A 922746-nucleotide genomic window follows, 5' to 3' on the forward strand; every position below is an offset into this window, starting at 1 on the left:
CTGGCCGCAGGCACAGCCCTGGGCATCCCGGCGCACAATCTGGCCTCCGCCCTCGGCAAGTACACCGGCGTCAAGCGCCGCCTCCAGCTCAAGGGCGAGGCGAACGGCGTCCAGGTCATCGACTCGTACGCCCACCACCCGACCGAGATGACCGCAGACCTGGAAGCCATGCGCGGCGCGACAGCGGCTGCCGACGCCCCCTCCGGTCGCCTCCTGGTCGTCTTCCAGCCCCACCTCTTCTCCCGCACCCAGGAACTGGGCACCGAAATGGGCCAGGCGCTGTCCCTCGCGGACGCCTCGGTGGTCCTCGACATCTACCCGGCCCGCGAGGACCCGATCCCCGGCATCACGAGCACCCTCATCATCGACGCGGCCCGCACGGCAGGCGCCGACGTGACCGCCGTGTCCGACAAGACGACGGTCCCCGACGTGATCGCGGGAATGGCGAAGCCGGGCGATCTCGTTCTCACGATGGGCGCGGGTGACGTGACGGACCTCGGCCCGGCCATCCTGGCCCGCCTGTCGAACTGAGGGAGCGCACCATGTCGTACGACGTCGAAAAGTCCGACGAGCAGTGGCGCGTGGAACTGACCCCCGCCGAGTACGCGGTCCTGCGCCAGGCCGGCACGGAGCCCGCCTTCGTAGGCGAGTACACGGACACCAAGACGACCGGCGTCTACTCCTGCCGGGCGTGCGGCGCGGAACTCTTCCGCTCGGACACGAAGTTCGAGTCCCACTGCGGCTGGCCGTCCTTCTACGACCCGAAGGACACGGACGCGGTCGAACTGATCGCGGACACCTCCCACGGCATGACCCGCACAGAGGTCCGCTGCGCGAAGTGCGGCTCGCACTTGGGCCACGTGTTCGAGGGCGAGGGATATCCGACCCCGACGGACCAGCGGTACTGCATCAACTCGATCTCGCTGCGGCTGACCCCGGACGAGGGCTGACGCGGGAGGGGCCGCTGTTCTCTCCGGGAGAGTTGACGGAGCTCGCCGGCCGCAAGGCCAAGGCGGTTCGCCTGCATGAGGGGATGAAGGCGAGCCCGCACCGTGCGCTGGTGCTCGGACCGGTTCTCGCCCAGGTCTGGCGGCCTCGCCCGGCACTGGTGCACGCACTGGCCGGGGTGCTGAAGGACTGCACGGTGCCGCAGGCCCGGAGCTCGGCGCCCTCGATGCGCGAAACGAGCGCCGGCCGCCCCGAGTGCATCGCCTGCGCGATGGGTCCCGATGTTGTGGACTGGCGGCGCGTCGGCACGGCGCTCGGTGAGGCGAAACTACCGCCGAAGAAGAAGCCCGACGCGGTGGACGCTTGGGTTGCGATGGCTGCCGTCAGGCACAGCAGCGCGGTTATTTTCACCAGTGATCCGGACGACTTGAAGTCGTACCTCTCGCTGTTGGAGCCACCGGATGTGCACGTCGTGGCGGTATGAAAACTGAAGGGGTGCCCCGGCAGGGGCACCCCTTCACGCGTTGTTGCACGCAGCGTCGGCGCGTTATTCGATGACGAGTTCGACCTCGATGTTGCCGCTGGTGGCCTTGGAGTACGGGCAGTAGGCGTGGGTCGCCTCGACCAGTCGGCGGCCCGTCTCGCCCGCCAGGGCGTCCGGCAGCTCCACGCGCATGACGACCGCGAGTCCGAAGCCCGTGTCGTCCTTGCCGATGGAGACCTCGGCGGTCACCGAGACGTCCTTGGTGTCGACCTTCATCTGGCGGGCCACCGCCCCCATCGCGCTGGCGAAGCAAGCGGCGTACCCGGCGGCGAAGAGCTGCTCGGGGTTGGTGCCCTGACCGTTGCCGCCGAGGGCCGGGGGCATGGCGAGGGGGAGGTCGATCTGACCGTCGGAGCTCACGGTGCGGCCTTCGCGGCCGTTGGCGGTGGCGACAGCGGTGTACAGCGCGTTCATGGGGTCTCCCTCGGTTCGTCTGCCGGAGACATAAGAGTTGCACATCATTTAGTTGTGTACAACCTAATGATGTGCGAGGGGTTATTCTGGATCCATGACGCCCCCGCCGACCGCCGACCCGGTCCTCCCCGCGGTGTCCGATGCGGAGCTGCTCCGCCTCGATCACCAGGTCTGCTTCTCTCTGCACGCCGCCTCGCGCGCCTTCGGTGGCGTCTACCGTGACGCGCTCAAGGACCTCGGCCTCACGTATCCCCAGTACCTGGCCATGCTGGTTCTCTGGGAGCACGGCCCGCAGCCCGTCAAGGCGATCGGCGAGCAGCTGCGCCTCGACTCCGGCACGCTCTCCCCGCTGCTCAAGCGGCTGGAGACCGCAGGCCTGGTGCGACGTGAGCGAAGCGCCGCGGACGAACGCTCCGTAACTGTCCAGCTGACGGAGGCGGGCGCCGAGATGCGTGAGCGGGCGCTGCCGGTGCCGCGCAGGATTCTTGCCGCGACCGGCCTTTCGATCGAGGAGATCCTCGGCCTTCAAGGGCTCCTGGGTCGCTTGACGGGCGCTCTCGACGAGGCTCAGTTGTAGTTCGGGCGGCCCAGCTCCTTGCGGAACAGGTCGAGGACATTGCCACCGAGGATCTTGCGGACGACGTCCTCGGGCAGGCCCCGGTTCAGCAGTGCCTCCGTGACCAGGGGCAGACCGCGCGGGCCCTCGATGCCCGGCAGCGACCACGGGAAGCCGTAGTCGGTCTCGCAGCAGGGCGGGGTGGTGTCGCCGATGACTTCCTGGATGAAGTCCGGGCCCAGGCCCACGTGGTCGGCGCCGGCGATCTCGGTGATGTGCTCGATGTGGTCGGTCAGGCGGTCCAGGGTGCATGCGGCCGGGTCGTCGGCCAGGAACTCCGGGAGGAAGTTCACGCACACCGTGCCGCCCGTTGCCGCGATGCTGCGAATCTGGGCGTCGGTGAGGTTGCGGTGGTGGTCGCGCAGGGCGCGGGACGAGGAATGGGTGGCCATGACCGGGCGGGTGGCCAGTTCCAGGACGTGGGCGACGCCGGAGGCGCTCAGGTGCGACACGTCGAAGAGGATGCCGAGGCGTTCCATCTCGGCGAGAGCCTCGACGCCCGCCTCCGTGAGGCGGCTTCCGGTGGCGTCCTCGCCGCTGCCGTCGGCAAGTGGCGTACGGCCCCAGTGGGCTATGGAGGCGATACGTACGCCCAGGCGGTGGAGGGTGGGGAAGAGTTCGACGTTCGCGTCCACGCCCGGGGCGCTCTCCAGGGCCAGGACCAGGGCGATCCGGCCCTCGGCGAGGGCCGCGTCGATGTCGTCGCCGTCCAGGCACAGCCGTACCGCGTCCGCGTTGCCCTCGGCCAGCGTGTGCGCGCACTCGATCATGCGCAGGGTTTCGCGCAGCGCGCCCTCGGGGCGGAACCGGTCGTCGATGAAGACGGGCAGCACCTGGAGGTCCACGCCGCCTTCGCGGAGTTGCGGCAGCCACTGGTCGCGGAAGAAGGCCGCCCAGCGGCGGGGCGGGCGGGCGGTGACCGCCATGAGCAGGTCGTTGTGGGTGTCGGCTACTACGGCACGGTGGTGGAATTCGTAGGGCACGTCGGCGGATGCTACGGGCCGGGGGCGGGCGTGCACAGCGGATTGCGCTGCCGGCCCCGGGCCGTAGCGGCGGACACCCCCCTAGAAGCCCCGCGTCAGGCGCAGGGTCAGGATCTGGAACGGGCGCAGGGTCAGTCGCAGCGTGCCGTCAGAGGCCGGTTCGTACACCGCCGCATCCGGCAACGGGCGCTCCAGCAGGTCCGTTTCCGTGAGGGTCTTGACCGGGAAGGCCGTCGCCAGCTTCGCCGTGGCGCGGCCGCCGCCCGCCTCGTAGAGGCGCACGATCACATCACCGCTGCGGTCCTCGGCAAGCTTCACCGCCTCGACGACGACGCTGTCGTTGTCGACGGTGAGGAGCGGGGCGACCGGTCGTGCGCCTCCCGTCAGCGTGCGCTCCGGCAGGTTGATCCAGTGGCCCTCGCGGACCGCGTCCATGACCGTCGCGCCCGGTGCCAGTGCGAAGCGCAGGCGGTGGGCGCCCTGGTCGGTGGCCGGGTCCGGGTAGCGCGGGGCGCGCAGGAGGGAGAGGCGGACCGTCGTGGTCTGGCCGCCGTCCTCGCGGACGGCGCGGGTCACGTCATGGCCGTACGTCGAGTCGTTGACGACCGCCGCGCCCCAGCCCGGCTCCTCGACGTGGATCCAGCGGTGCGCGCAGATCTCGAACTTGGCGGCGTCCCAGGAGGTGTTGGTGTGGGTGGCGCGGAAGACATGCCCGAACTGCGTCTCCGCGGCCGACCGGTCGGCCTTCACATCGAGCGGGAAGGCGGCCTTCAGGAATTTCTCCGTCTCGTGCCAGTCCACGTCCGTCTCGATGTCCAGGACTTTCGCGCCGGAGCGCAGGGTCAGGCGCTGCACGACCGTCGAGCCGGAGAAGGAGCGTGAGACGGCGATGACCGCACGGTCCTCCGTCGATTCGACGAGTTCCAGCGCGTCGAGCTCCACCAGGTCCGTCACGTTGTGGCGGTGGAACTCGTCTACGTCCCACGCGTCCCACGCGTTCGGGAAGTCCGGGTGGATCTGGAGGAGGTTGGCCGCCCGGCCCGGCGCGACCGCCTCCCTCTGCGCCTCGATGTCGTACGCCGAGACCACCAGGCCGCGTGCGTCGACCATGACGCGGAGCAGGCCGTTGGCGATCTCGTAGCCGCCCGAGTGGGATACCACCGTGACCGGAGGCGTCGTGCGGGGGCCGACCGCCGCCGCGCCGCCCGCCGGGACCGAACGCCGCTCGTGCGGCGATGCGTTGAAGACCAGGTCCCGGGAGCCGTCGCCCGCCAGCGCCGTCTGCGCCGCGACCGTGATCGCCTCCAGCTCCGCCCGTACCCGCGCGTACGTCTCCCGCGCCTCCCGGTGCACCCACGCGATCGACGATCCCGGCAGGATGTCGTGGAACTGGTGCAGCAGGACTGTCTTCCAGATGCGCGCCAGGTCGTCGTACGGGTACGCGTGGCCGGGGACGCGCACGGCCGCCGTCGCCGACCACAGCTCCGCCTCCCGCAGCAGCGACTCGCTGTGCCGGTTGCCCTGCTTGGTCTTCGCCTGCGAGGTGTACGTACCGCGGTGCAGCTCCAGATACAGCTCGCCCGCCCACACCGGCGCGTCGGGATACTCCGCCTGCGCCTTGGCGAAGAAGGCGGAGGGCTTCTCCACCGTCACCTTCGGCGAGCCCTCCAGGTTCCGCAGCCGCCGCGCCCGCGCCAGCATCTCCCGGGTGGGGCCGCCACCGCCGTCGCCCCAGCCGAAGGGGGCCAGGGAGCGCGAAGCACGGCCCTTCTCACGGTAGTTGCGGGCCGCGTGTGCCATCTGGGCGCCGCCCAGGTCGGAGTTGTACGTATCGACCGGCGGGAAGTGGGTGAAGACGCGTGTGCCGTCGATGCCCTCCCACCAGAAGGTGTGGTGGGGGAACGTGTTGACCTGGCTCCATGAGATCTTCTGCGTCAGGAACCACTTCGACCCCGACAGCTTCACCAGTTGCGGCATCGCCGCCGTGTAGCCGAAGGAGTCGGGCAGCCAGACCTCGTTCGTCTCGATCCCGAACTCGTCCATGAAGAATTTCTTGCCGTAAAGGAACTGGCGGGCCATCGCCTCCCCGCCCACCATGTTCGTGTCGGACTCCACCCACATCCCGCCGACCGGCACGAACTGCCCGTCCGCGATCTTCTTCTTGACCTTCGCGAAGACCTCCGGACGGTGTTCCTTGATCCAGGCGAGCTGCTGCGCCTGCGACATCGCGAAGACGAACTCCGGGTGGTCGTCCATCAGCGCGACCACGTTGGAACAGGTGCGGGCCACCTTGCGCACCGTCTCGCGCAGCGGCCACAGCCACGCCGAGTCGATGTGCGCGTGGCCGACCGCGCTGATGCGGTGCGCGGACGCGTTCGCGGGGGAGGCCAGGACCCCGGCCAGTTCGGCCCGGGCGCGCGTGGCCGTCCCCGCGATGTCCGTCAAGTCGACTGCGTCCAGGGCGCGTTCGACGGCGCGCAGGATGTTCCAGCGGCGCGCGTCGCCCTCGGCGAGCTCCGTCATCAGCGAGCCCAGCACCTCCAGGTCCTGGACCAGCTCCCACACCTGCGCCTCGAAGACCACCAGATCCATCCGGCCGGTGCGGTACAGCGGCTCGCTGCCTGAGGTGAGTGTGTCGCCCTCGTACGTCGGCCTGTGCTCGACCAGGACCGGATTCGACGACGCCTCGACGTACAGCAGCACATCCTCGCCACCGTCCGCCGGGTCGCCGATCCGCACCCAGTCGTTGAACGGGTTGAGCGCCTTCACCGCTTCCCCGTCGGGGCGGTAGACCAGCCCCTCGCACTGGAATCCCGGCATCTGCCGGTCGAAGCCGAGGTCGACGACGGCCTCGACGGTGCGGCCCCGCCACTCCTGAGGCACCCGGCCCGTGACCCTGAACCAAGTGGTGCCCCACGCCGGGCCCCACGTCTGTCCCGGTGCGGCCGGCTCGTACACGGCGGACAGACCGTCCGCGACCGGCACCGGCTCGCCCGGGGCGTCCCACCTCTCGATGGTCAGCGGCACGGGGCTGGAGCGGACGGCGGGCTGGATGCGTTCCCTCAGTACGCGCCGCAGGCGGTGTTCCACGATGCTTCGGTCGTCATGCATGAAAGCGACTCCGATGGCTGCTCGGCTACCCGACGTCGTTCGGGTCGATCACCTCGGTGATACCCCGTGCAGCCGGATGTCCGGCATCACCGGTGCGTGTCCGCGGTTTCGAGCAGGTCCCAGCGGTTGCCGTAGAGGTCTTCGAAGACGGCGACCGAGCCGTACGGTTCGTGGCGCGGCTCCTCCATGAACCGGACGCCGGCCGCCGTCATACGGGCGTGATCGCCCGCGAAGTCCTCCGTATGCAGGAAGAAACCGACCCGGCCGCCGGTCTGCGCGCCCACGCTCGCGAGCTGCGTGGCGTCCTTGGCGCGGGCCAGGAGGAGACCCGTACCCGCTGCGGAGCCGCGCGGCCGGACAACCACCCAGCGGGAGCCGTCGCCGCGGTCGGTGTCCTCGACCAGTTCGAAGCCGAGGGCGTCGGTGTAGAAGGCGATGGCTTCGTCGTAGTCGCGGACGACGAGGGTGACCAGGGCGATGTGCGGCATGGGCTTCTTCCGGTGAGGGGAGGCCGACGTTATACCGCGACACCGCGCCTGCCGCGTCGTCCGTGTCGTCCGTGTCGTCCGCGTCTACGACTCCCCGGCTCTACTGCGTCTGCGGGATGTGCTGGGTGACGCAGTGGACGCCGCCGCCACCCCACGCGAGCGTGCGTGCCGGGGCGCCCACGACCTCGCGGGTGGGGAAGAGCGTACGGAACTGGGCGAGGGCGAGGGAGTCCGTCGCCGACTCGCCGGACAGGGGTACGACGATGCTGCCGCTGGTCTCGTAGTAGTTGGTGTAACTGAACGTCTCCACCGTCAGGCCGTTGTGCCGGAAGTGGGGCTGGTGGTGGAGCTCCACGATGTCCAGGCGCCGGCCGCGGGCGTCCGTGGTGTTCTGCAGCACCGCCTTGTTGGCCGCCATCCGCGCGTGGTTGGGGCTCGTGGTGTCGGGCTGGGTGTGGAGGAGGACCTTCGCCGGGCCCAGGTAGGCGGCGACGAGGTCGACGTGGCCGTTGGTGATGTCGTCGTTGTTGAGGCCGTACGGCAGCCAGATGACCTTGCTCGCACCGTACGCCGCCAGCAGTGCGGCCTCGATCTGGGCGCGGGTCATGGTGGGGTTGCGGTTGGGGTTGAGCAGACACTCCTCGGTGGTGATGAGCGTGCCCTGCCCGTCCGTGATGACCGCCCCGCCCTCAAGGACCATGTCGACGGGCTTGCGCTGTACGCCCAGGTGGTCGCACACGCCGACCGGCAGCAAGTCGTCCTTGTCGTACGGGAACTTCTCGCCCCAGCCGTTGAACTTGAAGTCCAGCCCCGTCTTCTGCGTCTTGGCCGCGTCGACGGCGAAGACGGGTCCGGTGTCCCGCGTCCAGCAGTCGTTGATCGCGTATTCGATGACGGTGACCGTGCTGCCGCACTGGGCGCGTGCCTCCGCGGCGCGGCCCGGCTCGGCGACCATCAGGACCGGCTCGAAGCGGGCGATCTCCTTGGCTATGCCGGCGATCTCGGCCTGGGCGTCGTTCAGGAGTCCGCCCCAGCCGACGGCCGGGTCCCAGGGCCAGGCCATGACACAGCCGGAGTGCGCTTCCCACTCGGCGGGGGCGCGGAACACGGTGGTGGCCTCCTTGGCGGTCGTGGCGGTCGTGGCTGTGGCCGGCGCGGCGGCGGCGCGGCCGCCGCCGAGCACGGCGGCCGCTGTGGCTGTCAGTGCGGCGGCGCTGAACCCTCTTCTGCTCATGTGCGGCATGCGGGGCAGAGTCATGTCGTATCTCCTTGCCGGGAAACAGCTGATGTGTGCGCGGAAGGGTGAGGGCGGAAAGCGGAAAGCCGGTCAGGAGGGATCGGCGGCGAGCTCGGCGGTCTCGTCCGCGCCCGGCTTGCCGGACACGGCCGGACGGTCGTGGCGATCGTGGTGGTCGTCGCGGATCTTGTCCTGCGGGCGCTTGACGACCAGGTAGACCAGGCCGACGACGATGATCACGGCTGTGCCGATGAGACCGGCCCACACCTGGTACCAGGGGGCGCCCGGAGGAGCGAGGATGGCGCGCGGCCAGCAGACGTTGACCACCTCGAAGCCGGTCCACAGCACGGCCAGCACATTGAGGCACGTGCCCTTCTTCCCCTGCCGGCCCGCGGCGGCAGCCGCTGATGTCACAGCTCCGGCGGGAACCCACGTGCCGCGCAGGCGGGCGACCAGTGCGGCCAGGGAGGTCAGGAAGAACGGCAGGAAGGTCGCCGCGGTGCCGAATGCGATCAGGCTGCCGATGGCGGTGGCGTCGAGGCCGAGGAGCAGGGCCGAACCGCTGACCAGGGTGGAGGCGACCAGACCACCGATCGGGGCCTGGCGCTTGTTGACCTTCCGTACGTGCCGGGAGAAGGGGAAGACGCCGTCCCGGGCCAGGGAGTAGAGACCACGGGCCGCGCCGCCCTGGGACGCCATGGCGCAGGCGAGGAAGCCGAGCAGAACGACGGCTACGAAGGGCTTGTCGGACCAGGAGCCGAAGGAGTGCACCACCGCCGTGGTCACCGGGTCGATGTCCTCACCCAGGACGACCTTCTCGGGGGCGGGGTGGGCGAGGGCGACAGCCATCGCGTTCAGGATCACGACCGCGCCGACGCTGAGCAGCGCCCACCACATGGCGCGCGGCACCTGGCGGCCCGCGTCCTTGGTCTCCTCGGAGGTGGAGACGCAGGCGTCGAAGCCGATGAAGGCCCACCCCGCCACGGCGACGGCGGCCAGGAAGGCCATGGCGGAGGAACCGCCGGACAGCGCCTCGGCTCCCATGGTGTCCGTGAACAGGGCGAAGCCGTGCTCCCGGAAGAAGAGCAGCAGGGCGAAGCCGACCAGCACGGAGGCGACGGCCTCGGCGGCGATGCCCATGGACACGATCAGGCTCAGGACCCTGATGCCGTACGCATTGATCAGCATGCAGCCGAGCAGGATGGAGACGGCCACCGCCACCATGGCTCCGGGCGTCGGCGTGATCCCGAAGAGGGCGAAGACCCAGGGGGCGGCCAGATAGGCCACGGTGGTGTTGCCGAACATCACGGCGAACTGCCAGACCCAGCCGCCCATCCAGCCGAAGGTCGGGCCGAGGAGGCGCCGCCCCCACTGGTACGGGCCGCCCGCGAGCGGCCACTGGGAAGCCAGCTCGGCGTAGACGTTCACGACCAGACACTGGCCGATCAGCACCAGCGGCAGTGCCCAGATCCACGCCGGGCCCGCGATGGTCGTGCCGACCATGGCCACGGCGTACAGGGCCACCACGGGCGAGACCACGGCGAAGCCCATGGAGATGTTCCCCAGGATGCCGAGGCTGCGGCGCAGCTCCTGCCGGTAGCCCAGGTCGCTCAGGCGGGCTGCGTCGGTGTCGATGGGTGGCGCGGGACTGCCGGCGCGCGGTTCTGTCATGGGTCACCTCGGGGGGAGCAGCTAAATCTAACGCTGTTAGGTATGGGGTGCGGGGACCATAACGCGCCGCCTGGCCGGATGTGAACCCCCTTCCGCCGGGTAATCTGGCGGCTGAAAAGAGGGGGAGCATCGCGATGGGCCGACCGAGCCAGCCACTGCTGAGCCGCGAGAACATCGCGCGTGCGGCGCTCGTACTCCTCGACGAGCTGGGGCCGCAGGCGCTGACGATGCGGGCGCTGGCCCAGCGTCTGGGCGTGAGCGGAGCGTCGCTCTATCACCACGTCGCGTCCAAGGACGATCTGCTGGACGCGGCGTTGGACCTGATCAATGAGGAGATCGACCTCGGGCCGCTGGAGCATCCGCAGTGGCGTGAGGGGATCGCGGCGTACGCCCGTGGCTACCGCGAGGTGTACATGCGCTACCCGAACATGATCGCGATGGTGGCGCGGCGGCGGGTGGAGGCCGACAAGGCTCTGCGCGGGTACGACACGCTGATGGGCGCGCTGCTGCGGGTCGGGTGCGGGCCGGCCAAGGCGGCGGAGGTTGCGGCGGCGATCGACTATCTGGTGCTCGGGTCTGCGCTGGAGACGTTCGCGGCGGGCTTTACGCGGGCGCCGGAGGGGTATCGGCCGGCGTATCCGTCGCTGGCGGAGTCCCTTGAAGGGGCGGAGGGTGTGGGTTCGGGGCTGACCGGACTCGACGACCGGGGCTTCGAGTTGGGGCTCGGCTTGGTGCTGGACGGGCTGGCTGCGGCTGTGCGGGGGCGCGACGCGTAGGCCTTGCCTGCGGCGCAGTTCCCCTACCCGCGCCTCCGGCGATTGAGGAGCGGGATCTGGGGCGGAGCCCCCCACGCGGCGGCAGCCGCAAAATGTCACAGCGGGAAGAATGGGGTCTCCCCTGCTCGAACGAAGTTGAGAGCTTGGGGAAGGGCAGGGGACAGCGCCGCAGGCGCCCCATCGCAACAATGAGCCCATGCAACCGCACCGGCTCGTCGCGCGTGCCCGCCGCCTCATCGCCCCCGGCCGCCGCCGCATCCTCGGCATCACCGGCCCGCCCGGCGCCGGCAAGTCCACCCTCGCCGCGCACCTCGTCGACCACCTCGGTGGGCAGGCCGTCCTCGTCCCCATGGACGGCTTCCACCTCGCGGGAGCAGAGCTCGACCGCCTCGGGCGTACCGACCGCAAAGGCGCACCCGACACCTTCGACGCCGCCGGGTACGTCGCCCTCCTCACCCGGCTGCGCGCCCCCGGGACGACCGAAACCGTCGTCTACGCGCCCGCCTTCGACCGCGCACTCGAAGAGCCCGTCGCAGGCAGCATCGCCGTACCCGGGCCGCTGGACGCGCCGCTCGTCATCACCGAGGGCAACTACCTCCTCCTCGACGAAGGGCCCTGGGCCGGCGTCCGGGACCTGCTCGACGAGGTCTGGTTCGTGGACCTCGACCAGCACGAGCGCGTACGCCGCCTCGTCGACCGGCACGAACGGTTCGGCAAGCCCCGCCCTGTCGCCGAGCGTTTCGTCCACGCTTCGGACGAGGTCAACGCCCGCCTCGTCGAGCAGGGGCGCGACGCCGCCGACCTCGTCGTCACCCTCGCAACCGGCTAGCGAGCACAACCGGCTGGCGAGCGCACCGCCCGCGCGGCAGGATGAAGCCATGCCTCCCGCGCCCGTCACATCCGATGCGCCCACGCCCTTCACCGCCGACGTCTACCGCGAACGTATGGCCCGCGCCGCACAGTCGGCCGCCGACGCCGGGCTCGACGGCGTACTCGTCGCCCCGGGGCCCGATCTCGTCCACCTCACCGGCTACCGGCCCGTCGCCACCGAGCGGCTGACCCTCCTCGTCCTGTCCGCGAAACAGGAACACGAACCGGTCCTGGTCGTGCCGACCCTCGAAGCCCCCGACGCCGAACAGGCCGTCGGAGCCCCCGCGCTCGCCCTGCGCGACTGGACCGACGGCAAGAGTCCGTACGAGGCCACCGCGCCCCTCCTCGCCGCCGACGGCCGCTTCGGGATCAGCGACAACACCTGGGCGATGCATCTGCTCGGGCTCCAGAAGGAGCTGCCGGGCACCTCGTACGTATCGCTGACCGAGGCGCTGCCCATGCTGCGGGCCGTCAAGGACGCGGCCGAACTGGCCCGGCTCGAAGCGGCGGGCGCGGCGGCGGACGCGACGTACGAGGAGATCGTCAAGGTACGTTTCTCCGGGCGGCGCGAGTCCGAGGTCGCCGCCGAACTCGCCCACCTGCTCACCCAGTTCGGGCACGAACAGGTCGACTTCACGGTCGTCGGCAGCGGCCCGAACGGCGCCAACCCGCACCACGAGGCCGGCCTGCGCGTCATCGAGGAGGGCGACATGGTGGTACTCGACTTCGGCGGCCTCAAGCACGGGTACGGCTCCGACACCTCCCGGACGGTCCACGTCGGCCCCCCGACCGCCGAGGAGCAGCGCGTCCATGACGTCGTACGGGAGGCACAGCAGGCGGCGTTCGAGGCGGTGCGGCCGGGGATCGCGTGTCAGGAGGTGGACCGGGTGGCGCGCGCGGTCATCACGGAGGCCGGGTACGGCGAGCGGTTCATCCACCGCACCGGACACGGAATCGGCGTGACCACGCACGAACCGCCGTACATGGTCGAGGGCGAGCGGCAGCCGCTCGTACCCGGCATGTGCTTCTCCATCGAGCCCGGCATCTACCTCCCGGGCCGCTTCGGCGTACGCATCGAGGACATCGTGACCGTCACGGAGGACGGCGGCCGGCGTCTCAACACCACCGCGCGCGAGCTGGCCGTCGTCGGCTGAGGCCGAGGCTGAGGCCGAGTCCGGTTCGGCTCCCAGCCGCGCCGGCGCGCAACGTCCAGGGAGCGCTGGAGCTGTGAAGCGGTCACGTTGCCCGCGCCGATGTAGCGCACCTTGCCCGCCTTCACCAGCGTGTCCAGAGCGTGTCCAGCGTCGAGAGCGTGGAGCGCACTCCAAGGCAAGAGGTCATACGCTCGCGGGGCCCAGTACGACGCAGGACTCGGGCGGCAGGCGCAGCTGCCCGTCGGGGCCGGGCGGCGTGACCGGCTCCCAGGCCGCCAGTACGACGCTGCGGCCATTGCGGCCGAGTGCGATCGTGGCAGGCTCCTTCGACAGGTTCACCGCTACCCGGACGTCGCCGCGCCGGTATGCCACCCAGCGCGCCGCCTCGTCGTACGCGACCTTCACCGCGGCCAGGTCAGGGTCGGCGAGGTCGGGCCGCTCACGGCGCAGGGTGATCAACTCGCGGTACCAGGCGAGGATCCGCGCGTGCGGCGCGACCGCCGGCTCCGACCAGTCGAGGCAGGAGCGCTCCCTGGTGCGCGGATCCTGCGGATCGGGGATGTCTTCCTCGGCCCATCCGTGCGCGGCGAACTCCCGGCGCCTGCCTGCCCGTACGGCCTGGGCGAGCTCCGGATCGGTGTGGTCGGTGAAGAACTGCCAGGGCGTGCGGGCCGCCCACTCCTCACCCATGAACAGCATCGGCGTGAAGGGGCCGGTGAGGACGAGGGTGGCGGCGCAGGCGAGCAGCCCGGGGGAGAGGGTCGCCGAAAGCCGGTCCCCGAGCGCCCTGTTGCCGACCTGGTCGTGGGTCTGGGAGTACGCGAGGAAGCGGTGCGCCGGGGTCTTCGTACGGTCCACGGGGCGGCCGTGGGTGCGGCCCCGGAAGGTCGAGTACGTACCGTCGTGGAAGAAGACGTGGGTCAGGGTCTTGGCGAGCGCGTCGATCGGTGCGCGGGCGAAGTCGGCGTAATAGCCCTGGGACTCGCCGGTCAGGGTGGTGTGCAGAGCGTGGTGGAAGTCGTCGTTCCACTGGGCGTGCAGACCCAGCCCGCCCGCCTCGCGCGGGGTCGTTGTCCGCGGGTCGCACAGATCGGACTCGGCGATCAGGAACAGCGGCCTGCCGGTCTCGGCCGCGAGCGAGTCCACGGCCGTGGACAGCTCTTCGAGGAAGGTCAGAGCGCGCGTGTCGGCGAGGGCGTGGACCGCGTCGAGCCGCAGCCCGTCGATGCGGTAGTCGCGCAGCCACGCGAGCGCGCTGTCGAGAAGATACGTACGGACCTCGTCGGATCCCGGGGCGTCGAGATTGACGGCCGAGCCCCAGGGGGTGTGATGGGTGTCGGTGAAGTACGGACCGAAGAGGGGCAGGTAATTGCCGGAGGGGCCGAGGTGGTTGTGCACCACGTCGAGCACGACACCGATGCCCAGGCCGTGCGCGGTGTCGACAAAGCGCTTCAGTCCTTCCGGCCCGCCGTACGGCTCGTGCACGGCCCACAGCGACACGCCCTCGTACCCCCACCCGTGAGTGCCGGGGAACGGGCATACGGGCATCAGCTCGACATGGGTGATGCCGAGCTCCGCCAGATGGCCGAGCCGGCGGGCGGCGGCGTCGAAGGTGCCCTCCGGGGTGTACGTACCGATGTGCAGCTCGTAGAGGACCGCACCCGGCAGCGGTCGTCCCCTCCAACCGCCGGTCCACGCGAAGGTGTTGTGGTCCACGACCGCGCTGAGCCCGTCGGGTCCTTCGGGCTGGCGACGCGAGCGCGGGTCGGGCAGCACATGCCCGTCGTCGAGTACGAATCCGTAGCGGTCGCCGTCGTCCGCCTCGGCCTCGGCGGTCCACCACCCGTCCCGGCCCGGATCGCGCTCCATCGCATGGGTCTCGCCCCCCAGCCGGAGCGCGACCCGGTCGGCCTGTGGTGCCCACACCTCGAAAAGCACTGGCGGCCCCTCTCGTCGACGATGCCGCCCACCATGGTGCGTCAGGAGAGGGTGATCCGCTCGTACATCACCACTTCCGCGTCACTTCAAGTCGGCCCCCTGAGCGGTGCGAGCGCACGGACCACTGTAATGATCTTGTGGCATCGGTCGGGGTCTTTCTGGACACTTGAGCCTGGTCGGACCGACAATCAGCTTTGTGACGTCCTCCTTCGAGTTCCACACGTATCCCGCGCGGCTGTCCGACGCCGAGCGCGATCGTGCCCTCGGGATGCTCAGAGAAGGGGCGGCCCAGGGCAAGTTGTCGCACGACACCTTCGTGCGCCGCATGGAACTCGCCCTCACCGCCCGCAGGTCCGACGAACTGGCCGTGCTCACCGCCGACCTGGAGACCGACGGCCGCTGGTCGCGGGCGCTGTTCGCCGCGGTGGGACGCGCATCGGCCTTCTCCGTGAGGCTGCGCAGGGCGTGGCAGTCGGAGCGGCTGCCGAAGCTGCTGTTCCCCGTACCCGGACCGTATCCGCTGCGCATCGGGCGTGATCCGGCGAACGGACTGCGGCTCAGCCACGAGACGGTCTCGCGCGTGCACGCCGAACTGTCGGCGCAGGGCGACAGGTGGATCCTGCGCGACCTCGGCTCGACCAACGGGACGTCCGTCAACGGGCGCCGGGTCACGGGAGCCGTGCTGGTACGGGACGGGGACCAGGTGAGTTTCGGGCGGATGAGCTTCCGGCTCTCCTCGCGCTGAGCCGGGGGTCTTCCCGCAGCCGGGGTGGGGTTAACCGCAGAAGAGCCCCGGCTGCTGGCACCAGTGACCGCTATGCACCGAACCAGGACGCTGATCAAGAAGAGACAAGCGTCCTGGGGAGGGAACCGCAATGGCGGTCAGAGGTCAGCCGGTCACCGTCGGAATCGCGCGATGGTGCGCCACACATCCATGGCGGGCCATCGTCGGCTGGCTGCTGTTTCTCGTCGTGTGCGTCGGTGCGGGCAGCGCGGTGGGGACGAACAAGGGGCAGTTCTCCGACTTCTGGATCGGTGAGGCGGGGCGGGCCGAGGCCATCGCCGCCGACGCCGGGCTCACGCCCCCGCCCGTCGAGCGCGTGCTGATCACGGCGGACCGCGGAAAGGGGGGCAAGCCCGGCGCCGCCGCCGAAGACGCCGCGCGTGACGTGCAGCGGCGGATGAAGGACCTGCCCGCCGTCGTCTCGGTCGCCGGGCCGAAGGCCGCGCGGAACGGCTCCGCGCTCATGGTCGCCGTCACCCTGCGCGGCGACAAGGAGACCGCCAAGAAGGACGTCGACGCGCTGCTGAAGCAGACGGAGGCGGTACGGAGCGAGCACCGGGACCTGCGGATCGAGCAGACCGGCAGCGCGTCCCTCTCCAACGGGGTCAACGACAAACAGGGCCAGGACCTTCAGCGGACCGAGGCGATCAGCCTGCCGGTCACCTTCATCATCCTGTTCGTCGTCTTCGGGGCGGTCCTCGCAGCCGGCATCCCGGTGATTCTCGCGGTCTTCGCCTTCGCCGGCGCGGTGGGCCTCTACAGCCTCGCGTCCTGGATCACACCCGACGCGGGCGGCGCGGCGCTCAGCGTCATCTTCATGATGGGCATGGCCGTCGGCGTCGACTACTCGCTCTTCTATCTCAAGCGGGCCCGCGAGGAGCGCGAGCGTACGGGTGGCACGATCAGCCACGCCGCAGCCGTCGAACTGGCCGCCGCCACCTCGGGCCGGGCCATCTTCGACTCGGGTCTTGCCGTCGCTTTCGCACTCGGCGGCCTCTACCTGATGGACGACGTGATCTTCTCGTCGATCGCCTCCGGGGCGATCCTGGTCACCCTCGTCGCGGTGGCAGGATCGCTGACCGTACTGCCCGCGCTGCTCGCCAGGCTCGGGCACCGTACGGACGGCCGCCGGGGCAGGCGCCGCACGGCTCGCCGCGCCCCGGAGCAGAGCCGGATGTGGTCCGCCATGCTGCGGCCGGTCATGCGCAGGCCGCTCGTCACGCTGCTCGTCGGTCTCGCCGCCACGGCGGCCCTCGCCCTGCCCACGCTCGGCATGAAGCTCGGCACCGAGGGCAAGGACACGTTCCCCGACAGCGTGGCCGCCGTGGCGACGTACGAGCGTCTGACGGCCGCCTATCCGGCCGACGGGATCGCCCACCTCGTTCTCGTACGGTCCGACGCGGCCCATGCGGAGCAGGCGAAGGCCGCCCTGCGGAAGCTCGCCGACCGGACCAGGGGCAATGAACTCTTCGCTCAGGACGGGGCGCCGCAGTTGCGCACCTCGCAGGACGGGCGCGCGGCGATGCTGACCCTGCCCGTCCCCTACGCCGAGAACGGCCCCGAGGCGGACCGCTCCCTGGCACTGCTGCGCGACGAGCTCCTGCCGGCGACCGTCGGCAAGGTGGCCGGCACCGAGGCGGCCGTCAGCGGGGAAATCGCCTACGGCGCGGACTACGCGGCACACCAGGAGGAGCGGCTGCCCTGGGTGATCCTCTTCGTGTCGCTGACGACGCTGGCCATCACGTACGCCGCCTTCCGGTCCGTCGTCATGGCCGTGCTGAGCGTGCTGCTCAACCTGGCCGCCGTGATGGTCTCCTGGGGTGCGCTGACCCTGGTCTTCCAGGGCACCTGGGCGGAAGGGCCGCTCGGTTTCGACTCCACCGGATTCGTCGGATCGCGTACGCCGCTGATGGTCTTCGCCATCCTGGTCGGCCTCTCCACCGACTACCAGATCTTCGTGGTCAGCCGGATCAAGGAAGCCGTCCGGCGCGGCATACCGACCCGCGAGGCCGTGGTGGACGGAATCGCCGGCTCCGCGAGCGTCGTCACCAGCGCCGCCGTCATCATGGTGTCGGTCTTCGTCAGCTTCCTCTTCATCGACCGCATCGAGATGAAGCAGATCGCCGTGGGCCTCACGGTGGCAGTGCTGTTCGACGCTGTGGTGCTGCGGGCGCTGATCCTGCCGTCGGCGATGGCGCTGCTCGGAGACAGCTGCTGGTGGTCGCCGTGGAGCGCCGCGCCGGGGCGCAGGACTTAGGGCGCGGCGGGCGAGTATTTCCCCTACCCGCCCCTTCCCGAGACTGGGGGGCAAGCCCCCAGGCCCCCGGACGCGCTTGAGGAGCGGGGTCTGGGGCAGCGCCCCCCGCGGCGGCAGCCGCAAATGTCACAGCCGGGAAGGGGCGGGTAGGGGAAAGAAAAGCTGGTGGGGCGGCACGACGCGCGCCCCCTACGGCTCCTCTCCTCCCACCCGGCTCAGGAGCGCCACCGGGCGTGTCGCGAAGAGTTCCGCCGCCCGCACCACCCCACCGCCGCTGAACTCCCGCCCCGGCGCCAGCACATCACCCCACCGTCCTTCCGGCAGCACCAGCTCCGTATCGCGCCAGCCGCCCGCCTCCGCCAGCCGCAGTGAGAGCCGGGTGACGGCCGTTACGGCCTCCCCGGAGCGGCAGAAGGACACGCAGTGGCCGGCCGCCGGGCCCACCGCCGTCAGCGGTGTGTACGTACCCGTCTCACCGAACGCGTCCGGGCGCCCGCGCCGCAGCCGCAGAGCCGCCTGTGTCACCGCGTATTTCTCACTGGACAGGCCGTGGGGCGACGCCGGGACGGTGAAGCCGACCGGGCGCCGGTTGTCGGGGTCCACCAGCGCGCGGAACTCCCGCTCTGTGCCCTGGTAGAGATCCGGCACGCCCGGCATGGTCAGATGGACCAGCGTGGCCCCCAGCACATTGGCCCGTACGTGCGGATCGAGCTCCCGCGCGAACGCCGCCACCGCTTCGAACGGCGGCCCCGCAGGTCCCGCCGCCACGAAGTCGGCCACCGCCTGCTCGTACGCCTGGTCCTGCTCCGTCCAGCTGGTGTGCAGCCCCGCCTCCCTCACGGCCTTGAGCAGCGCAGGCGTCAGCCTCTGCGCGTCGGGCGTGCCGAAGCCTAGGGCGGTCTGCCAGGCTGTCCAGGCCAGATGCGGATCGGGGGCGGGTACAGCGGTCCCCTCGGCCAGCTGCCGCATCAGCCCAGCCCACTGTCCGGGGCACTCGGACAGCACAGCGATACGGGCCCTGACGTCCGCGCTGCGCTTCGTGTCGTGCGTGGACAGCACGGTGCCGGTGCCCGGCCAGTCGCGCGCCAGCCGGGCGCAGAAGGCGTGGAAGTCCTCCGGGCTCACCCAGGGCGTGCCCGGATCCCCGCCCACCTCGTTCGCCGAGATCAGCGGCACGTACCGGTAGAAGGCCGTGTCCTCCACCGACTTCGCGCGCAGCGCCGAAGCCGTCTGCGCGAAGCGCGCACAGAAGGCCGATTGGTCGGGGCCCGGACCCAGCCTCCCCAGCGCCAGATCCCGCACCAGATCGACGACCGACGCCTCCTCCCGTACGGCGAACCCCTCCTTCACCTGCCGCACGGCCGCCACCGGTACAGCGGCCTCCGCGCTCTCGGGACAGGGCCCGCCCGCCGTCACGTACGGCCGGTACACCGGCACCCGCACCAGCAGCTCCCGCACCGCCGCGCGCAGCGCCCACGGCGCGTGGTCGCCCAGCGCCGGATCCGCCGCGCAGATGCGCTCCGCCGTACGGACCAGGAAGTCGGTCTCGGCGGCCAGCTCATGGGTGAGCACCCGGTACGCGGCCCTGCGCACCGTCGCCTCCCAGTAGCCGCCCCGGTCACCCGTCGGGCCCGCGAAGTCCCGGTAGTGGCGGAGCAGTTCCCCCGCTCCTGCGGGGTCGGTGAAGAGCCCGTCGATCCGGTACAGCGCGTCGTATCCCGTCGTACCGGCGACCGGCCACTCCGCCGGCAGCTGCTCGCGCCCCGTAAGGATCTTCTCGACGACGGTCCAGCGGCCGCCGACCGCCTCCCCGAGCTGCCGCAGATACGCCTCGGGATCGGCGAGCCCGTCCGGGTGATCGATGCGCAGCCCGTCCAGCACACCCTCCCGTACGAGATCGAGGACCTTCGCGTGCGAGGCCGCGAAGACCTCCGGGTCTTCCACCCGGACGCCGATCAGCTCGGAGATCGTGAAGAAGCGCCGGTAGTTGAGCTCGGTCCGCGCCAGCCGCCACCACCCGAGCCGGTACCACTGGGCATTGAGCAGCTCGGGCAGCGGCAGCCGCGCCGTGCCCTCGCGCAGCGGGAACGCGTGGTCGTAGTAGCGCAGGACGTCGCCGTCGACCGTCAGCGCGTCCAGTTCGTCACCGATCCGGTGGGCCAGCACGGGCAGCAGCACCTTGCCGCCGCCCGCCTCCCAGTCGATGTCGAACCATCGGGCGTACGGCGACCCCGGTCCCTCCCTGAGTACCTCCCACAGTGGCCGGTTGAGACTCTCCGGAGCCGGTACGGCCATATGGTTCGGCACGATGTCCAGGACCAGGCCGAGGCCGTGCGAGCGTGCCGTGCGCGACAGCGCGCGCAGGCCCTTCTCGCCGCCGAGCTCAGCCCGCACGCGTGCGTGGTCCACGACGTCGTACCCGTGCTGAGAGCCGGGCACGGCTTCCAGTACCGGCGAAAGATGCAGGTGCGAGACACCGAGTGCGGCCAGATGGGGCACCGCCTCCTCGGCCGCGGAGAAGGGGAAGTCGGAGCTGAGCTGCAGACGATAGGTGGCGGTGGGCGTCATGCGAACGTACGTACCCGAATTGGCGGCTTCTGTGTCATCGGCCCATGCGTCCGTGTCCTGACACCACATTACGTTCGCCCGATGTCAGGAACTCTTCGCACGTATCGCAAGGTGTCGGCGGCCCGCTGGTGGGCCGAACGGCCGACCGCCACGGCCGGCGCACCCTCCTGTCCTTCGAAGGCATCCTCGACGAGGTGTCGTACGAGCCTGCCCGGCGCGGTGTACGCCCTGCGCACTGTGCGCGGTCCTCGCCTGGGCCACCCGCCCCGCCACGGCACAGAAACCGCCTACGCCGGCCGCTGCAGCACCACCAGAGACCGCCCGATCAGCGTGACCCGCTCGCCCGCCGCCACCTTGGGGCCTGTCCCGGGCGGCACCCCGTCCGCCCGGGCCGTGTCCACCACGATCTGCCACTGCCTGCCGTGATTGACCGGAACCGCGAACTCCAGCGTGTTGGAGCTCGCATTGAACATCAGCAGGAACGAGTCGTCCGAGATCCGCTCGCCGCGCGGTCCGGGCTCCGAGATCGCGTGCCCGTTCAGGAACACCGTCAGCGCCTTCGCGTGCGCCGCCTGCCAGTCCCGCTGGGCCATCTCCGTGCCGTCCGGGGTGAACCACGCGATGTCCGTCAGATCGTCGTGCGTGCCCTCCACGGGGCGCCCGTGGAAGAAGCGCCTGCGCCGGAAGACCGGATGGTCCCGCCGCAGCCATACCATCGCGCGCGTGAAGGCGTGGAGGCTGCTCTCCTCCTCGTCCCCTTCCGGCCAGTGGACCCACGAGATCTCGTTGTCCTGGCAGTACGCGTTGTTGTTGCCGCGCTGTGTCCGTGCGAACTCGTCGCCGTGCGAGAGCATCGGCACGCCCTGCGACAGCATCAGCGTCGCGATGAAGTTCCGCATCTGCCGGGCGCGCAGTTCGAGGATCGCGGGATCGTCCGTGTCGCCCTCGGCCCCGCAGTTCCAGGACCGGTTGTGGCTCTCGCCGTCCCGGTTGTTCTCCCCGTTGGCCATGTTGTGCTTCTCGTTGTACGAGACCAGGTCGGCCAGCGTGAACCCGTCGTGGCAGGTCGCGAAATTGATGGACGCGAGCGGCCTGCGCCCGTCGTCCTGGTACAGGTCCGAGGACCCCGTCAGCCGCCCGGCGAACTCCGCGATCGTCCGCGGCTCACCCCGCCACAGGTCCCGCACCGTGTCCCGGTACTTGCCGTTCCACTCGGTCCACAGCGGCGGGAAGTTCCCCACCTGATAGCCGCCCTCACCGACGTCCCACGGCTCGGCGATCAGCTTCACCTGGCTGACCACCGGGTCCTGCTGCACCAGGTCGAAGAACGACGAAAGCCGGTCCACCTCGTGGAACTGCCGCGCCAGTGTCGCGGCCAGATCGAAGCGGAAGCCGTCGACGTGCATGTCCGTCACCCAGTACCGCAGCGAGTCCATGATCAGCTGGAGTACGTGCGGCGAGCGCATCAGCAGGGAGTTCCCGGTCCCCGTGGTGTCGGTGTAGTAGCGGGGATCGGAGGCGAGACGGTAGTACGAGGCGTTGTCCAGGCCACGGAAGGACAGCGTGGGGCCGAGATGGTTGCCCTCCGCCGTGTGGTTGTAAACGACGTCGAGAATGACCTCGATCCCGGCCTGGTGCAGCGCCCGTACCGCCGATTTGAACTCCAGGACCTGCTGTCCCCGGTCGCCCCACGACGCATAGGCGTTGTGCGGTGCGAAAAAGCCGATGGTGTTGTAGCCCCAGTAATTGCTCAGCTTCGCGTCGGCCAGCCGGTGGTCGTTGACGAACTGGTGCACCGGCATCAACTCAAGAGCGGTGACGCCCAGTTCCGTCAGATGCGAGATGACGGCCGGATGCGCCAGCGCGGCGTACGTACCGCGCAGCTCCTCGGGCAGGTCGGGGTGGAGCATGGTAAGGCCCTTCACATGGGCCTCGTAGAGGATCGTGCGGTGGTAGTCGGTGCGCGGCGGGCGGTCGTCACCCCAGTCGAAGTACGGATTGACGACGACCGAACTCATCGTGTGGGGAGCCGAGTCCAGGTCGTTGCGCGAATCCGGCTTGCCGAAGTGGTAGCCGTACACCGCCTCGCCCCAGTCGATCTCGCCACTGATGGCCCTGGCGTACGGATCGAGCAGCAGTTTGGCGGAATTGCACCGCCGTCCCTGCTGCGGGGCGTACGGACCGTGGACCCGGTAGCCGTAGCGCTGGCCCGGCATGATGCCGGGCAGGTAGGCATGGCGTACGAACGCGTCGGTTTCGCGCAGTTCCACCGCCGTCTCCGAACCGTCGTCGTGCAGAAGGCACAGCTCGATACGGTTGGCGGCCTCCGAAAAGACAGCGAAATTGGTGCCGGCGCCGTCGTACGTGGCACCGAGTGGGTAAGCCTCTCCCGGCCAGACCTGCATGCGATCGACTCTTCCACTTCTGATCCGGCTGCTGCGGGGCACTTCGCACAGATCTTCCCCGAAAGTGGGGCAACCTCCTAGGACTTCGGATCGTCCTACCGGGTGACCACGCATACCTGGTATGCCAGTTACAGTCGCGCGCGACGCGCGGGAGGACTGGAGACTCCGGGGGGAGTAGGGGGAAACGTGCACCAGACAGTGCGCCGTCATCTGGGGAAGATGATGGCGGGGGCCGCGATCGCGGTGACCGCTACCGCGGTGATGATCGGAGTGACCCTGCCTGGCCAGGCGGGCGCCGACGAATCGGCGGGCGCGGCCGGAGCGGGCAGCGCGGCGGCCGCCGGCACCGCCCAGGGGGGACAGCAGGGCGCCGGGACCGGCCAGGGCGCCGGGACCGGCGAGGAGCCGGCACCGGGCGTCGTCGAGGGCGCCCCGGCGGACGGCGAGAAGGGCATAGGCAGGGACCCGCTCACCGACGACGAGCTGAAGCGGGTCGAGAAGCTGGCGATGACGCGCGCGCAGTTCGCGGGCGGCAGGGACGTCGAGGGGGACCGCGGTCCGCAGCACCTCTCCACGAACCTGAGCGAGCTGGAGCCGTCCGAGGTCGACGACCCGACGCCGCCGCGCCGCGCGGAGGTCTCGTTCTACGACTACAAGACCGACGAACTGGTGACGAGGACGGTCAATCTCGACACCGGCAAGGTCGAGAGGGCCGACACCCTCAAGGGCGTCCAGCCGTCGCCGACCCCGAAGGAGAACCGCGAGGCCACGGAGCTGATCCTGGCCAGCCCGCTCGGCGACGGCCTGAAGAAGGACTACAAGGACGCCATGGGCAAGCCGCTCACCTCGGCCGACCAGCTGTGGGTGAACGGCGGCATCTACCGGGTGGACCGCGAGGAGCAGGTGCCCGCGGCGCTGGCGAAGTGCGGCGTCCACCGGTGTGTCCGCGTTACGTCCAAGGTCAAGAACGGGCCGTGGATCGACACGCGTGACCTCGTCGTCGACCTGAGTGCGAGGACCGTCGGCCGCATCCGCTGACCCTCCTGCCCGTCTCATCTCTCCAGTCCCTTCCCGCACTTCCGTAAGAGGGAGTCCACCTTTCATGCACGTCAACAGATCAACGCGTTCCCGCAAGCGGGCCGCGGCAACCCTCGCCGTCGCCGCGATGCTGGGCAGCCTGGCCACAGCGACCGGATCCGCCGCCACCGCGGCACCCAAGGACGCGGCCAAGGGTGCGTCCAAGGCCGCGCCCAAGGCGCCTGCCCCGCCCCCGGCCGACTGCAGCGCGGCGTACCGCATCGAGCAGAAGCTCGACGGCGGCACCACCTGGGGCATGTGCTGGAGCTACGACAGCGACGCCGGCCTCGTCCTGGAGAAGGTCTCGTACCAGCCCAAGGGCGAGCCCAAGCCGATCCGCGTCCTGACGTCCGGCAAGCTCGCACAGGTCCATGTGCCGTACGACAACGGCAAGGAGGAGTTCGACGACCTCACCACCTACGGATTCGGGTACGGCCTCCAGAACCTGAAGCCGAACGAGTGCCCCGGCGGAACCATCAGGACCGTCAAGGTCGCCGAGGTGGGCAACGTCAAGGGCCTGTGCACGACCACGCGGTCCCGCGGCCACGCCTACCGCCTCGCCAACGACGAAGGCACCAAGGTCTGGCAGGCCCAGGGCAAGGACCTGCTCGTCTACACCGTCAACAAGGTCTCCTGGTACGAGTACATCACCGAGTGGCGCTTCTCGTCCGACGGCACGATATCCGCCAACGTCGGTGCCACGGGCAGCCTTTCGCCCGGCGACTACGACGCCACGGACGGCCGCGGCTGGCCCATCGGCAAGGGCGCGCGCGACTACGCCACCAGCCACAGCCACAACGTCTTCTGGCGGCTGAACTTCGGCCTCGACGGCAGCTCCAAGAACCGCGTCGAGCAGTACGACTCGAAGGTCACCCCGCCCACCGGCAACGGCAAGCCGAAGACCAAGACCACCCGCACCCCGATCACCAAGGAGCTCGCGGGCGACGCCAAGAGCATGCGGTGGTGGCGGATGGTCAGCGCGACGGGCAAGAACAAGGACGGGCACGCGCGCTCGTACGAGATCGTCCCGGGCCCGACGAACAAGCACCCCGGCCGCAGCTTCACCAAGCACGACCTGTACTTCACGGACTACCGCAAGTGCGAGCAGTTCGCGAGCAACAACATCCGCAACTGCGGCAGGAACGCGCCCGACAGCGTCGACAAGTGGGTGAACGGCGAGCCCCTCAAGAACCCGATCACCTGGGTCAACATCGGGTTCCACCACATAGCCAGGGACGAGGACCAGCAGCCCATGCCCGTCCACTGGCAGGGATTCCAGCTCGCGGCCAGGGACGTAACTGCTATGAATCCGCTCACTCCGGCCGATCTCGCCGGACAGAACGGACGTTACGAATAGGGGAGTTGGGAAAGGAGCCTGTGGATCCGGCTGCACCGCCTCCCGCTCGCGGAGTACCCTTCCTTGATCGTTGAAGAAGGGTCTCCAGGAGCTGAAGGCGGTGCGCGGGTGAGCTCGGGAGGGCTGGAACTGCCCCCCGGTGACGCAGGTCACGAGGGGGGTTCCACAGGTTCCACAGAGGTCCCGCCCGGAGCGGTCTCGCTTGCGCGGCCGATGGAGATCGGAGCGGAGCTGGACTGGGGCGCGGACGCATGGAGTGAAGTGCGTACGCGCGCCCAGCGGGCCGGGCGGGCCTACATCTGGCTGAACCTGGTGGAACAGCGGCTGCGCGCCGTCGTTGCCGGCGTACTCCGGCCCATCTACGAGCCGGTGCACGGCGAGGACGACTGGGTGGTCGCGGCGGCCGGTCCCGCGGGCCAGGAGTGGGTGCAGCGTGCCGTGGCGGTACGGGAGGTCTCCCGCCGCAAGGGCTATCTGCTGGACCCGGCCGACGACAACGTCCTGAGCTTCCTCACGCTGCCCCAGCTGCGCGAGCTGATGGTCCAGCACTGGCCGTGCTTCGAGCCGTACTTCGACGACCGTCGGGACGTCGAGCTGGCCCTGGACGAGCTGGAGGTCACCCGTAACGTCGTCTCGCGCAACCGGGCGCTGTCCGAGGCGGTGCTCGCGCAGGCGGAGCGGGCGTCCGCGCGGCTTCTCGAAATCCTGGGCAGCGGGGGCGGTGTGCCGTCCTCCGGGCGGCTGAAGGTGGACGCGGTCGAGGATCTGGTGGGGGACAGATACGCGGACGTGGTCAGTGTCCACCCGGACCGGGTACGGCTGCAGCGCCAGCTTCCCGCCGAGGACCTCTTCGGGGGCGCGCGGCGCCTCGACGCGATCGGCATAGGCCTGAACCTCCTCGTCCAGAATTTCTCCGGCAGGAGGCTGGTGCGGCTGGCCGAATCGGGGTGCCGGATACGGCTGCTCTTCCTCAATCCGGCGAGCAGTGCGGTCAAGCGACGCGAGCGCGAACTCGGCCTGAAAAAGGGTGAATTGAGCCGGTCGGTGGAGATGAACATCCTCCATATGCGCCGGGTGCGCTCGAAGCTGCGCGATCCCGGGGCGTTCGAGATCCAGGTCTTCGACGAGACGCCGCGCTTCACGGCGTACCTCGTGGACGGAGACGGGTCGGACGGGCTGGCCGTCGTCCAGACGTATCTGCGCAAGGCGCGGGGCATGGAGGCGCCGGTGCTGGTGCTGCGGGGCGGGGGGCGTGGGGTGGTCCGGCACGGCCAGGACACCGAACATGGTCTTTTCGAGACGTACCGGGAGGAATTCGAATCCGTGTGGGCGGACTCCCGTCCGGTCTCCTGAAGGCGTTGTCAGTGGTGCGTGCGAGGGTTGTTTTCCACCGGGGGAGCATCCGGGACAAGGCAGCACGAAGGAGGTCCCAGGATGGGATGGCACGGGGAACCGCTGGTCGGATTCGACCTGGAGACGACCGGCACCGAGCCGTTGGAGTCCCGGATCGTCACGGCCGCGATCGTCGGCGTGAAGGACGGTGCGGTGGTCGGGCAGCGCGACTGGCTGGCCGATCCGGGCATCCGAATTCCGGCGCAGGCATCGGCGATCCACGGCATCAGCAGCGAGCGGGCGGGGGCGGAGGGCAGGCCGGCCCGTGAAGTGGTCGACGAGATCGCCGAAACCCTCACCGTGTACTGGACGCAGGGGGTCCCGGTCGTTGCCTACAACGCGGCGTTCGACCTGACCCTGTTGACGGCCGAGCTGAACAGGCACGGGCTGCCGCCGCTGAGCGAGCGCCTCGGCGGCGCCGGGATCGGGCCGGTCGTCGATCCGTACACCATCGACCGCGCCGTCGACCGGTACCGCAGGGGCAAGCGGACGCTGGAAGCGGTGTGTGTGGAGTACGGCGTGGTGCTCGACGGCGCCCACGAGGCGGGCGCGGACGCGCTGGCGGCGGTGCGGGTGGCGCGCGCGATAGCCGAGCGGCACCCTCAGGTCGCCGCACTGTCCCCGGTCGAGCTGCACGACCGCCAGATCCAGTGGTACGCGGACTGGGCGGCGGACTTCCAGAGCTTCCTGCGGAAGAAGGGCAACCCGGACGCGACGGTGGACCCGGCCTGGCCGCTGCGCGACCTGGTGCCGGCCGGTCGCTGACGGGCCGGCGGCAGCGAGTCCTTCGCGCCGACCATGTGAATGGCGTCAGCCGGAGCGCGATCGTCACAGTCGACCGAAGGCACGTCAGAAGGGGTACCAGCGGACCTCGGGGTCGTTGTCGCGCAGCGAGGCCACCCGTCGGCGGAACTCCGCCAGCGCCGCAGGGTTGGTCGGGGCATGCTGGGCCACCCAGGCGCAGCTGGCCGTCTCGCGGGCGCCGCGCAGCACCGTCCAGCCCGGCCATTCGCGTACGTCCCAGCCGTACGCCGTGGTGAACGCGTCGTACGCCTCGGGCGCCAGGCCGTAGCGGTCGCGCGACAGGGCCATGACGACCAGGTCGTGCTCGCGGAGGTCGGCGGCGAACGTCTCCAGGTCGACCAGGGCCGGGCCGCCCGGGCCTACATGGACGTTGCGGGGAAGCGCGTCGCCGTGGATCGGGCCCGGCGGCAGGTGCGGGATCAGGCCGGCCGATGCCGCCGCGAAGCCGTCCCGCCGCTCGCGCAGGTACGCCGCGTCCGCCGGGTCGATCGCATCGCCCGCGAGCCGCAGCCACCGCTCGACCCCACCGAGGAGGTCACGCGGAGGGAGGGCGAACGAGGGCGCGGGCAGGGCGTGGACGTGGCGCAGCAGTCCCGCCAGGTCCTGCGGCTCTGCCGGGCGTACGGACTCGGGCAGCCGGTGCCAGACGGTCACCGGGTGGCCGTCGACCACACGGGGCTTCGGCTCGGCGGCCCGTGCGGCGGAGACGCCGGACGAGGCGAGCCAGGCGGCGACGGCCAGTTCACGCTCGGCCCGCGCCAGCAGCTCCGGGTCACGGCGCCCGACCTTCACGACCAGGGCACCGTCCACCGCGAACACCGCGTTCTCGCCCAGGGCCAGCAGCTCCGCGTCGGCGGGGAGTCCGGCGGCGGCCAGAACCTCGCGTGCTCGTGTCTCGTCCATGGGCACCGATTCTCGCATCCGTGCAGGTGGGCTTGACGAACCGACGAACCGACGAACCGACGAACCGACGAACCGTCAGCACGATGACGGAGGCCGCCGGGGCGGCCAGTTCGCCACCCTCAACCTCGGGCTCTCGGCAGGCGGGCAGCTCTTCCACCGCGACGGCAACGGCAAGGCCGAGGTGCGCTTCACCGAGGGCGACGCCGTGGTCCCCGGCACCACCCACGATCAGGTCAACACCGACAAGAGCGCTTCCGCTGCGGCGCGCTCGCTCGCTATCAGCGCTAATTCATGTTGCACGAGACGTCTCGTCTCGCTTAGTGTCGTGGCATGACTTCAGCGAAGCGTGCCCACATCGCCATGTTCTCCATCGCCGCCCCCGGGCACGTGAACCCGAGTATCGAAGTGATCCGTGAACTCGTCGCCCGCGGCCACCGCGTCACGTACGCGATCCCCGCCTCCTACGCCGACAAGGTCGCCGTGACCGGCGCCGAGCCCGTGATCTACCACTCCACACTCCCCACCGAGGACGAGCCGGAGGCATGGGGCACGGAGCTGATCGACAACATCGAGCCGTTCCTGAACGATGCGATCCAGGTGCTGCCGCAGCTGATCGAGGCATACGAAGGGGATGAACCCGACCTTGTGCTCCACGACATCACCGCGTATCCGGCGCCGGTCCTCGCCCACCGATGGGGCGTTCCGGCCGTCTCGCTCTCACCGACCCTCGTCGCGTGGGAGGGGTACGAGGAGGAGGTGGCCGAGCCGATGTTCGCCGAACTCAAGGCGTCCGAACGCGGCAAGGCGTACTACGCCCGCTTCCGCGCCTGGCTCGACGAGCACGGGGTGACCCACATCGACCCGGATCGCTTCGCCGGGCGTCCGCGTCGCAGCATCGTGCTGATCCCCAAGGTGCTGCAGCCGCACGCCGACCGGGTCGACGAATCCGTCCACTCCTTCGTCGGCGCCTGCCAGGGCGAGCGTGCGGAACAGGGCGGCTGGGAGCGGCCGGCGGGCGCGGAGAAGGTGCTGCTGGTCTCGCTCGGCTCCACCTTCACGAAGCAGCCCGGCTTCTACCGGGAGTGCGTCAAGGCGTTCGGTGATCTGCCCGGCTGGCATGTCGTCCTACAGATCGGCAAGTACGTCGACGAGTCGGAGCTCGGGGATGTTCCGGCCAATATCGAGGTGCGCAGCTGGGTGCCGCAGCTGGCCGTCCTCAAGCAGGCCGACGCCTTCATCACCCACGCGGGCGCCGGGGGCAGTCAGGAGGGCCTCGCCACCGGCACTCCGATGGTCGCCGTCCCGCAGGCCGTCGACCAGTTCGGCAACGCCGACATGCTCGTCTCGCTCGGCCTCGCCCGCCGGCTCGACACCGAGGACGCCACCGCCGAAGCGCTGCGCGCGGGGGTCCTCGGCCTCATGGACGACCCCGAGGTGGAGCGCAGGGCCGAAGGGATCCGCCTCGGCATGGCGGCCGAGGGCGGCACCAGGCGGGCAGCCGACCTCATCGAGGCCGAACTGCCCATCCGCCAGCGGTAAGTTCACCCACCCGCCCTCATTGGAACCGGGTCGTCACGATCCGCGCCTTGTAGATCTGCGCACCCGCCCGCGTCTTGGTGGCCCCACCGGAGAAATGCACGGTCGGGCCACCGTACGGGGCGTCCGCCGGCGTCGGGTCCAGCGTCCACATCGCCTCGCCCGAAGGATGGCGGACGTACGACTTGACGTAGTCCGCCCCGGAGAACGACGTCGCCGTGCGGGCCCGCTTGTCCACCGCATAGACGTGGTGGCTGTCGGTGACAGTGAGCTTGCCCGGATTCGCATAGTCGGGCTGGATGTCGTGCCCGTTGCCCGAGATGGCGATGTCCGCGCCCGACTTGCGCAGCCGGACGTCGCGCATCGAACCGCTGACCCTGTACGTACGGATCACCTTGCCGCCGGTCACCCACAGCAGCTTGTTCTCGTCGTCCCAGAGCACGGCGTGCGGCTTGGGCATGTCCGTGATCGTCTGGACCAGCTTCAGCGTGCCGACGTTGCTGCTGCTCACGCCGTATACATGCAGCCGGTCGCGGGTGCCCGCGACCACCACGGCGCCCGCGCCCGGAACCCGCTCGACGGAATGCGGATAGCTGGAGACGCTGGTCTCCCACAGCAGGTCGGACCGGGTGAGACGGCTGCCGTTGCCTGTCACCCGGACGATGCCGGCCCGGCCGTTGCCGGGCACGCCCGCCGTCATCAGCGCGATCGTTCCGTACCGCTGAGTCTGGCGGAAACGTATCTCGAACGGGTCGTTCCAGCCGGACGCGCCGCCCGGATCGAAGCTCCACTTGAGATTCGCGTCGGTCCAGCTCTGGTTGCGCTCGAAGACCAGGAAGCGATTGGTCTTCTGGTCGGTGAGTGCCACCCGGTAGTTCGCGGGCGCGGCCTGTGCGGTGGCATGTGCAGCAGCCTGGGCGGTGGCCGGCACAGCCGCCGCGCCCACCGCGCCCGCCACCGCTCCACGTAACAGCGTTCGCCTGTCCATGAGTTGTCTCCCCCGTCGGACGTGACTTCCGTCGTACGTACGCCTAGATGCTCCGGAGAGGCGGAAGGTTCCACTGTTAAGAATGGTGTCCGACTTGGGGTGCACTGTCTGTTTTGTTATTACGAAAGCTTGTTGAGTAAGTAACAGGCGCATGTAGGTCTTGATCTGAGCGTGTCAATCGGTCAGGGTTTCGAGCCAGCCCCCGGAGATTTTCCGGTCCGGGGGCAAATCCCCCCACATTTTGACGAGGAGACCCCTCTTCATGGCAATTCACAAGCGTTCCAGCCGACTGAAGCTCACCGCGGCGATAACGGCCGTAGCGGCCGCAGCGGGTGTGACCGTACTCAACTCGTCCTTCGCAGGCGCCTCTCCGGCCCCCGCCCAGGGCATCGTGTACGGAGCCGACGCCAAGGGCGCCGTCGCAGGCAGCTACATCGTGATGCTGGACGAGAAGGCCGACAAGCAGGACCTGGCCAAGGAGTACGGCGGCAAGCTCCAGCGCAACTACAACTCCGCCATCAACGGCTTCTCGGCCAGCGGCCTTTCGGAGACCGAGGCCAAGCGCCTCGCCGCCGACCCGGCCGTCGCCAAGGTCGTCCAGAACAAGAAGTTCACGATCAACGCCACGCAGGACAACCCGCCCTCCTGGGGCATCGACCGTATCGACCAGGCCGACACTGCGGGCGACAGCAAGTACACGTACCCGGACAGCGCGGGCGAGGGCGTCACGGCGTACGTCATCGACACCGGTGTCCGCATCACGCACAAGGACTTCGAGGGCCGCGCGGCCCACGGCTTCGACGCCGTGGACAACGACGACTCCGCCGACGACGGCAACGGCCACGGCACGCACGTGGCCGGCACCATCGCCGGCGCCGCGCACGGTGTCGCCAAGAAGGCGAAGATCGTCGCGGTCCGCGTCCTGGACGACCAGGGTTCGGGCACCACCGAGGGCGTCGTCGCCGGCATCGACTGGGTCACCAAGAACCACCAGGGCCCGTCTGTCGCCAACATGAGCCTCGGCGGCGGCGCCGACGAGGCCCTCGACGAGGCCGTACGCAAGTCCATCGCCGCCGGTGTCACCTACGGTGTCGCCGCGGGCAACGAGTCCAGCGACGCCGGCCAGGGCTCACCCTCCCGCGTCAAGGAGGCCATCACGGTCGCCTCCAGCACCAAGGACGACCAGCAGTCCGACTTCTCCAACTTCGGTGCGGTCGTGGACATCTACGCGCCGGGCTCGGACATCACCTCCTCGTGGAACGACAGCGACGAGGGCACGAAGACCATCTCCGGTACGTCCATGGCGACCCCGCACGTCGTGGGTGCCGCCGCGGTCTACCTGGCGGGCCACAAGGACGCCACTCCGGATGCCGTTGCCAAGGCGCTGACCGACGGGGCCACCCCGGACAAGATCAGCAACCCGAGCGAGGGCACGGCGAACAAGCTGCTGAAGGTCGTCGAGTAAAGGCTCACCCGCAGCACTGAAACGGGCGGCCGCCGCGCCCTCCCCCACGGGGTGCGGCGGCCGCCTATCGTTCTGCGCATGACCACGACGTACGCCGCACTGCTGCGCGGAATCAATGTGAGCGGGCACAAAAGAGTGCCCATGGCGGAACTCCGGGCGCTGCTGACCGAACTGGGACACCGGGACGTCCGTACGTACCTCCAGAGCGGCAACGCCGTCTTCACCACGGACGCGGACAAGACCGACGACGCGCTCGCCGCAGAGCTGGAGCGGGCCATCGAGAAGCACTTCGGCTTCACCGTCGACTGCCTGGTCCGCAGCGGCGCCTACCTGAGCGCCGTCGCCGACGCCTGCCCCTTCCCGGCCGCCGAGCTGGAAGGCAAGCAGCTGCACGTCACCTTCTTCTCCCGGGCCGTCGACCCGAAGCGGCTGGAACCCGTCGACCCGGCGGCGTATCTCCCCGAGGAATTCCGGCTGGGCGACCGCGCCCTGTACCTGTATGCCCCGAATGGCCTAGGCCGCTCCAAGCTTGCCGAAGCACTGGCGAAACCGTCGCTCTTCAAGGGCGTGACCGCCACGTCCCGGAACTGGAACACGGTCGCCAAGCTCGTGGAGATGACCCGTGACTGATCGGACCTCCGGCACAGGCTCCGCCGTCGACGACGCCATGGAGTGCGAACTGCGGCTGCTGGACCCGGACGTCCGCAACTCCGCGGAGCTCCTCGCGGAACTCCTGCACCCCGAGTTCAGCGAGTTCGGCGTCTCGGGCCGACGCTGGGACCGCGAATCGATCATCGAGGCGGTCGCCGACGCGTCGGCGCCGACGGGCCGCGCGATCACCACCATGCGGATGAAAGGGGTCCAGCTCGCCCCCGACCTCGTGCAGCTGACCTTCGACACGAACACCAACGGCCGCCTCGCGCACCGGAGTTCATTGTGGCGCCTGACCGAAGACCGGGGCTGGCTCCTCTACTTCCACCAGGGAACGCCGTACGAGGACTAACCGGCCCCACTCGCGCGCGAGCGAACAGGGGAACAGCCCCGCAGGGCACGCACCTACGCGCTGACCGCCGCCAGCCGCACCGGCACCCGCGCCTCGTCGTAACGCACGAGCAGCAGCCGGGCCAGCTCCGGCGACGCGCCCAGGACCTCGCCCAGCACCTCGGCGCCACCCTCGCGCGCGCCCCGCGCGATCCGGTCCGGCAGGAAGCCCGGCGCTATGACGTACGGGGCGACGGCGATACGCCGTACCCCCGCCGCCGCCCGCAAGTCCCGTACCGCATCCTCGGTACGGGGATAGCCCCCGGCAGATACAGCGGAGGCGAACGCAGGCCGCACGGCGCACCAACCGGTGTACCGCAGCTCCCGCGCAATTTCAGCGATCACTGCGATCGCCTCCGGGTCTGTGGAGCCCGCCGAGGCCAGGACGACCCCGGTCGAGCTCTTGTCACCGGGGCTGAGCCCGGCTTCGTACAGTCGCCGCTCCAGCGCGGTGAGGAGGAGCGGCGACGGGCCGAGAACCTCCGCCTGGTGGACCCGCAGCCGGGGCAGCCGCGCCGACGCCTCGCGCAGCGCGGCCGGAATGTCGGCCTTCGCATGGAAGGCGCGGGTCAACAGGAGCGGCAGGGCAACCACGTCCTGCACACCTTCCCCCGCCAGACGCTCCAGCACCTGCGGCACCGCGGGTGCGTTGAAGTCCAGGAAGCCGGTCTCCACACGCAGGCCGGGCCGCGCCGCCCGCACCCGCTCCACCAGGGCGTGCACGGTCGCGGCATGCCGCGGGTCGCGGCTGCCGTGGGCTATGACCAGGAGGACGGGGCGACGGGACATGGTGATCAGCCCTTGGTGAGCAGGCCACGGCTGCGCAGCACGCGGCGCTCCAGCGGGGAGAAGAACAGCAGGTCGATGCCGATGCCGACGATCAGGATCAGGATGATCGTGGCCAGCACACCCGACATGTCGTTGAAGGTGCGGAAGTTCTCCATCAACTGGCCCAGGCCGGTGCCGAGATCGGGCGAGCTGGCGATCAGCTCCGCGGCCATCAGCGAGCGCCACGAGAACGCCCACCCCTGCTTCAGCCCGGCCAGGTACCCGGGCAGCGCGGCGGGCAGCAGCACATGCCGGATGCCGTTGATACCGGTGGCCCCGATGGTGCGGCCGGCCCGCAAATACAGCGGCGGGATCTGGTCGACACCGGCGACGAGACCGTTCGCGATCGACGGTACGGCGCCGAGCAGCACCACCGCGTAGATCGTCGCGTCGGTCAGCCCGAACCAGATGATCGCGGCGGGCACCCACGCCACCGACGGCAGCGACTGAAGCCCCGACAGGATCGGCCCGATCGCCGCCCGCACCACCTTCACCCGGGCCACGAGCAGACCCAGCGGTGTACCGATGGCGACCGACACCGCGAAGCCGAGGGCGCCGCGCGAAATGCTCGTCCAGATGTAGCCGAGCAGGGTGCCTTCGAGCCACATCTGCTCGATCGAGTGCCATACGTCGACCGGGCTGGGCAGCACGTAGTCCGGCTTGATGTCCGACGCCGCGGCGAACTGCCACAGCGTGATCACCAGGACGACGGCGACGAGCGGCGGCACCACCTTGGACAGCAGGATCCGCCCGAGGCCCACCCGTTCGGTGGTGTGGGTCTCCAGTGCGTCCAGGCCGGCCTCCAGACCGGCGAGGTCGTTCTTCGGGCTTGTCTCAGTGCTGGCCATGTCGACGGATCTCCCCCCGCAGCTGTTCAGTGATCTCTACGGACAGGTCGGCGACCGCGGAATCCTCGATCCGGCGCGGCTGCGGGATGCCGACCCGCCACTCGCGCGCGATGCGTCCCGGACGGGACGACAGCAGCACCACGCGCTCGGCGAGGCGGACGGCCTCGCGGACGTTGTGGGTGACGAAGAGGACGGAGACGCTGGTCTCCGACCAGATGCGGGTGAGCTCCTCGTGGAGTACGTCCCGGGTGATGGCGTCCAGCGCCGCGAACGGCTCGTCCATCAGCAGGAGCCGGCTGTCCTGGGCCAGTGCCCTGGCCAGCGCGACGCGCTGACGCATACCGCCCGACAGCTCGTGCACCCGCTTCCCGTACGCCCCGCCGAGACGCACCAGCTGCAGGAGCCGCTCGGCCTCGCCGCGCCGCTCCGACTTCGCCATGCCCCGCATCTTGAGCGCGAGTTCGATGTTCTTCCCGGCCGTCAGCCAGGGGAAGAGCGCGTGCTCCTGGAACATCAGGGCGGGTCGCCCGCCGGGTACGTCGATACTGCCCGCCGACGGCCGGTCGAGCCCGGCGACCAGGTTGAGCAGCGTCGACTTGCCGCAGCCGGAAGCCCCCAGCAGGGTCACGAACTCGCCGGGCGCGACATCGATGCTGATGTCGTCCAGTACGAGCTGCTGCGCGCCGGGCCGGCCGAACGACTTCGACACATGGTCGATCCGTGCGGCGTACGGCGCCGTGTCGACGGGCGTGACGGCCTGCTTGACGAGTGTGGTGGCCATGAGCCTCACCTCCTGAGGGCGTTCCGGTTGCGGGAAGACGGGTTACGACGACGGGCTACGAGGACGGGTTACTCGGTGCCGAGTCCGGCGTCCTCGACGGCCGGCTGCTTCTCCGCCCTCAGCACCTTGTTGAGGAGCCTCAGGTCGTAGATGCCGTCGAGCAGCGGGTCTTCGAGAAGACCGGCCTCGACCGCGTGACCGGCCTGGTCCCGCAGCGTCGTCGCGAGCGGGTCGTCGGTCGTCTCGACGTTCTCGAAGGCCGGGTCGAGCACCTTGGCGGGCAGTTCCTTGCCGGCGTCCGCCTTCAGCCGCGCGTTGACAGCGGCCTTCGCTTCGTCCGGGTTGGCCTTGATCCAGGCGTTGGTCTTCACGGAGCCGCGCAGTACCGCCTCGACGACGTCCGGGTGCTCCTTGAGGAACTTCTGGGAGACGATCACGTTCGTGATGACGAACTTCCCGTCCTTCCACAGCTTCTTCTCGTCGAGCAGTACCTTCCCGCCGTCCGCGACCAGCTTGGACGCGGTGGGCTCGGGCACCCAGGCGCCGTCCAGCGCACCGGACGCGAAGGAGGACGGGATCACCTTGTTGTCCTGGCGCAGGACCGTTACGTCGCCCTTGCCGGTGGAGGCGTCGACCTTCAGGCCCTTGCCCGACAGGTAGTTGAGCAGCGCCACGTCCTGCGTGTTGCCGAGCTGCGGCGTCGCGATGCGCTTGCCCCTGAGGTCGTCCAGGGACTTGATCTTCTTCGGATCGACGACGAGCGAGACGCCGCCGGAGGCCGAACCCGAGACGATCCGCAGGTTCTGGCCCGCGGACTTGGTGAAGCCGTTGACGGCGGGGGAGGGGCCGATCCAGCCGATGTCGATGGCGCCGGCGTTGAGGGCCTCGATCTCCGAGGGGCCCGCGTTGAAGACCTGCGGCGTGACCTGCGTGCCGCGGAGCTCCTTCTGGATCAGACCCTTCTGGAGGCCGACCAGAGCGGTGGTGTGCGTGACGTTCGCGAAGTACCCGATCCGCACCTTGTCGACACCGTCGATTTCCTTGCCCTTGGCGACGGGGACGGCCTTGTCGTCCTTCTTGGCCTGGGAACCGTAACCGCAGGCGCCGAGCGCGCCGATCAGCAGCGGCAGGGCGGCGGCGACGGCGAGGCCGCGGCGCAAGGTGGTGCGGGGGACAGACACGGGAGGGGCTCCTCTCGGTGGCCCGGTCTCACACCTCTCGCGTAGGGAGGGGTGTGACCGGAAAGTCGGCAGGTCTTCGTCGGTACGGCTGGTGGCGCATTCGGAGGTGGCTCATCGGCGCACACATCGCCCGACCCCGCCCTGCCCGCTGCCGAGGGTGCCGCTGCCGATGCGGCCGCCCTCTTTCGCGAACGTCGCATAGATGTCGATGGTGTCGATGGTCACGATCAGAAGTCCCAGCCCTCGTCGTCCGCCACGACCTTCACGGTCTCGGCGGCGAACGAGTTGCCCGCCATGCCGGCCGCGAGCGTCGTACCGTCGGCCGGGTCGATCAGCAGGAACGATCCGGTGCGGCGCGAGTCGCGGTACGCGTCGAGCGCTAGCGGCTCGGCGGTACGGACCTTCACCCGGCCGATGTCGTTGGCCACCAGCTGCCCCGGGTCCGGATGCTGAGACAGGTCGTCCAGCGTCAGCCGGGACGGGATCTCCTTGACGATCGCCTTGACCGTGCGCGTGGTGTGCTTGAGCAGCACCCGCTGGCCCACCGAGAGTGGCTGGTCGGCCACGTGGCAGACCGTCGCCTCGACGTCCTGGGTGGTGCGCGGCGCGGAACCGCTCGGCGCGATCAGGTCGCCGCGCGAGATGTCCAGGTCGTCGGCGAGCGTGACGGTCACCGACTGCGGTGCCCATGCGATGTCGACGCTCTCACCGAGTGCGTCGATCCCGGTGATCGTGGACTTACGCCCCGAGGGGAGCACGGTCACGTCCTCGCCCACCCGCAGCGCGCCGGACGCGATCTGGCCGGCGTAACCCCGGTAGTCGGGGTGCTCGGCGGTCTGCGGGCGGATCACGTACTGGACCGGGAAACGCGCGGGGCAGCCCGCCAGGTCGTGGCTGACCGGCACGGTCTCCAGGTGCTCCAGCACGGTCGGGCCGCCGTACCAGTCCATGTTCGCGGAGGGCTCCACCACGTTGTCCCCGGCCAGCGCCGAGATCGGAATGGCGGTGATCTCCGGCACGCCGAGCGAGGCGGCGTACGCCGTGAACTCCTCGGCGATGGCTGCGAAGACCGGCTCGGCGTACTCGACGAGGTCCATCTTGTTGACGGCCAGCACCACGTGCGGGACACGCAGCAGCGCCGCGACCGCCGCGTGGCGGCGGGTCTGCTCGACCACACCGTTGCGGGCGTCGACGAGGACGACGGCCAGCTCGGCGGTGGACGCGCCCGTCACCATGTTCCGGGTGTACTGCACATGCCCGGGGGTGTCGGCCAGGATGAACCGGCGCCGCGCGGTGGCGAAGTAGCGGTACGCGACGTCGATGGTGATGCCCTGCTCGCGCTCGGCACGCAGCCCGTCCGTCAGCAGCGCCAGGTCGGGCGCCTCCTGACCGCGCTTGAGGGACGCCGCCTCGACGGCCTCCAGCTGGTCGGTGAGGACCGACTTGGAGTCGTGCAGGAGCCGCCCCACAAGGGTGGACTTGCCGTCGTCGACAGAACCGGCCGTCGCGAAACGCAGCAGCGTGGTGGCGCTCAACTGCTCAGTGGTGATCGTCATTTTAGAAGTACCCCTCGCGCTTGCGGTCTTCCATCGCGGCCTCGGACATCTTGTCGTCGGCGCGTGTCGCGCCCCGCTCGGTGAGCCGGGAGGCGGCGATCTCGGCGATCACGGCGTCGAGCGTGGTGGCGTCGGAGTCGACGGCGCCGGTGCAGGACATGTCGCCGACGGTGCGGTAGCGGATCAGCCGCGTCTCGACCTGCTCGTGCTCCTTGGGGCCGCCCCACTCACCGGCGGTCAGCCACATGCCGGAGCGCTGGAAGACCTCGCGCTCGTGGGCGTAGTAGATGCCGGGGAGTTCGATCTTCTCGCGGGCGATGTACTGCCACACGTCGAGCTCGGTCCAGTTGGACAGCGGGAAGACACGCACGTGCTCGCCGGGCGCGTGGCGGCCGTTGTAGAGCTGCCACAGCTCGGGGCGCTGACGGCGCGGGTCCCACGCGGAGAACTCGTCGCGCAGCGAGAAGACCCGCTCCTTGGCGCGCGCCTTCTCCTCGTCGCGGCGACCGCCGCCGAACACGGCGTCGAAGCGGTGCTGCTGGATCGCCTCGGTCAGCGGCACGGTCTGCAGCGGGTTACGGGTGCCGTCGGGCCGCTCGCGCAGCTTCCCGGCGTCGATGTACTCCTGTACGGACGCGACATGCAGCCGCAGCCCGTGCTCGGCCACCGTACGGTCGCGGTATTCGAGCACCTCCGGGAAGTTGTGCCCGGTGTCGACGTGCAGCAGCGTGAAGGGCACCGGCGCGGGCGCGAACGCCTTGAGCGCCAGGTGCAGCATGACGATCGAGTCCTTGCCGCCGGAGAAGAGAATCACCGGCCGCTCGAACTCACCCGCCACCTCGCGGAAGATGTGGACGGCCTCGGACTCAAGAGCGTCCAGGTGGCTGAGGGCGTAAGGGCTGTCCATGCCCTCGCCGACGGTTGCGGCGGTGGTCGTCATGCCAGACCCCTTTCGGTGAGCAACGCGTGCAGCGCGGCTGCGGACTCCTGCACGGTCTGCTGGTGCGACTCGATCCGCAGGTCGGGCGACTCGGGTGCCTCGTAGGGGTCGTCGACCCCGGTGAGCCCGGAGATCTCGCCGGCCGCCTGCTTGGCGTAAAGGCCCTTCACATCGCGTACGGAGCACACGTCCACCGGCGTGGCGACGTGCACCTCCAGGTACGCGGTGCCCTCGGCCTGGTGGCGCTTGCGGACGGCCTCGCGGCTGTCGGCGTACGGTGCGATGACCGGAGCCAGTGCCAGCACGCCGTTGCGGGCGAGCAGCTCGGCGACGTAACCGATCCGCTGCACGTTGGTGTGCCGGTCCTCGCGGCTGAAGCCGAGGCCCGCGGAGAGGAACTCGCGGATCTCGTCGCCGTCCAGCACCTGGACGCGGCGGCCTTCGGCGCTCAGGCGCCCGGCCAGCTCGTAGGCGATGGTGGTCTTGCCGGCGCTCGGCAGACCCGTGAGCCAGATGGTGGCGCCGGTGGTGGCCCCAGTCACGTCTTTCTCCTGCTCCTGATCGTTTGTCATCAGCCGTGCAGCCCGCATTCGGTCTTGTTCCGCCCCGCCCAGCGGCCGGCGCGGGCGTCCTCGCCCTCCGCGACCCTGCGGGTGCAGGGGGCGCAGCCCACAGACGCGTAACCGTCCATCAGCAGCGGGTTCGTGAGGACTCCGTGCTCCGCGACGTACGCCTCCACGTCGTCCTGCGTCCAGCGGGCGATCGGCGAAATCTTGACCTTCTGCCGCTTCTCGTCCCAGCCGACGACCGGAGTGTTCGCCCGGGTTGGGGACTCGTCGCGGCGCAGGCCGGTCGCCCAGGCGCTGTAACCCTTCAGCCCGTCTTCGAGCGGCTTGACCTTGCGCAGGGCGCAGCACAGGTCCGGGTCGCGGTCGTGCAGCTTCGGCCCGTACTCGGCGTCCTGCTCCTCGACGGACTGCCACGGCAGCAGCGTGATGACATTGACGTCCATGACGGCCTCGACGGCGTCCCGCGTCCCGATGGTCTCCGGGAAGTGGTAGCCGGTGTCGAGGAAGACGACGTCGACGCCGGGCTTGGCGCGCGAGGCGAGATGGGCGACGACGGCGTCCTCCATGGAGGACGTCACGCAGAAGCGGTCGCCGAACGTGTCGGCGGCCCACTTCAGGATGTCGAGGGCGGAGGCCTCTTCGAGGTCCCGCCCTGCCTGTTCCGCCAGTGACTTGAGATCTTCCTGAACCGTCGTCATATCTCGTCCCCTCCACCGTCGTTGCGCTGAACTCCCCGGGACAGCAACCCGAGGAACTTCAACTGGAATGCGCGGTTGCATGCCGCGCATTCCCAGGCGCCGTGGCCGGTCTCGTTCGGACGCAGGTCCTCGTCGCCGCAGTACGGGCAGTAGAAGGGCGCCGCGCGCTCGCTCACGAGAGGTCCCCCTCGCTCGCCCGCGCCACCCAGGTCGCGAAGCGCTCGCCGTCCTCGCGCTGCTCCTGGAAGCGGAGCAGTACGCGCTCGACGTAGTCGGGCAGCTCGGCCGAAGTGACCTTCAGGCCGCGCACCTTGCGGCCGAAACCGGCCTCAAGACCCAGCGCGCCGCCCAGGTGCACCTGGAAGCCCTCGACCTGGTTGCCGTGGTCGTCGAGGACCAGCTGGCCCTTGAGACCGATGTCCGCGACCTGGATACGGGCGCAAGCGTTCGGGCAGCCGTTGATGTTGATGGTGATGGGCTGGTCGAACTCCGGGATGCGCCGCTCCAGCTCGTCGATGAGCGAGGCGCCGCGCGCCTTCGTCTCGACGATCGCGAGCTTGCAGAACTCAATGCCGGTGCAGGCCATCGTGCCGCGCCGGAACGGCGACGGAGTGACCCGCAGATCCAGCGATTCGAGACCGGCCACCAGCGACTCGACCTGCGCCTCTTCCACGTCGAGCACGATCATCTTCTGCTCGGCGGTGGTACGGAGACGGCCCGAGCCGTGCGCGTCGGCCAGCTCGGCGATCTTCGTCAGCGTGGCGCCGTCCACGCGGCCGACGCGCGGGGCGAAGCCGACGTAGAAGCGGCCGTCCTTCTGCCTGTGCACACCGAGGTGGTCGCGCCACGTGCCGGTCGGCTGCTCGGGCGCCGGGCCGTCGACCAGCTTGTACTTGAGGTACTCGTCCTCCAGGATCTGGCGGAACTTCTCCGGACCCCAGTCGGCGACGAGGAACTTCAGGCGGGCGCGGGTGCGCAGACGGCGGTAGCCGTAGTCGCGGAAGATGCCGATGACGCCGCCGTACACGTCCGGGACCTCGTCGAGAGGCACCCAGGCGCCGAGCCGCACACCGAGCTTGGGGTTGGTGGAGAGCCCGCCGCCGACCCACAGGTCGAAGCCGGGCCCGTGCTCGGGGTGGTTGACGCCCACGAAGGCGATGTCGTTGATCTCGTGCGCGACGTCGAGCTGCGGGGAGCCGGAGACCGCGGACTTGAACTTGCGGGGCAGGTTGGAGAAGTCCGGGTTGCCGATGAAGCGGCGCTGGATCTCGTCGATGGCGGGGGAGCCGTCGATGATCTCGTTCTCGGCGATGCCCGCGACGGGGGAGCCGAGGATCACGCGGGGCGTGTCACCACAGGCCTCGGTCGTCGAGAGGCCGACCTCTTCGAGCCGCCGCCAGATCTCCGGTACGTCCTCGATCCGGATCCAGTGGTACTGAACGTTCTGCCGGTCCGTGAGGTCGGCGGTCCCGCGCGCGAACTCCTGCGAGATCTCACCGATGACCCGCAGCTGCTCGGTCGTCAGCCGGCCGCCGTCGATGCGCACCCGGAGCATGAAGAACTCGTCGTCCAGCTCCTCCGGCTCCAGGATCGCCGTCTTGCCGCCGTCGATCCCGGGCTTGCGCTGGGTGTACAGACCCCACCAGCGCATGCGTCCGCGCAGGTCGTTGGGGTCGATGGAGTCGAATCCCCGCTTGGAGTAGATCGTCTCAATGCGTGTCCGCACATTGAGACCGTCGTCGTCCTTCTTGAACTGCTCATTGCCGTTGAGGGGGGTGAAATGACCTACGGCCCACTGACCCTCGCCACGGTGGCGTCCGGCCTTGCGGCGGGGCGTGACTGCAGCGGGCTTTTCCGGCGTGGCGGCCATGGTGGTTTGTCCTTCTCTGGCGGCTCAAGGTGTGGCGGGTCGCGCCGACGGTACCCCTGTGACCTGCGGGAAGGCGGTCGGACACGGCAGAGCGGAATGCTCCGCCGGGCGGGCGGAGATCACATGCGTATCGGGGTGGCCGGCTCGTCCGCGACGGCGGGGACGGCTGAAACTATTCGGTGTTGCTGTGCTGTCAGCCCACCGGACAGATGGCGCTGGACATGCGGCCGAGGTCGACGTGCCGCCGACTCACCAAGGCAACTCCAGCTGAAGACATGACGGAAGCGTGTCACGGGGATCTCGGGGCAGTCCACCAGTGCCCACAATGTGGACAAGACTGTCCCGGATCGCGAGACAGTGTGTCGCCGGTCACTTTCCGGCCGCTTTCCCGGCCACTGGCTCAGGCGTGTGCTCCCGGCCACGGACCCGGGGTGACCGTGTCCGCCTCATGCGCCGTTTTCGTGGCGAAAAGCCGGAATCCACGGCGCAGATAGTTGTCCATCGCGTGCGGCCCGTCCTTGCTGCACGTGTGCAGCCATACGCGCTTCGTGTCCGGCCGCTCGGGCCACCGCTCCGCGAGGTCCCAGGCCCGTGCGACACCGTAAGAGAGAAGATGGCCGCCGATGCGGCGCCCCCTGAAGGCCGGTATCAGCCCGAAGTACATGATCTCGACGACACCGTCGTCCTGCGGGTCCAGCTCGACGTACCCGGCCGGAGTGCCGTTCTCGTACGCGACCCAGGTCTCGACGCCGGGCCGGGCCAGCGCCACCTGCCACTGCTCGTACGTCATCGCGAGCCGGTCGGTCCAGCCGATGTCGCCGCCCACCGCTGTGTAGAGGAAGCGGCTGAACTCGGGGGAGGGGATCTCGGCCCGGACGATCCGGACATCTCCCGTCGGCTCGGCGGCCGGGCTCAGGTCTGCCGGCGAGGTCTGTTCCAGGGACCACGTGGTCACAGCGACGGTGCTCATGCGGCCCAGGGAACCATGTGCCCGGCCTATGGCCAAAGCCGGGGCGGCACGGGATGATCACGCGACGCGAGCGGCGGGCTGTCCGGCAAGTGGGCATACGTGAGATCGGACACCGGTGCCTCCGCGAAGATCGCGGAAGCGGGCTCGTACGACCGCAACGACGACCAGTTCGAGCAGGTCATGGCGTACTTCTGGGTCAACGAGTCGCAGGAGTACCTCCAGGGCCTCGGCTTCGGCAGCGAGCTGCCCGGAGCGAATGACCGCGCCCAGCCGGTCCGTATCAACCAGTGGGGCGCCGACAACTCCTTCTTCACCGACAAGAAGGCCGAGATCCTTCCCCAAGCTCTCAACTTCCTTCGAGCAGGGGAGACCCCACTGGCAACGGCGGCGTAGACGACGCCGAGGACGCCGAAGTGGTCATGCACGAGTACGGGCACGCCGTGCACCACGCCCAGGTGCCGGGCTTCGGAACCTCGGTGGAGGCCGGGTCGATCGGCGAGGCATGGTCGGTGATCGTCATTCGCGGCGAAGACCGCCGTCGGGGGAGTGGGGAGGGCGAGCAGGCGGCGTACGGCCAGCCCCGCCGCGTACGGATCGTGCGTCGCGACGACGAGGGCGGGGTCGTACGGCAGGGCCGCCTCCGCGAGTGCCGCCCGGTGGCCCCGCAGCCGCATCTTGCGGGTGTAGGTGTAGAGGATGGCGCCGCAGGCAGCCCGCTCGAAGCGGTCGGCGTTGGCGCTAGCCCGGGCCCGCGTCCCCGCTTCGTCGCGCACGCGTGATCGCCGGTGCCGTCGAGTGCGGCAGCAGGTACGCCGGGTGCGCCGGGCGGATCACCTCCACCTCCACCTCGTCCACGAAGCGGTACGGGCGATGCGCCAGCACCTCCGCCAAGTGGCGCCGCAGCCGCGACATTTCCGCCCGTACCGTCACGGTCCGGGTCGGATCGCCGAACAGGTCGGACGCCAGCTGGGCCGCGCTGCGCCCCTCCCGGTGCACGCTCAGCAGGTACAGCAACTCGGCGTGCCGTGGGCTCAGTTCATGCGTCCACGGCCCCGCCGCACCACCCGCACCCGAGACCGTCACCGACGACCGGCTCCGGTTGCTCAGGTCCAGTACGACCCGACTCGCCGCACCCGCCTCCGAGCCCCGCTCCTCCACCCGCACCAGCCAGCCGCCCGGCAGCGGCTCCACCGCGCACATCCCCAGCGACGGCAGCCATCTCCGCCCCGCCCGGAACGACTTCGGCAGCGGCAGCCGCCCGACCGGCGGCATCCCGGTCACCGCGGCGAGCCAGCCGTGCGAGTCCACCACCAGCGCCCGGCCGCCCACCCGGCACAGGACCGGCGCCGCCACGGAGCGCAGCTGCTCGACCGTGGCGAGGTGGCGCCGGCGCAGCTCGGCCTCGGCCAGCTTGGCCACGGAGTCGACCAGGGCCAGCGTGGCCGGGTGGAAAGTGGAGTCGACGCCGCTGACATCTATGACGCCGAGCAGCCGCCCGTCCCGCGGATCGTGCACGGGCGCGGCGGCGCAGGTCCAGTTGTGGAGCGTACGTACGAAATGCTCGGCCGAGTGCACCCGGACGGGCCGGCGCACCTCCAGCGCCGTACCGATCGCGTTCGTGCCCGTCGTGTCCTCGCTCCACGCGGCGCCCTCTTCGAGACAGATTGACCCGGCCTTGCGCATCACTGCCCGGTCGCCGTCGCGCCACAGCACGCGTCCCTCGTCGTCGGTCACCACCATCATCTGCTGGGACGCCTGCACGACCGCGACCAGCCCCTGGCTGAGCGAGGGCAGCACCTCGCCCAGCGCGGTGGATCTGCGCCGGTGTTCCAGCTCGCCGGCCGGCAGCAGGTCGCTGCTGGTGCTCCGGTCGGGGTCGACTCCGATGCGCAGCATGCGCTGCCAGGACGCGTCGATCACGGGGCGCGGCGCGACGGGCGCCGGATCGCCGGAGAGGGCGGCGGCCCGCATTCCGTGGAGCCTGCGGGCGGTCTCCGCGGTGTGCCGGGAGTTGAGCCGGGCCAGGCCGTGCGGGTCGAGTGGGTCGGTCTTCACTGGGATTACCCCGTCACTGCTGTGAGGTCACGAGGGCACAAGGTCCCTGGGTCACCCGTATGCGAGGTGGTTGTTCCCTATCGTGCCCCTCCGTCGGCGTGCCCGCCCGCCAGTCCGCACAAACAGTGCAACCGTTTGCAACTCTCGTGCCGGGGCCCCGACTTGTACGAGGGTGGATGTGTCAGTCGGGGTGGTGCCGTGTCGGCGCAGCACCACCCCGGCGACACCCGGCTCCATGGGCCGGGACCCGTCAGACGACCGCCCGCGCCCGCTCCACGACCGATGCGAGATCGAGGCTGTGCGGCAGCGTGCCGAAGGCCGCGCCCCAGTCCCCGCCGAGCCGCGACGCGCAGAACGCGTCCGCGACCTCCGGCGGCGCCCACCGCACCAGCAGCGAGCCCTGCAGCACGAGCGCCATCCGCTCGACGAGCCTGCGCGCACGCCCCTCCATGCCCTCAAGATCGGCGAGCTCGGTCAGCAGGCCCTTGATCGCCCCGTCGAGCCGGTGATCGGCGCCGCGCGCCTGCCCGATCTCGGTGAGGAAGGCATTGAGCGCCTGCGGTTCGCGCTGCAGCGCCCGCAGGACATCCAGCGCCTGTACGTTCCCCGAGCCCTCCCAGATCGAGTTCAGCGGCGACTCGCGCAGCAGCCGCGGCATCCCCGACTCCTCGACGTACCCATTGCCGCCCAGGCACTCCAGCGCCTCGGCGGTGACCGGCGTACACCGCTTCGTCACCCAGTACTTCGCGGCAGGCACCGCGAGCCGCAGGAACGCCCGGTCCTGTTCGGTGTCGCTGTCGTACGCCGCCGCGAGCCGCATCGCCAGCGTCGTCGCAGCCTCCGACTCCAGCGCCAGATCGGCCAGTACGTTGCGCATCAGCGGCTTGTCGATCAGCTTGCCGCCGAACGCGCTGCGGTACGCCGCATGGTGCGTGGCCTGCGCCACCGCCTGGCGCATCAGCGCAGCCGAGCCGACCACGCAGTCCAGCCGGGTCGCGGCCACCATCTCGATGATGGTGCGCACGCCGCGCCCCTCCTCACCGACCAGCCGTGCCCACGTCCCGTCGAACTCGACCTCGCTCGACGCGTTGGACCTGTTGCCCAGCTTGTCCTTGAGGCGCTGGATCCGGAATACATTGCGCGTCCCGTCGGCCATTACCCGCGGCACCAGGAAGCAGCTCAGGCCGCCCGGGGCCTGCGCCAGGACCAGGAATCCGTCGCACATCGGTGCCGAACAGAACCACTTGTGCCCGGTGAGCAGATACTCACCCTCGCCCGCCAGCGGCTCCGCGCTCGTCGTATTGGCCCTGACGTCGCTGCCGCCCTGCTTCTCCGTCATGCCCATCCCGAAGAGCGCCCCCGCCTTGAGCGACGGGATTTTCAGCTCCTCCTCGTACACGTGAGAGGTGAGCCGGGGCTCCCACTCGGCGGCCAGTTCGGGGTTCGCACGCAGGGCGGGCACCGCTGCGTGCGTCATGGACAGCGGGCAGCCGTGCCCCGCCTCGGCCTGCGTCCACACGAGGAACCCGGCCGCGCGGCGGACGTGCCCGTCGGGGCGGCCCCAGGCGTCCGTCAGGCCTGCCGAGACGGCGTGTCCGAGGAGCCGGTGCCAGGCCGGATGGAACTCGACCTCGTCGATTCGGTTGCCGTAGCGGTCGTGCGTCCGCAGTTTTGGCGGGTTCTCATTGGCTTGGACTCCCCATTCCTGTGCCTGGACGGACCCGGCGGTGCGGCCGAGCGCCGCCAGTTCCTCCCGTACGTCTGCGAGGAGTCCGGGGGCGACGTGCCGCTCCACGCCCTCGCTCAGGGCCCGGTCGGCGGTGAAGACGTCGTACCCCACCAGGGGCGGAGCCTGATTGGTCACTGTGTGTGTCGTGGCTGCCATGCCGCTACGGTAAGGAGGTGCAGGCAGCAAAAGAAACACCCGAACGGCCTCATGGCCGGCTTCACCGGGCCAGAGTCCTCTATCGCAATGTCTCCAAGCGCAAGTTGGTTTGGCTGCTGCTGAAGGACACCGTCAACTCGTGCATCGAGTACCGCATCCTCGGTCTCGCAGCCGAGGCGGCGTTCTTCACCCTGCTGTCCCTCCCGCCCCTGCTGCTCGGCATGATCGGCCTGCTCGGTTACGTCGATGCCTGGACCAGCACCGAGACCGTCGCCTCCATCGAGCGGAACATCCTGACCGCCTCTGAAGCCGTCCTCTCCGACCGAGGCGTGAACGACTTCGCCAAACCGCTCCTGGACGACGTCACCAAGGGCGCGCGGCCCGATGTAATCTCTCTCGGCTTCGCCATCGCACTCTGGTCGGGCTCGCGCGCGGTCAATGTCTTCATCGACACGATCACCGTGATGTACGGCCTCGACGGCCACCGCGGCATCGTGAAGACCCGGCTGCTGGCCTTCCTGCTGTACATCGTGGCGCTGATCATCGGTGCGGTGGTGCTGCCGCTGATGGTGGTCGGACCGGACCGGGTGGTGGATCTGGTGCCGTTCGGCACGGAGGTCGTCAGTGTCCTGTACTGGCCGGTCGTCACCCTGCTGTCCATCGCCTTCCTCACCACGCTCTATCACGTCTCGGTGCCGGTCCGTTCGCCCTGGATCGAGGACATCCCCGGGGCCCTGATGGCCCTCGGCATGTGGGTGTTCGGCAGCTTCCTGCTCCGCATCTACCTGACCAGGACCGTCGAGGGCGTCTCCATCTACGGCTCCCTGGCCGCCCCCATCGCCGTCCTCCTGTGGATCGGCATCTCGGCGTTCGCGGTCCTGGCGGGCGCGGCCGTCAACGCCGCGATCGACCGCGTCTGGCCGTCCGTGGCCACGGCGGCGGCCCGCGAGGCGAACGACCGCGTACGGACGGCCCAGGCGGCGGCGGTCATAGCGCGCGCGGAGGCGGCGCGCTCGGCGGAGGGCGACGCGGACGAATCCGACCCGGACATGCCGTCGGAGTTCCCGGAGCGGTGGTCGCGGTTCCTGCCGCCGGACGACGTGAAGTCCCGACTGCACTCGGGCAAGGACAAGGGACAGCTTTAGGGCGTGTCCGGCGGATCATGCCTGGGCTGCGGGGCTTGGCACGCACATCTGCGGCGTTGTCGTCGGTCGGCGTCGCTCCGCGTCGCCTCCCTCCTCCGCCTTGCAGCTGCACGCACCAAGCCCCGCTCACCAGCGCTGATATGGCGCCGCACCCTGAAGCCGGCCTGATCCGCCGGACACGCCCTAGCCGGGGAGCACCAGGTTCGACGGTGAGCGCCGCAGGCTGCCCGCACCCGCACCCGCACCCGCACCCGCACCCGCACCCGCACCCGGCACCGGCCCGCGCACCGGACGTCACGGCTTCGTAAGGCGCCGCCCGCCCCGCGACCCGCCCACGTCGACGACACTGGCCCCATGCAGAACATCCTGGTCGTCGACGACGACCCCACGGTCGCCGAGGTCGTCACCGGCTATCTGGAACGTGCCGGCTTCGCCGTGACCCCTGCCGCCGACGGCCCCGAGGCCCTTCGCCAGGCGGCGGACCGCAGGCCCGACCTCGTGGTCCTGGACCTCATGCTGCCCGGCATGGACGGCCTGGAGGTCTGCCGCAAGCTCCGCGCCGACGGCCCCGTCCCGGTCATCATGCTCACCGCGCGCGGCGACGAGGACGACCGGATCCTGGGCCTGGAGGTCGGGGCCGACGACTACGTCACCAAGCCGTTCAGCCCGCGCGAGCTCGTGCTGCGCGTCGAGTCCGTACTGCGCCGTGCCGCGCTCCAGCACCAGGGACCGCGGGTGCAGGCCGCCGGGATCTCCCTCGACCCCGAGGCCCGCCGCGCCACCAAGGCCGGGACCGAACTGGCCCTCACCCTCAGGGAGTTCGACCTCCTCGCGCACCTCATGCTCCACCGCGGCCAGGCGCTGAGCCGGGAGCGGTTGATGCATGACGTGTGGGGCTGGGAGTTCGGCGACCTGTCGACCGTCACCGTCCATGTGCGGCGGCTGCGCGGGAAGATCGAGGACGACCCGGCACGACCGCGCCTCATCCAGACGGTATGGGGGGTCGGCTACCGCTTCGATGCCGGCCGACTCGACGAAGGCGGGGTCTCACATGCGTGACCTCCTGCTCATCGCCTTCTTCGCCTTCCTCGGCGCCGCAGCCGCCGGCCTCCTCGGTGCCGTGGCCCTGCGCCTGCTCCGCCACCGCTCCGTCGCCGTATCGCTGACGGTCGTCGCCGCCGTCACGGTCACCGCGATGCTCGCGGGCACGCTCTCCGTGGCGCAGGCGATGTTCCTGTCCCCGCACGACCTGACCGTGGTGACGACGGTCGTCGCGATGGCCGCCGTCGTCTCCCTGGCCACCGCACTGCTCCTCGGCCGCTGGGTCGTCGCGCGCAGCAACGCCCTGAAGCTGGCGGCCCGTACCTTCGGCGACGGCGGCGACTTCGCGGCGCCGACGGGATCCTCCACCGCCGAACTGGACGCCCTGGGCCGTGAGCTGGCGTCCACCAGCGCGAAACTCGCCGCCTCCCGCGAACGCGAGCGCGCCCTGGAGACCTCCCGGCGCGAACTCGTCGCCTGGATCTCGCACGACCTGCGCACCCCGCTGGCCGGCCTGCGTGCCATGTCCGAGGCGCTGGAGGACGGCGTCGTCGCCGACCCGCCCCGCTACCACCGGCAGATGCGTACCGAGGTCGACCGGCTCAACTCCATGGTCGGCGACCTGTTCGAGCTCTCCCGCATCCACGCGGGCGCGCTCGCCCTCACGCCGATCCGTATATCGGCGTACGACCTGGTGGGCGAGGCCATCGCGGGCGCGGACCCACTGGCCCGCGCCCAGGGCGTACGCCTGGTCGGCGACGCGGTGGAGGCTCTGCCGCTCGAAGTCGACGCACGCGAGATGACCCGCGTCCTCGCCAACCTCCTGGTCAACGCGATCCGCCGTACCCCCGCCGACGGCACGGTCGCGGTCGCCGCCGAACTGCGCGCCGACTCGGTGGTGCTGTCCGTCACCGACGGCTGCGGCGGCATCCCGCCCGAGGATCTCCCGCGCGTCTTCGACACGGGCTGGCGCGGCACCGAGGCCCGTACGCCCCCGGCGGGCGCGGGCCTCGGGCTCGCCATCGTGCGCGGCATCGTCGAGGCCCACGCGGGCCGTGCCGACGTACGCAATGTGAAGGGCGGCTGCCGCTTCGAGGTCACACTGCCCGCGGCGCCGCGCTGACCGTCAGCAGCTCCTGCTCCGGCTCGTGCTCGCACGTGTCGTCGATGCCGTACGTGTCCCATGCGGGGAACGGATCGTCCGCCGGGGTGCCTGCGTCCTCGCCGACCGCGGTGAGGCATGCGGTGAGCGCCGTGTGCAGCGCCTCGGCCCGCAATCCGGTGCCGATGAAGACCAGTTCCTGGCCCTGCTCGGTGTCCGAATCCGCGTCGCGCGCCCCGGAGGGTTCGAACCTGGCGACCGCGCCGGCCTGCGACCACAGGCCGGTCACACGCGGGCGGCTGGCCAGCCAGAAGAAGCCCTTGGAGCGCAGGATCTGCCCGTACGCGCCGCTGTCGAGTTCCTGGGTGACGAAGTCCCACAGGCGCCCGGGATGGAACGGCCGCTCGGCACGGAACACGGTGCTCGAAATGCCGTACTCCTCCGTCTCCGGCACATGGTCGCCGTTCAGCTCCCGCACCCAGCCGGGAGCGAGCTGGGCCTTCTCCAGGTCGAAGAGGCGGGTGCCGAGCACGTCGGCGGGGTCCACGCGGCCGTGGGTCGCGGCGACGATCCGCGCGGCAGGGTTGAGGCGCGAGAGGGCTGCCCGGAGCCGGTGAGCCGTCTCCGAGTCCACGAGGTCGAGCTTGTTGAGCACGATGACGTCGGCGAACTCGATCTGGTCCATCAGCAGATCACTGACCGTGCGGTCGTCGTCCTCGTACTGGTCGAGCCCGCGCTCGGCGAGCCCGTCGCCGCCGTTCAGCTCGGGCAGGAAGCCCGCGGCATCGACCACCGTGACCATCGTGTCGAGCCGCGCCAGATCGCCCAGCGTCGCGCCGTCGTCGCGCGGGAACGCGAACGTGGCGGCGACCGGCATGGGTTCGGAGATGCCGCTGGACTCGATGAGGAGGTAGTCGAAGCGCCCCTCCCCGGCCAGCCGGTCCACCTCTTCGAGCAGGTCGTCCCGCAGGGTGCAGCAGATGCACCCGTTGGTCATCTCGACGAGGCGCTCCTCGGTGCGCGACAGCGCTGCCGTGCCGCCCCGCACGAGCGCGGCGTCGATGTTGACCTCGCTCATGTCGTTGACGATCACGGCGACCCGCAGCCCGTCCCGGTTGCCCAGGATGTGGTTGAGCAGCGTGGTCTTGCCGGCCCCGAGGAAGCCGGAGAGCACGGTCACGGGCAGTCGGTGCTGTGTCATGCCGGTCGGCGTCATACCGGTCGGCGTCATGCGGGTCGTCGTCATGCCGGTCAGCCCTCGGGGCGCAGGAGCCCGCGCTCGTACGCCTTGGCCAGCCGCTGCGGCACCCGGTAGACCGAGCCGTCGACGGTGATGGGGACAAGCTGCGGCGTGGTGGCCTTCCACTGGGCGCGGCGGTGACGGGTGTTGCTGCGCGACATCTTCCGCTTGGGTACGGCCATGGGGTCCTCCAGGGGGTGAGTGCGATCGCCGGAACGCTACCTGCAAATGGATCCCGTTTTCAATTTGGCCGCCTCGATGAGGCCCGTACCACGGCGAATATGTGGGCGTATCGTGATATGAAGGCGCGCGATCGAGACCTCTGGGGGTCGAAATGGTCGAGGAGCTGTTGACAGCGGGAGCGGTGGCAGGGTCCGCCGTTGTGGTGTACGTCGTGGCGGCGGCCAGGGTTGTGCGGCAGTACGAGCGGGGCGTGGTGCTCCGCCTCGGGCGGCTTCGCGAGAACATACGTCGTCCCGGGTTCACCATGGTGGTTCCGGCCGTGGACCGGCTGCACAAGGTGAACATGCAGATCGTGACCATGCCCGTGCCCGCCCAGGAGGGCATCACTCGCGACAACGTCACCGTGCGCGTCGACGCCGTCGTCTACTTCAAGGTCGTCGACCCGGCCGCCGCGATCATCGCGGTCGAGGACTACCGCTTCGCGGTGTCCCAGATGGCGCAGACCTCGCTGCGGTCGATCATCGGCAAGAGCGACCTGGACGACCTCCTGTCCAACCGCGAGAAGCTCAACCAGGGCCTTGAGCTCATGCTCGACAGCCCGGCCATCGGATGGGGTGTGCAGATCGACCGGGTCGAGATCAAGGACGTCTCGCTGCCGGAGACGATGAAGCGCTCCATGGCACGCCAGGCGGAGGCGGACCGCGAACGCCGCGCCCGGGTCATCAACGCGGACGCGGAGCTGCAGGCGTCCAAGAAGCTCGCCGAGGCTGCCGGTGTGATGTCCGAGCAGCCCGCGGCGCTCCAACTCCGGCTGCTCCAGACCGTGGTGGCTGTCGCGGCCGAGAAGAACTCCACGCTCGTACTGCCGTTCCCGGTGGAGCTGCTCAGGTTCCTGGAGCGGGCGGCACAGCAGCAGCCGCAGCAGGCGCATGACGAGCCGCAGCCCAAGGCCCGGCCCGAGCCCCCGTCGGTACTCGCGGACGAAGAGCCGGCCCTGGCCGAGCCGCCGCCCGCGGTCACCGGCGAGCACTCGATTCGGCGGTAGAGCCGTCAGCCGGTGGAGAGCCCGGCCGCAGATTCCGCCAGTGCGTCCAGTACCGGCCGGATCAGCGGATGGTGCTCGGCCCCTCGGCGTACGGCGGCGAACACCCGCCGGGTCGCGGCCGGGCCCGCCACGGGACGTACCACCGTGTCCTTGAGCTCCATCCCCCGCAGCGCCGAACGCGGCACGAGCGCCACCCCCGCGCCCGCCCCCGCCAGCGCCACCACAGCGCGGAAGTCGTCCGACGAGTGCACGAGCCGTGGCTGAAAGCCCGCGAGCTCGCACGCGAGCAGCATCACGTCGTGGCACGGATTGCCCGGGTACGGGCCGATCCAGTCGCTGTCGGCCAGCTCCGCGAGGGCCACGTGCGCGCCCTGCCCGAGCGGGTGGGACGCGTGCAGTACGGCGTCGAAGGGCTCGGCGTACAGCGGTACGCGCGCCAGGCGGCGGTCGTCCTCGCGCGGTGCGCCCCGGTATTCGACGGCCAGCGCGACATCGGCCTCCCCGTCCAGCACCAGCGGCAGGCTCTCGTCGCCCTCGGCGTCCCGGACGCGGACACGGATGTCCGGGTGGCGGTCCGCGAGACGGCCGATCGCCGGGGCGAGCACCTCCGCGATGCCCGTCGCGAAGGCCACCACGCGCACTTCACCGGCCGCTCCGCCCGCGTACGCCGCGAGCTCGGCCTCTGCGCGCTCCAGCTGGGCGAGCACGGCGTTGGCATGGGCCAGCAGAATGTCGCCGGCCGCGGTCAGCCGTACGCCCTTGCCGCTGCGGGTCAGCAGGGTGTGGCCGGTCTCCTGCTCCAGTGCGGCGAGCTGCTGGGACACGGCGGACGGGGTCAGGTACAGCGCCGCAGCCGCGGCGGTCACCGTCCGGTGGTCCGCCACGGCCCGCAGGATGCGCAGCCTTCGGGGGTCGATCACCCAGCCATTGTCGCCCGAGCGTCGATGAACGCCGCCACAGCCCGCTCCACGTCGGCGGTCGAGTGCGCGGCGGAGAGCTGGACCCGGATGCGGGCCGCCCCCATGGGGACGACGGGGTACGAGAAGCCGATCACGTACACCCCGCGCTCCAGGAGAAGTTCGGCCATGCGGCCCGCCTCCGCCGCGTCGCCGATCATGACGGGCGCGATGGCGTGGTCGCCGGGGAGGATCTCGAATCCGGCCTCGGTCATCTTCGTACGGAAGAGCTTGGTGTTGGCGGTGAGGCGCTCGCGCAGTTCACCGGCGGATTCGAGGAGGTCCAGGACCTTGATCGACGCGGCGGCGATCACCGGGGCGAGGGAGTTCGAGAAGAGGTACGGGCGCGAACGCTGACGCAGCAGCTCGACGATCTCGGCGCGGGCCGCGACGTAACCGCCGGACGCGCCGCCGAGGGCCTTGCCGAGCGTGCCGGTGATGATGTCGACGCGGTCCATCACGCCGTGGAGTTCCGGGGTGCCGCGACCGCCGGGGCCGACGAAGCCGACGGCGTGCGAGTCGTCGACCATGACCATGGCGTCGTACTGGTCCGCCAGGTCGCAGATCTCGGCGAGCGGGGCGACGTAACCGTCCATCGAGAAGACGCCGTCGGTGACGATGAGGCGGCGGCGGGCGTCCTGCGTGTCCTTGAGCTGCTGTTCGAGGTCGGCGAGGTCGCGGTTGGCGTAGCGGTGGCGGCGTGCTTTGGAGAGGCGGATGCCGTCGATGATCGACGCGTGGTTGAGGGCGTCGGAGATGACGGCGTCCTCGGGGCCGAGGAGGGTCTCGAAGACGCCGCCGTTGGCGTCGAAGCAGGAGGAGTAGAGGATCGTGTCCTCCTGGCCCAGGAAGGCCGAGAGCCGCTGCTCCAGCTCCTTGTGGATCTCCTGGGTGCCGCAGATGAAGCGGACCGAGGCCATGCCGTAGCCCCAGCGGTCGAGGGCGTCCTTGGCGGCGGCGACGACGTCGGGGTGGTCGGCGAGGCCGAGGTAATTGTTGGCGCAGAAGTTGAGTACGTCGCCGGAGGGGACGGAGACGGAGGCGTTCTGGGGGGTGGTGATGACGCGCTCGGGCTTGTAGAGACCGGCGGTGCGGATTTCGTCGAGGGTGGTGCGGAGGTCGTCGCGGACGGATGCGAACATGCGGTGGCTCTCCTTGCGGTGGGAGGGGTTGGGTGTGCGGTGCGTTTCGGTGGCTGCGGTGGTGCGGGGCCGGGCTTCCGCTGCGCGGGGCTTTCCCCGACCCTTCCCCAAGCTCTCAACTTCGTTCGAGCAGGGGAGACCCCGTTCTTCCCGGCTGTGACATTTGCGGCTCCGCCGCGTGGGGGCGAGCCCCCAGACCCCCGGGACCCCCACGGGCTGAGTTTTGCGGCCAGGGCCGCAAAGTCTGGGGGAGTTTGAGGAGCGGGGTCTGGGGCGGAGCCCCTCGCGCGGCGGCAGCCGCAAAATGTCACAGCGGGAAGGGGCGGGGTGGGGAAAGGCCCGCGCCAGGGGATCGGCGTCTCAGCGCGTCCAGTCGAGGATGATCTTGCCGCTGCGCGCGGTCGCCGCTTCGTCGAACGCCGCGTCGAAGTCCTGGTAGCCGTAGCTGCCGGTGATCACCGGGCTGAGGTCGAGACCGCCCTCCAGCAGCACCGTCATCGCGTACCACGTCTCGTACATCTCGCGGCCGTAGATCCCCTTGACCGTGATCATCGAGGTGACGATCTTCGACCAGTCGACGGCAAACTCCTCGGACGGCAGGCCGAGCATTGCGATCCGGCCACCGTGCGTCATGTTCGCGACCATGTCCCGCATCGCCTCCGGCCGGCCCGACATCTCCAGACCGATGTCGAAGCCCTCCTTCAGGCCCAGCTGCCGCTGCGCGTCGGCGATGTCCGACTCGGCGACATTGAGCGCCAGCGTCGCGCCGGCCTTGCGGGCGATCGCCAGGCGGGACTCGCTGACGTCGGTGATGACGACATTGCGCGCGCCGGCGTGCCGGGCGACGGCCGCGGCCATGATGCCGATCGGGCCCGCGCCGGTGATCAGTACGTCCTCGCCGACCAGCGGGAAGGAGAGCGCGGTGTGCACCGCGTTGCCGAACGGGTCGAAGATCGCCGCCACGTCCAGGTCCACCTTGGCGCGGTGCACCCACACATTGGACGCGGGCAGGGCGACGTACTCGGCGAACGCGCCGTTGCGGCCGACGCCGAGACCGACGGTGGAGCGGCACAGGTGCCGGCGCCCGGCCAGGCAGTTGCGGCACTTCCCGCACACCAGGTGGCCCTCGCCGCTGACCAGGTCGCCGACCGCGATGTCCTGTACGTCCGTACCGACGGCCGCGACTTCGCCCACGAACTCGTGGCCGAGAATGAGCGGTGTGGCAACCGCCTGCTGGGCCCAGCCGTCCCAGGATCTGATGTGCAGGTCCGTGCCGCAGATGCCGGTACGGAGCACCTTGATCAGCACGTCACCTGGCCCGGTCTCCGGCTCCGGCACGTCCATCAGCCACAGCCCGGGCTCGGCGTACTGCTTGACAAGTGCCTTCATGGCTGCGGCTCCAGGCGAGGTGACAGGGTTGATCGCGAACGCGTACCAATCTGTCGGGACCGGGGCGTGCAGTCCATCGAGGATTTCTTAACCGGGCCAACAGCGCAGCTTCACGCGAACGGCGAGGCCCGGTGGGCCCTATGCGACGCCGACCAGTACATAACTGTGCCCGTACTGCCACACCGGGCCCGCCTCGGCGAAGCCCGCCTTGCGCAGGAGGTCCGTATGGGACTCCAGGCTCAGCCCGTTGTCGCCGCCGCTGTCGAGGCGCCGCCGGCGGCGTTCCGCCATGAGGCCGGTCAGCTCCGGCGCGGCGGTCGCGGCGGTCCACCAGGACTGCCAGTCCTCGTGCGCCGCGGTCCCAAGACGGTCCGCGCGCCGGCGCCCCGTGTGCTGGGCGAGAGCGGCCAGCCGGGGCGCCTCGTGGTCGAAGTGGTCCGCGTTGACGAGTACGCCGCCGGGCCGCAGCGCGGAGTGCAGGCGTTCGTACACCTCGGAAAGGGCGGGCTGGGGCAGGTAGTGGAGCGCCGTGGTGGACACGGCGGCGTCCAGCGGACCACCCAGTTCCAGTGCCTCGATCCAGCCGGGGGAGCCGATCGCCACATCGGCGAAGCGGACCGCGGTGCCGCAGTGCCTGCGCCCCAGCTCCAGCAGCAGCGGATCCGTGTCGACGGCGACGATCTCCCACCCCGGGTTACGGGCGGCCAGCCGCGCCGCCAGCGAACCGGGGCCGCACCCCAGATCGGCCACCAGGGGACGCCGCCGTCCCGCCGTGACGTGCTCGACGACGTCCGCGATCACGGTGAAGCGTTCCTCGCGGTCGACCGCATAGCGTTCCTGCTGGAGATCCCATCGCCGGATCCACTCCGTCGCCGCGGCCGGCGTCAAATGCCCGGTCACCGCGCGCCCTTGTTTGCTTCGCCGCCCATGGGTGGTGTCGCCCTCTCGATCCGTGGTGCACCCACCCTACAACTTAACGACAATCATTGTCGTTAAGTTGTAGGCGGTCGTATTGATGTGCGGGTTTATGTGCGGACGCCGGGTTCGAAGCCTGCGAGCATCTGTTCCAGTTGCTGCTGGTCGGGGCCGACGAAGGGATCCGAGCCGGGCGCCGCGGTAAGGGTGTCGATCATTCGCGGGGCGATACCGACGGCCGGCGGCAGATGGGTGCACATGACGGCCTCGGGGTCCATGACCCGCAAGGGTTCGAGGGTGGCGAGGAATCTGCCGACGTCCACGACATGGATCCAGGGGCTGTCCACCGTGGCCCACAGCAACTGCGCTGCGCGCAGGTCGTCGGCGGCGACGTCACCGGCGTCACCGTCGGCGGCCACTTCTGCACTGGGCATGGGGCCGCCGAAGCAGTCGGAGCTGAAGCATGTGCGCGACCGGTCGTCGTAGAAGCCGACGGTGGCCGGGTTGTCGAACAGCGGCGGCCGGAAAGCGCTGAGCGTACGGTCGCCCACGTCCAGGGTCTGGCCGGGGTTCACCAGGCAGACGCGGTCGAGTGGCAGCGGGCGCTCGGTGGACATGATGCCCGCGCCGAGGAACGTGGTCACGACTCGCGCCTTGGGGGCGGCGGCGAGCAGGTCGAACAGGCCGCCGGTGTGGTCGCGGTCCGGGTGCGTGAGCCATATCCAGCGGACGTCGGCGGGGTCGACGGCCGGGCCGAGCGTGTTCAAGAAGTCCCGGTCGGCGAGGCTGAGGCCGGTGTCGACGACGACTGGCTGCTCGGCATGCAGGACAAAGGAGTTGACCGGGAGGAAGCCGAGCCCCGGTACTTCGAGACAGTCCCCCAGCACGGTGATGTCGCGTCCGATTTTCTGCATGCTCATGGCTGGCCTCCTCAGGTCTCCACTCCAGTTTCCTCCTGGCCGGTGCGGGCTGCCTGCCCGGTGAACCAGGCCAATCTCGCGCACTCCGCGTTCGGCGGTGTCTGTCGGCCACGGCCGCGCCGGGCCGGAGCAAAATGCGGCCCCACAAAAGGGAACCCGGCTGATGCCCGGGGCGCGAATGGCTGGATCAATATGCAGGGCCGGCGTGGTCGGGTGACATGAATTGGCCGGATCGGGTGGCTGGTGGTCGCTCGTTCTCCCGGGCGGTATTGACTCGCGGCCCCGTCACCGATTCTCTTTGCTCTCTCCGGGGGCGGGGAATAGGTGAGCGTTGAATCAACGAGATTCGATCGGAGAATGGGGGGCGTTCATGAATTTGTTCAAAGGTCATTCCATGCCGGGCAATAAGGCGCCGGTGATCGTGGCACTGATACCCGCCCACAACGAGGCCCGCCGCATCCGCGCCTCCGTCGCCGCGCTCCACCGCCAGAGACGTGTTCCGGACCGCATCGTCGTAGTGGCCGACAACTGCACCGACTCGACCGCCGACATCGCCCGGCTGGCGGGCGCGGCCGTCCTGACTTCCGACAACAACCGGCACAAGAAAGCCGGCGCCCTCAACCAGGCCCTGGACCGGACCCTCCCCGAGCTCGCCGACCACGACTTCGTCCTCGTCCAGGACGCCGACACCATGCTCCGGCCCTCCTTCGTCTCCAGTGCCGTCGCGGCAATGAGCCGCAAGGTGGGGGCCGTCGGCGGAATCTTCTACGGCGAAAAGGGCGGCGGCCTGCTCGGTGCGCTGCAGCGGGTGGAATTCCACCGTTACGCCCGCGAGATCGCCCGCCGTCGCTTCCGGGCCGACGTGCTGACCGGCACCGCGACCCTGTTCCGGGTGACCACCCTCCGCGAGGTCAAGCAGGCCAGGGCCGACGGCCGGATCGGCGGCGGCGACTCGTACTACTCGCTGGCCTCGCTCACCGAGGACGACGAAATGACCAAGGCCGTACGGACCTTGGGCTATCTGACGGTCTCGCCGCCCGGCTGCGGCGTGGTCACAGAAGTCATGACGACCGTCCCGAAACTCTGGCACCAGCGGCTCCGCTGGCAGCGCGGCGCCCTGGAGAACCTGCGCGACTACGGCTGGACCCGGGTCACGGCTCCGTACATCCTCCGCCAGATCTCCATGGGTCTGTCGGTGGTGTTCCTGGCGCTGTATCTCATCTTCACCGCATGGATGCTCACCCGGGGGCGGCCGGAATTCTCGCCCTTCTGGATCGCGATCGGCCTCGTCTTCGTCGCGGAAAAGGTCATTACGGCCCGCGGCGCCGGCCGGCGAGCCCAGCTGCTCGCGGGGACGCTGGCCGTCGAGCTGGCGTACGACATGTTCCAGCACGCGGTCTACGTGCGCTCCCTGTGGGACATGGCACGACGCCGCGAGGAGCGGTGGATCGCCACCTGAGTCACGCCCCCCTTCACCACCCGAGTCACCACCGGGCCATAAACAACCCCTTGGAAGACAGGAGTTCCGTGTACGGAGGAATGCCGATCGCCGGTGTGGTCGGGCTCGGCGGGGCATCGTCGCTCGCGGCCAGACGGTCCGGCTTCGACACGCTCGCGAACGTCGTCGCGGCGACCACTCTGCTCATGGCCGGAGTCTCCCTGTTCAAAATCATTCCCCGGCGCATGCCCGATATCGCACTCACTGACCCGGGAGCGTTTCAACGCTCCGCAGGACACGGCACGTTGAACGAACCCCGGCTTTCCCGCGGGACGTTCCGCCGTCGTCACCGAATCCAACGGACACCGAGCAACAGCGCGCGACCGATGGGCAATTCCGCAATTTCCGATGACAGGAGATTCAGCAATGACCACTAACGGTGCTACTGCCGCTCCCTACCCCGACGGAACAATCGTCACCGCGGCCGGCAACGGCCAGGCAGGGTACGTCTCCGACGGCAGCCCTGCCGTCGGGACCAAGACCCACTACCCCCACGGCGTCGCGGTCGACGGCGAAGGCAACCTCTACATCGCCGACCAGCACAACCACCGGGTACGGAAGGTGGCGCCGAACGGGATCATCACCACGGTCGCCGGAACCGGCACGGCGGGCTTCGTATCGGACGGTGGCCCCGCCGCCGGCACGCCGCTCCACTACCCCAGCGGGGTGGCGGTCGACGCCTCGGGGAACCTGTTCATCGCCGACCACTACAACCACCGGGTACGGAAGGTGGCGCCGAACGGGATCATCACCACGGTCGCCGGAACCGGCACCGCAGGGTTCGTCTCCGACGGCGGCCCCGCTGTCGGCGCCCGTCTTCACTACCCCATCGGCGTGGCGGTCGACGGCTCGGGGAACCTGTTCATCGCCGACCAGCACAACCACCGGATCCGGAAGGTGACCCCCGACGGGATCATCACCACAGTGGCAGGCAACGGCCAGGCCGGATTCGTCTCGGACGGTGGCCCCGCCGTCGCCACCAAGCTGTATCACCCGCTCGGCGTCGCGGTGGACGAGTCAGGAAACCTCTACATCGGCGACTGGAACAACCACCGCATCCGTAAGGTCGATGCCAAGGGCAACATCACCACGGTGGCCGGCAACGGCGTCGCCGGGTACGTCTCGGACGGCGGCCCCGCCGTCGCCACCCGCGTCTACCACCCCGGCGGCATGGCAGTGGACGCCGCCGGAAGCCTGTACTTCGCCGATCACGCCAACCACCGCATCCGGAAGGTCGATGCGAACGGGAACATCACCACGGTCGCCGGCACCGGTGTCGCCGGATACGTCGCCGACGGCGGCCCCGGCGTCGCCACTCAGCTCTACTACCCGACAGACGTGGCGGTGGACCCGTCCGGGAACCTGTTCATCGCCGACCGGCACAACCACCGCATCCGGCGGGTGTACGGCGCGGCCCACGTGCAGCCGCCGAAGCCCCCGATGGCCGACCTCTACGGCGAGATGGTGGCCCCTTCCTCGGTGCCGCGCGGCCAGGAGTTCGACCTCGGCGCCCGCATCCGCAACCGAGGCCCGGCCACCGTCGACGGCGGGAACGTCACCGTCGTGATGACGCTGGCCGAGGGCCTGACCGGCGGCCCCGGTACCACCGGCCGCCGGCTGACCCGTACCTTCACCGGAGCCCAACTCGTCCCGAACGGCGGCTCGCTGGACGGCGTCTTCCGGGTGAGCGCCCCCGACACCACGCCTCCCGGGATGTACGAATCGACACTGGAGATCCAGTACGGCGGCGATCTCAACCTCAAGGACAACGTCTTCAAGCTGCCCGTCACCGTCGTCGTGCCCGCCCCGGTCGGCGACGAGACAGCGCTGACGATCTATCAGGAGACTGTCCCCGAGGCCGCTGCCGGTCAGAGCAGCCGCATCAACCTGCGGCTTCTCTCGCCCACCAGCCAGCCGGTCAACCCCGGCATCATCATCCAGCGCTTCACCGCGCCGACCGGTTTCGTGTTCAACGGCAGGCCGACGTACGCGTACCACACGGCATCCCACGGGGTGATCACCGGCGACCTCGACCACCAGGTCCACGACGGCGGGCGAACGATGATCATCGCGGCCAACCCGCACCTCAACACCACAGCCACCGACACCGGCTCCCTCATCTACTCCATCCCCCTCCTCGCCCTGCCCGGTGCCACCCCGGGACTGCAGACCGACGGATCGGCCAGCATCGGCAGGCGCACCCCCGTACAGCTCGCCGCCAAGATCGTCGGGGCTGCCGCCGATTCGGCGCAGGTCATACAGATCCAGCGGGAAAAGGCCACGGTGCGGCCCGGTCAGCAGTGGGTGTATCCGGCGGTCTTCAAGGTGACCAACACAGGCCGGTCCCGGATCGGCAACCACCCCATCGTCCTCACCGCGCCCGAAGGGATGCGCTTCACCGAAGACCGGCTGGTGATGTCCCGGCAGGACGACGACGGCCGCGAGACCGTCAGCCGAGCCGTACGGTCGGCCGACGGGCGGACCCTCACCTGCTCCGCCGTCGCTCTTGAGCTCGACCAGGGCAAGTCGGCGTCGATGTACCCCGAGATGGAGGTGGACCGCTCGGCCGCCCCGGGCGAGGTGACGGTCCGCCTCCAGATGGGCAGCCCCGTCTTCTCGTCGGGCTACGCCACGATCGTCGTCGAACCCCGGTAGGAACACCCGGAAATAAATGACTGGCACCGCGTCCCGGGACAGGGCTATGGTTCCCCCGTTCCGGGACGCGGCTGTGCCGCGATCGGAGCGCACTGTCGGTTCGTTGAAGAAGCAGGAGGTGAGGACATTGATGACTGTCACGGTGACGGGCACTGCCCGCATTCAGGAGTTCATCATCGTTTCCACCCCTGTGGTCTCCGGCTGACACCCACTCAACTTCCGTGCGCAGAGCGCACCGCCGGGGCCACCCTTCGAAGGGTTCCCCTTGTTCAACGCTTCGCTCAACACGTCCCACCACTCCGCTGCCCAGCACACCCTCGCCGCCTACGGCTGGGATGCAGCATGGGAAGCCGAATTCGCTCCGTACGCCGCACAGGGCCTGCTGCCCGGCCGTGTCGTACGGGTCGACCGGGGCCAGTGCGACGTCGTCACCGCCGACGGCATCGTCCGCGCCGACACCACCTACGTAACTCCCCACGATCCACTGCGCGTTGTCTGCACCGGTGACTGGGCGGCCGTCGACCCCGTCGGCGATCCGCAGTTCGTACGGGCGTATCTGCCGCGCCGTACGGCTTTCGTACGCTCCACCTCCTCCTCCCGGTCCGAGGGGCAGATCCTCGCGGCCAACGTCGACCACGCGATCATCGCGGTGTCCCTCGCAGTCGAGCTCGACCTCGGGCGCATCGAGCGGTTCCTGGCGCTGGCGTGGGAGTCGGGCGCCCAGCCGTTGGTCGTCCTCACCAAGGCCGACCTGGTGCCGGACGCCACCGGGCTCTCGTACCTCGTCGACGACGTGGAGACCACCGCGCCCGGCGTGCAGGTGCTGGCCGTCAGCGCCACGACGGGCGACGGCATCGACGTACTCAACGCCGTCGTCTCGGGCGGTACGAGCGTGCTGCTCGGGGTGTCCGGTGCGGGCAAGTCGACCCTTGCCAACGCGCTGCTCGGCGAGGACGTGATGGATGTGCAGGCCGCCCGTGAAGTCGACGGCAAGGGCCGCCACACCACCACGACGCGCAACCTGCTCGCGCTGCCCGGCGGGGGAGTGCTCATCGATACGCCCGGACTGCGCGGTGTGGGGCTGTGGGACGCCGAGGCCGGTGTCGGGCAGGTCTTCTCGGAGATCGAGGCGCTGGCCGAAGACTGCCGGTTCCACGACTGCGCCCACGAGGCGGAGCCGGGCTGCGCGGTCCTCGCCGCCATCGAGGACGGCACACTGCCCCACCGGCGCCTCGACAGCTACCGCAAGCTGCTGCGCGAGAACCGGCGCATCGTCGCCAAGACCGATGCCCGTCTGCGGCGCGAGATGCTGAAGGACTGGAAGCGCAAGGGCGCGGAGGGGCGCTTCGCGATGGAGGCCAAGCGCGGCAAGGTGCGCTAGCCATCGGGTGTGGTGAGTGGGGCAGCGGGACGTTCCCGTTGCCCCACTGCCGTGTCAGAACTTCTGTGTCCGAAATCCGCGAGTCCGTCGCCCGCTGCTGTCGCACACTGGGTGACGTGATGGACGAAGAGACCAAGTACGAGGCGGTGACCAGCCGCGACGCGCGCTTCGACGGAGAGTTCTTCTTCGCCGTCGTGACCACCGGCATCTACTGCCGGCCGAGCTGCCCCGCCGTCACCCCCAAGCGCAAGAACGTCCGCTTCTACCCGACCGCGGCCGCCGCCCAGGGCAACGGCTTCCGCGCCTGCCGCCGCTGCCGGCCCGACGCCGTACCCGGCTCCGCCGACTGGAACGCGCGCGCCGATGTCGTGGGCCGCGCCATGCGGATGATCGGCGACGGAGTCGTCGACCGCGAGGGCGTCCCCGGGCTCGCCGGGCGGCTCGGCTACAGCACGCGGCAGGTGCAGCGGCAGCTCACCGCCGAGCTGGGCGCCGGGCCCGTCGCGCTCGCCCGCGCGCAGCGCGCGCACACCGCCCGCGTACTGCTCCAGACGACCGGGCTGCCGGTCACGGAGATCGCATTCGCGTCCGGCTTCGCGAGCGTGCGGCAGTTCAACGACACGATCCGGCAGATCTACGCCCGCACCCCGAGCGAGCTGCGCGTCGAGTCGGGGACGAAGACCGGGACCAAAGACATCGCGGGCAGCAGCGCCGGACCCGCCCTCGCCGCCGGGATTCCGCTGCGGCTCGCCCATCGCGGGGCGTACGCCGCCCGTGAGGTCTTCGACCTCCTCGCGAGCGAGGCCGTCCCACGCATCGAGGAGGTCGTCGGCGAGCCGGGCGCCCGCACCTACCGGCGCACGCTGCGGATGCCGTACGGCACGGGCATCGTTGCCGTCGACGAAGCGCCGCACAACGGCTGGCTCGAAGCCCGCATCCACCTCACCGATCTGCGCGACCTCACCACCGCCGTCCAGCGCCTGCGCAGGCTCTTCGACCTGGACGCCGACCCGTACGCCGTCGACGAACGACTCGCCGCCGACCCGCGCCTGGCACCGCTGGTCGCCGCCCGGCCCGGACTGCGCTCGCCGGGCGCCGCCGATCCGGACGAGTTCGCGGTACGGGCGCTGGTGGGGCGGGAAGGCGCCGTACAGCTCATCGAAACGTACGGAAAGGCCCTGGACCAGCCCTGCGGTGCGCTGACCCACGTCTTCCCCGAGCCGGGCGCCCTCGCCGGGGCCGACGACCCCGCACTGCGGGCCCTCGCGACCGCCCTCGCCGACGGCGACGTACGCCTGGATCCGGGTGCCGACCGCGACGAGGCGCAACGGGGGCTGCTCGCGCTGCCCGGGATCACCACGAGGACGGCGGGGCTGATCAGGATGCGGGCGCTCGGTGATCCCGACGTGCTGCCGGACGGGGGACCGGAGGACGGGTTCGGGGGCGGGGCGCAGTCGGACGGGTGGCGGCCCTGGCGTTCGTACGCCGTACGGCACCTCTGGACGGTCGGTCCGGAACCCGGCTGACGGTTAGGGGGTGTCCGGCGGATCATGCCTGGGCCGCGGGGTCTGGCACGCACATCTGCGGCGTTGTCGTCAGTCGGCGACTCCCCCAAGTTCTCGACTGCGCTCGAACAGGGGGGACCCCATCGCGTCGCCTCCCTCCTCCGCCTTGCAGCTGCACGCACCAGACCCCGCTCACCAGAACCAAGAAAGCGCCGCACCCTGAAGCCGGCCTGATCCGCCGGACACCCCCTAGTCCAGGCCCCAGCTGTGGATCTTCTGCGGGTGGATCCGGATGAGCTCCTGGCTGAAGTGCGGCCCGAGCTCGTGCGGGCCCGTCAGCAGCTCGGCCTCGCCCCGGATGTCCACCCCGCGCACCGCCCACGGGCGCAGACTCACGATGTCGTCGACCACCAGCGCGACCTTCGGATTCGCCTGGAGGTTGCGCCACTTCTTGGTCGTGCCGAGGGCGTGGCCGCCGATCAGGACGGTCCCGTCGTCCTGCGGGAAGAAGCCGACCGGATTGGCCTGCGGCCGACCCGTGGGATCGACAGTCGCCATACGCCCCAGGCGCTGCGTCTTGAGGTACGCGCGCTCGGCATCGCTGAATGCGGTCATGGCGTCAGCCTCACACGCGCACCCCGCCCCGCACATCGGAAACATGTCCTAGGACTTCAGGACGGCGGGCTTCCGGCGGGCTCCGGGCGGGCTTAGCTGTCGGTGGGCTTCAGCCCCAGATCAGCGCGCCCACCCAGGCCCCCACCACCAGCAGGCACGTGAACAACTCCACCAGCACCGGGTAGCCGACGGCGCGCATGACCGTACGTGTGGATGCCCAGCCGCCCCCGTGGCTGCCGAGCCGCGCCCGCTCCACCCCGTAGATCCCGCCGACGAAACCCGCGATCGCGCCCACCACGGGCAGCAGGAAGAACCCGCCGATGGCGGCGGCCCCGCCCACCAGGAGCGTCCGCAGCGGAACCCCGGCCTCGCTGTGGCGGCGGGCGGGCAGCAGGGGCCTCAGCGCCACGTTGAGCAGCAGCACACAGGTGGCGCCGATCAGTACGACCCAGGCGACAGCCGTTTTGTCCTCCAGGGCCCACCACACCACCGACGCCCACACGATGGCCTGCCCCGGCACACCCGGCACCAGCACACCGAGCAGGCCGAGCAGCATCACCAGACCGACGGCGACGAGCTGCCACACACCCATCTGCCAAGGGTGCAGGAGAAGGGGCGTTCTCGCAGGTCAAGGCGGCCCGGCCGGGGTGGCTGCCGAGACGGGTCGAGCCCGCCCGGACGGGTCAGTCGCGGGCCACCCAGCCGCGCTCGTACGCATGCCAGCCCAGCTGCAGCCGGGTCGTCACGCCCGCCAGCTCCATCAGCCCCTTCACGCGGCGCTGCACGGTCCGCAGGCCCAGCTCCAGCTGCTTGGCGACGCTCGCGTCGGTCATCCCGGCGAGCAGCAGCGACAGCACCTGGAGATCGACGGCATCGGGCCCGGGCCCCGCTTCTTCGGCCATCGCCCCGCCGGCTCCGCCCGCCCCGAGGCGCAGCGGCAGCGCCTCCCGCCACACCGCCTCGAACAGGCCCATCAGCGACTCCAGCAGCCCGCTCGCATGGACGACGAGAGCCGCAGGGTCGGCGCCGCGTCCCGTCAGCGGCACCATCGCCGTGCTCCGGTCCGCCACGACGAGCTTGGTCGGCACCGTGTCCACCACCCGGACCTGCTCGTCGCGCCCCAGTGCGGTGGAGAGCTCGACGATCCCGGCCGGCAGCGTGAGCACCTCGCGCTCGACCACCACCCGGTACATCACACCGCGCGACGCCCGCTCCTCCGCCTCGTTGTCCATGCCAACCACCACATTGGGCCCGCCGGTCACGAGTGCGCACACCTCCTTGGCCGCACCGAGCCGGAGCTGGGCGAAGCGGCGGTCCACCGCACTGGCGCCCGTCACGACCTCGACCAGATCGTGCACGGCCGGCTCGTCCGCCTCCACCCGGTACTCCTGCGCGAGCAGAGCCGCCGTCAGCTCCGCCTGCTCCAGCTCACGCCGCTGCTGGGTCAGCAGCGCACCCAGCGCGACCCCCGGCGGCGCCGCCACCCAGCGCCCCGTACGGGCGGACGACCGGGCGGCGAGCCCCTGCCGCTCCAGGCCGCGCAGCGCCCGCTCCGTATCGGCCTCGGGCAGCGCCAGCCGGTGCGCCAGATCGGGCACCTCCGCCGCTCCTACGGCGACGAGCGCGCGGTACGCCGACTCCTGCGCCTCGTTCAGACCAATGGCTCCCAGCATCCCCCGAACCCCTCCCGGACGATCCGATTCCGCACCGTCCCCTGATCTTCCCCGACGGCGCTCCCCGACAGCCCGTGGCGGAAAGCGGCCACGGCGTAAACCCGCCGCGCCACATCATCCCTGCACCACTGGTCCCTTGAGGCTGTGGGGAGAGTGACGACACACCGAAGGGGCGTACGCGCGGACCACTTTTTCCCGTTGCCCCGTTTTCGTACGCCCCGAGCGGTAGAAAATAGGAACATGAGCCAGCAGGGGGAGAGGCACACCACGAACGAGGACGAGTGGTGGGGCCGACTGTACGACGAGACCGCCCCGGACACAGGCCCCGCGCCGCCGGGCGACACCCTGGACGACAGATTCGACTCCGCCGTGGACACAGTCGCGGAGCCACCGCCTCCACCCGCGCCCGAACCCGCATCCGCGCCCCCACCCCCGCCCGTGCCGAAACGGTCACCCTCACCCCCCGTCATGCCCAGCCAGCGCGCCCCCTGGGAGCCCCCGGAAGCGCCGTCCGCACCGCCCTCGCCGGGTGACGCACCCCCCGAGGCCTGGCGCCCCACGGCCCACCACACCCCCGAGGCCCGCACCGCCTGGGACGCGACCGCACCCCCAGAGGCCTGGGAGCCACCAGCCACCCCCTCCCCACAGCAACAACCACAGCCGCAACCGGACCTCCACGGCCACCCGCCCCGCCCCCGCACCGTCCACGTCGGTGACGGGCCGCCCACCTACGACGCCGAGCCCACCGCCCTCCCCGTCGCCGACCCGGACGAGCTGCAGCCCCTCGTCGCCGACACCGTGCTCGACGGCGCCCAGTACGGGACGTACACCCTCCGCGCCGCATCCATCCGCGGCGACTCCGCCCGCTACCGCGGCGAACCCCGCCGCGACGCACTGCTCACCGCCCGCTTCGGCCACGGCGACGACGCCCTCGTCCTCGTCGCCGTGGCCAGCGGCGTGCGCGCCGCCGAGAGCGCGCACCTCGCCGCGGCCGACGCCTGCCTCTGGATCGGCGGCGGCGTCGGCCGCAGTCACGCACGTCTCGCCGACGACATACGGGCGGGCCGCAGGGGCGACCTCAAGTCCGGACTGCACCGCCTCACCGACCGCACCTACGGCAAACTGCGCGCCGGTGCCTCCCGACTCGACCTGGACTCCGAGGAGTACACGGCGAGCCTGCGCTGCCTGCTGCTGCCCGCCGACCCTCAATGCAGGACCCGGGTCTTCTTCGGCGTCGGCGCCGGTGGGCTGTTCCGCCTCCGCGACGGCGCCTGGCAGGACCTTGAGCCACTGGTTCCCGAGCCCGCGGCCGGCACCGGTGAGCCCGTGGTCGGCTTCGGCTCGGTCCCGGCCGAGACCTCCGACGGCGACCGCCTCACCATGGACCTCGGCATTACGACGCCCCCGTCGCCGTACGTCGAGAGCGGGCCCCCGCCCACCGAGCCGTTCCGCTTCCGGGCGTCGGTGGCCCGCCCGGGTGACACTCTCCTGCTGTGCAGCGGCGGCCTCGCCGAACCTCTGCGCGGCGAGCCCGCCCTCGGCAAGGAGCTCGCCGAACGCTGGGCCCCCACCGAGCCGCCGGGCCTCGCCGAGTACCTCGCGGACGTCGGCCTGAGGGTGAAGGGTTACGCCGACGACCGGACGGCGGTGGCCGTCTGGGAGGCGTGACGGCGTACGCCATGGGTTGATGGGAACGGCAACGGCACACGACCGACCGTCTCCCCCGCCGAAAGGGTGTGCGCATCAATGGCCAAGCAGAAAGTGGCGGAGCAGTTCGTCGACATCCTCGTCCGCGCAGGGGTCCAGCGCCTCTATGGTGTCGTCGGCGACAGTCTCAACCCCGTCGTCGACGCCGTCCGCCGCACTTCCGGGATCGAGTGGATCCAGGTCAGGCACGAGGAGGCCGCGGCCTTCGCGGCCGGCGCCGAGGCCCAGCTGACCGGCCGGCTCGCGGCCTGCGCGGGCTCCTGCGGCCCCGGCAACCTGCACCTGATCAACGGCCTCTACGACGCCCACCGCTCCATGGCCCCCGTCCTCGCCCTCGCATCGCAGATCCCGTCCAGCGAGATCGGCCTCGGCTACTTTCAGGAGACGCACCCCGACCAGCTCTTCCGCGAGTGCAGCCACTACTGCGAGCTGATCTCCAGTACCAAGCAGATGCCGCGCGTCCTGCAGACCGCGATCCAGCACGCGGTCGGCCGCAGCGGCGTCAGCGTGGTCTCCATGCCCGGCGACGTCGCGTCGGACACCGTCCCCGAACGGGCCCTGGAACACGCGCTGGTGACCTCCCGTCCGACCGTACGCCCGGCCGACACCGAGATCGACAAGCTCGTCCGCCTGATCGACGACGCGGACCGGATTACCCTCTTCTGCGGCAGCGGCACAGCCGGCGCGCACGCCGAGGTCATGCAGTTCGCCGAGCGGGTCAAGTCCCCGGTCGGGCACGCCCTGCGCGGCAAACAATGGATTCAGTACGCCAACCCCTACGACGTAGGCATGAGCGGCCTTCTCGGCTACGGCGCGGCGTACGAGGCCACACACGAATGCGACCTGCTGATCCTGCTCGGCACCGACTTCCCCTACAACGACTTCCTCCCCGACGACGTCAAGATCGCCCAGGTCGATGTGCGGCCCGAGCACCTGGGCCGCCGCTCCAAGCTCGATCTGGCGGTCTGGGGCGACGTACGCGAGACGCTGCGCTGTCTGACGCCGCGCGTGAAGGCCAAGACCAGCCGCAAGTTTCTCGACCGGATGCTGAAGAAACACGCGGACGCCCTCGAAGGCGTGGTGAAGGCGTACACCCGCAAGGTCGAGAAGCGGGTCCCGATCCATCCCGAGTACGTCGCTTCCGTCCTCGACGAACTGGCTGACGACGACGCCGTGTTCACGGTCGACACGGGCATGTGCAACGTCTGGGCTGCCCGCTACATCACCCCCAACGGGCGGCGCAGCATCATCGGCTCCTTCACCCACGGATCGATGGCCAACGCCATGCCGCAGGCGATCGGAGCCCAGTTCACCGACCGCAAGCGTCAGGTCGTCTCGATGTCCGGCGACGGCGGCTTCAGCATGCTGATGGGCGACTTCCTGACCCTCGTCCAGTACGACCTGCCGGTGAAGGTGATCGTCTTCAACAACTCCTCCCTCAGCATGGTCGAGCTGGAAATGCTGGTCGACGGCCTGCCGTCGCACGGCACGGAGAACAAGAACCCGGACTTCGCGGCGGTCGCGCGCGCATGCGGCGCGTACGGCGTGCGCGTGGAGAAGCCGAAACATCTGGCGGGTGCGCTCAAGGACGCGTTCCGGCACAAGGGCCCGGCCCTGGTCGACGTGGTGACCGACCCGAATGCCCTGTCCATGCCGCCGAAGATCCGCGCCGACATGGTGAGCGGCTTCGCGCTGTCCGCCAGCAAGGTCGTGCTGGACGGCGGGGTGGGCCGGATGCTCCAGATGGCGCGCTCGAACCTGCGCAACGTACCGAGACCGTGAGCGACTTATTGATTCATGGGCATGAGTGCCTGTGCACGTGCGGGGCATGCATTGCGTGAACCAGTTCGAGAAGCATGACCGGTCGGTGTGCGGGTGGGGGATATGACAGGGAAACAGGCGAGCGGGCGGGGTCCGGCCGCACGCGCTCAGTTACGACGCAGACTGGCCCGCGCGGATCTCGCGGCGGTTCCCGAAGTACGGCGCGCTCTGCGCGACCTGCTGAGGCACCGCGGACGCCGGGAGTGTTCGGATGTCGCCGAGCTCCTCACCACGGAGCTCGTGACCAATGCTCTCGTCCATACGGAGCACGACGCGGAGGTCACCGCGACCGTGAGCGTCTCCAGACTCCGCGTCGAGGTGCGGGACTTCGTGGCACGGCACCCCACATTGCGCGTGCCGGTCGCCGACGACGGTACGAACGGCAGGGGGCTCGTCCTGGTCCAGGCCCTCGCGGACGCGTGGGGCGTAAAGGCGCACGGCGTAGGAAAAGCGGTGTGGTTCGAGCTGGACATGGCGGGCGGCGGACCGGCGTAAGAGACCGGCCCACCACCGCCATGGTCACCTGCTGAGCAGTGAAACCGCTCAGCCGAACTGCTGCTCAAGGTCCTTGAGTTTGCGCTCAAGAGAGTCGAGCCGGGGCAGAGCCTGCGTGTCGTCCTCGGCGGTGAGGTCGACGGTCGTGATCGGCTTGTCAGAGCCTCTGACTGCCTGGAGGGAGGGCCTTTGTCGAAGCGGCAGTTGTCCCGGCTCTGCTATGGCGGGCTCCGCGACGACCTGCGCCGGCGCGGAGCCCGATCCGGGGGCGATGCCCGTGACTTCGACCTGCCGTCCGCCGCGACCGCGGCCCCAGGCCCTGTGCTGCCGGTTGATCGCCTTTATCTGGGCCCGCTCCAGCCTGTGGTGATCGCGTCGACGGATGCGGTTCTGCTCCTTCTCGCGCACGTCCTCGCGGACCTCCTCGACCGCCTCGTCGAGCGTGCGCACACCTTCGAGCAGCATCAGCGACCAGGCCCCGAAGGTCTCCCTGGGGGCTCTCAGCCACCGTACGATCCGGATCTGCGGCAGCGGACGGGGCACCAGGCCCTGCTCGCGGAGCGCGGCTCTTCGGGTCTGTTTCAGCGCGCGGTCGAACAGCACCGCCGCCGAGAGCGACATGCCTGCGAAGAACTGCGGAGCGCCGTCGTGGCCCAGGCCCCGGGGCGCGTGCACCCAGTTGAACCATGCGGCGGCGCCGGCGAACAGCCAGACCAGGAGCCGCGAACCGAGGGCGGCGTCACCGTGACTGGCCTCGCGCACGGCGAGCACCGAGCAGAACATCGCGGCGCCGTCGAGGCCGAAGGGGACGAGGTATTCCCAGCCGCCGGTGAGGCTCAGGTTCTGCCGGCCGAAGCCGACCAGGCCGTGGAAGGAGAGTGCGGCGGCGACCGCCGCGCAGCAGAAGAGCAGCAGATACGACGCGATCCCGTAGATCGCCTCCTTGCGCCTGCGCCGCTCTTCGGTACGTTCCCAGGAGTCGTCGGCTGCGGCCTTGCCACCGGCGCGCTTGCCGCGCGCAAGCACCGCAACCGCCGCCAGGACCCCCGCCAGCATCACGCCACCCGGAAGCAGCCAGTCCAGCGATATGTCGGTCAGTCTCATGCGGTGTCCCTTGCATCGCGGTAGGGCGTTTCGGGCGCCATATTGGCGGAATCCAAGTGGCCCAAAGGGGGTTTCGGTGCAAGAGGGCGCCAACTGAGTGTCAGGGCATACGGATAGGTGCGTTCTGGTCGAACCGCCTTGCGCAGACGGGGAGTTGGGTTCGATTTAGGTCACTGGATCGGGTGACGTGCCGTCAGACGGCGGCGACCGCGGACGCCGCCGTCGCGGCGGCTTCCTCGCTCAGCTTCCGTACGCGCTCGGCGTCGCACGTACGCGGACACGTCACGCAGGTGTCCTCGGGCCGCAGCGTGTAGAAGAGGCAGCAGCTCGCCCGGTCGCGCGTCGGCAGCGATTCGCCGCTCGGTCCGGTCAGCTCGCGGAAGCCCGCGGTGCCGGCGTACGGCTTGGTCGTACCCGGCAGCAGCTCCTCCAGCTCCCGCATCGCGCGCCGCTCGTCACCCAGCTGATGGGCGATGTACCAGAGCCCTTCCACGATCTCGTCCGTGACCATGCCCCACAGCGCGCGCTTCCCGCGCCGCATCCGCGGCCCGAAGCCGTTGAGGACGGGCCCGAGGTGCTCGGCGACGGCGTCCCGCACCTCGCTTCGCAGGGCTTCCTCGTCCGGTACGACGCGGGCGCCGGGCAGGGTGGCTGCGGGGTCGTCGGGCAGGCACGCGAAGTCCGTTACGCGTACGGCCATCCGGCCCAGTGTGCGCTGGAAGGCGACACCCTCGACGGGCATGCGCGGCACCCGGCGCTGAAGGAACCAAGGCACCGTAATGAGGAGACAGGCGGGCCAGGCGTATCGGTGCAGACCGAAACTGGCGACGACGTCGGGGCGGGCCTGCTGGCCGTAATCACGCAGAACCTGCGCGTTGTCCCAGGCCAGGAACGTGTCGAGCGCGGTGCCACCGGCGGCCAGCTCGGCCGCGCCGACCCAGCCCGCTGCGCCCGGGGCCTGCTCGCCGTCCGGGATCTCTTGGATCCGCAGGCCGGGGAAGGCCTCGGTGAGGCGGGCGTACGAGGCCGCGACGGGAGACGCGGAGACGCCGGTGAGGGCAGCGGGGACGGTCATGCAGAGACCACCGAATCGCGATCGTTGGCAGGTAAGCCTTACCTTACCCGATCAATTCGCGGTTTGAACTGAGACCTGGGCCGCCTATCGTGCATATGGGGCACGGCACCGGAGGAGACGTCAGATGGAGCAGTCGCGGGCGCAGGGCAGAGCGCGCGAAGCCGCGTACCCCCACATCCCCGCGATCCCCGCCGCCCCAGCCGTCGGCGTCCCGGAACAGGCCCGCGGCGAACACACCCACAGCGAGCCCCCCGCCCCCCGCGTCGTCCAGCGCCACTCGGTCCGGGGCCAGATACTCGACGCCCTGCGCGCGGCCCTGGTCAGCGGCGAGCTGATACCCGGCGAGGTCTACTCGGGCCCCGCGCTCGGCGCCCGCTTCGGGGTCTCGGCGACGCCCGTACGAGAGGCGATGCAGCAGCTGTCCCTCGAAGGTGCGGTGGAAGTAGTCCCCAACCGGGGCTTCCGCGTCACGGTCCGCAGCGCGGTGGAACTGGCGGAGCTGGCGGAAGTGCGCTCTCTGATCGAAGTCCCCGTCATGCTCCGCCTGGCCCGCACGGTCCCGGCCGACCGGTGGTGCGACCTGCGCCCCCTGGCCGAAGCCACCACGGCAGCAGCGGCAACGGGCGACCGGGCGGCGTACGCGGAGTCGGACCGCGCCTTCCACGGAGCGGTGCTCGCCCTGTCGGGCAACCGGCAACTCGTAGCAGTGGCCGACGACCTCCACCGCCGCTCCCAATGGCCCCTGCTGACGGGCGACCCCCTGGGCCGCCGGGCAGACCTCCTGGCAGACGCTGCGGAACACCTGGCGCTGCTGGACGCCCTGGTGGCCCAGGACCTGACGGTCGTCCAGTCCCTGGTCCGCGAGCACTTCGCGGGCGCGGACCGCTGACGCTCGATCGGAGGCGGCCTTCCCAGAGGTCAGACCGCCGTCGTCGGGGTCATCGGGGGCAGTTGCGCTGCCAGCCATGTCGGTACGCCGTCCAGGAGGCGGAACAGGCGGGCCGCTTCCGCGCGCAGGCGGGTTGCCTCCGGTTCCGGTTCCGCGTCTGCCAGGGCTGCCAGTGCGGGGGCTGTGCCTACCAGGTAGCCCAGTTCCTCCCGTATCCGCAGCGACTCCGCGAAGCCGTGCCTCGCGTCCGCCAACTCGCCCTCCCTCAGGGCCAGTCCGGCCAGGTGGCGCCACGTGAAGGAGAGCAGCAGCGTCTCGCCGTTGGCCGTGGCGCCCGCGTGGGCGCGGCGGTAGGCGGCGAGGGCCGACTGCGGGGAGTCCGAGATGTGCTCGGCGACCAGGCCCCGGCGGAAGTCCAGCAGGGGGCGAGCCGCCGCCGTCGGGGAGAGCAGGGCCGCCGCCCTGCCGAGCGCGGCGCGTGCCTCGTCGGCCCGGTCGCGGGCGCCGAGCACCGTCGAGGCGTACGCGAGCTGGCCGCGTTCGCACGCCGCCGCACCGCGCTCGTCGTCCTCCCGGGCAACGGCTTCCGCCGTACGCAGCGCGTCTTCCGCCTCCGCCCAGCCCCGCTCCGTGAACAGGCAGCGCTCGACGAGCAGCGAGGCTCGCTGGAGCGCGGCGGCGGGCGTGGCGGGGGCACCCGCATGTGGTTCTAGCAGGGCCGCCGCATCGGTCCAGCAGCCGCGCGAGCGCAGCCGCCATACCGCGGTCTGGAGTGGGCTTCCGTCCCCTGCGGTTGATCCGGAACCAGACATGGCGGTATGCGCCACATTGCCCTCCCCGAGCACGCCATTGAGCTGTGAGTAGCTGTAGTGGCCGAATCTCAGCACGGAATGGCACTCCGGGCCAAGAGGTCAGGTGAACGAATTCACAATCGGCCGGTCACAGCGCCGAGTTGGCTGAGAGTAGCGGCCATTGCCGTACGCATCTTCTTCGGATACCCGGGCAACTCTACGATCAGCCGGGGGAAACGGGCCCGCGACCAGTCGTACGTGTGCGTGACCCGGGTCGCCGTACCGTCTGGCTCCAGCTCGTAGCGCCAGCGCTGGCCGCCCACCAGTCGGCGGCCGCCCAGCTCGCCCCACGTCTCCCAGGCGATGAGCCGGTCCTTTTCGTACTCCACGACGACATTCACCGAGCGGTACGGGATGCCTCCCTGGCTCATCCCCATCGTGAACCGGTCGCCGGGGCCCAGCACTTCGGGCCCCTGCGGCCTGCCCTTCAGCATCCCCGAACCGTCCAGCTCGGTGTGCCGGGCCGGTGTCGCCAGCAGCTCGAAGATCTGCTGCGGCGATGCGACGACCATCTCCGAGACCGATATCGATCTCTGTCCCGCGCCCGTTGCCGGTCCCGGTTTCATGTGGAGCCCCCTCCTGAGTACCTGCCTGTGTCGCTAGCTCATCCTCAGCGCGAGGAAGAAGTCCAGCTTGTCTTCGAGGCGCGACAAATCGCGCCCCGTCAACTGCTCGATCCGGCCCACCCGGTAACGCAGTGTGTTGACGTGCAGGTGCAGCCGCGCCGCGCAGCGCGTCCACGAACCGTCGCAGTCGAGGAACGCTTCGAGGGTGGGGATCAGTTCCGCACGGTGGCGCCGATCGTAGTCCCGCAGAGGATCGAGCAGCCGCGCGGTGAAGGCCCTGCGTACGTCGTCGGGGACGAACGGCAGCAGCAGCACGTGCGAAGCCAGCTCGTGGTGGCCCGCCGCGCAGACCCGGCCCGGGCGTGCGGCGGCGACCCGGCGGGCGTGCCGGGCCTCCTCCAGGGCGCCTCGCAGGCCCTCCGCCGAGTGCACGGCCGCGCTGACACCCAGTGTCAGCCGCCCGTCGTCGGCGAGACCGCCCGACAGCGGCTCGCGCACCGCATCCAGGAGCACGTCGGCGTGCAGGCCCTGGTCGGAGTCCCGCGGCTCGTCCTCGCCCTCGGCGGCCTCCCCCTCGGTCGCGATCGCCGGCAGCGGTACGAGTGCGATCGCCTCGTCACCCGCGTGAGCCACCGCGATCCGGTCCGACGAGTCGGATCCCGCCACCGCCGGGTCGACCAGGATTTCCTCCAGCAGTGTCTGCGCGACGGGCCCGCTCTGGACCGCACCGCCGTCCTGCCACTCGACGCGCGCCACGACGACCTGCCAGTGCGGCGCGGAGCCGAGGCCCGGCAGCAGGACCGGCGCCGCGACCCGCAGCCTGGCGGCGATCTCGGCGGGGGCCGCGCCCGTCTGGACCAGCTCCAGGACTTCTTGGGCGAGGCGGCGGCGTACCGTACGGGCCGCGTCGCGGCGGTCGCGTTCCACGGCGATCAGCTGGGTCACGCCCTGGAGCAGGTCGAGGCGGGCGGCGGGCCAGTCGCCCGCGTCCGCCTCCACGGCCAGCAGCCAGTCCGAGAGGACGCTCTCGCGCACGTCACGGGAGGCGGACACCGCGGCGGCAGCAGCGCCGCGCCCGGCGCTGCGGATCGGGAAGAGCGAGTACGTCGTGCCCTGGACGGCGGCGCGGTGCGGCGCCCGGCGGCCGGTCCGTACGGCGGCCAGATGCTCGCCCGCGAGCTTGGAGCCCAGCCCGGGCGACAGCGGCGCACCGGCGCCCGCGATCTGCCGTCCGGTCGGCGAGAGCACCCAGGCGCGCAGGTCCAGGTCGGAGGTCAGCAGGTCGAGGACCACCTCGGGCCCGCCGCCCGCCGGGCCGGACGTCATAAGCCTGCGGTGCCGGTCGACGACCGCCGCGAGGTCCCCGGCGCGCTCGCCGGACACCTGGCGCACCACGTACTCGGTGATGGTTGCGAAGGCCACGGCCTCGCTGACCGCGAAGAGCGGCAGCCGGTGGCGTACACACGCCTCGACGAGGTCGTTCGGAATCGCGCCGAGCTCCGCCTCGCCCGCCGCGAGCCCGACTACGCCTGCGCCCGCCAGGAGGCGTACGAAGGGCTCGGAGTCCTCGGCCGAGTGCCGCCACGCCAGCCCGGTGAGGACCAGCTCGCCGCCCGACAGGTACCGGCTGGGGTCCCGCAAGTCGGTGGTCATCACACCGCGCACGGTGCGGTCGAGCTCGTCCTCGCCGGCGAGCAGCCGCAGGCCCAGTGCGTCGGTCTCAAGCAGTGCGCGCAGCCGCATGGGTCGCCGCCGATCTGTCTCTCGATGTTGGATGGAAGTGTTCGGGATGCGTTTGCGTGTGTTTGCGATCCGAGAAGGCCGTGCTTGGGGTTCCAAAGGGCCGTGCTTGGTGTTTCCCAAGGAAGACCGCGGGGTTACTGAGGTCAACCTTTCGTTCGAATCTACAAGACATAAGGGTCGACCAGCCAACTCCTTCATGGTTTCGGTGACTGCACCAGGCGGGGCCCGCCTTGTGTACTGGGGCCACGCCGCGTGAACAGCACATGAACGACTGAACGAATCAGTCGAGGGCCGGCCGTCTCCGGGCCCCAGCGAACAGCGATCAACCCGATTGAGAAGAAGAGAGCCTCATGGACTTCCTTCGCCCCGCCAGCTGGGAGGAGGCGCTCGCCGCCAAGGCCGAGCACCCCACGGCTGTGCCCATCGCGGGCGGCACCGATGTCATGGTCGAGATCAACTTCGACCACCGCCGCCCCGAGTACCTCCTGGACCTGAACCGCATCGGCGAACTGCGCGAGTGGGAGGTGGGTGAGGAGACCGTACAGCTCGGCGCCTCCGTCCCGTACACCCAGATCATGGACCACCTGCGTGCGGAACTGCCCGGTCTCGCGCTCGCCGCTCACACCGTCGGCTCGCCGCAGATCCGCAACCGCGGGTCCGTCGGCGGCAACCTCGGTGCGGCTTCCCCGGCCGGTGACTCGCACCCCGCCCTGCTCTCGGCGGGCGCCGAGGTCGAGGCCGAGTCGGTACGCGGTACGCGCCTCATTCCGGTCGAGGAGTTCTACACCGGCGTGAAGCGCAACGCCCTTGAGCCGGACGAGCTGATCAAGCGCGTCCACATCAAGAAGGCGGACGGGCCGCAGCAGTTCTCCAAAGTGGGTACCCGTAACGCCATGGTCATCGCGGTCTGCGCGTTCGGTATCGCGCTGCACCCGGAGACCCGCACCGTGAAGACGGGCATCGGCTCCGCCGCCCCGACCCCCCTGCGGGCGCGCGCCGCCGAGGACTTCCTCAACGCCGCGCTCGAAGAGGGCGGATTCTGGGACAGCGGCAAGATCATCACTCCTTCGGTCGCCAAGCAGTTCGCGGAGCTCGCCTCCGGCGCCTGCAACCCGATCGACGACGTGCGCGGCACGGCGAAGTACCGCCGCCACGCGGTCGGGATCATGGCCCGCCGGACGCTGGGCTGGACCTGGGAGCAGTACCGCGGCACCGGCCGCTCGCTTGAAGGAGCTGCATAGCAATGCGCGTCAATTTCACGGTCAACGGCCGTAAGCAGGAAGCGGACGACGTCTGGGAGGGCGAGAGCCTGCTCTACGTCCTGCGCGAGCGCATGGGCCTCCCGGGCTCCAAGAACGCGTGCGAGCAGGGCGAATGCGGCTCCTGCACGGTCCGCCTCGACGGCGTGCCCGTCTGTGCCTGTCTCGTCGCCGCCGGTCAGGTCGAAGGCCGCGAGGTCGTCACGGTCGAGGGCCTCGCCGACTTCGCCAAGCAGCGCGAAGAGGGCTGCGCCACGGGTGCCTGCGGCGGTACGTCGCTCCAGGAAGCCCAGCAGTGGCAGGCGAAGGGGACGGACTCCCAGACCGGCGAGGGCGACGAGCTCGCACCGATCCAGCAGGCGTTCATCGACGCCGGCGCCGTGCAGTGCGGTTTCTGCACCCCGGGTCTCCTGGTCGCCGCCGACGAGCTCCTTGAGCGCAACGCCGAGCCGTCCGACGCGGACATCCGCGAGGCGCTCTCCGGCAACCTGTGCCGCTGCACCGGTTACGAGAAGATCCTTGACGCAGTGCGCCTTGCCGCCGCTCGTCAGGAACGCCAGGAAGAGGCGGTCTGATCATGGGCGTAACTGGTACCCCCACCAACATCAACCAGGGTTCGAAGACCAAGGGCGGCATCGGCGAGTCCACGCTCCGCCCGGACGGCACCCTGAAGGTCACCGGCGAGTTCGCGTACTCCTCGGACATGTGGCACGAGGACATGCTCTGGGGCCACACCCTGCGCTCCACCACGGCGCACGCCGAGATCCGGTCGATCGACACGTCCGAGGCCCTGGCCATGCCCGGCGTCTACGCCGTGCTGACGTACGACGACCTGCCCACCGAGGTGAAGAACTACGGCCTGGAGATCCAGGACACCCCGGTTCTCGCCCACGGCAAGGTCCGCCATCACGGTGAGCCGGTGGCCATCGTCGCCGCCGACCACCCGGAGACGGCCCGCCGCGCCGCCGCGAAGATCAAGATCGAGTACGTCGAGCTCCCCGTCATCACCGACGAGGCATCGGCGACCGCGCCCGACGCACTGCTGATCCACGAGGGCCGCGACGACCACCACATCGGTCACGTCCCGCACCCGAACATCGTGCACCGCCAGCCGATCGTCCGCGGCAACGCCGACGAGGCCGCCAAGCGCGCCGACGTGATCGTCTCCGGCGAGTACGTCTTCGGCATGCAGGACCAGGCGTTCCTCGGCCCCGAGTCCGGCATGGCCGTACCCGGTGAGGACGGCGGTGTCGACCTGTACGTCGCCACCCAGTGGCTGCACTCGGACCTCAAGCAGATCGCCCCCGTCCTCGGCCTGCCCGAGGAGAAGGTCCGCATGACGCTCTCCGGCGTCGGCGGCGCCTTCGGCGGCCGCGAGGACATCTCGATGCAGATCCACGCGTGCCTGCTCGCCCTGCGTACCGGCAAGCCGGTCAAGATCGTCTACAACCGGTTCGAGTCCTTCTTCGGCCACGTGCACCGCCACCCGGCGAAGCTCTGGTACGAGCACGGCGCGACCAAGGACGGCAAGCTCACGCACATGAAGTGCCGGATCGTGCTGGACGGCGGCGCCTACGCGTCGGCCTCCCCGGCGGTCGTCGGCAACGCTTCGTCGCTGAGCGTCGGCCCGTACGTCGTCGAGGACGTCGACATCGAGGCCATCGCGCTCTACACGAACAACCCGCCCTGCGGCGCCATGCGCGGCTTCGGCGCGGTCCAGGCGTGCTTCGCCTACGAGGCACAGATGGACAAGCTCGCGGCGAAACTGGACATGGACCCGGTGGAGTTCCGCCGGATGAACGCCATGGAGCAGGGCACGCTCCTGCCGACCGGCCAGCCGTGCGACTCCCCGGCGCCCGTCGCCGAGCTGCTGCGCCGCATCAAGGCCATGCCGATGCCGCCCGAGCAGCAGTGGCTCGCGGCCGGTGAGCAGGCGGACGTACGCGCCCTGCCCGGCGGTCTGTCGAACACCACGCACGGCGAAGGCGTCGTACGCGGCATCGGCTACGCGGTCGGCATCAAGAACGTCGGCTTCTCCGAGGGCTTCGACGACTACTCCACCGCCCGCGTGCGGATGGAGGTCATCAACGGCGAGCCGGTCGCGACCGTGCACACCGCGATGGCCGAGGTCGGCCAGGGCGGCGTCACCGTCCACGCGCAGATCGCCCGCACCGAGCTGGGTGTCACGCAGGTGACGATCCACCCGGCCGACACCCAGGTCGGCTCGGCCGGCTCCACCTCCGCCTCCCGTCAGACGTACGTCACGGGTGGCGCGGTGAAGCACACCTGCGAAAACGTCCGCGAGAAGGTCCTGGAGATCGGCCGCGCCAAGTTCGGCTCCTACCACCCGGCCTGGGCCACCGCCGAGCTGCTGCTCGAAGGCGGCAAGGTCGTCACCGACGGCGGCGAGGTCCTGGCCGACCTGGTCGACGTACTCGAAGGCGAGTCGGTGGACCTGGAGCTGGAGTGGCGCCACCGGCCCACCGAGGCCTTCGACCTGGTGACCGGACAGGGCAACGGCCACGTCCAGTACTCCTTCGCCGCGCACCGCGCGGTGGTGGAGGTGGACACCGAGCTCGGCCTGGTCAAGGTCATCGAGCTCGCGGTCGCCCAGGACGTCGGCAAGGCGCTCAACCCGCTGTCCGTCGTCGGCCAGATCCAGGGTGGTACCACCCAGGGCCTGGGCGTCGCGGTCATGGAAGAGATCATCGTCGACCCGAAGACCGCGAAGGTGCGCAACCCCTCCTTCACGGACTACCTGATCCCCACCATCCTCGACACGCCGACCATCCCCGTCGACGTACTCGAACTGGCCGATGAGAACGCGCCGTACGGTCTGCGTGGCATCGGCGAGGCCCCCACTCTCTCGTCGACTCCGGCCGTCCTCGCGGCGATCCGGAACGCGACGGGTCTGGAACTCAACAGGACGCCGGTGCGGCCCGAGCACCTCACCGGCACCTGATCCCCGGGTTCCACCGAAAGCTCCCCGGGCGGTGCCGTGCCTCCAGGAACGTCACACTTCCCCGCCCTTCACCGCCCGGGGCCCCAAGTGCCGCACCGCTCGCGGCTCTTGTAACAACACCGCTCACAACACCGCTCACAATTCCACCCCGGTTTTACCAAGCTTTACCCAGATTTGCCCTAGTTCGTCTCGGGCCGTCCCCCGGGTCGTGCAGCCAGCGCAGCATCCCAAATCCCGCGTTTCCAATCTCCATTGCGGGTGCCCCTTTGAACCTTGGGAGACAGGCACCATGACCCAGCAGTCCACAGAGCCGACCACGACGGCGGAAGATGCAGGCGCGGGAACGCGCCAGCCCGCCGGCCGGTCCTGGCTCGACCGGTACTTCCACATAACGGACAGAGGATCCACCGTAGGGACCGAGGTCCGCGGCGGCGTCACCACCTTCATGGCGATGGCGTACATCCTCCTGCTCAACCCGCTGATCCTCGGCGGCAAGGATGTGGACGGCAACGTCCTCAGCCAGCCCGCCCTCATCACCGCGACCGCTCTCGCCGCCGCGGCGACCACCCTGCTCATGGGCTTCTGGGGCAAGGTCCCGCTCGCCCTTGCAGCCGGTCTGAGCGTCTCCGGTGTGCTCGCGTCGCAGGTCATCCAGGTGATGACCTGGCCGCAGGCCATGGCCATGTGTGTGGCCTACGGTGCGGTGATCTGCCTCCTGGTGGTCACCGGCCTCCGCGAGCTGATCATGAACGCGATCCCGCTCGCCCTCAAGCACGGCATCACCATGGGCATCGGCCTCTTCATCGCGCTGATCGGCCTGGTCAAGGCCGGCTTCGTGCACGAGAACCCCGCCCCCGGCGGCGGCCCCGTGTCCCTCGGCCCGGCCGGTGAGCTGGCCGGCTGGCCCGTCCTGATCTTCGCAGTCACCCTGCTGCTGATCTTCGCCCTGCAGGCGCGCAACATCCCCGGCGCCATCCTGATCGGCATCGTCGCGGGCACCGTCATCGCGGCGATCCTGAACGCGATTGTGAACATCCCGGGCAAGGCCTGGTTCTCCGGCGCACCGGAGCTCGAAGGCAGTGCGGTCTCCACCCCGGACTTCTCGCTGTTCGGCCAGGTGTCCTTCAGCGGCTTCGGAGAAGTCGGCTACATCACCGTCACCATGATCGTCTTCACCCTGGTGCTGGCGGGCTTCTTCGACGCCATGGCCACGATCATCGGTGTCGGCAGCGAGGCGAAGCTCGCCGACGACAAGGGCCGCATGCCGGGCCTGTCCAAGGCGCTCTTCATCGACGGCGCGGGCGGTGTCATCGGCGGCGTCGGCGGCGGCTCCGGCCAGACCGTCTTCGTCGAGTCGGCGACCGGTGTCGGCGAGGGTGCCCGTACGGGTCTCTCCTCCGTGGTCACCGGCGCGTTCTTCGCGGCCTGCCTCTTCTTCACCCCGCTCACCGCGATCGTGCCCCAGGAGGTCGCAGCCGCGGCCCTGGTCGTCATCGGCGCGATGATGATGCAGAACGCCAGGCACGTCGACTGGAGCGACCGCGCCGTTGCCATCCCGGTGTTCCTCACCGTGGTCCTGATGCCGTTCACCTACACCATCACCACGGGTGTGGCCGCCGGTGTCATCTCCTACGTCGTCATCAAGGTGGCGCAGGGCAAGGTCCGCGAGGTGAGTGCCTTCATGTGGGGCCTGACCGCGATCTTCATCGTGTACTTCGCGATCCACCCCATCGAGAGCTGGCTGGGCGTCAGCTGACCGCCCGAGCCCTCCACACCCCCGTAAAGGAGACAGTCATGCTGGACATCGCCGAAGAGCTCAACCGGTGGGTCGAGCAGGGACGCGACTTCGCCGTCGCCACGGTCGTGGCGACGAACGGAAGCTCGCCCCGGCAGCCGGGAGCGGCCCTCGCGGTCGACTCCGACGGCACGGCGATCGGCTCTGTCTCCGGCGGGTGTGTGGAGGGCGCTGTGTACGACCTGTGCCTGCAGGCGCTGGAGGACGGCGGCGATACCGTCCTTGAGCGCTTCGGGTACAGCGACGAGGATGCCTTCGCGGTGGGTCTGACCTGCGGCGGGATCATCGACATACTCGTCACTCCGGTACGTGTGGACTCTCCCGCCAGGGAGGTGTTCGCGGCCGCGCTGGCCACCGCCGCATGTGGGGATGCGGCGGCGGTCGCGCGGACAACCGACGGCCCGGCCGATGTCATGGGCCGCGCCCTGCTCGTACGCCCCGACGGTTCGTACGACGGATCCCTCGGCGGGCACCCGGAGCTGGACCGCACGGCGGTCGGTGAAGCCCGCGCCATGCTGGACGCGGGCCGCACCGGCACCGTCCTCATCGGCGAGGACGGCTCACGCTGCTGTCAGCCGCTGACGCTCCTCGTCGAGTCGAGCGTCCCCGCCCCGCGCATGATCGTCTTCGGCGCCATCGACTTCGCCTCCGCCCTGGTGCGGGTGGGCAAATTCCTGAACTACCACGTGACGGTGTGCGACGCCCGGCCCGTCTTCGCCACCGCCGCCCGCTTCCCCGAGGCCGACGAGATCGTCGTCGACTGGCCGCACCGCTACCTGGAGTCGGCCGAGACCGACAGCCGTACGGTGCTGTGCGTGCTCACCCACGACGCCAAGTTCGACGTACCGCTCCTTGAACTGGCCCTGCGGCTCCCGGTCGCGTACATCGGCGCTATGGGCTCCCGCCGCACCCACGAGGACCGCAACAAGCGGCTGCGCGAGGTCGGAGTCACCGAGCTCGAACTGACCCGCCTGCGCAGCCCCATCGGCCTCGACCTCGGCGCCCGTACGCCCGAAGAGACCGCCCTGTCCATCGCCGCGGAGATCGTCGCGGCCCGGCGCGGAGGCAGCGGCGTCTCGCTGACCGGCGCGCACACCCCGATCCACCACGAGGGTCCGCGGGAGCCTGCGGGGCGGATAGGTTCCGTGGCCTGACAGCCGTACGGACGTCCTGACAGCCGTACGGACGTACAGTGTCCGGTGTGATTGATCTTCGCCGGACCCGTGGGCTCGCGGCTGTGGCCGCGGCCCTGACGCTCTGTGCCGGGCTCGGCATCCGGAGCGTGGTGGACGGCGATGTCGCCAAGTACGCGGGGGACGCGCTCTACACGGTCCTTCTGTGCACGCTCGTCGTGCTCGTCGCGCCCAGGACCGGGCCGCCCGTGGTGGCCGCCGTCGCGCTGGCTCTCAGCTGGGCGATCGAATGCGCCCAGCTGACGGGCGTGCCGGCCGAGCTGGCGGAGCGCAGCCTCGCGGCACGGCTTGTGCTCGGCTCGACGTTCAACGCGCCCGATCTGCTCTGGTACGCCGTCGGCGCCGGGTTCTTCCTGCTCATACGCACCGTGGTGCCCCGCCCGAGCGGCCTGCGCCACGCGTCGTGAGGCGACGCGGCTTCGACCGGGGTGGGGAACAGACCGCCGTACACGCCGCGTGCCGGCCACCGCAAGGAAGCAGGGCGCAACGCTGTCCGGACTTCGCGTCAGACGGCAGCCGCAGCCGCAGCCGCAGCCGCAGCCGCAGCCGCAGCTGCAGGCGTCCGGCACCCGCGCGCCAGTTCTCGCCGCAGGCGCATGAAGGGGCGCGGGCGGTTCAGGGCGAGCGTGCCGACGGTGACGCCTTCGCGCTCGTAGACGGCGAGGAAGCTCCGTTCGTCGGTGGACCCTTCGGTGATCCGCACGGTGCAGCACGGCAGCCGCCGGCCTGCGAACTGGATCCGTACGCCGTACTGGTCGGACCAGAAATACGGCAGCGGCCGGGCCGTCTCGACGGTGCGCCCGGCCAGAAGATTGCGTACGGCCGCGGCGGGCTGCTCGGTGGCGTTCGTCCAGTGCTCGGCGCGGCTGCTGCCCACCCTCGCCACATCACCCACCGCCACCACCTGCGGCAGCGTAGTCACACCGCCGTCGTCGCACAGCACCCCGTCACGGAGGGCGAGCGCGGAGCCTTTGAGCCAGCGGGTGCCGGGTACGGCGCCGATGCCCACGACGACCACATCGGCGGGCAGCAGCCGCCCGTCGTCGAGGAGCACGCCGGTCACCGTGTCGGTGCCGCGCAGGGCGGTGACCCCTGTGCCGGTGACGAGCTCCACGCCGTGGTCGGCGTGCAGGGCGGCGCAGATGGTGGCCATGGCATCGCCGAGCTGGGGTAGGAGCGGGAGCGGAGCGGCCTCCACCACGGTCACGTGATGGCCGAGCGCGACGCAGGAGGAGGCGACTTCGGACCCGATGAACCCACCTCCGACGACCACGACCTGGACCGGCTGCCCGGTCGTCAGTTCGGCGCGCAGCGCCCGCGCGTCGTCGAGCGTGCGCAGGGTGTGTACGCCGCGCAAGTGGGCACTCCCGGCAGTGCCGGTCGTGCCCGGCAGGCGGCGCGGGGTGGCTCCGGTGGCGATGACCACGCCGTCGGCCGAGACCGTACGGCCGCTGTCGAGACGTATGGTGCGGCCTCTGGTGTCGAGTCCCTGGGCGCGGACGCCGAGCAGCCACTCGGCGTCGAGTTCCGATTCCTCCTCGGCGTCGGACAGGGCGAGTTGGTCCTCGGCCATGGCTCCGGTGAGGAACTCCTTGGACAGCGGCGGGCGGTCGTACGGCCGGTGGATCTCGTCGCCGATGATCACCAGCCTGCCGTCGTATCCCTGCGCGCGCAGTGCCCGTGCGGCGTACAGCCCGGCGAGCGAGGCTCCCACGACGGCGACGGTCCTCATGCGGAGACGCCTTCACCGACGGCTCGGGCGGCTGCGACAGCCGCCGCAGTTCCGGCGGCCCCGGCGGCCCCGGCGGCCACCTCGACATGGACGAAGCCGCTGTCGTCGACGGAGACCCGGTGGGTCCGGACGGGGCGGCGCGCGGGCAGGCACGTCGGCTGCCCCGTGCGGAGGTCGAACATGGCGGCGTGGAGCGGGCACTCCACCAGGCAGCCCTCCAGCCAGCCCTCGGAAAGGGAAGCATCCTGGTGGGAGCACGTGTCGTCGATCGCGTAGAGCGCTTCCTCGGTGCGGAACACCGCGATCGGCGGCTCGGTGGGGACACGGACTGATTCGCCTTCGGGCAGGTCGTCGAGGTGGCAGACGGGAATCACCAGAGCCCCCTAGGTTCGCTCTTCGGTAACATGATGTTCCATATGGCGCACCGATACGCGTGATGCGCAACAGAATCCGGATCGGGAGCCGCTGCGTCAAGGGCCCCATGGATGTCGGCCGGAATCGGCCGCCAGGCGGTGAGAACGGAAACATGGCGAGCAAGGGCAACGCGGAGGAGCCGGACGCGACGAAGCGGTCCAAAGGGGGAGCGGGTTCCGTGCAGTCGGTGGACCGCGCGGTGAGTGTGCTGGAGATCCTGGCCAGGCTCGGCGAGGCCGGGGTCACGGAGATCGCGGACGAGCTGGACGTACACAAGTCGACGGCGTTCCGGCTGCTCGGAGTGCTGGAGAACCGTGGCCTGGTCGGGCAGGCGAAGGACCGCGGCAAGTACTACTTGGGGGCCGGGGTGTTGCGGCTGGCGGGCGCGGCGGCCGGGCGGCTCGACATCTCGCAGGAGAGTGCGCCCGTCGTCCGTGAGCTCGCCGACGAGGCGGGGGAGACGGTCAACATCGCCGTCCTCGACGACGACGCGGCGGTCAATGTGATGCAGGCGCGCGGCGCGGCTTCCGTCACCGCGCAGAACTGGCTCGGCCGGCGTACGCCGCTGCACGCGACCTCCAGCGGGAAGGTGCTCCTCGCGGGGCTGCCGACGGCGGTGCAGGAGATTTTCCTGGCACGCAGACTGGCCAGATTCACGGAACGGACGGTGACGTCCGGGGTCGAACTGCGGGAGCAGCTCGCGGAGATCTCCACGCAGGGGTACGCGGTGGTGGCCGAGGAGATGGAAGTCGGGCTGAGCGCGGTCGCGGCGCCTGTGCGGGCGCATGACGGGCAGGTCATCGGTGCGGTGAGTGTGTCGGGGCCGGTTTACCGGATGGACGAGGAGCGGTTGACGGAGCTGGCGAAGTCGGTTGTGGATGCGGCGGGTGAGCTGTCCTACCGCATGGGGTACCGCGCCTGATGTGCCGGTTGCCTGCCGCGCTTTCCCCCTACCCGCCCCTGTCCCGGCTGTGACATGTGCGGCTCCGCCGCGTGAGGGGGCAAGCCCCCAGACCCGGACGCCCTTCTGGGGGTCCCCCCACGCCCGCAGGGCGTAGGGGGAGTCCCTCAAACTCCCCCGGACTTCGTCGGGGGGAGACCCCAACGGGCTGAATCTTCAGCCCGTTCGGCGTTTTGCCGGCCGCCCCGCTCCGCCCTCTTGACGCGTCCCTCACGCCGTTCCCACTATGTCTCTCATCGCGCAACCAGTCGTGCAATGCGCAACAAGAGAGGAGCGCGATCGTGCCATACGAGGTACGTGCGGTTGTCGCCGTCAAGAGGGGCGCACCCGTCGAGGTACAGACGATCACCGTCCCCGATCCCGGACCGGGTGAGGTGCTGGTCGGCGTCCAGGCCTGCGGGGTCTGCCACACCGACCTGCACTACCGGGAGGGCGCGATCAACGACGACTTTCCGTTTCTGCTCGGGCACGAGGCGGCCGGCATCGTCGAGGCCGTGGGGGACGGCGTCGACGAACTCGCCCCAGGCGACTACGTCGTCATCGCCTGGCGCGCACCCTGCGGCGACTGCCGCTCCTGCCGTCGCGGCCGCCCCTGGTACTGCTTCGACAGCCGCAACGCCGCGCAGCCCATGACCCTCCTCGACGGCACCCCGCTCGCTCCCGCCCTCGGCATCGGCGCGTTCGCCGAGAAGACTCTCGTCGCCGCCGGCCAGGCCGTGAAGGTCAGCCCGGCCGCCCGCCCCGAGGCCGCCGGTCTCATCGGCTGCGGCGTCATGGCCGGTTACGGGGCGGCCGTCAACACCGGCGAAGTCGGCCGGGGCGACACCGTGGCCGTCATCGGCTGCGGGGGCGTCGGCAACGCCGCCGTCGCCGGAGCCTCGCTCGCCGGTGCCCGCCGTGTCATCGCCGTCGACATCGACGACGCCAAGCTCGACGGGGCCACCCGTTTCGGCGCGACCCACACCGTCAACTCCCGCGGCACGGAAGCGATCGAAGCCGTGCGCGGTCTCACCGGCGGATTCGGCGTCGACGTCGCGATCGACGCGGTGGGGAGCCCCGAGACGTACCGCCAGGCCTTCTACATGCGCGATCACGCCGGGATCCTCGTCCAGGTCGGCGTGCCGGACCCGCAGATGCGGCTCGACATCCCGCTGATCGACCTCTTCTCGCGCGGCGGCGCCCTCAAGTCGTCCTGGTACGGCGACTGTCTGCCCAGCAGAGACTTCCCGATCCTCATCGACCAGTACCTCAGCCGTAAGCTCGACCTCGGCGCCTTCGTCAGCGAGACGATCACACTCGACCAGGTCGAGGAGGCCTTCGCCAAGATGCAACGCGGCGAGGTGCTCCGCTCGGTGGTGGTGCTCTGATGGCGATACGAGGAAGCCGGGGCGCCGTACCCCGAGTGGTGATTGTCGGCGCGGGCATCGTCGGCTGTTCCCTCGCCGAGGAAATCACCGCCCGCGGTTGGACCGACGTAACCGTCGTCGAACAGGGCCCGATGCCCGCCCCCGGCGGCTCCACCTCGCACGCGCCCGGCCTCGTCTTCCGTACCAACGCCTCGAAGACCCTGTCGGAGATGGCGAGTTACACCGTCGAGAAGTTCGGCTCGCTCCGCGTCGACGGGCGGCCCTGCTTCGACCCGGTCGGTGGCCTCGAACTCGCCACCACCCCCGCCCGCCTCGCCGACCTCCACCGCAGAGCCGGACTCGCCGCCTCCTGGGGCATCGAGGGCGAGGTCGTCAGCGCCGACGCGTGCCTGAAGCTGTGGCCGCTCCTCGACCGCGACCTGGTGCTCGGCGGCTTCCACACACCCGGCGACGGCCTCGCCCACGCGCTTCCCGCCGCCCGCGCCCAGCTGGAGCGGGCCACCGCCCGCGGCGCCCGCTGCGTCGACCGGACCACCGTCACCGGCATCAAGCAGCGGGGCGGCCGGGTCACCGGCGTCGTCACCGAGCGGGGCACCTTCCCCGCCGACCACGTGGTGTCGGCGGCCGGCTTCTGGGGCCCGGTGATCGGCCGGATGGCGGGCATCGACGTACCGCTGCTGCCGCTCGCCCACCAGTACGCCAGGACGACGCCGCTCGACACTCCACGCGGTGGCGCAACCGGTCTGCCCATCCTCCGCCACCAGGACCGCGACCTGTACTTCCGTGAGCATGCCGACCGCATCGGCATCGGCTCGTACGCCCACCGCCCCCTGCCCGTCGACCCCTTCACCGTCCCGCGCTACGACGAAGCCCCCGTCATGCCCTCCTCGTACCCCTTCACCGAGGACGACTTCGCCCCCAGCTGGGAAGACGCCACAACCCTGCTGCCCCCACTCGCGAAAACCCGTATCGACGAAGGCTTCAACGGGGTGTTCTCCTTCACCCCCGACGGTATGCCCGTCCTCGGCGAAGCCCGCCAACTGCGCGGCTTCTGGCTGGCCGAGGCCGTCTGGGTCACCCACTCCGCCGGAGTCGCCAAGGCCGTCGCCGAGTGGATGACCGAGGGCCGCCCGTCCGTCGACCTCCACGAGTGCGAGCTGACCCGCTTCGAGACCGCGCAGCGCTCACCGGCGTACGTCGAGGAGCGGGCGGCGCGGCAGTTCGTCGAGGTGTACGACATCATCCATCCGCTCCAGCCACTGGAGCAGCCCCGCCCCCTGCGCGTCAGCCCCTTCTACGCACGCCAGATCGAACTCGGTGCCCACTTCCTGGAAGGCGGCGGCTGGGAACGCCCCCACTGGTACGAGGCCAACGCCCCGCTCGCGGAGCCCCTCATCCTCCCCGCCCGCGACGACTGGTCCGCCCGCCACTGGTCGCGGGTCGCCGCCGCCGAGGCGAAGGCGACCCGCGAGAAGGTCGCGCTGTACGACATGACACCGCTGCGGCGCCTCGAAGTCACCGGGCCCGGATCCCTCGAATTCCTTCAACGGGCGACCACCAACAACCTTGCCAAGAAGCCGGGTTCGGTCACCTACACCCTGCTGCTCGACGAAGCCGCGGGCATCCTCTCCGACCTCACCGTCGCCCGCCTCGAAGAGCACCGCTTCCAGATCGGCGCCAACTCACCGGCCGACCTCGACCGGCTGCTCCGTCACGCCCCTGACGACATAGAGGTACGCGACATCACCGCCGGCACCTGCTGCATCGGCGTCTGGGGCCCGCTCGCCCGCGACCTCGTCCAGCCACTCACCCGCGACGACCTCTCCCACCAGGCCCTCGGCTACTTCAAGGCCACGCAGACGTACATCGGCCCTGTCCCGGTCACCGCCATGCGGCTGAGTTACGTCGGCGAGCTCGGCTGGGAGCTCTACACCACCGCCGACCTCGGACTCGCGCTCTGGGACACCCTCTGGGCGGCGGGACAGCGGCACGGCGTGATCGCGGCGGGCCGCTCGGCGTTCAACAGCCTGCGTCTGGAGAAGGGCTACCGGGCGTGGGGCCACGACATGACCGCCGAGCACACCCCGTACGAGGCGGGACTCGGCTTCGCCGTCCGCATGGACAAGGGCGACTTCACGGGACGGGAAGCCCTCGAAGCGCTCGGCGAGCCGACTCGCAGGCTCACCGCCCTCACGCTCGACGACCGGGCCGCAGTAGTACTCGGCAAGGAGCCCGTGTCCATCGACGGGGCCGGGCTCCCCGCCGGGTACGTCACCAGCGCCGGTTACGGCTACACCCTGGGCCGCTGCATCGCCTACGCCTGGCTGCCGCCACTGGAGCCCGGCACGCCCGTCCACATCGACTACTTCGGCGAGAAGACCGCCGCCACCGTTGCCCAAGAGCCGCTCTTCGACCCTCGGATGACCCACATCCTCAAGTGAGCGAGGTTCCCTGAGATGTCACCCACGTACGACGTGATCGTCGTCGGCCTCGGCGGCATGGGCAGCGCCGCCGCGCACCATCTCGCCGCCAGGGGCGCCCGCGTGCTGGGCCTGGAGAAGTTCGGTCCGGTCCACAACAAGGGCTCCAGCCACGGTGGTTCACGCATCACCCGGCAGTCGTACTTCGAGGACCCGGCGTACGTACCGCTCCTCCTGCGCTCGTACGAGCTCTACGAGCAGCTGGAACGCGACACCGGCCGCAGCATCGCCACCCTCTGCGGCGGCGTGATGGTCGGCCGCCCCGACTCCCGCACCGTCGCCGGCTCGCTGCTGTCCGCCCAGCAGTGGGTCCTGCCCCACGAGATGCTCGACGCCCGCGAAATCCGCCGCCGCTTTCCGACCCTCACCCCGGACGACGACGAGGTGGCGCTCTACGAGGCGCGGGCCGGACTCGTCCGCCCCGAGAACACGGTCGCCGCGCACGTCCAGCTCGCCACCCAAGGCGGCGCCGACCTGCACTTCACGGAGCCCATGACGCGCTGGGAGGCCCTCGAAGGCGGCAAGGGAGTCCGCGTGCACACGGCGGAGAACGCGTACACGGCCGGGCATCTCGTGATCTGCCCCGGCGCATGGGCGCCGCAGCTGCTCACCGACATCGGGGTGCCGTTCACCATCGAGCGGCAGGTCATGTACTGGTTCCAGCCGACCGGTGGCGTACGGCCGTTCCTCCCCGAGCACCACCCCGTCTACATCTGGGAGGCGGCGGACGGAGTCCAGGTCTACGGCTTCCCGGCGATCGACGGACCGGAGAAGGGCACCAAAGTGGCCTTCTTCCGCAAGGGCTCCGTCTGCACCCCGGAGACCATAGAGCGGACCGTGTACGACGACGAGGTGGCCGCGATGGCGGGCCACATGTCCCGCCGTATCCCCGCCCTGTCCGGCACCTTCCTCAAGGCTGCCACCTGCATGTACTCCAATACGCCCGACGAGCACTTCGTGATCGCCCGCCACCCGGCGCACACCGACTCGGTCACCGTCGCCTGCGGATTCTCCGGGCACGGCTTCAAATTCGTCCCGGTCGTCGGCGAGATCGTCGCGGACCTGGCGCTCACCGGCACAACGGATCACCCCATCGGCCTGTTCGACCCCCGTCGGCGGGCCACCGCGCCCGTCTGAGCCGAGAGGCACGATCGCCATGACGACCAGCCCTGCCTCCACCACCCCCAGCCTGATCGCCACGCTCCCTGGGCACTTCTACACCGACCCCGGGATCTTCCGGCAGGAACAGGAGCGGATCTTCGAATCGCTCTGGTACTGCGCCGTGCGCTCCTGTGACCTCGACCGGCCCGGCGCCTACCGCACGGTGCAGGCGGGCCGGGAGAGCGTTCTGGTCACCCGCACCCGCACCGGTGAGCTCCGCGCCTTCCTCAACATCTGCCGCCACCGCGGCGCCAGGCTGTGCACGGAGCCCGCGGGCCAGGTCCGCCGCAGCCTCCAATGCCCGTACCACGCCTGGACGTACGACCTGGACGGCAGACTGGTCGCCGCACCCAACCTGGTGCAGATGCCCGACATCGACCGTACGGAATACGGCCTGGTGCGGGTGGCGCTGCGGGAGTGGCTCGGCTACGCCTGGATCTGTCTGGCCGACGAGCCGCCGTCCTTCGAGGAGACCGTGATCGGCGCGGCCGTGGAGCGGCTCGGCAGCGCCGACGCGATCGGACGGTACGAGACCGAGGGCCTCGCCCTGGGCCGCCGCATCAGCTACGACGTGGCGGCGAACTGGAAGCTGATCGTCGAGAACTTCATGGAGTGCTACCACTGCGCGACCATCCACCCCGAACTCACCGACGTACTCCCGGAGTTCGCGGACGGCCTGGCGGCGCAGTACTACGTCGGACACGGCGCCGAATTCAGCGAGGACGCCCAGGGCTTCACCGTCGACGGCAGCGCCGGCTTCGGCCGCCTGCCCGGCGTCGACGACGACCGGGACCGCCGCTACTACGCCGTCACCGTCAAACCGCAGGTCTTCGTGAACCTGGTGCCCGACCATGTGATCGTCCACCGCATGTTCCCCCTGGCCGTGGACCGTACGGTCGTCGAGTGCGACTGGCTGTACGCCCCCGGGGTCGTGGCATCGGGCGCGGACCTCGACAAGTCCGTGGAGCTCTTCCACCGCGTGAACACCCAGGACTTCGAGGCCTGCGAAAGGACCCAGCCGGCGATGGCGTCGCGCGCGTACCGCAAGGGCGGGGTCCTCGTCCCGGCGGAACACCACATCGGGGCCTTTCACAGCTGGGTGACCGGCAGACTCGGTCACCCACCGGCGGACGGGGGCGGCAGTCAGACGAAGTTGACCTCGGCGCGCAGCAGGAGCGGATCCTCCACGAACTCCCACAGCGGTACGGCGTAGTTGCCGAAGCCGTAGCGGCCGCCGTAGTGCAGACCGAGGACGCGGTGGTCGGTGAGGTCGAAGACCGGGGAGCCGCTGTTGCCGCCCAGGGTCGAGCAGTCGTGCTTCATGACGCTCTGCTCGCGGACGAGTTCCGTGGCCGTGCCGGGCTGGAGGCGTTTGACGTTGTAGATGTCCATGAAGATCCGGCGCATCGACTCCGGTTCATTGCGGCGGCCGTCCCACGCGGGATAGCCGATGCAGTACACCGGACGTCCCGGCAGATCGGTCGGCGCGTCCGCGGCCACGGCCACCGGCGTCGGCAGGGAGCCTCCGCCGTCGGCCGGGGAGACCCGCAGCAGGGCCATGTCGACTTCCTCGTGGATGCCGAGCACCTCGGTGATCGCGTAGGCGGGCCCTCCGTCCCCGCCCGGCCCGCCGCCGTACTCCTCGGCCATGTCGATCCGGGCGCTCATGCCCTGCTGGTACGTCCAGCCGCTGCCGTCGCCGCGGGCGAACTCCACCGCCACGTGACGGTTCGTCATGACGACGTCGGAGCTGACGAGGAAGGCGGTGCCGACCCAGTCCAGGCTGGTGTGCCCGGTGACCTCGACCCGGCCGACGCGCGCGATCGAGTCACGGATCGCGGCCCGGTGGCCGTCGAGGACCGCCCAGTCGCCCGGCTGCTGGCTGAAGTCGCGGTTCTGGACGAGGATGGCGGGCCTGCCTTCGAGCAGGACGATGGCCTCCATGCCGAACGACTCGTCGTCACTGATCTCGTCCGCGCGCCCCTCGGCGAGCTTCTCCAGGCCAGTCGCACCCGCCGACAGAACACGGGCCCGTTCCAGCGCGGCGAAGTGGGATATCTGGCCGGCGGGCAGCTGGTCCGCGGGGAGGTTCTCCGACGATTCGGGGACTTCCCGCGACAGGCCGTCCCGTACCCGCTGGGCGACTTCCCGGAGGTCGGTGAAGACCTGCTCGGGACCGGTCGCCACCGGTGATCTGCTCCGGCTGCGCATAGGGTTCTCCTCGCTCTCCTCGGTCGCGTTGTGCCGCTCAGTCGCGTTGTGCCGCCTCGATCTCGGCATGGACGGCGGGGCTGTTGGCCGCCAGGTGCCGCATCACGGTGTCCATCTGGGTCCCGACGTTGACGAAGGCCGTGCTGCTGCCGTGGAAGGACACGTTCTCCACGCGCCGCGTCCCCCGGTGGAGCGCCACGACCTTCCAGTCGTCCGTGAAGACGGGCGAACCGGAGGATCCTCCGCGGGTGTCGGTGAAGTAGCGCACGTCGCGCTCGTCCGTCTCGTAGACGAGGTTGTTGCGCAGCGCGACGCGCTTCGGCCGGCCGCCGGGGTGCTGGATGATGTTGACGGCCACGTAGTCGCCCCCGGCGACCGCCAGGGAGTTGCGCGACAGCTTCAGTACGGGCCGGGAGGGCGCCGCGGCCAGCCGGAGGATCGCGTAGTCGAGTTCGGCGTCCGTGGCGACGAGTGCGCTGACGGCGGCCTCCTCCGTCTCCACGTCGTCGGTGTCGTAGTCGAACCGGGCGAGGGTGTGCTGCGCCTGGAGGCTCAGGTCCGCGGGTTCGGCCAGTGGGCGCCCGGCGCCGGTGCCCGCTCGGGCGTTGACCACGTGGTGGTTGGTGACGAGCAGGTCGGGGGCGACGAGCCAGCCTGTGCCGGAGTGCGGGAAACCGTTCGGCTGGAGCGGAGCGCCCGCCTCGTACGGAGGAACCTTGATGCGGGCGACCGCCGTTGCGGCGAGGTCGCCGCCCCGGAGGAAGCCGATGGGGACGGTGTCGTCACGGTGGACGATCTCTTCCTTGATCTCCGGGGCAGGCATCCCGGCCATGACGTCCGGTTCGCCGCCCGCGTTTCTCGCCACGTCGTCCAGGGCGTGCTGGAAGACGGCGAGCGGCCCGGCCTCGGTGGTCTGGGCGACGGCGTTGCGCAGCCAGATCTCCAGCGGCACGGAGCCGTCCACCAGACGCTCCACCCGGTTCATCTCGTTGAGATCCGAGTGCACCTGCCGTACGGGTGCGGGCAGCAGCGGCAGCGTGCCCCGGTACCTGGGCATGATGCCGTCGAACAGCAGCGGCCTGACCATGGGGTCGGCGAGCCCGGTCTCCAGAGCGGCGTCCCGCACCTTCTGGATCTCCTCCGGCGACAGATACGCGGTCATGGCCCACCACCCGCCCCCGCGCGCATCGCGGCGGCCACCCCGGCCGCGATCTCGCCGCTCTCGTCGAGCACGGTCAGCAGCTGCCGGGCAAGTCCGTCGAGGGTGCCCCGGTCGCGGGCGAGACGGAGGATGTCGGTGATGCCGGAGGGCGAGCCGCCCGCCTGCTGCCGTTGCGGGCCGACGGCCTCGTCCAGCATCTCCATGAGGTCCCCGAGCATCCCCGGCCGCTCGGACGAGGCACGGGACATCGCCCCGCCGAGGATGTCCAGCGTCTCGTCCTCCTCCGGCAGCCCCACGACGTCCAGTGCGTGGTCGAGCGCCCCGGGGTCCTCCGCGTAGATCTGCGACGCCACGGCGCGTACGAGCGCGGGCTGGCCGGCGAGGACCGCGTCGGGCAACACCCGCAGCCGCATGGCGAGTTCCCGGTCGACCTGGGGGTCCGGGATCTCGGCCCCGGCGACCATCCGGGCGCGGGCCAGCAGTGCGCCCATCGCTTCGAGATCGTGACCGATGCCGACCGCGATGTCCTCCGCCAGGCGCAGGTCGGTGTCGGCGCCGACCAGGTCGTCGGCCTCCTCGGCGAGGCGGGCGGAGAGCAGCAGCAGTTCCAGTTGCCGCTCGGCACATCCCGCCCGCTCGGCGGGCCCGATGGCGTTGGACACCGCTTTCCGGGCATCCTCGGGCCGCCCGAGGCGGCTCAGTGTCTCGGCCAGCAGGGCGTGCAGGGAGCTGCACGGTGTCCAGGGCCGGCGTTCCCCGAGCCGGGCGTACGCCGCCTGGGTGAAGCCCTGCGCGAGCAGGTCCTCGACCTCACGGGCGGCGATCCGCTCCCAGTCCTCCTGGTCGGCGCCCTCCATGACCCGGTCGGGGGCCCCGCCGCCGAGATTCGCGGTGAGCAGCGCCGCGGCCCTGGGGGTCATCTCCTGCTGTGCCCCGACCAGGAACCGCCCGACTCCGGGCAGCCAGCGCGCCTGCACCGAGCGCGGGTTCTCATTGAGCCGCAGCCGGTGGTAGATCTCCTCGGCGCGTGCCTCCAGGCCGTCCCGCGCGGCGTAGTACTCGACGGCGCGTCGTTCGACGGCGCGCATCACGTCGGTGCGGTCGCTCCCCGGCAGGCGCAGCATGATCGCGCGGACGTCGGCGCGATGCCGTACGGCATCGGGGCCGGCCGACTCCACCAGGTCGAGGCGGGACAGCTCGTCGAAGAGGACGCGCGCGTGGTCCGGGGATTCCACCCGCAGACCGCAGGGTTCGGCGAGTACGTCCTTGATGATCTCGGGGGTGATGACCCGCAGCACCAGGCCGGGACGGGCGAGACGGCGTACGTCCTCATTGGCGATGTGGCTGAGGATGCGGTCGTACAGGATGCCCTGGACGAGCATCTGGTCGACCCGGCGGAAGAAGTCACGGCGCCGGGCGGGCAGGCTGCGGATCAGGTCATCCATGCGGCCGGTTTCGCCTCCGGCGAGGGCCGCGGCCCGTGCGGCCAGTCTCAGGCTGAGCGGGTGGCCGCCGACCCGGTCGGCCAGCGCCTGTGCCACCTCGGGATCCTCGACGCCGCACGACATCAGGAGGCTGACGGCCGCCTGTGGATCCAGGTCGTGGAGCTCGATGTCCAGCGGCGTCATGGCCCGCGCGGGATGGTCGACGGGAGCGCGTCCGGAGACGACGACCCGCAGCCGTGGGTAGACGTTCTGGAGCGCGACGCAGATCGCCCACATCCTGCCCAGCATCGGCGATCCGCGGTACTGGGCCGCCTCGAACGAGTCGATGACCAGCACGAACGGCGGATCCTCACGGTCCGCCACCGCCACGGCCCGTACCAGGACATCGGCGACCCGCCGGACGAGGTCCGTCTCGCGTTCGGTGGCCATCAGCTGGAACTCCTGCGACGACGAACGCCCCAGAACCGCCCGCGTCGTCGCGAGCCGGTGCAGCTGTGTCACCCGCTCCTCGCCCTCCCGCTGGCTGCGGGCCGTCTGCTGGCACTCGTCCGCGAGCGCGTCCAGCTCGGCGCGGAACAAGGGGTACTGGATGCCGAGCTGGCGGGCGGCCTCGGCGATGAGGGTGACCGGCTCGTGGATGGAGAGCGTGGGCCGCTCGAAGTCGATGTAGGCGAAGGGGAATCCGGGGGTGCGGCCGGGGCTGGTGTCGAGGAGGAATTTGGCGAGCAGGGTGCTCTTGCCGATGCCGCCGGGCCCGTGGATCACCAGTGGGGGGACGGGCGCGAGGCGCGCGACGCCGGTGCGGGGGCTTCCGACGTAGCCGCGCAGCTCGTCGAGCTCGCTGGTACGCCCCTCGAACGCTCCCTGTACGAGGCGTTCGAGTGGCTGGAAGAGTCTGGCCCGCTCCAGGGTGCGCTGGATCTCCCCGACGTCCGGCAGCCCGCTCATGCCCGGCACCTGTGAGAGCCACAGCACGGCCTGGAGGAGGTCGGCCAGATCGTCCGCGCTCGCCCGGTCCGTGATCTCCAGCGGCCAGCCGGACAGGTACGCCAGACAGACCTGTTCCGGTCCGGGCTCGTCCGGGAACTGCTCGATGTTGCTCTCCAGGGCGAGCCGCGCGGCCTCCGGACCGGCCAGTCCGCGCAATGCCGCGTCCCTGGCCTCCGCCTTGAGCGCCCATACGCACCGGTCCTTCCTGCCCACCGTCGAGCAGTCGTCCAGCAGTTCCAGGACCGCGCCACCGGTGGTGCGGATCTCGCCGGGCAGCCGCAGCTGCACGGGGTCGAACCGGGCGAGCAGGCAAGCCGCTTCGCGATAGCCCCGGTGCGTCTCCGAGACGGAATGTGCCTGATGTACGCCGGGCCGCCGCAGTTCCTGGCGCAGTCGGGCGGCGAAGAGGTCCCGCGTTTCAGAGCGATCGGTAGACACGGATCGCCCCCTCCGCCGCCGTGCAGATCCTCCGCATGTAGCTCTCGCCGCTGTCGCCCTCCGCCTGCGCGGCTTTGAGGACCTCTTCGACGGCGGCGTCCACGAGTTCGGCGATCGAGGCCTCCTCGGGCTGTCCGGTGCCGAGGGAGCGGGGTGGGGATTCGTGGAAGTACTGGTCGAAGAAGCTGCGCAGATCGTCCGGTTCGGCGATACGGGCCGTGTCCCGGCTCAGACTTCCCCGCAGGTCGTAGGGGAGTTGACGCATCGTCGGACCGTAACCGAGGAGAACAAGACGCGGTGCCTGGTCGCCCCGTACGGCGGCGTGCTCGTAGATGGCGAGGGCGAGCTGCCCGATGAAGTCCCAGACGTCGGAGCTGGGGTCGAGCCGGTCGCACTCGTCGAGCACCAGCCAGAAGGTGTCCTCGGCGGCCGTCGCCCGGCGGACCACCTGGTGCACGGCATCGTCGAGCGACGGCAGCGGGTCGTTCAGCCCGGTGGGGTTCACGGACGGGATGTCGGACCGGGGGTCGGCGACGAATTCGGCCAGTCGCCTGACCACTTTGTCGGCGGTCGAGGTGCGCGACAGGGTGACGCGCGCCGGACGGAAGCCGCTGTGCTGCCCGATGTGACGGATGAGGTTGTAGGTGTACGACCTGCCGCTGTCCGGATCGCCGTCGACGAGCAGCACGGACTTCTCGGGGTCATCGACGAACTGGCGGAGCGTTTCCCGGAGATTCTGGCGGTCTATGAAGACCTCGGTGCCGTTCTTGAGGACGCACGTCCGGAAATTGTCCTGCGAGGTGTGGGCGCGGTAGTCCTCGCGCAGCCGGTCCCGGAATTCGAGGGCTTTCGCGATGTCGGGCAGGACGGACAGCCGCTCGATCGTGGCGACGGCATCGAGGAGTTCCATCTGCCGCCGGATGTCCTTGCGCGATGCCTGTACGAGCGCGCGGGCGTTCTCGGAGCTGACCGCGGTCAGCCGCAGAGAGCCGATGAATTCTGCGGAGAACCCGTACTGGGAAAGCTGATTGTGGGGGTCGACGGTGTCCAGCAGGTACTCCCGTACCCACATGGTGACGAGGTCCCATTCCGTTTCAGCCAAAGGCATATTTGTCATGCTTCCACCCACTTTGCGGTCCTGCAACGGCACGGCGGTGACCGATCACTGTCAGTAGTGGACCTTTCAGGCGGTTGGCGCCGCCGACGGGTTCGGCGGGCGCCCATCACGGAACGTATCCAGGCGATGTCCCCAGCCCAGGCGCGCGAGGAGCCCCCATGGCCACCGGAATTTCTCTTCACATCGGACTCAACAAGGTCGACCCGGCGCAGTACGGCGGCTGGGACGGCGAGCTCGTCGCATGCGAGCAGGACGCCCACGACATGGCCCGGCTGGCCCGCACGGCCGGGTTCAGCGATACGACGCTGCTCACGCCCGACGGCACCGTCGACAACGTCACCAAGGAGCTCCGTAAAGCGGCCAAGCGGCTGAAGAGCGGCGACATCATGCTGTTCACTTACTCGGGCCACGGCGGACAGGTACCGGACGCCGAGGGCTCCGACGACGAACGGGACGAATTCGACGAGACCCTCGTCCTCTTCGACCGCCAGTTCCTCGACGACGAACTGCACCGGGAATTCGGACGCTTCGCCGCAGGAGTCCGCATCGCGGCCTTCCTCGACTGCTGCCACAGCGGCACTGGCATCGAAGTACGGGACGTCCTGACCCCCGAGGCCATGCAGGAGCAGTTCCAGACCCGCGACCCGGACGAGATCGAGAACACCTCACGGCTCATGCCTGTAGCCAAGCAGGTCGAGATCTACCAGCGTGACCAGCAGTTCTTCCAGGAGATCCAGCGCGGACTCGGCGACAAGAAGGCCCGCAGGGACGGAGTGAACGCACTGCTCATCTCCGCCTGCCAGGACAACCAGCTCGCCTCCGACGGCCCGGTCAACGGCGCCTTCACCGGCATGCTGCTGGAGGTCTGGGACAACGGGGCCTTCCGCGGCGGCTACCGCGCGTTCCACCGCGACATCCTGGAACGCATGCCGGCCACGCAGAGCCCGAACTTCTATGTGGCGGGCCGCCCGGACGACCGGTTCCTGGAGCAGCGGCCCTTCACGGTCTGATGCAGGGCCAGTCAGTGCACACCGGAATTGAGGCATGAAACGCCCAAAGAACCCCGCGCCTGCAACTCCTTGAGGTCTAGAGGAAGAGATGTCACTGATGGTGATGCCGATGCGCCCTCCGGCGACATGCTGAAAGAGGAGAACAAGCAGCTCAGGGCGCGTATCGGGGAACTGGAGGCGGAGCGGGAGATTCTGCGGAGGGCTGCGAAGTATTTCGGGAGGTCTCCCGGTCCGGGTTCTACCGGTGACTGAAGGGCGCCCGGCCCGCATGGCGCGGACACGCTGCGATGCCCGCCTCGCCCGGCGGATCCGGGAGATCCACAAGGAGTCCGACGGCACCTACGGCATCCCGCGTATCACGGCCGAGCTCAAGGACGCCGGGATCGACATCAGCTCTCCGGTCTCCTGCTGATTCGTCATGCCTGGCCTCCCGGGGCGGATCGTCCATCGCGCGGTGTCCACCTCTTGACCCTCTACGTATCTATGGGCAATATGGGGATATACGGTGTAAACATACATCATCAGGAAGCATCCAGTCGCCCGCTACGTCGGGTAAGCCCCTCCCGATCTTGAGCACCGGAACCACGCTTCCCACATCTCCCACACTTCCGTCCACGGAGCACCGATGTACCCTCCTGTCCGCCGGAGCGCCCAGCGGATCCCTGGTGTCGCCCACGAGTATGAGTCCGCGCAAGTCGACCATGCCGCGGCAGCCGTCGCTGTCGTCGGCCTCGGATACGTCGGCCTGCCCACGAGCCTGGCCCTGCTCGCAGCGGGCAACGAGGTCATCGGCGTCGACGCCAGCGAGAGCCGGCTGGACGCCATCCGCCGCCGCGAGGTGGACCTGCTGCCCGCCGACCACCAGCGCCTCGCCGCGTACGTGGACGACCCGCGGTTCACCATCACGTCGGAGCACGCCGCGACAGCGCGGGCGCGCACCGTCGTGATCTGTGTACCGACCCCGATCGACCGCCACCTCGTGCCCGACCTTCGCGCACTCTCCGCGGCCTGCACCTCGGTGGTCGAGCACGCCGTGCCCGGGCAGTTGCTGATCCTCACCTCCACCACGTACGTGGGCGCTACCCGGGATCTGTTGGCGGAGCCACTGACCGAGCGTGGGTTCCAGGTCGGCAGCGATGTGTTCGTGGCTTTCTCGCCGGAGCGCATCGACCCGGGCCGTACGGACCACCCCCATATCACCTATGACCGCACACCGCGCGTGGTCGGCGGCACGGGCGAGCTGAGCACCAGCCTGGCCGCGGCCGTTCTGCAACGGACCGCGCCCGACGTACACATGGTCTCCTCGGCCGAGGAGGCCGAGATGACCAAGCTGTGGGAGAACATTTTCCGGGCCGTCAACCTCGCGCTGGCCAACGAGTTCGCCGAGGACTGCCGGGCACTCGGCCTGCGACCACTGCCGATCATCGAGGCGGCGGCGACCAAGCCCTACGGTTTCGTGGCGCACTACCCCGGGCCCGGTGTGGGCGGCCACTGCATCCCCTGCGATCCGCACTATCTGCTCTGGCAGCTGCGGGCGTTGCGTGTCACCTCTCCGCTCGTCGAAACGGCCATGGCCGCCATCGCGGCCCGCCCTCGGCAGGTGGTGCGGCGAGTGCGCGACATCCTCGCCGACCGGGGCCACAGCACCTCGGGCGCCCGGATCCTGATGGTGGGCGTCGCGTACAAGGCAGGCGTCTCGGACCTTCGGGAGTCGCCGGCCCTGGAGATTCTGGGGGAACTGGCCGAGGAAGGCGCCAAGGTGCACTTCACGGATCCGCTGGTTCCCACACTCAAGCTCGGCTCCGTGATTCTCGTCGGCGTCACCGAGCCGGAGACAGAGCAGTGGGATCTGGTCGTGGTGCACACGGTGCAGCCGGGCGCAGAGCTGGGGTGGCTCGTCGATCAGCCGGCCGTGCTGGACGCCACTTATCGGCTCGACCCGCTCAAGGCCAAGGCGGTTCCATGAGCGACACCCGGCACGAAAGGCTCCGGGCCGCGTACGTCGGCGGCGAGCACCCCGGTCCGGGCGCCGCGTCGGCCTCACCCCCGCTGGTGTCGCAGGGGTCGCCCGGGTCGCACAACGGTGCTCCCGCGCCGGCGCGGTCCCGACCCGATCGAGGCGTGCGGGCACGGCCCGCGCCGCCGCCGCTGCCACCGCTGCGCTCGGCGCGGCCACAGCGGCCCGGGTTCATGCGCCGTGGGCTGGACCGGATGCCCCCGGACACCCGCTATGCCGCGCGGCGCGTGCTGACCTTGATCTGCCTCCTCCCGCTGTTGCTGATCCTGGCTCGCGGGACGCCGGCCCTGCTGCAGGACCCACTGCTGCTCAGCTACGGCTTCACCGTGCTGCTCGGCACGATCATCATGTTCTACATCGCCTACACCCGGTACGACGACCCGTCGGAACGCCCCCTGCGCAAGAGGCCGAGGGATCGCGAGAGATTTCCCGCACTGCCCGCCACGCCGCGGGTGAGCTTCCTGCTGGCGGTCAAGGACGAGGCGGAGAACATCGAGAACTGCGTACGCTCCATGGCCACGAGCGATTACCCGGACCTGCAGGTCGTCGTGGTCGACGACCTGTCTGAGGACGGCACCCAGGATGTGCTGCTACGGCTGGAGGCGTCGCTCGGCATCACGGTGATCTGTCTGAAGAAGAACCTCGGCAAGAAAGGGGCCTTGGTACGCGCCTGCGAGGTGGCCCACGGCGACATCATCGCCATGACCGACTCCGACTGCTTCCTGGCCCCGGACGCCCTCGGCCGCTGCGTACGCGCGCTCGTCAACCACCCCGAGCTGGGTGCTGTGAGCGGCCATGCCCGCGCGCTCAACGCGGACCTCTCCTTCTGGACGAAAGCCCAAGACGTATGGTTCGAGGGCCAGTTCCGGGTGGCGAAGGCGACCGAGGCCACCTTCGGCCGTGTCACCTGCGTCTCCGGCCCGTTGGCGGTGTTCCGGCGCGACGCCATCTTCAACTACCTGCCCGCCTGGGCCAACGACCGCTTCATGGGCGCGCCCTTCCGCTTCTCCACCGACCGCCAGCTCACCGGTTACGTCCTCGGCCAGAAGTGGAAGGGCAAGGAGCTCAAGCGCAAGTACGCGGATTCGCCGTTCGTCACCGAGCGGGACTACCCGGAGCGCGAGTGGCGGGTCGGCTACGTGTATTCGGCCAAGGTGTGGACCAACGCCCCACCCCACTTCCGGCCCCTCATGAAGCAGCAGATCCGCTGGAAGAAGAGCTTCGTCCGCAATCTGTGCTTCACCGGCACCTTCATGTGGCGCATGGGCCTGGGGCCCGCGACCCTCTACTACGGCCACGTCCTGTGGGTGACCGCCGCCCCCTTCATGGCGTTCCGGCACATGGTCTGGGCGCCGGCCCACGGGGCGGCCTTCCTCACCCTGCTCTACCTGTGCGGGATCGTCCTCAAGGGCTGTGCCTACGGCCTCGCCTTCAAGATCGACAACCCTGGCGACACCCGCTGGATCTACCGGCCCGCGATGGGCATGCTCTCCACCTTGGTGCTGGCCTGGCTGCTGCCCTACTCCCTCGCCACCATCCGGCGAGGGGTCTGGTCGAGGAGTCCTACGTGATGAACAACGTGCGCCGGGACTTCATGAACAGCCTGCGCAAGGCAGACGTGCGCAGGTTCGGGCGCCTGCTCGGGCTCTTGCTGTCACTCGCCGTGGTCGGCTTCTTGTACGCGCTGGTGCTCACCCGGGGGGGCATTCTGCCGTGACCGCGACCGACCCCCTGTCGAAGCTGAAGCCTCTGCTCGACGGCCTCGGGGGCCGGACACGCCGAAGCGTCCACCTGCTCACCCATTGGTGGGTCCGCACCGGACTGATCCTGCTCGCTGTGTCCGTACTCCTGGTGCCGTTCTACGCGGCCACGCAGTACTACCTGGACCAGAAGTACATGAGCAAGCAGAACGCCCCGCCCGTGACCCACGTCGACGCCACCACCGCCGCGGCAGCGGAGCAGATGGGCAAGGGGCTGCCGGCCGCCACCGCCCCCGTCGTGCTGACCTACCACGACATCAACACCGACAACCCCAGCGATTACGTGGTCACCCCCGCCGCCTTCGACGCCCAGATGGCCGCGCTGGAGAAGGCGGGATACCGCAGCCTGACCAGCGAGGAGTTCGTCAACTACCTCAAGGGCGGCCCCGCCCCGCCGAGGTCGGTCTTCATCACCTTCGACGACGGGCCGAAGGGCCTGTGGGTCAACGCCGACCACATCCTGGCCCGCCATCGCATGCACGGCACCGTCTTCCTGATCACCTCCCGGGTGGACGACCGCCCCTACTACCTCTCCTGGAGAGAGGTCGGGCGGATGGCCGGCACCGGCCGGTGGGACTTCCAGGCCCACACCCACGACCTGCACACGCGTGAGCAGACGGACGCCGCCGGACACCGCGCCTCCGCCCTCTCCCACCGCCTGTGGCTGCAGGACCGGAACCGGCTGGAGACCCGGGCGGAGTACCAGGCACGATTGACCGCCGACATCAGGTCGAACCTCAACGCGTTCAAGAGCCACGACCTGCCGAAGCCCCAGCTCTTCGCCTACCCCTTCGGTGAGGCCACGGAGCACGGCAACCTGCCTCCGGGCCTGACTCTGCAGCAGCTGCTGTACAAGAACTACCTGGCCACCATGGCCAACGAGTCCCCCGACCCGCTGAAGCCGCCTGTCGCCGCCAGCCGCCGCGCCGCGGCGGAGCGCACGGTCCAGCGGCTCGAGGTGGTCAACTCGACCACTGCCGACGAGTTGCTCTCCGAGGTCGCCCAGTGGACCCAGACGCCACCCGTCGCCTCCGACCCCCTGACCGACCCCGCGCTGTGGACGCGCACGGACGGCAGCGGCCAGCGTGGCATCGACGTCTTCACCGAGCACAGGCCCTTCCCCGGCAAAGACCAGCGAACCGCCGTCGCGGAGTATCGCGCCCTCGGGAGCGTGGACTGGACCGGCTACCGGGTGGACGCCACTATCACCGGGCTCGGGGACGGGACCAACCAGGCCGCCGTCGCGGTGCGCAACCGCAGCAGGGACCCGGTTGTGATCAACGTCAGCCAGGGCACGGCCACGCTGCAGCACGGCGGACGCCAGGCGGTCGTCCGCAAGCTGGCGCCGAAGAGTTCGCACACCCTGAGCGTCACCGTGCGCGGCGCCACCACCACGGCCCGGGTGGACGGCAGCACCGAACTCAGCTGGACCGCCAAGGGCATCACCGCCGACGGCCTCACCGGGGGCTTCGGCATCCGGGTCGGCACCGACGAGCCGGGGGCCGCGCCACCGGCCTTCAGCGCGCTGCACCTCTCCCCGCTGCCCCAGAAGACCCCTGCGGCCGCCGACGGCTTGCAGACCGTGGCCGAATCGGCGCTGCTGACCCCCGACGCGAACTGGGAGAGCGCCCCCGGGGTGCGGGCGCCGTTCGAGATCAAGGAAGGTGTGATCACGCCGCTGGGTCGTAGCGCCCTGTCCGTCTATGGGGCGTATCAACCCGCCCGGACGCAGGACTGGACCGGCTACACGGTGAGCGGCACGATCTCCAAGCTATACGATCCGAGAGTGAAAGGTGCAATTCGGGTCAAGGTGGGTAGCCCGCAAGCGATCAGCGTGCAGGTCTCCCACAGCCGGCTGGAGGTGCTCTCCGGGAACGCCGACAGCCAGAGCCTGGTCGACGCACGCGAGCTGAAGGCGGCCGACTCGCACGATGTGTCGGTCACAGTGACCGGCCGGTCCACGGTGATCAGTGTGGACGGCAAGGTCCAGATGACGCTGCCGGCCACGGGAGAGACCGGAGGCGTGGCCTACGGCGCGTACCGGGACACCAACCGGAGCTCCTGGCCACGCCTGGCCGACCTCGAGGTCGCACCGGTGGCGGGCGGATGAGCGAGAAGCCGCCGCGTCGGGAGATCCTCCGGCCGTTGGGCCGGAGGATCTCCCGACGGACACTCGTCTACGGCCTGCTGCTGGCTGCCGCGGCGGTCATCGGGACCGGCACGGCCTTGTTCATCAAGATGAATGAGGAGGGATCGCCGAAGCCGGAGGCCGTGTTCGCGCCGCGCTTCGCCAAGGAGGGCCTCGTCACCAACGCGTTCGCCTTCCTCCACCCGAGTAACCCGCACTCGAGGCTCTCCCGCGACTGGATCACCACCAGTGGTTCCCTCTTCGCCAAGAACGGCGCAGGCTGGACGGGCGTGCCCGACGCCGACAACACCGGCCCCTCCTCCGCCCGTCACACCGACTCGGCCATCTTTCGTCTGGTCACGCGCCGGCGCGACTTCGGGCCGATAACGGTGAGTATGTGGGTTCGGCTGGAGCCGCCCATCACCACGCCGCGCACCCCCGCCCGGGACTGGGACGGCGGCCACATCTGGCTGCGCTACCACAGCCCGCAGGAGCTGTACGCGATCAGCTTCCGCCGCCGCGACGGCGTGGTGGTGATCAAACGCAAGATTCCGGGCTTCGGCCCCGAGGACGAGGACAGCGGGGGCTATGCGACCCTGGCCGACGGCAAATACGCCATGTCCTACGGCACCTGGCACCACGTGGCGGCAAGCGCTGTCAACCTGCCCTCGGGATCGGTGTCGCTCCGATTGGACATCGACGGGAAGACAGTCCTCACGGGCAAGGACCGCACCCCTGGGCCGCTCCGCCGGCCGGGCGGAGTAGGACTGAGGGCGGACAACACCGAGCTGTTCTTCCGGGATTTCCGCGCCACGCCGGTGCACCCTACACCGACGTCCGGATGACCGGACCTCAGCTGTCACGTGCCCGCGATGAACCGGTCGAGCAGGGCGTCCAGGCCTGCGGCCGGCGACTCGGGCCCGCCGTGCTCGGCGAGACCGGGTGCGACAGCACGCAGCCGGGGGAATTCCTGCGTGGGCATGAGGTGCAGGCCGAGCCGGAACGCGGGTTCGGGCTCCTCGGGGTTGTCCATCACGGCCCGCAGCTCGGGCGCCGAGCCTGCGCATGCTCAGTGCGGACAGTCCTTCGTGGTCCACCACATCGAGAGCGGCCGCCGGTACCCGCTCCCGGCTCAGCCGCCCGTAGCGCCCCCCGGTCTCTGGCGCGGTCCGCAGGGATCCGGCGACCACCGCAGTGACGGGCTGGCTTGTCCTATGTCGCGTGGTCCGCTGCCAGCGAAGCGCTGATCCGACTGGCGGTGAATCCCGTGCCGCACACGAATCGCAGCAGCGGCCCGAAGGTGGGAGCGGCGGCCAGCCCCGCGAAGTACAGGCCCGGCACCGATGCCTGGAAGTCGGCCGACAGCTGCGGCGCACCGGCCAGCCGAGGCGGATCGGCGGCGCTCTTGCGCACCGCCCGGCGCAGCTCAGGGCTCAGCAGCTCCACCCTGTCGATGTCGACCAGGTATCCGGTCCCCGCGATGACGTGGTCGGCGTGCAGGGTCTCCACGTCTCCGCCGGGATTCCGCATCTCCAGCCGCACCCCGCCGTTCTCGCGCGCCGCCGAGTGGAGGCTACGGCCGGACAGCACCGGGACACGGCCCTGCACGCGCTCTCGGAGCCACCATGCGCCGGACGGTCCCAGGACCGTACGCAGGAGGTGGGCACGGATGCGGGCCGGCATGTGCCGGATGGCCGCGGGCCCGCGGCTGCAGACCACCAGCGGCCATCCGGTGCCCATCACGGCCTCCGGCCACAGCAGTCGAGCGTGCAGCGGACGGTCCTCCGCCCAGTCGGCTTCGGGGGGAGGACCGAAGGACGGTCGGCTGCGGGCGACCACGGTGGGCTGCGCTCCGGCCTCGTTCAGCAGAGCAGAGGTCTCCAAGGCCGACTGGCCGCTTCCCACCACGACGACGCGCCGGCCCGCGAACACCGACAGGTCCGTGTGGTCCGCCGTATGGGAGACGAGGCCGTCTGCCCGCAGCCCGGTCAACTCGCGCGGTACGTACGCGAAGGGGCTGACGCCCGTGGCGACAACGACAGCAGCACTGGTGAACTCCTCCCCGGAGTCCAACGTGACGCGGAACCCGTCGCCGTTGGGGCGGTCGATGTGGCGTACCGCGGTCCGCTCCAGCTCGGGGACACAGTTCTGCTGGAACCAGAGCCCGTAGCGCACGAATTCGGACAGCGGCACCGGTTCCCGCTCGCGGCCAGGGTGGCGTCCCTCCTGGGCTCGGAAATCCGCGAGCCCGTGCCCCGGAGCGGGGGCGGAGATCGACGAGGAGAACGGGGACGACTTGAGGTACATCTCGCGTGGCATGTGCGAGCGCCAGCCCTCCATCGGCTCCCCGAAGATCCGGTACGGCACTCGGCGGGCCTGGAGGTGGGCGGCGATGGAGAGCCCATAGGGGCCTGCTCCTACCACAGCGACATTGGCGTCTCCTGGAGGCTTCATGGTTTCTGGGCGACCTTCCCATATCGTCATCTTCTGGCGCTTTGCCGATCATATTGAGCTGGTGACACGGCGCGACGGGGTCGCGGGTGTCTCCCGTGAGGCCTTCCGGATTCACTCGTCAGGCGAAGCGACTTCCTTGACTATTGGCCCATATCGGGCGTATGTATATATACATCGTAAACATACGCGATATAGCAAGCAAGACTGGCCAAGAGGTGAGGTAGCCCGCCGTGGCCGTCGTAAACGAAACGACCAGCACCGGACCAGCGAAGACTGCGGGAAGGGTGCGCAAGCGCCATCGCCGCAGTTCTTCGGTCCCGGTCCTGCTCTCGGTCGACACGCTTGCCGCGACCGTCGCCGCGGGCGGGGTGTATCTGCTCTTCCATCGCTGGTTCGTCCCGGCCGTGCTCGTCCCGCTGTGGCTCCTCGCTCTTGCGTCACAACGGGTGTACGGGCCCGATGCCGGCGCGGAGTGCTTCCGCCGGGTTCTGCGGGCGGCCTGCTTGGCCGCCGCCGCGGCCGGCGCCGCATGGTGGTTCGCACCGCGCGACGAGCTGCTGCACGACGCGCTGATCGCACTGCCGCTCGCCGCCGGGCTGACGCTCGGGCTGCGCCGGTACCCGCAGGCGAGGATGCTCACCGGCGGAGGCCGGGGCCGGAACGCCGGCCGGGTGCTCGTGCTCGGACCCGCCGAGTCCGCCGCCGAGTTGATCGCGGCGCTGCGGAGAGGGCACGCCCCCGGGCCGCAAGTCGTCGGCGTCTGCAGCACCGGCCCGGCAGCCCCCGACGGCGGTGCCGGCATGGATGCCGGGGAGTTCGGCGATGCCGTGGGGCTGCTCAAGGCGGTACGGCGGACCGGCTGCGACGCGGTCATCGCGCTGCCGGGCCCGGAGTTGAGCGCCGAAAGACTGCGGCAGCTGTCCTGGGAGCTGCGAGCAGCGGGCATCGACCTGATGCTCGCGCCGGTCCTCGCCGACGTCACGGCCGGGAGGCTGGCCGTGTGTCCGGTCGCCGGAGTGCCCCTGCTACAGCTGCGCGCACCCAGGCTTTCCGCGCTGCCCCGCATCCCCAAAGAGCTGACCGACCGTCTGCTGGCCTTGCTGGGGATACTGCTGCTGGCTCCGTTGATGGTGGCCATCGCCGCATGGGTACGGCTCGACAGCCCAGGACCCGCGTTCTTCCGGGAGCGCAGAATCGGGCGCGACGGCCGTGAATTCACGCTTCTGAAGTTCCGGACGATGCACCGTGGTGCGGATCGGCGCAAGGCCGAACTCGCCCACCTCAACCGCTACGGCAGCGACCGGTTCTTCAAGATCGGCGACGACCCGCGCGTCACTGGAGCGGGGTCGTTCCTGCGCTCGTACTCACTGGACGAGCTGCCGCAGCTGTTCAATGTGGTGGCAGGCCATATGTCCCTCGTCGGTCCGAGGCCTCTGGTGAAGGATGAGGTCGCCGCCCTGAGCGAAGACGGGCGTCACCGGCTTCTGGTGAAACCGGGGATGAGCGGGTTGTGGCAGGTCAGTGGCCGCTCCTGCCTGCCGACCGATGAGCGGGACCGTCTCGACGTGAGCTACGTCGAGAACTGGTCGCCCGCCCTGGACCTGTCCATCCTGCTGCGGACGCCGTCCGCGGTCGTGCGCCGGACCGGCGCATGCTGACACGTGCCATCAACGTGACCCCGAGTCAACAAGGTCGCACCCAAGGAGGCTCCATGAGCGACCATGTACCGGCACTGCTCGTCAAGGTGGGGCGTTTCCCCCAGCTCCACGGGGGACTTGGGGTTGTGCGCACGCTGGGGCGTATGGGGGTCCCGGCGTACGCCATGGTCGAGGACCGTTTCACCCCGACCGCCCTCTCACGCCACCTTGCCGGCCGCTTCGTCCGCCCGACGACCGGCAGGGAGGACGCGTCGGAACTGGTCTCGACCCTCCTGCAGATCGGCCGGGAGATCGGGCGCCCCACCGTTGCTGTGGCGGAGGGGGACGAGGCCGCCGTGCTGCTGGCGGAGAACGCCGATCGCCTGGCTGAATGGTTTGTGCTGCCCCCCGTGCCGCCCGCGCTGCCCCGCAGGCTGGCCAGCAAGGAGGGGCTGCACCGGATCTGCCAGGAGCACGGGGTGCCCACTCCCCGGACCCGATCGCCGGTCAACCGCGCCGAGTTGGTCGCGGTGAGTCGTGAATGGGGCTTTCCAGTGGTTCTGAAGGACAGGGAGCCGTTCACCAAGTTGAACGGCTCCGCCATGGGGCACACCACAGTCGTTCACGACGAGGGTGAGTTGCTCGCCCGGTGCGGGGCGGCTGAGTCTCCCTCCGTCATCGTGCAGGAGTACATCCCTCTCGAACTTGCCGAGGAATGGTTCACCCACCTCTACCTCAGCGCAGGAGGCATACCCCGGCTCGTCTTCACGGGGCACAAGCTCCGCTCCTGGCCACCCAGGACAGGCCTCACCACCCGGGCGCGGGCCCGGCCCAACACCACCCTCACGACGTTGGCCGCCGAGCTGTGCCGTGTGATCGGCTACTGCGGGATCGCCGACCTCGACTGGCGGTTCGACCGGCGCGACGGCCGCTACAAGCTGGTGGACTTCAACCCTCGGTTCGGACAGCAGTTCCGCCTCTTCAGTACCGTGCGGGAACTGGACGTGGTCCGCGCGATGTACCTGGACCTGACAGGTGAGCACATTCCGGACGGGTCACAGATCCACGGCCGGGGCTTCATCGTGGGCAATCTGGATGCGGTATCGGCCACTGTGACCGCCTGGCGCGAACGCCGGCTCCCGGCGGCGCTGCCGCGGCGGAACCTGGAGCGGGCCTGGCTGAGCCGGGACGATCCCGTCCCCGCCGTTGCCGAGGCGGTTCGCTTCAGCGGCACCGTGGCACGGCGACTCACGAAACCGGTGCGCGCCCTGGGCGGTCCGGACAAGGGTGTTCCGGACGAGGGTGTGCTGCCGCACGACACCGTCTCGGCTCCGGGAGGTCCACTCCTGCCGCAGAAGGGCGCAGCGCCGTGAGGCGGGCCATCCTGCACATCGCGCAGTCGAGCGAGGCAGGCGTCGCCCGAGTGGTCACGGACCTGGCCGCCGGCCAGTGCGCGAAAGGTGACCGGGTGATCGTGGCTTGTCCTATCGCCGGCACGCTGTTGTGGACAGCCGCGCAGCGCGGGGCCCAAGTAGTGCGGTGGGACGCCGTACGCTCTCCCGGTCCGGCGCTCCCGCGCGAGGTTGCCGGACTGCAGCGCATTGTGGACATGGTGCGTCCGGATGTGGTGCACCTGCACAGTGCGAAGGCGGGCCTCGCAGGCCGCCTGGCGATACGCGGGCGCCGTCCCACCGTCTATCAGCCGCATGCCTGGTCGTTCGATGCCGTGCCCGCTGCCCTGCGGACTACCGCCGTGCAGTGGGAGAGGACGGGAGCGCGATGGGCGCACCAGGTGGTCTGCGTCAGCGAGGGCGAGCGGGCCCACGGGGTGGCCGCCGGCATCCGGTCCCGGTACACCGTTGTACGCAATGGGGTGGACCTCGACTGGTTCAACCCACCGGAAGCCTCTTCACGTGAAGCCGCGCGGTACCGGCTCGGCGTCTCCGTCACCGGACCACTGGCCGTGTGCGTGGCGCGTCTTTGCCGTCAGAAGGGGCAGGACCTGCTGCTCGACGCCTGGGCAGAGATCGAGGACCGGATACCGGAGGCGCGGCTGGTCCTGGTCGGGGGCGGGCCGGACCGTTCGGTCCTGGCAGCACGGGCATCCCCGACCGTCGGGTTCGCCGGAGCCGTCGTCGACCCTCGCGACTGGTATCTCGCGGCTGATCTCGTGGTTCTGCCCTCTCGCTGGGAAGCGGGAATGGCGCTCGCCCCTATGGAAGCCATGGCCTGCACCCGCCCAGTCGTCGTCACCGACGTGCCGGGAGCGCGGGAATTCCTACCGCCCCGTCATGTACCGTTCGCCGTCGTGCCGCTGGAGGAACCGGGTGCGCTCGCAGCCGCGGTGGCACGCCTGCTGGCCGATCCGGCGACCAGCCGTGCACTCGGTGAGGAGGCGCAGGCACACATCCGCCGCCATCACGACGTGCGGCAGGTCGTCGAGCGCATGTACACCGTGTACGACGATGCCCGCCGCGTCTGGGCCGCGGGCCTTCACGGCCCAGGTCGTACGACGGCCGACGCGACGACGACCGACGCGCGGGTTCCGTAAACGTGGTCATGGCCGGTGGGCGCGGCCGATCAGTGAGTGCAGGGCGGGGCGCAGCGACGGCACTGCCCCGGACATCCGGCGGATGGCGGGATAGCCCCACCAAGTCTTCAGCCGGAAGGTCGCGTCGGTCTCGGTGGCGTTGATGTCGACGCGTGGGATGGCGTAACGCCCGGCACCGTCGTGCACGCTGAACGCGATCTCGAATCCGGCTTCGGCCACTGCTCTGCGTGCGGCGGCGTCGTGCGTTCCGTAGGGGTAGGCGAACGCGCGGGCACGCTTGCCGGTTATGTCGGCCAACACCGCTGCGGCATCCATGAGATTGCGGGCGAGGGTCCCGGCCCTGGCGTTCACCAGGTCACTGTGGTCCCATCCGTGGCATTCGACGTCCAGCCCCGAATCAGCCAGTGCGCGCACGCCTTCAGCGTCGAGCAGTGGCTCATCAGGCATTTCGGCCATCCACGTGGAGGTGCCACCGAGCACGCCGCTGAGCACAAAGGCGGTAGCAGGAAACCCAAGCTTGCGCAGGACCGGCAGCCCTTCGTCCAACGTGGCCTGGTAGCCGTCGTCGAAAGTCACCAGCACGCTGCGCCTGGGGAAGTCACCGCGCAGGTACCTGCCGAGCGTCAGGGGCATCCAGCCCCGGTCGAGGAGCCCTCGCAGTTGTCTGTAGAGAGTGTCCGGTGGGACGAACAAGCAGTGCGGGTCCTGGCGGGCGGGGCGTCTGCCGACGCCGTGGTACATCAACACCAGCGGTTGCCTGGCCATGATGGCGTGACTCATCGGGGACCGTCCGCATCCGGACCATCCGCGGCAGCCCCGTCCGATCTCATCCAACAGACCAGTCCACGCCCGGCCCCGGCCGCCTTGGCGAGGTCGCGCACTGCCGCGGCGAAGGGGACGAAGGGCAGCGCCGCCCAGTGGCGTCGGCGGACGGCCCTGGTGAGCGGCATTGACAAGTACGCCGCGAAGGCAGTGGTCGCGACGGACCGGGCGCGTGGGCCCGTCACCACCGCCGCGAGGGCGATGGCGTAAGCGAACGCTCTGGCCATGTCCCGGCCCACCACGCGCGGGTTCGCCGACCGTCCGCCGCCCTCGCCGTAACGGAAGTACATCGCCGCTGTCTGACGCAGCGTCGGCCGCTGCTCCCAGCGGACCTCGGCGGAGGAGGCCAGGACCGCGCGGTGGTCGGCCCCGACCACCGCGCGGCCGAAGAGCACGTCCTCAGCGGTCCGCAGATGTTCGGGGAAGCCCCCGGCGTCCTGCCAGGCGGCGCGGGAGAAGGCCACCGAACGCCCGGTGGGCATGGTCGCGTCGAGCCCGCGGCCGAAGAGCCGGCAGTACACGCGTGTCCACGGTCCCGGATGACGGGCCTCCTCGGGGACCGGATAGCCCACCGCCGACATGGCCTGGGCCAGCGCTCCGTGGCCGTCCACCCGATAGACGCCGGTGATCAGGTCGGCCGGGACGGGCTCTGCCGCCGCCGCACGCAGCTGGGCCAGCCAGTCCGGATCGGGGTAACAGCCCGCGTCGGTGCAGGCGATCAGCGGGTTGCCCGCCGCTTGCACGCCGGCGTTGCGGCCGGCCGATCTGCCCGAGCCGGGGAGCCGGAGCAGGCGGATCCGGGCATCCTTCGAGGCCCACGCCTCGACCCGGTCGGCCGTGCCGTCGGTCGAGCCACCGTCGACGACGACGATCTCGTCCCCGTCCGCGACCAGTTGGGGAACCAGCAGGCCGAGCAGCCGGTCGATCACGTCGGCCTCATTGAGCACCGTGGTCACCACCGAGACCGGCGCGGTCCCGGTCATCCCCGCACCGGGCAGCCGAGCGGCCTCGGACAAGACCTGTGCCAGCCGTCCGGCGCACTCGGCCGGGCCCGGATGAGAAGCGGTCAGACGGTGTCCCACCGAGCCCATGGCGAGGCGGGTGTCACGGTCCGCCAAGCGCCGCAGCGCCAGGCCCACCTCGGTGGAGTCGCCGGGCGGCACGGCGATCCCGGCGTGCACCGCACCCGGCTGCGTCACTCGGTCGGCGACGGGGCCCGGTGTGGTGATCACCGGGACTGCTGAGCGCATCGCCTCCAGTGCGACTGCGCCGAACCCCTCCGGATAGGGCTCTGCCGGGGTGGGCTTGGTCAGCACAGCGGCCGCGTCGGCCCCGGGGATGATCCGCCAGGCGTCCTGAATCCAGCCCGTGAAGTCGACGCGGTCGCCCACTCCCAGGTCGGCAGCCAACTGCGAGAGCCGGCTATGCTCGCCCGGTTCTGTCGGCGCTTCGCCCCCGACCACGGCCAGTCGCCAGGGCTCGCCCCCGGGCTTCGCCAAGGCCTCGATCGCGTCGTCCACGCCCTTGTTGGCCACCAGACGGCTGACGGTGAGCAACAGCGGCTCGTCGTGGCCGTTCCCGAGCCGCACGCCGTGTCGTACCAGTTCCTCTCTGGCGGCCTCGCGGGGCAGTGCGGTGCCCTCCGGCGCGGGGAACGGTACGAGCACGGCCCGGGGATGTCGCGAGGCGAGGGCCAGTCCCTCTGCGGTCGCCACGCAGTCGTCGGTGAGCGTGGCCAGGAGCTTCATCAGACGGGGGTGGGAGTAGTCGTGCTTGGCCCACACGCATCGCACCCCGGTGAGCCACGCGGCCGGGCCACACACGCACGCCGCTTTGATCCCGTTGGCGAGGACCACGTCCGGCCGGCTCGCCCGCAACCGGCGCGCGAGTGATACCGCGGAGGCTGCGACCGCCGCTCCGGTCCGCCCCGTGGGGCGCGTGACGCAGGGCACGCCCCTGCGGCGGAACTGCTCGTCCAGCGGCCCTTTCCCCAGCATCACCGCGTCCACGTCCAGCCGGTCGGTGGCGTCGAGCAGCGACAGCAGCCAGAGTTCCGCACCACCGAGGATTCCGGCGGTCGTGACCACCGTGACGCGCAGTGGACGGTTCATATGGCCCTCCTCCATGAGGACGTCCTGCGGAAGAACTGCACGGCGGACGCCACATGGGCCGGCAACCGCAGCTGAGGGCCGGCGCGGTCGTTGGAGCGAAGACGGCTCATCACCGGGCAGTTCTGGCGTGTCCGCCCGTGCCGGCCATATTCACACGCGGCAGCGACAGCAGCCACAAGAGCACCGCGGCGGGCAGCGCGGTGAACGCGAACCAGCAAGAGGCGCGGCGGATCGGGCGTGAGGCAGAAACCGCACCCGGGAATCCAATGCCGATAGCGAAATTCCACGTGCTCGCAGAGGCAGTGGCGTCGCGTCGCGGCCCTGGTCTGCCGCCGACCCAAGCGGCAGACCAGGGCCGACCAGGGGGTTCACGGCAGCGTCTGCGTATATTTACGATGTATACGCATATTAGATAGAAAAGGGACGTGCGGTCAAGGCAAGGCCGCGAAAGAAGGCGAGGACGCAACTCCGGGCGCTTCGCCCGGGCCCCATGCCCGTCGAGCGACAGCGGAGGCTCGACTCACAAGGGCCCATGCCCGCAGCTCGCAGTTCTGTTGGCCGCCGGTCCGATGCACGCTCACCTCACGGTGGGCGGCCGGATCGTTGCCGATTATGCGGTACTTCATGGTGAACCCTCCCGTTCAGTCGGAGTCTCCGGCCGGCACCGGTGTCTTCAGCTTGAAGTGCACTTCAAGTCAAGGGATTTCGCGGCGGCTTCAGGCGACTTCAGGAAGAGCAGGCCATCGCGTGCGGCGGCGTCAAGGACCTCGTCCGGGACGGCGTCGAGCATGAGCTTGGCGCGGCGGAACATCGTGAAGGCGCCCGCCTCGTCGACAGCACCCGACGACAGGTAGATATACCTGCCGCCCGGAGGCCCCTGCACATACCGGCCCTTCACATCGAGGCCGGTCGGCGAGGCGACCGTCGTGCACTCCAGGGTCCAGGTCGCGGAAGCGGCGTCGCCGGGCTGCGGGTCCAGGAGTTCGCTCGGGCGATCCCGGCGTTGCACGGCAACGTGGATGTTGCGGTACGCCGAGACGTTGCCCCAGGTCGGGCAGCCGCCGCCCACCTGGCCCTGCACTGGGTGTCTGCGCAACCCGGAGCTGACCGGCATGCCCGAACCGGCGCTGGACGAACGCGTCGGCCAACTGGCCCAGAAACTGGACGAGTTACGTGAGCAAGGACGACTCCAGCAGCGAGGCGGGGAGCGTATCCGTGCTCGCGGCGCAGGGGCCAAGGACAAGCTGACCACCGCCGACAGAGTCCTGGCCACCGTGCTCTACATGCGCAGACTCGGCACCCGACCTGCTCGCCCAGCTTTTCGGAGTCAACGGCAGCACCCTCACCAGGGCCGTTCGCCAAGTCCAGCCTCTCCTGGCCGAGCACGGCTACACCATTCCACCCTCGACAGCCAGGTTCCGCACGCCTGCTGACGTCACCGCGTTCCTCGCGGACAGCAGCCCCGCCGAGATCAAATCAGCATGTTGATTCTCTGCGAGCCCTTTAACGACCTTGGGCGCGATAGCGGTGGTCACGGTCGGGCCTGCGTCTTGCGAAACGGCCGTACCAGTTGGGTGAGTTACGAGACTTACTTGGGCCCCTGCGGCCTGCTCGCATCCTGCCGCTGCCCTGTTGGCATGGCTCCGAACCTGACCGCAGACAGTAGATCACGGCTGGCGCCTGCGCCGGGTCCTTACTTGCTGTGCACGATCTGGATCAGGTTGCCGCAGGTGTCGTCCAAAACCGCAGTGGTGACCGGGCCCATCTCCAGCGGCTCCTGGGTGAAGTGCACCCCGAGCTCGCGCAGCCGGTTGAACTCCGCATGTACGTCGTCCACGGCGAAGGAGGTGGCCGGGATGCCGTCCTGGACCAGCGCGGTCTTGTACGGCTTCACTGCGGGATGGCCGGAGGGCTCCAGCAGCAGTTCGGTCCCGTCGGGATCTTCCGGCGAAGCCACGGTCAGCCACCGGTCCTCGCCCAGCGGGACGTCGTGCTTCTTCACGAAGCCCAACACGTCCGTATAGAAACGCAGGGCCTTGTCCTGGTCATCGACGAAGACGCTGGACAGGTGGATCTTCATGGGGCGCTCTCCGCTGCATCGGGCCTGAGCCATCGGGTCGTGATGCGCTCAAGGGGTTCGGTGTTCAGATCGTGGAACTTGTAGCGGCCCTGGCGCCGCGAAAGGACCAGACCCGCGGATTCCAGTACGGCCAGATGCTGACTGATCGCCTGGCGGGACAGCCCCAGACCGTGTTTGGTCACCAGCCGTGTGCAAATCTCGAACAGGGTCTGGCCGTCCCGTTCCACCAGCTCATCAAGGATGCGCCGACGGGTGGGGTCGGCCAGTGCCTTGAAGACATCCTCCGCCATAACCAACACCATAGGCAAGTGACAGCTTGCCTATCAAGTTACGGGCTGTCCCGCGGTTGAAGCTGGGGGGCTGGCCTGGGGTTTTGGCTGGTGGGTGGTTCAGCAGGTGGTCGTGCGAGCGTCCACGAGCTCGGTGCTCGGCCGACGGCGGGTGGTGCGTTTTGGCGGCGCGGTCGGAGACCAGGGCGGCGATGGCACGGTGGGTTTCGCTGACGGTGGTGGTCTTGTTGGTGTTCTGCTTCCGCTTGCCCGAGACGAACGCCCGCCGGCCCGGTCTGCCCGCTTTCGCCCGCGGTGGACGAGCCCACCTCATAGATCGCCCCCAGGGCCTGGTAGGTGAGTCCGGTCCGCAGGTGGACCAGCGGCACCAACAGCCTGTCGACGAAGACCAGCCCGTACCTCGGGCCAGCCCCGGCCTCCCGCCGGCGGGCACCCTCGCGACGTTCGTGGGGGATGTGGTCGTGCTGGTGGAGATACACACACCCCGCGCCCCCTCCCATCCGCAGCTGCTTCAATGACGGCCAGGGGGTACGGACCCAGGGGGTACGGACATGGTGTCGACCGACCGTGTACTCGCGTTTGCGCTGATGTCCCTGCTGGTCATCGTGATCCCGGGGCCGAGCGTCCTGTTCGTGATCGGCCGCGCCCTCGCGTACGGCCGCCGTACAGCATTGGCGACCGTCCTGGGCAGCGTCCTCGGCTCGTACGTCCTGGTCGTGGCCGTCGCGCTCGGCGTAGGGACGCTCGTCGAGCGTTCCGTGGCCGTCTTCATGGCGGTCAAACTCGCGGGCGCCGCGTACCTCGTATATCTCGGCGTACAGGCCTTCCGGCACCGCAAAGAGCTGAAGATGGGCGCCGAGGCCGCGCCCGGCCAACCTGCGCGCGGTGATGTGCGCACCGTGCTCGACGGGGTCGTCGTCGGGATGACCAATCCCAAGGCCATCGTCTTCTTCGCCGCCGTACTCCCCCAGTTCGCGGACCACTCGGCAGGCGGTCTGCCCGTACAGATGCTGTTGCTCGGTCTCGTGCCGATCGGCATCGGGCTGGTCACCGACACACTCTGGGGTCTTGGAGCGGCCGCTGCCCGCACCTGGTTCGCGCGCTCCGAGCGGCGGCTTTCGCTCATCGGGGGCGCGGGCGGCTTCGCGATGATCGGGCTGGGTGTGACGGTCGCCGCGACCGGACGCGCGGAGTGAAGATCGACGGGATCCGCCAGGTCCACCCATGCGCTATGCGGAGATGACGCCGAATCGTACGTCGTGATCGGTCGCAGCCGGGATCATCACGCCGAGCAACCGCTCAGCCTCCTCGGTCACCTCCGCGCGCTGCGCGCGAGTGAGCGTGCCGAAGGGTTCGACGGTGACGACGGCGGTCTCCTTGGTCTCGTCCAGTCGCCAGATGCCGGCGAGGAAGCCGTCGACCAGGAGGGTGCTGTAGCCCTGGTTGTTGTTCCACGTGCGGCCCCGGTACTCGGCGGGGACGACCCGTGTCCGGTCCGCGTGGGAGAGCAGCAGGTTGTCGTATTCGGGGAGGAAGCGGGGCGGGGCCGGCGTGTCCTCGTCCGGGCAGGGGGCGTCGGGCAGGTCGAAGAGTTCGATGCCGTTGTCGTCCTGGAAGACGAGGAGCTGCGGCCTCAGCCGCTCGAAGGCGTCCCGCAGCCGGGTCAGCCCGCACCAGGTCTGCATGTCCTTGACCGAGGCGGGGCCGAAGGCGGCCAGGTAGCGCAGTACGGTGCCGTCGGGCGCCGGTACGGGCTTCGACGGGCGGCCGAGCCACTTCTCGACGGTGGTGAGCGCGACCTGGCCGCTCCTGCCCCACAGCCCCCGCGGCGTGACCTGCACCAACGGCAGCTTGCAGCGGGCGGCCACGGAGAGCGCCTGCGGGTCGGCGTCCGGCCACTCCTTGAGGAGTTCGTCGCGGAGTTCCTTCAGGGTGCGCGGGCGCTCTTCGACCAGCTCCCTGGACAGCCGGGCGAGCCGGTCGAGGTCCACTCCGGCCAGCTGTTTGCGGAAGGTGGTGAGCTCGCGGTCGCGGGCGGCCTGGACGAGCGGGCGCAGCGTGAGCGTGTCGTCGGCGGTGTGGGTGTGAATGGTCGACCTGAGGGTGACGATACGTACGACCTCACGGGAGGCCATCAGCCCGGACAGCTCCTCGGGGTCGAAGCCGTCGAGCCGGGCGGCGAGCTGGTAGTACGGCGGCTTGGGGTTCTGCGCCTGGAGGCCGACGAGGTGTTCGACGGCGCCCTTGGCGGGCATCGCGGTGCGCCGCAGCAGGAGCTGGCGCGCGAGGGTGGCGCGGTTCAGGGCGCGGGTGCTCAGCACAGGGGCTGCCGGGTTCGTCTTCGAGGCCATGTTCCGCACGCTACCGATCCTTGCGGACAGGTTCGGTCCGCGAGAAGCTGACTGCGCCGACGACAATTGGGACGTATATCCTGCCCCTGGCCAGATGCCCCGCAGGGAGGTGAGATCTGCGATGTCGGAGCGACGAGTCCGTCCCGCGCTGTCCCCGAAGAAGCACTCCTGGCGCAGGCAGCCCCCGCCGCCGGCTGCCCCTCCCGCAGAGCCGCCGGCAGGTGATCCGGTCGCCGCACCCGGCGACGTACAGCGCAACGGCGGCAGCATCGTCCACGCCGCGCTCTACCGCGACGGCCGCCACGTGTCCTCCCCCGCCTCCCTCGCCGAGACGTTCCGTCAGCTGCGCGAGTACCGCGACGGCATGGCGTGGATCGGCCTCCAGCGGCCTTCCGAGGACGAGATCCACTCCCTCGCCGCGGAATTCGACCTCCACCCGCTGGCCGTCGAGGACGCCCTGGAGGCTCACCAGCGCCCCAAGCTGGAGCGTTACGGCGAGACGCTCTTCGTCGTGCTGCGCGCGGCCCGCTACCTCGACGCCCCGGAAGAGGTCGACTTCGGCGAGCTGCACATCTTCGTGGGCCAGGACTTCGTCATCACGGTCCGCCACGGAGCGGCGCCGGACCTCTCCGGCGTACGCAAGCGCATGGAGGAGGCCCCGGAGCTGCTGGCGCTGGGGCCCGAGGCGGTGCTGTACGCGATCCTCGACGCCGTCGTCGACGGGTACGTTCCGGTGGTCGAGGGCGTACAGAACGACATCGACGAGATCGAGACCGAGGTCTTTCGCGGCGACCCCGAGGTGTCGCGCCGCATCTACGAACTCGCCCGCGAAATGGTCGAGTTCCAGCGCGCCACCCGCCCCCTGGTCGGCATGCTGCACGGCCTGATGGCGGGCTTCGCGAAATACGGCACGGACGAGGAGCTCCAGCGCTACCTGCGCGACGTCGCCGACCACGTCACGCACACCAGCGAACGCGTGGACGGCTTCCGTCAGGCGCTGGCGGACATCCTCACCGTGAACGCGACGCTGGTGACGCAGCAGCAGAACGAAGAGATGCGGGCGATGGCGGAGGCGGGCTTCGAGCAGAACGAAGAGATCAAGAAGATCTCGGCGTGGGCGGCAATCCTCTTCGCGCCGACCCTAGTCGGCACCATCTACGGCATGAACTTCGACGCGATGCCGGAGCTGGACTGGGCCTTCGGCTATCCGTTCGCGATTCTGCTGATGGCAGCGGTGTGCACGAGCCTCTACTTCATCTTCAAGCGGCGGGACTGGCTATAGGCAGCAGGCCAGACGCTTCATGAAGTCGTCGCTGACGTGCGTGCAGATGGCCAGGGAGCTGTCGCACTCGTGGCCGACCTGCTGCTGAATGGAGCGCCGGTCCACCCCGTCCTCAGTCAGGTGTGTGACGTACGAGTGCCGCAGCGAGTGCGGGGTGAGCTCTTTCGGCAGCCCCAGGGCGTCCCGGTATGCCTCGAACCGGTCGTTGATCGAGCCGGGCTGGAGGCGGCCCCCCGCGTTCGGTGATCCACAGAGCCGGGTGATCGGGGACCCCGAAGCGCGGCCGGACGGGCTCGACATAGTCGGCGACCGCCTCGACGGCCCAGCCCATCACCGACAACACGTTCCGCCGCCGCGGCGGCTGGCCGTTCTTTCCCTTGCCATAGCGGACGTTGAGCGTGCCGTACCGGCCGAACTGCCGGGCCTGCGGATTGCGCCCGAAGTTCACCACGTCGAGCTTGGACGTCTCGGTCCGGCGAAGCCCCACCCGTCCGGTGCTGGGAAGTCTCCGATCGGCTGTGCCGTCGCTCACACCGCCGGAGGCCGCATTTCCTTGGCCCAACTCGTGGGTAATGTAGCCGTGTTGTGGTCCACAACTTCTACCCACGGAGGACGTCGTGTCCGGATCCGTCATCCTGGCCGGGGCCCGTACCCCCACTGGTCGCCTGCTCGGGGCTCTGAAAGACTTCTCCGGAGCCCAGCTCGGGGCGATCGCCATCAAGGCGGCCCTGGAGAAGGCGGGGGTGGCGCCCGAGCAAGTGGAGTACACGATCATGGGGCAGGTGCTCACCGCGGGCGCCGGCCAGATCCCGGCTCGCCAGGCCGCGGTGGCCGCCGGCATCCCGATGAGCGTCCCGGCGCTGACCGTTAACAAGGTGTGCCTCTCCGGGATCGACGCGATCGCGCTGGCCGACCAGCTGATCAGGGCCGGTGAGTTCGACCTGGTCGTGGCGGGCGGTCAGGAGTCCATGACGCAGGCTCCGCACGTGCTTCCCAAGTCGCGTGCGGGATTCAAGTCCGGTGACGTGCCGCTGATCGACCACATGGTCCACGACGGCTTGTTCTGCCCCTTCGACCAGCTCGGCATGGGCGTCACGACCGAGAAGTACAACAGCCGCTACGCCGGACTGACCCGGGAGAAGCAGGACGCCTTCGCCGCGGCCTCGCACCAGCGGGCCGCCGCCGCGGCGGCCGCCGGACGGTTCGCCCAGGAGATGGCGCCGGTGACGGTCCCGCAGCGCAAGGGCGACCCAGTGGTGTGTGACACCGACGAGGGCGTGCGTCCCGACACCACGGCGGAGGCCCTGGCGAAGCTGCGTCCCGTGTACAGCGCCGACGGCACCATCACGGCGGGGACGGCGTCGCAGATCTCCGACGGCGCCGCGGCCGTGGTGGTGGCGAGCAAGGCCAAGGCCGAGGAGCTGGGCCTGCCTTGGATCGCCGAGATCGGCGCCCACGGCGTGGTGGCCGGGCCGGACGGAAGCCTGCACGAGCAGCCGTCGAACGCGATCAGGGCGGCGCTGGCCAAGGCCAAGCTGGAGCCGTCCGACCTGGACCTGGTGGAGATCAACGAGGCGTTCTCCGCCGTCGGCATCGTCTCCACCGAGCAGCTGGGCATCAGCCCGGACATCGTGAACGTCGACGGCGGAGCCATCGCGCTCGGCCACCCGATCGGCGCCTCCGGCGCCCGGCTCATCGTCCACCTGGCCTATGAGCTGCGCCGCCGCGGCGGCGGTCTCGGCGCGGCAGCGCTGTGCGGCGGCGGCGGGCAGGGCGACGCCCTGCTGATCCGCGTGCCGTCCGCCTGACGGCCGGTCGGAGCAGCGCGGCCGGGAGCCGGGAACACACGGTCCCCTGGGTGCGGCACATGGTGGCCGCACCCAGGGGACCGTACGCAACCCGCAACCCGCAACCCGCAACCCGCAACCCGCAACCCGCAACCCGCAACCCGGCGGGCCGGGTTGCCCCTGGAGTCGGGGGTCACTGGGTGGGCGTGACCCGGTCCTGAGGCGCCTGCGCTGCGACCGCGGCCGCCGGCGCGGGTTTCGGCCGCAGCATGATGAGCATCGTGCACACCACGGCCGCGCACAGGATGTTGACGGCCATTGCGGCGACATAGACGTGGTGGAAGGACGGTATGCCGCCGGGGGCCGGGCCCGACGCCATGATCGAGGCGAATCCGGCGACGCCGACCGCACCGCCGACCTGGCGCACCGTCAGGGTCATGCCGAGGCCGCCCGCGAACTTTTGCGGGGGCACCGTCCCGGCCGCCAGCGACGACAGGCAGGTGATGGCGAGGCCGAGGCCGCCGCCGCCGAGGATCGCGGCCGGCAGCCAGCCGCCCAGGAAGTTGGGCGTGGGGCCGAAGAGGCCGGACGCCCAGATGGCGTTGCTGCCTGTGAAGGACAGCGCGCCGAGGACCGTCACCTTCACCTGGGTCGCCGGTCGGGTGAGCCGTCCGGCGGCCAGTGAGCCGGCCATCGAGGAGACGGCCCCGATGCTCAGGGCACCGGCCGTCTGCAGGACCGACCAGTGCCAGATGTCGGCGGCGAACAGCGGGGCGGCCAGCATCCACGCGAACATCGTCATGTTGAGCATGCCGAGGCCGATGTTGGCAGTCCGGAAGACGGGGCTGCGCCACACCGTCATCTCCAGGGCCGGCGCCGGGTGCGTGCGCGAGCGCAGCACGGTCACGGCGACGAGCGCCAGCCCGGCCAGCCCCAGTCCGATGGTGCGGACATCTCCCCAACCCCAGGTGTCCCCCTCGGTGAGCGCGCTCACCACCCCACCGATGCCCAGGGCGAGCGCGATGCTGCCCACGGCGTCCGGCAGCCGGTCCCCGGTGCCGCGCAACCGCTGCCTCGGCAGCATCACCACGGCAGCGACCAGCATCGCGCCGCACAGCGGGAGGTTGATGTAGAACACCGAGCGCCAGCCGAAGGCGCGCAGCAGCAGCCCGCCCGCGGCCGGTCCGATGACGGCGGAGAAGCCCGCCACCGCGGACCAGGTGCCGACCGCTCTGGCGATGCGCTCCCGCGGTGTCGTGGCGAGGATCAGGCCGAGCGCGGCGGGGATCATGCCACCGGCCGCCGCGCCCTGGACGACCCGCGCTGCGATGAGCCACCAGATGGACGGCGCCACGGCGCAGAAGAGCGAGGCGGCGGTGAAGGCGGCCAGGGACCAGAGGAAGACGGTGCGCCGGCCGACGCTGTCGGCGATCCTTCCGGCGGGCGTGAGCACGGCCGCCAGCAAGATCGTGTAGCCGCTGAGGACCCACGTCATGGTGTTGAGCGACGTGCCCGGGAAGTCGTCCAGAATGTCCGGAAAGGCGATGCTGATGATCGAGAGGTCGAGGAAGGCCATGAAGCTCGCGCCGCTGCACAGCGCCAGGACGTGGGCCGGTTTGATCTCCTGCGTTGTGCGTTTAAGTTCAGCCGACTCGTCGGGCATGCCGGTCCCCTCAGCTCGTGTGCGTCGTCGAACTCGCCTGTGGTTCAACTCGCGGCGGGGGCAGGCTGGTTGAAGCGATACAGCCGAAGCAAGTGTGACCGTCCCCCGGTCGGCGGCGGGGCGAATTGCGTGATCAGCGACGTGTGATGACCATCACTCAGGTTTCACTCGAAGATCTTTGCCGTCATGCCTTGCGGTGGCTCTCGCGGCAGGCCAATGATGGGTCGGGGCGCCCGGGGGAGGAACCGGCGCAACGGCGGGGGCCGTTACCGCCCCATCGCACGACAGCACACCTCTGTAGCCCAGTACTTCTGCACGTCTGCACGACAGCGTTTCTGCACGACAGCACTTGCGCACTTCGGCAGTTCAGCACTTGGCGTACTTGCAATCCTGACAGCGCGGACAACTCACGAGCAGCCGCTTGCACGACTGCTCGTGAGGCGTGCGCCGCTCGATCACGGGGGAATCGGCACGGGTGCACGGGGGGCCAACCCTGTGCGCACGCTTGGATCCGGCACCTGCAGGCCCTCATAGGGCTGCCTGGGGTGCCGTTGCCCTGCCCCGGGACGGGCGGCGCTCAACCGGACGCGCCGCGGGTGATCACGGGGAGGCACGGCTTTGACTTCTTTGAGTTCCGTCCTGATCGGCAGCGGGAGCGTACTCGCTCGCTGCGGCGAGGTACTTGCGGCGAAAGGGCACCGGATCGCAGCGGTGGTGACCGGTGACGCCACCGCCCGGTCCTGGGCGGTCAAGGCCGGCATTCCGCACCACGAACTCGCCGAGGCCGTGGCGCTCGCACCGCGGTTGTCGTGCGACCTCCTGCTGAGCGTCGGCAACTACGCGGTGGTGCCCGAAGCGCTGCTGGCCTGCGCGACGCGGGCCGCCGTCAACTACCACTACGGCCCGCTCCCCGAGTACTCGGGCCTGCACTCGCCGTCCTGGGCCATCGCGGACGGGGCGAGGGAGTACGGCATCACCTGGCACCGCATGGCCGAGGTGGTCGACGGCGGTGAGGTGCTGGGGCGGGTACCGGTGGAGATCGGGCCCGAGGACACCGCGCTCTCGCTGGGCCTGAAGTGCGACGAGGCGGCTGTCGCCAGTCTGGCCGAACTGATCGACGACATCGCGGAGGGCCGCGAGACCGCGACGCCCCAGGACGCCGCGACGCGCCGCTATTTCTCGCGGCACACCCAGTTAGCCGCCGAGGGACTGATCGACTGGAGCCTTCCGGCCGAGCGCATCGTCGCCATGGCCCGGGCCACCGACTACGGCCCGTTCGCGAGCCCGTTGGTGTGGCCCAAGGTCAACCTCGACGGGCACTTCTACGCCGTCCGGGAAGCCCGCTCCCAGGCCGCCGCCGCTTCCACCGGTGCCACCGCTACCGCCACAGATCACGCCGCCGCCGCGCCCGGGACGGTCCTCTCCTGCGACGACGCGTCGGGCCTGCGGGTGGCCACGGGTGCCGGAAGCGTCACCCTGACCCGGCTGTGCACCCTGGAGGGCGAGGAACGGCCCGCCGGCGCCATCGCGACGGCCCATGGGATCCGACCCGGCGCGATCCTGGACGTCCCCGGCGAGGACGCGAGCGCGCGCCTGACCGGGGCGGGCTTCAGAGCCTCCAAGGCCGCCAACCGCTGGCGTGAGCGCCTGATCGGGGGCGGCGACCACCCCTACCGCCTTCCCTACCCGCAGCCCCGCCCCGAAACCGGGGCTGAGAGCGCTGAGAGCGGACAGCAGTCGGATCCCGTCCTCGTGCGATGCCACGTCCCGCTCCAGGACGGCGGCGACGGCGGCCTGGAAGCGTCTGCGGCGGCCGCCGCCCACCTGGCCGGTGCGCTGGGCATCTTCCTGAGCCGGGCGAGCGGCCGGCGGGAGGTCAACCTCGCGATGGCGGCCCCTCGCGAGGGCGTCGACGCCGCGCACCGGGACCTGTTCGCCGCCTGGCTGCCCCTGCTGTGCCGTGTCGACGCCGACGCGACGATCTCGCAGAACCTGCGGGCGGTGCGGCGGGAGTTCGTCCTCGGCCAGGAGTGGGGATGGCTCCGCCGCGACGCCGTCGGCCGGGACGAAGCGCTCCGTGAACGCTGGAACAGCGGCGCACTGACACCGGACGTGCTGATCTCCTGGGGCACCCGCGACGCCGCCGACCAGAGCTCCGGCGGTAAGGGCGGCCACCGTCCGAAACTGGAACTCCACATCCAGCAGGACGGCGCCGAGGACGGTGCGCTCGTCACCTTCCACTACGACGCCACGCGCCTGCCGGCCCGGGACGTCGCCCGGCTGGCCGGCCAGTTCACCGCGTGGTGCCGCCGTCTTCCCGCCGCCGCGGAGCAGCTTCCTGCCGCCGCCGACCTCCTCACCGCGGACGAACGCGCACTCCTCGTCGAGGAGTTCAACGACACGGCCGGCGCCACCGCAGACCTCCCCGAGCAAGGCCTGCACCGGCTCTTCGAGCAGGCCGCGCGCGACCATGCCGAGGACACCGCACTGGTCTGCGCGGACACCAGCCTGACCTACGCCGAGCTCAACGCCCGCGCCAATCGGCTCGCCCACGCGCTGACCGACCGGGGCGTGGGCCGTGGCGACCTGGTCGGCGTGGCCCTGCACCGCTCGGTCGACCTGGTTGTGGCCCTGCTGGCGGTCATGAAGACGGGCGCAGCCCATGTGCCCGTCGATCCCAGGTTCCCGGCGGAACGCATCCGCCAGATGATCGACGACGCCGATCCCAAGCTCATCGTCACCCCCGCCGCCGCGCCCGCCGGCCTCGCCGCCTGGCACACCCTCTGCGTGAGCGTCCACCTGGGTGCCGAGCTGAGCGCTGACGCGGACCCCGCGGTCGAGGTGGGCGCCGGCGACCTGGCCTACGTCATCTACACCTCGGGCTCGACCGGCCGCCCCAAGGGAGTCGAGATCACCCACGGGGCACTGTGCAACTTCCTGGCAGCCATGCGCGAACGACCGGGGTGCGCCGCCACCGACCGGCTGCTGGCGGTCACCACCGTGTCCTTCGACATCTCCGTGCTGGAGCTGTTCCTGCCGCTGCTCTGCGGCGCGACCACGGTCATCGCCCAGGCCCAGGAGACCCTGGACGCCAAGGCCCTGAGCGGGCTGATGGAGCGACATGCGATCACCGTGATGCAGGGCACCCCCGCCACCTGGCAGCTGCTGCTGGACGGAGGCTGGCAGGGCACCCCCACCCTGAGGAAGATCCTCTGCGGCGGTGAGGCGCTGCCCCGCGACCTGGCGGACCGGCTGCTCGCCGCCGGGGCCCCGGGCTCGGTGTGGAACATGTACGGCCCCACCGAGACCACCGTGTGGTCCACGGCCTGGGAGGTGGCGGCCCGGGCCGAGGAGGACGGCGTACTCATCGGCACCTCGATCGACCGCACCCAGGTCTACGTCCTCGACGAGAACCTGTCGCCGGTACCGCTCGGCTTCCCCGGAGAACTGTGCATCGGCGGCGCCGGAGTGGCCCGCGGCTACCGCAACGACCCCGGGCAGACCCGGCTCCGCTTCGCGGACAACCCCTTCCACCCCGGCACCCTCTACCGCACCGGCGACCTGGCCCGCTTCGTCGAACCCGGCAGGCTGGCGCTGCTGGGACGCAACGACCGCCAGGTCAAACTGCGCGGCCACCGGATCGAGTTGGCCGACGTCGAGGCGGCCGTCAGCCGCCATGAATCGGTCCGCCGCGCCGTGGTGGTCGGCCGCGACGAGCAACTGGTCGCCTACTGCGTCCGCGACGCGGCTCCGGCCGGTGATCCGGTCCGTACCCCGGCGGACCAGAGCACCGCCCTGGTCGAGTGGGCCGCCGCCTGGGACCGCGCCTACGAAGCCAGTGCCGACACCGCTCCCTCCGACCCCGGCACCGGCTCCGATCCCGTCACCGTCGACGCCACGTTCAACCTGGCGGGCTGGCGCAACAGCTACGACGGCCTCCCCTTCTCCAACGGGGAGATGCGCGACTGGCAGCGGAGTTCCGTCCGGCGCATCCTCTCCCACGCACCGGAGAACGTCTTCGAGATCGGCTCCGGCAGCGGCCTGATGCTGTTCAGCCTGGCACCGCACTGCCGCACCTACCACGCCGTGGACGCCTCCGCGGCAGCCGTCGAGATGACCCAGCGACACCTGGCCTCGCTGCCGCACGTGACCTGCGAGCAGCGCGCCGCCCACGCGCTCCCCGAGGTGGCCGAGGGCGCCTTCGACACCGTGGTCATCAACTCGGTGGCCCAGTACTTCCCCAGCGTCGACTACCTGACCTCGGTGCTGGAGTGGGCGACCAGGGCGGTCACCAGGGGGCGGGTGTTCCTCGGTGACGTACGCGACCTGTCACTGCTGGACGTCTTCCACGCCGACGTGGCGCACCTCCGCGCGGACGGGGAGGCCGGCGGGATCTCCGCCGAGGAACTGGCGCGCCGCGCCGAGGGCGGGATGCGCGCGGAGCGCGAACTGGTGCTCAGCCGGGACTACTTCGCCAACCTGCCGCACCTGTTCCCGCAGATCACCCGCGTCGACATCACCCTGCGCGACGGTCGCTACGTCAACGAGATGACGCGCTACCGCTACGACGTCACCCTGCACATCGGCGAGGACGCCCAACCCGCCATCCCTGCAGCGGAGAAGGACTGGCAGGCCGACGGCCTCGACCTGGCCGCGCTCCGCGTCGAGCTGGGTTCCGTCGCCGACCGCCCGCTCCGCCTGAACGGCATCCCCAACGGCCGACTGGGCGGGGTGTGCGGCCGGGTCGCCGCAGCCCTGGAGACCATGGGCGCGAGCACCTCGGTGGTGCCCACGTCCTGGATCGACCCCGCCGACCTCGCCGATCTCGCCGGTGAGGCGGGCCTCGAATTGGCTCTGCTGCCCAGTCGCTCCGGCGGCACCTGGCGGTGCGACGCCCTGTTCTGGCGGCCCGGGCAGACCCCCGACCTCAGCCCGCACCCCGCCGAAGCGCCGGACCGCGACGCCCCCACCGGGTACGCCAACACGCCCGCGGTCGGCGAACCGCCCAGGACCCCGCTGCACCGCGTGCTGCGACCCTGGCTGGCCGAGCGGCTGCCGGAGTACATGGTGCCGGCGTTCATCGTGGAGCTGGACGAGCTTCCGCTGACCCCGAACGGCAAGATCGACGAGAACGCGCTGCCGGACCCCGTGGTGGAGGTCGACGCCACCGCCAAGCCCGCCACCGAGCTGGAGCGGGACATCATGGCCATCTGGTCGGACGTGCTCGGCCACGACCGGATCGGCGTCAACGAGAACTTCTTCGAGATCGGCGGCAACTCGCTGCGGGTCGTCCGCGTCCAGACGCGGCTGGAGGAACTGCTGGGACGCCCCGTCCTGGGGGCCAAGCTCTTCGAGCACTTCACCGTCAAGACCCTGGCCGCCTACCTGGCCGGCGGCACCAGGCCCAGCCGGGAGGTCGTGCCCGACCGCCGCCGCGCCGTCCACGACGAGCCCATCGCCATCATCGGCATGGCCTGCCGCCTCCCCGGCGACGCCAACACCCCGGAGGAGTACTGGGAGCTGCTGGAGCGCGGCGGAGACGGGATCGTCGAGGTCCCGAAGGACCGCTGGGACGCCGAGGCCCTGTACAACCCCGACCCGGATGTGCCCGGCACCTCGTACTGCAGCCGTGGCGGGTTCGTCACCCCCATCGACCTCTTCGACCCCGCCTTCTTCGGCATCTCCCCGCGCGAGGCCCGCTCGCTCGACCCCATGCAGCGCATGGTGTTGGAGACCACCTGGGAGGCGTTCGAACGCGCCGGCTACACCATGGACCGGCTGCGCGGCAGTCAGACCGGCACGTTCATCGGCGTCGGCAAGAGCTCGGCGTACCACGAGTACGGCCTCACCATGGCCGGCGGGCTGACCGACCTCGACGGCTACGTGGGCCCGGGTTCCGCGGGCGGCACCATGTCCGGCCGGGTGTCGTACGTGTTCGGTCTGGAGGGCCCGACCCTCACCCTGGACACAGCGTGCTCCTCCTCCCTGGTCACCACCCACCTGGCCTGCAACGCCCTGCGCAACGGCGAATGCGATCTGGCGGTGTCGGCCGGTGCGAGCCTGATGCTCACCCCCGAACTGCACGTCGAGTTCAGCCGCCTGCGCGGCATGTCGGCGGACGGCCGCTGCCGGTCGTTCTCCTCCGACACCGACGGCACCGGCTGGAGCGAGGGCTCCGCCGCGGTCGTCCTCAAGCGGCTGTCCGACGCCCAGCGCGACGGCGACCCCATCCTGGCCGTGCTGCGCGGCACCGCCGTCAACCACGACGGCCACAGCGCCAGCCTGACCACGCCCAGCGGCCCCGCCCAGCAGCGGGTCATCCGGGCCGCCCTGGCCGCCTCCGGACTCCAGCCGGACGACATCGACTACCTGGAGGCGCACGGCACCGGCACCAAGCTGGGCGACCCCATCGAGGGCACCGCGCTCGCGGAGGTCTTCGGCGGCAGCCACTCGAACGAGGTCCCGCTGTGGGTTGGTTCGGCCAAGTCCAACCTCGGCCACACCCAGGCCGCCGCCGGTCTGGCCGGCGTGATGAAGGTCGTGCTGGCCATGCGCCACGACACGCTTCCCCGGACCCTGCACGTCACCGAGCCCACCCCCACCGTGGACTGGAAGGGCGCCGACATGGCGCTGGTCCAGGAGCAGCACCCCTGGCCGGCGAAGGACGTGCCGCGCCGCGCGGGCGTCAGCTCGTTCGGCATCGGCGGCACCAACGCCCACGTGATCGTCGAGGAGCCGCCGCGGCCCGCCCCGAAGGACGCCGAGGAGGGCGCGCCCCCGCCGCTGCCGCCCACGGTGCCGTTCGTGGTGTCCGGCCACACCGACGCCGCCCTGCGCCAGCAGGTGGAGAACCTGCACCTGCACATGGGCATGAACATCCAGGACCGCCTGGGTGACGTGGCCCGCTCCCTGGCGACCACCCGCAGCCACTTCCGCCGCCGACTGGTGCTCCCGGTCAAGGACAAGGCCGAACTCCTCGACAAGCTGGCCTCCTTCGCCCGCACCGGGGAACTGCCCGCGGAGTCGGTGCGCACCGGGAATCACACCGAGGAACCCCGGCTGGCCCTGCTCTTCACCGGCCAGGGCAGCCAGCTTCCGGGCATGGGCAAGGACGTCTACGACGTCTACCCCGTCTTCCGCGAGGCGCTGGACGAGGTCGCCGCCCGCTTCACCGGGCTGGAGAGGCCTCTCCTGGAGGTGATGTGGGCCGAGCCGGGCAGCGAAGACAGCGAGGGCACAGCCCTGCTGCACCGCACCGACTTCACCCAGCCCGCCCTGTTCGCCCTGGAGGTGGCGCTGTGGCGGCTGTGGGAGAGCTGGGGTGTGCGGCCGGAGCTGCTGCTCGGCCACAGCATCGGCGAATTCGCCGCCGCCCACGTGGCGGGGGTGTTCGACCTGGACGATGCCTGCCGGCTGGTCGCGGCCCGCGGCCGGCTGATGCAGGCCCTGCCCGCCCGCGGCGCCATGGTGTCGCTGGAAGCCGGCGGCGAGGAGGCGGAAGCCGCCATCGACGCCCTCGGGCTGCGGGGCACGTTGGACGTCGCCGGACTCAACACGCCCACTCAGACCGTGCTGTCCGGTGACACCGACGCCGTCGAGGCGATCGCCGCCCACTTCACGGAGCAGGGCCGCAGGGCCAAGCGGCTGACGGTGTCCCACGCCTTCCACTCGCACCACATGGACGGCATGCTCGCCGGGTTCCGGGCCGTGGCGGAGTCGGTCCGCTTCCACCCTCCGGTGATCCCCCTCGTCAGCAGCCTCACCGGCGAGCTCGCCGCGCCGGGCGAACTGGAGCAGTCCGGCTACTGGGTCCGCCAGGTGCGCCACGCGGTCCGCTTCAGCGACGGCATGCGCAGCCTGCGCCGCGAGGGCGCGAACACCTTCCTGGAGCTCGGCCCGCAGCCGGTGCTGTCCGGCATGGGGGCGTCCTGCCTGGCCGACGAGGGACCGGTGTCCTGGGTGCCGTCCTGCACCCCGGGCAAGAACGGCGCCTCGGTCATCCAGCGGAGCCTGGCCGAGCTGCACGTGCGGGGCGTCCCGGTCGACTGGGACGGCTACTTCGCGCCCTTCGGCGGCGGCCGGGTGGCCCTGCCGACGTACGCCTTCCAGCGGGAGCGGTTCTGGTTCGAGCCGCCGCTCTCCCGCGAGGTCGGCGCCGGTCTGAACCCCACCGGCCACGCGCTCCTCGGCGGCGGTGTGGAGATCGCCGGCACCGAGCTGTCCCTGTTCACCAACGTGGTGGCGGCGGACGAGCCGGTGTGGGTGCAGGAGCACCGGGTGATGGACGCCGTCCTGATGCCGGGCACGGCGTTCTTCGAGGCCATGCGGGCGGCGGGCGACGCCGCCCACGAGGGCGAGTGGGACCTGTCGGACGTGGTCATCGCCTCGCCGCTGGTGCTCGCCTCCGGGGTGCCGGTGCGCATGCAGGTCACCGTGGGTCCGGCGATCGGTGAGACCCGTCCCGTCCAGGTCTACAGCGCGCCCGAGGGTGAGAACGGCGCCTGGCAGCTGCACGCCGAGGGCCGCATCACACCCGCGGAGGGTGCCGGTACCGGCATCGCGGTGACGGTACCGCCCCGGGGCGCCGAGCCCCTCGACGCGTCCGCCCTCTACCGCGACCTGGACGCCCTCGGCTACGGCTACGGGCCGACCTTCCAGGGCATCAAGGAGGCCTGGCACGTGGGCGGGGAGGTGTGGGCCAGGGCCGCGCTGCCGGAGAGCGCGGAGCAGTCCGCCGCCGGCTACGTCCTGCACCCGGCCCTGCTGGACTCGGCCATGCACTCGCTGCTGCTGACCCAGCGGCTGCAGAACCGGACCGGCGACGACCTCTTCGTGCCGTTCGAGGCCGAGCGCCTGTCGCTGCGGGTGAAGGGCCTGGCGGAGATCTGGGTCCGGGTCGCCGACTTCGAGCTGGGTGACGGCGAGTTCTGGGCCTCGCTCGACATCCACGACAGCGACGGCGCCCATGTCGGCCGGCTGCACCGCCTCCACGCACGGCGGGTGGACCGGGCGGTGCTGCGCCGCCTGGCCGCGGCCGGGGTGGACCGCTTCCAGTTCGACGTCAACTGGCGCCACGTCGACACCGGGAACATCGAACTGGGGGGCTCCTGGGGCATGATGACCCCGGCCGGGGACGTGCCGTGGGCGCGGGAGGTCAAGACCCTCCTGGCTCGGGCCGGTATCCAGGTGATCAAGGTCCGGGAGCTGGAGGACGCCGAGGACCTGGACGGCCTGGTCTGCCTGTGGGACTCCGACGCGGAGGTGCCGGCCCAGGCCCACGCGTTCGCCGCCACGGCACTGGAGCAGCTCCAGGAAGCGGTCGGCGCGGAGCTCCGCACCCCGCTGGTCTGGGTCACCCGCCACGCGGTGGGTACCGGCGCCGACGACATGGTCTCCGGGCTGGGCGCCGGCCCGCTGTGGGGCCTGATGCGGACCGCCCGCAACGAGCACCCCGAACTGAGCCTGCGCCTGATCGACCTCGGCGAGGAGGAGGCGGACCGCAAGGCCCTCCCCGCCGCGTTGATGCTGGAGGCCGAACCGGAGTGCGCCCTCCGCCACGGCGAGGTGCTGGTGCCGCAACTGCTGCGGGTGGGCTCGGCCCAGGATCTGGAGATCCCGGCCGAGGGCCGCTGGCAGCTGGAGATCGCCGCCAAGGGCCGCCTGGACGAGCCGCTGACGGTCAAGTCCCTGCCGGAGAGGGCCCTCGCACCGGGCGAGATCCGCGCCGAGGTGAGGGCCGCCGGGGTGAACTTCCTCGACGTGCTCAACGCCCTGGGCATGGTGGAGATCCCCGCGTTCGGCCTGGAGTTCGCCGGTGTGGTCACCGAGGTCGGCGGCAGCGTCGACCAGGTGAAGGTGGGCGACGCCGTGCTGGGCCTGGCCCGAGGCTCCTTCGCCTCCGAGGTCGTCACGGACGCGCGCCAGGTGGTGCGCATGCCGGAGCACCTCAGCTTCGAGGAGGCCGCCACCATCCCGATGACCTTTCTCACTGCCTGGTACGGCCTGCACGAACTGGGCGCCCTGCAACCGGGCGAGCGGGTGCTGATCCACGCCGCGGCCGGTGGCGTGGGCATGGCGGCGGTGCAGCTGGCGCGGCTCCACGGCGCCGAGGTCTACGGCACCGCCAGCGAGCCCAAGTGGCCCGCGCTGCGGGAACTCGGCCTGGACGACGACCGTCTCGCGTCCTCGCGCGACCTGGGCTTCGTCGAGCACTTCGGCAAGAACGCTCCCGGCGGCGAGTCCGGCGGAAGCTTCGACGTGGTGCTGAACTCCCTGGCGACCGAGTTCATCGACGCGAGCCTGGGCATGCTGGGCAACGGCGGACGGTTCCTGGAGATGGGCAAGATCGATGTGCGCGAGCAAGCGGCCATCGACCAGAGCCATCCGGGCGTGACCTACACCGTCTACAACCTGCCCGAGGCGGGGCCGGACCTCATCCAGCGGATGCTGGTCTCCATCGCCGAGCTGTTCACGCAGGGCAAGCTGGCGCCGCTGCCGCTGCGGGCCTTCCCCATGACCCACGCCTCCGACGGCCTGCGCTTCATCGCCCAGGCGCGGCACGTGGGCAAGGTGGTGCTGGTCCCGGCCCAGCAGCGGCAGTTCGTCCGGCCGGACGGCGCAGTGCTCGTCTCGGGCGGCGCCGGCGACCTCGGCCGGCGCGTGGCCACGTGGCTGGCCGGCACCCACGGCGTACGCGACCTGGTGCTGACCTCCCGCCGCGGGATGGAGACCCCCGGGGCGCAGTCCCTGGTGGACGAGCTGTCCGAGCTGGGCGCCACGGCCACCGTGATGGCCTGCGACGCGGCCGATCGCGACGACGTCACCGCGGTGATGGCCCTGTTCGGTGAGGAGCGCCCGCTGCGCGGCGTGGTTCACGCGGCAGGTGTGCTGGACGACGGCGCCCTGACGGCCCTGACGCCGGAGCGGTTCGACGCGGTCCTCCTGCCCAAGGTGGACGGCCTGTGGCATCTCCACGAGCTGACCCAGGACATGGAGCTGGACTTCTTCATGATGTTCTCCTCCATCGCAAGCGTCATGGGAGCACCCGGCCAGGGCAACTACGCCGCCGCCAACGCCTTCCTGGACGCGCTCGCCCACCTGCGCCGGGCCAAGGGCCTGCCGGCCACCTCGGTGGCCTTCGGTCCCTGGGAGGGCGACGGCATGGCCGCCGGGCTCAGCGAGTTCGACCGGGCCCGCTTCGCCCAGCTCGGCCTGGACCGGCTGGCACCGGACGAGGGCCTGGAGCTCTTCGAGCTCGCCGTCAGGAGCGGCCGCGCGCTCACCATGGCCGCCGCGCTGGACCTGAACCGCGTGCAGCACTACTTCGAGAACCGCGGCGGCATACCGCCGCTGTTCCGCGCGCTGCTCAGCGGTAACGCCGGCGGACGCTCCCGGGCCGGCGGCGGAACGGACCTGCGCAAGCTGCTGGGCGAGGCCGCGCCGGAGGAGTACCCGGCCGTGGTGCTGGGCGTGGTCCGCGAGGAGATGGCAAAGACCCTGGGCTTCGCCTCGCCGGAGGCCGTGGACGTCGACGTGCCGCTCCAGGACATCGGCATCGACTCGCTGACCGCGGTGCTGATGCGCAACCAGCTCGCGGACCTGACCGGACTCGCCCTGCCCGCGAAGATCGCCTTCGATCATCCCAACCTCACTTCGCTGGGCGACTTCCTGCTGGCGAAGCTGCTGGAGGCAGGGCTGGACGCGGCGCCGCAGGCCGCCACGGGCACGGCGGCCACCGAGGCGGCCGAGGTGGCCGAGGCCGCGGGCGTGGACCTGTCCACGGCCCGGAAGGGCTGCCTGCACCCCGACCTCCGCTTCGGCAACGCCACCGCGGCGCCGGTACGCCCGGAGGCGGTCTTCGTCACCGGCGCCACCGGATTCGTCGGCGCCTACCTGCTGCACGAGCTGCTCGCCTCCGAAGTGGTTGCCTACTGCCTGGTGCGGGCGGACGACGCCCGCCAGGCCATGGAGCGCCTGGTCGCCACCCTCGACGGCTACGGCCTGTGGAAGGAGGAGTTCGCGCCGCTGCTGAACCCGGTGGTGGGCGACCTCACTCAACCGCTGTTCGGCCTGGACGAGGAGGGCTTCGACGAACTGGCCGACCAGGTGGACGCCATCTGCCACTCCGGTGCCCTGGTGGACTGGATGCGGCCGCTGGAGGACTACATCGGCCCCAACGTGGTCGGTACGCACGAGGCGCTGCGCCTGGCCTCGCGCGGTCGCGGCAAGGCGTTCCACTTCGTCTCCACCTTCGCCACGCTGCCCAAGTACCTGGGGTACGAGGTCACCGAGGACGACCGCGAGTACGGCTACCTGACCTCCAAGTGGCAGGCGGAACAGATGGTGGCCGCCGCCCGCCGGCGCGGCGCGAAGGCGTCGACGTACCGGCTGCCGTTCGTGGGCGCCTCGACCCGCACCGGGCACTTCCGGCTCGACCGCGGCGACTTCCTGCACAATCTGATCACCGGCGGCCTCGAGATGGGGAGCTTCCCGTTGCTGGCCGCTGATCTCACGGCGGTGCTGCCGGTCGACTACCTGTGCCGGACGATCGCCGAGGCGATGACCAGCGACCTGGCGCGCATCGGCAGTGACTACGACTTCGTCAACTCCGCGGCCCCGTCCTTCGACCGCTTCTTCGAGATGGTCGGTGCCGCCGCCGGCGGCGGCGGGGCGGAGATCGTGCCCTTCGACGAATGGCGGCAGCGGGCGCTGGCGTTCGCCGCCGGGCATCCGGCAAGCCCCCTGGCCCGGATCGCCGCCCTGGTGGACGGCCTGACGGCGGAGGGCCTGGCGGACATGTTCGCCGCGCTCCCCGTGGGAGGCGCCGTCTTCGGCGCGGAGGACTACCCGTCCCCGCCCATCGACGAGGACTTCGTCCGCACCTATGTGGACCGCATCAACACTTCGGACCGAGCGGAGAACACGACGTCATGAGCGACGCGACCCAGGCGGCAGACGCGACGGTGGACGACGAGGCCACGGTCACGGGCACCTACCAGAAGACCGGCACCTTCCTGCATTCCTCGGCGGCGGCGCACGCCGAGCAGCTGTCCCCGGTGCTGGACAAGTACCAGGTGGACAAGGAGGAGATGGGGTCCCGGTTGCCTCCGCACCGGACGCTGAACCCGAGCTGCTTCCACCCCGAGGTGCTCCCCACCGAGGTCGTCCGGATGAACCTGGACGACGGCCTGGCGGACAACCTGGCACGCCAGCTGCGCTGCCAGGCGGTGATCCAGGAGAGCTTCGCCGCCGCCTCGATCGGCAGCTACTTCCCGGTCTCCACCATGTTCGAGAACTGCGTGCTGTTCGTGCCCTCGGCGAAGCGCTTCTACGACCTGAACCAGGACATCGTCCAGGAGCACTTCCCCGAGGTCGAGACCGCGGTGGTGAACGCCTTCATCGTGCCGGCCGAGAAGCGGCCGTACGGCACCCACGCGGCAAGCTCGATCGCCCTTCAGATCCCGTCGCTGGTGAAGAAGCAGCTCGGTTTCCCCACCGAGTACCGCAGCTTCCACACGGCGCTGACCCCGACGCCGTTGAGCCGGCAGCCCTTCGTGATCTTCGAGGAGGCCGAGGTGGAGGCCCCGAACCTCCCGTACGTCTACGAGAAGATGCTGGAGTGCGGCTTGGAGGGCGAGGAGAAGGACGCCGTCGACAAGGCTCTGTACCTCTTCCTGGAAGGGAAGCTGTCCGAGATCGACCTGCCCTCGGTGCGGGACTACCTCATGGCGATGTACTGGGCGAAGACGTACGCCGACAAGCCTTCCCCCGGCTACTACTGCGACAGCCGGGTGGGCGACGCGCTGGTCTTCGACAACTACCGGGCACACGCGGACAGCACCCTGCCCCGGACCACCAAGGACCGCCTCACCATCGACCTGCGCTGCTTCAACAAGGTGCACTACCCGAAGGGCATGACCAGCGGCCTGGACTTCATCGTCGATCCGGACGAGCGCGCCTACCAGGTCAGGCGCAAGTGGGCGTCGATCGAGTTCCTCCTCGCCACGCTCGGCTACGAGAGCGTCGACGAATTCCTGCGCCTGGTGTTCGGCGGGACCCGGCGCGCGACGGACATCGATCCGTTCGGCCTGATGACCGACCTCCAGTTCGGCATCTACAACAAGTCCGAATACCACCTGCTCGACCAGAACCTCGACGACCACTACGAGCGGGTCGAGGCCCTGTACGACCGCATCGCGAAGGAGGGGGAGTACGTCCTGCCCGAGCGAGCCAGGCAGTGCCTCGCGGCGCTGAGCGAGCAGCCCGGCAACTGAGGTCCGGAAAGGACGCGGTCGAAGTGGACCACCGACACCGATTGAGGAATGCGCTGTGAGCCGAACCGAATCCGTGGACGACCTCGTGGAGCGCTTCTACACGGTCGTGAAGCTGCCGCACGATCCGTTCGCGAAGGCGTTCCTCAATCGGTGCCGTTCGCACACCGTCAAGGTGAACGGCCGCTTCTACAAGTACTTCCAGAGCGGCAGCGGCCCGACCGTCCTCCTCGTCCACGGCCTGAACACCAATCTGGGCAGCATGGTGTCCATCGCCGAGGAACTCCTCGCGCAGGGCTACCGGGTGGTGCTGTTCGACGTGCCGCCGCACGGGGAGGCGCTGGGCACCACGGGCGATCCCACCGAGATCCGCGCCCTGCTGCGCGCCCTGTACGACAGGCTCACCGGCCTCCACGCGGTGGTCTGCCACTCCATGGGCGGCCTGTGGGCCCTCACCGCGTGGCACGCCGGGGTGGCCGCCCGGACCATGGTCTCGATCTCCTCCCCGCCCGCCAAGATGTTTCTGGTCGAGAGGTTCGCCGAGATGAACGCCCTCGACGACGACCGGGTCCGGGGGGTGGTCGGGGAGATCGAGAGAAGGTTCGGCGGGACGGTGTGGGACGAGTACTCGGCGCTTGAGGCCGCCCGGGCGATCGACGTTCCCGGGCTGGTCATCCACGGCACGGCCGACGACTACGTGCCGCCGGTGCACGCCGGGGAACTGCACGCGAGCTGGCGGAACTCCACCGTGGAACTCGTCGAGGGCGCCGGCCACTTCGACATCGTGGAATCACCCGAGGTCCGGAAGATCATCTCCGCGCACCTGCGGAGCGTGGAAGAAACAAGGTAAGGGGCGATCAATTGAGCACCGACATCACCGAAAAGCTGCGCCGGCTGGCCTTCACGCCGATACGGACGCAGCCTCCGAACGCCACCCGGCCGATCCTGGAACAGGCTGCCAAGGAGGTCGAGGTCGTCGACGGCGGCAAGGTGGTCCACTACCTCTGGGGCGAGGGCGAGCGGCGGATCCTGCTGGTCCACGGCTGGGCCGGCAACGCCGGGCACCTGACCGTCCTGGCGGACGCGCTCGCCCGGGCGGGCTGCGCGGTGGTCGTCGCGGATCTCCCCGGCCACGGCGAGTCGGAGGGAGCGGAGTCCTCCGTCATCCACTTCGCCAAGGCGGTCGAGGCGGCTGACGAGCGGTTCGGCCCCTTCCACGCCGTCGTCGCCCACTCGCTGGGCGCCGCGGCCACGACCTACGCCATGTCGAGCGGGGTCACGCTGGAGCGGGCCGTGTTCGTCAACCCCATCAGCAGCTACACCAGCCTTTGGCGCCGCTCCGGCGAGGTGATGCAGGTATCGCCGGAGGCCATCGGGCTGGTCCGCACGCGTGCGGAGGAGTGGCTCGGCATCTCCTTCGACGCCATCGAACCGGCTCTCGCGGCACGGGACTTCACCAGCCGGTTGCTCGTCGTCCACGACGAGAACGACCCGGAGTCGCCAATCGCCGACAGCGAGGCGCTGGTGACGGCCTGGGGGCAGGCCGAGCTGATGCGGGTGCGGGACCTGGGCCACACCAAGGTGCTGCGCGACGACGCCGTGGTCCGCCGTGTCGTCGGCTTCCTGACGGCGGACGGCGCGGCGGTCGATGGAGCGGCCGGCCCGTGACGCTCCCCGTCGCCGCGCACGCGATCGCCGCACTCGGCGCCTTCCTGGTCGTCGGATTCCTGGGACGCCGGCTCGCCAGCAGAATCGGGCAGCCCGGCGTCGTCGGCGAGATCGCGTTCGGCATGCTGCTCGGGCCGGCGGTGCTCGGCTTGGCCTGGCCGAAGGCGCAGTCAGTCCTGTTACCGGACGGCGTGCTGGGGCCGCTGCGCGACCTCGGGCACGCCGGACTGGTGCTGTTCCTCGTGGGCGTCGCCCACGAACTGCGGTTGGACGCGTCCCGCCTGCGGGACAGGGCCATCGGCTGGACGGCGCTGGGCACCCTCGTGCCCTCCCTGGTGGCCGGCGCGGCGTTCGGCGGCTGGCTCGTCTGGTACGACCGGCCCTCCTTGCGGGGGACCGCGCCCACCCTGGCCTTCGTGCTGCTGCTGGCGACCACCATGGCGGTCTCGGCGGTGCCCGTGCTCGCCAGGATTCTCGCCGACCGCGGCCTGACCACGACCCGCGCCGGGCGGCTCTCGCTGACTTCGGCGGCCCTCATCGACGCCGTCGCCTGGCTGCTGCTGGCCGTGGTGATCGGCATCGCCCAACCCGGCTCGGGCGGCGTCGCGACCGCGGCCACCGTGCTGGTGGTCGGAGCGCTGGCGGCCACTCTGGGCCGCCGCCTGCTGAAGACCCCTCAGGCCGAGCGCCTCTGCGCCCGGTGGCCCTGGCTGGTGGCCGTCGTCCTGGGCGTCTGCGTGCTCCTGGCGGCGGACGTGGCGGAGGCCCGCGGGCTCACCGCGATCTTCGGCGCGTTCGTGGTGGGGCTGATGATCCCGCCCGACTCGCCGCACTGGGACGCACCGGTCCGCTGGGTGTCCACGCTGGGCCTGTGGCTGGTGCCGGTCTTCTTCATCGCCACCGGGCTGAAGATATGGACGGGCTCGGGCGGCATCCTCTGGCTGGTGACGATCCTGGCGACGGTCCTGGCCGTGCTCTCCAAGATCGGCGGCGGTTACGCGGTCTCCCGCCTGGGCGGGGAGGGGCGCGCCGAGGCTCTTCGCGTCGGCGTCATGCTCAACACCCGGGGGCTCACCGAGATCGTCCTGCTCCAGGCCGGGTACAGCGCCGGAGTGCTCACCTCCGGCCTGTATTTGGCGCTGCTGGTGATGGCGGTGGTTACCACCTCGATGACCGGCCCGCTCCTGTCGCTGATCGACCGCCGCCAGGGGGCGGACGCGCCGCCGGCGCCCCGGAAAGGCGAGCAGGTCGCGGCCACACCGGGGGAAAGCCCAGGTCAGATGCCCTTTCCGGAAGGCTCAAGGATCGTGACGCACTCGACGTGATGGGGCATCGGGAACCAGGTCGAGAGCGACCCTGAAACAGAAAACCACAGGTCATTGTTTGTCTGAGTTTGTACCTCATCTTCAAGCGTCGAGGCTGGCTGTGAACAGCAAGCGTCGGCGCCAGCGCCGTCGAAGTTCGCATCCGCAACCGGACCCGGATGGGCTTCCAGGCCCCTGGGGAGAATCTGGGGAGAAACGGCAGGGCTGGGGAGCGGCACCCCACATCTGCTGGAGCCACCGGGCGCGCGGCAGCCACGCGGCGGGTCCAAAATAAGGCTCCAGACGCTCACGCTTAGAGCCCGTAAAAGGATCTTGGTCGTTGAGGCTGGTCGGGTGTGACTGATGTGATGATTCGGCCATTCGTGAGGTGTGAGTGCTCGGCCGTGGATCGTGGACGACGACTGGGGGGGCGCCGACACCGGTCTTCCGCCGGTCGACCGGCGGAAGGCGGGCAGCAAACACCACCTGATCTGCGACGGGGGCTCAGTTCGCGCGGCGCGCAGTCCGCAGCCGCCGTCCGGCGCGCATGATGTGCCGTTAGAGCCTGTCCGGCAATTCTCCCGCGCACTCCACGCGCCGCGCTGCCTCCCCGTGTGCCACTCCTGTGGGGGATAGCGCTCGCCGAACAGGTCAACAAGCCTTGGTGACCACGGCCCGCGCACCGCTGTTCCGGTGGCCGCATCTCGCGGACTCACGGGCCCTGACAACAAAGGCGGATCGGTATGCGCAAGGTGATCGCGATGAGGGAAAAGCTCTCCGTATTACTCGTGTCGGTGGCCGCCGCGACAGCCGCCGTGGTGCCGGTCTCCGCAGCGCACGCGGCCGACGGGTACGACCGGTGCCCCGACGGCTACTACTGCATGTTCTCGGGCCTCGACGGGACCGGCGACATGATCACCCTCAGGGGAAACGCCCCTGATCTTGCGGCGCTCGGCATGGACGACCGGGCCAAGTCGGACTGGAACCGGACGCCCTCGACCATCTACCTCTGGTCCGATACGAACTACACCGGCTGTACGGCCGTGACCTCTGCCGGCCCGACGGGCAAAGGCAACTTCCTCCCTGCCTACCGGGACTTCTTCAGCTCGGTGCAGTTCGACGGGCCGGGCGGTCAGAGCTGCGGCACACCGCCCGGCTAGGACGGCTGAGCACCTGCCTGGCCTTGCCACGGGCATGAGGAAGGCCGCCAACCATCCGGCTGGCGGCCTTCTGAGCGCCCACCGCCTCGTCAGGCCGGTGTTGGACTGGCCGCCTGCGGCGTCCAGGTACCCATGTCGGCCGCAGACGGGCCCCGGCGGCGTGCTGGTGGGCTCGGCACACCGTGCAATCCACGCTCACAATGCCGCAGTCGATCCGCCCCTCCGCGTCGGCGTCGGCCTGGAGCGGCGGTTCCGTACGCTCCGTGGTCTTCGGGGTCTTCGGGGTCTTCGGGGTCTGGCCGGAACTGCCCTCTGGCAGTGGGGTGTCTGGTTCCCGCATAACTGGGGGCATGTCAACGACAAGCGAGCAGACCACCGACCGGCGTCCCCTGCACGAGCGTGTCGCTGCGGATCTACGGGACGAGATCCTGTCCGGAGTCGTCTTCCCGGGCACCGTCCTGTCGGCCGCCGAACTTCGACGCCGGTACGCCACGTCGAGCGCGACCCTGAACCAGGCGCTGGAGCTCCTGGGAGAGGAACGTCTGGTCACCAGGCGCGCCGACACGGCCGAGGCGCCGGACACCGTCGTCCTCAAGCACCGGCAGCGGACCATGCGACCCTCGCGGAGCGTGGCTCCGTCCGATCCGGGGCAGCCCTACCGCTGGATCACCGAAGCACGCAAGCGCGGGGTACGCGCCAACAGCACGCTGCTGGAGGTCAAGGTCGTACCCGAGGCTCCGGCCCATGTGGCTCGGGCGCTCGGGCTGGACGCGGGGAGCCCTGTCCTCCTGCGGTCCCAGGTCCTGACGTTCGACGACGAGCCGGCCGGACTGGTCAAGGCCTATTTCCCTCTGGAGATCGTCCGTGGCACCGCGATGATGGAACATCGCAAGATCCGAGGAGGTATCTCGACGCTCCTGACCCAGCTGGGCTATCCGCCGTGCCGGTGCGTGGATTCCGTGTCCGCCCGGATCCCCACCCAGGAGCAGCACGCCCTCCTGAGACTGCCGGGCAACGTGCCGGTCCTGCGTACGTTCCGAGTGGTCTACAGCGACAATGACCGCCCTGTCGAAGTCCATGACACGGTCGAAGCCGGTCACCTCTACGAGTTGCAGTATGAGTTCTCACAGGCGCAGTAGCGGTACCAGGCCCCTCCGGAGCGTTTGGATGGACGTGGTCGCTGCTGGAGGTTGCGCAGTGCCGGCTTCGCCCGGGGCCTCTCCAGGAAGTGTCCGGTGGGTCATGAGCGGAGCCGCAGGCGGATCGCGGCGACCGCGACGGTGCCGGGCGGGCCGAATGCGCTGGTCGGGTAACCGTGGACACGCTTGCAGGAGCCGGCGGCGTGCTGGTGTGCCCGGTACACAGTGGAGTCCACGCCCACCATGGAAGCCCAGTCTCCGCGGCCACGAGGCATGGGCCGATGTCCGGCTCGCTCAGTGCGATGCGGGCCCTCCATCTCGTTGATGAATCCGGCGTACCGGTGGTAGGAGGTGATGCGGTGATGCCGAAGGCGGTCACGAACCAGCTGCGGTACTCGTCCTGGCTCAGCTTCCCATCACCATTGTCATCAGCCATCTCCATGAGAGAGCGGACGAACGGTGCGTAGGCCGCGTCGAACGCGTCGGGCCGCTCAAGGATCAGTTCGGTGAACGCCTTCTTGTACTCGCCCGCGGAGATCCGGCCGTCCCCATCAGCATCGGCGAGCTGCGCCAGCCCCTGCCACAACTGCAGACACATACGCCGCATCGCTGCGGCGTGCTCGCGGTCCTCCGAACCGCCGCTCGACTGGGTGCTCGCCCGTCGCCGGGCCATCGGGGACCAGATCCGGGCGGCCAGGCTTCACGCCAACCTCACGCAACAGGCAGTTGCCGAGAGGGCGGGCATGGATAAGGCCATCTATGTACGGGTCGAGCGGGGGCATCCGCCGCGCTGAATCGACACCCTGATCCTCATCGCCGACGCGGTCGACGTACCGCTCGCCGACCTCGTACGGCAATTGAAGAAGCCCCGGCCGTCCGCTCCACCAGGGCGGACGGCCGCGGCTGGTCGAGGTGTTTCCTACGAGGCGGGCAGGCTGGCCGGAGCCGGGGCAGGTCTGCGTGCCTGTGCCGCCATGCTGGTGCGTCGTGGTGGGAGTGCGGGGCGGCGAGCCGACGCCTGCGTCGCACCGGCGCCGCAAGGGAGAGGAACTGCCGGCCCGGTAAGAGGCGCACAACAAGTCCCACAAGCAGGTCCGGACCTGTCTCGAGCACGTCTTCGTACGCATGAAGTGCTGGAAGATCCTTTGCGACTGCCGCCTCGGGGGGGAGGGCGTGCACCACGCCATGCGCGGAATCGCCCGCGTGCACGACCTTAACCTCGTCGGACAGGGGGCGCGGCCGGAAGGCCACCGGCCGCGCCCCCATCCCCCACTCAAAGGTCGTTTACGGGAGAGGCCTTAGAAGGCGCTGTTGTCGCAGCCCATGCTCGAACCGATGTGGGTCTTCTGTTCGCCCGGGTGGCCCTCGCCGTTGAGCGCGCTGCCCAGCAGGCCGTTGACCAGCCCGACCTGGCCGAGGACGTCGAGGTTCAGGTCGTGCGACTTGCACTCGGAACTCTGCTTGATGTTGAAGTGGTCGCCCTTGTGGTGGCCGTGCCCATCGCCGCCGGCGTGGGCGGTGCCGGCACTCAGGAGTCCGGCGCCGGCGAGGGCGGCGACCAGGACGGCAGCCTTGCGGAGCTTGTGCATGTCATCTCCGGTGGAGTGAGGTGGGTGCGATCTGCGATAGATCGACTTCGTACAGTTACGGGAGATTAATGTGAAATACCATCAAAACACCCGGCGGCGCGCCGAGTCCGGGCGGGACAGTGCGGGCTGGCCGCCGATGGGGTGCGCTGTGCGGGGTGCTCTTCGCAAATCGCCGAGGCGATCGACGTACCGCGTGCCGATCACGGCGGGGATGGGCCCCTCACGCGCACCTCTGGCGTGGCGTGGACCAACAAGGGCTTCCCGCGCATGTGGGGATGGACCCCGCTGCGTGGCGAAGCTGCGTGGCGGCTCTGCCACGCAGGCTTCGATCACAGGAAGGGCCTGATGTTTCGTTGGACCAGGACATCATCCGGAGGTTGACCGGGGACAGGGTGCTCACCCGGGCTGCGAACCGTCCTGTGATCCGCTGAGTGGATCGCGTGTCCGATTGTCCTTCCTGGTTCAAAACCGAGCACGCAGCCCCGAGTCCGTCTCCGTCCAAGCCGTTTAGCAGGGATGGCAACAGGGGCAGGCTGGCTGCTGGCCGGCTTGGCCACCCAGGCTAGGGGAGCGAGCTGATGGTCAACAGCTACGACGAGTGGTCCCCGCTGCGCGAGGTCATCGTAGGTTCGGCACAGGGCTATGAAGCACACGAACTGGACCTGTCCTTCCGCCTATTTTTCAATGTGTTCGACGAGTTCACCGACCGTGCACGTAAGCCGTTCAAGCGGCATCACGTTGAGGAGCTTTCCGAGGACATCGAGGGTCTGGTGTCGGTTCTGGAGGAGCTATCGGTCACGGTGCACCGCCCGATTGCTCTCGGTGAGGCCGCCAAGTTCCGTACTCCGTACTGGAGTTCCGACGGAACACCTGCGCTCAACGTGCGTGATCAGGCCATCGTCCTGGGCGACGAGATCCTTGAGACGTCGCCGCAGGTGCGGGCGCGCCACTTTGAGAACGACCTGCTCAAGCCGGTCTTCTACCAGTACTTCAAGGCCGGGGCGAAGTGGACGGTCATGCCGCGGCCGGTGATGACCGACCGGTCCTTTGACCCAGTGCAGGCCAAGCGACGTCAGCCCACACTCGTACCGAACCCGGAACCGTCCGCGTTCGACGTCGGCGTGGAGATGATGTTCGACGCCGCTCAGTGCCTTCGCTTTGGGCGCGACGTCATCGTCAACGTCTCCAACGAGAACCATGCCTTGGCCGTCACCTGGCTGCAACGCCATCTTGCCGACAGGTTCCGCTTCCATGTCCTGAACCAGGCGGACAACAACCACATCGACACACTGGTGCTGCCCCTGCGGCCCGGCACACTGCTGCTGCGCCATCCCGGCGTGGTTGATCTACTTCCCGAGCCATTGCGGCGCTGGGACAAGATCTACGCCCCGGAACCATCACCGGAGGACTTCCCCGACTATGACGACGATGACCTGACCCTCACGAGCCTGTACATCGACGTCAACGTGTTGTCGGTCGATGAGAACACCGTCATCGCTAATTCCCAGGCGCCCGCACTTATCAAAGTCCTCGAAGCACACGGTTTCACCGTCGTTCCCGTGCGCCACCGGCACCGGCGGCTCTTCAGCGGCGGATTCCACTGCTTCACGCTCGATACCGTACGAGCCGACTCCCGCCCGGACGACTACTTCTGACATCCTCCTGGGCGCCGCAACAGCCGCTGCACGCCGTGTTCACCTCTTCCGCCTGCAGACAGAGTTCATGCCCGCCCGGAACCGAACGATCGCGTTCGGGCGGTGGAAGCCTTCATAACTGTCCAGCTGGACCGTTTATGCAGGCGCTCGGCTGTGTGGTCCAGCCGAGCGGCCACCTATGAAACAGCGCCCCGGGCAGCGTTGATGTCGGATGCCACTACGCGGCTCAGGAGGTCTGGGTGTGGTGGTCCAGCAAGCGAGTGAGCAACTGCACGAACTGGTCGCGTTCGGCCGGACAAAGCGGCGCGAGCAGTTCGTCATGGAGGTCGTCCAGGACCTTGTCGAGGAGGCGTAGGTGGCGGCGGCCTTGGGTGGAGATCGTGATGATGTTGCGGCGCCGGTCGCCGGGATCCGGTGCCCGCTCGACAAGGTCACGCTCGACCAGTTCGTTGAGCACGCCGACCATGTCGCTGCGGTAGATGCCGGAGCGCCTGCTCAGCTCCGCCTGGCTGCCCGGCCCGTACTCCTGCAGTGAGGCGAGCACGGCGTAGTGCCACTTGCGGGCGTCGGCCCGGGCCAGCCCCTCGGTGATCAGCCGGTCCGACCGCATGGTCAGCTGCGACAACAGTCGGCTCGCCCGTCGACGCAGCCTGTCGGGCATCTTGAGCGCGCCGTCGCCGGGCACGTCCGCGGCTTCGGCTCTGATCATGGCGCCCATCCTACCCGTTGCGTTAGTCCGACTAACGATATACGTTCACTCGCGCCGAAAACGTTAGTGCGACGAACGTTTATCGAGTGAACTCAAGGAAGGAAGCTCTTGCCCACCAAGACACTGCAGATCCCCACCACGGACGGCCAGGCCGACGCCTTCGCCGCCTTCCCCGACCACGGCGAGCGGCACCCAGGGGTGCTGATGTACGCGGACGGCTTCGGCATCCGGCCCGTGCTGCGGGAGATGGCCCGCGAACTGGCCGGGCACGGGTACTACGTGCTCGTCCCCAACCTCTTCTACCGGCACGGCCCGGCACCACTGATCGAACTTCCCGAGCACATCGGAGAAGAGGTCCGGCCCGCGGTCATCGCCCAGCTGATGCCCTTGATCGAGGCGCACACCACCGAACGTGTCCTGAGCGACGCCGACGCCTACCTCAGGTTCCTCACCACCCAGCCCGAGGTCGGCGCCGGACCGGTCGCGGTGACCGGCTACTGCATAGGCGGCCTCCTGGCGATGCGCACCGCCGCGGCCCACCCCGGCCAGGTGGCCGCCGTCGCCGGATTCCACGGCCCCGTGGGCGCCGACGGGCCCGACAGCCTGCACCGCCTCCTCTCCAAGCTCACCGCCCAGGTCCACCTCGGCCACGCCGAAACCGACATGACGCCCGAGGCCCTCGGCGAGCTCAACCAGGCGCTGGATGCCGCAGGTGTCGGCTACACCTCCGAGATCTACCCCGGCACCGTCCACGGCTTCACCATGTCCGACACCGACGCCTTCAACCCCTCCGCACTGCAGCGCCACTGGGACCGCCTGCTCCCCCTCCTCGGCCGCACCCTGGAGCCGGCCAAGGCCGGCTGACTCTGCGGGTTCCGTCTCGACGGCCCGCCGCCCTCACGGGGCGCAGCGCGTTCAAGTCTGCGGGCCGACGATGCCATCCACAGGGAGCGTCTGCTCAGCAGGCCGTTGCGGATGCGGAGGCCGGTCGCGGTGCCGGGGGCAAGGAACTTCCCTGTGCGGTCGCCGCCCTTCTGGCAGCCCTGGGCACAGCCGCGCATCGCGTTCTCGTACCGGGTGAAGGCCGCACGGTGGTCGCCGCCTGCCAGTGCGAGTTCGCCGGCCAGCACATAGGCGGCCACTACGTCGGCCGGTGGTGCTACGCCGTCGTGCACGCTCGGCACGACTGGGCCGCAGCATGGCCATGGATACGGCGGCCACGACAGGGAACGCGGTTCTTCGAACGGTGTTCTCTCTCGTCAAGTCGACCCGTGGTGATCGACGATCACGGACCCGTGCACCTCGAACGCCTTTACGTAAGACATGCGCTTCGGAGTCAAAGGCTCCGATTCTTGCGGTAGTTGGCAGCTCGGGGTGAAGGTGAGTACGCGTGCTCATGTGCGCCGTGTCGATCACCGGACATGATGCGCCCATGCGACCCATACGTGTTACTGCCGCGCTGCTCGCGGCCAGTCTCGCCTCCCTCGCCGTGGCCGGGTGTGGCAGTCAGAAGTCCGGCGCCGACGCGGTGCCTGCGGGAAGCAGCGTGCGCGCAGGAAGCAGCCCGACCGCCACGGACAACAGCGCGGCCATGAAGCGGTTCTCAAAGCTCGTGCGCACCATCAACGCGGCGTGCAGAGAGGACCAGCCGGCCGACGCGAACGGCAAGAGGATCCCCCGCCCGGAGGATGTTCCCGGGTACGCGGAGCAGCCGGTGGACGGGTACGGGCCGGACAACCCGCCGCCGACGATCGACGGCATCGGCCCGGACCCGAACTCCTCCGAAGGCCCCCCGGAGGACTACACCTCCGAGCTCAAGCCCGAGGACTTCGCAGAGATCCCGCTGGACGCGGAGGATCAGTGCATCGCCGACAAGCACGCGGACCGCATCCGCGAGGGGTTCGGCGGCAAGGGCACCACCAGCGCCAAGGTTCTGCACAGCAAGCTGATGAAACTGGACTACCCGGCGTCGCGTATCCACGCCATGCCCGCCCAGGGCGGCTCGCCGCGTGTCCGCCTGGACCTGCGGATCGATTCCCAGGCCGCACTGGAAATCATCGGTACCTCCAGCACCCTGATCACCGAGCCGTTCGGGGCGTTGGCAGCCGCGAACTTGAAAATCACTGACGTCAAGCGCAAGCCGGGACTTGACGCCCCGTCATCCTGACCAGGCGGCTTCACTCGTAGCAAACACGCGTGCCGCATGTTCCCAACGGGGACATGCGGCAGACCGCCTAATACTCCGGCTGGATTTCGCTGTCTGACCTGCCGGTTTCGCTGGGCGGCCAGGGTGTAGCGGGCCGTGGAGTGGTCAGGGGCGGTCTCACGGAGGCCGCCCCTCGATCGTGCGACGACGCCGCAGGTAATGAAAGAGGCGGGCGACGGCTTGGCGTCGTCGGCGCCAGAAGATGCTGACGCGTCCGCCTGACCAGTGAACTGGTTTCCTGCGCAACGACGTTTGAGCGGTCTCACCGAGCCGTGAGCTGCCACCCGAAAGATGGCGCAGGAAGCGCAGGCCAGCTCGTTGGCGTGGACGCGGGCCGGGAATGCCGGACCGGCCCCAGCCTGATCGTCGGGACGACCGCGCTGGGGCCGGCCGGCCTGTATTCGTACACGTCGACTACGACAAGGGGACGACCATCTCCGCCTGGGGGCCCTTGGGGCCCTGGGTGACTTCGTACTCGACCGGGGCGCCCTCCAACAGCTCCTTGAAGCCGGTGGTCTGGATGGCGGAGAAGTGGACGAACACATCCGGACCGCCATCGTCCTGCGTGATGAAGCCAAAACCCTTGTCCGCGTTGAACCACTTCACAGTGCCTGTTGCCATGCTGCTCTCCTCCAGAGGTTCCGGGCGCCGCCAGAGCGGATGCAAAACCTAGGCGAACGCCGATCTGGTGGTCAGCGGTCAGCGCACTCGGTGGTCCTCCATCGGGGCCGCGTAGAGCGTCGGGCCTCGTTCGCTGGGCAGGCGCGGGGTGTGGTTGACCAGTCGTGCCGAGTTACCGACCACGGCGATGCTGCTGGTGTTGTGCAGCAGGGCGGCCACGACCGGGTTGATGGACCCTCCCGCGCCGGCACCCAGGCCGACGAGATTGACGCCGATGGCCAGGCCGTAGTTCTGCCGGACCACCCGTAGCGTTTGGCGGCTCAGTTCGACAACTGCGGCGACCTGCTGCAGGTCGTTGCCGGCCAACGCGATGTCGGCGGTCTCCAGCGCAACGTGCGAGGAGTGTGCGCCCATCGCGATGCCGACGTCCGCCAGGGCCAGGGCGGGGGCGTCGTTGGTGCCGTCACCGACCATGGCGACGATGTGTCCCTCGTCCTGGAGGTCGCGGATCAACTGAAGCTTGCCCTCGGGCAGAGCGTGGGCGTGCACCTCGGTGATGCCAAGCGCATCCGCGACCGCCTCGGCGGTTTCGGGCGAGTCACCGGTCATCAGGATGATGCGTTGCACTCCCAGGTCTTCCAGTTGCCGTACGACGGTATGGGCTCCGCCACGTACCGCATCGGAGAGGCCCAGCATGCCGATCAAGCTGTCGTCGTGTGCCAGGCATATGACCGTCTCGCCCTGGGCACGCAGCTGTTCCGTCCAGTTCTGTGCAGCCTCCGGTAGTTCCATACCGTGCTGGCGCAGCAGGGCCGGGCTTCCGACCAGCAGGCGGCTGCCGTCGAGTTCGGCGCGCATGCCCATGCCGAGAACGACTTCGCACGCTTGGTGGATGGGGATGTGCAGGTGCTGCTCCTCGGTGCGCCGGACGATGGCCTCGGCGAGCGGGTGCCGGGCGTGAAGCTCACCCGATGCGGCCAGGCTCAGCACCTCGTCGGCGGTGAACTGCTCGTGAAAAGTGACCACGCTGGTAACGAGCGGGCGGCCCAGGGTGAGGGTGCCGGTCTTGTCGAAGACCACCGCGGTGACGCGCCCAACGCCTTCCAGGTGGGTTCCCCCCTTGATGAGGGTGCCGTGGCGGGCGCCGTTGCCGATCGCTGCGCTGATGGCGGTCGGGGTGGCCAGGCCGGCGGCGCACGGACATGCGATGAGCAGCATGGTCATCGCACGCCGGGGGTCACCGGTGAGCAGGTAGGTGCCGGCCGCCAGGGCGAAGGAGACCGGGACGAAGCGGCGGGTGAAGCGGGTGGCCACGGTCTGGATCGGCGCCCGGTCGGCCTGCGCCTCCTCCACCCGGCTGATGATGCGGCCGACCGTGGTGTCACGGCCGACGGAGGTCGTGCGGATGGTGAGCGAGCCGTTGGTGAGGATGGTGCCGGCATAGACGTCGGCGCCCTCACGCACATACACCGGGAGGGCTTCGCCTGTGATGGCCGCCTGGTCGACCAGTGCCTCCCCGCTGACGGCGGTGCCATCCACGGGGATCCGGTGATGCTCGTACACAGCAACCAGGTCGCCTGCCTCGACATCCTCCAGCGCCACCTCGATCTCGACGCCGTCGCGTACGAGCCACACCCGCTCCTCGCCGACGCTCAGCAGCTCCTCGATGGCCCGCCGGGTGCGGCGCAGCGTCAGGGTCTGCAGGAACTCGCCGATGTTGAGCAGCCACAGCACGGTCAGTGCCACCACGTTCTCCCGCAGCACCAGTGAGATCACCGTCGCGGCGGTGACCAGGGTGTCCGTACCGGGGAATCGGCGGCCCAGCACGGTGTGCGCCGCCCCGCGGAAGAAGGGCAAGCCGCTGAACACGGTGGCGACGCGCAGGAGATCGAGCGGAGCACCGCTCGACCAGGGCGGGCGGCGCAGCAGGAGTCGGTGCACGGCTACGAGGGCGAGTACCGCACCGCCGACGACCAGCCGGGCGACCTCGCCCGTGGACGAGTCAGGTGTCGCACGGCTCGCTTTGGCCACGGCAGACGGTGGAGGCGCCTCCTCCAGTGCGGACACCAGCCGGTCTACGTCCAGGCGGTCGGGCGCGACCCAGACCACCACACTCCCTGTACGGGGAAAGATCCGCAGAGCCCGGAAGCCTTGTACGTCGGCGAGACGATCATCGACCAGTCCGGCGCAGCCGGGCCGGGCCTGCAGCCACGGCACGACCAGCCGCACCCGGCCTGCGGCAACAGAGCGCACGACGATGTCAGACATGATCAGTGTTCGTGGTCGTGTGCATGGCCCTCGACTTTCACCGCGGACGGCGGCGGAGTCTCCTCACCCAGCGAGGACCGGGCCTCGGCCAGCATGTCCCCCGCCTTGAGCCGAGCCTCCTCGGCTGCGGAGCCGAGCCACCGGCTCGCCACGATGCCGCCGGCGATACCACCGACGAGCGCCTGGCGAACAGCAGGTTTGACCGTCGGCGCGGCTTTGGCCGCACCTCGGAAAATCAGTCCACCGACCACGCCGGAAACGGCGAAGTGCGCCACGCGACCTGCGGCCGCACCGACCAGAGCAGCGGGATGCATTGGGCGCTTCTTAAAGAGGTACGCCCCCATCACCCAACCTTTTTTAATTGTGGACCGGTGGACAGCTACGCGGCAATCCACCTACGGGCCGCTCGATGGTCTGAAAGAGAAGCTCGGCGATGGCGGCGCGGATGACTTCGGACACGGGCCTGTTCTCAACGCTAGCGACGGTGGCCAGCGCCTCGGCCTGGTCCGTGGGCAGGCAGACTGTCATGGCTTTCAATGCGGCCGGCGAGCAGCAACGCATAGTGGTCCGGCGAGATGCCGATCTGGTCAGTGAGGCGCTGAGCGGGCCGAGCACCGCGTAGGCGAGGGAGTCGGCGGTCACCAGCTGGCCGGCCACTGCGACGGACACGTCCAGGTCGGTTGCGATGTCCGGCAGGATTCTGGCTGACGACGAAGGCGTCGGTGTCGATCGTGACGGTCCCGATCGCGAGGCGCCAGAGGGCAGGGGGCACGCCGGACTCGATTCCTTTCCGGTCCGTGGGGGGACGGCATTCCCGGTTACCCGGCTCGGGTATTGCTGCGGGCGAGGATGTGGTGGGGCGGTTCGATGCCGTCCGGGAGGAGGGGGTCGGCATCAGGCTCGCCCCACGTAGCGGTCAGCGGCAGGACGCCTGCCCAGATGCCGAGGGCGGCGTCGGGTCCATCGCCGTCGTCGGGGCCACCGGTGCGTATCTTGACCGACGCCTCCTCCAGGGAAAGGGCAAGCAGCGCGGTCGCCGCCAGTTCCTTGCGGTTCGGCTGCCGTGCGTAGTCCCACTGTCCGGGTGTCGCGTGCTCGGTCAGGCAGCGCAGGCCCGCCAGCTTCTCCTCCGCGTCCGTGACGAGGCGTGGCACGCCGTAGATCATCGCACTGCGGTAGTTGACGCCATGCTCGAACACCGAGCGGGCGAGGACCAGGCCGTCCACATGCGTGACGGTCACGCACACCGCCGCCTTGGGTGAGGCGACCAGGCTGCGGCTGGCGACCGAGCCGTGGAAGTAGAGGTAGCGGCCGTCATTGCCGTAGACGGTCGGCACAACCATGGGGATTCCGTCGATGACGACCCCGAAGTGGCAGATGAAGCCTGTCTCCAGGATGGCGTCGAGCTGTGCGCGGTCGAGGCTTCCCTGCTCGCGCAGGCGGCGATGGCGGGTGCGGTCGGTCTCCGGGAGCGCGGAAGCGAGTTGCTTGTTGTTCACGTCGGCTCTTTCGCAGGTGTGGATCGTCGAGGACGACACGAAGTGGGCGTCAGCGGGCTGACGCTTTGAGCTCCGCGGGGCGAGCTGTGGAGTGCTGCCTCCGGTCGGCCGGGCATGGGCAACCGGCGCCTCAGCCGGGCATGGCGGTGGGCAAGGCCGGTTTGAGTGCCGAGCCTCGGTACGCGCCGCACACTAACGATATCCACTGCCTCGGCGCCAGAAATCAACGAAATCAGTTCTGGATGGGCCGAGCCAATGCGGAAATACTTGCCGGACGCTGTCGGCGCCCCGCTGGGCGTAGGCGGCGCTTACGCACCACCGCCGTCGACCTGGACCGGCGACCAACTGGTCCTCTATGCCGACGGCCTTGGTCGAGACCCGTGACCAGGACATCGACACCCGCCTGAGTACCCTCCTCACCCTCCTCGACGGGCCCACACCGCAACCTGGAGGACACCTGTGACCACCTCTTGGAGTCCCTCCGCCAGCCCCGACGACCACGACGACGTCGCCCCGCTCATCGCCCACAATCGCCGCTGGGCCCTGGCCGTCAGGCGAAACGGATCGTCCTCCAGCTGGCTCTCCTGCGATGCGCTGGGGTGGTTCGGAGCCGTCGCGAAACGAGGGCGTCGGCCTTCCGGCTCTCCCTGTTGATGTCGTCGGCCGCCAGGGCGACTAGACGCCTTCTCGGACTCGGGCCTTGGTCGTCTCGCCGTACTCGACGAGGCGACCAGTGTCCGGCTCACGCTCACATACGTCAGGGAACTCTGCCCCCGGCCACGGACGTTCTCGACCGGGTCGCTGCGGAACGCCCACTTCATCTCGGGCTCCATCGCCCAGGGGAACATACGCCGTACGAACGGGGTGCAGAGCAGGGTGACCACGACGGCCACCGCGATGGTCAGGAAGATCTCGCCGAGCGGGGTGGAGAGCCAGGTGTACGTGTCGAACAGCCCGGCGCAATCGGCGCCCTTCACCAGGAAGCCGTGCAGCAGACAGCCGCCGAGGGTGCCGGCGCCGAGCACCGTGAACCACATCTTGGCGCGGGACCCAGGACAGGAAACAGGCCGTCAGGACCAGCGAGCAGCCGAAGAGGGCGAAGGTCTCCCCGTGAAAGTCGACACCCGGGACCGCGCTGGCCCACGGCCACGTTGGGTTCGAGCGTGAGTTGAATCCTCATCACACGCTCGACGAAGAAGCCCGAGGCATCACCCCGGGGCTTCCCTGTCGCCCAACCAGTTACGGCACGCGCGCCGCTGATCCCATCAGTCGAACAATGGGGGCCATCTCGCCGACCGAAGGCGAGACCTGACCGACGTTTTCCGTTCGGCCGGTCTTGGCTGCGCGCCATGCCCAAGGGTCCGGGGCCGGAACGTCAGACGTGGCGGCGGCGCTGCTGCGGGCCTTGGCGGTCGAGGATGCGGCCGAACCCGGTCGCGTCCAGTGTCCGAGATCCCGTGACACGTCACCGACTCCGCCGTCCCCGCCGCAACCATTCGACCAGCCAGGACGCGACGAAGAAGACCGGGAGCGAGATCCCCACCAGCACCGCGGCCCCGGTGAACGCGCTCGACAGGAATCGGCCGCCCAGCTGGGCCACGCCACGGTAGTAACCCACCACAACAACCATCAGCAGCACATACCCACCGACCGCGGTGCCGACCACGAGGCGGATCAGCCCCGGCCAGCCCTGCCTCCCGGCACGCCCGGGTGCGGCCGGCCTTCGACGCTGAATGCGCAGACCCAGGGCCAGGAACCCCATGACCAGCACGTAGCCGCTCAACATGAGCCCGATGTTCAGTGAAAGAGGGAGCACCCTACGCGCCGTGCCTTCCGATCCGTCGGCACGCCATCACGGCGCGTCCCGGAGCAGGAAGTGCCAGCCGCGAACGAAGGTGTGCCAGCCGAACCACAACCAGAAGGCGAACAGCGCCCATCGGCCGACGGGGTAGCGCATGACCGCGCGCATGGCATCGCTGAGCGTGGGAAACGCGTCGTCGGCCCGGACGAGGGTGATTCCCTCCCAGGCGAACACGGCGCCGAACAGTACCGCCCAGACGAGATACCCGATCACCGGATGCTCTGCCATCGCAACCTCCCCACGCTCAGGTGCGCTTCCGCGCCGGACCGGAGCGGGCAGCCGAGCTGATCATCCGTCATGACGGGCGTGAGGCGACGGATGCGAGAGCCGGAACTTGGCGGCCTGTCGTACAGGAGGAGAGCAGGAGGCGGCGCGGCGTAGCGTCTACTACCGCGCGTTGGTGCCCTTCAAAGAGGCGTTCCTCCAGCTGAAGCATGTGGACTTGGCGGAGCTGGCTGACATTGGGGAGCTTGCTGCGGCGGGACTGCCGGACGTGCAGCTGCGTCGGATGAGGCTGGACGCGGTGGACGCGGTGGACGCGGTGGGCGCTGTAACTGCGGTGGCGGGCAGCGCGATCGCCGCAGCCGGTGCCGGTGCGGCCACATACGCAACGGTGGGTGCTTTCGCGACCGCGTCGACCGGGGCGGCGATATCCGGCCTGTCCGGGGCTGCGGCCAGCAGTGCCACGCTCGCCTGGTTGGGCGGCGGCGCGGTGGCCGCGGGCGGAGGAGGCGTGGCCGTCGGCACTGCGGTGCTCACGGGAATCGTTGCGACCCCGGTCGTGCTGACCGCAGTCGGCCTCCTGGAGTGGAAGTCGCGGCGGTTGCGGCGCGACCAGCGTGAGAACGCGGCCGGGGTGGCCCGGGCATCCGCCGAACTCGCCGTGGCCGAGGCCAGGGCGTCCGCCGTGTGCGAACGCAGTCGCCAGATCCGGCACGTGCTGGACCGCCTGCGCGACGAACTGCAGCTCAGGCTGCCGGGCCTGCGCACCATGCTGGAAGGCGGGGACGACTACGCCGTCTACACGCCGTCCCAGCGCGGCGAGGTTGCCGTCCTGGTTGCGCTGGCGAGCACGGCGACCACTGTCATGTCTGCACCGCTCGCTGACGAGGACGGCCAGGTCACCGATGTGTCCAGGCTGGTCGTGGAGGACGCCTTGGCCCGGCTGCAGTCGCTGATGGTCGCCGGGTGAACGGTCGGCGGCGAAGGCAGGGCCCAGCACGGGTGCCGCTGCCAGGTGGCGCGTTCGCGGCTGCCTGGGCAGCGGCCGACCCGGCGGGCCGACGGCTGGCACAAGCCACTGTGGAGACCCTGCGGACCAGGGACACCGTGGCCCGGCTGGCGGCCCGGTATGCGAACGTCACCAACGAACAGCGTGCCGGGCATCTCTTCGAGGTGATGCACGCACTGTCTTTCAACCAGGCAGCGATCACCCAGGACTCCCCGCTGCGTGCGGTGGTCACCGAGGGGGGAGCCGGCGGCTCGCATATCGCTCCCGCGGACCTGAAGATCGTCAACGGGCGCCGGGTGGTCGCGCAGATTCGGGCCAAGCTCTTCCAGAGCTCCCCGGCAACCGCGTCCAGTTCGCCCGCAGCCACTACACGGGGATGCAGCGGCTCCTCGCCGCCGACAAGCTGGAAGCCGTTGGGGGGGCAGCTGCTCGACAAGCGCCTGACCATGTCGCCCGACGGCATCCGATACGAGGATTACCGTGATGCCCGCGCCCAGCTGACCGACCGGCTCCGCGCAGAAGGCGTTCAGGGCCGCGGCATCAGCCTCCGGGAGACACACCGAGCCGCGCGTTCCCCGCTGAAGTGGGCCAACAGGCAACTCGCCGGCGCGAGCGCGCGGCAGATATCCGGCGCTACCGCAACCGCCGCTGCCGCAACCGCGATTGGTACAGGCGTGGTGGAGGCGGCCCGTGCGGCGGCTCGGATTCGTGCCAGGGAGACGTCGGCGTCGGTGGCCGCGCTGACAGCGGCGGGAAGCGCCGTCGGCCGGGCGGCCGTACAGTCAGGCGCCCAGGCCGCCCTGCGAGAAGCCGTCAGGGTGGCCGCCAAGGCTGGATCCCTGCCGGCAGCCCTGGCCTGCGCGACCCTCGCATCGGCAGTCGCGCAAGCCGCACACAAGGTGGCAGAGGCGGGGCTGGACCTCGCCCGCGGGGAAACCGACGCACAAGAATTCGCGGAACGTGCCTGCCGTCCTCGGAGCTCTCGTCGGCGGCCTCGCCGGCGGCGGCCGCTGCAGTCATCACCCATGGACTCCAGGTGGCTCTCGTCGCCGCCCACGCGGATCGAGTGGACGAGACCCGCCTGGCACTACTTGAACAGGAGGTGGCGACCGCTGTTCTCGCCGCCGAGTCACTGCGCGCCACAACCCAGGCACTGGGGGCCGAACGCAATAGCTTCGCAGCGGAGAACGTCCTGCCCCGGATCGGCCGCACCCAGGCCGCACTGGCCGCCGGTCACCTGACCTCAGCCCTCACTGAACTGGCTGACGTAACAAGGGCCTTCGGCGGGCAGCCGATCTACGGCACAGTGAATGACTTCGACGCCTGGATGACCGACCGCGCGGCGACACTCACACTCGACCCCAACTGGTGACGGCCCAGGCCGGCATCGCGGACAGCACCGAGCCGGGTCGCAGAGCCTGCAGCGGTAGAGCACGGGCTGGTTCAGGAGATCGGCACGGGAAGGAAACTGTATGTGGGCCTCACGCTGTGGCTTGAGTAGGCGTCGGCCGGGCAGGCAGTGGTGGGTGGACGGCGGTCTCCGCCAACTCCGCTCAGTGGAAAAGAACTTCGTCGCCCGGGCGGGCCACCACCTAGCTGTGCAGACGGCGACCTTTCCATGCCGCCGATACACTCCTGCAGCTTCTACATTTTGTTGAACTTCAGGAGGCAGTGATGAACAGACCCCCGCACCAGCCGCCGTATCCAGGTCCGCCGTATCCCGGTCCGCCCTATCCCGGCCCGCCGAGGGACCAGCTCAAGGCAAGTCACAAGACCGTCCTGGGATGCGGCGGCATGTTCGCCGCCTTCCTCATCCTGGCAATGATCACAGCGGCATGCCAGGGCCCCACGACGAAGATAAAGACAAAGCCGGGCCCCACCGTCACGGTCACCAAAACCGCGCCGGCCGCGCCGTCGAAGAGCAAAGATCCGCGCCCCTCGATGCCCAAGGTCATCGGCGAGACCTTCGAAGGCGCGGAGGAGGCCGTCGAGGACCTGGTGGACGCCGACCTCGTGGCGTACAGCGCGTACGAGGACGTCACTCTCCCCAAGGAACACGGGCGGTGGCTGGTGTGCATCCAGGGGCCCAGCGCGGGCTCCGGTCTCGTGCCCAAGCGTGCGAAGCCCAAGGTGTACCTGGCCGCCCCGGGGGTGAAGTGCCCAAAGGTGACGGGCAAGAGACTCCACCCGAAGCCCACCCCGAAGCCGGAGCCGGAGCCGGCACCCGAGCCGACCGAGGACAGCGGGTCGAGCACCAGCACCGGCGGAAGCACCAGCACGGGCGGCAACACCGGAGGCAGCACGGGCGGCGGGCAGTCCGGGGTTCAGTTCGGCCGTTTCTGCTCGCCCGTAGGAGCGCGCGGCACCACCACTGACGGACGTCCGGCCAAGTGTTTCGCCGGAAGCGACGGACGCGCCCGCTGGGGATACGGCAGCTGATCTACCTCTGATCTTGGCCAGCGCTCCGCCCTTCAGGGTGGGGGTGAAGGCCATCCTTGGGCCGGAGGCGCGGAGCCGGAGGGCTCTGCGCCTGCGTGGTGACGGTCACTGCAGGGACGGCCGCGCCGACGCCCCGAACTGGCCAGCGGCATGACCGCCGCGCGCCCCGTTTGCCCCAGCGTGATGATCAAGGGAGCCTGGTTGCATGCGCTGGGGCGAGTTCGAGCAGGCGGCACCGGAGATCGCCGCACGCGCGCATGGCTCGTTCAAGCGTTTCGGCTTCGTTCTGGTCGGAACCATCCGTCAGGACGGGACACCCCGGATCAGCCCGGTTGAAGTGCATGTCGTCCGGCACCAGCTGATGCTCGTAATGATCGCCGGATCACGCAAGGCACACGACCTTGCCGGCGACCCCCGCCTGGTGCTGCAGACTCCGGTGACGAACGCCGGTAACCCCGGGTGCGAGATCAAGCTGCGCGGGCGCGTGACGGACGCGGATGAAACGCAACGCGAGGCGACCGCTGCTTCGATCGAGGCAACGAGCGGGTGGCGTCCTCACGACTCCTGGCGCTTCTTCACCCTCACCCTCGACAGCGCAAGCTGCATCGAGTGGAACGAGGACGAAATGACCTTGAAGCGTTGGGATCAGGAGCACGGATTGCGACCGACCGAGCGACGCCGCCTGGACATGGAGACAAGTCGCTACGTGCCGATGGAAGACTGAAGGGCCCAGGGTGCCTCCGTCGCAGCCAGGGCACCCCGCGGCCGGGGACAGGTCTATGTCGAACTGACCGGCGGGCCGCTGGACGGGCTGCTCCTGGACGTCACGGGCTGGACGCCAGACGAGATCGACACTGCAGTCGGACCTGGACGCGTCGGCCAAGCAGCGGCACACCGCTCAGCGGGTCTTCGACCGGCTCGTCGACGGCACGGTGCCCGAGTAAGCCGCCTTGGGGCGCCGGAAGCGCCCCAAGGCGAACCCCCGCTAGGGGATGAACATCACCGAGTGCGGAACCGTTGCTCCGCCGTACACGCCGCCCTCGTTCGGAAACAGCGTGTCCTGGGCGACCGTGCACTCCGACGTCCGGAAGAGGATGGCCCGGGTGTCCGTGAAGTTGTCGGCGACGCCGGCTCCCCCTTCCAGCGGGATGCACAGGTTGTCCGGCGGATTGGTGACGGAGAACCGGAAGCCCGTGTCGGCCCGGTTGTAGGCGAAGGTGCCCGACGCGGCCTGGGCGCTGGTCGACAGTCCTGTCACCAGCGCGGCCGCGGAACCGGCGACTACGGTCATCCGGGCCAGTCGTTTCCACATGTGCATGTGGGACCCCTGTTCTGAAAGCGGATGTTATGAGACCGGACGGTGTGTCGCCGCTGTGCTTCGTGAAAGGGCGCGTGCCCATTGCAGCAGCGATGCCGGCAGCGCGCCGCATCTCGGCCGGTGAAGCACCCGAACGTGGCGGCGGCTCGGACGTGCGTCCGGGGTGGTGCGACGTCCAAGCCGCCCGCCGGACGGGCCCTGGCGCGGATGCGCCGGGGCGCCGCGCGGCCCTGGCCCGGCGGGCGATGCGCTTGAGATACCCGATCGCGTGAATTCCCACCGTCCGGCGAACCACGGTGGCCGGACCTGCGTGCCTGACAACATGACTGACACCGCACCATGGGCCGACCCTGGCATCGTCCGCGTCGATATCACCGCCTCTGATCTCGCCATGGCCCGCGCGGCCGCCGCACGCATTGCCGCCCTGTGGGAGTCGACCGGAGGTGAGCGCGGGGAGTTGGCCGAGGACGACAACTCGTAAGGACTGCGTCGCTCGTAGCGGCGGCTGTCAGGTCATGGTGCCGGGGCGTCGGAGGTCTGCGTACACGCGGGCTTTGACTCCCGGCACTCCAGGCGCGTGCCGCACGGGTGTGATGCCGGAGGTGGCCCACCACTTCTCCAAGTGGGTCATCATCGCTCGGGCGGTGGCCTCATCAGCGGCGGTGACGTCCAGGACTACTAGGGCCTGTCCGGCGGATCATGTGAAGGGTTCGGGCCGGGGTCGTTGCGCCCGTCGTGGGACGGGGAGATCTGACGAACGACGAGTGGGTCCGGCTGAAGCCACATTTACCCAAGGCGGGTCAGCGGGGCGGGCGTTGGAAGAGGCACCGCAGGGTGATCGACGGGATCCTCTTCCGGGAGCGGACCGGAGTGCCCTGGCGGGATCTGCCTGCACGTTTCGGCAAGTGGAAGACCGTCTGCGAACGACACAGATGCTGGTCGGCGAACGGTACGTGGGACAAGATCCTGCGTGCCGTCCAAGCCGACGCCGACGCGGCAGGCCGCATCGACTGTCCATGGCGAGCGTGTATTCCACCTCCTGTCGCGCCCACCAACACGCCGCCGGAGCGCGCAAGAAACCGCCGCGAGTGCCGGGGGAAGACACACGCCCCGACAGCACCGCCCCGACGAGGGACTCGGACGCTCCCGGGGCGGACTGACCTGCGAGATCCATTTGGCCGGTGAAGGTGGGCGCCGCCCGCTGTCATTCGTGATCACACCAGGGCAGTGGGGCGACGCACCGCAGCTCATTCCAGTCATGGAAGGCATCCGCGTCGCCCGCCTGGGCGGCGGGCATCCTCGTACCCGCCCCGATCACCTCGGCGGCGACAAGGCGTACAGGTCCCGTCGTAACGGCCGCTACCTGCGCAGACGCCACATCAAGCACACCATCCCCGAGCCGAAGGACCAGCGGGCCAACCGCAAGTGCCGGGGCAGCAAAGGCGGTCGGCCCGCCGGCTTCGACAAGACGATCTACAAGCGTGGGAGCGAGGTCGAGCGGACGATCAACAGGCTCAAGAACTTCCGGGCCGTGGCCACGAGGTACGACAAGCGGGCCTACGTCTTCCACAGCATCGTCACCGTCGCCGCGATCTGGCTCTGGCTTCGTCCATGATCCGCCGGACGGAACCTGGCGGTGAGGCGCTGGAAAACCAGTGGAGCAGCGCCGCTGTGCGCCATTACCGTGCTGCCGAACCAAGTCGTCTAGGCAAGGACGTGCCGTTGTACACCCTGTGAGACCTCCCGAGCGCTGATTTGTCGCGCGTCGCGCATGTGCGCCGCGCTCCTTTTTGCTGCGGACTTCTCACTGAAACCGGTGTACTTCTGTGCTCGAAAACTGGGTGGTCGTGCCCACCTGCCTGCCGCTCGTTCTCCGCCGTTGCCACGCGTGCGCGTCCGAGCGCTTCCGGGCAAGCGGTAAATTTCGCGTCAACGCAAACCATAAGCTCATCGACGCCTGGCTCCTCGCGCTCTGTACCGCTTGCGGGGAAACTGCAAAGCTCACGGTCCTGGAGCGGATGAGCGTGCGCTCCGTACGACCTGAGCTGCTGAACCGGATGCATGACAACGACCCTGGCCTGACAGCTGAGCTGCTCCAGGATCCGGTCGTGCGGCGCCGTAATCGCATCGCCCTCGACTGGGACAACGCCTGGCGCCTCGACACCGGCGGATCGGATTACCTGGACCGCGGATGGGGTCTCCCCTGCTCGAGCGAAGCCGAGAGCTTGGGGAAGATCGACGTCTCGGTCCGGTTTGCGGCGCGGATCCCTGTCCGGCCGGTGCGACTGATCGCTGAAGGTTGCGGTCTTTCGCGGGCCGAGGTCGAGAGACTGATCACGGAGGGGAACCTCGTTTCGGCAGTCCGGCTGAGCGGCAAGCTCTCCGGCGACTTCACCTTCACGCTCAAGCGCTGAGCCCTCCTCATGACCAGGGGCCTGTCCGGCAAGATCCGCCGGACAGGCCCTAGCCGTTGACCACGGAAGCGTCGGACACTGGCCGGTAGATGGACGGGAAGCTCCTTGCGGGAACCGATCTGCCGAGACCATGTCCCACGACCTGATCAGCCTCCCGCAGCAGTTCCTCCCCTCGGAGCGCCCACCGCACCGGCTGTGCTGCCAGACACTGCTCCGGCCCGGATCCCTCACCTTCTTCGACACCACCCGCCCCTACACGGTCACCTACCCCGCCCTCTTCCGCATGCACGTCTTCCAGATACCGCGGTGGATGCTGGGCGTGCGCGAGGCCGACCTGCGGCGCATCACCGCGATGCCCGTGGATGCCGATACCCAGAACGAGGGCACCACCGTCAGCCGGTGGATCCTGCACCGCCGACTGGAGGCGGGCCGACGAGAACTCAGCCGCCCCCGCCACGCCGGCCCGTCAGTGACCGCTGTCGCACATTGCTGGGGCTTCACCAGCACCTCCCACTTCAGCCGCTCCTTCCGAGCGGCCTACGGCATGTCACCCCGCGAACGGCGCAACACCGCAGACCGCGACCGAACATGACTCGCATACCGACGAACGTCATGGCGTCCCAGTCGGGCGCGGGAGTCGGCGCCCCCGGGGCTCGGCGAGACCGGAGGCGCCTACGTCTTTCACCGGCCGGTGGCGCGGCCGGTCGGGCGTTCTACGGGACGCCGTTGACCGTCTCGCACTGCACGGCGACATCGCGGTTGCCTGCCTCGCCGTCGCAGTCGTCCGTTTGCTGCCCTCCGTTGAGGATGTCGTTGGCCGAACCGGCCTTGAGGGTGTCGTCGCCGGTCTCACCGAAGAGGCGGTCGTTGCCGCCTGCAGCGCCTACGCTCGTGGCGAGATTGAAATCGGCGTTGTCGCCGAACAGGACGTCGTCGCCGCCGCGTCCCATCAGCACATCGCTTTCGGCGAATGTCTGGGACGCGTCCACCACCGAGCTCTCACCGACAAGAGCGTCCGGGGCGCTTCCGCCGGTGATCCGGTCTTTGCCGGCGCCGGTCGCTCGGCCGCCCTGGGGGTCGAAGATGTTGTGATCGCCGAGGGCAAAACCTCCGTCAGGGCCGAGGTCCAGCTGGTCATTGCCGCCGCTTCCGTGGGCGTTGCGGGCGGCGCCGCTGTCGCCCCAGAGACCGTTGGGGCCCGGGCCACCTCGGATGATGTCGTCGCCTGCACCAGTGGCGTCGCCCGTCACCGAGATGCTGTCGCCGCTGAGGTTGTCGATCCCGGGGCCCCCGTCGATGAAGTCCCTGCCCCCACCGCTGGCGTTGCCGTCGAAGGCGATGCTGTCACCGGCGATGTTGTCGTTGCCTTCGCCGCCGAACAGCCGGTCGTTCCCGCCACCGCTGGCGTTACCGGTGGCGGTGGAGACGTCGCCGTGGATGGTGTCGTTCCCGGAGCCGCCGTCGATCCGGTCGTTGCCGAGGCCGCCATTCACAGTGTCATTGCCACCCAGGGCGCAGATGCGGTCGTCGCCGCCCCCCACCGTCGATCGTGTCGACGTCCGGGGAGCCGACGATGACGTCGTCGCCGGGCGTCCCATCGATCGTTCCCGAACCCGTGATGGTCGCCGCACGGCCGAAACACGTGGGCTGAGCCGCGCCCGCAGCAACCGGGGGAAGCCCCAGCGTGACCAGTGCGGCCGTGACGAGGCCCGTCGTGAGAACCCGCCGGTATGCCGGACGGCAAGGTCTGCTCAACAGCGGTAGCTGGGGAGCGGGATGCACAGTCATACGAAACCTCCGGCCGCTGAAGGCCCCCGTCCAGGCGTGCTGTGGGGGTGGGCAAGGCGGATCACAGACGCCCTCCTGTCCCGGGACAGCACTGGAGACAGCGCCTCGTGATCTATTTCGGACCGTATGTGGCGTTCTCGTCGCGGGCCATCGGGGCTTCGCATTCGGGTGAGGGAAACAGGCCGGAGGCCGACGAGTAGCAGAGTCTTGCCGGGTAGCGGACCGGGATCGATTGGGGTCAGGGACTACGCCAGCACCGGCGGTTCATAGCGTGACCATCAGGTCCTCGTAGCGCCGGAGGGCTCCGGTGCCGGAGCGTCGTGGTGGGGCGGCGAGGGTCAGGTGCGGCAGTCGACGGCGGAGCTGGGTCAGGACAGTGGTCATTTCGATGCGGGCGAGGGAGGCCCCGAGGCAGTAGTGGGGGCCTTGGCCGAAGGTGACCATGGGGGGCTTGTTCGAGGAGCGTGCGGGTTGGAACCGATCGGGGTCGGGGAAGGCGGCGGGGTCGCGGTTGGCGGCGCCGACGAGGACGCGCAGGTCGGCCGTGGGAGGTACCAGGACGCCTCCCAAGTCGACCGGTTCTCTGGGGACACGGGAGCTTCCGGTCGCCCAGATTGGTGCGTCGTACCGCAGGCATTCCGTGACGAAGGCGTCGGCTTGTTCCCAGGTGCCGTCGAGGAAGTGGGCCTCGTCCGGGTGCTCGAGCATGGCCAGGATCCCGCTGATGATGCCGCCGACAGTGCTTTCGTAGCCGGCGGCCCAGATGACCCACAGCACGGCGACCGCCTGTTGTGGGGGCAGGTTGCCGGAGAGGCAGGTGACCAGGTCCGGTGGCGTCTCGGGGGACGGTCCGTGGCAGCGACGGCGGTCCAGGAGGTCGGTGAAGTACGCGGTGAGCCGGATGCCGGCTTCTTCCGCCCGCTGGATCTCCTCGTCCGCGAGGGAGGGATTGAAGGCGGCGAGCGTGGGCAGGGCGAGCTCGATGATCCGAGCGCGTTCGGGCTCGGGGACGCCCATAACGTCGGAGATGACGCTCCAGGTGAAAGGGTAGACGAGCTCGGCATGCAGGTCGACCGTCGCGCCGTCACGCAGCCGGCCGACGATCGGCGGGAGGAGCCGCTCGCAGTGGCGTGCGCACAGGGAGCGGAACTCCTGGTGCCTGCGCGGGGTGAAATAGCGCGCGGCTGTGGCGCGTAGCTGAGCACGCTGCGTGGGCTCTGCCGCGGAAAACCCCTCCAGGAGGGACAGCAGTGTCGGAAACTGACGGTAGCGGGCGAAGCGTTCGCCGCTTTGTGAGGAGTCGGGGGTGTGGAAGAGCGGGTCGCGCAGGACGCGGAGGGCGTCGGCGTACCGGCTGACGAACCACACGCCGCCGGTGGGATTGTGGTGGACCGGGGCGTGTTCCCGCAGCCAGGCGAAGAACGGGTAGGGGTCGTGCCTGATGTGGGGGTCCCGGATGGCGGTGAACACGTCCAGCTGGGACGGTTGTTCGATGATGTAGGGGGCTGCCAGTGCGTTCATGTGTGCCTCGGGTGGTAGGGGGACCAGTAGTACTGGCGGTAGAAGCTCTCCGCCACTTCGACCCATTCGCGTAGTCGGGCGACGCTTTCGAGGAAATGGGGAAGGCTGACCAGTAGCCAGCTGTGGACGGCCTGGCTGTCGCGGCAGCCGCGGCAGTCTCCGGAGGTACAGCAGAATTGCACCGTCCGTAAATCCGGCCGGTAGGCGGCAAACTCCGGCAGTACGGGGTTTCCGTTGGCGAGGCGCTTGAGGTGGTCGGGGTGTGTTTCGCTGATGGTGGCGCAGACGTCGTAGCCGAATTCAGCCCAGTGGGAGCGTCCGGTCACGGCGGTGCGGATGTAGTAGGGGTGGCTGGTGACGGCGTCCGGGTACAGCACACGGACGCGAAGGGCCTCGTTCAGCAGGTCTTCGCGCCGGGACGAGTCGGGAGTGATGGGGGTGTCGGTGTCGTAGGCGCTGTAGAAGCTGAAGCTGACCTGGTTGCCGTTGTCGCGGATGCGGCGGACGGTGTCCTCGATGTGTTCCGTGCTGTCGTCGGAGAGCGCGTAGATGAAGACCGCGCGGCGGTCGCCCTGGTAGTTGCGCAGGGCTTGTGGGAAGAGCCCGGTGAAGCGGGAGCCGTTGGGGCGGATGCCGCGCAGCTGGTCGTCGAGGGGGCCGCCGCCGAAGACGGACACGGCGAGGTTGACCTCGTCGAAGTCCGCTTCGCGCGGCAGCGGACGCAGGCCATTGGTGACCACGGTGACGTGGCGGACGTGGCGGGTGAAGGCCCGGATGCGGTCGGGCACCAGGGTCGGCTCGCCGCCCAGGAGCAGCGCGTGCGTGACCCCGGCGCCGGCGAGCTGCCGGGCGAAGGCGTCGGCGAGGTCCACGTCGGTGGTCTCGGAGACGCCCTTTTCCATACCGTGGCCGAAGTACCAGCATCCCTGGCAGCGAATGTCGCAGGCGCGGGTGAGGAAGACGACGTTGGTGCGGATGGTGCCGGAGAATTTCTGCAGGCGGCGCAGGCGCTGGGCCAGTTCGGGATCCGCTGCCCGGATCTCACGCAGCCGGTCCACGACGTACTGTCGGCTCGGACGCAGCTGCACAGGGACGGCCGTCAACGTTCAGGCCTCTCGTTCGGGGTGGTTGCTCTGTAACTGCCGGCAGGGGACGGCGAGATGGCTCGTTGATCGAGATCCGGCCGGCCAGCTCACTGACCAGTGGTTCGAATCTCCCGGCGGGGGCGGTCAGGTCGCACCACATCAGGCGGGTCTCCTCGCCGTAGAGCGGGTACTCCCGTACGTGCCCCAGGTCATGGCATCCGTAGTGAGCGAGGAACCGGTGCTGTCCCCGTCCTGTGGCCACGAAACCCCAGGCCCGGGTTCGGCGCAGGGCACGTCCGACGGCGAGGGACAGTGCGACGAGCAGTGACGCGGTACGCCCCCCGCGGTGGGCGGGATGGACGACCAGCTTGCCCAGCTCGGCACCCTGGCCGGTGGCCGGGCGGCCTATCCGGCTCAGGACACCGTCGAGTGTGTTCGCGTCCAGTGCGGCCAGTGCAGGGCTGGACGCGGCCTGGTCCACCGGTGTGACCCGCACGCAGCCGGTGAGATGCCCACCGTCGTCCCTGGCGAGACCGTGCCAGGCCCCAAAATCATGCTCCACCGGCTCCCCCACATCATGGAACGTGGAGTCGTCCGCGAGGAACCACGGCCGCGCGCCCGATTCGTACCAGGCCTTGCCCCTGAAGGCGCGGATCGCCGTCACCGCTGCCCGGTCCGCTTGGGTGAGCGGCTCGGGCGGCACCCATCGCAGGGACAACGTCGTTCCGGAGAGGGTGCCGAGGGAAACCTCGGCACCCTCCTCACGCCGAACCTCACGGTCAACCATCTACTCGAAGACCTGGGTGAACCGCTGGCCCGAGCCCGACACCGTGGCCGTCGCTCCCTGGAAGGCCCTGCTCAGATCGAGGATCACGGCCCCCTCGGTGCTGGTGCACGCATAGCGGCCGACATGCGTCGTGTCGTGCTCGAACAGCGCCACCATCGCTCCCTGCCCCACACACTGGGCGTTCACCAGCGGAGGAGTGGCCGCCACAGCACTCGAGGCGCATGCCAGGACGCCGCTCATCGATGCGATGGCCAGAGCCAGCGCGCGCTTGCCGCGCTCAGTCATGGTTGATGAACGTGTCGCGGTTGACGTACAGCGGGCTCAGCCCCGCGACCGCAACGCCCTGCCGGGTATTGCTGGCGTCAACGAGCTGGGCACCCGTGCCCTGGTTGACGAAGGTGCGCTCCTGAACCGCGTTTGGGGACACCAACGTGCTCGTCCTGCCCTGCTGAAGGTTCTTCAGGCTCACGAGCGGGGCCGACCTGTCGTCGGCCGAAGCCACAGGAGCTCCGACGGCCAAAGCACCGCCCGCAGTGGCCAGCAGGACGAGAGCGGCAGGAAGAACGCGAAGACTGGGCTGCATCGCCACATCTTTCATCTCGACAGAATGGGGATCCACGAAGGACCTCTCACGAGCCCCAACTGCGCACAGCACTTCAAGACACTCATCCGACAGTCAGTTCGTCCTTCCGTGTGGAACCAGGCATAACCCGCTGACCCGTAGGTCACCGCGCCTCCCCGCAACCTGCTGAAGACCCACGACACCGGCTGGGGGCCGCACCGGTGTCCGAGGGATCACGCGGTTCACTACCGGGCCGCCTCGGGCCCCTCGTTCAATGCCGAACCAGGTGGGCAGAGGGAGCCACCCTGGGGTTTCCGGCGGAGGTTCCCATCGCGGGCGCCCCGGTAAAGATCTCCTGGACCACTGACCGCGAGCTCCCCGGCGGCTGCAGCATCGCCGGGCTCGCCCTCGCGGTCTACCCGCCCTGACCAGCGAAGTGGGAACCGATCACGGCGATCGCGGGAAACGATCACCACTAGGTATCCGTCACCTGACAGACATCATTTTCGATCCGCGTAGGTGTCGTCGAAGGGGCGCTCGCCGGAGCGATTCAGGCCCTGGTCGTCAACGAATCCCATGCCCTGCGCAACGTGCCTTTCCGCCATGGCTCAGGAAGAGGACACACGGGTTGGTGCCGAGTTCGCCAAGCCCCCAGTGGGAGGTCCCCGGTTGGCGGATCTCACGGGTACCGGGCACCCCAGACCGCCAGAACATCCACATGTCCGTATCGCACACGCCGTCGTCGCTGATTCCGATCTCCGACGCGTGAGCGTCCTCGTGCCTCGGCTCCAACGCGCAGCGCAGAGTGGAGCGAACCTCCGGGGTGAGCATCTCGTCTCACGGGGCAGCAGCCTCAGCCGCGTTGAAGCAGGAGCTGCGATCCGGGGCTACCTCGGCCCCAGCGGCGGTCTGCGTCGTCATACCAGGTCAACGACGCGGACCGCTGCGCTGCACTCCACTCATCGGGTGATGCCGCAGCCGCTCCAGCAGCGACGTCACGTGGTGGCCGGCTGCGGCATCTTCAGGACCCCGGCGATCTTCCGCGCCAGCTCCGCAACGTGGGGCGGCCACCCCCATGCCGGATACGGGGGTGAGTTGCCCGCGGTGCTCAGCCGACCGGAGGCGTCTGCAACTCCTTCGCACGGGAGTGGCGAGCGGCTGATCAGGCTCGGCTACCAGTACTCAGTAATGCTGCCGTCGGCGTTGATCTGCTCGCGTACCGCATCGGCATGACTTTGGTCCGGGTGTGCTGCCCGGCGGGCTGGCGTTCGAGGCGAAGTTCGACGGCTACCGCGTCCTGCTGTTCACCCGGTCGCCGCCGGGCGGGCCAGTGCTGTTGCAGTCGCGGCGCGGCAGCCTGATCCAGCCCCACTTCCCCTGACCTCGTCACTGCGGCGCAGCAGCTGCGGGACGGCCTGGTCCTCGATGGCGAGCTGGTGGTGTGGTCGGGGGGACCGGCTGTCGTTCGAGGCGTTGCAGCGCCGCGCCTCCTCCGGCGGCCGCACCAGGGCGCAGCTTGCGGCGGCGATGCCCGCTCACTTCATCGCCTTCGACGTCCTGCAGAAAGACGGCCAGGAGCTCGTGAACGAGCCCTACGAGCGCCGCCGCGCCGTCCTTGAGGGCCTGTTCACCGAGCACGGCCTGACACCGCCATGGACGCTGTGCCCGATGACAACGGACCTGGCCGTCGCCCAGGAGTGGCTGGAGTCCTGGACCGAAGTCCAAGGAGTGGAGCGCCTGGCCATCAAGGGCCTCGGGCAGCGATACATGTGTGGCGCCCGAGGATGATTCAAGGTGCGCCGACGGCAGACGACCGAAGCTGTGATCGGCGGAGCCACCGGCACAATGCGACGCCCGCAGCTGCTCGTCCTCGGGCGGTACGACGAAGACGGTCGGCTGCGCGCGGTCGGCCGGACGACGCCGCTGAAGCCGGACGGCGCCCAGCAGCTCGCTGACCACCTCACCGAAGCCGCCCCGACCATCCCTGGACCGGCGTACGGTTCACCGCCGCTTGGGGCAGCCGCGAACCCCCTCGACCCGATCCTGGTCATCCCCGAGCTGATCGCCGAGATCAGCGCCGAAACCGCCATCGAGCGGAGCCTGGCGCCACCCGCTGCGCTACGTGCGGCTGCGCCTGGACGTCACGGTGGCCGACGTGCCGCCCTTCGGTGAGGGCACGGCGCCCGCCGCCGGGTGACGTCAGCGGATCAGTCGGGTCTCCGCCTGGGGAGCTCGCCGACGGGTGATCCGTTCGGTGGAGTTGCACGGGCCGGTCACAGCCGCTGACCCGCAAGCGTTCCGCCCGGCGCAGCGCGCCCCCGGGGTGTCAGTGGTGGCACATAGGACCGGGTGCCGTCGATGGGCAGGAAGAACCACGCGTGCTCGTGGTGCAGCGAAGGGGCCGTCGGCCCGAAAACTGACGCGCCAGAGAACGCCAAATGCAATTCCCCCATGAGGTAAATCGCATTATCGCTCTTTTTTGGAATCTCGGTAATAACGTTTTGTGGGATATGCGGCGGGGAGGTTGGAGATCGACAAACCCGCTACAAGGCGGGTGCATCAAAGGGGAGTTGGATTCAGTCATGGCAGATCCTCAGGATGTCAGCGACCTGCTGGAGCGGAAGATCGATGTCTGCTTCGGCCACGTGGACGTGGACGGCGACGGGGTGTTCGAGGAAGCGGACGTCATGGCTCTGGCGGCGCGGATGATCGCGTACCAGAACGTCGCGTTCGACGCGCCCGAGGCGCAGGCGCTGTTCCGGAGTTTCCAGGAGTTCGTGCGGAGCATCGCCCGTGAACTAGAGCTCACCAGCGGGCAGATCGGTCCGGAGCAGTGGCGCAAGGGCATGATCGGCACGTTCGGGGAGAACCCGCCGCTGTTCGACAAGGTGTTCAGGCCGCTGGCGGCGGCCATCTGGCGCCTGTGTGACCGTGACGGCGACGGGAGGGTCGACGCAGAGGAGTTCCTCTGTTTCCAGAAGGCGGTCGGGAGTTCTCCGGAGAATCGGCAGATCGCCTTCGAGCGGCTCGACCTGAACGGTGACGGGTCGCTGTCGGTGGAGGAGATCCTGTCCGCCTACAAGGACTACTACACCAGCCGGGACCCGCAGGCCCCGGGCAACTGGCTGTACGGGGATGTCTGGGACGCCGAGATCTGGGACGGGACCAAGGTCAAACTCTGACAGCTGAGGGGCGCAAGGGGGGAATGCCAATGGTTCGAGCGTTCGAAGCTGAACTCGTCCGGTGCACGACCGCGGTCCTGAGCCACAGAACGCTCGAACCGTTCCTCGATGCGGCTTTCACGGCCTACGACGCGTGCACACCCAGCCAGCCACCGTCGTGCTTCGCGATCCTGGTCGGCACGCTCGACCGGGAGCGGGCCGTCGTGCGCCGGGTCGAACTTGCCCGCAGCGTCCGGTCGACGGACCAGGTCGCGGCGCAGGAGTTCAGGGCGGAGGTCGTGCCGCGGTTCGGGGCGGCGTACGACAACATCCACCGCGGGTTCTGGTGCGACTCGAAGGACCTGCTACGCATCCACCGGCGCGCCGACGAGCAGGGGCTGGACATCGTCGGATCCATCCACCTGCATCCCGACTGGCACCGCCTGGGCCCGCCCAGCGAGCAGGGGCTGCGCATCAGCGAAGCACCAACCCCCATGGACGCCTACATGTTCGGCGCCACGCACTGGCCGCTCAACATGATCTGTTACGTGGAGCGCGTGGACCAGCTCCTGTACTACACGCTCGGCGCATGGGGCCCGCCCTCCGGGACCCAGGATGCGCTTTGCCCGCCGCTTCACATTCAGTTCTGCACGGACTGACGAAAGAAAGACGACGTGTGATCGCCGAGGAAATCCGTTCGGTCTTCGCCGCGATGGCGGCCGCCTGGGCCCGATCCGACGCGAAGGAATTCGCGCAAGCCTTCACCGAAGACGCCGACTTCACATCCGTGCGCTGCGACCACGTCCGCGGCAGCGCAAAGATCGCCCTGGCGCACGCACAGCTCTTCACCACCCAGTACGCCGGTACCCGGCTCGAGCCGACCGTCCAACGCATCAGCCGGCTCAGGCCGGACATCGCCATCGCCCACGTGGAGAACAGGCTGCTGCGCGCGGACGGAACCGCCCTGCACCACATGCATGCACAAGCGGTCCTGGAACACCGCCCCGGAGGCTGGAAAATCCTGTCCTTCATCAACATGGTCCCGCTGCCCGCCCAAGGCTGAGGAGAATCCGCATGCCCAGGCCGAGACTGCGCCACCTGGCGCTCTACGCCCGCCGCCCGGACAAGCTCGCGACGTTCTACCAGGAGCACTTCGGCATGGAAGTCATCCACAGCGATCCGGAAGGCAACCATTTCCTCAGCGACGGCTACCTCACCCTCGCCCTGCTCAAGCACCAGATGGAAGGCGAGGCCCCCCTGGGCATGAATCACTTCGGCTTCCAGGTCGACGACCTGCCCGCTACCTGCGCCACCCTGGCCCACGCGGATGTCGAGGAACCCCAACGCCGAGCCTCACTCCGCCCGTTCGCCGAATACCGCGCCACCGACCCCGAAGGCAACTGGTTCGACCTCTCCGAACACGGCTACGGAGTCCCATAACGCCTGCGCCGCTCGTTGCCGCTTCGTTGAGGGCTTGGGGGGAGAGTCGCCAATGCCGCGACCTCCAACGGTGACGGCCCATAAGCCAGTGCGTCGAACGCAGTGGTCAGCCCTGGCCCGCAACGGAAGGTGCGTGCCAGGGCTGTGGGCATGGTCCGAGCCCGGCGGGGGCGGGTTGGGCTCAGCTCACAGCATTGCGAGGTAGAAGGCGGTGGCCGGTCCGCTGCCGGTATGGCTGTAGGTGACGTACGGGCGTGGCGTGTGCAGGCGGCGCCGCCCACCGGTCGCAGCTCGAACGCAAAGCTCGCGGGGGCGGAGTCACGCCCACGGTGTAGGGCCGGTCTGCAGTTCTCACCGCCGGTGGATGATTCGGTCTGATGACCCGGGTGCGTACAAGCGGCTCCTTGAGCTGCTCTTCCTACCGCCACAGCAGCTGAACCAGGACAAGGCTGCGTAACTCCGGCCGGTGGGGCGGGCGTTGGAGGGTACGATCTGCCGCATCACATGGATGGCCCCCGGCAGCGCGCCAACGCTCCAGGGGCCTGGCCAGTCTGGAGGGACTGACATGCGTAATTCTGTCACATCCGCGATCAGCGCCCTCGATCGAACAGCCCAGCCCCAGCTCCGCGCGGTTGACTACCTGCGCGTCTCCACGGAAGAGCAGAAAAAGGGCTACGGCATCACCTACACGGGCAAGCGAACCGTCAAACACATCCAGAAGAAGGGCTGGCTGCACGTCGACACGTTCGCTGATGAGGGCTTCAGCGGGAGCCTCGACCACACGCAGCGTCCCGACCTCAAGCGCCTGATGGAGCTGGCACAGCAGACCTCGAGGCCCTTCGATGTGGTCGTCGTTGCCGAAGAGCGTGCCATCGGCCGTCGTGACCGCGCCTTCTGGCCCTGGGTCTGGAAGCTGGAAGACCTCGGCATCTTCACGGCAGTCGTCAGAGGCGACTACGACAACACGACCGAAGAGGGTCGTTCGAAGATGCGCAAGGAGCAGGACAAGGCGGAAGTCGAGCGCATCACCATCCGCGACCGTACGCAGGGCGGTGTCCAGGAGAAGGCGGAGGTTGGCGGTCACCCCGGCGGTGTCGCGCCGTACGGCTACCGCATCGAAAATCAGGGGAAGCGGGGCGAAAGTCGCCTGGTGCTCGATACCGGAGAGAAGCACGAGGGGTACCCCACTCTGCACAGGGCGCACAAGCTCCTCGTTGAGGAGGGGATGAACACAAGCGAGGCGGAAGACCTCTTCAACGCGGAGGGCGTTCCTGGCCCCACCATGGATCACTGGCCTCGTGGATCCCTCCGGCATGTGCTCACCGGACAGGCCGTACAGGAATCTGTTCGTCTCTACCGCGACCCCAAGGGCCCGAAGATCAGGCTCGACGTTGACGGGAAGCCTCTCTTCGGGCAGACGGTGGTCATTCAGCTCGACCCGGTATTCAATCCCACAGAGCTGAAGCTCCTCAACCTGGCCCTGGCTCGGACATCTCGGGGACCGCGAACCACAGACGCGAACGTCCACCCATTGAGTAAGCACGTGGTTGGACTGTGTGGCGCGTACTACACAGGCGTGAGCCGCATCGGGAGGGACGACAAGCGGGCCTACCGATGCTCAGGAAAAAACCAAAAGGACAAGAAGAAGCAAAAGTGCGACTGTGCTCAAATCAATGCGGACGCTCTGGAAAATCGTGTCTGGACTGAGGTTTGCAGACTGCTGGAGGACCCGGAGCGGCTGAATCAAATGGCCACCGACTGGCTCGACATGGTCAAAAACAGTGGCGTGGATTACGAGGCTCGAATTATCGAGCTGGACACACAAATCGACGAGCTGGACGCGACCATCGCTGTGACTATGGCAGCCGCAGCCCGTCAGGCCGCTCGGAAGAAGTTGGGTGCCAAGGAGGCGCAGGAGTCGGTCGAGCGAACCGTGCGCCCTCTCAACGAGGAATTGGCGGGGCTGGAAAAGCTCCGGGCCGAAGCCGACAGCTGGCTCCAGGAAGCGAAGAGCACGGTAGACCGCGCTAGGGATCTCCAGGCTCTTGCCAAGATGGCACGGGTACGGCTGCACACCATGGATGCTCGACAGCAAGAAGACGTCATTGATCTGCTGGACCTGCGGGTGACGATTCTTGGGGACATTCCTAAGAAGCTCCGCGCCGATGACAAGATCAGCGCCTGGTTCCGGGACCGCGACACGGTGGTTCCTGCGCTTACCGACGAGGCCTGGGGGCTGGTGGAGCCCATCTTCAACGCTCCTCGTCAGGGCCGTCGTCCGATGGATCCTCGCGGGCTTCTGGGGGCCATGCTCGACAAGGCGCGTACTGGGTCTTCTTGGGCGGAAGTAGGGATCAAGGCGGCCAGCGCTTGGCCTCGGTGGGTCAAGACGGGCCAGTGGGATCGCCTCATGGAGGCTCTGGATGCCGTTCCCGGCGCTCCCGCCTACGACGGCGTTGAGCTGCCTCCTTTGCGCGTAGAGGGCCGTGTAGACCCTCGCCTGCTCATTGGTGAAGATGAGCCACCTGATGGGGGTGACCCGTTCAAGGCCTCCGACTACAAGATCTCGCCGTTCGAGCTGGAGAGCGCGCTGCTGGAGCACGAGGCGGTGGCGGAGGCGGCGGTCGTACCCGCGCCCGATGCGCTGCGGCTGTCCGTGCCGAAGGCGTACGTCGTACTGGCGGAGGGGTGGGAGCCGGGGCCCGACACCGCCAAGGTGCTCTTCGAGCACTCGCGGTCGGTGCTCGCGGCGTACCAGCGCATCCGCCGCATCGAGTTCGCCGAGCTGCCCAAGACGGTGTCGGGCAAGATCCGCCGCATCGAGCTGCGCGAGCGCACGGCGAAGGGCTCGTCCGCCGAGTACGCCGAGTATGCCGAGGGAGACCTGCGATGAGCTCGTACACGCACGGCACCGGCTCCGCACCGCTCCTCGGCGACACGATCGGCCAGAACCTCGACCGGGCGATCGCGGCATACCCGGACCGGGAGGCGCTGGTCGACCTGGGGACGGGCGGCCGTTGGACGTACGCGGAATTCGGTGCGGCCGTCGACCAGTTGGCGCGCGGACTGCTCGGCACGGGGGTCGTGAAGGGCGACCGGGTCGGGATCTGGGCGGTGAACTGCTCGGAGTGGGTGCTGGTGCAGTACGCCACGGCCCGGATCGGCGCGATCATGGTGAACATCAATCCGGCCTACCGGGCGCACGAGCTGGCGTACGTACTCGACCAGGCGGGCATCTCGGTCCTGATCGCCTCGCAGTCCCACAAGACGAGCGACTACCGCGCACTCGTGGATCAAGTGCGGCCGGACTGTCCCGGGCTGCGGGCAGTCCACTACATCGAGGACGGTTCCTGGGACGTGCTCCTCGATGCGGCGCAGCGCGTCACTGAGGCCCAACTGGCAGCGTGCGAGGCCGAGTTGTCGTGCGACGACCCCATCAACATCCAGTACACCTCGGGGACGACCGGATTCCCCAAGGGTGCGACGCTCTCCCACCACAACATCCTCAACAACGGCTATTTCGTGGGCGAGATGGTCGGCTACACCGAGCAGGACCGGATCTGTCTGCCCGTGCCGTTCTACCACTGCTTCGGCATGGTGATGGGAAATCTCGCGGCCACGTCCCACGGCGCGTGCATCGTCGTCCCGGCGCCGTCCTTCGACCCGGCCGCGACGCTCCGGGCCGTCCAGGAGGAGCGCTGCACCTCCCTCTATGGCGTCCCCACGATGTTCATCGCCGAGCTCGGCCTTCCGGATTTCTCCTCGTACGACCTGTCCTCCCTGCGCACCGGCATCATGGCGGGCTCACCCTGCCCCGTGGAGGTGATGAAGCGGGTTGTCGCCGAAATGCACATGGCCGAGGTGTCCATCTGTTACGGCATGACGGAGACGTCCCCGGTCTCCACCCAGACCCGCCGCGACGACGATCTTGAGCGCCGTACGGGCACGGTCGGCCGGGTCATGCCGCACGTCGAGATCAAGGTCGTCGACCCGGTGACGGGTGTGACGCTGCCGCGCGGTGAGGCGGGCGAGCTGTGCACGCGCGGCTACAGCGTGATGCTCGGGTACTGGGAGGAGCCGGAGAAGACAGCGGAGGTCGTCGACGCGGGCCGCTGGATGCATACCGGTGACCTGGCGGTGATCCGCGAGGACGGCTACGTCCAGATCGTCGGCCGCATCAAGGACATGATCATCAGGGGCGGCGAGAACGTCTATCCACGCGAGATCGAGGAGTTCCTGTACGGCCACCCGAAGATCTCCGACGTCCAGGTGGTCGGTCTCCCCGACGAGCGTTACGGCGAGGAGATCCTGGCCTGCGTCATCCCCCACAGGCAGGACGACCCGCCGACGCTGGACGAGGTGACGGCGTACTGCCGCGAACAGCTCGCCCACTACAAGGTCCCGCGGCGCCTGGCGATCATGGATTCGTTCCCGATGACGGTCAGCGGCAAGGTCAGGAAGGTGGAGCTGCGGGAGCGTTACAGCGACTAGCGATCGAACGGCGGTCAGAGGTTGTCGATGCGGACGACCAGTTTGCCGACCGAGCGGTTGTGCTCCATGTCCGAGTGGGCCTCGCGGATTTCTTCGAGACGGTAGACCTGGGGCGGACCGAGTGCGATGCGGCCATCGGCGATCTTGTCGAGGCAGTCCTGCAGTACGGCGGCGGGGAGGTCGGTGGACTCGCCGCCGTAGCCGGTCAGGCGGACCCCGTTGGGCAGATAGCCGATGGGGTAGAAGTCCGGCACGGTCCAGTCGTTGGACAGCATTCCGGTGAAGCAGACCGTGCCGTGGACGCGGGTGGCGGCGAGAGTGTCGGGGAGGGTGGGGGTTCCGACGAGTTCGACGGCCGCGTCGACCCCGCCCGGCACGATGCTCCGTACATCGTCGGAGATGCGTCCGGTGTCGACCAGGACATGATCGGCGCCGTGCTCGGTCAGCGCCTTGGCCCGGCCGGCCTGCCGGGTCGTGGACAGGACAATGGAGCCCCATGTCCTTGGCGAGCGCCGCGGCGGCGAGCCCGACGGACGAGGTGCCGCCGCGCACGAGGAGGGTCTGGCCGGGGCGCAGATCCAGGCCGGTGGTGAGCGAGCCGTACGCCGTCTGCAAGGTTTCGGGCACCGCGCCGATGATCTCCCACGGCAGATCCGACCGGAACGGGATGACCTGGCCGCGCGGCACGACCGTGTACTCGGCGTAGCCGCCGTCGAAGGTGCGGCCCATGCCGCCCATCATCGTCGCGACCTGCTGTCCGGTCCTGAACTCGCCGTCCGGATCCGCGTCGACCGTGCCCACGCATTCGATGCCCGGTACGCGCGGGGAAGGTCACCCCTTGCGCGAGGCCGAGGCGGGTGTGCAGCTCGGAGCGGTTCAGGCCGAAGGCGCGCACCGCGATACGGAGCCAGCCCGGCGGGGCTGCGGCATCGGCAGTTCACGGAGGTGGAGGTTCTCCACCGGCCCCGGCCCGGTCAGGACTGTCCCGCGCATACGCGTACTCGCGGCCATCGGACTCGCTTCCCCCTCGGCCTGTCTGACCTGTCACCCGTTACAGCTCGCGCCGCATGCACACCCGCGGCCAGCGGTCGAGGCCGTGCGCGGCTTCGTCGCGCCTGATCTGCCGCAGTCCGTCCGTCAGTTCGGCATCGGCGAGTGTGCGGAAGCCTATCCGGGCGTAGTACGGGGCGTTCCAGGGAACGTCGGTGAAGGTGGTGAGGGTGAGCGCCGTCAGGTTCTCGTTGACCGCGTGGGTCGCGACGTGGCTGATCAGGGCGCGTCCCACGCCGCGCCGGGCGGCGCAGGGGTGGACCGAGACCTGCTCGATGTGTGCGGCGGCGTCGACGACATCGGCGATCAGGTAGGCAACGGCCTCGTCGCCGGTGTCCGCCGCCACCCAGGCGCGGCCCGCCTGGAGATAGCGCTCCAGCACTTCGATGCCGGGCGGGGCGTCGTCGGCGATCTCTGCCATGCCCAGCGTTCGGAAGGGCTCACCTGCGGCACGCTCGATGTCCTGGAGCGTGGGGAGTTCTGCGGTCCTGGCGGGACGTATATGCATGGCGGGAGTATCGCTCAGGCGCCTGTGCTGATCAGCTCGTCGGCGGGACGGTTGACCGGTTGCGGCGTACCGGTGAGGTCCATGACGAAGAGCGGGATGCCGAGGTCGTCGGCGCGGGCCCGGGCATCGTCGGCGTACCCGGCGAGGGAGAAGAACACGCTCACCGCCGACGCGCTGAGCCCGTTGAGCCACAGGCACTCGACGTCTCGCAGATTTGCGGGGCGGGTCGTCGGGTCGACCTGGGCGACCAGGCCGGGGGCGCGCAGGTCTATGCCGGACGCGGGCCGTTCGGGGGACTGCATGATGTCGCGGAATCCGAGCCACTTGAGGTAGAGCGCGGCCGCGGTCACCGCGTCCCGTGCGGTCCTGATCGTCATCGGGCGGAACTTCGGACGCGGGGGAGCCGCGGTCGGCGGCAGCGGGATGTGCGAGGGATGTCCGGCCGTGGGGGCGGATCCGTCGGCTCTTCGGCTGCCTGGGGCGGCGGCCGGCGGGGGCGGGGGGTTGCGCGGCACGGGTCGTACCGGAATGCGCAGCACCGCACCGCACGCGCACCCCAGCTCGGGCTGCGGCCACTGGTCCTGGCGGCCGCAGGAGCCGCAGCGGACGGTGACCCATGCGTCGGTCCAGGTGCGGTGCGTGATCCGCTCCGGGGCCGCGCCCCGTAAGAGGGGCGGCGCCAGCGGCGCCCCGCATGCGCAGGGGAAGACCGGTGGCGTGAATGCGTGCTCGCGACGGCATGCCGGGCAGCGCACCGGCACGTTCTCTCCCATGACTGTCCCCCTCGGACCGTCGGTGCTGTGACTGCGGTACGTGGTCCATGGTCCACCAACAGCGATGCCTTGGGGAGGGACTTCCGTCATTGCCGCTCTTGACGCACGCAAGAGCTCACCCTAGATTGCTTCCGTATAGCAGAAGTGCACTTCCGCATTATGGAATGACGCTCACCGGCTCACACAGGTGAGGTCACTCCGCCAGCCGAAGCAGGAGTTACCCCATGGCTCGTATGACCGCTGCCGCTGCCGCAGTTGAGATCCTCAAGCTCGAGGGTGTCGAACAAGCGTTCGGCGTTCCCGGTGCTGCGATCAACCCGTTCTACCGCGAGCTCAAGAACGTGGGCGGCATCAAGCACACGCTGGCCCGCCACGTCGAGGGTGCCTCGCACATGGCCGAGGGCTACACGCGGGCCAAGGCGGGCAACATCGGTGTCTGCATCGGTACCTCGGGCCCGGCCGGCACCGACATGATCACCGGCCTGTACTCCGCGATCGCGGACTCCATCCCGATCCTGTGCATCACCGGTCAGGCTCCGGTCTCGAAGCTCCACAAGGAGGACTTCCAGGCCGTCGACATCGCCTCGATCGCCAAGCCGGTCACCAAGAAGGCCACCACCGTCCTGGAGGCCGCGCAGGTCCCGGGCGTGTTCCAGGAGGCCTTCCACCTGATGCGCTCCGGCCGGCCGGGCCCGGTCCTGATCGACCTCCCGATCGACGTCCAGCTGACCGAGATCGAGTTCGACCCGGAGACCTACCAGCCGCTGCCGGTCTACAAGCCGCGCGCCAACCGCGCCCAGGCCGAGAAGGCCCTGCGGTTCCTGCTGGAGTCCGAGCGCCCGCTGATCGTCGCCGGTGGCGGCATCATCAACGCCGACGCCTCCGACCTGCTGGTCGAGTTCGCCGAGCTGACCAACATCCCGGTCATCTCCACCCTCATGGGCTGGGGCACCATCCCGGACGACCACGAGCTGAGCGCCGGCATGGTCGGTGTCCAGACCTCGCACCGCTACGGCAACGCGACCTTCCTGGAGTCGGACTTCGTCCTCGGCATCGGCAACCGCTGGGCCAACCGTCACACCGGCTACAACCTCGACGCCTACACCAAGGGCCGCAAGTTCGTCCACGTCGACATCGAGCCCACCCAGATCGGCAAGATCTTCGCCCCGGACTTCGGCATCGCCTCCGACGCCAAGGCCGCACTGGAGCTCTTCATCGAGGTTGCGAAGGACCTCAAGGGCGAGGGCAAGCTGCCGGACTTCTCCGCCTGGGCGGAGTCCGCCCAGGAGCGCAAGGCCACACTGCAGCGCCGTACGCACTTCGACAACATCCCCATGAAGCCGCAGCGCGTCTACGAGGAGATGAACAAGGCCTTCGGCCCGGAGACCCGCTACGTCACCACCATCGGCCTGTCCCAGATCGCCGGTGCGCAGATGCTGCACGTCTACAAGCCGCGCAACTGGATCAACTGCGGCCAGGCCGGCCCGCTCGGCTGGACCATCCCGGCCGCGATCGGTGCCGCCACCGCGGACCCGGAGACCCCGATCGTCGCCCTCTCCGGCGACTACGACTTCCAGTTCATGATCGAGGAGCTCGCGGTCGCCGCGCAGCACAAGGTCCCCTACGTCCACGTCCTGGTGAACAACGCCTATCTGGGCCTGATCCGTCAGGCGCAGGGCGGCCTGGGCATCAACTTCGAGGTCAACCTCGAATTCGAGAACATCAACACCCCGGAGATCGGCGTCTACGGCGTCGACCACGTCAAGGTCGCCGAGGGCCTGGGCGTCAAGGCGATCCGCGTCACCGACCCGAACGAGCTGGGTGCCGCCTTCGAGCAGGCCAAGAAGCTGGCCCAGGAGTTCCAGGTCCCGGTCGTGGTCGAGGCCATCCTGGAGCGCATCACCAACATCTCGATGAGCAAGACGGTCGACATGAGCGACGTCACCGAGTTCGAGGAGATCGCGACCGAGCCGGGGCACGCCCCGACGGCGATCCGCCCGCTCGTCTGACGTACCTGCCCCAGGGCCCGGTCTGCTTCGGCAGGCCGGGCCTTCGGCGTACCCGTGTACGGGCCGCCGCGGACGATTGCGCTGAGAGCGTGCGCGCGTTCCCAACGGGGTGATCGCTCGGCAGAGTTGCGGGCATGAAGCTATTGATACTGGGCGGAACGGAATTCGTCGGCCGGGCCGTCACCGAAGACGCCCTGGCGCGGGGCTGGGACGTGACCGTGTTCCACCGGGGGCAGCATGCGGCCCCGGTGGGCGCCGTCGCGCTGCACGGCGACCGTACGGCCCCGGACGGCCTTGCCGCGCTCGCGCAGGGGGAGTGGGACATCGTCGTCGATACGTGGTCGGGTGCGCCGTTCGTCGTACGGGACTCCGCGCGGCTGCTGGCCGGCCGGGTCGCGTCGTATGTGTACGTGTCCAGCGCGTCCGTGTACCGCTACCCGTCGTCGGCCGGGCAGGACGAGAACGGTGCTGTTGTCGAGGGCTCGGCCGATGCGGGCGGGGACGTCGCCTATCCGCAGGCGAAGCGGGGCGGCGAGCTGGCCGCGGTGGAGGCGTTCGGGGAGCGGGCGCTGCTGGCTCGGGCCGGGCTGATCGTGGGGCCCGGGGAGAACATCGGGCGGCTGCCGTGGTGGCTTACGCGGATCGCCCGGGGAGGGGCCGTGCTGGCCCCCGGGCCGCGGGACCTGCCCCTGCAGTATATCGACGCGCGGGACCTCGCGAGGTGGATGCTGGACGCCGCTGAGCGGGGCCTGGGCGGCCCGTACAACCTCGTCAGCCCTCAGGGCCACGCCACGATGGGGGAGCTGCTGGAGGCGTGCGTACGGGTCACGGGAGCGGACGCGGAGCTGCGCTGGACCGACCCCGGGGTGATCCTGGCGGCCGGTATCGAGCCGTGGTCGGAGCTGCCGGTCTGGGTGCCGCCGGGCGAGCTGTACGACGCGCTGCACGACACGGGCGTACGCAAGGCGGTGTCGGCGGGTCTGCGCTGCCGTCCGGTGGCGGAGACGGTGGCGGACACGTGGGCGTGGCTCCAGAAACTGGGCGGGACGGCCCCCCAGCGCCCGGACCGCCCGGTGGTCGGCCTGGCCCCGGAGAAGGAGGCGGCGGTGCTGCGGGGCGCCTGAGAACGCCCTGGTAGGCCCTGGTCCAGGGGGACTTTTCCCCACCCCGCCCCTTCCCGAACTGGGGCTCCGCCCCAGACCCCGCTCCTCAAACGCCGGAGAGGCTGAATTTCGCGGCCCGGGCCGGAAAATCCAGCCCGTCCGGGGGTCTGGGGGGTTGCCCCCAGTTACGGGAAGGGGCGGGGTGGGGGAAAGAAAAGACCCCCCGGGCACGAGCCCGAGAGGTGGAGAGGCCGCCCGGCGGCACGAGACTGGCGCGACATGACGTCCGTGCCGCCGGGCGGAGCTGTGGGAGGGGCGCCCCGCCGGACGGAGTCCGGCGCAGCGGGCTGAAGCCCGCGGAGCGGTGCGCGAGGGGCGCACGCAGAGCAGAGACAAGACCAGGGACACAGGGGAAGAGGTTCCGCGGCGGGGGCGATGAGCTTGCGGGCGTTCTCCTCTCAGGTCGAGGAGAGCGTTCCGCAAGCCTTGACCACCGCACTGGCTCGCACACCGCCGCGGTACCCATTCCTGTCCGTAACCCCGGCCACCCCTCATCGGGGCCGAGGTACGGACTGCGCAGGGGAGCTGACCTCCCGTCAGCTCACCCGCGCGGTCTGTGCGCTCAGTCCTCGCGCAGTGCGCGGACCGCTTCCTCGACGCGCTTGCCGTACTCTGTGTCGGCGGCGTGGAAGTGCGCCAGGTTCTTCTCGATCACGTCGTCGCGGGTGACCTGCGAGAGGCCGCCGGCGATGTTGGCGATCAGGCGGGACTTCTCCTCGTCCGACATCAGGCGGTAGAGCTCACCGGCCTGGAAGAAGTCGTCGTCCTTGACGTGCGAGGGCGCGGCGTGCGTGCCGGTCCAGCCGGTCAGTGCCAGCGGCGCGGAGAGCGCCGAGTCGGTCTGGGCCGGGCCTTCGTACGAGTTGGGCTCGTAGTTCTTGTCGTGGCGCGAGCCGTTGCGCAGCGCCATGGCACCGTCGCGGCCGTAGTTGACGGCCTCCGTCGCCTTGGGGGCGTTCACCGGCAGCAGGGTGTGGTTCACACCGAGGCGGTAGCGGTGCGCGTCGGCGTAGGCGAAGAGACGGCCCTGGAGCATCTTGTCGGGCGAGGGGCCGATGCCCGGAACGAAGTTGTTCGGGGAGAACGCGGCCTGCTCGACCTCGGCGAAGACGTTGTCCGGGTTCCGGTCGAGGACCAGACGGCCGACCCGCTGGAGCGGGTAGTCGGCGTGCGGCCACACCTTGGTGAGGTCGAACGGGTTGAAGCGGTAGTCCGCGGCCTCCGCGGCCGGCATGACCTGGACGTACAGCGTCCAGGACGGGTTGACGCCGCGCTCGATGGCCTGGAGCAGGTCCGTCTGGTGCGAGTTGGCGTCCTTGCCGGCGAGCTCGGCGGCCTGCTCGGACGACAGCGACCGGACGCCCTGGTTCGTCTTGAAGTGGTACTTGACGAAGAAGGCCTCGCCCTGGGCGTTCGTCCACTGGTAGGTGTGCGAGCCGTAGCCGTTCATGTGGCGGTACGACGCGGGGATGCCGCGGTCGCCCATCAGCCACGTGATCTGGTGCGTCGCCTCGGGGGCGTGCGCCCAGAAGTCCCAGACGTTGTCCGGCTCCTGCTTGCCCGTGAACGGGTCGCGCTTCTGGGAGTGGATGAAGTCGGGGAACTTGATCGGGTCCTTGATGAAGAACACCGGGGTGTTGTTGCCGACGAGGTCGTAGTTGCCCTCTTCGGTGTAGAACTTCAGCGCGAAACCGCGCGGGTCGCGGACCGCGTCCGCGCCGCCGAGGCTGTCCGCGACGGTGGAGAAGCGGATGAAGGTTTCGGTCCGCTTGCCCACTTCGCCGAGGAAGTTGGCGCGGGTGTAGCCGGTGACGTCGTCGGTCACCTCGAAGTAGCCGTACGCGCCCGAGCCCCGGGCGTGGACGACGCGCTCCGGGATGCGCTCACGGTTGAACCGGGCCAGCTTCTCCAGCAGGTGCTGGTCCTGGAGGAGGAGCGGGCCACCGACACCGGCGGAGGCTGAATTCTGGTTGTCGGCGACCGGGGCGCCTGACTCGGTCGTGAGCACACGCTTCGACATGGTGACCTTCCTGCGGGATCTGCTGGCGGCGTGAGGAGCGTAAGTACGCACGCAACGTAACGTCAACAGTTTGTTGAAATTGAAGTGAGAGATCCGGGCGGCGGCAGCGCCTGGGCGCGACAGGACAGGTGTCAGCGCTGCCGCAGCCCGGGGTTCAGGGGGTGATCAGCTCTGGACGGGCTGACCGGAGAGGCGCTCGACGGCGCGCAGCAGGGCGGAGTGGTCCAGGCCACCGTCACCCTGGGCGCGCAGCGAGGCGACCAGCTGGGCGACGACCGCGCCGACGGGGAGCGCCGCACCGACATTGCGGGCGGCGTCGGTGACGATGCCCATGTCCTTGTGGTGCAGGTCGATCCGGAAGCCGGGGGCGAAGTCCCTGTTGAGGAAGTTGGCCTTCTTGCGGGTCAGGACGGTCGAGCCGGCCAGTCCGCCGTTGAGGACGTCCAGGGCGGCGGTGAGGTCGACGCCGGACTTCTCCAGGAAGACCACGGCCTCGGCGCATGCCTGGATGTTGACCGCGACGATCAGCTGGTTCGCGGCCTTCACCGTCTGGCCGGAGCCGTGCGGGCCGCACAGGACGATGGTCTTGCCGAGCGCGTCAAGAACGGGCTTGGCGGCGTCGAAGTCGGCCTGCGAGCCACCGACCATGATCGACAGTACGGCCTCGATGGCACCGGCCTCGCCGCCGGACACCGGGGCGTCCAGGACGCGCAGGCCCTTCTCGGCACCGGCCTTGCCCAGGTCGACGGAGGTCTGCGGGGTGATCGAGGACATGTCGATCAGGAGGGCGCCCTTCTTGGCGTTCTCCAGGATGCCGTCCGGGCCGTACGCGATCGCCTCGACCTGCGGGGAGGCGGGCACCATCGTGATGATGACGTCGGCGTCCTTGACGGCCTCGGCGATCGAGGACGCGCCCTTGCCGCCGGCGGCGACGAGGCGGTCGATCTTGGGCTGCTCCAGGGTGTAGCCGGTGACGTCGTAACCCGCCTTCAGCAGGTTCTCGGACATGGGGGAGCCCATGATTCCGAGGCCGATGAATCCGATCTTGGGAAGGTTGCTCATGATGGGTGCCTCTTTCAACACACTGGTAAAGATGGTCAGTTGGGGAGCCAGCCGAAGGCTTCGGCGCTCGGGCGGTCGCCGGGCTTGTACTCCAGGCCCACCCAGCCGTCGTAACCGGCCTTCTTGAGCTGGTCGAGCAGCTCCTCCAGCGGCAGGTTTCCCGTGCCGGGGGCGCCGCGGCCCGGGTTGTCGGCGATCTGCACGTGGCCGGTCTTGTCGGCGTACGACGCGATGACCTCGGGGAGGTCCTCGCCGTTCATCGACAGGTGGTACAGGTCGAGCAGGAACTTGGCGTTGCCGAGTCCGCTGAGCGCGTTGACCTTGTCGACGACCTCGATCGCGGCCGGGGCGCTCACCAGCGGGTAGAGCGGCGACTCCGGCTTGTTCAGGGTCTCGACCAGGAGGATCGCTCCGACCCGGTCGGCCGCGCGGGCGGCCAGGACCAGGTTCTCCAGGGCGAGCTCGTCCTGGACGGCCGGGTCCACACCGTCGACGCGGTTGCCGTAGAGCGCGTTGAGCGCCTTGCAGCCGACCGAGGCGGCGAAGTCCGCCGCCACGTCGATGTTGGCGCGGAAGCGGTCGGACTCCTCGCCGGGGACGGAGAGTGCGCCGCGGTCCGGGCCCGGCAGCTGCCCGGCGTAGAAGTTCAGGCCCACCAGCTGGGTGCCGGCGTCGTCGAGCGCCCGCTTGAGGGCGTCGAGCTCGGCCTGGTCGGGGGTGGGGGTCTCGATCCAGGGCCACCACAGCTCGACCGCGTTGAAGCCCGCCGCGGCGGCGGCCGCGGGGCGCTCCAGGAGCGGGAGTTCCGTGAAGAGGATTGAGAGGTTCACATCGAAGCGCTGGTCCGTGTAGCCCATGAGGGTTTCGGCGCTCCTTCCGTATCGCGGAAGTTATTTTCTGCCTGATGGAAGGTTGCCTGCTTGCGTCGAGGTCTGTCAAGAGGGAGCCGGACAGGAGCCGCAGGGGTCGCCAGTAACGTTGGGGCCATGGTGCGTTTGAGAGTGGAGTTCACGACCGAGCCCTTCGACCTGGACGAGGCGCCGCCGCATGCCCTGGCTGCCCGCGAGGTCATCCAGGCCGCCGAGCTGGACGCCGTGGATGTCGGCCCGTTCGGGAACACCGCGGAAGGCGGCGCGGTCGAGGTCCTGACCGCCGTCGACGCGCTGCTGCGCAAGTCGCTCGATGCGGGAGCCACCCGGGTCTCGTTGCAGGTCAACGTGATCGGGGAGGGCGAGAAGTGACGGATCTCAGCGAGCCGGGCGGCCACTCCCTCGCCGACCACCCCCTCGTCACCGCGGTCAAGCCGCTGGTCGACGCCATGGGCGGCGAGCTGATGGTGCCGGAGCAGGCGGGCGGCGACGACGTGGTGCTGGCCTGGGAGGGCCGGGACGTCGTCGCCGTACGGCTTCCGCAGCTTTCGGACTCCCTCGACCACATCCTCGTGGCGATGGAGCGCCGTTACGGCATGCCTCTGGCCGAGCTCGACCGCAAGGAGAAGCAGTCGGTCGTACGGATACTTGAGGCGCGCGGCGCCTTCTCCGTGCGGCACGGCGTGGAGACCGTGGCCGGGGCCCTCGGGGTCAGCCGTTTCACTGTCTACAACTACCTGAACAGGGAAAACGCCGCCAAGAACGAGTAGTTGATCAAGGATTTTGATCGATCATTTCGACGGGGCCGCCGTCCGGACTGTCCGGACGGCGGCTTTTGTTTCGCGAAGTTTCAACAAAGTGTTGACGTGATGTTGTTCAGGGCGTTAGCTATGCGCAGCCCGTCCAGCACAAGGCCACGGAGGCTCCCGTGACTTCAGGTTCGACGCCGGGCCTAGCCCGGTTCAACGCCTCGGCAGACAGCGAGGCCTCCGCCACGCTCCACGAGGTGTGTGCCAGTCCGGCGTGGGGAAGCAAGCTGCTCGCCCAGCGCCCGTACGCCACCGCAGAAGCTCTCTTCCTCGCCAGTGACGCCGCCACGGCCGAGCTGACTACGAAGGATCTGTCCGACGCGATGGCGGGGCACCCGCCGATCGGCCGGCCGAAGCCCGGCGACCCGACCTCCTCCCGCGAGCAGCGGGGGATGGCCGGAGCGTCCGAGGAACTCAAGGCCGAGATGCTCGAACTGAACCTGGCGTACCAGGATAAATTCGGACATGTCTTTCTGATCTGTGCCACCGGCGCGACCGGTGAGCAGATGCGCGACGCGATGCGAGAGCGGATCGGGAACTCGCCCGAGCAGGAGCGGGCCATCGTCCGCACCGAGCTGGGCAAGATCAACCGCATCCGGCTTGCCCGCCTCGTAGAAGAAGGAGAGTGACCCGCGTCATGAGCACGGAAACCACCGCTTCGGTGTCCACGCACATCCTGGACACCAGCATCGGCCGCCCCGCCGAGGGTGTCGCCATCTCGCTGACTGCCCGCAGCGGCAGTGCGGCCGAGTGGGTGGCGCTCGGCGGTTCGAAGACCGACGCGGACGGGCGCTGCAAAGACCTGCCGGCTCTGCCGGAGGGCACCACCCATGTACGTCTCGACTTCGAGACCGAGGCGTACTTCTTGAGTAAGCACAGCCACAACAAGCAAGCCGAGGCACAGCAGGACGCCCCCCGCGTAAGGGACAGCGGCGCGTTCTTCCCGGAGGTGGCGATCACATTCGCCGTCGTACCGGGCGAACACTTCCACGTACCGCTGCTGCTCAACCCGTTCGGCTACTCCGTATACCGAGGGAGCTAGCACCGACATGCCCACGATTCTCGGCCAGAACCAGTACGGCAAAGCAGAGAACCGCGTCGTCAAGATCACGCGGGACGGCGACACCCACCACATCAAGGACCTGAACGTCTCCGTCGCCCTCTCCGGCGACATGGACGACGTGCACTACTCCGGCTCCAACGCGAACGTCCTTCCCACGGACACCACCAAGAACACGGTGTACGCGTTCGCCAAGGAGTACGGCATCGAGTCCGCCGAGCAGTTCGGCATCCACCTCGCCCGTCACTTCGTGACGTCGCAGGAGCCGATCAAGCGCGCCCGGATCCGTATCGAGGAGTACTCCTGGGAGCGCATCGCGACCTCGGACAACAACTCCAAGTTCATCGGCTCCGACGAGGTGAACCACTCCTTCGTCCGCAAGGGCCAGGAGCTTCGCACCACGCAGATCACCTTCGACGGTGAGCAGTGGCAGATCATCTCCGGCCTCAAGGACCTCACGGTCATGAACTCCACCAACTCGGAGTTCTGGGGCTACGTGAAGGACAAGTACACGACGCTCAAGGAGGCGTACGACCGCATCCTGTGCACCGATGTCTCCGCCGCCTGGCGCTACAACTGGACCAGCGACGCCGACCGGATGCCCAACTGGGAGAAGTCGTACGCGCAGGCCAAGAAGCACATCCTGCAGGCCTTCGCCGAGACGTACTCCCTCTCGCTGCAGCAGACCCTCTACCAGATGGGTTCGCGGGTCATCAACAGCCGGAGCGAGATCGACGAGATCCGCTTCTCGCTGCCGAACAACCACCACTTCCTGGTCGACCTGGAGCCCTTCGGGCTGAAGAACGACAACGAGGTCTACTTCGCCGCCGACCGCCCGTACGGCCTGATCGAGGCCACCATCCTGCGGGACGGCGTCGAGCCGCAGATCCCGGTCGACATGACCAACCTCTGACACGGGCCTGAGCTGCGCCGCCACCGCCCTGACCCGGTGGCGGCGCACCAGACCGGAGGAATTCCCATGGCAGCTCCTGCATGCCCGCCCCCGGCGGCACGGCGCTCCAGGCCGTCGGCGCCTTCGCGGTACTCGCCGCGCCCGGCCTCTCCATGGATTTCCCGGCCCTGGCACCGACCGAGCCGGCCCCCGGCATCGGCGCCGACGCCCCGGTCGCGGTCCCGCTCAGCCTTTGCTTCACCCATCTCGGCACCCGGAGCCACGCGGCTGCGGCACTCAAATCCTCCTAGGGTCCTGCCGTGCCCACACCACCGAGAGAAGTAGGACGCACCATGGCAGCAACGGCAGCCGCGCGCATCATCATCGAGAACTGTGCCATCGCCACCGTCGACGCCAACGACACCGAGTACGCCTCGGGGTACGTCGTGGTCGCCGGAAACCGCATCGAGTCGATCGGCGCGGGCAAGGCCCCGGAGGGCCTGGCCAACGTCGTACGCCGCATCGACGGCACGGGTCATCTGGTCACGCCCGGCCTGGTCAACACCCACCACCACTTCTACCAGTGGATCACCCGCGGTCTCGCCACCGACCACAATCTCTTCAACTGGCTGGTCGCGCTGTACCCGACCTGGGCGCGCATCGACGAGCCCATGGTCACGGCGGCCGCGCAGGGTTCGCTGGCCATGATGGCCCGTGGCGGTGTCACCACTGCGATGGACCACCACTACGTCTTCCCGCAGGGCTCGGGCGACCTGTCCAGCGCCATCATCGGCGCCGCCTCGGACATGGGCGTACGTTTCACGCTCGCCCGCGGCTCCATGGACCGCAGCGTCAAGGACGGCGGCCTGCCGCCGGACTTCGCCGTCGAGACCCTCGAAGGTGCGCTCGCCGGCACCGAGGCGACCGTCGACCAGCACCACGACGCGTCGTTCGACGCGATGACGCAGGTCGCGGTCGCGCCCTGCTCGCCCTTCTCCGTCTCCACCGAACTGCTCAAGCAGGGCGCCGAGCTGGCCCGCCGCAAGGGCGTACGCCTGCACACGCACGGCAGCGAGACGGTCGAGGAGGAGCAGTTCTGCAAGGAACTGTTCGGCATGGGCCCGACCGACTACTTCGAGTCGACCGGCTGGCTCGGCAGCGACGTGTGGATGGCCCACTGCGTCCACATGAACGACTCCGACATCGCGGCCTTCGCCCGTACGGGCACGGGCGTGGCCCACTGCCCGTCCTCCAACGCCCGCCTCGCCGCAGGCATCGCCCGCGTCCCGGACATGCTCGCCGCCGGTGTCCCGGTCGGCCTGGGCGTCGACGGTACGGCGTCCAACGAGTCGGGCGAGCTGCACACCGAGCTGCGCAACGCGCTGCTGATCAACCGGCTCGGCGCCCACCGCGAGGCGGCGCTCAACGCCCGCCAGGCGCTGCGCCTGGGAACGTACGGCGGAGCCCAGGTGCTCGGCCGCGCGGACCAGATCGGCTCGCTGGAGGCCGGCAAGCTCGCCGACCTGGTGATGTGGAAGATCGACGGACTCGGCCACTCCACCATCGCCGACCCGGTCACCGCGATCGTCTTCGGCGCCGCGGCCCCGGTCACCCTGTCGCTCGTCAACGGCAAGCCCGTCGTCGAGGACAACCACCTGATCACGGTGGACGAGGACGCCATCGCCCGCAGCGCGCGGGCCGAGGCGCAGCGGCTCGCGCGGATCGTCGCGCAGGGCTGATGTCCCCCGAAGAGTCCGGCTGAGGGGGACGGCCCTCAGCCGGCGGCCGTGAACCCGAGCGGGGTCCACGGCAGCTGTGCCCGGGAGCGCGCGCCCCAAGTGCCCGCGCTCCCGGGGACGGTGATCACCCCCCGGTCACCGTCCCTCGGCCCGCCAATTGGTACGTCTGTTGGTACGCGCCGCACCCCCCACGCGTCACGTATGTCTGCACCACCTGCTCCACGCACCACTCCGCACCACCTCCATGACACCCACGTCCCCAAGGCGTGTAACCGACCGGAGGAACCGCTGTGGCCGCCAAGCCCAGGTTTCGCAAAGATGCAGCCGCCGAATCCGCCCCCCGGACCGATGACCGGACCGATCCCCATCCGGTCGACGAGAAACTCCCGCCCGGCAAGATGTTCACCAGCGGCCTCCAGCATGTGGCCGCGATGTACGCGGGCGTGGTGGCCCCGCCCATGATCGTGGGGCCCGCCGTGGGCCTGGACGTCAAGGAAACCGCCTTCCTCATGGGGGCCAGTCTCTTCACCGCCGGCATCGCCACCCTCCTCCAGACCCTCGGGTTCTGGAAGATCGGTGCCAAGCTCCCCTTCGTCAACGGCGTCTCGTTCGCCGGAGTGACCCCGATGATCGCCATCGGCAAGGGCGAGGGCGACAACGCGATACCGATCATCTTCGGAGCGATCATCGTCGCCGGCGTGCTCGGCTTCATCGCAGCCCCGTACTTCGGCAAACTCGTCCGCTTCTTCCCGCCCGTCGTCACCGGCACCGTCATCACCCTGATCGGTGTCTCCCTGCTGCCCGTCGCCTTCAACTGGTCCCAGGGCGGCAATCCCCAGGCCGACGACTACGGCTCGATGACCAACATCGGCATGGCCGCCCTGACCTTGGTGATCGTCCTGGTCCTGCGCAAGCTGCTGCGCGGCTTCCTCCAGCAGATCGCGATCCTCCTCGGTCTTGTGGCGGGCACACTCATCGCCATCCCGGTGGGCATCACCAACTTCGACGCCATCAAGAACGCCGACCTGGTGGGCTTCCCGACGCCGTTCCACTTCGGCGCCCCGCAGTTCGAGATCGCCGCGATCATCTCCATGTGCATCGTGATGCTGGTGTGCATGACGGAGTCGACCGCCGACATGCTGGCCCTCGGCAAGATCGTCGGCCGCCCGGCGGACGAGAAGACCATTGAGGGCGGACTGCGCGCCGACACCCTCGGCAGCGCGATCAGCCCGCTCTTCAACGGCTTCATGTGCAGCGCCTTCGCGCAGAACATCGGCCTGGTCGCCATGACGAAGGTCCGCAGCCGATTCGTCGTCGCCGCAGGTGGCGGCATCCTGATCCTGCTGGGCCTGTGCCCGGTCCTGGCCTCCGTGATCGCGCTCGTACCGCTGCCGGTACTCGGCGGCGCGGGCATCGTCCTCTTCGGTACGGTCGCGGCCAGCGGCATCCAGACGCTGGCCACGGCCGCACTGGAGAAGGGTGAGAACACGCTGATCGTGGCGGCCTCATTGGGCATCGGACTCATCCCGATCGCGGCGCCGACCTTCTACCACGCGTTCCCCGAGGACCTGCTCGTGGTCCTCGACTCGGGCATCAGCACCGGGTGCGTGGTGGCCATCATCCTCAACCTGGCCTTCAACCACCTGGGCAAGAAGGGCAGTCGAGACGATGACGCGGCCGCGGACGCGGACCGTCCCGGGATCCCGGACCAGGTCCCGGCGAGCGCTCACTGATACGACGACATGTGGCGCGTACGGCACTGAAAGGTGCCGTACGCGCCACAGTTCGTTTCAGCCGAGCAGCTCCGCGCTGCCCGCCGGCCCGGCTCAGCCGATGCGGTACTCGTCGCCGTACACCTTCCAGCGCAGCGGCGTCCGGAGGTCGAGCCTGCCCTCGCGGAGGAAGACCCGCTGGGCCGTTTCGATGCGGCTGGTGTCCGAGTGGGACGGCTCCCAGCGGATGGCCGCCACCCGCGCATCCAGGAACGCACCCAGGTACGCCTTCTCGTCGCCGCCGCGAGACGGCGGCTCGGCCTTCTCCATCGCCTTGCGGCGCATCGTACGGAAGCCGACGGTTCCCTCGGCGTCGCCGAGGCCGTGCATCACATAGGCGTCGAAGTAGATGAACTGACCCAGCGCGCCCAGCCCGTCCCGCTTGGCCTGGGCGACCGCCGGATCGAAGTAGACCCGGTCCCGCTCCGCGTCCTGCGCCGCGCGGAATGCCGGATCCCCGGCGGCCCGCGCCCACGCCTTCGTGAACGGCCGCCCGAGCCCCTCGTGCGAATCGCTGCCCTTCACCGCGCGCAGGGCCGGAATGAACGCCGCGAGCGGATTGCCGGGCTCGGCGTCCGCATAGCGCTCGACGACCTTCAGCATGTCGCCGCAGCCCGAGCAGAAGCCCATGATTCCGCCCGTGTAGCCACGGCCGTCGCCGATGTCCTCGATGTACTTGTACTGCGCCTTCCAGTCCAGCGAGGAGTTCTCGGCGCTGGAGACCAGCTGCATGGCGATGTCCTTCTTCGCCGGATCGTCCAGCCCGCCGGCCGTGCCCCCCGGCTTTCCGTCGACGGAGGGGACCGTACAGGCGCAGAGGAGGAGGGCGAGCAGTACGAGCAGGAGGCGGGCGGTCGGCTTCACACCGTGACCCTTTCACTGACCTGGACCCCGTGAGGTAGGGGCGCCCCGGTCAGGGCTGTAGCGTCAGGGGCATGAGTGATCACTCCGTAGTGGATGTCGGCGACGTACGGCTGGCCTATCGGGCCTGGGGCGATTCGTACGGAGCGCCGGTCGTGCTCCTGCACGGGCTCGGCTCGTCGGCGGCGAGCTGGGAGGAGGCCGGGCAGGCGCTCGGCGAGGAATGGCGGGTCTATGCGATCGACCTGCGCGGGCACGGCGAGAGCGACTGGCCCGACGAGTACTCCGTCGAGCTCATGCGGGACGACGTCCTCGGTTTCCTCGACGAGCTGGAGCTCGACCGGGTCGGCCTCGTCGGCCATGGCATCGGCGGTGTCGTCGCCCGGCTGCTGGCGCAGGAGCACGCGGACCGCGTGGAGCGGCTCGTGCTGGAGGAGACCCCGCCGCCGTTCCCCGGCGACACGGAGCCGCCCCCGGTGGTGCGCCCCGAGGAACCGCTGGACTACGACTGGCCCGTCGTACCGGCCATCACCGGCGAGATCTCCGACCCCGACCCGGAGTGGCGCGACGGCCTCGGCGAGATCGTCGCACCGACCTTGATCATCACGGGCGGCCCCGACAGTTCGATGCCGCAGGACCGGATGCAGGACATGGCTGCGCTGATCCCGGACTGCCGCCTGATCACTATTCCGGCCGGCCATTTTGTACATGAGGAGCGCCCCCGCCCGTTCGCCCAAGAGGTCAGTGAATTCTTCAGCAGCTGATCGTCGGCTGATCTCCAGCGGATCTCCAGCTGAACTCTCAGACGATCTCCGGGGCCGTTCGGTTCATATCGCGGTAGTTCTTGCCGGGCGCGGCCATGCGTGGCATACAGGTCTGGACCAATATCTCCGGATGAAGGGTCCAACCGTGCAACGCCCCACCGTGTGCGCCGCGTTGACCTGCTCTGTCTCCCTGCTGCTGCTGCTTCTTCTGCTGACGACGACCGCCTGCTCGAACGAACCCGACCGGGACAGCGAGCGCCCCTCCACGCCGGGCGGGCTGACGGCGCAGGCGGGCAGCGCCACCTCCGTGCACGTCATGTGGGACCGGGCCTCCGACAACAAGGCGGTCACCGGGTACGAGGTCTACCAGAAGGGCGCCAAGGTGAAGGCCGTGCCGGGCGCACGGCACATGGTCGACATCGACAGCCTGACCCCGTCGACCGCCTACATGTTCACCGTCCGCGCCCGGGACGCCGCGGGCAATCTCTCCGCTCCCAGCAGCCCTGTCCCCGTCACCACACCCGCTCCTACGCCGGACGACCGGAAGGCGCCCTCCGTGCCGGTGAAGCTGCGGGGGCGGGCCGACGGGGGACGCGCGGTGAGCCTGACCTGGGGGCGGGCCGCGGACGACGTCGGCGTGACGTCGTACGACATCTACCAGGAGGACTCCCGGATCCACACCGTGCCCGGCACCGCCACGACGGCGCGGGTCACCGGGTTGCGGCCCGGGACCGTCTACACCTTTACGGTACGGGCGCGGGACGCGGCCGAGAATTCCTCGAAGGACAGCAACGCCCTTGACCTGACGACGGCTTCGGCCCCCGGGCACGGGCCGTCCACCGCCCCCACGGCTCTGAAGGCGACGCCCCGCACGGAGGGCGGCGTACGCGGCATCGACCTTGCGTGGACGCCGCCGCGTACGGGTGGGGAGGAGGCGGTGCGTGAGCACCAGCTGTTCCTCAACGGGAAACTGGCCACGACCATCGTGTGGGGCGCAGCTCCGCCGAAGGGCACGGCGACGTACCGCTTCACCGTGAGCGAGCCTGCCGGGACCCGCTTCAGCATCAAGCTCCGCGCGAGGCTGCCGGACGGGAAGTGGGGGGACTTTTCGGCGCAGCGGACGGTGGTGGTGGGCGGCTAGCGTTGCATCAGGATCGCGTGCACTGTGCGCCAGCTGTGCGCGTCCGCGGCGGCCAGGAGTCCGCGCTCGGCGTCGGTCGGACGGTAGGCGGTTCCGTCGGGGCGATGCGCGACGCCGCCCGCCTCGGTGAGGAGCAGCGCGCCCGGCACGTGGTCCCAAGGGAGTGTCCGCTGGTACAGGAGGAAGTCCTGTACGCCGTCCGCCAGCCGCGGATAATCCACGCCGGCGCACTTGGTGCCCGGACCGAGGGTCGCGAACCGGGAAGTCGCGGCCTGGACACGGGCTTTCGCCGCCGGGTCGAGGAATCTGGTCAGCGCCGCGCCGCGCAAGTCGGCGGGGTCGACGGGTGCCGACGGCCGGTGGATCCGTATGCCGTCCCGCCACGCCCCTGAGCCCTTCTCCGCTACGTACGTGCGCCCCTCGGCGGGCTGCACGATCCACGAAGCGACGGCTTGTCCGTTTCGTATCAGCGCAGCCATCACGGCGTATTCGGGCCGGCCGGCGATGAAATTCGCCGTGCCGTCCAGAGGGTCGACCAGCCAGGCCGCCGGGGCGTCACGAAGTGCCGTGATCAGGCCGGGGTTTGCTGCGGTCGCCTCCTCGCCGACGACCGGGGCGTCGAGCACGGAGCGCAGGCGGCGGGTGATCAGTTCCTCGGCCTCGCGGTCGGCCACGGTGACCACCTCGCCGGGGGTCTTCTCCGTAACCTCACCGTCCGCCAGTGAGCGGTAGCGGGGGAGGATGGCCGTGGCCGCCGCTTCGTGCAGGATGTCGCTCACCGTGTCGATCCACATGATCAACAGGCTAGCCCGGGCAGCGGGCGAGGCGGGGCTGGAAGAGCAGCTGGCTCTGGGAGGGCTGTTTCCTTGAGAGCGGCATCGCCGGTGCCGCCGCCCTCGCCTGGACCCGGCAGCCGCGCGCGGGGGTCGGCCTGCTGCCGGTGCCCCTGTGGAACGTTGCGCTGACCGCGGTGGAGGCCGCCACCCTGCACCGGCTGTTCGCGGGGCGTCGTCCTGGGCATCGGCCGCCGTCCGCGGACCGATCAGCTATCAGGCCGCGATCTCGGTTCTGTTCGAGTGGTGCGGTGGAGACGTCGGCCGCCTCGGGAATGCGGCCGACGCCAGTTTCCGCCCGTGCCGACTGCCTGGTCAGGTTCGGGCAGAAGCTTTGGGGTTTGTCATGCGGAGCGTCCGTGTGGGTCGCTCGGCCAGGCGGTGTCGGTGAGCTTGCCGAGGAAGTCCGCAGCGGCGTTGGTGTCATGGCCCAGGATGATGCTGTGGTGCGGGAGTTCGGCGAGTAGGCCACTGACGCGGGTGCGGTCTTCAGCACGGCCGCCGCCGTCGACTCGGGCGAGGCGGAAGATGTCGGGGTAGCGGTCTTCGGTCGCGCCGCTCATGAAGTCCTCTTCCGCCAGTGCGCGTTCCTCGTCGGCCAGGGCTGGGAGTGCGACGGGGAACATGCTGGGGAACAGCAGCATCGCGGCCCGGCCACGGGTGGCCAGGTCAAGGCCGAACCAGGCGCTGAACTGATCGGGGAAGATCTGGGCCTTCAGTTCCTTACCGCTGGGCGACCACAGAGGCGTCCGACTGCCGTCCACAAGGGCCTCGGTGACCCGCTGGTCCTGGGTCGGGTGCAGCTTTTCCCCAGCATTCATCCGGTGGCGTACGACGTCGTACAAGCCGAGCGCGTCGAGGAGTCCCAGGCCCAGCGCTGCGGCCGAGGGCCATGGAAGGACCTGGACTCCTCCGGTGTTGTCGGGGCGGACGAAAATGCGGTCGTTGGCCAGCAATTCCCAGCCTTTGCGCTTGGCGAGGAGGAGCGCCGTGGTGGTCTTCCCCGAGCCCTTGGAGCCGAAGGTGAGCACCGCTCGGCCGTCGCGGACGACGGCCGAGGCATGCAGCAGCGTCCAGCCGGAGCGCAGTAGTACCCCTCGGACGGCTTCGCGAGCCAGCCGGGCGGTGGCCACGGCCACGGCCTCGGCGTCGCATCCGGTGATGGTCAGGCGTTCGCTGTCCGGCTCGGAGAGGTAGGCAAGATTCTCTCCGGGCGAGACGGCGCGAATCGAACCGGCGTCGTCCTTGGCCAGCAGGGTTGCCGATTTCGCGTAGACGGTCTCCTCGTGCGGGTCAGCGGCCAGCTTCGTGGCCATGTGGGCGTACCGGTCGGGGTCCACTTCGGCGCTGACGATCGGGCCGGTGCAGATGCTCTCCGGCGTGACTGAGGTGGCGTTCCACCAGTCGCCGAAGTAGCGGGCGGCCCAGTCGGTGACGATGTCTGTCGTGCTGATGACGGTCACCGTCGCGTCTGCGGCGCTGATGCGGGTTGCGGTGGTCATGGAGTCCTCTCAAAGGTGGGGTGTGCGGGCAGCGCCTGGTAGGCGGTGCGGAGTTTGGCGTTGGCGGCCTGGAACAGCCGGGCCTCGGTGGCGTTTAGCGGAGGAAGGCAAGCTAGGGGTTTGCCTGCCGTGAAGCGCAACGGAATTCCCAGCCATCCGCCCTCGTGTGGAGCTGACAGTTCCGCGCGCCATCGGCCTGACCGAGCACGAGCCGGAGCGTGGAGAGCACTGCTCCGGCGGGTCCGCAGCGAGTACGGCCGATGCCCGAGCTGATCCGTCCCGGGCGGTTGGCGAGTTCGTTACGTATGTGCGTAAGGGGGACCTGGACGGGCTCGCCATTGACGGTGGTCGACGATGTGCACACCACAGCGGCGTCGCCGTGCTCGCCGACGACATGGCCGTCAACCGCTTCCTGGGGAACATCGAGAACCCGGGCCAGGGTCATCCGGTAGCGAGCGGTGTCAAGGTTCGAGCCGATTCCGAAAACGCGCGGGCAGCCGGAGATCTCGGCGAACAGCCGCGTCATCAGATCGACGGGATTCGTCACCATCACCACGGTGCCCGTGTAGCCGTGCAGTTCGGCAACCAGGGTGCGGATGACGGGCGCATTGGCGACAGCCCCGGCCATGCGGATATCGGCACGGTGGGCGTTGGCGAAGCGCCCTTGTACGGCGATGACGACGGCCTGGCAGCCCATGAGGCTGTTGGTGGTCCCCGGGACCGGGTGCACCCTGGAATCGCAGGCGGATCGCAAGTCATCGAGGTCGTCGGCGAGGGCTTCAGCTTGACCAGTGGTGCGGGAGGTCACCACCAGCCGGTCACAGAGCCCAGCGGAGACAAGGGCGGTGGCAGCGGACTGCCCCACGGCTCCGGCTCCGACAATCGCCACGGCGGTCATGCCCCGGCTCCTGCCGCGCAGTCGAGCGCCGCATCCCACACCGATGCCGTCCCTCCGCCACGATCGAGGGGCCCGCTGATCTCGTCGACCATGCGGCACACCGTCACGGCACGCTTGGCCACGGCCGCCCCCTGCTCAGGAAGGGGAAGGGCCAGGGGTGCGGTGAGGTAGGTGGACGTGATGTTGACTGTGTCCATCAGCCACAGCGCCATGACCTCGCGCAGCCATCGGTGGCGCGCTCGGGCGGACTGATCTGCCAACAGTGCGGTGGCGAATACTTCGATACCTTCGATCACCCGCCGCGTAGTCTGTTCGCCAGGGCTGGAGGCGATGAGGCTCAGGATGGTCCGGCTGATCAGCTTCGCGGAGTCCACGGTGGCACCGGCCCGCAGGAGCCCCGGGTCCAGGAAGACCGGCCGCGCGTCGGGGCCATCGGGATACAGGACGTGCTCAGGCTTCAAATCGCCGTAGGCCAGGACGGGGTGTTCCGTCGGCAGCACGCTGGTTCTGATCCGCAGCAGCCGCGTGACGACCTGACGCAGGAGGGCCGAGACCTCCGCTCCCATCGCGGAGGGAAGACGCAAGCCCCCGAGCTGGTCGAGATAGGTCGAGCCGCTGATGCCGTTGAACTTCCGGAGGAACGTGCCGGCGATCGAGCGCTCGCCGATCGCCGGAAGCGTGCCACATCGGTCCAACAGCTCAGGCTTGTGCAGCGGGTTGAGCTGCTTCCACGCCGCACGCAGCAACTCGCCTGTGTCGCCCGGATTGCTCAGCACGAGATTCGTGAGACTCGGCCCGTGGACCGGCTCGGTGAACAGCACTCCGTGGCGGACTCCAGCCACCACACATGCCCTCGGGCCCTTGATGTCCGCAAGGAAGCCCAGTTGAGCCGCCTCCCGCATCAGGAGCGAGTCCGGGTTCGCCGCGTATTTCTGCTGTCCCTCGGCTACCTTCGACCAGTTGCCGCAGCTTCCCCTCAGCACGGAGACGAGGGAGACGCCGAGCATGGAGTGCTTCGCGAACAGCTCCCGCTCATTGACTCGGATTCGGTGTACGTAGCCGGTGACGCTGGGGACGTGGCAGCCGAGCTGCACTGTGGCATCCGGCCAGAGCGCGGCAGCAGCACGGTGGATCTGCGCGCAGGCGTAACCGAAGACTTCCCCGGTATTGGGCTGAGCGCTGGTCGGATCGGCGAGAGCGGACCGTGGAGCGGCGTTCATGAAGGACTCCTTTGTGTGTCCTGCGCGGGGCTGGTGGACGGCGCCTCGGTGTCCGGCACCGTGACTGGCGGCGCTGCCCTGAAGAGATCCGGCACCTGGTCGTGCAGAGTCACGGAGGGACCGGCAACGCCGAGACCGAGCAGGGAGAGGGCTATCGGCCAGCCGGGCAATTTCATTTCTGTCTGGTCCTTCGGGGCCGCATGCCGGCCGCCGCTCACAGCCCTGCCGACATCGCCAACGGCATGGTGTTGACGTAGGCGCGTGGCACGGCGGCTTTCATCCGGCGTCGCAGGACTTCACCGCGGGCAGACGGCGGGGGGACGGGAACTTCGAACTCGGCCCACATCTTCTTCCCCCGGGCGGTGGGCTCCCAGCCGCTGCGTGCGGCGAGGAAGTTGACGAGGGCGAGCCCCCGCCCGGCCTCGTCGTCGCCGGTCGCGTACTGGCGCTGTGGCTCGGCCGGATTGCCATCGTGGACGACGAGGAGAAGACGGCCGTCGTTGAGGTAAAGGCCGACCGTGGCGAAGCCACCGCCGTGCACCACAGCGTTCGTGATCAGCTCTGAGGCGACCAACTTGACCGCGTCCCGCAGTTCCTCATCCAGTGACACCCCCCATGCCCGGACATGTGTGAGTACGTGGTCGCGAGCGAAGGCGATGGCGGAGGGATCACCGGGTACGAGAATCCGGGCTTGGCGGCTCATGAGGCGGACTCCTCGGCCTGGTCGCCGCCGTCGACCACGTCGCGGCGCAAGAAGCGCTCCAGCCCTTTCTCGGACCGGGTGCGGAGGCCGGGGCTCGGCGTACCGAACGGCTCCCAATCGGAAGGCGCGGCGGAGTCGGTACGGCGCGGGGTGCTGTCACCCGGCGCTCTGCGAGGGAGGGGCGTCGACATCTGGGACTCCAACGTGAGACGTGAGTGGGTGCAGCGGGCCGCAGTACGACAGGGGACGCGCTGCGGCCCGCTGTCCTGGGTGCCGCCCGAGTCCTACAAGCGGGAGCCGTTACGTTGGCTCGCTGGTTCCGGGCGGCTGCGGCGTCAATCCCCGGTCCACGTAAGGACCCTGACTGATTCCGCGTCTTGAACGTACGGTCACGTCGAATGGAGTAGGACTGACTGCGGGTACGTGTTAGGTACCGGAGCGCACTCGGGGAGCTGTCATGACTGCCAGACCGCCCGCACACCGCCGTGCGGTCACAGGCGCCATTGCCGGGTACATCCTCCGCCTGGCCCGAGAGAGCATTCCTCGTACGCAAATCGGCCTGGCGGAGGCGCTGGAGGTGGACCTGGCCACGGTGCAGGGCTGGGAATCCGGCCGTCGGCCATTGGCCAACATGAAAGCGGGGGCGCTCCTCGACCTACGGCGCCGGTTACCGGCGTTGGGCGCAGATCGCACCGTGGTTCAGCTCCTGGACCCTGCAATGGATGCCGACCGCATCATCAGCGTCACGCTGGACCCGCCGGAGCGGCCGGGGTGGCACCCTCTGGCGGAATGGGTGCACACTCGAGATACGACGCACATGATCGCTTGGGCCGTGAACGGTACGCCACCGCCGTTGATCGCCAGTAGGCCCGCCCCCAGACGACGCGGAGCGGTACCGGCCGCGCCGATGCTTCCGGCGCAGGATCGGGCCGACCTTTTCATTCACCTGCGAGACACGGCCGAGGGGGCGCACCGCGCCGGGGAATCCGCCCCCTTGCTGCGGCGGCAGGCCCTGTATCTCACCTCTTACGACCGTAGCCCCGGTGCGCCTGCTTGGATCGCTCACGCCCTCCATAGTCGCCGGGGAGCGCTTGCGGTACGGGGCTGGTCACCCCACTGGGCGGAAGCCCGCTCGACCGCCGCTGCGCTCGCCCGCCAGGGCGACCAGCAGCCGCTGTTGGACTTCATCGAGCGTGCGCTGGTCGACGACGACAACGGCGAGGCGGCGAACCTGAACTACTGGGCGTACTGGCTCGGTGCGGCCAACGGGCCACAGGCCAGCGACCTATTCATGCGCGACCGAGACTTGACCAGCTGGGACCCCGTCACGTTGTTGCGGCTCCTCATTCAGGGACTGGATGAGGCACCGACGTATGTCGAGCTGTACGCGCATTCCCTGTGGGCCCTTCTTGGCGCGCACCCCTGGCTGCCCCAGGCTTCACCATCACTCGCCGCTGCGCTCGGCGAACGCACCGGCCTCATCCTCGACGGCGGCGGCATCTCTCCAAGATCCAGGCGCGACTTGGGCGCCGTGCAATACCGTCTACGCGGGCAGCGCACTTGACAGACCGGAGGGCATCACATGGCGGATGAGACGGCCAACGCGCAGGGTACGGCGGGTTTCCTGATGGAAATGGGGATGCTCAAACGGGCGAAGCGGTCCGGCTGGTGGATCGCTGGAGTGAAGGACCCGGAGACGATCGCCGAGCACTCGTTCCGGGTGGGCATCGTCGGCGCGGTGCTGGCCATGATGGAGGGCGCGGACCCTGCAAGGGTCGCGCTGATGTGCCTCTTCCACGACACGCAGGAGACCCGCGTCAGCGATATCCCGCATATTGGCCGGCGCTACCTCGAAGCGGCGTCCAACGAGAAGGTCACCGCAGACCAGATGTCGGCCGCTCACCCCGACGTCGCCTCCGGCGTTCAGCGTGTCGTCGAGGAGTACGAGAACGGCACCAGCCTGGAAGTGATCGTTGCCCACGACGCCGACAAGCTCGAATGCCTTATCCAAGCCGTCGAGTACCGCGAGCAAGGATGCGGGAATGTTCAGAATTGGATTGACACCAGCCGCAACAGCCTCAAGACAGCGTCGGCGCAGGCCCTCGCTGAGGCCGCGCTGAACATGTCGTCGATTGAGTGGCAGCAGACGTATCTTCGCTGAATCGATCCGGAACACGACGAAGCCCTCGCCTCCAGCTTTACCAGGCGGGGGCTTCGTGGTGCGTGTGGGTCAGACGGATTGAGCTTGGCGTGCGGCGACGTCCCAGGCCCGGCGGAGGGTGTCTAGTGACCTGAGTCAGAGATTCGTCGGCAGTAGGCGGCGACTTTGTCGAGGATCTCGTCGGCGGTCTTGGTCAGATGAAGGGCCGTGGGTGGTCGTTCCAGTCGGCGAGCCAGGTACGGATGTCGCGTTCGAGGGCTTGGACGGAGCGGAGCTTGCGCAACTCGCCAAGACTGACCATGAAGTCCGCCATGATTCCCCGTAACTTTGCCGGTGATTACTGATTCCGCCGCTCGTTCTCCTGCGCGGCGACAACCTTGCCATAGGTGGCGAGGACTGAGCCGTAGCGCTCACGCCCCTCTTTGCGCACCCTGAAAGACCGCTTGAACAAGAACACGGAGGACGTAACAAAAACCACGGCCAGCAGATGCGCCACTACGTACCCGGAAACATCCCCGGGATAGCCAATTGAAAGGCCACTGTTCACCCAGTCCAGGGTGAGAGCGATCGTGATAGGTACACCGGGCAACGCACAGAGAGCGGCACCCACAAAGCACCGCTCGTAGCTGGCATGGGCTTTGCGCATGCCCGTCTCCGCTTCGTCCACGACTGCTGCGTCCAGCGGATCGAAGCCGTCACGCTCACGGACCCAGCGTGCTGCCCTCTGGGCCGCAGGGCTCTGCCGCACGTCCTCGGTGGGCGGGCCGCCCCGCATATCCATCTCCGAGGTGGAGCCGGGCTGTGTCCCCACGCGGTAGAAGAGCCACTTCCCCTTGGTCCCGTGGGTCTGCCGGAGAAACCCCTCCTCCCGGGCCATATCCTCGGCCTGGCCGCCGGAGATACCCGGATACCGGGACGGATCGACACTGATGTGTCCGCGGACATTCGGAGCCCCTGTACGGATCTCCCGACGCAGCTCTGCCGCCAGTTGCTCCAACGGCACTTTTCTGCGCGTGCGGCGCGTGTCCCAATCAGCTACGAAACCTAGGAGCATGAGCGCCCCGACGCAGGCCGTGATCCACCACAGAACCGTCGTGTCGCTCTCTGTGACCGGCGGGGCGGCCAACAGGACATCAGCCAGGTACATCTCCGCCAGCCCTCCCAGCGACAGCGACTACGTGATGGCGCAGACCGAGGCTTTATTAACACCCCGCTCCCCGCCCCGTACGCACACATGTGGCATGTGCGAACACCTGATGCTCGCATAGCAGCAGTGCGGCCAAGCCGCCGCCCCTCACCCGCTTTGCGGCCCCAGCTCTCCGCGCGCTCCCAGTACTCGCCATCACCGCCATCGTTCCCAGGCCACTAGTTCAGCTGGTTCAGCAGGCGGTGGTGTTCGGCCTCCGGTACCTGTTCGCCGGAGGACGGGAGGAGTTGGGGGACGCCGTCGACTATGGGGTAGCGGCGGCGCAAGCGGGGGTTGTAGAGGGTGTCCTCCAGGGGGAGGAGGGTCAGGGGGCCCTTGTCCAGCGGGCAGGCGAGGATCTTCAGCAGGGGGTCATCGGGGTTCATGGGTCAGCTGCCTTGATTGTGGGGTTGGGTGGGGTGTGTTGTTGGTGGTGAGTGTGAGCAGTACTGCTACCGCTAGCGCTGCGCCTGCCAGGCGGAGGGTCAGGCGCAGTGGGTCGGTCGGCAGGGACTCGCCGAAGGCGAACGTGCCGAGGATCGCCGTGTAGAGACAGGACGTTGTTGTACACACCGGCACTATGAGCGACGCCCGGCAGCGCTGGAGTGCGGTTTGGGAGAGGACCAGGCCCGTCGCTCCCGTGATGAGGAGGAGGTACGGGTAGGGGGAAGCGAGGAGTGACAGTGCTGTGCCTGTTGGGTCGGTGAGGGTTAAGTGCGCTGATACGCCCTTGATCGCCAGTGAGCTCACGCCGTATACCAGGCCCACCGCTACGCCGTACTCGACGCCGGAGGTGGGGGGCCGGTGGCGGCGGGCCGATCGGCGCTCTGTGGTGACGTACAGCGAGAAGCCTGCGGCGAGTGAGAAGCCGCTGATCAGGAAGATCAGGGGGGCGGGGGAGCTGTGGCCGATACTGTCCGTTTTCTGGCTCAGTGAGCCGACCACCATGAGGAGCGCCAGCAGGATCGCGGCTATGGCGTAGCGCTCGCGGTGTGAGGTGCGTTCGCCCAGGGCGGCGGAGGAGAGCAGGAGCAGCAGGACCAGGCCGGAGACGAAAAGTGCCTGGGCGGCGGCCATCGGGAGGGTGCGGTAGACGATGAGCTGGGCGGCGAAGCCGGCTGCCAGTGCGAAGGAGCCGGCCAGCCAGAGTGGGCTGCCCAGGAGCTGGCGGATGAGGTGCGCCGGGCGGCGGACGTTCAGGGCGGGGAGCGCGGCCAGGGCACGCTTCTCCAGGACGAAGCCCGTGCTGTACAGCACGTTCGCGAGGAGTGCGGAGGCTACGCCCCACCACATCCGGCTCAGTCCCCGGCGGGGCGGCGGGCGTGCGCGAGCAGGATCGACGCGGCGCTCGGTGCGGCGCAGGCGAGGCGGTCCAGGGGGCGCAGGGCGCGCGGTACGCCGTGGAATGGGGCTCCGGCGATTCGGACCACCTCGAAGCCCGAAGCCGTCAGGAACTCTCGCAGCGCGCGGGCCGTGTAGAGGCGTAGGTGACCTACGACCTCGTGGCCCGGGCGGCCGTGGATTGCGCGCAGGCTCACCTCCGAGAAGACGGGCTGGACTCCGGCGAGGAGCAGTGCCCGGTTGTACCAGGCCGCGAGGTTGGGGGTGGAGAGCATCAGGTGGCCGCCGGGGGACAGTACGCGGCGCAGTTCGTCGAGGGCGCTGTCCGGGTCTACCAGGTGCTCGATGACTTCGCTGAAGAGGATTGCCTGTGCGGTGCCGTTGCCGAAGGGCAGGCCGCCGTCTGTGAGTTCGCCCCGTACTACGTGTTCGATACGGGTCGATGCGCGGCGCAGCGCGTCCTGCGACCAGTCGACGCCGACGATTCGGTGCCCGCGGAGGAGCGGCGCGGCGGTGGCGGCCGCGGTGCCGTCGCCGCAGCCGATGTCCAGGACCGTGGCCGGGGGAGTGGGCGGCCCCAGGGCGGCGGCCAGCATGCGTGCCTGGCGCAGGCTGCGGGAAGTGCCGGAGGCTACGGGGACGGTGGGGTCCTCGTAGAAGTCGCGGAGGGTGGGAGGGCGTGGTCGTGCGGACGTGCTTTTCACTGGGTTTCGCCTCCCTCTGCGGTTGCGGTTGCGGCCAGGTACTCCGTGAACAGGTCGCGCAGCCGCTCGCCGTCGTCGGCGCCCAGCAGTGCGCTGGACCAGCGCAGGGCCAGATGCAGCTTGCCCCCTGTGCTTGCCGTGGTGACCGTCAGGCCGCGTGGCATCCGGGCCGGGGCGGAGAACCAGACGGCTGTCGCCCGGCCTGTGCCCTCGCCGAAGTCAAGGGCGTACGGGATACGGCCGATGTTGCTCAGGAGTGTGGTCGAGGTCCACGGTGCGACGGCTCTGCGCAGGCCGCGCGTGATCGCCGCGCGGACCCCGACCGGGAGCACGGGGGCGGTGAGCAGGGCCGCGCCGTGGCCCAGCTGGGGGCGGGGCAGGGCCTTGAGGGCGCGGGTGCGGCGGGCGGTGAGGTGCAGGAGGTCGGGGGTGGAGTGTGTTGCCAACTCCTTTGAGGTGAACGGGACTTCTACCAGGCGAGTGCCGTTTCCTATCGGCATGTCCGGGCCCCGGGGGCGGTCGTCCACGGGCATTGTGATGCGCATGGGGCGTGGGGGGCGGTCGTGTTCGTTGTTCCAGTGGGCGATCATGCGGGCCGTGGCGACCATGAGCTGGTCGTTGACCGTGTACGGCGCGGTGCGCGGGCGGCTGGGTACGGGGAGCTCGGTGATCAGCATCCTGTTGCCGGTGGCGACAGTCGGCGTGCCGGGGGCTACGCGTGCGATCGGGGCGAATCCTGTGCCGCTCAGGGGGCCGGGCTGGTCCTGGGGCGACTGCGGTGCGGCTGGGCGGGCGGGGGCGGCGGTCGCGGGGGCGTTGCTCTGGCCGCTGTACAGCTCGGCGGCGGTGGCGAGGACGCGGAGGCAGGCGGGGCCGTCGAGGGCGGTGTGGTTCACCGTCAGAAGGAGTACGGAGCCGATCACTTCAAGGCGTACGGGTGGGGAGACGGCGAGCGGCGGAGCGAAGGCGAGGGCGCGCTCGCGGGCGCGGGGGAGTGCGTCCGGGGTGGCCGGCGGGAACGTTACGACGTCGGTGTCGGGGGTCCGGGTGAGCTCCCACTCGTACCGGCGCCGGTACCAGGGGCCGGGCGCCTCCCGCATCAGGATGCGAGGGTGGCGGCGTAACGCCTCGGCGAAGGCGGCCCGCAGGCGGGCGGGGTCGGGCTGGGTGGGGAGGTGGACCTCGATGTGTACGGTCTCGGGCTCACGGGGTTGCAGGCAGTGCCGGGTGACTTCGTCGACGACGGTGAAGGGCACACGGGCGTGCGGGGGCTGCGGTGGGCCTCCGGGGCGGGCGGGGTGCTGCAGTGCGGTCATCTTCCGTTCCCGTCGGGGGGCGGCGTCGGCGTCGGGGGCTGTGCGGTGCGGTGCGGGGGTGGGCGCGTGCGGTGGCTTTGGGGTCGGTGCCGCGCTGGGGCGTCTCCTCGGGTGCCGAACGGGCGGGGGAGTGGTTTGTACGCCGCCCAAACTGTGTTCGACACCCTGCGGGGAGCGCCCCTGCACGTCCCCTCCCGCAACCCGGTTTGCGAAGCGGCGTGGGGCTCGTCTTGGGCCGTGCCCAGCGGCACCCAGGTGTCCGTCGGCTCCGTGCATTAGCTGCGCTTCCGGGGCTTGGGGACAGCGGGGTGGGGCGGGGAGGTGACAGCGCCGTCGGCGCCCGCTTCGACGGCGTCGGTTGAGGTTGCCGGCGCGCTCCCGGCTGGGGGCGGGGGCGGGCCGGTCGGGACTCCGGGTGCGGATGGGGTGGTGGGTGTGCCTCCCTCTCCGCCGACGGGGGTGGCGTGCGCAGTGGCCGGTGCTCCGGGCGCAGGCGAGGTGTTCGGGGGCTCGTGGCCCGTGTTGCGGGTTGTCGTTACCAGGGCCGCCACCAGTGCCGTGAGCGCCAGGAGTTGCGCCGCCGGGCCGAACGCGCCCTCGTCCGCCGACGCCGGTGCCCCCGCCTCCAGGGCCGCCGCCGTGCCCGCCGCCGCCATCGCCAGCAGCGCCATCGGGGGCAGCAGGGTCGGGCGGAAGTGGGACACGAGGGCCAGCGCCGGGACCAGCAGCGCCAGTGGGCCGGCCACCACAGCCACCGCCAGCGTGAGTACCGCCACGCCAAGGACCGGGCCGGGGGCGGGCGGAGGAGTGGAGGTGGGGGCGGGTGTGGCCTTGCGGCGGAACAGGGTCAGGGCCGCCAGTAGTAGCACCGCCGCGCCGCCGCCGATCAGCCCCGCCTCGTACAGCTTCGCCGGGCCGTACGCCAGGCGCACCGTGCCGCCCGTGCCCTCCGGGATCAGCCAGCCCTGCTGCCAGCCGTCCAGCCGTACCGAGGGCAACTCCTTGCCGTTGAGGGTGGCGTGCCAGCCGGGGTTCGCGTTCTCGTACAGCTGGAGGTACGAGGCCTCGCCCTCGCCGACCTGTATCGAGCGGCGGTCGCCCGTGCCGTCCTGTACCGAGAGCGGGCGGGAGTCGCGTGCCGTCGGCGCCGGCTTGCCCTTGGTCAGGGTGATGTCCGTCAGGGCCAAGGGGCCCGCGTCGCCCGCCTCCACGCGGTGCGTGCCCGGGGTCAGGCTCGCTTTGCCGTTGCGCTGCTCACCCGCGCACAGCGAGACCTGGATCGGGCGGCGTTCCGTCAGATCGCTGATCCTTCCCTTCGCGCTCGTCGCGTGCAGGGTGCCGTCGATGGCGAGTACGGGGCCCTGGCCACAGGGGAGTTGGAAGGTTTTGGACGGGTCGGGTTGCGGGATTCGGAATTCGTTCAGAGCGGGTACGTAGACCTCGCTCAGGCCTACCGGAAGCTGCATCTCGCCGTCCGCCACCGGGTTGTGCACGGTGAGCGGGGCGGTGCGCGAGACCGTGATGTCCAGGCGGTCGGTGGTGATCGGCTCGAAGCGGGCCAGGCCGTTCTCGTCGACCGAGACCGTTGCCGCTCCGTCCGGGGAGCTGATTTCCACCTGCTCGGGGCGGGTGGAGAGACCGCCGGCCGCCGCGAAGACGATCTCGCCGACCGGTCGTTTCCCGGGCCATCGCAGGTGCAGTACCGCCCGGTCCCCGGCGATCCAGGAGGTGGTCAGGTCGCCGTCCACCAGGTTCCGGGGGGTGAGAGATGCGCCCAGGCGGGCCGTCGAGTCGGCGGTGGCGGTGACGCGGCGGCGTTGTTCGGGTGCCAGGCGGTAGAGGAGCTCGTCCAGTGCGTCGCCCGGTACCGGCAACGCGGTTGCCTTCAGGGCGTACGCCCCGCCTGTCCTGGTGGTGAACTGGCGGTGCAGGCCCACCTCCGCCGAGACCGGCGACAGGCCGCCCGGGTCGCTGCCCCTGTGCAGCGAGATCAGGTCCGGGTCGGCGTCCGAGGGGAGCGACAGCAGGCGCGTTACCTGGACGCCGGGGATGTCGACCGCCGAGAAGCCGGCACCCATCAGGCCCGGTCGGCCCTGCTGTGCACCTGTGATGGTGATGCGCAGCCAACTGGCATCCCCTGGCGGTGCCTTGACCGACTGCGGCATGCCGTTCGGCTGGAGCGGGCTCGTTTCGCTGCCCCGGTTCGTTTCTACTCGTACGACAGTGGGCGCCGCCCGTACGCCGTCCCCGGGCAGCGGCGTCAGGCGGATCGAGGACGGCACGGACACCGCTGCGTCGAAGGCGATCCGCAGCCACTCGCCCGTCGGCGACGCCGCGCTGCCCTCGGTCCATGCCGTGTCGGGATTCCCGTCGAAAGCGTTCACCGGGTCGTACTGCGGCAGATGGAACAGCCAGTTGCCGCTGCTCGACGCCGTCACCGAGTCCGCGCCGCGCAGGACCGACGTCGTCTGGTGTGCGATGCCCTTGGTGGGGAGGATCTGGCGCGGCGTCCGCCCCGGGTCCTGCACGCTTCCCGGGTGGTTCCGCTCCTCTGCCGTGTAGGTGTAGGAGGTGTTCGAATTCACCAGGCCGAAACGGGTGTCCGCCCGCCGCAGGCCGTCCGCTGTCGCCTGCACAGCCGGGTCGCCCAGGCCCGGGTGGCTGTCCCCGGTGAGCACCGCGGGACGCTCTCGCATCGCGGGGTCCGCCGAGAGTCGCAGCAGAGCCTCAGGTCCGCCGCTGACCACCGTCGTGTCCGCCACCGGCTTGAGTCCCGCCGGACCCGGACGGGCGGACGTCGGCGGCTGGTAGATCTCCACCGCCTGCTGACGTGGGTACAGGCCCTCGACCTGCACCGGGGTGTCGTCCGGGATGCGCCCGCCGGTCAGCACCGGGCCGAAGCCCGTGACCCGCCGGTAGCCGGACTCCTCCAGCGTGCGCTTCACCGTCTGCGGCGGTACGTAGCCGATCTGGTCCGGGTCGAGGTCGTTGCGTACGACGACATAGTGCAGGCCCGCGCGGGCCAAGTAGTCGCTCAGGCCGGGGACTTGGGTGCCGGACATCAGGGCCTGCTCCACCGCGTCCATCGCCCGCCGGTTGCCGGGCGTACCGAACGGCACGTAGTCGCGCTGCCCCCACCGGGAGTCGGCCAGGACGTCGAGGGGCTGGTCGATGGGCGAACCCCAGGTGTAGATGCCGTGGGCGGTGGCAGGGACGACCAGGGCGCGGCTGTCCGGGGAGTACTTCTTGAGCCAGTCGGCCGTGGCCTCCCAGTGCCCGGGGAGTTTGCTGAAGGATCCCGGCTGCAGGATGCTGCCGTTGACGTAAGGGAGCGCCAGTCCTGGCATGACGAGGAGCGCGGCGACCAGCGGCGCGAAGCGGCGTCCCGGCAGTGGGCGCGCGCCGCGCTGTTCGGCGGCCACCGCTGTCACGTGCATCAGGCCGAGGACCAGTGCCAGCGCCAGGCCCGGCTGGAACTTGTAGATGTTGCGGAACGGCACCAGCCAGCTGTTCAGCCAGTCCTGTACGGCCGAATGGAAGGGGGCGCCCAGCGAACCCCCGTATCCGGCAAGGGTGATGACCGCCACCGACAGCACCACCAGGACCAGCCAGCGGCGCTCCGGCATGTCCCGCCGGGCGAGCCCCGCAAGCCCCAGCGCGGCGGCGAACGCCGAGCCGAGGACGGCGACGACCGACGTGACCACCGTCCAGCCCGCCGGCAGCCATGCCTCGCCGAAGTGCAGATACGCGACCCAGTTCCCGGCGCCGCGCAGCAGCTCGGTGGCGGACATGGTGGCGGTCGTGGTCTCGGCCTGCTCGACGTACGGGAGGAAGTTCTCGCCGTTGATGCCGAGCATCAGGAGCGGTACGACCCACCACGCCGTGGCCAGAAGCACCCCCGGCACCCACCACCCGATCAGCGCGCGCCGACGGGGTCCGCCCGGCCTGCTGAGGAGATACAGCCCTACGGGCAGGAGCGCCGCGAGGGTGGATGCCGCGTTCACGCCACCCATGCAGGTGACCAGGAGGGCGGAGCGCAGCGCGGCGATACGGGCGCTCGTGCGCGGATCGGTGAGGGGCAGCAGCACCCACGGCAGCAGTGCCCCGGGCAGTGCGGCGGCCGAGGTCGACCCGATGACGATGGTGTACGTCGGCCACAGGGCGTACGCGACCGCGCCGAGCAGCCGGGCCGGGGCCGAGCCGATGCGCAGGCGCTCGGCGAGACGCAGGGCGCCCCAGAACGCGGTGGCGACGATGATCGACAGCCAGAGCCGTTCCGCGAGCCAGACCGGCAGGTGCACCAGGTCCGCCAGGGCGTAGAACGGCAGCATCGGGAAGGCGTAGCCGACGTACTGGTCGAAGATGCCGCCGAAGCCCGACCTGCTGTGCCACAACTCGCCCAGGTCGGACAGGAATTTGAAGGGGTCGAGCGCCACGCCCAGCTTCGTCTCGAAGGTCATCCGGCCCGGTGAGACCGCCAGGAAGGCCAGAAGCACCACCGCCCAGAACCCGAACAGCCAGCGGCGTGAACGCGGATCGGCGGGATCCGGCGCCGGAGGGGGCCCGGGCGGGGGAGTCCTGGGGGGCGCCTGCAGAGTGCTGGTCATGGACACCGCCGGAGGATGAGGAGGAGGTTCCAGGTGGCGAACTCGCGCAGCAGCGGCACCTTCGGCACGATCCCGGGCAGGAACGGCCAGTAGCGGGCGCGTGCCGACACGACCTGCACATCGGTGCGGGCGCGCACCTGGCGCAGGGTGGTGCCGATGTGGATCGGGAAGAGGTTCTCGCCGACGGTGTGCTTGGCCTTGCGCCCGGTGCGCCGCTCGTAGCGGCGGCGGCCCCGGTCGGCGCCCAGATAGTGCCAGGGCGCCCACTCGTGGCCGCCCCAGGGGGAGAACCAGTTGGTGAAGGACACGTAGATCAGGCCGTCCGGGGCGGTGACGCGGACCATCTCGCTCAGGAAGGTCCGCGGGTCCTCGACGTGCTCCAGCACATTGGAGGAGAAGCAGACGTCGGCCGTACCGTCCGCGAGGGGCAGGAGGTAGCCGTCGGCGACCACGGCCCCTTCGGTCTTGCGGCCGCCCGCGCCCAGCTCCCGTACATCCGGCTCGAAAAGGAAACTCTGCGCGCCGCGCCGCCGGAACTCCTCGGTGAAGTGGCCGCTGCCGCCACCGATGTCGACGACGACCTTGCCGGCCAGCGGAACGTACCGCTCCACCTGGTCCGCCGCGTCACGGGCCAGCAGCGCGTAGCACCGCTCCGGCTCGGTCTGCTCACGCATGAACGCCCGGAAGAGGGTGACGGACCTGTGCAGGGAGGGGTCCTTCACTGTGGTGTCACCCCCGCCGTGGCGCGGCCGCCTCGGCGGCCACCGCCCGGAACTGGCGCACCGTACTGCTCCAGCGGTAGCGCTCCGCACGCGCGGCCGCCGCGCCGCCCATCGCCTCGCGCCGCTCGGTGCTGAGGGCGAGCGTGCACCAGGCCGCGGCGAACGAGCTCTCGCCCCGCGCCAGTACGCCCGTCACGCCGTCCGCGATCGAGTCCCGCAGGCCCGGTACGTCGAAGCCGATCGCCGGGGTGCCACGGGTCGCGGCCTCGGTGACGACCAGGCCCCATCCCTCGACCGCCGAAGGATGCAGCAACAGCCATGCGGCGCAGAGGAGTTGATGCTTCTCCGCCTCCGACACCCGGCCCTTGAAGATCACGTCGGGGCCCGCGAGCGCTTCGAGGCGCCGGCGCTCGGGGCCGTCGCCGATGATCAGGAGTTTGCCGCCGGTGACCGGTCTGACCCGTTCCCAGAGGCGCAGCAGGAGATCGATGCGCTTGTACTCGACCAGCCGGCCCATCGCCAGGAAAAGCGGCTCGCTGGAACGGGGCGTAAGCGCGCCAGGCTGCTCCACTCCGTTGTGCACGACGCGGATCCGGCTGTGGTCGACGCCGAGCGCGCCCAGTGCGCCCGCCGTCGACGTGGAGACGGCGACCAGCAGATTCTCGCGCTGCGCGGCGGACAGTGCCCAGTGCTCCAGGCGGCGCCCGAGTCCGGCTGCGGGGCCGGGGAAGCGCATCCCCCACAGCTCGGTGTGGACATGGTTGACCAGGCACAGGGTGGGGCCGCGGTGCCAGAGCGGGGTGAGGTACGGCAGCCCGTTGCAGACCTCGACCAGCAGATCGCAGTCGCCGACCTGACGGGTGAAGGCGCGGCGGGCCTTGATGAAGTGACCGAGGTCGCCGCCTGCGGAGACGACCCGGTAGTCGCGGTACGCCGCCGGACCTCCGCACAGCAGTGTGACCTGGTGGCCGAGGGCGGTGAGGCCGTCCGCGAGGCGGTCGACGAGGAGCTCGGAGCCGCCGGCCGCCGGGTTGCCCAGGTCGCGGCGGGAGAGGAAGACGATGCGACGGGGGTGGAGTGGTGTGGCAGCGTTTTCCTCGTTTTTCTGAGACTTCTGGGTCGCGCGGTTCTTCTGAGGGTTCGCATCGTGCAGTGTGGGGGGCACGTGCTGGGGCATGCGAGCTCCAACTCGTTTCAGGGTGCGGAACCGGTGGGGCCGTTCTCGGGGTGGGGTGGACAGTTTTCGCCACGCTGTTCGATGCGGCTACTCACCTCGGTGACAATTTCGGGCCCACTGAGAGCTGATGTGTCATCACATTGTGATGATTTGCTGGGAAGTCGGTCGTTCCCGCCCTCGCACGACGAGTACCGCACCAGCCAGCGCCAGCAGCACTCCCGCCCCACCGCCCCCCATCGGCAGCGTCTCGCCCACCAGCTTCAGCCGGTCGCTGTCGGCCGAGGCCAGGCCCACCTGCGAGCGCTGCGTCGCCGCCGTGAACTCCAGCCGCTCGCTGTCCAGCAGCACCACCGCGTCCTTCTTCGCGCCCGGTGCGCGCAGCGTCTTCCGCGGACCGATCGCGGCATTGATAATGCGCCCTGTACGCCGGTCGACGACCAGCTCGATGCCATGGTTGGCGTACCACTCCTCGGCCAGCACCTGGCTGCGCTTCGGCAGTCCCACGAGCCGTCCGGGCACCAGCCGGGTGCCGGTCTTCGCCGGCTCCACGGCGGCGGTGAAGCGGTAGCCCTCGTACCCCTGGATCTTCTTCGTACCCGCGAAGCGGAGGCGGACGGTCGAGCCGAGCGTGTTGTCCCACCAGCGGTACGAGCGCTTCTGTACGTCGAAGGGGAACTTCAGGTATGCCTCCCCGTCGAAGGCGGGCTTCTCCTGGCAGCAGTGCACCGGCTCATTGGTCCTGCGGTCGGTGACCCAGCGCTCCAGCGTCCACTGGAGCGAGTCGTGGGTGTCGGCGGCCGGCAGAGTGGCGTCCGTGTCGACCGAGGTGGAGACGTCCCAGACGGCCCGGCCGCTCTCCTCGCTGTCGGCCACATCACCCCGTACCTGCCGGGTGACGGTGATCTTCTTGCCGGACACGGTCTCGATCCTTCCGGTGTCGAAATAGTTGCCCGTGCCGGTGAACACCGTGGTCACGTCGACATCGATGGGCGTGCGCTTGGCGCGCGGCTCGACGTACCAGGCCAGCATCGGAGCGAGGACGAGGAGGAAAACACCGGCACCCAGCAGGGCCAGCGACAGGGGCGAAGCGGTGCGACGCATACGGGCACTCCAAGTGGGGGCCAGTGGGGGCGGCTCGGCAGATACGTGCACATGCGTGTATGGGCCGGGAACCGTAGGCGTCCTCTTGACGGACTGTCAATGCAGTGCCAACACTGGGCCATTGCCGGACGGGGCCGGCGGGACCACCGGTGGGTCACAGCGTCAGAGAGGCTGACCCGACCATGTCCAGACTCCTTGCGGCAGCGCTGACCATCGCTGCCGCCGCCGCACTCGCCGTGGGCGCGGCCTTCGCCATCGTGGCCCTGCTGAACGCCACCCCGGACCAGCCCAATGTGCCGCTGATCAGTTATGAGTCGGCGACGCCACGGAAGTGACCGCAGTGGACGGGGGACGCAGCATGGCCGACGCCTCGGCGTGGGACGACGTACCCCGACTCAAATTACGCCGGTTCACCGACCGCGCCATGCGCGAGGTCCCCTCGCTCGCCCAGGAGATCCTCGACGGCATCCGCCGCGAATACCCCAGGCTGCCCCTCGTCCACGACGAATCCGGCGAGCTCATGGCACTCGTGGGCATCCGCCGTGCCCTCGAAGACTTCGTGCAGCACCTCGTCCAGGGGGAAGGCCGTCCGCGCGTCCACCTGGAAGTCTTCCAGGAGTTCGGCCGCGGCGAAGGGCTGCACGGCCGCTCGCTCGACTCCCTCCAGGCCATCTACCGGCTCGGCGTCCGCCTCGCCTGGCGGCGCCTTGCCGAAATCGGCCAGCAGGTACGTATCCCCCCACCCGCGATGTACGAACTCGCCGAGTCCGGATTCGCCTATCTGGACGGCCTGGTGGACCAGTCGGTACGCGGCTACGCCGAGGCCGCCGCCCGTGAAGCAGGTGAACGTCTGCGTCTGCAAAGGAAGTTGGCGCAGGCACTGATCGACGAGCACCGCCTGCCCAACGACCCCGCCCGCACCCGGTCCCTCGCCGAGCATGCCGCCCGCATCCGGTGGACGCTGCCCGAGCGCGTCGCCGTCGGGGTGCTCCTGCGCCCGGCCCGCGAGTGCGTCGCACCGGCCGTGGGGCAGGGCGTACTGCTCGACATGGAGAGCGAGCAGCCCCTCGTGATCGTCCCCGACCCGTCCCTCGCCGGGCGGCCCGAACTGCTGCGCCGGGCCATGAAGGGCTGGTCGGGGGCGATCGGGCCGACCGTACCGCTGACGGAGGCGGCGAAGTCGCTGCGCTGGGCGGCGGCCGCCGTACGCCTCATGGAGCGGGGGCTGCTGCCGTCGGGGCGGCTGCTGCACTGCACCGAGTACACCGAGGCGCTGGTCCTGCTGCCGCCCGAGGAGCTGATCGAGGACCTGACGCGCCGCTGCCTCGCACCCCTCGCCGACTGCGGGCCCACGCAGGGCCGCCGGCTCGCGGAGACGCTGCTGGCCTGGCTGGAGACCAGGGGCGGAGCGCCGGAAGTGGCCGCCAGGCTCGGCGTACATCCGCAGACCGTGCGCTATCGGATGCGGCAGATACGTGAGCTCTGGGGCGACGAGGTCGACGACCCCGACCGCCGCTTCGAGCTCGAACTGGTGCTGCGGGCCCAGCGGTTGCGCGGCGAGCTGTCGGAGCCGATCCGCTGAACCCGCTCCTAGGGCCTGTCGTCAAACTCCCTCCCCCAGCCTTCGGCCGGGAGGTGCCCCCAGCCCCGCGACGCCTGGCACGCGCCCCCAAGCTCTCGGCTTCGCTCGAGCAGGGAGGGACCCCCTTCGCCGCACCGGGCGAAACCCCAAGTACGTCCGGTCCATCGACGGGGCCTTCCGCCCGGCACGCCGAGAGCACGCTCCCCCACTCTCGGCTGCGCTCGAGCGGGGGGACCCCCATGACGCCGCAGGGCCCGCCCTTCGGGCGGACGCCGGGAGTTTGACGACAGGCCCTACACCTCCGCCCCCGGTGCTGTGCGGTACCGGGGGCGGAGCTGTGAGAGCGGGACGGATTCAGCCGCGCAGCTGCTCGTACGCGGGCAGCGTGAGGAAGTCCGCGTAGTCCTGGTCGAGCGAGACCGTCAGCAGCAGGTCGTGCGCCTGCTGCCACTTGCCGGCCGCGAAGGCCTCCTCGCCGACCTCCGCGCGGATCGCCGCCAGCTCCTCCGCGGCGATCTTGCGGGCGAGCTCCGGTGTGGCCTTCCGGCCGTTCTCGAAGACGACACCCGCGTTGATCCACTGCCAGATCTGGGAGCGGGAGATCTCCGCGGTGGCCGCGTCCTCCATCAGGTTGAAGATCGCGACGGCGCCGAGACCGCGCAGCCACGCCTCGATGTAGCGGATGCCGACCTGGACCGCCGAGACCAGGCCCTGGTACGTCGGCCTGGCGTCCAGCGAGTCGATGGCGATCAGGTCCCCGGGCGCCACCGACACGTCCTCGCGCAGCCGCTCCTTCTGGTTCGGCTTGTCACCGAGCACCGCGTCGAACGACGCCATCGCGATCGGCACCAGGTCCGGGTGGGCGACCCAGGAGCCGTCGAAGCCGTCGGCGGCCTCTCGGTCCTTGTCGGCCTTGACCTTCTCGAAGGCGACCTTGTTGACCTCGGCGTCGCGCCGGGACGGGATGAAGGCCGCCATGCCGCCAATGGCGTGCGCGCCGCGCTTGTGGCACGTACGCACCAGCAGCTCGGTGTACGCCCGCATGAAGGGGGCGGTCATCGTCACGGCGTTGCGGTCGGGAAGAACGAACTTCTCCCCGCCGTCACGGAAGTTCTTGACGATGGAGAAGAGGTAGTCCCAGCGCCCGGCGTTGAGCCCGGCCGCGTGGTCGCGCAGTTCGTAGAGGATCTCCTCCATCTCGTAGGCCGCCGTGATCGTCTCGATCAGGACGGTCGCGCGAACGGTGCCCTGCGGGATCCCGACGTAGTCCTGCGCGAAGACGAAGATCTCGTTCCACAGGCGGGCTTCGAGGTGCGACTCCGTCTTCGGCAGGTAGAAGTACGGGCCCTTGCCGAGCTCGATGAGGCGCTTGGCGTTGTGGAAGAAGTACAGCCCGAAGTCGACGAGGGCGCCCGGAACCGGGCGGTCGCCGAACCTGAGGTGACGCTCGTCGAGGTGCCAGCCGCGCGGCCGCATCACGACGGTTGCAAGCTCCTCGGCCGGCTTCAGGGCGTACGTCTTGCCGGACGCGGGGTCGGTGAAGTCGATCCGGCGCGTGTACGCGTCGATCAGATTGCGCTGGCCGAGGACGACGTTCTCCCAGGTGGGAGCCGATGCGTCCTCGAAGTCGGCGAGCCAGACCTTCGCGCCCGAGTTGAGCGCGTTGATGGTCATCTTGCGGTCGGTCGGACCGGTGATCTCCACGCGGCGGTCGTTGAGCGCGGCCGGGGCCGGCGCGACCTTCCAGTCGCCCTCACGGATCTGTGCGGTATCCGGGAGGAAGTCGAGCGTGGATGTGCGGGCGATCTCGGCGCGGCGCTCGACGCGGCGGGCGAGTAGCTCGTCGCGGCGGGGCGTAAACCGCCGGTGCAGCTCGGCCACGAAGGCCAGGGCCGCATCGGTCAGGACCTCGTCCTGCCTCGGCAGGGGCTCGGCATCGACGATGGCCAGCGGGGACGGCGCTGGTGCGGACATGAGCTGTCACTCCTTCGCAGGCGACGCCTTACGGCCGCCGGGTCGCCTGCGAACGGCACAGAGTGCCATGGCTCCGAGGTACGGTCGCGGGCGCCGCTGGTCGTACAGGGCGCTTCTGACGTGTGGATACTAGTTTCCTCATGGTGGAAGTTCAACGGTCTGTTGACATCGAGATTCTCCGGGTCGACAGAAGTCGTCTCTGAGTGCCAGGTCGGTCACTCCAAGTGGAACAGGTCCTCGGCGGTGTCGATGTCGTACGCCTCGGCCACGTCGCCGCACTCGACCGGCGTGATCGAAGCCTCGTGCTCCTTCAGATACGCGCGTGCCCCGCGGTCGCCCGTCGCAGTCGCCGCGACCGCCTCCCACCGCTCGGCGCCGAACAGCACCGGATGCCCGCGCTTCCCGTCGTACGTCGCCGTCACAAGGCTCGCGGGCGAGCGGTACGCCGCCACCACCCGGCACACCGCCGCCGCGCCGATCCCCGGCTGGTCGACCAGCGACACGAGCGCCGCAGGCGCCCCCGTACCGGCCAGGGACGCAAGACCCGCGCGCAGCGACGACCCCATCCCCTCTTCCCACTCCGGGTTGTCGACCAGTACGCACCCGGTCAGATCGGCCCTTTCCCGTACCTCCGCTGCCGCCGCCCCCAGCACCACATGGACAGGGCCGCAGCCGCCCTCGCGCAGTACCCGTACCGCGTGCTCGACCAGCGGCCGGCCCCGGTGTTCGAGCAGCGCTTTCGGCCGCCCGCCGAGCCGCCGTCCGCCGCCCGCGGCGAGCAGCAGCCCCGCGACAACCGGAAGCTCATAATCCGTCATATGTGCCATGGGTCCTGCATACCTCAAGTTGGATAGGGTGCCGTTCGATATCGGCGTTCAGCGTGGGAGACATGAGTTTGATGAGTGGTCAGCAGTCGGACCGGGGCAGTGCCTCTCAGGTATTCCAACCGCTGGAAGGGGACGACCCGACCACCATCGCCGGATACCGGCTGGCGGCCAAGCTCGGCGCGGGCGGCATGGGCAAGGTTTACCTCTCGTACACGCCCGGCGGCCGCCCTGTCGCCATCAAGGTGATCCGCCCCGAATTCGGCGAAGACGCCGAGTTCCGGCGCCGGTTCGCCCAGGAAGTGCAGTCCGCGCAGCGGGTTCAGGGCCTGTACACCGCGCCCGTCATCGACGCCGACACCGACGGCGCGCAGCCCTGGCTGGCCACCGCGTACGTGCCGGGACCCTCCCTCGCCGACGCCGTGGTCGCCCACGGGGCGCTGCCCGTCGAGGCCGTGCTGCTGCTGATCGCAGGCATGGCCGAGGCGCTGCACGTCATCCACGGCGCGGGCATCGTGCACCGCGACCTCAAGCCGTCCAACGTGCTGCTCGCCGCCGACGGCCCCCGCGTCATCGACTTCGGCATCGCCTACGCCGCCGACGCGACCTCGCTCACCGGCAGCGGCGTCACCATCGGCACCCCCTCGTTCATGGCGCCGGAACAGGCGGCGGGGCGGAAGGTGACCCCGGCCACCGACATCTTCGCGCTCGGCCAGGTCGCGGCGTACGCGGCGACCGGCAGCCCCGCCTTCGGCGAGGGCACCTCGCACGGGGTGCTCTACCGCATCGTCCACGAGGAGCCCGACCTCACCGGGGTCCCGGAGCGGCTGATGGAGCTGGTCACCCGCTGCCTCGACAAGGACCCGGCGGCCAGGCCCTCGGTCACCGAGGTCATCGGGCTGTGCCAGTCCGCCAACGCCGAGACGGTGCTGCGCCGCCCCGAGGACTGGCTGCCGGGCGCGGTAGCCGCCGACATCACGGTACGTGCGGCCGCCCCCGCACCGGCCCAGACCCCGCCGCCCCCTGCCACGGCACCGGCCACCGCGCCGCCCGCGGCCTACTCGCCCACCGCGGCTGCGGCACCGGCCACCCCGCCCCCCGGCTTCGGCCCGGCGGCGGCCCCTCAGCAGCCGCAGCCGCACCAGCCCCAGCATCACCAGCAGCCGTATCAGCCCCAGCCGCAGATGCACGCGCAGGCGCCCACTCAGGCGCCCACTCAGGTGCCGACGCAGGTGCCGATGTACAACCAGGCGCCCCCCATGCACCACACGCCCCCGGCCGCCCCCAAGCGTTCGGGCAAGCGGGGAGTCGTCATCGCGCTCGTGGCGGCACTCGCCTTCGGCGTCGCGGGCGGCGGCACGGCGTACGTCCTGCTGAAGGACGACGGCAAGGAGACCCGGGCCCAGCAGGACGACCGGCCCAAGAGCGGCGACAAGGCGGGCGGCACAGGCGGCACCGCCGCCGACCCCACCGACGCTCCCCAGCCCGACGCCGACCCGTCGAAGAACGAGGCTCTGCCCCACCCGGAGCCCGTCGATTTCAAGGACATCGACCTGACCGCCGGGTACCACCTGACGCTCGCGGACGAAGACGTACGGCCGCAGAAGGGCGAGGACGGGGCGTACGAACTCTCCTACGACACAGGGGGGTACATCGACGCGGAGAGCGACGGCGGGACCCTGGTACTGCTCGACCCCGGGCAGCAGGGATCGTTGGCGGCCTGCCGCGCGGAGACCCGGTTCACCGAGACGATCTATGTGGACAAGCTGTCGAAGGGGCGGCAGATCTGTGTCACCACGGGGACGGGACACATGGGCCTCGTGACCATCCAGGGATTCTCGCCCGAGGAGTCGCCGAGCGACTACGTGTCCCTGGACCTGACAGTCTGGCGCCACGCGGTCAGCACTTCGCCGACGGACTGAGACCGGACTCGGACGGACTCAGGCGGGCTGAGACCACTGACGTCAACCGCCAAGTGGCGCACAGCGCCTCGATTGGCGTTAACTGACCCCGGCCCTGTTCCGCGACGTCCGACCAACGTCGCCGAGGGCGAAAGAGGGGGAGAAACAGTGTTGAGAAGTGCGGAGCAGAGGCGCGTGACCGGCGAGGGTGAGGACCCGCGAGTGACGGAGCTGCGTGCTGCCGTCTCGCGACTTCGCCGGGAACTCGCCGGTCACCCCGCCGAGTTGCCCGACCGCGGTGTGGCGGAGGACGAACTGGCGTCGCTGCACGCCATGGCGCTCAGCGGCGTACCCGAGATCATGCGGTTGCGCCGGTCCTTGCTGCTGGTTGTGGGTTCGGTCGGATCGGTCAGCGCACTCGCGGAAGCAATGACGCAGGTGCGCAACGCCGTTGAGCTCTTCGGGCGGCGCGACTGACGCGTCATGTCGCCGCACGTCGTCGACGGCGTCGGCGGGCCAGCAGGGCCAGCGCCGTCAGGGCGACAATCCCGGCCGATTCGACCGCGATGGTGGGCCGCACCAGCTCCGCGTCGAGGGTTTCCTCGAAGCCGAAGAGGCCTGTGGTGAGGCTGACCACCAGAGCGGCCAGGGTGCCGGCCGTGAAGAGCGCTCCGAGTACGGCCACAACGCCGACGTAACGGGTGGGGGCGGCCAGCAGCGCAAGCGCCAGCAGGCCGCCGCCGATGCCGTTGAGCAGGAAAAGCACGCCGATGGTTTCAAGGTCCCGGTAGCCTCCGTCGTCCCACAGGTAGAGGTGGATCGCGGCCATCGCCGCGGTCAGTGCGGCACTTACCAGTCTCAGAGCGATCATGATGTCTCACGCTCAGTAGCCATTGGTCTTCGGTGGGGTCTCGTTCACCGGCGAGTCGCCGCCACCCACGGTGATCTCCGTCTTCATGCCCAGGTCCTTGTGCCCGCCGACGGGGCAGTAGACCTCGTGAGTGCCGGACTTCAGGGTCACCTTGAGCGTCTCGGACTCTCCGGGAGCGAGAACCTTGGTGCTGTGCTCTCCGCTGGGGCCTTCGATCTCCAGGGCGTGGTCGTGCTTGCCGTTGTTCTTCGCGACGAAGCTGTAATCGCCCGCCTTGAACGTCTTCTCCGACAGTGCGATGCGGAAGTCGGTCATGTCCGCGTTCACCCTCGTCACCCCCGGTTCGGTGTTCCGCTCCGGGGGCGGTGCGGGTGTCGACGCATCGTCGCCGTTTCCGCCCCCGCAGCCCGCGAGCACGCCCGCCAGCGCTCCGGCCGCCAGCCCCAGCCCCACGCGGCTCCTGGTGAGTGTCTTTGCCATGGCTCAGCCCTCCGCAGAAATTCCGCCGTGCAATGGATACGGACGAACCGCGCCGAGGGATTGGCAGGTCGGAGAATAGGAGCGTGACTTCCCGTGGAACCGGGGCAATCCCTTCGGGGAGGCCGACCGTATCCACTGGTATGCAGAGGATGGGCCTCCCCCTCGGGCGCGCAACGGACGAGGCGCTGCTGTCCGGCCTGACGACGGGCGATCCCGAGATCGCCGTGGCCTTCGTGCGCCGCTTCCAGCGCATTGTCTTCGGCGTCGCCATCGCCGTCGTCGGCGATCCCCAGCTGGCCGAGGACATCGCGCAGCAGACGTTCGAGCGGGCATGGCGGCACGCCCAGATCTACGACTCCCGCCGCGGGTCGGTGAAGACCTGGCTGACGACCATCGCCCACAACCTGGCCATCGACGCGGTCCGCGCGCGCAGAGCCAGCCCCGTCGCACCGGAGGACCTGGACGCGCTCCTCGACATCGTGACCGACACCCCCGAACAGCAGGCGCTCGCCGACGAGACGTCCGCCCGGATACGTTCGGCGGTCGCGGCCCTGCCGAGGGAACAGGCCCGCGCCCTCGTGATGGCGGGGATCTACGGGATGACCGCCCAGCAGATCGCCGAGTTCGAGCGGATTCCCCTGGGCACCGCCAAGACACGGATCAGGACGGCGACGCGAAAGCTGCGTACGACCCTCGGGACCGAGGCGAGCCGACGATGAGCGCCATGACCTGCGACCGGCTGAAGGAGCTGGCCCCCGAGCTGGCACTGGGCGTTCTCCCCGCCCAGGAGCGGGCCCGGGCGGTCGCGCACCTGGACCGCTGTGCAGGCTGCCGGGAGTACGTCGAACAGCTGACCCTCGTCGGGGACGGCCTGCTCGGTCTGCTTCCGGGCACTGAGCCGCCGGTCGGCTTCGAGACCCGCGTCGTGGACCGGCTCTCCCGGTCCCGGCCGGCGCCGCCCCGGCGCCTGCGCCTGCGGGTCGCGGCTGCCGCGGCTGCCGTGGCGTGCGCATTCGGCTTCGGCGGCTGGGCCGTCGGCACGGCCCTCGACGACGCCCCGGCGCCCTTGTCCGCGCAGGACCAGGGGCACCCGGCTCTCCTGCAGGCGGCCCTCGTCGCGAACGGCCACGAGGTGGGCCGGATATTCGCCTACCCCGGTTCGCCGGGGTGGGTGTACATGTCCGTCGACCTGGTCGGCCTGGAGAAGGGCGCCGGCGAAAAGGTCCACTGCCGACTGGAACGCTCCGACGGCACCACCGTTCCCGTCGGCTCGTTCACCCTCAAGGGCGGCTACGGCTACTGGGGCGCCCCGGCCCCCGTGGACGCCGCGACGGTCTCCGGCGCCCAGCTGCTGGCCGCCGACGGATCGGTCCTCGCCACCGCGCACTTCCCGCCGCGCGATGCCCCGTCTTGATGGCGGCGACGGGCCGGCCGAGTCCTATCGCTTCAGTCCGATGGCTTCGTCGGCGTTGATCTCGAAGTATTCGTTGACGAAATTGCGCACGTCGTCGATCGACGTCCCGTCAGCGGCGGATCAGCCTGCGCGCCGTCGCCGCGGCCACCGCGGACGTACGCGAGTCGACGCCCAACTTGGCGTAGATGTGCACCAGATGGGACTTGACGGTCGCCTGGCTGAGGAAGAGCGCCTTGCTGATCTGCAGGTTCGACAGGCCGTCCCCGACCAGCTGAAGCACCTCCAGCTCCCGTCGCGTCAGCGCCTCCGCAGGCGTCCGCATCCGGTCCATCAGCCGGTGCGCCACGGCCGGAGCGAGCGCCGACTGCCCGGCCGCCGCCGTACGCACCGCGCTCGCCAGCTCCTCCGGCGGCGCGTCCTTCAGCAGGTAGCCGCTCGCGCCCGCCTCCACCGCCGCCAGGATGTCGGCGTCCGTGTCGTACGTCGTGAGGACGAGCACCCGGGGCGAGCCCGGCCGTGCGGTGATGGCGGCGGTGGCCTCCGAACCGTGCATTCTGCCGGGCCCGAACTGGAGGTCCATCAGTACGACGTCGAAGTCGTCCAGCGCCGCAAGCTCCACCGCCCGCTCCGCCGTCGCCGCCTCCGCCACCACGAGGAAGTCCCGCTCGGTGTCGAGCACGGCGCGCAGGCCCGCCCGTACGACGGGATGGTCGTCGGCGAGCAGCAGCCGTACGGGCGATCCCGGGGCACTCATACGGCGTCTCCGGCCGGAAGGGGCAGCGTGATCGCGACGGCCGTGCCCTGGCCCGGCGCCGACTCGACGCTCAGCGTGCCGCCGAGCGAGCGCGCCCGCGAGCGCATCGCGGGCAGCCCGAAACCGCCGCCCGCTCCGGGGCTCGGCGCCACCGGGTCGAAGCCCGAACCGTCGTCGACGACGTCCAGCGCCACCGAGGTGTCCATGAAACTGAGGGTGATCTCGGCCCGGCCGGCGTCCGCGTGCCGCACCGTGTTGGCGAGCGCGGACTGGGCGATGCGCAGCAGCGCCACCTCGTACGGAGTGGGCAGCTCCACCGGCGTACCGCTCACCCCGAACTGCACGTCGGGCCCCGGCGCCGCCGCGCACAGCCGCTCCAGGGCCGCCGCCAGCGAGCCGCGCTCCAGATCGGGCGGGGTCAGCGCACGTACGAAACGCCGCGCCTCGGCGAGATTGTCCTGCGCCGCCTCCCGCGCCCGGCGCACATGGACCGCGGCCGGATCGCCGTCGGGCAGCGTCCGCTCGGCGGCGCGCAGCAGCAGTTGGATGCTGGACAGGCCCTGGGCCAGCGTGTCGTGGATCTCGCGGGCCAGGCGCTCGCGCTCGGCCAGCGTCCCCGCCGTCCGCTCGGCGTCGGCGAGCTCCGCACGCGTCGCGATCAGCTCGTCGATGAGCTCGCGGCGGCGCTCGCTCTCGCGGTACAGCGCCTGATAGCCGAGGACCGTCGCGACGGCGACGGCCGCGCCGAGGAGAGGCCCGATGAAGCCGCCGGGTGTGACGGCCTGCCCGTGCAGGACGAAGCCGGTGATCGCCGCGGCCGCCGTAGCGGCGACCGCGGGCAGGCCCCAGCGCATCGGCAGCAGATGCAGCTGGAGGAAGTACAGGGGGAACGCCGCCCACAGGCCGTCGGGGGAGAGGGCGAGCAGCACCAGCCAGGCGATCCCGAGCGCGCCGAGCCACAGGGCGGCCACCCGCGGAGACCGGCGCACGGCGGGGCTCAGTGCCCCGGCGCCGTACACGGCGGCCATCGCGAGCGCTGCCGCGACCACGGCGTACGGGTGCGGGGAGCCGCCGCCCGCCACGGCCTTGACGGCGGCGAGTGCGAGCAGCCCGGCGAGCAGCGCGTGCAGGCACAGGCGCAGGGCGCGCAGCACGGGAGTGAGGGCGCGGGGAGGGCGGGAGGGGCGAGGGTCCATGGCCCGTCCAGCGTAAGTGGCGGGCGCTGCCGCCTCGTCAATCGAAAGTTTGATGTCCGGGCGATCCGTGGCGCGATGTTTTCGCGGGCGAGCGCGACCAGGCTTGGGGCCATGTTCGTCGCATGGAGAGATCTCCGGTTCGCCAGGGGCCGGTTCGCGCTCATGGGCACGGTCGTGGTGCTGATCACGCTGCTCGTCGGGTTGCTGTCGGGCCTCACGGCCGGGCTGGCCAGGGACAACACCTCGGCCATCACCTCGCTGCCCGTCGACCGGCTGGCCTTCGCCGCGCCGCCCGAGGGCCAGAAGGTGTCGTTCACCAATTCCTCGGTGACGGAGAGCGTCTGGCAGAAGTGGGCGCGACAGCCCGGCATCACCGGCGCCCAGCCGCTCGGCATCCGGATGGCCGACGCCGGCGCCGGGGACCGGACGGCGGCCGTCGCGGCGTTCGGTGTCGAGCCCGCCTCGGGTCTCGCGCCGACCAGGGACTTCGGATCCGGGAGCGTCGTCGTGTCCGCGCAGGCGGCGGAGGAGCTGGGCGTCCGGGCCGGTGACAAGGTGCGGATCGGCAGCGTGGAGGAGACGGTCGCAGCGGTCGCGGGGGAGGACTCGTACAGCCACGCGCCGGTGGTGTGGACGTCGCTCGACGACTGGCAGCGGCTCGGCCACAGCGGCACCACCATGGAGGAGCAGGCAACCGTCGTCGCCCTGACGACGGGCGCAGGCGCTGATCTCGCGGCGGGCGACAAGGCGGCGGGCACCGAGACCCGCACCCTCGACGGCTCGCTGACCGCTCTCGCCTCCTACCAGGCGGAGAACGGTTCGCTCCAGCTGATGCGCGGCTTCCTCTTCGTCATCTCGGCGCTCGTCGTCGGCGCGTTCTTCACCGTCTGGACGATCCAGCGCAGCGGCGACATCGCCGTACTGAAGGCGCTCGGCGCCTCCACCCCCTACCTGCTGCGCGACGCGCTCGGCCAGGCCGTCCTGATGCTCTGCGCCGGTACGGTCCTCGGCACGGCACTCGCGACCCTGATCGGCGGCCTGGTCGACGGCACGGTCCCCTTCGTACTCGAACCGGCGACGCTGCTCGTCCCCGCCGTCGTCATAGTCGCCCTCGGCCTCGTCGGGGCGGCCCTGTCCATCCGGCGCATCACGGCCGTCGACCCCCTCATCGCACTCGGGAGCGCCCGATGACCCTGTCCCTCGCGGATGTGACCCTCACCTACCCCGACGGTGACGCCCGCCTGACCGCGCTCGACGGCGTCTGCCTCGATGTTCCCGCGGGCTCGCTCACGGCGGTGGTCGGCCCGTCGGGCTCCGGCAAGTCCAGCCTGCTCGCGGTCGCGGCGACTCTCGTCTCGCCGGACCGTGGACGGGTCGTCGTCGACGGTACGGACACGGGCGCCCTGAGCCGGGCCGAGAAGGCGGAGCTCCGGCGCGAACGCATCGGCATCGTCTTCCAGCAGCCGAATCTGCTGCCGTCGCTCACTTCGGCCGAGCAGCTCCAGGTGATGGCCCACCTGTCCGGCCGTCCGCCCCGTCAAGTGCGGGACCGGGCACGGCAGTTGCTCGATGCGGTGGGTCTCGCCGACAAGGCGGACCGCCGCCCGCACGAGCTGTCGGGCGGCCAGCGTCAGCGGGTGAACATCGCCCGCGCGCTGATGAACGAGCCCGCCGTGCTCCTGGTCGACGAGCCGACCAGCGCACTCGACCATGAACGCGGCGCCGCGATACTCGACCTGCTGGTCGGGCTCACGCGCGAGCGCGGGACGGCGACGGTGCTGGTCACCCACGACCGTGCGCACCTGGAGCGTATGGACGTCACGGTGACGATGGCGGACGGCCGCCTGCCGGCCGCCCGCGACGCGGCCGCATGATCGGCGCTCGCCGCTGTTTCAGCCCTGGCCGTTGTTGCCGTTGCCGTTGTTGGTGAGCACCACCGAGAGGTCCTTGGCGACCTCCTGGAGTATCGGGACGATCCGGTCCGTCGCCGCCTCCGTCACGCGGCCCGCCGGGCCCGAGATCGAAATGGCGGCGGCCGTGGGGGAGTCGGGGACCGACACCGCCAGGCAGCGGACGCCGACCTCCTGCTCGCTGTCGTCCACTGCGTAACCGACGCGGCGGACGTGCTCCAGGGCCTCCAGGAAGCCCTCCGGCGTGGTGATCGTCTTCTCGGTGGCGGCAGGCATGCCCGTACGGGCGAGCAGTGCGCGCACCTCGTCCGGCTCGGTGTGCGCGAGGAGGGCCTTGCCGACGCCCGTGGAGTGCGGGAGGACGCGGCGCCCGACCTCGGTGAACATCCGCATCGAGTGCTTCGAGGGCACCTGCGCCACGTACACGATCTCGTCGCCGTCGAGGAGCGCCATGTTCGCGGTCTCCCCGGTCTCCTCGACCAGGCGCGCGAGATACGGGCGGGCCCAGGTGCCGAGCAGCCGGGACGCGCTCTCGCCGAGGCGGATCAGGCGCGGGCCCAGCGAGTAGCGGCGGTTCGTCTGCTGGCGTACGTAGCCGCAGGCGACCAGGGTGCGCATCAGGCGGTGGATCGTGGGCAGCGGCAGCCCGCTGCTGGCGGAGAGCTCGCTGAGGCCTACCTCGCCGCCCGCGTCGGCCATCCGCTCCAGCAGGTCGAAGGCGCGCTCCAGGGACTGAACACCACCGGCGGCGGCAGCGGGCTTGGAAGCGTCGGTGGTGGCGTTGGACGACGGCACGTCAACGGTCCTTTCGCGGCGGGAGGGCAAGGCAGCAGCCTACCCGGCGGCTGCGCCGGGTACAGGGTTCTCGTCAAGCCGTCCTCCCCGGTCAGAGGGCGTTTGTCCCTGTGTCGCCCGTCACTTCCGACGATCTACGGGCGCGGCCTTTGTGCATAGCTACCTTCTGCTTGTCGAAATCCTACTTCCACTTCATGGAAACCTCTAAGTGATCCCCGTGCAGGTCGGAGGCGTACGTGGTGGTCTTGACGGAGTGGACCCCGGAGTGAAGACTCCTTCAACAGTTCGTTGAATTTCTTCGTACGTCCTGCGTAACGTCATAACGGAAGTGAGGGACAGGGTGCCCGACGTGGACCTCGTACTGCGCTCGACGCGCGTCATCACCCCCGAGGGGGCGCGCGCCGCATCGGTGACCGTCGCCGACGGGAAGATCACGGCCGTGCTGCCGTACGACGCCGAGGTGCCGACCGGAGCCCTGCTGGAGGACTTCGGGGACGACGCCCTGCTCCCCGGCCTCGTCGACACCCACGTCCACGTGAACGACCCCGGCCGCACCGAGTGGGAGGGCTTCTGGACCGCTACCCGCGCGGCCGCGGCCGGCGGCATCACCACGCTGCTCGACATGCCGCTGAACTCCCTGCCGCCGACCACCACCGTCGACCACCTGCGCACCAAGCAGGACGTGGCGCGCAGCAAGGCGCACATCGACGTCGGCTTCTGGGGCGGCGCGATCCCCTCCAATGTCAAGGACCTGCGGCCGCTGTACGACGCCGGGGTCTTCGGCTTCAAGTGCTTCCTCTCGCCCTCCGGCGTCGAGGAATTCCCCGAGCTCGACCAGGAGCAGCTCGCCCGCTCGATGGCCGAGATCGCCGGCTTCGGCGGGCAGCTGATCGTGCACGCCGAGGATCCGCACCACCTGGAGGCGGCCCCGCAGAAGAGCGGTCCTGCGTACGCCGACTTCCTCGCCTCCCGGCCCCGGGACGCCGAGAACACCGCGATCGAGGGCCTCATCGCGCACGCCAAGCGCCTCGGCGCCCGCGTCCACGTGCTGCACCTGTCGTCCTCGGACGCGCTGCCGCTCATCGCCGCTGCCAAGCGCGACGGCGTACGCATCACGGTCGAGTCCTGCCCCCACTTCCTCACCCTCACGGCCGAGGAAGTCCCGGACGGGGCAACCGAGTTCAAGTGCTGCCCGCCGATCCGCGAGGCCGAGAACCAGGACGCGCTGTGGGACGGCCTCGCCGACGGCACGATCGACTGCATCGTCTCCGACCACTCGCCCTGCACCACCGACCTCAAGACCCCCGACTTCGCCTCCGCCTGGGGCGGCATCTCCTCCCTCCAGCTGGGCCTCCCGGCGATCTGGACCGAGGCGAGGCGCCGCGGACGCTCCCTGGAGGACGTCGTCCGCTGGATGGCCGCCGCACCCGCCGAACTCGCGGGCCTCGCCCAGAAGGGCGCCATCGAGGCCGGCCGTGACGCCGACTTCGCGGTGCTCGCCCCTGACGAGACCTTCACCGTCGACCCCGCGGAGCTGCACCACCGCAACCAGGTGACGGCGTACGCGGGCAAGACCCTGCACGGCGTCGTCAGGTCGACGTGGCTGCGCGGCGTACGCATCGCCGACAACGGCACCCTCGCCGAGCCGACAGGCCGGCTGCTCGAAAGGAACAACTGACCGTGTCGACCCCGTCTTTCACCGGTGACGCGAACCCCTACGGCGGCGGCGACCCGTACGCCGACTACCGCACCGCCGACTTCGACTTCACGCACTTCGCCGACCTCGCCGACCGGCGGCTCGGCGAAGTGCGTGATCGCCGCCAACGACGAGTTCTTCGCCGAGCGCGAGAACATGCTGCGGCCCGAGCCGGCGGAGTTCGACCCCGAGCACTTCGGGCACAAGGGCAAGATCATGGACGGCTGGGAGACCCGCCGCCGCCGCGGCGTCGGCGCCGAGCAGCCGCACCCGACGGCCGAGGACCACGACTGGGCGCTCGTGCGCCTCGGCGCCCCCGGTGTCGTACGCGGAATCGTCATCGACACCGCCCACTTCCGCGGCAACTACCCGCAGGCCGTCTCTGTCGAGGCCACCTCGGTGCCGGGCTCGCCGTCGCCCGAGGACCTCCTCTCCGGCGATGTGAAGTGGACAACGCTCGTACCCCGTACGGCAGTCGGCGGCCACGCGGCCAACGGCTTCGCCGTCGACGTCGAGCAGCGCTTCACGCACCTGCGGGTCAACCAGCACCCGGACGGCGGCATCGCCCGCCTGCGCGTGTACGGCGAAGTCGTGCCCGACCCGGCGTGGCTGGCCACCCTCGGTACGTTCGACCTCGTCGCCCTGGAGAACGGCGGCCAGGTCGAGGACGCCTCCGACCGCTTCTACTCCCCGGCCACCAACACCATCCAGCCGGGCCGCTCCCGCAAGATGGACGACGGCTGGGAGACCCGTCGGCGCCGGGACAAGGGCAACGACTGGATCCGCTACCAGCTGGTCGAGCAGTCCGAGATACGCGCGGTCGAGATCGACACGGCGTACCTCAAGGGCAACTCGGCGGGCTGGGCGGCCCTTTCCGTCAAGGACGGCGAAGAGGGCGAGTGGGTACAGATCCTGCCGCGCACCCGGCTCCAGCCCGACACGAACCACCGCTTCGTGCTCGCCTCGGCACCGGCCGCGACCCACGTCCGTATCGACATCTTCCCGGACGGCGGCATATCGCGCCTGCGCCTCTTCGGCTCGCTGACGGAGGCGGGCGCGTCCCGGCTGGCGGCACGCCACCAGGAGCTGGGCGGCTGACGCGGATCGCTTGAGCCGGTTGATGGGTGGCGCTCACACGGTGGGCACCACCCATCGCCGTTATGCGGCGTGGCCGCCGTCGACGAGGACCTCGGACCCCGTCATGTACGACGCCTCCTGGCTCGCCAAGTAGGCGACCAGCGAGGCCACTTCGTCCGCGCTGCCGAACCGGCCCAGGGCCGTCATGGCGCTCTGCGGCTCGGCGTACGGGCCGTCGGCCGGGTTCATGTCCGTGTCGACCGGACCCGGGTGGACAAGGTTCGCGGTGATGCCACGACCGCCCAGCTCCCTCGCCAGCGCCTTGGTCAGGCCCGACAGCGCGGCCTTGCTGGTCGCGTAGAGCGTCCCGCCCGGGCCCGGCACGCGCGCGGCCATGCAGCTGCCGATCGTGACGATCCGGCCGCCGCGCTCCATCTTCGCGGCCGCTGCCTGCGAGGCCAGGAAGGCCGCCCGTACATTCACCTGCAGGACCCGGTCGATGTCCGCGAGCGTGAGGCTCTCGATCGGGCCGAGAACGCCGACACCCGCATTGTTGACCAGGATGTCGAGCCGCCCGAGCTCGGCGGCGGCCCGGTCCACGGCGCCGGTGACCGCCGCGGCGTCCGCCGCGTCGGCGCGCAGCGCGATGCCGCGCCGGCCGGCGGCCTCGATCTTCTGCACGACGTCGTGGGCGGCCTCCTCGCCCCGTACGTACGTGATCGCCACATCAGCACCGTCCTGCGCGAGCCGCAGCGCGATCGCCGCGCCCATGCCGCGGCTGCCGCCGGTCACCAGGGCGGCCGTCCTGCCGGTCATTGAAGACATCGAGGTTCCTCACATTCCGTAAGTGGTTACGGATTCAAGGAAACCGGCGCGAGGGGCCCTCCGCTGGCGGCAAACGGACGCGGCGATGAGTTCCGTGGGAGCGTGGAGTCAGAGCTGGTGACATTCATTGAGTCCATACGGACATACGGACATACGAACCGGAGAAGGGCGCAGGACATGAAGATCACGCTCACCACGTTTCTCACACTCGACGGCGTCATGCAGGCCCCGGGCGGCCCCACCGAGGACACCAGCGGCGGCTTCGAGCAGGGCGGCTGGCTGGTCCCCTTCGCCGACGAAGGCATGGGCCGTTTCATGGAGAAGGTCTTCGACCGCGCCGACGCCTTCCTCCTCGGCCGTCGTACGTACGACATCTTCGCGGCCTTCTGGCCGCAGGTCACCGACGAGAACGACCCGATCGCGAGCCGCCTCAACAACCTCCCGAAATACGTCGTGTCCACGACCCTGGACAAGGCCGAATGGAACAACTCCACGGTCGTCGGGAGCGACGTGGCGGGCGAGATCGCACGGCTCAAGCAGCAGCCCGGCCGCGAGCTCCAGATCCACGGCAGTGGCACGCTCGCCAGGTCCCTCATGACGGAGGACCTCATCGACGAGTGCAATCTTCTGTTCTTCCCGGTCGTACTGGGCGCGGGACAGCGGCTGTTCGAGGAGGGCTCCCGGCCGACCTCTTTCGCACTCACCGACTCCAGCACCACGGAATCCGGCGTGACGATCCAGACCTACCGGCCCACCGGGAGGCCGGAGTACGGCAGTTTCCTGCTCGACCAGTGAGGCCCGCGCGGGTACGGTGATCGCTCCGCGTGCGAGCCGCCGACGTCTCCACACCACCCGTCCCGGGGGAGACCGCGCCAGTGGCCGCCGCAACACAGACCGCCGTACCCGCCACCGTCACGCCGCCGTCGCCGAGCCGCGCAGCCTGGCTCACCGACCTGCCCGTACTGCTGGTGGCGGTCGTCTGGGGCGCGAGCTATCTGGCAGCCAAGGGCATCACGACGACGCAGACCGTCGTAGCCGTCCTGGTGCTGCGCTTCGGCATCGTGCTGCCGGTGCTGGCGGCCGCCGGATGGCGCAAGCTGCGCGCGCTGAGCACCGCGCAGTGGCGGGGCGCGGGGGCGCTCGGACTCGTACTCAGCGGGATCTTCCTGCTGGAGACGTACGGCGTCGTACACACGTCGGCGACGAACGCGGGCCTCATCATCAGCCTCACCATGATCTTCACCCCGCTGGCCGAGGCGGCGGTGACGAGGGTCAGGCCGCCCCGCGCCTTCATGGGCGCGGCGGCTCTCTCGGTCGCCGGTGTGGTGCTGCTGACCCAGGGCGGCGGCTTCACGACCCCGTCGCTCGGCGATCTGCTGATGCTGCTGGCGGCGCTGGCCCGTACGGTGCATGTGCTCGCGATGGCGAGGATCAAGGCCGTACAGAACGCGGACGCGCTCTCCCTCACCACCGTCCAACTGGCCGGCGCTGTCGCGGTGTTCGCGCTCCTGGCGGCGACCCCCGGGACGGGCCCGGCCCCTTGGACGGTCGCGGCCGGCTTCGGGCCGCGCGAATGGGCGGGCCTGGTCTTCCTCTCCGTCTTCTGCACGCTGTTCGCCTTCTTCGTGCAGATGTGGGCGGTACGCCGCACGTCCCCGTCCCGAGTCAGCCTGCTGCTGGGCACGGAACCGCTGTGGGCGGCGGCGGCAGGCATCGCGATCGGCGGCGAACGGCTGGGGGTGGTGGGGCTGCTGGGCGGAATCCTGGTGCTGGCCGGCACGACGTGGGGCCGGCGGGCTGCGACGCAACGGTAGGCAACCCGCACCCCCGCTGCGCCTACCGCACCGCGGTCGTAAGCACCGTCCCGCCCGCGAAAGTGATCGCCCCGCGTCAGCCCACGTCGCCGGCTCCCTCGACGAGGCCCGCGTCATGCACCAACAGGGCGATCTGAACACGGTTGTTGAGCCCCAGCTTGGCCAGCACGCGTGACACATGCGTCTTGACCGTCGCCACGCTCATGTACAGCGCGGCGGCGATCTCTGCGTTGGACCGACCGTGCCCGACGGCGACCGCGACCTCCCGTTCTCGTTCGGCGAGCCCGGACAGCCGCCGGGCCGCGCGAGTCCTGCGGTCGTCGGGGGCGCCGGAGCCCGCGACATGGGTGATGAGCTGCTGGGTCACGGCAGGGGAGAGGACCGGGTCGCCGGCCGCGACGCGGCGTACCGCGGCGACGATCTCGGCGGGCGGGGTGTCCTTGAGTACGAAACCGGCGGCGCCCACGCGCAGTGCGCGCAGAACCTGTTCGTCGGCGTGGAAGGTGGTGAGGACGATGACCTCGGGGGCGTCGGGCCTGCGGCGCAGTTCCTCGGTCGCGGTGAGGCCGTCCATGACGGGCATCCGGATGTCCATCAGGACCACGTCGGGCCGGTGCAGGTCGGTTGCCGCCGCGGCCTCGGAGCCGTCGGCCGCCTCCCCTACGATCTCGATGCCGTCGGCCCCGCCGAGCATGAAGGTGAGTCCGGCGCGTACGAGCGGGTCGTCGTCGACGATGAGCAGCCTGATGGTCATGGCGCCCACGGTAGCCAGGCGCTGACGCGGAATCCGCCGCCGGGAGTGAATCCGTGTTCGAAGCGGCCGCCGGCGAGCGTGGCACGCTCGGTCAGGCCGATGAGGCCCTGGCCGGATCCGGGGACGGCCGGGACTTCGCGCCCGGGTGCGGGATTGCGTACCTCGATGGTGAGTCCGTCGCCCGGTGCGCCGGTGACCGTCACGGTGACTTCGGCGCCGGGCGCGTGTTTACGGGCGTTGGTCAGGCCCTCCTGGGCGATGCGGTAGGCGTTGCGTCCGGTGGCGGCGGGCACGGCTGCGGGCCGGTCGATGCGGTGGTCGAGGGTGACCTTCATGCCGGCTTCGCGGGACTCGGCGACGAGGGCGTCGAGTGTGGCGAGCGTGGGCTGCGGTCGGTTGTCGTCGCCGGAGCCGTCGACCGGGGCAGGTGCGCGGAGTACGCCGATGACGTCGCGCAGGTCCTGGAGCGCCTCGTGCGCGCTGTCGCGGATCACTCCGGCGGCGCGGGCGACCTCGGCCGGGGGCGCGTCGGGCCGGAACTCCAGCGCGCCCGCGTGCACGCTGAGCAGCGTCAGCCGGTGGGCGAGTACATCGTGCATCTCGCGCGCGATGGCCTCGCGGGCCAGCCGCTGCGCCTGTTCGGCACGGAGGTCGGCCTCCGTCTCGGCGCGGCGGGCGCGTTCGCGCAGCGACACGACGAGCTGGCGGCGCGAGCGTACGAACATGCCCCAGCCGACGACCAGCAGGACGATCACGAGCGAGGCGATGGCGGAGGCCCGGAAGGAGGTGGTCGGGTCGGGGCGCAGGGCCGCCTGGACGAGTGCGCCGGCGAGGGAGGCTGAGGCGACGACGGCGACCGTCTTGAAGGGCCGGTGCACCGTCAGGCTGAACAGCGCGACGATCATGGCTCCGCCGGCGACGGGTGCCATGGTCGATACGACGACCAGGGCGACCGCGAGCCCCACCGGCCAGCGCCGCCGCACCCAGAGCGCGCAGCAGGCCGCCGCGCCGGCCAGCTGGTCGAGGAAGACGACAACATCGGGGTTGCCGACGTTGGCGGCGGTGTCGGCCGCGAGGAGTCCGATGCCGGCGGCGAAGAGGAACGCCGCGATGTCGACGATCCAGTCCCGCGCGGTACGTCGACGCCGTCCGCCCCCGCGATCGCCCGGAAGGTCGGGGTCGGCCATTGCCGATGGCAGCAGCCAGCGGTACTCCTGATCGGTCATGTCGACAAAACTACGCAGGCGGAAGCGGTGCGGCGGGCCCGCAGCCGAAGGAAACGACCAAAGTCGGGGAGGTTCAGACTTTCGGCGCTGCGGTGCAGCCCGACGACCGACGCGGGGGCGTGGGGGGCCGCGCCACGATCGCCGTATGAAGAAGATTCTCGAAGTGGTGGGGTTCGTGCTGTTCGTGGCCGGCGTGTCCGGGGTGGTGCATGAGGTGACGGGGTGGTTGCCGCAGTTCTTCGGCTTCGTGCGGATCCTGGATTCCCTCGATTTCCTCAAGGGGCGTGAGCTCTACACGAACATCGTGCTGGCGGTCGTGGGCGTAGCGGTGATGGCGTCGGCGGATCGCTTCCGGCGGATCTAGCGTGCGGGTGGGGGTGTGGCGCGGGTTGCCTGCGGCGCTTTTCCCCTACCCGCCCCTTCCCGCTGTGACATGTGCGGCTGCCGCCGCGTGGGGGCTCCGTCCCGGGCCCCGCTCCTCAAACTCCCCCAGATTTCGTCGGGGGGACCCCAAGGGGCTGAAAACGCCAGGGGGCTGGGGGCTTGCCCCCCGGGCGGCGGCAGCCGCACATGTCACAGCCGGGAAGAGTGGGGTCTCCCCTGCTCGAACGAAGTTGAGAGCTTGGGGAAGGGTAGGGGAACGCGCCGCAGGCAACCCGCATCCACCCCACGCGCCCTACGCCGCGACTGCCCCCGCAAACCCCTCCGGGTCCTCCGCCCACGGCATATGGCCCGCGCCCTCCAGCCTCACCCGCCGTACGTTGCGCAACGCCCGCTCCAGGGAGTCCACCGCCTCCCTCGGCCGTATGTCCTGCGCGCCGTCCACTATCACCACCGGGACTCTCAACACCCCGCATGCAGCGCGCAGTTGATGCGCGTTGTGGCTCCGCAGCTCCGCGTTGACGGCCGCATTGCATTCGAAGTTGACGCCCCGCCACGGCGTGGCCATCCGTTCGGCCAGGGCGCGCGCCCGCTCGCGGTCGGGGCCCGCGAAGTCCGCCGACCACTGGAGCACGCACATCTCGCGTTCCTCCGCCTCCGTACGCGACGCCCGCGCCCTCAGCGCCTCCCAGCGCGGCAGGCCTTCACCGAGCGCGGCGCGCAGTTTGCGGGCGTACTGCGGGTGCCAGTCGGCTTCCGCGTCTATTCCGGTGCCGGACACATAGACCAGCCGGGTCACCCGCTCCGGGTGCGCGAGGGCGTAGTGCAGGGCGAGCCTGGCACCCCAGGAGTGGCCCAGCAGTGTCATCGATTCCAGCCCGAAATGGCGGCGTACCGCATCGAGATCGGCCACCGACCAGGCCACCGAGTACGGCCCGCGCCGCTCGGAACGTCCGCACCCGCGCTGGTCCCACCGGTACACCGCCGCCCGCCCCGCGAACAGCTCGGCCACGTCCTCCAGGGTGTCCCAGAGGCCGGGTCCGCCATGGCACAGGACGAGCGGATCGGCATCGGCCCAGCCCGACCGCGTCGCCCACAGCCGCACCCCGTCGTCCGTCCGCACCGTCTCCGTCACCGTCGACGTCATGAAGCGGGAATCTCCTCCATCCGCACTGGCCGCCGTTCCCGGCGCGACAGTTCGCACGCCTCCGCGATCCGCAGCGCGTGCAGCGCCTCCCTGCCGTCGCACGGGTTGGGGAGTTCGCCCAGCGCGACCCGGACGAAGGCATCCAGTTCCGCCTCGTACGCCGGGGCGAACCGCTCCAGGAACCCCGGCCACGGGTTCTCGGCGGCCGGCGCCCCCTTCGGCTCCGTCGAGGTGATCGGTGTGCGGTCGTCGAGACCGACGGACACCTGGTCGAGCTCGCCCGCCAGCTCCATCCGTACGTCGTAACCGGCCCCGTTGCAGCGCGTCGCCGTGGCGGTGGCGAGCGTGCCGTCGTCGAGGGTGAGGATCGCGGCCGCCGTGCTCACGTCGCCCGCGTCGCGGAACATGTCGGGCCCCCCGTCGGACCCCACCGCGTACACCTCGACGACCTCGCGGCCCGTCACCCACCGCAGAATGTCGAAGTCGTGGACCAGGCAGTCCCGGTAGAGGCCGCCGGACAGCGGCAGGTACGCGGCGGGCGGCGGCGCGGGGTCGGAGGTGATCGCCCGGACGGTGTGCAGCCTGCCGAGGCTGCCGGACCGTACGAGCTCGCGCGCCGTCGTGTAACCGGCGTCGAAGCGGCGCATGAAGCCGAGCTGGAGTACATTCCCCGCCGCGTCGACCTCCCGCAGCGCGCCCAGCGTTCCCGGCAGGTCCAGTGCGATCGGCTTCTCGCAGAAGGTCGGGAGACCGGCGCGCGCCGCCCGGCCGATCAGGTCCGCGTGGGCGGAGGTGGCGGAGGCGATGACCACGGCGTCGACGCCCCACGCGAAGATCTCGTCGACCGACGGAGCGGCCGTTACGCCGAGCCGGTCGGCGACCGCGACGGCCCGCGCCGCATCCGTGTCGGTGACAAGCAGAGCACCCACTTCGCGATGGCGGCTGAGTACGCCGGCGTGGAAGGAACCAATACGACCCGTGCCGATGAGTCCGATGCGCATGGGCCCAAAGTCGCGCGATGCCCGCCACCCTGTCAAGCGTTTGTCCTGACAATCGGACTACAGGACTTCCAGTGGTCATTACCTGGGGCTACGCTCACTGGCGTGTCAAAACACGCGGCTGACCCCACCGTCTCCCTGCAGCTCGGCGTCGACCGGAACAGTCCGGTCCCGCTCTACTTCCAGCTGTCGCAGCAGCTGGAGGCGGCAATCGAGAAGGGCCGGCTCGCCCCCGGAAGTCTCCTCGGCAACGAGATCGAGCTGGCGGGCCGCCTCGGCCTGTCCCGCCCCACCGTCCGCCAGGCCATCCAGTCGCTCGTCGACAAGGGCCTGCTGGTCCGCCGCCGAGGCGTCGGCACCCAGGTCGTACACAGCCAGGTCAAGCGCCCCCTCGAACTGAGCAGCCTGTACGACGACCTCGAAGCCGCAGGTCAGCGGCCCGCGACCAAGGTCTTGCGGAACGCCGTCGAACCGGCCACGGCCGAGGTCGCGGCGGCGCTCGGCGTGCCGGAGGGCAGCGACGTACACCTCATAGAACGGCTGCGTCTCGCGCACAACGAGCCCATGGCACGGCTGGTCAACCACCTGCCCGCCGGACTGCTCGCGCTCGACACCGAGCACCTGGAAGCCACCGGCCTGTACCGGATGATGCGCTCCGCGGGCATCACGCTGCACAGCGCCCGCCAGACGGTCGGGGCGCGTGCGGCCGGGGCGGACGAGGCGCGGCAGCTGGGGGAGGCGGAGGGGGCGCCGCTGCTGACGATGCAGCGGACGACGTTCGACGACACGGGGCGGGCGGTCGAGTTCGGCTCGCACATCTACCGGGCCTCGCGGTACGCCTTCGAATTCCAGCTGCTCGTCAGGCCGTGAGCACCATCCCGCGTAAGAATGTTCGGACAAAGTCTTGACGGGGCCGCGCGTACGCCGCTAGAACTCCCCCCAGCCGCAACGGGGCGGCCGGGAGACAAGGCGGAACCCACGATGCGTACCCACCGCAAGGCCCGTAAGGCAGCAGCCCTCCTCGCCGTCTGCGCACTCGCACTCGCCGGATGCAGCGGCTCGGGCGGCAAGGACTCGGAAGAGGACACCGGCGACGACGGCGCCGGTGGCGGCAAGGGCGTCAGCACCAAGCGCCTGAAGATCGCCATGGTGACCCACTCCGGCGAGGGCGACACCTTCTGGGACATCGTCCAGAGCGGCGCCAAACAGGCCGCGTCCAAGGACAACGTCGAGTTCCTGTACGCCGCCAACAAGGAAGGCAAGGAACAGGCGCAGCTCATCGACTCCTACGTCGCCAAGAAGGTCGACGGGATCGTGGTGACCCTCGCCAAGCCCGAAGCGGTCAGAGCCGCAGTCGAGAAGGCCGTCGCGGCGGGCATACCCGTCGTCACGATCAACTCGGGCGGCGAGCACTCCGAGGCGGCGGGCGCGCTCAGCCACATCGGCCAGGAAGAGTCCGTCGCCGGCGAGGCCGTCGGCGAGGAACTCAACAAGCGAGGCAAGAAGAAGGCGCTCTGCGTCATCCACGAGCAGGGCAATGTCTCGCTCGAAGCGCGCTGCGCGGGTGTGAAGAAGACCTTCAGCGGGTCGGTCGAGAACCTCAATATCGAAGGCACCAACATGCCCGCTTCGACCTCGTCCATCGAGGCGAAGCTGGAGAGCGGCAAGGACATCGACACCGTAGTCACCCTCGGCGCCCCCTTCGCGGCCGCCACCGTCAAGGCCAAGCAGGGGGCGGGCAGTTCGGCGGAGGTCAACACCTTCGACCTCAACGCCGAAGTGGTCAAGCAGCTCAAGGCCAAGGAGATCGGCTTCGCCGTCGACCAGCAGCCGTACCTCCAGGGCTACCTCGCCATCGACGAGCTGTGGCTCTACGCGACCAACGGGAACGTCCTCGGCGGCGGAAAGCCCGTCCTGACCGGACCGGCGCTGGTCACGGACAAGGACGTACCGGCGCTGGAGAAGTACACGGCCCGCGGTACCCGATGAAAAGCGCGCGAACAGCGGTAACCGATACTTGGTCGGCCGGGGGCGCTCTGAATGATCCCCGGCCGCACCGGGGAGTACGGCAAGAAGGGCACGGCGTCGTGGCAAGGGTTCGGACAGGGGTACGCGCCGTCGGCGCGGTGCTGGCGGCGGTCCTCGGGGCTTCCCTCGCGGGCTGCAGCAGTACGGGCGGCAAGCGCGCCGAAGAGCGGGCCGAGCAGGCCGCGGCCCAGGGCGGATCCGCGGTCAACACGCCCCGCTGGACCATCGGCATGGTGACCCACTCGGGCGACGGCGACACCTTCTGGGACATCGTGCAGAGCGGCGCCGAGCAGGCCGCGGCCAAGGACAACATCAAGTTCCTGTACGCCCACAGCGACGAGGGCCAGCAGCAGGCGCAGCTGGTCGACTCGTACATCGACAAGAAGGTCGACGGGCTGATCGTCACGCTCGCCAAGCCGGACGCGATGAAGGCGGCCGTGGCCAGGGCGACCAAGGCCGGTATCCCGGTGATCACCGTCAACTCGGGCTCGGCCGAGTCGAAGAAATTCGGCGCGCTCACCCACATCGGGCAGGACGAGACGATCGCCGGTGAGGCCGTCGGCGACGAGCTCGACAAGCGCGGCCGGAAGAACGCCCTGTGCGTCCTGCACGAACAGGGCAACGTCGGCCACGAACAGCGCTGCGCCGGAGCCAGGAAGACCTTCGACGGCGAGATGCAGAACCTCTACGTCGACGGTACGAACATGCCCGACGTACAGGCGTCGATCGAGGCGAAGCTCCAGTCCGCCAAGGACATCGACGCCGTCGTGACGCTCGGCGCCCCCTTCGCGGACGCCGCGGTCAAGGCGAAGGAGCAGGCCGCCAGCAAGGCCGAGATCGACACCTTCGACCTCAACGCGAAGGTGGCGAGCGCGCTCCAGGCCGACGCGCTCGGCTTCGCCGTCGACCAGCAGCCGTACCTCCAGGGGTACGAGGCCGTCGACCTGCTGTGGCTCCACAAGTACAACGCCGATGTGCTCGGCGGCGGCAAGCCGGTCCTCACAGGGCCCCAGATCATCACCAAGCAGGACGCCGCCGAGCTGGAGGAATACACGAAGCGGGGGACCCGATGACCGCGACCGCACCAGCACAGGCGCCGACACCCGGCCGCAAGACGGCCGACGACGAGCGGCTGCTCAAGACGTCGCCGCTGCGCAAGGTGCTCCGCCGGCCCGAGCTCGGGGCGGTGGTCGGCGCCGTCGCCGTCTTCCTCTTCTTCGCGGTCGCGGCGGACAGCTTCCTGCGGGCGTCCAGTTTCGGCACGGTCCTGTACGCCGCGTCGACGATCGGCATCATGGCCGTACCGGTGGCGCTGCTGATGATCGGCGGCGAGTTCGACCTGTCGGCCGGTGTCCTGGTGACCAGCTCCGCGCTGGTCTCCTCGATGTTCAGCTACCAGATGACCGCCAACGTCTGGGTCGGCGTCCTGGTGTCGCTGCTGGTCACGCTCGCCATCGGGGTCTTCAACGGCTTCATGCTGACCCGCACCAAGCTCCCGAGCTTCATCATCACGCTCGGTACGTTCCTGATGCTGACCGGCCTGAACCTCGGCCTCACCAAGATGATCAGCGGCACCGTGTCGACCAAGACCATCGGCGACATGGAGGGCTTCGAGTCCGCGAGGAAGGTCTTCGCCTCTCAGGTCACCATCGGCGGCGTCAACCTCAAGGTCACCATCCTGTGGTGGGTGGCGCTGGTGGGGATCGCGACCTGGATCCTGCTGCGCACCCGCGCGGGCAACTGGATCTTCGCGGTCGGCGGTGAGGCCGACGCGGCCCGCGCGGTCGGCGTCCCGGTCAACAAGACCAGGATCGGGCTCTACATGGGCGTCGGCTTCGCCGCCTGGGTATCCGGCCAGCACCTGCTCTTCTCGTTCGACGTCGTGCAGTCGGGCGAGGGCGTCGGCAGCGAGCTGATCTACATCATCGCGGCCGTCATCGGCGGCTGCCTGATCACCGGCGGCTACGGCTCGGCGATCGGCTCCGCGGTCGGTGCCTTCATCTTCGGCATGACCAGCAAGGGCATCGTGTACGCGGAGTGGGACCCGGACTGGTTCAAGTTCTTCCTCGGAGCGATGCTCCTTCTGGCCACCCTGCTCAACGCATGGGTACGCAAGCGCGCGGAGGCGACAAAGTGACAGCCCTCGTAGAGCTCGACGACGTCAGCAAGTTCTACGGCAGCATCAAGGCCCTGGAAGGCGTCTCCCTCGAAGTCCACGCGGGCGAGATCAGCTGCGTACTGGGCGACAACGGCGCGGGCAAGTCCACTCTCATCAAGATCATCTCCGGTCTGCACCAGCACGACGCCGGCACGTTCCTGATCGACGGCGGGGAGACCAGGCTCGCCAACCCGCGCGACGCACTGGACCGGGGCATCGCCACCGTCTACCAGGACCTCGCCGTCGTACCCCTGATGCCGGTCTGGCGGAACTTCTTCCTCGGCTCCGAGCCGACGAAGGGCGCGGGCCCCTTCAAGCGCCTCGACGTCGACCTGATGCGCGAGACCACTCGCTCCGAGCTGCTGCGCATGGGCATCGACCTGCGCGACGTCGACCAGCCCATCGGCACGCTCTCGGGCGGCGAACGCCAGTGCGTGGCCATCGCGCGTGCCGTCTATTTCGGGGCGAAGGTACTGGTGCTCGACGAGCCGACCGCCGCCCTCGGCGTCAAGCAGTCGGGCGTCGTCCTGAAGTACGTCGCCGCGGCGCGTGACGCGGGCCTCGGTGTTGTCCTCATCACCCACAACCCGCACCACGCGTACCTCGTCGGCGACCGTTTCGTACTCCTCAAGCGCGGCGCGATGTCCGGCAGCCACACCCGGGACGGGATCACCCTCGACGAGCTCACCCGCCAGATGGCGGGCGGCAGCGAGCTGGAGGAGCTCAGCCACGAACTGGAACGGGCCCCCGCCCCGACCCGCCTCGGCGGCCACGAGTGACCCCCTGAGGACCCCCGGTCCTCAGGGGGCTGGGGCGGCCTGCCGACCGCGGCCGTCCCGCACCCCGCCCCACCGGGTGGCAGAATCGGCTTCCTGACCGCCACCGGCCCACGACCCCGCAGGGGACATGAGCACGTACCGAGACTTCGCGCACCGCGGCTCCGCCCGCGCCACTGTCCTGCGCACTGTCGGGACCCGTGAGCGGCGCTCGCACCTCAGCGCGCCCCGGGTGCCGACCGTCGGGATCGACATCGGCGGTACGAAGGTGATGGCCGGTGTCGTCGACGCCGACGGCGTCATCCTGGAGAAGGTCCGCACCGAGACACCGGACAAGTCCAAGAGCGCCAAGGTCGTCGAGGACACCATCGTCGAGCTGGTACTGGACCTCTCCGACCGCCACGACGTCCACGCGGTGGGCATCGGCGCCGCGGGCTGGGTCGACGCCGACCGCTCCACGGTGCTCTTCGCCCCCCACCTGGCCTGGCGCAACGAACCCCTGCGCGACGCCATCTCGGCGCGTCTCGCCGTCCCAGTCCTGGTCGACAACGACGCCAACACCGCCGCCTGGGCGGAGTGGCGCTTCGGCGCGGGACGCGGCGAGGACCACCTCGTCATGATCACGCTGGGCACCGGCATCGGCGGCGCGATCCTCGAAGACGGCCAGGTCAAGCGCGGCAAGTACGGCGTCGCCGGCGAATTCGGCCATATGCAGGTCGTGCCCGGCGGCCACCGCTGCCCGTGCGGAAACCGCGGCTGCTGGGAGCAGTACAGCTCCGGCAACGCGCTCGTCCGCGAGGCCCGCGAGCTCGCCGCCGCCGACTCCCCGGTCGCGTACAGCCTCATCGAGCGCGTCGGCGGCAACATCCACGAGATCACCGGACCACTGATCACCGAGCTCGCCCGCGAGGGCGACGCGATGTGCGTCGAGCTGCTCCAGGACATCGGCCAGTGGCTCGGCGTCGGCATCGCCAACCTCGCCGCCGCGCTCGACCCCTCCTGCTTCGTCATCGGCGGTGGCGTCAGCGCCGCCGACGACCTCCTCATCGGCCCGGCCCGCGACGCCTTCAAGCGCCACCTCACCGGCCGCGGCTACCGCCCCGAGGCCCGTATCGCCAAGGCCCAGCTCGGCCCCGAGGCCGGCATGGTCGGCGCCGCCGACCTCGCCCGCCTCGTCGCGCGCCGCTTCCGCCGCGCCAACCGCCGCCGCGTGGAGCGCTACGAACGCTACGAGCGCTACGCCCAGGCCATCCGCACCACGACCCAGGGACCCCAGTAATGACCCCGCACGTGCCCCGCCAGTCCACGTCCCCCGACGAGGGCGGCAACCCCGGACCCGCCGAGAACCGCCGCCACATGATCGCGCGCCGCTGGCTGACGGCGATCACCATCGTGCTGCTCATCGGCATTCCGGCGGGCTATCTGCTGATCTCCGCCGAGCAGAGCCGCGACAGCGGCCGCGACAAGGCGAAGGTGGCCTCCGCCACCGGTCTCACCGAGGGATTCCCCTCCAGGATGCATCGCCGTATCTACGACGTGCCGATCCCGAACGCGGGCAAGGACGTCGCGTTCTACGAGACGAACAACTGGAAGACCAGCCGCTTTTACGTCCAGTTCCGCACGATACCGGCGGACTTCGACTGGTTCCTGAATGACCTCGGGATCAACCGCGCCGCCCTCAAGGACGACCGCATCACCATCGGCAAACGGGACGCCGAGATCGCCGGCTGGACCTTCGACCCCAGCCGCGACTGGGCAGGAACCACGGTCAGGCAGAAGGCCCCGCAGCCCACCGTCGACATCACCGTCGACCGCACCGACCCGGCCCGCCCCTTCGTCTACGTCGTCTCCACCGCCACCCCGTGACCCCCTGGCGACGCCCCCCTTATGGACGGCCGCTCGCCCGTCGCTAATCTGGAGCGAGTGAGCCAAGAGACTGACACGAAGCCCCCGCAGCCCCTGCAGTACCGTTTCGACGGTCCTGAGGACGCCCCCGTCCTGATCCTGGGCCCCTCGCTGGGTACGACCTGGCACAGGTAGGCGGAACCGTCTACTAGCGTCCACGTGGTCCAGATCGACGCCGTTCACGCTGGTGGGGCCTTTGTGGTCCAGGTGCGTCGACGGTGTTGGTGACAGCGACGTGACACGTGATGGTCACTGAGGCCCCCGCCGGGCAGGTGCTGGCAGAGGGTCTCAGTGTTCCTCAGCGGTGAGGTCTGCTCCTCGCTCCTGCTGCGGCGTCTGCGAACGCCTCGATTGCCCGCAGCGGGCGGCGCAGCCGCAGGGCAACCTACTGAGGATCGGCCCGATCTCCGGCACGTTGGTGCCCTGCCCTCGTAGCGCACGCAGCCGTGTAGTCGCCCCGTCCATCGTGATGAAGGGAGTGCTGTAGCTGTAGCACGAGCAGATCGATGGCGCATTCTCCTTCGACACCGACCACTACGTCTTGGAGGCGAAATGGTGGAAGGACGCTGTCGGCCGCCGGGAGCTGGATGTCTTCAAGACCAACGTCGAACGCAAGGGCAAGAACACACTCGGCCTGTACAGCAGCATCAGTGGATTCACCGCAGACGCTCTGGCGGTCACTGCTTCGGGCTGCCGGCGTCAAGTACGAGCTGGCTGCGGAAGGCGAGGACCTCGGACGCCTGGCCGCCGTCACCGACGACGCCCGCAGCCAACTGTGATGCACCACGCCCTCAACGACAGCCGCTCCCGCAGGCAGCGGGCGGTTGACGTGAACCATCCCCGCGGCCGAATTGCATCGCCATACGCTTCTCCTATGAAGCCGAGCGACTTCTTCATCCAGATACCGGACGACAACTGGAACATGCACGACGAGTTCGACTCGAAGCTCGCCCAGCAGTTGCGTCAGGGTGAGCTGGAGGATCACAGCGACCTGGAGGCGGGGTACGCGCTCGCGCGGCTCGTGAAGTCGGAGCTGACGGCCTACGGCACTGACCAGAGTCAGAAGAAGCTCACAGACGAAGCCAGTGCACTGGCCATCCGCGCGCTCAAGGCCGTCTTGCGTCGCCTCGATGTCCCCTTCGATCCGCCGTTCAACGACTTCGACGGGTGGCACGGATACTGGAGCGCTCAAGGCATGACACATGGTGGCTCGTGGGCGCTGCGTCGCGGGTACATCAACGAGCTCTTCACTCCGGTGCTCGCCAAGTTGGAGGAGTTGGAGGACTCAGCGTCGGACACTCTGGGCTTCCGGGGAGTGGACGGCGAGATGAAGAACGTCATCTTCGCGTCCACCAGCTACAAGCCTGAGATCATCCTTCGCGATGCCATCAGCAACACCATCGAGGTCGTGTCCAACGCCGATACCTGCCTCGTCTACAACCGCGCGCTCACTCGCGCTGGTCTGACGTGGGGTGAGCTGACCTTCTGGTGGCGGCAGGAGCAAAATCTCGACTCAGCGACGGACGTCGAGGTACAGCAACACCTCTTCCGTAGGTTGTTGGCTTCCCTGGGGAGCCCGCCGGAGGAGTTGCTATTCCGTACCTACTGCGAGCGCTACGTCAAGGAAGACGGCGGGAATCTGCCCGCACTCCTCCCGCAGGTGTACCTGCACTACGACCCGCTTACCCGCAGGCAGCGCCGAGCGCTCAACAAGCCGGACCGTCTCAACCGTGAACGCATGGACTTTCTGCTCATGCTGCCGAGTGGTGCACGCGTCGTCCTTGAGGTGGACGGAGTCCAGCACTACTCGGTCGGCCCCGATGACGATAGAAGGCCCTCGCCCCAGCTGTACGGCGAGATGATGGCGGAGGACCGAGCCTTGCGACTGCGCGGTTACGAGGTCTTCAGGTTCGGAGGTCATGAACTCATGAGCGATAGCGCGCCAGACATGTTGCGCGAGTTCTTCACCGCGCTCGACGAGCGGTTCGGCTCAACGCAGTCAGCCCGCCCGCGGTAGCCGTTGGTTCGAGCTGAGCTAGGACGCGGGGCCGGCGCACGGTGAGTCGACGGCATCCAGGGCGCCTACGGTCCGATATGTCACGCGACAGCCAGACGGTTCACCAACTCGCCCTGGTAGCAGTCGTTTTCCGCCCTCGACCCTCCATCTCCATCCATACTGCTTCGGTGTACACCTTCCGCCACGCAGACACCGATACGAGTCCAGATCGTCCCCAGGCGACCACGTGGGAGGAGTACCGGTCTTGATTGCTGCCCCGGTGGAGGAGCCTTCTGGATTCCTCTCCCAGTGAGCGGGAGATGCAAGAGTTCTTGGAGCTGCACCCCTGCTTCCTCCCTGGCGCAACGGACAACATCGGCCCGGGAGGCCATCACGGGCCCTCGTTCTCCGCCGTGATTCGACAGCCTCCACTGAAGGGTCTTGGTCCAACGCGCGTCCCAGACTTCATGTGGGTCCGGCGGGACACAGGAGCCATCCGGCCGATCTGCATCGAGATTGAGAGCCCTCGGAAGACGTGGTTCAACAAGGGGTCGAGGACACCGACCGCCGAGTTGACGCAGGCGATCGACCAACTCACGGAGTGGAAGGTCTGGTTCTCGTCTCCAGAGAACCAGCTCATTTTTGCGAAGACATACGCCCCCAGGTGCTCGCACCGCCCGGTTGAGCCTCAGTTCGTCCTCGTCTACGGGCGAGACTCGGAGTTCCGTGCAGCGACGTCACCTCACGACAATCCCGACTACATGAGGCAGAAGCGCGACCACATGCCTCGGGATCGCGAGCACTACTACACCTACGACCAGTTGGCTCCGGAGCGAGAAGCAGCGGACTACGCCACCCTCACGTACCAAGTGGACGCATGGAGCTTGCACTCCGTACCGCCAACTTTCTCAACGGGCTACCACATCACGGACATGGGCGAGGCCATCCGTGATCCCTCAGAAGGGCTATCGCGACCGGACCTCATGAGCCCGGAGCGAAGGGCGTACATCGTCGAGCGCTGGGAGTACTGGCGCAAAATTGCATTCTCAAGACATGACTACTTCATCGCCGTTGGTCGCGAGTAGTCGCGATCACCGACCTCATGGCGCCACCGAAATCCGTGCCCTTCTAAGGGACATGGCCGGGCGCCAGATTGGTGGTCCAGTTCTAGCTTGCGGGAAGCCGCACTTCTCAGCTAGCCGAAGGCGAGGGCTGCTCACTGGTCACTCGAACGATCTTGAATATCGCCATGCTCACCAAGATCGGCGAGGCGCTGTCGCCGATGGGGTGGTCGTCGATCGTACCCGAGTAGACGGCGAGGTTCTTGGCCTTCAGCTCGTTCAGAAGTTCGGTGATCCCACGCTGAGCATCTCGTACTGCTGCGCGGGACCTTGCCTCCACGTCGCCGGAGATCTCAAGCCAGTCCGTGAACGTTTGGACAACGCCGTCTATGAGGTCCTCTTCCTCCTCGGTGCAACCATCCGGCTCGACCGCTGGCAACCAAGCAAGGGAGATGGAAAGGATCGGCCAGAGATCTCGGCCCGTCTGCATGTGGCTGAGCTGTACGACTTGAGGCTTCTCCGGAAGCTTCGGCCTGGGCTCGGCCGCCGAAATGACATCGATGATCCTGTCGACCTGCTCCCGCTTGAGCTTGCTGATCTCATCGGCGAGCATCTTGAGCCCCCACACCTCGATGATGACAGCGGGGTGCAACGGGCGAAGCTCGTTGTCGATGAACTGGTCGACCTCGCCCGGCAGCGTGTCGTTGGTGAGGAAGCGCCACACCCTCACGTTCCGATGCTCCTGGAGGCATCCCTCCAAATCACCGCGAATCTTCGCCTTGGTCTTGTCGATCCGCTCACCGCGTGTGGCGTGTGCTGCGAAGAACACCCGGGCCTTCGCGCAGTAGCCATCGTTCTTAGTGTCGCCCTTCGGCCCGGCCGCCCGCACTGGCTGGTAGTCACTGGGGTATAGCTCCAGGCCGAGGCGATCCATGCAGTCCTGGAAGGCGTTGCCCTCCAGGCGAAGGAGCTGACCTTCAACGAGCTTTCGCAGCGAGTTGTGATCCACGGCAGCTATTACCCCACAGCTCCTACGCAGTGCGCAGCTGGGTTGTGGGGATCACGGGGGCGGGGGCGGCTCGAGGAGGGTAGACCTGTTGCGAAATCGTCCGTTGCCTCAAGCGCTATGCCGCTCGGGAGGTCTTCCACCTGGTCGGACAGCTACAGCCAGGACCCCGCTCATAGGGGCTGTGGAACCCCCGCTGGTCAGGTGGCGACGGGGGTTCCTGTGTTCGGGGACAGCCTTTGGGATGGTGGAGCCCCGCCGCATCCACCTGGCGGGGCTCTGTGACGTGAGGGGGACATGGTCCATGACCTCACGTGTCAGGCGGCACGCATGGTGCGACAGCAAGTTCCCGATCGCGAGCGACGGAATGAACCGCCGCCGACCAAACCCGCGGGCCAGCGGTCTCGAGGAAGTCCGCTGCCGTACCGCGCCCCGATAGGGGCGCGGGGGACTGTGCGACTAGTTACGGACGACCCGCAGATTGCGCATCGGTCTTCCAGCGGAGGGCTCTAGTACATGCTGGGCAAGGTGAACCGCAGCCGCAACGCATTGCCCACCAGGCGGTACCCCGCGAGCCCGGGTGCCCCGAAAGGGTTGGGCAATGGCGTAATGCGGCGACGGGCGCCGTCCAGCACATGGGAGACGTACACGATGATGTACGTCTCGTCGGGCTTGAGGGCGCGTGCGCGGTCGACCTCGGACTCGCCCAACTGAATCTCTCCGTCGGCGCCCGTGGACGCCTTGGCCTCGAAGTACAGGGTCCGCTCGGGGGTGGTGATACGGAAGTCATAGCCGAGCCGGTCGTCCCCGATGCCATCCGGATAGACGTGCGAACGCAGGCCGGAGCGCCACGACTCCTGCTCCGGCACGCCATAGTGGCGGTGCAGCCACGCGCCGACGACCTTCTCCCCGGCGAGGCCGATGGCCAGTTTCGTCGCGGGATCCACCGGAGCCACCGTGTAACCCTCACTGCTTTCGCCGCGCTCCCTCCGGGACCGGGGGATCGTCGGCGGCAGCGAGGCCAACGGCGTCGGTGAGACGGCAAGTTGGTCCTCGGTCACATCGGCTGCCACCTCGCGGGCCAGCGTACGCAGGTCGTCCCGGCCGATGGGCAGGCGCTTTCCGCTGAGCACCACATGAGGGCCTGCGGCGAGCGGCCGCGCTCCCGTGACGAGGCCCGGCGGCACGCTTTGTCCGGCGGCCTGGGATGGGTCCAGGCCCAGGTCGGCGGAGGGGTAGGTGAGGGGCATGCCGTCAGGCCAGTAGCCGTGGTCGCTCAACCAGCGCGTCAGCCGCTGCTTGCGCAGCCGCTCGAAGTCGAGGAGTCCCTGCGCGTCCATGGCCCGCGCGACCTCCTCAACGGAGGGGAGCCCGTGCGCCCGTCCGCCGTCACCATGGAGGCGTACCCATGTGTCCAGGAGAGCGCGCAGCCGCGGAAGTTGCTCGTGCAGGACTCCCATGGATGCGTCGCGAAGCTCAGCAACGGGCCGTGTGGAGGCGCCGTCCTTGCCCGGCTGCTTGCTCTGCGCAGGGGACAGGGTGGGCAAGTGAGCGCGGGCCCACGCTTCCGCGTGCGCACAGAAGACATCGATCGGCACATTCCAGTAGATGTCGAGCCACTCCGGTGCCGACTCAAGACCTGGTAGCTCGCGTAGCTTGACGTATACCTCAAGCGCTGACCCGGCTCGATACGCGGGGATGAACGCATCGCGTACGCGATCGACGAGACCGGCCCGGTTCTGCTGTAGCCAATGCGCGAACTGGCGTGCGTGACCTGCTCTGTTGTGCACGGGCGCCAGGCCGAGGCTCCGCCACGCGCGGTTGGCGTCGGTCAGCTCGACGCCGAGCGTGGTGAGCCTGCGCTGCCAGTCGTCGTCATCTATGAGGCGCATCAGCGTGCGGGCGGTTTTGGGGTCCACCTGTGAGGCCAGCCAGTCGTGGAGCTGAGCGCGATCGTGGAATGTCTCCTGCCGGCGTTGGAGTTCCTCGGCGTGTGCGGCATCCACGCAGGCCAGGAGCGGGACGAGGCGAGCGCTGCCGGAGCGAACAGAGGATCGGTCGGAGAGCACGGCCTCCAGCTTGCCCACGGGGACGCGGAGGACGTCCGCGAGGTCCACGTCACCGACGTCTCCCGGCTCGGCGCATCGCTGGGCTAGCTTGAAGAGGGTCAGTTGAAGACGCTCGCTAAGAACCGGAGCCCCTACGAGGACTGCCACCGCGGGGGCCGCGTACTGCAGGATCTCCCACTCCGGAGCCTGACCACCGTCGGGGTGGACCGTCACGACGAGCCCCTGTTCTGGTGTCGCCTGGAACAGCGACCGCTCCGCCGTCTCGCTGGGCACGGCGTGACCGTCGACATACTGAACCGTGTGCGTGGCCCGCACGAGCCGGCAGGCGCCGATCCGCCGCGTGATCAAAGCGGGCGAGACATCCGTGAGCCGCCAGGCCCGCTCGGCATCGAACTCCACGAGCCCTGCCACCAGCGTCGCCAGCCAGGGCCCCGCGACCTCCGTCAGTGGATCACCGGAGGCATCGTCCAAGGGCAGCCCGTCCGCAAGGACCTCCACCACGGCTGCACTAGTCCGGCAGGTGGGGAAGGAAGTGCGACGACGCAGATAGGAGTTGACGCGATCCGCAAGGAGTCCGGCGCCGATCGGTAGCACGGGGACAGCGACGGCATCGAGGAGCCTGCGCTCGATGGCACCCTGATCGTCGGGGACGTATACGGTCTCGGGCTGGTGGTCCTCATCGGCAAGACCGTCCTTCGGTACTGCTTCGTCCTGCTCCGCACTCCGTTCCCGCTCCAGTTCTGTCCGCTCTCCGACCGCTTCGAGTGCGCCCTCACACGAGACCACAAGGTCGGTGACCTCCCCGAAGGCCGTGGGCGCCGGCCCGTGCGCGGGCAGCAGATCGCCCCACGCCTTCTCGTTGGCCTTGCGGACCAGATGGCCGAGCCGCCCGTGCCGCAGGCTCGGTGTGGACAAGACCAGCTCGGCCAGGTGATCGAGCCGGGCGAGTGCGGTCTCCGGATCGTCCCAACTGCGCACCCCCAGTAGGGCAAGGCGCACGCGGACGCGATCCGTGGCCCGCGCGAGCAGGGAGGCGGGTGCCGTGGTGAGGTACTCGGGCGGCGCACCCTCGCCCGACCACCACCACGCGCTGCTCGCATCCGCGAAGCGGGACGCAGCGGTCTGCCCAGCCTCGGGACGAGGGTCTTGCTGCGGGATCCAGGGCGCTTGAGCGAGGAACCCCGCCAGCGGCGTCGGCCAGCGCGTGCCGTGCCGGTCGGAACCGCCGGTGTAGGTCGTCTCCAGGACGGTGTCCGGCCAGGAGCTGAGACCATGGAGGATCAGCTCCGCGTACAGCTTGCGGCTGTCGTCGTCAAAGTCCCCGTAGTCGCTTTGGCCGGGCAGCGTGCACAGCGACTGCTGCGGGTGGTAGGACACCGTGCTGTAGAGCTCCCGCCGGCCCGACCAGTGGACCGCTGTCCAACGCCAGTTGAGCAGCTCCTGCCGTGTCAGCGGCAGGCTGGGGAACCCGGAGAAGCTATAGGGGGAGTTGAGGCTGCCGCCCTTCACGGAGTCGGACGTCATGTTCACCGGATGCCGCCGGGGACGCAGCCCGTGGCTGACGCCCTGCCGCTCCAGGAAGCGCTGCAGCGTGCCGGGATCCAGACCGGCCTCGTCACCGGACCCGAGGATCTCCTCCGGTGGCTCGATGACGCGCCCCGCGAGCTGCGCCAACTCGTCCGACCCGGGCGATTCCCGGGCGAGGAAACGCACCAGAACATCGTCGATGTGTCGCTGAGTCCCCGACCAGCCCGCGCCGAACATCGCGGTGCCCAGCGTGAACCAACCGCCCCGCGCGGGCCCCAACAGTCCCTTTACCCGCAGGCCGGCCCCGCCCGACTCCGCGAGGCTCGCTGCCCACACCACGCACGCATATCTCAGATACACGCGCAACGCACCGTCGTCGCCCCGCTCCTGCGCCATGGCCTTGGCCACCACGTCGAGGACTGCCTGGGGCACATATGCGTGCACCAACTCCTGCTGTTCCAGCCAGCGCAACCCTTGCGTGCGGCGGGTGGCCCGCTTCCCGTACCAGGGAATTCCGCCGTGCACGAAGCGGATGTGCTCCGCGAGCCGCTCAGGCACCCCTGAAGGGGTGGCGCCAGCCGTGTCCGCGGCCGGGCCAGTGGAACCAGCCGCGCTGATGGCTGACGGCTCCGCCGGCTGCGGCAAGAACACGCCCGTGCCGCCGGCGGGCAGCAGCTCCCCGCCGGAGCCGAGGAGGATCCGCTTGCCGCGCAGTGCACGGCCGCCGTCCGCGAGGCAGAGTGGCAGGTCGGAGTAGAAGTCCGCCCACGTATCTAGCTCCGTACGGCCGGTGTGCAACGCTGTAGCAAGCCGCTCCGCCCAGTCCGCGAGCTCCTGGGCGTACGGACCAAAGCGCAGGCCGTGCCGTTGGCCGAGCATCTCCAAACGGTGCAGCCGCGTCGGATGGAGCTCCGGGTCGACGAGATCCTCGACGCCCGCCGCAGCCAGCGCCTCCGGAGTGAACACCCTCGCCTTCTCGGGCTTCTGCCACACGAAGCCGCACGCGAGGGACGTGTGGTCACCGGCCGGGTGAAGCACCGGCAGGAAAGCGACCTTGTCGAGCTGTTGGCCCAATACTCGCATCGCGGCCTCCAGCCGGTGCACCTGAGGCGCGCTCCAGCACAACAAGTCGACGAGCGCGGCCGACGGAATCAGCCTGCGAGCCTCTCCGGGCAGCAGCGCCGCCAGCGCGCACGCGTGGGCCGCTGCGTCGAGCAGGAGAGCATTCCACGGCACGGCCTCGGAGAACGACCGGCGTTCGAAGGTGGTGAAGAACGGCGCGTTGACGAACCCGGGCACCGGACAGGGCGCCTCGTCCGCCATTGGCAAGAACGCGTACAGCCGCCCGGAGTCCAAGGGGTCGCCCGCCGGAACGGCCACGCTGACCTCCGCCGCGCCCCGCCACGAAGACCAGACCTTACTCATCACGCGCGCGTCGACGGCCCGCTCGATCGCCGCCCGAGCTGTGTCCTCGTCCACCTGGGTCTGTACCACGATGAGCCGCATGCGGCGCCGCAGTACCACCTCCTGCACGCGCAGTCCGTCCGCCGAGACGAGGGTGCGGACCTTCCTCTCATACGTCTCCGGGCGCGTCCGATTCTTGTCCTTGCCGCCGCGCCGCGTGATGGTCACCTTCGCCAGGCGGTGCAGGAACAGCTCGAAGGGCGCCTGAGAAGAGGTGAGTTCGGCGAGCTGCCGCTCGACCTCCTCGCGTGCCTGCGCCGAGCGCAGCGGGAGCCGGATGGCGGTCACGAAACCTCGCCGCCGGAACGACCGGACCCTCTCCGGGACGTCGTCCACTGGCACTGGCAGCTTCAAGGAGCTGACCCCGTCGCGCAGTTGCTGCGCCGCCGCCGGATTGCCCGGTGCCACCTGTTCGGCGATCCAGTCGAAGTCCGCGGGTTGGGCGAAGCGGAAGCAGAAACCGTCGAAGGTGCGCGCGTCCTGCCGGGACACGCTGTACACCTCGGGAGCGTCAGTGAGCTGGAGGACGCTCTTGAAACCGATGCCCTTGTGCCCGATGCCTTCGTCAGGGCTCTTGGGCGACAGGCCGACCGTGCAGACCCCCGTGAAGTCCCGGTCGCTGAACGGCCGTCCGCCGTTGGCCACATGAAGGACGCCGTGCTCGCCCTCGTCCTCGCACAACAGGAACTCGATCTGACCGCTGCGCCGGTTCGCCGGATGCGCGTCGTGCGCGTTCTGTAGCAGCTCTATCAGGACGCGGCCCTCATACCCAGGCGTGATCATCTCCTCGACGAGCGCCTTGAGCTCACCGGTGGACCGCCCGCTCGCCACATCCGCCAAGTAGCCCCGCGCCTCGACGAGGCTCTGCCTCAAGACGACGTCTCGCCACGACATACCCAAAGCTGCCGACCCTCCCGCTCCCCGCGTGATCCAACTCCTACGGCGAGGCTAGCGGCGGCCACTGACACTCGAAGTCCCCGTGGACCTCCTGCTGTTGTTCAGCGGTCCGCTGGAAGGCCAGTGCGCAATCTGCGCGCCGTCTGCGGCTGGTCGCGCACTTCGCCGCGCCCTATGAGGGCGCGGCGCCTCTCCAGAGACGAGGGCGATGCCCTGAGCTCGCCCTAGGGACTGGGGACCGATGTAGGCTCCCGCCATGTTGATCCTTGAATACCGGGGCGAGACAGCGAACTTGAAGGTGCTCGCGCGGGAGATTGAGGCGGATCCGCACCTCGCTGGGAAATGCTCCCTCACCCTCACGCCCCTGCGCCAGGACAGACGCGATTCCTTGCGTCACGCGCAGTGGGCGGAAATCGCCATCTCTGTCGCTGCCGGACTGGCTACGAACACGCTGTACGACGCTCTCAAGGCCCTGGTCGAGCGGGCACGCGACCGCGGACCAGTGGACGATGTGGGCCCTCATCCCGAAGGCGCCGACGAGGATCCGGAAAGCCCGGGAGGTGCATTCCAATGACCGTCCATTCTCCACGCCTGCGGAACTCCAGCGGTGCCGAGTTGAACCTGCGCAGTCAGATCCTCTTCCAGGACCCAACCCGCACGCGCACCAACGACCTCATCACCGCAGTCGCCTCCTCGCACAAGACCTACGTTCACGAGAGCAGCCACTGGGCGCGCTATCACGGATCCACCGTCGGCGTCCTACTGAGTCTGTTACGGCGGACGAGGGATCAACTGGCCGCGTACACGATCTCCCGCATGAGCCGGCAACAAACCGGCTTCCTCTACGAGGGCCGGAGCGATGGACTGCCCTTCCTTTCCTTCAAGCGCTACCCCCAGCACACAAGCGGGGAGCTGAGATACAACGAGCTGGACTGGCTCAATCTCTACCATGCCTACTACGTTCTGCTGGACCCTGAGAGCCTGACGGAGTTCGATGCCACGTCCTGGGACACCCGGGCGGCGTTCGAGAACTCCCTGGAAGATGCGTGGCGCCAGAGCGCGGGCGTGGAGATGGTGGAGCGCCCTGAGGACGCACACGTCAGCATTGTGGGGCCCCTGAAGCTCATAGACACCTCCGAGGGGCCGCTCACTACCCGAACGTTGTTCGAGTGCGCGGCGGTGATCGACGAGCTCTTCCAGTTCGAGGGCGCCTTCATGCGGATGGCCGACCCGACGCTGCGGGAGTTCCTGCTCGAGGAGATGAGCGGCGAGTACGGGCTTCCGTGGCGTCTGGCGAGTGCCCTGGCCGGGAGGAAGCTCGGCGGGAGCGTTGTCCTGGCCCTCATCGACTTTGCCCTGAACCCAGTGGTCCCGGGCCTGACCTCTGCCGACCCGTCCGTCGACTGGAGGGAACTGTACCCTCCCTACCGCTTCGTGGCGGCGGCGAAGGCGATGACGGACTGGGAAAGCGACCTGGAATTCCAGTACCCAAGTCATGAGGTGACGGTTCACTTCCAGCACATGCTGGCCAAACGCAGCGGGCTCCGGATGGGACGGGTGGTATCGCGTCTGTCCGGATTCTCCACGCTGCGGGAGGCCGCCACGGTACCCATGCACCTGGCTGAACGAACCCCGGCCGTTTCCTTCATATGCGCCTCACGCCTGCTCGATCTCCGCGAGCAGGACGTCTGCGCGCTCACCCACTACGGCGTCAATTTCCTGAACGACCGGGCGCTCAGGTTCATCGACCCCGACCTGGACATGTGGTGGCTGTTCCCCGTGTTCCAGGTGAGCCAGGGTGAGTACCGGTGGCCGGCGGAGCACGTGAACCTCGACGAGGCCACGGACCTGCTGATCAGCGCTGCCGTGGCGTCGGCCTACGACGACGTCCTGCACGGCGCAGGCCCCCTCGCCTCTGATCACCTTCCCCGTGCGCTTTTCGAGGACCACGCAGAGGTTGGCGCGCTGAACAAGGTCCTTAAGGACTCGACGGGCCTGGACTTGGGCTGGCGTACAGGCCTGAATCCTCAACACATGTGACGGTTAGACCTGCGCTCAGCCGAACGCACCTGTGTCTGCAGGGAGTTCGCCTGCTTGCCTACCCGTCTACGATTGACTTCAGCGTATGAACTGAACCATGTCGTTGACCTGGTGATATGAGATTCCAAAGTGCAAGTGGATGGTCGATGCCGGGTTGGTTCAGCCCGGCATCGACCATGCACTGTCGGCCTCTGTGGCGGCCTCGAAAATCAGGCCGCCACGGGGGATCGGAGCGTCCGAGAGGCGTCCCTGTGACGTCCGTGGCCTACAGGTCGGTGCCGCTGGCTTCCTTCAGGATTTCGATGCTCTCCGGGTCCTTTGGGGCGGAGCGTCGGTATTGAGGGTGTCCGAGGTCCATCTGGAGCGCGGCGTGCAGCGGGGCCGGGTACCGGGTTCGGTCTGCCCAGGAGAGTGCCTGGTGGCTGAGTCGGGCCGCGGCGACCGCGAGGGTCTCTCGGTCGTAGCCGTCCCGCGTGTGCATGGGGGTGATCTCGCGTGTGGTCATGCTGTACCACGGCGAGTTGAGTTCGTTCTCCTTGCGTTCGTCGGCATTCTTCGATGCCTTTCCGGTGTCGGCGCGCCAGCGGGTCTTCCACTGTCCGTGGCGCTTCTTGCCGTAGTTGCGGGGTTCGGTGAACAGGAACCAGGGGTGGCCCTCGGGTCGGTCCTCTGGGTAGTACAGGTCGCTCGAAGTCTTTAGCGGGACGGTTTTGCCGTTCTTCTGCTTCTCGGTGACGGCGACCAGACGGGGCATCTCCGCCTGCGCGCAGTTCATGCGGATGATGCTGACCGGGTTCCAGGACAGAGGCAGCCCGCTTGCGGGGAGCCAGAGGCGGGGGTCGTCGGGATCCTTTACGAGGCCCTGCTTGTTGTTGTGTAGGCCAGGCCATACGCGGCGGCTCGCGTGGCCGTCGATCATCAAGGCGTAGGGCAGGCTGTCGAGTTCGTCGTGGAGTTCCTTGAGGGCGGTGCGGACGTCATCACCGGCCTGCGCCCAGCGCTGGAAGTCGCTGTCCCCGTTCTCAGTGTGAAGGGGGTAGTTGGCGGCGTGGAAGTTGCTCTGCGCGAGGGCATAGTGCTCCCACTGCGGGTGGATGTTGCTCCAACCGATCATGCGCCAGGGGCCGCCGGGGTCAGGGGGCGGAATGATCGCACTGGCCGTGATGATCCTCTTGGGTGCGCCCTTGTACTTGCGGTCCGTGGCCTGCTTGCGGATGTGGATGCCGCAGAACGCCATGCGGGGCAGCGGGTAGGGATCGTCGTCGGGGTAAAGGGCACGCTCGAAGCGGTCGTCCACGACGCCACATGAACGGTAGAGGTCCAGGACACCCATGTAGACGCGGTGGTCTTCAAAGACTTTCGCGGGCTTTTTGATGATGCTGAACGTCTTGGTGAAGGAGTCGTACTCGCGTCCGACGAGGAACTGAGACGGCACTGCGGCCTTGGCGAGCTCCCGCACGACCTGGTGCTTGGCATCGTTCTCCGCAAGGGCGGTCTTCACCTCGGCGGACTTCATGCCCTCGTGTTCCTCACCCCGAACCGGGATTTCCGTTTCACACCATGCAGCGAGGAGAACACCGGGTTCTGCGAACTTGCCGATGATCCTTTGGGTGTTGGCAGTGCGCTGAGCCCCGGGGCCGTGCTCCAGCAGGGCTTCGGCGTTGCAGAAGACCGCTTCGATGCCGTCCGCGAGTGGAAAGGACTTCTCACCGCTGGGGTCAGGGTCGATGTCGTGGGGCTCGAGGCCATAAGGGTGAGCAAGGCCGTGGATCATCCGGGTGAGGGTCGCTTCCCGGTACCACAGGCACAGGATGCGGAGCTTTCTGTATCCGGCCGCCTCGATGGAACGGCGGATGCCCTCAGGTGAGGGCTTGCCGATGAGATCGACGTACTCGCCCTCCTTCTTCCTCTGTTTCTTCTCTTTCTCCTGGGCGGAGGTGGCGGGTTCGTGGGCACGCTTGCCGAAGACATTGCCTTTCGACTTGAGGTCGAGCAGGGAGGCCGCGTCGCCGAAGGCACGCTGGACTTGGTTCCGCAGCAGCGAGAGGTGGTAGATGCCGGCGCCGGTTCCGACAGCGAAGGAGTCTGTCTTGGGCATGGTCGGCCTGATCGCACCAGGTGGCGGCGTCAGGATGTCGATTCTCTTACCGTTCTCGTCCTTGGCATTCAGCCGGTTGCGCTCGTCGGCGACGCGTTCCTCGATAGCGTTGAGCGATGACCGGTCGGCGTCCATCTTCGCCAGGATTTCCAGCGCGTGTTTGTTCGTCTGCCGCAGGCCGCGCCCGTCCAGGGACACGGACATGAGCGGCCTGTCTGGTCCCTGGTCCACGAGGACGGTGCTTGCATGGATCACCGTGTTGTTGATGCGCCGGATGTGTGCGTCGAGATTCAGGACGGGATTCGGCTCGGCTGTGTAGGTGGCCATCTTCACTGACAGGCGAGACATCGCGTACTGGACTTGGCTGCGGGTGGGGTTCTCGGGAAGGGCCTTGATCGCTTCGTCGAGGTCGACCGGGTGGGCGAGGCTGGCGTAGACCGGGCCGATGGGTTGGTCCCAGGCGATCAGGTCACCGGTGCTGATGGGCCGGTACTGCACTGCCGCGACGTTGTCGGAGGGCCGCCAGTCGGCGGTCCGGTGTTTCGTTTCACCGTTCGCAGCCTCGTATGCCTCAAGGACCGGTTCGACTTCCCGGTCGAGGAAGGGCTTTGCGGCCAGCTTCTTGGCGATGTGCCACTTGACCGCCTCGTAGGCCCAGCTGTCCGGGCTGGCGGGCTTGCCGTCTTCCCGATGGAGGATGTTCTCCGCGAGGCTGAGGCGCCGGGGAGCGGCGTCGGCTACCAGTCGGGCCAAGGCGGGCTGGTCCATGAAGGGGATCTCGTCCAGAGGGACCTTACGGACGATGCCCTCCAGGTAGGTGAAGACCTTCCGGAGCGTGTCGGGCTCCACGGGGTTGAGCGTCACCATGAAGGCCAGGTTCTTGTCCAGGTAGACGTAGCCGTCGGTGATCTGCTGGAGCACGGTGACAGCGATGGAATAGGGGACCAGGAAAGGATCAGTGTCCTGGACATCCTTGATCCACTTTCCGTTTCTTGCTGCGGTGCTCCCCAACTCCCGCCAGGCCCTGCGGATCGGCGAGTGATAGTCGCCGAAGTCCCAGACCAGGGCGGTCATGCCGTCCAGAAGTTCCGTGGTGCACCGGATCGATGTGGTGTGCGCGGTGAGATCCCGCTGCGTGTTGCTTCGCCCCATGAGCAGGGGTACCTCGTCTCTCGGTCTCTCCTTCTGGGGAGAGGAATGCGGGTCGGCCTCCGCCATGGCAAGGAGAAGGCGGGCGTGGGTAGTTCAGAGCATCTCTTGGTCCAGGCCCGCGTAGGTCAGGAATGCCTGAAGCGCTTGACCGTAGAGCGCATTCATGATTTCGCGCTGCTTGGGAGTCCAGTCGCGATAGATCTGCTCGATGATCGTGGCCAGGTCGGAGCTGAACTTCTTGTCGTGGATGGAGTGGTCCACGATGTGGAGGGTCATGTCGGTCTCGCCTCGACGGGCGCGGCCGGCGAGCTGGATGAGCAGGACGAGCATTCCTGCCACGAGTTCCTTGCGCAGGTCGTGGTCCATGTTGGAGAACCGGGCCGGGGAACGAAGGATCTTGGTGAGCTGCTTCCAGGAGGCTTCGCTCGCTGTGCGCAGGGCGGCCAGGGGCTCGTCGCTGCCGCCGGCAGGAAGGGTGTTGAATCCGGCGGCGTTGACGCTCGCGTGCAGCCAGTCGGTGTCTTCGATGCTGAGAACGGGCCGGACGCACAGATAGATGTCGCGAACCGCCGAGCGCGTACCGACGACGATGTTCAGGCCCCTCCCGATCACAGCGAGAGGCGCAATGAGGATCTCTCCTCGGTCAGGAAACTCCTTGAGCTCCTCGCGGACCATCCGGTCCACATGAGCGGGCAGGTGTTCCTCGTAGCGCTGTTTCTCCGGTTTCTTCACCAGCAGGCAGACCCGGTGGTTCAGCCCGTCGGCCTGTGCCACCCCAGCGGCAAGGTGTGCAGCCTGCTCGTAGGAATTGACGGCGAGGATGACGCGCGCCCGTTCCGGTTCCTGCTTCTCCAGGCGGGCCAGGCGCCTGGAGAGCTGCTGCTCGTACAGGCCCTTGCCGAGATTGCGGAGCGCCTTGGGTTTCAGCTCCTGAGGGAGCCCTCCGACCCTCATGGCGTCCCCGTTGCTGCCCCGTACTGGGGTGGCGACGGTGACGATGGACTCGGGGCGGGTGTCGGGTAGCCACCAGCGGACCGGGGCATGGATGTGTTCCTGTACGGCTTGGGGCAAGTAAGCGGTGGCGGACAGACCCATGACCGGGCGCTGCACACCGGCGGTCAGCAGGGCCGTGAGTCCGCCGAGTTCGCTGACGAAGGTGTGGGGATCGCCACCGAAGGAGCGGGACAGGAGCTCCGCTTCCTTCTCCTTGTTGTCCATGCCCTTCACCTGGTAGCCATGGATGGAGCGGCCCAGCATGGCCAGGGGGTAGAGAGTGGAGACCGTCCTGCTGCGCATGGTTTCGAGGATCTTGCGAACCGATCCCAGGTCGAGGTAGCGCAGGGTCTGTGCCTGCATGCGCACCTCGTCCAGCGCACCGTCGAGCTCTCGGAGCACGGTGCGGGTGACCAACAGGTTCACCACAGCGGCTTGCTGATGCGCATCGGGCACAAGATCGCACAGGAGCGTGCGCATTGCGTCGCGGGTATCGGTGAGGTGGTCCTGGCCCCGCTGCGCAGTGAGTGTGGTCAGGGCCGTTTCGACGGCGTCCCAGTCGGCTCCTTCGGGAAGCTCGATCTTCTCATCCGGTTCTGAGTCGTACCAGGGAGCGGGCATGATCTCGTCGAGGAAGGCGAACAGCTCGGGTGCAACATCCTCAGCTGCAGTCTGGTCGGGGAACAGGATTCGGAGGATTTCGCGGTCCCTGGAACGGGCCAGCCGCCAGCCGGTGTTGTCGCGGCTGGCCCCGTCGGGGCTGTCCGCCTCGTTGCCCGGGTTCATCTTCAGCCCGCTTCCGGAGCAGAGCCAAAGCAGCAGCATCTCGGCCATGAGACGGGCGTGACTGACCGGCGCGACGAGGCCCATCTCATGGACGACGGGGAGATTCTTGGCATCGGAGTCGATCTCCCGCAGCGCGGTCGTCCGCTTCCGGGAGGCCAGAGTGATTTCCGAGGTGCAACTGCTGATGGCGGCCGTCTGGAAAGCGTCGATCTCATCGATCACGAGCGCATCACAGGCTCGCAGCGTCATCTCCAGGACGCTCATGCCCCTGGTGCCGCGTGCCTTGCCGCGGAACTCCTGCCCGTCCAAGACGACGCCAATGCGTGTCCGGCCTTCCAGCAGGTTGGCGTGGTTGGTGACGATGACGGCCGCGTCGGCGGCCTTATAGAACTGCTGGAACTTTCCGCACACTGGGGCGAAAGAGCAGGTAAGCCGCGTGGACCCGGTCGCCTCGGAAGTCAGCGAGGTGCAGTTTTCCTCACCGTACGGATAGAGGGTGGGCGGGTCCATCAACGCCCGCTGCGCGCAGCCGGTCGACAGGAGTCCGATGTCGGTACTGGCACGCCGGTCCCACTCGTCGATCTGGGTGGAGGAGCCAAGGGCGGCGTAGTCCATGGCGCGGCGGTGCATGCTCGACGGAGACATCAGCGGAGTGCAGTGAGCGGGCTCGGCGAGATGCTTGTTCCGGTGCAGGTAGGTCAGGTCGTTGTTGATGTCCCAGGCCATGTCCAAGGTGGCGCGGACATCGGTGACGGCGAGGGCGATTCGCCAGCCGTTCATCGCCGCCCAGGAAGCCAGGACCCGCACCAGGACCGTCTTCCCGCTCCCGGTGGGGGCGTTAAGGACCTGCAGGTCTCCGGCAGTCAGGTCGAGTTCCGTCAGCGCACCGTCGGTGGTCTTCATGCTCTTGAAGAAGCGCTTGAGAACGTTGTGCACGTAGGCGACGCTCTTGTTCTGCCCGCTGAGGATCTTGGTGACGTCCAAGAGCTGCTTCACCGTCGGCGCAACCCGGTCGCGCTGCGGGCGGGTGTGCACCTGCGGCAGAACCTCATGGCCCGGTGCTGCAAAGAAGCCGGGAGTCTCCTGGATATAGATCTCCCTGCTGGTCGTGCCATGCTCCTTGCCCAGGTACGCCGTCCTCGTCTTGAGCAGTCCCGGGCCTGCGAACGCCTGCGCCTTGGGACGCTTGCCGAAGGTGAAGAACGGGCCGGTGACACGCTGCGCGTAGGCGAGGAAGTCCCCTCCCACACGAGGGATCACTGCGTCCGCCAGATGCGGAGCCCCGGCCGGCAACCGGAGTGAACCGCCCGACCTGTCCGCAAGGTCAGGATCGGGAGCCAGGGTGCCGAGCAGCGCGAGGACCGCGGCCCTGATCTTCTTCGCGTCCGTCCATTCCTGAGCCATCAAGATCATCACTTGGCGGATCAGATTCCGCTCGGCCACGGGCAAGCTCGCCCATTGCGACCATGCCTGCGGCTTGCGATGGGTGAAGAACGTGGCCTCTTCGAAGCCGGCCAGGACGTGGCCCTCGTCGTCCTTGCGGGGGAAGTAGTGCGCTGTCAGCGCGAGTGCCCCTGCCAGGCCGGCTTCCTGCCCGGTCATCTCCCCGCTCATGCCCGGTCCTCCTTGACCTGCCCGATGACCATCTCCAGGTAGTCCGTCGCGGTCATCGCTGCCTTCATCTTGTAGATGCGGCACACCGCATCAAGTTGGTCCACCTGGTCCTGGCGATGGTCGGGCACCACCAGATACTCCGCGCCGCCCTGATCGCCGCCGTCCATGTGCAGCTTGTTGACCAGGTGATTCGGCCAGGTGTAGTCCTTGAAGTCGGCAGGAAACCGCGGCTTCTCCCTGCCTTCACGGGTGATCCACAGGTCACACTGGTCCCCGTTGGGCCACAGGTGCGACGCCCAGGCTGTTCCCTCCAGGGCCGCCGCAGCGGCTCGGTGCAGGGCCAGCTCGGGGAGACCGGGGACGACGGTGTAGCGCCACACGGGCCGTGCCAGCGCCGCGTAGTCTGCGGCTGGCCTTGGTTCTGGTACCTGCGGCACGGCCCCGGTCCACAGGCGCGCGAACCTTCCGGACGGAACCCGGCATGCAAACGTCGGGCTCAGCACGGGCGCTGTCTTCTTCCGAGCAGTCACGACGAACTCGTACGACGCTCCCGTCTCCTCGTGCCAGGGGTACAGGCACCGCACCCTGCCTCGGGTGCGTCCGCCCGTGAGCGAAGCCGTCACCTTCATAGGCCACTTGCAGGCAGGGCAGGGCCACCACCAGCCGTTGTACTGCGCGTACTGGGGGATCGGCTTGTAGAAGTCGTTTGCCCGGGACGGCAGGTTGAGTTCCGCGAGGTTGCCACTCGGCACCGTCGGGTTCTCCACCAGCGTGGTGCGGTGCCTCTCGTAGAAGGGGCCTTTGATCGAGCTGAAGACGGCTTCCTGGCTGTACTCGTCATCCAGCTTCGGTTTCGTCACCTGCCCGGCGAACTTGCCGACCTTCTGTGCGGCCCGCATGACGCGCTGGGCTTCGTGCCGGAAGTCGAACCCCTCCTCGGTGGCCACACCCTCGCTGTCCATGAGGCGCACGCCCGCGAGGGCGTCGCTGTCGATCCAGTCGGGCAGCAGCCCTTCCAGCGAGCCAGCCCGGTCGCCGGTGAGCCTGCCCATCAGTTCATCGAACGGGATCAGGTGGCCCGGGCCGCAGGCCGCCATCAGGATGCCGTGGGCCTCCATGAGACGGTCGAGGCGTCTCGGCCCATCCAGTTCCTCGTTGGCCATCGCGTGCTCACACACGGCGAATGCCTTGACGATTTCCAGCAGCGAGTGAGTCTGCTGAATGTCTGTTGTGCCCTCAGCTTGCTTCACGGGCCGGACCCTACGGCAGGGCACTGACAATGGACCCGAGAACGCTTAGCCAGAGCTCCCGTTGACGCCCTCGGCATCGATGCCGGGATACAGGCTGCGGTAGGCGTCAAGGTGATCGTCGATGTGGTGCTGTCCGGAGTCTGTAAGGAACCACCGGTACGGCCCATGAGTCACCCCGTCGGGGTGCCGCAACACAATGAAACCCCGGCTCGGGGTGCGTCCGTCAGGGCTTTGCCCCACCGCCAGGTAATGCGGTCCACGCCCGGCGAGACTGCCGTCCACCCCCTGTGTTCCAGCGCGCGCGACACGGACCACGATCTTCCACAGCCACGACGACAGCAGTGGCGCGGGCGGTCCCGCCTCGCGAGGAACACCGAGCGCCGCGCGGGCCACCGCCCGGCCGGGCCGGGTCATCTCCACCCGGGTACGAGGCAAATCCCCTAGCCCGTCGACGTAAACCCGGTCCCGGTACACAACGATCAGGCCACGCCGTTCCAAAGCGGCCACGGAAGACCCGGCACCGGGGTCGTGCACCCCAGCCTCGCGCAGCCGCTCCTGAATACGGGTAAAGCCGACTGCATCGGACGAGGCGGAGAGCGCCAACGTCATGCGCCGCCATTCTTCTGCCGGCCGTTGCTCCGCACCCACATGACGGGCGTGGCGCTGTTGCGCCTCGGCCTCCTGATCCTGCTGGAAGATGCACGTCAGATAGGTGCGCTGCCGGTCGTTGAGGGAACTCCAGGCACCCAGCAACTTCTCAGACGGCTGACGGGCACGTCGGGGAGGAAGGAGCGGGAGAGGGTCTTCCGGACGGCTGCGGCGCCAGGCATCCATCACCACCCGGTCGGGAATCCGATAGACCTGGGCGAGCATGCGGGCCACCTGCCCAAGGGTCTCCGGGGACCCCCACGTCCAGCCGCGTACACGTCTGCCACGTTCCAAGTCACGGATCTTCTCAGTGCTGATATGCAGGCCCCGTGCGCCCTGCTTGCGTCGTAGAGCCGAAGCAGCCTCTTCGGTGCTCATGCCTGCTTCACGGCGCAAGTCGGCCAGGCTCTCGGTCCCCGGATCACGCCCCGTCAGATCCTGCGTACCACATCGCAACACCTCCAGCAGCCGACCGAAAGCCCGGTCACCAACGTCCCGTGTTCCCGCCTCCCAGTGGCGTACAGCACGCGGAGTGACTCCCACAGCCTGGGCTACCTCTTCCACGCTCATATCTCTGAACAGTCGCTGACGTTGCAGGGCCTGAGGACGGAGGGACTGCGCCATGCCAGAAGCAAAACGCAGTGAACAGTTCCCTGCAACTGTTCACTGCAGGGCGACCCGGGACCCGGGTCAAGACCACGACCCTCCTTCGTGAAACGGAACACAAGGCTTTGGGCATCCTTGATGGACTGTGTCCGACGACTGGGCTGAGGCATGTCAGGTGAGGACGTCGGCGGCTCGGTACAGGTGGGTGCCATGGGCCCACTTCTTAATCTCGTCGCGGCCGAGAACCGTGATGTTGTGCTGCCGTGCGAACGTGGCAGCAGGCTCGGTGAACCCGGCCAAGCCGATCATGATTGCCACATCGGCGCCGTGGTGGGGCCGCGCGGTGCCGTTGAACTGCTGGACGTGCCCGGAGGTGACCCGTGCCCGGTAGCGTTTGCACTGGATGATGACGAGGTCGCCGTCGCCGTCGAGCGCACGGACGTCGGCGCCCAGGTCCCCCGCTCCGCCAACTCGCCGCACGTCGGTGAACCCGTCGCGGACGAGGAGCTGGGCGCACGCCTCCTCGAACTCCGTCGGGCTCATGGCCGCCAGCTCCCGCATGCGGAACGTCACCCCGTCGCCAGCCGGCTCCGGTTCCGTACTCAGCGGGGCAGCTGGCGAAGGTCCCGTGTAACCGCCGGTGAAGCCGAGTACGACCAGCACGACCCTGGCTGTGCCCACGAGTACCACCAGCAAGCCGGCGCCGATGAGGGCGGCCCACCAGGGATGGTCGGTGAGCCATGCCCAGGGTCCGTTGAGCATCCACGCGACGGCTGTGCCAGTCAGCCACGTCCACAGCATCTTGCCGAGAGCGAGGGCGAAGACGCCGCAGAGCAGTGTTTTCAGGAACGGATCAAGACGGCCGTCCTCGTCGAACATGGCTACCCCCGAGGCGAGTTGAAGAGCCGAAACGAAGCTGTCGGGTCAGGCGGCGCGGCGAAGAGCACGGCGCGTACGGGCGGGCAGGGCGAGCAGTTCGTGCAGGGCGGCACCGTCCTGGGCCCATTGGAGCAGCTGTTCGCGGTCGACCAGATGGATGTGGTGGCGCGCGCCCCACGCGTGTGCGTTGCGGGTGAAACCGTCGTTGGTCACGACCACCGCATGGTGCGCGCCGTGCACGGGACCGGCGGTGCCGTTGACCGCGTACAGGACGGGAGCGCCAGCCTTGGCCCCGGTGCGGGTGTGCTTGGCCTGGAGCACTGCACGACCGAGCAGCGGTGCTCGGCAATCAAGTCGGCGGCCTGGTCGCCACCCCCTCCGACCTGCCTCGCGCGTCATCCGTCATGGATCATCAGGTAGCGCAGCGCCTCCTCGAAGACGCGGTCGTCCATGGCGTCGAGCTGGTCCGCCCGGAAGGATCGATCCGCTCGGCGCGCACGGTCGCGACGGTGTCGGCTCTGGGCGAGGCCCGTACGGACCGCCCAGGCGCCGCCTGCGGCCAGGAGGACAAGCGCCGGCCACTGCCAGTGCGTGGCGAGGGCGCCGAGGAGGATCCGTAGCCTGGGCAGCAGCAGAGCCATGGCCGCCGCGAGGGTAAGGCCGGCAGCGGCGAGTTCGGCGGGCGGCGCGAACGTTGTGGTAGCCGACGGGCGGCTTCGACATGGCGGGTTCCCCTCCCCGTGACGACGGGCCGCACTCCGCGGCCCTGAATCCGTGTGTACCAACGGGCGCTGACAGTTCCGGTCGGATCATGGGCAGTCACCGCGCCCGCGCGGCGGGATCTCGCCAGTTGCGTCAGCACGGCGCGTCAGTGAGCGGCCGACCGGACGAAACACGCCGTTGTACTGCGTCTCTGTCGAGTCGGACCAGGCCCAACGGGCGGGCTGTTGCGGTGGATTCCGGTGGACCGGGAGGCTTCGCCGTGCCGTGAACAGCCAGGTCATCGGAGACAACACTGGTGAAGGTTGGCGAATTGTGGTGGCCTATGTCCCCTGTTGTATAGGGCTTGTGGCCGACAGCCTTCGATGTCCGCAGCCGGCGGCGGCCGCTCATCCCGGCTTCGTCGCGGTGATCAGGCACAGGACGCTCGTTTCAGTTATCGACGATGTCCAACAGATCTGACGATCAGGAGGGTGAGTCGTCTCGCAGCAGCCTGCCCGGAACACGATCGGAGCGCACCTAAGGTAGAAAGTTGGAACGTCCGCTGTGGGTCATGTCCCCTGTAGGGGTATAGCCGCGCCTGGCTGATCTTCTTGTTGGGGGTAGATCGAGTCCATGCCGCCCTTGGGGAGGTAGCTGAGGGGGAAAGCGATCCATTCGGCGTGCCCCGTGGAACGCCTGCCGCCGCAGCGCCAACTCCTGGGCGCGCAAGGTAATCCTGCCCTTCAACAGCACCCCGACCGGCGAACTCGCCGATAAGCACGATCCTCACTCGACTTCCAGAACGGCACCTGCTCTGGCGCCAAGACCAAGCATCCCCAAATTCGTGGGAGGCACCGGGCCCGGCCTGCCACCGCAGTACGCGGCCATGAGCGGGCCAGGGAAACCTCGACCTACCCGGAGATCTCTTCGTTTCGCGCACTTGCTGTCGGTGCTGGGCGTCGGCTATCGAATAGTCCCCACCGACGATCGAGTTTGAGCACAGGGGCCAACGTGAGGTGAGGGGCGGGAGGATGGGTGCGTGCTGTCCCGGGCCTGGGGTCTGACTCATGACATGCCTGACCGGAGTGTTCTGTTATGGCCGAAGTGTCCTGTTGTCACAGTGTCGGCTGTTGGCCGGGGATGGTGCGTTGTCGGTGCCGGGCTGGCGGGGTGTGTCCCGATAGGGGCCTGCCGATTGTTGTGGCGTCCTCACGATTCTGACCGCCCGACGCGGCCCGGTACCGGCAACGCGACGCGCCATCGGACCGGAAGGGGAACGGGCATGTCCAGTTCGACCATGTCCAGTACGTCGCCTGCTCCGCAGACCCGTCGTCGTCCTGCGGGGGAGGTGGTTTTGGGAGTGGATACGCACCGGGATGCGCATGTGGCTGCGGTGCTCTCCGTGATGGGGACCGTGCTTGCCACCGGCGAGTTCCCGGCCACCGCGGCTGGATACCGCGATCTGCTGAAGTGGGCCAGGAAGTTGGGTGTGGTGGGGCGGGCCGGGGTGGAGGGGACCGGCTCCTTTGGGGCGTCCCTGTCGCGCTATCTGCTGGCCCAGGGCATAGACGTGTTTGACGTGAATCGGATGGACGGGGCAGATCGCCGTCTGCGCGGCAAATCGGATCCGCTCGATGTCCAGAACGCGGCGCGAGCCGTGCTGAGCGGGCGGGCCCGCGCCCGGGCCAAAGCGGGCGACGGGCCGGTGCAGATCGCGAGAATGTACAAACTCACGAAGGTGTCGGCCGTCAAAGCCCGCACCCAGGCCATCAACCAGCTCAAGTCCGTCCTCGTTACTGCTGACCCAGCCTTGCGGGAAGAACTGGCCGGACTGGGCAATGCCGAGCTCTTCCGTACCTGTGCGCGGTTCGCCGACGTCAGCGGTCGCGAGGAGGTCGGCGTGGAGGCGGTGCTGCAGGCCACTCGGATCACGCTGGGTCTGCTGGCTCACCGGATCGGCCACCTCTCCGAGCAGATCCGCAATGTGGACGCTCGTCTGGCCCGCCTCGTTAAATGTCATGCCCCGCAGCTGCTCGACGCGGTGGGGATCGGTCCGGACACGGAACGCCTGGACATTGAGGCGTCCTTCGCCGCTTTGTGCGGGGTCAGTCCTGTTGAGCGTTCCTCGGGACGCCGGCAGTACCGTCGCCTCAACCGTGGTGGCGACCGTCAGGCAAATGCCGCGCTCCATCGCATCGTGTTCACCCGTCTGCGGGTCGACCCGCGCACTCAGGACTATTACGAGCGCCGGATCAAAGAGGGTAAGACCCGTCGCGAAATCGTCCGTTGCCTCAAGCGCTATGCGGCACGAGAGGTCTTCCACCTGGTCAGACAGTTACAGTCAGGACCCCGCTCATAGGGGCTGTGAGAGGTGACGAACCCCCGCCGGCTGGTGCCGGCGGGGGTTTCGCGCGTAGGGGGTTGGGATGGCGGGCGTACTGCGGGTGCGACCGAGGTACGCGTCAAAGGGGGCAATGCGATGATCTTGAAGCCCTGACAGGGTCAGCCGGAGCACGCTGGCGACGTGACGTACGGGCGAGCGTTACGTTGGAGTCCGAAACTGGAATACGCCGGAAACGTGCCGTGGCAGTGTCTGAACGCGTCAGCTACGTCGGCGGGCAGCGGAGTCGGTACGCCTGGCGCCCCGCAGCGGGTGGTGAGGCCCTCCATCCCGTGGGCCGGTGTAGAACGTCCACATGGATCCCACGATTCTCGGCCCCGCTGCGGTCCGATCGGCTGGCAACATCGCGGCCTCAGCCATCAATCGCTATCGGCCTGTTGGCGTCGTCCGGGTCGGCAGTCCTGAAGACCGCTCTCAGGCGTACCGCCGCTACCTTGACGCCGTCGTGCATGTGGGACTTAACGCCAGTTGGTTCAACGGCATGCACCATGAAGGCGGTGAGGCGGCCGAGCCCCTATTGGGCGACCTGCTCCCACGCCTGTACCGAGTCAGGAAACGAACTGCTCTGTGCCCTGTACGGAGTGCGGCTGTGTGCGCCCGACTACGTCATCGAGGTAGCCGAAGAACTGGGGCGCTCTGTGCCTCACGTAGGGCTCGGCAAGGATGAGTTTGAGCGGGCGAACCAGACGTTCGTACAGGCACAAACGGCATTCCTGGAGGCGGCTCGCCACGACCTCGATTACAACCCGAAGTGGTGGCAGCCCTGGAAGAAGTGGAAGGGGCGCACGTTCCACGCACGGCGAGACCGTGCGACCTGACCGGCCAATGTCCCTTCCGTCTAGTCGGCCCTGAAGCCCCAGCTCGGACGCCAGAGAAGCAAGGAACCCGCCGGTAGGTTCTGGAGGTTCACCTCCGGCGGCGGGCCGCTGAGTCGCGTGAGGCGACGTGTGCGGCGACTGCATCGACGCCGGGACGGCGTAGCGTTGGGGTGCCGTTAAGGGGTCCAGCCAAGGTGAGCCCAAAAGCCGCCATGGGGATGATCTTGGGCCGGTGAGTCAGCAGCGCGGCGCTTCGTCGGGCTAGGCGGCCGGTGCGTCGTCGGGCTCCTGGTCGTGCTTGTCAGTCCAGGAGCCGAAGGGGCCGGGCTCGCCGTGGACCTCGGCACCGATCAGGAGCGCGCGCCGCCCTTGGCGCGGTGCTCGCCGGGGATCACCGGGCGCTCGCTTCGAGCTGGGGGGGATGCCGGTGCGGCTCGCCCGCAATTCCCGCAGGTGTGCGACATCACTTGAGTTCCCCTGATCCCCGCTGAGGGCTTGGCCCTGTGGTCAGGGGGTTCTTCCTCCTTCGAGTGGTCCGCCTCCATGTGACGTAACTTCGGGATTCTTGAAGCGTTCTCATCTCATCCGACCGATCCGCGGTCCGGGCGAAGGTGAGGAGGCTCGGGTTGGCGTCACTGGCAGTCGTACGGGACCTTCGCGATGTTCGGGCGCCGGTCTCGGCGGAGGAGCTGGAGCAGTTCGAGACCGACGCGCTGGCGGGGTTCGTGCTCGCGCGGGCGTCGGCGGGGCTGGCGGACGGCACCATCCGCGGGGACGTCGGGCACCTGGACCAGACGCGGGCCTGGTTCGGCCGGCCGCTGTGGGACATGGAGCCCGCCGACGCCGACGCGTACTTCGGGAAGGTTCTGCGAAGCTCGCCCAGCGGCACCCGGCTGGCCCGGTCACAGGCGCTGACCACGTACTTCGCGTTCCTGGAACTGCGGCACAAGGTTGAACTGCACCAGATGACCGGCCGGGTGGTGGAGTGCCCGATCGACGAGATGAACCGGCCGCGCGGCGCGAAGGACGCCCAGTTGCGGATCCCGCCGCTGGAGCCGGAGGTCGGGCAGCTGTTCACCGGCTGGGCCGGCGAGCTGGCGGCCTGCAGGAAGTTCGCCCCGACCGCCAGGAACTACACCGCCTCGAAGCTGATGTCCGAGGTGGGCCTGCGGGTGAATGAGGCCCGCAGACTCGACCTCAACGACATCAAGTGGGACCTCGGCCGGTTCGGCAAACTGCACGTCCGCTACGGCAAGGGCAAGCGCGGGTCGGGGCCCCGGGAGCGGATGGTGCCACTGATCAACGGCGCGGGCCGGACGCTCCAGTGGTTCATCGAGGACGTGTGGGGCCAGTTCGGCGACGACCACACGAGGCCCGGCGCCCCGCTGTTCCCCTCCGAGCGCAAGAACACCGACGGCTCCGCCCGCCGGGTGGGCGACGACGCTCTGCGCAACGGGCTCACCGCCGCGACCAAGGCGCATCTGCCGGGCTGGACGGACAAGCTGACGCCGCACGTCCTGCGGCATTTCTGCGCGTCGCAGCTCTATCTGCACGGGCTGGACCTGGTCTCGATCCAGGAAATTTTGGGACATTCCTGGATCGCCACGACGATGCGGTACGTACATGTTCAGCAGACCCGGGTCGAGGACGCCTGGGTCGCGGGGACCGAACGGGCCGCGAAGCGGCTGGAAGGGCTGTTGCGATGAGATGGAACCTGCGGCTGACGGCCGCGAACAAGGGCATCTGGAAGGCATCCGAGCTGCAACGCAGCCTGGCCGAACACGGCTTGGTGATCTCGGCGGGCAAGATGTCCGGGCTGTGGTCCGGCCAGCCGGTCTCCCTCAAACTCGACGACCTGGACGTCATCTGCGTGGTGTTGAACTGCGAGATCGGCGAGCTGATGATCCCCGAACCGCAGAAGGTGGCCCGACCCGGCGAGGAGACCGCCGTCCGGACAGCCGTCGGGGCCAACATGCCAGCTCCGGCTGTGGTTCCCCGCCGCCGCGACGGCCGCTCCATGCCGCCGACGTGACCGCGGCCAGAACACGTCGAGGGGGCGCTTCGGGGCCGGCCAGCTGCGGCAGCTGTCTGGCTTGGGGCCGGGTCCAACGCCCGTTCACCAGCGGACTCTGCCCAGCTTGCTACCTCTTCGCCCGCGACCACGCACCCGGCCAGTGCCGCGGCTGCCAGCGGCAGCAGCCGGTCCGCAAGGAGTACTGCCGACTGTGCTGGGGCCAGGCCCGAGCCGAGGCGAGGGCGACCGGCCGGCTGCACGGATCCGCCACCGCGGTGCACCACCTGGACGGCGTCGGGCGCCATCACCAGCTGTTCTTCGCCGACATGCTCTCAATGCGCGGTGCCCGCACCACTCCGCCCCGGCGTTACGACCGTCGAGGGGCACCGCGCAAGCCCCCGCCGCCACCAGCGGCACGTCCCTACTTACGCTGGGTCCAGCCGGTGCTGTTCGACGGCGTCCGCCGCGACTTCCACCGCTTCGACCCCGAGCAGAAAACCCTCGTCGACGGGTGGCTGGCCTGGGCACGACACCTCGCCCACAACCTGGCCGAGGCCCGTGGCTGGCCCAAGGGAGTGCGCGAGGACGTGGACCGGGCCCTGGCGATGGTGCTCTTCGGGCACGTCGAGGGAGACCGGCTGCGGCACTCGGAGATCTCCGCCCCGCTGCGAGCCCTGAACCTGAGCATCGAGCGCACCGTCGAGGTCCTCCAGGAGATGGGCATCTTCCTCGACGACCGCCGTCCGTCCTTCGAGGACTGGCTGGAGTCCAAGCTCGACGGCCTGGCCCCGGGCATCGGGCGCGAGACCGGGAAGTGGAGCCGGACCTTGCACGACGGCGGCCCGCGCACCCTGGCCCGCCACCCGAACACCGTCCAGGGCTACCTCAACGCGATTCGCCCCGTCCTGCTGCGGTGGTCGGCAGACCACGACCACCTGCGCGAGGTCACCCGCGAGGAAGTCCTGGCCCACGTCAAGACCCTCCAAGGACGAGAGCGCCACCAAGCGCTCGTCGCCCTGCGGTCGTTGTTCGCCTGGGCGAAGAAGAACGGCCTCGTCTTCCGCAACCCGACCTCCCGGATCAAGGTCGGCCAGGCGGTCGCCACCGTGCTGCAACCGCTGCCACCCACGCACGTGGCCCGTTCCGCCGAGGCCGTCACGACCCCCGCCGGACGTCTCGCGCTCGTCCTGGCCGCAGTCCACGCCGCCCGCCCCGGCACGATCCGCAGCCAGCAGCTCGACGACGTCGACCTCGGCAACCGCCGGATCACCCTCAACGGACGCTCCCACCCGCTGGACGACCTCACCCGGCAGACCCTGTTGGACTGGCTGGAGCACCGGCGCCGACGCTGGCCAAACACCGCCAACCCGCATCTGATCATCAACATGAACACCGCGCTGGGGACCGGCCCGGTCAGCCCATGGTGGATCGAGCGCGAGCTCCGCGGCCAGGACGCCACGCTGGACCGGCTCCGCGCGGACCGCCAGCTCGAAGAAGCCCTCGTCCACGGCCCCGACCCGCTCCACCTCGCCGAGGTCTTCGGCATCGACGAGAAGACCGCGATCCGCTACGCGGCCGCAGCACGCCAACTCCTGGAACGACCCCTGGAAACCGACCCCGCGACTTCACCCCGAACCCGAGGGTTCAACCCCACACAGCACGACGACGGACCCTCGGGTTCCCGCTGAAGACCCTTCAGTTTCCGTGAACTCGCGGGGGTCTCGGGGCGCCGTTAGCGAGCGGCGAACCAGGTGACAAGTAGTTCGCCAGATTGAGCTGTCAGCAGCGGGAGCGGCGGTTCCTGCAGCTGTGGGCCCGGCCACAGCTGCAGGTCAGGCGCTGTCTACACCGTTCGAGTGGACCTTGCGCGGACGCTGGTCGTGTCTGTGACGGTGGTCCGTGCGAGTGCTACTCAGGAACTCCCTGTTCCGGTCCGGGCCATGAGGAGAGTTCGGTTGTCCGACGTCGAAGAGCGCGTGAAGAAGGTCGTCGTTGAACTGTTGCAGTGTGCCCCGGAGGACGTGACGAGGTGGTCGTCGTTCGTCGACCTCGGAGCATCGGAGGATGACATGGAGGACATCTACCCGGCGCTGGAGGAGGAGTTCGACATCGAAATCCCCGATGGCGAGGCCGAGAAGATGACCACGGTGGGGGCCGCCATCGACTACGTCGAGAGCAAGCGTTGACCTAAACGCTCACGCCGGGCTCAGGGGTCCGGTATTCCTCCAGGATTGAACGCCAGGGATTGATCTTGAGGCCGGGTGCTGGCCACGTTGAGCTTGTACCGGCTTGTCGGCAGGCCGGCCCGGGTAGTCGTCGGCCCAGGTGCCGAACGGTCCGGGCCGGCCGGGCGCGGTGGCGCCGAGCCGGTGCGGGCCGGGGATCACCGGGTGCCGCCTTCGAGCTGGGCCGGGATGCGGCTGGTGCGGAGCTCGCGCAGGTCGGGGATGTGGTTGTAGAGGGTGCCCGGGCTGATGCCAAGGAGCTTGGCGATCGAGGTGATCGAGAGCTCGGGGTTGGGCAGCATGTCGCGCGCGGCCTTGATGATGTCCGGGTTGACGACGGTGGGTCGGCCGCCGACCTTGCCGCAGGCGCGGGCTGCTGCGGGGCCCTCGCGGGTGCCGGAGACGATGAGCTCGCGGATGAACTCGGCGAGGGCGGCGAAGACGTGGAAGACGAGCCGGCCACCGGGGGTGGTGGTGTCCAGGCGCTCGTGCAGCGAGGTGAAGCCGATCTCCCGGCGGCGAAGCTCGCTCACCATGTTGATCCGGTCTTGCAGGGACCGGCCGTAGCGGTCGAGGGCGGGGACCACCAGGGTGTCGCCGCGCTGGAGGGAGGCGTGGCATGCCTTCAGCTCCGGGCGGAGGTCGTTCTTGCCGGACCTCTTGTCGGCGAAGATCCGCCGGCAGCCGACCTGGTTGAGGGCGTCGATCTGGCGGTCGAGCTTCTGTCCGTCGGTGGACACCCGGGCGTATCCGATGTGGATCTCGGGCCGGACTGCGGGCTCGGCGACCAGGAGTTCGAACTGGTCGGGCTCAAGTGGCGTGCTCACGCCCGGAATTCTCTCAGAAAAGGGTGATCGAGGGTTGTTGAACCGCCCTGGTTTTTGACGGAGTTTTTGAAGGCTCTGAGGGTCCTTCGGCGGTTGCTCCCGCGGTCTTCAGCAAACGATGGTTTGTTGAAGATCTTGGCTGCCGATTGGAAGGTCGCGAGCTCCACGGCCCGCCTGCCGAAGCCCGGACCGATGCTCGCTGCCTCGACTCTCTTCTGAGGTGCCACCGACTGCAGGGCGTGACAGGTCGGTACGGGCGAGCCTGGGGCGGAAGGCTGCCACCGTCGCATAAAGTATGCATACGGACTCAATGCGTGACGGAGCCTGCCGTCTGTGCGATCCGCCACCTCTCAGGCCCGTTCCGCTTCCGCATCCGGCGGCGGGTCGCGTGACGGGCCCGCAGCCGGATGTGCGGCGCCCGGGATTCGCGTGCCAATGAAAGGAGAGAGGGAATGACCTCGACAGAGAAAACCCCGAGGCCGAAGTCGGCGGAGGAAGAACTGCAACTGGAGTACTTCAGACCCACCATCGGCAAGGTCTACCGGCTGGTCTGCCAGTTCTCGGGCGCTGCCGCAAAGCCCTACTTCAACGGTGGTATCTGCTCTGTTCAGAAGGAGGCTGCGGAGTTCGTTTTCCACTGCACCGACCCGAACAGCGACAGGTTCATGATGGCGATGGTCAACGCGACGAGCTGGGTCGCCCGTCCCAGTGGCATGTTGCGCATCTCCGCTGGGACCGCGTTCGCCACCCATTGGGAGAATGCCCAGTGGGAGAGTCCGAAGACGTTCACGTGGCAGCTGGAGAAGGTCGAGGGGGAGAAGTTCCGAATGTGGAACCTCGACGAGGCGAAATATCTCTATTGGAAACAGGGCCGTAACTTGGGGGGCGGGTTCACTGAGGAATTGGCGTCGACAGACAAGAGGAGACCTGATGGCAGCGACATCTTCGCTCTCGAAGAGGTGAGATCGTTCGAGGAGGTTGTCAAGATCTCCCAGGTGAAGCCTCCCCGGCTGGAATCCCCGGCTCTGACGAACTACAACAAGCCCCCCGAGTACGAGCCGCAGCCGAACGCCCTGGCGGGCGAGGTGGCCATTCCCTGGTTCGTCGTCGCAAAAGACGGCGGCCAAACTGACGATTGGCGTGCGGCCAACACCCCCTATTACATTATGCGTCGCTACTCCAGGTGGCATAACGTCGCGTGGACCATCATTCCTGCAGGTACGAGCAGGAAGCATCAGTGGTCGACCACCGAAGGCGTCACCACGGAAGACGCCAAGGAAATCGACGAGAACATGAACGTGAGTGTCACAGCCGAGGCAGGATTCGCCTTCAAGGGCCTCAGTGCCAGTGTCAGCACGACCGTGTCCCACGGTCTCAGTGTCAAGACCAGCACGCGGACCACGAAGTCCTACACCAAGTCGGTTGGCGGGGAGGAAGTGATGACCGCCAAAGACACCGACCGGGCAGTTGCGGACTGGTACCAGCAAGACGTGTATCGGCTCTTCCGAACCGAGGGCCAGGAGATCCGCCAGTTCCCCGTCACGCTGCCGGGCACCAAAATCTCCCGGTCATACTCCAGCAAGTAACCGCACGTTGCCGGGCCGGTAGAACGAGTCGCGTGGACTGCGAGCGCTCGTTGGCCGGCCGGCGCGGCGATGACATCGGCCTGCGCTGGTCGCTGCCCAGCGTCGGGGGATGACTTTGAATCCTTTGACGCCGGGGTCGCGTTGGACGACTTCGACGTCGATGCCGAGGCGGGCGCCGTGGTCGATGGCTTTGGTGCGGTAGCCGGTGTCGGCCCACGCTTTGGGCACGCGGGGGTTGGTGGCGGCGATGTGGGACATCAGGTGCATGCCGCCGACGTTGTCGGACACGCTGGCCGCGGTGACCCAGACGGCCAGGAGCAGGCCGAGGGTGTCCACCCCGATGTGGCGCTTGCGGCCTGCGATTTTCTTGCCGGCGTCAATGCCCTGGCCGGCCGCGGGCACGTTCGCGGAGGTCTTGACGCTCTGCGCGTCCAGCACGCAGGCACTTGGCTCGCCGTAGCGGCCTGATGTGCTCGTCGCGGGACAGAAAGGGCCGCATAGTATTGCGGGATCGGGCGCCCCATACTTGCTGATCTCCACCCAGGGAGCCCGTCGCTTCGACGACCTGTTCGGCGCGCGGGACGTGGCCCAGTTGGGTATTGCCTCGTAGCCTAGGTAGTTACTCGCTGAGACGTCTTCGCGCCGGAGAAGGCGCCGGCACAACCAACTCTGTTCGCAGCCTTCCATTCGTGGGGCATCGAAGCGGCGCTCGAATCAATGAGGATCGAAGTGGGCGTGGCTGGGCCACGCCAGTGCCGTAGACAGGGCGAGCCGAGGGCTGCGTTCCCGGAGGCGGCCGTCCGCAGCAGCAGCCTCGGTGCGGTTTACGTTCTCGGAGCCGGCCAACAGGCGCGCACGGTATCGGCGAGCGCGACATACGGGGGCAGGCCGACGCCCCCAGTGATCGGTCTATTCAGCATCGCAGTGGCATAATGCCAGGTGTGGCGCCAAGGGCGTGGCCGGGGTTCTCTCGGTGCCCGGAACGCCGCTTTGGGCGGATGCTGAGCGGGCAGGCACAAGATGTCACCCAGCTGATTCCGCTACTCGGCGCCGTTGCCCGCATCCGTGGCGCGCGTGGGTGTCCTCGAAATCGTCTCCGACGCTTGTTAGCTGGCCACGGCTGCGACTTCGATAAGTATCCTCGCCTGCTCCGTAGCCGAGGGATCGCCCTGAAGATCGCTCGCCATGGAGTCCGGCACGACTCTGGCCTGGGCATGACCGGTTGGGTGGTTGAGCGCGCCTTCCGCCTGGCTCCACGAGTTCAAACGCCTGCGCATCCGCTACGAGATACGCGCCTGCGCTGTTTGAACTCGCCTGCTCCAGCGTGTGTTTGAGGCGACTACGCACGGCATGATGAAACGATCAGTAGGCTCGCGATGCTGCTGATCGGTTCGAGTTGCGGGGGTCGGATGCGGGACCTGCTCTACTTTTCACGAGAGAAACTCCGGCATTTCCACGGTGGCCCAGAGGGTTTTCTCGGAGGCCGCTCCCTCGAACTCGAGACCACGGCGTTCGGCGTCGGGGGCCGCTTGGCGGTCGGCGAGTCCGGCTCGGCCGGTGCCGGAGAGCCCGAGGGCCCGGATCTGGAAAGGGCCATCGCGTACCTCGAGAAGACGTGCACGGCGCACACGGCGGTCCCGGCCTCGTGTCGTTCCGTCGGAGCGTATGAGTGGGTGGAGTTCTTGGGCCCGTTCTACCGAGGACCCCGCGTCCGGGACTGGGGCCTGCACGACAAGGGTGTGTACACCTTCACCTCGCACGAGAACCCATTGCTGTGCCCCCAGTTCACAGGAGAATCCGCATGTTCGGGCGTCGATGTGCTGCTGTGCGGTTCCGCACAGCACGTCATCGGAGAGGACGACCAACCCCGTAACCGGATGGGGTCCGGTTCGGACTGGCTGCACGACATGGCTGCCGAGTTGGTGGCCTTGGAGGAGCGCGGTGAGACGACTCTCCCCGAATCCCTCGTGCGCACTCCGCGTGGGATGCAGCAGTACGCGGCCAGAGTGGCCCACGACATGATGGTCTCCTGGCGACAAGGACCCGTTCACGTGCATGGCCATGCCCGCGTTCTGTGCAACTTCGAAGCCGTGGACGGGCAGCACCGACTGATGGTGGCGAGTCCGTTGTACGTCGAGACCGCCCCGCCTCCGCGGGAGGGGGCCCTGGTTCCGCAACCCACGGGGCGCCGATGGCCCTGGAAGTTCCGGGTCTACCCGCCAGCACGTTAACTCGGGGCCCTGTGCGGACCAACCGGCGGCCGTGCGGGGCAAGAACGGCCAAGTAGGGGTAATACATGAGGAGCCCCGCCGGCAAGTTCGACGCTGTTGGCGAGTCTGCCCTCTGGGTTCTATTCAGCGGGCCGCAGGGCTGACACAGGCGCGAGGTGGGCCGAAGCGGGGCCGTGACGGCGCTTGGCTGGCCCCTGCTAAGCGGCTACGGCGAAGTCCGGTACTGATCCCTCTCCGCGTCCAAGCTCGCGACCAGACTGAACAGCGAAGGGTCAGCAGTGCACTTCACCACAGCCGCTTAGGACTTGTCCGGGCGATCATGTGACTGCCTCGTGCCCGGGTCGTTGTTCCGGGCATGGGGCGGGGTGATCTGAGCGATGCGGAGTGGGAACGGCTGCGCCCGTTCCTGCCGGTCAGTAACGGGCGTTGTGGCCGGTGGCGGGATCACCGTCAGGTGATCGACGGGATTCTGCACCGGGTGCGGACCGGGGTCCAATGGCGGGACCTGCCTGAGCGGTTCGGGCCGTGGAAGACGGTCTATGAACGCCATCGGCTGTGGTCAGCCGATGGAACATGGGAGCAACTGCTTCAGCAGGTGCAGGCGGCAGCTGATGCCGCGGGAGAGATCGACTGGGACATTGCGGTGGACTCCACCACCGTTCGCGCGCATCAGCATGCGGCCGGCGCCCGCACCGAGCCCCCGCCCGCACCCGCCTCAAAGGGGGCCGAAGTCCCAGAACATCAGGGCGAGTCCGCTTGGCAGAGCCTGGTCGCCCGCCTGGTGGAGGTGGTGCGGGAAGTGAGGGCCTGAGCCGCTCGCGCGGCGGGTTCACCAGCAAGCTCCACCTGAGTGCGGACGGCCGCTGCCGCCCGCTGTCCCTGATCGTCACCGCGGGACAGTGGGCGGACTGCACCCAGTTCAAAGCCGTGCTGGAGAAGATCCGCGTCCCGCGCATCGGTCCGGGCAGGCCCCGCAAGAAGCCCACCAGCGACGATCCACTTCTTCATCGAGCGATGCCGGAGAGCCAGACTCCATCCAGGTCGAGGGCGGGGAGTTCTAGCCCTGTCGCTGCGTGGATGGCTCGAGGCGCGAGTTCATCGTGTGGGATAGGCGGGTTGGCAATGTCCGCGTACGGGCCTTCTGATGGGAAGCCTGCCTCGTTGAGCGCTTCTGCGAGCTGTTCCCCCGTAGTGCCCCAACGGCGGCCGGTGTGCATGTCCAGGCCGCACCATGTCTCGCCGGTGTCGACGCACATCATCTTCGCGTCCTCGTCATTCTCGAAGAAGAACACCGATCGCTGGCCTGGATGGCGGAGCTGCTCGAGGATGTGCCGGTCACAGCAGATGAACCCGGTCAGGCCGAACGTTTCGACGACTAGCGTCCATGCCGGGCTGACACGGCTGGCGACGAGCAGGATGCCGTCGTCTTCGACACCTTCATCGTCGGCTTCCCGGAGTGCGGCAAGCGGGTCGGCGACCTGCTGGATGCTGCTGGTGCCGATGGCATGCAGGGCGTTTTGAGGCTGGAGTGGGGTGAAGGTGTAGGACCATCCGCCGAAGTATGCGGTGAGCGTGCCTATGTCCACGCGGGTCCTTCCAGGAATGAGAACGGCGCTACCCCGATCAGCTGGGGTAGCGCCGTCATTCTTGCAGGTCGGACCAGCGTTTAGAAGTTGACGATCTGCACGTAGAAACGATCGTTGTAGTCCGCAGGAAGCGTGTCGTCCCACGCGAGGATGCGGTGGTTCCGCATGTAGACCATCAGAGTCTGCCCAGCGGACCCGTTCTGCGACCCGTTGACCGCACGGACGGAGAAGTCCCAGTCAGGGTTGGCGGCGCCTTCCAGGGTGGTGCGGAACGGGTACTCGTCGCACTCCTCACCGTTGGCCGTGTCAGGCCGAAGCGACAGCGGAAGCCCGGTGCTGGAGTAGTCGCCGGTCGAGGTGCAGGCAGCGTCCTTGTGCGAGGTGTTCGCGTTCAGCTCGTCCAGGTGGAAGTCCTTGTGGATCCGGTGCAGACCAGGAGCCATATAGTCCATCAGGTACTCGCCCGGGAACTTCTTCGCTGTCGTGCTGGTCGGATAGGTGCTGTCCGGATTGTTCTGGGTGATGTAGATGTGGTCGGCGACTTCCTTGTGGGGGGAGTCCGGTGCGGTCGAGTACATCATCCGCGGGATGGTCTCCAGGAACACGCAGCCTTCGGGCCAGTCCGGGTAGATGTAGTAGGCGGAGTCGCAGCGGATGATTCGCTTGGCTGCCGAGGCCTTGTTGATGGTCTGGTATTCGCCGGTGTCGGTGTAGATCTGCACGTGCGACTGGTGGGCGGCCTGCTTGTCGCGTCCGTAGCCCTGGGTGGCGTCGCTGTTGATGTTCCAGTAGTACCAGGTGTCGATGCTGTCCCAGTTCTCCCACGTCAGCGTGATAGGAGGCTGGGTTGCTGAGCAGCCGGATCCAGTGCCGAAGCAGTTACCAACAACGGTCAGGTCGATACCGGGAGCGGTCCAGATGTCGTCGTACAGACCCCACTGGTAGTCGACGGAGCCGGGTTCCATCTTGGCGAAGATCCGCATGGAGCGGGCAGTGTTGTACTGCTGCTGGAAGAACTTCATCTTGCCGGTCGTGGTGCCCACGTGCTCCCGGTGGCTGATTGGTGCTGATCTTGTAGTAGTCGACGGTGATCGTCATGCGGGAGCAGGAGGAGAAGCGGTCGATCACAGCGTCGAAGTCCGCGGTGCCGCCGAAGCAGGCTGTCTCCAGTGCGGCCGGCGGGACTGTTCCGACGGGGTAGCCGACAGTGCTCTCGTTCAGGTCGTACAGTGCCGTCGGGCTCATGGTGATCTTGTCGCCGCTGCTGGTGGTCGCAGTCTTGAGGTCATCTCATTTGGGTTGTTGAGTAGTCTGTCGGTCGTGGTGGGGATCGTTGAGCGGCTGGTGCCGGATGAGTTGTGGGAGCTGTTCCAGCGGGTGGTGCCGGAGGCGCCCACGCGGCCTCAGGGCGGCGGCCGACGCCGGCATGGTGACCGGGATGTGCTGGCTGCGATCGTGTTCGTGGCCACGTCGGGCTGCACGTGGCAGCAGTTGCCGTCCGCGTCGTTCGGGCCGTCCGGGGCCACGGCCCACCGGCGCTTCTCTGAGTGGACGAAGGCCCGGGTGTGGGCCAAGCTCCACCGCCTGGTTCTCGACGAACTCGGCTCCCGAGGGGAGTTGGACTGGTCCCGCTGCGCGATCGACTCGGTGAACATGCGGGCCGTGAAAAGGGGGACCTGACAGGTCCGAATCCTGTGGACCGGGGCAAGTACGGGTCGAAGATCCACTTGATCACCGAGCGGACCGGTCTGCCCCTCTCTGTCGGAATCTCGGGGGCGAACCTGCATGACAGCCAAGCCCTGATCCCCCTGGTGAAGGGCATACCGCCGATCCGCTCCCGCCGCGGACGCCGACGGCGCAAGCCGGACAAGCTGCACGCCGACAAGGGCTACGACTACTCCCACCTGCGGCGATGGTTACGCGGGCGCGGCATCACCCACCGCATCGCCCGCAAAGGAATCGAGACCTCGCAGCGATTAGGGCGCCACCGCTGGACCATCGAGCGCACCATGGCCTGGCTCGCCGGCTGCCGACGACTCCACCGACGCTACGAACGCAAAGCCGAGCACTTCCTCGCCTTCACGAGCATCGCCTGCACCCTCATCTGCTACCGCAGACTCGCCAAATGAGATGACTTCTTAGCGGCGCGCCCGAAGTCCTTGTACGGATGATCCTTGGCCTGCTGGTTGCGCTCGTTCGCGAGTTTGTACGCGTCGCCGAGGGTGAGAGCTTTGCCGTCCTTCGCTTTGCGTTCTGATGGCTGTTTGCTGTCCTGCTTCGGGGGCTCGGGAGCTTTGCCGTCCTTGCTGGCTTTGACGCGTTCGCGTGCTTGGTCGATCTGCTCTTGGGTGATGTTGACTTTCAGCCTGATGGTGGTGTCTGCGGTGGTCGCGTACTGCGGCTGGATGTCTCGTGTTTGCGCAACTTGGCTGGTGGTGTCCTGTTTGGTGTCGTCTTGCTGGAGTGGAAGTACGCCGGCGAGTGCCGCTGCTGCGGCGATGGCGGCTATGCCAGGCAGGAGTTTGATACGCACGAATCCCCTTCAATCGAACGCGTGTACATGTCACGCGTGAAGAGGGGAACCTACCGCACCAATCTGATCTTGAACAGCTCGTTGGGGACGACGAAGCCCCGCCTGGACGGAGACGGGGCAACGGCGGTGCGGTGGTCAGTTGCGGATACAGACCGGGCTGATACAGATGCTCCACCAGACGCTGCCGCTCTCGGGAACGCTGCGTGCCTTCGGACGCTTCGGCGAGACTGGCGGAGCGTGCTGTTCTTCCCGCTCAAGCCTCCGGCGTGCCCACTCGAGCGTTTTGGCCGGGGTGTCCGGGTCGGCTTCGAGTTCCTGGAGCCTACGTACGGCCAGTACTCCAGTTGCAGTTTGCTATTGCCGCTGGTCAGGGGCGTCTTTCTGAGTGTATTCAGCTGACGTGCCGTCATGTGGTGGTTGTTCGTGACCGGCGTCGGGTGATCGCTGTTGTACTGATCATGCAAGATGATGTGCAGCCTGATGTGTGGGCGGGCGAGCTGGAAGAGGTGCTGCTGCGGGTTGGTCACCGGTTCGGCCGGGCCGATCTGCGGCGGCGGATGCGCGCGTATGTGCATGGGTTGCTGGGTCCGGTCGGACGGAAAAACAGCTGGCAGCGAAGCGGAACCGCTTGTAGCGCGGGTTCGATTTCCGTCATCCGCTCCACGCGAAAGCCCCAGGTCATGAACCCGGGGCTTTGTTGTTGTCCGAAGAGTGCCGGGCTCCCCGGGGAAATCTCCGGGGAGCGTTCAACGGCGTCGGGGCCTACTCCATACCGCGTCCGCTGATGGGGACAGCACCCAGGGAGACGACCCCCTCGGCGAGCTTCACCGCGGGGAGGGCGGCCAGCAGGGCCTCCGGGCTGCTCGCGGCGAGAGTCGGCGGCGAGACGAAGGCGTCGTTCGTCTGGAGGTCGAAGATCAGCTCGTCGATCTCCTTGCGCGTGGTCGACGGCATGACGAACGCATGGACGTGATCGCCGACCTCGGACATCGACCACTTGGCGAGGAGGCGCGGATTGGGACGACGGAAGCGGACACTGAACGATCCGGGTGTCCGGGCGACCTCCAGAGACGGCTTGATGTTCAGCTCCTTCAGCCGTCGCTCCATGTACTCCGCCAGCTCCATGCCGATGCGACAGCGCTCGACCTGATCGGTGTAGGAGAGCTGGGCGAGGTGATTCCACATCACCAGCGGCGAGAACCCGTTGCGCGAACCGGCGAAGGTGGTGTCCTTGGAACCGATGACCGGCACCTCCGCGGGAGGCGCCATCTGGTACTTGACCTTGGTCATGTAGATGCTGCATGGCCAGGGGACGCCAGGCCATTTGTGGCCGCTCATCGAGATGGACGAGACCATGTCCACGCTCTTGCCGCTCTTCGACTTCAACCGGAGGCCGAAGTCGAACTCCGGCAGCTCGACCTCGGGGGTCCAGCCGAAGGCGTCCGGCTTCGCCGACGCCATCCGGATGAAGGGGCCGTATCCCGCGCCGAGAGCTCCGTCCACGTGGATCCAGAAGCGGCGGCGCTTCACGGTCTGCCCGGGGCCGTACGTCAGCTCGTGCTCGAGGTGTTTGGGCTCGAAGATCGGCAGCAGCTGCCGGCAGATCTCCTCGACACTGTCGTGCGCGCCCTTGAAGGTGCTGCCGTAGTTGAGGCTGACCAGGATCGGGTGCCCCTTACCCACGAAGAACGTGACCAGCTTGACGAGCTTGTCGATGTCGACTTCGCCGTCGGCGTTGGAGGGGACCCCTTCCCGGCAACTGTCCCAGCCGCCCTCGATGGGGCAGTCGTAGTCGAACTTCTTCGCTGCGGCGTAGACGTTGTAGATGCCTAGGACCCGCATCCCCTTACCGAAGGAGTAATGCGTGTCCTGCGAGTAGAAGGCGACGGGGACGAAGAACTTCTCCTCCTGTGTATAAGGCGCGGGCTCCACGTAGGTGAGCGTGTTCCCTCGATCGCCAGTGGTCTTGAGGAGCGCTTTGCCCGCGAGGTAGTCGCGGGCGTTCCACATGGCGTAGAGGTTCGCCTCGGTGGAGCCCATCGACGTCATGTAGCCCCAGTACGACTCGCCGTCCCTGGGATCGTGCGGCCACTTCGCGTTCCACAGGGAGGCGTAGTAGTCCAGCACGGCGCGTTCGGCGACCCGCGTGTTCGGCTTGTAGCCGCCACGGTCGAACGGATCGCCCATGTTGTTGATGTGGCAGTCCAGGAACCGGGAAAGATCCAGCCGGGTGCCGTCCGTGTCCTGGTTGAACTGGTAGCCCAGCATGTGGTCACGCTTGTAGATCAGGTACTTCTCCATGGCGTCCAGAGCCTTGCGGCGCTGGACGTCGGTGATGGCGTGACCCCCGATCTGGAAGTCGCGGGCATCGATGCCCGGCTCCTTCGGATAGACGTTGGCGGGGTTCTTGAGCGGTCCACTGACCTGGCTGGCCTGGCCGTCGGTGAGTCCCTGGCTCTTCAGGATTTCGTGCCAGGTCTCATGGTCGGGTCCGAACGGGAAGTCCGCGACAGTTCCGGGACTGGTCTCTTCGACCGTCATGCTGCACTCTCCCAACATCAGCTCAGGTGCGGCGACCGCACCCGCCGGTCAGCCTGACCACCAAACGGCTCGAATATGACGCTGACACGTTTGAGGAGTGCCGCATTCCCCCGGTCGGTCGAACGTGCCCCGGCAACCGCGCCCCGACGGTCGACTCGGATGCTGCCGAGGCGGGCCGGCGGGGCGAGTCCCCCCACAGCTGATCCCGGTGCTCGAACGCCTCCCGCGCCGGCGTCCTGCGCTTATGCGTCTATTGGATCGGGGTCTTCGCGAGGACTTCGCGGAGCACGGGCCAGGAGAGGTCCGAGTACGTCGTGAACTTCCGCTCGTCGTGCGGTTCCTTCTCGTGGATGTAGTGGAACACCTCACGGGTGAGGTCGGCGCCCTCGTACGCGTCCAGGTGCACCTCCTTCTCGTTGAGGTACACGTGGAAACTGGCGCCGAAGTCAGCACTGTTGTTCATGAGGCCGTCTTCGCTCATGCCATTGCCGTCCATCGGGCAGAAGACCTTGTGCACGGCGTACGTTTCACGGGTAAGCCACGCACACTGACCCGGCGTCAGGGTGACCAGCCCGCGCTTCTCGGCGTCCCACCTCAGCGCACCGTACGACATGACGTCGAGCTGCCCGGCCAGGCAGTAGACGATGCCCGTGGTGTTGCCGTGCGAGTGCATCGGTGAGTAGTGCTGCGCCGGCCAGATCTCCAGCACCACTGGTGAGCCGTATCTCGCGTTCTCGTCGAAGTACGGCTCCGCGACCCCGTGGTCCCTCGCCAGGTCGTCATACTTGCCCTTGCCGGTGCAGGCCACGCGGATGTACGGGGGGTGGCTGCGGTCGCCGTTCTCGCCGTAAACCTTGTCGTGCAGGATCTGCCGAAGCAGCCGGGGCTGAGTGTCCGTGGTGGGCTCGAGATGCCAGCGGACGGCCTGGATCTCCCAGGCCGAAAGCCGGAGGTTGGCGGCCTTGTGGGCCAAGTCCATGACGGCCGGGGGCACCATGAGCTGGCGGACGTACTCGTCAAACGAGGACGGCTGGGAGATGACGAGCGCCGGTTCGATCCGTTCGGCCTGAATGCGTAGCCGCCGCTCTTCCTCCTTCGTGATGTGGAAGGGCGGCTGGGGCGTCGTCCCGGCCGAGGTCGCCGTGGTGACGGGGCGTGCTTGAGTCATGGCCGAATCCTCCCGGTCGCCATAACCTGAGGTGCCCAATGTGACTGATACGAGCGGCTTCGCACGGGCCCTTCCCGTCGTCGCTGAAACGATCCGCCGGCGTCTCGGACGGTCCTGTGGCAGACCTCGAACGAGTGACGGCGTGAGCCACGTGCGGAGGGGTACTACAGAGTGGTGTCCCCGGTACGACGGACTGACCCTGGAAATGTCGTCGGCCCAACAACGAGGCGGCGTCGAAGATGTCGCTGACCAGGCGTTCGTGTTGCGCGCACCAAGACCACGGTCCGGCGGCTGCCCGACGGCACATCCGTCGAGGTCACGAGCCCTCGAACGAGCATCATCAACCTGCTGACGACGGTCCGGGCGTTCTACCTGGATCTGGCCCAGTGGGCTCTGGAAGAGCCGGGCCGCTGGGGCCCGTGGGTCGCCCCGTGTCCGGTCAAGGAGGCCGAGATCTCCCAGAGCAAGCACGTCACCCGGCGCAAAGCTCGCATGGACCAGCGGACCCGGGAGCGGCTTCCAGTCCTTCCCGCCCTGGTCAGGACTGCGGCCGACGAGCTCAGGAGGCGACTTCCCGGGCGACCGAGCCGTCAAGCAGCCGCCCTGAGAGTTCCGCACAGCCCCGAACTACCGAAACGGCTCGGACGGCGTCAGGCGAACGGCCCCCGACACCAACCAATCAAGTTCGCTGGTGCACTTGGCCTTCCGCTCCCGTCGGTCGGAGCGCGCGTTGTCACGTGAGCCCGAGCGATGCGAGCGTGCGGCCGACGCGGTCCTGGCAATCCGGCCCATCAGGGCCTCGAACGCGTCCCGCCAACGGGCGGGATCTATACTGTGACCTGCGGCCACCGTCTCTTCGTCAGTCCACACAACTCACGATGATCAACGGTGGCCGGACCTGTGTCCGCACAGGCCCTGACCAGCGAGATCACGATCTACAGCTTGACTACTGGCTAGTGTGCTGTGACCGGAAACGTTCACCAAGGTGTCGGCCGTGGTTAATCACCGGTCTGTCACCTGGCCTCTTCGGTCATGTTCGGCTTCAAATGACACGGACATTCGTCGCCTGCAGGCCCTGCGCGCCTCGCCCCACGTCGAATTCGACTCGCTGGTTCTCTTCGAGGGACCTGTAGCCGCCCGACTGGATCTCGGAGTAGTGGACGTAGATGTCACTACCGCCGTCCTCGGGCGTGATAAACCCGAACCCCTTGTCCGCGTTGAAGAACTTCACTTTGCCTTCAGCCATGGTCGTCTCTCCCAACTGGCCAGCGCACGAGCGCGCCGATATGACAGTCGTAGACCTACCCGCTGACACAGCGTCGGAAGAAGGGGCCACCCGAACGGTGGAATCAGGTGCCTGCCCGCCGGCCCCCGCCAGCACGGCCGACACCCCGGTGAACGTGTCCGGTCACAGCACTAGACTCGAATTAGGGGCATCTCAAGGACGGAGGTGACTCCATGCCCGCCATCCTCTTCGTCCGGATCACATCCGGACTCGATGCGCAGGAGTTCGAGCGGCGCCTGCTGGAGCGGCGGCCCCGCTTCCGTGACGTACCCGGTCTCCTGCAGAAGGTCTACGGCCGCGACAGCACAACCGGCGACGTGTGCGGCATCTACTTCGTCGAGAGCCAGGAGGCGCTCGACGCGTTCCGGGAGACCGAGCTTGCCCGCACCATCCCCGCCGCGTACGAAGCGGTCGAGGTCCGCCGCGAGGTGTACGAGGTGCTCTATTCGCTGCGGCCCGACGGCCGGCCGTACCGGAGTACTGCCGTTGCACCCCGGCCGAGGTGGTGCCCTTCTTGAGAAACCCCGTCTCGTCGATCACGAGGACGCCGTCGTCCTCGCCGAGCCGCTCGGCGACGTATGCCTGCACATCGTCACGGACCTCGTCCGCGTCCCACCGGGCCCGGTTCAGGAGGTTCTGCAATCCATGAGGTGTGCTGTGACCTGCATGTTCGGCAAGCTGCCAGCTGTTTTTCCGTTCGACCGGACCCAGCAACCCATGCACATACGCGCGCATCCGCCGCCGCAGATCGGCCCGGCCGAACCGGTGACCAACCCGCAGCAGCACCTCTTCCAGCTCGCCCGCCCACACATCAGGCTGCACATCATCTTGCATGATCAGTACAACAGCGATCACCCGACGCCGGTCACGAACAACCACCACATGACGGCACGTCAGCTGAATACACTCAGAAAGACGCCCCTGACCAGCGGCAATAGCAAACTGCAACTGGAGTACTAGATGACTGTCTGGGGCAGTCCCTTGGCCGCGTCAGACTGGCTGAACCGAGCGAACTGGCCGTACTACAGCGGTTGGCCTGCCGGACCGCTGTCCCGCGGCTCATCACCAGCGGGTCCGATTGGCAGACCGGCCCACGACAGGACTCGCCAGGTGCCGTCGGAAGCGCGGTCGGCTATCACGACACCTGTGTTGTCCAACTCGCGACGCTTCACGTCTTCGGCGGTGACGTTGACTGCGCGAGCCGCGAGCCAGACCCGGATCGCCACTCCGTGACTGACCATCACCACTGCCTCAGCGCCGCTTCGTACAGCCTCGTCGACGACGCCGTCGAAGCGTTCCAGCACCTCCAGGCCGCTTTCGCCGGAGCAATGCTCAAGACCTGTGGATCGGCCCCGGGTTGGACGCGAAGGGCGTACCTTCCCGGGTGATCGATTGACTGGAATCGAGTAGGCCGACGTTGGCCCGTCGGCTGGGAAGGTACGCCCATGCTCACGGTAGTCACCGAGGACGGCTCGACGCGAGGCGGGTCCCTGATCGACGAGATCGTCCGGGAGGGCGCCAGGCGGATGCTGGCCGCCGCGCTGGAGGCCGAAGTTGACGCCTACATAGCCGAGTTGGCCGAGGAGAAGGACGAGCGCGGGCGGCGGCTCGTGGTCCGCAACGGACACCACCAGCCCCGGAACGTGACCACCGCGGCCGGGACGGTCGAGGTCAAGGCTCCACGCGTTAACGATAAGCGCATCGACGAGGAGACGGGCGAGCGCAAGCGGTTCTCCTCGGCGATCCTGCCGCCCTGGGCAAGGAAGTCCCCGAAGATCAGCGAGGTGTTGCCGCTTCTCTACCTGCACGGCCTGTCCAGCGGCGACTTCGTGCCCGCGCTCGAGCAGTTCCTCGGCTCCTCCGCCGGCCTTTCCCCGCCCACCGTGACCCGGCTGACCACCCAGTGGCAGGCCGACCACAAGGCGTTCGGCGAGCGCGACCTGTCCGCCACGGACTACGTCTACGTCTGGGCCGACGGCATCCACCTGCGCATACGCCTGGAAGAGGCCAAGGCCGCCGTCCTGGTTGTGATGGGCGTGCGCGCGGACGGCACCAAGGAACTGATCGCCATGACCGACGGCTACCGGGAATCCGCGGAGTCCTGGGCGAACCTGCTGCGGGATGCCGCCCGGCGGGGCATGCGCGCTCCCGTCCTCGCTGTCGGCGACGGCGCCCTCGGCTTCTGGAATGCGCTTCACGAGGCCTTCCCCGAAACCCGTCACCAAAGGTGTTGGGTTCACAAGACGGCCAACGTCCTCGACAGCCTGCCCAAGTCGGCCCAGCCCGCGGCGAAGAAGGCCATCCAGGACATCTACAACGCCGAGGACAAGGAGCACGCGGCCAGGGCGGTCAAGGCGTTCGAGAAGCAGTACAAGGCGAAGTTCCCCAAGGCCGTCAAGAAGATCACGGATGATGAGGCCGAGCTGCTGGCCTTCTACGACTTCCCCGCCGAGCACTGGATCCATCTGCGGACCACGAACCCGATCGAGTCAACCTTCGCGACCGTGCGGCTGCGGACGAAGGTCACCAAGGGTGCCGGCTCCCGCGCGGCCGCCCTGGCGATGGTGTTCAAGCTCGTCGAGTCCGCCCAGGCACGATGGCGGGCCGTCAACGCACCCCACCTCGTCGCCCTGGTGAGGGCCGGAGCCCGCTTCGAACGCGGCGAGCTCCTCGAACGCCCCGAGACGCTCGCGGCATAAGGTCAGGCCACCATGACCGACTACGACACCTACGGCACCAGCACACACACCGCGAGTGAACTGGTCCGCCTCGTCACCGGCCACCTCGATGTGGTCTTCACCGAGCGCGAAAGTGACTACCTGGGCGTCTACCACCTCGCCCAGGGCACTTACGGACGCATCGAGATCCAGCCGAACGCCATCCCCGGCGATGACGGCCAGGACGACCTCTACACCCCGGAACACCCGGCGGTCCGGGTCCTCTTGCTCACCAACACCCCGGCCCCAGAGCCCACCCTGCACACCCGCCTGGGCACCATCCAAGGTCTCGTGCACCTGGGCCGCGAATCATGGTGAGCCGCTGCTGACCCACAACTCTTGACAATTACTCCTTTCGCCGTCGGGCACGCGCGTTGCTGGAGCGGTGGGCCAGCCGAAAACGAGGTCCAGGAACGCGGTGTGGGAGGCGTGGTCGCTCGCACCCTCCCAGCGGCCGGCGGAGACTTCACGGATTCCGTCGCGGACAAGTATTTGCAGCCCGCGGGTTTCTGCGAGTGGAGTGGCTGTGAGCTGGGTGCGTTGGTGTATGGATGCGTAGAGGGCACCGATCTTTTCGTCGGCGATGGCGACGGGAAGGGCTGTGGCCTGTTGCTGGCCAAGGCGGGTCAGACCGGGGCCGGGGAGGGTTGTGTGCATGGTGTAGGCGACATTGGCGGTGGTCTGGCCGTGGCGGATCAGAATCAGACGCATGGGCTCCATGGTCGCGTCTGCCTGGCGATTCGGGCAGATGGCCACGTTTTCAAGAGCGAGCCAGCACGGGCCCCGGCGCTACTCGAGAGCGCTTCAGATGAGGGCCAGCGTGTTGAGGCGCGCACGCGTGAGTGCCACGTAGAGGGCACGGTGGTCTGCCTCCGTAGGGTCGAGGCCGAGCCCCAGGGCCGAGATGTCTGCGCTGCTCAGCTTTATGGCCACCGTGTTCCACTCTCGACCTTTGGACTGGTGGCATGTGAGGCCGGGAACCAACTGGGCATCTCCGAGCCTGAGCTGTAGGCGGGTCAGTGCGAGGACGGGCTTGCGTGCGTAGCGTTGTGCAGCTAGGGCCTGTCTCTCCGATCACGAGAGTTGGGCCGGGCCGGGGTTGGCTGGCCCCAGCCGTGCTCAACCGACTGGCGGCATCGGGCGGGTTCGTCTCCTGCGCCGGTGAACAGTGCGGTCAGCATGGGTGCGCCGTGAGCAAGGGTCTGGTGCGGCAGGGGGCCTGTGGCGACGAGGGATGCGAGTCCGTGGCCGATAGTCCAGCTCTGTGTTGCCAGTTCCAGCGGGTCGACCTCGTCGCGGAAGCGGCCGCTCGCCTTGGCCCGCTCGATGGCCTCGACGAGACGGTGCAGGGTTTCGTCCGCGGCGCCGGAGTCTTCGAGGTCGAAGCCCGCGTCGAACATGACGCGGTAGAGGTCAGGGTTTTCCAGGGCGTTGGCCAGGTAGGCGGCGCCCAGGGCGGCGAGGTCTCGTACCGGGTCCGCGGACATCTTGACGGCTGCGAGTTGGGTGGCCAGGCGTGTGAAGCCTTCTTGTCGCAGTGCCTTCCAGAGGCCGTCCATGCCGCCGAAGTAGGTGTAGACGGCCATCGTTGATACGCCGGTTCCGGCGACCAGGGTGCGCAGTGTGACCGGTTGCCTCGTCCGCAGCATCTGTGCGGCCCGCTCGAGGAGCAGGGAGCGGACCGCTGGATCTTTCGTCCTTGCCATGGTTTCACAATACATAGCGTCGTTATGCTTTGATGGGTGCTGATCTTGCTGCTCCTGACGCCACGAGGAAGAGGTCGTTCATGTCTGTGACGCTGCTCAATCCCGAGGGATTGCCGAAGCCCGAGGTCTACCGGCAGCTGTCGGTCGCCACCGGATCGAAGCTGGTGTTCCTCGCGGGGCAGGTCGCCCGCGACGCCGACGGCCAGCCCGTGGGCCAAGGGGACTTCGCCGCTCAGGTCGAGCAGTGCTATCTCAACATCGGCACCGCTCTGGCCGCGATCGGCGGCTCCTTCGATGACGTGGCGAAGCTGACCATCTACGTCGTCGACTGGAGTCCCGAGAAGATGCCGCTGCTGGGTGAGGGTGTGGGCCGGGCGGCAGCGAAACTGGGCGTCGATCCGGTCAAGCCGATCACCCTGCTGGGCGTCGCGGCGCTGGGGGAACCGGACCTCCTGGTCGAGGTCGAAGCCACCGCGGTCATCGAATAGCCGTAGCACTGCGAGCAGGGAGACTCTGGGGCTGACCATGCTGAGTCGGGGGGATCTGACGGACGGCGAGTGGGCGCTGCTGGAGCCGCTTTTGCCGGTGGGCAACAACCGGTGCGGCCGTTGGCGCGATCACCGGCAGGTGATCAACGGGATCATCCACCGGCTGGGCACCGGGGTGCAGTGGCGGGAACTGCCCGAACGCTTCGGCCCGTGGAAGACCGTCCACAAGCGGCACTTGCTGTGGTCGGCCGACGGCACCTGGGAGAGGCTCCTGCGGCACGTTCAGTCGGAAGCCGACGCCGAAGGCGGCATCGACTGGAACATCAACGTCGACTCCACCGTCGCGCGTGCTCACCAGCACGCCGCAGGAGCACCTCGGACTCCGCCGCCCCCGCCGAGCCCTTCAAAAGGGGGACGCCGAAGGCCAGTGCGGCGGCTGTCGCCCATGGTGATGCCGCACGGCCTCCTGGAGGGGGCGGCGCCCCGGGCGAAGCTCTCGGCCGGTCCCGCGGCGGCCTGACCACCAAGATTCACATCGCCGCGGAGGGCCACTGCCGCCCGCTGTCTCTACTGATCACGCCGGGACAACGGGCGGACTGCACACAGTTCGAGCGGGTCATGGACAAGATCCATGTCCCGCGCGCGGGACGAGGCCGTCCCCGCCGCACGCCGGACAGCGTGAGCGCCGACAAGGCATACAGCAATCGCAAGATCCGCGCCTACCTCCGCAAACGCGGTATCCGGCACGCGATCCCGGAGAAGAGGGACCACAAGGCCGCCCGCCTGCGCAGGGGTTCACGCGGCGGACGGCCCCCGGGCTTCGACAAAGACCGGTACAGAGATCGCAACACGGTCGAGCGGGCAATCAACAAGCTGAAACAGTTCCGGGCCGTAGCTACCCGCTATGACAAGCGCGGATATGTCTATCTCGGCACTGTCACCGCTGCCGCACTCCTCATCTGGCTCCGATCATGATCGGAGAGACAGGACCTAGCGCCGGTACGAGATCGGCCAGCCCGTCTGAAAGGATCTCCCATACTTGCCGAGATGGGGTGCCCTCTTTCAGGTGAGATACGGCATCCTGCAGGCAGGCGTGGAGAGTTGTCGCTAGATTCTCCTTTTCGAGACCCAGCGTGGCCAAAGCGTCGTGCAGAAACACTGCCTGCAAGCCGAGCGCATGCTGGGTGATCTCGTTGAGAAGCAGTGTGCATATCGCTTCTTGGGCTTGTCCTACGCCAGGCTTGATGGCGAGGGGGAGTACGTGTGCATCGGCGCCCCAAAGTGCCTGCCATCTATGTGCAATGACTACATCGGCGTCCTGAGCGTTGCCGGGGGGCAGTTGCGCTGGCAGCCGCCTGCGCAGCTTGCTCGTTAGAGACGCCTGCTTGTCGCTTCCCCACCGGAATGATTTGTCCAGGTGGTGTGTGGTGAAGCTGTTCTCGCTGATGTATGTCGTCATTGCCGCGGGACGTGCGCCTCTGAACTCGTAGAGGGCTTGCCAGGGGTCCCCGACCAGAGTGAGTGACCTGCACCCTGACGCGGCCAGCGAGAAGATGTCCCTGTCCAAGTCGTTGGCGTCGAATACCTCGTCCACTGTCAATGATCGTATGGTGCCCTCGAAGTAGGAGGTTAATGCTTCCCTTGCCTCGCCGGTTGCAAGGGCGCCTTGCAGGACTTCCCGTACGTTGTCGTGCGTGCATCTGCCCTCAGAGATCGCTTTCTTGAAGTCCAGGACGGAGGGGTGGCCAGCGGACTGAGATTCGTCAACGGTTCTGATGACGACCTGTCCGTTGTCGACCCTCAGAACGGGCCTTATGCGCCCGGGCTTCGCGGAGAGGGCCGTTCGCCACGTGTCCAGGACTTCGAGATCGGTGTGACCGCCTGGCCACCGGAGGACGCCCTCTTGAAGGAGGTGGAAGAGAAGGTCACACAGCAGGGTGTCCAGGGTCACGATGCGGTGCGGCCAGGTCACTGATGACGGGCCCCAGTACCGGATGACGCGGGTCCGTAGTTCCTCGGTGGCTGACCGTGTGAAGCTGACGGCTACGACGGCCCGCCGGTCGGTGCTGGCGGAAAAGCGGTGCAGTCCGAACCGCAAGGCCGAGACCGTGGTCTTTCCCGAGCCAGGCGCTGCTTCCACGTATACGAGGCCGTGCGGACTGCCGCTGGCCATGAGCTGTCGTGGCGTCAGGCCGTTGACCCCCGCGCTGGGCTCAGACATTGCTCTGTGCTCCCGGCCATTGCCCCGGTATCGGTACTCGTGCGGTGGCCCAGTCCCCAGGACCGAAGCCCACCGCGTGGTCCTGCTGCGTCGGACGCGCGACGAGTAGATCGTGCCAGTCCAGTGCCTCCTCCGCATCGGCGATTGCTGGCTCGGGCTCTGCCTCCGTCGGGTCGGGTTCGTGCTCCTGCCAGAAGGCCGGTTCGTCGAGATCGTCCCAGTGGAAAGGCTCCGGGGTCTCGTCCCAGATGTTGTCCGGCGCAAGCCAGGCGGGCGGTTCCGTGACGGCCTCGTCGGCCGCGGGATCGGTGGCAACGGATTCCGAGGCAGCGGGGTAGAGGAAGTCGAAGAGATTCCTGAGGTGGTCGGGTATGCGGATAGACGCGAGGCCGTCAGCAAACTCACGGTCGGTGTCGGTGGCGTCGCGCAGCAGGGCGGCCAGGGTCAGGGCGAACTCAGCCTTGCGCCGTGCGCCTCGCCCTTCCTTGACCCCTTCATCTCCGTCCTTGCCCACCCGCCGACTGCCGAAGTAGGCGCGAACGCTCTCGACGGTGACTTCGGCCAGTGGGTGCTCGGGGTCGACCGATTGTTGGGCAGCTGCGATCAGGTGCTCGTTGCCCGGAGTGATCGCCGGTTCCAGCGTGGGGTGACTGATGAAGGCTTGGACGATCGATGCATCGTGCTCGGCGAGCCACTTGGGCGCATCGCGCGCGCTGTCGAAGGGCATGTCGCTGTCGCTGTCGCGCAGGATGGCCAGCTTCGTGCACAGCTCTGCCCCCTGTGTCGCCAGGAGACGGACAGCCCATTGACCGACCTTGGTGCCCATGGGGACGATGCTCAGGGCATCGATGAAGGCTTGCTTTGATTCGTCGTCTGCGGCCCAGGCCCGGCCGAATTCTCTGACCACGGCGCCTTCTGTCACCCCCTCGACCAGGAGCAGGCGTTCAGCGAAGAGTGCTGATGAACGGCTTGCGTCGAGGTGCAGTCTGGCCATGCGCAGCGTGGCCTCGCGATGTTGGTGCGGGACGACGTCTTTCACGCTCCGACTGATGCTTCCCTGGTGTGTGCGGCGTACGACCACGAGTTCCTCCGGGTCGCAGGCGGTGATGATGTCGGTCGCATGACTGGAGAGGATCACTTGCAACTCAGGTCGCGACTTGACGGTCCTGCGCAGGTAGCGGACCAGCGAGTGCTGCAGCTGGGGGTGGAGGTGCGCTTCGGGCTTCTCGATGACGACCGTTGCGTGGAAGGGGGCCGTGGAGAAGAAGGAGTCTTCCTCCGATGCTGCTTCGGCTTGGGCTTGGACCAGGTTCTCGAATGCTTGCTGGGCCTGCTCCTCCTCAGAGAGGGGCTCCCCGTCTCCGAGCCCTTGGGGCGGATTCGTCGTTTCGACGGGCGCTTCGGTGGAATCGGGTATCGCTGCCAATGTCACGGCGATATGCAGCAGGTTCACATATCCCAGCCCGGAGACCTCCAGAGGACGGGCCTCGGAGCGGCCTTCGATGACGGCGAGCATGATTTCCAGGACGCGCGCAAGATAGGTGTCGTCGATGACTTGGCCACGGATGTAGGGCTACTGAGGACTTACTCCGGCGGACAGCCTGCCCAAGTGTTCGCCGATTCGTGCTTCCACGGCGTCGATCAGGCTGTCTTTGGCAAGGTCCTCCAGCAGCCGGGAGGCGCGGGCCCGTAGAGCCACCAGGTTGCGGCTGCCGTGGAGTTCCTGCTGTCGCGCCCGCAGCAGCTCGACCAGGATGCGTGCCTCGCGTCGGGCCAGTTCGTCCAGCGGATGCCGCCAGGCGGGCAGATAGATCAGTTTGAACTTGTCCAGCTTCGGGGCAATCCCGTGGTTGTTGGCCAGCCGGGAGGTGACCGTTCCCAGTTGTCGGTGCAGGGAGACACTCCAGGATTCAGCCTCTCCACCAAGGCGCCGGTGGCCCGTAGTGTGAAGCTCGCGGCCAAGCCGCCCTTCCGCTTCGAGGGCGTTTCCCAGTGCATAGGTGATGTCGATGCTGCGCTCCACGCCAGTATCAGGGGGTGCCAGTACAGCTGAAGTCGGCCGCGGCAGCACAGGGAACCGGGTTCCGGGGTGGGCGAGGTAGAGCGCGTCTGTGAGTGTCGTCTTGCCGGCGCCGTTCGCACCGATCAGCACACTGAATCTGCCGGGAAGGTCGCAGCTCATGGGAGTCTCTGCGCTCGCGCGCAGACCGCTCACCGCAACTCGGCTCAGATGCATGGCAGATCCCCCGATCAGATAGGTCACTCTGTGAACATCATCGCTCAGCGACATGCATATGCAGGCCCCTTTTGATCGTTGCGAAACGTTCCGCGGCGTTTCGGCACTCGCATGCGGCGAGGCTGTCGGGTTCGTCGTGCTGGAAGCTAACCGCAGGATTCTTGATCAGGGTTCGGCGGCACACTGACGGTATGACTCCGTGGGGGACGCTCCTTGCGACCGTTACCAGTGCGGCCATCGCCCTGCTGGGGCAGTACTTGGCCAAGCGCAGCGAAGCGCCCGCGAAGACCACAGAGCTGCTGATGAACGCGTGCGTTCACGTAACGTCGTCGAGCAGTGACTTACTCAACCGGGTCTGGGAGGAGCACGTACTGCACCTCGAAGGCCGGGTTCGTGAGTGGGATCTGGCAGGGCACCGCCTGGCTACCGCACAAATACAGATCCTTTCCCAGGACGCGAGGCTCGTCGCGGCGCTACACGAGGTCAACGATGCGGGCCAGGCTCTTGGTTCTTACTGGCGACGCGGCAGCGTGGACGAAGTTGAATATCAAACCCGCCGCGACCGGTATCGGAAGGCGGTACGCCAGTTCACCGAGCACAGTGGCCGCGCGATCCGTAGCCATGCCTGACTTGTGTGTCCTGCGATGAGGTGAACCCGGAACCCTGAACGCGCCGCTTGCCTTCGTGCACTGTTGTGGTCGGCTGGGATCAGGTTCGGGGTGTTGCGTGAGGGGCATTGAGCATGTTCTTCGACCCTTGAGCGGGGGTGAGGTGAGGGGCGGGAGGATGGGCGCGTGCTGTCCCGGGTCCGGGGTCTGACTCATGACACCTTTGACCGAAGTGTCTAAATCACGCAGCGTCGGCCGTTGGCCGGGGATGGTGCGTTGTCGGTGCCGGGCCGGCGGGGCGTGTCCCGATAGGGGCCTGCCGATCGTTGTGGCGTCCTCACGATTCTGACCGCCCGACGCGGCCCGGTACCGGCAACGCGACGCGCCATCGGACCGGAAAGGGGAACGGGCATGCCCAGATCGACCATGTCCAGTACGTCGCCTGCTCCAAAGACCCGCCGTCGTCGCCCTGTGGGGGAGGCGGTGCTGGGAGTGGACACGCACCGGGACGCGCATGTGGCTGCGGTGCTCTCCGTGACGGGGACAGTGCTCGCCACCGACGAGTTCCCGGCCACCGCAGCCGGGTACCGGGATCTGCTGAAGTGGGCCAGGAATTCGGGAGCCGTGAGGCGGGCCGGGGTGGAGGGGACCGGCTCCTTTGGGGCGTCCCTGTCGCGCTATCTGCTGGCCCAGGGCATAGACGTGTTTGACGTGAATCGGATGGACGGGGCAGATCGCCGTCTGCGCGGCAAATCGGATCCGCTCGATGCCCAGAACGCGGCGCGAGCCGTATTGAGCGGGCGGGCCCGCGCCAGGGCCAAAGCGGGCGACGGGCCGGTGCAGATCGCGAGAATGTACAAACTCACGAAGGTGTCGGCCGTCAAAGCCCGCACCCAGGCCATCAACCAGCTCAAGTCCGTCCTCGTTACTGCTGAGCCCGCCTTGCGGGAAGAGCTGGCCGGACTGGGCAATGCCGAACTCTTCCGTACCTGTGCGCGGTTCGCCGACGTGAGCGGTCACGAGGGGTCGGTGAGGAGTCGGTGCTGCAGGCCACTCGGATCACGCTGGGTCTGCTGGCTTGCCGGATCGGCCAGCTCTCCGAGCAGATCCGGGATGTGGACGCTCGTCTGGTCCGGCTCGTGGAATGTCATGCCCCGAGGCTGCTTGAGGTGGTGGGGATCGGTCCGGACACGGCCGTCGCTTTGCTGACCACGGTGGGGGACAACCCGGAACGCCTGGACAGTGAGGCGTCCTTCGCTGCGCTGTGCGGGGTCAGTCCTGTCGAGCGTTCCTCGGGGCGCCGGCAGTACCGTCGCCTCAACCGTGGTGGCGATCGTCAGGCAAATGCCGCGCTCCATCGCATCGTGTTCACCCGTCTGCGGGTCGACCCGCGCACTCAGGACTACTACGAGCGTCGGATCAAGGAGGGTAAGACCCGTCGCGAAATCATCCGATGCCTCAAGCGCTATGCCGCCCGGGAGGTCTTCCACCTGGTCGGACAGCTACAGCCGGTACCCCGCTCATAGGGGCTGTGCGATGCAGAACCCCCGCTGGCTGGGCCCAGCCGGGGGTTCTGTCGCGTGCTGGGTCGGGGCTGGCCAGGTGGCCTCTCCGGACCGGCCGGGTGGCGGTGTCAGTGGCACCGGACAGAATGCGCTGCATGACTTCGGCTACGGCACATGACTACGCTTGCATACGGACCTCCCCGCTGTTCTGCTACGCGCTGGAGGCCGGCTACACGCTGACCCTGGTGCGAGGGGTTACGCCTGCGGACGTGTTGCGGGTGATGGCGGCAGTCCCCCAGGGAACCTGCCATGGAGCGGATGCGCTGATCGAGCAGCAGGAGGAACTGCGCGAGGGCATGGACTACTGGGACGAGGCGTTCCTCGCCGGAGCCTTTGCAGTTGCCGGTCACGGTGGGGAGTGGACCCTCGTCTTGCAGTTTGACGGTGGCGTGGGCATGCAGGGGCGTTTTCTGGAGGTGCTGTCGACTGGCGGTCGGGCCGTGATGCATTCCAGCAACGGCGGCAAGCCCATTCATCTCTTCCACTGGTACGAGGACGGTGAACTGCGAACCACCTTCGAAGGGCCTGCAGTTCGCTACGGCAGTACCCCCGACGACCTGGTCGAGGTCATGCGAGAGGTGGGCTTTGCCCTCTCAGTAGCGGAGGAGGAAGCCGCCGGTGCGGGCGTCGACACCAAGGCGGCGACCTTCGCATTGGCAGAGCGCTTGAGTGGAGTGCGGGTGAGTGAGGCGCTCTTGCAGTGCGCCGACTTCCAGATCGGACATGTGCCGGAAGAGCCCGCCGAGGACTGGACCGGCATTGTCATCGACATCACGGACGCCCAGGGGGACCGCTTCTGCAGGGAATTCACCCGTGAGGATGTCGGGGCCGCAGCGGACGAGGCCCGTGCCCGGGCCAACGCTCCAGTCGTCATTGAGGGACCGTTCTTCTCGGGATCGTGACTGCCGGCAAGTTGCCCCCCGTCAGTAGGGGTGTCCGTGACAGGAATAGGCTGGCTGGACGCTGTGTAGTTGGGAAACCCTGATGGTGTGCGGGTGCTCAGAAGTCGGAACCCAGCAGGGCGAGAGGGTGACGTTCGAGCTGCGCGAAACGGACCTTTTCGCGCAGCCAGGTCGCGATATCACCTTGCTGTTCGAGCAGGAGGACGAGTTCCCGGAGTTCGCCCAGGACGATCACTCGCTGGTTCAGTGCGCGTTCGCTTTCTGCGATGGCCGGCCCGGTGAAGCCTGACGCAGAGATGAATAGGGCGCGGACTTCCGAGCGCCCGTACACCCGAACCAGGTGGCGGCTCATCGCATTGATCTCGACAGGCTCACCCCACCACTTGATCTCTACGAGGTACACGGACCCGTCGACTTCGAGGGCGCCGTCAATCCGTTCAACGGGATGCCCTTCCTCGCTACGTAGCGTAAAGGATTCCCTTATCAAGATACTTTCGGTCGTGAACAGGTCGTTGAGCACGCCTTCCAGGGCGGTACCTCGCTTCCTTGGGTCGTCTTCGTTGAACAGGTCGTTGAGTCGGACTCGGAGGTCTTGAAACCTTGCCTTCCGCCGAGCAAGGCGCTCAAGGCCGCTTGTGCGCGCTCTGACATGAGCTGCTCGCTCTTCATCGTGTGCCTGGCTCATCCGCGTGAATGAGTCCTTGACGTTCACGAGTCGTCGCACGTTTGCCTGCAGCCCCTGGGCCGGGAGGCGGTCGTCCGGCCACATGTGGAGAAGTCCTCGAATTCGATCGATCGTTTGAGGATTTCCCTGCGAACTCCCAAGCCTGCGTCGCCCTGTTCATTGAACGTTTTCAGCGTGGCCACTGATCGGGTGAGACCGGTGAGGGCCGCAACGCACAGGGCTCCCGTGCTGTTGGGTGAGGTGTTCGACGTCTCAACCCACCCGCACAGGAGCCCTGTTGGTTCCCTATCCTGCCGCACTCGACCTCCCGCATGCCCTGGTCGAGTGGGTCACGATGCTCATCGTCACCCGTGAGCGTGACCGACGGTGCAAACTCCCGCCGCACCAGCGCGCGCTCATCGCTCTGGTGTACCTGCGCCGCCACGACACCCTCGCCCGGATCGCGGCCGGTTTCGGCATATCCGTCGGCACCGCCCATGCCTACGTCACGGCTGTGACCGACCTGCTCGCCGACCGGGCACCGGGCCTGCTCAAGACTCTGCGCGAGCACGGTCCGGAGTTCGTCCTGCTGGACGGCACCCTCGCCGAGTGCGACCGCGTCGGCGACAGCCGAGCCGACTACTCGGCCAAGCACCGCCGTCACGGCGTGAACGTCCAGGTCGTCACCGACCCCGCCGGCGCAGTGCTGTGGATCTCGCCCGCGCTGCCGGGCCGCGCCCACGACCTGACTGCTGCCCGCACCCACCGCATCATCCGGATCTGCGAGCGTCTGGGCGTCCCCATCCTCGCCGACCGCGCCTACCAAGGCGCCGGCCCCTGGGTCACCACCGGACTCAAACGCCCGCCCCGCGGCGAACTCACCCTAACCCAGCGCACCGCCAACCGGGCCCTCGCCGTGGCACGGGCACCCGTCGAACGCGGTATCGCACGGCTGAAGTCCTGGCAGATCTTCCGCAGATCCTGCATCAGCCCCAACCGCATGACCATCATCACCAAAGCCGTCCTCACCCTGGAGCGACAGCGCTGAAAATGCTCACTGTTCTGAGCGGGGCGGCCTCTAATCTCACGTTCAGTGGCTGCTGTCGAGGACGGAGTCACCCACATAGGTGACTGCCGTCCCCTTCCACCTGGCTTGTCTCATGGCATCCGTGACGGTCGAGTCATGGGTGCCGAAGAAGTTTGCGCCGACCACCGTACGGAAGTGTTTCTTCGCAGTTTTGACGGGCGGTGACCGCCGCCCGGTACATAAACCCGTTCCGGGTTCGGCTGGGACGCCAGCCGAACCCGAATAGGTTCAACTCCCGTTGAAACTGCTGCCTTTTCACGGTGGGATTGCCGGCGCCTTGGCCACGGTGGCTCCTACGAGCCCCGGTTTCAAGGCCCAGGTGCCACGCTGATCACGACGGCCCCGTTCGCGCCGGCGATACCGCCGTCGCCGTCGCCCCCGGCACTACCGGCAGTCCCGGAGCCGCCGGTGCCAGTGCTGACGCCGGCGCCACCGCCGCCGCCGGTCCCGCCGTTGCCCCCGCCGCCGGCATCGCCACCGGCACCGTGGGATTCGCCGTTGACGACGACCGCGGCGCCACCAGCACCGAACGCGCCACCGGTGCCGGTCGCACCGGAGCTGCCGTTTCCGCCAGCGCTACCGTTGTTCCCGGTCACTGAGGTGAGGGGGATACCCACACAGGATCGGCCCCCGCCGCCGCTACCGCCGGTGCCTGCGCCACCGCCGGCACCGTTGGCGCCACCGGCGCCTCCGCCGGCGCCGGCTGCGCCGGAAGTGCCGCCTCCGCCGCCTCGGCCGCCCGCCCCGCCGGTCGCGGAGCTGCTACTGGCGCTGCCGCCTCCGGCAGAGGCCCTTTGAGCCAGGCCGACCGCTACGCTGCTGGTCCCACCGTTTTGACCGAGGGTGCCGGAGGCTCCTCCGTCACCGTTACTGCCGTTGGCTCCGCTACCGGCGGACCCGGCGCCACCGGTGCCGCCGACGCCTCCGTTACCGCCGGTACCTGCGCTGCCGGCACTTCCCACGACCGTGGTCAACACCGAGCCGGCGGGAACTACGAATTGGCACTGCACGAAGGCTCCGGAGCCTCCACCGCCTCCTCCTCCGCCCCCGCCGCCGCCTCCCCCGCCACCGCCGCCGCCACCGCCGCGGTTGGTGCCCCCGCCCCCGGCGCCGCCTCCGCCGCCTCCGCCGCCACCACCGCCGGCGCCACCGCTACCGCCGGCCCCGCCGCCCCACAGGCGGACGGTGACGATGTCCACGGCGGATCCGAGGTCCGGAACCGTGAAGGAATGCTTGCCAGGGGTTGTGAACACTGTCTGCTGCTGCGTCGTCTGTGCAGCAGCGCTGTCAGCGAGCACCATCGGCGGGATCAGTCCGCCAACCAGTGCTGCTACGCCTACGCCGGCCCGTAGTCTCAGAGCCGTGCGTCCCTGAAGGCTTATCAATTCCCGTACCACGATGCCCTCCTCGCCTCGTCGCTTTCAGGCGATAGCGATTGTCCGCGAGGCGGAACGTGACGCTCCAGTACCACGAGGGGGCGGAAAGAAGCAAAGCAGAGATTGCGGTTTAGGCAATGCCAAAAGAATGGTGTCACTGAGGTGGCTGGGGCGGTGACGCACACCGGAGTATCTCCGCAGAAGCCGACGTCGCCTGGCGCCACCACTCTTCGGTGGCCCGGCGGGCGGGCATCTCACACTCCAGCCGATCTGGTGCTAGCAGATCCACCCCCGCCAGGGTATAGCTGACGCCGAGTTGTGTATGTGTGGGCGTGGGTGCCGCCGGTGTCGTGGACGACGCGCAGCGGGGTGATGGACGGCATCGCCGTTTGGGGCCTGGGGATGCCCGCGAAGCGGGTGGGCATGCCAGCTGTTTCCGGTGCCGAGGCCGTGATCGGTGCGGTGATGTCCATGACGTACACGTCATGGGATGTCGAACTGCGGGCGGCGGGCGGGGTGACGCCTCAGGACGGGCGCACGCTGGTGGGCGGTGCGGAAGCCGGCTCCAGGCGGACGCAGCAGTGACCGGGGCTGGGCGCCAGGCACGGCTGGAGGCCGCTTTCGGCGAGCCCGTCCAGCAGGCCGCGAAGCAGGTGGAGGTTCATGCCGCACACTGTCTGGGTGTGTTCGCGGGCGAGCGCGTGGAACGGGCAGTTGCCCCAGCGGCAGCTGGGCGGCGGCGGTCCGTCCGGGGGAACCGGCGGTACCCGCTGTGCTGGGCTGGGCCACGGGGGCTCGTGACCGTTCTCCTCGCAGCACGCTCCTTCGCGCGGCCCTCAACGCGCTGGCGCCCCCCGTGTGGGGGACGCCCTCTGAGCTTGAGCGACGAGACGCTTCTCACGCGTCCGCGCGGGGCCTCTAACCGTGGGAGAACGGGCCTTCGGCGGCTCGTTCGAACGGCCATGCCGGGCGGCCGAGGTCAGCAGCGTGTCCCGGTGGCTGGCTCTGGTCGCCCCATGTCGACGACCTGCACCGGGCGGACGGGCCGCCGGTCGTAGTGTGGCCGGCTGCCTCCTCGTACAGAAGGAGGTCCTCTGATGGCAAGACTTACTCGCCTCGCGCTCTGCGCCGTTGCGTTGTCGCTTGTCCTCGCGCCCGTCGGCGTAGGGCACGCGGGGCCGACAGGCGGCCACCGCATTGGCCTGGACGCGGTGCCGAACACCACGGAGAACGACGCGATCACGTTCAACGCGGCGACGTGGGTGGATCTGCAGCGCGTGACGGGGGCGGACCCTGGCGTCGACGTGGACACGCGGGGCAATGACCGCATCTTCGTCGATTTCCCCTGGGCACGGCTCACCACCAATCAAACGCTCCCCAACATCGTGGCACGCTCGCTCGACCACGGTGACACGTTCCGGACCCTCTTCGACGAGACCTGCCCGACCAGCAACTCACAGCCGCACTGCGGCGATCCGGGCATGGGCAACAGCGCCCTCGCGCTCTCCCCCGACAGTGACAACGTCTATCTGTCCGGAATCGTGCCCGGCTTCGGCTCCCTGACGGCGTCCGCATCCTCCGATGGCGGAGACACCTGGCCCAAGTTCAACCCGGTGACCACGCCGGTGGGCATGGACCGGCCCTGGTTGCTCGCCCCGGGCGGCCAGACGGCGTACCTCACGTGGAACAACGTGGCGCTGGCGCAACTGGGTCAGCCGAGCGTGCAGTACGCGACCACGCAGGACGGCGGGGCCTCGTGGAACGTCGATCCGATCCCCAAGTACGCCACGAGCACCGCGACACGACTGGTGATGGACCGGTCCGCCCAGAGCCCTGCGCGCGGTGCCATCTACCAAGTCTTCAACGAAGTAGACGCCCAAGGGAACGCAACTCCGAAGGTCGGCATCGCCGTTTCCACAGACGCCACCAAGACCTTCCAGACCCACCACGTCGGGGACGACCTGGCATGCGGCGGCTGCGAGGGTGCATACCACGGATCCTCCTTTCCATGGGTGACTACCGATGCCGCCGGAAATCTCTATGCCGTTTGGGGGACAGAAAGCGGCTCCGACGTCGTCATGAGTACGTCGAAGATCTCCGCCCCGGCCAATGACCCGACGCAAGGCGGTAATCCCGGCAGTACCTGGAGTACTCCCGTCCGTGTGTCCGCGGGGCCCGCGGAAACCGCTGTCGTCAGCAACGTCGTGGCCGGCTCGCCGGGCAACGTCGCCATCGTCTATTACGGGACCAAGGGTTCCGGGATCCCTGACACTCAGCCGGACGATGCCGAGTGGCACCCGTTCGTCGCGCACTCGGCCAATGCACTCGACTCAAACCCGGAGTTCACGCAATCGGTCATCGACCATCGCGTGGTTCACACGGGCGGGTTCTGCACCGCTGGACTTGGGACCTGTCCCGCGGGCGGTAGCCGGGGTCTGCGCAACTGGATGAGGGTGGGCATGGGTCCCGACGGGCGTCTGTACGCCGCGTGGAGCGATGACAACAACGACGGCCACCGGACCGGAATTCGCTTCGCGAAACAGCTCACCGGTCCGAGCCTGATCACCGGGACTCCCTCGTTCAACGACCCCGCACCGTCGAGTCCGATGGCCGATCCCGCAGGCGACGCCACGTGGCTCAATCGTCTCACCGGCGGCACCAACCTGCCCGAGGCCGACCTCACGAGCGTCGCAATGGACAGGCACGGTAAGGACATCCGCTTCACGCTGTCGGTCGGCGATGCCCAGCGATTCGAGGATGCGGTCAACGCGGTCCCTTCGGCCGAACGACTGCTCTTCGTCGTGCGGTTCGAAACTGCGGATCAGGAGTACTTTGCGGCGTACGAGTACTCAAAGGGCGGAGCGACCCGTGCCTTTACCGGCCGGATTGAAGCCGACGACCGTGTCGACCCCATCGACAGCGCGATCGATTTCGTCCGCGACGATGACGCAATGGCGACGGTCAGTGGTGACACGATCACGATCGAGCAGGACCTGTCGCGCCTCGGTGGCACCTCGAAGTTCGACAGCGTCGTCGGGGCCGCCCTCATCGGCCCGTCCAGCAGCAATGAGAGCCAGTTCAAGTTGCTGAACACCATCGATGCGACACGGGCCTTCGACCGTGAATGAGCTGTGATCCCTGCGAGGACGGTACGGCGCGTGGCGGCTCACTGAGCCTGATCGAGCTGGCCACCGATCAGGTGACGGTCCACGAAGCGCAACGAGCGCGGCCCCCGAGCTGTTGATCGAGATGTCTGACGTCTCAACCACGCTGCTCGGGGGTCTCGTTGGTCATCTATCCTGCCGCACTCGACCTGCCCCATGCGCTCGTGGAGTGGGTCACCATGCTCATCGTCACCCGCGAGGGTGACCGCCGCTGCAAGCTCCCACCGCACCAGCGTGCCCTGGTCGGCCTGGTGTACCTGCGCAGACACGACACGCTCGCGCAGATCGCCGCCAGCTTCGGTATCTTGGTGGGCACCGCCCACGCCTACACCTCGCCGACCGCGCCTACATGGGAGCTGGCCCCTGGGTGACGACGCCCCTCAGACGCCCGCCAGGCCGTGACCTCACGCCAACCCAGCAAACCGTCAACCGCGCGCTGTCCAGGCATGGGCACCGGTTAAGCGCGGCGTCGCGCGACTGAAGTCGTTGCGGATCTTCCGCAGGTCCCGGTGCAGTCCGAATCGAATGTCGTCAATCTGCGCGGCCGTCCTCACCCTGGAGCGGCAGCGCTGAAAAGGCTCATTGATCCGGCTGAGCACGGCACGAACGATCTTGTACTTGCTGACTGCTGACTTGTCCGCGGCGAGCTGGTGTCGATGGGGCGCGAGCAGGTCTTCGCTGACGCCAGCGCCCCGCAAGAATCCAAGGACCCCTTCTTTGCTCCGGTTGAGCCGGGGCACCAGCTCGATCAACAGGTCCAAAAGCTCAGGCGGCCAGTGGTAGGCGTCGTTGTGGGCCACTCGTCATCTACACCTTCCGCACGGGAGCCGCTCTCCGGGGTGCTTCGATCTGGACGATGTCCGAACGGCTCGACCTATGAAGCTGATTGTGCAGCGGTTATCGCCGCTTGAGACTGGGTTTCGCGGGATGCACGGCATGAAGCTGGTGCGGTGATGTTCGCTGGCGCCTCTCTGCGCGCTGGAAGACTCCTCGGACCCTTTGGCAGCTTCAGTTCAGACTGGTCGAGCCGGGAGGATCTTGCAGTCTGTTGGCGGCCGCGTTCCTGTGCCTGCTCTGCGCGCAAGGCCGGGGCAGGGAACGGTCCTCGGTGGCCGACTGGGGGCGGTGGCAGGCCGTACTGGCGCCTTCGGCCCGCGGGGTGCCCGTCCCGGCCTGACCCTCGGTGCACCGGCCCGGACGGGCGGTCATGCTTCTGGGGGCGACGTGTCGGTGCCCAGCAGGGCGAGGAAGGCGGAGGCCGCGGGTGACGGGGTGAGTCGGCTCCAGACGAGGCGCTCCACCCGCACCGGCCCGTCTGTGACCGGCACACTCCGCAGGCCGTGCAGTTCGGCGGCGAATGTCGCGGGAAGCAGGGCGATGCCCAGTCCATGGCGGACCATCCGGGCCATGAGCTCGACGCCGGACACCTCGAAGGCGACTTCGCGGCGCAGTCCGGCCGCGGCGAACGCCTCGTCCGACTGGGCGCGGGCGGCGCTGCCGTCGGCGAAGTCCACGAAGACCTCGTCGACGAGCTGCTGGAGGTCCACCCCGTGCTCCTGCGCCAGCGGGTGGCCCGGATCGACCACGGCGACGTGCTGCCCGTGGGCGAGTTCCCGGTCACGGACGCCCTGCGGCCGGAATCCTGGCGGTACGCCGAGGAATGCCGCGTCCAACCTGCCGTCGCGCACGTGCTCGACCAGCCGCTCGCTGGAGCCGGTCCGCAGACTGATGCGTACCTGGGGGTAGCGCTGGCGGTAGTCCCGCAGCACCGCCGGGAGATCGACGGCCGTCACGGTGGGGATCGATCCGACGGTCAGCTTGCCCCTTATCTCGCCGGTGGCCGCCGCCACCTCCGCCCGTGCCCGCTCGGCCGCTTCCAGGGCCTGGCGGGCGGCGGGCAGGAACGCCTCTCCCGCGGAGGTCAGCCGCACCCAGCGGCTGGTCCGCTCGAACAGCCGGGCGCCCAGTTCCTTCTCCAGCCGGGCCACTTGGTGGCTGAGCGCGGACTGGACGACATGGCACCGCTCGGCGGCACGGGTGAAGCTCGCGGTCTCCGCCACCGCGAGGACGTAGCGCATCTGCTGGAGATCCATTCATCCATCGTGAAACACGATGGATGGGATGACAAACATGTGTTGGATCGATGTATGGATGCTCGGCGATGCTGAAGTCAACGGCGGGCCAACGGTAGTCAGCGACCGGCCACCGCCCTGGACCTGTGAGGTCCTGGGCCCGCCGGCCCCGCCGTACCACCACCGGCGCCCCGGCGCCCCGACCCCGCGGAGACACCAATGCGCGTGATCGCCTTCGACCACCTCGTCCTGAACGTCGCCGACATCGAGCGCTCGCTCGCCTTCTACACCGGCCCTCTGGGGCTGGAGCCGGTGCGGGTGGAGGAGTGGCGGGCCGGCAAGGTTCCCTTCCCGTCCGTACGGGTGAGCCCGACCGCCATCATCGACCTCGTCGAGGCCCCCGACGTGCGGCCGGAGGGGTCCAACGTCGACCACATCTGCCTGGTGGTGGAGCCGCTCGACTGGCAGCAGGTCGTCGATTCCAGTGTCTTCACGGTGGTAGACGGCCCCGGCGAGCGCTTCGGCGCCCGGGGCACCGCGATCTCCCTGTATGTGCGGGACCCGGACGGCAACACGGTGGAACTGCGCTGGTACCCGCAGGACGCTTGATGCTCGGTGAGCGCCCGGTCAGCGGATCGGCGGCCAGCACACCCCCTAGGGGTCGCTCCATCGTGTCCATCGACAACTTCTCTTCGTTGTAGCCGTCAGCAGATGGCTGTCACTCCGCCCAGGGCAGCGTCCGTGTCTCTTTGCTTCCTGGCGTGGAGGCTCGGCCGCCGGCACGCATCGCGACCAGGGCCTCGGCTGGCTCTGCGGCCGTGCGGAACTATCGCATGGCGCCGGCCGGGAGGACGACGGCCTGGCCCGCTGCCACCGTCTCGGTCCGGCCCGAGGCAGTGACCTCGATCGATCCGCTGATCAGCATCCAGACCTGCTCCCGGTCGATCGCGTGCTCTGGACCTGTAGCGCTGGGCTCCATCCGAACCTGCCAGGTGCTGACCTGGTCGGACAGTTACAGCCAGGACCCCCCTCATAGGGGCTGTCGTGACAGATGAGAGGGTCAGGCGAGTGAGTGAGACACCGAAGAGCACGCTGCAATACCGCTTTGACGGGCCAGAAGACGCCCCTGTCCTGATCTTGGGTGCCTCACTGGGTACCACATGGCACATGTGGGACCGGCAGATACCCGAGCTGACCCGCCACTGGCGCGTATTCCGCTTCGATCTGCCCGGCCACGGCGGCGCCCCCGCGCACCCCGCCTCCTCGATGACCGAGCTCGCCGAGCGTCTGCTGGCGACCCTCGACAGCCTCGGCGTACAGCGCTTCGGCTACGCGGGCTGCTCCATCGGCGGCGCGATCGGCATGGAGCTGGCGCTGCGCCACCCGGAACGGCTCGCCTCGCTCGGTCTCGTCGCCGCCTCGCCCCGCTTCGGCACCGCCGACGAGTTCCGCCAGCGCGGCGTGATCGTACGGACCAACGGCCTGGAGCCGATGGCGGCCACCGCGCCCTCCCGCTGGTTCACCCAGGGCTTCGCCGCCGCCCAGCCCGCGATCGTGGAGTGGGCCGTCCAGATGGTCCGCACCACCGACCCCGGCTGCTACATCGCCGCCTGCGAGGCACTGGCCGCCTTCGACGTCCGTGTCGACCTGCGCCGCGTCGGCGTCCCGACCCTCGTCCTGGTCGGCTCCGAGGACCAGGTCACCGGACCCGCCGAGGCCCGCACCCTGGTCGCCGGCATCCCGGACGCCCGGCTGGCCCTGGTCCCCGGCGCCTCCCACCTGGCCCCCGTCGAACAGCCCGCCGCCGTGACGGACCTGCTCGTACGCCACTTCTCCACCGCCTGGCAGCCCGTCCCGGGGTCGACCACGGGTGTGCAGGCGATCCCCGCGGCGCCCGTGAAGCCCGCGATCTCCGCACCCACCACCCCCGTCGCCGAGATCAGCCCGGCGGCGCAGCCCGTCGCCGTACCGGAGCAGGGCGGCCGCCCCGATCCGTACGAAGCCGGACTGAAGGTCCGCCGCGAGGTCCTGGGCGACGCCCACGTGGACCGCGCCCTCGGCTCCGCCGACGCCTTCACCGGCGACTTCCAGGAGCTGATCACCCGCTACGCGTGGGGCGAGGTCTGGACCCGAGAGGGCCTCGACCGGCGCACGCGCAGCTGCGTCACCCTCACCGCGCTGGTCGCGGGCGGTCACCTGGACGAACTGGCGTTCCACACCCGCGCCGCCCTGCGCAACGGTCTGACGCCCGCCGAGATCAGGGAAGTGCTGATCCAGACCGCTGTGTACTGCGGCGTCCCGGCGGCGAACTCGGCGTTCAAGGTGGCCCAGGCCGTCATCCAGGAGGAGACCACGCCGCAGGCGTAACAGGACGGCCCGGGGCAGGATGGCCAGGAGGAGGATCACGCCATGAAGCTGACCAAGAAGTCCCACGCCTGCATCAGCCTGAAGAAGGACGGCCGGACACTCGTCATCGACCCGGGCGGCTTCAGCGAGGACGACGCAGCGATCGGCGCCGACGCCATCCTCGTGACCCACGAGCACCCCGACCACTTCGACGAGTACCGGCTGCGGGCCGGCATGGAGAACAACCCCGCAGCCGAGATCTGGACCCTGCGCAGCGTCGCCGACCGGCTCTCGACCGCCTTCCCGGGGCGCGTCCACACCGTCGGCCACGGCGACACCTTCTCGGCCGCCGGTTTCGACGTACAGGTGCACGGCGAGCTGCACGCCGTCATCCACCCGGACATCCCGCGCATCACCAACGTCGGTTACCTGGTGGACGGTTCGCTCTTCCACCCCGGCGACGCGCTCACCGTCCCCGGCCGGCCCGTCGAGACGCTGATGCTCCCCGTGATGGCCCCGTGGTCCAAGATCTCGGAAGTCATCGACTACGTACGCGAGGTCAAGCCGCAGCGCGCCATCGACATCCACGACGCGCTGCTCACCGACCTCGCCCGGCCGATCTACGACCGCCAGATCGGGGCGCTCGGCGGCGCGGAGCACAGCCGCCTGACGCCGGGCGACTCGACCGAACTGTGAGTGTCGGACCCCGCGACTAGGCTGTGCCACATGCGCATCGCCACCTGGAACGTCAACTCGATCACCGCCCGGCTGCCCCGGCTGCTGGCCTGGCTGGAGAGCACCGGCACCGACGTGCTGTGCCTCCAGGAGACCAAGACCACCGCCGAGGGATTCCCCGCCGACGCGCTGCGCGAACTCGGTTACGAGTCCGCGATCAACGCCTCGGGCCGGTGGAACGGCGTGGCCCTGATCTCCAAGGCCGGCCTGGAAAACGTCGCCATGGGCCTGCCCGGCGGGCCCGACTACGGGGGCGTCCAGGAGCCTCGGGCCATCTCCGCCGACTGCGGCCCGCTCCGCCTCTGGTCGGTGTACGTGCCGAACGGCCGCGAGGTCGCGCACGAGCACTATGCGTACAAGCTGCGCTGGCTCGAAGCGCTCCACAAGGCCGTGGCCAACGATGCGGTGGAGCAGCGGCCGTTCGCCGTCCTCGGCGACTTCAACATCGCCCCGACCGACGAGGACGTCTGGGACCCCGCGTTCTTCGAGGGCTCCACGCATGTCACCCCGGCCGAGCGGGCGGCGCTCGGTGCGCTGCAGGAGGCCGGCCTCTCCGACGTGAAGCCGCGCCCGCTCAAGTACGAACACCCGTACACCTACTGGGACTACCGCCAGCTGTGTTTCCCCAAGAACAGGGGCATGCGCATCGATCTCGTCTACGGCAACACCCCCTTCACAGCAGCGGTCAAGGACAGCTACGTGGACCGAGAAGAGCGCAAGGGCAAGGGCGCGTCCGACCACGCACCGGTGGTCGTCGACCTCGACCTCTGACGCCGATGGATCTCCGCGCGCCTGTGGTGCACATGGCGATGAGAATGCGAGGCTGAGCGGTATGAACATCCCCTTTCTGGACAACTGGCGTAAGCGCCGCGACATGGAGCACGGCACGGCAGTGTTCGCGCCCGGCGACGACGGCGACGCGGAGGGGCTGGCGGAGCTGCTCGCCGAGTGCGAGCTGCTGCGTGTCCGGGCGGGGGATGCCGGTCTCGAACTCGACGACTCCCCGGCCTCGTTGGAGGCGCTCGACCAGCTGATGCCGCGCTGGCGCGACGACCCCGAGGAGCTGCCCTGGCTGGGCAATGACGCGGGCCTCTACCTCGGTTCCGTCATTGTGCGTACGGTCCCCGGGGCGGGCTGGCATCTGTGGCCGAGCGGCCAGCCGGTGGTCCGGCTGGCCTCGGGCCGCGAGATCAATGTGGTGGAGGCCGGCCTGGACTGGGCGGTCAACGGCGCTCCCGAGCTCTCCCAGATGTATGCAGAGGCCTCCGAGCACTGACCGCCCGGAACTCTTTAGTGCGCCTTATGTCCCATTTAGGCGTGTCGTGTGCGAAGTCCCTTGTCGGGATGGATAGTTTGCGCTGACCTTGACACAGCTGAGAGTGGGTAGAGCAGCGTATGGCCGTCGATCCGTTGACCGGGCAGCGTCCAATCTCGACTACGATTTGCCGTTCATCCCCGTAGTGCTGGTGATCTGGCGGCTGCCGGGCGTGCGTTGGTTCAAAAGGGCACATGCCTGCCCGGCAGCAGCCGGAGATCACTTGTCGCGCAATGGGACCGACACGTATGACGGGTCGGACTCGGGCGACGAGAAGGTCAGCTGCGCGCCGGACGGGTTGTGTTCGATGTAAAGCGGGTCGACGGTGTCGACCACCAGAGCCAGTCGGTGGCCGGCCGGTACGTCGTAGGCGGTGGAGAACAGCTCCAGGTCTACGGGGAACGGCTTGCCGGGCGTCTGGCCGTGGAAGGTGTACGGCGCATTGCTGACCAGCTTGCCGAGGCCGAGCGGGCCCACGTCGTAGAGGTATGCGACGAGGGTGCCGCTCTCCTTGGTGCTCGATACCGTGGTGTGCAGCTCGGCGGTGCCGCGCACGCGCTGCGTGGAGCCGTACCGTTCGGACTGCCAGACGGCGGCGTACGAGCGCGGCAGCAGCGGAATGGACGCCATCGGCGGCAGTCTCAGGAACTGGTCGAGGGTGCTGGACAGCATCACGATCCCGCCGTTGGCGCCGGAGTCGACGTTCGTCCGGATCTGCTTGCCGGCGCCCAGGTCGATTTTCCGCTTGTCCGCGCCGACCGACTTCCAGTCGGGGTAGCTCTCGTATGCGTCGGTGGAGCGGCTCTTGATCTGGACGGGCTGCTCGCGGTCGATGCCGTTGTCGGCGCCGGCCAGATGGTGGTCGAACCAGCGCTGGGTGTTGGTCCAGACGTCGTTGGGGAGCCCCAGCAGGCCGGTGGCCTCCGCGGTGGCGTGGTCGCCGGGACGGAACTCCAGGCGCTTGGGGCCCGACAGCTTCTCGTAGAACTTCGCGTACTGGTTGGGCGGGAAGATGGTGTCGCCCCAGGCGTTGCCCAGCATGATCGCCGCGCCGTTGCTGTTGATCCGATCGAGGTAGGTGGCGGGGGAGCGCTTCTTCCCCCACTCGATCATCTCCTGCTCCTTGGCCAGGTTGGAGCCGAGGAAGTCCTTCATGGTCTGCTGGAGTTCGGGGCCGGGGCGGCCGGTCAGATAGCCGGCGCCGCTCAGCAGCCCGGCGGCCTGGAGGTGCTGGGTGCGGCCGCTGTAGATCGATTCGATGAGGTCGGCCCAGCCGCTCATCGCGACAACCGCCTTGATCCGCTTGTCGTGTCCGGCGGCCAGCAGGCTGATCCCGGCGCCGTACGAGACGCCCGCCATGCCCACCTTCTGCGGGTCGGCGGGGGTGTTGGCGAGCGCCCAGTCGATGACCTTGGAGGCGTCGGCGATGTCCCGGGGGCCCGCCACCTCGATCTCGCCGCCGGACTGCCAGAAGCCGCGCGAGTTGTAACTGACGACCACATAGCCGGAGTCGGCGAGCTTCTTGGCCTGGGCGACGTATTCGATCTGCGGCATGGCCCAGCTGGTCGGCAGCACGATCACGGGATAGGTGTGCTTGCCGTCGGCGCCTGCCGGGGTGAAGACATTGGCTTTGAGTACGGTGCCTCCGTCGCCGGCGATGTCGACGAACCGTACGCCCGAGGTGGTGGCGGCAGGGGCGGACGCAGGGGTGGAGGCGTGGGCGGTGGGAGCCAGGCCGGTGGCAGTCCCTGCGAGCAGCACGGCGGTGGCGGCGCCTGCCGTGGTGCTGCGACGCAGGGACTTGTGGGGGTGTCTCACGGGTCACTCCTCACTCGTTGCTTCTTCAAGTGCAAAGTGACCCGACGGTAACCTGCGTCACTTACCTCTGGTAACTCTTCGGTAAGTTACGTGCGGGTAACGATTGTTGGACGAGGCGTCAACAGTGGCTCAGTGCAGGGCGCTCTTCGCCTTCCAGTCCGCCCAGGAGATGTTCCAGTCGCCGTAGCCGTTGTTGAGGGCAACCGTGCCCTTGGCGTCGTTGCCGGTGATCTCGAAGGGGTCGCCGACCTGGACCGCGCCGTATACGGCCGAGGCGTCGCTGTCGCTCATGCCGACACAGCCGGAGCTGTGGTTGGTGTTGCCGAAGTAGGCGGCATTCCAGGGCGCGGCGTGCGCGTACATCCCGGACCAGGTGAGCCGCATCGAGTAGTCGACCATCTTGTTGTACGCGTCACCGAGGCCCACGGTCTCGGAGCGCATGTTGATCGTGCCCTCCTTGGACATCAGGACGGCGGTGCCGCGCCAGGACGCCTTGTCGCCGCCGGGGGTGCCCGCCGACATCGGGACGTCCTTGACCGGCTGACCGTCGCGCATCAGCTTGAGCCGGTGGTTGTCGAGATCGACCTTGACGACCTGGTTCTTGCCGATGGTGAGGTTCGTGGCGTAGTCGCGTACGAACCAGCCGCCGCCGTCGCCCGAGTCGATGCCGTTGAGGTCGGCCTTCAGGGAGACCTTCGTGCCCGGCTTCCAGTACTCCTTGGGGCGCCAGTCGACGCGGTCCTTGCCCGAGTAGTCCTGCATCCAGCCCCAGGAGCCCTCGGTGTCGTCGGAGGTGCTGACCTTGAGGTGCTTCTCGACGTCGGTCTTGTTCTCGACCGGGCTGTCGAAGACGATCGACAGCGGCTGGGCGATGCCGACCGTGGTGTTCTTGCCGGGCGCCAGCGTGAGCTTGTTGACCCTGTCGGCGGCCGCCGTGGCGAAGTCCGCCTCGGCGCTGCCGCCGCCCTCGGCCGTGGCGCGGACGGTGTAGCCCGTGCCCGGGGCCGCGTTGCGGCCGGACGTCCAGGACTTTCCGTCCGCCGACACCTTGCCGTCGAGCTTGCCGCCCTCGGTGTCGGTGACCGTGACCTGCTTCAGCCGGCCGTCGGCGAGGGTCACCTTCACCGGCTCGCCCGCCTTGGCCTGCTTCCCTCGGAGGTTCACCGAGATCTCGGTGCTCTTCCCGGACGTGTCGGCCGCGTCTGCCTTGCCGGTCCCGCCGCCGGAGCAGGCGGTCAGCGCGGCGGCGAGCGCCGCGGTGCCGACCAGCAGGGTGCGGGTGTGTATGCGGCTCAACTGAAAACCTCCGGTGCGATGTCTGTCACCGGGACAGAGCAGATTCCGGAAGGCCGGGTTGCGTGAATTCCGCATGATTTCGCCGAATCCGGCTGTGACAAGGACCGCACGCCGTTCCCACATGGCGCGCCCCCCGCGCGGTCTTGCCGTGCGCGGCAGCCTGGGCCAACGTAATGGCCGACCGTCGTACCTCCCGATCGGAGACGCCATGGCCCTCAACGCACTTCCGCACACGCTGCTCGGGGAGGGACCCCACCGGGTCGTCGCCGTGCATGGCTGGCTCGCCGACCGCAGCGCCTACGCCGCCGTGCTGCCGGACCTCGACACGCGCGCCTTCACCTACGCCGTCGTCGACCTGCGCGGCTACGGCGCGGCGAAGGAGACTCCGGGGCAGTACACGACCAGCGAGGGCGCGGCGGACGTGCTCGCGCTCGCCGACCGGCTCGGCTGGGACACCTTCTCGCTCATCGGGCACTCCATGGGAGGATCCGTCGTCCAGCGCGTAGTGGCCGCCGCCCCGCAGCGCGTCCGGCGGCTCGTCGGCGTATCTCCGGTGCCCGCGAGCGGGCTGGCGATGCCGCCGGAACAGTGGGAGCTGTTCGCCGAAGCGGCCGACCGGCACGAGAACCGGCGCATCATCTTCGACTCCACGACCGGCGGGAACCGCCCGGCCGCCTGGCTCGACCGCATGGTGCGCCAGTCGGTCGAGCAGAGCGACCCCAAGGCCTTCCGTGCCTGGTTCGAATCCTGGGCGGGCGAGGACTTCCACGCCGAGATCGAGGGTTCCGACGTGCCGGCGCTGGCGGTGGCCGGGGCGCTGGATCCGGCGCTCAGCACTGAGCTGATGCGGCAGACCTGGCTGGCCTGGTTCCGCCGCGGTGAGGTGGCCGAGCTCCCGGGCGCCGGTCATTACGCGATGGACGAAACCCCGCTCCAGCTCATCCGTACGGTCGAGGACTTCCTGCGCGCATGAGCGGAACGGCTCGTATTCCGGATGTGTTCGACCCCCGGCTGTACGGCGCCGGGCTCCCGCACGAGGCCTACCGGGTGCTGCGCGACAGGCTCCCGGTGGCCTGGCAGGAGGAGTACGAGGTGCTGGGCTGGCCGCCGGGACCCGGCTTCTGGGCGGTCACACGCCACCGCGACGTCGTCGCCGTACTCAAGGACTCCCGCACTTTCTCGTCCGAGGTCGGCGCCACCCAGATCCGCGACCCCGACCCGGCCGACCTGCCGTTCATCCGGCGCATGATGCTGAACCAGGACCTGCCGGGCCACGGCCGGCTGCGGCGGCTGGTCAGCAGGGCCTTCACCCCGGGCCGTATCGACCGCTTCGAGGCGTCCGCGCGGGCGCGCGCACGGTCGCTGCTCGGCGCGGCCCAGAAGACCGGCGCAGTCTTCGACCTGGTCACCACCGTCACCGACGACTACGCCCTGCTCAACCTCGCCGATCTGCTCGGCGTACCGGAGAGCGATCGCGGGCTGCTGCTCAAGTGGACCGAACGCGTCATCGCCTACCAGGATCCCGACGAGCCGCCGGTCCTCGGGCCGGAGGGCAAGCCGGTCAATCCGCGCTCGCCCGCCATGCTCCAGGAGATGTTCGATTACGCCCAGCAGCTCGCGGCGTACAAGCGACGCCGACCGGCCGACGACATCATGACCTCACTTGCCGCCTCCGAACTCCACGATGCCGAGCTGGAGATGTTCTTCTTCCTGCTGACCGTGGCAGGCAACGACACCGTGCGCAGCGCCGCCCCCGGCGGCTTCCTCGCGCTGGCCGAGCACCCGGACCAGCAACGCAGGCTGCGCGCTGGTGAAGTGCCCGTGCCCCTGGCGGTCGAGGAGCTGCTGCGCGTGCACCCGCCCGTCCTCACCTTCCGCCGCACCGCCGCCCGGGACACCGAACTGGCCGGTCAGCGGGTGCGCACGGGTGACAAGGTCGTCGTATTCCACGCCTCCGCCAACCACGACGAGCGGGTCTTCGACGCCCCGCACCGCCTCGACCTGTCCCGCTCCCCGAACCCGCACGTGTCCTTCGGCGACGGCCCACACGTCTGCCTGGGCGCACACTTCGCCCGGCTCCAGCTGCGTGTTCTCCACGAGGAGGCATTGCGCCTGCTCCCCGAACTGACGCTCGCGGCCCCGCCGCGTCGCCTCGTGTCCAACTTCATCAACGGCATCAAGTCCCTGCCGCTGCGCGCAGGAACATGACTTGGGCAGGGAACGAATTCTGCGTGGTGCGGTCCAAGAAGACCCTGATCGGCTGAGGAGGACCTATGTCGTCGCCCGGTGCGAAGTGCGCGGCGCGGGCAGCGGGGACTGCGCCGCCCGGGTCACGTCGGCGATCTCCTCCACCACGTCCGGCCCGTACGCCTGCGAGTTGACGACCTTCAGCAGCAGGCAGAAGGAGCCGTTGCTGCCGTGCTTGCGGGCCAGTCGCTCGTGGTTACGGGCCAGATAGCGCGTCGCCGCCTGGTTGGTGATCGCGCGCTGGCCGCAGAAGAGGAACACCGGTCTGGCGTCCTGGCCGACGGTCAGGCGCGCGAGCAGGACGTACTCCGCGACGCCCGGCTCCAGCCGGTAGCGCTCGCTGCCGATCTGGAAGGCGGCGCGGTCGGGGCCCGGTTCGGCGTCCGTATTGATCCGGACGCCGGGGAGCAGGGAGTGCAGGTGGGCCGTCGTCCGCCGGTTCGAGCCCGGACCTCCCACGCAGTACTCCGTGCGCTCGCCGAAGCCCTGCTGCGCGACGTCGTGCGAGAGGATCTGGGCGTGCGCCCCGCAGTCCTTGATGAGGGCCGCGAGTTCGAGGAGCGCGAAGACGTCGTAACGGTGCACCGCGCCGTTGCCGCCCGCCTCGCGGTTCACCACGAGCAGTGACTCGGAGTTCGTGGGCAGCCCGAGGAAGACCTGCTTGCGGCGCAGCTTGCGCCGCCACAGGTACGTACGGGCGAGCCAGCCGAGAGAAGCGCTGATCCCGGCCGCGATCACGCCCAGCACGATGTTGCGTACGTCGTCAGTCATGGGGCGGCATGGTAGCGGCCCGGCGCACCGGTGTTCGAGGCGGTCCTGACGGGCGGGGATTGTGAAGTTACGCTGCCCGGACACGCGTTGACTGGAGGTACGGATGCGCCGCTCCACGGTACGGATTCTGTCGTTCTGGGCCGTTACGGCGGCAGTGGTCTCGGTGAGTGCCACCGCCACGCCCGCCACCGCCCCCGCGACATCCCCGCCGCCACCGGTCAAAACACCGGTCGCCGTCGGCTACGGGGGAGCGGTCGCCAGCGTCGACGCGGACGCCTCGGCGGCCGGGATCGAGGTGCTGAAGCGGGGCGGCAACGCGGTCGACGCGGCGGTCGCCACGGCGGCGGCGCTCGGTGTCACCGAGCCGTACTCGGCGGGCATCGGCGGTGGCGGCTACTTCGTCTATTACGACGCCAAGGCCCGTACCGTACGCACGGTCGACGGGCGCGAGACCGCGCCGCTGAGCGCCGACGAGTCGCTCTTCCTGGAGAACGGCAAGCCGGTCCCGTTCGACCAGGCCATGACGAGCGGCCGCGGAGTCGGCACGCCCGGCACCCCCGCCACCTGGGACACGGTCCTCGACGAATGGGGCAGCAAGCCGCTGCGCACCCTGCTCGAACCGGCCGAGAAGCTCGCACGGGACGGCTTCACCGTCGACGCCACCTTCCGCTCGCAGACCGAGGCCAACGAGGCACGGTTCAGGGACTTCCCGGACACGGCCGAGCTGTTCCTGCCGGGCGGAAGGCTGCCGGTGGTGGGGTCCACCTTCAAGAACCCCGATCTTGCGCGTACGTACGAGAAGCTGGGCCGCAGCGGCGTCGGTGAGATGTACCGCGGCGACATCGCCCGCGACATCGTCCGTACGGTGCGCAAGCCGCCGGTGGATCCCGGGGCGACGAGAGTGGTGAGGTCCGGCGACCTGACGTCGAAGGACCTCAGGAAGTACCGCACACTGCGCCAGGCCCCGACGAAGATCTCCTACCGGGGGCTCGACGTGTACGGCATGGCGCCGTCCTCCTCGGGCGGTACGAGCGTGGGCGAGGCACTCAACATCCTTGAGCGGAGCGACCTTTCCGTCGAGGCAGCGTCCGAGGCGGAGTACCTGCACCGCTACATCGAGGCGAGCCGCATCGCGTTCGCGGACCGGGGGCGGTGGGTCGGCGACCCGGCCTTCGAGGACGTGCCCGTGAAGGGCCTGCTGTCGCAGCGGTTCGCCGACTCGCGGGAGTGCCTCATCAAGGACGACGCGGTGCTGAAAGCCCCGCTCGCGCCGGGCGACCCGCGAAAGCCCACGTCGTGCTCCACCGGCGGCCCTGCCGCCCCCACGACGTACGAGGGCGAGAACACGACGCACCTGACGGCGGCTGACAAATGGGGCAACGTCGTGGCGTACACGCTGACGATCGAGTCGACCGGCGGCAGCGGCATCACGGTGCCGGGCCGGGGCTTCATCCTCAACAACGAACTGACGGACTTCTCCTTCGCGCCGGCCGCCCCCGCGGTCCACGACCCGAACCTTCCCGGTCCCGGGAAGCGCCCGAGGTCCTCGATGTCCCCGACGATCGTGCTGGAGAACGGCCGCCCGCTGCTCGCGCTCGGCTCGCCGGGCGGCGCGACCATCATCACGACGGTGCTCCAGACCCTGACGGGTCACCTCGACCGGGGGCTGCCGCTGGTCGATGCGATCGCGGCGCCGCGGGCGAGTCAGCGGAACGCGGCGCTGACGGAGCTCGAACCGGGCCTGTGGAACAGCCCGTTGCAGGCGGAACTCGAAGCGATCGGCCACGCCTTCAAGAGGAACCCGGAGATCGGGGCGGCGACGGGAGTGCAGCGGCTGCCGGACGGGCGGTGGGTCGCGGCGGCGGAGAAGGTACGGAGGGGTGGCGGCTCGGCGATGGTGGTGCGACCGGCGGGCACGCCCTAGCCCTGACGGGGCTTTCCTTCCCGGGCGTGAGGCGCATGTGCCTCACGACGTAGTCTCGCGGGCATGACACTTGACCAGGACCGACTCGAAGTGCTCGGCCGCAGCCCGTACATCAGCCTGACCACGTTCCGTAAGGACGGCACCGGGGTCGCCACACCGGTGTGGGTCGCCTCCGACGGCTCCCAGCTCTACGTATGGACCAAATCCGACTCCTGGAAGGTCAAGCGCATCCGCAACAACAGCCGGGTCGTCGTGACGGTCTGCGACGTGCGCGGCCGGGTCGAGGAGGACGCGCCGTCGGTGGAGGGCACCGCACGGCTGCTGGACGCGGACGGTCTGCGCAAGGCGCGCAGGCTCCTTGCCCGCAAGTACACCTGGCAGTTCTGGCTCACCGATCTGCCCGCCATGATCGTCCGTCTCGGCAAGCGGCCGCACACCGCCATCGCGGTCAGTGTCTGAAATCCGACCGTCCGGTCCGAAGAATTGAGCCGTTCGAGGCCCCCGTGAAAACTGCGCGTAGCAGCGCCGTAACACAACTGCGGTCGAATGCCTGCGGACCGGCTGGTCCCAAGTCGGCGGCGGCAATGTGGCAGGGGCGACTATGACGGTAGGTCAACTCCCAGCAGAGGCCGGGGCGTTCGCGCGCTACCTCCGTGACCTCATGGCGCTGCTCGACAAGGACGAGGGCTGGTGCGGGGTCTTCTGGCAGCGCGACCCGGACGGTATGCAGGCCTGTCTGGACGGCGGCGAACTCCCGCCCTGGGACGTACTGGAAGCCCTGCTTCACGATCTGGCCGCCCGGCACGGGACCGGGGCGGCCGAGCACGAGACTCTACGTGCGCGAGCCCTGCACACGGCTGCTGCGGCGGCGCACGACCGGCGTCCGGGCGCTCGTGAGGGGCTGGTGGAGCGGCTCGGGGCGATGCGACGAGAGCGGGCGTACGCCGCCCAACGGGAACGGGAGCTGACGCAGCGGCTGCGTGGGGTGGCCGACGGCGCGGATGCGGAGGGGCTCGGGCTCGAACTCGCCTGGGCGCGGGACGACCACGAACGCGCGACGGCCCGTTGCGGGGAGCTCGGTGCACGTCTGGAGGCGCTGGAGACTCTGCCCTCACCGTCCAGGCCGGGGCGGCCCCCCGCTCCGGACTCCTGGTTTCGCGCGGAGGCCCCCGAGGCCGGCGAAGAGCCTTTCCTTCCCCACCCCGCTCCTTCCCGAAGTCCTCAAGTGCCGGACGGGCTGAATCCAGCCCGTCCGGCACTTGAGGACGCGCCCCCAGACTTCGTCCGGGGGGACCCCCAAGGGCGTCCGGGGGGCTGGGGGCCCGACGCCCACGCGGCGGCAGCCGCACATGTCACAGCCGGGAAGAGTGGGGTCTCCCCTGCTCGAACGAAGTTGAGAGCTTGGGGAAGGGCAGGGGAAGAGCCCGGCCGGGCTCCCAAGCGGCGGCCCCGCGGCGCCCGTTACGCCGGGCTCGACGCCGACGACGGAGGTGGCAACACTGGCGCTGCCTCCGCCGCGCCGGCCATGCCCGTGCCCCCCGCCGAAGCCGCCACCCCCCGCGGCGCCCGCTACGCCGGCGTGCAGGAGAAGGCCGCCGCCGCGCCGCCCCCCGTCGTGGCCGAGGCCGCCCACCTGGTCGAGGACGGGCGTGCCGTCAGCGGTGCCGTCGCCGCGCTCGTACAACTGCGTGCCCAGGGGCGTACCGGCGAAGCGCATGTGCTGCTCTGCGAGGCCGCCGCCTGGCCCGCGGGGCGGCTGCCGATGCTGGCCGGGGCCCTGCACCGGGCAGGGCTCGGCGCCGACTGGGCCACCCTCCTCTGGGAACTGGCCTCGCTGCCGGTGGACCGGGTCGCCGCCGTGTCCGGCGCGCTGCACGGCGCCGGGCTCGGCGAGGACGGCAGGCAGCTGCTCCGGCAGGGCGTCGCGCGGCCCGCCCCCGAGATCGCGGCCGGCCTGCTGGCTCTGGTCGACGTGGGCCGGGAGCGCGAAGTGCGGGCCCTGGTCGACGCGTTCGTACGCGTGCGTACTCCCGAGGACGCCGCCCGCGTCGCGCAGAACGATCCGCCCCGGCTGGCGCCGCTGCTTCTCGACGCCGCGCGGCAGGTGTCGCAGGGGCGGTACTGGGACGTGGTCCATGCCCTGCGCGTGGCCGGCGCCGCCCCCTGAGCCGGGCGTGAACTCTATGAACCCCGTGAACTCTGCAACCCTCGGCTGTCACTCCCTCGGGTGCGAAACATGATCGACTCTGCGGGTTGACGACGATGGTCTTGCCCCACTCCCCGCCGGGGCTTACGTTCATCCCTCTACGTCCCGAATCTACGGGCGTAGAAGGTCTCTGACGTCCCGTTGAAGGAGACAAGTCATGGCCAAAGTCGTACGCGCCGCACTCGTCCAGGCGACCTGGACAGGCGACACCGAATCCATGATCGCCAAGCATGAGGAGTACGCCCGAGCGGCGGCCCGCGACGGCGCGAAGATCATAGGGTTCCAGGAAGTCTTCAACGCCCCGTACTTCTGCCAGGTGCAGGAGCCCGAGCACTACCGGTGGGCGGAATCCGTCCCCGACGGACCGACCGTCCGCCGTATGCAGGACCTCGCCCGCGAGACCGGCATGGTCATCGTCGTCCCCGTCTTCGAGCGCGAGCAGTCCGGCTTCTACTTCAACACCGCCGCCGTGATCGACGCCGACGGCAGCTACCTCGGCAAGTACCGCAAGCACCACATCCCCCAGGTCAAGGGCTTCTGGGAGAAGTACTACTTCAAGCCCGGCAATCTGGGCTGGCCCGTCTTCGACACGGCGGTCGGCAAGGTCGGCGTCTACATCTGCTACGACCGCCACTTCCCGGAAGGCTGGCGCCAACTCGGCCTGAACGGCGCCGAGATTGTCTACAATCCCTCCGCCACATCCCGCGGCCTGTCCGCCCACCTCTGGCAGCTGGAACAGCCCGCAGCTGCCGTAGCCAACGAGTACTTCGTCGCCGCCATCAACCGGGTCGGCGAGGAGGAGTACGGCGACAACGACTTCTACGGCACCAGCTACTTCGTCGACCCGCGCGGCCAGTTCGTCGGCGAGACCGCGAGCGACAAGGCCGAGGAACTGGTCGTACGCGACCTGGACTTCGACCTCATCGAGGAAGTACGCCAGCAGTGGGCGTTCTACCGAGACCGCCGCCCCGACGCGTACGAAGGACTGGTGCAGCCGTGACACCTCTTCCCCCGCCCGATGCCCGCCCGAGCCTCTACGACCGCCACAAAGCCGTCATCCCCGACTGGGTGAACCTCTACTACCGCCGGCCCATCGAGATCACGCACGGCGAAGGCCGCCACGTCTGGGACGCCGACGGGAAGAAGTACCTCGACTTCTTCGGCGGCATCCTCACCACCATGACCGCCCACGCCCTCCCCGAGGTCACCAAGGCCGTCAGCGAGCAGGCCGGCCGCATCATCCACTCCTCGACGCTCTACCTCAACCGCCCCATGGTCGAGCTCGCCGAGCGCATCGCGACCCTCTCCGGCATCCCCGACGCCCGGGTCTTCTTCACCACCTCCGGCACCGAGGCCAACGACACGGCCCTGCTGCTCGCCACGTCGTACCGCAGCTCCAACCAGATCCTGGCGATGCGCAACAGCTACCACGGCCGGTCCTTCTCCGCCGTCTCCATCACCGGCAACCGCAGTTGGTCCCCAACCAGTCTGTCCCCGCTCCAGACGCTGTACGTCCACGGGGGCGTCCGCAGCCGCGGCCCCTACGCGCAGCTGTCCGACGCGCAGTTCATCGAGGCGTGCGTCGCCGACCTCGAAGACCTCCTCGGTCAGACCGGCGGGCGCATCGCGGCACTCATCGCCGAACCCGTACAGGGCGTCGGCGGGTTCACCTCGCCGCCCGACGGCCTGTACGCCGCGTTCCGCGAGGTCCTCGACCGGCACGGCATCCTGTGGATCTCCGACGAGGTGCAGACCGGCTGGGGGCGTACGGGCGACCACTTCTGGGGCTGGCAGGCGCACGCCGAGAACGGCCCGCCCGACATCCTCACCTTCGCCAAGGGCATCGGCAACGGCATGTCCATCGGCGGTGTCGTCGCCCGCGCCGACGTCATGAACTGCCTGGACGCCAACTCCATTTCGACCTTCGGCGGCAGCCCGGTCACGATGGCGGCGGGCGTCGCCAATCTCGCGTACCTGCTGGAGCACGACCTCCAGGGCAACGCCAGGCGCGTCGGCGGACTGCTCCTGGAACGGCTGCGCGCCATCACCGCGAGCGTGCCGTCCGTACGGGAAGTGCGCGGCCGCGGGCTGATGGCCGGCATCGAACTGGTCAAGCCCGGCACCGACGAAGCGGCGCCGGACAAGGCCGCTGCCGTACTCGAAGCGGCCCGCGAAGGCGGCCTGCTCATCGGCAAGGGCGGCGGCCACAACACCGCCGTACTGCGCATCGCCCCGCCCCTGTCGCTCACCGTGGCGGAGGCGGAGGAGGGCGCGTCCATCCTCGAACAAGCCCTGCACACGGTGTAGTCGGCGCACGTACGACCCGGAGGGAGCGCACCGCATGACCCACCCCCGCACCCTGATCCGCGGCGGACTCGTCGTCACCGCCACCGACGAGATCCACGCGGACGTACTGATCGAGGACGGCCGGATCGCCGCCCTCGCCGCACACGCCTCCAGCGCGGCCGATGCCTGGACGGCGGACCGTACGATCGACGCCACAGGGAAGTACGTCATCCCGGGCGGCGTCGACGCACACACCCACATGGAGCTGCCCTTCGGCGGCACCGCCGCCTCCGACACCTTCGAGACGGGCACCCGGGCGGCCGCCTGGGGCGGCACCACCACCATCGTCGACTTCGCGGTCCAGTCCGTCGGACGCGCTCTGCGCGAAGGACTCGACGCCTGGTACGCGAAGGCCGACGGCAAATGCGCTGTCGACTACGCCTTCCACATGATCCTCTCCGACGTCAATGAGTCGTCGCTCAAAGAGATGGACCTGCTGGTGGCCGAGGGAATCACCTCCTTCAAGCTGTTCATGGCGTACCCCGGCGTCTTCTACAGCGACGACGGCAAGATCCTGCGCGCCATGCAGCAGTCCTCCCGCAACGGCGGGCTGATCATGATGCACGCCGAGAACGGCATCGCCATCGACGTACTCGTCGAACAGGCCCTCGCCGAGGGCAGGACCGATCCGCGCTACCACGGGGAAGTGCGCAAGGTCCTCCTGGAGGCCGAGGCGACCCACCGGGCGATCCAGCTCGCGCGCGTCGCCGACGCCCCGCTGTACGTCGTGCACGTATCGGCCGAGGAGGCGGTCGCCGAGATCGCCGCCGCCCGCGACAAGGGCCTCAACGTCTTCGGCGAGACCTGCCCGCAGTACCTCTTCCTGTCCACCGACAACCTCGCCGAGCCCGACTTCGAGGGGGCGAAATACGTCTGCAGTACGCCACTTCGGCCACGCGAGCACCAGGCGGCGCTGTGGCGGGGCCTGCGGACCAATGACCTTCAGGTCGTGTCGACGGACCACTGCCCCTTCTGCTTTTCGGGGCAGAAGGAGCTGGGCCGCGGCGACTTCTCGAAGATCCCGAACGGGCTGCCGGGCGTGGAGAACCGCATGGACCTCCTCCACCAGGCCGTCGTCGACGGGCACATCACGCGCCGGCGCTGGATCGAGATCGCCTGCGCGACCCCGGCCCGCATGTTCGGCCTCTATCCGAAGAAGGGAACGATCGCGCCGGGCGCCGACGCCGATGTCGTCATCTACGACCCGCACGCCGAGCAGACCATCTCCGCCGAAACCCACCACATGAACGTCGACTACTCGGCCTACGAGGGGAAGCGCGTCACCGGACAGGTGGAGACCGTGCTCTCGCGCGGCGAACTCGTCATCGACAAACGGAAGTTCACCGGCCGGGCGGGACACGGCATCTATACACCCCGATCCGCCTGCCAGAACCTGAACTAGGAGGTCCACGTGGACTTCGGACTCGTCCTGCAGACCGACCCGCCCGCGTCGGAGGTCATCAGCCTGATGCGGCGCGCCGAGCGCAACGGCTTCAGCTACGGATGGACCTTCGACTCCGCCGTGCTCTGGCAGGAGCCCTTCGTCATCTACAGCCGCATCCTCGAACACACCGAGCGGCTGATCGTCGGCCCGATGGTGACCAACCCCGGCACGCGCACCTGGGAGGTCACCGCCTCCACCTTCGCCACCCTCAACGACATGTTCGGCAACCGGACGGTCTGCGGCATCGGACGCGGCGACTCCGCGATGCGCGTCGCGGGCCGCAAGCCCAACACCCTGGCGCGACTCGGCGAGGCGATGGGCGTCATCCGAGACCTGGCGGAGGGCCGCGAGGCGCAGGTCGACGGGCAGACGGTCAGGATCCCCTGGGTGAAGAACGGCAGCCTGCCGGTGTGGATGGGGGCGTACGGGCCGAAGGCGCTGGCCCTGGCCGGGCAGCAGGCCGACGGGTTCATCCTTCAGCTCGCCGACCCGTACCTCACGGAGTGGATGGTCAAGGCGGTACGCACCGCCGCTTCGGACGCCGGACGGGACCCGGCGTCCATCACGATCTGCGTCGCGGCCCCGGCGTACGTCAGCGACGACCTGGCGCACGCGCGGGAGCAGTGCCGGTGGTTCGGCGGGATGGTCGGCAACCATGTGGCCGACCTGGTCGGCCGGTACGGGGAGCACTCCGGGCTCGTGCCGGAGGCGTTGACCGAGTACATCAAACAACGGCAGGGGTACGACTACAGCCATCACGGGCGCGCAGGGAACCCGGACACCGCCTTCGTACCCGACGAGATCGTCGACCGCTTCTGCCTGCTGGGACCGGCCGAGGCGCACATCGAGAAGCTCAAGGCGCTGCGCGAGCTGGGCGTCGACCAGTTCGCGGTCTACGACATGCACGACGCGCGCGAAGCGACGATCGACGCGTACGGCGCCGAGATCATCCCTGCACTCACGTCCTGAGCCACCAGCGAAGGGTCCCGACGCCATGACCGCAACCGTTCCCAGCGACGTCCCGATATCCGGACCCGACCCGGAAGGCCGCGTCGGGCTCGCGCCCGGCGCGGCCGGATCCGACAGCCGCTTCGTCAACGACGACCTGCTGCCCGTACCGGTGGAAGGGCGGCGCTGGACGACGTACAACTTCGCGGCCCTGTGGGTCGGCATGGCCCACAACATCCCGTCCTGGATGCTCGCCTCGGGGCTCGTCGCCCTCGGCATGGACTGGAAACAGGCCGTCTTCACGATCGCGCTGGCCAATGTGATCGTGCTGCTGCCGATGCTGCTCACCGGCCATGCGGGCCCCAAGTACGGCATCCCCTTCCCGGTGCTCGCCCGCGCCTCCTTCGGACTGCGCGGGGCCAACCTGCCCGCGCTGATCCGGGCCGCCGTCGCATGCGCCTGGTTCGGCATCCAGACCTGGATCGGCGGCCAGGGCATCTTCATCCTGCTCGGGAAGATCTTCGGCGGGTGGGCGGAGGCGTCGCGGATCGGCGGCCAGCCGTGGACGCTGTGGGTCTGCTTCGTACTCTTCTGGGCGCTCGAACTGGCCATCATCTACCGGGGCATGGAAACCCTGCGGCGCTTCGAGAACTGGGCGGCGCCGTTCGTCATCGTCGGCGCGGTGGTGCTGCTGGTCTGGATCACGGCGAAGGCGGGCGGCGTGGGCCCGCTGCTCGACCAGCCCTCGAAGCTGGGCTGGGGGAGTGACTTCTGGCCCGTCTTCTTCCCGTCGCTGATGGGCATGATCGCCTTCTGGTCCACGCTGTCGCTGAACATCCCCGACTTCACCCGCTTCGCGGCCGGACAACGGGCCCAGATCTGGGGCCAGTCGCTCGGCCTGCCGACCACCATGACCCTTTTCGCACTGCTGTCGGTCTTCGTGACCTCGGGCTCCCAGGCGGTGTACGGCGTACCCCTCTGGGACCCGGTCGCGCTCGCCGCGAAGACCGACAACGTCTTCGGGCTGCTGTTCGCCCTGGTGACCGTGCTGATCGCGACGATCTCGGTGAACCTGGCGGCGAACGTCGTCTCACCGGCCTACGACCTGGCGAACGTGGCGCCGAAGATCATCAACTTCCGTACGGGCGCGCTCATTACGGGCGTGGTGGGTGTCCTGATCATGCCGTGGAAGCTCACCGCCACCCCCGAGCTGTACATCTTCACCTGGCTGGGGGTGGTGGGCGGCCTGCTCGGCACGGTCGCGGGCATCCTGATCGCCGACTACTGGATCATCCGCCGTACGGTGCTCGAACTGGCCGACCTGTACAGGCCCGAGGGCCGGTACTGGTACACGGCGGGCTGGAACTGGCGTGCGGTGGCGGCGTTCGCGGTGGGAGGCGTCCTGGCGGTGGGCGGCTCGCACTCGACGCCGGGGAAGGGCCCGTTCCCGGAGGACGGCCTGATCCCGGTCCTGAAACCGCTCGCCGATTACGGGTGGGCAGTGGGACTGGGGTGTGCGCTGGTGCTGTACGTGGGGTTGATGCGGATGGGGGCGGGGAGCGGGGGAGGGGCTAGGGCGTGTCCGGCGGATCAGGCCTGATCCGCCGGACACGCCCTAGGCGCGCACGTTCGACTTGTGGACGGACTTGATCGTGCACTTCCCTATCAGGGTCTCCATGTCGTTGGCGTAGCTCAGGGCCGTGGCATGGACGCGGCCGGTCTTGGTCTTTCCCGGGGCGAGGTTCGTGACCGAGTACTGGGCGGTGGCAAGGACTGTCCCGTCCGACTTCTTCACGAACTCGAGGGTGCCGTTGTAGTTCGCGTACTGACGGGAATTGCCGTTGGTGATCCTGTACGTGAAGAGGACGTCGCCCTCGGTCGCGGAGTCCCGCCTGATCTGGCACCGGTCGAGCCAGAAGTCCTCGTTGGCCTCGGTCGTGGTCCCGCGGCTCGAGTCGCTGTCCCGGCTCCCGCTGACGCCCGAGGGCTTGCCGGTCGACGAGGAGCCGGAGCTCGAGCTGCCGCTGGTGCTGGTGCTGGTGCCGCCCGAGCTGTACCCGTCGTCCGAGCCGAACCCGCCGCTCGAGCTGTACCCGTCGCTCGACGAGCTGGAGCTGCTGCTGCTCTTGTTGTCGTCGCAGCCACCACCACTGTCACCGCCGCGGCGGGCTCCGGTCAGGGCAACCAGGACCACGGCGACTACGGCTACGGAACGGACATGGCGAAGCTTCATGTTTTCAACCCCCGTTGAAAGGTGTCGGGATGCGCAGCGGAAGCGGAATACGTCCGAATGCGATGGGGAGTTCCCTCAAGGGCCTGAACCACCTTGACGGGCGCACGACACCTTAACAGCGGCCTCCGAGCACTTCGAATCAGCGCAGAATCCTCGTGCTCACAGGCTTTCCTCGATGCGCTCGACGGCGAGGATCGCGCCGTACGCGATCAGGTGGACCGTGCAGTGGTCGGAGTGCTGAGGGGTCTTCCAGGCCTGCACGTCTTCGCCAGTGATCCGGTTCGGGGCGAGGGCGGCCAGCAGTGCGAGACGGGCGCCCGCGCTCGGAGCCTCCGGCAGGAACGGATGCGTCGTGACGCCGTCCCAGTCGGCCACCACCTTCCGTACAAACGCCTGATCGCCGTCGGAGAGCAGTCCCGCGCCCATCGATCCGGCCTCGCGCAGCGCTCCGTACGCCGCACCGACGGGTGTTCCCACTGCCCAGTCAGGCTCCTCCAGCTCCGCCGGCTGGGGGACGCTGTTGTCGTGGCTGGGGCTGAACCTGCGGCGCATCTCGGCGACCTCCTGCCGCGATGTGTCCACGATGGGGAGGCTGGTGCCGGGCCTCAGCTCACGGGCGATCGCATCCGAGAGGCGACGGCCCGCCGCGCTCTCCAGGAAGCGCGCCTTCTGCGCCTCGTCGGTCATGGAGCTGTCGGAGAGCAGCGCCGACGCGATGCGGTTGATGAAGTGGAAGGCGAGGGCCGTACCGATGAACTCGGCTGCCTGCTCCGGCGGAAAGGGGCGCTCGGTGGACGGCGCACCGATCGCCCGGCCCCACGCCAGCAGCCGTGCCTGCGCCGGATCGGCCGGCTCTTCGCCGCGCCCGATCGTCTCCGCGAGGGCGCAGTCGCCGCCCGCGTACAGCAGCATGGTGTGCGCGTTGATGCAGAACTCGCACTCGTTCGCCAGTGACACCCCCGTGGCCACCAGCTCTTTTGCTGTGCGGGACGTCTGCCCCGCCAGCAGGGACTCGCGCATCAGCGCCCAGGTGGCTGCCAGCACCGGGGGAGCGGACGACAGCACGGTGAACGTCGCCGGGGCCTGGATGCCGAAGTCGGTGTCCAGTTGGGCGTAGACGTCGGCGACGACTCCGGTCGCGGACTTGGCGGGTACGGGTGAGGTGAAGCGGAAAGGTCCAGTCATGGTGACGATGCTCGCCCGCGGGCCGGGTCCCCGTCGTCGTACACCAGGAGGCATTCCCGGCTGCGCCCGGCATGCGGCGTCGCGCCGGGACTACTTCCCCGGAAGTAGCGCGAAAGCCGTCTGCGGGGAGGAGGCGCGGGGTGGGAGCGGCGTCTAGGGCGTGTCCGGCGGATCAGGCCGGCTTCAGGGTGCGGCGCCTTCTCTGTGCTGGTGAGCGGGGTCTGGTGCGTGCAGCTGCAAGGCGGAGGAGGGAGTCGACGCGGAGCGTCGGCGAGTGACGACAACGCCGCAGATGTGCGTGCCAGGCCCCGCGGCCCAGGCGTGATCCGCCGGACACGCACTAGGGTGCGGTTCATGCGCGGGGATCAGCGGGATCGGCATGCCTGGCGAACGGGGCTCATCGACACGGGGCTTGCGGCCGTCATCGGCGGCGCGGTCCTCCTCGCGGGCTTCACCACGTCGGGACCGCGGCCCGGTAACGCCGACGTAGTCCTGGTCATGGCAGGGTCGCTGGCGCTCGCCGTGCACCGCCGTGCCCCCGTCCCGGTGCTGGTCTTCACCGCGGCCTGCATGCTCGGTTACGCCGTACACGCGAATCCGGGGACTTCGGCGGCGTTCCCGGTGGTCGCCGGCGTGCACGCGGTGACCCGGGCAGGGCACCGGGCGGCGGCGGTCGGCGTGAGCGTCGTCTTCCTCGTGGGGTTCTTCTTCGCGAGCACGTCCGGGGACGGGTTCGAACGCACGCTGCTGCTGCACGGCTGGTTCATCTGCGCCGGGGTGACCGGGCTCATCGACAAGAACTGGCAGGCGTATCTGCGTCAGACCGAAGAGCGCGCCGCCGAGGCGGAACGCACCCGCGAAGAGGCCGCGCTGCGCCGGGCGGGAGAGGAGCGGCTGCGGATCGCGCGTGAACTGCACGACTCGCTCACCCACTCCATCTCGATCGTCAAGCTCCAGGCGGGAGTTGCGGTCCACCTGGCGCGCAAGCGGGGCGAGGAGGTCCCGGAGGCGCTGCTCGCCATCCAGGAGGCGAGCGGCGAGGCCATGCGCGAGCTGCGGGCGACGCTCGACGTGCTGCGCACCGACGTCGTACCGCCCGGCAGCGGCCTCGACAGGCTCGGCGAACTCGTCGAGCGCGCCCGTGCGGCCGGACTCGCCGCCTCGGTGACCGTCACGGGTGAGGAACGTCGGCTGCCCGCAGACGTCGACAGGGCGGCGTACCGCATCGTCCAGGAGGCACTCACCAATGTCGCCCGGCACGCGGGCCGGGCCAAGGCCTCCGTCCAACTCACCTATGCGAGCGATCACTTGGCCGTACAGATAGACGACGAGGGCGCGTCCACCACGGCCGACCCGCCCACTCCCGGCACCGGCCTGACCGGCATGCGCGAGCGTGTCACGGCGCTCGGCGGTGTCCTGCACGCCGCCCCGCGCCCCGACGGCGGCTTCACCGTACGGGCCGAACTTCCCCTGGGGGCCTCATGATCCGCGTGCTGGTCGTCGACGACCAGGCGCTGATGCGGGCAGGCTTCCGCGCCCTCATCGACGCCGAGGACGACATCGAGGTCGTCGCGGAGGCCCCCGACGGCCGCCAGGGCCTCGAACTCGCCCGCCGCCACGTCCCGGACGTCGCGCTCGTCGACGTACAGATGCCGGTCATGACCGGCATCGAAACCACCCGCCACATCGCCGAAGACCCCGCGCTGGCCGGGGTGCATGTCGTCATCCTCACCAACTACGGCCTCGACGAGTACGTCTTCGACGCCCTGCGCGCCGGGGCCGCCGGCTTCCTCCTCAAGGACACCGAACCGGCCGACCTGCTCCAGGCCATCCGCATCGCGGCCCGCGGCGACGCCCTCCTCTCGCCGTCCGTCACCCGCCGCCTCATCACCGAATTCGTCGCCCGCCCACCGGACCGCCACACCGCCCCCGGCTTCGAGACCCTCACCCGGCGCGAATGCGAGGTCGCGGCGCTGGTCGCGCACGGCCTGACGAACGAGGAGATCGCCGACCACATGGTGATCAGCCCGTTCACGGCCAAGACCCATGTCAGCCGCGCGATGATCAAGCTGGGTGCTCGCGACCGTGCCCAACTGGTCGTATTCGCCTACGAGTCGGGGCTCGTCGCACCGGGACCAGGTTTGCCCACGCCGCAGTGAAACGGTCCGCCTCGCGGAGCCCGTTGCTAACCTCGTGTCCATCGAATCTGCGGGGGAGGTGTGGATGCGGCTGGTCTTCGTGCACGGGATAGGCGGCCCCCGTGAGTGCGACCGCGAACTCACCGTCTGGCAAAGGGCATTGGCCGCTGGTATGAGTGTGGGCGGCCACACCCGGATGGCCCGCGAACTGGAGCGGCCCGGTGGCGCGGTGGAGTGCGTTTTCGCGTACTACGGCGACCTCTTCCGGCGCCCGCAGGCGCAGGGCGCGGGTTCCGGTCCGCTCGACGACGAGGAGGCCCGGATCCTCGTCGACCTGCTGGCCGAGCTGGTCGACGTACTGGCTGCGGAACACGAGCAGAACGCCGGACCTGCGGGCCACAAGCGCGGCGGCGACGACTACGAGTCGGGCCGCAGGCTGCTGGAACACGCGCGGGCCGAGGCCGCCCCCAGGCCGCAGGCCCAGGGCAGCATGTCACTGGTGCGCCGCGCGCTCAACGTCGCGACGACCCTCCTGTCCTGGCAGCCGTGGGGCGGAGCCGCCCAGTGGGCGGCGCCCAAGCTGATGGTCCGGGACCTCGCACAGGTCTCCCGCTATCTGGCGCGCGTCGAGCACGACAAGGCCGGCGTCGGCCTGGACCGGCGTATCCGCGCGCGGGTCGCCGAGGCGGTCGGGGACGGGCCCGCCGTGGTGGTGGCGCATTCCCTGGGCACGATCGTGGCACTGGAGGCCCTGCACGAACTGCGCGCCGCCGTACCGCTGTTCGTCACGCTCGGCTCGCCGCTGGCCATGCGCACCGTCGTACGGCCGAAGCTCGTGCCGCAGCCGCCGGGCACGCCCCCAGGGCTGGCATGCTGGCTGAACTTCTGGGACCGGGACGACGTCATCGCCGTACGCCCCGTCCTGGAGCGTGACTTCGCGGTGAACGCGGCAGCGGTCGGCCCGGACAGCAGGCGCGTCGACTCCGACGGCATCTGGGTCCACCCGGCGGTGAAATACCTGGCCCAGCCCGGCGTAGCGGCACCCATCGCCGAGGCCCTCCCGCAGACCGGACACCACCGGGGCGGCGGATGAGGAACGCCCCACCGCGACGCCATGTGCTGGTGGTCGCACCCCAGTGCCGGTCGATGGAAAGGCTCGACCGGCTGGAGGAAGCCGCGACCGACCTGTACGACGTGCTGGCCGACGACGACCTCGGCGCGTGCCGGCCGGGGCTTCCCGACGGCCGCCCGTCGCTCGTGACGGGCCACAATCTGACGAGCCACGAAATCCGGGCGCTGATCGAGGACGCCATCGAGTACGCCGCCAAGCGGAACGCCAGTCTGTTCCTCGCGCTGCTCGGCCACGGATTCGTACCCGGCACGACGACCACGCTGTACCTCATGGGATGCGATTCGACGGAGGACCGGACCGAACGCGCCGTAAATGTGGGCGAGTTACTGGCCGGGGCCGCGAATCACGGCGCCATTCCGAGTGTCCTCGGGATCATCGACACCTGCCACGCGGCCGGCGCGTCACCGCCGCGCGAAGACCTGGCCGCCGGTATGCGCAACGGACGCAGCCGCCTCTCGCTCCTCATGGGCTCGCTGGCCGGCGAAGAAGGCTCCGGCTTGACCTTCTCCCGAGAACTGGCCCGCGTCATACGCAAGGGCGTGCCCGGCAGCGGTGCGCTGCTCGGCCTGCGCGAAGTGCGCCAGGGCGTACGCGGCCTGGTCGTCGGGCAGAACGTCAGCAGCTGGGAGCACGACGGCGACGGGCTCGCGCAGGGGTGGCTCTGGATCACCCGCAACGCCAGCCATCACCATGTGTTCCCCGGCGGCCTGTGCGGCCCCATGGCCCGCGAGGAGCTGACCGCCGCACTCGGCGCCCTCGACTCCGAGGCACCGGCCACCGCGCTGCCCAGTGACGCGCAGTCGGCCCTGGAGTGCCAGGAACGGCTGAAGGACTTCCCCGACTCCGTGGCCCGCAGACGCGCCGAACGCGCCGTACGGAGCCTGCTCATCGCCGTACACACCGTGAAATTCATCCGCTCCTGGCTCGGCAGCGACCTGACCACCGCAAGACTGCGCCGCGCCCTGCACACCCAGCTCGCCTGGGAACGGCGCCTGCCCAGCAGCGTGCTGGAGCTGTCCGAGGTCGAAGCGGTCGACCGGCTGGCCTTCGACCATCCGCGCGCCGACCCCGACTGCCGTCCCTCGGTGGCCAGATTCGTCGCCCTGCTCGCACAGGACGCCAGGAAGGACGTCCACGACGAGGCGCTCGCACGCTGGGCACTGCTGATCGACGCCCAGCGAGCCCTCAACGACGCCGTGGAAGACGTAACGGGCAGGCAGCGCGTACGCAGACTGAAGCTCGCCGTCAGCCTGCACTCCTCCCTCACCGGCGACTGGCCCGAGGAGGTCGGCGCCTGGCTGCTCAAGGACGGCGGGCTGCTGCACCGGGAGGACTTCCGCTGCCCCACCGCCGACCGGAACGGCACGGAGAGCGCCGTCATGGCCGCCGTGCGCTGGGCCGAGACGTACGCCGCAGCGCTCGACATCAAGCTGAAGCGCATCGACGTCGCCGCCCCCAGCAGACTGCTGCGCACCTGGCGGCCCGAGGAAGCCGGAGTGGCGCAGCGCCTCGGAGTGACGTACGACGTCGTCATGCACTGGAGCCGGCGGCTGACCCCGGACCTGGTGCTCCAGGAGATCGAACCCACCGTCCGCGACAAGTCGGAGGCGATCGCCGCCTGCGACGTGGGCGTCCCCGTCGACTGGCTCGCGGAGCAGGACACCGGCGAAAGACAGGTCCTGCGCGGTCACCTGCGCAACGGCCGCTACGCACGCGCGATCGGACTGACGCACCACACAGGTGTCGACGACGACCTGCTGGACATGCTCCTCGCCTACACCCCCGTGCTGCTGTGGCCGCACACCGCCGCCGGCTTCCCCGAGGCGCGTCACGGCAGCCTCGAACACGACTGGCGGGACATGCCCGAAGCGCTCGTACGCGCCTACCAGTGCCGCTGGCGCGAGGAGGCCGTCAAGGACTTCGTCGACCTCCGTGCCGTCTGGGACGACCACGAGTGGCTGCGCTTCTGCCGCCTCTTCAGGACCGCGATTCTCCCCGCACAGACTCCGGATGAGGGAACCCCATGACGTGGAACGCGTACTACCGAGGAAACGGTGAGCCCGGGGAGGACGTGCGGCTGCCCGCGCCGCCGCCGTGGCGCACCTTCCCCAGGCGTTCGGCGGCCGAGGTGTTCCAGCCCCCCGAGGGTCTCATCGACGTGGTGAACGCGGCACTCGCCCTGCGCAGGCCCCTGCTGATCACCGGCGTACCCGGCTCCGGCAAGTCCACCGTGATCGAGCAGGTCGCGGTGGAGCTGTCCCTCGGTCCCGTCCTGCGCTGGCACATCACCTCGCGCAGCACCCTGGCCGACGCGCTCTACCACTACGACGCCCTCGGCCGTATCCACGCCCAGCGGCTGCAGCAGGAGAAGGCCCGCGCGGGCGACGGAAAGCCCGCCGAGGACGACATCGCGGCCTTCCTCAGCCTCGGCCCCCTGGGGACGGCGCTGCTGCCGTCGCCCCGGCCGCGTGCCCTGCTCATCGACGAGATCGACAAGGCCGACCTCGACCTGCCCGGCGACCTTCTCGACGTCCTGGAGCGCGGGGAGTTCCGCATCCCCGAGCTGCTGCGCGAGGAGCAGCGCGCCGTAACCGTACGGATGTGGGACTCCGACGACAGCCACTTCGTCGGGGACGGCCATGTGCAGTGCACCGAGTTCCCCTTCATCGTGATGACGAGCAACGGCGAACAGGAACTGCCCGCACCCTTCCTGCGCCGTTGCGTGCGCTACGTCATGCCCAAGCCCACCCCGGAACTCGTCCGTGAAGTGGTGCGCAGGCACCTCCGGCTGGACGTCCCGGACAGCGGGCCGATGGCAGACTTCGTCGACGAGTTCGTACGACGCGTCGCCGGCGGCGAGTCCGTGGCCATCGACCAGCTGCTCGGCAGCCTCCACCTGCTCCACGGCCCCGAAGGCCTCGACCCGGACCGGCACGGCAAGCTGATCAGCCTCCTCATGAAGGACCTCTCCGGTGCCTGAACAGGACCCGCTGGACCGGGTCGTCGGGGCGCTGCACGGGCTCGGCATGGACATGGACACGCTGTCCATCGCCGAAGTGCTGTGGCTGGCGGCCTTCCAGGGACGGCCGTCGGGCGTCCGGGGCGAGGGGACACGGCAGGAGACAGCCGGTGGGCGGACGCCCGAACAGCCGGCGCACCGCCGGGAACCGGACCCAGGGCAGGACCCCGACCCGCAACGACTGCCCCTCTACGACCCGGCCGGGCGCGGCGACAGCGCCGTGAGCCCCGCACATCCGGTCTCCCTCCCGCGCGGTCGCGCCCTGCCGGGCGCCCGTGAACTGACCCGTGCGCTGCGGCCGTTGAAACGCTCCTGGCCGCAGGGGCGCCGTATGCGGCTCGACATGGCCGCGACGGTCTCCGACTACGCGCGCAGCGGCGAGCTCATCCCGGCGTTCGGCCCCGCACCGGAACGGTGGTTCGACGGCACGATCGTCGTCGACCGGTCGCCCACCATGGCCGTATGGGGCGATACGACCGCCGAGCTGCTCAGGCTCCTGTCACGGGCCGGGATCTTCCGCACCCTGCGGGTCTGGGACCTCAACACCCAGCACACGGCCTCCACGGCCTCCGCACTGCACGGCCCGTTCGGGCAGCGGGTCCCGGAAGGCGGCTCGCGGTCATCCCAGCCGCGCCGGCTGACGCTCGTCGTCTCGGACTGCGCATCGGCCGCCTGGCGCGACGACCGGCTGTGGCGCCGCCTCCACGGCTGGGCCAAAGCCATGCCCACCGTCCTCGTCAACCCGCTGCCGCCGAGGACCTGGCGGACCGTAGGCCTCGACCTGCCCGCCGTACGGGTCACCTCGCCCGGGCGCCCCGGCGTACGCAACTCACGACTGCGCTTCACACCCCCGCCCCTGATGGAGGAGGCATTTCCCGCCGCCACAGCACCGGGGAAGGAGTGGCTGGCCGTGCCGGCCGTATCGCTGTCGCCGCGCGCGGTGGGCAACTGGGCGCGCACGCTCATGCGGGCGGACCCCGCCGGTTGCGAGGCGCTGCTGCTGCCCGCTCCGGGTGTGGTCGACCGCGCGACGGCGCAGGGGGTGCCGGATACGGTCGACGCGCGGACGGCGGCCGAGTCGTTCCTGCTGCGGGCCTCGCCGGCGGCTGCGCGCCTGGCCGTACTCTGCTCGCCGTACGAGGAGGTGAAGCTCCCACTGCTCCGGCTCATCCAGCACGAACTTGTCCCGGAGGCAACGACGGCCGACCTGGCGGAGTTCGTGGTCGGAGGCCTGGTCACGTTCGCGGAGAGCGGGACCGCCGGGACCGCCGGAGACGCCGCGAACGCGGGGAACGAGGGGCCAGTACTCCGCTTCCGCAGCGGCGTACGCGAGCAGCTCGAACCCCGGCTGGGCGAACGCGATCTCTGGCGCTTCTACGACGCGCTGGAGCGGTACAGCGCCATGGACGCGGAGCCGCTGTCCACGCTCCCGGCCGTCGTGCCCGGCGTACGGGGAAGGGCCGCTGTAGCGGCGGGCCGCTCGCCCTTCGCCGAGGCGTCCCTCCAGACGTTGCGGGCGCTGGGGATGGCGGCGGAGGAGGCGCCGGTCGAGGAGATCCAGGCGGCCGAATCGCAGGGAGCGATGGAGGCGAGGGCCGTACGGAGGCAGATGCCGGCCCCTGCCCCACAGCCGCAGCCGGATCCCGAGTGGATCCAGACCTTCGTCGACGGCCCGGACGGCAGGCAGTGGCGGCTTGTCGACGCCCCGGCGCAGCAGCCGATCAGCGACTTCCCGGCCGCCCTTGTCCCCGACCCCGCCCCCGCGCAGCCGCCCCCCGTCGGTGCGGACAGCCCCCGGGAATCGCCGTGGCCGCCGCGCGCAGCCGAACGCCGGCGCGGGGCAGAGCAGCGGCCGTACTTCTTCCTGAGCTACGCCCACACCCCGAGGTACGGGGCGGGCGGCCCCGACCCGGACATGTGGGTCGAGCGGCTCTTCCGGGACCTGTGCGGGCATGTGATGGCCATGACGGACCTCCCGGCCGGTACGCCTGTCGGCTTCATGGACCGGGAGATACGGTCGGGCGAGGGCTGGTCGGAGCGGATGGGCCAAGTCCTCGCCGAATGCAAGGTGTTCGTGCCGCTGTTCTCTCCGCGCTACTTCGCGAGTGAGATGTGCGGCAAGGAGTGGTTCGTCTTCGCCCAGCGGGCCATTCACCACCGGGCTCGCTCCGCACTCCAGGGGGAGGCGATCGTGCCGGCCCTCTGGGTGCCGACCCCGCCGGAACAACTTCCGGCGCCGGCGGAGGGGTTGCAGTTCAATCACCAGGCGTTCGGGGACCGCTATGTCACCGACGGGCTGTACGGGATGATCAAACTCCGGATCTTTGCCGAGGAGTACGAACGGGCCGTCTACGAACTCGCCAAGCGCATCGTCAGTGTTGCCGAGCATGCGGGCATTCCCGCTGGACAGCCCGTGGACTACCGGCAGGTTCCCAGCGCCTTCGGCAGCCCACGCGCAGCAGGTACCCAGAAGATGCAGATCACCGTGGCGGCCCCGGGCCGCGACAGTCTGCCCGGAGGGCGCAGTCCCGACTACTACGGTGCCGGGCCGCAGGACTGGAATCCCTACTACCCGGAGTCGGCAAGGCCGTTGGCGGACACCGCGCAGGACCTGGTGCGTGCGCTGAACTACCGGGTGACCGTCTCCACGTTCGGAGAGGAAGCGCAGCCCAGAGACGGTCGGCAGCCGCCGCTCACCCCGGAGATCCTGCTGGTCGACCGCTGGGCGCTGCGCGACGACGCACTGCGCGAGCGGCTCGCCGCTTTCGACGCCGAGCCGCAGCCCTGGACGAGCGTCGTCGTCCCCTGGAACCCGGCAGATCACCAGAGCAGGGCCGCCGAAGCCGAGCTGACCGAGCTGATGGAGGTGACCCTGCCGACCATGCTGAGGCAGGGCCGCGCGGCCAGCAGGGCGGCGGCCAGGGGCATTACGTCCATGGAGGCGTTCGCCCAGATCCTGCCGCAGGTCGTGGAGTCCGCCGCCCAGCAGTTTCTGCGCCATTCCGAGGTCTACCCGCCGAGCGGCGCCAGCCCGGCCGAGCGCCCGCGCCTGCGCGGTCCGGTCACAGCCGAATACGACCCCAAGGCCAACCAGAGGCCGTGACCGGCTGCCACATGCGCAGAACGGTCGCCACGACGACCGCCAGCTCCGCACCGGCGAAGCCTCCGCCGACGGACGTGTCCTTCCAGCGGTCGGGTCTGAAGCGCTGCGGGTCGGGATACAGCGCCGGGGCGCGGTGCAGGGCGGTGCGGTTGTACAGCAGTTCCGTACCGGCCGGGATGCGGTACGGCCCGAGCTCCACGTCTTGGCCCGCCGTGGTCAGCAGGAACTCGTCCGGCGTGTGCAGTCGTACCACTTCCTGCACCACGCTGCGGGTGTACGGCAGGTGCTCGATCGCGCCCATGCTCAAGTCGTGCTCGTCCGACCCGAGTTGACCGTCGAGCTCGGCGACGATCCGGGACATGACGTCGCGTTGTCTCAGCAACTCGTCGAACAGCCGGGTCAAGGTGGCGGACATGGTCTCGGCGGCGCTGTGCAGCAGCGGGCCGCTCACCGTCCGGTCGACCACTTCACCGAGCGCACGGACGGCGGCGTCGAACCGGCGGTTGAGCGGCAGCGACAGGCGGGCGAGCGAGGGGCGCGGATACAGCAACTGGACGATCCGTCCCTTCACCAGGTCCGGCAGGGCACGCTGGAACGCTGCGAAGCCTCCGTCCCTGAGCCGGGTGTCGAACAGGGCCCGGGCGACGATCTCCAGCGCCAGCCGGTTCATCTCCTCGGCGACATCGAGGACTTGCCCCCGCTGCCAGCGGTCGACGCGCTCGCGCGTCACCTTCTGGACGACCGGCACGCACGCCGCCATGCGTTCCGGGGCGAAAGCCGTCTTGAGGGTGTGCTGCGCAGGACAGCCGTCGGCGCATGTCACGAGCAGGCTGTGCACGAGGGTGGGGTCCGTGACCACACACACCTTGCGCGTGCCCAGGTGGATCCGGACCACTCCACCGACCGGCGACAGCGAACCGATGAACCCCACGGGATCGCGCAGCAGCGCCCGCGTGTGCCCGAGGCCGGGGATGCGTCCCGGCGCTGTGGGGGCGTCCTGCCCGCCCGTTGAGGTCGATGTGAGCACGCCATCACCTTCCCGTGTGTGTCGTCGCCACTGGTCCCGGCGGGCGAGGGAGGTGTACGCGCCGACCGCCCAGCAGCGTCCACCGATCATAACTCCGCGTATTGCGAACGGTTACTGTGAGTGCCGAAGTGCGGTGCGGGGAAAGGCCGACGGCCAACCCCGGGGGAATGCGGGGTTACGTATCGGGGCGGCAGGAGCACCACTGGTTGTCAGCGGTCCGTGCTTTGCTGGACGCATGATCGATGACAAGTTGTCCGACGTCGAAGAGGCAGTGCGCAAGGCGGCCGCCGCCGAGATCGTGCCGCGGTACCGGCAGCTCGCCGCGCACGAGATCGTCGAGAAGAGCGGCCCGCACGACCTGGTGACCGTGGCCGACCGGCTGGCCGAGGAGCACTTGACCGCCTCCCTCACACGGCTGCTGCCGGGGTCCGTGGTGGTCGGGGAGGAAGCCGTTCACGCGGATCCGTCGGTGTACGACGCCCTGCGCGGCGACGCCCCGGTGTGGATCGTCGACCCGGTCGACGGGACGCGGCAGTTCGTGCGGGGAGAGCCGGGGTTCTGCACGCTGGTCGCGCTGGCGCAACGGGGCGAGGTGCTGGCCTCCTGGACCTATGCGCCGGCCCTCGACTGGATGGCCGTGGCCGTCCGGGGCGGCGGGGCCCGTCTGAACGGTGAGGTGCTGCGCCTGGGCCCCGGCGGGGAGACGCTGCGGGTCGCCACGTCGCACCCCGACTACACGACGCCGGACCAGAAGCGCGCGCTGCTCGGGCTGAACGTCGAGGGTGTCGACGCGCGGCCGTGCGGGTCGGCCGGGCTTGAGTATCTGGCCGTGGCGAAGGGGGAGTTGGACGCGGTCGCCTTCTCCTGGGAACTGGCCTGGGACCATGCGGCCGGGCTGCTGCTGGTCGAGGAGGCGGGCGGCACGGACCGTACGCTGGCGGGGGAGCGGTTCCGTATCACCGGAGGCAACGCCCTTCCGTTCACTGCCGGGCGCAACGAGGCCACCGTGGAGCGGGTCGTGAGACTCCTCGGCGGCGACGCGTAGGGCCGGGCGCCGCCCGGCAGCTGCGCCGGAATATCCTGGTGATCCAGGCCATCGGCTGACGAAGGAGTCCGAAGGTGCCGTCGATGCTCGATGCTGTCGTCGTGGGGGCGGGGCCCAACGGACTGACCGCCGCTGTCGAACTTGCCCGCCGGGGCTTCTCGGTGGAGGTGTTCGAGGCGTCCGGCACAGTGGGGGGCGGAGCCAGAACCGAAGAGCTCACGCTGCCCGGCTTCCGGCACGACCCCTGTTCCGCCGTCCACCCCCTGGGCGCGGGCTCGCCCGCCTTCAAAGCCATGCCGCTGGGGCGGTACGGGCTGGAGTGGCTGCATCCCGAGCTGCCCATGGCGCACCCCTTCGACGACGGCAGCGCCGCTGTGCTGTCCCGGTCGGTCGCCGAGACGGCCGCTTCGTTCGGGTCGCGGGACGCCGGGACGTACCGGCGGCTCGTCGCGCCGTACCGGGGGAAGTGGGAGACGCTGGCCCGGGACTTCATGTCGCTGCCGCTGAGCGCGCTGCCGCGCGATCCGCTGACGCTGGCCCGCTTCGGGATCGACGGGCTGCCACCGTCCACCTGGCTGATGCGCCGCTTCCGCGACGACAGGGCCCGCGCCCTCTTCGCCGGGCTCGTCGGGCATGTCATCGCTCCGTTGGACGGCATCGCCACCGGCGCCGTCGGCCTCGTCTTCGCGCTCGCCGCGCACGCGGGCGGCTGGCCGCTCCCACGCGGCGGCTCGCAGTCGATCTCGGACGCCCTCGCGGCGTACCTGCGTGACCTGGGCGGGGTGGTGCACACCGGGTACGAGGTGAAGCGGCTGGACGACCTGCCGCCCGCGCGTGCCTACGTTTTCGACACGTCGCCCACCGCGCTGGCCCGGATCGCCGGTCTGGGACGGGCGTACGAGAACTACCGGTACGGCGCGAGCGTATTCAAGATCGACTACGCGCTGGACGGGCCCGTTCCGTGGACGGCCGAGGAGCCGAGGCGGGCCGGTACGGTCCAGGTCGGGCCGAGCAGCCGCGAGATCGGCACCGCCCTGCGGCAGGCGGCCGGCGGCACGGCTCCCGAAACGCCGTTCCTGATCACCGCCCAGCCCAGTCTCGTCGACCCGTCCCGGGCACCGGACGGCAAACACGTCTTCTGGGCGTACGGCCATGTCCCGCACGCCTGGGACGGCGACCTCACCGACGCCATGGAGCGCCAGATCGAACGCTTCGCCCCCGGCTTCCGCGACCGGATCCTGGCCCGCGCCACGGCAGGCCCGCCCGAGCTCGCCGCGCGCAACGCCAATTACGTGGGCGGGGACATCGCCTGCGGTGCGGCCTCCGGGCTGCAACTGCTGCTGCGGCCGAAGATCTCCCTCTTCCCGTACGCGACAGCGCATCCGGCGGTCTTCATCTGCTCGTCGGCCACCCCGCCAGGCCCCGGTGTGCACGGAATGTCGGGCCACAACGCGGCGAAGGCGGTCTGGCGGCGGCTGCGCGCGGCCTGACCGTCCGGCCGTAGCAGGAGGCGCAGGAGGGGCAGGATGGGTGCATGACGGCCATCACTCTCGTACGCGGTGACATCACCGAGCAGCACGTCGACGCCATCGTCAACGCCGCCAATTCCTCCCTGCTGGGAGGCGGCGGCGTCGACGGCGCCATTCACCGGAAGGGCGGCCCGGAGATCCTCGCCGAGTGCCGCAAGCTGCGCGCCTCCCACTACGGGAAGGGCCTGGCGACCGGCCGGGCCGTCGCCACTACGGCGGGGCGGCTCCATGCTCAATGGGTCATCCACACGGTCGGCCCTGTGTGGCAGGCCGACCGGGACCAGTCGGAGCTGCTCGCCTCCTGCTACCGCGAATCCCTGCGCGTGGCCCGGGAGTTGGGGGCCACCACCGTTGCGTTCCCCGCCATCTCCACCGGTGTCTACGGCTGGCCGATGGACGACGGGGCGCGCATCGCCGTCCGTACGGTCCGGGAGGCGGCGGACGAGCCGGTCGCCGAGGTGCGGTTCGTACTGTTCGACGAGACGGCCTACGGGGAGTTCGAGAGGGCCCTGGCAGCGGCACCTTGATGTCGGATTTTCGCCAGTCAAGGGCGTCCGGCGTGCCCGATGCTTGACACATGCACACCGACACCGAGCGCTGTGTACGCGCCGTGCAGTCCAAGGACGCCCGCTTCGACGGGTGGTTCTTCACGGCCGTACTGACCACCCGGATCTACTGCCGTCCGAGCTGCCCCGTCGTGCCGCCCAAGGTCGAGAACATGACCTTCCTGCCGAGTGCCGCCGCCTGCCAGCAGGCCGGATTCCGGGCCTGCAAGCGCTGCCGCCCCGACACGAGCCCCGGCTCGCCGGAGTGGAACGCCCGCGCCGACGTCGTCGCCCGCGCCATGCGGCTCATCGGTGACGGTGTCGTCGACCGTGAGGGCGTGCCGGGGCTCGCCGCCCGCCTGGGCTACAGCCCCCGGCAGATCGAACGCCAGCTCCTAGCCGAGCTGGGCGCGGGACCGCTCGCCCTGGCCCGCGCCCAGCGCGCCCAGACCGCCCGCCTGCTCATCGAGACGACGCCGCTGGCCATGGCGGACATCGCCTTCGCCGCCGGTTTCGCGTCCGTACGCACCTTCAACGACACGGTCCGCGAGGTCTTCGCGCTGTCGCCGAGCGAACTGCGCGCCCGCGGCAGCAAGCAGCCGGAGACCCCCGGTGTGATCTCCCTGCGGCTGCCGTTCCGCGCCCCGCTCAATCCCACGAACCTCTTCGGGCACCTCGCCGCGACCGCCGTACCCGGCGTCGAGGAATGGCGCGAAGGCGCCTACCGCCGCACGCTCGACCTGCCGTACGGGCACGGCATCGCGGCCCTCACCCCGCAGCCCGACCACATCGCCTGCCTGCTCTCCCTCACCGACCTGCGCGACCTGACCATCGCCATCAGCCGGTGCCGTCGGCTGCTCGACCTCGACGCCGATCCCGTCGCTGTCGACGATCATCTGCGCACCGACCCGGTGCTCACCCCGCTCGTCGACAAGGCTCCTGGGCGCCGGGTTCCACGTACCACCGACGCGGCGGAATTCGCGGTACGTGCCGTGCTGGGCCAGCAGGTTTCGACGGCCGCCGCCCGCACGCACGCCGCTCGCCTGGTCACCGCGCACGGCACCCCCGTCGGCGACCCCGGGGGCGGCCTCACGCACCTCTTCCCGGACGCGGCGGCCCTGGCCGCCCTCGATCCGGAGGCGCTGGCCCTGCCGCGCAGCCGGCGGACCACCCTCACCACGCTGGTCTCGTCGCTCGCCGACGGCACGCTCAAGGTCGGCATCGACAGCGACTGGGAGCGGGCCCGCGCACAGCTGCTGGCGCTGCCGGGGTTCGGGCCCTGGACGGTCGAGGTGATCGCGATGCGCGCACTCGGCGACCCCGACGCGTTCCTGCCGACCGACCTCGGGATACGGCGCGCGGCGCAGGAGTTGGGGCTGCCGTCGACACCGGCCGCGTTCACGGCACGGGCAGCGGCCTGGCGGCCCTGGCGTGCGTACGCGGTCCAGTACCTGTGGGCCACCGACGACCACCCCATCAACTGCCTCCCCGTATAGAGGCCCTATGGCCGTACAGCCGTATAGAGGAGCGCGTAAATGAGCAAGCAGCACACTGTCATCGACAGCCCGTACGGTCCGCTCACCCTCGTCGCCACGGACGGCAAGCTCTCGGGCCTCTACCTTTGATCTTGGCCAGTGCTCCCGCTGTTTACGGCGGAGGTGAAGGCCATCCTTGAATCGAAGGCGCGGAGCGCCGGAGTTCGCTAGAGTCATCGGAGACCTCAGCGACAACCAAGCTGGAGTCGCTGAGGTACAGCATGACTTGAGCGAGTCCCGTACTTGCTCCGACGGCCGGGAGGGTCGTCGCCGGACAGGCATGACCTGTCAAACCCGCCAGGGCAACCTAGGAGGGAATCTCCCGGCTTCAGCCGGGAGAGAGCTTCAAATGACCGGCCAGCGCCACCGCCCGCCGGAGGAGTCCTTCGGCGACCGCGACGCCGCGCCCGCGATCTTCGGTGCGCGGCGGGCAGCCTTACGGGATATGGCGGTGGGCTGGACCGGAAGCGGCGGTTGCTGGCGTTCGAGAGCGGTGCGACGGCCCACGAGGACCAGCTGTTCCAGGCCTCCGGTCGCCTGCGGCGCTTCCCCCCGGGATGCGCCGCAGGCACCCCTCCTAGTCGCCCAGCCGTTTGAACGGCGTCGGGGTGTCGCCCGTCCACCGGTGCTGGACCGCCCGCGCCGTCTGCTTCAGCACGCCGTCCTCCTGCACCGTCCCCGCCTCCGTGAGATAATGCCGCCCGCCACCGAGCGAGATCAGCCCGTACTGTCCGCCGGACTCCCACCCGTACGTGCCCGACGCCTCGTGGTGCAGACCCTTCGGCAGGAGGGACAGCAGCCGCCCGCGCTCGGGCTTCGGCTGGCCGGTGATCGGGCCCCTCACGGGAGGCTTCGAACCGTCCGCGATGTACAGCGAGTAGTTCGGGAACTGCGGCTTCGCGCCCTTGTAGACGGCCATCAGCCAGTTGCCCGTGTGCTCGTCGTACTCCAGATTCTGTACGCCGTACCGCGTGTTGCCGGTGCGGACGAAGACCTTGTCGTCGACCCGCGAGGGACCGCTGCGGTGCGGCGCGCTCTCCGGCAGCGGGCGCTCGTACTTGCGCCACCAGCGCACGTCGTACTGGAGCAGGACCTGGTGGTCGTTGTCCTTCCGCTTGACGTTCGAATAGATGCCGTACGCGACGGTCAGGACGTACTTCCCGCGCCCGCTGCGGCCGTTCCTGTCGAACTCGGGACCGAACGCGACTCCGTCGATCCCGCTGCAGCCGTACCGGTGGTCGGGGGTGTTCGCGGTGTCTCCGTCGAACTTCCCGTCGCCGTTCATGTCGGCCGTGTAGTCGTCGACGACTTCCTTGAGATGCACCGTCGACATGACCTTGCTTTCCCGTGCGTCCATGCCCATGCGGTCGATGCGGTCCACGTCCAGGATCGCGATGTAGAACGCCTTGGCCGACTTGTACTCCAGCGAGCCGTAGACCCGGCCGTCCTTCGAGTTGAAGTCGAGATCACCCAGATGCCCGGTGAATCCCGATACGGAACCCACCGGATTCCCGCGCAAATCCGTCTTGACGAGCAGGTTGGTGTACGAGAAGTACATGTACCCCTTGTGCCGGTCCACGGTCACGCCCTGGGCGTGCCCGGCCTTCCAGGCGCCCCCGTAGACCTCGTCCGGCAGGTGTCTGGCCCTGGACGCCTCGGCCGGCGCGGGTGCTTCCGCCGCGCCGGCCAAGTGGGTTCCCTGGGCCGCAAGGGCCCCAGCTGCAAGGACAGTCATGAATCCGCCAGCGAATGTGCGCATGGGCTCTCCAGGTTCGTCGAGGAACGAAGGAACTGCTGGAAGGGACGGACGAGGCAGATGACGCCGGGCACGCTAGGCCGTGCTGTCAACCACTCGGTGCACAACGGTGCAACACCGCGTGAAGGCACTGAGGCAACAGACCGTAGGGCGGACGGGGGTTGGCGGACAGGCTTGATTTCAGCCGTGCGGTGCTTTCTTCGAAGTCAAGCGGTACGTCGCGTATCCTGCCTGGCCAGTTGGGCCGTACGGTCGGCCAGTTCACTGATCCGTATGCCGTCGAAGCCGAACACCGCGCTGCGTACGGTGTCCTCCAGCGGATCGGTCCACTGGCGCGGAATCCCGGCCGCGCCGCACAGAACCCCGGCCACCGAGCCCGCCGTCGCGCCGTTCGAGTCGGTGTCGAGGCCGCCGCGCACGGTGAGTGTGATGGTCCGGGTGAAGTCGCCGTCGCCGTACAGCAGTCCCGCCGTGATCACGGCGGCGTTCGGGACGGTGTGGATCCAGCCGAGGCGCCCCGTCTCCTCCTCCAGTGCGGTGAGCGTGTCCGCCCAGGCGGCGCCGGTCGCATGCAGGGCGACGGTGTGCCGGACCGTACGGGCGAGTCGGCTGCTCGCCGGTACGCGCTCCAGCGCCACCTCGATCGCGGCGCGCGGGCCCGGCGCGGTGAACGCGGCGGCGACCAGGGCGGCCGCCCACATCGCGCCGTACACCCCATTGCCGGTGTGCGAGAGCACGGCGTCGCGGCGGGCGAGGGCGGCGGCCCGGTGCGGGTCCCCGGGGGCCGTCCAGCCGAAGATGTCGGCGCGGATGAGGGCGCCGATCCACTCCTGGTACGGGTTGTCGTAGGTGGCGGACAGCGGCGGCTTGATGCCGTTCGCGAGATTGCGGTACGTCGCACGCTCGGCGGTGAAGGTCTGGAGATAGGGCAGCCGCAGCAGCCACAGCTCGCCGACCTGCTCGGTGGTGAAACCGAAGCCGTGGGTCTCCAGGAGGTGCAGCCCGAGGATCGCGTAGTCGATGTCGTCGTCGCGGCAGCTGCCGCTGATCCGGCCGCGCACGCACTCCGGCCACTCGGGGCGCATCTCGAAACCGGCCGCGCCGGGCGGGGGCGCGGGCAGGTAGTCGGTGAGCGGCAGCGCGCCGGTGAGTCGCAGGTAGCGGTCGATGCGCGAGCGCGTCCAGTAGTCGCCGCGCTCGACGGGCTTGCCGAGCATGTTCCCCGCGATCCGGCCCAGCCAGCCGCCGAGGATCCGGTCGGCCGTCCGCGTGCTGTGTGGCGTCATGCGTCGGGTCTACCCATTTCCGGCAGCCAGACGTAGGGCATTTATGTGGTTTTCGCTGAAATGCGAGAGCCTGCCGCTAGGTGTGCGGCCCCTCCTGCGGATAGGGTCGGGGCGGCGCGACTGCCTGTTCGAAAGCAAGGGATAGCAAGGTGACGGACGGAGCAGTAACTGAGACCGCCCGCGTGCTCGTCGCGGCGGACAAGTTCAAGGGTTCGCTCACGGCTGTGCAGGTCGCGGAGCGGGTGACGGCCGGGCTGCGGCGGGTCGTCCCCGACGTACGGGTCGAGGCACTGCCCGTCGCCGACGGCGGCGACGGAACGGTGGCCGCGGCGGTCGCGGCCGGGTTCGAGCGCCGGGAGGTACGGGTCACCGGGCCGCTCGGCGAGCAGCTCACGGCGGCCTTCGCGCTGCGCGACGGCACCGCTGTGGTCGAGATGGCGGAGGCCTCGGGCCTCCAGCACCTCCCCGCCGGCGTCTTCGCGCCGCTCACCGCCACGACGTACGGCTCCGGCGAGCTGTTGCGCGCCGCGCTCGACGCGGGCGCCCGCACGATCGTCTTCGGTGTCGGCGGCAGCGCCAGCACGGACGGGGGCGCCGGGATGCTGGCCGCGCTCGGGGCGCGCTTCCTGGACGCGGCGGGCGAGCCCGTCGGGCCCGGTGGCGGGGGCCTGCGCGACCTCGTGAGCGCCGACCTCGGCGGTCTCGACCCGCGCCTCGCCGACGTGGACCTCGTCCTCGCCAGCGACGTCGACAACCCGCTGACCGGCCCCAAGGGCGCGGCGGCGGTGTACGGCCCGCAGAAGGGCGCCACCGAGGCCGACGTGGCCACCCTCGACGCAGCCCTTGCGCACTACGCCTCGGTCCTCGGCCCGGAGCTTGCCGATGCGCCGGGCGCGGGTGCGGCCGGCGGTATCGGCTACGGGGCACTGATCGCGCTCGGCGCGAGCTTCCGCCCCGGCATCGAGGTCATGCTCGACGTCCTGGGCTTCGGCCCCGCGCTGGAGCGGGCCACCCTGGTCATCACCGGCGAGGGCTCCCTCGACGAGCAGACCCTGCACGGCAAGGCGCCCGCGGGGGTGGCGGCGGCGGCCCGCGCCAAGAACATCGAGGTCATCGCTGTGTGCGGCCGCCTGGCGCTGCCGCCGGAGGTGCTGGGCCGGGCGGGGATCCGCCGCGCGTACGCCCTGACGGATCTGGAGCCGGACCCGGCGAGGTCGATGGCGGAGGCGGGCCCGCTGCTGGAACGAGTGGCGGAGAAGATCGCCCGGGACTTCTTGACCTGACGGCCCCGGTCCTGGCCCGGCGAGGCTGCCGTTCCCTTCGGAGAGCCGGCAGCCTGGCCGGGCCTTTTCTTTCCCCACCCCACCCCGCCCCTTCCCGATGCTCGTAAGTACGTGTTTTGAGGGAGCCGCGCCCGGTGCCTGGCCGGACGGGGCGTCTTGCTGACTACGGGTTGTGGATCACGTCGCCAGGGGTCGGTCCCGCGCCGAGCTCTCACTTCCTGTTGACAGGCGTCATTCGGTCACCCCAAGAACTTCCGCAGCTCCGGTGCGAGTTTTTTGCCTCCCTGCCGTTCAATCTCGGGAGGGGGAGGGGGGCACTGCCTGGGGGGGTGTCAGAACCGGCGGGGCTTCACGCGCTCGGCAGTCCGTCCGCCCGGTTGATGCTTCGCGGTCTCGCGGTTGTGGCACGTCGTGCACAGCGGACGCAGATGCTCGAACGCATCCGGATTGGCAACGCTGCGAGCGACCAACTGCCTGCGGCTCAAAGGGAAGTGGTCTGCGACTGTCGCGGTTGCGCTGCACAGCAGGCACCACGGATGTGCGTACAGGTAGCGCTTACGGATGCGCTGCCACCTGGTCCCGTATCCCTTGGTCGTGGTCGTCCCACGCTGTTCCTCGGCTTCCCTCTCATGGACCGGGCAGCTTCCGCCCGTGGTCGGCTCGGGACACCCGGGGACAGAGCAAGGGGGCGGGGCTTACGGGGCATGGGGGATCACCTCCGAACGGGTGGGACTGTGCATCGGGCGTGATCCGAACGGCTCGAGATCGTTGGCAGGGTATGAACAACATGAAGCGCGTGCTTGCCGCTGCTGCCCTTGGGGGGGCCGTATCCTTCGGGGCTCTCGCCTCTCCTGCCAGCGCCGCACCCGTTGCCCCCACGCCAGATTCGACAACACTTGACATGACCGAGCTAGTGAAAACCCCAGGGGACAGGCTGCAAGACAATCGGTTTCTCCGACTGCCCACGGCTGTCCACGATAAGATCGCCGCGGAGTTCCAGGAAGCAATGGACGGAGGCTCTCGGACCAATATGGGCCCCAATGCTGGGAACCAAGAGATTACTGCGCCCTAATGCTGCGTCCTAACGTCTTTATGGTCCTTAGAGCGGCGTCCCACCGGCCCCGAAATCCTCACGCGTCTTGAGTCGATGGCACGGACGGCACAGCGGTTGAACGTTGTCGTCCGTGTCCTCGCGCATCTTGCGGTGCTCGCGCGCCCACTCAGCGAGCTTGTGCATGTCGCCCATGGACCGGATAGCACGGTCAAAGCGCCACCACACCAGCGCGTCGAACTCATCGGGACGGGCGAGCCACCCCCCCCGAGCTGCGGACGGTCAAAGGGGCCGACCTTGGACGCCGACACGTCCAGATCTACGGCTTCCCGCAGCGCATCGCCCTCACCGAAATCAATGCCGAGCGCTGCCGCCGCGATGTCGTCAGACTCACGCTGCCGCTCCGGGCTGGTGGTCTCGTCCGTACGAACCGACAGCCGGATACACCGCACGCCCCGCAGGGTCTCGACAACCCCTGTTCCCGCGTGCTTGATCTTGCTGGTTTCGTCGTCATGCAGGTTGCAGGGACGGACGAATTCCCACGTCCGGGGTCTGGGGGCTTGCCCCCAGTTCGGGAAGGGGCGGGGTGGGGAACAAGCCCCACAGGGCACGCCCACGGTGCCCCCCGCCCCCGCAGCGTCAGAACCCGCCCCCCGCCGTACCCCTCACGCCCCGCTCAACCGAAACGCGTCCAGCGCCAGCGTCATCTCGATCAGGTCCCGAGGGCGCGACAGCGAACGGGACGTCAGCTGCTCCAGTCGCCGAAGTCGGTTGAACACCGTATTCCGGTGGCAGTACAGCCGCCCAGCCGTCCGCCCCGCCGACCCCTCGCAAGACAGCCACGCATCCAGCGTCTCCAACAGCACCACCCGGTCGGCCGGGTCCAGTTCCATCACGCCGGCGAACACATCCGCCACCAGCCGCTCCGCCAGCTCCGGCTGGCTCACCACCAGTGCCGTCGGCATTCGCTCGTCGAGCCGTACGATCCCCGTCGCGTCCGGCGCACACGTCCGCAGTGCCAGGTCCGCCAGCCGGCGGGCCCCGCCCAGGCCGGCGAGCCCGTCCACCACCGGACTGATCCCGCCGGGCCCCGGACACCGTCCGGCCAGGAGCTCGGACAGGTCGGCCGGGGTCGTCTCCTCGCCCAGCGAGACCACCCCCACCTCGCAGTCCGTGCGCATCCGCCAGATGAACCGCATACCTGTGCCCTCGATGCGCCGGTGGAAGGGCTCGCGCCCGTCCCGCCGTTCCACCCGAAGCACCACCACCGCGTACCGCCCCTGCTCCGGCAGATCGAGACCGGCCGCCGCGCGGGCGGCCAGGCCCGGCGAGTCCTTGCCCTCCAGCAGCGCGTCGAGCAGCGCCTGGAGCCGTTCGTCCGTACGGTGGCGCAGCTCCGACTCCGTCGCGCGGTACGCCTCCGACGCGATCGCAGCCTGCGCGTCCACCGCAGCGAACACCGTCGTGGCCGCCCGCATGAGCACCGCAAGCGTCTCGGGACTCTCCGCCTCCGCGCCCTCCAGGAGCGCGTCCCACACGAGGTAGCCCGCGTGCCGGTAGGAGTGCACGAGCAGTTCCAGCGGGAAGCCCTGCTGCGCCCGGCGCCGGCCCGTCCACTCCGCGTACTCCAGATCCCGTCGCGGCTGCGACTTCGGCGCGGAGATCGCCTCGATGCCGATCCGCATCGCCTGTTCGGTCTCCTGCCAGTGCTGGTCCTGCGACAGGACCTGCCCGTACAGCGGCGAGTGCGCGTTCAGCTCGCGCATGTGCTGATCCACCAGATCCGGCAGTCGGCCGAGCAGCGCCGCACATGCCTCGGTCAGCACCGCCCAGTCGTGCCCCGTCCGTGCTCTGCGGGCTCCCATGGCGGAGAGCGTGTCATGAGCCGGGCTTCCTGACAGGCCCCTGACACGCACTGTTGTGCACGTGCACAACCGGTCGTGGGTGCCGCTGGTCACCGGCAGCGGTTCCGCCGCCGACCGTGGACGGGAGGCCACGCCGGTGCTGAGGTGAGCGCCACCGAACAGCCCGAGGAAAGGGGTGCCATGCCTGGCGCCGCATTGGAAATACGGGACCTGTCGGCGGGATACGGACCCGTGAGGGCGCTGCGACACGTGTCGCTGACGTTGCCCGAGGGGGCCGTGGTCGCCGTACTGGGCAGCAACGGAGCCGGCAAGTCCACGCTCCTGCGCGCCATCTCCCGCACGCTGTCGTTTCACGGCGGAGCGGTCACCGGAGGCACCGTCGCCTTCGACGGCCGGCCGCTGACCGGGCTCTCCCCCGACCGGGTGGTGGCCGCCGGGCTCTGCCAGGTGCCGGAAGGGCGCCAGGTCTTCGCGCGGATGACAGTCGCCGACAATCTGCGCGCCGGCGCACTCGGCTCCACCGGCAACCGCGCCGCCCAGGCCGCGGCGCTGCGACGGGTCCATGAGCTGTTCCCGGTACTGGCCGAACGCGCCGGACAGCGCGCAGGGCTCCTCTCCGGCGGCGAGCAGCAGATGCTCGCGGTCGCCAGGGCCCTGATGGCCGGGCCGAAACTGCTCCTGCTCGACGAGCCCTCACTCGGGCTCGCCCCGCTGATGGCACAACGCATCGCCGAGACGATCACGGAGATCAACGCGCAGGGCACGGCCGTACTGCTCGTAGAACAGAACGCCGCCATCGCCCTGCGCCTCGCCTCCCACGCGTACGTCCTGGACGTCGGCGAGGTCGTGCTGTCCGGGCCCGCCGACGAGCTCGCCGCGTCCGACGAGGTACGCCGCCGCTATTTGGGCGTCGTCGACGAGGAGGCCGCGGCCGACGCCTCCGAGGCCGTGGCGGCCCACCGCACCCTCAGTGCCTGGGAGGGCCGATGAGCACCGAAGCGACCCTGGAAGTACGGGATTTGACGGTACGGTTCGCCGGCCTCACCGCACTGGACGCGGTCAATTTCACCGTACGTCCCGGAACCGTGCACGCCGTCATCGGACCCAACGGCGCCGGCAAGTCCACCTGCTTCAACGTCCTTTCGGGCGTCTACCGGGCCACCTCCGGCAGCGTCCGCTTCGGCGGACAGGAGCTGACCGGGCTGCCGCCCCACCGCATCGCGGACCTCGGCATCGCCAGGATCTTCCAGAACCTCGCCCTGCCGCCCGGCGCCACCGTCGAGGACAGCCTGATGCTCGGCCGCCACCGCCTCACCCGTACCGGTTTCGTCGCCGCCGGGCTGCGACTCCCCTCCGCCGCACGAGAGGAGGCGAAGCACCGTGAGCGCGTCCGGGAGATCGCCGCGTTCGTCGGGCTGGAGGACCAACTCGGCCGCCCCGCGGGCACGTTGCCGTACGGGCAGCAGAAGCTCGCCGAGCTGGCCCGTGCACTGTGCATGGAGCCCAAGGTGCTGCTCCTCGACGAGCCGGTCGCCGGAATGACCGCCGACGAACGCCGGGCCACCGCGTCCATCGTCGCGGGCGTACGGGACAGCCTCGGCATCTCCATCGTGCTGGTCGAGCACGACATGGGAGTGGTGATGCGACTCGCCGACACCGTGACCGTCCTCGACTTCGGGCGGCTGATCGCCGACGGGACACCCGCCTCCGTCCAGTCCGACCCCGCCGTCGTCCGCGCCTACCTGGGAGAGGAGGCCACCTCATGACCACCTTCGCCGAACTGCTCCTCAACGGGATCTCGATCGGTTCCGTCTACGCCCTGATCGCCCTCGGCTTCGTGGTGATCTTCCGCGCCACCGAGGTCGTCAACTTCGCCCACGCCTCACTGCTGCTCGCAGGCGGTTACGTCACCGCCGTCCTCCACGACGACATCGGCTTCTGGCTCGCCCTGCTCGCCGGGATCGGCGGCGCCGCCGCCGTAGGAGCCGGGGTCGAGTTCCTGGTGATGCGCCGTTACCGGGGCTCGAACCACAGCGTGCTCGCCATCGTCACCATCGGCGTCGACATCCTCCTCACCACCGAGCTGACCCGGCGCATCGGCACCGATGTGCTCTCCCTGGGCGACCCGTGGGGCGACTCGGTGCTCACCTTCGGCGGGGTGACCGTGGCGCACACCCGCATCGCCGCGTTCGTCGCCGCGGGCCTGCTCATCACGGTCTTCCTGCTCGCCTTCCGCTTCACCTCCTGGGGCGTGGCGATGCGCGCCGCCGCCGAGAACTCGGAGACCGCCGCACTGATGGGCGTACGCCTGGGCAGGGTCTCGCTCGGCGCCTGGGCCGTGGCGGGCGGACTCGCCGCCGTCGCCGCGCTCTTCCTGACCGTCTTCCCGACGCCGGGCCTTGAGCGCACCAGCTCGCTCGCCGCGATGAAGGCATTCCCCGCCGCGATCCTCGGCGGCCTCGACTCCACCACCGGCGCACTCGTCGGCGGCTTCCTCGTCGGCATGACCGAGTCGCTGGCCACCGGTTACCAGAGCGATCTGACCTTCCTCGGCCGGGGCATCGGCGACCTGGCTCCGTATCTGGTGATGGTCGCCGTCCTGCTGATCCGGCCGTCCGGCCTCTTCGGTACGAAGGAGCTGGCCCGTGTCTGAATCGACCAAGGAGACCACCAAGGAGACCACCGAGGGGACCGCCAAGGGCACCGGTCGCCCGCGACGCATCCCGCGCACCGCCTGGCTGTGGATCGCCGGTGCAGTCCTCCTCCTCGCACTGCCCTTCTACCTGGAGCGCTTCTGGCTCCAGGCCGGGCTCTTCGCGATGGCCGCCGCCATCGGCGCCATCGGCCTCAACCTCCTCACCGGCGCCACCGGCCAGCTCTCCATGGGCCACGCGTTCTTCCTCGCCGTCGGCGCGTACGGCTACTGCGTCTTCGCCGGGGACGGCACCGGCACGCTCACCGGCCTCAATCTGCCCAGCTGGCTCGCCGCAGTCCTCGCGGTGGCGCTCGCCGGGGTCGCGGGCGGCCTCTTCAGCCCCATCTCGGGACGCCTCCAGGGCGCGTATCTCGGTATCGCGACCCTCGCGCTGATCTTCATCGGCCAGCATGTCCTCTTCAACGCGCACGACCTGACCGGCGGCTTCAACGGCCGCGACGTCCCCCCGCTCAACCTCTTCGGGATCGCCTTCGACGAGAGCGAGCTGATGGTGGGCGCCGTGCCCTTCGGTTCCGCCGAGAAGCTCTGGTACGTCGCCCTGATCGCCCTGGCAGGCTGCGCGCTCTTCGCCCGCGGCGTACTGCGCGGGCGACCCGGAAGGGCCATGAACGCCATCCGTGACCACCGCATCGCCGCGGGGGTCATGGGGGTCCCGGTCGCCCGCTACCGGGCCGGGGTGTTCGTCCTCTCCTCCATGTACGCGGGACTGGCGGGCGTTCTGCTCGCTCTGGTCTTCCAGCGGACCGTGCCGGAGTACTTCGGCATGATCCTGTCCCTCGAATACCTGGCCATGATCGTCATCGGCGGTCTCGGCTCGGTCGCGGGAGCGGTGGTGGGAGCCGTATTCGTCTCCATGCTGCCCCAGCTCCTCACCCGGTACAGCGATGCCCTGCCCCTCGTCTCCGCGCCCGGTACGGGCGGGGTCGCTCCGGGTGAGGCATCGCGGTACCTCTACGGCGCCGCCATTGTCGCGGTGGTGCTCTTCCTGCCGGGCGGCTTGGTGCGGCCGGCCTTTCGGCGACGCAAGACAACAACCTCAGAGGAGTCACGATGACCACGCGTAATCAGGTCACCAGAACGACCGCCGCCACCCTCGCGGCGCTGCTCGCGCTGACCGCGGCAGGTTGCAGCTCGAAGTCGAAGGACGAGAAGGACGACAAGCCCGCGGCGGGCGGAGTCCAGACCGGGAAGGGCGTCACCGACAAGAAGATCAAGCTCGGTGTCCTGACCGACATGTCCGGCGTCTACGCCTCGCTCGGCAAGAGCGTCACCCAGGCCCAGCAGCTCTACGCGAAGCAGACCAACGCGGCCGGCGGCATCTGCGGCCGGCAGATCGAGCTCACGGTGCGCGACCACGGCTACGACCCGCAGAAGGCCGTCTCCGGCTACACCGAGCTGTCGCCGGAGGTCCTGGGCTTCGTCCAGTTCATCGGCTCGCCCTTCGTCGCAGCGGTCAAGCCGCGCATCGACGGCCAGGACAAGGGACTCGTCATCCCGCAGGCCTGGTCCGCCTCCCTGCTCGGCAGCCCGTCCATCCGCGTCATCGGCAATACGTACGACGTGGAGACGATCAACGCGATCGACTTCCTGACGAAGGAAAAGGGCGTCAAGAAGGGCGACAAGATCGGCCACGTCTACTTCGAGGGCGACTACGGCGAGAACGCCCTCGCCGGGGCGAAGTACGCGGCGGAGAAGGCCGGTCTCACCATCGTCGAGCAGAAGATCAAGCCGACCGACAACGACATGACGGCCCAGGTTGCGGCGCTCAAGAAGGCCGGGGTCAGGGGAGTCGTCATCAGTGCCGGACCCCGCCAGGCCGCTTCGTTCGTCGGCGTCTCGGCGGCGGTCGGGATGAAGGTGCCGATCATCGGCAACAACTCTGCCTTCGCGCCGCAGCTGCTCGCCACCCAGGCCGGTCCCGCGCTGATGAAGAACTACTACGTGGCTTCGCCCACGGAGCCGATAGGCACGGAGTCGCCCGCCGGCAAGAAGCTCGTCGCCGACTACAAGAAGGCGTACCCGTCGGACTCCCTCGACAACGGCGTGGTGGCCGGCTGGACGGCAGCCTCGGTCTTCGGTGAGGCGCTGAAGAAGGCGTGCGTGTCGAAGGACCTGACCCGCGAGGGCCTCGGCAAGGCCCTGCTGACCATCAACTCCTACGACTCGGGCTTCGGCACCACGCACGACTTCACCGACCCGAAGGCGCCGTCCTCGCGCCAGACGGTCATCCTGCGGCCGGACAAGAAGGCGACCGGCGGCATGAAGGTGGTGCGCGAGGCGAAGGTCTCGGACGCCGCCAAGAGCTACACCGTGGGCGGCTGACAGCCCGCAAGGCAGCGAACGACCGAGGGCCCCGGGGATGTACCCGGGGCCCTCGGTCGTACGTACGTCGAACGCTTACGGCAGCTGCGCCGCCCTCGCCTCGCGTCGGTTGTCGCGGAACGTGTTCACGCGCCGCGCCGTCGCGAAGAGCGGGATGACCGCACCCAGAACCACCTGGAGCGCGCACCCGGTCGCGAGCAGGAACTGTCCGCCGGGCGCGTCGAACGCCCAGGCCGCGAGCAGCCCCATCGCGCCCACTATCCAGGCGAGCATGGCCACCGCGAGGACACCCCGCGGCTTCGGGTACTCGACCCGGCTCACCATCAGCCACGCGACGCCGATGATGGCGAGCAGCGTGGGGATGAAGGGAAGCTCAAGCAGCACGATCGAGACGACCGTGAGCGCACCGAAGGGGCTCGGCATGCCCTGGAACATGCCGTCCTTCATGGTCACGCAGGAGAATCTCGCAAGCCGCAGAACCACCGCCAACAGGACCACGATCGCCGCCAGCGCCGAAACACGCTGGTGGGCGTCGTCCGCGACCATTCCGTACACGAGTACGAAGTAGGCCGGGGCGAGCCCGAAGCTGATCAGGTCGGAGAGGTTGTCCAGCTCCGCACCCATCGGCGAGCTGCGCAGCTTGCGCGCCACGAGCCCGTCGCACAGGTCGAAGATCGCCGCGAGGAGCATCAGGATCACGGCGGTCGCGGCACTGTGCCGCGCCATGCCGGTCTCCTGGCTGCCCTGGAGGTGCGGGATGAGGATTCCGGTGGTGGTGAAGTACACCGCCATGAATCCGCACGTCGCGTTACCGAGGGTGAGCGTATCCGCTATTGACAGCCGCAGAGAGAGCGGCATGTCCTCGGCGTCGGTCTCTTCCTCGGCCTCCGGCACCCAGCCGGCCTGTGTCTCCGGATCAGTCACGGTCAATTCGAGTCACCCCCGCAGTGGTGGCCTGGCCGACCTCGACGGCGACATCGACACCTTCCGGAAGGTAGATGTCGACGCGCGAGCCGAAGCGGATGAGACCGATGCGCTCACCCTGCTCGACCTTGGTGCCCTGGGGGACGTACGGGACGATGCGGCGCGCGACCGCGCCGGCGATCTGCACCATCTCGATGTCGCCGAGCTCGGTGTCGAAGTGCCAGACAACGCGCTCGTTGTTCTCGCTCTCCTTGTTGAACGCCGGAACGAACCCGCCGGGGATGTGCTCGACCGACGTCACCGTGCCCGCCAGGGGCGCGCGGTTGACGTGGACGTTCAGCGGGCTCATGAAGATCGCGACGCGGGTACGCCCGTCCTTCCACGGCATGATGCTCTGCACCACTCCGTCGGCCGGGGAAATGACCCGGCCCTGGGTGATCTCGCGCTCGGGGTCGCGGAAGAACCACAGCATGCCCGCCGCGAGCGCGGTGGTGGGCACGGCGACGGCAGCCCAGCGGCCGGACTTGCGAGCCCGGGAGAGGCTGAGCGCCGCTGTGGCGACGGTCGGCAGAAGCCACGGCGATGCTCCGCGAGCAAGGCGTCCCTTGAGGAAGCCGTCGCGAGGTGCAGAGGTTTGGCTGTGGGGCATGGATGACCTTCGTAGCGGATGATGCCGCGCTGGCAACGGGGGACGGCGGCTTTCCGGCGATGTTAGCGGTTGCGGGGCGCAACTGGGCAAGCCAGAAGCTGAGTCGGACGGCCAGAAGCCGACGGCAAAGGTCGCCAGGGTGTGATCTTCTCCGCGGGCATTTCGCCGCAAAGTAAGCAATCAGCCCTGGAATCGGTACTCTTCGAGGAGCCGCCGACCAATGATCATTTTCTGGATCTCGGCGGTACCTTCACCGATGAGCAGCATCGGCGCCTCGCGGTAGAGGCGCTCGATCTCGTACTCCTTCGAGAACCCGTATCCACCGTGGATGCGGAAGGCGTCCTCGACTACCTCCTTGCAGTATTCGGAGGCGAGGTACTTCGCCATCCCTGCCTCAAGGTCGTTTCGTTCCCCGGAGTCCTTTTTGCGTGCTGCATTCACCATCATCGCATGAGCGGCCTCGACCTTGGTAGCCATCTCGGCGAGCTTGAACTGAATCGCCTGGTGCTGGGCGATCGGCTTGCCGAAAGTGTGACGTTGCTGGGCATACGAGACACCCAGTTCGAACGCACGCTGCGCGACACCGCAACCACGCGCCGCCACATTGACGCGCCCGACCTCGACGCCGTCCATCATTTGGTAAAACCCTCGGCCGGTGGTGCCGCCGAGTACCCGATTGGCCGGAATGCGTAGTCCGTCCATGATGAGCTCGGTGGTGTCGACACCCTTGTAGCCCATCTTGTCGATCTTCCCGGGGATGGTCAGACCCGGACGCACCTCGCCGAAGCCGGGCTCCTTCTCCACCAGGAAGGTCGTCATCTGCTTGTGCGGGGCCGTGCCCTCGGGGAGACCCTCGTCACTGCGGCACAGGACCGCGACGAGCGTCGACGAGCCGCCGTTCGTCAGCCACATCTTCTGGCCGTTCAGGACGTACTCGTCGCCGTCCTTCACGCCCTTCGACGTGATCGCCGACACGTCCGAACCGAGGGCCGGCTCCGACATCGAGAACGCGCCACGCACCTCGCCCAGCGCCATGCGCGGCAGGAAGGTGTCCTTCTGCTCCTGCGTGCCGTGCTGCTTGAGCATGTACGCCACGATGAAGTGCGTGTTGATGATCCCGGAGACGCTCATCCAGCCACGAGCTATCTCCTCGACACACAGCGCGTATGTGAGAAGGGACTCACCCAGACCCCCGTACTCCTCGGGGATCATCAGCCCGAACAGGCCGAGCTCCTTGAGACCCTCGACGATCTCCGTCGGGTACTCGTCGCGGTGCTCCAGCTCGGTCGCGACAGGAATGATCTCCTTGTCGACGAAATTCCTGACGGTGGCCAGGATCTCCTGCTGGATGTCGGTCAGACCTGCGGTCTGGGCGAGACGGGCCATGATTACTTCCCCTGCACCTTCGGCTCTGGGCGGCCGGGCTGCTCGCCGCCGCGCTCCTTGATGTACGTCTCGGTCGGGACCATCACCTTGCGCCGGAACACGCAGACGACGGTGCCGTCCTGCTTGTAGCCCTTCGTCTCGACGTAGACGATGCCGCGGTCGTTCTTGGACTTCGACGGTGTCTTGTCGAGGACGGTCGTCTCGCCGTAGATCGTGTCGCCGTGGAAGGTCGGCGCGATGTGCTTGAGCGACTCGACCTCCAGGTTGGCGATGGCCTTGCCGGAGACGTCCGGGACCGACATGCCCAGCAGGAGCGAGTAGATGTAGTTGCCGACGACGACGTTCTTGCCGAAGTCGGTGGTCTTCTCGGCGTAGTTGCTGTCCATGTGCAGCGGGTGGTGATTCATGGTGAGCAGACAGAAGAGGTGGTCGTCGTACTCCGTGACCGTCTTTCCGGGCCAGTGCTTGTAGACAGCGCCGACCTCGAACTCTTCGTAAGTGCGTCCGAACTGCATGATCAGGCCTCCGGAGCTTCGAACTTGGAGGTGCGCTGCATGCCCGCCGCGCGGCCCTTGCCGGAAATGACCAGCGCCATCTTGCGGCTCGCCTCGTCGATCATCTCGTCGCCGAGCATCGCCGAACCCTTCTTGCCGCCCGCCTCGGACGTGCACCACTCGTACGCGTCGAGAATCATCTCCGCGTGGTCGTAGTCCTCCTGGGAGGGCGAGAACACCTCATTGGCCGCGTCGACCTGACCGGGGTGCAGCACCCACTTGCCGTCGAAGCCCAGCGCCGCCGCACGGCCCGCGACCTCACGGTACGCGTCCACGTCGCGGATCTGGAGGAACGGGCCGTCGATCGCCTGGAGGTCGTGCGTACGGGCCGCCATCAGGATGCGCATCAGGATGTAGTGGTACGCGTCCGCGCCGTAGCCGGGCGGCTGCATGCCCACGACCAGGGTCTTCATGTTGATGGAGGCCATGAAGTCGGCCGGGCCGAAGATGATGGTCTCCAGACGCGGCGAGGCGGCGGCGATCTCGTCGACGTTCACCAGACCCTTGGCGTTCTCGATCTGCGCCTCGATGCCGATCTTGCCGACCTCGAAGCCCATCGTCTTCTCGATCTGGGTGAGGAGGAGGTCGAGCGCGACGACCTGCTGCGCGTCCTGGACCTTCGGCAGCATGATGCAGTCGAGGTTCGGGCCGGCGCCCTCGACGACCGTGATGACATCGCGGTACGTCCAGTGGGTCGTCCAGTCGTTGACGCGCACGACCCGCGTCTTGCCCGTCCAGTCGCCGTTGTTCAGCGCGTCGACGATGGTGTGCCGGGCGCCTTCCTTGGCGAGCGGCGCGCACGCGTCCTCCAGGTCGAGAAAGACCTGGTCGGCCGGGAGGCCCTGGGCCTTCTCCAGGAACCGCGGGTTCGAGCCCGGCACGGCCAGGCAGGAGCGGCGCGGGCGCAGGCGGTTCACGGGCGTGGGCGTGGTCATGCGGGGACCTCCAGAGGGTCGAGCTTGTTCGCTTTCCGGATCTCGTCGACGATACGGCCGATGATCTCCGTGATGCCGAAGTCCTTCGGGGTGAAAACTGCGGCCACTCCGGCAGCCCGCAGTTCCTGGGCGTCGGCCGGCGGAATGATCCCGCCCGCGATCACCGGAATGTCCGCGGCGCCCGCCTCGCGGAGCCGTACGAGCACGTCGGGCACCAGTTCGGCGTGCGACCCGGACAGGATCGACAGGCCGACGCAGTGCACGTCCTCGGCGAGGGCGGCACTGACGATCTGCTCGGGCGTGAGCCTGATGCCCTGGTAGACCACCTCGAAGCCCGCATCGCGCGCTCGTACGGCGATCTGCTCGGCGCCGTTGGAGTGCCCGTCCAGGCCGGGCTTGCCGACCAGCAGACGCAGCCTTCCGGAGCCCAGCTCGTCCGCCGTACGGGACACCTTCTCCCGTACGAGCGCGAGCGGGGTGCCCGCCTCGGCGGTGACCGCGACCGGGGCGCTGCTCACGCCGGTCGGCGCGCGGAACTCGCCGAAGACATCGCGCAGCGCCCAGGACCACTCGCCGGTGGTCACGCCCGCGCGGGCGCACTCGACGGTGGCGGCCATCATGTTCTCGGTGCCCGCCGCGGCCTTCTTGAGGGCCGCCAGGGCCTCCGTCGCGCGTGCCTCGTCACGGTTGTCGCGCCACTCGTGGAGCTTGGCCACGACGCGCGCCTCGTTGGCCGGGTCGACCGTCATGATCGCGCCGTCGAGGTCCGAGGTGAGCGGGCTGGGCTCGGTGGCCTCGTAGCAGTTGACGCCGACGATCTTCTCCTCGCCGGCCTCGATGCGCGCGCGGCGCTCCGCGTGCGAGGAGACCAGCTGCGACTTGAGGTAGCCGGACTCGACGGCCGCCATCGCGCCGCCCATCTCCTCGATACGGTCCATCTCCGCGAAGGACTCGGCGACCAGCGCCTCCACCTTGGCCTCGATGACGTGCGACCCCGCGAAGATGTCCTCGTACTCCAGCAGATCGCTCTCCAGGGCGAGCACCTGCTGGATGCGCATCGACCACTGCTGGTCCCAAGGGCGGGGCAGGCCCAGCGCCTCGTTCCAGGCGGGGAGCTGCACGGCGCGGGCGCGGGCGTCCTTGGAGAGGGTGACGGCCAGCATTTCGAGGACGATGCGCTGGACGTTGTTCTCCGGCTGCGCCTCGGTCAGGCCGAGCGAGTTGACCTGCACGCCGTAGCGGAAGCGGCGCTGCTTCTCGTTCTCGATGCCGTACCGCTCGCGTGTGACCTTGTCCCAGATGCGGCCGAAGGCGCGCATCTTGCACATCTCCTCGACGAAGCGGACGCCCGCGTTGACGAAGAAGGAGATACGGGCGACGACGTCCCCGAACTTCTCCGCCGGCACCTGACCGCTGTCCCGTACGGCGTCGAGGACGGCGATGGCCGTGCTCATCGCGTACGCGATCTCCTGGACCGGCGTGGCACCGGCCTCCTGGAGGTGGTAGCTGCAGATGTTGATCGGGTTCCACTTGGGAATGTTGTTCACCGTGTAGGTGATCATGTCCGTCGTCAGACGCAGGCTCGGCACCGGCGGGAAGACGTGCGTCCCGCGCGACAGGTACTCCTTGACGATGTCGTTCTGCGTCGTCCCCTGGAGCTTGGTGATGTCCGCGCCCTGCTCCTCGGCGACCACCTGATACATCGCCAGCAGCCACATGGCCGTGGCGTTGATGGTCATCGAGGTGTTCATCTGCTCCAGCGGGATGTCCTGGAACAGCCGCCGCATGTCGCCGAGATGGGACACCGGGACCCCGACCCGGCCGACCTCGCCGCGGGCGAGGATGTGGTCGGGGTCGTAGCCGGTCTGCGTCGGAAGGTCGAACGCGACCGACAGACCGGTCTGGCCCTTGGCGAGGTTGTTGCGGTACAGCTCGTTGGACGCTTCGGCGGTCGAGTGACCGGCGTACGTCCGTATGAGCCAGGGCCGGTCCTTCTTGCGCTCAGCCATTACACATTCCTGAAGCGGTTGATCGCGTCGATGTGCTGCTCGCGGAGCTCGTGGTTGCGCACGCCGAGACCCTCACGGGGCGAGAGCGCCAGCACGCCGACCTTGCCCTGGTGCAGGTTGCGGTGGACGTCGTACGCCGCCTGGCCGGTGTCCTCCAGCGAGTACACCTTCGACAGGGTGGGGTGGATCTTGCCCTTGGCCACCAGGCGGTTGGCCTCCCACGCCTCGCGGTAGTTGGCGAAGTGCGAGCCGACGATCTTCTTCAGCGACATCCACAGGTAGCGGTTGTCGTACTCGTGGTTGTAGCCGGACGTCGACGCGCAGGTGACGATCGTCCCGCCCTTGCGCGTCACGTACACACTCGCGCCGAAGGTCTCGCGGCCCGGGTGCTCGAAGACGATGTCCACGTCCTCGCCGCCGGTCAGCTCACGGATGCGCTTGCCGAAGCGCTTCCACTCGCGGGGGTCCTGGTTGTGCTCGTCCTTCCAGAACTTGTAGCCCTCGGCGCTGCGGTCGATGATCGCCTCGGCGCCCATTTTGCGGCAGATCTCCGCCTTCTGGTCGCTGGAGACGACACAGATGGGGTTGGCGCCACCGGCGAGTGCGAACTGGGTGGCGTACGAACCGAGTCCGCCGCTCGCGCCCCAGATCAGGACGTTGTCGCCCTGCTTCATGCCGGCGCCGTTGCGGGAGACGAGCTGGCGGTACGCCGTCGAGTTGACCAGGCCGGGGGCCGCGGCCTCTTCCCAGCTGAGGTGGTCGGGCTTGGGCATCAGCTGGTTGGACTTCACGAGCGCGATCTCGGCGAGGCCGCCGAAGTTGGTCTCGAAGCCCCAGATGCGCTGCTCGGGGTCGAGCATCGTGTCGTTGTGGCCGTCGGACGACTCCAGCTCGACGGACAGGCAGTGCGCGACGACCTCGTCGCCGGGCTTCCAGGCGTTCACGCCGGGGCCGGTGCGCAGGACGACGCCCGCGAGGTCGGAGCCGATGACGTGGTACGGGAGGTCGTGGCGCTTGCTGAGGTCGCTGAGCCTGCCGTACCGCTCCAGGAAGCCGAAGGTCGAGACAGGCTCGAAGATCGAGGTCCAGACGGAGTTGTAGTTGACCGAGCTGGCCATGACCGCCACCAGGGCCTCGCCCGGGCCGAGCTCGGGCACCGGCACATCCTCCACATGGAGGGACTTGCGCGGGTCCTTGTCGCGGCTGGCGACGCCGGCGAACATCTCGGCCTCGTCCTTGTGCACGGTCACCGCGCGGTACGACTCGGGGATGGACAGGGCGGCGAAGTCTGCGGCCGTACTGTCCTGCGACTGGATCGCGTCCAGGATTTCCTTCACGGGGTGCCTCCGGCGGATGGGGACGGGGTGTGTGCTGTGGAGGTGTGCCGTCGGTTCGGCGGTGCTGCTGGTGCGGCGCGGGTGGGCGCGAAGGGTTGCCTGGTGACGCAGGCGGCCGGGCGCGCAAGCACATTGGCTTACGGGGACAGCCGACGTACGAATGGTCTCTGCACGTCGGCCGCCCGACAACCACAACGTATGGCACCCCGTGCCAAGTGACAAGACACTGCGTGCCAGTAATTTCACTCAGTTGTGAAAAGTTCACCTCAGGTGAGCGATGATCGATCGAATGCGCTCAGCAAAAACGCCGACCGCCCCGGTATCAGGGGCGGCCGGCGTCTCGGTGCCGGCGGAAGTGTCCTGTCAGCGCTGCTTGAGGGCCCGCTCGATCGTGCGCATGACCTCGTCGAGAGGCGCGTCCGTGCGGGCCACTGCCACCAGGACCTCGTCGTCCGTCCGGGTGGTGGCCACCGGCGCGCGGTCCGCGCCCGACGACGAGCGGCCCGCGCCGATGCCCGTGCCGAAGGTGTCGCGGACGATCGAGAACGCGTGGTCCAGCTGCGCCTCCACGTCGCCCTGCCCGCCGGCCCGGAGCCAGCGCCGCAGCACATGGTTGTGCGCCGTCACCACCGCGGACGCGGCCACCTCGGCCAGCAGCGGGTCGTCGTTGCCGTCGTGGTGGTCGTGCTCGTCGAAGTGGCCCAGCAGATAGCGGGTGAACAGCCGCTCGTAACGGGCCACCGAGGCGATCTCCGCCTCGCGCAGAGTGGGAACCTCGCGGGTCAGCTTGTAGCGGGCCACCGAGACCGCGGGAGACGCGGCGTACATCTTCATGACTTCCTTGATGCCCCGGCAGACCGTGTCGAGCGGATGCTCGTGCGGGGACGCCGCGTTGAGCACCGCCTCGGCGCGGACGAGCGTGTCGTCGTGGTCCGGGAAGATCGCCTCTTCCTTGGAGCGGAAGTGCCGGAAGAAGGTCCGGCGCGCGACACCGCCCGCCGCGGCGATCTCGTCGACCGTCGTCGCCTCGTACCCCTTCGTCGCGAACAGCTCCATCGCCGCGGCCGAAAGCTCACGGCGCATCTTGAGCCGCTGCGCCGCCGCGCGGCTGCCCGCGGCGCTTTCAGGGGCGTCGGACGCGGAGTTCGTACGGGACGGGCGTCGGGGTGCGGAAGCGGGCTGGGACATGCCCCGAACGTACTGCATATGCGCAGGAGAGCGCGCCTGTGGGTGCGGGCTGCCGGGAGGTCCCTCCCACGCCGCAGGCTGCGCGGGAGGTTCCAGCAGCCCGCCCCATCCGGTCGCACTCTCCTGCTCAGCGTCGGGCATACTCCCGGAAGCCGCGTCCCGTCTTGCGGCCGAGGCAGCCCGCGGCCACCAGGTGCTCCAGCAGCGGCGCGGGCGCCAGGCCCGGGTCGCGGAACTCGCGGTGCAGGACCTGCTCGATGGCGAGTGAGACGTCCAGACCGACGACGTCGAGGAGTTCGAACGGGCCCATCGGGTAGCCGCCGCCCAGCTTCATCGCGGCGTCGATGTCGTCCAGCGTCGCGTAGTGCTGCTCGACCATCTTGATCGCGTTGTTCAGGTACGGGAAGAGCAGTGCGTTCACGATGAAACCGGCCCGGTCGCCGCAGTCCACCGGGTGCTTGCGGATCTTCGTGCAGACCTCGCGGACGGTCGCGTGGACATCGTCGGAGGTGAGCACCGTACGGACCACCTCGACCAGCTTCATCGCGGGCGCCGGGTTGAAGAAGTGCATCCCGATGACGTCCTGCGGGCGCGAGGTGGCGCGGGCGCAGGCGACGACGGGCAGCGAGGACGTGGTCGTGGCGAGCACCGCGCCCGGCTTGCAGACCTTGTCGAGCGTCGCGAAGAGCTGCTGCTTGACCTCCAGGTCCTCCGCCACCGCCTCGACGGCCAGGTCGACGTCGGCGAACGCGTCGAGCGACCCGGCCGGGGTGACCCGCGCCAGCGTCTCGTCGCGCGCCTCGGCCGTCATCCTGCCCTTGTCGACAGAGCGCGAAAGGGACTTGGCGATACGGGACTTGGCCGTCTCCGCCTTCTCCTGGCTGCGGGCGGCGAGCACCACGTCGTACCCGGCCTTGGCGAAGACCTCCGCGATGCCGGACGCCATCGTGCCCGAACCGGCGACGCCGACCGACTGCACGGTCCGTCCGGTGGCGGCGGTGGCCGACTCCAGCGGCGTGAGCGCGTCGCGCACCACGACCTGGCTGCCCGCGCCCTCGTAGGTATAGAAGCCGCGCCCCGACTTGCGGCCGCTCAGCCCGGCCTCGCTGAGCTGCTTGAGGATGGGGGCGGGCGCGTGCAGCCGGTCCTTGGACTCGGAGTACATCGCGTCGAGGACGGTACGGGCCGTGTCTATGCCGATCAGGTCCAGCAGGGCGAGGGGGCCCATCGGCAGGCCGCAGCCCAGCCGCATCGCGGCGTCGATGTCCTCGCGGGAGGCGTACTTCGCCTCGTACATCGCGGCGGCCTGGTTGAGGTAGCCGAAGAGCAGCCCGTCGGCGATGAAACCGGGGCGGTCGCCGACCGCGACCGGCTCCTTGCCCAGGTCGCGGGCGAGCGTGGTGACGGCCTCCACGGCCGTGGGCGCGGTCAGCACGGACGAGACGACCTCGACGAGCTTCATCGCGGGCGCCGGGTTGAAGAAGTGCAGGCCGAGGACGCGCTCGGGGTGCGCGGAGTCGGCGGCGAGGCGCGTGACGGACAGCGCGTTGGTGCCGGTCGCGATGATCGTCGTGGGGCGCACGATGGAGTCGAGGGCGCGGAAGACCTCCTGCTTGGCCTCGTACGACTCGGTCACGACCTCGATCACGAGGTCGGCATCCGCGGCGGCCTGGAGGTCGGAGAAGGTACGGAAGCGGGCGAGGGCGTCCCGCCGCTCCTCCTCGGTGATCCGCTCGCGCTGCACGGCGCGGGCGGTGGAAGCTTCGAGTGCGGCAACGGCCTGCAGTGCGGCGGCGTCGCTGACATCGATGCCGATGACTTCACGGCCGGCCCGGGCGAGGACCTCGGCGATGCCGGTGCCCATGGTGCCGAGACCGATCACGGCGACGGTGGAGAGAGGGGTGTCCATCACGGGACTCCAGAGAATGAGTGACGACTGAGGGGCACACGCACCGCGGGTACGCCGAAGGGCGCACGGCGAAAGGGAGGTTGCGTGCGGAGTAACTGCAGGTCGTGGTGCAGGGCCGACGGACTCTGTCCCGGAGTCGCGTCGTACGGAAGAGAACCGAACCGACGAACACTCGTGGCGGCTGCGTCACCAGGCCGCCCTGAGGGTGATCAATCAAGCGGGGGGTTGCCCGCTCACTTGAGGTTAACCGGCGAGTAACGAGCGCGCCAGCCCTGGAGCGATGTGATCTAAGACGCCTCTAAGACGCCTCTACGACGCCGATACCCTGGCGGACATGGACGAGGAGCTGCGGTCGCTCGTGGACCGGGTGCGGGGCGAGGCGCAAGGTTCGGCGGGGCAGTCGGCGGGGGATCCGGTCGCCTACGAGCGGCTGATCGCCACAGAGGACCGGGACGAACTGGCCCGTGTCCTCACCGAGACGGAACGACCCCTCTGGGCCCGCGAACTAGCCGCCTTCCGGCTCGGCTGCGCGGGCGACCGGCGGGCCTTCGAGACGCTGGTGCTGCTCCTCAACCACCGCGACCCGGAGCGCTGTGTCAGCGCCGCCCACGCGCTGGCCCGCCTCGGCGACCCGCGCACCGCGCGCGCCGCCGCCGCACTCGCGACGAACACGCTGCGCACGGCGTACGCGCTGCACCCGGTCCGGCTGCTGACCGAGCTCCGGGCGCCCGAGACCGTACCCGCGCTGATCACCACCCTGCGCGGGCTGCTCGCCCCGCAGGACCCGCACTGGCGGGTGGCGCTCGCGTGCGTCGAGGGTCTCGGTCAGCTGCGGGACGCGCGGGCACGTCCGGTGCTCGAAGCTGCCCTGGATCACCCGCGGCTGAGCGCCGCGGCGTCCGCAGCGCTGAGCCGCCTCGCGTAACGCGTCTCGTGGACGGCGACGCCGTCCACGTCCCACGGAGCCTCGACGCCGTCGGGTGCGAAGCCGGCCTTCTCGTAGAAGCGGCGGGCGGCGGTGTTCTCCGTGAGGACCCACAGGCGCATGAAGGGGAAGTCTTCGGTGGCGGCGCGGGCGAGCATCTCGGTGGCGAGGGCGCGGCCGACGCCGGTCGAGTGGTGCTCGGGCAGCACGTAAATGGCGTACAGCTCGGCGTCCCCGGTCGCTTCCCCCTCCTCGCGGTACGGGCCGTAGCAGGCCCAGCCGATCACCTCGCCCGCGCGCTCCGCGACCACATTGCGGCCCGCGGCCGCACCCTCGGCGAGGAAGGTGCGGCGCCGCGCGGCGTCCTCCTCGACGCTCATCGCGTCGAGGTACGTCTGCGGAATCATCCCCGCGTACGTCGACTGCCAGCCGCGCACCCGCACGACGGCGACGGCCTCGCAGTCGTCGATGGTCATGTCCCGAAGCCGTACGCCGCTCATGGGCGGCACTCTAACGAGGAGCGAGCCGCCGCAGCAGGCGGACGTACGGGCTCCAGCGGGCCGGGTGGGCGACCTTGCCCGTGAGGGCCGACTCGGCGCGGTCCAGGGCGTCTTCGAGGACCGCGTCGTGGAACGACCGGTACATCAGGGGCCACGTGAGCAGGGCCGGACCCCTGACCTTCATGGCGAGGGTGTGGCGCAGCACGGACCGGCCGTCGTCGACCGCGTGCACGGTGAACTCGTGGAAGCCGTCGAAGCCGCGCGGCCCGCTGAAGGTGAAGCGGACCCATTCCTCGGGGACGTACGACGTCACGGTGTAGCGCACCGGTCCGTGGCCGCCCTTGGAGCCGGGGGTGAGGCCGTTGTCCAGGGACATGCGCGGCCAGTGGTCGCCCGGCCAGAGCAGATCGCCGGGCGTGGCGAGGGTGTCGATGAGGGCGCCGACTTCGCTTGCCGTGGCGGGCAGGAGGCGCTCGTGGGCATTGAAGGCTGACGTTGACACTGCCATGGGGAACTCCCGGGACCGGTTTCAGAGAGGGCTCTCTAATTAATTGGAGGGTACTCTCCAGAACATGGCGAGACCACCCCGGTACGACACTCCGCTCCTCCTCGACGCCGCCGTGCAGCTCGCGGCCGCCGGCGGCCCGGCCGCTGTCACCATGGCCGCCGTCGCCAAGGCCGTCGGCGCCCCGAGCGGCTCCGTGTATCACCGCTTCCCGTCCAGGACCGCACTGCTGGCCGAGGTGTGGCTGCGTACGGTCGAGAGATTCCAGGAGGGATACGCCGCGGTGCTGACCGCATCCGGCGACGACCCCAGGCAGGCCGCTGTCGCCGCCTCGCGGCACGTGGTGGCCTGGAGCCGTGCGCACCCCGAGGAGGCCGCGCTGCTGCTGCACGGCGCCGAGGCATTCGGCAGGAGCGAGTGGGCGCGGGAGTATGCCGACCGCGCGGACGAGGGCAATCGCCGGGTCTTCGGGGAGATCTCCGCGATCGCGGCCGCGCTCGGCGCAGCAGGCACCGTCGAGACCGAGCGCATCGCCCTCGCGCTCGTCGACCTGCCGCTCGCGCTGGTACGCCGTCATGTGCGGGGAGGCGGGCGCCTCCCCACACATGCGGAACAACTGGCCGCCGACAGCACGGCCTTGCTGCTGTCGGACCTGTGAGCCGTCCGGCGAATCAGCTGCGGAAGCCGATCAGGCGGTGCAGCACACTGCCCTTCGACGTGTCCGAACTCGCCGTGACAGCCGCAGGCAGCGGCTTCGGGTCGGGCAGGGCCGCACAGACCGCGTCCGCGTCACCGCCGCCCTTCGCGCGCGGGACCTTGCCTGTGGTGAGGTAGTCCGCCACGTGCCGGTCCAGGCAGGCGTTTCCGCTCAGCGTGATGCCGTGGTTGCCGCCGCCCTCCTCGACGATCAGGCTTGAGCCGCGCAGCATGCGGTGCAGGGTGACGCCGCCGCTGTACGGCGTGGCGGCGTCCTCCGTCGCCTGGAGCATCAGCACCGGCGGGAGCTCGTCGTTGGAGACGTCGGACGGATTCAGCGACGGCGTGGGCCAAAAGGCGCACGGGGCGTTGTACCAGGCGTTGTTCCAGGTCGAGAAGGGCGCCTTCTCATGCACGTTCCAGTTGTCCTGGTGCCAGAAGCCCCAGTCGCGCTCCCACGACGCGTCACGGCACTGCACTGCCGCATAGACGCTGTAGCTGTTTTCGCCCGCGGCATCGACGGCGCCGAACTTTTCGAACGCCTCGACCAGCGGGCCCGCGTTCTTGGCGTTGACGTACGACGCGAACGCCTTGGCCAGGTGCGGCCAGTAGCCGTTGTAGTAGCCACCGCGCAGAAACGTGTCCTCCAGCTCGCCGGGGCCGACCTTCTTGCCTGCCGGGCTCTTGCGCAGCGCGTCGCGCATCTTGTACCACTTGGCCTCGACCTTCGCCGGGTCGCTGCCGAGCTTGTACGCCGTGTTGTGTTTGGCGACCCATGCGGCGAACACCTTGTGGCGGGCGTCGAACGCGTAGTCCTGCCCGATGTTGTCGTCGTACCAGACACCGGTCGGGTCGACGATGCTGTCGAGCACGAGCCGCCGCACCCGCTGCGGATAGAGCTTCGCGTACACGGCGCCGAGGTAGGTGCCGTAGGAGTAGCCGAAGTAGTTGATCCGCTGCGTGCCCAGGGCGCGGCGTACGACGTCCAGGTCCCTGGCGGTGCTCACCGTGTCCATGTACGGCAGCAGCCCGCCGTACTTGGTGGCGCACGCCGTGGCGAACGCTTTCGCCCGGTCGAGATTGACCCGCTCGTCCTTCTCGCTGCGCGGCACCGAATCGGGCCGTACGGGCGAGAAGTGCCTGGGACGGCAGTTCAGCGCCGGCTCGCTCTTGCCCACGCCGCGCGGGTCGAAGCCGATGACGTCGTACTGCGCCGCGACCTCCCTGGGCAGCGAGGTCGCGACAAATCCGGCCATCGGAAGGCCGCTGCCTCCGGGGCCGCCCGGATTGACCAGCAGCGGACCCTGGAAGGTCTTCGCGGTGTGCGGGACACGCGAAAGGGCGAGGGTGATCTGCTTGCCGTGCGGGTCCGCGTGGTTGAGCGGGACCTTGACGGACGAACACTGGAGCGTCGGATATTTCTTGGTGCCGCAGTCGGTCCATTTGAGTGCGGTGCGCGCCGCGGCGGTCGCGGAACCGGCGTCGGCCGAGACCGCGGGCGGTACGGCCGTGATCAGTCCCGCCACCGTCGCACCGGTGGCGAACAGAACTCCCGCGTGCTTCTTCACTTGGCCTCCCGTCGGGGGAAAGCGGCTGTGAGTGACACAGCCCCCGCCGCATGGTGCCGGAAACGGCGCCCGGAAGGAGTGCTTATGACCGTTTATTGACGCGTGTGGCGTCAGAGGAATGTCAGGCGGATTGTCAGAATTGTCAGAGGAGTGTCACAGGAGCGTGAGCTGCGTCGGGCCGGGATCCTCCGGCTCCGCCGACTCCGGGACGCGCCGGTGCAGGCCGGGACCCGACGGGCCGATGCCGAACTCCGTGGCCAGCTCGTGAACTTGCCGTGTGATCCGCCGCTGGTACCACTTGGGTGCGTACGCCCCTTCGGCGTACAGCCGCTCGTACCGCCGCACCAGATGCGGATGGTGCGCGCCGAGCCAGGCCATGAACCACTCGCGCGCTCCCGGCCTCAGATGGAGTACGAGCGGAGTGACCGACGTCGCGCCCGACGCGGCGATGGCGCGGACGGTGGCGCGCAGCTGATCGGGGGAGTCGCCGAGGAACGGGATGACGGGGGCCATCAGCACGCCGCAGCCGATGCCGTGGTCGGTGAGGGTGCGTACGACGTCGAGGCGGCGCTCCGGCGACGGCGTACCCGGCTCGACCGTGCGCCACAGCTCCTGGTCGGTGAAGCCGACGGAGACCGAGATGCCGACCTCGGTGACCTGGGCGGACTGCACAAGGAGGTCGAGGTCGCGGAGGATCAGCGTGCCCTTGGTCAGGATCGAGAAGGGGTTCGCGCGGTCGCGCAGGGCGGTGATGATGCCGGGCATCAGCCGGTAGCGGCCCTCTGCGCGCTGGTAGCAGTCGACGTTCGTCCCCATGGCGATGTGCGCGCCGTGCCAGGTGCGGGAGGCGAGCTGGTGGCGCAGCAGTTCGGGGGCGTTGATCTTGACGATGATCTGGGTGTCGAAGTCGAGGCCGGTGTCGAGGTCCAGATAGCTGTGGGTCTTGCGTGCGAAGCAGTAGACGCAGGCATGCGTACAGCCGCGGTACGGATTGACCGTCCATTCGAACGGCATGCGTGAGGCGCCCGGCACCCGGTTCAGGATCGAGCGGGCCCGTACCTCGTGGAAGGTGATCCCGCGGAACTCGGGGGTGTCGAAGGTGCGGGTCGTGACCGCGTCCGTTCCGAAGAGCGCGGGGTTCCCGATGGCGGGGTTTTCGGCCAGATTGTCCCAGCGCATGTGCGCCTCCTCGGTAGCACTCACCTCAGAATAGAACACTTGTTCCCTTGATCGCTGCAACCCCGATTTTGGGCGGCGGTCCGGAGGTGGTTGGGTAGCCGCACCCCCGAAAAACCGAGTGCTGGAGGAACAGGCATGGCGCAGGTCGAGGCCACGACGGAGCGGATCATCGCGGCGGATGCGGAGACGGTGTTCGATGCGCTGGCCGACTACAGCGGCACGCGCGCGAAGATCCTGCCCGAGCACTTCAGCGAGTTCGAGGTGCGCGAGGGCGGTGACGGCGAGGGCACCCTCGTCCACTGGAAGCTCCAGGCCACCAGCAAGCGCATCCGCGACTGCCTGCTCGAAGTGACCGAGCCGACCGACGGGCAGCTCGTCGAGAAGGACCGCAACTCGTCCATGGTCACCACTTGGACCGTCACCCCGGCCGGCGAGGGCAAGTCGAAGGTCGTCGTCAGCACCGTCTGGAACGGCGCCGGCGGCATCGGCGGCTTCTTCGAGAAGACCTTCGCCCCCAAGGGCCTCGGCCGGATCTACGACGCCCTGCTCGCCAACCTCGCCGCCGAGGTGCAGAAGTAGCCCATCACCGGTTCGAGTGGTCTTCCCCATCGGCCGGTGGTGCGCCGTAGGGGCTCCCACCGGGGGCGCAGCCGCCCGCGTACGCCTCCCGCGCCCTTCGTCGCGGTTGCTCCCCCTTCTCACGCAATGCGAGAAATGGGCGGCGCATTGTGACGAGGGGAGCAGTACGTGGGCGGGACCACTCTGGTGGAGGGCGGGCAGGCCGCAGAGCAGCCCGCCCGCGAAGGGCGCCGAGCGGCAGGAGAGTTCGGCCCTCCACCGCCCCAACTCCCCGTCGGCCCAGAGGCCGCAGGTCTGCCGCTCAGCCCGTGCCGCGTCCGGGTGGTCTTCTTCGGACTGATGCTCGCGCTGCTCCTCGCGGCGCCGGCGCAGATGATCGCGGCCACCGCCCTGCCGAAGATCGTCGGTGAACTCCACGGCCTGGACCGGATGTCGTGGGCGATCACCGCCTATCTGCTCACCGCCACGATCGGTCTGCCGGTCTACGGAAAACTCGGCGACCTCTTCGGTCGCAAGGGCATCTTCCAGTTCGCGATCCTCGTCTTCGTCGTCGGATCGGCACTGGCCGGCCGGTCCCGCACCATGGACCAGCTCATCGCATTCCGCGCCGTCCAGGGCCTCGGCGCGGGCGGCCTCGTGATCGGCGTCCAGGCGATCATCGCCGACATCGTGCCGACCCGGGCCCGGGGCCGTTTCATGGGCCTCATCGGCGCCGCCCTCGGCCTCGCCTCCATCGCCGGGCCCCTGCTCGGCGGGCTGTTCACCGACCACGTCTCCTGGCGCTGGTGCTTCTACATCAACGTCCCCTTCGGCCTGTTCACCATGGCTCTGATCGCCGTCGTGCTCAAGCTCCCGAAGCCGGACGTACGCCCGCGACTCGACGTACTCGGCGCACTGCTGCTCGCTGCCGCGTCCACCTGCCTCGTCCTGCTGACCAGCTGGGGCGGTACGGAGTACGCCTGGGACTCGCGCGTCGTCCTCGGTCTCGCAGCGGGCGCTGCCGGAACGACTCTGCTCTTCATCGTCGTCGAGTCCTACGCGCCCGAACCGGTCATGCCACTGCGGCTGTTCGGCGACTCGGTCTTCATCATCACCTCACTCGTCGGCGCCGTCGTCGGCATCGCACTCTTCGGCGCCGCGAGCTGCCTGCCCACCTTCCTGCAGATGGTCGGCGGCGCCGGCGCCACCGAGTCCGGGCTGCTGATGCTGCCCATGATCGGCGGCGTGGTCATCGCCTCGATCGTCTCGGGGCAGCTCATCAGTGCCACCGGCCACTACCGCATCTACCCGGTCGTCGGCGTGGCGTTCTCGGCGGTCGGCATGTGGCTGCTGTCCCGGCTGGAGGCCGACACTTCCCGCCTGCACTACAGCATCTGGATGGCCATCCTCGGCACCGGGATCGGCCTCGTCCTGCCGGTGCTGATCCTCGCCGTGCAGAACTCCGTGCGCCCCACCGACCTCGGCGCCGCCACCAGCGCCCACAACTACTTCCGGCAGATCGGCGGCAGCATCGGCGCCGCCGTCTTCGGCACGCTCCTCGCGAACCGGCTCACCGACGCCCTCACCGAGCGGCTGCCCGCCGGAGCCGACCTCCCCGACCCGCAGAGCATCACCCCGCAGCTCGTGCACGCCATGCCGCCCGCGCTGCGCGACGCCTACATCGAGGCGTACGCCGAGGCCATGCCGCGGATCTTCCTCTACCTCGTGCCGGTGCTCGTACTCGGCCTGCTCATCGCCTGCTTCCTCAAGGAGAAACCGCTGGTGTCCCACAACGCCCCCACGGCTGTCCCGGCGGCCCGCACCGCGTCGCATTCCCAGTCGTCCCCCTCGCCTTTCCCCTCCGCCTCCCCGTCCGCGCCCCAGGCCCCGTACCTCTCAGGGGTCCCCGTCCACGGCACCGTCCAGCACCACGACGGCACCACCGTCCCGCGCGCCGCCCTCACCCTCATCGACGTGTCGGGGCGGCAGGTCGGGCGCGGTGCGAGCGGTGACGACGGGCGGTACGCGCTGAGCGTGCCCGCGCCAGGGGCGTACGTGATGATCGCGGCGGCCGGCGGACACCAGCCGCAGGCCGTCACCGTCACCGTCGGCGAACGCCCGGTCGAGCTCGACGTCGTGCTCGGCGGCGCCGGGCGGCTCGCCGGGACAGTGCACACGGCGGACGGCACGCCGGTGCGGGACGCCGCCGTGACGCTCACCGACGTACGCGGAGAGGTCGTCGCATCCACCCGCAGCGGGCGCGAAGGGGGCTATGTCATCACGGAGTTGGTGGCGGGCGAGTACACGCTCGCGGGAAGCGCCCCCGCCTTCCGGCCCGTCGCTCTCCCGGTCAGTGTGCAGGCCTCGCGCGAGACCAGGCAGGACATCGAGCTGGCGGGCGGTGCGGTACTGCGCGGCACCGTACGGGCGAGTGGCGGCAGGCCCGTCGAGGACGCCCGCGTGACGCTGCTCGACGTCGCCGGCAATGTGGTGGACACGCTCACCACGGGTCCCGACGGCAGCTTCCGCTTCATCGATCTGTCGTCCGGCGAGTACACGGTGATCGCCGCGGGCTATCCGCCGGTCGCCACCGTCCTCCAGATCGCGGGCGGCGGACGTTCCGAACGCGATCTCCAACTCGGCCACGAGGACTGACCGTTATGAACGGCCACGTGCAGGCGGGAGGCCCTTGTGCGCGGGCGCACCACCTATTGCGTCGTTGCGCAGCGCGCAGCCTTCCTGTGGCCGTACGGTGGTGAGGGAAGCCGCAGCTTCCTCGCGGCGGGAAGGGGGCTCCCACTCATGGACAGTGGCACTCCGCCAGGGCTGCCGCGGCAGCGCGCGGTGACCGGCCGGATTCCGCTTGGCGTGGTCGTGGTGGACAGCGGCGGGCTCGTGTCGCACTGGTCCACCGGCGCGCGGCGGCTGTTCGGCCGCTCCAGGGAAGACGCGGTGGGGCAGCCCGCCGCCGACCTGATGCCGGTCTCCGGAGCACTCGCCGACGACGCCGCCTACACGGCGTACGACGCGTACGAAGGCCTCGGCCCCGGGCTCGGCGACTCGCTCAACGGCCTCACGTCCTATCCGGCCGCGGGCAGGGCCAGGATCCATGGGCCGGGAGGCGAGCGGCTCGACGTCCTGTGGTGGGCGTATCCGCTGGTCGGGCCGGGACCGGAGCGGCTGCTCGTACTCGCGGCGGATGCGGCGCAGTTGGAGAGCGCGGACCGGACCGGGAACGCGGCAGGCGTCCAGCGGACAGCGCCCGGATTCGCACTGCACACCGAGTTCGCCGGATCCGACGAGCTGGCCCGGCGGCTGCCCGAGATCATGCCCAGCATGAGCGTCGGCGAGGCGGGACGCATCGTCTCCCAGATCCTCGAACTGGGCTACCCCGTCCTGGAGTTCAGTCAGCACGACCGGGTGCCCGTCACGCCCGACTGGGGTGTGCCCAGGCGTGCGGTCCGCAGGACCGGACAGCCGCGGACCGCACAGACGGGCGAAGGGCCTTCCACCACCCCGGCCGACGAAGACCTCGATCTCGAATGCGACCTCGACCTCGAATACGCCGCCGTCCGCGAGCGGCTCGAATTTCTCAACGAGGTGAGCGGGCGCATCGGTTCCTCGCTCGACCTCGCCCGTACGATCGAGGAAGTCAGCGCGGCCGTGGTGCCGCGCTTCACCGACGTCGCGGGCACCTATCTGCGCGAGCAGGTCATCGCGGGCGAGGGCTTCCCCGACGGGCCGCCGGACGCCACCACCATGTGGCACAGGGTCGCCGTCGAACATGTCGACGCACCCGGGCGCTGGGACGACGTCGTGCCGGTCGGCGAAGCCATGCCTTTCCCCGTGCACACCCCGTTCTTCCAGTGCATGACGACCGGCGATCCGGTGCTCGTACCGCGGATCAGCGAGCAAATGGGCACCGCCATCGCCTCGCAGTTCGAGAAGCGCGACATCAGGCCGCTGATCAGCGGGCGCTCCATGCTCGTCGTGCCGCTCAAGGCGCGCAACGTGGTGCTGGGCTTCATGATCCTGCTGCGTCACCCGGGACGCGCTCTCTTCAACGACATGGACCGCGTCACCGGCGCCGAACTGGCCGCCCGGGCCGGGCTCGTACTCGACAACGCCCGGATGTACACGTACCAGGAGAGCGTCGCCGAGACCCTCCAGGACAGCATGCTTCCGCAGGTCGCCCCGCGCATGGCGGGCTGTGACACGGCGACGCGTTACCTGCCGGGAACACTGCTCGGGCGCGTCGGCGGTGACTGGTTCGACACCATCAAGCTGCCCGGGTCGCGCACCGCGCTGGTGGTGGGCGATGTCATGGGGCACGGCCTCAACTCGGCGGCGATGATGGGTCAGTTACGTACCGCCGTGCAGACCATGGCGGCCCTGGACCTGCCGCCCGTACAGCTCCTGCGCAACCTCGACGACCTGGCGCAGCGGCTCGGCGAGCACTACCTCGCGACCTGCCTGTACGCCGTCTACGACCCGGTGCGCGGCGAGCTGCAGCTCGCGAACGCGGGCCACATCCCTCCCGTGCTCGTACGGGCCTCGGACGGGCGCAGCGAGCTGCTCGCCCTGCCCACGGGGGCGCCGATCGGTGTGGGCGGGGTGCCTTTCGAGTCCGTTCGAGTGCGCGTCGAGCCCGGCGACCGGCTGGTGATGTGCACGGACGGCCTGGTCGAGGTGCGGGGCGAGGACATCGGCGTGGGGCTCGCGACGCTGTGCGAGTCGGCGGCGCACCCGGCGGCGTCCATGGACGCCGCGTGCGACACCATCATCCGCGCGCTCAACACCGGCGGGGATCGCAAGGACGACGTGGCGCTGCTGATGGCCCGCCTCAACGGCATCGCGGAGCGGGACGTCGCCGTGTGGCAGCTGACGCCGGAACCGCGCGAGGTGGGCCGGGCGCGGCGGCTGGTGCGCGGGCAGCTGGCCGCCTGGGGGCTCGAAGAGGCCGCGGAGAGCGTGGAGCTCCTGGTCAGCGAGGTCGTCACCAACGCGGTGCGGCACGCGGGCAGCTGCGGTGCGGAGCTCAGGATCGGACGGACGGACGCACTGCTCTGCGAGGTCACGGACGGCGGCCATGCGCTGCCGGCGCTGACGACCGCGGGGCCGGACGACGAGGCGGGGCGCGGGCTCGGGGTGGTGAGCGCCGTGGCGCGGGAGTGGGGTGCCAGCCGTTCGGGAGAGGGCAAGACGGTGTGGTTCGAGCTGCCGCTGCCGCGTGTGCCCGGGTCGAACGCACGGTGAAGGTATACGCCGAGGACTTGTCGGCACAACTCTCCGGCGGTAGACCGATCTTGACGTGATGTCAGAAGGTCGGGCACTTCCTGGGGAGCTGAGCATGAGCGTGACGGGCCGGTACAAGGATGCCTGGGAGGGCTTCTGGCGGGACGCCTCGCACGAGCCGGGGGCGGTCTTCTGGGACGCGGAACCCGCCCTCACCGCCGAGCTCCACCTCGCCCTCTTCGAGCCGCACCTGACGGACCCCGCCCTGCCCGTGGTCGACCTCGGCTGCGGCAACGGCACGCAGGCGCTCTTCCTCGCCGACCGCTTCCCCCGGGTCACGGGGGTCGACCTGGCGGGGTCGGCGATCGAGCACGCCGAACGCAACGACCCGCTCAGCCGGATCCACTTCCAGCAGCTCGACGCGGCGGACGGGGCGGCCGTACAGCGACTGAGCGCCGGGCTCGGGGACGCGCAGGTCTATATGCGCGGCGTGCTGCACCAGTGCGAGGCGGCCGACCGGCAGCCGGTGGCCGACGCCGTCGCGGCGCTGGTGGGGGAGCGGGGGAGGGCGTTCGTGGTGGAGTTGTCGGAGGCGGCGCGGCCGGTGCTGATGGGCCTGGCGCAGGGGCCGGCCGGGCCGCCGCCCAAGCTCAGGCCGGTCTTCGAGCACGGCATCGCGCCGGGCGAGATGGCGGACGCGGAGCTGGGCGGGCTGTTCCGGTCGGCGGGGCTCGCGGTCCTGGCGAGCGGGGAGCTGCCGCTGACGACAACGGAGGCGGGGGCGGACGGCGCGCGCATCGAGCTGCCGTCGGCGTGGTTGGTCGTGGGCCGTCCGTCGCAGATTCCGGAGTGACGCGCTACACGGCGACCTTCCCGAGGATGTGGCCCATGGCCGCGAGTACGGACGGCTCCACCCGGTAGTACACCCAGGTCCCGCGCCGCTCGGAGGCCAGCAGGCCCGCTTCCCTCAGCTTCTTCAGGTGATGCGAGACGGTGGGCTGGGACACGCCGACGTCGGAGATGTCGCACACGCACGCCTCGCCGCCCTCGTGCGAGGCGACCAGGGAGAACAGGCGCAGGCGGACCGGGTCGCCGAGCGCCTTGAACATCGCCGCGGTACGGACCGCCTCCTCGGCGGTCAGGGGGCGCTCGGTCAGCGGCGGGCAGCACGGCGCCGCCAGGTCCGGCTCCAGCAGCGGCAGCACCTTGGCATTCGACATACGTCTATGTTGACACACGTCGAACCAAGGGTCATGGGCATGAGTACTGATTCGATGATTGTCTATGTTGACGCTCATCGAATCAGGTGCCATGCTGGGCCGCGAAGTCATCGACGCATGTCGAATCAACTGGGGAGTCACCGTGACCGTGCAGACCAACACCCTGCCCACCGTCGTGATCGGAGCCGGTCCGATCGGCCTCGCCGCCGCCGCTCACCTCGTCGGACGCGGCATCGAGCCGCTGGTCCTGGAGGCCGGCACGGGTGCGGGTGCCGCCGTCCGCGAGTGGGCGCATGTGCGGCTGTTCTCCACCTGGGCCGAGGTCGTCGACCCCGCGGCCGAGAAGCTGCTCGCTCCGACCGGCTGGAGTGCGCCGGACGGGGCGACGTACCCCTCGGGTGGTGACTGGGCTGCGGACTACCTCCAGCCGCTGGCCGATGTCCTCGGCGACAGGGTCCGCTTCGGCGCCCGCGTCACCGGCGTATCCCGCCTCGGGCGCGACCGGGTCGTCGACGCCGACCGCGAGCGGCTGCCCTTCACCGTCCACGTCCGCTACGCCGACGGCACCGAGGAGCGGATCACTGCCCGCGCCGTCATCGACGCCTCCGGCACCTGGGCGACCCCCGCTCCCATCGGTGGCGACGGCCTCCCTGCCCTCGGTGAGCACACCGGCGCCGCGCGCATCTCGTATCGCGTACCCGACCTCAAGGACCCGGCCGTACGGGCCCGTTACGAGGGCAGGCGCACTGCCGTCATCGGATCCGGCGCGTCCGCCTTCACTGCCCTCGCCTACCTGGCCGAACTGGCCAAGGACGCCCCCGGCACCCACGCGGTATGGGTCCTGCGGCGCGGCATCGGAGGCTCCACCTTCGGCGGCGGCGAGGCCGACCAGCTTCCCGCCCGCGGTGCGCTCGGCCTCGCGGCCAAGGCGGCCGTGGACGACGGACATGCCGATGCCGTCACCGGGTTCCGTACGGCCGCCGTCGAGAAGGACGGCGACCGGCTGGTGCTCGTCGCCGAGGACGGCCGCCGCCTCGACCCGGTCGACGAGGTCATCGTCCTGACCGGCTTGCGCCCCGACCTGTCGTTCGTCTCCGAGCTGCGCCTCGCACTCGACGAGCGGCTCCAGGCCCCCGTCGGACTGGCCCCGCTGATCGACCCCAACCAGCACTCCTGCGGCACTGTCTACCCCCACGGCGTGGCCGAGCTGTCCCACCCGGATCAGGACATCTACCTGGTCGGCATGAAGAGCTACGGCCGCGCGCCCACCTTCCTCGCCATGACCGGCTACGAGCAGGTCCGCTCCGTCGCCGCCCACCTCGCCGGAGACGCGGAGGCCGCCGGACGTGTCGAGCTGACCCTGCCGGAGACCGGGGTCTGCGGTGGCGCGGGCCTCTTCGACGAGCCCGACGCCGCCCAGGCCGAGGGAGAGGGCGGCGGAGGATGCTGCGCCGCGCCCACGACACTCCAGATCGGCGCCCCCGCCGCCTCGGGCGGCTGCTGACCCGGTGGGCAGGCCAGGGCCGGGCCGGTGAGGTCATCCCTCTGAACCTGGCCCGCGTGTTCTCCAGCGCGTAACGTAACGCGGCATGAAGATCTCGTCTCGCCTGCCGTAGGACTGGAGCACCGTGAAGATCCTCATCAGTGCCGACATGGAGGGCGCCACCGGCGTCACCTGGCCTGCCGATGTGCTTCCGGGCACGCCGCAGTGGGAGCGCTGCCGCCCCATGTTCACCTCCGACGTGAACGCGGCCGTGGTCGGCTTCTTCGACGGGGGCGCCGACGAGGTGCTCATCAACGAAGCGCACTGGACCATGCGCAACCTGCTCCTCGAACAACTCGACGAACGCGCCGAGATGCTCACCGGCAGGCACAAGTCGCTCAGCATGGTCGAGGGTGTGCAGCACGGCGACGTCGACGGCATCGCCTTCGTCGGCTACCACACCGGCGCGGGCACCGAGGGCGTCCTCGCGCACACCTACCTCGCCAACTCCATCACGGGCGTGTGGCTCAACGGCGAGCGGGCCAGCGAGGGCCTGCTCAACGCCCACGTCGTCGCGGAGTACGGCGTACCGGTGGTGCTCGTCACCGGCGACGACATGACCTGCCGCGACGCCGACGGGTACGCACCCGCGGCCCGCAAGGTCCCGGTCAAGGACTATGTCTCGCGGTACGCCGCGGTGTGCCGCACCCCGGCCCGTACCGCCGCCGGCATCAGGGCCGCCGCCAAGGAGGCGGCGGCCCTCGCCATTCGCCACGAACCCGTGATCGGCGGCTCGTTCACCGTGGAGCTGGAGTTCGACGCGGAGCACCTTTCGGGGGTCGCCACCGTGGTGCCCGGGGTGGTGCCGACCGGGGAACGGCGTGTCGCGTACACCAGCGGCACGATGTATGAGGCCATTCGTACCTTCAAGGCGGTCACGACGATCGTCTCGTCCGCGGTGGAGGAGCAGTATGGCTGACAAGCAGCCGGTCGGCGCGGGGGCGACCGACGACGGGGCGGACGGCGACGGAGTGATCGACGCGCTCGCGCTCGACGAGGTCGTGGCCTTCACATCCGATCTCATCCGCATCGACACCACGAACCGCGGCAGCGGCGACTGCCGCGAGCGCCCGGCCGCCGAGTACGTCGCGGAGCGGCTGGCCGACGCCGGCCTGGAACCGGTGCTCCTCGAACGCGCACCCGGACGCACCAACGTCGTAGCCCGAATCGAGGGCACCGACACCACCGCCGACGCGCTGCTCGTCCACGGCCACCTCGACGTCGTACCGGCCGAGCCCGCCGACTGGAGCGTGCACCCCTTCTCCGGGGAGATCCGCGACGGAGTGGTCTGGGGCCGCGGTGCGGTCGACATGAAGAACATGGACGCGATGGTCCTCGCGGTCGTACGGGCCTGGGCGAGATCCGGCACCAGACCGAGACGCGACATTGTGATCGCCTTCACCGCGGACGAGGAGGCCAGCGCGGAAGACGGCTCCGGCTTCCTCGCCACGGAACACGCCGAGCTCTTCGACGGCTGTACGGAGGGCATCAGCGAATCCGGCGCCTACACCTTCCACGCGGGCCCCCGCATGGAGATCTATCCGATCGCGGCGGGGGAGCGCGGCACCGGCTGGCTCCGCCTCACCGGAGTCGGCACGGCAGGACACGGCTCCAAGGTCAACCGCGACAACGCGGTGAGCAGACTGGCCGCCGCCATCGCCCGGATCGGCGAGCACGAATGGCCGGTGCGGCTCACCCCGACCGTCCGCGCCAGCATCACCGAACTCGCCACCCTGCACGCACTGGACGCACCTGACTTCGACGCGCCCGACTTCGACGTCGACGCCCTGCTCAACAAGCTGGGACCCGCCGCCGCGCTCGTCGAAGCGACCGTACGGGGCAGCGCCAACCCGACCATGCTCGACGCCGGATACAAGGTCAACGTCATCCCCGGACGCGCGACCGCCTACGTCGACGGGCGGTTCCTGCCCGGCGGCGAAAAGGAGTTCGAGCAGACCCTCGATCTGCTCACCGGGCCGCACGTCGACTGGGAGTACCACCACAAGGAGGTCGCCCTCCAGGCGCCGACCGACTCCCCGACGTACGCCAAACTCCGAGCGGCCGTGGAACGCTTCGCCCCCGAAGGGCATGTCGTGCCGTACTGCATGTCGGGCGGCACCGACGCCAAGCAGTTCTCCCGCCTCGGCATCACCGGCTACGGCTTCTCGCCGCTGAAGCTGCCCGCCGACTTCGACTACGAGGCGCTCTTCCACGGCGTCGACGAACGTGTACCGGTCGAAGCCCTGCACTTCGGTGTGCGGGTACTCGACCATTATCTGCGAACCGCCTAGCCGCACAGGGGGAGTGGGAAGCATGGTGCCCTCAGGGCCGTACGGAAGCTGGCCGTCGCCGATCGGCGCCGCGCTCGCCGCCACACACGACGGCCACCCGGAGTACGTCGGCATGGTCGGCGACGAGGTGTGGTGGACCGAGCCACGGCCCAGCGAGGCCGGCCGGCGCGCGCTGGTGCGGCGGCGGGTGGACGGCGGCGAGGAATCGGTCCTGCCCGCCCCCTGGAACCTACGCAGCAGAGTCATCGAGTACGGCGGACAGCCCTGGGCGGGCACGGTGCGCGACGAGGGCGGCGCCCTGGTCGTCTTCGTGCACTTCCCCGACCAGCGGCTCTACGCGTACGAACCCGACGTACCCGGCGCCGCACCCCGGCCCCTGACCCCGGTGTCGGAGACCGGCGGCGGGCTGCGCTGGGCCGATCCGCAGCTGCGCCCGGAAGCCGGGAAGGCGGGCGAAGTGTGGTGCGTGCTGGAGGAGTTCACCGGTGAGGCGCCCACCGACGTACGCCGCGTGATCGCGGCCGTACCCCTCGACGGGTCGGCCGCCGACGACCGGGCCGCCGTGCGGGAACTCTCCGACGGCGCGCACCGCTTCGTCACCGGGCCCCGCGTGTCGCCGGACGGACTCCACGCCGCCTGGATCGCCTGGGACCACCCCCGGATGCCCTGGGACGGCACGGAGGTGATCCTCGCGGACGTCGCGGAGGACGGCACCTTCGAGGGCGCACGGCGCCTCCTCGGCGGGCCCGACGAGTCGATTGCCCAGATCGACTGGGCCGCCGACGGGCAGCTGCTGTGCACCAGTGACCGCACCGGCTGGTGGAACCTGTACCGCGTGCCCGATGTCGCGGACCCCCACCCGGAAGCGGTGAGGCTCTGCGGGCGCCCCGAGGAGTTCGGCGGACCGCTCTGGAAGATCGGGCTGCGCTGGTTCCACCCCCTGGACAACGGCCTGATCGCCGTCATCCACGGCAGCGGCACCACAGCGCTGGGCATCCTCGACCCGGAGAGCGGCGAACTCGTCGACGCCGCGGGCCCCTGGACCGAATGGGCCCCCACGCTCGCCGCGAACGGCAGCCGCGTCGTCGGCGTCGCCGCGAGCCCGCGCAGCGCGTACGAGGTCGTGGAGCTCGACACAGGCACCGGCCACACCCGCGTCATCGGCTCCGCCCACGACGACCCCGTGGACCCCGCCTACTACCCCGAGCCACAGCTCCGCACCTTCACAGGCCCCGACAGCCGCGAGATCCACGCCCACATCTACCCGCCGCACAACCCCGGCCACATCGCGCCCGACGACGAACTGCCGCCGTACGTCGTATGGGCCCACGGCGGCCCGACCGGCCGCGCCGCGCTCGTACTCGACCTGGAGATCGCCTACTTCACCTCGCGCGGCATCGGCGTCGCCGAGGTCAACTACGGCGGATCCGCCGGGTACGGCCGCGCGTACCGCAACCGGCTGCGCGAGCAGTGGGGCGTCGTGGACGTCGAGGACTGCGCCGCCGTCGCCCTCGCCCTGGCCGAAGAAGGCACGGCAGACCCGCGGCGGATCGGTGTACGGGGCGGCAGCGCGGGCGGCTGGACGGCGGCCGCGTCCATCGCCACCACCGATGTGTACGCCTGCGCCACCATCCTCTACCCGATCCTCGACCTGACCGGCTGGGCGACGGACGAGACCCACGACTTCGAGTCGCAGTACACGGAGAGCCTCGTCGGCCCGCACGACGCCTGCCCCGGCCGGTACCGGGACCGCTCACCCATACAGCACGCGGAACGGATCACCGCACCGTTCCTGCTGCTCCAGGGTCTCGACGACGTGATCTGCCCGCCCGTGCAGTGCGAGCGGTTCCTGGAGCGGATGACGGGCCGCGGCATCCCGCACGCGTACATCGCCTTCGAGGGGGAAGGCCACGGCTTCCGCAGGGCCGAGACGGTGGCCCGGGCGCTGGAGGCCGAGCTCTCCCTGTACGCCCAGACCTTCGGCATCGACCGCAACGACGTACCCCTGCTGGAGCTCAGGAAGTGACCCTTACGCCGCTGACCAGGCCCGCGCGACTGAAACAGGGAGCGCGCGTCGCCGTCGTGGCACCCAGCGGTCCCGTCCCCCAGGAGCGCCTCGACGCGGGCCTCGACATCCTGCGGGGCTGGGACCTCGACCCGGTGGCCGCGCCCCATGTGGTGGACCGGCACCGGCAGTTCGACTACCTCGCGGGCGAGGACGCGGCGCGCGCCCGGGATCTGGAGGCGGCCTGGTGCGACCCGTCGGTGGACGCCGTGATCTGCGCACGGGGCGGGTACGGCGTCCAACGCATGGTGGACCTGGTCGACTGGGCGGCGATGCGCGCGGCCGGGCCCAAGGTGTTCGTCGGCTACAGCGACATCACCGCGCTGCACGAGGCGTTCGCCGTACGGCTCGGCCTGTCCACCCTGCACGGCCCGATGGTCGCCACGACGTCCTTCCTCAAGGACCCCCGCACCCAGGAATCGCTGCGGGCCACGCTCCTCGAACCCGAGTCGGTCATGACCCTCGGCCTGGCGACGGCGCGACCGTTGGTCCCCGGCCGGGCACGCGGCGTCACTCTCGGAGGCTGTGTCTCCCTGCTCGCCGCCGACCTCGGAACCCCGCACGCCAGGGCATCGGTGCGCGGCGGCCTGCTGCTCATCGAGGACGTCGGCGAGGAGCCGTACCGCCTCGACCGGATCCTCACCCAACTCCTGCGCTCCGGCTGGCTGGACGGTGTCGCGGGCGTCGCGCTCGGCTCGTGGGAGGAGTGCGGCCCGTACGAGCAGGAGGTGCGGACGCTGCTGTACGACCGGCTGGTCACCCTGGGTGTGCCGGTCGTCGAGGAGCTGGGCTTCGGCCACTGCGCGACCGCGCTGACCATGCCGCTGGGCCTGCCCGCCGTACTCGACACGGACTCCGGCACCCTCACGCTCGATGTGCCTGCCCTCGGCTGAAGCGAACCGGGGGGGGCGGAGGTCAGGCCCCCGGATGGTCGCCTGACGCGCCGTCAATCAGCTCGCGCACGATGTCCATATGGCCGGCGTGCCGTGCGGTGTCCTCCAGCATGTGGATGAGCACCCACCGCATCGACACGGTGTTGCCCGACCACGATGTGCCGAGCGTGTCGAGGTCGAGCTCGGCGATCGCCTGGTCGGCGGCGGCCCGCGCGCGGCCGTAGAGCTCCACGATGTCCGCCGTGGACTCGCCGGCGGCCACGACCATGTCTTCCTCCGGATCGAACCAGAGCGGCTCGGTCTCGCGCCCGAACGTCGTGCAGAACCAGCCGTACTCGACGCTCGCCAGATGCTTCACCAGGCCCAGCAGATTGGTCCCCGACGGCGTCATTGGCCGTCGCAGCTGCTCGTCGTCGAGGCCTTCGAGTTTCCACAGCACCGCATCGCGGTGCCGGTCAAGGCTGACCTGGAGACTTTCCTTCTCACCGCCGGTGAAGGGAACGTGTTTCATCATGCTTGGAACGTAACAGCCGGGTCTGACAACGGGACGCGAGCGCCGCTGGGTGGCCGTCCGGCCGAGGCTGCTTCATCTTTTCTGACTTTCCATCAAGCATGCGTGTCTCAACGTTGACAGTGGTATGACACGTGTCACAGCATGGCCGCCGTCGATCCTTACTGGCCGGTAAGGTGCCTTGGGTGTCCTCAGTGTGGAGGTCTTCATGTCGTCCCGTCGCCGCCGCTCCGCTCCTGCGTCCCGCAGACCGATCGTCTTCGCCGTCGGTGCGGCACTGGCAGCGCCCCTCGCCCTCTCCGCACCCGGACAGGCTGGCGCGGCAGCCGAATACACCGTCACCCCCCTGAAGTTCACGGTCGAGGCGGGCGGCAGGAAGTGCACCGTCGACGCCGACGTCTACCGCCCCGCCGGAGTCGACAAGACGCGCCCCGCTCCCGCCGTCCTCACCACCAACGGCTTCGGCGGCAGCAAGGCCGACGGCTCCACCGACGCCATCGCCAAGGCCTTCGCCACGCGCGGCTATGTCGCCCTCGCCTACTCCGGCCTCGGCTTCGGCAGGTCCGGCTGCCTCATCTCCCTCAACAACCCCGAGATCGACGGCAAGGCCGCCTCGGGCCTGATCGACTTCCTTGGCGGCAGCCGCGCGGCCGACGACGGCACCCGGGCCGACTACGTCACCAAGGACGGCAAGGGTGACCCGCGCGTCGGCATGATGGGCGGCTCGTACGGCGGTTCCATCCAGCTGTCGACGGCCTCGAAGGACCGCCGCCTGGACGCGCTCGTCCCCCTCATCACCTGGAACGACCTCGCCTACGCCATCGACCCCAACAACGCGAACAACAAGGTCACGCCCGTCACGCCCGGTGCGTACAAGTACCAGTGGACGTCCGCCTTCTTCCTCATGGGCGAGGCGCAGGGCCTGCTCAACCCCGGGCTCGACCCGTCGCGCCTCGGCAGTGCTGGCTGCGTGCACTTCGTCGCCGAGGTCTGCCGGACCACCCGCCTGCTGACCTCGGGCCGCTACCCCGCCGACCGCACCGCCGAGATGCTCGCCTTCGCGCGCAGAGTCTCCCCGGCCTCGTACCTCCACCGGGTCAGGACGCCGACCCTGATCATCCAGGGCCAGGCCGACAGCCTGTTCAACCTCAACGAGGCGGAGGCGACGTACAAGACCCTCAAGGCGCAGGGCACCGAGACCAAGATGATCTGGCAGTCCTGGGGCCACAGCGGCGGCCTCCGCGACCCCGCCCCGGGTGAACTCAACATCGGGCAGGGCAATCTGGAGACGAGCTACGTCGGCAAGCGCATCCTCGCCTGGTTCGACCGCTATCTGCACGGGAAGCGGGGCACCGACACCGGCCCGTCCTTCGCCTACTACCGCGACTGGCAGAGCGGTTACGGTACGGCCGCCGCGCCGCCCGCCCTGTCGCAGAAGGTCTACCTCTCCGGCGACGGCAAACTCGTCGACAACCGCGCCAAGGTGGTGCCCGGCTCCCGCGAGTACCGCAACTGGAATTTCCCCACCAGCCACTCGGAGACCTCGCTCGCCCCCATGCTCGGTATGCCCGACCCCAAGCCCCATGACACCAAGGGCACTTACCTCGGCTGGTCCACCAAGCCGCTCAAGGCCCCGGTGGATGTCGTCGGCGTACCGAAGGCGACCCTGAAGGTCGTCTCGCCCAAGGCCGAGCGCGTACAGAACTCCGCCGACGCCGCCGACAAGCTCGTCCTCTTCGCCAAGCTGTACGACGTCGCGCCCGACGGCACGAAGACGCTCGTCCGGCGGCTGATCGCGCCGGTGCGCGTGCCCGACGTGACGCGGCCCTTCACGGTCACGCTTCCCGGCATCGTCCACCGTTACGAGAAGGGGCACCGCCTGCAATTCGTCATCGCGGCGAGCGACGGGGCGTACTACGGCAACCGGGGCATCAAGCCGGTGAAGGTAGTGAGCAAGCCGGACAACACGGGCGTGCTGGAGCTCCCGGTGATCAGGGGCTCCCTGGGCTGACGGTCACCCGTACGGCCCGCTCCACCGCCCCGCGCGTCCAGGATCCGCACATGCTGGACGCAGAACCCCAGCACTCCAGGAAAGGGCCGGAGCATGAGCCCCAAGGACGGACCGGGCGGCGACAGGCGCCTGGCGGGCGGCAGGATCACGCCCGCGAGGGCTGCGATCATCCTGATCGTGATCTTGGCGCTCGTCTTCATCTTCGAGAACACCCGTCAGGTCAAGGTCCGTCTTCTCATCCCCGAAGTCACCATGCCGCTCTATCTGGCGCTGCTCGCCATGGCGGCCGTCGGGGCGCTGTGCGGCGGTTACTTCATCAAGAGACGCAAGTGAAGTGTGGGGGGGCATGTATCTCGCTGAGGGCCCGCGTGTGGGCATACGGCACTTCGGGCCCGAGGACGCGGAGGAGTTCACGGCGCGGGCGCGGGAGAGCAAGAGCCTGCACCGTCCCTGGCTCTTCCCGCCGGACCAGCTCCCCGCGTACGCGGCGTACGCGGGGCAGCTCATCGCCGACCCGACCAGGGAGGGCTTTCTGGTCTGCGAGCGGTCGGGCGGCGGACGGATCGCCGGCTTCATCAACATCAACAACATCGTCGGGGGCAGCTTCCAGTGCGGGGCACTGGGGTACGGGGCGTTCGCGCACGCCGCCGGGCGGGGCTTGATGGGCGAGGGCCTCGATCTGGTGCTGGGGTACGCGTTCGGGGCGTTGGGGCTGCACCGGCTGGAGGCGAACGTTCAGCCGGGGAACGAGGCGTCGATCGCGTTGGTGCGGAGGGCGGGGTTCCGGCGGGAGGGCTTCTCGCCGGACTTCCTCTTCATCGACGGGGCGTGGCGCGACCACGAACGGTGGGCGATCACGGTGGAGATGCGAGGCGGTGGCTGACGGCGGAGGCGGCGACTGCCCTCCCCGGACTCCCTTCTCGCCGGCCTCGTCGTGGCGGCCTGTGCCGAAGGCTGACGTACTGACTCAGGGAGCCCCTGGTCAGGGCGGCACCCGGCATGTTCCGATGGTCGTCGGGCGCCGGTGGACGGTGGCCCGTGTGAGGGAGTGAGGTTGCCTTGGCCACGACTGTGCGACGTGCCGTACTGACCCTGCCTGCCGCCCCATTGGGGCCGGAGAACCCGCTTCCAGGACTGCGGCCCCTCGACGAGTCGCACGTCATCGACGAGCGGTCCCGCGCGCAGCTGCCGCGCGACATGGCCAGGCAGGTCGGCCACGAGCCGCTGCGCACCCTCCTTCCCGTACGCGTCCTCGACGGGTACGGGCGCGAGCGTACGGAGACGGAACTCGACGCGATCGTCATCGAGAACGACCGGCTCCGGGCGACCGTACTGCCGGGACTCGGCGGTCGCGTGCACTCGCTGTTCCACAAGCCGACCGGCCGTGAACTCCTCTACCGTAACCCGGTGTTCCAGCCCGCCGACTTCGCGCTCAACGGCGCCTGGTTCTCCGGCGGTGTCGAGTGGAACATCGGTGCCACCGGGCACACGACCCTGTCCTGCGCCCCGCTGCACGCCGCCGTCGTCCCCGCCCCCGACGGCGGAGAGATGGTCAGGCTCTGGGAGTGGGAGCGGCTGCGCGACCTGCCCTTCCAGGTCGACCTGTGGCTGCCTGCCGACTCCGACTTCCTGTACGTCGGCGTACGCATACGCAACCCGCACGAGATGCCCGCACCCGTCTACTGGTGGTCCAACATCGCGGTCCCCGAGGACGAGGCGACCCGAGTCCTCGCCCCGGCGGACGAGGCCTGGCACTTCGGGTACGAACGCAGCCTGCGGCGCGTGCCGGTGCCGGAGTCCGACGGCGCCGACCGGACGTACCCGCTGCGCAGCGAGTACCCGGCCGACTACTTCTACGAAGTGCCCGAGGAAGAGCGGAAGTGGGTCGCCTCGCTCGGCGCCGACGGGCAGGGGCTCGTCCAGACATCGACCGATCTGCTGCGCGGTCGCAAGCTCTTCCTGTGGGGCGCGGGGTGCGGCGGGCGCCGCTGGCAGCAGTGGCTGACGGAGGCGGGGACGCCGGGTTACGCCGAGATCCAGGCGGGGCTCGCCCGTACGCAGCTGGAGCACGTACCGCTGGAGGCGGGCGCCGAGTTCAGCTGGCTGGAGGCATACGGTCCGCTGGCCACCGACCCCGCCGCGGTGCACGGTGCGGACTGGGCCGCAGCCCGTGGGGAGGCCGGGGCGCGGCTGGAGGAGGCGCTGCCCCGGGCGCGGGTCGAAGCGGCGTACGAGGCGTGGCGGCCGTACGCCGACCACGAGCCGGGGGAGTCGCTCGCCACCGGCTCGGGGTGGGGCGCACTCGAAGTCCTGCGGGGCGGTCTGAAGCTGCCCGGCACGCCCTTCGGCGAGGCGACGCTGGGGGAACAGCAGGAGCCCTGGGTGGAGTTGCTGCGCAGCGGCACCTTCCCTGATGCGGGCGGGGCCGCCCCGCCGGGTCCTTCGCTGGTCGCACCGCACTGGCGCGACATGCTGGAAACCGCGCTCGCGGAACCCCTCACCGAGTACCACCTGGGCGTCGCGCAGTGGCACGCGGGCGATGTGGCGCAGGCGGTGCGCAGCTGGGAGCGAGGTCTGCAACGTGCCTCCAGCCGCTGGTCGTTGCTGCGCTGCCTGGCCGTCGCCGACCGGGAGGCGGGTCACCTTCAGCGCGCGGCGGACCGTTACGCGGAGGCTTTTGACGACCTGTGCCGGGAGCGGGGCGACGGCGAGGTCTGGACGGCTGCGGGCGCGGCGCTGGGCCGCGAAGCGATCGCCTCACTCCTCGCGGTGGGGCGCGCGGACGGGGCGCGCGCAGTCTGGGAGGGGCTGCGTCCCGATGTGCGGGCGAGCGGCCGCTTCCGGCTCGTCGAAGCGCAACTCCTCGTGGCGGAGGGCGAGTTCGAGGCCGCCCGCGCGATCCTCGACGCAGGCATCGAGGTGGCCGACCTGCGCGAGGGCGCGGAGACGCTGGGCGAGGTCTGGGCCGCGGTCAGCGACGAGGCGCTTCCGGAGACGTACGACTACCGGATGCGGCCGACCGCGGCGGGGTAGGGCGGGGGCAGGCGGGCTTCAGGACGCGGCGGCGCGGCGGTCGACGTACTCGAAGACGGAGCCGTCCGGATGGGCGGCGATCAGGTTGCGGCCCACCGGGGTCGGTACGGGGCCCGCGATGATGCGGGCGCCGGCCCCGGTCAGGGCGGCGGCCGCCTCGTCCACGTCCTTGACGGCGATGGTCGCCGACACCTTGCGCAGCACCTCGAGTTCCGACTCGGGGCCGCTCATCAGGAGGAAGCAGCCGACTGCTGCGACTGAGACCCCGCCGCGCTCGAAGCGCAGCGCCCGGGTTCCGGTGAGGCGTTCGTAGAAGGCCACCGTGGCCTCCAGGTCGTCGACGCAGATGCGCAGCGTGGTTCCGAGGATCTCCATAGGGATCAGGGTAGTTGGTGCGGGTGCGGGTGCGGGTGCGGGTGCGGGTCCGGGGGACCCCCAGGGGCGAAGTTGCCGCCCGGGGTCTGGGGGCCTTGCCCCCCACGCGGCGGCAGCCGCAAATGTCACAGCCGGGAAGAATGGGGTCTCCCCTGCTCGAACGAAGTTGAGAGCTTGGGGAAGGGTAGGGGAACAGCGCCGCAGGCAGCCCGAACTTCACCCGCCGCACAGCACCTCGCCGCACATCACACCCCGCACCTCACACCCCGCACAGCACCTCCCCATGCGGCACCATGAACCACGCGTCGTCCCGGCCACCCCACTCGCGCCACGCCCCCGCAATCGCCCCCAGCTCCTCCGCCCGCGCATGGCCCCCCTCGACCGCCAGGCGCGCGTACACCGAGCTCGTCGTACGGTCCGCCCACAGGCCGCTCCACCACGCGCGCTCCTCGGCGGTCGCGAAACACCACGCCGTCGCCGACGCCCGTACGTCGGTGAAGCCGGCGCTGCGGGCCCAGGAGAGCAGTCGGCGGCCGGCGTCCGGCTCGCCGCCGTTCGCGCGGGCCACCCGGCCGTACAGCTGCTGCCACTCGTCCATGCCGGGCACCTCGGGGAACCAGGTCATCGCCGCGTAGTCGCTGTCGCGCGCCGCGACGATGCCACCGGGGCGGCACACGCGGCGCATCTCGCGCAGGGCCCGCACCGGGTCGCCGACGTGCTGGAGGACCTGGTGGGCGTGGACGACGTCGAAGGAGTCGTCGGGGAAGTCGAGGGCGTGCACATCGGCGACCGCGAACTCCACGTTGTCCACGCCCCGTTCGGCCGCCACCTCCCGCGCCTCGTCCAGTACGTCGTCGGCAGCGTCGACCGCCGTCACCCGGCCGGGAGCGACGAGCGCCGCCAGGTCGGCCGTGATGGTGCCGGGGCCGCAGCCCACGTCCAACACGTCCAGCCCGGGGCGCAGTTCGCCGATGAGGTACGCCGCGGAGTTCGCGGCGGTCCGCCAGCGGTGCGAGCGCAGCACCGACTCGTGGTGGCCGTGGGTGTAGACGGCGGTCTCCTTCGGCATGGCCGTACTCCTTCTCTCGCAAGCGGTACGCGTACGCTACGCCCTCATGTCGGATCGTGAGATTCAAATCTCGCGATGTGGACAACCTGTGTGTGAATAGCGCCGGGGCCGCCGGGTACTCGCCGCCCCATGGACACCAACCTGTCGGAACAGATCGCACAGGCCGTCCGCGAAACGCTCAAGGACGAACTGCGCGAACAGACCGCGAAAGGGCGCCGCACCGCACGCCTCTACGCCGGATCCGGAGCAGCGGCCCTGTATGCGGGCGCTGCCGTCACGGCGTTCCTCGTGCTCGTACTCGACCTCGCCCTGCCCGCATGGGCGGCCGCGCTCGTCGCGGGCATCGTGCTCTCCGGTGTGGCCCTGGCACTCAGGCAGGCCGCGCGTCGCCCCGCGGGCAGGCCGGGAGCCGCCGGCGGTGCGCCCACGCACAACCCAGAGCTCGGCGTCCCGCGCGCCCCGTCGGTCACCCCGCCGACCGCCCCGCCCGTCACCCCTCCGGACGCCGCCCCGCCGGGAGGCGTACCGGCGCCGCCCGTACCGCCGACGGCGCCCCGTAGCCCGGGGCGCGTGCACTCCGGCGAGTGACGGCGAGGACGGGCGGCGCCCGGCTGCGGTTGTTGGTGCCGCGCGCGCCGACGTACACTCAGTGTGCCGACGATTACGCTGCGTAATAATCTGTCCGTCCACCGCCACCACCCCCGCAAGAGGTGAAGTGCAGTGACACGAGAACGCCCCCGCATTGTCATCGTCGGAGCAGGTTTCGCCGGCCACCAGGCCGCCAGGACCCTCTCCCGGCAGATCAGGCAGGTCAGGGACCCGGCCGAAATCGTTCTGCTGAACCCGACCGACTACTTCCTCTACCTCCCCCTCCTCCCGCAGGTCGCAGCCGGAATCCTCGAACCCCGCCGGGTCACGGTCTCGCTCCCCGGGACGCTGCCGCACGTACGGCTGGTCCTCGGTGAGGCGGACCGGGTCGACCTGGAAGCGCGGACCGTGCACTACACCGACCCCGAGGGCGACACCGGCGAGCTCACGTACGACCGGCTCGTGCTGGCCGTCGGCAGCGTCAACAAGCTGCTGCCGGTCCCGGGCGTCGCGGAGCACGCCCACGGCTTCCGCGGGCTGCCCGAAGCGCTCTATCTCCGCGACCACGTCACCCGCCAGATCGAGCTGGCGGCCGCCACCGGCGACCGCGCCGAATGCGCCGCACGCTGTACGTTCGTCGTCGTCGGCGCGGGCTACACCGGAACCGAAGTGGCCGCCCACGGCAAGATGTTCACCGACGCGCTCGTCCGCAAGCAGCGCACCTGGCGGCATGGCCGGCCCAAGCCGCGCTGGCTGCTCCTCGACATCGCGCCACGGGTCCTGCCCGAGCTGGACCAGCGGCTGTCGAAGACCGCCGACCGGGTCCTGCGCGAGCGCGGTGTGGACGTACGGACGGAGACCTCCGTCAAGGAGGCCACCCCGGCCGGTGTCCTGCTGGACGACGGGGAGTTCGTCGACACCAGGACACTGATCTGGTGCGTCGGCGTACGGCCCGACCCGCTGGTATCCGATCTCGGCCTGCCCGTCGAGCGCGGGCGTCTCGTCGTCGACCCGCAGCTGAATGTGCCGGGCCACCCCGAGGTCTTCGCCTGCGGAGACGCCGCCGCCGTACCGGACCTGACCAGGCCGGGCGAGTACACGCCGATGACCGCGCAGCACGCGGCCCGGCAGGGGAAGGTGGCGGGCCGCAACGTCGCCGCGTCCCTCGGGCACGGGATGCGGCGCTCGTACAGCCACAACGACCTGGGCTTCGCCGTCGACCTCGGCGGCGTGAAGGCCGCGGCCAATCCGCTCGGCGTGCCGCTGTCGGGGCCCCTGGCCGGCGCAGTCACCCGCGGCTACCACCTCGCCGCCATGCCCGGAAACCGGGTGCGCGTCGCGGCCGACTGGCTGCTCGACGCCGTACTGCCGCGCCAGGCCGTGCAGCTGGGCCTCGTCCGCTCCTGGTCGGTGCCGCTCGACACCTCGTCGCCCGAACTGGCCAGGATCGCGGGCGCACCCGAACGCCCGCACAAGGAGTGACATGGAACGCAAGAAACGGGCGGAACTGGCGGAACTTTCCGAGCTCGGCCAGCAGTTGAGGGTGGACTCGGTACGCGTCGCCGACACCGCCGGGTCGGGCCACCCCACCTCCTCCATGTCGGCGGCGGACCTCGCCGCCGTACTCCTCGCCCGGCATCTGCGCTACGACTTCGACCGCCCCGACCACCCCGGAAACGACCGGCTGATCCTCTCCAAGGGCCATGCGTCGCCGCTGCTCTACGCCATGTACCGGGCGGCCGGCGCCATCGACGACGAGGAACTGCTCACCTACCGGCAACGCGGCAGCCGCCTCGAAGGCCACCCGACGCCCCGCCTCCCCTGGGTCGACGTGGCGACCGGCTCGCTGGGGCAGGGGCTGCCGGTCGGCGTCGGAGTGGCGCTCGCGGGCAAGCGGCTCGACCAGGCCCCGTACCGCGTATGGGTGCTCAGCGGCGACAGCGAGATGGCGGAGGGCTCGGTGTGGGAGGCCGTCGAGCACGCCGCCAACCAGCACCTCGACAACCTCACCCTGGTCATCGACGTCAACGGGCTCGGGCAGCGTGGCCCCACCCGCCACGGGCGCGACCTGGCGGCGTACAGCCGCAGACTGCACGCCTTCGGCTGGCACGCGATCGAGGTCGACGGGCACGACCCCGAGGCGATCGACCTCGCCTTCGCCGAGGCCCGGTCGACCATCGGGCGGCCGTCGGCGGTCATAGCGGCCACCCACAAGGGCAGGGGAGTCGCGGCCGTCGAGGACCGTGAGGGCATGCACGGCAAGCCGCTGAAGGACGCCGACGCGGCGATCGCCGAGCTGGGCGGGCTGCGGTCCATCCGCGTCGACGTACAGAAACCGGACCCTGCGCCGACACCGCCCGCCATCGCCACCGGTCAACTGGCGCTGCCACGTTACGAGTTCGGCCACAAGGTCGCCACGCGTGACGCGTACGGCGACGCGCTCGCAGCGCTCGGCTCCGCGCGCGGGGACGTCGTGGCTCTGGACGGGGAGGTCAGCGACTCGACGCGGTCCGAGGCCTTCGCCAAGGAGTTTCCCGAGAGGTTCTTCGAGTGCTACATCGCAGAGCAGCAACTTGTCGCGGCCGCCGTGGGGTTGCAGACCCGCGGATACGTTCCGTACGCCTCGACCTTCGCGGCGTTCCTGACCCGCGCCCATGACTTCGTACGGATGGCCGCGATCAGCGGCGCCGGTATCAACCTCGTCGGCTCGCACGCCGGTGTCGCCATCGGCGAGGACGGGCCGTCCCAGATGGGCCTCGAAGACCTGGCGCTCTTCCGCGCCGTACACGGGAGCACGGTCCTCTACCCGTGCGACGCCAACCAGACCGCGAAGCTTGTCGCCGGCATGGCGGAGGGCGACGCCCGGACGCGTGGCATCCGCTATCTGCGCACCACCAGGGGCGCCACGCCCGTGATCTACAGCGCCGACGAGGAGTTCCCGGTCGGCGGCAGCACGCTGCTGCGGTCCGGCGACGACGACAGGCTCACGCTGCTCGCCGCGGGCGCCACGGTCCACGAGGCGCTGCGCGCGGCGGACGTCCTCGCGGAGGACGGCATCACGGTGCGGGTCGTCGACCTGTACTCGGTCAAGCCGGTCGATGCGGAGGCCGTGCAGACCGCGGCGGAACTGACCGGCTGCCTGGTGACGGTCGAGGACCACCACCCGGAGGGCGGCATCGGCGACGCGGTGGCGGAGGTCTTCACCGACGGCCGCCCTGTCCCGCGCCTGGTGAGGCTCGCGGTGCGGAACATGCCGGGTTCGGCGACCGTGGGCGAGCAGCTGAGCGAGTCCGGCATCGACGCGGACTCGATCGCGGCCGCGGTGAAACTCCTGGTGGAGGAGGCGATCGTACGATGACCGACACCACGCGCGTGCGCGCGGGCCGCCGCACCGTAGAAATCCATCGCCCGCAGAAGGTCCTCTTCCCCGACTGCGACCTCACCAAGGCCGACATCGCCGAGTACTACCGGTGCATCGCCGCCTTCATGCTCCCCCACCTGCGCGACCGCCCGCTCATGCTCGAACGCCACCCCGACGGCATCGAGAGCCACCGCTTCATGCAGAAGGACACCCCCGACCACTATCCCGACTGGGTACGCCGGGTGAAGGTCGAGAAGGAGGGCGGCACCGTCACGCACACTGTGTGCGACGACAGCGCGACCCTCGTCTTCCTGGCCGACCAGGCGTGCATCACCTTGCACCGCTGGCTGTCGCGGGCCGGACGTGTCCAGTCGCCCGACCGTCTCGTCTTCGACCTCGACCCTCCGGGCGACGACTTCCCCGCCGTACGCGACGCGGCGCTGCGACTCGGCGAGCTGCTGGACCAACTCCGGCTGTCCTCCGCCCTGATGACCACCGGATCCAAAGGCCTGCACGTGATCGTGCCTCTCGGCGGGCACACCACGTTCGACGAGTCACGCGCGTTCGCCACCGACGTTGCGGAGACCCTCGCCGCGCGCCACCCGGACAGGCTGACCACAGCCGTACGCAAACAGTCACGCGGCGGCCGGCTCTATCTGGACGTCCAGCGCAATGCCTACGCCCAGACGGCCGTGGCGCCCTGGTCCATCCGGCCCAGGCCGGGCGCGCCCGTGGCCGCGCCGGTCTCCTGGGAGCAGCTCGACGACGAGGACCTGACGGCGCGGCGCTGGTCGGCGACGGACGTCGAGGACGTGCTGGAGCAGGCCCGCGCCAACCCGTGGTCGGGCCTGTCGTCGCGCGCCCGCGCCCTGGGACCGGCCCGCAAGCGCCTCGACGCCGTGCGCTGACACGGGGTTTGGCCCGGCCGCCGGGGGTTACTCGTACGACCGAGGCTGCCATGGCAAATACATCAGAGAACACCCCGAAGGAAACACAAGCCGAGGCGGACGGCATGCCGGGCCCGGGCCCGATGGAGGTGCTGCGCGCCGCGCGGACACAGCTGGCGGAGCTCACCGGCTTGGCGGCCGAATCGGTCTCCTCCTTCGAACAGGCGGAGGACGGCTGGCTGTTGCGGATCGAGGCCCTGGAACTGGCCCGGGTCCCCGACACCATGAGCCTGCTCGCGACGTACGAGGTCGAACTCGGCCCGCACGGCGAGCTGACCGGATACCGGCGCGTTCGCCGTTACGAACGCGGAAGGGCCGACCGGAGCCCTTGGCCCGCGTAAACCCGCGTACAGCGGACACACACCCGAGCACCCAAGGAGGGCCGGTCGAAATGACCGTTGTTCCGGCACAGCAAGGTGGAGGCGGCGGCGGTACCAGCGGCCTCTACGACGTCCTGGAACTCGTGCTCGACCGGGGACTCGTCATCGACGCGTTCATACGCGTCTCCCTGGTCGGCATCGAGATCCTGAAGATCGACATACGGGTCGTGGTCGCGAGCGTCGACACCTACCTGCGGTTCGCGGAAGCCTGCAACCGCCTCGACCTGGAAACCGGCGCCAACAAGAGCCCCGGGCTGACCGAGATCGTCGGTGACGTCACCGAGTCCGGCGCCCGCGGCAAGTCCAAGGGCGCGCTGTCCGGCGCCGCCGAGACCACAGCGGGCGCGTTCCAGGGCCGCTCGTCCGAAGGGCAGTCCGAGTCCAAGCCCCGCGCGCGGCGCGGCTCTTCGGCCGCCAAGACCGCCAAGACCGCCAAGACCGCCCAGAAGGAGGAGCAGGAGTGAGTACGTACGTGTACGGAATCGCACGCCGCTCCCACCCCCGGCTGCCCGGCGAGGCAGGCGGCGTCGGTGACCCGCCGCGGCCCGTCAGGACCGTCGGAGCGGGTGAGCTGACCGCGCTTGTCAGCGACGCCCCGGAAGACCTGAGGCCCAAGCGCCGCGACCTGATCGCCCACCAGAGCGTCCTCGCCGAGGCAGGGGCGGGCGGCGCCGTCCTGCCGATGCGCTTCGGCAGCCTCTCGCCCGACGACGAGGCCGTACGGACGGTGCTCGCCGAGCGGGAGAAGCACTACCTGGAGCGCCTGGAAGCGCTCGACAACAAGCTGGAATACAACGTGAAGGCCACGCACGACGAAGAAGCCGTTCTGCATCAGGTGCTGTCCGACGACCCCGACTTGCGGGCACTGAACGACGCCAACAGGGCGGCGGGCGGCGGCTCGTACGAGCAGAAACTGCGGCTCGGTGAACGCGTCGTCGCAGCCGTGCAGCAGCGCGAGCGGCACGACGGCGAGCTCGTGCGGCAAGCGCTCGAAGGGGCGGCGCTGACCATCAGCCCCGGGCCGGACAGCGTCGGCTGGCTGGCGAACGTCTCGTTCCTCGTCGACCGCGACCGTACTGCCGAGTTCGTGGAAGCGGTGGACGCCCTGCGCAAGGAGCACCCCCACCTGGTGATCCAGCTCAACGGTCCGCTGCCGCCGTACAGCTTCGTGGAGTGACGGCGTGGGCCTCCTCGGAGAGTTGCTGCTCCTGCCCCTGGCCCCGGTCCGCGGCACCTCTTGGGTGCTGCGGCAGGTGCTCGGCGAGGCGGAGCGGCAGTACTACGACCCGTCGGCCATTCAGCGCGCACTCGGTCTGCTGGAGCGCCGGCTCGAAGCGGGCGAGATCGACGAGGCCGAATTCGACCGCCGCGAGGACGAGCTGCTCGCCCGGCTGGAGTCCGCCCGGACGGAGAGGCGCCGATGACGACACCGAACCGCCTTCCTGATCCGTACGCCTCCAGTGGCGGCGCGAATCTCGCCGACATTCTCGAACGCGTACTGGACAAAGGCATCGTCATCGCCGGAGACATCAAAATCAATCTCCTCGACATCGAACTGCTCACCATCAAACTCCGCCTGATAGTCGTCTCCATCGACAAGGCGAAAGAAATGGGCATCGACTGGTGGGAGAGCGACCCCGCACTGTCCTCGGGCGCCCGCCGCCGCGAACTGGCCGACGAGAACGAGCGCTTGCACCGGCGCATTGCCGAACTGGAGGCGGAATCACCGCAATGAACGAACTGCGATACGTGTACGCCGTGACCCGGCCCTTCGACGGCGCTCTCCCCGACGGCAACCTCCCTGATGATCTACGTGGCCTCGACGGCGAACCGCCCCGGCTGCTGCATCACGCCGGCCTGGTCGCCGTCGTCAGCCCGGTGCCGGCCGAGGACTTCGACGAGGCCCCCCTCAAGGCGCACCTGGAAGACCTCGACTGGCTCACCGGGACCGCCCGCACCCATGAGGCGGTCATCGGCGTCCTGACCACCCTGACCTGTCCGGTTCCGCTGCGACTGGCCACGGTCTGCCGCGACGACAGCGGCGTACGACGCCTGATCGAGGCCGACCACGACCGCTTCGTACGCACGCTGGAGCGGCTGGACGGCCGGATCGAATGGGGCGTCAAGGTGTACGCCCACACGCCGCGGGAGGACACACAGGGCGCCGCACAGGGCGCCGCGCCGGAGGCCGACGAACCGCCTCCGGCCACCGGCCGGGACTACCTGCGCCGACGGCTGGGGCAGCGCCGGAAGCGCGAAAGCGCATGGCAGCGCGCCGACAGCATGGCCCGCACGCTGCACGCCGGGCTCTCCGAGCGGGCGGAGGCCGGAGTGCTGCACCGGCCGCAGGACGCCAGGCTCTCCGACGAGCCCGGGGTCAACGTCCTCAACGCGGCGTACCTGGTGCGGCGCGAGGAGAGCGCGGCGTTCATCGCGGAGATCGACCGCCTCGGGCCGAAGGAACCGGACGGCGGCGTACGGGTGGAACTCACCGGCCCCTGGGCGCCGTACTCCTTCGCAGGGCTCGCAGGGCTCGCGGGACTCGCGGGACATGCTGAGGAGGGCAGCCGGTGACGGACCCGGGCGCAGGTCTCGCCCGGCGCGAGATCGCCCTCGTCGACCTGCTGGACCGGCTGCTCGCGGGCGGCGTGGTGATCGCGGGCGATCTCACCCTGCGCATCGCCGACGTCGATCTCGTACGGGTCGATCTCAACGCACTCATCAGCTCGGTCGGCGCCGACGTGCCGTCGCCCTTCGAGGAGGAATCCCCATGAGTACCCGGCGGAGTGCCCGACGCGTCGAGCTCGACGCCGACACCGTCGAGCGCGACCTCGCCAGGCTCGTCCTGACCGTCGTGGAGCTGCTGCGGCAACTGATGGAGCGCCAGGCGCTGCGCCGTGTGGACACCGGCGACCTCACCGAGGAGCAGGAGGAGCGGATCGGGACGACGCTGATGCTGCTGGAGGACCGGATGGACGTACTGCGCACACGCTTCGGCCTCGGCCCCGAGGACCTCAATATCGATCTGGGCCCTCTGGGCCCCCTGCTGCCCAGAGGCAATGAGAATGAATGAATGGGCGAAATGGGCGGCGGCCGGAAGGCCGCCGCCCATTCATTTCCCTGGGTCCGATTTCTACCACCGATACCAGCGTGCCCTTGTGCCCGTGGCCGATGTGCTTCGCACCAGGAATCCCAGTAGCCAGATGACCAGTACCGCAACGGCGATCCACCAGAGGACCTTCATGGCGAAACCGGCGCCGAACAGAATGAGAGCGAGAAGCAGAACAAGCAGGACGGGGACCATAATGTGCACCTCCAGGATTCCCGAGTGCCCTTATTTGCTCTCCATACACGGTGTGAGTTGATGTGAGCAGTCGTTCCCCCGACCGCAAGACCCGGATCACGGTCCTCGTGGCGCTCAGTGCCAATCTCGTCATCACCGTCGCCAAGACGACCGGCGGCCTGGTGTCCGGTTCACCCGCCCTGCTCTCCGAGGCCGCCCACTCGGTCGCGGACAGCTTCAATGAGATCTTCCTGCTCGTCGCCCTGCGCCGCAGCCGTCGCCCCGCCGACGCCACGCACCCCTTCGGATACGGCAAGGAACGCTTCTTCTGGGCGTTGCTCGCCGCCGTCGGCATCTTCAGCGTCGGCGGCGGCTTCTCGTTCTTCCAGGCCTTCGAGGCGCTGACCGGCGGCGAGCAAGAACGGTCCCGCGGCGCCTATCTGGCGGGGCTCACCGTCCTTGTCGTGGCGCTGATGGCCGAGGGCGGCTCCCTTCTGCGCGCCCTCTACCAGGCAAGCCACCACCCGGGCCGCGGCATCGGGAGGGACCCCGCCCTGCGTACCGTCGTCGCCGAGGACGGATCGGCGGTCGTCGGCGTACTCCTCGCCATGACCGGCATGCTGCTCCACCTGATGACGGGCAGCGTCGTCTGGGAGGCGTGCGCGTCCCTGTCCATCGGCCTGCTGCTCGTGTACGTCGCCTACAGGCTCGGCCGGGAAGCCCGCTCGCAGCTGGTGGGGGAGTCCGTCGACCCCGAACTGCGCGGGCGCATCATGGCCCTCGTCGAGGCACAGCCGGAGATCGACAACGTGGCGGAGCTGCTGACGATGCGGCTCGGTCTCGACTCGTTCCTGGTGGCCGCCCGCGTCGACCTGGTACCGGGACTCGACAGCGAGGAGGTGGAGCTGGTCTGCGTACGCATCAAACGCTCCGTACGCAAGACCTGGCCGGAGGTCGACCATGTCTTCCTCGACGTGACGGAGGCGCCCCCGGGCGAAGAAGGGGAGGAGGGGGAGGAAGGGGAGGAGAGCGCCGGGGTGGCTAGAGAGCCAACGGACGGTAGACCGTGAGCGCCTCGTCGGCCTTGTCGATCAGCAACTCCCGTGGAGCGTCCGCCACTTCACCGTCGTAGGCGAGCGGCGTGCCCGGTGCGATGCCGGTGATCCGCAGCCTCCGCATCCGCTGCGCCGCGTGTACGGGCGACCGGCTCAGCGGACCCGCCAGCGCCGCGGCCAGCAGCCGCAGCCCGGGAGTGCGACCGCCGTGCACCACGCGTACGTCCAGCAGCCCGTCCGCCATGTCGAAGCGCCGGCCGGGCGTCGGGCCGACCCGCTGGTACATGCCGTTCCCGGCGAAGAGCAGCCACAGCGCCCGGTGCTGCCCCTTCAGGTCGGCCTCCAGCGGCTGCTCCCCGCGCAGGACCTCCAGAGCCGCCAGGAGGCCCGCGGGCCAGTCGCCGATGCGGGGTGCCCAGTGTTCCCGGATGCGTACCAGCTCCGGATAGACGCCCAGGCTGAAGCTGTTGAGGAAGAACCCGGGCGTGCCCTCGGCCCCGGGGCCCGGCGTGAAGCGGCCGAGGTCGACCTTGACGGCATCGCCCGAGGCCAGCGCCCGGCAGGTGTCGTGGACCTCCTCGATGCCCAGGTCGTACGCGAAATGGTTCAGCGTGCCGCCGGGGAACACGGCGAGCGGCACCCGGTGCCGGGCCGCGACCACCGCCGCCCGGTTGACCGCGCCGTCGCCGCCGCAGACCCCGAGCGCCCGGCCGTCCGTGGCGGCCTTCTCCAGGGCGGCGCCCAGCTCGTCGGGTGCGCGCTCGACGACCCTGGCGAGCGGCAGAGCGTCACGCACCAGGCGGGCTTTGGCGAGCGCGGTGCCGGACGCCTTGTTGACCACGACGACCAGGTCCCGGCCGCCGGGCAGGACAGGCGCGTCGGTGTGCGGCCGGCCGGGCGCCGGGATCTGCGTCCTCGTCGGTACGAGCCCCCGCACAGCGAAGGCGGAGCCCACCCCCAGCGCAGCGCCGACCAGCACATCGCTCGGGAAGTGCGCGCCCGTATAGATCCGGGAGACGGCGACTGCCGTGGCGACCGGGGCCACGACCGCGCCCCACCTCTTCGACTCCAGCGCCACGCCCGTCGCGAAGGCCGCGGCGGAGGCGGAGTGCCCGGAAGGGAAGGACGTGGTGATGGGCTGCCGCTTCAACTGCCGTATCACCGGCACCGCGTCCAGCACGGGCCTCACACGGCGTACGGAACGCTTGCCCACGGTATTGACGGTCGCGGACGCCAGGGCGAGCGAAGCGATCCCGCGCATCGCGGCGCGGCGCGCGCGGGTGCTGCCGCCCAGGGCCGCCATCCCGGCGGCGGCGCCGAACCACAGCACGCCGTGGTTCGCGCTGTGGCTCAGGCGGGGCAGGAACTGCTCGGCGCCGGGCCAGTGCCGGGAGGCCACCGCATGGAAGACGGCATGGTCACGGGCGGTCAGCCAGGCGGACAGGCTCCCGGCCGGACGGGACGAGGCATCCTGCGCAATGGGGTCAGGCATGGCACGCGGGTACCCTGCGCGGCCCGTTTCAAATCCCGCCGCGCCCCGTCTCACCCACCAGGACTCGCGCGTGCGCGTCAGCGAGGGAAGAGTTGGGGACATGAAAAAGAACCCTCTTCTGGAGCGCCACGAAAAGGCGCTCAAGCTCTTCACCGACCGGGTGCATGCCGTACGGGAGGAACAGTGGCAGCTGGCGACACCGTGCACCGAGTGGTCGGTGCGTGATCTGGTCGGTCATCTCACCGAGGAGCAGCTGTGGGTTCCGCCGCTGGTGAGCGAGGGGCGGACGATCGCGGATGTGGGTGACGAGTTCGAAGGCGACGTGCTGGGCGACGACCCGGTGGCCGTCTGGGACCGGGCCGCTGAGAGGGCGCGCGCGGCGTTGGCGGAGCCGGGGGCGCTGGAGCGGACCGTACACCTGTCGTACGGGACGAGCACGGGCCACGCGTACTGCGCACAGATGGTGACCGACCTGGTGGTGCATGCCTGGGACCTGTCCCGGGCGATCGGCGCCGACGAGCGGCTGCCGGACGATCTGGTGAAGTTCGCGGTGCGTGAAATCGGCCCGAATTCGGCGGAGTTGGAGAAGAGCGGTCTGTTCGCCGCCCCGGTGGAAGCGCCTCCCGGGGCCGATGTACAGACCAAGCTCCTCTCCCTGACGGGGCGCCGGGTGTGAGACCCCGTGCCGCCGCTACAGCGCGCTGCCGGGGCCGGAACCGGGGCTGGGCGCCGCGCGGCTGATGTCGGCGAGCGCGGAACCCGGGTCCCGGAACTCGGCGAGATCACCGATGCTCACCACGCCGAGCGGCAAGCCGTCCTCAACCACGGGCAGCCGCCTGATCGCGTGCTGCCGCATCAGGGCGACCGCTGTCGACACGTCGTCGTCGGGGCCGATGCACACCGGGGACGGTGTGCAGACGGACTGGGCGTTGACGGTCAGGGGGTCCATGCCGTCCGCGACCGCCCGCAGGGCGATGTCCCGGTCGGTGAGGACTCCGATCAGCCGGTCGTCCTGGGCCACCAGGACGTCACCGATGTCCTGGGCGCGCATCAGTTGCGCGGCTTCGACGAGCGAGGCATCGGGCCGTACGGCTGCGACGCCTGCCGTCATGACTTCCCTCACGAACTGAGTCATGGCTGTATGCCTCATCCCTCTCGTCTCTCTGCGGTTGCTGCCGCCCGCAGTACCCAGGAATCAACCGGGCATGCCGGTTTGCGTACCGGTGTCCTGGTGACTCGGCATTACAGGCTGTCCATCAGGAAGGACAGGGCGATGGTGGTACTGGCCGTGCTGATCCCGGTACTCATGCTGGGCATGATCATCGCGCTCGGGCGCTACGAGGAATTCATGCTGACGCCGACGAAGGCGACGGCAACGGTGCAGGAAAAGGTGCAGGAAAAGGTCCAGGCGCAGATTCAGTTGAAGGACCGTGACCCGGTTGGCGGAACGATCCCCGGCTGACCGGGTCTTTGTTTGACCGGCCCGGTGCCGGGCACGCGCTACTTGTGCTTCGGACCGGAGGCACGTCCGTGGGAGCGCCAGTCGGCGCTCCGGGCGTGTGACGACCGGAGCCGTGCGCTCCCCACGGTGACACCCATCCGTCTGCACTGTTCAGGGAGATGCAACCACGATGCGCACTCACGTGCAGCGAAAGCACCCGCACGACGACGCCCCCGACACCGCCGCCGCCTTCCGGCGGCTGACCGGACTGCCGGAGGGCGCGGAGCGGGACACGCTGCGGCAGGAGATCGTCAACGCCTGGCTGCCCATGGCCGGGCGCATCGCCGGCCGGTTCCGCAATCGCGGCGAGGCGCTCGAAGACCTGCGCCAGGTCGCCGCACTCGGCCTGGTCAAGGCCGTCGACAGGTACGACCCCGACCGCGGCTCTGCCTTCGAGAGCTTCGCGGTGCCCACCATCACCGGCGAGATCAAGCGGCACTTCCGCGACCACATGTGGACGCTCCACGTACCGCGCAGGGTCCAGGACCTCCGCAATCGCGTCCGCGCCGCCCGCCAGGAACTGGCCCAGACCGCGACCGGCAGCGCCCCCACCGTCGCGGAGGTCGCCGCGCGGGCGGGCATGACCGAGGAGGAGGCCATGACCGGCCTCGAAGCCCTGGACTCCTTCACCGCGCTGTCCCTCGACGCCCAACTCCCCGGCACCGACGACGGGTACACCCTCAGTGACGCACTGGGCGGCCCCGACCCGGCACTCGACATCGTCGTCGACCGCGAGTCGGTCAAGCCGGCCCTGCGGAAGCTCCCCGACCGGGAGAAGAAGATCCTCTACATGCGTTTCTTCCGCGACATGACGCAGAGCCGCATCGCGGAGGACCTGGGTCTCTCGCAGATGCACGTCTCCCGCCTGATCAGCCGCTGCTGCACCCGCCTGCGGGACCAGGCGCTCCACGACCAGGTGCTCCACGACCAGGCTGTGCACGACCAGGCTCTTCCGGACCACGCTCTGCTCCACCAAGATGTGCGGGACGCCGCATAGCGAGCGCCGCATGGCGTGACATCAGGTCCATGACCTGTGCCTCCGCCATGGAGAAGGCCCGCCGCGGCCCCGTACGGAACAGGCTGAGCACGCCCTGTACGGGCCCGGGGGCCCCGCCGTCGGCCGGCGCGGTCAGCGGTACGCACAGCAGCGAGCTGACCTCGCCCCGTACGAGCACCGGATCGCCCGCCGTGTCCCGGCCGAAGCCGTCCGCGTCCTCGGGACGCACTTGCAGGGTCGTCGAGCCGCCGCGCGCGGCCTCCACCACCAGCGGGCAGCCCGCCGGATCCTGCCCGGCCACCTCCTGGCCGAGCGCTTCGGCGCCGGGCTCGTCGGGGCACCGTACGACCAGCCGCTTCAGCGACCGGCCCTCGACCGCGTCGGCCACCACCCAGTCGGCGAAGCGGCCGCGCAGCACCCCCGCCGCGCTGCCGAGGGCCGCCGTACGGTCCCCGGGCTCGGCGGACAACAGGGCCGTCGTCATCGCGTCGACCAGGTCCATCAGCTCCGCGTGCCTGGTCGTTTCCGACAGATCGGGCAGCGCCTGGCTCGGCACACGGGCCCCCGCAGCCCCGGCCGGCGGGTGCGCGCCGGTGGAGACCCCGGCCTGGAGGACGGCGAGCACCGCGGACTGCGGCTCGTCCGGCGGGCGAAGCGCGCTGAGCGTGGCCAGGAGCGGCTCGCCCGGCCGCTGTTGGAGATGGACGACAAGGCTGCGGGCACCCTCGCCGCGCGCCACGGCTGCGGCCTGCGAGCGGAAGGCGGCCCGGTCGCCGGGCGTGAGGAGAGCGGCCAGCGGGCGCCCCGTCGCGTATCCGGCCCGTACGCCGGTGAGCCCCGTCGCGGCGAAGTTCAGGCGCCGCACGACGGTGTCCCGGTCGATGAGGGCGACCGGCAGCGGCAGCCGCTGGAACAGGGCCTTGAGCAGCTGCCGTTCCTGGCGGTCGGCGGACGTGACGGCGGGGGCCCCGGCGGCCAGCTGTTCGTACCGGGGCCACAAGGTGTCGGCCACGTGCTGGAGTTCGAAGAGAGCCGCGTCAAGAACGGTGAGGTGCTCGCCGGACGGTCTGGACCGGGCAGCCCTCAACTCCCCGACGCGCCTGACGAAATCCGCAAGGTCCTGGCCGAACTCGTCCGTCTGCGTCATACGAGAAAGCTAACGTGCCCAGCAGTTTTGCGAAGCGGACCGGGGGAAGCCGCAAGGGAGAGGGAAGGAACCCGGGCATGCTTCTGGAGCCTGAGCAGCAAGGAACGGAGTCCACTTCCACGGACCGGCGGTTGTCCGAACTGGCGGAGCAGGCCGCGCGCTGCGCCCCTGCCTGCTGCGGCGCCGTCGCGACGATCGCGGACGGTGCGGCGGAGCGCCGCAGTACCGCCACGCACCCGGACCTGGCCGCGCTGGCCTCAGTCCAGCTCGCCATGGGAGACGGGCCCATTCCGACGGCGATCGACCGCGGCGAACCGGTGGACGCCGAGGACCTGCTGAACGAGGACAGGTGGCCCGAGTACCGGGCCGTGGCGCTCGAATCGGGCGTACGGTCCAGCGTCACGATCCCCTTCCGCCGCGCCGGCATCGAGGTCACCGTCAGCCTCTACGGTTTCCGCCCCGGATCCCTGGAGAACGCCGCGCACGGCCCGGTGAGCATCCTCGGCGAACAGGCCACCGCAGGCCTCGTCCGCGACCGCCGCTACCGCGCCGCCCTCGCGGAGGTCGACCAGCTGGAGACGGCGCTGCGCTCGCGTCCCGTCATCGACCGGGCGAGCGGGATCCTGATGCATGTGCTCGGATGCGAGGCCGACGAGGCGTTCGGCGTACTGCGGCGCATCTCGCAGCGCTCGAACCGCAAGCTCGCCGACGTCGCGGAGGCGGTCGTCAGCGGCAAGGGACGCGGCCTGGAAAAGGACCTGTCCCGGCTCGCACCACCGACTTAGGGTGCCGCGCTGCGCCCGACGGGCCCGAGAGATTGAACGACCCTCCGTGACACAGCCCCGTCCCACAAGCGCGTCACCCCTATGCCCCGTATAACCGTATACATACAGGGCACTGAGGCCGGGCAGTTGTCCCCAGTGGATCGGTGGAGGTGGCGCATGCAGCGGACGGTGTCGGAAGGGCGCGGCCCCGTCCGTTACGGGCCGCACGCCCCCGAATCCGGGCTGCCCGTGCTGCCCGAGCTCGCCGCCGTACTCGCCGCCGCAGCAGCACGGCCGGACCCCGAGCCGCCGGGCGGCGGACCCGCCCTGCGCGCGGCGACCACCGGGTACTGGCAGCGGCGCGGGCTGCACACTGAGCCCGAGTGCGTGGTCGCCGCTCCCGGCGCCCAGCCTCTGCTGTTCGCTCTGATGGCCGCGATCGGAGGCGACGTACTGCTGCCGCGGCCCTGCCCGGCCTGGTGGGTGCCGCAGGCCAGGATGCTCGGGCACCCCGCCTACCATGTGCCGACCCCGGCCGAGTGCGGCGGCGTACCGGACCCCTTCGCGCTTTTCGAGACCGTACGACGCGTACGCGACGAGGGCGGCGATCCGCGGCTCCTGCTGCTCTCCGTCCCCGACGACCCCACCGGCACCGTCGCCCCGCCCGAAGTCGTGCACGAGGTCTGCGAGGCCGCGGTCTCCGAGGGGCTGCACGTCATCAGCGACGAGACGTGGGGCGACACCCTTCACCGGCCGCAGGAGACGGTGTTTCTCAGACCTGCCGAGATGTTCCCCGGCCACGTGACGGTCCTCGCCGACCTGGCCGGCGCCTGCACCCCGACCGGCTGGCCCGTCGCCGTGGCCCGCCTCCCCGTCACCGGTGAGGGCGCCGGACTGCGCGCCAGGACCCTCGACCTCCTCACCGCCACCGGCGCCGTCGTGCCGCGTCCCGTCGCCGAGGCAGCGGCGTACGCGCTCGGCGAACCGGAGCCCGTCGCCGCCGGAGTCGTGGCCGCGACCGCCCTGCACGCACGCGTCGCCGCCGCCGCGCACCGCGCCGTCCTCGCGTCCGGCGCCCTCGCCCGCCCCCCGCAGGCGGGCCGTCACCTGTACGCCGACCTCGCCCCGCTGCGCACCGGCCTGGCAGCCCGAGGCGTCACCGACTCCATGGAGCTGGAGGATTACCTGAGCGAGCGCCTCGGTGCGCCCGTACCCGGCGGTCACCGTTTCGGCGACGAAATGGACACCCTGCGCGTCAGGATCGCGACGGCTCCGCTGCTCGGGGCAACCCCGGAGCAGCGTATGGAGTCCCTCACGGCAGTGGAGCCACTGGAATTGCCGCATGTGACCCGGGCGTTGAGCACTTTCGGATCGGCCTTCGACGAACTGCGATAACCCCTACGCCGGCGTACGCCACCGAATGGAGCCCCTTCGATGACGGAGACGGAACAGCAGACCGAGCGCTCCCTCACCCCGCCTCACACACTCGCCCCACCCCGCCCCCAGGGCGACATCCGCACCCGCCCTCTGGGCGACATCCACACCCGCCCTCTGGGCGAGATCCGCACCTGGCCCCGGTCCTTCGCCGACCGCCTCACCACCCCGCTCCCCGGCGTCAAAGCCTTCACCAAGCTTGCCCGCGAGGGAGCCCTGCGCCCGGGGCCCGAAGCGCTCCGCGACGCGGCGCTGGTGCCTTACGAGCCCGGCCCCATGCCCGCCGCCGGTGCGTCCACCGTCGCCGTCACCTGGGCGGGCCACGCCAGTTGGGTGATCCGCATCGGCGGACTCACGGTCCTCACCGACCCCGTCTGGTCGCGCAAGATCCTCGGTACGCCGGCCCGTGTCACCCCCGTCGGCATCCGCTGGGCCGACCTGCCGCCAGTCGACGCGGTGGTCATCAGCCACAACCACTACGACCACTTGGACGCCCCCACTCTCAAGCGGCTCCCCCGGGACACCCCGCTCTTCGTCCCGGCCGGACTGGCCCGCTGGTGCCGGCGCCGTGGCTTCACCCGGGTCACCGAGCTCGACTGGTGGGAGGGCGCGGAACTGGGCGGCGTCCGCTTCGACTTCGTCCCCGCCCACCACTGGAGCAAGCGCTCCCTCACCGACACGTGCCGCTCGCTGTGGGGCGGCTGGGTGCTGAGCGACCGTCGGGGCGAAAGCGACCGGAGCAACGGCCTCGGGGAACGTGTGTACTTCGCGGGCGACACCGGCTACGGCCACTGGTTCAGCGAGATCGGCGCCCGCCACCCCGGCATCGACCTCGCGCTGCTCCCGATCGGCGCGTACAACCCCCGCTGGTGGCTCAGCGACGTACACGCGGATCCGGAAGAGGCGGTGCAGGCCTGCGACGACCTCGGTGCGGAGCGCATGGCGCCCATGCACTGGGGGACGTTCCTGCTCTCCGCCGAGCCGGTGCTGGAGCCGCTGACCCGGGTGCGTACGGCCTGGGAGAAGGCGGGCCGCGTGCGCGAGGCGCTGTGGGACCTGCCGATCGGCGGGTCGCGCGTACTGACGCCGTAGGGCCCGTAGGGCTCGTAGGGCGATTGCGGCGTACGGACACCCAGGGCACCCAGGGTTACGTACGCCGCAGCCTGCGCCACACCGTCGGCGCCCCGCTGATCAGCAGCGCAAGCGCGACCGCTGCGACCACGCCCTGCCACGGCTCGGGGAAGAGCGACCCGCCCAGGATCCCGATCAGCTGGTACGCCGCCGCCCATGCGAGGCAGGCCGGTACGTCGCCGCGGGCGAAGCGGCGCATCGGCATCCGGGAGAACAGGCACGCCAGCATCACCGGAATGCGGCCGGCCGGCACCAGGCGGGAGAGCACCAGCACCTGCGAACCGTGCTCGTGGAGCTTGCGCTGCGCCTGTTCGAGGCGGTCGGGGGCGGCCCGCTTGCGCAGCGCTTCCAGCCAGCGCGAACCGTTCCTGGAGCGGACGCCGCGCACGCCCAGCCAGTACAGGCCCATGTCCCCGAGGAAGGCGGCGGACGAAGCCAGCGCGAAGACGACAAGCAGCGCGAACGGGTCGAGCTGGTGGAAGGCCACCACGGCCGCCGTACTCACCAGCGCACCCGTGGGCACCACCGGCACCAGCGACCCCAGCACGACCAGCAGGAACAGCGCCGGATAGCCGACGGCCTGCTGGGTCGACTCCGGGGGCACCTGGCCGACCACTTCTTGGGTCAACACCGCCTGGTTCAACACCGCTTGAATCACCGGGTGGCCTCGGGCCGGACGCTCTCGCCGTGCCCGAGCCGGTGCACGGCGACCTCCGGCGCGAGCCTCGCAGCCTTCCGTACGAACTCGTCGCCGGGGGAGTGGAACTCGTGCGGTCTGAACCCGTCGAGGCCGATCGGCCAGTACGTGCCGTAGTGCACCGGCACGGCCGCCACCGGCGCGAGCCGGGCGAGCGCCTGCGCCGCCCGTCCCGCGTCCAGGTGCTCGTGCCCGAGGAAGGGCCCCCAGCCGCCGACGGGCAGCAGCGCCACATCGACCGGCCCGACGGCCTCCGCCATGCCGTCGAAGAGCCCCGTGTCCCCGGCGAAATACGTGCGCGCCTCACCGGTGACGACATAGCCGAGGGCGGGCGCGCGGTGCGGCCCGACCGGGAGCCGCCGCCCGTCGTGCAGCGCGGGAACGGCCCGTACGAGCAGATCCTTAACCCGCACTTCCTCGCCGGCCGCAACCTCGGTGATGCGCAGCCCGGAGAGCCTGCGCAGTGCGGGCACGGCGCGCGAGGCGCCGCGCGGCACGATCAGCGTCGTCCCGGGCGCGAGCCGGGCCAGCGAAGGCAGATGCAGATGGTCGGAGTGCATGTGCGAGACGAGTACCGCGTCGGCCACGGCGGCATCGGGCGGCGGCAGCGCGCCGCGCCTGCGCCGCAGATGGGCCAGGCGCCGCGCGAACAGCGGGTCGGTCAGCAGCCGGACACCGGAGTCCTCGACGGTGCACGTGGCATGACCCCACCAGGTGATCTCCACCGGCACGAACGGCCTCCTCGCTGTCGGTGGCGTCGGTCTCGCGGTACGAGTCCTCGGTACGAGTCCTCGGTACGAGTCCTCGGTACGAGTTCTCGGTACGAGCGTAGGCGGTGCGCGGCGGGCCTGATCGCAAATGTCCTGATGCGTGCGTGAAGGGGTCGAGTCTGTTCATGAATGTGCGGGGGTAGCAATCCGGGGGACGAAGGGGAGGGCAGCGCCATGACCACGCACTCCGAGCAGTGCCCCCGCTGCGGGGGCGTCCTGGCGGTCACCCAGGACGGCTGGAAGATCTGCCACTCGTGCGGCTACTCCTCCCCGCCCTGAACGCTCGCCCTGAATGCTCCTCGGGTGCGCCTCCTCCCCGCGACGCGATCGGAGTAGGGTCGGCGGCGACAGCTAGCACAGGGGGTCGGGTCATGGACGAGGTAAGAGTGGCGGCCATTGCCAGCCTGACTCCGCTGGAGGAGCTCGACAGCGATCCGTTCCTGGTGGACACCCGCAGCCAGCAGGCGATGTGCGCGCGATGGGCGGCCGACAAGGGATACGTCGTCACACGGCAGTTGCTCTTCTACGGGATGCGTCCCGACCACTGCGGCCTGTGGGCCGACATCGACGCGGGCACGGTCGACCTGTTCGTCGCACCCAACGAACGCGTACTGGAACGGGCGTTGACGTCGGTCCCCGAATTCTCCGCCGAGTGCGAGCGCCGCGGCGTACGCCTGGAGACCGCGGGCCTCGACGAGCCCGCGTACAACGCCGCCATGAAGGCCAGCGTCCACCGCAGACTGTCGATGCCGACGGCCGGATACGACGGCTGCTGACGGACCGCTGAACCCCGCCCCACCGCCACTCCGCGCCGTTCCCGTTGTGCCAGGCTGGAGACCGGCCCACAGGCGCGGGCCGGGACGTGAGGTGATTACGGCGTGGTCCGAGGTCGATGGCGCAGTACGGGCAGCGCCGCACTGCGCGTGGTCACCGTGTGGGCGGTCTCGACGCTCACCATGCTGGTGCTCGCCGGCATCCTGCCGGACTTCCAGCTCCGGGCCGACGACCGCGACAGCATCACCCAGGTAGCGCTCACCGCGGCCTGGGGCGCGGGCGCCTTCGGTCTCCTCGGTGCGCTCGTCTGGCCGTTGGCCGTACGGGCGCTGCTGCTCGTCCCCGCACTCGTCCTCGGTCTGCTGGCCTTCTTCCTCAACGGTTCGCTGCTGCTCATCGCGCTCAGCCTCATCCCCGACGGGCGCGGCGAGGCCGACCCCGAGACCGCGGTCGTGGTGGCCGCCGTCATGTCCGCCGTCGCCTCCGCGACATCCGGTGCCCTCGCCGTCCGCGACGACGAGGCGTACCGGCGCAGGCTCTCCCGGCTCGCACAGCGCCGCCGCAGGCGGGGCGGCGACGACGGGCGCACCGGACTGCCCGGCACGCTCTTCCTGCAGCTCGACGGCGTCGGCCACGACGTACTGCGAGAGGCGGTCGACGACGGGCTGATGCCGACCGTCGCAAGCTGGCTCGAAGGGGAGGAGCCCTCGCACCGGCTCACCGCGTGGCGCACCGACTGGTCCAGCCAGACCGCCGCCAGCCAGCTCGGCATCCTGCACGGCAGCAACCACGACGTCCCCGCCTTCCGCTGGTACGAGAAGGACACCGGCGAGATCGTCGTCTCCAGCCGCCCGGCCAGCGCCGCCCTCATGCAGCGCCGCGCCGTCGAGCGCACGGGCGACGGTGGGCTGCTCACCTTCGACGGCGCGAGTCGTGGCAATCTCTTCAGCGGCGGCGCCGACCAGCTCGCCCTCGTCCTGGCCATCGCCGCCAGACGCGGCAAGTCCAACCGGTCCCGCGCCGGCTACTTCGCGTACTTCTCGGACCCCGCCAACGCCGTACGTACCGCCATGTCCTTCGTCGCCGAAGTCGGCCGGGAGATCGGCCAGTCCACCCGCGCGCGACTGCGCGCAGACGTCCCCCGGGTGAAGCGTGGCGGCTTCTACCCCTTCATCCGGGCCTTCGCGACCGTCGTCGAGCGGGACGTGGTCGTCGCCGCCGTGCTGGGCGACATGCTCGCCGGGCGCACTGCCGTCTACGCCGACCTCGTCGCGTACGACGAGGTGGCACACCACTCGGGGCCGCACAGTGTGGACGCGAAGAAGGTCCTGGAGCGGCTCGACCGCTCGCTCGCGCTGATCGTCAAGGTTGCCGAGCACGCCCCGCGCGCGTACCGGATCGTCCTCCTCTCCGACCACGGGCAGAGCCCCGGTCAGACCTTCGCGGACGCGTACGGGCTGACGCTCGCCGACCTCGTCAGGGCCGGCTGCGGGCTGCCGGTCCCACGCCGGGCGGCGCGCACCGTCAGTGCCTCCGAGGCGCGCGACGCGGTACGGATCGCGCTGCACAGGCCGGTGGTGGAGGGCGAGGACGCGCACCCCGGGCCCGGCACCGATCCGGTCGTGCTCGCGTCGGGCAATCTGGGGCTGATCTCGTTCCCCGACGCCAGGGGCCGGGCGACCCGCGAGCGGATCGACCGCCGCCACCCCGCGCTGCTCACCACCCTCGCCAATCACCCCGGCATCGGCTTCCTGCTCGTACGGAGCGAGGAGCACGGCGCGCTGGTGCTCGGGGCCGACGGAGCCGAAATACGCCTGGACGACGACGGCACCGGTGACACCGGGCCGCTGGCGGTCTTCGGCCCGGGCGCGGCCGAGGCGGTACGGCGTACGGACGCCTTCCCCCATGTCGCCGACATCATGGTCAACTCCTGGCACGACCCGGCCACCGGCCGTGTGCACGCCTTCGAGGAGCAGATCGGATCGCACGGCGGCCTCGGCGGCGAGCAGGCCCGGCCGTTCCTGCTGTCCCCGTACACCCTCTCGGCGCCGGTCGCCGACGGGCACGAGCTGGTCGGCGCGGAGCAGCTGCACGAGGTGCTGAGGCGCTGGCTGCGGGAGTGCCAGGGGCCGCAGGTGCCGGTGGCGACGACGGAGGATTCCCCGCCGGAACGCAGTGCTGAAGGACATATTCCGGTTACTGGCGGCGCCGTACAGGATAAATCTGCCTGATTTGGTGCGCTGTTCCCCGTATCCGACCATGGTCGGGTTTTGGCACGGAGAGAGGCGCACCACACCCCATGACCAGCACGATCACCCCAACGGCTACGACGACCGCGGCCCCTCCGGCCCAGGACGCCGCTGTCGAACAGAACAAGCACGCCCGGCGATTCGGACTGCCGGTCGCGACCGCCCTGGTCATGGGCAACATCATCGGCGGCGGGATCTTCCTGCTCCCCGCCTCCGTCGCCCCCTTCGGCACCATCAGCCTGGTCGCCTTCGGCGTCCTCACCCTCGGCGCGATCGCGCTCGCCCTGGTCTTCGGGCGGCTCGCGGAGAAGCATCCGCAGACCGGCGGCCCGTACGTCTACGCACGCGAGGCCTTCGGCGACTTCGCCGGCTTCCTCGCCGCCTGGAGCTACTGGATCACCACCTGGGTGTCGAACGCCGCGCTCGCCGTGGCCGCGGTCGGCTACCTCGACGTCCTCATACCCGTACAGGGCTCCGTCGCCGCCACCATCACGGCCGCGCTGGTGCTCCAGTGGCTGCCCGCACTCGCCAACCTGGCCGGTACGCGCTACGTCGGCGCGGTCCAGCTCATCGCGACCGTACTGAAGTTCGCACCGCTGCTGCTCGTCGCGGTCGGCGGACTCTTCTTCTTCGACACCGCGAACCTCGGCCCCTTCCAGGCCAGTGATTCGAGCCCGCTCGGCGCGATCTCCGCCTCCGCCGCCATCCTGCTCTTCAGCTACCTCGGCGTGGAGTCGGCGGCGGTCAGCGCGGGCGAGGTCCGCGACCCGCGGCGCAACGTCGGCCGGGCGACGATTCTCGGCACGCTCGGCGCCGCGCTGATCTATCTGCTGGGTACGCTCTCGGTCTTCGGCACGGTCGCCCACGACAAGCTCGTCGGCTCGACCGCGCCCTTCTCGGACGCCGTGAACGCGATGTTCGGCGGCTCGTGGGGCGGCACCGCGGTCGCCTGCGCGGCGCTGGTCTCGATGGTCGGCGCGCTCAACGGCTGGACGCTGCTGAGTGCGCAGACGCCGTACGCCGCTGCCAAGGACGGGCTCTTCCCGGCGGTGTTCGCCACGAAGCGGCGCGGCGTTCCGGTGGTCGGCGTGCTGGTGACGGTCGTCCTGGCGTCGCTGCTGACCGTCTACAACTACACGGCGGGCTCCGAGGGCGTCTTCGAGATCCTGGTGCTGGTCACGACGTTCACGGCCACGGTGCCGTACCTGCTGTCGACGGCCGCCCAGATCTACTTCCTGGCCTCGGGCCAGTCCGCCCGCGTCAACCGCCGCCGCCTGGTACGCGACGGGGTCCTCGCGGTGCTTGCGTTCGGGTTCTCGATGTGGCTGGTGGCGGGGTCCGGGTATGCGGCGGTGTACCAGGGGGTGCTGTTCTTGTTCGCGGGTGTGCTGGTGTACGCGTGGATGTCGGCGCGGAGGGTGCGGGTCGCGGCCTGACGGTTTCTTTCCCCTAGGGGGTGTCCGGTCTACGATGCCGCGCCCCCGCCACCACTCACCGCCTCCCGCACCAGCGGTGCCACCTCGCCCGCGAAAATATCCGTCTGGCGGTCGTGGTCGTCCTCCGGCCAGTACACGAACGCGTTCATCGCGTCCTCCCGCACCAGAGTGACCAGCGCATCCGCCCACTGCCGCACCGACCCGTGGAACGGATCGACCGCCTCCGCCCCGATGAGGCCCGCGATGTTGTAGACCTTCCGCATCCGCGTCAGCTCCGCCGGATCGCGGCCCACCTCCTCCGCGCCCGCCTTGATCAGGCCATTGCCCCTGGGTAGTTCGGCAGGGCCGAAGTAGCTGCTCGACGCGATCCAGCCGTCGGCCTTCGCGCCGAGCAGCCGCAGCGCACGCGGATCCAGCACGTCGAGCCAGATGCCCAGACCTCCGGTCACGCCCTCCCGCTCGTCCCGCTCACCCCGCCACATCGCGTGCACGACGTCGATGCCGTTGCTGAGCGTGTCGAGGACCTCGCCCGTACGGGCCCCCAGTCCCAGCTGAACGCGTCCGTCGGACAGCAGGAACGCGGTGGCCGCGGACCTCGCGACCACGGCACGCCGGCGCAGCGGCAGGTTGAAGACCGTGGGCAGGACCAGCAGCCGGTCCGTTGAGGCGAGAATCCAGTTCGTCAGGGCCCACGGGTCGTAGAACGACGGACGGTCCTGGAGGGTGATCAGATCGAGCCCGGCCTCCTCGATCCGCCTGGCGCGCAGGACCGCCCGCAGTGGATCGGACCAGGTGGGATCGACGTTCGCACCCAACAGGAGGGGCAGAGGAGTCGGCACAGTCACAGCACGAGCATCACCCGGGCCGACCACCTCCGCACATCGGCAGGCGCACGATTACGCTGCCACGTCGAAGCTCTCGCGCACTGCCCGCGCCCCTGATCCCAGGAGGAACACATGACGGCCCACCCCGCGGCCGAACGCCCCGAGCGCCCCGAACGCGCCCGCCCCACGCCGAACGCCCTGACCGGCGTCGGCGTCATCGTCGTGGACCCGGCCGGGCGCATCCTCCTGGGGCTCGGCCACGACGGCCGCTGGGAGCTGCCGGGCGGCAAGGTCGACCCCGGCGAGAGCTTCGAGGACGCCGCCGTGCGCGAGCTGGCGGAGGAGACCGCGCTGCGCGCCGAAGCCGGCGCCGTCCGGATCGTCGCCGTACTGATGGACGGAGCCGTCGGCATCACCCGCGTCACCGCCGCCGCGGTACTGGAGACGGCGGCGGGCGCCCCGCACGTCACCGAACCGCTGAAGATCGCACGCTGGGAGTGGTTCGCCGCAGCCGATGTGCCCACGCAGCTCTTCGCACCGTCGGCCGCGGTACTGCGCGCCTGGCGTCCGGAGTTGGACCTGCCCGAGGTCCGGGCGCACTGCTACCCCACACTCGGCTGGCCCACACGCGACTGAACCGGTTCGCTCCCGCCCCGCTCCCCGACTGGCGCAAGAACCCCGCGCAGCCACCCCCGCAGCAACCCCCCGCTACCCTACGATCATGGCTGACGGGGCTCCGTTCCTCAGCCGCCCCCGCACCCATGGAGGTCAACCGTGTCCAGGACGGCCAACGGTCACCGCGCCCGCCGCATCCGTACCCTCGCGACCGCCGGCGTCGCCGCGGCCGGGCTGTTCCTCGTCGCCGGCTGTGGTTCGGACGACGACGGGCCCGGCGAGGCAGCGGGCGGCGTACCTGTGGTCAAGAAGGGGAAGCTGACCACCTGCACCCACCTGCCCTACCCGCCGTTCCAGTTCGAGCAGAGCGGCAAGGTCGTCGGCTTCGACGTGGCTCTCATCGACCTCGTGGCGAAGAACCTGAAGGTCGAGCAGGAAATCCGCGACACCCCGTTCGAGAACTTCAAGACGGGGGCGTTCCTCAACTCGGGCGAGTGTGACCTCGCGGCCGCCGGCATGACCATCACCGACGAGCGCAAGAAGAACGTCGACTTCTCGGTCCCCTACTTCGACGCGACCCAGGCTCTCCTCGCCTCCAAGAAGAGCGGCGTCAAGTCTCTGGCCGACGTGAAGTCCATGAAGAAGAAGCTCGGCGCCCAGGCGGAGACCACCGGCGAGAGTTACGCCACGGGCCAGGGCTTCGACCCCGTCGCGTTCGAAAGCTCCGACGCCGTGCTCAACGGGCTGCGCACCGGCCAGGTCGACGCCGTCGTGATCGACTATCCCGTCGTCCAGGGCTGGCTCAAGGACAAGGCCAACGCCGACCAGTTCGTGCTCGGCCAGAACATCGAGACCGGCGAGCAGTACGGCTTCTCGGTGAAGAAGGGCAACGACAAGCTGCGCGCCGCCATCGACAAGGCCATCAAGGACGCCAAGGCCGACGGCACGTACAAGAAGCTGTACGAGCAGTGGATCGGCCCGCTGCCCAAGGGCCAGTCGTGACCTCTCGCCTCACCAGGCGACAGCGGCGCCGAGTTTCGCAGGGCATTCAGTACGCGGTGTTCGTCGCGGTCCTGGTTCTGATCGGCCTCAAGGCCGACTGGGACCGGCTGCAGAACCAGTTCGCGCAGAAGGACCTCGCCGGGGAGCTCTTCCCCGAAATCATCACCACCGCCCTGCGCAACACGGTCGTCTACACCCTCTCCGGCTTCGCGTTCGGCCTCGTACTCGGCCTCGTCATCGCGCTGATGCGGCTGTCGTCCGTGGCCCCCTACCGGTGGGTCGCCAGTGTCTACATCGAGTTCTTCCGTGGCCTGCCCGCCCTGCTGATCTTCATCTTCGTGGGCGTCGCGGTACCGCTGGCGTTTCCCGGAACGGAAATCCCCGGCGATACGTACGGCAAGGTCGCCCTCGGCCTCGGACTGGTGGCCGCCGCCTACATGGCCGAGACCATCAGGGCAGGCATCCAGGCCGTACCGAAGGGGCAGATGGAGGCGGCCCGTTCGCTGGGCTTCTCGCACGCCAGGGCCATGGTGTCCGTGATCATCCCGCAGGCGTTCCGTATCGTCATCCCGCCGCTGACCAATGAGCTGGTCCTGCTGTTCAAGGACTCCTCGCTGGTGCTGTTCCTCGGCGTGACGCTCCAGGAGCGCGAACTGACCAAATTCGGCAGGGACCTGGCCAGCCAGACCGCCAACTCCACCCCGATCCTGGTCGCAGGCCTGTGCTATCTGCTGGTGACCGTGCCCCTGAGCTTCGTGGTACGCCGCCTTGAAGCCCGAGCAGAAAAGGCCAGGTAAGTGAAGAAGACGGACAGCGCGGCCATGGACCATCCGGAGATCGAAATCCGGGGCCTGCACAAGTCGTTCGGGGACAACGAGGTCCTGCGGGGCATCGACCTGACCATCGCCAGGGGCGAGGTGGTGTGCGTCATCGGCCCCTCCGGCTCGGGCAAGTCGACTCTGCTGCGCTGCGTCAACCTCCTGGAGGAGCCCACCTCCGGCCAGGTCTTCGTCGGCGGCACGGAGGTCACCGACCTCGACGTCGACATCGACGCGGTACGCCGCCGCATCGGCATGGTCTTCCAGCAGTTCAACCTCTTCCCGCACGTGACCGTGACCAAGAACCTCACCCTGCCCCAGCGGCGCGTCCTGGGCCGGGACAAGGCGCGGGCCGCAGAGGTCGCCCGCGAAAACCTGGACCGCGTCGGGCTGGCCGAGAAGGCGGACGCCTACCCGGCGCAGCTGTCCGGCGGGCAGCAGCAACGGGTGGCCATCGCCCGGGCGTTGGTGATGAGTCCCCAGGTGATGCTCTTCGACGAGCCGACCTCCGCACTCGACCCGGAGCTCGTCGGCGACGTCCTTGCCGTCATGCGGGTGCTCGCCTCGGAAGGCATGACGATGATGGTCGTCACCCACGAGATGAGCTTCGCCCGCGAGGTCGCCGACCGGGTCGTGTTCATGGACGGCGGTGTGATCGTCGAGGAGGGCCCGGCCGCACAGGTCGTGGGCGACCCGCAGCACGAGCGGACCCGGAACTTCCTCAACCGCATCCTGGACCCGGCCGCGGCGGAGCAGCCGGGCCCGGAGGAGGGGCCCGGCAAGGGCAGCTGAGCCGTGATGGGCCCGGCCACGCCTCACCGCGCCGCGTACACGATCCAGACCTGGCCGGACGCGAACGTCATTCGCTTGCCGTCCGGAGTCGTGAACACGGTCCGCGACTCGGCGGAGTCCCTGTCCCACTCGGCGGCGTACGCCCTGCCGCCCCGCAGGACGGTCGCGGAGCCGGAGCCCACGGTCTCGGTGAACGGCGACGCGTTGCCCCACCGGTCCCGGAAGGCCGACGGGCGCACGGTCACGTCCTGCACGACGATGTTGGCGGCACCCAGCCGCTTCCCGTCGGCCGTACGGGCGGGGGAGCCGTCCATGCCGACCAGCCACCGCTGCTGATCCGCTGACCAGGTGAAGGCGAAGCGCGCCGCGGGATAGCGGACCGTGTGCTCCTTCACGGGTTTCCCGCCGCCCGGCGGGGCGGCGAAGCGGAGCCCGATGCTCTCGGCGGCGTTCACACCGGAGGTTTCGTACGGGGTGTCGCCGGGGCGCAGGTAGAGGTTGTGCGGCGCCGTACGGTCGCCGGTGCGGAAGAATGCGCGCGGTGCCTTTGAGGGCGGCAGGGCGTCCAGCGGTGCTGCATCGATGAGCGGCCTGAGTTTGGCCTGTTCGCCGGAGTAGGCCAGTGTCGGCCGGTTGAACTGCCGGAGCAGCTCCAGGTCCGACTCGCGGGCGCTGCGCACCGGGCCGACGACGGAGGGCACGTCGGACGAGTAGACGGCGAGTAGGCGGCTGAGGCCGGACTCGACCTGCTCGATGTAGACGATGTCCGCCCTGTCCAGGCCCGTCGGCGGCCTGGCAGCCCGTACGTTGTCGATCTTCACGGCGAGGACGCGGTCGTCCGGCACGGCGGGCTTCTCAGCCCGGTTGTCGGGCGTCGCCCGGCCCGCGCCGTCCTGGCCGTTGCCACCGCATGCCGCCAGGACCAGCAGCGTCAGCGCCGCGACCGAAGCCGCGGCGGTTCTCTTCACTCCGACTGTGTGCATGGCTGCCCACCCCTTTCGGGTAAGACGGCGGAGCCACACCGTCCCACGATGCGGCGGTGACAACTCCTGCACCCATCATCACGCCGACGCTCGCAAAGCACAGGGGGAGAGCTACTCGCGTAGCCCAGCCGCGTGATCGGGGACGTATGTCTGCAGGTCACGGGGCGGCCTTTCGTAACCCGTCGACGGGGGTCGCGGAGGCAGTTCCAGGTCCGGCGGGGTCACCGGCTCGTACGGCACGCTCGACAGCAGATGGGCGATCATGTTCAGCCGGGCCCGGCGCTTGTCGTCGCTCTCCACGACGTACCAAGGGGCCTCCGGGATGTCCGTATGGACGAACATCTCGTCCTTCGCCCGGGAGTACGCCTCCCAACGGGTGATCGACTCCAGGTCCATCGCGGAGATCTTCCAGCGCCGGGTGGGATCCTCCAGTCGCCGGCGGAACCGCTCCTCCTGGACCTCGTCGCTCACCGAGAACCAGTATTTGCGCAGCAGGATGCCGTCCTCCACGAGCATCCGCTCGAAAATGGGGCACTGGTGCAGGAAGCGCTGGTGCTCATCCTTGGTACAGAAACCCATGACGCGCTCGACGCCGGCCCGGTTGTACCAGCTCCGGTCGAACAGGACTATTTCGCCCGCGGCGGGAAGGTACTGGGTGTAGCGCTGGAAATACCACTGGGTGCGCTCGCGCTCGGTGGGCCGCGGCAGCGCGACGATGCGTACGACCCGCGGATTGAGGCGCTCCGTGACCCGTTTGATCGTGCTTCCCTTGCCCGCCGCGTCCCGCCCCTCGAACACCACGACAACCCGTGCACCTTCGGCCCGTACCCACTCCTGGAGCTTCGCGAGCTCGGTCTGCAGCCGGTACAGCTCCCGCTCGTACAGCGGTCGCGGCAGCTTCTTGCGCTTGCCCGCGCCCTTGCCCGCGCCAGTGCCCTTTTTGTCTCCCATGTATCGACGTTACGGAGGAATCCATGGCCAAAGTCAAGCCTCGGGGCCGAACGGCGCTGAGCCGCGAGGAGCTGGACGGCCTCCACGCCCACTGGAGGGCGGCCAACTACCTCGCCGCCGGGCAGATCTACCTGATGAGCAACCCGCTGCTGAAAGAGCCGCTGGCGCCCGCCCACATCAAGCCGCGCCTCCTCGGCCACTGGGGCACGGCCCCCGGCCTCAACCTCGTCCACACCCACATCAACCGGATCGTCAAGGCACGCGACCTCTCCGCCCTGTGCATCTGGGGGCCCGGCCACGGCGGGCCCGCCGTCCTTGCCAACTCCTGGCTGGAGGGCAGCTACAGCGAGACCTATCCGGACGTGAGCCGGGACGCAGCGGGCATGGCCCGGCTCTTCCGGCAGTTCTCGTTCCCCGGCGGGGTCCCCAGCCATGTCGCGCCCGAGACGCCCGGGTCCATCCACGAGGGCGGTGAGCTCGGCTATTCACTGGCGCACGCGTACGGCGCCGCGCTCGACAACCCGGATCTTCTCGTCGCGTGCGTCGTCGGAGACGGCGAGGCCGAGACCGGCCCCCTCGCCGCCTCCTGGCACTCCAACAAATTCCTGGACCCCGTCCACGACGGCGCGGTGCTGCCCATCCTCCACCTCAACGGCTACAAGATCGCCAACCCGACGGTCCTGGCCCGGCTCCCGGAGACCGAACTCGACGCGTTGTTGAGGGGTTACGGGCACGAGCCCCTGCACGTCAGCGGCGACGACCCCCTCCGCGTCCACGAGGCCATGGCCGCCGCGATGGACCAGGCCCTGGACGACATCGCCCGTATCCAGCACGCCGCCCGTAAGGAAGGAGCGACCGAGCGACCCCGCTGGCCGGTGATCGTTCTGCGTACGCCGAAGGGCTGGACCGGCCCGGCCGAGGTGGACGGCGCCCCCGTCGAAGGCACCTGGCGGGCCCACCAGGTGCCGCTCGCCGGCGTACGGGAAAACGCAGGGCACCTCGCCCAGCTGGAGCAGTGGCTGCGCTCGTACCGTCCGGAGGAACTCTTCGACGAGGCGGGGCGGCCCAGGCCGGAGGTCCTGGCCTGCGTGCCGGACGGGGACCGCAGGCTCGGCGCCACACCGCACGCCAACGGGGGCCTGCTCGTACGCGATCTGCCCATCGCGCCTCTCGAACGCTTCGCCGTTCCCGTCGACAAGCCGGGGTCGTCCACGCACGAGCCCACCCGCGTACTGGGCAATCTCCTGGCGCAGATCATGAAGGACTCCGCCGGGCACAGGGACTTCCGGGTCGTAGGACCGGACGAGACGGCCTCCAACCGGCTGGACGCGGTCTTCGACGCCACCGGCAAGGCATGGCAGGCAGAGGTCACGGCGACCGACGAACACCTGACGCACGACGGCCGGGTCATGGAGATCCTCTCCGAACACCTCTGCCAGGGCTGGCTGGAGGGCTACCTGCTGACCGGGCGTCACGGATTGTTCTCCTGCTACGAAGCGTTCGTCCACATCGTCGACTCGATGGTCAACCAGCACATCAAGTGGCTCAAGACGTCCCGGAGCCTGCAGTGGCGGGCCCCGGTCGCCTCCCTCAACTACCTGCTCACCTCGCACGTCTGGCGCCAGGACCACAACGGCTTCTCCCACCAGGACCCCGGCTTCGTCGACCACGTACTCAACAAGAGCCCCGAGGTGGTCCGGGTCTATCTGCCGCCGGACGCCAACACCCTGCTGTCGGTGGCCGACCACGCCCTGCGCAGCCGCGACTACGTCAACGTCATCGTGGCCGGCAAGCAGCCCTGCTTCGACTGGCTGACCCTCGAAGAGGCCCGCGCCCACTGCGCACGCGGCGCCGGCATCTGGGAGTGGGCCGGTACCGAGAACGGTGAGCGCGAGCCGGACGTCGTCCTTGCCTGCGCCGGGGACGTCCCCACCCAGGAAGTCCTCGCCGCCGCCGGACTGCTCCGCCGGTATCTGCCGGACCTGGCCGTCCGGGTCGTCAACGTGGTCGACATCGCCCGGCTGATGCCGCGCGAGGAGCACCCGCACGGGATGGGCGGCTTCGAGTACGACGCCCTGTTCACCCGCGACAGCCCGGTGATCTTCGCGTACCACGGCTATCCCTGGCTGATCCACCGGCTCGCCTACCGGCGCGCCGGCCACGCGAACCTGCACGTCCGCGGCTACAAGGAGATGGGCACCACGACGACACCCTTCGACATGGTCGTCCGCAACGACCTGGACCGCTACCGGCTCGTCATGGACGTCATCGACCGCGTCCCCGGCCTCGCCGTCCGCGCGATCGCCGTACGCCAGGCCATGGCGGACGCCCGCACCCGCCACCATGCCTGGATCCGCGAGCACGGTACGGACATGCCGGAGGTAGCGGATTGGACCTGGGGATGAACCGCCCGCCTCATTTCGTGAGCGACGTCATGTCCCACCCCGTGGTCGCCGTCCTGCGGGGTGCGGCGTTCAAGGAGATGGTCGAGGCCATGGCCCGGTGGAAGGTCGGCATGATGCCGGTCATCGACGCCGAACGCCGGGTCGTCGGCGTCGTGTCGGAAGCGGATCTCCTGCCCGGAAAGGAGCCGGGCGGGTCGACCGCAGAGGAGCTCATGAGCAGCCCGGCCGTGACGATTCACGAGGACGCGACCCTGGCGCAGGCCGCACGCACCATGGCGGTCCAGCACCTGAAGTCCCTGCCCGTGGTGGACGCGGCAGGCCGGATCTCCGGCGTTGTCAGCCGCTCCGACCTGCTGAAAGTCTTCCTCCGGCCGGACGAAGACCTCGCCGCCGAGATCCGGAGGGAAGTCGTCAAGCGGCTCTTCCCCGAACCCGGCGCGGAGGTGCACGTCCGAGTCGACAACGGCGTCGTCACGCTCAGCGGCACACTGCCGGACACCCGGCTTATTCCGGTCGCGACACGCCTGGTCCGGGCCGTGCCCGGCGTCGTGGATGTCGAATGGGCCCTGGACGACTGATCCGGGGTGAGGGAGATCGCGTCAGATCGGTCAGGGGGCTGCGCTGGGCAGCACGGCCCGTACGAGGAAGCCCGCATCGCCGGTCGGACCGGCCTCGAAGGCGCCGCCCAGCAGCTGGACCCGCTCGTGCAGTCCGACCAGGCCGTGACCGCCGCCCGGCAGGCCGAGCGGGGCGGCCGCGCGGTCGGCCGGGCCGTTGCGGACCTCGACGTGCAACTCGCGGCTGTCCTCGTCCCGCAGCCGGACACGGACCCGGACCCGGGCGCCCGGCGCGTGTTTGCGTACGTTGGTGAGGGCCTCCTGGACGATACGGAAGGCCGCCCGCTCGACGGCTTCCGGGATCCGGGCCCGTGGGCTGTCGGCCCGGGACAGGCACTCACCCAGGTCGATCTCGACGTCGAGCGCACTGTCCGCCACCAGCCGGGGGAGGTCGGCGAGCCGGGGCTGCGGGGTGAGCTCCTCCGTGTCGCCGCCGGCGGCGCGCAGTACGCCCACCATGTGGCGCAGCTCGTCGAGCGTACGGACGGCGAGCGTACGGATCGTGCCCGAGACCTCCCGTACCGGCCCCTCGGCACTGCTCACCCCCAGCGCACCCGCCTGCAGGCTGATCAGGCTCACTTGGTGAGCGACCACGTCATGCATCTCCCGGGCGAGCCTGGCCCGCTCGGTGGCGAGGACCTGCCCCGCCAGCAGCCGGTCCTCGCGGGCGCGGCTGCCGGCCAGTTCAGCGAGCCGGGCGGCGAGTTCGCGGCGCGTACGGACCAGGAGTCCGAGGGCGACGGGCGCGGTGGTCGTCAGGACTGTGTCGACCGCGTACTGCACGGTTTCGCGGTCCAGCTTCAGGTCGGACAGGTCGCTGAGCGGGTTCGGCAAGAAGTGCGCGGCGGCGACCAGCAGGCCGCAGAAGGGAAGCAGCCGACGGTCGGGGCGCCGGGACGCCACCGTATAGAGGGCGATCATGGGGGCGAACCAGACGTACCCGACGTACATCCCCGGCAGGGTCGCGAGCAGCACCGCGACGGGGAAGCGGCGGCGCAGCAGCAGGGCCGCGGCGGCGGCGAGCGACACCGCGAGCGGTGTACCGGGTGCGAGGCCGTTGACGAGGAGCGCGTCGGTGGCCGCGAGGGCGACGGGGCCGAGGAGCGTCAGGAGGGGCAGCAAGGGGAGAAGCCGGGCGACGACTGGGTTCCTCACGGCGTCGTTCCTCACCGCATCGTTCCTCACCGGGTCGTTCCTCACCGGTTCGTTCTTCACCGGGGCTCCGGGCCTGCTGCGTCGTCGCGTACGAGGAGGCCGGCGCGGTCGGCGAGCACCGCTGCCTGCACCCGGTTGAGGCCGCCCAGCTTTCCGAGCACCACGCTGACGTGGTCCTTGACCGTGCTGTGGGCCAGCCGCAGACGCGCGGCGATCGCCGCGTTGGACAGCCCCGCACCGAGCAGCGTGAGCACCTCGCGCTCCCGGGGCGTAAGGGCGCGTACGGCCCGCACGGCGGGCGCCGAACCCGCCGAGGCGTCGACGTAACCGCCGATCACGGCGTGCGTCACGGCGGGATCCAGGGTGCTGCCGCCGCCGTCGAGCACGCGCACGGCGCTGATCAGCCGCTCGGGGTCGGTGTCCTTCAGGAGGAATCCGACGGCTCCCAGGCGCAGCGCCGCCGAGAGGTACTCGTCCGCGTCGAACGTGGTGAGCATCGCCACCGGTGGAATCCGGCCGCCGAGAGCACTGCGCAGGCCGCGCAGCACCGTCAGGCCGTCCACATCCGGCATGCGCACATCCAGCAGTACTACGTCGGGCCGGTGCGCGAGGATGGTCTCGACCGCCCGCGCCCCGCCGCAGTCGGCGACCACCTCGATGTCCGGCGCCGACCCAAGGATCAGCCGCAGTCCGGAACGGACCAGCTGCTCGTCGTCGACGGCGACAACGCGGATCACGGTCTCTCCCTCACTTTGTCCAGGTGCGGTCACTCTAGGTCAGGAACACGGCAGGTCCGGCGGGACGCACCCCCGCCGACCGGCGGGGGCAAGTCCGGCCGTGGGAAGGATTCGGCGGAGCAGGGCCGCGAACCATAGTTCCGTCCATGACAGGACGCCATGCTGCCCCGAAGATCCGCTCCCCGCGCCGCGCGGGCCTGCGCAGGACCGTACTCACCACCACCGCGCTGACCGGCCTCTCGGCCGCGCTCGTCACCGCGGCCGCGCCCGGACAGGCGGTCGGCCAGTCCCGCGGTTTCGTGGCGGCGTACGAGAAGGCCGGACGCGGCGACGCCGACGAGAAGGCCTTCCTGAAGAAGCACCGGCTGCTCGACACGGTGTCCGCCAAACTCAACAGGCAGCTGAAGATACCCGCCACCATCACCGTGGCGGGCAAGTCGTGCGGCAACTCCGATGTCGCGTACGACCCGGAGACGGCGAAGGTCGAGGTCTGCTACGAGTTCGTCGCCGAGGTCCGCGACATGTTCAAGGACGCCCGCAGTAAGAATGTGTCGGACAAGACGGCGGGCGTGGTGACCGAGACCCTCTACCACGAGGCCGCGCACGCGCTCATCCACAAGCTCGACCTGCCGTTCACCGGGCGCGAGGAGGACGCCGCCGACCAGTTCGCGGCGTACAACCTCATCCCCCAGGGGGCGAAGGGGCAGCGGGCGCTGCTGGCCGCGGCCGAGAACTACGACCTGTACGCGAAGGACCAGCCCTTGGAGGAGATCGACTTCTCCGACGAGCACACGCCCCACGCGGCACGCTCGGCCACGTACCGCTCGTATCTCCACGGCGCTGCCCCCAAGCGGTGGAAGAAGCTCGTGGACGGCAAGCACCTCACCCGGGCCCGCGCGGACTTCTCCGAGGACGAGTACCGCGACCTGCGACAGGGCTGGTCGCACCTGCTCAAGCCGCACCGCAAGATTCAATAAACGCACGAACGCACGAACGCATAAACTCGTGCACGTACAAACAAGGATGTACCAGTGGATTCCTCGCAGCTCCAGGCGCAGCAGCGCTTCCTCGTCCGCCAGCAGCTGACCATGATGGCCAACCGCTATGTGGTCACCGTGGCTCGGCCGGACGGCTCCGAGGGCGAGGTCGTGGCGTTCGCCGAGCAGAAGCGGCTGGCGCTCAAGGAGCACGTCACCTTCTACACCGACGAGTCCAAGCAGCGGGTCCTGTGCACGTTCAAGGCCCGCCAGGTCCTCGATGTGGGCGCTACGTACGACGTGACCGACGACACCGGAGCGCCGATCGGGCTGTTCCGCAAGGTGTTCGGTGCGTCCTTGCTGCGCTCGACCTGGGCGATGGAGCAGCCCGGGGAGCCGGAGACGACCGGGCAGGAGCGCAACCAGTACATAGCCATCCTGCGCCGGGTCTGGGAGTTCGTCCCGTTCGTGGACGTGCTGCCGTTCGCCTGGCCGTACCACTTCGACTTCACCGCAGGTGGCCTGCCGGTCATGTCGGTGGACAAGAAGTTCGGCCTGCGGGACAGGTACGTCGTCGACATCCAGGCCCCGGGTATCGACCGCCGCCTCGCCATCGCCCAGGCGGTGGGCCTGGACGCACTGCAGTCCCGCTGACGACCGTGCACCGGCCATTACCCGCGAGGTAATCGACGCTCTCCCTCGTGCGCGGCATGGTTGCGGTTACCGGAACCCGGGCGGCGCACTCCGCCCGGGAACCGGGCCCCACCAGCCCGTACGACCTCGATGGAGGCTGATTCCCCATGTCCGCGACCCTGCTCGCCAACCTTTCCAGGACCACTGAGCCGCAGACGATGCTGCGCCGCTTCCTCGCCCTCGACGCCGTGGTCACCACCACCAACGGGCTGGTGTACGTCGCAGCCTCGGGCCCTGTCGGCAGGCTCCTCGGGGTCGGGTCCACCCTCCTGCTCGAAATCGGCGTGTTTCTGGTGCTGTTCGGAGCCGGTGTCGGTTACCTCGCCTCGCGCAAGGAACCGGGCACCTTCGCCGTCAAGGCCGTCATCGAGGCCAACCTGGTGTGGGCCGTGGCCGGCCTCGCGGCGCTCGTGCTGTGGTTCTCGCCGACGACCGTCGGCACGTTCTGGATCCCGATGCAGGCGGCGACCGTCGCAGGATTCGCCGGCCTCCAGCACCTGGCGCTGCGCGCCCGGGGATGAAAGGGAGGAAGCGCCCGATCAGGGCGCCAGCGACTGAAGGTACTTGACCGTCGCCGGGTCGGCCGGAAGGAAGGTTTCGATGGCCAGCTCGGCGACGGTCACGTCCATCGGGGTGTTGAAGGTCGAGATCGACGAGACGAACGACAGCACCCGGCCGTCGTGCTCGATCTGGAGCGGCAGTGCGAAGTGGGGGTACGGCGGGTCCTCCGGGCGGTCCGGCTCGTCGGCGCCGGCGCCGACGCCGGTCTCCGGCATGGGATAGGCCAACACCTCGTCGTACACCGCACGCAGCGCCTCCGACCTGACCAGGGCGATCTGACGCTCCATCTGAGCCTTGAGATACCCGCGCCACTCCCGCAGATTGCGGATGCGCGGGGCGAGGCCATCGGGGTGGAGGGTGATCCGCATCGCGTTCAGCGGTGGCGTGAGGAGATGCTCGGGCAGGCCGTCCAGCAGCATCATGATGCCGAGGTTGGCCGCGATCACGGTGTACGAGCCGTCGACCACGAGAGCGGGATACGGCTCGTAGCCCTGCAGCAGCCGCTCGATGCCCTCGCGCAGGGCGCCCATCGCCGGGTCGTCGAGCGAAGTCTCGCCGTACTGCGGGGCGTAACCGGCCGCCAGGAGCAGCGCGTTGCGTTCCCGTACAGGCACATCCAGGTGCTCGGCCAGCCGCAGGACCATCTCCTCGCTCGGGCGCGACCTGCCGGTCTCGATGAAACTGATGTGCCGCGCCGACGATTCAGCACGCAGCGCCAACTCCAGCTGACTCAGCCGCCGCTGCTCGCGCCAGCCACGGAGCAGCGGACCCACACCCTTGTCGACCACCACAGTTGTCATACCGGAGACCGTAACCGATCGCTGATTTACGACCACGGAATGTCCGCGGCAGCGTCTGGGCATCAATTCGACCGGAAAGTGGCAAGCTGATCAGCACCGCAACACTTTTCTCCGGAGGGAGCTTCGCCATGGCCACCGAGCCGCTGTCGCAGAAGGAGATCGAGGACCGGCTCCGCGAACTGCCCGGCTGGTCGCTGGACGACAGCCGGATCGCCCGTACGTACCGTCTCGGTACGCACTTCGCGGGGGCCGCGATGGTCGTCCACGTCGCCCAGATCCAGGAGGAGCTCGGCCACCACTCCGACCTGACCCTCGGCTACAACACCCTGGCACTGACCGTGAACACGCACAGCGCCGGAGGTGCGGTCACCGAGCTGGACTTCGAACTCGCGCGCCGGGTCGAGGACATCGCGCGGGGCCACGGGGCGAACTGACGCAGGGTTCGAACTGGTTCGACGCGTTTGACCCAGACGGGCCATAACCTGTCACAACACATCACAATGCGTTGCAACTCGTCAGACGTACGATCTTCGGCATGCTGGATTACGACGCCGAAGCCGCACAGTACGACGCCATCCGGGGCGGCGTCCCCCGTGCCGAGGCCGCCGCCCGGGCGGTACTCGGCCTCGTGCCCGGACGGGCCCGCACCCTGCTCGACATCGGGTGCGGCACCGGCATCGTCACCGCCCGCCTGGTCCGGCCCGGCCTTCGGGTGCTGGGCGCCGACGCCGCGTACGGCATGGCCAGAAAGGCCGCCGACCGGCTGGGGCCGGGAGCGGTCGTACTCGCCGATGTGCGGCGGCTGCCGCTGCCGACCGCGTCCGTCGACGCGGTGAGCGCGGTGTGGCTGCTGCACCTGGTGCGGGACGCGGGAGACGCGGAGGACACAGTGGCCGAGGCGGCGCGGGTGCTGCGCCCCGGCGGGGTGTTCGTCACCACCGTCGACAAGGACGACGCGCACGACGTGGGCTGCGACATCGACGCCGTTCTCGCTCCGTACCGTACGGCCGACGCCTTCGACCGTACGGAACTGATCGAGGCGTACGGGGCGGAGCACGGCCTGACGGCGGTGGGCGAGGCCCGCTTCGTCGGCCACGGCCAGGGGCGCTCGCCGCTGCGCACCGCCGAAGCGCTGCGCAAGGGGAGGTACGCCTCGCGCATCACGGTGCGCGGGGCGGCGGCGGAGGACGTCGCGACCGCCTTGTCCGCCCTCCCGGATCCGGAGTCACGGCGCCCGGACCCGACGTACCGGCTGCTTGCGCTGCGGAAGGAGGCGGGGGGCGGATGACGGGGGTAAGGGAGCAAAGCCCGTCGCAGCCGTCAGCTACGGCTGCGCACCCACGTACCCCTCGCCGCCTCCTCCCGGGCGAAGTCCGCGAAATCCTTCGGTGCGCGGCCCAGCACCCGCTCGACCCCGTCCGTCGTCGACGCGTTGTGCCCGTCGAGCAGCGTGCCGAACAGCCCTGACAGCCACTCCGCCACCGGCCCCGGCATTCCGTACTCCTGGAGCATCGCGGCGTACTCCGCCACCGACACCGGGACATACCGCACCTCGCGGCCCGTCGCCTTCGAGATCTCCGCCACGACCTCGGCGAAGGTCAGCAGCCGGGGGCCGGTCAGCTCGTGCACCAGACCCGCGTGCCCGTCCTCCGTGAGCGCCGCCACCGCCACATCCGCCAGATCGTCGGCGTGCACCCACGGCTCCGCCGTCCCGCCCGCGGGGAACGCCACTTCACCGGCTATGACGCCCTCGACCATGGCGCCCTCGCTGAAGTTCTGCGCGAAGAAACTGCCGCGTACGACCGTGAGCGCCGCACCCGACTCGCGCAATGCCTCCTCCGCCAGCACCGCTTCGGGCTCGCCGCGCCCCGAAAGCAGCACCAGCCGGTGTACGCCCTTCTCCTTCGCGATCCGCCCGAAGGTCCGCACCGCTTCTACGGCGCCGGGGGCGGCGAGGTCCGGGTAGTACGCGACATACGCCGCATCCGCGCCGCGCAGCGCCGGACTCCACGTCGAATCGTCCTCCCAGTCGAACCGCACCTCACCCTTGCGGGACCCGGACCTGACCGTCGTGCCGAGGGCGGCGAGCCGCTCGACCACTCGGCGGCCGGTCTTGCCGGTGCCGCTCGTCACCAACACTGTTGCTCGCTCCGACTGTTCCGACTGTTCCGACTGCGCGGACTGGTCGGGCTGGTCGGGCTGCTGGGACTGCGCTGTCTGCTTCAAGTTTTCTGTCATGCCTCAAGATTCGCCGGGCGAGTCTGGACGAGCCATGCTTCAAAGGCTCAACTCCATACGTCTGCGTCTACGCTGAGGTTTCATGGACGTACTCGCCGGTCTCCTCGACGGGCCGCGCGCCCGCGGCGCCTTCCTCCTCCGCGCAGTGATGAATCCGCCCTGGGCGGTACGCGTCGAGGACCGGGCGCCCCTGTCCCTGATGTGCATGACCCGCGGCAACGCCTGGGTGATGCCAGACGGGGGCGCCCCGGTGCTGCTGCGCCCCGGCGACATCGCGATCGCGCGCGGCCCCGAGCCGTACACCTGCGCCGACGACCCGGCGAGCCCGCCGCGCGCCAGGATCGGGCCGGGGGGCGTGTGCAACACGCTCCAGGGCGAGCCGCTGGCCGACGCGATGCATCTGGGCGTACGGACATGGGGCGACAGCCCGGACGGGGCGTCGGCCATGCTCATCGGTACGTATCAGCTGGCGGGGGAGGTCGGCGGGCGGCTGCTGGACGCGCTGCCGCCGCTGGTGTACCTGCCCGCCGAGTTGTGGAACTGCCCGCTGATGCCGGCGCTCGAAGACGAGATCGGCAGGGACGAACCCGGCCAGAGCGTGATGCTGGACCGGCTGCTCGACCTGCTGCTGATCGCCACGCTCCGGACATGGTTTTCACGGCCCGAAGCGGAGGCGCCGGCGTGGTATCGGGCCATGGGCGACCCCGTCGTCGGCCAGGCCCTGCGGCTGATGCAGGACGATCCCGTCCACCCCTGGACGGTGGCCGCGCTCGCCGCGAAGGCCGGCGTCTCGCGGGCGGGGCTCGCCCGGCGGTTCACCGAGCTGGTGGGGGAGCCCCCGATGGCGTACCTCACCGGGTGGCGCCTCGCCCTCGCCGCGGATCTGCTGCGCGAGACGGACGCGACGGTGGGGGCGGTGGCGCGGCAGGTCGGCTACAGCGGGTCCTTCGCACTGAGCGCGGCGTTCAAACGGGTGCGCGGGGTCAGTCCGCAGGAGTACCGGACGGCATTGCGCCGGGTGTGATGCCTGCGCTGTGATGCCTGCGCCGTGATGCCTGACGCTGTGATGTTTACGGTGCGATGCCTACGGCGTGATCACCGGCTCCAAGTGCCACCACTGGCCGGGGGAGTCGGTGTCCTCCCACTGCTGCACATTCGCCCCGTCGTCCATGCTCCCGTCGGCGACCTCCAGCAGCAGCCCGCTCACGTAACTGATCAGGGTGACCGTGCCGGGCGCGTCCAGGTGCTGCTCGACCAGCCACTCCTGGGCGCCGAAGTTGTTGGCCTTCCACTGCTGGATGTTGGCCCCGTTCTCGGTCGAGGCCCCGGCGACGTCGAGCCGCTTGCCGCTCGCGGCGTTCACCAGGTGGTAGAGGCCGCCGCCGCTGTGTACTGCGGACACGTACCAGTGCTGCGCCGGGCCGCCGCTCTCCTTGCCCTGCTGGACGTTGGCACCGCTTCCCTTGTTGCCGCCGTACACCTCAAGGAGCATGCCGCTGCCGACGTTGCGAAGGCGGTACGTGCCTTCGGCGATGGGCTGCGGCTTGGTGGCGTCACCGTTTGTGTTGCCGCCGGTGCTGGTCACGCGGTGCCTTCCGTGTCGCGGTGTCGTATCCGGTCGTCGTGGGCGGCGAGCAGGATCCGTACGTTGGTGATCACCAAACGCTCGTGTTGTGCAGGGCGCCCCTGGCGATGTCGACGAAGCCCATGACGGACTGCCAGAAGGGGGCGTAGCAGTCGTTGAACCGCTGGGCTGCGTCGGGCTGTCCGGGGATCATGGCCTCAAGGGCGCGGTAGTTGTCAGGCGTCGTTGTCGAACGTCGCCGGATCCGGGCCGAGGCGCTTGCCCTCGTCGAGGGCGGCGAAGGCCGCGAGGTCGTCGGCGTCGAGCTCGAAGCCGAAGACGTCGATGTTCTCGGCGATCCGCGACGGCGTCACGGACTTGGGGATGACGACGTTGCCTATCTGGAGGTGCCAGCGCAGCACGACCTGGGCCGGAGTCTTCCCGTGCTTCTGCGCGATGGCGACGACCGTCGGGACCTCCAGGAGGCCCTTGCCCTGGCCGAGCGGGGACCAGGCCTCGGTGGCGATGCCGTGCTCGGCGTGGAAAGCGCGGGACTCGCTCTGCTGGAGGTGCGGGTGGAGCTCGATCTGGTTGACGGCCGGGACGACCGCGGTCTCGCCGATGAGCCGTTCTAGGTGCTCGGGAAGGAAGTTGGAGACGCCGATCGCCTTGGCGCGGCCGTCCGCGTAGATCTTCTCGAAGGCCTTGTACGTGTCGACGTACGCGCCCTTGGAAGGCAGCGGCCAGTGGATCAGGTAGAGGTCGACGTAGTCGAGGCCGAGCTTGGCCAGCGAGTCGTCGAAGGCGCGGAGCGTGGAGTCGTAACCCTGCTCGGAATTCCAGAGCTTCGTCGTCACGAACAGCTCGTCGCGGGGGACGTCGGAGGCGGCGATCGCCTTGCCGGTGCCGGTCTCGTTCTCGTAGATCGCGGCGGTGTCGATGCTTCGGTACCCGGCCTGGATCGCTGTGCCGACAGCGTTCGCGGCCTCGTCGTCAGGCACCTGCCAGACGCCGAAACCGAGCTGGGGCATCTCGACGCCGTTGTTCAGGGTGAGGGAGGGGGCGGAGGAGGCCTTGCTCACGAGCGATCGGTCCTTACGTCGTCGGTTGGTACTCCCCTCGTCAACGATCACGGGGCCTGAAGCATTCCCGTCCTGCGCCGAAGCGGAGGCGACGGGCCGCCGGTGTATCAAGGGCGCTCCCTGCGGTCGCGTCGCCTGCGGAGATGTCGCTCCGCTCCACCCTTGCCTCCCGCCCCACCGCTACCGTTACCGTTCTTAACGGGGCGGCCCGCGGGAAGGGAGCCCTGCACGCTGGCCTTGTCCGGCGGGTGGTCCGGGCCGTCTCGGTGACTTACGGCTTGGTGGTTGGTCCGCACCAGTTGAATGGCGACTCGGCTCGGTTCGGCGTCCACCCAATCCGGTGGTCGGCTGAGACTCATGCCCGGTGTCTGGGGTGCGTGGTCTGAGGAGCGGCGCCCGGTTCGACTTCGGGGTCGGGGGATGGCCCCGACCAGGGGCGTCGATTGTCTCTGCCATGGGGCCGCCCTTTACCCAAGTTTCGCGGCTCCGGTGCGGGCGTAACGGGTGCTCCTACGTCGCGTCGCTGCGCGATGACCCTACGGGCCCCCCTTGACGCCCACCCCTCCACCACTGGTTCTTCACGGGGGCGGCCCCCGGGAGCCGGGCCCCGGAGAAGGCCCGGGAAGCAGCCGACCGCCGCTGCCGGGCGACGGGTCCGGTGGGTGGGATACACACACCACGCCTTGGGGGCGGCCGGGCCGATCTCAGCGCCCACCCCGCCCGCCTGCTGGTGCGACACCACACTCCCACCCACAGCCGCACCCACGCCGGTGGCCAGCCGGGCCGGGCAGCTGACCCTTCGAGTTGTCGTGAGTCGACGGCCCTCACCAGCCCACCGGCTTGGGCCTGATGGGTTTCATGGGACTGATGCGGCTCATGAGCGCCCCCGAAGCGCCTTGGGGTGGAAAGAGGACACCTAAATGCCCTCAACTCGGCGACGAAAGTGTCCTCTTCCACGCACAAGACGCCAGCGGGAAGCTTTACGGACCGGCCCTTGGCGCGTTCGTCAGGCCGGTTGATGCAACAGTCGTTCGTAGTTGGTGAAGGCCGGGCCCGTCGCCGGTCCGGAAGCGGCGCGGGAGCGGTATAACTCCGATGTATGGGGCAAGACGACTGAGCGGTCGCCTATTCCAGGAACGCCGCAGTGGTCGCCACGAACCGGTCGGGATTGTCGAGCCAGGGGAAGTGTCCGGCTCCGGGCTGAATGACGAACTTGGCGTTTGGAAACAGCCCGGCGAACTCGGCCATCGTGCGCGGAGGGGCTGCCAGATCAACCTCCCCGGCGAGCAGCAGCACCGGCGGCCCGAACTGGGCGAGAGCCGTGCGGGTGGCATCCGGGTTGAAAGCGCCTTCGGCGCCGAACGCAGCCGCGGCCTCCTTGTTCTTCTGCCCGTCCTCAGCAGCCTGATGGGCTTGAGACATCTCATCCCAGCGGCCGTAGAAGAACGGCGCGATGGCCTGCCAGGAGTCGTCCGTCGCCTTGCCGGCAACGGTCGTTTCCAAGGCCTCGAAGGCTACGGCGAACCACGGCTCGTCCTGGCGCAGCTGAGCAGTCTCGCGCCGGGCGTCTCCAGTGATCGCGAGGCCGACGGCCATGGTGCTCGGCGTGATCAGCGCGAGCTTGCTGACGTGTTCCGGGTGGCGGCCCACATACAACGCCGCCAGATTCGCGCCGGCAGAATGCGCGAGCAGGTCCACCCTTTCCAGGCCAAGGTGCTCGCGCAGGGCCTCAACGTCTTCGACAAGTTGGTCACAACGGTACGAGGCGGCATCCTGCGGTATCGCTGACCGGCCAGTGCCCCGAAGATCCAGCATGACCAACTGGCGGTGCGTGGAAAGGCGGCCAAGGTCGCCGAGGTACACGGAAGCCTGCATCGGCCCCCCGGGCAGGCAGATCACAGGAGGACCGTCTCCGAACACGTGGTACGCAAGCTTGGTTCCGTCATACGCGGAGAAGGTAGGCATGGGCCAAAACCCTGTCAGCGGCGTTCAGGCGGAGCAACTGGATTCCTCGAGATGATGGTGTCCCGCCGAGTGGTGTAGCCGATCAGGGTTCGTGAACGCGCGGGTATCTGCTCGGGGCCTGCATCCGCTGTCGGTGACTGCTCCCTGAACAAGGGACAGGCCACCGCGCAAGTCTCCCCTCCGCCGAGGCAGTTCGAACCCAGCTGAACGTGGTGGCCGACATGCTCGGACGGCAGTTCCCCCAGGTCAAGACCATGCTGCTGGGTGCGGCCGGGGACATCACCGCGTTCGCGGACTTCCCGCCGGCCCACTGGAAGAAGATCTGGAGCACTAACCCGCTGGAGCGGCTGAACCGGGAGATCAAACGGCGGGCCGACGTCGTCCAGGTCTTTCCCAACCCTGCGGCGCTCGACCGGCTCGCGCCGCGGTCCTGGCCGAACTCGACGACGAATGGCAGGTCTTCGACGGCCGCTACCTCTCGGAAGGCTCCATGACCGAACTCCTCACTGCCGAACCGACCGGGGGCGACCGCCAGTTTCCTCCACAGCGGGAACCCAATCAGCTCGGCCAGTGACTGCACCCCCCGACGGGACATGACCCGGGCTGGCTGTCTTGCTCAGCGGGGACTCCCAGATCTGCTGCCCTGCCGCACCTGCGGTTCCTCCGGCGAGCGTCATCAGCAGGGCGGGGCGATCGGGTCTACTGGCAACCGGTCCGCAAGCTGGGTGGTCAGAACCAGGCGTACAGGGAACTTGGCCTGGATCGCTCACGGAGGAACAGTCAGCGCCAGAGATGGCCACTAACGATCTGTGTCTTTGCGGGTGTCAGTGTCTGCGGCAGACTTCTGGGCCCTGGGTTTGGTCACGTTCCGTAGTGGCGCTCCCACAAGTAGCGTCTGAAAGGGCCGGTGCAACGGTAGATGGGGCGCATGCGTGCTCGGCATCTGAGGCTGCAGTGTCTTGTGTTTGTGGTGGCTGCCTCGGTCGGCTCGTGTGCAGGCTGCTCTTCCACGTCCGCTCATGAACCTGGTCCGGACGCACGGCGTGCTCCTCTGGGTTCACCGTCGGCTCACTCACCCACCACGAGTCCCAACGCCCCGCCGGGCGAACGCGCCAGGCACAGCGCGTCGAGCACGCCCCTGAACAGCGCGGCTCCGGCCGGGACTCCTTCGAAGCCGACAGGTGAGTCGAGCACGCCACCGCCTCTCGGCGGAGACCCCGTCGACCCCGTGCCGGAGCCGACGTGGGTTCCGAGCCCGGAACCCACGCCCGTGCTGGTGCCAGACCCAGCGGAAGAACCGTCGATGCCGGGCCCGGAATCCAACTGTCAGACCGAGCCGTGTTCCACCGATGACTGTTCCGGCGATCCATCCTCCAGCGCATCTGCGTCCCCCGGCCCTTCCTCCAGCGCATCCACGCATCCGGGCCCTTCATCCAGCAGCCGCCCGCGTCCGTGTAGCTCCACATCCACCGCGTCACCCGAGACAGAGCCAACGCCGACGCCGACATCATGAACAACGCTCGCTCCTTTCCCGCTCCCCGCGCCCGGGCGTCCACGCCGGAGGACGAACGGCGTCTGCGGCGTGCCGGTGCCCGGCGACGTCGCAGGCGGATCTTGCGGCGCGATTCCGGCCCTCGTGGCACAGAGCCGCCCAATGCCCAGCATCCGGCCGCCGGTTACACCGCCGATTTGGCGGCGCTTTTGTCGCTCGCTGCGGCGCTGTTGTTCTATGCCGGCGCGGTGCATACCTGGGCGTTCTTCGAGTACTTCCACATCGACGTGCTGGCTCTGGGCCTGAGCTTCCCGGAGTTCGTCATGCGCAGCCTGCGGCTGGTGACTGCTCCCGTGGTGTTGACCGCTGTGGTGGCTGTGGTTGTGTTGCGTGACCCGCAATTGCTCAGCCGGTCAGTCCTGCCTCTTCTGCCACCCACCGTGATCGGCCAGTGCCGACGAGTCGTGCAGCGGGCGGCCCGTTTCCATCTGCTCGTGCTGTGCGTGGCCGTCATCATGTTGTTCAGCTGGGGCCGAATTCAGCCGTATCAATGGCTGGTGCCCGTTCTCTTGGCCACCGGCATCCTCTTGGGGCAGTCGCCCGCTGCGAACAACGGCCGCTGCCCAAGCGGCATCCGTGCACGGGGCGCACCGCTCACGGCAGCATGCCTGTGCCTGCTCTGGGCTGTCGCGCTGGCGGCGCATCTGTCGGGTCTACGCGACGCTCAGCGCAGCGCAGATCATCTGGTCGGCAGGACGGCGATCGTCGTCTTCAGCACCGACCGACTGAGCATGACCGGTCGCGGACTGCAGGTGAAAGATCTCGGAGAGCAGGTGCACTACCGCTACCGGTACACCGGGCTGAGGCTCATAATCGAGCGCGGCGGGCGCTATCACGCCGTCGCTGTGGGCTGGCAGCATGACACTGACTCGACTTATGTAATCCGAGAAACCGACGACATACGCGTCGAACTCATGCCGGGGGCCCGATGACGGCAGATGGCGTCATGCCGGGTAGCGGCAGCGAGTCGCCGAGATGCTCGGCTCCCAGTTCCCCAAGGTCAAACAGCTGCTGCGGGCGGCGAAGGACGACCTGACCGCCTTCGCCGCCTTCCCCACCCGGCATTGGAAGAAGATCCAGTCCACGAACCCCGTGGAGCGAATCAACCGAGAGATCAGCGCCGGACCGACGTCGTCCAGGTCTTCCCCAACCCCGCCGGCCTGGGCTGGTCACCGCCGTGCTGGTCGAGATGCACGACGAAAGGATCGCCTGCCCCCGACGCTACCTGCCCGAAGGCAGCTTGAACGGCCTGTACCGCGACGACCCCCACCACCGACACCCCCGCCCTCCCGGCCAACTCGAGGACTGATCGACTACACCACCACAGGGAACATGACCACGGCCCCGGCCAGGCACCCCGGCCAGCGTGAAATGCCGCCGTACTGATGCTCGTTGGTGCGGAGCCTGCTGCACTCGTCGGCGCATGGGCGCAGCGTATGGCGGGCCAAGGCGCGTATCGAAGGTGGTTCCGGACCGGTTGTCAGACCGCTGGGCTACGTTCACTCCATGACGGAATTCGTACTAGTGGCAGGCACTTGGCTCGGATCCTGGGCGTGGGACGAGGTGGTGCCGCAGCTGCGTGCGGCCGGTCACGGTGCCCACCCGTTGACGTTGTCCGGCCTCGCAGACAAGCAGGGCGCGTCGGCCGGGCAGCAGACTCACGTCCAGGACATCGTTGACGAGGTCGAACGCCAGGATCTGCGCGACGTCGTCCTGGTCGGGCACAGCTACTCGGGCATACCGGTCGGTCAGGCCGCCGAGCGGATCGGTGACCGGCTGGCCCACGTGGTCTTCGTCGACGCCAGTGTTCCGACCGACGGCGAGTCGTTCGTATCCGCCTGGTGGGAGGGTCCGGCGAAGCTGGAGGCTTCGATCGCCGGGAACGGCGGCTTCTGGGCACCGCTGGACGCGCCCGACTACGACGGCCAGGGCCTTACCGATGAGCAAGTCGCACGGATCGTGGGCGGCTCGACGCCGCACCCGGGTGCCTCACTGGCCGAGCCGGCCGTGCTGGCACGGCCACTTGGCGAGCTTCCGGCGACGTACATCAAGTGCTTGCTCGACGGTGCCGAGCCGAGTGACGACGTGGCCAAGCTGCTGACGAGTGATCGCTGGCGGCTTGTCGAGATGGACACCGGCCACTGGCCGATGTTCTCCCAACCGCACGAACTGGCGCGGATCTTCCTGGACGCCGTCGGGGAGTGACCGCAGTTCCAGGCTGATGGACTCCTCTGGGTGTGCATCAACTGCGCTGGCGGCAGCTCTTGTTGATGGCTGGTGAAGGGCATTTCCCAGGTTCCGTCTATCAGCTGCCGCCGGGTCCGTCCGCGCCCTTGTCCTCCGCAGTACGATCCGGCGCAGCGGCCGGTGTTCCCAGGTATGCGTCCCGTACGGCAGGGTTCTGTCTCACCTCCGTGGCGCTGCCCTCGGCCAGGACCTTGCCGAGGTCGAGGACGACGACGCGGGTGCACAGCTCCATGACGAAGGCGACGTTGTGCTCGACGAGGACGACCGCGCAGCCGGCCTCGGCAGTCAAGTGACGGATTACGGCGGCCAGGTGTGCTCTCTCCTCGCTCGACATGCCGGACGCCGGCTCGTCGAGGAGCAGTACGCGGGGCGGGTCAGCCAGTGCGCGGGCGAGCTCGGCCATGCGGGCTTGGCCGACGGGGAGCGCCCCGGCGTATGAGCCCGCGAGCGCGTCAAGGCCGCAGGAGCGCAGTACTTCGGCGGCCCTCCGGCGGCGCGCTGTCTCTCGTCTACGTCGCGTCGGTGACGCCAGCAGGTCGGCCGCCAGGCCGCCCCCGCCGCCGCGCCATTCCTGGGCGACGACGAGGTTGTCGGCGACGGTGAGCTGGCCGAACAGCTGCCGGCGCTGGAAGGTGCGGCGCATGCCGTGGCGGGCCCGCCAGGCGGGGGAGCGGCGCGTGATGTCCGTACCGTCCAGCACCACGTGCCCTTCGTCGGGGCGCCGTATGCCCGACAGGACGTCGAACAGCGTCGTCTTGCCGGCACCGTTCGGGCCGATGAGGCCGCATACTTCTCCGGGGCGGGCTGCGATGCGTACGCCGTCGAGCGCCGCGATGCCGCCGAAGCGGACTCGGATCCGGTCGGCTTCGATGACGTACTCAGACGTACTCACTCATGTACCTCACTCCGTCGCCGCGATTCCCAGGTACGCCTCGGTGAGCCGGTCGGCCCGCACCTCGTCGCGCGGACCGCACCAGGTGACGCGGCCCTGCGCGAGGTACGCCACGGTGTCGGCGATTCCCAGTGCTCCCGCGGCCTTCTCCTCCACCAGCAGCAGCGCCGTGCCCGCCTCGCGCAGCTCCGTCAGCAGCCGGAACACCTCCTCTACGATGCGGGGCGCGAGCCCCAGCGACGGCTCGTCGGCGACGAGTACGGCCGGTGGGCGCTGGAGCAGGGGCGCGAGCGCCAGCATCTGCTGCTCGCCCCCGGACAGTGAACCGGCGGGTACGGTACGGCGCTTGGCGAGGCTCGCAAAGCGCTCGTACACCGCGTCGCGGGCGGACTGCTCGGGCAGGCGCAGCGCGAGATTCTCCTCGATGGTGAGCGAGGGGAAGATCCCCCGCCCCTCCGGCGCGAGGACGACGCCGGCACGGGAGCGCCGTACGGGGCCGTCGCGGGTGGCATCGCGGGTGGCATCGCGGGTGTGGATGTGGACGCTGCCGGAGAGGGGTGGGATCAGCCCGGCGGCGACGTGGCAAGTGGTGGACTTCCCGGCTCCGTTGGGGCCCAGGAGGGCGACGATTTCTCCTGCGCGTACGGTCAGATCGACGCCGTGCAGTACGGGGGCTCCGCCGTACCCGGCGTGAACGCCGCGAAGCGTGAGCGCGGCGGAGGGGGCTTCTCCCCCACCCCGCCCCTTCCCGAAACGGGGGGAGGCCCCCCGGCCCCCGAGGGCAGGTGCTGCCTGCTCGACCGGCGCTCCGTTCACCGACGGTTGGGAGGTAGGTGCGCCTGGTGCGTCCTGCGCGGCAGGTGTGGTCCCCTGGGCCGGGGTTTCTGCCTCCGGGCGGAGAGGGGGGAGTGGGGGAACTCCGCCCCCGACGCCGCCCGGAGGCTCCGAAGCCGCAGGCAGGGGGGAGGGCACCCGCACCCGCGCCGACTCGCGGGCCGCCATCCGCGCTGAGTCGCCGGCCTTGCCCCGCGCCGAGTCGCCGGCCGCCATCCGCGCCGACTCGCCGGCCTTGCCCCGCGCCGAGTCACCGGCCGCCACCCGCGCTGAGTCGCCGGCCTCGCCCCGCGCCGAGTCACCGGCCGCCACCCGTGCCGACTCGCCAGCCTCTGCCCGCGCCGAGTTCCCAGCCGCCGCCCGCGCCGAGTCGCCGTCCCCCACCCGCAGCAAGTCGCCCGCCCCCACCCCCCTCCGCCGATACCTCCGCACCGCTACCGCCGCGCAGTACCCGTCCGGGTCGTTCGCCAGCGCCAATCCCGCCAGGCCGAAGAGGATGACCGGGAGCTGCGTCGACTCCGTGACGTACTCCGACACGGCATGCGGCACCAGCGCGAAGACCAGGCCCGCCACCACCGCGAACTGCGGGCGCCGTACCCCTGCCGCGACCACCACCGCCAGCCAGATCAAGCCCGTCATCGCGGTGAAGTCGGTCGCCGTGATGCGGGTGTTGTACGACGCGTACATCACGCCACCGAAGCCCGCGATCCCCGCCGACAGGGTGAACAGCATCAGCTTCGTACGGATGACCGAGACGCCCGAGGCCGATGCCGCCGCAGGAGCGGAACGTACCGCCAGCATCGCCCGACCCGAAGGGGAGTTGCGCAGGGCGCTCAGCGAGGCGACCGCCGCCGTCAGCAGGAACACCAGGGCCACGCCCATCGCCCGGTCGTCGGCCAGGTTTACGGGTCCGAAGACGGGGCGCGGGATCTCCCAGCCCGTGTCGCCGTTCCTCAACCACCGCATCTGGAAGAGCACTTGGTCCGCCAGAAAGGCCAGGGCAAGCGTGGCCAGCGCCAGCGATCGCCCTCCCAGCCGCAGCGCGGGAAGCGCCACCAGCGCCCCGAGTGCCGCCGCCGCGCACGTGCCCACCAGCGCCGCGGCCACGAACGGCCAGCCGTGGCTCATCAGCAGCCCGGCCACGAGCGCCGCCCCCGTCACAAACGTCGCCTGCGCCAGGCTGACCATCGCGCCGAGCCCCGTCACCACCGTGAAGGAGACGAAGACCAGCGAGATCGCGAGCCCCTGCGCAAGGATCCCGCTCCAGAAGGGCGTCGTGACGGTGTAGAAGGCCGCCGACAGCAGTGCCGCGCCCGACGCCCACGGCCCCCATCTCCGCGCCCACGACCGCCCGGCGAGATAGTCGACCGGCGGTGCGTCCGCCGCCGCCGTCCCCGCCGTCCGCTGTCGGCGCGTCATCACCAGCAGTCCTGCGAAGAGGATCAGGAAGGGCACCGCCGTACGGAATCCGGTGATGTCGTCGGCGAAGGACGCGTATCCGGCCGTCAGATTCTGGAGTACGCCCAGTCCCAGCCCGCCCGCGAACGCCAGCGGAATCGACGCGAACCGCCCCAGCACCGCCGCCGTCGCCGACACGAACAAGAACAGGGTGTAGTCGTGGGCGGACAGGCCGAGCAGCGGCGTCGCCAGCACACCCGCCAGTCCCGCCAGCCCCGACGAAAGCATCCAAGCCACCGACGACAGCCGGTCCGCGCTGATGCCGCGAAGCTCCACCAGTGTGCGGTTGTCGACGGCGGCGCGCAGTCGCAGCCCGAGTCCGGTGTGCCGCATCAGCACCCAGAGCCCCACGGCCACCACGGCCGTCGCCAGCCACGTGATCAGCTGGTCGGAGTCGATGCCGACGCCGTCCATCAGCTGCCAGGACGTGGCCGGGCTCGGTCCGACTCCCGGCAGCCCGAACTGGTTCTCGGCAGGCACCACGGGCGCTCCCGCCTCCGCCAGCAGCTCCACCGCCCACAGCCCGGCGGCCGGCAGCGCGACGAGCAGCCCGATCGTCGCCACGATCTGCGCCGTCTCGCCGACCCGCGCCAGCTTCCTGAACATCAGCCGGTCGAGCCCCCACCCGATCCCCGGCGCGACGACACACACGAGCAGGAACGCGGTCGGCACAGCGGGCCACCCGAAGCCCGAGTGCAGCTCGTAGAAGGCGAGCGCGCACAGATAAGCCGTCGCGCCGTGCGCGAAGTTGAACAGCCCCGACGCGGAGTACGAGAGGACAAGCCCCGTGGCCAGCAGGGCGTACAGCGCACCCGAGACCAGCCCGCTCAGCACAAAGCCCAGCAGATCACCCATGACGGGACCCCATCCCTAATCGAAGGGGATGGGCGGATAGCACTTGAACGGCGAAGACACCTTGTACTTGCCGTCCTTCAGCTGCACCAGCGCCCCGCAGCCAAAGCTCTCGCGCTGCCCCTTGGGCTCGGCCCGGTCGCCCACCAGCGTCCCGCTGTCGGAGAACGAACCCGCCGCCTTCTGGAAGGACTCGACGGTCAGGTCCTTGCCCGCCTTCTCGGCGATCGCCAGGAAGAGATCGGCGGACATGTATCCGGTGACCATGTGCATGTTCAGCGGTACGTCCTTGCCGCCCGCCGCCTTCCTGATGTCCTCCTTGAACTGCTGCATCCCCGCGCTGTCCGACTCGAAGGGCTCGAACTGCAGCAGCACATGCACGCCGTCCAGCGCCTGCTTCGTAGCGTCCTTCGCGAGCAGCCCGGGGTCGTAATCCGTCGGGTCGGACAGCACGCCCTTGAAGCCGCCGCGCTTGAGCGTCGTGAACAGACCGATGTTGTACGGCGTCTGCATCACGGAGATCACGACGTCCGGCGCCTTGCCGCCGTCGCTGCGCATGATCTCCTTGGTGTACGCCGACCAGTCGCTCGGCACCGACGTCGCCGGCACGACGGCCTTGGCGTACGACACCTTGTACCCGGCGGCGGAGAAGCCCTGGGTGAAGGTACGGATGCCGAACTTGCCCGCGTCGTTGTCATTGGCGAGCAGCGCCACCGACTTGCCCTTGGCCCCACCGAGCACCTTGGCCAGACCCTCCGGCCAGGTCTGGTTGAGCGTGCCGCCCGGCATCGGGACGAGGCAGCCGTTGAAGCCGTAGATGTACTTGGGCCCGCAGAACGAGGGCAGCGTGCCCCACCCGAAGGTCGGCACCTTCTGCTGCTCCAGGAAATCGGCGCCGGAGAAGGTGACCGAGCTCATCGGGGCCACGGCGAAGACTTTCTCGCGCTGGACGAGCCCCCGCGCGGCAGCCAGGTTCTTGGCGGGGTCCTGGCCATCGTCCTCGGCGCCCAGGTAGTCGATCTTCCGGCCGTTGACGCCGCCCTCCGCGTTGGCGCGGTCGTAACGGGCCTTCGCACCGAGATCGGTGTCCTTCTTGGAGTACCCGCTCGCGGTGGTCATCGAGACGATGCCGCCGACCTTGATGGAGTCGGCGCTCACTCCGCGTACAGAGCCGCCCCCGCCCTTGCCCGTGTCGTCGCCGGGACCATGGGTCGATGCGGAGTTGCACGCGGTGGCGGCCAGCAGCACTGCGGCAGCTGCGGCGATGGTGCGGATCGGTCGCAACACAGTGGGGTCCCTCCCTTGGGGTGCCCCGCATTCTGTGGCTGACCTGATGAACCGTCAATAACTGACGCATCGAGAATTGATGAACCGTCAGAAGAGTGCGGAATCCGTAGCCGTCACCGACCGCCGTCACCGGTAGAGCGCGTCCACCTCTACCCGGTACGCCGCCTCGATCGCCTTGCGCTTGAGCTTCAGCGAGGGCGTCAGCAGCCCGTGCTCCTCGCTGAACTGGTGGGCCAGTATCCGGAACGTACGGATCGATTCGGCCTGCGATACCAGCGTGTTGGCGGCCACCACCGCCCGCCGGACCTCCATCTCCAGATCGGGATCCCGCACCAGGTCCGCCGCATTCAACGGCGGCTTGTTGCGCATCTGGAGCCAGTGGTCGACGGCCTCCTGGTCGAGTGTGACGAGGGCGGCGATGTACGGTCTGTCGTTGCCGACGGCGAGGCACTGAGCCACCAGCGGATGCGACCGCACCCGCTCCTCCAGGCCGATCGGCGACACACTCTTGCCGCCGGACGTCACGATGATCTCTTTCTTCCGCCCGGTGATCGTCAGATAGCCGTCCTCGTCCAGGGCGCCGATGTCACCCGTGGCCAGCCAGCCGTCGTGCAGCACCGCGTCCGTGGCCTTGGGGTCGTTGAGATACCCGGAGAAGACCTGGCCGCCGTGCAGCCAGACCTCCCCGTCGTCGGCGATGTGCACCGTGGTGCCGGGCAGTGGCTGTCCGACCGTGCCGTAGCGGGTGCGTTCGGGCGGGTTGGCGGTGGCGGCAGCGGTCGACTCCGTCAGGCCGTACCCCTCGTAGATCGTCACGCCGGCGCCCGCGAAGAACAGCCCGAGCCGCCGCCCCATCGCCGACCCCCCGGACATGGCGTGCCGCACGCGACCGCCCATGGCGTCGCGCACCTTCCCGTACACCGCCTTCTCGAAGAACTGGTGCTGCAGCCGCAGCGAGGCGGAAGGCCCGGGCCCGGTGCCGAAAGCGCGGTGCTCCAGCGCCTCCGCGTACCGCACCGCCACCTCGACGGCCTTGTCGAACGGGCCCAGCTTCCCGGCGGCCTCGGCCTTGCGCCGCGCCCCGCTGTAGACCTTCTCGAAGATGTACGGCACGGCCAGGATGAACGTCGGCCGGAACGCCACCAGATCGGGCATCAGCGCCTGCGCCGAGAGAACGGGCTGATGGCCGAGCTTGACCCGCCCCCTGATCGCCGCGACCTCGATCATGCGCCCGAAGACGTGCGCGAGCGGCAGGAAGAGCAGCGTCGAAGCCTCGTCGCCCGGCTTGGAGTGGAACACCGACTCCCAGCGGGTGATCGCGGTATCGGTCTCGTACATGAAATTCGCATGTGTGATCACACAGCCCTTGGGGCGGCCCGTCGTGCCCGACGTATAGATCACGGTGGCCACCGAATCGGGCGTCACCGCCCGCCGGTGGCGGTGCACGACATCGTCCTCGATGTCCGCCCCCACCCGGGCGAGCTCGGCCTCGGCGCCCGCGTCCAGCTGCCACAGCCGCTTCAGCAGCGGCAGCCGGTCGATCACCGAGGCGATGGTCATCGCATGGTCCTCGTGCTCCACCATGCAGGCCGAGACCCCGGCGTCGTGCAGCGTCCAGAAGACCTGCTCGGCGGAGGCCGTGGGGTAGATGGGCACGGGCTGCGCGCCGACCGTCCAGAGCGCGAAATCGAAGAGCGTCCACTCGTAGCGCGTACGCGACATGATCGCGACCCGGTCCCCGAACCGGACACCGTGCGCCAGCAGCCCCTTGGCGATCGCCAGCACCTCGTCACGGAACTGGGCCGCCGGCACGTCGTGCCACAGCCCGTCTTCGCCCTTGCGTCCGAGCGCGACGCGGTACGGATCCGTCTCGGCGTGGTCGAAGACGGCGTCCGCCAGCCCGCCGACCTGAGGCGCCGTCGCCATGGGTGGGACAGTGAACTCGCGCAATGACCTGCTCCTTGTGGCGCTCCGCACAGCGCCGTGACCGTACCCCAGCGGGCCAGTCGACGGGAGGGGGTCGCGGAATCCGAATTCATGTGCATCTGTACAGCTCAGCCGGTGGAAAACGGGCACATGGGGAAGGCTCGGACGTGCTCCTGACCGTGGAGTAAGTATGGTGCGCGAGAATCTCCACCAAATCTGTACACCTACTGCGTATTCCCCCGGTGCAGTCGGTCGCCGCCCGCCAGGATCGCCGCCGCCAGGGCGTCCGCCGCGTCCTGTGCGGCCGCGCGCCTGCGCCCGTGCAGCAGGACGAAGTCCACGCCGCCGAGATCCGGCAGGCCCGCCTTCGCGGGCAGGGGGGCCAGGCCGGGCGGGATCAGGCCGCGGGTGTGCGCCATGACGCCGAGGCCCGCGCGGGCCGCCGCGATCAGGCCGCTGAGGCTGCCGCTCGTACAGGCGATGCGCCAGGGGCGGCCGTGTTCCTCCAGGACTTCGAGGGCGCGGGCCCGGGTGATGCCGGGCGGCGGGAAGAGGATCAGCGGGACCGGGCGGTCCGGGTCGAGGCGCAGCGACGGGGCGCCGATCCAGGTGAGCGTGGACTGCCAGACCAGTTCGCCGTGGGTGTCGCCCGTACGCCGCTTGGCGAGGACCAGATCGTGGCGGCCTGCCTCCAGCTGGCGGTGCAGGGTGCCGGACAGCTCGACGGTCAGCTCAAGCTCGACCTCGGGGTGGTCGAGGCGGAAGGTCTCCAGGATTTCCGGCAGGCGCGTCAGTACGAAGTCCTCCGAGGCGCCGAAGCGCAACCTGCCGCGGAGTCGGGTCCCTGTGAAGAAGGCGGCGGCCCGCTCGTGGGCCTGCAGGATCGTACGGGCGAAGCCGAGCATCGCCTCGCCGTCCTCCGTGAGCTCCACGCGGTGTGTGTCACGCGTGAAGAGCCGACGCCCGGTCGCGTCCTCCAGGCGGCGCACGTGCTGGCTCACTGTGGACTGGCGGAGGCCGAGGCGGCGGGCGGCCTGGGTGAAGCTCAGGGTCTGGGCGACGGCGAGGAAGGTGCGGAGCTGGGTGGGCTCGTACATGGGAGTAGCTTATCGATGATCGTGATGACAGTAAGAGCTGTATACGGGATTCCCGATCGCGGCATTGAGGTGGACGATGGAGAGGGCACGTACTGAACCGACAGCAAGTGGAGCTCATGAGCCGCCGCATGATGCAGTTGCCGTCCTGGCTGCCGATCGATCCGTACATCCTGGCGCTCATCGGGACGGTGGTCCTCGCGACACTGCTGCCGGCGTCCGGCGCGGCGGCCGAGGCGGTCGGCGGGGCGTCCACCGGAGCGGTTGCGCTGCTGTTCTTCCTCTACGGCGCACGGCTCTCCACACGCGAGGCGGTCGACGGGCTGCGGCACTGGCGGCTCCATCTGACGGTCCTGGCCTGCACGTTCGCGCTCTTCCCGCTGCTCGGCCTGGCGGCCAAGGGGCTCGTCCCGTACGTCCTCACTCCCCAGCTCTCCGGCGGCCTCCTCTTCCTCTGTCTCGTCCCGTCGACCATCCAGTCCTCGATCGCCTTCACCTCCATCGCGCGCGGAAATGTGCCCGCGGCGATCTGCGCGGGGTCCTTCTCCAGCCTCGTCGGGATCTTCCTCACCCCGCTGCTGGCGGCCCTGCTGATCGGCGGCGGAGTGGGTGGCTTCTCCGCCGACTCGCTGCTGAAGATCGTCGTGCAACTGCTGCTGCCGTTCGTCGCGGGACAGCTGCTGCGGCGCTGGGTGGGCGGCTTCCTGGTGCGGCACAAGAAGGCGCTCGGGTACGTGGACCGCGGCTCGATACTGCTCGTCGTCTACACCGCGTTCAGCCACGGCGTGACGGAGGGCATCTGGCACCAGGTGAGCCCGGCCCGGCTCGGCGCGCTGCTGGGCGTCGAGGCGGTGCTGCTCGCGGCGATGCTGGCGCTGAGCTGGTACGGGGCGAAGGGGCTCGGCTTCGGACGCGGCGACCGGATCGCGATCCAGTTCGCGGGGTCGAAGAAGTCACTGGCGGCGGGACTGCCGATGGCGAGTGTGCTGTTCGGGGCGGAGGCGAGCTTGGCGGTGCTGCCGTTGATGCTGTTCCACCAGATGCAGTTGATGGTGTGCGCGGTGATTGCGAAACGACGGGCGGACGATGCGGTGCGGGAGGGGGAGGGTCCGGTTGCGACGCGGCGGGTTCCGGTGGCGGGGTGACCGCTGCGGGGGGCTTGTTCCCCACCCAGCCCCTTCCCGCTGTGACACGGGGCGGCTCCGCCGCAGGCATTCCGCACCTACCCGCCCCTGACCAGTGCCGCCCCCGCCTGGCAAAATCGCCAAGTGACTTCCGCGATACGCCCCTTCGGCCCCCGCCCCTGCGCCCTCACCGTCTGCCGGGGCTGCTGTTGCGGTGACGCCCGCAAGCACCCGGGCACGGACCACGACGGCCAGCTGCGCCGCCTTCGCGAGGCCGCCGCCGCGTCCGGTGGGCGGCTTGCGGTGCGTACGAGCGAATGCCTCGGCCCGTGCGGTCAGGCCAACGTCGTAGTGGTCCAGCCCTCCACCGAGGGACGCCGCCGTGGCGGGCGCGCAGCCTGGGTCGGCTGGGCACTGGACGACGACTGTACGGACGACATCCTGGCCTGGGTCGCAGCCGGCGGCCCAGGCATCGCCAAGCCCCCGGCCACCCTGGCACTCCAGCTCATCCCGGCCCCGGCGGAAGCCAGAAGCCGGGCCCGGCGCGGGCAGCGCCGCTGACGCAAACGCCGCCCGGCGGCGCGAACTCGCGCCGACGTCAGCCGCCGCCCCGCCGCTCGGCCACCGCTGCGGGACATCCCGAGATGGTAGCGGGCTCGCCGCCCCGGATCCGGTCTTACGGAGAGGCCCGGCCGGCGCAGGGGGCGCTCCCCGCCGGCCGGGCCCGTATCCCGTGTCGCGGGGCGCGTCAGACCCCGGTGTGCAGGGCGATGCGCTCGTCGCCCGCGTACACGTTCATGTTCGGCCCGCGCAGGAAGCCGACCAGTGTCAGACCGGTCTCGGCCGCCAGGTCCACGGCCAGGGACGAAGGTGCGGAGACTGCCGCGAGGACCGGGATACCGGCCATCACCGCCTTCTGTGCGAGCTCGAAGGACGCCCGCCCCGACACGAGCAGAACCGCCCGCGACAGCGGCAGGCGACTGTCCTGAAGTGCCCGCCCCACGAGCTTGTCGACCGCGTTGTGCCGGCCGACGTCCTCCCGTACGTCGAGCAGCTCGCCCGCCTCCGAGAACAGCGCGGCCGCATGCAGCCCCCCGGTCCTGTCGAACACCTGCTGTGCCGCGCGCAGCCGGTCGGGGAGGCCGGCGAGCAGCTCGGGTGTGAGGCGGACCGGGGGAGTATCGGCGATCGGGAAGCGGGCGGTGGTGCGGACCGCGTCGAGACTGGCCTTGCCGCACAGGCCGCACGACGACGTCGTGTAGACGTTGCGCTCAAGGGTGATGTCCGGGACGGGGACACCCGGAGCGAGCTTGACATCCACCACGTTGTACGTGTTCGTACCGTCCTCAGTGGCGCCCGCGCAGTACACGATCGACTGCACGTCGTCGGCGGCACCGAGCACGCCCTCGCTCACCAGAAAGCCCGCCGCGAGCGCGAAGTCGTCGCCCGGCGTCCGCATGGTGATGGCGAGCGGCTTGCCGTTCAGCCGGATTTCGAGGGGCTCCTCGGCGACCAGCGTGTCGGGACGCGTCGTGACCGCCCCGTCCCTGACGCGGATGACGCGGCGGCGCTCGGTGACCCGTCCCATGATGATCAGTCCCGACTTTGTACGTGCTGATAGCCGAAGCGGCCCTTGATGCAGAGGTTGCCGTGGGTCACCGGGTTGTCGTGCGGCGAGGTGACCTTGACGATCTCATTCTCCTGCACGTGCAGGGTGAGGCTGTAGCCGACGCCGCAGTCCACGCATGCGGAGTCGGTCAGCGGCGCGTCGTGCTCGGCGGAGATGCGGGCGTCGAAGCCGCGGCCCGCTACGGCCATGGCGAAGGTGTTCTGCCACTGCTCGCCGCACGCGTCCACGCACTTGTAGCAGAGGACGCACTTGTCGTAGTCGCGGACGTACAGGTCGTTGTCGATCTTGGGCTGTTCGTTGAGGCGGGCGGCGTCCGGGCCGAAACGGTCGGGCTTCGCCTCGTAGGGTCAAGAGTCGCCGTCGGCAGGCCGTCGGCGGGAAGCTCCAAAGACTGAGGGGCGAATCCTGTCGGTTCACGTGCCCTCGTACCGGTGAGTCGCAAAGAAGACTGGGCCGTTCCGACTGTTCGCAAATGAAAGGTGGAACCGTACATGGCCGGCTCACGTGTCGTCGCGCTCGGGCACTATCAACCTGCCAAGGTGCTCACCAACGACGATCTGGCGGCCATGGTCGACACCAGCGACGAGTGGATCACCAGTCGGGTCGGCATCAGGACCCGCCATGTCGCCGGCCCCGACGAGCCCGTCGACGAGCTGGCCGCCCACGCCGGGGCCAAGGCCCTCGCCGCCGCCGGCATGGTTCCCGCCGACATCGACCTCGTCCTCGTCGCCACCTCCACCGCGATCAACCGCTCCCCGAACATGGCCGCCCGCGTCGCCGCCCGCCTGGGCATGACCTCGCCCGCCGCGATGGACCTCAACGTCGTCTGCTCGGGCTTCACGCACGCACTCGCGACCGCCGACCACGCGGTACGGGCCGGATCGGCCAGCCGCGTCCTGGTCATCGGCGCCGACAAGATGGCCGAGATCGCCGACTGGACCGACCGTACGACCTGCGTCCTCGTCGGCGACGGCGCCGGAGCCGCAGTCGTCGAGGCGTGTGCGGAGGGCGAGGAGGCCGGGATCGGCCCCGTGCTGTGGGGTTCGGTGCCCGAAATGGGCCACGCCGTACGTATCGAGGGCACCCCGCCGCGCTTCGCGCAGGAGGGTCAGTCCGTCTACCGCTGGGCCACGACCCAGCTCCCGCCCATCGCGCGCAAGGTGTGCGAGCGGGCCGGGGTGACCCCGGAGGAGCTGGCGGCGGTCGTCCTGCACCAGGCGAACCTGCGGATCATCGAGCCCGTCGCGCAGAAGATCGGCGCGGTGAACGCGGTGATCGCCCGCGATGTCGTCGACTCGGGCAACACCTCGGCCGCGAGCATCCCGATGGCCCTGTCCAAGCTGGTCGAGCGCGGCGAGATCGAGTCCGGCGCTCCGGTGCTGCTGTTCGGCTTCGGCGGAAATCTCTCGTACGCCGGTCAGGTCATCCGCTGCCCGTGAGGTCGCGAGCCGGTGAGGCTTGGGTACGTGGCGTGACGAGGATTTCGGTATACCTCCTACGAGATCGGTAGACTGTAGACGATAGCCAATGTCTGCTCGCCGTTGCTCGTCACGAGGGGGACCGCGATGTTGTCCGCAGGACTGCCGCAAGGGACCGTGCCCAAGCTGGAGCGGCCGGGGCCACTCCGCGAGCGTGTGTACGAGGCGCTGCTCGAACTCATCGCGACCCGCGCTCTGCGCCCCGGCCAGCACCTGGTCGAGAGCGAGCTCGCCGGGCACCTCGGGGTGTCCAGGCAGCCCGTACGCGAGGCGTTGCAGCGGCTCAACACCGAGGGGTGGGTCGATCTGCGCCCCGCGCAGGGCGCCTTCGTGCACGAGCCGACCGAGGAGGAGGCCGACCAGCTGCTCTCCGTACGTACGCTGCTGGAGGCGGAGGCCGCCAGACTGGCCGCCGCCAATGCGGGCTCTGCGGGGATCACTGCGCTGGAGGCGGTGTGCGCCGCGGGCGAGCAGGCAGTCGCGGACGACGACGTGGATCTGGCCGTGTCACTCAACGCCCAATTCCACGCCAAAGTCATGGAGTTGGCGGGCAACGTCGTACTCGCCGAGCTCGCAGCGCAGGTCGGCCGACGCGTCCGCTGGTACTACACGCCCGTCGCCCGGCAGTGCGGCAAACAGTCCTGGATCGAGCACCGCGCACTGATCGCCGCGATTTCCGACCGCGACGAACAGCGCGCCACCGAGATCATGCGGGCCCACACCGAGCACACCCGCACGACGTACCACCGGCGCCAGGCCTAGGGGGTGTCCGGTCGATCTCCGCGGCGTCGCCCACGGAGATCGACCGGACACCCCCCCCTAGCCGAACACGTCGGCATGCGCCTCGGATTCGTGCGGCCCATCGTGTGCCAACTCCGTGAGCAATGCTGCCCGTTCGGCAAGGAACCGGCTTTGTCCTCGGTGTGGAGAAAGTTGTAGTGGATTCCTGCGCAACTTCTTCCCACTCCCGGCAGCCGCTGCTACGTTCCCCTCCAAAGCCCGACGGAGAGAACGGCCTATGAGGCAGGGAGGGGCACGTGAGACGGATGACGGCTCGACCTGCCAACGCGCACCAGGCGCGACTGCTCCGCCTGCTGCGTGACGGCGGTCCCAACTCCCGTGCCCAGCTCGGTGACCTGGTCGATCTCTCCCGCTCGAAGCTCGCGGTCGAGGTCGACCGGCTGCTCGAAACCGGGCTTGTCGTGGCCGACGGCCTCGCCGCCTCGCGCGGCGGCCGCCGGTCGCACAACATCCGGCTCGCGCCCGAACTGCGCTTCCTCGGCATCGACATCGGAGCAACCTCGATCGATGTGGCCGTCACGAACGCGGAGTTGGAGGTACTCGGCCACCTCAACCACCCCATGGACGTACGGGAGGGGCCGGTCGCCGTTTTCGAGCAGGCACTCGCCATGGCCGCCAAGCTCAGGGCATCCGGACTCGCCGAAGGCTTCGACGGCGCGGGCATCGGAGTGCCGGGCCCCGTCCGCTTTCCCGAGGGCGTGCCGGTCGCGCCGCCGATCATGCCCGGCTGGGACGGCTTTCCCGTACGCGAGGCACTCAGCCAGGAACTCGGCTGCCCCGTCATGGTCGACAACGACGTCAACCTGATGGCGACGGGGGAGCAGCACGCGGGCGTCGCACGCTCCGTGGGCGACTTCCTCTGCGTCAAGATCGGCACCGGTATTGGTTGCGGCATCGTCGTCGGCGGCGAGGTCTACCGGGGCACGACGGGCAGCGCGGGCGACATAGGCCACATCCAGGTCGAACCGGAAGGCCGCGCCTGCGCCTGCGGCAACCGGGGCTGCCTGGAAGCCCACTTCAGCGGCGCCGCGCTGGCCCGCGACGCCGAGGAAGCGGCCCGCTCCGGCCAGTCGGCCGAACTCGCCACGCGGCTCGAAGCCGCGGGACGGCTCACGGCCGCCGACGTCGCCGCGGCCGCGGCCGCGGGCGACGCCACCTCGCTGGCCCTCATCCGCGAGGGCGGCAACCGCGTCGGCCAGGTCATCGCCGGACTCGTCAGCTTCTTCAACCCCGGGCTCGTGGTGATCGGCGGCGGGGTGACCGGCCTCGGCCACACCCTGCTCGCCAGCGTCCGCACCCAGGTCTACCGCCAGTCGCTGCCCCTGGCGACCGGAAATCTGCCCATAGTCCTGGGCGAGTTGGGCCATGCCGCCGGCGTGATCGGCGCGGCCAGGCTCATCAGCGACCACCTGTTCTCGCCTGCCTGATCCTCCGGGCGAGTAAGCCATACGACGCCCCCCGCTCTTCCGGCCGGGGGTCCGGGGGTTGTCCCCCGGGACAGCACAGTCCTGTTCGCTCACCGGCCGCCGCCCCAGCCGAGGGGAACCGTCATGGCACCAACACAAGCCGATCCACCCCTACCTGCACCCCTTCTTACGATGTCCGGCATCACCAAGTCGTTCCCCGGCGTCCGCGCCCTCGACGGCGTAGACCTGAAGGTCCTCGCGGGCGAGGTCCACTGCCTGCTCGGCCAGAACGGCGCCGGAAAGTCCACCCTCATCAAGGTCCTCGCCGGCGTACACCAGCCCGACGGCGGAGAGATCACCTGGCAGGGCGCCGCGGTCGCCCTCAAGTCGCCCATCGCCGCCATGCGCCTCGGCATCGCCACCATCTACCAGGAACTCGACCTGGTGAAAGGCCTGTCGGTCGCCGAGAACATCTTCCTCGGCCACGAGCCGACCACCGCGGGCTTTGTCGTACGCGGCAGGGAGGCCCGCGCGTCCGCCGCCGCCCTGCTCAAACGGCTCGGCCACCCCGAGATCGACTCCGGCAGTCTCGTCGGGTCGCTCTCCGCCGCCCAGCAGCAGATCGTCTCCATGGCCCGCGCCCTCTCGCACGACGTACGCCTCATCGTGATGGACGAGCCGTCCGCCGCCCTCGACCCCGACGAGGTCGACAACCTCTTCCGTATCGTCGCCGGACTCACCGCGGACGGCGTCGCCGTCGTCTACATCTCCCACCGCCTCGAAGAGATCCGCCGCATCGGCGATCGCGTGACCGTGCTCAAGGACGGCCGCGCCGTGGCGGTCGGGCTGCCCGCCAAGAGCACCCCGACGCGCGAGGTCGTCGCCCTGATGACCGGTCGTGATGTGGAGTACGTCTTCCCCGAACGGCCCGCGGGCGGACCCTCGGCCGCCGAGCCCGTGCTACGCGTCGAAGGGCTGGCCAGGGACGGCGAGTTCGAGGCCCTCGACCTCGATGTCCGCCCCGGCGAAATAGTCGGCCTCGCCGGTCTCGTCGGCTCCGGACGCTCCGAAGTGCTGGAGACGATCTACGGGGCGCGCAAACCCAGCGCCGGGCGCGTACTCGTCGAAGGGCGCCCCCTGCGCCCCGGCAGCGTCCGCGCCGCGGTCCGCGCCGGCATCGGACTCGCCCCCGAGGAACGCAAGGCCCAGGGCCTGCTCATGCTCGAATCCGTCACCCGCAACGTGTCCGTATCGACCCTGTCCCGCTTCTCGCGCGGCGGCTGGCTCGACCGTACGGCCGAACGCAAGGCGGCCCGGAAAGCCACCCGCGAACTGTCCCTGCGCCCCGACAACCCCGACGCCCGCATCCGCACCCTCTCCGGCGGCAACCAGCAGAAAGCCGTCCTGGCCCGCTGGCTGCTGCGCGGCTGCCGCGTCCTGCTGCTCGACGAGCCGACGCGCGGCGTCGACGTCGGGGCGCGCGCCGAGCTGTACGCCGTGATCCGGCGGCTTGCCGACGACGGGCTCGCCGTACTCCTCGTATCCAGCGAAGTCCCGGAAGTCCTGGGCCTCGCCGACCGGGTGCTGGTGCTCAGGGAGGGGCGCGTCGTACACGCCGCGCCTGCCCGGGAGCTCGACGAGCACCGCGTCCTCGACCTCGTGATGGAAGAGAGCCCGACGCCATGACGCAGCCTGTCTCGCCGGCGCAACAGCAGCAGGACGGACCGGTCGTCACCACCACCAAGTCGCCCACGCCGCAGTCGGCCTGGCGCGCGCTCGGGCTGCGCCTCGACGTACGCAACCTGTCGCTGCTCGGCGTACTCGCGGTCCTCGTCGCGGTCGGCGGCTTCACCAAGCCCGAGCAGTTCCTGGACAGCAGCAACCTCCAGCTCGTCCTCACCCAGGCCTCCGTCATCGGCGTCGTCACCGTCGGCATGACCTTCGTCATCACCAGCGGCGGCATCGACCTCTCGGTGGGTGCGATCGTGGCCCTCGCCTCGGTGTGGGCGACGACGCTCGCGACTCAGGAGTACGGCTTCGCGGGCATCCTCTTCACGGCAGTGATCGTGGGCCTGGCCTGCGGACTCGTCAACGGACTGCTCATCGCGTACGGCGGGATGGTGCCGTTCATCGCGACGCTCGCCATGCTGGCATCGGCCCGCGGACTCGCCCTCCAGATCACCGACGGCAAGACGCAGATCGTGACCGTCGAGACGGTACTCGACCTCGGCATCCCGGATGCGTACGTCCTCGGCATCCCGCCGCTCGTCCTGGTCTTCGCTGTGGTCACCGTCGTGGGCTGGCTGCTGCTCAACCGCACCACCTTCGGGCGGCGCACGGTCGCGGTCGGCGGCAACGCGGAGGCAGCCCGGCTCGCCGGCATCGACGTACGGCGCCAGCGCCTGTACCTCTACCTGCTGTCCGGACTGTGCTGCGGCATCGCGGCCTTCCTGCTGATCATCCTGTCCGGCTCCGGACAGAACACCAACGGGAATCTGTACGAACTCGACGCCATCGCCGCCGCGATCATCGGCGGAACGCTGCTCAGCGGCGGCCGGGGCACGATCGTCGGCTCCGTACTCGGCGTCCTCGTCTTCACCACGATCACCAACATCTTCGCGCTCAACAACCTGCAGAGCGACGTCCAGCAGATCGCCAAGGGCGCGATCATCGTCGCCGCCGTACTGGTCCAGCGCCGAACGGCGCGCGACGGCGAGGCCTGATCCCGCACCTCCGGCTCCTCACGCCCCTCCGCCTCCTCCCGCTCCTCCTCCCTCACTCCCGTACATCCCTGACTGAAGGGTTGAACAGCCATGCCAGAAACCAGTCGCAGAGGACTGCTCTTCGGCACCGCAGCCGTGTCCGCGGGCGCCCTGCTCACCGCATGCACCAGCAATGAACCCAAGAAGCAGGAGCCGGCGGCCAACAACGCGCCCGCCGCCGACGACAAGCCCGGCAAGAAGGTCACCATCGGTTTCGCGGGTCCGCAGGCGGACCACGGGTGGCTCAACGCCATCAACGAGAACGCCAAGTCGCGCGCCGAGAGGTACTCGGAGGTGACCCTGGAGATCACCGAGGGCTCGAACGACACAGCGGCGCAGATCGGCCAGGTCCAGACGCTGATCAACAAGAAGGTCGACGTACTGGTGATCCTGCCGGCCGACGGCAAGGCCCTCACCCAGGTCGGCCTCCAGGCCATGAAGGCGGGCATCCCCGTCGTCAACCTGGACCGGATCTTCGCATCGCCGCAGGCCTACCGCTGCTGGATCGGCGGCGACAACTACGGCATGGGGCTGAACGCCGGGAACTACATCGGTGAGCAGCTCAAGGACAAGCCGAACGCCAAGGTGGTGGAACTGGCGGGGCTCGACAACCTGGAGCTGACCAAGCAGCGCAGCCAGGGCTTCGCGGACGCCCTCAAGAACTACCCCAACGTCAAGCGGGTCGCCCGCCAGGCCGCCGACTTCACCGTCGAGTCGGGCCAGGCCAAGATGGCCCAGCTGCTGCAGGCGCAGAAGAAGTTCGACGCGCTGTGGAACCACGACGACGACCAGGGCGTGGGCGCCCTGCGCGCCATCCAGCAGGCCGGGCGCGACGACTTCCTGATGGTCGGCGGCGCCGGCGCCAAGGCCGCGATGGACGCCATCAAGGCGGACAACAGCGTGCTCAAGGCCACCGTCCTCTACCCGCCGACCATGGCCGCGTCCGCCATCGACCTGGCGCGCGCACTCGGCCAGGGCAAGGGCGTCAGCGGCATGTCCGAGCTGGAGATCCCGGCCTCGATCACCCTCTACTCGGCCGTCGTCACCAAGGACAACGTCGACGACTACCTGCCGACGGGCTTCAGCTGACCGGGCCGCGCCCGCCTGCCCCCACCGAGCGAGTGACGAGTCCGACGAGGAGGAATCCGGATGGCCCGTAAGGAAGAGACGGATACGGAGACGGGTACAGGTGCGGCTGCGGAGGCTGCGGCGCAGGCGGCGGCCGGTGAGCCGCCCGCGCTCGGCGTCGGCATGGTCGGATACGCGTTCATGGGCGCGGCCCACTCCCAGGGCTGGCGCACTGCGGGCCGCGTGTTCGACCTGCCGGCGCGGCCGGTCCTCGCGGCCGTCTGCGGACGCGACCGCGCGGCCGTACGGGCAGCGGCGGACAAGCACGGCTGGGCAGCGGCGGAGACCGACTGGCGCGACCTCATCGCCCGCGACGACGTGCAGATAGTCGACATCTGCACACCGGGGGACAGCCACGCGGAGATCGCCGTCGCCGCGCTCGACGCGGGCAAGCATGTGCTGTGCGAGAAGCCGCTGGCCAACTCGGTCGCCGAGGCACAGGCCATGACGGCGGCGGCGGAACGGGCACGCGCACGCGGCCAGGTGGCGATGGTCGGCTTCAACTACCGCCGGGTCCCCGCCATGGCGTACGCCCGCCGCATGATCGGTGAGGGCAGGCTCGGGGCGCTCAGGCACGTACGCGTCACCTATCTCCAGGACTGGCTCGTCGACCCGGAGTTCCCGCTGGCCTGGCGGCTCCGGCGGGAGCACGCGGGGTCCGGCGCGCTCGGCGACCTGGGGGCGCACATAGTCGACCTCGCGCAGTATCTGGCGGGGGAGCCGCTCGTGGGAGTGTCGGCGATGACCGAGACGTTCGTACGCTCGCGGCCGCTGCCCGCAGGGGCGCCGTCCGGCCTCTCGGGCGGCGGTGGCGCAGCGGCCGGGCGCGGTGCTGTGACCGTCGACGACGCGGCGCTGTTCACGGGGCGGCTCGCGTCGGGGGCGCTGGCCTCCTTCGAGGCGACGCGGATGGCGGCCGGCCGCAAGAACGCGCTCAGGCTCGAACTCAACGGTGAACAGGGCTCGTTGGCCTTCGACCTGGAGCGGCTCAATGAGCTGTCCTTCCACGACCATACCGAGCCGGCCGTCTCCTCCGGGTTCCGGCGGATCCTCGTGACCGAGCCGGAGCATCCGTACCTGGAGGCGTGGTGGCCGCCCGGCCATGCCCTCGGTTACGAACACACCTTCGTCCACCAGGCGCGCGACCTGGTCCATGCCATCGCCACCGGCGCCGATCCGGAGCCGTCCTTCGCCGACGGGCTCCAGGTGCAGCGAGTTCTGGCGGCGGTGGAGGAGAGTGCAGAGAAAAACGCGGTCTACACGCCCGTACTCGCTTAGGAGGTCCGTCAGGAATGCCACGTCCATTCACGCTCTTCACCGGCCAGTGGGCCGACCTGCCGTTGGAGGAGGTCTGCCGGCTCGCCCGCGACTTCGGCTACGACGGGCTCGAACTCGCCTGCTGGGGCGACCACTTCGAGGTCGACAAGGCGCTGGCCGACCCCGGCTATTTGGATGGTCGCCGCGCGCTGCTCGACAAGTACGGCCTGAAGTGCTGGGCGATCTCCAACCATCTCGTCGGCCAGGCCGTCTGCGACGCGATCATCGACGAGCGGCATCAGGCGATCCTGCCCGCGCGTATCTGGGGCGACGGCGAGCCCGAGGGCGTACGGCAGCGAGCGGCGGCCGAGATGGCCGACACGGCCAGGGCCGCGGCGGCCTTCGGGGTCCGTACGGTCGTCGGGTTCACCGGTTCCTCGATCTGGCACCTGATGGCGATGTTCCCGCCGGTGCCGGAACGGATGATCGAACGCGGGTACGAGGACTTCGCCGCGCGCTGGAACCCGGTCCTCGACGTCTTCGACGAGCAGGGCGTGCGCTTCGCCCACGAGGTGCACCCGAGCGAGATCGCGTACGACTACTGGACGACGCACCGAGCGCTGGAGGCCGTCGGGCACCGGGCCGCCTTCGGGCTGAACTTCGACCCGAGCCACTTCGTGTGGCAGGACCTCGATCCGGTCGGCTTCCTCTACGACTTCCGCGACCGGATCTACCACGTCGACTGCAAGGAGGCACGCAAGCGGCTCGACGGGCGCAACGGGCGGCTCGGCTCGCATCTGCCGTGGGGGGATCCGCGGCGCGGCTGGGACTTCGTGTCGGCCGGGCACGGTGACGTTCCATGGGAAGACGTATTCCGGATGCTGCGCTCGATCGCGTACGAGGGGCCGGTCTCGGTGGAGTGGGAGGACGCGGGGATGGACCGCCTGACGGGCGCACCGGAAGCGCTTGTCACGCTGAAACGCTACGACTTCGACCCGCCGACGGCGTCGTTCGACGCGGCGTTCGGCGGCGCCGAGTAAACATTTCCCCTCCGAAGCCCCCGCGGAAGGCGCCGCCGCCGGGTTGGTCCCCGCTGCCCACGCACCGCTTTGTCCTGCATCAGGGCAAAGTTCAACCTCCCTCCCGCGCAAGGGCTTTCCGATCCGGACGAACGCCGCTACCGTCCCTGAGATGTACAGGACATGAGTAGGAATCCGGTGTGACGGCGCACTCCGGTTCCCGTAATCCGAGCGCATCCGCACCCGCCCGTTCAACCTGCTCACTCCGGAGGACACTCGTGCACAGAAAACGGCTCAACGCACGCAGAACTCTCGCACTCCTCACCAGCAGCCTCCTGGCCGCCACATCACTCACCCTGGCAACCCCCGCCACCGCCGCAGACGCCTCCGTCGCGGCCGAGGACTTCCAGCAGGTCACCCTCGCCAAGGGCGAGCCCGAGACGGGCGAACCCATGTCGCTCGCGGTGCTCCCCGACCGCAGAGTCCTGCACACCTCACGCGACGGCGAGCTCCGGATGACCGATGCCGCCGGCAACACCCGCGTCATCGGCACGATCCCGGTCTACTCGCACGACGAAGAGGGCCTCCAGGGCATCGGCATCGACCCGAGGTTCAGCGAGAACCGGCGGATCTACCTCTACTACGCGCCCCCGCTGGACACCCCTGCGGGCGACGCCCCCAACGAAGGCACCGACGTCGAATTCGCCAAGTACGACGGCGTCAACCGGCTCTCCCGCTTCGTCCTCAAGGCCGACGGCAGCCTCGACAACGCCAGCGAGAAGAAGATCCTCGACGTACCCGCAACGCGTGGCATCTGCTGCCACGTCGGCGGCGACATCGACTTCGACGCGCAGGGCAACCTCTACCTGTCGACCGGCGACGACTCCAATCCCTTTGCCTCCGACGGCTTCACCCCCATCGACGAACGCCCGAACCGCAATCCGGCGTACGACGCACGCCGCACCTCCGGCAACACGAACGATCTGCGCGGGAAGATCCTCCGTATCAAGGTGAACGAGGACGGCTCGTACGCAGTTCCCGAAGGGAATCTCTTCGCCCCGGGAACCGCCAGAACGCGCCCCGAGATCTACGCCATGGGCTTCCGCAACCCCTTCCGCTTCAGCGTCGACAAGCCCACCGGCATCCTGTACGTCGGCGACTACGGCCCCGACGCCGGCGCCGCCGACCCCAAGCGCGGCCCGGCCGGACAGGTCGAGTTCGCCCGCGTCACCAAGCCCGGCAACTTCGGCTGGCCCTTCTGCACCGGCAAGAACGACGCCTACGTCGACTACGACTTCGCGACGAAGGAGTCCGGCGCCAAGTTCGACTGCGCCGCGCCCAAGAACACCTCGCCGCACAACACCGGACTGACCGACCTGCCGCCCGCGCAGGAGGCCTGGATCCCGTACGACGGCGGATCCGTCCCCGAGTTCGGCACCGGCTCCGAGTCCCCGATGGGCGGCCCCGTATACCGGTACGACAAGGACCTCGACTCCCCGGTGAAGTTCCCCGAGGCGTACGACGGCGACTTCTTCGCGGGCGAGTTCGGCAGGCGCTGGATCAAGCGCATAGAACAGGACGCCAACGGCGCCGTACAGTCCATCAACCCCGTCCCCTGGACCGGCACCCAGGTCATGGACTCCGCCTTCGGCCCCGACGGCGCGCTGTACGTCCTCGACTACGGCACTGCCTGGTTCGGCGGGAACGAGAACTCCGGGCTCTACCGCATCGAGAACGCCACCAGCGGCCACTCCCCGGTCGCCGAGGCCGCCGCCGACAAGACGTCCGGAATCGCCCCGCTGCGCGTGAAGTTCTCCTCGGCAGGGACAGCGGACTCCGACGGCGACGCACTGACCTACTCCTGGGCGTTCGGTGACGGCGGAACGTCGACCGCTGCCCACCCCACGTACACGTACAAGAAGAACGGCACGTACACCGCGACCGTGACCGCCAAGGACACCACCGGGCGTACAGGGTCGGCGAGCGTACAGGTCGTGGTCGGCAACACGGCGCCCAAGGTGACGCTCGAAATGCCCGGTGACGGGCAGCTGTTCAACTTCGGCGACGACGTGCCTTTCAAGGTGAAGGTCACCGACCCGGAGGACGGCACCGTCGACTGCGCCAAGGTCAAGACGACGTACATCCTCGGCCACGACAGTCACGGCCACCCGGCCACTTCGGCCAACGGCTGCACCGGCACCATCAAAACGCCGAGCGACAGCAGCCACGACCCGAACGCCAACATCTTCGCGGTCTTCGACGCCGAGTACACGGACGGCGGAGGCGGCGGCCAGGCCCCGCTGACCAGCCACGACCAGAAGGTGCTCCAGCCCAAGCAGCGCCAGGCCGAGCACTACTCCACCCAGAGCGGCGTGGCACCGCAGAGCAAGCCGACCGCGCACGGCGGCAAGACCGTCGGCAACATCAGCAACGGTGACTGGATCGCCTTCAAGCCCTACCGCGTCGGCGACGCCACCTCGCTCACCGCGCGCGTCTCGTCCGGCGGAGCGGGCGGCACCCTGGAGGTCCGTACCGGATCACCGGACGGCCGGCTCATCGGCTCCACCGTGGTCCCCGTGACCGGCGGCTGGGACGTCTTCCAGAACGTCACCACCACCATCAAGCGGCCCCCGGCCGGGACGACCACTCTCTACCTGGTCTTCAAAGGCGGCGCCGGAGCCCTCTACGACGTCGACGACTTCACCTTCTCCACGGCGAAGTCCGACGCGATCCCCAAGAAGCGGGTCCTGGTCTTCTCCAAGACCGCCGGATTCCGCCACGACTCCATCGGCACCGGCGTCACCGCGCTCAAGGAGCTCGGTGCCGAGCGCGGAATCGTCGTCGACGCCACCGAAGAGGCGAAGCAGTTCACCCGCGAGAACCTGGCGCGTTACGACGCGGTGGCGTTCCTCTCCACGACGGGTGACGTGCTCAACGCCGATCAGCAGACGGTCTTCGAGCAGTACGTCGCCGACGGCGGCGGCTACATGGGCATCCATGCCGCCGCCGACACCGAGTACGACTGGAAGTTCTACGGCGGACTCGTCGGCGCGTACTTCGACTCGCACCCGCAGATCCAGCCCGCGACCGTGCGCGTCGAGGACCACGACCACCCCGCCACCGCGCATCTCGGCTCCACCTGGCAGCGCACCGACGAGTGGTACAACTACCGCACCAACCCGCGTGAGCAGGCCCGCGTCCTGGCCACCCTCGACGAGACCAGTTACACCGGCGGGAACATGAAGGGCGACCATCCGATCGCCTGGTGCCAGCCGTACGAAGGCGGGCGTTCCTTCTACACCGGCGGCGGCCACACCAAGGAGTCGTACGCCGAACCGGCCTTCCGCAAGCACCTGCTGGGCGGAATGCTGTACGCCGCCGGGATCACCAAGGCCGACTGCACGCCCTCGAAGGACTACCGGCCGATCTTCAACGGCGAGACCCTCGACGGATGGAAGCAGGCGGGCCCCGGATCCTTCGAAATCAAGGACGACCGCACGCTGAACTCCGTCGGCGGCATGGGCATGCTCTGGTACCAGGCCAAGGAGCTCACGTCCTACTCCCTCAAGCTCGACTGGAAGACGGCCGGTGACGACAACTCCGGGATCTTCGTGGGCTTCCCGGCCTCCGACGACCCGTGGTCGGCCGTCAACAAGGGATACGAGATCCAGATCGACGCATCCGACGCCCCCGACCGCACCACCGGCTCGGTCTACGGCTTCAAGGCGGCGGACATCGCCGCACGCGACGCCGCGCTCAACCCGCCAGGGGAGTGGAACTCCTACGAGATCAAGGTCGAGGGAGAACGGCTCCGCATCTACCTCAACGGCGTGAAGATCAACGACTTCACGAACACCGATCCCGCGCGCAGCCTGGCCCAGGGCCACATCGGCATCCAGAACCACGGCGCCGACGACCAGGTCGCCTTCCGCAACATCAAGGTCAAGGAGCTCGCCGCGAGGAGTGGCTCCTAGACCGGCAAACCCAGGACCGGCGGCGGGCGGGAGCACGCCGAGCCCCCGCCCGCCGTCCCTCACTCCAGTTCACCCATCTCTCTGGCAGGGAGGCAGCCCGTGACCACCCAATCCGACGGGACAGCAGCGGCCGCGACGCACACGGCACGGACCGGAGTGTGGTTCGTCGGAGCACGTGGCTCCGTTGCCACGACCGCCGTCGCGGGGTGCGCGGCCCTCGCAGCGGGGCTCCACGCGGCGCACGGCATGGTCACCGAGAGCCCGCCGTTCGAGGAAAGCGGCCTCGCTCCGCTGTCCTCGCTCGTCTTCGGCGGACACGACACGGTGAGCTGCCCGCTGCCCAAACGGGCCGAGGAACTGGAGGCGGGCGGCGTCCTGCCGTACGGGCTGGCCTCGGCGGTACGCAGTGAACTGGCGGCGGCGGAGCGGGAGGTAAGGACGGGTGGCCCGCTTCCCGGCGACACGCGTGGCGAAGCGGAACTCATCGACACCTTCGCCGCGCACCTGCTCGACTTCGCGCACAGGCAGTGCCTGGACCGGGTGGTCGTGGTCAACGTCGCCTCGACGGAGCCGGCGCCGGCGGCGGGCGACCTCTCCCTCCCGCCCAGCTCCCTGTACGCGGCCGCCGCGCTCCGGGCCGGCTGCCCGTACGTCAACTTCACCCCCTCCACCGGGCTGCACGCCGCAGCCCTCCAGGATGCTGTCGCGGCCGGCGGACTTCCCCACGCGGGCCGCGACGGCAAGACGGGCCAGACGCTGCTCCGTTCCGTACTCGCCCCGATGTTCGTGCAGCGTGCCCTGTGCGTACGGGCGTGGTCCGGCACGAACCTGCTGGGCGGCGGCGACGGAGCGGCGCTGGCCGACCCGGCCGCGGCGGCGGCCAAGAACGCGGGCAAGAACCGCGTCCTGACCGACACTCTGGGCGCCCTTCCCGAGGGCAACGTCCACATCGACGACGTACCGGCGCTGGGTGACTGGAAGACGGCCTGGGACCACATCGCCTTCGAGGGCTTCCTCGGCTCGCGGATGACGCTCCAGACGACGTGGCAGGGCTGCGACTCGGCGCTGGCGGCGCCGCTGGTCCTGGACCTGGCCCGGCTGCTGGCCCGTGCCCATGAGGTGGGCATCTCGGGCCCGCTCCCGGAGCTGGGCTTCTACTTCAAGGACCCGGACGGCGGTGCACCGGCGGCGCTGGCGGAACAGTACGAGGCGCTGCTCGGCTTCGCGGCCCGCCTGCGGGAGGCCCGGTGACGCCCTCCTCCACGCTCGGCGCATGGGCGGAACTCCTGCGCGTCTCGGCCCTGTTCACCGTCCCGGGGGACGCTATGGCGGGTGCGGCCTCCATCGGCGTACGGCCCGACCGGGGCACCGCACTGGCCGTCGGGGCTTCGCTGTGCCTGTACGAGGCGGGCATGGCCCTGAACGACTGGGCGGACCGCGAGGAGGACGCGGTGGACCGCCCGCACCGCCCGATCCCCTCGGGCCGCATCACCCCGCCGGCCGCCCTTGCGGCGTCCGCAGCCCTGACCGCGACGGGCCTGATGCTGGCGGCGGGTGCGGGCCGCCCTGCGCTGGCGGTGGCAAGCACACTGGCGGCCACGGTCTGGGCGTACGACCTGGGCCTGAAGCACACCCCGGCGGCCTCGGCCACGATGGCCACGGCGCGGGCCCTGGACCTGCTCCTGGGCGCGGCGGCCACGGGAAGGGGGCGCGGTCCGCTGAAGGCCCCACCCCAACCCGCTCCTTCCCGAACCGTGGCGCCGCCCCGGCCCCCGGCCGTCAACCGCCGGACGGTCTGGTCGGCCGCAGGTTACGGCGGCGGGGCGCGGAAGGCAGTGGCTGCGGCCGGCGTCGGCCTTGGCCTTGGCCTTGGCCTGGTACCGGCCCACCAGGGGTTGAGGGACGCGGGGTGCTCCGCGACACCCGCCGTTGACGGCGGCGGGGCGGCACTCGCGCTGCGCCGCCTCACGTCACCCGGCACGCTGGCCGCCGCCGCGATGCTCGGCGCGCACACCTACGCCGTTACGGAAGTCTCGCGCCGCGAGGCGCACGGCGGCTCGACGGCGGCACCCCTTGCCGCTCTGGCAGCGGCCACGGTGCTGGCCGCCCTGGCCGCCCGCCAACGCACTCCTGAGGCTGCCCCGACCCTGCGGCGCGAAGCTGCCGCGCCCGGGGGCACGGGGCCGTCGGCCCCCACGTTCACTCCCGCCAGGTGTGGGGGGCCTGAGGGGCCTGGGGGCTTGCGCCCAGTTCCGGGAAGGGCAGGGTCAGGGGAAATTCCGCACCCACAGCCCGACCCCGCGAACCAACGCTGGTGGCCCCGGGTTGGCGCGGGGTCCGCACCCGTTCCTGAACCGTCCTGCCCCTGGCCACTGGTCGACCTTGCGCGCGGCCCCGGTGTGGTGGTGCCCGGGGGTGCCGGTTGGTGGCCCCGGGTTGGCGCAAGGTCCGCGCCCGTTCCCGATCCGTCCTGCCCCCGGCCACTGGCCGACCTTGCGCGCGGCCCCGGTGCGGTGGTGCCCGGGGGTGCCGGTTGGTGGCCCCGGGTTGGCGCAAGGTCCGCGCCCGTTCCCGATCCGTCCTGCCCCTGGCCACTGGTCGACCTTGCGCGCGGCCCAGGTGCGGTGGTGCGCCGGGGCGCGGGTTGGGGGCCCCGGGTTGGCACAGGGGTCACACTCACCCCCGCACCCAACCCCTCCCCGCACAAAGCGATCCGCATCGCCGCCCGCATCGCCGCCCGCCTCGCAACCCCTGCCGCCCTCGCGGCCGCCGCCTATTTCCGCACCGCCGCCAGACCCCTCCTCCACGCCGCGCTCAATCCCTCCCCACCCCTCACCCAGCGCGCCGTGGGCGGCGGGATCCGGGCCATGATCCCGTTGCAGGCCGCCCTCGCGGCCCGCAGCGGCGCGGTCGGTACCGGGGCGGCGGTCATGGGGCTCGTACCCCTCGCCCGGAAGCTCTCGCGAAAGGTGAGCCCCACATGACCGGCGCCATCGCCCCGATCCGCTTCGGCTACGGCACCAACGGCCTCACCGACCTCCGCCTCGACGACGCCCTCGCCCTCCTCGCCGACCTCGGCTACGACGGCGTCGGACTGACCCTCGACCACATGCACCTCGACCCCCTCGCCCCCGAACTTGCCGCCCGCACCGGCCGAGTGGCGCGCAGACTGGCGCAACTCGGCCTGGGCGTCACCGTCGAGACCGGCGCACGGTACGTCCTCGACCCCCGCCGCAAGCACGGCCCGTCCCTGCTCGACCCGGACCCCGAAGGCCGCGCCGCCCGCGTCGGCTTGCTCGTCACCGCCGTACGGGTCGCCGCAGACCTGGGGGCCCACGCCGTTCACTGCTTCAGCGGTGTCACCCCCGAGGGGACCCCGGCCGACACCGCCTGGCAGCGGCTGACGGAGGCCATGGCCCCGGTCATCGATGCCGCCGCCACCGTCGGCGTACCGCTCGCCGTCGAGCCCGAACCCGGCCACCTCCTCTCCACCCTCGCCGACTTCCATCACCTGCGCCGCGCCCTGGGCGACCCGGCTCCCCTCGGCCTCACTCTCGACATCGGCCACTGCCAGTGCCTGGAACCGGCCCCGCCCGCCGACTGCGTACGCGAAGCCGCCCCCTGGCTTCGGCACGTCCAGATCGAGGACATGCGCCGGGGGGTCCACGAGCATCTGCCTTTCGGCGAGGGCGAGATCGACTTCCCGCCCGTCCTGGACGCACTGGCCGCCACCGGCTACCAGGGCCTGACGGTCGTCGAACTGCCCCGCCACTCACACGCGGGACCCGACCTGGCCGAGCGCTCCATCCGTTTCCTGCGCGCGGCGGAGTCCCGGGTGTGCGACCGCCACGCCGCACGGGCAGGAGGCGAGCGATGCTGACCGAGCTGATCAACAGTGCACCTACACCCGCCCTGCAAGCCGCACTCGAAGCCCGCCTCGCAGGCGCGAGCCGGGCATGGCTCCACGAGGCGCTCGCGGAGGCCGAAGCAGCGGCAGCGGCAGTGGCGGAGGCCGAAGCGGAGGCCGAGGCCGAGGCCGTCTCGCCCCGCCCGGCCGACCAGTGGGGCCTCCCCACCTGGGAGCGCCGCTTCGCCGAGGCAGGCCGCCACTGCCGTACGGTCCTGGTGGGCCAGGAAGGCGAGGACCTCGCCGACGCCGCCCGCGTCCTCCTCCTGCACGCCGTACAGCCCGACCACGCCACCACCACCCGCCTCTACTCCCACGGCACCGCCGCCGAGCGCCGCGCTGTGCTTCTCGCTCTGCCCCACCTGGGCGGACTCGGCGACCGGGCCCTGCCGTTGGTCGAAGACGCCCTGCGCACCAACGACACCCGTCTCGTCGCCGCCGCGGTCGGCCCGTACGCCGCCGAGCACCTCGACCAGCACGCGTGGCGGCACGCCGTACTCAAGTGCCTCTTCACCGGCGTACCGGTCGACGCCGTCGACGGCCTCCCCCTGCGCGCCCGGCACGACGCCGAGCTCGCCCGGATGCTCCGCGACTACGCCGCCGAACGCACCGCCGCAAGCCGCCCAGTGCCGGACGATCTCCACCGCGTCCTCGTCCTCACGGCCGGCCCGGACCTCACGGCCGCCGCCCCCACAGAGGAGTCCTGATGCGCATCTTCGACCCCCACATCCACATGATCTCCCGCACCACGGACGACTACGAGGCGATGTACGCCGCCGGTGTGCGCGCCGTCGTGGAGCCGTCCTTCTGGTTGGGCCAGCCCCGCACCTCGCCCGCCAGCTTCTTCGACTACTTCGACGCACTCCTCGGCTGGGAGCCGTTCCGAGCCTCCCAGTACGGCATCGCCCACCACTGCACGCTCGCCCTCAACCCCAAAGAGGCGAACGACCCCCGCTGCACCCCCGTTCTCGACGAACTGCCCCGCTACCTCGTCAAGGACTCCGTCGTAGCCGTCGGCGAGATCGGCTACGACTCCATGACCCCCGCCGAGGACACCGCCCTTGCCGCCCAGCTCCAACTCGCCGCCGACCACGGCCTGCCCGCCCTCGTCCACACCCCGCACCGGGACAAACTCGCCGGTCTCCACCGCACCATCGACGTCATCCGCGAATCGAACCTCCCCCCGGGCCGCGTCCTCCTCGATCACCTCAATGAAACAACCGTAAAGGCCGCCACTGACAGCGGCTGCTGGCTCGGCTTCTCCATCTACCCCGACACGAAGATGGACGAGGACCGCATGGTCGCGGTCATCAAGGACCACGGCACCGAAAAGGTACTGGTCAACTCGGCCGCGGACTGGGGAAAGAGCGACCCGCTCAAGACCCGCAAGGTCGGCGACGCCCTGCTCGCCGCCGGCTTCACCGAGGACGACGTCGACCAGGTCCTCTGGCGCAACCCCGTCGCTTTCTACGGCCTCAGCGGTCGCCTCCGCCTCGACGTGTCCGAAGCCCCGGAGCCCCTCCACGAGGGCAATTCCATCCTTCGCGGCGGAGAATGAGGAGGGAGGGCCGGCATGCGCTTCCGTCACCCCGACGGCTCCACCGTCCACCTCGCGTACTGCACCAACGTCCACCCCGCCGAAACCCTCGACGGCGTACTCGCCCAGCTCCGCGACCACTGCGAGCCCGTACGCCGACGCCTCGGCCGGGACCGCATTGGCATCGGCCTGTGGCTGGCGAAGGACGCCGCGCACGCCCTGATCACCGACCCGGCGGCGCTGCGCGGCCTGCGCGCCGAGCTGGACCGGCGCGGCCTCGAAGTCGTCACCCTCAACGGCTTCCCGTACGAAGGATTCGGCGCCGAAGAGGTCAAGTACCGCGTGTACAAGCCGGACTGGACCGACCCCGAGCGCCTCGCCCACACCACCGACCTCGCCCGACTGCTGGCCGCCCTGCTCGCCGACGACGTCACCGAAGGCACCATCTCCACCCTCCCGCTCGCCTGGCGCACCCACTTCGACGCGACCGGTGCCGACACCGCCCGCGCGGCCCTCACCACGCTCGCCGAACGCCTCGACACCCTGGAGGAGCTGACAGGCAAGTCCATCCGCATCGGCCTGGAACCCGAACCCGGCTGCACCGTCGAGACCACCGCCGACGCCATCGGCCCGCTCACCGCGCTCGCGTCCCGCCGCATCGGCATCTGCATCGACACCTGCCACCTCGCCACCTCCTTCGAGGACCCCGCGACCGCCCTCGACGCGCTCACCGCCGCCGGCGTCACCATCCCCAAGGCCCAGCTGTCCGCCGCCCTGCACGCCGAACACCCCCACCTGCCCGAAGTACGCGAAGCCCTCGCCGCCTTCGCCGAGCCCCGCTTCCTCCACCAGACCCGCACCGCCACAGCCGCCGGCCTGCGCGGCACCGACGACCTCGACGAGGCGCTCGCCGGTACGGCGCTCCCCGACGGCGCCCCCTGGCGTGCCCACTTCCACGTCCCCCTTCATGCCCCGCCCGCCCCACCGCTCACCTCCACCCTGCCCGTACTCCAGGACACGCTCGCCCGCCTCGTCGGCGGCCCGGCCCCGCTCACCCGTCACCTGGAGGTGGAGACGTACACCTGGCAGGCACTCCCGCCCGAGCTGCGCCCCCGTACCCGGGCCCAGCTCGCGGACGGCATCGCCGCCGAACTCACCCTCGCCCGCGACCTCCTGGTCGACCTCGGACTCAAGGAGCTGCCGTGACAGAGAGAGAACGAGCAGAACAAGCACAGCAGGCGGAACGAGCAGAACAGCCAGAGCTCCCCACCCCGCTCCTCGTCCTCGACGTCGTCGGCCTCACCCCCCGCCTCCTCGACCACATGCCCCACCTCAAACGGCTCGCCCAGTCCGGCTCCCACGCCCCCCTCGGCACCGTCCTGCCCGCCGTCACCTGCGCCGCCCAGTCGACCTTCCTCACCGGCACCACCCCCGCCGAGCATGGCATCGTCGGCAATGGCTGGTACTTCCGCGACCTCGGCGAAGTGCTCCTCTGGCGCCAGCACAACGGCCTCGTCTCCGGCGACAAGATCTGGGACGCCGCCCGCCGCGCGCACCCCGGCTACACCGTCGCCAACATCTGCTGGTGGTACGCGATGGGCGCCGACACCGACATCACCGTCACACCCCGCCCCGTCTACTACGCCGACGGCCGCAAGGAACCCGACTGCTACACCCGGCCGCCCTCCCTCCACGACGAACTCACCGACAAGTTCGGTACGTTCCCCCTCTTCCACTTCTGGGGCCCGGGCGCCGACATCGTCTCCTCCCAGTGGATCGTCGACGTCACCCGTCACATCCTGCGCACCAGCCACCCCGACCTGGCCCTCTGCTACCTCCCGCACCTCGACTACGACCTCCAGCGCTACGGCCCCGACGACCCCCGCGCATTCCGGGCCGCGGCCGAACTGGACGCGGTGGTCGCCCCACTGCTCGCCGACGCGAAAGCCGAGGGCCGTACCGTCGTCGCGCTCTCCGAGTACGGCATCACCCAGGTATCCCGCGCCGTCGACATCAACCGGGCGCTGCGCCGTGCGGGACTCGTCGAGGTCCACACCCAGGACGGCATGGAGTACCTCGATCCCATGACGTCACGGGCGTTCGCCGTCGCCGACCACCAGCTCGCGCACGTCTACGTACGCCACCCCGAGAACCCCGAGAACATGGCAGCGGCCCGCGCCGCACTCGCCGACGTCGAAGGCATCGCCGAACTCCTCGACGACGAGGGCAAGAAGAGCCACGGACTCGACCACCCCCGCTCCGGCGAACTCGTCGCCGTAGCCGAACCGGACGCATGGTTCACGTACTACTACTGGCTCGACGACACCAGAGCGCCCGACTTCGCCCAGCTCGTCGAGATCCACCGCAAGCCCGGCTACGACCCCGTCGAGCTCTTCATGGACCCCCTCGACCCGTACGTACGCCTCAAGGCGGCCAAGGCCCTCGCCCGCAAGAAGCTGGGCATGCGCTACCGCATGGCGGTCGTACCGCTCGACCCCTCGCCTATTTGCGGCAGCCACGGCCGCCTCCCCGAGAGCGACGAAGAAGGTCCGCTCATCCTGTGCTCCACCCCCCGCGCTGTCACTGGCCGCGTCGCGGCCACCGATGTGAAAGCTCTGCTCCTTCAGCTTGCCGGACTGCACTGACAAAGGAGTTCCACGCATGAGTCCCCAGAGTCCCCAGAGTCCCCAGAGCCGCCCGAGCCGCAAGACCACGACCGACCCCGAACTCGCCGACAAGCTCTCCAGACGCGGCATGCTCGGCGTAGCCGCGGGCGCCACCGCTGCCGCCCTCCTCGGCGCGACCGCACCGACCGCCGCCGCAGCACCGACCGCAGCCGCAGCCCAGGCACCGGGCCGCGGCCGCCCCGTCCTTCCCCCCGGCCGCCTCGGCATCCAGCTCTACTCCCTCCGCGACAAGGTGAGCACCCTCGGTTTCGCCAAGGTCTTCGCCGAGCTGGAGCGCTTCGGTTACGACGAGGTCGAGTACGCCGGCTACACCCAGGGCTCGGCGGGCCCCATCACCCTCGCCCGGCTCCGGCAGCTCACCCGCGACCACGGTCTGCGCGGCATCGGCAGCCACGTCGGCTACTACGCCGACGGCAACCCGAACGCGTACACCTTCGCCCAGAACCTGACCAAGGTCCTGGACGACGCGCAGGCCCTCGGCCTCAAGCACATCGGTACGGCATCCGGACCCTGGCGCTACGGCGCGACCGTCGACGGCTGGAAGCGGGCCGCCCAGGACTTCAACACGTACGGCGCCGCCGCCAAGGCGCGCGGCATGAAGTTCTACCAGCACAACCACGCGGAGGAGTTCTCCTTCGCCACCGACAAGCCGGACGTCCGCCTCTACGACGTACTCCTCGCCGAGACCGACCCCGACCTGGTCTACCTGGAGATGGACATCTACTGGGCCTACGCCGCCCAGTTCCGCTTCTCCAAGCGGGTCGACGGCACCCCGGCCCCGTTCGACCCGCTGCGCTACGTCCTGAAGCAGCCCGACCGTTACCCGCTTTTCCATGTCAAGGACGGCGAACACGACGCATCCGCCCGCGACGGCTACCGAATGGTGGACGTCGGGGACGGAGACATCGACTACAAGCGCTTCATTTCGGCGGTCTCCAAGACTCACGGCGGGCGCCGTGACCACCACTGGCAGGCGGAACACGACAACCCGGCCGAGTCGTTCGCCTTCGCCCGCAAGTCCAGCGCGCACCTGCACTCACTGCGCGAGAACGACTGCTAAGACTCGATCCGCAATTCACCAGAGGGTGAGCTGCGGGTTGCAGCCGGGGCGGTGTCCGGGCTTTCCGGCGTGGTCACGCTTGGGGCGTGTCTCATCCGGGGTGGCTCGGGACCGCTGTCCGGCGGTTCGGGGAGCAGAGGTTCCACGGCGTTGCCGTGGGACTGCCGCATGGCCAGCACCGCGAACGGTGATCTGGCTCGGTGCGGTTGACTCCCGCAGCGCTTCTTCTAGCGCTTCTGCATAGGTGTTCTGTGCATGCCGGGACGCGGTGGTGTCCAGGTATGCGGTCTTGGGGTCGTCCACGTCTGCGAAGCGGACGAAGGCGGCCAGCGCGGCGGATACGAGGTCCCGCTTTCCGGTGAGGCCGCACGCGATGCACTTGTGTTCGCGGTCGCGCAGGGTCTTGGAGACCCGCTCTCCGCACAGGCAGTGCTGTGACAGAGCGGTGGACCAGGTGGAGGCCCGTACGAGACGGCCGCCCGAAGCCTGGCACTCACGGTCGAGTGCCGAGATCAGCAGGCCGGGGGTGGTCTGGGAGAGGCGCTTGCCCCACAGCCGGTACCAGGTGCGGATGTCGCAGTCCTCAACCACGAGCACGGGGCCGTGGGCAGCGATGACCTGTCGGGCGATCAGGCGGGCGCGGTGGCTGCGGTGCTCGGCGGCCGAGGCTGCGGCTTCGGCCTGGCGGGCGCGCAGATCCCGGTAGCGGGTGGAGAGCCGGTCGCGGCGGAACGCCTGCTTCGGCACCCCATCGACGCGGGCGGCACGGGCACCGCCGGGAACGGTGACCTGCTTGGGCGTCAGGCCCTTGGCGGCCCGGCTCTCGGCACGCCGGGCCTGCTTCTTCGACAGCCCGTACTGCGCGGCGTTCGTCGCACGACGCGACCGTTCCAGCGCCCGCGCCCGGCCGCGCCGCTTCTTCGCTTCCCGCTCCAGAAGCGCCTGTTCCTGGGGGCTGAGGGTGATCTCGGTGGAGGCCGGTACGCCGTCGGCGGGGTTGAGGCCGGCGGGGAGGGAAACGACGGAGACGTTGGAGACGTTGCCGTCCACCCCGCCGATGCGGTTCAGGGCGGCGGCCTGTTGGCGCATCTGCCGTACGGCGGGGGCGGTGTATCCGGGGCCGAGGATCATCAGGTGCGCCTCGTACACCCAGCCGCCCGGCGCGGACGCCTTGCGGCGGCGTACGAGATCGACCTTGTGCCAGCGGCCAGGGTTGGTCAGGAAGTGTTCGACACGTGCCCACTGGCCCGGCTGCTGCGGGATGCGCACGGGCAGCACGAGGTCACCACGGCCACTGTCGGGGCCTCCCGCGAACACGACGGCGAGTGGGCCGGTTTGGTCCCACCATGTCGCCTTCCGAGTGCCGGGCTTTCCTGACAGCGCGGCCGGCACTGGCATCCGGCGCGGCTGCTGAACGGTGTGCTGGCCGCCGTCGGTGTACGCCATGACGTGGCCGTGGAGAGTGCCGACCAGGCGGAAGGTCTCCCACTTGCGTTCGGTGGTGTGGGAGCGGGCGCGGTCGGGGATGCGGGTGAAGTCATGCCAGCGGCCCGTCTTCGGCCGCCCGAACCGGTGGCCCGTCGAGTCGGGGAACAGGTGGCGCTGGACGCTGTTCCACACCACATCGGCCATGTGCATGGCCAGGGCCTTGGAGGCGTGGTGCTTGAGGTGCCCGGAGTCTTCGAGGTGCTTGTACGCGCACCGTTCCAGGGCCTCACGGGACAGTCCGAGGCGCTGCCGGACGGCCTTCGCCCCGTGCTCTTCGCGCACATGCTTCGCCGCCCAGTAGGCATCGATCTTGGCGCGGGCATCCCGCTGGACGGCCCGCTTGATCGACCACATGGAGCCGAACAGCTTCTCCAGCCGGGCCAGTTCGGCGGGGTCGGTGACGGCCAGCGGCAGCACCATCACCGACACCTGCCCGTCGTCGGGCTTCTTCCACTTCGGGGCTTTGTTCTTGCCCCGGAACTTCCGCTGGGCCTGGGCAGCCTGCATGACCGTCACCTCCCGTCATAAATTAGCTGACCTACGACACGCTACGTGAGTAGTTCACCTATGACAAGCGAGGTAGAATGGGCCTATGACCGTAACAATTCCTGGATATGAAGACGCCAAGCAGGCAGCGGCACGACTCAAGGTCACCGTCCAGCACGTCTACAACCTCAACAGCAGCCGCGCCGACTTCCCCGTCCCCGTCTACGTCGGTCGAACCCCGCTGTGGCCCGTGGACCAGCTCGACGCCTGGCGGGAAGCCCACCCGAAGCGCGGAGATTAAGTGACGTATTCAAGAACGGGAAGTATTGACCTAATACGTCGTTGTGTCCGGCCATGTCGAAGATCAACGTCACCAGCCTGCGGCCCCGCTCCCTGCTGCGCTGGACCGGACTGACCGTCAAAGTATTCATCGTGCTGGTTGGCCGCGTCGCCGCCCTCCTGCCGAAGCCGGGGCGCGGGCACCCCTGGGTGCTCCTGCTGGACAACCGCGTTCTCCTGGCCGCTATCGCCTGGCGCACCAACCTCACACACCCCCAGCTCGCCGACCTGCTCGGCGTCGGCATCGCCACTGTCCACCGCGTGATCGACCGCATCACCCCCTGGTCGCCCGGCTCCTCGAACCCCGAGGAAAGCCGGGCGGATCTATGGGTCGTGGACGGCACACTCATCCCCGTCGAGGAACACGCGGTGACCGCCTGCTCCAAGAACTACCGGCGCAGCGTCCACATCCAGCTCACCTTCCGGGCCCGCGACCGGCGCGTCATTGCCGTCGGCGACTCCTGGCCCGGCAACCGCAAGGACATCGTGGTTTCCGCGCCACCAGGCCGAGCAGGTCGCCGGGCACCGCCTGCTGATCGGAGACGGCGCCTACCGCAGCGCCCCCGAGGTCATCACCAGCCGCAACAAGAGCAAGGCATTCGCTAAGCGCAGGGCGCGGGCCGGACACGGAATCGCCCGCCTCAAGGACCACAAGTCCTACGCCAGCACCGCCGTCGCGGCGACACGATCAACGACACCCCGTGCTGTCGCCGTACTCCACAACCTCAAGATCGACTATCCCTGAATCGCGGAACACCTCCTAGCCGATGCCTTGATGGTCGGGCAGCAGGGCGAACTCCCGCTCGGCGGCCTCCGGCGCCGTACGTTCCACAGCCTGAACGAGGAGCGTACGGTGCCGCACGAGCGGCTCCCGCCTGTCCTGCGGGGCGAGCAGCAGCAGATCATCGATCCCGGCGAGCAGCCGCCGCGACACCTGCGGACTGGCGACCGCACACCCCCTGATCTCGGTCAGCCCGAGATCCACCAGATGGGCCCACTCCGGTACGTCCTGCACCAGCCGCACCGCGCCCCGGCCGTCCCGGTGATGCACGGCCCCGAGCGGCTGCTCCACCACCGCCGCCAGAAACTGCACGATCCGGTCCAGGCACTGCACGGCGGTCGTCGGGTCATTGACGGCGGGCGAAAGCGCCCGCAGCCCGATGTCCGAGAGCTGACGCAGCCCGAACCCGAGATCCTGATGCGAGGTGCGCTCCACCCCGACGAACACGGTGTACCGCAGCGCCCGCCGCGACGGCGTCCCGACACCGTGAACGGCCAGCACAGGAGTCCCGGGCACAACAAAATCCCCGATCCGGGGAATGAGCCGCAGCACGACACCTTCCCGCCGTGCCGCCCGTACCAGCCGCGCCACATTCACGTCCAGCAGCACGCCCGCCCGTCCCCGGTGCGCGATCCGCGCGGTCTCGGGCGCGAGCGGCCCCGGGTCGGGCTCCCCGCCCGGCTGCTTCGCCAGCACGCGGAAGGCGTCCCGCGTGATGCGGTCGACGACGGGCCCCACCTGCATCAGCCGCAGCGTGGACGACACATACGCGATGAACAGCAGCAGGCTCAGCACGACCATGATCATGACCAGAATGCTCTGCACGAGCGGCACCGTGGTCACCAGCCGCGGATCGCGCTTGCTGTCGTACTGGGTCAGCACCAGCAGCGAAAACAGAAACGTGGCCAGAAAGACCGTGAGCGTCAGCTTGGTGATCCGGCTCCGGACGAAGATCCGCACGACCCGGGGCGTGAAACCCCCGCTCGCCATCTGCACGGCCACCAGCGAGATGCTGAAGACCACACCGATGAAGGTCATCATCGCCGAGCTGATCGTCGTGACGATCGTCCTGGCGTCCTCGGCGATCCCGATCAGATCGCTGACCTCGTCGTACGCCTCCTCGCTCTGCAGATACTCGACGATCTCCGCATCAACCGCCGACGCCACCCACCACAGCGCGAACGCGCACAGCAGCCCCAGGGTCGGAGCGAACCAGAAGGTGTCCCGCAGATGCTCGCGCAACGGCGACAGCGCGCGCGGCCGACGGCAGCCACGGCGTCCCGGTCCGCCCGGCCCGAATCCGTATCCGAAACTCATCCCGCGAACGCTAGGTCGGCCCGCCCTCCACTGCGCGTACACGGACGGCGACACGCTGTACGCCCGGGAACGGGGCGACGGCCCGTCCACCTCCGAGAGGGCCGCCGCAGGCCACTGACCACGGGATACGCAGGTGAAAGGCGCTGCCAACCCCTGGTATTGTTTTCCATGTCGCCGCGGGAAACCGGGGCCGACCACCTGGTCCGGGTGGCGGAATGGCAGACGCGCTAGCTTGAGGTGCTAGTGCCCTTTATCGGGCGTGGGGGTTCAAGTCCCCCCTCGGACACAAAAGCTACAAAAGATTGATCACGCGAAATGCCGGCCGGGATTCGTCCCGGCCGGCATTTCGCGTTGTGCGTGCCGCAGAAGGTCCGGGGCCCGCCCGTAGACGACGGGCCCCGGGGTTGTGCCGGGCGACGTCAGTTCACGAAACCGCCGACTGTACGGTCCGCACCCGGTCCACCGTGCCGAGGACCGCCGCGATGCCCCGTGCGAGGTAGGGGATCCGGTGTGCCGAGATCCCCGCGATGTTGATCCGCCCCGAGGCCGTGCCGTAGATGGCGAACTCCTCGCGCAGCTCTCGCATCTGATCCGGCGTGAGCGGGAGCGTGGAGAACATGCCCTTCTGCCGCGAGAGCGGCCGAGCCTGGTCGGCGCACCCCAGGCCGTCCAAGTGGGCGACCAGATCAGCCCGGTTTGCCGTGATCCTGCCGCGCATGACGTCGAGTTCCGACCGCCACATGGCTCGTAGCCCCTCGTCTTCGAGAATGGTGGTCACCACGGCGGCACCGTGCTCCGGCGGCATGGAGTACAGCGTCCGGGCGATGTTCTGCAGCGAAGTCTCGGCGTGCCGCAGTGCCTGCCCTGACGGGCCGAGGACTACAGCGCAGCCGGTACGGTCGCTGTAGAGGCCGAAGTTCTTCGAACAGCTGACGGCGATCAGCATCTCCGGAACCCGCATCGCCAGCATGCGGGTGGCCCGCAGGTCCGCCTCCAGGCCGTCACCGAGCCCGTGGTACGCGAGGTCGATGAACGGGACCCAGCCGTTGTGCTCGGCCAGTTCGGCCAGGGCCTCCCAGGCTTCGAAGGACAGCTCGACCCCAGAGGGGTTGTGGCAGCACCCCTGAAGCAGGACGACGTCGTCGCGCCGCGCGTCCCGCAGGTCTCGCAGCATGCCCGCCGTGTCCGAGCACCCCTCGGCGTCGAGCCAGCTGTACGTCCGTACGGTCAGCCCGGCGGCTTCGAGAATGGGGCGGTGGTTGACGTACGCAGGGTCGCTGATCCACACCGTTGCGCCCGGCCGCGTCCGGCGCACCAGGTCGGCCAGCAGCCGCAGCGCTCCGGTGCCCGCGACGGTCTGGACCGCGGCTGCCCGGCCGGCCCCGCCCGTGGCGCCCAGGACCATGGACAGCATCGCGCGGTTGAAGGCGGCGTTGCCCGACAGCCCCCGGTACTCCTTGGACGCGGAACGCTCCGCCAGGCGTATCTCGGCCTCACGGACGGCCGCCATGACGGGGGTGACCCCGGTGTGGTCACGGTAGACGCCGAGTACGAGGTTCAGGCGTTCGGGACGCGTATCGGTGCCGAACTCGGCAGCCAGGTCCCACAGCGGGTCGGCAGGCGGGGGAGGGAGAAGCTCAAACATCGGCGGGAACCTTGTGTCGGGGGCGTCGGTTGGAGAGCACGACGCCGGTGGTGAGGACGGGCACGCCGATCAGCACGGCGAGCGTCGGTGACTCGTCCAGCAGCGGGATGGCGAGGAGAACAACGGCGACAGGGCTGAGGCTGCCTATGACGGAACTGCGCTCCGCGCCCAGCCTGCGGATCGCGAACGCGTACAGCAGCCCGGCGCACAGGCCGACCCCCAGCCCCTGTACGCCGAAGAACAGCGCGATGTCGCTTCCCGCCGCGTGCGCGAAGCCGGTGGGAAGTACCCCGGTCACGACCAGCAGCGCCATCACGGCGAACGACGGCAGGCACAGCAGCCCGATCGAGCCGACGGGATCGAGGTCCACCTCCCGCAGTCCCACCGTGTACAGGGCCCACAGCCCGCTTGCGACGAGGAGCACCCCGCAGCCGACCAGCACGTCCGCGTCCAGCGCAACCGTGTAGCGCCAGACCAGGGTGACGACGCCGACCGCGATCAGGACGAGCCCGGCCGCCTGCGTCCCGCGAGGAGCGCCGCGCCCGCTCGCGACCATGAGTGCGGAGACGAAGAGCGGGACCATTCCCGGGATGAGCGAGCCGACGAACGCGGCAGACGTGAGGGAACCGCCGTACATGGCCGCCAGGAAGAACGGCACCCCGGCACCGCAGATGATCTTCATGGCGGTGCCCGGACGCACGGCGGCCAGTCGCCGTCGGCGCCGCCACAGCGCGGGCGCCAGGATGACCAGGGGTGTGCCGAACCGCAGCAGAGCCGCGTCGGCGGGCAGCAGAGTGGAGGCGCTCAGCGCCCGGGCACTGAGCGCGAACGCGGCCCAGATCGCCACGGTCAGCAGCAGCGCGAGCCCGGCCACCGCATTGGGGGAGAGCCGTGGGCCCGCGGTCCGGGCCCTGTCGGCCTCCGGGCTCGCCCCGGAGGGCGCTGCCGCCCCCATGGTGTTCGTCGCGACCAACGAAGTCCTCCAGCCTCTGACCTTTTCGATGGGCACGAAACGGCCACGCCGTACCTGGCCGAAAATCGGCCCCGCCCCGCTGAGCAACGCTAGGCCAATCAACGAGGCAGCCGATTGCTTCTTCTGCCTCTCAGGCCTACGTTCAGGGCAGGATCTGCCAAGGAGTGAACGATGGACGCTGTCGACCTACTGATCATCCGTGAGTTGCAGGCGGACGGACGGCTGTCCAACCAGGACCTCGCCGACCGTGTGCGCCTGTCTCCCTCTCCCTGTCTGCGGCGGGTGCGCCGGCTCGAACAGGCCGGGCTCATCCGCGGCTACACGGCCATGGTCGACCAGGTGGCCTTCGGGCTCCCGATCACCGTCTTCGTACGGGTCCGCCTGGAACGCCACACCGCCGAGGCCGTCAACGTGTTCGAGGAACACGTCGGGCTCATCGAGCACATCCAGGACTGCTACCTGATGGCCGGAAGCAGTGACTACCTGCTCAGAGTCGTCATCGAGAGCCTCGAAGCGTACGAAGTCCTGGTGCGCACCCGGATCCACGCCATCCCCGGCATTGCCTCGATCGAATCGAGTTTCGCGTTCGGCAGCGTGAAGCAGTCCAGGACCTACCCCAGCCCCGCCACGCGACCTGTCTGAGCGGTCGTAGCTTTTCAGCCCCGTTTGATGAGTGCACCTCAATGCCCTGTCCCCGTCGCTAGCGTCGTACTCGACCACTCGACGTACGCCATCAACTCCCGTCGTGCAGGCGCCGCGCAGCGGGAAGGCCACTCGTTACAGGGGAGAAACAGTGATCATCCGCACAGCAATGCGACGGGCGGCGATCGCCGCAGTCGTCACGGGGTTAGCCGTATCCGTCCTCGGGAACAGCCCGGCGCAGGCCGCGCAGCCCGCGCCCGCCGAGGACAAGGCACTGATCGAAGCCGCCAGGACCTACTTCGCCGGTGAGAACGCGATCACGGTGGAGGGCGGTGCTACGGCCGCCAACGCGACCCGCAAGGCCGAGGGCCTCAAGGTGGCCGACGCGTTCCGCGCCGTACGGGACGACCGGATGGAGGCCCGCCAGCAGCTGCTCGGCATCAACGAACTGGCCGGCGTGCGCTACTCGGCCGTCGATACGGACGTGACTCCGGTCGGCTCGGTCCGCACCCAGGGGGACACCGCACGCCTCAGCGTGCGCGAGCACACGGAGTACACCTTCGCGGGCAGCAAGGACGATCCGTACAGCTACACCGTGCGGCACAACCTGTCCTTCGTCCGGACCGACGGTGACTGGGTCCTCTCCAAGATCTCCACGCTGGACGGCCCGGCGAACCTCTCCACGCCGGAGAAGCTCGACCCGGCCGAACTGAGCGCAGCCCGCAAGGCTGCCAAGGAGCTTCGCGCCCAGGCAGCCAAGGGAGAGGGGAAGATCACCGACCCGGCGAAGAAGGCGTCCGCAGGGACCGGCGTCCGCCCCGCCGCTGCGTATGACTACAGGGCGATGGTGGCTTTCGCCACGAAGTACGCCGAACCGGAGCCGGAGGACAACGTCCCCTACGACCGGGACGAGAACGACTGCACCAACTTCATCTCGCACGCCCTCAAGGCCGGCGGCTGGGAGCGGGTCCTCGGCTGGTACCGGAGCGACTCGGTCTGGTGGTACACGGGCAACCCGTGGCCGCTCCCGCCGCACAGCTACACCTGGGGCGGGGCTCCCAACTGGCAGCGTTTCGCGCGGGACGAGTCGGAGCGGGTGTACGAGCTGTCCGGCCCCTCCAGCCTCGCGATCGCGGACGTGGTCCAGTTCGAGATCTTCGGCTACAGCGACCCCGGACAGCCGGGCCACACCATGATGGTCACGGACTTCACGGACGACTGGATGCCGAAGATGAGCTACCACTCCACGGACACGCTCAACAGGCCGCTCAGCGAGATCATCGCGGAGCACAGCGACGGTGAGAAGTTCTGGTACTTCCGCACCTGAGCCCGGCGTTGCGTGCGTCGCGGTGGCCGCTGCTACGGCTCGGTCACCGCGGCGCGCAGCCGCTCCCGCTCCACCGCGCCCTTCCCGCCGTCGGCGCACTCCAGCGTCACCCGGCCGTCGTCGCCGAGCGGCAGCGCCTGCTCCGGGGCGAAGTGGAAGAGGTCGCCTCCCTCTTTGGCGGGGCGTTCCGCCGGGTCGAGCAGCAGAACGTAGCGGCCGGGACCGGGGAGCTGGACCTCAGCCGTCGGATACCACACGGTGACCCGGCCGGAGGACGGAACACCGGCGCCGTCCGCCAGCGCACCGTCGACGTCGAACCGGAAGCCGGAGCTTCTGGTGACCCCGTCGTCCACGGAGATACGTCCGGCGCGCAGCGTCCCGTACACCGGCCGGTAGCCCTGCTCCTGACGGTCCCTGATCTTCTGCGCCGCCGTCCGCAGGCAGTCGGCCGAGGCGGTCGGGGCCGGTTCGTCGTCCCCGAAGAGGCCTCCGAGCACCGTGGGAATCATGACTGCGGCGGCGACGATCGCTGCGACGGCTGTCGCCACGGCAAGGCGGCGGCGCAGCAGCCCCCGACGGGCGCGGGCGGTGAAGGCCGTACCCGGAACGGTGGTGGCCCGGCCCTCCGGCTCCGCGGCGGCCATCAGCAGCAGCCGCACCTGCTCTTCCTCCGGAAGCTGCTGGTCAGTCATCGGCGGAACCCCTCTCCCGGTCGGGTACGGACGTGGTGACGAACCCCTTGTCGCGCAGGGCGGCCAGGGCGCGGGCGGCACGGCTCTTCACCGTGCCCGGCGAGCAGCCCAGCACGTCGGCGATCTCCCGCTCGGTCAGCTGGTGGTAGAAGCGCAGCACGATGACGGCGCGCTGGGCGGGAGAAAGCGTCTGCAAGAGCTCGCGTACGGCGACCGCGGTCGTCACTTGCTCCTCGTGGCCCGGGCGAGGGGCCTCCGGCAGTCGCTCGGCCGGGATCTCCGCGTGCCAGTGCCTGCGGCGGTCCTTGATCAGCAGCCGGACCATCGTGGTGCGGGTGTACGCCTCGGCCGCGTCGAGGCGCCCGATCCGGTGCCAGGCGCGGTACGTACGCAACAGCGCCTCCTGCGCCAGGTCCTCGGCCCGCGAACGGCCGCCGCCGGTCAGCAGCGTGGCCGTACGCAGGAGCGAGCCGTAGCGCGCGGCCATGAAGGCCGTGAACGCCTCATCCCTGCCGTTCCGCATCCCTTCGCCTCTCACTCGCCGCCACAGGCCACCCTCACCATGTCAGAGGCCCCGGGGGTGCGACGAGGTTCCATGGCGTCCACGACGCCGCGGCAGCGGTCCGGCCAACAGGCGTGCGGAATAGGCCATTTGTCAACCACCCGGGCGCACTCGGCACGTCCTGCGCCGGTCCCCAGGCCCCCGCGGCCCCGGAGCCGCCCTCGGTCGGGTCCGCCGAACTCCTCGTCGGCGTACGGGAGATCCCTGGCACGCCGTCCCCGCAGATCCTGCGCGCCCTGCCCCGGCTGTCGCTCTACGGAGACGGGCGGGCGATCACGCCTTCCGGCCGCACGGGCGCACTGCAGACGGCCACGGTCCGCCGCCTGACGGGCGAGCGGGTACGAGACCTTTACAGGGGCGCGTATGCGACGGCCCGTACTCCCGTCGAATCGCCGGAGGTGGTGGACGGGGGAGTGCTTGCGCTCACGGTTGCGGAAGCGCGACGTACCGGCGCGTCACGGCCGGAGCCCGAAGCAGCCGAACTGCCCCTCCAGGCGGACGAGATCGCGGAATTCCGCGCGCGGACCGACCCGGCGAAATGGCCGGACACGGCCTTCGAGAGCGGACCGCGCCCCTACACGCGGGCCTCGCTGGCCGTTTTCGCGACGCCGGCCGAGGCCGGGGGTGCGGAGCCCGTCGTCTGGCCGTATGACGATCCGGGCCTCACCGGCATGCCCACCCGTGAGGGCCAGTGCACGGCCCTCGCCCCGGATTGTCAGCCGCGCCGCCCAGCGCCTGGCTCGCGCCGCCACCCCGGAAACGCTGTGGCGTACCCCGGGCGGCCGCACGTACCACCTCGACTTCCGCCCGCTGCTGCCGGACGAGACGGAGATCTGGGAGATCTTGGCGCCTGAGCTCCTCACCGCGGCTCACGGAACACTGCCGGATCCCTTGACGCGCCCTCCAGGCCCTCACATACTGGCGGCCAAATCGATTTGGCCGAATCGATTTGGTCCCCCGTCCAGGGCCGGATCTCGGCTGAAACCGGAGCGAGCCGAACGGAGCTCGAACGTGTCCAGTCCCCGCCCCATGCCCACCAGCGCCACCCACCCGGTAGACGAATCCCGCCCGCTCAGCAGGATTCTGCTCTTCGGCATCCAGCATGTCCTCGTCATGGCCGCGACCCCCATCTCGGCGATCTTCCTGATGAGCGCCACGCTCCATCTGGACCCCGGCCTCACCGTCAACCTGCTCTCGGCGGCCTTTGTGCTCTCCGGAGCCGGCTCGCTGATCCAGTCGCTGGGGCCGTGGAAATTCGGGCCCAAGCTGCCGTTCGTCATGCTGCCCGGCGGCGCCCCGCTCATCCTCTTCATGGCCATCGCCGAGCAGCACGGCCTCCGGACCGCGAGCGGCGCGGTGATCATCACGGCCGCCTTCTACTTCATCGTGCTGCCCGTCTTCTCGCGGCTGCTCAAGTTCTTCCCCGCCCTCGTCATCGGCACGATGATCGTCATCGTCGGCGTGAATCTGGTGAAGGTCGGTGCGGTACTGGTCACCGGACGGCCGGGGGAGCCCGGCTTCGCCGACACCACCAACCTCATGCTCGGCATGGCGACGATCGGTTTCACCGTCGCGTTCTACCTGGTGTTCACCGGTGTCCTGCGGCAACTCGCGGTCATGCTCGGCCTGATGGCAGGCACCGCCCTTGCCTTCGTGCTCGGCAGCGTCGACTTCGGGCGGGCCGCCGAGGGCGGACTCGTCAACGTCCCGCAGCTGATGCCGTTCGGCTCGCCCGAGTTCAACCTGATCGCCGCGCTGCCGCTGATGCTGTACAGCCTCGCCTCGATGGCGGAGGCCACCGGACAGACCGTGATCAACGCCGAAGCCGTCGGCAAGGACATCGACAAGCGCACCGATGTGCCCAAGACCATCCGCGGCGACGCCGCCACGTCCCTCTTCGGCGGGTTCTTCGGGCTGCCGCTGATGGTGACGAGCGGCGAGAACATCGGGATCGTACGAGTCACCGGTGTACGCAGCCGCTACGTCACCGCCGCCGCGGGCGTCGTGCTCATCGTCATCGGCTTCCTCGCGCCGGTCACGCGCGCCATCAGCGTGGTCCCGTCGGCCGTCGTCGGCGGAACGGCCATGGTCGTCTTTGCCGTGATCACCGTGCTCGGCGTGCAGATGCTCGGGCGGTCCGACCTCGACCGGCACACCAGCACCTTCATCTGCGCTGTCGCGCTGGCCCTGGGGCTACTGCCCATCCTGATCCCCGGCGTGTACGGCGGCTTCCCGCCGAACGCCCGCATCCTCCTCGAAAGCGGCGTCGCCGTCGGAGCCTTCGTCGCTGCCTTCCTCAACGTCCTCTTCCACCACGTGCGGCCGCGGCTGTCCCGCACACCACCCACCCGGTCCGCCGAACACGCCACCGCCCCTGTCGACGAGGGCGAACCCCGCGACGCCGTCCCGCATGCCTGATCCGGCACGAGACGTGCCGCGAGACGTGCCGCGAACCTGTCGCGAAACCTGTAACGAAAGAGAGCGATGACCGACCTGAACCCCGACCTTCTCGGGGCCGATGTGCTGCTCCTCGTACCCGATGCGGTACTGACGCCCGACGGCCTGATGGACGGATACGCGGCCGTGGTCGCCGAAGGTGCCTTCGCCTCCGTCGGACCGGCCGAACGGCTGGAGCGGGCCTACCCGCACCTGGTGCCCGTCCGGCTGCCCGGTCACGTACTGATGCCCGGATTCGTCGATGCCCACCACCACCTGACGCAGAGCTTCGGCTCGGCGCTGGCCTTCGGTGAGCCCTCCGAGATCTTCCGCCGGGTGTGGGTGCCCCTGGAGGGCGCCCTCGACGAGGAGTCGGCGTACGCGGCGGCGAAACTGGCGGCGCTGGAGTCGCTGCGCGGCGGATTCACCACCGTCGCCGACGCGGGCACCCGTGCGGCCGTCGACCTGGAGGCGGTGGCCTCGGCCACCCGTGACGCCGGGATCCGCTGCGTGCTCGGGCTCGTCTGCAACGACGCCGGCACCGGCACCGCTTCTGCTCTGCCGAATGCCGAGAAGCACCTTGCCCGTTACGCCGACGACGACCTGGTCCACCCGTCGCTCGCGATCTCCATACCGGAGGCCGCGACTGCGGACACCCTGCGCGACACCGCCCGGCTGGCCGCCGAGGCGGGGGCCGTCGTCCAGATCCATGTCAACGAGCATCTCGCGGGCGTGGAGCGTTCCCTCGTCGGGCAAGGGATGCGCCCCTTGGAGTATCTGCATCAAGTGGGCGCCCTGGGACCGCAGTTGCTGGCCGCGCACGCCACCCTCCTCACTCCCGCCGAACTCACCCTGCTCGCCGACACCGGAACCGCCGTGAGCTACAACCCCGTGGCCAGTGCCTGGAAGGGCAATGCCGTGGCCCCGGCGACCACCATGGCCGAACGCGGGATCCGCTTCGGACTGGGTACGGACGGCACCCGCGGCGACGCGTTCCGCCTGGTCGAGGCCGCCGAGTTCGCCCAGCGCATCACGTACGGTCTGGCCACCGGCGACTCGTCCTGCGGCGCTGGCTGGACCTGGCTGGAGCACGCAGGCCCGGGAGGCTCCGACGCCGTCGGCCTCGGAGCCCGTACCGGCAGGATCGCCGACGGACTGGCCGCCGACTTCCTCCTCGTCGACGTGAGCGGCCCGGAAATGCAGCCGACCTGGGACCTGCCGTGGGAGCTCGTACGGCGCGGCAACCGCGACCAGATCAGCGCCGTGTTCGTCGCCGGGCGGCTGCGTCTGTGGCGCGGATGGCCGGTCGACTGGGACGGCCCGGCTTTCGTACGGCGGGCGGCCGAACTGGGCAGGGAGGCGGTACGGCGGGCCTCGGTGACCCGCGTCCACCCGACATCCACCGAGGCGCGGACACAGGCACAGGCGCGGAGCGCGGCACGATGAGCACCGAAACGGTGGCCGTCCTCGCCGTCGTAGTGGCGACCGCCGCGTTCGTCCAGGGAACCAGCGGGCTCGGATTCGCACTGATCGTCGCGCCGGTGGCCGGACTCCTCGATCCCGGCCTGCTCCCGGTGTTCGTCCTCGCGTCGATGATTCCGCTCAATATGTACGTCGCCTGGCGCGAGCGCCACTCCCTCGATCTGCGCGGAGCGGGCTGGATCACCGCGGCGCGGCTGGCGGCGACCCCGGGCGGTCTGCTCCTCCTCTGGGCGGTGCCGGACGACAGCCTTGGCCTCGTCGTCGGGGCGGCGACCGTGCTGGCGGCGGCCGTGAGCCTGGCGGCGCCCGCCTTCACGCCCGGCCGGGCGGCGTATCTGGGGGCCGGGGTCGTCACCGGGCTCACGGAGACCGCGACGGGCGTGGGCGGCCCGCCGCTGGCCCTGGTCTACCAGCACCGCCCGCCGGCGGAACTGCGGTCCACGGTCGCGGTGTGCTTCCTCGTCGGGGAAGTCGCCTCGCTCGCGCTGCTGTTCGCGACGGGGGAGGGCAGTCCGGCGCAGCTGGGCTGGGCCGCGCTGCTGCTGCCCGCCCTTGCCGCCGGGGCGTGGCTGAGCCGGCTCGTGCACCACCGGATCAACGCCGCGAAGATGCGCCCGCTCGTCCTGGTCTTCGCCCTCGTCTCCGGGGCGGTGCTCATCCTTGCTCCGTGACACCGGCCCGCAGCGACGAGGCCCGGGCGACGATGCGCGGCGCGGGCGCGGACACCGAGTCCGCGGTGGCGGCGGTGGGCTCGGTCAGGCGGTGGAGCAGCAGCTCCACCGCCTCGGCGGCTGCCCGGTCCAGTTGCAGGTCGACCGCGGTGAGCGGCGGCTCGCAGGTCCGGGCCCGCAGCCCGTCGTACCGGGTGACCACCATGACGTCGTCCGGGATCCTCCGGCCGCTGTCGTGGATCGCGCGTACGGCGCCCACCGCGAAGGCGTCCACGAGCGCGCAGACGGCGTCGACCTCCGGGTGCTCGGCCAGCAGGGTCGCGCAGCGGTCGTACCCGGCCTGTTCGCCGCCCTCCTCCGGGGCGGTGACGGTGAGCGGCGCCCAGCCGTGCTCGGCGGCGGTGCGCTCGAACGCGGCGCGGGCGTCCACGGCGGAGTGGCGGGCGCCCGCGCCGATGAGCAGCGCGGGGTGGCGGGCGCCCTGCTCGTGCAGGTGGGCCAGGAGCAGCTCGGCGACCGGCCCGCCGTGCAGGTCGACGTACGGGGCGTCGTCGCCGGGCGACGGTGACACCTGCCTGCCGAGTGCGACGTACGGGAGACCGCGCTCGCGCAACTGCGCCACGGCCACGTCGTTCTCGTCGGGCTCGACGACGATCGCGCCGTCGATGTCCACGGAGTACAGGGCCGAGCCGGACTGGACCGGCGGTACGAGGACGAGTGCGTAGTCGTGCAGCAGGGCCGTCTCGGCGGCCGCGGCGGCGACCTCCATGTAGAAGCCGAGCCGGGAGGGCCCACCGGCCACCGCGAACGGCATGGAGGAGGCCAGCGCGATCGCCTTCGCCTGGCCGCGGCGCAGACGCTGGGCGCGCAGATTCGGCCGGTAACCGAGCTCGGCGGCGGCCTTCTTGATACGTTCGCGGGTCCGGGGATCGACCTTGCCGAGCCCGTTGAGCGCGTGGGACACGGTCGTCCGCGACACCGATGCGGCCCTGGCGACGTCGGAAATCGTCGGCGGCCGGGTGGGGGAACCGGGACTGGCCATCGGGCAGACGCTCCTCGCGCACTCACGCACTCATGACGGGACGGGTGACAGTCACATCTTCGCCGACCTGTGCCGTCTGCCTCCAGTCTTCACCTTCTTGCTCCCTACGGCAGCCATTACGCCTTCATATCGAAGGGAAGTTGGCGCTTCGCACCACTGGACCATCTGTTAATCTGCCCGCTCCTGGATGTTCGGCCACCAGTCCCTCTCCCCCAAGCGCCCTGTGTACGCCGGGTGCAGCGAGGTGTCTCGTACGTGTACAGCACTCCGTTTTCCCCCGTAGAGGCCAGATCCGCCCGGGCCCGCATGGGCCTGACCACGGCTCAGGTCGCCCACTCCATGGCCGCATGCGGCGCCCCCGTCCACCCGGACCTGATCGCCGCCTGGGAGCAGGGCACCCATGTGCCGTCGGAGCCCCAGCTCTTCGCCCTGGCCGATGTCCTGTGGTGCACCTCCGCGACGCTGATGGGCGTCGAACCACGGACGCTCGCCGAGCACCGGCTGGCCCGGCAGCTGAGCGTGGAGCGGGTCGCGTACCGGATCGGCATGGACGCGGCCGAGTACCGGGCGGCGGAGGCTCAGCAGCAATGGGCAGGAGACCCCCGGCAGACCCGGGCTCTGGTGGAGATCCTGGGGCTGTCCCTGCGGCATCTGGTCGGGATCATGGGACGGGTCGACGAGTTGGCCGGGCATCTGCGCGCGGCGATCGACGGACGCTGGAAGGTGTACGTCGTACCGGTCGCGGAGATCGTCGCGGTCAACGAGACCCGGGTCGGCGACGCGCTGCGCGAGATGCACGCGGAGTTCGCGGAGTTCTCCGAGCGCTACATGGGGCACCTGGTGGGCCGCAACGACGACGCCCGGCTCAAGGAGGTCGCGGCCGAGCGCTCGGCGTATCTGAGGCGGCTGGTGGACCACTTCTGGGAGCTGATCGGCGAGGCGGGGGACGTGCCGCCGTTCAACGCGGTGGGCGACTGAGCGTACGGCGCGCAGCCCCCCGGCGCCCGGCGCCCGGCGGATGCGGGCCGGTGAGGGAGTGGATGCCCCTCCCGGCCCCGCAACAGCCACCGGCGCGGCTCAGCGGGCGGCCGCACCGGTGTACGGATCCGCCGAACCGTCTTCCTCGATGTCGTCCCAGTCGATCTCCGTCGTCTTGCGGCGCGTGAAGACGTTGAAGAAGAGATTCAGGATGATGGCGGTCAGGCCGCCCAGCGTGATCCCGCTGTCGAGAACCGCCCGGACGTCGTCCGGCATCCCGTCGAAGAACGGCGCGACCGTGGTCGGCAGCAGCGCGGCGCCGAGGCTCACCGCCAGGATCAGAGCGTTGCGCTCCTCGCGCAGATCGACCTTGCCCAGGATCTGGATGCCGACCGCCGCCACCATGCCGAACATCGAGATCGCCGCGCCGCCGAGCACCGGGTGCGGAATGGCGGCGACCAGGCTGCCCGCTTTCGGCAGCACACCCAGGACGATCATGAAGACGCCGGCCGCGACGACGACGTAGCGGCTCATGATTCTCGACATCCGTACGAGGCCGATGTTCTCCGCGAATGCCACATATGGGAATGAATTGAGGACGCCGCCGAGTACGGTGGCGGCGCCGTCGGCGCGCAGGGCCCTGGCCACCGTGTCGCTGTCGACCTTCTTGCGGGTGATCTCCCCGATGGCGTAGACGTCGCCGGTGGTCTCCACCATCGTGATCAGCATGACGACGGTCATGGCGATGATCGGCAGCAGCTCGAACTCGGGCATGCCGTAGTGGAACGGTGTGGTGACCCCGAACCAGTCGGCGTCCTGCACCGCGCCGAAATGCGCGTCGCCGAACATCCAGGCCACCGCCGTACCCAGAACCAGTCCCATCAGCACGGCCAGGCTGCTCAGGAACGGCTTGCCGACCCGGACCACGGCCAGGATGAAGACCAGAGTGCCGAGGGCGTACGCGAGGTTCTTCGGATCCCCGTACGCGGGCTCGCCGATGAGATGCGCCCCGCCGGCAGCGTCCTGCAGGCCCACCGGGATCAGGGTGAGGCCGATGATGGTCAGAATCGTGCCGATGACGACCGGCGGGAAGTACTTCACCAGCTTGCTGAAGAACGGTGCGAGCAGGAACGTCGCTATACCGGCCGTGATCACCGCACCGTAGACGACGAGCAGCCCGGCGGTGCCGCCGCCCGCCCCCAGGCCGATGGCGACCATGGGCGAAACCGCGGTGAAGGTGACGCCCTGGACCAGCGGCAGTCTGGCGCCCACCTTCCATATGCCGAGGGCCTGGATGATCGTGGCGACGCCGCACGTCAGCAGGTCCGCGTTGATCAGATAGACGAGCTCCTGCTCGGACAGGCCCAGGGCGTTTCCGAGGAGAACGGGGACGATCACAGCTGCCGCGTAGAACGCGAGGATGTGCTGGAATCCGTAGAGGGTGAGCTTGGGGAGAGGGAGCAGCTCGTCGACGGGATGGGGCCGCTGTCGGGGGAGCTGCCGGGAGGACTGCCGGGAATCTCGTGCCATCTCTGCCTTGCCTTCGCGCGAGGTAGGTGATTGAGAGGAGACCGCCGCCTTCGAGTCCCGGATGACGGGACGAGGGGCCGATCGGCTCGTACGGAGCCGACGTCTGGCGGAGTTGCCGACACCACGTCGCCCTGCACTGATTATTTGTGTCCTGGATTGGCAGGACATCCTTCGATCGGCACAGCGAAGCCCCATTTATTCATGGGATACGCAGGTATGGTCGATCGGAGCGTTCACCTTAGAGCAACCTCGTCGTTCCTCGCGAGTAACCTGCGGCCCTGGCTTCGCGCGAAGCGGAGCGGATTCCGACTTCCACCGTGGCGACAGTGCGTACGACCACTACTGCACGGACCCCGGAATCCACCCCAGCTCATGCCTGGCTCCGCTGTGGCTGGCTCCCTTCTACGCGTTCAAGATCGTCCCTGGTGACCTCGGAACCAAGGGCGGAATGCGCACCGACGCCCGCGCCAGGGTGCTGCGGGCCGACGGCACTGTCATCCCGGGGCTCTACGCCGCCGGAAATGCCGGCGCCGCCGTGATGGGCCGCACCTATGCGGGCGCGGGTTCGACGATCGGGCCTGCCATGACCTTCGGCTACATCGCGGCCCAGGACCTGGCGGCTCAGTAGGCGCGGCTCAGATGCGGCTCAGTAGAGGGAGACCCGGTACTTGGCGAGGGCTTCCGGCACCGGCTGGTAGAACGTCGTACCGCCGACCGAGCAGTTGCCGCTGCCGCCGGAGGTGATGCCGAGTGCCTTCGTGCCGTCGTACAGGGCGCCGCCGGAGTCGCCCGGCTCGGCGCACACATTGGTCTGGATCATGCCGCGGACGGTGCCGCCGCCGCTGTAGCGGACGGTGACATTGAGCGCGGTGACCGTTCCGCTCTTGGTGCCGGTGGTGGAACCGCTGCGCCTGACCGACTCGCCTACGAAGGCGTTGGCGGCGGTGAATCCGCCGGGGTGGCTCAGCGAGGCATTGTCGTAGCGGACCAGCGCGTAGTCGTTGCCGGGGAAGCTGGAGCCCACGGTGGGGCCGATCAGCGTGCTCTGGGCGGAGTTGGCGTACCAGGTCCTGACGACGTTGCCGCAGTGACCGGCGGTGAGGAAGTAATGGGTGCTGCCGCTGACGACGTTGAAACCGAGCGAACAGCGGTAGCCGCTGCCGTAGATGGCGTCGCCGGGCCCGAGGAGCCGGGTGAACTTCCCGGCGGTGCGCTCGATCCGCAGCGCGTCCGCGTCGGCGCCCGCCGCCTTCCTGAGCTTCGAGAGTCCGGCCGCGGACACGGTGCTGTCGGCGGTCACGACGACCCGGCCGCTCTCCCGGTCCACGTGCCATGCGGTGCCGCCGACATCGGCGTTGAGTACGGCCCGGTCGACCTCGGCGAGCTGGGTGGCGCTGAAGGTGCGGGGGGCTGCTGCCTGGGCCTGCGGCAGGGTGACGGCGGTGGCCATCAGCAGGCCGGCGGCGGCGGCGAGAGTGGCGAGCGGGGTGCGTCTCGCTGTGCCGGTGCGGGAAGTGGTGCGCGTGATCCTCACTGGTCTCCTCCTAGGAGCGTCGGGGCCCGGGGGGTGAGGGCCCTGTGAGGCGCGTCAGGGAATTGCGGTGGCGTGTCCCTGACAGGCACTGTTCGTGAGTATTGAGGAGGCGGCTTGGTGTGCACAAGACCGGCGGCGGTCTCTCAAGTGGGCGGTGCACAGGCCTGGTCCGGCCGGCTCCGGGCGTACCCGAGGTACTCTGCGCCGATGTCAACGATCAAGGTTTTGATGCTGTGCGGCAGCGTCCGGGCGGGTTCGGTCAATGAGGCGACGCTGAGGACCGCGACGGCCGTCGCACCCGAGGGCATAACGGCCATTCTGTACAAGGGACTTGGCGCATTGCCCCACTTCAACCCTGACGACGACCACGAGCCACTGCACCCCGCCGTCGCCGACCTGCGCGCGCGGATCGGGGCCGCGGACGCGCTGCTGTTCTGCACGCCGGAGTACGCGGGCGCCCTGCCCGGTTCGTTCAAGAACCTGCTCGACTGGACGGTCGGCGGCGTGGAGATCGGCGAAAAGCCGTGTGCGTGGATCAACGCCTCCAGCGCGCCCACCGGCGCGGTCTTCGCGCACGAATCACTGCGTCGGGTGCTCGGTTACACCGGCGCCCGCATTGTCGAGGACGCCTGCGCTCGCATTCCCGTGCCCCGCCAGGCGGTCGGCGCCGACGGGCTCGTACATGATCCGGAACTGCGCGCTGAAATTCTGACGAAGCTCACCGCGCTGACACAGCACGCCACTTCCCCTGAACTCCACTGAACTCGGCTGCCCTACGCCGCCGCGTGGAACAGCGCCGCCGCCTCGCCTCGCGACCCGACCCCCAGCTTGGTCAGGATCTTCGCGACATGGAACTTCACCGTCGACTCGCTGATGTGCAGTTCCTGCGCGATCCCCCGGTTGCGGTGGCCGAGCGCGAGCCGTGTCAGGACCTCCAGCTCGCGCGCCCCCAGTGAGCTGAGCGGATCGGTGGACGCGGGGGCATCGGGCGTCGTCAGCGGGATGACCGCGGTGACCGTCGTCCCCCAGCCCGGCACCGCGTCCAGGTCGAGCCGGCCGCCGAGCACGTCCAGCCGGTCGGTGATCCGCGCCGGACCCAGCGTGCACATCGACAGCGCGCCGGGACCGTCGTCCCGTACGGTCGCACGCAACTCCTGCTCGGTCACCTGCCAGCCCACATGAACCCGGGTCATCGGCTCCTGCTCCAGCGCGGTCAGCAGCACCGCGCGTACGATCGCCCGCGCCGCGTGCGCCACATCGGCCGCGACCCTGCGGACGGAGTCGGGCGGGCCGAGTTCCAGGCGTACGGGGCTGTGGCGCAGCAGCGGTCGCAGCGAGTCCGCGAGCCGGGCGAACGCCTCGTCGGCCCGTTCCTCCGCGACCGCCTTGTCCCGGTCGGCCTCGGCGCGCAGTTCGATCAGCGCGGACACGGCCAGCTCGGTGGCGGTGGCCCGCGCGGCCGCGTCGTCGAGGCTGCGGCTGCGCAGGACTCCCAACAGCCCGGTCAGCGCGGCCGAGTGCGTCTCGCCCAGCTCCGCGATCACCCGGGCCCGGGTGTCGGCCGCGGCGCGTGAGCGGGCCAGGGCGCCGGGGGTCGCCTCCGACGCGAACCGTTCGAAGTGACTGGTCACCAGGGACCACAGAGCCTGCGCGACGGCGAGGGCGCTGCCGTCGACCGGCGGAGCGCCGTCGTCACGTACGAGCACGAGGAGCGCACCCCTTGCCGTCGCGTCGGTCATCACGGCGACCACGGACCGCGCGGCCCCTGCGATCCTCGCCGTGCCCTGCCAAGCCTGTCCGGGGACGCCGGCGACGAACAGCGGTTCCAGATCCGCGGCGCTGATCCGCGCGGCGAACTCCGGCTCGCCGACCGCCTTGAACGGCGAATGCGCGCAGTGGGTGGACAGTTCGGCGGCGGCCAGGTGCGGAACCAGCTCCGCCAGGGTCGCGGACAGCCGGGGCAGGATCTCGCCCAGCGGCTGCCGGATGACGTCGTAACCGGCCGTCAGGGCGGCCAGGGTGCCGGCGCCGGGCGTGAGGGCCCGGGCCGGGGCGGCGGCAGGGGCGGCGGCCTGCGAGGGCAGGAAGGTCACGGACCTCGCGGCCCCGGTCAGTGTCAGCTCCATTCGGCCAGCGTAACGAGGGCTGCCCCGCCCGCGGCTGGTCTTTCGGCCAGGTCGGACTGTCCCAAAGACGGGCCGGAGCCGGCGCCCCGCCCGCCGAGGCTTGAGCCGTCAACCGATCCGTATCAGCGGGGAGTCAGTCATGGAAGCGATCGTCTACGAGACGTTCGGCGGCCCGGAAGTACTGCGCCACGGCCAGGCCGTGAAGCCGGAGCCCGGCTCGGGCGAAGTCCGGGTCAAGGTGGTGACGGCCGGCGTGAACCCGGTCGACTACAAGATCCGGTACGGCACGATGGAACAGTTCTTCCCGACGACGTTCCCGGCGATACCCGGGCTGGAGTTCGCCGGGATCGTGGACGCGGTCGGCGAAGGCGTCACCCACGCGGCAGTCGGCGACGAGGTCCTCGGCTGGACGACGACGGGTGCGTACGCCGAATACGCGCTGGCCGGTCACATCGCAGCCAAGCCCGCCGCACTGACCTGGGAGCGGGCGGCGGCCCTCCCCGTGGCGGGCGAGACGGCCCAACGCGTCCTCGACCAGCTGCGGGTGAAGACCGGCGAGACCCTGCTGCTGCACGGCGCGGCGGGCGTAGTCGGCTCGGTCGCGGTGCAGCTTGCGGTGGACGCGGGCATCACCGTCGTCGGCACGGCGTCCGAAGCCAACCACGCGTACCTGCGCTCGCTCGGCGCGATCCCCGTCGTCTACGGCAACGGTCTCGGCGCGCGCGTTCGGGCCGCCGCTCCTCAGGGCGTGGACGCGGTGTTCGACGCGGCGGGCCAGGGCGTGCTGCCGCTCTCGGTCGAGCTGCTCGGCGGCGCGGCGGACCGCGTCGTCACCATCGCGGACCCGAACGCCGCCGACCACGGAGTCGCCTTCTCGGCGGGCGGCACGGCCCCGGAGGCCATCCGCGCGGGCCTGGCCGAGCACGCCCGGCTTGCCGCCGAGGGCCGGCTGGACGTCCGGATCGCCGAGGTCTTCCCGCTGGCGGACGCGGCGAAGGCGCTGGAGCTGAGCGAGGCGGGACACGCACGGGGCAAGCTGATCATCAGGCCCTGAGGACGTGACGCGCAGAGGCACCTCCGCCGGTGGGGTCCGGCGGGGGTGCCCGCCGCGTCTTCACCCATTCGGCACAGCGCGTGTCGCGGGCAGCCCCGGGCGGGCCGAGAGTGTCACCATGCGCGTCTTCCGCGTGGCGCTGTGCTGTGCGCCCGGGGCGAGTGCCCTGGGGCTCCTGCTGCTGTGCGCGACGGGGGTCGAGCCTGCGGTGTCCGGCGTACGGGCCGGCGATCAGCACTCGTCCCTGATGCCGGCGGCCGCTGCCCCGGTACGCCGCATATCGCCGCACCTCGCCCCGTATCCGAGCATCGTGCCCCGGTCGAAGTGGCTCGCCCGGGATACGTACCGTCGCCCGCCCGCCCGCTTTGCCGACCGCATCGAGGCGGTCTTCGTCCACCACACCAACTCGCCGAACGGCTACGACTGCGCCGACGTCCCGCGCATCATCCGCACCGTGTACCGCGGCCAGGCCGGTGCCAGGCACTGGGACGACATCGGCTACAACTTCCTCGTCGACCGCTGCGGCACCATCTACGAGGGCCGTGCCGGAGGCGTCGACCAGCCCGTCGTCGGGGCGCACGCCCAGGGCTTCAACCGGCGCACGGTGGGCATAGCAGCCATCGGCAGGTACACCGAGGGCATGCCGGTCCCGCAGCGCATGATCGATGCCATCGCGGCGATCGTCGCCTGGAAGCTCGGCGTTTCGGACATCGACCCGCGCTCCAGGGTGCGGCTGGAGTCTTCGAACAGCCTGAGCAAGTACCGGAAAGGGACGACTCCGCTGTTCTACGCCGTGTCGGGGCACAGCGACGGCTACCGGACGATCTGCCCGGGCAGTGCGCTGATGGCCGAACTGCCCGCGATCAGGGAGATCGCTGCCCGCCTCCAGGGCAGGTAGCAGGAAGCGAGCGATGAGTTCCGGTGCCGCGGCAGGTCCACCCTTCAGACGCATTCGCCCGCGTGCATCCGCTCGCGCCCAGCCAGGAGGACCCCATGCAGAAGATCACCACGTTCCTGTGGTTCGACGACCAGGCGGAGGAGGCCGCGGAGTTCTACACATCCGTCTTCGGCAACTCCCGAGTGCTGGAGGTGCAGCGCTACGGGGACACGGGACCGGGCAAGCCGGGCTCCGTCATGCTCGTGACGTTCGAACTGGAGGGCCAGAGCTTCATGGCGCTCAACGGCGGTCCCGAGTTCTCCTTCACCGAAGCCGTCTCGCTGTACGTCGACTGCGTGTCGCAGGAGGAGGTCGACGACCTCTGGGCCAAGCTCACGGCCGACGGCGGTTCGGAAGGGCCGTGCGGCTGGCTCAAGGACAAGTACGGCCTGTCCTGGCAGATCATTCCCCGGGCGCTGACGGAGATGCTGAGCGACCCGGACTCCGAAAAGGCCGGCCGGGCCATGCAGGCCATGCTCGGGATGAAGAAGATCGACGTCCAGGCGCTGCGGCACGCCGCGGGAGAGTGACCCGGGCAACCAGGCTCCGGAGGCTCCGGATTCGGCCATTCATCACGGCCGACATGATGATGTTGGCGCTTCCCAAATTCTGCTTATGATTCCGAGGTGTTCGACTCACGGCACATCAAGACATTCCATGAAGTGGTCAAGACCGGTTCGTACTCGGCGGCCGCTCGTGCCCTGGGCTACACACAGCCCGCGATCACCCAGCAGATGAAGGCCCTCGAACGGGACGTCGGCACGCCCCTGTTCACCCGCATCGGCCGCGGCATGCGCCTCACCGAGGCCGGAGAGGCCCTTTCGCGGCACGCGGCCATCATCCTCGACACCATGTCAGCGGCCCAGCAGCAGATGAGCGCCCTCACCCGCCTGCACACCGGGCGCGTGAGGGTCTGCGCCTTCCCCAGCGCCAGCGCCACCCTCATACCCGAGGCCATGGCCCGCCTGGCCGCCGGTCACCCCGGGGTACGTGTGGAGCTGCTGGAGAACGAGCCGCCCGAGTCGCTGCGGCGGCTGGTGCGTGGCGAATGCGACATCACGCTCGCCTTCACCTATCCGGGCCTGCACGACGACGTGCCCGATGTGCCGGACGAGATGGTGGAAATCCCGCTGCTGGAAGACCAGTTGACGGTCGTGCTGCCGACCGCGCACCCGCTCGCCCGGCGCCGGGCGGTGAAACTGGCGGACCTGGCGGAGGAACGCTGGATCGCGGGCTGCCGGCGCTGCCGCGTCAACTTCCTGCACGAATGCGCGGAACAGGGCTTCGCGCCCGACATCGCGTTCACGACCGATGACAACCTGGTGGTGCAGAGTCTCGTCGCCGAGGGCCTCGGCGTCGCCATGATGCCGGGGCTCGTCCTCAACTTCCTGCGCCACCCGAAGGTCACCGGACGGGCTCTGGAGCCTGCCTCCCGGCGGCAGGTCTCGGCGTACGTGCTGCGCGAGCATCTGAGGATTCCGGCCACCGGGCTGGTACTCGAAGAGCTCCGGGCGGTGGCCGCGAACAAGATCGGCTGCTAGGCAGCGCGAATCAGCGCGAATCATAAGGAGAGTTTGGGCGGCGGCGTACAAACGCTCCTTGGACGTCCTCGATCGAGCGGCGCCAGTCTGCTCGTATGACCACTTCGACCGCATTAACGGCTGCCCGTACGACCGCTCGCCTCGACGCGCTGGTCGGCGAAATCCGCGAGGCCGTAGGTCAGGGCCTGCCGCCCGACCCGACGGCGTACCTGGTCGGCGAGCGGCTCGCGCCGCACCTCGGCGCGGACGACCTCCTCACCCCGGAACAGCGCGAGGGCGACCCCGAGCGCTACCGCCAGCACCTGCTGCACGCGGAGGGCGACGGCAGCTTCTCGATCGTCGCCCTCGTCTGGCGGCCGGGTCAGCGCACCAGCGTGCACGACCATGTCGCGTGGTGTGCGACCGGTGTCCACGAGGGCGAGGAGCACGAGCGGCGCTACCGGCTCGTCCCGTCCTGCGACGGCTCGGCGGCTCGCCTCGTCGCCACGCAGGACGTCGTCAACCCGCAGGGCGCCGTCTGCGGTTTCGCGCCGCCCGGCGACATCCACCGGGTCTGGAACGCGGGCACGTCAAAAGCGATATCCCTGCATGTGTACGGCGCCGACATATCCAAGCTCGGCACGAGCGTCCGCCGGGTGTACGAGCTGACGGCCGACCGCTGATGGCGCTCCTGAGGGAACGGGTCAAGGAGTCGGGGCGGGAGACACCCGCGCCCGGCAGGTCGCCGGGGCTCGCGCTCGCCACCGCCGGTGTGGGCGTCGCCTGGGCCGTGCACCAACTCCTCCCGAACGTCCCGATGCTGACCGCCGCCGTGGTACTCGGCGTCGCGGCCTCGCATCTGCCGGGAACGCGTGCGCTCGTACGGGGCAGGGCGCGGCCGGGACTCTCGTACGCCGGGAAACGGCTGATGCGCCTCGGGATCGTCCTGCTCGGCCTGAAACTGGGCCTGGACGACGTACTGGGCATCGGATGGGCCACCGTCGCGATGGTGCTCGGCGTGGTCACAGCCACCTTCTTCGGCACATGGTGGCTGGGCCGCCGCATGGGGCTGCGCGGCGACCAGCCGCTGCTCGTCGCCACCGGCTACTCGATCTGCGGGGCGTCCGCGATCGGCGCGGTGAGCGAGGCGACGGACAGCGACGAACGGGACACCGCGACGTCGGTGGCGCTCGTGACGCTGTGCGGGACCCTCGCCATCGCGGTACTGCCCCTGTTGCAGCAGCCGTTGGGGCTGACCGATGCGGAGTTCGGCCGCTGGGCCGGCGCGAGCGTGCACGACGTGGGGCAGGTCGTGGCCACCGCGCAGACCGCCGGGGCGGACGCGCTCGGCGAAGCGGTCCTGGTCAAGCTGATGCGGGTCGCGCTGCTTGCGCCGCTCGTCGCGGCGGTGGCCGTGTCCGTACGCCGGCGAAGGCGCACCGCCGCTTCGAGCGCGGGCACGAAGCGGCCGCCGCTCGTGCCGCTCTTCGTCGTCGGCTTCCTGGTGATGGTCGCCGTGCGCAGCACGGGCCTGCTGCCCGGCGGCGCGCTCGACGTGGCGCAGACGGCGCAGGAACTCCTGCTCGCGACCGCCCTGTTCGGGCTCGGCAGCGCGGTGCACCTGCCGTCCCTGAGCCGAACGGGCGAGCGCAGCGAGATGGGGGTCCCCCCGGCCGGAGGCTGGGGGAGGGTCGCGGCGCTGGGACTGTGCGCGTGGGTGGTCGTGGCCGGAGTCTCGTACGCGGGAGTGCTGCTCACGACGGCCTGACCACTCGTACCTCGCCGAAACCTGACGGTAACTCCCCGTGCGCAGGCCGCTCTGGGCTCGGACGGGGAGCTCCTCGGGAGGTGAGCGGCGGTGACCGTCCCAGGACCGCACGCGTCGGGCAGGAACCGGCTTCGTTCCGTGAGCGAATGGCACGCCGGGGCAATCGCGGAGCAGACGGCGGCGCGGCGGCCGCGACAGTAACGGCCTGAGGCCTTGAATTCGCGGACATTCCCCTTCCCGGCCGGGCGTCTGCCTTACGCCCGTCTTGTGCCGGGGAATGTCCGCGCACCGGTTCCGGACAATCCCGTTGAGATTGCGGCCGTAAGCTTTCGGCCACCCTCGCTTCGGAATTCCAGGGTGAGTTGCCTATGCTCGGCGGGTGAACGGAACGGCGATGCATGTACCCATGACTCCGGTTCTCGGAGAACCCGCCGGGCGCACGGACCTGCCGAAGGCCGGCGAAGCTCCCGTGCTGTGGAGCGTCGACGCGGAGCGGCAGGGTCGCGTCGCCGCGCGGCTCGCCCCCGAGGTCCTCGACGACACGGAGAAGGAGCGCGCGGCGTCCTTCGTACGGGACCTCGACCGCCGGTGTTACATCACCGCGCACGTGGCGCTGCGCGTCATGCTCGGCTCCTGTCTGGGGATCGAGCCCGGCGCCGTGCGGCTGCACCGCGAGCCGTGCCTGTCCTGCGGCGGCCCCCACGGGAAGCCGGCCACCACCGACGGGCCGGTCCACTTCTCGCTCTCGCACAGCGGCAGCCTGGCACTGCTCGCCTGCGCGGCGGTGCCGGTCGGGGTCGATGTCGAGGCGGTACCGGCACTGGCCGTCGTACGGGAGATATCGGGCGAACTGCATCCCGACGAGACGGCGGAGCTGGCCGAGGCACCGGAGGCCGGTCGGCCTGCCGCCTTCGCCCGGACGTGGGCGCGCAAGGAGGCGTACCTCAAGGGCATCGGCACCGGCCTCGCCCGCAGCCCCTCGCTCGACTACCTCGGCACGGCCCGGACGGCGGTGCGCCATCCGGCGGGGTGGGTGATCAGCGACGTGGCGGCGCCGCACGGGTACGCCGCCGCTGTCGCGACAGCGGATCAGTCCGCACCGGCCGCACCGTCCCCTTCCAGCAGCCCCGAAGCCGCCAGCAGGTAGCCGAGTTGGGCCCGGCTGCTGCTCTCCAGCCGGAGCGACACCTTGCGGATGTGCTCGGCGACGCTGCGGCGGCTCATGCCGAGGCGGCGCGCGATGGAGTCGTCGGTCTCGCCGGACACGACAGCCAGCAGGATCGTGCGCTGCACGTCGGACGTGATGCTGGGCGGGCGCAGTGGTGAGGTGTCCGGATGGACCGGGATCGACCTCGCCCAGGCGTTGTTGAAGGACTGGGCCAGGAAGCGGACCAGGGCGGGATGGCGGATCTCCAGCGCGGCGCTGCCGCGCTCCTCCGACACCGGAATGAAGGCGACCTTCTGGTCGCAGATGATGAACCGCTCGAACACCTCGGCCAGTGTGCGGACTTCGGCACCCGCCGCCGTGACCTGCTCGATGTAGGACAGCGTCGCCCGGTGCGAGCGCACGGTGTGCTGATAGATCGTCCGCTGCCGTACGTCGCGCGACAGCAGACGCAGATCGCGCTCCAGCGCTTCACTGAGCATCTGCGGTGCGCGCCCGCCGCCCGGCTGGGCCGTCAGCAGCTCGTGCCGGCACCCGTCCACGGCCGCCGTCAGTGCCTTGCTGATCAGCTCACCTCCGGTGAGCAGGGTCAGCGGAGGCTGCTCTGCGCTGCGTGCGTCGGTGTACACCTCCCCAAAGGCCGACAGGGCCGCGCGTGTTGCGCGAAGGGTCTGCCGCTGCTGGGAAATGGCGTTCTCGATCGGGGCCAGTACGGCAAAGGCCGCGGCCTCCGCGGGTACAGCTATGACAAATTCGGGCGAATAAGGGTCTTCGAGTACAAGGTGAAATCTCCATAGACAGTCCGGCGCCTCGTTCCGAGGAAGCCTTCCTTCCGTGAGCGCACGCCGGTAGGTCGCGAGCGCGGTGGCGCACGGCCCTTCCAGCGGCGAATTGTCGCAATCGAACGCCATCGAGGTGGAATGGTCATCGTTCACAACTGTGCAGATTACATTTGTGCGTTGGCCGTTCCCGGGTGACGCCGCGCAATTCGGCAAGCATGATCGGGAGCGGGACCGGCCCGCTCACTCCCGCACCGAGCGCCCGCCGAGGAAGAGGGAACATGCCTGCTGCCGTGACGGCCGACTGGCGCTACCGGATCCTCGTCGGGGGCTACTCGGTCTCTTCGTACGGCACCTTCCTCAACATGGTGGCGCTCAGCCTCTTCGTCTACGCCACGACGGACAGTGCCCTGGCCATGGGCCTGTTCATGGCCGTACGGCTCGGCGCCGGATTCCTCACGGGGCTCACCGCCGGATCCCTGCTGGCCCGGGTCGCCGTCAAGCCGGTCATGCTCTGGATGAACCTGGCGCAGGCGGCCGCCATGCTGGTGCTGGCGTTCGTACCGGACGGGCTGCGCACGGTCGCGCTGTTCGTCGCCTCCGCCACGATCGGCGCCTGCAGCACGGTATTCATGGTGGCGCTGCGCAGCTCGATTCCCGATCTGGTGGGGGAGGAGCGGCGCAGCTGGGCCAACTCGCTGATGGTGGGCGGCCGTTCGATGGCCATGGTGGCGGGCTTCGCCTCCGCCGGAATCGTCGTCTCGCAGCTCGGATTCACCGCCGCGTTCCTGCTCGACGCGGCGAGCTTCCTGGTGTGCGCGGCGACGGTCATCTGGCTGCCGGACAAGGTCGGGCGTACGGCGGAGACCGGGCGTACGGCGGAGGCCGATCGTACGGCCGACGGGGCAGGCACTGTCGAGAAGGCCAAGGCGGGCCGAGACTCCGGGCGCAAGCTGTCGGTGGCGGTGACCGCGCTCGCGGCCGTGCCCGCGATGGGGCTCATGGTGATCCTGCGCGGCGTCGACGCCCTCGGCTCGTCCTCGCACAACGCGGCCCTCCCGGTGTACTCCAGCGCGCTCGACCCCGGCGACCCGGCGGCGTTCGTCAGCCGCTTCTGGCTCTTCTGGGCCCTCGGGAACGTCCTGGCCCAACAAGTCATCCAGCGGTGGGTCAAACACACCGGACGGTCCGTCGGTGCCGTCGGATTCGGCCTGGGTACGGTCGCCATGTCCAGCGCCTTCATCCTGGGCTTCGCCGGGTTCCCGATCGCCGCCACGCTGATGATCGCACTCGTCGCCGGAGCCGCGGACGGGCTCACCGAGGTGTCGTACACCTCGCATCTCCAGACACTGCCGGAGACCCTGCGCGGCCACGCGTTCGGGATCTCGGCCACAGTCGAGAACCTCGGCTTCGGCGTCGGCATGATCGCCGTCGCCGCCGCGCTGGAGGCGTTCTCACCGTTCTCCGTCGTCGCCTGGTCCCACGGCGTCGCCGTCGTCGTCGCGCTGGTCTTCCTGATCCGGCTCATGGGCGGGCGGGGCTGGTCGGGCCGGTGGGTCCGGCGGGACAAGAGGTCGTCCGTAGAGGGAGGGAATACCGATGCGGGAGACCCGCACAGCGGTCGTCGGGATGGCGCTGAGGTTTCCGGGGGCTGACAGCCCCCGGCAGTACTGGGAAGACATCCGCTCCGGGACGTCGCACGTACGCCGCTTCACGGATGCGGAGTTCGCCGCCGCCGGGATCCCCGAGGAGGCGTACCGGGCACCGGACTTCGTGGGTGCCAGTGCGCCGCTCCGGGACATCGACGGCTTCGACGCGGGCTTCTTCCGGATGAGCGGCAGGGAGGCCGCCGTCACCGACCCGCAGCAGCGGCTCTTCCTGGAGTGCGCCTATCACGCGCTGGAGGACGGCGGATACGCGCGGCCCGACCCCGACGTCCGTATCGGCGTCTATGCGAGCAGCGGGTACCGCCTCTACTCCCTCCACAGCTACCTCGCCAACAACCTTGATCAGGAGGCCCGTTCGGCCGACTGGCACGCCGTGAAGCAGGTGCAGGTCGGAAACTACCCGGACTTCACCGCCACTCGGGCGGCCTTCAGGCTCGGCCTGACCGGGCCCGCCGTCAACGTCGCCACAGCCTGCTCCAGCTCACTCGTCTCCGTACACCTCGCCCGCCAGGCACTGGCATCCGGCGACGCGGACCTGATGGTCGTCGGATCGGCCGCGCTGCACCTGCCCCAGGTGACCGGACACCTGCACGTCAAGGGCTCGACGCTCTCGCGGACCGGTACGGTACGGGCCTTCGACGCGGCGGCAGACGGCACGGTCGGCGGCAACGGGGTGGCCGCCGTACTGCTCAAGCCACTCGACCGCGCGCTCGCCGACGGCGACACGGTGCACGCCGTGATCCTCGGCTCGGCGGTCACCAACGACGGTGCGGACAAGGGAGGTTTCGCCGCGCCCGGGGTCGAGGGGCAGCGGGACGCCGTGCTCGGGGCGCTGCGGGCAGCCGGGGTCCCGGCCGACACGATCGGCTATCTGGAGGCGCACGGCACGGGCACGCTCAAGGGCGACCCGATCGAATTCGCCGCGCTGAGCGAGGCGTTCGCCCGCCACACGGACCGGACCGGCTTCTGCGCGCTCGGCTCCACCAAGCCCGCCATCGGCCACCTCGACAGCTGCGCGGGACTGGCCGGACTCATCAAGGCGATCCTCGTGCTCCGGCACGGCGAAATACCGCCGTTGGTGAATTACTCCCGCCCCAACCCGGCCCTCGATGTCGCAGGCAGCCCGTTCGTCCTGCCGGACCGGCTTCGCGAGTGGCCCGCGCCCGGGGGTGGCGTACCGCGCCGGGCGGGCGTGCACTCCATCGGCATGGGAGGCACCAACGCCCATGTGATTCTCGAAGAGGCACCGCCAATGGCGGCGGGCCTGCCGCCGGCGGTGGACCGGGCCGCCACCGTACCCGGCCTGCTGCCGCTGTCGGCGCACGACGGGCAGGCGCTGGTCGAGTACGCGCGAGCCTTCCGCGACCACCTCGTACGCCACCCGGGGACGGCGCCCGCCGATCTGCTCACCGGCGCGGTACTGGGCCGTCGTCATCTACGGCACCGGCTCGTCGTCACGGCGGAACCGGACGGCCTGCTGAGCGCGCTCGACGACTACCTCGACAGTCCGCTGGAGGCCGGACGGGACGCGCCGTACGTGCTGGGCGAGGTCCCGGAAGATGCGGTCCCCGAGGCGGTGTTCCTCTTCAGCGGGCAGGGCGGTGGGAGCCCGGGGACGGCGGCCACCGTCGCCGCTCGCTTCCCCGTGGTCGCGGAGACGCTCGACGCGTGCGCGCGAATTCATCGGGACGAGACGGGTGAGGACACGTTCCTCGAACGTCTCCTGACCGGCACGGGACCCGAACAGTGGGACACGGAGTTCGCCCAGCCCGCGATCTTCGCCCTCCAGGTCGCCCAGGCGCGGCTGTGGCGCCGGCTCGGTGTCGAGCCGGCGGTCGTCGCGGGACACAGCGTCGGCGAGTACGCGGCCCTGTGCGTCGCGGGAGCTCTGACGCTGGAGGACGGGATGCGGCTGGTGTGCCGGCGCGGGCGGCTGATGCAGCGCCACACGGAACCCGGCGGCATGATCGCCGTACTCGCGTCGGAGGAGCGCGTACGTCGGCTCCTCGCCGACGTCGACGGCGTCGAGCTCGCCGCGGTCAACGGCCCGGCCCACCATGTCGTGGCCGGCCCCCGGCGGGCGGTGGCGGCAGCCCGCGCGTGGCTCACGGAACACGGCGAGGCGGGGCTGGCGCTGGTGGTGGACCGGGCGTTTCATACGTCGCTGATCGACCCCGTGCTCGACGACCTCCGTATCGCGGCGGAGAAGACCGAACTCAGGCCGACGCGGACAGCGCTGGTCAGTGGCCTGGACGGCGTGCTGCGTCCGGCGGGCTGGCTGCCGGACGCGGACGATCTCGTACGGCAGGCACGCGAGCCCGTCGACTTCCACGCGATCCTGCGCACACTGGCCCCGCGAAGGCCGCTGCTCGTGGAACTCGGCCCCGACGCGCCGCTGACCGGGATGGCCCGCCGGGTCCTGCCGGACACGGTCGCGGTGGCGACGCAGCGCCGGAACACCACCACGCTCCAGCCGCTGTGGGCCGCCGTCGCGCGCCTGCACTGCGCGGGCCACGCCATCGACTGGGCGGCGCTGCTCGACGGCTGCGGCGGCCGCCGGGTGCCGTTGCCCACGTATCCGTTCCAGCACGAGTCGCACTGGACGGGGCCAGCCGCGTTCTTCAAGGGCCCGGCCGGGCCCGGGCCCCGGAATTCCTCCGAAGACGACGACCATCGAGCCACCACGGAGAACGCCATGACTGAACAGTCCGTACTGGACCGGGTGCTGGAGCTGACCGCCGGCCACTTGGGCTACGAGCCGTCTCAGGTCGGAGCCGACCGGACGTTCGTGGGCCTCGGTGCGGATTCGCTCCAACTGGTCGGGATGTTACGGCAGTTGGAGGGGGAGTTCGGCATAGAGATAGCGATGCGAGAGATGCTGGAGGAAGCGGGCACACCACGCCTGACAGCAACGTTGATCAACGCCCGCCGGGCCACGGGTGCGACTGGGGCAACGGCACCGGCACCGGCAACGTCAGCGGTTGGCGCCGCGCCCGGTGCAGCGACACCGGTCGGCGCTGTGTCGCCCTCCGTCGTGTCGGCTGCTGCTGCACAGGCCGGCTCCGTGTCGGTCCCTCCCGCACCGGATGCCGCCGCGTCGGCTGCTCCCGCATCGGCCGGCGCCGCACCGGGTGCGGCTGCATCGGCTGTCTCCATGCTGGCTGGCTCCCCGTCGGCGGCTTCTGCACCGGCTGGGTCCGTGTCGGCCCCTCCCGCACCGGGTGCCGCCGCGTCGGCCGTTCCCGCACTGGGCGACCTCCCGGCGCCTGCCCTCCCCAACCCGGACGAGGCCACGCCGGTTGCCGGGGCGCCCGCGGCCCCCGCCCCCGCCCCCGCGCCGCCAACCGCCGGCGACGGCTCCCTGGGCGCGAGTCCCGTAGCCATGCCATCGGCCGCCGACGACAGCTCGTCGGCGTACGCGACGCGCGCCGAGGTCGAGGAGCTTTCCCGGCAGATACGGCAGCTCGCCGCGACTCAGGCGGAGATGCTCACCCAGCTCTCCGAAGCTGTCGCGCTCCTGACCGAGGACCCCCGGGCGGCGGCCCGATGAGTACTCCAGGCGTATCCGTCACAGCCGCCGCCGACGAGGTGGCGAAGGCAGCCGAGCTCTCCCGGCAGCTCACAGCACGCCTGGCCGCAGCCAAGCAACGCCGTGCAGCGCCGGCACCCGCGTTTCTGTCGACAGCCGAGGCTGCGATCGCTCCTGCAGTTTCATCGGTGTCCGCACCGGCCACGCCGACGCCCGCAACCGCGCTTCCGTCCGCCCCCGAGGCCGGGATCGCACCCGCACGCTCCTCGGCGCCCGCGCCCGCACTCCCAACCTTCCCCGAAACCTCTCCCGAACCCCAGCTCACTGATCAGCACGGCCCCCGAGTCACCGTCCCCCAAGGCTCCGGCATGGCCGGGGACCGGGCAGATCGGCGCCAACTGGCGCACGCCGCCGACCTCGTGCGGCGGTTCACCGGGCGCACCCGTACCTCGAAGGAACTGGCCCAGCGGCACCGGTCCGTGCTCGCCGACAGTCGCGCCGTAGTGGGCTTCCGGCGGGCCACCAAGGAGATGCTGTACCCGATCGCCGCCCGCTCCGCGCGCGGTGCCCGGCTCACCGACGTCGACGGCAACGACTACACGGACATCACCATGGGCTTCGGCGCCCTGCTCTTCGGCCACGAACCGGATTTCGTCGCCGATGCCGTACGCCGCCACCTCGCCGACGGGCTGCGCCTCGGCCCGCGCTCGGCCGACACCGGTGAAGTGGCCGAGCTGCTCGCCGAGACGACCGGAATGGAGCGGGTGGCCTTCGCCAACTCCGGCACCGAGGCCAACTCCGCCGCCGTCCGCCTAGCCCGCGCCGCCACCGACCGCGACCGCATCGTCATGTTCCGCGGCTCGTACCACGGCCATGTGGACTCCGTGCTCGGGCGCCCGGGCCCCGAAGGGCACCACGCCGTCCCGGTGTCCCGCGGCATCCCGCGCAGCGCCGTGTCCGAACTGCTCGTACTCGAATACGGCGCCCAGGAGAGCCTGGAGACCATCGAGTCGCTCGGCGACACCATCGCCGCGGTACTCGTCGAGCCCGTCCAGTGCCGCAACCCCGCTCTCAGGCCGGTCGAGTTCCTCCGCTCGCTGCGCGAACTCAACACCCGCCGCGGCATCGTGCTCCTCTTCGACGAGATGCTCACCGGTCTGCGTCCCCACCCGCGCGGCGCCCAGCACCACTTCGGCGTCGTCCCCGACCTCGCGACGTACGGCAAGGCCCTCGGCAGCGGCTTCCCCATCGGCGCCATCGCCGGCCGCGCCGACATCATGGACGGCATCGACGGCGGCTTCTGGCAGTACGGCGACGACAGCCGCCCGATGCGCGACACCACCTTCTTCGGCGGTACGTACATCCAGCACCCCGTCTCCATGGCGGCGGCCAGAGCGGTCCTCACGCACATCAAGGAGCAGGGGCCAGGCCTCCAGGAGCGCCTGAACGCACGCACGGACGCACTCGCCGACGACCTCAACCACTTCTTCAGCGAAGAGGAATTCCCCCTGGAACTGGCCCACTTCGGGTCGATGTTCCGCTTCACACACCGCGCCGACATGGAGCTGCTCTACCACCACCTGATGCTGCGCGGCATCCATGTGTGGGAGTGGCGCAGCTTCTACCTCTCCACCGCCCACACCGACTCCGACATCCAGCGGATCACCGACGCGGTGAAGGACTCCCTGCGCGAACTGCGCCGCCAGGGCGGCTACTTTCCCGAGAAGGCCAAATCAAAGGCCCGTCCCACCAACGCCCCTCGCGAGCGCCCCGCCCCCGACTTCGGCGTCTACTTCTTCGGCAACTACCCGGAAGAGACCACGGACGACGACGCCGCCACAGGCGACAAGTACGAGCAGCTCATCGAGACGGCCCGGTTTGCCGACACACACGACTTCAGCAGCCTCTGGCTGCCCGAACGCCACTTCCACTCCTTCGGCGGCCTGTTCCCCAACCCGGCCGTCCTGGCCGCCGCTCTCGCCCGCGAAACCCACAACATCAGGCTGAACGCCGGATCCGTCGTCCTGCCCCTGCACGACCCCGTCCGCGTCGCCGAGGAGTGGTCGGTGGCCGACAACCTCTCCGGCGGCCGCGTCGGTATCGGCTGCGCCACCGGCTGGCACGCCAACGACTTCGTTCTCCACCCGTACCGCTTCCAGGACCGCAAGGAAATCGCCTTCGCCCATCTCGACGACGTACGCCGGCTGTGGCGCGGCGACGCGGTGCGCCGCCGTACAGGCGAGGGCCGCGACATCGACGTACGGATCCAGCCGCGCCCCGTCCAGGACATGCCGCCCATGTTCCTCGCGACCTCCGGGCAGCGTGCGTCGTACGCCGAGGCGGCGAGCCGCGACCTCGGCATCGTCACGAACCTGATGAACCAGAGCGTTGCGCAACTGGCCGAGAACATCCGCCACTACCGCCAGGTCCGCGCCGAACACGGCCTGGACCCCGACGCCGGCCGCGTGACCGTCCTGATCCACACCTACCTCGCCGAGGACCACGCGAAGGCGCGGGCCGACGCGCTGGAGCCGATGAGCGGCTACCTGCGCTCGTCGCTGCTGATGCGCTCCGCCGCGACGGCGCTCGGCCGCAGCCCCGAGGACGTGGCCGCCGCGAGCGAGGAGGACCTCGACTACCTGTTCCGCCGGGCGTACGACCGTTACTGCGACCAGCGCGCCCTGATCGGCACGCCCGACACCTGCGCCCCCGTCGTCGACGCCCTGCACGCCGCCGGGGCCGACGAGATCGCGGCGCTCGTCGACTTCGGCATGCCGACCCAGCTGATGCGGTCGGGTCTTGAGCAGCTGGACGTACTGCGCAGGCGGTACCACGACCGCGATACGCCGACGGCCCTGGCGCCGACGGCCCTGGCGCCGACGGCCCCGGCGACCACGCCCCCGGCGGCGACAGACCAGGCGGTCACCGCCCCCGCCACCCCCGCCCAGCAGCGCCTCTGGCTGGCCTCCCGGCTGATCGGCAACCCGGCGGCGTACAACGAGATACAGGCCGTGCGCCTGCGCGGGCGCCTGGATCCGGTCGCCCTGCGCGCCGCCGTCACCGGCCTCGTCGAGCGGCACGCGGCGCTGCGCACCGTCTTCCGTGCCGGGCGCGGGGACGAGACCGTGGTCCAGGTCGTACGTCCCGGCCTGTGGCCCGAGCTGGTGGTCACCGACGCCCGTGGGCAGGACGCCGACAAGGCGATCGCCGAGGCACTGAGCGAGGAGAGCGAGCGCCCGTACGACCTGGCCGAAGGGCCGCTGTTCACGCCCAGGCTGCTCATGCTCGGCCCCGGCGATCACGCGCTGCTGCTCGGCATGCACCACATCCTCACGGACGGCCACTCGGCCGAGATTCTCGCCTCCGACCTCCAGGAGCTGTACCGGGCGGCCGTGAAGGGCCGCGAACCCGCCTTCGCCCGCCCCGCCGGTACGACGCTCGAACCGGCCGCCGCCCCGACCGGCAGCCCGGACGACGACGACCTCACGTGGTGGCGCGACCACCTCGGCGACAAGCCGCCCGTGCTCCTGATGCCGGCCGACCGCCCGCGCGGACGCACCGTCGCGGGCCGCGGAGCCGCCGTGGCCGTCAGGCTCGGGCCCGAGCGCACCGCACAGCTTCAGGACTGGGCCGGGCGGCAAGGCGTCACACTGTTCGCGACGCTGCTCACAGGCTGGCAGATCGTGCTCCGCCAGTACGCCGGTCAAGACGACTTCGTCGTCGGCAGCACCTTCGGGCGCAGAGCGCCGGACCAGCGCGACACGGTGGGCTTCCATGTCGCGCTGCTCCCGCTGCGTACGTCGCTCACGGACCGCACCGGTCTGACCGACGCCGTACGGGCCACCAGGGACACACTGTTCGACGCCGACGCGCATCGTGACGTGGACCTCGACGCGTTGTCGGCCGCCGGGCATCCCGACCCGGGCAACCCGCGTCCGCTGGTCACCGTCTCGGCTGACCTCGACACTGAACCCCTCGCCCGTATCGAACTGCCCGGCCTGCGCGTCGAGGGGCTCGACGGCGGTACCGAGTCCGCGCCCCTCGAACTGGCCTTGATGGCCACCCGCAGCGCCGCCGGGCTGGGGCTCCGTATCCGCTACGACGCGGATCTCTTCGACGAGGCCACCGTGCGCGGCTGCCTGGACCAGCTCGACCGGGTGCTCGCGGCGATGGCCGAGGGGACCGCCGAGCGCGTGGGCGAGCTGCCGGCGTACCCGGGGGACACGGCAGAAGACTCGACCGCTGCAACCCTGCGCGCGGTGTGGGAGGCGGTTCTCGGGACCGAGGGCTTCCCCGCCGACAACAATTTCTTCGACCTCGGCGGCAATTCGATCAGCGCGATCAGGCTCGTCAACCGGGTGCGCGACGCGCTGGGGACCGACTACCCCATGGCGGACTTCTTCCAGGACGCCACCCTGCGGGCCATGCAGGACCAGCTGGCCGGACCCGGCCAGGACGCGCCGCGCGTACAGGGGGAACTGTGACCGCACCCGACCACATCGACACACTGCTCGTCCGGCTGGAAGCGCTCGACGTGCGGCTGCTGGCGACGCCAGGGGGCGCACTGCGCTACGACGCGCCCCGGCACGCGCTCACCGACGACCTCCTCGCCGAACTGCGCGTACACAAGGCCGAGTTGATCGCCAGGATCTCCGACATGACGTACGAGGTGACCGACCGGGCCCCGGTGAGCGACCAGCAGGCCCGCATGATCGCCGGCCACTATTCCGTACCGCACGCCGAGGTCTGGAACATACCGACCCGGATCCGCTTCAGCGGCGCCCTGGACCCGGACGCGCTCCGGGCGGCCCTGGCCGAGCTGATCGGCCGCCACCACGGCCTGCGCACGCGCTTCGTGCAGCAAGCCGACGGCGCCTGGTGGCAGGAGGTCGTCGCACCTCCGCCGCTCGACCTGCCGGTCGAGGATCTCACGCACCTCCCGGCCGCCGCCGAACGCCGCAAACACGGCGAGGAGTTGTGCCACGAGGCAGCCGCAGCGAGCTTCGACCTCACCCGCCCCGTCCTGCCCCGCCTCCGCCTGATCCGGACCGAGGAGGACGAGTGGGCGCTGATGTTCGTACTGCACCACATCTGTGTGGATGGCTGGTCCCTGTCCTTGCTCCTCGCGGAAATCGCCGAGCTGTACGCCGCGTACGCCGCAGGCACCGCCCACACCCTCTCCGCCCCCGCGTCCCAGTCCACCGACTATGCACGCTGGCAGCGCGCGCAGGACGACCCGGCCACCGAGGCCCGCAGGGCCGCGCACTGCGCGGCGTACCTGGACGGCGTACCGGCCGCCCTCGACGTGCCCACCGCACTCCCGAGACCCGAAAAGCTCAGCGGACGCGGCGGTACGATCCGGGGCCTGGCGTCCGGTGAACTCCGCGCCGCCGTGGAAGGGTTCGCCGCAGCCCGGCACACCACACCCTTCGCCGTGGCCGCCGCCGCCCTCGGCGTCTTCCTGGCCAGGCTCTCGGGCGAGCGGGACATCCTCCTCGCCGTTCCCTACGCCAACCGCGAGGCCACCGCCTTCGAATCCCTGGTCGCCATGACATCGACGGCGATCATGGTCCGTGTACGCCCCGATCCGGACGAGAGCTGCGCCGCCCTGGTCACCCGCACCGGCACCGGCGCGATGGAAGCCATGGCCAATGTGCTGCCCACGGCACGGATCATGCAGGCGATGCGGGACGCGGGCGCGACCGACGTCCCCGACCGCGTCCCGTACGTCCTCGCCTTCCAGAACTCCGTCGACACCGACATCGAGATCCCGTATCTCGGCGTCGAGGTGGACGACCTGGCGCCGCCGCTCGCCCGCAGCGAACTCTGCTTCGGCCTGGCACCGCGCAGGGACCCCGCGACGGGCTACCGGACGTTCCTCGAATACTCCGCCGACCTGTGGGACGCGGAAGCCGCCGAGGCACTGCTCACCGAATACACCACCCTCCTGAGCGAGCTGTGCTCCCGGCCCGAAGAGCCGGTCGGACCTCTGCTGCAGGCCAACGGAAAGGCACGGACCGCATGACGCTGACCCACGACCGGAGTCACAGCGACGACCTGATCTCCTTCATCCGCGCCAGCCCGTCCCCGTACCACGCGGTGGCGAGCGCGGCCCAGCGGCTGGAGAAGGCCGGTTTCCGGGAGCTGGCCGAGACCGACAGCTGGTCCGGTGAGAGCGGCGGCTGTTACGTCGTACGCGGCGGCGCCCTCATCGCCTGGTACGTCCCCGAGGGCGCATCCGCGCACACCCCCTTCCGGATCGTCGGAGCACACACCGACTCGCCGAACCTCCGCGTCAAGCCCTCGCCCGACACCAGCTCGGTGGGCTGGCGGCAGGTCGCCGTCGAGGTGTACGGCGGAGTGCCGCTCAACACCTGGCTCGACCGTGACCTGGGCATCTCGGGGCGGGTCACGATGCGCGACGGGACGAACCGGCTGGTGTGCATCGACCTGCCGCTGCTACGGGTTCCGCAGCTCGCCATCCATCTCGACCGTACGGTCAACGAGGGCCTCGCCCTCGACCGGCAGCGGCACACCGCCCCGATCTGGGGTCTCGGCGGGGCCGAACAGGGCGCGCTGCTCAGCCGGGTGGCGGAGGAGGCCGACGCGGACTTCTACGAGATCCTCGGCTGGGACCTGATGTTCCACGACGTACAGGCGCCCGCGTATCTCGGAGCGGACGAGGAGTTCCTGGTCTCCTCCCGCCTCGACAACCTCGTGTCGGTCCACGCGGGCGTCACCGCACTGGCCGCCGCCACGGGCCGGGAGAGCGCGTACGTACCGGTGCTGGCCGCCTTCGACCACGAGGAGGTCGGCAGCGCGTCGGAGAGCGGCGCCCAGAGCCCCCTCCTCGAACGTGTACTGAACCGGTCGGTCGCCGCGCGCGGCGGTACGCAGGAGGACCGGGAGCGGGCTTTCGCGGGCTCGTTCTGCGTATCGGCCGACATGACGCACGCCGTACACCCGAACTACCCGGAGCGCCATGACCAGGACCACCGTCCGCTGCCCAACGGTGGGCCGGTGGTGAAGGTCAACGTCAACCAGCGCTACGCCACCGACGGGCAGGGCATCGCGGTCATCGCCGCGGCGTGCGAAAGGGCCGGGACTCCGTGGCAGTCGTTCGTCTCGAACAACGCCATGCCCTGCGGTACGTCGATCGGCCCGCTCACGGCGGCCCGTACGGGCATTCCCACGGTCGATGTGGGGGTGCCGGGCCTCTCCATGCACTCGGCGCGTGAGCTGTGCGGAACGCAGGACCCGTGGCTGCTGGCCCAGGTGCTCACCGAATTCGTCACGGCGGGCTAGGCGATGACCGATAACAAGTCCCGTAAGGAATGGACGGCCGTACTGCGCCCCGCACGCGGCGCCGGGCCGCACGGCCGGGTCGTCGCCGTGCCCAACGCGGGCGCCGGCCCCAACTCCCTCCTGCCCCTGCTGAAGCGCCTGCCCGACAGCATCGAAGTCGTCGGCGTCACCCTGCCGGGGCGCGAACGGCGGTACGCGGAGACCTTCGTCGACATGCCCGACGACCCGCCGGCCGTGGTGCGCGCCGTCCTCGGTGAACTGCGGCGGATGCCCGCGCTGCCCACCGTGTACTTCGGCCACAGCATGGGGTCGGTGCTCGCGGCGGCCCTCGCCCTGGAGGCGCCGGACCTGTGCGCGGGACTGGTGCTCAGCGCACCGCCGGACGTGGGCGCCGGCGTCCCTGGGGACGCCGGGATTGCCGGTTACGCCGGGGACCTGACACTGGGCCGACGGCTGGCCCGGCTCAACGCGGGGCGGGCGCTGCCCGTGCCGGTGACGGTGCTGACGGGCGAGGACGACGCACTCGTCACAGGCCCGGAACCGGCCGCCTGGACGACGTACGCCCCTGCCGGACGCCGCCAACGCTCCTTCCCCGGCGGGCACTTCTACCTACTGGACCCCATCAACGGCGACGCTGTGGCCGCCGAGATCAGCGCGGCCTTCCCCAGGAACGGAGCCACACCACCCGTGGAAGAGACCTTCCTCATCTGCCTGCCCTTCGCCGGAGCGGGGGCTTCGTTCTTCACGCCGTGGCAGGACCTGGCACCCGAGGGCCTGCGCATCCTCCCCGTGCAGCTTCCCGGCCGCGAGCAGCGCTTCGTCGAGCCCCCGCACACCGACGCCACCGCGGCGGTGGACGAGGCGTACGCCCTGACGACCGCTCAGCTCGGCGAAGGCGCCCGGGTGGCCGTGTTCGGCCACAGCCTGGGGGCGGTGCTGGCATATGAACTCGCGCACCGGCTCGAAGCGACGCCCGGCGTGCGTCTCGACGGTCTGGTCGTCAGCGGCTCGCCGGGCCCGTGGACCCGCCGCGCCGACCATGCGAACGACCTGCCCGACGACGAGTTCGTGGCCCGGGTCCGTACCTTCGCGGGCTACTCCCACGTGGCACTGGAGGACCCCGAGATGCGAGCGCTGCTGCTGCCGACGCTCCGTGCCGACGTACGGATGCACGAGACGTACGTTCCCACCTCGGACCGCCCGCTCTCGGCTCCCATTACCTCGGTCCGGGGCCGCGACGACGAACTGGTCAGCGCTGTGGAGGCCGCGCAGTGGGCGTGGGCGACCACCGGCAGGCTCACGACGGCCGAACTCGACGGCGGACACATGTACGTGACCGAGCGGGCGGAAGCTCTGCTGCGGCTGGCAGCGGGCGAACTCCGCACGGCCCGGGCACGATGACGTCGATGGGGACGCGGCTGTCCGGCAAGACCGCGCTCATCACGGGAGCGGCGAGGGGACTGGGCCGCGCCTGCGCGGTCGCCTTCGCCCGTGAGGGCGCGGACCTGATGCTGGTCGACGTGGCCGGGGACCTGCCGGGCGTCCCCTACCCGCTCGGTTCCGCGAGCCAGCTCGCGTACACCGCCGACCTCTGCCGGGACGAAGGCGCAGCCGTGCTCACGCGTCCCGTCGATGTGCGCGACCTGGGGCAGGTGGAGGCCGCGGTGGCCGACACGGTCGCCCGCTTCGGATGCGTCGACGTACTCGTCAACAATGCGGGAATCGCGGCCCCTTCGGGCAAGGCCGCACACGAGATCGAAGAGCACGAATGGCAGCTCATGCTGGACGTCGACCTCTCCGGTGCCTGGCGGACGATCCGGGCGGTGGGCGGCCTGATGGCGGCCCAGGGCTCGGGCAGCATCATCAACATCGCCTCGACCGCTGGCCTCGTGGGCTACCGCCACTTCGCGGGTTACGTGGCGGCGAAGCACGGACTGGTCGGCCTGACCAAGGCCGTCGCGCTGGACTACGCTCCGCGCAAGGTCCGCGTCAACGCGCTGTGCCCGGGCTCCGTACGGGACGAACTGCAAGTCGAGGGCCGGATGCTCTCCGAGATCGCCCGGTCCCTGGACGTACCGGTCGACGAGCACGAGGAGACGTTCGTCCAGGCCCAGCCGATGAATGCCCTGATCGAGCCCGAGGACGTCGCCGGGGCGGCCGTCTGGCTGGCGTCGGACGAGTCCCGGCAAGTGACCGGAAGCGTGCTCACCGTAGACGGCGGCTTCACCGCCCGCTGACCCCCGGAGAACCCCCAGTGCCACACATCCCTGCCCCGGCCGCCCTCTCCCGGATCGTCCCGGCGGACTGCCCGCCGTCGGCCCACTGCCACGCCCTGTCCGTACGCCTGCCCGACGGTGGTGACGCCGACGGTTTCGGCCGGGCCCTGGACGCCGCTGTCCGGCTGTGGTGGCCCGAAGCGGCGGAGCGGTGGCCGGTGCTGTGGCGGGAGACGGTCCGTGCGGTGGCGTCCAGTGACGCGGCTGAACGGCGGCTGTACGCCGAGACGCACCGCCCGGTGAGCATCGCTTCGGGACTGATGCTGCGTGCCGTGCTGCTGGAGTACGCCGACGGGCCCGCCGACCTGGTCCTGACCGCCCACCGGCAGCGCCTTGACGCCCGCTCGCTGGCCGGGGTCGCGGACGTGGTGCTGGGGCGGGTGCCGGCCGGGGAGTTCCATGTGGCTCAGGGAGCCCCGGCCGACACCTCGCCGGTGCGGTCCGGACCCGGCGGCCGGATCGAGTGGGCGGGGACGGGCGTGGTGGTGAGTACGGCACTTGACGGTACGTCCAATGATCCGCTGGCGTGTGTGGTCGCTGCTGCGGCTTTGGTGGCGGGGCGGTACGAGGGGCGGGCGGCGACGGAGGTCGGCGTACTGGCGGCGGGGGCGGACCGGTCCGGGGAGACTCTTGGTGCGTTTGACGAGGCGTGGGTCCAGGCTGTCGACCTCTCTGAGGGGTGCACGGCGGGACAGCTGCTGGACGCGGTCCGGGCGGCGTGGCCAGGCTCGTACGAGGGGGGCCGCCCTGTCGTCGGCGTGTTGGGCGACGGGGGCCTCAGTGGGGGAACTGCGCCGCAGGCAACCCGCACCCCCACCCCCGATGCCCCGCACCACCTCCCCTGCCAAACTGCCCCCTTTCCCCTCACACTGACCCTCCGCACCACCACCAGCCCCGACGGCGGCCTCGCCCTCGACCTGCACCATCAGCTCCGACACGTCGACGACGCCACCGCGCGTGCCTTCGTCCGCCACGTGGCCCGCGCCTACCAGCAGTTGACCGCATCCCCCGACCAACCCGTCGCCGACATCGCCCTGCTCGACGCCGCCGAAGCTGAAACCCGGCTCGCCCTCGGCCGCCCCGCACGCGACCCGCACCCGCGCCGCCCGCGCCCCCGCCGCATCGACGCCCTCTTCGACGAACAGGCAGACCTGCGCCCCACCGCGACCGCCCTCACCCACGACGGCCGCACCCTGACCTACGCGCACCTTCGCGAACGGGCGGAGCTCCGTGCCGCCGGGCTGCGCGCCGCCGGGGTGCGGGCGGGGGAGCGGGTCGGTATCTGCCTGGAGCGGTCCGCCGACCTCGTGGTGGTCATGCTCGCGGTACTGAAGGCCGATGCGGTGTACGTACCGCTGGACCCGGCGCACCCACCGGCCCGGCTGACGTACACCGCACAGGACGCGGGCCTGCGCCTGATCGTGACGGACCTCGACGCCTTCCCCCGCGACGACACGGACGTCCGCACCCTCAGCCCCGCAGACCTGGCCGTCGCAGGCACGGAAGCCATGGCGGCCACGCAAGCCAAGGCAGCCCGCACCCACCCCGCCCGCGCCCCGCAGGAAGCCGCGTACGTCATCTACACCTCGGGCTCCACCGGCCGCCCCAAGGGCGTCGTCGTGCCGCACGCCAACGTGGCCGCGCTGTTGGACGCCACCCGCGACGACTTCGGCCTCGGCGCCGACGACACCTGGACGCTCTTCCACTCCAGCGCGTTCGACTTCTCCGTCTGGGAAATCTGGGGCGCACTGCTGACCGGCGCGAGGCTGGTCGTAGTGGACTACTGGGTGTCCCGGTCACCCGCCGAGTTCCGCGAACTGCTCATGCGCGAACGCGTGACAGTGCTCAACCAGACCCCCTCGGCATTCGGCCAGCTCATGGAGGCCGACCGGCCCCACCGGCCCGAACTGCCGCTGCGGCTCGTCGTCTTCGGCGGCGAGCCGCTCGACACGCGCCCGCTGCTCGGCTGGTTCGACCGCTACCCGGAGAACCGGTGCCGGCTGGTGAACATGTTCGGCATCACCGAGACCACCGTCCACGTCACGGCGCAGACGGTGACCCGCCGCGAGGCGATGGCCGGTTCACGCTCCGTGGGCCGTCCGCTGCCCGGCTGGTACCTGTACGTGCTCGACGCGCAGGGCAGGCCCGTGCCGACCGGAACGGCGGGCGAGATCTGGGTCGGCGGCGCGGGCGTCGCACTGGAGTACCTGGGGCGCCCGGAGCTGACCGCCGAACGCTTCGTGCCCGATCCCTACCGGCAGGAGGGCCGCGTCTACCGCAGCGGCGACCTCGGCAGACTCCGCCCCGACGGCACCCTGGAACATCTCGGGCGGCTCGACAGCCAGGTCAAGATACGCGGCTTCCGGATCGAACTGGACGAGATCCGCAGCGTCCTCCTCGACGACCCGGCGGTCACCTCCGCCGCCGTAGTGCTCGGCGGCGATGCGCTGAAGGACGCGGCGGGCGTACGAATCGACGCGTACGTGGTGCTGCTCGAAGGGCAGTTCGCCGAAGCGGCCGCGGCCGCGGTACGGCGGCGAGCCGCGAAACTGCTGCCCGACTACATGGTGCCGACGACGGTGACGCCTCTGCCCGCGCTCCCGCTCACAGCGAACGGGAAGCTGGACGTACGCGAACTTCCCGAGCCGAAGCCCGAGCCCCAGCCCGAGGCCCAGCCCCAGCCCGAGGACGAACCCGCGCCCGCGCCCGCGTCCACCGTCCAGGCCAGCAATCCCCTGGCCGAGGTCTGGGAATCCGTACTCGGCGTACCCGTCGGCCCCGACGACAACTTCTTCGACCTGGGCGGCAACTCGCTCTACGCCGTCCGAGTAGCCGCAGCACTCCGGGAACGCGGGCTGCCGCCCGTCTCGCTCCGCCAGCTGTATACAACCCCGACCGTCCGTGAGTTGACGGTAGCTCAGACTTCCGGAACCCTCCCCGGAGCCCATGATTCCGGGGCTGTGGCGGGCCATTGACGATCTACGCCCCTACCAGCCCGTCACCCGTCCAGGACCAAAGTGCGCGGATCGATTCCGTCGGCGGTCCCACCGGGCTACGCTCGAGATCCGCCACCGTTGGGGAGGGATGATGGTGCCCCGTCAGGAGCACCCGGTCACCGTCCCGCTGCTGGAACGCGAGACGGAACTCGCCGCCGCCGCGCACGCCGTAGAAGCGTTGTGCGCCGACACACCCGGCGGTGGGGTTCTCGTCTACAGCGGCGAGGCCGGACTGGGCAAGACAGCAATGTTGTCCGAGGTACGCCGTATGGCCGCCGGACGCTGCACCGTATGGTCCGCACGAGGTGGCGAGACCGTCACATCCGTGCCCTTCCATGTCGTACGACAACTGCTGCAACCCGCGCTCACACTGCCCGGCACCGTAGACACCCGTGGCCTGCTCGGCGACGGCTACGAGATCATCGGCCCCGCCCTCGGCGTGGCGCCGCCGGACGGGCAGGCCGACCCGCAGGGCGTCCGTGACGGCCTGGACACTCTCGTCGTACGACTGGCGGCGGCGTACCGTCCGCTCGTCCTGATCGTGGACGACGCGCACTGGTGCGACCTGGAGACCCTCGGCTGGCTGGCCTCGTTCGTCCAGCGGAGCGAGCTTCCCGTCCTCGTCGTCATGGCGTACCGCACCGAGGAACCCGTCGGCGACACAGCGGAGTTCATCCGCGTGATCGAGGCGGCAGCGCGCGAGTGCGTTTCAATGCGGGCGCTCACCCCCGCCGCCGCGGCCGGGCTCGTACGGGCCGAGCTCGGCGAGCACGCCGACGATCCGTTCTGCCGCGAGGTGTGGGCGGTCACCGGCGGCAATCTGTACGAGACCGTGGAACTCATCGCCAAGTGCGCGACGAGGGCTTGGACCCCGTCGAGTGCTCCGCGGGCGCTCTGCGCGCCCTCGGCGCGTCGGCGCGCGGCACCGGGCTGATCAACAGGCTCGAAAGGCTCGGCACCGTGACCACCCGGTTCGCCTGGGCGGCCGCGATCCTGGGCACCGAGATCTCCCTGGACCTCGCCGCATCGCTCGCCGTCCTCGGGCGTGCCGAGGCCGCCGACTGTGCCGAACGGCTGCGCGCGGCCCGCATCCTCGAAGGGACGGACCCGATGGAGTTCGTCCACCCGCTCATCGCGGGCGGCGTCTACCGCGCCATCCCGTCCGCGATGCGCACCGCCATGCACGGAAGGGCCGCCTGGGCGGTCACCCGGGCGGGCCGGGGCGCGGCAGCCGCCGCCAGGCACCTCCTCGAAGTCCACCCGGACGACGATCCCGAACTGGTCGCACAGCTGCGTGCCGCGGCCGCCGAGCATCTCGCGGTGGGAGCACCGGACGCCGCGAGGCGCTGCCTGGAGCGTGCCCTCCAGGAGCCGCCGCTGCCCGAGCACCACGCCCAGGTCCTGTACGAACTGGGCTGCGCCACGCTGTTGACCTCACCCGCCACCACGGCCGGCCACCTGCGGGCCGCCCTCGACATGCCGGGGCTCGACGCCGGCCAGCGCGTGGACGTGGTGTTCCGGCTGTCCCAGGCCCTCACCCACAACAACCAGACACGGGAAGCCGCGCAGGTCGTGGCCGCCGAGGTGGCAAGGACCGCACCGGGGCCCGCCAGGATGCGGCTCCAGGCCGTGCACTTCCTGTGGGAGGGAGTGCAGGCGGCCGAGGACGACGGGCCCGCCCGCTCCCGCCGCCTCGCCGCGATGACCGAAGGACTCACGGGCCGTGACAACACGGAACGGGTCCTGCTGATACTGAGGGCCTTCGACGGCACGGCACGTGGCGAGAACGCGGAAGAGATCGTCCAGATCTGCGACCGCGCCCTGCAGGACGGCCAGCTCGCGACCGGACTCGGCTGGACCAACACCGTGTGGGGCTTCGAGCCCCCGTCCCTCCTCGGACTCTCCTACGCCTTCGCGGACCGGCTCGACCAGGCCGAAAGACTCTTCGACGAGGCGCTGCACGACTTCGAGCTCTCCGGCTGGAGCGGCGGCCACCTCGCCTTCGCCCACGTCAGCGTCGGCTATCTCCAGCGCAGGCGCGGCAACCTCGCGGAGGCCGAGATGTATCTGCGCGAGAGCCTGCGCCTCGCCGAGCGCGTCGGGAACGGCCTGCCGATGCACTGGGACGCCGCGTGCATGCTCATCGACACACTGCTCGCCAGGGGCAGGATCGACGCCGCCCAGGAGGCCGCCGATCGCTATGCGTTCGCCCCTCCGTACCCGTCCTCGATGGTGATCCCCGACGCGCAGTGCGTACGCGGAAGGCTGCTGCTCGCCCAGGGCCGCACCAAGGAAGCCGTCGCCGAACTCGAAGCAGCGGGCGATGCGTTGACCGCTCGCGGCCGTCACAACGGGATCATGGCCCCATGGGCGAGCGACCTCGCCCGTGCGGTGGCCGCCGAGGAACCCGAGCGTGCGGCTGCCCTCGCCGCCTACGTCCGTGACCGCGCCGAGCGCTTCGGCACGGACACGGCCATCGGCGAGTCACTGCGCTGCGAGGCGGCACTGGCGGAGGGCGAGCGTGCGGTGGAACTGCTGTCCAAGGCGGTCGCGTTCCTCGAAGCGTCCCCGTGCGCGTACGAGCATGCGCTGGCCCGGGTCGAGTACGGCATCGCGGCCGGGTCCGCCGGGGAAGTGACCCGGGGCCTGGCGCTCGCGGAGTCGTGCAGCGCGGACGGCCTGGTGGCACGGGCGAAGCAGGCACTGCGGTCCCTCGAACCGGACCGGAATGCCCGCCCCGCCCGAGGGGCCCACAGCTACTGATGCCTTGAGCAGCGCAGGCTCTTCAGATCGACGGTGTCGCTCATCGTCCGCATCCCCGCGTCATTGGGGTGGAGATGGTCTCCGCTGTTGTACGCCGGAAGGATCCGGGACGGTGCGGCCGGGTCCCTGACCGCTTTGTCGAAGTCGACCACCGCGTCGAAGGCGCCGCTGTCGCGGATGAAGGCATTGACCTCCTGGCGCACGGCTTCCCCGCCCGGCGTCCATTCCCGCCAGCCTTCGTACGGCATGACGGTCGCGCCGACCACGCATACGCCGGCTGCGTGCGACCTGGCGATGAGCTGCCGGTAGCCGGCGATCACCTCGGCGGCGGTGGGCGCGGGGACGCCCTTGATGTCGTTGACCCCTTCGAGCAGGACCATGGTGCGCACGCCCCGCTGGGACAGGACGTCCCGGTCGAGCCGCTTGAGCGCGCTCTCGCCCGACCCGTCCTTGAGGACCTTGTTGCCGGAGATCCCCTCGTTCGCGACGCCCTTGATGCGCGAGCCGGGATCGGCGTCCAGCCTGCGGGCGAGGAAGTCCGGCCAGCGGCGGTTGGTGTCCCGGGTCGAGATGGCTCCGTCGGTGATGGAGTCGCCGAGCGTGGCCACGGCGCCGGTGCCGCGCCGGGCGCCGACCGTCACCGCGTCGAGGTAGAACCAGGAGGTGATCCGCTGGGTGTAGGGCGTGGCGGAGTCGCCGGAGGCGTGGTCGCCGACGGGGGCGATGTACGACGTCTGGAGGGCCATCTTGTGCCCGGTCGCGACGCCGCCGGCGCTGCGTACGTACAGACTGACGGCGAGATCGGACTGTGGCGGCAGCGTCCCGGGCAGCTGGTCGCTGTAGACGGATCCGCCGGGCGGGACGGTGACCGAGGGCGACCCGCCGAAGGACAGCGGGCGGTTGGTGCCGGGCACCAGGGAGGCGCCCGAGGAGCGGAGTCCGGCGAAGGCGCGGCCGAATGTCACCGGCTGGTCGCCGAAGGCGTTGGAGAGCCGGATCCGCATCCCGGTGCCGCCCGCGCTGGTGCGCACGACGAGCCGGTACGTACGATCCGGGAAGGCGCCGGCGGTGGTCAGCCGGTCGGTGCTGGCGGCCCAGGTGACGACGGGGGTGGTGCCCCGGGCGGCGGATGCGGGGGATGCGCCGGACTCGGTCGTCCGGTCGGCGGCGGACGTGGGGCCGGCGGCGAGGACTGTCCCGATGGCGAGGACGGCGGCGGTCATGGTGTGCACGGCGCGGCTGCGTAACTTGGGTCTGTTCATGGCGCGGAGATTCCTCTCCCGGGCAGCATGGACATGCCAGAACTGGCACTGAGGGAATTGACTCCCGGTACGGCATGTGTTGTCCAGAGCGCCCCAACCGAAACTACGCCTTCCGGGTGGTCGGACGGCGGTGGTCGGAGGCCTGTGGTCAGGGGCCGGTCGTCAGAGGCCGGTGGTCACGGCAGCTGTTGCGGCGGCGCAGACGCGGCCGACCAGGCGGGCGCGGTCCCGGCCACGCGGCACGCCATCAGGTAGAGCGGAATCGGCGGCGTGTACGGCGCGCTGCCGTCCGGCCAGTGGATCAGGCGCGGACGTGTCGCCGGTACGTACGCCCCGGCGACGTATCGCGCGGGCTGCGGCCAGGTCAGTCCGAGGTCCGACCCTGACGGCACGATCCACCACCACCAGTCGGCGTCGGCGAACACACAGCCCGGCCGCGACAGGTGTGCCATGAGCCGGAATCCGTGCCGCGCGGGCAGTCCCACCGCGTCGCAGCCGAGCGGGGCGGACAGCTCGGGCGGTACGGGCAGGAGCACCCGGCCGCCGGTCCTGCCGGCGCCGCGGCGGGCGCGGGAGAGGCGACCGGCCGGCAGGCTGGTCACCACGGACCTCAGCAAGGAAGCTCCGCCCAGACGACGCGACCGGGCCCGTCCTCGGCGTCGCGCGTTCCCCAGAAGCTGCTCATGGCGTCGACGAGCTGGAGCCCGCGCCCGTGCTCCTCCTCGGCGGCCTGGCGCAGTTGCGGTCCGGTCGGACGCAGCCCCTGATCCTTCACCGCGACACGCAACCGCCCGTCGCTGTCGCGCAGTTCGCACACGATGTGCTCGCTCGCGGTGTGCAGCAGGGCATTGGTGAACAGCTCGGAGACGACCAGTACCGCCGTGTCACAGGCGTCGTCGTCGACGCCCCACCGGGTCAGCTGATCTCTCGTCAGGCGCCGGGCGGCGGCGACACATTCGGCTCGTGCAGGCAAATCGAAGCCGTACCGCCGTATGTCCGTCCCCTGGCACCGGTCCATGAGCCGGGGGGCGAGCGTATTGCCTGGTGCCACGAGCGCTTCCTCACGGTGTGGGTGAACGGTAGTTCACAGTACAACTCTCCCTCCGGTGGCCACACTTGGCAAGAGGCACTGTGAAAATGACAGAGTGTCGTTTCTTTGGTCGCGGCTGCGTGGCACACTGCTCGCAACAGCCCATGGGGAGGTCTGAAGTGAGTGAACCGAGGTCCGCCCCGACGGTGGGTCAGGTCGTGCTCGGCAAGCGCCTGCAGGACCTGCGCGAGCGGTCCGGGCTGAGCCGCGAGGAGGCCGCCAAGGTCCTGCGCGTCGCCCCGGCGACGATCCGCCGGATGGAGACCGCGGAGGTCGCGCTCAAAATCCCTTACGTACAGCTGCTCCTCAAGGCGTACGGGAACTCCGAGGAAGACACCGAAGCCTTCGTCGAGCTGGCCGAGGAGGCCAACAAGCCCGGCTGGTGGCAGCGGTTCCACGGGATCCTTCCCGACTGGTTCAGCATGTACGTCAGCCTGGAGGGCTCGGCGTCGCTCATCAGGGCGTACGAACCGCAATTCGTCCCGGGGCTGCTCCAGACCGAGAGCTACGCCCGCGCGATCATGCGCAGCGGGGCGGTCGGCCAGAGCAGACCCGGGGACATCGACCGGCACGTGGCTCTGCGCATGGAGCGCCAGAGCCTCCTCACAAGATCCGACGCCCCGAAGCTGTGGGTCGTGATGGACGAAACGGTCCTGCGTCGTCCCGTCGGCAGTCCGGACGTACTGGGGGAGCAGCTCGACCGGCTGATCGAGGCCGCCGAGATGCCCAACGTGACGCTGCAGATCGCGGAGTTCGCGACGGGACACCACGCGGGCACCTATGGCCCCTTCGTCCTCTTCCGCTTCGCCGTACCGGAGCTCCCGGACATGGTCTACAGCGAGTACCTGACCGGCGCCGTCTATCTCGACGCGCGGCCCGAGGTGGCGGCCCACCTGGAAGTCATGGACCGCATGGCGGCTCAGGCCGCAACTGCACAACGCACAAAGGAGATCCTGAAAGATCTCCGCAAGGAGCTGTGATGGACTGGATATACAACGGAATGCCCGCGACCGACCTCCCCGCCGAAGGCTGGTACAAGCCGTGGAGCGGCGGCAACGGCGGCAACTGCATCGAGGCGATGAAGCTGGCCGACGGCAGAGTCGCGGTCCGCCAGTCCGCCGACCCCGAAGGTCCCGCGCTGATCTACACCCCCGGCGAGATCGCCGCGTTCATCCGGGGAGCGAAGGCCGGCCAGGCCGACTTCCTGCTCACCTGACGCACCTGATTTGCCTGCCTCACCTGCCTGACCTGCCTCACCTGTCCACGTTGTTCACTGCCACCCCCCATGGAGCTCCGTATGACCGGGCAAGACCGCACCCCCGTCGAGATCGACACCAGCAAGCCGCACCCGGCGCGCATGTACGACTGGTTCTTGGGAGGCAAGGACAACTACCCGGTCGACGAGGAGATGGCCCGCCAGCTCCTCACCATCGACTCCCGGGGGCGGGACATGGCGCGCGTCAACCGCGCGTTCATGCATCGCGCCACGCGCTGGCTCGCCGAGAACGGCGTACGTCAGTTCCTCGACATCGGCACGGGCATACCGACCGAGCCCAACCTCCACCAGATCGCCCAGCAGACCGCGCCCGACGCGCGCATTGTCTACTGCGACAACGACCCGATCGTGCTGGCCCACGCCGAGGCGCTGCTGCGCTCGACGCCGCAGGGCGCCACGGAGTACATCCAGGCCGACGCGCGTGAGCCCGACGCCATCCTCGAACAGGCGGGCAAGGTACTCGACTTCGGCCGACCGGTCGCACTGTCCCTTGTCGCGCTGCTGCACTTCGTGGGCGACGAGGACGGCGCTCACGCACTGGTGAGCCGCCTCATGGACCGGCTGCCGTCGGGCAGCTACCTGGTGCTGTCGCACGTCACCGGGGACTTCGACCCCGAGGGCGCGGCGAAGGCGTCCGCGCTGTACAAGGCGCGGGGCCTGACGCTGCGACCGCGCTCACGCGAGGAGTTCGCCGAGTTCTTCAAGGGCTTCGAGCTCGTCGACCCCGGTGTCTCGCTGACGGCGGAGTGGCACCCGGAGCTGGGCGAAGCGGTACCGGTGGCGGGCGACGACCCGATCCCGGCGTACACGGGAGTTGCTCGCAAGGTTTGACGCGGGGTGGCGGGGCCGGGGGTGCGGTGCGGGTCGCCTGCGGCACAGTTCCCCTACCCGCCCCTTTCCCGAAGCTGGGGCTCCGCCCCAGACCCCGCTCCTCAAACGCCGGAGGGGCTGGTATTTCAGCTCCGCCTCGCTTCCCACCGCACCCGCGCTACGCGTACGCCACCGGATCCGCCAGCACGTCCCGTACCACCAGCGCCGCCGCCCCCCGCGCCGCGTCCCCCGTCAGGGACCGTGAGCGCCTGTGCGAAGAGGCCCTCCGCCGCGACGCGGGTCCGGCCAAGGTTGGGCGCCTGCCGGACCGTGCCGCCGGACACCAGGCCCGGCAGCGCCAGCTGCACGCCCACGGGCCGCAACTCGTGCTCCTCGGCGGAGAGCAGGGCCCGCGAGGCGATTCCGGCGGATCATGCCTGGGCCGCGGGGCCTGGCACGCACATCTGCGGCGAGAACGCGCCGCACCCTGAAGCTGGCCTGTTCCGCCGGACACGCCCTAATCCCCGCTCCCCGACCGCACCAGCGTCACCAGGAACCTCTTCCCCGCGCTCGCATTGCCCGCCGAGTCGATCGTCCGGTACTCGACCGTGTGCGTGCCGTACTCCGGTGTCGCGTCGTCCCACGGCACCACGCGCGGCGTGCCGAGCTTGCCGTAGACGAGGTCGTCGATGACGGTGCCGCTCGGGGTGAAGCGGAACGGGGCGTCGGCGTCGGTCGGCCAGCCGAAGTAGGTGTACCAGCCGTCGCCGTCGACCCTGAACTGCGAGACGACGTACCCCTTCTGGTCGTCGCGAGCGGTGAGCTTCATCGTGAACGGACCGTCGTAGACGTACTCCACCGGCTCGCCGGGCCGCCGCACCGTGCTCAGCGGGTCCGACAGTTCGTACGCCGCCTTTGCGGGCGTGGCGTCGACCGTCCAGGTCAGCGTGCGGTCCGTACCGGCGATGCGGGCGCTCAGGGTGTGGCGGCTGCCCGCGCTCACCCGCAGCGCGCCGAGGTCGAGGTCGCGGTCGTTGCCGGGGTTCAGCACCGGCCGCCCGTCCAGTGTCCAGTGCACCTTCGGGGCCGGGCCCGTGGAGTGCGAAGTGTCGGCGTACACCACGGACTCGGCGCCTACGGGAGCACCGGTGTCGGTGTGGGTGGTGAACTCCGGGGCGGGGAAGGACGGTTCAGTCGTCAGGGACGGGTCCACGGTCCACGTGACGGTGCGGGTCAGTGCCTGTGACTCGCGGATCTTCGGATCACGTACGAAGGGAGTCGGGTCGGTGACCGTCGCGGTGAGCGTATGACGACGCCCACTGTCGAGGTCGAGCCGCCGCAGGTCGAGGCTGCGCGCGCCCGAATTGCCCTCGACGCGGCGGCCGTCCAGCCGCCAGACGGTGTCGAGTTCACCGCCGACCGGGTGAAGCGTGTCGACCCACACGCTCCGGTCGTCGCCGATGGCCGTGGCGTTCGGCGCGTGCCCCTGCACGAGGTTCACCTTGGCCGAGATGGCCTGGGTCATGATCTCGCGCTCGACCTGGTCGAAGGCGTATCCGAGGGTCTTCATCATTGAGTGCTTGCTCGGCCGCCAGACCCCCTTCGTCTGGTACATGCCGCCCTCGTGCCGTCCGATGCGCCCGCCGGAATCGCTCCGCTCGCCCAGCCAGCGCCACCACTTCCGCTGCTTGTCGCGCATCTCCGCCTCGGTGAGGAGCGTGTGATGGGCGGAGGCCGGTTCGCCGCCCTGGTAGGTGCCGCCGGGGACGCCGCGTGCGTAGTAGTCGTACTCGTCCTGGAGCTTGCCCAGGGAATGGCCGATCTCGTGCGGTGTGATGAGCGAGGAGAGTGCGTTGCCGCCCGACGCGGTGGCGAAGGTGCCGCCCGCGCCGCCGTACGTATCGCTGTTGGCGAGGCCGACGATCTGCCGGTTGGTGCTCTGCGAACCGGGGATCAGGTCGGCCAGCGCGGCGGCTGCCGCCGAGTCGATGGAGAGCAGCCGCTGAACCCCGGCCGGGTTGCAGCCGCCCCAGAAGCCCATGTTCAGGGGGGTGTCGCGGCGGGGCGCGTCAAGACCGGGATCGCAGTCGACACCGGACTCGGCGGAGGGCAGCTCCACTGCCCAGACGTTGATGTACGAGCGGTAGGAGGCGAACGGCTCCATGCTCCACAGCACATTGAGGTGCTTGTCGACGTCGGCGCGGAAGCCCGGCATCTCGTCGGCGGTGTAGCCGTCACCGAGGAGGACGAGATTGAAGCGCTTGTCGGCAGGCCCCGTCTGCTGCAACGGCACCACCCTCGCGTCCGCCGTCACCGGACGCGGCGCCGCCGCCGCAGACAGGGACGGTGTGGTGCCCACGGCGCAGGCGGCGATCAGGGCGCCCGCCACGGCGAGAAGCGCGGGTCTGTTGCGAAGTCTCATGGTCGTGCACCCTCCGTCTGCCGTCACGTCCGGTGATCACGCGGTGGCGGGAGCGTACGGGTGCCCTCAACCTGCCGTAAAGAGGCGGGGGTTGATCGTCAGCTCGATCGGGACGGTCGTGGCCGGTTCCGGCAGGCGCAGGCCGCGACCGCCCGGAGTCACCGAGCCGAGGACGCTCGGGTGGCGGGCGCCGGAGCACGAAGGCTCCGTGCCCGGCAGGCCGTGCGCGGTCAGCCAGCCCAGGACCGCGAAGGCGTACGCCTCCTTGGCGGCCGACGGCAGCCCGAGCTCGTCCGACGTCAGCAGCCGTACGCCGCCGAGCTCCTCGCGCAGCTGCGCCATCAGGACCGGGTTGCGGGTGCCGCCGCCCGAGGCGATCACTTCGGTCGTCCCGAACGGCCGCACCGCTTCGGCGACAGTCCTGGCCGTGAGCCGGGTGAGGGTAGCCACGACGTCCTCGGCCGGCAGCGGCCCGAAGCCGGCCAGCGCGGCGCGCAGGTACGGCAGGTTGAACAGTTCCTTGCCCGTCGTCTTCGGTGCGGGCTTCGCGTAGTACGGCTCGTCCAGAAGCCGTCGCAGCAGCGGCTGGTGGACGGTGCCGCGCGCGGCGAGGGCGCCGTCCGTGTCGATGGAGGCGCCGGAGTACGCTGCCGTCCCGCCGCCCGCGTAGCTCTGGACCGCCGCGTCGATCAGCGCATTGGCGGGCCCGGTGTCGAAGGCGAGCGGACCACCGCCACCAGAACCTCCGTCCACCACCGTGATATTGGCGATGCCGCCCAGATTCAATGCCACCGGGACGCCCGTCCGCCCCCGCAGCCACATGACGTCGACCATGCTCACCAGAGGTGCGCCCTGGCCCCCGGCGGCGACATCGCGGGGCCGGAATCCGGACACGACGGGGCGGCCCGTCGCCTCGGCGATCCAGGCGGGCTCGCCGATCTGGAGCGTGCCGTGCACGCGGCCGTCCTCGGCCCAGTGGTAGACGGTCTGACCGTGCGACGCGATCAAGTCCGCCCGGCCCTCGCACAGTTCCCGATCGGCCAGGACCGCGGCCTCCGCGAAGGCCTGTCCGATACGCGTGTCGAGTCTGCACACCGCCGCCATGGTGGTCGCCGCGGGCGGCATCGCCGCGCGCAGCTCCGCCCGCAGATCGTCGGCGTACACCGTGCTGACCATCCCCAGCGGGGTCAGTACCAGGGTGTCCCCTTCGAGCGTCAGGTCGGCGACGGCCGCGTCGATCGCGTCGTACGACGTGCCCGACATCAGCCCGATCACCCTCATAGCAGCGCCCTCATCCCAGCCCCTTCATCGCAGCGCCCTCTTGTGGTCGTCGCCGCGCAGCGTGAGCAGGGCGATCACGCTGACCGCGCAGGTCGCCGCCGCGTAGTACGCCGGGATGTCGACGTTGCCCGTCCGCTTGATCACTTCGGTGATGATGAGCCCCGCGCAGCCCGAGAAGACGGCGTTGGAGAGCGAGTACGAAAGGCCCAGTCCCGTATAGCGGACGGTCGTCGGGAACATCTCGGCCAGCATCGCGGGACCCGGCCCCGCCATCAGCCCGACAGCCGCCCCCGCACCGAACAGCGCCGCCCCCTTGGCGTACGTCGACACGTCCGGGTCCTGCACCAGGTTCAGCAGCGGCAGCGCGAGCGCGACGACCAGGACCGCACCGGCCAGCATCACCTTCCGCCGCCCGATGCGGTCACTGACGATGCCTGCGGGCAGGATCGAGGCCGCGAAGCCCAGGTTGGCCAGGACGGTGGCGACGAGTGCCTCCTGGAATGTGGCGTTCAGGGTGCTCTGGAGGTACGAGGGGAGGACGACCAGGAAGGTGTACCCGGACGCGGACCAGCCCATGACGCGCCCGGCGCCCAGCGCGACGGCCCTGACCGTCTCGCCGACGGGTGGCCGCACCGGCTCGTGCTTCTCGCGCGTCTCACGCGTGAAGGCGGGTGTCTCGTCCAGGCGCAGCCGAAGCCAGAGCGCGACCAGTCCGAGCGGCAGGGTCAGCAGGAACGGCAGCCGCCATCCCCACCCGTTCAGCTGAGACTCGGTCAGTACGGTCGCGAGCAGCGCCGCCGCCCCCGCGCCCCCGAGCAGCCCGAGCGCCACCGTGAACGACTGCCAGGCCCCGTACCGGCCGCGCCGTCCCGGCGGGGCGAACTCCGTCATGATCGACACCGCGCCGCCGAACTCCCCGCCCGCCGAGAGGCCCTGCAGAACCCGCAGCAACGTGAGCAGCCAGGGCGCGGCCGCACCGATCGTGGCGTACGTGGGCAGGACACCGATCAGCGCCGTCGCGCCGGTCATCAGGCAGACCACCAGGATCAGGGTGGGCCGCCGCCCGATACGGTCACCCAGTCGGCCGAAGACCGCGGCCCCGATGGGGCGGAAGAAGAACGCCAGGGCGAAGGACGCGTACGTCTTGACGAGTCCCTCGACGTCGCTGCCGCCCTCGGGGGTGAAGAAGTGCGACGCGATGATGGTGGCGAAGTAGCCGTAGACGCCGAATTCGTACCACTCGATGAAGTTGCCTACGGATCCCGCCACCAGCGCTCGACGCGATCGTGACGGCTGGGTCTGCACAGGGGCGGGTGCGGCGGCCATGGCGGAAAGTTTCAGTTTCCCTGCCGGTGATTGTCAATAACTTTCACCGGGTCGGTCGTACGGGCCGACGGCAGCGGTCGCCGTCGGCCCGTCGGCCCGTCAGATGCCGGGTGTCAGATGCCCGGCGGCACCCGCGACGGGCGGCCGGAGCCGCGCGTCAGGCTGTATCCGGCGATGGCCGCGATCGCCCCGAGGACGCCCCCGCCCACCGTCCAGAGCCAGCGGTCCGACCACCGGCTCGACGCCGACTGCGTCGCCTCGGCCACCTTCGGGTCGGAGATTCCGGCCACCAGCGGTACGGACAGCGCGCCGTCCACCGCGCGGGAACCGCCCGCGTCCTTCGTCGTCGCCCCGACCTCCGCGTGCACTGGCAGACCGAGGTCCTCCTGAGGCAGGTCGACGACCGTCAGCCGTACGTAGTAACTCCCGTGCAGCGGATCGTTGGCCCACGGCTCCGCCCAGGCCCGGACCGTGCGCAGGGTGCAGGACAGGTCGACCGAGGCGGCGTCCTTCGGTGCCGCCTTGGCCTGGCTGCCGTAGACGCAGGCCTGACGTCGGCGCAGTCCGTCGTAGACGTCGATCCGCCAGGTCGCCGCGCCGTGCCGCGCGGCGGGCTCGGGCAGCTTCACCGTGGCCTTCACGGTGGCGGTACTCCCCGCGTCGGCCTCGAACACCCAGTACAGGTAGTCACCGGTGGACGCGTCGGCCGTGGCCCGCTGGTCCTGCCGGATCTTCGTCGCCGTACGGAACGTGGTGCCCGCCTCGGTCGGCGCGGCCTCGGCATCGGTCCGGGTCGGGCTCGGGGTGGGGGAGTCCGCCAGTGCGGCGGGCGCCCCGGCAGCGAAGAGGGCCGCGGCGGTCAGCAGTACACCCGTGAACACGCGTGTCGTACGCATCAGTTGGTCCTCCAGACCGCAAAGCGCCAGCGTGAGATCCAGCCCCACAGCAGACCGGCGACCAGACCGGTCAGCGCCAGCACGCCGAGCAGCCACCAGCCCCGCCCGAGACCGAACGACGCCACGTCCGACGAGGCGTCAGGTCCGTCCACCAGGTCGATGGTGAGCTCGACCGGCAGGCCGGGGGTGGTCTTCACCGAGGCGAGAGCGGAGAAGGAGTTGCTGACCTGGAGGCATACGCTCTCCGCGGCCGGCTTGACCTCCCCGTCCAAGTCGTCGTCGAGCGGAGCCTTCGGATAGCGCAGTCCGGTCGAGATCACATCCGTACGGCCGTCACCGGCCTCCGAACCGCGCACGATCTCCCGCCCGCGCTCGGTGACCGCCCGCAGCAGTACGCCGTAGTCACGGTCGACCGCACGGTCGGCGCCGATGCTGACCGAGGCCCGCAGTTCCTGCCCGGGCAGGACGTCGACCCGGTACCAGCGGTGCTCGGAGAACTTCTCGCGGTCGGCGTAGAGGCCCGCCTTGAGCAGCGGCGCGCCCGCGCACGCGGCCGCGCCCTCGGTCGCCACCGGATTGACGACGGGTTCGGCGGCGCGGTCCACCAACTGGCTGACGCGCTCGGACAGTTCGTCCTTGTGCTGCACGGCGGTGTACGTACCGCCGGTGGCCTCCGCGATGCAGGTCAGCTGCTGGCGGATCTTCGCGTTCGGGACCAGCCCGAGCGTGTCCACGACCAGCTGCGTGCCCTTCGCGGCGATCTCGCGCGCGACCTCGCACGGGTCGAGCGGGCCGCAGGTGTCCTCGCCGTCCGTGATGAGCACGATCCGGCGGGAGCCGCCGCCCTCCAGATCGTCGGCCGCCCCGAGGAGGGCGGGCCCGATCGGCGTCCAGCCGGTGGGCGCGAGCGTCGCGACGGCGGTCTTCGCCTCGGTCCTGTCCAACGGGCCGACCGGATACAGCTGCTTGGTGTCCTTGCAGCCGGTCTTCCTGTCGTCACCCGGATAGTTGGCGCCGAGCGTGCGTATGCCGAGCTGCACTTCGGCGGGAACCGCGTCGAGCACCTCGTTGAACGCCTGCTTGGCGGCAGCCATCCGGGACTGGCCGTCGATGTCCTTGGCCCGCATCGAACCGCTGACGTCGAGCACCAGCTCGACCTTGGGGGACTCTTGTGCGCCCGGTTCGTCGGCGGCAGTGGCTGTGCCGGCCGGGACGAGCCCGGCGGACAGGGCGACGAGCAGGCCGAATGCCCCGGCCGCCAGCCGTTTTCTTGTGATCATCGCCGGATCTTATTGAAGTTCGTCTCCCGCTCCCAAACCCCGGTGGCCGGGGGCCTTCGGACAACTCCCCAGCTCGCCGGATTCGGACTGCGCCTCGCGACAGCCGACTGACCGGCAGAGGACCGGACCGGCAGCAGACTGTGCTGTCAGAGCGCGTGCCCCGTCGTGGCGTCCACGTGCGCCGGTACGGGGTCGTGGCGGTCGCCCACGGTGGAGGTGCCCGACGGCTCGAACAGCAGCAGCGAGGCGCCGTCCGCCGAGGACGGCTTGTGCCAGGTGCCGCGCGGGACGACGTACACCGAACCGGTGGGGAGGACGACGGACCGCTCGGCGCCGTCCTCCCGCCCGTCCGCCCGCAGGGCGATGGTCAGTTCGCCGTCCAGGACCTGGAAGAACTCGTCGGTGTCCTCGTGGACGTGCCAGACGTGCTCGCCCGCGACCTTGGCGACGCGTACGTCGTAGTCGTTGACGCGCGTCACGATGCGCGGGCTCCACAGTGCGTCGAAGGAATCCAAAGCGTGGGCGAGTGAGGTCGGTTCGTTCTGCTTGCTCAGTTCGTACGTCGTCATGTCCTCATCGTCGTCCCTGGCCCGGGGCAGTCGTGAGTGATAGGAATCGCACATGACGCAAGGATCCTCGCACGCGCTCCATCGGGTCGTCGTCATCGTCGACGAGAACTCGAACCCCTTCGAGCTCAGCTGCGCCACCGAAGTGTTCGGACTGCGGCGCACATCCGAACTCGGCCGTGAGCTCTACGACTTCACGCTGTGCGCCCCGGAGCCCCGCACGCTGATGAGGGACGGGCTCTTCACACTCAGCGGGGTCGCCGGACTGGAGGCGGCCGACACCGCGGACACGCTGATCGTGCCCAACCGGCCGGACACCCACGTGCCGCGCCGCCCGGCGGTGCTGGACGCCGTACGGCGGGCGCACGCACGAGGTGCGCGGCTGGTGGGCTTCTGCAGCGGCGCCTTCACCCTTGCCGAGGCGGGCGTGCTCGACGGGCGCCGAGCCACCGCGCACTGGCGGTGGGCGGACTCCTTCCGGGCGCGTTTCCCCGCTGTGCGGCTCGAACCGGACGTGCTGTTCGTGGACGACGGCGACATCCTCACCGCGGCGGGCAGTGCCGCCGCCCTCGACCTCGGGCTGCACCTGGTCCGCCGCGACCACGGCGCGGAGGCCGCCGCGGCCGTGAGCCGCCGCCTGGTCTTCGCCGTCCACCGCGACGGCGGCCAGCGCCAGTTCATCGAGCAACCGCTGCCCGCCGCCCGCGACACCTCCCTCGGCCCGCTGCTCGACTGGGCCAGAGAACGGCTCGGTACGCCGCTGACCGTGACCGGCATGGCCGCGCAGGCCGCGGTCAGCCCGGCCACGCTGCACCGCCGCTTCCGCGCACAGCTGGGCACCACACCGCTGGCCTGGCTCACCGCGGAGCGCGTCGTACTGGCCTGCCGCCTGATGGAGCGCGGCGAGCCCGCCATCGAATCGGTGGCGCGTGCGAGCGGCCTCGGTACGGCCGCGAACCTCCGCGCCCAGTTCCGTCGCCGTACGGGGCTCACCCCGAGCGCGTACCGCGAGCGGTTCGGCCCCAGTGCCCCCAGTGCCCCCAGTGCCCCCAGTGAACCCAGCGAAGCCGACGAACGCAGCGCCTCCCGTGCCTGACCCGGCCAGAATTCACCGTCTCGCAATACATTCCAGGATGCGGACGATTCCCCATGTGACCTGGACAAACGCCCTCGCGCACTGCAACTCTCCCGCCATGCGCCCTGCCAGCCTGCCCCGCCGCCGCCCGACCAAGGCCGCCGCCCTCGCACTCGCCGTCACGGCCGTCGCCGCCGTTGCCGCCGCGGGCTGCGCCCCGCAACCCGGGACTTCGGACGCCGCACCCGACGCCAAGGCGAGCTGCGCGCCTGGCAAACTGGCCACCGAAGTCCCCGGCAAGCTGACCATCGGGACCGACAAGCCCGCGTACGCACCGTGGTTCCAGGACGACGACCCGGCCAACGGCAAGGGCTTCGAGTCGGCCGTCGCGCACGCCGTCGCGAAGAAACTCGGCTACGGCAAGGACCAAGTGGTCTGGCAGACCGTGCCGTTCAACACCGCCTTCGCGCCCGGCGAGAAGAAGTTCGACTTCGACCTCAACCAGATCTCCATCAGCGAACGGCGCAAGAAGGCCGTTGCCTTCTCCTCCGGCTATTACGACGTCCGGCAGGCCGTCATCGCTCTGAAGTCCTCCAAGGCGGCGAAGGTCACAAGCCTCGCAGGCCTGAAGGACGTCAAGCTGGGCGCCCAGGTCGGCTCCACCAGCCTCGATGTCGTCAACGACGTCATCAGGCCGAAGCAGCAGGCCGCCGTCTTCCAGAAGAACGACTTCGCCAAGACCGCCCTGAAGAACGGCCAGGTCGCAGCGATCGTCCTCGACCTCCCCACGGCCTTCTACATCACCTCGGCCGAGGTCCCCGAGGCAAAGATCGTCGGCCAGCTGGAGAACACAGGTGGCGCCGCCGAACAGTTCGGCCTCGTACTCGACAAGGACAGCAGGCTCACGTCCTGCGTGACCGGCGCCGTCGACGCCCTGCGCGCGGACGGCACACTCGCGGCGCTGGAGAAGCGCTGGCTGTCCGATGCGGCGGACGCCCCGGTGCTCAAGTGACCATCGAGAAGACCGTGACGGAGGCGGAGGACGAGTACGTCCCGTCCGCGCGGCGCATCGAGCGCGAGCGCCACAAGCGCGTCCGTACCCGCCGCGCCACCGCGATCGCCGCCCTCAGCACTCTCGTCACGGCCACCGTTCTCTTCCTCGTCGTCACCAACTCCCCGGGCTGGCCGCGCACCCGCGAGACCTTCTTCAGCGCCGAGTACGCCCGCGAGGCCCTGCCCAAGGTCATCGACGGCCTCTGGCTCAACCTCCGGCTGCTCGTGGTCTGCGGCGCGGCCGTCCTGGTCCTCGGTCTGCTGCTCGCCGTCGCCCGCACCCTGCGCGGCCCGGTCTTCTTCCCGCTGCGCGCGCTGGCGGCGGCGTACACCGACTTCTTCCGCGGACTGCCGCTGATCATCTGCCTGTTGCTGGTCGTCTTCGGCGTCCCGGCCCTGCGCCTGACCGGTGTCACCACCGACCCGGTGCTGCTCGGCGGGGCCGCACTGACGCTGACCTATTCGGCGTACGTCGCCGAGGTCTTCAGGGCCGGCATCGAATCCGTCCACCCCTCGCAGCGCGCGGCGGCCCGCTCGCTCGGCCTCTCCAGCGGCCAGGCGCTGCGCTTCGTGGTGCTTCCGCAGGCCGTGCGCCGTGTGGTGCCGCCGCTCCTCAACGACCTGGTCTCGCTCCAGAAGGACACCGGCCTCGTGTCGATCGCGGGCGCTGTCGACGCGGTGTACGCGGCGCAGATCATCGCCAGCAAGGACTTCAACTACACGCCGTACGTCGTCGCCGGCCTCGTCTTCGTCGCGCTGACCATCCCGATGACGCGCTTCACGGACTGGGTCACGGCCCGGATGGACCGGCAGCGAGCCCAGGGAGGCACGACATGACGCCCGCCAGTACGCCGCCCGTCCTGCGGTTGGAGAACGTACGCAAGACCTTCGGCCGGGACTCGGTCGTCCTGCGCGACGTGAACCTCGACGTCGCCCCGCACACCGTGACCGCCCTCATCGGCGCATCGGGCTCCGGCAAGTCGACGCTCCTGCGCTGCGCGAACCTCCTGGAGGAGATCGACGACGGCGCGATCTTCCTCGACGGGGAGGACATCACCGACCCGCGGGCGGACGCGGATGCCGTACGCCGCCGGATCGGCGTCGTATTCCAGGCGTACAACCTCTTCCCGCACATGACGGTGCTCGACAACATCACCCTCGCGCCGAGACGCGTACACGGCACGTCGCGCACGGAAGCGGAGGCACAGGCCCGCGAACTCCTCGACCGGCTGGGCCTCGGCGACAAGGCGAGCGCCTACCCCGACCGGCTCAGCGGCGGCCAGCAGCAGCGCGTCGCGATCGCCCGCGCCCTTGCGGTACGCCCGCGCCTGCTGCTGCTCGACGAGATCACGGCGGCGCTCGACCCGGAACTGGTGGGCGAGGTGCTCAGCGTCGTACGCGACCTCAAGGGCGACGGCATGACGATGGTCATCGCCACCCACGAGATGGGCTTCGCGCGCGAAGTCGCCGACCAGGTGTGCTTCCTGGACGGGGGAGTGGTGCTGGAGCGCGGAAGCGCAGGGCAGATCTTCGGCGATCCGCAGGAGGAGCGGACGCAGCGCTTTCTGCGGCGGATTGTGGAAGCCGGACGTCTCTGACCGCTTCTGGTGATAGACCGGAACGGTGCGGGGGCGACGACTTCTCAGTTACAGCGACGCGGTGGCGATTCTCGGCGGCGACAGCGCGGCACTGGCGGCAGCCGACCAGGCGCTGGGCGGAGTGCTGTCGATGGCGACGGGCGGCGTCAGCGATGCGGTGCTCAACGTCTTCGACGCGCAGGGACGGGTGCTGCGGCTCGGGCGTGATCTGACGGCTGGGTTACGGGAGCGGCTGGGGTCGGCCGAGCGTGCGGAGCGTACGGAACGGATCGCTGCGGCGCATGCGGTGATCGTGATCACGGCGTATTTTGAGGCTCTGGGTGAGGCGGAACTGCCCTTTGAGCTGGCCGAGTTGCGGCTTACGCGGCGCGAGCAGATCGGCTTGGCCGGAGGGTCGGATGCGGCGCAGTCTTTCATTCACGCTCTCGTCGCCGCGGGCGCTCCGCAGCCCGCCCCGCATGCGCCTTACGAGCTGATCTGCGTCCAGTTGAAACACTGGTACCGGGAGCTCTCGTATCGTCTGATGCAATTTGCCAGCGGGCTGGCCGTCTGGGACCGACTGGACGAGACGGAGCGGGACGCGACCGTGGAAGCGCTGGGTCGTCGGCTGGTTGAGGCAGCAATCCGGCGCTACGAGGAGCTGTACGCCCAACTGGCCCTGGAAGTCCCCGAATTCGGCTTCTGGTCCGGCCAGATCGAGCACCAGGCAACCCGCGCCGGCATCCGCCAGGCCCTCACCGGCATCGAGACCGCACTGGCGGGTCTGACCCCGGTACGCCCGTTCACCTACGCCGCCGCCTCCCTCGCCACCGGCTACCGTGCGGCCCTGCCCCGCCCCATCCTGGCCGAGGGCGACGCACCGACCGGCGTCTGCCTGCCCACCCTCGGCGAGGGCTACGTCGACCCCGACTTCCGGGTCCGGGCCGTGGTCGAAGGCCCCCACGGGCCCGCCGAAGAGGAGTGGTGGGAGACCGCGCCCGTACGGTCCGACCTCACCGAGTACCTCGCGGGTGCCCTTACCTCCATCGCATCCACCACCGCACCCCTCGTCGTCCTCGGCCAGCCCGGCGCGGGGAAGTCCGTACTGACCAAGATCCTCGCGGCCCGGCTGCCCGAGGCGGGCTTCCTGCCCGTACGGATCGTCCTGCGCGAAGTGCCCGCCGACGACGACGTACAGGACCAGATCGAACACGCCGTACGGGCCGCGACCGGCGAGCGGGCGTCGTGGCCGGATCTGATCCGGGCGGCCGAAGGAGCCGTACCTGTCCTGCTCTTCGACGGCTTCGACGAGCTGCTCCAGGCCACCGGCGTCAGCCAGTCCGACTACCTGGTGCGGGTGGCGCGCTTCCAACAGCGTGAGGCGGACCAGGGGAGGCCGGTGCTGGCCGTCGTCACCAGTCGCACCGCCGTCGCCGACCGCGCGCGCTATCCGGAAGGCGCCGTGGCGCTGCGCCTCGAACCCTTCAGGGAGCAGCAGGTCGAGCGCTGGCTCGACCTGTGGAACCGCCTCAACGAGCCGTACCTCACCGCGAACGGCCTGCGCCCCCTGCCCGCCGCCGTCGCGGCCCGGCATCAGGCCCTCGCCTCCCAGCCGCTGCTCCTTCTGATGCTCGCCCTGTACGACGCCACAGGCAACGCCCTCCAATGCGGCGCGGAGGACGAGCCGTTGGGAGAGGCCGAGCTGTACGAGGAGCTGCTGGCGTCCTTCGCCGTGCGTGAGGTGGGCAAGTCCGCCACGGCACTGACAAAACACCAGCTGGCTCACCGGGTCGAGCAGGAGCTCCAGCGGCTGTCCCTGATCTCCTTCGGCATGCTCAACCGGCACCGGCAGTGGATCACCACCACCGAGCTGGAGCAGGACCTGACCGCGCTGCTCGGCCGCCCGGACTCAGCTCAGGCAGGTTTCCGCGCGCCGCTCGACCAGGCCGAGATCGCGCTCGGCCGGTTCTTCTTTGTCCAGCGGGCGCAGGCGCTCCGCGACGACCAGCGACTGGCGACGTACGAATTCCTGCACGCCACCTTCGGCGAGTACCTCGCCGCCCGTCTTGCCGTACAGCTCCTCCACGCGCTGCTCGACCAGCGCCCGGCGCTCTCCCTCGGCCGGGCGGGCGTTGACGACGACCTGCTGTACGTCCTGCTGTCCTACGCGCCACTCTCCTCCCGCCAGATGCTCCGCTTCGTCGGCGCCCGCATCGGCCGCATCGCGCCGGAGGACCGGGAGCGGCTCGGTGAGCTCCTCGTCACGGTGATGGCCGACCACCGCAACCGCACCGAGCACCGCTTCGCCGAATACCGGCCGACGGTCCGGGCGACGTCCTCGCGCCACGGCCTGTACGGCGCGAACCTCATGATGCTGACGGTCTTGGTCAGGGACGGAGTCAAGGCGAGCGAAGTGTTCCCCGGCGACGTCAATCCGGCGGGGACCTGGCACCGCTATGTACTGCTGTGGCGTTCGGCCTTCACCGAACCGGAGTGGACGGACTTCGCGATCGCCCTCGACCTCCGCCATATCTGGAGCGACGACCGGCGGGACTTGGCCATCCTGCCGTCGGATGACACTCTCGTCCACGAACCGGTCGACACCTACTGGCTGTACGGCCGTCCTCCCGGCCACGGGGACCGCACCAGCAGTATCTGCTGGTCCCGCCCCTACCCGGACCAGATCCGGCACAAGATGGCGGTGTCCGGAGGGACGAACGACGCCGTCGTCCTCCACGCCGTCGACCCCGTATTCCGCCGGCTGGGGTCCGCCGTCACCACCTTCGTCGGCACGCCGGATGGCACTGCCACCTCGGTCGCCCACAGCTTGACGGACCTGTGGCTGGCGAGCCACCTCGGTGCCCCGGACGGCGAACTGGCCGTCCTGTACGAGCGCTGCGGCACGTTCCTGGAACCATCCTCCGGTCTCGATTTCGACACCCGACGCGGCGCGATCCAGCTCGTCCTGGGGCAACTGGCCAACGACGCGGCCCGCCTCCCGGCCTCTGTGGTGGCGGGTGTACTGGACGCGCTGATGCCGGAGCTTCCCGGCACTGACGTGCTGGAGCTGATGGCGCGGTCGGCGATGGCGGCACTGGAGTCGGGTGCCATCGGCGCGGACCGCGCCGCGCTCCGGCAGTACTGGGAGTTGGCCGTCGACGCGCTCCTGGGGAACGGCGCCTTCGGCCGAGTGCTGAACCTTTGGGCCAGGACCAGCGAACGGGAGTGGGCAAGCGGGTGGTTCCGCGACGCTGCCCGTCAGGTGTTGGACCGGATGACCGACCACCAGTTGAGCGACGTCCCGCCGGAGACCCTGGCCCGGGTGCGTCGCCGCCTGGTCGCCGCGTATGACCAGGGCCTACCCGACACGCCCTGACCAGCCGTCACCCCACATCGAGCGCATTCCGCAGCCCCAACCGGTACCGCGCCCGGTCGTGACGCTTCAGGAACTCGATCTCCGGCGGCCGGAACAGCGGCGTCACCGTGCACCGCGGCGCCGTCGAACCGACCCGGTCGAGCAGTGCGTTGACCGCCGCGCGGGCCGACGCGTTGGCGCCCTCCATCGTGGCCAGGTCGATGTCGACAGACACGTAGTCGCCCGCCAGGAAGAAGTTGGGGATCTTCGTCGTCGCCGACGGGCGGTTGTGGAGCGTACCCACGGGGTGGATCAGCAGCTCGTCCTCGTTCGTCGGGTTCGGCGTGCCGATGCCGTCCACGCCCGGGTCGAGGAACCACGAGTGCAGCGTGCAGTCGCGCAGCACCGTCTTGCCTGTGTCGTTGAGTGCCGCCTTGAGCTGGGCCCACACCTCGCGCGCGACCTCCTCGCGGGTGCACTGCTTGGCCGTCTTGCCGTACAGGATCCCGGGCTTGTCCCATTCCGAGATGTCCACGGACAGGCAGTCCGCCGAGGTCCCGTCGCCGTAGTCGGCGGGGAAGTCGCGGTCCGGCCAGTGCTGGGCCTGGGCGATCGCGGTCAGTGACCAGGGGGAGTCGACGCAGTTCAGGTGGCCGTGCAGAATCGGCGTCCGCTCCGTCAGATAGAACTGGATGCCCGTCATCCAATCCGTCCGCAGCCTGTCGCAGCGCGCCAACTGCGGGTCCGCAGCGCGCATTTCGGCGCTCCAGGTCCGCCGTGCGTGTTCCACCGGCAGGGCCGAGACGTAGTGGTCGGCGATCACGGTCTGCCGTACGCCTCCGGGGTCCTCGATCATCGCCGCCGAGATCTTCCCCGAGGCCGGGGCGTACTTCATCTCCCGTACGGTCCAGCCGACCCGGAAGTCGACGCCGAGGCCCCGCAGGTGGTCCACCCACGGGTCGATCCACGCCTCATTGGTCGGGGCATTGAGCAGCCGGTCCGGCGGCCCGTCCGCGCCCCGGCCGAGGGCGTTCAGGACGAAGGCTTCGCCGAGTGTGCCGACCGTGCGGGTGCTGGCCTCCTCCGCTTTCGTCGCGACGATGTTGCGGGTGACGCCGATGGCGAGGAGGCGCTGGTAGTCCCTGGACATCCGCTCGGCGCGCACGAACTCCCACCAGGGTGTGCGCTCCCATGTGGTGTCGCGCCGCTCGTCGCAGCTGGTGAGGAAGACGAGGACGCGGTTCACGAAGTACGCGGTCTCGTACGCCGGCAGACCGGCGGCCGTTTCGAGGATGGCGGTCAGCGCGCGGCGGATGTCGTCGAGGGTGAGGTCGGCCGGCTGGTGGCCGGGCCAGGGGATCGGTATCCGGATGTTTTCGCGGCCCGTGCGCGCCATCATCATTTCCCTCGGCGCGACGAGGTTGTCGTGGACACCGTTGGGGTTGCCGGGGAAGGGGATACGGCGCATCGTGTCCGGCAGGTTGTGGTAGATGCCGGGGATGAAACGGAAGCCGTGCTCGGCGGGCAGCGGTTTTCGGCCGCCCTTCGCGCTGTTTGGTACGTCCATACTGCGGGCCTTGCCGCCGAGCGCGCGCCGCTCGTACAGCGTGACCGCGAAGCCCCGCTCGGCGAGCTCGTGCGCTGCGGTAAGGCCCGCGACCCCGCCACCGAGGACGGCGACCGACGGACCTGCGGTACGCCGACGAGTGGCCGCGAGCGCGGGCGCGGGAGCCCCGCCGATGGCCACCGCTCCGCCGGCCGCCACCGCTCCGGCCACGAACGTACGTCTGGAACTGCCCATGCCCCATCCCCCTTACGGAATCGCCGACTTACCGTCGGTAACGTGCGCGTCAGGCGCTGGAGCATACGGACGCCACCTTGGACCCGGAAGGCGCGTGCGGGCCCACCCGTACATTGGCGCGAAAGGGCCGCAGTGGCCGCAGGCACAATAAGGACATGTCCCGACGCACCTCACGCCCCGCCCGCCGCCCGCAGCGCCCGTCCCTTGCCGCGGCAGCGCTCTGCCCCTGTGGCCTCCCCGCCACCTACGGTCAGTGCTGCGGACGCTTCCACTCCGGCGCCTCCGCCGCGCCCACCGCCGAGCTCCTCATGCGCTCCCGCTACAGCGCCTTCGTCGTCCAGGACGCGGCGTACCTGCTCCGCACCTGGCACCCCGACACCCGGCCGCCGGCCGTCGACTTCGATACGGACATGCAGTGGCAGGGCCTGGACATCCTCGCCACCACCGACGGCACCGCCTTCCACACCACAGGCACCGTCACCTTCCGCGCCCACTACGCCCACCAGGGTGAGCCCGGGGAACTCCACGAGCAGAGCCGTTTCGTACGGCACGAGGGGGCCTGGGTCTACCTGGACGCGGTCTTCGCGCGCTGAGATGCCCCCTTCCTCCGCTCCTTGGGTGTTTCGTACCGCATTGGGAGGGGTACCGCCGACGAGGACCACCCCCTGAACCACCTGGGAGGCACATCATGGACGGCATCAGCGACCCGGAACTCGAAGCGCTCTGGGACGAATTCCACCGTGTGGTGAACATGACGTCGCAGGAGCTGAGCACCTGGCTGCGGACCAGCGACGCGGAAGAGGACAGCGAGCCGCTGCCCGAGCACGCCGGCACCGAGACCGGACGGCATGTCCTCTCGATCCTCGGCAAGCGGCGTATGGATCTGACCGAAGGCGACATCGAGGTCATGCGGCAGGTCGTGGACACGGTCACCGCGCAGCGGCGCGACGATCTCGAACCGACAGCCGGGGACTCCGCGTGGCGGTTCCGGCTGATGCGGCTGGGTCACGACCCGCTCAAGCGGGCGTGACCCCGGGCATCTTCAGCCCGTCCGGCGTGAGCGCTGCAGGCAACCCGCCCCCCAACCCCCGCCCGCGGAGCGCCCAAGGCACCCTAGGGGCGTGACGTCACTTCCTCATCAGGGTCAACACGCCCCCCGCCAGCACCACATGATCGTAAGTGGCGACGACGCGCTCGCTCACCGCCTGGCCGCCGAACTGCGCGAGGTGTACGGGGAGCAGGTGACCCTCGTCGTGCCGCCCGCCCGCGACTCGCGCCGCCCTCCGGAGCCCCTCGCGGGCCGAGGTCCCGGCCGGGCGTCCGCCCTGTTAGGGCGGGTGTCCGCCGTCATGAACCGCAACGCCACCGCCACGGCCAACGCCACCACTCCCGCCGACCCGCACATTGACGACGGCCCGGCGGACCTCGTACGCGTCCTGGAGGCGTCGGAGCTCGACGACGTCGCCCTCGCCGAGGCGGGCGTCGAGCAGGCCGCCGCGCTCGCCCTCGTCCACGACGACGACGAGATCAACATCCGCGCCGCGCTGACCGCCCGTCGGCTCAATCCCCATCTGCGGCTGGTGATCCGCCTCTACAACCGCAAGCTCGGCCAGCATCTCGAAGAGCTCCTCGACCAGGCCTCGGCCGTCGCCACGCCGGGACTGAGCGCCGCCGACCTGGACGCCGCGACCACCGTCCTCTCGGACGCCGACACGGCGGCGCCCGCCCTGGCCGCCACCGCCGTCGCGGGCACCAGCAAGGTCGTACAGGCCGACGGCCTGCTCCTGCGCGCCGTCGAACGCAACCCGCCCGCACGCGGCGAAGTCGCCGACCCCGGGCTCTGCACGCTCGCGCTGCTCTCCTCCACCACCACCAACCCCGCCGGCGCGGAGGGTTCGGACCGCAGCGGCGAGGAGGCGCCGCGCCTGCTGCCCGACGACCGCACAGTCGCCGCCGCCACGGGCCGGGGCACCATCGTGCTCGAAGCCCTCTCCTACACGAGTACGACGCCACCGCCCGGCAGACTCGCGGGCCGCGGCGTGCCGCTCGCGGAACTCTTCTCCCGCCGCCTCCTGTGGGCCGTCGCCGGACTCGCGTCCGCCGTCCTCGGCCTCGCGGTCGCCTCCTGGCTCACCACCGGCGACCACCCGCTGCACGCCGCCTACGTCACGCTGCTCGACCTCTTCGCGATCAACGACCCCGCGGTGGACGAAGAGCTCGACCGCCAGATCCTCCAACTCCTCGCCGGACTCGCCGGGATGCTCCTCCTCCCCGTGCTCGTCGCGGCCGTACTCCAGGCCCTCGGCGCCCTCCGCAGCGCCTCCGGGCTGCGCCGCCCGCCGCGCGGGCTCTCCGGCCATGTCGTGCTGCTCGGGCTCGGCAAGGTCGGCACCCGCGTGCTGGCCAGACTGCGCGAACTCGACATCCCCGTCGTATGCGTGGAGGAGGACCCGGAGGCCCGCGGCATTCCGCTCGCCCGCCGCCTGCGCGTACCGACCGTGATCGGCGACGTGACGCAGGAAGGCGTCCTGGAGGCGGCCAAGATCCACCGTGCGCACGCCATGCTCGCCCTCACCAGTGCCGACACGACGAACCTCGAAGCCGCCCTGTACGGCCGCTCCGTCAAGCCCGACCTGCGCGTGGCCCTGCGCCTGTACGACGACGACTTCGCCACCGCGGTCTACCGCACCCTGCGCGCCGCCCACCCCCGCGCCCTGACCCGCAGCCGCAGCGTGTCCCACCTGGCCGCGCCCGCCTTCGCCGGGGCCATGATGGGGCGTCAGATCCTGGGTGCCATACCGGTCGAGCGTACGGTGCTGCTCTTCGCCGCGATCGACGTGGCGGGCCAGCCGCTGCTCGAAGGGCGTAAGGTCGCCGACGCCTTCAGCTCCGGCGCGTGGCGTCTGCTGGCCCTGGACAGCGCCACCCCGGCCGACCGCCTTAGCGATCTGAGCGCCGCACCCGTGGACGACGGCGAAGGCAAAGGCAACGGCACACGGCGTCCGCCGCGCCTGATCTGGGACCTGGACCCCGGCTACGTCCTGCGCCCGGAGGACCGTGTCGTACTCGCCGCCACCCGCCGGGGCCTCGCCGAACTCCTCGGCAGGCGGCCGGTCCCGCGCGCAGGGCCCGACGGGCGGACGGTCTGACCGCGCGCATCAGCGCCTCAACGGCCGGTTCATTGCCGGTTTCCGGCAATCCTTATGCTGGAACGCGTGACGGAGCGAGCGGTGTCCCGAGAGCTGTCCCGAGAGGTGTCCGAGGAGCATTCCGAGGAGTATCTGGACGGCTATGCCCGGATCCTGGCGGACGTCTCCGCCACCGGCCGCCGTCTGACCCGCAGCGAACTCGACTCGCGCCGCGCCCTCGGGGAACGCGCCGCCGAAGCCGGGCACGGCCTGCGCGCCCTCGTCGGCCGGCACCTGGCAGCCACCCGCGCCGCCTGGCCGCATGCCACCGCCTCCCACGACAGGGTCCTCGCCGCCGTGGAGCAGGCCGTCGACGCCTTCGCCGAGGGGCGTCAGCTGCTTGCCGGGGAGCGTGCACGAGGGTGGTTTAACTCGATCGTGTGATGGTCGGCTTCCGGGCTTGCGGCGTCCTGGGCCGTCCGGGTTAACGTGATCGTGCGATCTGGGGCGCCGGGTACGGTGCCAGCGTGCGGGGCCCCTGCTCCACCGGAGTGATGGTTCAGGGCCTCCCCGTCGCCTCTGGCCGTGCCCACATGGCCAGGTCGTACAGGGAACTGGCCTCCCGGGCCCGGACCACGCACAGGATGTGTGTCGCCGCCCCGGGGTTGAGTACGTCGGGGACCAGTGCGCCCAAGACCGTTCGGGGCGTGCGGCTGAGCGGACTCACTCCTGCTCAGTCCAGAGGAACGGTACGAGAGGGCCCAGCATCTGGCCGGCCGTACGCCAGGAGGAGGCGGCCAGGCGCGAGTTCATCGACGACCTCCTCCACGGGCGAAGCGACCTGGGCCGCCTCTCCGCGCGCGCCGAGTGCTTCGGCCTGCGGCTCTCGCAGGCCCCCTCAGGCAGGCCCGCGGCGGCGCCGGGCCACTGCTGGAGACGCTCAGCGTGTACTTCGACTCCGGCTGTGTGGCCGCCGAGGCGGCCCGGCGGCTCAGCCTGAGCGTGCGGGCGCTGACGTACCGGCTGGAGCGCATTCAGCAGCTGACCGGATCCGACCCGGCGGACCCGATGCACCGCTACACCCTCCAGACCGCCGTGATCGGCGCGCGGCTGCTCGACTGGCCCGCCAAGGACATCTGAGCCGCCGGATACCCTGGGCCCCGTTGTGATTCATGGGCACCATGAGGAGAAACCGCCGTGGCCGAGTCCGCCATACCGCCGCCCGACCCACTTGCCCCCACAGGCATGCCTCTTGGGGCTGCGCGGCGCAGGCTCGTCCGGATCTTTGCGGCATTTGTCGCGCTGATCGCACTGATTCACTCCAGCATGCTGCTGCTCTACGTCGCCACGGACTTCCCGCTCTCCAAGACCTACACAAAACAGGTCAATGGGTGGATGCGGCCGCTATTCCCGCAGGACTGGAGCATTTTCGCCCCGGAGCCTTCGAAGTTCAATCAGCATCTTGAAGTGCGTGCCAACGTCGACGGAAAATTCGGCCGGTGGATCGACCTCACCGCACACGACAACGCGGCGTACCGAGGAGAAGTGCTCCCCAGCATCGAAGACCAGCTCGTGCTGCGCCGCGCCATTTCCCAGTACCGGACGAATGCGGCGCGCGGGAATGCGACCGAGGCCACCGGCCGCTCGGCGCGCTATCTGCTCAACGTCATTCTGGTCAGGCTCGACGACATGGGGGAGAAGCCGGGCCAGGCCGTCCAACTCCGCCTGAAAAGCACCCGGATACCGCCACCCGGATACCAGGGTTCCGTCATGCGCCCGCAGTATCGGCCTCTCGGATACTGGAAGGTCCGCTCATGACCGTACGTGCAGCCCTCGCCCTCGGACGCGAATCCGCGGGAGGCCTCGGCCGCCAAGTCGCAGGCAGGGCCAGGAACCTGACCCTCCAGCCGCTCGCCCTCTACAGCGCGGCCGCGATCCGTATCGGCCTCGCCGGGCTCTACCTGATCCACCTGCTCCGCGAATCGGTACGCGCCGACCGGCTCTGGGGGCCGGGATCCCCGTTCACGCCGGAGCTCTTCGACCAGACGATGAAGGCCCGGGGCTGGGACGGCGCGTTCTCCTGGTGGTACTCCCTCCTCGCCACGGACAGCCCGCTCGTCTTCTGGTCCTGGTACGCGCTGGCCGTCGTGGTGAGCGCGCTGCTGATGCTCGGCTGGCACACCCGCGCGATGGCCCCCGCCTTCTGCTTCCTCGTGGTGGCCTTCTACATCCGCGGATCCATGGCCAACAGCGGCTGGGCACTGCTGAGTCTGCTGTTCGCCAATTTCCTGGTCTTCGTCGCCTCGGGCCGCCACTGGTCACTGGACGCGCGCCGCCGGGCCCGCCGCAAGGGAGCCTCGAAGTTCGTGTTCTGGGGCGCGGAGACCGAGGAACTGCGCCGGCGCATGGTCACCGTTCTGCACAACGGCGGCATGGCGATGATCGCCCTCCAGGTGATGGTCATCTACGGTTCCGCGGCCATGTACAAAATCCAGGGCGAGTCATGGCGCAATGGCACGGCCCTCTATTACTCGATGATGTACGACGACTTCTCGACCTGGCCCGAACTCTCGGCCTGGGTGGCGAGTTACGGGACGTTCGCGGCCGTCATGGCGTACGTCACCGTCTTCTCCCAGATGCTGTTCCCCGCGCTCGTATTCAACCGGCGCCTCAAGTACTGCATCCTCGTCGTCATGCTGGCCACGCATATCGGAATCGGCATTCTGATGGCGTTGCCGATGTTCTCCGCGATCACCATTGTCGGCGACCTGGTCTTTCTGCCGACCACGTTCTGGCTGGCCGCGACGCGCCTGGTCCGGACGCTGCGGGTGCGGGAGGAGAAGCCTGCGGAGACAGTCCGGCCACCCCGTGAAGCGGAGGTCGAGGCCGAGGTCAGCACCTCGGCGTAGGCGGTGGCGGGGGAAGAAACACCTCCGCCACGACCGCGCCGGATCGATCTCCGCCCCGCTGGGCAGACTGCAATGACAGCTACCGGTCAGAGGGGGCGGCATGGCGGACTTCGCGGTGATCGGCGGCGGCATCGGCGGCCTCGCGGCGGCGCTCCTCACCGCCCGGCGCGGCCACCGGGTGACCGTCTTCGAGCGGGACAGCCGCGCGCCGGGCCACGACCTCGACCAGGACTTCTTCGACTGGCGGCGCCCCGGCGTACCGCAGGCCGCCCAGCCCCACCACCTGCTCGGCGCCGCCCGCGCCGTGCTCCTGGCCGAGGCTCCCGATGTGTACGAAAGCGTCCTGAGGCTCGGCGCCCGCGAACGGCACGAACTGGACTGGTTCGACGAACGCCCCCCGTACCGCCCCGGCGACGAGAACCTGGTCGTACTCCAGTCCCGCCGCATCGTCCTGGAGACCGCGCTCACCGATGCACTCCGGGCCGAGCCGCGAGCCCACGTGCGGTACGGCGAACCGGTCACCGGGCTGCTCGTCGACCCGTCCGCGAGCCCCCCGCGCGTGCGCGGCGTACGCACTCAACTCGGTGCGTACGAAGCCGAGTTGGTGATCGACGCGGGCGGCCGCCGGTGCGGTACGGGGGACTGGCTGACGGGGGCGGGCTGTCGGCCCCCGGTGGTGGAGCGGCACCGTACCGGCATCGCGTACTTCTGCCGCTGGTACCGCCTGCCCGACGGGCGGCTCGACGGCCCCACCCGGCCCTGGACCGTGACCGGCGGGACCTTCGCGGGCTGCGCCGTCTTCCCCGCCGACAACGGGCTGTTCGCCGTCACCCTCTTCGTCCACACCGAGGACCCGTCGCGCGGCTCGCTGCGCGACCCGGCCGTCTTCGAGGCGGCGGCCCGTATGTTCGCGCCCGGGGCGGCCTGGCTGGAGCTGGGGGCCGAGCCGCTCTGCCCGGTCCTGGCAACGGCCGGGCTCGACAACCGGTGGAGTGCGCTCGTCGACGAACAGGGCCCGGTCGCCGCGGGAATCATCGGCATCGGCGACTCCATCACCCACACCAACCCGACGATGGCGCAGGGCGCATCGCTCGCACTGTGGGCGGCGCGCAGGCTCGCGTGCGAAGTGGACGGGGAGCGGGGCCGGGACCCCGGTTCGCCGGACTTCGCCGCCGACCACCACGACTGGGCGGTGCGGACCCTCAAGCCCTGGTTCGACTTCCAGGTCATCACCGACCGCGCGATCGGCGAGCGCTTCGCCAACCGGGAGTTCCGTGCCGGGCCGGCCCGCGAGATGGCGGCTCTCTTCGAGTGCGCACTGGTGGAACCGGAGGTGATGCGGGCGCGCGCCAGGGTCCGGCACCTGGCGGCGACTCCGGACGAGGCGTACGGAACCCCGGAGATCCGGGAACGGGTTGAGTCGTGGCTCGCCGCGCATCCGGACTACGTGCCGAACGCGCTGGGCCCCGACCGAAAGGAGTGGGAGAAGATCACCGCGACCTGAGGACGTCCGCGAGGTCGTAGCTGACCGGCTCCTCCAACTGGGCGTACGTACAGCTCTCGGGCGTACGGTCCTCACGCCACCGGCGGAACCGGGCGGTGTGCCGGAAACGGTCGCCCTCCATGTGGTCGTACGCCACCTCGCACACGGCCTCCGGCCGCAACGGCACCCACGACAGGTCCTTCTTGCCCGACCAGCGGCTCGGGGCGCCGGGCATCCGGCTCTGCTCATGGGCGGACTCGTCCGACCAGGTGGCCCACGGGTGGCCCTCGGCCTCGGGCGACTCCATGCGCAGCGGCCCCAGTTCGGCCACCAGTTCCTCGCGGCGGCGCATCGGGAACGCCGCGGACACCCCTACGTGCTGGAGTGTGCCCGCATCGTCGTACAGGCCGAGGAGCAGCGAGCCGACGACGGGGCCGCTCTTGTGGAACCGGTATCCGGCGACGACACAGTCCGCGGTGCGCTCGTGCTTGATCTTGTACATCAGGCGGGTGTCCTGGCGGTACGGCATGGCCTGCGGCTTGGCCACCACACCGTCGAGACCGGCGCCCTCGTAGTGCTGAAACCACTCCCGGGCCACCTCGATGTCGGTGGTCGCGGGCGCCAGATGGACCGGGGCGGGGGCGCCGCCGAGTGCGCCGGTGAGGGTGGCGCGACGGTCCTTGAACGGGGCGTCGATCAGCGAGTCGTTGCCGATAGCCAGCAGGTCGAACGCGACGAAGCTGGCCGGTGTCCGCTCGGCGAGCAGCCTCACGCGGGAATCCGCCGGGTGGATGCGCTCGCTGAGACGGTCGAAGTCGAGCCTGCCCTCGTAGGCGATCACGATCTCGCCGTCCACGACACAGCGGTCGGGCAGCGCCGCGAGCAGCGAGTCGACGAGCTCGGGAAAGTAGCGGGTCAGTGGCTTGCCCGACCTGCTGCCGATCTCCACCTCGTCGCCGTCGCGATAGACGATCGCCCGGAAGCCGTCCCACTTGGCCTCGTAGTGCATGCCGGGGCCCGGCGGGATCTCGGCCACGGACTTGGCCAGCATGGGTTTCACGGGTGGCATCACCGGCAGATCCATACACCGATTCTGCGGGCATTTGCCATGAAATGCTCGGTATGCGCCCCCGTATGCTCCCGGTATGCGTTACGTCTCCGTCCGGCTTAGCGTGGCGGACATGGGTGATGCGGTGGAGCTGACAGCCGGCGGGCGGACCGTACGGCTGTCGAGCCCCGACAAGATCTACTTCCCGGAGCGCGGCTACACCAAGTGGGACGTGGCCCAGTACTTCCTTGCCGTCGGCGACGGAATCACCCGCGCCCTGCGCGACCGCCCGACCACGCTCCAGCGCTTCATCGAGGGCATCGAGGGCGAGTTCTTCTACCAGAAACGCGCCCCCAAGAACCTGCCCGACTGGATCCCCACCGCCCGCATCGCCTTCCCCAGCGGCCGCGAGGCGCACGAGATCTGCCCCACCGAACCGGCCGCGGTCATCTGGGCGGCGAACCTGGGCTGCCTCACCTTCCACCCCTGGCCGGTACGCCGCGACCGCACAGAACACCCCGACGAACTGCGCATCGACCTCGACCCGCAGCCGGGCACGGACTTCGCGGACGCCGTCAGAGCCGCCCACGAACTCCACACGCTCCTCGACGAGCAGGGCCTGCGCGGCTGGCCCAAGACCTCCGGCGGACGCGGCCTCCACGTCTTCGTCCCGATCGAGCCCCGCTGGACGTTCTCCCAGGTACGCCGCGCCGCGATCGCCGTCGGCCGCGAACTGGAACGGCGCATGCCGGGCCGGGTGACCACCGCCTGGTGGAAGGAGGAGCGCGGCGAGCGGATCTTCGTGGACTACAACCAGACAGCCCGCGACCGTACGATCGCCTCCGCCTACTCCGTGCGGCCGTACCCCCACGCACCCGTCTCGGCGCCGCTGACCTGGGACGAACTCGACGAGGCCGAGCCCCAGGACTTCGACCTGGTCACCATGCCGACGCGCTTCGCCGAACTGGGCGACATCCACGCCGACATGGACGACCACGCCTTCGGCCTGGAGGGCCTCCTGGAACTCGCCGCCCGCGACGAACGCGACCACGGCCTCGGCGAGCTGCCGTACCCGCCGGACTACCCGAAGATGCCGGGCGAGCCCAAGCGCGTCCAGCCGAGCCGGGCGAAAGAGAAGAAGGAAGAATGAGCCGCTAAGGCTTGAGCAGTGTCTTGATCATGCCGTCCTCCTTGGCCTGGAACATCTCGTACGCCCTCGGCCCGTCCGCCAGCGGCATGGTGTGCGTGGCGAAACCCTCCACTCCCAGCGGATCCGTGTCGTCGAGGAGCGGCAGGATGTCGTCCACCCACCGCTTGACGTTGGCCTGGCCCATCCGCAGCTGGATCTGCTTGTCGAAGAGGGTCAGCATCGGCATCGGGTCCGCCGCGCCGCCGTACACACCTGCCAGGGAGATCGTGCCACCCCGGCGTACCACGTCGATCGCGGTGTACAGGGCGTGCAGCCGGTCCACTCCCGCGTGTTCCATCAGCGGCTTGGCGACGGCATCGGGCAGCAGGCCGGTGATCCACTGCGCGGCCTTGGCGACGGGGGCGCCATGGGCCTCCATGCCGACGGCATCGATCACGGAGTCGGTGCCCCTGCCGTTGGTCCGGTCGCGGATGGCATCGGGGAGCTCCTTCCCGTAATTGCGCAGGTCGAGCGTCTTGACGCCGTGGGCGCTCGCACGGGCCAGCCGCTCCGGCACCAGGTCGACGCCGATCACCAGGCCGGCGCCCCGGTGCAGGGCGACACGGGCGGCCATCTCGCCGATCGGCCCCAGACCGAGGACGGTCAGGCTGCCGCCGGGCGGAACCGCCGCGTACTCGACGGCCTGCCAGGCGGTGGGCAGCACGTCGGAGAGATAGACGTACCGCTCGTCGGGCGGCCCCTCGGGCACCTTGACCGGCAGATTGTCACCGAACGGCACCCGCAGGAACTCGGCCTGCCCACCCGGGACTTGGCCGTACAGCTTGGTGTATCCGAACAGCGACGCACCCGTGCCGCGCTCCCGTACCTGGGTGGTCTCGCATTGGGAGTGGAGTCCCTGGTCGCACATGAAGCAGTTGCCGCAGGAGACATTGAAGGGGATCACGACCCGGTCGCCCGGCGCGAGCGTGGACACACCGGCGCCCACTTCCTCGACGATGCCCATGGGCTCGTGTCCGAGGATGTCCCCCGGATCCAGATAGGGGCCGAGCACCTCGTACAGGTGCAGGTCGGAACCGCAGATGCCGGTCGACGTGACCCGGACGATCACATCGGTCGGTTCTTTGAGCTGCGGGTCGGGCACCGTCTCCACCCGTACGTCCCGCTTGCCGTGCCAGGTCAGTGCGCGCACCGTTCTCACCTCGTCACATGGTCTCTGTCCCGGGCGTCTCGTCCCGCGGTTTCTGTCCCCCAGCGCGTCCCCACTGAGGTCGCAGCCATGCGCCAGGCACCGGATGCGATCACCGCTTCCTTGGGGTGCTATGAGAGAAGCGGGCCGGAGCGGCCGATTCCGGGCTGCTCACACCGCCACTTTGCACCTTGCACGACGCCCACAGCGAAGCAGCAGGAGGAGGTGGTTGGTGATGCGCGTGGCAGTCGTCGGACAGGGTTACGTCGGCTTGACGGGCGCAGTCGCGCTGGCCCTGCAGGGGCACGGCGTCACCGGGGTCGAGCAGGACCACAGCCGGTTGCGCACACTGAATTCGGGCGAAGCACCCGTCTTCGAACCCGGCCTCCCCCAGCAGCTGGCTGCCGCTCTGGCCACCGGGCGACTGCGATTCGCCGACGGGCTGGCGGAGTGCCACCGGAGGGCCCCCTTCGACATCGTGCTGATCACCGTGGGGACACCGCCGCAGTCGGACGGATCCGCGGACCTGTCCCAGGTGACGAGCGTGCTGGAGCAGATCGGGAATCTGCTGCCCGTGCCCCGGGTGGTGCTCAAGTCCACCGTTCCGCCGGGCACCAGCAGCAGACTCGCCGATGCCCACCCCTGGCTTCGCGAGCGTTACGCGTACAACCCCGAATTCCTCAACCAGGGCAGTGCCCTGGAGGACTGGGCCGTGCCCGCCCGTGTCATCGCCGGCACCTGGAGCCGGGAGAACACCCTGGCACTGCGTGAGCTGTACGCGGGAGTGTCCGGCCCATGGGTGTCGACGACTCCCACCAGCGCAGAGATGATCAAGTACGCGAGCAACGCCTTCCTTGCTATGAAGATCAGCTTCTCGAACGAGATCGCCCAGATGTGCAGCGGGCCCGACATCGACGTCGACCACGTCATGCAGGGCGTCGGTTACGACCCCCGGATCGGGCACGCGTTCCTCCAGCCCGGCCTGGGCTACGGCGACTCCTGCCTCCCCAAGGACACCGCCGCGCTGGCGCACTGGGCGAGCAGCGTGGGGATGTCGGCGCCCCTGCTGCGGGCGACGATCGCCGTCAACGACGCACAGACCGGTGTGGCTCTGCAGATATTGCGCACCGAACTCGGCGCCGCCCTGCGCGAAGCGACGATCGCCGTACTCGGAGTGCGGTACGAACCGTGGAGCGACGACCTGCGAGCCGCCCCCAGCCTCGCCGTCGTCCCGGCGATCCTTGCCGAAGCGGCCGACGTACGGGTCTGGGACCCGGCCACCGATGCCGCGACCATAGCCGGGCTCTTCCCGTCCGCGAATCCCGTCGCGGAGCTGCCCGACGCGGTCGACGGCGCCCACGCCGTCGTCCTGCTCACCGAATGGCCGCAGGCCATCGAAGCGCACTGGCCGACGCTGGCCGCCCGGCTCGTCGCGCCGCGCCTGCTCATCGACGGCAAGAACTGCCTGCCTCCCGAGCTGATGGCCGGCCTTCCCATCCACTACCGGAGCATCGGCACCAGGATGCCCACCACGACCGTGACCGCGGAGCCTCAGCTGGAGGCGTGACGCAGATGGTGAGGAGAGCGTTCAGGTGAAGCATGCGCCTGCGACGCAGGACTGGGGCCCGGAGCCCTCGGCGTGGGCACCCATGCGCCGACCGGTGTTCCGCGCTCTGTGGATCGCCCAACTGGCGGCCAACATGGGCACCTGGATGCAGACAGTGGGAGCCCAGTGGCTGATGGGCGACCTCGGCGGCGGCGCGCTGGAGGTCGCACTCGTCCAGACGGCGACAACACTGCCGGTCTTCGTACTGGTGGTGCCCGCCGGGGCCTTGGGGGACATCCTCGACCAGCGGCGATTGCTGATCGGCGGCCAACTCCTGATGTTCCTCGGCGCGGCCGGCCTGGCCGGCGTCACCGCCGCGGGCGCGGAGACCCAGTCTCTGCTGCTCGGACTGACCGCCCTGATGGGTGTGGGCGAGGCGTTCTGCATCTCCTCCTTCCAGGCCATCCAGCCCGAGCTGGTCAGCCGTGAGGAGATCCCGCAGGCCGCCCTGCTCAACAGCGCGAACGGCAATGTGGCGCGGGCAGCCGGCCCGGCTTTCGGCGGCGCCCTGATCCACGCCGCGGGCCCCGAGGCCACCTTCGCCCTCAACGCCCTGTCCTTCCTCGGCGTTCTGGTGGTCCTCTACGCCTGGAAGCGGCCACCGACGCACAGGCCGCTCGGCTCCGAGCACATCCGTGATGCGATCCGGGCGGGCGCCCGGTATGTGCGCAGCGCGCCGCTGCTCGGCGCGGTCATCGGCCGCTCGGGCCTCTTCATGCTCTTCGCCGGAGGGATGTGGGCGCTCCTGCCCACGGTCGCCCGCGGGCCGCTGGGTCTCGACGCCGGCGGGTACGGCCTGCTGCTCGGCAGCGTGGGTCTCGGCGCGGTCATCGGCGCGGTACTGCTGCCTTCGATGCGGGGGCACCTGAGGACGAACGTACTGGTCACGGGCGCCATGGTGATCTATGCGGGGACGATGGCGGCGATCGGCCTGGTGCCGTACGCCGTCGGAGTCGCCGCCGCCCTGATCGTGTCCGGTCTGGCGTGGGTGGCGGTCTTGTCGACCCTCTCAGCCTCCGCGCAGGTGCTGCTGCCCGCGTGGGCCCGTACCCGCGGACTCGCCTACTACCAGCTGGTCTTCATGGGCGGGCAGGCACTGGGCGGAGTCGGGTGGGGCGCCGTCGCCGACTGGCTGGGCGTACGGACCACCTTCGTGGTGTCGGCCATCGGCCTCTTCGTGACGACCGTCGTGGGCATGCGGACACTGCCGATGCCTTCCGGTCCTGTCGACGTACGCCCCGCTCAGCTCTGGGCGGAGCCGCCGTCGATCCAGATGCCGGGGCGTCGCGATGCGGGCCCTGTTCTGGTCACGGTCGAGTGGCGGGTGGACCGGGCGAACGCCGAGGCGTTCATCGCGGCGATGCAGCCGGTGGGCATGTCACGCCGGCGTACGGGTGCCTCGCTGTGGGGCCTGTTCGAAGACATGGCGGACCCGACGCTCTTCCTGGAGACGTTCACCGTCGGCTCGGAGCGGGAGCATCTGCGTCAGATCATGGAACGGGGAACCAAGCTGGACCAGGAGCTGGAAGCCCGCGCCATGGCCTTGACCCGACCCGGCCACAAACCGCAGGTACGCCACCTGATCTTCGCCTACGCCTCCGGGCGCGACGAGGAGCTGTCCTCCTTCCCGCCGTGACACCGCGACACGGTGTGACACGGCGGGAAGGAGCCCTTTCCGCTAGAGCTGTTTGATGCGGATGTCGCGGTACGAGATCACATCCGTGGTCCCGTGGACCTGGAGCCCGACGTGGCCGGAGGCGTACCGCCGCCCGTCCGTCCCCGGATCGTCGCCGCGCGGCGGATAGAAGTCCTGCCCGCCGTTGTTGTCGAACTCGTTGATCAGGACACCGTTGCGGAAGACCGAGTAGTGCTGGCCCTCCATCCGGATCTCGTAGTCGTTCCAGGTGCCCTTGGGTGTGACGCCCGCACTGCCCAGCCCCACACGGTCGAAGCCGTAGACCGAGCCCGTTTTGTACATGTCGCCGTCAGGACGGTCGAGGATCTGCACTTCGTGCCCGTACTTGATCGCGACCCACTCCGGGCGCGGCTCCTCCGGGTGGTCGTGGACCTGCGGGAAGCGCACGAAGACACCGGCGTTGGCATGGCCCGTACCCGGTGCGTCGTCGCGCCACCGCAGCTTCAGCGAGAAGTCCTCGTACTTCCGCTCCGGGAACCACAGCATGCCCATGCCCGGGACCGTACTGCTGCTGGTCATCGAGCCGTCCGTGTTCAGGCCGAACGAGCCGCCGCCCACCTGCTGCCACTTGGCGAAGGAGGACTGCGTACCGTCGAACAGATCGCGGTATCCGGCCGTCTGCCCCGGCCTGCCGATGCCGGACTGCTTGGCCGCCCTGTAGATCTTCTTGTGCTCACGCCCGTCGATGACACCGTCGTGCAGCAGCTTGTCGACGACGGCGTCGACGTGCTTGAGGAAGAGGGCGTGGGAGGTCCACTCCTTCTCGTCCTCGATCAGCTCGTTGATGGTGCAACGACTGCGCGTGATGCGGTTCGGCACGCCGGTGTCGACCGTGCCGACGATGACGGTCAACCGCTCGTCGTGTTCCGGACAGTTGGGCGCCGGTACGCCGCCGCCCTCTGCGACCGTGAAGGCCACCTGCTTCGCGGCGGACGTGTTGCCCGCCTTGTCGGTCGCGCGGTGGCCGACCGTGTGCCGTCCGACGCGGTCGACGATCACCGGCACGGTGTACGCGAGATACGGGCCGCCGTCGAGCGAGTACTCGACCTTGTCCACGCCCGAGCCGCCCGCGTCCGTCGCCGCGAGCGTCACCTTGGCGCTGGTGATGTACGCGCCGTCGGAGTTCTTGTCACCGCTGAGCGTCGCCGTGGTCTCCGGCGGCGTCTTGTCCTCGGTCGGCGGTGCGACGACGGTGAAGTCGACGGCCTTCTCGGCGGCCATGTTCCCGGCCCGGTCGGTCGCCCGGTAGCGGACCTTGTGCGTGCCTGTCTCGTGGACCATGACCGGCCCGGTGTACGCCTTCCAGGCGCCGTCCGCCCCGAGTGCGTACTCGATGGTGTTGACGCCGGAGCCCGTGTCGGACGCCGTCACCGTGACCGTCGCCATGCCCAGGTAGTGCCCCTCCGGATTCTTCTCGCCGCTCACCGTCGCCGACGTCTCCGGCGGTGTCTTGTCGTCCGTCGGCGGTGCGACGACGGTGAAGTCGACGGCCTTCTCGGCGGCGGCGTTCCCCGCCTTGTCGGTGGCCCGGTAACGGATCTTGTGCGTACCGACCTCGTGGACCATGACGGGCGCGGTGTACGGCTGCCAGGCGCCGGCCGCGCCGACCGCGTACTCGATCCTGTCCACGCCGGAGCCCGCGTCGGTGGCCTCGACGGTCACCGACGCGTGCCCGATGTAGGCCCCGTCGGCGTTTTTCTCGCCCTCCACCTTCGCCGAGGTCTCGGGCGCCGTGGTGTCCTCACCGCCGCCCCCTTCGGTGACGGTGAGGATGCCCTGCATCGCCCCGTGGCCCGGGATGGTGCAGTGGTAGAAGTACCGGCCGGGTGTGAGGGTGACGGTGGCGGTGTGCTTGCCGCCCCGGTCGTCGCTGGGGTTGGCGAGCAGGTTCAGCTGTACGTCGTTGTTGTACTCGGGGTCGGACACGTCGAACGTCAGCGTGTGCGGCATCCCGGTGGTGTTGCCGGTCGCGGTGCTGTTCTCGAAGACGATCGTCGTCTGCCCCGCCACCGCGGTCTTGGGGAACGTCAGATAGCGGTCGATGGGGTCGCCGGCCGTCCAGGTCAGCGTCTGTTCCGCAGCGGAAGCCGACCCGCCGTCCTCGCGCCCGTACGCCGCCGTCGACGTCAGCCCGAGGACCATGAGCAGGGCAGCGGCAAGTGCCGCCCAGAGATTCGGAGTTCTTCGCTTCACCGGCTACTCCGCCTTCCTGGCGAGATCCTTGGCGGCCGGTGTCGGCTCGCCGCCCTTGTACGTCACGCGCCACAGCGCGGACTTGGAGTCCGAGGTGAAGAAACCGCGCCCGTAGTCGAGGACGTAGAGCGAGCCGTCCGGCGCGAACTTCCAGTCCATGAGGTTGCGGATGCCGTCCGCGCCCACCGGGATGATCTTCTTGAGGGACTCGGCGTGCGTGGGCAGCCCTCCGTTGCCGACGGTCTTGGGGTCGGTCAGCACCGCGTGGCGCGGCTGGTCGCCGTCGTAGAAGTCACCGACGAACCACTTGCCGTCCCAGTACGAGGGCCACTTGCCTTCCCCGGCGCTCGTCTCGTCGTACCGGTAGACCGGCCCGTTCATCGTCGCCTGGCCGCCGCCCTTGAGCCACGGCAGCAGCACTTTCTGCTCCTCCTGCTTGTAGCTCGGCACACCGTTGGCATCGCGCGGATAGTCCACGCCGCCGCCCTGCGGCGAGTACCAGATGGTGTTCGGTGTGACCGGCGGCAGGTTCACCAGACCGTCGTTGTTCGGCGACTCGTTCTTCGGCTTGTCGCAGTCGTACCAGCCGAGCGGCTTGCTCGGGTCGGGCAGATTGCGGTCGCGGTACGGCTGGTTGTTGCCCATGCAGTACGGCCAGCCGTGGTTGCCCGGCTTCGTGATCGCGGCGAAGGTGTCGTACTTCGCCGGGCCCCAGGTGGTGCTGGGCGCCCCCGCGTCGGGGCCGACCCATCCGGCGTACAGGATGTCGGTCTTCGGGTCGACGGCGATACGGGCCGGATTGCGCACGCCCATCACGTAGATCTCGCCGCGCGTCTTGCCGCCGCCCTCGTCCGGCTCCTTGCCGGTGAAGAGATTCCCGGCGGGCAGGGTGTACGTACCGTCGTCCTCGGGGTGGATCCGCAGGATCTTGCCGTTGAGGTTGTTGGTGTTGCCCGCGGTGCGGCGGGCGTCCGCGAAGGGCACGCCCTTGAAGTTCGGCTCCGGGTTGTTGCCGGAGTAACCGTCGGTGAACCGCGAGGAGTTGTTGTCGCCCGTCGCGATGTACAGATTCTCCTTGGAGTCCCAGGCCAGACCGCCGCCCGCGTGACAGCAACTGTGGATCTGGACGGGCCACTTGAGCAGGACCTTCTCGGACGCGAGATCCAGCTTGTTGGTCGCGAGGTCGAGCGTGAAGCGGGAGACACGGCGCTCCGCCATGTGCGTGTCCCGGTTGATCTCCGAGTGGGGTGTGTAGTGCAGATACACCCACCCATTGCTGAGGAAGTCCGGGTCGGTCTCGACGCCGAGCAGTCCCTCCTCGTTCTTGACCAGTTCGTCGCCGCCGCCCTTGTTGCCGAAGACGGTCAGGGCGCCCGCGAGCGTCACTTTCTTCGTCTTGGGGTCGTAGACGTGAATCTGGCCCTGGCCCTTGCCGATGTCGGGGTTGTTCCAGTCGGTGACGACGGGCGCGTCGTTGTCGGCGCCTCCCCGTCCGATGTAGATGACCCGGCCGTCCTTGGCCGTCACCAGGCCGTGCGGCTCGCCGATCTGGTCGGACCGGCCGGGCTGGTTGGGCGCGGTGAGGCGCTCGGCCTTGTAGTTGGCGTCGACACCCGCCCGGCAGTCGGCGCGGGCGAGCCGTGTCGTCCACTGGAGGGCGCCGCGCAGGTGGTCGCGGAAGTCCGTCTCCTGGAAGGACTCGGCCGTACCGCCCATGCCGGTGTAGAAGGACCGGCCGCCGTCGTAGTCGCGGCACCAGGAGACCGGGTGGTCCCAGCCGTTGGCGCTCGTGCCGGGCTTGTACGTCGCTTCCCGGACCCGCGCCACGGTGTGCACATCACCGGACGGATTCTTCGTCCAGTTCAGCCACTTGTCCGGACGCTTCCACTGGAGGGGCAGGCCTGTTGAAGCCGGGTGCTGCCGGTCGCCGACTTCCACCGTCGCGCGCTGCACGTTCGTGGGTCCGCCGACGGCGGCCCGCGCGCCGATCAGGCCGCCGAACCAGTCGGAGTACGGCTCGGTGCGCGCCGCGTCATGGATGCCCAGGAAGCCGCCGCCCGCCTCCATGTACGCCTCAAGTCCGGCCTCCTGCTCCGGATCGAGCACGTCGCCGCCGCCGGTCAGGAAGACGACGGCGTTGAACTTGCCGAGCTTCGCCGTGGTGAAGACGGAGGCGTCGTCCGTGGCCTCCACGCGGAAGCGCTGCGCGGCGGTGCCCGACTGGCCGATTTTCTCGATGGCTTCAATGCCGGCGTTGACGGTGGGCGGCTCGTCGCCGCCCGTCGCAGAGCCGTGGAAGACGAGCACCCGGACATTGGTGCCACCGGGCGGCGACGGCAGGTCGGGCAGGGACAACGTTGTCGCGGGTGGGGGTTCCGGGTACGGTTTGGCGGAGGCCGCGGTACCGCCGAGCAGGCCGGATGCGACAACCCCGGCCGCCAGGGCCGCTGTCAGCCCGCGTCGGGATCTTGACCGGTGATGTGGTGCGCGCTGCATGTGTTCACCCATCCCTCAGTGGTCACAGGAACAGCCGATGAAGCTAGACCTCTTTTCGCGACCCGCCAAGAGGAACGACCGGAATGCCGCGAACTTTGTCCTGAGTGTGGATGAACGGAGCCCGCACCGCTACGGTATGGCCGTCAGTCTCCGGACAGTGATGGGGAGTCAGGCATGGACCGACGAAGCTTCAACCGACGCCTCCTGGCGGGTGGTGCGGTCGCGGCGACCGGCATGACATCGTTGTCGCTCGCCGAATCCGCCTCGTCCGCCGCCCCGTTGGGGAACCCGCCGAAGACGGCACCGGCCGGTGGCCAGGTCCGCCACCTGAAGATGTACGCCGAGAAGCTGGCCGACGGCTCGATGGGGTACGGCTTCGAAAAGGGCAAGGCATCGATCCCCGGCCCGCTGATCGAGCTGGTGGAGGGCGACACCGTGCACATCGAATTCGAGAACACGATGGACGTCCCCGCCAGCCTCCATGTGCACGGCGTGGACTACGACGTGGCCAGCGACGGTACGAAACTCAACAAGAGCCATGTCGAACCCGGCGGCACCCGCACGTACACCTGGCGCACCCACACCCCCGGCAAGCGCAAGGACGGCACTTGGAGGGCGGGGAGCGCGGGTTACTGGCATTACCACGACCATGTGGTGGGCACGGACCACGGAACGGGCGGCATCCGCAAGGGCCTGTACGGCCCGGTGATCGTGCGCCGCAAGGGCGACATCCTGCCGGACAAGACCTTCACCATCGTCTTCAACGACATGACGATCAACAACAAACCCGGACACCAGAGCCCCAATTTCGGGGCCACGGTGGGCGACCGGGTCGAGATCGTGATGATCACGCACGGCGAGTACTACCACACGTTCCACATCCACGGTCACCGCTGGGCGGACAACAGGACCGGCCTCCTGGAGGGCCCCGACGACCCCAGCCGCATCGTCGACAACAAGATCACCGGCCCGGCCGACTCCTTCGGCTTCCAGATCATCGCGGGCGAACATGTCGGCGCGGGCGCCTGGATGTACCACTGCCACGTCCAGAGCCACTCCGACATGGGGATGGCGGGCCTGTTCCTGGTCGCCAAACCGGACGGCACGATCCCCGGTTACGAACCGCACCATCCGCAGGGCGCAGCCGCACACGACCACCATTGACGCGGCGTTGTCGAGCCGGCGTTGATCGGTCATTGATCGGACGTTGATCCGTACCGGGCAGGGTGTGCCGCATGCCGATCAACATCACCACCACCGAACGCGAACTCTCCTGGCAGGAGACAGCATTGTGCGCCCAGGCCGGGCCCGAGTTCTTCTTCCCGGCCGCCGGCAGCTCCACCCGCGAGGCCAAGCAGCTCTGCGGCGCCTGCGAAGGGCGTGTGGCCTGTCTGGAGTACGCACTCACGAACGACGAGCGGTTCGGCGTCTGGGGCGGACTCTCCGAGAAGGAGAGACTGCGCCTCAGGCGCGGCACCCACTGACAAGCCGTCCCGCCCAACGCCCCCTGGTACGGCGGCCCCGAGCCGACCATGCTGAGGTCCGCACCGTCCGCGAACCGCCAAGGGAGCCGTGTTGAGCAGCAGGCAGGCAACGACCGAGTACGACTACATCGTCGTCGGAGCGGGCTCGGCGGGCTGTGTGCTCGCCGCGCGCCTCTCCGAGGACCCCACGGTGCGCGTCGCACTCGTCGAGTCGGGCGGCCGCGACCGCAAGACCGAGATACGCATTCCGGCGGCCTTCCCGAAGCTCTTCAAGACCGCGTACGACTGGGACTTCAGCACCGCCAAGCAGCCCGAGCTCGGCGGCCGTGAACTGTACTGGCCGCGCGGCCACACGCTGGGCGGCTGTTCCTCGATCAACGCCATGATGTGGGTCCGCGGCCACCGCGACGACTACGACGCGTGGGGCGAAGCGGCGGGCCCCGAGTGGTCGCACGACGAGTTCGTACGCTACTTCCGGCGCGCGGAGCGATGGACGGGCGGCGCGGCGGACCCGGCAGGCGCCTCGGTGTACGGGACGGAAGGGCCGCTGTCCATTTCGCCGCCCCGCGACCCGAACCGGACGACGGCGGCGTTCCTCGACGCCTGCCGCGCCGCCGGCCTCCAGGAGCTTGCCGAACTCAACGTCCCCGACCCCAGCGGCTTCGCCCCGACCCCGGTCAACCAGCGCGGCGGACGCCGCTGGAGCACCGCCGACGGCTACCTCAGGCCCGCCGGGCGCCGCAGGAACCTGGACGTCATCACGGATGCCCGGGTACGGCGGCTGGCCTTCGAAGGCACCCGCGTGACGGGTGTCGTGGCGGACGCGGGGAAGGTGCTGAGCGCCCGCCGCGAGGTCATCCTCAGCGCGGGCGCGATCGGCTCCCCGCACTTGCTGATGCTCTCCGGCATCGGAGATCCGGAGCACCTGCGCGAGACCGGCATCGACGTGCGCGCCGCCTCGCCCGACGTCGGCCGCCACCTCCAGGACCACCTGTCGACGGCGGTGACCATGCGCTGCCCGCTGCCGGTCACACTGACCGGCGCGGACACGCTCGCCAACGTGGGCCGGTTCCTGCTGTCCGGGCGCGGACCGCTCACCTCGAACGTCGGCGAAGCCGTCGCCTTCGTCCGCAGTACGCCCGAACTCGCCGCGCCCGACGTCGAGCTGATCTACGCTCCGGTGCCGTTCGTGAAGCACGGTCTGACGCCGCCGGACGAGCACGGCGTGACCATCGGCGTCATCCTGCTCCAGCCCGCGAGCGAGGGCCGCATCACCCTGACGGACACGAACGTTTCCACGGCCCCGCACATCGACCCCGCCTACCTGACGGACGCGACCGACCTGCGCCGCCTGATCGCGGGCGTGCGCCAGGCCGAAGCCCTCTTCGCGGACCGGGCCTTCGCGCCGTACACAGCCGGGCCGATGGCGCCGTACCCGGGAGAGGTCGACGACGAGGAGCTGGGGCAGGCGATCAGGGAGTCCTCCGAGACGCTCTACCACCCGGTAGGCACCTGCCGCATGGGCACCGACGACGCGTCGGTGACCGACCCCAGGCTCCGCGTCAGGGGAGTGGAGGGCCTGCGGGTCGTGGACGCTTCGGTGATGCCGCGGATCACGCGGGGGCATACGCAGGCCCCCACGGTGGCGATCGCCGAGAAGGCGGCGGAGCTGATCCGGGAGGACGCGCGGGCGTAGGGCGTGTCCGGCGGATCAGGCCTGGGCCGCGGGGTCTGGTGCGCACATCTGCGGCGTTGTCGTCGGTCGCTGACTCCCCCAAGTTCTCGACTGCGCTCGAACAGGGGGGACCCCCATCGCGTCGCCTCCCTCCTCCGCCTTGCAGCTGCACGCACCAGACCCCGCTCACCAGAACCGAGAACGCGCCGCACCTTGAAGCCGGCCTGATCCGCCGGACACGCCCTAGCGGCGGAGAACGGGCGCGCGGCTCAGGAAGCCGGGATGCGGAAGGTCTCGCCGTACATCTGCCACACCAGCGGAGTCCTCAGTTCCAGATTGCCGTTCCGCAGGAACACGCGCTGCGCGGTGTCGATGCGCGAGGTGTCCTGGTGGGCCTTCTTCACCTTCATCACCGCACGCCCGGCGTCGAGGAAGGCATCCAGGTACGCCTGCTCCTTGCCGCCCTCGGCCGCCGTGGGGGCGGTCCTCATGGCAGCCTTGCGGATGCCGTAGAAGCCCTTGGGGTCGATGCCGGGGCCGTGCAGCACCATCGCGTCGTAGTAGATGAACTGGCCGAGTGTGCCGAGGCCGTCCATCTTCGCCATCCGGACCGCCGGCTGGAAATAGATCCTGTCCCGCGCCTTGTCCTGTGCCGTGCGGAACGCCGGACTCTCGGCGGCCTTCGCCCACGCCGCCTTGAACCCGGGGTCGAGACCCTCGTGCGACGCGGTGCCGTCCACCGTGCGGAGGGCGGGCAGGTAGGCGGCGAGCGGGTTGTCGGGATGGTCCTTCGTGTACGCCTCGACCAGCTGGAGCATGTCGTTGGTGCCTGAGCAGAAGCCGATGACACCGGCGGTGTAGCCGCAGCCGTCGTCGATGTCCTCGATGGAGCCGTACTGGCCACGCCAGTTCAGGGTCGAGTTCTCGGCACTCGACACGATCTGCGAGGCGATCTCCTTCATCCGGGGAGCCGCGAGGCCGGGCGGCATCTTGGCGATGCGCGCCTCCAGCTTCTTGTCCGCGTCTGTCAGCTGCTTCGGCTTCTGCTGGTTCTTCGGCTGCTCTGCGTTCAGGACCCGGCCCTTGGCCGGGGCGTCGGAAACAAGAACATCCGAGCCGCCGCCACCGAAAACGATGGCGGCGGCGATGGCGAGCGGTGCGCCCACGAGCGCGAGACGGGTCAGTGGCTTCACGCCGCACAGCGTACGGGCCGCCCGTTCGGGCCTTGCGAGGTACTGGCTCCGAACTCGCTCAGCCCCACAGCTACGCCGCCCCCCGGATCCAGGTGGCGGCGTATGCGTACGAGCTGCTGTGGGTGATCCGCGTCAGGAGGCGGCGCGGGCCGCCATGCGGGCCTTGCGGGCGGCCAGCTTCTCGTCGAACTTGCTCGCCTCCGAGTCGAGGCCGTTCATGTAGAGGCCGAGCTCTTCCTGCGCCTTGAGACCCTCGGGGCCGAGCCCGTCGATCTCCAGGACCTTCAGGTAGCGAAGCACCGGCTGGAGCACGTCGTCGTGGTGGATCCGCATGTTGTAGATCTCGCCGATCGCCATCTGCGCGGCGGCGCGCTCGAAGCCGGGCATGCCGTGTCCGGGCATCCGGAAGTTCACGACGACGTCGCGCACCGACTGCATGGTCAGGTCGGGGGCGAGCTCGAAGGCCGCGCCGAGCAGGTTGCGGTAGAAGACCATGTGCAGGTTCTCGTCGGTCGCGATCCGCGCCAGCATCCGGTCGCAGACGGGGTCGCCCGACTGGTGGCCGGTGTTGCGGTGCGAGACGCGGGTGGCGAGCTCCTGGAAGGCGACGTACGCCACGGAGTGCAGCATCGAGTGGCGGTTGTCCGACTCGAAGCCCTCCGCCATGTGCGCCATGCGGAACTGCTCCAGCTTGTCCGGGTCCACGGCGCGCGAGGTCAGCAGGTAGTCGCGCATCACGATGCCGTGCCGGCCCTCCTCCGCCGTCCAGCGGTGCACCCAGGTGCCCCAGGCGCCGTCGCGGCCGAAGAGGGAGGCGATCTCGTGGTGGTAGCTGGGGAGGTTGTCCTCGGTCAGCAGGTTGACGACGAGAGCGATCTTGCCGAGGTCGGTGACCTTGGACTGCTCGGGGTCCCAGGCCTGGCCGTCCTCGAAGAAGCCGGGGAAGTTCCGGCCGTCGGAGAACGGGACGTACTCGTGCGGCATCCAGTCCTTGGCGACCTTGAGATGGCGGTTGAGTTCCTTCTCCACCACCTCTTCCAGCGCGTACAGCAGTCGGGCGTCGGTCCACGCGTCCGAACTGCCGAGTTGGGGAGAGGTGATCGTCACGAGTGTGCTCCTGGGGACTGGGGCTACGGGGAAATACCTACGCCCTCGTAGGTTACGAGACCGTAGGTTAAGGGGGTCGTAAGAGCTGAGCCAAGTCCGGCTGGGTAATGTCCCGTTACGTTCGGTTATGAATACAGGTCACGGAGGCGAACCGAGAGGCAAGTCACGCACCCTTCGAGCTTCTCGAACTCGCCGATGTCCACCGGAACAGGTTCATAACCAAGATCGTTGAAGAGTTCCGCCGTCTTCGGTGCGCTCGCCGCCATCAGCAGCTTCCCGCCGCCCAGCAGCACCACATGCGCCCCGGACTCCTCCGGCACCGGCAGGAAGCGCGGGAAGACGGAGGGTGCGTCCACCAGCGGCTCGAAGCCGATGAACGTGCCGTCGGGCAGCGCCGTGACCGCCGATTTCAGGTGCAGCACCTTGCTGACGGGCACGGCGACGATCCGTGCCCCGAGCGGCTCGAAGGCGGCCCGCAGCTGCTGCACCCCCGCCGCGTTGGTCCGTCCCCCGCGCCCCACGTAGATCGTGTCGCCCATCTTGAGGACGTCGCCGCCGTCCAGGGTGCCCGGCTCCCACACCCAGTTCACCGAGCACCCGAGCCGCGCCACCGCCTCCTCCACGCCCACCGTCTCCGACCTGCGCGTTTCGGCCCCCGGCCGCGCGATCAGGGCCACATTCCGGTACATCACCACCGCGTCCTCGACGAACACCGCATCCGGGCAGTCGTCGGCCGGCGCCACCTCGACGGTCGCCCAGCCGTGCGCGCGCAGCGCCTCGGTGTACGCCTCCCACTGCGCGACGGCCAGTCCCGGATCGACGGGGCTCCGCTCGATGTGCGTGACGAGGCCTTCGGCGAGGCGCGGGCCGGGGCGGCGGACGAGGGCTTTTCTGCTGGGCATGGGCAGTCTCTCCAGAATCAGAGCGGGTGACCGGCATCACGAGCCTTCCCCATGAAGACGAACGCACGCACGACGCCTCCGGTGCCCGTTTTACGGCACTGTCACCTCTTACGTCACTCTACGTCGCTGTCGCCTCCTCGCCCCCGAGCTCCAGCCGCCGGGTGATGCCGATCGACTCCAGGAACGGCTCGTCGTGGCTCGCCACGATCAGCGCACCCTCGTACGACTCCAGGGCCTGAGTCAGCCGGCGCACACTCGCGATGTCCAGGTTGTTCGTCGGCTCGTCGAGCATCAGCAACTGCGGCGCGGGCTCCGCGAGCAGCAGCGCCGCCAAAGTGGCGCGGAACCGCTCGCCGCCCGACAGGGTCCCGGCCGCCTGATCGGCACGCGCCCCCTTGAACAGGAAGCGCGCGAGCCGCGCCCTGATGACGTTGTTGGTCGCCGAAGGCGCGAACCGCGCCACGTTCTCGGCCACGCTCAGCGCGTCGTCCAGTACGTCGAGCCGCTGGGGCAGAAAGCGCAGCGGGACGTGGGCGACGGCCTCGCCCGACACCGGTTCCAGATCGCCGGTGATCGTCCGCAGCAGCGTCGTCTTGCCCGCCCCGTTGCGCCCGACCAGCGCGATTCGCTCCGGGCCGCGCAGCTCGAACCCGCCGTCGATTCCCGCCCCGTGCCGCAATGCGAGATCGCGCAGCGTCAGCACCCTGCGGCCCGGATGCACTGTGGTGTGCGGCAGTACGACGTTGATCTCGTCGTCGTCGCGCACCGCATCGGCGGCCTCGCTCAGCCGGTCCCTGGCCTCCGCCAGTTTCTCGGTGTGCATGATGCGGTGCTTGCCCGCCGACTCCTGGGCGGCGCGCTTGCGGGCCCCCATGACGATCTTCGGCTCGCGCTTGTTGTCGTTCATCTTCTGCCCGTACCGCTTCCGGCGGGCCAACTTGACGTGCGCGTCGGCCAGTTCCTTCTTCTGCCGGTGCACGTCGGCCTCGGCGGCCCGCACCATGCGTTCGGCCGCCTCCTGCTCGACGGCCAGCGCCCCCTCGTACGCCGAGAAGTTGCCGCCGTACCAACGGACTTCGCCCTCGCGCAGTTCGGCGATCCGGTCCACGCGCTCCAGCAGTTCACGGTCGTGGCTGACCACGACCATCACACCGGGCCAGGCCTCGACCGCCGCGTACAGGTGCTCCCGCGCGTGCCGGTCCAGATTGTTCGTCGGCTCGTCGAGCAGGAGTACGTCCGGGCGGCGCAGCAGCAGCGCGGCCAGCCGCAGCAGCACGGACTCGCCGCCGGACACCTCGCCGATGGTCCGGTCGAGGCCGATCCGGGCGAGCCCGAGCTGATCGAGGGTGGCGCGGGCGCGCTCCTCGACGTCCCAGTCGTCGCCGACGGCGGTGAAGTGCTCCTCCGTCGCCTCGCCCGCCTCGATGGCGTGCAGCGCGGCGCGGGCACCGGCGATGCCCAGGGCTTCGTCGACGCGCAGCCCGGTGTCGAGGACCAGGTTCTGGGGGAGATAGCCGACCTCTCCGGCCACCTGGATCTTGCCGCTGGTCGGCGTGAGTTCACGGGCCGCCAGCCGCAACAGGGTCGATTTGCCGGAGCCGTTGAGTCCGATCAGGCCGGTTCTGCCGGGCCCGACAGCCAGCTGGAAGTCGTCGAACACGGGTGTCCCGTCCGGCCAGCCGAATGACAGCGCGGAGCAGGTGAGATGGGTGGGGAAGGTAGACAAGGGGTGCCTCCCGGTTGCTGGGAACAAACAGGGCAACGGGTGGAGACACCGGGGCGGCGACGACTTGTGGGTCTGTGGCAGGAGGGCCTCGCCAGGACGGCGAAATGGCCCCGGTCCGGGGTGGACGGCTCAAGTGCCGAGGTCGCACGCGGGGCGCACAGACGGAAGCTGTGCGACGCGGTGTCTCAGGACCTCAGACGAGCAACGTCCATCTCCGATCGACGACAACAGGGCCACGACCAAAGTACGACGCCCTCTTGCCGACCGCCAACCGATTTATCGCGGGGCCGGGCGCAGAGGCGGCTGCGCCCTAGAGCGCGTCGCGCAGCAGCTCTGCCAGGTCGTGGTCGACGTCGAGGTGCAGGTGTTCGCCGCCGACGGGGACCAGTTCGTCCGTGCGCTTGAGGAAGCGGCGCAGGTCGGCGGTGCGGATGTGCACCATCGCGGTGCCCTCCAGTGCATGGAATTCCAGCACCGTGCGCCCGTACCCGTACGGCCGCACCTGTACGTCGCCCAGACCGGCCCGCCTGTCGACGCCTGTCAGCAGCAGCTCACGGGCGAACGCCCACGAGACCTCGACGCCCTCCAGCGTCGCTGTGGGCGGGAAGGCCATGCGTACGGCGAAGGGATCGGCGCGGTCGTACCGCAGGACGGCGCTGACGATCTCCATCCGGGGCGTGGACGAGACCAGACGGGCCTGCACGGATTGCTCAATCACGGGGGCCATGGCCTGATCCCTCTCACGACTCGGTGCTGCTGCGGTGTGTCACAGGGACAGACGTAGAAACTCGCCATTCCGTGCATGCGGAGGTGGCGTGACCTGCGTCACCGTCAGTCTGAGACTTTGCTGGTGCTTTGGTGGAGGAGGTCCTGGTATTCGGGGTGCCGGGCGATGTAGCCGCGCCCGTGGGTCCTGATGTACTGCGTGAACCCCGCGACGGCGTCCGAGCCGTCCACCCGGGCCTCGTAGCGGTCTGCTCCTGGGGCGTCAGTGACCGTGACTGCCATGACGGTTGCTCCCTCGGTACGTCGTTTCTCCGGCCCATCCCCCGGCCAACCTCAGGAAGATGGGCCGGGGGTCGCACCCTGGACGGGACTGGTGCGTTGGGCTAGCTTCCAGCGCCATGAGGGGCATGGGGAAGACGAGACGAATGGTGTCGCTGGGACTGTGCGGGGCGGCGCTGGCCGCCGCTCTGGCCGCACCGGCGCAGGCGGACGTGCCGGCAGAGGAGGCCCAGGGGCGGGGGCTCGGCTGGCACCTGAAGGACACCGGCACGGACGTACGGTTCCGGGGCCTCGCCGCGGTCAGCAGGAAGACGGCGTGGGTGGCCGGGTCCAAGGGCACGGTCCTGCGCACCGCCGACGGCGGCCGGAGCTGGCGAAATGTTTCGCCGCCGGGCGCGGGGGAGCTGGAATTCCGCGACATCGAGGCCTTCGGTGCGCGCCGGGCGGTAGTGCTGGCCATCGGCGAGGGCGAGGCGTCCCGGGTCTTTCGCACCGAGGACGGCGGCGCGACCTGGACCGAGAGCTTCCGCAACACCGACCCGAAGGCGTTCTACGACTGCGTCACCTTCTTCGACAGCCGTAACGGCCTGGCGATGAGCGACCCGGTCGACGGCAAGTACCGCATCCTGTCCACCGGCGACGGCGGCAAGTCCTGGAAGGTCCTGCCGACCGACGGAATGCCGGCCGCGCAGACCGGCGAGGCGGGCTTCGCAGCGAGCGGCCAGTGCCTGGTCAGCGCCGGGGCGCGGGACGTGTGGCTGGCGACGGGCGGGGGCGCGACCGGCCGGGTGCTGCACTCCGCCGATCGCGGCCTGACCTGGACCGCCGCCGAATCGACGATCCCGGCGGGTGACTCGGCGCGGGGCGTCTTCGGGCTCGCCTTCCGTGACCGGACCCACCGGAACCACGGCATCGCGGTCGGCGGCGACTACCGCAAGGACCAGCCGTCCCCACGGGCGGCGGCGGTGACCGCGGACGGCGGACGCAGCTGGCGGCAGTCGACGACGCCGCCGCCGGCGTACCGTTCCGGGGTCGCATGGCTGCCGCACACGAAGTCTGCGGCGCTGGCGGTCGGTCCCACGGGTACGGACATCACGCTGGACGGCGGGCGGAGCTGGCGCACGGTCGATACGGGGTCGTACGACACAGTGGACTGTGCTCGGGACGGGGGCTGCTGGGCGTCGGGGGAGAAGGGGCGAGTGGCGGCCCTGGGCTGACAGTGCGGGTTGCCTGCGGCGCTGTTCCCCAGGGGAACAGCGCCGCAGGCACCGCTTACGCCGACGGCAACTGCTGCCTGAACGGGGCCAGTTCCGGCGCCGTCTTCGTCGCGATGAACTCAGTGATCCGGTACGAGCACACGCCCCCCACCGTAAAAGGATCCGCCGCCGCGATCTTCTCGATCTGCGTGCGGTCGTCCCCGACGGCCAGGATCACCCCGCCGTCACGCGGCTGCTTGCGTCCCGAGGCGATGAAGACTCCCGCCTCGTACTGCGCGTCCAGCCAGGCCACGTGCGCTTCGAGCAGCTCCTCGACGCGCTCAAGGGGTGCGGTGTAGGTCAACTCCAGTACGAACATGAGCGCCAGGCTACCCCGTACCCTCTGACCACTATGGACGAGACCGAAGCCCGCGCCATCCAGGACGAACTGCGCACCCGAGTCGTGCTCGACGAGCCCGGCCCCCCGCCCGGCACCGGCCTGGTGACCGGCGTCGACGTGGCGTACGACGACGAGCGTGACGTCGTCGCGGCGGCAGCGGTCGTCCTCGACGCCGCAACCCTCGCCGTCGTCGAGGAGGCCACCGCCGTCGGCCACGTCACCTTCCCCTACGTGCCCGGCCTGCTGGCCTTCCGGGAGCTCCCGACGGTGCTGGCCGCCCTTGAGTCCCTCTCCTCCGACCCCGGCCTCGTGGTCTGCGACGGCTACGGACGCGCCCACCCTCGCCGCTTCGGTCTGGCCAGTCACCTCGGCGTCGTCACGGGTCTCGCGACGATCGGCGTCGCCAAGAACCCCTTCACCTTCACCTACGAACAGCCGGGCTTCCGGCGCGGATCCGCGTCCCCGCTGCTGGACGAGGCGGGGGAGGAAGTCGGCCGGGCGCTGCGTACCCAGGACGGTGTGAAGCCGGTGTTCGTTTCCGTCGGCCACCGGGTGAGCCTGGACAACGCCTGCGCCCACACCTTGCACCTGGCCCCCGGCTACCGCCTTCCGGAGTCGACGCGCAGGTCGGACGCCCTGTGCCGCCGTGCGCTGCGGGAAGCCACCGGTTTTGGAACAACCGCGTAACTGAGTACGTGTACGGATGTTCGGGGAACTGGGATGCGGCAGGGTGATCGTATGACCACGCACTCCGAACATCCCACGCACCCCAGGCCGTCCGAGGCGCTCGAATCCGTCACCCTCCACCGCGCGGGCCGGCGTATGACGATGGGCATTCTGGTCGGTGGTCTGGCCGCGCTGGGGTGGACGGGCGGGATGATCTACACCATCGCGGGGTGGGTGACCGGCCCCTGAGCCCGGCAGGCCGGGCCGATCACCCCGGCACATCGGCTCAGCGCACGGCCGCGACCCGGAACCCGATCCCCGCCGCCTGCAGCCGCTCAAGCAGCGCGTCACCCATCGCCACCGCCGTCGTGACCTGCCCCGACGTCGGAGGCAGTGTGTCGAAGGCCAGGCACAGCGCGGACTCGGCGAGCATCTTCGCCGTCTCGCCGTAGCCGGGATCGCCGCCCGACACCTCGGTGAACACCCGGCGCCCGCCGCCCTCGCCCACGAAGCGCACCGTGAACCAGCTCCTGGCCCTGCGCTCCTCGTCAGGGCCCGAGCCCGCCGCGTACTTGCTCATCAGCCACTCGCGCGCCGCCGGAAGCTGGGCGAGTGCGAAGAGCGCGCCCGCCGCGACCGTCCCGCCCGCAGCGATCGGCAGCCGCTTCACCGCCGCGTAATGGCGGTACCGGAAATCCGGGCCGTACCGGGCGAGCGCGGCCGCCGAACGGGCCACGACCTGCGGATCGATGGTCGCCAGCGGCAGCGCCCAGGTGCCCGTCTCGCGGCTTCGCCGAGGCGCACTCAGCGGCGCCCGAGCCCGCCTCCCCATGAGCCGCGGTTCGTGCAGCCGCCGCTCCTTGGCGGCCTGAAGCGTCTGCCTGCTGCGCCCGAAGGCGGTGAGCGCGGAGGCGAAGGTGCCGCCCGAGAACATCGCGTTGGAGCGTACGAATCCATCGATCCGCAGGGGTACGTCCTCCGGCAGCTGCTGGACCGTGAAGTACACCCCGAGGTCGTGCGGGATCGAGTCGAAGCCGCAGGCGTGGACGATGCGCGCCCCGGTCTCCCTGGCCCGCGCGTCGTACCCGAGGTACATCCGGTCGGCGAACTCCGGCTCACCCGACAGGTCCGCGTAGTCCGTCCCCGCCTCGGCGCAGGCGGCGACCAGGCCCTCGCCGTACAGGATGTACGGGCCGACGGTCGTGGCGACGACGCGCGTGCTCTCGGCGAGTTCGCGCAGGGAGTCCGGGTCGGACGCGTCGGCGCGCAGGACGGGGAGCTTCGCGCATGCGGGGTTGATGGCGGTGAGCCGTTCGCGGAGTTGCTCCAGCTTCGCGGGGGTACGTCCGGCGAGCGCCCAGCGGCACTCGGCGGGGGCGTGCGCGGCGAGGTACTCCGCGGTCAGTTGCCCGACGAAGCCTGTCGCACCGAAGAGCACGATGTCGTATGCGTGCTCCGCCCCGTTCCGTCTGCTCATCGAGCCCTCCGCCGTTCGTCCCGTTGTCCCGCGCCGTTGTCGGTGGCCGAGGCTAGCGTGGGGCGCAAGAGAGTGCGACCAGGGAGGCATGCATGGTTGCGGTACCGAAGGGCGCCTTGACGAAGAGGGAAAAGGTGCGGGAGTTCGCCCTTACGCTGCCGGGCGCGGTGGAGGAGTTCCCCTGGGGGGAGACCGTCGTCAAGGTGAACAAGAAGATCTTCGTCTTTCTGGGGGTCGACGACGGCAGCTGTCCGCCGGGCGTCGGCGTCAAGCTGAAGGACCAGGCGATCCACGCCCATGCCATGTCGTCGCCCGGCGCGGAGCCTTCGGGGTACGGGCTCGGCAAGGCGGGGTGGGTGCAGATTCCCCTGGCGGAGAAGGGGGCGCCGTCCGCCGAACTGCTCTGCGACTGGGTGGAGGAGAGCTACCGAACCATCGCAACGAAGAAGCTGGTCGCGGAGCTCGACGCGCGCTGAGATCCCGACGGCAGTCCACCAGGGATCGCGGTGACAAGAATCGCGGTGAGGTGACAAGAGGGGACAAGCGGCGACAAGAGATGGCAGAAATCTAAGCGCTTGCTCGGCCCAGGGTCTTGTGCAGAGTGGAACACGTTCTTAGCATCACTGATGTTACATCAGTTGTGTCACAGTGCTGGGGGCTTGATGACAGGGACAGCGAACGGCCCGCTCGCCGGTGTGCGCGTGGTGGAACTGGCGGGAATCGGACCCGGCCCGTTCGCCGCCATGCTCCTCGCCGACCTGGGCGCCGACGTGGTCCGAGTGGACCGCCCCGGCGGCGCCGGACTCAGTATCAATCCGGCATACGACCTCACCAACCGCAACAAACGCTCCGTCCTCATCGACCTCAAGTCGGCGGAAGGACCGGCCCAGGTCCTCGACCTCGTCGAGCGCGCCGACATCCTCGTCGAGGGCTACCGGCCGGGCGTCGCCGAACGCCTCGGCGTCGGCCCCGACACCTGCCTCGCCCGCAATCCGCAGCTCGTGTACGGGCGAATGACCGGTTGGGGACAGGACGGCCCGCTCGCGCAGCGCGCCGGGCACGACATCGCGTACATCGCGCTCACCGGCACGCTCGGCATGTTCGGCAAGCCCGACGAGCCGCCCACCGTCCCGGCGAACCTGGTCGGCGACTACGCGGGCGGCTCGCTCTACCTCGTCGTCGGCGTCCTCGCCGCGCTCCAGCACGCCCGTACGGAGGGCGGCGCCGGCCAGGTCGTCGACGCCGCGATCGTGGACGGCGCGGCCCACCTCGCCACGATGATCCACGGGATGCTCGCGGCCGGTGGGTGGCAGGACCGGCGCGCGTCGAACCTTCTCGACGGCGGATGCCCCTTCTACGGCAATTACGAGACCTCGGACGGCCAGTACATGGCGGTCGGGGCCCTGGAGCCGCAGTTCTACGCCGAGTTCATCGAGCTGCTCGGCATCAAGGACGAGGCCCCGGAGCGTAAGGACTTCGCCCGGTGGGACGAACTGCGGGATCTGATCACCGCCCGCTTCAGGGCCAGGTCCCGGGACGAGTGGACCGCCGTCTTCGAGGGCTCCGACGCATGCGTTGCACCCGTCCTGTCGCTGCGCGAGGCCCCCGCCCACCCGCACCTCGCGGCCCGCGCCACCTTCGTCGACCACGGCGGAATCACCCAGCCCGCGCCCGCGCCGCGCTTCTCGGCCACGCCGGGGGCGGTACGCCGACCACCCGCGCAGCCCGGCGCGGACACGGCCGAAGTGGCCCGCGACTGGGGCGTACCGAGCCTGGAAAGGGATGACGTCGGCTGATGGAACTCTCCATCCCCTTGAGCTACGCGGGCGACCCGCGCGAGGCCTGCGACCAGGTCGCCGCTCTGGAATCGGCCGGCCTGGACGCCGTCTGGGTCGCGGAGGCGTACGGCTTCGACTCGCCCACGATCATGGGCTACCTCGCCGCCCGCACCACACGCATGAAGATCGGCGCCGCGATACTCAACGTCTACTCGCGCATGCCCGCGCTCATCGCCCAGACCGCCGCCGGACTCGACGCCGTCTCCGGCGGCCGCGCGCTCCTGGGGCTCGGCGCCTCGGGCCCGCAGGTCGTCGAGGGATGGCACGGCAAGCCGTACGACAGGCCGCTCGGCCGCACCCGCGAGACCGTCGAACTGTGCCGCCGCATCTGGAAGCGCGAGGTCATCGACCACCACGGCATCACCGACATGCCGCTGCCCAGGGAGAAGGGCGGCACGCTCGGCAAGCCGCTGAAGATCCTCACCAAGCCGGTGCGCGACGAGATCCCGGTGTACGTCGCCTCGCTCGGCCCGGCCAATGTGAAGCTGACCGCCGAGATCGCCGACGGCTGGCTACCGACTCTCTTCCTGCCGGAGAAGGCGCGGCAGGTGTGGGGAAGTGCCCTTGCCGAGGGCGCGGCCGGGCGCGACCCCTCGCTCGGCCCGCTCCAGACCGTGGCGGGCGGCCTGCTCGCCATCGGCGACGACGCGGCCGCCGTACGGGACCTCGCACGCCCGCAGATCGCGCTGTACGTCGGCGGGATGGGCGCGAAGGGCAAGAACTTCTACAACGACCTCGCCGTCGCGTACGGCTACGAGGCGCAGGCCGCGAAGATCCAGGACCTGTACCTCTCCGGGAAGAAGAAGGAGGCGGAGGCCGCCGTCCCCGACGAGTTCTGCGAACTCGTGTCGCTGTGCGGTCCCGAGAGTTACGTACGTGAGCGTGTCGAGGCGTTCCGCGAGGCGGGCGTCACCATGCTCAACGTCATTCCCGTCGGCCCCGAGCCGGCCAAGTTGATCGAAACCGTCAAGGGCTGGCTGTAGGGGGCAGAGTTGAAGCGTCAGATCTTCACCGCGGAGCATGAGGCATTCCGGGAGACCGTGCGTACCTTCCTCGCGAAGGAAGTCACGCCGTACTACGACCAGTGGGAGAAGGACGGCATCGTCAGCCGCGAGGCGTGGCTGGCGGCCGGAAGGCAGGGGCTGCTCGGCCTCGCCGTACCGGAGGAGTACGGGGGCGGCGGCAATGCCGACTTCCGCTACAGCGCCGTACTGGCCGAGGAGTTCACCCGGGCCGGCGCGGCCGGGCTCGCGCTCGGCCTGCACAACGACATCATCGGCCCCTATCTCACCGGGCTCGCCACCGAAGAGCAGAAGCGGCGCTGGCTGCCCGGCTTCTGCACCGGCGAGACGATCACCGCCATCGCGATGACGGAGCCGGGCGCGGGATCCGACCTCCAGGGCATCCGTACGACCGCCGAGGACCGGGGCGACCACTGGGTGCTCAACGGCTCCAAGACCTTCATCTCCAACGGCATCCTCGCCGACCTGGTGATCGTCGTCGCCAAGACGTCACCGGAGGGCGGCGCCAAGGGGCTGTCGCTGCTGGTGGTGGAGCGCGGCGCGGAAGGCTTCGAGCGCGGGCGGAACCTCGACAAGATCGGCCAGAAGTCCCAGGACACCGCCGAGCTGTTCTTCAACGACGTACGCGTCCCCAAGGAGAACCTGCTCGGTGAGCTCAACGGCGCTTTCATCCACCTGATGACCAACCTGGCGCAGGAGCGCATGGGCATCGCGGTCGCCGGGATCGCCGCCGCCGAGTACCTGCTGGAGATCACCACGCGGTACGTCAAGGAGCGCGAGGCGTTCGGACGCCCGCTGTCCAAGCTCCAGCACATCCGCTTCGAGATCGCGGAGATGGCCACCGAGTGCGCCGTCACCCGTACGTTCCTCGACCGCTGCATCGTCGATCACTCGAACGGGGAACTCGACGCGGTGCACGCGTCGATGGCCAAGTGGTGGGCCACCGAACTCCAGAAGCGCGTCGCCGACCGCTGCCTGCAACTGCACGGAGGCTACGGCTACATGACCGAATACCGCGTCGCCAGGGCCTTCACCGACGGCCGTATCCAGACGATCTACGGCGGAACGACCGAGATCATGAAGGAAATCATTGGCCGCTCGCTCCTCGCCTGATCCCGCCGCCTGACCCGCCGGAACCTCCCTCGCTGTTACGTAACCCCCGAAAGGCTGCTGTCTTGAGTACCGAAGCGTTTGTGTACGACGCGATCCGCACCCCGCGCGGGCGCGGCAAGGCCAATGGCGCCCTGCACGGCACCAAGCCGATCGATCTGGTGGTCGGTCTCATCCACGAGATCCGCAGCCGCTTTCCCGGCCTCGACCCGGCGGCGATCGACGACATCGTGCTCGGCGTCGTCGGCCCGGTCGGCGACCAGGGATCGGACATCGCCCGGATCGCGGCCATCGCGGCCGGGCTGCCCGACACCGTCGCCGGCGTACAGGAGAACCGCTTCTGCGCGTCCGGTCTCGAAGCGGTCAACATGGCGGCGATGAAGGTCCGTTCGGGCTGGGAGGACCTGGTCCTGGCGGGTGGCGTGGAGTCGATGTCGCGCGTCCCGATGGCCTCCGACGGGGGCGCCTGGTTCGCCGACCCCATGACCAACTACGAGACGGGCTTCGTCCCGCAGGGCATCGGCGCCGACCTCATCGCCACCCTCGGGGGCTATTCGCGGCGCGATGTCGACGAGTACGCGGCGCTCTCGCAGGAGCGGGCCGCCGAGGCGTGGAAGGACGGCCGCTTCAACCGCTCCGTCGTCCCCGTGAAGGACCGCAACGGCCTGACCGTCCTCGACCACGACGAGCACATGCGCCCGGGCACCACCGCGGACTCCCTCGCCGCGCTCAAGCCGTCCTTCGAGATGATCGGCGAGCACGGCGGCTTCGACGCGGTGGCGCTGCAGAAGTACCACTGGGTCGAGAAGATCGACCACGTCCACCACGCGGGCAACTCCTCCGGCATCGTGGACGGCGCCTCACTCGTGGCCATCGGCTCCCGGGCCGTCGGCGAGCGCTACGGCCTGACACCGCGCGCCCGTATCGTCTCGGCCGCGGTCTCCGGCTCCGAGCCCACGATCATGTTGACGGGCCCCGCACCCGCCACCCGCAAGGCTCTCGCCAAGGCCGGCCTGACCATCGACGACATCGACCTCGTCGAGATCAACGAGGCGTTCGCCGGCGTCGTCCTGCGCTTCGTCAAGGACATGGGCATCTCCCTCGACAAGGTCAACGTCAACGGCGGCGCCATCGCCATGGGCCACCCCCTGGGCGCGACCGGCGCGATGATCCTCGGCACCCTCATCGACGAACTGGAGCGCCAGGACAAGCGGTACGGCCTCGCCACGCTCTGCGTGGGCGGCGGCATGGGCACCGCCACCGTCATCGAACGTCTCTGACCGTCCCGTCCCCATCCCCTTACGGAGAAAAAAGCAATGAGCGAGAGCACCACGATCCGCTGGGAACAGGACGAGACCGGTGTCGTCACCCTCGTCCTCGACGATCCCAATCAGTCCGCGAACACGATGAACCAGGCCTTCAAGGACTCCATCGCGGCGATCGCCGACCGCGCGGTGGCCGAGAAGGACTCCATCCGCGGCATCATCTTCACCTCCGCCAAGAAGACGTTCTTCGCGGGCGGCGACCTCAAGGACATGATCAAGGTCGGTCCGGTCCACGCCCAGCAGGCCTTCGACACCGGTACGGCCATCAAGAGCTCGCTGCGCCGGATCGAGACCCTCGGAAAGCCCGTCGTCGCCGCGATCAACGGCGCGGCCCTCGGCGGCGGTTACGAGATCGCCCTCGCCTGCCACCACCGCGTCGCGCTCGACGCGCCCGGCTCCAAGATCGGCCTGCCCGAGGTCACCCTCGGTCTCCTCCCGGCGGGCGGCGGTGTCACGCGTACCGTACGGCTGATGGGCATCGCGGACGCACTCCTCAAGGTCCTGCTCCAGGGCACCCAGTACAACCCGCAGCGCGCACTGGAGAACGGCCTGGTCCACGAAGTGGCCGCCACCCAGGACGAGATGATCGCCAAGGCCCGCGCCTTCATCGACGCCAACCCGGAGTCGCAGCAGCCCTGGGACGTCAAGGGCTACAAGATCCCCGGCGGTACGCCCTCCAACCCGCGCTTCGCCGCGAACCTCCCCGCCTTCCCGGCCAATCTCAAGAAGCAGACGGCAGGCGCTCCTTACCCCGCCCCGCGCAACATCCTCGCTGCGGCCGTCGAGGGGTCCCAGGTCGACTTCGAGACCGCGCTGACCATCGAAGCGCGGTACTTCACCGAGCTGGTCACCGGCCAGATCGCCAAGAACATGATCCAGGCGTTCTTCTTCGACCTCCAGGCCGTCAACTCCGGCGCCAACCGCCCCAAGGGCATCGAGCCCCGCCCCGTCCGCAAGGTCGCCGTCCTCGGCGCCGGGATGATGGGCGCGGGCATCGCGTACTCCTGCGCCCGCGCGAGCATCGAGGTCGTCCTCAAGGACGTGACGGCGGAGGCCGCCGCCAAGGGCAAGGCGTACTCGGAAAAGCTGCTCGCGAAGGCGCTCTCGCGCGGCCGTACGACCGAGGCCGAGCGGGACGCGCTCCTCGCCCGCATCACCCCGACCGCCGAGGCCGCCGACCTGGCGGGCTGCGACGCCGTGATCGAGGCGGTCTTCGAGGACACAGCGCTCAAGCACAAGGTGTTCCAGGAGATCCAGGACGTCATCGAGCCGGACGCCCTGCTCTGCTCCAACACCTCCACCCTGCCCATCACCGGCCTCGCCGAGGGCGTCTCCCGCCCCGCCGACTTCATCGGTCTGCACTTCTTCTCGCCCGTCGACAAGATGCCTCTCGTCGAGATCATCAAGGGCGAGCGGACGGGCGACGAGGCCCTGGCGCGCGCCTTCGACCTCGTACGCCGGATCAAGAAGACGCCGATCGTCGTCAACGACTCGCGCGGCTTCTTCACCTCGCGCGTCATCGGCCAGTTCATCAACGAGGGCGTCGCGATGGTCGGCGAGGGCATCGAGCCCGCGTCGATCGAGCAGGCGGCGGCCCAGGCCGGCTACCCCGCCAAGGTCCTCTCGCTCATGGACGAACTGACTCTCACCCTCCCGCGCAAGATCCGCAACGAGACCAAGCGGGCGGTCGAGGAGGCGGGCGGCAGCTGGCCCGGGCACCCGTCGGACGCGGTCATCGACCGCATGGTCGACGAGTTCGGGCGGACGGGCCGCAGCGGCGGTGCGGGCTTCTACGAGTACGACGAGGACGGCAAGCGCACCCGCCTGTGGCCGGGCCTGCGCGAGCACTTCACGAAGCCGGGAGTGGAGATCCCCTTCGAAGACATGAAGGAGCGGATGCTGTTCTCGGAGGCGCTGGACACGGTCCGCTGCTTCGACGAGGGCGTGCTGACGTCGGTCGCCGACGCCAACATCGGCTCCATCATGGGCATCGGCTTCCCCGCCTGGACCGGCGGCGCGATCCAGTACATCAACGGCTACGAGGGCGGCCTGCCCGGGTTCGTGGCACGGGCACGCGAACTCGCCGAGAGCTACGGCGAGCGGTTCGCACCGCCCGCGCTGCTGGTCGAGAAGGCCGAGCGGGGCGAGATCTTCACGGACGCGTGACCGGACGAGTCCCGGTGGCGGACGGGCCCTGCCTGCGGGCGGGGCCCGTCCACTGCCCCTGAGCCTGCCGTCGGAGTCGGTCCACAGAGAGGTACGCCGGGCACGCAGCGCCCCGGCTAATCCGCCTCCGCGCTGAAGGCGGTGCGCAGCTCCTCGCGCAGCGAGCGCTGGAACGCCGTCACCAGGGCCTGGATCACCATCGGCTGCATATGGGCCGACAGCGACTTCATCGCCGCCACATGATCCGGGTCGGACTCGCGTTCCCGGTACGGGTTCCACACCTCGTCACGGAACAGCCGCGACAGCTCGTGCGCCGCGGCCCTGGCGTGCTCCAGCAGGACCGTACGCGAGGCGAGGATCGTCTCGTGCGCGATGGGTACGTCGAGGAGTTCGACGCCGAGCCGCAGCGTGCCGCCGTCCAGCCGGAACACATCCGGGTCGGCTCCCCGGTCCAGTACGCCCATCGCCGCCAGCCGGTCGATGTCCTGGTCCGACAGCGCCCGCCCGGCCCGGCGCTCCAGCTCCCTGCGGGTGATCTCCTCGGCCGACTCGGGCGCCCACGAGGCCACCAGCGCACGGTGGATGGCCAGATCGTGGGCGCTCAGATCGGGTGGCAGCTGTTCCAGATAGCGTTCGATCGCGGCGAGCGTCATGCCCTGGCGCTGCAACTCCTCGATCAGGGCGAGCCGGGAGAGATGACCGGAGCCGTAGCGCCCGACCCGGCGCGGGCCGATCGCGGGCGGCGGGAGCAGGCCGCGCGTGCTGTAGAAGCGGACCGTACGCACCGTGACCCCGGCCCGTGCGGCCAGTTCGTCGACCGTGAGCGTCGGCTCTTCGGTGTCCGTCGGTGTCATGACTGCGCCTCGCTTCCCACTGCCTGCCCCGTTGCCGTGCTGCAATTCAGTGCAACAGTATTGCTGTCTCACCACTGTTGTGAAAGCGTCCGGCCATTCCATGGCGACAGGAGGCGGTCATGACCAAGATCCTGCGACTACCCGCGGACCCGGCGGAACTCACCCTCCCCGCGCTGCTGCTCCGCAACGCGGAGGACCACGGCGACCTTCCGGCCCTGTCCTGGCGCACCGGGGACGGCGCCGGATGGACCACTCTCACCTGGAGCGAGGTCCGGCGGAAGACCGCCGTACTGGCCGCCGGTTACGCCGCCTTAGGGGTGGAGCGCGGCGAACACGTCCTGCTGATGATGGGCAACAGGCCGGAGCACTGGCTCACCGATCTCGCACTCACCCACCTCGGCGCCGTACCGGTGAGCGTATACGGGACAGCAGCGCCGGAGCAGATCGCACACATCGCCCGGCACAGCCGCGCCCGCTTCGCCGTCGTTGAGGGCAGGCGCGAGCTGGAACGCTGGGAGCCGCTGCTGGCGGGCGCCGAGACGCAGCTCGAAAAGCTGGTGGTCGTCGAGGCGGCCGATGCCGGCGGCCACCGTACGTACGGCTCGCTGCACGCCACCGGCGCCCGCCTCCACCGCGCCGACGCCTTCGAGAAGGGCTGGCGCGAGACGCGGCCCGAGGACGCGCTGACCGTCGTCTACACCTCGGGCACGACGGGGGATCCCAAGGGCGTACCGATCACGCACCGCAAGGTCGTCGCCAACGCCCTCTCCCTGGACCGCGTCGTCGAACTGCCCGACCACGTCGAGCACATCTGCTACCTCCCTTTCGCGCACATCGCGGAGCGGATGCTCGGCATCTACCTCCCGGTCTTCCGTGCCTCCCACGTCCACCTGTGCGCGGAACCGGCCGCCGTCGCGGCGACGGCGCGCGAGCTCCACCCCGCGCAGTTCTTCGGCGTGCCGAGGGTGTGGGAGAAGCTCGCCGCCGCCGTACGGGCCGCACTCGCGGTGCTGCCCGAGGAGCAGCGGGCGGCGATCGAGGCCGCGGGGGAGACGGCGCGCGAGCATGTGGCGTACCGGGAGCGCGGCGAGGAGCCGCCGGCCGCGCTCGACACCGCGTACCGGCAGGTGAAGGGGGAGATCCTCGATCCGCTGCTGGCGATGGCGGGCTTCGACCGGCTGGCCTGGACGGCGAGCGCGTCGGCGCCGATGCCGCTCGACGTGGTCAGGTTCTGGGCGGGCTTCGGCATCGTCATCATGGACGCGTGGGGCCTGACCGAGACGGTCGGCGTATGCACGGCCAACAGCCCGTCCGCCTTCCGGCTGGGCTCGGTGGGCCGCCCGATCGACGGCCTGGAGCTCCGTGTCGCCGAGGACGGCGAGATCCTGGTGCGCGGGGAGACCGTCTTCGCCGGCTATCTGCGGGCAGACGGCTCGGTGGACGGGGCCCTGGACGCGGAAGGCTGGTTCGCGACGGGCGACATCGGCCGTGTCGACGACGACGGATTTCTCTGGCTCACCGACCGCAAGAAGGAAATGATCGTCACCTCGACCGGCAAGAACGTCTCCCCGGCGCTGGTCGAGAACACGCTCAAGGAACACCCCCTGATCGGCCAGGCGCTCGTCCACGGCGACGGCCACTCCTATCTGGTCGCGCTGCTGGTCCTCGATGCGGAGATGGCCCCGGCCTGGGCGGCGGGACAGGGCATCCAGGGCGAACTCCGGGCGACGGCGGAGCATCCCGCCGTACGCGAGGAGATCGCCCGCGCGGTCGAGGCCGCCAATGCCCGGCTCAACCGCACCGAGCAGATCAAACGCTACCGGCTGCTCACGGAGGAATGGGGCCCGGAAACGGGCGAGTTGACGCCGTCGCTGAAGCTGCGCCGCCGGGTGATCCGTGACAAGTACGCACTGGAAATCCAGGCCCTGTACGACCAGGACTGATCGCCGATTCGCCATTGCGGTACGAGGCGATCGACGCGGCACTTGGTCTAGTGGCGGGGAAGGCGGCCGAGCTGGCGGCGTCGGTCCACATGCCGCGCATCGGCTGCGGGCTCGCGGGAGGGAAGTGGTCGCGCGTCGAGCCGTTGATAGCGGAGCGGCTGGTGGGCCGGGGCATAGCGGTCACGGTCTACGACCACGACTGAGCGCGCGCCGCGACGGGGCGGTTCGGTGCTCCGGGCGGTTGCCGCGGGAGTGTGCGGCGTAGCTCTTGGGCAGCTCCGCCGGACACGCCCTAGGCGAAGTGGTGGTCCAGGGGCGCGTGTGGATCCTGGGCCGGGGGCTGCGGCGCGTGGTCGACGTGGATCGTGGCCCCGGCCAGCCGCCCCACCGCATGCAGCAGCGCGTGCTCCGCCGCGACCGCCACCGCGTGCGCCTGCACCACCGTCAGCTCCGGGTCGACCACCACGGAGGTCTCGGCCCGCAGACTGTGGCCGATCCATCGCAGGCGGAGGGCGCCCACGGCCCGTACGCCCTCGACATGGGAGAGCGCGTGCTCGGCCTCGTCCACCAGCGCCGGATCCACCGCGTCCATCAGCCGGTGCCAGATCTCCCGGGCCGCACCGCGCAGCACCAGCACGATCGCGGCCGTGATCAGAAGCCCGATCAGGGGGTCGGCGTAGCGCCATCCGAGCGCCGAGCCGCCCGCGCCCAGCAGCACGGCCAGGGAGGTGAATCCATCGGTACGGGCATGGAGGCCGTCGGCGACAAGCGCTGCCGAGCCGATCTTCCTGCCGGTACGGATACGGGCCCGCGCCACCCACTCGTTGCCCGCGAAGCCGACCAGCCCGGCTGCCGCGACGGCGGGCAGGTGGCTGACGTCCTGGGGCTCGACGAGGCGCCGCAGTGCCTCGTACCCGGCGAACACCGCCGAGGCGGCGATCACCAGCACCACGAACACGCCCGCGAGGTCCTCGGCGCGGCCGAACCCGTAGGTGTAGCGGCGGGTCGCCGCGCGCCGGCCGAGGAGGAAGGCGACGGCGAGGGGCAGGGCGGTCAGCGCGTCGGTGGCGTTGTGGACGGTGTCGCCGAGCAGCGCCACCGAACCGGACAGTACGGCGACGACAGCCTGGGCGGCGGTGGTGGCCGCGAGGACGGCGAAGGAGAACCACAGGGTGCGCAGCCCGGCGGTGGATCCTTCGAGTGCGGAGTCGATGCGGTCGTGAGGATGGTGGTGGTGATGGTGTCCGTGCCGGTGTCCGTGACCCGTCATGTACAACACCGTGGCATACCGGACCCCTTGCAGCCACTGTCGAAAAACAGCCGCTGACCAGGTGCGAAGCGCTTGCGATTACGCCGGCTCCGCACCCGGCCGCAGAGGTGGTGACGAGGTCAGCTACCGATCACCGGGTAGTGGTCGGACAGGTTGGTGTACGTGTACTGCTTGCCCCAGCTGGACACGGTCCAGGGCGCGCTCTGCTCCTTGATCACGTCGTTGGTCCAGCCGGCCGGCTTGGCGTGGCCCGCCCGGTGCAGGACGTAGTCGAGGTCCTCGCGAGGGTCGTCCGGGTAGCGCTCGGAGGCGATCGAGTTGTCGGCGGTGTCGAAGGAGTACGGGTGACCGGTGCGCGAGTCCGCGCCGGCCAGGCCGCCGTCGGCGAGCATCGAGGCGTACTCGGCGCTGTGCGAGTCGACGTTGAAGTCGCCCGCGACGATGACCTGCTCGGAGGCGGGGATGTTCTTGGCGTCGAGGAAGGCGTCGATCGCCTTGAACTGGCGGCTGCGCATCTGGGCGGCCTCGCCCGCGTCGCAGCCCGGGTCGGTCGACTGGGCGTGCGTGCCGACGACGTGGACCTTGGTGCCGTTGACGTCCAGGACGGAGTACACGAAGCCCTTGTTGGAGTACCAGTCCGCGCCGCACGCGTCCTTGTAGACGTACTGCTCCTTGCGGACGATCGGCCACTTGCTGAGCACCGCGACACCGCCGTCCTCGGGCGTCGTGGAGGAGTACGACCCGCCGGTCGCGTCCCAGCCGTCCTTGCTGCGGCCCATCACCGGCGTCTGGTGCGGGTACTGCGCGGCGGCATTGCGCTTCAGCGTGTCGGAGGCGCCGTTGTCGAAGGCCTCCTGGACGACGACGACGTCATTGCCCTGGAAGAAGGAGGTCGCCGGTATCGCGTTCGCCCGGTGGTCCTGGCCCCAGTTGGGGTAGAGCGTCTTGCTGAAGAGGAAGGTGTTGTACGACAGCACCTTCAGCGACGGCACATCGGCGGTGGCCGGGGCCGCTGAGGCGGACGGAACAGTCGCAGCCATGGTGATGGCTGCGAGCGCGGTGGCCAGGGCTGCGCCAGGGACACGGCGGAGTGCGGAGTGCGGCACTGGAACTCCCGTTGAGGTGGGGGGTGAAGATCTGGCGCCGATCATCAAACCAGCCGGAGTTACCTCGCGGTAGCTATTTGGGGGCGATTGGTTTGCCGTATGTCCACGATCAGCCCAACTTGCCTGCGCAGGCCCGTTGGTGCACATGTGCGAATGGGGAGGTCCCGGACATGAATCCACAATTGCTGCGTAGGAGCTGGCCTGTCGCATTCTCGGAGAGCCCGTCCATGTGCAGCCCAACAGTGCCTGAACTGGGGGGAGTTACAAAGTGATTGGGTTAGTGTCTGTGTAGCTGTGGTTCAGTGGGAGTGAGCGAACGGGGGGACGCCTCATGGCCGTACGGAGCGAGGGTGCGGGCGTGGACGCGACGCTGCTGGTCAGGGCTCTGGGCGACTCGTCGCAGCCCGGGGACGCGCTCGCTGAGCAGATACTCGACGCTGCGCGCGAGCAGTTCATGACGTTCGGGCTGCGGCGTTCGACGGTCGACGACGTGGCCAAACGGGCCAGGGTCTCCCGGGTCACCGTCTACCGGCGGATCGGCAACAAGGACAGCCTTGTCTCGGCCTGTCTGCTGCGTGAGTACCGCCAGTTCGTCGCCGAGGTCGACGATGCGGTGGCTGCGCTGCCGACGATGGAGGAGCGGCTGGTCGAGGGGTTCGTGGTGGTGCTGCGGCACATTCGCGAACATCCGCTCATCGGCGGGCTGTTGCGGCTCGAACCGGAGACGATGCTTCCGTTCCTGACGCTGGAGAGCGGGCCCGCGTTCCTGGCGATGCGCGGATATCTCGCGGACCGGTTGCGGCGGGCGCGGTGGGCGGAGGGCAAGCCGGAGAACGATCCGACGCCGGTGGCTGAGCTCATGGTGCGGATTACGGTTTCCTTCCTGCTCAACCCGGTCAGTTGCTTTGAGCTTGAGGAGGATGAGCAGGTGCGGGAGTTCGCGCGGCGGTATTTGTTGCCTTTGCTGGGTGGGTAGTTGGGGGCAAGTCCCCGGCTCTCCGTTTGTCCTCGAACTCCCCCAAGGACTTCGTCCAGGGGGGACCCCAACGGGCTGAAGACGCCCGCCTCGCGTACCGCCCCTACCGCCGCGCGTGCCACCGGCGTCCCAGCTCGACCGCCCTCTCCGCCTTCTCCCGCGGCGTCCCGAACGACGTCAGATCGGCGTACGGCGAAAACCGCTTCACGGTGATCGACCGAGGCGCAGCGAACGCCCGCAACCCCTCCGCCCCATGGATCCGCCCGTACCCGGACTCGCCCGCGCCGCCGAACGGCAGCGCCGGCACCGCCGCGAAGCCCAGCACCGAGTCGACCGAGACCGTGCCCGTCTCCAGCCGCTCCGCGACCGCGAGGCCCGCCCGCCTCGATCCCGTGAAGACCGCCGCGCCCAGCGAGTACGCCGACGCGTTCGTACGCTCCACCGCTTCGTCGAGATCTCGCACCGCGTTCACCACGACGACAGGGCCGAACGTCTCCTCCCTCATCGCGGGCGAATCCTCCGGTACGTCGACGAGTACCACCGGATGGACGTACGGCGGCCGCAGCGACTCCGGCCCGCCCAGCGGTGCCCGCGCCCCCGCCGCCAGCGCTTCCTTCATGTGGCGCTCCACAACCCCCAGTTGACCCGGCAGCGTGAGCGGACCGTACGCCTCGTCCGGAGCCAGCTCGCGTGCCTTCTGTACGATCCGCTCGCACAGCGCGGCGTGCGCCGATTCGACCACGTACACCCGCTCCACGCCCGCGCAGGTCTGCCCGGCGTTCGACATCGCGCCCCAAACGATCGCCTCCGCCGCCGCATCCAGGTCGGCGTCCGCCCCCACCAGCACCGCGTCCTTGCCGCCGCACTCCGCGAGCAACGGCGTCAGCGTCTTCGCGCACTGCGCCGCGACCTTGCGGGCGGTGCCGGGCGAGCCCGTGAAAGCGACCTTGTCGACCTTGGCGGCCTTGGCGACACCGGCTCCGCCCACGCCGCCCGCCCCGGCCAGCGCAGCGCCCGTCGCACCGGGCCCGGTCACGGCCTGGAGCAGGTCGGTGTGCTCGGGCACCGCGTCGCCGAAGCTCGAAGCGAGCAACAACCCGACTCCGGGGGTGAGTTCGGAGGGCTTGAAGACCACCGCGTTGCCGGCGGCCAGGGCGTACCCGATCGAGCCCATCGGAGTGTGTACGGGGTAGTTCCACGGCCCGATCACCCCGACGACACCGAGCGGCCGGTACGCGAGCAGCGAGCGCTGATGGACCGACAGCATCCCCGAAGCCACCCGCCGCCGCCCCAGCACCCGCCGGGCGTTGCGCGCCGCCCAGTCCAAGTGCACCAGCGCGAGAAGGACTTCGGCGCGCGCGTCGTGCACCGGCTTGCCCGTCTCCGCGACGACGATCTCCGCGAACTCGTCCATGCGGCGGGCGATCGAACGCTTCCAGGCGAGCAGCGCCGCCCGCCGGCCCGTCCAGCCGGCGGCCGCCCAGTGGCGTGCGGCGCCCCGTGCCCGTACGACAGCGGCCTGGACTTCGGCGGGCCCGTGCACGGGATGTTCGCCGAGCACCTCGCCCGTCGCGGGGGAGCGCGAGCTGAAGGTCTCGGTGCTGGTGGCCGTCGGCGGGGTCGTCGGCGCGGTCGTTGGTTCGGTCGTTGGTTCGGTCGTCGGATCGGTCATGGGCGCTCCAAAGCGGTTTCGTCGGGCAGCGGCTCCAGCGGACGGCCGTGCGCCCAGTGCGGGCCGAGGTCGTCGAGTGTGTAACCGAAGGGGTACGAGCGGGGTTCCGGCAGCGCGGGCCACCGGTCGGGGCGGGCGGGCAGCAGCCGTACGAAATGGGACCGCGCCCGGATCGTACGTACGGCCACAGCCTGCACCCAGCGCGGCTGCGGGCGGAAGCCGAGTGCCCGCAGGAGCGGCTCGTCCAGCAACGCCAGGGACAGGCGGGCCACAAGGGGACGCAGAGGCGCGGGATACCAGGCGGCGGTGACCCGGAAGGTGGCGTTCGCGACCCGCCGGTTCGCCGGGTCGTACGCGAACATCTCCCGCTCGTAGTCGACGAGCAGCTTCTCGAATCCGTCGTACGTCGACGGGGCGCCCTCGATCCCCATCATCGCGGCCATCTTGTGGCCGACCAGCGCCAGCGCCTCCGCCTCGTTGGCGCACAGCGGACGCCAGCCGAAGCGGTCGATCCAGCGCTTCGGCCCGACGACGGTCGTCGCGAGGACGTACAGGAAGTCCTCGTTCGGAATGCGGTACTTGCCGTGTATCCGGTTGAGGTGACGGGCGGCGGCGCGGCCGCGCTCCGAGTCGAAGCCCTCCTGCGCCATCTCGAAGCCGAACAGCACGGTGTCGTCGTACCGCTTCTGGCCGGCCCGCTCGAATTCCTGCGTCCTGTCGAGGAGCCGGGAGATCCGTGGCACGCCGTAGTCGCGGAGGAACGCAATGCTCACGCCCTGGGCGTAGTCCCAGGGGAACTCGTACTGGGAGATCAGCCGGTGGATTTGCTCGAAGTCCCTGACGGGGTCCATCCGGCGTATTTCGCGCAGTCGGCTGTAACGGCCCATGGCGAGACTCCTTCACTCAATTCGAGGTACGGGTGGTCAGTCCCGAGAAGCGGACGTCTGCGGCATCGACGAGGACCTGCCCCGCCTCGACCGACTCGACGGTCAGGCGAGGGAGTTGCACGGCGACGGGCAGATTGGCCGGGACGACGTCGGCGCCGATGCAGATGCGCGGGGTGTTCACTTTCAGGAACGGAATCTCGATCGAGCCGGTCAGCTCGGTCGCGTACACGTCGACATTGCGGATGTCGAGCTGGACATCGATGGTCTGCGGCGTGCCGTCGGGGCCGGTGACTTCGAAGTGGTAGTCCTTCGCGACGAGCCGCTCGGCGTGCACCCACAGCACTTTGACGCGGCCGCCGCCGATGGTCGGCAGATACGTCGCGCCGTGGATGACGGCGTCGTACGCGTCCAGGCGCGTCGCGCCGACCTCGGGGTGGTACGGGCTGACGGGGTACGTCGCCCGGCCCGGCCCCGGCTGCTTGCCGACCACCAGCGGCGGCTTGAGCGCGCTCAGATCCCCGGGCCGGCCGACCTTGCCGGGCTCGGCGGTCTGCCGGGACGGCGGGTCGCCCGCGGCGGGGGGATTGTCGCGGCCGCCGGTGTCGACGCCGGTGAGACAGGGCAGAGTGACGTTCCCGCCGTCGCCCGAAGCCTGCGGCTCTTCCTCGGTATGCCCGGCCGCCTCGGGGCACTCGGCAGGCGGCCGGGGCAGCACCTCCCGCTCAGGCTCCCCACACCGCTCGGCGGCGCCGCTCCGCCCGGGGGACACGCCGAGGACCCCCACGGCGAGGGTCAGCGCGAGCGGCACCGCGAGAAGCCGCCGTACGAGAGCCGCGCAGTCCCCGCCCGGTACGCCCGGTACGGCAGAGGACCGACGCACGGCGCGACTCTCACGGCCTTTTGGGTCACGGCCCTCGACACCCCAGGCGGCGGGAACGAACGGCTGCGACCCAGTCCGCCCCCGACGGCCGCCCCGAGCGGGTGACCCGTCGCACTCCGGTGCGCCGGGCACCTCGCTGTCCCCGCCGGCCGTGCGTGGCGACCGCCTCCCCATGCCGGCCGCAGCATCGGACCGTACCCACCCGCGTCCCGAACCCGGCACCTCCGGCGCCCCCGGCAGCCAGCCGAAGGCCATGGAGGAGCCGAGCAGGCCCAGGCCCACCCCGATCCCGAATCCGCCAAGATTCGTCGTAGCCAGCGAGACCAGTGACGCGATCGCCGTCATCACCGACACGAACATCCGCTGCGCCGGCGCGAAGACGAAGAACAGTCCGCCCGCGATCAGCACCAGGCCCACCCCCAGCGCGGACATCGCCCCGACCCCCACCTTGAGCATCAGCGGCAGCGGGGCCAGTGGCAGGAAGATCATTTCCAGGCCGGCGAGTGCCGTCCACAGCCCCGCCCAGAACGGCCGCCGCCTGCGCCAGGACCGGGCCCTCGCGCGCAGCCGTGGCGCGGGTAAGAGCCGGTCGAGCCATGTGGCGGTCTCCTTCGCCAGTTCGGCGCCGAAGCCGAGTATCAGCGTGATCACAGCCCGGCCCCCTCAGTAGCACTCTCTGCCGTCGTGGCCGATCTCGATCTCGACCTTGTCGAGGGTCAGGGAGCCGCCGTTGGAGGCCCATGCGGTGCTCTTCACGTTCCGCGCGACCGCCGTCGACGCCTGTACGCCGAAGAGTCCAGGCGGACCGTTCACCCCGGGCGCCGCGTCCAGCGTCGACGCGTCCCGCCCGGCCTGTACGCCGGTGACGCGGCCGCCCGCCGTGGTGAGCGCGTCCGCGTTGACGACGAGGTTCTCGCCCTTGACCGGCTTGTCGCCGCCGGACCTGACGATCAGCGAAACCTCGCCCACCATCGGCAGGTCCTGTTTCATCGACAGGCAGACGCCCTTTGCCGTGCCGCTCTTGATCCCGGCGAGCAGCACCGCGTGCCCCTTGCCGTCCTTGCTGCCGATGGACGAGGGGAAGCTCGATATCCCCTGGCCGGTTATCTCCTCGGCCGACACCTTGAAGTTCTTGCCGGAGACCGCGAAGGAGGCGGCCATCGCGCCCTGTGCGAGCGCGATGACCACCGCGCCGACCGCGACGACGCCGGGCACGAACATCACTGCCGTTCTCCTCCAGTGCGTACGCCCTTTCGGGCTCAACTCCCGTTCGACACCAGCCATTTGACGGTTCCTCTCTTCCGGAGAGTCAAAGTTACAAAGACTATTGACTTGTTTCACGAGCCCCGTCAACACTGCTGACACGGATTCAAAGAAGGGAGCCCCCATGACTTCCGGGACATCCGAGGTACGGGCCCCGCGCCGAGGCGGCCCCGCCTGGCGGTACTTCGGGGACATCCGCAACTTCCTGATCTCGCCCCAGCTGCTCCTCCTCCAGGTCGCCCACCCCGTCGTCGGCGCCGGCGTCCAGCAGCACTCCGATTTCCGGGCCGAACCCTGGCAGCGCCTCTGGCGCACCGTGTCCTCGCTCGGCACGGTCGTCTACGGAGGCCAGGCCGCCGCCACCGCAGAGGCCGAGCGGCTCATCGGCGTACACAGCGCGATGAAGGGCACCGACGACCGGGGCCGCCGCTACCACGCGCTCCATCCCGCCGCGTACCACTGGGTGCACGCCACGCTCGTACGCGGCGGACACGACGGGCACCGGATCTTCGGCAAGGGCCTGAGCGGGGCCGAGACCGAGGCGTACTACCAGGAGATGCGCGACGTCGGCCGCGTCTGGGGGCTCAAGGACCACCATCTTCCGCCCGACTGGGCCGCCTTCTGCGCGTATTACGACGCCATGGTCCGCGACACCCTGGAACTCAACCGGTCCGTCCTTGACGTACTCGACGAGCTGCGCCGCCCCCAGAAGCCGCCGGCCCGCTGGATCCCGGCACTCCTCTGGCGCCCCTTCGCCGCCGTCGCCGCGCACTACGCGCTGCTGGTCACCATCGGCACCCTGCCACCCGTCCTGCGCGAGCGCCTCGGGCTGACCTGGACCGGGAGGCAGGAGCGCGCCCTGCGCCGCTTCGTACGCCTCGTCCGCGTCCTGACGGCGCTCGTACCACCACCCCTGCGCATCGCAGGCACCCTGGCGATCGCATACTGGAATACGCACAAGCCCGGCACGGACCCACGTGCCCGCCGACCCCTGGGAGCCGCAGCATGAAGGCCAGCGGACCTGACCGGCAGGACCCCGCCCCGCCCCCGCCCGGCGGCGTCCTGTGGTCGCTCGCCGGTGACGTGCGGGCGCTGCTGATGCTGCCCGCCGCACTGACCATGCAGGTCGCGCACCCCGCCGTGGGCGCGGGAGTCGACGAGCACTCCGTCTTCCGTACGGACCCATGGGGCCGCGGAGAGCGTTCGCTGCACTCCGTGCAGCTGTGGGTGTACGGCGGAGAAGCGGCCGCCGAGGAAGGCCGCAGGCTCCGGCAGCTGCACAGGACCATCCAGGGCACCGACGCCCACGGCCGCCGCTACCACGCGCTGAACCCGGCCTACTACTCCTGGGTGCACGCCACCGGCTTCCCCTGTTACCAGCACTCGATGCGCTACCTCGGCCGGGCGCTGACCGAGGCGCAGGAGCGGCAGCTGTACGCCGAGTGGCTCCAGGTCGGCCGGATCCTCGGCATAAGCGACCGGGACATGCCGCAGACCCTGGAGGAGTTCTGGCCGTACTACCGCAAGGTGCTCGCCGACGAGCTCGAAGCGACCGTGGTGGTGCGTGAGCTGATCGCTGCCGACAAGCCGGTGCCCGCCCCCGACCGGGGCCCGCTGCCGGTGCGGCTGCTGCTGCGCGCCCTGTGGCCGGTCCTCCTCCCGCCGTTCGCCCGCTTCCGGGCCTTCGTCACCGTCGGCTACATGCCGCCGGACGCTCGCGAAGCGATCGGTCTGCCGTGGAGCGACGCGCAGGAGCGCAGGCTGCGCCGGTTCAGCCGCGTCGTGCGGACCGTGGTGCCGCTGCTGCCCGAGCGGCTGCGCTATCTGCCACTGGCGCGCGAGGCCAGGACCCGGCACCGGGCGCGGCTCAGGGCCGCACAGGCCGCCGCACACAGCAACTGAGAGCGCTCTCAGTAATTCGCTCAGAGCATGCTCCCGAATGCGTCACGCCGTCAACACTCGAACGCGCGGCGGCCCGATGCGGCCCCAACTGCCGTCTCTGTCATATGTGTTGACACTTCCAATTCAGGAGTTTTACGTTCCATGACATCTGAGAGCGCTCTCGGACGCCCTTCCCCCATGATTCCGAGGTGCTGTCCATGCCGGCTCCCCACTTCAGATCCGCCTCCGCACTGATCGTCGTATCGGCCCTGGCCCTGGCCGCACTCGGCCTCGGTTCCGCCGCCGCTCCGGCGGCGGCCGCCACCGTCCCCGTCGGATCGGGCAGTTACTCCGACGTACGGCCCGCCGGAACATCCGGCCCCACCACCAACACCGGCGCCCCCGTCACCCCCAAGCTCACACCGGCCGCCAAGGACAAACCACTCCCCACCAACGACTGGTGGTCCTCCCTCGCCTTCCAGCGATACGGCGACAACCCGCACTCCACACCCATGTACGGGCACCCGCTCACCTACCAGGCCACCGCCGCCGGCCTCGAAGTCGGCTACCCGACCACCCCCGCCGTCGTCGGCGAGGGCAGGCAGTACGAGTACGCCCACAAGCGCGACCTCACCCTCGGCCTGACCGGCCTCAACTCCCCGGACACCAAGGCCGACGACTGGTCCGACTGGACCGTCACCCCGTACTGGTCCGACGGCGCCCGCACCCTGCGCACCACCATCGGCCACGGCCTGCCCTTCGTGTACGCCAAGGGCTCGGGCGGCAGCGCCCGGATCACCACGGCCGCCGCGCCCACCGTCTTCGCCGACCAGGGCAACGTCCTGGGCATCACCGTCGCGGGCCACCACTACGCCCTCTTCGCGCCCGGCGGCAGCGACTGGAACGTCTCCGGGTCCACCGTCACCGCGGGCCTCGGCGCCAAGGACTACTTCTCGCTCGCCGTACTGCCCTCCACCGGCGCACTCGCGACGTACAAGAAGTACGCGTACAGCTTCGTCACCGGTTCCAAGGCGAGCTGGAGCTCCACCGGCGGCACGGTCAGGGCGACGTACACCCTCACCACCGAGGCCAAGGAGGGCAGCGAAACAGGCACGCTCCAGGCCCTCTACCGCCACCAGTGGCTGAACACCTCCGACCCGCTCACCGCCTACACGTACGTCTCGCCGCGCGGCACCATGAAGGTCCGCGAGGGGACCTCCTTCACCACCAGTCAGCGGGCCTCGGGCGTGCTGCCGGGACTGCCGAAGTCGAGCGGCGTCGACAGGGCACGGCTCAAGGGCTATCTCGACGAGGCCGCGAACGCCGCCGACCCGTTCTCCGGCGCCACCGACACCTACTGGACGGGCAAGGCGCTCGGCCGCCTCGCCCAGCTCGTGCCTGTCGCCGACCAGATCGGTGAGACGGCCATCCGCGACAAGCTTCTCGGCCTGATGAAGGGCCGCCTCCAGGACTGGTTCACGGCGGGCGGGGCGAATGAGTTCTCGTACGACAAGACCTGGAAGACGCTGACCGGCTACCCCGCGTCGTACGGCAGCGACACCGAACTCAACGACCACCACTTCCACTACAGCTACTACGTCTACGCGGCCGCGATCGTCGCCCAGTACGACCAGGCCTGGGCCGCCGACTCCGCATGGGGCGGCATGGTCAAGACACTCGTACGGGACGCCGCCAACCCCAGCCGCACCGACACCGCGTTCCCCTTCCTGCGCGGCTTCGACGTGTACGCCGGACACAGCTGGGCGTCGGGCCACCAGGGCTTCGCGGCCGGCAACAACCAGGAATCGTCGTCTGAGTCCACCAACCTCAGCGCGGGTCTTGTGCTCTGGGGCTCGGCGACCGGGGACACCGCACTGCGCGACCTCGGCACGTACCTCCTGACCACCGAGTCCGAGGCGATCGCCCAGTACTGGTTCGACGCCGATCAGCAGGTCTACCCGTCCTCCTTCGGTCACGACACGGCCGGCATGGTGTGGGGCAGCGGCGCGGCGTACGCCACCTGGTGGACGGCCAACCCCGAGGAGATCCACGGCATCAACGTCCTCCCCGTGACGGGCGGTTCGCTGCACCTGGGCGGCGAGAAGGCCGCCATCCGGCGCAACATCGCCGAGATGGAACGCGAGAACGGCGGCCCGGCCGTCGAATGGCGCGACATCCTCTGGGAGTTCCAGTCGATCGCCGACCCGGCCGTCGCCAAGGCCAAGTGGGATGCGGGCCACGGCTCGTACACCCCCGAGCAGGGCGAGTCCAAGGCGCACACCTACCACTGGATCAGCACGCTCGACACGCTCGGGGCCCCGGACGCTACGGTGAGCGGTGACATCCCGACGTCCGCCGTCTTCACCAAGGGCACGGTACGGACGTACGCCGCCCACAACCACGGCGCCACCGCCCGCACCGTGACCTTCTCGGACGGCAAGAAGCTCGACGTGCCCGCCCGCTCGACCGCGACGGGCACCGGCCCCGGAGGTGGCGACCCGGACCCCGGCCCCGATCCTGAACCGCCCACCGGCAATGCCTTCCAGCTGCGGACCGGCGGCGCCCTCACCACCGCCACAGGAACCACCGCCGCCACCGACACGATCGCCTCAGCGGGCGGCGCCAACCACGACGGCACCCCGCACCAGCCCCTGACATACGTGGCCAAGGGGGTCAACGGCACGCTGAAGTCCGGTACGCCGACGGCCTTCCGCCTCCAGGTCGACGCGGGCACGACGGTCGGCCTCGGGCAGCAGGCCCGGGTCAGTTACGACCTGACGGGCGACGGCACCTACGACCGGACGGAGACCTACCAGTACTTCGCGACCGACCCGGTGGCGGGCTGGGAGGAGTACACCCAGGCCCGCGGCCTCAAGTCGGCGACCGGCGCACTCGGGGACCTCAAGGGCGGCACCGTACGCCTCGAAGTGTGGAGCGCGATCGGCAACGGCACGTCCAAGCTGCGCACCGGCACCGGCGATTCGGTGCTGGTGATCCCCTACCAGTGACCCGAGCACGCTTCGGCGCGGCGGGCCCCGGCGTCAGGCCGAGGCCCGCCGCACCAGCTCGGTCGGCATGATCACCGAGGCGCGGGCGCCCGCTTCCCGGCTGCCCTCGCTCAGCACCTTCATGAGCAGCCTGACCATCAACCGCCCCATCCCCTCGATGTCCTGACGCACCGTCGTGAGCGGCGGAGTCACGGACTCGGAGAGCGGCACCATGTCGTCGAACCCGACGAGCGCGACCTCGTCCGGCACCCGCCGCCCCGCCTCCTGCAAGACGCGCAGCGCGCCCGTTGCCATCAGGTCGTTGGCGGCGAACACGGCATCCAGGTCCGGTCTGCGCTCCAGCAGCTCCGCCATGGCACGGGCACCGCTGTCCACGGTGAAGTCGCCCTGCGCGGTCAGGGCCGGGTCGGCGTCGAACAGTACGTCGCGGTAGCCGTCGGCGCGGTCGATCGCGGAGGTCTGGTCGCGGGGGCCCGCGATGTGCGCGATGTGTCTGCGGCCGAGGGCGGCGAGATGGCGTACGGCGGTACGGGCGCCGCCCCGGTTGTCGCAGTCCACGTACGGGACGCCCGTACCGGCTCCGGCCCAGCCGGGGCGGCCGCCGAAGACGGTCGGGACCTTCACCCGGTCTATGACGGCGGGCAGTTCGTCGTCGTTGTGCAGCGAGAAGGCGAGCGCACCGTCGACGTGCCCGCCGCCGAGATAGCGGGAGATGCGGTCGTAGTCGCCGGGCCCCTCGGCCCACAGCAGCACCAACTGGGAGTCGAACGCCGTCAGTTCTCTGCTGATGCCGCGCACCTGCTGCTCGAAGAAGGGATCCGAGAAGATCCTGAACTCGGGCTCGGCGATGATCACGGCGACCGCGCCGTTGCGCCGCGTGACGAGGGATCGCGCGGCGTGGTTCGGAACGTATCCCAGCTCCTCGACCGCCTGCCGCACCCGGTCGGCCAGCGCCTGCCGCACGCCCTCACCGCCGTTGACGACCCGGGAGGCCGTGGCCCGGGAGACACCGGCGCGGGCCGCGACGGTTTCCAGAGTGGGGCGGGACTCGGCGGACTGCTCGGGCAAGGCGGGCGCTCCTCGGCTCCTCGGGGCGGCTCCAACGGGGACAGAGCCGCAGGGAGGGAGGATATCGGCCGCGCCGCCGCCCCTCTCAGGAGCGGCGGCGCGGCGTACCGCTGTCAGTGGTCGTGACCGTGCTTGTGGATGGTGTTCGTCGCGGCGATCTTCTTCCACGACTTCGGCTGTGCCGGCTCGGCACCGGCGTCCGAGCGCGCGATCCGGGACTCGGCCGCGGCCGGGGCGCCGGGCTTCGACGGCTCGTACAGCCAGGTGTCGAAGAGCCCGGCGAGCGGCTTGCCCGAAACGCTCTCGGCGTACTGCACGAAGTCGCCCACGTCGGCGTTGCCGTAGGCGAACTTGGCTGTCCAGCCCTTGAGGATCTTGAAGAAGTCCTCGTCGCCGACCTCGTTGCGCAGTGCCTGCACGGCGAGCGCGCCACGGTCGTACACGGCGATGTCGAACTGCTTGTCCGGCCCCGGGTCGCCCGGCTTGACCGTCCAGAAAGCATCGTCGGCGGCACGCGTCTGATAGACGTAGTCGGCGAGCTCCTGCGTGGTGCCCTCGCCCTCCTTCTCCGACCACAGCCACTGGCTGTAGCGGGCGAAGCCTTCGTTGATCCAGATGTCCTTCCAGCCCTTGACGGAGACGCTGTCGCCGTACCACTGGTGGGCCAGCTCATGCACGACGACCGAGACGTTGGACCCGTGCGCGAACTGGCGCGGGCTGTAGAACGGCCGGGTCTGCGTCTCCAGCGCGTAGCCGCTCTTCACGTTCGGGACGTAGCCGCCGAGCGCGTTGAAGGGGTACGGGCCGAAGATCTCGGTCAGATACTCGGCGACCTCGGTGGTCCGCTCGATGCTCGCGCGCGCCGCGCCCGCCTGGTCACCGAGGTCCTGGCTGTACGCGTTGAGGACCGGCAGCCCGTCGGCGGTCTTGTCCGTGGTGATGTCGAACTTGCCGACCGCGAGCGTGGCGAGATAGCTCGCCTGCGGCTTGTTCGAGCGCCAGTTGTAGCGGGTCCAGCCGAGCCTCGAGCTCTGCGACTGGAGTACGCCGTTGCTGATGGCCTGGGTGCCGTCGGGCACCGAGACGGAGACGTCGTACGTCGCCTTGTCCAGCGGGTGGTCGTTGCTCGGGAACCACCACACGGCCGAGTCGGGCTCCTGGGCGGCGACACCGCCGTCCGGGGTGCGGTGCCACGCCGTGTAGCCGCCGATGCTGAGCTCGGAGGGCTTGCCGGCGTAACGGACGACGACCGAGGCCGCCTTTCCCTTCGCCAGCGGCGACGCCGGGGTGACGACCAGCTCCTGGTGACCCTCCTTGACGAACTTCGCCCTCGCTCCGTTGACGCGCACCTCGCTGACGCCCAGTCCGAAGTCGAGATTGAAGCGCGAGAGGTCCTGCGTGGCGGTGGCGAGGATCGTCGCCGTGCCCTCCAGCAGGTCGGTCTTGGGCTGGTACTTCAGGCGGAGGTCGTAATGGGATACGTCGTATCCGCCGTTGCCGCTGGCCGGGTAGTAGGCGTCGCCGATGCCCGGGGCGCCCGGCGAGAAGGTTGCGGCCGATGCCGGGATCGCCAGCACAAGTGAGGCCGTCAGCACGCTCGGGGCGATGAGTCTGCGGTGCACGGATGCTCCAAGTGGTCAGTCCGAAGGATCGGTTCGAAGCCTATTCAGCCTCTGTGCCACCAGTCATGTCCACAGTCACTCCTGTCACACGACTGACATCCGGCCGATACGCGGTTCCCGGTGAGCCCACTCCTGCCCTCTTTTGCACGGGAGTTGACCGGGGTACCTTCCGCCCCATGCCGATAACTGCGCGGGGATCCCGCATGAAGTGGCGAAGGCTCATACCGGCGGTTACGGCCGCCCTGACAGCGGTCCTGCTGACCCCGGCGGGCGCCCAGGCCGGTCCGACGGAGAGCAGACCCGTCTACTCCTACGACAACGCGATCCGCGAAGCCGTATGGGTGGACACCAGAATCGACGGCGACGCGGACGGGAAGACCGACCGGGTCGCCGTCGACATCGTCCGGCCCAGGGAACCGGCCCAGCAGGGCCGGAAGATCCCGGTCGTCATGGACGCCAGCCCCTACTACTCCTGCTGCGGCCGGGGCAACGAGAGCCAGAAGAAGACGTACGACGCGAACGGCAACCCGGTCCAGTTCCCGCTCTACTACGACAACTACTTCGTGCCGCGCGGCTACGCCTTCGTCGCCGTGGATCTCGCCGGAACCAACCGCTCCGACGGCTGTGTCGACGTGGGCGGCCGCTCCGACATCCAGTCCGCCAAGGCGGTCGTCGACTGGCTGAACGGCCGCGGCAAGGCGTACACCACCCGCACCGGCGCCCAGCGCGCGAAGGCCGGCTGGTCCACCGGAAACACCGGCATGATCGGCAAGAGCTACGACGGCACCATCGCCAACGGCGTCGCGGCGACCGGCGTCGAGGGCCTCAAGACCATCGTCCCGATCGGCGCCATCTCCTCCTGGTACGACTATTACTTCTCCCAGGGCGCCCCGCTCTTCGACAGCGGCCCCGACTGGCTCTCCGGTTACGTCGAGAGCCCGGAAGCCCGCACCCGCTGCCAGGCCGTACAGAAACGCCTGGTCGACGAGGCCCCGCGCAACGGCGACTTCACCCGCCTGTGGGCCGAGCGCGACTACGTACCGGACACGGACGACGTCGAGGCCAGCGTCTTCGTCGTACACGGCATGCAGGACCTCAACGTCCGCACCAAGCACTTCGGCCAGTGGTGGGACGCCCTCGCCGCCGCCGGCGTGGACCGCAAGATCTGGCTCTCGCAGACCGGCCACGTCGACCCCTTCGATTTCCGCCGAGGCGACTGGGTGAAGACCCTGCACCGGTGGTTCGACCATGAACTCCTCGGCTACGACAACGGCATCGACCGCGAGCCGATGGCCGACATCGAGCGCGCCCCCGACCAGTGGTCCACCGACCAGGTATGGCCGCCCCGCTCGACCGACGCCACCAGCCTGCGCCCCGGCAAGGGAACGGCGCCCGGCGTCGGCACGCTGTCGCTGAAGCCGGCCGCGCCCGGCACCACCGAAACCTTCACGGACGACCCGAACCTGAGCGAGAGCGACTGGGCCGCGCAGATCGACAAGTCCACACCGTCGAAGGCCGGATTCACCACCAAGCCGCTCACCCGCGACCTGCGCCTGTCCGGCTCCTCCGAGGTGACCATCACCGCGACCCCCTCGACATCGACCGCGCATCTCTCGGCCGTCCTCGTCGACCTGGGCCCCGACACGATCCGCGACTACGAGGCCTCGGGCGAAGGCATCAGCACCCTCCCCGAGCGCACCTGCTGGGGTGCGAGCACCACGGGTGACAGCTCCTGCTTCAAGGAGACCAAGGCCCGTACCGCGAACGTCGACTACACCGTCTTCAGCCGTGGCTGGGCCGACCTCGGCACGTACGCCGACCCGGCCAAGGGCCGCCCGCTCACACCCGGCAAGCAGTACACGATCACCCTCGACCTCGCCGCGAGCGACCACGTCGTCCCCGCGGGCCACCGGCTCGCCCTGATCGTCGGCGGCACGGACGCGGGCCTCATCGAGCCTCCGTCCACCACTCCGACACTCGGCATCGACCTCTCCCGTACGGGCGCGCAGTTGCCCGTAGTCGGCGGCCCGGAGGCCTTCGCACGCGCCACCGCAGGTTCGCGCTACTCCGCACCGTCAGACGCCCGCCTCGACGGTGTGGCCGAGCCGCGCGCGATCCGTCCGATCCCGGGAGGCACCCGCTGATGCGCACCCGTACACGCGCGCTCGTCATCGGCTTCGCCGCCGCGGCCCTGGCCGCACCCGTCGTCGCGGCGCCCGCCCAGGCGGCATCGGCCCCGCCCCGTACCGGCTTCGAAACGACCAACGGCGCGCGCTGGACCACCCAGCCGGAGGAGCAGGACTTCCTGTCAGCGGTGGACCGCGACAGCAGTCGCGTCGCGATGTCCGCCATAGGGACCACCGCACAAGGCCGCCCGCTCCAGCTCGTACAGATCGGAACGCACCGCACGTCCACCACCATGCTGCTGATCTGCTCGCAGCACGGTGACGAGCCGTCAGGACGCGAAGCCTGCCTGACCACCGTCCGAGACCTTGCGTACGCCAAGGACAAAGAGACCCTCGACTTCCTCGCCCGCACCACGGTCCTCGTCGTCCCCACCGCCAATCCCGACGGCCGCGCCGCCAATACCCGTACCAACTCCGACGGCGTGGACATCAACCGCGACCACATCGCGCTGAAGACCGCAGAGGCCCGGGCGACGGCTGCCGTGATCCGTGACCACAAGCCCGAAATCATCTACGACCTGCACGAGTACGGCGGCACCTCGCCGTACTACGACAAGGACCTGCTGGCCCTCTGGCCCCGCAACCTGAACACGGACAACCGGGTGCACGCGGAGGCGCACACCCTCTCCGAGTCGTACGTACGTCCCGGCGCCGAGGACGCCGGATTCAGCAGTGGCGTCTACGGCATCTGGACCGACCCGGTGACGGGCGAGCCGCTCAAGCAGGTCGCGGGCGACGGCCAGGAGCGGATCCTGCGCAACACGGCGGGCGTCAAGCACTCAGTGGGCCTGCTGGTGGAAACCCGAGTAGACCCACTCACACCAGCAGAGAAGAAAGACCCGGCCTCAACAACAGACGCCGAGCAGAATCCCAACTCACGGCCCTCCGCGGGGCTTTCGGCTTCGCGGACGAACGGAGAGGCAGCATCAAGCGGGCAACCACACAGGCACGTCTGACGGGCTTCGCGGACAGAGGCCCCGTCTACCTCGGCGGCGCAGACAACGACCCGCCGGAGCCCACCGAAGTCATCCAGGACCCGCCCTGTGGCTACTACCTTTCCTCGGCTCAGTACGCGGACGTGGAGGACGAACTGGCGCTGCACGGCGTCGTCTCCCACCCGCGCGCCGAGGGTGCGTACGTACCGCTCCGGCAGTCCCAGCGCGACCTGGCGGCCCTGCTGCTCGACGAGAGGGCGGCGTACCACCTCACCACCGGGCGGCCCGACACCACCTGTTAGACAGAGGCGACGTGCAACACATGTGGTAGGGGGTACGGGAGAGCGAAATCAGGCTCCGCGAATTTCCGAAAGGTGCCGCTTGTGTCGCACGACGAACAGAAACCGGGTCAACGGCTGCGGCTGCCGGTGAGGGCGGCCCTCCCGGGCCGCCACCCGCACGAGGACGAGACGCCCCGGACCGACCGGGTGGTGTTCGGTGTGACGGCCGTTCTCACCCTCGCGTTCGTGCTCTGGGGCTCCGTCTTCACCGAGGCGCTGGAGACCGTCTCCGACAGGATGCTGAGCGGCCTCATCCACAACGGCGGCTGGGCGTTCGTCCTGGCCGCCTCCGGATTTGTCGTCTTCGCTCTCTGGCTCGCCATCAGCCGCTACGGCAGGATCCCGCTCGGCCAGGAGCACGAGGGACCGGAGTTCCGTACCGTCTCCTGGGTCGCGATGATGTTCAGTGCGGGCATGGGCATCGGCCTGATGTTCTACGGGGTCAGCGAACCGCTGGCGCACTACGTCACACCGCCGCCGGGGACCGACCCGGCCGACTCGGCGGACGCCATGCAAACGGCCATGGCCACCACCCTCTTCCACTGGACCCTCCACCCCTGGGCGATCTACGCGGTGGTCGGTCTCGCCATCGCGTACAGCACGTTCCGCCGCCGCAGGCGGCAGACGATCAGCGCCGTCTTCGAACCGCTCATCGGCAAGAAGCGCGCCGACGGAGCGCCCGGCCGGTTCATCGACATCCTGGCCATCTTCGCCACGCTCTTCGGTTCAGCCACCTCCCTCGGCCTCGGCACGCTCCAGATCGGCAGCGGATTCCGGGAGTTGGACTGGATGGAGAAGGCAGGCACCGGCCTGCTCGTCTCCATCATCGGAGTCCTGACCGTCGCATTCGTCTTCTCGGCGGTCTCCGGCGTCGAGAAGGGCATCCAGTGGCTGTCGAACACCAACATGGTCCTGGCCGTAGTCCTCGCGATCTTCGTCTTCATCGCGGGACCGACCATCCTCGTCCTCGACCTGCTGCCCACCTCGGTCGCGGCCTACATCGACGAAATTCCGCAACTGGCCGGCCGTACTGAAGCGGCGACCGGTGGCGGCGAAGTCTCCGACTGGCTGAGCAGCTGGACGGTCTTCTACTGGGCCTGGTGGATCTCCTGGACGCCCTTCGTCGGCATGTTCATCGCCCGCATCAGCCGTGGACGTACGATCCGTCAGTTCGTCGGAGGCGTGATCCTGGTCCCCAGCACCGTCAGCCTGGTCTGGTTCGCCATCTTCGGCGGTACGGCGATGAAGCTCCAGGAGCGCGGACAGCTCGGGGAGGAAGCGACGCCCGAGGGCCAGCTCTTCGGCGTGCTCCAGGAGTTCCCCATCGCCAGCGCGATGAGCCTGCTGGTGATGATCCTGGTAGGCATCTTCTTCGTTTCCGGTGCCGACGCCGCGTCGATCGTGATGGGCACGCTCTCCCAGCGGGGCACCTTCGAACCGGCCCGGTTCGTCGTCATCTTCTGGGGCGTGGTGACCGGCGCTGTGGCGGCCGTGATGCTACTGGTCGGAGACGGCAAGGGCGATGCACTGGCCGGCCTGCAGAACCTGACGATCCTGGCGGCGGCGCCGTTCGTCCTGGTCATGGTGGGCATGTGCCTGTCCCTCATGCGCGACCTGCGCCAGGACCCGCTGATCGTCCGCGGTGAGCTCGCCGAGGAGGCGGTGGAGAGCGCGGTGATCGCGGGCCACGAGAAGTACGCCGGCGAATTCGAGATCCGCATCGGCCCGGGCCCGGACGCGGACCAGGAGCCCGGCACGGAGGAGGAAGGCGGAGACCGCAAGACCTTCTGACCGGGCGCGGGAGCTCCCCGCACAGGGGCCACCGGAACGGCGAGACGCGGGCACAGTTTTTGGATGTACGTCTCGGCACGGGAGGAGGGCGATCCCGGGACAGTTTGAGGCATACCGCACGGCGCGGTGGCAGGACGAGCCCGGCGCCGCTTCGCGCACCGCGCTGCGGGAGGGGACGTGCAGGGGCGCTCCCCGCAGGGTGTCGAACACAGTTTGGGCGGCGTACAACTGCGACCCCCCGCCCGTTCGGCACCCGAGGAGACGCCCCAGCGCGGCACCGCCCCCGGAGCCACCGCACTGCACCACGCCCGGGCTCCCGCGCGCCCAGCCCGTGCAGTTGACCACCACCCCCGCCTCGGCCGCCGGCTCGGCGAAGTCCGTGATGCCGCGGGTCTCGACGATCGTGCCCACCGCCGCCAACCGCTCCCGCAGCCACCGCAGATGCACCGGCATGTCGATGAGCGGCAGCACGGCCTGCAACCCCGTTGCCGTCTCCCGCAGCCCGGGCAACTCCGCCGCCCACGCGCCCAGTCCGGCCGGCGAGGTGTCCGCGTGAACGCCCCCGAGGGCCGTGGTCAGCCCTGTCACGTCACCGCCCACCACAATTACTTCGCTGCTCATGGCCGGACGCTAACGGAATCTGTCCTGCCGTGCTCACATCACGTCATGGCTGGGGATACTCAGGACATGTCTGCCGACTACGCGACCTTCGGGCTGGCTCCGGCGATGCGAGCCGGTGGTGTTCTCGCCAATGGTGGCTACCAAGTGCACCGCGAATTCATGGACTTCATCGTCGACGGCCGCCCCCTCCTCTACCAGCTCTCCGACCTGGACGCGGTCTCCCCGCTGGCCTCGGACGTCCCGCCCGCCATCTTCACCGCGCAGGTACGCGGCCTCCTGCTGGAAGCGGCCGCGCCTCTGCCCGGCGGCCGGTACGTCATCTACGGGTGTCCGGAGTGCGAAAGCCTGGAGTGCGGAGCGGTCACCGCGGTCATCGAGCGGGCCGGGGAGGACTTCGTCTGGCGGGACTTCGCGTGGCAGACGGACGAGGCCGCCGACCTGGAACTGAACGGCTACCACGGCATAGGCCCGTTCCGCTTCCGCGGAGGGGAGTACCGCGCGGCGCTGGAACAGCTGCTGGCCGACGTCGACGAGGAGCCCCCGCCCCGGCGCCGGGTCCTGCTGATCGGCGCGCGAGTCGACTTACTGGCCAAGCTCGCGGCCGCTCTGCGCACGATCAACATCGGTGCGGACATCACGCGTGACGCGGCGGACGTCCCGGCCGACGAGCTACGGGCGTACGGAGCGGTGGCCTTCGGCCGGGCGGTCGACGAACGCGAACGCGCGACGGTGCGGGCCGCCTTCGATCGCGCCGGTGCCGACGTCGCCTACGTGGACGGCCTGGCGCCCATAGTCCCCCTCCTGGTCGCCCAGATAGAACACGCCCTGGACCGGAGCCCGTTGGAGCAGCGGCGCCTGACGCGGCTGATCGCGGTGGAGGGCGAGGCGGGGGTGGAGGTGACGTCGAGCTGCCGGGTGCGGCTGATCGCCTACCGCTTGGACCGCCTGTACCGGACGCACACCCATGAGCTTTTCGACGACGTGCTGGAACCCGGGAAGCACCGGATTCCGCTGGACGGGCGTGCGACGAAGGGCCAGTCCTTCATAGTGGCCCGCACGATGGGAGGAGTGCTGGTGGCCCCGATGGTCCGCTGATCTCACCCACCCCTGGCACTCCGCTCCGAGGGCTTCGGGCGGCTGCGCCGGACTCCGCCCACGTGGCGGCGTCCACCCACACGCACGCGACACAGGCACCGCACATGCACCTGGCCCGCACCCACACCGACACCCCGCACCGCCCCAGCACGAACCGTCCCGGTACCTGTGCCCCGAACCGGCGCCCACGCCCGACACCGTCCCTGTGCCGGCACCCCGCCGACGCACGACACCGGCCGCACCGCTGCACCGGGCTGCACCGTACGCACCGGACCGCAAGCACCGGCCGCACCGGTGCACCGGACCGCACCGCAAGCACCGGCCGCACCGGTGCACCGGGCTGCACCGTGCGCACCGGGCCCGCACCGCAAGCACCAGGCGCACCGGTGCACCCGGCCGCACCGCACGCACCGGGCCGCACCGCACGCACCAGGCGCACCGCTGCACCGCGCGCACCGGCACGCGCCCCTCACTCCACCAGCCACTCCATCCGCACCCGTACCCCACCGGTCCTCGGGCCCGTGCCCGTCGGCCCGACCAAAGCCGTCGCTAAGATCTGAGGTCTGATGACTGCAACTCTCGTCGCCAAAGATCTCGCCGCCGGCCACGGCGACCGCTCCCTCTTCTCCGGACTCGACCTCGTCGTCGCGCCCGGCGACGTGATCGGTCTCGTAGGTGTCAACGGCGCGGGCAAGTCCACGCTGCTGCGCCTCCTCGCAGGGCTCGACACCCCCGAGGGCGGTGAGCTGCGGCTTTCCCCGCCCACCGCGACCGTCGGGCACCTCCCGCAGGAGCCCGAGCGCCGCGAGGGGGAGACCGTACGGTCCTTCCTCGCCCGGCGTACCGGCGTGGCCGCCGCGCAGATCGCACTCGACGAGGCGACCCAGGCACTCGTCGACGAGACGCCGGGCGCGGACGACGCGTACTCCGTCGGCCTGGAGCGGTGGCTCGACCTCGGCGGCGCCGACCTGGACGAGCGTGCCGAGGAGATCGCCGCATCCCTCGGCCTGACCGTCGGCCTCGACCAGCCGATGACTGCCCTCTCCGGCGGCCAGGCCGCCCGCGCGGGCCTCGCCTCGCTCCTCCTCTCCCGGTACGACGTCTTCCTCCTCGACGAGCCGACGAACGACCTCGACCTGGACGGCCTGGAGCGCCTCGAACGCTTCGTTTCCGGCCTGCGCGCCGGCACCGTCGTCATCAGCCACGACCGCGAGTTCCTCACCCGCACCGTGACCAAGGTCCTGGAGCTCGACCTCGCCCAGCAGCAGATCAAGCTGTACGGCGGCGGCTACGCGGCGTACCTGGAAGAGCGCGAGACCGCTCGCCGGCACGCCCGCGAGGACTTCGACGAGTACGCCGACAAGAAGGCCGCCCTCGAAGGCCGCGCCCAGATGCAGCGCGGCTGGATGGACAAGGGCGTGAGAAACGCCCGCCGCAAGGCCACGGACGGCGACAAGCTGGGCCGCAACATGCGCAGCGAGGCCAGCGAGAAGCAGGCGGCGAAGGCCCGCCAGACGCAGCGCATGATCGAGCGCCTGGACGTCGTCGAAGAGCCCCGCAAGGAGTGGGAGCTGCGCATGGAGATCGCGTCGGCCCCGCGCTCCGGCGCGGTCGTCGCCACCCTGCGCGACGCGGAGGTCCGCCGTGACGGCTTCACCTTCGGCCCGGCGTCGCTCCAGATCGACTGGGCGGACCGCGTAACGATCACCGGAGCCAACGGTGCGGGCAAGTCCACGCTCCTCGCCGCCCTGCTCGGCCGCCTCCCGCTCGACGCGGGCCATGCCGCGCTCGGCCCCGGGGTGGTCGTCGGCGAGGTCGACCAGGCCCGCGGTCTCTTCTACGGCTCCGAGTCCCTCCTCGACGCATTCTGCGCGGCCGTCCCCGACACGGAACCGGCGGACGTACGCACCCTGCTGGCCAAGTTCGGCCTGCGCGCGGCGCACGTCCTGCGCCCCGCCACGACGCTCTCCCCGGGCGAACGGACCCGCGCGGCCCTCGCGCTGCTCCAGGGCAGGGGAGTCAACCTCCTCGTCCTGGACGAGCCGACGAACCACCTCGACCTGACGGCGATCGAGCAGCTGGAGTCCGCACTCGACTTGTACGAGGGCACGCTGCTGCTGGTCACGCACGACCGCCGGATGCTGGACGCGGTCCGTACGACCCGCCGTATCGAGGTCGCGGACGGCAAGGTCACGGAGCACTGACACGAGCAGGGCGGCCGGCACAGGCCGCCGCCCTGCTCAAGCGAAGCTGCTCAAGCCAAGCCAAGCCGACCCGGCTCAGGGATTCTCGGCCTTAAGCCGGGCCTCAGCCTCGTCCTGGAGCCGCTGGAGTACGCCGCCTGCTCGGCCTGGAACTTCGCGTGTTCCTCCTCGGCCCTGCGGCGTCGGAGCGCACCCACCCGCGGTCCAAGACACCGATTCCAGCCGCGCGCACGGCGCAAGGGCACTCGTACCCCACACAACCCGTGGGCCTGGGGGCCTGCCCCCGGTGCGGGAAGGGCGGGTAGGGGAAGAGCGCGCAGCGCCCCCGCCCACCCCGCCCCTACCGTCAGCCGCGCTTGCCCCCGCCGCCCGGCTTCGGGTCCGTCAGACCCGCCCGCCGCAGCGCATCCGCCATCGCACTGTTCGCCGGCGCCGGCGCCTGCCGCGACCCGCCGCCACCAGCGCCGCCGCCACCACCGCCGCGACGCCCGCCACCGCCCCCCTGCCGCTGCTGCGGCGGCCGGCCACCCGAGCCGGCCGAGCCGCCTGAGCCACCGGAGCCCGCGCCCCGCTCCCGCCTCTGCCCACCGGGCGCCGCACCCGACGCCTCATCGTCGAGCCGCAGCGTCAGCGAGATCCGCTTGCGCGGAATGTCGACGTCCATGACCTTGACCTTCACGATGTCACCCGGCTTCACCACATCCCGGGGATCCTTCACGAAGGTCTTCGAAAGCGCCGACACATGCACCAGCCCGTCCTGATGCACCCCCACATCCACGAACGCACCGAACGCGGCGACATTCGTCACCACACCCTCCAGGATCATCCCGGCCGCCAGATCGCCGATCTTCTCGACGCCGTCCTTGAAGGTCGCGGTCTTGAACGCGGGCCGCGGGTCACGCCCGGGCTTCTCCAGCTCCCTCAGAATGTCCGACACGGTCGGCAGCCCAAAGGTGTCGTTGACGTAATCGGCGGGCCGGAGCGACCGCAGCACCGCCGTGTTCCCGATGAGCGTCCCCACCCCGCTGCCCGCCGTCTTCACCATCGCCCGCACCACCGGATACGCCTCGGGGTGCACGCTCGACGCGTCCAGCGGATCGTCGCCGCCGAGGATCCGCAGGAAGCCCGCGCACTGCTCGTACGCCTTCGGACCGAGCCGTGCCACATCCTTCAGTCCCTTCCTGGAACGGAAGGGGCCGTTGGCGTCCCGGTGCGAGACGATGTTCTCGGCGAGCCCGGAGCTGATGCCCGAAACCCGCGAAAGCAGCGGCGCGGACGCGGTGTTGACGTCGACACCCACCCCGTTCACACAGTCCTCGACCACCGCGTCGAGCGAGCGCGAGAGCTTCACCTCGGACAGGTCGTGCTGGTACTGGCCGACGCCGATCGACTTGGGGTCGATCTTCACCAGCTCGGCGAGCGGGTCCTGCAGCCGCCGCGCGATCGAAACGGCGCCGCGCAACGAGACGTCCATGTCCGGGAGTTCCTGCGAGGCGAAGGCCGAGGCCGAGTAGACGGAGGCGCCCGCCTCCGAGACCATCACCTTCGTCAGCTTCAGCTCGGGGTGCTTGGCGCACAGTTCACCGGCGAGCTTGTCCGTCTCGCGCGACGCCGTGCCGTTGCCGATGGCGACGAGCTCGACGGCGTGCTCCCTCGCGAGCCGCGCCAGCTTCGCCAGCGCCTCGTCCCACTGGTTGCGCGGCACGTGCGGATAGATCACGTCCGTCGCGACGACCTTGCCGGTCGCGTCGACGACGGCGACCTTCACGCCGGTACGGAAGCCCGGGTCGAGCCCCAGCGTTGCCCGCGTCCCCGCCGGCGCCGCCAGCAGCAGGTCACGCAGGTTCGCCGCGAAGACGCGTACCGCCTCGTCCTCCGCCGCGGTGCGCAGCCGCAGCCGCAGGTCGATACCGAGGTGGACCAGGATGCGTGTGCGCCAGGCCCAGCGCACGGTGTCGCCCAGCCACTTGTCGCCGGGGCGGCCCAGGTTGGAGATCCCGAAGCGCCGGGCGATCATGCCTTCGTACGTCGAAGGGCCGGTCTCGTCCGACGGCTCCTCCGGTTCGAGGACCAGGTCGAGTACGTCTTCCTTCTCGCCGCGCAGCATGGCGAGGACGCGGTGCGAGGGCAGCGCGGTGAACGGCTCGGCGAAGTCGAAGTAGTCGGCGAACTTGGCGCCCGCTTCCTCCTTGCCGGCCCGTACCTTCGCGGCGAGACGCCCACGCGACCACATGCGTTCACGCAGCTCGCCGATGAGGTCGGCGTCTTCCGAGAAGCGCTCGGTGAGGATGGCCCGCGCACCGTCCAGCGCGGCGGTGGCGTCCGCGACGCCCTTCTCCGCGTTCACGAACGCGGCAGCGGCCGCGAGGGGGTCCACCGAAGTGTCGCCCAGCAGCCCCTGGGCCAGCGGTTCGAGCCCCGCCTCCCGCGCGATCTGCGCCTTCGTCCTGCGCTTCGGCTTGAACGGCAGGTAGATGTCTTCCAGCCGCGCCTTGGTGTCCGCGGTCCTGATCCGCGCCTCCAGGGCCTCGTCCAGCTTGCCCTGTTCCCGTACGGACTCCAGGATCGCGGTCCGCCGCTCCTCCAGCTCCCGCAGATACCGCAGCCGCTCCTCGAGGGTGCGCAGCTGCGCGTCGTCGAGCATCTCGGTCGCTTCCTTGCGGTAGCGAGCGATGAACGGCACGGTCGAGCCGCCGTCGAGCAATTCGACGGCGGCCCGGACCTGCCGCTCCTTTACGCCGAGCTCCTCGGCGATCCTGCCTTCGATGGACGTCGTCACGATGTTCCCGACTCGCCTTCTCCTGCGGGCTGTGCTTGAGCCTGCATTGTGCAGGGTTGTCGGGTCTCCTGTCGCGCACCCCCGGCCGCCACGCCTCTCCCGGCCGAGCCCCTCCGGCAGGCCCTGTCAGGCACGCCGGGTCCGCCGGCCGCCGCGCGACGCGGTGTCGGACGCGCCGCCGAAGAGCCGGGCCAGGAGCCGGAACGGGAGGGTCACCACATTCGCGATGGCCGAGCCGACCATGCGGAGTCCATCAGCTATCGCACGGAACACGTCGGACCTCCTGCTGTCTCGGTATCGGACAGCAGTACGGGTAGCCGTTCTGCGCGTACGCAAACCCCGCAGGTCAGGGGTGAAGACTCACTTGCCGGTGAGGTCGGCCGGGAACGCCCCGGCCACCACCGCCGCCGCCAGGAAACCGCGCCCGAGCACGGTCAGCCGCTCCACACCCTCCGCGCCCAGGTGCTCGTACGGCGCCGCGTCGAGCCGGTCCGTCGTGTCCTCCAGCTCCGCGCGCAGCGCGGTGCCCGCCTCGGTCAACTCGCCCTCGCCGTCCAGCAGCCCGCGCTCCCGGAGCCGGTCGGAGGCCGCTTCCCAGTCCGTACGGCTCCAGCCCCGGGTCGCCAGCGTCCAGCGCGGCGACATGCCCTTGCCGGTCGCGGTATGGCTGACCAGCGCCTCCACCGGGTCGAGTCCGGCGCCGAGCAGCGCGGTGAGGTGGCCGTCGCCGCGGTGCTCGCGCAGCAGTGTCGCGGCGTGCCAGTACGCGAGGTGGGGCTGCTCGGGGACGGGCAGATCGGCGTGGGCGGCGTACAGCGGACGGGCGTGCGCGGTACAGGCCTCGGCGGCGCGCAGGGCGAGCCCGGCCGCCTCCGCCATCTCGTCGGATGCGACGGCCTCCTCGCCGAGCAGCCGCCGCAGGGTGGTGTCGGCGGCGCGCAGCCGCGCTTCGAGTACGACCTCGGGGGCGGCCGTACGCCACACCTCGGGGACGTGACGGGCGATGAGCGCGTGGCTGAAGTTGTAGAAGGACGCGGCGATCACGCCGGGCCCGACCGCGCCCATGGCGGCGGCCCGGCCCGCGAAGTAGGCGGCGTTGCTGTCCTCGATGCCCAGTCCCGCGAGCTCCTTGGCGAAGTCGGGGGAGAAGTAGACCGTCGAGTGCAGCGGGTTGAGGGCGTTGTGACAGCGGCGGCCGGCGCGCGGGGGAAGAGAGGTCATGACAGGCACGTTACCGACTGGTCGGTACGACGTGAAGAGCCGGGGCGTCATGGCAGTAAAGGTGGGGTCCTCGTCATTGCGGACATAGCAGGCCGCCCCAAGGATTGATCCCATGACGCAGCGATCCGTACTCGTCGTTCTCTTCGACGACGTCCTGAGCCTGGACGTGACCGGCCCCGTGGAGGTCTTCACGAGTGCCGCCCTGCAGATCGGGGACCCCGACGGCGCGTACCGGATCCGTACGGCATCGCTCGACGGCAAACCCGTCCGCACCTCCAGCCGCCTCCAGGTCGTACCGGACTTCGCACTCGCCGACGCCCCCACGCCCCACACCCTGCTCGTCCCCGGCGGCCCCGGTACACGCAGCCCCGACCCCCGGCTCGTCGACTGGCTGCGCCAGAACGCCCCGAAGGCCGAGCGCCTGGTCTCCGTCTGCAGCGGGGCGCTGCTGCTCGCCGAGGCGGGCCTGCTCGACGGGCACCGGGTGACCACGCACTGGGGCGTCTGCGAGCATCTCGCCAGGAAGTACCCGGCCGTCGAGGTCGACCCGGATCCGATCTTCGTACGCGACGGAAAACTGGCCACATCGGCCGGTGTCACGGCCGGTATCGACCTCGCCCTCGCGCTGGTCGAGGAGGACCTCGGCCGGGAGACCGCACTCACCGTCGCCCGCCACCTCGTCGTGTTCCTCCGACGGCCGGGAAACCAGGCGCAGTTCAGCGCACAGCTCGCCGCCCAGACCGCCCGGCGCGAGCCGCTGCGCGAGGTCCAGCAGTACATCGCCGAGCACCCCGCCGAGGACCTGTCCGTCGAGGTGCTGGCGGCCCGCGCCCTGCTGTCGCCGCGCCACTTCGCCCGCGCCTTCCAGGCGGAGACCGGCACAACACCCGGCCGGTACGTCGACCGCGTCCGCCTCGAACACGCGCGGCGCCTCCTGGAGGAGACCGGCGACGGCGTCCAGGAAGTCGCCCGAGCGGCCGGCTACGGAACGCCGGAGGCCATGCGCCGCGCCTTCTTCAAGGCGCTGGGCACGCCGCCCGCCGAGTACCGGCGCCGTTTCCACGCCCCCGTACAAACCCACTGAAAGGCAGACAGCCCATATGCAGACCGCCATCCTCCTCTACGAAGGTTTCACGTCCCTCGACGCCGTAGGCCCCTTCGAGCTGATCAGCCACCTGCCGGGCGCCGAAACCGTGTTCGTCGCCAAGGAGACCGGCCCCGTCCGCAACGACCAGGGCAATCTCGCCCTCGTCGCCGACCGCACCCTCGCCGAGGTGACGAGCCCGGACATCCTGCTCGTCCCCGGCGGCCCCGACGCGCGGCAGGCCATGCGCGACGAGGAGCTGCTGGACTGGGTCCGCGCGGTGGACGCCACCAGTACCTGGACCACGTCGGTGTGCACCGGCTCGCTGATCCTGGCAGGGGCGGGCCTCCTCAAGGGCCGCCGTGCCACGACACACTGGCTCGCGATGGACGAGCTGAAGGCCGAGGGCGCCGAGCCCACCGGCGAGCGGGTGGTGTTCGACGGCAAGTACGTCACGGCCGCCGGCGTCTCGTCCGGCATCGACATGGCGTTGCACCTGCTGGGCCGGGTCGCCGGTGACGAGGTCGCCCAGACCGTACAGCTGATGACCGAGTACGACCCGCAGCCCCCGTACGACGCGGGCTCGCCGGAGAAGGCCCCGGCGGAGATCGTCGCCCGCTGGCGGGACCGATGACTCAGGAACCGCCTGCCACTTTGTAGGTGAAGCGCGGAGCCCTGCGCTCCAGGAAGGCGGCGACCCCCTCCGCGGTGTCGCCGCTGCCGCGCGCCTGCTCCGCCCAGTGGGCGTCCCGGTCCTGCCGCCCGTTCGCGAACTCCTTGGCCGCCGCCTGCGTCAGCTGCGAGCGCGAGACGAGCACCCGGGTGAACTCCTCCACACGCTTGGCCAGTTGGCCCGCCGGAAGCACCTCGTCCACCAGGCCGGTGCGCAGCGCCCGGTCCGTACCGATCAACTCGCCCGAGAACAACAGGTACTTGGCTGCGGCAGGACCCACCAGCGCGACCAGCCGCCGGGTGGACGACGCGGGATAGACGATCCCGAGCTTGGCCGGTGTGACCCCGAAGGACGCGCCCTCCTCCGCGAACCGCAGATCGCAGGCCGCCGCCAGCTGGCTGCCGCCGCCCACGCAGTAACCGCGGACGGCCGCCAGCGTCGGTCCGGGGAACGAAGCCAGCGCCTCCTCGGCCCGTACAGCGAGCCCCTGCGCCTCCTCGCCCGGATCGCGCAGCGAGGAGATGTCCGCGCCCGCGCAGAAGGTGTCCCCGGCGCCCGTCAGCACCAGCGCCCGTACGTCCGCGTCCCCGGCGAGCCGCTCCAGCAGCCCGGGAAGGGCGCCCCACATGCCCGCGGTCATGGCGTTGCGCTTGGCGGGATTGCTGATGACGACGGTGGCGACACCGTCCGCGACGGTGTGCTGCAGCTGTGGCTCCATGCGCCGGATGCTATCCGTGCGGTGCGCCCCCCTGATCCGGGGGAGACCCGGGGAAGCCCCGGGGGAGAGCAGGAACGGCCGCAGAAGTGACGCAGTCGTATGCGCAATGGTCAGAAGCCGTCGATTGCGGCTGACTTGTGTTCAGTGGCCCGGTCCGGACCAACACGTTCTCAACACTCGGAGGGTGGTGAAGAGCGAACGTCCAGGTTCCACCGAAGACGCCCCGGCAGGCTACGAAGGCGTCTGGCGGTTCACCGCCCCCGCGGCCGACGTCTCCGTCCCGCAGGCCCGGCACGCCGTCCGCGACCTGCTGAACCGCCAGGGCGTACCGGCGCAGGACGAACTGGTGCAGGGGCTGCTGCTCATCGTCTCCGAGCTGGTCACCAACGCCGTACGCCATGCGGCGCTGCTCTCGCCCATACTGGCCGTCGAGGTTGCCATCGGCACGGAGTGGATCAGGGTCTCCGTGGAGGACAACCACCCCTACCGGCCCAAGGCCCTGGAGCGGGACTACGCGCAGACCGGTGGGCGCGGCCTGCTGCTCGTACGGGAGATCACCGTGGAGGCCGGCGGGGTGTGCGACATCGAGCACACCGCGAGCGGCGGCAAGATCATCTGGGTCGCGCTGCCGCTCGCCGGCCCCTCGCTCACCAGCCCGCCTTCGGCCCCGTCAGCTCTCTGATCGCCGGACGCGCCGCGTCGAGCACCGTCATGAACCACGCCGAGAACGGCGCCCGCGCATGCTGTTCTGCCAGCTCGTCGGCGGTGACGAAGGACGTCTCGCCGACCTCTTCCGGGTCGGGCCGGAGCGCGGCCTGCGCCATCCCGACGAAGAGGTGGTTGTACTCCTGCTCGACCAGGCCCGAGTCCGGGTCCGGGTGGTTGTAGCGGACGGTGCCCGCCTCGGCGAGCAGGGAGGGGGAGATGCCCAGCTCCTCGTACGTACGCCGGGCGGCGGCGGCGAACGGCGACTCCCCGGGGTAGGGGTGCCCGCAGCAGGTGTTCGACCAGACGCCGGGGGAGTGGTACTTGCCGAGCGCGCGGCGCTGGATCAGCAGCCGGCCCGACTCGTCGAAGAGGAAGACGGAGAAAGCGCGGTGCAACTGGCCGGGAGCCTGATGTGCGGCGAGCTTCTCCGCGGTGCCGATGGTTTTGCCGTCCTCGTCGACCAGCTCAAGCAGGATCTCCTGTGCGGTGCCGTTCGACGAGCTGTTCGCCGCGGTGACTGGTGTGCTCGGCATAACCATCCTTCGCTTCGATTCCCGGCCTTCAAGTCTGCCGTACAAAAGCGTCTTGTCCGTACTTCACTCACCCGACCGGGCGTCAGATGGCGGTGTCTGCGGCCGTCCGGCCCCTCAGTGGCAGAGCTTCGCCTCGTGCTCGGCGTGACCGCTCGGCTCAAGCTGGAACGTGCAGTGCTCGACGTCGAAGTGGTCGCCGAGGCAGCCCTGCAGCGCGTGCAGCATCTTCTCGTGGCCGACCGAGTCGAGCGCGTCCTGCGTGACGACGATGTGCGCCGAGAGGACCGGCATGCCGGAGGTGATCGTCCAGGCGTGCAGATCGTGTACGTCCTCGACCCCGGGCAGACCGAGTATGTGCTCGCGCACCTCGGCCATGTCGACACCCGGGGGCGCCGTCTCCAGCAGTACGCCGAGCGTCTCCCGCAGCAGCTTCCAGGTGCGCGGCACGATCATGAGGCCGATCACCAGGGACGCGATGGGGTCGGCCGCCTGCCAGCCGGTCGCCATGATCACGCCGGCCGAGACCAGCACGGTGACCGAGCCGAGAGCGTCCGCGAGCACCTCCAGGAAGGCGCCCCGCACATTGAGGCTGTCCTTCTGCCCCTTCATCAGGAGGGAGAGCGAGACCATGTTCGCGACGAAACCGATCAGGGCGAAGACGATCGCCGTACCGCTCTTGGTCTCGGCGGGTGTGATGAACCGGTCGACGGCCTCGAAGAGCAGAAACCCACCGACGCCGAGCAGCAGCAGACAGTTGGCCAGCGCGGCGAGGATCTCGGCCCTGGCGTAGCCGAAGGTGGCGTTGCGGGTGGGCGGGCGGTTGGCGAAGTGGATCGCGAGGAGTGCCATCGCGAGCCCCAGGGCGTCCGTCGCCATATGGGCCGCGTCCGCGATCAGCGCCAGCGAATTCGAGAGCAGTCCACCGACGATCTCGACCGTCATGACGGTCAGCGTGATGCCGAGCGCGATACGAAGCCGTCCCTTGTACGCGGCGGCAGCCGTGCCGGTGGGCGGCGGCCCGCCGTGCGTATGCCCGTGATCGTGCCCAGCCCCCATGTGGAGCGCCTCCCCGGATATGTGGATGATCGGCCCGAGGTGCCAGTGAACTACGGGAGGGGGGTATGTGCAACACGGGACTGAACACCGTTGTCATATGCCCTGACCTGCGGAAATGACCGCAGGTCAGGGCCTTGCCAAGATCAGCTCCGGCGGGCTTCCGGATGCCGCAGCAGCCAGCCTTCCCATGCCGACACGACCATCTCGCGCACACCGCGCGAGGCGGACCAGCCCAGCTCCTTGGCGATCAGATCGGACGAGGCGACGGCCTGAGCGGCGTCACCGGGACGGCGCGGCTCGATCACCGGGGCCAGCCCGGAACCGGTGACCTCGGCCACCAGATCGGCGAGCTCGCGCACCGAGACACCCTCGCCGCGGCCGATGTTCAGCGTCAGGTCCCCGGCGGCGTCGGTCAGCGCCCGCGCGACGGCCAGATGGGCGTCGGCGAGATCGGCGACGTGAATGTAGTCACGGATGCACGTGCCGTCCGGGGTCGGGTAGTCGTCCCCGAAGATCCGCGGGGCCTCGCCGCGGGTGATCCGGTCGAAGAACATCGGGATGATGTTGAAGACCCCGGTGTCGGCCAGCTCCGGCCTCGCCGCACCCGCCACATTGAAGTAGCGCAGGCACGCGGTCGAGATGCCGTGCGCCCGGCCCGCGGCCCGCACGAGCCACTCGCCGACCAGTTTGGTCTCGCCGTACGGGTTGATCGGGGCGCAGGGTGTGTTCTCGGGGATGAGATCCACCTCGGGCACCCCGTACACCGCTGCGGACGAGGAGAAGACGAAGCGGCGCACCCCGGCCGCGGCGACCGCTTCGAGCAGCACCGTGAGACCGAACACGTTCTCCCGGTAGTAGAGCAGCGGCTGCTGCACCGACTCGCCGACCTGCTTCTTCGCCGCGAGATGCACCACACCTGTGACGTTGTGCTCGGCGAGCGTACGGTCGAGCAGCTCCCTGTCGAGTACGGAGCCGCTCACCAGCGGGATCTCCGGTGGCAGCCGGTCCGTGACGCCGGAGGAGACGTCGTCGAGTACGACCACCCGCTCACCCGCTTCGGCCATGGTCCGCGCCACATGCGCGCCGATGTACCCCGCACCACCTGTGATCAGCCAAGTCATGACGGCCACCCTAGGCCCTCCACAAGGGCGGTTTGTGGGGCGAGGCATTGATCGACGAAGATGATCGCGGCGGGCCGCCCGCCTTCCCGTCCGGTCTTATCGGGGCGTGAACGGGCCGTGAACTCGCGCTTCCGTACATCCGATAGCCTCTGCCGACATGCCTCCGGCCCGCACCGGGCCGGAATGACGCATGCCAGCCACGTCAGCCAAGCCGGCTACGCCAGTGCCAAGGAGTGAGTTCGTCTGTCGACCGCCATCCTCACCGGTCCGCCGGTACCCGGATCGCCGCTCGAGGGCGATCTGCGGTCGCTGGGATTCGACGTACGGTCCGCCGCCGATGCGGACGAGACCGTCAAGCTGCTCGACGCGACACCGGCCGGTGAACGCGTCGCGCTCGTCGACCCGCGTTTCGTCGGTCACGTCCACTCCCTGCGCCTCGCGCTCACGGACCCCCGCTTCCCCGCAGCCGCCGCCCCCGGCGCGCTCACGGCGCAGCCCGAGGCCCGCGCCGCACTCGCCGACGCCGTGCGCAGCGCTCCGGCCGGGCCCGACGCCGTCGCCGAGGCGCTCGACGCCGCAGGCACCGCCGTACAGCGGCCCGAACTCGGCTCGCTGGTCGCCGCCGTCCCCACGGACGACGCCGGGCGCGAGCAGGCCCGCGCCGCCGTCGCCGCCGTCGACGAGGAAGCCGTACGGCTGCGGACCGCGGTGAAGTCCCGCGACGGCTTCTTCACCACCTTCTGCATCAGCCCGTACTCGCGCTACATCGCCCGTTGGTGCGCCCGCCGGGGCTTCACCCCCAACCAGGTCACCACCGCTTCGCTGATCACCGCGCTGATCGCGGCCGGCTGCGCGGCGACCGGCACCCGGGGCGGCTACATCGCGGCCGGTGCGCTGCTGCTCTTCTCCTTCGTGCTGGACTGCACCGACGGGCAGCTCGCCCGTTACTCGCTGCAGTACTCGACGATGGGCGCCTGGCTCGACGCGACCTTCGACCGCGCCAAGGAGTACGCGTACTACGCCGGCCTCGCACTCGGCGCCGCCCGGGGCGGCGACGACGTATGGGCGCTGGCGCTCGGCGCGATGGTGCTCCAGACCGGCCGCCACGTCGTGGACTTCTCCTTCAACGAGGCGAACCACGACGCGGAGTCCAATACGAGCCCCACCGCCGCGCTCTCCGACAAGCTCGACAGCGTCGGCTGGACGGTCTGGGTCCGCAGGATGATCGTCCTGCCGATCGGCGAGCGGTGGGCGATGGTCGCGGTCCTGACCGCCGTCACCACTCCGCGCATCGTCTTCTACGCCCTGCTCGTCGGCTGCGCGCTCGCCGCCCTCTACACCACGGCCGGCCGCGTCCTGCGCTCGCTGACCCGCAAGGCACGGCGTACCGACCGAGCCGCCCAGGCCCTCGCAGACCTCGCGGACAGCGGGCCGCTCGCCCAGGCCGTGGCGGCACGCGGGCCCCGTATCACGGGGGCGTGGACCGCCCCGGTGATGGCCGCGATCGGCGCTGCGGCGCTGGTGAGCGCGGCGCTCACGCAGCCGTTCGGCAGCCTGCAAGTGGTCGTCGCGGCCGTCTTCTACGCGGTCCTCTCGGGCATAGCCGTGGCACGCCCCCTCAAGGGCGCCCTCGACTGGCTCGTCCCCCCTGTTTTCCGGGCGGCCGAATACGGCACGATCCTGATTCTCGCGGCCCGGTCCGAGGTGAATGGAGCGTTGCAGGCTGCTTTCGGGCTGGTGGCGGCCGTCGCCTACCATCACTACGACACGGTGTACCGCATCCGCGGTGGCACCGGCGCGCCGCCCCAGTGGCTGGTGCGGACGATCGGCGGGCACGAAGGCCGGACGCTCGTGGTGGTGGTACTCGCCGCGGTCCTGTCGCCGCAGAACACACACCTCACCCTGGCGCTCACGGTCCTCGCTGTGGCCGTGGCGCTCGTGGTGCTCGTGGAGTCCATCCGTTTCTGGGTGTCCTCCGGAGCTCCCGCAGTACACGACGAAGGAGAACCCGCATGATCGGCCTCGTACTGGCTGCCGGCGCCGGACGGCGTCTGCGTCCCTACACGGACACCCTCCCCAAGGCACTGGTGCCCGTGGACGGCGACACGACCGTCCTCGACCTGACGCTCGGCAACTTCGCGGAGGTCGGCCTGACCGAGGTCGCGATCGTCGTCGGTTACCGCAAGGAAGCCGTGTACGAGCGGCGGGAGGCCCTTGAGGCGAAGTACGGCCTCAAGATCACGCTCGTCGACAACGACAAGGCCGAGGAGTGGAACAACGCCTACTCCCTGTGGTGCGCGCGTGACGTCCTCAAGCAGGGTGTGATCCTCGCCAACGGCGACACCGTGCACCCCGTCTCCGTCGAGAAGACGCTGCTCGCCGCCCGCGGCAAGGGCCAGAAGATAATCCTCGCCCTCGACACGGTGAAGCACCTCGCCGACGAGGAGATGAAGGTCATCACCGACGGCGAGAAGGGCGTTCAGCGAATCACCAAGCTGATGGACCCGGCCACCGCCACCGGCGAGTACATCGGTGTCACCCTCATAGAGCCCGAGGCCGCCGAAGAACTCGCCGACGCACTGAAGACCACCTTCGAGCGCGACCCCGACCTCTACTACGAGGACGGCTACCAGGAGCTGGTCAACCGCGGCTTCACCGTCGACGTGGCCCCCATCGGCGAAGTGACGTGGGTCGAGATCGACAACCACGACGACCTCGCGAAGGGCCGTGAGATCGCGTGCCTGTACTGACCCGGCTCATCCCGTCCCCGGTCGTCGTCGACATCAGCTGCGGCGCCATGGACGATCTGGCCGGCCTCCTGGCCGACCAGCGGATCTCCAACTCGGGCAAGCTCGCCATCGCCACCAGCGGCGGCTCGGGACTGGCGCTGCGCGACAAGCTCGCGCCGGTCCTGCCCGACGCCGACTGGTTCCCCGTCGCCGACGGGACGATCGACTCCGCCGTCAAGCTCGCCGACGACATCAAGGGCAAGCGGTACGACGCCGTGGTCGGCCTCGGCGGCGGCAAGATCATCGACGTGGCGAAGTACGCGGCGGCCCGGGTCGGCCTGCCGATGGTCGCCGTCGCGACGAACCTCTCGCACGACGGCATCTGCTCGCCGGTGTCCATCCTGGACAACGACAACGGCCGCGGCTCCTACGGCGTACCCACGCCCATCGCCATGGTCATCGACCTCGACGTGATCCGCGAGGCACCGGTCCGCTTCGTCCGGTCCGGCATCGGCGACGCGATCTCCAACATCTCGGCCATCGCCGACTGGGAGCTGTCCCACCGCATCACGGGCGAGCCGGTCGATGGACTGGCCGCCGCCATGGCCCGTACGGCAGGAGAAGCCGTACTCCGCCACCCCGGCGGCGCCGGCACCGACGAGTTCCTCACGGTCCTCGCCGAGTCCCTCGTCCTGTCCGGCATCGCCATGTCGATCAGCGGCGACACCCGGCCCTCGTCCGGCGCGTGCCACGAGATCAGCCACGCCTTCGACCTGCTCTTCCCGAAGCGCTCCGCGCTCCACGGCGAGCAGGTCGGCATCGGTGCGGCCTTCGCGATGCACCTGCGCGGGGCGCAGGACGACGCCGCGCTCTTCGCCGACGTACTGCGCAGGCACGGCCTGCCGGTGCTGCCCGCGGAGATCGGCTTCAGCGTCGACGAGTTCGTCGAGGCCGTTCAGTACGCCCCGCAGACCCGCCCGGGACGCTTCACGATCCTGGAGCACCTCGACCTGTCCGCAGACCAGATCAGGGACGCTTACGCCGACTATGTCAAGACCATCAGTAGCTGAACTCCGTCCGGTCGTTCACCCCGAGGGAGTGAAGGACCGGCGCAGCGGTGAGCACTGGGCCGGGCGCATGTACATGCGAGAGATCTCGCTGCACATCGACCCGTACCTGGTGAACACGAAGATCACGCCCAACCAGCTCACCTACCTCATGGTGGTCGTGGGCGTCATCGGCGGTGCGACGCTGCTGATCCCCGGGCTCACCGGCGCGATCCTCACGGTGGTGCTGTTCCAGATCTATCTGCTGCTCGACTGCGTCGACGGCGAGGTCGCCCGCTGGCGCAAGCAGACCTCGATCACCGGCGTCTACCTGGACCGCATCGGCCACTACCTGTGCGAGGCGGCCCTGCTGGTGGGCTTCGGCGTACGCGGCGCGGACGTCTTCGGCGACGGAGGGCCGGAGTGGCTGTGGGCCTTCCTCGGTACGCTCGCCGCGCTGGGTGCGATCCTGATCAAGGCCGAGACCGATCTGGTCGACGTGGCCCGCCAGCGCAGCGGACTGCCCGCCGTCAAGGACGAGGCCTCCGTGCCCCGCTCCTCCGGTCTGGCCCTGGCCCGTCGCGCCGCGGCGGCGCTGAAGTTCCACCGGCTGGTCGGCGGCATCGAGGCGAGCCTGTTCATCCTGGTCGTGGCGATCATCGACAGTGTCCAGGGTGACCTGTTCTTCACCCGCCTCGGCATCGCCATCCTCGCGGGCATCGCGATCGTCCAGACGCTTCTGCACCTCGTGTCCATCCTCGCTTCGAGCAGGCTGAAGTGACGGGCGCGGAGGGCACGGGCATGAAGGTCGGCGCCGTCATCATCACCATGGGCAACCGCCCGGACGAGCTGCGCGCCCTCCTCGACTCGGTCGCCAAGCAGGACGGCGACCGCGTCGAGGTCGTGGTCGTGGGCAACGGCTCCCCGGTCACCGGTGTCCCCGAGGGCGTACGGACCGTGGAGCTGCCCGAGAATCTGGGCATCCCCGGCGGCCGCAACGCCGGCATCGAGGCGTTCGGCCCCAGCGGCGCCGAGATGGACGTTCTCCTCTTCCTCGACGACGACGGTCTGCTGGCCCACCACGACACGGCCGAGCTGTGCCGCCAGGCCTTCGCCGCCGACCCGAAGCTGGGCATCATCAGCTTCCGGATCGCGGACCCGGACACGGGGGAGACCGCACGCCGCCACGTGCCCCGGCTGCGTGCGTCGGACCCCATGCGCTCCTCGCGCGTCACGACCTTCCTCGGCGGCGCCAATGCCGTACGTACCAAGGTCTTCGCCGAGGTCGGCGGGCTGCCGGACGAGTTCTTCTACGCTCATGAGGAGACCGATCTGGCCTGGCGGGCGCTCGACGCCGGCTGGATGATCGACTACCGCTCGGACATGGTCCTGTACCACCCGACGACCGCTCCCTCCCGCCATGCGGTGTACCACCGCATGGTGGCCAGGAACCGGGTCTGGCTGGCCCGCCGCAATCTGCCGGCCCTCCTGGTGCCCGTCTACCTCGGTGTGTGGCTGCTGCTCACGCTGGCGCGACGCCCCTCCGGACCTGCGCTGAAGGCATGGTTCGGCGGCTTCTGGGAGGGGTGGACAAATGCCTCAGGTCCCCGCCGTCCGATGAAGTGGCGTACCGTCTGGCGCCTGACCCGGCTCGGGCGACCCCCTGTTGTCTGACAAGCTCGGGTCTGACAGCGCCTTATTGCCCTGCGCATCTTGAACACGAAAGTTTCAACTTGTGAGTGACACAACCCATGACGGTGCGGTCGCGACGAGCGCCCCGCCATCTCCCGACGACGCACTTACCCCGGCGGAGCTCGCCGCCAAGTACGGCCTGTCGGTGAGCGGTGCCCGACCGGGGCTGATCGAGTACGTCCGGCAGCTGTGGGGCCGGCGCCACTTCATCCTCGCCTTCTCGCAGGCGAAGCTGACCGCCCAGTACAGCCAGGCCAAGCTCGGCCAGCTGTGGCAGGTGGCGACCCCGCTGCTGAACGCGCTCGTCTACTTCCTCATCTTCGGCCTGATGCTGAACGCCGACCGGGGCATGCCCCGGGAGGTCTACGTCCCCTTCCTGGTCACGGGCGTATTCGTCTTCACCTTCACCCAGAGCTCGGTGATGGCCGGCGTCCGGTCGATCTCGGGCAACCTCGGGCTGGTCAGAGCGCTGCACTTCCCGCGCGCCTCGCTGCCGATCTCCTTCGCGCTCCAGCAGCTCCAGCAGCTGCTGTTTTCGATGATCGTGCTGGTGATCATCGCGGTCGCCTTCCGCAGCTACCCCTCGCTGTCCTGGCTGCTCGTCATTCCGGCGCTGGCCCTGCAATTCGTCTTCAACATCGGCCTCGCCCTGATCATGGCCAGGCTCGGCAGCAAGACGCCCGACCTCGCGCAGCTGATGCCGTTCGTGATGCGTACGTGGATGTACGCGTCCGGCGTGATGTTCAGCATCCCGGTGATGCTCAGCGACAAGGACCTGCCCGGCTGGGTCACGGACGTGCTCCAGTGGAATCCGGCGGCCGTCTACATGGACCTCATCCGCTTCGGCCTGATCGACGGGTACGGCTCCGAGAACCTGCCCCCGCACGTGTGGGCGGTCGGTCTGGGCTGGGCGCTGCTGATCGGCGCCGCGGGCTTTGTCTACTTCTGGAAGGCTGAGGAGAGGTACGGCCGTGGCTGACGACAACACGCAGGGGCGTATCCCCACGGTCATCGCCGACGACGTGCACATCGTGTACCGGGTCAACGGCGGCGCGGGCGGCCGTGGCAGTGCCACCGCCGCACTGAGCCGCATCATGAAGCGCGGCAAGGGCGACGCACCCGGCGTACGCAAGGTGCACGCGGTACGAGGGGTGTCCTTCACCTCCTACCGCGGCGAGGCGATCGGCCTGATCGGTTCGAACGGCTCGGGCAAGTCCACCCTGCTGCGCGCCATCGCGGGCCTCCTCCCCACGGAACAGGGCAAGGTCTACACGGACGGCCAGCCCTCGCTGCTCGGCGTGAACGCGGCTCTGATGAACGACCTGACCGGCGAGCGCAATGTCATCCTCGGCGGCCTTGCGATGGGCATGTCGCGCGAGGAGATCCGCGAGCGGTACGCGCAGATCGTCGACTTCTCGGGCATCAACGAGAAGGGCGACTTCATCACGCTGCCGATGCGGACGTATTCGTCCGGCATGGCGGCGAGGCTGCGCTTCTCGATCGCCGCTGCCAAGGATCACGACGTACTGATGATCGACGAGGCGCTGGCCACGGGTGACCGGAAGTTCCAGATCCGCTCCGAGCAGCGGATCCGCGAGCTCCGCAAGGAGGCCGGCACGGTCTTCCTGGTCAGCCACAGCAACAAGTCGATCCGGGACACCTGCGACCGTGTGCTGTGGCTGGAGAAGGGCGAGCTCCTAATGGACGGCCCCACCGACGAGGTCCTCAAGGCCTACGAGAAGGAAACGGGCCGCTAGGGCGCGGTGCGGGTGCGGGTGCCTGCGGCGCTTTCCCCTACCCGCCCCTTCCCGAACTGGGGCGGAGCCCCACCACGCGGCGGCAGCCGCAAAATGTCACAGCGGGAAGGGGCGGGGTGGGGAAAGAAAGCCCCGCCCCACCCCGCGCACCGCTCATACCCCGGCGGGCGAACGCGCCTCCTCCCGCGGTGCCGGCGCCTCGTCGAGCCCCACCCGCGCATGCAGCCGGCGCAGGGAGCCGGGGGCGTACCAGGCGTGCCGCCCCAGCACCCGCATCGCCGCCGGCACCAGCACCCCCCGCACCGCCACCGCGTCGATCACGATCGCCAGTCCGCTGCCGATGCCGAACATCTGCAGGAAGCTGATCTCGCTCGTGCCGAAGGCGAAGAAGCTCACCGCGAGCAGCCCCGCCGCCATGGAGACGATGCGGCCGGTGCGGGCCAGTCCCTGGGTGACCGTCTTCGTACGGTCGGCCCCCGCGTCGTGCAGCTCCTTCATCCGGCTGGTCACGAAGACCTCGTAGTCCATCGAAAGACCGAACGCGACGCAGAACAGCAGCACGGTCATCGAGGTGTCCATCGGCTGAGGCGTGAAGCCGAGCAGCGACGCCAGATGGCCGTCCTGGAAGATCCACACCATCGCACCGGCGGCCGCCGAAAGGCTGATCCCATTGAGCAGCAGCGCCCGCAGCGGCTGCACGACGCTGCCGGTGAAGAGGAACAGCAGCACGAAGGTCGTCACCACGATCAGCCCGATCGCGAACGGCAGCCGCACCCCGATGGAGTGCTTCGAGTCGACCAGCCTGGCGTCCGTACCACCGACGAGCGTCTCGGTGCCCGCAGGCGCCGGGACGGCGCGGATGTCCCGTACGAGATCCTGCGCCGCGTCCGACTTGGGCGCGTGCCCGGTGACGACCACGAGCCGCTGGGCGTCCGGGCGCCCCAGCGCCGCCGCCGCGGGCCCCGCTTCCCGGGCGTTGCCTCCGGTGTACGTCGCCGAGCTCGCGTCGACCCGTACGACGCCGTCGAGGCGCGAAAGCTCCTGCGCGTACGCACCGAGCGGCGCGGCCGCGACCGCTCCCGTGGTCACCACCTGCACCGCGCCGTCGTCGTCGCCCGCGAAGTCCCGCTGGACGGCGGTGGCGACCTGCCTGCTCTTCGCGTCCTCCGGCAGCACCCGCTCGTCCGGGGTGCCGAAGGTGACCCCGAGCAGCGGGCTCGCGGCCAGGAGCAGCACGGCCAGGACCGGCAGCGCGGTCAGCGCGGGGCGGCGCACTACCAGGCCCGCGAGGCGTCCCCAGAAGGGGGCGTCGGGACGTCGTACCGCGTCGGCCCAGGGCATGCGGCCCTTGTTGATCCGGTGGCCGAGCAGAGCCAGCAGGGCGGGCACGATGAGCAGTGCACCGAGTGCGGCCACCGCGACCACGCCGATTCCGGCGTAGGCGAACGAGCGCAGGAAGTACGGCGGGAAGATCAGCAGGGCCGCCAGGGCGGCGGCGACCGTGGCGGCGGAGAAGACGATGGTGCGGCCCGCCGTCGTCACGGTGGTGCGTACGGCGTCGGGAACCTCCTGGCCGGCGGCGAGCTGCTCGCGGAACCGGCTGACCAGCAGCAGCGCGTAGTCGATCCCGAGGCCCAGGCCGAGCGCCGTCGTCAGGTTGACGGAGAAGACGGACACGTCGGTGAGAGTGCCGAGCACGAACAGTTCGGCAAAGGTGCCGACGATCGCGATCAGCCCGACGACCAGCGGAAGCAGCGCGGCCACCACACTGCCGAAGGCGAGCACCAGCAGAATCAGCGTCAAGGGCACGGCGATCGCCTCGGCCACCGCCAGGTCGGCCCCGACCTGGGACGTGACGTCATTGCCGACCGCCGCCTCGCCGCCGGCCTGCACGCTCACCCCGTCGCGGTCACCGGCGTACTTGTCGACCAGGGCGTCGGCGCGTTCGAGGATCTCGCTGTCCTTGCCCTTCACATGGGCGACAACCAGTGCCTGGCTGCCGTCCTCGGAGGTCAGCTGCGGGCTCTTGGCGTCCCAGTAGGACGCCACATTGGTCACGGTGGTGTCGTTTCTGAGGCCGTCGGTGATCGAGCGTCCGCGCTCGGCGACGGCCGGGGAGGCCGGCCCGCCTCCCTCGGCGGGTTCGGCCCGGACGAGGAACACCAGGTTGGTCTCCCCGCCGAACTTCTCGTCGATCACGCGCTGAGCGTGGATCGACGGCGCGTCGGGGTCGTCGAAGCCGCCTCCGAGCAGCTTGCCGAACGCGCCCATTCCGATGGCTGCCATGGCGACCACCGCCACGGCGCCGAGTACGAGTACGAGCCTGGCCCTGTGGAGGGTGAGCTCGGCGATCCTGGTCAGCACGGTGTACCCCTTGCCTGAGTGGGCATGTTTACTTCGTTAACATCGAATGTCCCAGGGGGTGTTAATGCTGTCAACATCAGGCAGGATGAACGTATGTCAGCGAACTCGGGCGGCAAGGCCGGCTACCACCACGGCAACCTGCGCAATGCGCTGATCAGGGCCGCTGTCGAGCTCGCGGCAGACGGCGGCCCCGAAAAGGTCGTCCTGCGCGAGGCCGCCCGCCGCGTCGGCGTCTCGCCCACCGCCGCCTACCGCCACTTCGCGGGCCAGGCCGAACTCCTGCACGCCGTCAAGATCCATGGCCAGCAGGCGCTCGCCGACTCGATGGAGAAGGCGGCGGACGAAGCACCTCCCTCCACCGACCCCGGGGAGGCCGCGGAACTGCGGCTCTCGGCCATCGGGCGCGGTTACGTCCGCTTCGCCCTGACGCAGCCCGGCCTCTACCGATCGGCCTTCTGCCCACCCGTCGCGGGTGAGGGTGAAGCCAAGGGGGAGTGGACCGGCGTGGCCGCCCCGGGTGACGACCCGGAGTACCGGGCATTCGTGCTGCTCACCGGCGCACTCGACGCACTGGTCGCGGCCGGGCGCATGCCGGAACGGAATCGTCCGGCTGCCGAGGCCGCTGCCTGGGCGGGCGTACACGGCCTGTCCCTGCTGATCCTCGACGGGCCCATGCGCCATCTTCCCGACGCCGAGCGCGATGCGGTGATCGAACGCACCCTGAGGATGATCGTCTCCGGGATGGTGGCGCCGTAAGACGCCGGAATCGTCAACTCCGTGCGTGTTCGGGAAGGTTGGGGCGTTTCGCAGCCTTGTTGTAATGCGCGCAGCACCCCGACATGGCGTTGAGGGTTGTACAACGTAAGCTGTACCGGTGCTGATTCGCGGCAAGTGGGGCGATACCCCCTAGGGTCTCGCCGGTCGGCGGCCCTCCACGCCGGAGGACCGGCGGCGTGTCCGAAAAGGGATGCATTGGGTCGGCAGTGTAGAACGGGAGATGTGACGGCAATGGCTATGGAATCTCTCCAGCTCCGAGACGCTTCCGCCGTTCCCGCACCAGGCAGTCTCCGATGACCGGAGTCCGGCACGTGCGCCCAGACGCCCACTCGCGCACCACCCTCGACAAGGCCGCCGACGAGAATTTCCCGGTGGCTCCCTTCTTTCTGCCGCGAGCCTGGCGCCACGACCTCATGGCCGTGTACGGCTACGCCCGCCTCGTCGACGACATCGGCGACGGCGACCTCGCACCCGGCGGCGCCGACGCCCGCCTCCTCGGCGTCGACCCCGCCCTGGCCGACGACCGCCTGATCATGCTCGACGCCTTCGAGTCCGACCTCCACCGCGTCTTCGACCGCACCGGTGACGGCCCGCGCCACCCCCTGCTGCGCGCCCTCGTGCCCACCGCACGTCGCTGCTCCCTCACCCCCGGGCCCTTCATCGGGCTCATCGAAGCCAACCGGCAGGACCAGCTTGTACGGCGCTACGAGACGTACGACGACCTCCTCGCGTACTGCGAGCTGTCCGCCAACCCCGTCGGCCGGCTGGTCCTGGCCATCACCGGCACCGCAAGCCCAGAGCGCATCCGCCGCTCGGACGCGATCTGCACCGCCCTGCAGATCGTCGAACACATCCAGGACGTCGGCGAGGACCTCGGCCGGGACCGGATTTACCTGCCCGCCCAGGACATGGCCCGCTTCCAGGTCCAGGAGGCCGATCTGGCGGCGCCCACCGCGAACGCATCGGTGCGCGCGCTGGTCGCATTCGAAGCGGAACGCGCCCTGCACCTCCTGAATGAAGGCACCCCGCTCGTGGGTAGCGTCCACGGCAGGCTCAAGCTGCTGCTCGCCGGTTTCGTGGCCGGTGGACGTGCCGCCCTCACCGCGGTTGCTGCCGTCGGCCATGACGTACTCCCTGGACCGCCCAAGCCCACCAAGCTCAGCCTGCTGCGCGCAGTGGGAGCTGTCTTGCGATGAGACCGAAGAGAGGGGTGAGCCGGACCGTGGAGGGACTCACGCAGATGTCCGCACCGGTACTCGCCGCGTACAGCTACTGCGAGACCGTGACCGGGCAGCAGGCGCGCAATTTCGCGTACGGCATCAGACTGCTGCCGACCGACAAGCGTCACGCCATGTCGGCGCTCTACGCCTTCTCGCGGCGCGTGGACGACATCGGCGACGGTGTCCTCGCGCCCGAGGTCAAGCGGCTGCGCCTGGAAGACACCCGTGCCCTGCTCGACCGCGTCCGGGACGGCGCGGTCGATGAGGACGACACCGACCCGGTCGCCGTGGCGCTCGCCGACTCGGCCCGGCGGTTCCCGCTCCCGCTCGACGGCCTCGACGAGCTCATCGACGGCGTCCTCATGGACGTACGCGGCGAGGAGTACGAGACCTGGGACGACCTCAAGGTCTACTGCCGCTGCGTCGCGGGCGCCATCGGACGGCTCTCGCTGGGCGTGTTCGGCACCCAGGTCGGCGCGCGCGGCACAGAACGCGCCTCCGAGTACGCCGATACGCTGGGCCTCGCCCTCCAGCTCACCAACATCCTCAGGGACGTCCGCGAGGACGCGGACAACGGGCGCAGCTATCTGCCCGCCGACGACCTCGCCAAGTTCGGCTGCTCGGCGGGCTTCCACGGCGCCACCCCGCCCGATGGCTCCGACTTCGTGGGCCTGGTGCACTTCGAAGTACGCCGCGCCCGCGCCCTGTTCGCCGAGGGCTACCGGCTGCTGCCGCTGCTCGACCGGCGCTCCGGCGCCTGCGTCGCAGCCATGGCCGGCATCTACCGGCGGCTCCTCGACCGCATCGAGCGCGACCCCGAGGCAGTCCTGCGCGGCCGGGTCTCGCTGCCGGGACGCGAGAAGGCGTACGTCGCCGTGCGCGGCCTCTCCGGCCTCGACGCCCGGCACATCTCGCGGCAGAGCGTCAGGAGGCGTGTCTGATGCGCACCGATACGGCAGCCGGGATGAACGGGTACAAGCGAGGCGCAACCCTCCGGCGGACTGCCGCGTCCCTGACTGCGACGGCCCGCTGCCCGTACACGGCCGGCGCTGCCGCAGGGGAGGGCGTATGACAGGCGACATGCCGACCGCACGCGCGGGGGCAGCGGGACACGCCGTCGTGGTCGGAGGAGGACTGGCCGGTGTCACGTCCGCGATCCAGCTGGCCGACGCCGGGATGCGGGTGACGCTGCTCGAAGGGCGGCCGCGCCTGGGCGGCCTCGCCTTCTCGTTCCGCCGAGGCGACCTCACCGTCGACAACGGCCAGCACGTCTACCTGCGCTGCTGCACCGCCTACCGCTGGTTCCTCGACCGCGTCGAAGGCACCGAACTCGCCCCGATGCAGCGCCGGATGGACGTCCCCGTGCTCGACATCGGCCACACCGACGCACCCCGGCTCGGACGCCTGCGCCGCACCGCCCTGCCCGTACCGCTGCATCTCGCCGCCAGCCTCGCGACGTATCCGCACCTCTCCCTGGCCGAACGGGCGAGCGTGGGGCGTGCCGCGCTCGGGCTCAAGAAGCTCGACCCGGCCGACCCCGCCCTGGACGGCGTCGACTTCGCGACCTGGCTCGGCCGCCACGGCCAGTCGGAGCGCACCATCGAGGCACTGTGGGATCTCGTCGGCGTCGCGACGCTCAACGCGACCGCGCCGAACGCCTCCCTGGGTCTCGCCGCGATGGTCTTCAAGACCGGCCTGCTCTCCGAGCCCGGCGCCGCCGACATCGGCTGGTCGCACGTACCCCTCGGCGAACTGCACGACACGCTGGCCCGCAAGGCACTCGACTCAGCCGGTGTACGGACCGAACTTCGCACCCGCGTCATCTCCGTGTCCCGCACGGCCGGCGGCGGCTGGGACGTCGAGACGGACGGTGAGCGGATCGCGGCCGACGCCGTCGTCCTCGCTGTACCCCAGCGCGAGGCGCACGGGCTGCTGCCCCACGGCGCCATCGACGACGCCGACCGCCTGCTCGACATCGGCACCGCGCCGATCCTCAACGTCCATGTCGTCTACGACCGCAAGGTGCTGCGCCGGCCCTTCTTCGCTGCGCTCGGCACACCCGTCCAGTGGGTCTTCGACCGTACGCACTCCTCCGGCCTGAACGGCGGCGGGCAGTACCTGGCGGTGTCCCAGTCGGCCGCCCAGGACGAGATCGACGCACCCGTGGCCGAGCTTCGCGCGCGCTACCTCCCCGAGCTGGAGCGGCTGCTGCCCGCCGCACGCGGCGCGGTCGTACGCGACTTCTTCGTCACCCGGGAGCGGACAGCGACGTTCGCCCCCACCCCCGGCGTCGGACGGCTGCGCCCCGGCGCCCGAACGAACGTGCCCGGCCTGTACCTGGCCGGCGCGTGGACCGCCACCGGATGGCCCGCGACCATGGAGAGCGCCGTACGCAGCGGCATCAGCGCCGCCGGCGCGGCGCTCACCGCACTCGGTCGCGCCCATGAACATCCGCTGCAGGAGGCGGTATGAGCACTGGTATTGGAACAAGAGGAGAGCCTGTGACCCCGGTGAATCCGGCTGGCAACACCACGGTGGACATCGCCGCGCTTCTGGAGCGCGGCCGCACCCTGTCCACCCCGGTGCTGAAGGCCGCCGTGGACCGGCTCGCGCCGCCCATGGACACCGTCGCGGCCTACCACTTCGGGTGGATCGACGCCCAGGGGCGGCCCGCCGACGGCGACGGCGGCAAGGCCGTACGCCCGGCTCTCGCGCTGCTGTCCGCCGAGGCGGCGGGCGCCGACGCCGAGATCGGCATCCCCGGCGCCGTCGCGGTGGAACTCGTACACAATTTCTCGCTGCTGCACGACGACCTGATGGACGGCGACGAGCAGCGCCGCCACCGCGACACCGTGTGGAAGGTGCACGGCCCGGCCCAGGCGATCCTCGTCGGCGACGCGCTCTTCGCGCTCGCCAACGAGATCCTGCTGGAGATGGGCACCGTCGAGGCGGGGCGTGCCACGCGCCGCCTCACCACCGCGACGCGCAAGCTGATCGACGGCCAGGCGCAGGACATCTCCTTCGAGCACCGCGAGCGGGTCACCGTCGAGGAGTGCCTGGAGATGGAGGGCAACAAGACGGGCGCGCTGCTCGCCTGCGCCGTCTCCATCGGCGCCGTCCTCGGCGGGGCGGACGACCGTACGGCCGACACGCTGGAGGCGTACGGTTACCACCTGGGTCTGGCCTTCCAGGCCGTCGACGACCTGCTCGGCATCTGGGGCGACCCGGACGCAACCGGCAAGCAGACCTGGAGCGATCTGCGACAGCGCAAGAAGTCCCTGCCGGTCGTCGCCGCGCTCGCCGCGGGCGGCCCGGCCTCGGAGCAGCTCGCCGAGCTCCTGTCCGCCGACGCTAAGAGCAACGACTTCGAGAGCTTCTCCGAGGCGGAGTTCGCCACCAGGGCGGCCCTGATCGAGCAGGCGGGCGGCCGAGAGTGGACTTCGCAGGAGGCCCGCAGGCAGCATGCTGTGGCGATCGAGGCTCTCGACGCCGTCGACATGCCTCAGCAGGTCCGTGCGCAGCTCACCGCGCTCGCGGACTTCGTCGTCGTACGAAAGAGATGATCAGCATCCAGCGACACATATGAATCGCAGTCGCCGGCCGGTGCCCGGGAAACCGGGCGCCGGCCGACGGCAGACCCCAGCACAGCAGACGACCAACTGCACGAAGGGGAAGCCATGACAGCGACGACCGACGGAAGCACCGGGGCCATGGAACCCCGCGCAGCCGCGGCCAGCGAAACAACCGACACGACCTCCGGCACGACACCTGCCGCCTCCGACGTCCTCGACGCGGCCCGGCGGGCCACGGATCGCGCGGTCGAGCATCTGCTCGCGAGGCAGGACGCCCAGGGCTGGTGGAAGGGTGACCTCGAAACCAATGTGACCATGGACGCCGAGGACCTGCTTCTCCGTCAGTTCCTGGGCATTCAGGACGAGAAGACCGTCCGGGCGGCCGCGCTCTTCATCCGGGGCGAGCAGCGCGAGGACGGCACCTGGGCCACGTTCTACGGCGGACCGGGCGAACTCTCCACCACCATCGAGGCGTACGTCGCCCTGCGGCTGGCCGGCGACCTGCCGGACGATCCGCACATGGCGCGCGCGGCGGCCTGGATCAGGGCGCGCGGCGGCATCGCCGCGAGCCGCGTCTTCACCCGGATCTGGCTCGCCCTCTTCGGCTGGTGGAAGTGGGACGATCTACCGGAGCTGCCGCCCGAGCTGATCTTTCTGCCCTCGTGGTTCCCACTGAACATCTACGAGTTCGGCTGCTGGGCGCGGCAGACCGTCGTGCCGCTGACCGTGGTCTCCGCGCACCGGCCCGTGCGTCCCGCGCCCTTCTCGATCGACGAACTGCACACCGATCCGAAGCTGCCGAACCCGCCCAAGCAGCTTGCCAGGCCCACCAGTTGGGAAGGCGCGTTCCAGCGGCTCGACAAGGTTCTGCATCTCTACCAGAAGGTCGCGCCGCGCAAGCTGCGCGGCGCCGCGATGAAGAGCGCGGCGCGCTGGATCATCGAGCGGCAGGAGAACGACGGCTGCTGGGGCGGGATCCAGCCGCCCGCCGTGTACTCGCTGATCGCACTCCATCTCCTCGGATACGACCTCGACCATCCGGTGATGCGCGCGGGCCTGGAGTCGCTCGACCGGTTCGCCGTGTGGCGGGAGAACGGCGCCCGCCAGATCGAGGCCTGTCAGTCGCCGGTCTGGGACACCTGCCTCGCCACGATCGCACTCGCCGACGCGGGAGTACGCCCGGACGACCCGGCGCTCGTCAAGGCAGCCGACTGGATGATGAGCGAGCAGATCGTACGGCCGGGCGACTGGTCCGTACGACGGCCGGAACTTGAGCCGGGCGGCTGGGCGTTCGAGTTCCACAACGACAACTACCCCGACATCGACGACACCGCGGAAGTCATCCTGGCGCTGCGCCGCGTCGCGCACCCGGACCGGGGCCGGACAGAGGCCACGATCGAGCGCGGTGTCCGCTGGACACTCGGGATGCAGTCCAGGAACGGCGCCTGGGCGGCCTTCGACGCCGACAACACCAGCGCGTTCCCCAACCGGCTGCCGTTCTGCGACTTCGGCGAGGTCATCGACCCGCCGTCCTCCGACGTCACCGCGCATGTGGTGGAGATGCTCGCCGTCGAGGGCAAGGCGTACCACGCGCGCACCCGGCGCGGCATCGAGTGGCTGCTCGCCGAACAGGAGCCGAACGGCGCCTGGTTCGGCCGCTGGGGCGTCAACTACGTGTACGGAACAGGGTCGGTGGTGCCCGGGCTGATCACGGCAGGGCTGCCCGCGTCGCATCCCGCGGTCCGCCGCGCCGTCGACTGGCTGGAGTCCGTCCAGAACGACGACGGCGGCTGGGGCGAGGACCTGCGCTCGTACCGCGAGAGCGACTGGGCCGGGCACGGCGCGTCGACCGCCTCGCAGACCGCCTGGGCGCTGCTCGCCCTGCTCGCGGCGGGGGAGCGGGACAGCAAGTCCACCGAGCGGGGCGTCGCCTGGCTCGCCGAGACCCAGCGCGCGGACGGCTCCTGGGACGAGCCGTACTTCACCGGCACCGGATTCCCGTGGGACTTCTCCATCAACTACAACCTCTACCGGCAGGTCTTCCCGCTCACCGCGCTCGGGCGGTACGTCCACGGGGAGCCCACCTTCACCAACGCGTTCGCCGGTACCCTCCCCGACACCCGTGAGGGGGACTGATGAGCGTGCCCCCGGCGCCCTCACGGCCCGCGCCGTTGCTGATCGCCTGCGCGCTCGGCATCGAGCAGTTCGCGCTGCGCAGCGGCGTCCGCAGGAGTGCGCCGGGGCCCGTGACCGTACTGCGTACGGGCATGGGAGCCAGGGCGGCGGAAGCCGCCGTCACCCGGGCGCTCGGCGAAGGCGACCCCGCCGGGGACACCGCCGTCATCGCCTCCGGCTTCTGCGCCGGCCTCGCCCCCGGGATGCACCCCGGGGACCTGATCGTCGCCGACGAGACGCGCGGGCCGTACGGCAGCACGCCATGTACGGGACCGGAGCTGCTCGCGGACGCGCTGGCCGAAGCGCTGCCGGGGCGCACGGTGCACACCGGCCCGCTGACCGGCTCCGACCATGTCGTACGGGGGCACGAGCGGGCCGAGCTGCGGGCCACCGGGGCCATCGCGGTGGACATGGAATCCGCGGCGACGCTCTGGAGCGCGCTGCGGGCGGGACCGCGCCCGGTTGCGGCCGTACGAGTGGTCGTGGACGCCCCAGAGCATGAGCTCGTCCGCATTGGGACGCTGCGCGGTGGAATATCAGCCTTTCGTGTTCTCCGCGCCGTTCTGCCGGCTTTCTTTGAATGGCACCGTTCTTTACTGCTCCCCAGGAGGTGAGCTAGATGGCCATGCCGCTCCGTCAGACCATCAGGGTCGGGACGTACCTCGTTGAACAGAAGCTCCGCAAGCGTGAGAAGTTCCCGCTGATCGTCGAGCTGGAACCGCTCTACGCCTGCAATCTCGCCTGCGAAGGGTGCGGCAAGATCCAGCATCCGGCCGGCGTTCTCAAGCAGCGCATGCCGGTCGCCCAGGCGGTCGGCGCGGTGCTCGAATCCGGGGCGCCGATGGTCTCCATCGCCGGTGGCGAGCCACTGATGCATCCTCAGATCGACGAGATCGTCCGCCAGTTGGTGGCGAAGAGGAAGTACGTCTTCCTGTGCACGAATGCCATGTTGCTGCGCAAGAAGATCGAGAAGTTCAAGCCTTCTCCCTATTTCGCTTTCGCCGTGCACATCGACGGGCTGCGCGAGCGGCACGACGAATCGGTGGCGAAGGAAGGGGTGTTCGACGAGGCGGTGGAGGCGATCAAGGAGGCCAAGAAGCGCGGCTTCCGGGTCACCACCAACTCGACCTTCTTCAACACGGACACACCGCAGACGATTATCGAGGTGCTCAACTACCTCAATGACGACCTGCGGGTGGACGAGATGATGATCTCGCCCGCCTACGCCTACGAGAAGGCTCCCGACCAGGAGCATTTCCTCGGCGTGGAGCAGACCAGGGAGCTGTTCAAGAAGGCATTCTCGGGCGGCAACCGGCGCCGCTGGCGGCTGAATCACTCGCCGCTGTTCCTGGACTTCCTTGAGGGCAAGGCCGACTTCCCGTGCACGGCGTGGGCGATTCCCAACTATTCGCTCTTCGGGTGGCAGCGGCCCTGCTATTTGATGGCCGACGGGTACGTCCCGACGTACCGGGAGCTCATTGAGGACACCGACTGGAGCAAGTACGGGCGCGGCAAGGACGCGAGGTGTGCCAACTGCATGGCGCACTGCGGCTACGAGCCGACGGCCGTCCTCGCGACCATGGGCTCCCTGAAGGAGTCCCTGCGCGCGGTCCGCGAAACCGTCTCGGGAAGCCACGGGTGACGTGATGACCGGCGAGCCTGTCGCACTGGGGCTCCCCGAGCTGCCGGCCCGGCCGCTGGCGGTGCGCCGACCTTCGCGGCGTATCCAGGTCGGGTCGGTGGCGGTAGGCGGGGACGCGCCCGTTTCGGTGCAGTCGATGACGACCACCAGGACGTCCGACATCGGCGCGACGCTGCAGCAGATCGCGGAGCTGACCGCGTCCGGCTGCCAGATCGTACGAGTGGCCTGTCCGACCCAGGACGACGCCGACGCGTTGTCGACGATTGCGCGCAAGTCGCAGATCCCGGTGATCGCGGACATCCATTTCCAGCCGAAGTACGTCTTCGCGGCCATCGACGCGGGCTGCGCGGCGGTCCGGGTGAACCCGGGCAACATCAAGCAGTTCGACGACAAGGTCGAGGAGATCGCCAAGGCGGCCTCGGCGACCGGGACTCCGATCCGTATCGGTGTGAACGCCGGATCGCTGGACCGGCGGCTCCTTGAGAAGTACGGGAAGGCCACCCCCGAGGCGCTGGTGGAGTCGGCGCTGTGGGAGGCGTCGCTCTTCGAGGAGCACGGGTTCCGCGACATTAAGATCTCGGTCAAGCACAACGACCCGGTCGTGATGGTCAACGCGTACCGGCAGCTCGCCGCGCAGTGCGACTATCCGCTGCACCTGGGCGTGACGGAGGCAGGCCCCGCCTTCCAGGGCACGATCAAGTCGGCCGTCGCCTTCGGCGCGCTGCTGAGCGAGGGCATCGGCGACACGATCCGGGTGTCGCTGTCGGCCCCGCCCGTCGAGGAGGTCAAGGTCGGCCTCCAGATCCTGGAGTCGCTCAACCTCAAGCAGCGCCGCCTGGAGATCGTGTCGTGTCCCTCGTGCGGGCGCGCGCAGGTCGATGTCTACAAGCTCGCCGACCAGGTGGCGGCCGGGCTCGACGGCATGGAGGTGCCGCTGCGGGTCGCCGTCATGGGCTGTGTGGTCAACGGTCCCGGTGAGGCGCGCGAGGCGGACCTGGGGGTCGCCTCCGGCAATGGAAAGGGTCAGATCTTCGTGAAGGGCGAGGTCATCAAGACCGTCCCCGAGTCGAAGATCGTCGAGACCCTCATCGAAGAGGCGATGAAGATCGCCGCAACCATGGAGGACGAGGGGGTCCCCTCGGGGGCGCCCGACGTCACCGTGAGCTGAAGAGGATCAGAGAGGGGGCCCGAGCGTGACGATCTTGGAAACTATCCGGGGGCCGCGCGACCTGAAGGCGCTGACGGAAGCCGAAGTCTGTCATCTGTCATCCGAAATCCGGGAGTTCCTGGTCCAGGCCGTGGCCAGAACGGGCGGTCACCTGGGGCCGAACCTCGGCGTGGTGGAACTCTCCATCGCCCTGCACCGGGTGTTCGAGTCACCCGCCGACCGCATCCTGTGGGACACGGGTCACCAGAGCTACGTACACAAACTGCTCACCGGACGGCAGGACTTCTCCAAGCTGCGCGGCAAGGGCGGGCTGTCCGGCTATCCGTCGCGCGAGGAGTCCGAGCACGACGTCATCGAGAACTCGCACGCCTCGACCGTCCTCGGCTGGGCCGACGGCCTCGCCAAGGCGAACCAGGTGCTCGGCAGGACGGACCATGTCGTCGCGGTCATCGGGGACGGCGCACTGACCGGCGGCATGGCCTGGGAGGCGCTGAACAACATCGCCGCCGCGAAGGACCGGCCCCTGATCATCGTCGTCAACGACAACGAGCGCTCGTACGCCCCGACCATCGGCGGGCTCGCCAACCACCTCGCCACGCTCCGTACGACCGACGGGTACGAGCGGTTCCTCGCCTGGGGCAAGGAGGTGCTTCAGCACACGCCCGTCATCGGGCAGCCGCTGTACGAGTCGCTGCACGGCGCGAAGAAGGGCTTCAAGGACGCCTTCGCCCCGCAGGGCATGTTCGAGGACCTCGGGCTCAAGTACGTCGGGCCGATCGACGGCCACGACATCGCCGCCGTCGAGTCGGCACTGAGCCGCGCCAAACGCTTCCACGGTCCGGTGCTTGTGCACTGCTTGACCGAGAAGGGGCGCGGTTACGCCGCCGCCGAGCAGGACGAGGCCGACCGGTTCCACACGGTCGGAGTGATGGACCCGCTGACCTGCGAGCCCCTCGCACCGTCCAACGGCCCGTCCTGGACCTCGGTGTTCGGCGACGAGATCGCGAAGATCGGGGCCGAGCGGCCGGACGTCGTCGGCATCACGGCAGCCATGCTGCACCCGGTGGGGCTGACGAAGTTCGCCGAGGCGTTCCCCGAGCGGATCTGGGACGTCGGGATCGCCGAGCAGCACGCCGCGGTGTCCGCCGCCGGACTCGCCACCGGCGGCCTCCACCCCGTCGTCGCCATCTACGCCACCTTCCTCAACCGCGCCTTCGACCAGCTGCTGATGGACGTGTCGCTGCACAAGTGCGGCGTGACCTTCGTCCTCGACCGGGCCGGCGTCACCGGCGTCGACGGCCCGTCGCACAACGGCATGTGGGACATGTCGATCCTCCAGGTCGTACCCGGCCTGCGCATCGCCGCGCCGCGTGACGCCGGCCAGCTGCGCGCCCAGCTGCGCGAAGCTGTCGACGTCGACGACGCGCCGACGGTCCTGCGCTTCCCCAAGGAGTCGGTGGGCCCCGAGATCCCGGCGATCAGCCAGGTGGGCGGCATGGACGTGCTGTACCGGGCCGACGAGCCCGAAGAGCCCGACGTGCTCCTGGTCTCCGTCGGCGCACTCGCGCCCGTCTGCCTCCAGGCAGCCGACCTGCTGGCAGAGCGCGGCATCACCTGCACCGTCGTCGACCCCCGGTGGGTCAAGCCCGTCGACGAGCAGCTCGCCCCCCTCGCCGAACTGCACCGCCTCGTCGCGGTCGTCGAGGACAACAGCCGTGCCGGCGGCGTCGGTTCGGCCGTGGGACAGGCGCTGCGCGACGCCGGAATCGACGTACCACTGAGGACGTACGGCATCCCCGGGCAATTCCTCGCGCACGCCAAGCGCGGCGAGGTACTGGCCGACATCGGGCTCACCCCCGTCGAGATCGCGGGGCGGATCACCGCCGCCCTGGCAGCTCAAGAAGTCCCACAGGTGCTGGCGAAGGAGACCGGGGAATGAAGGACGACGAGCCGGAAGGCTTCGATCTGGCGACGCTCTTCGCCGAGCGCGGAGCCGAGCGCTACGAACTGCATGCCAGACACCTGAACCACCAGCTGCCGCGCATGCTGCGCACCATCGGCTTCGACAAGGTCTACGAGCGCGCCGAGGGCGCCTACTTCTGGGACACGGAAGGCAACGACTACCTCGACATGCTCGCCGGCTTCGGCGTCATGGGACTCGGCCGCCACCACCCCGTCGTACGCAAGGCGCTGCACGACGTACTCGACGCCTCGCTGGCCGACCTGACCCGCTTCGACTGCCAGCCGCTGCCCGGACTCCTCGCCGAGAAACTGCTCACCCATAGTCCGCACCTGGACCGGGTGTTCTTCGGCAACAGCGGTACGGAAGCCGTCGAGACCGCGCTGAAGTTCGCCAGGTACGCGACCGGGAAACCCAGGATCCTGTACTGCGCCCACGCCTTCCACGGCCTCACCGCCGGCTCGCTGTCGGTCAACGGAGAGAACGGCTTCCGCGACGGCTTCGCGCCGCTGCTGCCCGACACCCCGATCGCACTCGGCGACCTGGACGCCCTGGAGCGGGAGCTGAAACGGGGCGACGTGGCCGGCTTCGTCGTCGAACCCATCCAGGGCAAGGGCGTGCACGAATCCCCGCCCGGCTTCCTGCGCGCCGCCCAGGACCTCCTCCACCGCCACAAGGCGCTGCTGATCGCCGACGAGGTCCAGACCGGCCTGGGCAGGACCGGTGACTTCTACGCGTACCAGCACGAGGAGGGTGTCGAGCCGGATCTGCTGTGCGTCGCCAAGGCGCTGTCCGGCGGATACGTGCCGGTGGGCGCGACCCTGGGCAAGGACTGGATCTTCAAGAAGGTGTACTCGTCGATGGACCGCGTGCTGGTCCACTCGGCCAGCTTCGGCTCCAATGCCCAGGCCATGGCGGCAGGCCTCGCCGTCCTCTCGGTGATGGAGGACGAGGAGATCGTCGCGAACGCCCGGCTCACCGGCGATCTGCTGCGTGAGCGGCTCACGGCACTCATGGGCCGCTACGAGCTGCTGCACGATGTACGAGGGCGTGGCCTCATGATCGGCATCGAGTTCGGCCGGCCCGGCTCGCTGAAGCTGCGCAGCCGCTGGACCATGCTCCAGGCCGCCCGCAAGGGTCTCTTCGCGCAGATGATCGTCGTACCGCTGCTCCGCAAGCACCGCATCCTCACCCAGGTTTCCGGCGACCACCTGGAGGTGATCAAGCTGATTCCGCCGCTGACGGTGGGGGTGAAGGAGGTGGACCGCTTCATCGAGGCGTTCACTGCCGTGATGGACGAGGCGCACAGCGGCGGCGGTCTGATGTGGGACTTCGGCAAGACACTGATGAAGCAGGCGGTCGGCAACCGATAAGGGGCCTGCCCAGACCGAGGCGCGGGAGGCCGGCGGCTGGACGTACCACCGGGCCGGCGGGCGGGCCGCGCCATGCAGGCCCTGCGGGTGCGTGTGCCGTACGGCGCGCAGGGCGACCTGGTGCGGGTCCGGTCTACGTCGTCGCCGGGCACCTCTTCGCGGCCTTCGTCTACCTGCTCTTCACGCTCGGCGCCGAGCGCTGACCCCGTCTTTTCGCCTGCTCAGCTCGCGTCTCGGCTCAGTCGGCGTCTCAGCTCTCGTCGAGCAGGCGCAGCCGCAGCCGCTCACGCGTCTCGGCCGTGATCTTCAGGCCCTCGGCGAGGTAGCGGTCGGTGCTGCCCCAGGTCTCGTCGATGGTCTCGAAGGCGGCGGCCAGGTACTCGGCGCGCGCCTCGAAGAGCGGGCTGAGCAGTGCCATGACCTCGGGTGACATCCCGACGGGGGAGTTGTCGCTGCGGCGCACCTTGTAGCGGCGGTGCGGGTCGTTCGACTTGAGGTAGTCCGCCTCGATCGCCTCGCGATCCACACCGACAGCCAGCAGCGTCACCGCGATCGAAAGCCCCGCCCGGTCCTTGCCCGCCGCGCAGTGCATCAGTGCGGGGACGCTGTCCTCGGCGAGTGCGTGCAGTACTCGGCTGTGCTCCTCCGTACGCTCCTTCATGATCAAGCGGTACGTCGCGGACATCCGGTCCGCGGCCTTGCCGTCGGAGAGGATCGACCGCAGCTCGTCGAGGTCGCCGTCGCGGACCATCTTCCAGAATTCGGCGCCGTCGGCCGGGTCGGTCAGCGGCAGATTGACATTGCGCACGCCGGGCAGCTCGACGTCCGGGCCCTCCAGCTTCTGGTCCGCCGCATTGCGGAAGTCGAAGATCGTGTGGAGGCCGAGCGAGCCCAGGAAAGCCGCGTCGGAGTCGGTCGCGTGCGCCAGGTGACCGCTGCGGAAGAGCACCCCGTACCGCACCCGACGCCCGTCCACGGTCGGCAGTCCGCCCACGTCACGGAAGTTGCGCACTCCCGAAAGCTCGGGCTCTGTCGACGGGACCTGCGGCAGCTGCTGTGTCACGGTGGCTCCTGAAGGGTCTGCCGTCGGCGTTGCTCGCCGACTTCGGCGCCTTTTGACGATACGACATTGGTTCGTGAGGCAACCATCTCGGCTGTCCCTGCACAGGCGTTGCCCCAGGGACGTCGGGCGAACCAAAATGTTTGGACCTGTTCGGATCTGGGGGGCTTGGATGATCGAGACTGGTGGCAGCGGTCGTACCTGGCTGCTCTCGGGGGCGGCAGGCAGCTACGCGCTGCATCTCACCGACCGCGACGAGCTCGTGCACCTGCACTGGGGGCCGCGGATCTCCCTCGCCGACGCGGAATCCCTCGCAGCCGAACCCCCGCCTCCTTACTGGCCGTTCGAGTCGCAGCTCGACGGGCGCGAGGAGTATCCGGTCGAGGGCGGGCCCCGTTTCGTACGCCCCGCCCTGTCCGTACGTACGCCCGCGGTACGCGGCACCGAGTGGCGCCGCACCGACTCCACCGTGGCGGGCGACGAGCTGCGGCTGTCCTTCGCCGACCCCGTGCACCACCTGGGCCTCACTCTTCATTACCGGATGCGCGAGGACTCCGACGTCGTCGAGCGGTGGGCCACCGTCACGCACGAGGGCCCGGCGGACGCCCCCGACCTGGAGCTGCTGCGGGCCGACGCCGCGGCCTGGACGCTGCCTCTGCGCGAGCGGTGGCGGCTGAGCCAGCTGCACGGGCGGTGGGCGGCCGAGTCCCGGCTCGTACGGTCCGAGCTCACCCCCGGCGAGAAGGTCCTGGGCAGCCGGCGCGGCCACACGGGGCACCAGCACCTGCCGTGGGTGGCGCTCGACGCGCAGGGGGCCACGGAGGAGAGCGGTGAGGTGTACGGGTGCTCGCTCGGCTGGTCCGGGTCGTGGCGCATCGCCGTACAGCAGCTTCCCGACGGCACCGTGCAGATCACCGGCGGGGCCGGTCACGACGATTCGGGTCTCCTGCGGCTGGCGCCCGGCGGAACGTACACCACACCCGTCTTCGCCGGGCTGTGGAGCGAGGGCGGGTTCGGCGGGGCGAGCCGGGCCTGGCACGCGTGGCAGCTCGCGCACGTCGTCCCGGACGCGGACCGGCTGCGGCCCGTCCTCTACAACTCCTGGGAAGCGACGGGCTTCGACATCTCCGAGCAGCAGCAGCGCACCCTCGCGCGACGGGCCGCGGACATCGGCGTCGAGCTGTTCGTGGTGGACGACGCGTGGTTCGGCGCGCGGGTCAGCGACCGGGCCGGGCTCGGCGACTGGACGCCGAACCGCGACCGATTCCCCGGCGGGCTGGGGCCGCTGGCCGACGAAGTGCACGGTCTCGGTATGCAGTTCGGGATCTGGGTCGAGCCCGAGATGGTCAATGCCGACAGCGATCTGTACCGGGCGCACCCCGACTGGGTGCAGCACCACCCGGGGCGCACCCGCACGGAGTTCCGTAACCAGCTCGTTCTCAATCTCGCCCGTGACGACGTCCAGGCGTACCTCTGGGACCAGCTCGACGGTCTCCTGTCGGCCGCGCCGGTCGACTATGTGAAGTGGGACTTCAACCGCTGTTTCACCGACGCGGGCTGGCCGGGCGAACCGTATCCGCAGAAGCTGTGGACCGCGCACGTGCACGCCCTGTACGGGCTGCTCGACCGGCTGCGGGCCGCGCACCCCACCATCGCCTTCGAGTCCTGCTCGGGCGGCGGCGGGCGGATCGACCTCGGGATTCTCTCCCGTACCGACCAGGTGTGGACCTCCGACAACACCGACCCGCTGGACCGGCTCGCCATCCAGCACGGCTTCAGCCAGCTGCACCCGGCGCGCGCGATGGCCGCATGGGTCACCGACAGCCCGAACACCCAGCTCAATGGGCGGGTCAGCTCGCTGCGCTTCCGCTTCGTGAGCGCGATGGCGGGCGTGCTCGGCATCGGCGGCGATCTGACCGAGTGGGGTGAGTGCGAGATCGCCGAGGCGCGCGAGTGGGTGGATCTCTACAAGGAGATCAGGCCGGTCGTGCAGCACGGCGAGATGCACCGGCTCCGTCCGCCGGACGGCGGCCTGAGCGCCGTCCAGTACACGCACGGGGACGACATCGTCGTCTTCGCCTGGCTCCAGGCCCAGCATTACGGCGAGCAGCAGCCGCCGCTGCGGCTGCGCGGGCTCGACCCGGCGGCGGCATACGCATGCCTGGACACGTCGGCCGTGCACCGCGGGGCCGTACTGCTCCACCGGGGTCTGCGCACGGCGCTGCGCGGTGATCTGGATGCTGCGGTCTTTCGGTTGCGGCGGGTGCGCGAATCGGGAGATACGTAGCAGTTCGGGATGTTGTTCTGCAGTTCGAACTAATTCGGGCAATTAGGCATAACTCCCCTTGCTGGTAAAGGGAATGGCGGGTCCGCTGGTGAGCAGGATCATATTTGTGACGGTGCGTGGCGAGGCGCCGAACGGAAATGCCTGGTCCTGGGCGGGGGTCCGAGATCCGTAATCCACAGAGTGTGACGGGAATTTCATGGTGAATTCCCGCAGGGCAATGCCTGAGTGAATGGAGTGGCTTGTCCGCGGGCGTCCTGTCGGCTTACGGTCACCGTCAATCCGGGTGGACCGCCTAATCCTGCCACCGCCCGGCAACCGCACTCACTCACTCACTCAAGCGTGGCAGGAGCGGGGGACCCAGGTAAGTACGCCGTTCATCCGGATCTGCACGCCGGTCCGGACCGGCTCGGGGTGAAGTCGCGCGAGAGCGCGGCCGGGCATCTCCAGCCCGAACCCGACAGCTCACCTCGTAGGCGACGGAGAGGAATTCGCCATGCCTGCAAAGGGTAAGCACCGCCGCCCGAGGTCGAACTCGATCACTCGCGGTTTTGTCGCCGCGGGCACGGGCGGAGCCGCACTCGCACTCCCGCTCATTGCCGCCACCGGCGCGAATGCCGCGGAGAAGGCCGCCCCGGCCGCCGCCTCCTCGCCCGTGACGCAGAAGGCTGCGGAGAAGGTCACCAAGAAGGCCGCGCAGGCAGCTGCGAAGAAGACCGGCACGAAGACCTACTCCGTCGTCTCCGGCGACTATCTGTCGAAGATCGCCGACCGGGAGAACGTGCGCGGCGGCTGGCAGAAGCTGTACGCCGACAACCGTGAGGTCGTCGGCGGCAACCCCTCGTTCATCCTTCCGGGCATGAAGCTCACCATCGGCGCCAAGGCGCCGGCCGAGGCCCCCGCCGCCCCCCAGGCCAAGGCCGAGGTCAAGCCCGAGGCCAAGCCGCAGGCCAAGGCGGCGGCCAAGCCCGAGACCAGCACCGTCACCGGCTCCGGCTTCTCCGCCCCGGTCCCCGCGGGCGTCACCACGCCGTACCGCGCCGCCGGTGGCAGCTGGTCCAGCGGCTACCACACGGGCGTCGACTTCGCCGCGTCGAGCGGCACGCCGGTCAAGGCCGTCAGCTCCGGCACCGTCGTCTCCGCCGGATGGGGCGGTGCGTACGGCAACGAGGTCGTCATCAAGCACGACGACGGCCGGTACTCGCAGTACGCCCACCTGTCCTCGCTGGCCGTCTCGTCCGGCCAGCGCGTCGGCGGCGGCATCCAGATCGGTCTCTCCGGCAGCACGGGCAACTCCACCGGCCCGCACCTGCACTTCGAGATCCGGACCGGCCCGGGCTACGGCTCGGACGTCGACCCGCTGGCCTACCTGCGCGGCAACGGCGTCTCCATCTGACGCACCCCGCCACTGCGGAATCCTCTCCGTACGCCCCTTTCCCTCCGCCGCAATTGGCGGAAGGAAAGGGGCGTACGTGCGTTTTCGGCGTATTCCGGATTGGGCGAATCTTGACCGGTGTCTTATCTCACGCCGCGTCAACCCCTCCCTACGGTGGCGTAGGTCACTTGCGCCAGTGAAGGATGTATCGACGTGGCAGACGATTCGAGATCATTCAGTGCAGGCACCATCGGGTCGTACGCGGCGATCGGCGACAGCTTCACCGAAGGAGTCGGCGACCCCGGACCCGACGGTGCGTTCATCGGCTGGGCCGACAGGCTGGCCGTACTCCTCGACGACCGCGTCCCCGAGCACACGTTCCGCTATGCCAACCTCGCCGTGCGCGGCCGCCTCCTCGACCAGATCGTGGAGGAACAGGTCCCGCGCGCCCGGGAACTGGCCCCCGATCTGGTGAGTTTCTGCGCGGGAGGCAACGACATCCTCCGGCCCGGCAGCGACCCCGACGACGTCGCCGAGCGCTTCGAGCGGGCCGTGGCCGACCTCACCAACGCCGTGGGCACCGTCATGGTGACCACCGGCTTCGACACGCGGGGCGTGCCCGTCCTGCGCCATCTGCGGGGCAAGATCGCGACGTACACGGCGCACGTACGGGCCGTCGCCGACCGCTACGACTGCCCGGTGCTCGACCTGTGGTCGCTCAAGTCCGTTCAGGACAGGCGCGCTTGGGACGGGGACCGGCTGCACCTCTCGCCCGAGGGGCACACACGCGTCGCGCTGCGCGCGGCACAGGTGCTCGGGCTCGACGTGCCGGCCGACCCGGACCAGGCATGGCCGCCGCAGGCACCGCGCGGCACGCTGGAGGCGCGCAAGGACAACATCCAGTGGGCGCGCGAGCACCTGGTGCCGTGGATCGGGCGGCGGCTGCGCGGCGAGTCGTCAGGCGATCACGTCGAGGCGAAGAGGCCCGACCTGCTGCCGCTCTGAATGCCCGACGGGTATGCGTTCGAGGACGCCGCCCGCGAAGGCGTCGTACAACGGCAGCGTCTCCAGGTGGACATAGCCGATGTGACAGTCGCAGACGGCGAGGGGGCATGCGCGCGGGCCCAGCGCCTGCCGGTACGAGCCGTCGTAGAGATTGCCGAGCTCTGAGCGGACGAAGTGGCAGCGGCGCACCGTGCCGTCGCCGTCCACCGAGATCACCGACTCGCCCGTACGGCAGGGCAGTCCGGCCGAGCGGTGCGGGTGGCGGCTGTACGGGAAGAGGGGGTCCAGGGCGGTCCAGCGGCCGGCTTCCTCGTCCGTATAGGTGCGGCCCTCGGCCGCGTTGACCCAGAGATACACCTCGTCGGGGAGGGCGGCGCGCAGCCGTCGCGCCTCGTCGAGGTGCTCGGGGAAGCCGACGACACCGACGCTGAAGCGCGCGCCCATCGCCGTCAGCTCGCGGCACTTGGCGAGGAAGCGGTCGTACGGGGTCTGGCCCGGATGGTAGGTGCACCACAGCGCGAGCGTGTCGAGGTCGGCCTGTGCGAGCCAGTCGGTGCGGCAGCTGAGGTTCGTCTGGATGGCGACGCGCGCGATGTGCGGCAGCCGGGACAGCTCGGTGAGCGCCTGGCGGTACCAGGAGCGGACCAGGCCCTCGCCCCAGGGGGTGAAGAGCACTGAGAGGCGGTCGCCGGTCTGCGCGGCGGCCCAGGCGGTGAAACGCTCCAGCGCGGCGCGGTCGGCGCGCAACTGCCCTGGGCTGTCGCGGCGCTTGGCGAAGGGGCAGTACGGACAGTCGTAGTCGCAGGAGGCGAGCGGGCCGCGGTAGAGAATTGTCAGGTCCATGGCGGGCTCATTTCAGTTCGTACGCGGCCATGGCGGCCCGTACGGAGTGGGAGAAGAGCTCGGGGCCGAGCGCGTCGGAATGCGCGAGGCCCTCGGGGGACAGGCGAAGCAGGCCGGGGTCTGCCGTGTCGTCGAGCCAGCCGCGCGCCGCGAAGCGGTCGAGCTCGGCGGGGAAGTCGTCGGCAGGCGCGGCGCCGAACCGGTCGGCGTACTCGGCCAGGGGCATTCCGTCTGCCTGCAGGAGCGACTGGAGCAGGTGGCGGCGGCGTGCCTCGTCGCCGTCGACGTACCGGCCGACCTCGGCACGGGAGAAGTCCTCGGTGGTGGTGTAGTCGTCGATGATCGACCGTATTTCGCGCATGTCGACGGCGTAGTCGAAGGAGTAGTGGAGCGCGGAGGTGTACGACCGGGCTCCGCAGCCGAGGCCGATCATGCCGTCGGTCTGGCAGGCGTAGTCGTCGGCCGACTGCTTCGGCGCGTCCTTGCGGCGGAACATCCGCATCGACACCTGCTCGTAGCCGTGCTCGACGAGGTGGTCCCGGCCCTCGCGGTAGAGCCGCAGCCGCTGGGCGTCCCAGGTGGCGTCGGCTTCGGCTTCGCTGCCGCTTCGTCCGAGGCCGGTCAGCGGGCGTACGTACAAGGGGTAGAGGTAGAGCTCCTCGGGCCGCCAGGCGAGCGCGGCGTCGAGCGACACGCGCCAAGTGTCCGAGGTCTGGCCCTCTATGCCGTAGATCAGGTCGATGTTGAGGACGGGGATACGGGCGTCGCGGATGCGGCCGAGGGCCGCCTCGACGTCGGCGCGGCGCTGCGGGCGCACGGCCGCGCGGGCCTCTGCGTCGACGAAGCTCTGGATTCCGAGGCTGAGGCGCGTCGTACCGCGGTCGGCGAGCACGGCGAGCCGGTCGGCCGTCGCGGTCGCGGGGGACGCCTCGACGGAGAGCGGTACGGCACGCAGGTCCGCGCCCATCCGCTTCTCGGCGATGTCGCAGAGCCGCTCCAGCTCGCAGGCGGTGAGGAAGGTGGGGGTGCCGCCGCCGAACGCAGCGGCGGCGAAGCGGGTCCCGCCGCCGTCTCGGGCCCTGTCTCCGGCCTCGTCTCCCTCCTTGTCTCGGGTCTCGTCGAGGGCGTCGCGTACGGCGGTGGCCTGGCGGTCGAGCGCGTCGAGATACCGGCCGGTCAGCTCGTCGGGGGCGCCGATCCGGGTGAAGAGGTTGCAGAAGCCGCAGCGGACCTCGCAGAACGGTATGTGGAGGTAGAGGGAGAGGGCGTTCTTGGGCTCGCCCGCCCACAGATCGCGCAGCGCGGGACGGTTCTTCAGCTCGCGGTACGCCGTTTTGTGCGGGTAGGCGTAGACGTAACTCTGGTACGGGCGGGGCGTCGTGGTGCTCATCGGGTGGCCCCCTGATCGAGAGTGAAGTGGGCGTAGGGGACGGTCCAGACGGCCTCGTGACCGAGGCGGTGGCCGGTGTATCCGTCGTCGCCGTACGCCGTGCCGTGGTCGGAGCAGACGATCGCAAAGCAGGGGCGGCGGCTGCTCGCGGCGGCGAAGAGCCTGCCGATGTGCCGGTCGACGTACTCCAGGGCGGCGGCATGGGTCGCGCGGGTGTCGCCGGCCTCGCGGGTGGCGCCGGGCAGGTGGAACCAGTTGGGCTGGTGCAGTGCGGAGACATTGACGAACAGGAACAGCCGCTGCTCGGCGGGCAGTCCGGCGACGACCTTCTCGGCCCGGGCCACCTGCTCCTCGAAGGAGACGGGGGACGCCACACCGAACTCCGGCTCCCAATGGCTCTCCTGGAACATCCCGGGCAGCACCGAGCCCAGCGGGCCCTGCCGGTTGAAGAAGCCGACGCCGCCGATGCACACCGTGCGGTAGCCGGCGTCCGCGAGGCCGGAGACCAGGTCGGGGGTGTCGAAGACGAAGGTGCGCTCGGCGGTGGTCTCGCTGCCCGCGAAGCGCGCCGCGAAGAGCCGCGGGTGGGGGCCCTGCGCGGCGGGCGTGGGCAGGAAACCCGCGAAGATCGCCTGGTGCGAGGCGTAGGTGAAACTGCCGGGCGCGTGCCGCTTCTCCCAGACGCCGCCGGGCAGATGGGCGACCAGGTTCGGGATGCGTCCGGCGGCAGCCAGTTCGGCGGCGACGTCGTGGCGCAGAGTGTCGAGGGTGACGAGCAGCAGATCGTGGCTGCCCACGATCTTGTTCATGTCAGGTGATTGCATGGTGGTTCCTTGCTGTGTGCTGTACGGCGCGCTGTAGCTGTACGGCGGCGACCTGCGCCGCGTAGGTGTCCAGGCCCTCGGCGCCGCTCCCGGGCAGGCCGGTGAGGTTCGGCAGCAGATCGCCGAACGCATTGACCTCGCCGACGGCGAAGCGGCGCCAGCCGACCGCGGGCAGCAGATCGACGCCCACACAGAGCGTGCGCGGGAAGCAGGCCGAGGCCCGCTCGCACATCCCCAGGGCGTCGGCCCAGCTGCCGCCCGCCGTCTCGACGGCCGCGCGGGCCTCGTCGAGGTTTCCGCGGGCGCCGCCGAGGTGGAGATTGGTCATGGGGGAGCGGCTGGTCCGTACGACGGCATGGGTGGCCCGGCCGCCGACGACCACCACCCGCAGGTCGGCGGCCCGGCCCCGCTGGGAGGCTTTGGGCAGCCAGCGCTCGATGTGCAGGCCGTCGGGCGCGAGCGCGTCGACGATCGCGGCGACCTCACGTTCGGTCGTACAGAGACGTACACGAAGGGAGTTGAAGAGCCGCCCCTCGCTGTCGCGCTCCACCGATGTGGTGGCCCGCACCCGCCCGGAGCCCGCCGTCTCGACGGCCAGCACACCGGAGGCGGACGAGCCGTGCGCGAGCTTGACGAAAGCGCGCGGCATACGGTGCGAGCGCAGCAGTTCGCGTACGTCCGACCAGCCTCGCACGGGCAGTACCGGCGCCCCGGATGTAGGCGAAGGCGGCACGGGAACGCCCGCACGGTGCAGCACGGCATGACACAGCCGCTTGTCGAACAGCACCGCCAGCTCGTCGGGGTCGTCGAGCAGAGTGCAGCCCTCCGCCGCCTGCCCCACGTCCCGTACGGCCGCCGTGAACCGCTCGTACCAGCGCGCCGAGCCCTCCACCCGGGTGGCGTCGCCGACACCGCGCAACAGCCGCTCGACGTCGGGGTCTTCCCCGGGCGAGTCGATCCGTACGATCTCGCCCGGCTGGAAGGAGGCGCCTTGGCGGAGGACGTCGAGCCACGGCACAACGCGTGCGGCGGGCAGGCCGACGGCGGCCACGGCGTCCTGGAAGAGCGCGACGCGGCGGTTGGCGGGATTGCCGACCACCGCGAATCGCGGCTCCGCGCTACTCGTCGACGGCGACATAGCGGGGCTCGTCGTCCTCGGGGTCCCAGTAGTCGGCCTGGTCCAGGTTGAGCCGCACGCCGTGTGGTTCGAGCACCTTCCGCAGGCGCTGCTGGATCGGCTCCTGGATGTAGTGGTGGTGGAGGTCCAGGTCCCGGAGGTGGGTCAGCGGCTGGCCGCCGAGCAGGGCCTCGGCACCGGCGCCGCTGAGGGTGCCCATCGAGAGGGCGAGCGAGTCCAGCTGGGCGACGACCGGAGCCGAGGCGACGGCGACCGCGATCTCGTCCTGGATCTCGCTGTTCTGCAACCCCAGGTGCCTCAGGCGTGGGAAGGCGCCGCCGGAGAGCAGGGGTGCGAGGTCGGCGACCGTCGCGTCGCCGCCGTAATGCGTGACCCCGAGCCAGAGTTCGAGGCGCTCCAGCGCGGGCAGCGTGGAGGCGCCGACAGCCCTGACGACGGAACCGGGCAGGCCGCCGGATTCGAAGCGCAGCACTTTCAGCGCATCGTGGCGGACCGGCCGCAGGGACAGGACGTCCTGTTCCGAGACGGCGTCGCCGCAGCCGCGCACCGTCAGCTCTTCGAGCAGCGGGAACGCTTCTAGGCAGGGCGTGACGTCCGTCATCTCCAGCCACGACACCTCGCACTCCTCACTCATGACGTCGGCGACGAACAGCGCACGCAGGGCGGGGAAGCGGTCGGCGTCCGCGAGGATCAGGTCGAGGACGGGACGCAGGGGTGAGTATTCGTCGTGCCACCACGGGCCGAGCACCAGCGCTCTGACCTGCGTGGAGTCGACGGACGCGAGGAAGCGGTCCCACAGTTCGGGGAACGGATTGTCCTCGTTCCACAGACAGTCCAGGCGCCAGGCCACGGAGTCCGCGGGCGGGAGCGGCGGGGCGTGCTGGTCGTCGGGCTCGGCAAGCGTGTGGACGGGCAGTCCGTGGAACGTCTCGGGGTGGTCGATGCCGGTCATGGCCGCCTCACTCCGCCACTGCCGTGTAGCGGCCCTCGGCGCCGCGGCCGTCCCACGGCTCCTCACGCTCCGATACGTCGACGTGCACGCCGTGCGGCTCCAGCGCGTCGGCCACCCGGCGCTCCATTTCCTCGGAGAGGAAGTGATGGTGCAGGTCGAGGCATTCGAGATGGGTGAGCGGCTGCCCTTCGAGCAGCGCGGCCGCACCCTCGTCACCAAGGGTTCCGTTCGACAGGTCGAGGGTGTCCAGCCGGGCGACGACGGGGGCCGACGCGATAGCGGCCGCGATCTCGTTCTGAATCTCGCTGTTGCGCAGACCGAGGTGGCGCAGCCCGGGGAAGCGGGAGCCGGACAGCAGTGGTGCGAGGTCGGTGATCTCGGTGTCGCCGCCGTACTCCGAGACGCCGAGCCAGAGGTCGAGGTGGTCCAGGGAGGGGAGTTCACTCTCGATGACGCCGCGCACCACCTCCGCCGGGAGGCCGCCGGACTCGAAGACGAGCGAGCGCAGCCGTGTGTGGTGCACCGGCGGGAAGCGGAGCTGGCTGCCGCCGCGCACACCGAGCTCCAGTAGGCGGGGGAACGCGCTGAGCAGGCCCGTGACATTGGACTGCTCGATCCAGGAGATCTCGTTCTGCTCGGAGGTCATGTCGCCGACGAATACGGCCTCCAGGGCGGTCAGCCGTTCGGCGGCGGCGATGACCAGGTTGATGGGGAAGCTCGAATCGTTGTCGTACGCCTCGCCCCACTGGCCGATGATCAGCGCGCGCACCTGTCCGGGGTCGACGGTCTTCAGGAATTCGTCGAACACCTCGTCCCAGGGCGGGTCGTCGTCGTACGGGTTCACGGAGATGCGCCACGCGGCGGCGTCCGGGGCGGGCAAGGGCGATGGGGCGGGGTGGAAGTCGACGGCCGGGAGGCCGAGCAACTCCTGCAGATGGTCCACGTGGGACATGGCCCTGATCTCCTGACGCTGAGCGGTCGACTGACGTGCGAAAGGTTTACCAAGCCGCACTGACAATGCTGTGAGCGGGCCCCGTTGTCGCAGGTCGGAGCCGATTGTCAGACCCGGGCCGTAGCGTTTTCCATGTGGTCGGCACAGCGTGTGCGCCAACGAGGGGAGACAGCCATGTACCGGCAAGGGGACGTACTGATCATGCCGTTGGGGGAGTCGGCGGTGCCGGCGCACTTGGCAGACGCACCCGGTGAACTGCGCGACGGTCGGGGACGGCTGGTGCTCGCACTGGGCGAAGTCACCGGACATGCGCACGCGGTGCAGGGGCCCGGCAGGCTGGTGCGCGAGGCGGGCCCTCTCGACCCGATGCTGCTTCATCTGCCGGACGGCGGACGGGTGGTGCACGAGGAGCACGCGGCGATACCGCTGCCCAAGGGCTGGTACCGGGTGGTGCGTCAGCGGGAGTACGTGCCGGGCTCGGTCCGTATCGTCGCGGACTGAGCGTCGCTCGCAGGGCAGTGCAGGGCAGTGCAGGGCAGTGCAGGGTCGGACCGGAACAGGAAACAGGGGACAGGGACTTCTGATGGAGCACGTAATGACATGGCGGGCCGTCGCGGCGGCGACGGGAGCGGCGGACCGGGCGGCCGCGGAAGAAGGCGCGCGGCTCGCCTACCGCACGGCCGGTCTCGCAGAGCCGGAGACGATCGTCTGGGCCGAGTCGCCCAAGGCGGCGGTCGAAGCCGTCGAAAAGCTGGTCGGAGCCGGGCGCTCGGTGCGCGACGAGGTGCGTACCCGGCCGTGGGCCGATGAACGACGCCGCGTGCACGACGAGTGGGACCCCAGGGCTGGGCGGCGCTGTGGTCCGCGACCGGCGCGCACCTGTGGGACACCACGAGGGAACTGGCCGAGCGGATCCGTACCGGAGTCGTTTCGGCGCTCACGGAGCAGCCGGAGGACGAGTCGGATGTACGTCTGCTCCTCCTCGACGCGGTGCTCGGCCAGCACGACGCGGCCTGGCTCGCGGCGTTCGACGGCCGTGGCGACCGGCTCGCCGGCCTGACACAAGTGGCCAGGCACGCCGGATGGTGGTGGCCGTACGAGAACGCGGTGGTCATCAGCGAACGGCCGGTCGAGCTGCACCGCGACGAGGCCGGACGCCTCGACCGCGGGGACGGCCCCGCCCTTGCCTTCCCGGACGGCTTCGCCCTGTACGCCTGGCGCGGCATGCCGGTGCCCGCCGCGTTCCTCGACGAGCTGGCGTCTTTGACCCCTGCTCGGATACGGGCCGAGGAGAACGCGGAGCTGCGCCGCGTGATGCTGGAGTTCTACGGCTACGACCGCTATCTCAGCGAGTCGGACGCCCAGCCGGTGCACCGCGACGAGACCGGCATCCTCTGGAGGATCGCGCTCCAGGGCGACGAGGACGTGGTGATGGTCGAGGTGGTCAATTCCACCCCCGAGCCGGACGGCACGCACCGTACGTACTGGCTGCGCGTGCCGCCCACGACAAGGACCGCGAAGGAGGGCGTGGCCTGGACGTTCGGACTCGGGCAGGAGGCGTACGAACCGGTGCGCCAGACCTGAGCGGATCCGGCCTGAGTGGATCTGCCCCGAGTGGATCTGCCCTGAGCGGATCCTGCCGGAGTGCATCCTGCCCGGAGTGGATCCGACGCCACGCCGATCGGGCCGGAGCGGATCCGACGCCGAGCGGATCAGGCGTGGAGTGCGAGAAGGTCGCCGGGGCCGATCAGGTCCGTGTTGCCCTCGGTCGTGCAGGCGTGGGCGCCCGCCCGCGCGCCCAGGCGGGCGCACTCCTCAAGGTCCCGGCCGGACAGCCGTCCGTACAGGAATCCGCTGACATACGCGTCCCCGGCGCCGTTGGAGTCCAGGACCGGGCCCGGCGGCACGGTCGCGGGGATCGGCCGTGGGGTGCGGATGCCGTCGCGCGTCAGCAGGTACGAGCCGCCCGCCCCCGCCGTCGCCACCACGGCCTCGGCTCGGCCCTCGCGCAGAATCTCCCGCATCACGGAGGCGATGCGCTCGCCCGCACCCGACGCGCTGAGAAAGACGAGGTCGGAGCGGAGAGCGAACTCCCGGTGGTAGTCGTCGAGTCCGTCCCAGTCATGCAGGTCGGTCGAGACGGGGACACGGAGTTCCTCGATGTCGTCGAGAAGGTGCCGGGCGAAGTTCACGATGGACAGGTGGACATGACCGGCCCGCCGCAGATGCTGGAGGTAGAAGTCGCGCGGCATCCGCAGGTCCTCGGTGTCGCGGGCGTCGTAGAAAGACATCCGGCGGCCCGTCGAGGTGTCGACGAGATTCACCGCGCGGCGGGTGCCGGCGGGTGATATCAGCGGTTCGAAGTCGACACCGCCCTTGGCGAGCCGCTCCCGGACCTGTCCGCCGATCCAGTCGTCGCCGATGAAATCGAGGAATTTCACCTGGAGTCCCAGGGCCCGGCAACCCAGGGCGACGTTGCCGCCGGTGTGGCCCGGCCACTCCCGGATGGGTGGCACGCCGACCGAGTCGGCGAGGGGTACGGGCAGCGAGTCGACGCGGACGACCGTATCCACCCCGCTGCCGCCGATGACCAGGACGTCGTACACCGAGTGCTCGGACTTTTGTACAGACACCATGTCTCCTTAGGGCGCCACCGGGACTTCAGCGCCCGGCAGCGGTGAGCTCCGCGCGGTCGATGCCCAGCTCGCGGGCGAGTGCGCCGTCGGCCCACTCCAGCATGGTGGAGCGGGAGAGGGATCCGGCATACGAGATCATCTGGACCGCGAGACCGTCCAGCAGGGCCGTCAGCCGCCAGGCCGCCGCCGCGGGATCCTCGCACTGGAACTCACCGGCCTCCGCACCCTCCGCGATGACCTCGGTCAGTGCCGCCTTCCACTGCTGGTCGAGGTCGCGGGCCACCTCGCGGAGCACGGGCTCACGCAACGAGGCCGCCCAGCCCTCGATCCACAGCTTCCAGCCCTTGGCCTGGCCGGTCGGCGCGTACCAGCGGACCGCGCCGCGCAGCTTGCGGACGGCGCTGGTGCGACGGCCGAGCAGCTTGCGCAGCTGGGCGAGATCGCCTTCGGCGGCGTACATGAAAGCGGCCGCGACGAGCTTTTCCTTGGTCGAGAAGTGGTAGAGCACCAGCGCGTTGCTGACGCCGAGAGCCGAGGCGACATCCGCGATGCGTACGGCGGTCACGCCCCGCGCCTCGATCTGTTCTACTGCGGCGCGCAGCATCTCCTCGCGCCGTTCCTCCACGCTCAACCGGACTCTTGCCACGCGGCAACCCTACACACGGGCCGTCGGCCAGGCCGGTCCGGAAGATGCCGACGAGCCCTTGACACCGCACTGTGGCGCGGGCCACAGTGCGCTCTACTGACTGGCCATTCAGTCAGCATGAAGGTCGAAGCTCGATGTTCGAACGTGAAGTTGAAGTGCCGAAGTGCCACGCCTGTACGCAGTCCCCCGTACCGCCGTAGGAGTCCGCCTCGTGACCCAAGCACCTCCCTCCCCAGCAAACGCGAAGACCGCCGAAGCCCCCGACCTCTCCCAGGGCTGGGGCGAACAACGCGGAAGGCTGCGCAAGGACTTGCGCCGCCTCGACGTCCTCTTCTTCCTCATCTGCACACTGGTCGGCCTCGACACCATCGGCTCGGTGGCGGCACAGGGCCCCCAGGGCCTGACCTGGATGGCGATCCTCGCGGTCGCCTTCTTCCTCCCGTACGGGCTGCTCGTCGCCGAGCTCGGCTCTGCTTTCCCCGTGCAGGGCGGCCCGTATGTCTGGACCCGGCTGGCCTTCGGGCGGCTCACCGCCGGCATCAACCAGATCCTGTACTGGATCTCCAACCCGGTCTGGGTGGGCGGCAGCCTGTGCATCATCGCGCTCACCACCTGGGAGGAGTTCTTCACTCCACTCCCCGGCGGCTGGAAGTACGCGGCCGGGCTGGTCTTCATCTGGGGCGGGGCGCTCGCCGTCGTCCAGTCCGTGCGCATCGGCAAGTGGGTCCCCATCGCGGGCGCGATCGCGCGGATCGTGCTGCTCGGCTTCTTCCTCGTCTCCGTTGTCGTCTTCGCCGCCGAACACGGCGTACACGCCCTGCCCGCCGGTGAATTCGCCCCCACCTATGTCGGTTTCGTCGCCCTCGTCCCCGTCCTGATCTTCAACTTCGTCGGCTTCGAACTCCCCAGCTCCGCCGCCGAGGAGATGAAGAACCCGCGCCGCGACATCCCCCTGTCCATCCTCCGCTCCGGCCTGGCCTCGCTCGTCCTGTACGGCGGCCCGATCCTCGGCATCCTGTTCGTACTCCCCAGTCAGGACATCGGCAGCCTCGGCGGCTTCATCGACGCCTGCAAGGCCGTCTTCACCGTCTACGGAGGGTCGATCGCAGCCGACGGCACGGTCACCCTCACCGGTGCGGGCTCCGTCTTCGGCGGGATCGCCGCCGCCGGCCTCATCATCGGGTTGCTGACCAGCGGCGTCACCTGGGCGATGGGTGCCCACCGCGCCCAAGCCGTCGCCTGCGCCGACGGGGCGGGCCCGGCCTGGCTCGGCGCGATCTCCGAGAAGCACGGCACGCCGGTCCGCGTGAACCTGCTCTCCGCCGTCCTCGCGTCCCTCCTCTTCGTCGTCGCACTCAACCTGACCGGCGGCAACGGCGAGAAGTACTTCGCAGCCGGCCTCGGCCTGACGATCTGCACCACCTTCATCTCGTACGTCATCACCTTCCCGAGCCTCGTCGTGCTGCGCCGCAAGTACCCGGACATCACCCGGCCGTACGCCGTCCCGGGCGGCCGCGCCGGAGCGTGGCTGGTCACGGCGCTCGCCACCGGGTTCGTTGCCTTCACCGTCGTCGTGCTGATCTGGCCGGGCTTCGGGGTGGGGTGGTTCGGCACGGACGGTGTGGCCGCGGACTCGCTGCCCGAGTCCTTCGCGGGGGAGCGGCTTCAGTACACGCTCAGCCAGGTCGTGCCGTTGGTGTTGTTCCTGGTGATCGGGCTGATCTTCTACGCGCTGGGTGCGAAGACGCGGCGCTCCAAGGGGTAGGGACAAGGGATAGCGTGCGCGCATGGGCGATGCGTACGTATGGGTGGCCGACGTCGACGCCCGGCCGGAGGAAGCCGCCGAGCTCGCCGGCCGGGTCATGGACTGGCTGGAGGAAGAAGGCATCGTCCGGAGCGAACTGACCCACTGCCTGCTCGGGGACGAGCTCGGCAGGCCACCAGGACCGCACGCCGCGAGCGCCGTCACCGAGGACGAGGTGACGGCGCTCGCGGCGTGCGGCGTCGGCATGGAGATCGAACGCCGCGTGTATCTGTGCGCGGAGGTCTGGACGGCGACGTGCCCGCACTGCGGTGCGACGGCGGAGCCCTCCGAGAGCGGACCCGACATGTGGACGCGCGAGTGGGCCCCGCTGCTCGACGATCTGTACGCCTGGTTCGGCGGTACGGGGCCGGGGAGCGGGGCCTGTGTCCGGTGCGGTGGGCGGGCGGACTTCCTGGCGTGGGGGATCGACCCGCCTGTCGCGGTCGCTCATCTGGGGCTGGTGCTGTGGAACTGGCCGCCGCTCTCGGGGCGGTTTCTTGCGGAGCTCTCGGGACTTCTGGGCGGCCACCGGCTGGTGACGGCCAGAACCACGGTCTGACGAAGGGGTCGCCGGGGCGTGCCTGCGGCGGAATGCGCCGCAGGCACGCCTCAGTGAGCGGCGGTGGCGGCGGTCCGTCCGTACACCTGCTTGCCGAGCCACTGGCCGCCGTCCAGCGTCAGACACTCACCCGTCAAGTACGACGCCCGCTCGCCCAGCAGGAACAGCGACGCGTCCGCGATCTCCGCCGGGTCCGCGAAGCGCCCCGCCGGGACCGTCGCGAGCACCTCGGCCCGCGCCTCCTCCGTGGCCCACAGCGCGGCGCCCGCACCGGCCGTCTCCGTCGGCCCGGGGGCGATGCAGTTCAGGCGGATACCGAGCGGGGCGAGCTCCACCGCGAGCGTGCGGGTCATGGCCAGCACGCCCGCCTTGGCTGCGGCCGAGTGGACCGTACCCGGATGCCCGTGCCAGGCGTACGTCGCGATCACCGAAAGCACTGAGCCCCCCGTGCCCTGGGCGCGCAGCTGCCTGGCGACGGCGCGCGTGCAGTAGTACGAGCCGTTGAGGACGATGTCGACGACCGCGCGCCAGCCGTTCGGGCTGATGTCGATGCCCGGCGCGACGAAGTTCCCCGCCGCGTTGTTGACCAGGCCGTCCAGTCGGCCGAAACGGTCCACGGCGGCTGCCACCAGTGTGTCGACCGCGGCCGGGTCCCGTACGTCCGTCGGTACGGCGAGGGCACGGCCGCCCCCCTTCTCGATCAGGGCGACCGTCTCCTCCAGCTTCTCGGGCGTACGGCCCGCGACGACGACCCGGGCCTTTGCCGCGCCCAGCGCGAGGGCCACCGCGCGGCCGATGCCGCTGCCGCCGCCGGTCACGAGGTACGTGCGTCCCGCGAACTCGGACTCGGACTTCTCGTCTTTCATCGGACTTGTCATCGGAGCACTCCATGCGCATCGAGGGCGATCGCGCCGCCCGGGTGTACCAGCAGGGGATTGACTTCGAGTTCGGACAGCTCGGTATGCTCCGCGCCGGCCCGCGCCACCGTGCACAGGGCGGCGGCGGCCGCGTCGAGATGTACGGGCGGTGCGCCCCGCCAGCCGGTCAGCAGCGCAGAGTGGCGCAGGGACAGGAGCAGGTCGCGGGCGCGTTCCGGGGTGAGGGGCGCGAGCGCGACCGCCGTGTCGGCGAGCAGCTCGGCGTTGACCCCGCCGATGCCGACCATGGCGACGGGGCCGAAGGCAGGGTCGCGCCGTACGCCGGCGATGAGTTCGACGGCGTACGGGGGCGAGGCCATGGCCTCCACGGCGTAGCGCGCGGCGCCGGTGGTGGACCGCATCCGCGCGAAGGCGGTACGGAGCCCGCCCTCGTCGGCGATGCCGAGCGCGACGCCGCCCGCCTCTGTCTTGTGGGCCAGCCCCATGGCTTTCAGAGCGAGGGGATAGCCGGTGCGGTAGGCCGCCTCCACCGCCTCGTCGGCTGTGGTCACGAACTCGGCTGCCGGGAAGGTGAGTCCGTACGAGGCGAGCAGTTCGCGTACGGTCTCGTAACCGCCGTCAGGCACGCCGTACGAGGCCCGGCGCGGCGACGCGTCGGGAGCCGCCGCGACGGTGGCGTGCAGTCTGGCCGCTCCGGCGAGGGCGGTCGCGGCCTGCTCGATGCGTTCGTACACGGGCACGGAGTGCGCGCGGAGCACCGCGAGGGCGGGGGTGTCGCGCGCCATGGTGTGTACGACGAGGAGCCGCCCGGACTCCCTTGCGGCGCAGGCGAGTTCATTGGCCACCTCGCACTCGCGGTCGGCCTGGGCGGGGTTGGCGGTGGCGTAGTCGCCGAAGTAGCCGGTGAGGACGACGGCGTCGGTGCCCCCGCCGAACAGCAGTGCCCGCGCGATACGGGAGTAGTTGTGGAGATCTGCCTCGCCGGCCCCGGCAAGGTCGACGGGGTTTCCGCAGGCGGCGCCCGACGGCAGGAACGCGGCCACCGCGCCCGCAGTCCCGGCCGAGAGCCCAGGCACATCAAACCCACGCGCCACCAACGCATCAGCGGCGAGGGCCCCTTGCCCCCCACTGTCCCCGACGACAGCGACCCGCAGGGCCCAGGGTCGGGAGGGCCCGTCGCTCGTGTGCCCACCTGTCGCCCCACCGGAGGCTTCCACGTGCCCGCCCGTCCACAGACCCAACGCCCCTACGGGCGCAGCCAGTAGACATATCGCCGTGTCGACGAGTTCGCCCGCCGTGTCCAGCAGCAGTGCCCCTGCCTCGCGGCACACCGCCTCCACCGTCGCGCGGGCGCTGACCAGAGCCCCCGTGTGCGAGGCCGCCGCGCGGTCGGAGGCTTCACTGGCGCCCACCGTCAGCAGCAGCACCGGCTTGCCCGCCGTGTGGGCCGCGGTCAGCGTGCGGGCCAGGCGGCGGCCGTCGCGGAAGTCCTCGATGTACGCAGCGACGACCCGCGTCGGGGCATGGGCGATCAGTGCGTCCAGAGCGTCCGCCGCGTCGATGTCGCGCTGGTTTCCGAGCGACACGAAGCGCGAGAATCCCTGCCCTGCGCGAGCCAGCAGCCTGCCGATCTCCAGCGCCAGATTGCCGCTCTGCGAGACGAGGCCCACCGAACCGGCGGGGAAGTCGCCCCAGCTGAGGCGCAGTCCGCTGGTCGTGTCGACGACGCCCATGCAGTTGGGGCCGAGCAGCCGCGCCCCGCCCCCGGTTATCAAGGCGGCGAGTTCACGCTCCTCGGCCGCGCTCGTACCGCCCGACGTGATGACCGTGAAGCAGCGTGCCCCCGCCGCGAGACCCTGGACCACGAGGGGGCGGACCTGCTGTGGAGGTACGACGATCACCACATGGTCCGGCGGGTCCGGCAGGCCGTCCAGGCCGGGCACGAACCGTACGCCATGCAGTTCGCCGCCGCGCCGGTTCACCAGGTGGACCGTACGGCGGTCGCGTCCTTCGAGGGCCCCGGCGGCCAGCCAGTACCCCCACTTCTCCGGGTTTCCGGAGGCGCCGACGACCGCGACGGATCTGGGATCGAAGAGCGCGTCGAGGGCGGCGCGAACGGTCCGAGAGGTGTGTGTCACCTGTACCACCCGAACCGCTCCGCGATCACCGGCAGGCGGTCGGCGACGATCGCATGGGCCGCGGCGCGCGGCGTCGTGCCGTCCGCCTCCGCCCGCGCGAGCATCTGGTCGATCAGGGCGCGCATCGAGCGCCGGGTGTACGCGAACGCCTCGTCCGCGTCGGCGCCGATCTCGCCGAAGAGGGTCCACCACCACCATGCGTTCGTACCGGAGTTGACGACGACGTCCGGCAGGACGGTCACCCCACGAGCCGCCAGCAGCGCCTCCGCGTCCGCCATCACCGGCATGTTCGCCGCCTCGACGATCCAGCGGGCGGTGATCCGTCCCTGGTTGGTTTCGTCAACGGCGTACGAGACGGCTGCCGGAATCAGCACCTCCGCCTCCACGGACAACCAGGCATCGCCCGGCAGTTCACGGTCGCCGGGGCGCAGCACACCCCGGTCCACGGCACCGTACGCGTCGCGCGAGGCGAGCAGCGCTTCGACGTCCAGACCTTCCGGGTTGGCCACTGTGCCCAGTACGTCGGCCACGGCGACGATCTTCAGCCCGGCGCGGGACAGGAACCGGGCGGTGGCACCGCCCATGGTGCCGAGGCCCTGTACGGACACACGCGTGCCCTCGTACGCGACCCCGGCGCGGTCGAGCGCCGCGAGCACCGACTCGGCGACTCCGCAGCCGCCGACCAGCTCGTCGAGGCCGATGCCGTCGACCTCGACGGCGAACGCGTCGGCGAGCCGCTGCCGCGCCGCCGTCTCGTCGTCGAGCAGCGGATAGACGGCCTGGATGGAGGAGACGAGACCCGCTTCGGCGGCGGCCTTGTCGACAATGTCCTGGGTCAGGCCGAGGTCTTCGCCGGTGGTCCAGAAGTTCTCGATGTGCGGACGCATGGCGCGCAGGTAGCGCACCAGAATGCCGTACGCCTCGGGGTCCTGCGGGTCGCAGTCGATGCCGCCCTTTGCACCGCCGAGCGGAATGTACCGGCCGTCCGCGTTGTAGTGCAGGGCTTCCTTCATCGTCATGCCGCGCGCCAGGCCGGCGACCTCGTCGAGCGTGCAGCCCTTGCGCATGCGCAGACCGCCGCTGGACACACCGCGCACGAGTCGGTCCACCACCAGAAACCCCTGGCGCCCTGTCACGTGATCGGTCCAGCTCAGCGAGATCAAGGGGCTGCTGCTCATGCGGTGGTCTCCTCGGGAACTGTGATGACGGTGGGGCCAGGGGTGTTCAGCGCCCGCGCCAGCGCGTCGGCGAGTGCGCCGGGGGAAGCGGCGTGCGCGCCCCGGCCGCCGTACGCACGGCACAGCGCCGGCAGGTCGATGCGCGCCAGGTCGACTGCGGTGGGGGTGTCGCCGCGGGCGTTCATCTCGTCGCGGATCTCGCCGTATCCGCCGTTTTCGAACACGACGACGGGGAGCGGCAGTCCGAGCTGCGCGGCGGTCGCCAGTTCCTGCACGGTGAACTGCAGGCCGCCGTCGCCGCTGAGCGCGACGACCTGCCGTTCGGGATACGCCGACTTCGCGCCGATGGCGGCGGGCAGGGCGTATCCGAGCGTGCCGAAACCGGTGGGGTGGAGATAGCGGCCGCGAGGGCCGACGGGCAGGTGCGGGAGCGCGCCGTAGTAGCAGCACTGTGCGCTGTCCGACGTGATGACGGCGTCCGCGTCCAGCACGCCGCGGATCGCGCGCAGATACGGAACCCAGCGTGAGTCCCGCACCGCCGTCTCCGCATCCCGCCCGCGCCGCAGCGCGCTGACCGCCTGCGCGGCGGGCCCGTGCAGGGCAGACCCGATGGTGTCGGCATCCTGGGCAGCAAGGGGCAGCACGACGGTCCGGGCGGCGGGCGCAGTGCAGCGGCCTGCCGACTCCTCGGCCCGGGGGGCTGCGGTGAGGCCGTCGTCACTGACCCAGGCCGCGCTGCTGCCCCCGGCTGTCCCGCTAAACCTGACGGTGCCGCCGCCCTCGGCCGCACCGCCTGTCCCGCTGCCCCGGGCCGTACCCCCGGCCGTGACCGCCCCACCAGCGCCGAAGGCGCCAACACCACCGTCCGCCCCCGGCACCGCACAGTGGCGTTCGGACGCGACCGGGGTGGGGACCAGGGTGGGGACCGGGGCGGCCCCGACCCCGTTCGCGGCCGTGGGGTGCAGCTGTGCGAGCGCGTCACGCAGCGCTCCTAGCGCGGCCCGTGCGTCGCCGACCAGTGCAACGTCGGCGGGCAGCCCGGCGTACATCTGTGCCGGGTCAAGGTCCACCCGTATCAGCGTCCCGCCGAGCGTCGGCGGCGGCGACCACAGGTCCGACTCGGCCAACTCCGTACCTACGGCCAGGACGGCGTCGCACTCCGTCAGCGCCTTCTGCACGGACGGGCTGTGCAGCGAGACGCCGAGCGACAGCGGGTGGGACTCGTCCACGATTCCCTTGCCGTTGGCCGTCGTCACGACGAACGCGCCGAGCTCCTCGGCAAGCGCGCGGCACTCCGCCGCCGCCCGCCGGGCACCGCCGCCGAGAACCAGCGCTGGCCGATGCGCCGCCACAAGCACCGCAGCGGCCTCGCGGACCGCCCCGGCGCAGGGCCGCCGGTCGCCGCCCGGCGGCGTGAACCGTACGCGGCCCACCCGCTCCGCGGCCTCCAGCAGGTCCAGCGGCACTTCGATGTGTACGGGCCGGGGCCGTTCGGTGCGAAAGAGCGTGAAGGCCCGCGCGACCGCCACGCCGATCTCCTCGACCGTCGACACCCGGTGGCTGAAGGCGACGACCCCGCGCAGCGCCTCCGTCTGGCTGCGCATTTCGTGCAGCATCCCGGTCGGCTGCCGGGGGTGGCGCAGCGGCATGCCCGGCGAGACGATCAGCAGCGGAACGCTGTCCGAGTACGCCTGGCCGGCCGCCGCCGCGATGTTGAGCAGGGCGGGGCCGGTGGTGGTGACGGCGATGCCGGGGCGGCCGGTGACCCGGGCGTACGCATCGGCGGCGTACCCAGCGCCCTGTTCATGACGTGGCGTCACATGCCCGATGCCGTACGGCCGCAAATGCCGGTAGATCTCCAGATTGTGCGTGCCGGGGATGCCGAACGCCGTGCGCGCACCGTGTACGGCCAGCGCCCTGACCAGGGCTTCGCCGCCGGTGATGGCGGTCGCCGGACCGTAGCGCCCGTGGGGTGTCACCTGCGGTTGTCCCACCTGCGGTTGTCCCACCTGCGGTTGTCCCACCTGCGGTTGTCCCACCTGCGGTTGTCCCACCTGCGGTTGTCCCATCTCATACGCTCCGCGAGATGACCAGGCGCATGATGTCCGAGGTTCCCTCTTCGATCTCTTCGAGCCGGGCGTCGCGCATCCACTGCTCGACCGGGTACTCCCGCGAGTAACCCCAGCCGCCCAGCGTCTGGACGGCGGCCCAGGTGCAGTACGCCGCGGTCTCCGAGGCCGTCAGCTTCGCCATCGCCGCCTCCGCGGTCGCGTCGAGCCCCGCGTCGAGGCGCTTGGCGGCCCGCCAGGTCATCAGCCGGGCCTGCTCGATGCGCGTGCGCATGTCGGCGAGCCGGAAGGCCACCGCCTGGTGTTCGATGATCGGCTTGCCGAACTGGTGACGGGTCTTCGCGTAGTCGCGGGCGTATTCGTACGCCGCCCTGGCGACGCCCGTCGCGGCCGCGCCCAGCACCGCGCGCGAGATGTCGAACGTACGCATGAGTCCGGTAAAGCCCTGGCCCTCGTCCCCGAGGCGGTCGGCCTCCGGCACGAAGGCGTCCGAGAAGAAGATCTCGCGGCAGACGATGGCGCGCTGGCCCATCTTGCGCATGGGTTCCCCGAAGACGACCCCCGGAGTGTCCTTGCGGAACAGGAATGCCGTCACGCCGCGCGAGCGCTGAGCCGGGTCGGTCTTGGCGAAGACGACGTACTGCTCGGCCTCTCCGGCATTGGAGATCCAGGACTTCTGGCCGTTGAGGAGGTAGCCGTCGGCGCTGCGGGTCGCCGTCGTGACGATGGAGGCGGCGTCGGAACCGGAGCCGGGCTCGGTGGTCGCCAGGGACGTCATCGGGGTGTCGGGTCCGGTGAGCGGGGTCAGCCATTCCCGCTTCTGGGCGGAGCTGCCCAGTTCCATCAGGGGGTCGGCGAAGAATCCGTTCGAGCAGAGCAGATTCCCGATGCCCAGGTCCCCGACGCACAGCTCTTCCTGGACGAGGCACTGGGTGAACACATCGGTGAAGCCGCCGCCCCCGTACTCCTCCGGGAGCATGAATCCGGTGATGCCGACCTTGGCGGCTTTGCGCCACAGGTCCCACGGCGTCTCGGTGTCTGCCTCGTCCACGGCGCGCGCCCGTGGCCTGATCTCCTCACGCGCGAAGGTCCGGGTGAGTTCGACGATGTCGCGCTGCTCCGCGTTGAGCGGAACGAGCTCGGTGGGGAGGTCGGACATGGGTGCCTCCAGGCACGACGACGATGTCTTAACTGAACCGTCAGTCAGTATCTGGACCCGGAAGCGACCCTGTCAACGAGATCCGTTACTGAATGACGAATCAGTTCAAGTCATGATCCGCCGCCCGCTGTTCCCAGCCCTGTAACGGTCCCGATCCCGCACTGTCGTACCCGCCGCACATAATGGAAGGACTCTGAGCACCTGGAGGTCCCGTGACCGGCGCCGACTCCCTGCAACCGCTGCGCTCCCGGCTGCGCTCGCTGAGGACTGCCGCCTTCGGCGCCGACCCGGCGGGGGAGCGGATGGAACGGATCCGACGCTCGCCGAATTTCGCGAACGGGGTTTTCCAGAATCCGGAGGGCGGCGCTCGCACCAGACCGTCCGGCTCGTTGCTCGAACTTTCGAAGGTCTATTTCCGCAAGGAAGAGCGGCTCCGCAGGGCGCCGGCAGGACCGATTCCCGTCCACCCCACGACCCTCGCGGACATCGCCAAGCAGCCCGTCACGGGTCTGCGCCTCACCTGGATGGGCCATTCGAGTGTGCTGGCCGAGATCGACGGCCGCCGCGTGCTCTTCGATCCGGTCTGGGGCGAGCGCTGCTCCCCCTTCGCCTTCGCCGGTCCCAAGCGGCTGCACCCCGTGCCCGTGCCGCTGGCCTCGCTCGGTCCGGTCGACGTCGTCGTGATCTCGCACGACCATTACGACCACCTGGACATGCCCACGATCCGCGCCCTGGCAGGCACCCGCACGGTCTTCGCGGTGCCCCTCGGCGTCGGCGCCCACCTGGAGCGCTGGGGCGTGCCCGCCGACCGGATGCACGAGCTCGACTGGAACGACACCGCGAAGATCGCCGGGCTCGCCCTGACCGCCACCCCGGCCCGCCACTTCTGCGGCCGGGGCCTGCGCAACCAGCAGCACACCCTCTGGGTGTCCTGGGCCGTCGCGGGACCGGAGCACCGGATCTACCACAGCGGCGACACGGGATACTTCGACGGCTTCCGGGACATCGGCGCCGAGCACGGCCCGTTCGACGCGACGATGATCCAGATCGGTGCGTACAGCGAATACTGGCCCGACATCCACATGACGCCCGCCGAGGGCATCCGGGCCCACCTCGACCTCCAGGGCGGCCCCTCGGGCGGCCCGATGCTGCCCATCCACTGGGGTACGTTCAACCTCGCCCCGCACCCGTGGGCGGAACCGGGCGAGGGCACGGTCACGGCCGCCGGTGAAGTGGGCGCCAGTGTCGCGCTGCCGCGCCCGGGCGAGCCCTTCGAGCCGGCCGCGGACGCCCTGCCCTCGGAGCCGTGGTGGCGCCCGGTCGCCGCCCTGCCCGCCGAGGGGCAACCTGTCGGCGGTGGGTCCGCACTCAAGCGGCCCGTCGGCGCGAGTGACGTTGCCACAGGGGCTGCCGGCACCGGCGTCGTCGGCACCGGTGAACCGGAGGCCGCACCGGCTGTTTAGGGCCGGTGGAGCCATAGGTTTTTCGGTCTGTAGTACGAGACGTCATACCAGGGCGGGACGCTGCGCGGGGAAGTTTGGCAACTGCACGTCGAGCGTGAAAGGTTGCCGACTACCGTGAGTGGCCGGTGATCAACATGGGGCCACATCACCCGAGTTGAGCCCAGACCAACAGTGGTCGAACACACGCAGCATGCCGATCCCTGGGGCCCCACGTACCGAGGACACTGATGTCTCAACTTCGCGCACCCTCCGCACGTGCCGACCGCCGCGAGGGCGGTCGGCACGGACGACCGGGCGCCCGGCCCCATCCCGCACAGCCCACGCCCGACTTCCACATACGCTCCCAGCTCCTGCGCGCCGCCGTACTGCCGGCCGTCGTCGTGGCCCTGAGCGGCGCCGCGGCCGTGCTCTTCATCCTCCGCTCCGCCACCGTCCCGCCGACGCGCGACATATGGGTGGCGGTGGCCACCGCCGGAGCGCTCGCCATAGTCTCGCTGGCGGCAGCCGTCGTGGGCGCCGACCGGGCCGCCAAATCGGTGCTCGACCGCTGTAACGCCCTGCGCAGGTCCAGCGCCCGCGGCCAGGCCGACCTGCGCGCCGTGGTCGATCAGCTGCGCCGGGGCGAAGGACCGCCCGCCCGTCGTACGCCCCCACCGGGCGGGCAGGGCGGTGACGAATTCGACCTGCTCGCCCGGGAACTGGGGCGCGCGCACGAGACCGCCATGGGCGCCGTACTGCAGGCGGCGCAGCTGTCCAGCAGCACGGGCACCGACCAGAAAGTCGAGGTGTTCGGCAATCTCGCCCGGCGTCTCCAGTCGCTCGTACACCGCGAGATCCAGACCCTCGACGAGCTGGAGAACGACGTCGAGGACCCCGAACTGCTCAAGGGCCTTTTCCACGTGGACCACCTGGCCACCCGCATCCGCCGCCACGCGGAGAACCTCGCCGTCCTCGGCGGCGCCGTCTCCCGTCGCCAGTGGAGCAACCCCGTCACCATGACGGAGGTGCTGCGCTCCTCGATCGCCGAGGTCGAGCAGTACTCCCGCGTCAAGCTCGTGCCGCCGATCGACGGCACCCTGCGCGGCCACGCCGTCGCCGACGTCATCCACCTCCTGGCCGAACTCGTCGAGAACGCCACGGTGTTCTCGGCCCCGCACACCACGGTGCTGCTGCGCGCCCAGTACGTCACCGCGGGCCTCGCCATCGAGGTCGAGGACCGGGGCCTGGGCATGTCCGCCGGCGAGCAGAACAGGATGAACGCCCTGCTCTGCGACCCCGACAACGTCAACGTCGGCCATCTCCTCCAGGACGGGCGCATCGGCCTGTACGTGGTGTCCGCGCTGGCCCGCAGGCACGGCATCACCGTCCGGCTCCAGGCCAACATCTACGGCGGTGTCCAGGCCGTACTCGTTCTGCCCCAGGGACTGCTCGGCGCCGAGCAGCAGGACGGTCTCGGCCAGCAGCGGACCGCCGGAGGCCGGCAGAACGGCCGCAGGCCCGCCGCGCCCGTCACTCCGACCGCCACCGCGCAGGCCCGCACGACCCAGGCGCCCACCACTCCGGCCGCCGCCACGATTACGGGCACCGCCACCACCGGCAACGCGCCGCTGCCGGTGCGCGGAGCGCAGGGGGAGCGGCCCACCCCGGCCGCCGCCCGTCCGGGCATCGACCGCACCAACCTCCCCGAGCGCCTTCCCGAGAACCTCCCCCAGCACTTCGCGGAGCCGGTCCACACGCAGGCCCACCCAGCCGCGAACGGATATGTGCGCGGCACCATGAGCCGTCCCCGGCTGCCGAAGCGCCGCAGTCAGGAAAACCTGGTGCCCCAGCTGAGAGACGCCCCCGCCGCGCGCCAGGACGAGGAGTACGGCGCCGTCCACGACCCGGGTCTGATGGCCGCCTTCCAGCGAGGCATCGGCATGGCGGAGGCGCAACCGGATCCTCCGCCGCTGGATCAGCTGCCGGCTCCGGAACTGACCCCGCACCCGCAGCTTCACCAGCCGTTCCCGCAGCGCGAAGGTGACGTGGGCTGACGGACCGCCGTCACCCATCCCCCGCCACCTTCCCACCTCCCCCGCCCGCAGTACCCCAAGGAGTAGATGCACCATGGCGAGCGATGCGCCGACCGGCCAAGTGTCCGACCTCGACTGGCTGTTGAGCGGCTTGGTCCAGCGTGTTCCCTTCACACGCAACGCGGTTCTGCTCTCCTCGGACGGCCTGGTCAAATCGGTCCACGGCCTCGACACCGACAGCGCCGACCACATGGCCGCCCTCGCATCCGGCCTCTATTCGCTCGGCCGCAGCGCCGGTGCCCGCTTCGGCGACGCCGGAGAGGTCCGCCAGGTCGTGGTGGAGCTCGACTCCACCCTCCTCTTCGTATCCACCGCCGGATCCGGCACCTGTCTCGCCGTACTCGCGGGGCGCGAGGCGGACGCGGCGGTGCTGGGTTACGAGATGGCGATGCTCGTCAAGAGCGTACGGCCGTACCTCGTGACCCCGGCCAGGCAGAGGGCGGGCGCACCGAGCGCCACGGGACGCTGAAACGTGCCGCACCCGCAGGACGCGCCGTGGCTCGACGATGCGGCCGGCCGTCTCATCCGTCCGTACACGGTGAGCGACGGCCGCACCCGGCCCACGGCCGCCCTGGACATGCTGTCCATGGTCCGGGCCACGGGAGCCGAGCCCCACGTGCACCTCGGTCCCGAGCACACCCAGGCGCTCGGACTGTGCGAACGGCCCACATCGGTGGCGGAAATAGCCGCCTACCTGCGGCTTCCCGTGATCGTCACCAAGGTGCTGCTCTCCGACCTGGTCGACTGCGGAGCAGTCACCACCCACGCGCCCCGCTTCGACGACCAACCCACCGACGTATCCCTGCTGGAGGCAGTGCTCGATGGCTTACGACGACAGCTCTGATCTCTTTCCCACCGCGCTCAAGATCCTCGTCGCGGGCGGGTTCGGCGTTGGCAAGACGACCTTCGTGGGGGCGGTCAGCGAGATCGCACCGCTGAGCACGGAAGAGCTGCTCACCCAGGTGAGCGTGGGGACCGACAACCTGGAAGGCGTCGAGGACAAGACGACCACGACCGTCGCCATGGACTTCGGCCGGATGACGCTCGACGAACACCACGTCCTGTATCTCTTCGGCACACCCGGCCAGGAACGCTTCTGGTTCATGTGGGACGAACTCTCCAAGGGCGCGCTCGGCGCCGTCGTGCTCGCCGACACCCGCCGCCTCCAGGACTGCTTCTCCGCCCTCGACTTCTTCGAGCGTCGCGGCATCGAATTCGTCGTCGCCGTCAACGAGTTCGACGGCTCCCACCATTACGAACCGGAGGAGGTGCGGGCAGCTCTCGACCTCAGACAGGAGGTCCCCGTCGTGCTCTGCGACGCCCGTATCGCCAGCTCAGGGATCAAGACGCTGGTCACCCTGGTCCGGCACCTGCTCACCATCACACCGGCATAGACGAGCGACGAACTACGGAGCGCGCACATGACATACGACCGGATCGGCCATCTGCTGCTCACGCCCGTCGACAAGGAGGCGCCCGCGCGCGTACAGCGGCTCCTCCAGCTCGGCATCGCACACTGCGTCGTGCCGGCCTTCGACACCTTCGCCGACCGGCTGGCGGAAGTGACCGGCGCTCCGTACTCGATGGTCAACTTCATCGACGAGAACCGGCAGTTCTTCGCGGGGCTGCACACCCCGGCCGGCACGCACGGCGGCACCGACCTGGGGACGGCCGCCGCGACCGGCCGCATCGGCCGGTTCCTCGCCCGGGATCACGGGTACTGCCCGCATGTCGTCGTACGGCGCAAGGCGCTCGTCCTGGAGGACGTCTGCGACTATCCGCGGTTCGCGGGCAACCCGGTCGTCGACGAGATCGGCATCCGTTCGTACATGGGAGCGCCCGTCATCGACCGTACGGGCCTCGTGCTCGGCACCGTCTGTGTCGTCGACACGGAGCCGCGGCGGTGGGGACGCGCCGGGCTGGAGACGATCAAGGCGATGGCCGCGGAGCTCGCGGAAATGATCCGGCGTCGAGAAGACGGCCGTATCTGATGACCGACCTCCGGATCGGCGTCCTGGGCTTCGGCCTGCGCGGCAGCATCGCGCGCACCGCTCACCGTCCCGGCGTCGGCTCGTGCGTCACCGCCCTCGCAGACCCCGACGCCAAAGCACGTACGGAGGCGGCCACGGCATTCCCCCACGCCCTGCTCCACGCCGACCACCGCAAGGTCGTCGAAGACCCGGACGTCGAAGCGGTCCTTGTCCTCACCCCCGACCACACGCACGCCGACCTCGCCTGTGAAGCGCTGCGCGCCGGGAAACCGGTCTTCGTCGAGAAGCCCCTCGACATCACCGTCGAGCGCTGCGACGAGATCCTCCGTACGGCGTACGAGACGAAGACCCGCCTCTATGTCGGCCACAACATGCGCCACATGCCGGTTGTACGCCTCATGCGCGACCTCATGGCGAGGGGCACGATCGGCGCCGTCAAAACCGTATGGATACGCCACTTCGTCGGCTACGGCGGCGACTGGTACTTCAAGGACTGGCACGCCGAGCGCAAGCACACCACCGGACTGCTCCTCCAGAAGGCCGCCCACGACATCGATGTCCTGCACTGGCTGGCAGGCGGGTACGCCCGCGACGTACAGGCCATGGGCGATCTCATGGTGTACGGCGACAATCCGCACCGCCGCTCCGACGGCGAGCCCAAGGCCGACGACTGGTACTCCGAGGACGGCCACTGGCCGCCGCACACCCAGCGCGCCCTCAACCCCGTCATCGACGTCGAGGATGTCTCGCTCCTCAACCTGCGCCTCGACAACGGGGTGCTCGCCGCCTACCAGCAGTGCCACTTCACCCCCGACTACTGGCGCAACTACACGGTCATCGGCGACGCCGGCCGTCTGGAGAACTTCGGCGACGGACCCGGCGGCCACGTCAAGGTCTGGAATTCCCGGCGCTCCGGCCACCGCCCCGACGCCGATGAGACCCATGCGATCCCGGGCGGCGAGGACAACGCGGGGCACGGCGGCGCGGCCCCGCTGCTCATCGACGAGTTCGTACGGTTCGTGCGCGACGGCGGAGTGACGGCCACGTCGCCCGTCGCGGCACGGATGGCTGTCGCGGCGGGCGTCGGCGCGACGGCCTCGCTGAGGGACGGCGGTACGCCCCGCCGGGTGCCGGCCCTGGACCCCGAGCTGGTCGCGTACTTCGAGCGCGGCCAGGTCTGAATTCCCCCCGTCTGGGGCGCCCGCCGCCCGGCACTCCCCGTACGAAGGTTCGGGACGGCCTATTGACCGTGTGGACAGCCAGTCATTAGCGTGGCGACGCCCTGTCGGAAAGCGCTTTCTAGCGTCGCTCAGGTGCGTCGCTCAGAGCAGGTTCGCGCCCGGGGAGGGGCAATGGGTCGGCCCGAGTCCGGTGTGAGGCGCTGCCTCCGGGGCAGTGTCCGGCCAGCACCCGACCGCAGACACACAGGAGGCGCGTCCCATGAGCACCGCGTACCGCACGGGAACGGCGACCGCGAGCGACGGCGTACAGATCGCCGCGTACACCTGGCTCCCGGAGAACGGCAGGCCACGCGCCCTCGTCCAGATCGCACACGGCGCGGCCGAACATGCCCTGCGCTACGACCGGTTCGCCCGCCACCTGGTCTCCCACGGCTACGGCGTGATCGCCTCCGACCACCGCGGCCACGGCGCGACAGCGGCCGCCACCGGCGGCTACGGCGTGGTCGGCGAGGACAGCTGGCGCGCGATCGTGGGCGACCTCAAGGCGGTCGGCGACCAGGCACGGGCGCTGCACCCGGGTCTGCCCGTGGTGCTGCTGGGCCACAGCCTCGGCTCCATGCTGGCCCGCGACTACGCGCAGGAGTACCCGGACGGCCTGGCCGGTCTCATCCTCTCCGGTACGTTCCGCACGCTCCCCGGAGCCGAGCTCCAGGGGTCCATCGCCGGCCTGGAGGAGGAGATCGCGGCGCACGGCCGCGCCGTCCTGTCCTCCTGGATCCCCTCCCTCTTCTCCTCCTTCAACGACCCGTACCCGCACCGCACAGGCTTCGAGTGGCTCTCGCGCGACGATGCAGAGGTCGATGCCTACGCGGCGGACGAGCGCTGCGGCTTCGCGTTCAGCGCCGGTCTCGCGCTGGACTGGGTGCACGCGGTCCGCAAGATCAACGATCCGCGCAACCTGGCCCGCATCCCCGCCGACCTGCCCGTGCACATTGCGGTCGGCACGGAGGACCCCTGCAATCAGCGGATGACGCTGGTGTACGAACTGCTGGAGGACTTCCGCTACATCGGCACCGAGGACCTCACCTGGAAGGGGTACGAGGGCGCCCGTCACGAAATCCTCAACGAGACCAACCGCGAGGAGGTCCAGGACGACCTCACCGCCTGGCTCGACAAGCGCGTCTGAGCACGTCGGCACTCTTGAGTGCGAAATGGGATTCGTGACCACCGGCCGAAGTGCGGTATTGTTCTCAAGCGCGTTCAGCCAGGGGAAACCCCAGGCCAGACGGGCACCGGGACGTGGCGCAGCTTGGTAGCGCACTTGACTGGGGGTCAAGGGGTCGCAGGTTCAAATCCTGTCGTCCCGACTCGAGAGAGTCGCAGGTCAGGGCCAGTTTCAGAGCAATCTGAAACTGGCCCTTGATCGTTTTTGGGGACCTGTTTGGGGGCGACCCGACAGGCTCGCGTCAAGTGGTGCCGATGATCTGCACCGGGAGCGACCGCGGGGCCGACCTGCGACCACCATGGCACTCACATCTGCCGTGACCAGCGTGTTCGCCTTGCGGTGCGCCAAAGGTGCCGGATACCTCGCCGGGACCTGCTCGCATCAGTTCGCGGAGGGCTTGGCCGGCGCCGTACCGAGCCCGGTGAAATAGTTCGAGTCCTTGGGGCGCGCGGCGTCATGGCTGGTGGAACGGGGAGCCGGTTCCAGATGGGGTATGTACTTGGAGCAGTGGATGTAAGCCTCTTCGACGCTCAGATGGACCCACATCTCAGGACTGCGCCCAGGCGCGACGTCGGTGGGCAGAGTGGGATGGAGGGAGCGCAGGTCGGTGTCGCGGTAGAGCCGGGCCACGCCGTTGACGTGAAGTCCCACGTGGTGGTGGGTGAAGTCCACGAAAAGCATGCCGAGGTGGGGGTTTTCCGTCATGTTGCCGGCGCTGGCGAGTACACCGTTCCCGCGGAATTCTGGGTAGGCGAGCGCGCGGTCGTCCAGTACGTGGACGAATCCAGGCGGCCCGGCGCGGAAGCTGGCGTCGCATTCGCCGTGGGAGTCGGCGGTGGCCAGGAAGACCATGGTCTGGCGGCCGATGAAGTCCTGCATCTCGGGTGTGAGGCAGGGGCGCACCTGCTGATCGTAGAACCGGGCGGCGCGCTCGGTGGTGCCCAGCTGCTGCTGCAGCCGGTGTTCACCTGCTGATCCGAAGGGCGGCGGGGGCAAGGTCACGGGGCGTTCTCCTGGCAGGACGGGCCGGCGCGCGGCTCAGGGCATGGACAGGACGGGAGTCTCGAACGGGTCGTGATGGATGCGTTCGGGCGAGGTGCCGTTGAGGGTGAGCGTCTCACTGGCGGAGACGACCATCGGGGCCGGGCCGCTGAGAAAGACGTCGTGCTGGTACCACGGTCCGTACTCGGCCAGAACCTCCGGCAGGGATCCCCGGATTCCGGGGGTGTACTCGTGGGAGACCGCGCCCCTGACGGTCAGCCAGTGGTGCCGCTGGGCCATGCGGAGCATGTCGTCGACCCCGTACAGCTCGGCGCCCGTGCGGGCACCGAGGAACACGTCCACCTGGTGGCGCCCGCCGCGACGTGCGACCTCCTCGACGAGCGCGCGGATCGGAGCGAGGCCGGTGCCGCCGGCCACACAGAGCAGGTCTCTGAAGACGGCGGCGTCCAGCACCATGTCCCCCATCGCGGGACCCAGTTGGAGCACGTCGCCCACCGCACATCGGTGCACCAGCGCGTTGCTGACCGAGCCGCCGGCTACTGCGCGCACGTGAAAGGTGAGGGTGCCGTCCTCACGAGGTGCGTTGGCGGGGGAGTAGTAGCGCCACTGCTTGGGCCACCAGGGAGTCTCGACACTGACGTACTGTCCGGCGGCATACTCGTAGGGCGTGTGGGGACGTACGGTGATCTCGGCAATGCCGTGTCCGCGCGGGACGCGGTGCACCACCGTGGCGGGCCACACGGCGGGCCGTACCGCCTCGTCCTGCTCGGCAGCACTGATCATGACGTCGGCGACTACGCCGTACGCCTTTGTCCAGGCGGCGGCGATGTCCGCAGTCCACGCAGGGCCTGCGTAGCGGGCCAGAGAGGCGAGGAGGCACTCGCCCACGGCCGGGAAGTGCGCGGCGAGTGTGCCGAACTTGCGGTGATCGCGGCCGAGGTGTCCACAGAAGCGAACCAGGTTCTCGGGGTCGTCGACCAGGTCCACGATGCGCAGCAGCGCGCGCAGCAGACGGCCGCGCTGGGCGTCCATCCCCGGCGGGAACATCGGACGGACCTCGGGGTAGCGGGCGAAGAGGATCGCGTAGAAGTAGACCGTCATTTCTGCGGCAAGGGGCTCGACCACCGAGACAGAGGCGCGTATGAGCTCTGTCTCGTGGGTCGACAAAGGCGCCTCGACGACCTCTGGCTCAACGGTATGCAGGGCCGGGGTGTGCGCCGGGTCCGCCGGAGAGGGGTGCGCGGATGTGCTGCTTGAGCGATTGATCCGGAATCTCAAGGGACCAGCGCTCCTCCATCTGTTATTCGAGATGGCTTCCCTCCGGCGGACCGTGGGGCGGCATCGCTCATGAGGCCGGGGCACCGGAGGGCGCTATGGATGGCGTCTTCACTGGATCCTCCTCTCGGGAGAGCGGTGATCGGGGCATCGGAGGTGGCGATCATGAGTCCTCAGGGTGGGGGCGGAGCGTTGAAACGGATCAAGCGGTTCCGGACGCTACATGACCGTGTAGGTGACTCAGAAGTAGCTAAGGGGATGGCCGGGACGGACCTATTCCACTCCGGTCGGTATATCCGTTAAGCGCCAAGCGCTTCGCGACCGACCGTCGTTCTGGTCCCGGAATCCGAGTCCAGCAACCGCGCCCAGCAGCAACGGGCGCACTCGGTGCATGGGTTTCGTGCATGCGTACGGCTGCTGCGAAGCGCTGTCACGCGCCTTCCTGGAGCGGTCGGCCGGTGGCCTCGGCCCAGTCGCGCGGGCCGCCGGCGAGGACAGCGAGGCCCCGGTGTCCGGCGCGCTGGAGCAGGCTGGCGGCTGTCGTGGCGCGCTCGCCGCGGCCGCAAGCGACCACGGCGCCCGCCGGCGCTTCGCCGGAGCGGTCGACGAGCTCACCCAGTTCGATGGGGACCGCGCCGGGAATGTGTCCGGCGGTGTGCTCGGAGTGCTGGCGGACGTCGAGGACCGGGCGGTCGGCGATGCGCTCGGCGGTGAGCCGTTCGAGGGTCTGCCGCTCGCCACCGCAGGCGGTCCAGACGGCCATGTGCAGGTGCCCTGCGAGGCGCTCGTACCCGATCTTCAGCGCCTGCCAGACGAGTTCCGCGAGATCCTGCCCGGGCGCGGTGACGAAGACGATCGGTGCGTCGTCGGGCAGCAACCAGCCCAGCCAGGTGGCGAACTGGTCGCGCAGCGAAATGGAGACGGCGCCGGGGATGTGACCTGCGGCGAAGTCCGCCACCGGGCGTACGTCGACAAGCTGTGCGCCCTCGTCCAGAAGGGCCCGCACCTCGGCCACGCTGAGCGCATTGAGCACCGGGGGCGACTCGAAGATGCCGGGCCCGCGCCGGTTGATCTCGGCCAGTCGGCCGAAGTACGCCGGGTAGGAACCGAGGCTGCCCACCAGCTGCCGTACGAAGGCATCCTCGTCGGGCGCGGCGAGCAGCGGGTTGGCCCGCGTCTCGGCGCCGATGGTGGTCGTGCGCTCGGCCCCCGGCGGGGCGGAGCAGAACGAGCCCGCGCCGTGGGTGGGCCACACCGCGACCTCGTCGGGCAGCTCGGCCAGCCGGTGCAGAGACCGGTACTGGGCGCGGGCGAGTTCCTCCGCCCGGTCGGCGCCGAGCAGATCCGTACGCGCGGCCGAGCCGACGATCAGCGAGCCGCCGGTGAACACGCCGAGCTCGTGGGAGCCGTCCAGCAGCAGGAAGGACAGGTGCTCGTCGGTGTGGCCCGGGGTGGCCAGCGCGCGCAGCGTCAGCCCGCCCAGGTTGGTCTCGTCACCGTCGTCGAGGCGGTGATGCGGGAAGGCCCGGTTCCCGGCGGCGGAGGCCAGCACTGCGGCGCCGTCGTCGTGCGCGAGTTGCAGTGCGCCGGACAGGAAGTCGGCGTGCAGGTGGGTGTCGGCGGCGAACGCGACCGTCAGCCCGCTCCGCCGGGCCGCCTCGCGCAGCGCCCGCAGGTCCCGGCTCGCGTCCACGGCCAGGGCGCGGCCGTCGCCGAGGCCGACGAGGTAGGCGCTGTTGCCCAGGCCTGTGTCGACGAGCGGAATCAGGTGATCGTCGGCGAAGCCCATCACGTCCTCCGCATATCAGCGTAGGAGCCGGGCCGTTGCGGCGCGCGTCAGGCCGCTCGCAGCTCAACCCACCAGCTCGCTGCGCTCCACCGCCGGTGCCGCTCGCACGGAGCGGCACCGGCGGGCGCACCTACCTACGGTGCGGGGACTTCCCGTACCAGCTCCGAGGTCCACGGACACCAGTAGCCGCCGGGCAGAAATGCGCCGCCGGCCTCGTCGAGGTGGTCTTCCACGTAGGGAAGCGTCGCGTCGCACACCTCGATGGCCGACTCGAAAAAGCTGATCGTTTCGGGACTGAAGTGGAAGCTCCACGTGGGGTTGTAGGGGGCAGGGCGCTTGACGATCCTGCCGACGACGTGGGTCTCGTATGTCTCCTCGCCGCTCAGAATCTTCCGGGCCTTCTCGATTTTGACCGGGTCGGTGAGCTGGAAGACGGCCGTTTCACGCGAGATGTCGGTGAACTCGAAGTAGGCGGTTTCGGCCGCGGGGCGCTGCACCGGACCTGCCTCGGCGGGCTGAGCCGCTGTGAGGGCGAGCATCGCGGCCGCCGCGAGGCTGCCGATCTTCGTGAAGAGACGTCGCACGGTCTTCTCCTGTACGTGTCGGGCGGTGGCGGATCACCGTCGTCGACACGGACAGTATTTGCGCGAACTCACCCGGTTACGAAGCTTGTTGGGCCGCCACTCGATCTTGTGAGTGGGCGTGACTAAACCGGCTGCCGGGAGCGTTGGGGCTTGTTCGGGGGCGCTCACTCAGCCGCCGTACCGCGCGAGCGTCCCGCACCCCCGGATCCCGCACCCCCGGATCCCGCAGTCCCGCATCCCCGCATCCCCGCATCGCGTTCGTCATGCTCGCGCAGCAGGATGGAAGAAGGTATCCGCGTGACCTCCAGGAGGCGGGCCGGAAAGATGGCGATCACGGTGGCCATGGCCGGCGACACGATGCTCGGGCGAGGCGTGGCCGAGCAGCTGCGGAGCTCGCCCCTGCCGAGCACGCTGTTCTGCCCGGAGATCCTGGCGGCCGTCGCGGAGGCGGACCTGTTCGTACTCAACCTGGAGTGCTGCGTCTCCGACCGTGGGGAGCGCTGGCAGCACCCAGGCAAGCCGTTCTTCTTCCGTGCCCCTTCCTCCACCGCGGGGCTGTTGGCGGAGTGCGGGGTCGACTGCGTGACGCTGGCCAACAACCATGCCCTGGACTACGGCTTCGACGCCCTGGCGGACACCCGCACCCTGCTCGACCAGGCCGGTGTCCGGGCCGTTGGCGCGGGGAAGGACCTGCGGGCGGCCCGCGAATTCGCCGTACTGGAAGCGGGCGGTGTAAGGGTGGCCGTGGTCGGCGCCACCGACCACCCCGACGACTTCGCCGCCGACGAGGACCGCGCCGGCGTGGCGTACGCCGACCTCGGGCGGGGCGTCCCCGGGTGGCTGACCGACCTGGTCGCGCAGGCCGCGGCCACGGTCGACGTCGTACTGGTCACTCCGCACTGGGGGCCCAATATGACCCTCCGGCCGCCGCACTACGTGCTGCGCACTGCCCCGCAGTTGCTGGAGGCGGGCGCGACGCTCGTCGCCGGGCACTCCGCCCACGTCTTCCACGGGGTGGGCGACCGCATCATCTACGACATGGGCGACTTCGTCGACGACTACGCGGTCGACGCCGTCCTCCGTAACGACCACGGGCTGCTCTTCCTCGTCACCCTGGACGGCCCGGACCCCGCGCACACTGTGCCCGTACGGCTTGAGGCGATCCCACTGTTCCTGGACTACTGCCACACCCGGCTGGCACGCGGAAAGGAGTGGAACTGGATCCGTGAACGCTTCACCGCCGCCTGCGCGGAGCTCGGCACCGCTGTGACCGAGTGGGGAGGGCGTCTGAGGATCGAGTGGCAGTGAGGTACTGGCCGCTGGTTCCGCTGGTTCCGCTGGTTCCGGCGGCGCCGGCGAAGGCAAGAATGATGGCGTGACGACTCCGCCTTTCGACATCGACGACTTTCTCGCCCGGCCGCTCACCGCACGCATCGCGACCGACGGGCCGACGGTGCGGCCCGTGTGGTTCCTGTGGGAGGAAGGAGCCTTCTGGATCCTGACCGGACCGTGGGGCGGGCTCTTCCACCGGGTGCGTTGCGATCCAGAGGTTGCCCTTGTGGTCGACGAGTGCGATGTCGCGACAGGCGCCGTTCGCCAGGTCACTGCCCGGGGCCGCGCGGAGCTCGTGCCGTTCGACGTGCCACGCGGCCGACGCAAACTCGTCCGCTACCTGGGCATGGACGAGTCACAGTGGGACAAACGCTTCCTGGACTACCTGCACGACGATCCTGAACAACGCGGCACGACATGGCTGCGGTTGGCGCCGTCGTCCCTGAACGCGCAGGACCTGAGCTATTCAGTTGCGCCCTGCATGCGGGGAGGAGGAGCAGGTGGCTGATGTCTGACGCAGGAGGGCGAGCCATGAAGCTGTACGGCGAGCACGTCGTGCTGCGTCCGGCAGCGCCGGACGACATTCCGGCACTGGCCACCATCCGTGCCACCCCCGAGGTCTACGAGACGTGGCGCGGTGGAGATGACCTGACGGCGGCCGTTACGGACGCACTCAACGACCCGGACGTCACCGTCCTGGCAATCGAGCACGACGGACGTACGGTCGGCGCCATCCAGTGGGAGGCCGAGCCCGATCCGGAGTACCGCCACGCCAGCCTGGACATCTACCTGGACCCCGCGATGCACGGCCGGGGCCTGTGCGCCGACGCCGTACGTACCCTGGCCCGCCACCTGATCACCGACCACGGCCACCACCGGCTCGTCATCGACCCCGCCGCGGACAACGCCCCTGCCATCCGGTGCTACAGCAAGGTCGGCTTCCGCCCTGTCGGCATCATGCGTCAGTACGAGCAGGGGCCGGACGGGAGCTGGCACGACGGACTGCTGATGGACCTGCTGGCGGACGATCTGACGGCGTGAGCGGACGGTTTGACGGGCAGGTGGCTGCTGTGTACAGTCCTCCGAGTTGTCACCGAGCCGAAACGGTTCTGCGGCAGTGACCTCCGCCGTGAATGCGGCAACCCAAACTCAGCACGATCTCCCGGCCGGGACAATTTCGGCATGCCGGAATTCATTCCACTGGCTCGATTATGAGCCGCCCGGGGAATCCGCTAGAGTTCTGGACGTCGGAACGGCCCAACAGCCGGAAAGACAAACCCCGCCGACGGGGAATCGGACACGAAAGAGTCTGATAGAGTCGGAAACACGAAATACCGAACGAAAGCCCGGAGGAAAGCCCGAGAGGGTGAGTACAAAGGAAGCGTCCGTTCCTTGAGAACTCAACAGCGTGCCAAAAGTCAACGCCAGATATGTTGATACCCCGGCCCACTTCGGTGGGTTGGTGGTTCCTTTGAAGTCCTACTGGCCCATGTGGCGGGTAGGCAAAACACAGCGAGGACGCTGAGGACAGCGGGCCATATTCCGGCCCGATCTGTTCCGCTCAACGTGGTGTTCAACCGGATTACCGGTAAACATTCATGGAGAGTTTGATCCTGGCTCAGGACGAACGCTGGCGGCGTGCTTAACACATGCAAGTCGAACGATGAAGCCCTTCGGGGTGGATTAGTGGCGAACGGGTGAGTAACACGTGGGCAATCTGCCCTTCACTCTGGGACAAGCCCTGGAAACGGGGTCTAATACCGGATAACACTCCTGCCTGCATGGGTGGGGGTTAAAAGCTCCGGCGGTGAAGGATGAGCCCGCGGCCTATCAGCTTGTTGGTGGGGTAATGGCCTACCAAGGCGACGACGGGTAGCCGGCCTGAGAGGGCGACCGGCCACACTGGGACTGAGACACGGCCCAGACTCCTACGGGAGGCAGCAGTGGGGAATATTGCACAATGGGCGAAAGCCTGATGCAGCGACGCCGCGTGAGGGATGACGGCCTTCGGGTTGTAAACCTCTTTCAGCAGGGAAGAAGCGAAAGTGACGGTACCTGCAGAAGAAGCGCCGGCTAACTACGTGCCAGCAGCCGCGGTAATACGTAGGGCGCAAGCGTTGTCCGGAATTATTGGGCGTAAAGAGCTCGTAGGCGGCTTGTCGCGTCGGATGTGAAAGCCCGGGGCTTAACCCCGGGTCTGCATTCGATACGGGCAGGCTAGAGTGTGGTAGGGGAGATCGGAATTCCTGGTGTAGCGGTGAAATGCGCAGATATCAGGAGGAACACCGGTGGCGAAGGCGGATCTCTGGGCCATTACTGACGCTGAGGAGCGAAAGCGTGGGGAGCGAACAGGATTAGATACCCTGGTAGTCCACGCCGTAAACGTTGGGAACTAGGTGTTGGCGACATTCCACGTCGTCGGTGCCGCAGCTAACGCATTAAGTTCCCCGCCTGGGGAGTACGGCCGCAAGGCTAAAACTCAAAGGAATTGACGGGGGCCCGCACAAGCAGCGGAGCATGTGGCTTAATTCGACGCAACGCGAAGAACCTTACCAAGGCTTGACATATACCGGAAACACCTAGAGATAGGTGCCCCCTTGTGGTCGGTATACAGGTGGTGCATGGCTGTCGTCAGCTCGTGTCGTGAGATGTTGGGTTAAGTCCCGCAACGAGCGCAACCCTTGTCCTGTGTTGCCAGCATGCCCTTCGGGGTGATGGGGACTCACAGGAGACCGCCGGGGTCAACTCGGAGGAAGGTGGGGACGACGTCAAGTCATCATGCCCCTTATGTCTTGGGCTGCACACGTGCTACAATGGCCGGTACAATGAGCTGCGATGCCGCGAGGCGGAGCGAATCTCAAAAAGCCGGTCTCAGTTCGGATTGGGGTCTGCAACTCGACCCCATGAAGTCGGAGTTGCTAGTAATCGCAGATCAGCATTGCTGCGGTGAATACGTTCCCGGGCCTTGTACACACCGCCCGTCACGTCACGAAAGTCGGTAACACCCGAAGCCGGTGGCCCAACCCCTTGTGGGAGGGAGCTGTCGAAGGTGGGACTGGCGATTGGGACGAAGTCGTAACAAGGTAGCCGTACCGGAAGGTGCGGCTGGATCACCTCCTTTCTAAGGAGCATCTAGATCTCGCAAGAGATCCAGAGCCACTACGTCGGCAAATGTTCGACGGTGGTCAGCTCATGGGTGGAACGTTGACTACTCGGCACGATCGGCAAGGTTCACTAGTACTGCTTCGGCGTGGAACGTGATATCGGGTTGGTCGGGTCGGGCACGCTGTTGGGTATCTGAGGGTACGGACCGTTGGTTTGTATCTTCGCGATGCCGGCCCCAGTGCACTCGCTCTTTGGAGCGGGGTGATGGGTGGCTGGTCGTTGCTTGAGAACTGCACAGTGGACGCGAGCATCTGTGGCCAAGTTTTTAAGGGCGCACGGTGGATGCCTTGGCACCAGGAACCGATGAAGGACGTGGGAGGCCACGATAGTCCCCGGGGAGCCGTCAACCAGGCTTTGATCCGGGGGTTTCCGAATGGGGAAACCCGGCAGTCGTCATGGGCTGTCACCCATACCTGAACACATAGGGTATGTGGAGGGAACGCGGGGAAGTGAAACATCTCAGTACCCGCAGGAAGAGAAAACAACCGTGATTCCGGGAGTAGTGGCGAGCGAAACCGGATGAGGCCAAACCGTATGCGTGTGATACCCGGCAGGGGTTGCGCATGCGGGGTTGTGGGATTGCACTTCAACAGTCTGCCGGCTGTTGGGCAAGTCAGAAACCGTTGGTGTAGGCGAAGGACATGCGAAAGGTCCGGCGTAGAGGGTAAGACCCCCGTAGCTGAAACATCAACGGCTTGCTTGTGCAACACCCAAGTAGCACGGGGCCCGAGAAATCCCGTGTGAATCTGGCGGGACCACCCGCTAAGCCTAAATATTCCCTGGTGACCGATAGCGGATAGTACCGTGAGGGAATGGTGAAAAGTACCGCGGGAGCGGAGTGAAATAGTACCTGAAACCGTGTGCCTACAAGCCGTGGGAGCGTCGCGCATTGAGTTTACTCAGTGCGTCGTGACTGCGTGCCTTTTGAAGAATGAGCCTGCGAGTTAGCGGTGTGTAGCGAGGTTAACCCGTGTGGGGAAGCCGTAGCGAAAGCGAGTCCGAATAGGGCGCTGTGTCTAATTTAGATACGTAGTTGCACGCTCTAGACCCGAAGCGGAGTGATCTAGCCATGGGCAGGTTGAAGCGGAGGTAAGACTTCGTGGAGGACCGAACCCACCAGGGTTGAAAACCTGGGGGATGACCTGTGGTTAGGGGTGAAAGGCCAATCAAACTCCGTGATAGCTGGTTCTCCCCGAAATGCATTTAGGTGCAGCGTCGTGTGTTTCTTGCCGGAGGTAGAGCACTGGATAGGCGATGGGCCCTACCGGGTTACTGACCTTAGCCAAACTCCGAATGCCGGTAAGTGAGAGCGCGGCAGTGAGACTGTGGGGGATAAGCTCCATGGTCGAGAGGGAAACAGCCCAGAGCATCGACTAAGGCCCCTAAGCGTACGCTAAGTGGGAAAGGATGTGGAGTCGCAGAGACAACCAGGAGGTTGGCTTAGAAGCAGCCATCCTTGAAAGAGTGCGTAATAGCTCACTGGTCAAGTGATTCCGCGCCGACAATGTAGCGGGGCTCAAGCGTACCGCCGAAGTCGTGTCATTCCAGCAATAGGGCCAACGCCCGCTGGGATGGGTAGGGGAGCGTCGTGTGCCGGGTGAAGCAGCCGCGGAAGCGAGTTGTGGACGGTTCACGAGTGAGAATGCAGGCATGAGTAGCGATACACACGTGAGAAACGTGTGCGCCGATTGACTAAGGGTTCCTGGGTCAAGCTGATCTGCCCAGGGTAAGTCGGGACCTAAGGCGAGGCCGACAGGCGTAGTCGATGGACAACCGGTTGATATTCCGGTACCCGCTTTGAAACGCCCAGTATCGAATCCATTGATGCTAAGCCCGTGAAGCCGTTCCGGACCCTTCGGGGAAAGGAAAGTGGTGGAGCCGGCGGCCCAAGGTGGTAGTAGGTAAGCGATGGGGTGACGCAGGAAGGTAGTCCAGCCCGGGCGGTGGTTGTCCCGGGGTAAGGGTGTAGGCCGTGTGATAGGCAAATCCGTCACACATTAGGGCTGAGACCTGATGCCGAGCCGATTGTGGTGAAGTGGATGATCCTATGCTGTCGAGAAAAGCCTCTAGCGAGTTTCATGGCGGCCCGTACCCTAAACCGACTCAGGTGGTCAGGTAGAGAATACCGAGGCGTTCGGGTGAACTATGGTTAAGGAACTCGGCAAAATGCCCCCGTAACTTCGGGAGAAGGGGGGCCATCACTGGTGATCCGTTTTACACGGTGAGCTGGGGGTGGCCGCAGAGACCAGCGAGAAGCGACTGTTTACTAAAAACACAGGTCCGTGCGAAGCCGTAAGGCGATGTATACGGACTGACGCCTGCCCGGTGCTGGAACGTTAAGGGGACCGGTTAGTGCGCTTTCGGGTGTGCGAAGCTGAGAACTTAAGCGCCAGTAAACGGCGGTGGTAACTATAACCATCCTAAGGTAGCGAAATTCCTTGTCGGGTAAGTTCCGACCTGCACGAATGGCGTAACGACTTCTCGACTGTCTCAACCATAGGCCCGGTGAAATTGCACTACGAGTAAAGATGCTCGTTTCGCGCAGAAGGACGGAAAGACCCCGGGACCTTTACTACAGTTTGATATTGGTGTTCGGTTCGGCTTGTGTAGGATAGGTGGGAGACTGTGAAGCATGCACGCCAGTGTGTGTGGAGTCAATCTTGAAATACCACTCTGGTCGTGCTGGATGTCTAACCTCGGTCCGTGATCCGGATCAGGGACAGTGTCTGATGGGTAGTTTAACTGGGGCGGTTGCCTCCTAAAGAGTAACGGAGGCGCCCAAAGGTTCCCTCAGCCTGGTTGGCAATCAGGTGTTGAGTGTAAGTGCACAAGGGAGCTTGACTGTGAGACCGACGGGTCGAGCAGGGACGAAAGTCGGGACTAGTGATCCGGCAGTGGCTTGTGGAAGCGCTGTCGCTCAACGGATAAAAGGTACCCCGGGGATAACAGGCTGATCTTCCCCAAGAGTCCATATCGACGGGATGGTTTGGCACCTCGATGTCGGCTCGTCGCATCCTGGGGCTGGAGTCGGTCCCAAGGGTTGGGCTGTTCGCCCATTAAAGCGGTACGCGAGCTGGGTTTAGAACGTCGTGAGACAGTTCGGTCCCTATCCTCTGCGCGCGTAGGAATATTGAGAAGGGCTGTCCCTAGTACGAGAGGACCGGGACGGACGAACCTCTGGTGTGCCAGTTGTCCTGCCAAGGGCATGGCTGGTTGGCTACGTTCGGAAAGGATAACCGCTGAAAGCATCTAAGCGGGAAGCCTGCTTCGAGATGAGTGTTCCCACCCCCTTTGAGGGGTTAAGGCTCCCAGTAGACGACTGGGTTGATAGGCCAGATGTGGAAGCCCGGTAACGGGTGGAGCTGACTGGTACTAATAGGCCGAGGGCTTGTCCTCAGTTGCTCGCGTCCACTGTGTTAGTTCTGAAGTAACGAACTGTGACGGCACCGGTTTGTTTAACTTCATAGTGTTTCGGTGGTCATAGCGTTAGGGAAACGCCCGGTTACATTCCGAACCCGGAAGCTAAGCCTTTCAGCGCCGATGGTACTGCAGGGGGGACCCTGTGGGAGAGTAGGACGCCGCCGAACAATCATTGTGGGGGAGCCCCGCACCTTTATGGTGCGGGGCTTTTCTGCGTTGTTGTACCGGCGCCGGGCGGGCAGGTGATCACGTACCCTGGACCGGCATCACACCAGCCCCTTCTCACCAGCAGCTTCAGGATGGAAACAGCCAAATGGGAATGCTGATCCTCATCGGTGCGGGCCTCGTAGGCGTAGCGGTCCTCGTTATCGTCATCGCCGTGATCCTGAGCCGACGCAACCGTAATGGCGTCGGCGTAGCACCCGCCCCCGGCGGTTACCCGTACCAGCCCCAGCCGTACCAGATGCCCCCGGGCATGACGTATCCCCCGGCTCCGCCGAACCAGCCCCCGTACAACCCCAGCCCGTACGCCCAGCAGCCTCCCTACCAGGGGCAGTAAGCGCGCGCCGCCCGCGAGGCTGCCGACGGAGTTCAGGTGCGGCGAGTGCCGATGGACAGCGTGGCGTCGACATGCGCCAGCAGCGTGGCCTGCATCTCCTCGGGGCCGGGGCGGCCCCCGGTTCCGGCTCCCGCGGCCGGCGTCACCGCGAGCACCTGCGTGGCGAGCCCGTCGATCAGCGCGGTCAACTGCAGTGCGGCGGCGGCCGGTTCCGTGGGACGGAAGACTCCCTGGGCGATGCCGCGCCGTACGACGTCGGCGACCGTCGCGCGCCACTGGCGGTAGTACGCGACATACAGCCGCCCGACGGCGGTGGAACGGGCCGCTTCCGCCCACAGGTCGAGCCATACGCTCCACTGCCACCGCTGCTGCTGGGTGTACGGCGTCCGCAGTTCGATCAGCCGGCGCAGCTCGTCCGCCGCGTCACCCGATTCGGCGGTGACGACGGCCCGGCGGTCAGTGTCCTCTTCCATGCACCAGCGCACGGCCGCTTCCAGCAGTTCGTCGCGGCCCGGGAAGTGGTAGTGGATGGCGGCGGTGCTGGTCGCACAGGCCTCGGCGATATCGGCGACCCGTACGGCATGGAAACCGCGCTCAGCGATCAGGCGCACCGTCTCCCGCACGATCTGCAACGGCCTGCCGCCCTCGGGCGCGGGGACGGCCGGGGCGCGGTGGCGCCGTAGAGCAGGGGTCTTGGGGGCGGCGTCCGTACTCGGTCCGAGCAGCCATCCCGCGTCCACATCGCTGATGTCGGCGATACGGGCGAGCTCCGCCACCGTGAAACGGCGGGCGCCGCTCAGTGAACGCGACAGCTTCGACGGGTCCATGACGATGCGTCGGGCGAACTCGCGCTGGCTGACACCGGCGGTGTCGATCATCTGACGTACTCGATCGGCGACTTGGCCGCCGGAGTCTCCGACTCGGCTTGCGGACTCCTGTCGCATGGTCGGCCACCGTACCCGCACGTTGAGGTGAACACAACGTCAGGATTGTGTGACGGCCTGTAGTTCAAGGCGCCTGCCGGTGCATTGAGCAGATGACTGATGCATCAGTCATCTCACAAAACCGTTGACTGAATCCATGCGCACAGGTGCACCATGTTCGGGCGTGTGTCCGATGTCCTGTGGGGTGTAACGAGTCCGACCATTAATCGATCAACTTGTTTCAGGCAACGGCCAGTTGCATTGTTATTGACGATCGGACATGGGCATATACGCCCCAGCGCATGCGGGGCACCCAAGAGGAGGCCGATCATGACCGTAGTCTCACCAATTCGACTGGGTCTGCAGTTACCGGCAGTGCCCTTCTACTGCCCGGTCCCGTCCGTGGTACACCCGTCCGCCCAGGCATTGAACGACATGACGGTGCGGTGGATGCTCCAGCAGCGTCTTGACACCGACGACCAGCAACGGAGGCGCCTCGCCCTCTGCGACTTCGGCGGTCTCACCGCCTCGACCATGTCCTACGGGCAGCTCGAACCGCTCACGCTGATGGCCAAATTCCATGCCGTACTCTTTTCGCTCGACGACGGCGTTTGCGACGAGGCCTACGTCACCGCCGACTCCCTGGCCCAGGAGACGGCACGCATGATGCGGGCGATCGAGACACCCGCAGCCCAGTCGCCGGACGAATCGCCGCACACGGCGGCACTGCGCGTACTCCGGCTGGAGTTGGAGCGGTACGCGTCCCGGCAGCAGATCCGCCGCTGGACCGACGCGATGCGCGTCTACACCTCGGGGCTGGTGTTGGAAGCGGCCTGGCGCCGCAGCCCGGGACTGCCCTCGCTGAACGACTACGTGACGCTGTGGATGAGGGCCATAGGCATGGCCCCGTCCACCGCCATGATCGAAATTGTCGCCGGATACTCCGTCCCCGACAACGATCTTGAGGACCCGCGGGTGCGTGCCCTCACCGAGATCACCTGGACGCTCGTCAGCTGGGACAACGACCTTTACTCCCGTAACAAGGAGCTGCTGCGGGCCAACGACGACCTCAATCTCATCGACGTCCTGTGCCAGGAACTCGACTGCGATCCGCATCGCGCACTCGACGAAGCCGTGGCGATGCGGGACCGCGTCATGGTGCTCTTCCTCCGGCTGCGCGACCAGGTGCTGAAGGACGCGGGCGGCGGACTGCGCCGCTACGTACAGGGGCTGGGCCAGTTCATCCGGGGCCACCTCGACTGGGCGTCCGTCTGCCCCCGCTACAGCGTGCCCACCGACTCGGTGGCCAGGCCCGAGGGGTGGTGGAAGCAGTGTCCGGCCGATGCCAGCCTTGAACCGCTTCCCCTCCCGACGATCGCCTGGTGGTGGGACCAGCTGGCGGTCAGTACCCGCGCCACCAGCGTGTGACCGCCTGCCACATCCGCTTCGGCGCCCTGGGCCTGCGCTGCGCGGGGATCCCGCCCGAGGGCGGCGAAGCCACCGGAGCCACCGGAGCCACCGGAGCTGCCGGCGCGGCCTGAGCCGGCGGAATTACCTGAGCGGGCAACGGCACAGACGCTGCGGGGGGCGGCTGCGGCGCGGGCACCCTGGGGGGCGTTTCCACCTGCCAGTCGGGCCGCGGTGTCGTGCTCGGCGTCGACATGGGCGTACCGGCGACGTCCTGTGGCGGGCGCGCGGCGAACGTCACCGGGAGCTCGTTCAGATGCCGGGACATCAGGGCGCTGCTCCAGCGCAACTGGTCCTCGTCCACCGACAGTTGCAGATCCGGCAGGCGCATCAGCAACGCGTCGACGCCGGTGTCGGCGATCGCGCGCCCGATGTCCTGGCCCGGGCACTCGTGCGGCCCGCCACTGAAGGCGAGGTGCGCACGGTTGCCCTGCATGGAGGCATGCGGATCAGGGCGTACGACCGGGTCGACATTGGCGGCGGCGATCCCGACGATGAGCGCGTCGCCCTTCTTGATCTGCTGGCCGCCGAACTCCGTGTCACCGACCGCCCACCGGCCGAAAATCGTCGTGAAGGGCGGCTCGTCCCAGAGCGTCTGTTCGACCGCCTCCGGCAGCGTCATGTGGCCGCCGCTGAGCTGGGCGCGGAAGCGCGGATCGGTGAGCACCATACGTACGACGTTGGCGATGAGGTTGGCGGTCGTCTCGTACGCCGCGATGAGCACCAGCCGCAGATGCTGGCTGACCTCGTCGTCGGTGAGACCTGCCGGGTGTTCGACGAGCCAGGTGGTGAAGTCCTCCTCGGCCGTCATCCGGCGCCGGGCCACGTGCCTGCTCAGTACGCCCATGATGTAGGCATTGCTGGCGTTCGCCGTCGCCGTGCCCTTGATCATGTCCCGGGCGGCCTGCACCATCCGCTCGTTGTACTCCTCCGGCATGCCGAGGATCTGGCACAGCACCATCATCGGCAGATGCTCGGCGAACTGGCTGACCAGGTCGGCGTGGCCGTCCTGGCAGAAGTCGTTCACCAGCCTGTTGCTGTAGCGGTTGATGTAGCGGCGTACGCCGCGGTGGTCGATGCGCGCGATGCTGTCGGTGACCGCGCCGCGCAGCCGCTCGTGGTCCGCTCCGTCCGCGAAGACGCAGAGGGGCTGCCAGGTGAAGACGGGAGCAAGGGGATGGTCGGGGGCACGGTGCCGTCGTGCACGAGGCGCCAGCGGCGCGCGTCCCTGGAGAACTGCGACGGCGTACGCGTCATGTGCAGATTCTCGCTGTGGCCGAGGACCAGCCATGCCGGTACGTCGCCGACCAGCAGCACCGGTGCCACCGGGCCGTGTTCGGCGCGCAGCTTCTCGTACAGGCCCATGGGGTCGTTCTCGTGCTCAGGCCCGTACAGCCGGCGCAGCCCGCCGGGCCCCGTACTGGTGAGTCCGTGGGCGGGGCAGCCCGGGGGCGGCAGCGGCCCGTTGTCCGCTCCGGGCAGGTCGTGGAAAGGAGTTGTCACGGTCACTCCATGATCAGGCTGATGGGACTGATGGGGCTGATGGGGGCTGATGGGTACGGGAAAGCAGGTCAGTCGCGCGGCAGGGCCAAGGAGTGCAGGTACCGCATCAGCGTCATGAGGACGTCGCGGCTGGAGCCGCGCCCACGTGCGTCGCAGTCCACTATCGGTACCTGCTCCGGCAGATCCAGGGCGGTCCGCAGCGTCTCGACGGGATGCCGGGGCGCGTCGGGGAAGGTGTTGACGGCGACGACGAACGGCATGCCGCGCTCCTCCAGCCGCCCGATCACGTCGAAGCTGACTTCAAGACGCCGGGTGTCGATCAGCACGACCGCGCCCAGGGCGCCCTCGAAGAGGCCGTTCCACAAGAACCAGAAGCGCTCCTGGCCAGGCGTACCGAAGAGGTAGAGGACCAGCTCGTTGCTGAGGCTGATCCGGCCGAAGTCCATGGCCACGGTGGTGGCGGTCTTGCCCTCCACACCGGAGTTGTCGTCGACACCGACCCCGGCCTGGGTCATGGTCTCCTCGGTGGTCAGCGGACGGATCTCGCTCACCGAGCCCACCATGGTGGTCTTGCCGACGCCGAACCCGCCCACGATCACGATCTTCACCGCGGACGTGGCCGTCGAGGGCAGGATGTCCTGGCTCCGGGGCCCTGCGATCGTGTCAGAGTTTCTGAAGTCCATGCATCACCGCTTCGAGAAGGGACCGGTCGGGCAAAGTGGCGCGGACAATGGGCGCGCGCGACTCGATCAGGTCGGTGGCGAGGAGATCGGTCAGCAGAACGGTCACCACGCTGAACGGCAGGCTGAGGTACGCGGAAATCTCGGCGACGGACAAAGGCGCCCGGCAGAGCCGCAGAATCGCGGCCTGCTCGGGCTTGACCGTCGGTGTGGGTGCGGTGCGGGCGACGACCATGGTGACCAGATCGATGGCGGCCCGTGCCGCGCCGTCCGGGCCGCCGGTGATCACGTACAGGCGTCCTGGGTCACCCGTCCCTGGTCGTCGCCGTTCTCGTCGGGGCGAAGTCATACGGTGCGCCCGTCATGGCGCGGCGGACTCGTCAGATGGGCTCCGATCCGGATCACCAGGTCCCGCATCCGGGCCCCCAGCAGGCCGGCGTCGACCGTCTCGTTGGCGAGAACCGCGAGATACGCCCCGGCTCCTGCGGCCATCAAGTAGAAGAAGCCGCCGCTGACTTCGAGGACGACCAGCTGCATCTGTCCGTCGCTGTCCGGGATTTCGGCGGCAACGGCCGCGGCCAGGCTCTGCAGCCCCGCACAGGCGGCCGCGAGCCGGTCGGCGACGTCCGGGTCGCCGCCGTGACGGGCGATGCGCAGGCCGTCCGCGGACAGGACCACGATCTGCTGGATCTGCGGTACCCCGTCGGCCAGCTCCTTGAGCAGCCAGTCAAAATTCGCCCGCTGCTGGATCACTTCAGATCTCCCTTGTCCAACACATCGTCAGGTTCGTCGTCGGGTCCGGTCGGGGACTCCGGTGTCCCCTTGATTGCTTTGGTGAAAGCTTCGATCCAGAGGCCCGGTTCTTTCTCCTTGCCCGTGCCGTTGCCGTTCTGCGGCCGGGCGGGCTGCTCGTCGGCGTGGGGCTGCACCGCATAGGTGCCGATCGGCGCGCGGTAACCGCTGCGGCGCTGTGGAAGCCCGTTGGCCGTCCATTCGGTCACCACGGGGACGTCGTCCTCCCGCCTGGCCACTGGTGGCCTGTGTACCGCCGGCGCCGCCGGTGCGGGCGCCGGCCGTCGCGGCTCGCCCTCCGGCCGGGGCTTGCGCCCGGGAACACGCAGCGTCGCGGGGTCCGGCAGACCGCCAGGGTTCTGCCGGGGGACCGCGGAGGCGCCGATGCCGTGGGCGAGACCGGGGGCAGGGCCGGTGGTGATCATCTCGCGCGGCACGATCAGCACGGCGCGTACGCCGCCGTACGCCGACTGCCGCAGCGAGATCTGCATGTTGTACATCTGGCAGAGTCGGCCGACGACGGCCAGGCCGAGCCTGGGCGTCTCACCGAGGTCGTTGAGGTCGATGCCCGCCTGTGCCTGGGCCAGCATGTTCTCGGCCCGCCTGCGGGCCTCCTCGCTGAGGCTGACGCCGCCGTCCTCGATCTCGATCGCGATGCCGGTCTGCACCTCCACCGCGGTCACGTGCACCCGGGTCTGCGGAGGTGAGTAGCGGGTGGCGTTGTCGAGGAGTTCGGCGCAGGCGTGGATCAGCGGCTCGACGGACGTACCGAGGATGGCGATCTTGGCGATGGAGTGCAGATCGACCCGCTGGTACTCCAGGATCCGGGACATCGCGCCGCGCAGCACGCTGAACAGCGGTACGGGCTTGGGCCATTGGCGTCCCGGGCGCGCGCCGCCGAGTACGGCGATGGAGTCGGCGAGCCGGCCGATCAGCGAGGTGCCGTGGTCGATGCGCAGCAGGTCGTCGAAGACCTCGGGGTTTCGCCCGTGGTCCTCCTCCATCATCCGCAGCTCACTGGACTGCTGGTGGACGATCGCCTGCACGCGGCGCGCGATGTTGACGAAGGCGCGCTGCGCGGACTCGCGCATCGCTTCCTCGTCGTCGATGATCTCAAGGAGGGTGCGGAGCAGATTGCGCTGCGGGTCGCGGAGATCGCGGTACGTCGCGTCCCCGTCCACCACCACCCGGATCACCTCGGCGGGCGACTCGCCCTGCCGGAGGCGGTGGATGGCGGCAGGCAGCAACTGCTTGCTGACGCGCAGGGTCTCCTGGTCGTGCCCGGCGACGCGCGCTTCGAGATGGGCCAGGCGCTGCCCGTACTCGACGCGCAGGGCTCTCATCGCCCGCCCGCGGCGGGCCACTTCGGCTGCGAACAGCGTGACGACGACGGTCGCAAGTGCGCCGAACACGGCGACCGGTATGCGGGCGGACTCCGCCACGACCGCCAGGGCGGCGGCAGTTGCCGCGGCCATGAGGAGGATGGGCGGCACGAGCGCGCGAACGAAGGAGGATTCTCGGTCAGTTGGAGGCGATTCAACACGAACCATGTAAACCTCTGCCGGTCGATGCGGGGATGTATTCGAACCATCAAGACACTTGGGAACAAGTGCGTGATTTCATAGCAACTCGGCGCGCTTCGACCGAGCTTAGCCAGATCGGATCAGCGCGGCGGCATATTCAGCAACCCTCTGCGTGCGTCCTGGCGCGGGGTTTAGACTCGCCAATTTTGCACACTGGGCTCACGACTGTGCGCGAGGAGTAACCGAACGGGTGACGTATGGGCCCCGTGTACGCCGAAGGCCGCCCCCATGGCTTAAGGGGCGGCCTTGTGCGGTGCTCTCCGGCCCGCTAGGTCCGCAGACCGGCGGGAGTTGGGTGGTGGGTCAGGCGATGGATGCCGAGACGATCGCGGCCACCGCGACGTTGCAGGACGCGGTCACCCACACCGCCGGGTGCGGCTCGCTCTGGACCAGCGTCTCGCCCAGCTTCCCCGGCGTGACGAGGTCGACCACCAGGAACGCCACGGCCATCATCACGAGGCCGAGAACGCCGAAGGCGGCCGTCGATGCGAGGCCCTTGCCGAAGTCGTTGTACGTCGTCCAGATCGACGTGAAGACGATCCCGCCGATGCCGAGCAGTGCCGAGCTGAGCAGCAGGGCGGCGTTGCGGTTGCGCTCCTGCCAGATCTGGCGGCCGAGCTTGCCCGGGGTCAGGGCGTCCACCAGGAATATGCCGAGGGTCAGCAGCACCACGCCCAGCGCACCGTAGGCGGCGGAGCGGCCAAGTCCGTTGACGATGTCTTCCATTGAGGTTCAGTCTCCGCGCGTGAAGTTGATCGTGGTCAAAGTCAAAAGAGAGGCAAAACCTATCGCACGACTGTGCGGCGCGACCGGACGGGTTGTTGGGGTGGCTGAACGGCCGCTCGTACGAGCGATTACGATCCGGGATCATGACCTCAGCTGACCAGGAACAGACCGTGGACGACTTCATGCCCGCACAGCCCGGACTGACACCACGTCAGGCCAGGCGGATGCGGATCGCCGCGGCGTCGGTCCTGATGGTGGCGGTGGCGGTGGTGCTGGTGGTGCGGCTGGCGAGCCGGTCGTCGGTTCTGGTGGTCGGGGTCTACGGACTGGCCCTGATCCTCTGCGGAGTGGTCATCGAGCTCAGCCGGCGCGGACGGACGCGGCTCGGGTCCTGGCTGCTGGTGGCGGGCCTGGCGGCAGCGGTGGGCACGGACGCGTTCCTGATCCCGTAACGGAACAGCAGAGAGCAATCGGGCGGAAACGCGACTCGGCGCCTCGGACAGGCTGACATGCCCGAGGCGCCGGAGTGGGTATCCAGGACCCCTTGGCCGGGTCCGGGACTTTCTTAGTCGAGGTAGTCGCGCAGGACCTGCGAGCGCGACGGGTGACGCAGCTTCGACATCGTCTTCGACTCGATCTGGCGGATGCGCTCACGCGTCACGCCGTAGACCTTGCCGATCTCGTCCAGCGTCTTCGGCTGGCCGTCGGCCAGACCGAAGCGCATCGAGACGACGCCCGCCTCGCGCTCGGACAGAGTGTCCAGCACCGAGTGCAGCTGCTCCTGCAGGAAGGTGAAGGAGACCGCGTCGGCCGGGACGACCGCCTCGGAGTCCTCGATGAGGTCACCGAACTCGCTGTCACCCTCCTCGCCCAGGGGGGTGTGCAGCGAGATGGGCTCTCGGCCGTACTTCTGGACCTCGATGACCTTCTCGGGGGTCATGTCGAGTTCCTTGGCCAGCTCCTCCGGGGTGGGCTCGCGGCCCAGGTCCTGGAGCATCTGACGCTGCACGCGGGCGAGCTTGTTGATGACCTCGACCATGTGCACCGGGATGCGGATGGTACGGGCCTGGTCGGCCATCGCGCGGGTGATCGCCTGCCTGATCCACCAGGTGGCGTACGTCGAGAACTTGAAGCCCTTGGTGTAGTCGAACTTCTCGACCGCGCGGATCAGACCGACATTGCCCTCCTGGATGAGGTCCAGGAACAGCATGCCGCGGCCCGTGTAGCGCTTGGCCAGCGACACCACGAGCCGGAGGTTGGCCTCCAGGAGGTGGTTCTTGGCGCGGCGGCCGTCCTCGACGAGGATCTCCAGCTCACGGCGGAAGACGGCGTCCTGCTCGGCCTCGTCCTCCAGCTTGTGCTCGGAGAAGAGACCCGCCTCGATGCGCTTGGCGAGCTCGACCTCCTGCTCGGCGTTGAGCAGCGGCACCTTGCCGATCAGCTTCAGGTAGTCCTTCACCGGGTCGGCCGTGGCACCGGCGACCATGACCTGCTGCGCGGGTGCGTCGTCCTCGTCCTCGTCGGACAGGACGTAGCCGTCACCCTGCTGCGGCTGCTTCGCCGGCTTCTCGTCGGCGTCGTCCGATCCGGATTCGTCGGCCCATGCGTCGGGCTGCGGCTCCTCGGTGGCCGCAGCGCCCTTCTTGGCGGCGGTCTTCTTCGCGGCCGTCTTCTTCGCCGCGCGCTTCGCCGGAGCCGGGGCCGGGGCCTCGGCGTCGGCGTCGGCGGCGGAGCCCATTACCGATATTGACGCGGGAGCCGCCTGCGACGCCGCCGAAGCGGTCTTCTTGACGGTCTTCTTTACAGCGGTCTTCTTGACCGGACGCTTCTCCTCGTCCCGGGCGACGGTTTTGCGCGCACGCTTGACCGGGGCCTTGGCAGGAGCCTTGGGCGCCGTCACCATCAGCGTGACGCCCTCTTCGTCGAGGACCTGGTTGAGGCTGCGCAGAACCCGCTTCAGCTGGTCCGCGGGGATGCTGTCTGCCTCGAAGGCGTGGCGTACGTCGTCGCCGTTGATGTGACCCTGCTCCTTACCGCGCTCAATGAGCGCGACCAGGGAAGGGGATTCCGCAATCTCCTGTGGGAACGGGCGGGACGGACTGACCGACACGAGGAGCCTCTCGTAGCAAAAATGATGACGAGGCGAGGTCGCATGACGTATGGGCAGCGCGACGACACCTGTGGGTTCATCGCACGCTCGCGCCATTTCGTTACGCCTTGAATGGAGTGACCTGAGCCACTTTTCCGAAACGGCCCTGTCGGGAGCCTCGGGTAGCGTGGCCGCATGATCACCGGTAGCGGGCATGTACTGATACTCGGCGGTACGACGGAGGCCAGGAAGCTTGCACAAACACTGGCCCCGCGCCCCGGCCTGCGGGTCACAACCTCGCTCGCCGGCCGGGTGTCACAACCAAGGATGCCTGAAGGTGAAGTGCGAACCGGAGGATTCGGCGGCGCGGAGGCGATGGCCGCCTGGATGCGCACTCACGGAGTGACCGCCGTGGTCGACGCCACCCACCCGTTCGCCGCCGTCATCAGCGCAAACGCAGCGGAAGCGGCGGCCGCCTCCGGCACCCCGCTGATCGCGCTCCGCCGCCCCGGCTGGGAGCCGGGACCCGGCGACCGCTGGCACATGGCCGACGACCTGGCCGACGCGGCGACGCGGCTTCCCGCGCTCGGCCGACGGGTATTCCTGACCACCGGGAGGCTCGGCCTGGCCGCCTTCGCCGCTCTGGACGAGCTGCACTTCCTCGTACGGTCCGTGGAGCCGCCCGAGCCGCCGCTGCCCCGAAACTGCGACATCCTGCTGGACCGAGGCCCGTACACGCTCGACGGCGAGACAGACCTGCTCCGTACCCACGCCGTCGACGTCCTCGTCACCAAGGACAGCGGCGGTCCCGCCACCGCCGCGAAGCTCACCGCCGCCCGCGACCTCGACCTGCCGGTCGTCGTCGTACGCCGCCCGCCCCCGCCGCCGGGGGTGCACGGCGTCCCTGACGTGGCCGGGGCGCTGGCCGAACTGGCCGGGCTGGGGTGTCTCAGTCGCGGCGCAGCAGATACGTGTCCATGATCCAGCCCTTGCGGGCACGGGCCTCGGCCCGCAGCTCCAGAATCCGGTCCGAGACTTCGGAGAGCCTGCCGGAGACGAGGATCTCGTCCGCGGTCCCGATGTACGCACCCCAGTAGATGTACGGGTCCACGTCTGCGTACGTCTGAAACACCTGGTGCGCGTCGAGCATCACCACCACGTCGTCGGCGCCCTCCGGCCAGCCCTCGGCCAGCCGCCGTCCCGTCGTGATCTGCACGGGCTTCGCGACCCGGTTCAGTCCGGTGCGGTGCCGCGCGACCAGCGCGGAGACACTGCTGACGCCGGGCACCACCTCGTGGGCGAAGGTCACGGCACCCCGCTCCAGGATCTCCTCCAGGATGCCGAGCGTGCTGTCGTACAGCGCCGGATCGCCCCACACCAGGAACGCGCCGGTCTGGTCCTCGCCCAGCTCGTCGGTGATCATCTGCTCGAAGATGTCGGCCCGGCGGCTGCGCCAGTCGCCGACCGCGGGGGAGTAGGCGGCGCCCCCGGCCTTGCGGTCACGGTCCGGATCGCGCCCCTCCACCAGGCGGTACGTCCGGCCGTCCGCGATGTGCCGGTCGAGGATCTCGTGCCGCAGCCGGATCAGGTCCGACTTCTCCTCGCCCTTGTCGAGGAGGAAGAAGACGTCCACCGTGTTGAGGGCTTTGACGGCCTGGATCGTCAGATGGTCCGGGTCGCCCGCGCCGATGCCTATGACAAGAATCTTTCTCACCGCGCAGAGTCTGCCGCATGGCGTGTGCTGCGTGGCGTCTGCCGTGTGCTGTTTGCCGCGTGGAGTTCGCCGCGTGGCCGCCCGGCGGTCAGGGGCGCAGTCGGGGAGCGACCGCGGCGGCGTCGATGGGCTCCGTTTCCCGTTCGACCCGGCCCGCGAGCTCCTCGGCCCAGGCGCCGAGCTCCGCGACGCCGATGCCGTACGGACGCGCCTCGCCGTACTCAGCTCCGTACTCCGCGATCCCCACGGCCCCGCGCCTGAGCAGCCTCGCACCGCCGTCCCGGTTGCCCCGGGCCGCATGGGTGATGCCCACGGCGAGCTGGGCGAGGCCGCGCCACAGGGCACGCTCCGCCTCGGGTCCGGACTTCCAGGCGTCCTCGAAGACCTCGTGCGCGTGGAACGGCATACCGGCGTCGAGCAGCCGCTGCGCCTCGCGGACGGTCTCCTCGCCGGTACGCACCACACCCTCCGGCTGCCGTTCCACGCCCGGCGCTCCGTACGGCAGCGGCCTGCCGAGCCCGTCGCGCGGGCGGGCACTGCGCGCCCGCCCCTCGGGGTCACGGTCCCTGCTGCTCTGCCGCTCCGTCTCGTTCACCTGCCCATTGTCGCCGCAGCCGGTACGAACCGTCAGGACCGGGCCACGAGTGAGGTATTGTTCTGTTGCGCGCTGAGCCGGGGGAAACCCCAGGTCAGGCGGGCATCGGGACGTGGCGCAGCTTGGTAGCGCACTTGACTGGGGGTCAAGGGGTCGCAGGTTCAAATCCTGTCGTCCCGACTCGAAAGAGTCGCAGGTCAGAGGCCGTATCGGAGTGATCCGACACGGCCTTTTGACGTTTCCGGGATACTGACGCCCGTGAACCATGTGACTGCCTGGCGTGACGAATGGGTCATAAGGGGACGGCGGATCGCGGGGAGTCCGCGCGTGACCGTCGTGGCCGGAACGTTGCTCGGGCTGCTGGCGGTGGTGGAGTCGGCCGCCGAATTCGTCCGGAGCCATGGATCGATCCCGCGGATGGCAGCGGACGCGTCCGTGACGGGAGGCGGGGACGACGGCGTCGTAGGGGTGCAATTCGCGTTGGTTATCGGGCTTTTGTGCCTGTGTACGGCCCTGCCGTTGGCTTTTTTGCGCCCCGTGACCGCCGGGATCGCCGTCTCGGCGGCGAGCGTATGGTCACTCACGGTCTTCCAGACGGTGACGCTGGCGGGTTTTGGCGCGCAGCTGATCGCCCAGTACCGGCTCGGTCGCAACGGCCGCCAACTGCTGGCCGTGGCTCTCGGTTTGCCCTACCTGTTGCTGGCGCTGGAGGGCCCGGTGGATCCCGATTTCCGGGTACGGGCGGTGCTGCTGGCTGCGCTGGCTCCGGTGGCGGCCCTGGCCGGGCTCGCGCGACGGGCGCGCAAACAGGCCCTGGAGAACACCGCCACGCGGGAGGCCATCGTCGGCACGCTGCTGGAGAACACCGCGCGCGGCGAACGCGCGCGCATCGCCCGTGAGCTGCACGATGTCGTCGCCCACCACATCTCCATGGTCGCCGTGCAGGCCGAGACGGCCCGGCTGGCCACCACCGGCATGCCCGCCGAGGGCGCCAAACGGCTGCTGGGCATCGGCGACACGGCCCGAGCCGCACTGACCGAGATGCGCCGCCTGCTCGGGGTGCTGCGTGACGACACCACCCAGTCCGCCACCGGCACCGCCGACCGGCGGCCGCAGCCCGGTCTGCGTCAGCTCAACGAGCTCCTCGACGAGGCCCGGGACGCCTCCAGGACGCCCGCCCGCCTCATCGTCCGCGGATACCCGAGAGAACTCGACCCCGGTGTCGAACTCGCCGCGTACCGCATCGTCCAGGAATCCCTCACCAACGCCCGTCGCCACGCGGGCGGCGCCGCCGTCGACGTGGAGCTGAACTACACCGACAGCGCCCTGCGGTTGCGTATCCGGGACAATGGGCCCGGCATGTCCCCCGCAGTGCCGGCCGGCGGGCAGGGGCTGCTCGGCATGCGCGAACGCGCCGCCGCGGTCGGCGGTGAAGTCCGTACCGGTTCGGCGGTCAGCGGTGGGTTTGTGGTCGAGGCCCTCTTTCCCGCCACGACAGAAGAGTCTCTATGAGCATCCCGTCCCGGACGGTCCGGATTGTCGTCGCCGATGACCATCTGGTCGTCCGCACCGGCTTCGCCGCACTGCTTGGTACTCAGCCGGAATTCACGGTCGTCGCGACGGCCTCGGACGGAGCCGAGGCATTACGGATCTGCCGCGAGCTGTCTCCGGACGTTGTCCTCATGGACATCCGCATGCCCGGCATGGACGGCATCGAAGCCACGAGGCAACTCGTCTCCTCCGGAACCTCCGAGACTTCCGGCAGCGCTCGGTCCGACGGGCCGCGCGTCCTCATCCTGACGACCTTCGATCTGGACGAGTACGTTTACGACGCGCTACGCGCCGGTGCCAGCGGCTTCCTCCTCAAGGACGTCACCGCGGAACGGCTCTTCGACGCCGTACGGGTCGTCGCCGCGGGCGACGCGCTGCTCGCTCCCGGTGTCACCCGCCGTCTCATCAGCGAGTTCGCCCTGATGCCCGCCAGGGCCGCCGACGCCACGCCCGCATCCGCGCTCAATACACTCAATACGCTCAAGAAACTGACACCGCGGGAGACGCAGGTGCTGCGGCTCGTCGCCGAAGGCCTGTCGAACCCGGAGATCGCCGCCCGGCTGGTCGTCGCGGAAGAGACGGTGAAGACACATGTCAGCCGCGTTCTGACAAAGCTGGCGCTGCGCGATCGTACGCAAGCCGTCATCACCGCGTACGAAACAGGACTTGTCGTGCCCCGCTTCCGCCAGTCCGGATAGCAATCCGCACAGTCGGAGGCGTCATCCTCGGGGAGGAGACTGCCCGTCCCTCACGTGAGGGACGGGCAGTCTTCGCTGTCCCTCACGTCAGGGGCGGTGAACGTCCCTCGCCGCCGTGACGACAGCTCAAGTCGTCTTTCCTAGCCTTCTGGCATGGAGAAGACGATCGAAGACGGGGAAGCGACGATTGAGGTCACCAACCTTCGTAAACGCTTCGGGCAGACCCAGGCGCTGGATGGCATGACGTTCACCGTCGCCCCTCGGCAGATCACTGGTTTCGTCGGCCCGAACGGCGCGGGGAAGTCCACCACCATGCGGGTGATCATGGGCTTGGACAAGCCTGATCAGGGCAGCGCGTCGGTCGGCGGACGGCCGTACCGGAGTCTGCGCAGCCCGCTGAACCACATCGGGGCGTTACTGGACGCGGGGGCGGTGCAGCCGAGCCGTACCGCCCGCAACCACCTGCTGTGGCTGGCCCATTCGCAGGGCCTTAGCGCGAGGCGGGTCGACGAGGTGGTGAGCCAGGCCGGTCTGCAGGACGTTGCCAAGCGGAAGGCGGGCGGCTTCTCCCTGGGCATGCGGCAGCGGCTGGGGATCGCGGCGGCGCTGCTCGGGGACCCGCCAGTGCTCATGTTGGACGAGCCGTTCAACGGCCTCGATCCCGAGGGCATCGTGTGGATGCGCGGGTTCCTGTCGTCGCTCGCCCAGCAGGGCCGCGCCGTGCTGGTGTCCAGTCACCTGATGAGCGAACTCCAGGACACCGCGGACCATCTGGTGGTCGTCGGGCGCGGCAAGGTCATCGCGGACATGAGCGTGCGGGACATGCTCGCGTCCGCATCCCAGGGGCGGGTCGCCCTGCGTACCTCGGCGCGCACCCAGGCGATGACGCTGCTGGCGCGGGAGGGGGCCACGGTGAGTGCCACCGGGCCCGACACGCTCACCGTCTCCGGGCTGCCGGCCGAAAAGATCGTGTCACTCCTCGGGCGGGCCGCGGTGCCGTTCTCGGAGGTGTCGTCGCATCGCGCGTCACTGGAGGAGGCCTACATGGAGCTCACCCGGGACGCGGTGCAGTATCGCGGCACAGTGCCCGAGGGGGCCGCACGATGAGTTCCTTGATGAAGGCCGGGCGGGGCGGCTTCAGGCAGCTGCTGCACTCGGAATGGACCAAGTTCACAACGGTACGGGGCTGGGTGCGCGCCATGATCGGCGCGGTGCTGGTGATCCTGCTGGTCGGGCTGGTCGGCACAGCGGCCAGCAACCAGTCCGAGCATGACGCCAATCCCTCCCTGCCGGTCGGTCCGGGCGGTGGGGCGGTCAACGACAACTTCTACTTCGTACACCAGCCCCTGCGGGGAGACGGCAGCATCAGCGTCTCCGTCACCTCGCTGACCGGCGTGATCGCAACCGAGCCGAAGTCCACCAAGCCCGGCGTCTCGCCGTGGGCGAAGGCGGGGATCATCGTCAAGGACAACCTCGAACAGGGCTCGGCCTATGCGGCGATGATGGTCACCGGCGCCCACGGGGTGCGGATGCAGCACAACTACACCGAGGACACGGCCGGAGGGACCGGCAACGTCTCCAAGCAATTCCCTCGATGGCTGCGGCTTAACCGTTCCGGAGACACGATCACCGGTTACGAATCCGCCGACGGCACCAAGTGGACCGAGCTCGGTACCGCCCGTCTCCCCGGGCTGTCGTCGACCGCAGAGGTCGGACTGTTCGTCACCTCCCCGTCGGCCATGGAAGAGACGAGCACCGGCGCGGGCTTCGGTCCTGCCGTGGCCACCGGCTCCTTCGGCGAGGTCGCGCTGGGTGGTCAGTGGAACGAGGGCTCGTGGAAGGACGAGCAAGTAGGAGGCGACGCAGGCACCTCGGGCAGCTACACGCAGACGACCAAGGGCGAGTACACCAAGTCCGGTACCAGTTACACACTGACCGGGGCCGGCGACATCGCGCCGGTCGTGGGCGGACCGGCCATGGGACCCGGCAACACCATCGAGAACTTCCTGGTGGGCGCGTTCGCAGGGCTGATCGTGGTGATCGTCGTGGGCACGGGGTTCATCACCGTCGAATACCGGAGGGGTCTGATCGCCGTCACCCTGGCCGCGAGCCCGCGCCGGGGCCGGGTGCTGGTGGCAAAGGCCATCGTGGTCGGGTCCCTGTCCTTCGTCGTCGGGCTGGCCGCCGCCGCTGTCATGATCCCGCTCGGCGAGAACAGGGCGCACGCCAACGGTTTCTACGTGCTCACGGTGCCGACGCAGACCGAACTGCGCGTCATGGTCGGCACGGGCCTGCTGCTCGCCGTGGCCGGCGTGCTCGCCCTCGCTGTCGGCGCCATCCTGCGACGCAGCGCGGCGGCGATCACGGTTGTCGTCGCCGGGATGGTCCTGCCCTACATCCTCGCGACCGCGTCGGTCCTGCCCACGGGCGCGTCGGACTGGCTGCTGCGGGTGACCCCGGCCGCCGGGTTCGCCATCCAGCAGAGCGTCCAGCATTACGAACACGTGCTCACCACCTACACACCGGCCTCCGGGTACTTTCCCCTGACCCCGTGGGCAGGCTTCGCCGTTCTGTGCGCCTACACCGGGCTCGCCTTCGCCGCGGCCGTAGTCCTGCTTCGCCGGAGGGACGCATGAAGCGGGCCCTGCATGCGGAGTGGACCAAGCTGCGCACGGAGGGTGGCACCGGTTGGCTCATGCTCGGCGTCATCGCGACGACCGTCGCGGTCAGCGCCGGAGTGGCGTCGACCTCCAGGTGCCCGGCCCTGGACTGCGGCGGGGACGCGACCAGGCTGAGCCTCACCGGGGTCATGGCCGGCCAGGTGGTCGTCGCCATCGTGGCCGTGTTGATGATCGGCAACGAGTACAACACCGGCATGATCCGCACCACCCTCACAGCGATGCCGCGCCGGATCACGGTCCTGGCCGCGAAAGCGGCCGTCCTCACCGCCGTGATGCTGGTGGCAGGGACCGTCTCCGTCCTCGCGTCCCTGCTGTCCGGGCGGATCCTCCTGCCCGACAACGGCTTCAACCCGGAACACGGCTACGCGGCTCTGTCCCTGACCGACGGCCCGACACTGCGCGCCGCACTGGGTTCGGTCCTCTACCTCGCCCTGATCGCCCTGCTCAGCCTCGGCGTCGCGACAGCCGTCCGTAACTCCGCGACCGCCATCGGCATCGTCCTCGCCCTGCTCTTCGTCTTCCCGATCCTCACCCGCGTGGTGACGAACGAGGACTGGCAGCGGCACCTGGAACAGATCGCCCCGATGCCGGCCGGACTCGCCGTCCAGTCGACCGTCGGTCTCAGCGACCTGCCCATCGGCCCATGGCAGGGCCTGGGCGTGCTGACCCTGTGGGCGGCCTTGGTGCTCGTGGGCGGTGGGTTGCTGTTCCGGTCGCGCGACGCTTAGCTGAGGCCACCAAGTGGCCAATCTCCGGCGGAGAATGACAGGCATGAGAGCTGATCGTCTGGTGGCCACTCTGCTGTTCCTGCAGGCACGCGGGCGGGTCACCGCGGCCGAGGTGGCCGCGGAGCTCGAAGTGTCCGAGCGTACGGCGCGACGTGACCTGGAGGCGCTGGCGAGCGCCGGCATTCCTGTCTACTCGCAGCCCGGGCGGGGCGGCGGCTGGGCGCTCGTCGGTGGGGCCCGTACCGATCTCACGGGGCTGACCGCCGGCGAGATCCGGGCGCTGTTTCTCGTCGCGGGTCCTTCGTCTGCCGGACCCGAGCTGCGGACGGCCCTGCGCAAGCTGGTGCGGGCGCTGCCCGCGACGTTCCGGGCCGACGCGGAGGCCGCGGCGGGAGCCGGCGTCACCGACTCCACCGACTGGTCGGGCACAGCAGTCACCGCCGGCGCACACCAGCTCGACGCGCTGCGGGGCGCCGTGGTGGAGGGCGTACAAGTCCGGCTCGGGTACGCGGGACCGGGCCGCCCGGCCACCGAGCGTACGGTCCATCCGCTCGGCATCGCGTCCAAGGCGGGCGCCGACTACCTCGTCGCGAACACCGACCGCGGGCTGCGGACCTTCCGGCTCAGCCGCGTCACTTCCGTCGAGGCGACCGGCGATCCCGTCGCACGGCCGGACGGCTTCGATCTCGTCACAGCCTGGCGTTCGCTCGCCGCGCGGATGGAGGACCGGATGCTCTCTGCGACCGTACGGGCCCGGGCGCAGCGGAGTGCCGAGCCGGTCCTGCAGGGGCTGTTCGGCGGGAGGCTGCGGGTCGGAGCGGCGCTTGTCGACGGGTGGGTGGAGGTCGAGGTCGACGGGCCGTCGCCGGAGATCCTGGCGGTACAGATGGCCGGTCTCGGAGCGCGCGTGGAGATACTCGAACCGCCGGAGGCGCGGGAGCGGCTCGCGTGCCTGGCGGCCGAACTCGCCTGCCTCTACGGGACGCCCAGCGCCCGCCCCGGCCGCTGACCTCGGGACCGGGAGGGGCTACGTGGGGTGGGGTGTTCTTGGCTGTAGCGTCGGCTACCAGCATGGACACCATCACCCTCTGGGAATTCGTGGCGCTGGCCGCCGCATCCGCGCTCGTCGGCTTCTCGAAAACCGCCGTCAGCGGCGCCAATACGATCAGCCTCGCCGTCTTCGCGGCCGTACTGCCGGCCCGCGAGTCGACCGGCGTGCTGCTGCCCATTCTCATCGCCGGGGACCTGATCGCCGTACTCGTCTACCGGCGGCACGCCCACTGGCCGACGCTGCTGCGACTGTTCCCCGCCGTTGCCGCGGGTGTGGTGGTGGGCGCGGTGTTCATGCTGTGGGCCGACGACGACGCCGTACGCAGGTCTATCGGGGCGATCTTGCTGCTGATGGCCGGTGTGACGTTGTGGCGGCGGCGCGTGCCTGCCGAAGACGAGTTGGTTGAAGAGCTGACCCGGGCGTCGGGTGCCGAGGCGCGCGGTGGCCGGCTGAAGGCCCGTTCGTACGGGGTACTCGGCGGTTTCACCACCATGGTTGCCAACGCGGGCGGCCCCGTCATGTCGCTCTATCTGCTCTCCGCAGGCTTCCGGAAGCTCGGCTTCCTGGGAACGTCCGCGTGGTTCTTCCTGATCGTCAACACCTCCAAGGTGCCGTTCAGTGCGGGTCTCGGCCTGATCGACCGGCAGTCGCTGCTGCTGGACGCCGCCCTGGTGCTCTTTGTCGTCCCGGGCGCGTACCTCGGCCGCAAATGCCTGGGCCGGATCAACCAGCGGCTCTTCGAACAGCTCGTGATCGGCGCGACCGTACTGGGTGCTCTTCAGCTGCTGCTGCGCTGACTGCCCCCGTATCGCATCAACAGCCCACAAGCGGCGGGCGTTTGGCTACTCTTTGACGACCATCAGCGGGACTGAGGGGCTGTCGCTGTGATCGATGTCGTTCTCCCGGAGTTACCCCAACGAGAGCTCAGCCTGAAGGCCGACGGACCCGTACGCGGGCCCGGCGATCCGGCGCCGCCGCCTCCGCTCGGGGGCCGCATCCTGCTGGGCGGCCCGGTCTCCGTTCCGTTGGATGCCAAGGCTGTTGCCCATGACGCGGAGCTCCAGGCGTTCGTGGAGGGTGAAGCGGACAGCGCCGTCTATCACTTGCTGCACCTCTCGATCACCTGTGAGAAGGATTCCGAGGGGATATCGACCTTGACAGTCCTCGCCTCCCCGACCCGCAGCAGGCTTGCCCGCGGGCAGGGGTGCGCGCCGTGGGGCGCGCGGCAGCCCGGGCAGCCCCGCTCCACGAGCGGGGCTGCCCGGCAAAGCGGCCACGTAGCCGGCGTAGCACGCCGGCCCGCCCGGGCGGGGTGTCGAGGAGCTGTTGGGCGAGCAGGTGCTCAACTACCTCGTCCGAGGCGCCCCGTGACCTCACCGTCAGCGGGACAGGGCCGGGGCCGTGGGGGTGCGGGCGGTGTCGGTGCAGGAAAGGCGTAGGGCGTGGGCTATCGAGGCCAGTGTCACGTGACGGTGCCAGCCCTGGAAGGAGCGGCCCTCGAAGTCGCGGATGCCGACGCCCAGGCTGACGCGGGCGAAGTCGGCGTCCACGCGGCAGGTCAGCATGGCCAGCCGCAGCAGTGCGCCGCGGTTCCAGGACGTGAGGTCGGTGAGCCACAGGTCCGCGGGTCGCCTGCGGTTGGCGCGCCACACCCCGAACAGCAGGAGCGTGCGCTGCGGCAGCTGATCGGTCAGCACCACGTTGCACGGGGCGACGAAGCTGATGGAGCCCTGCCACTCCACAGGGCGCCTGAGCCGCTTGAGCTGTTCCATGAGGTGCTGGGCGGGCCAGACCTGCGCGCGCCTGTCCAGTTGGCCCCGGCTGCCGGCGAGGGCGAGCGGAAGATCGCCGCTCACCCTTAAGAGAAACGATTGATCAGCCGCGGACAGCGCCCGAACCAGCCGGGGCAGCGTGGCGATCCGCGCGTCCATCACCACCGGACGCGCCAACACCCGGTTCGAGCGCGTGAGTTCCGCCACCAGGTCGACGAGCTTCTCCTCCTCGCCGTACGCGCTCAGCTGCCGATCGTGACGGTCGCCCGGTCCGCCGCCCAGCGTCAGATGCCAGTTCACCGGTGCCGACATGGCGTCGGAGGCGAGCCAGAGCCCGTAGCTCTGCTGACAGCTGACCACCCGCCCCAGGTCGGGTACGAAGCGCCGGCCCACGCCGACCGACCGTCCCCCTGCCTTGTAGACCACCATGGGGCGGATCACCCACGCGTCCCCGCGTACCGTCTGGTCGGCGTAGCGGGCCAGCGCGGCACGCACGGAGCGCCAGTCCCAGGTGGATCCGGCCACGAAGTGGTGGAGGTTCTGGTCCGCGGCGCCTTCACCGACGAACGCGGCGAGGTTGCGGGCGGTCTTGCGTCCCTGAGCGGTGAGCAGACCACGGACGTACTGTTCGCCCCTCTTGCGCTGGTCGGCCCGGCGCAGCGAACTGAACAGCTCCGAGCAGGTCTCGGAGATGTGCGTATCGAAGTCGTCATGGACACCGGTGTCCCACATGGAGGCCGACGGTTTTGAGCCACACGGAATACTGTGCACTATGACCCTCACAAGCCGCTTGATCCACTGGAAAAGACCTGCTGGCCAGCCTCAGTTAATTCGTTCCGTAAATCCAGGTGCCGAGGCCACACAATTCTTCCCGCACACCTCGCGTCACACCGCCGCGAAGAACCGTCGTCCGTGTTTCCGGATGATTAAATCCGCGTCGCCCGGTGACGAAACCACCGTCGCCGGCCGTGCAGCGGTGGGAACACACCACTGTCGCGCGGCGGCTCACACTCTTTGTCAGATACGCCTTGCCCGGCGGCCGCGCGGTGCCTTAGACATCTGCTCCCACCCACCCGTCCGCCGCGAGGTCACCCATGCCCCTGCCGAAACATCTTCCCGCGCTCGGCGGGATGCGTTTCATCTCCGCTCTACTGGTATTCACCTCCCATATATCGACACAGCCGTTCTTCAAGAACACCGAGATCAATTCCGCGCTGCAGTTCCCGCTGAACCGGCTGGGCCCGCTGACGGTCTCGTTCTTCTTCATGCTCAGCGGTTTCGTCCTCACCTGGGCGGGTCTGCCCGACAAGTCCAAGGTGAACTTCTGGCGGCGGCGCACGGTCCGCGCGTACTCGCTGCACCTGCCCGTGCTGCTGGTGACGCTGCTGATCGTGCTGGCCCTCAACGAGCCCAACATGGGCCGATCGGTGTGGGACGGACTGCTCACGAACCTGCTGCTGATCCAGGCATGGTTCCCCGACCACCACGAGTACGGCAGCATGAACCCGGTGGCGTGGTCGCTCTCCTGCGAGCTGTTCTTCTACGCCATGTTCCCGTTCCTCTTCGCCTTCTTCACCAAGGTCCGTACGGACCGGCTCTGGCGGTGGGCCGCCGCGGTGTCCGTGGCCGCCGTCTCCATCCCCCTGGTCGCACTGCTGCTGCCGGCCAGCCCGCCCCTGCCGTGGGACCCGGACATGCCGCAGCTGCGGTGGTGGTTCATCTACATGTTCCCGCCGGTGCGGCTGCTGGAGTTCGTGCTCGGGATGCTCATGGCCCAGATCGTGATCCGGGGACGCTGGAGGGGCCCGCGTCCCCTGGCCTGCGTCGCGCTGTTCTCAGCGGTGTTCGCGGTGACGTTCGCGGTGCCGAACCACTACGACCCCGGCGCGTTGACCGTCCCGGTGATCGCGCTGCTGCTCGCCTCGGTGGCCGTCGGTGATGTGCGCGGCGTCCGCTCCTGGCTGGGGACCAGGACGATGGTGCTGCTGGGGGAACTCACCTTCGCCTTCTACCTCGTGCACTACCTGATCATCCAGTACGGGCACCGCTTCGCCGGCGGGAAGCAGGGCTATTACCGGCAGTGGGACACACCGGCCGCCGTCGGGCTGACCCTGCTCGCCTTCACGCTGGCGCTGGGGCTGTCGGCGTTCCTGCACTTCTTCGTGGAGAAGCCGGTCATGCGAACCCTGGGACGGCCGCGGCGGTCCCCGGACGCCGGCTCGACACCCAGGTCCGAACCCGCCCCGTCCGGCACTCCGTAGCCGACGCGGGACGACCGGTGCGGGGCGCGCCCTCGGGCGCGCCCCGCACCGGTGTGCGTCAGCGCCCGTGGAGTTCCTCGAAGAGTGTGATCCATTGGCCCGGGGTGACGTAGGCGACGACCACGCCCTGCTCCAGGCGGGCCCTGCGGAACCCGGCGGCCACCCGCCGGGCCGGGAAGCGCCGGCGCAGCGAGGCGTCCAGCGAACCGCCCTTTCCCGTGAACCCGGTCTCCACCAGGTCCCGGAAGTCGTGCATCAGACCGGGTGGGATCAGCGGCACCGGTCGCCGTTCCAGTCGCAGTACCGCGGAGTCGACGGCGGGGACGGGCCGGAACCAGCGGCGGCTGATCCGCTCGCCCATCCGCCACTCCACCTCGGGCCAGGTGGCCACGGTGAGCCGTGACCAGCGCCGATAGCCGCCGGTGCGCTTGCGGGCGTATTCGAGCTGGGTGGAATTCTGCGGCGGTATCGGGAAGAGATGTCGGACCCGGTCAGCCTGGTGATGAATCTGTGAGCGATGCCCTGCGCGAGTGGGCGGCGGCCCACGCACGATCGGTGGGCAAGGACGGGCGTACGGTCCCTGCCGCCGTCGCGCCGGGAACCCGGACGGCTCCGGGAAGCGGCTCGCTCGGCGGGGTGAGGGACCGGACTCCGGACACCCTGCGCTCGTACAGCCGACTCTGTCTGGCGGTCATGGACGGACTTCCGGTTGGCGCGGCGAGCGCCGTCGCCCCCGTCTCGAACGTCGGAGGGCCGCCGCCGAGGGTGTTCGTCCTCACGCAGGGCGGAAGCACCGGTCTTGGCGTGGAGCCGCTGGACCGGTTTTCCCTCGAACCGCTGGAGTGGCCCATCGGGTGGGCGGACCCGGGCCACGGCAACCCCGTGCTCGCCACGAGCGGCGGCGGCAACAACGTGTACCTGCACGACATCGGAGCCGGTTACCGGAAGGATTCTTATGAGGCGAACTTCTCCCTCGAATCGGCAAAGCTGACCACGGGGCGGGACGGTGCCCTGCTGCTGACCGCCGGGGGACCGGACAACGTCGTCATCTGGGACCTGGCCGAGAGAGAGCCAGGCAGCAGTACCCACGTTCTGTTCGGCCTGCAGGCCACTTCGTCGGTCGAGCTGAGCGAGGTACAGCCGGACGGTGCCAATCTGGTGGCGACCGGCCACCGGGACGGCCGTGTCCTCGTGTGGGGCTTCAACGATCCCGCCCTGGAACTCGTCCATGAGATGGACGCCGCCCCCGGCCCGGTCTGGGCGGTGGCCTGGGGCATGCTCCCCAACGGATCGGCGCTGCTCGCAAGCGGTCACGACGACGGAAGGATCTGTGTCTGGAACGGGCTGACAGGCACCCTCCTGGTGACGTGCCCGCCCTGTCCCGGGCGCGTCGACTCCGTGGCCTGGACGGTCGGTCCGAACGGCCTGAACATCCTCGCCAGTGGCCACAGCGACGGCACGGTGCGCATCTGGAGCTGGCAGACGGGCTCTGTCCTCCACGAGTTCGACGGCCTCACCGCTCACGGAGTACCGCCCTTCGACGTGGGCAGCATGGTCGGCTGGCTGCTCCTGCCCCAGGGCAGCATCTGGCTGTACGCCGCAGGGGAGACGGGCTCGCGCATCTGGGAACTGGAGCTCGACGGCCTTCTGGCCGCCTCCGGGACCTTATCGAGCACCGAGGCCACCGATCAGGAGGCGACCGTACAGCCCCGACCGCTCCCGGCGACCGTGTGCAGGGGTCTGGTGCGTCTGGCCGCGAGCGGGGTGTGTCCGCCGCTCGGCCTGCTCGACGACCTGGTCACCCTGAGCGGACCGGCCACCGCGCCGCTGCTGGACGAACGGATCAGAAGCCTCGCCGACCACCCGGGAGTACGGATCCTGCGCGACCTGGAATGGCCCGCGCCGGCCCGGGTAGGGCTCGCCGGTCTGCTGGCGGCGGGTCTTTCCGAGCCGGACACCGTCCCGCCACCCGGCCACGGCCCCCGCGAACTGTCGGACGCACTGCGCCGCGCCCTCATCGGGGCACCTTCCCGCGTGCCCGACCGCGAGCCCCCACTGGCCGCGCTCAGGGCAGCGGCGGACGCGGTCACCGGGCGTACGGCCGCCCTGCTCGCCGTCATCGGACCCGAAGCTGTCGCCGACGACCCGGTACTCCCCCTGCGCATGGCGCAACAGGCCCCGGCCATGCCCTCCGTGGACCTCCGCAGACTCCAGCTCCTCACCGGCGCCGCATCGACGGCGGCCCAGCACGCGGGCACGACCGTCCACGCACCCGGCTCGGGCGGCATCTCCCGCACGGGCCGGATCACCCAGATGCTCCCCAGTCAACTGGCGCTCCCCAACCGCCTGTTGACCCTCCGCTACGCGCGCCACGAACTCCTCTACCGCCTCCACAGCTCCGCCGCCCAATGGGCCCCGGAGCCGGTGACCCTGGTGCTGGACACCAGCCCGCCGACCTTCGGACCGCCCGAAGTCGTCCTGCGCTCGCTCGCGCATCTCCTCGCCACGACGCTGTGGTGCCACGGGCGTCATGCCGCGTTCGTCGGGCTCGACCGGCCCGACCTGCTCCGCCCCGTCTCCCGCCCCGCCGACCTGGCCATGCTGTGGACCTCGCGCACGCTGGAGCCGCCGGATCTTGACGCCGCGCTGAACACGGCGGCGTCCACCGGGATGCCGACCGTACTGCTGGCCCTCCACCACCTCGTCCGCGACCACACACTCGTGGCGGGCCCGCGCCTGCGGCTCGCCACCACGCACCTGTACGACGATCTGCCCCGGGCCCGCCCGCCCGAGAGCCACCACGTCCACCTGCCGCCCGACGCCACCGGGCGCCGGCTCACGGACGCCGTGCGTCTGCTGCTGACGGGAGACGGTCCGTCATGACCACCGTACGAGCGGCCCGGCCGCACTGGCGCCCCGCGCTCCTCGGTGAGCCGGCGGCGGGGACCGACGTGCGATGCGAACTGTGCCCGTACCGCTGCCGGATACGGGACGGGCAGCGCGGCTACTGCCAGGTGCGCCGCAACAACGGCGGCCGGCTGGAAACCGCGACGTTCACCGCCTCCGTGGCCCATCTCGACGCAATCGAGCGCAAGCCCTTCTACCACTTCGGGCCCGGCAGCAAGGTCCTGACCGTGGCCGGGCCCGGCTGCAGCTTCAGGTGCGACTACTGCGTCAACCACCGGTTGTCGCAGTACGGCCGCGAGGAAGACGCACCGTGGACCGGGGAGCCCGCCCGCCCGGACGAGCTGGCGGCCCTGGCGCACGCGCAGGGCGCCGGCCTTGCGCTCTCGTACGCCGAGCCTTCCCTCGCCCCGGAACTCACCCTCGCGCTCGCGGAGTACGCCCGGCCTCTGGGCGTACCGGTGATGTGGAAGAGCAACGGATTCCTGACGCCCCGGGCCGTCGACCTCGTCGCGCCGGCGATCGACGCGGTGAACATCGACGTAAAGGCTGCCGAGGAGGCCCCGCACCAGCGGCTCACGGGTGCGCCGCTCGCACCCGTACTGGCCGCGGTGGAGCGGTTCAGGGCGGCCGGTGTGTGGGTGGAGGTGAGTACGCCGCTGATCCCCGGTACTTCCGCAGATCCTGGGCAACTGCGGGCGATCGCAGGCTTGTTGGCGGCCATCGACCCCGACCTTCCATGGCATCTGCTCCGCTTCACACCGGACTTCCGGATGAGCGCCGAGGACCCCACGGCGCCGTCCGCGCTGGAGGATGCCCGGCGCGCGGGGGCCGAGGAGGGGCTGCGCTTCGTGTACGTGGAGCGGGCGTTGGGAGCGGAGGGCCGCAACACCCGCTGTCCGCACTGTGCGTTCACCGTCGTGGAGCGGGGCATCTGGGAGACACTCGACAACAAGCTTGCCGACGGCGGCTGCCCCTCGTGCCGGGCGGCGGTTCCAGGAAGGTGGGAGACACAACAGTGACCACGGGCCATGTCTTCACCGTATTCACCGAGGCGATCCCCGATCTCATAGGGCCGGAAGAATACGCGGACCACCCGCACGGAAATCTCGTCCGCGTCCGCATCCGCGTCACCGAATCCGGGATCGAGGTGATCGGCGACGCGCTGCGGCCCCGCGCCGTGGAAGACGTACTCGACGCGCTCGGTGAAGGCCCGATGGAGCAGATGCTGTGCGGGTAGCCGACGACGATGACGACGCCCTGGCGGACCGCGCCTTCGAAGCGGGCATGGCAGCGGGCCTCGACCCGCAGGAGGAAACCGGCCGGACCGGTGAAACGGCCGTCACGCACGTCTCCTCCCCGTGGAACCACCGGCTGTGCTCGACGTGCGGCCAGAGCTTTCGGCGCGGCGACCCGGTGCGCGTGGGCGGCGGGGGAGCGGCGGGCAGTGGCGTGGCCCTGGACGACGTGGCCCACCTCGACCCGGCCCTGGCCTGCGCGGCCGGACCCGGAGAGGAGGGAGAGGAGTCGAAGGGGCCTGGCGGCCACTCCGCAGACTCCACAGCCTCCACCGAATTCGCGGCGGGAGTGCTGGCCACCTGGCCGCCGGTCGACGGCGTGCCGGTCGCCCCGCTGACGGCGGACGACTGGCAGGTGGCCCGCCCCGCCGTCCATGGGGCCAGGCCGCCCCGCTGCCTGTACTGCGCACACACCTTCCGCGCCGGAGAACACGTGGTGCTCTGTCCCTGCTCCCCGGGCCGCCCCGCATGCGGCGCGGCCGTCCACCGGGATCCTGCCGCCGGGCTGGTCTGCTGGGAGAGCTGGCGGCCCGAGGGCCGGCTGAAGATCTGCCCCGTCAAGCTCGTCGCCGTACAGGAGTAGCGGCCGATGACGGGGGAGGACCGGTTCGCACGCGAGCGGCTCGTGCCGGGATGGGATCCCGATACGTTCGCCGGGGCCACGGCCGTCGTCGTCGGCCTCGGCGCGCTGGGGAACGAGGCGGCCAAGAACCTGGCCCTGGCCGGGATCGGCAGGCTGGTCCTCTGCGACCCCGACACCGTGGAGACCACCAACCTGAGCCGTTCCGTCCTCTTCGGCCCCGACGATGTCGGGCGGCCCAAGACGGAAGCCGCCGCAGAAGCCCTGCGACGCCTGTCCGCCACCGTCGTCGTCGAGCCCCGGGTGCGCGACCTCGCCGCAGGCGTGGGACTGGGCGAACTCGCCGCGGCCGACGTGGTGCTGGGCTGCCTGGACAGCCTGCGCTCCCGCATGCGCCTGCTGGGCCGGTGCGCACTCGTCGAAGCACCGCTCGTGGACGGCGCGACCGGCCCCTGGGAAGGGGAGATACGCCTGCGGCTCGACACACAGGAAGCCTGTTACGGCTGCACACTGACCGCGCACCAGCGAAGCAGCGCCGACGTCCCGTGGAGCTGCCTCGACGACACGACGGCCGGCCCGCTCGGCACATCCATCGGTACGACCGCCCTGGTCGCCGCCTGGATGACACAGGCCGCGCTGCGCAGCGTCCTCGGCACCCCGCCCCCGTACCGCATGCTGCGCATCGAATCCCTGACGGGCCGCACGGCGCCCGTCGCGATGACCCGCGCACGCGACTGCCCGCACCACCGTCCGATTCAGGGCGACATCACGCCCTGCGCGCTCAATCACCGTGCCACCGCAGGGGAGTTGACCGCCGTACTGCCCGGTGGCGAGCCACTCACGTGGTCGCAGTTTCCACTTCCCGTACGCTGCCGGGCCTGCCAGGGCTACGCTGAAACCGTCGGCGACCGGGCAGTGGCCGACACGCCGTTCTCACGATGTGACCAGTGCGGCCGCCTGCGGCGACCGCGGTTCAGTAATCGCCTCAGGGATGCCGCTCCGGACGCCCGACTGACCGAGCTCGGAGTACCCCCTCAGGAGATCCTGCCCGTCCGGCAGCCGAGGGGGGAGTACACATGGCATCAGCTGAGTTCCTGAACGGCCCGCCTGAGCCCCGGGACGCGGCAGGCCCGGCGCCGCAGCCGGAGATCCCCATCAGCAGGGAGGACCGCTACCGGCTGCTGGAGGTACTGGCGAGCATTTACGGAACCGACAAAGAGGCGGCCGGAATCCTCGACCGCATCGGATTCCCCCGCGGACGGCGCCCCAACTTCGTCGGCGCGAAGCCCGAAGAGACATGGACGGAAATCTTCGTCGACCTCAGCAACGGGGTCGTGGCGTCCCCCTACCGGCAGCTGATCACCATCGCGGTCCGCGTGTACAGCGCCAACGAGACCCTGGTGGACCTCGCCCGTACGTACGGCATCCTCCCGCCGGTCGCCGGCGCTCCGGCTCCCGCTCCAGTGCCCGCTCCACAACCTGTGCCGCAGCCCGCCGTCGCGCCCACCGCCCCAGCCGCGGCGGCGGCCGCGCCCCAGGCCGAGCCCATGTGCCACGTGATCGTCCGCGCGGACTCCGAGAACGACCGCCGGCGAGCGGCGACCGCCCTCACCGCGCTGGGCCTGCGTCCCAGAGAGGTCTGGTCGACCGCCCACGCCGTCTCCTTCCGCGTCGACTCCGACCAGCCCGATGTCGTACGGGAAGGGTTACGGGACACCCTGTTCGGCTGGACCGTCGTCGCACCGGGACAGCCCGACTACCTGCTGCACCAGCTCTTCGTCGAAGGCCCGGACGGCCGGCAGTTCCGGCTCATCGACGCACCGGCCCAGCAGGCGAACAGCGACGTCGCGGCCGAAGTCGTGGACCAGTACGGCCCGGGATTCACCGACGCCACCCGTTCCACCGTCATCGACCATGTGCAGGCTGACGGCCAGGGCCGCCGCCTGGACCCCGACGCCACCCTCCACGAGTCGGGCGTCCAGGACGGGGACCGTATGCGGGTCGGCTTCGAGACCACGGCCGGGGCGGTCAACCCCCTCGACCGGCAGGACGCCCTCTACCGGGTGCGCAACCAGATCGTCGCCTACGCCGAAAGCCACCCAGGATTCGGCGTCAGCGCGGACTCGGCGCTGCTGCCCACCGAATTCGAGGTGGAATTCGAGCAGTTGAGCTTCGGCCCGCCCACCTCCCCCGGCGGCGAACCGTCCGAGATCACGCACCATGTCGTACTGATCCAACTCGGCCCGGAATTCCCGGAGACGGCCCCCGAGGTCTACTGGCTGACCCCCGTCTTCCACCCCAACGTCTTCCCGAACTACGACTGCGAACAGTCGCGCGCCTACGCGCAGAGCAAGGGCCTGGTGTGCCTCGGGCTGCTCGCCGAGTCGTACCAGCCGTCACTCAGCTTCGGAACGCTGTGCCAGATGCTCGTCGACATGGCGGGCTTCCGGAACTACTCGCTGTTCGAGCCGACCGGCGAGCTCGGTCCCGACGGCAATCCCCGGGTCCGCGGAAACTTCTACGACCGCACCGCGGCGCAATGGGTCGAAGAGCACCAGGACCGGATCAGCGCCATCAACGGCAGCGTCGCCGCTCCCACCCTCCGGGACTCACCCCGCTACCCCAACCTCGTCGAACCCGTCGACGGCCGATGAGTACCCCGGCGGGCATCGACGTGGAACTCTTCCGCACTGACGACTACGTAAGGGCCGGGCGGCTGCCGTTGCTGCCCCTTCTGCGCAGCGTCCTGGAGCCCATGGTCGGCCAGTCGCTGGAGGGAGCCACGATCGAGCTGTCCTTCCTGCCCCTCACCGACCGCGCGCCGGTCCGGGGCACGCCCTCCGTCATCAACCTCAGGGGCAGCCACGGTTACGTCCAGGTGCGGATCGTCCGCGGGGACACCGTGCTCTACCAGCACCCGCACGCGTTGCGCGAAATCGTCGGCAGGCCCCTGCAGGAACTCCTGGGTGAGAGGCTCCCGGAGGAGACGCACTGGGGCTTCGGGATCCGCGGGCCCGGGCTGGAGAAGGTCGCCCTCGTCCGGCCGAAACCCATGGCCGCCAACCGGGTCGAGATCGCCGTCGGCGGACCCAGGCGACGCCTCTTCGGCATCGAGGAAGTGCCGGAACCGGAGCCGCCCGTCGCGACCCTCCAGGAACTCGGCATCGCCGAACCCACCGTGGAGGCAGTGTCCGAACCGGTCGCGGTGGTCCTCCACTCACGCGTGCACGGGGCACTGACCGGCGCGCGGCCGTTCTCGCGCGAGGTCGAGGAGGGCGGATTCCTCGCGGGGCACGTCCACCGCAACGCCGAACACCCGGACGGCCACCTGGTGGAGGTGACCGTGGCGATCCCCGCCGAACGCACCGGCGCCTCCCTCCTGCACTTCACCTTCACCGGCGAGAGCTACCTCAGGATCGGTGAATCGCTCGCCGCACGGGCCAGGGGCGAGAGCCTCGTCGGCTGGTACCACACGCACCTGTTCCCGGCCACGGACCGCTTCGGGCTCTCGTCGGCCGACGTAGACCTGCACACCACCACCTTCCACCGCCCGTGGCAGGTGGCGGCCCTCGTCAACATCGACCAGGCGTCGCGCGTACTGCGCCTCTACCGCCGAAACGGGGCCGACACGATGACCACCGCCCCCTACTGGGTGAGGGAGCCGTGAACGCCCTGACCACCGCCCTGCGAGTGCTGCGCTGGGCGGTTGAAGGGACGGGCCAGCCGCCCGGCGGTCCCCTCCAGCACACCTCCGGCCTCATCGACCCCGGCGCGGACGTACGTACGGCCCTGGCGGAGCTCATCCGCCACTTCGCGGCACGCCACGGCGCGGGCCGGCCACCGCTCGGCGACCCGGAACCGGCAAGCGCCGGTGGCGTACTGCTCGCGGCGGCGATCGGCGGCCGGATGGAACCGGAGTCCGCGTGCGCGGTCGCCGAGGCGCTGCCGCCCCGAAGCCTGTCGGAGCGGGGCGGCGGCTGGTCCGACGCTCTCGCCCGCCATGCCGTCGTCGCTCCCTTCCTGAGCGGCGTACCGCGCTTCGAGGGAAAGCAGGCCGCCCCGCAAGGAGCGGTGGCGATGGGCCGTGCCGAGGCCGAAGAGAACGAATTGCGCATCGGCGAGGTACTGCTGGACGCCTCCCCGCTGTCCGCAGTGCTGTACCGCCCCGCGGCCGGGCCGCTCTCCCGGGGCGCCACCGGCGCCGTTCGTACGGCTTCCGCACTCGTCACCCGCCCGGCAGGACGCCGCCTCCTGTGCAACGGACTCGCCGCCTGGCACGGTCACGCGCCGGTGCTGGACTGGCGGTCCCAGCTGCTGGCCCGCCTCTCCGCCGACTACCCGGAGGTCGTACTGGACACCTATCTCGCCGCCCGCCTGCGGTACGGAACAGAGTGGGATCACCAGGTACGCGCGGCGCGGCGGCGCCTCGCGGTCCGCGCACTGCCCGACGAACTCACGCTCGCCACCGTCCGGTTCTGGGCGCCGCTCGCGGACCTGGCCCGACGGCACCCCGGTCTGCCGGCGACCCGGCCCCTGCTGGCCGGGCACCAGCCGGCCGTCGAGCTCGTACGCCGCTACCGGCTGAATCTGCCCGCAACCGGCTGAGAGGAGTGGTTCCCATGTCCAAGCGCCGCCTCGTCTTCGCGTCCACCACACCCCAGGCACTGCGGGACCGCTGCCTGATGGCTCCGGTGGACGACCCGGACCTCACCCTCGGCCAACTCCTCGAAGAATTCCCCGCCTTGTCGCTGACCGAACTCGTCGACGACCACCTGCGGCTCCCCCTGAGCCGCGTGCTCGTCGACGTACTCGACCATCCGCCCGCGCCCGGCACCCCGCTCTATCTGCCGCCCGGTGTCCGGCTCGGCGCGCTGTCCGGACAGGCGGCCGACGACGAGCCCGCGGGTGACGGGGAGGCGAGTGCTCCCGACCCGGTGCAGAAACCGCAGGACCGCACGGTCGCAGCGGCGAACGCGCATCCCAAGCGGCTGAGCGAGCGCGAGGCCGTCCTCATCGCCCACGACGTCGAAATCAGCCGCGCCGCCGCCTACTTGGAAAGCGGCCTGTCGGTACTCATCCGCTGCGAGAAGCTCCTCGTGGAGCACCTGGCCGCCGAGATAGCCGGACGGTCCGGGCGCCCCCAGCAGACCGTACGGCTCGCCGAGAGCGTCGCGGACGCCGCCGCGGCGCCCGGTGGCTTCGGCCCCGGCCGCCGGGCCGAACTGCTCGCCCTGCTGCACACCGCCGTCACCGACGCCCCGCCCGAGGACGTCGTGGTCGTACCCCACCTCGACCTGCTGGCGGGCGGCAGCGACGCCGCGCTGACCGCCGAGGCCCGGGAGCTGACCGATGTGCTCTACGAGCGCAGCGAACGCGTCCTGCTGGCCTTCACCGACCCGTCCCTGGTCGTGCCCGAGGTGCTCGCGGGCCGTTTCGGTGTCCGGCTCGCGCTGGACATCCTGCCGCGCGAAGTGGTCACCGCCGACAGCGAGCGTGTGCCGCTCGGGCAGGCGCTGATCACGGAAGCCGAGGCGGAGCTGTTCTCCGGGTTCGACCCGGCCGGGCTCTACAAGTACGTGGCGGGTATGAACGCCGTCCGGCTCCGGCACGCCGTGCGCTTCGCCTACCACCACCACGCCGGCCCCGACGGCGATCAGGAGTCGGGGCGCCGGCCGACGTTCGCCGACCTCCTTCAGGAGCTTCGAATCTTCAAGGCCCGTACGTCGAGCGCCTTCGAGGTGCCCGACGTGCCGCTGTCGGCCATCGGCGGCTACAAGTTGGTCAAGGACGAGCTGCAGCGGGCGCTGGACATCGTCGGCGGCGCGGCCGACCTGCCCGAACACCTGCGCCACGATCTCGTCCCGCGCGGCTTCATCTTCCACGGCCCGCCCGGCACCGGAAAGACCTTGTTCGCGAAGGCGGTGGCCAGCAAACTCGGCGCGACGATCCTTGTCGTCTCCGGTCCGGAGATCACGGACATGTACGTGGGGGAGAGCGAGCGCAAGGTACGGGACCTTTTCGCCGAGGCACGGCGCAACGCGCCCGCGGTCATCGTCTTCGACGAGTTCGACTCCATCGCCGCCCAGCGCACCGGCCGCGACGACGGAGGCAGCCGTGCGGGCAACGCCGTCGTGGCCCAGCTCCTCACCGAACTCGACGGATTCCGGCCCGAAGTGCCGGTTCTGATCATCGGCACCACCAACAGGATCGACCTGATCGACGACGCGCTCCTGCGCCCCAGCCGGTTCCGCCCCATCAAGATCGACCTCCCGGACCATTCGGCCCGTACCGCCATCGCCGAGGTCCATGCGAAGCACTTCGGGGTGGCCGTACGGCCGGGGCTGCTGAAGCGGATCGCCACGGCGACGGACGGGATGAACGGCGACGAGATCCGCTCGGTGTTCCGCGACGCCCGCGCCGAGCAGCTCGTCGGCGGACGAGGCGTCCCCGGCGCCCGCCGCCTCGGCGAACTCGTCGGCGAACTCCGCAGGGCGCGACAGCAGCGGGACCTCGACCGAGCCCAGCAGCAGACCGGCCGGAGCGCGGCCGCGAACGCGGCACAGCGCTCCCAGCGCGCCGCCATGATCGTTCTCGCGGGCCGCCAGTCGGCCCGTACAGCCCCCGCCGGGGCAGCACCGCTCGACCGAGGGGACGGCACGACACCGTGAGCAACGCGACGCCGACGAGGCACGACAGGACCCGGCTGCTGGCACGCACCTTCGCCACGCGCCTGGAAGAGGTGAAACAGGGATTCGTCGAGCGCGACGAAGTGGTCGACCTGCTGGCGCTGGCCACGCTGTGCCGCGAACACGCCCTGCTGATCGGGCCACCGGGAACCGCCAAGACCCGGCTGATCGAGCGGTACTGCCGCATCCTCGACACATCACCCTTCACCTACCTGCTCACCCGGTTCACCGAGCCCGCCGAGCTCTTCGGGCCCATCGACCTGCGGAAGTTCCAGGACCAGAGCGTGTACGAGGTGAACACCTCCGGCATGCTCCCCGAGGCCCGTATCGCCTTCCTCGACGAGGTCTTCCAGGGCAGCTCGGCCATCCTCAACACCCTGCTGACCCTGGTCAACGAGCGAAACTTCTTCACCGGCAGCAAGACCATCCACGGCCGGCTGATCACGCTGCTCGGGTCGTCGAACGAGATCCCCGACGACCCGGTCCTCGCCGCGTTCAGCGACCGCTTCCTGTTCCGCTGCCGCCTCGACTACGTCGCGGACGACGAGGTCGAAGAGGTGCTGGGACTGGGCTGGCAGGCGGAACAGCAGCAGATCCGCACCGATCCGGCCCTGGTCGACGGCCAGTTCGGCAAGGCACCCGTCAAGTCCCCCGTCAAGGTCGCCGGAACAGACCGCTCCCAGGTGGCCTTCCCGCTCGCGGATCTCGCCGTGCTGCAGCAGGCGCTGGCCGACATCGACCTGAGTGCCGTACGCGATCCGTACGCCCGTATCGTGCGGGCACTGCGCGCCGAGGGCATCGCCTTCTCCGACCGCCGCGCCGTCAAGGCACAGAAGGCGTTCGCCGCGTCCGCGCTGCTGGCGGGCCGGCTGCGGGCGGAGATCTCGGACCTGGCCGTCCTGACACGGCTGTGGACGGACCCGAGGGACGAGCAGTCGCTGCGCCGCATCGTCGCCGACCACGGTGTCCCCGTCGATACGCCCGGCCGGATCCTGCGCGATCCCTACGACTTGCGGATCGACCTGCGCGAATGCCGCAACCGTCTGGCCCTGCTGCGTACTTCGGACGAAATCCGGGAGATGCTGCGACTCCTCGGACGCCTGGCCGCCGAGGCACGCCGGGACCACCCGGCCGAGCAGCCGCTGCTCAAGGAGATCAGCCAGGCTCAGCGCGAGACGCTCACCAAACTGCGCGAGGACTTCCCGGAGGAGTGATCGAGGGTGTGCAATCCGAGGCGCATCAGGGTGCGGGCCACGCGTGAACTGGCCGTCGCCTGGGAGCAGGAGATGCGGCGGCGCGTGGTGCGGTCCGGGGAGGCGACGGGCGAGGCGCGGGTGTGCGAGTCGCTGCGGGGATCCGTCGGCGCACCGACACTGGCCGCGCTGCCCGGCGTATTTGCCCGTTCGCCGGGGTGGGAGGAGACCGAGGACGCGTTCCGGTTCTCCTTCGACGGCGGTTACGTCGCCTACCGTCCGGCGGAGGCCGAGCTGGAGATCGTGGCGACCGTATCGGCGGCGATCGAGGCGGTGGGTGAAGCGACGGAGACCGTGCGCGGCGAGGTCACCGGGACGATCGAGGCCGAGGGCACGGGCATGTACTACGACGACTCGTGGGGCGGCAGGAACCGCACGTCCGCCCGGCACGACGCACAGGCCGCGGCCGAGGCGGCCCTGAACAGGGAGGCCGAGGAACGGGTCCGAAGGGCCCGCAGCGAGGCCGGGGCGGGAGCCGGGGGCGAGGCGCAGGAGGCGGCAGCGGCCCGCGCCGACGCGGCCCTCGCAGCGGCGGCCAGGGCACGCGAGCCGGAACTGCGCGAGCAGGCGGCGGCGCGGCTGGCCGCCGTGGGCGTGATGGGCCGGAACCTCTTCCACCAGGCCCTGGCGGACGCATACCGGGACGCGGTGCTGGCGTACGCGCGCTCGCGCGGGGCCGAGTTCATCAGGTGTTCGGAGACCGACGGCGTCTTGGAGATCGACTTCGAGCTTCAGATCTAGCCGGCGCGAGACAGGCGTGAGAAGCAGGCGCGAGAAGCAGGCGTGAGACAGGTGCGAGAGGGGTGCCATGCGGGTCCGCGTGAGGTTCCGGTACCGGGCCGACACCGGTGAGGTCGAGCTGTACGAGGTCGAGGACATCGGCCCGGGTCCGCGCGCGGCCGACCACGACGCCCGGCACGACAGGGCGGCCGCCGCGCTGGCCAGGATCGTCGAGGACAACGCCCTCATCGAAGAGGTGCACGGCGACACCCGCCGACGGCGGCGCGAGCCGAACGAATCCGTACCCGAGGAGCGTCCGACGACACGGCGGGAGTTGCGCGACCGTGAGTGACGCCGCACTGCTGGAACGCGCCGCGGGCTGCTACCTGCGGTCCGGGCTCCCGACCGAGGCCGCGCGCTGCCTGAGGGAGGCGGGCGCATACCGGCGCTCCGCCGAACTGTGCCGCGAACTGGGCGAGTTCCTCGGCGCGGCCGAGGACTACGTGTGCGCCGACATGATGGACGTGGCTGCCTGGGTTCTCGTCCACGAAGCCGGGGACGCGCCGGCCGCCAGGGCGGTCGCGGTCTGTGCGCCGCCCCGTGTCCGGACCGGGCTCGGCTCCGGGGAATGGACCGCGGCGGCTGTCCGGGTGACGCAATCCCGGTCGGCGCAACGGAGGTCGGCCGCCGAGCAGGAGGCCCGGGAAAGCTCGCTGCGCATGCGGCTGGCACTGGCACGCTGCGACGTTGCCGAAGGCCGCTCCGACCGGGAGCCCCTCGCCGCGCTCGCTGCGGCGGCGGTCTTCCTCGGCTCCCACTCCCTCGTGTACGACCGGCTGGTGGAGCAATGGGCGGTCGCGACAGCCGAGTCGATGCGGCGCTACGACCAGGTCGCCCTCCTCTTCGCAGCGGCCGTACGCGGACGGCGCAGTGGCGCGGCGCGGCGCTGGACCGAGTGGGCGGCGCGGGTGCTGCAGTCCGAGATCACGATCCCCGATCTTCCTTCGGACGACCGTCGGCAGGCCGTCCGTGCACTACGACAGGGATGAACCATGAAGTGGCCACGACGACGCAGAAACGACGACCAGGACCAGCAGCCCGGACTACCGCCGCCCGCCACGCCGTCGGCACCGCCGCCCGTCCCGCCTGGTCCGCCCCGGCCGCCCTCCGGGGCACTGGAGGAGGTGCTGCGGTCGCGCGGCCGTGGCAGCAGGCCGCCGGCCGGGTCCGCACCGCGCGATGCCGAACCGCGCCCCAGGGCCCTGGGGCAACGTCCCGCCCCGGAACCGGATGGGCGTACGGCCTCGGGACCGGCCCGCCGTCCGGCACCTGTACCGAAGGCGGCACCTGCACGTGCCGCCCTGGCCGACGTAAACAGTGGTGCCGGTGATTCCGGCGAGACCGCCATCGCCGTGCGGTTCGCCACCGCCACCTCCGCACTTGTCTTCACCGGGCGGCTCGCCGCCCTGGGCCGCCCGCAGGCCGGTGACCACCGCCGGAGCGTCGACGGATCGTCCTGGTGGGTGTTCACGCACGTCGCGCTGGACCTCGGGCGGCAGTTGGCGACGGCTGCCGACGGCACGGTGTTCCTGGTCAGGAGCACGCAATTGGTACGGGACCAGGGCTGGGGCGACCCGGAGCGCGTCGCGGGACGCCGGTCGGCGCAGCGCCTGCCCCTTGCCTCGTTGCGCCCCGCCACGCTCTTCGACCTGGTGCGCAGGGCCGGCCTGTACAGCGTGCCGGGGAGGGCCCTGGACGACGCGGTGGTGCTGCTGCGGGCAGAGTTCGCCGGCGGTGTCATCAGGCGGGCACTCGACCTGGGCCTGGAGGTGACGTACCGCCCCACCCGCCTCACCCCGCTCTTCGACGACGAGCCGTCGGACCCCGCCCAGCACGGCGTCGTACTCGAACTCGCCCTGCGGGCACCGCACGGAGACCTCCCCGCCGGTTTCCTCGACGCGCTCCACCGTGACCCCTTCACGCTGCTCTGCCGCCGCGTCGGGGGAGAGGACACCGTACTGATGCAGTACCGCCAGGGATCCGCGCTGAGCGACGGCCCTCTCCTGGAGCTCGCCGAGCGGGGCGTATGGCTGCTGTCGGGTTCGGAGTTCGGCTGCGCCCGGCTGGAGCGGCTGGGCGAGCCGCTCGACGGCGGGGCCCTGGTCGAGCTCGCGGCCGACTATCCGCTGCAGGACGTGGGCGCCTCGCCGGACTGGGCCGACGACGCGCCGACCGCACCCGAAGCTCCCCGCCTCACCGTCGTGCCCGCCCGGACCTCGGGCGCCACGGTCGACGCCACCCTGCTGGACGGCACACAACTGGACACCGTACGGATGATGCTGGAGGGGCATCCCCTCGCCGACGCCGTCCAGGTCGTCACCGGGCGCGACCAGCATCTGCTGCTGGCGGCTGGCGGACTGCTGGAGCGCCTGCCGCTGGGGGAGCCGCTGCACTGCACGGGCCCCGGCCCGCTGTACATCCCCCTCGGATTCCGTACGGAGCCGCTGTTGCCGCCGTCGGCCCTGGAGGCGCTCTTCGAGCCCGACGCCGACAGAGCCGTCGTACTGACCGCGCATGCCGCTCTCGTCTTCGACCTCACGCGGCGCCGCCCCGCCTGGACGCTGTGGGTGGGCCCGCTTCCCGAGCCGGACCTCCAACTCCCCGACGAGGCAGAGGCCGTACTGCGCGTGGTCGACGAAAGGCTGACCCCCAAGCCCAAGCCGCGCCCGGCGGAACCGCCGCGCCTGCGGCAGGCGCAGCCGCCCGGCAGCCGGCCGAGGCATGCCGGGACCGGCAGCTCCCGCCGTCCCCGGCACTGGCGGGACACCGCGCTCGACGCGGAGTTCGCCGGTGACCTGGTGCGCGCCGCCGAGATCCACGAGCACAACGGGGATGCACTGCGCGCGGCCAACCTCTATGAACGTGCGGCGCGGCAGGCCGCGGGCCGGAGGTGGTAGGCGCGTGCCCAGGACCGAAGCGATGAACCTGACGGACGACGAGATCCACGAACTCGCCCGCGTCTTCCCGCCGGGACCGAGCGCCAGGACCCTGCTCCACAGGGCCGGATTCCCCGGCGAGCATGTGCCGAGTCAGCTCGGAGTCACGCCGCTCGAATTCTGGTACACGGTGGCGGCCGCGATCTCGGCAGGGATGGTGGAGGACGGCCGGCGTCAGTTGCTGGTGACAGCGGGCCGCGACTTCCCGCACAACGCGGTGTTCCTTGCCGTGACGCGGGCGCGGTCGCCCGTCGGGCACGTCCTGGTCGTGGGGGCGGGCCCCCATGGGTCCGAACGGGTGCGTGCAGACCGGGAGTTACGGGCCATCCAGCAGGCCACGGCGGGCGGCGCGATTGCCGTGGACTACTGTCCGGCCGCCGACGTCACCGACCTGGGACGCGTTCTGGACGTACGCCCCGACCTTCTGCACCTCGTCTGTCACGGGGAGGGCGAGCAGCTGGTCTTCGAGGACCCGTACGGCGACGCCCACCGGGTGCCCGCACGTGACGTCGCCGGGCTGTTGCGGGTATACGCGCGCCATGCCGGTGCGGAGCTGCGCGGCCTGGTTCTGGCGTCCTGCGACAGCGAGGCGGTGGCCGAGCTGTTCACGGGCGTGGCCGAGACCGTGGTCGCCCACCGGGGACCGCTCGACGACGAGACGGCGGTGCTCTACGCGCGGGAGCTCTACGGCCTCCTTGAACAGGTGCCCGCACTTGACGACGCGGCACGGATCGCCGCCGAGCACGTCGCGGTGGCACTGGGCGACGAGTACGGCGAGCAGTTGAAGGCGAACCTCGTGGTGCTGGGGCCGGGCGGGGAGCGGTGACAGTGACGTCGACGATCCCGGCAGAGGACCGGGCGCTGCGCGCCTGGGCACTGGCTCAGGCGCGCTCGGTGGGACGCGGCGGCGCGGGGCCGGAGCCGCTGGCTGCCGTGGGTGGGCCGTCGCAGGAGCTGACGGCCGGCATCACGAGGCTGGAGGGGCAGGGGGCGGAGCATACGACGTGCATGGACATCGGTGCGATGCCGGGGGGACCGCTGCTGGTGGCTACGGGCAGCCCGATGGGCAGGGTCCGGGTTTGGGACGGGCAGACGGGCAAACTGCTGCGCTCGATGCAGGACGGAAACGAGCAGGTGTTGTCCGTAACCTGGAACATGGCCGGCGGACAGGGCCCTGTTGGCAGTGCAGGGCCACTCGGGGAGCGCCATATGGGACGGGATGACGGCGGCACTGCTGGTCCGTGTGCCCGGCTCTTCGTCCCATGCCCCGGTGCGGGTCCACGGCGCGGAGCGCTTCCTCTTCCGCTTCCGCCGCCACTACTCGGATGTTGAATATGTCATCGATATCTATGGACCGGGCGGCTACTACGGTGACTTGGGGTCGTCGGCCGACTTGGGCAGACCGGTGCTGTGCGGACTGGCCGATTCATCGGGAGCGACGACAATCGTGAGCTCGGAGGGCGGCCGCTTCGAGACGAAGAGAGCGACGGAAACACCCCCCTTGGGCCGGACAACCATGGCCGCTCGCCTGTCGATTGATGCAGATCGCCCGACGCTCATGGCCGCAACGGGGTTGTCCCGGGATAACTTCCTGCTGGCAGAGGGGTTCGAAAGCGGGTTCTCCGTCTGGGAAGTTGTCGCCAACTCCGGGGTGAGGCTGGCCAGTCGCCTGCTTCGGGGCGTGAAGACGCTGGACTGGCTGGACCTGCCCGATCACCGGAAGCTCCTGGCGATCGGCTGCGACGACGGCTCGCTCACGCTCATGGGCCTGGAGCCCGCCAGTGATGCGCCGGTAGGAGCACCCGGCAGGTGGCGGACCGAAAATTTCGACTCGCCCTACGACCACCCCGGCATCATCAGCGTGACCTGGTGTCTGCCGTCCTCCCGGCTGCCGATGACCGCCGTGCTCTGCGAGGACCTCACCGTACGGCGCGAGCCGGGACCTTTCGCGGCCGTTCCGCACGAGGCGAGCGGCAACAAGCTGTCCTCAGGACCGGATACGCCACCACCGCCCGACGTAACTCCACCCTCCGACGCACCCCCACCCCCCGACGCGCCACCGCGCCCCACCGCCCTCCACGTCGACCCGGCCGGCCTCGTCGCTCTCGGCAAGGCCGACCTGTGGCCGCCGCTCTCCCTCGTCGAAGACCTCGTCGCACTCACCGGCAGGACCGCCCCCGGCGCACTCCACGACCCCCGCTTCCGTGCGCTCGCCGACCACCCCGGCATCGTCCGCCTCAAGGAACTGGCCTGGCCGGGCCGCTCCCGGATCGGATTCGCGGGGCTCCTCGCGGCCGAGACCGCCCAAGTCGCCGAGTGCGCCCCTCCGCCGGGGAGCGGCGACGCGGACCGCGTGGCAGCCCTTCGCGACGCGCTGGCCTCCGGGCTGTGCGAGAGCGATGTACCGGCCGTACCGCTGACGCCCGTCGCCGACGTCGCCAACAGGGTGAGCGACCGGATGATCTCCCTTCTCACCGTTCTCGGTCCGGAGACGGTCCAGGCCGACCCCAGCCTGCCGCTCCTGCTCGCGCGCTCGGCCGCCGACATGCCGCACCTCGATCGCCGCCAACTCCGGCTGCTCGCCCCGCAGGCGAGCGACGGCTCCGCCCGTACGAAGACCACCGTCCACGCGCCGGGCACCAGCGGCACCAGCAACCGTGGCGCCCTGACCCATCTGCTGCCCACCCAACTCGCCCTGCCAAGAACGCTCCTGCTCCTGAAGCACTCCCGCCACGAACTGCTCTACCGGCTCCATGTCACGGAGGCCGAGCCGTTCCCGGGAGAGGTCACCCTGGTCCTCGACACCAGCCCGCCGACGTTCGGGCCGGTCGAAGCGCTGCTGCGCGCGGCGGCGCATCTCATCACCGCCGAGTTCTGGCGGTACGGCCGCCATCCGCAGCTCGTGACCTTCGACCGGCCGTCCCAGGCCGTGCCCGTCGCCCGGCCCACCGACCTCCTCGCCCTATGGACCACCCGCACACTCGACGTCCCCGACGTGGCCCGCGCACTGGCAACCGCCGCCACCAGCGGCGCCCCCGCTCTCCTCCTCACACATCACCGTCTCCCACGCGAACTGGGCCTGACACCAGGCCCGCAGTTGCGCCTGTTCACCACTCATTCGGCGGACGACGCCCCCGCAGGCCGCTGGGCCCTGCCGTTTCAGCGGCATGTCCCGCCGTCCCCGCAACCCGCCCAGTTACGCAACGCCATCTCGGCGCTCCTGATGGGATGACCGAGGGGAGCTGGGCAGTGCCGTAGAAGCCCTGGAAAGGTCAGGGGGAGTTTTCGCGTGGTGCCGTATACCCGCCGCGGTGTCCGGCAGGCGGCAGGTCCCTCGGATGCGCCCGCCGACCGCAAACTCTCCCTTGGCAGGTAGGCCATTTGGGTTCGTGTCCGTCAAGGGGGCGTCGGCCCACACAGCCGTGGCGATGGTGCGTCCCGCGGGGTGTTCCGGGGGCTGTGCGGACGCGGCCGGCGCGACGTGTTTCTGATGGCATGTCACCTTCTGGGGGTGATCGGCGGTGAGGTGATCACGTCGCGTTGTGGAGCGATCTCGTGGAGTGGTCGGTCGTGGTGCCCCGGCACCACTCGTGGGGCGCTCGTGGTGGGTTTCCCCTCACGTTTCGGAGCGGTGGGAGCGGTCCGCGCCGAGGGTGCGTCGGTGGGGGAGCGAAGCGGAATGAGTGTGCCCGGTGTACCTGGGGCGGTCGGGGTGAATTCGCGATGCTGGTCCGAGTCCACTCGCAGGAATGACGAGGCCCCCACGAGGACTCCCATGAAATTTCGTACGCTTGAACCCGCCGGTACGGCGCCCCTGACGGGCCCCGCCGCGGGCCACGACTTCGACTCGCTCGTCTCCGAGGGATGTGCGGAGTTACTCGGCTCGCTCCGCCGGGCGGACCAGCGCAGAAGGGGTGAGCAGTACATACGCGGGCTGCTCACCGCCCAGGGGCGCAAGACCGCCCGGAACCTCGCCGCCTTCGTCGGAGAAGGCGCGGCGGAGCAGAGCCTGCACCATTTCGTCGCCGGGTCGACCTGGGACTGGGGCGCGGTGCGGGCCGCGCTGGCCCGCTACGTGGACGACAGGCTGAACCCCGAGGCCTGGGTGATCTGGCCGATGGTGGTCTCCAAGGCGGGGGTGCGCTCGGTCGGGGTGAGCCGGCGGTTCGTGCCCGATCTGGGGCGGGTGGTGAGCTGCCAGCAGAGCCACGGACTGTGGCTGGCCTCGGGCGCGACGGCGGCCCCGGTCAGCTGGCACCTGACGCTGGGCGGCGGCCGGGGCGGCGACGGCGGTTCCCGGCAACTCGGCGCGCCCGGTGCGCTCGGTGAGGAGGAGAACGTCGTTCGCCTGGTGGCCGAGGCCGCCCAGGCCAGCCGGACCTCGGCGCGACCCGTGGTGATGGACGCGCGCGCCGCCGTTCTGCCGCGCTTGGTGCGTGGGCTCAGTCTCGTGGGTCTGCCCTTCATGGTGCGTGTGGGCGGGAACCTCCAATTGGCGTCGGCAGGTGGGCGCGGCCTGGTGGACCACCACACCGCGACCACCTCGGCCCAGCAACTAATGGAGCAGATGAAGCGGTTGAGTCGCCCCGTGGAGTGGCAGGGCTCCCTCAGTCTCGTCGCCCCGCACGCCGTGGTGCTGCCGGGCGTGGTCCCGAGGCGGACCCTGGTGCTGATGGGGGTGTGGCGGGGCAACCGCCGGCGCCCGGCCGACCTGTGGCTGACCGACCTCACGTCCTGGGACCGCGGCGCGTTGTTGCGGCTGGCCATGCTCACCGAGCAGGTGGACGCCGACTTCGAACGGGTGAGTGTGGGCGTGGGCATGCGCGACTTCGAAGGACGGTCGTTCCAGGGCTGGCACCGGCACGTGACGCTGGCGTCCATCGCCCACACGCTGCGGCTGGCGCAGCCCTCCGCGCGGGTCGACTTCCGTGGGGTCGCGGCGGTGTGACGTTCCGGCAGGTGCGACCGGCCCGGTACGCGTGCCGGTCGCACGGGGCCGAGCTCGTGTGTCGTTCGCACGGGGCCGAGTCGCCCGGTGCACTCGTGGAGGGCGGAGACCGTCCTCCACGAGTGCTGCTGCCGCCCGAAGTGCGCCCGCCGCGCAACTGGTGCAGCCGCAGGGGGAGTCGGACGAGTGGCGCGCGGTCGGCGGGGAATGCCGGGCGGCGTCCTCGCGCGCGGTCTGCGCGAAGAACTCGGCCGTTCTCGTCCAGCGGGGCGGCGGCTGTCAGTTCCGGAATTGCATGAGCGGTTGCGGGCCGACTTCGCAACCGTTCCTTTTCCTTGGCGCCCTGTTTTCATGGCGCCGCAGGTCTTTTACGCGTTTGTCCCTGCCGGCGTCGGCGTCGGCGTCGACCCCGACCCCGGCAAGGCTTTTTGGGAACGCATTCAGTCAAGAGCGGCGGGTAGGGGCTCACGGACCCGCAGGCACTCCTCGTACGTCGGCAGGATCCCCGCGGAGACGGCCGCCCGCAGGGACGGCGCCGCGGCGTCCCTGGCGGACCGGATCGGAGTGTCGGCCAGGTCCCAGGGCAGGTCGAGTTCGGGGTCCAGCGCATCGACGTCGATGACCATGCCCGGGACGTATTCGTGTGTGCACAGATAGTTCATACAGGTGTCGTCCACGAGTGCCACATAGCCCAGGCCGATGCCGTCCGGCAGGTAGAGGGCGGTGCCCGACCGCGGATCCTGCCGGACGGCCTCGTACCGTCCGAAGCTCGGCGACCCCACCCTCATGTCGACCACCATGGTCAGTACCGAACCCCGCACGCAGGTGAGGATCTTGCCCTGGCCCGGCGGCAGTGTGGTGGCGTGGAGACCGCGCAGCACATTGCGCCCGGAGACGGTGAAGTTGACCTGCCGGACCGCGATCGAGTGACCGACGGCAGCCTCCAGCGGCCTCTGGCGCACGGCTTCGTAGAACCGGCCCCGATGGTCGGGAATGGGCTCCGGATCAATGCGGAAGACGTCGGGCACGGTCGTTTCGGTGATGAGCATGGAGCGATCCCGCCGGTCGGAAGGTGAACGCGTTTCGGATGCGAGGACGCCTCAGCTCCCCTGGGGCAGCAGTCCCTCGACCGCGTCGGCCGCCGCATTCGCCCCGCCGGCCGCCGTGATCTGCTCACGGATCTTCCGCATGTTCGCCGGGATCCGGGAGTCCTCCAGCACCCGCCGCACGGTGGCACGCAGGGACTCGGCCGTCAGCTCCGAGTTCAGGAGCTGGTCACCGAGACCCAGTTCGACGATCCGCCGCGCGGTGGCCCGAGGCTCCGGCATCACCGGGATCGCCACCACCGGCACCTCGTGCGAGAACACCTCCATGGCGGTGCTCATCCCGCCGTGGTTCACCACCACGGCGGTGTGCGGGAGCACATCGCGCAGCGACACGAAGTCGTGCACCCGGACGTTGTCGGGAAGCGGGCCCAGGTCGGCGGCGGGCACCCCGCCGCCCAGCACCAGAAGGACGTTCCAGGGCTCGTCGCGGAACGCCTCCAGGCAGGTGCGGAAGAAGTCCGGCCGGTCGTTGTAGAGGGTTCCCAGGCTCACCAGCACCAAGGGCCGGCCGTCGTCGTCCGTCGGCGTCCACTCGCCGTGGAACGCGGTCCGGGGCGGGCAGGGGCCGACGAAGTGGTGCTGTTCGTCGAAGGTCTCGCCCGCGTACTGGAACGAGCGCGGCATGTACAGCAGGGCCGGGCCGCCGTGCAGGACCCCGGTGAAGGCGGCCAGGTCGTGCTCGACGCCCTGCTCCTCCAGCAGCCGCTCGATCCGCGCGAGCAGCTTGTGCAGCTCGGGATCGTCCGGCGGCTCGGCCGAGTCGACGGGCGGATGCAGCGACCAGTGCTCGTTGGCGGCGTAGGTCGGAGTGCTGCGGATGACCGGGATGTCCCACCGGTCCGCCAGCAGCCGCCCCGTCCACAGCGACGACGGGTCGTTGACGACGACATCGGGACGGTTCTCGGCGAAGTGCCGCTCCAGCGGTTCCAGGGTCTGCGCCGTCATGTCCAGCAGCCACTCCAGGACCCGTACGAACTCGCCCTCGTCCGTGTACTCGTCCGCGTCCTGCCGAGGCACCATCTGGTCCAGGAACCGTTGCTTGTCCACGGGATAGGTGACCACCTCGGCGCCGATCAGCCGGGCCCGCTCGGCGAGCTCCCCGGACAGCGCGTACGTCACCCGGTGGCCGCGCGCCACCAGCTCCTCGGCGACTCCCAGCGTCGGATTCACATGCCCGGCAACCGGAAGGATGAAGAATGCGATATGAGCCATGTGAAACCCTTCATACGTCGAGGTCGTTCAAACCACGGGCCCTTGGCAGGAAACGGCGGTAATTCCGCCGCGCGTTCGCCGGGCGCACTTTAGGTACGGAACTCCGGGGTGGACAAGCCGGAGATGACATAGCCTCCGCCAGGCCCGCACCGCTTCCTAGGTGACAAAGTCACGGCCAAGTGATGGAGCACAGAAGCGATTCGGGACAGCATTTCGCACAGCCGTCGTCCCGGGATTCTGGAGGCTCTGTGCCCAATTCCAATGAAAATTCTCCGCTCGTCGTGCTCGGAGCGGGTGTCATGGGCACGGCCATCGCCGCACTCGCCGTCGGACACGGACACCCGGTCACCCTGATCGACACGTCCGTCGAGGCGCGCGCCGCCGCCCCCGACACGGTCGCACTCCATCTGCGGACGGCCCGGCTGATGGGCGCGCTGCCCCACGACCGCCCGCCCGGCGAACTGACCGTCGAGGACGCCCTGAACGCCATCGCCGCCGTGACCGCCGTGATCGAGGCCGTCACCGAGGACCCCAAGAGGAAGGCGGAGGTCCTGGCGGACCTGGCGTCCGCGGCACGCCCCGGAACGCTGCTCATCAGCAACACCTCGGGCGTTCCCATCGACGAACTGGCCGATGCCGTCCCCCGCCCCGAGGACCTGGTCGGCGTGCACTTCATGAACCCCGCGTACGTGATCCGCACGGTCGAGGTGGTCCTGGGACCACGCAGCGGAGAGGCGGCCGCGGAGTCGACCCGGGAACTGCTGTCCGGACTGGGCCGCCGGGGCATCGTCGTCGGCGACGGCGCCGGGTTCGTGACCAGCCGCCTCCTGCACCGGATGCTCAACGACGCCATCGCGGTGGTGCACGAGGGCAGGGCCACCCCGGAAACCGTGGACGCGCTGATGCGCGACTGCATCGGCCACCGCACCGGACCACTGGCCACGGCCGATCTGATCGGGCTGGACAACCTGGCCGACTCGCTGCGGGTGATGCACGAACGGACCGGAGATCCGGCTCTCCGCCCGAGTGAACTGCTGCTGGACAAGGTCCGGCAGGGCCTGCTCGGCCGCAAGAGCGGCCGGGGATTCTACGACTACCAGGAGACCATGCAATGACCACGACTTCCGGCCGGCCGGATTCGACCGGCACGACGCCCGCCGACGACGAGGTGGCCGAGGAACTGCTCGGTTTCCTCGCGGCCAACACCAAGACCACCTGGGAGCGCGACCAGGACCTGTTCGCCGTCGGTGGCATGTCCTCGCTGTTCGCCATGCAGCTCGTCGTGCACCTGGAGAAGACCCACGGAATCGTCATCAGCGGCGCCGACCTGATGCTCGACAACTTCCGCACCGTCGACGCGATGGTCCGGCTGGTCGGACGGCTGGCCGCGCCCGGTCCGACCGGCGAGGCGACCGGGCCCGCCGGTGGCTGACGCGCCGCATGCCGCCGCATCCGAGGCCGAGGAACTGTTCACCGAGCTGGTCGGCGACCGGGCGGCCGAGTGGGACCGTACGGGCGAGCTGCCCCTCTCCCTGCTGCGCGATCTCGGCTCCCGGGGCCTGCTGTGCGCGCAGGCGCCCGCGGCCCACGGCGGCCTCGGCTGGTCCAGTCGGCGCAACGGCGAACTCACCGCGCACGTGGGCGCCCTGTGCAGCTCCCTGCGGAGCGTCATGACCTCGCAGGGCATGGCGGCCTGGACGCTGCGCCGACTCGCCGGAGCGGACCAACAGGCCCCGCTGACTTCCCGGTTGACCAGTGGCGAACTGGCCGCCGTGGCCTTCACCGAAGCCGGCGCCGGCAGTGACCTGTCCGCCTTGCGGACCCGTATCGCCTTCGACGGGGACGAGATCGTCGTCGACGGGGTCAAGGTGTGGGCGACCAACGCCGCCTACGCGGACCTGCTGGTGGTCTTCGGGCGCACGGAGGAGGGCGCGGGGGCCGTCGTGGTGCCCGCCTCGGCCCCCGGCGTACGGATCGAGCGCATCGCCGACGCGCACGGCTGCCGCGCGGCCGGTCATGCGAACATCCACCTGGACGGGGTCCGGCTGCCGGCCGACGCCCTCCTGCAGGGCCACGACCGCACCCCCGCCCTGCTGGTCACCACCGCGCTGAGCTACGGCCGGATGTCCGTGGCATGGGGCTCCCTGGGCATCCTGCGCGGCTGTCTGGCCGCCGCCGTGCGGCACACCAGCGGACGGGAGCAGTTCGGCACGCGGCTTTCGGAACACCAACTCGTCGCCCGGCACCTCGCCGAACTGTTCATCGCCGAACAGCACGCCGCCAGGGCGTGCGAGTACGCCAGCGCCCAGTGGGACGAGGGCAGCCCCGACATGGTGATCGCCGCCGTCCTGGCCAAGCACGTCGCGGCCACCGGCGCCGCACGCGGCGCCGAGCGGGCCGTGCAGGTGCTGGCGTCGGCCGGGGCCCGCGACGGGCATGTCGTCGCCCGGGCGCACCGCGACGCCAAGCTCATGGAAATCATCGAGGGCAGCAACGAGATCTGCGAGCTGATCCTGGCCCGGCATGCGGTGTCCGCCGCGGGATGAACGGGCCGTAATCCTTCTGGTCCCGGCGGTGTCCGCCTGTCGAAGAGTCGCGGCCGCATCCGCCGTATCGAGACAGTCGCGGTCGCATCCGCCGTATCGAGAGAAAGGAACGACGTGCACCGGGACAACGCCGCCGAGCCCCTGGTCAAATGCCTGGTCTGGGATCTGGACAACACCCTCTGGCAGGGCACACTCCTGGAGGAGGACGAGGTCCGGCTCACCCCGGACGTCCTGCGGACCATCGCCGAGCTGGACGCGCGCGGCATCCTCCAGGCCGTGGCCAGCAAGAACGACCACGACCACGCCTGGGCGAAACTGGAACAGCTCGGCGTCGCCGAATACTTCGTGCTCCCGCAGATCGGCTGGGGGCCGAAGTCGAAGTCGGTCCGCGAGATCGCCGACCGGCTCAACTTCGCGCTCGGCACCCTCGCCTTCATCGACGACCAGCCCTTCGAACGCGCCGAGGTGACACACGAGTTGCCGGAGGTCCGCACCTACACCGCCGGACAGGCGACCGGGTTGACCGACCTGCCGGAGTTCAGCCCGGACACCGTCACCGTCGACTCGCGGCGCCGCCGCTCGATGTACCAGGCGTCCTTCCGGCGAGACGCCGAACGGTCCGACTTCACCGGGCCCGACGCGGACTTCCTGCGCTCGCTGGACATCAGGATGCGGATCAGCCGCGCCACCCCCCACGAGCTGTCCCGGGTCGAGGAACTCACCCTGCGCACCAGCCAGATGAACGCCACCGGAGTGCACTACTCCGAGGACGATCTGCGCGCCCTCATCGACGACCCCGACCACGAGGTGCTGGTCACCACGGTCACCGATCGCTTCGGCCCCTACGGAGCGGTCGGCGTCGTGCTGCTGCGGCGCAGCCCCGACGCCTGGCGGATCAAGCTGCTGGCCACCTCGTGCCGGGTGGTGTCCCTCGGCGCCGGCACGGCGATCCTGCGCTGGCTGACCGACCAGGCACACCGGGCCGGGGTGCACCTCGGCGCGGACTTCCGCGCCACCGAACGCAACCGAATGATGGAAGTGGCCTACCGCTTCGCCGGATTCACCGATGACCCCTGCCCGTGCCAGGACGCGTCCGCCCCCACCGGTGCGATCGGCCGCCTGCACCTGATGCCGTCCCCCCAGCCCACCCCCGACACCCTCCGTCTCGAAGCCCCCGACCTGGCCCCGGGCCGGCGCCCCGGCCCGGATTCCGAAAGGACCCCATGATTGCCACCGCGTGCCGCGTCTGCGGCAACAAGGAGCTGCTCTCCGTACTCGACCTGGGCGAACAAGCGCTCACCGGAGTGTTCCCGACGAGCCGCGAACAGGTTGTGCCGTCGGTCCCGCTCGAACTCGTCGTCTGTTCCCCGGCCGGATGCGGCCTCGTGCAACTGCGCCACACCCCCGATCCGGACCTCATGTACGGAGAGGGCTACGGCTACCGCTCGGGCATCCGGCCGTTCATGGTCGACCACCTCCACGGCAAGGTCGCCGCCATCCGCGAGCTGGTGGACCTCGGCCCGGACGACCTGGTCGTCGACATCGGCAGCAACGACGCGACACTGCTGAGCGGCTACCCTGCCGACGGCCCCCAACTGGTCGGCATCGACCCGACCGGCGGGAAGTTCCGCGAACTGTACCCGCGGAACGCCGAGTTGATCGTCGACTACTTCACCCGCGAGACCTTCGAGAGCCGGTTCGGCGCGCGGCGGGCGAAGGTCGTCACCTCGATAGCCATGTTCTACGACCTGCCGGACCCGCTGCGCTTCATGAGCGACGTCCGCGACGTCCTCACCGAGGACGGCATCTGGATGATGGAGCAGAGCTACCTGCCCGCCATGCTCGAAGCCGACGCGTACGACATCGTCTGCCACGAGCACCTGGAGTACTACGCCCTCCGGCAGATCGAGTGGATGGCAGAGCGGGTCGGCCTGACTGTCATCAGGGCCGAGCTCACCGAGGTGTACGGCGGCAGCCTGTGCGTCACGCTGGCCAGGAGCGGCTCCCAGCACCGGAAGGACGATGCGGGCCTGGCCCGCATCCGTGCCCGGGAGGCCGCGGCGGGACTGGACGGCATGGCGCCGTTCGAGGGCTTCGCCCGCCGGGTCGTGAACCAGCGGGGCGCCCTGCGCGACTTCCTCGACCGCTCCCGCGAAGAGGGCAGGCTGACCCTGGGGTACGGCGCCTCCACCAAGGGCAACGTCATCCTGCAGTACTGCGGGATCACCGAGCGGGACCTGCCCTGCATCGGTGAGGTGAGCGAGGAGAAGGCGGGCCGCTTCACCCCGGGAACGGCCATCCCCATCGTGTCCGAACAGGACGCGAAGGCACAGAAGCCGGACCAATTGCTGGTCCTGCCCTGGATCTACCGGGACGGATTCGTCGAGCGGGAACGGGACTTCCTCGACGGCGGCGGCCGACTGATCTTCCCGCTGCCCGCGCTCGACGTCGTATGACCGGCGGCATCGGCCGGCGTGACGTCGGCCGATGCACCGCCCTTCAGCTGATCCACGCATCCGGCGCCCGGCCGCCGTTGCCCAGGGCCGGGAAGATGGCGTCCAGTTCGGCCAGTTCGGCCTCCCCGAGGACCAGGTCCAGGGCCCGCAGCGCCGAGTCCAGCTGCTCCACCGTGCGCGGCCCGATCACCGCACCGCTGATCCCCGGCCGGGACAGCACCCAGGCCAGGCCGACCTCGGCCGGGTCCGCCCCGATCCGGTCGCAGAACCCCTCGTACGCCTCGATCGTGGCGTGCAGCTCGGGCAACAGCAGTTGGGCCCGCCCCTGCGCCGACTTCACCGCAGTGCCCGCCGCCAGCTTGCGCAACACCCCGCTGAGCAGCCCGCCGTGCAGCGGCGACCAGGCGAACACTCCCAGCCCGTACGCCTGCGCCGCCGGCAACAACTCCAACTCGGCGTGCCGTACCGCCAGGTTGTACAGGCACTGCTCGGACACCAGCCCGAGGGACCGCCGCCGCCGCGCGGCGTCCTGTGCGGCGGCGACGTTCCAGCCCGCGAAGTTCGACGACCCCACGTAGGTCACCTTGCCGCTCGCCACCAGACGGTCCATCGCCTGCCAGATCTCGTCCCAGGGAGCGGCGTGGTCGATGCGGTGCATCTGGTACAGGTCGATGTGGTCCACCCTCAGACGCCGCAGCGACTGCTCGCAGGCCGTGATGATGTGCCGGGCCGACAGGCCGCCGTCGTTGAGCCGTTCGCTCATGTCCCCGCCGACCTTGGTGGCCAGCAGGACGTCCTCCCGCCGCGCGGCGCTCTTGGCCAGCCAACGGCCCACCAACTCCTCGGTGTGCCCCTTGTGGACCCGCCAACCGTAGATGTCCGCCGTGTCGATGCAGTTGATGCCGCGGTCGACCGCCGTCTCCATCAGGTGCATCGCGTCCGCGTCCTCGACCCGGCCGCTGAAGTTCACGGTGCCCAGCCAGAGCCGGCTCACCAGCGTCGCGCTGCGGCCGAGCCGCGTGTGCGCGGCCTGATTCCGGTCCGTGCTCAACCTCGGATCCCACCCCTCGATTCCGCGGCCACCATCGTCTCCACCACGGCGCTGAGCCCCGCCTGCAACGGAACGCGGGGAGACCATCCGGTCACCGCGCGAAACGCGGAGGGGTCGGAGACCGGGCTGTCGAAGTCGCCCGCCTCGGCATGGTCGGGCGGCTCCGTGGAGACCACCGGGACGGGGGGCCTCCCCGTCCGCTCGGACACCAGCCCGGCGATGGTCGAGAACACCTCTCCCAAGGGCTCCAGCCGGCCGGTGCCGACGGACCACGTGCCGCCGTCGAGCCGCGCCGCGTGGTCGAGCGCCGCCACGAAGGCGCGGGCCGCGTCCTCCACGTGGAGCAGATCGCGCCCGACCGTGCCGTCGTGCCACATCGTGACCGGCCCGTCCTCGACGGCCCGCCGCGCCACCGACGCGACCACCCCGCGACCGGTCCACCCGGTCAGCGGGCTGCGGCCGTACACGGTCGGCAGCCGCAGCACGACGCCCCGGACCACCCCCTCGGACGCGGCCCGCAGCAGGACCTCTTCGGCGGCCGACTTCTGCCGGGCGTACGCGCCCTGCCGGGCGACGTCGGCGCCGGCCTGCAGGGTACTGGCGAAGACCACGGCCGGGAGGGTGCCCGAGCGGCCCCGGAACGCGTCGACCAGGTCGTGCAGCAGGCCGACGTTCACCCGCGCCGACCGCTCGTCGGCCGCGCGCCACGACTGCGCGCCGCCGATGTGGGCGGCGAGGTGCACGACCGCGTCCGCCCCCTCGACGGCGTCCCGGACCTCGCCCGGCCGGGCGAGGTCCGCCCGGCGGACCTCGACGGCGGCCGGCGTCCCCGCGGGGACGGGGGCCTCGCGTCGGGACACCGCCCGCAGCCGCACCGGCGTGCGCGCCAACTCGGCGACCAGGGCGGATCCGATGAAGCCGGACGCGCCGACCACCGTGATCAACGGCCCGCGCGGATCGTTCGAACGGTTGAGTACTTCGGAAATCACGTCACACCGCATCCTCGTTCGCGTGGCTCCGCAGCATGCCCGGTGCAGGCCCCAGGTGCTCCAGGGGTCCGACCGCCGCCGACGGCGACGGCAGCAGCGCCATCGTCTCGGCGAGCCCGGCTGCCGCCTTGGCATACAGGGCGTTCTCCAGCAGTTCGGCGCACCCCGCGGCCACGGCCGCGGGAGTGGCCAGGGACGGTGGCACGAGCAGGGCCGCATCCGCCGCCGCCAGTGCCTGCGCGTTGTCGAACTGGTCGTCGAGCCGCGGCATGACGACCTGTGGCCGGCCCGCGGCCAGGGCGGTCAGGGACGTGCCCTGACCGCCGTGGTGCACCACCACGTCGCAGGCGGGCAGCACCTCGGCCAACGGCAGCCGGCCGGCGTGCCGCACCGCGGCGGGCAGCGGCGGCCACCGCGCGACGATGTCGTCGTCGACCGCGATCAGCAGCTCGCAGTCCGATCCGCGCGTCTCCTCCACCAGCTCCGCCAGGAAGTCGCGCACCCCGAACGCGCCGTACCGGGGCAGCATGGTGCCGAGCGTCACGCAGATCCGGGGCCTGCGGCCGCGCGTGAACGCCCACTCCGGCACGGGGGCGTCCCCGTGGGCCGGTACGTGCCGGATGCCGTCGTGGGCGACCGCGTCCGGCCGGCGCAGGGACACCGGCCACGGATCGAGCACGCGCGCGGGATCCGGGAACCGGTCGAGGCCGAGCGCGGTCAGCTCCGGCGCGAACTCCTCCTCGGCCGCGCGCCGGTACTCCTCCAGACAGGAGACCGACCAGTGGTAGCGGACCCACGGGATGCCGAGGGCCGCCGCGACCAGCGGTCCGGCGAACTCGGCCCGTTCGCTGACGATCAAGTCCGGCCGCCAGACGTCCGCCAGCCGCCGCACCCCGGCCAGGCTGCCCCGGGCGACGCGCGCCAACGCCCCGCCCAGGACGCCCCGCTGCCCCGCCTCGTCCCGAGACGGCGCGAGCGGTCCGTCGGCGACCGTGCCCGTGAAATCGACGGCGGGCCCGCACGAGGAGGACGGCAGCCCCGACCGCAGCGCGACCGGGACGAAGTTCTCCCGGGTCGTCACCAGGACGTCGTGACCGGCCGCCCGCAGGGCCCATGCCGTCGGCACGAGCGGAAGCAGGTGACCGGCGAGCGGCGCGGTCGTGAAAAGGGCCCGCATGAACACTCCAGTGTCCGGCGCGGACAGGCGAACCGGTCCACGGCTGAGTCGACGAGATCGATTACGCGCAGGAGTCGTGTCACGCGATAGCCTTGCTGCATCACACACTTGACGGCCCCTCAGGCACGGCGGTGCCGGGCCGTGAGGCTCTCCAGGGTCGGGACGATCCCGGCCGGACTGGGCATGGCCCGCATCCGCTCCTTCAACCGCTGCGCACCGTCGCGGAACTTCGGTTCCCCGAGCAGTCGCACCAGCGCGCTCCTCAGCGACTCGCCGGTCACCTCCTCCGGGGCGAAGGTGAGGGCGGCGGACGACTGCGCGAACATGTGCTGCCGCACGGCGGCGTCCAGGATGTTGCCGAGGATGATCTGCGGCACCCCGTGCAGCGCCGCGGTGTTGCACGTGCCCGAGCCGCTGTGGTTGATGATCGCCGAGCACGTCGGCAGCAACGCGTCCATGGGGACGAAGTCGACGATCCGGGTGTTGTCCGGGATCCGCGGCAGCAGGTCCCGCTGGGCGTCGTCCAGGGTCGCCACCAACTCGATGTCCAGGTCGGCCAGCGCTTCGATGAACTTCTGCACCGGCACCTCGTCCTCGCCGTACTCCCGCGAGGACACCCCCAGGGTCAGGCAGACGCGCGGGCGCTTCGGCTCCTCGGTCAGCCAGTCGGGAATCACCGCCGAGCCGTTGTACGGGGTGTAGCGCATCGGGACGGTCGGCAGGTCCAGGCCGAGGCTGACGCCCTCCGCCATGGGATCCACGCTCCACTGGCCGAGCACGTCCTCCTCCCGGAAGTCGCACCCGTAGCGCTCCAGCGCCCAGGTCAGCCACTCCGCGATCGGGTCGTCCCGGTGCTCCTCGGGCTGCTGCGCCTGGGCCTGGAGGAACTTCGTCCGCATCAGCCCGATCGTGTCCGGACCCCACAGGACGCGAGCATGCGCCGCCCCGCACGCACGGGCCGCCACCGGCCCCGCATAGGTGAACGGCTCCCAGAGCACCAGGTCGGGCTTCCACGACCTGGCGAAGTCGACGATGCTGTCGAGGGTCGTGGCGCCGTTGAGCGGTTCGAGCCACAGACCGGAGAGGATCACCTGCTGGGCGAGCAACTTCTCCCAGTCCAGGGCGTCCTGCAGGGTACCGAGGAAGTCGAACTCGTCGATCCCGTGCTGATACGGCTGAAGATCGCCCTCGACCTCCTCGAAGATCTGGGCCAGCGACTCCTCCTCGGCGAGCGGGAACCCCGGGATGCCGCTGGAGGTGATGGCGTCGATCAGCGACGGCTGGCCGGCCGCCACCACCTCGTGCCCCGAGGCACGCAGCGCCCAGATCAGAGGCACCAGGTGGTAGTAGTGCGTGTGGTGCGGAATGGAAGTCACGAGGACGCGCACGGGACTCCTTTCATCGGACTTCGAGGGGTTCTGAGGGGGATACCGGCCGGGGGCCTGTCAGGAGTACGCGACGGGGAACCGCGCATACCTGCCGAGGACGGGGGAGCGGCGCCGCCGGACGATGTCGCCCTCCCGCCGCAGCCGGGGGGCTACCTCGGCCAGCACGCCCAACGCGGTCTCGGCGGTTCGCCCGACGAACTCCCCGGAAAGTGCGAAGTACAGGTCGTCCGGCAGGCCCGCCCCGGCCGCCGTGGGCACGTTCGTCAGGTCCGCCGGTCCGGCGTCCGGGGCGGCCCCGCGCCGCGCGGCGCTCACGAGCACCACCACATGGCTCCCGGCGGGCAATGGGTGCCCCGTCGGCGCCACGTCCTCGTGGGCCACCCGGCTCTCCAGCCGCACCGGGGGCACGTACCGCAGGGTGTGCCGGACTGCGGCCGGCGCCAGAGCGGGGGAGTCGCACAGCGCCCGCCACCATCGCGGGCGGTCGAGCAGCAGGCGGACCGCATCGCACACCAGGGTCGTGGTCGTCTCGGCGGCCGAGAGCACCAGGCACATGGCGGCGGCCACCGCGTCGTCCGGGGCGGCCCCGGCGGCGACCATGCGGCCCAGCGCGCCGTCGCCGGCCCCGTCGGAGCGCGCGACGGCCACCTTGCCCAGCAGCGTGCGCAGCCCCTCGGCGGCCGAGTCCGCCGCGCGGGTGGCCGCCAGCGTCTGCGGACACAGCAGGCTGTCGAGCAGTGGCCCCGCCTCCCGCAGCAACTCCTCCCACTCCTCCCGCCGTTCGTCCGGCACCCCGAGCCACGCGGCCAGGACCAGCGCGGGCAGTCGGCGGGCGAAGTCCGCCGTCAGGTCGAAGCCGGAACCACGGCCGTCGAGCAGCCGACGACCGAGGTCCTCGGCGAGCCGGCGCCACTCGTCGGCGGCGCCCGCCCCCAACACCGGTTCGGCCACCCGCCGCAGACGCAGGTACGCGGCACGGTCCAGCCCGAGGCACGAGGCGGGCGACGGCTGCAGGTACTCCTCGGGGCGCCGCCCGGCGCGATCCAGCGCGCCGAACCGGGGATCGCCCAGCACGGCCGCGCCCACCTCCGGGTCCGCGGTCACCCAGGTCCCGATGTGGCTGCGGAACAGCGGTCCGCCGTCCCGTACCCGCTCCTCGTACGCCGACGGGTCGTCCGCCTGGCCGCGCAGGATGAGCGCATACGGATCGCCGTGGTTGCCGAAGTACCAGTGGGCGCCCCGTATCCGGTGCAGTCTGCGGCCCAGTTCGCGGTCCGCCAGCTCGGTCGTGATCGCGTCTGCCACCCGCGTCTCCTCTCTCAAATGGCGTGCCCCGAGGGCCGCTTCGGACAGGCGTCGCGTGGCCGCGGGCGCCGCGCTCACCTAACCCGGACCGCGACCGTCCCGTCCACAGATTGGGTGGCGAAGTGTCAGGTCAACGGGTCCGCAGGGCGGCGGCGGCCCCTTGGCGCGGCACTGTGTCAGATCGGCCTTGTCGTCGCGCCCCACGGCCGGGTAGCTTCAGGGCCGCCCATTGTCGGAAGCGACTCGTGGGTGCGCGCCGGCCGTTCACCACGCTGTGCCGTGACCATCCGGACCGATTGACGGAACCATCCATGACCGCCCTGGGTACTCCAGCCGAACCGTCCGCCGCACCCGGCCCGCCGTGGCCCGAAGCGTCCCCGGTGCTGCGCTTCGGAGCGATAGGTTGCGGCGACATCGCAGGCCGCCGCACCCTGCCCGCCCTGCTCTCCACCCCCGGCACCGTGCTGACCTGCGTCGGCAGCCGTGAACCGGAACGGGCCAAGGCCCTGGGGGAGCACTTCGGCTGCGAGGCGGTCGCGCCCTACGAGGCACTGCTGGAACGCCCCGACGTGGACGCCGTCTACATCGCCGTGCCCAGCATGCTGCACGCCAAATGGGCCGCCGCCGCGCTGCGGGCGGGCAAACACGTACTGGTGGAGAAGCCCGCCGCCGCCAACCACGCCGACGCGGCACGGCTTTTCGCCATGGCGCGGGAGCGCGGACTGGTGCTGATGGAGAACTTCATGTTCCTCCACCACTCGCAACACGCCACCGTCAAAGTGCTGTTGGAGACCGGGGCCATCGGAGACCTGCGCACCTTCTCCGCCGCCTTCACCATCCCGCCGCGCCCCGACGACGACATGCGCTACCGCCCCGACATCGGCGGCGGCGCACTCCTCGACAACGGCGTCTACCCGCTGCGCGCCGCGATCCACTTCCTCGGGCCCGAGCTGCGCCTGATGGGAGCGGTGCTGCGCCGCGAGCGGCGCCGGGGCGTGGTGGTCTCCGGCAGCGTCCTGCTGGCCGCGCCGACGGGGGTGGCCGCCCACCTCGCCTTCGGCATGGAACACGGCTACCGCTCGGCGTACGAACTGCACGGCAGCACCGGCTCGCTCGCCCTGAACCACGTCTTCACGACTCCGGACAGCCACCACCCCGTACTGCGGCTGTCCCGCCAGGACCACCGCGAAGAGCGAGTGCTGCCCGTGGACCGGCACTTCGTGAACATCCTGTCGGTCTTCCGCCGCGCGGTGACCCGGGCCGAGAACATCTCCGCCGAGTCGTATGCCGCCCTGCGTCAGGCGGCGTTGGTCGACGAGATCGTCGCCCGCGCCGAGACCGTCACGGTGTAGCTCCGCGCGAAGAGCCGGAAAGCGCCGCCCCATGGGTCGGAAACGGAAGACGCCGCTCCCCGCGAACGGGAAACGGCGCCGCACTCCCCGGGGCCGCGTCAGCCGGCCGCACCGCCGCGCGCGTCCCAGGCGGCGAGCAACTCCCTTTCCCGGGCCAGGGAAAGGCCGCAGCCGGCAGCGAGCGGAAGCTCAGGGACGGGCTGGTCCCGGATGACCTCCCAGGCGTCACGCACCGTCTCGGAGATCGGGCGGCAGGCCAGTCCCGCGGCCCGTGCGCGCGGCGCCCCGGCCGCCCAGACCAGGGTGTCCTGCGCGGTGTCGGGAACCCACAGCGGCAGGTCCGTCCACGGGCTCACGCCGTGGTCGGCGAAAAACCGGTCGTCGACCCATACCGGCTCGGCGGCGGACCCGGTGGCCTTGACGCACTCCGTGAGCAGATTCCCGAACGTGGTGTTCTTCTCCGGCGGGTTGACGATGTACGCGCCGGTGCGGCCCTCGGCGAGGCAGTCGAGGCCGAAGGCGGCGACATCGCGCACGTCGATCAGGCGCATGCCGACCTCGGGGCCGCCCGGGGCCAGAACCCGGCGGTGCTCCCCCTCGGCGGCGCGCATGCGCCACAGCCAGGCGTCGAGCATGCGCATGTTGTCGTGCGGCCCGAGGATGACGCCGGCCCGCAGGTGCAGGGTGCGGCCCACGAAGTGCTGGTCCACGGCGCGCTCGCAGCCGGCCTTCAGGGTGCCGTAGTCGCCGTCGGCGTGGTCCGGGCCTGCGTCCGGCGGGCAGTCGTAGGCCGGTGAGTCGTCGTCGACCGGGCGGACCGCCTGCGTCCAGTCGGGCAGGCAGGCGATGCTGGAGACGTAGAGGTAGGCGTCCGCGTGCCCGGACAGCGCCGCGGCCGAGGCGCCCACCGTACGGGGCACGTAGCCGCAGGTGTCCACGACCGCGTCCCAGCGCCTTCCGGACACCAGCCGCTCCAGGTCGCCGGCCGCCTCGCGATCACCCCTGACCGCCTCGACGCCGGGCAGGTCCGTGCCGCTGACGCCCCGGTTGAACGTGGTGACCTCGTGCCCGGCGGCCAGCGCCTCGGCGGCGTAGGCCCGGCCCACGAACTGTGAACCTCCGATAATGAGTACTCGCATGACATCACACTTGCCCGCTCCACGCCCGCGTGCGCAGTACCCGGTGCAGACTCTGTCAGCTGGAGACGTGATCACCGATACTTGTTTGCGCACCTCGGCGGGATGGCTAGGGTGGTCAACACGTGAGTTCCGGCAGCGACTTCAGCGGCACCGGCCTGTGGGGCGCGGTGCGGGCACGTCGGCCCATTTCCCGACCCGTGCGCATCCCGCCGAGCCGACCGCACACCACCCCGGAACGCTCCTGAGCCCCCAGAAGGGACGTACTTTGACACATCCCGAAGACTCCGCCGGCACCTCCCAGCGAGCCGACGCACTGATGAACGACACATTGGCCGCGGCCGACGCCGAAGGGTGGGACGGCGAGCAGTTCGACCGCGAGGACCGGGCCTCCCTCCGCCGCGTCGCGGGGCTGTCCACCGAATTGACCGACGTCTCCGAGGTCGAGTACCGCAAGCTGCGACTGGAGCGGGTGGTGCTCGTCGGCATCTGGACCTCGGGAACGGCCGCCGAGGCCGAGAGCTCGCTCGCCGAGCTGGCGGCGCTGGCCGAGACCGCGGGCGCCCTCGTGCTGGACGGGGTCGTGCAGCGCCGGCAGAAGCCCGACCCGGCGACGTACATCGGCTCGGGCAAGGCGTCGCAGCTGCGCGACATCGTCGAGGAGACCGGCGCCGACACCGTGGTGTGCGACGGAGAGCTGAGCCCCAGCCAGCTGATGCACCTCGAGGAGGTCGTGGGCGTCAAGGTCGTGGACCGCACGGCGCTGATCCTGGACATCTTCGCGCAGCACGCCCAGTCCCGGGAGGGCAAGGCGCAAGTGGCGCTGGCGCAGATGCAGTACATGCTGCCGCGGCTGCGCGGCTGGGGCCAGTCGCTGTCCCGGCAGATGGGCGGCGGCGGTGGCGGCGGCATGGCCACGCGCGGCCCCGGTGAGACGAAGATCGAGACGGACCGGCGGCGGATCAACGACAAGATGGCCCGACTGCGCCGGGAACTGGAGCAGTTAAAGACGGGCCGGGACGTGAAGCGGGAGGAACGACGGCGCAACAAGGTGCTGTCGGTCGCTCTCGCCGGCTACACCAACGCCGGGAAGTCCTCACTGCTCAACCGCCTCACCGGCGCCGGTGTCCTGGTGGAGAACGCCTTGTTCGCCACCCTGGACACGACCGTGCGGCGGGCGACCACGCCCAGCGGGCGCACGTACACCATCGCCGACACCGTGGGCTTCGTACGGCATCTCCCGCATCACCTGGTGGAGGCGTTCCGCTCCACGATCGAAGAGGTCGCGGACGCGCACCTGGTGCTGCACGTGGTCGACGGGTCGCACCCGGACCCCGGCGCGCAGCTGGCCTCCGTACGCGAGGTGCTGCGGGACGTGGGCGCCGCCGAGTCCACCGAGATCGTGGTCGTCAACAAGGCCGACGTCGCGGACCCGGACGTACTCGCCCGCCTGCTGGAGCAGGAGCCGGACGCGATCGTTGTCTCCGCCAGGTCGGGGCAGGGCATCGACGAGTTGCAGGAGCTGATCGACCGCCTGCTGCCGCACCCCGCCGTGGAGGTCGAGGTCGTGATCCCCTACGACGAGGGGGGCCTGGTGGCGCGGGCGCACGACGAGGGCGAGGTGCTCAGTGCCGAGCACACGCCGGAGGGCACCCTGCTCACGGCGCTGGTCCACCCCGACCTCGCCTCGGAGTTGCAGGCGCACCCGCGGCCGTGAACGTCGGGGTGGGGAGGGCCGACAGGGCCCTCCCCACCCCGACGTTCCGCGGACGTGTCAGGAGTGCTTGAGCACGAACTCCCGGACGGTGTCGGTGACGTAGTCGACCATCTCCGTGGTGATGCCGGGGAAGACCCCGATCCAGAAGGTCTGATCGGTGATCAGGTCGCTGTTCTCCAGGGCGCCCGACACCCGGTACTGACGGCCGGTGTAGGCGGGGTGGCGGACGAGATTGCCGCCGAACAGGCGGCGGGTGCTGATCCGGCGTGACTCCAGGTGGTCGACCAGGGCCGCCCGGCTGTACGTGGCGTCCGGGTCCACGGTGATGAGGAACCCGAACCAGCTCGGGTCGCTGCCCGGTGTCGCCTCCGGCAGCAGCAGGCCGGGCAACCCGTCCAACGTCTCCCGCATCCGGCGCCAGTTGGCGCGCCGGGCGTCGGTGAACTCCTCGATCCGCGTCAGCTGGGACAGCCCGAGTGCCGCCTGCAGATCGGTGGACTTCAGGTTGTAACCGACATGCGAGAAGATGTACTTGTGGTCGTAGCCGGGCGGCAGGTCCCCCATTTTCTGGTCGAACCGCTTGAGGCAACGGTTGTCCTCGCCGGGTTCGCACCAGCAGTCGCGCCCCCAGTCGCGCAGTGACTCCACGATCCGCGCGAGGGCCAGGTTGTCGGTGAGCACGCAGCCTCCCTCGCCCATCGCGATGTGGTGCGCGGGGTAGAAGCTGACGGTCGACAGGTCGCCGAAGGAGCCCGTGAGTCTGCCCCGGTAGCGGGAGCCCACCGCGTCGCAGTTGTCCTCGACGAGGAACAGGCCGCGCTCGTCGGCGAGTCGGGCCACCTCTTCGGCCTCGAAGGGGTTGCCGAGGGCGTGCGCGATCATGATCGCCCTGGTCCGGGGGCCGATGGCCCGCTCGATGCGCTCGGGCGTGGTGTTGTACGTGCCGAGTTCGACGTCCACGAAGACCGGCACCAGCTCGTTGTGGAAGATCGGGTTGACCGTCGTCGGGAACCCGGCGGCGACCGTGACGACCTCGTCACCCGGTTTCAGCCGCCTGTCCTCCAGCTGCGGTGAGGTGAGCGCGCTGAGGGCGAGGAGGTTGGCGGAGGAGCCGGAGTTGGTCAGATGCGCCTTCCGTAGCCCGAGGTACCGGGCGAACTGCCGCTCGAAGCTCCGGGAGGCCGGGCCGGCCGCGATCCGCATCTCCAGTGCCGTCTCCACCAGCGCCAACCGGTCGTCCTCGCTCAGTACCGCGCCCGAGACCGGTACGTGCGTCGTCCCGGGAACGAAATTCCCGGTCGCCTGTTCCCGGTGGTACGCGCGGACCAGTTCGGTGATCCGGTTCTTGGTCTCGCCCATGGCCAGCCCTCCTGAAAGACCGCTGTGGTTGTTCCCGAGGCTAGGCACCCGACCGCCGGACGGGCGATCATCCCGTTCCGACTGCATCACGTCGGGCCGGGGAACCCGAATCCCCTTGCCCGGCATCGGGTGGCCCGTTTATAGTTCATCGCATGGGATCTCTGTGATAGATGAGGATGCGCGGCGTTGAGCTGGACTCCGTTGCCGCATCCAGCAGCGTGCTGCTGACACACCACTGCATCGGTCAGTCCGCTGTGGTGGCGTTTGTGTCGCTTTCTTCCGGCCGTTTCGCCGAGCGCGCTCACGCATTCACTCATCCTCATCGTGAAACAGGAGACACACACGTGTCGATTGCGCAATTCGCCCTGCATGACGTCATCAAGCGCTACCACGACTGTGTCGTACTCGACCGGGTCGGCTTCAGCATCAAGCCGGGCGAGAAGGTCGGCGTGATCGGCGACAACGGTTCCGGCAAGTCCACACTGCTCAAGGTCCTCGCCGGGCGCGAGCAGCCCGACAACGGCATGCTCACCGTGGTCGCCCCCGGCGGCATCGGCTATCTGGCACAGACGTTGGAACTGCCGCTCGACGCCACCGTCCAAGACGCCGTCGATCTGGCCCTGTCCGACCTGCGCGAGCTCGAAGCGTCGATGCACGAGGTCGAGGCGGAACTGACCGAGCGCGACGAGGACGGTTCCGAACGGGAGCTGTCCGCCCTCCTCCAGCGCTACGCCGGTCTGGTCGAGCAGTACCAGGCCCGTGGCGGTTACGAGGCCGACGTACGCGTGGAGGTCGCGCTGCACGGCCTCGGACTGCCGAGCCTGGACCGCGACCGGAAGCTCGGAACCCTCTCCGGCGGCGAGCGCTCCCGCCTCGCCCTCGCGGCGACCCTGGCCTCGGCGCCCGAACTGTTGCTGCTGGACGAGCCGACCAACGACCTCGACGACCGGGCGATGGAATGGCTGGAGAACCACCTGCAGGGCCACCGCGGCACGGTGATCGCGGTCACCCACGACCGGGTGTTCCTGGACCGGCTCACCACCACGATCCTGGAGGTCGACTCCGGCCGCGTCACCCGCTACGGCAACGGTTACGAGGGTTATCTGACGGCCAAGGCCGTGGAACGCGAGCGGCGGCTGCGGGAGTACGAGGAATGGCGTGCCGAACTTGAGCGCAACCAGGGGCTGATCACCTCCAACGTGGCGCGGATGGACAACATCCCGCGCAAGATGTCCCTCTCCGTGTTCGGCCACGGCGCCTACCGCAGGCGCGGACGCGACCACGGCGCGATGGTGCGGATCCGCAACGCCAAGCAACGCGTGGCGCAGCTGACCGAGAACCCGGCCCTGGCCCCCGCGGACCCGCTGTCCTTCGCCGCCCGCATCGACACCGCGGGCCCGGAGGCGGAGGAGGCGGTGGCCGAACTCACCGACGTGCGGGTCGCGGACCGGCTCGACGTCGACTCCCTGAAGATCCGGCCCGGCGAGCGGCTGCTGATCACCGGACCCAACGGTGCGGGCAAGTCCACCTTGCTGCGGGTGCTCTCCGGGGAACTGGCGCCGGACAGCGGCTCGGTGCGCGTCGGCTGCCGAGTCGGGCACCTGCGGCAGGACGAGACGCCCTGGTCGCCCGAGCTCACGGTGCTGCGGGCCTTCGCCCACGGCCGGGAGGGCTACCTGGAGGACCACGCGGAGAAACTGCTCTCGTTGGGCCTGTTCAGCCCGTCCGACCTGCGGCGACGGGTGAAGGACCTGTCGTACGGGCAGCGCCGCCGGATCGAGATCGCCCGGCTGGTGAGCGACCCGATGGACCTGCTGCTACTGGACGAACCCACCAACCACCTCACCCCGGTGCTGGTCGAGGAACTGGAGCAGGCACTCGTGGACTACCGGGGCGCCGTGGTCGTCGTCACCCACGACCGCCGGATGCGGTCCCGGTTCACCGGGGCCCGGCTTGCCATGGACCACGGGTGCATCGCCGAGTTCAGCGCAGGCTGAGCCACGCCCTCACGCGGGCCCGGGACCTCGTTCCGAAGGGGCCGCGGTCAAGGCTCAAAACCCGCCCGCCCGACGGCGATCCGCGCCGACGGGCGGGGGCCGGTGCTCTGGCTGCACCGCTGTTCCCTGAGCCCGGGCGCCTGCGGAAGCGGCAGGACTTGCCGATGAACGGATGTCAGGTCGCGGTCGGCGCTGTCGTCCGGCCAAGGAACTTCGCGCGCCTTCGCGCGCCTTCGTGCGGAAAAGGCGAGGCGTCCGTCAACTTCCGCCGACGGTACGGAAATTCGTGTCCACCGGTGCGGTGCGCCGGGTCCGGGCGCCGCTTCCGACAGAGGCGCCCACTGTGTCACGTCCGTCTTGCCGACTGCCTCGGTGCTTCGTATGTTCCGCTGACGTCGACGGGCTCGGATGCCGGAAGCCGAACGCCGGATCGAGTTCACCGTTCTACGAGGGCGACCAGCTCACTCCGAAGTACCTGCCCGTCCGCGTCGACTGGAACTGAACCCGAGGGTTCCGTCCCCGGGCCAGGGCCGTCCCGAGCCGGCCGTGGACCTCACGACCGCCCGATAAGGAGCGCCGCCATCGCCGAGAACACAGCCGAGCCTCCCGCCCGGCGGGTCGGCAGGATCAAGCCGTGCCGGCTGATCAGGCTCGAGCAGCACATCGACCCGCGCGGCAGCCTGTCCGTGGTCGAGTCCGGCGTGACCGTGGACTTCCCCGTCCAACGCGTCTACTACATGCACGGCCAGACCCAGTCCTCACCCCCACGCGGCCTGCACGCACACCGCACCCTGGAACAACTCGTCATCGCCGTCCACGGCGCCTTCTCCATCACCCTCGACGACGGCTTCCAGCACGCCACCTACCGCCTCGACGAACCCGGAGCCGGACTCTGCATCGGCCCCATGGTCTGGCGCGTCCTCAAAGACTTCGCCCCCGACACCGTCGCCCTCGTCCTCGCCTCACAGCACTACGAAGAATCCGACTACTACCGCGACTACGACACCTTCCTGCACGACGCACGGAGCCTCACATGACCAAAGCGACGGAAAAGGGAATGCCGCAGCACGGGTGCAGTGGCGTCGTTTCTCGGTGCCATTCGGTGGAATGTCCCGCCACCGTCGAGAGGGTCGCCACGGTGAGTTGACCACCGGTTTTCAGGGCGAGACGGGCCGTGGGCCCGGAGTGAATCGCGGGAGCCGGGGCGGCGCTGAAAGGGTGTGCCCGGTGTGTCTGCGAGGGCCCGGAGAATTCCGTAAGGCTGTGGCGCACGCAGTCACCGGAATTCGAGCGCCCTGCGAAGGGCGTGATGATCACTACTCCGCTTGACCCGAAGCCGAATCCCCACCGGGACCCGAAACGGACGCCGAAGCCGAAACCCGATCGGGGCCCGAAGCCGGACCCGAAGCCTGTGGCTGACCGACCTCGGCCCGTTGGGGCACCGGGCGCTGCTGCCGCTGGCGGCGCTGACCGACCGGGTGGACGCCGACTTCGCCCGGGTCGGCGTGGACGTCGGCATCCGTGACTTCGAGGGGCGCTCGTTCCAGGGCCGGCACCGGCACGTGACGCCGGCCTCGATCGCCCATGCGCTGCGGCTGTCGCAGGACGGGCGGTGGCGCGGCCACCAGGAGTCCGTCACCGGGTGACCACGGCGGTGGCGCGGCCACCGGGCGCCGTCCGGCCGCGCATCGCCTGGCCGCCCGCGCTCACTCGCGCTGCGATCCGAGCACGGTCCGGGAGGCGGGCGCCGGGCGCGGGGGGAGCGAGGCGGACGCGGAGCGCGAGGAGAGCGCCGAACGCACCTGGTACAGCCGCAGGGCCAGTTGGATGTCCAGCACCCGCTCCGGCCCCTGCCAGTCCTCTCCCAGCAGTTGGCCGATGCGCTCCAGCCGCCGCGAGACGGTGTTGGGGTGCACGCGCAGCGTCTCCGCGGCGCGGGTGGGGCTCCTGCCCGACTCCAGATACACCCTCAGCGTGGGGATGAGATCCGTGAAGCGGTGGGTGTCGTAGTCGATCACGGGGCCGATGGTCGTCTTGATGTAGCCGGGGACATCGTTTTCCTCGGCCAGGAGCATTCCGAGAAACCCCAGGTCGGAGGCGCAGGCGGTGCCACCGTCACCGCCGAGCGCGCGAAGGGTCTCCAGGCACTGCGCGGCCTCGCGGTGGGCGTCGCTGATGCCGTCGACGGTCGAGGCGGGGCCCGCGGCCCCCACGGTGACCGGGTGCCCCACCCGATCGGTGAGTTCCGGGGCGGCGGTCTGCGCCACGGCCACGGGGTCGTCGCCGGGCAGCAGCAGGACGACGGCGCCGTCCCGTACGCTGCACAGCCCGCCGAGTTCCTTCGCGTAGTCGGCGCCGGAGGACTCCAGCCGCGCCGAGGCTCCGTGGGGTCCGCTCGCCACCAGCACGACATGCGGGCGGCGGAAGCTGAGGGAGAACAGCAGGGCGCGCTCCCTGAGGAGGGCGGGCGAGCGCGGCGCCCCGACCAGATCGTCGAAGAAGTCCTGGTGGCTCTGGGCCTTGGTGGAGTCGTTGCGCTGGATGCGCAGATGCAGCGCGAGCGTACGGGCGACCATGGGAAGCAGCGGTACGACCGTGTGGTCCGCCTCGGGTCCGACGTCGGTCAGCAGGAAGCCGGCGTTGTACTCCCCGGGGTACAGGGGGACCGTCCAGTACCCCGGTGCGACGGGGGTGGGTCGGCCGGTTTCGGCGGCCCTGCGGCAGGCGGCGCGCAGGTCGGCGGGGGCGACGGGGCGCAGGTTCCCGTACTCGGCGAGCGGCCGGCCGAGCGGGCTGCAGAGGCTGGTGCCGCCGCCCAGGGATTCGGCGGCGGCGGCGAGTAAGGCGTCGGCCCCGCGCCTTTCGAGGACCTGAGTGATCAGGTGCGACTGGAGGTCGGCGGACCTGCGGGTGCCCGCGAGGGCGGCGCGGGCCTCACCGACGTCCTCGCGCAGCCGCCCGATGGTGTCGCGGAGCTCCTCGACCAGCCGGATACGCTCGATCGCGACGGCGGCCAGATCGGCGAGCGAACACAGCAGGGTGACCTCGTTGGGGGTCAGGTGCCGGACCTGGCGATCGGCGACGTAGAGCACCCCCACCGAGTCGTCGCCGACGCACAGCGGAACGGCCAGGACCGCGCGCAGCCCTTCCGCGCGGACGATGTCGTCGACGGTCTCGACGTGCACGAAGCTGCTGTCCCCGAGGTAGTCGGGGGTCCAGAAGGGAGCGTGGCAGGTGCGCACCATGCCGCCCAGCCCGCCGTCGGCCGGCAGCCGGTAGCTGTCGGCGACCTTGACCGCGTTGCCGTCGGCGCTCAGCACCACCGTGCCGGGCCGGTCCTCGTGGTGCAGGTCCTCCTGGTGCAGACTGACGTAGGCGACATCCAGCTTGAGCAGCAGCCGTGCTCTGCGGGCGACGGATTCGAGCAGGTCCTTGTACTGCTGGGCGGCGACGAACTCGTGCGCGGCGTCGACCAGCGCCGCGAGCTCCGCCTCCCGGTCGCGGCGGTACTCGATCATCGACTGCGCGGTGAGGGCGAGCCGGTTGAAGCGCTCCAGCCGACGCATCCGTTCCTCGTCGGCGCCCGCGCGTTCCGCGCGCGCCATGAGCCGGTCGTATTCGCTCCGCGGGGCCGACCGGGCAACAAATTCGAGGAAGGTGAGTGCGTCGTCCGACTCGTCTTCTTCAGACGCTTCTTCACCATAATCCAGGTAACTCATGCCGCAGGCGCCCCCATCCCTGTGCTTTACGAATACAATGACAGGTTATTACGCTATCAGGGTACCCGATCTAGATCGCCGAGGGTCCTGGAACGGGCTGCGGTAAATCCTCCGCACCCGCTTCCTTTCGCTCCCTCGCCATAACATTTCATCCCGTTCGTCCGATTCTGATGGACGGCCGGACCGCCGTCCGTACCCCGCAGGACGTTACCGGACGGGTGCCGGCCACGGCATTCGGCGTCCGGGCGGATCGCCGCGCACTCCCGGCCGGGATCGACTTCCGGACATGAGGCCCGACTCATCAAGCCAGCGGGCAGATATGAATTCCATAAAGACCGGATCGCGGTTGAACGCTGCCACTTGAACCGCCTCGGCGAACGGTGGATAAGCTACCGGCGACTCGGGGCGCACCACGCGTTTTCCGGTGAAACAAGCCGTCGGCTGTCCGATTCTGCATCCCTTCTGCGGGAGGACGGGAATGGGGCTCCGCGGGACGGCCCGACCGGCGCCCGCCCCGGGGCCCGGGGCGCGTCGGCGCCCACTGCCCCAAGTGCGGACCGCCGGACTTGACTGACCAGGCTGCCGTTCCTTGACCTCGACTCGGCGTGAACTGTTGGGTGTCCGTACGGAGATCACCGCGAAGGACCGGTGCGGGTCGGATACCCGCACGGCTTCGGTCGATGGAACTCCCGTACGCGCATAGCGGGTTCGGCGTGCGCACGACGCGTCCGAACGACGGCCTCCGCAGCGGAATGCCGCCCGTGCCCCCGACCGCACGGCGCACTCCTCTTCGACACACCAACGGTTCCCCCCCCAACACGGCCCGGAGGATTCCCATGTACGAGAACGACAGTGCGGCCGAGGTCTACGACCTGCTGTACCAGGACCGCAAGGACTACGCCGGCGAGGCCGCCCGGGTCACCGGCCTGATCCGGGAACGCACGCCGAACGCCTCCAGCCTGCTCGACATCGCCTGCGGCACCGGCACGCACCTGGAGGCCTTCGCCAAGCTCTACGACCGTGTGAGCGGCCTGGAGCTCTCCGAATGGATGGCGGCCCGCGCCGAGGAGCGGCTCTCCGATGTGACCCTCCACCGCGGCGACATGCGCTCGTTCAACCTCGGCGAGACGTTCGACGCCGTGGTCTGCATGTTCAGTTCGATCGGGTATCTGGAGACCGCGGCCGACCTGGAGGACGCGATCGCCGCCATGTCCCGGCACCTCTCCGCGGACGGCGTCCTGGCCGTCGAACCGTGGTACTTCCCCGACACCTTCCTGGACGGCTACGTCTCCACCCACGCCCTCAGGACGGAGTCGGGAGACCAGGGCGTCGCCCGCGTCGCCCACTCGACCAGGGAGGGCAAGAAGACCCGGATGGAAATCCACTACCTGATCGCGCACACCACCGACGGCATCCGGCACCGCAGCGAGGTGGACTACCTCACGCTGTTCTCCCGTGCGGAGTACGAGACCGCGTACCGCAAGGCCGGCCTGCACGTCGAGTACGTCGAGACGGGCAACGGCTCCCCCGGCTTTTTCCTCGGCACGCGCGCCTAGCGAGCCGACGGGACGACGGAGACCGTCCCGGACGCGAAACGGCCCCTGCCCGGCGGAGAACCGCCGGGCAGGGGCCGTACCGTATGCGCCTGTTATGCGGGAGCCTGCGCCCCGGCGTTCAGAGCTTTGCGCAAGGAGGACACGACGGTGAGGACGTCGGCGTCCGACAGGCCCGGGTGCAGGGGCAGGCACAGGGTCCGCTCGGACGCCCACTCCACGCCGGGCAGTTCGCGTCCGGCGTGACCGTAGGCGGGCACCTTGTGCAGGGGGGCGTAGCGGAAGGTGGTGTAGATGCCGTCGGTGAGCAGGTCGCGCGCCACCCGGTCCCGGACGCCGGGGGGCAGCTGGATCCAGTAGAAGTAGTGCGTGGACTCGTGTCCTTCCGGGAGCGCGGGCGGCGTCGACACGCCCTCCATTGTGCGCAGTTCGCTTTCGTAGAGGGCGACGATCTCCTTGCGGCGGGCCACGAAATCGGGGAGCCGCCGCAACTGCACCGCGCCGATGGCCGCGGTGAGGTCGTTTCCGATGACGCGTCGGCCCGGCTCGGGGACGTCCATCTCCCACCAGCGCGCCGAGACCCTGGCGTATCCCAGGCCGCTGGACTGGGTGAGGCCGTGATAGGCGAGGCGCCGGATGCGGGCGGCCGCCCCGGGATCCTTGACGTAGATCATCCCGCCGTCGCCGGTGACGAGGACCTTCATCGCGTCGAAGCTCCACATGGCGAGGTCCCCGAAGGTGCCGACCACTCGGCCGTCGATGCGGGAGGCCACCGAACACGCGGCGTCCTCGATCAGGGTGATGCCCTGGTTCCGGCAGTGCTCGGCGATGCGGACGATGTCGCCGGGGTATCCGCCGTAGTGGAGTGCGATGACGGCCCTGGTGCGCGCGGTGACGGCCTGCTCGATGTGCTCCAGGGCCGGGTTCAGCGTCCGGGGGTCGACGTCGCAGAAGACCGGGCGCGCTCCCGTCAGCTGAACGGCGTTCGCTGCGGCGAGGAAGCTGGGCGAAGGGAGCACGACCTCGTCGTCGGGCTGCAGTCCGAGCGATTCCAGGGCCAGGAAGAGGCCCGCCGTACCCGAGTTGAGGAAGACGACGTGCTCGGGGCCGACCCCGAGGTGGTCGGCGAACGCGGACTCGAATGCTTTGGTCCGTGGTCCGTGACCGAGCCATTGGTCGTCGAAGACCCCGGCGATCGCCGCCAGTTCCTCGGCACCCATCTGGGGTTGAAAGAGATTGATCATGGTCACCTCTCGCGTCGCGCTGTCTCGTCCGGGCTTGGGCAGGTTCGCTCGACGCCGGGCCGCGGTCGCTTCCCGTCCCGTGCGGTGTCCCGGGCGGCGGCGGGGCGAGCGGCCGGAAAGCGGTGGCGCGGCGATGCCCGGCGGGCCGCCATTCCGGTGAAGTCGCTGTCGGTCACCTCGTGGAAATCGCGCATCCGCCGGGTGTGGCCGGTGGTGGAAGTCGCGCATCCACCGGCATGTGCCCGGTCTCGGAAGCCGCGTGTCCACCGGCGCGGGACCTACGGCACCGAGCGCGCCGCAGGAGTGGGAATGCGGGACCGATGGCAGGAATTGGCTGGAATCGAGCAGGGCGATGTACGTGCCCGTGCACGATATTCGCACGCTCGCCCACGGGATCTCCATATCCGGGGAGGATCGAAAGGAATGTCGTCGGCCATCGGGATTTCTTGCACGGTCCTTCGGGGGGTGAGGAAGGCTTGGGAGGAAGCGGTTATCCGCGGATACCCGGAGGTTCTCTCCCGTAATTGTGCGCGGTCCGTGCCGGGCGTTCCGTCGCTTCCCGCACGTCGCTGATGTGCGAGAACGGTCCTCTGCCTTCTTTGCCGATGGTTGACCGGCGGGCGTGGTGCCGATTCCCCCGCGGTGTAGTTTTCGTAGGCATTCAGTAGGAGGCGTGTGCGCACGCGACGAGGGTGCGGAGTTCGACGTTGAGGTAGTTGCCGTGCGCGAGCAGTTCGGTGAGCTGGCCGAAGGTCGCCCAGCAGAAGCCGGGCGGGCAGCCCGTGTCGAGCTCCGGCCCCGCCTCGACCACCATGTAGCGATTGCGCGCGTGGTAGAAGCGCCCGCCCTCCTCGGACTGCACCACGTCGTAGCGGATGCGGTCGGCTCCGGCCGTCAGGACCTGGTCCAGGTACGGGGGCGACATGCCGTCCGATTCGGCTGGCCGGCACTGGACGGTCGGCCCGAACTCGGCGACGTTCAGGGTGCCTACGTCCGACCGCGCCTCCACCAGGGCGTGCAGCACCCCGTTGATCCGCCGGGTGATCAGAGCCACGAGCCCCTGGGAGCACGGGCGGAGCAGCGGCTGGGTCCACGACGCCACCTCGCGCCGCTCCGCCGTCACCTCCACCGCCATGATCTCGAAGTGCTTACCGCTGCGGTGCCGGATCGTGCTCTCGGTCCGCTCCCAGCCGTCCCGACGGGCGTCGTCGAGCGGCACGCTCTGCTGGCGCAGCACCCGCAGTGCCCGGACGTCGGTGAGGCAGCTGGTGATGGCGTGCAGGTCGTGCAGCGGTGCGGCCTCCCCGTAGAAGGAGCGCCGGAGCGCCGCCGGGAAGTCCTCGTCGTCGTCGGGCGCGCCGTGCGCGGTCGGCAGACAGGCCAGCACGCTGCGGGTGTCCATGTTGACGAGGTCGTCCTGGAGCATCAGCCTGCGGATCTGACCCAGGGTCAGCCAGCGGAAGGTGGCATCGGCCTCGATGTCCGTGTCGATCTCGACGACCATGTTGCGGTTGCGCTTGTGCAGGAACCAGTCGCCCTGTTCGGACTGGATGGTGTCGATCAGGACCCGTCGGCCGGGACGGTGGATGAAGTGGTCGAGGAACGGGGTGGACCGGCCGTGGTGCACCTCGTCGAAGTTGCTGCGGGTGGCCTGCACCGTGGGGGAGAGCTGCAGCCCGTTGACGTTGCCGGGCTCCGGTTTGGCCTGCATCAGAAAGTGCAGGACCCCGTCGAACTCCCGCGCCAGGATGCCGAGCAGCCCCACCTCGGGCTGCACGATGATCGGCTGGACGCGGGCGACCGGGTCGGCGTCCGAGCTGGTGCGCAGCCCTTCCACGGAGAAGAAGCGACCCGTCTCGTGCCGCAGGTCGCCGGTGCCCGGCTCGAAGGACCACCGCCGGAGCCGGTCGAACGGGATCGGCTCGACGTGGAAGCGGTGCGCCCGGCGGTACGCCTCCAGCCAGCGGGGCACGTCCGCCAGCGAGGTGACCGGACTGTCGAGCGTGTCGGCGGAGAGCAGCACCCGTTCCGCGGTGCGCCGGTGGCCGGCGTATTCGACCGTGCCGACGTCCCCGGGGCGGACCCGCCGGACGCCGCGCGTCCCGGTCGAGAGCAGCGGCGCGAGCGTGTCCACCAGGGCTCCGCACACCTCCGCGGTCCGCTGGTACGGGAAGAAGTGGCCGCCGGGGAAGGTCCGCATCTCGGCGCCGGCCGCCGCCACCTCGTGCCAGGCCGCCGCCTCGGCCGCGGTCACAGTGGGGTCGTCGGCACCGGTGAACACGGTGAGGGGGCAGTCCAGGGGCGCCCCCGGACGGTGGGTGTAGGTCCCCACGGCCCGGTAGTCGTTGCGGATCGCGGGCAGCACCAGCTGGAGCAGCTCCGGATCGGCGAACACTTGGCTGTCGGTGCCGTCGAGCGTGCGGAGTTCCTCGACCAGCCGGTCGTCGTCGTAGAGGTGCACGGTCATCGGTCGGTCCGAGGCGGGGGCCCGGCGTCCGGAGACCACCAGGCGCACCGGGGCCGCTCCCCGCTGCTGGAGCACGCGGGCGACCTCGTACGCGACCAGCGCGCCCATGCTGTGCCCGAACAGCACCACAGGGGGCCCGGCCCGTGTCTCCAGCATGTCGGCCAGGGGCTTGGCCAGGCCCTCGATGGTGTCGATCAGAGGCTCGCTCCTGCGGTCCTGGCGTCCGGGGTACTGGACGGCAGACACCTCGATTCTGTCGGGCAGTTGCCGGGTGAACGGCAGGAAGGAACTCGCCGAGCCGCCCGCGTGTGGGAAGCACACCAGCCGCACGGCGGGCGACGCGGAAGGCTGGTACCGGCGGAGCCAAAGGTCACGCGGGTCCACGGATGCGGACATCAACGTCATCGTCCCCTCTTCACAGGCGTCCACCACGCGTGGTTCTCCCGGTACCAGCGCACGGTCTGCTCCAGTCCCTCGTCGATGGTGATCCGCGGCGCGTATCCCAACTCGGTGGCGATCTTGGTGTAGTCGACGGAGTAGCGCTGGTCGTGGCCCTTGCGGTCCGGCACCTGCCGCACCGCCGACCAGTCGGCTCCGCACAGCTTCAGCAGACGTTCGGTGAGCTCGACGTTGGTCAGCTCGGCGCCGCCGCCGATGTTGTAGACCTCGCCGGGGCGACCGCCCCGGGCCACCAGGGCGATGCCCCGGCAGTGGTCGTTCACGTGCAGCCAGTCGCGCCGGTTGCCGCCGTCCCCGTACAGCGGGACGGTCCTGCCGTCGAGCAGGTTGCTGGTGAACAGCGGGATGATCTTTTCCGGGTACTGGTACGGCCCGTAGTTGTTGGAACAACGGGTGACGCACACCGGCAGCCCGTGCGTGCGGTGGTAGGCCAGTGCCAGCAGGTCGGAGGACGCCTTGGAGGCCGCATAGGGGGAGTTGGGGCTCAGCGGGTGGTCCTCGGGCCACGACCCCACCGGGATCGAGCCGTAGACCTCGTCCGTGGAAACGTGCACGAACAGGCCGGGGCGTATGGCCAGCGCCTCCTGGAGGAGGACCTGGGTGCCCAGCACATTGGTGCGCACGAAGGCGTCGGCGTCGTCGATCGACCGGTCCACGTGCGACTCGGCCGCGAAGTGCACCACCAGATCGACCCCCGCCATGGCCTGGGCGACTGCGCTGCGGTCGCAGATGTCCCCCTGGAAGATCCGCAGCCGGGGACAGTCGCCCACCGGGGCCAGATTGGCCAGGTTGCCCGCGTAGGTGAGCGCGTCGAGCACCCTCACCTCGGGCTTGCCGAACTCCGGCAGCGAGCCGTCCAGCAGGGCGTTCACGAAGCGCGAGCCGATGAAGCCGGCGCCTCCGGTGACGAGGATACGGGCCGGCTGCCGACCGTCGGCGAAGCGGGTGGGCCGGTGCGGGGACTCATGCGGCGCCTGCATGGGTGGCCACCTCCATCAGGTAGGCGCCGTATCCGGAGGTGCCCAGCTCGCGGCCGAGCCAGTAGAGGGTGTCGGCGTCGATGAAGCCCATGCGCAGGGCGATCTCCTCGATGCAGGCGATCCGTACTCCCTGGCGTTGTTCGAGGAGTTGGACGTACTGGCCGCCCTGGAGGAGGGAGTCGTGGGTGCCCATGTCGAGCCAGGCGAAGCCGTGGCCCAGTTCGATCAGCCGGGCGCGTTTCTGCTCCAGGTAGACCTGGTTGACGTCGGTGATTTCGAGTTCGCCGCGTGCGGAGGGCCGGATGTTCTTGGCGATGTCGACGACGTCGTTGTCGTAGAGGTAGAGGCCGGTGACGGCGAGGTTGGAGCGGGGCCGGGCGGGTTTCTCCTCCAGGGACAGCAGCATGCCCTGGTCGTCGATCTCGCCGACGCCGTAGCGCTGCGGGTCGCTGACCGGGTAGCCGAACAGTACACAGCCGTCGAGGTGGCGGATGCTGCCCCGGAGTACGGAGGAGAAGCCGGGGCCGTGGAAGATGTTGTCGCCCAGGATGAGCGCGACCGGGGAGTCACCGATGTGGTCGGTGCCGATGGTGAGGGCCTGGGCTATGCCCTGGGGCTCGGGCTGTTCGGCGTAGGTGATGTCCAGGCCGAGCCGGGAGCCGTCGCCCAGCAGTTGCTGGAAGAGTTCGATGTGCTGGGTGGAGGAGATGACGAGGATCTCGCGGATGCCGCCCAGCATCAGGACGGACAGCGGGTAGTAGATCATCGGCTTGTCGTAGACGGGCAGCAGTTGCTTGGACAGCGTGCCGGTCAAGGGGCGCAGGCGGGTGCCTCCGCCGCCCGCGAGGATGATCCCTTTCATTCCGGAACGCCCTGACATGACCTCGGTCATCGTTTCTCCGTCGCTAGAGGAAAACGCTGGCCGTCCGGCGTCGTGCGCGGCGTGCGCGGCGTGCCGTCCGGCGTCGGGTACGCCGCCAGCCCCGCGGCCGCCGCCCGGACCGCCGCCACGACGGCACGGGACTCGTCGTCCCCGAGGTGCGGTCCCAGGGGAAGGCTGAGGCTCTGCGCCGCCAGGCGTTCACTGCGCGGGTGGGCCCCGGCCGGAGCCCCGGCCGGGGCGTCGGCGTAGGCCGGGGACCGGTGCGGCGGTACGGGGTAGTGGATCAGGGTCTGAACCCCGGCCCGCTCGAGCCGGCGGCGCAGCTCGTCGCGTTCCGCGCAGCGGATCACGTACAGGTGCCACGCCGGGTCGGCCCAGCGAGCGGTGACGGGGACGGCGATCTGCGGAAGGGAACCCAGGGCCCGGGTGTAGCGTTCGGCCGTGCGCGCCCGGCGGGCGTTCCACGCGTCGAGCCGCGGCAGCTTGGCGCGCAGCACGGCGGCCTGGAGCTCGTCGAGCCGGGAGTTGGTCGCCCGCACCTCGTGCCGGTACTTCTCCCGGGAGCCGCAGTTGCGCAGCAGCCGGATCCGATCGGCCACTCCGGCGTCCCGGGTGACCACCGCGCCGCCGTCGCCCATGGCGCCGAGGTTCTTGCCGGGGTAGAAGCTGAACGCGACCACGTGGCCCGAGCCGATCCGGCGGCCCCGGTAACGGGCGCCGTGCGCCTGCGCGGCGTCCTCGACCACGGCCAGGCCGTGCCGTTCGGCGACCGCCAGCAGCGGGTCCAGATCGGCCGGGTGTCCGTGCAGATGTACGGGCATCAGGGCCTTGGTGCGAGGGGTGACGGCCGCCTCCACCAGCGCCGGGTCCAGGGAAAGCCCGTCCGGCGTCGGATCGACGGCCACCGGCTGCGCCCCGGTGGCGGACACGGCCAGCCAGGTCCCGATGAAGGTGTGTGCGGGCACCACCACCTCGTCCCCGGGACCGATGTCCAGCGCGCGCAGGGACAGCTCCAGCGCGTCGCAGCCACTGCCGACCGCCACGCAGTGGCCGTTGTCGCAGTACGCGGCGAACTCCTCCTCGAAACCCTCCAGTTCAGCGCCGAGCAGATAGCGGCCGGAGGCGGACACCCGCTGGAGGGCCGCGTCGATGTCGGCCCGCAACTCCCGGTAGCCGGCGCCTGCGTCGAGGAAGGGGATTGTCATGTGAGGCTCCGTGCGTCGTGCAGGAAGGTGTCGTAGTCGCGGTAGTAGTCGGATTCTTCGTAGTGCTGTGAGGCGAGGACGAGGGCGACGGTGTCGGGGGCGAAGTCTTTGAGGACGCGCCAGACCATGGGGCCGATGCAGAGTCCGGCTCCGGGTTCGTCGAGGCGGTAGGTGGCGTGCTGGAAGCCGTCGTCGAGGGTGATGGAGAAGGCGCCGTGGACGGCGATGACGAGTTGTTCCAGGGTGCGGTGTGCGTGCAGGCCGCGTGGGGGTGAGGACTGGGTCTGGCCGTGCATGTAGTAGACGCGTTGGACGGGGAAGTCCACGGTCACGCCGGACTCGACCACGGACAGGCTGCCGCGCGGGTCGATGTGCTGCTCGAGCCTGATCAGCCGGCACGGCTTGATCCTGCCGACCCGCCGGGCGGGAGGCTCGGCTGTGTTCTCGGCGATGGCGGCGCTCCTTATCGGGCGGTCGTGAGGTCCACGGCCGGCTCGGGACGGCCCTGGCCCGGGGACGGAACCCTCGGGTTCAGTTCCAGTCGACGCGGACGGGCAGGTACTTCGGAGTGAGCTGGTCGGCCTCGTAGAACAGCGTGTTTTCGTGGTCGATGCGGAAGCCGTCGACCCGCTCCAGGAGGAGTTCGAGCATGACCTTGCCCTCTAGGCGGGCCAGGGCGGCGCCCAGGCAGTGGTGGATGCCGTGGCCGAAGGCCATGTGCCGGGTGCCGTCCGAGCGGCGGATGTCGAAGGTGTCCGGGTCGGGGAAGTGCCGGGGGTCCCGGTTGGCGGACTGGCTCCACGCGATCACCATCTGGCCCTTCTCCATGAGCGGGCCGAGGATGGTGGTGTCCTGCTTGACGAAGCGGAAGATGTTGTTGAAGGGGCTGCGGTAGCGCAGTGTCTCCTCGATCGCGCCGGGCACCAGCGTGCGATCGGCCCGCAGGTCTTCCAGTGCCTGCGGGTTCTCCTCCAGGACGAGGAAGAGGTTGCTGAGCAGGGTGCTGGAGGAGACGTGCCCGGCGGTCAGCAGCAGCGCGACGATGTTGACGATCTCGACATCGGTCAGCCGGCGGCCGTCCTGCTCGGCCTGGACCAGACCGCTGATCAAGTCGTCGGCCGGGGCTTCCCGCTTGGCGTGGATCTGTTCCAGGAGGTAGTCGGTCATCTCCTTGAGCGCGGGCGCGATCGTCTCGGTGAAGTTGTCCGGGAGGTTCGGGTACTCCAGGCCCTCGTTCGTCAGCAGGGTGTCGACCCACTCCCGGAACAGGTCCCGGTCGCCGGTGGGTACGCCCAGCAGTTCGGCGATCACGATGACCGGCAGTGCGTAGGAGAGGTCGCCGACGGCATCGATGACGTTCTGTTCCCGTACCTTGTCCAGGAGTTCCTCGGTGATCGCGCGCACCCTGGGTTCCAGCCGGGCGATCCGCCGGGGAGTGAAGGCCTGGCTCACGAGCTTGCGCATCGGTCCGTGCGCGGGCGGGTCCAGCGCGCCGATCGTGCCCGGCCCGATGATCATTTCCAGCTCGGGCGGCGTCGGCATCACCATGTTGAAGTCCGACGAGAAGAACTGCGGGTTGTTCGACACCGTCACGTAGTCGTCGTAACCGAAGACCTGCCACGCCTGCCGGCCCTCGTCCCAGAACACCGGATGACGTGTCCTGTTGAAAGCGAACCAGTCCAGCAGCCCCCGGGCATCCGCATCCTTGCTCAACTCCATCGGTCCCGACACAGCCTCACCCATCAGTCGAACTCCTTGAAAATCGGTGTGCGGACCGAACGCGCGACACGGCAGTATCGGTCCCTCGATCCCGGCAGAGCTTATGAATCGGTGAAGAACGCCAGCAAGGCGGACCTGACACAATGACTCCCCGTCCGGGGAACCTTGTCGAGATGCCGCTCGGGAGCGGACGGAGCGGCGCGGGGAACCTGACATATTCACCGCGGGGCGGTTGTGCCGAGCCGACCCGGTGCTGAAAGCTTCGCGGTTCACCTGGGAGATCACGTGCGCGTTCACCCAGGAGTTCGCGTGCACGTTCATGTGCGAGTTCATGTGTCAGAGGATTCGCGAAGGAGTTCGCGGAATTCCGCACCGAGGCCCAGCCAGGGGCAGGGGGCTGGGGCAAGGCAGGGGCCAGGTCGGGGAAATGCCGGGTGACCGCGTGAGCGGGCCGTCGGCCCTTGGGGCGCAGGCCGTGAGTCACTGCACCCGACCGGGCGCCGGCGCCGACTCCGGCCCCGGCGGGCGGGGTGCTTGCGCGCAGTCGCCGCAGCTCGGCAATACAGACCTGACACAATGCCGCTCCCTTTTCGCCGGAAAGCCTTCCGGAAGATCCCAGTCCACAGTCGTCGGCGACCCGTGTCATGAGAATCCGCGGCGAATCCGCGGAACTTGACACAATTGATTGCCGTTCGTTGGTCGTTCCTGTCGCCCAACTGTTCGTCCGCTGTACGCTCGTGAAGATCCAGAAACGGCAGAACATTCCGCGACATGGCATGGCGAGCATATGAGGGATGCAGGTGTCTGAAGATCTCGTGATTTCCCGAAGTGACGACCGGTCCAATGCCGTTGCCGTTGTTGGAATGTCGTGCCGATTTCCCAGCGCACCGGGAATCCAGGAATTCTGGAAACTGCTGACCGACGGAACGGAAGCGATAGGCCGTGCCGCAGACGGTCGTCGGCGCGGCATGATCGAGGCGGTCGGCGACTTCGACGCCGCGTTCTTCGGCATGTCACCGCGCGAGGCCGCCGAGACCGACCCGCAACAGCGCCTGATGCTCGAACTCGGCTGGGAAGCACTGGAGGACGCCGGAATCGTCCCGGGTTCGCTGCGAGGCGAGGCGGTGGGCGTCTTCGTGGGGGCCATGAACGACGACTACGCCACGCTGCTCCACCGGGCCGGCGCGCCGATTGGCGCCCACACCGCCACCGGCCTCCAGCGGGCCATGCTCGCCAACCGGCTCTCCTACGTCCTGGGAACGCGCGGCCCCAGCCTTGCGGTCGACACCGCGCAGTCGTCGTCACTGGTCGCCGTGGCCCTCGCCGTCGAGAGCCTGCGAGCCGGCACCTCCCGCATCGCCGTCGCCGGGGGCGTCAACCTGATCCTCGCCGACGAGGGTTCGGCCGCCATGGAACGGCTCGGCGCGCTGTCTCCCGACGGCCGCTGCCACACCTTCGACGCCCGCGCCAACGGCTATGTGCGCGGTGAGGGCGGCGCCGCCGTCGTACTCAAACCCCTCGCCGACGCCCTGGCCGACGGCGACCCCGTGTACTGCGTGGTGCGCGGCGTCGCCATCGGCAACGACGGCGGCGGCCCCGGGCTGACCGCCCCTGACCGTGAGGGCCAGGAAGCGGTGCTCCGGTCCGCCTGCGCCCAGGCTGGGGTCGACCCCGCTGAGGTGCACTTCGTCGAACTGCACGGTACGGGCACCCCCGTGGGCGACCCGGTCGAGGCGCACGCCCTCGGCGCGGTCCACGGCTCCGGACGGTCGGCGGACACTCCCTTGTTGGTGGGGTCGGTGAAGACCAACATCGGCCACCTGGAGGGCGCCGCGGGCATCGCGGGACTGGTCAAGGCCGTGCTCTGCCTGCGGGAACGCACCCTGCCCGGCTCGCTCAACTTCGACACCCCCAATCCCGCCATCCCCTTGGACCGGCTCCGGCTGAAGGTGCAGACGGCCCCGACCGAACTGCACCCCGGCCCGAGCGGCGCACCCCTGCTGGCGGGCGTCAGCTCGTTCGGTATCGGCGGCACCAACTGCCATGTGGTGCTGGAGCACCTGCCCCAGCCGGCCCCGGCCGGACCGGACGCCATCCCGTCGTCGGCCTCCGAAGCCGCCGCCCCGCACCCGGCCCCGCCCCTGCTGCTGTCGGCCCGCTCCCGCGCGGCGCTGCGGGCGCAGGCCGCGCGGCTTCACGACCACCTGGGCCGGACCGGCGCGGACCCGCGGGACATCGCTTACTCCCTGGCCACCACGCGCACTCTCTTCGAGCACCGCGCCGCACTGCGCTGCGGCGACCGAGAGGAACTCGCCGCCTCCCTCGACGCGTTCGCTCGCGGTAAGACCTCTGCGGGAGTGCGGACCGGCACGGCTGTTTCGGGTGGGACGGCGGTGTTGTTTACGGGTCAGGGTGCGCAGTGGGTTGGTATGGGGCGTGAGTTGTATGGGGCGGGTGGGGTGTTTGCGGGTGTGTTGGATGAGGTGTTGGGGGTTGTGGGGGAGGTGGGGGGTCGGTCTCTGCGTGAGGTGATGTTTGCGGAGGCGGGGAGTGTGGGTGCGGGGTTGTTGGGGTGTACGGAGTTTGCTCAGCCGGCGTTGTTTGCGTTGGAGGTGGCGTTGTTCCGGGCGTTGGAGGCTCGGGGTGTGGGTGTGTCGGTGGTGTTGGGTCATTCGGTGGGGGAGGTGGCTGCGGCGTATGTGGCGGGTGTGTTTTCGTTGGCTGATGCGGTGCGGTTGGTGGTGGCGCGTGGTCGGTTGATGGGTGCGTTGCCTGTGGGTGGGGCGATGGTGTCGGTGGGGGCGTCTGAGGCCGAGCTGGCGGGTTTGGTGGCTGGGTTGGGTGGTCGGGTGTCGGTTGCGGCGGTGAATGGTCCGGCGTCGGTGGTGCTGTCGGGTGAGGCGGGGGTGCTGGATGGTGTGGTGGCGGGTTTGGTGGGTCGTGGTGTGGAGTGCAGGTGGTTGGAGGTTTCGCATGCGTTTCATTCGGTGTTGATGGATCCGATGTTGGAGGAGTTTCGTCGGGTTGCTGCTTCGGTGGAGTTTCACCGGCCTCGTTCTGGTGTGGCGGTGGTGTCGAGTGTGACGGGTGCGGTTGCGGGTTTGGATGAGTTGGGGGATCCGGAGTACTGGGTGCGGCATGTTCGGGAGGCGGTGCGGTTCGCGGATGGTGTGGGGGCTGCTCGTGATGTGGGTGTGGATACGTTTGTGGAGGTGGGTCCGCATGCTGTTCTGACGGTGATGGCGGGGCAGTGTCTCGACGGGGACGAGGGTGATCTTGCTTTCGTGCCGGTACTGCGGCGTGACCGGCCGGAGCTGGAGACCTTCACCACCGCACTCGCCACGCTGTATACGCGGGATGCCGAACTCGACGTCGCTGCCCTCCATTCGGGTTTCGGCGGCCGGCGGGTCGACCTGCCCACCTACCCCTTCCAACGCCGTACTCACTGGTCGCCGGCGCTGAGCCGTGGAATCGCGGCCGACGCCGGGCCGGGCCTGACCACCACCGACGCCGCGGGGAACACCGCGCCCCCGGAGAGCACCGAGGCGCCCCTCAGGGACCCGGACGACGAACCGCTCACGGCGTCCCCGGAGCCGATGTCTCCCGAGCAGCTCGTCCGTCTGGTACGCGAGACCACCGCGACCGTCCTGGGCCACGACGACCCCGACGAGATCGCGCTCGACCGCACCTTCACCTCCCAGGGCCTGGAATCAGCCACCGCGGTCGAGCTCCATGACCTGCTGAACCGGGCCACGGGGCTCACCCTCGCCGCCACGCTCGTCTACGACCTGCCCACCCCGCGTGCCGTCGCCGAACACCTGGTGGCCGCACTGCACGGGACAAAGAGCGCGCACCCCGGCGAGCACGAGGCGGTCGGGGCGGCGGCCGCCCGGGGCGGCACACGGGACGACGACCCGATCGCCATCGTCGGCGTCGGTTGCCGCCTCCCCGGCGGCGTCGACTCGCGGGCCGCCCTCTGGGACCTGCTGGCGTCCGGCACCGACGCGATCTCGTCCTTCCCCGCCGACCGCGGCTGGGACCTCGACGGGCTGTACGACGCCGAACCGGGCGTCCCCGGCAAGACCTACGTGCGACAGGGCGGCTTCCTGCACCAGGCGGCCGAGTTCGACGCAGAGTTCTTCGGCATCTCGCCGCGTGAGGCGACCGCCATGGACCCGCAGCAGCGGCTGCTGCTGGAAACCTCGTGGGAGGCGCTCGAAGACGCCGGAGTGCTCCCCGAGTCGCTGCGCGGCGGCGACACCGGCGTGTTCATCGGCGCCGTCGCACCGGAGTACGGGCCGAGGCTTCACGAAGGAGCGGACGGATACGAGGGGTATCTGCTCACCGGCACCACGGCGAGCGTGGCCTCCGGCCGGATCGCCTACACCCTCGGCACGCGCGGACCGGCGCTCACCGTCGACACCGCATGTTCCTCGTCTCTGGTGGCGCTGCACCTGGCCGTGCAGGCGCTGCGCCGGGGCGAGTGCGGACTGGCTCTGGCGGGCGGCGCCACGGTGATGTCCGGGCCCGGCATGTTCGTGGAGTTCTCCCGGCAGCGCGGGCTGGCCCCCGACGGCCGCTGCATGCCGTTCTCCGCCGATGCCGACGGTACGGCCTGGTCCGAGGGCGTTGCCGTACTGGCACTGGAGCGGCTCTCCGACGCCCGGCGCGCAGGTCACCGGGTGCTGGCGGTCGTCCGGGGCAGTGCGGTCAATCAGGACGGCGCCAGCAACGGCCTCACCGCGCCCAATGGTTCCGCGCAGGAAGGCGTCATCCGGGCGGCCCTGGCCGACGCCGGACTCGCCCCGGGCGATGTGGACGCCGTCGAGGCGCACGGCACGGGTACGGCGCTGGGCGACCCGATAGAGGCGGGCGCGCTGCTGGCCACGTACGGGCGTGAGCGGGTGGGAGAACCGCTGTGGCTGGGGTCGCTGAAGTCAAACGTCGGGCACACCCAGGCCGCCGCCGGGGCCGCAGGCGTCATCAAGATGCTGCTGGCCATGCGACACGGCACGCTGCCGCGGACGCTTCACGCGGACCGGCCCAGCACACATGTCGACTGGTCGTCGGGCACGGTGGAACTGCTGGCCGAGGCGCGCCGGTGGCCGGAGCGCGCGGGCCGCCCGCGGCGGGCCGCGGTGTCCTCCTTCGGGATCAGCGGCACCAACGCCCACCTGGTCATTGAGGAGGCGCCGGCAGAGACGCCCACCGAGCCGCCGACTGTCACCGCTCCCACAGCCGAACTCGCACCGACTCTGGCATGGCCGGTGTCGGCCCGCTCGGAGGAGGCGTTGCGGGCGCAGGCGGCGCGGTTGCGGGAGCACGTGGAGCGTGTGGGCGCCGATCCGGTGGACGTCGCGCATTCGCTTGCGGTGACGCGTGAGTCGTTCGGTGAGCGTGCGGTGGTCGTCGGTGGCGACCGTGCGGAGCTGATGGCAGGCCTGGACGCGCTCGCCGCGGGACACACGAGGCCGAAGACCGTCCGGGGCACGGCTGTTTCGGGTGGGACGGCGGTGTTGTTTACGGGTCAGGGTGCGCAGTGGGTTGGTATGGGGCGTGAGTTGTATGGGGCGGGTGGGGTGTTTGCGGGTGTGTTGGATGAGGTGTTGGGGGTTGTGGGGGAGGTGGGGGGTCGGTCTCTGCGTGAGGTGATGTTTGCGGAGGCGGGGAGTGTGGATGCGGGGTTGTTGGGGTGTACGGAGTTTGCTCAGCCGGCGTTGTTTGCGTTGGAGGTGGCGTTGTTCCGGGCGTTGGAGGCTCGGGGTGTGGGTGTGTCGGTGGTGTTGGGTCATTCGGTGGGGGAGGTGGCTGCGGCGTATGTGGCGGGTGTGTTTTCGTTGGCTGATGCGGTGCGGTTGGTGGTGGCGCGTGGTCGGTTGATGGGTGCGTTGCCTGTGGGTGGGGCGATGGTGTCGGTGGGGGCGTCTGAGGCCGAGCTGGCGGGTTTGGTGGCTGGGTTGGGTGGTCGGGTGTCGGTTGCGGCGGTGAATGGTCCGGCGTCGGTGGTGCTGTCGGGTGAGGCGGGGGTGCTGGATGGTGTGGTGGCGGGTTTGGTGGGTCGTGGTGTGGAGTGCAGGTGGTTGGAGGTTTCGCATGCGTTTCATTCGGTGTTGATGGATCCGATGTTGGAGGAGTTTCGTCGGGTTGCTGCTTCGGTGGAGTTTCACCGGCCTCGTTCTGGTGTGGCGGTGGTGTCGAGTGTGACGGGTGCGGTTGCGGGTTTGGATGAGTTGGGGGATCCGGAGTACTGGGTGCGGCATGTTCGGGAGGCGGTGCGGTTCGCGGATGGTGTGGGGGCTGCTCGTGATGTGGGTGTGGATACGTTTGTGGAGGTGGGTCCGCATGCTGTTCTGACGGTGATGGCGGGGCAGTGTCTCGACGGGGACGAGGGTGATCTTGCTTTCGTGCCGGTACTGCGGCGTGACCGGCCGGAGCTGGAGACCTTCACCACCGCACTCGCCACCCTCTACGCCCGGGGCGCCCAGATCGACTGGGACGCGCCGAATCGGAAGAGGGACGCACGACGCATCGATCTGCCCACATACCCTTTCCAGCGCGCCCGTTTCTGGCTGGACCCCGCCCCCGCCGCAGTGCCCACCGCCATGGCCGCCGGTTCGTCCGAGGACGTTCCGACCGCTGCTCAAGGGGTGACTTCGGCGACGGCCGGGCTCCGCTACCGCGTCACCTGGCAGCCCGCCGCCGTCGGCTGCGGAGTCCCCCGGCCGGCGGGTCGTATGCTGCTGCTGGCCTCGGACGACGACACGACGGACTCCGGGCTCGCCACCGCGATCGCGCGTGAACTCGCCGTGCGCGGCACCGAGGTCCACACCGCTGTCGTGCCGGTCGGTACCGGTCGGGAGGCGGCCGCAGACCTGCTGCGGGCCGCCGGTGACGGTGCCGCACGCAGCACGCACGTCCTGTGGCTCGCCCCGGCCGAGCCGGACACGGCCGACGCCGTCGCGCTGATCCAGGCCCTGGGCGAGGCGGGACCCGACGCCCCGCTCTGGATCACTACGCGCGACGCGGTGGCTGCTCAGCCGGGCGAGGCCCCTTCCGTCGCAGGCGCTCAGCTCTGGGGGCTGGGGCAGGTCGCCGCACTCGAACTTGCCCAGCGCTGGGGCGGTTTGGCGGACCTGCCCGGGGAGCCGTCGCCTGCCGCGCTCCGTGCGTTCGTCGGGACGCTGCTCGCCGAGGGCGAGGACAACCAGTTCGCGGTACGGCCCTCCGGAGTCCATGTCCGCCGCGTGGTCCCCGTCCCCGTCCGCGCCGCCACCACCGCCGCCGCCCGGGACGCGCAGGGCGACACGCCCGACGGAGTCGTGCCGGGAAACCGGCGGTCCTCAGGCACCGTACTGATCACCGGGGGCACCGGCGCCCTGGGCGCGCAGGTCGCCCGCAGGCTCGCCCGGGCGGGCGCCCCGCATCTGCTCCTGGTCGGCCGGCGCGGGGCGGCCGGCCCCGGAGCGGGCGAACTTGTCGAGGAGCTGACAGCCCTCGGTACCGAAGTGACCGTCGCAGCCTGCGACGTCGCCGACCGGGACGCGCTTGCCGCGCTGCTCGCGGGCATTCCCGAAGACCGGCCCCTCGCCGCCGTACTGCACGCGGCAGGCGTGCTCGACGACGGTGTGCTCGACTCGCTCACCTCCGACCGGATAGACGCCGTACTGCGTGCCAAGGTCACTGCGGCCCGCCACCTGGACGAGCTCACCGCCGACCTCCCGCTGGACGCCTTCGTTCTCTTCTCCTCCATCGTCGGAGTGTGGGGCAACGGGGGGCAGGCCGCCTACGCGGCGGCCAATGCCGCGCTCGACGCCCTGGCGCACCGGCGCCGGGCCCGGGGAGGGCGTGCCACCTCGATCGCCTGGGGCCCGTGGGCCGGAGCCGGGATGGCGTCCGGAACGGCGACGAAGTCCTTCGAGCGGGACGGCGTCGCGGCCCTGGATCCCGAGCACGCGCTCGACGTACTGGACGACGCGGTCGGCGCCGGTGGGACCTCCGCTGCCGCCGGGGCCTCTGCGGCCGTCGCGACCTCGCTGATCGTCGCCGATGTGGACTGGGAAACCTTCGTCGGGCGTTCCGTCACCCGCCGCACCTGGGCACTTTTCGACGGTGTTCCCGCCGCCCGCTCAGCGCGTTCCGCCCGTGCCGCGCAAGGCCGTGCCACTCTCCCCCGGGGGACGCGGCCGGGCCACGGTGGGCCGGGCGGAAGCGGAGCCGGAGCGGACGAAGGCCGACCCTGGCTCTCCGTCGGCCCCTCGTCGACGGAACGGCGACGGGCCCTGCTCGACCTGGTGTGCTCCGAGGCCGCCGAGATCCTGCGCCACGCCTCGGCCGACGCGGTCGACCCGGAGATCGCGTTCCGGTCCGCCGGGTTCGACTCGCTCACCGTTCTCGAACTGCGCAACCGCCTGACCGCTGCCACCGGGCTGAACCTGCCGAGCACCCTGCTCTTCGACCACCCCAACCCGACCTCCCTGGCCGCCCATCTGCACGACGAACTGTTCGGTACCGACAGCGAAGCGGAGCCTGTCGCGGACACCCGCGCCCGGGCCACGGCCGACGAGCGCGAGCCGATCGCGATCGTGGGCATGGCGTGCCGCTACCCGGGCGGCGTGTCGTCGCCGGAGGACCTGTGGCGCCTGGTGGCCGAAGACGGGCACACCCTCTCTCCGTTCCCTGTCGACCGTGGCTGGGACGTCGAGGGGTTGTACGACCCCGATCCGGAGGCGGTGGGTCGTAGTTATGTGCGGGAGGGCGGGTTTCTGCACGGGGCGGCCGAGTTCGATGCGGAGTTCTTCGGTATTTCGCCGCGTGAGGCGGCGGCGATGGATCCGCAGCAGCGGTTGTTGCTGGAGACGTCGTGGGAGGCGTTGGAACGGGCCGGGATCGTGCCGGACGCGCTGCGCGGCACCCGTACCGGAGTCTTCACCGGCATCTCCCAGCAGGACTACGCAAGCCAGTTGGGGGACGCCGCCGAAACCTACGGCGGGCATGTGCTCACGGGGACGCTCGGAAGCGTGATCTCCGGCCGGGTTGCTTATGTGTTGGGGTTGGAGGGGCCGGCGTTGACGGTGGACACGGCGTGTTCGTCGTCGTTGGTGGCGTTGCATCTGGCGGTGCAGTCGTTGCGGCGGGGTGAGTGTGACATGGCGTTGGCCGGTGGGGTGACGGTGATGGCGACGCCGACGGTGTTCGTGGAGTTCTCGCGGCAGCGTGGGCTGGCGTCGGACGGGCGGTGCAAGGCGTTTGCGGAGGGTGCGGACGGCACTGTGTGGGCCGAGGGTGTTGGTGTGTTGTTGGTGGAGCGGTTGTCGGATGCTCGTCGGTATGGGCATCGGGTGCTGGCGGTGGTGCGGGGGAGTGCGGTCAATCAGGATGGTGCGAGTAACGGTCTGACGGCGCCCAGTGGTGCGGCCCAGCGGAGGGTGATCCGTGAGGCGTTGGCTGATGCCGGGCTGGCTCCGGGGGATGTGGATGCGGTGGAGGCGCATGGTACGGGTACGGCGTTGGGGGATCCGATCGAGGCGGGTGCGTTGCTGGCGACGTATGGGCGTGAGCGGGTGGGTGATCCGTTGTGGTTGGGGTCGTTGAAGTCGAACATCGGGCATGCTCAGGCTGCTGCGGGTGTGGGTGGTGTGATCAAGATGGTGGAGGCGATGCGGCATTCGTCGTTGCCTCGCACTCTTCATGTGGATGCTCCGTCGTCGAGGGTCGAGTGGGGTTCGGGGGCGGTGGAGTTGCTGACCGAGGCCAGGTCCTGGCCCCGGCGGGCGGGCCGGGTGCGTCGGGCGGCTGTTTCTGCCTTCGGCGTGAGCGGGACGAACGCCCATGTCGTCATCGAGGAACCGTCGGTCGAGGAGTCGGCCGAAGCCGAGGCTGTTGTCACTGCTGCGGCTGAGTCCTCTTCGGTTCTGGCGTGGCCGGTGTCGGCCCGTTCGGAGGAGGCGTTGCGGGGGCAGGCGGTGCGGTTGCGGGAGCACGTGGAGCGTGTGGGTGCTGATCCGGTGGATGTTGCGCATTCGCTTGTGGTGTCGCGTGCGTCGTTCGGTGAGCGTGCGGTGGTTGTCGGTCGGGAGCGTGGGGAGCTGCTGGCCGGTCTGGATGCTGTGGCGGCGGGTGTGGTTGCTGCGGGGGGTGCCGCGTCGGGTGTGGTGCGGGGTTCGGCGGTGCGGGGGCGTCGGGTGGGGGTGTTGTTTACGGGTCAGGGTGCGCAGTGGGTTGGTATGGGGCGTGAGTTGTATGGGGCGGGTGGGGTGTTTGCGGGTGTGTTGGATGAGGTGTTGGGGGTTGTGGGGGAGGTGGGGGGTCGGTCTCTGCGTGAGGTGATGTTTGCGGAGGCGGGGAGTGTGGATGCGGGGTTGTTGGGGTGTACGGAGTTTGCTCAGCCGGCGTTGTTTGCGTTGGAGGTGGCGTTGTTCCGGGCGTTGGAGGCTCGGGGTGTGGGTGTGTCGGTGGTGTTGGGTCATTCGGTGGGGGAGGTGGCTGCGGCGTATGTGGCGGGTGTGTTTTCGTTGGCTGATGCGGTGCGGTTGGTGGTGGCGCGTGGTCGGTTGATGGGTGCGTTGCCTGTGGGTGGGGCGATGGTGTCGGTGGGGGCGTCTGAGGCCGAGCTGGCGGGTTTGGTGGCTGGGTTGGGTGGTCGGGTGTCGGTTGCGGCGGTGAATGGTCCGGCGTCGGTGGTGCTGTCGGGTGAGGCGGGGGTGCTGGATGGTGTGGTGGCGGGTTTGGTGGGTCGTGGTGTGGAGTGCAGGTGGTTGGAGGTTTCGCATGCGTTTCATTCGGTGTTGATGGATCCGATGTTGGAGGAGTTTCGTCGGGTTGCTGCTTCGGTGGAGTTTCACCGGCCTCGTTCTGGTGTGGCGGTGGTGTCGAGTGTGACGGGTGCGGTTGCGGGTTTGGATGAGTTGGGGGATCCGGAGTACTGGGTGCGGCATGTTCGGGAGGCGGTGCGGTTCGCGGATGGTGTGGGGGCTGCTCGTGATGTGGGTGTGGATACGTTTGTGGAGGTGGGTCCGCATGCTGTTCTGACGGTGATGGCGGGGCAGTGTCTCGACGGGGACGAGGGTGATCTTGCTTTCGTGCCGGTACTGCGGCGTGACCGGCCGGAGCTGGAGACCTTCACCACCGCACTCGCCACCCTCTACGCCCGGGGCCTTCCGGTGCCGCCGGCTCCCTCCGAGCCTGCCGGCCGGCGGGTCGACCTGCCCACGTACGCCTTCCATCGGGACCGCTACTGGCTGGCGGCTCTGCCCCGGCTCACGACCGGCGGGGTGTCGGCGGCAGGCCTGCATGGGGTGGAACACCCGCTGCTTGCCGCCGCCGTGGAACTGCCCGGCGCCGAAACCGAGGTGTGGACCGGCCGGATCTCCGCTGCGGACCTCCCGTGGCTCGCCGACCACTTGGTGTGGGACCGCGGCGTGGTGCCGGGATCCGCACTGCTGGAGATGCTGCTCCAGGTAGGAAGCCGGATCGGTCTGCCGCGCGTCGCCGAACTGGCCTTCGAGACCGCGCTGACCTGGGCTGCGGACAACCCGGTCCAGATCCGGGTCGTCGTGGCCGCTCCTGCCTCCGGCCCCGGGGGTGCCCGTGAGGTGAGTCTCCACTCACGGCCCGAACCCGTCGCCGACCCCTCGCATTCCACCCGTTCCCCGCACCTCGCGGCGCAGGATCGTGACAACGGCTGGACCCGGCACGCCTCCGGGCTGCTCGCCCCGGCTGCCGACCATGCCGACCACACGCACGAGGCCGGCCACCCCCACGGGGCTCCCCACCCCCACGAGAGCGGCCACCCCCACGGTGCCGACCGAACCGGTGCCGACGCCTTCGCCGAACTCACCGGCGCCTGGCCCCCTGCCGGCGCCGAGCCGCTCGACATCGCCGGTCAGTACCCGCTCTTCGCAGCCGCCGGAGTGCGCTACGAAGGGGCCTTCCGAGGGCTGCGCGCGGCATGGCGTCGCGGCGACGAGATCTTCGCCGAAGTGCGGCTGCCCGACGCGCACGCCGCCGATGCCGCCCGTTACGGGGTGCACCCCGCCCTGCTCGACGCGGCTCTCCACCCGATCGCGCTGCTCGACCCGTTGGGCGACGGCGGACACGGCTTGCTGCCGTTCTCCTGGACCGACGTACGGCGCCACGATGCCGCCGGACATGCGCTCCGGGTACGGGTGGCGGCCGTCGACGGCGGCGCGGTGTCGATCGCCGCGGTCGACCGCGAGGGCTCCCCAGTGCTTTCCGCCCGCTCCCTGGCACTGCGTCGCATACCCGCGGACCGGCTTCCCGCCGCACCCGCCGCCCCTCTCTACCGCGTGGACTGGGTGCCGCTTCCCGGGCGAGTGTCCGTCGCCGCAGTCACGCGCTGGGCGGTCGTCGGACCGGAGGCCGAAGCCACCGCGGCCGGGCTGCGTGCCGTCGGCATCGACGCCCGTACCCACGTGCTCCCCTTCGACGAGCCGCTGCCGCCGCAGGTCGGCGCGGACGCCGAAGTGATCCTCCTCGACTTGACCACCGCCACCGCCACCGCCACCGCCACCGCCAGTCGTACGGCGCCCCACGGCAGGCTCCTCGGCCTCCTCGACGAGCTGCGTGCGACGGTGCGCCGGACTCTCGAAGCCGTACAGGCCCGACTCGCCGACACCGACACCGACACCGACACCAACGCGGATGCCGGTGCAGACTCCGGCGTCCGTACGGACGCCCGTACAGCCACCCGTCCCGGCGGCCGCCCGCGGCTCGTGGTCCTGACCCGGGGTGCGGCCGGTCCCGAGGGAGGCGCGGCCGATCCCGCGGGTGCCGCTGTCTGGGGGCTCGTCCGGGTCGCCCAGGCCGAACAGCCCGGCCGCTTCACTCTGGTGGACGTCGACGGCGCGCAGGCGTCGCTGCGGGCCTTGCCCGGCCTGCTGGCCACGGACACCGCTCAGTTGGCCGTGCGCGATGGACGCGCCGCCGTCCCGCGCCTCGTACGGGTGGCCGACGTGGCCGACGTGGCCGACCTGGACACCGGCAGCGACACAGCGGCCGACGAGACCGGTGCCGGGGAGCCGGCCGAGACGCTGGACCCCAACGGCACCGTGCTGATCACCGGTGGCACCGGAGCACTGGCCGCAGAAACCGCCCGGCACCTTGTGGAACGGCACAAGGCGCGCCACCTCCTGCTCGTCAGCAGGCGCGGCCCCGACGCACCCGGCGCCGCCGAACTGGCCGCGGAACTCACGAATCTGGGCGCCGAGGTCACCGTCCGGGCCTGTGACGTCGCCGACCGCGACGCCCTCCGCCGCCTGCTCGGCGAGCTCCCCGCCGAACATCCGCTGACCTGCGTCGTGCACACCGCCGGGGTGCTCGACGACGGTGTGCTCTCCGTCCAGACTGCCGAGCGGATCGACGCGGTACTGCGGCCCAAGGCGGACGCCGCCGTCCACCTGGACGAGCTGACCCGTGAACTCGGGCCGGTTCCACTGGTGTTGTACTCCTCGGTCTCGGCCGCCCTGGGCAGTGCGGGCCAGGCCGGGTACGCCGCGGCCAACGCGTTCCTGGACGCCCTGGCCGCCCGGCGGCGCGCCGCCGGGCACCCCGCGCTGTCGCTCGGCTGGGGCTGGTGGTCCGGCCTGGGCCTGGCCACCGGGCTGGAGAGAGCGGACGCCGCGCGTATCCGGCGCTCCGGCGTCGCCCCGCTCGACCCCCGGGCCGCGCTGGAGCTGTTCGACCGGGCCCTGGTCAGGCCCGAGCCCGCACTGCTGCCCGTGCGCCTCGACCTGCGCGCCGCGGCCCGTGCCACCGTTCTGCCGGAGGTACTGCGTGACCTGGTCGGCGTCCCGGCAGACGGCGGGAGCGCGCCCGGAGCCGTGGCGGGCGCCGGGGGCGAGGCCGGTACCGGCCACCGGCCTCCCGCCCCGGCCGACGCCGCCGCGGCACTGGCGACCCGGCTCGCGGGGCGCTCCGCGCCCGAGCGGACGGCCCTCCTGCTCGACCTGGTGCGGACCGAGGTCGCGGCGGTGCTGGGACACGGCGACACCGCCGCGGTGGGCGCCGCCCGTTCCTTCAAGGACGCCGGATTCGACTCCCTCACGGCTGTCGATCTCCGCAACCGGCTGAACGCGCGCACCGGGCTGCGGTTGCCCGCGACCCTCGTGTTCGACCACCCCACACCGCTGTCCCTCGCCGAACTCCTGCTCGGCGAGTTGACGGCGGCAGGCCGAGCGGAACCGGCCGGCCCGGTCCCGGACGAACCGGCCGGTGCCGAAGACCTGTCCAGCGCATTCGACCGGCTGGAGCGCAGCCTCGCCGCGACCGACGACGGCGATGCCCGTGTCCGCGCCGCACAGCGGCTGCGCGGCCTGCTGGCCGCGCTCACCGTCGGCTCCGGCGAGCAATCCGGACCGGGCGCCGGAGAAAGCCCCCACGGCCCCGGCGATGTGGTGATCGACCGGCTCAGGTCGGCCTCCGACGACGACTTGTTCGACCTGCTCGACAGCGATTTCCAGTGAGCCGGACCGCGCCGCGCGCCGGCTGCTGAACCGCTCCGCACCCTGACCCATGACATGACGCATGAGGAGAACCGTGTCTGCAACGAACGAGGAGAAGTTGCGGGAGTACCTGCGGCGCGCGATGGCCGACCTGCACAGCGCGCGCGAGCGGCTGCGCGAAGTCGAGTCGGCGAGTCGTGAGCCGATCGCGATTGTGGGCATGGCGTGCCGCTACCCGGGCGGTGTGGCGTCGCCGGAGGACCTCTGGGACCTCGTGGCCGCCGGTACGGACGCGATCTCCCCGTTCCCCGCGGACCGCGGCTGGGACGCCGAGGGGCTGTACGACCCGGAGCCGGGCGTGCCGGGCAAGAGTTACGTGCGGGAGGGCGGCTTCCTGCACGAGGCGGCCGAGTTCGATGCGGAGTTCTTCGGTATTTCGCCGCGTGAGGCGGCGGCGATGGATCCGCAGCAGCGGTTGTTGCTGGAGACGTCGTGGGAGGCGTTGGAGCGGGCCGGGATCGTGCCGGACTCGCTGCGCGGCACCCGTACCGGAGTCTTCACCGGCGTGATGTACCACGACTACGGCAGCCACCAGGTCGGCACCGCCGCCGATCCCAGCGGACAGCTCGGCCTCGGCACCGCGGGCAGCGTCGCATCCGGCCGGGTGGCCTACACGCTCGGCCTGCAGGGCCCCGCTGTGACCATGGACACGGCGTGTTCGTCGTCGTTGGTGGCGTTGCATCTGGCGGTGCAGTCGTTGCGGCGGGGTGAGTGTGACATGGCGTTGGCCGGTGGGGTGACGGTGATGGCGACGCCGACGGTGTTCGTGGAGTTCTCGCGGCAGCGTGGGCTGGCGTCGGACGGGCGGTGCAAGGCGTTTGCGGAGGGTGCGGACGGCACTGTGTGGGCCGAGGGTGTTGGTGTGTTGTTGGTGGAGCGGTTGTCGGATGCTCGTCGGTATGGGCATCGGGTGCTGGCGGTGGTGCGGGGGAGTGCGGTCAATCAGGATGGCGCGAGCAACGGCCTGACCGCGCCCAGTGGTCCGGCCCAGCGGAAGGTGATCCGCGAGGCGTTGGCTGATGCCGGACTGGCCCCGGGGGACGTGGACGCGGTGGAGGCGCATGGCACCGGCACCCCTCTGGGCGACCCCATCGAGGCCGGTGCGCTGATGGCCACCTACGGAAGTGAGCGCCAGGGCCGGGACCCGCTGTGGCTGGGCTCGCTGAAGTCCAACATCGGGCACACCCAGGCCGCCGCCGGAGCCGCCGGCGTCATCAAGATGGTGGAGGCGATACGGCACTCCACGCTGCCCCGCACCCTCCACGTCGACGCACCCTCGGCCAAGGTCGAATGGGACCCGAGCGCCGTGGAGTTGCTCACCGACGCCCGGCCCTGGCCGCAGCGCGAGCACCGTCCCCGGCGGGCTGCGATCTCCGCCTTCGGCGTCAGCGGCACCAACGCCCACGTCATCATCGAGGAACCGCCCGCCGAGACCGCAACAGGCGGCGCAGCCGCAGCCGGTGACGCACCTGTGGCAGGCGAGGAGCCCGTGACCGGCGACGCGCCTGTGACAGGTGAGGTACCCGCGGCAGGCGCGGCGGCTGGAACCAGTGTCTCGTCCGTGCCGGGCCATGCGTCCGTGCCGGGCCATGCGTCCGCACCACGCGTCGCGTCCGTGCCGGGCCATGCGTCCGCACCACGCGTCGCGTCCGCGCCAGGCCACGCGTCCGCACCACGCGACGCGTCCGCTCCTCGCCCCGCGTCCGCACCGGACGAAGCGTCCATGACCGGCGACACGCCCGCGACCCCCTCCACCGTGGTCTGGCCGCTGTCCGCCGAGACCGCTCCCGCCCTGCGCGCCCAGGCCGCACGCCTGCGCGCGCACCTTGAGCGCCTCCCCGACACCTCGCCGACCGACATCGGCCATGCGCTGGCCGCCGACCGCGCCGCCCTCACCCAACGCGCCGTGCTGCTCGGAGACAACGGCGCCCCGGTCGACGCCCTCGCCGCCCTCGCCGCCGGCGAGACCACCCCGGACGCCGTACACGGCACCGCGGCGGACATCCGCCGGGTCGCCTTCGTCTTCCCCGGCCAGGGCTCCCAGTGGGCCGGGATGGGCGCCGAACTGCTGGACACGGCCCCGGCCTTCGCCGCCGAACTGGAGCTCTGCCAGAGCGCGCTCTCCCCGTACGTGGACTGGACCCTCAGCGACGTACTGCGCGGCGCGCCCGGGGCGCCCGGCCTCGACCGCGTCGACGTCGTCCAGCCGGCCACCTTCGCCGTCATGGTGGGACTCGCGGCGCTGTGGCGATCCCTCGGTGTCGAACCCGCCGCCGTCATCGGCCACTCCCAGGGCGAGATCGCCGCGGCCTGCGTGGCGGGCGCGCTCTCCCTGGACGACGCCGCCCGGATCGTGGCCCTGCGCTCCCAGGTCATCGCCCGCGAACTGGCCGGGCGAGGCGGCATGGCCTCGGTGGCCCTGCCCGCGACCGATGTCGAGGCACGGCTCGCCGGCGGCGTGGAGATCGCCGCCGTCAACGGCCCCGGGTCGACCGTCGTCTGCGGAGAGCCCGGCGCCCTGGAGGCGCTGCTGGTCGCCCTGGAGGCCGAGGGCTCCCGAGTCCGCCGCATCGACGTCGACTACGCCTCCCACTCCCACTACGTCGAGAGCATCCGGGAGGAGCTCGCCACCGTCCTCGCCCCGGTCCGGCCGTACAGAGGCGACGTGCCCTTCTACTCCACCGTCGAGGCGGCGCTCCTCGACACGGCCGCCCTCGACGCCGACTACTGGTACCGCAACCTGCGGCTCCCGGTGCGCTTCGAGCCGACCGTGCGCGCCATGCTCGCCGACGGCATCGACGCGTTCGTGGAGTGCTCCGCGCACCCCGTCCTCACCGTCGGCGTACGCCAGACCGTGGAAAGCGTCGGCACCGCGGTACCGGCCGTCGGCTCGCTGCGGCGCGACGAGGGCGGTCTGCGGCGCTTCCTCACCTCCGCGGCGGAGGCCCAGGTCGTCGGCGTACCGGTGGACTGGGCCACGCTCCACCCCGGGGCCGGCCGGGTGAACCTGCCGACCTACGCCTTCCAGCGCGAACGCTACTGGGTCGGCTCCGCCCGGCCCGACCGGGCGAAGACCGCCGAAACCGGCGAAGGCGCCCCGGAGTCCGGCGACCGGCTCGGCTACCACGTCGAGTGGAAGGGGCTGCGCTCCGCCACCGGCGGCTGGCGCCCGGGCCTGCGCCTGCTGATCGTGCCCACCGGGGAACAGCACGCCGCCCTCGCCGACACCGTGGAACAGGCGATCGCCTCCTTCGGCGGAACGGTCCGCCGCATCGCCGTCGACCCGGCCCGCACCGGACGCGCCGAACTGCTCGGCCTGCTCGAATCGGCAATCAACGGCGACACCGCCGTCACCGGCGCCGTTTCGCTGCTCGGACTGTGCACCGACGGCCGGCCCGACCACCCCGCCGTGCCCACCGCAGTCACCGCCACACTCGCCCTGGTCCAGGCCCTGGCCGACCTCGGCAGCACCGCACCGCTGTGGACCGTCACCTGCGGCGCGGTCGCCACCGCCCCCGACGAACTGCCGTGCACCGCCGGAGCCCAACTGTGGGGCCTGGGACGGGTGGCCGCGCTGGAGCTGCCCGAGGTGTGGGGCGGCCTCATCGACCTGCCCGCGCAGCCCGACGCCCGGGTCCTCGACCGCCTCGCCGGCGTCCTCGCCGAACCCGGCGGCGAGGACCAGATCGCCATCCGGATGGCGGGCGTCTTCGGCCGCCGCGTCCTGCGGAACCCGGCCGACGCCGGCTCCCCGGCCTGGCGCGCCCGGGGCACCGTCCTCATCGCCGGCGACATCACGACGGTGCCCGGTCGGCTGATCCGCTCCCTCCTGGAGGACGGCGCGGACCGCGTGGTGCTGGCCGGGCCCGACGCCCCCGCACAGGCCGCCGCCGCCGGACTCACCGGAGCCTCCGTCGTCCCCGTACGCTGCGACGTCACCGACCGCACCACCCTGGCCGGCCTGCTCGGCGAGCACGCGCCCTCCGTCGTCGTGCACGCCCCGCCGCTCGTACCGCTGGCCCCGCTGAACGAGACGGCGCCCGGCGACATCGCCACCGCCCTCGCCGCCAAGACCACGGCCGCCGGCCACCTGGTCGACCTGGCGCCCGCCGCCGGCCTCGATGCGCTGGTGCTGTTCTCCTCGGTCTCCGGCGTGTGGGGCGGCGCGGCCCAGGGCTGCTACGCGGCCGCCACCGCGCACCTCGACGCGCTGGCCGAACGCGCCCGCGCCGCCGGAGTGCCCGCACTCTCCGTGGCCTGGAGCCCCTGGGCCGGCGGCACGCCCGCCGACGGCGCCGAAGCGGAGTTCCTCAACCGGCGTGGCCTGGCCCCCCTCGACCCGGACGAGGCAGTGCGGACCCTGCGCCGCATGCTGGAGCGCGGCAGCGCCTGCGGTGCGGTCGCCGACGTCGAGTGGAACCGATTCGCCGCCTCCTACACCTGGGTGCGCCCCGCCGTACTGTTCGACGACATCCCGGACGTGCAGCGGCTGCGCGCGGTCGAACTCGCCCCGAGCAACGGCGACTCGACCACCTCCGAACTCGTCCGCGAACTGACCGCGCAGTCCGGCCACAAGCGGCACGTCACCCTGCTGCGGCTGGTCCGCGCCCACGCCGCCGCCGTCCTCGGGCAGTCCTCCGGCGACGCGGTGAACAGCGCCCGCGCCTTCCGCGACCTCGGCTTCGACTCGCTGACCGCCCTGGAGCTGCGCGACCGGCTCAGCACCGCCACCGGCCTCAAGCTGCCCACCTCCCTGGTCTTCGACCACTCCAACCCGGCCGCGCTCGCCCGCCACCTCGGCGAGGAACTCCTCGGCCGGGGCGACACCGCCGACCGGACCGGCCCCGAGACCCCGACACAGACGGACGAGCCCATCGCCATCATCGGCATGGCCTGCCGGCTGCCCGGCGGGGTCCAGTCCCCCGAGGACCTGTGGGACCTGCTGACCGGCGAGGTCGACGCCATCACCCCGTTCCCGACCGACCGGGGATGGAACAACGAAGCCCTCTACGACCCCGACCCCGGCTCACCCGGACACCACACCTACGTGCGCGAAGGCGGATTCCTGCACGACGCGGCCGAGTTCGACCCCGGCTTCTTCGGCATCAGCCCCCGCGAGGCCCTGGCCATGGACCCGCAGCAGCGGCTGATCCTGGAAACCTCCTGGGAATCCTTCGAACGGGCCGGCATCGACCCGGTGGAGCTGCGCGGCAGCCGCACCGGAGTCTTCGTCGGCACCAACGGGCAGCACTACGTGCCGCTGCTCCAGGACGGCGACGAGAGCTTCGACGGTTACATCGCAACCGGCAATTCCGCCAGCGTGATGTCCGGCCGGCTCTCCTACGTCTTCGGCCTGGAGGGCCCCGCCGTCACCGTCGACACCGCCTGCTCGGCCTCCCTCGCCGCCCTGCACCTGGCGGTGCAGTCACTGCGCCGGGGCGAGTGCGACTACGCCCTGGCCGGCGGCGCCACGGTGATGTCCACCCCCGAGATGCTGGTGGAGTTCGCCCGCCAGCGAGCGGTCTCGCCGGACGGCCGCAGCAAGGCGTTCGCCGAGACGGCCGACGGCGTCGGCCTCGCCGAGGGAGCCGGAATGCTGCTGGTGGAGCGGCTGTCGGAGGCTCAGAAGAAGGGCCACCCGGTACTGGCGGTGGTGCGGGGCAGCGCCGTCAACCAGGACGGCGCCAGCAACGGCCTGACGGCGCCCAGCGGTCCGGCCCAGCAGAAGGTGATCCGCGAGGCGCTCGCCGATGCCGGGCTCACCCCCGCCGACGTCGACGCGGTCGAGGCGCACGGCACCGGCACACCGCTGGGCGACCCGATCGAAGCAGGCGCACTGCTCGCCACCTACGGCCGGGACCGGCGCGACGACCCGCTCTGGCTGGGCTCGCTGAAGTCCAACATCGGACACACCCAGGCCGCCGCCGGTGTGGCCGGTGTCATCAAGATGGTGCTGGCCCTGCGGCACGGCACGCTGCCCCGCACCCTGCACGCCACCACCGCCTCGTCCAAGATCGAATGGGATGCGGGAGCCGTGGAACTGCTCGACGAGGCCAGGCCCTGGCCCCAGCGGGCCGACGGACTGCGCCGGGCCGGAATCTCCTCCTTCGGCATCAGCGGCACCAACGCCCACGTCGTCGTCGAGGAGCCGCCGGAGCCCACCGCGCCCGAGCTGCTCGCGCCCGAACCGGCCGCCGACGGCGACGTCTGGTCCGAGGAGTGGTGGCACGAGGTGACCGTGCCGTTGATGATGTCCGCGCACAACGACGCCGCCCTGCGCGACCAGGCGCGCCGGCTGCGCGCGGACCTGCTCGCCCACCCCGAGCTGCACCCGGCCGACGTCGGCTACACCCTCATCACCACCCGCACCCGCTTCGAGCAGCGGGCCGCCGTGGTCGGCGAGAACTTCACGGAGCTGATCGCGGCCCTCGACGACCTCGTCGAAGGCCGGCCGCACCCGCTCGTGCTGCGGGGCACCGCCGGCACCGCCGACCAGGTGGTGTTCGTCTTCCCCGGCCAGGGCTCGCAATGGCCCGAGATGGCCGACGGGCTGTTCGACCGCTCCAGCGACTCCAGCTCCTTCCTGGAGACCGCACGCGCCTGCGACGCCGCGCTCCGGCCCCACCTCGGCTGGTCCGTACTGGACGTGCTGTGCCGGGAACCCGGCGCGCCCTCGCTCGACCGGGTCGACGTGGTGCAGCCCGTGTTGTTCACCATGATGGTCTCGCTCGCCGAGACCTGGCGTTCGCTGGGCGTCGAACCGGCCGCGGTCGTCGGGCATTCCCAGGGAGAGATCGCCGCCGCCCACGTCGCCGGCGCCCTCTCGCTGGACGACGCGGCGCGCATCGTCGCCCTGCGCAGCCAGGCATGGCTGCGGCTGGCCGGCAAGGGCGGCATGGTCGCGGTGACCATGTCCGAGCGCGACCTGCGTCCCCGGCTGGAGCCCTGGAGCGACCGGCTCGCCGTCGCCGCCGTCAACGGCCCCGAGACCTGCGCCGTCTCCGGAGACCCGGACGCCCTGGCAGAGCTGGTCGCCGAACTCAGCGCGGAGGGGGTGCACGCCCGCCCGATCCCCGGCGTCGACACCGCCGGGCACTCGCCGCAGGTCGACATGCTGGAGGAGCATCTGCGGGAGGTGCTCGCCCCGGTCGCGCCGCGATCCTCCGACATCCCGTTCTACTCGACGGTCACCGGTGGGCTGCTCGACACCGCCGAGCTGAACGCCGACTACTGGTACCGCAACATGCGCGAGCCGGTGGAGTTCGAGAAGGCCACCCGCGCCCTGATCGCCGACGGCCACGACGTGTTCCTGGAGTCGAGCCCGCACCCCATGCTGGCCGTCTCCCTCCAGGAGACGATCAGCGACGCCGGCGCCTCCGCGGCGGTTCTCGGCACCCTGCGTCGCGGTCAGGGCGGCCCCCGCTGCCTGGCCGTCGCCGTCTGCCGCGCCTACACCCACGGCGTGGAGATCGACGCGGAGGCCATCTTCGGCCCCGACTCGCGTCATGTGGAACTGCCCACCTACCCCTTCCAGCGCGAGCGCTACTGGTACAGCCCCACCAGCCGTGGCGACGACCCCGCCTCCCTCGGCCTGGACGCCGCCGACCACCCGCTGCTCGGCGGCGGCGTGGAACTGCCCGACTCCGGCGCTCAGATGTACACCGCGCGCCTGGGCACCGACGCCACCCCGTGGCTGGCCGACCACGCACTGATGGGGGCGGCGCTGCTGCCGGGCGCCGCGTTCGCCGACCTGGCCCTCTGGGCCGGCCGCCAGGCCGGCACCGGCCGGATCGAGGAACTCACCCTGGCCGCACCCCTGGCGCTGCCCGAGTCCGGCGGTGTCCGGCTGCGGCTGAACGTCGGCGCCCCGGGCGCAGACGACGCCCGCCGCTTCGCCGTGCACGCCCGCGCCGAGGGCGCCGCAGACTGGACCCTGCACGCCGAGGGGCTGCTCACCGCGGAGGACGCCGCCGACGTGCCGGACGCCTCGGCGACAGCCCCGCCGCCCGGCGCCGAACAACTGGACACCGGCGACTTCTACGAGCGTTTCGCCGAACTCGGCTACGGCTACGGGCCGTTCTTCCGCGGACTGGTGAGCGCGCACCGCTCCGGCTCCGACATCCACGCGGAGGTCGCGCTGCCCGTCCAGGCCCAGGGCGACGCGGCACGGTTCGGAATCCACCCCGCGCTGTTGGACGCGGCGCTGCAGACCATGAGCCTGGGCGGCTTCTTCCCTGAGGACGGCCGCATCCGGATGCCCTTCGCGCTGCGCGGCGTCCGGCTGTACCGCACCGGAGCCGAGCGGCTGCACGTGCGCATCTCGCCCGTCTCCCAGGACGCCGTCCGCATCCGGTGCGCCGACACCGAGGGACGGGCGGTCGCCGAGATCGACTCGTTCCTCATGCGGCCGGTCGACCCCGAGCAGCTCCTGGGCGGCCGCCCGGTCGGCGCCGACGCGCTCTTCCGCATCGCCTGGCGGGAGCTCACCAGCGGCTCGGGCACCGGCCTCCGTACCGGCAACGGCGCCGGCGCCGCTTCCTCGGTGCGCTGGGTGGTCGCGGGGCCCGACGTGCTGGGCCTGGCCGAGGCCGCCGACGCACACCTGCCCGACGCACTCGGCCCGGACGGCCCGCTGCCGACCGCGGCCGGCGAAGCGGCGCCGGACGCCTTCGTGTTCGGAGTGCCGACCGGAACCGGCGATGTCGCCGCCGACGCCCACGCCGTCGCCTGCCAGGTGCTGGACCTTGTCCAGCGCCGGCTCGCAGCCCCGGACGCCCCGGAAGGCGCCCGCCTGGTCGTGGCCACCCGCGGCGCGGTCGCCGTACGCGGCGACGCCGAGGTGAGCGACCCGGCCGCGGCCGCCGCATGGGGCCTGCTGCGCTCCGCGCAGGCCGAGGAGCCCGACCGGTTCCTGCTGGTGGACCTGGACGACGACCCGGCGTCCGCGAGGGCGCTGCCCACCGCCCTCGCCTCCGGCGAACCGCAGACCGCGGTGCGTGCCGGGAGGGTGTACGTACCCCGGCTGGAGCGGGCCGCCGACAGCACGGACGGGCCGCTCACCCCGCCGGAGAAGGGCGCCTGGCGGCTCGGCCGAGGCGCCGACCTCACCCTCGACGGCCTCGCGCTGGTGCCCGCCCCGGACGCGGAGGCCCCGCTGGAGCACGGCCAAGTGCGCGTCGCCGTACGCGCCGCAGGCGTGAACTTCCGCGATGCCCTCATCGCCCTCGGCATGTATCCGTGCGAGGCGGAAATGGGCACCGAGGGCGCCGGCACCGTCGTCGAGGTCGGCCCCGGCGTCACCGGCGTCGCCCCCGGCGACCGGGTGCTCGGCCTGTGGAACGGCGGCCTGGGCCCGGTGTGCGTGGCCGACCACCGGCTGCTCGTCCCGATCCCGGACGGCTGGTCCTACGCCCGGGCCGCCTCGGTCCCCGCGGTGTTCCTCAGCGCCTACTACGGGCTGGTCACCCTGGCGGACCTGCGACCGGGGGAGAAGGTGCTCGTGCACGCCGCCGCCGGAGGCGTCGGCATGGCCGCGGTGCAGATCGCCCGCCACCTCGGCGCCGAGGTGCTGGCCACCGCGAGCACCGGCAAGTGGGACGTCCTGCGCGCCATGGGAATCACCGACGAACACCTCGCCTCCTCCCGCACCCTCGACTTCGCCACCGCCTTCGCCGGTACGGACGGCACGTCCCGCGCCGACGTCGTTCTGAACTCGCTCACCAAGGAGTTCGTGGACGCCTCCCTCGGGCTGCTCCGCCCGGGCGGCCGGTTCCTGGAGCTGGGGAAGACCGACGTACGGGACCCCGAGCAGGTCGGCGCCGACCACCCCGGAGTCCGCTACCGGGCGTTCGACCTCAACGAGGCCGGACCCGACGAACTCGGCCGACTGCTGCGGAAACTGATGGAACTGTTCGCCGCCGGAGTGCTGCACCCACTGCCCGTCGTCACCCACGACGTGCGCCGGGCCGCGGACGCCCTGCGCACCATCAGCCAGGCCAGGCACACCGGAAAGCTCGTCCTGACCATGCCGCCCGCCTGGCACCCGTACGGCACGGTGCTCATCACCGGCGGCACCGGGGCCCTCGGCGGCCGCATCGCCCGCCACCTGGCGACCCATCACGGCGTACGCCAGCTGCTGATCGCCGCACGCCGCGGCCCGGACGGCGAGGGCGCCGCGGAACTGGTTGCCGACCTCACCGCCCTGGGCGCCTCGGCCACCGTCGTCGCCTGCGACGTCTCCGACGCGGACGCGGTCCGCCGGCTGCTCGCCGGCGTACCGGCCGAGCACCCGCTGACGGCGGTGGTGCACAGCGCCGGCGTCCTCGACGACGGCGTGCTGCCCACGCTCACCCCCGAGCGGATGCGGCGCGTGCTGCGTCCCAAGGTGGAGGCCGCCGTCCACCTGGACGAACTCACCCGCGACCTCGACCTGTCGGCATTCGTCCTCTTCTCCTCCAGCGCCGGTCTGCTGGGCAGCCCGGCGCAGGGCAATTACGCAGCGGCCAACGCCACGCTCGATGCCCTCGCCGTCCGGCGGCGGGCCCTCGGCCTCCCCGCGGTGTCGCTGGCCTGGGGACTGTGGTCCGACACCAGCCGGATGGCCGGCGGACTGGACCAGGAGAGCCTCCAGCGGCGCTTCGCCCGCAACGGCTTCCCTCCCCTGTCAGCGACCCTGGGCGCCGCACTGTTCGACGCAGCCCTGCGAGTGGACGAGGCCGTGCAGATCCCCATGCGGTTCGACCCGGCCGCGCTGCGCGCCACCGGAACAGTCCCCGCTCTGCTGTCGGACCTCGTCGGACCCGCCCCGGCCGCCGGGTCCGCAACCCCGGCCGCCGGCCCGTACCCGACACCGGACGCGGGGCACACCGGCGAGCCGCTCGCCGAACGGCTGGCCAGGCTCTCCGCCGAAGAACGCCACGACCAGCTGCTCAGCTTGGTAAGCGAACACGTGGCCGCGGTGCTGGGCCACGGCTCCGCCGCGGAGGTCCGCTCCGACCGGCCGTTCCGCGAGGTCGGATTCGACTCGCTCACGGCCGTGGAACTGCGCAACCGGATGGGCGCGGTCACCGGGGTCAGGCTCCCCGCCACCCTGGTGTTCGACCACCCCACCCCGGCTGCGCTGGCCGCGCACCTCGACGGCCTGCTGGCGCCCCAGCGGCCGCCCACCACCGCACCGCTGCTGTCCGAACTCGACCGGATCGAGGAGGCCCTGGCCGCCCTCACCCCCGAAGGTCTCGCGGCGGTCGCACCCGCCCCCGACGCCCGCGCCGAGGTCGCCCTGCGCCTGGACGCACTCGCCGACCGCTGGCGCGCCCTGCACGACGGCGCGGCCGGCGTCGACGACGACATCGCCGACGTCCTGAGCACCGCCGACGACGACGAGATCTTCGCGTTCATCGACGAGCGGTACGGCGCGTCGTGACCACTGGTTCGGCGCCCCGTCGCCAGTCCTCGAAGGGAAGTACCACCATGGCGAACGAAGAGAAGCTGCGCGCCTACCTCAAGCGCGTGACGGGCGAGCTGCACCGGGCCACCGAGCAGCTGCGCACCCTGGACGAGCGGGCCCACGAGCCGATCGCGATCGTCGGGGCGGCCTGCCGGCTGCCCGGCGGCGTCCGCAGCCCGGACGAACTGTGGGACCTGCTGCTCGCCGGGACCGACGCCGTCAGCCTGGCCCCGGCCGACCGCGGCTGGGACGTGGAGGCGATGTACTCGCCCGACCCCGACACGCCCGGCACCACGTACTGCCGCGAGGGGGGCTTCGTGCAGGGGGCCGACCGGTTCGACCCCGGCCTCTTCGGGATCTCCCCCAACGAGGCGCTCACCATGGATCCCCAGCAGCGGCTGCTGCTGGAGACGTCCTGGGAGGCACTGGAGCGGGCCGGCCTCGACCCCCAGTCCCTGGCCGGCAGCCGCACCGGCGTGTTCGCCGGGGCGTGGGAGAGCGGCTACCAGAAGGGCGTCGAGGGGCTCGAAGCCGAGCTGGAGGCCCAGCTCCTGGCCGGAATCGTCAGCTTCACCGCGGGCCGGGTCGCCTACGCCCTGGGCCTGGAGGGCCCGGCGCTGACGATCGACACGGCCTGCTCCTCGTCGCTGGTGGCACTGCACCTGGCAGTGCAGTCGCTGCGCCGGGGCGAGTGCGACCTCGCACTGGCCGGCGGCGCCACGGTCATCGCCGACTTCGCCCTCTTCACTCAGTTCTCCCGGCAGCGCGGGCTCGCCCCCGACGGCCGCTGCAAGGCCTTCGCGGAGGCGGCCGACGGCTTCGGCCCCGCCGAGGGAGCCGGAATGCTGCTGGTGGAGCGGCTGTCGGAGGCTCAGAAGAAGGGCCACCCGGTACTGGCGGTGGTGCGGGGCAGCGCCGTCAACCAGGACGGCGCCAGCAACGGCCTGACCGCGCCCAGCGGTCCGGCCCAGCAGAAGGTGATCCGCGACGCGTTGGCCGATGCCGGGCTGACTCCCGCCGACGTGGACGCGGTCGAGGCGCACGGCACGGGCACACCGCTGGGCGATCCGATCGAAGCCAGTGCGCTGATGGCCACCTACGGGCGCGAACGGGCGGGCGACCCGCTGTGGTTGGGGTCGCTGAAGTCCAACATCGGGCACACGCAGGCCGCCGCCGGTGTGGCTGGTGTCATCAAGATGGTGGAGGCGATGCGGCACGGCACGCTGCCCCGCACCCTGCACGCCACCACCGCCTCGTCCAAGATCGAATGGGGTGCGGGAGCCGTGGAGCTGCTCGCGGAGGCCAGGCCCTGGCCGCAGCGGGCCGACGGCCCGCGCCGGGCCGCGATCTCCTCGTTCGGCATCAGCGGCACCAACGCCCACATCGTTGTCGAGGAGGCGCCGACCGCCCGGGCCGAACCCGAGGAACCCGAGGAGCCGCCCGTCTCCCCCACCACCGTCCTCCCGCTGTCGGCCGCCGGTGCGCAACCCCTGCGCGAGCAGGCCCGCAGGCTCGCCGCACACCTGGCCGACCACGAGGAGATCACCGCCGCCGACGCCGCCTACTCCGCCGCCACCACTCGTGCCGCACTCTCGAACCGGGCCTCGGTCCTCGCCGACGACCGGGAGTCGCTGATCGCCCGGCTGACCGCGCTGGCGGAGGGCAGGAGGGACGTCGACGTCGCCGTCGGCGAGGCGGGCAGCGGCCGGCCCCCCGTCTTCGTCTTCCCGGGGCAGGGCTCCCAGTGGACCGGCATGGGCGCCGAACTGCTGGAGTCGGCCCCGGCCTTCCGCGTCAAGGCCGAGGAGTGCGCGCGGGCGCTCGCAGCACATCTCGACTGGTCGGTGCTCGACGTACTGCGCGGCGGCCCCGACGCCCCGCCGATCGACCGCGCGGACGTGGTCCAGCCGACGCTGTTCACCATGATGGTCTCCCTCGCGGCGCTGTGGGAGGCCCATGGCGTACGGCCCGCCGCCGTCGTCGGCCACTCCCAGGGAGAGGTCGCCGCCGCCTACGCGGCAGGCGCCCTGTCCCTCGACGACGCGGCCCGGGTGATCGCCGAGCGCAGCAGGTTGTGGGGGCGACTGGCCGGAAACGGCGGCATGGTCTCCGTGATGGCCCCGGCCGACCGGGTCCGCGAGCTGCTGGAGCCCTGGGCGGAGCGGATCTCTGTCGCCGCGGTCAACGGCCCCGCCTCGGTCACCGTGGCCGGTGACGCGCAGGCGCTGGAGGAGTTCGGCGTCCGGTTGTCCGCCGACGGGGTACTGCGCTGGCCCCTCGCCGGCGTCGACTTCGCCGGCCACTCGCCGCAGGTGGAGCAGTTCCGCACCGAGCTCCTCGGCACGCTCGCCGACGTCCGGCCGACCGCCGCCCGGCTGCCGTTCTTCTCCACCGTGACCGCCGGAGCACACGACCCTGAGGGTCTGGACGCCGCGTACTGGTACCGGAACACGCGCGAACCGGTGGAGTTCGAGTCCACCCTGCGGGCGCTGCTGCGCCAGGGCCACCGCACCTTCGTCGAGATGGGCCCGCACCCCCTGCTGGGCTCCTCGATCGACGAGATCGCCGAGGCCGAGGGCGTGCACGCCACCGCGCTGTCCACCCTCCACCGCGGCTCCGGCGGCCTGGACCGGTTCCGCGCCTCGGTGGGCGCCGCGTTCGCCCATGGAGTACGGGTCGACTGGAGCCCCCTCTTCGAAGGCGCCGGCGCCCGCCGTGTACCCCTGCCCACGTACGCCTTCCGGCGTGACCGGTTCTGGCTGCCGACCGCCGTCGGCCGGCGCACCGCCAAGGCCCCCGCCGACGAGTCCGCCGCCTGGCGCTACCGGGTCACCTGGACCGCCCTGGAGACCGGCGGTTCCGGTGCGCCGTCCGGGCGCTGGCTGCTGGTGGAGCTCCCCGGCGCTGCGCCGGACGAGGCCGACGCCGCGGCAACGGCACTCGGCACGGCCGGCGCGGTGGTGGAGCGTTGTCCGCTGGATCCGGCCGAGGTCGCGCGCGTCGCCCTCACCGAGCGGCTGGCCGAACTCGCCGCGGGCCCGCAGGGGTTGGCGGGCGTACTGGTGCTACCCGGCCGGGCAGCGGACGCCGCACCGGCCGATGCCTTCCCGCTCGACCCGGGCACGGCCGCCGTGCTGCTCGTGACCCAGGCCGTGACGGACGGCGCACCGAAAGCCCGGGTCTGGGTGGCCACTCGGGGTGCGGTGGCGGTCGGGCCGGGTGAGGTGCCGTGTGCGATGGGTGCGCGTGTGTGGGGGCTTGGGCGGGTGGCGGCGTTGGAGGCGCCTGTGCAGTGGGGCGGTCTGGTGGATCTGCCGGCCGAGCCGGGCGGGCGTGACTGGCGGCGTCTGGCCGCTGTCGTCTCCGGCCGCGGCGGTGAGGACCAGGTGGCGATTCGCGGATCCGGGCTGTTCGGCCGCCGCATGCTGCCGGCTGCGCCTGGTGTGAGGCGGCGTTCGTGGCGGCCGCGGGGGTGTGTGTTGGTGACGGGTGGGTTGGGTGGTGTGGGTGGTCATGTGGCGCGGTGGTTGGCGCGTGGGGGTGCGGAGCATGTGGTGCTGGCGGGGCGGCGTGGTGGTGGGGCGCCGGGGGCGGTGGAGTTGGAGCGGGAGTTGGTGGGTTTGGGGGCGAAGGTGACGTTCGTTGCGTGTGATGTGGCGGATCGTGCGTCGGTGGTGGGGTTGTTGGGTGTGGTGGAGGGGTTGGGGGTGCCGTTGTGTGGGGTGTTTCATGCGGCGGGTGTGGCTCAGGTGTCGGCGTTGGGTGAGGTGTCGTTGGCGGAGGCTGCGGGGGTGTTGGCGGGTAAGGCGGTGGGGGCTGAGTTGCTGGACGAGTTGACGGCGGGTGTGGATCTGGATGTGTTCGTGTTGTTCTCGTCGGGTGCGGCGGTGTGGGGGAGTGGGGGGCAGTCGGTGTATGCGGCGGCCAATGCGCATTTGGACGCGTTGGCGGAGCGGCGTCGTGCGCAGGGCCGTCCCGCCACCTCCGTCGCCTGGGGCCTGTGGGACGGCGGCGGCATGGGCGCGGGCGACGGCGTCAGGGACTTCTACACCGAGCGCGGACTCGCCCCGATGCGACCGGAGTCGGGCATTGAGGCCCTGCACACGGCGCTGAACCAGGACGACACCTGTGTCACGGTCGCCGACATCGACTGGGAGCACTTCGTCACCGGGTTCACCGCCTTCCGGCCCAGCCCCCTGATCTCCGGCATCCCCCAGGTCCGCGCGCTGCGGGCGGCCCAGCCCACCGTCGGCGCGTCGGACGATCTGCGCCGCCGCATCGACGCCGCACTCACCCCGCGCGAGCGCACGAAGGTGCTGGTCGACCTGGTCCGCACGGTGGCGGCAGAGGTCCTGGGCCACGACGGGATCGGCCGTATCGGCCACGACGTCGCCTTCAAGGAACTCGGCTTCGACTCGCTGGCCGCGGTGCGGGTGCGCGGCCGGCTGGCCGAGGCGACCGGGCTCGTGCTGCCCGCGACGATCATCTTCGACCACCCCACCGTTGACCGGCTCGGCAACGCGCTGCTGGAGGAGCTGACCGGCGCGAGCGACCCCGAACGGGGCGGCGCGCCGGGCCCGGCCGGCACAGGCGGGAACGACGCGTCGCCACCCGCACCGGAGCCGGCTGCCCACGACGCCGAGATCGACGAGCTCGACGCGGATGCCCTCGTCCGGCTGGCGACGGGCGGCACCGGACCGGCCGACGGCGCGCCGGCGAACGACGGGTCCACCGAAGCGGGGACCACCCGCGGCGGAGCACCAGAGCAGTAACCCCCCCGTACCGGTGTGTGCCGGCCGGTAGCGGCCCGTACCGGGTGCGTGCGGACCGGCAGTGCGCCGTACCACCGACGCCCCCCACAGCGAGCAGACGAGGAAGCCGAAGATGTCACCGTCCATGGACGAAGTGCTGGGTGCGCTGCGCACCTCGGTCAAGGAGACCGAGCGGCTGCGTCGACACAACCGAGAGCTCCTGGCCGCCGCGCACGAGCCCGTCGCGATCGTGGGCATGGCATGCCGCTACCCCGGCGGCGTGACCACCCCCGACGACCTGTGGGAGCTCGCCGCGGACGGCGTCGACGCGATCACCCGCTTCCCCGCCGACCGCGGCTGGGACGAAGCCGCCGTCTACTCGCCCGACCCCGACACGCCCGGCACTACCTACTGCCGCGAGGGCGGCTTCCTCACCGGCGTCGGCGACTTCGACGCCGCCTTCTTCGGCGTCTCGCCGAACGAGGCGCTGGTGATGGACCCGCAGCAGCGACTGCTGTTGGAGACGTCCTGGGAGGCGCTGGAGCGGGCCGGGGTCGTCCCCGCGTCGCTGCGCGGCAGCCGTACCGGTGTGTTCGTCGGAGCCGCACACACCGGATACGTCGCCGACACCGCGCGGGCGCCCGAGGGCACCGAGGGCTATCTGCTGACGGGCAACGCCGACGCGGTGATGTCGGGCCGTATCGCCTACACCCTGGGCCTGGAGGGCCCGGCGCTGACGATCGAGACGGCCTGCTCGTCGTCGTTGGTGGCATTGCATCTGGCGGTGCAGTCGCTGCGGCGGGGCGAGTGCGATCTCGCGCTGGCCGGGGGCGTAGCGGTCATGCCCGACCCGACGGTGTTCGTGGAGTTCTCCCGGCAGCGTGGGCTGGCGTCGGACGGGCGGTGCAAGGCGTTTGCGGAGGGTGCGGACGGCACTGTGTGGGCCGAGGGTGTTGGTGTGTTGTTGGTGGAGCGGTTGTCGGATGCTCGTCGGTATGGGCATCGGGTGCTGGCGGTGGTGCGGGGGAGTGCGGTCAATCAGGATGGTGCGAGTAACGGTCTGACGGCGCCCAGTGGTCCGGCCCAGCGGAGGGTGATCCGTGAGGCGTTGGCTGATGCCGGGCTGGCGCCGGGGGATGTGGATGCGGTGGAGGCGCATGGCACGGGTACGGCGTTGGGGGATCCGATCGAGGCGGGTGCGTTGCTGGCGACGTATGGGCGTGAGCGGGTGGGTGATCCGTTGTGGTTGGGGTCGTTGAAGTCGAACATCGGGCATGCTCAGGCCGCTGCGGGTGTGGGTGGTGTGATCAAGATGGTGGAGGCGATGCGGCATTCGTCGTTGCCTCGCACTCTTCATGTGGATGCTCCGTCGTCGAAGGTCGAGTGGGGTTCGGGGTCGGTGGAGTTGCTGACCGAGGCCCGGTCCTGGCCCCGGCGGGCGGGCCGGGTGCGTCGGGCGGCTGTCTCTGCCTTCGGCGTCAGTGGGACGAACGCCCATGTCGTCATCGAGGAACCTCCGAGTGAGGCCGACGGCAGCGACGGGCCCGCCCCTGACCCCCGCATCACGGCCGCGACCCCCCTTCCCTGGGTGATCTCCGCCCGCTCGGAGGAGGCACTGCGTGGCCAGGCCGACCGGCTCGCCGCCCTCGCCCGCCGGGGGCCCACGGAGGACACCGACGCCGATCTCACCACTGCCGTCGACCTCGGATACTCCCTGGCCACCACCAGGGAAGCCCTGGAACACCGGGCGGTTGCGCTGGTGCACGACGCCCGGGCGGCCCGGGAGGACCTCGCCGCGCTGGCCGCCGGCCGGACGCCGGAGAACATGGTCACAGGCGTCGCGCGGCGCGGCCGCGGGATCGCCTTCCTCTGTTCCGGTCAGGGCGCCCAGCGGCTCGGCGCCGGTCAGGAGCTCCGCAGGAGGTTCCCCGTCTTCGCCGACGCCCTCGACGAGATCGCGGCGGAGTTCGACGCCCACCTCGAACGCCCTTTGCTGTCGGTGATGTTCGCCGAACCCTCCGCGCCGGACGCCACACTGCTCGACCGTACCGACTACACCCAGCCCGCCCTGTTCGCGGTCGAGACCGCACTGTTCCGGCTCTTCGAGAGCTGGGGCCTGGTGCCGGACGTCCTCGTGGGGCACTCGATCGGCGGCCTGGTGGCGGCTCACGCGGCGGGAGTGTTCTCGGCGGCCGACGCCGCCCGGCTGGTCGCGGCACGCGGCCGGCTGATGCGGGCCCTGCCCGAGGGCGGCGCGATGGCCGCCGTGCAGGCCACCGAGCGGGAGGTCGCCGCGCTGGAGCCCGTCGTCGCCGGTGGCGCGGTCATCGCTGCGGTCAACGGACCGCAGGCCCTCGTGCTTTCCGGGGACGAAGCGGCCGTACTGGCGGCGGCCGGTGAACTGGCCGCCCGGGGCCGCCGTACCAAGCGCCTGCGGGTGAGCCACGCCTTCCACTCGCCGCGCATGGACGCCATGCTCGCCGACTTCCGCGTGATCGCCGAAACGGTCGACTACCACGCTCCCCGGCTGCCGGTCGTCTCCGAAGTGACCGGCGAACTCGCCACCGCCGCCCAGCTGAGGGACCCTGGCTACTGGACCCGCCAGGTGCGGGAGCCGGTGCGTTTCGCCGACGCAGTGCGCACCGCGCGGGCCCGTGACGCCACGACCTTCATCGAGCTCGGCCCCGACGCAGTCCTCTCCGGCATGGCGGAGGAGTCACTGGCCGACGAGGCCGACACCGTGTTCGCCCCCGCGCTGCGCCGCGGGCGACCGGAGGGCGACACCGCGCTCCGGGCCGCTGCGAGGGCGTTCGTTCGCGGCGCGGACCTCGACTGGTCCGCGCTCTACAGCGGTACGGGCGCACGCCGGACCGACCTGCCCACCTACGCCTTCCAGCACAGCCGCTACTGGCTCGCCCCCACCGCCGCCTCGCCCACGGTCGCCCCCGCGACCTCCGCCCCCTCCGCAGGGCCCGTCGCGGAAGCAGAGCAGGACGACGCCCTGTGGGCCGCGGTGCACGCGGGCGACGCTGCCTCGGCCGCGGCGCGACTGGGCGCCGACGGTGCGGGAATCGAAAGCCAACTGCAGGCCGTCCTACCGCACTTAGCCGCCTGGCACGACCGGCGCCGCACGACCGCGCAGACCGCAGGGCTGCGCTACCGCGTCGCCTGGCAGGCGATCGCCCCAGACGCTGTCAGGTTCAGCCCCTCGGATCGCTGGCTGATGGTCGAGCATGGGCAGTGCACGGACTCCGCGGACGCCGCGGAGCGGGCGCTGCGCGCGGCCGGCGCGGAAGTGATCCGCCTGGTGCGGCCGCTCGGGCAGGCCGCCGGAGCGCCGCGGACGGACGCACTGGACCGGGACGCCCTGGCTGCTCGGCTGGCCGAACTCGCGCGGAGCCCGGAGAGCTTGGCCGGCGTGCTGCTGCTCCCCGACACGGGCGGAGCCACGCTCGCCGGGCACCCGGGGCTGGACGAGGGGACGACGGCGGTGCTGCTGATGGTGCAGGCGATGGCGGATGCCGCGGTGGAGACACCGCTGTGGGTGGCCACTCGGGGTGCGGTGGCGGTCGGGCCGGGTGAGGTGCCGTGTGCGATGGGTGCGCGTGTGTGGGGGCTTGGGCGGGTGGCGGCGTTGGAGGCGCCTGTGCAGTGGGGCGGTCTGGTGGATCTGCCGGCCGAGCCGGGCGGGCGTGACTGGCGGCGTCTGGCCGCTGTCGTCTCCGGCCGCGGCGGTGAGGACCAGGTGGCGATTCGCGGGTCGGGGTTGTTCGGCCGCCGCCTGCTGCCTGCCGCTGTGCCCTCGGCCTCGAGGTCGTGGCGGCCGCGGGGGTGTGTGTTGGTGACGGGTGGGTTGGGTGGTGTGGGTGGTCATGTGGCGCGGTGGTTGGCGCGTGGGGGTGCGGAGCATGTGGTGCTGGCGGGTCGGCGTGGTGGTGGGGCGCCGGGGGCGGTGGAGTTGGAGCGGGAGTTGGTGGGGTTGGGGGCGAAGGTGACGTTCGTTGCGTGTGATGTGGCGGATCGTGCGTCGGTGGTGGGGTTGTTGGGTGTGGTGGAGGGGTTGGGGGTGCCGTTGTGTGGGGTGTTTCATGCGGCGGGTGTGGCTCAGGTGTCGGCGTTGGGTGAGGTGTCGTTGGCGGAGGCTGCGGGGGTGTTGGCGGGTAAGGCGGTGGGGGCTGAGTTGCTGGACGAGTTGACGGCGGGTGTGGATCTGGATGTGTTCGTGTTGTTCTCGTCGGGTGCGGCGGTGTGGGGGAGTGGGGGGCAGTCGGTGTATGCGGCGGCCAATGCGCATTTGGACGCGTTGGCGGAGCGGCGTCGTGCGCAGGGCCGTCCCGCCACCTCCGTCGCCTGGGGCGTCTGGGACGGCGGCGGCATGGGCGAGATGGCCCCCGAGGGATACCTCGCCCGCCATGGCCTTGTTCCCCTCCGCCCGGAGACGGCGCTCACCGCCCTGCACCAGGCCGTCGACAGCGGCGACGCCACGGTGACCGTGGCCGACCTCGACTGGGAACGGTTCGCCCCCGGCTTCACCGCCTTCCGCCCCAGCCCCCTGATCTCCGGCATCCCCGTCGCCCGTACGGCGCTCGCCGCCGCCGGGCAGCCCGCCGACGACACCCCCACCGCACCCGACCTCGTACGGGCGCGGCCCGAGGACCGGCCGCGGCTCGCCCTGGAACTGGTGCTCCGCCACATCGCAGCGGTCCTCGGCCACACCGAGGAGAACCGGGGCGACGCACAGGCCCCCTTCCGGGACATCGGCTTCGACTCGCTGGCCGCGGTGCGGCTGCGCGGCCGACTGGCCGAGGACACCGGGCTCGACCTGCCCAGCACCCTCGTCTTCGACCACGAGGATCCCACCGCACTGGCACACCACCTGGCCGGCCTCGCTGACGCCGGGGCCACCGGCCGTCACGAGAGCGCCGTACCGGCCGAGAGCGGGCTGCTCGCCTCCTTCCGCGCCGCCGTCGAACAGAGCAGGTCGGGCGAGGCCGTGGAGCTGATGGCCTCCCTGGCCGCGTTCCGGCCCGCCTACTCCCGGGAACAGCCCGGCTCCGCCCGCCCCGCGCCGGTGCTCCTCGCGACCGGCCCGACGACGCACCCCACGCTGTACTGCTGCGCCGGCACCGCGGTCGGCTCCGGCCCCGGCGAGTACGTCCCCTTCGCCGAAGGGCTGCGCGACAGCCGGGAGACGGTCGTTCTCCCCCTGTCCGGTTTCGGCGGCCCCGCGGAGCCGCTGCCCGCATCCCTCGACGCCCTGCTCGACGTCCAGGCCGACGTCCTCCTGGAGCACGCCGCGGGCAAGCCGTTCGCGCTCGCCGGTCACTCCGCCGGCGCGAACGTCGCCCATGCCCTGGCCGCCCGCCTGGAGGAGCGCGGCACCGGCCCCACGGCCGTCGTGCTGATGGACGTCTACCGTCCCGAGGACCCCGGCGCGATGGGCGTGTGGCGCGACGACCTGCTCAGCCGGGCCCTCGAACGCAGCACCGTCCCCCTGGAGGACCACCGGCTCACCGCCATGGCCGGCTACCACCGGCTGCTGCTCGGCGCCCGGCTCACCGCCCTGAACGCCCCCGTCCTGCTCGTCCGGGCGTCCGAACCCCTGCGCGAGTGGCCCGTCGGCGAGGCACAGGGCGACTGGCGCTCCCGGGTCCCGTTCGCCCGGACCGTCGCCGACGTGCCCGGCAACCACTTCACCATGCTCACCGAACACGCGCGGCACACCGCGTCCGTGGTGCACGACTGGCTGGAGGCCGTCCCGCACCCGGCCGGGCCGCCCGCCCTGCTCACCGGAGGAGAACACTGATGTACGCCAACGACATCGCGGCCGTCTACGACCTGGTCCACGAGGGGAAGGGCAAGGACTACCGGCAGGAGGCCGAGGAGATCGCCGCACTGGTGCGCGTCCACCGCCCGGACACCCGGTCACTGCTCGACGTCGCCTGCGGCACCGGCCAGCACCTGCGCCACCTCGACGGCCTCTTCGACCACGTCGAGGGCCTGGAGCTCTCCCACGACATGCTGGCCCTCGCGACCGACCGCAACCCCGGCGTCACCTTCCACGAAGGAGACATGCGCTCGTTCGCCCTGGGCCGCCGGTTCGACGCGGTGATCTGCATGTTCAGCTCCATAGGCCACCTGCGGACCACGGACGAACTCGACAGCACGCTGCGGTCCTTCACCGACCACCTCGAACCGGGCGGCGTCATCGTCGTCGAACCCTGGTGGTTCCCCAGCTCCTTCACCCCCGGCTACGTCGGCGCCAGCGTCACCGAGGCGGGCGAGCGCACCATCTGCCGGGTCTCGCATTCTGTGCGGGAGGGGAACGCCACCCGCATCGAGGTGCACTACCTCGTCGCCGAGCCCGGCGGCGGCATCCGTCACCTCACCGAGGACCACGCCATCACCCTGTTCCCGCGCGCCGACTACGAAGCCGCCTTCGAGCGCGCCGGCTGCGACGTGGTCTACCAGGAGGGCGGCCCCTCCGGCCGCGGACTGTTCATCGGCACCCGCCGCTGAAGCTGCCCGCCGCCGAGGCGGACCTCCCCGTGGCGACACGCCTTCGCCACCCCCTTCGTACCGTCCGACTTCGTGCCATCCGAGATGACGAGAGGAAGCCATGCCCATCCTTGCCATGGAGCCGGCTCCCGCGAGCGCGGGCACCCGGGAGCTCGGCCGTCGGCTTCAGCTGACCCGTGCCGCGCACTGGTGCGCGGGCAATCAGGGCGACCCGTACGCGCTGATTCTGCGCGCCGTCTCCGACCCCGAGCCGCTCGAACGGGAAATCTGCGCCGCCGGACCGTGGTTCCACAGCGAACTGCTGGGCGCCTGGGTGACCGCGGACCCAGAGGTGGCGGCGGCTGTCCTGGCCGACCCACGTTTCGGCACGCTGGACCGGGCCGGCCGCCGTCCGGACGAGGAACTGCTGCCCCTCGCCGAGGCGTTCCCCCGCCACGAACGCGCGGAGCTCGTACGCCTGCGGGCGCTGGCCGACCCCGTACTCAACCGTTGCGCCCCGGCCGAGGCGCCCTGCGCGGCGCGCACCACCGCCCGCCGAGTGCTCCGCCGTCTCCTGCCAACCGGTGGCGCCGGGTTCGACCTCGTCACCGAGGTCGCCCGGCCGTACGCCGTCGAGCTGGTGCTCGGGTTCCTCGGAGTGCCGGACCGCGACCGCGACGCCGCCGCGCGGGCGCTCGCCGCCTGCGCCCCCCAGCTCGACGCCCGGCTGGCCCCGCAGATCCTGGCCGTCGCCCGGGAGTCCGCCGACGCCGTGCGGACCCTGGCCGACCTGGTCCCGGAGCTCGTCGCGGAGAAGCTGCGGGCCGTCGAGAGCGGCGGGCCCCGGCCCGACGACGTCCTCGCCCTCCTCCTGCGCGATGGCGTCGCACCCCGCGACGTCGAGCGCATCGCGCTGGTCCTCGCCATCGGCGCCCCCGAGCCGGCCGCCACCGCCGTCGCGCACACGGTGCACCGGCTGCTGGGCCGGCCGGGGGAGTGGGAAAGGGCCCGCCGGACCCCGGCCGCCGCGAGGGCCGTCGAGCAGACGCTGCGCCACCGCCCCCCGGCCCGGCTGGAGAGCAGGGTCGCGCACACCGACCTCGAACTCGGCGGCCGCCGGATCGCCGCCGACGAGCACATTGTGGTGCTGGCCGCCGCCGGACGGGAGACCCCGGGGCCGGAGCCGCTCGGCGGCCCGGACGGGCCGCACCTGGCGCTCGCCCTCCCGCTCATCCGCCTGGCCACCACCACCGCGGTCCAGGTCATGGCCGGCCGCCTGCCCGGACTGCGGGCCGAGGGCGCGCCGCTGACCCGGCCGCGTTCCCCGGTCGTAGGCGCCTGCGCCCGCCTCCGGGTCCACCCGGGATGACCCCGCCCGTACACCCCCGTCCCAGACCGGAGTCACCGTGCGCGTCCTGCTGACCTCCCTCGCCCACAACACCCACTACTACAGCCTGGTGCCCCTGGCCTGGGCGCTGCGCGCAGCCGGGCACGAGGTACGGGTGGCGAGCCCGCCCTCGCTCACCGACGTCATCACCTCCACCGGCCTGACCGCCGTCCCCGTCGGCGACGACCGACCCGCCGCGGAGCTGCTCGCCGAGATGGGCAGCGACCTCGTCCCCTACCAGCGGGGCTTCGAGTTCGGCGAGGTGGAGAGCGAGGAGGAGACCACCTGGGAGTATCTGCTCGGCCAGCAGAGCATGATGGCCGCCCTGTGCTTCGCCCCGTTCAACGGCGCCGCCACGATGGACGAGATCGTCGATTTCGCCCGTGGCTGGCGCCCCGACCTGGTCGTCTGGGAACCCTGGACCTACGCGGGGCCGGTCGCGGCCCGCGCCTGCGGCGCCGCCCACGCCCGCATCCTCTGGGGCCCCGATGCCATCGGACGCTCCCGCCGGCGCTTCCTCGCAGCGCTCGAGCAGGTACCGGAGGAACTGCGCGAGGACCCCATCGCCGAATGGCTCGGCTGGACGCTCGACCGATACGGGTACGCCTTCGACGAACGCGACGTGCTCGGCCACTGGGTGATCGACCCGGGGCCCCGCAGCACCCGGCTCGACCTGGGGCAGACCATGGTGCCCATGTGCTATGTGCCCTACAACGGGCGCTCCGTGATCGAACCCTGGCTCGCCAAGAAGCCCGATCGCCCCCGCGTCTGCCTCACCCTCGGGGTGTCTGCCCGCGAGACCTACGGCCGCGACGCGGTCTCCTACTCCGAACTGCTGGAGGCGCTGGGACGGCTGGACATCGAGGTGGTGGCCACCCTCGACGCCTCCCAGCGCGAGCGCCTCGGCGTCCTTCCCGACAACGTCGTACCGGTGGACTTCGTGCCGCTCGACGCGCTGCTGCCGAGCTGCGCCGCGATCATCCATCACGGCGGAGCGGGCACCTGGTCCACCGCCCTGCTCCACGGAGTGCCGCAGATCCTGCTGCCCTCGCTGTGGGACGCGCCGCTCAAGGCCCAGCAACTCCAGCGCCTCTCCGCCGGGTTCGACCTGCCCGCCGCGACCCTCACGGCACGCGGCCTGGCCGACGCGGTGCACACGGCCGTGCACGACCCCGCGATCAAAGCAGGCGCGCGGCGGCTCAGCGAGGAGATGCTCGCCGACCCCACGCCTGCCGGGATCGTCCCCACCCTGGAGCGCCTCACCGCCCTGCACCGGGCGACCTGACGAAACGATCGAACGGAGTCCGTCCCCCATGCCCGAAAGCCATGCCCAGAGCGCGCTGCTCGCCGCGATCACCGCGCCGGACCGCACCCCCGAGGACATCGCGGCGCTGCGCCTGCCCGAGTCCTTCCGGGCCGTGACCGTCCGCAAAGAGGACACCGACATGTTCCGCGGCATGACGAGCACGGACAAGGACCCGCGCAAGTCGCTGCGCGTCGACGAGGTGCCGCTGCCCGAACTGGGGCCCGGCGAGGCACTGATCGCGGTGATGGCCAGCTCCGTCAACTACAACACGGTCTGGTCGTCCATCTTCGAGCCGCTGCCGACCTTCGGCTTCCTGGAGCGCTACGGCCGCACATCGCCGTCGGCCGCCCGCCACGACCTGCCCTACCACATCCTCGGCTCCGACCTGGCCGGCGTGGTGCTGCGCACGGGCCCCGGGGTGAACGTCTGGAAGCCCGGCGACGAGGTCGTGGCGCACTGTCTGTCGGTGGAGTTGGAGAGCGCCGACGGGCACGACGACACCATGCTCGACCCGGCCCAGCGGATCTGGGGCTTCGAGACCAACTTCGGGGGCCTGGCCGAGGTGGCCCTCGTCAAGTCCAACCAGCTGATGCCCAAGGCAGCCCACCTCACCTGGGAGGAGGCGGCCGCGCCCGGTCTGGTCAACTCCACCGCGTACCGTCAGCTGGTCTCCCGCAACGGCGCCGGCATGAAGCAGGGCGACAACGTGCTGATCTGGGGCGCCAGCGGTGGTCTGGGCTCGTACGCCACCCAGCTCGCCCTCGCCGGCGGGGCCAATCCCGTCTGCGTGGTCTCCAGCGAGCGCAAGGCTCAGGTGTGCCGGGCCATGGGCGCTGAGGCCATCATCGACCGCTCCGCCGAGGACTACCGCTTCTGGACCGACGAGGACACCCAGAACCCGCGGGAGTGGAAGCGGTTCGGCGGCCGCATCAGGGAGCTGACCGGCGGCGAGGACGTCGACATCGTCTTCGAACACCCCGGCCGGGAGACCTTCGGGGCGTCCGTCTACGTCACCCGCAGGGGCGGCACGATCGTCACGTGCGCCTCCACCTCGGGCTTCCGCCACGAGTTCGACAACCGCTACCTGTGGATGCACCTCAAGCGCATCGTCGGAACCCACTTCGCCAACTACCGCGAGGCGTGGGAGGCGAACCGACTCGTCGCCAAGGGGAAGATCCACCCCACGCTCTCCTGCACCTACCCGCTGGCCGACACCGCGCTCGCCGTGCACGACGTGCACAGCAACCTCCATCAGGGCAAGGTCGGCGTGCTGTGCCTGGCCCCGACGGAGGGGCTGGGCGTGCGCGACGAGGAGAAGCGCGCGAAGCACATCGACGCCATCAACCGGTTCCGCTGACCGGTCGGGCGGGCCCTCCGGGGCGTTCCCGGTGCACGCCCTCGGATGCGTCCGAGGGCGTGCGGACGCTTGCCGTGCTGCTTCCGGTGCAGGGGCCCCTCGTCGCGGTACGGGGCCACCGCACGAGGTCCGCACACGCTGCCGCCGCCGGCCTGTCGTAGCAGGCCGGCGGCGGCAGCCGATTCCAGCAGCGTCCCGGAGACGTCGCGAAGTCGCTTTGCACAGGCGGGCGTTGGCGCGAATCCGCCGTCGTTCACGACGTTGCGTCTGCGCCCCACGCCGTGCGATCTCACTCCCGTCGGCGGGCCAGCGTGATCCCGTCGGCGATCGTCAGCAACGCGATGTCCACGCGTTCGTCGTCGCGCAGCAGGTCGTTGAGCCTGCGCACGGCGACGGTGTCGGCGTCGTCGACGGCGGGATCGGCCACCCGGCCGAAGAACAGCGTGTTGTCGATCGCCACCAGCCCGCCGGGGCGGACCAGCGCCAGCGCCTGCTCGTAGTAGTGCGGGTACCCGGTCTTGTCGGCGTCGACGAAGACCAGGTCGAACACGCCGTCCCCCTCGTGCTCGCGCAGCTCGGCGAGGGTTCGGGCGGCGTCGCCGACGCGCAGGTCGATCAGGGAGTCCACCCCGGCCCGCCGCCAGAACGGGGCGCCCACGCCGGGCCACTTGTCGCTGATGTCACAGGTGACGATTCTGCCGTCGGCGGGCAGTGCTCGCGCCATGCACAGCGTGCTGTAGCCGGTGAACGTGCCGATCTCCAGCACGCGCCGGGCGCCGACGAGCCGGATCAGCAGGGCGAGGAACTGTGCCTCCTCGGGCATGATCTGCATGGCCCGGCCCCCGGGAAGCCCCGCGGTTACCCCGTGCAGTTCACGCAGCAGGCCGTCGTCCCGCAGCGCGACGCTCCGGGCGTATTCCAGCAGCGCTGGGCTGAGAGCGGTCTGGTCTGCCACGCTCATCATCCTTTCGGGGAGAGCTCGTTCGTCACGTCGGGCGTGTGCGTGACGACTGGTACGCCCGTGACGTCGGGGCCGGGCGAACTTCGGGGCGCAGGGGCGGTGCCGGGCTTCGGGACGGCGGAGGGCGTGCGGCTGCCGAACAGTCGCATGCAGGGCTGCTCGACGACGGTGTGCAGCAGCCCGCCGACCAGGATCGCGACCATCAGCATCGCCAGGGACAGAGCGATCGCGGCCGGGGTGCTCCACTGGCGCTCGTATCCCGACTCGCCGCCCATCAGTCGGTGTCCGTAGCGGATGACCATGAAATGGACCAGATAGAAGGCGAAGGACCACTGGCCCAGCCGCACCAGCATCGCGGAGCGCAGCCCCGTGCGCCGACCGTGCACATCGGCGTCGGCCAGGGCGGTGATCAGCAGGGCGGCGGGCACGATGGAGCACGCGGCGAGAGTGAACATCGGGGGCACCACCTGGGTGAGGCCGTAACTCGCGGCGAGCAGCAGCGTGCAGGTCCCCGCCCGTGGGCCCCGCCACACGCCTGCGCGCAGGATCAGCGCCATCACGATGCCGAGGACGAATTCCAGCATCCGCACCGGCGGCAGCCAGTACGCGAACCACACCTCGTTGAGCGGCATCCCGGGGGCCGCCTCCTCGCTCGCCGGGAGCAGGCCCGTCACGAACGGCACACACATCACGGCCGTGGCGATCCCGGCGGCGCACCACCACAGTCGCCCCACCGGAATCTTCCGCACCAGCCGATACCACAGCGGGAACGACAGATAGAAGGCGAGTTCACAGGAGAGCGACCAGCTCGGCGTGTTGAAACTGGCCGCAAGGGACGCGTCGGGAAGCCAGGACTGCACCAGCAGGATATTGGGCACCAGGCCGTCCCACACGGAGCCACCGGGAAGGACCGGTTCCGAGAGGGAGAAGATGATCAGGGCCGCAATGCCGAACGTGACGATGTGCAGCGGATAGATCTTCGCGATGCGGCGCCGCCAGAAAGTCGGGGTGGAGTCCTCGTCGCGGGCCGACCACGCCAGAACGAAGCCACTCAGTATGAAGAAGACCGAGACCGCCATCGAGCCGAGCGTGGTGATGTGCAGCAGTGCGCTGCCGACCTGCTGGTCGGCGAAGAAGCCCTGTTGGGCGATGTGGCAGGCGAATACTGTCAACGCCGCGTACCAGCGGAGGCCGGTGAGCGACGACAGATCGACGCGATGGAGCACTGGATTCTCGCTCCTCTTTCGGGATGGGGACTGAGGCCGGGGTGACCGCAGGGAATGGGCTGGGTCATCCTGGGGCGCGGTGCGTTCGGCCGACAACATGGAGATGACACAGTCAGCGGCCACCGGCCGCGCCGGCCCGGCGCCCGTTGAACCTGACGAAGTCGGCCAGGATTCATTCCCGTTCGGCTCACGGCGTTGGCCGTCGCAGTCGAGACTGTGGTGAATCACCATGAGCCCGTGGGAACGCCGTTACGGCCCGGACAGGCGCCGGGCCGTAACGCGCCGGGCCGGGCTCGAATGCCCCGGAATTCGTGGATCGTCCGGATGATTCGCCGACAATGCCGGTTCGCACGGCAGTCACCAGTCGGTCCCGAAGGGCTCGTCGGCCGATGTCGTGATCGGGTCCGAGGATGGCCGAATTCCGTTGGGCATACCGGTTGTTGATGGATCATTGGGTGAGGGGTTGGTAATGTCGCCCGGGTGAAATCGAAATCCCCACGGCCGCCGCGATCCGCCTCCGCTCCCGCTGCGTCGCGCTGCGTCGCGCGGAGGGAATGGGGTCAGAATTTCTTCCGGGCAGCCGCTGCAGCCTGCAGGTTCTCCGCTCAGCTGGACAGCTCGGATGCCATCGCGCCCGGTTCGCCGAATGACCTTCTGACCGTCGAGATAGGCGCGGGATCCGGCCGGGTGACCAAAGCGCTCGCATCGACCGGAAGTCCCTTACTCGCGGTGGAAATCGACACCCAATGGGCCCGTCGGCTGGCCGCCGAATCGCTGCCCGATGTCACGGTGGTGAACGAGGACTTTCTGACACTGCAATTGCCAGGGCAGCCGGTCCGGTTGATTGGCAATCTGCCCTTTGTCTCCGGCACCAAGATACTGAGACGTTGCCTGGAGTTGGGTCCGGACCGGATGCGCCAGGGCGTGTTCCTGCTTCAGCGCGAGTATGTGGGAAAGCGGACCGGAGCCTGGGGCGGAAATCTCTTCAACGCCCAGTGGGAGCCGTGGTACGCGTTTGAGAAAGGGCTGGCCTTCTCGCGACAGGAGTTCAACCCCGTGCCGCGCGCCGATACCCAGACATTGATGGTGACCCCCCATCGCAAGCCGCCCGTGCCCTGGCGTGAGCGCACCGCCTATCAGCGGTTCACCCAGCAGGTCTTCGACACCGGCCAGATGACGATAGGCGAGGCCGCGCGAAAGGTGCTGCGCCGCGGACACGCCCAGTTCGTGCGCGGCGCGGGGGTGCGGCCCGCCGATCGGGTCAAGGACCTCACGGTCCCGGAGTGGACCGCGCTGTTCCGCGCACACCAACGGACGGCCGACTGCTGATGCTTCGTGGGCCCGCTCTCCGAGTTCCGGCACTTCGGAGCCCGTATTCCGGGGGCCGGCGTTCCCGCAGCCCGGACCTGTGGACGCTCGGACCTGTGGACCTCGGGGAGGGGGAACCGGCTGCGTACGAAAGCCCATACGCAGCCGGTCCCCTCAGGTGGAGGCCTTCACGACGAGGGGGTCTGCTTGGTGGACCGCGCTTCCTTGAGTTTGCGCAGCAGCTCCCGCTTCTGCTCCTGCGGGCTGATGCCGCCGCCGGGAATTCCGCCCGAGTTCCCGCCGCGCATCGCGCTGCGGGAGAGGTTCGAGCGGGTGCCGCCGAGGCCCAGCATCTTCTTTGCTCCCTTGGCCATGGGCTTCTCCTGTCGTCGGTGAGCCGAGGCGTTGCGTCTCGGTACATCCATGAGCTTCGACGATACGTATCGTCTTGTCAAGACGATACGTATCGGTTCGTCGAGGTCTATGCTGTGGACCATGTCCTCCCACCGCGCACCTGAAACCGCCCACCGCAGTCGCCGCGCACACCGTGCGATCCTGGGCGCCACGCTGGAACTCGTTCACGAGGTCGGATATCCCAGAGTGACCATCGAAGGGGTCGCTGCCAGGGCAGGCGTCGGCAAACAGACCATCTACCGCCGGTGGCCCTCCAAGGCGGCCATCCTCCGGGACGCGGTCGTCTCCCTGACCGAGGACATCGCGCGGGCCGGGGGCGCTGTCCGCGACACCGGCGATCTGGAGGCCGATCTCAAGGCCGTTCTCCGGTCCGCTGTCGACACCATGACCGACCCGGGGTACGACGTGCCCGCCCGCGCCCTCGTCGCCGCGGGCATAGCCGACCCTGCGCTCGGCAAGGAGCTGACGGCGCGCCTGGTGGAGCCCCCGTTACGGCTCTGCCTGGAGCGCTTGGGCTCTGCCCGGGGGGCCGGTCAGATCGCGCAGGACGTCGATCCGCGGATCGCTGTGCTGATGCTGGCCGGGCCCGTCGCCCAGCACTGGCTGATGGGCGACGGGCCCCTCACGCACGAATACACCGACGCCCTCGTCGACCTCGCGCTCCGCGGCCTGGCGCCGCGCTGAGGCCGGAGACGCGGTTGAGCCGATGCCGATGCCGACGCCGACGGTGCCCGCGGTCGTCGGTGGTGCTCGTGGTGACGGCTCGTACGGGGAAGGCGAAGCAGGCGCGGTACGGATCCACCAACCCGTACCGCGCCCTGCTCGACCACAGCCGCCGCGCCCCTCGGCCCCGGCGGCGCCACCGGGGCCCCTCAGCCCCGGTGGTAGGGGTGCTCCACCAGGTGAGGGCGTAGCCGACCGAGGCGAAGAAGTCCGGCAAGTCCCGTGCCAGAGCGGTACGTTCCAAGAGGTCGCGGGCCTCGTCCACCGGGCCCCAGGGGTACTCCGCGCCCAGCGCCGCGACCTCCGCGTCCAGAAGGTCCAGGACCGTCGCGCGGTCGGTGACCCGTGGCGCAGCCACTGCCAGATCTGGGTGCGGGCGACGTCGTTCTGCCAGCCGGGAATGGATGTACCCGACCACTATGGAAGAACGTACGGTCGCACGGTCCGTGCCGGAATCCCGCTACGCCCCGCGGGCGGCGGGGCTGGCCCCACCCGGAGCCGGCTTTCGGGCGCGCGAGGGGGATCAGGGGTGGGGGACCGTCAATGCGGTGGTGACCAGGCCCTCGCGGACGATCCACCGCCCCTCGAAATGCTTGATCCTTCGTCCCCCCACCAGCGGTCCGGGGACGAGCAGTTCGGCGCGGAAGCGGCCGTGCTGCGCCGTTCCGGAATCCTGGTGGAGATCGATGTACGCCTCCTCGAAGCCCAGCCACTTCCCGGTCAGCGGGAACCACGCCTTGTAGACGGACTCCTTCGCGCTGAACAGCAGCCGGTCCCAGTGGACGCCGGGCTGCCCGGCGGCGAGGAGGGCCAGGCGCTCCCGCTCGGCGGGGAGCGCCACGGAATGCAGGGCGCCGTCCGGGAGCGAACCGTGCGGTTCGGCATCGATGCCGAGGGAGGCCAGGTCGGTGGCGCGGACGAGGGCGGCGGCGCGGTAACCGTCGCAGTGGGTCATGCTGCCGAGCAGGCCCTCCGGCCAACGCGGGGCGCCGCGCTCACTCGGCAGGATGGGCTGCGGCGGGAAGCCGAGCTTCTCCATGGCCCGGCGGGCGCAGGCGCGCACCGCGGTGAACTCGCGGCGCCGTTTGTCCACCGCCTGTGCCACCACCGCCTCTTCCTCGGGATGGAGCGCGGCATAGTCGGCCTCGTCGCCCCCTCGGCTCTCCACGACCACCACTGAGTCCGGGAGCAGTTCCTCGATCACCGGGTGTGCCCACCCGTCGGCAGGATGCGGCGCAATCGGCCGGGTGGCCCCGGGCGGGAGCGCCACTCACGGGGATAACCCACAGACACCTCTTCGAAGCGGACCCCTTCGTGCCAGGTGGTCCTGGGAATATGAAGATGGCCGTAAACCATGGTGGCCACACGGAATCTGCGGTGCCAGTCGGCGGTCAGCCCGGTGCCGCACCACATGGCGAACTCCGGATACCACAGGACGTCAGTGGGGTGACGGTCCAGCGGGTAGTGGTTGACGAGCACCGTGGGCAGATCGTCGGGAAGCGCCGCCAGCCGACGCTCGGTCTCGGCCACCCGGTCCCGGCACCAGGCCTCCCGGCTCGGATAGGGGTCGGGGTGCAGCAGGTACTCGTCGTTGCAGATGACACCGGTCTTGTACGCGTAGGCGAGCCCCTCGCCCTTGGTGGCGCAGCCGGCCGGCAGGAAGCTGTAGTCGTACAGCAGGAACAGCGCTGCGACGGCGACCGGCCCACCGGGGCCTTCCCAGACCGGGTAGGGGTCCTCCGGGGTGGTAACGCCCAACTCGCGGCACAGCTCGACCAGGTACTCGTAGCGGGCGACGCCCCGGAGGGTGACGGCGTCCTTCGGGTGCGTCCACAGTTCGTGGTTGCCGGGAGCCCAGACGACCTTGCGGAAGCGGCCCGCCAGAGTTTTGAGGGCCCATCGGATGTCGGCCACCGTCTCGGCGACGTCCCCGGCCACGAGAAGCCAGTCGTCGTCGGAGCCGGGCACCATCTCCTCCACCAGGGCACGGTTCTCGGCATAACTGATGTGCAGGTCGCTGATGGCCAGCAGCTGTCCGGCACCGTCGGCCATCGATGTCCCCTTCGTTCCCGCTTCGTTCCCGCGCACGTGATCGCGACCACGACACCACACCCCGCGGCACCCGGACAAGCGTTCAAGGGCCGCCGGCGGTCGGTGCGACGGTGCCGCGGGGAAGTGGGGCTGGACCCACCCGCGACGGCTTGTGGCAGACCGTCGCCGACGAACCGTCGCCTGCGGATCAGCGCAGCCCCAGAAGGATTGTTCCGGCGTCCACGCGTCAGACGTCAGAAGCTCAGTTCACGGCGGCGATCGCGGTGCCGAACGAGACGGCGAAGCCCATCTCCGTGAGCAGCGCGTTGCCCGCCGGCATCATCGTGGCGAAAGTCGCCGCCAGAATGAAGCCAGCCGCGGCCACGGTCGGCCCGGCGTGCCGCAGCGCCAGTCCGGCCGCCTCGCGCGGGCTGCGGCCCTCCCGGGCCTCCTCGCGAAGCCGAGCGATCATGAGGATGTTGTAGTCCGTGCCGATGGCCGCGCTGGGCCTGCTCTTCGGAAAGGGTCGGTTCCGGGCTCGCCGCAGGAGTGACTTCACCGGGCCCCTCGGTGCTGCGAGAGCACCAGGAACATCTCGGTGGCCGCGACGACCAGGCCGACGGCCGGGCCGAGCCACCGGCCGACTCGGGGCAATATCACCCTGATTACGGAACGTGCTCAGTGGTTACACCTTTCGGAATACCTGTCGGCCCATCAGGGCAGGGAAGAGCCCGGGAACAGCGGGGTTCGGCCCGCAGAGCGAGGGAGCGGCATGCCCATGGATACGGACGTCCGGCACGCGGTGGTGATTGGTGCGGGCATGGCGGGTCTTGCCGCCGCCCGAGTCCTGGCCGACAGCTTCGAGGTCGTCACCGTCATCGAACGCGACACGCTCCCGAGTGCGTCCGCACCCAGGGCCGGGGTGCCGCAGGGACACCATGTCCATGGTCTTCTGGCCCTCGGTGCCGAGGTGTTCGAGGGGTACTTCCCCGGGCTGCGGGCCGAGCTGGAACAGGCCGGTGCGCCGGTGTGGGACTGGGGCGAAGGACTGTGTGCCGTGCTGCCCAACGGCACCCCACCGCCTACACCGATGGGCATGCCGATCCAGACCTTCTCCCGTCCTCTCCTGGAGCACGTTCTCCGCCAACGGGTGACGGCGCTGGAGCCCGTCACCCTACGGGACGGACTGACCGTCACCGGCCTGCGCACGGCCACGCCTGGGAAGGTCACGGGGGTGCGCGTCAAGGACGGCGACGGCGAGGACAAGATCGCCGCGGACCTCGTGGTGGACGCCTCGGGCCGCTCCTCCCACCTGCCGCAATGGCTGGCCGCCCTTGGCCTGCCCAGCCCCCGTACGACGACCGTCGATGCCCAGGTCGGCTACGCCTCACGCACCTACTCCTACCCGGAAGGACAGGCCCCGCCCTCGTGGATGGGCGTGCTGCAACCCCTGCGGGCCCCCGACTTCCACAAGGGCTGCTACGCGATCCAGATCGAGAACAACGCACTCCACGTCACCCTGCACGGAGCCAACGGAACCCAACTGCCCCACAACGACGACGACTTCCTCGCCTTCGCCAAAACACTGCGCGGTCCTATCGCCGACACCATCGCCTCTCTCACCCCCACATCCGCAGTGCGTCGCTACGCCCGTACGGTCAACCGGAAGATCGCCTACCACCGCCTTGCCCGCTGGCCCGACGGGCTGATCGCCCTGGGGGACTCGGTGTGCACCTTCAACCCCGCCTACGGTCAGGGCATGACCGTCGCCGCCCTCGAAGCCCGTCTCCTGGAGCAGATGCTCGGCAACAGGCGCGCCCGCACTTCCCTCGACGGGCAGGTCTTCCAGAAGCGGCTGGCCCGCGCCACCGCCTCCTCATGGCTGATGGCAACCACCCCCGACCGAGCCTGGGAGCAGTCGCGGCCCGCCTGGCCCGTCAAGGCCGGCAACTGGTTCATGAACCGCCTGATCGACACCGTCCCCCACGACCCGCAGCTCTACACCGCCTTCTCCGGCCTCTTCCACATGATCGCGGGGCCCCTGACACTAGCCGACCCACGCCTGCTGTCCCGCGTCCTCATCGGCCCCCGCCCAGGAGGAAGCCCGCGCACGACCACGGCCTGAATCCACCGGCATCGAGGCTGCGGGAACCCGCCGACGAGGTGACGGGTGCGCGGAGCACTTCGGCGGTTCCTGATCCGCGCGGGCCTAGGATCGGCGGCATGGCGACGCGGCTTGTTCAGGTTTCGATGAAGGCTCGGGACAAGTCCGCCCTCGGCCGGTTCTGGGCGGAGGCGCTCGGCTGGAACGTCACCGGCGACGAACCCGGCGAGATCAACGTCGAACCCGAGGGCTTGACCTATCCTGACCCCCATCGCCGTCTGCATCGACCTCCTTGCCGTCCCGGAACCCAAGACGGTGAAGAACCGCGTGCACATCGACCTCGCCACCACCTCTGCGGCTCATCAGGCGGACCTGGTCGCGCGCCTCCAGGATCTCGGCGCGACGCCCGTCGACGTGGGCCAGGGCGACGTCCCGTGGACGGTCCTCGCCGACCCAGAGGGCAACGAGTTCTGCGTCCTCACCCCGCGCTGATGCGGGCTGCCGCCCACGCTGGTGCTCCCACCGCTGCCGCAGCAACGCCCGCCGAGCATGCCTCCGAGCCACCCAACAACTAGAAGACAACCCACCAAGAAACCCGCGAGTTCTTCCACTTGGTCCGGTCCGAGAGCACCTTCCGCGAAGTGGTCCAGGACCCCGCCAGGGGCTCAGGCTTCGGCCCCGAAGGCCGTGCCACACCTTCCGAGCTGAGCGTGGTGCTCCACCTCGCTCGGTGCTGAACGCTGCCCTCAACCGGGGCGTGACCTGGGCTGTTTCGGCCCTCGTGGCGCGACACGGTCCACCTCCCCGCAGGCCCCGCTATAGGGGCGACGAAGCCCCGGGAGGTTCGTCCTCCGACATCCCAGGGCTACGTGCTCTCGACTCTCACCGCATTGAGAATTTGCGCAGCCTGGCCGGTCTCTACCTGCTCCCCGGCCCGTCCTCTCCTGTCCGCCGGCCGTCCGCCGGGCGCGCGTCTCCCCAATCCATCCGGATCACCGCGTACGTCTCGCCGTCCCTCGGCGGCCGCGTCCAGGAACGGGTGGTGAATGTGTGCAGCCGCCCGTTCACGATGGCATGACGCGGCAGCGACGCACCGAACTCCCCGGCCACCGCTTCCAGCAGCGACCGTTCCACCTCGGCCCCGTCCTCCAGGGCGCCGAAGAACCGGCTCGGATCCAGCGCCCGCGGTATCTCCCCGCTCTGCCGGATCTCTCCGTCCACGTAGGTGAATGCGTACTGCTCGGCACCGTCTCGCGCCACCGAAAGGTGGAAGAACGGCTCCCCGTGCCCCGCCCTCAAGCCGCTCCACACCAGCACCACCGCGCGGGTGCCCGCGCTGGCGCCCGAGGCCGGGGAGACGAACCGCTCCCGGTTGAACGGGGCGGGAGTTGTGGTGTCCGTCATGCGCCCGATGCTGCCACCCGCCACTGACAGCGCGCCGCTCCTTGCTGCGGCCAATGGGACCCTCTCGTACGCGACCGGCACGGCAGTTGTGCCGACGTGCTTGCGCCCTGCTTGGTCGATGGAGAAGCCGGCGAAGTTTACGTCGGTGGACGGCTGGCCTGGTGCCGGTGCGAGCCGCCCCTCTGACATGCTCTTCGTGCGCTACGGCCCGTTCCGTGTAGCAGCGTGCAACAGGCTCAGTGCCCATGTGGCCCTTCGTGTCCGCGTCGACGTGTCCTTGCATCGTGGGCGCCGCTGTACGTGGAATAGTCAGGACCTGTGGATCGGCGTGCCACGTTCTTCTTCTCGCCCGCCGTATCGCCGCTCATGCTGACCTTCCGCCTTCTTGGCCGTGGTAAAGCCCTTGGGGCCGCATCCGGGGCGCCGGACTCCAGGAGCCCAAGGGCGATGAGTCTCGCCGTGGTTGCCGGTCTGTATCTCCAACACGCGATCAACCGCATTCGAGGAGAGCATCATGACCGCTACCTACACATTCGACGTCTTTTCCAGCCTCGACGGCTTCGGCGCCGCCAGTGGCAACTGGACCGGCTACTGGGGCAAGCAGGGCCCCGAGCTCCTCGACCACCGTCTCGCCCTGTACCGCGAGGAGCAGCGGATGGTCTTCGGGGCCAACACGTATCGGGCGTTCGCGCGGATGCTGGCATCGAGCACCGAGGAGTCCGAGGTGCGTGACCCATGGGTCACCCGGATGAGGAGCCTGCCGGCAACGGTGGTGTCGACCACACTGGAAGGACCCCTCGACTGGCCGGATGCGAACGTCGTGAGCGGCGATGCCGTCGACGTCGTCGCTCGGCTAAAGGAGGAGTCCGAGGTACCGTTGCGCTCGCACGGCAGCCTGTCGATGAACCGGGCGCTGATGGCCGCCGGTCTGGTCGACCGCGTCCAGGTGACGCTCTTCCCTGTGATCACCGGTCAGAGCGGACTGGACCCGATCTTCCAGGGCGCGGCCGACTTCGACCTCGAGCTGATCGAGCGCCGGACGCTCGACGGCCACATCCAAGAGCTCATCTACCGGCCCACCCTGCATGTCTGAGACGCCATCCGTTTTCCGAACAAGGAACTCGCCACCACGGTCGACGACATCCGAGTGGCCCCCGCCGTCGACCCCGCCGCCTTCCCGGCGATCCAGAAGGACGCCTGGTACTGGACGGCCGGTGCCTCCGACCCCGAGCCCGCCGTGCGCTGGGCCCTGAACTACGACGACGGCTACACCAACTACCGCAAGCTCACCACTGGATACGTCCGCTGCGTACGCTGAACGCAGCGGTGTCCGGTTCTCGCCAGTCCGCGGTAAATGCCTGGACTGAGGACCTCCCCTGACGGGACACTTCCGACTCCGAACCTCCGGGAGTGTGATGGGGACAACGGATACGCGAGGGCCGACGCCGGGCAGGAGCGCGGTCGTTCTGGCACTGCGCCGCTATGGCCGGGAACTGCTGCGACTACGACGGCTGGCCCTGCCCGCGCTGCTGCTGCCGGCCGTGGGGAACATCGGCATCCGCTACGTCGCCCCCCTACTGATCGCCAAACTGGCAGGGCAGGCCGCCGACGACGGCGGTCTCACCCTCAACTCGGCGCTGCCGTACGTGCTGGGCTTCGGCGTGACGCTGCTGCTCGCCGAGGCCGTGTGGCGGGTCGGGCAGCACTGCCTGAACCGCGTGGACGCCCTCGGCATGGAGCACCTGTACGTGAGCGGCATGGACGAACTCCTCGCCAAGGACGCGGCATTCTTCCACGACAACTTCGCCGGCTCCCTGACCAAACGGGTGCTGAGCTTCGGCAAGCGCTTCGAGGACTTCGTCGACACGGTGACGTACCGGATCGTGGGCAGTCTCGTCCCCCTGGTGTTCGGTGCCGTGGTGCTGTGGAGCTACGAACCGATGCTCGTCGCCGGCCTTCTTGTGATGATCGGGCTGACCGTGGTGGCCGCGACACCTCTGATCCGTCGCCGGCAGAGGCTCGTCAACGACCGTGAGGCGGCGATCGCCCGGGTCTCCGGCCACGTCGCCGACAGCCTCATGAACATGGAGACCATCCGGGCGTTCGCGGCCGAGCGGCGGGAGGCCGACGAACACCGCAGCCGTGTCGCGGACTCCCGGCGCCTGACGCTGAGGTCGTGGGACTACGGCAATCTGCGCGTCGACATCCTGATCGCCCCCATGTCCGTGCTGACCAACGTGCTGGGCCTGTTGGTCGCCATCGCCTTCGGTGGCCCGGGCCAGGGAGTGGAGGAGGTCGTCGTCGCTTTCACCTACTACTCCAACGCGACCCAGATCATGTTCGAGTTCAACCAGATCTACCGGCGTCTGGAAAGCTCGATGACCGAGGCCGCGCAATTCACGGAGCTGCTGCTGGATCCGCCCACGGTGCTCGACCCGACGGAACCCGAACCGCTCGCACCGCGGGACACCGGCATCCGCTTCGAGGCGGTGACCTTCGCCCACGCGGGCGCGAAGCCGATTTTCCAGGCACTCGACCTGGACGTGCCCGCAGGCGCACGGATCGGTCTGGTCGGCAGGTCCGGCGGCGGCAAGACCACACTCACCCGGCTCCTGCTGCGGATGTCGGACATCGACGACGGACGCATCCTGATCGGTGGGCAGGACATCAGCCGGCTGCGCCAGACCGACCTGCGCTCACTGATCGCCTACGTGCCGCAGGAACCCGCCATGTTCCACCGCAGCCTGCGGGACAACATTGCCTTCGCCCGGTCCAGCGCCACCGACGAGGAGATCCACGCCGCGGCCGCGGCCGCGCACGTCACGGAGTTCGCCGACCAACTCCCCGACGGCTTCGGCACTCTGGTGGGGGAGCGGGGAGTGAAACTCTCGGGCGGCCAGCGCCAGCGCGTCGCCCTCGCCAGGGCTATCCTGCGCGACGCCCCGATCCTGCTGCTCGACGAGGCGACCAGCGCGCTGGACTCGGAGAGCGAGCTCCTCGTCCAGGACGCCCTGTGGCGGTTGATGGACGGACGTACGGCCCTCGTGGTCGCCCACCGTCTGAGCACCGTCGCCGGCATGGACCGTCTCGTCGTCCTCGACCGCGGAAGTGTCGTCGAGCAGGGCACCCACGAGGAGCTGCTCGCGGCGAACGGTGCCTACGCCAAGCTGTGGCAGCACCAGTCGGGCGGCTTCCTCGGCGAGAGCACCGAGTCGGCCCTCGGACGCTCGGTCCCAGGAGCCGGTCCCAGCGGGCTGCCCGGACCGGCCGACCCGGCGCCGGACGGGGACCGCAGGACGTCGTCGCACGCTCGTACGGGCACCGGGTCCACGTGACCGAGTCGGTCACGGACATCCTCGCCCGCTGGCGGTGTCATGCTGATACGTCCGTCGCATGCGGCAAACCGCGAAGCGCCGGGGAGGCACAGCCGTGACCCCCGTCATAGGGGCAGTGTGAGAGCACCGGATTGTTGGTTAGGGTGACAAGTAGAGGCTGATCCCGATGCCCTTGGCCAAGGCGATGGCCAGGCTGGCGAGTTCGGGGCTGCACAGGCTTACGGCTCCCGCGGAGTCGTACAGGCCAGGAGCGGGTGTCCGCGGGGCAGTTATGGTCGCTCGAGGGTGGGTCGGACACGACGGGGGGCTCGCATTGGATCGCCTGGCCGGAGCGGAGCTGGAAGTCGGCCCAGCCCAGTTCGTGCTCGACGGGTTTGTCATCTTGCTCGGTCCAGCCGCGCAGCCCGTACAGGCTGACGATCCCGGCCATGTCGGCGGGCGGCAGCGGGTAATCCCGCAACGCCCGACGCTGCGTACGGCAGACAAGAAGGGCACTGCCGCAGGCCGACTGGCCGCGGTGGGCGTGTGACCGGCTGCCGGCCGGCGCCCACGGTGCTGCCCCCGTCGCTGCGCGTGTGGCTCGGGCTGATCGCGGCCCTCGCCGCGCTGGTGGTCGTCGTGCTCGGGGTCCTGTATGCCGGCCACAGCCAGCCCGGCAGGGTGGACAGGTGGATCATCCAGCCGACGGCGGACAGTGTGCGGCCGCCGTGGCGGTACGTCGCTCTCGCCACGGACTTCTTGGGGGAGCCCGCCGGAGCGGCGATGCTGGTCGTGGCCGCCGTGACGGGCTGCCTGCTGCTTCGGCGTCCTCGCGCGGCGGTGCTCGTCGTTCTCGGTGTCGGCATGACCGTGGCCACGGCGACGCTGCTCAAGCACCTGGTGGGACGCACCATCCACGGCGACGGCAACCTGTCCTACCCGAGCGGGCACACCGCCTTCCTCACCGCGCTCGCCCTCATCGTGGCGCTGCTCGCGACCGGCCGGCTTGGCCTCGGCAGGACGGCCGGCACGTCACTCGTGCTCGCCGCGGCGCTCGTTGCCGGCGCCGCCATGGGCTGGGCGCAGGTCGCTCTGGGCGCGCATTACCCGACCGACGTCCTCGGCGGCTGGTGCACCGCGCTGGCGGTGGTACCGGCGACCGCGTGGCTGGTCGACCGGACGGCCGACCGGCTGGACGACCGGACGGCCGACGCCGGTCGGCGGGAGCCCCTCTGACGACGCGTCACGTCACGCCAGGCGGCGGAATACGGGCTTCACCGGCCGCCCGGCCAGCCAGGGGGTGGGGTCGGCGGCGTCCAGTGCCTTCCGGTACACCGCACATGCCTGGGCCACCACGTCGACGGTGCGGTCGATGTCGGCGTCGCCGAGCGCGCTGCTCACCACGAACGACGGGGCCAGCACTCCGCCCGCGAGGAGCCGGCGCAGGAACAGGGTGCGGTACTGCTGCGACGGCTGCCGGTTCTCGTCGAGGGTGGCGAAGACCAGGTTGCTGGCCCGGCCCCGGACGACGACGTGGTCGCCGACGCCCATGCCGGCCGCGGCCGCGCGGACACCGGCGGCCAACCGCTCGCCGAGGGCGTGCAGTTGCGCGGTAGTGCCCTCCTCGACATAGGTGGTCTGCACGGCCATCGCGGCTGCCAGCGAGTGGGTTTCCGCGCCGTGCGTGGTGGACAGCAGGAACACCCGGTCGCCGGAGTGACGCAGCCCGCCCCGCTCCATCAGGTCGCGGCGCCCGGCCAGCGCGGAGACGGCGAACCCGTTGCCCAGCGCCTTGCCGAACGTGGAGAGATCGGGGACGACGCCGTACAGGCCCTGGGCGCCCGCCTCCGACCAGCGGAAGCCGGTGATCATCTCGTCGAAGATCAGTACGCAGCCGTGCCGGTCGGCCAGTTCGCGGAGGCCGGCGAGGTACCCGGGAGTGGGGTCTCCCCTGCTCGAACGAAGTTGAGAGCTAGGGGAAGGCTCGGCGTGCCCGGCGGGTTCGAGGATCAGGCAGGCTATCTCGTCCTGGTACCGGGTGAGCAACTCCTCCGTGGCGGCCAAGTCTCCGTAGGGGAACGCCACGGTGAGCTCGGTGGTGGCCGCCGGAATGCCGGCGGACATCGGTGTGGTGCCGATGAACCAGTCGTCGACGGAGAAGAACGGATGGTCGCCGCAGATGGCCACCCGCGGGCGCCCCGTGACGGCGCGGGCGAGGCGCACCGCGGCGGTGGTGACGTCGGAGCCGTTCTTCGCGAACTTCACCATCTCGGCGGTCGGCACGGTGGCCAGAAAGCGTTCCGCTGCCTCGACCTCCATGATGGACGGCCGGACGAAGTTGCTGCCGCGGTCGAGTTCCCGCCGCGCCGCCTCGACCACGCGCGGGTGGGCGTGGCCGAGACTGACCGACCGCAGGCCGGAGCCGTATTCGATGTAGCGGTTGCCGTCGATGTCCCACACGTGGGCACCGCGGCCGTGGCTGATGACCGGGGCCAGGTTCTCGGGGTACTGGTCGTCGCCCTTGGCGTACGTGTGCGCGCCGCCGGGGATCATGGCGTGCAGCCGCTCGTTCGCACTCTGCGACCGGGGCAGGAGGAACTCTTCGGTGTCCACGCTGACTTCAGCTCTCTTTCTGCTTCAGGGCCTCGGCGAGGCTCGGTGCCTCCCGGTCCCGCTTGGACATCGATGTGGCCGGCAGCGGCCAGGGGATGGCGAGTTCCGGGTCGTCGAAGGCGATCGTCACGTCCTCGGCCGGATCGTGCGGGCGGTCGATCTGATACGAGATGTCTGCGGTCTCGGTCAGCGCTTGGAAGCCGTGCGCGCACCCCGCCGGGACGTACAGGGTCACCTGCGTCTCGCCGGACAGGTCGAAGGAGGCCACGTTGCGGTAGGTCGGCGAGTCCGTCCGCAGGTCCACGACGACGTCGAAGACCCTCCCGTACGAGCACCGCACGAGCTTGGCCTCGCCGGCGCCGGAGCGCAGGTGCAGGCCGCGCAGCACGCCTCGCACCGAGCGGGACAGGCTGTGCTGGACGAAGGCGTTCGGGTCGAGGCCCACCGAGCGGACCACGTCGGCGTCGAAGGTGCGGCAGAAGAAGCCGCGTTCGTCGGCGTACGGCGTCGGCTCGAACAGGTACGCGCCGGCGATCGCCGGGACTTCGGTCGCTTTCATGGGGCCTCCTGGCAGGCGTGGGGTCGGGGATGGTCGGCCGCCGGGAACAGGGCCGCGGTCAAGGCGGTGAACTGGGACTCGAGTTGTCCGGTGGCGATCAGGTTCCGCTCGGCGAGGGTTCGCCGCAGCTCCGCGGATCGCTTCTCCAGCGCCCGGAACTGTTCGAGCAGCCGGTCGGCGTCGACCTCGCGGGCCGGGTGGCAGTACGCGGCAAGGCCCATCCGATCCATGAGCGCGTCGCTCTTCGCCGCATAGCTGAGGGCGAGCGTCGGAGTGCCGACCTTCAGCGCGCAGATCAGGTTGTGGTACCGGGTCGCCACCACGGCGCCGACAACCGCCGTCTCCTTCATCAGGTCGGCAAGCGAGGCCGTCTCGGCGGCGGTGACCAGCGGCGAGTCCACCGCGTCGAGGATCGCGGCCACCACCGGCGCATCGCACGCGTCGCCGGTGAGCAGCCGGACCGGCCTGCCGTCCTCGACCAGCGCGCGGACGAATCGGGTCGTCCCGTCGAGGTAGCGCCGGTGGATCTCCTCGGCCCGGGCGCGGTCGTCGTTGCCGCCGTGGAAGTCCATGACGCCGACGCAGACCGGGCCCGGCGCGTCCGGCGGACCCGAGGGCGCGCTCGACGGCGGCGTCGGCAGGGCGAAGGCGAGGTCCGGGTAGACCTCGTCGCGCGCCGTGTCCACGCCCATCTCCCGCATCGCGTCGCGGGATTGGGTGTCCCGGTACGACCGGTACGCGGCAAGGCGTGCCGACCAGCGCACCAGGGCCCGGGTCGGCCGGTTGCCGATCGCGGCGGCGCCGACACCGACCAGCGCGACCCGCGTGCGCAGCAGCCGGCCGCTCGCGCAGAGCAGGATCAGCGAGTATGGGAAGCCCCACGGCCGCAGCGGCAGCGTGGCCTCCAGGACGCCCATGCCCGGCACGATCACCACGTCGTGCCGGCGCACCCAGGCGGCGGTGCGTACGGCGTCGACGAGTTTGCCCAGCCCCTTCCCCGCGATCGCGCCCGCCCGCGAGGCGGTCCGGTACTCGCCGCGGTACCAGTGCAGGCGCGTCGCGGGGATCCCGTACCGGGACGTGACGACCTCGGGTCCGCCGCACAGTGCGTCCACGACCGCCTCCGGGTGCTCGGCGCGGAGGTAGCCGAGCACTGCCTCGAGCGATCCGTCGTTGCCGAGGTTGCCGGAGCCGAGCAGGCCGAACACCCCGACACGTACCGGGGTTTCGCCTCCGGACGTCATGCCTGCCTCCCTTCACGACCTTCACGTCCGGCGACGAGGGCGTCCACGGAGACGCTGAGCAGGGCCGGGTCGACCGGGGCGCGGTCCTCGACCCGCTCGCCGGCGCCCGGCCGGACCCGGCTGGCCATCCATGCGGCCAGGTGGCGGTAGCACGCGCGCCGGTCGGCCGGGGACAACGGCGCCCGCCGGATCGCCGAGGCGAAGCCCCAGAGGTACTCGGCGAGCAGCCGGGGCGTCGGGTGCAGCAGGCCTGCCCGGCGCGGGTCGAGGTTGACGCACCGGGAGCGCTTGCCGGGGTTCGCCCGCTCGGCGCGGGTGGGGTGGTCGCGGCGGAAGTACAGCAGCTCCGGCACCTGGTGGAAGGGCCCGTGCAGGGTGATCTCGGCGACGAAGGTGCGGTCCGCGTGGTGGTAGCTGTCGTGCGGCTTCACCCGGCGCAGCACGTCGGCCCGCATCACCCCGTAGAAGTCGTCGCCACCGGGCTCGAACAGCAGACTGCGGAAGCGCTCCGGCGCGTGTGGCGAGTCGGTGGCGAGCCCGTACTCGTACGGGACCTTCACCTGGCCGTCGCCGTCGATGACCGCCTGGCCGGAGTGCGCGAGGATCACGTCCGGCCGCTCGTCCAGCGCCTCCACGCAGCGCCGCAGCAGGTCCCGGGCGTACAGGTCGTCGTGCGAGGCCCACTTGAACAGCTCGCCGCGGCACTCGGTGAACACGTAATTGTGGTTCGGTGCGGCGCCGATGTTCCGGGGCAGCCGTATGTACCGGATGCGCGAGTCCTGCGCGGCGTACTTGCGGCAGATGCCCTTAGTCCCGTCGGTCGAGGCGTTGTCGGAGATGACCAGCTCGAAGTCCTCGTAGGTCTGGCCGAGCAGGGCGTCGAGCGCCTCGGCGAGGTACTCCTCGCCGTTGTAGACGGGCAGGCCGATGCTCATCCGGGGATGGGCGGTCATGGCGTCCTCACTTCGCGGTTGGGGTTCTGGTGGCGCTCGCGCAGGGCGGACCGCAGCTGCAGCCACCACACGGCCGAGCTGCTCAACGTCGCGGCGGCGACGCCCCAGGCCGAGCCGACCGTGCCGGCCACGGCCGCCCCGCCGAGCCCGCCGATGACGTAACAGGCGGAGGCGAACAGCTGGCTGCGCAGGCTGCGCCGGGCCGCGGCGAGCGCGCGCAGTCCGGCCGCCGCGCCGGTGCCGAGGCCGGCGCCCGCGACGCCGAGCGTGGCCGGCACGATGAGCTCCGAGGCGGCGTGCCAGACGTCGCCGAGTACGAGCTCGCCGGCCCGGTCCGGCATCAGCAGCAGCGCCCCGCCCCAGAGCAGCGCGGCGGCGGCCTGCCCGCCGCCCAGCAGGAGGCAGAACCTGCCGAGGCGGTGCGGGGCTTGGCGCAGCACCCGTGCCGCCTCCGCGACGGTGACCAGCGACAGCCCCATCAGCACAGCGAGGAACGGGCCGAGCAGGAGCTCGGCGCCCCGGACCACACCCACCGCGCTGACCCCGACGATCGCGCCGAGCCCGAACGCCCGCAGCTGGCTCGCGCCGCTGGTGCTGACGTTCTCGACCAGGTATCGGTAGCCGAGGTCGCGGTGCTCGCGAATCCACTCGCGCGCTCCGGTCAGCTGGGGCCGGATGCCGGACTGGAGGCAGCCGGCCACCGCGGCCACCGCGGCGGACGCGCCCCAGGCGAGCACGAAAGCGGCCACGCTGCCCACGCGGGCCGCCACCACCATGGCCGGGACGAGCGCGACGCCCCACACGAGGTCGTTGACGAATGCCTTCCGCCCGGTGCCGGCGGCGAAGAACGCGTACCGCCAGGCGTCCTGCAGCAGCAGCCCCGGCAGGATGACGCCGAGGCAGGCGAACGCGGGCCCCACTGGGCCGCCGACAGCAAGCCCGACCACCAGACACACTGCGCCGATGGCGGCACCGACGCCGAGCGCGCTACCCGACGACCGGGCCACCGCCCCGCGCCAGGACGCGTCCGACACGCCGCTGAAGCGCACCACGAGGGGGTCGGTGGCCACCCCACGGGAGACGCTGAGCACCACGCCGTAGGTCACCCAGGCCAGGCTGAACACGCCGAACGCGGCCAGCCCCAGCGAGCGTGCGACGTAGATCCCCACCGCGAAGTTGGTCATGCTGGAGGCCGCCTGGTCGGCCAGTCCCCAGGACAGCCGGCCGACGATGGCCCGCCCGGCGGTCAGCCGGGCGTGTCTGGCCCCGGCCGCCGAGGGCATCGGCTTCTCCCTCCCGGTGGTCATGGGCGTCATGCCTCGATCAGCCCGGCGCCGTGCAGGGCGTCGGCCGCGGCGGCGACGGCGCCGAACGGCAGCCCGGACCGCTCGGCGACGTCCAGCAGACTGTGCTCGCCGTCGGAGAGGCTGAGCACCCAGAGCATGGCCATCTGGGCCTGCTTCGCGTCGCTGCGGCCGCCGAGTGAGTCGTACAACCCTCGTCGGCCCAGCTGTGGCTCGCCGTAGGGGCTGAGGTTGACGTACTGCCGGTTGCGGTCGAGGACGGCGAATGCCTCGCGGCAGACTGCAAGGGTGTCCGCCATCGCCTCCGGGGTGACGAAGTCCGGGTTGTCCGCCGAGGTGTGGTACTCGGGGTAGCCGGCGTACGGGGTCCGGCTGAGCGAGCCCACGCCGAGGTCGAACCCGGGCGAGCAGAACTGCCGCTCGTCGTAGCCGTACGGAGTGAACTCGGCGACGCTGTGCGGGCGTTCGGAGGCGGCCAGCACGTGCCGCATCACCCGGTCGATCTCCGCGTTGCCTCGCCTGCTCTGCTTGTACGTCAGTTGACCCGAGTCGCCGGCACAGGCCAGCACAAGCCCGTGCTTGACCCTTCCCCCAGCTCTCGGCTCCGCTCGAGCAGGGGATGCCCCATTGATCCGCTCCGCGTTGCGGGCCAGCCAGGTGATCGCCCCGATGGTGCCGGGCGCGAACAGGAACCGGTAGGTGTAGTACGGCGTTTCCTGTGCCAGCGCCCGGGCCAAGAACGTCGCCACCGCGATGCCGGCCAGGTTGTCGTTGGCCAGGGATGGGTGGCAGACGTGGCAGGAGACGATCACCTCGTCGGGGACCTGCCCGGGGACGACGTGCTCGGCGTAGGTGAGGTGGCCGTCTGCGAGTGTGGAGTCGATGCGCACCTCGTACTCGCCGTCCGGCAGCGCGTCCAGGGTCTCCTGGGCCAGGCAGAACCCCCATTCCGGCGTGTAGTAGCTGGTGCGGTACGGCACCCAACTTGGGTGGTCCGGCAGGGTGTGCAGGTGTTCACGCAGCTCGGCCAGAGGCATGGTCGCCGACACCGGCACGCTGTAGCCGAGCACGTGCAGGCTGGACGCGGCGAAGTCGACGACCCGGTTGCCGGTGGTGTCGGCGATGTACGCGTCCCGGATGTTCCACTCCTGCGGCACCGTCCAGTCGAGCACTTGCGTCCCGGTCGGCACCTCGTGCACCTGCAGCGGAACGTACTCGCCGACGATCTCCAGGGTGGCGCGCACACCGTCGCCGGTGATGCTCCGGCACAGCGGGTACAGCCGCTCCACCAGCGCGTGCATCTCCTCACCGACAGCGGTCATCGGCGCCACCGCAGGGTGTCGTCGACGGCGCCGGCGTCGGACGCCTCGCGCAGCACGGCAAGCCGGGTGAAGCGCTGCTCGAAGTCCTCCCGGGTCAGTCCGAACTTCCGGTAGGCGTCGGCGAGTTCGAGTGCGCCCCGCTTCACCGTCCACTCGCAGTCGAAGCCGGGTATCGCGGCGCGGAACCGGGAGAAGTCCACCCGGTACGACCGCGGATCGGCACCGGTCTCCCCGGTGATCACCACCTTCGCGCCGGACACCGCCTCGGCGACCTGCTCGGCGATCTCGGCGACCGTGACGTTGTTGGTCTCGCTGCCGATGTTGAACGCCCGGTCGTGCACCGCTTCGCGCGGCGCGGTCAGTGCGGCCGTGAAGGCCCGGGCGATGTCGGCGGCGTGCACCAGCGGGCGCCAGGGGGTGCCGTCGGAGAGCACGAGGACCTCGCCGGACAGGAGCGCGTGGCCCACCAGGTTGTTCAGCACGATGTCGGCGCGCAGCCGGGGCGAGTAGCCGAAGGCGGTGGCGTTGCGCATGAACACCGGGGTGAAGTCGCCGTCGGCCAGCGCGTGCAGGTCGTCCTCCACCCGCACCTTGGACTCCGCGTACGGCGTGACCGGGCGCAGCGGGGCGTCCTCGCTCACCAGGTCGCCGCCGCCGGCGGCGCCGTAGACCGAGCAGGTCGACGCGTAAAGGAAGCGCCGTACTCCGGCGTCGCCGGCCAGCCGGGCCAGCCGTACGGAGGCGTGGTGGTTGATGTCGTAGGTGAGGTCCGGCGCCAGCGATCCCAGCGGGTCGTTGGAGAGCGCGGCCAGGTGGATCACGGCGTCCACCCCGGCCACGTGTTCGGCCGTGACGTCGCGCAGGTCCACCCGATGCCCCTGCGGGTCGGCGGGCGACGGGCCGAGGACGCAGTCGGCGAACAGGCCGGCGTCGAGGCCGACGACCTCGTGCCCGGCAGCCGCGAGGACCGGGGCCATCACGGTGCCCAGATAGCCCTGGTGTCCGGTCAGTAGTACGCGCAAGGTTCAATCCCCCAGGTTGAGCGTGAGTTTGGTGACGGCGAACGCCTCGGCGTATCGCTCGTGGCATTCGATGCCGCGGATCCGGGCAAGGCCGAGGAAGGCCTCCCGGTCGTACCAGGGCCGGTGCCGCTGCGAGGGGTAGTGCTCCTGCAACAGCCGCACCTTTTGTTCGGCGATCTCCGGCGACAGCGGCTGGTACGCCCCCATACGGCCGAGATCGCCGTCCCACTTGACGATCTCGTAGCCGAGCACGAGGTGGTCGCGGAAAGCGGTGGTCATCAGCTTCGCCAGGCCGCGGTGATCCTGGTGCGCGTCATCGGTACGCGGTGCGAGGACCAGATCCGGCTCGGTCCGCTCGCGCAGCTCCTCGACCGCGGCCTTGGCCCCCTCCCAGTGCGCCGGCAGTCGGCCGTCCGGCAACTTGTCCACGGCCAGGCGCAGTTCGGCGCCCGGGCAGAAGGCGGCGAGCGCGGCCCGCTCCTCCTGCTCCCGCTCGCTGCCACCGCCGGAGAGCACCAGCGCGTCGATGCGCGTGCCCGGATGTGCGAGGCACATCGTCAGCAGCGTGCCGCCGGCGCCGATGGCGATGTCGTCGCAGTGCGCGCCCACCGCGACGATCCGGTCCAGGCGCCCGGCCCCGAGCCGGATCACGCGCTCACCCCCGCGCCGTCCCGTTCCCACACGGCCCACGGGCGGTCACCCCGGGCGTAGGCGGTGTCGAGCGCGGCCCGCTCCTTCACGGTGTCGGTCGGCTTCCAGAAGCCGCGGTGCTGGTGCGCCACCAACCGGCCCTGCTTGGCCAGTTGTGCGCATCCGTCGGCGACCAGGTCCCCGTTCTCCGGTATGTGGTCGAAGACCTCCTGGCGGAGCACGAAGTAGCCGCCGTTCTCCCACAGCGGCAGTTCACTCACCGCGGTGATGCCCCCCACCAGGCCGTCCTCGCCCAACTCCACGCAGTGGAACGACGACTGCGGCGGCACCACCATCATCGACGCACCGGCGTCGCGCCGGGCGAACCGGTCGATCATCTCGGGCAGCGGGGCGTCGGTGAGCACGTCGGCGTAGTTGGCGAGGAACATCTCGTCGCCGTCCAGGTGGTGCCGCACCCGGCGCAGCCGCTCTCCGATCGGTGACTCGATGCCGGTCTGCGCGAACGTGATCGTCCAGTCCGAGATGTCGGTGGACAGCAGCTCGGTCCGCCCGCCCCGCAGCACGAAGTCGTTGGACGTCGTCTCCTCGTAGTTGAGGAAGAAGTCCTTGATGTGGTGGGCCCCGTACCCGAGGCACAGGATGAACTCCGTGTGCCCGAAGTGCGCGTAGTAGCGCATGACGTGCCAGATCAGCGGCCGGGGGCCGACCATCGCCATCGGCTTGGGCACGTCGTCCGCGGCACCGCTCCGCATCCGCATCCCGTAACCGCCGCAGAACAGGACGACCTTCATGCTGTGCCCTTTCAAGACGCGACCTCGACAATGCTCAGTTCCGGGATGGGAAAGACAAGGCGGCCGCCCCACTCGTGCACGAAGGACAGTTGCTCGACCAGTTCGGCCCGCAGGTTCCACGGGAGGACGAGTACGTAGTCGGGCTTGTCGGCGGCTATCCGCTCGGGCGGCAGGATCGGGATGCGGGTGCCCGGGGTGAACCTGCCGTGCTTGTAGGGGTTGCGGTCGACCGTGTACGGCAGCAGGTCGGGCCGGATGCCGCAGTGGTTGAGCAGGGTGTTGCCCTTGCCCGGGGCGCCGTAGCCGACGACCGTCTCGCCGCGCTCGGCCGCCTCGATGAGGAACCGCAGGAGGTCCCGGCGCACCTTGGCCACCCGGGCGGAGAACTCGGTGTACCCGGACAGCTCCTGCAGCCCGGCGGCCTTCTCCCGGTCCAGCACGTCGGCCACACGCCGGGTCGGCTCGCCGGCCACCTCGGCCGGCCGGGCCCACAGCCGGACGGAGCCGCCGTGCGTGGGCAGCAACTCGACGTCCACGAGCGCGAGTCCGCCGCTGGCCAGTGCCCGGGCCGCGGACGCGACTGTGTAGTACTGGAAGTGCTCGTGGTAGATCGTGTCGTACTGGTTCTCCTCGATCAGGGTCAGCAGGTGCTGCACCTCGATGGAGACCCAGCCGTCGTCGGCGACCAGGGCGCGCAGCCCCCGGGTGAACCCGACCACGTCGGGGATGTGCGCGTACACGTTGTTGGCCACGACCAGGTTCGCCGGGCCGTGCTCGGCGCGGACGGCCGAGCCGGTGGCCGGGTCCAGGAACTCCGTGAGTGTGGGCACACGCGCGTCCCGCGCCGCGGCGCCGACGTTCACCGACGGCTCGATGCCCAGGCAGCGGATCCCCCGGTCCACCATGTGCTTGAGCAGGTACCCGTCGTTGCTGGCGACCTCGACCACGAAGGCGTCGGAGACGAGAGCGAGGCGCGCCGCGGTGTCGGCGACGAACGTGCGCGCGTGCTCCACCCAGGAGGTCGAGTACGAGGAGAAGTACGCGTACTCCTTGAACGTCTCCTCCGGCGTGATCAGCGGCGGTATCTGCGCCAGCCAGCAGTCGGTGCAGACCCGCAGGTGCAGCGGGTACGCCGGCTCCGCCGTGTCCAGTTGGTCCGCGGCGAGAAAGCTCTCACATGGTGGCGTCGCCCCGAGATCGACGACGCTCGCCATCGCTTCCGAGCCGCAGAGTCGGCATTTGGTCATCTACTGTCCCCATCCCCCCTGCTCGCGTGGGTGTCCCCGCCGCGAGTCATTGCTGACCGCCCCGCGATCGCGGTGCGGTACCCCTCCACCAGGCGCTCGAGGCCGACGGCCGGGCTGAACCCCTGCTCGTAACGGCGCCGGGCCGCCCGGCCCATCTCCCGGCCCAGGTCCGGCTCGGCCGCGATCCGGCGTATGCAGGACGCGAGCGAGGCGGCCTCGCCCGGCCGGTGCAGCAGCCCGGTCACCCCATCATCGACGAGTTCTACGAAGGCGCCGTGTCCGGCGGCGACGGTCGGGACCCCCGCCGCCATCGCCTCCACGACCACCAGGCCGAACGCCTCCAGCCAGGTCGAGGGAGCCACCACGGCGACCGACCGGGCGATGGCCTTTTGGCACTCCGCCGTGTCGTACAGGCCGACATAGCGCACGTCGTCCCGGCCCGCCGCCCAGGCGGTCACCTCTCGCTCCAGTGGCCCGGCGCCGGCGATCACGAGTGGCACGCCCACACCGCCGTCGGCGGCGATCTCGTCCCACGCCGTCATGAGCAGCCGCACGCCCTTGGCCTCCGCGAGCCGGCCGAGATAGAGCAGCTGCTCGCCGGCGCCCGCTCGGCCGGCGCCCGGGTCGGGCACGAAGTTGTGCTTCACCGCCAGCCGCTCGGCCGGCATGCCGGCCTGCACCAGGACGTCGCGCTGCGCCGCGGAGATGCAGAAGAACCGCTCCACGCCGGACCACCACCGCCGCCGGTTGACCGACAGGCTGACCGCGAGCGGCACCGTCGCAAGGCGGGAGTTCCGGTAGCAGCCGTGCCGGACGGCGGGCAGCGGCGCCGACCCGACGCACTCGGTGCACGGCCGGCCGTCCCGCTGCAGCGTGCCGGGCGGGCAGACCTGGGTGTAGTTGTGCAGCGTGGCGACGGCGGGCACGCCGGCGTCGGCGCAGGCGGCAAGCACCGCGGGCGACAGGAGCGGGAAGACGTTGTGGACGTGCACCACGTCCGGCCGCTCGGTGCGAAGCCGGTCGGCGAGCTCCGCGCGAACCGCCGGGTTCCACGGCACAAGGAGCGGCACCGCGGCCTTGGCAAGGAGGGACCGGGCGGCGATGTCGTCGCTGCGCCGCTCGAACACCTCGACCCGGTGGCCGGCCTCGCGCAGCAGCGCCACCTCCTGGTCGACGACCTTGTTCTCCCCGCTCGGCTGGGCCGAGGCGTAGCGGTTGTGCACCACGAGGACGTGCATGCTCAGGTCACCTCCGATTTTCGGGCCCATCGGGGTATGTGTCGTCGAGGGACTTCGGGCGTCGAGAGGGGAGTGGCCGAGGCAGGTGCCGCAAGCAGCGAGGCGGCCACGGTCAGATGCAGCAGATACGGCGAGGCGTCGCCCAGCCCGGCCTCGGTGTACGACGCGATCGCGCAGTAGCTGATCAGGAAGATCGCGCAGGCCCTCGACAGCGACGGTGGCCGCAGCAACGCGACGCCGCCAAGCACGATGATGATCGCCGCCACCAGGGCGACGCCGGTCAGACCCTGCTCGTGGTAAACGGCCAGCCAGCTGTTGTCGATCGGCAGCCCGCCGAACGACTTGTCGCCCAGGCCCGCGCCGAACAGCTGCTCCGAGGTCGACCGGGGGGCTGCCAGCAGGGCGTCCCAGACCTTGGCCCGACCGGTGAGGTTGGAGAAGTTCTCTTTGCTCTGTCCGCGCAGGAACCACGCCTGCAGCGCGGAGCTGAACGCCACCGCGGCCACGACGGCGCACAGCACCGCCCAGGCGAAGAACCGGCGGGCGGCGGCGCTGGTCAGGAGGAGCGAGCCGATTGCCAACACCAGCCCGATGAACAGGCCGAGCGTGGCCGTCCGGGTATGGGTCAGCGCGAGCAGGACGAGTGCCGGCACGATGACTACCGCCGCGCTGCGCCTGTCGGTCCGGCGGCCCAGAACGAGCAGCACGGTGAGCCCGATGATCACCGCGGCGTACTGTCCGATCTGCGGCGGGGTGAGCGGCCACAACGCGCCGACCAGCCGCCCGCCGTAAAGGTCGGGCATGGCGGCGCCCGGTGAGATGACCAGGCCGGCGGCCACCGACCCGAGGACCACGAAGTAGATCCGGATGTGGTGCCGGACGAACGTCGGGCTGCCGTCCCACCAGCGGCTGAGCAGCCACAGCGTGCCGACGAAGAGAGCCAGCCGGGCGCAGCGGAACAGCGCGCCGAACCCGGACTCCAGGTTCGCGCTGGAGATCACGCTCGGCACCAGCAGCAGGGTGAGCAGGAATACGAAGGCGCTGGCCCGGACGCGCAGCCGGAGATTGACTGCGAGCGCCAGCGCGAACGCGGCGACCAGCGCGCCCATGGTGACCATCTGGATGAGGGAGCGGGGCAGCGGGACGATGGTCTTCGCCCCGGCGGAGCCGAGCGTGTTGAGGATCAGCAGCCCCCAGGCTGTCCCGACGATCTTCGAGGTGTGGTCCGCGCCCATCTCAACCACCGTCCCGTGCGCGGAAGGTGCTGCCCGCGTCCTGCTGGTACGGCGTGCCCTGCCACTGTCCGAAGTCGAGCACCCGGCTCGGGTCGTGGGCCACGAACTTCCATGGGCCGAGGTAGACGTTGTCGTGCCAGCGGTTGTGCTGCTTGCGGGTGATCGCCTCAGCCACCCGCTCGCCCTGGTAGGGCGACCAGTCCGGATAGGTGCCGTAGTTGGCAAGGACCGCCATTCGGTCGCACTTCACCGTGCACTCGACGACGGACTTGTCCAGCACGAAGCGGTTGTCGTGGATGTCCACCCGCTGGGTCTTCCACCGGCAGTCGTCGTAGAGCGGTGCGGTGGCGATCGCCGGCCGCGCGCAGCGGTCGGTATTGTTCACCAGCAACGTGCAGTCACCGGACGAGGTGTTGGCCGGGCTGTTGCAGAACCGGTCGGCGTTTTCCCACAGGGTGATCCCGGACCAGTTGTTCTCCAGCACGTTCCGGTAGATCTCGATCTTGTCCGTGCGGGCTCGGATCCGTGGTTCGCCGCCGGACTCGGACAGGTAGACGGTCGCGAGCGGGAAGCTGTCGCCGCGGTCGGCATACTTGCGGCCCTCGACCCAGTTGTTCCGCCGGATCGTGTTCTTCCGGATGACCGCGTTGTAGCTGGTCTCGTAGATCAGCGCGGCACCGTCGTTGGCCTCGAGCACGTTGTCCTCGATGCGGAAGTCGTTGTTGTTGGTGTCCGCCCACAACCCGGTTCCGCGGTTGTCGTGCACCCAGTTGCCCCGCACGTCGGCGCCGTTGACGGCCCAGAACTTGATGCCTCCGGTGCAGCCGCAGCCCTTCCGCCGCCGCTCCCAGTCGTCGGTGTTGTTGCCCACGATCTCGTTGCCCTCGACCACCAGGTCGCTGAGAGGGCCGCCGGCCTTGTACGCGTTCATGCCGTACTGGCCGTTGCCGCGCAGGCAGCTGGCGCGGACCCGCTGGCGGGCACCGGCCATCAGCCCGGCACCGGAGTTGTGCTGGATCGTCGCGTGCTCGATCACCCACCCGTCGGCCGAGTCATGGTTGACCACGCCCTCGTCCGGCGGCGCCACGAAACGTTGCACGGTCAGGTGGCGGATGGTGACGTCGCGGGCGGTACCGCCGAACGCGTACTGATTGGTCTTCCGGCCGTCGAGCACCGCGCTTGGCGCGCCGAGGTAGCGGTTCCCCTTCTTGGGGATGACCTGGGCGTAGCGGTTCGGCTCGAGCCTGTGCTTGCCCGGTCGAAGCCAGAACGTGGTGTTCGGGGGGCTGCTCTTGGTCTTCGCAGCGACGTCACCGATCACCGCGGGGTCGACCGTCACCGCGCCCGCCGGCGCCTTCGCCGGCCCGGCCACGGGCTTGGCGCACACCCGGGCCACGGACGTGGCTCGTGCAACGGTCGGCTCCGCCGGGGGGCCCGGTGTACTCACGCAGCCAGTCGCCGTCAGCAGTACCAGCACCAGCCGTGCCGTCGGCAACGCCCAGTGCCGCTTCTCGATCACCACGCGTCCCCCTAGCCCCGGAACCTGAGTACGGTGGTGAACCCCTCCACGCCGTCGGCGAAGCCTGTGCCGACCAGCGCGGTGGTGGGCTCCTTGCGCCCGAAGCCGGCGGAGTACCAGCCCAGCGGCGGTTCGGTCTCGCCGCGATGCGCCCGCCAGGACAGCTGCCCGGGCAGGTCGAGCACCGCGGAGCGGTCCTCGCCGTCCCGGGTCCAGGTGAGCTGTGCCCGGTTCCCCACCAGATCCGCGGCGATCAACGGGCCGAGGTGGAAGGCCAGTTGCACGGCACGGCGCGGGCCGCGCACCTCGTCGACCACCCGCAGCTCCTGGCTCGCGGCGGTCAGCTCCACCCGGCGGCGGTGCACGGAGCGCTGGTAACCGTCGTGCTCGGCGCACCAGCGGGCCGTCCCCCCGTCGGAGGCGTCGGATGTGTCCGCGACCAGGACGCGGCTGCGGGCCTGCCGGGTCCACAGGAACGGGCCGCCGGAGACGGACTGGTCACCGCCGTCCAATTGCAGGGTGTTGTGGCCGAGGGTCGACCGGAAGTACTGCCGCCACTCGGGCTGCCCGTGGTAGCAGTACGTCCCCGGGTCGGCGAGCACGTCGACCCCGTCGTGCCGGACCTCCACGGACAGCGCGTCCGCGTGGGCATGCGCGGCGATGGACAGGAACCCGTGCGGACCACCGTCGCAGCGGCACCAGATGTCCTCCGGACCGCGCAGAATCGTCATGCCCGCGTCAGCGAAATGGGCCGGTCGGCTTGCCGGGCGGGTCACGGCCGGTGCGATTTCATTTTTCGCGTACGGCCGGATGAGCGCGGCAAGGAGCGGGGTGCGCACATCGGTGCCACCCGCCGCCGGCCACCAGGCGAGCCGGCCGAACACCGCGTCCCCGGTGGCCAGCAGCGAGGCCCAGCGGTCGGTGCCCGCGCCATCCACGACCAGACCGTGCCCGTCGTCCGCGTCTCCCTGGCGCGGCGGCCGTAACCGGCCGTCCACGACTGCCGCGAGCGCGTCGGTCATCCGCAGCAGCACAAGGCGGATCGACGCGGGGACCGGCACGTCGGCGGCGTCCGCCTCGGCCACCGCGGCCAGGCCGAGCTCAAGGACAAGTCCGTGATACTCGGTGGCCAACTCGCGGTTGAGGCCGGACTCGAAGGTGTTGCTGCGCAGATGCCGCTCCAGCGACTTGAGCGCGCCGGCTCGCCAACGCGCCGAGGAGGGGAACCACCCGAACGCGCAGGCCGCGGCCAACTGCCCGGCGGCCTCCGCGATGACGTGGTTGTTCGCCGAAGATCCCCGGCTGGGGAAGGCGGCCAGCCAGCGCTGGTGGTGCCAGATCTGGTTCAGCGCCACCGGGTTGTCCTCGAACAGACCGGCCACGCCCGGCCAGCCGTCGAGCAGCCGGCGGATCCACACCCAGGAAAGCAGCCGGATCCCCAGCTCGATGCCGCTGATCCAGTGCACTCCGCGTAGTGGCGCGTTGGCCGTCCACCACAACCGCAGGTGCTCGGCCACCCGCTCGGCGTACCGCTCGTTCCCGGTGATCGCGTAGGCGGCGGCGAGCACGGTGAGGTACTGATGCCGGGACGGCTCCCAGATCTGCTTGATGTCCCCGACCACGTCCTCGTTCCGGTACGGCACGTCGAAGGCGTAGCCCCACGGAGCCCGGCGCCCGGTCTTCGGGTCGTACCACCAGTCCGGGTCGGCCAGGTCGTCGCGGTCCACGCCGAAGAACTCGGCGTGCCCGGCCATCAGCCGGTCCGCCTCGGCGATGAGACGTTTCGCAGCGTCCGGTGGCACTGCGGCGATCGTCCCGGCGGGCAGTACCGCGGTGAACCGGGCGCCGGTCACGCTCGGGCAGTCCGGCAGCGCCGACCGCCACCGCCGCCTGCGCACCGCGTCGCCCACCCGGCCGCCGACCTCCCGCGGTCCCATCCGGGACAACCGCCGCAGGTACCAGCCCGCGCTCATGGTCATCGCGCCCTCGCCAACGTCACCGGCGCGCCGCCGGCCAGGCCGGCCTGCACGGCGAGGGTGGCCGACGTGGTGGCGACCAGCGACTCCAGCGACACCGGCATCGGCCCGCCGGTCCGCACGGCCTTGATGAACGCGGCCAGCTCGGCAGACTGGCCCTTGTCCCGGGCCTTGGGCAGCCGCGAACTGACCCACCGCTTGCGGCCGACCCCTCCGTCTGCAAACAGCGAGGCACGGACGAAGTCGTCGAGCCGCAGCACCTTGCCGTCCGCGATCAGGTCCAGCGTCTCCTTGGGGAAGGCCGACGAGCCGGTGGTGACGTAGCTGATGGTGGCGGTGGACCCGTCCGGGTAGCGCAGCACGACCTGCAGGTCCTCGTTGCCGGACGTGGCGACCGCGTACACCGAGACCGGGTCGGCCTCGAGCAGCCAGCTTGCCGTGTCGATGAAGTGTCCGCCCTCGCCGGCGAACCGCGAGCCCTCGGTGCCCTGTTGGAGGTACCAGCTGCCGTGCTGCAGCCGGCCCGCGTTGACCAGGTAGCGGAGGCTCGCCGGACCGTTCCGGGCGCCGAACCGCTTCCTGGCCTCCTGCAGCAGCGGCGCGAACCGGCGGTTGAAGCCCACCTGCAGGCGGTCGTTGCCGGACTTCTCCACCGCCGCGAGCACGCCGGCCAGCTCGTCCTCGGTGAGCGCCAGGGGCTTCTCCACGAACACCGCCTTGCCGGCAAGGAGTGCCCTTTGGGTCAGTTCGGCGTGCGAGCTGTGGCGGGTGACCACGAACACCGCGTCGATGGACGGGTCGTCGAGCACGGCGTCGAGATCGGTGGTCGCCTCGGCGAAGCCGAACTTCCGCTTCGCGTTGGCCGCGGACAGCGCCGTCGTGGTGACGACCGTGGACAACTCGACGCCGTCGCGCTGTGCCAGGTGCGGCAGCAGCATCGAGGTCGCGTAGTTTCCCGCGCCGGCGAACGCCACCCGCACCGACGCCTTGGCGGGCCGGGCCGGGGTGGGCGCTTTGCCGCTGCGTCGCACCGCGGGCACGGCCACCGCCGGGGCCGCTTCCCCCGCTTCCCTCGCTTGCTCGGGGTACCGGAACAGCACGGCCACGGCCTTCAGGTCGCCGTCCTTCAGGCGCTGGTACGTCTCGACGGCGTCGTCGAAGTCGGCGATGTGGGAGACCAGGGGCTCCACGTCGATGCGGCCGCGGGCGAGGAGATCGAGGAAGCACGCCAGGTTGCGGCGCTCAGTCCAGCGCACGTAGCCGATCGGGTAGTCCCGCCCCTCGAGCTCGTACTCCGGGTCGTAGCGTCCGGGGCCGTAACTGCGGGAGAACCGGACGTCGAGCTCTTTCTCGTAGTATGCGTTCCATGGCAGGTCCAGGCGGCACTTGCCGATGTCGACGACCCGGCCGCGGTCCCGGCAGAGCCGGGCGGCCAGCTCGACGGGCTGGTTGCTGCCGCCGCCGGCGGCCAGGTACACCTGGTCCACGCCGTGACCGCCGGTGAGCTCGGCGACGGAGGCTTCCACGGCCGCGGACGCGGGATCACCGCAGGCCGCGGCGCCCAGGCGCTCGGCGAGCTCGCAGCGCGCCCGGTCGGGGTCGACCCCGACGACACGGACCCCCGAGGCGGTGAGGAGCTGCACCACCAACTGCCCGATAAGACCGAGGCCGATGACAAGGGCCACGTCGCCGAGCTGTGGCTCGCCGCGGCGGACGCCCTGCATCGCGATCGACCCGACGGTGCCGAAGGCCGCGTGCCGCGGCGCGAGGCCGTCCGGCACCCGGGCGTAGAGGTTCTTCGGCACCCAGTTCAGCTCGGCGTGCAACGCGTGCTCGTTGCCGGCGCAGGCCACCAGGTCGCCGACCTTCACATCGTCGATCCCGGTGCCGACCTGCTCGACCACCCCGCACAGCGAGTAGCCCAGCGGCGTGTAGGAGTCCAGCTTGCCCATCACCTTGCGGTAGGTGGCGGGCACCCCGTTGGTGGCCACGCTCTGCATGACCTTGGCCACCTGGTCCGGCCGGGTGCGGGCCTTGCCCAGCATCGACATGCCGGCCTCGGACACCTTCATGAGCTCGGTCCCGGTGGATATCAGCGAGTAGGCGCTGCGGACCAGCACACCGCCCGCCTTGCACCCCGGCACCGGCACGTCGAGCACCGTCAGCTCGCCGCTCTTGTAGTTCTGTACAACCTGCTTCACCCGAAGTCCCCTTGTTCCTATGCCGTTAAGCGGGTGCTCTGGCCGGAGCCAGAGGTCGCGCCGCGATACCAGTACTCGAGGGTCAGCACATGCCACAGATGCTTGGAGAAGTCCCGCTGCCCGGCGGCGTCCTCGGCGACCATGCGCGCCAGCGCGTCGCGGCGCAGGAGCCCGGAGTTGACGAGCACGCCGTCGTTGACCACCTCGCGCACCAGAGGTGCCAGATCCCGGCTCATCCAGGCCCGCAGCGGGGCGCTGAACAGGCCCTTGGGCCGGTACACGATCTCCCGGGGCAGGATCGAGGTGGCCGCTTCCTTGAGGACGGCCTTGCCCTGTCGTCCGACGATCTTGCGATCGCCGGGCACGGCGAACGCCGCCTTGACCACCTCGACATCCACGTACGGCACCCGCACCTCGGTCGACGCGGCCATGCTCGACCGGTCCGTGTAAGCGAGGTTCAGGCCCGGCAGGAACATCCGGGCGTCGCCCAGACACATGCGGTTGACGAAGTCGTCGAGGTCGTTGTCCTGGTAGATGTCCGCGTGCTCGGTCAGCACGTCCTCGACCGCCTGGGCCAAGTCCGGATTGACGAGGGCGAGCAGCTCGTCCTGGTCGTACATGGTGTAGCTGCGCCGGAACGCGGTCTCCTCCGGCAGATCGGCGAAGGAGAGGAACCGCTTCGCGAAGCGCACCGACCGGTACCCGCGGCGGGCCGTGGCGACCGGCAGCCTGTCCACGGCCCTGGACAGGCCGCGCCGCAGGGGCCGCGGGACGCGCTGGTAGCGCAGCGCGATCAGGTTGGCCAGGTGCTTGCGGTAACCGGCGAACAGCTCGTCGGCGCCCATCCCCGACAGCATCACCTTGACCCCCGCCTCCCGGGCGGCCTCGCAGATCAGGAACGTGTTGATCGCGGCGGGGTCGCCGATCGGCTCGTCCAGGTGGTACGTCATCTCGGGCAGCAGGTCGAGCACATTCGGCGCGATCTCGATCTCGTGCAGGTCGACGCCGAACCGCTCGGCCACCTGCCGGGCGTAGCGAAGGTCGTCCGGCATCGCCTCGAACTTGGCGTCCTCGGCGCGGAATCCGATCGTGTACGCGGAGATCCCGGGTCGGTCGCGGGCCGCAAGCGCGGTCAGGTAGCTGGAGTCGAGACCGCCGGAGAGGAAGGTCGCCACGGGTACGTCGGAGAGCAGATGGCGTCGGGTCGACTCCTCGACGACGGCGGCCAGGTCCGGCTGCTCGCCGCTCCGAGCCCGCTCCCGGCCCTCGGCGGCGATGTCCCTCAGGTGCCAGTACCGGCCGCGCTCCACCCGGCCGTCGGGCCGGCACCTGAGCCAGCTTCCCGGCGGCAGCTTCTCCGCCTCGCGGTACGCGCACCGCGAGTCCGGCACCCAGTAGTACAACAGCGAGGCCACCAGCGCCGCATGGTCCACCTCCAGCGACCCGCCGGTGGCGACGGCGAGCGCCTTGAGCTCGGAGGCGAACACCAGGCCCGCACCGCGCCGGAGCAGGAACAGCGGCTTGATGCCCAACTGGTCGCGCGCCAGCACCAGTTCACCGGTGCGCTCGTCGAAGATCCCGAACGCGAACATGCCGCGCAGCCGGGGAAGGCAGTCCGTTCCCCAGCGCCGCCAGGCCTCGAGCAGCACCTCGGTGTCGGAGGTACCGCGGAAGCGCACCCCGGCGGCCGCCAACTCGGCCCGCAGCTCGGGCGCGTTGTAGAGCTCACCGTTGTACGTCAGGACCAGGCCGCCCGAGACCATCGGCTGGGCGCCGGTCTCGGACAGGTCGATGACGGCGAGCCGGCGGTGCCCGAGCTGTACTTCGCCGTTACCGGCGGGGTGGCCGTACCGGCCCGCCCCGTCCGGGCCGCGGTGGGCGAGGGTATCGGTGAGCCGGTCGGTCACGGCCTTCCCGTCCGGCCATAGGTAAGTTCCTGAGATGCCACACATGTGCTACCGCGCCTCCTGGTCGCTGTCCGGGACCCGTGCGGCCCACATCGGCTGCCGCTCCGTCCGCCGCCGGCCCGTCCCGTTCTGTCGGGCCAAGCGCTCGCTCTGGCCGCGCAGCGCGGTGTGCAGCCCGTCCCACAGCGTGCCGTCGGTTCTGTCCCGCGGATCGGGGTCGATCAGCACCACACCGATCACCGCGATGCCCTGGTCCGCGAGCTGCCGCGCCACGGTGTGCAGCCATGCGGCGCTGCCGTGCCCGGCACGCACGACGAGCACGGTCCGGGTGCCGAGGTACTGGAGGTCGGTCCACGCCGTGCCGGGCGCCACCGAGCCGACGCCGAGCCGGCGCTCCTGCTGCGGCACGGCCGCGGCACGCTCGCCGCTGACCACGGTCGGGTCTCCCGGCTTCAGGCGGCGGCCCCCGAGCTGCGGGCCCGGCAGGCCGTCGATGATGACCACGGGCCCCTCCGGTTCCAGTGCCCGGGCGAGGTCCAGGGCGATCGCACTCGTGCTGCGCGCACAGCCCAGTTCAAGGAGCGACACCGGTTCCGCGGAGCCGAGCACCGTGCGGGCCAGGGACGTGGTGAGCCTGGTCCGTGCCTCGCGGATCCGTCGGCGCTGCCAGGGCCTGCCCGTCCGGCGGGGCAGCTCCGTGATGACCGAGGCGCCCAGGTTCGCCGCGATCTCCCGGCGCAGCACGGGGCGGTCCGCCACCACCGAGCCGACCGCGGCCAGCGCGAGCCCGAGGACGAGTCCGAGTGCGAGCCCGATCGCGGCGTTGGTGGCGGCGGCCTTGGGCAGGGAGTGCTGCACCGCGCGCGGGGCGTCCACGATCTGTGTGCCGGCGATGAGCTGGGGCGTGCCGGTGCGTGCCTCCGCCGCGCGCTCATCGAAATCGGCTATCCGCGAGGTGAGTTCGGCCCGGCGGGCGAAGAGCGACTCGAAGTTCGCCGAGGCTTCCGGGCTGTTGTCCTGCGGTCCGTCTCCGATCGCCTTGTTGACCTGGGCGAGTTCGTCCCGCATGCGGTCGCGCTGGTCGAGCAGAGCCTTGGCCTCGGCTTTCGCGGCTGCCTGTATCTGCTTCACATGGTTCGCGACGAACGCTTCGGCCAGCGCCTTGGCGCGGGCCACCGCTTCCGCGTCGTTGTCACCCGTCACATTGATCTGCAGCAGGTTGTTGGTCAAGCCGATGCCCTCGTAGTCCTGCATGAAGTCCTCTGGTTTGTCTATGGAGTTGAGGGCCTGCAGGGCGTTACTGGCGATCCGTGTGGTCTGCAGCAGCGCGACGTCGGTGCGGATCAGCGTTCCGGGGTCGTTCGGCTGGTCGGCCTGATGCGCGACGAGCACCTTGGTCACCGCGGTCGGCGGTGGCGGCATCAGGACTGCCACCGCCGCGCCGACGAGCAGCCCGAGGAGTGCCATGAAGGACCAGAGGCGGCGCCGTCTGCGTACCGCCACCACCAGCGCCTGCAGGTCGAAGAGCGGAGCGGCGGCCGACGACTCCGAAGTCGTACTCGTCGTCACCTTGAACCTCCCGTCGCGTTGTCGCCGACCGCGAGCGCCAGCGTGGCGGCATCCCGAGGATGGCCGGCGGACCGTTTCGGACGGGTCCGGACCAGGCCGGCGAGGACGATGCCGACGACCTCGTGCTTGGCGTCCGCACATGCCCCGGCGATGTCGGCGAGTTCCGCTGAGGTCCAGCTGCCCGCGCTGAGCACGATCAGGGCACCGGACTCGTTGGTGCGGTCCGGCACCATGGGCCGGGACGTCGAAACTCCTACCACCCGCAGCATCGGATCGCCCTCGGCCTCGGCGACGAGCTGTCCGGCGGCTCGGCGGGCGATCTCGTCGCCGGCCGGGACGACAACCAACAGCCTTCGGGGGGCCGGGAGTTGGTCCCGGAGCCGGGTGCACACCCGCCGGTAGCGGAGCTGCCTGCCGGCCTCGTCGCCGGAGGTCTGCAGGGGCGGTATGTCCCACCGGATGTCGACGCCGAGCAGCCGGCGGATCCGGGCCCGCGGGCCGTGGTCCTCCGGCCGGTGCGCGGACCGTTCACCGGGTACGTCGACGGTGCCGAGCAGCGTCGAGTCCAGCGCCGCGGCGATCTCCGGTTCGGTGCGCAGCCGACGGCTCATCCGTGCGGCGGTGAGATGGCCGACGACCGCGAGCAGGAAGAACAGCACCGCCCCGGCGACGATGAGCTGCATCCGCGTCGGCGGTGCCTCGCTGTCCGGCCGGGCCGCCGGCCCCATGACGACCATGTTGGCCTTGTTGGCGGCCGGGTCGACCTGGTCCAGCTTCTTGATGGCGTCCTGCAGCGCGGTGCGCAGCTTCGCGAGCTCGGTGCGGGTCTGCACGCTCTCCACGGTCTGCCCCGGATCGGTCGCCTCGGCCAGCTCGGTGATGCGGCGGCTGGTCTGCACCACCATCTTCCGCAGCTCCTCGGGCCCCGTCGTCGCTTCGGAGTCGGTGTTGTCGCCTGCGAGCCGCGCGGCGAATGTGACGAATTGCTGGGCCACTTGGTCGGAGAGTTCCTGTGCGCGCTCCGGGCTGTCGGCCGTACCCGAGATCTTGACGATGTTCCCGTCGGTGGCCTTGGCGCTCACCCGGTCCCGCAGCTCGCTGCCGCTGACCCCGGTCCAGCCGAGCGTGGCGGCCGCACGGTTGACCACCACCGAACTGGTCGCGATCTCCGCCTGAGTCAGCAGCTCGCGCTCCTCCCACTGACCCGGCAGCAGTACCGATGCCGACGTCGTATAACGCGGCGGGAACAGCAGAGAGGTGCCGTAGCCGACGAGCGCACCCACCAACGTGAGGACGGTGAGCAGCCGCCAGCGCTGACGGATGATCCGGCCGATGGTGACCAGGCGTATCGTGTCGTCGCTCAACGGCCCGGCCTCCTCCGTATCCGGCCCGGGCCGCGCGCCGACACCGGAGCGTTCTCACGGCAGGCGGCGGCGTAGGCGGCCAGCAGCGACGCCTGCGAGTTCCGCCAGGACAGTGGCCCGCCGATCCGCTCCTGGCCGATCTTGCCCATCCGGGCCCGCTGCTCCGGATCGTCGAGCAACTCCGTGATGAGCTTGGCGAATTCGGCCTCGTCGTTGGCGGGCGCGTAGACGGCGGCGTCACCGGCGGAGACCCGCGCCTCCCGGAGGTCGAACGAGACGATCGGCCGGCCCATCACCATGTACTCCAGGACCTTGTTCATGGTCGACACGTCGTTGAGCGGATTGCGCGGGTCGGGGGAGAGGCACACGTCCGCAGTGGACAGATAGCGGACCAGGTCGGCGTCCGGGATGCGCCCGGTGAACTGCACCTGCTCCGAGAGCCCGAGCCGCCGGGACAGCTCCACCATCGCGTCGAAGGCGTCGCCGGCGCCGACGAACACCGCATGCCAGTCGGTCCGCCCGAGCTCGTCGCGCAGCTTGGCGAGAGAGCGCAGGGCGTAGTCGACCCCGTCCTGCGGGCCCATCACGCCGAGGTAGCACAGCAGATGAGGTTTGCCGCGCTTCAACTCCGGTTCGGGCGGCACCGGGTGGAAGCGGTCGATGTCGGGCGCACTGCGCACCACGAAGACGTCCTCCGGCCTCCGGCCGCCGCGGCGCAGCGCGACGTCCCGGTAGCTCTCGTTCGTGGCGAGCACGACGTCCGCGGCCCGGTAGGTCCGCCGTTCCAGCGCGCACACGGCGCGGTAGAGCAGGTCCTTGCCGCGGTCGAACCGGGAGAGGTACAGCTCGGGCACCAGGTCGTGCTGGTCGAAGACGAACCGCGTGCCGCGCCGCTTCAGCCACAGCGCCGGCAGAAACAGCAGGTCGGGCGGGTTGCAGGCGTGGACCACGTCGACCGGGCCGACCTTGCGGGCCAGCCGGAACGTGTGCCACAAGGCCGATCCGTACTCGCGCAGATAGCCGGCCGGTCCTCCGGTGGCCGCGCGCAACGGGTAGCGGTGGATCCGCACCCCGTCGATCTCCGCCTCCGGCTCGGTGTCCCGCTTCGTCCCCCGGGGGCAGATGACGTGCACCGTCCAGCCCGCGTCGCGCAGCGTCGTGCACTCCTGCCACACCCGCCGGTCGAAGGGCACCGACAGGTTCTCCACCAGGATCAGCGCGCGCCGGTCCGGCCGGTCGCCGCTGGCTGTGTCATCAAACGATGTGTCACCAAGCAAGGCCCACGTACCCCGGTTCGGTCCGGCGCGCGTCGGCGTCGGGAAGGTGGATGAGGTCGACAATCACCGGGCCGTCGCCATGGGGCAGCGCCGACACCACGGCCGGATCCCTGGTCCCGACCAGGCACACCTCGGCATGGTCCAGCACCTTGTCGACGGAGTTCGCAAGGAGCTGGGCGAGGTGCGGCAGCCGGGTCTCGATGTACTCGCGGTTCGCGCCGAGCAGCCGGGAGAGGTTCACATTGGGGTCGTAGATCCGCAGGTCGTACCCCTTGCCGAAGAGCCGCTCCGCCAGCTCGACGAGCGGGCTCTCGCGGAGGTCGTCGGTGCCGGGCTTGAAGGAGAGACCGAACAGGCCGACCCGACGCTTGCCGGTGCGCTCGACCAACTCCACCGCACGCTGCAGGTGTTCGGAGTTGGAGGGCAGCACATGGGCGAGGATGGGGACCGAGACATCGGCCCGCCGCGCCGCGTGCACCAGGCTGCGCAGGTCCTTTGGCAGGCAGGAGCCACCGAAGGCGAAGCCGGGCCGCAGATAGGCGGGGCTGATGTTCAGCTTGCGGTCGGCCAGGAACACGTCGATCACCTGGTGCGAGTCCACCCCGAGCGCCTGGCACACCGCGCCCAGCTCGTTCGCGAAGCCGATCTTGAGGCCGTGGAACGCGTTGTCCGCGTACTTGATCGCCTCGGCCGTCGGGACCGGCACCCGGAACACCTCGCCGGGCAGCCCCTCGTACAGCGCCGCCACCACGTCGCCGCTTGCCGCGTCGAGCTCGCCGATGACGGTCTTGGGCGGGTCGAAGAAGTCCCGCACGCTCGTGCCCTCGCGCAGGAACTCCGGGTTGACCGCGACCCCGAAGTCCACCCCGGCCGTGCCGACGTACTTCTCCAGGATCGGAACCAGCAGATTCAGACAGGTGCCCGGGAGCATGGTGCTGCGGAACACGACGGTCTGCCGCCCGCCCCGCTCGGCCACCGCGGCACCGATCTGCTCGGTGACCCGCTCCAAGTATGTGGTGCACAGGCTGCCGTTGGGCTCCGAGGGCGTGCCCACGCAGATCAGCGACACCTCGCTGCCCATGATCGCCTCGCGGACGTCGGCGGTGGCGCGTAACGCTCCGGTCCGCACGACCTCGGCGATGAGCTCGCCTATCCGCTCCTCGACCACCGGGGCCTCGCCGTCGTTGACCAGGTCGACCTTCACCTGGTTCACGTCCACCCCGATGACCTCGTGACCCAGGCTCGCCAGGCACGCGGCCGACACGCAGCCCACGTAGCCGAGCCCTAAGACGCTGACCCTCATGACCCGTTCCTCCCCCTGGGCAGGCCGTTTTGGCCTGCCATCCGTGCGTCGACCGGACGACGCCCCCCGAGCATCAGTAGGCCCCCTGCCCATAGAGCACCGCACGCAGCGTCTTCCACAAAATCACTGCGTCAAGGGCGAGCGACCAGTCCTCCACGTACCGCAGGTCAAGCCGGACCGCTTCCTCCCACGGCAGGTCGCTGCGTCCGCTGATCTGCCACAGGCCGGTGAGCCCGGGCTTGACCAACAGCCGCCGCCGGATGTCCGGGCCGTACGCAGCGGACTCCTCCGGCAACGGAGGCCGCGGACCGACGAGCGACATCGATCCGGTAAGTACGTTGAAAAGCTGCGGGAGTTCGTCGATCGAGTACCGGCGCAGCACCGCTCCCACTCGGGTCACCCGCGGATCCCGGCGGAGCTTGAACAGCAGGCCGGCGCCCTCGTTGCGGTCGGCCAGCGCGGCACGTGCCCTGTCGGCACCGGCGACCATGGTGCGGAACTTGAAAATGGTGAACTCGCGGCCGTCCTTGCCGACCCTGCGCTGGCGGTAGACCACTCCACCCCGACTGTCCACCAGCACGAGCAGCCCGACGAGCACCATCAGCGGCGCGAACAGCATCAGCAGGACCGCCGCGCCCATCCGGTCGACGACCCCTTTGACCACCCGGCGGCCCCCGGTGAAGGTCGGCATGCTGACCCGCAGCAGCGGGATCCCGAGCACCGCGTCGACGTGCAGCCGCGGGCCGGCCACCTCCATCAGAACGGGGGCCACGACCATCTCGGCATCGCTGCCTTCGAGGTTCCAGGCCAGCCGCTGCAGCCGGTCCGGTGACCAGTGCGGGTCCGATGTGACCGCGACGACACGGTAGCCGTCGCGGCGGACGTGGCCTGCGACGTCGGTCAGTCGGCCGACGACCGGCACTCCGTCCAGTTGGTCACCGTCGAGCCCGAGACCGTCCGGCGTGCACACCGCCTCCACCCGCCAGCCGAGGTGCGGGAGCTTACGGGTTCGGGTGATCAGGTCGCGCACGGTGGCCGGGCTCCCGGCAGCGAGCACCGGGCGCAGGCACCGCCCTTCCTTCCGCTGTTTGTGCAGCCAGAGGCGCAGCAGATACCGCTCGGTCATGGTGATGAGCGCGATCGCCGGTATCGCGACGAAGATCCAGAGCTTGATGTTGCGCGAGGTGAGGGCGATCCCACCGAGCGCCAGTACGACGACCGCCATGAACAGTGAGCGTCCGAGCCGGTGGAACTCCTCGGCGCCCTGGCCGAGCACGGGCGGGGCCCACGACCGGCTCACCGCAAGCGCTCCCAGCACCAGCAGCTCGGTGGCGAAGGCGAGGATCCCCCACTTCTCGTGCCAGTTGGCCGCGTCCCGGACCCCGAAGAAGCCGCCGATCGCCGCCACCACGAAGGCGGTGGCCACGGTATCGCTGGTGATCACGGTACGGCGGTACCGCTGCTCCCAGTCGGTCGCGGGCTGTCTGATTGCCCCGTTCACCGGACGCCCGCGCGCCGGTAGGAACGGGCTGACTAAGTCGCCCTGCTGCACGCCACTGGGCTCGACGTGTTCGCTCAACACGGTTCCTCCCCCCCCGGGAGGCCCCGCCCCCCGCACAGTTCCAGCCCTCGGGAGGCCCCCGCCCCCCGTGTCGCGCTGTTCCTCCCTCCGGGAGGCCCCCGCCCCCCCGCGAATGACGTACCGGCTATTGCCGCGCTACTCGAACACCCCACCAAGGCGGCAGGTGGTCTCGTATGTCCTGCCAGAGTCTCGAGGTGCGCGGGAACCGGTCGAAACCTCGGGTGCTCCCCGCACCCAAGGCCCACTCTCGGGCTCCAAGAATTGGTCGGCCCCACGTCTGGCGCCGGGGACGCGACTGCTGGCGTCCATAGCGCCGGACCTATAGATCATTATTTGTCGCCTCGTGTCCAAGCATGTGAGGCACGGTCAATCTAGACCATCGGGGCCCGCCTGGAGAGGGGATGTGTGCAACTTGTGCTGAAGCTTTGAAGGTTGATCCACCGACGGGTGATCGGCTGCGGGTGCCTTGACGACGGAGACGTGCCTTGTGACCTGTGATGACGGGAGTCCTCCGGGCTGCTGGCACCGGGTTGGTCACCGGACGCCAACCCCACCGGAGTGTTCTGGATCGTCACCGACAAGCTCTCCAGCCACAACAGCCTCGAACGTGAGAGAGCGTGAGGTGTCCGGCAGAGAAATTCCTGGCCGGACACTTCATTCGGTCTCCTAGAAGAGCCCGACCTTCTTGGGCGAGTAGCTCACCAGCAAGTTCTTCGTCTGCTGGTGGTACACGGATTACACCCCACTTGACCAGCCAGAATGGTCTTGACGGGTGCTGTCGGTGGCGTGCTGGGCCGTGAATGGCCCGGATCTTGGTTCGGGGGGCGATGTTCTCGACTGTCTCGTCGGTGAGCAGCTGACACACGTGGAAAACATTCGCGGCACTGCTGGTGTTCCTGATCCTGTCTCCCAGCCTCAAGAAGCTGATCAAAAGCGCGGCATACCGGAACCGAGCCTGTGGCAAGACCAAGGTCATCCGCGCTAAGCGCGAAGCAGCGTTCAGGGCTCTGAGCTTGTTCCGCTTTGACGGACACCATTGGTGTGGTGGTCAGGCTGCGAGTGCTGTCTCGTACTCGGCGGGACTGCGGTAGCCGAGGCTGCTGTGCAGACGATGCAAGTTGTACCAGCCTTCGATGAAGTCGAAGATCGCGGTGCGGGCGACGGCCCGGCTGGGCCAGGCGGTGGTGCCGAGCAACTCGCGCTTGATGGTGGCGAAGAACGATTCGGCGAGCGCGTTGTCCCAGCACTGCCCGGTGCGGCCGACCGACAGCCGAACTGCGAACTCATCTGCCAGGACGGCGAATTGCTGGCTGGTGTACTGGCAACCGCGATCCGAATGGAAGATCACCGGACGGGTGGGGCGACGCTGCCGGCAGGCGGCCTTGAGAGCATCGGCGACCAGATCGGTTCGCAGATGATCGGCGGTCGCCCAGCCGACCACGCGGCGCGAGGCGATGTCGATGACCGTGGCCAGATAGAGCCAGCCCTCCTCGGTCGGGATGTAGGTGATGTCGCCGCACCAGCGGGCATCGAGCCCGGTGGCGGCGGGCTGGAAGTCCCGGATGATGAGATCGGGCCGGGCGGCGGCCCGTGGATCGGGGATCGTGGTCAGGTGCCGCCGGCGGCGGTGCCGGCCCTGGATCCCGGCGGCCCGCATCAGCCGCGCGACACGGCGGCGGCCGCATGCGGCGCCCTCCCGCTTGAGCACGGCATGCACGCGCGGGGCGCCGTAGGTGCCACGGGATCGCGTATGGACCTCGGCGATCTGCTCCGTCAGCTCAGCGCCACGGACCGCCCGGGGGCCCAGCTTGCCGGTACGGCGGGCGTAGAAGGCGGTTCGGGAGACCTCCAGCAGTTCACACGCCCGTTTGACGTTGTGACCGCCATGCTTTTCCGCCTCGATGAACGGGTGCACCGTCACCGGGTCTCCTTCATTGACGCGAAGAAAGCCGTGGCCCGCTTGAGGACCTCCACGTCCTCCCGCAGCCGGCGGTTCTCCCGCCGCAGCGCGGCCAACTCCTCGCGTTCACTTCCGTATTCACCGCGCCACAGCCCGTTCCGCGGCGCCGGGACCAGCCCCGGCCGAATCCGTGAGGCCGCGCGGTTTCCACCGGCTCACCGTCTCCGACGTTCGACGGGAAACGGCCGACGCCGTGTCCGTGGCCTTCGAGGTGCCCGATGACCTGGCGGCCGCCTTCCACTTCCGGCCCGGTCAGCACCTCACCCTGAAGACCGTGATCCACGGCGTCGACGTACGCCGCCCGTACTCCATCTGCAGCGGCATCACCGACGCTGAGCTGCGCGTGGCGGTCAAAGCGCAGCCGGTCTGGGTCAACAGCCGGCTCCGGGTGGGCGACGAGGTGGAAGTCGGCGTTCCCAGCGGTCGGTTCGCGATCGACCTCAACCCGCTACGCGCCCGGCACGTGCTCGGGATCGCCGCCGGAAGCGGCATCACCCCGATCCTCTCCATCGTCAAAAGCATCCTTGTCATCGAGCCGCGCAGTCGGTGCACCCTCGTCTACGGCAACCGGGACGAGACTTCGACCGTCTTCCGTGAGGAACTCGCCCGCTTGGAGAAGGAGTACGCCGCGCGCCTTCGCGTTCTCCGGGGCCTCAGCCGTCCCGCCCCCCGGCGACACGGCGGACCATCGGGGCCGGATCGATGCCATGGGCTTGCGCGCACTCATCCACAGAAGGGCTCCGAACTCGACGATGCCGACGAGGCGTACTTGTGCGGCCCATCCGGCATGACCGCGGATATGCGCAGGGTCCTCACCGAAAGCGGGATGGAATCGTCCCGCATCCACTCCGAGCGCTTCGCCGCGGCCGCACCGACCACCCCGCGTGGTGCGAACCCTGCCGGCACCGCGGGCCGGGACAGCGGCGATGAGTCAGCGGGGCCGTATGACGTCACAGTGATCGACCGGGGCGTCGGCACGATGCTGTCCGTCCGCGGCTCCGAGTCCGTCCTGGACGTCGCTCTCCGCGCGGGTCTCGACGTCCCGTACTCCTGCCGCGAAGGCATCTGCGGCACCTGCCGAGCCAAGGTCACCTGCGGTGACGTCCATCATGACCCCAGCGACCTCGAGCCCGCAGAGGTGGCGGAAGGCTTCGCCCTCGCCTGCCGCACCCGCCCCGCCGGTCATGGCGTCACGTTGGACTTCGACCACGGCTGACCACGGACCACACAGCGGGCCAGCCGCAGTCGTCCGGATTCGGTCAGTGGGGCATTACGGTGGGGCACGAGGGCCTCCTGTCATCGGCGTAGATGTCGCAATCCACACCGAGCCAGAAGGCCCTCACTTATTCGGTCCTCCTGGAAGATGCCCAATTCTTTGGGCGAGTAGCTGACGTAAACGTTCTTCGTATGCTGCGCGCGAGATCGTCGAATTATCGGGTACCTGCCCTGCCCGGAGATAACTCGGTCGATGTCTTCCGCCCCAGGGATCTCTCGACCGGTCGTCGTGTCGGCGGTGGTCAGGGGGGAGGGCTGCCTCAGCGGCCTGACGATGCGTCGGGAAAGTCAGCCATTGGTCAGCATGAGTCCTGAAAAGCCCGGGGAAAGCTGACCGAACATGCGAATCGTTGTACGCTCCGGAGACCGCCCTTGACCTGCGTGAAGCAGGCAGGGAGCAGACATTTCGGGAGTTTCTTCATGTTTCGGACAATGTTCAAGTCCAAGATCCACCGTGCCACCGTGACGGAGGCCGACCTCCACTACGTCGGCTCTGTCACCGTCGACGCCGACCTCCTGGAGGCGGCCGATCTGCTGCCCGGTGAGCTCGTCCACATCGTCGACATCACCAATGGCGCCCGCCTGGAGACGTACACCATCGAGGGTGAGCGCGGCTCCGGCGTCATCGGCATCAATGGCGCCGCCGCCCACCTCGTACACCCCGGCGACCTGGTGATCCTCATCAGCTACGCCCAGGTCGACGACGCCGAGGCGCGGTCCCTGAAGCCGCGGGTCGTCCACGTCGACGCCGACAACCGGATCGTGGCCCTCGGCGCCGATACGTCGGAGCCCGTGCCCGGCACCGATACGCGGCGCAGCCCGCACGCCGCCCCTGCGGAGGCAGTCCAGGTCTGAGGCGGCAGCCTCTCGGGCCGCCCCCGCTGATCATGTCCGCGCCCTAAGCTCGCTGTCATGCTCACGCTGCTGCACACCTCCCCGGTCCATGTCCCGGTCTTCGACGTCCTGCGGGACCGCGAACACCCCGGCCTCGGACTGCGCCATCTGGTGTACGAGGAACTGCTGGCCCGGGCCCGCTCCGGCGGGCCCGGCGCGGTGGGGCCCGAGATCGCCACGGTGCTCGCCGAGGCCGTCGCCGACGGCGCGACGGCTGTGCTCTGCACGTGCTCCACGATCGGCGGTACGGCGGAGTCGTACGCCGCGCAGGCCGGTGTCCCGGTGCTGCGCGTCGACCGGCCGATGGCCGCGGCGGCGGTCGCGGCGGCCCCTGGCCGCGACCCGGTCCGTATCGCGGTCGTCGCGGCGCTGCACAGCACCCTGGCACCGACGGCCGACCTGATCAGGGAAGAGGCGGACGCGGCCGGACGGCAGGTGCACATCCTCACCGTGCCGGCCGAAGGCGCGTGGAAATACTTCGAGGACGGGGACCGGGACGGCTACCTGGACGCCGTGGCCGAGACCGTGGACGGGATCGACGGGATCGACGGGGTTGACGGGGTCGCCGGGGTCGACGAGGTCGATGTCGTTGTCCTGGCCCAGGCCTCCATGGCGGACGCGGCCGCCCGTACCCGTACCGCCGTTCCCGTCCTCTCCAGCCCGGTCCCGGGACTGCGCGCGGCAGCGGCGGTCGCCCTCCGCTAGAAGCGCCGGATCCGCTGCGGCATGTGTGGGCCCGGCGGGCGGGGGCAACCGCACGGGGAGAAAGTGGTCCTGACCGTTCCACCACCGGCAGGGAGTCAGCCATGACCCAGCCCCCCGTCCCAGGTCCAGTACCCCCCGGGCCCGTGCCGACCCCACCGCCGCCCGGCCCGCCGGGGCCGGATCCCGGCCCCCTCCCGGGCCCGGGCCCCGTCCCACCGGGACCCGCCCCGGATCCCATCCCCAAGCCCCCGTCACCCGGCCCGGACCCCAGCCCCGTTCCGGAGCCCGAGCCGCAGCCGGGGCCCATCGGGCCGCTCTGAGCAGCAGTCCTAACCAGTTCTAACCAGTCCTTATCAGTCGGCACCAGTCCTGATCAGTCGGCGCGCACCTCGGACCGGTTACCGCCCCAGAGAGTGTGGAACGAACCCTCGCGGTCGGTGCGCCGGTAGGTGTGCGCCCCGAAGAAATCGCGCTGCCCCTGGGTGAGGGCCGCGGGCAGCCGTTCGGCGCGCAGCGCGTCGTAGTACGCCACTGCCGCCGAGAAGCCGGGCGTCGGGACCCCGCCCCGAGCGGCGGCCGTCACCACCGCGCGCCAGTCGTCCTGCGCCGTACCGATCTCCTCGGTGAAGCCCTTGTCGGCGAGCAGGCTCGGCAGGTCGGGGCGGTCGTCGTACGCGGCCCTGATCCGGTCCAGGAAGGCGGCACGGATGATGCAGCCCTCGCGCCAGATCGAAGCCACCGCGCCGAGGTCGATGTTCCAGCCGTACGCCTCGCTGCCCGCCCGGATCTGGTGGAAGCCCTGGGTGTACGACACGATCTTGGACGCGTAGAGCGCCTGCTCGACCTGGCCGGCGAAGGCGGCCGCATCGGCCTCGCCCAGCGGCTCCGACCGGGGCCCGGGCAACGCGCCCGACGCCTTCCGCAGGTCCTTGTGCCCCGACAGGGAACGGGCGAAGACGGCTTCGGCGATGCCCGACACCGGCACGCCCAGGTCGAGCGCGATCTGCACGGTCCAGCGTCCCGTGCCCTTCTGCTCGGCCTCGTCGGCGACGATGTCGACAAAGGGCTTCCCGGTGTCGGCGTCGGTGTGGGCGAGCACCTCGGCGGTGATCTCGATCAGATACGAGTCGAGGCGGCCGGTGTTCCAGGAGCGGAAGGTCTCCGCGATCTTCCCGGGGCTGTAGCCCGCAACCGCGCGCAGCAGGTGATACGCCTCCGCGATCAACTGCATGTCGGCGTACTCGATGCCGTTGTGCACCATCTTCACGAAGTGGCCCGCGCCGTCGGGGCCGATGTGGGCCACACAGGGGCTGCCGTCCTTCGCCTTCGCGGCGATCTTCTCCAGCAGCGGCCCCAGTGAGCCGTACGACTCGACGGATCCGCCCGGCATGATGCTGGGGCCGTGCAGCGCGCCCTCCTCGCCGCCCGAGATGCCCGTACCGACGAAGTGGATGCCGTGCTCCCGCAGTTCCTTCTCACGGCGCCGCGTGTCCTCGAAGTGGGCGTTGCCGCCGTCGATGATCACGTCGCCGGGCTCAAGGAGCGGCGCGAACTCCCGGATCACCGCGTCTGTCGGCTCGCCCGCCTTCACCATGACGACGAGGCGGCGGGGGCGCTCCAGGGACGCCACGAACTCTTCGGGGCTGTCGGCCGGAACGAACGTGCCTTCCTTGCCGAATTCCTCGACGAGGGCGTGGGTCCTGGACGCCGTGCGGTTGTGCACCGCGACTGTGAAGCCATGACGCGCGAAGTTGCGGGCGAGATTGCGGCCCATCACCGCGAGCCCCGTTACACCGATCTGGGCTGTACCGCTCATGCGTGTGCTCCTGAAGGTGTGCGTGTGCCTGTCCGTGTCCGTGCGTGTACCTGTACCTGTACTTGTACGTGGCTGTGTGCTGGTGTTACTCACGACGTCCCGTAGCTTCCGCATTCCGCGCCGGTGGAATCGTGCGGGCGCGATTGGGGCCCGTTCGGCGGCACGGCGCGGGCTGAGTCCCCGTCAATGTGCCGCGCGCCGTGGGGAGTTCCTGGAACTTGCTCTTGTCATGGCCTGCGCGCTGCCCGTACTTTTGCCGATTGCGACGTGTCCGACGCGTGAGTGGGGGGAACCGAGCCATGGCCGCAACCGGTCGTCACCGCCGGTACCAGCCGAGCCGTATCAACCGTGCATCGCTGACGGTCACGGCAGGCGGAGCCGGGATAGCCCTGCCACTGGTCGCCTCAGGGACGGCCGACGCCGCGTCGGTCGACGTCTGGGAGAAGGTCGCGGCCTGCGAGTCGACCAGCAACTGGAAGATCAACACAGGCAACGGCTATTACGGCGGTCTCCAGTTCAAGCAGTCCACCTGGCAGGCGTACGGCGGCACCGCCTACGCCCCGCGCGCCGACCTGGCCACCAAGGACCAGCAGATCGCCGTCGCCGAGAAGGTACTCAAGGGGCAGGGGCCGACGGCCTGGCCGCTGTGCTCCGTACGGGCGGGCCTGACCCGGGGCGGCGACGCGCCGGACATCAGCACCGGGCCGAAGGGCGCTGCGCCCAAGCCGGAGACCAAGGCTAAGACCAAGCCTGAGACCAAGACCGCGACCGAGAAGAAGACCGGGACCGAGAAAGCCTCCACGCCCCGCAAGCCCTCGACCGACACCCCGAAGAAGGGCCGCACGTACACCGTCGAGGGCGGCGACACGCTCTCCACCATCGCGGACGCCGAGGACGTCAGGGGCGGCTGGCAGCGGCTGTACGAAGCGAACCGCAAGGTCGTCGGCAGCGACCCCGACCTGATCCACCCCGGGCAGCGGCTGATCCTGCACGGCGGCCAGAAGCCCAAGCCCGATTCCGGCAAGGGAACAGGGACAGGGACAGGCAAGGGAACGCGCAAGGCGACCGGCACCGAGCGCGCCTCCCACGCCCCGCCGGCCAAGCAGTCGTCGGGACTCTCCGCCCCGGTGGACGCCGGCCCCAGCACCCCCTACCGCGCCGCCGGTTCCTCCTGGGCCAAGGGCTACCACACCGGCGTCGACTTCCCGGTCCCCACCGGCACCGCCGTCAAGTCCGTCGCCCCGGGCCGGATCGTCTCGGCCGGCTGGGGCGGTGCGTACGGCTACGAGGTCGTCGTCCAGCATGCCGACGGCAAGTACAGCCAGTACGCGCACCTCTCGGCGCTCACCGTGCGCGAGGGCCAGAAGGTGGGCGGCGGGCAGCGCATCGGCCGCTCGGGGTCCACCGGCAACAGCACGGGCCCCCACCTCCACTTCGAGGTGCGCACGGGGCCCGGCTACGGCTCGGACATCGACCCGCTGGCCTACCTCAGGGCGGGCGGCGTCACGGTCTGAGTACGCCCCGGCGGCGCGAGCTCCTGGGCCGGTACGGCGGGCAGCGTCCGCCGCCGGTCCGCGTGCGCGCCGAGCCGCTCCGTCGTCAGCAGAATGAGGCCGCCCGCCGCGACGACACCGCAGCCCAGTGCCAGCGCGGTGCCCGTCGCGCCGTACCGGAAGTGCTCGCCGAACAGGGAGATGCCCACGGCGGCCGCCACCACCGGATTGATCACGGTGACCGTCGCCAGCGGGGCGGCCAGACCGGCGCCGCGGTACGACGCCTGGGACAGCAGCAGCCCCGCGGCCGCGAGCCCCGCGACGGTCAGCAGGCTCGGCAACTGGGCGGCCGGCCCGCCGGTCGAAGTCCAGTCCACGGCCACGGTCTTGGTGAACACCGAGGCGATACCGAAAGCGGCGCCCGCCGCCGTGGCCAGCAGAATGCTGCGTACGACCGCACGGTGCACCCGCTGCGCAGCCAGGAACACCGCCGCCACCCCGCCGAACGTCACCAGCGCCACCGCCAGCCGCTCGCCCCCCGCCAGCGACTGCGCGTCGGCCGTCCCGGTCAGCGACAGCAACCCCGCGAGCCCCGCCGACGCCATGATCGCGCCGCGCCAGGCGGCGGCACCCGCCTTGCGGCGGACGAACACCGCCGCCATCGGCAGCGCGAACACGATGGTCAGGGCGCCGAGCGGCTGGACCAGACTCAGCGGCCCGTACGCCAGCGCCCCCACGTGCAGCAGCGCGCCCAGGCCGTTCAGCGCCACGGCGGCCCACCAGGCGCCGTGGCGCAGCGGGGCGTACGGGCGGTGCGGTGTCGTGGAGGCGACGCGCTCCTGGACGATGGCCCCGGCCGCGTAGGCGACAGCGGAGACCAGCGCCAGCAGCACGGACAGCGCAAGAGCACTCATGGACTACACGATCTCTCGGCGCGGCGTTCAAGTCGTCGTCCCTCGGCAGGCATTCGGAGGTACTGCCGACGTAGTACGTGAGTACGCCGAGGTCCTCCTCCCGGCGCTGTAACCGCCTACCAGGGGTGGAGACCATGCCTCCCGACTACTCCCGACTACGGTGAACCGGGCGCGACGGCAGGTGAAGCGGATGGATGAAGGGGCGGCGGTAAGTGGACCTGGCAGCAGTGGCCTCCGTGGGCGGATTCTTCGCGCTGCGGACCGACGAGCCCGACGGCGGCGGGCATGTCCCGCTCGCGCAGATCTACGCGGGCGACAAGCCGGGGCTGACCTTCCGCGTCGACAAGGTCGCGGCGCGGCTGCACGCCCCCGAACGCCGCGTCGCCGCTTCCGTCGCGCACCTCGGGCTCGCCGCCCGCCTGTGGTCCATCGCCCTGGGTCCGGCCGCGCTGTACGGCGAGTTCCCCGACCTCCCGCCCGGCGACCTGCGCTGGGACGCCGACCGGAGCTCGCCCGACGACCTGTGGCTCGCCGCACCGCGCACCCTGCCCGCGACCGCCGACCGGATCCGTGAGGTGGTCCAGTACGGCCATCTCCTCCCGCTGGCCGACGCACTCGTCCGGGACTGCCGGATCTCGCGCCCACTGCTCTGGGGGAACGCAGGCTCCGCCCTGGCCGGCGCGGCCCGCGAGCTGCACACCTGGGCGAGGAGGAACGGTCGCCCGGAGGTGGGGGAGCGGGCACTGGAAATGGCCGCCGAGCTCTTCCGGCACCCCGATCTGCGCACCACCGGCACCCTCGCAGGCGCGGCGTTCCGGCGCCGCAGCTGCTGTCTCTACTACCGGTGCCCGTCGGGAGGGCTCTGCGGCGACTGTGTATTCGACCGCGCTCCCGTGAGCTGAGTCACTCGGTCCGCTGTCTCGTTTGTCGTCGGAGCCCGTCAAAACGTAAAGTTCGGATTTTGGTACTTCGATTGTGGTACTTCACAGCACGAGCGACACGAGGACAACAGCGGCGATGACGGTGACAGAGGACAGTCCGGCGTACGGCGAGAGCCCAGACAGCCCGGACAGCCCGGCCTTCGGCCCCGGCATCGACCCGGAGCGGATGGCCGTCTGCCTGAGCGTGCTCGACGAGCTCGACAAGCTGGACGTCGACCACCCCGACGCCATCGCGGTACGCCGCGCCACCGCCGGCATCTACCGGACCGTGAAGCAGCGCCGCCGCCAGGAGCGCCGGGCCGCGAAGACCGCCCACGACAGGGCCGTCACGCACGCCACCGCCACCGGCTCGGCCGAGCGCATCGACGACGAGACGCAGGGCGTCCTGCCGTCCTCCAGGGCCACCGCGGAGATCGCGGGCATACTCCAGCGCCCCCGCTCCTGCTACATCTGCAAGACCCGGTACGTCGAGGTCGACGCCTTCTACCACCAGCTGTGCCAGAAGTGCGCCGCCGAGAACCGCGCCCGCCGTGACGCCCGTACGGACCTCACCGGCAAGCGCGCGCTGCTCACCGGCGGCCGGGCCAAGATCGGCATGTACATCGCGCTGCGGCTGCTGCGCGACGGTGCGCACACCACCATCACCACGCGCTTCCCGAACGACGCGATCCGCCGCTTCAAGGCGATGCCGGACAGCGACGAGTGGATCGGCCGCCTCAAGATCGTCGGCATCGACCTGCGCGACCCGGCGCAAGTCGTCGCGCTGGCCGACTCGGTTGCCGCCGAGGGTCCGCTCGACATCCTGATCAACAACGCCGCGCAGACGGTACGCCGCTCCCCGGGGGCGTACAGCGAGCTGGTCGCCGCCGAGTCGGCGCCGCTGCCTGCGGGCGAGCTGCCGCCGGCGCAGGTCATCGGCACCTTCGGCAGTGGCACCGTGGACCGCGTGGCCGCGCTGCCGGCCGCCCGCAGTGAGGACGGCCTCACCGCGCAGGACGTGACGGAGCTGGCGCTGGTCTCGGGATCGGCGTCGCTCGCCCGGATCGAGGCCGGCACGGCCATCGACGCCGGCGGTCTGGTCCCCGACCTGCACGACACCAACAGCTGGATCCAGACTGTTTCGGAGGTCGACCCGGTCGAGCTGCTCGAAGTGCAGCTGTGCAACTCGACCGCGCCGTTCATCCTGATCAGCCGCCTGCGCGCGGCGATGGCCGCGTCGTCCGCGCAGCGGAAGTACGTCGTGAACGTGTCCGCGATGGAGGGTGTCTTCAGCCGCGGTTACAAGGGTGCGGGGCACCCGCACACCAACATGGCGAAGGCCGCGCTGAACATGCTGACGCGCACCAGCGGCCAGGAGATGTTCGAGAAGGACGGCATCCTGATGACCGCCGTCGACACCGGCTGGATCACGGACGAGCGCCCGCACCCCGACAAGATGCGGCTCGCCGAGGAGGGCTTCCACGCGCCGCTCGACCTCGTCGACGGCGCGGCGCGGGTGTACGACCCGATCGTGCGGGGCGAGGAGAACGGCGAGGACCTGTTCGGCGTCTTCCTGAAGGACTACGCCCCGGCGAACTGGTAGGCGGGCGGCACGTGCCGCCCGCGGCGCTTTCCCCTACCCGCCCCTTCCCGAAGTCCTCAAACTCCCCCAGACTTCGTCCGGGGGGACCCCCAACGGGCTGAAATACGCAGCCACTGGGGGAGTTTGAGGAGCGGGGTCTGGGGCGGGGCCCACGCGGCGGCAGCCGAAAGTGTCACAGCCGGGAAGGGGCGGGGTGGGGAACAAGCCCCGCGCAGCGGCTCGCGTTCGGTCGCGTGACGGCGCGTCACGCGCACCCTCACGCACCTGATATACGCCCCGCCGCCACCATCTCCAGCACCGGCCGCCAGTCCTCCATCACCCCCGCGTCGAGCCCGACCGCCTTCCCCGCATCATCCGCCTGACGCAGCGTCACCGCATCCTCCGCCAGCGGATCGCGCGCGAACGCCGCCGCCTCGTCGGGCGTCATCGCCCCGCCCTGCAGCCCGAGCGTCAGCGCGCTCTGCGCCGACAGCGGGCGCCCCGGTTCCTCCGCCGCCAGATAGCGCTTCGCCGGCACATGGAGCTGTACGAGCCGGGCGACCCGCTCGCCGAGCAGCGGGCGTACCGCGTCCGCCGCCCGGTCGGCGTGACCCGCGTCGTCACCCGGCTGGAGCAGATGCCCCAGGTCATGAACGAGCCCCGCCAGCTGGAGCTCCTTGTCGCTGGGGTGCGAGCGACGCAGCAAATGCGCCGTCTGGAGTGCGTGATCGTGCAGATCGACCGGATCGCCGCTGCGGTCGGACGCGTCCCAGGCGCCCCGGCAGGCATGCAGCAGAGCCATCAATTCCTCGACGGTGCGCAGCTCCATCCCGTTCCTCCCCGAAGCGTGAGCATCTGTGCCTCCGAGCAGATCACGTGGGGCTCGGCTTCCGGCTGAACGGGGCACGAAGGGCGGAAGGCCGAAATGTGACGGAATCCATCGAGCGGAACCCCGCTCATATGGGTACTCTGTTGGTCACGGACAGCCCAACCAAGGCCACTCCAGTGTGAGTAAACGGCGCCACCGCGACCGAACTGCCCCAATATTCCGGACCCGTTGGGTGCCGGTCGCCCGCCGGCCAAGGCCGCGGCGACTCGTCCGACGGGTTACGCGACACAAAGGAGTGCGCGGTGACGCCAGAGGTTACAAAGCAGGACAAGCGACACGAACGTGGCGAACAGGCCGGTGAGCCCCGACGCCGTCGGCCCGACGAGCTCGGCAGCCTCGAAGTCTGGTCCCGCTCCGCCCCGATCAGACTGGCCGGGTACGAAGACGACCTGGCCGAGCCGCACATTCTGCCGGGTATCGACTGAGCGGGACCGCCGGGCGAAACCGAGCGAGACGAGTAAGACCGGGTCCCCCGCGCACGCCGTGAGGCGGGCCGGGGGACCCGGCACGTGCGCCGCCCGGCGCCTGCGTCACACCGGCTGCCGCGTCGCCTCCACCAGCAGGTCCCGCTCGGCAAGCCGCCCACCGCACTCCCCGCAGGCCCGCCGCTCCCTCCGGCGGCACTGCCGCGCTGCGCCTGCGGGTCGCCGCCGAGGGGATGGAGCGGCCGTCGTCACCGCTCGGGCCGAGCGTGCTGCCGATGTCGCGCGGCTGTACGGGGTCACCGCACCCGTCGCAGACCATGACCGGCTCCATGCGCCGACCGCAGGTACTGTGCCGCATCCGTGCCGACGGCTCCCGGTGGTCACCCGCCCAGCGGTACTCCCAGCCCCGGACGGCGACCAGAACCGGCCAGATTTCCCGGCCTCGCCGGGTGAGCCGGTACTCGTACCGCACAGGCCGGTCCTGGTACGCGACACGGTCGAGGAGCCGCTCCTCGGTCAGCCGGGCCAGGCGGGCCGCGAGTACGGCATCGGAGATGGGCAGCAGCCCCCGCCCGTCCTGGTAGCGGCGTACGCCCTGATGGGCGTACCACAGGATCAGCAGCGCCCACTCGTCGCCCAGCAGGCCGAAAGCGACCGCGATGGCGTTCGGCCCGCCTGCGGGAAGCGGGGTCGGGGCCGGCGTCGGCGTCGCCGCGTCGTTCACTGTCAGGCCGCGTACCAGCCCGGGAGCGCGGAACCGGGCGCCCAGGCCGCATGCGTACCGCTGGAGATCCGCTCGGGCAGCCGTACACGGGGCGAGAGGACCGTCGGCCGGGCGTGCCGCGTCGAGGACCAGGCACTCGGAGCGGTCGGCGTTCATGTCGGTCGTGAGCGCAACGAGGTAGCCGTCGTCCTCGGCGGTGCTGTTCGCGCGCGGGACCATCGTCGTCTCGCTGCCGAAAACCCCGTCGCCGTACGCGTACCTCTCCTCCCTCCCGGTGTGCAGATCGTGCTTGACGACGCCGCCAGCGGTGCAGCGTCGTCTCCATCCGCTCCAGCGCCAGGAAGCGGGGTCGACAGGGCGCGTCCGACGATCTCAACGTCCATGGGTGTGGTCCCCCTCCGTAGCTGTGCCTGTCGTGGGCGTCCGCGCCGGTTCGACCTCAAGGAAGCGCCGCCGCCGTGGTCCCCGGTACAGCAGCGCCGTCCAACCCGCCCGCCCCAGCGCGGCCGCGCACTTCGTCAACGTGTCCTGTTCCTCCTGCGCGGCGCCCCCGCCCGGCGGCCCGACCCACTCGACCCGGGCCGTCCCCGGCTGCTCGCCGGGCCCGACGCGGTACCCGGTCGCGCTCCGGCGCCCGTCCGCGTCGACGGCGGAGGGAGTGATGCCCGCCGCCTCCAGCGCCAGGGCCACCGAACGCACCGGCTGGTTGAGCTCCCAGGCGGCCGGAACCGCCTCGGGGGCGTCGGCCTCCGTATTCGTCAGGCGCCGGATCTGGAGCAGCCCCTCGAACGCCACCCGGACCTCGGCGGCCCGCTCCCGGGCAGGCACGGCGGGCTCCGGCCCGTCACCGGTGGCCGCAACGAAGGCTCCGGCCGTCATGGGCACCCCAAATCCGCACGCGGCTTCACGCGACGGAAACCACAATAGGCAGAGTTACTTGAATAAGCAGAGTTACTTGACCACCCTCCCGGCAAGAGCCACCGGGGGCAGGAAGTCGCGTACGAGCGTGCGGTGCCACCAGGCGTGCGTGGCCCGCAACTCGTCCCACGTCGTGTAGCGGTACCGATAGACGCGGGCCCGGATGTGGGTCGGCGGGGCGTCGGGGAAGGGGTTCTCGCGCAGCAGCCGCAGGGTCGCCGGATCACCCGTCAGCAGCCGTTCGACGAACGGGCCGAACCACGAGTGCGCGTACGCCGGAGAGAGCGCCGCGAACCACACCATCCAGTCGAGCCGCAGATGATACGGCGCGAACTGGCGCGGCAGCCGCAGCGGATCGCCCGGCTTGCCCTTGAAGCCGTACTCGCGCCACACCGTTCCGGCGTGGACCACCGGTTCGTCCGTACCCTCGACGACGATCTCGTGGCGGACGCGGCTGATGCTGCCGAAGGCGCCGTACGTATTGACCAGATGGAACGGATCGTACGAGCGGTTCATGGCCTGGTGCCGCGAGAGCAGATTGCGGGCGGGCCGGTAACTGAGCCCGAGCAGCAGTGCTGTGACGGCGATGACCAGCACTTCGTACCAGAGCGGGGAGGCCGGGAGGGCGGGCGGATCGGCGATGAAGGAGCCGTCGATCGCGGACAGGGCGAGGACGATCGTCAGCCAGTTCAGCCAGGCGAAATTGCCGGACAGGACCAGCCACAACTGCGTCACGACAATCAGGCAGGCTGCCACGCTCGCGACCGGCTGAGGAGTGAAGAGGAGGACCGGGACGAGGAGTTGGGTCACGTGGTTGGCGGCGACCTCGATCCGGTGGAAGAGCTTGGGCAGATGGTGGAAGAACCAGCTCAGCGGGCCCGGCATCGGCTGAGTTTCGTGGTGGTAGTACAGGCAGGTCAGGTCCCGCCAGCAGCGATCGCCCCGCCATTTGATCAGCCCGGCGCCGAACTCGACGCGGAAGAGCAGCCAGCGGATCAGCCACAGCACCAGGACGGGCGGGGCGGTGCGCTCGTTGCCGAGGAAGACGGCCAGGAATCCGGCCTCCAGGAGCAGGGACTCCCAGCCGAAGCCGTACCAGGTCTGCCCGACGTTGACGATGGACAGGTACAGCCCCCACAGCGCCGCCCACATCAGCATCGCTGTCCACAGTGGCAGTTCATCGGCCGCGCCTGCGGCGAGCGCGGCCGCGAGCAGGCAGCCCGTCCAGGCGCAGGCCGCGAAGAAGCGGTCGGAGTAGTGGAGGCGGAAGAGTGTGGGCGCAGCACGCCACGGCACGCGCTGGAGGTAGGCGGGCACAGGCAGGATGCCGTTGGCGCCGATGAGCGCGCGGAACTGGAGGGCTGCGCCGAGGAAGGCGACGAGGTACACGGCGGCGAGAGCCCGCTGGAAGACCAGGCGGCTCAGCCAGTAGTCGGGTGCGGTGAACCACTCCATTGCCTCAAGTATCGGGGCGTGGGGGTGCGGGCGCCTGCGGCGGGCTTGTTCCCGGGCAGCCGCCCGCACCCCCTACCCCGCCGCGATCCGCCGCAGCGTCGCGCCCAGCCGTCGCGCGTACCAGCGTTGGCAAACAGGCACGATGGGCCCCGCCAGCCGCGTGTACCACCGCCCCGGCCTGCTGAACGCGGTGACCGTGAACCACACCGTCCCGTCGTCCGCCAGCTCGACGACGAACGACTCCTCGCCGCACTCCGGATGGCCCCCGGTCGTCCCGTAGGCGAACCCCGTCCTGTCCGTCTCGTACGCCGTCCAGACCACCTCGCACGGCGCCGCGACCCGCAGCGGCCCCACGCCGATCGCGCACTCGACGGCCGCGCCCGGCTCGGCCCGTACCGCGTCGGCACGCACCCGTACGCCCGACTCCCGGTGCAGTCGCCAGGTGGTCACTGCCGCACCCGCCGCTTCGAAGGCCGGGCGGCCGGTGCCGATCCGGGTGCGGTGGTGGAGGTGGTTGTACCCGGCGGGCAGAACGCTCTGGCGGGTGCCGCCGACCTCGGGGTAGTTGAGGGTGCTCATGCTGTTGTCGTCTCCTTGAGTCGTCGCCAGGCCAGCACCGCGCAGAGTGCGAAGCCGAGGGCGTTTCCCAGGCCGTGGGTCGCGGCCATCCAGGTCAGGGTGGGGTGCGGGATTCCGGTTGCCTCGCCGAGCGCCCAGCTCAGGGCGAGCAGCATGGTCGCGACGAGTACGGTCGCCGAGACGGCGAGCAGCGCCCTCGTGGTCCGGTCCTGCCGATCGTCGCGTACGTCCTGCCACGTCAGCAGGGCGACCGCCCACATGCCCGCGGTCAGTACGAGCGCCCCCGCCAGTTCGGCCCAGTCGTCGATGAAGTACCCGGCGAGGACGAGCAGCGTGCCGAGCGGCACGCTCAGCGCGGCGAAGCGGCCGGCGGGCCGGCCGGGGACCGCCCGGCAGACGAGCCCGGCCACCAGCGCCGCCGCGAAACCGGCGAAGTGGAAATGCGGCACGGTGAGCGCCAGGATCTCCAGGTCGAAGCCGAACAGCTCGTGGCCCGACCGTTCCGCGACGAGCGCGAGCCCCGCGACCGACGGCGTCACGAGCGCGGTGAGCACGGCGATCTCGGCCGGGGCGAGCGAGCGCGTACGGGCGAGCCGTGGCGGGGCGTGCAGCGCGAGGGCTAGCGTGCCCAGCGCGTACACGACGGCGAGCGCGGTCGCGGTCCCGCCGCGCGGCAGCCACAGGGCGACGGCTCCGGGCACCGCGAGCAGCGGCCAGAGGCGCGTGATGCGGGCGAGACGGGGCGAGCCGATCAGGCGCAGGCCCATGGGCACGACGACGAGCATGCCGAGCATCACGATCAGGTTGACCAGTGCGGACATCGCGAACCCCCCAGATTTGAACACGTTCAAGTGGCGAGGATGACCTTACGGCTTCATTTGAACGCGTTCAAGTCGCGAGGTGTGCCGGGGTGCGGCAGACAATTGGGGGACGCGACGGCTCGGGGCAACGATTCGGGAGTTCGTTGTGCGCTCACCCAGACGTCGGCCTGCCCTGGCCGCCGCGGTCGTGGCCGCCGGACTCGCCGCCGCCGGATGCGGCGGCGGGAACGGCAGGAGCGCCGACGACGCGATGGCACCGCAGGAGGTGATCCTCCAGCCGGCCGCGGCACCGGGCCCCGACCCCTTCACGGAGTCGACGGCCAGGAAGAGCGCCGAAACCGTCCCGGCGCCGAGCACGGACAGGAATCCGAGCCCGGTGAGCAGTACGTCGCCCGTGGCGCAGGAGCTGAGCAGCATCCCCGGTTCGACACCCGGCCTGTACGGCGGCACGCACTCCGTCGCCAGCTGCGATGTCGAGCGGCAAATCCACTTCCTCACCGAGGACTCCGCCAGGCGCCGCGTCTTCGCCCAGGTGAGCGGCGTAGACCCCAATGGCGTCCCCGGCTACCTGCGCGGCCTCACCCCGGTCGTCCTGCGCGCCGATGCCCGCGTGACGAATCATGGCTACACCAGCGGCACCGCCACCGGTTTCCAGGCCGTACTCCAGGCCGGCACCGCGGTGCTCGTCGACGCCCACGGGGCGCCGCGCGTGCGGTGCGCCTGCGGAAACCCGCTGCTTCCGCCCACCAGCGGCACAGGAAAGGTGATGCACCGGGGGCAGCCGTGGCCGGGATACCGGCCCGACCGGGTCGCGGTCGTCAAGCCCGTGACGCAGCCGATCGACGTCCTGATGATCGTCGACGTCGTCAGCAACACCTGGATCGAGCGCAAGGCGGGCGACGACTGCCGCCAGGACAGGACATCCGACGCGGGGCCGATCCCACCACCGCCCTCGAACGACGTACTGCCTCCTCCGCCGGGCGGCGACGGCGCCTCCTGAACGGCTCCGATCCGGTCGAGGAATCGGGCAAATGATGGCAAGGTGGCAGCATGGTTGATCGGGAAGTGAGCTCCCTTTCGCTTCCGGACGACTGGCCCGCCCACCCGGATCTGAGCATGGCCCTCAATCGCATGGGCTGTTTCGACTGGGATCTGGACAGCGGACTGCTGTACATGGACGAGGCTGCTCTCGATGTGTTCGACATGGCTCACGACGAATACAGCGGCCGTCCGGAGGACCTCGCGTCACGTGTGACGCCGAGCGAGGGTGCCCGGCTCGACGCGCTCGTCGCCGAAGCGCTCAAGAACGGCAGTTCCACCTACGGTGCCTACTTCCGCATACGCACCCGCGAGGGGGGCCTGCGATGGAGCCACACCCAGGGCTCCATCGGCCGTGACAGCACCGGCCGCCCCCGCCGCATCATCGGCATCGTCCGCGACGCCACCCAGGAGCTCGCCGACTCGACCGCCCGCGTCGAACAGGACGCGGACCGCCGCCGCAGGACCAGCGTCGTACAGGGCACCACGGCCGCCCTCGCGCACGCGCGCACCGTGCAGGACGTCATCGACGTACTCAATGACTCCCAGGGCCTGGAGAACCTCGGCGCCGCCAGTCTGGTGGTGGGCCTGGTCGAGGCGGGCCGCATCCATCTCGTCGCCGACGGCCCCTACGGTTCCTTCGTGCCGGGCACCCGCTACACCCGGATCGACGAGCAGTACCCGATGAGCGAGGTGGTCCGTACCCTCAGGCCCCGTTTCATCGAGTCGGCGGAGGACTTCGCCGACTCCTACCCGATTCTGTGGCCGCACATCAAGGGTCTCGGCATCACCTCCGCCGCCTACCTGCCGCTGATCGCCCAGGCCCGCCCCATCGGCGCGATCGGCCTCCTCTACAGCGACAGGACGGGCTTCACCGCCGACGAGCGCAATGTGCTGATCGCCCTCGGCAGCAGCATCGCGCAGAGCATCCAGCGGGCCATGCTCTTCGAGCAGGACAAGGACCTGGCGGCAGGGCTGCAGCAGGCGATGCTGCCGCGCCGTATCCCCGCCGTCCCCGGGGCGCAGATCGCGGTCCGCTACCGCTCCGCCCGCCTCGGCCGCGACATCGGCGGTGACTGGTACGACGTCATCCCGCTGCCCGGCGGCCGGGTCGGCGCGGTCATCGGCGACGTACAGGGTCATGACACGCACGCCGCCGCCGTCATGGGGCAGCTGCGCATCGTGCTGCGGGCCTACGCCGCCGAGGGGCACACCCCCGCCACCGTCATGGCCCGCGCCTCGGTGTTCCTGGACGAGCTGGACACCGAACGCTTCGCCACCTGTACGTACGCCGAGGCCGACCTGAGCACCGGCGTTGTCCAGCTCGTCCGCGCAGGGCACATCGACCCGCTGCTGCGGCTCGCCGACGGCAGCTGCCGCAGGCTGCCCGTCGAGGGCGGCATGCCGCTCGGCCTCTCCGCCGAGTTCGGGCAGCTCGAATACCCCGTCACCACCATCGAACTCGACCCGGGCCAGACCCTGCTGCTGTGCACCGACGGCCTGGTGGAACAGCCGGGCGCCGATCTCGACGACGGCATGCAGATGCTGTCCGCCATGGTCCGCACCGGGCCGCGCGACCTCCAGCAGCTCGCCGACAAGCTCTGCGAGGTCGTCGACGAGCGGGGCGGCGAGGACGATGTGGCGCTGCTGCTCCTGCGCCGCAAGGGCGCGGACCTGCCGCAGACCGGCGGGCGCCTCCAGCAGCATGTCGCGCAGAACGATCCCGAGGCGCTGAGCTCCGCGCGGCACATGATCCGGGCGGCGGTACGGGCCTGGGGTGCGCGGGAGCGCTCGGACGAGATCGAGCTGGCCGCGGACGAGCTGATGACCAACGCGCTGCTGCACACGGACGGCGGAGCTGTCATCACGGCCCGGGTGCTGACCGGGGCGCAGCGCAGGCTGCGCGTCGAGGTGGACGACCGCTCCAGTGTTCTGCCACGCCGCCGGGAGGCGGGGGAGGCGGGCGTCTCGGGGCGGGGGCTGATGCTGGTCGACCGGCTGGCGGACGTGTGGGGCGTGGAGTCGAGGGGAAACGGCAAGTGCGTCTGGTGCGAGTTCGTGGTGCCTGAGCGGCACTGAGCAGACCTGACCGTACCGTTCGGTAACGGTGTGTGTTGCGGACGTACTTGACCGTAACCGATCGTTCGGGATTGACTGCGCTCTCCCACTCGCCTCCAATGACGTGAGGGCTCCTTGAGCACCGAGCTTCTGGCACCTCTTGACCTGGCGTTCTGGCACCTCGAATCCACCGAGCACCCGATGCACCTCGGCGCGCTCGCCCTCTTCGAGGGCCATGCCGACGCCGATGCCGACACGGTCGCTGCGCTCCTCGCCGAGCGCGCCGCCGCGATTCCCCGGCTGAAAATGCGCGTACGCGACGTCCTGCTGCCTGTCGGCGGCGCGGCCTGGTCCACGGCCAAGGACTTCGACGTACGCCGCCACGTCCGGCAGATCCGGCTCCCCGACGGCGACTTCGCCGCCCACGCCACCCACATCGCCGGGGAACTGATGGAACAGCCGCTCGAACGCGGCCTGCCGCCCTGGGAGATGTACGTCCTCACGGGCGGCACCGCCCCCGGCCCCTTCGCCGTCCTCGTCAAACTCCACCACGCCCTGGCCGACGGCATGCGCGCCGTCGCCATCGGCGCCGGAATCTTCGACCAGATCGCGGGCGCCCGCGCCGCCGGTGCCCGCCGCGAGCGCAGCGTGCCGCCACGGTCCTGGCTGGCGGGCCCGCGCCAGGTCGTCGGCTTCGCCCGCGACCGCATCGAGGAGGTGGGCCGGGCCGTCGGCATCGGCGCGGACGTGCTCCGGGCCAGCCGACTCGACCTGTGGGGAGCCGGGGCCCTCGCGGCCGGCTCCAGCGGAACGCGGCGGCTCGGCACCGCCGTGCTCGGCCTCGACGACGTACTCAAGATCCGCAGGGTGGCGGGAGGCACGGCCAACGACGTGCTGCTCGCCGTCGTCGCGGGCGCCCTGCGCCGCTGGATGCTGGAGCGCGGCGAGCCGCTGCCCGGCGCGGACCCGCGTGCCCTGGTGCCCGTGTCCCGGCGCCGGCCCGGCAGCCCGGCGGGCTCCGGCAACAAACTCTCCGCCTACCTCCTCGGGCTGCCCGTCTCCGAGCCGGACGCCTGGGCGCGGCTCACCTCGGTCCGCGCCGCCATGGACCGCAACAAGGCCCAGGGGCCGGGGCGCGGCGCCGGAGCGGTCGCCGTACTCGCCGATCAACTCCCGCCGCTCGCGCACCGGTTCGGCGCCCCGATCGCGGGCAGTGCGGCCCGGTTGCTCTTCGACGTCCTCGTCACGAGTGTGCCGCTGCCCCGCTCGACGCTCTCGCTGGGCGGCAGCCCGCTGCGCCAGATCTACCCGATGGCGCCGCTGGCTCGCGGCCAGTCCCTGGCCGTCGCCCTGTCGACGTACGGCGGGCAGGTGCACGTCGGCCTCGTCGCCGACGCCAAGGCGGTGCCCGACCTGGACCGGCTGGCCGGGAGCATGAACGACGAGCTGGCCGCACTCCTGCGAGCCGCCACCGGCTGAGGCACGCTGGAAACATGCCTGAGCTGCCGGAAGTGGAAGCACTGCGAGAGTTCCTCGACGCGCACTTGGTCCGACGGGAGATCGCCCGGGTCCTCCCGGTCGCTGTCAGCGTCCTCAAGACGTACGACCCGCCGCTCTCCGCGCTGGAGGGCGCCACCGTCACCGCCGTCGCCCGGCACGGCAAGTTCCTCGACATCGGCGCGGGCGGCCTGCACCTGGTGACACACCTGGCCCGCGCGGGCTGGCTCCACTGGAAGGACGAACTGCCGGCCGCCCCGCCCCGCCCCGGCAAAGGCCCCCTGGCCCTGCGCGTCGCCCTCACCGGCGGGGCGGGCTTCGACCTCACCGAGGCGGGCACGAAGAAGAGCCTCGCCGTGTACGTCGTACGCGACCCCGCCGACGTACCCGGCATCGCACGGCTGGGCCCGGACCCGCTGGCCGAGGACTTCGGCCGCGCCGACTTCGCGGCGCTGCTCGACGGTGAACGGCGCCAGCTCAAGGGCGCGTTGCGCGACCAGAGCCTCATCGCCGGGATCGGCAACGCGTACAGCGACGAGATCCTGCACGCCGCGAAGATGTCCCCGTTCAGGCCCGTCGCGAACCTCACCGAGGACGAGATCACGACGCTGTACGAGGCGATGCGCACCACGCTGGCGGAGGCGGTCGAGCGCTCGCACGGGCTCGCCGCGGGCCGGCTGAAGGCGGAGAAGAAGAGCGGACTGAGGGTCCACGGCCGGACCGGCGAACCGTGCCCGGTCTGCGGCGACACCATCCGGGAAGTGTCCTTCAGCGACTCGTCGCTGCAGTACTGCCCGACGTGCCAGACGGGCGGCAAGCCACTCGCGGACCGTCGGCTGTCGAGGCTGCTCAAGTAACACCCGGTCAAGTAATACCCAGCCCGCGCGAACGCCCGCTCGCCCGGTCCCGAGAGCCCGACGCCCGGGCCCCGGTCCGGGCCCGCTCACGCTTCGATCGTGACCAGGCGCATCCCGTCCAGTGTGCGCACCTCGAAGCGGTCTATCTCGGCGCCGTGCAGCGCGGCGCCGCCCTCCGTGCGCAGTGGATCCTCGTGGCCCCTGGTGTCCGGGAAGCCGTAACCGCCGGCGGGCACCGCCCACGTGGTGACCGTCTGCTCCTTGCCGTCCTTGCCGACCGCTACGAGCTTGCACGTCAAAGGGCCCTTCACCCGCGCCAGTTCGAGGCCGACCCCCGACCCCCAGCCCCGCTCCTGGAGTGCGACGGTTGCCGAGACGCCCGTTGCCGGGTCCGTGGCGGCGTACCGGCGTACCGAATCATCCCCGGGATCCTGGGTCTGAAGGCCCAGCACCGCCACCGGTGCGGCGATGATCAGCGCCGCCGCCGCGGAGATCAGCCGCAAACGGCGCCTGCCACTGCGCCGCCGCCCCGTCTCGATCGCGTCCAGCAGCTGGTTGAGCAGCGTGGGCCTGGGCGGCTCCGGCAGGAGGACGCCGTGGGCGCCGGCAGGGTGCGCGAACGCGGCCAGCGCCGATTCGAGTCCGGCGAACTCACTGAGCCGTACGGCGCAGGTGGCGCAGTCGGCCAGGTGTTCCTCGAAACGGAACGAATCCGCTGGATCGAGGACACCGAGCGCGTACGCGCCGACGTCCCGATGCCGCTGCTTCGGGCTCATGAGTCAGTTCCTTGTGGGGTGGGTCGCGTGGTTCATGGGGGGTGTGGCGGGCGTATCGGGCCCAGTCGTCCTCAGGTACGGAAATGAGCGCGTTTCTGCTCAGGTGCCGGTTGCCGGACACGTCTCCTAAACTCCGCACCATGTTGCGTGCACTGGCTGTCGACGACGAACGACCGGCGCTGGAGGAGCTCCTCTACCTGCTGCGCGCCGATCCCCGGGTCCGCAGCGCGGAAGGGGCCACCGACGCCACCGAGACACTGCGCCGGATCAACCGCGCGCTCGACGCGGGCCCCGACGGCGACGACGCCATCGACGTCGTCTTCCTCGACATCCACATGGCCGGGCTCACCGGACTCGATGTCGCCAGGCTGCTCGCCGGATTCGCCAGGCCGCCGCTCATCGTCTTCGTCACCGCCCACGAGGGGTTCGCCGTCCAGGCCTTCGACCTCAAGGCCGTCGACTACGTCCTCAAGCCGGTCCGCAGGGAGCGACTCGCCGAGGCCGTACGCCGCGTCTGCGACCAGGTGGAATCGGCACGGGCTCCAGCGCCGGCCCTGCCACCGCAGCCAGGCACCGTTGACCACATCCCCGTCGAACTGGGTGGAGTAACCCGCTTCATCCCGATCGACGACATCGCGTACGTCGAGGCCCAGGGCGACTACGCCCGCCTCCACACGCCCGCCGGCAGCCACCTCGTGCGCATCCCGCTCTCCACCCTGGAGGAGCGCTGGGCCGCCCGCGGCTTCGTCCGGATACACCGCCGCCACCTCGTCGCCCTGGCCCGCATCGACGAACTGCGGCTGGACGCGGGGGCAACGAGCGTACGGGTCGGCGAAGCCGAACTCGCGGTGAGCCGCCGCCACGCCCGCGAGCTCCGCGACCTGCTGATGCTCCCCCGCAGCCGCCCCAAGGGCACGGGAGGTACCCCGACCGCGAGCGGCTGACCAGCTGCCTCTACCCACGCCGGGTGCCGCTGCATAGACTCCCGGCGATGTCCGCAGAGCCGCAGCCCCGCCGCGAAATCGTCACCGGAGTGCCCCGCAGCGCCCGGCGGCGGCCGCCCGGCCACGCCCCGGCACGGTCCGAGATCACGGAGCAGACGACGCTGGGCGCGACGTACGTCCGATCCCTGATGCGCAGTCAGCTGCGCACGGCCGCGATCTCGCTCGGTGCCCTGGTACTGCTCGTCGGCTCGCTGCCGCTGCTGTTCGCGCTGCCGCAGGTCTTCACCGGCTCCGACCTGCCGTCGCCCGCGCCCTTCGTCTGGGCGGCGCTCGGCGTGGCCGTCTACCCCGTCATGTGGCTGATCGCCCGATGGCAGGTCCGGCGCGCGGAGCGCAACGAGCGCGCGTTCAGCAAGCTGGTCGAAGGGCGGTGACCGGACGATGCTGGGCCTTCCCGGAGTGAAGCCCCGGCAAGTTCCCGGAGTAAAGCCCCGGCAAGTCCCTGCCCTCCGGCCGGACCGGGCGGGCCGCTCCGCCGGACAGTCTTCGCGGGGTGGCGTCGAGTGAACCAGGCGTACGCGGTGGCCGCCGTCACCGTCGTCGTGCTCGCCACCGTGCTCATCGGCGCCCTCGGCCTGCGCATATCCCGTACCACCTCCGACTTCTACGTCGCCTCCCGCAGTGTCAAGCCCGGCCTCAACGCCGCCGCCATCAGCGGCGAATACCTCTCCGCCGCCTCCTTCCTCGGCGTCGCCGGACTCGTCCTCCTCCAGGGCCCCGAAATGCTCTGGTACCCGGTCGGCTACACCGCCGGCTATCTCGTCCTCCTCGTCCTCGTCGCAGCCCCGCTGCGCCGCTCCGGGGCGTACACGCTCTCCGACTTCGCCGAGGCGAGGCTCGAATCGCCGCAGGTCCGCAGGCTCGCCAGCCTTTTCGTCGTCGGCATCGGCTGGCTCTACCTGCTGCCCCAGCTCCAGGGCGCCGGCCTGACCCTGGAGATACTCACCGGCGCACCCGACTGGGTCGGCGGACTGGTCGTCGCGGTCGTCGTGACCGGGGCGGTGGCGGCGGGCGGGATGCGCAGCATCACCTTCGTGCAGGCCTTCCAGTACTGGCTCAAGCTCACCGCACTGCTCGTCCCCGCCCTCTTCCTCGTCGTCGCCTGGCTGGGGGACGACGCCCCGCGCGCACGGTTTGCGGAGCCCGCGACCTTCCGTGAGCACACGGTCGTGACGATCGACGACACCGTACGGATCGACCTCGACCGGCCGCTGCGCGTCACCGTGACCGGCAGCGTCGACGACCGGCGCTACCACCGGCAGCCGCTCGGCCTCGACGCCGGCGTCCATCTCATCGGCGCGGGCACGACCCTCGGCTTCCCCGCCGACGCCCAGGTCCCGGAGAAGGCCGCCGCCGAGGGGGCGGGGGCGTCCAGCTGGTCGCAGCCGCTGGCCAGCAGCCGCGAGGAGCACCCGCTGTACGCGACGTACGGGCTGATCCTCGCCACTTTCCTCGGCACGATGGGGCTGCCGCACGTCGCCGTGCGCTTCTACACCAGCCCCAACGGCACCGCGGCCCGCCGCACCACCCTTGTCGTACTCGGCCTGGTCGGAGCGTTCTACCTGCTGCCGCCGGTCTACGGAGCGCTCGGCCGGATCTACGCGCCCGAGCTGTCCCTCACCGGGGAGGCGGACGCCGCCGTTCTGGTCCTGCCCGACCGGATCATCGGCGGCGTCGGCGGCGACCTGCTGGGGGCGCTGCTCGCGGGCGGGGCGTTCGCGGCGTTCCTGTCGACCGCCTCCGGGCTGACCATGTCGGTCGCGGGCGTGCTCACCCAGGACGTCCTCCCGGCGCGCGGGGTGCGCCACTTCAGGCTCGCGACCGTCCTCGCCATGGCGGTGCCGCTCGCGCTGAGCATCGTGACCGTCAATGTGCCGGTGGCCGACGCCGTGGGCCTCGCCTTCGCCGTCTCCGCCTCCTCCTTCTGCCCGCTGCTCGTCCTCGGCATCTGGTGGCGGGGACTCACCCCGCCGGGCGCGGTGGCCGGCCTGGTCGTCGGCGGCGGGGCCGCGCTGACCGCGGTGATGACGACGAGGGCGGGGCTGCCCGCAGGCGGCTGGTCGCACTCGCTGCTGGCCTGGCCCGCCGTCTGGTCGGTGCCGCTCGGCTTCCTGACGATGGTGCTGGTGTCGCTGGCGACCCGCGACCGTATACCTGCCGGGACGGCCGCCACCCTGGCCAGACTTCACCTGCCCGAGGAATTGATGGCGAAGGCCGACACGGGCCTGAGCGTGAATGGGGAACGATGACCGGGATCGAAATCGCGGCGTTGGCCGCCGCCGGCGCCGTACTCCTCGCCGTCGGCATCGTCCTGGGCCGCGTCACCGCCCGGCACGGGCGAGGCGAGGACCTCGACCTCGGTACGCCCGTCGAGCGCGCCACCTTCCAGACCCTGCACACCGCGTCGCTGGCCGCACCCCCGCTGCGCGCGGGCCTCACCGAGGACACGGCCCGCAAGGCCGCCCGCCGGCTGCGCTCCCTGCTCGGCACCGAGGCGCTCTGCCTCACCGACCGCGAGACGGTGCTCGCCTGGGACGGGCCGGGTGTCGGCCATCACCGGGAGCCGGTGATGCGCCGCGTACGGGAGATGCTCGACTCGGGGCGGAGCCAGAGCGTACGCACGGACTGCGACGACCTCCAGTGCCCGCTGCGCTGGGCGGTGATCGCGCCGCTGACCGGCGAGGAGGGCGTGCTGGGCGCGCTCGTCGCGTACGGGTCACGGGAATCGGCCGTACTGGTCAGGGCCGCCACCGAGGTGGCCCGCTGGGTGTCCGTTCAACTGGAACTGGCGGAGCTCGACCGCTCGCGGACCCGGATCGTCGAGGCGGAGATCCGCGCCCTGCGTGCCCAGATATCGCCGCATTTCATCTTCAACTCGCTCGCCGCGATCGCCTCGTTCGTACGCACCGACCCCGAGCGTGCCCGCGAACTCCTCCTGGAGTTCGCCGACTTCACCCGCTACTCCTTCCGCAGGCACGGCGACTTCACCAACCTCGCCGACGAACTGCGCTCCATCGAGCAGTACCTGGCGCTGGCGGGCGCCCGCTTCGGCGACCGCCTCAAGGTGACGCTCCAGGTCGCCCCCGAGGTGCTGCCGGTGGCGTTGCCCTTCCTCTGCCTCCAGCCGCTCGTCGAGAACGCCGTCAAGCACGGGCTCGAAGACTCCCGGGACGAGTTCAAGGTCACCATCGCCGCGCAGGACGCGGGCTCCGAGGCCATGGTGATCATCGAGGACAACGGCGTCGGCATGGACCCGGAGCGGCTGCGCCGGATCCTCGCGGGCGAGCACACCACCTCGTCCGGCATCGGCCTCTCCAATGTCGACGACCGGCTGCGCCAGGTGTACGGGGACGAATACGGACTCGTCATCGAGACGGGCGTCGGCGCGGGCATGAAGATCACGTTGCGATTCCCCAAGTACCGCGCGGGCGTGCACTCGTCGGCGCCCGCCGGGCGCGAGCCGGATCAGCATCAGAAGAGGTGGATGGCGAGATGACCGAGCGGCAGCCCCAACTGCCAGGCGGGCATCCACACCTTCTCGCTCTCGTCCACGAGGTCCTCCCCGGGGCCGTCTCCGGGACCTTCGCCGGGATCGTTCCCGGGATCCTCCGCGAGTTCCCGCGCCCGGGGCGCGGGGAGCGCCCCGCCGAGGTCGGCGGCGAGCAGTTCGGTGTCGTTCAGCCACCGCCATGACACCAGGGCCAGTTCCAGGTCGGGGTCGAGCGTCTTGCGGCCGTCGGCGCGGGCCATGCGGTCGGCGAGCCTTTCCCGTACCCACTTCTCCCAGGGATGGCCGTACGTGGTGAGCGAGAGCCACTCGTCCAGGCCGGCCACGACGCGGATGCCGGACAACTCGTCCGAGCTGTCGGACAGGTAGATGGTGAGCGCCAGCGTTTCCCGACCCGCCCGGAACTCGAGCGTGCCGGGCGGAATCAGATTGCCCGTGCGGAGCAGCTCGTCGCCGATGTACTCGGCGTACAGCCAAGCCATCGGTACCGCAAGCCTGTCTCCGCTGGTGCCATTCGTACTCTCGGGCAGCACAGCACTCCACCTTCTCCCGGACGGATCTGTTCTGTGTTTTCGGGGCATCGCCGAGCTTTCACTCTCAGACACGCACAGCGTGGGGTCTTTACTCAACTTGGCGCTGTGGTTTCGAATTCGGCCTGGTCTGCACGGGTGCGGGAGGGAGAAGAATTGACCTGCGGTGCGGGCGGGACGAGGGGGGCTCAGGAGGTGTCGAGCCCGTAGCCGTGCAACGCCTTCCTGAGCGCGCGCAGCGCGTAGCACGTACGGGACTTGACGGTGCCGGCCGGTATGCCGAGCGCCTCGGAAGCCTCCGCGACCGACCGGCCGCGGAAATAGACCTGCGTCAGCACTTCGCGATGGGCGCCGCGCAGCGTCCTGACGGCCTCGCGCACATCGAGTGCGGTCACTGAGCGTTCCGCGTGGTCGTCGGGGAGGGCCGAGTGCTCCAGTGCGTCGGCGCCGACCTCGTACGGCCGGGAACGGCGTGCACGCCGGGCGTCGATCGCCAGCCTGCGGCCCACCGTGAACAGCCACGGGCGCATCGAATCGTGTCCGCTCGCCAGCGCCTCGGGATGCTGCCAGGCCCGTACCAGGGTCTCCTGGAGCAGGTCCTCCGCCCGCTGCCTGTCCCCGTAGGTGAGGCCGAGAAGGAAGCTGAAGAGCGCCTTGCCATGCTCGCGCTGAAGGTCGGCGAGCGCCCGCTCGTCGGTGTGCTGCTTGAGGGAGGAAGTCACCGTTGACACTCCTTCGGGAGACCGGGTGGCCGTTGGCCGGACGGCCGCGAAGGTATCCGCCACCTGGCGTGATTGCGGCTGTGCTGCACGCGGCGTTCGAACGGGCGGCAAGGGCGTGCGGTGAGCGGTCGAACGGTGCGACGAGCGGCACGCCGAACGGTCCCCCGCACCGTGCGGCATCCGGCCGTATCCGGCCACCTGATCGAGCGACAGCGGTGTCCCCTGAAATGCGGCTGACCACTCTTATGGGTTCATTTGTATGACTATCCCCAACGGTGGAAGTCGGTCAGATGATGAAGCGAAAGCTGCAAGGGGCGGCGGCCGTGACCGTGCTGCTGATCGGAAGTGCGACAGCCTGCACAGGACACAACGCGGCCACGCACCAGGGCTCGGCCCCCTCGGCGGCAGGCGCGTTCGCAAAGGAGCGCGGTTTCACCCTCGTCGCATCGGGCGACGTACTCCCGCACGCCTCGATCATCCGCCAGGCCGTACGGGACGCGGGCGGCAGCGGCTACGACTTCCGGCCGATGCTGTCCGGCGCCAAGCCGGTCGTCTCCGAGGCCGATCTCGCGATATGCCACATGGAGACGGTGTACGGCCCGGACGGCGGCCCGTACACCGGCTACCCCAACTTCCAGTCCCCGCCCGAGGTGGCCGCGGGCCTCCGGGCCACCGGCTACGACGCCTGCTCCACCGCGTCCAACCACACCCTGGACGCGGGCACTGCCGGCATAGAAAGGACCCTCGGCGCGCTCGACAAGGCAGGCGTCAAGCACGCGGGCTCCGCCCGCACCGAGGCCGAGTCCCGGCAGCCCGCATGGCTGGATGCGGGCACCGCCAAGGTCGCCCAGCTCTCGTACACCCACGGCACCAACGGGTACCCGCTGCCCGAAGACCGGCCCTGGGCGGTGAACCTGATGGACGAGCGCAAGATAGTCGCCGACGCGCGGGCTGCCAGGAAGGAGGGCGCCGACGTCGTGCTGGTCTCGCTGCACTGGGGCACGGAGTGGCAGGACGCCCCCGACGACCAGCAGCTGCGGCTGGGCAGGGCGCTCACCGCGTCGCAGACCGGTGGCCGCCCCGACATCGACCTGATCCTCGGCACGCACGCGCATGTCCCGCAGGCGTACGAGAAGGTCAACGGCACCTGGATCATCTACGGCATGGGCGACCAGATCGCCGGCCCGATGATCAACTACACGGGCGCCCACGACCCCCGCGGCAACCAGGGCACCATCGGCCGCTTCACCTTCGCACCGCCCGAACGGTCCGGGCAGCGCTGGGAGGTGCGGAAGGCGGAGTTCATACCGCAGTGGTTCGACACGGACGCGGGCCGGACGGTGAACCTCAACGCCGCGATCGGCCGCGGCGCCGACCACACGGCCGTACGGGACACCATCCGCCAGGTCGTCCTCAGTCGGGACGCCGCCGAAGCAGGCCTGCTCATGGGCGAATAGCGGGCGGCCCCGGCCCACGGCCCCGGCCCACTCCTGTCCGCTCCTACTCCTCGCTGCGCACCTGAGCCCCGGGCGGCGTCTTCGCCAGCTCCGACCGCGAACCACACCGCGAAGCGGGCCCGCGCCTCCCAGTTCAGGAACGTGATCAGCCAGATCGAGAACACCACCCCGATCGCCGGAACGAACGGCATCCCGGGGCAGCGGAAGGTGCGCGACAGGTCCGGCTGCCTGTACCGCAGCAAGATCATGGCGATGCACACCACGACGAACGCCAACAGGATCCCGATATTGGTCAGTTCGGCCGCTTCGCCGATCGGCAGGAACCCGGCGATCACCGCCGACGCGACGCCGACGATCCAGGTCACCCAGACCGGGTCGCCGCACCCGTGAAGGCCCCGCCGACCCGAACGGGAAGAACGGGTTCCGTACGCCCATTGGGTACTTCGTCATCCGTTGCCGGTGTTGGTCGGCCGCCGGGGGCTGAGGCCGTGCGAGCTATTAGTCATGAAAAAGGATGAGATGCTACCGGGGCGCAGAGTGGTACTGCGCCTCGCCGCCTGCTTCGGAGCCGTCACCGTCCTGCGGGCGCTGAGCCCTGACCAGGCCCAGCCGCCGGGCGGCCCTCCCTCCTCCGGAGGGCCGCCCCGGGCCGCGGGCCCCCAGGCCGGTGCGCCGGTCAGGGTCTCGTCGTACCGGCTGCAGCCCATGACGGCGCACGCGCCGCCCAGATTCCGGCCCGCCCGTTCGCTCGTGCGGCAACGGCCGTTCCTGCGGTTGGCCGGGCTCGGCCACAGCATGGTCCTGACCTTCGACGATGGTCCCGACCCGCGCTTCACGCCGGGCATCCTCAGCACGCTGCGCCATTACGACGTGCGCGCGATGTTCTTCGTATGCGGCGAAATGGCAGACGTGCACCGGGACTTGCTGCGGGAGATGGCCGAAGACGGGCATGTCGTCGGCAACCACACCTGGTCCCATCCGCTGATCCCGAGGCTCTCGCGCGACGCCATCCGCGACGAGCTGGGGCGTACCAGCGAGGTGATCGAGCGGGCCGTCGGGTATGCCCCGGCCTGGTACCGCGCACCGTACGGAGCGTGGAGCCGCAGTTCGTTCGAGATCGCTGCGGAGCTCGGCATGGAACCGCTCGGCTGGAGCCTCGACACCCTGGACTGGCGCGAGCCCGGCACCGGCACGATCGTCCGCCGGGTGCGCGAGGGTGCCGGTCCCGGTGTGGTGGTGCTGTCGCACGACGCCGGCGGCTACCGTGCGCAGAGCGTGGCGGCCCTGCGCACGTATCTGCCGTGGCTGCTCGACGCGGGGTACCGGATCGCGGTGCCCAACCCGATGCCCCGGATGTGACGACCAGCCCCCCGCCCTGGTCGCCGCCCGTCAGCGGGTGGCGACCAGGCGGGCGAAGGCGACGACATTGCCGGCGTAACCGGTCGCCCTCGAATAGCCGCCGCCGCAGGTGATCAGCCGCAGTTCCGGGTGCCCGGTGTCCCCGTACACGTGGGCGCCCGGGAAGTTCTCCTTCGAGTACACCTGGACGCCGTAGACCTCGAACACGGCGGTGCGGCCGTCGTAGCGGATCACCTCGACCCGGTTGCCCTTTTCCAGCGAGCCGAGACCGAAGAAGACCGCGGGACCCGAGTCGTTGTCGACATGGCCGGTGATGACCGAGGTGCCTCGCTGGCCGGGGGAGATGCCGTTCTGGTACCAGCCCGCCAGGTTCGGGTCCTGGGCGTGCGGTGCGTCGATCCAGCCCTCCGCGTCGAGCCCCACGTCGACGATCGGGGCGTCGACCTGGATGACGGGGACGCGGACCCGTGAGGCCGGGGCGTACGGCAGAGGCCGGACAGCGGCCGGCGCCGCCGGTGTGGCGGCGGCGTCGGGAATGCTCTTGAGCGCGGCGGCCGAGGCCGGCTGCGGGGGGCCGAGCGATACGTCGGCGCCGTTCCGCATGAGCGCGAGGCCGGTGAGCATGACCAGGGCCAGGACCCCCCACGGCGAGCGCTTCCTCGGATCCGAGCCGCTGTACTGCTGGCCCATGGTGCTCCCTTCGTCGCGTCTGTACGGACGCTAAGTGCGGGACGTGGGAGCGGCGAGGTGTGAGGGGCGAACGGGTGGCGTGGCGGCCTTCAGTGACCCATCCGGGTGGCTCGTCGTACAAAAGTATCTGACGGTCTGTGACCTGCGACTCCGTCAGATCAGGGTGCTTTGCACCGGCGTGTCGCCTCACCGGGGTGGACCAGTCCCGAAATGCGCTGGTTGCGAGGCGCAGTGAGTGTTCGTCATGGGACGCGTTCTCGTCGATCTTCCCGGAGCACCGCTCCGGGGCGCCGTCCCATGGGAGGTTCTACGATGCGTGCTTCACGCGCTTTCGCGGCGACCGTGGCGGCTTGCGCGGCGGTCGGACTCGCAGCTCCGGCGGCTGTTGCCAGCAGCGGCCCGGGCAACGTCAATGTCAACCCGTTCTCGGTCCACCAGGGCGGCAGGATGACGGTCAGCGCCGCCGGCTGCACCCACGGCGGCACCGTGACGTCCAACGCCTTCCCGACGGCCCGTCTCTCGGCGGGCGCCACGGGGTACGCCACTGCCAAGATCCGGCACAACGCCACTCCGGGGCACTACAACCTGGCCGTCAAGTGCAATGACAATCCGTTGACGGCAACGCATCAGTACACCGTCCTCGCGGCCCGCGGCGCGCAGGGCGGTCTGGGCGGATCGCTCAATCCGTCCGACACGGAAATGGCGGTCGGCGCTGCCCTCGTCGGTACGGCTGCCATCGGCGGCGGAATCTTCATCATGCGCCGTCGCCGCATGAACAACCACGGCTCCTGACAGCGCGTACTCTCTCTTTCGGATCTTCCCGGTCTTCCGGGCAGCACGCAGAAACGTCCGTCGCCCCGAGTCCCTGTGAGGACGCGGGGCGACGGACGTGTGAAGCGGAGGCGGTTATTCTGCCGAGCGGTCAGGTCTGCCGGCTGTTGCTCCGTCGGCGCAGTACGTAGACCACACCTCCCGCAGCAGCGACAACGAGCGCCGCACCGGCGACGATCTCCCCGGTGTCCATCCCTCCGACGCTGCCGCCGGTACCGCCGCGGGCGGGCCGGGTCGGGACGGGGGTGGTGGTGGCGCTGATCGTGCGCGTGGCCGACGGTGTGGGCGTGGACGTGGCGCCACCGGCGATGGTGAGGTCGGACGTGTCCGTCCCCTTGGTACAGCTGTACGTCACCGTGTAGACGGCGCCACGTTTGGCGTCCCAGTCGACCGTGGCGGTGGCCGATCCCCCGACGGGGATGGTGGTGGTGTCGAACACCCCGGACGTCACCGTGGCGGGCGAATTGCAGCCGGTGACGGTCAATCTGACTTGTCCGCCGGCGGCGATGGTGGACGGGGTGGCGGTGCCGATCACTGCGGTGCCCTTGGCGTCGGCGGCCGAGGCGCCAGGGGCGCCGAGCGAGAGAGCGGCAACGCCGAGCGCGGCGGCCGACGCGAGCGTTATCGCGCGCATGGTCAAATCCTCCGGTCTCCGAGGAGCAGCGGCGGAACCTTTATCCACTCATGGCAGGAAATTGCACCTCGATACCCGGAACGCTAGGAGTAGTGGTGGAGGCGCGCGAACACAGTCGTGCGAATGGGGCAATGGTGTCCCCCACTCAGCCCACAGCCGACCCCGCCATCCCTGGGATTTCATCACTTGGTCGCGTCCGGGAAGAGGTCCATGAAGGGCCCGGCGGTGGCTGAAATGCCGCGGCCGAAGGGGGCGTCGAAGTCCCAGATGAGGAAGAGCAGGAAGGCGATGAGCGCGCTGTAGAGGCCGGCCAGGAGCAGTTCCCGTCCGGTGCGGCGGATCTGGAGGGTGAAGACCAGGCCGACGGCGACCAGCGCTCCGATGATGAGGCCGAACCAGACGACGCCCGGCATGGTGGCGCTCGCGCCCTGTCCGCGCGCGCCCCGGGCGTCGTCCACGGCGGCCACCTGGTCGACCAGCGGCTGATAGGCCTGGCCCTCGTGGTCGGTCCTGGGCTTGTAGTCGGTGACGTCGCGGCGCAGTTTGTCCAGGAGTTCGGCGCCGCGTTCGCTGAGGGTTCCCTGTTCGGACATGTGATTCCACTCGGTGTGGATGACGTACGAGACGTACGCGTCGACGTCGGCGCGGATACGGTCGCGGACCTCGGCGGGGTAGACCTCGGAGCGGGCGCTCACCTCGTGCAGGGCCTGGGCCTCCTGCCGTACGGAATCCTGGGCGGCGGTGCGGCCCTCCCAGACGCCGGCGATGGCCAGGCCCAGCACGATCGCGTAGACCACGCCGATCATCATCGTCATGTACTCGATGACGTCCGGGGTCTCCGAGGGGTCGTCGTTGTCGCCGACGCGGCGGTGATTGATGACGGTGATGGTGAGGACGACCGCGCACGCGGACGCCATCGCAATGCTCAGAACAAGCCATTCCGACACGTGAACCTCTGTCAGCTAGCGGGATCGGGGGCGGAGCACGGCGGCGGCGAACACCGCGGGGGCCGTGACCAGGAGCGTGAGCGACACGAGGGACGGGCCGCCCCTGGGCTCCTTACGGGTGGCCTTCCGGTAGACGGGGATGGCGACCGGGGCGGGGGAGGGCGGTTTCAGCCGGAGGGACGGGGTGGGCGTGGGGCTGGGAGTCGGGCTGGGGGGTGGTGGCGGTGCCGGTGGGGGCGGTGGAGGCGGCGGTGGTGGCGGCTCCGGGCGTACGGGCTCGGCGACCGGCGGTGGCGGCGGTGGCGGTGGCGGTGGCGGTGGAGGAGGAGGCGGCGGTGGGGGAGGCGGGGGCGTCGTAGCCGGTTTGGGCGGCGGCTCGGGCTTCGGGCCCGCCGTGCAGACCGCACTGCCGCCCACAGCTACCGCCGAGCCCGACGACAGTTCAGCGCCGGCGGGCTGCGAGATCGAGGCGTACGCACAGTCGTCGGCCGCGGCCGGTAAGGGGCTCAGCAGCAGGCCGGTCAGGGTGGCAGCGGCCAGCAGGCGTCCAAGGAGGCGAGGGTGCACGTCGGGGAGCATGGTCCAGCGATGCGTGCCGCACGCAACGGAAGCGACCGATTCCCCTGATGGGTGGGACTTTCGGCGATTTGCGTTTGATACGGACGGCTGTCGGCGAACACGTTTGCGAAGGAGTTTGGAAATTTCTTCGGGACGCGTTGAACACGGGCGCACACCCTGCCCGTACCTAGGGCCATGAAGCGACGCACTGCAGCGCCGCAATCAACCTTCGGTACACAGGAGTTCACATGAAGACCTGGCGGAACGCCTCGCTCGCGGTGACGGCGGCGGCTGTGATGGCGCTGACGACGGCGTGCGGTCAGGACACGGCCGACCAGTCCCCCAACGGCCAGTCCGTGGGCAACGCCAACCCGGCGCAGCAGCCCGCGGACAGCGGCTACGGCTCGGACACGGGGTACGGCGAAGACTCCGGCGAACAGGCCGCACCCAAGGCCGCGGGACAACTCGCGGTCTGGGACAGCAAGAAGCTCGGGAAGGTCCTCACCGACAGCGGGGGGTTCACGCTCTACAGGTTCGACAAGGACACCGCCGAGCCGCCGAAGTCGAATTGCGACGGCGACTGTGCGAAGGCGTGGCCGGTCGTGCCCGCGGGCGACGTCAAGGCCGCCGCCGGCACCGACGCGTCGCTCATCGGCGAGGTCGCCAGGCCCGACGGCACCGCCCAGCTCACCATCGGCGGCTGGCCCATGTACCGCTTCGCCAAGGACGCCAAGCCGGGCGACGCCAAGGGTCAGGGCGTCGGGGGCACTTGGTTCGCCTCCGCCCCCGACGGCAAGAAGGCCGCACCGGGCGCGGCAGGCGGCGACGCCGAGGCCGGCGCGGGCGAGGAGGGGTCTCCCACCGACCTCGCGGGCATGTCCGTACGCAAGGACCCCAAGCTCGGTGACGTCGTCGTCGACTCCGAGGGCATGACGGTCTACCGGTTCAAGAAGGACTCGGCCTGGCCGATGAAGTCGGCCTGCACCGGCGCCTGCCTGGAGAAGTGGCCGGTCGTCCCGCCCGTCGAGAAGAACGACACCGAAGGCGTACTCAAGAAGGGCTTCGTCGTCTTCGACCGCCCCGACGGCATCAAGCAGCAGACCATCGACTGCTGGCCTGTCTACACCTTCGCGGGCGACGCGAAGCCGGGTGACACCAACGGCCAGGGCGTGGGCGGCACTTGGTACGCCGTTTCGCCCGAGGGCAAGCTGGTCGGAGCGCCCAAGTAGAACAATCCGGCAGCGTCCCCACGCTGCGGCGTTCCGGCCCGGTCGGCCCGTCCCTCCGCTTCACGCGGCAGGGGCGGGCCTGCCGCTGTTGCCCGCACATGCCTGCGGCGTGTGACCGAGAACGGACCGCGATTTTCCGCTTTTGCTCGCCCCAGTGCCTGACGGTCAGTAGCCTCGGCTCGAACACCGGTCTTGGTCATGACCGGCCTTCCTGTGGCGATGAGTTGGAGACATTGATGGAGCGACCCGCCTGGGCCCCGCAGGGCATCGACATATCGGTGCCGAGTGTGTCCCGGATCTACGACTTCTACCTGGGCGGTTCGCACAACTTCGAGGTCGACAGGGAAGCAGCCCGCAAGGCGATGGCGTTCATGCCGGGGCTTCCCAAGATCATGCAGGCGAACCGGGCATTCATGCGCCGGGCCGTCCGCTTCGCCGCGGACGAGGGCATCACCCAGTTCCTCGACATCGGCTCGGGCATACCCACCTTCGGCAACGTCCACGAAGTGGCCCAGGCCGCCAACCCCGAAGCCCGGATCATGTACATCGATCACGACCCGGTCGCCGTCGCGCACAGCGAGGCCGTGCTCGAAGGCAACGACCGGGCCGGCATTGCCGCGGTAGACCTGCGAAAGCCGCAGGAGATCCTGAGCAGTCCCGTTGTCAACGGACTCATCGACCTGGAGAGGCCGGTTGCTCTACTGCTGGTCGCGGTACTCCACTTCATTGAGGACGCCGATGACCCGCAGGCCGCTGTCGCCACCCTGCGCGACGCACTCGCGCCCGGCAGCGTCGTCATCCTCACGCACGCCTCTTACGAGGGGATCCCGCTCACCGAGGAGCAGGCGAGCGGCACGGTCGCCGTCTACCAGAACATCAGGAATCCGCTGATCATGCGTACTCGGGAAGAGATCACGCGGTTCTTCGAGGGATACACGATGGTCGACCCCGGGCTGGTCTCGATGCCGGACTGGAGGCCCGAAACGCCGTCCTCCCAGGAGGATCCGTTCGCCTTCTCGGGCTTCGCCGGAGTGGGACGCAAGGCGTGAGCGTGCCATCGCAGGCACCCGACGGCCTCGACGACAGACTCGGGCGGTTCGCGACGATCTGGAGCCGGGCCATCTTCCCGGTGACCGCAACGTCCATGACACGACCGGAGTTCGAAAGGCATTTGCTCCCGCTCGCACGGCAACTGGGCGAAGCGCTGCACCGGCGACCCTTCGACACCGGGCCCGCGCACGCAGTGGGCGCCGCCCTGGTCGCCGCGCACTGCACCGACCCGGACGCCCTGGTCCGTACGCTCGGCGTCGTCGACTCCTACCTGGTGCTGTACTGCGCGGGAGAAGAGGACTCGCACGACCGGGCGGAGGAGAACCGAGCCCGGTGCGCCCGGCTCCAGCACGCCGTCGCGGCGGGTTTCGCCGAGGCGCTGCGCGAGCGCACCCTCGCCGAGCAGGAAGCCATCACACGGTCCTCCCTCACCGCGAGCAGCGCGGCGCAGAAGGCGCTCCACGACACCGAGGTCCGCTTCCGCGCGGTCTTCGACGGCGCGGCCGTGGGCATCGGCATCGCCGACCTCGACGGCAACATCCTGGAGGTCAACGAAGCGCTCATGAGGATGTTCGGCGGACTCGAACAATACGTGCGCGGCAAGAAGGTGAGCGAGTGGGTCCACCCCGAAGACACGCCCCATGTGTGGCGGCTGTACGGGGAGCTGGTGCGGGGCGAGCGCGAGCATTACCGCGTGGAGAAGCCGTACTACCGCACTGACGGCACCGTCCTGTGGACCAACCTCACCGTCTCCCTGCTCCGCGACGCCGACGGCAAACCGCAGTACCAACTCGCCCTCATGGAAGACACCACCGAGCGCCGCCTGCTCAATCTGCGGCTCCGCTACGAGGCCACCCACGACGCGCTCACCGGGCTCCCCAACCGCACGCTCTTCTTCGAGCGCCTCGAAAAAGCACTGTCCGCGGGCGACGGCATGCGCTTCGGCCTCTGCTACCTCGATCTCGACGGCTTCAAGGCGGTCAACGACAGCCTCGGCCACTCGGCGGGCGACCGCCTGCTCGTGGAGGTCGCCGACCGCCTGCAGAGCTGCGCCACACGGCCCGGCGAGATGGTGGCCAGGCTCGGCGGCGACGAGTTCGTGGCGCTGACCACGGGGCCCGACACCCGCCAGGAGGTGGACGAGCTCGCCGCCCGCATCCTGAATGTGCTGTCGGTACCCATCCGCCTCGAAGGCCGGGAGCTGACCGTACGCGGCAGCATCGGCATTGTCGAAGGCCCCGCGGGCGAACGCGGCCCGGCGGAGGTGCTGCGCAGTGCCGACATCACGATGTACCGCGCCAAGTCGGCGGGCGGCAACCGCTTCGAGACCGCCGACGCCGAGGCGGACGCTCGTGCCATCACCCGGCACGGCCTCACCAACGCCTTGCCCGCGGCACTGGAGCGGGGCGAGTTCTTCATCGAGTACCAGCCCCTCGTGCATCTGGGCGACGGGAGTGTGCACGGCGCGGAGGCGCTCGTGCGCTGGTGCCATCCGCAGCACGGCGTCCTGGGACCGGACCGGTTCATTCCGCTGGCCGAGCACACCGGGCTGATCGTCCCGCTCGGCCGCTGGGTGCTCGAAGAGTCCGTACGCCAGGCCAGGTTCTGGCAGGAGAGGCACGCCGACGGCGGCCCGCTGCGCATCAATGTGAACCTCTCACCGATGCAGCTGCACCACCCGGGGCTCGTCGCCGACACGGTGGACGTGCTGGAACGGGCCGGGCTCGAACCGGGCGCGCTGTGCCTGGAGGTCACCGAGTCGGCACTGATCGGCGCCGACGACGACCTGCTCAAGCCGTTGCGGCAGCTCGCCGAGATGGGCGTGGACATCGCGCTCGACGACTTCGGCACCGGCTACTCCAACCTCGCCAATCTGCGCAGGCTGCCGGTGAGCGTCCTCAAGCTGGACCGTTCCTTCACCCAGTCCATGCAGCAGCACCCGGCCGATTCCGTCGACCTGAAGATCGTCGAGGGGATCGTCTCCCTGGCGCACAGCCTGAAGCTCGCCGTCACGGTCGAGGGCGTGGAGACGGGCGCACAGGCGGCGCAGCTGCGCGAACTGGGCTGCGACACCGCCCAGGGCTGGTACTACGCCAGGCCCGGCGCACCCGACCGCATTCACACTCTGCTGCTGGCCGACGCCGTCTGAGGGACGCGGCGGACACGAGAAGCGAGGAGTACGTTCTGGAGCTCGCGCGCCGCGCGCGGCGGCGCCACGTCGCTGCGGTGCGCGAGCGCGATCGTACGGCTCAGGCCCGGCCGGGCGAGGGGCGTGGCCCGCAGGTCACGCCCCGCCCGGGCGGCCACCATGCGCGGCACGACAGCGAGCCCGAGCCCGGCCCGTACGAAGCCGAGAACGGCGTCCATCTCGCCGCCCTCGACCGTGAAGGAGGGCTCGAAGCCCTCGGCCCGGCAGGCGGCGACGGTCAGTTCGCGCAGGTCGTAGCCGTGCCGGAACATCACCATCGGCTCGCCCTCAAGTTCCGCGACACGTACGGACCTTGACCTGCCGCCGGGGCGGGGGCCCGACGCCGCCGACACCACCACCAGGTCCTCGTGCAGCAGCTCGACGGTGGTCAGCGCCGGGGACGGCGTCGGCAGTGGCAGCACGACCAGGGCGAGATCGAGCGCGCCGCGCGCCAGTTCCCGTACGAGATCGTGCGAGCCGCTCTCCTCGATCAGCAGCTGGATGCCCGGGTGCAGATCGTGGAAGGTGCGCAGTACGTCCGGGAGCAGCCCGGTGCACAGACTCGGCGTCGCACCGAGCCGCACCCTGCCGCGCCGCAGCTGGGCCAGCTCCTGGACCTCGTGGCGGGCGGTGTCGGCGTCGGCGAGGATCCGGCGGGCCAGCGGCAGCAGGGCCTCGCCGGCGTCGGTGAGGGCGATGTTGCCGCGGGCCCGGGTGAAGAGGTCGGCCCCCAGCTCCTTCTCCAGCGCACGGATCTGCTGGGAGAGGGACGGCTGGGAGACATGCACCTCCTCGGCGGCATGAGTGAAGTGCAGGGTTTCGGCGACGGCCACGAAATAGCGGAGCTGCTGGAACTGCATAGGATCCACGATAGGCCATGCCTATGGACATGAGCCGTACCATGTCTTGGACCTCTGGGGCCTCCCGGACCTAGCGTCTCGTCCATGGCACTGGCTACGCGGACGGATCGAAAACCGTCCCTCACGCGCTCGCTCTGGGGCTCGACCGTCGGCAAGAAGACGGTCATGGCCGTGAGCGGTCTGATCATGCTGATGTATCTGGTCGCCCACATGCTCGGCAACCTCAAGATCTTCTTCGGTTCCGGCGAGTTCAACGCGTACGCGCACTGGCTGCGGACCATGGGCGAGCCCCTCCTGCACTACGAGTGGGCGCTGTGGATCGTGCGCGTGGTGCTGCTCGCGGCGGTGGTGCTGCACGGCGTCGCGGCGTACCAGCTCAGCAGGCTGGACCTGCGGGCCAGGCCGAGCAAGTACGTGCACAAGCGGCGCCGGGCGAGCTACGCGACGCGCACCATGCGGTGGGGCGGGATCATCCTCGGGCTGTTCATCGTCTGGCACCTGCTGGACCTGACGACCCTCACCGTGAACGAGAACGCGCAGCCGGGCCGCCCGTACGAGAACGTCCGCGCGACCTTCAACACCTGGTACGGCAACGTCATTTACATCGCGGCGGTACTGGCGCTCGGCATGCACATCAGGCACGGCTTCTGGAGCGCCGCACAGACGCTGGGCGTCGGAAACGCCCGGCGCGACCGGATCCTCAAGGCCGTGGCCAATGGCCTCGCGCTGGTGCTGACGGTGGGCTTCGTGTCCGTACCCGTGGCCGTCATGACTGGAGTGGTGAGCTGATATGAGCGAGTACGCCGACTACACGACCGGCGACCCCGTCGTCGACACCAAGGCGCCGTCCGGCCCCGTCGCGGAGCGCTGGGACACCCGCCGCTTCGAGGCCAAGCTGGTCAACCCGGCCAACCGCCGCAAGCACACCGTCATCGTCGTCGGGACCGGCCTGGCGGGCGGCGCGGCGGGTGCCACGCTCGCCGAACAGGGCTACCACGTCGTCCAGTTCTGCTACCAGGACTCGCCGCGCCGCGCCCACTCGATCGCCGCGCAGGGTGGCATCAACGCCGCCAAGAACTACCGCAACGACGGCGACTCCATCCACCGCCTCTTCTACGACACGGTCAAGGGCGGCGACTTCCGCGCCCGCGAGTCCAACGTCCACCGGCTCGCACAGATCTCCGTCGAGATCATCGACCAGTGCGTGGCGCAGGGCGTGCCCTTCGCCCGGGAGTACGGCGGCCTGCTCGACACCCGATCCTTCGGCGGCGTACAGGTGTCGCGCACCTTCTACGCCCGAGGGCAGACGGGGCAGCAGCTGCTGCTCGGCGCCTATCAGGCGCTGTCCCGGCAGATCGCGGCGGGCACCGTGGAGATGCATCCCCGCACCGAGATGCTCGACCTGATCGTCGTCGACGGGCGGGCGCGCGGCATCGTCGCCCGCGACCTGATCACCGGCCGCATCGACACCTACTTCGCGGACGCCGTGGTGCTGGCGAGCGGCGGCTACGGCAACGTCTTCTACCTCTCGACGAACGCCAAGAACTCCAACGCAACGGCGATCTGGCGGGCCCACCGCCGCGGCGCGTACTTCGCCAACCCCTGCTTCACCCAGATCCACCCCACCTGCATCCCGCGCTCCGGCGACCACCAGTCCAAGCTGACCCTGATGAGCGAGTCGCTGCGCAACGACGGCCGCATCTGGGTCCCCAAGGCGCACGGCGACACCCGCCCGCCCGCCCACATCCCCGAGGACGAGCGCGACTACTACCTGGAGCGCATCTACCCCTCTTTCGGCAACCTCGTCCCGCGCGACATCGCCTCGCGCGCCGCCAAGAACGTCTGCGACGAGGGGCGCGGCGTCGGCCCCGGCGGGCAGGGCGTCTACCTCGACTTCGCCGACGCGATCCGGCGCCTGGGCCGCAAGGCCGTCGAGGAGAAGTACGGCAACCTCTTCGAGATGTACGAGCGGATCACCGCCGAGAACCCGTACGAGGTGCCCATGCGCATCTACCCGGCGATCCACTACACGATGGGCGGCCTGTGGGTCGACTACGACCTCCAGACCACCGTCCCCGGCCTGTTCGCCATCGGCGAGGCCAACTTCTCCGACCACGGCGCCAACCGCCTCGGCGCGTCCGCGCTGATGCAGGGCCTGGCCGACGGTTACTTCGTCCTGCCGTCCACCATCAACGACTACCTGGCCCGCAACCCGCACCGCGACGACATCGACGCGACCCACCCGGAGGCCGTCAGGGCGGTCTCCGAGACCAACGACCGCCTGGAGCGGCTGCTCGCCGTTGACGGCGACCGCACCCCCGACTCCTTCCACAAGGAGATCGGTGAACTCCTGTGGGAGTACTGCGGGATGGCCCGCACCGAGGAGGGACTGCGCAAGGCGCTCGACCGCATCCCGGAGATCCGTGACGAGTTCTGGCGGCGGATCAAGGTGCCGGGTACGGGCGAGGAGCTCAACCAGTCGCTGGAGAAGGCCAACCGCATCGTCGACTACCTGGAGCTCGCCGAGCTGCTCTGCCTCGACGCACTGCACCGCGGCGAATCCTGCGGCGGCCACTTCCGCGAGGAGAGCCAGACCGGGGGCGGCGAGGCGGAGCGCAGGGACGAGGAATTCTCGTACGTCGCTGCCTGGGAGTTCCCGGGGTCCGGGGGTCGCCCCCCGGGTGAGCACAGCGTCGGTACGGGCAGCGCGCCCGTACTGCACAAGGAAGCCCTCGAATTCGCCTACGTCCACCCCACCCAGCGGAGTTACGCATGAGGCTCACCCTGCGCGTCTGGCGCCAGCGCAATGCCGAAGAACCCGGCGCCATGGTCACGTACGACGTCGACGACATCTCCGAGGACATGTCGTTCCTGGAGATGCTCGACATGCTGAACGAGACCCTGATCCTGCGTGGCGAGGAGCCGGTCGCCTTCGACCACGACTGCCGCGAGGGCATCTGCGGCGCGTGCGGTGTCGTCATCAACGGCGACGCGCACGGGCCGGAGCGCACCACCACCTGCCAGCTGCACATGCGGCACTTCGAGGACGGCGACACCGTCGACGTCGAGCCGTGGCGGGCCGGCGCGTTCCCGGTGGTCAAGGACCTCGTGGTCGACCGGTCGGCGTTCGACCGGATCATCGGCGCGGGCGGCTACATCAGCGTCCCGACGGGCGCCGCGCCCGAGGCCCACGCCACTCCGGTACCGAAGGCCGACGCCGACTACGCGTTCGAGCACGCCGAGTGCATCGGCTGCGGCGCGTGCGTGGCGGCGTGCCCGAACGGCTCGGCGATGCTTTTCACCTCCGCGAAGATCAACCACCTCAACGTGCTCCCGCAGGGCGCACCGGAGCGCGAGACCCGGGTCGTCGACATGGTGGCGACCATGGACGAAGAGGGCTTCGGCGGCTGCACCCTGACCGGCGAATGCGCGACCGCCTGCCCCAAGGGCATCCCGCTGCCGTCCATCGCCGCGATGAACAAGGAGTGGCTGCGGGCGACGAGGAAGGCGTCGAGCCGCTGACCGACCGTTTGGACGGTTTGGTGGTTGTGGGCATGCCACCCGCCGCTGCTAATCTTCCCCCGCAAGATCGGGAACGGCTGTAAGCGGGGGAAGATGGCCGGGCAGACGCAACAGGGTGGCCGAGTGAGGAACTCCGTCATGCGCAATCGACTCGCAGCCGCCCTCGCCCTGCCGCTGTCCGCCTTGGCCCTGGCCGGCTGCGGCCTCTTCGGCCCCGCAACCTACGAGGTGGACGAGAGGTCCGTCGAGGTGGACGCGGGCGACGAGTTCACGCTGTCCGTGCCGGCCAGTCCCTCGCTCGGCGAGAACTGGTACGTGGCCGATCCCCGTCCCGACCGTGACGTCGTCCGGCTCAAGGGCCAGGACGAGGACTATGAGGACGACGGCGGGAACGTCGGCGGAGGCGGCGGAACGCAGTCCTTCACCTTCCGGGCGATCGAGCCGGGCACCACGGAGATCAAGCTGCTGCACTGCCGGCTCGGCAGGTGCAACGCCGAGTTCGGCGACCCCGCGCCGTCGCCCTCGCCCTCGGAGTCGCCGTTCCCCGTCGTGAGCGGATCTCCCGGCGAGCACGACCGCGAGTACTTCGTCTACACCGTCAAGGTCCGATGACCGGATCAGAGACGCCCACGGACGCCGCCCAGCGCCCCACCAAGACCGACGACGACCCGCGCGCCCGCGTCTCCTCCGTGCCCGCGAAGAGCTTCCGTACGACGTCGAAGAGACCGGTGTACGTCGCCAGATTGGACCGGGGCGTACGGCCGATCGGGCGCTGGTCGACCTGCACCAGCCGGTCCACGGCCTCCAGCCCTTCGGCCGAGGCGCAGCCCGTCCCTGCCCACGTCTCCGTGTCCGTCCGGTCCGCCAGGAGGCCCGCGAGCACCTGCCCGACGAGAGTCGGACTTGCCGGAACCCGACACACCGGTCACGACCGTGAACACCCCGAGCGGGAATTCCGCGTCGACGCCGCGCACATTGTTCCGGTCGACCCCGTTCAGCCTCAGCAGGCCCGACGGCTCGCGGACCTCGCGCGGGGGAGCGGGCTCGCGGTCGAAGAGGAAGCGGCGGGTCGCAGACTCCGCCACCTCGGCGAGACCGTGCTCCTCGGCGCCGCGCACGCGCACATACGGGTCATGGGCACTGTGCGTCGTGCTGTGGATCGGGCGGAACTCCGTACGGCGGGGGCGCGGGCGCGCGGGGGCAAACGGCTCGATTCTAGGTGCCGGTGCGCGTAAGGCCCGCCAGCCGGGCCAGCCGCCGGTACGAGTCCAGGAGCGCGTCCCGGTCGTACGTACTCGTCGCGACCAGGTACTCGTCCGCGCCGCTGCGGCCCAGCACCTTCTCCAGGCCGTCCGCGACCTCGTCCTCCGTGCCGAACAGATGGCCGCGCAGGGCCTCCTCGAAGAGTGCCCGCTCGCGGTCGCTCATGGGCCGCGCGAGGACCTCGTCGACGGGTTCGAGCGGCGGGAACGCGCCGTGGGTCTTCGAGTACGCCGACGCCCAGGCCTCGGGCACCAGGAGCTGCCGGGCCTCCTCGGAGGTGCCGGCCACGGCGACCGACCCCGACAGCACGACGTACGGCCGCTCGCCCCAGGGGGAGGGCCGGAACGCCTCGCGGTAGCCGTCGACGGCCCGCAGCATCTCATCCTCGCCGTGCGCCGCCGCGATCACCAGCGGCAGCCCGGCCGCCGCTGCGACCTGGGCCCCGGCGCCGGTGGCCAGCACGAAGGCCGGCAGCTTCAGTCCTTCGGCAGGGTGGGCGTGGACCTGCGGATGGGCGCTCTGGTCACCGGTGAAGTAGCCGAGCAGCTCCATGAGCTGCGTGGCAAAGTCCCCGGCGGCCTCCTTGTCGCGGCCGAGCGCCCTGCGTATCCCGTTGGTGAACCCGACCGAGCGGCCCAGGCCCATGTCGATCCGGCCCGGGAAGAGCGACTCCAGTACGCCGAACTGCTCCGCCACGACGAGAGGCTGATGGTTGGGCAGCATTACCCCGCCCGTGCCGACCCGGATCGTCGACGTGGCGGCGGCGACGGCTGCGGCGAGCACGGTGGGCGCGGAGCCGGCGACGCCGGGGACGCTGTGGTGCTCCGACACCCAGAAGCGGTGATAGCCGAGGTCCTCGATCTGCCGCGCGAGGCCGACGGTGTCGCGCAGTGCGTCGGGGGCGTCGTGCCCTGTGCGGGTACGGGAGCGGTCGAGTACGGAGAACCGGGTCTGCGGGATCACTGAGCTCACGTCGGGTACAACGCGTGCGGCACGTCAGGATTCCCGGGGCGTTGCAGTGGACCTCTTTCCTTTCCCCACCCCGCAGGGCGCCCCCTATGGTTCTCACATGACCCGCAGCAGGCCACTCGCCGTGTTCGACCTGGACGGAACCCTCGCGGACACCGCGCACCGCCAGCGCTTCCTGGAGCGCACACCCCGCGACTGGGACGCCTTCTTCGCCGCCGCCCCCAACGATCCGCCACTGCCCGAAGGCGTGCGGCTCGTCCGGGAGAGCGCCCAGGACTGCGAGGTCGTCTACCTCACCGGCCGCCCCGAGCGCTGCCGCCGCGACACCGTCGACTGGCTCGCCGCGCAGGGGCTCCCCGAGGGGCGGATCCGGATGCGCCACAACGACGACCGGCGGCCCGCCCGACACACCAAACTGGACGTCCTGAAGCGGCTGGGCCGCGACCGGGAGATACGGATGCTGGTCGACGACGACGAGCTGGTCTGCATCGCGGCGGAGCAGGCCGGGTTCACGGTCGTACGCGCCCGCTGGGCCGTCACATCGGCGGCGCTCAGGGACGCGCAGGAGCGAGAAGGCCGTACCTGACCAGTTCTGATCAGGCGGTGTCGATCAGGCGCTGTCTTCGAGCCGGAAGCCGACCTTGAGGCCCACCTGAAAGTGCTCGATACGGCCGTCGACGATGTGGCCGCGCACCTGCGTCATCTCGAACCAGTCGAGACCCCGCAGAGTCTGCCTGGCCCGGTCGATGCCGTTGCGGATCGCCTGGTCGACGCCTTCGTGCGAGGTTCCGACGATTTCGGTGACCCGGTAGGTGTGGTCGGACATGCGACTCTTCCTCTCCTCGTCCACTGCTGCTACCACCGTGCCCCACCCTCCGCCGGTCCGCGAGACGAGGGGCCGGCGGAGATTCCCTGCCGGCCCCTCACAAACGGCCCCTCGCAACCCTTCGGCGTCGTCTACACCGCCACGGACAGCGACAGCGCGAACCGCTCCTCCCCGTCCGTCCACCACTGGCGCAGTTCCATCCCCGCCTCCGCCAGTTCGGCCCGTACACCGTCCCGGCGGAACTTCGCCGAGACCTCCGTACGGATCTCCTCACCCGCCTCGAAGGACACCACGAGATCCAGCTCGCGGACCTTCACCGTGAGCGCACTGCGCGCCCGCAGCCGCATCTCGATCCACTCGTTCTCGCGGTTCCACACCGCGACATGGTCGAAGTCGTCGGGGTCGAAGTCCGCGTCGAGCTCGCGGTCGATGACGGACAGGACGTTCTTGTTGAACGCGGCGGTGACGCCCTGCGCGTCGTCGTACGCCGCGACGAGCGTCGCCTCGTCCTTCACCAGGTCGGTGCCGAGCAGCAGCGCGTCCCCCGGCGCCAGCAGCGACCGTACGGACTTCAGGAACACCGCGCGCTCGTCCGGCAGCAGATTGCCGAGCGTGCCGCCGAGGAAGGCGACCAGCCGCGGACCCGGCGTCCCCGGCAGTGCGAGACCGCGCGTGAAGTCGGCGATCAGCGCGTGTACGGACAGGCCGGGACGCTCGTCGAGAAGCGATGCGGCGGCCGCGCTCAGGGCGCTCTCGCTGACGTCCACGGGGACGTAACTGTGCAACCCGGACAGAGCGTCCAGGAGATGGCGGGTCTTGTCGGACGAGCCCGAGCCCAGCTCGACCAGCGTGCGCGCGTGCGTGGCGGCCGCGATTTCGGGGGCGCGGGCGATCAGGATCTCCCGTTCCGCGCGCGTCGGGTAGTACTCGGGAAGCAGGGTGATCTCATCGAAGAGCTCGCTGCCGCGCGCGTCGTAGAACCACTTCGGCGGCAGCACTTTGGGTGTACAGGTCAGTCCGTGCAGCACGTCGGCGCGCAGGTCGGCATCGGTCGCGTCTTCGGGCAGTGTGCGGGTCAGCAGGAACGGGCTCACGCAGTGGGCTCCTTGAGCGGTGTCAGCAGAACGTCGGTGCGGGTGGCGGCGAAGAGCGTGCGGTCCGGGACCTCGCGCCAGTGCGGATCGTCGTCGTAGGGCTCGGACGCCACGACGGTGCGGCGGCCGGACTCGGCGTGGAACCAGAGCGTGTCGCCCCAGGTGGTCGCGGCGACCGTCTCGCCGTCCGTGAGGAGAAGGTTCAGCCGCGATCCCGGCGCGGCCTCGGCCAGCTCCAGGACGGTGTCGGCCAGTGCCTGCCCCAGCTCGTCGCCGTCGCGCAGCCGGTGCAGTACGAGCGCCCAGATCAGCGCCGAATCGCAGCGCGCCTCAAGGGTCAGCAGCTCGGCGGCGGGTAGAGCGGCGGCGAGCGGCGCGGCGGAGCCGGGCCAGCCCTTGAGCGCGCCGTTGTGGCTGAACAGCCAGGGCCCCGAGGCGAACGGCGCCGCCGCGGCCTCCCCGTCCGCCCCCGCCTCGGTGGCGTCCCGGACCGCGGCGAGCACGGCCCCGGAGCGTACGACCCGGGCCAGGTCGGCGAAGGACGCGTCGGCCCACATGGGCCCCCGGCGGCGGTAGCGGGCCGGCACCGGGTCGCCCTCGGCGTACCAGCCGACGCCGAAGCCGTCCGCGTTGACCGTCCCGTGCCGCTGGAGACGCGGCGCCCACGCCTGGCGGTACAGGCCGTGCGCGGGCTTCACCAGCAGGTCGCCGAGCGGCACTTCCGGTCCCACGCATGCAATGTGACGGCACATCAGATAGCCCCCTCCGTAACCGGCGCGTCCCGTGCCGTACGGAACCCGGAGAAGATCTGACGCCGAACGGGCAGGTCCCAGTTGCGGAAGGTCCCACGGCACGCCACCGGATCGACGGCGAAGGAACCCCCACGCAGCACCTTGTGCGCGCTGCCGAAGAAGACCTCGGAGTACTCGCGGTACGGGAAGGGAGCGAAGCCGGGGTAGGGCAGGAAGTCGCTCGACGTCCACTCCCAGACGTCGCCGATCAACTGCCGTACTCCCAGCGGGGACTCACCGGCGGCGTACGCGCCGACGGGCGCGGGCTGCAAGTGGCGCTGGCCGAGATTGGCCCGCTCCGAGGTGGGATCGGCGTCGCCCCACGGATAGCGCAGCGAGCGCCCCGACACCGGATCGTGCCGGGCCGCCTTCTCCCACTCGGCCTCCGAAGGCAGCCGCCGGCCCGCCCATCGCGCGTAGGCGTCGGCCTCGTACCAGCTCACATGCAGGACCGGCTCGTCCTCCGGCACGGGCTCCACCACCCCGAAGCGGCGCCGCAGCCACTCGCCGCCCTCGCGGCGCCAGAACAGTGGCGCGGACAGGTCGTTCTTCCGTACCTGGGCCCAGCCCTCGGCCGTCCACCAGCGCTCGTCCGTATAGCCGCCGTCCGCCATGAAGCGCAGATACGCGCCGTTGCTCACCGGCACCGTGTCGATGAAGAACGACGGGACGAAGCGGTGGTGCGCGGGCCGCTCATTGTCCAGCGCCCACGGCTCGGTGGAGGTGCCCATGGTGAACGGGCCGCCGGGTACGAGGACCTCGGCCGGTCGGCCCCCCGTCGCCGTGGGACGCGGCGGTGGGGGAGCGGTGAGGGCGGCGGGGCCGTGCCGCAACTGGTGGGTGATCAGCATGGTTTCGTCGTGCTGCTGCTCGTGCTGCGCGACCATCCCGAAGGCGAATCCCGCGTCGAGCAGCGGGCTGCCGTGCAGCGGAGTGCGCTCCAGTACGTCGAGTGCCCTGCCGCGCACGTCCGCCGCGTACACCCGGGCCTCGGCGGGTGCGAGCAGCGGCAGCGAGGGGCGGGCGGCGCGAGGGTGCTCGAAGGCGTCGTACACCGAGTCGATCTCGGGCCGTATCGCATCGCGCCCCGCCACGGCCCGCAGCAGCCACAACTCCTCCTGGTTGCCGATGTGCGCCAGGTCCCAGACCAGCGGTGACATCAACGGCGAGTGCTGCGCGGTCAGTTCACCGTCCTCGACGCAGTCGGTGAGCGCGGAGGTGCGCCTCCGGGCCCTGAGCAGCGCGTCGACGGCGAGTGCGCGAAGCGATTCGGGATCGGCGGGGCCGGCAGGGTCGGTGGGGCCGGTCATGTGCGGATGTCCTTCCCGTGAGCGGGGTCGAGCAGATCGTCGGCCGGACATCGCCCGTGCACGACGTACCGCTCGGTGAACTCGGCTACGGCGCACTGCACGGCAGTGGACGCGCCGATCCTGGGCAGGGCGTCGAGCGCCGCGTCGAAGCAGACCGTGGCGGCCGCCCGCAGTTCGGCGTCGGCCAGGCCGTACCGCGCGGCGTTGATCCACAGCGGATTGCGCGGGGCCGGCTGCGATCCTGCCGTGTCCGCGAGGGGCTTGACGGCCCGGTACGCGCTCTCCGACGCCTCCGGATCGTCGAAGAGCGCGGTGGTCACCGCGAGCGGAACGATCCAGCCGTTCTCGCCCTGCTGCGCGTCGATCATGCGCAGTTCGAGGTGACCGCGAGGCCGCACCGGCGGAAAGAGCGTGGTCAGGTGGTAGTCGAGGTCGGCGCGGGTCGGCGGCCGCGGCGCCCCGGAGCGTATCCAGGTACGGAAGGACAGCCCTTCCGGTACGTGCCACGCCTCGCCGTCCCCGCCCCTGACGCACATCACGGGAGCGTCCATCGCGCGGTCCGTCCACGCGCCGCGCGGCTCCGCGTCGAGCTGCGGGGCGAAGGAGCGGCCGGGCTCGATCTCCGTCCACAGGGCCTGGCGGGTGGACCGCCATCCGGTACGGCGCCGGTGGTGGAAGGGGGAGTTGGCGAACGCCGCCGACAGTACGGCGCCGAGCAGATGGGCCAGCAGCCAGCGCCGTCCGTAGCCGAGCGGGCCCGGCTCTTCGTGACCCGCGTCGAGACAGACCTGGACGGATGCCGACGAGCACATCATGGCCCGGCCGGCAGGGCCCGCGCGGTCGAGATACGCCTCCATCGCGTCGTAACGCGGCTCACGCAGAAGGCGCTTCGGGGGGTGCCAGGGATCCGTGCCGATGCCTGTGAGGCCGAGGTCCCGGGTGAGCAATGCGGCGCGTACGAGGCCGAGATCCGCGGAAACGGAGTCGATGCACTCAGTCAGGGACGAGGCCGGGGGTGAGCTGAGTTCGAGCTGGCCGCCCGGCTCGACGGTGAGCGCCGAGTCCAGCGGCAGGGCCCGCAGAGCGGTCAGGGCCGCTTCGAGGCGGGCGGGTTCGACGGAAAGTTCGGGAAGATTGAGCTCGTGGATGAACCATTCGAGTTCGACACCGACGGTGCTCGGCGGACCTGTCTTGAAACAGATGCCGCGCAGTAACGCTTCCGCACCGGCTTCGGTGACCGGTGGGCCGTCCTGCAGGAAGCCACCTCTTGGCATGGCCTGTGCCTCCTTGTCGGATCGTGCTGGAGCCCGCCCCGGGGGCCGGGACGGGCATCGCACTCCAGCTAAGCCACAGACGCAGAATCGCACAAGAGTGTCGCTTCGGCGCGGAAACTCCGTTGCGCCGGGGCGGGCGGTCGCCGACGATCTGACCTGTGAGTGCACGACTGCGGGGAATCGCGAAAGAGACCGAGACGATCGTCCGGACGGGCTGGTACGCCGCTCCGGACGGCCGCGACGTGCCCATCGGCGACGCACTGGCCGCCGCCCTCAGGGGCACCCGGATGTACGGCCCGGAGCCGGTTGCCGTCTCGCCCGCCACGGACCGTACGACGGTCTTCGAGGTCACGGGGGAGAGCAGCCTGGAGGCCGCGCGCAGGCTGACCGCCGCCGGATCCGGCGCTGTCGCGGTGCTCAACTTCGCCTCCGCGCGCAACCCTGGCGGCGGCTATCTCAACGGCGCACAGGCCCAGGAGGAGGCGCTCTGCCGCGGCTCCGCGCTGTACGCGACCCTGCTGCGCGCCCCCGGATTTTACGCTCACCACCGTGAGGACCGCAGCCCGTTCTACACCGACCGGGTCATCCATTCACCAGTCGTCCCGGTCTTCCGCGACGACCGCGGCGAGCTGCTCGACACGCCGTACGCCGTCGGATTCCTGACCTCGCCCGCGCCCAACGCGGGAGTGATCCGCAGCCGCGTCCCCGAGGAGGCGGACCGCATCCCGGCCGCGCTCGTGAGCCGCGCCGAGCGGGTGCTGGAGACGGCCGCCGCCTGCGGCTACCGGCGGCTGGTGCTGGGCGCCTGGGGCTGCGGCGTCTTCATGAACGAACCCGCTGCGGTGGCGGGCGCGTTCCGTACCCACCTCACCGGCGACGGCCGTTTCGCGCGGCACTTCGACGAGGTCGTCTTCGCCATACTCGACCGGACACGCGAGGCGGCGGTCCTCGGCGCATTCCGCACGGCGTTCGCCGATCAGCTCCTTTAGCCGTCTTCCTTTCACCCGGCTCAGATCCAGCCGTCCAGCGACGTCATGAACGCGTCGAAGTCGTCGCGGTGGATCGTGTGGCCCGCGCCTGCGACGGTGCGGACCTCGAAGCCGCGCTCCTCCAGCACGGCGGCCCTCGCCGCATCGATCAGGAAGCTCGGATCGGCGAGCTGCACCAGCGAAGGCACCACGGGTTTGTCCGGCAGCAGATCGACGCCGGACAGGGCGGCCAGGCCGAGCGCCGACGCCTCGTCCCAGACCCGCAGCGTCTCCAGCTCGATGTCGATGTCCTCCTCGTCCCAGCGCGGGTTCATCGCCGCGATCCGCTCCCTGGGCGCCGCCTTGAACTGGGCGAACAGCTCGGGGCCGAAGCCCTCGTCCGTGACGGCGAGATGCCACGCCGGGTCGGAGTACACCGCGCGCTGCGGGCGCAGCCGTTCCACGGCGAGGGACAGGGTGAGGCCGCCGAGTGAGTGGCCGACGGCCAGTTCGGCGCCGGCCGGGAGCGTATCGACGACGTCGTCGGCGAAGCCCTCCGCGCTGTACTCGCCGCGCTCGCTGGCGCCGTGGCCGCGCAGGTCGACGGCTATGACCTTGTAACCCTTGTCCGCGAGCGCGGGACCGACCCGTCGCCACGTGCGGTGGTCCGCCATGATGCCGTGGATCAGAAGCGCGATGCGGTCGCCATCGCCCCAGGTGTGGGTGTGGAGTTGCACGGTGGGCCTTTCGTGGTGGTACGGGGTGCGACGGGGTCTGACGGGTGGTCAGCGGACCGAGCGGATGGGCCGTACGGCCAGCGCGCCCAGCACCGCGAGCGCCGCCGCGACGAGAAAGAGGGTGGTGTAGCCGCCGACGCTCACGATTACCGAGGCGATGAACGGCGCGACGATCTGCGGCCCGGCGTTGGCGATGTTGAGTACGCCCATGTCGCGGGCAGCGTCCTCGGCCTTCGGCAGCACCATCGTCACGAGGGCGGTGTCCACGGCCATGTAGCAGCCGAAGGCAAGGCCGTTGAGGGCGGCGAACGCGAGCATCGCGATCCAGCTCGTCGAAACGGCGGGGACGACCAGGGCGACGGCCGACAGCGCGGCCGAGGCGCCGACGAACAGCTTGCGCCGGTCGAACCTGTCCGAGAGGTAACCGCCGAGGACGGTCGAGACGATCATGGCCACGCTGGTGACCGGCATCATGATCGCTACCGCGTCCTCGGGCTTCAGCCCGGCGGGCAGGACGGTGTGGTCCTTGATGATGTACAGGAGAAAGCCGTTCACGGCGAAGTAGCCGAGGATCAGCAGCGCGCGGCCGATGAAGGCCCAGCGGAAGTCGTGGGATCGCAACGCACTGGCGAATGCGGCCAGTTGGTCCCGTACCGGCAAGGACTCACGGACGGGCATGCGCTGCTCACGGGCGCAGCCGGTGAAGAGCACGGCCGAGGCCGCGACGAGTGCGCCGAAGATGAGGTAGCCGGTGCGGTAGTCGTCGGAGTACGCGGCGCCGAGCAGTGCGCCGGCGGTGCTGCCGAAGGGGAGCCCGAGGCCGACGGCAGCCGATGCCTTGCCGCGTGCGGTCATCGGGACGCGGTCGGGTACGACCGAGGTGATGGCGGCCTGGTAGACGTTCATCACGGCCTGGCCGAGACACCAGGCGATGGTGATCATCAGGACTGTGTGCACGCTGCCGAGCAGGAACATCGCGGGAACGGCGAGCAGGCCGCCGCCGAGGATCCAGGGATTGCGCCGCCCCGAGCGGTCGGAGAGCGCACCGGCCACGGGATTGAAGACCGTCGCGAAGATGGCGGCGACACCGGCCACGATGCCGAGGTTGGCGACCTTGTGCGCGGGGTCGACGTCTTCGACCTGGAGGGCGAGGAGTACGCCGCCGACGCCGATGTAGAGCGTGTACATGGCGGTGTTGCCGACCAGTAGCAGGGGCAGCAGGCCGCGAGTGGGCCGGAGCGGGGGAGTGGTTCCGGCATTCGTGGTGCCGGTGCCGGGGGAGGAAAGGGCCACGGTGCCCTCCAGGGGCGTCGGAAGAGGGAGGGGGGAGGGGTGGTGACACGTGTCAGCTGCGTGTGTGAGCATTGTGTAGCACTCAATTCCGGCCATCCGCCAGACCCTGCTCCATATCGATCTGAAAAGATGCCCAACGCGATGAGCCAGACACCGAAGCAGTCCGCCGAAGGTCCCGTCCCGACCAGCACCGACGTCGCACGCCTTGCAGGCGTCTCGCGCGCCACCGTCTCGTACGTCCTCAACAACACCTCGGCGGTGAGGATCAGCGAACCGACCCGCCGCCGGGTCCGCGAGGCCGCCGAGGAGCTGGGTTACGTACCGCACGCCGCCGCGCGCAGTCTGCGGGCCGGGCACACGCGGATCGTGCTGCTGCCCACGGCGCACATCCCGGTGGGTCCCCTCTACAGCCAGTTCCTCAACGAGATCCAGTGGGCGCTGCGGGCCCTCGACTACACGGTCGTGCAGTACGGCAGTATCGGCCTCGGTGCGGACGAGGCGGCCCGCGCGTGGGCGGAACTGCGTCCGGTGGCGGTCCTGTCGCTGGGCGAGATCGCTCTCACCGCGCACGGTGTTCAGGTGCTGAAGCGCTCGGGTGCGAAGGCGGTCATAACACTCGGTCCGCAGCGGGTGGAGGGTGCGCACTCGCTGGTCATGGACCAGAGGGCGATCGGCGTGGCTGCTGCGGAGCACCTGTTGGAGCGGGGGCGGCGGGGTATTGGTGTTGTTGTCCCCGCCGAGCCGGGGCTGGAGCTCTTCTCGAAGCCACGACTGGCGGGCGTGCGCAAGGCCGTTGCGGGGGCGGGGGTGGGTGCGCGGGTCGAGGCGCTGACGATGGCGTACGACGAGGAGTCCGCGGCGGGGCTCGCCGCACGCTGGCGCGATCTCGGCCTCGACGCGGTGTACGCGTACAACGACGAGTACGCACAGGTGCTGATGCGGGCGCTCCAGGACGCGGGCGTCGACGTACCGGGGGAGTGCGCGGTGGTCGGCGCGGACGACCTGCTCCTCGGCAAGCTGCTGAGGCCGCGGCTGAGTACGGTGCATGTGGAGATGCCGACGGGGCGGGAGATGGCTGAGCTGGTCGACCGGGTGGTGCGGGATCCGGGGGGTGCGGTGGAACGCCATGACTTGATGGCGGCGCGGGCGGTTCCGCGGGAGTCGAGCTGACGGTGGGGGGTGCGGGTTGCACCCCCCACCCCTAGCGGACGCCGATCGTCCCGCCGAGCACCCTCAGGTCCGCTTCGATCGCCGCCGCCGTCTCCCGCAGCGCCGGGAGCAGGCCCGACCGCATCTCCTCCGGCGTACCGTGCGCCGCGTGTCTCGCCACGTTCAGTGCGGCCACCACACGCCCGCGCCCGTCCCGCACCGGCACCGCCAGAGAGCGCAGGCCCTCCTCCAACTCCTCGTCGACCAGGGCGAAGTCGTCCGCAGCCGCCCGCTTTATGATCCGGCCGAGCTCACCAGGGGCAGTCACCGTACGACGGGTCAGCGCCGGAAGCACCTCCGGCAGCGGTGGCCGCTCACCCGCGTCCAGGCCCGCCAGCAGCACCCGGCCCATGGATGTCGCGTACGCCGGGAACCGCGTCCCCACCGTGATGTTGACGCTCATGATGCGCACCGTGGGGACACGCGCCACGTAGCGGATGTCGGCGCCGTCGAGCACCGTCAGCGACGCCGATTCGTGCACGCGCCGTACCAGCGACACCAGATGCGGCTGCGCGATCTCGGCGAGCCCCAGCTCCGAGAGGCGGGCGCAGCCGAGTTCGAGGACGCGGGGCAGCAGCCGCCACCGGCGTCCGTCCGTGGCGACGTACCCCATCTGCTCCAGCGTGAGCAGCGAGCGCCGGGCCGTCGCCCTGGCCAGCCCGGTCGCGTCGGCGACCGCCGTCAGAGCCATCCCCTCGCCCCGGTCGGCGCCGAGTGCACCGAGGACGGCGAGGCCACGCGCCAGGGACTGCAGAAAGCCGGGGCCGAGCTCGCGCTTCGCCTCCAGCGAAGTGTCCCGTACGGGCGTGATCCCCGACGGCGCCGGACGGGGCGCCGCCAGCGCCGCCTCCAACTCGCCGCGCACCGCCTGCAGTCGGGGCAGCACGGTCGCGCGCAGCGAGTCCAGGGTGTGCCGGCTGGTGTGGCTGACCACGCTCACCGCGCACAACGTCCGCCCCGCCCCGTCGCGCAGGGGTACGGCGACCGCGACCAGCCCCGGCTCGATCAGCTGGTCGTCGCCCGCCCAGCCCTCCGCGCCCGCCCGCGCCACTCGCTGCTCGAAGGCATCCGAATCCTGCGGGCGGGCCAGCGGCGGCACGGTGGCGAAGCCGGCGTCCAGCGGGTCCGTGGCCTGCCGCTCGCGCCACGTCCGCCGGCCCTCCGCGTCCCACTCCGCCGCGAACAGGGCCCCGGGCGCGCACCGTTCGGCGGGCAGCAGATCACCGATCCGGAACGCGAGCGACATGGTGCGCTGCCGCGTCGTCTGGAGTACGAACCGCACTCCCGCCACGCCGTCGTCCGGCACCGCCACCGACACCGACTCGTCGAACTCGTCCGCCAGCCGTTCCGCCGCGGTCCCGAACGCCGCCGGAATGCCGCACGCTGCCAGGTAGGCGCCGGGCAGCTCCATCAGGCGCGGTGCGAGCGTCACCTCGCGGCCGTCGCTGCGCGCGAGGCCGAGCCGGTCCAGAGTCGACACCACGCGGTCGACCGTGGAGCGCGCCAGGCCCGTGCTCCGTACGAGATCGCTGTGCCGCATCCGGTCGTCGGCGCCGGGCACGGACAGGGCGCGCAGCACGGTGAGCCCACGCTCCAATGGACCCACGGACTCGGCGGGCGGCACGGTGCTCGGCATGGGATCCCCTCCGGCAGGCCGTTGACAGCGGACGGCGGTCCGCAGAGACTCGGGACGAAGTCAGAACTGAACGATAGTTCATTCTGCGAACACGTGAATACAGGCGAAACACTCCACCACTGCGGGAGAGAGATCCGATGAGCATCCGCGACGTCTACATCGTCGACGCCGTCCGTACCCCGATCGGCAAGTTCGGAGGTGCCCTCTCCTCCGTACGTCCCGACGACCTCGCCGCGCACGTCGTCAAGTCGCTCGTCGCCCGCACCCCGGCCCTCGACCCCGCCAGGATCGACGACGTCTACTTCGGCGACGCCAACGGCGCGGGCGAGGACAACCGCGACGTGGCCAGGATGGCCGTCCTGCTCGCCGGGCTCCCCGCCTCGGTCCCCGGCGTGACCGTCAACCGCCTCTGCGGCTCCGGCCTGGAAGCCGTCATCCAGGCGGCGCGCGCCGTCGCCCTCGGTGATGCATCGGTCGCCGTCGCGGGCGGCGTCGAGTCGATGTCCCGCGCCCCCTGGGTGCTCCAGAAGCCGGAGCGCGCCTTCCCCGCCGGACACCAGCAGCTCCACTCGACGACGCTCGGCTGGCGCATGACCAATCCGCGGATGCCCGAGGAGTGGACCGTCTCGCTCGGCGAAGGCGCGGAGCTCATCGCCGACAAGCACGCCATCACGCGCGAGCAGCAGGACGC

Annotated in this window: 760 protein-coding genes, 3 tRNA genes, 3 rRNA genes, 51 pseudogenes and 1 riboswitch (2 of these 818 running past the window's edge); of the genes and pseudogenes, 464 read left to right on the forward strand and 353 right to left on the reverse strand. The window is 70.0% G+C overall.

The genetic code is table 11. The annotated features are described in order from the left end of the window. The 3 genes in view from murC to PXH83_RS25335 are tightly spaced (at most 32 nt apart) and all read left to right on the forward strand, a layout consistent with a single transcriptional unit that may run on beyond the window. Positions 1-531, forward strand: the 3' end of a protein-coding gene (gene murC, locus PXH83_RS25325) for a UDP-N-acetylmuramate--L-alanine ligase (protein ID WP_274563399.1). Its footprint begins 879 nt before the window's first position; the window shows 531 of its 1410 coding nt (coding positions 880-1410); its start codon lies beyond the left edge, outside the window; it ends in the stop codon at positions 529-531. Positions 532-542: 11 nt separating this feature from the next. Beyond that, the gene (msrB, locus tag PXH83_RS25330; protein WP_274563401.1) at positions 543-950 is read left to right on the forward strand and encodes a peptide-methionine (R)-S-oxide reductase MsrB; all 408 of its coding nucleotides are present in this window, start codon (positions 543-545) and stop codon (positions 948-950) included. Between the two features lie 32 nt (positions 951-982). Then, positions 983-1432: a hypothetical protein gene (locus tag PXH83_RS25335; protein ID WP_274563403.1), complete on the forward strand. Its 450-nt coding sequence runs from the start codon at positions 983-985 to the stop codon at positions 1430-1432. A gap of 63 nt (positions 1433-1495) precedes the next feature. Here PXH83_RS25335 and PXH83_RS25340 read toward each other — a convergent pair whose 3' ends face one another. Then, a complete protein-coding gene (locus PXH83_RS25340) occupies positions 1496-1906 on the reverse strand; it encodes an organic hydroperoxide resistance protein (RefSeq protein ID WP_274563405.1) in 411 nt (136 codons plus the stop codon). 94 nt (positions 1907-2000) lie between these two features. On the opposite strand from PXH83_RS25340, the gene PXH83_RS25345 reads away from it, so the two are divergent. Then, positions 2001-2483 (forward strand): MarR family winged helix-turn-helix transcriptional regulator, encoded by a 483-nt coding sequence (locus tag PXH83_RS25345; RefSeq protein WP_274563407.1) that lies wholly within the window; start codon positions 2001-2003, stop codon positions 2481-2483. Here the strand turns inward: PXH83_RS25345 and PXH83_RS25350 are convergent. The 5 genes from PXH83_RS25350 to PXH83_RS25370 all read right to left on the reverse strand — a co-directional run bounded on the left by PXH83_RS25350 (position 2474) and on the right by PXH83_RS25370 (position 10012). Next, positions 2474-3505 (reverse strand): dipeptidase, encoded by a 1032-nt coding sequence (locus PXH83_RS25350; RefSeq protein ID WP_274563409.1) that lies wholly within the window; start codon positions 3503-3505, stop codon positions 2474-2476. The two genes, PXH83_RS25345 and PXH83_RS25350, sit on opposite strands and share 10 nt — an antisense overlap. Positions 3506-3586: 81 nt before the next feature. Then, complete coding sequence (locus PXH83_RS25355) at positions 3587-6616, reverse strand: alpha-mannosidase (protein ID WP_274563412.1); 3030 nt, start codon at positions 6614-6616, stop codon at positions 3587-3589. A gap of 86 nt (positions 6617-6702) precedes the next feature. Further along, positions 6703-7104, reverse strand: coding sequence for a VOC family protein (locus tag PXH83_RS25360; protein WP_274563414.1), 402 nt, complete (start codon positions 7102-7104; stop codon positions 6703-6705). Positions 7105-7204: 100 nt separating this feature from the next. Next, positions 7205-8362: an agmatine deiminase family protein gene (locus PXH83_RS25365; RefSeq protein ID WP_274563416.1), complete on the reverse strand. Its 1158-nt coding sequence runs from the start codon at positions 8360-8362 to the stop codon at positions 7205-7207. Between the two features lie 69 nt (positions 8363-8431). Further along, positions 8432-10012 (reverse strand): APC family permease, encoded by a 1581-nt coding sequence (locus PXH83_RS25370; protein ID WP_274563418.1) that lies wholly within the window; start codon positions 10010-10012, stop codon positions 8432-8434. Positions 10013-10146: 134 nt separating this feature from the next. Between PXH83_RS25370 and PXH83_RS25375 the strand changes: the two genes are divergently transcribed. The 3 genes and pseudogenes from PXH83_RS25375 (at position 10147) to PXH83_RS25385 (ending at position 12812) form a co-directional block, all read left to right on the forward strand. Continuing rightward, on the forward strand, positions 10147-10788 hold the full coding sequence (locus PXH83_RS25375; protein WP_274563419.1) for a TetR/AcrR family transcriptional regulator: 642 nt from the start codon (positions 10147-10149) through the stop codon (positions 10786-10788). A gap of 193 nt (positions 10789-10981) precedes the next feature. Continuing rightward, positions 10982-11617, forward strand: a pseudogene (locus PXH83_RS25380) (nucleoside/nucleotide kinase family protein); the annotation flags it as partial. Between the two features lie 49 nt (positions 11618-11666). Then, positions 11667-12812, forward strand: a complete 1146-nt coding sequence (locus PXH83_RS25385) for an aminopeptidase P family protein (protein WP_274563420.1) — start codon at positions 11667-11669, stop codon at positions 12810-12812. Positions 12813-12995: 183 nt separating this feature from the next. On the opposite strand, the gene treZ is transcribed toward PXH83_RS25385, so the two are convergent. Beyond that, positions 12996-14750 carry a malto-oligosyltrehalose trehalohydrolase gene (gene treZ / locus PXH83_RS25395; RefSeq protein ID WP_274563421.1) on the reverse strand — a complete coding sequence of 585 codons (1755 nt, stop codon included), beginning with the start codon at positions 14748-14750 and terminating at the stop codon, positions 12996-12998. A gap of 196 nt (positions 14751-14946) precedes the next feature. On the opposite strand from treZ, the gene PXH83_RS25400 reads away from it, so the two are divergent. Then, the gene (locus PXH83_RS25400) at positions 14947-15495 is read left to right on the forward strand and encodes a DUF1707 and FHA domain-containing protein (RefSeq protein WP_274563422.1); all 549 of its coding nucleotides are present in this window, start codon (positions 14947-14949) and stop codon (positions 15493-15495) included. Between the two features lie 130 nt (positions 15496-15625). Continuing rightward, positions 15626-17791: an MMPL family transporter gene (locus PXH83_RS25405; RefSeq protein WP_274563423.1), complete on the forward strand. Its 2166-nt coding sequence runs from the start codon at positions 15626-15628 to the stop codon at positions 17789-17791. Between the two features lie 189 nt (positions 17792-17980). On the opposite strand, the gene treY is transcribed toward PXH83_RS25405, so the two are convergent. Then, on the reverse strand, positions 17981-20359 hold the full coding sequence (gene treY / locus PXH83_RS25410) for a malto-oligosyltrehalose synthase (protein WP_274563424.1): 2379 nt from the start codon (positions 20357-20359) through the stop codon (positions 17981-17983). A 287-nt stretch (positions 20360-20646) separates the two neighbouring features. Further along, positions 20647-22764: a glycogen debranching protein GlgX gene (gene glgX, locus PXH83_RS25415; protein WP_274563425.1), complete on the reverse strand. Its 2118-nt coding sequence runs from the start codon at positions 22762-22764 to the stop codon at positions 20647-20649. A gap of 186 nt (positions 22765-22950) precedes the next feature. Between glgX and PXH83_RS25420 the strand changes: the two genes are divergently transcribed. The 4 genes from PXH83_RS25420 to PXH83_RS25435 all read left to right on the forward strand — a co-directional run bounded on the left by PXH83_RS25420 (position 22951) and on the right by PXH83_RS25435 (position 27355). Continuing rightward, the gene (locus PXH83_RS25420; RefSeq protein WP_274563427.1) at positions 22951-23802 is read left to right on the forward strand and encodes a Tat pathway signal sequence domain protein; all 852 of its coding nucleotides are present in this window, start codon (positions 22951-22953) and stop codon (positions 23800-23802) included. Positions 23803-23866: 64 nt separating this feature from the next. Beyond that, complete coding sequence (locus tag PXH83_RS25425; protein WP_274563429.1) at positions 23867-25198, forward strand: copper amine oxidase; 1332 nt, start codon at positions 23867-23869, stop codon at positions 25196-25198. Between the two features lie 108 nt (positions 25199-25306). Continuing rightward, on the forward strand, positions 25307-26551 hold the full coding sequence (locus PXH83_RS25430) for an SAV2148 family HEPN domain-containing protein (protein WP_274563431.1): 1245 nt from the start codon (positions 25307-25309) through the stop codon (positions 26549-26551). An 81-nt stretch (positions 26552-26632) separates the two neighbouring features. After that, a complete protein-coding gene (locus tag PXH83_RS25435; RefSeq protein ID WP_274563432.1) occupies positions 26633-27355 on the forward strand; it encodes a 3'-5' exonuclease in 723 nt (240 codons plus the stop codon). Positions 27356-27439: 84 nt separating this feature from the next. Here the strand turns inward: PXH83_RS25435 and PXH83_RS25440 are convergent, their stop codons facing one another. Then, positions 27440-28297, reverse strand: a complete 858-nt coding sequence (locus PXH83_RS25440; protein WP_274563433.1) for a phosphotransferase enzyme family protein — start codon at positions 28295-28297, stop codon at positions 27440-27442. Between the two features lie 115 nt (positions 28298-28412). Between PXH83_RS25440 and PXH83_RS25445 the strand changes: the two are divergent. Beyond that, positions 28413-28562 (forward strand): annotated as a pseudogene (locus PXH83_RS25445) (sugar ABC transporter substrate-binding protein); the annotation flags it as partial. Positions 28563-28627: 65 nt separating this feature from the next. After that, positions 28628-29836, forward strand: a complete 1209-nt coding sequence (mgt, locus tag PXH83_RS25450; RefSeq protein WP_274563434.1) for a macrolide-inactivating glycosyltransferase — start codon at positions 28628-28630, stop codon at positions 29834-29836. Positions 29837-29852: 16 nt separating this feature from the next. On the opposite strand, the gene PXH83_RS25455 is transcribed toward mgt, so the two are convergent. Continuing rightward, the gene (locus tag PXH83_RS25455) at positions 29853-30821 is read right to left on the reverse strand and encodes a DUF6528 family protein (protein ID WP_274563435.1); all 969 of its coding nucleotides are present in this window, start codon (positions 30819-30821) and stop codon (positions 29853-29855) included. Between the two features lie 262 nt (positions 30822-31083). On the opposite strand from PXH83_RS25455, the gene PXH83_RS25460 reads away from it, so the two are divergent. From PXH83_RS25460 to PXH83_RS25470, 3 genes are all read left to right on the forward strand, one after another. Next, positions 31084-32286, forward strand: a complete 1203-nt coding sequence (locus tag PXH83_RS25460) for a S8 family peptidase (protein ID WP_274563436.1) — start codon at positions 31084-31086, stop codon at positions 32284-32286. A gap of 78 nt (positions 32287-32364) precedes the next feature. Beyond that, on the forward strand, positions 32365-32916 hold the full coding sequence (locus PXH83_RS25465; protein ID WP_274563437.1) for a DUF1697 domain-containing protein: 552 nt from the start codon (positions 32365-32367) through the stop codon (positions 32914-32916). 37 nt (positions 32917-32953) lie between these two features. Beyond that, positions 32954-33289: a nuclear transport factor 2 family protein gene (locus tag PXH83_RS25470; RefSeq protein ID WP_274565164.1), complete on the forward strand. Its 336-nt coding sequence runs from the start codon at positions 32954-32956 to the stop codon at positions 33287-33289. 53 nt (positions 33290-33342) lie between these two features. On the opposite strand, the gene PXH83_RS25475 is transcribed toward PXH83_RS25470, so the two are convergent. From PXH83_RS25475 to PXH83_RS25525, 12 genes are all read right to left on the reverse strand, one after another. Next, a complete protein-coding gene (locus PXH83_RS25475; protein WP_274563438.1) occupies positions 33343-34116 on the reverse strand; it encodes a sirohydrochlorin chelatase in 774 nt (257 codons plus the stop codon). A gap of 5 nt (positions 34117-34121) precedes the next feature. After that, positions 34122-35003 carry an ABC transporter permease gene (locus PXH83_RS25480; RefSeq protein WP_274563439.1) on the reverse strand — a complete coding sequence of 294 codons (882 nt, stop codon included), beginning with the start codon at positions 35001-35003 and terminating at the stop codon, positions 34122-34124. Next, complete coding sequence (locus tag PXH83_RS25485; protein ID WP_274563440.1) at positions 34990-35784, reverse strand: ABC transporter ATP-binding protein; 795 nt, start codon at positions 35782-35784, stop codon at positions 34990-34992. Before PXH83_RS25485 ends, PXH83_RS25480 begins: the two co-directional genes overlap by 14 nt. A gap of 68 nt (positions 35785-35852) precedes the next feature. After that, positions 35853-36965: an aliphatic sulfonate ABC transporter substrate-binding protein gene (locus PXH83_RS25490; RefSeq protein ID WP_274563441.1), complete on the reverse strand. Its 1113-nt coding sequence runs from the start codon at positions 36963-36965 to the stop codon at positions 35853-35855. Between the two features lie 227 nt (positions 36966-37192). Further along, on the reverse strand, positions 37193-38521 hold the full coding sequence (locus PXH83_RS25495; RefSeq protein WP_274563442.1) for a sulfate adenylyltransferase subunit 1: 1329 nt from the start codon (positions 38519-38521) through the stop codon (positions 37193-37195). Between the two features lies 1 nt (position 38522). Then, positions 38523-39461 carry a sulfate adenylyltransferase subunit CysD gene (cysD, locus tag PXH83_RS25500; RefSeq protein ID WP_274563443.1) on the reverse strand — a complete coding sequence of 313 codons (939 nt, stop codon included), beginning with the start codon at positions 39459-39461 and terminating at the stop codon, positions 38523-38525. Continuing rightward, entirely contained in the window at positions 39458-40033 is a 576-nt protein-coding gene (gene cysC, locus PXH83_RS25505; protein WP_420803248.1) for an adenylyl-sulfate kinase, read from the reverse strand. Before cysC ends, cysD begins: the two co-directional genes overlap by 4 nt. Continuing rightward, positions 40033-40728 carry a phosphoadenylyl-sulfate reductase gene (locus tag PXH83_RS25510; protein WP_214924631.1) on the reverse strand — a complete coding sequence of 232 codons (696 nt, stop codon included), beginning with the start codon at positions 40726-40728 and terminating at the stop codon, positions 40033-40035. Before PXH83_RS25510 ends, cysC begins: the two co-directional genes overlap by 1 nt. After that, on the reverse strand, positions 40725-40904 hold the full coding sequence (locus tag PXH83_RS25515; RefSeq protein ID WP_274563445.1) for a hypothetical protein: 180 nt from the start codon (positions 40902-40904) through the stop codon (positions 40725-40727). Before PXH83_RS25515 ends, PXH83_RS25510 begins: the two co-directional genes overlap by 4 nt. Beyond that, positions 40901-42598 (reverse strand): nitrite/sulfite reductase, encoded by a 1698-nt coding sequence (locus tag PXH83_RS25520; protein WP_274563446.1) that lies wholly within the window; start codon positions 42596-42598, stop codon positions 40901-40903. The genes PXH83_RS25515 and PXH83_RS25520 overlap by 4 nt, the downstream gene beginning before the upstream one ends. A gap of 193 nt (positions 42599-42791) precedes the next feature. Next, positions 42792-42875, reverse strand: a complete 84-nt coding sequence (locus tag PXH83_RS32555; RefSeq protein WP_355250053.1) for a putative leader peptide — start codon at positions 42873-42875, stop codon at positions 42792-42794. Between the two features lie 123 nt (positions 42876-42998). Continuing rightward, on the reverse strand, positions 42999-43568 hold the full coding sequence (locus PXH83_RS25525; RefSeq protein WP_274563448.1) for a GNAT family N-acetyltransferase: 570 nt from the start codon (positions 43566-43568) through the stop codon (positions 42999-43001). 99 nt (positions 43569-43667) lie between these two features. Between PXH83_RS25525 and PXH83_RS25530 the strand changes: the two genes are divergently transcribed. Together PXH83_RS25530 and PXH83_RS25535 are read left to right on the forward strand one after the other, a co-directional pair. Next, positions 43668-43961, forward strand: a complete 294-nt coding sequence (locus PXH83_RS25530) for a hypothetical protein (RefSeq protein WP_274563450.1) — start codon at positions 43668-43670, stop codon at positions 43959-43961. 20 nt (positions 43962-43981) lie between these two features. Further along, a complete protein-coding gene (locus PXH83_RS25535) occupies positions 43982-44347 on the forward strand; it encodes a hypothetical protein (protein WP_274563452.1) in 366 nt (121 codons plus the stop codon). Here PXH83_RS25535 and PXH83_RS25540 read toward each other — a convergent pair. Together PXH83_RS25540 and PXH83_RS25545 are read right to left on the reverse strand one after the other, a co-directional pair. Beyond that, on the reverse strand, positions 44307-45539 hold the full coding sequence (locus tag PXH83_RS25540; RefSeq protein ID WP_274565165.1) for a GAF domain-containing protein: 1233 nt from the start codon (positions 45537-45539) through the stop codon (positions 44307-44309). The genes PXH83_RS25535 and PXH83_RS25540 overlap by 41 nt on opposite strands. A 334-nt stretch (positions 45540-45873) precedes the next feature. Next, on the reverse strand, positions 45874-47508 hold the full coding sequence (locus PXH83_RS25545) for an acyl-CoA dehydrogenase family protein (protein WP_274563453.1): 1635 nt from the start codon (positions 47506-47508) through the stop codon (positions 45874-45876). Positions 47509-47525: 17 nt separating this feature from the next. Between PXH83_RS25545 and PXH83_RS25550 the strand changes: the two genes are divergently transcribed. The 3 genes from PXH83_RS25550 (at position 47526) to PXH83_RS25560 (ending at position 50817) form a co-directional block, all read left to right on the forward strand. Further along, positions 47526-48653: a YihY/virulence factor BrkB family protein gene (locus PXH83_RS25550; protein WP_274563455.1), complete on the forward strand. Its 1128-nt coding sequence runs from the start codon at positions 47526-47528 to the stop codon at positions 48651-48653. Between the two features lie 354 nt (positions 48654-49007). Further along, complete coding sequence (locus PXH83_RS25555; protein WP_274563457.1) at positions 49008-49712, forward strand: response regulator transcription factor; 705 nt, start codon at positions 49008-49010, stop codon at positions 49710-49712. Continuing rightward, entirely contained in the window at positions 49705-50817 is a 1113-nt protein-coding gene (locus PXH83_RS25560; protein ID WP_274563459.1) for a sensor histidine kinase, read from the forward strand. Before PXH83_RS25555 ends, PXH83_RS25560 begins: the two co-directional genes overlap by 8 nt. On the opposite strand, the gene PXH83_RS25565 is transcribed toward PXH83_RS25560, so the two are convergent. Both PXH83_RS25565 and rpmF read right to left on the reverse strand, forming a co-directional pair. Further along, positions 50792-51997, reverse strand: coding sequence for a GTP-binding protein (locus PXH83_RS25565; RefSeq protein ID WP_274565166.1), 1206 nt, complete (start codon positions 51995-51997; stop codon positions 50792-50794). The genes PXH83_RS25560 and PXH83_RS25565 overlap by 26 nt on opposite strands. Positions 51998-52047: 50 nt before the next feature. Then, complete coding sequence (gene rpmF / locus PXH83_RS25570) at positions 52048-52218, reverse strand: 50S ribosomal protein L32 (RefSeq protein WP_214924716.1); 171 nt, start codon at positions 52216-52218, stop codon at positions 52048-52050. Between the two features lie 152 nt (positions 52219-52370). Between rpmF and PXH83_RS25575 the strand changes: the two genes are divergently transcribed. Continuing rightward, positions 52371-53264, forward strand: a complete 894-nt coding sequence (locus PXH83_RS25575; RefSeq protein WP_274563461.1) for a slipin family protein — start codon at positions 52371-52373, stop codon at positions 53262-53264. Between the two features lie 5 nt (positions 53265-53269). On the opposite strand, the gene PXH83_RS25580 is transcribed toward PXH83_RS25575, so the two are convergent. From PXH83_RS25580 to PXH83_RS25600, 5 genes are all read right to left on the reverse strand, one after another. Continuing rightward, positions 53270-54184 carry a LysR family transcriptional regulator gene (locus tag PXH83_RS25580; protein WP_274563463.1) on the reverse strand — a complete coding sequence of 305 codons (915 nt, stop codon included), beginning with the start codon at positions 54182-54184 and terminating at the stop codon, positions 53270-53272. Beyond that, positions 54181-55362, reverse strand: coding sequence for a glycine C-acetyltransferase (locus PXH83_RS25585; RefSeq protein WP_274563465.1), 1182 nt, complete (start codon positions 55360-55362; stop codon positions 54181-54183). The genes PXH83_RS25580 and PXH83_RS25585 overlap by 4 nt, the downstream gene beginning before the upstream one ends. A 360-nt stretch (positions 55363-55722) precedes the next feature. Then, positions 55723-56751, reverse strand: a complete 1029-nt coding sequence (gene tdh / locus PXH83_RS25590) for an L-threonine 3-dehydrogenase (RefSeq protein ID WP_274563467.1) — start codon at positions 56749-56751, stop codon at positions 55723-55725. A 138-nt stretch (positions 56752-56889) separates the two neighbouring features. Then, the gene (locus PXH83_RS25595; protein ID WP_274563469.1) at positions 56890-57651 is read right to left on the reverse strand and encodes a class I SAM-dependent methyltransferase; all 762 of its coding nucleotides are present in this window, start codon (positions 57649-57651) and stop codon (positions 56890-56892) included. Between the two features lie 125 nt (positions 57652-57776). Further along, entirely contained in the window at positions 57777-58586 is an 810-nt protein-coding gene (locus PXH83_RS25600) for an MBL fold metallo-hydrolase (protein WP_274563471.1), read from the reverse strand. Between the two features lie 394 nt (positions 58587-58980). Between PXH83_RS25600 and PXH83_RS25605 the strand changes: the two genes are divergently transcribed. Continuing rightward, on the forward strand, positions 58981-60045 hold the full coding sequence (locus PXH83_RS25605; protein ID WP_274563473.1) for a glycosyltransferase family 2 protein: 1065 nt from the start codon (positions 58981-58983) through the stop codon (positions 60043-60045). 25 nt (positions 60046-60070) lie between these two features. Here the strand turns inward: PXH83_RS25605 and PXH83_RS25610 are convergent, their stop codons facing one another. Continuing rightward, a complete protein-coding gene (locus tag PXH83_RS25610) occupies positions 60071-60232 on the reverse strand; it encodes a hypothetical protein (RefSeq protein ID WP_214924734.1) in 162 nt (53 codons plus the stop codon). 218 nt (positions 60233-60450) lie between these two features. On the opposite strand from PXH83_RS25610, the gene PXH83_RS25615 reads away from it, so the two are divergent. The 3 genes from PXH83_RS25615 to PXH83_RS25625 all read left to right on the forward strand — a co-directional run bounded on the left by PXH83_RS25615 (position 60451) and on the right by PXH83_RS25625 (position 65646). Then, positions 60451-62739 (forward strand): NHL repeat-containing protein, encoded by a 2289-nt coding sequence (locus PXH83_RS25615; protein WP_274563476.1) that lies wholly within the window; start codon positions 60451-60453, stop codon positions 62737-62739. A gap of 265 nt (positions 62740-63004) precedes the next feature. After that, positions 63005-64120, forward strand: coding sequence for a ribosome small subunit-dependent GTPase A (gene rsgA, locus PXH83_RS25620; protein WP_274563478.1), 1116 nt, complete (start codon positions 63005-63007; stop codon positions 64118-64120). A gap of 119 nt (positions 64121-64239) precedes the next feature. Next, positions 64240-65646, forward strand: coding sequence for a DNA-3-methyladenine glycosylase 2 family protein (locus tag PXH83_RS25625; protein WP_274565167.1), 1407 nt, complete (start codon positions 64240-64242; stop codon positions 65644-65646). 228 nt (positions 65647-65874) lie between these two features. On the opposite strand, the gene PXH83_RS25630 is transcribed toward PXH83_RS25625, so the two are convergent. From PXH83_RS25630 to PXH83_RS25640, 3 genes are all read right to left on the reverse strand, one after another. Beyond that, complete coding sequence (locus tag PXH83_RS25630; protein ID WP_274563479.1) at positions 65875-66240, reverse strand: PPOX class F420-dependent oxidoreductase; 366 nt, start codon at positions 66238-66240, stop codon at positions 65875-65877. A gap of 109 nt (positions 66241-66349) precedes the next feature. Beyond that, the gene (locus PXH83_RS25635; RefSeq protein ID WP_274563480.1) at positions 66350-66832 is read right to left on the reverse strand and encodes a DUF456 domain-containing protein; all 483 of its coding nucleotides are present in this window, start codon (positions 66830-66832) and stop codon (positions 66350-66352) included. A 91-nt stretch (positions 66833-66923) separates the two neighbouring features. Next, positions 66924-67913 carry a helix-turn-helix domain-containing protein gene (locus PXH83_RS25640; protein WP_274563481.1) on the reverse strand — a complete coding sequence of 330 codons (990 nt, stop codon included), beginning with the start codon at positions 67911-67913 and terminating at the stop codon, positions 66924-66926. A 240-nt stretch (positions 67914-68153) separates the two neighbouring features. Here PXH83_RS25640 and PXH83_RS25645 point away from each other — a divergent pair, with 240 nt between their 5' ends. From PXH83_RS25645 to PXH83_RS25655, 3 genes are all read left to right on the forward strand, one after another. Then, positions 68154-69581 (forward strand): protein phosphatase 2C domain-containing protein, encoded by a 1428-nt coding sequence (locus PXH83_RS25645; protein WP_274563482.1) that lies wholly within the window; start codon positions 68154-68156, stop codon positions 69579-69581. A 78-nt stretch (positions 69582-69659) separates the two neighbouring features. After that, positions 69660-71402, forward strand: a complete 1743-nt coding sequence (locus tag PXH83_RS25650) for a pyruvate dehydrogenase (protein ID WP_274563483.1) — start codon at positions 69660-69662, stop codon at positions 71400-71402. A 102-nt stretch (positions 71403-71504) separates the two neighbouring features. Continuing rightward, a complete protein-coding gene (locus PXH83_RS25655; RefSeq protein WP_274563484.1) occupies positions 71505-71936 on the forward strand; it encodes an ATP-binding protein in 432 nt (143 codons plus the stop codon). 48 nt (positions 71937-71984) lie between these two features. Here PXH83_RS25655 and PXH83_RS25660 read toward each other — a convergent pair whose 3' ends face one another. Next, on the reverse strand, positions 71985-73040 hold the full coding sequence (locus tag PXH83_RS25660; protein ID WP_214925101.1) for a DUF2637 domain-containing protein: 1056 nt from the start codon (positions 73038-73040) through the stop codon (positions 71985-71987). A 193-nt stretch (positions 73041-73233) separates the two neighbouring features. After that, positions 73234-74115: a (2Fe-2S)-binding protein gene (locus tag PXH83_RS25665; protein ID WP_274563485.1), complete on the reverse strand. Its 882-nt coding sequence runs from the start codon at positions 74113-74115 to the stop codon at positions 73234-73236. Between the two features lie 124 nt (positions 74116-74239). Here PXH83_RS25665 and PXH83_RS25670 point away from each other — a divergent pair, with 124 nt between their 5' ends. Continuing rightward, on the forward strand, positions 74240-75004 hold the full coding sequence (locus PXH83_RS25670) for a GntR family transcriptional regulator (protein ID WP_274563486.1): 765 nt from the start codon (positions 74240-74242) through the stop codon (positions 75002-75004). A 29-nt stretch (positions 75005-75033) separates the two neighbouring features. Here the strand turns inward: PXH83_RS25670 and PXH83_RS25675 are convergent, their stop codons facing one another. From PXH83_RS25675 to PXH83_RS25685, 3 genes are all read right to left on the reverse strand, one after another. Next, complete coding sequence (locus PXH83_RS25675) at positions 75034-75831, reverse strand: hypothetical protein (protein ID WP_274565168.1); 798 nt, start codon at positions 75829-75831, stop codon at positions 75034-75036. 98 nt (positions 75832-75929) lie between these two features. Beyond that, the gene (locus PXH83_RS25680; RefSeq protein WP_274563487.1) at positions 75930-76421 is read right to left on the reverse strand and encodes an SRPBCC family protein; all 492 of its coding nucleotides are present in this window, start codon (positions 76419-76421) and stop codon (positions 75930-75932) included. Between the two features lie 33 nt (positions 76422-76454). Continuing rightward, entirely contained in the window at positions 76455-78164 is a 1710-nt protein-coding gene (locus PXH83_RS25685) for a PucR family transcriptional regulator (RefSeq protein WP_274563488.1), read from the reverse strand. A 350-nt stretch (positions 78165-78514) separates the two neighbouring features. Here PXH83_RS25685 and PXH83_RS25690 point away from each other — a divergent pair, with 350 nt between their 5' ends. The 6 genes from PXH83_RS25690 (at position 78515) to PXH83_RS25715 (ending at position 85780) form a co-directional block, all read left to right on the forward strand. Further along, positions 78515-79405, forward strand: coding sequence for an FAD binding domain-containing protein (locus PXH83_RS25690; protein WP_274563489.1), 891 nt, complete (start codon positions 78515-78517; stop codon positions 79403-79405). A 2-nt stretch (positions 79406-79407) separates the two neighbouring features. Beyond that, entirely contained in the window at positions 79408-79998 is a 591-nt protein-coding gene (locus PXH83_RS25695) for a (2Fe-2S)-binding protein (RefSeq protein ID WP_274563490.1), read from the forward strand. Between the two features lie 2 nt (positions 79999-80000). After that, a complete protein-coding gene (locus PXH83_RS25700) occupies positions 80001-82385 on the forward strand; it encodes a xanthine dehydrogenase family protein molybdopterin-binding subunit (RefSeq protein ID WP_274563491.1) in 2385 nt (794 codons plus the stop codon). A 289-nt stretch (positions 82386-82674) separates the two neighbouring features. Beyond that, positions 82675-84141, forward strand: a complete 1467-nt coding sequence (locus PXH83_RS25705) for an NCS2 family permease (RefSeq protein ID WP_274563492.1) — start codon at positions 82675-82677, stop codon at positions 84139-84141. A gap of 38 nt (positions 84142-84179) precedes the next feature. Next, entirely contained in the window at positions 84180-85334 is a 1155-nt protein-coding gene (locus tag PXH83_RS25710; RefSeq protein WP_274563493.1) for an XdhC family protein, read from the forward strand. A 47-nt stretch (positions 85335-85381) separates the two neighbouring features. Then, complete coding sequence (locus PXH83_RS25715; RefSeq protein WP_274563494.1) at positions 85382-85780, forward strand: ribosomal maturation YjgA family protein; 399 nt, start codon at positions 85382-85384, stop codon at positions 85778-85780. A 98-nt stretch (positions 85781-85878) separates the two neighbouring features. Here the strand turns inward: PXH83_RS25715 and PXH83_RS25720 are convergent, their stop codons facing one another. Both PXH83_RS25720 and PXH83_RS25725 read right to left on the reverse strand, forming a co-directional pair. Continuing rightward, positions 85879-87105: an NAD(P)/FAD-dependent oxidoreductase gene (locus PXH83_RS25720; protein ID WP_274563495.1), complete on the reverse strand. Its 1227-nt coding sequence runs from the start codon at positions 87103-87105 to the stop codon at positions 85879-85881. Beyond that, entirely contained in the window at positions 87102-87479 is a 378-nt protein-coding gene (locus PXH83_RS25725) for a bifunctional 3-phenylpropionate/cinnamic acid dioxygenase ferredoxin subunit (RefSeq protein ID WP_274563496.1), read from the reverse strand. The genes PXH83_RS25720 and PXH83_RS25725 overlap by 4 nt, the downstream gene beginning before the upstream one ends. A gap of 218 nt (positions 87480-87697) precedes the next feature. Here PXH83_RS25725 and PXH83_RS25730 point away from each other — a divergent pair, with 218 nt between their 5' ends. From PXH83_RS25730 to PXH83_RS25750, 5 genes are all read left to right on the forward strand, one after another. Then, a complete protein-coding gene (locus PXH83_RS25730) occupies positions 87698-88441 on the forward strand; it encodes an IclR family transcriptional regulator (protein WP_420803284.1) in 744 nt (247 codons plus the stop codon). Positions 88442-88761: 320 nt separating this feature from the next. Further along, on the forward strand, positions 88762-89847 hold the full coding sequence (locus PXH83_RS25735; protein WP_274563498.1) for an S-(hydroxymethyl)mycothiol dehydrogenase: 1086 nt from the start codon (positions 88762-88764) through the stop codon (positions 89845-89847). After that, the gene (locus PXH83_RS25740; RefSeq protein WP_274563499.1) at positions 89847-92288 is read left to right on the forward strand and encodes a GcvT family protein; all 2442 of its coding nucleotides are present in this window, start codon (positions 89847-89849) and stop codon (positions 92286-92288) included. Before PXH83_RS25735 ends, PXH83_RS25740 begins: the two co-directional genes overlap by 1 nt. Before the next feature lie 15 nt (positions 92289-92303). Continuing rightward, positions 92304-93464, forward strand: coding sequence for an N-methyl-L-tryptophan oxidase (gene solA, locus PXH83_RS25745; protein WP_274563500.1), 1161 nt, complete (start codon positions 92304-92306; stop codon positions 93462-93464). Between the two features lie 19 nt (positions 93465-93483). After that, positions 93484-94701, forward strand: coding sequence for an aromatic ring-hydroxylating oxygenase subunit alpha (locus tag PXH83_RS25750; RefSeq protein WP_274563501.1), 1218 nt, complete (start codon positions 93484-93486; stop codon positions 94699-94701). On the opposite strand, the gene PXH83_RS25755 is transcribed toward PXH83_RS25750, so the two are convergent. The 4 genes from PXH83_RS25755 to PXH83_RS25770 are packed head-to-tail and all read right to left on the reverse strand — an operon-like array spanning position 94632 to position 100842. Beyond that, the gene (locus PXH83_RS25755; protein ID WP_274563502.1) at positions 94632-95699 is read right to left on the reverse strand and encodes a trypsin-like serine peptidase; all 1068 of its coding nucleotides are present in this window, start codon (positions 95697-95699) and stop codon (positions 94632-94634) included. The two genes, PXH83_RS25750 and PXH83_RS25755, sit on opposite strands and share 70 nt — an antisense overlap. A gap of 37 nt (positions 95700-95736) precedes the next feature. Next, on the reverse strand, positions 95737-96861 hold the full coding sequence (locus PXH83_RS25760) for a trypsin-like peptidase domain-containing protein (RefSeq protein ID WP_274563503.1): 1125 nt from the start codon (positions 96859-96861) through the stop codon (positions 95737-95739). Next, positions 96858-99734: an ATP-binding protein gene (locus PXH83_RS25765; RefSeq protein WP_274563504.1), complete on the reverse strand. Its 2877-nt coding sequence runs from the start codon at positions 99732-99734 to the stop codon at positions 96858-96860. Before PXH83_RS25765 ends, PXH83_RS25760 begins: the two co-directional genes overlap by 4 nt. After that, a complete protein-coding gene (locus PXH83_RS25770) occupies positions 99715-100842 on the reverse strand; it encodes a hypothetical protein (RefSeq protein WP_274563506.1) in 1128 nt (375 codons plus the stop codon). Before PXH83_RS25770 ends, PXH83_RS25765 begins: the two co-directional genes overlap by 20 nt. 167 nt (positions 100843-101009) lie before the next feature. On the opposite strand from PXH83_RS25770, the gene PXH83_RS25775 reads away from it, so the two are divergent. From PXH83_RS25775 to PXH83_RS25805, 7 genes are all read left to right on the forward strand, one after another. Next, on the forward strand, positions 101010-101861 hold the full coding sequence (locus PXH83_RS25775; protein WP_274563507.1) for a caspase family protein: 852 nt from the start codon (positions 101010-101012) through the stop codon (positions 101859-101861). 268 nt (positions 101862-102129) lie between these two features. Further along, entirely contained in the window at positions 102130-102273 is a 144-nt protein-coding gene (locus PXH83_RS25780; RefSeq protein ID WP_420803249.1) for an IS3 family transposase, read from the forward strand. A gap of 213 nt (positions 102274-102486) precedes the next feature. Next, a complete protein-coding gene (locus PXH83_RS25785; RefSeq protein WP_274563508.1) occupies positions 102487-103827 on the forward strand; it encodes a nucleotide sugar dehydrogenase in 1341 nt (446 codons plus the stop codon). A gap of 224 nt (positions 103828-104051) precedes the next feature. Then, the gene (locus tag PXH83_RS25790; RefSeq protein WP_274565169.1) at positions 104052-105449 is read left to right on the forward strand and encodes a glycosyltransferase family 2 protein; all 1398 of its coding nucleotides are present in this window, start codon (positions 104052-104054) and stop codon (positions 105447-105449) included. After that, a complete protein-coding gene (locus PXH83_RS25795) occupies positions 105446-105595 on the forward strand; it encodes a hypothetical protein (protein ID WP_274563509.1) in 150 nt (49 codons plus the stop codon). The genes PXH83_RS25790 and PXH83_RS25795 overlap by 4 nt, the downstream gene beginning before the upstream one ends. Further along, complete coding sequence (locus PXH83_RS25800) at positions 105592-107748, forward strand: polysaccharide deacetylase family protein (RefSeq protein WP_274563510.1); 2157 nt, start codon at positions 105592-105594, stop codon at positions 107746-107748. The genes PXH83_RS25795 and PXH83_RS25800 overlap by 4 nt, the downstream gene beginning before the upstream one ends. Then, positions 107745-108611: a hypothetical protein gene (locus PXH83_RS25805; RefSeq protein ID WP_274563512.1), complete on the forward strand. Its 867-nt coding sequence runs from the start codon at positions 107745-107747 to the stop codon at positions 108609-108611. Before PXH83_RS25800 ends, PXH83_RS25805 begins: the two co-directional genes overlap by 4 nt. A 14-nt stretch (positions 108612-108625) precedes the next feature. Here PXH83_RS25805 and PXH83_RS25810 read toward each other — a convergent pair whose 3' ends face one another. Together PXH83_RS25810 and PXH83_RS25815 are read right to left on the reverse strand one after the other, a co-directional pair. After that, positions 108626-108802, reverse strand: coding sequence for a hypothetical protein (locus PXH83_RS25810; RefSeq protein WP_274563514.1), 177 nt, complete (start codon positions 108800-108802; stop codon positions 108626-108628). A 176-nt stretch (positions 108803-108978) separates the two neighbouring features. Next, complete coding sequence (locus PXH83_RS25815) at positions 108979-110220, reverse strand: NAD(P)-binding domain-containing protein (RefSeq protein ID WP_274563516.1); 1242 nt, start codon at positions 110218-110220, stop codon at positions 108979-108981. 284 nt (positions 110221-110504) lie between these two features. Between PXH83_RS25815 and PXH83_RS25820 the strand changes: the two genes are divergently transcribed. The 3 genes from PXH83_RS25820 to PXH83_RS25830 are packed head-to-tail and all read left to right on the forward strand — an operon-like array spanning position 110505 to position 114408. Then, positions 110505-111878 (forward strand): exopolysaccharide biosynthesis polyprenyl glycosylphosphotransferase, encoded by a 1374-nt coding sequence (locus PXH83_RS25820; RefSeq protein ID WP_274563518.1) that lies wholly within the window; start codon positions 110505-110507, stop codon positions 111876-111878. A 53-nt stretch (positions 111879-111931) separates the two neighbouring features. Next, positions 111932-113230, forward strand: coding sequence for a carboxylate--amine ligase (locus PXH83_RS25825; protein ID WP_274563519.1), 1299 nt, complete (start codon positions 111932-111934; stop codon positions 113228-113230). Continuing rightward, positions 113227-114408 (forward strand): glycosyltransferase, encoded by a 1182-nt coding sequence (locus PXH83_RS25830; protein ID WP_274563520.1) that lies wholly within the window; start codon positions 113227-113229, stop codon positions 114406-114408. The genes PXH83_RS25825 and PXH83_RS25830 overlap by 4 nt, the downstream gene beginning before the upstream one ends. A gap of 6 nt (positions 114409-114414) precedes the next feature. On the opposite strand, the gene PXH83_RS25835 is transcribed toward PXH83_RS25830, so the two are convergent. The 3 genes from PXH83_RS25835 to PXH83_RS25845 form a co-directional block, all read right to left on the reverse strand. Next, on the reverse strand, positions 114415-115173 hold the full coding sequence (locus tag PXH83_RS25835) for a polysaccharide deacetylase family protein (protein ID WP_274563521.1): 759 nt from the start codon (positions 115171-115173) through the stop codon (positions 114415-114417). 11 nt (positions 115174-115184) lie between these two features. After that, positions 115185-117341 carry a glycosyltransferase gene (locus PXH83_RS25840; protein WP_274563522.1) on the reverse strand — a complete coding sequence of 719 codons (2157 nt, stop codon included), beginning with the start codon at positions 117339-117341 and terminating at the stop codon, positions 115185-115187. Between the two features lie 673 nt (positions 117342-118014). Beyond that, positions 118015-118455: a DUF5990 family protein gene (locus PXH83_RS25845; protein WP_274563523.1), complete on the reverse strand. Its 441-nt coding sequence runs from the start codon at positions 118453-118455 to the stop codon at positions 118015-118017. Here PXH83_RS25845 and PXH83_RS25850 point away from each other — a divergent pair. Next, positions 118418-118829, forward strand: a pseudogene (locus PXH83_RS25850) (helix-turn-helix domain-containing protein); the annotation flags it as partial. The gene PXH83_RS25845 and the pseudogene PXH83_RS25850 overlap by 38 nt on opposite strands. Before the next feature lie 205 nt (positions 118830-119034). On the opposite strand, the gene PXH83_RS25855 reads toward PXH83_RS25850, so the two are convergent. The 3 genes from PXH83_RS25855 to PXH83_RS32560 are packed head-to-tail and all read right to left on the reverse strand — an operon-like array spanning position 119035 to position 120211. Further along, entirely contained in the window at positions 119035-119421 is a 387-nt protein-coding gene (locus tag PXH83_RS25855; protein WP_274563524.1) for a VOC family protein, read from the reverse strand. Beyond that, positions 119418-119711 carry an ArsR/SmtB family transcription factor gene (locus tag PXH83_RS25860; protein WP_274563525.1) on the reverse strand — a complete coding sequence of 98 codons (294 nt, stop codon included), beginning with the start codon at positions 119709-119711 and terminating at the stop codon, positions 119418-119420. The genes PXH83_RS25855 and PXH83_RS25860 overlap by 4 nt, the downstream gene beginning before the upstream one ends. Positions 119712-119749: 38 nt before the next feature. Further along, entirely contained in the window at positions 119750-120211 is a 462-nt protein-coding gene (locus tag PXH83_RS32560; RefSeq protein WP_338054762.1) for a transposase family protein, read from the reverse strand. Between the two features lie 51 nt (positions 120212-120262). Between PXH83_RS32560 and PXH83_RS25865 the strand changes: the two genes are divergently transcribed. Further along, positions 120263-120907, forward strand: a complete 645-nt coding sequence (locus PXH83_RS25865) for a LysE family translocator (RefSeq protein ID WP_274563526.1) — start codon at positions 120263-120265, stop codon at positions 120905-120907. A gap of 33 nt (positions 120908-120940) precedes the next feature. On the opposite strand, the gene PXH83_RS25870 is transcribed toward PXH83_RS25865, so the two are convergent. Further along, entirely contained in the window at positions 120941-122062 is a 1122-nt protein-coding gene (locus PXH83_RS25870) for a winged helix DNA-binding domain-containing protein (protein WP_274563528.1), read from the reverse strand. A 121-nt stretch (positions 122063-122183) separates the two neighbouring features. Here PXH83_RS25870 and PXH83_RS25875 point away from each other — a divergent pair, with 121 nt between their 5' ends. Further along, positions 122184-123344 (forward strand): magnesium and cobalt transport protein CorA, encoded by a 1161-nt coding sequence (locus tag PXH83_RS25875; RefSeq protein ID WP_274563530.1) that lies wholly within the window; start codon positions 122184-122186, stop codon positions 123342-123344. On the opposite strand, the gene PXH83_RS25880 is transcribed toward PXH83_RS25875, so the two are convergent. Continuing rightward, positions 123339-123644, reverse strand: a complete 306-nt coding sequence (locus PXH83_RS25880; RefSeq protein ID WP_274563531.1) for a tyrosine-type recombinase/integrase — start codon at positions 123642-123644, stop codon at positions 123339-123341. The genes PXH83_RS25875 and PXH83_RS25880 overlap by 6 nt on opposite strands. Positions 123645-123961: 317 nt before the next feature. Here PXH83_RS25880 and PXH83_RS25885 point away from each other — a divergent pair, with 317 nt between their 5' ends. Beyond that, the gene (locus PXH83_RS25885) at positions 123962-125152 is read left to right on the forward strand and encodes an acetyl-CoA C-acetyltransferase (protein ID WP_274563532.1); all 1191 of its coding nucleotides are present in this window, start codon (positions 123962-123964) and stop codon (positions 125150-125152) included. A 172-nt stretch (positions 125153-125324) separates the two neighbouring features. Here PXH83_RS25885 and PXH83_RS25890 read toward each other — a convergent pair whose 3' ends face one another. Continuing rightward, a complete protein-coding gene (locus tag PXH83_RS25890; protein ID WP_274563533.1) occupies positions 125325-126794 on the reverse strand; it encodes an MFS transporter in 1470 nt (489 codons plus the stop codon). Between the two features lie 618 nt (positions 126795-127412). Between PXH83_RS25890 and PXH83_RS25895 the strand changes: the two genes are divergently transcribed. The 6 genes from PXH83_RS25895 (at position 127413) to PXH83_RS25920 (ending at position 145196) form a co-directional block, all read left to right on the forward strand. Further along, positions 127413-139727: a polyketide synthase gene (locus PXH83_RS25895; protein ID WP_274563534.1), complete on the forward strand. Its 12315-nt coding sequence runs from the start codon at positions 127413-127415 to the stop codon at positions 139725-139727. Next, a complete protein-coding gene (locus tag PXH83_RS25900; protein WP_274563535.1) occupies positions 139724-141067 on the forward strand; it encodes a hypothetical protein in 1344 nt (447 codons plus the stop codon). Before PXH83_RS25895 ends, PXH83_RS25900 begins: the two co-directional genes overlap by 4 nt. 55 nt (positions 141068-141122) lie before the next feature. Further along, positions 141123-141914: an alpha/beta fold hydrolase gene (locus tag PXH83_RS25905; RefSeq protein WP_274563536.1), complete on the forward strand. Its 792-nt coding sequence runs from the start codon at positions 141123-141125 to the stop codon at positions 141912-141914. Between the two features lie 11 nt (positions 141915-141925). Next, a complete protein-coding gene (locus PXH83_RS25910; protein ID WP_274563537.1) occupies positions 141926-142732 on the forward strand; it encodes an alpha/beta hydrolase in 807 nt (268 codons plus the stop codon). After that, a complete protein-coding gene (locus tag PXH83_RS25915) occupies positions 142729-144057 on the forward strand; it encodes a cation:proton antiporter (RefSeq protein WP_274563538.1) in 1329 nt (442 codons plus the stop codon). Before PXH83_RS25910 ends, PXH83_RS25915 begins: the two co-directional genes overlap by 4 nt. Positions 144058-144779: 722 nt before the next feature. Beyond that, a complete protein-coding gene (locus tag PXH83_RS25920) occupies positions 144780-145196 on the forward strand; it encodes a peptidase inhibitor family I36 protein (RefSeq protein ID WP_274563539.1) in 417 nt (138 codons plus the stop codon). A 67-nt stretch (positions 145197-145263) separates the two neighbouring features. On the opposite strand, the pseudogene PXH83_RS32565 reads toward PXH83_RS25920, so the two are convergent. After that, a pseudogene (locus PXH83_RS32565) lies at positions 145264-145464 on the reverse strand (IS5/IS1182 family transposase); the annotation flags it as partial. 82 nt (positions 145465-145546) lie between these two features. Here PXH83_RS32565 and PXH83_RS25930 point away from each other — a divergent pair. Next, positions 145547-146335: a GntR family transcriptional regulator gene (locus tag PXH83_RS25930; RefSeq protein ID WP_274563541.1), complete on the forward strand. Its 789-nt coding sequence runs from the start codon at positions 145547-145549 to the stop codon at positions 146333-146335. A 173-nt stretch (positions 146336-146508) separates the two neighbouring features. Here PXH83_RS25930 and PXH83_RS25935 read toward each other — a convergent pair. Continuing rightward, positions 146509-146601, reverse strand: a pseudogene (locus PXH83_RS25935) (IS5/IS1182 family transposase); the annotation flags it as partial. Between the two features lie 116 nt (positions 146602-146717). After that, positions 146718-146942: pseudogene (locus PXH83_RS32570) on the reverse strand (EF-hand domain-containing protein); the annotation flags it as partial. Here PXH83_RS32570 and PXH83_RS25940 point away from each other — a divergent pair. Together PXH83_RS25940 and PXH83_RS25945 are read left to right on the forward strand one after the other, a co-directional pair. Beyond that, positions 146842-147129: a helix-turn-helix domain-containing protein gene (locus PXH83_RS25940; RefSeq protein WP_274563542.1), complete on the forward strand. Its 288-nt coding sequence runs from the start codon at positions 146842-146844 to the stop codon at positions 147127-147129. The pseudogene PXH83_RS32570 and the gene PXH83_RS25940 overlap by 101 nt on opposite strands. A gap of 232 nt (positions 147130-147361) precedes the next feature. Continuing rightward, positions 147362-147562, forward strand: a pseudogene (locus tag PXH83_RS25945) (transposase family protein); the annotation flags it as partial. Positions 147563-147633: 71 nt separating this feature from the next. On the opposite strand, the gene PXH83_RS25950 reads toward PXH83_RS25945, so the two are convergent. Then, entirely contained in the window at positions 147634-147924 is a 291-nt protein-coding gene (locus PXH83_RS25950; protein WP_274563543.1) for a hypothetical protein, read from the reverse strand. 578 nt (positions 147925-148502) lie between these two features. On the opposite strand from PXH83_RS25950, the gene PXH83_RS25955 reads away from it, so the two are divergent. After that, positions 148503-149579: a glycine amidinotransferase gene (locus PXH83_RS25955; RefSeq protein WP_274563545.1), complete on the forward strand. Its 1077-nt coding sequence runs from the start codon at positions 148503-148505 to the stop codon at positions 149577-149579. Positions 149580-149805: 226 nt separating this feature from the next. On the opposite strand, the gene PXH83_RS25960 is transcribed toward PXH83_RS25955, so the two are convergent. After that, entirely contained in the window at positions 149806-150288 is a 483-nt protein-coding gene (locus PXH83_RS25960; RefSeq protein WP_274563547.1) for a MarR family winged helix-turn-helix transcriptional regulator, read from the reverse strand. A 108-nt stretch (positions 150289-150396) separates the two neighbouring features. Between PXH83_RS25960 and PXH83_RS25965 the strand changes: the two genes are divergently transcribed. Continuing rightward, positions 150397-151152 (forward strand): dienelactone hydrolase family protein, encoded by a 756-nt coding sequence (locus PXH83_RS25965; protein ID WP_274563549.1) that lies wholly within the window; start codon positions 150397-150399, stop codon positions 151150-151152. Between the two features lie 568 nt (positions 151153-151720). Beyond that, positions 151721-152455 carry a hypothetical protein gene (locus PXH83_RS25970; protein ID WP_274563551.1) on the forward strand — a complete coding sequence of 245 codons (735 nt, stop codon included), beginning with the start codon at positions 151721-151723 and terminating at the stop codon, positions 152453-152455. Between the two features lie 453 nt (positions 152456-152908). Here the strand turns inward: PXH83_RS25970 and PXH83_RS25975 are convergent, their stop codons facing one another. The 7 genes and pseudogenes from PXH83_RS25975 to PXH83_RS26005 form a co-directional block, all read right to left on the reverse strand. Further along, entirely contained in the window at positions 152909-153115 is a 207-nt protein-coding gene (locus PXH83_RS25975) for a cold-shock protein (protein ID WP_274563553.1), read from the reverse strand. A 78-nt stretch (positions 153116-153193) separates the two neighbouring features. Next, positions 153194-155383 (reverse strand): heavy metal translocating P-type ATPase, encoded by a 2190-nt coding sequence (locus PXH83_RS25980; RefSeq protein WP_274563554.1) that lies wholly within the window; start codon positions 155381-155383, stop codon positions 153194-153196. 2 nt (positions 155384-155385) lie between these two features. Next, positions 155386-155697, reverse strand: a complete 312-nt coding sequence (locus tag PXH83_RS25985) for a DUF1490 family protein (protein ID WP_274563555.1) — start codon at positions 155695-155697, stop codon at positions 155386-155388. 504 nt (positions 155698-156201) lie between these two features. Beyond that, positions 156202-156882: a pyridoxamine 5'-phosphate oxidase family protein gene (locus PXH83_RS25990; protein ID WP_274563556.1), complete on the reverse strand. Its 681-nt coding sequence runs from the start codon at positions 156880-156882 to the stop codon at positions 156202-156204. Between the two features lie 773 nt (positions 156883-157655). After that, positions 157656-157986: pseudogene (locus PXH83_RS25995) on the reverse strand (acyltransferase family protein); the annotation flags it as partial. A gap of 361 nt (positions 157987-158347) precedes the next feature. Next, positions 158348-158668, reverse strand: coding sequence for a DUF6256 family protein (locus PXH83_RS26000; RefSeq protein ID WP_274563557.1), 321 nt, complete (start codon positions 158666-158668; stop codon positions 158348-158350). 66 nt (positions 158669-158734) lie between these two features. Then, positions 158735-158971, reverse strand: a complete 237-nt coding sequence (locus PXH83_RS26005) for a DUF6186 family protein (RefSeq protein ID WP_274563558.1) — start codon at positions 158969-158971, stop codon at positions 158735-158737. 172 nt (positions 158972-159143) lie between these two features. Here PXH83_RS26005 and PXH83_RS26010 point away from each other — a divergent pair, with 172 nt between their 5' ends. The 4 genes from PXH83_RS26010 (at position 159144) to PXH83_RS26025 (ending at position 163137) form a co-directional block, all read left to right on the forward strand. Continuing rightward, positions 159144-159935 (forward strand): hypothetical protein, encoded by a 792-nt coding sequence (locus PXH83_RS26010; RefSeq protein ID WP_274563560.1) that lies wholly within the window; start codon positions 159144-159146, stop codon positions 159933-159935. 1075 nt (positions 159936-161010) lie between these two features. Next, positions 161011-161346 carry a hypothetical protein gene (locus PXH83_RS26015; RefSeq protein ID WP_274563562.1) on the forward strand — a complete coding sequence of 112 codons (336 nt, stop codon included), beginning with the start codon at positions 161011-161013 and terminating at the stop codon, positions 161344-161346. 302 nt (positions 161347-161648) lie between these two features. Beyond that, complete coding sequence (locus PXH83_RS26020; protein ID WP_274563564.1) at positions 161649-162413, forward strand: hypothetical protein; 765 nt, start codon at positions 161649-161651, stop codon at positions 162411-162413. 205 nt (positions 162414-162618) lie between these two features. Beyond that, a complete protein-coding gene (locus tag PXH83_RS26025) occupies positions 162619-163137 on the forward strand; it encodes a pyridoxamine 5'-phosphate oxidase family protein (protein ID WP_274563567.1) in 519 nt (172 codons plus the stop codon). A gap of 261 nt (positions 163138-163398) precedes the next feature. Here the strand turns inward: PXH83_RS26025 and PXH83_RS26030 are convergent, their stop codons facing one another. Then, positions 163399-163731: a hypothetical protein gene (locus PXH83_RS26030; RefSeq protein WP_274563569.1), complete on the reverse strand. Its 333-nt coding sequence runs from the start codon at positions 163729-163731 to the stop codon at positions 163399-163401. A 322-nt stretch (positions 163732-164053) separates the two neighbouring features. Here PXH83_RS26030 and PXH83_RS26035 point away from each other — a divergent pair, with 322 nt between their 5' ends. After that, positions 164054-164212: a DUF6207 family protein gene (locus PXH83_RS26035; protein WP_274563571.1), complete on the forward strand. Its 159-nt coding sequence runs from the start codon at positions 164054-164056 to the stop codon at positions 164210-164212. Between the two features lie 27 nt (positions 164213-164239). On the opposite strand, the gene PXH83_RS26040 is transcribed toward PXH83_RS26035, so the two are convergent. After that, positions 164240-164404, reverse strand: coding sequence for a DUF6207 family protein (locus PXH83_RS26040; protein WP_274565170.1), 165 nt, complete (start codon positions 164402-164404; stop codon positions 164240-164242). A gap of 62 nt (positions 164405-164466) precedes the next feature. Between PXH83_RS26040 and PXH83_RS26045 the strand changes: the two are divergent. The 3 genes and pseudogenes from PXH83_RS26045 to PXH83_RS32745 all read left to right on the forward strand — a co-directional run. After that, positions 164467-165346: pseudogene (locus tag PXH83_RS26045) on the forward strand (IS5 family transposase). Positions 165347-165557: 211 nt separating this feature from the next. After that, entirely contained in the window at positions 165558-166145 is a 588-nt protein-coding gene (locus PXH83_RS26050) for a DUF1062 domain-containing protein (RefSeq protein ID WP_274563573.1), read from the forward strand. 373 nt (positions 166146-166518) lie between these two features. Continuing rightward, positions 166519-166737 (forward strand): annotated as a pseudogene (locus PXH83_RS32745) (helix-turn-helix transcriptional regulator); the annotation flags it as partial. A gap of 121 nt (positions 166738-166858) precedes the next feature. Here PXH83_RS32745 and PXH83_RS26060 read toward each other — a convergent pair. The 6 genes from PXH83_RS26060 to PXH83_RS26085 form a co-directional block, all read right to left on the reverse strand. After that, positions 166859-167638 carry a calcium-binding protein gene (locus PXH83_RS26060; RefSeq protein ID WP_476691303.1) on the reverse strand — a complete coding sequence of 260 codons (780 nt, stop codon included), beginning with the start codon at positions 167636-167638 and terminating at the stop codon, positions 166859-166861. Between the two features lie 559 nt (positions 167639-168197). Beyond that, complete coding sequence (locus tag PXH83_RS26065) at positions 168198-169454, reverse strand: cytochrome P450 (RefSeq protein WP_274563580.1); 1257 nt, start codon at positions 169452-169454, stop codon at positions 168198-168200. Further along, positions 169451-170542 (reverse strand): radical SAM family protein, encoded by a 1092-nt coding sequence (locus PXH83_RS26070; protein WP_274563582.1) that lies wholly within the window; start codon positions 170540-170542, stop codon positions 169451-169453. Before PXH83_RS26070 ends, PXH83_RS26065 begins: the two co-directional genes overlap by 4 nt. Continuing rightward, on the reverse strand, positions 170496-171326 hold the full coding sequence (locus PXH83_RS26075; RefSeq protein ID WP_274563583.1) for a GNAT family N-acetyltransferase: 831 nt from the start codon (positions 171324-171326) through the stop codon (positions 170496-170498). Before PXH83_RS26075 ends, PXH83_RS26070 begins: the two co-directional genes overlap by 47 nt. Next, positions 171327-171611, reverse strand: a complete 285-nt coding sequence (locus PXH83_RS26080) for a hypothetical protein (RefSeq protein WP_274563584.1) — start codon at positions 171609-171611, stop codon at positions 171327-171329. Beyond that, a complete protein-coding gene (locus tag PXH83_RS26085) occupies positions 171604-171909 on the reverse strand; it encodes a hypothetical protein (protein WP_274563585.1) in 306 nt (101 codons plus the stop codon). Before PXH83_RS26085 ends, PXH83_RS26080 begins: the two co-directional genes overlap by 8 nt. A 1225-nt stretch (positions 171910-173134) precedes the next feature. Between PXH83_RS26085 and PXH83_RS26090 the strand changes: the two genes are divergently transcribed. From PXH83_RS26090 to PXH83_RS26130, 9 genes are all read left to right on the forward strand, one after another. Beyond that, the gene (locus PXH83_RS26090) at positions 173135-173269 is read left to right on the forward strand and encodes a DNA ligase-like domain-containing protein (RefSeq protein WP_274563586.1); all 135 of its coding nucleotides are present in this window, start codon (positions 173135-173137) and stop codon (positions 173267-173269) included. Between the two features lie 44 nt (positions 173270-173313). Next, on the forward strand, positions 173314-173676 hold the full coding sequence (locus PXH83_RS26095; protein ID WP_274563587.1) for an ATP-dependent DNA ligase: 363 nt from the start codon (positions 173314-173316) through the stop codon (positions 173674-173676). Between the two features lie 6 nt (positions 173677-173682). Next, positions 173683-174060: a hypothetical protein gene (locus PXH83_RS26100; RefSeq protein ID WP_274563589.1), complete on the forward strand. Its 378-nt coding sequence runs from the start codon at positions 173683-173685 to the stop codon at positions 174058-174060. 410 nt (positions 174061-174470) lie between these two features. Then, positions 174471-175070 (forward strand): EF-hand domain-containing protein, encoded by a 600-nt coding sequence (locus PXH83_RS26105; protein ID WP_274563591.1) that lies wholly within the window; start codon positions 174471-174473, stop codon positions 175068-175070. Between the two features lie 29 nt (positions 175071-175099). Further along, positions 175100-175708 carry an MPN domain-containing protein gene (locus PXH83_RS26110; protein ID WP_274563594.1) on the forward strand — a complete coding sequence of 203 codons (609 nt, stop codon included), beginning with the start codon at positions 175100-175102 and terminating at the stop codon, positions 175706-175708. Positions 175709-175725: 17 nt separating this feature from the next. After that, a complete protein-coding gene (locus PXH83_RS26115; protein WP_274563595.1) occupies positions 175726-176112 on the forward strand; it encodes an SgcJ/EcaC family oxidoreductase in 387 nt (128 codons plus the stop codon). An 11-nt stretch (positions 176113-176123) separates the two neighbouring features. Next, entirely contained in the window at positions 176124-176489 is a 366-nt protein-coding gene (locus PXH83_RS26120; RefSeq protein WP_274563596.1) for a VOC family protein, read from the forward strand. A gap of 565 nt (positions 176490-177054) precedes the next feature. Further along, positions 177055-179382 (forward strand): recombinase family protein, encoded by a 2328-nt coding sequence (locus PXH83_RS26125; protein WP_274563598.1) that lies wholly within the window; start codon positions 177055-177057, stop codon positions 179380-179382. Further along, the gene (locus PXH83_RS26130) at positions 179379-180980 is read left to right on the forward strand and encodes an AMP-binding protein (protein ID WP_274563599.1); all 1602 of its coding nucleotides are present in this window, start codon (positions 179379-179381) and stop codon (positions 180978-180980) included. The genes PXH83_RS26125 and PXH83_RS26130 overlap by 4 nt, the downstream gene beginning before the upstream one ends. A 14-nt stretch (positions 180981-180994) precedes the next feature. Here the strand turns inward: PXH83_RS26130 and PXH83_RS32575 are convergent, their stop codons facing one another. Then, the gene (locus PXH83_RS32575) at positions 180995-181558 is read right to left on the reverse strand and encodes a zinc-binding dehydrogenase (RefSeq protein WP_420803285.1); all 564 of its coding nucleotides are present in this window, start codon (positions 181556-181558) and stop codon (positions 180995-180997) included. Between PXH83_RS32575 and PXH83_RS32580 the strand changes: the two genes are divergently transcribed. Further along, the gene (locus PXH83_RS32580) at positions 181477-181686 is read left to right on the forward strand and encodes a hypothetical protein (RefSeq protein ID WP_420803250.1); all 210 of its coding nucleotides are present in this window, start codon (positions 181477-181479) and stop codon (positions 181684-181686) included. The genes PXH83_RS32575 and PXH83_RS32580 overlap by 82 nt on opposite strands. 14 nt (positions 181687-181700) lie before the next feature. On the opposite strand, the pseudogene PXH83_RS32585 reads toward PXH83_RS32580, so the two are convergent. The 3 genes and pseudogenes from PXH83_RS32585 to PXH83_RS26145 form a co-directional block, all read right to left on the reverse strand. Next, positions 181701-181781 (reverse strand): annotated as a pseudogene (locus PXH83_RS32585) (hypothetical protein); the annotation flags it as partial. Positions 181782-182031: 250 nt separating this feature from the next. Continuing rightward, positions 182032-182538, reverse strand: coding sequence for a GNAT family N-acetyltransferase (locus tag PXH83_RS26140; RefSeq protein WP_274563600.1), 507 nt, complete (start codon positions 182536-182538; stop codon positions 182032-182034). A gap of 14 nt (positions 182539-182552) precedes the next feature. Further along, the gene (locus PXH83_RS26145) at positions 182553-183311 is read right to left on the reverse strand and encodes a hypothetical protein (RefSeq protein WP_274563601.1); all 759 of its coding nucleotides are present in this window, start codon (positions 183309-183311) and stop codon (positions 182553-182555) included. A 224-nt stretch (positions 183312-183535) separates the two neighbouring features. Here PXH83_RS26145 and gcl point away from each other — a divergent pair, with 224 nt between their 5' ends. Next, on the forward strand, positions 183536-185320 hold the full coding sequence (gene gcl / locus PXH83_RS26150; RefSeq protein ID WP_274563602.1) for a glyoxylate carboligase: 1785 nt from the start codon (positions 183536-183538) through the stop codon (positions 185318-185320). A 134-nt stretch (positions 185321-185454) separates the two neighbouring features. Then, positions 185455-186444: an NAD-dependent epimerase/dehydratase family protein gene (locus PXH83_RS26155; RefSeq protein WP_274563604.1), complete on the forward strand. Its 990-nt coding sequence runs from the start codon at positions 185455-185457 to the stop codon at positions 186442-186444. A gap of 601 nt (positions 186445-187045) precedes the next feature. On the opposite strand, the gene PXH83_RS26160 is transcribed toward PXH83_RS26155, so the two are convergent. The 3 genes from PXH83_RS26160 to PXH83_RS26170 form a co-directional block, all read right to left on the reverse strand. After that, entirely contained in the window at positions 187046-188503 is a 1458-nt protein-coding gene (locus PXH83_RS26160; RefSeq protein ID WP_274563606.1) for a catalase, read from the reverse strand. Between the two features lie 165 nt (positions 188504-188668). Beyond that, positions 188669-189568, reverse strand: a complete 900-nt coding sequence (locus PXH83_RS26165; RefSeq protein ID WP_274565171.1) for a 2-hydroxy-3-oxopropionate reductase — start codon at positions 189566-189568, stop codon at positions 188669-188671. 32 nt (positions 189569-189600) lie between these two features. Continuing rightward, the gene (locus tag PXH83_RS26170) at positions 189601-190422 is read right to left on the reverse strand and encodes a TIM barrel protein (protein ID WP_274563608.1); all 822 of its coding nucleotides are present in this window, start codon (positions 190420-190422) and stop codon (positions 189601-189603) included. 132 nt (positions 190423-190554) lie between these two features. Here PXH83_RS26170 and PXH83_RS26175 point away from each other — a divergent pair, with 132 nt between their 5' ends. The 8 genes from PXH83_RS26175 (at position 190555) to PXH83_RS26210 (ending at position 196667) form a co-directional block, all read left to right on the forward strand. Next, positions 190555-190806, forward strand: a complete 252-nt coding sequence (locus tag PXH83_RS26175; RefSeq protein WP_274565172.1) for a hypothetical protein — start codon at positions 190555-190557, stop codon at positions 190804-190806. A gap of 77 nt (positions 190807-190883) precedes the next feature. Next, positions 190884-191204, forward strand: coding sequence for a helix-turn-helix domain-containing protein (locus PXH83_RS26180; RefSeq protein WP_274565173.1), 321 nt, complete (start codon positions 190884-190886; stop codon positions 191202-191204). A gap of 158 nt (positions 191205-191362) precedes the next feature. Continuing rightward, positions 191363-191872 (forward strand): 2-oxo-4-hydroxy-4-carboxy-5-ureidoimidazoline decarboxylase, encoded by a 510-nt coding sequence (uraD, locus tag PXH83_RS26185; protein ID WP_274563611.1) that lies wholly within the window; start codon positions 191363-191365, stop codon positions 191870-191872. Between the two features lie 8 nt (positions 191873-191880). After that, positions 191881-192285 carry a hydroxyisourate hydrolase gene (gene uraH / locus PXH83_RS26190; protein ID WP_274563613.1) on the forward strand — a complete coding sequence of 135 codons (405 nt, stop codon included), beginning with the start codon at positions 191881-191883 and terminating at the stop codon, positions 192283-192285. A 7-nt stretch (positions 192286-192292) separates the two neighbouring features. Then, positions 192293-193216, forward strand: a complete 924-nt coding sequence (pucL, locus tag PXH83_RS26195) for a factor-independent urate hydroxylase (RefSeq protein ID WP_274563615.1) — start codon at positions 192293-192295, stop codon at positions 193214-193216. 80 nt (positions 193217-193296) lie between these two features. Further along, positions 193297-193506: a hypothetical protein gene (locus tag PXH83_RS26200; protein WP_274563617.1), complete on the forward strand. Its 210-nt coding sequence runs from the start codon at positions 193297-193299 to the stop codon at positions 193504-193506. 42 nt (positions 193507-193548) lie between these two features. Further along, on the forward strand, positions 193549-194934 hold the full coding sequence (locus PXH83_RS26205) for an 8-oxoguanine deaminase (RefSeq protein ID WP_274563618.1): 1386 nt from the start codon (positions 193549-193551) through the stop codon (positions 194932-194934). Positions 194935-195224: 290 nt separating this feature from the next. Further along, complete coding sequence (locus PXH83_RS26210; protein ID WP_274563619.1) at positions 195225-196667, forward strand: nucleobase:cation symporter-2 family protein; 1443 nt, start codon at positions 195225-195227, stop codon at positions 196665-196667. 93 nt (positions 196668-196760) lie between these two features. Here the strand turns inward: PXH83_RS26210 and PXH83_RS26215 are convergent, their stop codons facing one another. Further along, positions 196761-197570, reverse strand: a complete 810-nt coding sequence (locus PXH83_RS26215) for a chitosanase (RefSeq protein ID WP_274563620.1) — start codon at positions 197568-197570, stop codon at positions 196761-196763. Between the two features lie 71 nt (positions 197571-197641). On the opposite strand from PXH83_RS26215, the gene PXH83_RS26220 reads away from it, so the two are divergent. Both PXH83_RS26220 and PXH83_RS26225 read left to right on the forward strand, forming a co-directional pair. Next, positions 197642-198331 (forward strand): alpha/beta fold hydrolase, encoded by a 690-nt coding sequence (locus PXH83_RS26220; protein ID WP_274563621.1) that lies wholly within the window; start codon positions 197642-197644, stop codon positions 198329-198331. A 130-nt stretch (positions 198332-198461) separates the two neighbouring features. Further along, positions 198462-199472 carry a fibronectin type III domain-containing protein gene (locus tag PXH83_RS26225; protein ID WP_274563623.1) on the forward strand — a complete coding sequence of 337 codons (1011 nt, stop codon included), beginning with the start codon at positions 198462-198464 and terminating at the stop codon, positions 199470-199472. Here PXH83_RS26225 and PXH83_RS26230 read toward each other — a convergent pair. After that, complete coding sequence (locus PXH83_RS26230; RefSeq protein ID WP_274563624.1) at positions 199469-200266, reverse strand: inositol monophosphatase family protein; 798 nt, start codon at positions 200264-200266, stop codon at positions 199469-199471. The two genes, PXH83_RS26225 and PXH83_RS26230, sit on opposite strands and share 4 nt — an antisense overlap. Between PXH83_RS26230 and PXH83_RS26235 the strand changes: the two are divergent. Then, positions 200241-200481: pseudogene (locus PXH83_RS26235) on the forward strand (LLM class flavin-dependent oxidoreductase); the annotation flags it as partial. The gene PXH83_RS26230 and the pseudogene PXH83_RS26235 sit on opposite strands and share 26 nt — an antisense overlap. Positions 200482-200649: 168 nt before the next feature. Here the strand turns inward: PXH83_RS26235 and PXH83_RS26240 are convergent. From PXH83_RS26240 to PXH83_RS26260, 5 genes are all read right to left on the reverse strand, one after another. Further along, positions 200650-201807, reverse strand: coding sequence for a phosphoenolpyruvate carboxykinase (ATP) (locus tag PXH83_RS26240; RefSeq protein WP_274563625.1), 1158 nt, complete (start codon positions 201805-201807; stop codon positions 200650-200652). Positions 201808-201919: 112 nt separating this feature from the next. Next, complete coding sequence (locus PXH83_RS26245; protein ID WP_274563626.1) at positions 201920-202705, reverse strand: lactate/malate family dehydrogenase; 786 nt, start codon at positions 202703-202705, stop codon at positions 201920-201922. After that, entirely contained in the window at positions 202702-203925 is a 1224-nt protein-coding gene (locus tag PXH83_RS26250; RefSeq protein ID WP_274563627.1) for a hypothetical protein, read from the reverse strand. The genes PXH83_RS26245 and PXH83_RS26250 overlap by 4 nt, the downstream gene beginning before the upstream one ends. A 214-nt stretch (positions 203926-204139) precedes the next feature. After that, positions 204140-204628 (reverse strand): ATP-binding protein, encoded by a 489-nt coding sequence (locus PXH83_RS26255; protein WP_274563628.1) that lies wholly within the window; start codon positions 204626-204628, stop codon positions 204140-204142. Beyond that, on the reverse strand, positions 204625-204819 hold the full coding sequence (locus PXH83_RS26260; RefSeq protein WP_274563629.1) for a hypothetical protein: 195 nt from the start codon (positions 204817-204819) through the stop codon (positions 204625-204627). The genes PXH83_RS26255 and PXH83_RS26260 overlap by 4 nt, the downstream gene beginning before the upstream one ends. A gap of 266 nt (positions 204820-205085) precedes the next feature. On the opposite strand from PXH83_RS26260, the gene PXH83_RS26265 reads away from it, so the two are divergent. Continuing rightward, positions 205086-206192, forward strand: coding sequence for a helix-turn-helix domain-containing protein (locus tag PXH83_RS26265; RefSeq protein ID WP_274563631.1), 1107 nt, complete (start codon positions 205086-205088; stop codon positions 206190-206192). Positions 206193-206210: 18 nt separating this feature from the next. Beyond that, the gene (locus tag PXH83_RS26270; RefSeq protein WP_274563633.1) at positions 206211-206789 is read left to right on the forward strand and encodes an HD domain-containing protein; all 579 of its coding nucleotides are present in this window, start codon (positions 206211-206213) and stop codon (positions 206787-206789) included. A 337-nt stretch (positions 206790-207126) separates the two neighbouring features. Here PXH83_RS26270 and PXH83_RS26275 read toward each other — a convergent pair whose 3' ends face one another. The 9 genes from PXH83_RS26275 to pgfA form a co-directional block, all read right to left on the reverse strand. Then, complete coding sequence (locus tag PXH83_RS26275; protein ID WP_274563636.1) at positions 207127-207936, reverse strand: hypothetical protein; 810 nt, start codon at positions 207934-207936, stop codon at positions 207127-207129. Between the two features lie 218 nt (positions 207937-208154). Then, positions 208155-208361 carry a Trm112 family protein gene (locus tag PXH83_RS26280; RefSeq protein WP_274563638.1) on the reverse strand — a complete coding sequence of 69 codons (207 nt, stop codon included), beginning with the start codon at positions 208359-208361 and terminating at the stop codon, positions 208155-208157. Further along, positions 208348-209268: a hypothetical protein gene (locus PXH83_RS26285; protein ID WP_274563640.1), complete on the reverse strand. Its 921-nt coding sequence runs from the start codon at positions 209266-209268 to the stop codon at positions 208348-208350. The genes PXH83_RS26280 and PXH83_RS26285 overlap by 14 nt, the downstream gene beginning before the upstream one ends. Before the next feature lie 5 nt (positions 209269-209273). Further along, positions 209274-210020 (reverse strand): class I SAM-dependent methyltransferase, encoded by a 747-nt coding sequence (locus PXH83_RS26290; protein ID WP_274563642.1) that lies wholly within the window; start codon positions 210018-210020, stop codon positions 209274-209276. Further along, entirely contained in the window at positions 210017-211336 is a 1320-nt protein-coding gene (locus PXH83_RS26295) for a condensation protein (RefSeq protein WP_274563643.1), read from the reverse strand. The genes PXH83_RS26290 and PXH83_RS26295 overlap by 4 nt, the downstream gene beginning before the upstream one ends. Before the next feature lie 275 nt (positions 211337-211611). Continuing rightward, positions 211612-215943: an alpha-(1->3)-arabinofuranosyltransferase gene (locus tag PXH83_RS26300; RefSeq protein ID WP_274563644.1), complete on the reverse strand. Its 4332-nt coding sequence runs from the start codon at positions 215941-215943 to the stop codon at positions 211612-211614. Then, on the reverse strand, positions 215940-216665 hold the full coding sequence (locus tag PXH83_RS26305) for a class I SAM-dependent methyltransferase (protein WP_274563645.1): 726 nt from the start codon (positions 216663-216665) through the stop codon (positions 215940-215942). Before PXH83_RS26305 ends, PXH83_RS26300 begins: the two co-directional genes overlap by 4 nt. 7 nt (positions 216666-216672) lie before the next feature. Next, positions 216673-217842: a glycosyltransferase family 4 protein gene (locus PXH83_RS26310; RefSeq protein ID WP_274563647.1), complete on the reverse strand. Its 1170-nt coding sequence runs from the start codon at positions 217840-217842 to the stop codon at positions 216673-216675. A 135-nt stretch (positions 217843-217977) separates the two neighbouring features. Continuing rightward, positions 217978-218943 (reverse strand): cell envelope lipid trafficking protein PgfA, encoded by a 966-nt coding sequence (gene pgfA / locus PXH83_RS26315; RefSeq protein WP_274563649.1) that lies wholly within the window; start codon positions 218941-218943, stop codon positions 217978-217980. Between the two features lie 182 nt (positions 218944-219125). Between pgfA and PXH83_RS26320 the strand changes: the two genes are divergently transcribed. Beyond that, on the forward strand, positions 219126-219278 hold the full coding sequence (locus tag PXH83_RS26320) for a hypothetical protein (protein ID WP_214925625.1): 153 nt from the start codon (positions 219126-219128) through the stop codon (positions 219276-219278). A 23-nt stretch (positions 219279-219301) separates the two neighbouring features. Then, a complete protein-coding gene (locus PXH83_RS26325; RefSeq protein WP_274565174.1) occupies positions 219302-220525 on the forward strand; it encodes a PucR-like N-terminal domain-containing protein in 1224 nt (407 codons plus the stop codon). 354 nt (positions 220526-220879) lie between these two features. Here the strand turns inward: PXH83_RS26325 and aceB are convergent, their stop codons facing one another. Together aceB and PXH83_RS26335 are read right to left on the reverse strand one after the other, a co-directional pair. Further along, positions 220880-222499, reverse strand: a complete 1620-nt coding sequence (gene aceB, locus PXH83_RS26330; RefSeq protein ID WP_274563652.1) for a malate synthase A — start codon at positions 222497-222499, stop codon at positions 220880-220882. Positions 222500-222714: 215 nt separating this feature from the next. After that, positions 222715-223317, reverse strand: coding sequence for a nucleotidyltransferase family protein (locus PXH83_RS26335; protein WP_274563653.1), 603 nt, complete (start codon positions 223315-223317; stop codon positions 222715-222717). Between the two features lie 80 nt (positions 223318-223397). Here PXH83_RS26335 and PXH83_RS26340 point away from each other — a divergent pair, with 80 nt between their 5' ends. Together PXH83_RS26340 and PXH83_RS26345 are read left to right on the forward strand one after the other, a co-directional pair. After that, positions 223398-225245, forward strand: a complete 1848-nt coding sequence (locus tag PXH83_RS26340; RefSeq protein ID WP_274565175.1) for a serine/threonine-protein kinase — start codon at positions 223398-223400, stop codon at positions 225243-225245. A gap of 147 nt (positions 225246-225392) precedes the next feature. Further along, entirely contained in the window at positions 225393-225701 is a 309-nt protein-coding gene (locus PXH83_RS26345; RefSeq protein ID WP_274563655.1) for a DUF5955 family protein, read from the forward strand. Positions 225702-225705: 4 nt separating this feature from the next. Here the strand turns inward: PXH83_RS26345 and PXH83_RS26350 are convergent, their stop codons facing one another. After that, on the reverse strand, positions 225706-226095 hold the full coding sequence (locus PXH83_RS26350; RefSeq protein ID WP_274563658.1) for a hypothetical protein: 390 nt from the start codon (positions 226093-226095) through the stop codon (positions 225706-225708). Positions 226096-226107: 12 nt separating this feature from the next. After that, a complete protein-coding gene (locus PXH83_RS26355) occupies positions 226108-226575 on the reverse strand; it encodes a plastocyanin/azurin family copper-binding protein (protein ID WP_274563659.1) in 468 nt (155 codons plus the stop codon). 140 nt (positions 226576-226715) lie between these two features. Between PXH83_RS26355 and PXH83_RS26360 the strand changes: the two genes are divergently transcribed. Both PXH83_RS26360 and PXH83_RS26365 read left to right on the forward strand, forming a co-directional pair. After that, the gene (locus PXH83_RS26360) at positions 226716-227294 is read left to right on the forward strand and encodes an RNA polymerase sigma factor (RefSeq protein WP_274563660.1); all 579 of its coding nucleotides are present in this window, start codon (positions 226716-226718) and stop codon (positions 227292-227294) included. Beyond that, the gene (locus tag PXH83_RS26365; protein ID WP_274563661.1) at positions 227291-227989 is read left to right on the forward strand and encodes an anti-sigma factor family protein; all 699 of its coding nucleotides are present in this window, start codon (positions 227291-227293) and stop codon (positions 227987-227989) included. Before PXH83_RS26360 ends, PXH83_RS26365 begins: the two co-directional genes overlap by 4 nt. A 109-nt stretch (positions 227990-228098) precedes the next feature. Here the strand turns inward: PXH83_RS26365 and PXH83_RS26370 are convergent, their stop codons facing one another. Together PXH83_RS26370 and PXH83_RS26375 are read right to left on the reverse strand one after the other, a co-directional pair. Beyond that, positions 228099-228743: a response regulator gene (locus tag PXH83_RS26370; protein WP_214925601.1), complete on the reverse strand. Its 645-nt coding sequence runs from the start codon at positions 228741-228743 to the stop codon at positions 228099-228101. Then, the gene (locus tag PXH83_RS26375; RefSeq protein WP_274563666.1) at positions 228740-229939 is read right to left on the reverse strand and encodes a sensor histidine kinase; all 1200 of its coding nucleotides are present in this window, start codon (positions 229937-229939) and stop codon (positions 228740-228742) included. The genes PXH83_RS26370 and PXH83_RS26375 overlap by 4 nt, the downstream gene beginning before the upstream one ends. A gap of 111 nt (positions 229940-230050) precedes the next feature. Here PXH83_RS26375 and PXH83_RS26380 point away from each other — a divergent pair, with 111 nt between their 5' ends. Next, a complete protein-coding gene (locus PXH83_RS26380; RefSeq protein ID WP_274563667.1) occupies positions 230051-231130 on the forward strand; it encodes an ABC transporter permease in 1080 nt (359 codons plus the stop codon). Beyond that, positions 231127-231813, forward strand: a complete 687-nt coding sequence (locus PXH83_RS26385) for an ABC transporter ATP-binding protein (protein WP_274563668.1) — start codon at positions 231127-231129, stop codon at positions 231811-231813. Before PXH83_RS26380 ends, PXH83_RS26385 begins: the two co-directional genes overlap by 4 nt. An 18-nt stretch (positions 231814-231831) precedes the next feature. On the opposite strand, the gene PXH83_RS26390 is transcribed toward PXH83_RS26385, so the two are convergent. After that, positions 231832-232644, reverse strand: coding sequence for an IclR family transcriptional regulator (locus tag PXH83_RS26390; RefSeq protein WP_274563670.1), 813 nt, complete (start codon positions 232642-232644; stop codon positions 231832-231834). A gap of 328 nt (positions 232645-232972) precedes the next feature. On the opposite strand from PXH83_RS26390, the gene allB reads away from it, so the two are divergent. Next, a complete protein-coding gene (allB, locus tag PXH83_RS26395) occupies positions 232973-234322 on the forward strand; it encodes an allantoinase AllB (RefSeq protein WP_274563671.1) in 1350 nt (449 codons plus the stop codon). Beyond that, positions 234319-235438: pseudogene (gene alc / locus PXH83_RS26400) on the forward strand (allantoicase). The gene allB and the pseudogene alc overlap by 4 nt, the downstream one beginning before the upstream one ends. Positions 235439-235498: 60 nt before the next feature. Here the strand turns inward: alc and PXH83_RS26405 are convergent. After that, on the reverse strand, positions 235499-236233 hold the full coding sequence (locus tag PXH83_RS26405; RefSeq protein ID WP_274565176.1) for an SDR family NAD(P)-dependent oxidoreductase: 735 nt from the start codon (positions 236231-236233) through the stop codon (positions 235499-235501). A gap of 186 nt (positions 236234-236419) precedes the next feature. Here PXH83_RS26405 and PXH83_RS26410 point away from each other — a divergent pair, with 186 nt between their 5' ends. Together PXH83_RS26410 and PXH83_RS26415 are read left to right on the forward strand one after the other, a co-directional pair. Then, positions 236420-237037, forward strand: a complete 618-nt coding sequence (locus tag PXH83_RS26410) for a dihydrofolate reductase family protein (protein WP_274563672.1) — start codon at positions 236420-236422, stop codon at positions 237035-237037. An 80-nt stretch (positions 237038-237117) separates the two neighbouring features. Beyond that, positions 237118-238056 (forward strand): DMT family transporter, encoded by a 939-nt coding sequence (locus PXH83_RS26415; RefSeq protein WP_274563674.1) that lies wholly within the window; start codon positions 237118-237120, stop codon positions 238054-238056. A 76-nt stretch (positions 238057-238132) separates the two neighbouring features. Here the strand turns inward: PXH83_RS26415 and PXH83_RS26420 are convergent, their stop codons facing one another. Both PXH83_RS26420 and PXH83_RS26425 read right to left on the reverse strand, forming a co-directional pair. Beyond that, positions 238133-238810 (reverse strand): response regulator, encoded by a 678-nt coding sequence (locus PXH83_RS26420; protein WP_274563675.1) that lies wholly within the window; start codon positions 238808-238810, stop codon positions 238133-238135. Beyond that, positions 238807-240036 (reverse strand): sensor histidine kinase, encoded by a 1230-nt coding sequence (locus tag PXH83_RS26425; RefSeq protein WP_274563676.1) that lies wholly within the window; start codon positions 240034-240036, stop codon positions 238807-238809. The genes PXH83_RS26420 and PXH83_RS26425 overlap by 4 nt, the downstream gene beginning before the upstream one ends. 145 nt (positions 240037-240181) lie before the next feature. Between PXH83_RS26425 and PXH83_RS26430 the strand changes: the two genes are divergently transcribed. Continuing rightward, entirely contained in the window at positions 240182-240400 is a 219-nt protein-coding gene (locus PXH83_RS26430; RefSeq protein WP_274563678.1) for a hypothetical protein, read from the forward strand. Positions 240401-240712: 312 nt separating this feature from the next. On the opposite strand, the gene PXH83_RS26435 is transcribed toward PXH83_RS26430, so the two are convergent. Further along, positions 240713-241564 (reverse strand): alpha/beta fold hydrolase, encoded by an 852-nt coding sequence (locus PXH83_RS26435; protein ID WP_274563680.1) that lies wholly within the window; start codon positions 241562-241564, stop codon positions 240713-240715. Beyond that, positions 241561-242565: a Gfo/Idh/MocA family protein gene (locus PXH83_RS26440; RefSeq protein ID WP_274563682.1), complete on the reverse strand. Its 1005-nt coding sequence runs from the start codon at positions 242563-242565 to the stop codon at positions 241561-241563. The genes PXH83_RS26435 and PXH83_RS26440 overlap by 4 nt, the downstream gene beginning before the upstream one ends. 102 nt (positions 242566-242667) lie before the next feature. On the opposite strand from PXH83_RS26440, the gene PXH83_RS26445 reads away from it, so the two are divergent. The 11 genes and pseudogenes from PXH83_RS26445 to PXH83_RS26490 all read left to right on the forward strand — a co-directional run bounded on the left by PXH83_RS26445 (position 242668) and on the right by PXH83_RS26490 (position 252510). Beyond that, a complete protein-coding gene (locus PXH83_RS26445; RefSeq protein ID WP_274563683.1) occupies positions 242668-243432 on the forward strand; it encodes a GntR family transcriptional regulator in 765 nt (254 codons plus the stop codon). 111 nt (positions 243433-243543) lie between these two features. Next, entirely contained in the window at positions 243544-244551 is a 1008-nt protein-coding gene (locus tag PXH83_RS26450) for a sugar ABC transporter substrate-binding protein (RefSeq protein WP_274563685.1), read from the forward strand. 98 nt (positions 244552-244649) lie between these two features. Then, positions 244650-245663 (forward strand): sugar ABC transporter substrate-binding protein, encoded by a 1014-nt coding sequence (locus PXH83_RS26455; RefSeq protein WP_274563687.1) that lies wholly within the window; start codon positions 244650-244652, stop codon positions 245661-245663. Then, entirely contained in the window at positions 245660-246727 is a 1068-nt protein-coding gene (locus PXH83_RS26460) for an ABC transporter permease (RefSeq protein ID WP_274563689.1), read from the forward strand. The genes PXH83_RS26455 and PXH83_RS26460 overlap by 4 nt, the downstream gene beginning before the upstream one ends. After that, positions 246694-247527, forward strand: coding sequence for an ATP-binding cassette domain-containing protein (locus PXH83_RS26465; protein WP_274563691.1), 834 nt, complete (start codon positions 246694-246696; stop codon positions 247525-247527). Before PXH83_RS26460 ends, PXH83_RS26465 begins: the two co-directional genes overlap by 34 nt. A gap of 127 nt (positions 247528-247654) precedes the next feature. Beyond that, positions 247655-248803: an ROK family glucokinase gene (locus tag PXH83_RS26470; RefSeq protein WP_214925549.1), complete on the forward strand. Its 1149-nt coding sequence runs from the start codon at positions 247655-247657 to the stop codon at positions 248801-248803. Beyond that, positions 248803-249390 (forward strand): hypothetical protein, encoded by a 588-nt coding sequence (locus PXH83_RS26475; RefSeq protein ID WP_274563692.1) that lies wholly within the window; start codon positions 248803-248805, stop codon positions 249388-249390. The genes PXH83_RS26470 and PXH83_RS26475 overlap by 1 nt, the downstream gene beginning before the upstream one ends. A gap of 580 nt (positions 249391-249970) precedes the next feature. Further along, positions 249971-250051 (forward strand): annotated as a pseudogene (locus PXH83_RS32590) (hypothetical protein); the annotation flags it as partial. Positions 250052-250079: 28 nt separating this feature from the next. Continuing rightward, positions 250080-250208: a hypothetical protein gene (locus PXH83_RS26480; protein WP_274563695.1), complete on the forward strand. Its 129-nt coding sequence runs from the start codon at positions 250080-250082 to the stop codon at positions 250206-250208. 95 nt (positions 250209-250303) lie between these two features. Beyond that, on the forward strand, positions 250304-251446 hold the full coding sequence (locus PXH83_RS26485) for a hypothetical protein (RefSeq protein WP_274563697.1): 1143 nt from the start codon (positions 250304-250306) through the stop codon (positions 251444-251446). Between the two features lie 299 nt (positions 251447-251745). Further along, entirely contained in the window at positions 251746-252510 is a 765-nt protein-coding gene (locus PXH83_RS26490; RefSeq protein ID WP_274563699.1) for a Shedu anti-phage system protein SduA domain-containing protein, read from the forward strand. A 106-nt stretch (positions 252511-252616) separates the two neighbouring features. Here the strand turns inward: PXH83_RS26490 and PXH83_RS26495 are convergent, their stop codons facing one another. Together PXH83_RS26495 and PXH83_RS26500 are read right to left on the reverse strand one after the other, a co-directional pair. After that, complete coding sequence (locus tag PXH83_RS26495; RefSeq protein ID WP_274563700.1) at positions 252617-253495, reverse strand: hypothetical protein; 879 nt, start codon at positions 253493-253495, stop codon at positions 252617-252619. 506 nt (positions 253496-254001) lie between these two features. Next, a complete protein-coding gene (locus PXH83_RS26500; RefSeq protein WP_274563702.1) occupies positions 254002-259446 on the reverse strand; it encodes a sacsin N-terminal ATP-binding-like domain-containing protein in 5445 nt (1814 codons plus the stop codon). 259 nt (positions 259447-259705) lie between these two features. Between PXH83_RS26500 and PXH83_RS26505 the strand changes: the two genes are divergently transcribed. Both PXH83_RS26505 and PXH83_RS26510 read left to right on the forward strand, forming a co-directional pair. Further along, positions 259706-260023, forward strand: a complete 318-nt coding sequence (locus tag PXH83_RS26505) for a hypothetical protein (RefSeq protein WP_274563703.1) — start codon at positions 259706-259708, stop codon at positions 260021-260023. After that, on the forward strand, positions 260020-261489 hold the full coding sequence (locus tag PXH83_RS26510) for a hypothetical protein (protein ID WP_274563705.1): 1470 nt from the start codon (positions 260020-260022) through the stop codon (positions 261487-261489). Before PXH83_RS26505 ends, PXH83_RS26510 begins: the two co-directional genes overlap by 4 nt. Positions 261490-261754: 265 nt before the next feature. Here PXH83_RS26510 and PXH83_RS26515 read toward each other — a convergent pair whose 3' ends face one another. From PXH83_RS26515 to PXH83_RS26550, 8 genes and pseudogenes are all read right to left on the reverse strand, one after another. Continuing rightward, positions 261755-264739: an RNaseH domain-containing protein gene (locus PXH83_RS26515; RefSeq protein WP_274563707.1), complete on the reverse strand. Its 2985-nt coding sequence runs from the start codon at positions 264737-264739 to the stop codon at positions 261755-261757. Positions 264740-264832: 93 nt separating this feature from the next. Beyond that, positions 264833-268132 carry a hypothetical protein gene (locus PXH83_RS26520; protein WP_274563709.1) on the reverse strand — a complete coding sequence of 1100 codons (3300 nt, stop codon included), beginning with the start codon at positions 268130-268132 and terminating at the stop codon, positions 264833-264835. Further along, a complete protein-coding gene (locus PXH83_RS26525) occupies positions 268129-269382 on the reverse strand; it encodes a restriction endonuclease-related protein (protein WP_274563710.1) in 1254 nt (417 codons plus the stop codon). The genes PXH83_RS26520 and PXH83_RS26525 overlap by 4 nt, the downstream gene beginning before the upstream one ends. 45 nt (positions 269383-269427) lie before the next feature. Then, positions 269428-270255 carry a hypothetical protein gene (locus PXH83_RS26530; protein ID WP_274565233.1) on the reverse strand — a complete coding sequence of 276 codons (828 nt, stop codon included), beginning with the start codon at positions 270253-270255 and terminating at the stop codon, positions 269428-269430. 270 nt (positions 270256-270525) lie between these two features. Next, a pseudogene (locus PXH83_RS32365) lies at positions 270526-270654 on the reverse strand (helix-turn-helix domain-containing protein); the annotation flags it as partial. 153 nt (positions 270655-270807) lie between these two features. Further along, on the reverse strand, positions 270808-271515 hold the full coding sequence (locus tag PXH83_RS26540; RefSeq protein WP_274563711.1) for a restriction endonuclease: 708 nt from the start codon (positions 271513-271515) through the stop codon (positions 270808-270810). 45 nt (positions 271516-271560) lie between these two features. Continuing rightward, a complete protein-coding gene (locus tag PXH83_RS26545; RefSeq protein ID WP_274563712.1) occupies positions 271561-271836 on the reverse strand; it encodes a restriction endonuclease in 276 nt (91 codons plus the stop codon). A 74-nt stretch (positions 271837-271910) separates the two neighbouring features. Beyond that, positions 271911-272156, reverse strand: a complete 246-nt coding sequence (locus PXH83_RS26550) for a hypothetical protein (protein ID WP_274563713.1) — start codon at positions 272154-272156, stop codon at positions 271911-271913. 346 nt (positions 272157-272502) lie between these two features. Here PXH83_RS26550 and PXH83_RS26555 point away from each other — a divergent pair, with 346 nt between their 5' ends. The 7 genes from PXH83_RS26555 to acpP all read left to right on the forward strand — a co-directional run bounded on the left by PXH83_RS26555 (position 272503) and on the right by acpP (position 279636). Further along, positions 272503-272697, forward strand: a complete 195-nt coding sequence (locus PXH83_RS26555; protein WP_274563714.1) for a hypothetical protein — start codon at positions 272503-272505, stop codon at positions 272695-272697. Positions 272698-273514: 817 nt separating this feature from the next. After that, positions 273515-274576 carry an IS110 family transposase gene (locus PXH83_RS26560; protein WP_476691304.1) on the forward strand — a complete coding sequence of 354 codons (1062 nt, stop codon included), beginning with the start codon at positions 273515-273517 and terminating at the stop codon, positions 274574-274576. Positions 274577-275115: 539 nt separating this feature from the next. Beyond that, the gene (locus PXH83_RS26565) at positions 275116-275436 is read left to right on the forward strand and encodes a hypothetical protein (RefSeq protein ID WP_274563716.1); all 321 of its coding nucleotides are present in this window, start codon (positions 275116-275118) and stop codon (positions 275434-275436) included. A gap of 626 nt (positions 275437-276062) precedes the next feature. Beyond that, positions 276063-277142, forward strand: a complete 1080-nt coding sequence (locus PXH83_RS26570; protein ID WP_274563717.1) for a tyrosine-type recombinase/integrase — start codon at positions 276063-276065, stop codon at positions 277140-277142. Next, positions 277139-277468, forward strand: coding sequence for a helix-turn-helix domain-containing protein (locus tag PXH83_RS26575; RefSeq protein ID WP_274563718.1), 330 nt, complete (start codon positions 277139-277141; stop codon positions 277466-277468). The genes PXH83_RS26570 and PXH83_RS26575 overlap by 4 nt, the downstream gene beginning before the upstream one ends. After that, positions 277465-279138: a hypothetical protein gene (locus PXH83_RS26580; RefSeq protein ID WP_274563720.1), complete on the forward strand. Its 1674-nt coding sequence runs from the start codon at positions 277465-277467 to the stop codon at positions 279136-279138. The genes PXH83_RS26575 and PXH83_RS26580 overlap by 4 nt, the downstream gene beginning before the upstream one ends. A gap of 267 nt (positions 279139-279405) precedes the next feature. Next, entirely contained in the window at positions 279406-279636 is a 231-nt protein-coding gene (gene acpP / locus PXH83_RS26585; RefSeq protein ID WP_274563722.1) for an acyl carrier protein, read from the forward strand. 197 nt (positions 279637-279833) lie between these two features. Here acpP and PXH83_RS26590 read toward each other — a convergent pair whose 3' ends face one another. Then, positions 279834-280502 (reverse strand): recombinase family protein, encoded by a 669-nt coding sequence (locus PXH83_RS26590; RefSeq protein ID WP_274563723.1) that lies wholly within the window; start codon positions 280500-280502, stop codon positions 279834-279836. Between the two features lie 452 nt (positions 280503-280954). Between PXH83_RS26590 and PXH83_RS26595 the strand changes: the two genes are divergently transcribed. Beyond that, positions 280955-282088 (forward strand): hypothetical protein, encoded by a 1134-nt coding sequence (locus PXH83_RS26595; protein ID WP_274563725.1) that lies wholly within the window; start codon positions 280955-280957, stop codon positions 282086-282088. A 96-nt stretch (positions 282089-282184) separates the two neighbouring features. On the opposite strand, the pseudogene PXH83_RS26600 reads toward PXH83_RS26595, so the two are convergent. Then, positions 282185-282553, reverse strand: a pseudogene (locus PXH83_RS26600) (transposase); the annotation flags it as partial. Positions 282554-283497: 944 nt separating this feature from the next. Between PXH83_RS26600 and PXH83_RS26610 the strand changes: the two are divergent. Together PXH83_RS26610 and PXH83_RS32595 are read left to right on the forward strand one after the other, a co-directional pair. After that, positions 283498-284319: an SAVMC3_10250 family protein gene (locus PXH83_RS26610; RefSeq protein WP_274563727.1), complete on the forward strand. Its 822-nt coding sequence runs from the start codon at positions 283498-283500 to the stop codon at positions 284317-284319. A gap of 355 nt (positions 284320-284674) precedes the next feature. Continuing rightward, positions 284675-285022 (forward strand): annotated as a pseudogene (locus PXH83_RS32595) (IS5 family transposase); the annotation flags it as partial. Positions 285023-285323: 301 nt separating this feature from the next. Here the strand turns inward: PXH83_RS32595 and PXH83_RS26620 are convergent. Both PXH83_RS26620 and PXH83_RS26625 read right to left on the reverse strand, forming a co-directional pair. Continuing rightward, a complete protein-coding gene (locus tag PXH83_RS26620; protein WP_274563729.1) occupies positions 285324-285905 on the reverse strand; it encodes a DUF6461 domain-containing protein in 582 nt (193 codons plus the stop codon). Positions 285906-285985: 80 nt separating this feature from the next. After that, the gene (locus PXH83_RS26625; protein WP_274563730.1) at positions 285986-286948 is read right to left on the reverse strand and encodes a NucA/NucB deoxyribonuclease domain-containing protein; all 963 of its coding nucleotides are present in this window, start codon (positions 286946-286948) and stop codon (positions 285986-285988) included. A 286-nt stretch (positions 286949-287234) separates the two neighbouring features. Here PXH83_RS26625 and PXH83_RS26630 point away from each other — a divergent pair. Then, positions 287235-288034, forward strand: a protein-coding gene (locus PXH83_RS26630) for an IS5 family transposase (RefSeq protein ID WP_274565177.1) whose coding sequence is annotated in 2 segments (ribosomal slippage) — positions 287235-287574 and positions 287574-288034 — 801 coding nt in all. Because the reading frame shifts where the segments join, the coding sequence is not laid out codon by codon here. Here PXH83_RS26630 and PXH83_RS26635 read toward each other — a convergent pair. After that, complete coding sequence (locus PXH83_RS26635; protein ID WP_274563731.1) at positions 288013-288438, reverse strand: hypothetical protein; 426 nt, start codon at positions 288436-288438, stop codon at positions 288013-288015. The two genes, PXH83_RS26630 and PXH83_RS26635, sit on opposite strands and share 22 nt — an antisense overlap. A gap of 470 nt (positions 288439-288908) precedes the next feature. On the opposite strand from PXH83_RS26635, the pseudogene PXH83_RS26640 reads away from it, so the two are divergent. Then, positions 288909-289052 (forward strand): annotated as a pseudogene (locus PXH83_RS26640) (IS701 family transposase); the annotation flags it as partial. A 148-nt stretch (positions 289053-289200) separates the two neighbouring features. Here the strand turns inward: PXH83_RS26640 and PXH83_RS26645 are convergent. From PXH83_RS26645 to PXH83_RS26655, 3 genes are all read right to left on the reverse strand, one after another. Continuing rightward, on the reverse strand, positions 289201-290979 hold the full coding sequence (locus PXH83_RS26645; RefSeq protein ID WP_274563732.1) for a PLP-dependent aminotransferase family protein: 1779 nt from the start codon (positions 290977-290979) through the stop codon (positions 289201-289203). 250 nt (positions 290980-291229) lie between these two features. Beyond that, positions 291230-292147 carry a cupin domain-containing protein gene (locus PXH83_RS26650; RefSeq protein WP_274563733.1) on the reverse strand — a complete coding sequence of 306 codons (918 nt, stop codon included), beginning with the start codon at positions 292145-292147 and terminating at the stop codon, positions 291230-291232. A 1042-nt stretch (positions 292148-293189) separates the two neighbouring features. Then, positions 293190-293393 (reverse strand): cold-shock protein, encoded by a 204-nt coding sequence (locus PXH83_RS26655; protein ID WP_274563734.1) that lies wholly within the window; start codon positions 293391-293393, stop codon positions 293190-293192. Between the two features lie 212 nt (positions 293394-293605). On the opposite strand from PXH83_RS26655, the gene PXH83_RS26660 reads away from it, so the two are divergent. After that, complete coding sequence (locus PXH83_RS26660; protein WP_274563736.1) at positions 293606-293950, forward strand: YdhR family protein; 345 nt, start codon at positions 293606-293608, stop codon at positions 293948-293950. On the opposite strand, the pseudogene PXH83_RS26665 reads toward PXH83_RS26660, so the two are convergent. Continuing rightward, positions 293892-294218: pseudogene (locus tag PXH83_RS26665) on the reverse strand (transposase); the annotation flags it as partial. The gene PXH83_RS26660 and the pseudogene PXH83_RS26665 sit on opposite strands and share 59 nt — an antisense overlap. On the opposite strand from PXH83_RS26665, the gene PXH83_RS26670 reads away from it, so the two are divergent. After that, on the forward strand, positions 294099-294392 hold the full coding sequence (locus PXH83_RS26670) for a hypothetical protein (RefSeq protein ID WP_274563737.1): 294 nt from the start codon (positions 294099-294101) through the stop codon (positions 294390-294392). The pseudogene PXH83_RS26665 and the gene PXH83_RS26670 overlap by 120 nt on opposite strands. Positions 294393-294454: 62 nt before the next feature. Here the strand turns inward: PXH83_RS26670 and PXH83_RS32600 are convergent, their stop codons facing one another. Next, on the reverse strand, positions 294455-294736 hold the full coding sequence (locus PXH83_RS32600) for a histidine phosphatase family protein (protein ID WP_420803251.1): 282 nt from the start codon (positions 294734-294736) through the stop codon (positions 294455-294457). Between PXH83_RS32600 and PXH83_RS26675 the strand changes: the two genes are divergently transcribed. From PXH83_RS26675 to PXH83_RS26685, 3 genes are read left to right on the forward strand one after another with little or no spacing between them, the layout of a single operon-like run. Further along, a complete protein-coding gene (locus tag PXH83_RS26675; protein WP_274563738.1) occupies positions 294662-294820 on the forward strand; it encodes a hypothetical protein in 159 nt (52 codons plus the stop codon). The two genes, PXH83_RS32600 and PXH83_RS26675, sit on opposite strands and share 75 nt — an antisense overlap. A gap of 57 nt (positions 294821-294877) precedes the next feature. Then, positions 294878-296131 (forward strand): IS256 family transposase, encoded by a 1254-nt coding sequence (locus PXH83_RS26680; RefSeq protein ID WP_274563740.1) that lies wholly within the window; start codon positions 294878-294880, stop codon positions 296129-296131. Positions 296132-296143: 12 nt separating this feature from the next. Next, entirely contained in the window at positions 296144-296467 is a 324-nt protein-coding gene (locus tag PXH83_RS26685; RefSeq protein WP_274563742.1) for a hypothetical protein, read from the forward strand. On the opposite strand, the gene PXH83_RS26690 is transcribed toward PXH83_RS26685, so the two are convergent. The 3 genes from PXH83_RS26690 to PXH83_RS26700 all read right to left on the reverse strand — a co-directional run bounded on the left by PXH83_RS26690 (position 296459) and on the right by PXH83_RS26700 (position 297855). Beyond that, the gene (locus tag PXH83_RS26690) at positions 296459-296860 is read right to left on the reverse strand and encodes a histidine phosphatase family protein (protein WP_274563744.1); all 402 of its coding nucleotides are present in this window, start codon (positions 296858-296860) and stop codon (positions 296459-296461) included. The genes PXH83_RS26685 and PXH83_RS26690 overlap by 9 nt on opposite strands. Positions 296861-296953: 93 nt before the next feature. Then, a complete protein-coding gene (locus tag PXH83_RS26695; protein WP_274563745.1) occupies positions 296954-297133 on the reverse strand; it encodes an ATP-binding domain-containing protein in 180 nt (59 codons plus the stop codon). Positions 297134-297204: 71 nt separating this feature from the next. After that, entirely contained in the window at positions 297205-297855 is a 651-nt protein-coding gene (locus PXH83_RS26700) for a TetR/AcrR family transcriptional regulator (RefSeq protein WP_274563746.1), read from the reverse strand. An 80-nt stretch (positions 297856-297935) separates the two neighbouring features. On the opposite strand from PXH83_RS26700, the gene PXH83_RS26705 reads away from it, so the two are divergent. Next, positions 297936-298343 (forward strand): RidA family protein, encoded by a 408-nt coding sequence (locus tag PXH83_RS26705; RefSeq protein ID WP_274563747.1) that lies wholly within the window; start codon positions 297936-297938, stop codon positions 298341-298343. A 37-nt stretch (positions 298344-298380) separates the two neighbouring features. After that, positions 298381-299318, forward strand: a protein-coding gene (locus PXH83_RS26710) for an IS5 family transposase (RefSeq protein WP_420803252.1) whose coding sequence is annotated in 2 segments (ribosomal slippage) — positions 298381-298722 and positions 298725-299318 — 936 coding nt in all. Because the reading frame shifts where the segments join, the coding sequence is not laid out codon by codon here. Here PXH83_RS26710 and PXH83_RS26715 read toward each other — a convergent pair. The 3 genes from PXH83_RS26715 to PXH83_RS26725 are packed head-to-tail and all read right to left on the reverse strand — an operon-like array spanning position 299299 to position 302854. Next, positions 299299-300564 (reverse strand): UvrD-helicase domain-containing protein, encoded by a 1266-nt coding sequence (locus PXH83_RS26715; RefSeq protein WP_274563748.1) that lies wholly within the window; start codon positions 300562-300564, stop codon positions 299299-299301. The two genes, PXH83_RS26710 and PXH83_RS26715, sit on opposite strands and share 20 nt — an antisense overlap. Beyond that, the gene (locus tag PXH83_RS26720) at positions 300557-302080 is read right to left on the reverse strand and encodes an ATP-dependent nuclease (protein ID WP_274563749.1); all 1524 of its coding nucleotides are present in this window, start codon (positions 302078-302080) and stop codon (positions 300557-300559) included. Before PXH83_RS26720 ends, PXH83_RS26715 begins: the two co-directional genes overlap by 8 nt. Before the next feature lie 57 nt (positions 302081-302137). Continuing rightward, complete coding sequence (locus PXH83_RS26725) at positions 302138-302854, reverse strand: AAA family ATPase (RefSeq protein ID WP_274563750.1); 717 nt, start codon at positions 302852-302854, stop codon at positions 302138-302140. A gap of 137 nt (positions 302855-302991) precedes the next feature. Here PXH83_RS26725 and PXH83_RS26730 point away from each other — a divergent pair, with 137 nt between their 5' ends. From PXH83_RS26730 to PXH83_RS26745, 4 genes and pseudogenes are all read left to right on the forward strand, one after another. Next, positions 302992-303429, forward strand: a complete 438-nt coding sequence (locus tag PXH83_RS26730) for a hypothetical protein (RefSeq protein ID WP_274563751.1) — start codon at positions 302992-302994, stop codon at positions 303427-303429. Between the two features lie 405 nt (positions 303430-303834). Continuing rightward, positions 303835-304281, forward strand: a pseudogene (locus tag PXH83_RS26735) (IS110 family transposase); the annotation flags it as partial. A gap of 167 nt (positions 304282-304448) precedes the next feature. After that, positions 304449-304934 carry a transposase gene (locus PXH83_RS26740; RefSeq protein WP_274563752.1) on the forward strand — a complete coding sequence of 162 codons (486 nt, stop codon included), beginning with the start codon at positions 304449-304451 and terminating at the stop codon, positions 304932-304934. A gap of 134 nt (positions 304935-305068) precedes the next feature. Further along, positions 305069-305875 carry a DUF6461 domain-containing protein gene (locus PXH83_RS26745; protein WP_274563753.1) on the forward strand — a complete coding sequence of 269 codons (807 nt, stop codon included), beginning with the start codon at positions 305069-305071 and terminating at the stop codon, positions 305873-305875. A 97-nt stretch (positions 305876-305972) separates the two neighbouring features. Here the strand turns inward: PXH83_RS26745 and PXH83_RS26750 are convergent, their stop codons facing one another. Further along, the gene (locus PXH83_RS26750) at positions 305973-306644 is read right to left on the reverse strand and encodes a PDDEXK family nuclease (RefSeq protein ID WP_274563754.1); all 672 of its coding nucleotides are present in this window, start codon (positions 306642-306644) and stop codon (positions 305973-305975) included. A 193-nt stretch (positions 306645-306837) separates the two neighbouring features. On the opposite strand from PXH83_RS26750, the gene PXH83_RS26755 reads away from it, so the two are divergent. From PXH83_RS26755 to PXH83_RS26765, 3 genes are all read left to right on the forward strand, one after another. Next, positions 306838-307587 (forward strand): transposase, encoded by a 750-nt coding sequence (locus tag PXH83_RS26755; protein WP_274563755.1) that lies wholly within the window; start codon positions 306838-306840, stop codon positions 307585-307587. Positions 307588-308624: 1037 nt separating this feature from the next. Then, positions 308625-308978: a hypothetical protein gene (locus tag PXH83_RS26760; protein ID WP_274563756.1), complete on the forward strand. Its 354-nt coding sequence runs from the start codon at positions 308625-308627 to the stop codon at positions 308976-308978. A 369-nt stretch (positions 308979-309347) separates the two neighbouring features. Beyond that, positions 309348-309587 carry a hypothetical protein gene (locus tag PXH83_RS26765; RefSeq protein ID WP_274563757.1) on the forward strand — a complete coding sequence of 80 codons (240 nt, stop codon included), beginning with the start codon at positions 309348-309350 and terminating at the stop codon, positions 309585-309587. Here PXH83_RS26765 and PXH83_RS26770 read toward each other — a convergent pair. Beyond that, positions 309527-309721, reverse strand: a pseudogene (locus tag PXH83_RS26770) (transcriptional regulator); the annotation flags it as partial. The gene PXH83_RS26765 and the pseudogene PXH83_RS26770 sit on opposite strands and share 61 nt — an antisense overlap. A 492-nt stretch (positions 309722-310213) precedes the next feature. Between PXH83_RS26770 and PXH83_RS26775 the strand changes: the two are divergent. Next, positions 310214-312130, forward strand: coding sequence for a hypothetical protein (locus PXH83_RS26775; RefSeq protein ID WP_274563758.1), 1917 nt, complete (start codon positions 310214-310216; stop codon positions 312128-312130). A gap of 158 nt (positions 312131-312288) precedes the next feature. Continuing rightward, positions 312289-312739: pseudogene (locus tag PXH83_RS26780) on the forward strand (transposase). 632 nt (positions 312740-313371) lie between these two features. On the opposite strand, the gene PXH83_RS26785 reads toward PXH83_RS26780, so the two are convergent. Further along, positions 313372-314259: a LysR family transcriptional regulator gene (locus tag PXH83_RS26785; protein WP_274563759.1), complete on the reverse strand. Its 888-nt coding sequence runs from the start codon at positions 314257-314259 to the stop codon at positions 313372-313374. A gap of 198 nt (positions 314260-314457) precedes the next feature. Here PXH83_RS26785 and PXH83_RS26790 point away from each other — a divergent pair, with 198 nt between their 5' ends. Continuing rightward, on the forward strand, positions 314458-314847 hold the full coding sequence (locus tag PXH83_RS26790) for a VOC family protein (protein WP_274563760.1): 390 nt from the start codon (positions 314458-314460) through the stop codon (positions 314845-314847). A gap of 217 nt (positions 314848-315064) precedes the next feature. Here PXH83_RS26790 and PXH83_RS26795 read toward each other — a convergent pair whose 3' ends face one another. After that, positions 315065-315217: a cupin domain-containing protein gene (locus PXH83_RS26795; RefSeq protein ID WP_274563761.1), complete on the reverse strand. Its 153-nt coding sequence runs from the start codon at positions 315215-315217 to the stop codon at positions 315065-315067. Between the two features lie 89 nt (positions 315218-315306). On the opposite strand from PXH83_RS26795, the gene pcaDC reads away from it, so the two are divergent. The 4 genes from pcaDC to PXH83_RS26815 all read left to right on the forward strand — a co-directional run bounded on the left by pcaDC (position 315307) and on the right by PXH83_RS26815 (position 318595). After that, a complete protein-coding gene (gene pcaDC / locus PXH83_RS26800; RefSeq protein WP_274563763.1) occupies positions 315307-316605 on the forward strand; it encodes a bifunctional 3-oxoadipate enol-lactonase/4-carboxymuconolactone decarboxylase PcaDC in 1299 nt (432 codons plus the stop codon). A gap of 42 nt (positions 316606-316647) precedes the next feature. Next, complete coding sequence (locus tag PXH83_RS26805; RefSeq protein ID WP_274563765.1) at positions 316648-317280, forward strand: MBL fold metallo-hydrolase; 633 nt, start codon at positions 316648-316650, stop codon at positions 317278-317280. Positions 317281-317310: 30 nt separating this feature from the next. Further along, the gene (locus PXH83_RS26810; protein WP_274563766.1) at positions 317311-318090 is read left to right on the forward strand and encodes an exodeoxyribonuclease III; all 780 of its coding nucleotides are present in this window, start codon (positions 317311-317313) and stop codon (positions 318088-318090) included. A 61-nt stretch (positions 318091-318151) separates the two neighbouring features. Then, complete coding sequence (locus PXH83_RS26815) at positions 318152-318595, forward strand: DUF6278 family protein (protein WP_274563767.1); 444 nt, start codon at positions 318152-318154, stop codon at positions 318593-318595. A 258-nt stretch (positions 318596-318853) separates the two neighbouring features. Here the strand turns inward: PXH83_RS26815 and PXH83_RS26820 are convergent, their stop codons facing one another. Further along, on the reverse strand, positions 318854-320452 hold the full coding sequence (locus PXH83_RS26820) for a CocE/NonD family hydrolase (RefSeq protein ID WP_274563768.1): 1599 nt from the start codon (positions 320450-320452) through the stop codon (positions 318854-318856). Positions 320453-320581: 129 nt separating this feature from the next. Then, positions 320582-321748 carry a L,D-transpeptidase gene (locus PXH83_RS26825; protein WP_274563770.1) on the reverse strand — a complete coding sequence of 389 codons (1167 nt, stop codon included), beginning with the start codon at positions 321746-321748 and terminating at the stop codon, positions 320582-320584. Between the two features lie 208 nt (positions 321749-321956). Between PXH83_RS26825 and PXH83_RS26830 the strand changes: the two genes are divergently transcribed. Next, on the forward strand, positions 321957-322721 hold the full coding sequence (locus PXH83_RS26830; protein WP_274563771.1) for an alpha/beta fold hydrolase: 765 nt from the start codon (positions 321957-321959) through the stop codon (positions 322719-322721). Next, positions 322718-323956 carry a cytochrome P450 gene (locus PXH83_RS26835; RefSeq protein WP_274563772.1) on the forward strand — a complete coding sequence of 413 codons (1239 nt, stop codon included), beginning with the start codon at positions 322718-322720 and terminating at the stop codon, positions 323954-323956. Before PXH83_RS26830 ends, PXH83_RS26835 begins: the two co-directional genes overlap by 4 nt. Before the next feature lie 63 nt (positions 323957-324019). On the opposite strand, the gene PXH83_RS26840 is transcribed toward PXH83_RS26835, so the two are convergent. Beyond that, positions 324020-324766: a hypothetical protein gene (locus PXH83_RS26840; protein ID WP_274563773.1), complete on the reverse strand. Its 747-nt coding sequence runs from the start codon at positions 324764-324766 to the stop codon at positions 324020-324022. 103 nt (positions 324767-324869) lie between these two features. On the opposite strand from PXH83_RS26840, the gene ggt reads away from it, so the two are divergent. The 8 genes from ggt (at position 324870) to PXH83_RS26880 (ending at position 335234) form a co-directional block, all read left to right on the forward strand. Beyond that, positions 324870-326690: a gamma-glutamyltransferase gene (ggt, locus tag PXH83_RS26845; protein ID WP_274563774.1), complete on the forward strand. Its 1821-nt coding sequence runs from the start codon at positions 324870-324872 to the stop codon at positions 326688-326690. A gap of 63 nt (positions 326691-326753) precedes the next feature. Further along, positions 326754-327149 carry a PPOX class F420-dependent oxidoreductase gene (locus PXH83_RS26850; RefSeq protein WP_274563776.1) on the forward strand — a complete coding sequence of 132 codons (396 nt, stop codon included), beginning with the start codon at positions 326754-326756 and terminating at the stop codon, positions 327147-327149. A gap of 142 nt (positions 327150-327291) precedes the next feature. Further along, the gene (locus PXH83_RS26855) at positions 327292-328857 is read left to right on the forward strand and encodes a hypothetical protein (RefSeq protein WP_274563777.1); all 1566 of its coding nucleotides are present in this window, start codon (positions 327292-327294) and stop codon (positions 328855-328857) included. 196 nt (positions 328858-329053) lie between these two features. After that, on the forward strand, positions 329054-329896 hold the full coding sequence (locus PXH83_RS26860) for a nitrilase-related carbon-nitrogen hydrolase (RefSeq protein WP_274563778.1): 843 nt from the start codon (positions 329054-329056) through the stop codon (positions 329894-329896). After that, entirely contained in the window at positions 329893-331203 is a 1311-nt protein-coding gene (locus PXH83_RS26865) for an aspartate aminotransferase family protein (RefSeq protein ID WP_274563779.1), read from the forward strand. The genes PXH83_RS26860 and PXH83_RS26865 overlap by 4 nt, the downstream gene beginning before the upstream one ends. A 34-nt stretch (positions 331204-331237) precedes the next feature. Continuing rightward, the gene (gene hydA / locus PXH83_RS26870) at positions 331238-332644 is read left to right on the forward strand and encodes a dihydropyrimidinase (protein WP_274563780.1); all 1407 of its coding nucleotides are present in this window, start codon (positions 331238-331240) and stop codon (positions 332642-332644) included. 9 nt (positions 332645-332653) lie between these two features. Beyond that, positions 332654-333655 carry a TIGR03842 family LLM class F420-dependent oxidoreductase gene (locus tag PXH83_RS26875; protein ID WP_274563782.1) on the forward strand — a complete coding sequence of 334 codons (1002 nt, stop codon included), beginning with the start codon at positions 332654-332656 and terminating at the stop codon, positions 333653-333655. A gap of 25 nt (positions 333656-333680) precedes the next feature. Beyond that, a complete protein-coding gene (locus PXH83_RS26880) occupies positions 333681-335234 on the forward strand; it encodes an NCS1 family nucleobase:cation symporter-1 (protein WP_274563784.1) in 1554 nt (517 codons plus the stop codon). A 15-nt stretch (positions 335235-335249) separates the two neighbouring features. On the opposite strand, the gene PXH83_RS26885 is transcribed toward PXH83_RS26880, so the two are convergent. Both PXH83_RS26885 and PXH83_RS26890 read right to left on the reverse strand, forming a co-directional pair. After that, on the reverse strand, positions 335250-335867 hold the full coding sequence (locus PXH83_RS26885; RefSeq protein ID WP_274563786.1) for a hypothetical protein: 618 nt from the start codon (positions 335865-335867) through the stop codon (positions 335250-335252). A gap of 159 nt (positions 335868-336026) precedes the next feature. Beyond that, entirely contained in the window at positions 336027-337052 is a 1026-nt protein-coding gene (locus PXH83_RS26890) for a carboxymuconolactone decarboxylase family protein (RefSeq protein ID WP_274563787.1), read from the reverse strand. 354 nt (positions 337053-337406) lie between these two features. On the opposite strand from PXH83_RS26890, the gene PXH83_RS26895 reads away from it, so the two are divergent. The 6 genes from PXH83_RS26895 to PXH83_RS32370 are packed head-to-tail and all read left to right on the forward strand — an operon-like array spanning position 337407 to position 346444. Next, positions 337407-338537 carry a sensor histidine kinase gene (locus tag PXH83_RS26895; protein ID WP_274563788.1) on the forward strand — a complete coding sequence of 377 codons (1131 nt, stop codon included), beginning with the start codon at positions 337407-337409 and terminating at the stop codon, positions 338535-338537. Then, positions 338534-339211, forward strand: coding sequence for a response regulator (locus tag PXH83_RS26900; RefSeq protein WP_274563789.1), 678 nt, complete (start codon positions 338534-338536; stop codon positions 339209-339211). The genes PXH83_RS26895 and PXH83_RS26900 overlap by 4 nt, the downstream gene beginning before the upstream one ends. A gap of 34 nt (positions 339212-339245) precedes the next feature. Then, entirely contained in the window at positions 339246-340283 is a 1038-nt protein-coding gene (locus PXH83_RS26905) for a lipase family protein (protein ID WP_274563790.1), read from the forward strand. Next, a complete protein-coding gene (locus tag PXH83_RS26910; RefSeq protein WP_274563791.1) occupies positions 340280-342349 on the forward strand; it encodes a vWA-MoxR associated conflict system protein in 2070 nt (689 codons plus the stop codon). Before PXH83_RS26905 ends, PXH83_RS26910 begins: the two co-directional genes overlap by 4 nt. Next, entirely contained in the window at positions 342346-343302 is a 957-nt protein-coding gene (locus PXH83_RS26915) for an AAA family ATPase (protein WP_274563792.1), read from the forward strand. Before PXH83_RS26910 ends, PXH83_RS26915 begins: the two co-directional genes overlap by 4 nt. Next, a complete protein-coding gene (locus tag PXH83_RS32370; RefSeq protein ID WP_338054750.1) occupies positions 343295-346444 on the forward strand; it encodes a TIR-like protein FxsC in 3150 nt (1049 codons plus the stop codon). The genes PXH83_RS26915 and PXH83_RS32370 overlap by 8 nt, the downstream gene beginning before the upstream one ends. Here PXH83_RS32370 and PXH83_RS26930 read toward each other — a convergent pair. Further along, positions 346404-347471 (reverse strand): cytochrome P450, encoded by a 1068-nt coding sequence (locus tag PXH83_RS26930; protein WP_274563793.1) that lies wholly within the window; start codon positions 347469-347471, stop codon positions 346404-346406. The two genes, PXH83_RS32370 and PXH83_RS26930, sit on opposite strands and share 41 nt — an antisense overlap. Positions 347472-347706: 235 nt before the next feature. Between PXH83_RS26930 and PXH83_RS26935 the strand changes: the two genes are divergently transcribed. The 6 genes and pseudogenes from PXH83_RS26935 to PXH83_RS32605 form a co-directional block, all read left to right on the forward strand. After that, positions 347707-348516, forward strand: coding sequence for an inositol monophosphatase family protein (locus tag PXH83_RS26935; protein ID WP_274563794.1), 810 nt, complete (start codon positions 347707-347709; stop codon positions 348514-348516). A 74-nt stretch (positions 348517-348590) separates the two neighbouring features. Then, on the forward strand, positions 348591-350006 hold the full coding sequence (locus PXH83_RS26940) for a phytoene desaturase family protein (RefSeq protein WP_274563797.1): 1416 nt from the start codon (positions 348591-348593) through the stop codon (positions 350004-350006). Between the two features lie 44 nt (positions 350007-350050). Next, on the forward strand, positions 350051-350572 hold the full coding sequence (locus PXH83_RS26945; protein WP_274563799.1) for an O-acetyl-ADP-ribose deacetylase: 522 nt from the start codon (positions 350051-350053) through the stop codon (positions 350570-350572). Positions 350573-350622: 50 nt separating this feature from the next. Further along, positions 350623-352086, forward strand: coding sequence for a DNA-3-methyladenine glycosylase 2 family protein (locus PXH83_RS26950; RefSeq protein ID WP_274563801.1), 1464 nt, complete (start codon positions 350623-350625; stop codon positions 352084-352086). Positions 352087-352125: 39 nt separating this feature from the next. After that, a pseudogene (locus PXH83_RS26955) lies at positions 352126-352212 on the forward strand (methylated-DNA--[protein]-cysteine S-methyltransferase); the annotation flags it as partial. A 336-nt stretch (positions 352213-352548) separates the two neighbouring features. Beyond that, a pseudogene (locus tag PXH83_RS32605) lies at positions 352549-352623 on the forward strand (methylated-DNA--[protein]-cysteine S-methyltransferase); the annotation flags it as partial. Positions 352624-352702: 79 nt separating this feature from the next. Here the strand turns inward: PXH83_RS32605 and PXH83_RS26965 are convergent. Both PXH83_RS26965 and PXH83_RS26970 read right to left on the reverse strand, forming a co-directional pair. After that, the gene (locus tag PXH83_RS26965) at positions 352703-353884 is read right to left on the reverse strand and encodes a hypothetical protein (protein WP_274563802.1); all 1182 of its coding nucleotides are present in this window, start codon (positions 353882-353884) and stop codon (positions 352703-352705) included. Positions 353885-354087: 203 nt separating this feature from the next. After that, the gene (locus PXH83_RS26970; RefSeq protein ID WP_274563803.1) at positions 354088-355167 is read right to left on the reverse strand and encodes an ADP-ribosylglycohydrolase family protein; all 1080 of its coding nucleotides are present in this window, start codon (positions 355165-355167) and stop codon (positions 354088-354090) included. 149 nt (positions 355168-355316) lie between these two features. Here PXH83_RS26970 and PXH83_RS26975 point away from each other — a divergent pair, with 149 nt between their 5' ends. Then, a complete protein-coding gene (locus PXH83_RS26975; protein WP_274563805.1) occupies positions 355317-356450 on the forward strand; it encodes a glycerate kinase in 1134 nt (377 codons plus the stop codon). 1099 nt (positions 356451-357549) lie between these two features. On the opposite strand, the gene PXH83_RS32610 is transcribed toward PXH83_RS26975, so the two are convergent. The 3 genes and pseudogenes from PXH83_RS32610 to PXH83_RS26985 form a co-directional block, all read right to left on the reverse strand. Further along, complete coding sequence (locus tag PXH83_RS32610) at positions 357550-357648, reverse strand: HNH endonuclease (protein WP_420803286.1); 99 nt, start codon at positions 357646-357648, stop codon at positions 357550-357552. After that, positions 357646-357953: pseudogene (locus PXH83_RS26980) on the reverse strand (recombinase family protein); the annotation flags it as partial. The gene PXH83_RS32610 and the pseudogene PXH83_RS26980, both read right to left, overlap by 3 nt. Positions 357954-358166: 213 nt before the next feature. Further along, a complete protein-coding gene (locus PXH83_RS26985) occupies positions 358167-359366 on the reverse strand; it encodes a PucR family transcriptional regulator (protein ID WP_274563806.1) in 1200 nt (399 codons plus the stop codon). A gap of 180 nt (positions 359367-359546) precedes the next feature. Here PXH83_RS26985 and PXH83_RS26990 point away from each other — a divergent pair, with 180 nt between their 5' ends. The 5 genes from PXH83_RS26990 to PXH83_RS27010 are packed head-to-tail and all read left to right on the forward strand — an operon-like array spanning position 359547 to position 364404. Beyond that, positions 359547-360356: an ABC transporter ATP-binding protein gene (locus tag PXH83_RS26990; protein ID WP_274563807.1), complete on the forward strand. Its 810-nt coding sequence runs from the start codon at positions 359547-359549 to the stop codon at positions 360354-360356. Beyond that, complete coding sequence (locus tag PXH83_RS26995; protein ID WP_274563809.1) at positions 360353-361132, forward strand: ABC transporter ATP-binding protein; 780 nt, start codon at positions 360353-360355, stop codon at positions 361130-361132. Before PXH83_RS26990 ends, PXH83_RS26995 begins: the two co-directional genes overlap by 4 nt. After that, on the forward strand, positions 361129-362019 hold the full coding sequence (locus PXH83_RS27000) for a branched-chain amino acid ABC transporter permease (RefSeq protein WP_274563810.1): 891 nt from the start codon (positions 361129-361131) through the stop codon (positions 362017-362019). The genes PXH83_RS26995 and PXH83_RS27000 overlap by 4 nt, the downstream gene beginning before the upstream one ends. Then, a complete protein-coding gene (locus PXH83_RS27005) occupies positions 362012-363136 on the forward strand; it encodes a branched-chain amino acid ABC transporter permease (protein ID WP_420803253.1) in 1125 nt (374 codons plus the stop codon). The genes PXH83_RS27000 and PXH83_RS27005 overlap by 8 nt, the downstream gene beginning before the upstream one ends. Further along, positions 363133-364404, forward strand: a complete 1272-nt coding sequence (locus tag PXH83_RS27010; protein ID WP_274563811.1) for an ABC transporter substrate-binding protein — start codon at positions 363133-363135, stop codon at positions 364402-364404. The genes PXH83_RS27005 and PXH83_RS27010 overlap by 4 nt, the downstream gene beginning before the upstream one ends. 75 nt (positions 364405-364479) lie before the next feature. Here PXH83_RS27010 and pssA read toward each other — a convergent pair whose 3' ends face one another. The 9 genes from pssA to PXH83_RS27055 form a co-directional block, all read right to left on the reverse strand. After that, positions 364480-365298 carry a CDP-diacylglycerol--serine O-phosphatidyltransferase gene (pssA, locus tag PXH83_RS27015; protein ID WP_214925727.1) on the reverse strand — a complete coding sequence of 273 codons (819 nt, stop codon included), beginning with the start codon at positions 365296-365298 and terminating at the stop codon, positions 364480-364482. 22 nt (positions 365299-365320) lie between these two features. Then, positions 365321-365977, reverse strand: coding sequence for a phosphatidylserine decarboxylase (locus PXH83_RS27020; RefSeq protein ID WP_214925428.1), 657 nt, complete (start codon positions 365975-365977; stop codon positions 365321-365323). A gap of 180 nt (positions 365978-366157) precedes the next feature. After that, positions 366158-367363: an acyl-CoA dehydrogenase family protein gene (locus PXH83_RS27025; RefSeq protein WP_214925425.1), complete on the reverse strand. Its 1206-nt coding sequence runs from the start codon at positions 367361-367363 to the stop codon at positions 366158-366160. Positions 367364-367365: 2 nt separating this feature from the next. Then, positions 367366-367878, reverse strand: coding sequence for a MaoC family dehydratase (locus tag PXH83_RS27030; protein WP_274563814.1), 513 nt, complete (start codon positions 367876-367878; stop codon positions 367366-367368). 2 nt (positions 367879-367880) lie between these two features. Next, on the reverse strand, positions 367881-368852 hold the full coding sequence (locus PXH83_RS27035) for an HpcH/HpaI aldolase/citrate lyase family protein (protein ID WP_214925419.1): 972 nt from the start codon (positions 368850-368852) through the stop codon (positions 367881-367883). Then, entirely contained in the window at positions 368849-370861 is a 2013-nt protein-coding gene (locus PXH83_RS27040) for a protein meaA (RefSeq protein WP_274563818.1), read from the reverse strand. Before PXH83_RS27040 ends, PXH83_RS27035 begins: the two co-directional genes overlap by 4 nt. Continuing rightward, complete coding sequence (ccrA, locus tag PXH83_RS27045; protein WP_274563820.1) at positions 370861-372198, reverse strand: crotonyl-CoA carboxylase/reductase; 1338 nt, start codon at positions 372196-372198, stop codon at positions 370861-370863. The genes PXH83_RS27040 and ccrA (PXH83_RS27045) overlap by 1 nt, the downstream gene beginning before the upstream one ends. A 363-nt stretch (positions 372199-372561) precedes the next feature. Continuing rightward, on the reverse strand, positions 372562-373386 hold the full coding sequence (locus PXH83_RS27050; RefSeq protein WP_274563821.1) for a TetR family transcriptional regulator: 825 nt from the start codon (positions 373384-373386) through the stop codon (positions 372562-372564). Between the two features lie 127 nt (positions 373387-373513). After that, positions 373514-375295, reverse strand: coding sequence for a 3-hydroxyacyl-CoA dehydrogenase family protein (locus tag PXH83_RS27055; protein ID WP_274563823.1), 1782 nt, complete (start codon positions 375293-375295; stop codon positions 373514-373516). A gap of 334 nt (positions 375296-375629) precedes the next feature. On the opposite strand from PXH83_RS27055, the gene PXH83_RS27060 reads away from it, so the two are divergent. Beyond that, on the forward strand, positions 375630-376220 hold the full coding sequence (locus PXH83_RS27060; RefSeq protein ID WP_274563825.1) for an adenylosuccinate lyase: 591 nt from the start codon (positions 375630-375632) through the stop codon (positions 376218-376220). On the opposite strand, the gene PXH83_RS27065 is transcribed toward PXH83_RS27060, so the two are convergent. Together PXH83_RS27065 and PXH83_RS27070 are read right to left on the reverse strand one after the other, a co-directional pair. Next, the gene (locus PXH83_RS27065; RefSeq protein WP_274563826.1) at positions 376169-376720 is read right to left on the reverse strand and encodes a GNAT family N-acetyltransferase; all 552 of its coding nucleotides are present in this window, start codon (positions 376718-376720) and stop codon (positions 376169-376171) included. The two genes, PXH83_RS27060 and PXH83_RS27065, sit on opposite strands and share 52 nt — an antisense overlap. A gap of 10 nt (positions 376721-376730) precedes the next feature. Further along, positions 376731-377228 carry an SRPBCC family protein gene (locus PXH83_RS27070; protein WP_274563827.1) on the reverse strand — a complete coding sequence of 166 codons (498 nt, stop codon included), beginning with the start codon at positions 377226-377228 and terminating at the stop codon, positions 376731-376733. A gap of 64 nt (positions 377229-377292) precedes the next feature. Here PXH83_RS27070 and PXH83_RS27075 point away from each other — a divergent pair, with 64 nt between their 5' ends. Beyond that, positions 377293-377883 carry a TetR/AcrR family transcriptional regulator gene (locus PXH83_RS27075; protein WP_274563828.1) on the forward strand — a complete coding sequence of 197 codons (591 nt, stop codon included), beginning with the start codon at positions 377293-377295 and terminating at the stop codon, positions 377881-377883. Positions 377884-377896: 13 nt separating this feature from the next. On the opposite strand, the gene PXH83_RS27080 is transcribed toward PXH83_RS27075, so the two are convergent. Beyond that, on the reverse strand, positions 377897-379489 hold the full coding sequence (locus tag PXH83_RS27080) for an alpha/beta hydrolase (protein WP_274563829.1): 1593 nt from the start codon (positions 379487-379489) through the stop codon (positions 377897-377899). Between the two features lie 153 nt (positions 379490-379642). Next, entirely contained in the window at positions 379643-380668 is a 1026-nt protein-coding gene (locus PXH83_RS27085) for an Rv2578c family radical SAM protein (RefSeq protein ID WP_274563831.1), read from the reverse strand. A 135-nt stretch (positions 380669-380803) separates the two neighbouring features. Between PXH83_RS27085 and PXH83_RS27090 the strand changes: the two genes are divergently transcribed. The 4 genes from PXH83_RS27090 (at position 380804) to PXH83_RS27105 (ending at position 387314) form a co-directional block, all read left to right on the forward strand. Beyond that, entirely contained in the window at positions 380804-381247 is a 444-nt protein-coding gene (locus tag PXH83_RS27090; protein WP_274563832.1) for an SRPBCC family protein, read from the forward strand. Between the two features lie 168 nt (positions 381248-381415). Then, positions 381416-383881: an MFS transporter gene (locus PXH83_RS27095; RefSeq protein WP_274563833.1), complete on the forward strand. Its 2466-nt coding sequence runs from the start codon at positions 381416-381418 to the stop codon at positions 383879-383881. A gap of 147 nt (positions 383882-384028) precedes the next feature. Further along, positions 384029-386482 carry an ATP-binding SpoIIE family protein phosphatase gene (locus PXH83_RS27100; protein WP_274563834.1) on the forward strand — a complete coding sequence of 818 codons (2454 nt, stop codon included), beginning with the start codon at positions 384029-384031 and terminating at the stop codon, positions 386480-386482. 94 nt (positions 386483-386576) lie between these two features. After that, positions 386577-387314 carry a class I SAM-dependent methyltransferase gene (locus PXH83_RS27105; RefSeq protein WP_274563835.1) on the forward strand — a complete coding sequence of 246 codons (738 nt, stop codon included), beginning with the start codon at positions 386577-386579 and terminating at the stop codon, positions 387312-387314. A 4-nt stretch (positions 387315-387318) separates the two neighbouring features. Here PXH83_RS27105 and PXH83_RS27110 read toward each other — a convergent pair whose 3' ends face one another. Then, a complete protein-coding gene (locus PXH83_RS27110; protein ID WP_274563836.1) occupies positions 387319-387681 on the reverse strand; it encodes an ArsR/SmtB family transcription factor in 363 nt (120 codons plus the stop codon). Positions 387682-387829: 148 nt separating this feature from the next. On the opposite strand from PXH83_RS27110, the gene PXH83_RS27115 reads away from it, so the two are divergent. The 5 genes from PXH83_RS27115 to PXH83_RS27135 all read left to right on the forward strand — a co-directional run bounded on the left by PXH83_RS27115 (position 387830) and on the right by PXH83_RS27135 (position 394473). Continuing rightward, positions 387830-389185, forward strand: coding sequence for an NAD(P)-binding domain-containing protein (locus PXH83_RS27115; RefSeq protein ID WP_274565180.1), 1356 nt, complete (start codon positions 387830-387832; stop codon positions 389183-389185). A gap of 124 nt (positions 389186-389309) precedes the next feature. Next, the gene (locus PXH83_RS27120; protein ID WP_274563837.1) at positions 389310-390143 is read left to right on the forward strand and encodes a M55 family metallopeptidase; all 834 of its coding nucleotides are present in this window, start codon (positions 389310-389312) and stop codon (positions 390141-390143) included. Continuing rightward, complete coding sequence (locus PXH83_RS27125) at positions 390136-391515, forward strand: M20/M25/M40 family metallo-hydrolase (protein WP_274563838.1); 1380 nt, start codon at positions 390136-390138, stop codon at positions 391513-391515. The genes PXH83_RS27120 and PXH83_RS27125 overlap by 8 nt, the downstream gene beginning before the upstream one ends. Before the next feature lie 22 nt (positions 391516-391537). After that, positions 391538-393541 carry a S9 family peptidase gene (locus PXH83_RS27130; RefSeq protein ID WP_274563840.1) on the forward strand — a complete coding sequence of 668 codons (2004 nt, stop codon included), beginning with the start codon at positions 391538-391540 and terminating at the stop codon, positions 393539-393541. Beyond that, positions 393538-394473, forward strand: coding sequence for a S66 peptidase family protein (locus PXH83_RS27135; protein ID WP_274563842.1), 936 nt, complete (start codon positions 393538-393540; stop codon positions 394471-394473). The genes PXH83_RS27130 and PXH83_RS27135 overlap by 4 nt, the downstream gene beginning before the upstream one ends. A 22-nt stretch (positions 394474-394495) precedes the next feature. Here the strand turns inward: PXH83_RS27135 and PXH83_RS27140 are convergent, their stop codons facing one another. Next, positions 394496-394984: a DinB family protein gene (locus PXH83_RS27140; RefSeq protein ID WP_274565181.1), complete on the reverse strand. Its 489-nt coding sequence runs from the start codon at positions 394982-394984 to the stop codon at positions 394496-394498. Positions 394985-395192: 208 nt separating this feature from the next. On the opposite strand from PXH83_RS27140, the gene PXH83_RS27145 reads away from it, so the two are divergent. The 4 genes from PXH83_RS27145 (at position 395193) to PXH83_RS27160 (ending at position 400028) form a co-directional block, all read left to right on the forward strand. Then, positions 395193-396995, forward strand: coding sequence for a CocE/NonD family hydrolase (locus PXH83_RS27145; protein WP_274563844.1), 1803 nt, complete (start codon positions 395193-395195; stop codon positions 396993-396995). A 93-nt stretch (positions 396996-397088) separates the two neighbouring features. Further along, positions 397089-397328 carry a lipopolysaccharide assembly protein LapA domain-containing protein gene (locus PXH83_RS27150; RefSeq protein WP_274563846.1) on the forward strand — a complete coding sequence of 80 codons (240 nt, stop codon included), beginning with the start codon at positions 397089-397091 and terminating at the stop codon, positions 397326-397328. Positions 397329-397341: 13 nt separating this feature from the next. Beyond that, positions 397342-397878 (forward strand): GNAT family N-acetyltransferase, encoded by a 537-nt coding sequence (locus PXH83_RS27155; protein ID WP_274563847.1) that lies wholly within the window; start codon positions 397342-397344, stop codon positions 397876-397878. A 176-nt stretch (positions 397879-398054) separates the two neighbouring features. Continuing rightward, a complete protein-coding gene (locus PXH83_RS27160) occupies positions 398055-400028 on the forward strand; it encodes a DUF5107 domain-containing protein (RefSeq protein WP_274563848.1) in 1974 nt (657 codons plus the stop codon). A gap of 18 nt (positions 400029-400046) precedes the next feature. On the opposite strand, the gene PXH83_RS27165 is transcribed toward PXH83_RS27160, so the two are convergent. Both PXH83_RS27165 and PXH83_RS27170 read right to left on the reverse strand, forming a co-directional pair. After that, positions 400047-400403, reverse strand: a complete 357-nt coding sequence (locus PXH83_RS27165; RefSeq protein ID WP_274563850.1) for a VOC family protein — start codon at positions 400401-400403, stop codon at positions 400047-400049. 259 nt (positions 400404-400662) lie between these two features. After that, positions 400663-401472, reverse strand: a complete 810-nt coding sequence (locus tag PXH83_RS27170) for a class I SAM-dependent methyltransferase (RefSeq protein ID WP_274563852.1) — start codon at positions 401470-401472, stop codon at positions 400663-400665. A 129-nt stretch (positions 401473-401601) separates the two neighbouring features. Between PXH83_RS27170 and PXH83_RS27175 the strand changes: the two genes are divergently transcribed. The 12 genes from PXH83_RS27175 to PXH83_RS27230 all read left to right on the forward strand — a co-directional run bounded on the left by PXH83_RS27175 (position 401602) and on the right by PXH83_RS27230 (position 409821). Beyond that, the gene (locus PXH83_RS27175) at positions 401602-402060 is read left to right on the forward strand and encodes a phage holin family protein (protein ID WP_274563854.1); all 459 of its coding nucleotides are present in this window, start codon (positions 401602-401604) and stop codon (positions 402058-402060) included. Positions 402061-402192: 132 nt separating this feature from the next. Beyond that, positions 402193-403542, forward strand: coding sequence for an NAD(P)/FAD-dependent oxidoreductase (locus PXH83_RS27180; protein ID WP_274563856.1), 1350 nt, complete (start codon positions 402193-402195; stop codon positions 403540-403542). 1 nt (position 403543) lies between these two features. Next, on the forward strand, positions 403544-405418 hold the full coding sequence (locus PXH83_RS27185; RefSeq protein WP_274563858.1) for a transketolase: 1875 nt from the start codon (positions 403544-403546) through the stop codon (positions 405416-405418). Further along, on the forward strand, positions 405415-406329 hold the full coding sequence (gene ligD / locus PXH83_RS27190; RefSeq protein WP_274563862.1) for a non-homologous end-joining DNA ligase: 915 nt from the start codon (positions 405415-405417) through the stop codon (positions 406327-406329). The genes PXH83_RS27185 and ligD (PXH83_RS27190) overlap by 4 nt, the downstream gene beginning before the upstream one ends. Positions 406330-406433: 104 nt before the next feature. Beyond that, positions 406434-406709, forward strand: a complete 276-nt coding sequence (locus tag PXH83_RS27195) for a gas vesicle protein GvpO (protein WP_274565182.1) — start codon at positions 406434-406436, stop codon at positions 406707-406709. A gap of 50 nt (positions 406710-406759) precedes the next feature. Beyond that, entirely contained in the window at positions 406760-407212 is a 453-nt protein-coding gene (locus tag PXH83_RS27200; protein ID WP_274563864.1) for a gas vesicle structural protein GvpA, read from the forward strand. Further along, positions 407209-407925, forward strand: a complete 717-nt coding sequence (locus PXH83_RS27205; RefSeq protein WP_274563866.1) for a GvpL/GvpF family gas vesicle protein — start codon at positions 407209-407211, stop codon at positions 407923-407925. Before PXH83_RS27200 ends, PXH83_RS27205 begins: the two co-directional genes overlap by 4 nt. Before the next feature lie 4 nt (positions 407926-407929). Beyond that, positions 407930-408172, forward strand: a complete 243-nt coding sequence (locus PXH83_RS27210) for a gas vesicle protein GvpG (protein ID WP_274563868.1) — start codon at positions 407930-407932, stop codon at positions 408170-408172. After that, complete coding sequence (locus PXH83_RS27215; protein ID WP_274563870.1) at positions 408169-408483, forward strand: gas vesicle protein; 315 nt, start codon at positions 408169-408171, stop codon at positions 408481-408483. The genes PXH83_RS27210 and PXH83_RS27215 overlap by 4 nt, the downstream gene beginning before the upstream one ends. Next, positions 408480-409322 carry a GvpL/GvpF family gas vesicle protein gene (locus PXH83_RS27220; RefSeq protein WP_274563872.1) on the forward strand — a complete coding sequence of 281 codons (843 nt, stop codon included), beginning with the start codon at positions 408480-408482 and terminating at the stop codon, positions 409320-409322. The genes PXH83_RS27215 and PXH83_RS27220 overlap by 4 nt, the downstream gene beginning before the upstream one ends. Next, a complete protein-coding gene (locus PXH83_RS27225) occupies positions 409319-409522 on the forward strand; it encodes a gas vesicle protein (RefSeq protein ID WP_274563873.1) in 204 nt (67 codons plus the stop codon). The genes PXH83_RS27220 and PXH83_RS27225 overlap by 4 nt, the downstream gene beginning before the upstream one ends. Beyond that, positions 409519-409821, forward strand: a complete 303-nt coding sequence (locus tag PXH83_RS27230; protein ID WP_274563875.1) for a gas vesicle protein K — start codon at positions 409519-409521, stop codon at positions 409819-409821. The genes PXH83_RS27225 and PXH83_RS27230 overlap by 4 nt, the downstream gene beginning before the upstream one ends. A gap of 60 nt (positions 409822-409881) precedes the next feature. Here the strand turns inward: PXH83_RS27230 and PXH83_RS27235 are convergent, their stop codons facing one another. Continuing rightward, positions 409882-410052, reverse strand: a complete 171-nt coding sequence (locus PXH83_RS27235) for a hydrophobic protein (RefSeq protein ID WP_274565183.1) — start codon at positions 410050-410052, stop codon at positions 409882-409884. A 62-nt stretch (positions 410053-410114) separates the two neighbouring features. Here PXH83_RS27235 and PXH83_RS27240 point away from each other — a divergent pair, with 62 nt between their 5' ends. Next, positions 410115-411101 (forward strand): cation diffusion facilitator family transporter, encoded by a 987-nt coding sequence (locus tag PXH83_RS27240; RefSeq protein ID WP_274563877.1) that lies wholly within the window; start codon positions 410115-410117, stop codon positions 411099-411101. Here the strand turns inward: PXH83_RS27240 and PXH83_RS27245 are convergent. Continuing rightward, positions 411073-412578 carry a bifunctional phosphatase PAP2/diacylglycerol kinase family protein gene (locus PXH83_RS27245; protein ID WP_274563880.1) on the reverse strand — a complete coding sequence of 502 codons (1506 nt, stop codon included), beginning with the start codon at positions 412576-412578 and terminating at the stop codon, positions 411073-411075. The genes PXH83_RS27240 and PXH83_RS27245 overlap by 29 nt on opposite strands. A 100-nt stretch (positions 412579-412678) precedes the next feature. Here PXH83_RS27245 and PXH83_RS27250 point away from each other — a divergent pair, with 100 nt between their 5' ends. Then, on the forward strand, positions 412679-413254 hold the full coding sequence (locus tag PXH83_RS27250; protein ID WP_274563882.1) for a TIGR03086 family metal-binding protein: 576 nt from the start codon (positions 412679-412681) through the stop codon (positions 413252-413254). 15 nt (positions 413255-413269) lie between these two features. Here PXH83_RS27250 and PXH83_RS27255 read toward each other — a convergent pair whose 3' ends face one another. Next, positions 413270-413713, reverse strand: a complete 444-nt coding sequence (locus PXH83_RS27255; protein WP_274563884.1) for a CBS domain-containing protein — start codon at positions 413711-413713, stop codon at positions 413270-413272. Positions 413714-413851: 138 nt separating this feature from the next. Here PXH83_RS27255 and PXH83_RS27260 point away from each other — a divergent pair, with 138 nt between their 5' ends. After that, positions 413852-414040 carry a hypothetical protein gene (locus PXH83_RS27260; protein ID WP_274563887.1) on the forward strand — a complete coding sequence of 63 codons (189 nt, stop codon included), beginning with the start codon at positions 413852-413854 and terminating at the stop codon, positions 414038-414040. A gap of 169 nt (positions 414041-414209) precedes the next feature. Next, entirely contained in the window at positions 414210-415076 is an 867-nt protein-coding gene (locus PXH83_RS27265; RefSeq protein WP_274563888.1) for an RNA polymerase sigma factor SigF, read from the forward strand. Positions 415077-415695: 619 nt separating this feature from the next. Here PXH83_RS27265 and PXH83_RS32375 read toward each other — a convergent pair. After that, a pseudogene (locus tag PXH83_RS32375) lies at positions 415696-416223 on the reverse strand (PAS domain-containing protein); the annotation flags it as partial. A 77-nt stretch (positions 416224-416300) separates the two neighbouring features. On the opposite strand from PXH83_RS32375, the gene PXH83_RS27275 reads away from it, so the two are divergent. From PXH83_RS27275 to PXH83_RS27285, 3 genes are all read left to right on the forward strand, one after another. Continuing rightward, positions 416301-417008 carry an ANTAR domain-containing response regulator gene (locus PXH83_RS27275; protein WP_274563890.1) on the forward strand — a complete coding sequence of 236 codons (708 nt, stop codon included), beginning with the start codon at positions 416301-416303 and terminating at the stop codon, positions 417006-417008. Between the two features lie 156 nt (positions 417009-417164). Beyond that, complete coding sequence (locus PXH83_RS27280; RefSeq protein ID WP_274563891.1) at positions 417165-418382, forward strand: aminotransferase class I/II-fold pyridoxal phosphate-dependent enzyme; 1218 nt, start codon at positions 417165-417167, stop codon at positions 418380-418382. Between the two features lie 39 nt (positions 418383-418421). Further along, positions 418422-419513: an MBL fold metallo-hydrolase gene (locus PXH83_RS27285; protein ID WP_274563892.1), complete on the forward strand. Its 1092-nt coding sequence runs from the start codon at positions 418422-418424 to the stop codon at positions 419511-419513. 55 nt (positions 419514-419568) lie between these two features. Here the strand turns inward: PXH83_RS27285 and PXH83_RS27290 are convergent, their stop codons facing one another. Both PXH83_RS27290 and PXH83_RS27295 read right to left on the reverse strand, forming a co-directional pair. After that, the gene (locus PXH83_RS27290; RefSeq protein ID WP_274563893.1) at positions 419569-420180 is read right to left on the reverse strand and encodes a DedA family protein; all 612 of its coding nucleotides are present in this window, start codon (positions 420178-420180) and stop codon (positions 419569-419571) included. A 26-nt stretch (positions 420181-420206) separates the two neighbouring features. Then, complete coding sequence (locus tag PXH83_RS27295; protein WP_274563894.1) at positions 420207-420980, reverse strand: MBL fold metallo-hydrolase; 774 nt, start codon at positions 420978-420980, stop codon at positions 420207-420209. Between the two features lie 410 nt (positions 420981-421390). On the opposite strand from PXH83_RS27295, the gene PXH83_RS27300 reads away from it, so the two are divergent. The 3 genes from PXH83_RS27300 to PXH83_RS27310 all read left to right on the forward strand — a co-directional run bounded on the left by PXH83_RS27300 (position 421391) and on the right by PXH83_RS27310 (position 425478). After that, positions 421391-421795 carry a hypothetical protein gene (locus PXH83_RS27300; protein WP_214925304.1) on the forward strand — a complete coding sequence of 135 codons (405 nt, stop codon included), beginning with the start codon at positions 421391-421393 and terminating at the stop codon, positions 421793-421795. Positions 421796-421897: 102 nt separating this feature from the next. Next, positions 421898-424024 carry a phage holin family protein gene (locus PXH83_RS27305; RefSeq protein ID WP_274563897.1) on the forward strand — a complete coding sequence of 709 codons (2127 nt, stop codon included), beginning with the start codon at positions 421898-421900 and terminating at the stop codon, positions 424022-424024. Positions 424025-424092: 68 nt separating this feature from the next. Continuing rightward, positions 424093-425478 (forward strand): amino acid permease, encoded by a 1386-nt coding sequence (locus tag PXH83_RS27310; RefSeq protein ID WP_274563899.1) that lies wholly within the window; start codon positions 424093-424095, stop codon positions 425476-425478. 29 nt (positions 425479-425507) lie between these two features. Here the strand turns inward: PXH83_RS27310 and PXH83_RS27315 are convergent, their stop codons facing one another. Continuing rightward, entirely contained in the window at positions 425508-426323 is an 816-nt protein-coding gene (locus tag PXH83_RS27315; RefSeq protein ID WP_274563901.1) for an LLM class flavin-dependent oxidoreductase, read from the reverse strand. A gap of 111 nt (positions 426324-426434) precedes the next feature. Here PXH83_RS27315 and PXH83_RS27320 point away from each other — a divergent pair, with 111 nt between their 5' ends. The 4 genes from PXH83_RS27320 to PXH83_RS27335 all read left to right on the forward strand — a co-directional run bounded on the left by PXH83_RS27320 (position 426435) and on the right by PXH83_RS27335 (position 429529). After that, positions 426435-426938: a nucleotide triphosphate diphosphatase NUDT15 gene (locus tag PXH83_RS27320; RefSeq protein ID WP_274563903.1), complete on the forward strand. Its 504-nt coding sequence runs from the start codon at positions 426435-426437 to the stop codon at positions 426936-426938. A gap of 138 nt (positions 426939-427076) precedes the next feature. Further along, positions 427077-427919 (forward strand): ABC transporter substrate-binding protein, encoded by an 843-nt coding sequence (locus tag PXH83_RS27325; RefSeq protein WP_420803254.1) that lies wholly within the window; start codon positions 427077-427079, stop codon positions 427917-427919. Further along, entirely contained in the window at positions 427916-428716 is an 801-nt protein-coding gene (locus PXH83_RS27330; protein WP_274563906.1) for an amino acid ABC transporter permease, read from the forward strand. The genes PXH83_RS27325 and PXH83_RS27330 overlap by 4 nt, the downstream gene beginning before the upstream one ends. A 24-nt stretch (positions 428717-428740) precedes the next feature. Then, positions 428741-429529 (forward strand): amino acid ABC transporter ATP-binding protein, encoded by a 789-nt coding sequence (locus PXH83_RS27335; RefSeq protein WP_274565185.1) that lies wholly within the window; start codon positions 428741-428743, stop codon positions 429527-429529. A 23-nt stretch (positions 429530-429552) separates the two neighbouring features. Here PXH83_RS27335 and PXH83_RS27340 read toward each other — a convergent pair whose 3' ends face one another. After that, on the reverse strand, positions 429553-430512 hold the full coding sequence (locus PXH83_RS27340; protein ID WP_274563907.1) for a DUF3048 domain-containing protein: 960 nt from the start codon (positions 430510-430512) through the stop codon (positions 429553-429555). A 111-nt stretch (positions 430513-430623) separates the two neighbouring features. Further along, positions 430624-431463 (reverse strand): polyphosphate kinase 2, encoded by an 840-nt coding sequence (ppk2, locus tag PXH83_RS27345; RefSeq protein WP_274563908.1) that lies wholly within the window; start codon positions 431461-431463, stop codon positions 430624-430626. 23 nt (positions 431464-431486) lie between these two features. Here ppk2 and PXH83_RS27350 point away from each other — a divergent pair, with 23 nt between their 5' ends. Continuing rightward, entirely contained in the window at positions 431487-433868 is a 2382-nt protein-coding gene (locus PXH83_RS27350) for a phosphoketolase family protein (RefSeq protein WP_274563909.1), read from the forward strand. After that, positions 433865-434446, forward strand: a complete 582-nt coding sequence (locus tag PXH83_RS27355; protein ID WP_274563910.1) for a CBS domain-containing protein — start codon at positions 433865-433867, stop codon at positions 434444-434446. Before PXH83_RS27350 ends, PXH83_RS27355 begins: the two co-directional genes overlap by 4 nt. A 30-nt stretch (positions 434447-434476) precedes the next feature. On the opposite strand, the gene PXH83_RS27360 is transcribed toward PXH83_RS27355, so the two are convergent. Continuing rightward, complete coding sequence (locus tag PXH83_RS27360; protein WP_274563911.1) at positions 434477-435640, reverse strand: sensor histidine kinase; 1164 nt, start codon at positions 435638-435640, stop codon at positions 434477-434479. Positions 435641-435696: 56 nt separating this feature from the next. Continuing rightward, positions 435697-436377, reverse strand: a complete 681-nt coding sequence (locus tag PXH83_RS27365; RefSeq protein ID WP_274563912.1) for a response regulator — start codon at positions 436375-436377, stop codon at positions 435697-435699. A 146-nt stretch (positions 436378-436523) separates the two neighbouring features. Between PXH83_RS27365 and PXH83_RS27370 the strand changes: the two genes are divergently transcribed. From PXH83_RS27370 to PXH83_RS27380, 3 genes are all read left to right on the forward strand, one after another. Continuing rightward, positions 436524-437354 carry a DUF4344 domain-containing metallopeptidase gene (locus PXH83_RS27370; protein WP_274563913.1) on the forward strand — a complete coding sequence of 277 codons (831 nt, stop codon included), beginning with the start codon at positions 436524-436526 and terminating at the stop codon, positions 437352-437354. Between the two features lie 54 nt (positions 437355-437408). Next, positions 437409-438008 carry an LURP-one-related family protein gene (locus PXH83_RS27375; RefSeq protein WP_274563915.1) on the forward strand — a complete coding sequence of 200 codons (600 nt, stop codon included), beginning with the start codon at positions 437409-437411 and terminating at the stop codon, positions 438006-438008. A gap of 146 nt (positions 438009-438154) precedes the next feature. Beyond that, a complete protein-coding gene (locus PXH83_RS27380; protein WP_274563917.1) occupies positions 438155-438568 on the forward strand; it encodes a hypothetical protein in 414 nt (137 codons plus the stop codon). A gap of 18 nt (positions 438569-438586) precedes the next feature. Here PXH83_RS27380 and PXH83_RS27385 read toward each other — a convergent pair whose 3' ends face one another. After that, the gene (locus PXH83_RS27385) at positions 438587-439408 is read right to left on the reverse strand and encodes a helix-turn-helix domain-containing protein (protein ID WP_274563919.1); all 822 of its coding nucleotides are present in this window, start codon (positions 439406-439408) and stop codon (positions 438587-438589) included. Positions 439409-439536: 128 nt separating this feature from the next. Here PXH83_RS27385 and PXH83_RS27390 point away from each other — a divergent pair, with 128 nt between their 5' ends. Both PXH83_RS27390 and PXH83_RS27395 read left to right on the forward strand, forming a co-directional pair. Continuing rightward, the gene (locus PXH83_RS27390) at positions 439537-439842 is read left to right on the forward strand and encodes a 4a-hydroxytetrahydrobiopterin dehydratase (protein ID WP_214922039.1); all 306 of its coding nucleotides are present in this window, start codon (positions 439537-439539) and stop codon (positions 439840-439842) included. Positions 439843-439943: 101 nt separating this feature from the next. Next, entirely contained in the window at positions 439944-440696 is a 753-nt protein-coding gene (locus PXH83_RS27395; protein WP_274563920.1) for a class I SAM-dependent methyltransferase, read from the forward strand. Between the two features lie 32 nt (positions 440697-440728). Here the strand turns inward: PXH83_RS27395 and PXH83_RS27400 are convergent, their stop codons facing one another. Continuing rightward, a complete protein-coding gene (locus tag PXH83_RS27400; RefSeq protein WP_274563921.1) occupies positions 440729-441646 on the reverse strand; it encodes a Rossmann-fold NAD(P)-binding domain-containing protein in 918 nt (305 codons plus the stop codon). A gap of 82 nt (positions 441647-441728) precedes the next feature. On the opposite strand from PXH83_RS27400, the gene PXH83_RS27405 reads away from it, so the two are divergent. Further along, entirely contained in the window at positions 441729-442670 is a 942-nt protein-coding gene (locus PXH83_RS27405) for an AraC family transcriptional regulator (protein WP_274563922.1), read from the forward strand. A gap of 60 nt (positions 442671-442730) precedes the next feature. On the opposite strand, the gene PXH83_RS27410 is transcribed toward PXH83_RS27405, so the two are convergent. From PXH83_RS27410 to PXH83_RS27425, 4 genes are all read right to left on the reverse strand, one after another. Further along, positions 442731-443231 (reverse strand): RICIN domain-containing protein, encoded by a 501-nt coding sequence (locus PXH83_RS27410; RefSeq protein WP_274563923.1) that lies wholly within the window; start codon positions 443229-443231, stop codon positions 442731-442733. 70 nt (positions 443232-443301) lie between these two features. Further along, positions 443302-443424, reverse strand: a complete 123-nt coding sequence (locus PXH83_RS27415; protein WP_274563924.1) for a hypothetical protein — start codon at positions 443422-443424, stop codon at positions 443302-443304. Between the two features lie 22 nt (positions 443425-443446). Further along, positions 443447-444241: an aldo/keto reductase gene (locus tag PXH83_RS27420; protein WP_274565186.1), complete on the reverse strand. Its 795-nt coding sequence runs from the start codon at positions 444239-444241 to the stop codon at positions 443447-443449. 1176 nt (positions 444242-445417) lie between these two features. Next, a complete protein-coding gene (locus PXH83_RS27425) occupies positions 445418-446257 on the reverse strand; it encodes an alpha/beta fold hydrolase (protein ID WP_274563925.1) in 840 nt (279 codons plus the stop codon). Between the two features lie 176 nt (positions 446258-446433). Here PXH83_RS27425 and PXH83_RS27430 point away from each other — a divergent pair. Further along, positions 446434-446831, forward strand: a pseudogene (locus tag PXH83_RS27430) (transposase); the annotation flags it as partial. Between the two features lie 494 nt (positions 446832-447325). Here PXH83_RS27430 and PXH83_RS27435 read toward each other — a convergent pair. Beyond that, positions 447326-447451, reverse strand: coding sequence for a hypothetical protein (locus PXH83_RS27435; RefSeq protein ID WP_274563927.1), 126 nt, complete (start codon positions 447449-447451; stop codon positions 447326-447328). Positions 447452-447766: 315 nt separating this feature from the next. Here PXH83_RS27435 and PXH83_RS27440 point away from each other — a divergent pair, with 315 nt between their 5' ends. From PXH83_RS27440 to PXH83_RS27450, 3 genes and pseudogenes are all read left to right on the forward strand, one after another. Continuing rightward, positions 447767-448741: a hypothetical protein gene (locus tag PXH83_RS27440; RefSeq protein WP_274563929.1), complete on the forward strand. Its 975-nt coding sequence runs from the start codon at positions 447767-447769 to the stop codon at positions 448739-448741. 34 nt (positions 448742-448775) lie between these two features. Beyond that, a pseudogene (locus PXH83_RS27445) lies at positions 448776-449118 on the forward strand (transposase); the annotation flags it as partial. A 197-nt stretch (positions 449119-449315) separates the two neighbouring features. Then, complete coding sequence (locus PXH83_RS27450) at positions 449316-450014, forward strand: alpha/beta fold hydrolase (protein WP_274563931.1); 699 nt, start codon at positions 449316-449318, stop codon at positions 450012-450014. 100 nt (positions 450015-450114) lie between these two features. Here PXH83_RS27450 and PXH83_RS27455 read toward each other — a convergent pair whose 3' ends face one another. The 5 genes from PXH83_RS27455 to PXH83_RS27475 form a co-directional block, all read right to left on the reverse strand. Next, entirely contained in the window at positions 450115-450948 is an 834-nt protein-coding gene (locus PXH83_RS27455) for an ABC transporter ATP-binding protein (RefSeq protein WP_274563932.1), read from the reverse strand. A gap of 9 nt (positions 450949-450957) precedes the next feature. Next, positions 450958-454095 carry an ABC transporter permease subunit gene (locus PXH83_RS27460; protein ID WP_274563933.1) on the reverse strand — a complete coding sequence of 1046 codons (3138 nt, stop codon included), beginning with the start codon at positions 454093-454095 and terminating at the stop codon, positions 450958-450960. Positions 454096-454110: 15 nt separating this feature from the next. Further along, positions 454111-455379 carry an ABC transporter substrate-binding protein gene (locus PXH83_RS27465; protein ID WP_274563934.1) on the reverse strand — a complete coding sequence of 423 codons (1269 nt, stop codon included), beginning with the start codon at positions 455377-455379 and terminating at the stop codon, positions 454111-454113. 126 nt (positions 455380-455505) lie between these two features. Next, a complete protein-coding gene (locus tag PXH83_RS27470) occupies positions 455506-457305 on the reverse strand; it encodes an AMP-dependent synthetase/ligase (protein ID WP_274563936.1) in 1800 nt (599 codons plus the stop codon). Between the two features lie 224 nt (positions 457306-457529). Further along, positions 457530-458402, reverse strand: coding sequence for a LysR substrate-binding domain-containing protein (locus PXH83_RS27475; RefSeq protein ID WP_214922050.1), 873 nt, complete (start codon positions 458400-458402; stop codon positions 457530-457532). Positions 458403-458518: 116 nt separating this feature from the next. Here PXH83_RS27475 and PXH83_RS27480 point away from each other — a divergent pair, with 116 nt between their 5' ends. After that, on the forward strand, positions 458519-459544 hold the full coding sequence (locus tag PXH83_RS27480) for a bile acid:sodium symporter family protein (protein WP_274563939.1): 1026 nt from the start codon (positions 458519-458521) through the stop codon (positions 459542-459544). A gap of 123 nt (positions 459545-459667) precedes the next feature. After that, positions 459668-460084 carry a (2Fe-2S) ferredoxin domain-containing protein gene (locus PXH83_RS27485; RefSeq protein WP_274563940.1) on the forward strand — a complete coding sequence of 139 codons (417 nt, stop codon included), beginning with the start codon at positions 459668-459670 and terminating at the stop codon, positions 460082-460084. Between the two features lie 187 nt (positions 460085-460271). Here PXH83_RS27485 and fdhD read toward each other — a convergent pair whose 3' ends face one another. After that, complete coding sequence (gene fdhD, locus PXH83_RS27490) at positions 460272-461111, reverse strand: formate dehydrogenase accessory sulfurtransferase FdhD (protein WP_274563942.1); 840 nt, start codon at positions 461109-461111, stop codon at positions 460272-460274. A 5-nt stretch (positions 461112-461116) separates the two neighbouring features. Beyond that, positions 461117-461497: pseudogene (locus tag PXH83_RS27495) on the reverse strand (2Fe-2S iron-sulfur cluster-binding protein); the annotation flags it as partial. A gap of 147 nt (positions 461498-461644) precedes the next feature. On the opposite strand from PXH83_RS27495, the gene PXH83_RS27500 reads away from it, so the two are divergent. The 17 genes from PXH83_RS27500 to PXH83_RS27580 all read left to right on the forward strand — a co-directional run bounded on the left by PXH83_RS27500 (position 461645) and on the right by PXH83_RS27580 (position 484169). Continuing rightward, on the forward strand, positions 461645-462592 hold the full coding sequence (locus tag PXH83_RS27500) for a beta-ketoacyl-ACP synthase III (RefSeq protein WP_274563943.1): 948 nt from the start codon (positions 461645-461647) through the stop codon (positions 462590-462592). A gap of 126 nt (positions 462593-462718) precedes the next feature. Further along, the gene (locus PXH83_RS27505) at positions 462719-463393 is read left to right on the forward strand and encodes a GntR family transcriptional regulator (RefSeq protein ID WP_274563945.1); all 675 of its coding nucleotides are present in this window, start codon (positions 462719-462721) and stop codon (positions 463391-463393) included. 284 nt (positions 463394-463677) lie between these two features. Next, positions 463678-464859, forward strand: coding sequence for an ROK family transcriptional regulator (locus tag PXH83_RS27510; RefSeq protein WP_274565187.1), 1182 nt, complete (start codon positions 463678-463680; stop codon positions 464857-464859). Positions 464860-465030: 171 nt separating this feature from the next. After that, the gene (locus tag PXH83_RS27515; RefSeq protein WP_420803255.1) at positions 465031-466524 is read left to right on the forward strand and encodes a sugar ABC transporter ATP-binding protein; all 1494 of its coding nucleotides are present in this window, start codon (positions 465031-465033) and stop codon (positions 466522-466524) included. Continuing rightward, positions 466521-467561, forward strand: a complete 1041-nt coding sequence (locus PXH83_RS27520; protein ID WP_274563948.1) for an ABC transporter permease — start codon at positions 466521-466523, stop codon at positions 467559-467561. The genes PXH83_RS27515 and PXH83_RS27520 overlap by 4 nt, the downstream gene beginning before the upstream one ends. A gap of 90 nt (positions 467562-467651) precedes the next feature. After that, on the forward strand, positions 467652-468689 hold the full coding sequence (locus PXH83_RS27525; protein ID WP_274563949.1) for a substrate-binding domain-containing protein: 1038 nt from the start codon (positions 467652-467654) through the stop codon (positions 468687-468689). Positions 468690-468749: 60 nt separating this feature from the next. Continuing rightward, positions 468750-470006, forward strand: coding sequence for a Gfo/Idh/MocA family protein (locus tag PXH83_RS27530; RefSeq protein ID WP_274563951.1), 1257 nt, complete (start codon positions 468750-468752; stop codon positions 470004-470006). Between the two features lie 14 nt (positions 470007-470020). Then, positions 470021-471025, forward strand: a complete 1005-nt coding sequence (locus tag PXH83_RS27535) for a sugar phosphate isomerase/epimerase family protein (RefSeq protein ID WP_274563952.1) — start codon at positions 470021-470023, stop codon at positions 471023-471025. Positions 471026-471282: 257 nt separating this feature from the next. Then, complete coding sequence (locus PXH83_RS27540; protein WP_274563953.1) at positions 471283-474978, forward strand: ThuA domain-containing protein; 3696 nt, start codon at positions 471283-471285, stop codon at positions 474976-474978. A gap of 99 nt (positions 474979-475077) precedes the next feature. Beyond that, positions 475078-476229 (forward strand): inositol-3-phosphate synthase, encoded by a 1152-nt coding sequence (locus tag PXH83_RS27545; protein WP_274563954.1) that lies wholly within the window; start codon positions 475078-475080, stop codon positions 476227-476229. Beyond that, entirely contained in the window at positions 476226-477962 is a 1737-nt protein-coding gene (locus PXH83_RS27550; RefSeq protein ID WP_274563956.1) for a UbiA family prenyltransferase, read from the forward strand. Before PXH83_RS27545 ends, PXH83_RS27550 begins: the two co-directional genes overlap by 4 nt. Next, positions 477959-478858, forward strand: coding sequence for a sugar phosphate isomerase/epimerase family protein (locus PXH83_RS27555; RefSeq protein WP_274563957.1), 900 nt, complete (start codon positions 477959-477961; stop codon positions 478856-478858). Before PXH83_RS27550 ends, PXH83_RS27555 begins: the two co-directional genes overlap by 4 nt. Beyond that, positions 478852-479592 carry an EboA domain-containing protein gene (locus PXH83_RS27560; RefSeq protein WP_274563959.1) on the forward strand — a complete coding sequence of 247 codons (741 nt, stop codon included), beginning with the start codon at positions 478852-478854 and terminating at the stop codon, positions 479590-479592. The genes PXH83_RS27555 and PXH83_RS27560 overlap by 7 nt, the downstream gene beginning before the upstream one ends. Then, complete coding sequence (locus PXH83_RS27565) at positions 479592-480443, forward strand: TatD family hydrolase (protein ID WP_274563960.1); 852 nt, start codon at positions 479592-479594, stop codon at positions 480441-480443. The genes PXH83_RS27560 and PXH83_RS27565 overlap by 1 nt, the downstream gene beginning before the upstream one ends. A 15-nt stretch (positions 480444-480458) precedes the next feature. Further along, positions 480459-481628, forward strand: a complete 1170-nt coding sequence (eboE, locus tag PXH83_RS27570) for a metabolite traffic protein EboE (RefSeq protein WP_274563962.1) — start codon at positions 480459-480461, stop codon at positions 481626-481628. Further along, entirely contained in the window at positions 481625-483067 is a 1443-nt protein-coding gene (locus tag PXH83_RS27575) for an alkaline phosphatase family protein (RefSeq protein ID WP_274563964.1), read from the forward strand. The genes eboE and PXH83_RS27575 overlap by 4 nt, the downstream gene beginning before the upstream one ends. Positions 483068-483083: 16 nt before the next feature. After that, positions 483084-484169 carry a sugar phosphate isomerase/epimerase family protein gene (locus PXH83_RS27580; RefSeq protein WP_274563966.1) on the forward strand — a complete coding sequence of 362 codons (1086 nt, stop codon included), beginning with the start codon at positions 483084-483086 and terminating at the stop codon, positions 484167-484169. A 15-nt stretch (positions 484170-484184) separates the two neighbouring features. Here PXH83_RS27580 and PXH83_RS27585 read toward each other — a convergent pair whose 3' ends face one another. Next, positions 484185-486164: a transposase gene (locus PXH83_RS27585; RefSeq protein ID WP_274563967.1), complete on the reverse strand. Its 1980-nt coding sequence runs from the start codon at positions 486162-486164 to the stop codon at positions 484185-484187. Positions 486165-486249: 85 nt separating this feature from the next. Between PXH83_RS27585 and PXH83_RS27590 the strand changes: the two genes are divergently transcribed. Beyond that, a complete protein-coding gene (locus PXH83_RS27590) occupies positions 486250-486444 on the forward strand; it encodes a helix-turn-helix transcriptional regulator (RefSeq protein ID WP_274563968.1) in 195 nt (64 codons plus the stop codon). A gap of 53 nt (positions 486445-486497) precedes the next feature. Next, entirely contained in the window at positions 486498-487088 is a 591-nt protein-coding gene (locus PXH83_RS27595; protein ID WP_274563970.1) for a helix-turn-helix domain-containing protein, read from the forward strand. Positions 487089-487242: 154 nt separating this feature from the next. Here PXH83_RS27595 and PXH83_RS27600 read toward each other — a convergent pair whose 3' ends face one another. Continuing rightward, a complete protein-coding gene (locus PXH83_RS27600) occupies positions 487243-488580 on the reverse strand; it encodes a DUF2254 domain-containing protein (protein WP_274563972.1) in 1338 nt (445 codons plus the stop codon). Positions 488581-488781: 201 nt separating this feature from the next. Here PXH83_RS27600 and PXH83_RS27605 point away from each other — a divergent pair. Then, a tRNA-Leu gene (locus tag PXH83_RS27605) sits at positions 488782-488866 on the forward strand. Between the two features lie 138 nt (positions 488867-489004). Here PXH83_RS27605 and PXH83_RS27610 read toward each other — a convergent pair. Together PXH83_RS27610 and PXH83_RS27615 are read right to left on the reverse strand one after the other, a co-directional pair. Continuing rightward, complete coding sequence (locus PXH83_RS27610; protein ID WP_274563973.1) at positions 489005-490225, reverse strand: amino acid aminotransferase; 1221 nt, start codon at positions 490223-490225, stop codon at positions 489005-489007. Beyond that, the gene (locus tag PXH83_RS27615; protein WP_274563974.1) at positions 490218-491198 is read right to left on the reverse strand and encodes a DMT family transporter; all 981 of its coding nucleotides are present in this window, start codon (positions 491196-491198) and stop codon (positions 490218-490220) included. Before PXH83_RS27615 ends, PXH83_RS27610 begins: the two co-directional genes overlap by 8 nt. A 171-nt stretch (positions 491199-491369) precedes the next feature. Between PXH83_RS27615 and PXH83_RS27620 the strand changes: the two genes are divergently transcribed. Together PXH83_RS27620 and PXH83_RS27625 are read left to right on the forward strand one after the other, a co-directional pair. Next, positions 491370-491840: an Lrp/AsnC family transcriptional regulator gene (locus tag PXH83_RS27620; protein ID WP_274563975.1), complete on the forward strand. Its 471-nt coding sequence runs from the start codon at positions 491370-491372 to the stop codon at positions 491838-491840. Between the two features lie 151 nt (positions 491841-491991). Then, the gene (locus tag PXH83_RS27625) at positions 491992-493167 is read left to right on the forward strand and encodes an amidase domain-containing protein (protein ID WP_274563976.1); all 1176 of its coding nucleotides are present in this window, start codon (positions 491992-491994) and stop codon (positions 493165-493167) included. A gap of 32 nt (positions 493168-493199) precedes the next feature. Here the strand turns inward: PXH83_RS27625 and PXH83_RS27630 are convergent, their stop codons facing one another. After that, positions 493200-493859, reverse strand: a complete 660-nt coding sequence (locus tag PXH83_RS27630) for a hypothetical protein (protein ID WP_274563977.1) — start codon at positions 493857-493859, stop codon at positions 493200-493202. Beyond that, entirely contained in the window at positions 493852-494382 is a 531-nt protein-coding gene (locus tag PXH83_RS27635; RefSeq protein ID WP_274563978.1) for a SigE family RNA polymerase sigma factor, read from the reverse strand. Before PXH83_RS27635 ends, PXH83_RS27630 begins: the two co-directional genes overlap by 8 nt. Positions 494383-494495: 113 nt before the next feature. Here PXH83_RS27635 and PXH83_RS27640 point away from each other — a divergent pair, with 113 nt between their 5' ends. The 4 genes from PXH83_RS27640 to PXH83_RS27655 all read left to right on the forward strand — a co-directional run bounded on the left by PXH83_RS27640 (position 494496) and on the right by PXH83_RS27655 (position 499010). Next, positions 494496-495275: a hypothetical protein gene (locus PXH83_RS27640; protein ID WP_274563979.1), complete on the forward strand. Its 780-nt coding sequence runs from the start codon at positions 494496-494498 to the stop codon at positions 495273-495275. 175 nt (positions 495276-495450) lie between these two features. Then, entirely contained in the window at positions 495451-496839 is a 1389-nt protein-coding gene (locus PXH83_RS27645; protein ID WP_274565188.1) for a uracil-xanthine permease family protein, read from the forward strand. Between the two features lie 66 nt (positions 496840-496905). Next, on the forward strand, positions 496906-498303 hold the full coding sequence (locus PXH83_RS27650; protein ID WP_274563981.1) for an amidohydrolase family protein: 1398 nt from the start codon (positions 496906-496908) through the stop codon (positions 498301-498303). Continuing rightward, complete coding sequence (locus PXH83_RS27655) at positions 498300-499010, forward strand: sulfite exporter TauE/SafE family protein (protein ID WP_274563982.1); 711 nt, start codon at positions 498300-498302, stop codon at positions 499008-499010. Before PXH83_RS27650 ends, PXH83_RS27655 begins: the two co-directional genes overlap by 4 nt. On the opposite strand, the gene PXH83_RS27660 is transcribed toward PXH83_RS27655, so the two are convergent. After that, entirely contained in the window at positions 498994-500052 is a 1059-nt protein-coding gene (locus PXH83_RS27660) for a LacI family DNA-binding transcriptional regulator (RefSeq protein WP_274563984.1), read from the reverse strand. The genes PXH83_RS27655 and PXH83_RS27660 overlap by 17 nt on opposite strands. 255 nt (positions 500053-500307) lie before the next feature. On the opposite strand from PXH83_RS27660, the gene PXH83_RS27665 reads away from it, so the two are divergent. Then, positions 500308-501030 (forward strand): transcriptional regulator, encoded by a 723-nt coding sequence (locus PXH83_RS27665; RefSeq protein ID WP_274563985.1) that lies wholly within the window; start codon positions 500308-500310, stop codon positions 501028-501030. Between the two features lie 99 nt (positions 501031-501129). Here PXH83_RS27665 and PXH83_RS27670 read toward each other — a convergent pair whose 3' ends face one another. Beyond that, complete coding sequence (locus PXH83_RS27670; RefSeq protein ID WP_274563986.1) at positions 501130-502560, reverse strand: nucleobase:cation symporter-2 family protein; 1431 nt, start codon at positions 502558-502560, stop codon at positions 501130-501132. A 286-nt stretch (positions 502561-502846) separates the two neighbouring features. Between PXH83_RS27670 and PXH83_RS27675 the strand changes: the two are divergent. Then, positions 502847-503188 (forward strand): annotated as a pseudogene (locus PXH83_RS27675) (FAD-binding protein); the annotation flags it as partial. An 18-nt stretch (positions 503189-503206) separates the two neighbouring features. Here the strand turns inward: PXH83_RS27675 and PXH83_RS27680 are convergent. Then, positions 503207-504094 (reverse strand): S1 family peptidase, encoded by an 888-nt coding sequence (locus PXH83_RS27680; protein ID WP_274563988.1) that lies wholly within the window; start codon positions 504092-504094, stop codon positions 503207-503209. 207 nt (positions 504095-504301) lie between these two features. Here PXH83_RS27680 and PXH83_RS27685 point away from each other — a divergent pair, with 207 nt between their 5' ends. Then, entirely contained in the window at positions 504302-504856 is a 555-nt protein-coding gene (locus tag PXH83_RS27685) for an NADPH-dependent FMN reductase (protein WP_274563989.1), read from the forward strand. 11 nt (positions 504857-504867) lie between these two features. Here the strand turns inward: PXH83_RS27685 and PXH83_RS27690 are convergent, their stop codons facing one another. Continuing rightward, the gene (locus tag PXH83_RS27690; protein WP_274563990.1) at positions 504868-506220 is read right to left on the reverse strand and encodes a helix-turn-helix transcriptional regulator; all 1353 of its coding nucleotides are present in this window, start codon (positions 506218-506220) and stop codon (positions 504868-504870) included. 139 nt (positions 506221-506359) lie between these two features. Between PXH83_RS27690 and PXH83_RS27695 the strand changes: the two genes are divergently transcribed. From PXH83_RS27695 to PXH83_RS27725, 7 genes are all read left to right on the forward strand, one after another. Continuing rightward, positions 506360-507274, forward strand: coding sequence for an NADP-dependent oxidoreductase (locus tag PXH83_RS27695; protein ID WP_274563991.1), 915 nt, complete (start codon positions 506360-506362; stop codon positions 507272-507274). A 118-nt stretch (positions 507275-507392) separates the two neighbouring features. Then, positions 507393-508172 (forward strand): peptidoglycan recognition protein family protein, encoded by a 780-nt coding sequence (locus PXH83_RS27700; protein ID WP_274563992.1) that lies wholly within the window; start codon positions 507393-507395, stop codon positions 508170-508172. A gap of 95 nt (positions 508173-508267) precedes the next feature. Next, positions 508268-508741 (forward strand): VOC family protein, encoded by a 474-nt coding sequence (locus PXH83_RS27705; RefSeq protein WP_274563993.1) that lies wholly within the window; start codon positions 508268-508270, stop codon positions 508739-508741. Positions 508742-508837: 96 nt separating this feature from the next. Further along, positions 508838-509752 (forward strand): LysR family transcriptional regulator, encoded by a 915-nt coding sequence (locus tag PXH83_RS27710; protein ID WP_274563994.1) that lies wholly within the window; start codon positions 508838-508840, stop codon positions 509750-509752. A gap of 95 nt (positions 509753-509847) precedes the next feature. After that, positions 509848-510414, forward strand: a complete 567-nt coding sequence (locus PXH83_RS27715; RefSeq protein WP_274563995.1) for a cysteine dioxygenase family protein — start codon at positions 509848-509850, stop codon at positions 510412-510414. Continuing rightward, positions 510414-511499, forward strand: a complete 1086-nt coding sequence (locus tag PXH83_RS27720; RefSeq protein ID WP_274563996.1) for a YeiH family protein — start codon at positions 510414-510416, stop codon at positions 511497-511499. Before PXH83_RS27715 ends, PXH83_RS27720 begins: the two co-directional genes overlap by 1 nt. A 406-nt stretch (positions 511500-511905) precedes the next feature. Next, positions 511906-512646 carry a 4'-phosphopantetheinyl transferase family protein gene (locus tag PXH83_RS27725; protein ID WP_274563999.1) on the forward strand — a complete coding sequence of 247 codons (741 nt, stop codon included), beginning with the start codon at positions 511906-511908 and terminating at the stop codon, positions 512644-512646. Here PXH83_RS27725 and PXH83_RS27730 read toward each other — a convergent pair. Continuing rightward, positions 512589-513293 (reverse strand): LuxR C-terminal-related transcriptional regulator, encoded by a 705-nt coding sequence (locus PXH83_RS27730; RefSeq protein WP_274564001.1) that lies wholly within the window; start codon positions 513291-513293, stop codon positions 512589-512591. The two genes, PXH83_RS27725 and PXH83_RS27730, sit on opposite strands and share 58 nt — an antisense overlap. A gap of 431 nt (positions 513294-513724) precedes the next feature. Here PXH83_RS27730 and PXH83_RS27735 point away from each other — a divergent pair, with 431 nt between their 5' ends. From PXH83_RS27735 to PXH83_RS27780, 10 genes and pseudogenes are all read left to right on the forward strand, one after another. After that, positions 513725-515098 (forward strand): MFS transporter, encoded by a 1374-nt coding sequence (locus PXH83_RS27735; RefSeq protein WP_274564002.1) that lies wholly within the window; start codon positions 513725-513727, stop codon positions 515096-515098. Then, positions 515043-518660 carry a type I polyketide synthase gene (locus PXH83_RS27740; protein ID WP_274564003.1) on the forward strand — a complete coding sequence of 1206 codons (3618 nt, stop codon included), beginning with the start codon at positions 515043-515045 and terminating at the stop codon, positions 518658-518660. The genes PXH83_RS27735 and PXH83_RS27740 overlap by 56 nt, the downstream gene beginning before the upstream one ends. Before the next feature lie 347 nt (positions 518661-519007). Further along, entirely contained in the window at positions 519008-523123 is a 4116-nt protein-coding gene (locus PXH83_RS27745; protein WP_274564004.1) for a MupA/Atu3671 family FMN-dependent luciferase-like monooxygenase, read from the forward strand. Then, a complete protein-coding gene (locus PXH83_RS27750; protein WP_274564006.1) occupies positions 523120-524664 on the forward strand; it encodes a condensation domain-containing protein in 1545 nt (514 codons plus the stop codon). Before PXH83_RS27745 ends, PXH83_RS27750 begins: the two co-directional genes overlap by 4 nt. Further along, positions 524661-525944 carry a M18 family aminopeptidase gene (locus tag PXH83_RS27755; protein ID WP_274564009.1) on the forward strand — a complete coding sequence of 428 codons (1284 nt, stop codon included), beginning with the start codon at positions 524661-524663 and terminating at the stop codon, positions 525942-525944. The genes PXH83_RS27750 and PXH83_RS27755 overlap by 4 nt, the downstream gene beginning before the upstream one ends. Positions 525945-525947: 3 nt before the next feature. Next, positions 525948-526310, forward strand: a pseudogene (locus PXH83_RS32380) (thioesterase II family protein); the annotation flags it as partial. A 321-nt stretch (positions 526311-526631) separates the two neighbouring features. Continuing rightward, complete coding sequence (locus tag PXH83_RS27765) at positions 526632-527345, forward strand: thioesterase II family protein (protein WP_274565189.1); 714 nt, start codon at positions 526632-526634, stop codon at positions 527343-527345. Next, the gene (locus PXH83_RS27770) at positions 527342-528181 is read left to right on the forward strand and encodes a mycofactocin-coupled SDR family oxidoreductase (protein WP_420803256.1); all 840 of its coding nucleotides are present in this window, start codon (positions 527342-527344) and stop codon (positions 528179-528181) included. Before PXH83_RS27765 ends, PXH83_RS27770 begins: the two co-directional genes overlap by 4 nt. Before the next feature lie 17 nt (positions 528182-528198). Beyond that, the gene (locus PXH83_RS27775; protein ID WP_274564014.1) at positions 528199-531195 is read left to right on the forward strand and encodes an amino acid adenylation domain-containing protein; all 2997 of its coding nucleotides are present in this window, start codon (positions 528199-528201) and stop codon (positions 531193-531195) included. Between the two features lie 112 nt (positions 531196-531307). After that, positions 531308-533979, forward strand: a pseudogene (locus PXH83_RS27780) (ATP-binding protein). On the opposite strand, the gene PXH83_RS27785 reads toward PXH83_RS27780, so the two are convergent. The 3 genes from PXH83_RS27785 to PXH83_RS27795 form a co-directional block, all read right to left on the reverse strand. Next, the gene (locus PXH83_RS27785) at positions 533973-535241 is read right to left on the reverse strand and encodes an SGNH/GDSL hydrolase family protein (protein WP_274564016.1); all 1269 of its coding nucleotides are present in this window, start codon (positions 535239-535241) and stop codon (positions 533973-533975) included. The pseudogene PXH83_RS27780 and the gene PXH83_RS27785 overlap by 7 nt on opposite strands. A gap of 176 nt (positions 535242-535417) precedes the next feature. Continuing rightward, positions 535418-535858 carry a hypothetical protein gene (locus tag PXH83_RS27790; RefSeq protein ID WP_420803257.1) on the reverse strand — a complete coding sequence of 147 codons (441 nt, stop codon included), beginning with the start codon at positions 535856-535858 and terminating at the stop codon, positions 535418-535420. After that, entirely contained in the window at positions 535852-536292 is a 441-nt protein-coding gene (locus tag PXH83_RS27795; RefSeq protein ID WP_274564018.1) for an ATP-binding protein, read from the reverse strand. The genes PXH83_RS27790 and PXH83_RS27795 overlap by 7 nt, the downstream gene beginning before the upstream one ends. A gap of 158 nt (positions 536293-536450) precedes the next feature. Here PXH83_RS27795 and PXH83_RS27800 point away from each other — a divergent pair, with 158 nt between their 5' ends. The 3 genes from PXH83_RS27800 (at position 536451) to PXH83_RS27810 (ending at position 538438) form a co-directional block, all read left to right on the forward strand. Further along, positions 536451-537311, forward strand: coding sequence for a helix-turn-helix domain-containing protein (locus PXH83_RS27800; RefSeq protein ID WP_274564020.1), 861 nt, complete (start codon positions 536451-536453; stop codon positions 537309-537311). Beyond that, a complete protein-coding gene (locus PXH83_RS27805; protein ID WP_214921888.1) occupies positions 537311-537547 on the forward strand; it encodes a DUF397 domain-containing protein in 237 nt (78 codons plus the stop codon). The genes PXH83_RS27800 and PXH83_RS27805 overlap by 1 nt, the downstream gene beginning before the upstream one ends. Before the next feature lie 81 nt (positions 537548-537628). Further along, entirely contained in the window at positions 537629-538438 is an 810-nt protein-coding gene (locus tag PXH83_RS27810; protein WP_274564022.1) for an SAM-dependent methyltransferase, read from the forward strand. A gap of 242 nt (positions 538439-538680) precedes the next feature. Here the strand turns inward: PXH83_RS27810 and PXH83_RS27815 are convergent. From PXH83_RS27815 to PXH83_RS27845, 7 genes and pseudogenes are all read right to left on the reverse strand, one after another. Then, positions 538681-538848, reverse strand: a pseudogene (locus PXH83_RS27815) (transcriptional regulator); the annotation flags it as partial. A gap of 86 nt (positions 538849-538934) precedes the next feature. Beyond that, positions 538935-540839, reverse strand: coding sequence for a M64 family metallopeptidase (locus tag PXH83_RS27820; protein ID WP_274564023.1), 1905 nt, complete (start codon positions 540837-540839; stop codon positions 538935-538937). A gap of 66 nt (positions 540840-540905) precedes the next feature. Continuing rightward, the gene (locus tag PXH83_RS27825) at positions 540906-542120 is read right to left on the reverse strand and encodes an anhydro-N-acetylmuramic acid kinase (RefSeq protein ID WP_274564024.1); all 1215 of its coding nucleotides are present in this window, start codon (positions 542118-542120) and stop codon (positions 540906-540908) included. Positions 542121-542144: 24 nt separating this feature from the next. After that, positions 542145-543446, reverse strand: a complete 1302-nt coding sequence (locus tag PXH83_RS27830) for an MFS transporter (protein WP_274564025.1) — start codon at positions 543444-543446, stop codon at positions 542145-542147. A 113-nt stretch (positions 543447-543559) separates the two neighbouring features. After that, entirely contained in the window at positions 543560-544342 is a 783-nt protein-coding gene (locus PXH83_RS27835) for a hypothetical protein (RefSeq protein WP_274564027.1), read from the reverse strand. Further along, positions 544342-545622: a VWA domain-containing protein gene (locus PXH83_RS27840; protein WP_274564029.1), complete on the reverse strand. Its 1281-nt coding sequence runs from the start codon at positions 545620-545622 to the stop codon at positions 544342-544344. Before PXH83_RS27840 ends, PXH83_RS27835 begins: the two co-directional genes overlap by 1 nt. Positions 545623-545768: 146 nt before the next feature. Continuing rightward, on the reverse strand, positions 545769-546191 hold the full coding sequence (locus PXH83_RS27845; RefSeq protein ID WP_274565191.1) for a cupin domain-containing protein: 423 nt from the start codon (positions 546189-546191) through the stop codon (positions 545769-545771). Between the two features lie 52 nt (positions 546192-546243). On the opposite strand from PXH83_RS27845, the gene PXH83_RS27850 reads away from it, so the two are divergent. The 5 genes from PXH83_RS27850 to PXH83_RS27870 all read left to right on the forward strand — a co-directional run bounded on the left by PXH83_RS27850 (position 546244) and on the right by PXH83_RS27870 (position 553269). Continuing rightward, entirely contained in the window at positions 546244-547284 is a 1041-nt protein-coding gene (locus PXH83_RS27850; protein WP_274564031.1) for a helix-turn-helix domain-containing protein, read from the forward strand. A gap of 97 nt (positions 547285-547381) precedes the next feature. Then, positions 547382-548275 (forward strand): ABC transporter substrate-binding protein, encoded by an 894-nt coding sequence (locus tag PXH83_RS27855; RefSeq protein WP_274564033.1) that lies wholly within the window; start codon positions 547382-547384, stop codon positions 548273-548275. 2 nt (positions 548276-548277) lie between these two features. Beyond that, positions 548278-549153, forward strand: coding sequence for an amino acid ABC transporter permease (locus PXH83_RS27860; RefSeq protein WP_420803287.1), 876 nt, complete (start codon positions 548278-548280; stop codon positions 549151-549153). Next, entirely contained in the window at positions 549150-549914 is a 765-nt protein-coding gene (locus PXH83_RS27865; protein WP_274564039.1) for an amino acid ABC transporter ATP-binding protein, read from the forward strand. The genes PXH83_RS27860 and PXH83_RS27865 overlap by 4 nt, the downstream gene beginning before the upstream one ends. Before the next feature lie 61 nt (positions 549915-549975). Then, entirely contained in the window at positions 549976-553269 is a 3294-nt protein-coding gene (locus PXH83_RS27870; protein WP_274564040.1) for an NACHT domain-containing protein, read from the forward strand. Between the two features lie 7 nt (positions 553270-553276). Here PXH83_RS27870 and PXH83_RS27875 read toward each other — a convergent pair whose 3' ends face one another. Beyond that, positions 553277-555049, reverse strand: a complete 1773-nt coding sequence (locus PXH83_RS27875) for a hydroxysqualene dehydroxylase (protein ID WP_274564041.1) — start codon at positions 555047-555049, stop codon at positions 553277-553279. 155 nt (positions 555050-555204) lie between these two features. Between PXH83_RS27875 and PXH83_RS27880 the strand changes: the two genes are divergently transcribed. The 7 genes and pseudogenes from PXH83_RS27880 (at position 555205) to PXH83_RS27915 (ending at position 562590) form a co-directional block, all read left to right on the forward strand. Next, complete coding sequence (locus PXH83_RS27880; protein ID WP_274564042.1) at positions 555205-555642, forward strand: YchJ family protein; 438 nt, start codon at positions 555205-555207, stop codon at positions 555640-555642. Positions 555643-555737: 95 nt separating this feature from the next. Further along, complete coding sequence (locus PXH83_RS27885; protein WP_420803258.1) at positions 555738-556079, forward strand: DUF3140 domain-containing protein; 342 nt, start codon at positions 555738-555740, stop codon at positions 556077-556079. A 139-nt stretch (positions 556080-556218) separates the two neighbouring features. Further along, positions 556219-558198, forward strand: a complete 1980-nt coding sequence (locus tag PXH83_RS27890) for an NAD-binding protein (RefSeq protein ID WP_274564043.1) — start codon at positions 556219-556221, stop codon at positions 558196-558198. 54 nt (positions 558199-558252) lie between these two features. After that, positions 558253-559317: pseudogene (locus PXH83_RS32615) on the forward strand (helix-turn-helix domain-containing protein). Positions 559318-559374: 57 nt separating this feature from the next. Continuing rightward, positions 559375-559995: a DUF5819 family protein gene (locus PXH83_RS27905; protein WP_274564044.1), complete on the forward strand. Its 621-nt coding sequence runs from the start codon at positions 559375-559377 to the stop codon at positions 559993-559995. Beyond that, positions 559992-561086 (forward strand): HTTM domain-containing protein, encoded by a 1095-nt coding sequence (locus PXH83_RS27910; protein WP_274564045.1) that lies wholly within the window; start codon positions 559992-559994, stop codon positions 561084-561086. Before PXH83_RS27905 ends, PXH83_RS27910 begins: the two co-directional genes overlap by 4 nt. A gap of 100 nt (positions 561087-561186) precedes the next feature. Then, positions 561187-562590 carry an NAD(P)/FAD-dependent oxidoreductase gene (locus PXH83_RS27915; protein WP_274564046.1) on the forward strand — a complete coding sequence of 468 codons (1404 nt, stop codon included), beginning with the start codon at positions 561187-561189 and terminating at the stop codon, positions 562588-562590. Here PXH83_RS27915 and PXH83_RS27920 read toward each other — a convergent pair. Next, positions 562577-563653 carry an ATP-dependent DNA ligase gene (locus PXH83_RS27920; protein WP_274564047.1) on the reverse strand — a complete coding sequence of 359 codons (1077 nt, stop codon included), beginning with the start codon at positions 563651-563653 and terminating at the stop codon, positions 562577-562579. The genes PXH83_RS27915 and PXH83_RS27920 overlap by 14 nt on opposite strands. A gap of 97 nt (positions 563654-563750) precedes the next feature. Here PXH83_RS27920 and ligD (PXH83_RS27925) point away from each other — a divergent pair, with 97 nt between their 5' ends. Beyond that, positions 563751-564767: a non-homologous end-joining DNA ligase gene (gene ligD, locus PXH83_RS27925; RefSeq protein ID WP_274564048.1), complete on the forward strand. Its 1017-nt coding sequence runs from the start codon at positions 563751-563753 to the stop codon at positions 564765-564767. Between the two features lie 4 nt (positions 564768-564771). Here ligD (PXH83_RS27925) and PXH83_RS27930 read toward each other — a convergent pair whose 3' ends face one another. Continuing rightward, positions 564772-565956, reverse strand: coding sequence for a zinc-dependent alcohol dehydrogenase (locus tag PXH83_RS27930; protein ID WP_274564049.1), 1185 nt, complete (start codon positions 565954-565956; stop codon positions 564772-564774). A 232-nt stretch (positions 565957-566188) separates the two neighbouring features. Between PXH83_RS27930 and PXH83_RS27935 the strand changes: the two genes are divergently transcribed. Both PXH83_RS27935 and PXH83_RS27940 read left to right on the forward strand, forming a co-directional pair. Beyond that, on the forward strand, positions 566189-567520 hold the full coding sequence (locus PXH83_RS27935; protein WP_274564050.1) for a UDP-glucose dehydrogenase family protein: 1332 nt from the start codon (positions 566189-566191) through the stop codon (positions 567518-567520). Positions 567521-567545: 25 nt separating this feature from the next. Beyond that, a complete protein-coding gene (locus PXH83_RS27940) occupies positions 567546-569195 on the forward strand; it encodes an MFS transporter (protein WP_274564051.1) in 1650 nt (549 codons plus the stop codon). A 42-nt stretch (positions 569196-569237) separates the two neighbouring features. On the opposite strand, the gene PXH83_RS27945 is transcribed toward PXH83_RS27940, so the two are convergent. Together PXH83_RS27945 and PXH83_RS27950 are read right to left on the reverse strand one after the other, a co-directional pair. Beyond that, positions 569238-571397 carry an OmpL47-type beta-barrel domain-containing protein gene (locus PXH83_RS27945; RefSeq protein ID WP_274565193.1) on the reverse strand — a complete coding sequence of 720 codons (2160 nt, stop codon included), beginning with the start codon at positions 571395-571397 and terminating at the stop codon, positions 569238-569240. A gap of 54 nt (positions 571398-571451) precedes the next feature. Next, positions 571452-573944 (reverse strand): ThuA domain-containing protein, encoded by a 2493-nt coding sequence (locus tag PXH83_RS27950; RefSeq protein ID WP_274564052.1) that lies wholly within the window; start codon positions 573942-573944, stop codon positions 571452-571454. Between the two features lie 174 nt (positions 573945-574118). On the opposite strand from PXH83_RS27950, the gene PXH83_RS27955 reads away from it, so the two are divergent. The 3 genes from PXH83_RS27955 to PXH83_RS27965 all read left to right on the forward strand — a co-directional run bounded on the left by PXH83_RS27955 (position 574119) and on the right by PXH83_RS27965 (position 577124). Then, entirely contained in the window at positions 574119-575108 is a 990-nt protein-coding gene (locus PXH83_RS27955; protein ID WP_274564053.1) for a multicopper oxidase domain-containing protein, read from the forward strand. Between the two features lie 71 nt (positions 575109-575179). Next, on the forward strand, positions 575180-575428 hold the full coding sequence (locus tag PXH83_RS27960) for a WhiB family transcriptional regulator (protein ID WP_274564054.1): 249 nt from the start codon (positions 575180-575182) through the stop codon (positions 575426-575428). A gap of 91 nt (positions 575429-575519) precedes the next feature. Continuing rightward, positions 575520-577124, forward strand: a complete 1605-nt coding sequence (locus PXH83_RS27965; protein ID WP_274564055.1) for a GMC family oxidoreductase — start codon at positions 575520-575522, stop codon at positions 577122-577124. 248 nt (positions 577125-577372) lie between these two features. On the opposite strand, the gene PXH83_RS27970 is transcribed toward PXH83_RS27965, so the two are convergent. The 6 genes from PXH83_RS27970 to PXH83_RS27995 all read right to left on the reverse strand — a co-directional run bounded on the left by PXH83_RS27970 (position 577373) and on the right by PXH83_RS27995 (position 583039). Further along, positions 577373-578296, reverse strand: coding sequence for a chitosanase (locus PXH83_RS27970; protein WP_420803259.1), 924 nt, complete (start codon positions 578294-578296; stop codon positions 577373-577375). Positions 578297-578428: 132 nt separating this feature from the next. Next, positions 578429-579403: an acyl-ACP desaturase gene (locus PXH83_RS27975; protein WP_214921920.1), complete on the reverse strand. Its 975-nt coding sequence runs from the start codon at positions 579401-579403 to the stop codon at positions 578429-578431. Positions 579404-579528: 125 nt separating this feature from the next. Then, positions 579529-580305 carry a dimethylargininase gene (gene ddaH, locus PXH83_RS27980; RefSeq protein WP_274564056.1) on the reverse strand — a complete coding sequence of 259 codons (777 nt, stop codon included), beginning with the start codon at positions 580303-580305 and terminating at the stop codon, positions 579529-579531. A gap of 118 nt (positions 580306-580423) precedes the next feature. Then, positions 580424-582031: an ABC-F family ATP-binding cassette domain-containing protein gene (locus PXH83_RS27985; RefSeq protein WP_274564057.1), complete on the reverse strand. Its 1608-nt coding sequence runs from the start codon at positions 582029-582031 to the stop codon at positions 580424-580426. Between the two features lie 310 nt (positions 582032-582341). Further along, a complete protein-coding gene (ssgD, locus tag PXH83_RS27990) occupies positions 582342-582758 on the reverse strand; it encodes a spore wall synthesis regulator SsgD (RefSeq protein ID WP_274564058.1) in 417 nt (138 codons plus the stop codon). Between the two features lie 104 nt (positions 582759-582862). Next, on the reverse strand, positions 582863-583039 hold the full coding sequence (locus tag PXH83_RS27995) for a hypothetical protein (RefSeq protein ID WP_274564060.1): 177 nt from the start codon (positions 583037-583039) through the stop codon (positions 582863-582865). 116 nt (positions 583040-583155) lie between these two features. Here PXH83_RS27995 and PXH83_RS28000 point away from each other — a divergent pair, with 116 nt between their 5' ends. After that, the gene (locus tag PXH83_RS28000; protein WP_274564061.1) at positions 583156-584253 is read left to right on the forward strand and encodes a beta propeller repeat protein; all 1098 of its coding nucleotides are present in this window, start codon (positions 583156-583158) and stop codon (positions 584251-584253) included. Between the two features lie 55 nt (positions 584254-584308). On the opposite strand, the gene PXH83_RS28005 is transcribed toward PXH83_RS28000, so the two are convergent. After that, on the reverse strand, positions 584309-584611 hold the full coding sequence (locus PXH83_RS28005; protein WP_274564062.1) for a YciI family protein: 303 nt from the start codon (positions 584609-584611) through the stop codon (positions 584309-584311). 33 nt (positions 584612-584644) lie between these two features. Here PXH83_RS28005 and PXH83_RS28010 point away from each other — a divergent pair, with 33 nt between their 5' ends. Both PXH83_RS28010 and mmpA read left to right on the forward strand, forming a co-directional pair. Then, positions 584645-585319: an endonuclease V gene (locus PXH83_RS28010; protein WP_274564064.1), complete on the forward strand. Its 675-nt coding sequence runs from the start codon at positions 584645-584647 to the stop codon at positions 585317-585319. A 51-nt stretch (positions 585320-585370) separates the two neighbouring features. Continuing rightward, positions 585371-585547: a morphogenic membrane protein MmpA gene (mmpA, locus tag PXH83_RS28015; protein WP_214922029.1), complete on the forward strand. Its 177-nt coding sequence runs from the start codon at positions 585371-585373 to the stop codon at positions 585545-585547. 37 nt (positions 585548-585584) lie between these two features. Here mmpA and PXH83_RS28020 read toward each other — a convergent pair whose 3' ends face one another. Then, positions 585585-586775: a saccharopine dehydrogenase family protein gene (locus tag PXH83_RS28020; RefSeq protein ID WP_274564065.1), complete on the reverse strand. Its 1191-nt coding sequence runs from the start codon at positions 586773-586775 to the stop codon at positions 585585-585587. A gap of 92 nt (positions 586776-586867) precedes the next feature. Between PXH83_RS28020 and PXH83_RS28025 the strand changes: the two genes are divergently transcribed. The 6 genes from PXH83_RS28025 to PXH83_RS28050 all read left to right on the forward strand — a co-directional run bounded on the left by PXH83_RS28025 (position 586868) and on the right by PXH83_RS28050 (position 594236). Further along, positions 586868-587251: an MmcQ/YjbR family DNA-binding protein gene (locus PXH83_RS28025; protein ID WP_274564067.1), complete on the forward strand. Its 384-nt coding sequence runs from the start codon at positions 586868-586870 to the stop codon at positions 587249-587251. A 186-nt stretch (positions 587252-587437) separates the two neighbouring features. Continuing rightward, the gene (locus tag PXH83_RS28030; RefSeq protein WP_274564069.1) at positions 587438-588571 is read left to right on the forward strand and encodes a CaiB/BaiF CoA transferase family protein; all 1134 of its coding nucleotides are present in this window, start codon (positions 587438-587440) and stop codon (positions 588569-588571) included. Then, positions 588571-589596, forward strand: coding sequence for an LLM class F420-dependent oxidoreductase (locus PXH83_RS28035; RefSeq protein ID WP_274564070.1), 1026 nt, complete (start codon positions 588571-588573; stop codon positions 589594-589596). Before PXH83_RS28030 ends, PXH83_RS28035 begins: the two co-directional genes overlap by 1 nt. Positions 589597-589605: 9 nt before the next feature. Next, complete coding sequence (locus PXH83_RS28040) at positions 589606-590748, forward strand: acyl-CoA dehydrogenase family protein (protein ID WP_274564071.1); 1143 nt, start codon at positions 589606-589608, stop codon at positions 590746-590748. Positions 590749-590810: 62 nt separating this feature from the next. Then, positions 590811-592025 (forward strand): acetyl-CoA C-acetyltransferase, encoded by a 1215-nt coding sequence (locus PXH83_RS28045; RefSeq protein ID WP_274564072.1) that lies wholly within the window; start codon positions 590811-590813, stop codon positions 592023-592025. Positions 592026-592061: 36 nt separating this feature from the next. Next, complete coding sequence (locus PXH83_RS28050) at positions 592062-594236, forward strand: 3-hydroxyacyl-CoA dehydrogenase NAD-binding domain-containing protein (RefSeq protein WP_274564073.1); 2175 nt, start codon at positions 592062-592064, stop codon at positions 594234-594236. Positions 594237-594352: 116 nt separating this feature from the next. Here the strand turns inward: PXH83_RS28050 and PXH83_RS28055 are convergent, their stop codons facing one another. After that, positions 594353-595090, reverse strand: coding sequence for a MerR family transcriptional regulator (locus tag PXH83_RS28055; RefSeq protein ID WP_274564074.1), 738 nt, complete (start codon positions 595088-595090; stop codon positions 594353-594355). A gap of 119 nt (positions 595091-595209) precedes the next feature. Between PXH83_RS28055 and PXH83_RS28060 the strand changes: the two genes are divergently transcribed. After that, complete coding sequence (locus PXH83_RS28060; RefSeq protein WP_274564075.1) at positions 595210-597033, forward strand: AMP-dependent synthetase/ligase; 1824 nt, start codon at positions 595210-595212, stop codon at positions 597031-597033. Between the two features lie 11 nt (positions 597034-597044). Then, positions 597045-597236, forward strand: a pseudogene (locus PXH83_RS28065) (macro domain-containing protein); the annotation flags it as partial. 89 nt (positions 597237-597325) lie between these two features. Here the strand turns inward: PXH83_RS28065 and PXH83_RS28070 are convergent. Together PXH83_RS28070 and sph are read right to left on the reverse strand one after the other, a co-directional pair. Beyond that, positions 597326-598303: a cation diffusion facilitator family transporter gene (locus PXH83_RS28070; RefSeq protein WP_274564076.1), complete on the reverse strand. Its 978-nt coding sequence runs from the start codon at positions 598301-598303 to the stop codon at positions 597326-597328. 119 nt (positions 598304-598422) lie between these two features. Beyond that, positions 598423-599409, reverse strand: coding sequence for a sphingomyelin phosphodiesterase (gene sph / locus PXH83_RS28075; RefSeq protein ID WP_274564077.1), 987 nt, complete (start codon positions 599407-599409; stop codon positions 598423-598425). Positions 599410-599740: 331 nt separating this feature from the next. Here sph and PXH83_RS28080 point away from each other — a divergent pair, with 331 nt between their 5' ends. Further along, positions 599741-600385, forward strand: coding sequence for a TetR/AcrR family transcriptional regulator (locus tag PXH83_RS28080; RefSeq protein ID WP_274564078.1), 645 nt, complete (start codon positions 599741-599743; stop codon positions 600383-600385). A gap of 103 nt (positions 600386-600488) precedes the next feature. Here the strand turns inward: PXH83_RS28080 and PXH83_RS28085 are convergent, their stop codons facing one another. Genes PXH83_RS28085 through PXH83_RS28100 form a run of 4 tightly spaced genes read right to left on the reverse strand, consistent with a single transcriptional unit; the run spans position 600489 to position 605045 of the window. Next, positions 600489-602057, reverse strand: a complete 1569-nt coding sequence (locus tag PXH83_RS28085; RefSeq protein ID WP_274564080.1) for an aldehyde dehydrogenase family protein — start codon at positions 602055-602057, stop codon at positions 600489-600491. Then, entirely contained in the window at positions 602054-602944 is an 891-nt protein-coding gene (locus tag PXH83_RS28090) for an oxygenase MpaB family protein (protein WP_274564082.1), read from the reverse strand. The genes PXH83_RS28085 and PXH83_RS28090 overlap by 4 nt, the downstream gene beginning before the upstream one ends. Before the next feature lie 16 nt (positions 602945-602960). Further along, entirely contained in the window at positions 602961-604475 is a 1515-nt protein-coding gene (locus PXH83_RS28095) for a DUF6114 domain-containing protein (protein WP_274564084.1), read from the reverse strand. 12 nt (positions 604476-604487) lie between these two features. Next, positions 604488-605045 (reverse strand): DUF6230 family protein, encoded by a 558-nt coding sequence (locus tag PXH83_RS28100; protein ID WP_274564085.1) that lies wholly within the window; start codon positions 605043-605045, stop codon positions 604488-604490. A gap of 166 nt (positions 605046-605211) precedes the next feature. On the opposite strand from PXH83_RS28100, the gene PXH83_RS28105 reads away from it, so the two are divergent. From PXH83_RS28105 to PXH83_RS28115, 3 genes are all read left to right on the forward strand, one after another. Beyond that, positions 605212-606096, forward strand: coding sequence for an oxygenase MpaB family protein (locus tag PXH83_RS28105; protein WP_274564086.1), 885 nt, complete (start codon positions 605212-605214; stop codon positions 606094-606096). After that, positions 606093-606989 (forward strand): oxygenase MpaB family protein, encoded by an 897-nt coding sequence (locus tag PXH83_RS28110; protein ID WP_274564088.1) that lies wholly within the window; start codon positions 606093-606095, stop codon positions 606987-606989. Before PXH83_RS28105 ends, PXH83_RS28110 begins: the two co-directional genes overlap by 4 nt. Before the next feature lie 197 nt (positions 606990-607186). After that, positions 607187-609976 carry a glycosyl hydrolase gene (locus PXH83_RS28115; protein WP_274564089.1) on the forward strand — a complete coding sequence of 930 codons (2790 nt, stop codon included), beginning with the start codon at positions 607187-607189 and terminating at the stop codon, positions 609974-609976. Between the two features lie 33 nt (positions 609977-610009). Here the strand turns inward: PXH83_RS28115 and PXH83_RS28120 are convergent, their stop codons facing one another. Together PXH83_RS28120 and PXH83_RS28125 are read right to left on the reverse strand one after the other, a co-directional pair. Beyond that, positions 610010-611044: a LacI family DNA-binding transcriptional regulator gene (locus PXH83_RS28120; RefSeq protein ID WP_274564090.1), complete on the reverse strand. Its 1035-nt coding sequence runs from the start codon at positions 611042-611044 to the stop codon at positions 610010-610012. Positions 611045-611157: 113 nt separating this feature from the next. Further along, positions 611158-612666 (reverse strand): M1 family metallopeptidase, encoded by a 1509-nt coding sequence (locus PXH83_RS28125; protein WP_274564091.1) that lies wholly within the window; start codon positions 612664-612666, stop codon positions 611158-611160. Between the two features lie 203 nt (positions 612667-612869). On the opposite strand from PXH83_RS28125, the gene PXH83_RS28130 reads away from it, so the two are divergent. The 6 genes and pseudogenes from PXH83_RS28130 (at position 612870) to PXH83_RS28155 (ending at position 621839) form a co-directional block, all read left to right on the forward strand. Beyond that, a complete protein-coding gene (locus PXH83_RS28130; protein ID WP_420803260.1) occupies positions 612870-614810 on the forward strand; it encodes a Xaa-Pro dipeptidyl-peptidase in 1941 nt (646 codons plus the stop codon). Continuing rightward, positions 614810-616089 (forward strand): annotated as a pseudogene (locus PXH83_RS28135) (M14 family metallopeptidase). The gene PXH83_RS28130 and the pseudogene PXH83_RS28135 overlap by 1 nt, the downstream one beginning before the upstream one ends. 81 nt (positions 616090-616170) lie before the next feature. Further along, positions 616171-617919: a BCCT family transporter gene (locus tag PXH83_RS28140; protein ID WP_420803261.1), complete on the forward strand. Its 1749-nt coding sequence runs from the start codon at positions 616171-616173 to the stop codon at positions 617917-617919. A gap of 337 nt (positions 617920-618256) precedes the next feature. Next, entirely contained in the window at positions 618257-618475 is a 219-nt protein-coding gene (locus tag PXH83_RS28145) for a hypothetical protein (protein WP_274564096.1), read from the forward strand. A 131-nt stretch (positions 618476-618606) separates the two neighbouring features. Then, positions 618607-619635: an oxidoreductase gene (locus PXH83_RS28150; RefSeq protein WP_274564098.1), complete on the forward strand. Its 1029-nt coding sequence runs from the start codon at positions 618607-618609 to the stop codon at positions 619633-619635. A gap of 566 nt (positions 619636-620201) precedes the next feature. Continuing rightward, positions 620202-621839, forward strand: a complete 1638-nt coding sequence (locus PXH83_RS28155) for an ABC-F family ATP-binding cassette domain-containing protein (protein ID WP_274564099.1) — start codon at positions 620202-620204, stop codon at positions 621837-621839. A gap of 346 nt (positions 621840-622185) precedes the next feature. Here the strand turns inward: PXH83_RS28155 and PXH83_RS28160 are convergent, their stop codons facing one another. From PXH83_RS28160 to PXH83_RS28170, 3 genes are all read right to left on the reverse strand, one after another. Then, positions 622186-624618 (reverse strand): Tex family protein, encoded by a 2433-nt coding sequence (locus PXH83_RS28160; RefSeq protein ID WP_274564100.1) that lies wholly within the window; start codon positions 624616-624618, stop codon positions 622186-622188. Positions 624619-624744: 126 nt separating this feature from the next. Then, positions 624745-624891 (reverse strand): LPFR motif small protein, encoded by a 147-nt coding sequence (locus tag PXH83_RS28165; protein WP_274564101.1) that lies wholly within the window; start codon positions 624889-624891, stop codon positions 624745-624747. An 87-nt stretch (positions 624892-624978) separates the two neighbouring features. Beyond that, positions 624979-625839 (reverse strand): SCO6745 family protein, encoded by an 861-nt coding sequence (locus tag PXH83_RS28170; protein ID WP_274564103.1) that lies wholly within the window; start codon positions 625837-625839, stop codon positions 624979-624981. 112 nt (positions 625840-625951) lie between these two features. On the opposite strand from PXH83_RS28170, the gene PXH83_RS28175 reads away from it, so the two are divergent. Both PXH83_RS28175 and PXH83_RS28180 read left to right on the forward strand, forming a co-directional pair. Next, positions 625952-626923 carry a GlxA family transcriptional regulator gene (locus PXH83_RS28175; RefSeq protein ID WP_274564104.1) on the forward strand — a complete coding sequence of 324 codons (972 nt, stop codon included), beginning with the start codon at positions 625952-625954 and terminating at the stop codon, positions 626921-626923. 16 nt (positions 626924-626939) lie between these two features. Then, complete coding sequence (locus PXH83_RS28180) at positions 626940-627557, forward strand: DJ-1/PfpI family protein (protein ID WP_274564106.1); 618 nt, start codon at positions 626940-626942, stop codon at positions 627555-627557. A gap of 1 nt (position 627558) precedes the next feature. Here PXH83_RS28180 and PXH83_RS28185 read toward each other — a convergent pair whose 3' ends face one another. Further along, positions 627559-628314 (reverse strand): enoyl-CoA hydratase/isomerase family protein, encoded by a 756-nt coding sequence (locus PXH83_RS28185; protein ID WP_274564107.1) that lies wholly within the window; start codon positions 628312-628314, stop codon positions 627559-627561. Between the two features lie 184 nt (positions 628315-628498). On the opposite strand from PXH83_RS28185, the gene PXH83_RS28190 reads away from it, so the two are divergent. Continuing rightward, entirely contained in the window at positions 628499-628996 is a 498-nt protein-coding gene (locus PXH83_RS28190) for an ATP-binding protein (RefSeq protein ID WP_274564108.1), read from the forward strand. On the opposite strand, the gene idi is transcribed toward PXH83_RS28190, so the two are convergent. The 3 genes from idi to galE form a co-directional block, all read right to left on the reverse strand. Then, on the reverse strand, positions 628962-629555 hold the full coding sequence (idi, locus tag PXH83_RS28195; protein ID WP_274564110.1) for an isopentenyl-diphosphate Delta-isomerase: 594 nt from the start codon (positions 629553-629555) through the stop codon (positions 628962-628964). The genes PXH83_RS28190 and idi overlap by 35 nt on opposite strands. A gap of 114 nt (positions 629556-629669) precedes the next feature. Next, on the reverse strand, positions 629670-630611 hold the full coding sequence (locus PXH83_RS28200) for a cation diffusion facilitator family transporter (protein ID WP_274564112.1): 942 nt from the start codon (positions 630609-630611) through the stop codon (positions 629670-629672). 143 nt (positions 630612-630754) lie between these two features. Further along, complete coding sequence (gene galE / locus PXH83_RS28205; protein ID WP_274564114.1) at positions 630755-631732, reverse strand: UDP-glucose 4-epimerase GalE; 978 nt, start codon at positions 631730-631732, stop codon at positions 630755-630757. Between the two features lie 243 nt (positions 631733-631975). On the opposite strand from galE, the gene PXH83_RS28210 reads away from it, so the two are divergent. The 7 genes from PXH83_RS28210 to PXH83_RS28240 all read left to right on the forward strand — a co-directional run bounded on the left by PXH83_RS28210 (position 631976) and on the right by PXH83_RS28240 (position 638956). Next, on the forward strand, positions 631976-633748 hold the full coding sequence (locus PXH83_RS28210; protein ID WP_274565196.1) for a DUF5941 domain-containing protein: 1773 nt from the start codon (positions 631976-631978) through the stop codon (positions 633746-633748). Next, positions 633745-634482, forward strand: a complete 738-nt coding sequence (locus tag PXH83_RS28215) for a phosphocholine cytidylyltransferase family protein (RefSeq protein WP_274564115.1) — start codon at positions 633745-633747, stop codon at positions 634480-634482. Before PXH83_RS28210 ends, PXH83_RS28215 begins: the two co-directional genes overlap by 4 nt. Continuing rightward, on the forward strand, positions 634470-635531 hold the full coding sequence (locus PXH83_RS28220) for an iron-containing alcohol dehydrogenase family protein (RefSeq protein WP_274564116.1): 1062 nt from the start codon (positions 634470-634472) through the stop codon (positions 635529-635531). Before PXH83_RS28215 ends, PXH83_RS28220 begins: the two co-directional genes overlap by 13 nt. Beyond that, positions 635509-636288, forward strand: a complete 780-nt coding sequence (locus tag PXH83_RS28225) for a CDP-alcohol phosphatidyltransferase family protein (RefSeq protein WP_214921967.1) — start codon at positions 635509-635511, stop codon at positions 636286-636288. The genes PXH83_RS28220 and PXH83_RS28225 overlap by 23 nt, the downstream gene beginning before the upstream one ends. Positions 636289-636308: 20 nt before the next feature. Further along, on the forward strand, positions 636309-637181 hold the full coding sequence (locus PXH83_RS28230; protein ID WP_274565197.1) for a glycosyltransferase family 2 protein: 873 nt from the start codon (positions 636309-636311) through the stop codon (positions 637179-637181). Positions 637182-637242: 61 nt separating this feature from the next. Beyond that, on the forward strand, positions 637243-638178 hold the full coding sequence (locus PXH83_RS28235) for an ABC transporter permease (protein ID WP_274564118.1): 936 nt from the start codon (positions 637243-637245) through the stop codon (positions 638176-638178). Continuing rightward, positions 638171-638956: an ABC transporter ATP-binding protein gene (locus PXH83_RS28240; RefSeq protein WP_214921969.1), complete on the forward strand. Its 786-nt coding sequence runs from the start codon at positions 638171-638173 to the stop codon at positions 638954-638956. Before PXH83_RS28235 ends, PXH83_RS28240 begins: the two co-directional genes overlap by 8 nt. Before the next feature lie 153 nt (positions 638957-639109). On the opposite strand, the gene PXH83_RS28245 is transcribed toward PXH83_RS28240, so the two are convergent. Beyond that, positions 639110-641320, reverse strand: a complete 2211-nt coding sequence (locus PXH83_RS28245) for an MMPL family transporter (protein ID WP_274564119.1) — start codon at positions 641318-641320, stop codon at positions 639110-639112. A 93-nt stretch (positions 641321-641413) separates the two neighbouring features. On the opposite strand from PXH83_RS28245, the gene PXH83_RS28250 reads away from it, so the two are divergent. The 13 genes and pseudogenes from PXH83_RS28250 to PXH83_RS28310 all read left to right on the forward strand — a co-directional run. After that, the gene (locus PXH83_RS28250) at positions 641414-642076 is read left to right on the forward strand and encodes a TetR/AcrR family transcriptional regulator (protein WP_274564120.1); all 663 of its coding nucleotides are present in this window, start codon (positions 641414-641416) and stop codon (positions 642074-642076) included. A 314-nt stretch (positions 642077-642390) separates the two neighbouring features. Beyond that, positions 642391-643293, forward strand: coding sequence for a squalene synthase HpnC (gene hpnC / locus PXH83_RS28255; RefSeq protein WP_420803262.1), 903 nt, complete (start codon positions 642391-642393; stop codon positions 643291-643293). A 44-nt stretch (positions 643294-643337) separates the two neighbouring features. Next, positions 643338-644258: a presqualene diphosphate synthase HpnD gene (gene hpnD, locus PXH83_RS28260; protein WP_274564122.1), complete on the forward strand. Its 921-nt coding sequence runs from the start codon at positions 643338-643340 to the stop codon at positions 644256-644258. Between the two features lie 139 nt (positions 644259-644397). Continuing rightward, the gene (gene hpnE / locus PXH83_RS28265) at positions 644398-645789 is read left to right on the forward strand and encodes a hydroxysqualene dehydroxylase HpnE (RefSeq protein ID WP_274564123.1); all 1392 of its coding nucleotides are present in this window, start codon (positions 644398-644400) and stop codon (positions 645787-645789) included. Continuing rightward, the gene (locus tag PXH83_RS28270; RefSeq protein ID WP_274564125.1) at positions 645786-646880 is read left to right on the forward strand and encodes a polyprenyl synthetase family protein; all 1095 of its coding nucleotides are present in this window, start codon (positions 645786-645788) and stop codon (positions 646878-646880) included. The genes hpnE and PXH83_RS28270 overlap by 4 nt, the downstream gene beginning before the upstream one ends. 114 nt (positions 646881-646994) lie before the next feature. After that, positions 646995-649025, forward strand: a complete 2031-nt coding sequence (gene shc, locus PXH83_RS28275) for a squalene--hopene cyclase (RefSeq protein ID WP_274564127.1) — start codon at positions 646995-646997, stop codon at positions 649023-649025. Next, positions 649025-649678 (forward strand): phosphorylase family protein, encoded by a 654-nt coding sequence (locus PXH83_RS28280; RefSeq protein ID WP_274564129.1) that lies wholly within the window; start codon positions 649025-649027, stop codon positions 649676-649678. The genes shc and PXH83_RS28280 overlap by 1 nt, the downstream gene beginning before the upstream one ends. A gap of 5 nt (positions 649679-649683) precedes the next feature. Further along, complete coding sequence (gene hpnH, locus PXH83_RS28285) at positions 649684-650706, forward strand: adenosyl-hopene transferase HpnH (protein WP_274564131.1); 1023 nt, start codon at positions 649684-649686, stop codon at positions 650704-650706. 4 nt (positions 650707-650710) lie between these two features. Further along, complete coding sequence (ispG, locus tag PXH83_RS28290) at positions 650711-651874, forward strand: flavodoxin-dependent (E)-4-hydroxy-3-methylbut-2-enyl-diphosphate synthase (RefSeq protein WP_274564133.1); 1164 nt, start codon at positions 650711-650713, stop codon at positions 651872-651874. 25 nt (positions 651875-651899) lie between these two features. After that, a complete protein-coding gene (gene dxs / locus PXH83_RS28295) occupies positions 651900-653813 on the forward strand; it encodes a 1-deoxy-D-xylulose-5-phosphate synthase (protein ID WP_274564134.1) in 1914 nt (637 codons plus the stop codon). After that, on the forward strand, positions 653810-655207 hold the full coding sequence (locus tag PXH83_RS28300; protein ID WP_274564135.1) for an aspartate aminotransferase family protein: 1398 nt from the start codon (positions 653810-653812) through the stop codon (positions 655205-655207). Before dxs ends, PXH83_RS28300 begins: the two co-directional genes overlap by 4 nt. A gap of 16 nt (positions 655208-655223) precedes the next feature. Then, positions 655224-655336 (forward strand): annotated as a pseudogene (locus tag PXH83_RS28305) (XRE family transcriptional regulator); the annotation flags it as partial. A gap of 8 nt (positions 655337-655344) precedes the next feature. Next, a pseudogene (locus PXH83_RS28310) lies at positions 655345-655410 on the forward strand (DUF6126 family protein); the annotation flags it as partial. Positions 655411-655457: 47 nt separating this feature from the next. Here the strand turns inward: PXH83_RS28310 and PXH83_RS28315 are convergent. Continuing rightward, positions 655458-656270: a tyrosine-protein phosphatase gene (locus PXH83_RS28315; protein ID WP_274564136.1), complete on the reverse strand. Its 813-nt coding sequence runs from the start codon at positions 656268-656270 to the stop codon at positions 655458-655460. A 169-nt stretch (positions 656271-656439) separates the two neighbouring features. Here PXH83_RS28315 and PXH83_RS28320 point away from each other — a divergent pair, with 169 nt between their 5' ends. The 3 genes from PXH83_RS28320 (at position 656440) to PXH83_RS28330 (ending at position 660931) form a co-directional block, all read left to right on the forward strand. Beyond that, entirely contained in the window at positions 656440-658554 is a 2115-nt protein-coding gene (locus tag PXH83_RS28320; protein WP_274564138.1) for an alpha-galactosidase, read from the forward strand. 320 nt (positions 658555-658874) lie between these two features. Then, a riboswitch (cyclic di-AMP (ydaO/yuaA leader) is annotated at positions 658875-659045 on the forward strand. A gap of 2 nt (positions 659046-659047) precedes the next feature. Further along, positions 659048-659947, forward strand: a complete 900-nt coding sequence (locus tag PXH83_RS28325; protein ID WP_274564140.1) for a LysM peptidoglycan-binding domain-containing M23 family metallopeptidase — start codon at positions 659048-659050, stop codon at positions 659945-659947. Between the two features lie 192 nt (positions 659948-660139). Next, a complete protein-coding gene (locus PXH83_RS28330) occupies positions 660140-660931 on the forward strand; it encodes an SGNH/GDSL hydrolase family protein (protein ID WP_214921986.1) in 792 nt (263 codons plus the stop codon). On the opposite strand, the gene PXH83_RS28335 is transcribed toward PXH83_RS28330, so the two are convergent. The 6 genes from PXH83_RS28335 to PXH83_RS28360 are packed head-to-tail and all read right to left on the reverse strand — an operon-like array spanning position 660884 to position 667030. Continuing rightward, positions 660884-661774: an STM4011 family radical SAM protein gene (locus PXH83_RS28335; protein WP_274564144.1), complete on the reverse strand. Its 891-nt coding sequence runs from the start codon at positions 661772-661774 to the stop codon at positions 660884-660886. The genes PXH83_RS28330 and PXH83_RS28335 overlap by 48 nt on opposite strands. A gap of 7 nt (positions 661775-661781) precedes the next feature. Continuing rightward, positions 661782-663164 carry an STM4012 family radical SAM protein gene (locus PXH83_RS28340; RefSeq protein WP_274564145.1) on the reverse strand — a complete coding sequence of 461 codons (1383 nt, stop codon included), beginning with the start codon at positions 663162-663164 and terminating at the stop codon, positions 661782-661784. Beyond that, the gene (locus tag PXH83_RS28345) at positions 663161-663973 is read right to left on the reverse strand and encodes an STM4013/SEN3800 family hydrolase (RefSeq protein WP_274565198.1); all 813 of its coding nucleotides are present in this window, start codon (positions 663971-663973) and stop codon (positions 663161-663163) included. The genes PXH83_RS28340 and PXH83_RS28345 overlap by 4 nt, the downstream gene beginning before the upstream one ends. Before the next feature lies 1 nt (position 663974). After that, on the reverse strand, positions 663975-665126 hold the full coding sequence (locus PXH83_RS28350) for an STM4014 family protein (protein WP_274564146.1): 1152 nt from the start codon (positions 665124-665126) through the stop codon (positions 663975-663977). Further along, positions 665107-666078, reverse strand: a complete 972-nt coding sequence (locus PXH83_RS28355) for an STM4015 family protein (RefSeq protein WP_274564147.1) — start codon at positions 666076-666078, stop codon at positions 665107-665109. The genes PXH83_RS28350 and PXH83_RS28355 overlap by 20 nt, the downstream gene beginning before the upstream one ends. 7 nt (positions 666079-666085) lie before the next feature. Continuing rightward, positions 666086-667030 (reverse strand): STM4015 family protein, encoded by a 945-nt coding sequence (locus PXH83_RS28360; RefSeq protein ID WP_274564148.1) that lies wholly within the window; start codon positions 667028-667030, stop codon positions 666086-666088. A 174-nt stretch (positions 667031-667204) separates the two neighbouring features. Between PXH83_RS28360 and PXH83_RS28365 the strand changes: the two genes are divergently transcribed. Continuing rightward, a complete protein-coding gene (locus PXH83_RS28365) occupies positions 667205-667531 on the forward strand; it encodes a hypothetical protein (RefSeq protein WP_214921992.1) in 327 nt (108 codons plus the stop codon). An 82-nt stretch (positions 667532-667613) separates the two neighbouring features. Next, positions 667614-668614 (forward strand): annotated as a pseudogene (locus PXH83_RS28370) (DUF6745 domain-containing protein). 128 nt (positions 668615-668742) lie between these two features. On the opposite strand, the gene PXH83_RS28375 reads toward PXH83_RS28370, so the two are convergent. Together PXH83_RS28375 and PXH83_RS28380 are read right to left on the reverse strand one after the other, a co-directional pair. After that, positions 668743-669666 (reverse strand): carbohydrate kinase family protein, encoded by a 924-nt coding sequence (locus tag PXH83_RS28375; protein ID WP_274564149.1) that lies wholly within the window; start codon positions 669664-669666, stop codon positions 668743-668745. Between the two features lie 25 nt (positions 669667-669691). After that, entirely contained in the window at positions 669692-670312 is a 621-nt protein-coding gene (locus PXH83_RS28380) for a TetR/AcrR family transcriptional regulator (protein WP_274564151.1), read from the reverse strand. A gap of 211 nt (positions 670313-670523) precedes the next feature. Here PXH83_RS28380 and PXH83_RS28385 point away from each other — a divergent pair, with 211 nt between their 5' ends. Further along, the gene (locus tag PXH83_RS28385; protein WP_274564153.1) at positions 670524-672077 is read left to right on the forward strand and encodes an APC family permease; all 1554 of its coding nucleotides are present in this window, start codon (positions 670524-670526) and stop codon (positions 672075-672077) included. A gap of 22 nt (positions 672078-672099) precedes the next feature. Beyond that, complete coding sequence (locus PXH83_RS28390) at positions 672100-672675, forward strand: hypothetical protein (RefSeq protein ID WP_274564154.1); 576 nt, start codon at positions 672100-672102, stop codon at positions 672673-672675. A gap of 50 nt (positions 672676-672725) precedes the next feature. Here PXH83_RS28390 and PXH83_RS28395 read toward each other — a convergent pair whose 3' ends face one another. From PXH83_RS28395 to PXH83_RS28415, 5 genes are all read right to left on the reverse strand, one after another. Further along, complete coding sequence (locus tag PXH83_RS28395) at positions 672726-673553, reverse strand: SDR family oxidoreductase (RefSeq protein ID WP_274564156.1); 828 nt, start codon at positions 673551-673553, stop codon at positions 672726-672728. Then, positions 673550-675691 carry an acetate--CoA ligase family protein gene (locus tag PXH83_RS28400; protein WP_274564157.1) on the reverse strand — a complete coding sequence of 714 codons (2142 nt, stop codon included), beginning with the start codon at positions 675689-675691 and terminating at the stop codon, positions 673550-673552. The genes PXH83_RS28395 and PXH83_RS28400 overlap by 4 nt, the downstream gene beginning before the upstream one ends. Continuing rightward, a complete protein-coding gene (locus tag PXH83_RS28405; RefSeq protein ID WP_274564158.1) occupies positions 675688-676869 on the reverse strand; it encodes a Glu/Leu/Phe/Val dehydrogenase dimerization domain-containing protein in 1182 nt (393 codons plus the stop codon). The genes PXH83_RS28400 and PXH83_RS28405 overlap by 4 nt, the downstream gene beginning before the upstream one ends. After that, complete coding sequence (locus PXH83_RS28410; protein WP_274564159.1) at positions 676866-678848, reverse strand: thiamine pyrophosphate-dependent enzyme; 1983 nt, start codon at positions 678846-678848, stop codon at positions 676866-676868. Before PXH83_RS28410 ends, PXH83_RS28405 begins: the two co-directional genes overlap by 4 nt. A 91-nt stretch (positions 678849-678939) precedes the next feature. Continuing rightward, positions 678940-680097: an acyl-CoA dehydrogenase family protein gene (locus PXH83_RS28415; protein WP_274564160.1), complete on the reverse strand. Its 1158-nt coding sequence runs from the start codon at positions 680095-680097 to the stop codon at positions 678940-678942. A 212-nt stretch (positions 680098-680309) separates the two neighbouring features. Between PXH83_RS28415 and PXH83_RS28420 the strand changes: the two genes are divergently transcribed. The 9 genes from PXH83_RS28420 to PXH83_RS28460 all read left to right on the forward strand — a co-directional run bounded on the left by PXH83_RS28420 (position 680310) and on the right by PXH83_RS28460 (position 688171). Continuing rightward, on the forward strand, positions 680310-681560 hold the full coding sequence (locus tag PXH83_RS28420) for an MBL fold metallo-hydrolase (RefSeq protein WP_274564161.1): 1251 nt from the start codon (positions 680310-680312) through the stop codon (positions 681558-681560). A 227-nt stretch (positions 681561-681787) separates the two neighbouring features. Further along, positions 681788-683593 (forward strand): sensor histidine kinase, encoded by a 1806-nt coding sequence (locus PXH83_RS28425; RefSeq protein WP_274564162.1) that lies wholly within the window; start codon positions 681788-681790, stop codon positions 683591-683593. Positions 683594-683666: 73 nt separating this feature from the next. Continuing rightward, positions 683667-684101 (forward strand): roadblock/LC7 domain-containing protein, encoded by a 435-nt coding sequence (locus tag PXH83_RS28430; RefSeq protein WP_214922003.1) that lies wholly within the window; start codon positions 683667-683669, stop codon positions 684099-684101. Positions 684102-684104: 3 nt separating this feature from the next. Continuing rightward, the gene (locus tag PXH83_RS28435) at positions 684105-684476 is read left to right on the forward strand and encodes a DUF742 domain-containing protein (RefSeq protein ID WP_274564163.1); all 372 of its coding nucleotides are present in this window, start codon (positions 684105-684107) and stop codon (positions 684474-684476) included. Continuing rightward, on the forward strand, positions 684454-685026 hold the full coding sequence (locus PXH83_RS28440) for a GTP-binding protein (RefSeq protein ID WP_214922005.1): 573 nt from the start codon (positions 684454-684456) through the stop codon (positions 685024-685026). The genes PXH83_RS28435 and PXH83_RS28440 overlap by 23 nt, the downstream gene beginning before the upstream one ends. 27 nt (positions 685027-685053) lie before the next feature. Next, complete coding sequence (locus PXH83_RS28445) at positions 685054-685623, forward strand: GAF domain-containing protein (protein ID WP_274564164.1); 570 nt, start codon at positions 685054-685056, stop codon at positions 685621-685623. Next, a complete protein-coding gene (locus PXH83_RS28450; protein WP_274564166.1) occupies positions 685623-686804 on the forward strand; it encodes a Gfo/Idh/MocA family protein in 1182 nt (393 codons plus the stop codon). Before PXH83_RS28445 ends, PXH83_RS28450 begins: the two co-directional genes overlap by 1 nt. 259 nt (positions 686805-687063) lie before the next feature. Beyond that, positions 687064-687990, forward strand: coding sequence for an alpha/beta fold hydrolase (locus PXH83_RS28455; RefSeq protein WP_274564167.1), 927 nt, complete (start codon positions 687064-687066; stop codon positions 687988-687990). Positions 687991-688097: 107 nt separating this feature from the next. Then, a tRNA-Pro gene (locus PXH83_RS28460) sits at positions 688098-688171 on the forward strand. A gap of 239 nt (positions 688172-688410) precedes the next feature. Here PXH83_RS28460 and PXH83_RS28465 read toward each other — a convergent pair. The 4 genes from PXH83_RS28465 to PXH83_RS28480 all read right to left on the reverse strand — a co-directional run bounded on the left by PXH83_RS28465 (position 688411) and on the right by PXH83_RS28480 (position 692679). After that, positions 688411-689031, reverse strand: coding sequence for a pyridoxamine 5'-phosphate oxidase family protein (locus PXH83_RS28465; protein WP_274564168.1), 621 nt, complete (start codon positions 689029-689031; stop codon positions 688411-688413). Positions 689032-689067: 36 nt separating this feature from the next. Next, entirely contained in the window at positions 689068-690309 is a 1242-nt protein-coding gene (locus tag PXH83_RS28470) for a globin domain-containing protein (protein ID WP_274564169.1), read from the reverse strand. Positions 690310-690736: 427 nt separating this feature from the next. After that, complete coding sequence (locus PXH83_RS28475; protein ID WP_274564171.1) at positions 690737-692095, reverse strand: MBL fold metallo-hydrolase; 1359 nt, start codon at positions 692093-692095, stop codon at positions 690737-690739. Between the two features lie 134 nt (positions 692096-692229). Beyond that, entirely contained in the window at positions 692230-692679 is a 450-nt protein-coding gene (locus PXH83_RS28480; protein ID WP_274564172.1) for a BP74-related protein, read from the reverse strand. Between the two features lie 297 nt (positions 692680-692976). On the opposite strand from PXH83_RS28480, the gene PXH83_RS28485 reads away from it, so the two are divergent. The 7 genes from PXH83_RS28485 to PXH83_RS28515 all read left to right on the forward strand — a co-directional run bounded on the left by PXH83_RS28485 (position 692977) and on the right by PXH83_RS28515 (position 701155). Next, positions 692977-693987, forward strand: coding sequence for a CapA family protein (locus tag PXH83_RS28485; RefSeq protein ID WP_274564173.1), 1011 nt, complete (start codon positions 692977-692979; stop codon positions 693985-693987). A gap of 67 nt (positions 693988-694054) precedes the next feature. Beyond that, positions 694055-694519 (forward strand): pyridoxamine 5'-phosphate oxidase family protein, encoded by a 465-nt coding sequence (locus tag PXH83_RS28490; RefSeq protein ID WP_274564176.1) that lies wholly within the window; start codon positions 694055-694057, stop codon positions 694517-694519. Positions 694520-694542: 23 nt separating this feature from the next. Further along, a complete protein-coding gene (locus PXH83_RS28495) occupies positions 694543-695052 on the forward strand; it encodes a GNAT family N-acetyltransferase (RefSeq protein ID WP_274565199.1) in 510 nt (169 codons plus the stop codon). Positions 695053-695606: 554 nt separating this feature from the next. Then, positions 695607-697132: ribosomal RNA gene (locus PXH83_RS28500) — 16S ribosomal RNA — on the forward strand. 299 nt (positions 697133-697431) lie between these two features. Then, positions 697432-700572 (forward strand): 23S ribosomal RNA (locus tag PXH83_RS28505). Between the two features lie 74 nt (positions 700573-700646). After that, a 5S ribosomal RNA gene (gene rrf / locus PXH83_RS28510) occupies positions 700647-700763 on the forward strand. Together the 16S, 23S and 5S rRNA genes form the textbook arrangement of a ribosomal RNA operon. A 146-nt stretch (positions 700764-700909) precedes the next feature. Beyond that, a complete protein-coding gene (locus PXH83_RS28515) occupies positions 700910-701155 on the forward strand; it encodes a hypothetical protein (protein WP_274564178.1) in 246 nt (81 codons plus the stop codon). 32 nt (positions 701156-701187) lie between these two features. On the opposite strand, the gene PXH83_RS28520 is transcribed toward PXH83_RS28515, so the two are convergent. Next, on the reverse strand, positions 701188-702099 hold the full coding sequence (locus PXH83_RS28520; protein WP_274564179.1) for a TetR/AcrR family transcriptional regulator: 912 nt from the start codon (positions 702097-702099) through the stop codon (positions 701188-701190). 309 nt (positions 702100-702408) lie between these two features. Between PXH83_RS28520 and PXH83_RS28525 the strand changes: the two genes are divergently transcribed. Further along, a complete protein-coding gene (locus PXH83_RS28525; RefSeq protein WP_274564180.1) occupies positions 702409-703506 on the forward strand; it encodes a terpene synthase family protein in 1098 nt (365 codons plus the stop codon). Here PXH83_RS28525 and PXH83_RS28530 read toward each other — a convergent pair. The 6 genes and pseudogenes from PXH83_RS28530 to PXH83_RS28555 all read right to left on the reverse strand — a co-directional run bounded on the left by PXH83_RS28530 (position 703481) and on the right by PXH83_RS28555 (position 708829). Further along, positions 703481-705048: pseudogene (locus PXH83_RS28530) on the reverse strand (cytochrome P450). The gene PXH83_RS28525 and the pseudogene PXH83_RS28530 overlap by 26 nt on opposite strands. Before the next feature lie 68 nt (positions 705049-705116). Beyond that, a complete protein-coding gene (locus tag PXH83_RS28535; protein ID WP_274564181.1) occupies positions 705117-705731 on the reverse strand; it encodes a GTP-binding protein in 615 nt (204 codons plus the stop codon). Further along, positions 705712-706077: a DUF742 domain-containing protein gene (locus PXH83_RS28540; RefSeq protein ID WP_214928368.1), complete on the reverse strand. Its 366-nt coding sequence runs from the start codon at positions 706075-706077 to the stop codon at positions 705712-705714. Before PXH83_RS28540 ends, PXH83_RS28535 begins: the two co-directional genes overlap by 20 nt. Continuing rightward, complete coding sequence (locus tag PXH83_RS28545) at positions 706074-706481, reverse strand: roadblock/LC7 domain-containing protein (RefSeq protein ID WP_274564186.1); 408 nt, start codon at positions 706479-706481, stop codon at positions 706074-706076. The genes PXH83_RS28540 and PXH83_RS28545 overlap by 4 nt, the downstream gene beginning before the upstream one ends. Then, positions 706478-708070, reverse strand: a complete 1593-nt coding sequence (locus PXH83_RS28550; protein WP_274564187.1) for a sensor histidine kinase — start codon at positions 708068-708070, stop codon at positions 706478-706480. Before PXH83_RS28550 ends, PXH83_RS28545 begins: the two co-directional genes overlap by 4 nt. A 336-nt stretch (positions 708071-708406) precedes the next feature. Further along, positions 708407-708829: a DUF350 domain-containing protein gene (locus tag PXH83_RS28555; RefSeq protein WP_214928365.1), complete on the reverse strand. Its 423-nt coding sequence runs from the start codon at positions 708827-708829 to the stop codon at positions 708407-708409. 143 nt (positions 708830-708972) lie between these two features. On the opposite strand from PXH83_RS28555, the gene PXH83_RS28560 reads away from it, so the two are divergent. Continuing rightward, entirely contained in the window at positions 708973-709281 is a 309-nt protein-coding gene (locus tag PXH83_RS28560) for a hypothetical protein (protein ID WP_274564189.1), read from the forward strand. Positions 709282-709394: 113 nt separating this feature from the next. On the opposite strand, the gene PXH83_RS28565 is transcribed toward PXH83_RS28560, so the two are convergent. Next, positions 709395-710567: an RNA polymerase sigma factor gene (locus PXH83_RS28565; protein WP_420803288.1), complete on the reverse strand. Its 1173-nt coding sequence runs from the start codon at positions 710565-710567 to the stop codon at positions 709395-709397. Between the two features lie 59 nt (positions 710568-710626). Next, positions 710627-710939 (reverse strand): annotated as a pseudogene (locus PXH83_RS32620) (RNA polymerase sigma factor region1.1 domain-containing protein); the annotation flags it as partial. 174 nt (positions 710940-711113) lie between these two features. On the opposite strand from PXH83_RS32620, the gene PXH83_RS28570 reads away from it, so the two are divergent. Further along, the gene (locus tag PXH83_RS28570) at positions 711114-711899 is read left to right on the forward strand and encodes a cobalt-precorrin-6A reductase (protein ID WP_274564191.1); all 786 of its coding nucleotides are present in this window, start codon (positions 711114-711116) and stop codon (positions 711897-711899) included. Here PXH83_RS28570 and cobF read toward each other — a convergent pair. Next, entirely contained in the window at positions 711868-712632 is a 765-nt protein-coding gene (gene cobF / locus PXH83_RS28575; RefSeq protein WP_274564192.1) for a precorrin-6A synthase (deacetylating), read from the reverse strand. The two genes, PXH83_RS28570 and cobF, sit on opposite strands and share 32 nt — an antisense overlap. Before the next feature lie 88 nt (positions 712633-712720). Then, positions 712721-713227 carry a DUF309 domain-containing protein gene (locus PXH83_RS28580; protein ID WP_274564193.1) on the reverse strand — a complete coding sequence of 169 codons (507 nt, stop codon included), beginning with the start codon at positions 713225-713227 and terminating at the stop codon, positions 712721-712723. Positions 713228-713333: 106 nt separating this feature from the next. Between PXH83_RS28580 and PXH83_RS28585 the strand changes: the two genes are divergently transcribed. The 8 genes from PXH83_RS28585 to PXH83_RS28620 all read left to right on the forward strand — a co-directional run bounded on the left by PXH83_RS28585 (position 713334) and on the right by PXH83_RS28620 (position 720733). After that, positions 713334-713407 (forward strand) — tRNA-Pro (locus tag PXH83_RS28585). Between the two features lie 78 nt (positions 713408-713485). Then, positions 713486-714739 (forward strand): sensor histidine kinase, encoded by a 1254-nt coding sequence (locus tag PXH83_RS28590; protein WP_274564194.1) that lies wholly within the window; start codon positions 713486-713488, stop codon positions 714737-714739. Beyond that, positions 714736-715476 carry a response regulator gene (locus PXH83_RS28595; RefSeq protein WP_274564196.1) on the forward strand — a complete coding sequence of 247 codons (741 nt, stop codon included), beginning with the start codon at positions 714736-714738 and terminating at the stop codon, positions 715474-715476. The genes PXH83_RS28590 and PXH83_RS28595 overlap by 4 nt, the downstream gene beginning before the upstream one ends. 153 nt (positions 715477-715629) lie before the next feature. Then, positions 715630-716583 (forward strand): ATP-binding cassette domain-containing protein, encoded by a 954-nt coding sequence (locus tag PXH83_RS28600; RefSeq protein ID WP_274564197.1) that lies wholly within the window; start codon positions 715630-715632, stop codon positions 716581-716583. Beyond that, a complete protein-coding gene (locus tag PXH83_RS28605) occupies positions 716580-718112 on the forward strand; it encodes an ABC transporter permease subunit (RefSeq protein ID WP_274564199.1) in 1533 nt (510 codons plus the stop codon). Before PXH83_RS28600 ends, PXH83_RS28605 begins: the two co-directional genes overlap by 4 nt. Next, positions 718109-718885 (forward strand): ABC transporter permease, encoded by a 777-nt coding sequence (locus PXH83_RS28610; protein ID WP_274564200.1) that lies wholly within the window; start codon positions 718109-718111, stop codon positions 718883-718885. Before PXH83_RS28605 ends, PXH83_RS28610 begins: the two co-directional genes overlap by 4 nt. A 43-nt stretch (positions 718886-718928) precedes the next feature. After that, positions 718929-719894, forward strand: coding sequence for a helix-turn-helix transcriptional regulator (locus PXH83_RS28615; protein WP_274564201.1), 966 nt, complete (start codon positions 718929-718931; stop codon positions 719892-719894). A gap of 62 nt (positions 719895-719956) precedes the next feature. Continuing rightward, a complete protein-coding gene (locus PXH83_RS28620; RefSeq protein WP_274564203.1) occupies positions 719957-720733 on the forward strand; it encodes a sulfite exporter TauE/SafE family protein in 777 nt (258 codons plus the stop codon). Between the two features lie 111 nt (positions 720734-720844). On the opposite strand, the gene PXH83_RS28625 is transcribed toward PXH83_RS28620, so the two are convergent. Beyond that, positions 720845-721048, reverse strand: coding sequence for a hypothetical protein (locus PXH83_RS28625; RefSeq protein WP_274564205.1), 204 nt, complete (start codon positions 721046-721048; stop codon positions 720845-720847). A 267-nt stretch (positions 721049-721315) separates the two neighbouring features. After that, positions 721316-722440 (reverse strand): IS701 family transposase, encoded by a 1125-nt coding sequence (locus tag PXH83_RS28630; protein WP_274564207.1) that lies wholly within the window; start codon positions 722438-722440, stop codon positions 721316-721318. Between the two features lie 362 nt (positions 722441-722802). On the opposite strand from PXH83_RS28630, the gene PXH83_RS28635 reads away from it, so the two are divergent. Further along, a complete protein-coding gene (locus PXH83_RS28635) occupies positions 722803-723969 on the forward strand; it encodes an acyltransferase family protein (protein WP_274564209.1) in 1167 nt (388 codons plus the stop codon). A gap of 58 nt (positions 723970-724027) precedes the next feature. On the opposite strand, the gene PXH83_RS28640 is transcribed toward PXH83_RS28635, so the two are convergent. Then, positions 724028-724519 carry an rRNA adenine N-6-methyltransferase family protein gene (locus tag PXH83_RS28640; protein WP_274564210.1) on the reverse strand — a complete coding sequence of 164 codons (492 nt, stop codon included), beginning with the start codon at positions 724517-724519 and terminating at the stop codon, positions 724028-724030. Between PXH83_RS28640 and PXH83_RS28645 the strand changes: the two genes are divergently transcribed. The 15 genes from PXH83_RS28645 to PXH83_RS28715 all read left to right on the forward strand — a co-directional run bounded on the left by PXH83_RS28645 (position 724480) and on the right by PXH83_RS28715 (position 741232). Then, entirely contained in the window at positions 724480-726852 is a 2373-nt protein-coding gene (locus PXH83_RS28645; protein ID WP_274564211.1) for a WD40 repeat domain-containing protein, read from the forward strand. The genes PXH83_RS28640 and PXH83_RS28645 overlap by 40 nt on opposite strands. Next, a complete protein-coding gene (amrS, locus tag PXH83_RS28650; RefSeq protein WP_274564213.1) occupies positions 726849-727895 on the forward strand; it encodes an AmmeMemoRadiSam system radical SAM enzyme in 1047 nt (348 codons plus the stop codon). Before PXH83_RS28645 ends, amrS begins: the two co-directional genes overlap by 4 nt. After that, positions 727892-728113, forward strand: a complete 222-nt coding sequence (locus PXH83_RS28655) for a radical SAM-modified peptide, FtsH ternary system-associated (protein WP_274564214.1) — start codon at positions 727892-727894, stop codon at positions 728111-728113. The genes amrS and PXH83_RS28655 overlap by 4 nt, the downstream gene beginning before the upstream one ends. After that, a complete protein-coding gene (locus tag PXH83_RS28660) occupies positions 728104-728754 on the forward strand; it encodes a hypothetical protein (RefSeq protein ID WP_274564215.1) in 651 nt (216 codons plus the stop codon). Before PXH83_RS28655 ends, PXH83_RS28660 begins: the two co-directional genes overlap by 10 nt. Before the next feature lie 6 nt (positions 728755-728760). Beyond that, complete coding sequence (locus PXH83_RS28665; RefSeq protein ID WP_274564217.1) at positions 728761-729849, forward strand: HesA/MoeB/ThiF family protein; 1089 nt, start codon at positions 728761-728763, stop codon at positions 729847-729849. Further along, positions 729828-731405, forward strand: coding sequence for an effector-associated domain EAD1-containing protein (locus tag PXH83_RS28670; protein ID WP_274564219.1), 1578 nt, complete (start codon positions 729828-729830; stop codon positions 731403-731405). The genes PXH83_RS28665 and PXH83_RS28670 overlap by 22 nt, the downstream gene beginning before the upstream one ends. Further along, a complete protein-coding gene (locus tag PXH83_RS28675) occupies positions 731402-732418 on the forward strand; it encodes a JAB N-terminal domain-containing protein (RefSeq protein WP_274564221.1) in 1017 nt (338 codons plus the stop codon). Before PXH83_RS28670 ends, PXH83_RS28675 begins: the two co-directional genes overlap by 4 nt. Continuing rightward, entirely contained in the window at positions 732415-733356 is a 942-nt protein-coding gene (locus PXH83_RS28680) for a hypothetical protein (protein WP_274564223.1), read from the forward strand. Before PXH83_RS28675 ends, PXH83_RS28680 begins: the two co-directional genes overlap by 4 nt. A 14-nt stretch (positions 733357-733370) precedes the next feature. Further along, positions 733371-735419 carry an ATP-binding protein gene (locus tag PXH83_RS28685; RefSeq protein WP_274564225.1) on the forward strand — a complete coding sequence of 683 codons (2049 nt, stop codon included), beginning with the start codon at positions 733371-733373 and terminating at the stop codon, positions 735417-735419. Further along, positions 735416-736651 carry an AAA family ATPase gene (locus tag PXH83_RS28690; RefSeq protein ID WP_274564227.1) on the forward strand — a complete coding sequence of 412 codons (1236 nt, stop codon included), beginning with the start codon at positions 735416-735418 and terminating at the stop codon, positions 736649-736651. Before PXH83_RS28685 ends, PXH83_RS28690 begins: the two co-directional genes overlap by 4 nt. Before the next feature lie 6 nt (positions 736652-736657). Further along, positions 736658-737431 (forward strand): hypothetical protein, encoded by a 774-nt coding sequence (locus tag PXH83_RS28695; protein WP_274564229.1) that lies wholly within the window; start codon positions 736658-736660, stop codon positions 737429-737431. A 67-nt stretch (positions 737432-737498) separates the two neighbouring features. Continuing rightward, entirely contained in the window at positions 737499-737762 is a 264-nt protein-coding gene (locus PXH83_RS28700; RefSeq protein ID WP_274564232.1) for a hypothetical protein, read from the forward strand. Further along, positions 737755-738459 carry a hypothetical protein gene (locus tag PXH83_RS28705; RefSeq protein WP_274564234.1) on the forward strand — a complete coding sequence of 235 codons (705 nt, stop codon included), beginning with the start codon at positions 737755-737757 and terminating at the stop codon, positions 738457-738459. Before PXH83_RS28700 ends, PXH83_RS28705 begins: the two co-directional genes overlap by 8 nt. 3 nt (positions 738460-738462) lie before the next feature. After that, positions 738463-740367 (forward strand): hypothetical protein, encoded by a 1905-nt coding sequence (locus PXH83_RS28710; protein ID WP_274564236.1) that lies wholly within the window; start codon positions 738463-738465, stop codon positions 740365-740367. Positions 740368-740371: 4 nt separating this feature from the next. Then, the gene (locus tag PXH83_RS28715; protein WP_274564238.1) at positions 740372-741232 is read left to right on the forward strand and encodes an effector-associated domain EAD1-containing protein; all 861 of its coding nucleotides are present in this window, start codon (positions 740372-740374) and stop codon (positions 741230-741232) included. 539 nt (positions 741233-741771) lie between these two features. On the opposite strand, the gene PXH83_RS28720 is transcribed toward PXH83_RS28715, so the two are convergent. Beyond that, positions 741772-741924, reverse strand: a complete 153-nt coding sequence (locus PXH83_RS28720; RefSeq protein ID WP_274564241.1) for a hypothetical protein — start codon at positions 741922-741924, stop codon at positions 741772-741774. A gap of 163 nt (positions 741925-742087) precedes the next feature. On the opposite strand from PXH83_RS28720, the gene PXH83_RS28725 reads away from it, so the two are divergent. Further along, complete coding sequence (locus tag PXH83_RS28725) at positions 742088-743638, forward strand: hypothetical protein (protein WP_274564242.1); 1551 nt, start codon at positions 742088-742090, stop codon at positions 743636-743638. A 543-nt stretch (positions 743639-744181) separates the two neighbouring features. Then, positions 744182-745354: an IS701 family transposase gene (locus PXH83_RS28730; RefSeq protein WP_274564243.1), complete on the forward strand. Its 1173-nt coding sequence runs from the start codon at positions 744182-744184 to the stop codon at positions 745352-745354. Positions 745355-745794: 440 nt separating this feature from the next. Here PXH83_RS28730 and PXH83_RS28735 read toward each other — a convergent pair whose 3' ends face one another. Next, positions 745795-746403: a dTDP-4-dehydrorhamnose 3,5-epimerase family protein gene (locus PXH83_RS28735; protein WP_274564245.1), complete on the reverse strand. Its 609-nt coding sequence runs from the start codon at positions 746401-746403 to the stop codon at positions 745795-745797. Between the two features lie 51 nt (positions 746404-746454). Next, positions 746455-747672 (reverse strand): macrolide family glycosyltransferase, encoded by a 1218-nt coding sequence (locus PXH83_RS28740; protein ID WP_274564247.1) that lies wholly within the window; start codon positions 747670-747672, stop codon positions 746455-746457. A gap of 248 nt (positions 747673-747920) precedes the next feature. Between PXH83_RS28740 and PXH83_RS28745 the strand changes: the two genes are divergently transcribed. The 5 genes from PXH83_RS28745 (at position 747921) to PXH83_RS28765 (ending at position 752674) form a co-directional block, all read left to right on the forward strand. Next, positions 747921-748787, forward strand: a complete 867-nt coding sequence (locus tag PXH83_RS28745) for a 3-hydroxyacyl-CoA dehydrogenase family protein (RefSeq protein ID WP_274564249.1) — start codon at positions 747921-747923, stop codon at positions 748785-748787. After that, positions 748784-749104, forward strand: coding sequence for an acyl carrier protein (locus PXH83_RS28750; protein ID WP_274564251.1), 321 nt, complete (start codon positions 748784-748786; stop codon positions 749102-749104). The genes PXH83_RS28745 and PXH83_RS28750 overlap by 4 nt, the downstream gene beginning before the upstream one ends. Then, positions 749097-750218 carry an acyl-CoA dehydrogenase family protein gene (locus PXH83_RS28755; protein ID WP_274564253.1) on the forward strand — a complete coding sequence of 374 codons (1122 nt, stop codon included), beginning with the start codon at positions 749097-749099 and terminating at the stop codon, positions 750216-750218. Before PXH83_RS28750 ends, PXH83_RS28755 begins: the two co-directional genes overlap by 8 nt. 114 nt (positions 750219-750332) lie before the next feature. Beyond that, complete coding sequence (locus PXH83_RS28760) at positions 750333-751445, forward strand: HAD-IIIC family phosphatase (protein WP_274564254.1); 1113 nt, start codon at positions 750333-750335, stop codon at positions 751443-751445. After that, positions 751442-752674: a class I SAM-dependent methyltransferase gene (locus tag PXH83_RS28765; protein WP_274564256.1), complete on the forward strand. Its 1233-nt coding sequence runs from the start codon at positions 751442-751444 to the stop codon at positions 752672-752674. The genes PXH83_RS28760 and PXH83_RS28765 overlap by 4 nt, the downstream gene beginning before the upstream one ends. A gap of 43 nt (positions 752675-752717) precedes the next feature. On the opposite strand, the gene PXH83_RS28770 is transcribed toward PXH83_RS28765, so the two are convergent. From PXH83_RS28770 to PXH83_RS28790, 5 genes are all read right to left on the reverse strand, one after another. Then, positions 752718-753725, reverse strand: coding sequence for an aldo/keto reductase (locus tag PXH83_RS28770; RefSeq protein WP_274564258.1), 1008 nt, complete (start codon positions 753723-753725; stop codon positions 752718-752720). Then, entirely contained in the window at positions 753722-754714 is a 993-nt protein-coding gene (locus tag PXH83_RS28775; protein WP_274564259.1) for an NAD-dependent epimerase/dehydratase family protein, read from the reverse strand. Before PXH83_RS28775 ends, PXH83_RS28770 begins: the two co-directional genes overlap by 4 nt. A 1-nt stretch (position 754715) precedes the next feature. Then, positions 754716-755891 carry a glycosyltransferase gene (locus tag PXH83_RS28780; protein WP_274564260.1) on the reverse strand — a complete coding sequence of 392 codons (1176 nt, stop codon included), beginning with the start codon at positions 755889-755891 and terminating at the stop codon, positions 754716-754718. A 119-nt stretch (positions 755892-756010) separates the two neighbouring features. Continuing rightward, positions 756011-757279: an activator-dependent family glycosyltransferase gene (locus tag PXH83_RS28785; protein WP_274564261.1), complete on the reverse strand. Its 1269-nt coding sequence runs from the start codon at positions 757277-757279 to the stop codon at positions 756011-756013. Positions 757280-757336: 57 nt separating this feature from the next. Further along, positions 757337-758584, reverse strand: a complete 1248-nt coding sequence (locus tag PXH83_RS28790) for a cytochrome P450 family protein (RefSeq protein WP_274564262.1) — start codon at positions 758582-758584, stop codon at positions 757337-757339. Between the two features lie 311 nt (positions 758585-758895). On the opposite strand from PXH83_RS28790, the gene PXH83_RS28795 reads away from it, so the two are divergent. Further along, complete coding sequence (locus PXH83_RS28795; RefSeq protein WP_274564263.1) at positions 758896-759936, forward strand: Gfo/Idh/MocA family protein; 1041 nt, start codon at positions 758896-758898, stop codon at positions 759934-759936. Between the two features lie 98 nt (positions 759937-760034). Here PXH83_RS28795 and PXH83_RS28800 read toward each other — a convergent pair whose 3' ends face one another. Beyond that, positions 760035-761075 carry an NAD-dependent epimerase/dehydratase family protein gene (locus PXH83_RS28800; protein ID WP_274564264.1) on the reverse strand — a complete coding sequence of 347 codons (1041 nt, stop codon included), beginning with the start codon at positions 761073-761075 and terminating at the stop codon, positions 760035-760037. A 316-nt stretch (positions 761076-761391) separates the two neighbouring features. Between PXH83_RS28800 and hflX the strand changes: the two genes are divergently transcribed. Continuing rightward, entirely contained in the window at positions 761392-762789 is a 1398-nt protein-coding gene (hflX, locus tag PXH83_RS28805; protein WP_274565200.1) for a GTPase HflX, read from the forward strand. A 57-nt stretch (positions 762790-762846) separates the two neighbouring features. Here the strand turns inward: hflX and rfbH are convergent, their stop codons facing one another. Further along, a complete protein-coding gene (gene rfbH / locus PXH83_RS28810; protein WP_274564265.1) occupies positions 762847-764148 on the reverse strand; it encodes a lipopolysaccharide biosynthesis protein RfbH in 1302 nt (433 codons plus the stop codon). 344 nt (positions 764149-764492) lie between these two features. On the opposite strand from rfbH, the gene PXH83_RS28815 reads away from it, so the two are divergent. The 3 genes and pseudogenes from PXH83_RS28815 to PXH83_RS28825 form a co-directional block, all read left to right on the forward strand. Next, positions 764493-766145: a TlrC/CarA/OleB/SrmB family ABC-F type ribosomal protection protein gene (locus PXH83_RS28815; RefSeq protein WP_274564266.1), complete on the forward strand. Its 1653-nt coding sequence runs from the start codon at positions 764493-764495 to the stop codon at positions 766143-766145. Positions 766146-766309: 164 nt separating this feature from the next. Continuing rightward, the gene (locus tag PXH83_RS28820; protein ID WP_274564267.1) at positions 766310-767182 is read left to right on the forward strand and encodes a sugar 3,4-ketoisomerase; all 873 of its coding nucleotides are present in this window, start codon (positions 766310-766312) and stop codon (positions 767180-767182) included. Between the two features lie 354 nt (positions 767183-767536). Next, positions 767537-767791: pseudogene (locus tag PXH83_RS28825) on the forward strand (hypothetical protein); the annotation flags it as partial. Positions 767792-767851: 60 nt separating this feature from the next. Here PXH83_RS28825 and PXH83_RS28830 read toward each other — a convergent pair. Beyond that, positions 767852-769750, reverse strand: coding sequence for a helix-turn-helix domain-containing protein (locus PXH83_RS28830; protein ID WP_274564270.1), 1899 nt, complete (start codon positions 769748-769750; stop codon positions 767852-767854). A gap of 950 nt (positions 769751-770700) precedes the next feature. Here PXH83_RS28830 and PXH83_RS28835 point away from each other — a divergent pair. After that, on the forward strand, positions 770701-771420 hold the full coding sequence (locus PXH83_RS28835) for a class I SAM-dependent DNA methyltransferase (RefSeq protein ID WP_274564272.1): 720 nt from the start codon (positions 770701-770703) through the stop codon (positions 771418-771420). 92 nt (positions 771421-771512) lie between these two features. Here the strand turns inward: PXH83_RS28835 and PXH83_RS28840 are convergent, their stop codons facing one another. The 7 genes from PXH83_RS28840 to PXH83_RS28870 form a co-directional block, all read right to left on the reverse strand. Next, on the reverse strand, positions 771513-772661 hold the full coding sequence (locus tag PXH83_RS28840; protein WP_274564275.1) for a DegT/DnrJ/EryC1/StrS family aminotransferase: 1149 nt from the start codon (positions 772659-772661) through the stop codon (positions 771513-771515). 661 nt (positions 772662-773322) lie between these two features. Continuing rightward, entirely contained in the window at positions 773323-775524 is a 2202-nt protein-coding gene (locus PXH83_RS28845) for an alpha/beta fold hydrolase (RefSeq protein ID WP_274564277.1), read from the reverse strand. Positions 775525-775529: 5 nt separating this feature from the next. Beyond that, the gene (gene rfbB / locus PXH83_RS28850) at positions 775530-776567 is read right to left on the reverse strand and encodes a dTDP-glucose 4,6-dehydratase (RefSeq protein WP_274564279.1); all 1038 of its coding nucleotides are present in this window, start codon (positions 776565-776567) and stop codon (positions 775530-775532) included. Next, positions 776551-777429 (reverse strand): glucose-1-phosphate thymidylyltransferase RfbA, encoded by an 879-nt coding sequence (gene rfbA / locus PXH83_RS28855; protein ID WP_274564281.1) that lies wholly within the window; start codon positions 777427-777429, stop codon positions 776551-776553. Before rfbA ends, rfbB begins: the two co-directional genes overlap by 17 nt. A 26-nt stretch (positions 777430-777455) precedes the next feature. Then, positions 777456-778655: a DegT/DnrJ/EryC1/StrS family aminotransferase gene (locus PXH83_RS28860; RefSeq protein ID WP_274564283.1), complete on the reverse strand. Its 1200-nt coding sequence runs from the start codon at positions 778653-778655 to the stop codon at positions 777456-777458. Next, positions 778652-779122, reverse strand: coding sequence for a sugar 3,4-ketoisomerase (locus PXH83_RS28865; protein ID WP_338054930.1), 471 nt, complete (start codon positions 779120-779122; stop codon positions 778652-778654). The genes PXH83_RS28860 and PXH83_RS28865 overlap by 4 nt, the downstream gene beginning before the upstream one ends. A gap of 64 nt (positions 779123-779186) precedes the next feature. Beyond that, on the reverse strand, positions 779187-780398 hold the full coding sequence (locus PXH83_RS28870) for a cytochrome P450 (RefSeq protein WP_274564285.1): 1212 nt from the start codon (positions 780396-780398) through the stop codon (positions 779187-779189). Positions 780399-781168: 770 nt separating this feature from the next. Here PXH83_RS28870 and PXH83_RS28875 point away from each other — a divergent pair. The 8 genes and pseudogenes from PXH83_RS28875 to ccrA (PXH83_RS28910) all read left to right on the forward strand — a co-directional run bounded on the left by PXH83_RS28875 (position 781169) and on the right by ccrA (PXH83_RS28910) (position 821638). Further along, the gene (locus PXH83_RS28875; RefSeq protein WP_274564287.1) at positions 781169-794854 is read left to right on the forward strand and encodes a type I polyketide synthase; all 13686 of its coding nucleotides are present in this window, start codon (positions 781169-781171) and stop codon (positions 794852-794854) included. A gap of 73 nt (positions 794855-794927) precedes the next feature. Beyond that, positions 794928-806315 (forward strand): type I polyketide synthase, encoded by an 11388-nt coding sequence (locus PXH83_RS28880; protein ID WP_274564289.1) that lies wholly within the window; start codon positions 794928-794930, stop codon positions 806313-806315. 59 nt (positions 806316-806374) lie between these two features. Then, positions 806375-811111, forward strand: a pseudogene (locus PXH83_RS28885) (type I polyketide synthase); the annotation flags it as partial. Between the two features lie 160 nt (positions 811112-811271). Continuing rightward, positions 811272-816896: pseudogene (locus PXH83_RS28890) on the forward strand (type I polyketide synthase); the annotation flags it as partial. Beyond that, the gene (locus PXH83_RS28895) at positions 816896-817609 is read left to right on the forward strand and encodes a class I SAM-dependent DNA methyltransferase (protein WP_274564295.1); all 714 of its coding nucleotides are present in this window, start codon (positions 816896-816898) and stop codon (positions 817607-817609) included. The pseudogene PXH83_RS28890 and the gene PXH83_RS28895, both read left to right, overlap by 1 nt. 100 nt (positions 817610-817709) lie before the next feature. Beyond that, complete coding sequence (locus PXH83_RS28900; protein WP_274564296.1) at positions 817710-818957, forward strand: cytochrome P450 family protein; 1248 nt, start codon at positions 817710-817712, stop codon at positions 818955-818957. A gap of 37 nt (positions 818958-818994) precedes the next feature. Beyond that, positions 818995-820260 carry an activator-dependent family glycosyltransferase gene (locus PXH83_RS28905; protein ID WP_274564297.1) on the forward strand — a complete coding sequence of 422 codons (1266 nt, stop codon included), beginning with the start codon at positions 818995-818997 and terminating at the stop codon, positions 820258-820260. A gap of 28 nt (positions 820261-820288) precedes the next feature. Further along, positions 820289-821638 carry a crotonyl-CoA carboxylase/reductase gene (gene ccrA / locus PXH83_RS28910; RefSeq protein WP_274564301.1) on the forward strand — a complete coding sequence of 450 codons (1350 nt, stop codon included), beginning with the start codon at positions 820289-820291 and terminating at the stop codon, positions 821636-821638. Between the two features lie 289 nt (positions 821639-821927). Here the strand turns inward: ccrA (PXH83_RS28910) and PXH83_RS28915 are convergent, their stop codons facing one another. Together PXH83_RS28915 and PXH83_RS28920 are read right to left on the reverse strand one after the other, a co-directional pair. Continuing rightward, positions 821928-822593 (reverse strand): O-methyltransferase, encoded by a 666-nt coding sequence (locus PXH83_RS28915; protein WP_274564302.1) that lies wholly within the window; start codon positions 822591-822593, stop codon positions 821928-821930. 5 nt (positions 822594-822598) lie between these two features. Next, positions 822599-823825, reverse strand: a complete 1227-nt coding sequence (locus tag PXH83_RS28920) for an acyltransferase family protein (RefSeq protein WP_274564304.1) — start codon at positions 823823-823825, stop codon at positions 822599-822601. Between the two features lie 480 nt (positions 823826-824305). On the opposite strand from PXH83_RS28920, the gene erm reads away from it, so the two are divergent. Further along, positions 824306-825154 (forward strand): 23S ribosomal RNA methyltransferase Erm, encoded by an 849-nt coding sequence (erm, locus tag PXH83_RS28925; RefSeq protein ID WP_274564306.1) that lies wholly within the window; start codon positions 824306-824308, stop codon positions 825152-825154. Between the two features lie 167 nt (positions 825155-825321). On the opposite strand, the gene PXH83_RS28930 is transcribed toward erm, so the two are convergent. Then, complete coding sequence (locus PXH83_RS28930; protein WP_274564307.1) at positions 825322-825507, reverse strand: DUF6243 family protein; 186 nt, start codon at positions 825505-825507, stop codon at positions 825322-825324. Positions 825508-825628: 121 nt separating this feature from the next. Between PXH83_RS28930 and PXH83_RS28935 the strand changes: the two genes are divergently transcribed. After that, on the forward strand, positions 825629-826231 hold the full coding sequence (locus tag PXH83_RS28935; protein ID WP_274564309.1) for a TetR/AcrR family transcriptional regulator: 603 nt from the start codon (positions 825629-825631) through the stop codon (positions 826229-826231). A gap of 562 nt (positions 826232-826793) precedes the next feature. Here the strand turns inward: PXH83_RS28935 and PXH83_RS28945 are convergent. The 3 genes and pseudogenes from PXH83_RS28945 to PXH83_RS28955 form a co-directional block, all read right to left on the reverse strand. Then, complete coding sequence (locus PXH83_RS28945; protein ID WP_274564313.1) at positions 826794-827474, reverse strand: 4'-phosphopantetheinyl transferase family protein; 681 nt, start codon at positions 827472-827474, stop codon at positions 826794-826796. Continuing rightward, positions 827471-828322 carry a metallophosphoesterase family protein gene (locus PXH83_RS28950; protein WP_274564315.1) on the reverse strand — a complete coding sequence of 284 codons (852 nt, stop codon included), beginning with the start codon at positions 828320-828322 and terminating at the stop codon, positions 827471-827473. Before PXH83_RS28950 ends, PXH83_RS28945 begins: the two co-directional genes overlap by 4 nt. Positions 828323-828572: 250 nt before the next feature. Then, positions 828573-828800 (reverse strand): annotated as a pseudogene (locus PXH83_RS28955) (MMPL family transporter); the annotation flags it as partial. A gap of 279 nt (positions 828801-829079) precedes the next feature. On the opposite strand from PXH83_RS28955, the gene PXH83_RS28960 reads away from it, so the two are divergent. Together PXH83_RS28960 and PXH83_RS28965 are read left to right on the forward strand one after the other, a co-directional pair. Beyond that, on the forward strand, positions 829080-830426 hold the full coding sequence (locus tag PXH83_RS28960; protein ID WP_274564318.1) for an NAD(P)/FAD-dependent oxidoreductase: 1347 nt from the start codon (positions 829080-829082) through the stop codon (positions 830424-830426). Between the two features lie 98 nt (positions 830427-830524). Then, positions 830525-830894: pseudogene (locus PXH83_RS28965) on the forward strand (VOC family protein); the annotation flags it as partial. A gap of 429 nt (positions 830895-831323) precedes the next feature. Here the strand turns inward: PXH83_RS28965 and PXH83_RS28970 are convergent. After that, positions 831324-831791, reverse strand: a pseudogene (locus PXH83_RS28970) (SMI1/KNR4 family protein); the annotation flags it as partial. A gap of 532 nt (positions 831792-832323) precedes the next feature. Between PXH83_RS28970 and PXH83_RS28975 the strand changes: the two are divergent. From PXH83_RS28975 to PXH83_RS28990, 4 genes are all read left to right on the forward strand, one after another. After that, the gene (locus PXH83_RS28975) at positions 832324-832902 is read left to right on the forward strand and encodes a dihydrofolate reductase family protein (protein ID WP_274564320.1); all 579 of its coding nucleotides are present in this window, start codon (positions 832324-832326) and stop codon (positions 832900-832902) included. 6 nt (positions 832903-832908) lie between these two features. Next, on the forward strand, positions 832909-833127 hold the full coding sequence (locus PXH83_RS28980; RefSeq protein WP_274565202.1) for an Lcl C-terminal domain-containing protein: 219 nt from the start codon (positions 832909-832911) through the stop codon (positions 833125-833127). Between the two features lie 97 nt (positions 833128-833224). Beyond that, positions 833225-835144 (forward strand): ABC transporter ATP-binding protein, encoded by a 1920-nt coding sequence (locus PXH83_RS28985; RefSeq protein ID WP_274564322.1) that lies wholly within the window; start codon positions 833225-833227, stop codon positions 835142-835144. 525 nt (positions 835145-835669) lie between these two features. Further along, a complete protein-coding gene (locus tag PXH83_RS28990) occupies positions 835670-836359 on the forward strand; it encodes a phosphatase PAP2 family protein (protein WP_274564324.1) in 690 nt (229 codons plus the stop codon). A gap of 12 nt (positions 836360-836371) precedes the next feature. Here the strand turns inward: PXH83_RS28990 and PXH83_RS28995 are convergent, their stop codons facing one another. The 22 genes from PXH83_RS28995 to PXH83_RS29100 all read right to left on the reverse strand — a co-directional run bounded on the left by PXH83_RS28995 (position 836372) and on the right by PXH83_RS29100 (position 865921). Next, positions 836372-837736 (reverse strand): glutamate-1-semialdehyde 2,1-aminomutase, encoded by a 1365-nt coding sequence (locus PXH83_RS28995; protein WP_274564326.1) that lies wholly within the window; start codon positions 837734-837736, stop codon positions 836372-836374. A 7-nt stretch (positions 837737-837743) separates the two neighbouring features. After that, positions 837744-838295 carry a dTDP-4-dehydrorhamnose 3,5-epimerase gene (gene rfbC, locus PXH83_RS29000; RefSeq protein WP_274564328.1) on the reverse strand — a complete coding sequence of 184 codons (552 nt, stop codon included), beginning with the start codon at positions 838293-838295 and terminating at the stop codon, positions 837744-837746. Further along, positions 838292-839539 carry a polysaccharide pyruvyl transferase family protein gene (locus PXH83_RS29005; RefSeq protein WP_274564330.1) on the reverse strand — a complete coding sequence of 416 codons (1248 nt, stop codon included), beginning with the start codon at positions 839537-839539 and terminating at the stop codon, positions 838292-838294. Before PXH83_RS29005 ends, rfbC begins: the two co-directional genes overlap by 4 nt. Beyond that, the gene (locus PXH83_RS29010) at positions 839536-840492 is read right to left on the reverse strand and encodes a glycosyltransferase family 2 protein (RefSeq protein ID WP_274564332.1); all 957 of its coding nucleotides are present in this window, start codon (positions 840490-840492) and stop codon (positions 839536-839538) included. The genes PXH83_RS29005 and PXH83_RS29010 overlap by 4 nt, the downstream gene beginning before the upstream one ends. Continuing rightward, a complete protein-coding gene (locus PXH83_RS29015) occupies positions 840489-841799 on the reverse strand; it encodes an MATE family efflux transporter (protein ID WP_420803289.1) in 1311 nt (436 codons plus the stop codon). Before PXH83_RS29015 ends, PXH83_RS29010 begins: the two co-directional genes overlap by 4 nt. 5 nt (positions 841800-841804) lie before the next feature. Beyond that, complete coding sequence (locus tag PXH83_RS29020; protein WP_274564336.1) at positions 841805-843127, reverse strand: DUF4910 domain-containing protein; 1323 nt, start codon at positions 843125-843127, stop codon at positions 841805-841807. Beyond that, positions 843115-844140 carry an NAD-dependent epimerase/dehydratase family protein gene (locus PXH83_RS29025; protein WP_274564338.1) on the reverse strand — a complete coding sequence of 342 codons (1026 nt, stop codon included), beginning with the start codon at positions 844138-844140 and terminating at the stop codon, positions 843115-843117. Before PXH83_RS29025 ends, PXH83_RS29020 begins: the two co-directional genes overlap by 13 nt. Positions 844141-844143: 3 nt before the next feature. Beyond that, complete coding sequence (locus PXH83_RS29030; RefSeq protein ID WP_274564340.1) at positions 844144-844791, reverse strand: PIG-L deacetylase family protein; 648 nt, start codon at positions 844789-844791, stop codon at positions 844144-844146. Further along, on the reverse strand, positions 844788-845582 hold the full coding sequence (locus PXH83_RS29035; protein WP_274564341.1) for a glycosyltransferase family protein: 795 nt from the start codon (positions 845580-845582) through the stop codon (positions 844788-844790). The genes PXH83_RS29030 and PXH83_RS29035 overlap by 4 nt, the downstream gene beginning before the upstream one ends. 11 nt (positions 845583-845593) lie before the next feature. After that, positions 845594-846829: a class I SAM-dependent methyltransferase gene (locus tag PXH83_RS29040; RefSeq protein WP_274564343.1), complete on the reverse strand. Its 1236-nt coding sequence runs from the start codon at positions 846827-846829 to the stop codon at positions 845594-845596. Beyond that, the gene (locus PXH83_RS29045) at positions 846826-848067 is read right to left on the reverse strand and encodes a glycosyltransferase (protein WP_274564345.1); all 1242 of its coding nucleotides are present in this window, start codon (positions 848065-848067) and stop codon (positions 846826-846828) included. Before PXH83_RS29045 ends, PXH83_RS29040 begins: the two co-directional genes overlap by 4 nt. Positions 848068-848069: 2 nt before the next feature. After that, entirely contained in the window at positions 848070-849302 is a 1233-nt protein-coding gene (locus PXH83_RS29050) for an O-antigen ligase domain-containing protein (protein WP_274564347.1), read from the reverse strand. 1 nt (position 849303) lies between these two features. Next, a complete protein-coding gene (locus tag PXH83_RS29055) occupies positions 849304-850824 on the reverse strand; it encodes a right-handed parallel beta-helix repeat-containing protein (protein WP_274564350.1) in 1521 nt (506 codons plus the stop codon). An 8-nt stretch (positions 850825-850832) separates the two neighbouring features. Next, a complete protein-coding gene (locus PXH83_RS29060; protein WP_274564351.1) occupies positions 850833-852800 on the reverse strand; it encodes an alginate lyase family protein in 1968 nt (655 codons plus the stop codon). Then, entirely contained in the window at positions 852797-854998 is a 2202-nt protein-coding gene (locus PXH83_RS29065) for a bi-domain-containing oxidoreductase (RefSeq protein WP_274564353.1), read from the reverse strand. The genes PXH83_RS29060 and PXH83_RS29065 overlap by 4 nt, the downstream gene beginning before the upstream one ends. Before the next feature lie 17 nt (positions 854999-855015). Further along, positions 855016-856950, reverse strand: coding sequence for an asparagine synthase (glutamine-hydrolyzing) (gene asnB, locus PXH83_RS29070; RefSeq protein WP_274564354.1), 1935 nt, complete (start codon positions 856948-856950; stop codon positions 855016-855018). Between the two features lie 3 nt (positions 856951-856953). Beyond that, the gene (locus PXH83_RS29075; protein ID WP_274564356.1) at positions 856954-858474 is read right to left on the reverse strand and encodes a Wzz/FepE/Etk N-terminal domain-containing protein; all 1521 of its coding nucleotides are present in this window, start codon (positions 858472-858474) and stop codon (positions 856954-856956) included. After that, positions 858471-859838 (reverse strand): Wzz/FepE/Etk N-terminal domain-containing protein, encoded by a 1368-nt coding sequence (locus PXH83_RS29080; RefSeq protein WP_274564358.1) that lies wholly within the window; start codon positions 859836-859838, stop codon positions 858471-858473. The genes PXH83_RS29075 and PXH83_RS29080 overlap by 4 nt, the downstream gene beginning before the upstream one ends. After that, positions 859835-861115, reverse strand: coding sequence for a glycosyltransferase family 4 protein (locus PXH83_RS29085; protein WP_274564359.1), 1281 nt, complete (start codon positions 861113-861115; stop codon positions 859835-859837). The genes PXH83_RS29080 and PXH83_RS29085 overlap by 4 nt, the downstream gene beginning before the upstream one ends. After that, complete coding sequence (locus PXH83_RS29090) at positions 861105-862418, reverse strand: nucleotide sugar dehydrogenase (protein WP_274564361.1); 1314 nt, start codon at positions 862416-862418, stop codon at positions 861105-861107. Before PXH83_RS29090 ends, PXH83_RS29085 begins: the two co-directional genes overlap by 11 nt. A gap of 73 nt (positions 862419-862491) precedes the next feature. Further along, positions 862492-863970 carry a sugar transferase gene (locus PXH83_RS29095; protein WP_274565203.1) on the reverse strand — a complete coding sequence of 493 codons (1479 nt, stop codon included), beginning with the start codon at positions 863968-863970 and terminating at the stop codon, positions 862492-862494. Positions 863971-865048: 1078 nt separating this feature from the next. Next, a complete protein-coding gene (locus tag PXH83_RS29100) occupies positions 865049-865921 on the reverse strand; it encodes an IS3 family transposase (protein ID WP_274564362.1) in 873 nt (290 codons plus the stop codon). Between the two features lie 502 nt (positions 865922-866423). Here PXH83_RS29100 and PXH83_RS29105 point away from each other — a divergent pair. The 3 genes from PXH83_RS29105 (at position 866424) to PXH83_RS29115 (ending at position 868834) form a co-directional block, all read left to right on the forward strand. Next, positions 866424-867176 (forward strand): 2Fe-2S iron-sulfur cluster-binding protein, encoded by a 753-nt coding sequence (locus PXH83_RS29105; protein WP_274565204.1) that lies wholly within the window; start codon positions 866424-866426, stop codon positions 867174-867176. 479 nt (positions 867177-867655) lie between these two features. Further along, the gene (gene panD / locus PXH83_RS29110; protein ID WP_274564363.1) at positions 867656-868090 is read left to right on the forward strand and encodes an aspartate 1-decarboxylase; all 435 of its coding nucleotides are present in this window, start codon (positions 867656-867658) and stop codon (positions 868088-868090) included. Positions 868091-868147: 57 nt separating this feature from the next. Then, positions 868148-868834, forward strand: coding sequence for an arylsulfatase (locus PXH83_RS29115; RefSeq protein ID WP_274564365.1), 687 nt, complete (start codon positions 868148-868150; stop codon positions 868832-868834). A 373-nt stretch (positions 868835-869207) separates the two neighbouring features. Here the strand turns inward: PXH83_RS29115 and gndA are convergent, their stop codons facing one another. Next, complete coding sequence (gene gndA / locus PXH83_RS29120) at positions 869208-870650, reverse strand: NADP-dependent phosphogluconate dehydrogenase (RefSeq protein WP_274564367.1); 1443 nt, start codon at positions 870648-870650, stop codon at positions 869208-869210. Positions 870651-870949: 299 nt separating this feature from the next. Between gndA and PXH83_RS29125 the strand changes: the two genes are divergently transcribed. Then, a complete protein-coding gene (locus PXH83_RS29125; RefSeq protein ID WP_274564369.1) occupies positions 870950-872164 on the forward strand; it encodes a transglycosylase family protein in 1215 nt (404 codons plus the stop codon). Positions 872165-872184: 20 nt separating this feature from the next. Here PXH83_RS29125 and PXH83_RS29130 read toward each other — a convergent pair. Beyond that, a pseudogene (locus tag PXH83_RS29130) lies at positions 872185-873057 on the reverse strand (DMT family transporter); the annotation flags it as partial. A 212-nt stretch (positions 873058-873269) separates the two neighbouring features. On the opposite strand from PXH83_RS29130, the gene PXH83_RS29135 reads away from it, so the two are divergent. Beyond that, positions 873270-873959: a (2Fe-2S)-binding protein gene (locus PXH83_RS29135; RefSeq protein ID WP_274564371.1), complete on the forward strand. Its 690-nt coding sequence runs from the start codon at positions 873270-873272 to the stop codon at positions 873957-873959. 115 nt (positions 873960-874074) lie between these two features. Continuing rightward, positions 874075-875580 (forward strand): SDR family NAD(P)-dependent oxidoreductase, encoded by a 1506-nt coding sequence (locus PXH83_RS29140; protein ID WP_274564373.1) that lies wholly within the window; start codon positions 874075-874077, stop codon positions 875578-875580. Positions 875581-875836: 256 nt separating this feature from the next. On the opposite strand, the gene PXH83_RS29145 is transcribed toward PXH83_RS29140, so the two are convergent. Continuing rightward, a complete protein-coding gene (locus PXH83_RS29145; protein ID WP_274564374.1) occupies positions 875837-876388 on the reverse strand; it encodes an inositol oxygenase family protein in 552 nt (183 codons plus the stop codon). A gap of 302 nt (positions 876389-876690) precedes the next feature. Here PXH83_RS29145 and PXH83_RS29150 point away from each other — a divergent pair, with 302 nt between their 5' ends. Further along, a complete protein-coding gene (locus tag PXH83_RS29150; RefSeq protein ID WP_274564375.1) occupies positions 876691-876873 on the forward strand; it encodes a hypothetical protein in 183 nt (60 codons plus the stop codon). Here the strand turns inward: PXH83_RS29150 and PXH83_RS29155 are convergent. The 6 genes and pseudogenes from PXH83_RS29155 to PXH83_RS29180 form a co-directional block, all read right to left on the reverse strand. Beyond that, complete coding sequence (locus PXH83_RS29155; protein ID WP_274565205.1) at positions 876812-877597, reverse strand: winged helix-turn-helix transcriptional regulator; 786 nt, start codon at positions 877595-877597, stop codon at positions 876812-876814. The genes PXH83_RS29150 and PXH83_RS29155 overlap by 62 nt on opposite strands. 99 nt (positions 877598-877696) lie before the next feature. Then, positions 877697-877894, reverse strand: a pseudogene (locus PXH83_RS29160) (carotenoid oxygenase family protein); the annotation flags it as partial. A gap of 75 nt (positions 877895-877969) precedes the next feature. After that, a complete protein-coding gene (locus PXH83_RS29165) occupies positions 877970-878476 on the reverse strand; it encodes a hypothetical protein (protein WP_274564376.1) in 507 nt (168 codons plus the stop codon). A gap of 72 nt (positions 878477-878548) precedes the next feature. After that, positions 878549-879970: a lipase maturation factor family protein gene (locus tag PXH83_RS29170; RefSeq protein ID WP_274564377.1), complete on the reverse strand. Its 1422-nt coding sequence runs from the start codon at positions 879968-879970 to the stop codon at positions 878549-878551. 72 nt (positions 879971-880042) lie between these two features. Beyond that, positions 880043-880549, reverse strand: coding sequence for a DUF1990 family protein (locus PXH83_RS29175; RefSeq protein WP_274564379.1), 507 nt, complete (start codon positions 880547-880549; stop codon positions 880043-880045). Next, complete coding sequence (locus PXH83_RS29180) at positions 880546-881370, reverse strand: YndJ family protein (RefSeq protein WP_274564381.1); 825 nt, start codon at positions 881368-881370, stop codon at positions 880546-880548. The genes PXH83_RS29175 and PXH83_RS29180 overlap by 4 nt, the downstream gene beginning before the upstream one ends. Positions 881371-881515: 145 nt before the next feature. Here PXH83_RS29180 and PXH83_RS29185 point away from each other — a divergent pair, with 145 nt between their 5' ends. From PXH83_RS29185 to PXH83_RS29200, 4 genes are all read left to right on the forward strand, one after another. Beyond that, positions 881516-882370, forward strand: coding sequence for a DUF6777 domain-containing protein (locus tag PXH83_RS29185; protein ID WP_274564383.1), 855 nt, complete (start codon positions 881516-881518; stop codon positions 882368-882370). 50 nt (positions 882371-882420) lie between these two features. Continuing rightward, entirely contained in the window at positions 882421-884487 is a 2067-nt protein-coding gene (locus PXH83_RS29190) for a SpoIIE family protein phosphatase (RefSeq protein ID WP_274564384.1), read from the forward strand. Positions 884488-884601: 114 nt separating this feature from the next. Continuing rightward, positions 884602-885945 (forward strand): wax ester/triacylglycerol synthase family O-acyltransferase, encoded by a 1344-nt coding sequence (locus PXH83_RS29195; RefSeq protein ID WP_274564386.1) that lies wholly within the window; start codon positions 884602-884604, stop codon positions 885943-885945. 14 nt (positions 885946-885959) lie between these two features. Further along, on the forward strand, positions 885960-886820 hold the full coding sequence (locus tag PXH83_RS29200; RefSeq protein ID WP_274564388.1) for an Fpg/Nei family DNA glycosylase: 861 nt from the start codon (positions 885960-885962) through the stop codon (positions 886818-886820). Positions 886821-886906: 86 nt separating this feature from the next. Here PXH83_RS29200 and PXH83_RS29205 read toward each other — a convergent pair whose 3' ends face one another. Next, positions 886907-887596: a zf-HC2 domain-containing protein gene (locus tag PXH83_RS29205; RefSeq protein WP_274564390.1), complete on the reverse strand. Its 690-nt coding sequence runs from the start codon at positions 887594-887596 to the stop codon at positions 886907-886909. Positions 887597-887736: 140 nt separating this feature from the next. On the opposite strand from PXH83_RS29205, the gene PXH83_RS29210 reads away from it, so the two are divergent. From PXH83_RS29210 to PXH83_RS29225, 4 genes are all read left to right on the forward strand, one after another. After that, positions 887737-888540, forward strand: a complete 804-nt coding sequence (locus tag PXH83_RS29210) for a LytR/AlgR family response regulator transcription factor (protein ID WP_274564391.1) — start codon at positions 887737-887739, stop codon at positions 888538-888540. 47 nt (positions 888541-888587) lie between these two features. Continuing rightward, the gene (locus PXH83_RS29215) at positions 888588-888974 is read left to right on the forward strand and encodes a hypothetical protein (protein ID WP_214929216.1); all 387 of its coding nucleotides are present in this window, start codon (positions 888588-888590) and stop codon (positions 888972-888974) included. Positions 888975-889103: 129 nt separating this feature from the next. Further along, the gene (locus PXH83_RS29220) at positions 889104-890849 is read left to right on the forward strand and encodes a sodium/solute symporter (RefSeq protein ID WP_274564393.1); all 1746 of its coding nucleotides are present in this window, start codon (positions 889104-889106) and stop codon (positions 890847-890849) included. Beyond that, the gene (locus PXH83_RS29225; protein ID WP_274564395.1) at positions 890846-892096 is read left to right on the forward strand and encodes a histidine kinase; all 1251 of its coding nucleotides are present in this window, start codon (positions 890846-890848) and stop codon (positions 892094-892096) included. The genes PXH83_RS29220 and PXH83_RS29225 overlap by 4 nt, the downstream gene beginning before the upstream one ends. On the opposite strand, the gene PXH83_RS29230 is transcribed toward PXH83_RS29225, so the two are convergent. Together PXH83_RS29230 and PXH83_RS29235 are read right to left on the reverse strand one after the other, a co-directional pair. Next, positions 892072-892590, reverse strand: a complete 519-nt coding sequence (locus PXH83_RS29230) for a hypothetical protein (protein ID WP_274564397.1) — start codon at positions 892588-892590, stop codon at positions 892072-892074. The two genes, PXH83_RS29225 and PXH83_RS29230, sit on opposite strands and share 25 nt — an antisense overlap. 236 nt (positions 892591-892826) lie before the next feature. Next, the gene (locus PXH83_RS29235; RefSeq protein ID WP_274564399.1) at positions 892827-893360 is read right to left on the reverse strand and encodes a sigma-70 family RNA polymerase sigma factor; all 534 of its coding nucleotides are present in this window, start codon (positions 893358-893360) and stop codon (positions 892827-892829) included. Positions 893361-893650: 290 nt separating this feature from the next. Here PXH83_RS29235 and PXH83_RS29240 point away from each other — a divergent pair, with 290 nt between their 5' ends. Beyond that, on the forward strand, positions 893651-894817 hold the full coding sequence (locus PXH83_RS29240) for a CapA family protein (protein ID WP_274564400.1): 1167 nt from the start codon (positions 893651-893653) through the stop codon (positions 894815-894817). A gap of 89 nt (positions 894818-894906) precedes the next feature. Here PXH83_RS29240 and PXH83_RS29245 read toward each other — a convergent pair. Then, a pseudogene (locus PXH83_RS29245) lies at positions 894907-895191 on the reverse strand (amino acid permease C-terminal domain-containing protein); the annotation flags it as partial. A 130-nt stretch (positions 895192-895321) separates the two neighbouring features. Here PXH83_RS29245 and PXH83_RS29250 point away from each other — a divergent pair. Next, positions 895322-896176 (forward strand): polysaccharide deacetylase family protein, encoded by an 855-nt coding sequence (locus PXH83_RS29250; RefSeq protein WP_274564401.1) that lies wholly within the window; start codon positions 895322-895324, stop codon positions 896174-896176. Between the two features lie 30 nt (positions 896177-896206). On the opposite strand, the gene PXH83_RS29255 is transcribed toward PXH83_RS29250, so the two are convergent. Next, complete coding sequence (locus tag PXH83_RS29255; RefSeq protein WP_274564402.1) at positions 896207-896866, reverse strand: class F sortase; 660 nt, start codon at positions 896864-896866, stop codon at positions 896207-896209. 312 nt (positions 896867-897178) lie between these two features. On the opposite strand from PXH83_RS29255, the gene PXH83_RS29260 reads away from it, so the two are divergent. Then, entirely contained in the window at positions 897179-897658 is a 480-nt protein-coding gene (locus tag PXH83_RS29260; protein ID WP_274564403.1) for a hypothetical protein, read from the forward strand. A 130-nt stretch (positions 897659-897788) separates the two neighbouring features. Here the strand turns inward: PXH83_RS29260 and PXH83_RS29265 are convergent, their stop codons facing one another. Together PXH83_RS29265 and PXH83_RS29270 are read right to left on the reverse strand one after the other, a co-directional pair. Then, positions 897789-898331, reverse strand: coding sequence for a hypothetical protein (locus tag PXH83_RS29265; RefSeq protein WP_274564404.1), 543 nt, complete (start codon positions 898329-898331; stop codon positions 897789-897791). Positions 898332-898513: 182 nt separating this feature from the next. Further along, positions 898514-899278 carry a bestrophin-like domain gene (locus tag PXH83_RS29270; RefSeq protein ID WP_274564405.1) on the reverse strand — a complete coding sequence of 255 codons (765 nt, stop codon included), beginning with the start codon at positions 899276-899278 and terminating at the stop codon, positions 898514-898516. A gap of 224 nt (positions 899279-899502) precedes the next feature. Here PXH83_RS29270 and PXH83_RS29275 point away from each other — a divergent pair, with 224 nt between their 5' ends. The 4 genes from PXH83_RS29275 to PXH83_RS29290 all read left to right on the forward strand — a co-directional run bounded on the left by PXH83_RS29275 (position 899503) and on the right by PXH83_RS29290 (position 904264). Beyond that, a complete protein-coding gene (locus tag PXH83_RS29275) occupies positions 899503-899637 on the forward strand; it encodes a hypothetical protein (protein WP_274565234.1) in 135 nt (44 codons plus the stop codon). Between the two features lie 447 nt (positions 899638-900084). Then, a complete protein-coding gene (locus PXH83_RS29280; RefSeq protein ID WP_274564406.1) occupies positions 900085-901065 on the forward strand; it encodes an SCO0930 family lipoprotein in 981 nt (326 codons plus the stop codon). A 236-nt stretch (positions 901066-901301) separates the two neighbouring features. Then, a complete protein-coding gene (locus PXH83_RS29285; protein WP_274564407.1) occupies positions 901302-902114 on the forward strand; it encodes an SAM-dependent methyltransferase in 813 nt (270 codons plus the stop codon). Next, entirely contained in the window at positions 902111-904264 is a 2154-nt protein-coding gene (locus tag PXH83_RS29290) for a putative bifunctional diguanylate cyclase/phosphodiesterase (RefSeq protein WP_274564408.1), read from the forward strand. The genes PXH83_RS29285 and PXH83_RS29290 overlap by 4 nt, the downstream gene beginning before the upstream one ends. Here PXH83_RS29290 and PXH83_RS29295 read toward each other — a convergent pair. Further along, positions 904234-905163 (reverse strand): LysR family transcriptional regulator, encoded by a 930-nt coding sequence (locus PXH83_RS29295; RefSeq protein WP_274564409.1) that lies wholly within the window; start codon positions 905161-905163, stop codon positions 904234-904236. The genes PXH83_RS29290 and PXH83_RS29295 overlap by 31 nt on opposite strands. An 84-nt stretch (positions 905164-905247) precedes the next feature. Between PXH83_RS29295 and PXH83_RS29300 the strand changes: the two genes are divergently transcribed. The 4 genes from PXH83_RS29300 (at position 905248) to PXH83_RS29315 (ending at position 909297) form a co-directional block, all read left to right on the forward strand. After that, complete coding sequence (locus PXH83_RS29300; protein ID WP_274564410.1) at positions 905248-905952, forward strand: succinate dehydrogenase; 705 nt, start codon at positions 905248-905250, stop codon at positions 905950-905952. A 1-nt stretch (position 905953) separates the two neighbouring features. After that, entirely contained in the window at positions 905954-907939 is a 1986-nt protein-coding gene (locus tag PXH83_RS29305) for a fumarate reductase/succinate dehydrogenase flavoprotein subunit (protein WP_274564411.1), read from the forward strand. Then, positions 907936-908685 carry a succinate dehydrogenase/fumarate reductase iron-sulfur subunit gene (locus PXH83_RS29310; RefSeq protein WP_274564412.1) on the forward strand — a complete coding sequence of 250 codons (750 nt, stop codon included), beginning with the start codon at positions 907936-907938 and terminating at the stop codon, positions 908683-908685. The genes PXH83_RS29305 and PXH83_RS29310 overlap by 4 nt, the downstream gene beginning before the upstream one ends. Positions 908686-908823: 138 nt before the next feature. Then, complete coding sequence (locus PXH83_RS29315; protein WP_274564413.1) at positions 908824-909297, forward strand: protease inhibitor I42 family protein; 474 nt, start codon at positions 908824-908826, stop codon at positions 909295-909297. A 16-nt stretch (positions 909298-909313) separates the two neighbouring features. Here PXH83_RS29315 and PXH83_RS29320 read toward each other — a convergent pair. Together PXH83_RS29320 and PXH83_RS29325 are read right to left on the reverse strand one after the other, a co-directional pair. After that, positions 909314-909782: pseudogene (locus tag PXH83_RS29320) on the reverse strand (ABC transporter); the annotation flags it as partial. 118 nt (positions 909783-909900) lie between these two features. Continuing rightward, entirely contained in the window at positions 909901-910920 is a 1020-nt protein-coding gene (locus PXH83_RS29325) for an MsnO8 family LLM class oxidoreductase (protein WP_274564414.1), read from the reverse strand. Positions 910921-911017: 97 nt separating this feature from the next. Between PXH83_RS29325 and PXH83_RS29330 the strand changes: the two genes are divergently transcribed. Further along, positions 911018-911503, forward strand: a complete 486-nt coding sequence (locus PXH83_RS29330; protein WP_274564415.1) for a phosphatase domain-containing protein — start codon at positions 911018-911020, stop codon at positions 911501-911503. A gap of 24 nt (positions 911504-911527) precedes the next feature. Here the strand turns inward: PXH83_RS29330 and PXH83_RS29335 are convergent, their stop codons facing one another. The 5 genes from PXH83_RS29335 to egtA form a co-directional block, all read right to left on the reverse strand. Further along, complete coding sequence (locus PXH83_RS29335) at positions 911528-911743, reverse strand: dodecin (protein ID WP_214921423.1); 216 nt, start codon at positions 911741-911743, stop codon at positions 911528-911530. A gap of 131 nt (positions 911744-911874) precedes the next feature. Then, positions 911875-912837, reverse strand: a complete 963-nt coding sequence (gene egtD / locus PXH83_RS29340; protein ID WP_274564416.1) for an L-histidine N(alpha)-methyltransferase — start codon at positions 912835-912837, stop codon at positions 911875-911877. Beyond that, complete coding sequence (egtC, locus tag PXH83_RS29345; protein WP_274564418.1) at positions 912834-913589, reverse strand: ergothioneine biosynthesis protein EgtC; 756 nt, start codon at positions 913587-913589, stop codon at positions 912834-912836. The genes egtD and egtC overlap by 4 nt, the downstream gene beginning before the upstream one ends. Then, entirely contained in the window at positions 913589-914938 is a 1350-nt protein-coding gene (gene egtB / locus PXH83_RS29350; protein WP_274564420.1) for an ergothioneine biosynthesis protein EgtB, read from the reverse strand. Before egtB ends, egtC begins: the two co-directional genes overlap by 1 nt. Beyond that, positions 914935-916212: an ergothioneine biosynthesis glutamate--cysteine ligase EgtA gene (gene egtA, locus PXH83_RS29355; RefSeq protein WP_274564421.1), complete on the reverse strand. Its 1278-nt coding sequence runs from the start codon at positions 916210-916212 to the stop codon at positions 914935-914937. Before egtA ends, egtB begins: the two co-directional genes overlap by 4 nt. Positions 916213-916370: 158 nt before the next feature. Here egtA and PXH83_RS29360 point away from each other — a divergent pair, with 158 nt between their 5' ends. After that, the gene (locus tag PXH83_RS29360; protein ID WP_274564422.1) at positions 916371-917201 is read left to right on the forward strand and encodes a TIGR02452 family protein; all 831 of its coding nucleotides are present in this window, start codon (positions 916371-916373) and stop codon (positions 917199-917201) included. A 20-nt stretch (positions 917202-917221) separates the two neighbouring features. On the opposite strand, the gene PXH83_RS29365 is transcribed toward PXH83_RS29360, so the two are convergent. Both PXH83_RS29365 and PXH83_RS29370 read right to left on the reverse strand, forming a co-directional pair. Then, positions 917222-917917 carry an alpha/beta fold hydrolase gene (locus PXH83_RS29365; protein ID WP_274564423.1) on the reverse strand — a complete coding sequence of 232 codons (696 nt, stop codon included), beginning with the start codon at positions 917915-917917 and terminating at the stop codon, positions 917222-917224. Between the two features lie 48 nt (positions 917918-917965). Next, entirely contained in the window at positions 917966-919210 is a 1245-nt protein-coding gene (locus PXH83_RS29370) for an MFS transporter (protein WP_274564424.1), read from the reverse strand. A 141-nt stretch (positions 919211-919351) separates the two neighbouring features. Between PXH83_RS29370 and PXH83_RS29375 the strand changes: the two genes are divergently transcribed. Continuing rightward, positions 919352-920380 (forward strand): LacI family DNA-binding transcriptional regulator, encoded by a 1029-nt coding sequence (locus PXH83_RS29375; protein ID WP_274564425.1) that lies wholly within the window; start codon positions 919352-919354, stop codon positions 920378-920380. Between the two features lie 31 nt (positions 920381-920411). Here PXH83_RS29375 and PXH83_RS29380 read toward each other — a convergent pair whose 3' ends face one another. Beyond that, complete coding sequence (locus PXH83_RS29380) at positions 920412-922055, reverse strand: IclR family transcriptional regulator domain-containing protein (RefSeq protein WP_274564426.1); 1644 nt, start codon at positions 922053-922055, stop codon at positions 920412-920414. A 137-nt stretch (positions 922056-922192) separates the two neighbouring features. On the opposite strand from PXH83_RS29380, the gene PXH83_RS29385 reads away from it, so the two are divergent. Further along, positions 922193-922746, forward strand: the start of a protein-coding gene (locus tag PXH83_RS29385) for a thiolase family protein (RefSeq protein ID WP_274564428.1). The gene runs 634 nt beyond the window's last position; 554 of the gene's 1188 nt are visible here — the first part of the coding sequence; its start codon is at positions 922193-922195; its stop codon lies off the right edge, out of view.

Source organism: Streptomyces spiramyceticus (assembly GCF_028807635.1).
In the GTDB taxonomy this organism is placed as follows: Bacteria; Actinomycetota; Actinomycetes; order Streptomycetales; family Streptomycetaceae; genus Streptomyces; species Streptomyces spiramyceticus.

Coding starts and splice junctions, on each gene's coding strand:
- hpnC (WP_420803262.1), top strand. CDS start 642,391: ATGACCGGAGTCCGGCACGTGCGCCCAGACGCCCACTCGCGCACCACC.
- PXH83_RS28000 (WP_274564061.1), top strand. CDS start 583,156: ATGAGGGGCATGGGGAAGACGAGACGAATGGTGTCGCTGGGACTGTGC.
- PXH83_RS25975 (WP_274563553.1), bottom strand. CDS start 153,115: ATGGCAACAGGCACTGTGAAGTGGTTCAACGCGGACAAGGGTTTTGGC.
- PXH83_RS26515 (WP_274563707.1), bottom strand. CDS start 264,739: ATGGGGCGAAGCAACACGCAGCGGGATCTCACCGCGCACACCACATCG.
- PXH83_RS26915 (WP_274563792.1), top strand. CDS start 342,346: ATGACGTGGAACGCGTACTACCGAGGAAACGGTGAGCCCGGGGAGGAC.
- PXH83_RS28515 (WP_274564178.1), top strand. CDS start 700,910: ATGGGAATGCTGATCCTCATCGGTGCGGGCCTCGTAGGCGTAGCGGTC.
- PXH83_RS25635 (WP_274563480.1), bottom strand. CDS start 66,832: ATGGGTGTGTGGCAGCTCGTCGCCGTCGGTCTGGTGATGCTGCTCGGC.
- PXH83_RS27695 (WP_274563991.1), top strand. CDS start 506,360: ATGGAAGCGATCGTCTACGAGACGTTCGGCGGCCCGGAAGTACTGCGC.
- PXH83_RS26505 (WP_274563703.1), top strand. CDS start 259,706: ATGTTGATCCTTGAATACCGGGGCGAGACAGCGAACTTGAAGGTGCTC.
- PXH83_RS28875 (WP_274564287.1), top strand. CDS start 781,169: ATGCAGGTGTCTGAAGATCTCGTGATTTCCCGAAGTGACGACCGGTCC.
- PXH83_RS27405 (WP_274563922.1), top strand. CDS start 441,729: ATGGACGTACTCGCCGGTCTCCTCGACGGGCCGCGCGCCCGCGGCGCC.
- PXH83_RS25865 (WP_274563526.1), top strand. CDS start 120,263: ATGGTGTCGACCGACCGTGTACTCGCGTTTGCGCTGATGTCCCTGCTG.
- PXH83_RS27370 (WP_274563913.1), top strand. CDS start 436,524: ATGACAGGACGCCATGCTGCCCCGAAGATCCGCTCCCCGCGCCGCGCG.
- PXH83_RS26375 (WP_274563666.1), bottom strand. CDS start 229,939: ATGGACCCTCGCCCCTCCCGCCCTCCCCGCGCCCTCACTCCCGTGCTG.
- PXH83_RS25465 (WP_274563437.1), top strand. CDS start 32,365: ATGACCACGACGTACGCCGCACTGCTGCGCGGAATCAATGTGAGCGGG.
- PXH83_RS27590 (WP_274563968.1), top strand. CDS start 486,250: ATGACCGTAACAATTCCTGGATATGAAGACGCCAAGCAGGCAGCGGCA.
- PXH83_RS27020 (WP_214925428.1), bottom strand. CDS start 365,977: ATGCCCCACAGCCAAACCTCTGCACCTCGCGACGGCTTCCTCAAGGGA.
- PXH83_RS27805 (WP_214921888.1), top strand. CDS start 537,311: ATGGACTGGATATACAACGGAATGCCCGCGACCGACCTCCCCGCCGAA.
- PXH83_RS27390 (WP_214922039.1), top strand. CDS start 439,537: ATGGCCACCGAGCCGCTGTCGCAGAAGGAGATCGAGGACCGGCTCCGC.
- PXH83_RS25780 (WP_420803249.1), top strand. CDS start 102,130: ATGGCGCGGACACGCTGCGATGCCCGCCTCGCCCGGCGGATCCGGGAG.
- PXH83_RS27510 (WP_274565187.1), top strand. CDS start 463,678: ATGACGGCTCGACCTGCCAACGCGCACCAGGCGCGACTGCTCCGCCTG.
- PXH83_RS29375 (WP_274564425.1), top strand. CDS start 919,352: ATGAGCCAGACACCGAAGCAGTCCGCCGAAGGTCCCGTCCCGACCAGC.
- PXH83_RS27220 (WP_274563872.1), top strand. CDS start 408,480: ATGAACGAACTGCGATACGTGTACGCCGTGACCCGGCCCTTCGACGGC.
- PXH83_RS27955 (WP_274564053.1), top strand. CDS start 574,119: ATGGACCGACGAAGCTTCAACCGACGCCTCCTGGCGGGTGGTGCGGTC.
- PXH83_RS28845 (WP_274564277.1), bottom strand. CDS start 775,524: ATGTCCGCATCCGTGGACCCGCGTGACCTTTGGCTCCGCCGGTACCAG.
- PXH83_RS25650 (WP_274563483.1), top strand. CDS start 69,660: ATGGCCAAGCAGAAAGTGGCGGAGCAGTTCGTCGACATCCTCGTCCGC.
- PXH83_RS29115 (WP_274564365.1), top strand. CDS start 868,148: ATGCTCACGCTGCTGCACACCTCCCCGGTCCATGTCCCGGTCTTCGAC.
- PXH83_RS25555 (WP_274563457.1), top strand. CDS start 49,008: ATGCAGAACATCCTGGTCGTCGACGACGACCCCACGGTCGCCGAGGTC.
- PXH83_RS27875 (WP_274564041.1), bottom strand. CDS start 555,049: ATGGGCAGTTCCAGACGTACGTTCGTGGCCGGAGCGGTGGCGGCCGGC.
- PXH83_RS27460 (WP_274563933.1), bottom strand. CDS start 454,095: ATGGGTGATCTGCTGGGCTTTGTGCTGAGCGGGCTGGTCTCGGGTGCG.
- PXH83_RS29225 (WP_274564395.1), top strand. CDS start 890,846: ATGACCGGGATCGAAATCGCGGCGTTGGCCGCCGCCGGCGCCGTACTC.
- PXH83_RS28340 (WP_274564145.1), bottom strand. CDS start 663,164: ATGAGCACCACGACGCCCCGCCCGTACCAGAGTTACGTCTACGCCTAC.
- ddaH (WP_274564056.1), bottom strand. CDS start 580,305: ATGCCCAGCAGAAAAGCCCTCGTCCGCCGCCCCGGCCCGCGCCTCGCC.
- PXH83_RS26595 (WP_274563725.1), top strand. CDS start 280,955: ATGACCTCGACAGAGAAAACCCCGAGGCCGAAGTCGGCGGAGGAAGAA.
- PXH83_RS25630 (WP_274563479.1), bottom strand. CDS start 66,240: ATGACCGCATTCAGCGATGCCGAGCGCGCGTACCTCAAGACGCAGCGC.
- PXH83_RS25485 (WP_274563440.1), bottom strand. CDS start 35,784: ATGGCCACCACACTCGTCAAGCAGGCCGTCACGCCCGTCGACACGGCG.
- PXH83_RS27440 (WP_274563929.1), top strand. CDS start 447,767: ATGAACAACGCTCGCTCCTTTCCCGCTCCCCGCGCCCGGGCGTCCACG.
- PXH83_RS26950 (WP_274563801.1), top strand. CDS start 350,623: ATGCACACCGACACCGAGCGCTGTGTACGCGCCGTGCAGTCCAAGGAC.
- PXH83_RS26715 (WP_274563748.1), bottom strand. CDS start 300,564: ATGTCTGAGCCCAGCGCGGGGGTCAACGGCCTGACGCCACGACAGCTC.
- PXH83_RS28050 (WP_274564073.1), top strand. CDS start 592,062: ATGAGCGAGAGCACCACGATCCGCTGGGAACAGGACGAGACCGGTGTC.
- PXH83_RS26805 (WP_274563765.1), top strand. CDS start 316,648: ATGAAGCTGACCAAGAAGTCCCACGCCTGCATCAGCCTGAAGAAGGAC.
- PXH83_RS25540 (WP_274565165.1), bottom strand. CDS start 45,539: ATGCGGGCCGCCGCCCTCTCCGGCGATCCGGCGCCCGTCGCGCCGCGC.
- PXH83_RS27620 (WP_274563975.1), top strand. CDS start 491,370: ATGGACGCTGTCGACCTACTGATCATCCGTGAGTTGCAGGCGGACGGA.
- PXH83_RS28335 (WP_274564144.1), bottom strand. CDS start 661,774: ATGGACCTGACAATTCTCTACCGCGGCCCGCTCGCCTCCTGCGACTAC.
- PXH83_RS28635 (WP_274564209.1), top strand. CDS start 722,803: ATGCCCCTGCCGAAACATCTTCCCGCGCTCGGCGGGATGCGTTTCATC.
- PXH83_RS26140 (WP_274563600.1), bottom strand. CDS start 182,538: ATGCATATACGTCCCGCCAGGACCGCAGAACTCCCCACGCTCCAGGAC.
- PXH83_RS26405 (WP_274565176.1), bottom strand. CDS start 236,233: ATGACCGGCAGGACGGCCGCCCTGGTGACCGGCGGCAGCCGCGGCATG.
- PXH83_RS26890 (WP_274563787.1), bottom strand. CDS start 337,052: ATGACTGGACCTTTCCGCTTCACCTCACCCGTACCCGCCAAGTCCGCG.
- PXH83_RS25645 (WP_274563482.1), top strand. CDS start 68,154: ATGAGCCAGCAGGGGGAGAGGCACACCACGAACGAGGACGAGTGGTGG.
- PXH83_RS28280 (WP_274564129.1), top strand. CDS start 649,025: ATGAGCGTGCCCCCGGCGCCCTCACGGCCCGCGCCGTTGCTGATCGCC.
- PXH83_RS25860 (WP_274563525.1), bottom strand. CDS start 119,711: ATGGCGGAGGATGTCTTCAAGGCACTGGCCGACCCCACCCGTCGGCGC.
- PXH83_RS28070 (WP_274564076.1), bottom strand. CDS start 598,303: ATGACGGGTCACGGACACCGGCACGGACACCATCACCACCACCATCCT.
- PXH83_RS28215 (WP_274564115.1), top strand. CDS start 633,745: ATGATCGGCCTCGTACTGGCTGCCGGCGCCGGACGGCGTCTGCGTCCC.
- PXH83_RS26945 (WP_274563799.1), top strand. CDS start 350,051: ATGACGGCCATCACTCTCGTACGCGGTGACATCACCGAGCAGCACGTC.
- PXH83_RS29305 (WP_274564411.1), top strand. CDS start 905,954: ATGAGCGAGTACGCCGACTACACGACCGGCGACCCCGTCGTCGACACC.
- PXH83_RS26005 (WP_274563558.1), bottom strand. CDS start 158,971: ATGGCAGAGCATCCGGTGATCGGGTATCTCGTCTGGGCGGTACTGTTC.
- hpnH (WP_274564131.1), top strand. CDS start 649,684: ATGGCCATGCCGCTCCGTCAGACCATCAGGGTCGGGACGTACCTCGTT.
- PXH83_RS28935 (WP_274564309.1), top strand. CDS start 825,629: ATGTCCTCCCACCGCGCACCTGAAACCGCCCACCGCAGTCGCCGCGCA.
- PXH83_RS26610 (WP_274563727.1), top strand. CDS start 283,498: ATGCGGGACCTGCTCTACTTTTCACGAGAGAAACTCCGGCATTTCCAC.
- PXH83_RS26325 (WP_274565174.1), top strand. CDS start 219,302: ATGGCCGACGCCTCGGCGTGGGACGACGTACCCCGACTCAAATTACGC.
- PXH83_RS27560 (WP_274563959.1), top strand. CDS start 478,852: ATGCTGACCGAGCTGATCAACAGTGCACCTACACCCGCCCTGCAAGCC.
- PXH83_RS25740 (WP_274563499.1), top strand. CDS start 89,847: ATGGCGATACGAGGAAGCCGGGGCGCCGTACCCCGAGTGGTGATTGTC.
- PXH83_RS26645 (WP_274563732.1), bottom strand. CDS start 290,979: ATGACGGTCGAAGAGACCAGTCCCGGAACTGTCGCGGACTTCCCGTTC.
- PXH83_RS28395 (WP_274564156.1), bottom strand. CDS start 673,553: ATGACAAGTCCGATGAAAGACGAGAAGTCCGAGTCCGAGTTCGCGGGA.
- PXH83_RS27335 (WP_274565185.1), top strand. CDS start 428,741: ATGGACCATCCGGAGATCGAAATCCGGGGCCTGCACAAGTCGTTCGGG.
- PXH83_RS26470 (WP_214925549.1), top strand. CDS start 247,655: ATGAGCACGTACCGAGACTTCGCGCACCGCGGCTCCGCCCGCGCCACT.
- PXH83_RS28610 (WP_274564200.1), top strand. CDS start 718,109: ATGAAGCGGGCCCTGCATGCGGAGTGGACCAAGCTGCGCACGGAGGGT.
- PXH83_RS25845 (WP_274563523.1), bottom strand. CDS start 118,455: ATGCCGGTCAGCTCCGGGTTGCGCAGACACCCAGTGCAGGGCCAGGTG.
- PXH83_RS27745 (WP_274564004.1), top strand. CDS start 519,008: ATGGCCGGGGACCGGGCAGATCGGCGCCAACTGGCGCACGCCGCCGAC.
- PXH83_RS27035 (WP_214925419.1), bottom strand. CDS start 368,852: ATGACCACGCCCACGCCCGTGAACCGCCTGCGCCCGCGCCGCTCCTGC.
- PXH83_RS26075 (WP_274563583.1), bottom strand. CDS start 171,326: ATGGTTGACCGTGAGGTTCGGCGTGAGGAGGGTGCCGAGGTTTCCCTC.
- PXH83_RS28525 (WP_274564180.1), top strand. CDS start 702,409: ATGACCGTAGTCTCACCAATTCGACTGGGTCTGCAGTTACCGGCAGTG.
- PXH83_RS29205 (WP_274564390.1), bottom strand. CDS start 887,596: ATGAGCCCGAAGCAGCGGCATCGGGACGTCGGCGCGTACGCGCTCGGT.
- PXH83_RS27655 (WP_274563982.1), top strand. CDS start 498,300: ATGAGCACCGAAACGGTGGCCGTCCTCGCCGTCGTAGTGGCGACCGCC.
- PXH83_RS27850 (WP_274564031.1), top strand. CDS start 546,244: ATGACGCAAGGATCCTCGCACGCGCTCCATCGGGTCGTCGTCATCGTC.
- uraH (WP_274563613.1), top strand. CDS start 191,881: ATGAGCACGGAAACCACCGCTTCGGTGTCCACGCACATCCTGGACACC.
- PXH83_RS28840 (WP_274564275.1), bottom strand. CDS start 772,661: ATGATCAATCTCTTTCAACCCCAGATGGGTGCCGAGGAACTGGCGGCG.
- PXH83_RS26850 (WP_274563776.1), top strand. CDS start 326,754: ATGACACTTGACCAGGACCGACTCGAAGTGCTCGGCCGCAGCCCGTAC.
- PXH83_RS27400 (WP_274563921.1), bottom strand. CDS start 441,646: ATGACAGAAAACTTGAAGCAGACAGCGCAGTCCCAGCAGCCCGACCAG.
- PXH83_RS26660 (WP_274563736.1), top strand. CDS start 293,606: ATGCCCGCCATCCTCTTCGTCCGGATCACATCCGGACTCGATGCGCAG.
- PXH83_RS27865 (WP_274564039.1), top strand. CDS start 549,150: ATGACGCCCGCCAGTACGCCGCCCGTCCTGCGGTTGGAGAACGTACGC.
- PXH83_RS27555 (WP_274563957.1), top strand. CDS start 477,959: ATGACCGGCGCCATCGCCCCGATCCGCTTCGGCTACGGCACCAACGGC.
- PXH83_RS26460 (WP_274563689.1), top strand. CDS start 245,660: ATGACCGCGACCGCACCAGCACAGGCGCCGACACCCGGCCGCAAGACG.
- PXH83_RS28560 (WP_274564189.1), top strand. CDS start 708,973: ATGACCTCAGCTGACCAGGAACAGACCGTGGACGACTTCATGCCCGCA.
- PXH83_RS28180 (WP_274564106.1), top strand. CDS start 626,940: ATGCAGACCGCCATCCTCCTCTACGAAGGTTTCACGTCCCTCGACGCC.
- PXH83_RS25365 (WP_274563416.1), bottom strand. CDS start 8,362: ATGACTCTGCCCCGCATGCCGCACATGAGCAGAAGAGGGTTCAGCGCC.
- PXH83_RS25700 (WP_274563491.1), top strand. CDS start 80,001: ATGGGCGTAACTGGTACCCCCACCAACATCAACCAGGGTTCGAAGACC.
- PXH83_RS28975 (WP_274564320.1), top strand. CDS start 832,324: ATGACCGCTACCTACACATTCGACGTCTTTTCCAGCCTCGACGGCTTC.
- eboE (WP_274563962.1), top strand. CDS start 480,459: ATGCGCTTCCGTCACCCCGACGGCTCCACCGTCCACCTCGCGTACTGC.
- PXH83_RS27685 (WP_274563989.1), top strand. CDS start 504,302: ATGTCAACGATCAAGGTTTTGATGCTGTGCGGCAGCGTCCGGGCGGGT.
- PXH83_RS27910 (WP_274564045.1), top strand. CDS start 559,992: ATGACCGTACGTGCAGCCCTCGCCCTCGGACGCGAATCCGCGGGAGGC.
- PXH83_RS27535 (WP_274563952.1), top strand. CDS start 470,021: ATGCCACGTCCATTCACGCTCTTCACCGGCCAGTGGGCCGACCTGCCG.
- PXH83_RS28030 (WP_274564069.1), top strand. CDS start 587,438: ATGACAGGGACAGCGAACGGCCCGCTCGCCGGTGTGCGCGTGGTGGAA.
- PXH83_RS27230 (WP_274563875.1), top strand. CDS start 409,519: ATGAGTACCCGGCGGAGTGCCCGACGCGTCGAGCTCGACGCCGACACC.
- PXH83_RS26985 (WP_274563806.1), bottom strand. CDS start 359,366: ATGGGAGCCCGCAGAGCACGGACGGGGCACGACTGGGCGGTGCTGACC.
- PXH83_RS26475 (WP_274563692.1), top strand. CDS start 248,803: ATGACCCCGCACGTGCCCCGCCAGTCCACGTCCCCCGACGAGGGCGGC.
- PXH83_RS29240 (WP_274564400.1), top strand. CDS start 893,651: ATGATGAAGCGAAAGCTGCAAGGGGCGGCGGCCGTGACCGTGCTGCTG.
- PXH83_RS27195 (WP_274565182.1), top strand. CDS start 406,434: ATGCCGGGCCCGGGCCCGATGGAGGTGCTGCGCGCCGCGCGGACACAG.
- PXH83_RS26310 (WP_274563647.1), bottom strand. CDS start 217,842: ATGCCCCAGCACGTGCCCCCCACACTGCACGATGCGAACCCTCAGAAG.
- PXH83_RS26355 (WP_274563659.1), bottom strand. CDS start 226,575: ATGGCAAAGACACTCACCAGGAGCCGCGTGGGGCTGGGGCTGGCGGCC.
- PXH83_RS28365 (WP_214921992.1), top strand. CDS start 667,205: ATGTACCGGCAAGGGGACGTACTGATCATGCCGTTGGGGGAGTCGGCG.
- PXH83_RS28250 (WP_274564120.1), top strand. CDS start 641,414: ATGTCAGCGAACTCGGGCGGCAAGGCCGGCTACCACCACGGCAACCTG.
- PXH83_RS26700 (WP_274563746.1), bottom strand. CDS start 297,855: ATGGCAAGGACGAAAGATCCAGCGGTCCGCTCCCTGCTCCTCGAGCGG.
- PXH83_RS26300 (WP_274563644.1), bottom strand. CDS start 215,943: ATGACCAGCACTCTGCAGGCGCCCCCCAGGACTCCCCCGCCCGGGCCC.
- PXH83_RS25425 (WP_274563429.1), top strand. CDS start 23,867: ATGCACGTCAACAGATCAACGCGTTCCCGCAAGCGGGCCGCGGCAACC.
- PXH83_RS27105 (WP_274563835.1), top strand. CDS start 386,577: ATGAGCGTGACGGGCCGGTACAAGGATGCCTGGGAGGGCTTCTGGCGG.
- PXH83_RS27310 (WP_274563899.1), top strand. CDS start 424,093: ATGACCAGCACGATCACCCCAACGGCTACGACGACCGCGGCCCCTCCG.
- PXH83_RS27070 (WP_274563827.1), bottom strand. CDS start 377,228: ATGGCAGTGTCAACGTCAGCCTTCAATGCCCACGAGCGCCTCCTGCCC.
- PXH83_RS28870 (WP_274564285.1), bottom strand. CDS start 780,398: ATGGGTGAGGCTGTGTCGGGACCGATGGAGTTGAGCAAGGATGCGGAT.
- PXH83_RS26510 (WP_274563705.1), top strand. CDS start 260,020: ATGACCGTCCATTCTCCACGCCTGCGGAACTCCAGCGGTGCCGAGTTG.
- PXH83_RS25755 (WP_274563502.1), bottom strand. CDS start 95,699: ATGCGCAGCCGGAGCAGATCACCGGTGGCGACCGGTCCCGAGCAGGTC.
- PXH83_RS27500 (WP_274563943.1), top strand. CDS start 461,645: ATGGCCGGCTCACGTGTCGTCGCGCTCGGGCACTATCAACCTGCCAAG.
- PXH83_RS26110 (WP_274563594.1), top strand. CDS start 175,100: ATGGTTCGAGCGTTCGAAGCTGAACTCGTCCGGTGCACGACCGCGGTC.
- PXH83_RS27725 (WP_274563999.1), top strand. CDS start 511,906: ATGACTCCGGTTCTCGGAGAACCCGCCGGGCGCACGGACCTGCCGAAG.
- hflX (WP_274565200.1), top strand. CDS start 761,392: ATGAACGACACATTGGCCGCGGCCGACGCCGAAGGGTGGGACGGCGAG.
- PXH83_RS26035 (WP_274563571.1), top strand. CDS start 164,054: ATGACTGACACCGCACCATGGGCCGACCCTGGCATCGTCCGCGTCGAT.
- PXH83_RS29015 (WP_420803289.1), bottom strand. CDS start 841,799: ATGACCACCGGGAGGGAGAAGCCGATGCCCTCGGCGGCCGGGGCCAGA.
- PXH83_RS27740 (WP_274564003.1), top strand. CDS start 515,043: ATGCGGGAGACCCGCACAGCGGTCGTCGGGATGGCGCTGAGGTTTCCG.
- mgt (WP_274563434.1), top strand. CDS start 28,628: ATGACTTCAGCGAAGCGTGCCCACATCGCCATGTTCTCCATCGCCGCC.
- PXH83_RS25985 (WP_274563555.1), bottom strand. CDS start 155,697: ATGCATCCCGCTGCTCTGGTCGGTGCGGCCGCAGGTCGCGTGGCGCAC.
- PXH83_RS28985 (WP_274564322.1), top strand. CDS start 833,225: ATGGGGACAACGGATACGCGAGGGCCGACGCCGGGCAGGAGCGCGGTC.
- PXH83_RS25960 (WP_274563547.1), bottom strand. CDS start 150,288: ATGATCAGAGCCGAAGCCGCGGACGTGCCCGGCGACGGCGCGCTCAAG.
- PXH83_RS25680 (WP_274563487.1), bottom strand. CDS start 76,421: ATGAAACCGGGACCGGCAACGGGCGCGGGACAGAGATCGATATCGGTC.
- PXH83_RS28835 (WP_274564272.1), top strand. CDS start 770,701: ATGTACGAGAACGACAGTGCGGCCGAGGTCTACGACCTGCTGTACCAG.
- PXH83_RS28550 (WP_274564187.1), bottom strand. CDS start 708,070: ATGGTTCGTGTTGAATCGCCTCCAACTGACCGAGAATCCTCCTTCGTT.
- PXH83_RS28700 (WP_274564232.1), top strand. CDS start 737,499: ATGCGGGTCCGCGTGAGGTTCCGGTACCGGGCCGACACCGGTGAGGTC.
- PXH83_RS25495 (WP_274563442.1), bottom strand. CDS start 38,521: ATGACGATCACCACTGAGCAGTTGAGCGCCACCACGCTGCTGCGTTTC.
- PXH83_RS27000 (WP_274563810.1), top strand. CDS start 361,129: ATGACCACCTTCGCCGAACTGCTCCTCAACGGGATCTCGATCGGTTCC.
- PXH83_RS26250 (WP_274563627.1), bottom strand. CDS start 203,925: ATGAACGCCGCTCCACGGTCCGCTCTCGCCGATCCGACCAGCGCTCAG.
- PXH83_RS25560 (WP_274563459.1), top strand. CDS start 49,705: ATGCGTGACCTCCTGCTCATCGCCTTCTTCGCCTTCCTCGGCGCCGCA.
- PXH83_RS28730 (WP_274564243.1), top strand. CDS start 744,182: ATGAAATTTCGTACGCTTGAACCCGCCGGTACGGCGCCCCTGACGGGC.
- PXH83_RS26095 (WP_274563587.1), top strand. CDS start 173,314: ATGGCGAGCTGGTGGTGTGGTCGGGGGGACCGGCTGTCGTTCGAGGCG.
- PXH83_RS28520 (WP_274564179.1), bottom strand. CDS start 702,099: ATGCGACAGGAGTCCGCAAGCCGAGTCGGAGACTCCGGCGGCCAAGTC.
- PXH83_RS26435 (WP_274563680.1), bottom strand. CDS start 241,564: ATGACGTCGACGGTGACGGAGACGGTGCGGACGGACGACGGGGTGCGG.
- PXH83_RS28750 (WP_274564251.1), top strand. CDS start 748,784: ATGACCACGACTTCCGGCCGGCCGGATTCGACCGGCACGACGCCCGCC.
- PXH83_RS27380 (WP_274563917.1), top strand. CDS start 438,155: ATGTCCGCGACCCTGCTCGCCAACCTTTCCAGGACCACTGAGCCGCAG.
- PXH83_RS26200 (WP_274563617.1), top strand. CDS start 193,297: ATGCCCGCCCCCGGCGGCACGGCGCTCCAGGCCGTCGGCGCCTTCGCG.
- PXH83_RS28720 (WP_274564241.1), bottom strand. CDS start 741,924: ATGGTTGTCCGGCCCAAGGGGGGTGTTTCCGTCGCTCTCTTCGTCTCG.
- PXH83_RS27660 (WP_274563984.1), bottom strand. CDS start 500,052: ATGGCCAGTCCCGGTTCCCCCACCCGGCCGCCGACGATTTCCGACGTC.
- PXH83_RS26145 (WP_274563601.1), bottom strand. CDS start 183,311: ATGGGAGAGAACGTGCCGGTGCGCTGCCCGGCATGCCGTCGCGAGCAC.
- PXH83_RS29200 (WP_274564388.1), top strand. CDS start 885,960: ATGCCTGAGCTGCCGGAAGTGGAAGCACTGCGAGAGTTCCTCGACGCG.
- PXH83_RS26670 (WP_274563737.1), top strand. CDS start 294,099: ATGTTCGGCAAGCTGCCAGCTGTTTTTCCGTTCGACCGGACCCAGCAA.
- idi (WP_274564110.1), bottom strand. CDS start 629,555: ATGCCGAGCACACCAGTCACCGCGGCGAACAGCTCGTCGAACGGCACC.
- PXH83_RS26240 (WP_274563625.1), bottom strand. CDS start 201,807: ATGACCACCGCAACCCGCATCAGCGCCGCAGACGCGACGGTGACCGTC.
- PXH83_RS26380 (WP_274563667.1), top strand. CDS start 230,051: ATGTTCGTCGCATGGAGAGATCTCCGGTTCGCCAGGGGCCGGTTCGCG.
- PXH83_RS25385 (WP_274563420.1), top strand. CDS start 11,667: ATGCCTCCCGCGCCCGTCACATCCGATGCGCCCACGCCCTTCACCGCC.
- PXH83_RS28185 (WP_274564107.1), bottom strand. CDS start 628,314: ATGGAGCCACAGCTGCAGCACACCGTCGCGGACGGTGTCGCCACCGTC.
- PXH83_RS26335 (WP_274563653.1), bottom strand. CDS start 223,317: ATGACGGATTATGAGCTTCCGGTTGTCGCGGGGCTGCTGCTCGCCGCG.
- PXH83_RS26025 (WP_274563567.1), top strand. CDS start 162,619: ATGCGCTGGGGCGAGTTCGAGCAGGCGGCACCGGAGATCGCCGCACGC.
- PXH83_RS27520 (WP_274563948.1), top strand. CDS start 466,521: ATGACGCAGCCTGTCTCGCCGGCGCAACAGCAGCAGGACGGACCGGTC.
- PXH83_RS27600 (WP_274563972.1), bottom strand. CDS start 488,580: ATGAGTTTCGGATACGGATTCGGGCCGGGCGGACCGGGACGCCGTGGC.
- PXH83_RS28445 (WP_274564164.1), top strand. CDS start 685,054: ATGACATACGACCGGATCGGCCATCTGCTGCTCACGCCCGTCGACAAG.
- PXH83_RS28225 (WP_214921967.1), top strand. CDS start 635,509: ATGTCAAGACCATCAGTAGCTGAACTCCGTCCGGTCGTTCACCCCGAG.
- PXH83_RS28415 (WP_274564160.1), bottom strand. CDS start 680,097: ATGTCCGACCTCCCCACCGAGCTCGTTCCGCTCAACGCGGAGCAGCGC.
- rfbB (WP_274564279.1), bottom strand. CDS start 776,567: ATGCAGGCGCCGCATGAGTCCCCGCACCGGCCCACCCGCTTCGCCGAC.
- PXH83_RS27215 (WP_274563870.1), top strand. CDS start 408,169: ATGACGACACCGAACCGCCTTCCTGATCCGTACGCCTCCAGTGGCGGC.
- panD (WP_274564363.1), top strand. CDS start 867,656: ATGTTTCGGACAATGTTCAAGTCCAAGATCCACCGTGCCACCGTGACG.
- PXH83_RS27470 (WP_274563936.1), bottom strand. CDS start 457,305: ATGGCGACGGCGCCTCAGGTCGGCGGGCTGGCGGACGCCGTCTTCGAC.
- PXH83_RS25970 (WP_274563551.1), top strand. CDS start 151,721: ATGCGACCCATACGTGTTACTGCCGCGCTGCTCGCGGCCAGTCTCGCC.
- PXH83_RS28085 (WP_274564080.1), bottom strand. CDS start 602,057: ATGACCGATCCGACGACCGAACCAACGACCGAACCAACGACCGCGCCG.
- PXH83_RS26430 (WP_274563678.1), top strand. CDS start 240,182: ATGAAGAAGATTCTCGAAGTGGTGGGGTTCGTGCTGTTCGTGGCCGGC.
- PXH83_RS28100 (WP_274564085.1), bottom strand. CDS start 605,045: ATGTTCGTGCCCGGCGTCGTCGCGGTCGGCGCGGTGGTCATCGCGCTC.
- PXH83_RS26685 (WP_274563742.1), top strand. CDS start 296,144: ATGACCGACTACGACACCTACGGCACCAGCACACACACCGCGAGTGAA.
- PXH83_RS26265 (WP_274563631.1), top strand. CDS start 205,086: ATGACTGCCAGACCGCCCGCACACCGCCGTGCGGTCACAGGCGCCATT.
- PXH83_RS27385 (WP_274563919.1), bottom strand. CDS start 439,408: ATGACAACTGTGGTGGTCGACAAGGGTGTGGGTCCGCTGCTCCGTGGC.
- PXH83_RS27050 (WP_274563821.1), bottom strand. CDS start 373,386: ATGTCCCAGCCCGCTTCCGCACCCCGACGCCCGTCCCGTACGAACTCC.
- PXH83_RS27170 (WP_274563852.1), bottom strand. CDS start 401,472: ATGCCGAAGGAGACCGCCGTCTACACCCACGGCCACCACGAGTCGGTG.
- PXH83_RS27595 (WP_274563970.1), top strand. CDS start 486,498: ATGTCGAAGATCAACGTCACCAGCCTGCGGCCCCGCTCCCTGCTGCGC.
- ppk2 (WP_274563908.1), bottom strand. CDS start 431,463: ATGGGAGACAAAAAGGGCACTGGCGCGGGCAAGGGCGCGGGCAAGCGC.
- PXH83_RS27690 (WP_274563990.1), bottom strand. CDS start 506,220: ATGGAGCTGACACTGACCGGGGCCGCGAGGTCCGTGACCTTCCTGCCC.
- PXH83_RS25950 (WP_274563543.1), bottom strand. CDS start 147,924: ATGCACAAGCTCCGCAAGGCTGCCGTCCTGGTCGCCGCCCTCGCCGGC.
- PXH83_RS26730 (WP_274563751.1), top strand. CDS start 302,992: ATGACTCCGTGGGGGACGCTCCTTGCGACCGTTACCAGTGCGGCCATC.
- PXH83_RS27085 (WP_274563831.1), bottom strand. CDS start 380,668: ATGCGCTGGGACAATCTGGCCGAAAACCCCGCCATCGGGAACCCCGCG.
- PXH83_RS26720 (WP_274563749.1), bottom strand. CDS start 302,080: ATGCTCGCCGTCATCGAAGGCCGCTCCGAGGCCCGTCCTCTGGAGGTC.
- ggt (WP_274563774.1), top strand. CDS start 324,870: ATGCGCCGCTCCACGGTACGGATTCTGTCGTTCTGGGCCGTTACGGCG.
- PXH83_RS27825 (WP_274564024.1), bottom strand. CDS start 542,120: ATGAGGGTGATCGGGCTGATGTCGGGCACGTCGTACGACGCGATCGAC.
- PXH83_RS27340 (WP_274563907.1), bottom strand. CDS start 430,512: ATGCACACAGTCGGAGTGAAGAGAACCGCCGCGGCTTCGGTCGCGGCG.
- PXH83_RS28055 (WP_274564074.1), bottom strand. CDS start 595,090: ATGACACCGACGGACACCGAAGAGCCGACGCTCACGGTCGACGAACTG.
- PXH83_RS27855 (WP_274564033.1), top strand. CDS start 547,382: ATGCGCCCTGCCAGCCTGCCCCGCCGCCGCCCGACCAAGGCCGCCGCC.
- PXH83_RS25435 (WP_274563432.1), top strand. CDS start 26,633: ATGGGATGGCACGGGGAACCGCTGGTCGGATTCGACCTGGAGACGACC.
- cysC (WP_420803248.1), bottom strand. CDS start 40,033: ATGACAAACGATCAGGAGCAGGAGAAAGACGTGACTGGGGCCACCACC.
- PXH83_RS26575 (WP_274563718.1), top strand. CDS start 277,139: ATGAGATGGAACCTGCGGCTGACGGCCGCGAACAAGGGCATCTGGAAG.
- PXH83_RS28780 (WP_274564260.1), bottom strand. CDS start 755,891: ATGCGGGCCCTTTTCACGACCGCGCCGCTCGCCGGTCACCTGCTTCCG.
- PXH83_RS29125 (WP_274564369.1), top strand. CDS start 870,950: ATGGCCGCAACCGGTCGTCACCGCCGGTACCAGCCGAGCCGTATCAAC.
- PXH83_RS27125 (WP_274563838.1), top strand. CDS start 390,136: ATGGCTGACAAGCAGCCGGTCGGCGCGGGGGCGACCGACGACGGGGCG.
- PXH83_RS26690 (WP_274563744.1), bottom strand. CDS start 296,860: ATGCGTCTGATTCTGATCCGCCACGGCCAGACCACCGCCAATGTCGCC.
- PXH83_RS26065 (WP_274563580.1), bottom strand. CDS start 169,454: ATGAACGCACTGGCAGCCCCCTACATCATCGAACAACCGTCCCAGCTG.
- PXH83_RS26365 (WP_274563661.1), top strand. CDS start 227,291: ATGAGCGCCATGACCTGCGACCGGCTGAAGGAGCTGGCCCCCGAGCTG.
- PXH83_RS26465 (WP_274563691.1), top strand. CDS start 246,694: ATGGGTACGCAAGCGCGCGGAGGCGACAAAGTGACAGCCCTCGTAGAG.
- PXH83_RS25545 (WP_274563453.1), bottom strand. CDS start 47,508: ATGGCAGCCACGACACACACAGTGACCAATCAGGCTCCGCCCCTGGTG.
- PXH83_RS26880 (WP_274563784.1), top strand. CDS start 333,681: ATGACCGCAACCGTTCCCAGCGACGTCCCGATATCCGGACCCGACCCG.
- PXH83_RS27285 (WP_274563892.1), top strand. CDS start 418,422: ATGACGGAGACGGAACAGCAGACCGAGCGCTCCCTCACCCCGCCTCAC.
- tdh (WP_274563467.1), bottom strand. CDS start 56,751: ATGAAGGCACTTGTCAAGCAGTACGCCGAGCCCGGGCTGTGGCTGATG.
- PXH83_RS28230 (WP_274565197.1), top strand. CDS start 636,309: ATGAAGGTCGGCGCCGTCATCATCACCATGGGCAACCGCCCGGACGAG.
- PXH83_RS26860 (WP_274563778.1), top strand. CDS start 329,054: ATGGCCAAAGTCGTACGCGCCGCACTCGTCCAGGCGACCTGGACAGGC.
- PXH83_RS26320 (WP_214925625.1), top strand. CDS start 219,126: ATGTCCAGACTCCTTGCGGCAGCGCTGACCATCGCTGCCGCCGCCGCA.
- PXH83_RS27880 (WP_274564042.1), top strand. CDS start 555,205: ATGTCCCGACGCACCTCACGCCCCGCCCGCCGCCCGCAGCGCCCGTCC.
- PXH83_RS28595 (WP_274564196.1), top strand. CDS start 714,736: ATGAGCATCCCGTCCCGGACGGTCCGGATTGTCGTCGCCGATGACCAT.
- glgX (WP_274563425.1), bottom strand. CDS start 22,764: ATGCAGGTCTGGCCGGGAGAGGCTTACCCACTCGGTGCCACGTACGAC.
- PXH83_RS26655 (WP_274563734.1), bottom strand. CDS start 293,393: ATGGCTGAAGGCAAAGTGAAGTTCTTCAACGCGGACAAGGGGTTCGGG.
- PXH83_RS26840 (WP_274563773.1), bottom strand. CDS start 324,766: ATGACTGACGACGTACGCAACATCGTGCTGGGCGTGATCGCGGCCGGG.
- PXH83_RS29230 (WP_274564397.1), bottom strand. CDS start 892,590: ATGGCTTGGCTGTACGCCGAGTACATCGGCGACGAGCTGCTCCGCACG.
- PXH83_RS26855 (WP_274563777.1), top strand. CDS start 327,292: ATGACGGTAGGTCAACTCCCAGCAGAGGCCGGGGCGTTCGCGCGCTAC.
- PXH83_RS29035 (WP_274564341.1), bottom strand. CDS start 845,582: ATGAAGGTCGTCCTGTTCTGCGGCGGTTACGGGATGCGGATGCGGAGC.
- PXH83_RS26885 (WP_274563786.1), bottom strand. CDS start 335,867: ATGAAGCTTCGCCATGTCCGTTCCGTAGCCGTAGTCGCCGTGGTCCTG.
- PXH83_RS27090 (WP_274563832.1), top strand. CDS start 380,804: ATGGCGCAGGTCGAGGCCACGACGGAGCGGATCATCGCGGCGGATGCG.
- PXH83_RS27275 (WP_274563890.1), top strand. CDS start 416,301: ATGCTTCTGGAGCCTGAGCAGCAAGGAACGGAGTCCACTTCCACGGAC.
- PXH83_RS28110 (WP_274564088.1), top strand. CDS start 606,093: ATGAAGGCCAGCGGACCTGACCGGCAGGACCCCGCCCCGCCCCCGCCC.
- PXH83_RS29310 (WP_274564412.1), top strand. CDS start 907,936: ATGAGGCTCACCCTGCGCGTCTGGCGCCAGCGCAATGCCGAAGAACCC.
- PXH83_RS25920 (WP_274563539.1), top strand. CDS start 144,780: ATGCGCAAGGTGATCGCGATGAGGGAAAAGCTCTCCGTATTACTCGTG.
- PXH83_RS28555 (WP_214928365.1), bottom strand. CDS start 708,829: ATGGAAGACATCGTCAACGGACTTGGCCGCTCCGCCGCCTACGGTGCG.
- PXH83_RS28325 (WP_274564140.1), top strand. CDS start 659,048: ATGCCTGCAAAGGGTAAGCACCGCCGCCCGAGGTCGAACTCGATCACT.
- PXH83_RS26125 (WP_274563598.1), top strand. CDS start 177,055: ATGCGTAATTCTGTCACATCCGCGATCAGCGCCCTCGATCGAACAGCC.
- PXH83_RS26120 (WP_274563596.1), top strand. CDS start 176,124: ATGCCCAGGCCGAGACTGCGCCACCTGGCGCTCTACGCCCGCCGCCCG.
- PXH83_RS25695 (WP_274563490.1), top strand. CDS start 79,408: ATGCGCGTCAATTTCACGGTCAACGGCCGTAAGCAGGAAGCGGACGAC.
- pucL (WP_274563615.1), top strand. CDS start 192,293: ATGCCCACGATTCTCGGCCAGAACCAGTACGGCAAAGCAGAGAACCGC.
- PXH83_RS29010 (WP_274564332.1), bottom strand. CDS start 840,492: ATGACCGCCCATCCCCGGATGAGCATCGGCCTGCCCGTCTACAACGGC.
- PXH83_RS28605 (WP_274564199.1), top strand. CDS start 716,580: ATGAGTTCCTTGATGAAGGCCGGGCGGGGCGGCTTCAGGCAGCTGCTG.
- PXH83_RS27720 (WP_274563996.1), top strand. CDS start 510,414: ATGGCGCTCCTGAGGGAACGGGTCAAGGAGTCGGGGCGGGAGACACCC.
- PXH83_RS26260 (WP_274563629.1), bottom strand. CDS start 204,819: ATGTCGACGCCCCTCCCTCGCAGAGCGCCGGGTGACAGCACCCCGCGC.
- PXH83_RS27175 (WP_274563854.1), top strand. CDS start 401,602: ATGGACACCAACCTGTCGGAACAGATCGCACAGGCCGTCCGCGAAACG.
- PXH83_RS27830 (WP_274564025.1), bottom strand. CDS start 543,446: ATGGCCGCCGCACCCGCCCCTGTGCAGACCCAGCCGTCACGATCGCGT.
- PXH83_RS28710 (WP_274564236.1), top strand. CDS start 738,463: ATGAAGTGGCCACGACGACGCAGAAACGACGACCAGGACCAGCAGCCC.
- PXH83_RS29175 (WP_274564379.1), bottom strand. CDS start 880,549: ATGAGCACCCTCAACTACCCCGAGGTCGGCGGCACCCGCCAGAGCGTT.
- PXH83_RS25840 (WP_274563522.1), bottom strand. CDS start 117,341: ATGAACCGTCCACTGCGCGTCACGGTGGTCACGACCGCCGGAATCCTC.
- PXH83_RS26030 (WP_274563569.1), bottom strand. CDS start 163,731: ATGCACATGTGGAAACGACTGGCCCGGATGACCGTAGTCGCCGGTTCC.
- PXH83_RS28405 (WP_274564158.1), bottom strand. CDS start 676,869: ATGAGCAGCAGCCCCTTGATCTCGCTGAGCTGGACCGATCACGTGACA.
- PXH83_RS26785 (WP_274563759.1), bottom strand. CDS start 314,259: ATGGATCTCCAGCAGATGCGCTACGTCCTCGCGGTGGCGGAGACCGCG.
- PXH83_RS26155 (WP_274563604.1), top strand. CDS start 185,455: ATGAAGCTATTGATACTGGGCGGAACGGAATTCGTCGGCCGGGCCGTC.
- PXH83_RS27250 (WP_274563882.1), top strand. CDS start 412,679: ATGAAAAAGAACCCTCTTCTGGAGCGCCACGAAAAGGCGCTCAAGCTC.
- PXH83_RS28475 (WP_274564171.1), bottom strand. CDS start 692,095: ATGGGCTTCGCCGACGATCACCTGATTCCGCTCGTCGACACAGGCCTG.
- PXH83_RS25825 (WP_274563519.1), top strand. CDS start 111,932: ATGAGCGACCATGTACCGGCACTGCTCGTCAAGGTGGGGCGTTTCCCC.
- PXH83_RS25370 (WP_274563418.1), bottom strand. CDS start 10,012: ATGACAGAACCGCGCGCCGGCAGTCCCGCGCCACCCATCGACACCGAC.
- PXH83_RS25790 (WP_274565169.1), top strand. CDS start 104,052: ATGCGCCGTGGGCTGGACCGGATGCCCCCGGACACCCGCTATGCCGCG.
- PXH83_RS27395 (WP_274563920.1), top strand. CDS start 439,944: ATGCTGGATTACGACGCCGAAGCCGCACAGTACGACGCCATCCGGGGC.
- PXH83_RS27610 (WP_274563973.1), bottom strand. CDS start 490,225: ATGTTTGAGCTTCTCCCTCCCCCGCCTGCCGACCCGCTGTGGGACCTG.
- PXH83_RS28300 (WP_274564135.1), top strand. CDS start 653,810: ATGAAGGACGACGAGCCGGAAGGCTTCGATCTGGCGACGCTCTTCGCC.
- PXH83_RS27950 (WP_274564052.1), bottom strand. CDS start 573,944: ATGCAGCGCGCACCACATCACCGGTCAAGATCCCGACGCGGGCTGACA.
- PXH83_RS27820 (WP_274564023.1), bottom strand. CDS start 540,839: ATGAGACTTCGCAACAGACCCGCGCTTCTCGCCGTGGCGGGCGCCCTG.
- PXH83_RS32580 (WP_420803250.1), top strand. CDS start 181,477: ATGTCCTTGGCGAGCGCCGCGGCGGCGAGCCCGACGGACGAGGTGCCG.
- PXH83_RS27515 (WP_420803255.1), top strand. CDS start 465,031: ATGTCCGGCATCACCAAGTCGTTCCCCGGCGTCCGCGCCCTCGACGGC.
- PXH83_RS29260 (WP_274564403.1), top strand. CDS start 897,179: ATGCGTGCTTCACGCGCTTTCGCGGCGACCGTGGCGGCTTGCGCGGCG.
- PXH83_RS26370 (WP_214925601.1), bottom strand. CDS start 228,743: ATGAGTGCCCCGGGATCGCCCGTACGGCTGCTGCTCGCCGACGACCAT.
- PXH83_RS28600 (WP_274564197.1), top strand. CDS start 715,630: ATGGAGAAGACGATCGAAGACGGGGAAGCGACGATTGAGGTCACCAAC.
- PXH83_RS26180 (WP_274565173.1), top strand. CDS start 190,884: ATGGGCGGCGAGCTGATGGTGCCGGAGCAGGCGGGCGGCGACGACGTG.
- PXH83_RS27040 (WP_274563818.1), bottom strand. CDS start 370,861: ATGGCTGAGCGCAAGAAGGACCGGCCCTGGCTCATACGGACGTACGCC.
- PXH83_RS25470 (WP_274565164.1), top strand. CDS start 32,954: ATGGAGTGCGAACTGCGGCTGCTGGACCCGGACGTCCGCAACTCCGCG.
- PXH83_RS26935 (WP_274563794.1), top strand. CDS start 347,707: ATGATCGATGACAAGTTGTCCGACGTCGAAGAGGCAGTGCGCAAGGCG.
- PXH83_RS26520 (WP_274563709.1), bottom strand. CDS start 268,132: ATGAGCGGGGAGATGACCGGGCAGGAAGCCGGCCTGGCAGGGGCACTC.
- PXH83_RS25890 (WP_274563533.1), bottom strand. CDS start 126,794: ATGCCCGACGAGTCGGCTGAACTTAAACGCACAACGCAGGAGATCAAA.
- egtA (WP_274564421.1), bottom strand. CDS start 916,212: ATGCCAAGAGGTGGCTTCCTGCAGGACGGCCCACCGGTCACCGAAGCC.
- PXH83_RS25815 (WP_274563516.1), bottom strand. CDS start 110,220: ATGAAGCCTCCAGGAGACGCCAATGTCGCTGTGGTAGGAGCAGGCCCC.
- PXH83_RS26440 (WP_274563682.1), bottom strand. CDS start 242,565: ATGCGCATCGGACTCATCGGCACGGGTCGTATTGGTTCCTTCCACGCC.
- PXH83_RS28740 (WP_274564247.1), bottom strand. CDS start 747,672: ATGGCTCATATCGCATTCTTCATCCTTCCGGTTGCCGGGCATGTGAAT.
- PXH83_RS28455 (WP_274564167.1), top strand. CDS start 687,064: ATGAGCACCGCGTACCGCACGGGAACGGCGACCGCGAGCGACGGCGTA.
- PXH83_RS28345 (WP_274565198.1), bottom strand. CDS start 663,973: ATGAACAAGATCGTGGGCAGCCACGATCTGCTGCTCGTCACCCTCGAC.
- PXH83_RS26295 (WP_274563643.1), bottom strand. CDS start 211,336: ATGACCGCACTGCAGCACCCCGCCCGCCCCGGAGGCCCACCGCAGCCC.
- PXH83_RS28060 (WP_274564075.1), top strand. CDS start 595,210: ATGACCAAGATCCTGCGACTACCCGCGGACCCGGCGGAACTCACCCTC.
- PXH83_RS27670 (WP_274563986.1), bottom strand. CDS start 502,560: ATGGCACGAGATTCCCGGCAGTCCTCCCGGCAGCTCCCCCGACAGCGG.
- PXH83_RS25685 (WP_274563488.1), bottom strand. CDS start 78,164: ATGCGGCTGCGCGCACTGCTTGAGACCGACGCACTGGGCCTGCGGCTG.
- PXH83_RS26680 (WP_274563740.1), top strand. CDS start 294,878: ATGCTCACGGTAGTCACCGAGGACGGCTCGACGCGAGGCGGGTCCCTG.
- PXH83_RS25520 (WP_274563446.1), bottom strand. CDS start 42,598: ATGGCCGCCACGCCGGAAAAGCCCGCTGCAGTCACGCCCCGCCGCAAG.
- PXH83_RS28350 (WP_274564146.1), bottom strand. CDS start 665,126: ATGTCGCCGTCGACGAGTAGCGCGGAGCCGCGATTCGCGGTGGTCGGC.
- PXH83_RS25460 (WP_274563436.1), top strand. CDS start 31,084: ATGGCAATTCACAAGCGTTCCAGCCGACTGAAGCTCACCGCGGCGATA.
- PXH83_RS26550 (WP_274563713.1), bottom strand. CDS start 272,156: ATGGCTCTGCTGCTGCCCAGGCTACGGATCCTCCTCGGCGCCCTCGCC.
- PXH83_RS28035 (WP_274564070.1), top strand. CDS start 588,571: ATGGAACTCTCCATCCCCTTGAGCTACGCGGGCGACCCGCGCGAGGCC.
- PXH83_RS28150 (WP_274564098.1), top strand. CDS start 618,607: ATGTCTGCCGACTACGCGACCTTCGGGCTGGCTCCGGCGATGCGAGCC.
- PXH83_RS28765 (WP_274564256.1), top strand. CDS start 751,442: ATGATTGCCACCGCGTGCCGCGTCTGCGGCAACAAGGAGCTGCTCTCC.
- PXH83_RS26995 (WP_274563809.1), top strand. CDS start 360,353: ATGAGCACCGAAGCGACCCTGGAAGTACGGGATTTGACGGTACGGTTC.
- PXH83_RS25670 (WP_274563486.1), top strand. CDS start 74,240: ATGGAGCAGTCGCGGGCGCAGGGCAGAGCGCGCGAAGCCGCGTACCCC.
- PXH83_RS27150 (WP_274563846.1), top strand. CDS start 397,089: ATGAGCCCCAAGGACGGACCGGGCGGCGACAGGCGCCTGGCGGGCGGC.
- PXH83_RS27920 (WP_274564047.1), bottom strand. CDS start 563,653: ATGGATCTGCCGGTGATGCCACCCGTGAAACCCATGCTGGCCAAGTCC.
- PXH83_RS26490 (WP_274563699.1), top strand. CDS start 251,746: ATGCAAGAGTTCTTGGAGCTGCACCCCTGCTTCCTCCCTGGCGCAACG.
- PXH83_RS27755 (WP_274564009.1), top strand. CDS start 524,661: ATGACGCTGACCCACGACCGGAGTCACAGCGACGACCTGATCTCCTTC.
- PXH83_RS26170 (WP_274563608.1), bottom strand. CDS start 190,422: ATGGGCTACACGGACCAGCGCTTCGATGTGAACCTCTCAATCCTCTTC.
- PXH83_RS27060 (WP_274563825.1), top strand. CDS start 375,630: ATGGACGAGGAGCTGCGGTCGCTCGTGGACCGGGTGCGGGGCGAGGCG.
- PXH83_RS26835 (WP_274563772.1), top strand. CDS start 322,718: ATGAGCGGAACGGCTCGTATTCCGGATGTGTTCGACCCCCGGCTGTAC.
- PXH83_RS28440 (WP_214922005.1), top strand. CDS start 684,454: ATGGCTTACGACGACAGCTCTGATCTCTTTCCCACCGCGCTCAAGATC.
- PXH83_RS28170 (WP_274564103.1), bottom strand. CDS start 625,839: ATGACCTCTCTTCCCCCGCGCGCCGGCCGCCGCTGTCACAACGCCCTC.
- PXH83_RS25875 (WP_274563530.1), top strand. CDS start 122,184: ATGTCGGAGCGACGAGTCCGTCCCGCGCTGTCCCCGAAGAAGCACTCC.
- PXH83_RS25525 (WP_274563448.1), bottom strand. CDS start 43,568: ATGAGCACCGTCGCTGTGACCACGTGGTCCCTGGAACAGACCTCGCCG.
- PXH83_RS28130 (WP_420803260.1), top strand. CDS start 612,870: ATGAAGTGGCGAAGGCTCATACCGGCGGTTACGGCCGCCCTGACAGCG.
- PXH83_RS27030 (WP_274563814.1), bottom strand. CDS start 367,878: ATGCAGTTCGGACGCACTTACGAAGAGTTCGAGGTCGGCGCTGTCTAC.
- PXH83_RS28005 (WP_274564062.1), bottom strand. CDS start 584,611: ATGTTCGTACTGGAGTTGACCTACACCGCACCCCTTGAGCGCGTCGAG.
- PXH83_RS25980 (WP_274563554.1), bottom strand. CDS start 155,383: ATGTCTGACATCGTCGTGCGCTCTGTTGCCGCAGGCCGGGTGCGGCTG.
- PXH83_RS25720 (WP_274563495.1), bottom strand. CDS start 87,105: ATGAGGACCGTCGCCGTCGTGGGAGCCTCGCTCGCCGGGCTGTACGCC.
- PXH83_RS28630 (WP_274564207.1), bottom strand. CDS start 722,440: ATGTGGGACACCGGTGTCCATGACGACTTCGATACGCACATCTCCGAG.
- PXH83_RS25405 (WP_274563423.1), top strand. CDS start 15,626: ATGGCGGTCAGAGGTCAGCCGGTCACCGTCGGAATCGCGCGATGGTGC.
- PXH83_RS27245 (WP_274563880.1), bottom strand. CDS start 412,578: ATGCCTGACCCCATTGCGCAGGATGCCTCGTCCCGTCCGGCCGGGAGC.
- PXH83_RS26270 (WP_274563633.1), top strand. CDS start 206,211: ATGGCGGATGAGACGGCCAACGCGCAGGGTACGGCGGGTTTCCTGATG.
- PXH83_RS25615 (WP_274563476.1), top strand. CDS start 60,451: ATGACCACTAACGGTGCTACTGCCGCTCCCTACCCCGACGGAACAATC.
- PXH83_RS28685 (WP_274564225.1), top strand. CDS start 733,371: ATGTCCAAGCGCCGCCTCGTCTTCGCGTCCACCACACCCCAGGCACTG.
- PXH83_RS28200 (WP_274564112.1), bottom strand. CDS start 630,611: ATGGGGGCTGGGCACGATCACGGGCATACGCACGGCGGGCCGCCGCCC.
- PXH83_RS27630 (WP_274563977.1), bottom strand. CDS start 493,859: ATGACTGACCAGCAGCTTCCGGAGGAAGAGCAGGTGCGGCTGCTGCTG.
- PXH83_RS27415 (WP_274563924.1), bottom strand. CDS start 443,424: ATGATCCCCGGACAGCCCGACGCAGCCCAGCGGTTCAACGACTGCTAC.
- PXH83_RS27885 (WP_420803258.1), top strand. CDS start 555,738: ATGGACGGCATCAGCGACCCGGAACTCGAAGCGCTCTGGGACGAATTC.
- PXH83_RS29280 (WP_274564406.1), top strand. CDS start 900,085: ATGAAGACCTGGCGGAACGCCTCGCTCGCGGTGACGGCGGCGGCTGTG.
- PXH83_RS26085 (WP_274563585.1), bottom strand. CDS start 171,909: ATGCAGCCCAGTCTTCGCGTTCTTCCTGCCGCTCTCGTCCTGCTGGCC.
- PXH83_RS27565 (WP_274563960.1), top strand. CDS start 479,592: ATGCGCATCTTCGACCCCCACATCCACATGATCTCCCGCACCACGGAC.
- PXH83_RS27420 (WP_274565186.1), bottom strand. CDS start 444,241: ATGCCCCAGCTCGGTTTCGGCGTCTGGCAGGTGCCTGACGACGAGGCC.
- PXH83_RS26425 (WP_274563676.1), bottom strand. CDS start 240,036: ATGACCGATCAGGAGTACCGCTGGCTGCTGCCATCGGCAATGGCCGAC.
- PXH83_RS26650 (WP_274563733.1), bottom strand. CDS start 292,147: ATGACTCAAGCACGCCCCGTCACCACGGCGACCTCGGCCGGGACGACG.
- PXH83_RS27010 (WP_274563811.1), top strand. CDS start 363,133: ATGACCACGCGTAATCAGGTCACCAGAACGACCGCCGCCACCCTCGCG.
- PXH83_RS26815 (WP_274563767.1), top strand. CDS start 318,152: ATGAACATCCCCTTTCTGGACAACTGGCGTAAGCGCCGCGACATGGAG.
- PXH83_RS28800 (WP_274564264.1), bottom strand. CDS start 761,075: ATGCGAGTACTCATTATCGGAGGTTCACAGTTCGTGGGCCGGGCCTAC.
- PXH83_RS25375 (WP_274563419.1), top strand. CDS start 10,147: ATGGGCCGACCGAGCCAGCCACTGCTGAGCCGCGAGAACATCGCGCGT.
- PXH83_RS26130 (WP_274563599.1), top strand. CDS start 179,379: ATGAGCTCGTACACGCACGGCACCGGCTCCGCACCGCTCCTCGGCGAC.
- PXH83_RS27915 (WP_274564046.1), top strand. CDS start 561,187: ATGGCGGACTTCGCGGTGATCGGCGGCGGCATCGGCGGCCTCGCGGCG.
- PXH83_RS29285 (WP_274564407.1), top strand. CDS start 901,302: ATGGAGCGACCCGCCTGGGCCCCGCAGGGCATCGACATATCGGTGCCG.
- PXH83_RS27235 (WP_274565183.1), bottom strand. CDS start 410,052: ATGGTCCCCGTCCTGCTTGTTCTGCTTCTCGCTCTCATTCTGTTCGGC.
- ligD (WP_274564048.1), top strand. CDS start 563,751: ATGGGTGATGCGGTGGAGCTGACAGCCGGCGGGCGGACCGTACGGCTG.
- PXH83_RS29315 (WP_274564413.1), top strand. CDS start 908,824: ATGCGCAATCGACTCGCAGCCGCCCTCGCCCTGCCGCTGTCCGCCTTG.
- PXH83_RS26275 (WP_274563636.1), bottom strand. CDS start 207,936: ATGTACCTGGCTGATGTCCTGTTGGCCGCCCCGCCGGTCACAGAGAGC.
- rpmF (WP_214924716.1), bottom strand. CDS start 52,218: ATGGCCGTACCCAAGCGGAAGATGTCGCGCAGCAACACCCGTCACCGC.
- PXH83_RS28535 (WP_274564181.1), bottom strand. CDS start 705,731: ATGGACTTCAGAAACTCTGACACGATCGCAGGGCCCCGGAGCCAGGAC.
- PXH83_RS27110 (WP_274563836.1), bottom strand. CDS start 387,681: ATGTCGAATGCCAAGGTGCTGCCGCTGCTGGAGCCGGACCTGGCGGCG.
- PXH83_RS27635 (WP_274563978.1), bottom strand. CDS start 494,382: ATGCGGAACGGCAGGGATGAGGCGTTCACGGCCTTCATGGCCGCGCGC.
- PXH83_RS28155 (WP_274564099.1), top strand. CDS start 620,202: ATGACTGCAACTCTCGTCGCCAAAGATCTCGCCGCCGGCCACGGCGAC.
- PXH83_RS27320 (WP_274563903.1), top strand. CDS start 426,435: ATGACGGCCCACCCCGCGGCCGAACGCCCCGAGCGCCCCGAACGCGCC.
- PXH83_RS27130 (WP_274563840.1), top strand. CDS start 391,538: ATGGTGCCCTCAGGGCCGTACGGAAGCTGGCCGTCGCCGATCGGCGCC.
- PXH83_RS25870 (WP_274563528.1), bottom strand. CDS start 122,062: ATGGCCTCGAAGACGAACCCGGCAGCCCCTGTGCTGAGCACCCGCGCC.
- PXH83_RS26450 (WP_274563685.1), top strand. CDS start 243,544: ATGCGTACCCACCGCAAGGCCCGTAAGGCAGCAGCCCTCCTCGCCGTC.
- PXH83_RS29165 (WP_274564376.1), bottom strand. CDS start 878,476: ATGACGGCCGGAGCCTTCGTTGCGGCCACCGGTGACGGGCCGGAGCCC.
- amrS (WP_274564213.1), top strand. CDS start 726,849: ATGACCACCGTACGAGCGGCCCGGCCGCACTGGCGCCCCGCGCTCCTC.
- PXH83_RS29300 (WP_274564410.1), top strand. CDS start 905,248: ATGGCACTGGCTACGCGGACGGATCGAAAACCGTCCCTCACGCGCTCG.
- PXH83_RS28010 (WP_274564064.1), top strand. CDS start 584,645: ATGGACGAGACCGAAGCCCGCGCCATCCAGGACGAACTGCGCACCCGA.
- PXH83_RS26705 (WP_274563747.1), top strand. CDS start 297,936: ATGTCTGTGACGCTGCTCAATCCCGAGGGATTGCCGAAGCCCGAGGTC.
- PXH83_RS25475 (WP_274563438.1), bottom strand. CDS start 34,116: ATGTCCCGTCGCCCCGTCCTCCTGGTCATAGCCCACGGCAGCCGCGAC.
- PXH83_RS28900 (WP_274564296.1), top strand. CDS start 817,710: ATGCCCATCCTTGCCATGGAGCCGGCTCCCGCGAGCGCGGGCACCCGG.
- gndA (WP_274564367.1), bottom strand. CDS start 870,650: ATGAGCGGTACAGCCCAGATCGGTGTAACGGGGCTCGCGGTGATGGGC.
- PXH83_RS25900 (WP_274563535.1), top strand. CDS start 139,724: ATGAGCGACGCGACCCAGGCGGCAGACGCGACGGTGGACGACGAGGCC.
- PXH83_RS28355 (WP_274564147.1), bottom strand. CDS start 666,078: ATGACCGGCATCGACCACCCCGAGACGTTCCACGGACTGCCCGTCCAC.
- PXH83_RS25750 (WP_274563501.1), top strand. CDS start 93,484: ATGACGACCAGCCCTGCCTCCACCACCCCCAGCCTGATCGCCACGCTC.
- ccrA (WP_274564301.1), top strand. CDS start 820,289: ATGCCCGAAAGCCATGCCCAGAGCGCGCTGCTCGCCGCGATCACCGCG.
- PXH83_RS27585 (WP_274563967.1), bottom strand. CDS start 486,164: ATGCAGGCTGCCCAGGCCCAGCGGAAGTTCCGGGGCAAGAACAAAGCC.
- PXH83_RS26795 (WP_274563761.1), bottom strand. CDS start 315,217: ATGGAGCCCAGCGCTACAGGTCCAGAGCACGCGATCGACCGGGAGCAG.
- PXH83_RS27300 (WP_214925304.1), top strand. CDS start 421,391: ATGGACGAGGTAAGAGTGGCGGCCATTGCCAGCCTGACTCCGCTGGAG.
- PXH83_RS26205 (WP_274563618.1), top strand. CDS start 193,549: ATGGCAGCAACGGCAGCCGCGCGCATCATCATCGAGAACTGTGCCATC.
- PXH83_RS29210 (WP_274564391.1), top strand. CDS start 887,737: ATGTTGCGTGCACTGGCTGTCGACGACGAACGACCGGCGCTGGAGGAG.
- PXH83_RS25455 (WP_274563435.1), bottom strand. CDS start 30,821: ATGGACAGGCGAACGCTGTTACGTGGAGCGGTGGCGGGCGCGGTGGGC.
- PXH83_RS26000 (WP_274563557.1), bottom strand. CDS start 158,668: ATGTTGAGCGGCTACGTGCTGGTCATGGGGTTCCTGGCCCTGGGTCTG.
- PXH83_RS25625 (WP_274565167.1), top strand. CDS start 64,240: ATGGACGAAGAGACCAAGTACGAGGCGGTGACCAGCCGCGACGCGCGC.
- PXH83_RS26245 (WP_274563626.1), bottom strand. CDS start 202,705: ATGACCGCCGTGGCGATTGTCGGAGCCGGAGCCGTGGGGCAGTCCGCT.
- cysD (WP_274563443.1), bottom strand. CDS start 39,461: ATGACGACCACCGCCGCAACCGTCGGCGAGGGCATGGACAGCCCTTAC.
- PXH83_RS27845 (WP_274565191.1), bottom strand. CDS start 546,191: ATGACGACGTACGAACTGAGCAAGCAGAACGAACCGACCTCACTCGCC.
- PXH83_RS32610 (WP_420803286.1), bottom strand. CDS start 357,648: ATGCGCGAGGACACGGACGACAACGTTCAACCGCTGTGCCGTCCGTGC.
- PXH83_RS28670 (WP_274564219.1), top strand. CDS start 729,828: ATGGCATCAGCTGAGTTCCTGAACGGCCCGCCTGAGCCCCGGGACGCG.
- PXH83_RS28430 (WP_214922003.1), top strand. CDS start 683,667: ATGGCGAGCGATGCGCCGACCGGCCAAGTGTCCGACCTCGACTGGCTG.
- PXH83_RS28540 (WP_214928368.1), bottom strand. CDS start 706,077: ATGACTTCGCCCCGACGAGAACGGCGACGACCAGGGACGGGTGACCCA.
- PXH83_RS27890 (WP_274564043.1), top strand. CDS start 556,219: ATGATCGTAAGTGGCGACGACGCGCTCGCTCACCGCCTGGCCGCCGAA.
- PXH83_RS32555 (WP_355250053.1), bottom strand. CDS start 42,875: ATGTCTTCAGCTGGAGTTGCCTTGGTGAGTCGGCGGCACGTCGACCTC.
- PXH83_RS28025 (WP_274564067.1), top strand. CDS start 586,868: ATGGTTGCGGTACCGAAGGGCGCCTTGACGAAGAGGGAAAAGGTGCGG.
- PXH83_RS25855 (WP_274563524.1), bottom strand. CDS start 119,421: ATGAAGATCCACCTGTCCAGCGTCTTCGTCGATGACCAGGACAAGGCC.
- PXH83_RS28115 (WP_274564089.1), top strand. CDS start 607,187: ATGCCGGCTCCCCACTTCAGATCCGCCTCCGCACTGATCGTCGTATCG.
- PXH83_RS28320 (WP_274564138.1), top strand. CDS start 656,440: ATGATCGAGACTGGTGGCAGCGGTCGTACCTGGCTGCTCTCGGGGGCG.
- PXH83_RS27505 (WP_274563945.1), top strand. CDS start 462,719: ATGTTGTCCGCAGGACTGCCGCAAGGGACCGTGCCCAAGCTGGAGCGG.
- PXH83_RS27785 (WP_274564016.1), bottom strand. CDS start 535,241: ATGAACAGACCCAAGTTACGCAGCCGCGCCGTGCACACCATGACCGCC.
- PXH83_RS25340 (WP_274563405.1), bottom strand. CDS start 1,906: ATGAACGCGCTGTACACCGCTGTCGCCACCGCCAACGGCCGCGAAGGC.
- PXH83_RS26990 (WP_274563807.1), top strand. CDS start 359,547: ATGCCTGGCGCCGCATTGGAAATACGGGACCTGTCGGCGGGATACGGA.
- PXH83_RS25655 (WP_274563484.1), top strand. CDS start 71,505: ATGACAGGGAAACAGGCGAGCGGGCGGGGTCCGGCCGCACGCGCTCAG.
- PXH83_RS28860 (WP_274564283.1), bottom strand. CDS start 778,655: ATGACAATCCCCTTCCTCGACGCAGGCGCCGGCTACCGGGAGTTGCGG.
- PXH83_RS26830 (WP_274563771.1), top strand. CDS start 321,957: ATGGCCCTCAACGCACTTCCGCACACGCTGCTCGGGGAGGGACCCCAC.
- PXH83_RS25805 (WP_274563512.1), top strand. CDS start 107,745: ATGAGCGAGAAGCCGCCGCGTCGGGAGATCCTCCGGCCGTTGGGCCGG.
- PXH83_RS25605 (WP_274563473.1), top strand. CDS start 58,981: ATGCCGGGCAATAAGGCGCCGGTGATCGTGGCACTGATACCCGCCCAC.
- PXH83_RS28105 (WP_274564086.1), top strand. CDS start 605,212: ATGACTTCCGGGACATCCGAGGTACGGGCCCCGCGCCGAGGCGGCCCC.
- PXH83_RS27650 (WP_274563981.1), top strand. CDS start 496,906: ATGACCGACCTGAACCCCGACCTTCTCGGGGCCGATGTGCTGCTCCTC.
- hpnE (WP_274564123.1), top strand. CDS start 644,398: ATGCCGACCGCACGCGCGGGGGCAGCGGGACACGCCGTCGTGGTCGGA.
- PXH83_RS29250 (WP_274564401.1), top strand. CDS start 895,322: ATGAAAAAGGATGAGATGCTACCGGGGCGCAGAGTGGTACTGCGCCTC.
- PXH83_RS27450 (WP_274563931.1), top strand. CDS start 449,316: ATGACGGAATTCGTACTAGTGGCAGGCACTTGGCTCGGATCCTGGGCG.
- PXH83_RS28360 (WP_274564148.1), bottom strand. CDS start 667,030: ATGTCCCACGTGGACCATCTGCAGGAGTTGCTCGGCCTCCCGGCCGTC.
- PXH83_RS29180 (WP_274564381.1), bottom strand. CDS start 881,370: ATGTCCGCACTGGTCAACCTGATCGTGATGCTCGGCATGCTCGTCGTC.
- PXH83_RS29040 (WP_274564343.1), bottom strand. CDS start 846,829: ATGACCAAATGCCGACTCTGCGGCTCGGAAGCGATGGCGAGCGTCGTC.
- PXH83_RS26360 (WP_274563660.1), top strand. CDS start 226,716: ATGCAGAGGATGGGCCTCCCCCTCGGGCGCGCAACGGACGAGGCGCTG.
- PXH83_RS28895 (WP_274564295.1), top strand. CDS start 816,896: ATGTACGCCAACGACATCGCGGCCGTCTACGACCTGGTCCACGAGGGG.
- PXH83_RS27715 (WP_274563995.1), top strand. CDS start 509,848: ATGACCACTTCGACCGCATTAACGGCTGCCCGTACGACCGCTCGCCTC.
- PXH83_RS25355 (WP_274563412.1), bottom strand. CDS start 6,616: ATGCATGACGACCGAAGCATCGTGGAACACCGCCTGCGGCGCGTACTG.
- PXH83_RS25705 (WP_274563492.1), top strand. CDS start 82,675: ATGACCCAGCAGTCCACAGAGCCGACCACGACGGCGGAAGATGCAGGC.
- PXH83_RS26530 (WP_274565233.1), bottom strand. CDS start 270,255: ATGCTCGCCCAGGTCTATCGGATTCCCGACCGGGTGGTGATGGATGCC.
- PXH83_RS27265 (WP_274563888.1), top strand. CDS start 414,210: ATGCGCACTCACGTGCAGCGAAAGCACCCGCACGACGACGCCCCCGAC.
- PXH83_RS27530 (WP_274563951.1), top strand. CDS start 468,750: ATGGCCCGTAAGGAAGAGACGGATACGGAGACGGGTACAGGTGCGGCT.
- PXH83_RS25600 (WP_274563471.1), bottom strand. CDS start 58,586: ATGAGCATGCAGAAAATCGGACGCGACATCACCGTGCTGGGGGACTGT.
- PXH83_RS28175 (WP_274564104.1), top strand. CDS start 625,952: ATGACGCAGCGATCCGTACTCGTCGTTCTCTTCGACGACGTCCTGAGC.
- PXH83_RS28020 (WP_274564065.1), bottom strand. CDS start 586,775: ATGAGCAGACGGAACGGGGCGGAGCACGCATACGACATCGTGCTCTTC.
- PXH83_RS26340 (WP_274565175.1), top strand. CDS start 223,398: ATGAGTGGTCAGCAGTCGGACCGGGGCAGTGCCTCTCAGGTATTCCAA.
- msrB (WP_274563401.1), top strand. CDS start 543: ATGTCGTACGACGTCGAAAAGTCCGACGAGCAGTGGCGCGTGGAACTG.
- PXH83_RS28735 (WP_274564245.1), bottom strand. CDS start 746,403: ATGCTCATCACCGAAACGACCGTGCCCGACGTCTTCCGCATTGATCCG.
- PXH83_RS26230 (WP_274563624.1), bottom strand. CDS start 200,266: ATGTGGATCGACACGGTGAGCGACATCCTGCACGAAGCGGCGGCCACG.
- PXH83_RS25440 (WP_274563433.1), bottom strand. CDS start 28,297: ATGGACGAGACACGAGCACGCGAGGTTCTGGCCGCCGCCGGACTCCCC.
- PXH83_RS27280 (WP_274563891.1), top strand. CDS start 417,165: ATGCAGCGGACGGTGTCGGAAGGGCGCGGCCCCGTCCGTTACGGGCCG.
- PXH83_RS26285 (WP_274563640.1), bottom strand. CDS start 209,268: ATGTGGTGGGGCGTAGCCTCCGCACTCCTCGCGAACGTGCTGTACAGC.
- PXH83_RS27705 (WP_274563993.1), top strand. CDS start 508,268: ATGCAGAAGATCACCACGTTCCTGTGGTTCGACGACCAGGCGGAGGAG.
- PXH83_RS27165 (WP_274563850.1), bottom strand. CDS start 400,403: ATGGAGATCCTCGGAACCACGCTGCGCATCTGCGTCGACGACCTGGAG.
- PXH83_RS26970 (WP_274563803.1), bottom strand. CDS start 355,167: ATGACGCCACACAGCACGCGGACGGCCGACCGGATCCTCGGCGGCTGG.
- PXH83_RS26080 (WP_274563584.1), bottom strand. CDS start 171,611: ATGACTGAGCGCGGCAAGCGCGCGCTGGCTCTGGCCATCGCATCGATG.
- galE (WP_274564114.1), bottom strand. CDS start 631,732: ATGACTTGGCTGATCACAGGTGGTGCGGGGTACATCGGCGCGCATGTG.
- PXH83_RS25660 (WP_214925101.1), bottom strand. CDS start 73,040: ATGAGACTGACCGACATATCGCTGGACTGGCTGCTTCCGGGTGGCGTG.
- PXH83_RS29050 (WP_274564347.1), bottom strand. CDS start 849,302: ATGGGCGCGGACCACACCTCGAAGATCGTCGGGACAGCCTGGGGGCTG.
- PXH83_RS27200 (WP_274563864.1), top strand. CDS start 406,760: ATGACCGTTGTTCCGGCACAGCAAGGTGGAGGCGGCGGCGGTACCAGC.
- PXH83_RS26745 (WP_274563753.1), top strand. CDS start 305,069: ATGACTTCGGCTACGGCACATGACTACGCTTGCATACGGACCTCCCCG.
- egtC (WP_274564418.1), bottom strand. CDS start 913,589: ATGTGCCGTCACATTGCATGCGTGGGACCGGAAGTGCCGCTCGGCGAC.
- PXH83_RS28570 (WP_274564191.1), top strand. CDS start 711,114: ATGATCACCGGTAGCGGGCATGTACTGATACTCGGCGGTACGACGGAG.
- PXH83_RS26540 (WP_274563711.1), bottom strand. CDS start 271,515: ATGTTCGACGAGGACGGCCGTCTTGATCCGTTCCTGAAAACACTGCTC.
- PXH83_RS27255 (WP_274563884.1), bottom strand. CDS start 413,713: ATGACTCAGTTCGTGAGGGAAGTCATGACGGCAGGCGTCGCAGCCGTA.
- PXH83_RS28665 (WP_274564217.1), top strand. CDS start 728,761: ATGACGGGGGAGGACCGGTTCGCACGCGAGCGGCTCGTGCCGGGATGG.
- PXH83_RS25760 (WP_274563503.1), bottom strand. CDS start 96,861: ATGACCGCGTATCTGTCGCCGGAGGAGATCCAGAAGGTGCGGGACGCC.
- PXH83_RS29170 (WP_274564377.1), bottom strand. CDS start 879,970: ATGGAGTGGTTCACCGCACCCGACTACTGGCTGAGCCGCCTGGTCTTC.
- PXH83_RS27260 (WP_274563887.1), top strand. CDS start 413,852: ATGGTGGTACTGGCCGTGCTGATCCCGGTACTCATGCTGGGCATGATC.
- PXH83_RS27100 (WP_274563834.1), top strand. CDS start 384,029: ATGGACAGTGGCACTCCGCCAGGGCTGCCGCGGCAGCGCGCGGTGACC.
- PXH83_RS26790 (WP_274563760.1), top strand. CDS start 314,458: ATGCGCGTGATCGCCTTCGACCACCTCGTCCTGAACGTCGCCGACATC.
- PXH83_RS27935 (WP_274564050.1), top strand. CDS start 566,189: ATGCGCGTGGCAGTCGTCGGACAGGGTTACGTCGGCTTGACGGGCGCA.
- PXH83_RS27155 (WP_274563847.1), top strand. CDS start 397,342: ATGTATCTCGCTGAGGGCCCGCGTGTGGGCATACGGCACTTCGGGCCC.
- PXH83_RS26750 (WP_274563754.1), bottom strand. CDS start 306,644: ATGTGGCCGGACGACCGCCTCCCGGCCCAGGGGCTGCAGGCAAACGTG.
- PXH83_RS26280 (WP_274563638.1), bottom strand. CDS start 208,361: ATGAACCCCGATGACCCCCTGCTGAAGATCCTCGCCTGCCCGCTGGAC.
- PXH83_RS27995 (WP_274564060.1), bottom strand. CDS start 583,039: ATGGCAGTCACGGTCACTGACGCCCCAGGAGCAGACCGCTACGAGGCC.
- PXH83_RS26810 (WP_274563766.1), top strand. CDS start 317,311: ATGCGCATCGCCACCTGGAACGTCAACTCGATCACCGCCCGGCTGCCC.
- PXH83_RS25510 (WP_214924631.1), bottom strand. CDS start 40,728: ATGACGACGGTTCAGGAAGATCTCAAGTCACTGGCGGAACAGGCAGGG.
- PXH83_RS25775 (WP_274563507.1), top strand. CDS start 101,010: ATGGCCACCGGAATTTCTCTTCACATCGGACTCAACAAGGTCGACCCG.
- PXH83_RS28820 (WP_274564267.1), top strand. CDS start 766,310: ATGAACGGATGTCAGGTCGCGGTCGGCGCTGTCGTCCGGCCAAGGAAC.
- PXH83_RS25665 (WP_274563485.1), bottom strand. CDS start 74,115: ATGACCGTCCCCGCTGCCCTCACCGGCGTCTCCGCGTCTCCCGTCGCG.
- PXH83_RS28375 (WP_274564149.1), bottom strand. CDS start 669,666: ATGGTGTCTGTACAAAAGTCCGAGCACTCGGTGTACGACGTCCTGGTC.
- rfbA (WP_274564281.1), bottom strand. CDS start 777,429: ATGAAAGGGATCATCCTCGCGGGCGGCGGAGGCACCCGCCTGCGCCCC.
- PXH83_RS29295 (WP_274564409.1), bottom strand. CDS start 905,163: ATGCAGTTCCAGCAGCTCCGCTATTTCGTGGCCGTCGCCGAAACCCTG.
- PXH83_RS25880 (WP_274563531.1), bottom strand. CDS start 123,644: ATGTCGAGCCCGTCCGGCCGCGCTTCGGGGTCCCCGATCACCCGGCTC.
- PXH83_RS29330 (WP_274564415.1), top strand. CDS start 911,018: ATGACCCGCAGCAGGCCACTCGCCGTGTTCGACCTGGACGGAACCCTC.
- PXH83_RS28090 (WP_274564082.1), bottom strand. CDS start 602,944: ATGGGCCGTTACAGCCGACTGCGCGAAATACGCCGGATGGACCCCGTC.
- PXH83_RS25785 (WP_274563508.1), top strand. CDS start 102,487: ATGTACCCTCCTGTCCGCCGGAGCGCCCAGCGGATCCCTGGTGTCGCC.
- asnB (WP_274564354.1), bottom strand. CDS start 856,950: ATGTGTGGCATCTCAGGAACTTACCTATGGCCGGACGGGAAGGCCGTG.
- gcl (WP_274563602.1), top strand. CDS start 183,536: ATGGCTCGTATGACCGCTGCCGCTGCCGCAGTTGAGATCCTCAAGCTC.
- PXH83_RS27425 (WP_274563925.1), bottom strand. CDS start 446,257: ATGCCTACCTTCTCCGCGTATGACGGAACCAAGCTTGCGTACCACGTG.
- PXH83_RS29140 (WP_274564373.1), top strand. CDS start 874,075: ATGACGGTGACAGAGGACAGTCCGGCGTACGGCGAGAGCCCAGACAGC.
- PXH83_RS29190 (WP_274564384.1), top strand. CDS start 882,421: ATGGTTGATCGGGAAGTGAGCTCCCTTTCGCTTCCGGACGACTGGCCC.
- PXH83_RS25770 (WP_274563506.1), bottom strand. CDS start 100,842: ATGCCTTTGGCTGAAACGGAATGGGACCTCGTCACCATGTGGGTACGG.
- PXH83_RS29335 (WP_214921423.1), bottom strand. CDS start 911,743: ATGTCCGACCACACCTACCGGGTCACCGAAATCGTCGGAACCTCGCAC.
- PXH83_RS26105 (WP_274563591.1), top strand. CDS start 174,471: ATGGCAGATCCTCAGGATGTCAGCGACCTGCTGGAGCGGAAGATCGAT.
- PXH83_RS25930 (WP_274563541.1), top strand. CDS start 145,547: ATGTCAACGACAAGCGAGCAGACCACCGACCGGCGTCCCCTGCACGAG.
- PXH83_RS27525 (WP_274563949.1), top strand. CDS start 467,652: ATGCCAGAAACCAGTCGCAGAGGACTGCTCTTCGGCACCGCAGCCGTG.
- PXH83_RS25955 (WP_274563545.1), top strand. CDS start 148,503: ATGGTCAACAGCTACGACGAGTGGTCCCCGCTGCGCGAGGTCATCGTA.
- PXH83_RS25835 (WP_274563521.1), bottom strand. CDS start 115,173: ATGGCCAGGCAACCGCTGGTGTTGATGTACCACGGCGTCGGCAGACGC.
- PXH83_RS32560 (WP_338054762.1), bottom strand. CDS start 120,211: ATGGGAGGGGGCGCGGGGTGTGTGTATCTCCACCAGCACGACCACATC.
- PXH83_RS25575 (WP_274563461.1), top strand. CDS start 52,371: ATGGTCGAGGAGCTGTTGACAGCGGGAGCGGTGGCAGGGTCCGCCGTT.
- PXH83_RS26225 (WP_274563623.1), top strand. CDS start 198,462: ATGAAGGGTCCAACCGTGCAACGCCCCACCGTGTGCGCCGCGTTGACC.
- PXH83_RS27025 (WP_214925425.1), bottom strand. CDS start 367,363: ATGGCCCGTCTCGCCCAGACCGCAGGTCTGACCGACATCCAGCAGGAG.
- PXH83_RS28950 (WP_274564315.1), bottom strand. CDS start 828,322: ATGGCCGACGGTGCCGGACAGCTGCTGGCCATCAGCGACCTGCACATC.
- PXH83_RS27065 (WP_274563826.1), bottom strand. CDS start 376,720: ATGAGCGGCGTACGGCTTCGGGACATGACCATCGACGACTGCGAGGCC.
- PXH83_RS26560 (WP_476691304.1), top strand. CDS start 273,515: ATGTCCAGTACGTCGCCTGCTCCGCAGACCCGTCGTCGTCCTGCGGGG.
- PXH83_RS27480 (WP_274563939.1), top strand. CDS start 458,519: ATGAGCCGCCGCATGATGCAGTTGCCGTCCTGGCTGCCGATCGATCCG.
- hydA (WP_274563780.1), top strand. CDS start 331,238: ATGACCCACCCCCGCACCCTGATCCGCGGCGGACTCGTCGTCACCGCC.
- PXH83_RS28830 (WP_274564270.1), bottom strand. CDS start 769,750: ATGGCGCGCGCGGAACGCGCGGGCGCCGACGAGGAACGGATGCGTCGG.
- PXH83_RS25610 (WP_214924734.1), bottom strand. CDS start 60,232: ATGAGCAGAGTGGTCGCCGCGACGACGTTCGCGAGCGTGTCGAAGCCG.
- PXH83_RS28675 (WP_274564221.1), top strand. CDS start 731,402: ATGAGTACCCCGGCGGGCATCGACGTGGAACTCTTCCGCACTGACGAC.
- PXH83_RS29060 (WP_274564351.1), bottom strand. CDS start 852,800: ATGACCATGAGCGCGGGCTGGTACCTGCGGCGGTTGTCCCGGATGGGA.
- PXH83_RS28450 (WP_274564166.1), top strand. CDS start 685,623: ATGACCGACCTCCGGATCGGCGTCCTGGGCTTCGGCCTGCGCGGCAGC.
- PXH83_RS26725 (WP_274563750.1), bottom strand. CDS start 302,854: ATGTCGCTGAGCGATGATGTTCACAGAGTGACCTATCTGATCGGGGGA.
- PXH83_RS27140 (WP_274565181.1), bottom strand. CDS start 394,984: ATGAAACACGTTCCCTTCACCGGCGGTGAGAAGGAAAGTCTCCAGGTC.
- PXH83_RS29090 (WP_274564361.1), bottom strand. CDS start 862,418: ATGAGGGTCAGCGTCTTAGGGCTCGGCTACGTGGGCTGCGTGTCGGCC.
- PXH83_RS27735 (WP_274564002.1), top strand. CDS start 513,725: ATGCCTGCTGCCGTGACGGCCGACTGGCGCTACCGGATCCTCGTCGGG.
- rfbC (WP_274564328.1), bottom strand. CDS start 838,295: ATGAAAGCGACCGAAGTCCCGGCGATCGCCGGCGCGTACCTGTTCGAG.
- PXH83_RS25345 (WP_274563407.1), top strand. CDS start 2,001: ATGACGCCCCCGCCGACCGCCGACCCGGTCCTCCCCGCGGTGTCCGAT.
- PXH83_RS25360 (WP_274563414.1), bottom strand. CDS start 7,104: ATGCCGCACATCGCCCTGGTCACCCTCGTCGTCCGCGACTACGACGAA.
- ligD (WP_274563862.1), top strand. CDS start 405,415: ATGACCGACACCACGCGCGTGCGCGCGGGCCGCCGCACCGTAGAAATC.
- pgfA (WP_274563649.1), bottom strand. CDS start 218,943: ATGCGTCGCACCGCTTCGCCCCTGTCGCTGGCCCTGCTGGGTGCCGGT.
- PXH83_RS27475 (WP_214922050.1), bottom strand. CDS start 458,402: ATGTACGAGCCCACCCAGCTCCGCACCTTCCTCGCCGTCGCCCAGACC.
- PXH83_RS28620 (WP_274564203.1), top strand. CDS start 719,957: ATGGACACCATCACCCTCTGGGAATTCGTGGCGCTGGCCGCCGCATCC.
- PXH83_RS26895 (WP_274563788.1), top strand. CDS start 337,407: ATGCGCGGGGATCAGCGGGATCGGCATGCCTGGCGAACGGGGCTCATC.
- PXH83_RS26500 (WP_274563702.1), bottom strand. CDS start 259,446: ATGTCGTGGCGAGACGTCGTCTTGAGGCAGAGCCTCGTCGAGGCGCGG.
- PXH83_RS25710 (WP_274563493.1), top strand. CDS start 84,180: ATGCTGGACATCGCCGAAGAGCTCAACCGGTGGGTCGAGCAGGGACGC.
- PXH83_RS26965 (WP_274563802.1), bottom strand. CDS start 353,884: ATGCGCACATTCGCTGGCGGATTCATGACTGTCCTTGCAGCTGGGGCC.
- ispG (WP_274564133.1), top strand. CDS start 650,711: ATGACCGGCGAGCCTGTCGCACTGGGGCTCCCCGAGCTGCCGGCCCGG.
- PXH83_RS29380 (WP_274564426.1), bottom strand. CDS start 922,055: ATGCCGAGCACCGTGCCGCCCGCCGAGTCCGTGGGTCCATTGGAGCGT.
- PXH83_RS29255 (WP_274564402.1), bottom strand. CDS start 896,866: ATGGGCCAGCAGTACAGCGGCTCGGATCCGAGGAAGCGCTCGCCGTGG.
- PXH83_RS26255 (WP_274563628.1), bottom strand. CDS start 204,628: ATGAGCCGCCAAGCCCGGATTCTCGTACCCGGTGATCCCTCCGCCATC.
- PXH83_RS26485 (WP_274563697.1), top strand. CDS start 250,304: ATGAAGCCGAGCGACTTCTTCATCCAGATACCGGACGACAACTGGAAC.
- PXH83_RS27835 (WP_274564027.1), bottom strand. CDS start 544,342: ATGCGTACGACACGCGTGTTCACGGGTGTACTGCTGACCGCCGCGGCC.
- PXH83_RS27580 (WP_274563966.1), top strand. CDS start 483,084: ATGAGTCCCCAGAGTCCCCAGAGTCCCCAGAGCCGCCCGAGCCGCAAG.
- PXH83_RS29145 (WP_274564374.1), bottom strand. CDS start 876,388: ATGGAGCTGCGCACCGTCGAGGAATTGATGGCTCTGCTGCATGCCTGC.
- PXH83_RS28080 (WP_274564078.1), top strand. CDS start 599,741: ATGGCCGTACGGAGCGAGGGTGCGGGCGTGGACGCGACGCTGCTGGTC.
- PXH83_RS26220 (WP_274563621.1), top strand. CDS start 197,642: ATGAGTGATCACTCCGTAGTGGATGTCGGCGACGTACGGCTGGCCTAT.
- PXH83_RS26020 (WP_274563564.1), top strand. CDS start 161,649: ATGAACAGACCCCCGCACCAGCCGCCGTATCCAGGTCCGCCGTATCCC.
- PXH83_RS26350 (WP_274563658.1), bottom strand. CDS start 226,095: ATGATCGCTCTGAGACTGGTAAGTGCCGCACTGACCGCGGCGATGGCC.
- PXH83_RS26420 (WP_274563675.1), bottom strand. CDS start 238,810: ATGACCATCAGGCTGCTCATCGTCGACGACGACCCGCTCGTACGCGCC.
- PXH83_RS29005 (WP_274564330.1), bottom strand. CDS start 839,539: ATGACGTCCGGAGGCGAAACCCCGGTACGTGTCGGGGTGTTCGGCCTG.
- PXH83_RS28565 (WP_420803288.1), bottom strand. CDS start 710,567: ATGGGCTCCGCCGCCGACGCCGACGCCGAGGCCCCGGCCCCGGCTCCG.
- PXH83_RS27810 (WP_274564022.1), top strand. CDS start 537,629: ATGACCGGGCAAGACCGCACCCCCGTCGAGATCGACACCAGCAAGCCG.
- PXH83_RS27840 (WP_274564029.1), bottom strand. CDS start 545,622: ATGATCACAAGAAAACGGCTGGCGGCCGGGGCATTCGGCCTGCTCGTC.
- PXH83_RS26410 (WP_274563672.1), top strand. CDS start 236,420: ATGAAGATCACGCTCACCACGTTTCTCACACTCGACGGCGTCATGCAG.
- PXH83_RS26385 (WP_274563668.1), top strand. CDS start 231,127: ATGACCCTGTCCCTCGCGGATGTGACCCTCACCTACCCCGACGGTGAC.
- PXH83_RS27055 (WP_274563823.1), bottom strand. CDS start 375,295: ATGGACACCCCTCTCTCCACCGTCGCCGTGATCGGTCTCGGCACCATG.
- PXH83_RS26900 (WP_274563789.1), top strand. CDS start 338,534: ATGATCCGCGTGCTGGTCGTCGACGACCAGGCGCTGATGCGGGCAGGC.
- solA (WP_274563500.1), top strand. CDS start 92,304: ATGTCACCCACGTACGACGTGATCGTCGTCGGCCTCGGCGGCATGGGC.
- PXH83_RS25480 (WP_274563439.1), bottom strand. CDS start 35,003: ATGGCCAGCACTGAGACAAGCCCGAAGAACGACCTCGCCGGTCTGGAG.
- rfbH (WP_274564265.1), bottom strand. CDS start 764,148: ATGGGCGAGACCAAGAACCGGATCACCGAACTGGTCCGCGCGTACCAC.
- PXH83_RS28495 (WP_274565199.1), top strand. CDS start 694,543: ATGAAGCTGTACGGCGAGCACGTCGTGCTGCGTCCGGCAGCGCCGGAC.
- PXH83_RS25565 (WP_274565166.1), bottom strand. CDS start 51,997: ATGACACAGCACCGACTGCCCGTGACCGTGCTCTCCGGCTTCCTCGGG.
- aceB (WP_274563652.1), bottom strand. CDS start 222,499: ATGTCCGCACCAGCGCCGTCCCCGCTGGCCATCGTCGATGCCGAGCCC.
- PXH83_RS25585 (WP_274563465.1), bottom strand. CDS start 55,362: ATGTTCGCATCCGTCCGCGACGACCTCCGCACCACCCTCGACGAAATC.
- mmpA (WP_214922029.1), top strand. CDS start 585,371: ATGACCACGCACTCCGAACATCCCACGCACCCCAGGCCGTCCGAGGCG.
- PXH83_RS28960 (WP_274564318.1), top strand. CDS start 829,080: ATGGATACGGACGTCCGGCACGCGGTGGTGATTGGTGCGGGCATGGCG.
- PXH83_RS25640 (WP_274563481.1), bottom strand. CDS start 67,913: ATGCTGGGAGCCATTGGTCTGAACGAGGCGCAGGAGTCGGCGTACCGC.
- treY (WP_274563424.1), bottom strand. CDS start 20,359: ATGACGCCCACCGCCACCTATCGTCTGCAGCTCAGCTCCGACTTCCCC.
- PXH83_RS29265 (WP_274564404.1), bottom strand. CDS start 898,331: ATGCGCGCGATAACGCTCGCGTCGGCCGCCGCGCTCGGCGTTGCCGCT.
- PXH83_RS27960 (WP_274564054.1), top strand. CDS start 575,180: ATGCCGATCAACATCACCACCACCGAACGCGAACTCTCCTGGCAGGAG.
- PXH83_RS27350 (WP_274563909.1), top strand. CDS start 431,487: ATGGCCAAAGTCAAGCCTCGGGGCCGAACGGCGCTGAGCCGCGAGGAG.
- PXH83_RS27145 (WP_274563844.1), top strand. CDS start 395,193: ATGTCGTCCCGTCGCCGCCGCTCCGCTCCTGCGTCCCGCAGACCGATC.
- PXH83_RS26910 (WP_274563791.1), top strand. CDS start 340,280: ATGAGGAACGCCCCACCGCGACGCCATGTGCTGGTGGTCGCACCCCAG.
- PXH83_RS29045 (WP_274564345.1), bottom strand. CDS start 848,067: ATGCACGTCCTCGTGGTGCACAACCGCTACGCCTCGGCCCAGCCGAGC.
- PXH83_RS28425 (WP_274564162.1), top strand. CDS start 681,788: ATGTCTCAACTTCGCGCACCCTCCGCACGTGCCGACCGCCGCGAGGGC.
- PXH83_RS27645 (WP_274565188.1), top strand. CDS start 495,451: ATGCCCACCAGCGCCACCCACCCGGTAGACGAATCCCGCCCGCTCAGC.
- PXH83_RS27075 (WP_274563828.1), top strand. CDS start 377,293: ATGGCGAGACCACCCCGGTACGACACTCCGCTCCTCCTCGACGCCGCC.
- PXH83_RS27355 (WP_274563910.1), top strand. CDS start 433,865: ATGAACCGCCCGCCTCATTTCGTGAGCGACGTCATGTCCCACCCCGTG.
- shc (WP_274564127.1), top strand. CDS start 646,995: ATGACAGCGACGACCGACGGAAGCACCGGGGCCATGGAACCCCGCGCA.
- PXH83_RS28930 (WP_274564307.1), bottom strand. CDS start 825,507: ATGGCCAAGGGAGCAAAGAAGATGCTGGGCCTCGGCGGCACCCGCTCG.
- fdhD (WP_274563942.1), bottom strand. CDS start 461,111: ATGGGACGGGTCACCGAGCGCCGCCGCGTCATCCGCGTCAGGGACGGG.
- PXH83_RS27185 (WP_274563858.1), top strand. CDS start 403,544: ATGGAACGCAAGAAACGGGCGGAACTGGCGGAACTTTCCGAGCTCGGC.
- PXH83_RS28795 (WP_274564263.1), top strand. CDS start 758,896: ATGACCGCCCTGGGTACTCCAGCCGAACCGTCCGCCGCACCCGGCCCG.
- PXH83_RS29215 (WP_214929216.1), top strand. CDS start 888,588: ATGTCCGCAGAGCCGCAGCCCCGCCGCGAAATCGTCACCGGAGTGCCC.
- ssgD (WP_274564058.1), bottom strand. CDS start 582,758: ATGGCCCCCGTGATTGAGCAATCCGTGCAGGCCCGTCTGGTCTCGTCC.
- PXH83_RS28615 (WP_274564201.1), top strand. CDS start 718,929: ATGAGAGCTGATCGTCTGGTGGCCACTCTGCTGTTCCTGCAGGCACGC.
- PXH83_RS27770 (WP_420803256.1), top strand. CDS start 527,342: ATGACGTCGATGGGGACGCGGCTGTCCGGCAAGACCGCGCTCATCACG.
- PXH83_RS27945 (WP_274565193.1), bottom strand. CDS start 571,397: ATGGTCCTCGGGCTGACGTCGACGGCGGCGTACGGGCGCGAGGACGGC.
- egtB (WP_274564420.1), bottom strand. CDS start 914,938: ATGACCGGCCCCACCGACCCTGCCGGCCCCGCCGATCCCGAATCGCTT.
- PXH83_RS27700 (WP_274563992.1), top strand. CDS start 507,393: ATGCGCGTCTTCCGCGTGGCGCTGTGCTGTGCGCCCGGGGCGAGTGCC.
- PXH83_RS26160 (WP_274563606.1), bottom strand. CDS start 188,503: ATGTCGAAGCGTGTGCTCACGACCGAGTCAGGCGCCCCGGTCGCCGAC.
- PXH83_RS28390 (WP_274564154.1), top strand. CDS start 672,100: ATGGGCGATGCGTACGTATGGGTGGCCGACGTCGACGCCCGGCCGGAG.
- PXH83_RS28270 (WP_274564125.1), top strand. CDS start 645,786: ATGAGCACTGGTATTGGAACAAGAGGAGAGCCTGTGACCCCGGTGAAT.
- hpnD (WP_274564122.1), top strand. CDS start 643,338: ATGTCCGCACCGGTACTCGCCGCGTACAGCTACTGCGAGACCGTGACC.
- PXH83_RS25690 (WP_274563489.1), top strand. CDS start 78,515: ATGGACTTCCTTCGCCCCGCCAGCTGGGAGGAGGCGCTCGCCGCCAAG.